515 protein-coding genes, 4 tRNA genes, 4 pseudogenes and 1 riboswitch (1 of these 524 only partly in view) are annotated in these 674,967 nt (G+C 53.4%); of the genes and pseudogenes, 128 read left to right on the forward strand and 395 right to left on the reverse strand.

What is annotated here, in order from left to right:
* Nucleotides 1-247 carry the 5' portion of a helix-hairpin-helix domain-containing protein gene (locus PLF13_07395; GenBank protein HOP07097.1) on the reverse strand. It extends 398 nt beyond the left edge of the window, so 247 of the gene's 645 nt are visible here — the first part of the coding sequence; the start codon lies at nucleotides 245-247; its stop codon lies off the left edge, out of view.
* A complete protein-coding gene (gene ruvC / locus PLF13_07400) occupies nucleotides 244-732 on the reverse strand; it encodes a crossover junction endodeoxyribonuclease RuvC (GenBank protein ID HOP07098.1) in 489 nt (162 codons plus the stop codon). Before ruvC ends, PLF13_07395 begins: the two co-directional genes overlap by 4 nt.
* A 154-nt stretch (nucleotides 733-886) precedes the next feature.
* Here ruvC and PLF13_07405 point away from each other — a divergent pair, with 154 nt between their 5' ends.
* The gene (locus PLF13_07405) at nucleotides 887-2,191 is read left to right on the forward strand and encodes an MFS transporter (GenBank protein ID HOP07099.1); all 1,305 of its coding nucleotides are present in this window, start codon (nucleotides 887-889) and stop codon (nucleotides 2,189-2,191) included.
* A 559-nt stretch (nucleotides 2,192-2,750) separates the two neighbouring features.
* Here PLF13_07405 and PLF13_07410 read toward each other — a convergent pair.
* From PLF13_07410 to PLF13_07420, 3 genes are read right to left on the reverse strand one after another with little or no spacing between them, the layout of a single operon-like run.
* A complete protein-coding gene (locus PLF13_07410; protein HOP07100.1) occupies nucleotides 2,751-3,611 on the reverse strand; it encodes a metal ABC transporter permease in 861 nt (286 codons plus the stop codon).
* Nucleotides 3,604-4,368 (reverse strand): metal ABC transporter ATP-binding protein, encoded by a 765-nt coding sequence (locus tag PLF13_07415; GenBank protein ID HOP07101.1) that lies wholly within the window; start codon nucleotides 4,366-4,368, stop codon nucleotides 3,604-3,606. The genes PLF13_07410 and PLF13_07415 overlap by 8 nt, the downstream gene beginning before the upstream one ends.
* Nucleotides 4,365-5,243 carry a zinc ABC transporter substrate-binding protein gene (locus tag PLF13_07420; GenBank protein HOP07102.1) on the reverse strand — a complete coding sequence of 293 codons (879 nt, stop codon included), beginning with the start codon at nucleotides 5,241-5,243 and terminating at the stop codon, nucleotides 4,365-4,367. The genes PLF13_07415 and PLF13_07420 overlap by 4 nt, the downstream gene beginning before the upstream one ends.
* A 72-nt stretch (nucleotides 5,244-5,315) precedes the next feature.
* On the opposite strand from PLF13_07420, the gene PLF13_07425 reads away from it, so the two are divergent.
* Complete coding sequence (locus PLF13_07425) at nucleotides 5,316-5,672, forward strand: hypothetical protein (protein ID HOP07103.1); 357 nt, start codon at nucleotides 5,316-5,318, stop codon at nucleotides 5,670-5,672.
* Nucleotides 5,673-5,792: 120 nt separating this feature from the next.
* On the opposite strand, the gene PLF13_07430 is transcribed toward PLF13_07425, so the two are convergent.
* The 7 genes from PLF13_07430 to PLF13_07460 all read right to left on the reverse strand — a co-directional run bounded on the left by PLF13_07430 (nucleotide 5,793) and on the right by PLF13_07460 (nucleotide 13,623).
* Complete coding sequence (locus PLF13_07430; protein ID HOP07104.1) at nucleotides 5,793-6,203, reverse strand: universal stress protein; 411 nt, start codon at nucleotides 6,201-6,203, stop codon at nucleotides 5,793-5,795.
* 1 nt (nucleotide 6,204) lies between these two features.
* Nucleotides 6,205-7,488, reverse strand: coding sequence for an Nramp family divalent metal transporter (locus PLF13_07435; protein HOP07105.1), 1,284 nt, complete (start codon nucleotides 7,486-7,488; stop codon nucleotides 6,205-6,207).
* 643 nt (nucleotides 7,489-8,131) lie between these two features.
* The gene (locus tag PLF13_07440) at nucleotides 8,132-10,270 is read right to left on the reverse strand and encodes a hypothetical protein (protein HOP07106.1); all 2,139 of its coding nucleotides are present in this window, start codon (nucleotides 10,268-10,270) and stop codon (nucleotides 8,132-8,134) included.
* Between the two features lie 669 nt (nucleotides 10,271-10,939).
* Nucleotides 10,940-11,722 carry a TIGR01458 family HAD-type hydrolase gene (locus PLF13_07445; protein HOP07107.1) on the reverse strand — a complete coding sequence of 261 codons (783 nt, stop codon included), beginning with the start codon at nucleotides 11,720-11,722 and terminating at the stop codon, nucleotides 10,940-10,942.
* Between the two features lie 94 nt (nucleotides 11,723-11,816).
* Complete coding sequence (locus PLF13_07450) at nucleotides 11,817-12,572, reverse strand: YebC/PmpR family DNA-binding transcriptional regulator (GenBank protein ID HOP07108.1); 756 nt, start codon at nucleotides 12,570-12,572, stop codon at nucleotides 11,817-11,819.
* Nucleotides 12,573-12,705: 133 nt separating this feature from the next.
* Entirely contained in the window at nucleotides 12,706-13,098 is a 393-nt protein-coding gene (locus PLF13_07455) for a hypothetical protein (GenBank protein ID HOP07109.1), read from the reverse strand.
* 45 nt (nucleotides 13,099-13,143) lie between these two features.
* Nucleotides 13,144-13,623, reverse strand: coding sequence for a squalene/phytoene synthase family protein (locus PLF13_07460; GenBank protein HOP07110.1), 480 nt, complete (start codon nucleotides 13,621-13,623; stop codon nucleotides 13,144-13,146).
* Between the two features lie 326 nt (nucleotides 13,624-13,949).
* Here PLF13_07460 and PLF13_07465 point away from each other — a divergent pair, with 326 nt between their 5' ends.
* The 11 genes from PLF13_07465 (at nucleotide 13,950) to PLF13_07515 (ending at nucleotide 25,089) form a co-directional block, all read left to right on the forward strand.
* Nucleotides 13,950-14,282 carry an HIT family protein gene (locus PLF13_07465; protein HOP07111.1) on the forward strand — a complete coding sequence of 111 codons (333 nt, stop codon included), beginning with the start codon at nucleotides 13,950-13,952 and terminating at the stop codon, nucleotides 14,280-14,282.
* Nucleotides 14,283-14,422: 140 nt separating this feature from the next.
* Entirely contained in the window at nucleotides 14,423-14,620 is a 198-nt protein-coding gene (gene rpsU / locus PLF13_07470; GenBank protein HOP07112.1) for a 30S ribosomal protein S21, read from the forward strand.
* A 3-nt stretch (nucleotides 14,621-14,623) separates the two neighbouring features.
* A complete protein-coding gene (locus PLF13_07475; protein ID HOP07113.1) occupies nucleotides 14,624-15,070 on the forward strand; it encodes a GatB/YqeY domain-containing protein in 447 nt (148 codons plus the stop codon).
* Between the two features lie 60 nt (nucleotides 15,071-15,130).
* The gene (locus tag PLF13_07480; protein HOP07114.1) at nucleotides 15,131-15,766 is read left to right on the forward strand and encodes a CvpA family protein; all 636 of its coding nucleotides are present in this window, start codon (nucleotides 15,131-15,133) and stop codon (nucleotides 15,764-15,766) included.
* A gap of 84 nt (nucleotides 15,767-15,850) precedes the next feature.
* Nucleotides 15,851-18,217 (forward strand): endonuclease MutS2, encoded by a 2,367-nt coding sequence (locus tag PLF13_07485; GenBank protein ID HOP07115.1) that lies wholly within the window; start codon nucleotides 15,851-15,853, stop codon nucleotides 18,215-18,217.
* Nucleotide 18,218: 1 nt separating this feature from the next.
* Complete coding sequence (gene dnaG / locus PLF13_07490) at nucleotides 18,219-19,943, forward strand: DNA primase (GenBank protein ID HOP07116.1); 1,725 nt, start codon at nucleotides 18,219-18,221, stop codon at nucleotides 19,941-19,943.
* Between the two features lie 6 nt (nucleotides 19,944-19,949).
* Entirely contained in the window at nucleotides 19,950-21,608 is a 1,659-nt protein-coding gene (recN, locus tag PLF13_07495; protein HOP07117.1) for a DNA repair protein RecN, read from the forward strand.
* 94 nt (nucleotides 21,609-21,702) lie between these two features.
* Nucleotides 21,703-22,272 (forward strand): RNA polymerase sigma factor, encoded by a 570-nt coding sequence (locus PLF13_07500; GenBank protein HOP07118.1) that lies wholly within the window; start codon nucleotides 21,703-21,705, stop codon nucleotides 22,270-22,272.
* Nucleotides 22,272-22,715, forward strand: coding sequence for a zf-HC2 domain-containing protein (locus tag PLF13_07505; protein ID HOP07119.1), 444 nt, complete (start codon nucleotides 22,272-22,274; stop codon nucleotides 22,713-22,715). The genes PLF13_07500 and PLF13_07505 overlap by 1 nt, the downstream gene beginning before the upstream one ends.
* The gene (locus tag PLF13_07510; GenBank protein HOP07120.1) at nucleotides 22,712-23,038 is read left to right on the forward strand and encodes a heavy metal-binding domain-containing protein; all 327 of its coding nucleotides are present in this window, start codon (nucleotides 22,712-22,714) and stop codon (nucleotides 23,036-23,038) included. The genes PLF13_07505 and PLF13_07510 overlap by 4 nt, the downstream gene beginning before the upstream one ends.
* Before the next feature lie 41 nt (nucleotides 23,039-23,079).
* A complete protein-coding gene (locus PLF13_07515) occupies nucleotides 23,080-25,089 on the forward strand; it encodes an LTA synthase family protein (protein ID HOP07121.1) in 2,010 nt (669 codons plus the stop codon).
* A 67-nt stretch (nucleotides 25,090-25,156) separates the two neighbouring features.
* Here PLF13_07515 and PLF13_07520 read toward each other — a convergent pair whose 3' ends face one another.
* On the reverse strand, nucleotides 25,157-25,738 hold the full coding sequence (locus PLF13_07520) for a hypothetical protein (protein HOP07122.1): 582 nt from the start codon (nucleotides 25,736-25,738) through the stop codon (nucleotides 25,157-25,159).
* Nucleotides 25,739-26,029: 291 nt separating this feature from the next.
* A complete protein-coding gene (locus tag PLF13_07525) occupies nucleotides 26,030-27,553 on the reverse strand; it encodes an aromatic amino acid ammonia-lyase (GenBank protein HOP07123.1) in 1,524 nt (507 codons plus the stop codon).
* Between the two features lie 268 nt (nucleotides 27,554-27,821).
* On the opposite strand from PLF13_07525, the gene PLF13_07530 reads away from it, so the two are divergent.
* Entirely contained in the window at nucleotides 27,822-28,670 is an 849-nt protein-coding gene (locus PLF13_07530) for an exonuclease domain-containing protein (GenBank protein HOP07124.1), read from the forward strand.
* Between the two features lie 106 nt (nucleotides 28,671-28,776).
* On the opposite strand, the gene PLF13_07535 is transcribed toward PLF13_07530, so the two are convergent.
* Together PLF13_07535 and PLF13_07540 are read right to left on the reverse strand one after the other, a co-directional pair.
* Nucleotides 28,777-30,129 (reverse strand): TldD/PmbA family protein, encoded by a 1,353-nt coding sequence (locus PLF13_07535; GenBank protein HOP07125.1) that lies wholly within the window; start codon nucleotides 30,127-30,129, stop codon nucleotides 28,777-28,779.
* The gene (locus PLF13_07540; protein ID HOP07126.1) at nucleotides 30,126-31,568 is read right to left on the reverse strand and encodes a TldD/PmbA family protein; all 1,443 of its coding nucleotides are present in this window, start codon (nucleotides 31,566-31,568) and stop codon (nucleotides 30,126-30,128) included. Before PLF13_07540 ends, PLF13_07535 begins: the two co-directional genes overlap by 4 nt.
* 176 nt (nucleotides 31,569-31,744) lie before the next feature.
* On the opposite strand from PLF13_07540, the gene PLF13_07545 reads away from it, so the two are divergent.
* From PLF13_07545 to PLF13_07555, 3 genes are all read left to right on the forward strand, one after another.
* Nucleotides 31,745-32,110 carry an SH3 domain-containing protein gene (locus PLF13_07545; protein ID HOP07127.1) on the forward strand — a complete coding sequence of 122 codons (366 nt, stop codon included), beginning with the start codon at nucleotides 31,745-31,747 and terminating at the stop codon, nucleotides 32,108-32,110.
* An 81-nt stretch (nucleotides 32,111-32,191) separates the two neighbouring features.
* Nucleotides 32,192-35,794, forward strand: coding sequence for a hypothetical protein (locus PLF13_07550; GenBank protein ID HOP07128.1), 3,603 nt, complete (start codon nucleotides 32,192-32,194; stop codon nucleotides 35,792-35,794).
* A 76-nt stretch (nucleotides 35,795-35,870) separates the two neighbouring features.
* Nucleotides 35,871-36,287, forward strand: coding sequence for a GNAT family N-acetyltransferase (locus PLF13_07555; GenBank protein HOP07129.1), 417 nt, complete (start codon nucleotides 35,871-35,873; stop codon nucleotides 36,285-36,287).
* On the opposite strand, the gene PLF13_07560 is transcribed toward PLF13_07555, so the two are convergent.
* From PLF13_07560 to PLF13_07575, 4 genes are all read right to left on the reverse strand, one after another.
* Entirely contained in the window at nucleotides 36,284-37,081 is a 798-nt protein-coding gene (locus PLF13_07560; GenBank protein ID HOP07130.1) for a class I SAM-dependent methyltransferase, read from the reverse strand. The genes PLF13_07555 and PLF13_07560 overlap by 4 nt on opposite strands.
* Nucleotides 37,082-37,099: 18 nt before the next feature.
* Nucleotides 37,100-37,870, reverse strand: a complete 771-nt coding sequence (locus PLF13_07565) for a nucleoside phosphorylase (GenBank protein HOP07131.1) — start codon at nucleotides 37,868-37,870, stop codon at nucleotides 37,100-37,102.
* A gap of 79 nt (nucleotides 37,871-37,949) precedes the next feature.
* Nucleotides 37,950-38,025: transfer RNA gene (locus PLF13_07570), tRNA-Ala, on the reverse strand.
* Between the two features lie 36 nt (nucleotides 38,026-38,061).
* A complete protein-coding gene (locus PLF13_07575) occupies nucleotides 38,062-39,495 on the reverse strand; it encodes an MFS transporter (GenBank protein HOP07132.1) in 1,434 nt (477 codons plus the stop codon).
* 164 nt (nucleotides 39,496-39,659) lie between these two features.
* Here PLF13_07575 and PLF13_07580 point away from each other — a divergent pair, with 164 nt between their 5' ends.
* The 7 genes from PLF13_07580 to PLF13_07610 all read left to right on the forward strand — a co-directional run bounded on the left by PLF13_07580 (nucleotide 39,660) and on the right by PLF13_07610 (nucleotide 46,487).
* Entirely contained in the window at nucleotides 39,660-40,241 is a 582-nt protein-coding gene (locus PLF13_07580; GenBank protein ID HOP07133.1) for an RNA polymerase sigma factor, read from the forward strand.
* Entirely contained in the window at nucleotides 40,238-40,804 is a 567-nt protein-coding gene (locus PLF13_07585; protein ID HOP07134.1) for a zf-HC2 domain-containing protein, read from the forward strand. Before PLF13_07580 ends, PLF13_07585 begins: the two co-directional genes overlap by 4 nt.
* A gap of 21 nt (nucleotides 40,805-40,825) precedes the next feature.
* The gene (locus tag PLF13_07590; protein HOP07135.1) at nucleotides 40,826-41,671 is read left to right on the forward strand and encodes a hypothetical protein; all 846 of its coding nucleotides are present in this window, start codon (nucleotides 40,826-40,828) and stop codon (nucleotides 41,669-41,671) included.
* A gap of 186 nt (nucleotides 41,672-41,857) precedes the next feature.
* The gene (gene deoC, locus PLF13_07595) at nucleotides 41,858-42,532 is read left to right on the forward strand and encodes a deoxyribose-phosphate aldolase (protein HOP07136.1); all 675 of its coding nucleotides are present in this window, start codon (nucleotides 41,858-41,860) and stop codon (nucleotides 42,530-42,532) included.
* Nucleotides 42,533-42,820: 288 nt separating this feature from the next.
* Nucleotides 42,821-43,327, forward strand: coding sequence for a peptidase zinc-dependent (locus PLF13_07600; protein HOP07137.1), 507 nt, complete (start codon nucleotides 42,821-42,823; stop codon nucleotides 43,325-43,327).
* Nucleotides 43,328-43,355: 28 nt separating this feature from the next.
* The gene (locus PLF13_07605) at nucleotides 43,356-45,632 is read left to right on the forward strand and encodes a DEAD/DEAH box helicase (protein ID HOP07138.1); all 2,277 of its coding nucleotides are present in this window, start codon (nucleotides 43,356-43,358) and stop codon (nucleotides 45,630-45,632) included.
* A gap of 12 nt (nucleotides 45,633-45,644) precedes the next feature.
* Nucleotides 45,645-46,487 carry a metallophosphoesterase gene (locus PLF13_07610; protein HOP07139.1) on the forward strand — a complete coding sequence of 281 codons (843 nt, stop codon included), beginning with the start codon at nucleotides 45,645-45,647 and terminating at the stop codon, nucleotides 46,485-46,487.
* 74 nt (nucleotides 46,488-46,561) lie between these two features.
* Here PLF13_07610 and PLF13_07615 read toward each other — a convergent pair whose 3' ends face one another.
* The 9 genes from PLF13_07615 to PLF13_07655 form a co-directional block, all read right to left on the reverse strand.
* Nucleotides 46,562-47,458, reverse strand: a complete 897-nt coding sequence (locus tag PLF13_07615; GenBank protein ID HOP07140.1) for a chemotaxis protein CheX — start codon at nucleotides 47,456-47,458, stop codon at nucleotides 46,562-46,564.
* 60 nt (nucleotides 47,459-47,518) lie between these two features.
* Nucleotides 47,519-47,899 (reverse strand): response regulator, encoded by a 381-nt coding sequence (locus PLF13_07620; GenBank protein HOP07141.1) that lies wholly within the window; start codon nucleotides 47,897-47,899, stop codon nucleotides 47,519-47,521.
* 3 nt (nucleotides 47,900-47,902) lie between these two features.
* Nucleotides 47,903-48,766: a protein-glutamate O-methyltransferase CheR gene (locus tag PLF13_07625; GenBank protein HOP07142.1), complete on the reverse strand. Its 864-nt coding sequence runs from the start codon at nucleotides 48,764-48,766 to the stop codon at nucleotides 47,903-47,905.
* Complete coding sequence (cheB, locus tag PLF13_07630) at nucleotides 48,747-49,853, reverse strand: chemotaxis-specific protein-glutamate methyltransferase CheB (protein ID HOP07143.1); 1,107 nt, start codon at nucleotides 49,851-49,853, stop codon at nucleotides 48,747-48,749. The genes PLF13_07625 and cheB overlap by 20 nt, the downstream gene beginning before the upstream one ends.
* Before the next feature lie 20 nt (nucleotides 49,854-49,873).
* Nucleotides 49,874-50,380, reverse strand: coding sequence for a chemotaxis protein CheW (locus PLF13_07635; GenBank protein ID HOP07144.1), 507 nt, complete (start codon nucleotides 50,378-50,380; stop codon nucleotides 49,874-49,876).
* On the reverse strand, nucleotides 50,373-53,360 hold the full coding sequence (locus PLF13_07640; GenBank protein ID HOP07145.1) for a chemotaxis protein CheA: 2,988 nt from the start codon (nucleotides 53,358-53,360) through the stop codon (nucleotides 50,373-50,375). The genes PLF13_07635 and PLF13_07640 overlap by 8 nt, the downstream gene beginning before the upstream one ends.
* A 354-nt stretch (nucleotides 53,361-53,714) precedes the next feature.
* Nucleotides 53,715-54,650 (reverse strand): MlaD family protein, encoded by a 936-nt coding sequence (locus PLF13_07645; GenBank protein HOP07146.1) that lies wholly within the window; start codon nucleotides 54,648-54,650, stop codon nucleotides 53,715-53,717.
* Nucleotides 54,651-54,722: 72 nt separating this feature from the next.
* On the reverse strand, nucleotides 54,723-55,517 hold the full coding sequence (locus PLF13_07650; protein HOP07147.1) for an ATP-binding cassette domain-containing protein: 795 nt from the start codon (nucleotides 55,515-55,517) through the stop codon (nucleotides 54,723-54,725).
* On the reverse strand, nucleotides 55,514-56,302 hold the full coding sequence (locus tag PLF13_07655) for an ABC transporter permease (GenBank protein HOP07148.1): 789 nt from the start codon (nucleotides 56,300-56,302) through the stop codon (nucleotides 55,514-55,516). The genes PLF13_07650 and PLF13_07655 overlap by 4 nt, the downstream gene beginning before the upstream one ends.
* A gap of 171 nt (nucleotides 56,303-56,473) precedes the next feature.
* Here PLF13_07655 and PLF13_07660 point away from each other — a divergent pair, with 171 nt between their 5' ends.
* Entirely contained in the window at nucleotides 56,474-57,499 is a 1,026-nt protein-coding gene (locus PLF13_07660) for a hypothetical protein (GenBank protein HOP07149.1), read from the forward strand.
* 622 nt (nucleotides 57,500-58,121) lie between these two features.
* Here the strand turns inward: PLF13_07660 and PLF13_07665 are convergent.
* Entirely contained in the window at nucleotides 58,122-58,919 is a 798-nt protein-coding gene (locus PLF13_07665; GenBank protein ID HOP07150.1) for a T9SS type A sorting domain-containing protein, read from the reverse strand.
* A 1,002-nt stretch (nucleotides 58,920-59,921) separates the two neighbouring features.
* On the opposite strand from PLF13_07665, the gene PLF13_07670 reads away from it, so the two are divergent.
* The 3 genes from PLF13_07670 (at nucleotide 59,922) to PLF13_07680 (ending at nucleotide 65,375) form a co-directional block, all read left to right on the forward strand.
* Nucleotides 59,922-60,278 carry a DMT family protein gene (locus tag PLF13_07670; protein HOP07151.1) on the forward strand — a complete coding sequence of 119 codons (357 nt, stop codon included), beginning with the start codon at nucleotides 59,922-59,924 and terminating at the stop codon, nucleotides 60,276-60,278.
* A gap of 693 nt (nucleotides 60,279-60,971) precedes the next feature.
* The gene (locus tag PLF13_07675; protein HOP07152.1) at nucleotides 60,972-62,948 is read left to right on the forward strand and encodes an oligopeptide transporter, OPT family; all 1,977 of its coding nucleotides are present in this window, start codon (nucleotides 60,972-60,974) and stop codon (nucleotides 62,946-62,948) included.
* A gap of 252 nt (nucleotides 62,949-63,200) precedes the next feature.
* Nucleotides 63,201-65,375: a glycosyltransferase family 39 protein gene (locus PLF13_07680; GenBank protein HOP07153.1), complete on the forward strand. Its 2,175-nt coding sequence runs from the start codon at nucleotides 63,201-63,203 to the stop codon at nucleotides 65,373-65,375.
* 8 nt (nucleotides 65,376-65,383) lie between these two features.
* Here the strand turns inward: PLF13_07680 and PLF13_07685 are convergent, their stop codons facing one another.
* The 4 genes from PLF13_07685 to PLF13_07700 form a co-directional block, all read right to left on the reverse strand.
* On the reverse strand, nucleotides 65,384-66,382 hold the full coding sequence (locus PLF13_07685) for a diguanylate cyclase (protein ID HOP07154.1): 999 nt from the start codon (nucleotides 66,380-66,382) through the stop codon (nucleotides 65,384-65,386).
* A complete protein-coding gene (locus PLF13_07690; GenBank protein ID HOP07155.1) occupies nucleotides 66,318-67,223 on the reverse strand; it encodes a site-specific tyrosine recombinase in 906 nt (301 codons plus the stop codon). The genes PLF13_07685 and PLF13_07690 overlap by 65 nt, the downstream gene beginning before the upstream one ends.
* A gap of 5 nt (nucleotides 67,224-67,228) precedes the next feature.
* The gene (locus PLF13_07695) at nucleotides 67,229-67,927 is read right to left on the reverse strand and encodes a ComF family protein (protein HOP07156.1); all 699 of its coding nucleotides are present in this window, start codon (nucleotides 67,925-67,927) and stop codon (nucleotides 67,229-67,231) included.
* A gap of 117 nt (nucleotides 67,928-68,044) precedes the next feature.
* Complete coding sequence (locus tag PLF13_07700) at nucleotides 68,045-68,593, reverse strand: tetratricopeptide repeat protein (GenBank protein ID HOP07157.1); 549 nt, start codon at nucleotides 68,591-68,593, stop codon at nucleotides 68,045-68,047.
* 195 nt (nucleotides 68,594-68,788) lie between these two features.
* Here PLF13_07700 and PLF13_07705 point away from each other — a divergent pair, with 195 nt between their 5' ends.
* Nucleotides 68,789-70,516 carry a M28 family peptidase gene (locus PLF13_07705; protein ID HOP07158.1) on the forward strand — a complete coding sequence of 576 codons (1,728 nt, stop codon included), beginning with the start codon at nucleotides 68,789-68,791 and terminating at the stop codon, nucleotides 70,514-70,516.
* 11 nt (nucleotides 70,517-70,527) lie between these two features.
* Here PLF13_07705 and PLF13_07710 read toward each other — a convergent pair whose 3' ends face one another.
* From PLF13_07710 to PLF13_07750, 9 genes are all read right to left on the reverse strand, one after another.
* Entirely contained in the window at nucleotides 70,528-72,684 is a 2,157-nt protein-coding gene (locus PLF13_07710; GenBank protein ID HOP07159.1) for a bifunctional (p)ppGpp synthetase/guanosine-3',5'-bis(diphosphate) 3'-pyrophosphohydrolase, read from the reverse strand.
* A gap of 15 nt (nucleotides 72,685-72,699) precedes the next feature.
* Complete coding sequence (locus tag PLF13_07715) at nucleotides 72,700-73,737, reverse strand: glycosyltransferase family 9 protein (GenBank protein ID HOP07160.1); 1,038 nt, start codon at nucleotides 73,735-73,737, stop codon at nucleotides 72,700-72,702.
* 9 nt (nucleotides 73,738-73,746) lie between these two features.
* Nucleotides 73,747-74,526 (reverse strand): glycosyltransferase family 2 protein, encoded by a 780-nt coding sequence (locus PLF13_07720; protein HOP07161.1) that lies wholly within the window; start codon nucleotides 74,524-74,526, stop codon nucleotides 73,747-73,749.
* Nucleotides 74,523-75,647 (reverse strand): glycosyltransferase family 9 protein, encoded by a 1,125-nt coding sequence (locus PLF13_07725; GenBank protein ID HOP07162.1) that lies wholly within the window; start codon nucleotides 75,645-75,647, stop codon nucleotides 74,523-74,525. The genes PLF13_07720 and PLF13_07725 overlap by 4 nt, the downstream gene beginning before the upstream one ends.
* 3 nt (nucleotides 75,648-75,650) lie before the next feature.
* The gene (locus PLF13_07730) at nucleotides 75,651-77,567 is read right to left on the reverse strand and encodes an ABC transporter ATP-binding protein (GenBank protein ID HOP07163.1); all 1,917 of its coding nucleotides are present in this window, start codon (nucleotides 77,565-77,567) and stop codon (nucleotides 75,651-75,653) included.
* A 77-nt stretch (nucleotides 77,568-77,644) separates the two neighbouring features.
* Nucleotides 77,645-78,322, reverse strand: a complete 678-nt coding sequence (locus PLF13_07735; protein HOP07164.1) for a hypothetical protein — start codon at nucleotides 78,320-78,322, stop codon at nucleotides 77,645-77,647.
* A 5-nt stretch (nucleotides 78,323-78,327) separates the two neighbouring features.
* Complete coding sequence (locus tag PLF13_07740; protein ID HOP07165.1) at nucleotides 78,328-78,951, reverse strand: site-2 protease family protein; 624 nt, start codon at nucleotides 78,949-78,951, stop codon at nucleotides 78,328-78,330.
* Nucleotides 78,952-79,028: 77 nt separating this feature from the next.
* Complete coding sequence (locus PLF13_07745) at nucleotides 79,029-79,640, reverse strand: DNA-3-methyladenine glycosylase (GenBank protein HOP07166.1); 612 nt, start codon at nucleotides 79,638-79,640, stop codon at nucleotides 79,029-79,031.
* Nucleotides 79,641-79,662: 22 nt separating this feature from the next.
* Entirely contained in the window at nucleotides 79,663-80,304 is a 642-nt protein-coding gene (locus PLF13_07750) for an MBL fold metallo-hydrolase (protein ID HOP07167.1), read from the reverse strand.
* 207 nt (nucleotides 80,305-80,511) lie between these two features.
* Between PLF13_07750 and prfB the strand changes: the two genes are divergently transcribed.
* From prfB to PLF13_07800, 10 genes are all read left to right on the forward strand, one after another.
* Nucleotides 80,512-81,628 (forward strand): peptide chain release factor 2 gene (prfB, locus tag PLF13_07755; protein HOP07168.1). Its coding sequence is split into 2 segments (ribosomal slippage): nucleotides 80,512-80,565 and nucleotides 80,567-81,628, totalling 1,116 coding nucleotides; the frame shifts between segments, so codons are not numbered across the junction.
* Nucleotides 81,629-81,682: 54 nt separating this feature from the next.
* Complete coding sequence (gene pta, locus PLF13_07760) at nucleotides 81,683-82,675, forward strand: phosphate acetyltransferase (protein ID HOP07169.1); 993 nt, start codon at nucleotides 81,683-81,685, stop codon at nucleotides 82,673-82,675.
* 4 nt (nucleotides 82,676-82,679) lie between these two features.
* Complete coding sequence (locus PLF13_07765; protein HOP07170.1) at nucleotides 82,680-83,897, forward strand: pyridoxal phosphate-dependent aminotransferase; 1,218 nt, start codon at nucleotides 82,680-82,682, stop codon at nucleotides 83,895-83,897.
* Nucleotides 83,894-85,546 carry a phosphoenolpyruvate carboxykinase (ATP) gene (gene pckA, locus PLF13_07770; GenBank protein HOP07171.1) on the forward strand — a complete coding sequence of 551 codons (1,653 nt, stop codon included), beginning with the start codon at nucleotides 83,894-83,896 and terminating at the stop codon, nucleotides 85,544-85,546. The genes PLF13_07765 and pckA overlap by 4 nt, the downstream gene beginning before the upstream one ends.
* 121 nt (nucleotides 85,547-85,667) lie before the next feature.
* Complete coding sequence (locus tag PLF13_07775) at nucleotides 85,668-85,937, forward strand: zinc ribbon domain-containing protein (GenBank protein HOP07172.1); 270 nt, start codon at nucleotides 85,668-85,670, stop codon at nucleotides 85,935-85,937.
* A gap of 73 nt (nucleotides 85,938-86,010) precedes the next feature.
* A complete protein-coding gene (locus PLF13_07780) occupies nucleotides 86,011-87,384 on the forward strand; it encodes an FAD-linked oxidase C-terminal domain-containing protein (GenBank protein ID HOP07173.1) in 1,374 nt (457 codons plus the stop codon).
* A 155-nt stretch (nucleotides 87,385-87,539) separates the two neighbouring features.
* Nucleotides 87,540-88,841: a citrate (Si)-synthase gene (locus PLF13_07785; protein ID HOP07174.1), complete on the forward strand. Its 1,302-nt coding sequence runs from the start codon at nucleotides 87,540-87,542 to the stop codon at nucleotides 88,839-88,841.
* 157 nt (nucleotides 88,842-88,998) lie between these two features.
* Nucleotides 88,999-89,598, forward strand: a complete 600-nt coding sequence (locus PLF13_07790; protein HOP07175.1) for a sigma-70 family RNA polymerase sigma factor — start codon at nucleotides 88,999-89,001, stop codon at nucleotides 89,596-89,598.
* 6 nt (nucleotides 89,599-89,604) lie between these two features.
* A complete protein-coding gene (locus PLF13_07795; GenBank protein HOP07176.1) occupies nucleotides 89,605-89,916 on the forward strand; it encodes a hypothetical protein in 312 nt (103 codons plus the stop codon).
* A gap of 146 nt (nucleotides 89,917-90,062) precedes the next feature.
* Entirely contained in the window at nucleotides 90,063-92,102 is a 2,040-nt protein-coding gene (locus PLF13_07800; protein HOP07177.1) for a PKD domain-containing protein, read from the forward strand.
* On the opposite strand, the gene PLF13_07805 is transcribed toward PLF13_07800, so the two are convergent.
* The 5 genes from PLF13_07805 to cobO all read right to left on the reverse strand — a co-directional run bounded on the left by PLF13_07805 (nucleotide 92,099) and on the right by cobO (nucleotide 98,957).
* Nucleotides 92,099-94,141, reverse strand: coding sequence for an ATP-binding protein (locus PLF13_07805; protein HOP07178.1), 2,043 nt, complete (start codon nucleotides 94,139-94,141; stop codon nucleotides 92,099-92,101). The two genes, PLF13_07800 and PLF13_07805, sit on opposite strands and share 4 nt — an antisense overlap.
* A 42-nt stretch (nucleotides 94,142-94,183) precedes the next feature.
* Nucleotides 94,184-96,139 carry an ATP-binding protein gene (locus PLF13_07810; protein HOP07179.1) on the reverse strand — a complete coding sequence of 652 codons (1,956 nt, stop codon included), beginning with the start codon at nucleotides 96,137-96,139 and terminating at the stop codon, nucleotides 94,184-94,186.
* 445 nt (nucleotides 96,140-96,584) lie between these two features.
* A complete protein-coding gene (trxB, locus tag PLF13_07815; protein HOP07180.1) occupies nucleotides 96,585-97,520 on the reverse strand; it encodes a thioredoxin-disulfide reductase in 936 nt (311 codons plus the stop codon).
* A gap of 4 nt (nucleotides 97,521-97,524) precedes the next feature.
* Nucleotides 97,525-98,409, reverse strand: a complete 885-nt coding sequence (locus PLF13_07820) for a complex I NDUFA9 subunit family protein (protein HOP07181.1) — start codon at nucleotides 98,407-98,409, stop codon at nucleotides 97,525-97,527.
* Entirely contained in the window at nucleotides 98,406-98,957 is a 552-nt protein-coding gene (cobO, locus tag PLF13_07825; protein ID HOP07182.1) for a cob(I)yrinic acid a,c-diamide adenosyltransferase, read from the reverse strand. Before cobO ends, PLF13_07820 begins: the two co-directional genes overlap by 4 nt.
* Nucleotides 98,958-99,231: 274 nt before the next feature.
* Between cobO and PLF13_07830 the strand changes: the two genes are divergently transcribed.
* The 5 genes from PLF13_07830 to PLF13_07850 all read left to right on the forward strand — a co-directional run bounded on the left by PLF13_07830 (nucleotide 99,232) and on the right by PLF13_07850 (nucleotide 106,466).
* On the forward strand, nucleotides 99,232-99,690 hold the full coding sequence (locus PLF13_07830; protein ID HOP07183.1) for an Rrf2 family transcriptional regulator: 459 nt from the start codon (nucleotides 99,232-99,234) through the stop codon (nucleotides 99,688-99,690).
* A gap of 76 nt (nucleotides 99,691-99,766) precedes the next feature.
* A complete protein-coding gene (gene dcd, locus PLF13_07835) occupies nucleotides 99,767-100,321 on the forward strand; it encodes a dCTP deaminase (GenBank protein ID HOP07184.1) in 555 nt (184 codons plus the stop codon).
* A gap of 55 nt (nucleotides 100,322-100,376) precedes the next feature.
* Complete coding sequence (nifJ, locus tag PLF13_07840; protein HOP07185.1) at nucleotides 100,377-103,997, forward strand: pyruvate:ferredoxin (flavodoxin) oxidoreductase; 3,621 nt, start codon at nucleotides 100,377-100,379, stop codon at nucleotides 103,995-103,997.
* A 423-nt stretch (nucleotides 103,998-104,420) separates the two neighbouring features.
* On the forward strand, nucleotides 104,421-105,275 hold the full coding sequence (locus tag PLF13_07845) for a hypothetical protein (protein ID HOP07186.1): 855 nt from the start codon (nucleotides 104,421-104,423) through the stop codon (nucleotides 105,273-105,275).
* Nucleotides 105,276-105,431: 156 nt separating this feature from the next.
* A complete protein-coding gene (locus PLF13_07850) occupies nucleotides 105,432-106,466 on the forward strand; it encodes a hypothetical protein (GenBank protein HOP07187.1) in 1,035 nt (344 codons plus the stop codon).
* Nucleotides 106,467-106,540: 74 nt separating this feature from the next.
* Here the strand turns inward: PLF13_07850 and PLF13_07855 are convergent, their stop codons facing one another.
* The 18 genes from PLF13_07855 to PLF13_07940 form a co-directional block, all read right to left on the reverse strand.
* Nucleotides 106,541-108,037 carry a leucyl aminopeptidase gene (locus PLF13_07855; protein HOP07188.1) on the reverse strand — a complete coding sequence of 499 codons (1,497 nt, stop codon included), beginning with the start codon at nucleotides 108,035-108,037 and terminating at the stop codon, nucleotides 106,541-106,543.
* 88 nt (nucleotides 108,038-108,125) lie between these two features.
* Entirely contained in the window at nucleotides 108,126-109,325 is a 1,200-nt protein-coding gene (gene aroC, locus PLF13_07860; protein ID HOP07189.1) for a chorismate synthase, read from the reverse strand.
* Nucleotides 109,326-109,374: 49 nt separating this feature from the next.
* The gene (locus PLF13_07865; protein HOP07190.1) at nucleotides 109,375-110,703 is read right to left on the reverse strand and encodes an HDOD domain-containing protein; all 1,329 of its coding nucleotides are present in this window, start codon (nucleotides 110,701-110,703) and stop codon (nucleotides 109,375-109,377) included.
* Nucleotides 110,704-110,808: 105 nt separating this feature from the next.
* The gene (locus tag PLF13_07870) at nucleotides 110,809-113,739 is read right to left on the reverse strand and encodes a response regulator (GenBank protein ID HOP07191.1); all 2,931 of its coding nucleotides are present in this window, start codon (nucleotides 113,737-113,739) and stop codon (nucleotides 110,809-110,811) included.
* Nucleotides 113,736-115,052 carry a tRNA (N6-isopentenyl adenosine(37)-C2)-methylthiotransferase MiaB gene (gene miaB / locus PLF13_07875; GenBank protein HOP07192.1) on the reverse strand — a complete coding sequence of 439 codons (1,317 nt, stop codon included), beginning with the start codon at nucleotides 115,050-115,052 and terminating at the stop codon, nucleotides 113,736-113,738. Before miaB ends, PLF13_07870 begins: the two co-directional genes overlap by 4 nt.
* Nucleotides 115,053-115,175: 123 nt before the next feature.
* Nucleotides 115,176-117,398: a M1 family metallopeptidase gene (locus PLF13_07880; GenBank protein HOP07193.1), complete on the reverse strand. Its 2,223-nt coding sequence runs from the start codon at nucleotides 117,396-117,398 to the stop codon at nucleotides 115,176-115,178.
* Nucleotides 117,399-117,669: 271 nt separating this feature from the next.
* Nucleotides 117,670-120,000, reverse strand: coding sequence for a hypothetical protein (locus PLF13_07885; protein HOP07194.1), 2,331 nt, complete (start codon nucleotides 119,998-120,000; stop codon nucleotides 117,670-117,672).
* Between the two features lie 377 nt (nucleotides 120,001-120,377).
* Nucleotides 120,378-122,882 (reverse strand): endopeptidase La, encoded by a 2,505-nt coding sequence (gene lon / locus PLF13_07890; protein ID HOP07195.1) that lies wholly within the window; start codon nucleotides 122,880-122,882, stop codon nucleotides 120,378-120,380.
* 277 nt (nucleotides 122,883-123,159) lie between these two features.
* A complete protein-coding gene (locus PLF13_07895; GenBank protein ID HOP07196.1) occupies nucleotides 123,160-125,892 on the reverse strand; it encodes a DEAD/DEAH box helicase in 2,733 nt (910 codons plus the stop codon).
* Nucleotides 125,867-126,079, reverse strand: coding sequence for a hypothetical protein (locus PLF13_07900; GenBank protein HOP07197.1), 213 nt, complete (start codon nucleotides 126,077-126,079; stop codon nucleotides 125,867-125,869). The genes PLF13_07895 and PLF13_07900 overlap by 26 nt, the downstream gene beginning before the upstream one ends.
* A gap of 213 nt (nucleotides 126,080-126,292) precedes the next feature.
* Entirely contained in the window at nucleotides 126,293-127,075 is a 783-nt protein-coding gene (locus tag PLF13_07905; protein HOP07198.1) for an energy transducer TonB, read from the reverse strand.
* Nucleotides 127,076-127,142: 67 nt separating this feature from the next.
* Entirely contained in the window at nucleotides 127,143-127,871 is a 729-nt protein-coding gene (locus tag PLF13_07910) for an energy transducer TonB (protein ID HOP07199.1), read from the reverse strand.
* Entirely contained in the window at nucleotides 127,871-128,527 is a 657-nt protein-coding gene (locus PLF13_07915) for a biopolymer transporter ExbD (GenBank protein ID HOP07200.1), read from the reverse strand. Before PLF13_07915 ends, PLF13_07910 begins: the two co-directional genes overlap by 1 nt.
* A 73-nt stretch (nucleotides 128,528-128,600) precedes the next feature.
* Nucleotides 128,601-129,074, reverse strand: coding sequence for a biopolymer transporter ExbD (locus PLF13_07920; GenBank protein ID HOP07201.1), 474 nt, complete (start codon nucleotides 129,072-129,074; stop codon nucleotides 128,601-128,603).
* A gap of 3 nt (nucleotides 129,075-129,077) precedes the next feature.
* Nucleotides 129,078-129,833, reverse strand: coding sequence for a MotA/TolQ/ExbB proton channel family protein (locus tag PLF13_07925; protein HOP07202.1), 756 nt, complete (start codon nucleotides 129,831-129,833; stop codon nucleotides 129,078-129,080).
* 24 nt (nucleotides 129,834-129,857) lie between these two features.
* On the reverse strand, nucleotides 129,858-130,844 hold the full coding sequence (locus PLF13_07930; GenBank protein ID HOP07203.1) for a hypothetical protein: 987 nt from the start codon (nucleotides 130,842-130,844) through the stop codon (nucleotides 129,858-129,860).
* Nucleotides 130,845-130,884: 40 nt separating this feature from the next.
* Entirely contained in the window at nucleotides 130,885-132,897 is a 2,013-nt protein-coding gene (locus PLF13_07935) for a tetratricopeptide repeat protein (GenBank protein ID HOP07204.1), read from the reverse strand.
* Nucleotides 132,898-133,539: 642 nt separating this feature from the next.
* Entirely contained in the window at nucleotides 133,540-134,637 is a 1,098-nt protein-coding gene (locus PLF13_07940; protein ID HOP07205.1) for a hypothetical protein, read from the reverse strand.
* A 185-nt stretch (nucleotides 134,638-134,822) separates the two neighbouring features.
* On the opposite strand from PLF13_07940, the gene PLF13_07945 reads away from it, so the two are divergent.
* On the forward strand, nucleotides 134,823-136,340 hold the full coding sequence (locus tag PLF13_07945; GenBank protein ID HOP07206.1) for an oligosaccharide flippase family protein: 1,518 nt from the start codon (nucleotides 134,823-134,825) through the stop codon (nucleotides 136,338-136,340).
* Between the two features lie 51 nt (nucleotides 136,341-136,391).
* Here the strand turns inward: PLF13_07945 and PLF13_07950 are convergent, their stop codons facing one another.
* Nucleotides 136,392-138,689 carry a thiamine pyrophosphate-dependent enzyme gene (locus PLF13_07950; protein HOP07207.1) on the reverse strand — a complete coding sequence of 766 codons (2,298 nt, stop codon included), beginning with the start codon at nucleotides 138,687-138,689 and terminating at the stop codon, nucleotides 136,392-136,394.
* A 222-nt stretch (nucleotides 138,690-138,911) separates the two neighbouring features.
* Here PLF13_07950 and PLF13_07955 point away from each other — a divergent pair, with 222 nt between their 5' ends.
* Nucleotides 138,912-140,930, forward strand: coding sequence for a S9 family peptidase (locus PLF13_07955; protein HOP07208.1), 2,019 nt, complete (start codon nucleotides 138,912-138,914; stop codon nucleotides 140,928-140,930).
* Between the two features lie 76 nt (nucleotides 140,931-141,006).
* Here the strand turns inward: PLF13_07955 and PLF13_07960 are convergent, their stop codons facing one another.
* The 18 genes from PLF13_07960 to PLF13_08045 all read right to left on the reverse strand — a co-directional run bounded on the left by PLF13_07960 (nucleotide 141,007) and on the right by PLF13_08045 (nucleotide 158,924).
* A complete protein-coding gene (locus tag PLF13_07960) occupies nucleotides 141,007-141,444 on the reverse strand; it encodes a hypothetical protein (GenBank protein ID HOP07209.1) in 438 nt (145 codons plus the stop codon).
* A 328-nt stretch (nucleotides 141,445-141,772) separates the two neighbouring features.
* The gene (locus PLF13_07965) at nucleotides 141,773-142,987 is read right to left on the reverse strand and encodes a hypothetical protein (GenBank protein HOP07210.1); all 1,215 of its coding nucleotides are present in this window, start codon (nucleotides 142,985-142,987) and stop codon (nucleotides 141,773-141,775) included.
* 3 nt (nucleotides 142,988-142,990) lie between these two features.
* Nucleotides 142,991-145,273 carry a TonB-dependent receptor gene (locus PLF13_07970; GenBank protein ID HOP07211.1) on the reverse strand — a complete coding sequence of 761 codons (2,283 nt, stop codon included), beginning with the start codon at nucleotides 145,271-145,273 and terminating at the stop codon, nucleotides 142,991-142,993.
* Nucleotides 145,274-145,338: 65 nt separating this feature from the next.
* Nucleotides 145,339-145,523, reverse strand: a riboswitch (cobalamin riboswitch).
* Between the two features lie 533 nt (nucleotides 145,524-146,056).
* Entirely contained in the window at nucleotides 146,057-146,986 is a 930-nt protein-coding gene (locus tag PLF13_07975; protein HOP07212.1) for a retropepsin-like aspartic protease, read from the reverse strand.
* Complete coding sequence (gene ccsA, locus PLF13_07980; GenBank protein HOP07213.1) at nucleotides 146,965-149,328, reverse strand: cytochrome c biogenesis protein CcsA; 2,364 nt, start codon at nucleotides 149,326-149,328, stop codon at nucleotides 146,965-146,967. The genes PLF13_07975 and ccsA overlap by 22 nt, the downstream gene beginning before the upstream one ends.
* A gap of 17 nt (nucleotides 149,329-149,345) precedes the next feature.
* The gene (locus tag PLF13_07985) at nucleotides 149,346-149,783 is read right to left on the reverse strand and encodes a cytochrome c maturation protein CcmE (GenBank protein HOP07214.1); all 438 of its coding nucleotides are present in this window, start codon (nucleotides 149,781-149,783) and stop codon (nucleotides 149,346-149,348) included.
* Nucleotides 149,780-149,896, reverse strand: coding sequence for a CcmD family protein (locus tag PLF13_07990; GenBank protein ID HOP07215.1), 117 nt, complete (start codon nucleotides 149,894-149,896; stop codon nucleotides 149,780-149,782). Before PLF13_07990 ends, PLF13_07985 begins: the two co-directional genes overlap by 4 nt.
* A complete protein-coding gene (locus tag PLF13_07995; GenBank protein ID HOP07216.1) occupies nucleotides 149,897-150,550 on the reverse strand; it encodes a cytochrome c biogenesis protein in 654 nt (217 codons plus the stop codon).
* Nucleotides 150,551-150,656: 106 nt separating this feature from the next.
* Nucleotides 150,657-151,340, reverse strand: coding sequence for a heme exporter protein CcmB (locus tag PLF13_08000; GenBank protein ID HOP07217.1), 684 nt, complete (start codon nucleotides 151,338-151,340; stop codon nucleotides 150,657-150,659).
* Nucleotides 151,312-151,926, reverse strand: coding sequence for an ABC transporter ATP-binding protein (locus PLF13_08005; GenBank protein ID HOP07218.1), 615 nt, complete (start codon nucleotides 151,924-151,926; stop codon nucleotides 151,312-151,314). The genes PLF13_08000 and PLF13_08005 overlap by 29 nt, the downstream gene beginning before the upstream one ends.
* A gap of 66 nt (nucleotides 151,927-151,992) precedes the next feature.
* Nucleotides 151,993-152,715, reverse strand: a complete 723-nt coding sequence (locus tag PLF13_08010; GenBank protein HOP07219.1) for a DUF1573 domain-containing protein — start codon at nucleotides 152,713-152,715, stop codon at nucleotides 151,993-151,995.
* Between the two features lie 47 nt (nucleotides 152,716-152,762).
* Nucleotides 152,763-153,470, reverse strand: a complete 708-nt coding sequence (lepB, locus tag PLF13_08015) for a signal peptidase I (GenBank protein HOP07220.1) — start codon at nucleotides 153,468-153,470, stop codon at nucleotides 152,763-152,765.
* A 93-nt stretch (nucleotides 153,471-153,563) separates the two neighbouring features.
* A complete protein-coding gene (locus PLF13_08020) occupies nucleotides 153,564-154,622 on the reverse strand; it encodes a M50 family metallopeptidase (GenBank protein HOP07221.1) in 1,059 nt (352 codons plus the stop codon).
* 1 nt (nucleotide 154,623) lies between these two features.
* Complete coding sequence (gene dxr, locus PLF13_08025) at nucleotides 154,624-155,781, reverse strand: 1-deoxy-D-xylulose-5-phosphate reductoisomerase (GenBank protein HOP07222.1); 1,158 nt, start codon at nucleotides 155,779-155,781, stop codon at nucleotides 154,624-154,626.
* Between the two features lie 113 nt (nucleotides 155,782-155,894).
* Nucleotides 155,895-156,566: a peptidylprolyl isomerase gene (locus PLF13_08030; protein HOP07223.1), complete on the reverse strand. Its 672-nt coding sequence runs from the start codon at nucleotides 156,564-156,566 to the stop codon at nucleotides 155,895-155,897.
* A 253-nt stretch (nucleotides 156,567-156,819) separates the two neighbouring features.
* Complete coding sequence (locus PLF13_08035) at nucleotides 156,820-157,176, reverse strand: MGMT family protein (protein HOP07224.1); 357 nt, start codon at nucleotides 157,174-157,176, stop codon at nucleotides 156,820-156,822.
* Nucleotides 157,176-158,159, reverse strand: a complete 984-nt coding sequence (locus tag PLF13_08040; GenBank protein HOP07225.1) for a hypothetical protein — start codon at nucleotides 158,157-158,159, stop codon at nucleotides 157,176-157,178. The genes PLF13_08035 and PLF13_08040 overlap by 1 nt, the downstream gene beginning before the upstream one ends.
* Before the next feature lie 90 nt (nucleotides 158,160-158,249).
* Nucleotides 158,250-158,924, reverse strand: a complete 675-nt coding sequence (locus tag PLF13_08045) for a hypothetical protein (GenBank protein ID HOP07226.1) — start codon at nucleotides 158,922-158,924, stop codon at nucleotides 158,250-158,252.
* A gap of 242 nt (nucleotides 158,925-159,166) precedes the next feature.
* Between PLF13_08045 and PLF13_08050 the strand changes: the two genes are divergently transcribed.
* Together PLF13_08050 and PLF13_08055 are read left to right on the forward strand one after the other, a co-directional pair.
* A complete protein-coding gene (locus PLF13_08050; GenBank protein ID HOP07227.1) occupies nucleotides 159,167-160,072 on the forward strand; it encodes a 3-hydroxyacyl-CoA dehydrogenase NAD-binding domain-containing protein in 906 nt (301 codons plus the stop codon).
* A gap of 4 nt (nucleotides 160,073-160,076) precedes the next feature.
* Nucleotides 160,077-161,279 (forward strand): acetate kinase, encoded by a 1,203-nt coding sequence (locus PLF13_08055; GenBank protein HOP07228.1) that lies wholly within the window; start codon nucleotides 160,077-160,079, stop codon nucleotides 161,277-161,279.
* A 585-nt stretch (nucleotides 161,280-161,864) separates the two neighbouring features.
* On the opposite strand, the gene PLF13_08060 is transcribed toward PLF13_08055, so the two are convergent.
* The 15 genes from PLF13_08060 to PLF13_08130 all read right to left on the reverse strand — a co-directional run bounded on the left by PLF13_08060 (nucleotide 161,865) and on the right by PLF13_08130 (nucleotide 178,436).
* Complete coding sequence (locus tag PLF13_08060; GenBank protein ID HOP07229.1) at nucleotides 161,865-163,868, reverse strand: hypothetical protein; 2,004 nt, start codon at nucleotides 163,866-163,868, stop codon at nucleotides 161,865-161,867.
* Nucleotides 163,869-164,039: 171 nt separating this feature from the next.
* Nucleotides 164,040-165,281 (reverse strand): isocitrate dehydrogenase (NADP(+)), encoded by a 1,242-nt coding sequence (gene icd / locus PLF13_08065; protein HOP07230.1) that lies wholly within the window; start codon nucleotides 165,279-165,281, stop codon nucleotides 164,040-164,042.
* Between the two features lie 8 nt (nucleotides 165,282-165,289).
* Nucleotides 165,290-166,216 (reverse strand): malate dehydrogenase, encoded by a 927-nt coding sequence (gene mdh, locus PLF13_08070; GenBank protein ID HOP07231.1) that lies wholly within the window; start codon nucleotides 166,214-166,216, stop codon nucleotides 165,290-165,292.
* Nucleotides 166,217-166,250: 34 nt separating this feature from the next.
* Nucleotides 166,251-167,465 carry a lactate racemase domain-containing protein gene (locus PLF13_08075; protein ID HOP07232.1) on the reverse strand — a complete coding sequence of 405 codons (1,215 nt, stop codon included), beginning with the start codon at nucleotides 167,463-167,465 and terminating at the stop codon, nucleotides 166,251-166,253.
* 93 nt (nucleotides 167,466-167,558) lie between these two features.
* Nucleotides 167,559-167,960: a nucleoside-diphosphate kinase gene (gene ndk / locus PLF13_08080; GenBank protein HOP07233.1), complete on the reverse strand. Its 402-nt coding sequence runs from the start codon at nucleotides 167,958-167,960 to the stop codon at nucleotides 167,559-167,561.
* A gap of 5 nt (nucleotides 167,961-167,965) precedes the next feature.
* The gene (locus PLF13_08085; protein ID HOP07234.1) at nucleotides 167,966-168,544 is read right to left on the reverse strand and encodes a 2-oxoacid:acceptor oxidoreductase family protein; all 579 of its coding nucleotides are present in this window, start codon (nucleotides 168,542-168,544) and stop codon (nucleotides 167,966-167,968) included.
* 1 nt (nucleotide 168,545) lies between these two features.
* A complete protein-coding gene (locus PLF13_08090) occupies nucleotides 168,546-169,406 on the reverse strand; it encodes a 2-oxoacid:ferredoxin oxidoreductase subunit beta (protein HOP07235.1) in 861 nt (286 codons plus the stop codon).
* Nucleotides 169,406-170,542, reverse strand: coding sequence for a 2-oxoacid:acceptor oxidoreductase subunit alpha (locus PLF13_08095; GenBank protein HOP07236.1), 1,137 nt, complete (start codon nucleotides 170,540-170,542; stop codon nucleotides 169,406-169,408). Before PLF13_08095 ends, PLF13_08090 begins: the two co-directional genes overlap by 1 nt.
* Before the next feature lie 11 nt (nucleotides 170,543-170,553).
* Nucleotides 170,554-170,814 (reverse strand): 4Fe-4S dicluster domain-containing protein, encoded by a 261-nt coding sequence (locus PLF13_08100; GenBank protein HOP07237.1) that lies wholly within the window; start codon nucleotides 170,812-170,814, stop codon nucleotides 170,554-170,556.
* Nucleotides 170,815-170,865: 51 nt separating this feature from the next.
* A complete protein-coding gene (gene sucD, locus PLF13_08105) occupies nucleotides 170,866-171,873 on the reverse strand; it encodes a succinate--CoA ligase subunit alpha (protein ID HOP07238.1) in 1,008 nt (335 codons plus the stop codon).
* Between the two features lie 24 nt (nucleotides 171,874-171,897).
* A complete protein-coding gene (gene sucC, locus PLF13_08110) occupies nucleotides 171,898-173,040 on the reverse strand; it encodes an ADP-forming succinate--CoA ligase subunit beta (GenBank protein HOP07239.1) in 1,143 nt (380 codons plus the stop codon).
* Between the two features lie 20 nt (nucleotides 173,041-173,060).
* Complete coding sequence (locus PLF13_08115) at nucleotides 173,061-174,428, reverse strand: CCA tRNA nucleotidyltransferase (protein ID HOP07240.1); 1,368 nt, start codon at nucleotides 174,426-174,428, stop codon at nucleotides 173,061-173,063.
* Between the two features lie 3 nt (nucleotides 174,429-174,431).
* Complete coding sequence (arcC, locus tag PLF13_08120; GenBank protein HOP07241.1) at nucleotides 174,432-175,382, reverse strand: carbamate kinase; 951 nt, start codon at nucleotides 175,380-175,382, stop codon at nucleotides 174,432-174,434.
* A 78-nt stretch (nucleotides 175,383-175,460) separates the two neighbouring features.
* Entirely contained in the window at nucleotides 175,461-176,810 is a 1,350-nt protein-coding gene (locus PLF13_08125) for a cyclic 2,3-diphosphoglycerate synthase (GenBank protein ID HOP07242.1), read from the reverse strand.
* A gap of 132 nt (nucleotides 176,811-176,942) precedes the next feature.
* Nucleotides 176,943-178,436 (reverse strand): aldehyde dehydrogenase family protein, encoded by a 1,494-nt coding sequence (locus tag PLF13_08130; GenBank protein HOP07243.1) that lies wholly within the window; start codon nucleotides 178,434-178,436, stop codon nucleotides 176,943-176,945.
* 344 nt (nucleotides 178,437-178,780) lie between these two features.
* On the opposite strand from PLF13_08130, the gene PLF13_08135 reads away from it, so the two are divergent.
* On the forward strand, nucleotides 178,781-179,410 hold the full coding sequence (locus tag PLF13_08135) for a hypothetical protein (protein HOP07244.1): 630 nt from the start codon (nucleotides 178,781-178,783) through the stop codon (nucleotides 179,408-179,410).
* A gap of 465 nt (nucleotides 179,411-179,875) precedes the next feature.
* Here PLF13_08135 and tgt read toward each other — a convergent pair whose 3' ends face one another.
* The 25 genes from tgt to acnA all read right to left on the reverse strand — a co-directional run bounded on the left by tgt (nucleotide 179,876) and on the right by acnA (nucleotide 210,437).
* The gene (tgt, locus tag PLF13_08140) at nucleotides 179,876-180,997 is read right to left on the reverse strand and encodes a tRNA guanosine(34) transglycosylase Tgt (protein HOP07245.1); all 1,122 of its coding nucleotides are present in this window, start codon (nucleotides 180,995-180,997) and stop codon (nucleotides 179,876-179,878) included.
* A 63-nt stretch (nucleotides 180,998-181,060) separates the two neighbouring features.
* Nucleotides 181,061-181,879: a hypothetical protein gene (locus PLF13_08145; protein ID HOP07246.1), complete on the reverse strand. Its 819-nt coding sequence runs from the start codon at nucleotides 181,877-181,879 to the stop codon at nucleotides 181,061-181,063.
* Nucleotides 181,880-182,002: 123 nt separating this feature from the next.
* The gene (radA, locus tag PLF13_08150; GenBank protein ID HOP07247.1) at nucleotides 182,003-183,367 is read right to left on the reverse strand and encodes a DNA repair protein RadA; all 1,365 of its coding nucleotides are present in this window, start codon (nucleotides 183,365-183,367) and stop codon (nucleotides 182,003-182,005) included.
* A complete protein-coding gene (locus tag PLF13_08155) occupies nucleotides 183,367-184,125 on the reverse strand; it encodes an ABC transporter ATP-binding protein (GenBank protein ID HOP07248.1) in 759 nt (252 codons plus the stop codon). Before PLF13_08155 ends, radA begins: the two co-directional genes overlap by 1 nt.
* A gap of 3 nt (nucleotides 184,126-184,128) precedes the next feature.
* The gene (locus PLF13_08160; protein ID HOP07249.1) at nucleotides 184,129-184,929 is read right to left on the reverse strand and encodes an ABC transporter permease; all 801 of its coding nucleotides are present in this window, start codon (nucleotides 184,927-184,929) and stop codon (nucleotides 184,129-184,131) included.
* Complete coding sequence (dnaB, locus tag PLF13_08165) at nucleotides 184,916-186,343, reverse strand: replicative DNA helicase (GenBank protein HOP07250.1); 1,428 nt, start codon at nucleotides 186,341-186,343, stop codon at nucleotides 184,916-184,918. Before dnaB ends, PLF13_08160 begins: the two co-directional genes overlap by 14 nt.
* 5 nt (nucleotides 186,344-186,348) lie before the next feature.
* A complete protein-coding gene (locus PLF13_08170) occupies nucleotides 186,349-187,140 on the reverse strand; it encodes a uracil-DNA glycosylase (GenBank protein HOP07251.1) in 792 nt (263 codons plus the stop codon).
* Nucleotides 187,141-187,170: 30 nt separating this feature from the next.
* Nucleotides 187,171-188,409, reverse strand: a complete 1,239-nt coding sequence (coaBC, locus tag PLF13_08175; protein ID HOP07252.1) for a bifunctional phosphopantothenoylcysteine decarboxylase/phosphopantothenate--cysteine ligase CoaBC — start codon at nucleotides 188,407-188,409, stop codon at nucleotides 187,171-187,173.
* On the reverse strand, nucleotides 188,375-188,848 hold the full coding sequence (locus PLF13_08180) for a DUF494 family protein (protein ID HOP07253.1): 474 nt from the start codon (nucleotides 188,846-188,848) through the stop codon (nucleotides 188,375-188,377). Before PLF13_08180 ends, coaBC begins: the two co-directional genes overlap by 35 nt.
* A 178-nt stretch (nucleotides 188,849-189,026) precedes the next feature.
* Entirely contained in the window at nucleotides 189,027-190,283 is a 1,257-nt protein-coding gene (locus tag PLF13_08185; GenBank protein ID HOP07254.1) for a hypothetical protein, read from the reverse strand.
* A gap of 199 nt (nucleotides 190,284-190,482) precedes the next feature.
* A complete protein-coding gene (purH, locus tag PLF13_08190) occupies nucleotides 190,483-192,054 on the reverse strand; it encodes a bifunctional phosphoribosylaminoimidazolecarboxamide formyltransferase/IMP cyclohydrolase (GenBank protein ID HOP07255.1) in 1,572 nt (523 codons plus the stop codon).
* 3 nt (nucleotides 192,055-192,057) lie between these two features.
* Nucleotides 192,058-192,957: a phosphoribosylaminoimidazolesuccinocarboxamide synthase gene (locus tag PLF13_08195; protein ID HOP07256.1), complete on the reverse strand. Its 900-nt coding sequence runs from the start codon at nucleotides 192,955-192,957 to the stop codon at nucleotides 192,058-192,060.
* Nucleotides 192,953-193,561 (reverse strand): phosphoribosylglycinamide formyltransferase, encoded by a 609-nt coding sequence (gene purN, locus PLF13_08200; GenBank protein HOP07257.1) that lies wholly within the window; start codon nucleotides 193,559-193,561, stop codon nucleotides 192,953-192,955. The genes PLF13_08195 and purN overlap by 5 nt, the downstream gene beginning before the upstream one ends.
* 655 nt (nucleotides 193,562-194,216) lie before the next feature.
* A complete protein-coding gene (locus PLF13_08205; GenBank protein HOP07258.1) occupies nucleotides 194,217-195,023 on the reverse strand; it encodes an alpha/beta fold hydrolase in 807 nt (268 codons plus the stop codon).
* 176 nt (nucleotides 195,024-195,199) lie between these two features.
* Complete coding sequence (locus PLF13_08210) at nucleotides 195,200-196,525, reverse strand: glutamine synthetase family protein (protein ID HOP07259.1); 1,326 nt, start codon at nucleotides 196,523-196,525, stop codon at nucleotides 195,200-195,202.
* A 146-nt stretch (nucleotides 196,526-196,671) separates the two neighbouring features.
* Nucleotides 196,672-197,160, reverse strand: coding sequence for a dCMP deaminase family protein (locus PLF13_08215; protein HOP07260.1), 489 nt, complete (start codon nucleotides 197,158-197,160; stop codon nucleotides 196,672-196,674).
* A gap of 352 nt (nucleotides 197,161-197,512) precedes the next feature.
* Complete coding sequence (locus tag PLF13_08220) at nucleotides 197,513-198,169, reverse strand: class I SAM-dependent methyltransferase (protein HOP07261.1); 657 nt, start codon at nucleotides 198,167-198,169, stop codon at nucleotides 197,513-197,515.
* Nucleotides 198,162-198,782, reverse strand: coding sequence for a flavodoxin family protein (locus PLF13_08225; GenBank protein HOP07262.1), 621 nt, complete (start codon nucleotides 198,780-198,782; stop codon nucleotides 198,162-198,164). Before PLF13_08225 ends, PLF13_08220 begins: the two co-directional genes overlap by 8 nt.
* On the reverse strand, nucleotides 198,775-200,655 hold the full coding sequence (locus tag PLF13_08230) for an ABC-F family ATP-binding cassette domain-containing protein (GenBank protein ID HOP07263.1): 1,881 nt from the start codon (nucleotides 200,653-200,655) through the stop codon (nucleotides 198,775-198,777). The genes PLF13_08225 and PLF13_08230 overlap by 8 nt, the downstream gene beginning before the upstream one ends.
* Entirely contained in the window at nucleotides 200,652-202,730 is a 2,079-nt protein-coding gene (locus tag PLF13_08235) for a BatA domain-containing protein (protein HOP07264.1), read from the reverse strand. The genes PLF13_08230 and PLF13_08235 overlap by 4 nt, the downstream gene beginning before the upstream one ends.
* A gap of 2 nt (nucleotides 202,731-202,732) precedes the next feature.
* Entirely contained in the window at nucleotides 202,733-204,637 is a 1,905-nt protein-coding gene (locus PLF13_08240) for a hypothetical protein (protein ID HOP07265.1), read from the reverse strand.
* 55 nt (nucleotides 204,638-204,692) lie between these two features.
* Entirely contained in the window at nucleotides 204,693-205,415 is a 723-nt protein-coding gene (locus PLF13_08245; protein ID HOP07266.1) for a 2-phosphosulfolactate phosphatase, read from the reverse strand.
* Nucleotides 205,416-205,427: 12 nt separating this feature from the next.
* The gene (gene gcvT, locus PLF13_08250; GenBank protein ID HOP07267.1) at nucleotides 205,428-206,513 is read right to left on the reverse strand and encodes a glycine cleavage system aminomethyltransferase GcvT; all 1,086 of its coding nucleotides are present in this window, start codon (nucleotides 206,511-206,513) and stop codon (nucleotides 205,428-205,430) included.
* Nucleotides 206,514-206,719: 206 nt separating this feature from the next.
* On the reverse strand, nucleotides 206,720-207,658 hold the full coding sequence (locus PLF13_08255) for a DMT family transporter (GenBank protein ID HOP07268.1): 939 nt from the start codon (nucleotides 207,656-207,658) through the stop codon (nucleotides 206,720-206,722).
* Nucleotides 207,659-207,764: 106 nt separating this feature from the next.
* On the reverse strand, nucleotides 207,765-210,437 hold the full coding sequence (gene acnA / locus PLF13_08260) for an aconitate hydratase AcnA (GenBank protein HOP07269.1): 2,673 nt from the start codon (nucleotides 210,435-210,437) through the stop codon (nucleotides 207,765-207,767).
* Between the two features lie 201 nt (nucleotides 210,438-210,638).
* Here acnA and ispE point away from each other — a divergent pair, with 201 nt between their 5' ends.
* The 5 genes from ispE (at nucleotide 210,639) to PLF13_08285 (ending at nucleotide 213,660) form a co-directional block, all read left to right on the forward strand.
* Entirely contained in the window at nucleotides 210,639-211,589 is a 951-nt protein-coding gene (gene ispE, locus PLF13_08265) for a 4-(cytidine 5'-diphospho)-2-C-methyl-D-erythritol kinase (protein ID HOP07270.1), read from the forward strand.
* Nucleotides 211,552-211,821, forward strand: coding sequence for a SpoVG family protein (locus PLF13_08270; GenBank protein ID HOP07271.1), 270 nt, complete (start codon nucleotides 211,552-211,554; stop codon nucleotides 211,819-211,821). Before ispE ends, PLF13_08270 begins: the two co-directional genes overlap by 38 nt.
* Nucleotides 211,822-211,844: 23 nt before the next feature.
* A tRNA-Gln gene (locus PLF13_08275) sits at nucleotides 211,845-211,916 on the forward strand.
* Between the two features lie 72 nt (nucleotides 211,917-211,988).
* The gene (locus tag PLF13_08280; protein HOP07272.1) at nucleotides 211,989-212,945 is read left to right on the forward strand and encodes a ribose-phosphate pyrophosphokinase; all 957 of its coding nucleotides are present in this window, start codon (nucleotides 211,989-211,991) and stop codon (nucleotides 212,943-212,945) included.
* Nucleotides 212,946-213,000: 55 nt separating this feature from the next.
* The gene (locus tag PLF13_08285) at nucleotides 213,001-213,660 is read left to right on the forward strand and encodes a 50S ribosomal protein L25 (GenBank protein HOP07273.1); all 660 of its coding nucleotides are present in this window, start codon (nucleotides 213,001-213,003) and stop codon (nucleotides 213,658-213,660) included.
* Nucleotides 213,661-214,534: 874 nt separating this feature from the next.
* On the opposite strand, the gene PLF13_08290 is transcribed toward PLF13_08285, so the two are convergent.
* The 43 genes from PLF13_08290 to PLF13_08500 form a co-directional block, all read right to left on the reverse strand.
* Complete coding sequence (locus PLF13_08290) at nucleotides 214,535-215,317, reverse strand: slipin family protein (GenBank protein ID HOP07274.1); 783 nt, start codon at nucleotides 215,315-215,317, stop codon at nucleotides 214,535-214,537.
* Between the two features lie 15 nt (nucleotides 215,318-215,332).
* Nucleotides 215,333-216,706, reverse strand: coding sequence for a nodulation protein NfeD (locus PLF13_08295; GenBank protein HOP07275.1), 1,374 nt, complete (start codon nucleotides 216,704-216,706; stop codon nucleotides 215,333-215,335).
* A gap of 250 nt (nucleotides 216,707-216,956) precedes the next feature.
* Entirely contained in the window at nucleotides 216,957-218,543 is a 1,587-nt protein-coding gene (locus PLF13_08300) for an amidohydrolase (protein HOP07276.1), read from the reverse strand.
* A complete protein-coding gene (selB, locus tag PLF13_08305; protein HOP07277.1) occupies nucleotides 218,518-220,422 on the reverse strand; it encodes a selenocysteine-specific translation elongation factor in 1,905 nt (634 codons plus the stop codon). The genes PLF13_08300 and selB overlap by 26 nt, the downstream gene beginning before the upstream one ends.
* 14 nt (nucleotides 220,423-220,436) lie before the next feature.
* Nucleotides 220,437-221,810: an L-seryl-tRNA(Sec) selenium transferase gene (gene selA, locus PLF13_08310; GenBank protein HOP07278.1), complete on the reverse strand. Its 1,374-nt coding sequence runs from the start codon at nucleotides 221,808-221,810 to the stop codon at nucleotides 220,437-220,439.
* Nucleotides 221,792-222,724: a M28 family peptidase gene (locus PLF13_08315; protein ID HOP07279.1), complete on the reverse strand. Its 933-nt coding sequence runs from the start codon at nucleotides 222,722-222,724 to the stop codon at nucleotides 221,792-221,794. Before PLF13_08315 ends, selA begins: the two co-directional genes overlap by 19 nt.
* Before the next feature lie 149 nt (nucleotides 222,725-222,873).
* Nucleotides 222,874-228,894: a cell surface protein SprA gene (sprA, locus tag PLF13_08320; protein ID HOP07280.1), complete on the reverse strand. Its 6,021-nt coding sequence runs from the start codon at nucleotides 228,892-228,894 to the stop codon at nucleotides 222,874-222,876.
* A 59-nt stretch (nucleotides 228,895-228,953) separates the two neighbouring features.
* A complete protein-coding gene (gene murB, locus PLF13_08325) occupies nucleotides 228,954-229,910 on the reverse strand; it encodes a UDP-N-acetylmuramate dehydrogenase (protein HOP07281.1) in 957 nt (318 codons plus the stop codon).
* A gap of 123 nt (nucleotides 229,911-230,033) precedes the next feature.
* On the reverse strand, nucleotides 230,034-230,387 hold the full coding sequence (locus PLF13_08330) for a DUF1844 domain-containing protein (protein ID HOP07282.1): 354 nt from the start codon (nucleotides 230,385-230,387) through the stop codon (nucleotides 230,034-230,036).
* A 42-nt stretch (nucleotides 230,388-230,429) separates the two neighbouring features.
* Nucleotides 230,430-232,517 carry an ATP-dependent DNA helicase RecG gene (recG, locus tag PLF13_08335; GenBank protein HOP07283.1) on the reverse strand — a complete coding sequence of 696 codons (2,088 nt, stop codon included), beginning with the start codon at nucleotides 232,515-232,517 and terminating at the stop codon, nucleotides 230,430-230,432.
* Between the two features lie 107 nt (nucleotides 232,518-232,624).
* Nucleotides 232,625-232,719, reverse strand: a tRNA-Sec gene (locus PLF13_08340).
* Between the two features lie 192 nt (nucleotides 232,720-232,911).
* Complete coding sequence (locus PLF13_08345) at nucleotides 232,912-233,238, reverse strand: GYD domain-containing protein (GenBank protein ID HOP07284.1); 327 nt, start codon at nucleotides 233,236-233,238, stop codon at nucleotides 232,912-232,914.
* A 338-nt stretch (nucleotides 233,239-233,576) separates the two neighbouring features.
* The gene (locus PLF13_08350) at nucleotides 233,577-234,728 is read right to left on the reverse strand and encodes an ATP-binding protein (protein ID HOP07285.1); all 1,152 of its coding nucleotides are present in this window, start codon (nucleotides 234,726-234,728) and stop codon (nucleotides 233,577-233,579) included.
* 323 nt (nucleotides 234,729-235,051) lie between these two features.
* A complete protein-coding gene (locus PLF13_08355; GenBank protein HOP07286.1) occupies nucleotides 235,052-235,963 on the reverse strand; it encodes a cation diffusion facilitator family transporter in 912 nt (303 codons plus the stop codon).
* Nucleotides 235,964-236,623: 660 nt separating this feature from the next.
* Nucleotides 236,624-237,343, reverse strand: coding sequence for a bacillithiol biosynthesis deacetylase BshB1 (gene bshB1 / locus PLF13_08360; protein HOP07287.1), 720 nt, complete (start codon nucleotides 237,341-237,343; stop codon nucleotides 236,624-236,626).
* On the reverse strand, nucleotides 237,336-238,469 hold the full coding sequence (gene bshA / locus PLF13_08365; GenBank protein HOP07288.1) for an N-acetyl-alpha-D-glucosaminyl L-malate synthase BshA: 1,134 nt from the start codon (nucleotides 238,467-238,469) through the stop codon (nucleotides 237,336-237,338). The genes bshB1 and bshA overlap by 8 nt, the downstream gene beginning before the upstream one ends.
* Nucleotides 238,470-238,474: 5 nt before the next feature.
* Nucleotides 238,475-240,091, reverse strand: coding sequence for a bacillithiol biosynthesis cysteine-adding enzyme BshC (gene bshC, locus PLF13_08370; protein ID HOP07289.1), 1,617 nt, complete (start codon nucleotides 240,089-240,091; stop codon nucleotides 238,475-238,477).
* Entirely contained in the window at nucleotides 240,091-243,246 is a 3,156-nt protein-coding gene (locus tag PLF13_08375; GenBank protein ID HOP07290.1) for an efflux RND transporter permease subunit, read from the reverse strand. The genes bshC and PLF13_08375 overlap by 1 nt, the downstream gene beginning before the upstream one ends.
* Entirely contained in the window at nucleotides 243,246-244,286 is a 1,041-nt protein-coding gene (locus PLF13_08380; protein HOP07291.1) for an efflux RND transporter periplasmic adaptor subunit, read from the reverse strand. The genes PLF13_08375 and PLF13_08380 overlap by 1 nt, the downstream gene beginning before the upstream one ends.
* Nucleotides 244,287-244,302: 16 nt before the next feature.
* On the reverse strand, nucleotides 244,303-245,640 hold the full coding sequence (locus PLF13_08385; GenBank protein ID HOP07292.1) for a TolC family protein: 1,338 nt from the start codon (nucleotides 245,638-245,640) through the stop codon (nucleotides 244,303-244,305).
* On the reverse strand, nucleotides 245,637-246,245 hold the full coding sequence (locus PLF13_08390; GenBank protein HOP07293.1) for a TetR/AcrR family transcriptional regulator: 609 nt from the start codon (nucleotides 246,243-246,245) through the stop codon (nucleotides 245,637-245,639). The genes PLF13_08385 and PLF13_08390 overlap by 4 nt, the downstream gene beginning before the upstream one ends.
* A gap of 150 nt (nucleotides 246,246-246,395) precedes the next feature.
* A complete protein-coding gene (gene corA / locus PLF13_08395) occupies nucleotides 246,396-247,364 on the reverse strand; it encodes a magnesium/cobalt transporter CorA (protein HOP07294.1) in 969 nt (322 codons plus the stop codon).
* On the reverse strand, nucleotides 247,361-248,407 hold the full coding sequence (locus PLF13_08400; protein ID HOP07295.1) for a lysylphosphatidylglycerol synthase transmembrane domain-containing protein: 1,047 nt from the start codon (nucleotides 248,405-248,407) through the stop codon (nucleotides 247,361-247,363). Before PLF13_08400 ends, corA begins: the two co-directional genes overlap by 4 nt.
* Before the next feature lie 98 nt (nucleotides 248,408-248,505).
* Entirely contained in the window at nucleotides 248,506-249,255 is a 750-nt protein-coding gene (locus PLF13_08405) for a tetratricopeptide repeat protein (GenBank protein ID HOP07296.1), read from the reverse strand.
* Nucleotides 249,248-251,056 carry a BatD family protein gene (locus tag PLF13_08410; GenBank protein HOP07297.1) on the reverse strand — a complete coding sequence of 603 codons (1,809 nt, stop codon included), beginning with the start codon at nucleotides 251,054-251,056 and terminating at the stop codon, nucleotides 249,248-249,250. The genes PLF13_08405 and PLF13_08410 overlap by 8 nt, the downstream gene beginning before the upstream one ends.
* A gap of 9 nt (nucleotides 251,057-251,065) precedes the next feature.
* The gene (locus PLF13_08415; protein ID HOP07298.1) at nucleotides 251,066-251,872 is read right to left on the reverse strand and encodes a tetratricopeptide repeat protein; all 807 of its coding nucleotides are present in this window, start codon (nucleotides 251,870-251,872) and stop codon (nucleotides 251,066-251,068) included.
* Nucleotides 251,865-252,887, reverse strand: coding sequence for a VWA domain-containing protein (locus PLF13_08420; GenBank protein HOP07299.1), 1,023 nt, complete (start codon nucleotides 252,885-252,887; stop codon nucleotides 251,865-251,867). The genes PLF13_08415 and PLF13_08420 overlap by 8 nt, the downstream gene beginning before the upstream one ends.
* A gap of 12 nt (nucleotides 252,888-252,899) precedes the next feature.
* The gene (locus PLF13_08425) at nucleotides 252,900-253,940 is read right to left on the reverse strand and encodes a VWA domain-containing protein (GenBank protein HOP07300.1); all 1,041 of its coding nucleotides are present in this window, start codon (nucleotides 253,938-253,940) and stop codon (nucleotides 252,900-252,902) included.
* Complete coding sequence (locus tag PLF13_08430; GenBank protein HOP07301.1) at nucleotides 253,940-254,911, reverse strand: hypothetical protein; 972 nt, start codon at nucleotides 254,909-254,911, stop codon at nucleotides 253,940-253,942. The genes PLF13_08425 and PLF13_08430 overlap by 1 nt, the downstream gene beginning before the upstream one ends.
* A 47-nt stretch (nucleotides 254,912-254,958) precedes the next feature.
* On the reverse strand, nucleotides 254,959-255,855 hold the full coding sequence (locus PLF13_08435; GenBank protein HOP07302.1) for a hypothetical protein: 897 nt from the start codon (nucleotides 255,853-255,855) through the stop codon (nucleotides 254,959-254,961).
* Nucleotides 255,852-256,727, reverse strand: coding sequence for a DUF58 domain-containing protein (locus PLF13_08440; protein ID HOP07303.1), 876 nt, complete (start codon nucleotides 256,725-256,727; stop codon nucleotides 255,852-255,854). Before PLF13_08440 ends, PLF13_08435 begins: the two co-directional genes overlap by 4 nt.
* 9 nt (nucleotides 256,728-256,736) lie before the next feature.
* Nucleotides 256,737-257,726 carry a MoxR family ATPase gene (locus PLF13_08445; GenBank protein HOP07304.1) on the reverse strand — a complete coding sequence of 330 codons (990 nt, stop codon included), beginning with the start codon at nucleotides 257,724-257,726 and terminating at the stop codon, nucleotides 256,737-256,739.
* Between the two features lie 24 nt (nucleotides 257,727-257,750).
* Nucleotides 257,751-258,608 carry a hypothetical protein gene (locus PLF13_08450; GenBank protein ID HOP07305.1) on the reverse strand — a complete coding sequence of 286 codons (858 nt, stop codon included), beginning with the start codon at nucleotides 258,606-258,608 and terminating at the stop codon, nucleotides 257,751-257,753.
* A 135-nt stretch (nucleotides 258,609-258,743) separates the two neighbouring features.
* A complete protein-coding gene (locus tag PLF13_08455; protein HOP07306.1) occupies nucleotides 258,744-259,595 on the reverse strand; it encodes a geranylgeranylglycerol-phosphate geranylgeranyltransferase in 852 nt (283 codons plus the stop codon).
* A gap of 112 nt (nucleotides 259,596-259,707) precedes the next feature.
* The gene (locus PLF13_08460) at nucleotides 259,708-260,670 is read right to left on the reverse strand and encodes an NHL repeat-containing protein (GenBank protein HOP07307.1); all 963 of its coding nucleotides are present in this window, start codon (nucleotides 260,668-260,670) and stop codon (nucleotides 259,708-259,710) included.
* Complete coding sequence (locus PLF13_08465) at nucleotides 260,654-261,460, reverse strand: DUF5683 domain-containing protein (GenBank protein HOP07308.1); 807 nt, start codon at nucleotides 261,458-261,460, stop codon at nucleotides 260,654-260,656. The genes PLF13_08460 and PLF13_08465 overlap by 17 nt, the downstream gene beginning before the upstream one ends.
* A 20-nt stretch (nucleotides 261,461-261,480) precedes the next feature.
* Entirely contained in the window at nucleotides 261,481-262,395 is a 915-nt protein-coding gene (locus PLF13_08470; GenBank protein ID HOP07309.1) for a hypothetical protein, read from the reverse strand.
* 24 nt (nucleotides 262,396-262,419) lie between these two features.
* Complete coding sequence (locus PLF13_08475; protein HOP07310.1) at nucleotides 262,420-265,752, reverse strand: T9SS type A sorting domain-containing protein; 3,333 nt, start codon at nucleotides 265,750-265,752, stop codon at nucleotides 262,420-262,422.
* Between the two features lie 16 nt (nucleotides 265,753-265,768).
* Nucleotides 265,769-268,603: a PorV/PorQ family protein gene (locus tag PLF13_08480; protein HOP07311.1), complete on the reverse strand. Its 2,835-nt coding sequence runs from the start codon at nucleotides 268,601-268,603 to the stop codon at nucleotides 265,769-265,771.
* Nucleotides 268,604-268,617: 14 nt separating this feature from the next.
* A complete protein-coding gene (gene porU / locus PLF13_08485; GenBank protein ID HOP07312.1) occupies nucleotides 268,618-272,511 on the reverse strand; it encodes a type IX secretion system sortase PorU in 3,894 nt (1,297 codons plus the stop codon).
* A 383-nt stretch (nucleotides 272,512-272,894) separates the two neighbouring features.
* Entirely contained in the window at nucleotides 272,895-273,491 is a 597-nt protein-coding gene (locus PLF13_08490) for a hypothetical protein (protein ID HOP07313.1), read from the reverse strand.
* Nucleotides 273,492-273,495: 4 nt separating this feature from the next.
* Nucleotides 273,496-274,899, reverse strand: a complete 1,404-nt coding sequence (locus PLF13_08495; GenBank protein HOP07314.1) for a tryptophanase — start codon at nucleotides 274,897-274,899, stop codon at nucleotides 273,496-273,498.
* Nucleotides 274,900-275,037: 138 nt separating this feature from the next.
* On the reverse strand, nucleotides 275,038-276,057 hold the full coding sequence (locus tag PLF13_08500) for an asparaginase (protein HOP07315.1): 1,020 nt from the start codon (nucleotides 276,055-276,057) through the stop codon (nucleotides 275,038-275,040).
* 204 nt (nucleotides 276,058-276,261) lie between these two features.
* Between PLF13_08500 and PLF13_08505 the strand changes: the two genes are divergently transcribed.
* Together PLF13_08505 and PLF13_08510 are read left to right on the forward strand one after the other, a co-directional pair.
* Nucleotides 276,262-278,853, forward strand: coding sequence for a T9SS type A sorting domain-containing protein (locus PLF13_08505; GenBank protein HOP07316.1), 2,592 nt, complete (start codon nucleotides 276,262-276,264; stop codon nucleotides 278,851-278,853).
* Between the two features lie 162 nt (nucleotides 278,854-279,015).
* The gene (locus tag PLF13_08510; protein ID HOP07317.1) at nucleotides 279,016-279,822 is read left to right on the forward strand and encodes a hypothetical protein; all 807 of its coding nucleotides are present in this window, start codon (nucleotides 279,016-279,018) and stop codon (nucleotides 279,820-279,822) included.
* A gap of 124 nt (nucleotides 279,823-279,946) precedes the next feature.
* Here the strand turns inward: PLF13_08510 and PLF13_08515 are convergent, their stop codons facing one another.
* From PLF13_08515 to PLF13_08565, 11 genes are all read right to left on the reverse strand, one after another.
* The gene (locus PLF13_08515) at nucleotides 279,947-281,095 is read right to left on the reverse strand and encodes a DNRLRE domain-containing protein (GenBank protein ID HOP07318.1); all 1,149 of its coding nucleotides are present in this window, start codon (nucleotides 281,093-281,095) and stop codon (nucleotides 279,947-279,949) included.
* 337 nt (nucleotides 281,096-281,432) lie between these two features.
* Nucleotides 281,433-282,497 carry a DNRLRE domain-containing protein gene (locus PLF13_08520; protein ID HOP07319.1) on the reverse strand — a complete coding sequence of 355 codons (1,065 nt, stop codon included), beginning with the start codon at nucleotides 282,495-282,497 and terminating at the stop codon, nucleotides 281,433-281,435.
* Between the two features lie 344 nt (nucleotides 282,498-282,841).
* The gene (locus tag PLF13_08525) at nucleotides 282,842-283,312 is read right to left on the reverse strand and encodes a putative metal-dependent hydrolase (protein ID HOP07320.1); all 471 of its coding nucleotides are present in this window, start codon (nucleotides 283,310-283,312) and stop codon (nucleotides 282,842-282,844) included.
* A gap of 310 nt (nucleotides 283,313-283,622) precedes the next feature.
* A complete protein-coding gene (sucD, locus tag PLF13_08530; GenBank protein HOP07321.1) occupies nucleotides 283,623-284,489 on the reverse strand; it encodes a succinate--CoA ligase subunit alpha in 867 nt (288 codons plus the stop codon).
* Nucleotides 284,489-285,685 carry an acetate--CoA ligase family protein gene (locus tag PLF13_08535; protein HOP07322.1) on the reverse strand — a complete coding sequence of 399 codons (1,197 nt, stop codon included), beginning with the start codon at nucleotides 285,683-285,685 and terminating at the stop codon, nucleotides 284,489-284,491. The genes sucD (PLF13_08530) and PLF13_08535 overlap by 1 nt, the downstream gene beginning before the upstream one ends.
* 596 nt (nucleotides 285,686-286,281) lie before the next feature.
* Nucleotides 286,282-286,905, reverse strand: coding sequence for a methyltransferase domain-containing protein (locus PLF13_08540; protein ID HOP07323.1), 624 nt, complete (start codon nucleotides 286,903-286,905; stop codon nucleotides 286,282-286,284).
* Nucleotides 286,906-286,926: 21 nt separating this feature from the next.
* On the reverse strand, nucleotides 286,927-287,817 hold the full coding sequence (locus tag PLF13_08545) for a hypothetical protein (protein HOP07324.1): 891 nt from the start codon (nucleotides 287,815-287,817) through the stop codon (nucleotides 286,927-286,929).
* 348 nt (nucleotides 287,818-288,165) lie between these two features.
* Nucleotides 288,166-289,725 (reverse strand): citrate lyase subunit alpha, encoded by a 1,560-nt coding sequence (locus tag PLF13_08550; GenBank protein HOP07325.1) that lies wholly within the window; start codon nucleotides 289,723-289,725, stop codon nucleotides 288,166-288,168.
* 337 nt (nucleotides 289,726-290,062) lie between these two features.
* The gene (locus PLF13_08555; GenBank protein HOP07326.1) at nucleotides 290,063-290,788 is read right to left on the reverse strand and encodes a hypothetical protein; all 726 of its coding nucleotides are present in this window, start codon (nucleotides 290,786-290,788) and stop codon (nucleotides 290,063-290,065) included.
* Nucleotides 290,789-290,838: 50 nt separating this feature from the next.
* Nucleotides 290,839-291,852, reverse strand: a complete 1,014-nt coding sequence (locus PLF13_08560; protein HOP07327.1) for a T9SS type A sorting domain-containing protein — start codon at nucleotides 291,850-291,852, stop codon at nucleotides 290,839-290,841.
* 41 nt (nucleotides 291,853-291,893) lie between these two features.
* Entirely contained in the window at nucleotides 291,894-292,478 is a 585-nt protein-coding gene (locus tag PLF13_08565; GenBank protein ID HOP07328.1) for a hypothetical protein, read from the reverse strand.
* 303 nt (nucleotides 292,479-292,781) lie between these two features.
* Here PLF13_08565 and PLF13_08570 point away from each other — a divergent pair, with 303 nt between their 5' ends.
* The 4 genes from PLF13_08570 (at nucleotide 292,782) to PLF13_08585 (ending at nucleotide 298,927) form a co-directional block, all read left to right on the forward strand.
* On the forward strand, nucleotides 292,782-293,504 hold the full coding sequence (locus PLF13_08570; protein ID HOP07329.1) for a succinate dehydrogenase cytochrome b subunit: 723 nt from the start codon (nucleotides 292,782-292,784) through the stop codon (nucleotides 293,502-293,504).
* 1 nt (nucleotide 293,505) lies between these two features.
* Nucleotides 293,506-295,419, forward strand: coding sequence for a fumarate reductase/succinate dehydrogenase flavoprotein subunit (locus PLF13_08575; protein HOP07330.1), 1,914 nt, complete (start codon nucleotides 293,506-293,508; stop codon nucleotides 295,417-295,419).
* Nucleotides 295,419-296,162: a succinate dehydrogenase/fumarate reductase iron-sulfur subunit gene (locus tag PLF13_08580; GenBank protein ID HOP07331.1), complete on the forward strand. Its 744-nt coding sequence runs from the start codon at nucleotides 295,419-295,421 to the stop codon at nucleotides 296,160-296,162. The genes PLF13_08575 and PLF13_08580 overlap by 1 nt, the downstream gene beginning before the upstream one ends.
* Before the next feature lie 401 nt (nucleotides 296,163-296,563).
* Complete coding sequence (locus PLF13_08585) at nucleotides 296,564-298,927, forward strand: NosD domain-containing protein (GenBank protein ID HOP07332.1); 2,364 nt, start codon at nucleotides 296,564-296,566, stop codon at nucleotides 298,925-298,927.
* A gap of 202 nt (nucleotides 298,928-299,129) precedes the next feature.
* On the opposite strand, the gene PLF13_08590 is transcribed toward PLF13_08585, so the two are convergent.
* The 7 genes from PLF13_08590 to PLF13_08620 all read right to left on the reverse strand — a co-directional run bounded on the left by PLF13_08590 (nucleotide 299,130) and on the right by PLF13_08620 (nucleotide 305,607).
* On the reverse strand, nucleotides 299,130-299,762 hold the full coding sequence (locus tag PLF13_08590) for an NUDIX hydrolase (GenBank protein HOP07333.1): 633 nt from the start codon (nucleotides 299,760-299,762) through the stop codon (nucleotides 299,130-299,132).
* A gap of 10 nt (nucleotides 299,763-299,772) precedes the next feature.
* Nucleotides 299,773-300,945, reverse strand: a complete 1,173-nt coding sequence (locus PLF13_08595) for a Xaa-Pro peptidase family protein (protein ID HOP07334.1) — start codon at nucleotides 300,943-300,945, stop codon at nucleotides 299,773-299,775.
* A gap of 37 nt (nucleotides 300,946-300,982) precedes the next feature.
* Nucleotides 300,983-301,762, reverse strand: a complete 780-nt coding sequence (locus tag PLF13_08600) for an MBL fold metallo-hydrolase (protein HOP07335.1) — start codon at nucleotides 301,760-301,762, stop codon at nucleotides 300,983-300,985.
* The gene (locus PLF13_08605) at nucleotides 301,763-302,791 is read right to left on the reverse strand and encodes a GntG family PLP-dependent aldolase (protein ID HOP07336.1); all 1,029 of its coding nucleotides are present in this window, start codon (nucleotides 302,789-302,791) and stop codon (nucleotides 301,763-301,765) included.
* A 123-nt stretch (nucleotides 302,792-302,914) separates the two neighbouring features.
* Nucleotides 302,915-303,124: a cold shock domain-containing protein gene (locus tag PLF13_08610; GenBank protein HOP07337.1), complete on the reverse strand. Its 210-nt coding sequence runs from the start codon at nucleotides 303,122-303,124 to the stop codon at nucleotides 302,915-302,917.
* Between the two features lie 91 nt (nucleotides 303,125-303,215).
* Complete coding sequence (locus PLF13_08615) at nucleotides 303,216-303,845, reverse strand: hypothetical protein (protein ID HOP07338.1); 630 nt, start codon at nucleotides 303,843-303,845, stop codon at nucleotides 303,216-303,218.
* A complete protein-coding gene (locus PLF13_08620; GenBank protein HOP07339.1) occupies nucleotides 303,823-305,607 on the reverse strand; it encodes a peptidylprolyl isomerase in 1,785 nt (594 codons plus the stop codon). Before PLF13_08620 ends, PLF13_08615 begins: the two co-directional genes overlap by 23 nt.
* Nucleotides 305,608-305,911: 304 nt before the next feature.
* Between PLF13_08620 and PLF13_08625 the strand changes: the two genes are divergently transcribed.
* The gene (locus PLF13_08625) at nucleotides 305,912-306,970 is read left to right on the forward strand and encodes a carcinine hydrolase/isopenicillin-N N-acyltransferase family protein (GenBank protein ID HOP07340.1); all 1,059 of its coding nucleotides are present in this window, start codon (nucleotides 305,912-305,914) and stop codon (nucleotides 306,968-306,970) included.
* A gap of 75 nt (nucleotides 306,971-307,045) precedes the next feature.
* Here the strand turns inward: PLF13_08625 and pta (PLF13_08630) are convergent, their stop codons facing one another.
* The 14 genes and pseudogenes from pta (PLF13_08630) to murJ form a co-directional block, all read right to left on the reverse strand.
* Nucleotides 307,046-309,316, reverse strand: a complete 2,271-nt coding sequence (pta, locus tag PLF13_08630) for a phosphate acetyltransferase (GenBank protein ID HOP07341.1) — start codon at nucleotides 309,314-309,316, stop codon at nucleotides 307,046-307,048.
* A gap of 367 nt (nucleotides 309,317-309,683) precedes the next feature.
* Nucleotides 309,684-311,405, reverse strand: coding sequence for an ATP-binding protein (locus PLF13_08635; protein HOP07342.1), 1,722 nt, complete (start codon nucleotides 311,403-311,405; stop codon nucleotides 309,684-309,686).
* A 77-nt stretch (nucleotides 311,406-311,482) separates the two neighbouring features.
* Nucleotides 311,483-312,679, reverse strand: a complete 1,197-nt coding sequence (locus PLF13_08640) for a type II secretion system F family protein (GenBank protein ID HOP07343.1) — start codon at nucleotides 312,677-312,679, stop codon at nucleotides 311,483-311,485.
* Nucleotides 312,680-312,708: 29 nt separating this feature from the next.
* Complete coding sequence (locus tag PLF13_08645; GenBank protein ID HOP07344.1) at nucleotides 312,709-313,785, reverse strand: type IV pilus twitching motility protein PilT; 1,077 nt, start codon at nucleotides 313,783-313,785, stop codon at nucleotides 312,709-312,711.
* Between the two features lie 146 nt (nucleotides 313,786-313,931).
* Entirely contained in the window at nucleotides 313,932-315,635 is a 1,704-nt protein-coding gene (gene pilB / locus PLF13_08650) for a type IV-A pilus assembly ATPase PilB (GenBank protein ID HOP07345.1), read from the reverse strand.
* Nucleotides 315,636-315,718: 83 nt separating this feature from the next.
* A complete protein-coding gene (locus PLF13_08655; protein ID HOP07346.1) occupies nucleotides 315,719-316,213 on the reverse strand; it encodes a roadblock/LC7 domain-containing protein in 495 nt (164 codons plus the stop codon).
* 560 nt (nucleotides 316,214-316,773) lie between these two features.
* Nucleotides 316,774-317,349: pseudogene (locus PLF13_08660) on the reverse strand (GTPase domain-containing protein).
* Between the two features lie 20 nt (nucleotides 317,350-317,369).
* On the reverse strand, nucleotides 317,370-317,711 hold the full coding sequence (locus tag PLF13_08665; protein HOP07347.1) for a roadblock/LC7 domain-containing protein: 342 nt from the start codon (nucleotides 317,709-317,711) through the stop codon (nucleotides 317,370-317,372).
* Complete coding sequence (locus PLF13_08670; GenBank protein HOP07348.1) at nucleotides 317,695-318,783, reverse strand: hypothetical protein; 1,089 nt, start codon at nucleotides 318,781-318,783, stop codon at nucleotides 317,695-317,697. The genes PLF13_08665 and PLF13_08670 overlap by 17 nt, the downstream gene beginning before the upstream one ends.
* Nucleotides 318,784-318,798: 15 nt before the next feature.
* Nucleotides 318,799-319,710 carry a tetratricopeptide repeat protein gene (locus PLF13_08675; GenBank protein HOP07349.1) on the reverse strand — a complete coding sequence of 304 codons (912 nt, stop codon included), beginning with the start codon at nucleotides 319,708-319,710 and terminating at the stop codon, nucleotides 318,799-318,801.
* 107 nt (nucleotides 319,711-319,817) lie between these two features.
* Nucleotides 319,818-320,177 carry a hypothetical protein gene (locus tag PLF13_08680; GenBank protein HOP07350.1) on the reverse strand — a complete coding sequence of 120 codons (360 nt, stop codon included), beginning with the start codon at nucleotides 320,175-320,177 and terminating at the stop codon, nucleotides 319,818-319,820.
* A gap of 16 nt (nucleotides 320,178-320,193) precedes the next feature.
* Nucleotides 320,194-321,396 carry a DUF4388 domain-containing protein gene (locus PLF13_08685; protein HOP07351.1) on the reverse strand — a complete coding sequence of 401 codons (1,203 nt, stop codon included), beginning with the start codon at nucleotides 321,394-321,396 and terminating at the stop codon, nucleotides 320,194-320,196.
* A gap of 91 nt (nucleotides 321,397-321,487) precedes the next feature.
* Nucleotides 321,488-323,764 (reverse strand): ComEC/Rec2 family competence protein, encoded by a 2,277-nt coding sequence (locus PLF13_08690; protein HOP07352.1) that lies wholly within the window; start codon nucleotides 323,762-323,764, stop codon nucleotides 321,488-321,490.
* Nucleotides 323,765-325,345 (reverse strand): murein biosynthesis integral membrane protein MurJ, encoded by a 1,581-nt coding sequence (gene murJ, locus PLF13_08695; protein HOP07353.1) that lies wholly within the window; start codon nucleotides 325,343-325,345, stop codon nucleotides 323,765-323,767.
* A 62-nt stretch (nucleotides 325,346-325,407) separates the two neighbouring features.
* Between murJ and rpsT the strand changes: the two genes are divergently transcribed.
* A complete protein-coding gene (gene rpsT, locus PLF13_08700; GenBank protein ID HOP07354.1) occupies nucleotides 325,408-325,662 on the forward strand; it encodes a 30S ribosomal protein S20 in 255 nt (84 codons plus the stop codon).
* A gap of 78 nt (nucleotides 325,663-325,740) precedes the next feature.
* Here rpsT and PLF13_08705 read toward each other — a convergent pair whose 3' ends face one another.
* The 6 genes from PLF13_08705 to argF all read right to left on the reverse strand — a co-directional run bounded on the left by PLF13_08705 (nucleotide 325,741) and on the right by argF (nucleotide 332,055).
* Nucleotides 325,741-326,547 carry a hypothetical protein gene (locus tag PLF13_08705; protein HOP07355.1) on the reverse strand — a complete coding sequence of 269 codons (807 nt, stop codon included), beginning with the start codon at nucleotides 326,545-326,547 and terminating at the stop codon, nucleotides 325,741-325,743.
* 252 nt (nucleotides 326,548-326,799) lie between these two features.
* A complete protein-coding gene (locus PLF13_08710) occupies nucleotides 326,800-328,602 on the reverse strand; it encodes a C1 family peptidase (protein ID HOP07356.1) in 1,803 nt (600 codons plus the stop codon).
* Nucleotides 328,603-329,081: 479 nt separating this feature from the next.
* Nucleotides 329,082-329,597 (reverse strand): hypothetical protein, encoded by a 516-nt coding sequence (locus tag PLF13_08715; GenBank protein HOP07357.1) that lies wholly within the window; start codon nucleotides 329,595-329,597, stop codon nucleotides 329,082-329,084.
* 134 nt (nucleotides 329,598-329,731) lie between these two features.
* Nucleotides 329,732-330,163: a PaaI family thioesterase gene (locus PLF13_08720; protein ID HOP07358.1), complete on the reverse strand. Its 432-nt coding sequence runs from the start codon at nucleotides 330,161-330,163 to the stop codon at nucleotides 329,732-329,734.
* 91 nt (nucleotides 330,164-330,254) lie between these two features.
* A complete protein-coding gene (locus PLF13_08725) occupies nucleotides 330,255-331,097 on the reverse strand; it encodes a hypothetical protein (protein ID HOP07359.1) in 843 nt (280 codons plus the stop codon).
* 55 nt (nucleotides 331,098-331,152) lie between these two features.
* Nucleotides 331,153-332,055 carry an ornithine carbamoyltransferase gene (gene argF, locus PLF13_08730; protein ID HOP07360.1) on the reverse strand — a complete coding sequence of 301 codons (903 nt, stop codon included), beginning with the start codon at nucleotides 332,053-332,055 and terminating at the stop codon, nucleotides 331,153-331,155.
* Between the two features lie 272 nt (nucleotides 332,056-332,327).
* Between argF and PLF13_08735 the strand changes: the two genes are divergently transcribed.
* Both PLF13_08735 and PLF13_08740 read left to right on the forward strand, forming a co-directional pair.
* Complete coding sequence (locus PLF13_08735; protein ID HOP07361.1) at nucleotides 332,328-333,614, forward strand: alginate export family protein; 1,287 nt, start codon at nucleotides 332,328-332,330, stop codon at nucleotides 333,612-333,614.
* Between the two features lie 235 nt (nucleotides 333,615-333,849).
* Entirely contained in the window at nucleotides 333,850-334,614 is a 765-nt protein-coding gene (locus PLF13_08740; protein HOP07362.1) for a LiaF-related protein, read from the forward strand.
* 11 nt (nucleotides 334,615-334,625) lie between these two features.
* Here the strand turns inward: PLF13_08740 and hslU are convergent, their stop codons facing one another.
* The 22 genes from hslU to PLF13_08850 all read right to left on the reverse strand — a co-directional run bounded on the left by hslU (nucleotide 334,626) and on the right by PLF13_08850 (nucleotide 364,555).
* Complete coding sequence (hslU, locus tag PLF13_08745; GenBank protein HOP07363.1) at nucleotides 334,626-335,972, reverse strand: ATP-dependent protease ATPase subunit HslU; 1,347 nt, start codon at nucleotides 335,970-335,972, stop codon at nucleotides 334,626-334,628.
* Nucleotides 335,969-336,505 carry an ATP-dependent protease subunit HslV gene (hslV, locus tag PLF13_08750; GenBank protein HOP07364.1) on the reverse strand — a complete coding sequence of 179 codons (537 nt, stop codon included), beginning with the start codon at nucleotides 336,503-336,505 and terminating at the stop codon, nucleotides 335,969-335,971. Before hslV ends, hslU begins: the two co-directional genes overlap by 4 nt.
* A 12-nt stretch (nucleotides 336,506-336,517) precedes the next feature.
* Nucleotides 336,518-337,432: a tyrosine-type recombinase/integrase gene (locus PLF13_08755; protein ID HOP07365.1), complete on the reverse strand. Its 915-nt coding sequence runs from the start codon at nucleotides 337,430-337,432 to the stop codon at nucleotides 336,518-336,520.
* A 56-nt stretch (nucleotides 337,433-337,488) separates the two neighbouring features.
* Nucleotides 337,489-339,804, reverse strand: coding sequence for a type I DNA topoisomerase (gene topA, locus PLF13_08760; GenBank protein ID HOP07366.1), 2,316 nt, complete (start codon nucleotides 339,802-339,804; stop codon nucleotides 337,489-337,491).
* 40 nt (nucleotides 339,805-339,844) lie between these two features.
* Nucleotides 339,845-340,072 (reverse strand): hypothetical protein, encoded by a 228-nt coding sequence (locus tag PLF13_08765; protein HOP07367.1) that lies wholly within the window; start codon nucleotides 340,070-340,072, stop codon nucleotides 339,845-339,847.
* A 28-nt stretch (nucleotides 340,073-340,100) separates the two neighbouring features.
* Entirely contained in the window at nucleotides 340,101-340,751 is a 651-nt protein-coding gene (gene gmk, locus PLF13_08770) for a guanylate kinase (GenBank protein HOP07368.1), read from the reverse strand.
* Nucleotides 340,744-341,619, reverse strand: coding sequence for a YicC family protein (locus PLF13_08775; protein HOP07369.1), 876 nt, complete (start codon nucleotides 341,617-341,619; stop codon nucleotides 340,744-340,746). Before PLF13_08775 ends, gmk begins: the two co-directional genes overlap by 8 nt.
* Nucleotides 341,620-341,707: 88 nt before the next feature.
* Nucleotides 341,708-342,403 carry a response regulator gene (locus PLF13_08780; GenBank protein ID HOP07370.1) on the reverse strand — a complete coding sequence of 232 codons (696 nt, stop codon included), beginning with the start codon at nucleotides 342,401-342,403 and terminating at the stop codon, nucleotides 341,708-341,710.
* A 15-nt stretch (nucleotides 342,404-342,418) separates the two neighbouring features.
* The gene (locus PLF13_08785) at nucleotides 342,419-344,332 is read right to left on the reverse strand and encodes a PAS domain-containing sensor histidine kinase (GenBank protein ID HOP07371.1); all 1,914 of its coding nucleotides are present in this window, start codon (nucleotides 344,330-344,332) and stop codon (nucleotides 342,419-342,421) included.
* Nucleotides 344,333-344,347: 15 nt separating this feature from the next.
* Nucleotides 344,348-346,315 carry a S8 family serine peptidase gene (locus PLF13_08790; protein HOP07372.1) on the reverse strand — a complete coding sequence of 656 codons (1,968 nt, stop codon included), beginning with the start codon at nucleotides 346,313-346,315 and terminating at the stop codon, nucleotides 344,348-344,350.
* Nucleotides 346,316-346,342: 27 nt separating this feature from the next.
* Entirely contained in the window at nucleotides 346,343-347,800 is a 1,458-nt protein-coding gene (locus PLF13_08795; GenBank protein HOP07373.1) for a hypothetical protein, read from the reverse strand.
* A gap of 8 nt (nucleotides 347,801-347,808) precedes the next feature.
* Complete coding sequence (locus PLF13_08800) at nucleotides 347,809-350,631, reverse strand: AsmA family protein (GenBank protein HOP07374.1); 2,823 nt, start codon at nucleotides 350,629-350,631, stop codon at nucleotides 347,809-347,811.
* A 451-nt stretch (nucleotides 350,632-351,082) separates the two neighbouring features.
* Entirely contained in the window at nucleotides 351,083-351,760 is a 678-nt protein-coding gene (locus PLF13_08805; protein ID HOP07375.1) for a metal-dependent hydrolase, read from the reverse strand.
* 85 nt (nucleotides 351,761-351,845) lie between these two features.
* On the reverse strand, nucleotides 351,846-353,033 hold the full coding sequence (gene mnmA / locus PLF13_08810) for a tRNA 2-thiouridine(34) synthase MnmA (GenBank protein ID HOP07376.1): 1,188 nt from the start codon (nucleotides 353,031-353,033) through the stop codon (nucleotides 351,846-351,848).
* 19 nt (nucleotides 353,034-353,052) lie between these two features.
* Nucleotides 353,053-354,216, reverse strand: a complete 1,164-nt coding sequence (locus PLF13_08815) for an IscS subfamily cysteine desulfurase (protein ID HOP07377.1) — start codon at nucleotides 354,214-354,216, stop codon at nucleotides 353,053-353,055.
* Nucleotides 354,217-354,306: 90 nt separating this feature from the next.
* Nucleotides 354,307-356,223, reverse strand: a complete 1,917-nt coding sequence (locus tag PLF13_08820; protein ID HOP07378.1) for a BamA/TamA family outer membrane protein — start codon at nucleotides 356,221-356,223, stop codon at nucleotides 354,307-354,309.
* Nucleotides 356,223-359,876, reverse strand: a complete 3,654-nt coding sequence (locus PLF13_08825; protein ID HOP07379.1) for a translocation/assembly module TamB domain-containing protein — start codon at nucleotides 359,874-359,876, stop codon at nucleotides 356,223-356,225. The genes PLF13_08820 and PLF13_08825 overlap by 1 nt, the downstream gene beginning before the upstream one ends.
* Before the next feature lie 2 nt (nucleotides 359,877-359,878).
* Complete coding sequence (locus PLF13_08830) at nucleotides 359,879-360,547, reverse strand: hypothetical protein (GenBank protein HOP07380.1); 669 nt, start codon at nucleotides 360,545-360,547, stop codon at nucleotides 359,879-359,881.
* A gap of 44 nt (nucleotides 360,548-360,591) precedes the next feature.
* Nucleotides 360,592-361,770: a S1C family serine protease gene (locus PLF13_08835; GenBank protein HOP07381.1), complete on the reverse strand. Its 1,179-nt coding sequence runs from the start codon at nucleotides 361,768-361,770 to the stop codon at nucleotides 360,592-360,594.
* Nucleotide 361,771: 1 nt separating this feature from the next.
* On the reverse strand, nucleotides 361,772-362,455 hold the full coding sequence (locus tag PLF13_08840) for a zf-HC2 domain-containing protein (GenBank protein HOP07382.1): 684 nt from the start codon (nucleotides 362,453-362,455) through the stop codon (nucleotides 361,772-361,774).
* On the reverse strand, nucleotides 362,412-363,014 hold the full coding sequence (locus tag PLF13_08845) for a sigma-70 family RNA polymerase sigma factor (GenBank protein ID HOP07383.1): 603 nt from the start codon (nucleotides 363,012-363,014) through the stop codon (nucleotides 362,412-362,414). Before PLF13_08845 ends, PLF13_08840 begins: the two co-directional genes overlap by 44 nt.
* Nucleotides 363,015-363,316: 302 nt before the next feature.
* Entirely contained in the window at nucleotides 363,317-364,555 is a 1,239-nt protein-coding gene (locus tag PLF13_08850; GenBank protein HOP07384.1) for a DUF401 family protein, read from the reverse strand.
* Between the two features lie 199 nt (nucleotides 364,556-364,754).
* Between PLF13_08850 and PLF13_08855 the strand changes: the two genes are divergently transcribed.
* From PLF13_08855 to PLF13_08865, 3 genes are all read left to right on the forward strand, one after another.
* A complete protein-coding gene (locus tag PLF13_08855) occupies nucleotides 364,755-365,597 on the forward strand; it encodes an aminotransferase class IV (protein HOP07385.1) in 843 nt (280 codons plus the stop codon).
* 409 nt (nucleotides 365,598-366,006) lie between these two features.
* Nucleotides 366,007-367,095, forward strand: coding sequence for a hypothetical protein (locus PLF13_08860; protein ID HOP07386.1), 1,089 nt, complete (start codon nucleotides 366,007-366,009; stop codon nucleotides 367,093-367,095).
* A gap of 473 nt (nucleotides 367,096-367,568) precedes the next feature.
* On the forward strand, nucleotides 367,569-368,375 hold the full coding sequence (locus PLF13_08865) for a hypothetical protein (GenBank protein HOP07387.1): 807 nt from the start codon (nucleotides 367,569-367,571) through the stop codon (nucleotides 368,373-368,375).
* Between the two features lie 82 nt (nucleotides 368,376-368,457).
* Here PLF13_08865 and PLF13_08870 read toward each other — a convergent pair whose 3' ends face one another.
* From PLF13_08870 to PLF13_08900, 7 genes are all read right to left on the reverse strand, one after another.
* Complete coding sequence (locus tag PLF13_08870; protein HOP07388.1) at nucleotides 368,458-369,195, reverse strand: creatininase family protein; 738 nt, start codon at nucleotides 369,193-369,195, stop codon at nucleotides 368,458-368,460.
* On the reverse strand, nucleotides 369,196-369,945 hold the full coding sequence (locus PLF13_08875) for a DUF2064 domain-containing protein (protein HOP07389.1): 750 nt from the start codon (nucleotides 369,943-369,945) through the stop codon (nucleotides 369,196-369,198).
* A 112-nt stretch (nucleotides 369,946-370,057) separates the two neighbouring features.
* A complete protein-coding gene (locus PLF13_08880; GenBank protein HOP07390.1) occupies nucleotides 370,058-371,962 on the reverse strand; it encodes a cytochrome c biogenesis protein CcdA in 1,905 nt (634 codons plus the stop codon).
* 144 nt (nucleotides 371,963-372,106) lie between these two features.
* Nucleotides 372,107-373,321 carry a hypothetical protein gene (locus tag PLF13_08885; GenBank protein HOP07391.1) on the reverse strand — a complete coding sequence of 405 codons (1,215 nt, stop codon included), beginning with the start codon at nucleotides 373,319-373,321 and terminating at the stop codon, nucleotides 372,107-372,109.
* Between the two features lie 2 nt (nucleotides 373,322-373,323).
* Entirely contained in the window at nucleotides 373,324-374,154 is an 831-nt protein-coding gene (locus PLF13_08890; GenBank protein HOP07392.1) for a rhomboid family intramembrane serine protease, read from the reverse strand.
* A gap of 459 nt (nucleotides 374,155-374,613) precedes the next feature.
* Nucleotides 374,614-374,940 (reverse strand): thioredoxin, encoded by a 327-nt coding sequence (trxA, locus tag PLF13_08895; GenBank protein ID HOP07393.1) that lies wholly within the window; start codon nucleotides 374,938-374,940, stop codon nucleotides 374,614-374,616.
* Nucleotides 374,941-375,102: 162 nt separating this feature from the next.
* Nucleotides 375,103-379,320, reverse strand: a complete 4,218-nt coding sequence (locus PLF13_08900) for an acyl-CoA dehydratase activase (GenBank protein HOP07394.1) — start codon at nucleotides 379,318-379,320, stop codon at nucleotides 375,103-375,105.
* Between the two features lie 144 nt (nucleotides 379,321-379,464).
* Between PLF13_08900 and dtd the strand changes: the two genes are divergently transcribed.
* The 8 genes from dtd to PLF13_08940 are packed head-to-tail and all read left to right on the forward strand — an operon-like array spanning nucleotide 379,465 to nucleotide 387,585.
* Nucleotides 379,465-379,908 carry a D-aminoacyl-tRNA deacylase gene (gene dtd, locus PLF13_08905; GenBank protein HOP07395.1) on the forward strand — a complete coding sequence of 148 codons (444 nt, stop codon included), beginning with the start codon at nucleotides 379,465-379,467 and terminating at the stop codon, nucleotides 379,906-379,908.
* On the forward strand, nucleotides 379,898-380,512 hold the full coding sequence (locus tag PLF13_08910; GenBank protein HOP07396.1) for a Maf family protein: 615 nt from the start codon (nucleotides 379,898-379,900) through the stop codon (nucleotides 380,510-380,512). The genes dtd and PLF13_08910 overlap by 11 nt, the downstream gene beginning before the upstream one ends.
* A gap of 9 nt (nucleotides 380,513-380,521) precedes the next feature.
* Nucleotides 380,522-381,460: a DUF4115 domain-containing protein gene (locus PLF13_08915; GenBank protein ID HOP07397.1), complete on the forward strand. Its 939-nt coding sequence runs from the start codon at nucleotides 380,522-380,524 to the stop codon at nucleotides 381,458-381,460.
* A gap of 4 nt (nucleotides 381,461-381,464) precedes the next feature.
* Nucleotides 381,465-382,034 carry a hypothetical protein gene (locus PLF13_08920; protein ID HOP07398.1) on the forward strand — a complete coding sequence of 190 codons (570 nt, stop codon included), beginning with the start codon at nucleotides 381,465-381,467 and terminating at the stop codon, nucleotides 382,032-382,034.
* Nucleotides 382,035-382,050: 16 nt separating this feature from the next.
* Nucleotides 382,051-385,800: a chromosome segregation protein SMC gene (smc, locus tag PLF13_08925; protein HOP07399.1), complete on the forward strand. Its 3,750-nt coding sequence runs from the start codon at nucleotides 382,051-382,053 to the stop codon at nucleotides 385,798-385,800.
* 12 nt (nucleotides 385,801-385,812) lie between these two features.
* Entirely contained in the window at nucleotides 385,813-386,727 is a 915-nt protein-coding gene (gene ftsY / locus PLF13_08930; protein HOP07400.1) for a signal recognition particle-docking protein FtsY, read from the forward strand.
* The gene (locus PLF13_08935; GenBank protein ID HOP07401.1) at nucleotides 386,724-387,125 is read left to right on the forward strand and encodes a secondary thiamine-phosphate synthase enzyme YjbQ; all 402 of its coding nucleotides are present in this window, start codon (nucleotides 386,724-386,726) and stop codon (nucleotides 387,123-387,125) included. The genes ftsY and PLF13_08935 overlap by 4 nt, the downstream gene beginning before the upstream one ends.
* Nucleotides 387,118-387,585: a 23S rRNA (pseudouridine(1915)-N(3))-methyltransferase RlmH gene (locus PLF13_08940; protein HOP07402.1), complete on the forward strand. Its 468-nt coding sequence runs from the start codon at nucleotides 387,118-387,120 to the stop codon at nucleotides 387,583-387,585. The genes PLF13_08935 and PLF13_08940 overlap by 8 nt, the downstream gene beginning before the upstream one ends.
* Before the next feature lie 68 nt (nucleotides 387,586-387,653).
* Here PLF13_08940 and PLF13_08945 read toward each other — a convergent pair whose 3' ends face one another.
* Nucleotides 387,654-398,159, reverse strand: coding sequence for a FlgD immunoglobulin-like domain containing protein (locus tag PLF13_08945; GenBank protein ID HOP07403.1), 10,506 nt, complete (start codon nucleotides 398,157-398,159; stop codon nucleotides 387,654-387,656).
* Nucleotides 398,160-398,941: 782 nt separating this feature from the next.
* Here PLF13_08945 and PLF13_08950 point away from each other — a divergent pair.
* Complete coding sequence (locus tag PLF13_08950; GenBank protein ID HOP07404.1) at nucleotides 398,942-402,124, forward strand: T9SS type A sorting domain-containing protein; 3,183 nt, start codon at nucleotides 398,942-398,944, stop codon at nucleotides 402,122-402,124.
* 1 nt (nucleotide 402,125) lies between these two features.
* Here the strand turns inward: PLF13_08950 and PLF13_08955 are convergent, their stop codons facing one another.
* The 3 genes from PLF13_08955 to uvrB all read right to left on the reverse strand — a co-directional run bounded on the left by PLF13_08955 (nucleotide 402,126) and on the right by uvrB (nucleotide 406,142).
* Nucleotides 402,126-402,935, reverse strand: coding sequence for a prohibitin family protein (locus PLF13_08955; protein HOP07405.1), 810 nt, complete (start codon nucleotides 402,933-402,935; stop codon nucleotides 402,126-402,128).
* A 130-nt stretch (nucleotides 402,936-403,065) separates the two neighbouring features.
* On the reverse strand, nucleotides 403,066-404,052 hold the full coding sequence (locus PLF13_08960; GenBank protein ID HOP07406.1) for a hypothetical protein: 987 nt from the start codon (nucleotides 404,050-404,052) through the stop codon (nucleotides 403,066-403,068).
* A 62-nt stretch (nucleotides 404,053-404,114) separates the two neighbouring features.
* Nucleotides 404,115-406,142 carry an excinuclease ABC subunit UvrB gene (gene uvrB, locus PLF13_08965; GenBank protein HOP07407.1) on the reverse strand — a complete coding sequence of 676 codons (2,028 nt, stop codon included), beginning with the start codon at nucleotides 406,140-406,142 and terminating at the stop codon, nucleotides 404,115-404,117.
* A 270-nt stretch (nucleotides 406,143-406,412) separates the two neighbouring features.
* On the opposite strand from uvrB, the gene rplU reads away from it, so the two are divergent.
* Genes rplU through lpxD form a run of 4 tightly spaced genes read left to right on the forward strand, consistent with a single transcriptional unit; the run spans nucleotide 406,413 to nucleotide 410,806 of the window.
* Entirely contained in the window at nucleotides 406,413-406,733 is a 321-nt protein-coding gene (rplU, locus tag PLF13_08970) for a 50S ribosomal protein L21 (GenBank protein ID HOP07408.1), read from the forward strand.
* Nucleotides 406,734-406,749: 16 nt separating this feature from the next.
* Complete coding sequence (gene bamA, locus PLF13_08975; protein ID HOP07409.1) at nucleotides 406,750-409,221, forward strand: outer membrane protein assembly factor BamA; 2,472 nt, start codon at nucleotides 406,750-406,752, stop codon at nucleotides 409,219-409,221.
* A 30-nt stretch (nucleotides 409,222-409,251) separates the two neighbouring features.
* Complete coding sequence (locus tag PLF13_08980) at nucleotides 409,252-409,788, forward strand: OmpH family outer membrane protein (protein ID HOP07410.1); 537 nt, start codon at nucleotides 409,252-409,254, stop codon at nucleotides 409,786-409,788.
* On the forward strand, nucleotides 409,772-410,806 hold the full coding sequence (lpxD, locus tag PLF13_08985) for a UDP-3-O-(3-hydroxymyristoyl)glucosamine N-acyltransferase (GenBank protein ID HOP07411.1): 1,035 nt from the start codon (nucleotides 409,772-409,774) through the stop codon (nucleotides 410,804-410,806). The genes PLF13_08980 and lpxD overlap by 17 nt, the downstream gene beginning before the upstream one ends.
* A 1-nt stretch (nucleotide 410,807) precedes the next feature.
* Here the strand turns inward: lpxD and PLF13_08990 are convergent, their stop codons facing one another.
* Nucleotides 410,808-411,362: a hypothetical protein gene (locus PLF13_08990; protein ID HOP07412.1), complete on the reverse strand. Its 555-nt coding sequence runs from the start codon at nucleotides 411,360-411,362 to the stop codon at nucleotides 410,808-410,810.
* A 223-nt stretch (nucleotides 411,363-411,585) separates the two neighbouring features.
* On the reverse strand, nucleotides 411,586-412,008 hold the full coding sequence (locus PLF13_08995; protein HOP07413.1) for a single-stranded DNA-binding protein: 423 nt from the start codon (nucleotides 412,006-412,008) through the stop codon (nucleotides 411,586-411,588).
* A 194-nt stretch (nucleotides 412,009-412,202) separates the two neighbouring features.
* Here PLF13_08995 and PLF13_09000 point away from each other — a divergent pair, with 194 nt between their 5' ends.
* The 3 genes from PLF13_09000 to lgt are packed head-to-tail and all read left to right on the forward strand — an operon-like array spanning nucleotide 412,203 to nucleotide 414,552.
* The gene (locus PLF13_09000; GenBank protein HOP07414.1) at nucleotides 412,203-413,012 is read left to right on the forward strand and encodes an NAD+ synthase; all 810 of its coding nucleotides are present in this window, start codon (nucleotides 412,203-412,205) and stop codon (nucleotides 413,010-413,012) included.
* A gap of 8 nt (nucleotides 413,013-413,020) precedes the next feature.
* Nucleotides 413,021-413,740 carry a 16S rRNA (cytidine(1402)-2'-O)-methyltransferase gene (gene rsmI, locus PLF13_09005; GenBank protein ID HOP07415.1) on the forward strand — a complete coding sequence of 240 codons (720 nt, stop codon included), beginning with the start codon at nucleotides 413,021-413,023 and terminating at the stop codon, nucleotides 413,738-413,740.
* Nucleotides 413,740-414,552, forward strand: coding sequence for a prolipoprotein diacylglyceryl transferase (lgt, locus tag PLF13_09010; protein ID HOP07416.1), 813 nt, complete (start codon nucleotides 413,740-413,742; stop codon nucleotides 414,550-414,552). Before rsmI ends, lgt begins: the two co-directional genes overlap by 1 nt.
* On the opposite strand, the gene PLF13_09015 is transcribed toward lgt, so the two are convergent.
* The 13 genes from PLF13_09015 to PLF13_09075 all read right to left on the reverse strand — a co-directional run bounded on the left by PLF13_09015 (nucleotide 414,549) and on the right by PLF13_09075 (nucleotide 430,548).
* Nucleotides 414,549-415,682 carry a deoxyguanosinetriphosphate triphosphohydrolase gene (locus PLF13_09015; GenBank protein HOP07417.1) on the reverse strand — a complete coding sequence of 378 codons (1,134 nt, stop codon included), beginning with the start codon at nucleotides 415,680-415,682 and terminating at the stop codon, nucleotides 414,549-414,551. The genes lgt and PLF13_09015 overlap by 4 nt on opposite strands.
* Before the next feature lie 10 nt (nucleotides 415,683-415,692).
* Nucleotides 415,693-416,517 (reverse strand): hypothetical protein, encoded by an 825-nt coding sequence (locus PLF13_09020; GenBank protein ID HOP07418.1) that lies wholly within the window; start codon nucleotides 416,515-416,517, stop codon nucleotides 415,693-415,695.
* Nucleotides 416,514-418,121 (reverse strand): lamin tail domain-containing protein, encoded by a 1,608-nt coding sequence (locus tag PLF13_09025; protein ID HOP07419.1) that lies wholly within the window; start codon nucleotides 418,119-418,121, stop codon nucleotides 416,514-416,516. The genes PLF13_09020 and PLF13_09025 overlap by 4 nt, the downstream gene beginning before the upstream one ends.
* Nucleotides 418,118-419,764 (reverse strand): hypothetical protein, encoded by a 1,647-nt coding sequence (locus PLF13_09030; protein HOP07420.1) that lies wholly within the window; start codon nucleotides 419,762-419,764, stop codon nucleotides 418,118-418,120. Before PLF13_09030 ends, PLF13_09025 begins: the two co-directional genes overlap by 4 nt.
* A 2-nt stretch (nucleotides 419,765-419,766) precedes the next feature.
* On the reverse strand, nucleotides 419,767-421,209 hold the full coding sequence (locus tag PLF13_09035) for a sigma-54 dependent transcriptional regulator (GenBank protein ID HOP07421.1): 1,443 nt from the start codon (nucleotides 421,207-421,209) through the stop codon (nucleotides 419,767-419,769).
* 21 nt (nucleotides 421,210-421,230) lie between these two features.
* On the reverse strand, nucleotides 421,231-423,546 hold the full coding sequence (rnr, locus tag PLF13_09040) for a ribonuclease R (GenBank protein HOP07422.1): 2,316 nt from the start codon (nucleotides 423,544-423,546) through the stop codon (nucleotides 421,231-421,233).
* A 118-nt stretch (nucleotides 423,547-423,664) separates the two neighbouring features.
* A complete protein-coding gene (locus PLF13_09045; GenBank protein HOP07423.1) occupies nucleotides 423,665-424,327 on the reverse strand; it encodes a hypothetical protein in 663 nt (220 codons plus the stop codon).
* Between the two features lie 55 nt (nucleotides 424,328-424,382).
* Nucleotides 424,383-425,015 (reverse strand): hypothetical protein, encoded by a 633-nt coding sequence (locus PLF13_09050; GenBank protein ID HOP07424.1) that lies wholly within the window; start codon nucleotides 425,013-425,015, stop codon nucleotides 424,383-424,385.
* Complete coding sequence (locus PLF13_09055; GenBank protein HOP07425.1) at nucleotides 425,012-425,602, reverse strand: hypothetical protein; 591 nt, start codon at nucleotides 425,600-425,602, stop codon at nucleotides 425,012-425,014. The genes PLF13_09050 and PLF13_09055 overlap by 4 nt, the downstream gene beginning before the upstream one ends.
* Complete coding sequence (locus PLF13_09060) at nucleotides 425,599-426,171, reverse strand: RNA polymerase sigma factor (protein HOP07426.1); 573 nt, start codon at nucleotides 426,169-426,171, stop codon at nucleotides 425,599-425,601. Before PLF13_09060 ends, PLF13_09055 begins: the two co-directional genes overlap by 4 nt.
* Before the next feature lie 110 nt (nucleotides 426,172-426,281).
* Nucleotides 426,282-427,310 (reverse strand): rod shape-determining protein, encoded by a 1,029-nt coding sequence (locus PLF13_09065; protein ID HOP07427.1) that lies wholly within the window; start codon nucleotides 427,308-427,310, stop codon nucleotides 426,282-426,284.
* 202 nt (nucleotides 427,311-427,512) lie between these two features.
* Nucleotides 427,513-428,229 carry a rhomboid family intramembrane serine protease gene (locus tag PLF13_09070; GenBank protein ID HOP07428.1) on the reverse strand — a complete coding sequence of 239 codons (717 nt, stop codon included), beginning with the start codon at nucleotides 428,227-428,229 and terminating at the stop codon, nucleotides 427,513-427,515.
* A 9-nt stretch (nucleotides 428,230-428,238) separates the two neighbouring features.
* Entirely contained in the window at nucleotides 428,239-430,548 is a 2,310-nt protein-coding gene (locus PLF13_09075; GenBank protein ID HOP07429.1) for a hypothetical protein, read from the reverse strand.
* A gap of 193 nt (nucleotides 430,549-430,741) precedes the next feature.
* Between PLF13_09075 and PLF13_09080 the strand changes: the two genes are divergently transcribed.
* Complete coding sequence (locus PLF13_09080; GenBank protein ID HOP07430.1) at nucleotides 430,742-432,598, forward strand: peptidylprolyl isomerase; 1,857 nt, start codon at nucleotides 430,742-430,744, stop codon at nucleotides 432,596-432,598.
* An 86-nt stretch (nucleotides 432,599-432,684) separates the two neighbouring features.
* On the opposite strand, the gene PLF13_09085 is transcribed toward PLF13_09080, so the two are convergent.
* The 8 genes from PLF13_09085 to PLF13_09120 all read right to left on the reverse strand — a co-directional run bounded on the left by PLF13_09085 (nucleotide 432,685) and on the right by PLF13_09120 (nucleotide 440,385).
* A complete protein-coding gene (locus tag PLF13_09085; GenBank protein ID HOP07431.1) occupies nucleotides 432,685-433,191 on the reverse strand; it encodes a hypothetical protein in 507 nt (168 codons plus the stop codon).
* A gap of 350 nt (nucleotides 433,192-433,541) precedes the next feature.
* Nucleotides 433,542-435,218, reverse strand: a complete 1,677-nt coding sequence (locus PLF13_09090; GenBank protein ID HOP07432.1) for an electron transfer flavoprotein-ubiquinone oxidoreductase — start codon at nucleotides 435,216-435,218, stop codon at nucleotides 433,542-433,544.
* 87 nt (nucleotides 435,219-435,305) lie between these two features.
* Nucleotides 435,306-435,773 (reverse strand): ArsC/Spx/MgsR family protein, encoded by a 468-nt coding sequence (locus PLF13_09095; protein ID HOP07433.1) that lies wholly within the window; start codon nucleotides 435,771-435,773, stop codon nucleotides 435,306-435,308.
* A 709-nt stretch (nucleotides 435,774-436,482) separates the two neighbouring features.
* Nucleotides 436,483-436,725 carry a hypothetical protein gene (locus tag PLF13_09100; protein HOP07434.1) on the reverse strand — a complete coding sequence of 81 codons (243 nt, stop codon included), beginning with the start codon at nucleotides 436,723-436,725 and terminating at the stop codon, nucleotides 436,483-436,485.
* Between the two features lie 12 nt (nucleotides 436,726-436,737).
* Nucleotides 436,738-437,667 carry a 4-hydroxy-3-methylbut-2-enyl diphosphate reductase gene (ispH, locus tag PLF13_09105; GenBank protein ID HOP07435.1) on the reverse strand — a complete coding sequence of 310 codons (930 nt, stop codon included), beginning with the start codon at nucleotides 437,665-437,667 and terminating at the stop codon, nucleotides 436,738-436,740.
* A 53-nt stretch (nucleotides 437,668-437,720) separates the two neighbouring features.
* The gene (pdxT, locus tag PLF13_09110) at nucleotides 437,721-438,338 is read right to left on the reverse strand and encodes a pyridoxal 5'-phosphate synthase glutaminase subunit PdxT (GenBank protein ID HOP07436.1); all 618 of its coding nucleotides are present in this window, start codon (nucleotides 438,336-438,338) and stop codon (nucleotides 437,721-437,723) included.
* A gap of 518 nt (nucleotides 438,339-438,856) precedes the next feature.
* Entirely contained in the window at nucleotides 438,857-439,741 is an 885-nt protein-coding gene (gene pdxS / locus PLF13_09115) for a pyridoxal 5'-phosphate synthase lyase subunit PdxS (protein ID HOP07437.1), read from the reverse strand.
* A gap of 233 nt (nucleotides 439,742-439,974) precedes the next feature.
* Entirely contained in the window at nucleotides 439,975-440,385 is a 411-nt protein-coding gene (locus tag PLF13_09120; GenBank protein HOP07438.1) for an Rrf2 family transcriptional regulator, read from the reverse strand.
* A gap of 607 nt (nucleotides 440,386-440,992) precedes the next feature.
* Here PLF13_09120 and PLF13_09125 point away from each other — a divergent pair.
* The 5 genes from PLF13_09125 to PLF13_09145 all read left to right on the forward strand — a co-directional run bounded on the left by PLF13_09125 (nucleotide 440,993) and on the right by PLF13_09145 (nucleotide 446,966).
* Nucleotides 440,993-441,310, forward strand: coding sequence for a 2Fe-2S iron-sulfur cluster-binding protein (locus tag PLF13_09125; protein ID HOP07439.1), 318 nt, complete (start codon nucleotides 440,993-440,995; stop codon nucleotides 441,308-441,310).
* 695 nt (nucleotides 441,311-442,005) lie between these two features.
* Entirely contained in the window at nucleotides 442,006-442,755 is a 750-nt protein-coding gene (locus PLF13_09130; GenBank protein ID HOP07440.1) for a prepilin-type N-terminal cleavage/methylation domain-containing protein, read from the forward strand.
* Nucleotides 442,752-444,713 carry a hypothetical protein gene (locus PLF13_09135; protein HOP07441.1) on the forward strand — a complete coding sequence of 654 codons (1,962 nt, stop codon included), beginning with the start codon at nucleotides 442,752-442,754 and terminating at the stop codon, nucleotides 444,711-444,713. Before PLF13_09130 ends, PLF13_09135 begins: the two co-directional genes overlap by 4 nt.
* On the forward strand, nucleotides 444,703-446,199 hold the full coding sequence (locus tag PLF13_09140; GenBank protein ID HOP07442.1) for a hypothetical protein: 1,497 nt from the start codon (nucleotides 444,703-444,705) through the stop codon (nucleotides 446,197-446,199). Before PLF13_09135 ends, PLF13_09140 begins: the two co-directional genes overlap by 11 nt.
* Entirely contained in the window at nucleotides 446,199-446,966 is a 768-nt protein-coding gene (locus PLF13_09145) for a prepilin-type N-terminal cleavage/methylation domain-containing protein (GenBank protein ID HOP07443.1), read from the forward strand. The genes PLF13_09140 and PLF13_09145 overlap by 1 nt, the downstream gene beginning before the upstream one ends.
* 5 nt (nucleotides 446,967-446,971) lie before the next feature.
* Here PLF13_09145 and PLF13_09150 read toward each other — a convergent pair whose 3' ends face one another.
* The 15 genes from PLF13_09150 to PLF13_09220 all read right to left on the reverse strand — a co-directional run bounded on the left by PLF13_09150 (nucleotide 446,972) and on the right by PLF13_09220 (nucleotide 464,382).
* Nucleotides 446,972-448,114: a saccharopine dehydrogenase C-terminal domain-containing protein gene (locus tag PLF13_09150; protein HOP07444.1), complete on the reverse strand. Its 1,143-nt coding sequence runs from the start codon at nucleotides 448,112-448,114 to the stop codon at nucleotides 446,972-446,974.
* A gap of 106 nt (nucleotides 448,115-448,220) precedes the next feature.
* Complete coding sequence (locus tag PLF13_09155) at nucleotides 448,221-450,392, reverse strand: hypothetical protein (protein HOP07445.1); 2,172 nt, start codon at nucleotides 450,390-450,392, stop codon at nucleotides 448,221-448,223.
* A gap of 103 nt (nucleotides 450,393-450,495) precedes the next feature.
* Nucleotides 450,496-451,479 carry a polyprenyl synthetase family protein gene (locus tag PLF13_09160; protein ID HOP07446.1) on the reverse strand — a complete coding sequence of 328 codons (984 nt, stop codon included), beginning with the start codon at nucleotides 451,477-451,479 and terminating at the stop codon, nucleotides 450,496-450,498.
* Between the two features lie 98 nt (nucleotides 451,480-451,577).
* A complete protein-coding gene (locus PLF13_09165; GenBank protein ID HOP07447.1) occupies nucleotides 451,578-452,417 on the reverse strand; it encodes an alpha/beta hydrolase in 840 nt (279 codons plus the stop codon).
* A 21-nt stretch (nucleotides 452,418-452,438) separates the two neighbouring features.
* A complete protein-coding gene (locus tag PLF13_09170; protein HOP07448.1) occupies nucleotides 452,439-453,593 on the reverse strand; it encodes a hypothetical protein in 1,155 nt (384 codons plus the stop codon).
* A 54-nt stretch (nucleotides 453,594-453,647) separates the two neighbouring features.
* Entirely contained in the window at nucleotides 453,648-455,201 is a 1,554-nt protein-coding gene (guaA, locus tag PLF13_09175; protein HOP07449.1) for a glutamine-hydrolyzing GMP synthase, read from the reverse strand.
* Nucleotides 455,191-456,792 (reverse strand): L-aspartate oxidase, encoded by a 1,602-nt coding sequence (nadB, locus tag PLF13_09180; protein ID HOP07450.1) that lies wholly within the window; start codon nucleotides 456,790-456,792, stop codon nucleotides 455,191-455,193. The genes guaA and nadB overlap by 11 nt, the downstream gene beginning before the upstream one ends.
* A complete protein-coding gene (gene lpxK / locus PLF13_09185) occupies nucleotides 456,792-457,880 on the reverse strand; it encodes a tetraacyldisaccharide 4'-kinase (GenBank protein ID HOP07451.1) in 1,089 nt (362 codons plus the stop codon). Before lpxK ends, nadB begins: the two co-directional genes overlap by 1 nt.
* Nucleotides 457,873-459,108, reverse strand: a complete 1,236-nt coding sequence (locus PLF13_09190; protein ID HOP07452.1) for a glycosyltransferase N-terminal domain-containing protein — start codon at nucleotides 459,106-459,108, stop codon at nucleotides 457,873-457,875. Before PLF13_09190 ends, lpxK begins: the two co-directional genes overlap by 8 nt.
* Nucleotides 459,108-460,235, reverse strand: coding sequence for a lipid-A-disaccharide synthase (gene lpxB, locus PLF13_09195; protein ID HOP07453.1), 1,128 nt, complete (start codon nucleotides 460,233-460,235; stop codon nucleotides 459,108-459,110). Before lpxB ends, PLF13_09190 begins: the two co-directional genes overlap by 1 nt.
* A 3-nt stretch (nucleotides 460,236-460,238) precedes the next feature.
* Nucleotides 460,239-461,240, reverse strand: a complete 1,002-nt coding sequence (locus PLF13_09200) for a Gfo/Idh/MocA family oxidoreductase (GenBank protein HOP07454.1) — start codon at nucleotides 461,238-461,240, stop codon at nucleotides 460,239-460,241.
* 99 nt (nucleotides 461,241-461,339) lie between these two features.
* Nucleotides 461,340-462,113 (reverse strand): acyl-ACP--UDP-N-acetylglucosamine O-acyltransferase, encoded by a 774-nt coding sequence (gene lpxA / locus PLF13_09205; GenBank protein HOP07455.1) that lies wholly within the window; start codon nucleotides 462,111-462,113, stop codon nucleotides 461,340-461,342.
* Nucleotides 462,110-463,501: a bifunctional UDP-3-O-[3-hydroxymyristoyl] N-acetylglucosamine deacetylase/3-hydroxyacyl-ACP dehydratase gene (locus tag PLF13_09210; protein HOP07456.1), complete on the reverse strand. Its 1,392-nt coding sequence runs from the start codon at nucleotides 463,499-463,501 to the stop codon at nucleotides 462,110-462,112. The genes lpxA and PLF13_09210 overlap by 4 nt, the downstream gene beginning before the upstream one ends.
* Nucleotides 463,502-463,586: 85 nt before the next feature.
* Nucleotides 463,587-463,844 carry a hypothetical protein gene (locus PLF13_09215; protein HOP07457.1) on the reverse strand — a complete coding sequence of 86 codons (258 nt, stop codon included), beginning with the start codon at nucleotides 463,842-463,844 and terminating at the stop codon, nucleotides 463,587-463,589.
* Complete coding sequence (locus PLF13_09220; GenBank protein ID HOP07458.1) at nucleotides 463,837-464,382, reverse strand: hypothetical protein; 546 nt, start codon at nucleotides 464,380-464,382, stop codon at nucleotides 463,837-463,839. The genes PLF13_09215 and PLF13_09220 overlap by 8 nt, the downstream gene beginning before the upstream one ends.
* A gap of 321 nt (nucleotides 464,383-464,703) precedes the next feature.
* Between PLF13_09220 and PLF13_09225 the strand changes: the two genes are divergently transcribed.
* Nucleotides 464,704-465,492: a CPBP family intramembrane metalloprotease gene (locus tag PLF13_09225; GenBank protein ID HOP07459.1), complete on the forward strand. Its 789-nt coding sequence runs from the start codon at nucleotides 464,704-464,706 to the stop codon at nucleotides 465,490-465,492.
* 83 nt (nucleotides 465,493-465,575) lie between these two features.
* On the opposite strand, the gene PLF13_09230 is transcribed toward PLF13_09225, so the two are convergent.
* The 3 genes from PLF13_09230 to PLF13_09240 form a co-directional block, all read right to left on the reverse strand.
* Nucleotides 465,576-468,926, reverse strand: a complete 3,351-nt coding sequence (locus tag PLF13_09230; GenBank protein HOP07460.1) for a hypothetical protein — start codon at nucleotides 468,924-468,926, stop codon at nucleotides 465,576-465,578.
* A 64-nt stretch (nucleotides 468,927-468,990) separates the two neighbouring features.
* The gene (locus PLF13_09235) at nucleotides 468,991-472,110 is read right to left on the reverse strand and encodes a hypothetical protein (protein ID HOP07461.1); all 3,120 of its coding nucleotides are present in this window, start codon (nucleotides 472,108-472,110) and stop codon (nucleotides 468,991-468,993) included.
* Between the two features lie 689 nt (nucleotides 472,111-472,799).
* Complete coding sequence (locus PLF13_09240; protein HOP07462.1) at nucleotides 472,800-475,475, reverse strand: valine--tRNA ligase; 2,676 nt, start codon at nucleotides 475,473-475,475, stop codon at nucleotides 472,800-472,802.
* A gap of 154 nt (nucleotides 475,476-475,629) precedes the next feature.
* Between PLF13_09240 and mazG the strand changes: the two genes are divergently transcribed.
* Together mazG and PLF13_09250 are read left to right on the forward strand one after the other, a co-directional pair.
* Nucleotides 475,630-476,436, forward strand: a complete 807-nt coding sequence (mazG, locus tag PLF13_09245) for a nucleoside triphosphate pyrophosphohydrolase (protein ID HOP07463.1) — start codon at nucleotides 475,630-475,632, stop codon at nucleotides 476,434-476,436.
* 306 nt (nucleotides 476,437-476,742) lie between these two features.
* Nucleotides 476,743-477,945: a hypothetical protein gene (locus tag PLF13_09250; protein ID HOP07464.1), complete on the forward strand. Its 1,203-nt coding sequence runs from the start codon at nucleotides 476,743-476,745 to the stop codon at nucleotides 477,943-477,945.
* Nucleotides 477,946-478,023: 78 nt separating this feature from the next.
* On the opposite strand, the gene speE is transcribed toward PLF13_09250, so the two are convergent.
* The 4 genes from speE to PLF13_09270 are packed head-to-tail and all read right to left on the reverse strand — an operon-like array spanning nucleotide 478,024 to nucleotide 481,093.
* Entirely contained in the window at nucleotides 478,024-478,920 is an 897-nt protein-coding gene (gene speE, locus PLF13_09255) for a polyamine aminopropyltransferase (protein HOP07465.1), read from the reverse strand.
* 7 nt (nucleotides 478,921-478,927) lie between these two features.
* Nucleotides 478,928-480,097, reverse strand: a complete 1,170-nt coding sequence (locus PLF13_09260; protein HOP07466.1) for a type III PLP-dependent enzyme — start codon at nucleotides 480,095-480,097, stop codon at nucleotides 478,928-478,930.
* A 10-nt stretch (nucleotides 480,098-480,107) separates the two neighbouring features.
* Complete coding sequence (speD, locus tag PLF13_09265) at nucleotides 480,108-480,506, reverse strand: adenosylmethionine decarboxylase (protein HOP07467.1); 399 nt, start codon at nucleotides 480,504-480,506, stop codon at nucleotides 480,108-480,110.
* Nucleotides 480,507-480,547: 41 nt separating this feature from the next.
* The gene (locus tag PLF13_09270) at nucleotides 480,548-481,093 is read right to left on the reverse strand and encodes an XRE family transcriptional regulator (GenBank protein ID HOP07468.1); all 546 of its coding nucleotides are present in this window, start codon (nucleotides 481,091-481,093) and stop codon (nucleotides 480,548-480,550) included.
* 244 nt (nucleotides 481,094-481,337) lie between these two features.
* Between PLF13_09270 and lpdA the strand changes: the two genes are divergently transcribed.
* Nucleotides 481,338-482,720, forward strand: coding sequence for a dihydrolipoyl dehydrogenase (gene lpdA / locus PLF13_09275; GenBank protein ID HOP07469.1), 1,383 nt, complete (start codon nucleotides 481,338-481,340; stop codon nucleotides 482,718-482,720).
* Nucleotides 482,721-483,136: 416 nt separating this feature from the next.
* On the opposite strand, the gene PLF13_09280 is transcribed toward lpdA, so the two are convergent.
* Nucleotides 483,137-484,078 carry a pyridoxal-phosphate dependent enzyme gene (locus tag PLF13_09280; protein HOP07470.1) on the reverse strand — a complete coding sequence of 314 codons (942 nt, stop codon included), beginning with the start codon at nucleotides 484,076-484,078 and terminating at the stop codon, nucleotides 483,137-483,139.
* 104 nt (nucleotides 484,079-484,182) lie between these two features.
* Here PLF13_09280 and PLF13_09285 point away from each other — a divergent pair, with 104 nt between their 5' ends.
* From PLF13_09285 to PLF13_09295, 3 genes are all read left to right on the forward strand, one after another.
* Nucleotides 484,183-484,605 carry a hypothetical protein gene (locus PLF13_09285; protein ID HOP07471.1) on the forward strand — a complete coding sequence of 141 codons (423 nt, stop codon included), beginning with the start codon at nucleotides 484,183-484,185 and terminating at the stop codon, nucleotides 484,603-484,605.
* A 59-nt stretch (nucleotides 484,606-484,664) separates the two neighbouring features.
* Nucleotides 484,665-485,459 (forward strand): DUF116 domain-containing protein, encoded by a 795-nt coding sequence (locus tag PLF13_09290; GenBank protein ID HOP07472.1) that lies wholly within the window; start codon nucleotides 484,665-484,667, stop codon nucleotides 485,457-485,459.
* Between the two features lie 49 nt (nucleotides 485,460-485,508).
* Nucleotides 485,509-485,582, forward strand: a tRNA-Met gene (locus PLF13_09295).
* Between the two features lie 271 nt (nucleotides 485,583-485,853).
* Here the strand turns inward: PLF13_09295 and PLF13_09300 are convergent.
* From PLF13_09300 to PLF13_09360, 13 genes are read right to left on the reverse strand one after another with little or no spacing between them, the layout of a single operon-like run.
* Complete coding sequence (locus PLF13_09300) at nucleotides 485,854-486,342, reverse strand: response regulator (protein HOP07473.1); 489 nt, start codon at nucleotides 486,340-486,342, stop codon at nucleotides 485,854-485,856.
* An 18-nt stretch (nucleotides 486,343-486,360) separates the two neighbouring features.
* Nucleotides 486,361-488,394 carry an SLC13 family permease gene (locus tag PLF13_09305; protein HOP07474.1) on the reverse strand — a complete coding sequence of 678 codons (2,034 nt, stop codon included), beginning with the start codon at nucleotides 488,392-488,394 and terminating at the stop codon, nucleotides 486,361-486,363.
* Nucleotides 488,395-488,397: 3 nt separating this feature from the next.
* Entirely contained in the window at nucleotides 488,398-488,967 is a 570-nt protein-coding gene (locus PLF13_09310; protein HOP07475.1) for a CBS domain-containing protein, read from the reverse strand.
* 26 nt (nucleotides 488,968-488,993) lie between these two features.
* Nucleotides 488,994-490,688: an ATP-binding protein gene (locus PLF13_09315; GenBank protein ID HOP07476.1), complete on the reverse strand. Its 1,695-nt coding sequence runs from the start codon at nucleotides 490,686-490,688 to the stop codon at nucleotides 488,994-488,996.
* Nucleotides 490,689-490,710: 22 nt separating this feature from the next.
* On the reverse strand, nucleotides 490,711-491,793 hold the full coding sequence (gene hydE / locus PLF13_09320) for a [FeFe] hydrogenase H-cluster radical SAM maturase HydE (GenBank protein ID HOP07477.1): 1,083 nt from the start codon (nucleotides 491,791-491,793) through the stop codon (nucleotides 490,711-490,713).
* Entirely contained in the window at nucleotides 491,778-493,001 is a 1,224-nt protein-coding gene (hydF, locus tag PLF13_09325; GenBank protein HOP07478.1) for a [FeFe] hydrogenase H-cluster maturation GTPase HydF, read from the reverse strand. Before hydF ends, hydE begins: the two co-directional genes overlap by 16 nt.
* The gene (locus PLF13_09330; GenBank protein HOP07479.1) at nucleotides 492,998-493,381 is read right to left on the reverse strand and encodes a hypothetical protein; all 384 of its coding nucleotides are present in this window, start codon (nucleotides 493,379-493,381) and stop codon (nucleotides 492,998-493,000) included. The genes hydF and PLF13_09330 overlap by 4 nt, the downstream gene beginning before the upstream one ends.
* Nucleotides 493,359-494,840 (reverse strand): [FeFe] hydrogenase H-cluster radical SAM maturase HydG, encoded by a 1,482-nt coding sequence (gene hydG / locus PLF13_09335; protein HOP07480.1) that lies wholly within the window; start codon nucleotides 494,838-494,840, stop codon nucleotides 493,359-493,361. The genes PLF13_09330 and hydG overlap by 23 nt, the downstream gene beginning before the upstream one ends.
* The gene (locus tag PLF13_09340; protein ID HOP07481.1) at nucleotides 494,830-496,800 is read right to left on the reverse strand and encodes a GAF domain-containing sensor histidine kinase; all 1,971 of its coding nucleotides are present in this window, start codon (nucleotides 496,798-496,800) and stop codon (nucleotides 494,830-494,832) included. The genes hydG and PLF13_09340 overlap by 11 nt, the downstream gene beginning before the upstream one ends.
* A 23-nt stretch (nucleotides 496,801-496,823) precedes the next feature.
* Nucleotides 496,824-497,225 (reverse strand): response regulator transcription factor, encoded by a 402-nt coding sequence (locus tag PLF13_09345; protein HOP07482.1) that lies wholly within the window; start codon nucleotides 497,223-497,225, stop codon nucleotides 496,824-496,826.
* Nucleotides 497,207-499,006 (reverse strand): NADH-dependent [FeFe] hydrogenase, group A6, encoded by a 1,800-nt coding sequence (locus PLF13_09350; protein HOP07483.1) that lies wholly within the window; start codon nucleotides 499,004-499,006, stop codon nucleotides 497,207-497,209. Before PLF13_09350 ends, PLF13_09345 begins: the two co-directional genes overlap by 19 nt.
* A 4-nt stretch (nucleotides 499,007-499,010) precedes the next feature.
* Entirely contained in the window at nucleotides 499,011-502,145 is a 3,135-nt protein-coding gene (locus tag PLF13_09355) for an NADH-ubiquinone oxidoreductase-F iron-sulfur binding region domain-containing protein (protein ID HOP07484.1), read from the reverse strand.
* Nucleotides 502,142-502,657 carry an NAD(P)H-dependent oxidoreductase subunit E gene (locus PLF13_09360; GenBank protein HOP07485.1) on the reverse strand — a complete coding sequence of 172 codons (516 nt, stop codon included), beginning with the start codon at nucleotides 502,655-502,657 and terminating at the stop codon, nucleotides 502,142-502,144. The genes PLF13_09355 and PLF13_09360 overlap by 4 nt, the downstream gene beginning before the upstream one ends.
* Before the next feature lie 359 nt (nucleotides 502,658-503,016).
* Here PLF13_09360 and PLF13_09365 point away from each other — a divergent pair, with 359 nt between their 5' ends.
* The 6 genes from PLF13_09365 (at nucleotide 503,017) to PLF13_09390 (ending at nucleotide 515,874) form a co-directional block, all read left to right on the forward strand.
* Nucleotides 503,017-504,489 carry an ATP-binding protein gene (locus tag PLF13_09365; GenBank protein HOP07486.1) on the forward strand — a complete coding sequence of 491 codons (1,473 nt, stop codon included), beginning with the start codon at nucleotides 503,017-503,019 and terminating at the stop codon, nucleotides 504,487-504,489.
* 11 nt (nucleotides 504,490-504,500) lie between these two features.
* The gene (locus PLF13_09370) at nucleotides 504,501-505,934 is read left to right on the forward strand and encodes a sigma-54 dependent transcriptional regulator (GenBank protein ID HOP07487.1); all 1,434 of its coding nucleotides are present in this window, start codon (nucleotides 504,501-504,503) and stop codon (nucleotides 505,932-505,934) included.
* Nucleotides 505,935-506,099: 165 nt separating this feature from the next.
* A complete protein-coding gene (locus tag PLF13_09375) occupies nucleotides 506,100-509,204 on the forward strand; it encodes an amidohydrolase family protein (protein ID HOP07488.1) in 3,105 nt (1,034 codons plus the stop codon).
* A 2-nt stretch (nucleotides 509,205-509,206) separates the two neighbouring features.
* Nucleotides 509,207-510,514: an amidohydrolase family protein gene (locus tag PLF13_09380; GenBank protein ID HOP07489.1), complete on the forward strand. Its 1,308-nt coding sequence runs from the start codon at nucleotides 509,207-509,209 to the stop codon at nucleotides 510,512-510,514.
* Nucleotides 510,515-510,550: 36 nt separating this feature from the next.
* Entirely contained in the window at nucleotides 510,551-511,888 is a 1,338-nt protein-coding gene (locus tag PLF13_09385; GenBank protein HOP07490.1) for an alanine/glycine:cation symporter family protein, read from the forward strand.
* A 152-nt stretch (nucleotides 511,889-512,040) separates the two neighbouring features.
* Nucleotides 512,041-515,874: a PAS domain-containing protein gene (locus tag PLF13_09390; GenBank protein ID HOP07491.1), complete on the forward strand. Its 3,834-nt coding sequence runs from the start codon at nucleotides 512,041-512,043 to the stop codon at nucleotides 515,872-515,874.
* A gap of 16 nt (nucleotides 515,875-515,890) precedes the next feature.
* On the opposite strand, the gene PLF13_09395 is transcribed toward PLF13_09390, so the two are convergent.
* Nucleotides 515,891-516,580, reverse strand: a complete 690-nt coding sequence (locus PLF13_09395; protein ID HOP07492.1) for a response regulator transcription factor — start codon at nucleotides 516,578-516,580, stop codon at nucleotides 515,891-515,893.
* Nucleotides 516,573-518,243 carry a HAMP domain-containing sensor histidine kinase gene (locus tag PLF13_09400; GenBank protein HOP07493.1) on the reverse strand — a complete coding sequence of 557 codons (1,671 nt, stop codon included), beginning with the start codon at nucleotides 518,241-518,243 and terminating at the stop codon, nucleotides 516,573-516,575. Before PLF13_09400 ends, PLF13_09395 begins: the two co-directional genes overlap by 8 nt.
* Nucleotides 518,244-518,399: 156 nt before the next feature.
* Here PLF13_09400 and PLF13_09405 point away from each other — a divergent pair, with 156 nt between their 5' ends.
* Genes PLF13_09405 through PLF13_09425 form a run of 5 tightly spaced genes read left to right on the forward strand, consistent with a single transcriptional unit; the run spans nucleotide 518,400 to nucleotide 524,396 of the window.
* On the forward strand, nucleotides 518,400-519,161 hold the full coding sequence (locus PLF13_09405) for a PDZ domain-containing protein (GenBank protein ID HOP07494.1): 762 nt from the start codon (nucleotides 518,400-518,402) through the stop codon (nucleotides 519,159-519,161).
* A gap of 34 nt (nucleotides 519,162-519,195) precedes the next feature.
* Nucleotides 519,196-520,698, forward strand: coding sequence for an NEW3 domain-containing protein (locus PLF13_09410; protein ID HOP07495.1), 1,503 nt, complete (start codon nucleotides 519,196-519,198; stop codon nucleotides 520,696-520,698).
* Nucleotides 520,699-520,725: 27 nt separating this feature from the next.
* The gene (locus PLF13_09415; protein ID HOP07496.1) at nucleotides 520,726-521,502 is read left to right on the forward strand and encodes an ABC transporter ATP-binding protein; all 777 of its coding nucleotides are present in this window, start codon (nucleotides 520,726-520,728) and stop codon (nucleotides 521,500-521,502) included.
* Between the two features lie 11 nt (nucleotides 521,503-521,513).
* Nucleotides 521,514-522,923, forward strand: a complete 1,410-nt coding sequence (locus tag PLF13_09420; protein HOP07497.1) for an ABC transporter permease subunit — start codon at nucleotides 521,514-521,516, stop codon at nucleotides 522,921-522,923.
* A gap of 15 nt (nucleotides 522,924-522,938) precedes the next feature.
* Nucleotides 522,939-524,396 carry an ABC transporter permease subunit gene (locus PLF13_09425; GenBank protein ID HOP07498.1) on the forward strand — a complete coding sequence of 486 codons (1,458 nt, stop codon included), beginning with the start codon at nucleotides 522,939-522,941 and terminating at the stop codon, nucleotides 524,394-524,396.
* 24 nt (nucleotides 524,397-524,420) lie between these two features.
* Here the strand turns inward: PLF13_09425 and PLF13_09430 are convergent, their stop codons facing one another.
* Together PLF13_09430 and PLF13_09435 are read right to left on the reverse strand one after the other, a co-directional pair.
* Nucleotides 524,421-527,411 carry a protein kinase gene (locus PLF13_09430; GenBank protein HOP07499.1) on the reverse strand — a complete coding sequence of 997 codons (2,991 nt, stop codon included), beginning with the start codon at nucleotides 527,409-527,411 and terminating at the stop codon, nucleotides 524,421-524,423.
* Nucleotides 527,408-529,057: a SpoIIE family protein phosphatase gene (locus PLF13_09435; GenBank protein HOP07500.1), complete on the reverse strand. Its 1,650-nt coding sequence runs from the start codon at nucleotides 529,055-529,057 to the stop codon at nucleotides 527,408-527,410. The genes PLF13_09430 and PLF13_09435 overlap by 4 nt, the downstream gene beginning before the upstream one ends.
* Nucleotides 529,058-529,246: 189 nt before the next feature.
* Between PLF13_09435 and PLF13_09440 the strand changes: the two genes are divergently transcribed.
* A complete protein-coding gene (locus tag PLF13_09440) occupies nucleotides 529,247-530,494 on the forward strand; it encodes a mechanosensitive ion channel (protein ID HOP07501.1) in 1,248 nt (415 codons plus the stop codon).
* Nucleotide 530,495: 1 nt separating this feature from the next.
* Here PLF13_09440 and PLF13_09445 read toward each other — a convergent pair whose 3' ends face one another.
* Nucleotides 530,496-530,732 (reverse strand): hypothetical protein, encoded by a 237-nt coding sequence (locus PLF13_09445; protein HOP07502.1) that lies wholly within the window; start codon nucleotides 530,730-530,732, stop codon nucleotides 530,496-530,498.
* Nucleotides 530,733-530,994: 262 nt separating this feature from the next.
* On the opposite strand from PLF13_09445, the gene PLF13_09450 reads away from it, so the two are divergent.
* The 5 genes from PLF13_09450 to PLF13_09470 all read left to right on the forward strand — a co-directional run bounded on the left by PLF13_09450 (nucleotide 530,995) and on the right by PLF13_09470 (nucleotide 537,620).
* Nucleotides 530,995-532,554, forward strand: a complete 1,560-nt coding sequence (locus PLF13_09450; GenBank protein ID HOP07503.1) for a serine/threonine-protein kinase — start codon at nucleotides 530,995-530,997, stop codon at nucleotides 532,552-532,554.
* Between the two features lie 78 nt (nucleotides 532,555-532,632).
* A complete protein-coding gene (locus PLF13_09455) occupies nucleotides 532,633-533,682 on the forward strand; it encodes a CsgG/HfaB family protein (protein ID HOP07504.1) in 1,050 nt (349 codons plus the stop codon).
* Between the two features lie 36 nt (nucleotides 533,683-533,718).
* On the forward strand, nucleotides 533,719-535,026 hold the full coding sequence (locus PLF13_09460) for a tetratricopeptide repeat protein (protein HOP07505.1): 1,308 nt from the start codon (nucleotides 533,719-533,721) through the stop codon (nucleotides 535,024-535,026).
* Nucleotides 535,016-536,122 carry a hypothetical protein gene (locus tag PLF13_09465; protein HOP07506.1) on the forward strand — a complete coding sequence of 369 codons (1,107 nt, stop codon included), beginning with the start codon at nucleotides 535,016-535,018 and terminating at the stop codon, nucleotides 536,120-536,122. The genes PLF13_09460 and PLF13_09465 overlap by 11 nt, the downstream gene beginning before the upstream one ends.
* A 13-nt stretch (nucleotides 536,123-536,135) precedes the next feature.
* Nucleotides 536,136-537,620, forward strand: a complete 1,485-nt coding sequence (locus PLF13_09470) for a hypothetical protein (protein HOP07507.1) — start codon at nucleotides 536,136-536,138, stop codon at nucleotides 537,618-537,620.
* A 93-nt stretch (nucleotides 537,621-537,713) separates the two neighbouring features.
* Here the strand turns inward: PLF13_09470 and PLF13_09475 are convergent, their stop codons facing one another.
* From PLF13_09475 to serS, 38 genes and pseudogenes are all read right to left on the reverse strand, one after another.
* Entirely contained in the window at nucleotides 537,714-540,854 is a 3,141-nt protein-coding gene (locus tag PLF13_09475) for a T9SS type A sorting domain-containing protein (protein HOP07508.1), read from the reverse strand.
* Nucleotides 540,855-541,070: 216 nt separating this feature from the next.
* Nucleotides 541,071-541,586, reverse strand: a complete 516-nt coding sequence (locus PLF13_09480) for a hypothetical protein (protein ID HOP07509.1) — start codon at nucleotides 541,584-541,586, stop codon at nucleotides 541,071-541,073.
* Nucleotides 541,587-541,619: 33 nt separating this feature from the next.
* The gene (locus PLF13_09485) at nucleotides 541,620-543,833 is read right to left on the reverse strand and encodes a hypothetical protein (GenBank protein HOP07510.1); all 2,214 of its coding nucleotides are present in this window, start codon (nucleotides 543,831-543,833) and stop codon (nucleotides 541,620-541,622) included.
* Between the two features lie 48 nt (nucleotides 543,834-543,881).
* Nucleotides 543,882-544,811, reverse strand: coding sequence for a hypothetical protein (locus PLF13_09490; GenBank protein HOP07511.1), 930 nt, complete (start codon nucleotides 544,809-544,811; stop codon nucleotides 543,882-543,884).
* A gap of 11 nt (nucleotides 544,812-544,822) precedes the next feature.
* Nucleotides 544,823-546,271: a hypothetical protein gene (locus PLF13_09495; protein ID HOP07512.1), complete on the reverse strand. Its 1,449-nt coding sequence runs from the start codon at nucleotides 546,269-546,271 to the stop codon at nucleotides 544,823-544,825.
* Nucleotides 546,272-546,357: 86 nt separating this feature from the next.
* Nucleotides 546,358-547,269, reverse strand: a complete 912-nt coding sequence (locus PLF13_09500) for a type VI secretion system baseplate subunit TssG (GenBank protein ID HOP07513.1) — start codon at nucleotides 547,267-547,269, stop codon at nucleotides 546,358-546,360.
* A complete protein-coding gene (locus PLF13_09505; GenBank protein HOP07514.1) occupies nucleotides 547,266-548,936 on the reverse strand; it encodes a hypothetical protein in 1,671 nt (556 codons plus the stop codon). The genes PLF13_09500 and PLF13_09505 overlap by 4 nt, the downstream gene beginning before the upstream one ends.
* A gap of 24 nt (nucleotides 548,937-548,960) precedes the next feature.
* Nucleotides 548,961-549,335, reverse strand: a complete 375-nt coding sequence (locus PLF13_09510; GenBank protein ID HOP07515.1) for a GPW/gp25 family protein — start codon at nucleotides 549,333-549,335, stop codon at nucleotides 548,961-548,963.
* A 9-nt stretch (nucleotides 549,336-549,344) separates the two neighbouring features.
* A complete protein-coding gene (locus PLF13_09515; protein HOP07516.1) occupies nucleotides 549,345-551,114 on the reverse strand; it encodes a type VI secretion system Vgr family protein in 1,770 nt (589 codons plus the stop codon).
* An 80-nt stretch (nucleotides 551,115-551,194) separates the two neighbouring features.
* A complete protein-coding gene (tssD, locus tag PLF13_09520) occupies nucleotides 551,195-551,599 on the reverse strand; it encodes a type VI secretion system tube protein TssD (GenBank protein HOP07517.1) in 405 nt (134 codons plus the stop codon).
* 106 nt (nucleotides 551,600-551,705) lie between these two features.
* Complete coding sequence (locus PLF13_09525; GenBank protein ID HOP07518.1) at nucleotides 551,706-553,133, reverse strand: hypothetical protein; 1,428 nt, start codon at nucleotides 553,131-553,133, stop codon at nucleotides 551,706-551,708.
* Nucleotides 553,134-553,150: 17 nt separating this feature from the next.
* On the reverse strand, nucleotides 553,151-553,591 hold the full coding sequence (locus tag PLF13_09530) for a type VI secretion system contractile sheath small subunit (protein HOP07519.1): 441 nt from the start codon (nucleotides 553,589-553,591) through the stop codon (nucleotides 553,151-553,153).
* A 26-nt stretch (nucleotides 553,592-553,617) separates the two neighbouring features.
* Complete coding sequence (locus PLF13_09535) at nucleotides 553,618-554,721, reverse strand: AAA family ATPase (GenBank protein HOP07520.1); 1,104 nt, start codon at nucleotides 554,719-554,721, stop codon at nucleotides 553,618-553,620.
* Entirely contained in the window at nucleotides 554,718-556,181 is a 1,464-nt protein-coding gene (locus PLF13_09540) for an AAA family ATPase (GenBank protein ID HOP07521.1), read from the reverse strand. The genes PLF13_09535 and PLF13_09540 overlap by 4 nt, the downstream gene beginning before the upstream one ends.
* A 232-nt stretch (nucleotides 556,182-556,413) precedes the next feature.
* A complete protein-coding gene (locus PLF13_09545; protein ID HOP07522.1) occupies nucleotides 556,414-559,575 on the reverse strand; it encodes a LysM peptidoglycan-binding domain-containing protein in 3,162 nt (1,053 codons plus the stop codon).
* 109 nt (nucleotides 559,576-559,684) lie between these two features.
* Nucleotides 559,685-560,641 carry a hypothetical protein gene (locus PLF13_09550; GenBank protein HOP07523.1) on the reverse strand — a complete coding sequence of 319 codons (957 nt, stop codon included), beginning with the start codon at nucleotides 560,639-560,641 and terminating at the stop codon, nucleotides 559,685-559,687.
* 11 nt (nucleotides 560,642-560,652) lie between these two features.
* Entirely contained in the window at nucleotides 560,653-561,075 is a 423-nt protein-coding gene (locus PLF13_09555) for a DcrB-related protein (protein ID HOP07524.1), read from the reverse strand.
* Nucleotides 561,076-561,142: 67 nt separating this feature from the next.
* A complete protein-coding gene (locus PLF13_09560) occupies nucleotides 561,143-562,261 on the reverse strand; it encodes a hypothetical protein (protein HOP07525.1) in 1,119 nt (372 codons plus the stop codon).
* Nucleotides 562,262-562,408: 147 nt separating this feature from the next.
* Nucleotides 562,409-566,047: a hypothetical protein gene (locus PLF13_09565; protein ID HOP07526.1), complete on the reverse strand. Its 3,639-nt coding sequence runs from the start codon at nucleotides 566,045-566,047 to the stop codon at nucleotides 562,409-562,411.
* A gap of 834 nt (nucleotides 566,048-566,881) precedes the next feature.
* A pseudogene (locus PLF13_09570) lies at nucleotides 566,882-567,151 on the reverse strand (PAAR domain-containing protein).
* A gap of 324 nt (nucleotides 567,152-567,475) precedes the next feature.
* Nucleotides 567,476-568,576 carry a T9SS type A sorting domain-containing protein gene (locus PLF13_09575; protein ID HOP07527.1) on the reverse strand — a complete coding sequence of 367 codons (1,101 nt, stop codon included), beginning with the start codon at nucleotides 568,574-568,576 and terminating at the stop codon, nucleotides 567,476-567,478.
* A 124-nt stretch (nucleotides 568,577-568,700) separates the two neighbouring features.
* The gene (locus tag PLF13_09580) at nucleotides 568,701-570,503 is read right to left on the reverse strand and encodes a CsgG/HfaB family protein (GenBank protein HOP07528.1); all 1,803 of its coding nucleotides are present in this window, start codon (nucleotides 570,501-570,503) and stop codon (nucleotides 568,701-568,703) included.
* Between the two features lie 235 nt (nucleotides 570,504-570,738).
* Nucleotides 570,739-572,091 (reverse strand): DUF4340 domain-containing protein, encoded by a 1,353-nt coding sequence (locus PLF13_09585; GenBank protein HOP07529.1) that lies wholly within the window; start codon nucleotides 572,089-572,091, stop codon nucleotides 570,739-570,741.
* A 3-nt stretch (nucleotides 572,092-572,094) separates the two neighbouring features.
* Nucleotides 572,095-574,752, reverse strand: coding sequence for a Gldg family protein (locus PLF13_09590; protein ID HOP07530.1), 2,658 nt, complete (start codon nucleotides 574,750-574,752; stop codon nucleotides 572,095-572,097).
* Nucleotides 574,739-575,560, reverse strand: coding sequence for an ATP-binding cassette domain-containing protein (locus PLF13_09595; GenBank protein HOP07531.1), 822 nt, complete (start codon nucleotides 575,558-575,560; stop codon nucleotides 574,739-574,741). Before PLF13_09595 ends, PLF13_09590 begins: the two co-directional genes overlap by 14 nt.
* A gap of 413 nt (nucleotides 575,561-575,973) precedes the next feature.
* On the reverse strand, nucleotides 575,974-578,319 hold the full coding sequence (locus tag PLF13_09600) for a hypothetical protein (GenBank protein HOP07532.1): 2,346 nt from the start codon (nucleotides 578,317-578,319) through the stop codon (nucleotides 575,974-575,976).
* 200 nt (nucleotides 578,320-578,519) lie between these two features.
* Nucleotides 578,520-579,056: a hypothetical protein gene (locus tag PLF13_09605; GenBank protein HOP07533.1), complete on the reverse strand. Its 537-nt coding sequence runs from the start codon at nucleotides 579,054-579,056 to the stop codon at nucleotides 578,520-578,522.
* Between the two features lie 228 nt (nucleotides 579,057-579,284).
* Nucleotides 579,285-580,712 carry a sigma-54 dependent transcriptional regulator gene (locus PLF13_09610; GenBank protein ID HOP07534.1) on the reverse strand — a complete coding sequence of 476 codons (1,428 nt, stop codon included), beginning with the start codon at nucleotides 580,710-580,712 and terminating at the stop codon, nucleotides 579,285-579,287.
* Between the two features lie 156 nt (nucleotides 580,713-580,868).
* Nucleotides 580,869-583,013: a GAF domain-containing protein gene (locus PLF13_09615; GenBank protein HOP07535.1), complete on the reverse strand. Its 2,145-nt coding sequence runs from the start codon at nucleotides 583,011-583,013 to the stop codon at nucleotides 580,869-580,871.
* A 4-nt stretch (nucleotides 583,014-583,017) separates the two neighbouring features.
* A complete protein-coding gene (locus tag PLF13_09620) occupies nucleotides 583,018-584,397 on the reverse strand; it encodes an ATP-binding protein (GenBank protein HOP07536.1) in 1,380 nt (459 codons plus the stop codon).
* A complete protein-coding gene (locus PLF13_09625; GenBank protein HOP07537.1) occupies nucleotides 584,397-585,662 on the reverse strand; it encodes a folylpolyglutamate synthase/dihydrofolate synthase family protein in 1,266 nt (421 codons plus the stop codon). Before PLF13_09625 ends, PLF13_09620 begins: the two co-directional genes overlap by 1 nt.
* Nucleotides 585,659-586,507, reverse strand: a complete 849-nt coding sequence (gene accD, locus PLF13_09630) for an acetyl-CoA carboxylase, carboxyltransferase subunit beta (protein HOP07538.1) — start codon at nucleotides 586,505-586,507, stop codon at nucleotides 585,659-585,661. The genes PLF13_09625 and accD overlap by 4 nt, the downstream gene beginning before the upstream one ends.
* A 3-nt stretch (nucleotides 586,508-586,510) precedes the next feature.
* Nucleotides 586,511-586,999 carry a ribosomal protein S18-alanine N-acetyltransferase gene (rimI, locus tag PLF13_09635; protein HOP07539.1) on the reverse strand — a complete coding sequence of 163 codons (489 nt, stop codon included), beginning with the start codon at nucleotides 586,997-586,999 and terminating at the stop codon, nucleotides 586,511-586,513.
* Nucleotides 586,974-587,657: a tRNA (adenosine(37)-N6)-threonylcarbamoyltransferase complex dimerization subunit type 1 TsaB gene (gene tsaB / locus PLF13_09640; protein HOP07540.1), complete on the reverse strand. Its 684-nt coding sequence runs from the start codon at nucleotides 587,655-587,657 to the stop codon at nucleotides 586,974-586,976. The genes rimI and tsaB overlap by 26 nt, the downstream gene beginning before the upstream one ends.
* Nucleotides 587,654-588,088: a tRNA (adenosine(37)-N6)-threonylcarbamoyltransferase complex ATPase subunit type 1 TsaE gene (tsaE, locus tag PLF13_09645; protein ID HOP07541.1), complete on the reverse strand. Its 435-nt coding sequence runs from the start codon at nucleotides 588,086-588,088 to the stop codon at nucleotides 587,654-587,656. The genes tsaB and tsaE overlap by 4 nt, the downstream gene beginning before the upstream one ends.
* A 4-nt stretch (nucleotides 588,089-588,092) precedes the next feature.
* Nucleotides 588,093-589,652 (reverse strand): response regulator, encoded by a 1,560-nt coding sequence (locus PLF13_09650; GenBank protein ID HOP07542.1) that lies wholly within the window; start codon nucleotides 589,650-589,652, stop codon nucleotides 588,093-588,095.
* On the reverse strand, nucleotides 589,649-590,947 hold the full coding sequence (locus PLF13_09655) for a HAMP domain-containing sensor histidine kinase (GenBank protein ID HOP07543.1): 1,299 nt from the start codon (nucleotides 590,945-590,947) through the stop codon (nucleotides 589,649-589,651). Before PLF13_09655 ends, PLF13_09650 begins: the two co-directional genes overlap by 4 nt.
* Nucleotides 590,947-592,212 carry a serine--tRNA ligase gene (gene serS, locus PLF13_09660; GenBank protein HOP07544.1) on the reverse strand — a complete coding sequence of 422 codons (1,266 nt, stop codon included), beginning with the start codon at nucleotides 592,210-592,212 and terminating at the stop codon, nucleotides 590,947-590,949. The genes PLF13_09655 and serS overlap by 1 nt, the downstream gene beginning before the upstream one ends.
* A gap of 382 nt (nucleotides 592,213-592,594) precedes the next feature.
* Here serS and rpmB point away from each other — a divergent pair, with 382 nt between their 5' ends.
* Entirely contained in the window at nucleotides 592,595-592,828 is a 234-nt protein-coding gene (gene rpmB, locus PLF13_09665) for a 50S ribosomal protein L28 (protein HOP07545.1), read from the forward strand.
* 164 nt (nucleotides 592,829-592,992) lie between these two features.
* On the opposite strand, the gene PLF13_09670 is transcribed toward rpmB, so the two are convergent.
* The 15 genes and pseudogenes from PLF13_09670 to mraZ all read right to left on the reverse strand — a co-directional run bounded on the left by PLF13_09670 (nucleotide 592,993) and on the right by mraZ (nucleotide 610,440).
* Nucleotides 592,993-593,760 (reverse strand): flagellin, encoded by a 768-nt coding sequence (locus tag PLF13_09670; GenBank protein ID HOP07546.1) that lies wholly within the window; start codon nucleotides 593,758-593,760, stop codon nucleotides 592,993-592,995.
* A gap of 727 nt (nucleotides 593,761-594,487) precedes the next feature.
* Nucleotides 594,488-595,483 (reverse strand): annotated as a pseudogene (ftsZ, locus tag PLF13_09675) (cell division protein FtsZ).
* Between the two features lie 44 nt (nucleotides 595,484-595,527).
* Nucleotides 595,528-596,751 (reverse strand): cell division protein FtsA, encoded by a 1,224-nt coding sequence (gene ftsA / locus PLF13_09680; protein HOP07547.1) that lies wholly within the window; start codon nucleotides 596,749-596,751, stop codon nucleotides 595,528-595,530.
* 2 nt (nucleotides 596,752-596,753) lie between these two features.
* A complete protein-coding gene (locus tag PLF13_09685) occupies nucleotides 596,754-597,476 on the reverse strand; it encodes a hypothetical protein (GenBank protein HOP07548.1) in 723 nt (240 codons plus the stop codon).
* Nucleotides 597,476-598,843, reverse strand: a complete 1,368-nt coding sequence (gene murC, locus PLF13_09690) for a UDP-N-acetylmuramate--L-alanine ligase (protein ID HOP07549.1) — start codon at nucleotides 598,841-598,843, stop codon at nucleotides 597,476-597,478. Before murC ends, PLF13_09685 begins: the two co-directional genes overlap by 1 nt.
* Nucleotides 598,844-598,901: 58 nt before the next feature.
* Nucleotides 598,902-600,041, reverse strand: a complete 1,140-nt coding sequence (murG, locus tag PLF13_09695) for an undecaprenyldiphospho-muramoylpentapeptide beta-N-acetylglucosaminyltransferase (protein HOP07550.1) — start codon at nucleotides 600,039-600,041, stop codon at nucleotides 598,902-598,904.
* Nucleotides 600,038-601,135, reverse strand: coding sequence for a putative peptidoglycan glycosyltransferase FtsW (locus PLF13_09700; GenBank protein ID HOP07551.1), 1,098 nt, complete (start codon nucleotides 601,133-601,135; stop codon nucleotides 600,038-600,040). Before PLF13_09700 ends, murG begins: the two co-directional genes overlap by 4 nt.
* Complete coding sequence (murD, locus tag PLF13_09705; GenBank protein ID HOP07552.1) at nucleotides 601,116-602,504, reverse strand: UDP-N-acetylmuramoyl-L-alanine--D-glutamate ligase; 1,389 nt, start codon at nucleotides 602,502-602,504, stop codon at nucleotides 601,116-601,118. The genes PLF13_09700 and murD overlap by 20 nt, the downstream gene beginning before the upstream one ends.
* The gene (gene mraY, locus PLF13_09710; GenBank protein HOP07553.1) at nucleotides 602,501-603,589 is read right to left on the reverse strand and encodes a phospho-N-acetylmuramoyl-pentapeptide-transferase; all 1,089 of its coding nucleotides are present in this window, start codon (nucleotides 603,587-603,589) and stop codon (nucleotides 602,501-602,503) included. The genes murD and mraY overlap by 4 nt, the downstream gene beginning before the upstream one ends.
* Entirely contained in the window at nucleotides 603,589-604,971 is a 1,383-nt protein-coding gene (murF, locus tag PLF13_09715) for a UDP-N-acetylmuramoyl-tripeptide--D-alanyl-D-alanine ligase (GenBank protein HOP07554.1), read from the reverse strand. Before murF ends, mraY begins: the two co-directional genes overlap by 1 nt.
* 5 nt (nucleotides 604,972-604,976) lie before the next feature.
* On the reverse strand, nucleotides 604,977-606,476 hold the full coding sequence (locus PLF13_09720; protein ID HOP07555.1) for a UDP-N-acetylmuramoyl-L-alanyl-D-glutamate--2,6-diaminopimelate ligase: 1,500 nt from the start codon (nucleotides 606,474-606,476) through the stop codon (nucleotides 604,977-604,979).
* Nucleotides 606,473-608,548 (reverse strand): penicillin-binding transpeptidase domain-containing protein, encoded by a 2,076-nt coding sequence (locus PLF13_09725; GenBank protein HOP07556.1) that lies wholly within the window; start codon nucleotides 608,546-608,548, stop codon nucleotides 606,473-606,475. The genes PLF13_09720 and PLF13_09725 overlap by 4 nt, the downstream gene beginning before the upstream one ends.
* The gene (locus PLF13_09730) at nucleotides 608,545-609,039 is read right to left on the reverse strand and encodes a hypothetical protein (protein HOP07557.1); all 495 of its coding nucleotides are present in this window, start codon (nucleotides 609,037-609,039) and stop codon (nucleotides 608,545-608,547) included. Before PLF13_09730 ends, PLF13_09725 begins: the two co-directional genes overlap by 4 nt.
* Entirely contained in the window at nucleotides 609,039-609,986 is a 948-nt protein-coding gene (rsmH, locus tag PLF13_09735) for a 16S rRNA (cytosine(1402)-N(4))-methyltransferase RsmH (protein HOP07558.1), read from the reverse strand. The genes PLF13_09730 and rsmH overlap by 1 nt, the downstream gene beginning before the upstream one ends.
* Entirely contained in the window at nucleotides 609,967-610,440 is a 474-nt protein-coding gene (gene mraZ / locus PLF13_09740) for a division/cell wall cluster transcriptional repressor MraZ (protein HOP07559.1), read from the reverse strand. The genes rsmH and mraZ overlap by 20 nt, the downstream gene beginning before the upstream one ends.
* 426 nt (nucleotides 610,441-610,866) lie before the next feature.
* Here mraZ and PLF13_09745 point away from each other — a divergent pair, with 426 nt between their 5' ends.
* A complete protein-coding gene (locus tag PLF13_09745) occupies nucleotides 610,867-613,173 on the forward strand; it encodes a C25 family cysteine peptidase (GenBank protein ID HOP07560.1) in 2,307 nt (768 codons plus the stop codon).
* 140 nt (nucleotides 613,174-613,313) lie between these two features.
* Entirely contained in the window at nucleotides 613,314-615,131 is a 1,818-nt protein-coding gene (locus PLF13_09750) for an asparagine synthase-related protein (protein HOP07561.1), read from the forward strand.
* A 9-nt stretch (nucleotides 615,132-615,140) separates the two neighbouring features.
* On the opposite strand, the gene PLF13_09755 is transcribed toward PLF13_09750, so the two are convergent.
* The 7 genes from PLF13_09755 to purM are packed head-to-tail and all read right to left on the reverse strand — an operon-like array spanning nucleotide 615,141 to nucleotide 624,743.
* Complete coding sequence (locus PLF13_09755; GenBank protein ID HOP07562.1) at nucleotides 615,141-616,385, reverse strand: hypothetical protein; 1,245 nt, start codon at nucleotides 616,383-616,385, stop codon at nucleotides 615,141-615,143.
* Nucleotides 616,385-617,455, reverse strand: coding sequence for a glycosyltransferase (locus tag PLF13_09760; protein ID HOP07563.1), 1,071 nt, complete (start codon nucleotides 617,453-617,455; stop codon nucleotides 616,385-616,387). The genes PLF13_09755 and PLF13_09760 overlap by 1 nt, the downstream gene beginning before the upstream one ends.
* Entirely contained in the window at nucleotides 617,452-618,381 is a 930-nt protein-coding gene (locus PLF13_09765) for a GNAT family N-acetyltransferase (GenBank protein HOP07564.1), read from the reverse strand. The genes PLF13_09760 and PLF13_09765 overlap by 4 nt, the downstream gene beginning before the upstream one ends.
* The gene (locus PLF13_09770; protein HOP07565.1) at nucleotides 618,378-620,585 is read right to left on the reverse strand and encodes a hypothetical protein; all 2,208 of its coding nucleotides are present in this window, start codon (nucleotides 620,583-620,585) and stop codon (nucleotides 618,378-618,380) included. The genes PLF13_09765 and PLF13_09770 overlap by 4 nt, the downstream gene beginning before the upstream one ends.
* A complete protein-coding gene (lnt, locus tag PLF13_09775; GenBank protein ID HOP07566.1) occupies nucleotides 620,549-622,087 on the reverse strand; it encodes an apolipoprotein N-acyltransferase in 1,539 nt (512 codons plus the stop codon). Before lnt ends, PLF13_09770 begins: the two co-directional genes overlap by 37 nt.
* A gap of 57 nt (nucleotides 622,088-622,144) precedes the next feature.
* On the reverse strand, nucleotides 622,145-623,683 hold the full coding sequence (gpmI, locus tag PLF13_09780) for a 2,3-bisphosphoglycerate-independent phosphoglycerate mutase (protein HOP07567.1): 1,539 nt from the start codon (nucleotides 623,681-623,683) through the stop codon (nucleotides 622,145-622,147).
* A 7-nt stretch (nucleotides 623,684-623,690) separates the two neighbouring features.
* A complete protein-coding gene (gene purM / locus PLF13_09785) occupies nucleotides 623,691-624,743 on the reverse strand; it encodes a phosphoribosylformylglycinamidine cyclo-ligase (protein HOP07568.1) in 1,053 nt (350 codons plus the stop codon).
* A 64-nt stretch (nucleotides 624,744-624,807) separates the two neighbouring features.
* On the opposite strand from purM, the gene PLF13_09790 reads away from it, so the two are divergent.
* Nucleotides 624,808-625,590, forward strand: coding sequence for a class I SAM-dependent methyltransferase (locus tag PLF13_09790; protein HOP07569.1), 783 nt, complete (start codon nucleotides 624,808-624,810; stop codon nucleotides 625,588-625,590).
* A 941-nt stretch (nucleotides 625,591-626,531) separates the two neighbouring features.
* Here the strand turns inward: PLF13_09790 and PLF13_09795 are convergent.
* The 19 genes from PLF13_09795 to PLF13_09885 all read right to left on the reverse strand — a co-directional run bounded on the left by PLF13_09795 (nucleotide 626,532) and on the right by PLF13_09885 (nucleotide 644,231).
* Nucleotides 626,532-627,527, reverse strand: a complete 996-nt coding sequence (locus PLF13_09795) for an RluA family pseudouridine synthase (protein ID HOP07570.1) — start codon at nucleotides 627,525-627,527, stop codon at nucleotides 626,532-626,534.
* 9 nt (nucleotides 627,528-627,536) lie between these two features.
* On the reverse strand, nucleotides 627,537-628,268 hold the full coding sequence (locus PLF13_09800) for a pyridoxine 5'-phosphate synthase (protein HOP07571.1): 732 nt from the start codon (nucleotides 628,266-628,268) through the stop codon (nucleotides 627,537-627,539).
* Nucleotides 628,269-628,385: 117 nt separating this feature from the next.
* Nucleotides 628,386-629,186 carry a 16S rRNA (adenine(1518)-N(6)/adenine(1519)-N(6))-dimethyltransferase RsmA gene (gene rsmA, locus PLF13_09805; protein ID HOP07572.1) on the reverse strand — a complete coding sequence of 267 codons (801 nt, stop codon included), beginning with the start codon at nucleotides 629,184-629,186 and terminating at the stop codon, nucleotides 628,386-628,388.
* 2 nt (nucleotides 629,187-629,188) lie between these two features.
* Nucleotides 629,189-629,965, reverse strand: a complete 777-nt coding sequence (locus tag PLF13_09810; GenBank protein ID HOP07573.1) for a TatD family hydrolase — start codon at nucleotides 629,963-629,965, stop codon at nucleotides 629,189-629,191.
* On the reverse strand, nucleotides 629,965-631,881 hold the full coding sequence (gene metG / locus PLF13_09815; GenBank protein ID HOP07574.1) for a methionine--tRNA ligase: 1,917 nt from the start codon (nucleotides 631,879-631,881) through the stop codon (nucleotides 629,965-629,967). The genes PLF13_09810 and metG overlap by 1 nt, the downstream gene beginning before the upstream one ends.
* Before the next feature lie 19 nt (nucleotides 631,882-631,900).
* Nucleotides 631,901-632,815, reverse strand: a complete 915-nt coding sequence (ricT, locus tag PLF13_09820; GenBank protein ID HOP07575.1) for a regulatory iron-sulfur-containing complex subunit RicT — start codon at nucleotides 632,813-632,815, stop codon at nucleotides 631,901-631,903.
* Nucleotides 632,816-632,852: 37 nt separating this feature from the next.
* Nucleotides 632,853-633,986 carry a hypothetical protein gene (locus tag PLF13_09825; protein ID HOP07576.1) on the reverse strand — a complete coding sequence of 378 codons (1,134 nt, stop codon included), beginning with the start codon at nucleotides 633,984-633,986 and terminating at the stop codon, nucleotides 632,853-632,855.
* Complete coding sequence (locus tag PLF13_09830; GenBank protein HOP07577.1) at nucleotides 633,973-635,151, reverse strand: peptidoglycan DD-metalloendopeptidase family protein; 1,179 nt, start codon at nucleotides 635,149-635,151, stop codon at nucleotides 633,973-633,975. Before PLF13_09830 ends, PLF13_09825 begins: the two co-directional genes overlap by 14 nt.
* Before the next feature lie 5 nt (nucleotides 635,152-635,156).
* Nucleotides 635,157-636,014, reverse strand: a complete 858-nt coding sequence (locus PLF13_09835) for a permease-like cell division protein FtsX (protein HOP07578.1) — start codon at nucleotides 636,012-636,014, stop codon at nucleotides 635,157-635,159.
* Entirely contained in the window at nucleotides 636,011-636,676 is a 666-nt protein-coding gene (locus PLF13_09840; GenBank protein ID HOP07579.1) for an ATP-binding cassette domain-containing protein, read from the reverse strand. Before PLF13_09840 ends, PLF13_09835 begins: the two co-directional genes overlap by 4 nt.
* 173 nt (nucleotides 636,677-636,849) lie before the next feature.
* Nucleotides 636,850-638,097 (reverse strand): transcription termination factor Rho, encoded by a 1,248-nt coding sequence (rho, locus tag PLF13_09845; protein HOP07580.1) that lies wholly within the window; start codon nucleotides 638,095-638,097, stop codon nucleotides 636,850-636,852.
* A 49-nt stretch (nucleotides 638,098-638,146) separates the two neighbouring features.
* Complete coding sequence (gene rsfS / locus PLF13_09850) at nucleotides 638,147-638,506, reverse strand: ribosome silencing factor (GenBank protein ID HOP07581.1); 360 nt, start codon at nucleotides 638,504-638,506, stop codon at nucleotides 638,147-638,149.
* Between the two features lie 9 nt (nucleotides 638,507-638,515).
* Nucleotides 638,516-639,046: a LytR C-terminal domain-containing protein gene (locus PLF13_09855; GenBank protein ID HOP07582.1), complete on the reverse strand. Its 531-nt coding sequence runs from the start codon at nucleotides 639,044-639,046 to the stop codon at nucleotides 638,516-638,518.
* 50 nt (nucleotides 639,047-639,096) lie between these two features.
* Entirely contained in the window at nucleotides 639,097-639,570 is a 474-nt protein-coding gene (locus PLF13_09860; GenBank protein HOP07583.1) for a hypothetical protein, read from the reverse strand.
* A 309-nt stretch (nucleotides 639,571-639,879) separates the two neighbouring features.
* Nucleotides 639,880-640,617: an NTP transferase domain-containing protein gene (locus tag PLF13_09865; GenBank protein ID HOP07584.1), complete on the reverse strand. Its 738-nt coding sequence runs from the start codon at nucleotides 640,615-640,617 to the stop codon at nucleotides 639,880-639,882.
* Between the two features lie 63 nt (nucleotides 640,618-640,680).
* Nucleotides 640,681-641,034 (reverse strand): aspartate 1-decarboxylase, encoded by a 354-nt coding sequence (locus PLF13_09870; protein ID HOP07585.1) that lies wholly within the window; start codon nucleotides 641,032-641,034, stop codon nucleotides 640,681-640,683.
* A 132-nt stretch (nucleotides 641,035-641,166) separates the two neighbouring features.
* Nucleotides 641,167-641,643, reverse strand: a complete 477-nt coding sequence (locus PLF13_09875; protein HOP07586.1) for an NUDIX domain-containing protein — start codon at nucleotides 641,641-641,643, stop codon at nucleotides 641,167-641,169.
* Nucleotides 641,644-642,246: 603 nt separating this feature from the next.
* Nucleotides 642,247-643,092: a pantoate--beta-alanine ligase gene (panC, locus tag PLF13_09880; protein HOP07587.1), complete on the reverse strand. Its 846-nt coding sequence runs from the start codon at nucleotides 643,090-643,092 to the stop codon at nucleotides 642,247-642,249.
* A 14-nt stretch (nucleotides 643,093-643,106) separates the two neighbouring features.
* Entirely contained in the window at nucleotides 643,107-644,231 is a 1,125-nt protein-coding gene (locus PLF13_09885; protein ID HOP07588.1) for a hypothetical protein, read from the reverse strand.
* Nucleotides 644,232-644,408: 177 nt separating this feature from the next.
* Here PLF13_09885 and PLF13_09890 point away from each other — a divergent pair, with 177 nt between their 5' ends.
* Nucleotides 644,409-644,747 (forward strand): hypothetical protein, encoded by a 339-nt coding sequence (locus tag PLF13_09890; protein ID HOP07589.1) that lies wholly within the window; start codon nucleotides 644,409-644,411, stop codon nucleotides 644,745-644,747.
* A gap of 68 nt (nucleotides 644,748-644,815) precedes the next feature.
* Here the strand turns inward: PLF13_09890 and PLF13_09895 are convergent, their stop codons facing one another.
* Nucleotides 644,816-645,814 (reverse strand): 50S ribosome-binding GTPase, encoded by a 999-nt coding sequence (locus PLF13_09895; protein HOP07590.1) that lies wholly within the window; start codon nucleotides 645,812-645,814, stop codon nucleotides 644,816-644,818.
* 113 nt (nucleotides 645,815-645,927) lie between these two features.
* Between PLF13_09895 and PLF13_09900 the strand changes: the two genes are divergently transcribed.
* Nucleotides 645,928-646,428: a hypothetical protein gene (locus PLF13_09900; GenBank protein HOP07591.1), complete on the forward strand. Its 501-nt coding sequence runs from the start codon at nucleotides 645,928-645,930 to the stop codon at nucleotides 646,426-646,428.
* Between the two features lie 12 nt (nucleotides 646,429-646,440).
* On the opposite strand, the gene PLF13_09905 is transcribed toward PLF13_09900, so the two are convergent.
* Genes PLF13_09905 through wecB form a run of 4 tightly spaced genes read right to left on the reverse strand, consistent with a single transcriptional unit; the run spans nucleotide 646,441 to nucleotide 651,326 of the window.
* Nucleotides 646,441-647,613 (reverse strand): DegT/DnrJ/EryC1/StrS family aminotransferase, encoded by a 1,173-nt coding sequence (locus tag PLF13_09905; GenBank protein ID HOP07592.1) that lies wholly within the window; start codon nucleotides 647,611-647,613, stop codon nucleotides 646,441-646,443.
* Nucleotides 647,576-648,664: a glycosyltransferase gene (locus PLF13_09910; protein ID HOP07593.1), complete on the reverse strand. Its 1,089-nt coding sequence runs from the start codon at nucleotides 648,662-648,664 to the stop codon at nucleotides 647,576-647,578. The genes PLF13_09905 and PLF13_09910 overlap by 38 nt, the downstream gene beginning before the upstream one ends.
* An 11-nt stretch (nucleotides 648,665-648,675) precedes the next feature.
* The gene (locus PLF13_09915; GenBank protein ID HOP07594.1) at nucleotides 648,676-650,235 is read right to left on the reverse strand and encodes a lipid II flippase MurJ; all 1,560 of its coding nucleotides are present in this window, start codon (nucleotides 650,233-650,235) and stop codon (nucleotides 648,676-648,678) included.
* A gap of 2 nt (nucleotides 650,236-650,237) precedes the next feature.
* Entirely contained in the window at nucleotides 650,238-651,326 is a 1,089-nt protein-coding gene (gene wecB / locus PLF13_09920) for a UDP-N-acetylglucosamine 2-epimerase (non-hydrolyzing) (protein HOP07595.1), read from the reverse strand.
* Between the two features lie 750 nt (nucleotides 651,327-652,076).
* Here wecB and PLF13_09925 point away from each other — a divergent pair.
* Nucleotides 652,077-652,922 carry a hypothetical protein gene (locus PLF13_09925; protein HOP07596.1) on the forward strand — a complete coding sequence of 282 codons (846 nt, stop codon included), beginning with the start codon at nucleotides 652,077-652,079 and terminating at the stop codon, nucleotides 652,920-652,922.
* 934 nt (nucleotides 652,923-653,856) lie between these two features.
* On the opposite strand, the gene PLF13_09930 is transcribed toward PLF13_09925, so the two are convergent.
* The 6 genes from PLF13_09930 to PLF13_09955 form a co-directional block, all read right to left on the reverse strand.
* Complete coding sequence (locus PLF13_09930; GenBank protein HOP07597.1) at nucleotides 653,857-654,960, reverse strand: DegT/DnrJ/EryC1/StrS family aminotransferase; 1,104 nt, start codon at nucleotides 654,958-654,960, stop codon at nucleotides 653,857-653,859.
* Between the two features lie 11 nt (nucleotides 654,961-654,971).
* Nucleotides 654,972-655,733 (reverse strand): N-acetyltransferase, encoded by a 762-nt coding sequence (locus PLF13_09935; protein HOP07598.1) that lies wholly within the window; start codon nucleotides 655,731-655,733, stop codon nucleotides 654,972-654,974.
* Between the two features lie 47 nt (nucleotides 655,734-655,780).
* On the reverse strand, nucleotides 655,781-656,788 hold the full coding sequence (locus PLF13_09940) for a Gfo/Idh/MocA family oxidoreductase (protein ID HOP07599.1): 1,008 nt from the start codon (nucleotides 656,786-656,788) through the stop codon (nucleotides 655,781-655,783).
* A gap of 15 nt (nucleotides 656,789-656,803) precedes the next feature.
* Complete coding sequence (locus PLF13_09945) at nucleotides 656,804-658,015, reverse strand: Wzz/FepE/Etk N-terminal domain-containing protein (GenBank protein HOP07600.1); 1,212 nt, start codon at nucleotides 658,013-658,015, stop codon at nucleotides 656,804-656,806.
* On the reverse strand, nucleotides 658,012-659,280 hold the full coding sequence (locus tag PLF13_09950; protein HOP07601.1) for an SLBB domain-containing protein: 1,269 nt from the start codon (nucleotides 659,278-659,280) through the stop codon (nucleotides 658,012-658,014). The genes PLF13_09945 and PLF13_09950 overlap by 4 nt, the downstream gene beginning before the upstream one ends.
* Before the next feature lie 312 nt (nucleotides 659,281-659,592).
* The gene (locus tag PLF13_09955; protein HOP07602.1) at nucleotides 659,593-661,335 is read right to left on the reverse strand and encodes a hypothetical protein; all 1,743 of its coding nucleotides are present in this window, start codon (nucleotides 661,333-661,335) and stop codon (nucleotides 659,593-659,595) included.
* A gap of 49 nt (nucleotides 661,336-661,384) precedes the next feature.
* Between PLF13_09955 and PLF13_09960 the strand changes: the two genes are divergently transcribed.
* Nucleotides 661,385-662,473 (forward strand): hypothetical protein, encoded by a 1,089-nt coding sequence (locus PLF13_09960; GenBank protein ID HOP07603.1) that lies wholly within the window; start codon nucleotides 661,385-661,387, stop codon nucleotides 662,471-662,473.
* Nucleotides 662,474-663,216: 743 nt separating this feature from the next.
* Here the strand turns inward: PLF13_09960 and PLF13_09965 are convergent.
* Together PLF13_09965 and kdsB are read right to left on the reverse strand one after the other, a co-directional pair.
* Nucleotides 663,217-664,890 (reverse strand): CTP synthase, encoded by a 1,674-nt coding sequence (locus tag PLF13_09965; GenBank protein ID HOP07604.1) that lies wholly within the window; start codon nucleotides 664,888-664,890, stop codon nucleotides 663,217-663,219.
* 9 nt (nucleotides 664,891-664,899) lie between these two features.
* Complete coding sequence (kdsB, locus tag PLF13_09970; GenBank protein HOP07605.1) at nucleotides 664,900-665,643, reverse strand: 3-deoxy-manno-octulosonate cytidylyltransferase; 744 nt, start codon at nucleotides 665,641-665,643, stop codon at nucleotides 664,900-664,902.
* Between the two features lie 417 nt (nucleotides 665,644-666,060).
* On the opposite strand from kdsB, the gene PLF13_09975 reads away from it, so the two are divergent.
* The 7 genes and pseudogenes from PLF13_09975 (at nucleotide 666,061) to rpmA (ending at nucleotide 674,585) form a co-directional block, all read left to right on the forward strand.
* Nucleotides 666,061-667,287 carry an ABC transporter permease gene (locus tag PLF13_09975; GenBank protein HOP07606.1) on the forward strand — a complete coding sequence of 409 codons (1,227 nt, stop codon included), beginning with the start codon at nucleotides 666,061-666,063 and terminating at the stop codon, nucleotides 667,285-667,287.
* Nucleotides 667,288-667,389: 102 nt separating this feature from the next.
* A complete protein-coding gene (locus tag PLF13_09980) occupies nucleotides 667,390-668,073 on the forward strand; it encodes an ABC transporter ATP-binding protein (GenBank protein HOP07607.1) in 684 nt (227 codons plus the stop codon).
* Between the two features lie 24 nt (nucleotides 668,074-668,097).
* Nucleotides 668,098-668,643: a UvrB/UvrC motif-containing protein gene (locus tag PLF13_09985; protein HOP07608.1), complete on the forward strand. Its 546-nt coding sequence runs from the start codon at nucleotides 668,098-668,100 to the stop codon at nucleotides 668,641-668,643.
* Nucleotides 668,644-668,656: 13 nt separating this feature from the next.
* Entirely contained in the window at nucleotides 668,657-669,709 is a 1,053-nt protein-coding gene (locus tag PLF13_09990; protein ID HOP07609.1) for a protein arginine kinase, read from the forward strand.
* Between the two features lie 70 nt (nucleotides 669,710-669,779).
* Nucleotides 669,780-672,239 (forward strand): ATP-dependent Clp protease ATP-binding subunit, encoded by a 2,460-nt coding sequence (locus tag PLF13_09995; GenBank protein HOP07610.1) that lies wholly within the window; start codon nucleotides 669,780-669,782, stop codon nucleotides 672,237-672,239.
* Nucleotides 672,240-672,900: 661 nt separating this feature from the next.
* Nucleotides 672,901-673,143: pseudogene (locus PLF13_10000) on the forward strand (thrombospondin type 3 repeat-containing protein).
* Between the two features lie 1,190 nt (nucleotides 673,144-674,333).
* A complete protein-coding gene (gene rpmA / locus PLF13_10005) occupies nucleotides 674,334-674,585 on the forward strand; it encodes a 50S ribosomal protein L27 (GenBank protein HOP07611.1) in 252 nt (83 codons plus the stop codon).
* Nucleotides 674,586-674,967: the final 382 nt, after the last annotated feature.

Consider the following 674,967-nt stretch of genomic DNA (forward strand, 5'->3'; position numbering starts at 1 on the left):
GAGAGAAAAACTCCCGTTCGATCGGATCGTCGAATCCCACCAGGCGCGGGAAATGCGAGGCTTTTTTATCGCCTGCCTCAATGTAGTAAATCGTTTCGAATACGATCTGATCGCCGATCCGACCGGCCTCTTTGAGACGTTCGGCTAAACCGGACGGCAGCAGAATCTCGTACGACACCCCGCCGTTTTCGACCAGGGCGCGTCCATCGTCGAGTTGAGTAAGTTTTCCGGCTATCCTGCTGATCATAGCGAGGCCACCTCATGGTTGTGCAGGAGCATCCGCCCGTGGCAAAGCGCCACCGCGAGGGCATCAGCCACATCCGGCGGTTCGGGAACTTCGGTCAGCCCCAGCGTCGAGCGAATCATCAATTGCATTTGTTGTTTGGGAGCGCGACCGTTGCCGGTCAGCGATTTTTTTATTCGGGTGGAGGCATAGGGATACACCGGCAAACCGGCCTCGGCCGCTTTCAAGAAAACGATCCCCCGGGCGTGCCCCATAATAATGGCTGTTTTAGGATGACCGTAATGCGAATAAAGCTCTTCCACCGCCACCGCCTCAGGATTGAACTGGTTTACAATCGCCTGAATCTCAGTCGCAATCTCCTGCAAGCGCATCTCTATCGGCGCTTTGGCGTTGGTTTTTACGACACCCGCCTCCACTACCGTGAATTCCTCGCCGTTGCAGTCGAGAATCCCATAACCGGTAATACCCAAACCGGGATCTACACCCATAATTCGCATAACGATAAATAGAGCGGTAACGCCTAAATATCAACCAAAAAGCCTGCATCGCCGCCAAATGTGATTTCCGTCGGTTTACAAAACTGTTGTTGTGACCGTCTTAAAATGAATCCTATATTAAGCGGGGACGTAGAGATATCAAACTATGACCAAACCGATACGACTCCTCAATCGTAATTTCGTCTTGCTCTGGCAGGGGCAATTCGTCAGTATGCTGGGCGACCAGGCCTTCTTCATTGCCGTGATGTTCTGGGTCAAACACCAGACCGGTTCCGCCACCCTCATGGGTACGATCATGGCCGCCGCCGGGATCCCGGCCGTTATTCTCGGTCCTCTTGCCGGCTCTTTTGCGGATAATTACTCCCGCCGTAGTATTATCATCTGGACCGACATTCTTCGCGGTCTCCTGGTCCTGGGTTTTACGGCATTGGTTTTCTGGTCCCCCGATTCCACCGACCTCATAATAGTCGGAATGTTCATCGTGGCCGTTTCTGCCGCATCTTTGTCGGCCTTTTTCCGCCCGGCTATTTCCGCTGCCATTCCGGATATTGTCCCCACCGATAAACTGACTCAGGCCAACTCGATGAACCAGATGTCGATGCAATGCTCGACATTGCTCGGCCAGGGAATCGGCGGCGTTGCTTTCCGCCTGCTGGGAGCGCCGCTCCTGTTTTTCATTGACGGCGTCACCTATCTTTTCTCCGCCGTCAGCGAAATGTTCATCGAGATCCCCCAAGTGAAACGCGCCGCTTCGGAAAAACCGGAAACGGTTATCGCTCGCTTCAAGCGTGACACCGTAGAGGGCATACGATTCGTTTGGCACAACCGTGGTTTGCGCGACATCATGATGGTCGCCGCATTCCTTAATTTTTTCATCGTTCCGATCATCGTCCTCATGCCGTTTTACGTTGAGGACACCCTGGGCTCTACCACCGACTGGTTCGGATTCATGATGGCTGCCCTGGGCGGTGGCGCCATGGTTGGTTACCTTGCCGCGGGGACGTTAAAACCCTCACCGGGAACAAGAATGTGGCTCCTTCTGATCGGACTGACCCTCAACTGCCTGGCTTTTGGCGCTTTGGGACTTCTGACCAGTTCGATTCAGGCCGTGGCGTTGATGTTCCTGATAGGCTTGCTGAACGGATACGTTAATATCTTTCTGTCGACTATCATGCAACTGACCACTCCGACCGAAATTCGAGGTCGGGTGTTCGCATTACTGGGCACGGTCTCGTCCGGTTTGACACCGATTGCCATGGCGCTGACCGGTGTCGTGGCGGACATGACCGGACAGAACATTCGAGGTATTTATATCACCTGCGGCGTTTGCGCCGCCCTCATGGCCATTATTCTCGCCCTTGATCAGCACTTCCGCAAGTACCTCAGCTACGATGAAACCGCCAACAAACCTGATCCCGCAACGGACACTCCGACCACCGATTCTCCGTAATGCATCCTGCGGCTCACCCGTCCGATGCCCCACCCCTCGGGTGGGAATTTTGGGGCGGCAAATCTCTCCCTCTGGTGGCCCACTCGTCCACGAGTGGGAATGAGTAGTCTTGAGTAGGTTCGGTGGCCCACCCGTCCACGGGTGGGAATGAGTCTTGAGTAGGTCAACACTCCTGTCCGCCGAAGGCGGATCGCGTAGCGAAGTTTTGACATCTGTTCAGGAATGTTGGTGGGCGGCAGACGTCTCGTCTGCCCCTGTGCCTGCGCCCCCCTTATTCACCCCCGTCCGGTGGCCCACTCGTCCACGGGTGGGGATGAGTCTTGAGTAGATCAACACTCCTGTCCGCCGAAGGCGGATCGCGTAGCGAAGTTTTGACATCTGTTGAGGAATGTTGGTGGGCGGCAGACGTCTCGTCTGCCCCGTTCCCCTCGCGCCGATGCTCTGCATCGGTGCGCAATGTCCGGACGCTCCGCGTCCTTTCTCATCTCTGGATACCGGCCTTCGCCGGTATGACATATCAGGTGAATTCCTGACCGAAGAAGCTCATTCGGTGATCCCTCTACTTCAACACCACTGGACGTCGCCGGTGATGAAGTTTCTTAAAGAGCAGAACAACCACATAGACCGACGCCGCCACGAGGATAATCATCGCCCCGGCCGGCAGGTCCGGCTGATAACTCACTGCCAGCCCTAAACTCGTAATCACCGCACTCGACACCACCGCCAGCAGCATGATCCCGCGTATATTCCCCGCGAACGAAGCCGCAATCGCCACCGGCAGCGTCAGCAGCGCGATCACCAGCACGATCCCCACCACCGACACCAGCACCACCACCGTCAACGCCGTCAGTACGAGCAGCAACAGATAATAGAGATCGACCGCCAACCCTCGCACCCGCGCAAATTCATCATCGAAACAGACCGCGTTGAACTGGTTGTGAAAAAGTAACACCAGCAGAAGCAAAATCGCATCCAAGCCGCTGATCAGCCAAAGGTCCCCCCCGGAGACCATCAGGATATTCCCGAACAAGTAACTCATCAACTCCTGATTGTACCCCGGCGTGAGTGAGATGAAAATCACCCCGACCGCCATGCCGACCGCCCAGATCGCTCCGATCACGGTATCTTCCCGCTCCCGCGCCCGCAGCGACACCCAGCCGATTATCAGCGCCGACACCAACGCCCCGACCATCGCCCCGTACAGCGGCGTCAGCCATTCCCAGCCGTGTACCGCTGCCAGCCAACGCGCCAGCCCCATGCCGCCCAGGACCGAATGAGCGATCCCACCCGCCAGGTAGGTAATGCGCCGGACCACCACATAAGTCCCCACTACGCCGCAGGCCACCGAAGCCAGCAACCCGGCCAGCAGGGCATTTTGCAAAAAGGCATGATGCCCGAGCGCTGTAAAAAACTCAGTCATGCGGATGTCCTTTCTCTTGTACATCATGGCGAACGATCCGCAAATCTCCGGGACCGTAGAGCGCCTTGAGCAAGTCATCGGAGAGCTTACCGGTCGGATGGACATGCACATTTTTCTTAACGCAGATCACCTGCTCCACCGACTCCGCCACGAAGGCCGGGTCGTGCGAGATAAGAACTATCGCTATTTTTTCATTGAGCTTCTGGAGTAACTTGTATAATTCCGACTGCACCAGCGGATCGAGATTGGCCGTCGGTTCATCAAGAATCAAACACTCCGGCTGCACCGCTAAAGCACGCGCCACGAACAACCGCCGCTGTTGCCCTCCGGACAACTCCGAGAACTCCCGCTCCGCTAAACCGTCAAGTCCCACTTGCGCCAACGATTCCTCCGCTATCCGTCGATCTTCCCTCGAATAGAATCCAAAACGATTGGACGGTCCCAATCGTCCCATCAGAACCACATCAATGGCTCGAGCCGGGTAATTGCGGTCAAGATCGAGCCGTTGCGGCATATAACCGATCCGACCTCGTGCGGCTGAGGGTGGCCCTCCAAATACACGAACCAGTCCCTGAGTCGGTTGAACCAGTCCGAGGATCAACTTCACCAGCGTTGTTTTCCCGCCGCCGTTGGGACCGACGATCCAGCCGAACTCCCGCTCGTGTACGTGCAGCGAGACATCTTCGAGCACATACTCACCGTTGTAGCGAAAATAAACATGCTCGAATTCGATTATCGGATGACAGTCCATACTCATTGCCCCCGGCTACTAAGTCCTTCTTTGATGCGAGAAGCTATCTCGTGAAGATTGTCGATATAATCCCGCGCCAGGGGATCGATCGGCACCACCACCGCCCCGATTGCCTCGGCAATAGCCTGTGCGCTTTTCTGTGAAAACTGCGGCTGAACGAAAATCACTTTAACCTGTTCGGCCCGCGCCCGGTCGATCAAATCCGCCAACTGCCGCGCCGAAGGCTCTTTTCCCTCGATCTCCACGGCTACCTGCTTCAGCCCGAAAGCCCGGCAGAAATAACCGTACGCCGGATGGAACACGTACAGGGTTCTGTTCGACAATCCCTCCAGGCTGGCGGCCACTTCGGTCTTAACCGAATCCAGTCGCTCACAGAAAACGGTGCGCCCCGCTTCCAGACTATGGATACGCTCAGGTGCTATTTCCTTCAACGCCTGGGCTATCGTCCCGGCCATGATTTTGACGTTATCGGGATCGAGCCAGACATGCGGATCGTATTCACCGTGGTCGTGATGATCCGGGTTTTCATGTTCGGACTCTTCGGTTTTGATCAAATCGATGCCCTGTCGAAGGTCGACTATTTTCAAACCGGTTTTCATCTCCGCCAGTTTTTCAACGAGTCGCTGTTCGAACGGCATTCCGGTAACGAAAAGCAGATCCGCCTCGACCAGTCGCGCCATTTGCTGAGGCGTCGGCTCGAACGTCGCCGGCGACTGCCCCGGTCCCACCAGCACTTCGGCCTCGATCCCGTATCCCGACACCTGCTCCACGAAATCGGCTAACGGCAGAATACTCACGAAACAACTGGGATCTTTCGCCTCTGTTATGCCCCCCAGGAGAACAACCATCGCCAACCCAGCTATGAAAATCGCACGTTTCATTGCCTACCCCCTTTTCCGGCTATGTACCTTCTCGCTCGTTTTTTTGCCGGCCGAACAAGTCAAATAAGTCTGATGACAGTCATCGCATTCTTTAACTTCATGGTTGCGGCTAAAGTTCTGCCAATGTCGCCGTTGATCCGGCGTGAGGACACCCGTGCCGCGACACAGTGGGCAAGTGGAATCGAGCGCCGCAATCACCGCCCGACGGATAAAATCGGACCGGTTGTCGATCCCTTTCATCGCTTCTTTAAGCGTTTCGTCAACCTTGAAGCTCAGTATTTCGGATTTTCCGTTTTTCAACGCCATATTATTCTCCTGCAGATCGAGCTCATCGCCGAAGTAATACAACGTATTACTCGGCTGTCAAGTTCAAGATTTGTAATAAATGGCCCTCACGATATTATTGCGAAATATACAGCAATCGAATAATATCTCTTTCCAGTCTATTTATGGATTGGATCACTTTCCCGGTAATGACTACTGTTGAAATCCGTGCCCTGATAACGTGCCCGTTCACTCCCCTTCCCCCTTTGTACACTGTCGTTTATTTTACCGGCTTGGCCGAACGATCAACAGCGGCACATTGATCTTGTGTTTGAGTGTACGCGAGACACTCCCGAACAGCAGCTTCCCGACAAACGAATGTCCGTGTGTGGCCATCGCGACCAGATCGTAGTCGTGTTCGTCTATTTCTTTCAGAATCTGCTCATCCGGTTCACCGCTGCGCACGATCGCCTCCACCTCGATCCCCTCATCTCGCAGGCGTTTCAGATGAACCGACAGCGCCGCTTCGGCCTGCTCGCGCAACGCCCGGTCCTGATCCAGCGTGTGCGAGTGCACGACATGAATAAGAAACACCTTCGCTTTGTTCTGCCGGGCGAGTTTGGAAACATGATCGACGATGAAATCATCAACCTCGGAACAGTCCATTGCCACCAGGATATTGCGATAGACCTGCATCTCAGCCTCCTCCGGCGATTATCGAATGAAGCAGATATAAATTCAACATGACTACAATCACCGATATTATCACAGCCGCCGTGAACTCCCGGCGACCGCTGCGAAATTGTCCCATCAACTTCCGGTTACGACAGAGAATCAGCAACGGAATCAACGTAAACGGTAGTTGGATGCTAAGTACCACCTGACTGAATATCAGAATATGATACGTGTCGACGGAAAACAGAATTATCAAAAACGACGGTATCGCCGTGATGAAAATCGAGATTCTATAAAGCCACGTCCGCGGATCCTCCGGTTTGCCCAGGAATCCTGTGATTACGTTCACCTCAGCCATCGAGGAAGTTACCGAGGAGCCCACCCCGGCAAACACCAGCGCGAAAGCGAACAGGAAACCGGCCAGCGGACCGGCCAGAGGCTTGAGAGTCGCGGAGGCCTGCTCGATACTGTCGACTGCCACATTGTTGCGAAAGAATACCGCTGCGGCCACGATAATCATCGCGGAGTTTACGATCCATCCCATGATCATGGCCAGCATCGTGTCAGCCCGCTCGAAACGCAACGCCTTCATCTTCTCGTTCTCGGAGATCCCCCACTTCCGGCTGTGGATCACGTTTGAATGAAGAAAGATATTGTGCGGCATTACCACGGCACCGAGAATCGCCATTGCGACATAAACGCTGCCGCGATTGATTTTCGGGACGACCACCGCCGGAGCTAATTCGAGCCAGTCAGGATCGACAATTACCAACTCCGCTATGTAACAAAGACCGATCACACCGAGGAATCCCATCATAGTCATTTCGAGACGATGATATCGCTGCGAGATGATCAGAAATACTTCTAACAGAACGGTCAGGGCGGCGCCGACCCAAAGCGGCACACCGATCAGCAGGTTAAATCCGATCGCACCGCCGACCAGTTCAGCCACATCGGTCGCCACACAGGCGAGAATAATCGTGATCCCGAGGAATGCCGTTACCGGTCTCGAAAACTGCTCTCGGATATTCACCGCGAGCGATTTACCGGTGGCAATCCCGAGTTTAGCCGCCATGTGCTGAATCACGATCAACATCGCCGTGCTGAGCGTGATTACCCAGAGGAGGTCATAACCGAACCGCGAGCCTCCCTCGATATTGGTGGCCCAGTTGCCGGGATCGATGAATCCCACCGTCACGAGAAATCCCGGTCCGAGGAAACTCAGGAGTGTTTTAAGCGGGAACTTCTTCTCGGTTTTGGCCGCCGCGGCATCGTTTTGACTCATGCCAGGGAGCATAGCTTTCATAACTGCCCCCGTCCAGATAATGTTTCCACGGCCGGCCGGGATCAAACCACCTGCGATGTTTCTCCCAATGTCTCCTCGGCGCAGGCCGGGGCTCATCTTCGGACCTGTGGGCGGCAGACGTCCCGGTCTGCCCCAATCTCTCCGTTGTTTGTGGGCGGCAGACGTCCTCGTCTGCCCCTTGGCGACATTCTTTTGTGGGCGGCAGACCTCCCGGTCTGCCCTTTCAGCAGCACACCCCGGAGAACGCCTTTCCCGCGAAAGAGATTGCTGACAAACCTCAATCGCGGCGGAGACAAACCCCGCCGCTACGCGTTAAAGAATCCTAACCTCGCGTAGCGGGCGGCCTTGAATCGCCTGCATTACTGACGTGTCTTGCTGAACATCCGTACGTACGGCTTTTTCAACACTCCCGATAGCGATAGAGACAGTTCCGTAGCGCGGGTCCGTCTTCGAACCCGCGCTTTGTGGTAAGTCGGTGTTCCGAAATGAGCGTGGGCAACACCGTGACAGATGAAAGGACAGCCATCCGCAGCTACAGGGAGGCTACCCGTTTACAATACGTCTTTCCTATTGTAGCTAAGAGACCGAGGCCACCGGCATCTGATTTGTCAATTCGAGCCGGGGGCCATGACTCTTCTTGGATCTAGCAGCCGCTGTCACATGGTATTGGTGCGGCACCACCTTCAAACATGTACCCAACCAGATACACGAGGTCCGCGATGTCAGGACCACAATCTGGATCAGTGCACCAGTTGCCATTAATGTCACTGTTGCCCTTGCAAGGCGGCACCGGTCCGCCACTGAACATGTAAGTAACTAAGTAAACCAAATCAGAAATGTCGGGGTCGGTACCACTGAGATCGATATCCGCACGCAAGGTACAACAGCAGTCACAGGCATCACCATTCCCGTCTTGATCGACATCCGTTTGATCAGGATTTGCAATGTCCGGGCAGTTGTCCTCCGGACAGGTGTTGGCCGAGAAACCGGGATTGCCGTATCCGTCTCCGTCCGTGTCGGTGCACGGATCACAAACATCGCCCACCCCATCACCATCCACATCGGCCTGATCCGGATTGTACTCATCCGGGCAGTTATCACTTAATGAACAGAGCCAATCGCAGTCCGGATCATCACAAATGTCGATTGTCATAAGGAATATGTCCTCTCCTCCAAGCGAAGAATCGACTGGATTAACCAGCACGAAATCTGAGGACTGCGTCGAACCGGCCAAAAATAGTTGATCTCCAGAAACCTGAGCACCGTTTATCGCATCGGCATGCTCTCCTCCTAGATAGCTGCTCCAGAGAACCTGTGAACCGCACTGGTCGAACTTGGTAATGAATCCCTCAAATGGATAAACAGTCTGATTGTAGATACTGTCAACCGCACACAGCAACGGATAATCGGTGTCCTTTGTAAGTCCCGCGATGTAGAAGCTACCATCGGCCGATGGTTCCACGGCTTGAATGTTAGTATAGTTGGAATTGCCACCCCAGTAGGAACTGAAAAGAACACTGTCACCAGCAGAGCTGAGGATCACAATAAATCCATCCGCTAAACCGTCAATAGCAAAATCCAGTGGATTCACTAGTGGAAAATCGGTACATCGAGTCCTGCCTGTTATATAGAGTCTGCCGTCAACATCGGTGGCGAGAGCCGAAATATTGTCCTCATCTTCCTCAATCTGCAGAGGTGACTCACCACCGATATAGGTACAGTATACGAGCTGCAGATCAGAGGTGAATTTTGCTATGAAAGCGTCTGCAGAGTCACCAAAATGATTATCAATCGCATTGAGCAGGGGAAAGGTCGTGCCATTAGATTTCGTCATCCCTCCGAAGTATATACTGTTCTCATTGTCGAGCGTCATGGAATTGATTTCTTCAAACTCAGTTCCACCCAGGTAACTGCAGTATAAAATACTATCACCTCCCGTACTCAACTTGCATATATACGCATCGCCGTTGCCACCGTTGTACATCGGCTGTAAAGCGTCAGGAGTAACCGGAAGTCCTGGTCCAGCGAAGCCGCCTATGATAATCGCACCGTCGGGACCGACATTGACAGCACGTACAGCATTACTGCCATTAGCCCCGAAATATGTACTGAACAACAACTGCCCATCGGGAGCCAGCCTCGCAAGATATCCGTCTCCCATGTCGTAAACAGTGCTATCGATGGCATTCAGCAATGGGAAGTCATTATTCGATCCCGTTACGCCGCCTGCGATGATGTACCCCGAACTGTCGACAGCAAGCGCATAGCCAAACTCGTCATTACTCCCGCCAAGGAAGGTTGAAAACACGATGTTTCCTTCAGGATCGAACTTGGTTATAAACGTCTCCGTTGTCCCTCCGCAAATCGAGTCAAAGGCGTTTACGAGCGGGAATTCATCTGTGTTTTCACAACAGATTTTCCCGATTATAATCACATTACCGGAATTATCCACGCACATCTCATACAGTTCTTCCGCCCCCTGTCCGCCAAAGAATGAGCTGAACTTAATTGCCTCAGCCATTGTGGTTGCGGCCAACAGCAATACACACACACACGCAAACACGCATATTTTTATGTTACTCATGCATCCTCCCGCTTTCATACAACGGACACCGGATCTGCTTTGCAAGCGAAGACGGGTGCCCGACCCAGCGGCTCCCCCAGCAATTCCATTTATTAAGCACTTATCATTGGACTTTTTTAATGAGGTGATATCCAACAGTGAAGGGATTGTTGGAAACACCAATGGAACGAGCCTGTGGTTTCTCTGGCTGATATTCATGATTCCACCCCGAATATGGATGTTACTAATGATGTGAACCCTGCTTGGTGAGTTCGTGAGCACATGGCTAAGTATAGGTATCATTACCCATATTAGCAATGCTGAAATCCCTTACCTGTACTGGGTTTTCATGGCGAAAGTAACATTTACCCCTTCCCCCTTTTCCCCACAACTTCTGCGCACGATGCGATGCGATGTCCGTTGTTGAGTGCCGAGAATAAATCGAGCGCTACAACTCAGGGACTCGGGAAAGCACTCAAATAAAAATACGCAAAACGAACCCATTTCGCGGTAAGCGAATGAAAGGAACTTAGTTGGGAGGAAAATTGAATCGTCAGTCTTGAGTAGGTCAGATCTCGTATCCGCCGAAGGCGAATCGCGAAGCGAAGTTCTGACACAGCGTCGAACCGGCCGCGATCACAGGGATCACAGCCTACGGAAGGTTGGCTTGGCACAACAAACAGAACAATACAAAACGAACCCATTTCGCGGTAAGCACAGTGGGCCCATCATATTGAAGGGAATTCGTACTTGGGTAATGTGGACAAACTGGCAGCTCCTGTAGGTCGAAATCCCCCGGTCCCGCGAGGCGGGACTCGCGAAGCGAGGTTTCGACAGCAATATCCCGCCCGCGGCGTGTGCCACCGGGACACCACTAGCCCCTTGCCTTTACCCCAACAGCCCCGGCAGGTCGACCACGGAATCGATTATCAGGTCGGGAGTAATGGAAGACCGCTCCACCAGCTCGGGGCGATACTTGCCGGTGCGAACAAGAATCCCGCGCATACCAGTTGCTTGAGCGCCGCCAATGTCCGAGTTGATGTCGTCGCCGACCATCGCCACCTCTTCCGGTCGCAGCCCCATGTCGGCGATGGCAAGACGGAAAAACTCGGCCGAGGGCTTCCCGATAATGGTCGCGGTCCGCCCGGTCACATATTCGAGCCCGGCCACGAAAGCTCCAATGTCCATCCGGAGGCCTTCCTCGGTCTGCCAGTATCGCCCCTTGTGCAAAGCGACCAGACGTGCGCCGTTCATAATCTGAAGGAACACACGATGCATCAAATCGTATGACCAGGCTTTGCAAACATCGCCAACTAGCACGATTTCAGGATTCCGGTCATCCTGTGGAAACTCGACAAAATCCTGCTTTGGGTCATCGGTCAGAAGGATGTAACATCGAGGACTCCCCAACGCTCGCAGATAAGCCTGCGCGGCACTGATCGCGCCGAATATCTCACCAGGCTCGATCGGCAGACCGAGACCGTTGAGCTTCTTCTGGAATGATTCGTTGGACAGTACGGTGGTGTTGGTACAGAAGCGCACCGGAATGCGGTCCTGTTTCAGAGATAGAACAGCATCGGCCGCTCCCGGAATCGGGTTGCGGCCGATATAACACACTCCATCAAGGTCAAACAGAAAACCCTTGATCGATTTGATATCGAAATCAGACACTATTCGTCGGCCCTGCCGAGATAAATCCCGCGGCTATGCGGCGCAAACGTCACCGCTCGCGTAGTGGGCGGCCTCGTGTCGCCCCGTTCACCGCCTATTCGTCGGCCAGCTTCTCCAGAATCTCCTCGGGGATATCGAAGTTGGCATAGATTTTCTGGACATCGTCGAGGTCTTCAAGCATTTCGTATAGCTTGAGCAGACTCGAAGCCTGTTTCTCCTCGGTAATCTTGACCGTGTCCTTGGGATTCATCGTCACCTCGGCTTCGGCCATCGGAATACCTTTGGCCTCGATTGCCGACCGCACGGTGTCGATGTCTGCGGGTTGAGTGATAATCTCGTAAGCGCCGCCGTCGGTCTTGATATCCTCAGCCCCGGCCGAGAGAGCTACTTCCATGAGAGTGTCTTCATCGATCGCATCCAGGTCCACGGTAATAACGCCCTGTTTCTCGAACATCCAGGCAACACAGCCGCTGGCGCCGAGATTACCGCCGTACTTGGTCAGCGCATGACGCACTTCACCGACGCAGCGGTTTTTGTTGTCGGTCAGTGCTTCCATGTAGATCGCGACGCCGCCCGGCCCGTACCCCTCGTACGTGATCGATTCATAGACTACCCCGGGAAGCTCGCCGGTTCCTTTTTGAACGGCTCGCTTGATATTGTCGGCCGGCATGTTCGAGGCTTTGGCCGCTGCGATTGCCGTACGCAGACGGGGATTGCCGTCAGGATCGCCACCGCCCTCACGCGCCGCGATGGTGATTTCCTTAATATGCCGAGTGAATACCTTACCCCGCTCGGCATCCAGCTTGCCTTTTTTGCGTTTGATCGTTGCCCATTTTGAATGACCGGACATCGGGCCAACCTCCTGTATCGTGAAATTATATATTCCTGTCTGTAAGTCACATAACGACCCGATAGCGATAATAACATATCACTCGCCGCTTGGCAAGAGCTAGATGTAACAGAGATAGTAACTTATGGAAAACTCAGAACCGCAGTCTGACGACCTCACGGCGCACCAGTGCCTCCGGCAAGGCAGCTTGTCCAGCCGGAACAGCTTCGACATCCTGCTCGATAAACTCCAACTGCGCCTGATAGAGCCGGTAGATTAACTCTAAACTTGTCCCATAGCGCGGTTCAAGGATTTCGCATAGACGGTCGACTGAACGACGAGCGCGTTCTCGGTAGTAATACGCCAGGCCTATATAGCGGTCGACCAAACGGTATAGTTCCGGCTTGCCGACACCGGTCTCCGCGGCTTGTCGTAAATCAACCGGAGACAAGCCGGAAGCCCGAACGAGGGAATCGCAGAAATAATTCAAACCAGCCTGCTGATCCTTGCGAAAATCCCTGAGGATGTGCGTAAGATAGCTGAACAAAGCCAGTGGCCGAACGGCGCGTCGGATATTAAAACCAGGTGCGATTTAGTTGCCGTCGACGAACTTAACACCACAAAGGTGTATGAAAACCGCCGCCGGAGCCACCGCAGCGCCCTCGCAATAGCGAAGAAAATCTATGAAACGGGGGAAGCTGCAATGTCTTATATCATGTCGCTTTGCCTGCACCAAGCGAGACCAGGGCCAGAGCGGTAAGGCAAAACGAGTCATGATCTCTATCAGGTCGTGAAATTGCCCATCGGCCGGCACCACCCCGTTGATGCCTTGTAAGAAAGCAGTTAACTCGGAGTCGATTGCCGTAGCGATACGTTCATTGCCGTACCGATCGGAAACTCGATAGCTATCGACTAAATCATCCAGGTACCGCATCGACCGACAACAGACTCGGAATGCGTTATACCGCTCCCGTTCCCAGAACCTAGCGGCGATATCCAGGTTGGGATTATCCAGAACCTTGGTATAATACAGATCCTGAGCATCATTACTAGCAAAAACGCCTTTGTCCATACATGGTTATACGCTGTACCTGAGTCGGACATTAGACAGTTTTGATTCGATTGTTAGACTTACCGTCGTCCGTAAAATGAAAGACTTTCGCCGGTGGCTCTTAAGCCTTATCTTGGTTTTGTGGACTTTGCGAGCGGATTCAGCCCTGTCATTTCCGATCATCGCCGGTAATACAAGCCCTCCGGTTGCGTGATTATAGACTCCGACCTCGCAAAGTGGGCGGTCTTGCATCACCCGTTGATCAGCCGTACCCGAGATAAATCATCGAGTGTGCGGCCTTCTCACAAGCCTCTGTAGTTGCAAGGGTAGATTTGGGAGAACGAATCATGCCGTCAGTCTTTACTCATATCATAAACCGCCGGATGAAGGCTAAGATATACTATGAAACCGATGAGGTGATCGTTATTGCCGACCATCGACCTCAGGCAATGGTGCATTTGCTGATCATATCAAAGGAAGAATACCGCAACTTCTACGAAGCACCGCCGGAGGTCCTGGCCATGATGAATCGGACGGCCAAATTAATCGCCGAAAAGCTGGGGATTACCGATCATTTCAGGCTTATTATCAACAATGGCTTCTGCCAGGAAATCGACCATCTCCACTACCACTTTCTGTCAAATGAAGGCGGTGAAAAGTTGGAGTATCTGGAGGAATAAGCTCTCGTTTAACAAAGGCATGAACCAACCGCACATTCCGGTTGACAAGCTGCTGAGAATCCATAGATTACAACCGATATGAAATGTATGAGTTATACTATAAATGCCAACCTTAGAACGGTCGAGGGGGGGTGTGTTTATTGACCGGCGTTAGAATTCGTGACGATGAGTCATTTGAAAGGGCTCTTCGGCGATTCAACAAGTTCTGTGAAAAGGCTGGTATCCTGTCGGATATTAAGAAACATCAGCACTATGAGAAACCGTCCGAGGCCAGAAAGCGCAAGCTGGCGGCTGCTCGCCGCAAGGCTCGACGGATGAAGTTTAGAGAGAATCATTAATCGATGTCTCTGTTACAGAAACTTGATCAAGACATAATAAAGGCCCTCAAGGCCGGTGAAAAGCAAAAGCTGACCGTCCTTCGGGGCCTTAAGTCTGCCGTAAAATACGCGCAGATCGACGGCAAGAAAGAGTTGACCGACAACGACGTAATAGCCGTACTCGGTTCACAGGCCAAGAAAATTCGCGACGCCATGGAGCAGTTTGCCAAAGGCGGTCGTGAGGACCTGGTGAATCAAAGCAAGTTTGAGTTGGAAGTGATCGGTGGTTATCTCCCGGAACAGATGTCCGAGGATGAACTGAGAAAGCTCATTGAAGAAGCCATCGCCGAAACCGGCGCCGATTCACCTCAAAAAGTCGGCCTGGTAATGAAAGCGGTCATGCCCAAGCTCAAAGGTCGCGCCGACGGTAAGCAGGTCAATAAGCTGGCCATGGAAATCCTTGCCAAGTGATTTAACAACTCTCTATATTTTGTCAGTTGTTGGCCAATCTGTCTCAAGGGAGTTGTTGATATGAATTGGATTGATGCCGTCTTGATAGTGGTTGTGTTGGCTTCCGTGATAATCGGTTCCAAGAAAGGACTGGTGCGGGAGTTAATGGCCTTTCTGGTGTTCTTCACCGCTGTGGTCATATCAGTTACCTACGTCGATGGCTTTGCTGTCTGGGTTTATGACCAGCTCGGCGGCTCTCCCCTGATTTCGGCCTTTCTCTCTTTCGCGATTCTCCTGGCTGCCAGCTATGCAGCTTTCAAACTGACCGGACTCCTGTTCTACAAAATCGCCGACATCAAAGACAGCGGCAAACGGGACCAACTGGGCGGGGCTTTGGTCGGATTCTTACGCGGTTGGGTGGCTATCGGCTTTCTGACCTTCCTGACCTTTCTCTTGCCGATGCCCGAAGGTTATTACACATCATTTGAGTCGAGCTTCTTTGGCCCGACCGTTGCCAAAACCATCCCCCTGATGTTTGAGGGTACTTCCAAACTGCATCCATCGAAACCGAGTTTTATGGATCAGATGGAAAAAACTCTGTTGGTATCACCGGAGAATTCGAACAACAGCCAGGACGTCGAGGAACACCGCGTCGAGGTTCATCATGTGCTCTATCTGATAGATCGCTTTTTTAACACCGGCATGAACCAGAGTTGATTTGGCTTTTTTTTCGATCCTATTTGGATATATTGAAGCCGGCGCGATGCCGGCTTTTTTGATTCCCGCCGCGCCCATACAAAAATGATTGATCCGCATACGCTAAAAACTCTCGAGTTCGACAAGGTGATAACCGCTATCGAAGGTTATTGCCTGACTGTTTATGGACACGATCCGGTACGAGCTATCGCACCGACAACCGACCGCGAACGAACCCGGAATCGACTGGCCGAAATCTCACAGATGATGGATGTTATCAGGTTCGAGATAGCCTTTCCTCTTTATCGCATTGACGATGACTGCCGGGAGGTACTCAGGAAATCTACCGTTGAGGGCGGTTTCATAGATCCGCCGGAAATGCTGGCAGTGCTTCGTCTGGTCAATGATTCGATTCGTTTGCATGAATACGAACCTGACGAGCGTGACAAATGGCCGACCATAGATAATTATCTACGCGGACTGAGGGCATTTCCGGAACTTCGCGACGATATCAATCGGGCAATCGACAATGACGGTACGGTGAAAGATAATGCCTCCCCCGCTTTGCGACACATCCGGATCGAATTGGCCAATACACGGCGTAAGATCATGGCTCGCCTGGAAAACATCCTCTCCACCCGGGAGAAGAAAACCGGCTGGCAGGATGATGTCGTGACCCAGCGTAACAGCCGTTACGTGATCCCGGTCCCGTCGAGCCGCTACGACTCGAACTTCGGCATCCTTCACGACCGCAGTCAAAGCGGTGCGACCTTTTTCGTGGAACCTCAGGAAACGGTCGAGATGAACAACCGCATCAACCTGCTGATGCAGGAAGAGCGGATGGAAATAGATCGCATTCTCCGTGCCCTGACAGCCGAGATCGGCATGAGATCACAAGCACTTATCGAAAACACTCGCCTAATCGGCGAACTTGACCGGATCCATGCATCGGCCACTTTGGGAGTTAAAATCGAAGCTCATTCGCCGCAGTTAACCGAAGAAGCCTCGGTCGAATTGATCAACTCCCGGCATCCGCTCCTGATAATACAACTGGGTGATGTTAAAAAAGTAATCCCGACTAGTTTCACGCTGGGAGATGATTACCAGATCGTTCTGGTCACCGGTCCCAATACCGGCGGAAAAACCATTACGTTGAAAACCATCGGCTTGTCGGTGCTAATGGCCATGGCCGGATTGCCGATCTCTGCGGATGAGAAATCACGCATCGGTGATTTCCGCCAGGTACACGCCGACATCGGCGATGAACAATCCATCGAGCTGTCGCTTTCGACTTTTTCGTCACACATAACCAATATCATCCACAGCCTCGATGATGCCGGACCTCGCACCCTGCTGCTGTTCGATGAAATAGGCGCCGGCACCGATCCCAAGGAAGGCTCCGCATTGGCCGAGGCAATTATAAATTTCGGCATCGAGCAACAGGCGAGAATAGTTGCCACTACGCATTATTCCGAGCTGAAGACAATGGCGATGGAACACCCCGAGATCGAGAATGCCTCGCTTGAATTCAACCGCGAGACGCTTGCCCCGACCTATACGTTACAAATGGGCATTCCAGGTTCGTCATACGCGGTCGAGATTGCGCGAAGACTCGGTATGCCGACATCCATCTGTGACCGGGCCGGTGAAATTCTCGGCGAGAGTGAACGCTCGTTGACGGAGTTGATCGCCACCCTTCAGGAAGACCTGGCTCAAATTCGCAAAGATCGACAGGAGTTGTCCAAACGGCTGGCCAAAGCCAACGCCCAGGAACAATTCTATCGCATGGAGATGGAACGAATCCAGAAGGATGTCGATAATCGCAAGCAGAACTCACTCGAAGAAACCGAAACATTCCTGCGTGAAACACGCAAGGAGATCGAACGCCTCGTTGCCGAACTGCGGGATTCACAAGCCTCTAAAGAATCGGTCAAGAAATTCCACCATGCTCTCCAGAAACGCGAAAAAGAACTCGGCAAAGTCAAACGCAAAGAAAATAAACAGGATTCTTCCTCCCCCGGTGATTTCCAACCGGGTGATATCGTCACGATTCTGTCGCTGGGTAAAACCGGTGAGTTGGAACAGTTGATCGGTTCGGATCGAGCCCGCGTGAAGGTGGGCAATATCGCTACGACCGTCGAGCTGCGCAATCTGAAGAAAGAACAATCCGACGCCTCCGGCAAAACTCCGGGATCGATTCCGAAACTGGTAAGTGAAGACGACCGAATAAGCCCGGAGATTCATCTGCGCGGTATGACTGTTGAAGAGGCGATCGAAAGCCTTGAGCGTTATCTCGACCGCGCTGTCCTGGCGGGACTGAACCAGGTTTACGTTGTGCACGGTAAAGGCACCGGGAGGCTGCGCCGAGCTCTGACCGAGTTCCTCCGAAGTCATCGCGATGTCGCCTCGCTCCGCCTCGGCGACTGGAACGAGGGCGGCGCCGGTGTGACTATCGTCAAGCTGAAGGAATAACATGATTCCTCAGGAGACTATCGACCAGATTCGACAGGCTACCGATATCGTGCAGATAATCGGTGAATACCTGCGCCTGAAAAAACGAGGTCGTAATTACCAGGCACTTTGTCCGTTCCACACCGAAAAGACTCCCTCGTTCAACGTCTCCCCCGATAAACAGATTTTTCATTGCTTCGGCTGCGGCAAAGGCGGCAACGTTTACACCTTCCTGATGGAACATGAAAACATGTCGTTCGTCGAGGCGGTTCGCCACCTGGCCCGCAAAGCGAATATAACGATACGGGAAGAGCGGACATCGCCGGAACGACGCGAACAGATCGAGCGACTCAACTACGCCAACGAAGTGGCCCTGGAGTATTTCCGCAAGACTCTGCGCCTGTCGCAGTATTCACAAGTGTACAACGACTATCTCATCGGACGTCGCGGTCTAAACGAGGAGTCAATCAATAACTTCATGCTCGGCCTGGCCGGCCAGGAATGGGACGGCTTACTCCGTTATGCCACACGCAAGGACTTATCTGCCGAAGATTTGAGCAAGGCCGGGCTGACCATACTATCGGAGAAAAAAGGGAATTACTTCGACCGTTTCCGTCAGCGGTTGATGATTCCGATTATCAATCTCAGTCAGCACCCGATAGCCTTCGGCGGTCGGACACTGAAAAAAGGTGAACCGGCCAAGTACGTGAACTCACCGGAGACGCCGCTCTACAACAAGAGCAATGTGCTCTATGGTCTGAATTTCGCTCGCGACCACATTCGCAACACCAACACCGCGTACGTTGTCGAGGGATATTTCGACGTCATCTCGCTCTGGCAGGTCGGCATCCGCAACGTAGTTGCCTCCAGCGGCACGGCTTTCACTAGTCAACAGGCACGACTCCTGGCCCGCTTTGCCGAAGATGTATATCTGTTTTTTGACGCCGACTCGGCCGGTCAAAAAGCTGCTATCCGTTCGGTCGACTCCCTTTACGACGCCGGCCTCGAGGTCAAGGTGATCGTCGCTCCGGCCGGGGAGGACCCCGACTCACTGGCGCGCACCAAAGGAGCCGACGTGATCCACGAGTTGACTGAAAATGCGTTGGGATTTATCCCCTTTCGCATTCGCGAGATAGACACCGGCGGGCTTGGGATTATCGCCAAGGAGAAACTGATCAAGGAATTCGCCGCTCTGTCGGATAAAATTGCCGATGCCACTCGCCGGGGATTATTTCAGGAAGAAGCCGCCAATGCCCTCAACGTCGATGTCGCTTTGCTGCGACAATCGGTCGCAACCACGCCTGCGGACTTCGAGACGTCTCCCCCACAACCGCGATATAAGTCACATCCTGATGAATTCGAGTTGTTGTCACTGCTGTTCAGCGGCGCCGGAGACATTGACATGGTGTTCGAGAAAATATCTCCCGAGGATTTTGACTCGAAACAACTGGCTCGGCTTTATGCCGCCATGATTAATGAATATCGTACGACCGGAATTGTCGATGCGGCAGCCTTATCGGAATCGGTGCGCGACCCGGAGTTCCTTTCGCTCATTACCGAGGTTGCCTCGCGCCACTGGCCGCCCGAAGAGGTTGACGCAGCCGTCGTTATGGTAGTCAAGGCAATATCGCAGAATAAACGTAAACGTATCCGCAATAGATTGAAACAAGAGTTGGATGAGGCCACCGCCGCCGGTGACGATAAAAAAGCCGAACGATTGCTCAAGGAAATCAACGATCTGTTGTAGAAGCTTATGCTGACCAGTCTGCACATCGAAAACATCGCCCTGGCGGAGAACGTGACGCTGGAATTCGAGGCCGGGCTTTCCGTCCTTACCGGCGAGACCGGCGCGGGCAAGTCGATCATCGTCAACGCTCTCGCTTTGGCTATGGGTGATCGCGCCGACCGTGAGTATGTTCGCCACGGTGCGGAGGAAGCACGAGTTGAAGCCTGTTTCAATATCAGCCATCTATCGAAAAGTCTCCAGAGACAACTGAGTGAATACTGCGAAAATGGTCGCATCCTGATCAGCCGGACAATCTCTTCAGAGGGAGGTTCGCAAAGCAGTATCAACGGTCGCCGGTCAACGGTGGCGCAGATTAAAGAAGCCACCGCACCGTTCGTGGAAATAGTCGGGCAGCATGCCAATCAGGCGCTCATGGATGAGTCCAACCATCTCTCTTTTCTGGATCGCTTCGGCAGCCTGGACAGCCTCGCCGAGGAAGTCGCCGAAGACTTCCGGAAATGGCAGAGCAATCGCACCAAACTGGAGCATCTGCGCAATCGCCGAGCACAACTGCACCAGGAACGCGAACTCCTCCTGTTCCAAAAGAAAGAAATCGAGTCAGCCCAGATACGAATCGGAGAAGAACAGGAACTTCTGACCGAACGCAAGGTGCTCGATTCGGCTCGCTTCCTCATGGAGTCGGCGGCGCAAATCGGTGAAGCGCTAGACGGCGAAGAACTGTCGGTAATCGGCCAGGTCGGCATGATTTACAAACTGCTTGACGACATGGCCCGGATCGATCCCAGCCTCGAATCGCAGAGCTCGGAGTTGTACGACATCCAGGTCCGGCTGGAGGAACTTCGCCGTGAAGTGGAGCAGTACGGCGGATCGGTTGAAGACAATCCGGAGCGAATCGAACAGGTCAACAGCCGTCTCGATGAGTTGTACGAGTTGAAAAAGAAATACGGTGGCTCGGAAGACGCCGTGCTTCAGACGCTGGAAGCGATCAAACACAAGCTAACCGACCGAGTCGATGTCGACCAGGCTATTGACAGCCTTGCCGCTGAAGTCGACCGGCAGTGGCTTGAATTCTGCGAACGAGCGCGTGAACTGAGAATAAAACGGATCGCCGTTGCCGGGAGTCTCCAGGCGGAAGTGGAAAAAGAGCTGACTGAGTTGGCGATCAAGGAAGCCCGATTCGAGATCGAATTTGTCGAGGAAATTGACGAAAGCGGCGGTGTCTATATCGACGGCCGGGCGCTCAAACCTTCGGAATCGGGTCTCGAAACCGTCCGGTTTCGCTTTTCCGCCAATCCGGGTGAACCGGCCCGGTCGCTGGTTAAGGTTGCCTCGGGCGGTGAGATATCACGAGTACTGCTGGCGATCAAGTCGGCCGAGTTGAAGCAACGCGGGAAAAATCAACCGGTTTTGTTGTTTGATGAGATCGACGCCGGTATTGGCGGACAAACCGCCCTGCACCTGGCCGAAAAACTGAAGAGTCTGGCCAACCGGGCGCAACTGCTGGTGGTGACCCATCTTCACCAAATCGCAAGGCTGGCGGATCAGCATTACGCCATCGAGAAAAAAGAGACCCGTTCCGGCCGCAACATAATTGCCGTTCGGCGTTTATCCGGACCCGAAATAACCGGCGAACTAGACCGAATGATAGCCCTGCCCACAACGTAATTCCCTGCCTCATAACATCATAAGACTAACCGCCGGGAGGGAAACCGGTAAAAAAAGTTGCCAATGAACTTGAATATCCTCTTCATTGACCGGTATGACTAGTCGAAGGGACGACAGCACCATGGAGACCGATGCTGCACTGGTTATGAAAATAAAAGCTGGTCAGAGACATGCCTTTCGAGAGTTGGTGGAAAGATACAAGAAACCTGCTTATCGAATGGCTCTCGGCCTGATCGGTAATCGCGATGATGCCCTAGATATCTCGCAGGAAGCTTTCCTGCGGGTATACAAGTCGGCGGACACCTTCGATGAGAACCAGCCTTTTCTCCCCTGGTTCTATACCATCATTGCGAATTTGTGCCGAACCTGGATGAGAAGACGCAGTCGCGTCGACAATCGCATGGTTGACGTGGAGGATCCGTCGTTCCTGTTGGTTGATGATTCCAACCCAGAGCAAACGGTAATCAAAAAAGAGACCGTCGCCAGATTGCAAAAGGCGCTCTTGCAGCTTGATTTCAGAGATCGGGAGATAATCATGCTGCAGCATTTCCGTGGGTTGTCTTACGATGAGATCGCCGAGATCCTCAAGATACCCAAGGGTACGGTTATGTCGCGTCTTTATTACTCACGCAAAAAACTGGCGGCGCTCATGGGGAAGAACTGATGAACAAAGATATGCGTGAATATCTGGCAGGCTATGTCGACGGCGAGTTGACCGACGACGAAAAAGCCGCGTTCGAGGAACAATTAGCACGGGATGCGGGACTCAGAGAAGAATTGGATGAATTTCGCAAGTTGAAGGAGGCCACGTCGATGGCTCGATACGCGGATTTGCCGCTGGAGGTCTGGGAGAATTACTGGCGCAACCTCTATCGCAAGGTCGAACGGGGATTGGGCTGGATTCTGGCCTCGATCGGAGCGATCATTTTGCTGGGCTTCGGGCTGTTCGAGGGTCTCAGCAAGCTCTACGCCAATCCGGACGCACCGCTCTGGCTAAAGGTCGGGGTTACGGCGGTTGGAAGCGGCGGCGTTATTTTGCTTGTATCGTACGGTCGCGAGCGGTTATTTGCCTACAACCGTGATCGTTATAAAGAGGTTGAACGATGATCGTAACCACCTGCGAATTCATTGCCGGCAAGAAAATCATTAAAACACTCGGATTGGTTCGCGGCAACACCGTACGTGCACGACATTTGGGACGCGATATCGGAGCCATGTTCCGCAACATTGTCGGCGGTGAAGTTAACGAATACACCAAGCTCCTGGCCGAGGCCCGCGAGCAGTCGATCGATCGCATGATCGAAGATGCACGCCAGATGGGCGCCAACGCCGTAGTGCAGGTGCGATTCTCGACTTCGGAGATGATGCAAGGAGCCGCTGAACTACTGGTTTACGGCACTGCCGTATACGTCGAAGACGACCCGGCCTAGCTTTTTCGCCGACGGAGCGATCATCGGACATTTCTAACAGGATGAACCAGTCGAACTCATCGAACGATGTCGGCAACAACAGGCGGTTGTGGTTACCACAGCCGTTTTTGTTTGTGTTGTGCGTGTACCTGGGCGGGTTGGTGCTGTTCGCATTGGATCGCATAACGTTCCTGATCGTGTACCGGGATCAAGTACAGGATGCAGGCTTGTTCGAGATATTGACCGCCTTCCCGGTCGGCGTCAGGTTCGATCAGATAATCGTTCTTTACATTCTGTTGCCGTTGCTTCTGACGCTTCCCTTCCTGTCGCTTAAGAACCGTATCGTTGCCGGAGTGACACGGGATTATCTGACCGTTCTGACGGCTGTCGTGGTTCTGACAATGATTGTCGACCTCCGCTTCTTCCACTACTTCGGCACACACCTGAATTTCCTGGCTTACCAATACCTCGGCGACGGTGACCTGGCCTGGGACCTGATCCTGGCAGAACCACATTTATGGTTGTACCTGGCGGGTTGGATAATCGTTGTGGCCGTCGTTCGACATTTGATCGGGAGATTGATCAGGCAAGTTCAACCGGCGCCGCATCACGGCAGTTGGTTGGTTCAGGTCGGTTTGCTGGTGGTTTTTATCGCTTTGGCTTTCCTCGGCATCAGAGGACGTGTCGGTCTGGCGCCGATCGACTGGGGAGCCGCTTATTTCAGCCGGAATGATTTCGTCAATCAACTTGCTCTGAACGGTCCCTATACCCTCGCTCGTAATGCCCTTGAACGCGGCGGTGATTTGCGCCTCGCTACGATGAAAGAATCCGAACGATTTCCTTTCGTCACACCTGATGAAGCGCTGGCAACGGTGCGAGAAATGCTCGATCAGCCGGGTGATCTATGGATCGCGCCGGACAGTAATCTTCAACGCATTTCGCACTCCAGCCGACCGTCCCTCCCGTTTCGTCCCAACCTGATTCTGCTCATCATGGAGAGCTGGTCCGGATCGACGACCGGCGTCCTTGGTTGTCCGTACAATCTCACCCCGAATTACGACCGCCTCGCCGAACAAGCGCACCTGTTCACGAATTTTTACGCCTCGGGAACACGAACCAGCTATGGTCTTTCGGCTACGATTGCCTCGTTCCCCTCGCTGCCGGGACGCTCTATCATGACTCGTTACGATGCCGTACATCCGTTTGTCACGCTCTCGGAATTACTTCATGAGCGCGATTATTACAACGTGTTCGCCTACGGCGGCGATATGGTCTTCGACAATATGCAGGGCTTTCTGCGTGAAAAGCGATATGATCGTTTTGTCGGTGAAAACTGGTTTGGCCGTGAGAACGAATTTTCCAAATGGGGTATCCCCGACCAGGTTGTGTTTGACAAGACGGAATACTTGGTCGACTCTCTCCCCCGTCCGTTCAACCTGACCGTGTTGAGTCTTTCCAATCATGAACCGTTCGATCTGCCGGATTCGAGCGTGCAGATGTTCTTCGACGATGCCGACAGTTCCAGAGTTTACAACGCCCAGCGCTACGCCGACTTCGCGCTGGGTCGTTTTCTCGACTGGTTTCAGAGCAGTCCGTTGCAGGACAGCACGATTCTGATTATAACCGCCGATCATTGCCGCTATCGCGCCGCCAACCTGATGCTCGATCCGGTGGTGTTTCGCATTCCGCTGTTGATTTATGCACCAATGCTTTGGAATGACTCCGGCGAGGTCGTGCCGACCTTCGGCTCACAAGTCGATATCCTGCCAACGGTCATGGGACTGATGGGGGGAACATACGAACATGAAAGCTGGGGGCGCGACCTGTTCCGCGTACCGGTTGACTCCGGGTTCGCCACGATCAACGGCAGTGACAGGATAGGATATATCGACCATCTTTTCTACTACATGGAACACCTGGGCCGGTCGATCAAGCTGTTCAATATCGACGTGCTCGATGATCCCTCGGCCGACGTATCGAGCGAGCACCCTGAGGAGTTTGAGGTGATGCAGGAGCGCGTTCGCCGTTACATGCAGGCGGCGGAAGATCAGAGCACGGTTTCTTTACCCTGATCCCGAACAAACAGAAAGCCCGGCCGGAGACCGGTCGGGCTGAATCATCGCATGGATGGAACAATGCTTATTTGTTGCCGATCGGCAGAGAAGCACCGACACAGACCTGAAGCATCATCGCCGACGGATCGGAAAATACGATGTGGAAGCGCGGTGCTACGAAACCGCTGATCTTCTCACCAAACTTCTTCGAGTACAGAATACCGCCGAAGATACCGAAATTGGAGTCATCACCACCGTAGAGGCCACCGCCGAAGTTCAGGTAGAAAGCTTTCTCCTCTTCGTACTGCATCACATACAGGGCATTGGCCAGAACGTTCAACTCAGTGGAACCATCACCACCGCTATATGAACCGTATACACCATAATCAGAGGTATAGTCATAACCATAGTGCTGCCAGCCGAGCTCGCCGCCGATCATTAATCTATCGGTCAGACCATAGTGGAACATCCCGCCAAAACCGATACCGGCACTGGTTTCGAGCTTATACCCTGGACCCTCAATGTCCTTGAAGGCATCGCCAAAGCCAAGGGCATAGCCGAGATAGATGCTGCCCATCATTTTGTCCTTCACGCTCTGCATACCCTGACCGGAAACAGACATGGCGAGGAACATTACTACTACCAGTGTTGTCAGAACATAACGCATCTGTATAATCCTTCCTGGATTCATTTGTGTTGAAACAGGTTTATTCTCTTTGGCTTATTTATTACACTAACTAATTATCGTACCACTCCTTACGGCAGTATTCCTCCTTTCAGTTGTAATTATTCTCAGAGTCGCCGGGAATAAAAAGCCATTCAATATCTGCTGTCAACAAGTACTTTTCCCCCTTCCTCATAATTGTAAAGGCAACAATTAAAAGACTTAAAATAAAACGGTTCAGGCAGATAGCGCCTGAACCGTAGACATAACCGAATCTCTATACGAGTAGAATTATTACTCCAGACTGCCTATCACAGCCTCGACTTCCGTCAGCAGTTCACCTGATTTAACTAGTTCTTTCATCGCCGTATGGTCGGGATAAAGCGGACGATCGACATCAAGGAAATCGACATGACGCCGCACCACCTCATGGGCTTTAGTCGTCCCGACACCGAACTTCCAATCGCGGAGATCAAGCGCCTGAGCAGCGGCCATCAACTCGATCCCGAGCACGCCGTTGGCGTTGTCGAGAATCTGGAAATTCTTGATAGCGGTGTTCATTCCCATCGAAACGAAATCCTCCTGATCGGCAGCGGCCGGGATCGACTGGATCGAGGCCGGTGCGGAAAGGATACGCTGCTCGACGATCTGCATGTCGGCCGTGTACTGCGAGAGCATCAGCCCGGAGAACATCCCCGCGCCCTTGGTCAGAAACGGCGGAAGACCGACGCTGAGAGCGGGATTGTTGAGACGGTTCATCCGGCGTTCCGACAAAACGCTGATCATAGTAATACAGGCGCCGGCCATATCCATCGGTACGGCCACCGGTGATCCCTGGAAGTTCGCGCCGGAAAGAGCCAGGTCTTCCTCCGGGAAAAATATCGGATTGTCTCCGACACCGTTAAGCTCGATTTCCACCTGCGAGCGAGCGTACGCGAGAGCGTCATGAGCCGCCCCGATAACCTGCGGAGTAGAACGCATGGAATAAGCATCCTGTACCTTGCATTTCATGCGTCCTTCGGCCAAATCACCTCCGGCTATCATTTTCCGAATCGCTGCCGCCGAGCGCACGGCTCCGGCAAATCCACGAACTTCATGAATCTTGGACGTATACGGTTTCATATTGGCTTTGAGGGCTTCAAGCGACATCGACGCCGCAATCTCCGCCTGTTTGAGCCAGCGGTTGGCATCGTACAAGAAAATCGCACTCATCGCCGTCAGGACGTTGGCGCCGTTGATCGTAGCCAAACCATCGCGAGCCTTAAGCCCCGGAACCGGTATCCCGGCCCGATCCATTGCCTCCTTACCGCTGAGCAGTTCACCCTTATAATAGGCCTTCCCTTCGCCCATCATCAGGAGGGCGATCTGTGACATTGGAGCGAGATCGCCGCAGGCTCCGACGGAGCCTTTCTGGCAAACGAAAGGAGTTACCCCTTTGTTGAGCAGCTCGACCAATGTCTGGGTGATTTCCGGCCGACAGCCGCTGTTGCCGTGGGCATGGACGTTGATCCGGGCAGCCATAGCGCCACGGACATATTCGATAGGAGCCGGATCACCGATCCCGGCGGCATGGTTGTAGATCAGGTATTTCTGAAACTGCTTGACCTGTTCATCGTCGAGCACGACTTCGGAGAATTCACCGATCCCCGTGTTGACGCCGTACATGATCTCGCGGGCTTCGATTTTCTTTTCAAGCATGGCGCGACAGCGCTTGATCCGCTCCAGAGCGTCAGCCGCCAGCTCCACCGGCTCGTTGTGACGAGCGATTTGGACCAGCTTTTCAACGGTCAATCCCGAACCATTCAATACGATAGACATATATTACACTCCGTTCCTGGTTATCCTGTAAATGAGACAATTGCCCGATTCAGGCAAAAAACTAGAACCGAGGACATACCTCAGGTATCCTGCAGACCGGAACCGGTCTTGGGATTATATCGCGAGCGCGAGGAGGGCCGATAATATGAGTGCGGTTTGATAACCGTCATTCGTTTGTTTTTCACCATAAACACCTCCTGAATTCAGAGCCCATATTACGGGCAAAAAAGCAGTTGTCAATTGAATTTGACCTGCTATTATACGCCCCATGAGTCAGCTACCTCTGCTTTCAGAGTACATGGCAGAACAGGAGTTTGTCGCCCTCGACACCGAAACAACCGGGATTTGGGCTCCGGCCAATCGGATGGTCGAAATTGCAGCCGTTAAGTTTCGACTGGGAAGTCCCGAAGACCGGCGGTTCGAGTCGCTTGTCAACCCGGAGCGGTCTATTCCCAATGAGGTTATCCGTATCCACGGCATTACCGACGACATGGTCGCCGATGCCCCCTCCGGCCGTGAGGTAATGAGCCGTTTCCTGGATTTCATCGGAAAGGACTCGCTCCTGATCGCTCATAACGCCCCGTTCGATATCGGTTTTCTCGGTTGTGAACTGGAACGAGCAGAGTTGTCTTATCCCGACAACCCGGTGCTGGATACGATAGATGTTTATCAGCGTTTTTTCCCGGGACAGCCTTCCTATTCACTGCTGTCACTCGTTAAAAAATACGGACTCGGGGAAACACAAGCTCATCGGGCCCTGGCTGACGCTATTTACGTACGGATGCTGATGGACCACGCCGTCAATAAACTATCCACGATCTCATCGCGAGAAGAATTGCTGTCGCGGCTGACCTCATACCAACTCGCCGACTGGAACCGCGAACCGGGTCAATTTCCGGAACGACTGGCCGATCTGAAGCAGGCCGTTGACGACCGTCAACGGATAGTCATTCATTATCGCGGCAACAGCCAGACACCGACCAGACGGGTGATTCGCCCTCTCGGCACTTATACGATCGGAGCCAAGATATACATTCGAGCGCATTGTGAGCGAGCGCGGGCCGAACGCACTTTTCGGATTGATCGGATCGAGCAGTTCGAGATCGTGGACGAATAGAATTATCACAACTCGTGAGTTGTCTTTTTCTGAACAGCTTCTCCCTCTGACACATGTAAATCTATTGTTATCAGGTGCGACCGAAGTCGCACCTGATTCGGGTATATCAGAACTCCGTTTTACCGGAGAAGCGGAACGATCCCAGGTGAATGGCCGGAACGGTCATGCAGCCAATCGCACTCCACCATGACTCGCACTTTTCGACCTCTTTGGACAAGGCTATTGCCGTGCCAAACGAGCGTGTTACGGAATCGGTAAAGCGCAGGTTCTTCAGTCCGCACTTGATTTCGCCGTCTTCAACCAGGAAGGTACCGTCACGGGTCATGCCGGTCAACACCGCATTACGGGTATCGATCAAGCCGTTGATGTAATGGAACCGGGTCACGAGAATGCCTCGTTTCATCTTAGAGATCATCTTCTCGCGCGGAACCGTACCGGGCTTGAGGAATAAGTTCAGAGAAAGAGCTCCCTCGGCGGCTCCATCCGGGGTAAGCGCATGACCGGTCGATTTCTTACCGGCCTTCTTGGCCGAGGCGCTATCGTAAACGACCCCCTTGGCCACTCCCTTATTGAGGAACACGACCTTCTTCTTGGGCACACCCTCGAAATCGAACGGGAAAGACATAGAGGACTGATCGAGGGCGTCATCGTACAGAGTGATCTTCTCGGATGTGAGCTTCTTCCCGATTCGTCCGGCGAGGAACGATGTCCCCTGTTCGAACGACTTGGACCCAAGGCTCACGTAATTGATCCATTCCAGCATTTCCGACACCGCCGGCGGTTCGAGAATAACCTCGTAATCACCCGGTTCTATCGATTGCGGATTGACCGAAAGAGCGCATTTATCAACCGCCCTTTTAGCCAGCATATCGATATCGATCTCTTCAACCTTGCGGCTCGTACCGGCGGCATAACCGGAGGAGTTCTCCGACATGGCAATGATATTGAGCCCGGCATTGCTTCCAGGTTGCCAGGCACGAACACCATTGGAGTTAAGCACGGCGATTTCCGCCTCACCGGTCGAGAATGAACCGGCTACGGTAAATTTCTTCCGTTTAGCTTCAGCGATAATACGCCGTACCCCCCTGGCCCGAGCCGCCGGGGTATAACCGGCGGTGGTATCATCGAAGGTGTTCATTTCAACATACCCGGCCGGTTTCGGAAGTCCCGGGAAAGCCGGATTTTCAGGCTGATTGCGGGCTATCTCAATCGAATCATCGAGCGCCTTCTTCAGATCGGCCGCAACCAGCGAATTGGTCGAAGCCACTCCGACTTTTTTGCCAAAAACGGTCCTGAAAAATATCTTACAGTCTTTTTCGGACACGTTCTGATGAATATACGAATTGGCATAGCGTGTCAGACCATACTCGTTGCCGATATAGACGATTTCGGTCTGATCGGCGGCGGAGGCGGCCAGAAATTTCTCCAGCCGGGCAAACAGTTTCTCACGTCCTATCATTTGCTCACCCCCACTCTAACCTTGCGGAAACGGGCGGGCGAAGCACCGTGTGCGACGTGGGCGGTCTGCATCGGTTCCCCCTTTCCACAGTTGGGCACACCCCAGATGTGCCAGTATTTCTTGTTACAGACAGCATCACAGGAGTTCCAGAACTCCGGCGTAATACCGGTATAAGTCGGGTTCTTGAACATACGGCCGAGCTTGCCGTCCTTAATTTCCCAGGCGCATTCACTGCCGAACTGGAAGTTCAGGCGCTTGTCGTCAATCGACCAGCTCTTATTGAGGTCGAAAAATATCCCGTCTTTCGTGTCGGCGATAAGATCGGCCAGTTCCCATTTCCCGGGTTCCAGGTTGATGTTGGTCATACGGATAATGGGTAAGCGGCTGAATCCATCGGCGCGCATGGTGCCGTTAGAGCGCTGACCGACAACCGGCGCAGTTTCCCGGCTGGTCAAATAACCGACAAATTTCCCGCGCTCGATTATCGGCGTACGCTGAGCCTTGACTCCTTCATCGTCGTAACCAAAACTCCCCAGACCGAGCGGGAGGGTAGCGTCGGCGTTGATACTGACGACCTTGGAACCGTACTGCAACTTATTCAGCTTATCGACGGTCATGAACGATCCGCCCGCGAGTGATATCTCGGTTCCGAGAACACGATCCAACTCAGTCGGATGGCCACAGGATTCGTGAACCTGAAGGGCCATCTGCGGGGCGCAAATGACTATGTCTTTCTCCCCACTGGGACACGGAGCGGCCTTGAGCAGAGCAATCGCTTCTTCACGCACCCGTTCGGCATGATCGAGCATGTGCATCGCTTCGAGGAACTCGTACCCGGCCGTCCCAAAATCACCTCCGAATGAATTCGGATAAGAGCGGCGATGAGCTTCCTTGCCGTCGAATGCTACCGCATCGAAACCACCACCTGATTCCAGAAGATCCTGTTCGATCTCGGCCCCTTCGGTCGAAACGAACAACTTGTTGGTCTTCCAGAAATTCATATTGGCTTCGGTGGTTTTGATCTTTTTGGACTTCCCGGCAATCCGGCAGGCCTCGACCAACAATGCGATTTTATCGTCGGTCGATATTGCAAACGGGTCCTTCTTGAATTTAGTGCAATAATGATCAACGAATGCTTCCTGTTCCGCCAGGATCACCTTCTCTTTGACCGTGGTCGCCGAGGCCTTGGCGATCAACAGCGCCTTTTTGGCCGTGCGCTTCAGGTCGGCAGCGCTCAGTGTGTTAGTGGCGGCGAAACCCCAGGCTCCGTTCGCCAGGACACGAATACCGACACCGACATCGAGACTTCGTGAAAGCGAGTCGACATGGGCGTCGGATACGCGCAACGATTCCTTCTCGGTTCGCACGTAACGACAATCCGCATAGTCGACTTTCTGCCCCCGCAGCCAGTCGATGCACTCTTTCAACTTATCCTTCATGTTACCTCCAAACGCGTGCAGGTTTGAAAACGGTCATTCAAATTAGCCAAAACCATTCAGCCGGTCAAGCTCGGCGATTTCGGGATCGAATTAAATGTACCCTCAATATCCTTGTCAGACGTCGCTCGGCCGCTTATCATTCAAAGTCCGGTTAACTTTTTCAGGAGAAAAAGGATATGAGCCCTACAGATTATCGACCCGGCCAGCGTCTCGTGGTTCACACGGAATACCGATCCGAATTCCCCGACCCAATCATAGTAAGTCGCGGTGACCCTCTGCAAATCGGAGATAAAAAAACTCATTACACCGGCTGGCTCTGGGTGAAAGACGCGGACGGCCGCACCGGCTGGCTGCCGGAGGAATTCATATCGCGCTCGGGCGCAACCGGAACCGCCCTGCGTGACTGTGATGCGACGGAACTGGATATCTTCCCCGAAGACCGCTTGATTGTGATCGAGACAATCGGGGGGTGGGTTCGAGTCAGGACTGAAGACGGTCGAATTGGCTGGGTGCCGGAAGAAAACGTCTCCCTCGACGATTGACCTGAACAAAACGGCTCGTGATTTCGTCTGAAGAGTCATGAATTCAACCGATAACCGCCGCTCCCCTACATAAAAAATGAAATGAGCAAATTGAATCGACATAAGAAGGAACAAGCCATGCACCGCCTGAGAGCTTTAGGGCTGTTTGTCATAGCCTTAATCATTGCCGCCGGGTTGACCGGCCATGCCACTGAATTGGCCGACCTGCAACCGAACCAGCAGTTACACGGTTTTACGGTCCTGAACCTATACGACAACGCTGCCGGAGTTCCGATGGGAGGCCGCTTCATCTCCGACCGTTATGGATTCCTGATTGACCTGCTTCAGATCGAGTCGGTCCCGCAGGCGTTCCTGTATATCAAGACGCCGCCGACTTCGAGCATGGGCGAACCGCACGCCTGCGAACATTTATTGCTCGGCAAGGGCAATCGTGGTCGTTATGTCGCGGCGCTCGAGGATATGTCGCTCTCCAACAGTACGGCTTTCACCGGGCAGGTTGAAACCTGTTACCATTTCAACGTCATAGCCGGAATAGAAACCTTTTATGACATCTTCGAAGCCAAGCTGATGGCCTTCCTTCATCCCGATTTTACCGACGAGGAGATCCGCCGCGAAGTTTGCCATATCGGGGTGGTTGAAGATCCTCAAACGGGCAAGCTATCGCTCGATGAAAAAGGAACGGTCTATACCGAAATGGTGTCGTCGTTCGAGCACCCCTGGTACTATTACGGAGCCGAGACGAACCGGCTGGTATACGGTCCGAGCCATCCGCTTTCGTATATCTCGGGCGGTGACCCCGATGAGATGCGGCACATGGTCCCCGAGGACATGTGGAAGTTCATCCACAACACGCATCACCTGTCCAACATGGGCATGATTCTCTCTTTGCCCGCCAATGTGCCGCTCGATCAGGTTCTGACCGAAATGGACGGCATCTTATCACGTTGCCAGAAGGATGAAGATCACACCGACCAGGTTGGGATCGATGCCATCGCATTACCGCCCGCACATCCGGCGCCGATCGGCACCAGAAAGATCGATGAATACCCGACCGACAATCCCGAGGACCCGGGTTACATCAACTATGCCTGGCCGGCCGACCTGAAGCTCGATAATCACCAGCGAGGTCTTCTGGGACTCTTTCTCCAGACCTTTTCCGGTGGTCAAACCTCGAACCTGTATAATTTGATGTTCAACTCACAGACGCGTGTGGTCGACCTTGGCGCCGGTTATGTTTACGGCAGCTTTGACGACGACCTGGATGTCTCGATTTATTTCGGAGTCGGAAGAATCCCCAGCTCTTTTATCACACCGACCTGGATCGACTCGATTCAGAACATCATCATCAATGAACTGACCCGGGTGCGTGATCTGCCGGACAACTCACCGGAACTCCTCGAGTTCAACAATCGCGCCAAGGGCTTCCTGGAGCAAAGTCGCAAGCAAACCGAGAAATACCTGAACGATCCGCCCATGTTCGGTTATCGCGCCGGAGTCGGCGCCGGTTGGATGGGGCATCTGGCTGAAATCGAGAAGGAGGCCGGATTCCGCAAGAGTCTCATGCAACCGGAGCAATTCGCCTGGTTGAACGAGCAGCTTTCTTCGGGGATAAATATCTGGCGCGAGGCCATCACTCAATGGCATATAATCGAGAGATCTCCATACTCAGTTGCCGCCAAACCCAGCCCGGGACTCATGACCGCACTTTCCGATGCCAAGGCGCAACGCCTTGCCGGATATGTCGAGGATTTCAAAGAGAAATACGGCGTGAGCGATGATCAGGAAGCGATTCGCCGTTATAAAGAAGAGTTCGACGCCAACACCGCCGAACTCGAAGCCCTGGCGGCTAAAACCGAATTGCCCAAGTTCACTGATAATCCTCCCATGACACTGGATCCATTACTCGTCTATGATTCAACGTCGCTGGATTTTGGTGTGCCTTTCGTCGCATCGACCTTTGAAAACATGACCTCTTCCCGGTTCCAGATATATTTCGACATGAACGTCGTCCCGGAATCGCTCATGGTCTTCCTGCCGCTCCTGCCTGATCTCCTGACCGGAATCGGAGTTTACGACGGTGACAATGTTATCCCCTACGATGTCATGGAGGACCGGCTGCGCCAGGAAGTTTTGGGGATTGGTGCTTATTTCGACCTGGGATACGAATCAGGTCGCAACGAGTTGGCCCTGAGCGCTCAGGGCAGCAATCTGACCGAACTGCAGAACGGCCTCGACTGGCTGGATCGGATCACTTTCCATCCCTTCCTGAGCGTGGACAACCTCCCACGCATTATCGACGTGATTGACCAGGCTATTTCGGGATTCCGCAATCGCCGTGAGGGAGCAGAAGAAGGATGGGTTCATGACCCTGCCGACGCCTATCGCTTCCAGAACAATCCTCTTTTTCTTTCGACCAACAGTTTCCTGACCCAGGCTCACCTGGCTCATCGTCTGCGCTGGATGTTCACCGATGCCGGTTCAATCGAAGATCTGGCCCAGGTAACCAATCTGATGAGTCAACTCAAAGCACTGCAATCAACGGTCAGCCGAGATTCGCTCGTCACTGTCCTGACAACAATTGAAACATATTCCGACACTACCGGCGGTCCCCTGGCCGATGCTATCGCCCAGGCGGCCGAGCAATCCCGTCAGCAGTTCATGCGAGCGGCACGATCCCTGAAACAGGCTTTGGCGGATGTCCCGGATGAGAGTCTCGATCAGGATTTCGCTTACCTGTGCGATGAGATCATCTCGGACCTGTCCATGAATCCAACCGATGTGATCGCCCGTATTAACGCCCTGCTGGATTGCTTCCGCAAACGAGACAACGTCCGTACGGCGCTGGTGTCGAACAGCGCCGACCGTGAAGCGATCCTTCCGCGCATCAACCAGTATCTCTCCCACCTCGATACGGCTCCGGCCGTTAAGCAGGTTTATGCCGACCGCGATCGTATTATTGATCGACTGCGCGGACGCACGGGCATAACCGAACGGCCGGTCTACGCCGGGCTGGTTCACGAGGGAACACGCAACGGCGTGTTGATTTTCTCCGCCTCACTCGCGGGAAATTTCGATACCAGCGAGACGGCTATCATCGACGCCCTGACCGGCAAGATGTACTCGGGCGGCGGACCTCATTCGGTCTTCATGCACACCTGGGCGGCCGGTCTGGCTTATTCCAACGGTATTCACTATAACCAGACCAACGGCCGTGTCGACTATTACGCCGAACGTTGTCCGGATGTGGCCGAAACGATGCGTTTCGTAGTCAACCTGATTGAGAATGCTGAAGATGATCCCGGTCTCGTCGATTACTGCGTGGCACAGGTTTTCCTGCGCTCCCGGGCTCCAGGGCAATACGACTCTCGCGGTCTCTCCATGGCCAGTAGTCTTGCGGACGGAGTCGGTCCCGAGGTGCAACGCGCCTACCGCACAAAGCTGTTGCAAGTGGCAAAGGAAGAAAACATCTATGCCAAGCTGAAAGAGCACATGGCCGATGTCTACGGTCAGGTGCTGATCGGCTATGGTCCGAAAGCTGCCCAGTGTAACGATGGTGTTTATTTCCTGATCGGTCCGGAAACTCAATTCGAGTCGCTGGAAGAGTTAATTGACAACAGCGAAGGAGACCAAAAGGTATACAGATTATATCCCAGAGATTATTGGATAACCGCGGGCGCTAATTAAACGTATAGACAAAAGGTAATTAATCGGGGCACGAGCCGGGCAAACCGACTCGTGCCTCTTTTTGAAAGGAACGTTTATGGAATGGACCCGCGGGCAATACCGTATCACCGACAACCGGAACGAAGCCGACATCGATTTCATCGTGGAGTCACTACACTCAACTTATTGGGCTGAAGAACGTCCGCGCGAGGTAATCGAGACTTCTATTGCAAATTCCGTGATGATTCTGATGTTCGACGGCACGAAACCGATAGGTTTCGCACGGATCGTAGCCGACAACTGTACCTTCGCCTGGATCTGTGACGTCTTCGTTCATCCCGACTATCGCGGTCGTAGGCTGGGTGTCTGGCTGATGGAATGCACGCAGGCACATCCGACTTGTAAGGTGCGCATCAACATGCTCGCCACGCGCGACGCCCATACGTTATATGAAAAATTCGGTTATGTACGCCAGGAAGCGATGGTCAAACGCAATCCGCACATAGTCGACTAAACCAGCTTCGCAACAAAGATCAACTCACCGGGATTCTTCGACCCGAACGGTGATCGATCGAATCCGGCATACAACGCTTCAATCTCGAAACCACATCGGACCAGAAGGTGTTCCGCTTCATAGCGGAAGAGGTAACGCATCGGGAACTCATGAACGAGGCGCTCCTCACGACCGTCCGGATGAGTTATGTAATAAATCAACTCGCAATCGCTGATTTGCTTGTAATAATCGCGAGCGGCAATACGTATCCGCCGTCGCATGATCCGTCCGTCGGGTAAGTCGACACCGGGTTCGTCCCCGGCTTCGTTGTAAGCCTTTTCATCCGCAAGAAACTGGATCGAGGGATTGAACAGATCGAAGACCAATCGACCGTCAGGTTTCAAATGCCGATGAATGGCGTTCAGACAGTCAATCTGGTCGGAAGTTTCGATAATATGCTGGAACGGGCGGAAAGGGATCGTGATCAATGAAAAGCGCCGTCCGAGTTCGAACGCTCGCATATCTCCCTGAGTCAAACTCACCTGCGCCTGTACTTCTTCAGGTTGCCGAGATAGACGCTCCCGGCAGCGCGACAGCATGTGTTCGGAGAAATCCAGCCCGACAATTTCTACGCCGGTTTCGGCAGTCGGTATCAACACCCGCCCGGTACCGCAGCCCAGTTCCAGAACCGGGCCACCATACGTCCTGGCCATATCGACATAAAAAGCCACGTCCGGACGGGATTGATAAGGCAACGTATAGTCGTAGAATGCCGCCACAAACGGAAAATCCTGATAGCCGCCACAATGATCCATACTGCCTCCTTGGTTAGTTTATATCCGGACAACTGCCTCAAGGCATATATCCAACATCGCCGCTCTTACGGCTTTGCGATCACGCCAACCACGACGATCCCAACCTTCCCGAACGACCAGATCGCCGAAATAAATAAGCTGAGCCAGTTCGATCCCGCGAAACTCCGCCACCGCAAATAATGCGGCAGCCTCCATCTCGACCGATAAACAGCCCTGAGAAAAGCGGGCTTCGGCCTTGCCGACCGTCTCGCGCAGAACTCCGTCGGTTGACCAGCACTTACCTTCGGCAAACTCAATCTCTTTTTCCCGGAGTAGATCGGTGAGTACCCGACGCGCTCGCTCACCGGGTTTGGCCGGATGTCCCGGTTTGAGATAATGATAGGAAGTCCCCTCATCGCGGATAGCTTCATCGGGCACCTGAAGACCTCCCACCGCCAGTTCTTTATTGAGTGCTCCGGCTCCGCCACAGACCAAAATTTTATGACAGCCGGTTTCGATCAACCATTCCAGCGTTGCCGCCGCCAAAGGCGCACCGACTCCGGGATGAGCCACAGCGATCATACTACCGTTCCTCTCGACGCCATAGACATAATGAATGCCGTCTTCCCAGGGATCTTCGGCCAGTACGTTCACGTCGTCCCGATCTCGGAGTTTTTCCACTTCATCGGCGAAAAAGCAGAGCACGCCATGCGATCCCCCCGCAATCGGTTCAAAGACATGGGATGGATTGATCAGAGCGTCTCGGTTGGAATCAAAATCAAGGATAGGATATTTATTATCGAAAGCCATATCAGATCTCCCGTATGAATCCCCCGTGCGCCAAACAAACAACCCCTGCCGAAATGCTCGTGCAGGGGTGTCTGAAATTTGGTGGAGCCAAGGGGGATCGAACCCCTGACCTCTTGACTGCCAGTCAAGCGCTCTCCCAGCTGAGCTATGGCCCCAAGCGGCTCATATTTTAGTTTATTTGTCGGGATATGTCAACCGATTTGTTCACTAACCGAGTCTTGGGTCAACGCAGATGAGTCTTCGAGGCGATTTTTCCTGAATCCGCTGATCAAAGCCGCCAGCAGGGCGAAACTCAAACAGACATAGGTAACATAACGATATTTGAGCACGAACTGCTCCCCCTCGGGTAGTTGACCGCCAACCGTCAACGCCTCGAACAGCGTCGTCGCTACCGCGACCCCGAACGCCATCCCGATATTTCTGGTCGATGAATTAATACTCGACGCGATCGGTCGTTGCTGTGGTTTCACCGATCCCATCATCGCCGAAGTATTGGGTGAATTGAAAATCCCGACTCCGATACCCACCGTAGTAAGGCCGAACACCATATATCCATTACTGCTGTCGGCCTTGAGAGCGGACAACAGATATAATCCGACGGCAAAAATCAGCGCTCCTCCGACAGTCAGCGCCTTGAATCCGATCTTGTCGGAAATACGTCCCGACAGCGGCGCAATCAACATCATCGTGATCGGGAGAATAATCAAAAACAGACCGACCGTCTGCGGTTCGTAACCTCTCATATCCTGCAAATAAAAAGGCACTAATATCAGAGCTCCGGATAAGGCGGAAAACGTCAGAAACATACCCGCGACTGAGATACGGAATTGACTGTTGCGGAAAATGTCACCACCGATCAAAGCTGTGCCGGGTTTTGATTCACGCCAGATAAAGACAGCCAGTGCGATGAGACTTGACAACAGAAGCAGTCCGAACGGACCTTCCACCTTCATTCTCGAATCGAGCACGGTCATTGCCAACATCCCGCTTAGCAAGCAGATAGAAAGAGCAACGGCGCCCGAGATATTGATTTTCTTGTCTGAAATAGTCGACTTAAATCCATGGAAAAAGGAATAAGCCATCACCGTTCCCACTATGGCTACCGCTGAACTTAAATAGAAAATTACCTGCCAGGGCCATGCGGTTAACATGAATCCGCCAAGCGGTGGTCCGATCATTAAACCCACAGCAACCATCATGGCCATCAAACCGATCCCCTTGCCTCGCTCGCTCGCAGGGAAAGCAGTAGTGATCAAGCCCATTCCCACCGCCTGGAACATCGCACCGCCAAGAGCCTGAACCACTCGACCGACCAGAAGCGGCCCCATACTCGTCGAGACAGCACAGAGAATAGAACCGATTACGAGGAAAATGAAACCGAACTTGTAAGCAAAAGGATACCCCTTCCGCCCCGCCCAGGCTCCAAACACCATGACCAATGACACTACCGTCAACTGGTAGGCAAGCACCACCCAGGCAATCACGTCAATTGCCACGTTCAATTCGGCTGCCATAGTCGGCAAAGCTACATTCAAGATGGAACCTTCGAGAGTACCGATGAAGGTTCCCATGGAGGCTATGGCCAGGAAACGGTAGCGGTGTTTCTGTATTTGGTCTGGCTGCAAACTCGTAAAATCGCCTAAGTTATTGTCCTAAAAAAAGATTGACATTGTAGCAGGTGCTTTATAAGCTTTGCGCGAGATTCGGTCAACATGTTTTTCGGACCTAATTGTATTAAACAATCTTGGAGATCATCCGTCCTCTTTGAAGGGATGAGAGAAGTCGGGGTATGAGTAAGACGGTCCCCGAACTGGTGGAACGCTTTGTACAGGGGGATGAGACCGCCTTCGCGGAACTGGTCAATCGGTTCCAGAAGCGGATATATTCCCTGGCTTACCAGATGATGGGGAATCATCTGGACGCTGATGAAGTGACCCAGGAAACGTTTGTTAGAGTATATCGCAAACGAAAGGACCTTACGAATGTAAATTACTTCTCGACTTTTCTGACGCGTGTGGCCACCAATTATGCCATCGACCTTATCCGTAAGCGTCGAGGGCACAGCGACATAACAGAAGATGCTACGTCTTTGCCGGGGGGCGTCCAAATGGACCTTTCGCGGCAAAACCCCACGCCCAGAGAAGTTTTTGAGAATAAACGGCTGATGGAAGAGATTAACCGGGCTCTCGATCAGTTGCCACCGAGGCAAAGGCTGACCGCCATAATGCATGACATCGAGGGTTACAGTAAAGCTGATATCGCTGCTGTTTTCGGCTGTCCTCAGGCAACTGTCCGGTCCAATCTCCATATCGCCAGGAATAAACTAAAAAAGATACTCAGGCAGCGACTCAAGCTTAAGGAGCAGAAATGACAGACCATCCGGCTTCTTCGCTTCTTGATGATTATCTCGACGGTGAGCTTGACCCCACCACCACCGCCGAGATCAAGAGACACCTGGAAGCCTGCGATCAATGTCGACAGGAATACCAGGAGTCTCTTAATCTCAGGAAGTTGCTGAAGCACAAACCTGCTTATCATCCGGGTGAGGATTACTGGGCTGAAAGCGCCCGGCTCATTCTGGCCCGTACCACCGCAACCGGGTGGATGGATGATACCATCGGCAGGCCACCCGTCGTATCCGAAGTGCGAAGGGGTTTTTATACCTCTTTGGCGGCATTGGCGGCTTCCGTAATTATCCTTTTCTCGGCTATCTACATGGGACAAGGTCAGTCCGCCGGGGCATCTATCACTACCATTGACGGTCAACAGATACTGCTGACCGGAGCCCTTCAGCAGAGTCTGAATGACGATGAGTTCAGTGGCGAGCAAACGGACATGGCTCGCGGATACTTGTTGTTGGGCGCCCCCGGTATGCATGGAAGACTTACAGCGATGAGGGCGGTGACGACAACTACCACCGCCGACAAGCGATAGCTTCAGCAAAGGAAGGCTCAAGTGAAAAGAATAACCGCCATACTGTCCGTAGTGGTCCTGCTTTGCCTGGCTCTCGCCTGCTCCAGTCAGGATCGTAAAATCAGACTCAGAATGTCAAACGAGGTCGGTCTCCGCCAGGTACACAAACAGGAGATGAAGTATACCTGGTATGTCGTCGTGGGCGACTCCGTTACCGAAAAAGGAGGCGGCACCGACCGTTATGTCAGTACCGAAAACCTCCTGAATGTCGGCGAGGATTCGGTTTTAACCGTCCTCGATTCGAGTACTTCGTATCACGTCGTTCCCTCCAAGGATGAAGACAAGAAGCTGGATACGGTTGAAGTATATCGCGCCAACAAATACATGATTCGGCCGGATGGAGAATTTGTCGATGTCGAATTCATGGATGGAAAAGACAGCGCCACGGTCGCCTATTTAAGAAACTATTTCGAACAAGGCTGGCCGGTCTTCCCTACCGGAGAGATCAGCGTCGGGCATACCTGGACTCATTCAACGGCCGTGCGCATGCCTGATGAAACGATCAATGCTTCCACTGATTTCAAGCTGACCAATCTCGTGCGCGAGTCCGGTTATGATTGTGCCGTAATCGAATACAACGGCAACATGATTCTTCCGGTCGATGTCCGTGAGAAAAAGGATTTTCACGAAACGGGCGTTGACCGTATCGAATTGCAGGGACTCATGTATTTCGCCTACAAAGAGGGAGTGGTCGTCCTGGTCCGCGACCATTGGAGCCTTGAAGCTGACAGAAATAAAACCAATGAAAAGACCGGCGAGGAATCCAGTCACAAAATATACCGTGAGACCGATGTAGAGTACTGGCTGATCGATGTCACCTGGCCCTGAGAGCAAACTGCCTGAGTATATCCGGCCGGTCGTTCATAGCGACCGGCTTTTTATTAGCAACATCATATTTCCTGAAAAACCACCTCCGTCACCTCCAAACAACTTGCCAAACGGTCCGGGAATGCTTAGCTAACATGAAGTATATTGGGCAAAATGTCCGATGGTAATCAAACCCGGGGACTTGAAATGACACAGGATAAAGTACTCGAATTCGCGGCTCGTTTTGATCACGCGGCGCTCTATCCCGAGGTTGGTTTGAAGGAGATAGAGAAGGTCTGCCGAGAAGCGGCCGAACATAAGTTTTATTCAGTAGCAATCAATCCGGTCTGGGTCAGAGATGCTGCACGTCTTCTGCACGGAACCGGTGTAAAAGTTCTTTCCGTTTCGGGCTTCCCTCTTTCCGCCCATCGTACCGACACCAAAGTGTTCGAAGCGGTGAAGGGAGTAAGTGACGGCGCGGCTGAAATCGACATGGTGGTCAATGTCGGCTGGCTGGCGTCGGACCGTTTCAAGGAAGCCGAAGACGAAATAACTCAAGTGCGTAAGGCCCTGCCGCACAATGTGATTTTGAAAGTCATCATTGAGGCGGGCAAGCTCAGCGAAGAACAACAGCGGAACGCTACCAGGGCCGTAATCAACGGCGGCGCTCAGTTTGTTAAAACGTGTACCGGATTTTTCGGCGGCGCAACCGTCGAACAGGTACGAGTGTTACACGAAGCGGCGTCGGGTCAGATTGAGGTTAAAGCCTCCGGAGGTATCAAAACGTTGAGTCAATGTCGCGAGCTGCTGGCAGCCGGGGCAACTCGGCTTGGCTGTTCTTCTTCCGTTAAGATCATGGCTGAGCTGGCGAATGAACTATAACAGTGGTTGTTGAAATCAAGTTCGCTGTCTATTATCTTAGGACCGACCATGGAAGACCAAAAACGCCCTAAACGGCCCTTCCTGGGCATGTACTTCAAATGCTGCCGCGTCTATTCGCGTCTGTACTTGAACAAAGAGCAGACAGCTTTTGTCGGCTGGTGTCCGAAATGTGCAGCTAAGGCGGAGATTAAAGTCGCTCCGCATGGCTCATCGGACAAGTTCTTCATAGCGGAATAAAAGTACTTGAGACAAATGGGAATTCTCAAATCCAGAATTGTAGTTGTGCCAATGGGTGAAACCGATTTCACTCTCGTGAATCGCATAGCGGTCGAACTGGGACCTGTTTTCAATCGGTCGGTGGATATCCTGAAAGGGATGAAAATGCCCCAGGAGGCATACAATATAATCAGGAATCAATACTATGCCCTGGTCATCCTTGCCAAACTCGAACGAGTACGAGCCAACAATCGTGAAAAAGTGATTGCTGTTTGCGAAGAGGACCTGTATCTCCCGGATGAAACCTATATTATCGGGCATGCCGATGCACTGGCCGGGACCTGTATCGTCTCTTTGAATCGCATTCGACAGGAGTTTTACGGCTTGCCCGAGGATGATGCCAAGATATATCCGAGACTGCGGAAAGAAGCTCTGCACCAGTTGGCTCATCTGTATGATCTGATGGAGTGTCGCAATCCCAAATGCGTCAACTATCACAGCCAGAGCATGCTTGATATCGACAACAAGGAAGAACGATTCTGCGATATTTGTCAACGCCAGTTGACCGGACTGATCTGAGACGATTGCAGACGTGGAATCTTAAGATATGAATCTCGAACAGGTCATCGATTTCTTTCGGCAGGACGCCTCGGTCCGCGACAGTGTTAAACACTGGCACACCATTCCCCCGCGTGAGGCCCGCTATTCGGATTTCCCCGAGAGTCTCAATCCCCGACTGCGAGCTACCCTCCAGCAACGCGGCATCAAACAGCTTTATTCGCATCAGGCTGAAGCGATTGAGAAAATCAACCGGGGTGAAGATGTCGTAGTCGTTACCCCGACCGCCTCCGGAAAAACGCTCTGCTATAATATCCCGGTCTTGAACGAGATCCTCACCAATCCCGACAGCCGCGCCCTGTATCTGTTCCCGACCAAAGCGCTGTCTCAGGATCAACTCAGTGAGTTGTACGAGTTAATCCAGAAAATGGATGTTGACATCAAAACGTTCACTTTCGACGGCGACACTCCCCACAATGCCCGCCGGTCAATCCGCAGCGCCGGACATATCGTCATTTCCAATCCGGACATGCTGCATGCCGGGATTTTACCGCATCATACCAAATGGATCAAACTGTTCGAGAATCTGAAATATGTCGTAATTGACGAAGTCCATCAATATCGGGGCGTCTTCGGTTCACACCTGGCTAATGTTTTACGGAGGCTCAAGCGAATTTGCGAGTTCTATGGTTCTAAGCCGCAGTTTATCTGTTGTTCGGCAACCATTGCAAATCCGGATACGCTAGCTTCCCAGATTATTGACCGACCGGTTACATTGATCGATAACAACGGCGCTCCCTCGGGAGAAAAGCATTTCCTCATATACAATCCGCCGGTTATAAACGAACAACTCGGCATACGCAAATCGGCTATCAACGAAGCCGCTCGTATCGGTTCGCACTTCCTTAAACACGGCATCCAGACTATTATCTTCGCACACTACCGGTTGTATGTCGAGGTCCTCCTGACTTACCTGCAGCGTGAGTTGGGCGGCGATTACGGCCGGGGAGTCAACATAGCAGGTTATCGCGGCGGCTATCTCCCGTTGGAACGAAGACGAATCGAGCAGGGTTTGCGTGACGGTTCGATTACCGGCGTCGTCTCGACCAACGCTCTCGAATTGGGGATCGATGTCGGCAGTTTAGATGTTTCCATCATTGTCGGTTATCCCGGTTCTATCGCTTCACTGCATCAGCAAGCCGGACGAGCCGGACGGCGCTCCGGGACTTCGGTGACAATTTTGATCGCCAACTCAACCCCGATCAATCAATACCTGTGTACGGAACCGAAGTATATCTTTGACCGCACCCCGGAATCCGGTATCATCGATCCGGACAACCTGATTATCCGCAGCAGTCATTTAAAATGTGCCACGTTTGAACTACCGTTTGACCGAGCCGAGATTGCGAACGAGGACGGTACCGGTGAAATTCTCGATTATCTGTCCGACAGTGATATTATCCGCAAAACCGGTGATCGCTATCATTGGTCGTCGGAGATCTACCCGGCACAACAGGTATCTTTGCGATCGGCTTCGCCTGAGAATTTCGTTATCCTGAACGAATCACGTAAATCGGAGGTGATTGGCGAGATGGATTATTTCTCAGCACCGATTTTCCTCCATCCCGAGGCTATCTACCTTCACGGAGCACAACAGTACCAGGTCACCCGGCTTGACTGGGAAGGCCGCAGGGCCTATGTCAAAGAAGTCGAGGTGGATTATTATACTGATGCTGAAACCAAATCGGATTTAAAGGTTCTCGCGGTGGACTCGGAAAAGCTCTTCGGGGAAACGCTGGCCAGTTGCGGCGAAGTTTCAATCACCATGGTTACCGTGCTGTATAAGAAGATCAAATTTCACACCCATGAGAATGTCGGCTTTGGGCAACTCGATATGCCGGAGCTGGAGATGCATACTCATGCCTACTGGTATGGATTTCCTGAGGATATCGCTGAACAGATCGGCATTTCCCGTGGCAGTTTGGGCAGCGCCCTACGCGGTCTGGCCAACATCATGGGCAAGATAGCACCGCTGTGGGTGATGTGTGATCACCGTGATTTACGCTCGATTTCACAGGTTCGCGCCCCATTCACCGAGCGCCCCACGATCTATATATACGAGAACATCCCCGGTGGAGTCGGCCTGGCCGAGAAGCTATTCTCAGAACACGAGCGACTCTGTGAGGCTTGCCGCGCCCATGTTAGTCGCTGCGGTTGCGCCGACGGTTGTCCGGCCTGTGTCGGCCCGCCTATGGAAGTTTCACCCGACGGCAAATCCGGAACACTTCGCCTGTTGGAATACATGCTGGCTTTTTTACCGGCCTAGGAAACATCGATTATGCAATGTCTTTTTGTCAGCGATCTCCACGGCAGACGCAGTCGTTATGCCAAGCTGTTCCAACTGGTGCGCGATGAACGTCCCGATGCTGTCTTCGTAGGTGGTGATCTTCTCCCCCATGGCATGTCGATCGACGGTTTATTCGATTTTATGGAGGATTTCCTCGAACCGGACTTGAAGAAATTGTCAACCGAACTAGGAGATAATGGTCCGACCTGGTTCGTCATACTCGGCAATGACGACAGTGCCTCACCCGAATCGGATGCAATCGAGTTCGATCGAGTCGGCCTCTGGCATTATTGCCACATGCGCCGGATATCCTTCGGCGAGTGCGACATCTACGGCTATTCCTATGTCCCCCCCACCCCGTTTCTACTTAAGGATTGGGAGAAATACGACATATCTCGTTATGTCGATCCCGGCTGTATTTCACCCGAGGAAGGCTTCCGCACGGTTGAACCGGATCACGAACCCCGTTTCGCCACTATCGCAGATGATTTGAAGCGCCTTACCGAAGGACATGATTTATCTAACGCGATCATGATGTTTCACTCCCCTCCGTACCAGACTGATCTGGACCGAGCGGCTCTGGACGGCAAAATGATCGATATGGCCCCACTCGATGTACATGTCGGGAGCATTGCCATTAAGCGTTTTATCGAAGAACGTCAACCCCGGCTAACCCTGCATGGCCATATACACGAATCGATTCATCTGACAGGTTCCTGGTGTTGTCGAATCGGCCGCACTTATTGTTTTGGAGCCGCTCACGACGGACCGGAGTTGAGTGTGGTTCGTTTCGATCCTTCGAACCTCGAAGCCGCTACCCACGACTTGATATAGCATAACTAATGATATAGCGGGAGGATTATTGACCGATCATACCGTGATCAATCTCACCGGTATTGACACGATCGTCAAGATACGGGTGTCGGCTCAGAAGCAGTAATGTCTTGATCGCCGACCGGCTTGTGAGAGCGATGTATCGGCGCCAGACATAACTGCACGGCAAAAGGCTGACCGTCTGCCTCGAACACAATAACAATTACCGGAGCGTTGTGACGATGAGCTATCTGATGGCCGTGTCCCAGCACTACCGTCGACAATGAAATGTTGAATTTATACTCTGTTTCCTGAAGAGACGTTTTCGCTTTACCGCTGATCATATTGATGATTTCACCGATGCCGTCATGAACATCAGCAGCCGTCAGCTCAGTCTCATCACAATCCGCCATTTTCGCTACCAGCTTGAACGCAAGATCCTGTTTGAAGGTAATCGCCACCACTCCTTCGCATTCACCGGAAAGCGCCATCATACCGGTAACATCGCCAAACACGGTATAACTTCGTTTCAGGAACAGATCGGTGCGCTTGGCGGTTGCCTGGGTAGTTGTTTCGATCACATCGATTGTGGCGCTAATGAACGGCATCACCATGTCGTTGTCGATTTTAACTCGTTTCCCAACCGGCTTCAGGGCATTGACCACTCTCTTTACGAAATTCTCACCGTCGAACGGTTTGAAAATTACTTCGGTTGCACCACTCTGAAGAGTGTCTTTGGCATGTCGGGCATGAGATCGATGTGACGCGACGATGATCGGAACATCACGGAAACCACACTGAGCCCTGAGACTGTGTACCTGAGCCGCCATGAGACGCGGATCGGATTCCATATCACATACGATGATATCCGCCTCTAAGATATCTTCAGGTGTCGGATTGGCCGCCACCCGTACCTCCATGATACCCTTCAGGAACTTGCGCACCGTTTGGCTATTGAGCACCATATCCGAAACGAACAGGAGTTTATTCATCACGATCACCCTTCCCAATCGATGCACTGATCGCAACCATCGGATTCATGCCCATACCGTTCATACCGTAACCTCCATCGAAAGCATCTCGGCCATTTTCTTGGCAAGTATCGCTTTATCGAAGGGTTTAGGCAGATAGTTATTGGCTCCGGCCTGAATGGCTCTTACCACATTCTTCTTCTCACTCTCCGAAGTAGCCATCAAAATCGGGATGTCCCGGAATGAATCGTCGGCTCTGATCTCAACGAGAGCATCAAAACCGTTCATCACCGGCATATTCCAATCCAGAATGACCAACGCTACTTCATCGCGGTGGGCTTTCAGCTTGGCAATAGCCTCCATACCATTCTTGGCCTCGATTGTCTCATAGCCAAGGAGTGACGCTGCTCCAGCGACAATCTTCCGCATTATCAGCGAATCATCAGCGGATAAAACCTTCATGGACTATTCCTCACTGTCCTTAAGGTAATACACATTATCTTCAAACTGGACTCGTCTCAATAGAGGTTTTTGTTCGAGCAGATGTTCAGCAGCGCCGATCACCATTGCCCCTCCCGGTTTGAGTTTTTCATACAGCTTACGATACACTTCATTCTTGACCGATTCGGCCAGATATATCGAAACATTTCGATAGAAAATGAGGTCGAACATCCCCATTTGAGTTACCGGCTTGATTAAATTCAATCGCTTGTACTGCACCATGTTTTTGACTCGTTCATCGATCAGGAAATAACTGCCGATATGATCGAAATAACGAGCCAGTGTCAATCTGTCCAACCCACGACTCACCGCCAGTTTGTCATAGCGTCCGCTTAGAGCCAGGAGCAAAGTCGCCGTGCTGACATCAGTCCCGACAATCTCAAAATCATTTGCGGTAAAATGTACATCGCCACGGTGAGACAACCACCGATCTACCGTTATGGCAATGGAATATGGTTCCTGCCCGGTGGAACAGCCACAGGACCAGATACGGTACGGCTTGATCCTTCTCTTCCTTTCCGCCGCTGGCAGCAGGATATCATACAGTAACCGATAGGGATAACCATCCCGGAACCATAATGTCTCATTCGTGGTAATCGCGTCAATGACACGATCCACCAGCACTTCGTCGGGGCGATTTTCCAATCGGTCGCAGAGTTCCGCGAAGGATCGGCAATGACCATAAGACAATACCTGACGCAGGCGGCATTCGATCAAATAGCGCTTCTCATGGCTGATTTCCATACCGCACAATTTTCGGATATGAGTCCGAAGCTGTTCGAATTCGCGATCTTCCAGATGGATTTGATCAACAACCATGTCCGGCATACTGTCTCTCTCTTCCTAATTCCGCGACTCTTTCGGCGATGAGTTCCAGGGATACCGATTCGTGACTTAACCCGGCTTCATCCACTACTCTTGGCATTCCATAAACGACACAGGAAGAAGCACTCTGGGTTAACATGAAATACTCGCCTCTGCGAGCCAGCGCCCGAGCGCCCATCAAACCATCGCGCCCCATACCTGTCAGAATAGCAGCCAGCACTTTACCCTGAGCCGCTGCGGCTACCGAACGTAACGTGACATCAACCGCCGGACGGCAATTATTAAGAGGGGGGGTGTCATTCGCACAAGCATACAGACAAGTCGATGATCGATTGGAATAACGACGGACAACCATGTGTCGCCCTCCCGGTGCAATAATCACTCGTCCCGGGATAACTTCAGTTTCTTCTGCAAGTTCCATGACGTCAAGGCTTGACCGCCGGTTAAGCTGATCGGCCAGAGATGATGTAAATCCGGCCGGCATATGTTGTACCACCAGGATCGGAAAAGGTAAATCCTCGGGAAGCGCCGGTATTATCTGGAGAAGAGCATTGGGTCCGCCGGTAGAACAACCAATCACCATAATCTCGAATCCATCACGAGACATCGGGCTGATTTTATTCGGCTTCGGATATACCATCGGCGGCGGAGTTGCTACGACAGCATCTGTTTTTTCTCCATGTTTCGCCCGGATTGCCATTAGCGCCGGAGCCAGATACCGCTCAAGATACTCTGCGACATGATCCTGATCCTTTGCGGTAGGTTTGGGAATGAAATCTACCGCTCCAAGTTCGAGAGCCTCGATAGTCCAGCGAGCAGATGAAGGACTTGCTGCGGAGAACATAACTACACTGACATCAGGAAAACTTTCACGGATCTCGGCTAACGCTTCAATACCGTTCTTCACCGGCATTTCTACATCGAGTATCACCAGATCGGGGATTAGCTGCGCAACACGTTCCAATGCAGTTTCGCCGTTGGATGCCACCCCGACCACTTCAATCCCGTCCAACTCAGAAAGAGCCGTACGCAAAAGCGTCCGGTATGTGATCGTGTCATCTACAATCAATGTTTTCAGCTTAATAGACATTCAATCCTTCGTCCCCTCATTTACAATGTCTCGACACTTAACCCCGGGAGTGAAATGCTTTCCAAGAGTGAACCTACATTCAGTATCAATAGAAGGTTGCTGTCCTCTTTAACAACTCCGCGAAGATGGTCGGCAATGCATACGGGTATATTCGCAGGCACAGCCTTAATAGCGGACTCTTCCACATTGAAAACATCTCCAACTGCGTCAAAAATAAATCCCACCCGATCTAGAGAAGTATGATCCTCAAATCCGCTGCCACTTTTATAGATGTGTAATTCCTTATCAGTTTTAAAAACTGCGATAGTACGATCGGAAGAAGTATTCCGAGGCGGCAATTGCATAAGTACGCCTGGATCGAACACCGTCAATACCTGTCCCCGGAGGTTCGCGGTTCCTATAACTCCCGGAGGGACACCATATACCGTCGTCAGTAAAAGTCGACGATTAATCTCCTTCACCAGGAGAATATCGACGGCAAAAACAAGTGAACCGATTCCGAAAGTAACATACTGCCAGCTACTCATTGGCTCCCCCCGAGTTTGTCAGAGTCTTTTCGATAACTTCGAGGAGCGACCATTTATCGAAACGGCAGGCCACCGCATCGGCTCCCAGAGCAGCCGATCTGGTGTCGGCAGGATTGGAAGTCAAAGCAATTACCTTCATGGAAGATATCCCCGACTCACGTAACGGCTGATAGTCAGGGATAGTATCGCCATGACTCCGCCCCGGAGAAAGAATCACTACTTCCGGTTGCCAATCGGCAATAACTTCAACAGCTTCTTCCATATTGCAACATGTTTTCACCTGGTGACACCCTGATAGGAAATGGGTAATCATGGCTCGCCAGATCGGATTACACTCCAACAAGCATACTTTTCTGCTCGTTGGCGGCTGCTCATCAACCTCTGCTTTTACCTTACCGACACGATCCATGATTTCAATCATTTCATGTATATCCAGCAGAAGTATCGATTGCCCGTCATGGCTTAAAGCGCCCATCACACCTGATCCTTCGACCTCAGAGTCATTGACTGGCGCTGTTGATTCTGCGATATCGTATACAATCCCGGCCACCAGCCCTACCGGCTGATTGGTTCGTTTGGGAGTTATTATGAAATAATGACTCTCGTCCTCATTGAGTTGTGGCAGATCAATAAACCGGTGAGGCAGGAATAACTTGACCAGAGCTCCCTGACGTTCCACGAACAGCTCACCATTAATTGTATGTATTTTTTCTCTGGGAATTTTATCGATGCGAGAGATTTGTTGGATAGGTACGGCACAACGTTGTGAATCGCCATATCCAAAAACCAACAGCGAAGCCGGAGAGCTATTACCGACATCCATTACCGCTGTCGACGCAGTCTCTCTATCCCCCCCGGGTCCACTCAATCCGGCAATTTCCGACATTCCGGCAACATCAAGGATCATTGCTACCTGCCCATCACCGAGAATAGTTGCCCCGGCATAAAACCGGCAGCTCTTAACGAAACTGCTCAGTGGCTTGACCACAATCTCCTCACTATCCAGAAGACGACTGACGATCAGCCCAAAACGATCAGCTCCCGACTGCAGTATCAGAACATTTCGTCTTTCTTGTCCTTCGGCATTGCCGGTCACGCTGAAGCGAACGGAGCTATTGACCTCCTGCCCACTAAGCAATTCACCCAGGTCTATTAACGGAATGAGTTCTCCTCTCAAATTGAGAATCCGGCGGTCCCCAACCGTTTCTATCGGATATTTTGAATTCGGTCCGCCGGCGTATACCATTTCCTCCAGGCTTGCGCGTGGGACGGCATAACGTTCGTTGCCTACGGCGACTATCTGTGAGGGCATAATGGCCAGAGTCAGTGGAAGGTTGAGGCTGAAAGTTGTTCCCGAACCGATTTCCGAACGAAGATCGACATTTCCTCCAATTCTTTCCACGTTATTGCGGACAACATCCAGGCCGACTCCTCGACCGGACAGATCGGTTATGGTGTTGGAAGTCGAAAATCCCGGAATGAAGATCAGCCTGCGGAGTTCCTCCGGAGACATGCCGTTAAGTTTGTTATAAGGAAGTAGTTGACGTCTGAGTGCAGTAGCTTTCACCGCTGAAGGATCAATTCCACGCCCATCATCCTCTAATTCGATAACCACTTGTCCGGCTCTATGAAACGCTCTCAGGGTTATTTTACCCCGGGGTGACTTATTCGCTTTATGTCGTTCTTCAGGTGTTTCCAGGGCGTGATCAACAGCGTTACGAACTAAATGAGTAAGCGGATCGATCAATGCTTCGATTATCGACTTGTCGACATCGACGTCACCACCGTTAAGCCTCAGATCAATCTGTTTTCCAGTCTTCCGCGACAACTCGCGTATCACTCTTGGAAAACGACCGAACAACGCACTTACGGGCTGCATGCGAGCACTCATGATTGCACTCTGCAAATCACTCGTAATGAGGTCGAGTGATTGAATCAACGGCATCATGCCCCCGCAAGGTGATTGAACCGATTCCGCCATTTGCTTGAGTTGGTTGCGCTTTAAAACCAACTCGCCGGCTAAATCCATAAGCCGGTTCAGGGTAGACACCGAGACACGCAAAGTGTCATCGACTCGCTCTACACCGGTCATAGCTTTGGAAGATACTTCCTGGGATGCCCCTGAAATCGAGCCACTATCTCGTTGGAGTGAATCCCCCTTTTCATCTTCCGGCTTTTTCAGATCGACAACCAGTTCCAGCAACTGCTTCATGCTAAATTCAGTCACCTGAGTCGGCCTAAGATCAAGACCCTCCAGCAGGAAATCTTCCTGCAGGACTGTCGCAAACATGAATTTCAGATAATCCCATTCAGAATCTTCATCCGGACTTGCCGGGAACCGGTCAATTGCCGGCTCGGTACCCAGAATGGTCCCTACGGAGCCAAGCAAATCCACTATTTCGGACGGTAATTTACCGGCTTTAAAAATGTCTTGTTGTACGTGATAACGAATGAAATAAAACGCGTTTCCCCTGGCTGTAAGTTTCCTGATAGCATCATGATCAACTTCGACCGGGATACCTGCGTTGTCTTCATCAAGGAAAGACATTTCACCGGCAGGATTCGATTGCGACAACGGTGCATCTTCAGTAGTTTCATCCATTATATTTTTAAGCAATGCCACTTCCGTCCGGATATCGACCGCATCAGAATTATTCAGGTCTTCGATCATCGGCTGAAGTTTGTCATTGGCCTTAAGCAAGGCATCTATCATTTCTATCGTAAGCGGGCGATCTCCGTCACGGACCTTCATCAGCAGACTTTCCATCAGGTTTGACAACTCGCTGATCCCGTTGAAACCAAAGAACAACGCTGCCCCTTTAAGCGAATGTACCGCTCGGAACACCTCATTGATGGTCGCCTGATCCGGTTGTGAGGGATCACTCTCCATCCGCAACAAACCTGGTTCTATCTGAGCCAGATGTTCGCGCGATTCCATTACGAAATCTTCAAGGAGATCGCTGGTAAACTTATCGGACACCAGAAATACCTCAGAATCATTCTCAAGCTATGGTGCTGCCCCTCGATGAAGCACGATGTCGCTGAGCACCCCGTTTTCAGTCGAGTTCGACTTCGCCGGAGATATTCATATTTCCGGACGAAATCACCCTGTCTTATGAGAGATCGGTTGATTTCAGGGAATACTTCAGCATCGGAATGAGCCTGGCAGCCAGTCAAACAAGGCGTATCCGACACTGATCAAATTATGAACAGGTCCTACCTGGGGAATATACTATAGAGAATCCCGACAGACATTCAGATCAAGGATAACGTCTGCATTACGGTGATACGTTGAACGAATTATAGCGTAGATTCTAATCGACAGGAGGTAGCCCTAGAATACCGACAACTTGAAGTATTTCCTCGGGTTTTCCTGGATATCCGCCACGAGACTGTTGACTCGGGCCAGAAGATCGACTGTTTCGACATAAAGCCCGGTATCACTGACCAGCATGCCCAGAGAGCCTTCGGCATTGTTCAGACTGGCCATAACCGTATCTAGTCGCGCGGAGGTGGAAGCAAGATTATCATAGAGAGCCGGATCGGAGATAACCTTACCAAGCGTACCGGTGCTGTTATCGACCTTCTCCGTCAGATGCTCTACAGCTTCCGCCGTAGTTTGCAACGAAGCCACAATTTTCTCCTGATTGCGCGTCAACTCCTGCACTAGCCTGGTCAGATCACGGCTAAGGGCAGTAAGGTGCACATATAGCTGGTCATCGGACGATAGTTTGCCGAGAGTACCTTCACCGCGCGACATACGTATTAAAACCGAATCCAGACTACCGGCAATACTACCGGCTTGCTCCAGTACTTCCGTCCCGGCGGCGAACATGCGTTCAGCACTGCCGGGATCACTCGTGGGGACAACATTCCCCTCAATAATCCGCTCATTGTCGACCGGCCCGGGAATAAGCTCAACCATTTTATCACCAAGCAGACCGATAGTACCAAGCTGCACGACACTGCCCTGAGTCAGGAGCGGCCAAACCGATTCCTTGATACGGAAGACTACCTCGACTTGACGGGCTGAATCGAGATTAACGAACTCTATTTTTCTGACATTACCGACTTCGACACCGGCCATCCAAACGGGTGATCCCTTGACCAGACCGTTGACATTGGCGAAATAGCCTGTGAACTCTACTTTGTTATCGAATATCGAGGTCCCGCCACCGGTCAGTGAGGCCCATATTCCGAAGGCAATCGATATTATGAGCAGAGTTCCTACTTTCAGGGAACTCCATTGTGTTGTCGTAGTCTTTTTCATATTAAAATCACTCGTCAAATTCCCATGGCAACACGGCTGTCCGCTCAAGCGGTTGTAACCGGCGCCTGATGATTAAACTCCCCCGTTCACTCCAACCGTCACGAACCTGCGTTCGAGTACCGCCTGCATCGATGAACGAAACGGTTTAAGAAATTCCACAACCAGCGGTTCGGTACAATCGCGCAGAGCCTCAAGTCTACCGTCGAACACCAGTTGACCGTCCACGATTACAACGTAGCGATCGGCGATGGCAAAGGCATCCGCAATCTGATGAGTCACCACGATCGAGGCAACCGTTTTTTCGTTTTTCAGCTTCTTGATCAGAGCCAGAACATTATCGGTCGACTGCGGATCAAGTCCGGTCGTTGGCTCGTCGTAGAGCATGACTCGCGGATTGGTTGACAACAAAGCTCGTCCGATAGCCACTCGGCGTTGCATCCCCCCCGACAATTGCTCTGGTAATTTATCGATCACTTCGTCACTGTCCAAGCCAACGAATCCAAGCATTTCACTGGCTTTGCTTTCGACTTCCGTCCAGGATAGTTTGGTATGCTCAATCAAATAGTAACCGACATTCTCCCCTACGGTCAGTGAATCGAACAAAGCGCCGTCCTGAAAAACCATCCCAATCTGCTTGCGAATCTCCCGCTTCTCGCGCTCCCTGAGAAGACATAGATTGTGACCATCCACGATGACATCCCCGGAGTAGGGACACTCGAGACCCAGAATCAGACGCAGCACGGTCGATTTACCCGATCCTGAGGGCCCCATAACGGCAATAGCTTCATTATCCGCCACATCGAAAGAAACATTACGTAAAACTATCTTGTCGCCATAACCGAAAGTGACGTTTCGCAGGGAGATCATAAGTACCCCTTGATGTACGAGAACACCACCTTAGTTATGAAGAAATTTACAATCAGGATCGTAATCGATGAGGCTACCACCGAGTTGGTCGTTGCCCGGCCGACTCCTTTGGTGCCGCCTTCCGACCTGAAACCGAAATAACAGGAGATAAAGGCGATCACGAACGAGAAGATAAATGGCTTTAGAATTCCAACGAATAGATTGCCGAAAACCATGCGCTCCATCACACTGGCCCAGTACATGGTCGAGGTAATATGGGCAATAAACACCGCGATTACCCAGCCGCCGAGAATAGCAATAGCATCGCAAATGACGGTTAAAACCGGCAACATGACTACCAGCGCCACCAATCGCGGTACGGCGATTTTAGCAATCGGATCGATACCGAAAGCAACCATCGCATCAAGCTGATTGGAAGATTTCATGGCGCCTATCTCAGCCGTTATACCGGACGATACCCGGGCTGCGAACATCAGACCGGTCAGGGTAGGTCCCAACTCACGTAAGATGGCGATAGCCATGATCCGTCCGAGATAGTTCTTGGCTCCGAAATCGGCCAGTTCCTGCGCAAAAGCCAGCGCAAAGCCCTGCCCGGCAAAAACACCGGTGAGTACGATCAAGTACAACGACCCCACCCCAATCGTGTACATCTGCTCCATCGTCTCGGCTAAATAGGTACGCCGCGAAAACAGGGCGGTTATCATCTTGAGCGAAAAAAAGAACAGCGATTGAGTGTGCTCGGCGGCACTCTTCAATCGGTTGTTGATCGCTGTCAGGATGTACAAATCGAACTCCTTATTCTCGCCCCATTGTATCCGTAATAGCTCGCTCAGTCAAGGTAATTTGGCTTTTGATTATTCTGCGAAAATGTATATTGAATGCCAATATCCGGCATTTTGACACGTTATACATGCTGTTTGAGGATATGTTCATTAGTGGAATGAAAGCTTGCTGTTGTGACTGACAATACCAACGAAAAACGCGGACATGCCGTAGCTCTGTTCTCCGGCGGACTTGACTCTGTTCTGGCAATCTTGCTGATGTTAAGACAGAATATCGAGGTAACAGCGCTTAACTTCATGACCCATTTCGACTGTGACCCGGGTGATCGTTCTTCCGGCGGTTCCAATCTGTATCCGGCCGCCGATAAATACGGCTTCAACGTTAAGCTCATGCACCTGGGACAGAAATTCGTCGACATTGTGCGCAAACCGAAATTCGGCTATGGCAAAAACATGAATCCCTGTGTCGATTGCCGTATCCTGATGCTCTCCGAGGCCAAAGAGTTCATGGAAATGTCAGGAGCCGATTTTATCGTTACCGGCGAAGTGATGGGACAACGCCCGAAATCACAGGTAAAGGACAAACTCAACCTGGTGCTGAACGAAACCGGTCTCAAGGGTAAAGTATTGCGTCCGCTTTCGGCCCGGCTGTTGCCGCCGACTGAACCGGAGTTGTCCGGTATGGTCGATCGCGAACAACTCGAGGGTATTTCCGGCCGCTCACGTAAACGACAGATGGAACTGGCCCGGGAGTTCGGTCTTGAGGACTATCCCGCTCCGGCTTCCGGTTGCCTGCTGACCGATGCCGGTTATTCCGCACGCCTGCGTGATTTACTGGCCAATAGCGAGCAGATTTCTTTCGACGACCTCAATCTGCTGCGTTACGGTCGGCAGTTCCGTTTCGATCCGGCTACGAAAGTTATCGTAGGGCGCAACGAAGCAGACAACAACGGCATCCTGGCCAACTGTAAATCCAGCCATATCAAGCTGGAAGCTGTTGGAATCGGATCCCCAATAACGCTGGTAATCGGTGATGCTTCAGAAGAGAATCTTCAGCGTGCCGCCCAACTGACCGCACGTTATTCCTCCGCGAAATCCGAGAGTGAGGTCGAAATAACCGTATTCGCAGGTGATACAGAACACATCCTCCGAGTAGCCCCGACCGACCCGAGTGAACTGGGGCTCAGACCGTTGGGATAGCTGGATCAACGTTTTAGGAGACGCTCAAACAGACGCCACCTGATCCTATCCGCCAGGGAGACAAATCCCCCGGACTGCGCGACGAAAGGCCATCCCATTGAGTGTCGTGCCGAACATCCGGGCGGAATGCCTTTTCAACGGAACCTTGGATTGACCGGATTAACCAAAATGAAAAGGTCTCAACATCTTTGTTGAGACCTTTCTCTCCTCACCAACCGGGGATTTATCAGGCAACGTCACCGCCAAGAGCGTTGCCATCCATCGCTGATAATCGGCAGGTTGCGGGCATGCCTAGTTCATTGATCAGGCTACCCCGGTTGTTCATAATATAAACAAACTCCGTGCCAATCGTCACGCCATTCGTCTATCGTGTTGTTTCACAACTTATTAACACTTCCTGCCAGATACGGATTATAAGGCTCCATCGATAAGAATCGCAGTTCTTGTTGAGATTTTGGCGCAGAATCTGTGTCGACGGCCTTTCAAGGCTTTATAACGCAACTTCTGTGTCCTATTTACCGGATAAAAAAAGCCCCCCGGCTATGGGGGGCTTTAATGGCTATTTCGGAACGCCCGGGCAAATTAACGTGTCCACCCAGAGCGAAGATAACTGCTGCTTCGCTTACTTAAGCAGCATCATCTTCTTGGTTTCGGTGTTCGTCGGCGTCGTCAGACGATAGAAATAAACACCGCTTGAGAACTGCTCGCCGTCCCAGGTTACTTCATGCTGACCGGCATCAAGCGTTCCGGAGACGACCGTGCTGACCTTCTGGCCCAGCACGTTGTACACCGACAGGTCAACCTCACCGGCCTCAGACAAAGAGAATTTGAATGTGGTCGACGGGTTGAACGGATTCGGGTAATTCTGCGCCAGATAGAACTGATCCGGCACTAATCCGTTGACCTCCGACATCGATACCCTGGTGGGATTGAATTCCGGCTTCTCAGTCACGATTTCGTTGTCCTGATGGTAAACGAAAGTCAGGCTGTGATACGGCGCCTCGGTTTCGATTGCTTCCAGGGTAATATCTTCGACCGAGGGATCATCCACCGTGAAGACCAGATTGGCCACAGCTCCTTCGCCGGCGCCCAAATCGGGTTTTGCGGTTTCGGTCATCTGCGGCAACAGTCCGATAATGACCGTGTTCGCTTCGTTGTCGATAGAAGCGATTTTCAAATCAAAATACTCGACCCGTGTGCCCTCAAAGTTCACCTCCTGCAAGGTCACTCCTTCGGAGAATCCGAGAGCAATGTCCATCGCTGCGAGGTTGTCTTTGTTAGTGATCTGCAACGGGACCGTGATTGTGTTGTCGTCGCCGAGAGTCCCCTTAGCCGCAAAGAATTGGTCGGCCGCGCCAAAGACCATCGCCGGGACCAACATAATCGTGAGAACTACCAGTGTCAGGTTAGTTCTTTTCATCAAGGTCCACCTCCTCACCATAAGTCCATTGGTTCCATGTTTAAGCTGCTACGCACGTAATCCTTACATGCAATCGTGCAACCACTTTCCTGCAATACGACCTGCAATCCTCGGAAGATAGTTCTTGAGTGTGGATCGAAAAATATCATCGGTGGGTGAGCAGTTACCCTATATTTAAGTTAATGATACCTTGAGTTTTGTCAAGCGTATTGTTCTGTATAGCCTCTTTAACTGCAATCAGGGTAAGATGATACTGATGTGGAGTGACCTCGTCCAAAGGTCTGTGCAACTATTGTACACCAGTAAGATGCATCTTGTTCCTGAATCTTGCCAAGTTTTTTTATCAATTTTTAATCGTTCTTGCAGCATTACAGCAACCCGACACAACGCAAAAAGTGCGCCAGGCTTACGCATAGGCGGAAATTCATCTTAATTTGGGGAGCGCATCCCCCTCGGGGATTGTTGACAAACCTCTATCGCCGGCGGAGACAAGCCCCCCGGCTACGCGTTCAGTGGTTCTAACCTCGCGTAGCGGGCGGCCTTGTGTCGCCCGCATTACAGTTTTGTTTTACTGAATATCCGAGCGTATGACTTTTCCAACACGCCCGAAAGCGGGAATCCATCTTCATTTTTAAGGTGCCCCACCCCTCGGGTGGGAAGTTTGCAACGTTAACAGGTGTCGAAACTTCGCTTCGCGATCCGCCTTCGGCGGACAGGAGTTTCGACCTACAATTTGTATCGATTTTTGTGCCCCACCCCTCGGGTGGGAAGTGGGCGGCAGCACCCAACACCTTTTCGGCACGTCTCGGGGAGACGTGCCTCAACAATGTCAGGTCGCAAGCAAGACGTTTTGACTTTGACGGCGACTCCTCACAAAACCTGTAGTTTGATCTTGCTCCGAGGCAACACCGGCGATTTCTTCTTCTGCTCGCGATTCTACCTGCTGTCAACGACCAGGCATTTTGGCGAGTCTCACAGACCGAACAAAAAGGAGCTGCCGCCTTGAATAAGTACTTGATTACTACCCTGCTGCTCTGTTGCAGTAATGTTTTTATGACCTTTGCCTGGTATGGTCATCTGCGTAATCTCTCCCACAAACCGGTGATTATCGCTGCCTTGATAAGCTGGGGGATCGCCCTGTTTGAATACCTGTTGCAGGTACCAGCCAACCGAATCGGGCACACGGTTATGACTGTCGGTCACCTCAAGATTCTTCAGGAAATCATTACTCTCTCGGTGTTCGTACCGTTTTCGATCCTTTATCTCAAGGAGAAACTTACGCTCGATTATCTCTGGGCTGGGTTATGCCTTCTGGGAGCGGTATTTTTCATTTTCCGGGCACGGTTGATCGGAGCCTGATTATAGATTTAGTCTCTTGTGTCAGGTTGCAAGCTATCTGACCTGCAACAGACCGGTATCAACCCGCCCGGAAGACGTCTTTCCCGCGAAAGCGGCCTGTTGAAAAACCTCGACTGACCTCTCATAGCCGGGGAGACAAGCCCCCCGGCTACGCGTTCAGTGGTTCTAACCTCGCGTAGCGGGCGGCCTTGTGTCGCCCGCATTACAGTTTTGTTTTACTGAATATCCGAGCGTATGACTTTTCCAACACGCCCGAAAGCGGGAATCCATCTTCATTTTTAAGGTGCCCCACCCCTCGGGTGGGAAGTTTGCAACGTTAACAGGTGTCGAAACTTCGCTTCGCGATCCGCCTTCGGCGGACAGGAGTTTCGACCTACAATTTGTATCGATTTTTGTGCCCCACCCCTCGGGAGGGAAGTTTGCAGCAGTAACCAACACCTTTTTGGCACGTCTCAGAGCAATTAACCAGGAGGAGGCGTCGAAACCCGCGGGGTTTCGACCTCAGCTCTGGACACCGGCCTTCGCCGGTGTGACGTCCCGATGAGACGTCTCCCCTCGTGGTTCTCGCTGCGGACTCTCCCGCCTCGTGGTTTGCTTTGCGGACTCCCCTCCCCCCGGACTAAATTCTTGACACATCACGGATTCAGGGGAGATATTGACGGATAATTCGGATGCCCCTTGCAAGGAGGACCAGTGTCAGAAAACAACGACAACGGCAACGACTTCCAACCGGTAATACCGGCCTCGAAAAATATCGCTGAAGTTACCTGGAAAGCGATTATCCTCGGCTCGATTATCTCCGTCCTATTCGGCGTCGCCAACGCCTACCTCGGCGTCAAATTCGGCATGACCGTCTCCGCCTCGATACCTGCGGCGGTGATCTCGATGGCGATCCTGCGCCTGATTTCGGGACGCAATGTAACTGTGCTTGAAAACAATATCGTGCAGACCATCGGCTCGGCGGGTGAGTCACTAGCAGCCGGTATCATCTTCACGATCCCCGCATTTTTCATCTGGTCGGCCAACAGCGAACTGGTGGCTTCGGGGTACATCCACGAAGTCTCCAAAATGCAGATTTTCTGGCTGTCGATGCTCGGCGGCGGACTCGGGATTCTGCTGATGATCCCGTTGCGGCGTTATCTGGTCCACGACGAGCACAAAACGTTGCGCTTCCCCGAAGGAACCGCCTGTGCTGAGATTATCGTGGCCGGTGACGAAGGGGGCAATAAAGCCAAAACGGTGTTTTTCGGCATAGGCATAGGAGCGCTCTATAAAATTCTCTACGATATGCTGCGCGTCTGGTCGCAAACGCCGAGCTATGATTTCAAGAAAATTCTCAAGGGCGGCACGATCGGCATCGATGCCACCCCGGTCCTTCTCGGCGTCGGCTATATCATCGGTCCCCAGATTGCAGCACTGATGCTCTCCGGGGCGGTGCTTGGTTACCTTGGAATCGGGCCGCTGCTGGCCTTTATCGGCGACCAGCTTCCGGCTGGAACGATCGTAGCTCCTGGCACGATTCCTCTGGCCGACATGGATGCCTCCGCGTTGCGCGATGCTTATATCAAGTACGTCGGCGTCGGGGCGGTCGTGTTAGGCGGATTCGTTTCCCTGATAAAATCATTCCCGGTAATTATCTCATCCTTCAGCAAGGGCTTTACTCAGATATTCGGTAAAGGAACAACCGACACCGCCGTACCGCGAACGGACAAGGACATCCCGATGAAATGGGTACTGCTGGGAGTGGCGGTGATTATTATTGCGATATGGATGCTTCCGGGCACGGAACTACATCTGCTTGGTGCGGCACTGGCGGTATTATTCGGATTCTTCTTCGTGGTCGTTGCAGCTCGAATTGTCGGTGTTGTGGGCTCCTCTTCCTCACCGGTTTCGGGTATGACCATCGCCACACTGCTGGTTACTTGTCTGGTGCTGATGTATTTCGGCGTTGAGGGAACCTCCGGTATGATCACGGCGATGTCGGTCGGAGCGGTGGTTTGTATCGCAGTTTGTATGTCCGGAGATATTGCCCAAGACCTGAAAACCGGCTATCTGCTCGGTGCCACCCCCTGGAAAATGCAGTTGACCGAGTTTATCGGGCTGCTCTTCCCCGCTATTGCGATGGGTTTCACGCTGTACTATCTCAATGAAGCGTTCGGTTTCGTCGAGGGAGCAACCGTGCGCGAACCATTGCTCGCACCGCAGGCCAACGTCATGGCGACAGTGGTTCAGGGAATCATGAATGCCAATCTGCCCTGGGCGCCGATCCTGGTTGGCATTTTCGTTGCCCTGGCGGTTGAATTGCTGGGAGCGTCGTCGCTGCCGTTCGCGATCGGACTCTATTTACCGTTGTCATTGTCAATGCCGATAATGATTGGCGGCGTCGTAGCAGCTTTGGTAAAACGCTATTCGAAGAAGGAGAAGTTTACCGACCGTAATCTGGCCGGAATTCTGTTCTCCTCCGGAATTGTAGCAGGCGACGCCCTGATCGGGGTGACGGTAGCCTTCATGATTGGCTCGTGGGGAACATACGAGCAATTCTATAACAAACACGAGTCCATGACCGACACCCTGACCGGCTCATTCGGACCGTGGGTTGCTATAGTTGCTTTCGCCCTGCTGACCCTGCTGCTGGCGCGGACAGCGTTCAAGGGACTGGATAAGAAGTAAGCGATCCTATTCGATTTGACGATAACTAGACTGCCCGCCGGGTCAAGAGAATGTTGAATAAGTCGTACTCCCGACGAAGACTGAAAAGATACGAGGAAAACGCGGGCGACGCAAGGCCGCCCGCTACGCGACATTAGAGATCTCAATCGCGTAGCCGGGGGGCTTGTCTCCCCGGCGAATGGAATCGTGTGGAGACTTATCGACACTACTCAAACCGACGGGCAGTTGCCGTGTAAAAAAACAACAGGTGCTATGAGCAAGCAAAACGATCTGATACGAAAAAACACCGTCCCACTGTTACTGGCATTACTGGCGATAGCGGTACGAGTAATCTACTTACTGGGACTTTCGAAGAATCCGACGTTCATTCTTCCGCTGGTCGACGAGAAATGGCATTGGGAATGGGCGCATGAGATTCTGAACGGATCGTTTTTCGGCGAGGGAGCTTATTTCCGCGCTCCGCTCTATCCTTATTTCCTGGCGCTGTTGGCCAAATTGACCGGCAGCTCGGTGCTGGGTGCCAAAATACTGCAATCACTGCTCAGCGGTGTGACCTCGTTTTTCCTGTTCAAGCTGTCCGAGAAATTGTTTTCAAGACGAGTCGCAATTTTCACGGCACTGGTTTACGCCTTCTACGGCACATTGGTTTTCTATGAAACGGCCTTCCTGATTCCGGGATTGTTTTTAATGCTGACGGTCTGGGGAATGTATCGGCTGGTAGCCTATCGAGACAATGATTCCGTTAAAACCTGGATCCTGACCGGGATAGTGTTCGGCTTAGCGGCGCTGGCGCGACCGAACATTCTGCTGACCGTTCCGGTGTTGATGATCTGGCGCTATTGGATCGGTCCCAAAGGGGTGTCATTCATGACACGAGCCCGTCGGCCGTTGTTACTGCTGGCCGGGTTGGTGATAGCGATCCTGCCGGTGACGGTGCGCAATGTGATCGTCACAGGCGATCTGATTTTGATTTCATCACAGGGGGGGATCAATCTCCATCTGGGAAACAATCCCTATGCCAACGGCCTGACAATGCTGATGCCCGAAGTGGACCTGGACGAATCGGTTACCTGGCGGGATTTCAACCGCGTGACTCTGCTGGCGGCTGAACGTGAGGCCGGACATCCGCTGAGCTCCGGTGAGGAGTCCTCGTTCTGGACCGGAAAAGCGCTGAAGTTCATGGTCGACGATCCGGGCAAGTTTCTTGGTCTGGTGGGTAAAAAGACGCTTTATTTGCTGACTGGTTTCGAAAACAGCGACAACAGCGACCTGTACTTCCAGCGACACAAATCCACTCTTTATTCCTGGCTGGTCTGGGATAAGCCAATCTATTTCCCGTTCGGTCTGCTTATGCCCTTAGCCCTTCTCGGAATAGCCGTTTTATGGGATCGCCGGGGTGATCTGGCGCCGATATATTTATTCCTTATCGCTTATGTACCGACCATCGTGCTGTTCCTGGTCACGGCTCGACATCGTTTGCCGCTGGTGCCTTTCCTGATTATGATCGCCGTCGCCGGTGTCGGACGTATCTGGACGCAAAAAAAGCAATACAACGCCCGTCAGTTCATCCTGGCCGGACTGGCGCTGGTAGTGGTTATACTGGTTCTCAATCGAACTTATTTCGACCAAAGACACGGCAGTGATTTCCAGGCCCATTACAACGAAGGCCTCCGCTATCAACGGCTGGAGGATTGGTCTCACGCCGAGCAGGAATATCTGCTTGCCGATGAAGATTTCCCCGGATCGGCTCCCCTGGCCAACAACCTCGGATTCACTCAGTTCATGCAGGAGAAATATGAACTGGCCGCACAAAATTACCATCGTGCAATCACCCTCAATCCGGATTATGCCCCGGCATACAATAACCTGGGGCAAATAGTTTATCTCAAGGGAGAAATCGACTCGGCTTTCGTACTATTCCAGACAGCCAGAACGCATTTCGATCGGAAACGAGCCCGCGCAAAGGATCTGGGACAGGTGTTGCTAAACCTGGGTGATGTGTTTGAGGATAAAGGACAAATCGACTCGGCCCGGATGGCGTTCGATTCAGCGGTTTATCTTGACAGCCTCAGCAGTAAAACTTACACCAGAGCGGCAGCGTTTTTTGCGCGCCATCAGGAGTGGGATCGCACCGATTCACTCTACAAATGGTCGTTCAGTCTCCAGGGAGACCTTACGGCAGTGGACTATTTCAACTGGGCGCTCTCGTTCGTTCAGCGGGGCCGACTGGAGTCGGGAGTGAACATGATGGATATGTGTCTCAAACGCGATTCGACTATTTATCAGGCCTACTACGTGCTTGCCCTGGCTTACCAGGAGGGTGGACATCCCCCTGATTCCGCTCTCAAGTATTTGGACAAATGTTTGCGGTTTGCCCCGGATTACGAACCGGCCGTCCAGATGAAAAAGCTCTTATTGGAAAGATAAGCGATCGATCAGTATTTATGTCGTCGCTCGATCATGTAGTTAGATCCATCACGCATCTTGGTGGCTTTTTTAAGATCGGCCAGCATCCGCGACATTTCCCCCACATGTTCGAAGGTGCCGTTGCTGTTTATCAGGACGGCAATTGAGATCGACAGGATCGGAAACTGCTCGGTATCACCACGGCGACTGGTCGTAACGATATAGCCCCGATCGCGATCTTCTTCATCGTAGCTATACGGTACGATAGCATCGAAAGCCTTGATGATTTCACGGCAAATCAGATCGACTTCTTCGGCGGGAATGACATAGATAAAATCATCGCCGGCGATATGCCCGACAAATCCCTCCCGGCAGACATCGAACACAACATCCTTGATTATCCGGGCGGTGAGGCCAATAACTTTATCACCCCGGGCATAGCCGTAGTAATCGTTGAAGGCCTTGAAATTGTCAAGATCGGCGTAGCAAACGGCAAACCGTGCAGCGGTTTCGAGCTGGCGGGATATTTCCGCCTCGATCAGAGCCGGTCCGGGCAAATGCGTGGATGGATTGATCGAGAGGTCGCGGCGATTGGACTCGATCACGCGCCGGATACGAACCTCGGTGAGACGTTCTTTCCAGGCCCCGTATATAAAATCCTCAGCGCCGTTTTCGAACGCGGCAACAATCATGGAATCATCGGGATCGGGATGATAGAGAATTACCGGAGTAATGGCGAGAAAGACATTCTGCTTAATATCACGGATCAATTCAATCTCGCGATAGAAATCGCCCATCCCCGCAATCATGATAGTATCGATTGGGTAACGCTGGCAAATTCGGACCAACTCACCGAAGTCACGGAAAAAATGGAATGAGACTTCATAGTTGCGGAAATACCGCTTCAGATGGAAATCGAGATTTACTCCACGCTGGCGTAGAGCAAAATGGTAGACCGGCCGCCTAGGCGTCTCTTTCGTCTTGGGGCCGGGCCAGTTCTCGAGGATGGTATTTACGGTGTTCGGCAATAATATAGTCCCGGTCAATGGTCGTATATATCTGTGTAGTTGATATATCGGCATGACCGAGCATTTCTTGCACCACTCTCAGGTCCGCGCCGCCCTCAATCATGTGAGTTGCGAAAGAATGACGGAAAGTATGGGGTGAAACCTCCTTGGTTATCCCCGCTTTCAGAACGACCTTTTTAATCATCTTCCATACGGCAACCCGGGTCAAACGAGCGCCGCTGCGTCCCCTGAAGACTATATCCGAAATCTGGAGACCGGGAGGTAAGGGACTATTCTGCAATGCCTTAAGAGCCTCAATCGCGTATTGACCAAGTGGCGCAAGGCGTTGTTTATCTCCTTTTCCGGTAACCCGAACGAAACCTGCCTCGAACTCAAAATCACCCCAACTCAGTGAAAGCAACTCCGAAATCCTTAATCCCGAGCCATAGAGAAGCTCCAGAATGGCTCGATCACGGGTACCTTCACGAGCGTTGGGATCAACCGCTTCAAGAATACGCTTGATCTCATCCGGAGAAAGATAATGAGGGTGGTAACGAGAAAGCCTGGGAGCCCGGAACGATCGAAACGGATTTTTACTGATCGCACCTTGTTCCGCCAAATAATCAAAAAAACGCTTAAGCGAGGTTATCCGGCGCGCCAGCGTGGTGGGTTTACGGCCAAGGCCGGTGAGATGAGACAGGTACTGCTGAGCGTTGGAACCGGAGACCTTGGCGGCGTTGGTTATACCGGACCAGGCAAGAAAATCAGAAATATCACGACGGTATGCCGCCAGGGTGTTTAACGCCATCCCTCGTTCCAGCTTCAAGTGCTGAAGGTAATCATCCAGTTGAACGGTCAACATATCAATCACAATCCATGAGCCATAGCCGCCACGGCGATCACCTCGGCGCCGGTTTTCTCCAAAACAGCACGGGCTTCGCGTACGGTTGCGCCGCTGGTAACGACATCATCAACCAGCACGATTCGCCTCAAGTTGAGGTTATTCTTCATAGCACAGAAGACGCCGGTTATATTTTTCTGACGAGCCGCCATGCCCAACCGCGCCTGCGGACGACGACGCTTCACCCGAACCAGCAAATCATTGTGAACCGGAAGGCCAAGCCTCTCCCCCAACTGGACGGCAAAAAGGGCGGCCTGGTTGTAACCGCGGAAATTTTCACGGCTGGGATGAAGAGGAACCGGCACGAGGGTGTCGGGGCGAAGCGACAGGAGCCTTTCGCCGAAGCGATCGTGAAACCAGTCAGCTACCAGATCGGCCGGTCGAGTGATGCCGCGGAATTTGTACTGGATAATGACATCCCGCATTGGCGGCAGATATTGTGCTACGGCATAACAAGGCAAGCCACCGTTGTTGCAAAAGCGGCAAAATGATTCACCGGACAGGATAGTCTCGCATTCCAGACAGATCGGATCGGTAAAGCGTTCAATCTTCTCTTCACAGTCATCACATATTTGAGACGGTGATTCAGTAAACGCACCGCATCCCAGACAGAGCGGCGGGAAAATAAAATCCAGCAGGCCGCCGGTGACGATATTTTGAGACAACGCACGAATCATACCGTAAGATGAACTAAGCGTTCTCTTACAGCAAGCAACAACTGGTTGTTCTCATGCCAGAGTTGAAATAATCCGGCTTGGATTAACCAAACGGTACAATATCGATTAGTACGTACCACCTAACTCGGTAATCAGGTCACGGGCGCTTTGGGCGGCCGGTCCGTTCGGCTCGATACTCAGATATTTCCGGAAGTAGACAATGGCTGAATCCATGCGTTGCTGAGTATAAAAGACAATACCGCAGTTGAAGGCGGCAACGCCGTGAGCGGGATCATGTTCCAGCACCGTAGCGAATTCTTCGAGAGCACGGTCCGCCAGTCCCATGCCGTGCAGACAAGCACCGAAATCGACACGGACATCGGTATCGTCCTTTATTTCAAGAGCGCGGCGATAGCATTCGGCGGCTACCGGGTAGTTTTGATCATCCATGTATTTATTGCCGGCCTCGACCAGATTATCGAATCCTTCAGGGAGACCTTCAAGCGAGCCTAAAGCCATGTCCATCGTTCCGGTCATTTCTCCCCTCGCTTGCGGTGAAACCGTACCCGGGAAATCTGCCTTGCCCGGATAAACAATAACGAAATAACCGACAACGACCACCGCCAGCACTGCTGCAACTATCATGATGTCACGAGTCTTAATTTTCGAGGCCATAGTTTATCCTTACCAGATGTTGGGAACATGTACCTGCCCGGTACTGTTTTAGCCCAAGTAACGAACCACTCGAGAAAACGCAACTTGTTTTCGAGCCGGACAATTAATGACATTTAACTGACAATCTAGTATAATAGTGCCCTTAAATTCATCTCAGAAGATAAGAATAACCGTATTTATCGGAGAATCGACAGGATGCGAACTCTCTATTCGGCAGTGTTGGCCTTTTTCCTTTTTTCGCAAGCCGTAGCCTTCGGCGCGACTGAACCGAGACTCGATTTTGACCCGAATGCCATTTACAAGCATATTTCGGTACTGGCCGATGATTCACTCGAAGGACGGGAGGTAGGTGAACCTGGCGAGTGGAAAGCCGCGATGTACCTGATTGATCAGTTTCGGCAATTCGGCCTTGAACCCAGGGGTGAAGGGATACCGGATCAGCCCTATCTGCAGCCGTTCGAGTTCGTCAAATCAATCGATCTGGGCGACAACAATCATCTGACGGTCAACGGGACGGCGCTGGAACCGGGTGAAGAGTTTTCACCAATGCGACAGTCGGCCTCGACCGAGTTCGATTTCGATCAGGTGATCAATGTCGGTTATGGCATTGCCGTTGACAGTGTCGACGGCGATTATGATGACTATGCCGGTCTTGACGTAGCCGGTAAAGCGGTGGTGATCAAACGATATTCACCGGTCGATTCTCTTTATCCGGACATTCCGTTCGAGCGCTATTCATCGCTGACGAGTAAAATCTCTACAGCTATTGACCATGATGCAGCGGCGGTGTTGTTCATTACCCCAGGTGATCAGGACGACACGCTCACGACGATTGCCCCGACTCGGGTTCAGCCCAAGGAAATTCCGATCGTTTTCCTGCGCCGGAAGGCGCTGGAACGACTCGGTTTGGATATCGACCATCCAACCGTAACCGGTATCTCCGGCAGCACCGAATTGATCAAGGTCCATGATACCGGCTACAACGTGGTCGGGTATCTTCCGGGCGAAACCGACACCACAATCATAATCGGCGCCCATTATGATCATCTCGGTTACGGGGGCCCCTCATCGCGCTATCTAGGGCCGGAGAAACTGATCCACAACGGCGCCGACGATAACGGTTCCGGCACCTCAGCAATGCTGGAGTTGGCCCGGTATTTCACGCAACACCCCGGTGCTATGCATCATTCACTCCTGTTCATCGCTTTCTCGGGAGAGGAAGCGGGAATACTCGGTTCGAGCCATTTTGCTCGTGACATGACTATCGACAGCTCGCTGGTGAAAATGATGATCAACCTGGACATGATTGGTCGGTTGAAGGATCAGGACGGCCTGGCGGTAATGGGAATCGGCACCGCGTCGGAGTTCAAGGAGTATTTCGATAATTTCAAAACCGACCGGCTGAACCTGATGACCAAGGAATCAGGAGTCGGACCATCGGACCACACAGCCTTTTACAATCGTCATATCCCGGTGTTGTTTTTCTTCACCGGGGCACATGCCGACTATCATAAACCGTCGGACGATATCGATAAAATCGACACTCAAGGTATCGCGGAAGTATGTCAGTTGGTGACGGAGATAGTACACCATTTCGATGAACACCGAGGAGCGCTAACCTATCAGAAAACCAAGAGTGATCAGCCGGGCCACAGTTATTCCGAATACTCGGTTACCCTGGGCATCATGCCTGATTTCGTGGGCGAGGTCGAAGGTCTGCGAGTGGATGGTGTTTCACCGGGTCGTCCGGGCGAACGGGCCGGGCTGCTTGAAGGTGACATTATCGTCAAGATGGGTTCAATCGAGATCGGTGATATTTACGACTACATGAACGCCTTAGGGAAATTCCGCAAGGGAGATTCGACCCGGGTAACGGTCGAACGTGGTGATCAGACAATCGAGTTGAACGTGTTGTTCGAATAGAAGTGTTCGTATCAAGAGGAGGCGGTATCCTGATAGCCGCCTTCTCTCCCCTGGGTGCGCACGACGGATACGACACCTTTGACCTTGCGCACTTTATCCAGAATGCGATTGAGATGGGAGAGACTTCCTACCTCCACCACGAAGCGGCCGGTGGCCGTAGTATCGCGGGCGATCATCTCAGCGCCGCGGACATTGGTGTCGGAGTCGGCAATCGCCTGGGTGATGTCACGCAGCATATTTTTCCGGTCCTCGACGACCAGCTCCAGCTCGACCACGAACGACTGCCCCTTGCCGGCATCCCAACTGACATCGATGCGGCGCTCCGGGTGCTCTTCGAGCAACTGCAAACCGCTTTCACAATCGGCTCTATGGACCGTCACGCCGCGCCCGCGCGTTATGAAACCGATAATATCCTCTCCCGGCAACGGTTGACAACATCCCGCGAAGCGAAACATCATATCCGACATGCCATGGACTTTAACTCCCTTGGAACCGCGCAGACGTTCAATCACGCGGCCGACCAGACCGGTCGAAGCGGGCTCCGTCTCCGGCTTGATGAGATTAACCAGCGCCGCGGAGTTCATGGAACCGTTGCCGATAGCGGCAAAAAGGTCCTCGACGGTTTTTTTGTCCAGTTGCTCAGCGAATTCCTGCAGGAGGTCATCGGACGGCATCTTGAGCCGGAGTTCCTTCAGCTTGCGCTGTACCACTTCTCTTCCGAGCGCCACCGATTGTTCGAAACCGGCCTGCTTGAGCCAGCGCTTGATGCGTGAACGTGCGGCCGGAGTTTTAACCAGCTTGAGCCAGTCGTGAGAGGGAGTTCGGTTCGGGTTGGTCAGAATTTCTACGGTGTCACCGGACTCTAGTTCGGTTGAAAGCGGCTGCAGACGACCGTTGATCTTAGCTCCGGCGCAGTGAATGCCGACTTCGGTGTGGATCTGGAAGGCAAAATCGAGCGGCGTAGAACCTTTGGGCAGATGCACCAGTTTATGAGCCGGGGTAAAAACGAAGATGTCCTCAGAGTAGAGATCGATCTTGAGATATTCAAGAAAATCAGAAGGATTAGTCATCTCCTTCTGCCATTCGAGGACATCGCGCAACCAGACCATTTGTCGGTCGGATTTGCTCATCTGCTGGCGGCCTTCTTTATAAAGCCAGTGGGCCGCAATGCCGTTCTCGGCCACATGATGCATCTGGTGAGTGCGAATTTGAATTTCGACCATCTTGTTGCCGGGACCGAACACGGTGGTATGCAAAGAGCGATAGCCGTTCTGTTTGGGATTGGCAATGTAGTCGTGGAAACGATCGGATACAGGCTTCCACATGGCATGAACAATCCCTAAAGCGTGATAGCATTCTCGTTCCGTGTTAACGACGATACGAATCGCGAACAGGTCATAGATTTGTTCGAATGGGACTTTGCGAATTTTGATCTTGCGATAGATCGAATCCAGGTGTTTAGCCCGACCGTATACCTGCGCCTGGATCGAGTCCCGGGCCAGTTCGCGCTGGATGGGGGCAATCACGGTCTGAATATACGCTTCGCGTTCCTCCCGCTTGTCCCGTATCATTCGCGAGAGTTCCTCGTAGACATTCGGTTCGAGGAATTTTAACGAGAGATCCTCCAGTTCGGTTTTAACTTTGTTGATGCCGAACCGATGAGCCAGCGGACAATAGACATCACGTGTTTCCGGGGCAATCCGCTTCTGTTTTTCAGGTGGTAAAAAATGCAGCGTGCGCATATTGTGCAGGCGGTCGGCCAGCTTGATCAGGATCACGCGAATGTCTTTGGCCATAGTGAGGAGCATTTTGCGGAAATAGTCCACCTGTTGCTCCTCACGCGAGGCAAAATGAACCGCCCCCAATTTAGTTACCCCGTCAACCAACTCAGCCACTTCATCTCCGAACTCAGAGCGGAGCTTCTCGATGCTGATATTGGTATCTTCTACCACATCATGCACCAACCCGGCAGCGATCGTGGTAGAATCCATGTGCTGTTCGGCCAGAATAAAGGCAACTTCGAGACAGTGTTCGACATACGGCTCGCCGCTGGACCGTTTCTGTCCGGCGTGAGCACGATCGGAGAATTCGTACGCCTTGCGGATCAACGGAATGTTGACGTTCGAATTAAACGATTCGATACGTATGATGAACTCGGCCAGGTTCATGAATTCGATCCCGATCTATACCTGCTTCTGGAACAATCCGATAACTTCTTCGGCTGCACGCTCGGCTGAAATCGACAGCATGCAGGTACAATGATTCGGCGGACAATGGCACTCCGGTACCGTGGGCAACAGGACCCGGTCGTGTTTGCCAAGCGGCCCCCATCGAGCAGGCGACATAACCGCCTTCCCGGGATATAATCCGACTACCTTGGTACCGACCGCGACAGCCAGATGCAGCGGACCGGTCGAGTTGGCTACTACCACCGTGGCTAAGGAAAGGGTAGCAGCCAGCGTGCGCAGATCCGTTTCACCGGAGATATCACGCACGGGGATACCCAGCCTCTTTGAGGCCTCCTTGATCATCTTCCCTTCGCGTTCCGAGCCCGAGATCACCACCTGTAAGCCGGCCTCTTCGAGCAACTTGTGCAGCTCGATAAAACGATCCAGCGGCCAGCGCTCGGCCGAACCACCCGAACCGGGATGAAGCACGACGAAACGATCGGTAATACCGGCTTTGTCGAGCACGCGACGGGCATTGCTGATTTCCTTCTCACGGGGATAGACAGTCGGTGATTTTATCGTCGGGCCGGGGCGGAAGAACTTCAGGAAATCCATGTTGTATTCGCATTCGTGCTTGCGATTGGACTTCCGGCTGTGAAAGAGATGATAGTTGAAAAAGACCGAATGGAATCTCCCGGCGGTACCGATCCGGATGGGGATATTGGCTTTGTAGAACAGTTGGCTTACCAGTCGTCCCGGATACAATACCACGACAACACGATAATCTTCCTGGCGAATTTTCTGCAACAGGTCACGCTTGTATAGGCCATCGGTCATTAGCTGCTTATTTAGCACGCGCACAATCCCGTCGATTTTCTTGTTATTCTCGACAATTGGCGAGGCATAAAGCGAAGCCATAATATCGACCCGACACTCCGGGTAACGAGCTTTGATAGTCTCCGCAAACGGAAGGGCAAGAATCAAATCACCGAGGCGGTCGGTACGACTGATGAGGATTTTATCGTTCGGTTTTAGATCCAGCGGTTGACTCATATATCTTAACTAACCTGCCTGTTTCCTTTGTAACGTTCTTAACTTGGCATACTTGACAAACACGGCCATGGATGAAAAAGCCGACACCATGAAGCCCTCAATGCCGTCAAGCAATCCCAGCCTGACGAAATAGTGGGAAATAAATGATACCGGCGGCCGGATAACAAGGTCAAAAAAGCCGGCTCGTTTTCCACAACGGAATGCTTCCTCTGCGCCAATCGTGGTGTAACGTGTGGATTTCTCGAGGTACAACTCCAGCGTCGGATAACTGTAATGATGAAGATCCGCTTTGAGCGCACCGCAGGAGCCGTTCAGAACAACCCGTTCATGAACTACAGCCCCGTCAAACTGGCCTTTGTCTTTTCGAAAGAGACGCAACACCCGATCCGGATACCAGCCGCAATGACGAATCCAGCGCCCGAGGAAATTAGTCAGGCGAGGAACCGTGTAACCGTCGTGGGCGCTATTGGCAATAGCTGCCTTGATCTCTTTGACCAACGACGGCGAGACTTCTTCATCGGCATCGAGCGACAAGATCCAGACCGAACGGGCTTGATCCACACCGTAGGCCTTGGCCGGACCATATCCCTGAAATTCGATCTCATAGACGGTGGCGCCATGTTCATAAGCAATTTCGCGGGTGCTATCGGTCGAGCCGGTATCGACCACGATCAGTTCATCGGCCCAGGCAACGGACTCAAGACAGCGCGGGAGATTCTGCTCTTCATCCCTGGTTATAATCACGACACTCAGCGTGGGACGGTTCTTGTCCTTGGCGGCATCACTCATGAGGGCCTCGCCTTCTCGGTCAAATCGAGTGTCGCGACCAACCGACGGAACTGATCGACAATTTGTTCCGGCTCGATATCGAGCAGATGGTGAAACTCGTTCGAGATCACCCAGCCGCATTCCTGCCGATAGGGCTTCCAAAAATAGAAATTGCGAATATGACCGCTGTAAAGCGCCACCACCGGAACGCCAAAAGTCCCCGCCACATGCACCAGCGAGGTATCGGGACTGATCAATATATCGAGTCTGGAAATTACGGCACAAACATCGCGAAACGAACGACCGTCCGGGATCAAATGGGTTTTACCCGGCAACGCTCGTTGCAGCTCTTCCCCGCGTTCACGTTCGTTGGGAGCGCACGAGATTATGAACTCCGCATCCGGATAATCGGCGGCGACGGCGTGCATCACCGCTATGTATTTCCGTACATCCAGCGTACGCGACGGTGATCCGGCAGAGATGTTGAATCCGACCCGTAAACAATTAGAGGGAACCGATTCGTAAAAAGCCTCGGCTTTACGAATCGAATCTTCCGGCAGGTACATCGGACGATACGGATCAACCGATGCCGGATCTATCCCAAACACATTGAACACCAGCAAGCTGTTGTCGATCGAGTGATCCCGGCCGTCCGGTTCGTAGGGCTCACAGTAATCGTAATACGGTCGCAGACGCAGCTTGCGTGCCGCGGCTTTAATCGAGTGTCGCCCGATCCACTTGCTCAGGATAAGACCGGTAACCGAGTCATGACAGATAGGATCGAACACGATATCGAACCGGGCTTTTTTAAGACGACGGATCATTGGGATATCGTGAAGGATGTTTTTCGTGTATGTATGCACGGCGTCGATATCGGGATCATCGGCAATGAGATCGCGATTGTGCGGCGAAGCGATCACCTCGATTCGGGCATGCGGCAGATGAGCCTTGAGAGCATGCAACGCCGGGATCGTGGCAATCATATCGCCTAGTTTGTCGGGGCGCAACACGAGGATCGAGCGGACATTTTCCGGTTTGATCGGATAAACGGATCGGTCGCCTTTGGCGAAGATGAAACGAAAAGCTGCCTCAACCAGGCGCTTGAACATTTTCTCGCTCTTTTTGACAACCGTATCCGGCATCGCTTACTCCCCCGCTCTGCCGTTATGTTGAGGTTCACCGTTTTTGAACTGCATATGATAGAGACGGCTGTAAAGCCCGTCCTTTTTAAGCAAGTCGGCATGAGTACCGGACTCGACTTTGCGGCCTTTGTCGATCACGATAATCTGGTCAGCGTGAATGATAGTCGACAGACGATGCGCCACTACGAGTGTCGTGCGCCCTTTCATCAAATTACCGATCGCTTCCTGAACGAGCAGTTCTGACTCGGTGTCCAGCGCTGAAGTGGCTTCATCGAAAATCAACACCTGCGGATCACGCAGCAGGGCACGGGCAATAGCCAGTCGCTGACGCTGTCCGCCGGACAGCATCACACCACGATTCCCAACCACCGTATCATAACCGTTTTCGAGCTCTCGGATAAAACGATCGGCGTTGGCCATCTTAGCTACTTCAACCACTTGTTCACGGTTGAAGTCCTGAAGACCGTAGGCAATGTTGTTCTCGACAGTATCGTTGAACAGCAGCGTCTCCTGGGTAACGATCCCCATAAGTTCCCGGAGTGATTTTAGCGTCAAGGTTGAGATATCCCTACCGTCGATACTAATATGGCCCGAGGTTGGGTCGTAAAAACGCGGCAACAAGTCCAGCAACGTCGATTTGCCCGCTCCGGACGGCCCCACGATGGCGACCACCTGCCCGACCGGAACATCGAAACTAACCTCGTTCAACACCAGGTCGTTACCGATATAAGCGAAGCTGACATTGTCGTAGCGGATTTTATCGGTGAAAGATGTGATAGTGCCGGCTTCAGGTTTATCGACAATTCGTTCTTCGGTATCGAGCACCTTGAAGATTCGTTCGGCCGCGGCGAGTCCCTCCTGAAGTTTCACATGAATCTGGCTAAGTGATTTAACCGGCTTAATCAGGGAGAACATGGCAATGACGAAAGTCATGAAATCGCCCGCATCGAGCTCCCCCTGACCGGAGATAATCCTTGCCCCGGCATAAAGCAGGATGGTTACACCGGCCAGTGAAATCAACGTGTCGTTGATCGGTGAGGCCAGATGTCGAATACGCGTCATGCGCAACAGTGAGCAGAAGAAATCGCCGGTAGCGGCGAAGAATTTTCTCATCTCGTATTTCTCGGTAGCGAAAGCTCGCACGATACGGATGTTATTGATCGATTCTTCCAGCACCGAATTGACATCGGCCATTTTCTCCTGAGAGCGCTCAGAGTATTTGCGCAGTTTCTTGCCGATGAACCAGATGAAACCGAATACGACCGGCAAAACGATCATTGCCAATAAAGTCAGTTTCCAGCTCAGGATGATCAGGAAAGCGACAAAAAGCAGCGAGGTGATCGAATCGGTCACGAGGTGGTTAAAGCCGAGATCGATGGACTCGTTCAGGACAACCACATCGTTGGTTACGCGGGATATTACCTGTCCGGTACGCCGCTTATGGAAATACGATAGCGAGAGACGTTGGTATTTCTCGAACAATCGATCCCGGAGACTTCGCACCACCGACTGCTGCACGTAAGCCATGAAAAAGCCCTGGAGATACATGAAGCCGTTCTTGCCCAGCACCACGAAGACAATCAAGATGCAGAAACGGAAAAGGGTGTCCCGGCGGTTGTCGCCCTGCACCGCATCGTCGATCCAGCTCTTGAGATGTTCCTTGGTTTGCTCGATCCACGATCCGGCGTCACGCACGAAATCGGAGGCCGAACCACCACCGTCGGTCGTTATCTGTTGAACGGTCTCCTGCGGAGCAATCCCCCCGATATCCTGCACCTGGAACAGCGTCATAAGCAACGGCCCGGCCAGCCAGACGAGTAATCCGGCCAGAACCGCCGACAACGCCGCCGAACCGGAAGCGACCACGAGTTGCTTCCAGTAGGGAGCGAGAATCGATAATGTGCGACGATATAGATTCATTCAGCATTATCCCAAAAACGCATAACCTGAAATATGAACCTTTTGCTTAGGGAAGTCAATCGGAGTAATCGGCCCGGCTAAAGGTTGAACGGAACGGCATCCACCGGTATTTCAACCTGGAATCGTTCGCGATCGACCTCGGTGTTGGTTTTAATCGTACGCGTTTCGGCTTTGAAACGAATATCGGCGCCATCATCAAAATCGACTCGGTCAATACGCCAATTATGATCACGTTCGCGATATCGCAAGTCCAGATGCCAGTCACAATCGGGCCAGATAATACTGTATTCGGCACGGTCGTTATCTACGGAGCCATCCATCGCCGCCGGGGCAAGTTGTTCTTCGTTGGGAAGATTAGTCAGGAGATTTTCCAAATGCAATCGCTCGAAACCACCGGTGCATGAAGCGGAAGAGAGAAACTCATTTCGCCCTGACCGAATGTATTCATTGGTCGAAGGGAAATAAATAACTACACTGTCACGGGTAATGAGACCTTTGAGGGCTCCCTTTCCCAGATAGCCGCGACCGGCAAGAGCAATCATGCTGTCGGTGCGATACATTTCGAGTCGAACCGAAGTTGGTTTCCCCTGCCGATAAATGCGGGCATCGAAAAGATAAGCCTCAACACGAATCCTACCATAGGGAGCCAGCTTGACATAGTTATCAACCATCGCCTGGCCGCTCAGACGAGGGCCACAGGAAACGGCCGATAAAATCAACAGCGCCGCAAGTAATACCGTCAATGCGTGCTTCATTTACTTCACAACCCGGCAAAAAGACTCACGAAAAACGAAATAAACGGTCCGAGAATCAACCAGATTCCACCCGCGAGAATCAATACGAGCAGAATAATCGGTGAGAAGGGCTGAATGCGGTCAAGGAACTCTCCTGCCGAGTGAGGCAATACCGAGCGCAGGATATGGGAGCCATCGAGCGGGAAAAGTGGAATCAGGTTAAAGAATGCCAGCGAGACATTGATCGAAACTCCGTATATCAGAAAGCTGTACGCTGCTTCGGGTACGGCCAAATGCATAATACGAAGCAATCGAAAAAGGATTCCAAAACCAAGCCCCAACCCGAGATTCGAAAGCGGACCGGCAATAGATATCCAGAAATCAGCCACACGGACATTGCCCTTAAAGTTGTAGGCATTGACCGGAACCGGTTTGGCCCAGCCAAAGGTGAACTTCGATATGAACATCATTAGAAGTCCCAGGAAGTCCAGGTGCGCCAATGGATTGAGGGTCAGACGGCCCTGATCGCGAGCGGTCGTATCGCCAAAACGGTAAGCGGTCCAGGCATGAAAGAACTCATGGACGGTGAGGGATAATAAGATCACCGGCGCCGCGATCATGGCTTTTCTGAGAAAATCGCTTTCAAACAAACCTGGATCACCCTTTCCTTTTTACAGCCTTATACGAGTTTTTGTAATATCGGCTGCGCCTGTGACGACCACAAGCGCTATTTAGTTTTACCGGCTTCAACCGGTCGCGAGAGCGCCTTGCTGTCGGAATCGAAGAACCGCCAGGGTAAATCGGCCCCAACCCGGATGCCTATTCGGGGAGAATAACCGAATGATACGGACGGTTCGTTTCGATCTTCGAGATAAAGCTGATTGCCGGTCAGGTCAAGCGCAGTGTGAACCGTAGTCAAACCGAACGACCGACAGAGCTTCCCGGGGCCGTTCAGCAATTCATTGGTCGCTCGAATCCGCGGTGAGTTAAGGCGCATCAGGTCAATCCCTTCCTTCGGTTCGGCGGCACGCAGAAGCAACGCAGCGGGATGTTTTCGTTTTTCAGTTACGAAATTAAGGCAATTGTACATCCCATAGATAAAATAGACATAGCTGAATCCGCCGGGACCAAACATGGGAGCATTACGGTCGGTTTTACCGCGGGCAGCATGGCAGGCCGGATCGTCCTGACCGATATAGGCTTCGATTTCAACGATTCGCGCTGACATACGTCCCGCCGGAGAGTTATAGACGAGATATTTCCCCAACATCTCGGGAGCTACCTCAAGAGTTGGGCGCTCGTAGAAACTTCGGAGTAATTTCTTGAACCGTTTCGGCATGTTATGTATGCGCAGCGCTGGACTACACCAGACCGCCATCGTTTATGAACGGATTGTTAACCCGCTCACTGCCAATGGTGGTTTCGGGACCGTGTCCCGGATAACAAACGATGTTGTCGGGCAATTTCAACAGCTTACGCTTGATCGAATCGATCAATTGACCGTAGGAGCCGCCGGGGAAATCGGTCCGTCCTATCGAACCCCAGAACAGGGTGTCGCCGGTGAAAATCAGATTGGCCTTTTCATCCAATAAACAGACGCCCCCCCGGGTGTGGCCGGGAGTTGCCAGCACCTTGAAATGGATCGAACCAATGTTGAGATCCTGTTCGTCGGTAAGAATATAATCCGCTTCAGGAGCTACAATCGGAAAACCAACCAAAGCGGAAACGTTTTCCGAAGGATTGGCCATGAGGGTTTGATCGCCGTCACCTAAATATAGCGGCAGGTCGAAATGTTCCTTTATCTCCCCTACGGCAGCGATGTGGTCGCCATGGCCGTGGGTCAACAGAATTGCTTTGGGCTTGAATCCAGCCTTATCGACCTGTTCGATGATGGTCTCCGCTTCCTCGCCGGGATCGATAATAACACCGTCCAGAGTCTGCGGGTCCCAATACAGATAGCAGTTGACCTGAAAGACGCCAACCACGAGTGTTTTTAATTCCATACTGCCCCGCAAGATAGCGTCGCAAGAACGGATGTCAACGCCAATCTGGGGACCGAACGGGATCGTCAGGTGGCCGGTTATTTACTGACCGGTCAAGGGATTGCCTGGTGGTACAAGGTGGTTCCTTTTGTGAAAAGAATCACTTTTCCCGTTGATTCTTTGGGGGGCACCTGGTATATTGACAGCTTCAAATTCAGGAGGATTTTAATGGCCGCCCAGGTAGCGGATTTGAAAGGCAAAATTCAGCCCCTGAGAGAGCGATTGGATACGCTCGGGAGGTATCTTTGACCTCGATAAGCGTATCGAGAAAGTAAACGCGCTCGAGAAGAAATCCACACAGTCCGATTTCTGGGACGACAATCAAGCCGCCCAGGCGGTACTTAAAGAAATCTCGGTCCACAAACGCTGGATCGATGCCCACCAGAAATTGAGCCGAGATCTTTCCGATACGGAAGAGCTTATCGACATGAGTGGAACGGATATCAGCGGAGCCGACATGAAGGCTCTGGAGGCAACTGTCGGCGATGTCGAACAAGCTCTGGAGAAACTGGAGTTCGAGGCGCTGCTGTCCGGTCCGGACGATCATCGCGATGCAATTTTAACGATTCACCCCGGCGCCGGCGGCACCGAAAGCCAGGACTGGGCCAACATGCTTTTTCGTATGTACAACCGCTGGTGTGAACGACGTGGTTTCACGGCGAATCTGATCGACTATCAGCCGGGTGATGAAGCGGGTTTGAAGTCAGCTACGCTTGAAATCAAAGGAGATTACGCCTACGGTTATCTCAAGGCGGAATCGGGGGTACATCGACTGGTCCGCATTTCCCCGTTCGATGCCAATTCGCGCCGACATACATCTTTCGTCTCAGTGCACGTCTACCCGATCGTTTCGGACAACGTCGAGATCGAAATCAAGGACGAGGACGTGCGCATCGATACCTACCGCTCCTCCGGGGCCGGCGGTCAGCATGTCAACAAGACCTCTTCGGCAGTCCGTCTGACACACGAACCGACCGGGATCGTGGTAACCTGTCAGTCCGAACGGAGTCAGCATAAAAACAAGGATGCCGCTTTCCTGGTGCTCAAGGCCCGGCTTTACCAACTCAAAAAGGAAGAAGAGTTGGCCAAAATGGCCAAATTCGAAGAAACGAAAAAGAAGATCGAATGGGGCTCACAGATTCGTTCGTACGTTTTCCATCCTTACAATATGGTCAAAGATCATCGCACCTCGGTCGAAACCGGCAACGTCAGCGCGGTGATGGACGGCGACCTGGATCAATTCATCGAAGCTTATTTGCGCGATCCGCAATTCAGAGAAAGCTGAGATTTTACATAGATATTTCCCGTAACGAATATCATAGAAAAACAGGTGACAGATATGAATGCACTGAGTAAAATCAAAGATCGAGCCCGAGCCAAGAAGCGCCGGGTGGTGCTTCCGGAAGGGTTTGATCCGCGTGTCATTAAGGCCGCCAAGAAGATCCTTTCCGAAGAACTGGCAGCGGTAACGATCATCGGTGACGAGAAAGAAGTGGAGGCGCTGGCTCAGGAACACGGCCTGAACGTGGCTAAGGTCGAGGTTATGAATCCGGCACATTCCGAGCTCTATAACGGCTTCGTGAACGAGTTCATGGAACTGCGCAAAGCTAAGGGCATTACGGAAGAACAGGCCAAAACGGCCATGGCCGACCCGCTCTATTTCGGAGCAATGCTCGTGCGCAACAACAAGGCGGATGCTTCGGTAGCCGGCTCGATCAGCACTACCGGCGATGTCCTCAGGGCAGCAATCCAGGTGTTAGGTCTGAAACAGGGGATCAACACCGTATCGAGCTGTTTTATGATGACCGTTCCGAAGTATCGCGACGTGATCGATCGGATTTTCCTGTATGCCGACGGCGCAGTGGTGCCGAATCCAACATCCGAGCAATTGGCTTCGATCGCGGCTTCGACTGCCGAGACCATGGTCAATCTGCTGGGTATGGAGCCGAAGATCGCGTTTCTGTCGTTTTCGACCAAAGGCTCAGCTAAACACGAGGATGTCGACAAGGTGGTCAAGGCCCTCGAAATCCTCAAGCAGAGCCACCCGGAATTGAAGGCGGACGGTGAACTTCAGGTAGATGCAGCAATCGTGCCGGAAATCGCCGAGCGTAAATCACCGGGTTCCGCCGTCGGCGGTGACGCCAACATTCTGATCTTCCCGGACCTCGACGCCGGGAATATCGCTTATAAACTGACCCAGCGGCTGGCCAACGCCACCGCCACCGGTCCGATAATTCAGGGTCTGGCTTTGCCGGCCAACGACCTCTCACGCGGTTGCTCGGCGGATGATATCGTCGATGTAACCGCTATTGCTATGCTTATGAAAGGGTGACGCGATGAGCCTCAGCCAACTCGCGAAAGAAATAAAACCCTCCCCTACTCTGGCGCAGACCGAAAAAGCGCGCATCCTGAAGGAGAAGGGCGAGAAAGTGATCCATCTCGGGGCCGGCGAGCCGAAAACCCGAGTGCCCCTGGACGCCATTCTCGGGGCAGCTTCGAAACTGACATCTGCCGAGATCCGCTATACCCCGACTGAGGGTATCCCCCAGTTGATCAAGGCTATCATTCGATACACCGAGGAAAACTACAACAAGGTTGTCGGTCCCAAGAACGTTATCGCTTCGGCGGGCGCCAAACAGGCGATCTACAATCTGATGATGGCCATTCTAAATCCGCAGGATGAAGTAATTATCCTCGCTCCTTACTGGGTCTCCTACCCCGAAATAGTCAAGATGATGTACGGCGTACCGGTCATCGTGACTCCGGAAGATGGTCGTTTCGTACCGACGATGGAAGACATCAAGGAAAAAGTCGGCCGCTATACCAAGGCCATTATCGTCAACAGCCCGAACAATCCGTCCGGTGCGGTTTACCCGCCTGAACTGATCGGTGAGATAGTCGAGTACTGTGAGAACAAGGGTATCTACCTGATCATGGACGACATCTATCACAAGCTGGTGTTCGACGGTAAGAAAGCGGTCTCGGCATACGATTACGCCAAAGCGGAAGGCGACAACTCCCGCCTGGTGGTTATCAACGGTGTTTCCAAGGCGTATGCCATGACCGGATTCCGAATCGGCTGGACAATAGCCAACCGACCGCTGACGGAAGCTATGACCAATATCGCCGCACAGAATACCTCCTGCCCATCGGTCGTACAGCAGGCGGCCGCTGCCGGCGCCCTCAACGGCATCCAGTCCGGCGTGGAGAGCCTTCGCCTGATGCTCCAGAACAACCGCGATATCATGGTCCAGGAACTGCGTGCTTTTAACGACATCAAAATCACGCCGCCGGAAGGAACGTTCTACTGCCTGCCGGATTTCTCGGCTTACAGCAAGAAATCGGTCGAACTGTCCAACTTCCTGCTCGAAAAAGCCCTGGTCGTGACGGTACCGGGCGTCGAATTCGGCATGGAAGGACATCTGCGTCTGAGTGTTTGCGGATCGGTTAAAGACATCACCGAAGGTATCGCCCGCATCAAGTGGGCAATAGATCCCGAATCGCCGAACGAAATCTACATCGGCGACCGTAAGCTCCGGAGGGATTGGATATGAGCCAGTACATCATCGACGTTAAGACTCCGGCTCAGAAAGAAGCCAAAGAGGTCAAGAGTGAATACGGCCTTTCCAATCACGGCTTGACCCATTTGCATAACGTCTATTGGAATCTGCCGAGCGAGTCGCTCTACGAAGAGATCATTTTCCGCCGTGAGGGAAGCCTTTCATACATGGGTCCGATCGTAGTCGACACCGGCAAGAAAACCGCCCGATCGGCCAACGATAAGTTCGTCGTCCGGGAAGCAACGACCGAGAACAAGATCTGGTGGGGACAGTACAACCGCCCCTTTGCCGAAGAGAAGTTCAATTCGGTCTATCAGCGCCTGCTCGGCTTCCTGCAGGGCCGGGACATTTTCGTTCAGGACTGCTATGCCGGTCACGACCCGCAGTACCGTCTGCCGGTTAGAATCGTCAGTGAACTTGCCTGGCATTCGCTGTTCGCGCGTAATATGCTGCTGACGGCCAAGACGCACGAGGAATTGCGCAAGTTCGTACCGGAGTTCACGGTCATCGCGGTGCCGTCCTTCAAGTCAGCCCCCGAAATCGACGGAACCGCATCGGATACCTTCATTCTGCTCAACTTCGATCAGAAGATGTGCATCATCGGCAACTCCGGTTACGGCGGTGAAATCAAGAAGGCCATATTTACCGTGCTTAACTTCCTCCTGCCGCTGCAGGGCGTGCTTTCCATGCACTGCTCCGCGAACCAGGGCAAAGACGGTGACACCGCCTTATTCTTCGGTTTGTCCGGCACCGGTAAAACGACGTTGTCGGCCGACCCGAATCGTTTCCTGATCGGCGACGACGAACACGGCTGGAGCGACGAGGGTATTTTCAACTTCGAAGGCGGTTGTTACGCCAAAGTGATCGCCCTCTCCCCCACGGCTGAACCGGAGATTTATGCCTGTACCCGTCGTTTCGGCACCGTACTGGAGAATGTCGTTTACGATCCGGTGTCACGCCTTTTGGATCTGGACGACGACAAGTTAACCGAGAACACCCGCGCAGCTTATCCACTGGGATATATCGACAATGCCCTTACCGATGCTCGCGGCGGCCACCCGAAGAACATCATCATGCTGACCTGCGATGCCTCCGGGGTGCTCCCCCCGATCGCCAAACTCACTCCCGAGCAGGCGATGTATCACTTCATCTCCGGTTATACCTCCAAGGTAGCCGGGACGGAAGTTGACCTCGGGAAGGAACCGGAGATCACCTTCAGTGCCTGTTTCGGAGCGCCGTTTATGGTACATCATCCGTATTACTACGCCGACATGTTGCGCCACAAGATCACCAAACACGGGGTCAATTGCTGGCTGGTAAATACCGGCTGGACCGGCGGTCAATACGGTATCGGCAAGCGTATGAGCATCCATCATACGCGAACGCTGTTGAACGCAGCACTGGACGGCAAACTGCTCGAAGCCCAGTACCGTAAGGACCCGCTGTTCGGATTCGATGTACCGGTTCATTGTGACGGTGTCCCTGATAAGGTGCTCGATCCTCTCCTTACCTGGGAAGATCCCGAAGCTTACAAGGCCAAATACAAGCAGCTCGCGGCCTTGTTCATTGAGAACTTCAAGAAGTACGCCTCCGGGTGCACCCAGGACGTCGTTGACGCCGGACCGGTCAAGCGAGACTTCTAAACAAGAGGGTGAAGAAGAATCGGGCCGTCGGCAACGGCGGCCCGAGCCCTGTTTTTTTCAGAAACCGGATTGTCCCTCCGGCTGTTAGGGACTTCGGACAAAACAAAGGAACTTGCTTACCATGCCGACTTACCTATACCACTGCCTTGATTGCAAGTACGAATTCGAGGAGTTTCAATCAATCACCGATCCGGTCATCGACAAATGTCCGAAATGTGGCGGCCGAGCGGAACGGATAATCACAGGCGGGGTGGGATTTCTTTTCAAAGGATCGGGATTCTATATCACCGATCACCGTAGTGCTTCTTACAATAAAGCCAAAGCGGCCGACACCTCAGGCAGCGCCGGGTCATCTCCGCCGCCTCCGCCGAAAAGCTCCAATAACAAATAACCAATTAGATCGACCAACGGCGTACATCGGTACTATGTTGACTTTATTGCAATTGTTGCGATAGTTGTGTTCAATGAACACATTTTCTGACATAGAAAAACTCCGTCCGCTTCTCTCCCCTGCGGCCGAGTTGATCGTTGACCTGACCGGCGATTACGAGAAATATCGCCAGGATGCCACCGAAGAGCAGGGTAATCCGGCAGCGGCGGTTCTGGCTGCCTCTGAGGCGGATGTAATCGCCACGATGCTCTTCGCCCGCGAACGTGGCCTGGCGGTGGTCCCGCGTGGCGCCGGTACCGGATTGAGCGGCGGTGCCGTCCCGGCCGAGGGCTCGATCGTGCTGAGTGTCGAGCGCATGAACGAGATTCGGATTGATCCGAAAGCATGTCGAGCCGTTTGCGGACCGGGCACGATAACCAAAGACCTTTTGGACGCAGCCGCCCCTTACGATCTGACTTATCCCCCCGATCCCGCTTCTTACCTTGAATGCTCGCTCGGCGGTAATGTCGCCGAGAACGCCGGTGGTCTGCGCTGCAAGCGGTTTGGCGTGACGCGCGACTATGTGCTCGGTTTGAGAGCGATAACTGTCGAAGGGACGGTGTTGAAAACCGGCTGTTACAACAACAATCGAGGATTCAACCTTGGTGATTTGCTGATCGGTTCGGAGGGCACCCTGGCGATCGTGACCGAAATGACTCTGCGACTGATCCCCACTCCGTTGCGGGGAAGTTGTATCCTGATAGCCTTTGACGCTGAAACCGATGCCGCCCAAAGCGTCGCTCAAATCACACGAGCGGGAGTAATTCCAACCGTGATGGAGTATCTTGACCGGGACGCTGCGGCTTGTTCCAACCGCTACGAGAAAACGGAAGGGCTCGACGATGTGGCGGCTATCCTGCTGATTGAGACTCAGGGAGAACGGGATCGTGAACAACTGGAGCAGGTAACTGAAATTAGTCGCGGCAATCACTGCTCTTTTCTTCGCATCGAGCATGATCCAGCTAAAATCGAAGAATTATGGCGTGTCCGCCGGAATCTATCGAAAGCCATCCGCGATGTAGCGATTTTCCGATACAATGAGGATGTCGCCGTCCCGGTTTCACAATTTATGACCCTGATCGGCTTCGTAGCAGCGGAAAACGCAGCCGGTCCGTTACGTATCAACGCTTTCGGCCACGCCGGCGACGGCAATCTCCATGTCAGCTTCCTCTCCATGACCGGCAGTAATGAAGAGATCGCACTGATCGCCGCCGCGCGAGAACGTTTGTATCGGAAAACAATCGAACTAGGGGGCACCTTATCAGGCGAACACGGTATTGGATCACACAAGGGAGTGTATCTGCCGTGGGAATTTGATGCCGTCACACTAGGTGCGATGCGAAGCCTGAAAGACCTGTTCGACCCTACCCTCCAAATTAATCCCGGTAAAATTTTCGCAACTTTGTAATTTTCCCGATCGCTTGTCCTGCAATCTCTTGACATTAAACAAAGTTTGTTTTATTATTCCAACCCCAATGTGAAACGTTTCACATTTGCCTTGACCATGTTGAAAACAATGACGCTTACCAATACGAACCAACGTCAAGTACAAAGGAGCTGCACATGGCCAAAGTGAAGACTTTGAAGGAGACCTTGGCCGACATGATCCCGAAGCTACGCAAGGATCGCGCCAATCTCATGAAGCAGTACGGCGATATCCGTATTTCTGAGGCAACAGTAGCACAGGCGATCGGCGGTATGCGCGGAATCAAAGGAATGGTCTGCGATACGTCCGTGGTCGAACCGGACAAAGGTCTTATCATTCGCGAAGTACATCTCGGCAAATTGACTCAAAGACTGCCCGAGGAAATTTTCTGGATGCTGATCACCGGCAAACTGCCCACCAAGGGTGAGCTGGCTCTGTTCCAGAAAGAATTGAAGAAGTACGGCAAAGTCCCGGATTACGTATGGAAGGTTCTTCGGGCGATGCCGAAAAGCTCTCACCCGATGGCGATGCTCGATACCGCTATCCTGGCCATGGAGAACGAGTCTGCTTTCCGCAAGCGTTACACGGAAGGCATGACCAAGCTCGAGTACTGGGAGCCGACCCTCGAGGATGCCATGCGTGTTATGGGAACGATCCACACCATCGCAGCGGGCGTCTACCGCATCAAGTACAACAAAGGCGCTCTGATCAAGCCGTCATCGAAACTCGACTGGGCGGCTGATTTTGCCCGCATGCTGGGTTTGCCCCCGAAGAAGGGCGAAGTTGCCAACATGATGCGGCTCTATCTGACCTTGCATTGCGATCATGAAGGCGGTAACGTCTCGGCCAACACCTGTCACACGGTCGGATCGGCTCTCTCGGATGCTTTCTACTCAGTCTCCGCCGGTTTGAACGGACTGGCCGGCCCTCTGCACGGTTTGGCCAATCAGGAATGCCTGAAATGGGTCCTTGAGACCATGGACAAGTTCGGCGGCGTTCCTACGACGAAGCAGATTGAAGACTACGCTTGGGAAACTCTGAACTCGGGCAAAGTGGTGCCGGGTTACGGCCATGCCGTTCTCCGCGTCACTGACCCGCGTTTCACGGCATTCAATAAGTTCGGCAAGAAGTATCTGCCGAATGATCCTATCTTCCAGACGGTCGACCGCGTTTTCAAGGTTGTCCCGAAGGTTCTCAAAGCTCACGGCAAGGCCAAAAACCCGTGGCCGAACGTCGATGCCGGTTCCGGCGCATTGCTGTACTACTACGGCCTCAGAGAGTTCGAGTATTACACCGTCCTGTTCTCGGTTTCTCGTTCGATGGGTATGCTGGCTCAGTTGGTTCTCAATCGTGCTCTCGGTACGCCGATCACGCGCCCGAAGTCGGTCAGCACCAAATGGCTGTGGAAACACTGCCGCACCAACACGAAGAAGAAATAAGTCTGATCTCCAGGCTTTGCGCATGAGCGGTCCCGCCGGGACCGCTCTTTTTTTATGCTGGTAGCTCTGCTGATATCGATTGATGTTGACCCGTTCGGGGACGGCGCCGATCTTGCATTTGGATCGGGTTCAACATCCCGACTAAAGAATGGATATTATGACCGCGTCCGAGAACGACTCCGATTTCCTTAGCGATCCCTCCAAGTGGGTTGACCACTACGGCAGCTACCTGTATAACTACGCTTATTCGCGATTACACAACCGATCAGCAGCCGAGGACGTGGTACAGGAAACATTCCTCGCCGCTCTGAAGGGGCGCAAGAACTTTGCCGGGGAATCATCCGAGCGCACCTGGCTGACCGGCATTCTGCGGCATAAGATAATCGACCATTTGCGGCGCATCTACCGTGATAATCCGGAACCTGAAGGGGAAACATCGCCCGGAGCTGGTGCGTTTCGCGAGTCCGGTCGTTGGAAGGGACATTGGAATCCGGACCGGTCACCGGCCGATTGGGGCGATAGCCCGGAACGATTCCTCGAAAGTGAGGAGTTCTATCGGGTTCTGGATGAATGTATTGCGTTGCTGTCGGCAAGGACGGCAGCAGCCTTTGTGCTATATCAAATGGAAGAGATATCTTCTGACGAAGTATGTAAGCTTTTGTCTGTAACACCGACTAACCTTTGGGTAATGCTTCATCGGGCCCGGACACAATTGCGCCAGTGCCTGGAGCGGAATTGGATCGGTAGAAAGGACTGACAATTCGTGGCAATCGATCTACACAAATTCCAATGGAAGTTGAGAGGATGGGTAGCCTCATTTCTGCCTCCATGCGAGGAAATTACCAAAGGACTCTCCAGAGCACTCGACCAGCGTCCAAGCCTGAAGCAGCGTTTCATTATGAGGCTGCATCTATATACCTGTCCATGGTGCACGCGATATCGTAAGCAAATCAAGTTCGTGGATGAAGCGGTGAAGCAGCGTGGTCACGCTGACTCGATCGGCCTGCCTGACTCCTTCAATCAAGCGACCGCAGAGCGCATCAAGGCGAGATTGCGACAGTCTTCCGACCAGTAGTTCATTCCCGCATCAACGGCAAGTTGTAAGCCCCGGTCGAGATTCCATGTAAGGTTATCGATCCGGTTCGCGACCAATCCTCAGAAACAGAACATCACATCCCCAATTGATAAGACGAATTTCTTTCGTCGCGAAAGGAAGCATTGATGCTGTATCAAACTGCTAAGGGTGGACTATACCCGAGAATAGGAATCGCCCTGCTGCTGCTTATAGCGGTGGTTTTCCAGCCCCGGCCGGCTCAGGCTACGATCATTGACGTGCCCGACGATCAGCCAACAATTCAGGCCGGGATTGACGCTGCTCAATATCTGGACACGGTTCTCGTGGCTGATGGACGCTACTACGAAAATATCACGTTCGGCGGCAAATGGATCGTGTTGGCTAGTCATCACCTGATCGACAGTGATCCCAGACATATCTTCAACACGATCATCGACGGCTCCCAACCTGTCAATCCGGATACGGCTAGTGTGGTGCGAATCGTCAACAGTGAAAATTCCTTTACTATTCTCCATGGCTTCACCATCACCGGGGGCACCGGAACGATTTGGGCCGACGAGCACGGCTTCGGTGATTACCGCGAAGGCGGCGGCATTTTGTGCGCGGGGACATCGCCGATTATCCGCTTCAACAATATCATCGATAATGAAGCCGTACTCGTAACCAGCGGACTGAACAGCGCCGGCGGTGGCGCAATTCGTGTTGGTGACGGGAACCCATTGATCACGAACAACATTATCATGTACAACCGTGGCCGTTATGGCGCCGGCATCGTATTCAATTTCGCTTCGGGAACGGTCATGAACTGCGTCATCGCTCATAACAGTGGTGGTGAGGATTACGCCGGCTCGGGCATTTGGAAATACCAGGGGACCACAAGCTTCATAGAAAATAACACCATCGTTTATAATACGTCGGCTATCGCGGGTGGAGGTGTTTATTGCTGGGCGGCCAACATGGTCCTGAACAACAACATCATCTGGGGAAACACCGCTCCCGCAGCGGCGCAGATCAGAATAACGGGAGCCACCGTGACCGCGTCATACTGCGCCGTACAGGGAGGTTATGCCGGAACGGGCAACATTTCCGACGATCCACAGCTCTTCGGTGAGTATTTCTATCATTCCGAAAATTCTCCGTGTATCGATGCCGGCAATCCGAATGGAAGCTATGTCGATCAGGCTGATCCCTCAACGCCCGACAGCGCCTGGTGGCCATCACGCGGTACAACGATCAACGATATCGGCGCTTATGGCGGTCCCGGAGCTGAACCGTTTGAACGCCTGGCGGTATTCGCCGAGCCAACGCTCGGTTGGGTCCCACTTGAGGTTAGTTTTAAGTCGGAATCACGGAGTTCCGGAGATAATTGGTTATGGCTGTTCGGCGACGGTGACAGTGCCTTTTCTTCCGCGGTGTCGCACCTCTATGAAGAACGCGGCTGGTACGATGTAAGTGTGCTTAACATTGACGGCGTAGATACGATAACGACAGTCGCAACTAATCTGGTGGCGGCACTCTCCGATTCACTGCAGTCTGACTCGGTCACCGTGGAATCAGGTCAGGAAGCGATAATCAGAATTGTCGCGGTAAACACGATACCTCTCAGTTCAATGACTGTCCCCGTCGAATACAGCGGCAGTGTCGCTCTCGTTCTGGATTCGTTTAACACCGTCGGCTGTAGAACAAACTATTTCGACTACGTGGAGCAAACACATTCCGCAGAGTCATACAGCCTGGCCACATTCACGTTAACAGCCTCTCCTTCAGGATCAACGCCTGATCTCGAGCCGGGAACCGGACCGATTTTGAATCTGTTCTTTCACGTCACCGGTTCACCGAACATCGGCGATACGACAGTCATTGCCCTTGACGGATATGCCGGTCACATGCCTCTGTTCACAAGCGACCTGATCCAGTATACACCGCTTCTGGCCGCCGGTCACATCGGTTATACCAGTTGTTGTGTTGATTACCGAGGCAATGTTGACAACGATCCGAATCAGTTGATTACAATCGCCGACCTGGTTTATCTGGTCGATTACATGTTCAATTCCGGACCCGAACCGATCTGCATGAAGGAGGCCAACATCGATGGCGACTTTCTAGGTCAGATAACCGTGGCCGATTTAGTCTATCTGGTTAACTACATGTTCGACCAGGGACCGTTGCCGGTAATATGCTACTAGATTGCAGGTGATACCGAGGGAAGACGGATAATAACGGACACTCCGCCCAGGTGGCTGGATTTGATCGACAGCTCTCCCCCGAGTTGTTGTACGAGTTTGTGAACGGTAGGAAGACCGAGTCCGGTGCCGGCGTCTTTGGTGGTAAAATACGGCGTCAGGACTTTATCGCGCAGTTCGGGAGGAATTCCAGGACCGGAATCATGGAAAATGATTTCAACATGCTTCGCATTCGTTGCTACTTCTATCTCAACTTTGCCAGGCTCTCCGGCCAGAGCTTCCTTGGTGTTGTTGAACAGGTTGATCATAATCTGTCGCATGGCGTCAGGATCGGCAGCTACCTCCACCTCATCGTCACACACCAAAGTGATATCAATGGATAGCCGCGCGGCCTCACTCGACAGGAAGCTGATTATCTCAGTAAGAAAGGGCTTCAACGCTAGCGGTTTACTGCGTTTGCGATCTTCCCGAGCCAGAGCCAGAAAACGAGTGATGATATCGTTCAGTCGACGCGTTTCCGAGCGGATCTGGTCGGTGATGGTTCGGAATTCATCACCGGCTTCGGTAGGTTGGAACTCCGCTTTAAGGCGCTGGGCTGCGATAGAGATAGTATTCAACGGATTGCGTATTTCGTGCGCCACCCCGGCCGCCAGGTTTCCCATCTCTGAGAGCCGTTCCCGCCGGGCGGCATCGCGCTCGAATCGTTTCATCTCGGTGACATCATTGACGGTAGCTACCAGGGCGACATGATCGCTGGTTTCTGAAATCAGATTCGACACGGCCACTAACAGAGTTCGTTCCTGTCCCTGGTTATCGGTAAGAATCAATTCATTCTCATGCAACGGCCCCGGCGTCTCGGTCAGATGTTGGTATTGAAGACGGTGATCCGAGAAAATATCATCCCAGCGGTGACCGACGGTATCCGTTTGTCCCATGATACCGTTGAAGGCCTGATTGCTAAGAATAACCATACCCTGCCGATCCACGGCCGCGACTCCGGTGTTCATTTGATCGAACAGGCGATATGAAATAGTTTTAATTTCGGAGTATTGCCGGGATATCTCACGACGTCGACGACGGCTGTTGAGTAATAGCATAGCTGTCAAAGAAAGCCCGAACAACACCACCGCCAACGAGATCATCAGCCGGTCGAAACCACGTGAGACATTGCGATAGCCTTCAAGAGACCAGCCGACTCGCAGAAGACCAAACGGGTATTGCGCCGAAGCGAAAGGTCTTACCGATTCGAGAACCTCGTGCCCCTGGAACTCGTAGATACGGTGCTGGATACTGTCGGCATCCAGAGCAGCCGTAAGAAAAGGATCGGACTCGATGGAAAGAAGGTTCCCGGGACGTCGCGAGGCGAAGATAATCCCTTCGGTCGATTGATAAATGATATACTCGACGCCTGCCTCGCGCGCCATATTCTGAGCCAGGTAACCAATTTGTCCCTCCTCCATCATATCAACGTAAGAGTCGGCATCGGCAGCCAGACCGAATACATGCTGAAGGTCGGCGGCAATCTCAAGGTAGTAATGTCTTGGACGACCATCGGGGGTATCTTCATCGAGTAATAAGGCAAACTGCTCTTCGGGATTAGCAAGAAGATTGCGAGCCTCTGTTATAACGAATTCGGGTGGCCCCGAGAACAGCCCGCGCACCACTCCTTCGGCCATGATTTGACCGGTGGAGTCGAATCCGAAAACACCGAGCAGATCATGCTGCAGGGCCATTCGTGTAAGGATGCGATCGGTCGGGCGAAACGTTTCTTCGGAGACCAGAGGGCGCAGGATTTCACTGTAACGAAGTTGAGTGAGTTGGTCTATTCGCGCCTCGGAGGCAATCGCCGCATCGGAAGCCTGAGCCAGTGCCTCGGTGAAAGCCGCCCCCTGCATGCGGAGAAGCTGGAGTGAATCCTCGCGGCTCTCACGGATGGACAGGAAAGCCATCGCAGCCAGCACAACCGCCACGAGTAAAATAAGCAGAATCAGCAGGCGCTGACTTATGACTTTCGATGAATCCTTGTTGATGGTCGCGGCCATGACAAAAATGAATCCGCCCTCACCGGCATCAGCAACAAAAAGTTAACCGGAGATAACGGCCATATCTTCTCTGGTGGTAATCTCACCGGTCGCCTCGCTCTGGACGATAGGGATCACCGTAGAGAAACAAGTCCGCTCGGAGCGGTCATAACTGATTTGACCTGAATGGGAATCGATGATACGACGGCAGGTGATCAACCCGTAACCGTGTCCTTTACGCTTGGTCGTAAAACGCTTCTCAAATAAGAGCGGCCTTTTATCCTCAGGCACCCCGGGACCGGAGTCAATAACTTCAATGGAGGCACGCTTATCGGCGCCGTCTTTGACAAGATGCGACCGAACACATATTTCTTTCACTTCGGACTCGGCTACGGCATCGGCGGCGTTGTTGAGGAGATTCACCATCACCTGTTGCATTTGACTGATGTCCAGTTCCACCAACGAAAGATTGCTGTCGAGATCGGCTTCAATGGTGATGTTGTCGAAGCGGTTCTGCGGCTTGAGAAAAGCGATGATGTTCTGGATCAACTGGTTCAGATCGACTTTATCGAATTGAATATCATCGGCATTTACATCCATGAGACCATCGGTGAAATTGGCAATTTTGTCGACCGTGCTTTTCATGAGTGTCAGCTTGGTATTGATCTTTTCCTGATCACCGCGCTTCAGGAAAAGCGGCATGAGTTCTATGTTACCGGATAGTACGGCCAGGAAGTTGTTGATTTCGTGAGCGATATCGCCCGCCATTTCACCGCGGGTGTAATAACGATCCACCCGGACCATCATCTCCTGGAAACTCTTACTTTCGGTAATATCCATGAGATTCAGGAGATAGGCGGAGGTGTTGCCGGTAGGACTGGTGACCGAACAAGCCATGAGATACGCCGGAAATTCTTCAGCGTTCTTCCGTCGACAAATCACTTCCACACCCACGCTTTCGTTTGTCAATGTGGGTAAGTGGTCCTTATCGGGGGCATTGACGAACAGCTTGTCGACCGTCATGCCAATCGCCTCATCGACGGAATAGCCAAAAGTCTCAACCGCCTTGCGGTTGTAAATCACTATCTCCCCTTCCAGAGACACCGCGATGACGGAGTTCGGAGAATACTCGATCAAAGTCGACAGAAAAACCTGAACTTCAGCCTGTGAAAGATATGCCTCCTGGATCATACGATTGAATTTCTCAAGTCGCCTGCGGTTGGCAAACAAAGTCTGTGACATCTCGTTGAAGGCCTCGATCAGGTGGCTGATCTCCTCGTCCCCCTCGGCTTCGACCATGTGATAAACTTCACCGTTGGAGGTCCGAGTGAGACCTTCCTGAAGTTTGCGCAAAGGATCACGGAAACGGCGATAGACGAGATATACGGTCAACAACGATACCAGCACCGAACCGAGAAAGAGGAGCATCATGCCATAGGCGACATCGGAGCGCGCCGATACGAGTAAGTTATGTCGACCGGCCGTGACAAGAACAACCGGAGTTTCTGCGTATATCCCCAGACGGTGATATTGGACCAGGTGCTCAGGGGCAATATCCTGTTGAACGTGTGTTCCCCGTTCGTGAGAGGTCATTAGTTTAACGGTAGCAAGATTTACCGGGCTGGATACGTTTGTTTCTGCATCCTGAGGCATCGGCAGATCTCCGGAATGGAGCGACCAGATCATATCAATCCGATGATCAGGCGTGCCCGCATACAAGGCAACAGAGCTAATGGCCGGCATCAGATTAACCAATGGCGCCAGACGAGAGGTCAGACGTTGACTTAGATCACTCGAAACGGGATCAATGGAGACTTCAGCCAGAATGCTGTCGACCTCCTGGGCAAGTAATTCAGAATCACGACTCACCGACGACAGGTCTAATTCTCCAAAGCTGTTATTGCTGGGGAAGAACAAAATCATCGCCAGGGCGGCAAAAACAAACAGGACCTGAATAACAATAAGGTGCCCCAAACGCCCCATTAAACCAACTCCGGATCGACCATCAGTATATGCCATTATGTAAGCTCCTGCCGCTGCGAGTTATGCTTAACAATATCGGCAGGATACCTGATTTCTAAAACCGGAGGGATAAAGGGATAGAAAGCGGTGAAAAGAAATAGGGAGTGGTGGAGGGGGGATGCCCGACTCTATCGTCAGGTGGCTGGAAAACCAGCACGCACCACTCCCTTATCCTTTATACTGTAGACAGAAATGTCTGTCTTAAAAAAAGCAAGAAACATGCCGCTCCCCGTCGGCAAGTCGAGTTCGGTCCCTCGGTGAGTCGTGTTATCTTATAGTATAACATTATGTTACACAACCATGAAGGCCGGGTTCTCTTACCTGTATGATACTAAAAAAGTCGTTTAGAAATAACTAATTGATTGCAGGATATTGCAGGTACAGCGAAAAAAAAGCCCCATAAATCCTTGTTTTTGGGGCTTTTTTGATCTTCGTCGTAAGTCTATCCCTCGAGTTCCTCGATATGCTTTTCGGCTGCGACGGCCGCAGTAGTACCGTCACCAACAGCATTGGTAATCTGTCGCACGAGTTGAGCTCGAACATCACCACAGGCAAAGATGCCCTTGATCGAGGTTTCCATCTTGTCGTCGGTGATAATGTATCCGCCCTTGTCCTTACGGAGAGCCTCACGGGTGATATTGGAATTGGGGCGGAAACCAAGGAACGGAAACACCGCTCCGCACTCGAGTTGTGACTTCTCTCCTGTTTTCACGTTCTTAAGAGCGAGATTCGTCACTTGCTTGTCGGAGCCGTTGATCGATTCTACGATTGTATCCCAGATGAATTCTATCTTGTCGTTCTTAAAAGCCCGGCTTTGAATTACCCTAGCCGCTCGCAGTTCATCACGACGATGAATAATATAAACCTTGGAGGCAAACTTAGTCAGGTACATACCTTCCTCGACTGCAGCATCGCCGCCGCCCACAACCGCAATCACCTGTCCCCTGAAAAAAGCGCCGTCACAAATGGCACAATAAGAGACACCTTTACCGGTATATTCAGCCTCGCCCGGCACCCCCAACTTAACCGGTGATCCCCCGGTACTGAGAATAACTGCCTTGGCGCGGTAGACATCGCCAGAGGCACAGCGGACCATGCGGTCGTTGCCCTCGACATAAACCTCGACTACTTCATCGCTGGCTACCTGAAGTCCGAATTTCCTGGCATGTTCGGCTATTTTTGTGGCCAGTTCGGCGCCGCTGATACGCTCGAAACCGGGATAATCTTCCACCTCTTCAGTGTTGGCAATCTGTCCGCCGGGGAGGTACTTCTCGATGGCTATTGTTTTACGCTCAGCACGGGCGCTATAAAGCCCTGCTGTCAGGCCGCCCGGACCACCGCCGACTATCACGATATCATACTTTTTCTCTTCAGCCATATCTTCACCCCATGTATGCTTGTAAACCTTCTTTCAAACTTATCGGTTCGATTCCGAACAACTTCTTCATCCGGCCGTTGTCACCGGTGTTACCCATTTGCATCATTGTCAGTTGATCACGTGTTAGCGGAGCCGGCTTTATTACCGTTTCCATCAATCCGGCGCCGAAACGCATCAACCACACCGGTAAAAACAAATTGCGCCGGCGTTTGTTCAAAACGGATTTCAAGATATTAAGAATCTCGATATATTCAAGTTTTTCCGGACCGCCCAGATCGATCGTCTCACCGACAGCCTCAACCATTTCACACGAGCGTACGATAGCGGCAGTGACGTCGTCGATATGAATCGGTTGTAAACGATAACGCCCATCGCCGATTACCGGCGTTACCGGGGAACGTCGGATCATGTTCTCAAGCATGGAAACGAAACCGTCTCCCGGGCCGAAGATCACCGACGGCCTCAGGATAACGTACTCCAAACCGGACTGCACCACGGCCTGTTCTGCGGCATACTTGCTTTGGTGATAGCGCGAGGGGGCTTCCGCTCCGGTTCCCATCGCTGACAGATAAACAAGACGCCCGACACGGGCCTGACGACAGGCATCCACGACGTTGGCGGTTCCACGCACTACGGTTTTTTCAAAGGTCAGCTTACGCGTTTCCGCGATAATTCCAACCAGATGCACGACACAGTCGACTTCCGCAAACGCTGCGGTAAGCCCCTTGGGATCATCGACGTTTCCTGCGGCCGTCATCACCGCCTTATCGAACGGCAATTCCGCTGTCTGATGTCGTACGACTGCCGTCACCCGATGACCGGCTCGCACCAGCGCCCGTACCGTATGTCGACCGACGAATCCGGTCGCACCGGTAACGGCTATGTTCACCAGTCGATCCCTTTCTGCGCCAGAATACCTTTCTGGTAAGGATGCTTTATCTCTCCCATTTCGGTAATAAGGTCGGCTCGTTCTTTCAGTTCGTCGGTCATGCCGCGACCGGTAATGACCAGATGCTGCTCCGGTGAACGAGCGTCGAGGATCTGCTCCAGTTCTTCATCGGTAACGAGACCGAGGTCCATCGCTACATTCAGTTCATCCAGGATAACAAGTTGATAATCGCCTGACTTGATTTTCTCTATCGCGAGGGCTACCCCCTTGCGGGCCGCTTCGCGGTGCTCGGAGAATTCCTTCTGATCATCAACAATACCGACAAATCCCTCACCTACCGTATATAACTCCAGGTTCGGTTCGAGCCGTTTTACCCCTTTCAGTTCACCGTATTTCCAACTTCCTTTAACGAACTGAATCAGACAGATACGCCAGTCATAACCTACGGCGCGGACACACATTCCCAGCGCCGCGGTAGTCTTGCCCTTGCCGTTGCCGGTATAGACAACCAGCAATCCCTTCTTCTTGTCGGTCTCGTTCTCACTCATCAGTATTCCTTTAAGAGAGAACCGGCCTGCGGTATAGAATTTGGTGCTGCCGGTTCGAAGTCCGTTTTGTGTCTTAACATGGTTTGCATATCCTTTTAAGTCAACAAAGGGAATAACCAAAAGGGTCCTGAAGTAGTCGATATTTGTGAAAAACATCACCATTAGTATTTGACTAGATGGTCTATTTTGATTTAAATACCACCGAGTGGCGGGTTGGATTCTATTGTCCCGTTTGAAAGTTTGGACGCTAGTTCTGCTTGTAAGGAAGGTAGTAATGCAATTCACGAAAGCTGAGGAATATGGGGTTCTAGGGGTATTGCACCTGGCGGAAAAAGACCGTTCCACGGTCACGCCGCTTTCGGAAGTCTCGGAGGCGAAGCAAATTCCGGAGAAATTTCTGGCCAAGATATTTCAGTCGTTGTCAAGATCCGGTATCGTTCGATCACATAGAGGCGTCAGGGGCGGATTCGCTCTGGCCCGTGATCCCGAAAATATCACCGTACGTGAGGTTCTGGAGTCAATCCAGGGACCTTACCATTTGCTTAAATGTGTGGTGGATTTGGGAGCCTGTGAGCGAGACGGACGCAACTGTGCTTTAAGGCACATTTTGATCGAAGCGGAAGAACGACTCAAAGACGTTTTTGAGAGTAATACTCTGGCTGATATGGTTCGCTGGGAAGCTGAAAAACAAGGTGGTGTCAAGACCGAAGAAAATACCCCTCAACAGGCCTGATTTTCGGTTTACATTGGGCTAGATAGCGATTATCTTCCGGCCTGATTGTGACTTTGGTAACAAGGAATTGGTACGAATGCCGGTAAAGTCAGATCGCTGGATCATAGAAATGGCCCAGGAGCGCCGGATGATCGATCCGTTCGCACCGGAACAGGTGCGCCGTGGGATCAGTTTCGGGGTATCGTCTTATGGTTATGATATCAGCCTGTCCAACGAATTCAAGAAACTCAAGGACGGGGTATCGGGAGAGATCGATCCTCGAGCGGACAACAGCGATCTTTGGGAAAATGTCACCGCCGATTCATTGGTAATTCCGCCCAATTCTTTCGTTTTGGCCCGTACTCGGGAGTATTTCAGGATACCACGCGATGTCATAACGATTTGTTTCGGCAAATCGACTTACGCCCGTTGTGGCGTGGTGGTCAATGTCACCCCATTCGAGCCGGAATGGGAGGGCTATGCCACCATATCAATCTCAAACACCTCTCCCCTGCCGGTTCGTATTCATGCCAATCAGGGGATTGCTCAGCTTCTGTTTCTTGAAGCCAGTGAGCTCTGTCTGACATCGTACGGCGACAAACGAGGTAAATATCAGGCGCAGAAGGAAATCACTCCTTCGAAATCGGATTGAAGCGCCGACGGGATAAAATCGAATTCCACGTGTTTGAATAGATAGGAGTTGTGAGATGTCTGATAAAAAAGTAGCTTCAGCCGGTTACGTTGAAGCTGCCCAGCGCAAACGTAGAAAGGTGACGATCGACGGCAATAGCGCTGCCGCCTATGTGGCTCACGCCACCAACGAAGTCATCGCCATTTATCCGATCACGCCGTCATCAGGAATGGGTGAAATCTCCGATGAGAGATCGGCTGCCGGACTGACGAATATCTGGAATTCGATTCCGAACGTCGTTGAGATGCAGTCGGAGGCGGGCGCCGCCGGCGCCGTACACGGAGCCCTTACTACCGGTGCTCTGACGACAACCTTCACGGCCTCACAGGGTCTGTTGCTGATGATCCCGAACATGTTCAAGATCGCCGGCGAGATGACCCCAACCGTATTTCACGTAACGGCACGCGCCGTTGCCACCCATGCCCTGTCGATTTTCGGCGACCACAGCGATGTTATGGCGGCCCGCTCGACCGGTTTTGGTCTGCTCTCTTCCGCTTCCATACAGGAAGTCATGGACATGGCCCTGATCGCTCAAGCCGCCGCTCTTGAAAGCCGGGTTCCGTTCGTACATTTCTTTGATGGTTTCCGTACCTCACACGAGGTACAGAAGGTCGAAGAAATCACGTTCGACGACATGCGTGACTTATTGCCGCAAGAACTGATAACGGCGCATCGCGCTCGGTCGTTGTCTCCGGATACTCCGACCATCAAGGGAACTTCACAGAATCCCGATGTTTTCTTCCAGTCGCGTGAGACTGTCAATAAATACTACCTGGCCGCTCCCGAGATCGTGCAGAAGGCCATGGACAAATTCGCGGCCGTTGTCGGTCGTCAATACAAGCTGTTCGACTATATCGGTCATCCCGAAGCCGAGCGCATCGTAGTGGTAATGGGTTCCGGCGGCGAAGTAGTTCACGAGGTCATCGACAACCTGGTCGAGGCCGGTGAGAAAGTCGGTGTCGTCCGGGTACGTCTGTATCGCCCGTTCGCTTCCGAAGCATTCGTGGCGGCCCTGCCGAAAACAGTCAAAAAAATCGCCGTGCTCGATCGCACCAAGGAGCCGGGAGGCGTTGGAGAACCGCTGTACATCGACGTGCAGGCGGCTTTGTCCGAAGCGGTCGACAAAGGCTGGAAGCGTCCCGATGTCCGTCCGGTGGTAGTCGGTGGTCGTTACGGCCTCGGTTCGGCGGAATTCAATCCGCCGATGGCCAAGGCTGTTTTGGACAACCTCAAATCGGACGATCCGAAAAATCATTTCACCGTCGGTATCGTTGACGATGTTACCAATACCTCACTCGATGTAGACTATAACTACAACCTCGAGGGTGAGAATTTCCGCGGCCTGTTTTACGGTCTCGGTTCCGACGGTACGGTCGGCGCCAATAAGAACTCGATCAAGATTATCGGGGACTGGACTGACAATTATGCCCAGGGTTATTTCGTTTACGATTCGAAAAAGGCCGGTGCCATTACCGTTTCGCACGTTCGTTTCGGTAAAAAGCTAATCCAGAAACCGTATCTGATTACATCGGCACAGTTCATCGCCTGCCATAATTTCTCGTTCGTCGAGCGTTATGACATGCTCTCTCACCTGACACCGGGCGGAACGTTCCTTCTCAATGCACCGTACGGACCGGATAAAGTCTGGGATGAGTTGCCGAAAGAAGTACAACAGCAGATAATCGACAAGAAGGTCGAATTCTACGCGATCGATGCCATTGATCTCGCCAAGCAGTTGGGTCTCGGGGCTCGCATTAACATGATCATGCAAACCGCGTTCTTCATGATATCGGGCATCCTCCCGAAGGACGAGGCGATCAAGGCGATCAAGGAAATGATCAAAAAGACCTACAGCCGCAAGGGCGAGAAGGTCGTGCAGATGAACTACGCGGCGGTCGACGGCGCGATGGGTGCACTGCACAAGATCGAATATCCATCCAAGGTGACAACCGCCAAGACTTGTCCGCCGATCGTGCCGGACAACGCTCCCGAGTTCGTCAAGAAGGTGACCGCGGAAATGATCGCCGGTCGCGGCGACAAACTCCCGGTTTCGGCTTTCCCGGACGACGGTACCTATCCGACAGCCACGACCAGATTCGAAAAGCGCAATATCGCGGTCGATATCCCGGTATGGGATCCCAAAACCTGTATTCAGTGCAACATTTGTTCGATCGTTTGCCCGCACGCAGCGATTCGACCGAAGGTATACACGGCGGAATACAAGGATAAGGCTCCGAAGGGATTCAAGTTCGTCGAAGCCATGACCAAGCCGTTTGCCGGAATGTACTACACGCTTCAGATCGCTCCCGAGGACTGCACCGGCTGTGAGGTTTGTGTCAACGCCTGTCCGGCCTTTGCCAAAGACGCCGACGGCAACAAAACCGAGCTCAAGGCAATCAACATGTCGCTTCAGGCTCCGCTCCGTGAGCAGGAAGCCCGCAACTGGGATTTCTTTATTAACGAATTACCGGCTCCCGATCCGAGTCTGTTCAGTCTCGGCACGACCAAGGGTTCGCAGTTCGTTCAGCCGTTGTTCGAGTTCTCCGGCGCCTGCGCCGGCTGCGGCGAGACACCTTACCTCAAGCTGATGACTCAGCTTTTCGGCGACCGCGCTATCTGCGGTAATGCCACCGGTTGCAGCTCGATCTACGGCGGTAACTTACCGACTACCCCCTACGCGCGTCGCGCCGACGGACGCGGTCCGGCCTGGTCCAACTCTCTCTTCGAGGATTGTGCCGAATTCGCATTCGGTATGCGTCTCACGGCGGATCGTCTTCACACCTACGCCCTCGAGCTGGTTAAGGAGTTGGTCCCGGAGATGTACGATGCCATAGCCAATGCCGACCAGTCGGTTCAGGCAGGTATCGAAGAACAACGCGGCCGGGTGGCGGCCCTCATGGATCGTCTCAACACCATGAACGGCTCGGAGCGCGTGGCTGCTCTCAAGGCCGTAGCGCATTTCCTCGTCAAGAAGTCGGTCTGGGGTATCGGCGGTGACGGCTGGGCTTACGACATCGGCTTTGGCGGTGTGGATCATGTCATGGCCTCAGGACGCAACATTAACCTGTTGGTTCTTGACACCGAGGTATATTCCAACACCGGCGGACAGATGTCCAAATCGACACCACGAGGCGCTACCGCCAAATTTGCCGCTGCCGGCAAGCCGCTGTCGAAAAAGGACCTCGGTTATATCCTGATGACTTACGGCTCGGTATTCGTGGCTCAGGTGGCTCTCGGAGCCAGCCACAACCAGACGGTAAAGGCATTCATGGAGGCTGAGGCTTACAATGGTCCGTCGATCATCATCGCTTACAGCCATTGTATCGCCCACGGCATCAATATGTCGCACGGGCTTGACGAAGAAGAAAAAGCGGTCAAGGCCGGTCACTGGCTGCTTTACCGCTACAATCCTGACCTGGTTGCTCAGGGTAAGAACCCGTTGCAACTCGACAGCAAAGAGCCTACGATTCCCTTCGAAGAGTATGCTTATTCCGAGACCCGTTTCCGCTCTCTGAAGACTCAGAATCCAGAGCGGGCGGCGATGCTGATCAAGCTCGGACAACAGGATTGCAACCGTCGCTGGAATCTGTATTCGCAAATGGCGAAAATGGATTATTCCTCACTGAAAACGGAATAAACCAGAGACATGGTTGTCTATAAAGCAAAAGGCGGCTCGTGGAAACGAGCCGCCTTTTTTTGCGTCGGTTTTCCCTCCTAGGCCATCCGACTCTGTGCAAACCCGAGAACTTTGTGACAATACGGGCAAAAACATATAATGTCTTTCCCGACCCAAAGGGCAAATCCCTTCGTCCTGATATAAATCTCCGACAGCTCCTTCTCACAAAACGGACAAACCGGTCGCAACTCGTTTCGTTCTGAAACAGTCATGGGTAATTCGGACATTCGGACTTCGACTCCTGATAAATCTTTTACGATAGGTTTACCGGCTTACCGCATAATGTCGCCTATATTCAGCCCGTTGACAGGAAAATATCAAGATTTGCCGCCGTTCGTCCGATACTCTCAGAAAATGAGATTACTGTCCCAAATAGGAGGCAATATGCGTTCTCTGACGGCCATCACAGCAGCTTTGGTCATACTGCTTTGCGGAATCAACACCAGCTATGCTGCCAGTGACGATGAACAAATTTTGGTGAATCGCTTCCTCAAACAGGCTGAGGAATCCCACACCAACAAGCTGACTTTTGCATCTTTCAATTTCTCGATGGACCGGATTAACCGGAACAATGATTACAACAGCTTCGCCACCTACACGTCGCAGCAAATTAACGGTGCTTCGTTCAACTGGCTTGACAACGGTTTTTCCGTCGGCGCCGAAGTCGGTATGGTTTTCAAAGAGCGAATTGCCTGGTCGGTCGGCGGTGAATACTGGTTTAAAATGGGCGAAACGATCAGCGGGAGTTACATCTACGATAGTCCCCTGACCACAGCGACAACCGTAGACAATCCAACTTCTGAAATGTGGCTGTTAGGTTTCACCACCGGCGCCTGGTATTACCCGTTCGAGCATCCGACGGTTCGGAATGGTCTGACCAAACTTTCGCTGCGTGTCGGCGGTAATGTCGGATTCTATACCGTCAACTGGGATCTCTGGGATGAATACGCCAGCCTGAATATGGCGACCGAAAACGTAGCCGGGAACAATATCAGCTTCAAGGGTACAACGCTCGGATTCAACGTCGGTGTCGGCGGCGACCTGCCGATCAAATTCTGGGGACTTACTCTGGGAGCCGAAGTTGCTTATCAATATCTGAACTTCACGAATGTTGCCTGGTATAACACAACAGACCAGGAGATCATTGCAACCTATAATGGTACAACTGATGGACGGGTCGATCTGGACCTGTCAGGCCTTCGGGGCAAAATTGAGATTAAGAGATTCTTTAGCTGGTAAGATGTTGATATAAAGTTGCTTGAGGCGCCAGGGACGGCTTGCGGAAAGCTCGTCTCTGGCGCTTTTCCTTGCCCAACAAGAACGATCCAGAACTTGACAGACAGCGCCTCGGACCTGTTATTGGTGCGAAACAAAACGAACGATGGAGATAGAATTTTGAGCACTTGCAAAACGCTATTGATCGCAACAATCGTTATTCTGACAGCTTTTGCCGTCGGTTTCGGCCAGGATTCCGGCCCCAGGAAACTTACAGCCGAACAGGCAGGCGATATCGGCAAGCCACAGGGCCGCATCACCTTCTATCGTGAGGGCGCCGTTTGGGTTATGAACTGCGACGGGACCAATCAGCGCCTGGTATCCGATATTGAAAATGCCGGCGGGCGTCTTAGCTTCTCTCAGGACGACCGCGTAATCGTCTTCACTCGTTCCGGCCAGGTAAATACTCAGGCGCCGACAACGGGCGAAGGCGGGATGCACAAAGTTTACGACCTTTTTACCGCTTATCTTGATTCCGCCGATGTCGGCAACACACATTGGTGGCTGCGTCTGACTGATGATTTCGGCAGTCGGGCAGCCGAATGGAGCGCCGACGGGAGTAAGATCGTCTACAGTAAAGATCTTAACGGTCACGAGGCTTTTCCCTTAGGCCCCAACTACCAGATCGTTACAATCGCTCCGGATGGCTCTGACTACAATATCATCCGCAAAGACTGGGCTAATCCCGGTGACGAATTCATGCTGATGCCTTCGATGAATGCCAAAGGCGACATTGCCTTCGTTTACTACAAAGAAATGAAACCGGTTGGTTTTGCCGTCCTCTCCCCCGAGGAATACATGATGTCGATGCGGGAAATCGATGTCCTTGCGAGGCGGAATTTCAACTATCTCGCTCCGGCCTGGTCTCCCGACGGGAAATGGATTGCCTGCATCAGCAACGACATCGATAAACAGGGGCTCTATGTAACAACTCCCGATACCAAAGAGAAATACCTGGTTTGTGAGCCACCGATAGGCACCTATATACAGACTCAGAATCCGGGCTGGTCGCCGGATTCGAAGTGGATCACTTATGCCACCACCGATGGTTCCGTTTGGATTATCGATATCACCGGTAACAATCAGCGGCGTATCAGCGGTCCCGGCCTAGACAGTTCACCCGCCTGGTCAAAAACCACAGCGATGGACAAATAAACTCCCGCAAGATTGAGAAGAAACGAAAACGGCCGTTCGTAAGACGGCCGTTTTTTTCATATAAGCATTTATCGCTATAGCTTCTTCCAGTTGCTTAACAACTCCACCAGCAACCGCAAGCCGATACCTGTCACACCCTTGGGGATATAAGGACGTCCTGAAGGCTCTATATCCATATAGGCAATGTCGACGTGCGCCCAAGGCCAGTCACCGATAAAATTCTCCAGGAAGGCGCCGGCCGTCATGGTGGCGGCAGCCTTGCCGCCCGAGTTTTTGAGATCAGCAATGGAGGATTTCATAGCCTTGTGAAAATCATCCCACAGAGGCATTTCCCAGACTCGTTCGGCAGTTACGTCGGCGGCATCGCGAAGACGATCCATCAGTACCGGATTGTTTCCCATGATCGGCGCACCGGAATAACCCAATACATACAATGCTCCGCCGGTCAAGGTGGCAATATCGATTACCGCTTGCGGGTCGAAGACGTTGGCATAATCAAGAGCATCCGCCAGAATCAGACGACCTTCAGCATCGGTGTTGATGATTTCGATCGTCAATCCTTTACGCGATTTGACAATATCACCCGGTTTGGTGGCATGGGCCGACGGCATATTTTCAGCTAAGGGAGTCAGACCGATGATATTTTGCTTCAGCTTCAGCCTGGCCGCGGCAACCAGAGCCATGAGGACTATTGCAGAGCCGGTCATGTCCCCCTTCATCTCCTGCATTCCCTCGGATTTCTTCAGCGAAATTCCTCCGGAATCGAAGGTGACACCTTTACCGACCAGAACAATCGGCTTCTGTCCGGCACGCCCGCCCTTGTATTCGAGAACGATGAAGCGAGGCGGTTCATCGGAACCGCGAGCGACCGACAGCAAGGCCCCCATGCGTTCCTTCTTGATAGCATTTTCATCAAGCACGCGACAAGTAAGATTCGGCAATCCCTTCACTTCCTTGCGTGCCAGTTCGGCATAACTGCGTGGGGTTAATTCGTTGGAGGGGGTATCGGCCAGGTCTCTTACACGTGTTTGACCTTCGGCTACGATAAGTCCGCGTTCTACGGCTTTTTGGAGACGATTCATCAGCGGCTTGTTTTCAACGGCAAAGGTGATCGTCGCCAGCTGATTTTGCGATTTGGCCGCGTTGCCGGTTTTATATTTCAGCAGTTCATAGGATCCCAGAATGAACCCCTCTATCACAGCCTGGAAAACAGTCGCCTCTTCCTCATCACCCAAATAGAACGTAGCACTCTTATAGAGCCGCAGGCTGTTCATGCGAGAAACCGTTCCGGCGGCCCGGCGATATTTGTCATGGTCGTTTTTGTCGAGTTTCCCGAGGCCGGCCAGGATCAGCCGATCACACTGAAGTGCTTCCGGTCGTGTAACCACCGCCGTCTCACCACCGGCGCCGGTAAACTCTCCCGAATCGTACATGTCGAGAAAAGCACCGCCGGTAATCTCTACCAGCTTACGTAAATCCTTCGAATCGGCGTTTTCGATTAAAGGGACAAAAAGCACGATCGTCTTGTCTGAAAGATCAGACAGTTTGCCAAAAGTATAGTTCAGTCTCATTCGTTATCCTCCATTTATCGCAAGGTAGCGTTATAGTTGATAACGGTCAACCGATTCGAGGGGAAATGTTGGAAAGGCGATAACGGACTCAGTATTCAGCGGACAAAAAGCCCTGGTAATTGCGGTCGATCTCAGCCATGTTATCATGACCGAACTTATACATGAACACCTCGACCAGAACCAGCGCCGCGACAGCTTCGGTGATAACGGCCAGCGCCGGAGTAACACAAACATCGGTACGCTCGACCATGGCGGTAGCCGGTTCGTGTTTTACGACATCAACGGTTCTGAGTGGCCGGTTAAGAGTTGAAATCGGCTTACTCGCCACCTGGATGACAATATCTTCACCGTTGGTGATTCCCCCCTCTATTCCTCCGGCGTTGTTGGTGTCACGACGGAATCCTTTACGCGGGGTATGACGGTCTTCGTCGAGGAATATCTCATCATGGACATCCGAACCACGACGCCTGGCGGCCTCGAACCCGAGACCTATCTGCACTCCCTTGACCGAGTGAATCGCCATGAGCGCTCCGGCGAGTTTCCCGTCGAGCCGGTCCGCCCATTGTGAACATCCGCCTAATCCGGCTGGAAGACCGGTGATGATCAATTCGGCAATCCCCCCGAGGGAATCGGAATCCTGACCCGCGGCTTTTATCTGTTCAACCATCGCCTTTTCGGTGGCCGAGTCCAGACAGCGCACCGGGGATACTTCGGTAATTTCCCGAATCGTCGCGACATCAGGCCTCTTGTAATTTTCGGGGAGCGCGGCTTCACCGATACGGACAACGTGTGAAGCGAAATATACGGAAAAATGTTGGAGAAACCGGCGAGCGACAGCACCGATCGCTACTCTCGCGGCTGTTTCGCGAGCAGAAGCCCGCTCCAGAACGTTGCGCAGATCCCGGTGATTCCATTTGATGCCACCCGGCAGATCGGCATGGCCGGGGCGGGGGCGGGTAGTATCACAGACAAGTCTTTGTTCCCTGTCGGTCAGATCGTCAGGGATTTGGTCAATCGGATGCATGATCCGGCTCCAGTTTTCCCAGTCTTTATTGGGTATAACCAGAGTTATCGGTCCCCCGAGAGTGACACCGCCGCGTACGCCACTTACGATTTGGACATGGTCGGATTCTATTTCCATCCGCCCGCTTCGGCCGTAGCCTTTTTGACGCCGGGCCAGTTCATGATCTATGAAATCGAGATCAAGGCTCAGGCCGGCCGGAAAGCCGTCAACGATAGCCGTAAGTTGGGGGCCGTGAGATTCCCCGGAAGTGAGATAAGTCAGCATGTTCTGAAGCTAATTCCGGATCGCTCCGGCAGCAACAGAAATATGCCGATCAAACCGGAGATGGAGCGGTTTCGACTCCTGTTTCCCAGGAACGATCAGCCGTCATCTTATCGATACGAGTTTTGAGCCGATCGTCGATATTGAGCGCCTTGGACAGGTTGTAGAATTCAGTCTTGTCTATCGGTGATATCTCGCGCATTTCTTCGAGCACCGCTACGATTTTCAAAATAGAGCGGTTCATAACTTCGAGATCATTCGGGAGCTTTTTGAGCAGATCCTCATTACGTCCTTTATCGAGCAGCATTCGCATGAGCTGAGAACGACCGTAGATAGCCATTGTAGCATTGTTAAGATAGTGCGAAAGGGTTGCCATAGCCACGTTCTTGGCCTCGATTGCTCCGCGTTCACGTTCTTCATTGAGCAGCGAAGCTGACAGCTCCTGGCGTTCCTTGAAGAGATTCTCTATCGTAAGATAGGATTTCCAGATTTCCTGGTTGGCCTTAACGAGCATATCCTCGATATTGCCTATGTCCACACCGAGATAATTCGCGACATCTATCGTTCGGGAAAGAATTGAAGAAGATATCTCATCCACGACTTCTTTTTCTATGGAGAGCATGGAACTTAAATTCTTGATCTGATTGAGACGATCCTCAATGCCTATGTCGTAACCGGAATAGCGATCACCCGTAATCAACACGGCAAGAGCAACGATCTGATTCAGCGTTTCATCTTCTCCAAGACGATTACCGTTATGGTGATCGACAATCGATTTGGAAATGTACTCAGGGAGACTCCAGACCTCGGCCAAATAACCGCCGATTTCAGCATGATCTATTCCGAATATCATTCTCTCGGCTTCAGCCAGAGAGGAGGAATGTGTCTCATGATGGATCACCTTGGCGTATGCTTCGGGATAGTGATGCAGGAAAAATAATACACCGACATCGTGTAATAGACCGGCGATGAACGCTTCTTCGGTGGAACGATAATCGACCGCCTTGGCAATCGACTCGCACGCGGCCGCAACCGACAGAACATACGAGAAAAACGACTGCGGACTTACCCCCGATGAAGCTGCCACTCGATCCGGATTCAACACCGATGACGACAGCGCCAGGCATTTAACCGTGGTCACCCCGAGAATGGAGACAGCCTGATGCACAGTCTTAATCTCGGACAGGCGACAATAAAACGGCGAGTTGGCCAGTTTCAAAATACGTCCGGTAAGAGACGGATCTTTGAGGATAATTTTACCCAGTTTATCGGCTGAAAAGTCCTCTTTGCCGATCTCTTCCAGGACTTCAGACATTACTTGGGGAAGAGACAGAAGTTTGTCGTTCCGGCGAATCTGTTCTACGATTTCGGTTTTGGTCATCGAATCTCTTACATCCAGATTTTCGGTTGCTGTTAAACGTATCTCGGGCTATTCAGAATGTCGGCAGACAGCGCTAATTGGTTAACCCAAAAGGAGAAAGAAAGGCTAAGGAAGCGATTTCGGAGTCACGGCAACTCTTAGAAGTTCAGCCAGTTGCTCGATTCTGAAGGGTTTATGGAGGACATTGGTCACCCCGCTTCGGGCCAGTTGAGCCTGATCGATATTAACCTCCCAGCCGGTCAGCAGGATAATCGGCATATCGGGGTGATCTCGCTTGATTCGAGCGGCTACTTCCAGCCCGGAGAAACCAGGCATGGCCAGATCGGTCAAGACAACATCAAAACGATGTTCATCCACAAGACGGAGTCCGACCTCGGGTGAGGTGGCTGTCTGGACGTTGTAACCCAGCGATTGCCCCATGGCGGTGATCAACTCCAGAATAACCGCCTGATCATCGATAGCCAGAACCTGGGCATGAGGTTGATTCAACTTCGATTCAGAGCGAGCCTCCCGGCGTCTGACCGGGAATTTGAACGAAAGGTGAGCCGGTTTGTCGGAGCTGGAGTCGATTGAATACTGGCAGCGGCTGCCGGCGGCATGGGCCAGAAAAGTATCCGATGGCCGAAGCCGTGAGGCTTCAGAAGCGCTGATGTATTTGCCGATGGAAGCCTGGCGGGTCATTCCGGGCAGTTCTTTGCTGTGTCGAGAGATATCGAGGTAAACGTAATCATTGAGACGATAGGTGGAAACCGTCAGCATCTCCCCTTCCCCGGCCAGACCAGCCACCTGGTTCAAAGCACCAAGGATCAGGGGGCGAAGCGAGGCGTCGGTCATTTCCACCAACGATACCGGACGCAATTCCAGGTCAATCTCGCGCGGACTGCCGGAGATCATGTAAAGGTTCCCGGAGATCCGAGCTGGTTCGAGGATTTCGGAAATGTGCTCGTTAAGTCCTTTGCCGCCCTCTCCCGAAGCTGTAACCGACGGCCTTATCTTACCCAGTGATTGACGGACATATTCCGAGGCCTGCTCCGCTTCGAGGATAATACTCTCGATATGACGTCGGACATCACCCGAAAGATCGGGGCGTTCGACCGCCAGTTCGGCGTTGCCGATCACTGCCGAGAGATGGTTGTTAACCTGGTTGATAACCGCCGCCAGAAGGTTGCCGTCGATTTCACCGGATTGAATCGGGGCAAGTGTCTCCTGAAGACCGGCAATGGTCATGCGGAATGAGAACAATCCCACGGTCAAGGTCAGAAGCCGTTCCCACTCTCCCCGCTCGGACTCAGGCATTTCATAGAAAAAGACCGTTGCCACACCCGAGACTCGATCACGCGAGAGGAGCGGAGCGATCATCAATGAAACCGGTGGTCCCTTTTCTTCGAAGAGCCGGTAAAAATTCTCCCGGTTGGCCATCTCAAGAGTTTGCAGATATTGCTCCACTTCGCTTCGCCCATAGGCAAAATGGGCTTCACGCGATCGTGCCGCTTCAGCGATGAATCCCTCACCGGGTAATAAATCGAATTCCGATAATAGACTGCGTTTCACCCCGCAACTGTCGTTGGCTTTGTAGGAACCGTCGGGATAACGGGTGAAAATCACCGCTCCGGCGCGACCGGGAAGAATATCGGAGAGATTATCGGCCAGAAAGGCCGGAGAGACATCGCCCGGGCCCTGCGAATCGAACTGAAGCAACCGTAAAATCCGCCGCAGTCCCTTGCGCCTTGTAATATCCAGACGCTGGCTGTCGGCCTGACGCATTACACCACCGGCCAACCGTGCAAACAAGTCGACTATCTTGAGATCATCATCGCCGACTCTAAACGCCTCATCGGGTCGTCGCAGGAGCAACGCACAATGGCGCTGACGTCCTGAAATGGGATAAACAAGTGTCGACTGGGCAATATAAGTATGCCCTTCCTCGCTCACCCCTTCCTGATTCACGATCAAGGGCTTATTGCGAGAGAGAGCATCGATCAATGCCGTACGGAAATTCTCGCCGAGTGAACCCATATCTTCGGAACCTCCGAAGACCTCCAAAGCACCATCGGACAATCCAACGATATGGATGGTTTCAGAGCCATAGAGACCAACCAGTCCGCGGCAATAGGCATCGATAGCATCTTCCTTTATGAAACTCGAAGCGACACCGGTTAACTGCTGCATGAGTGTTTCTTTTTGGGAACCGTCTTTCTCGGCCTGTTTGCGGGCCAATGAAAGCTCGCGTTCGAGTCGGGCTGAATATACTTTTTCAGCGACCCATTCCGCTACCGGAGCGAGATAACGAATATCCGACCGTGAGAAGAATTGCTGTTCATCGGACATAAGAATAATCGCCCCGAGCTTACGGCGTTCGGAAACCAACGGGAGTATCAGGGTCGACTTGAACCTGGAGGTAGCCGCTCGGCCGTCGCGTTCGTACACCTCAAAATCTCCCCCGATGGTCGGTTCACCGCCATCGATAGCGCGACTTATGATATTGCGTTCAAATGGATAATGTTCAAGTAAAGCGGTTTCGCGCTGATTCACACCACAAGCACAGGCAAGCACCAATTGCCGCCGCTGGCGATTAACCAGAAATACGGCTCCGGCGCACTCCGGTAGTGAAGCAAGAACTTCCTTGAGAGAAATGCTTAGCAGTTCCAGGAGTTGATAGGGCTCTCGGGCATCCTGTTGTAAATTCTCGAGCAAACTCAGTTTCCGCCATTGTTCTTCTATCGCCTCTTCCCGCTCCTGCCAGAAATCGGAGTACAGTGACAATCCAACGGCCAACAGAAGCGCTCCCAGTAGTGCGATCGATAACTGGGCGATATCGAGCCAGCCATAGACATTGTCAAGAAACCAAGCCCCGTATTCCGGATGGAGCTTGACTAATTGCCAAGCCGAGGCCATGAAAAGCAACAACCCACCGATGATGAAAAACGTCTTTCCCCCGACGTTTTCCAGTGTAAACAATCGCAGGCGAACGGTAAGGAACACCAGCGCCGCGATAACCACCAGCGGCAGAGCGGTAGTCAGAATAATCTGAGTCATTCGGGAATTCCTTCCGGTTCGCCGTGAAGTGTGAAAGCATCGGCCCGGGTGATACGAATCGGTATGATCTGCCCGGGAGCAGCCTCAGACGCTGAGAACAGAACTATTTTATTGCCTTCAGTGCGTGCTCGATAGAGGTCCTGGGATCGGCGTGAGAAGCCCTCGACCAGGCCCAGCCGAATTTGCCCAATTTCGCGTTGATTCCGCTCGAACGATATTTTTTGTTGAAGGTCGATCAATTTCGAAAGGCGAGCTATTTTGATCGCCTCCGGGACATCGTCAGACAACTCCGCGGCTTTGGTGCCGGGTCGAACCGAATAACGGAACATGAACGCCGCGTCATATCCCACCTTCTCGACCGCCCCCAGGGTTTGCTCGTATTCTTCATCAGTCTCGGTCGGGAATCCGACTATCAGATCAGTGGTCAGAGACACATACGACAGATGCTCGCGGATCAGTTCCACGAGTGATAGATAATGGTCGAGAGTGTAACCTCTCCCCATCAACTCCAGCACGCGATCGGCCCCGGCCTGCAGCGGCAGATGAATATGGGGCATTATCTTATCATATCGAGCCATTACCTCGACCAGACGCGGTGAAAGGTCCTTGGGATGCGAGGTCATATACCGGATGCGTTTTATCTCTGTCTCCGAGGCGACACGGTCGAGCAAGGTCGGGAAATCGGTTTCATCGTGTCGATAGCTGTTGACGTTCTGGCCCAGTAAAGTAATCTCAACGACCCCCTCACCCACCAGTCGGTTCACCCAGCCGATAATATGATTCGGAGAATGCGCCCGTTCGTGACCGCGGACATAGGGCACGATGCAGTAACTGCAATAGTTATCGCAGCCTCGGGAGATCGTGATAAAAGCAGAGAAATCGGTTTCACGGATAGGTTCGATCTGGTCAATATGCTCATGACCGAAAGCAGTGTTAATCAACGGCGTTGGTTCCGCTTGCTCTATTAAATCGGGCAATTCGAACAGACGATCGGTACCGAGAACGAAATCGACATGCGGCGCCAACCGGATTAACTCATCCCCCAGCCGCTGGGCCATACAGCCGACAACAGCGATCTGTTTTGAGGCTCCGTTCTGCTTGAATTTTCGAAGATCCTGGAGACGTCCCAGTGCTCGTTGTTCCGCCTTATCACGAACCGAGCAGGTATTGAGAATGATCAGGTCGGCATCGGCTTCGTTATCGACACGACGATATCCGTGAGTCGACAAATTGGATACGAGCGTGGAGGAATCAGCCAGATTCATCTGGCACCCAAAAGTGGTGATATGAAAGGTGCTGATCCTGCGGCTCATTTTCTTTCTCGGCCTCATCGACGGGTACAGTTGACCTTCTAAGATGAGGCCGGAAAGCCTTTAAAATCAACTAAAAACGGGATTATCGGATGATGGGAATCTTCTCCCCCTCAGGTTCAGACATCACTCGGCGCAGCCATAGACCAGCGGTGGGCCTTCACGGAACATGAAGTCCACGAATTTCACCAAATCAACGATATCCACCTGACAGGAAGCGTTGACATCAGCCCGGTTCAAATCGATAGGGCGCGGTCCATGCCTGAACATATAGTCAACCAGATAGACAAGATCGGAGACATCCGGTCCGTCATTATTGTAATCGACATCACCGGCCAAAGGCGGTAAAGGACCAACATGAATAGTAAAATCTACCTCATCGATGTAGCCGGCGCCGTTATCAACCACTCTGGCTCGGAATGGATACAACCCGGTATCGCTCGGCACGCCGGTGATAATCCCTTCGTCGTCCAGAACCAGGCCGGGCGGCAATGTCCCTGAGACGATCGTATACACATACCAGCCGGTGCCGCCCTTTGAGATCAGGGTATCTTCATACGTCTGCTGAAATTGCCCTTCCGACAAGTCATCATCGCCGGTTACGATCCGCGCCTTGAAAGAAACCTCATCGGCATACTTCATGATCCAATTGGAAGGATCGAGGAAGATGTTATTCACATAGCTCGGGAAATTGAGTTTGAACATCTCGCGGCGATCGTTAACCTCGAAAGTCAGGGTATCATCCGGCACTGATTGAAAGTCGAAGAAAAAGTCAACCGGCATGTCGAATACTTGCGGCGACGTGGTTTGTGTCTGGAGCACCAGCAGGTACAGGTCGATGCCACCTTGATCGGAGGCTTCCTGCAGGTAAGCGAACTCATAGTCCGGCCGATAGGTACCGTAAATCCACTCGGAGAAAAAGTCACTTAAATCGCGCCCGGACACTTGTTCGAAAATCTCCTGAAAATCCTCGGTTTTAGCCGAGCCGTATTGATATTCAGAGTTATAATAAGCCTCTATTCCGGCAAAAAAGGCCGAGTCGCCAATGACATGACGCAGCATGTGAAGCACCCAGGCGGCTTTATCGTAGGACAATCCGGTGTTAAAAATGGTCCAGACATCGGTTGTATCATAAACGTAGATAGTCCCTCCGCCCGCATAGCACATATCGGCCATATAATCATGATAAGCGGTCCAGCCGGACTTATGCAGATAGTACAAAGCTTCAGTATAGGTAGCCCAGCCTTCGTTCAACCAGATATCGGACCAGGATTCGCAGGTTATCATGTCCCCCCACCATTGATGAGCCATTTCGTGTACTACCACCGGCTCACTGAAACCGAAATTCGCACTGGTCATGGAGGTCATGGTCTGGTGTTCCATACCGCCGCCCCATTCGAAATTGGCATGGCCGTATTTTTCATCGGCGAACGGATAAACACCGTAAAGGTCCGACAGAACCGTCAACGCCTCCGGCGTGACGTTATATTTCCCCAGGGAATAACTGAGGCGCTCAGGATAAACGGCATGAACGATCGGCATAATCACCTGGCCGTCGTTGTAGTTCCATTCATCGTACCAGACTTCATAGTCTGAAATCGCAACGGAGAACAGATAACTGGCCATGGGGTGATGCCCGGTGTAATAATAGACATGGCTGTTGCCGCCGGGAGCAATCACCGAATCAAGTGTGCCGTTCGAAGCCACGTAAAATGCCGTATCGACTTCGATTGCAATGGCGAAGCTGTCCGCCTTGTCGTCCATACGATCCTTACAGGGCCACCACGAACGGGCATAATATGGTTCCGAAAGTGAAGAAATGACTTTGGATCCATAGGCGTTGAAATCGAATGAAAATCCCATAAAACCACCCTGGTTCGGGTGGCCGTGATAATAGAAATCAAACTGAAATAATTCGCCGTCCGTATACAAACGGTCAAGTTGGACTACGACGATATCACCGTCACGATAAAACCCCAGCGGCCCCGAGGGAGCGACAATAGAGTCGGCCACCATATCGGCCTGAAGATCAATTTGAATCTGGGTAACTTCGGAAGCAGCCGCAGCAGCCGTGAAACCAATCCGTCCGTAGAGCACTTCGGCCGTGTCATCGATCCGAATGGCGATATCGTAGAATTTCATGTCATAATTTATCTGAGTACCGTCGAGTCTTCCCCCGGTAGCCAGTTGCGAAGCAACTCGTCGTTCGGATAGAGCCGAAGCTTTGGCTGCGCCTAGATACCGATGCATCTCAGCCGGAGACATCTGTTGTTCATCATCCGCTACTAGCGGCTCATTACCGGCTGCAACCGATGACCATAAGAGCGAAATAAGTAGCAGTAATTTCACTAGTCTTCCAACAGACCTGTACATTATCCTATCTCCGGCAGTGATGCTGTTCAATTCCTGAACAGCAAGCCAACCTGTTTCGTTTCAATCGCTTGTTCGATTACGAGACTAACTTCAGTCAACCCATTCTATAATAAGACGGTCAATCCGCAGCAATCAACCAATAACAACGTCCTTAATAAAAGCAATAACTGAGCCGCCGGGATCTAAAATAGAAATCGCCTCCGGATCATCTGTCCGGAGGCGATTGAACACACAGCTATTTGAATCGCTAATATGGATTACCACACGGGATGGGTCCCTGATTGAACATATAATCAACCAGGTAAATGAGATCCTCTATCGTGATCACCAGGTTGCAGTTCATATCGCCGACAACCAACGTCGGTTGAGGAGCGGGACCATCATAGAACATGTACATGACCAGATAAACCAGATCTTTGATAGTGATCAGGCCATCATAATCGACATCACCGTGGAATCGCCACACGCGCATCTTAAGCGACACCGGTTTTGGTGAATTAGAAGCATCCGGGGCATCGATATAGAACGTATCCACATATTCCCCAAAAGGATAACCGGTGGAGTTGACATTGAAAATAACCGTAGCCGGCACATCACCCGAGGTAGTGCTGGGATAAAGCCAGCCAATATCCTCAACAAGCGACCAGGGCATACATCCACCATAACGATTGAAAATTCCTACAATCGCATCCGGTGATGGTCCGCTATTCTCCTGGGTCGGTATCACATAACTGGATGTCGGCAGGATAATCTGTGGCGTTTCGGTTCCTTCGATCACATTGTACTGCACGAGGATAAATGCCGGGCTATTGATGGCGTTTGGTGCTTCGACCAGGATAGTATCGAGATAAGTACCGGCAGACAACGGTAATTCACGGGGCGTCACTACAATGGTTGCCGGAGCTGTTCCGCTGGTCTGGCTTACGGTGAAGTACTCGGTTTCAAACAGCAGATTGAACGGCATGGGATTGTCGCCGCCCAAATTCGAAATCAACAGATTGACCGGCTGTGGTATTCCGAAATATCCCTGCGAACATTCGTAGGTGAATAAGTTCATTGTCGACAGATTGGCGTTAACCCAGGCGGGTTCTGCTATGTAGTGGAAATAAAACTCAACCGGGAAGGGGCTGTTGATCGCCTCGTTTGAATTTACCCAGATCGTATCGTAATAATCGTTACCAACCGTCCCGCCGGGGATTTTAAACGAAATAACGACATCTTGATCAGCAGCGCCACTGGATGGGGTCATTGTCATGATGCGGCTGGAAGACTCTTCCAGCCAGAAGTTAAGAGCTCCGCCACCGCCGTTCTTAATGCGGATAGTGCGATCGGGGATATTGACTACCGGCACATCGACGATGATCGTATTAAAAGCGGAATCGACTTCTATTATAGGCAAATCGGAACCAACCGAAAGTGATACCGGCACTTTCACCGGATCGTTGGTGGCGTTGGGATCGGATACGATCAGTGTATCCACATAGCTGCCGTATGCCAGACCGGTTATGTCGACACTAACCGTGACATTAGTCGAATCCGTCCCACTGCTCGGACTGGTGCTGAGCCAGGATTCGGTATTGGTAATAGTCCAGTCGAGCACCGAGGCGCCGGAATTCTTGACTACAAGGGTTTTCGGTGTCGGATTATCGCCATTGGCAATAGCATTAAAATACAGGGCGCTCGGCGAAACTGAAATCACCGGTGGTGGTTCTTGCAAATCGAGTGTCACCACAACCCGTTGCGGTGAGTTGACGGCATTGGCCGACTCGATAAGAATAGTGTCAATGTACTGACCGGCAGACAGACCGATGATATTGATCGAAACCATGGGCGTCAGCGGCGTCGTTCCCATGATCGGGCTGAGCACCAGCCACCCGGCGTCTTCGGTCAACGTCACATCGGTAGAGCTGACGTCGGTGGTTATCGAGAAACTCTGCGAAGCCGGGCTGGAACCACCCGCTACGGCCTCGAAATGAAGCGAGTCGGGAGCGACAATCAGATTTACCGATGGGGTGTAGCTGCTGTCATAGATCGTGTAAGGTCCTTCCCAGATCGGGAAGTAATCACCACCTCCGTTACCCGCTACGAATTTATAAATCGATGAAGGTCCGAACTCAAGGGTATCGAGATTGATTTGATCGGTGGCATTCCAGTCGGACAAAGTGAAATAATACGTAGCCCAATGACGGCGGCCATCGGCAGGAGGTATCCCGGTTCCGAACATGATCGAACCGGAAAACACAAAACGCTGATTGGTGTTGGTCGTCGCCAAACTATTACCGTCGTAGAAATATGGGCCGATTTCGAAATTATCGACTGTCAACGATGAACCGACAGCCGAGTCCATTTGAAGATTGGGATTATCCCAGGAAAAGCCCATGGTTGAGCCTAACACGTTGTTGGAATCTGAGAACACCCATAAATCGGCTTGAAGATGAAGTTCGTTAGTGGCAACATCCGGAACCACTGAGAACTCAAAAGCGACTGTGTCCACAAATCCGAACTCCTGGGCATGAATGCCCGCAGCTCCCAGCAGGAGCACCAGACACAGACCGGCAAGTGCAACAATCCTATTCATGCGCTACGCCTCCTTGGATTAACGATCGAGCCGATGTCCGTTACAAACTCGATATTATTCTGATGAATGTATTTTCTTTGCAAGTATGACCCGCTTCGGGTAACAACGCCCCGCTTCGAACTCAAGTTCGTCAACCCGAGTAGTATGACCAATACAGTCAATACTCACCCAAATTGATAATAACTAAACGTTGATCAACCCACTAAACGCGTGCGAGACCTTGGGACAGAATTGCCCAGAAACCTAACTCGCCCTAATCAATGTTATGATAACACGCTCAGTTGAGCATTGTCAAGGATAATTGGGATAGGATTGTATTAGCAGCCACGCTAAGCTGTTATTCGAAAACTTGTTAGCGACAAAGATAGAATGCTGTATCAGTCGTTCTTGCGTGAACGTGCGGCTTTCCCGGCACTACGTTTACGAGACGACGTTGTGCTTTTCCTCTTTGATCGCTGAGCTTTTTTCTTGGCTTTGGCGATCTCTTCGGCAAAAATCTTTTCGAGAGTGAACGACGATGGGGTAAAATCCATCAGACATAGCTCGAATAACTCATCCACTCGTTCGATAAACGTGAACTTGGTCTTGCGAAGAACCTCACGCGGTAATTCCTTAATATCCTTCGCATTTTCCTTTGGCATCGCGACATGATGAATACCGGTCCGGAACGCCGCCGAAACTTTTTCCTTGATGCCGCCCACCGGCAACACACGGCCGCGCAAAGTGACTTCACCGGTCATGGCAATATCGTTGCGAATCGGGCGTTCGGACATGATCGAAGCTACTACCAGACAGACCGTCACACCGGCTGAGGGACCGTCTTTGGGAATCGCCCCCGACGGGAAATGAATGTGAATGTCGAACTCGTTGAAATCCTGTGAGTCGATACCGAGCATGTCGGCCTTACTACGTACGTAAGAATGGGCGGCCTGAATCGACTCACGCATTACCTCACCGAGTGAACCGGTGGTTGTGATGCGTCCTTCCCCCTTCATCTTGAGCCCCTCGATAAACATCAAATCACCACCACTGCCGGTCCAGGCAAGGCCGGTGGCGAGACCTATCTCGGGAAGAACTCCGGCTTTCTCGGGAACGAACATGGCCGGCCCCAGATAGGTTTCCAGTTTGTCCTCGGAGACAGTCCAGGTTTTACGTCGGTGTTCAACTTTCTCCAAAGCCACCCGGCGGCAAATCTTCTCCATCTGTTGTGAAAGCCCCAGCAGACCGGACTCCTGCGTGTAGGAGTTAATGATCCGTGAGATAGTTTTATCTGCGACACGGAATTCCGATTTAAGAATTCCATGCTTTTTGAGCAGTTTGGGGATCAAATGTCGTTTGGCAATGGCGGTTTTCTCGCGTTCGATATAACCGGGGATTTCCAGCAATTCGAACCGTGGCACGAATTGCTCAGGAATCTCCTCGAATGACCGCACCGAACAGATAAACAAAACCTTACTGAGATCTATCGGTAATCCAATATACTCGTCGAGGTAACGGGAGTTATATCGATAGTCAACCACTTCAAGCAGAGACTGGTTGACGGCAGCATCGTTATCGACATTGAAGTAATCAACATCCTCGATCAGCACTACCGGGTCGAGTGACTTGGCATCTTTTAGAGCCCTGATCATCTTTCCCGGCATAGCCCCTAAAAACGTGCGCGGGGTGCCTTTGATTTCGCTGATATCGGTCACACCGCCGACAGAAAGACGAATCAATTCCTTCCCCATGCCTTTTGCGATGATTTTAGCCAGTGAGGCTTTACCGGTACCGGGAGCTCCGACCAGACAAAGCACCGGGCTTTCATCGGTGCCGGACAACAAACGTCTCACCGCCAGCCGTTGTAATACCTGATCCCTGATAGTCCGGGGACCGAAGTATTCGGCGTTAAGTTGTTTTTCAACCTCAGCGATCTCGTAATTTTCACCTAATACACGTCCCCACGGCAGAGACATCAACCAGTCGAGGTAATTCTTCGTCAAACCGTACTCGGCCGAGGCCGGCGACAGCCGTCTGATCCGGTCGACTTCTATGGTCACACGTGCTTTGACTTCCGGCGGAATATGTTCTGCCTCATGCGCGAATTGCTTGATTCGTGCGATCTCACCGGGGATATCTCCATCCGATTTCGAAGCGTCCGTCTCTATCGATTCAGTCAACGGAGCGGCCTGTTTTGGCTTTGAGCTGGTGGGACCGGAGAACGACGACACTCTTAGACTCGTCAGTCGATCCAGTTCGGCACTCAGACAACCGATCAAACGTTCAAAACGGAGTCTCAATTCACAAGCTTCAAGGAGTCCCTGCTTGTCTTCCAGTGAGAAATGCATACTGGCGGCCACCTGATCGGCCAGATGCGAAGGATGATCACGATAGACACGAAGTCCGTGCAGAAGTTCCAGGGAATAGGTCGGATCGACCGCGATGATATCCCCCACCATTGACATTATTGCCGCAACGTGGGAGCGAATCAGCTTCTGCGATTCACGTGGTTGCTGTAGTTCCGAGGCGGTAGCAACCAGATAAGGACGACTGGAAACGATTTCGTCGATAGCTGCCCGACCGAGGCCCTCGATCGTAATCAAACGAGAACCGCCACGGCTGTCGCGGCTGTCGCGAACACGGGCGAATTGTCCCACTTGATAGAACTTCCTGACGGTTTCGCTTCCGGAAGTCTCAGGGGAATAAGTGGCAACGAACCGACGATTGGCTCCGGCACAGTCGTCGAGAAGTTGCAGACTCTCTTTACGACGCACCCGAATGGTCAAAAGCGTTTCGGGGAAAAGCACAGCCGTCTGCAAACGCAGAACCGGAAACTGTGCACTCTTGTCCACCGCCAGTCGGGGCAGACGAAACTCTGATTGGATGATTTTTTGTCGGCTCATTTTCTATAATATCGGTCGATTTGTCGCAGCCTGAACGCCGGACTTCAGCATTTTGTAAGTTTATGACCAACTTCTACTTATTAGACAATCAAAGGTTCCGGGATAATGCGTTTGTAAAACAACCGTATACCTTTCCTGTGGATAGTATTAAAAGACTGTACGCCGGGATGTTTGCTTAAGGACTGAAAAGCGGACGACTCAAAGCCGCCCGCTACTTAAGACTATAATTTTTAACCGGATCGCGGTAGCGTTGAAAAGACATCCGTCGATGTTCAGGTCAGTTCGGCTTCTCGGATGAAGGGGCAAGCATCAGCGAACGCACCTCCCAATCGGGATGCTCCCGAAGACGGTCACGATTGATCCTTATCCGGGACGGGTCAATGTTCAGCCGGTAATAACCAAGCCGGTTGTTTTCAACCACCGGCCAGGCCGAGGTGAAGCTGTCGTAGATTTCGTTCTTCATCCGATAAAGATAACGAGCCTGATTGAACCCTACTTCAATATCTTCCTTATAGACCCAGCCGGCCTCATCCTGAAGGCGCTTATTGGCCAGTTTGACAAAATACTTGAACGATTTCCCGGTCAACCGCACGGGGAAACCATCGATGCGAATGAGATACCGTTCATGTTCATAGCTGCCGTCGACTTCGATCATTTCCGGCTGTTCGGTAATTAGCGGCAACCGCCCGGTCCGGTCCATAACCGCAGACTCACAAGCCCTGTTCATGCTTAACTCCTTTCTGTAATTATCAATCATTTCTTTCAATCTCTTTTTTTTCTTCTCCCCCGGTATCAGCCGCTCCAGATCAGGAGTCTCCAGGTGACAGAGTTGCGACCAACTGTCTACCTTCTCTCGATACAGAGCCGCCATATCGCACCGGTTAAGCACCGTTCCCACGCGGGAGTGCAAAGAAAGGAGATCGTCCGGAAGGCCATGTCGCAGACTGAAGACCCGGCGCCGGAGTCGCGACGGCAGAGCGGAACCTCGGCGGGTGGTTTCGATAATCGCAGCCAGGCCGAGCAACAGGTGGCCGGCACTCTCCCCCAAAGACAGAATTTGTCCGAGGTGCAACTGGAACCGTTCCTCCAATTTCAGGACAGGTTCAAAGCGACGCCATTGTTCAAGCAACAGAAGAGCCTTAAGCGCCGCAGTCGAGCGATACGACAACGGTCTGCGAAAATCCCCGTACGGCAGTACGAATCCGGCCTCGGCGAGTTGATCGTCATAGAATTGGTACAAGGTCCGCAACGGCGCCGACTGGCTCATTTCGAGGCGACTAATCAATCCGGGCGGATGATCCCAGTCCGGACAACCGAGCACCAGGGCGGTCCAACCGAACATCGTCTCCGGCTGAGACGACTCCATGCGATGCATCAAATAGAGTGTCTGGGCAACAGTGAGACCGCCGGTGGCGGCAGCTCTTCCGAGCGCAGTCGGCTGTAACAGCCCTTCTCTATCGACCTCAATCATTCCCTCCTCGGCCAGCACGGCAATCAAACCGTCAAAATCAGGGCGCTTCCTCGCAGGAGCCGTGGCGGCCAAAAAGGTGCACCCGAACAGTCGTTGAGCGGAATTCCGATCGGAAATCAGACCGCAGACAACACCGTTGAGCAGCCAGTCCTCCCACGGCCGGGAAGCGAGCGCGGACTCAATCGGCTCCGGATGAGATGAGGCGATATAGTTTTCCCAGAGAATGTCGCGGTCGAACTCAGAATCGGCGAGCACCATCGCTCGTCCCGGTTGCTTGTCCCGGGATTGTCCCAGCCTTCCGGCGCGACCGCTGATATTTTCGAACTCCGCCCTGGAAATCGGCACCAGCGAAGGCTGTGCGCCGTATTGACCGGTGCTGTATTTAACCGTTTCGAGATATACCGTATCGGCGGGAAGATTCACCCCCATGGCGAGAGTTGTCGTAGCGACCACGAGGCGTACCTGCCCCGCACGAAAGGCATCCTCCACCACACGACGCTGCAAAGGAGAAAGATCCGAGTTGTGAAAGGCCACACCTCGCCCGAGGCATTGCTTGAGCGAACGGATGAGATACGAGGGCTCTTCGTCGGCCAACGATTCAACGGCATCACAAGCCCCGGGCCAGGAAACTTCAGCCGCCACTCGGAGTGCGGTATGGATCGTCTCGCGGCGCGATTTGAGAAAGATCAACGCTTGCTCGGAAGAAGCCTTCAGGTGACGCACAAGAGCTTCAAACAAATCGCTCTGTCCCGAATCGAATTCCATGAGCTCGGTCCCCTCGGAGCCGCTGTTATAGGAACGATAGTGGAACTCACCGTCGCCGGCCACACCTCGAAACAGATCAACCGGACGGCTGAACTCCTCGACCAGAGTAGCCCCAAGCCAGTCAGCCAGCCGCTCCGCAGAGGTGGAACGCCCGGCAATGACTGCCGACAACCCCAACAACGTCGGGGTATACGACGAAGCGACGATCCGGGTCAACAACTGCTCGAGCAATGCCCCCCGTCCCGGCTCCGCGACCGATTGCAACTCGTCGATAACAACCAGCCCGATCCCGGCAAGGGAATCGAGACTGCGAGTCAGAAGCCGGTCCAGTTTTTCATAGATGGCGAACGCAACATGATATTGCCCGCTCGCGAAATTCTCGTCACTCTCGGGATGGTCGCCGGTGACGATCAAACAGCGCAGATCCAGATCATGATAGCGTTCTATGAACTCATTATATTTCTGCTCGGCCAAAGCACGCAGCGGAAACAGCAATACCGCTCGGCGGCGGCTCTGCAGGACCTTGATAACCGCCATCTCAGCACAGAACGATTTCCCGGACGAGGTCGGAGCACTCACGATCAAATTAACGGGCGTGCCGTCCTGACGGGGTTCGCCCAAAAGACCGGACCGAACAGCTCTCACCTGCACCGGCAAGAGTCCCTCGTCACAGAGCCTCTGCCAACGTTCCACGATCCGCTCGGGAATACCGTAATCTGTCAAATCCGCTATCCGCACCGCTCCCCCATCAGCCGCCACAGCTTCCGAAGCCACAAAGCGGGCAGCTAGTGCAAGTACCTTGTCTGATCATCCCGGCACCGCATTCCGGACAGGTTGCCACATCGTGGTAGAAACACTCGTCCTTGAGGTCCGTGTTGAACTCGCCCGATACGGGTTGTAAAACGGCGCTGTAATCCAGGTCGGTCTCATTGTAAGAGGTAATTCGAGAGCTGCTTTCCATGTCTATCAACCTCCGGCTGAAAAGGGGTCCAAGTTGATCGCGATCCAGTATAGTGCACATTTGTGCAGGTGTCAAGCAGTTTTTTAGCCGGCGTCTGAGGAAATCCCTCTCACATCCCCGTTACAACCGATAATGCGTTATATCACAACAAAATAGCCTTCCCGAGCAAAATCCCCGGGAAGGCCTCTTGGGAACCGATAACCATCTATAAGGTTAACGAAGCTCGAATTCGACCGGTATTGACACCCAACAGCGAACCGGAAGCCCGTGATGGAAAGCCGGTCGGAACACCGCTCTTTTGGCTGCGGCAATAGCGTTTTCGGCAAAAGGTAAATTGGGGTTGGTTTCGGCAAACACCCTGACCTCAACGACCCGCCCGTTGAGATCGACCAGAAGGTGCAGGATAACCTTCCCTTCCATCCTGGTCCGTTGAGCGACCGAAGGGTATTCCGGCAACGGCATGTCGATCAACTCCGGAGGCTGATCAACTCCTGAAAACAGCTCGTACGTCGTGGTATCCTGAACATAGACGCCGCCACCACCGCCCGGTTGTAACGGATCATCGTTGCCGTATTCGATATCTCCGGCCCCCACGCCTGCTCCTCCGAAACCGAGACCGTCGTTGTTCAGCTCAACATTGTCGTCGACCAGGATCACATTGTCGACCAGATTGCCCATTCCCGGTGCTCCACGACGACCCGGTCCGGTGGCGGGAATAACCAGAGGCGGTTCATTACGAAGAGGATAATCCGTCCATACGATTTCGATTTGTCCGCCCGGCACCAGGGGATCATCCTGAACTCCATCAATAAGAACCGTTGCCGGAAGAGGCCAGAAAGCAACGATAATCGTCGGCAGACATACCACAAGGGAGGCTGCCAGCATGCCGTACAGCATGTGGCGCTGGTATAGCGACTTCATCCTGAACGCTGAAGTCAGGCGTGCATTGGCGGGGGTTTGTTCTGTGGCTCTCGACTGTTGTACGCGTCTGGTCATAGGGCACCTCCCTTTCGAAAGGGCGATGCCCGCAACCTGCTATTTTAATCAGCCAAGATTGACTGGACTATTTACCGATCTCAAACTCGACGGCGTAGGTAACCCAGCAGGCAACCGGTCGGCCGTTCTGAATACCGGGTTTGAACTTGCAGCCGTACGCGGCCTGCACCGCGGCATCATCGAGCGCCGCCGTGCCGGAGGATTTGCCGACGCGGGCATCGAGGACATTGCCGTTCTTGCCCACCAGGGCCTGAACCGCTACGGTACCTTCGATACCGGCCGTCTTTGCAAAGCGGGGGTATTCCGGAGGATTGTTAAAAATCATCTCCGGGTAGATTTCCACAGCCACGAATTCATCCGGAGCCGGCAGGTAATCGTCTTCAGCGATATCGACGACGATATCTTCACCGGCGGCCGCGGTCACCACATCAGGCGCAACGATCTCAGCCAACTCGTCCTTGGTCGCGAGGACAACGTCATCGTCGATAACTTCGTCGTCCGCCACTGGTTTTGGGATACCGACCTTGGGCGCTGCGGTCTGAGGGGCCTGCACGGCAACCTGCGGAGGTTTACGAGCAATACTCGGCGGAGGTCCCAAATCAGCCACGGTGGTAATGGTCTTAATAGGAGCCGCTAAAATCACTTCCTCTTCGGGAATCAATGAAATGATCCAGAAGGTCAACAAAATAGCGGCAACCGTACCAGCCGTGATGCCGATGCCATACAGGAAGTTGCGCTGATAGCGCGCCTTCATTGCATAGGCACCGTACTGTGAATAGAGGGAATTGACAGACATTACAACTCACCTCCAGCCTGAGCAGCCTGAATTGCGGCTGCTATTTTACGATCATCGGCATCTTCCCATTCACCGATGGCATATCGGTATGAGAACTTGCCGTCTTCCTTGGTGAGATCAGACACTTCCTTTTTCAACTGCTTAGCCAGAGTTGTGTTCCACGACCGTTCGATCACGTCAATCTCGTCGAGGATATTGACCATGTCGGAGTAAGTGGCGTCACGGTTAATCAGAATAAGCGTGTTGAGCTTGGGATTCGCCTGGTTCTCTTGCACCAAAATCTCCCGTAAAGCAGGACCGTTGAAGTTCTGCCTTATGCTGTCCGCCTGATTTTCAGGAGCCGGGATTAGCTTCGGGAGGTTCTCCGGAGTCACGCGCTTGAGGTTCCACCAATAGCGCCCTTCGCCGTCCACACGAACGGTTAACAGGTTGGACTCTTTCACCTCTACCTGAAGGCTATCCTCTTCGGCCGGCGGCAAGTTGATTTCCATGGCTTGCGGCATAGCGAATACCGTCGTAACCATGTAGAAAATCAGGAGCAGGAAGGCGATATCCACCATCGGCGTCATATCGATACGGATGGCGATTCTTCGCTTAGGTCGTCTAAGACCTTTTTTCGCTTCCTTTGGTGCTCTTTCTGCTACTTCACCGCCCATTTACCATCACTCTCCTTCCAGCGGATATCTCTAATCTATATACGGTCATCGGATGACTTTCTTTCAAAAAAGCTTAGCCGGCCTCGACATCGGTTTCGGGATCGGTGATGATCAGGAATCGTTCCAAATGGTTTTCCTGCATCTGCTTCATAACATCCTGCATAACCCCGAAGCTGGCTCTTTTATCCGCCTTAATAATCACCAGCGCCTTGATATTCTTACCACGAGCGCGGAGAATTTCAGGAGCGACAGTGTATTTGTCTACCGTGCGCACGACGCGGCCATTCGTCTCAACGTCGACTCCGTCGATGTTAATCGTCACCTTTTCGATCCAGTCAACGTAGATCGAATCGTATTTGGTGATGGTAACGTTGATGATGTCTTTGTCCGGCAGTTCGATCTGCGAATGAGATCGCGGCAGCTCGACGGCACGTGCTTCCGGCGGCTTGAACTGAGTTGTCGCCATGTAGAATATCAAGAGCAGGAAGGCGATATCCACCATTGGGGTCATATCGATCCTGATTGACACTCTTCTTTTGCCAGACATTTATTATATCCCTTCTTTTTCTTTCAAGATCTGCATCACTTCAAAAGTGGCCTCGTCGGTGGTGTAGTTGAACGCGTCCACCTTGTTGACGAAGAAGTTATAGAAGAAGATGCCGAGAATACCGGAAATAAGACCGCCGGCCGTGTTAACCAGCGCCTCGGAAATACCGGTAGCCAGCGATTGCGCATCAATAACACCACCTTCAACGTTACCGGTGGCGGCGAAGGCACGAATCATACCGATCGTCGTTCCCAGCAGACCGACCATGGTGGCGATGGAGGCGATAGTCGACAAGGCGATCAGGTTACGCTCAAGCAGCGGACCTTCGAGAGCGTTGGCTTCCTCAATCGCGTTCTGAGTAAGCTCGATGCGATGCTCGGCTTCCATCTGCTGGCCTTTCACCTCGCGATAGCGCTCAATGCCGGCCCGGAGAACGTTGGCGGTAGTACCGCGCTGCTTGTCGCAGGCAGCCAGGGCGCCGTCGAAATCGTCATTCTGGATAAGCATGACGAGCTTCTTGAAGAACACCTGTACGGAACTCTTGCCCTTGGCGACGCCGTAGAGTGAAAAATAGCGCTCGATAACGAACGAAAGCAACATGATAAGAACCATTATGAGCAACACGACCAGCGGGCCGCCCTTATAGATCGAATGCACGATCGGAACCTCGGAGGTACGGAACACTCCATACCAAAGACCGAAGCCTATGGCGAAGGCGGCAATGGCCACTACCGTTACGAAAATCGTTTGTTTAACCACAGATATTTCCTCCAGACTAGCTTATTAAATTTCAACACCTTTTAGGGCCACCAGTAAAGACATGGCAACCGACACGAACACACCCCAACTCAGGGTATCGAAATAGCTCACCGGGCCAAAGGCCTTGCCGAGACTATCGAAATACTGAGTCGGATCGAAGCCGTAATCGCCTCCAAAGAACGAGAGAATCACCGTCAGCAAAAAGAGCAGCAACGGCAACCAATTGAGGCGAAGGATCTTCTTCAATTTAAGAGCTCTTTCATCCGCCGTTCCTTTAAAGCCGTACAATCCGTACAGAGTGTAAACCGGCAGAAAAATGCTCAGGATCGTTACAATCATCAACGCTATGGCGATCACCGCCGCAGCAAAACCGGAGCCGAAAACCAGCGGTCCGACTGAGCCCAATGCGGCAAAAGAACCGATACCGGACAATCGTTCGTATTCCTTGGTTATTTTCTTCCTGGCTATATAACCATGGATGACCTCTTCGTTGGATGAGGTCGACGTGCTGGCAACACCGGGATTCTCCTCCAGGGCATCCATCGGAGGTTCACCGGTGTCCTCTTCAAGGACCTCTGCGGGAGGTTCTTCGTAGCCAATCGCTACGCCAATTTCCGAGGAGTCACCGGCAGCCGCTAAAGCCAGACTGTCTGGCTGCATAAGGCTGTCAGCCGGCGCCTCAGCCGACGCTACGTGCGATTCCTGCACCACCTCGTTATAAGCGGAATACCAGGGGATGAAGATCGATGCGAACATCACCAAACAGGCAATCGTGGCAATAATGCGATCGCTCATCGAGACACGACTCTCAAGGAGTGTGCACTCTTCGCGCAACGATTCGCCACTTTCCCGTTTGGCTTTGATGGCGTCAACCAACTTCTGTTTCTCAGCTTCAGACTTAAACAGGTCTTTCGGCTTGTGAGGAAATACCTCAAAACCGATATACCTGAATCGTTGATCTGCTGAGATTGTCTGCTTATTTGATGTGGCTTTTTTCTCTTCTTCGGCCATTCATTCTCCCAGACATTATATCAGTCAGATATGTTTATCGTTAAAACTCAAAGCTAGTGTCATCAGCGCCCTTCTTGGCGTCGGTGTTACCCGGCTCACATTTCAAAACCTTCTTGTACCAGGTATTCGCCTGCTTGAAATCATCACCGGCGCCGTCCTTCTTATCGACGGCACGAAGGTGGTATGCCTGGGCTATATAGAGTGTCAGACCGGGATCGGCACATTCACCTTCAGCCTTGGTCAGACAGTCGTATGCCTTATGGAAATAGCTCAGGGCTTTGGTGTAACTCTTAGGGCTGCAGACACCGCCGAAATAGGCATAACCGAGAGACCGAAGCGCCTCGCAGGAGTTCGGGTTAATCTGCAACCAACGCTCGTACCATTCAACGCCACGAGCGCAGTCAGACAAGTGATACAGATAAATCTGTGCGATTCTCTGGATCACAGATTCATCATCAGGCTTGATTTCAAGGTATTGCTGCAGATAATCAGCAGCTACTTCGTAGTAATTGACATTCGGATCGGGGGTATCGACATCAACCGCGTCCTCATTCCCTTCAATACCTTCGAGATCATCCAGAGCCACCGCCTCATCGGCGCCTCCCCCCATTTCCTGATTGGCAATGGACATGGCGCAATAACCGGCATTCTTGAGGACTTTATCATCCATTTCCAGATCAAGACGCTTCTGGTAATACGACAAGGCCTTCACCAGATGACGATCCTGATGAAGCGCTATCGCCAGATTATAAACAACCCGTTTCTGATTGGGATTGAGCTGAATCGATTTCTCGTAGTATTCGGATGCCTTGGTGAAATTCCGGTTGTCTTTGTCGTAATAATACGTATCCCCTAAAAGCTGGTAGTACTCATCATCCGACACCTTGGTTTGTTCAGCGCGATCGGGGTCAGCTTCAACCCACTCCTTCTGCTTACGAAGCATTTCGCGAGCTTTAGCCCAGTCTTGAATATACCAGAGCGATTTGCCGTATTGGAAATAGATGTCGCGAGGTTCATAAGGGATATCAAGAACCTTTTGATAGTACTGGCAGGCATCTTCATGACCGCTGACATTGGCATAGCCCATGGCCAATTCGAAAAACACACGCACATGCTGGCTGTCGGGCTGGGCATTCGATAATTCCAGATAGCGTTTATAAGAACCGATCGCATCGATGAAACGAGCTTTACGTTCATCTCGTGTTCTGGTCGAAAGAGCCGCCTTGAAATAAATACCACCCGCACGCATCCAGGCCGGGGCATAAGTGCTGTCTTTTTGAAGCACGACCTTGAGCTTCTCAATAGCACAAGTGTAGTCTTTCATCTCGATACAGGCTTCAGCCCAATGGAAATAAACCTCAGTAGAAGCGGTATCGATTTGCAACGCCAGATCATACTCGATGATCGCCAGGGCCGGAATACCCTGATAAAAATTAGCATCACCGAGATTTATATGATACTCCGCCCGCTCTTTCATGCCGGTCTCACGGACCGCTTCCAGAGTGGCCTGCTTCTCTTCTTCGCTTTCGAATTTCTTTGTGTTGAGATCCTTGATCGTCTTCTCTTCCTGAGCCTCAGACGATGCAATCGCCTTACGGAAATACTTGTCGGCGTCCTGATATTCACCACGAGCCAGATATACCAGACCTAGTCCGTTCTCGAACCCGGAAAGGTTATCCTTGGACTTTTTGATCCCTTCCTGCATCGTCTTTTCGGCATCGTCGAGTTCACCCAGATTGATCTGCGTCCGACCAAAATAGAGCAGGCTTTCATAGTCCTTGGAGCGCTTTTCATAGGCTGTCTCAAACTGCTCCTTAGCATTTTGCCACTGTTCGCGCTCATAGTAAATGCGACCAAGCGCAAAGTAATTGCGATGGTAACCTGGGTCGGCGGCAATGGCGCCGTTGAGCAATTCAATAGCTCGCGCCGTATCCCCCGTGTTGAGGGCATTAAGGATATTGTCGTCGTCGATAACCTGACTGTATGCCGTCGAAACGACTGCGGACAGTAAGATCAGAAATACCGGGAATAATTTCGTAAGTCTCTTTCGCAAAGCAACTTCCTCTCGAACACGTTCAAAACAACTGCTTAAAAAACATACTTTTCGGGCAATGTCAAGGGATTATTTGGGAGCCGTTTTCCCTATGAAAAAGGCTCATTTCCCGTGACTTTCTTACCCTCCAGGCGGTTCTCACAACGAGCCACGTCAGCGACATACAAACCAACATACCAGCCGGTAGGTACCAACTCCAAACCGGGGTAAAGAAAGCCAGTAAATAGGTCGCGGTTACGATCATAATCAGCGACGTGACAAAGTTGACTATTTTAGTGGCCTTCGCCATAATAACCACCTTTCACTCTTATACCGCCGTTGCGAAGAAATCTTCCGTTCGAAGGACAGGTTCATGGACACACGCCAACGGCCCGATGTATCACAATTTCAATGCCTGAAATAATGACGCATAATTAACGAGCAGTTAAGCCGTTACCGGCGAATACGTTGCGGTCCCGCTAAATAATTAGCACGTCACTGACTACGCAGAAGGCGCAGAAAATGCGTTGAAAAACACCGCGTTCGGACCGAGAATCGAACATTATCCTATGAATGACTTGATGTTACAGCGAGAGGTGAACAGCCATAGCGATATGCGAGTGATTCGTACGAATCGTACGTAACAGCCGGATTTCGGCTCTATTAGCCTACTTGTAGCCAATGGTACATCAGCTTCACACGGCGATTGCCTAAAAATTCCAGGGTAACCAGCCCCTCGTATTCCCGTGGACGTCCTTCGACATCCAACGCCGGGAAGAACTTCATTGAGGTCAATATCTCCTTTATCGTATTTCTATCCAGTTTGGGTATTCCCTTCCAATTGGTTAAGACGACAGTCCCCATACTGTCAATATGAAGCGGAAGAGTCAGGCTATATTTATGAAAAGCGGAGTGTCCCATAACCGAAAGGGTGTCGTAGGGCACTATCCGGGGAATCGGCTTAATTATGATACCGCTGGTGTCATTGAGAATCGTAAGTGCCCGACGTTCATGAAATGACATTAATGCTTCAGTACTGTCGTTGAAAGGCAACATCGGACGCCGGTTGGAGGGATAAAACGAAACTAATAGATAAGGGTGTGACTCTATTGCCCGCCCCTCGAAACGAGCCGGCTCGAATTCGGCATAAAGAACGGCGGAAGTCAACTGGCCGACAAAGGCCGGATAATCGGTCGAGACGAGAGATGCCTCCGAGCATCTCCCGGCACTGTCCAGGGCAAGTCGAAAGAGAATAAATCGTCGTGAACGGTTCGGATTATCCGGTCCCAGGTCACAGGAGTATTTGGGGAAAGACCTTATTCCCGCCGGTTCAAAACCGTTAAGGTGAAGAGTCATATTGACCAGATCCTGATCAACTGCCCGGCAAGTGCTGTCAACCGGGAACGAAAAAGAAAATTGCTCTCTTCCCTTTGAATACCGTGCGATTGCGGCCAATTTGAACGGAGCCGTCGGCGGAGGAGTAAACCGATATCCGCTTAATGATGGTCCAAGATATCGAACCCAGGCGGAGTCAGCAGACTCATCTGATTCAAGCCCTGTAACATTACCGCTGTTATCAAGGACCACGGTGAGAATTCGTGAGTTGTTGCTACGATCCCCCGGAAAAGGACCATTCGGCACCAGGTCATAGGTGTAAACCGGAGCGGGAATAATCATACCGGCATCGAACGCACAATCAGCCGACACTCCGGTTGGCTTACGGCAGGCCGACAACGCCAACATCAACACCAATAACGGCAAGGCTATCCAAAAACACGAACAGCGATTGTCAAACAAACTCGACTCCAAGGGTCTTTACGTTTACCTCTCCTTGAAACAGTCGTTGAAATCAAATCAGTTCAAGTTTGAATTATCTAGCACGATCATTTACTTTCCAGCCGTTAGAATAATGATCGGGTCGCATCAGCGACTGGATTGGAGAGGTTTTGTCGGCAATCGGGCCACAGTACATCCGTAACGTTTACAGCTCCTGGACATGTTATGCCATCCGGGTGGCGATAACTTTCCTCTTCGTCCCATACATTACCTCACAATGGGGCGATTCTCGTTATGGGTTATGGGTGATCCTGTTTCAGACAATTAATTATTTTTCCCTGCTCGACCTGGGCCTGACATCTTCGATAATCCGTTTCGTATCCAAGTATCTCAGTCAACGAGATTTCGGTCGCGTATCACGCGTTATTGCAACTTCGGGGGTGCTCTACCTGATAGTCGGCAGTTTGGCTGCCATCGGGCTCTTCATCTTCGTTGAGTTTTTCTTTCACATCTTCAAAATAGCCGATCCGAACCTGCTGGCCGAAGGGAAAACCGCCCTGCAGATATTAGCCGTGTATCTGGCTTTTAATTTTTATTTCTTACCGTACGGCGGATCGTTGGTAGCTTTCCAGCGCTACGACATGCACAATCTCATCAGTATCGGCGAGGAGATAGTTCGCGTAGGGCTGATGATCTGGTTGCTATCGGCCGGATACGGGCTGGTGGCGCTGGCGCTGGTAATTGTGGGGACGACTATCGCCCGCAATCTGATCGCGTTCTGGTGGCTTAGACGTGCCTTCCCTGAAATAAAATTCGGCTGGCGTGAGGCTGATCGCGAAACCGGGCGGATGTTGTTCGGATACAGTTGGATTTCATTTGCGATCGTTATCTGCTGGCTGGTTATTTTCAATACCGACTCGTTCCTGCTGGGCGTCCTCAGCGGCACCGCTGCGGCAGGGGTGTACCACCCCGGGGCTCAGTTGTTCCTGCACCTGCGCAATCTCATCAACGGCGCGGCCACCCCGCTGGCGCCGGCGGTTTCCCATATTGAAAGCACATCCGATCTGGATAGAGTCCGACGGCTCTATTTCCGCGGATCAGCTTACATCGCGTTCGCATCGTTCACCATCTCCACTCTGGTGATCCTTTTCGCCCAGCCGTTCGTCGATCTCTGGTTACCGGAGGCATTTGCCGAATCAGCTTCGGTTATGATTGTACTGGCTTGTGGTTCGGCGCTTTTTCTGCCGCAGATAGTCGGGAATTCCGTCCTGTTCGGAATCGAACAACATCGCTACCTCTTGTACAGTCTCATCTGTGAAGCGGCGGCTAAAATTGTCCTCGCCATCGTGCTGATTCCGCGCTCCGGTTTGCTCGGGATGGCGCTGGCAACCATCATCCCACAAATTGCCATGTACAGTACCCTCTACCCGGCGTTGCTTGCTTCTGTATTGGGAACAACCCATTGGAAAATCCTCTGGAATATCTTCCGTCCGGGCGGTATGGCCCTGGCTGCGGCAGCACCGGTCGGTATCCTGTTAACCTGGTTATGGCCTGTCGACGGCTGGCTCAGTCTCATTGCCGAAGTAGCTATAGTGGTTCTTATTGCCGCGGTGGTCGCTTATCGTTTCTTATTGGCGCCGGATGATAGAAATAAGCTGATAGACGGACTCCCGTTCATTCACCAATAGTAAAGCGCGGCCGGAGAAATCTCCCGCCGCGCTTATGGTACCGGAGCAGCTTCAGTATTTGCTGTGCAGTTCTTCGAGCGCTTCGGTGATTTTGTCAACTGACGGAAGACAGATCGCATCACCGTCGAGACCGTAAGCTACCCGTGAATCGAGGGCGGTGACCAGCTTGACGGGTGCTTCTAGAGTAAATATCCCTTCACCGCGAGTAATGAGCGAGGCAATCGTCGGCCCGACTCCGCCCCAGAATCGATCTTCGGTTACGACCAAAACTTTCCCGCAGTCGCGAGCGGTCTTGAGAACCGCCTCCTCATCCATCGGACGAACTGTTCGGAGATCCACGATACGAACATTGACTCCCTTGTCGGCCATTATTTCCGCCGCCTTGCGGCACATCGGCACCGTAGCGCCGAAAGTAATGACACCGATGTCAGAGGCCTCCTCGTTGTAAGTACGAGCCACACCGAAGGGAATGAGTTCATCGATATCAGGCACCGGCGTTTCAAGCGGGACACCTTCCCAGTCGCGACGGTTGTACAGCGCCACCGACTCACAGAACAGAACCGGATCATCGGTTGCCCAGGCAGTCTTAAGCAAACCGGCGGCATCGTAGGAATTGCTGGGAACGGCGATCAACAAACCGGGGATGTTCATCCAGGTCCCGAGATTGCCTTCAGAATGCCAGAACGACCCGGCACCCTGCTTATAACCGCCGTAAGTGGTGCGGATGACCATCGGCATTCGCCATTGACGGTTGGAGCGCTGGTAGGCGGTGGCAATGCGGTCTTTGAGGATCTGATAGCCGGGCGACATATAGTCAAGGAACTGAATCTCGGGTATCGGTCGACGCCCCTGATAAGCATGTCCCACGGCTCGCCCCAGGATACCGGCTTCGTCCAGCGGCGTGTTGAAACAGCGATCATTGCCGAATTCACGCTGGAGGTTCTTGGAAACAAGGAACACGCCGCCCTTCCCTTTCATACCTTTCTGCTTGGCCAGGTCATGAGCCATTGCTCCGGAGAAATCAGCCACGTCCTCACCGAACATGATGACATCATCGGTCAGCATGAACAAATCGAACAACGTCCTGTTGATTGCGAAACGCATCGTCATCGGACCGGCTTTTTCGGGCAGATCGGGGATCGGATAATATCCCTTTTCGGCGAACTGCTTGAATCTGGCCTCACGGTTTACCTTAGAGGCTTTGCGGTATTTCTCCCAGGTTTGTTTTGCCTCTTCGAAACTGTAGCTATTGACTGCAGCCTTGACCTGTTCGATGGTTTTGGGTTGAAATTCAGCGACCGCTTTTGCCGACATCTCAGTGGTTTCTTTGTCGATTCCTTCCCACATGTCGACTATTTCCCGACCGGTCATTATACCTTCGGCCAGGAAGTCATCGACCGTCTTGAGAATGCAGTCGTTCTTGGTGTGCCATTCAACCTCCAGCGGGTCCATATAGAAAGACTGGTCGTCGGAACCGGAATGAGAGCCTTCCCGGGTAACGCGGACATTCATCAGGACCGGCCCTTTACCACTCCGGGCATATTCGATAGCCTCCTCAGCTATCGATAGAGAGTTTTTGACATCGGTACCGTCCATCTGGAAGATCTTGAGACCGAAACGCTGAAATCCCTCGAACGGAGTGGTCGGATCCCCCTCGGGAAATTGCTCCTCGACCGAGACCGATATGGCCCAGCCACAGTTGTAGATAGCGAACACGATCGGAGCTTTATCGAATACGGCGTAGAACACAGCCCGCGCGAATTCCGGCGAAGAGGTCGAGCCCTCACCGATCCCGCACCAGGTCACGCCGTCCTTCGGATAAGCCCCACCGGGATAAATCGATTGTCGGGATACTTTAGACGGGTGAATCATGGCGCCGGCCAGATGGGCCGCTTCCATGGCGTGCGAACCGGTAGGCGAAGCCTGCGGTAAGATCGACAGTTCCGGATAAGCCGAGTGAGCCGGAATCATCATGCCGCCGGTCGATTCGGCCCGGGGATCACCGATTGCTTCGAGCATTTTTTGTCGGATGCTCACCCCGCGATGCATATCGAAGGCTTTGTTGCGGTAGTATCCGACCTGCGGATCGGTCAGTTTGAGATTGTCGGCAAAGGCAACATCGGCCAGTTCCTTGCCCCCGCAGCCGATAAAGAAACGGTTGTAGCCCTTACGCAGGAGAAGTTTCTCCTCCATTTCGATCCGGCGGGCGGTCAACATCGAACGCATCATATTAGCAAGCTGGGCCGGAGTTTTCCCGGAGTATTCCTTGAGAGGTTTATTCCGAGCCGGACGCCTGGCAGCTTTCTTCTTATAGTTTCTCGCTCTTTCAATAATCGCGATTATATCCACTGGGATTGCTCCTCCTTGGGCAGCCTGACAATTACACTTACTATCGTGGATATGTAACACTGCCGTTTCGATTTTGCTCCCGAAAAGATACGATTTTTTAGCCGGATGATAAGTTTGATCGATTCTGCGGCATAAAATGCCATCATGGACATACATAGTCCTTGTGCCGACTGTCGGAGACTGCTAATTTGCCACGATAAGTTGAACCGAGAGGACCGGAAAATGAAAAAAGCAAAGAATAGCTCGAATAAGAAAAGTCCGTTGCGGGCGGATGATCTCTACCGGCTGCGTATCCCTATGGGGGTCGCCATGTCACCCGGTGAAGATAAAGTTGCCTATGTCATAGAACGGATGGACGAGAAGGAGTTAAAGTACTTCTCCAATATCCACCTGATCGACCTCAAGACCGGTGAGAACCGCCAGTTCACCTACGGGAATCACAACGACGGCCAGCCGGTGTTCTCACCCGATGGCTCGATGCTGGCGTTCGTATCGACCCGGAACAAAAAAACCGGCCTGTACCTCATGCCGGTTGCCGGAGGAGCGGAAAGGCGCCTGATCGACCTTGAGGCTGCTATCAGTTCATTACAATGGACACCGGACGGGACCGGGCTGTTGTTCTGTCTGCGCTATAACGATTCGCACTTTATCAAGGACGAGGACAAAAAGAACAAACCACCGGTTTACCGTCACATTACCCGGTTGTTCTATCGACTCGACGGTTCCGGATTCGAATCTCAGGATACCTGGCAGGTATACACTCTCGATCTGGAAACTGCCGGACTGCGTCAGATTACCAAAGGCTCTCGTCACAACGTAAACGCCACCATCTCCCCCGATGGCCGCTGGGTGGCTTATATCTCGAACCGTTCCAAAGACCCCGATCTCGACGAGGGACGCTGGGACATGTTCGCCGTTCCGTTCAAAGGCGGCAAAGAGCGCAAGATCGTCACACCGGCGGGACCGATCATGAGCCCTCAATTCTCTCCGGACGGCAAGACTATCGCCTATCTCGGCCACGACAATCCCGATGACGCCTGGGGAATAACCAACGTTCACATCTGGGTGGTCGGATTCAACGGCGCTCCCAAAGCACGCGACCTGATGCCCAAGTTCGACCGTATGGCTATCGACCAGACCATCAACGATATGGGCGAATCGGGAAACAGCTCACCGATCTTGTGGTCGCACGACGGCAAGCGTATTTACTTCGCTTCAGCGGATATGGGAGTAACCAACCTGTACTACATTCCACGCGCCGGAGGAACTCCGACTCGCATCTTCCGGGGAAATTGCCATATCAAGGATTTTTCACTCGCCGGCAAGACCAACCGCGTGGCTATGGTATATTCCGACCTGGTTACACCGGGAGAAATCATGACCGCACCGGCCGTTTATAACGGCGAAAAGAAAGCGAAAAAACACACTGACCTGAATGCGTTTCTCCGCAATGAGCGCAAACTCAGCCGGACTCGCGAGGTCTCGATCAAATCGTTCGATGGAACCAAAGTTCAAGGCTGGCTCGTTTATCCACCGGATTTCAAAAGCACGAAGAAATACCCGGCGGTACTGGAGATTCACGGTGGTCCGAGAGTCCAATACGGCTTTACCTTCATGCACGAGATGCTCTGGCTGGCCGCCCAGGGCTACGTAGTGCTGTACACTAACCCACGCGGCGGCTCCGGTCGCGGTGAGACCTGGGCGGATTCAATCTATGCCGACTGGGGCGGATTGGATTACAAGGACTGCGAGGCCGTGACCGATTGGCTGGCTTCGCAAAAATTCGTAAATCCGAATAAAATGGGAGTTACCGGAGGTTCCTACGGCGGCTACATGACTAACTGGATAGTCGGTCACACCAACCGGTTCGCTGCCGCCATAACCCAGCGTTCCGTGGTCAATCTGACCTCAATAACCGGTTCCTCCGATATCGGTTTTGCCTTCTCGCGCGAATTCGACGGTTTCCCCTGGGAGAAACCGGACATATACGAGCGCTGCTCACCGATTACTTATTTCAAAAACGTCCGCACTCCGGTACTGATAATTCACAGCGAACAGGACCTGCGCTGCCCGATCGAACAGGGCGAACAAATGTTCGTGATGCTCAAGGTACTCGGGAGAAAAGTCGAGATGGTCCGCTTCCCCGAAGAACCGCACGGTCTTTCCCGGCATGGGCGTCCCGACCGAAGAATCGCTCGACTCGAGTGGTTCAAGAAGTGGTTTGATCGATACCTGAAATAGGTCGACTATTCTCCTAAATAAAAGAAAAGCAGTCCTGTCAAATAACGGGACTGCTTTTTTGCTTTTCCTGTCTTTGCTAGAATGGCGACTGGATATTGCCGTTGCCGCTTACCGTACGAACGATAAAACCTTTATCGCGAAGAAACTGCTCACCTTCTTCTCTGGTGCGAAAAGTCTTGGATACGCCCTTGACGCCTCCCTTGGAGATTATCTGGGTAAGCTGTTTGAAAGTAGACGGATTACGAATGATATTCACCGACCAGATCATTTTATGCTTACGACACCAGGCAAGGTGACGACCGATAATATCGATTATTTCCGGATATCCAGCCTTCCAGTTAGTCAGGTCGATCAATTGAGCCCAGGATTCTCCGGTTAGTTCGGCAACTTCACTCTCAAAATCGCGCACGAAGGCTCGTGCGATATCCAGTTTCCATATTCCGAAGATCTTCTCATAAACGACATGGTTTTCCACGTCCGTATCTATGCTATATTCAAGGTGCCAGCCCGCCATTTGTACTCCGACTAATTTTATTATTCAGGTCCCGCGTAGAGGTAACGTGGGCAGGTGTCCACAGGACATCGTCCAATATATATACGTTCTTCTAATCGTCAACCAAAAAATGTGCCATTTTTCACAAGCGACATCATCCACCTGTCGCCGTAACGCCCTACAATCCACCACCTTACGAAATATGTATCAATTGCGCCCCCACTGGTCGTTTACCTATTCTTTATACAAAATAAAGGTCGGGGCGGTCCATGCAAAATAATCACTGATCCGTCCCGACCAAATTTCGAATAAAAAACCAGGTTCTATTTGGCGCAGATATTGCCCCGGTCTATTCCTTCCAGGTAGCGCCCACACGTGGAGCCGGGCCATGCTGGAACATATAACCGACCAGATAAACCAGATCGGAAATATCCACCCCTCCCATTCCGTTAACATTCATGCGCCAACGAGGCCAGGGCGGTAACTGTCCCTGTTGAAACATGTAGGTGACCATCATAACCAGATCGGTAATGTCAACCGTGTAACTGCCGTTGATGTCGCCGGGCAAATAATTAACGGCCAGATACACCGGACCATCACCGACGGCGTACCGCGCTAACTCCGTCCCGGAAGAATCGATTGAGGTCACATAGTCCCGAAAAGTCCCCACAAAACAAGTCGTATCCTGATAGGGGATGACCATCATACAGCCGGAATCGACCGGCAACGGATTGCTGCTGCCGTGATAGACCTCACCGGTCGCAGCGTTGTAGGTCATCACCTCCCCTTCATCGACCCATCCCCCCGCCGCGATGTATCCCATATTATCGGGAGTCACGGCAACCATACCGGGATAGCCGCCAAGGTCGATGGAATCGACCACCGATTCATTACTCGGATCAACCACATAAACCTTGCCGAATACCGACCAGTAGTCACCGGTACAAACGACATGCAATCGTCCCAGTCCGTCCGTGGCGGTGTACTGCGGATTGGTCCCGACTTCGATCCGGTTCAGAAGTGAATCTCCGGACGGATCAACCACCGCCAGAATCCCCTGATCGTATTCCCAGGTGCTCTGATTGAAACCGCTCACCGCGACAAACACCTTCCCGGCCTTGATCTCAACTCCTTCAGGTGATTCCCCCACCGGGATAGAGGCCACAACAGCTCCGCTCATCACGTTTACGTGATAAAGATTACCGCTGACAAAACCGGTCACGAAGAGCATGGAGTCATCGTAGAACGCCATCCAGTACGGGCTGCAACCGGACGGAAAGTCGATATAGCCGACCGTACTCTCGGAGTTAAGGTCAATTAGCTGGATTTCATCAGTGCCGCTGTTGAGGACATAGGCCAAGGTATCACGAACGATGATCTGGTTCGGCTGACTCAGCAACGAGGAACCGAGGGTAAGCAGATTAGCGGTTATCTGACCCGTTGCCAGGTTGATTTTCGACAGTGTTTCACCGGCAGTATTCACCACATAGGCAATCGGCTCACGGGCCTGAATCAAGCCGGCCGTGAGCAGAAGCGATATCAGACATATATACAACTTACGCATGGTTTATCTCTCATTTCCGAATAGGTAGGACAGTTTTATTTCGATATTCCCCTGCCGAGCCGGCATGGGATGGTTGGCAATAAGAACGTAATCTTCATCGAACAGATTCTGGATTCGCAGGTTGAGCGATCCGCTCACATGAGGCAACAGGTTATGATTAACGCCGGCGGCGAAGTCATGCACGGTATAGCCGTCGTACCATTTCTCATTGCCGGTGAGGGCATAGCGACGGGCTACCCTGCGCACGTCATAACGCAGATAATACCGTTCACGGTCGAGTTGCGCCGAAAGGGTGGTAACGAATCGCGGTGTGAAAGTGAGATCGCGATCATAACTGTTATGCCCCTCCACCTTGTTGAGCGGATGCGCCACGGTGTTGGCGAATCTGAATTTAAGATCACCGTGGAGAAGCTCCAGCGAGACAAAATCCTCGTGCCCGGTAATCAGCGCCGAACCGAGATTGACCGGCGACCAGACCGCCTGCGAACCCTCGACCCAGACCACTAAGTCGGTCAGTTCATTGCGATAGAAGGTGGAGCCGAATCGAAGCATAACCTTCGAGATTGACCAGGCCATTTCAGCGCCGAGATCATAGGACTCACTTCGTTCCGGCCGTAAATCAGGATTGCCGGAAGACCGGACATCGCCGAACCAGAAGAGCGAAGTCAGACCGGGCAAACGGAACGACTTCCCGGCGTTAGCACGTAGCGTCACCGCGAACTTCTCGCCGCCGGTCAGACTCATTCCGAGAGCCGGGGAGTTTTCTTCGAAACTGACGCCATGTCGTCCCGCCGCCAGCGGGGTATCCTCGGTCTCGATCTCGGGCCAACTGCGGCTGTAATCATGACGCAGACTTAAGTTGAGATCGACTGTCCGGAGCCACAACGCTCTCGGCAAATCATACCTGAAATCCAACTGGCTGTAGGCAGCCCAGGTCGAGCGATAGGAAAAGCCCGTTGAGCGTTTCGGTCGCAATAAATCTTCATGCTGAAATTTATCATAGCTGCGTTCGAGGCCAATCGCTACACGCGAGCGTCTCCAAAACGTTCGGGAGCCCTCGGCCATGAGGTTAACATTGCGACAATGATAACGAGTACGATATTGCGACAACGGCGCAGAAAGCGTATCGAGATAGAGTTGCCGTTGCCAGGAATATCCGGCCCTGTTGATAAGGCTCCATGAGCCGAACTCGCTGGAGCCTTCAAGATTGAACAATGTCCGACGGTCTTCGCGCTCGGCCCATTGATTCTGCTCATCGGCTCGGCCCGGCAGTCCCGCCTCGGCTTCATATTGATGCAGGGTGGCTCGCCAGATCGAACGACGCGACAAATCATATCGCCCGCCGATGAAGGTAGCAGTCTGGCTATTACGGTTGTTGATGCGACGCCCGGTAACCTCGACACCCTCCGGCTCCACCGTAATCCGAAACGGGAAATCATCATCGGTCGATCCGCCCCGATGAATCACTCGTATCTCTCCCCCGCCGATCGGCAACGGCGTTTCAGCTTCAACTGTTCCGAAACGTTGGTCCCAGTTTCCCCGACCGAAGGTTGCCCCGGCACGGGCAGCCGAGGCCCGACCGGATCGATGGGTAATGATGTTGATCACCCCGGACATGGCATCGGAACCGTATCGAGCCGAAGCCCCGCCTCGGACAACTTCGATTCGTTCGATTGCCTCGACCGGAACGGCAGCCGAGACATCACCGGTCCCGACCGAATTGAGCCGCTGGCCGTCCAGCAGGATAAGCACCTGGTCGGGATCACAACCTCTGATACGGACACGCAGATCCTCGCCGGGATTACGCCCGGATTCAACGAACAGACCGTCGATTTGCTGAAGCAGACCGGCCAGCGTTTGATCCGGCGTTTGTCGGATCTCTTCCTTCGTCAATACGGCCAGCGTGCCGACCCGGGGTTGTTCGCGCTCGGCCGTTATTTTTTGTCCCGTCAGCGCGACGGGTTGCGGGTTCAAACACAAACGCACCGTAGTGGTGATATCCTCAGATACGACCACCACTTGTTCCGGAATGGTTTCGTATCCCAGGCGAACCACTCTGATGCGGTATTCACCGGGAGGAATGTTCTCCAGCGCGAACCGACCGAACTGGTCCGTGACCGCCTCAAAGCCGGTCCCCACGAGGGAGACATCGGCCGATGCGATCGGACCGCCGGTGGTGGTGTCGAGAATTTCCCCGGTTAAACTTTGATTTGACTGACCGTTCCCGCGCCCGGCCGTCAGGAGCCACAGCAGAAGTATGGCCCAAATAGAAGCGACGCCTCTCACGGCACTCCTTTTCGGTTGCCTTCGGCGTCGGAGCCATAACCGGTCAGCCCGCGCTGACGGCAACGGAATGAGTATTTGGCTGCGGCAGGTTTCCTGGCTCGAGCTTCGGACCCGACCGGGCGCCTTCCCGGATTGCTCCAGTGGCAGAATGCCCGATCAGTAGCTCTTACAGTAGCGGGGCTGCGACGGACTTGCACCGTCTTCCCTTTTAACCGTCCCCTTGGACGGCACCGCAACATTTGTGAGATTACAATACGACGAGCGCGGCCTCTCTGTCAACAGCAATCTGCGTGACCGAGAGCGCGGCGGAATCTCGAGTAGGTCGAATCTCCTGTCCACCGATGGCGGATCGCGAAGCGAAGTTTCGACAGGGCTTCGCCTTCGTTCCGCCCAAGCCCAGGGCAAGCCCTGGGGCACCGCGACGGAACGAGGTTCTTATTCGTAGTTACTATGGAATACGATGAGTTGTGGTAATATAAGGAAGAGGTTACCTTTGTTCGAATTTGCGCGGACGGATACCTTGTGGGCGGCAGACGTCTCGTCTGTCCCTGCAGCAGCACGTCCCGAAGAACGTCTTTCCCGCGAAAGCGGGGATCCATCTTCATCTTTTCGGTGCCCCACCCATCGGGCGGGATCGCGAAGCGAAGTTTCGACAGCCAACAGCTTTCCGTAGGCCGGGGATCCCTGCGATCCCGGCCATATGACACAGTCATCATGGCGGATTCGAAGATGGATCCGCCCGGGGACGGTCGACCGCGGAATCAATTCGCCTGTAAACGCAAATCAGCGCGGATGGAGATAAATTTTCTTACGGGTGTAATCGATCGTAATCTTGAAACCTTGAAGAAACGTCCCCCCAAGCAGTCCCTCGATATCTACCCCGCGAACGGCATCCTTAATGCGACTCATATCGGTGACAACGCACGGAACGTTGTAGCTGGCCAGTTTCCCGCTCAATTCGACCTTGTCGATAACCATTCGGTCGCCGACTTCGGCGTCCAGTCCCAGGTCATCGGCCAAATCGGGTGAGAGTGAAGTCTGCGAGGCGCAATAATCGAGAACCATGGGAACTTCGATATCGTCGTTAAACACCACGTCGACCACGATCATGTGCCGTTCCTGCCGGAAAGGGATAAAGCTCTTCCGCACGGCCTGGATATCATCCGGCTCACCGGTACGCAACTGCATAAGGCGATTGGGGAAATCGACTGTTACGTAGAAACGTTTCAACACCTCGTAGCCAATAAGCCCGTCGGGATGGTCCGTCACCTCGTCCGAGACCAGGGCGCTCAGATCGATCACAGTGGCGTCGAGATTGTAAAGTGTCTCATTTCCTATCCTCAGCGAGCGGATATCAAGCGCTTTGGCCTCAGAGGTCCCGTGAACACCGACAATCGGGCGTTGCGGCGGACCGGATTTGGGATGAAGATCGTTGTCTTCGACGAATTCGCTATTGACATAAAGCCGGTCGGCGCCGGTGTCGATTCCGAACAGACCCGAGGCACGGCCGTCGACCAGAACGTTCACCTCGACTAGACCTCGTGACGGATCAAACGGCACCTCTACGGCCCGGGCGCTCGCAACGATACAAACGGTCATTATGAGAGCGATAATACCGGAAATTTGAGTCGGTTTATTCATACCATGAGTATCGACCGGCCGGAAACGATATCTTAGCCGGTCGAGAAGAATCATCGGTTCGTTGTCGTGCAACTATTTGCTTCGGCCTCTTCCTTGCGGCGCAGAAACGAGATAAACACGCCGCCCAGCAGAAATATCGCACCGAGCCAAACCAGGTCGATGAGCATCTTGCGCGAGATATCGAGCACCAACATCTCCGGTCGTCCGCCTTTGGTCAGTCCCGGGATATTTATTACCACCGCTCGTTCGTCGGCCAGAATACCCTCGATCGAGACCTCGTGAGCGCCGTTGTCAAAAGATGCCGGACGGCTTTCCTGATGCTGACCACCCGGCCCGGAGACCATAGCTACGATCGGAACAACCGTATCGACAACATCATCCGTCTCGATAATCAATCTGGCGCCGACCTGCATATCTCCCGACATACCGTGATCGCCCATGTCGAAGTTATCGAACGTGATCTTGTAATCACCGACTTCTTGCTGTTCACCCTTGGCCAGCTTGAGTCCGCCATAGCCTTCGTTCATCTGGATTTCTTCGGGTGAATAATATAAGTCGTAGAGCCCTGTTTTCTGTATCGTCGGACGACGCATGATGCCGTTCATGCGCGGGGAATAGTAAAGCTGAGGGTGGATTTCATCGACATCACCATCGTCGTGAACGGATAACAACAGGCGGTTTTGGGGATACGTGAAACCGTGCTCCATACCGTCGTATTCGATCTCCATTCCGAACGCCGTACGTGATTCACCTTTGGGAATAACTACCTTTTCCGACACCACGAACGCCGATGAAGCCAGCACGCCGAGGATCAACAGACCAAAACCGAAATGGCTCAGATGAGCACCGACGAACCTCCAGCGATTCGGGAAAAAACCGGCCAGATACGTTGCGTTCGAAATTATCGCCATCGCGCCGGTGGCGAAAAAGAGCAGGTAGGTATAGTTGGCGACTCCCAATAAACGGACCACAACCGCCACAACGACAAAACCGATAAATGACGGCAGGAGTTTTTGGGACAAACCCGGCTTGGCCGTGTACATACCGAAGGTGGTAACCACGATAGCGAACAGGAATCCGAAAGTCGAGTCGGCAACCCCCAGGAACATCGGCAGAAAGCCGATGGCGAGACTCCCAATCGCCAGAATCAGGAAACGTCCGATCCATTTGGCGGGACGGAATTCGGTAAAGGAAGTGAACGGTACAACGGCCAGCAACAACGCGTAAAGCACCGCAAATGGCAGGGCGAAGCTGTTGTACGTGGCAAGGTCGGCGGCACGGGGCTCCACGCCGATAAGCTGGGTCGTGAGCGGCAGCGACATCCAGAACATGACGATCATTGAAAAGATAAATAATAATCCGGTAGCGGCAATCAGGCTGAATTCACGACCGTAGAAATTGAAGCTCATCGGGACATGACCCAAAGCCTTAATCCTCGTAATGAACAACACCAGCGTCATGAGCGTGAAGAACGCCAGGAAAGCGACCAGGAAACCGGTCGTACCCAGATCGACGAAACTATGAACCGAAAAATCAGCCAGCACACCGCTTCGCGTCAGGAAGGTTCCGTAGACAACTTCCAAAAACAGCAGGGAGGTCATTAACATATTGATCTTGCGAAGTGCCCCCGTGCGGCGTTCGATAATCATACCGTGCAACAGTGCCAGCGAAGTGAACCAGGGTACGAACGAAGAGTTTTCAACCGGGTCCCAGGCCCAATAGCCGCCCCAGCCGAGTGTCTTGTACGCCCAGTAACCGCCCATAATGTTCCCCGCTCCGAGCGCCAGGGCGGTGATTCCCACCCACGGCAAGGCGGTTTTCATCCAGCGGGAATAGTCGTTGCGAATCAGGGCCGCCATCGCAATTGCGAACGGTACGGCCGCTATTGAATAACCGGAGAACATGGTCGGCGGATGAATCACCATCCAGGGATCCTGCAGTAACTCGTTTAGCCCGGCACCGTCGGGGGGGAGAAAATCCATCAGGGCGAACGGCGAGAGCCGCATCAGAATGAAGATGAAGAAGGCGTTCACCGAGGCCATCACCGCCATGGCATAATGTCGATATTGATGACCGAACTTCAGAATCAGAAAACCGAACAGGGAGTTGAAAAACAGCCAGAGCAGGTAGGTTCCTTCTTGCCCGCCCCAGAACGAAGATATCAAATAACCCAACGGCAGGGAGCTGTCGGAGTATTCGAAAACGTATTTGAAAGCGAAATTGTGGCTGAAAAAGAGATAGAACAGAAGCGCTACCGAGGCCGCCACCGATCCGACGAAAATACCATAAGCCAGCCGAGCGAGACTCTCCCATTGGTCGCGTCCCCGCGCCACGAGGAAATAAGCCACACCGGCCAGTAGATTAAAGGCGAACGCCAGAATAATGAGCAGTTCGCCCGTTACATGCAATGCCATATATTTTCAGCCCCCGATTATACTCCGGCGGTGCCCACCGCCTCTTCGTGCTTGCGCATATCCTGGAACTCGTCCCCTTGTTCCCCCTGGTACTTCGACGGACATTTCACCAGCATCTGGTCGGCCACGAAGACTCCGTTTTCGGCCTTACCCTTGACCACCACCGAAGTCGCTTGATCGAAATTACCCGGCACCACGCCGTAGTACGTTACCGGCAGCCTCGGTGCGTTGATCGTGTCCGCCGCATCGACGTCGTAGATCGCAAACTCGAGTCGGCGTTCGTCGACGTTATACTTCACCCTGTTGAAATCTATTTTACCGAGACACTGAACCTGACGAGAAGATTGCCGCGCTTCCTCGATGGGAACATACTGAATGGTCGTCTTGAGAAACGCCGTCGTTCCCCAGATTACGAACACGACGATAATCGCTCCGCCGATGATGTATCTCATCATGACTTAACTTTCTTCTCCAGCTTTCGAACTTTGTTGTCCAGTTTCATCACGAAATAGAAGATTCCGATCCAGACTATCAGTGCAACCACCAAAGCGATATAATTGCCGTCCATTTATAACTCCTCCACGACGGATCGTTCCAATCTTCGGATACGTCCGGCAAGATTGAACAACCAGAAGTATAGTACGGTAAAAACAGTCAGAGACGTAAAGAAAATCACTCTCACGACCGGCCCCATCGTGAACTCCAAATTTTTATCAATGATCGAATCCGAGGGATGCAACGAGTTCAACACCCTCGGCAGTACGAACACCAGAAACGGCACCGTCAGAAAAGCGAAAACCGCATAAACCGCCGACAGCGTCGCTCGTCGGTTCTCATCGGCAATCGCTCCCCGCAGGGCGAAATAAGCGCCGTATATCAGCAGCAACAGAAAGATGCTGGTCTCGCGCGGATCCCAGTTCCAGAATGATCCCCAGGTCACCCTGGCGAAAATCGAGCCGGTAACGGTAGCCAGAAAACAGAACAGCAGACCTAAACCGGCGGCGTTGACGGCGCGATCATCCATCTCCGGACTGCGTTTTATCAAATACAGGATGGAATAAACCATCGCCATGGCAAAAGCCAGAACGGAAATCCAGGCCTGCGGAATATGATAATAAAAGATGCGGCTGGCGGGACCGATCTGCTGCTGTGGTATTTCCGTCACGAAACTGGCCACGATCATCGCGGACATGACCAGAAACAGAAGCACTTTCCACCACATATATCAGGACCGGCCTTTCATCTATCTATCTTTGACGGTTTTCTTACAACCATCTTATCGTTTAATAAAATAGTCCGTTTTTGTTCCGATCGAGATCCGTTCGCGGTCAATCACGCCAGACAAATTTGAACAGTAAAAACGATCCGACCGACATAATCACGGCGTATGCTATTAAGAACTGTATTTCGGTCAAAATGTTTCCCAAACCTGAACCAATAAGCACTTTCTGGCTGGCTTTGACCAACACCAGCAGAAGCGGCATCAGAACCGGAAAAGATAACACCGCAAACAAAGCCCCCCGAGAGGATGCTCGGGCTATAATCGCCGCGACCAGGGTAGTTGCACCGGAAAGGCCAATCAGCCCCAGCACGATCAGTACCGTGAACTCGCCGATATTATCCGACGGCGTATCGGTAAAAGCGAAAAAGATCGGCGTTACCACGATTGTCATCAGCGTAAGTAAGAGTACGTTGAACATCAGTTTACCAAGAAAAACCGGGTCGGGGTCTCCTTTCAGACGCAACAGCAGCGCCGTCCCGGCTTCCTCCTCACGGATGAAAACATGTGCCAGACCGGACATGGCTGAGAAAAACAGCACGATCCAGTAGAGCGCTCCCAACACCGACGGTTTAAGTCCGCTCTGGCCAAGTGCAAAGGAGACGACCGTCAGAGTCGTTATGCCGAACATGAGGATAGCGTTGAGGGCATAACGATTTCGCAGTTCCAGGCGGATATCCTTAGCCAGTACGGCCAGGGCCCGGCTAACCAAGTTGGCACGTCTGCTCGGCAAGACGATACTCCTCGGTTTCGTTGGTGGCAATGACCATTATGGTGCGAGATCGATATTCCTCGACGAGATCGAAAACGATTTTCCGACCGGCGTCATCGAGATTGGCGGTGGGTTCATCGAGAAACAGAAAGTCGGGTTGACCGGCTAAAGCCACGGCATATTTGAGCCTTTGCTTCATCCCGGAGGAATAAGCTCGCACCTCGTCTCCCCCACGGCCTTCAAGTCCCACTCGTTCGAGAATCGCGTCGATATCCTTGCCTGTCACCGATCGGGCCGAAAGCGCCGTAAAGAACTTGATGTTCTCTTCCCCGGTTAGTTGATCGTAAAGCTGGACATAGGGAGCCACGAAACCGACCCGTTCACCGAATTCCGAGATTTCGATAGAACGTTCCTCCTCCAAACGCCGGACCACTCCCTTGACAGGTCGCAACAGACCTAACAAGCATTGCAGCAGTGTGGATTTACCCGCGCCATTGGGACCAATGACAGCCAGGGACTGACCGGTAGTGAGATCCAGCGAAACATCCCGAAATACCGTTCGGCCCTCGAACCGATGGGATAGATTTTCGGCTATGAGCTTGAACACAAAGGAAATAAGTCTCGCGGACCGTTCAAATCAAGTCTTTTGATAGGGAGCCCTTAACGATGCTGTCTATTGGTCGCGGTCTTTGACTCGGAGCATCCGTTTGATGGGTAAAGTGTATCGGGTATGAGCGGAGTCGTTTATCCGAAAGGTAAGTGAGTAGTCCCATTCGGAATCGAGATAATCATCGGTAACCCGGATTTTAACCTGGGCTGAGTCTCTTGCCCCCACTTGCTCGGGCATTTTGACCTCGAATACATGATCGGCATGATCAACCAGCGTGAGCTTGTACGGGCGGCTGTCGTGGTTATGGATCCAGGCCGAAGCAACCCGTCGTTCTTCCGGGGTGAATTGGGATACATCGAGACGATAGGGATCGAGTGTCAACGGGAAATCCTGGTCGGGAGCAGTAATAAGATTCGCTTCGATTTTTAAATACACTTTTTCATCACTGACGTTGGTTTTCATGAAAGGCGTTTTATCGACCTTCCCCATGTAGGAACGCGTCGAGAAAAACAAGTCGAGATACGTGCTCTCTCCCGGACCGAGAACCGAGTCAGCCAACGGCGCCTGGGTGCAGCCACAACCGGGATCGATGCTGGTAATCACGAGCGTGTCATCGCCGGTAGATCGGATAGGGAAACGATGCCAGACTGTGGCATGCTGACCGGTATGTCCGAAATCAAACTCCGTTTGAGGAACCGATATAGCCGGTCCGGCTAAAACCAAATCGGTCGCACCACAAACCACAACTAGCACCGCTAAAACCGCGACCAAACTTCTCCACGACATTATCTTCAACCTCATCTCAAGCACACGCATCGTAAGCCATTCCTGATTCAACTAATGATGTTGAACAGACGTCCCCAGCGAACCTTCTGCACGAAATGCACCGCGTTGTATATGAACATCCGATGTACCGACAGGGGGTCACTGAGAGAGACCTCCGGGGAAGGATAGATATCATCGTTCCAGGACCAATGGACAATTAACGCTTTTCCGAGGATCAAGTCCTTGGATACCGGTCCCCAAAAGCGGGAATCGTAGGAGTTGTCCCGATTGTCCCCCATCATGAAGAAATAACCGGGTGGTACGACATAAGGTCCCCAGTTATCCCGTGACTCACGTCCCCCCGGGGCTCGCGGTTGAATCCGATCGGTAAATTTTGAGTGTTCCGGATCAGGGAAACGAACTCCATTGATAAACAGTTCTTTATCCTTAACCAGAACCGTATCTCCGCCGACAGCTACGCAACGTTTGATGTATTTGGTTACACCGTCGCGGGGAAACAGGAAAATCACGACATCACCCGGCTCAGGATCATGCATTTCCGGAAGCCGCCAGTTTGTCAAAGGAATGCGTGCTCCGTAAACGAATTTATTGGCCAGCAAAAAATCACCGATCAGCAGTGTATCTTCCATTGAAGCCGACGGGATCTTATACGCCTCTACGATAGAAGTCTTGATAATAATCGCAAGTACGACGGCAATGGTGATCTGCTTGAAATTATCCCAAAAAGTAGTGAACAATCCAGGCTGTTGGCTCATTCAGTCTATATCCTTGTCCTATGGTATCCATTTGTCTTAGTTCTGGTACGTTTCAATCTCTTCCAGGATTCAGTTAATCGTCGCTCCGGACGGCTAATTCCGCGTAAATACCCGCACGATATCGTTATAGGTCACGAAGACTAAAAGTGTCAGGATTAGAACGAGTCCGACCTGCTGCGCCCAGGCGCGAGCTTTGATCGGCACCGGACCGCCTTTGATCTTCTCGATTGCCAGGAACACCAAATGGGCTCCATCGAGAATCGGGATAGGCAAAACATTCAGCACGGCGAGGTTGATAGACAATATCCCTAATAACCAAAGCAGACTGGCAGCGCCGCTGCGGGCCGCCTCACCGGCCTGACTGGCAATAAAAACGGGGCCGCCCAGTTGTTTGACCGATTCCCGCCCGGTAATGAGATTCTTAACGAAATTGGCGGTCAACACCACTACTTCATGAGTCAGCTTGAAACCGTCCACGATCGCTGCTCCCAGTGGTGGTGTCTCGCGAAGCGGCGCGAATCCAATTATCCCCACCGCCTGAGTTCCCTCAGGTCCGCCTTTGACCGAATCTACGGCAGTGGTCATGGTAGCGCTGAGAGTATCGTTGCCGCGCAGCCAGGTAAGATCGAGTGGTTCCGCCAGCTTAGCGTTGATACGCACCCGAAGACTGTCGAAATCATACACCCGGTAGCCGTCGATAGCTATCACCACATCACCGGTTTCAAGGCCGCCCAATTTCGCCGGACCGTCTTTGCGCAACTCACCGATCGCTACGCCACGGGGGTCATTGACCAGTGATCCGCCGACCAGCACCAGAGCAATCATAAAACCAATCGCGGCCAGATAGTTCATGAACGGACCGGCAAAAATAACCGCCGCCCGCCGGCCGACCGATTTGGACTGGAATTCGTCAGAAGCTCCGGTCGTGGGGTCATCCGGATTCTCTCCGGCCATCTTGACAAAACCACCCAACGGAATGATACCGATACAATAAGTGGTATCGCCCTTCTTTTTAGCGAATATGTTCGGCGGGAAACCGAGCGAAAATTTCTCTACCCTGATTCCTACCCATTTAGCCACCGTAAAATGACCCAGTTCATGGACGAAAATCAGAACACCCAGAACCAGAATAAACGACAAAAGTGTAATCATATCAGTTTTCCTGCAGTTCGGCGGCCAGCTCTCGGGCCTGCCGGTCTGCATTCAAAATATCCTCCAGGTTCGGATTATCAACAACAGAAATCCGATTTACTACATTCTCAATTGTCTTAGCAATATCGGTATACGCAATCTTCTTGCTTAGAAACATCTCCACCGCAACTTCATTGGCGGCGTTGAACAAGGCCGGAGCCGTCCCCCCGGCTCGGGCGACATCAAAGGCTATCCGCAGAGCCGGAAATCGTTCTAAGTCCGGCGGTTCAAAATCAAGCTGGAGCCGCTTTGCAAAATCCAGACGGCCGAAATCCGAAGGCGCCCGTTCCGGCCAGAACAGCGCATAGGTTATCGGTAAACGCATATCCGGACGCGAAAGTTGGGCAATTATGGAGGAGTCCTGAAACTCGACCATCGAATGCACAATCGACTGCGGATGTACGACCACTTCCACTTGATCCACCGGCACACCAAAAAGAGAAACAGCCTCGATTACTTCCAGCCCCTTGTTGGCTAAGGTCGAACTATCAACGGTAATTTTAGGACCCATGTTCCAGGTTGGATGATTCAGCGCCTTTTCCGGGGTAATCCCGGCGAACTGCTCGGCCGGTAAAGTCCGAAAAGGCCCGCCGGAAGCAGTAATGATAACTCGCCGAATTTCCGAAGCCCGACCGGCCATTAAAGCCTGCCAGATAGCCGAATGCTCCGAGTCAACCGGAAGAATCCTGGCCCCTTTTCGTTTCATCAGATCGGCAAAAAGCGGTCCACCCGTAACCAGTGATTCTTTGTTGGCCAGGGCGAGATATTTATCGGCTTTGACCGCTGCCAGCGAAGCCCGCAATCCGGCCGCCCCGACAACCGCGTTGACAACAACATCAACACCACCCCGCTCGGCCAGCGCCACCACCGCTTCCGAGCCAACGACCAGCTCTATCCCGGTCCCCTGTAACTGAGCAGCCAGGTCATCAGTCCGGGACTCATCAACCAGACAGACAATCGCAGGTTTAAACTCACGGCACTGAGTAGCCAGCAGATCGACATTGGAGTAAGCGGCCAGGGCTTTTACCTCAAATGCGTCAGGATGCAGTCGGACAACATCCAGAGTCGATTTACCAATCGAACCGGTAGAGCCGAGTATTGCCAGTCGTTTCGGTTTCATATTCCCTTTTAACGGCTTTATCGCGCCGTGGTTTCTTTTCAGATCACTCCATACAGGTCGAAAGGCGGGACAGCTAATCCCGCCTTTCCGAAATTTCGAATTATCTCATGCGATCAGAGCGGATTGCCGTCCTTATCGCAGACATAAACCTTGGTCATCATCACCGGAGTCTTAGGATGAGACAACTCGTTCGGATTGTTCGGATTGGCTTCGACTTCGACCGAGCCGATCTTGTGCAGAACATCATATCCGGATATAAGGTGACCGAAAACAGTGTATTTACCGTCCAGATAAGCCGTACTCTGATTACGGGCCAGTACAACAAAGAATTGACAAGAGGCTGAATTAGGACTTTGTGAGCGAGCCATGGACAGGGTACCGTCTTCATGCGGGATATCGGAGAATTCGGCTTGTAAATAATAACCGGCGTTCCCCATACCGCTGTTCATCGGGTCCCCTGTCTGCACCATGAAATTGTCGATCACGCGGAAGAACTGAAGATTATCGTAAAATCCCTCACGGGCGCGGGCGGCAAACGAGTCGGCATGAGCTGGAGCGACATCGCGGTACAGTTCGGCGACCATTTTGCCATAGTCGGTTTCGATAGCTACGAAGGGGTTGTTCTCATTGCGAACCGGATAGGTTTTATTGGCGATATCGGTTGTTGTCTTTTCGCCGGTGTTCTCCTGGACAGCCTGATTATCGGTTTTCTTGGCGGCATTATCGTTCCCGGAACACCCCACCAGAAGACCCAGCAGGGCCAAAGTCAAGAACAAGTGTCTCATTAGTTTATCCCTTTCAAACAATCAATCTTTGAAACAATGCGGCGAATATACCGGTTGGCTCAGAGGGTGTCAACTGTCAAACGGCGGGGCATTTCAGCGACAAGAATGATACCCCCTCTCATCTATAAACGACCGAATTGAAGTTTCGGGCGACACAAGGCCGCCCGCTACTCGAACCCGGCCCTCTCCATCGCGTAGTCGGGGGGCTTGTTTCCCCGACTGCCTGACGGAGCGCGGAAAGATCCAAGCTGATTCAGCGCAGTACAATCTTCTTAGGCCGCCATTGAAACCGGCCGAGATCAATTTTGCCGCTATCGGAAAAAACGATCCCTTCCTCGACAAGCAACGCTCGTTGCAATTCATATCCCTGCCCCGGTTTAAGAGCAATTTTGCCCTGAGAGTTGATTACACGAAACCAGGGGAGTTTTTCATTGCGGGAGGCGTTGAGTGTCCAGACCACTAATCGGGCTGCTCGGGGATTACCGGCAAGCGCGGCAATCTGGCCGTAGCCGGCCACTCGTCCTTTGGGAATCTTGCGGATGACCTGCCGGATACGATCCTGGAGATTCGATTCCTTGGAAGTTGTAGATGATCGCGAGACCATAGTCATCAATGAAGATATTTGTTTCTAACCGCTTTAAGGAGCGCCTGGCTGCGGTCATCCCTCTTTTGACTAACTGAGGCGGGATACAAGTCCCAATCAAACGGCTCGGCAATATCCACCTGGAAAGCGGAAGAATCAGCCTGGTGGCACCAGAAGGTCAGGTTCTCATCGGAGTATTGGAACCATACCGACGGCGGTTCTTCTTCGTCAAAGCCGGACTCGTCGGCCGCCCCGTAAATCCCCCAGATGTTGTTACCAAAATTAAACGGGATATAACGGCTGCCTATTCCGATCCCGTCAGCGGTGGTTCCCTCGTAGCGGGCGCTCATGGAGCCATCCGGTTGTTCGTAAACGGAGTCAACCACCAGGATCGAAAAAACCGGTGAGGTCGCGCCGATCACATGGTCGAGGTTGGTGTCGTAAATTACAAAAACTACCCCCAGCGTCTTTTCGTAATTCGCCACCATGACCTCTTCGAAATCCGCCACCGTGTCAAGCGATACCGGAGTGCCGTTGAAAGCCGTGACCATGGCATAGCTGTCGTCGACCAGAATATACTGACCCTGACCGTGCGTGCCCGGATTAAGCATATTGGCACGAAGAATCACATCGACGGTATCGAGATTCTTAACGATCGCTCTGACGGTAGCACGGCCTAGCTCTCCGGAAAAATCATAGGTATTGTGAAGCACACCGCTGCTGTTGGTCTTACCCGAGTCCAGCAACAGATTGCCGTCCCCTTCGAGCAATTCGAAGAATATCCATTTATCGGCGATTCTCTTGCTGTCGTTGTCAAGTACGGCAAAATCAAGAGAAGGGCTAAGCAGGGTATCACCCATCTCTCCCTTATAATAAAAACCGTTTATAGCAGTCAGGCCAGTGGCCTTAGTCGGTTCGACGGGATTATCGTCACCACAACCGCCACAAGCCAAAACCGTTATGCCGATTAAAACAGCAACCGCCATCAATCGAGTCAAAGTCAGAAACATAAAACTCCTCAGAATTCTCAAATAAGCATGTCATTACCGGTATCGGCCGTACCTGGCGCCGATTATACGACAGACCATATAAAAGACGGTCTACCGGAAGTAGTACTTGAGACCACCGGCAAAATTAAAATGCTTCGCCCGATAACCGGTAGACAGAAACTGCCAGCTTACCTGCGGAACCAGCGTGATAAAATTCTGCCCGGAGGCATCCCCCCATAGCTTCAATTCGAAACCGGCGTTGGCTGCCAGTGAGATATCCAACTGAGTCTCAGTCTGGACATCGTTAGCCGTTTCCGTTGTCAATCCGGCCATGAATTCGGGCCCCAGATACGGTGCAAAGCCGACATCCGCCAGATCGGTAAACAGGTAGTTGGCCTGGGCTTTGATATTGTACTGGTTGATAAATGGAATGGGGGCCATTTGCCAGGTCAGTTCGGTGGTACTGAACTCATCCAACTGGTCGATTTTAGTGTACTGAAAACCCACCAGATACTGGAAATGACCGCCGCGAAGTTGCCCGAAATTGAATCCGAAGTGATAGGTTGACCTATAGACCTGATCGGCATCGAGCTTATAGGTATGACCATTATAATCAAAATCCAGGATACCTACGCCCTCGTATTTGCCGATCGGCTCCGAAAGCCCGCCGTAAACCTCAAAAACATTGTACCGTTTGGCTACTTTGACTATCTCCGCCTGACTCACACCGGACAGGATTAAAACGGCCAGGATTGCAAGAATAACCGAGATTCTTCCCTTTTGCATGCTTACTCCGCTGATAGAAGTCCTTATGTTCCGGCCCTAAGTTGGTCAGCGGCCGGCCTGCTGTCAATCAATATCGCCTCAACTTATTGTACACTTTTGTACCGAGTCGGTCGACTAGGATAACAAAATCCAGTAATCGGTCAGATTGCGGTTGCCTGTTCGGGGGAAGAGACTATATTTTGCGAACCCGAACTTCTCGGGTTCCGTAACTGAGCATGGAGTGAAACGAAAGCGATTTCTGTATGCCGAGTACCAACATAATTATTATTGGCGCCGGGGTGATGGGTCAGGGCCTGGCCGAGGCTGTGGCCACCTCAGGCGAAGAAGTGACACTGGTCGACAAGACAACCAAGCTGGCCGAAAAAGGGGTTAAAGGGATTGGTGAGGCTATCGACCGCGAGATCCACAAATGGGGCCTGACCAAATCCGATAAGAAAGCTATCATGGCCCGGATATACCCCTCGTCTGATCTCTCCCAGGCGGAGGACGCCTCGATCATTATCGAGTGCATTCCGGAGTACCTCGAGACCAAACGAACGTTGTTCGAGAAGCTGGACTCGATCTGCGATGAAAAAGCTACCCTGATCACCAATTCAGGAACACTGTCGATTTCCGAGATCGCCGCCGCCACCGAACGACCGCAAAAAGTCATCGGTATGCATTTTTTAACACCGGTCACCAAAGTGCCGCTGGTTGAAATCGTCAAGGGACTTAAAACCGATCAGCATACCTTCGACAAAGCCGTCGAATTTGCCGACCTCCTCAACAAACAGTGGATTACCGTTAATGAGTATCCCGGTTTCGTCACCACCCGCTGCATCGTTCCCCTGATTAACGAAGCAATGCACGTTTTGATGGAGGGCGTAGCTTCGGCTGATGATATCGACAAGGCCATGAAACTGGGCTTCGGATTCAATGTGGGACCGCTTTCCCTGGCCGATATGATGGGTCTCGACGTGGTTATGTCCTGGATGGAGAATCTCCTGTCCGAGCTTTCCGAACACAAGTACAATCCCTGCCCGCTGCTGAGAAAAATGGTTCGCGCCGGACGCCTGGGGGTTAAGACCGGACGCGGTTTCTTCCGCTACGATGAAGAAGGTAATCGCCTGCCCGACACCCCGCTGAACCATGTCGTGGAAGGAGCATGAGTCGATGAAGATTCTCGTTATCAATGCCGGCTCATCGTCGGTAAAATACCAGTTGATTGACACCGAAACGGAAAAAGTCATGGCCAAGGGGATGGTCTCCCGGATCGGCATGTCCGAGGCAGTCCTGACCCATAAGCCGCACGACGGTCGTGAAGTCAAGGTGACCGGTGAGATTCTCGACCATACCATTGCCATCGAATATATCGTCACGGTTTTGATGTCCGAAAACCACGGCGTGATTAAGGACGCCTCCGAAATCGACGCCGTCGGGCATAGAGTAGTCCACGGCGGTGAGCAATTTGCCCATTCCGTCCTGATCACACCGGATCTGATGACCGAACTGCGCTCCCTGATCGAACTGGCCCCGCTGCATAATCCGCATAACATTCGCGGCATCATGGCCTGCCAGAAGAATCTTCCGAATGCCCCGCAGGTAGCCGTGTTCGACACCGCTTTCCATCATGAAATGCCGCCTCATGCCTACATCTACGGCATCCCCTATGTTCTTTACAAACGTTACGGAATCCGCCGGTACGGTTTCCACGGCATGTCGCATCTCTATGTAACCGAACGCGGCGCCCAACTCCTCGGCAAGACATCTGAGGAATTGCGCATGATCTCCTGCCATCTTGGCAACGGAGCATCGATTACGGCCGTGGATCATGGCGTTTCGATTGATACTTCGATGGGTTTCACTCCCCTCGAAGGGTTGCTCATGGGAACGCGCTCGGGTGACCTTGATCCGGCTATTATCTTGCACCTGATGGCTCGTGAGGAGTTGACCCTGCACGAAGCCAATACTCTGCTCAACAAACACTCAGGCCTGGCCGGTATTTCCGGAGTCTCTTCGGATATGCGCGAAATCGAGCAGGGCGCCCGAGAAAAGACCGGTAATGCCGCCCTGGCTTTAAACGTCTTCTGTTATCGTCTGAAGAAGTACATTGCCGCCTATGCCGCTGCCATGGGGGGACTGGACACCGTCGTCTTCACGGCCGGTGTGGGAGAGAATTCACCCATCGTGCGTGCCAAGACCTGCGAAAAACTCGAGTTCCTCGGGATACACATAGACGACGAAAAGAACCGCACGGCCAAGGGAGATGCGATTATTTCGACCGAGGACTCCCCGGTCAAGGTGCTGGTTATTCCGACCAACGAGGAGTTGGTAATCGCTCGCGACACACAGCGCATCGTTTCCGAGCAGAAGTAACAGCAATATCGGCAGGTCTCGGTGAGACCTTCCCCTTACGACACCAGGTTGCAAGCAACCTGACCTGCATGAATGAAGAAGCTATCCGAAAGGCGGGATCCCCTTGATCCCGCCATTTATTTTTCAGATAATCAACAACTAGATCTATTTGATACTGGTACGGCAAATTCCCCTGGCTTTTTCCCACCCGTGGACAGATGGACCACCGGCCGGAGCTTGTATATGTGGGCAACTGACTTCCCCTTAGACGCCGTAGACCAGAGCCCTGTCAATCGCCAATATCCGAAGTCCGGGCCCCCTGTGATCCCGGACTATAGCTCGTGAATTGATTTACATAAAGCGAAGTTTCGACATCTTGCTTCATCTTTTCGATACCTCACCCATTGGGAATGTTAAAAAACTATTATTACGGCGGAGACAAACCCCGCCGCTACGCGTTAAGAAATCCTAACCTCGCGTAGCGGGCGGCCTTGTGTCGCCCGCATTATGGTTGTGTTTTACAGAATATCTATGCATACGACTTTTTTAGATTGGGTGCGATTTGGGATCGCGAAGTGAGGTTTCGACGAGATGAACTTACTACCCCTACGGCAGTTGGTATCGTTCGCATAACTCGGCCACTTTGGTTGAATCCATACCGCGCTCAATTGCTTTCCTGAGCCCCTCGTTCGCTTCCTGCATGCGACCGTGCTTGGCCATGAAGTCTATATACTGTTCAAACACTCGAAGCGGGGCATCGGTCCGGGAGGTAACGTACGAAATTATCCATTCGTAAGCATTTCGGTCTGACGTGCGAGAGTAGAGTGTAATCATACCAAGATACGGAGCAAGATCAGCCGAATCGAGGTGAATCGCCTCTTTAAGTGCCCATTCTGCTTTGTTGTAATCACCCAGTTGAAGATAGGCCGCACCGAGATTGTTGAAAGTCGATATGCCGTGTGGATTAAGACCACGGGCAATCTCCAGCGACTCAAGAGCCTTATCCGGTTGATTCAGACGCACGTAACAAGCGCCTATCATAGTCCAACTATTCCAAAAGACGGGATTAGCCTTAACCGATTGCTCGAACAATTCGAGCGCGGCCTCGTACTTTTTGTCGTTCAACTCCACGACACCCCTTTGAAAGAGGTTAAGTGAAGGATACTTGCCTTTCCATTCCTCGACCCAAAGTTGCTCAGCTCGTGGATCACCGGCCAATTCGCCGTAATGTGACAGCAATGCCTCCATGTTCTGGCAGCGGTCGGGGTCGAGATGACGGTAAAGTCGAACGTGTTCGAGTATGATGCCGGCGTTCGATTGCGCCGCCACACGCGGGAGGAGCACGATCAAACCCAGCGTACAAAACAGTACCGCCGTACAGGCGGTCTTGCGCGAGAAATTCGACTCGTGCAATAGATAAAATAAAACACCGATCACGGCCGGAACCGCCGCGAACGAGAACAGATCCCAGTCACGCGGCATGCTCAACTTGGGGTCCAGGAGAAACACCGTCAAGGCAGCAACGCCGATTGTCAGCCCGAAAAACGAAGCCATCGCACGCATTTTATTTTTCAAAGATAAAAGCACCGGCGTCGCCACAGCCAGCCCGGGGATTAAAAGAATCCAGAGATTCAGATAATCCAGCCAGTGTCGCCATGACAAAAGGGTCTGGCCGTCGATCGTGAAACGATCCGCAACCGGCGGCAGAAAAGCGAAACGGAAGAAATAACTGGTGCTTCTGAAATAGAAAAATAGCCCGGCTCCTACGAGGATCAGCACCAACGCCAGCAATCCTTTGGTAGAAGGAGACCAGCGTCCGATGCGACGGCCGAGCGGTGTATCATGAAGCAACACCAGGATCAGTCCCGGCAACAAGACCGCCCCGAGAACGTGCATGAACACGGTCACGACGAAGGCGACCAGAACCCACCAGCGGTTGAGACGGCCTATCAGCGACAGCATCGCGATAAGTGTAAAGGCTGCCGTCGCGACCAGGAAAAGCGAATAGTTTTCAACATAGCCGAAAAACTGCAGGCTGTAGCCGCCGCTGAGACAGCCGATCACGAACAGCACGCGGCCCGATCGCACAATGGGCAGACGCAGCGCGGTCAGGCTTACCAGAACCGCGAAGACCACCCCGGCAAAGACGGCAATGATTTGATACGTCAGGGTGGCGGTCGCCTCGCCGTCTCCGCCGAGCAGATTGAACAAACCTAAGTGTGCCAGTGATTCTCCCACCTCGCGAGCCTTGAAGGCGAACGTCTTCCCTGCGCCGAGAGACGAAACCAGGGTATAGCCGTCGCCGAGGAAATGAGTACCGACTCTGCCGAACCAGAACAGTAGTCCGGCCACGATTGGTACGATCCACCAGAGCCGCGCGAATTTATCTTCTCCCCCTTCAGAAGAATCGAACAATCCTTTGGACATCGGCGACATCAGCGCTATCGGTACGGCTGCCCCCATGACGAACAGCGACAGTCTGACCCAGAGCGGATAAAACGCCCACCAGTTCAAACCCCACACCCGCAGGTCGGGAAAGAAGGAGAAGAGGAGATACAACAACAGCATCGTGAAGTAGAGCGTTATGCTAACCTTGTACCTTGCTGCCATTGACTATCCTTTGGAGAACGATCGAGACACCTGCCAACCGAATAAGCGATTTTATTAGCCTAATATAGATCCATCGGTTTTTTCTAACAACTTGATAATGCGGAGTACAACACAAAGCCCCCGCCTCTGGCGAGACGGGGGCTTGTTTATCGAAGTATCTCGCGGAGCGATTTACATGTTCGAAATGATGTTGGTCGCAAACTGGGAAGTACCGATCTTCTTGGCGCCCTTCATCTGACGATGCAGGTCGTAAGTGACGGTCTTCTTGGCGATGGTTTTCTCAATCGCTTTTTCGATCAAACGCGCGGCCTTGTCCCAACCGAGATAGTCGAGCATCATCACCGCCGACAGCATGAGCGAGCCGGGGTTGATGACGTCCTTGTCGGCGTACTTCGGCGCGGTGCCGTGAGTTGCCTCGAAGAGACCGATGTAGTCGCCGATGTTCGCGCCCGGAGCCATGCCAAGACCACCGACCTGCGCCGCGCAGGCGTCGGACAGATAGTCGCCGTTCAGGTTCGGGGTGGCAACCACCTCGTACTCGTCGGAGCGGGTCAGGATTTGCTGGAACATGGAATCGGCAATGCGATCCTTGATCACGATCTTGCCCTTGGGAGCCTTGCCTTTGTACTTCGACCAGAGTTCATCCTCAGTGATCGTCTGCCTCGGGAACTCCTTGCGAGCCACCTCGTAGCCCCAGTCACGGAAAGCCCCTTCGGTGAACTTCATAATGTTCCCCTTGTGGACCAGCGTAACCGAGCCGCACTTGTGGGCGATAGCATGCTGGATAGCCTTGCGGACCAGACGCTTCGAACCGGTCGCGGAGATCGGCTTGATGCCGATGCCGGAGTCGGGACGAATGTTGGTCTTCATGGACTTGTTCAGCCAGGCGATCACTTTCCTGGCGTCATTACCGCCCTTTTTCCACTCGATCCCGGCATAGACGTCCTCGGTGTTCTCGCGGTAGATGATGACATTCATCTTCTCGGGATGAGTCACCGGCGAGCCGACGCCCTTGAACCAGCGCACGGGACGAACACAGGCATAGAGATTGAGAATCTGCCGAAGGCTGACGTTCAGCGAGCGGAATCCCCCGCCGATCGGCGTGGTCAACGGGCCTTTGAGCGCCACGATGTACTTCTTGATGGCTGCAATGGTCTCATCGGGCAGCCATTCCTTGTACAGCTCATTGGCCTTTTCACCGGCATAGACATCCATCCAGGCGACTTTCTTTTTGCCCTTATAGGCTTTCTCGACCGCGGCATCGACCACCCGGCGGGTGGCCTTCATGATATCACGACCGATGCCATCACCCTCGATGACCGGTATGATCGGACGGTTCGGAATAACGAGCTTCTTGTTCTTGATCTTTATCTGCTGGCCGTCTTTCGGCACTTGAATATGCTTGTATGCCATTTCGTCTCCTAGTAGCCCATGATCTTGAGATGTTCCTTGTAAGTCGCAGCAGAGGTCTGCAACGCCGTAAGCTCGGCCTTCTTGAGCTTCAGTTCGAGAATCTTCTCGACACCGTTGGCTCCCAGGACAACCGGCACGCCGATGTAAATGTCCTTGATACCGTATTGTCCGGTAAGATAAGCCGAAGCCGGCAGAACCTTCTTCTCGTCGTTGAACACTGCTTTTGCCATATCTACTGAAGCAGCGCCCGGTGCGTAGTAGGCCGAACCGGTCTTGAGCAACTTGACGATTTCGCCGCCGCCGACACGGGTACGATCGGCGATAGCCTTAATGCGATCCTTCGGGATGAGCTCTTCGATCGGAATACCTGCCACGGTGGTATAACGAGGAAGCGGGACCATCGTATCGCCATGACCGCCGAGCACCATTGCGTTGGTGTCGGTCATTGCCACGCCCAGTTCCATGGCGATGAAAGCACGGAAACGAATCGAATCCAGAACACCGGCCTGTCCGAAAACGCGGTTGGCCGGGAAACCGGTCACTTTGCGCATGTGGAAGGTCATCAGGTCGAGAGGATTCGAAACCATGATAACGTAACTCTTCGGGGCATATTTCTTGATGTTGAGACCAACCGACTTGACGATGTCGGCGTTCATGTTCAACAAGTCCTCGCGAGACATGCCGGGCTTACGCGGCAGACCGGCCGTCATGATGACGATATCCGCGCCCTTAATGTCTGAAAACTTGTTGCTGCCTTTGACCATGGCATTGTAGCCGCGGACAGGACCGGCTTGGGTGAGGTCAAGCCCTTTGCCCTGCGGTACACCCTCAACGATGTCCACCATGACGATGTCGGCGATGTTGGCTTCTGCCAGGTACATGGCGCATGAGGCGCCTACGTTCCCGGCGCCGATAACTGCGATCTTCTTGTTCATTCTGTCCTCCGAATGAGTGAGTCTTACAAACGGTTTATGCTGTCAATACGGTGTTACCTGCGTCATGTACGACTGCCACTCGGCATGCCGTAATATTATTCCAAGCTATAAACAAGAATTTATATATGTTGTCAAGAGGTTCATAGAACACCTGACGGACATCCGCCTCGGGAACCTCTGAGACTACTCGAACGTTGATACGTTTACCCACGTTGATAACGCGAGAGAGCTTATGTGATCCGAACTTGAGTGGTCCCGAACACGGTCGGTTGTTCACGCGATCCCAGGTTTTACTCAGATCGTAAAACGCTCGCGAGCCGATTCCTTCGCCGCAATGCGAAACCAGCACCAGACTGCCGCCGTCCTTCACTCCGCGCTGACAATTCTCCATACCCTTCTGAATCTGATAGAGATTTTTATCCAACGGCGGTAATAATTCACAGAGCACGATATCGTAAGGCTCATCGACAACGTTCGAAAACAACTGGCGGGCTACGGCCGTGCATTCGATGAACGCATCGTGTAAGGAACCGCATGAGATATGGGCAATCGCGCCGGTTGCATCGAGCACCGTCTGCAAACCGATCATGGCATTCATATCGAGTAATCCGGAGAGGTTCATCAGATGCTCGGCCACAGGGTTTCCTTCGAGCCGCAGCGGTTGCGCTTCGAGCGAGTTGGCCAGGTTATGATTACGTTCCACCGTGGCGAGGTCGGTTAAACCGGGGAAAACCGATTTTCGTCCGCCGGTGAATCCGGCGAAGTAATGCGGTTCCACCGACCCGATCAGCAGCGGCTTTTCCGCCTCCAGGAACTTGCGATTGACCAGAACCTGCTCACCGAAGTTGTCCTTCCCAACTGAGGCCATCGAATCGGTTTTACGGGAATCGTGGATCCAGAGCCGGTTGTGCAGGCGCGGCAGAAACGAACCGAAAATTTTTCGTAGCTGATCATCTGTCGGTGCGGCATGAGTTCCGGTTGCAATCAGAAAATCCGCCCGGTCGATCAGCCCGCCGTCGGTTTTGTCGATCCATTCAAGCAAAGTCGACGTGGGGGTGTTGCGATAGGCATCGTTGACAACGATCAGCGGCCGTTCGGGAATCAGATCGAAAACACCTTCCCAGACAGTCGCGAAATCGTCAATCGTAATCGGCCTGGAAGCCTTCCCCGGAGCAAAGCAATCCACCGTCACCGCTTCCGGGAAATCCAACTCGATATAACTGTCACCGTAGACCAGCCTGGTTTTCATCGCAGTAAGAAGTGTTGTCTCGCTGTGTATTGAGACAACAAACCGGTTGGGATTGAAAAAACCCGGCGCCTTTCGACGCCGGGTTTTCTATTATCATCCGCCAAAGAAGAAACTTATTTCCCTGACGGCGTTCTCATCGGAATCCGATGCATGCACTGAATTGGCTTGTACGTTCCGCGCAATCTCTTGTCGAATCGTACCGCAGGCAGCGTTGCTCGGATTGGTAGCCCCGATCAACTCACGTAAATCGGTTACCGCATTCTCTTTTTCAAGCACCATCGGCACGACCGGCCCCGAGGTCATGAACGTCACGAGGTCATTGAGGAACGGTTTACCCTCGTGTACCGCATAGAAGCGGCGAGCATCATCGGCTGAAAGGCGAGTCATTCGCATTTCCGTAATCCGGAAACCGGCTCGTTCCAGACGATTGATGACATGACCGATCAGGTTGCGTTCGGTCGCATCGGGTTTGATGATCAATAGTGTCCTACTCATCCGCCTCACTTTTTCTTGAGTTTCTGCGCTTCGCGGAAACCTATCTCGACCGCCTTACGGTTCTTATCCTCGGTCCCCTTGGGAGCACGGCTCAATACCGCGTCAATCAAGGCGTCCTTGGTCACCAAATCGGTCAGCGCCGCAATAGCCCCCAATGCGATCACGTTGGCTACCATCACGTGTCCCGCTTCTTCCTTAGCCAGTTGCGTGAATGGCAAACCGTAGTAATTGTCGGTCGGGACTTCGGTCACCAAACCGGAATCAACGATCAACACTCCATCCTTATGCAAGTCGCTGTAGTATTTGTCCATCGACTCCTGAGTCATGGCCAGCAACAGATCGAGCTGCATAGCTTTGGGATAGTAAATCTCATTGGTCGAAACCACCACATCGGATTTGGAAGCGCCCCCGCGAGCTTCGGGACCGTACGACTGTGTTTGTACGACGTTCTTCGAATAATCGGTGCCGATAGCTTCGGCCAGGATCACCGAGGCCAGGATCATACCCTGCCCTCCGGAACCGGACAGACGCATTTCAAACCGATCGTGCGGAATCTCGATCTTATCCAGCAGTTTGTGTTCCATCTTATTTACCTCCCTGCCGGGCATTGATCACCTTTTGGTATTCATCGCAGAACTCGGTCTTGACCATGTCCTCGTGCAGAGTGCCGATGACGATCTTTCCTTTGAGTTCTTCTTCGTTCATCGTCTTGGCCTTAGCCGTAGTAACACCTACCTCCTTGAAGTTCTTGACCATCGCTACGGCATCGCCGCGACGATTCAAACGCCCGAAGTAGGTATGGCAGTTGGAAACCGCTTCGATCAGGGAGAATCCCTTATGAGAGATCCCTTCAATGATCGCCTTCTCCAACTGGGCCGCATGATATACGGTTCCGCGGGCCACAAACGTAGCTCCGGCCGCTTTGGCCAGACTGCACGGATCAAAGTGTTTCTCAACATTGCCGTATGGCGTTGTCGTAGAAAACGCTCCGCCCGGCGTAGTCGGTGAACCCTGACCGCCGGTCATACCGTAAATGCTGTTATTGATAAGGATAGCGGTGATATCGATGTTGCGCCGACAGGCATGAATGAAATGGTTGCCGCCGATCGCGAGGGCATCGCCGTCACCGGTGACCACGATAACTTTCATGTCCGGCCGAGCGAACTTCACACCGGTAGCGAACGCCAACGCACGACCGTGAGTCGTATGAAGGCTGTTGAAATCCATATAAACCGGCATGCGACTGGTACAGCCGATACCCGAAACCATAACTATCTCGTCCTTGGACAGGCCGAGCTTGTCAATAGCCCGGATAATCGCCGATTGTACGACACCGTTGCCGCATCCGGCACACCAGACCGACGGGAATTTTTTCTTCGGTCTCAGGTATTTCAGGATAACGTCTGATTTTTGCTCGACTTTGGTTGGTTTTTCTGCAGTAGCCATCACATCACCTCTTCGAGCTTCTCGAGCAGTTGCAGCGGCGTGATGATTTCGCCGTCGTAACGATTCAACTTGTGGATTTCAATTTCGGGCGACAGAATACGGCTGACCTCGTTGACCATCTGTCCCATATTCAATTCCGCCACGATTACCTTACGAACCTTGCTGCAGTAATCCTGCAACTCTTCCTCGGGGAACGGCCAGATCGTATATAGTTGGATACAACCGACCTTGACTCCGGCCTTACGAGCCAAAGCCACCGCCAGCAGAGCGGCTCGCGAGACGGTTCCATAGGATATAATCGCGATCTCGGCATCGTCCATCATGGCCGTTCGCAGCTTGGTGATTTCACTGCGATAGTTCATGATCTTGTTACGGAGTTTGTCGAGTTTCCAGGTAATCTCTTTCAGATTAGCCGTAGCGAATCCCATTGGGTCGTGCGTCAAACCGGTGATATTGTAGCGATACCCTTCGCCATAAGCGGGCATCGGAGAAACCGAGTTGGCCGTCTGAGCGAACGGTTCGAAATCCTCCGGCGAAACGGTCGGTTTTATGCGATCGATAATCGGTATTTCACCCTTCTTGGGAATCGAGACCAGTTCACGCTGGTGAGCCATAACCTCATCAAGAAGAACGGTTACCGGCGTGCGAAAACGTTCAGCCAAATTGAAAGCACGAATCGTTTCCGTCAGCGTTTCCCCTACCGTCGACGGGGCCAACGCGATGGCCGTGTAATCACCGTGAGTACCCCAGCGAGCCTGCATCGTATCGGACTGGCTGATTTTAGTCGGCAATCCGGTCGAAGGACCGCCACGCTGGACATTGACCACTACGCAGGGGGTTTCGGTAATATAGGCATAACCAATCCCCTCCTGCATGAGAGAATATCCCGGACCCGATGTAGCCGTCATTGACTTGAGCCCGGCAACCGAGGCGCCGACGATGGCCGCCATCGAGGCGATCTCATCCTCCATTTGGATGAACTTCCCGCCGAGCTTGGGCAGCTCACGGGCGCAGCCCTCGGCGATTTCGGTGGAAGGAGTAATCGGATAACCGGCATAGAAATGCAACCCGGCATAAATAGCGCCCTGGACACATGCCATGTTACCCTGCATCAACGACCTTTGAGTATCTACCATCGTGACTTCCCCTACTTGTAGTTCGACGTTATGGCGAAGTCGGGACAATGCGTCCAGCAGATCGTACACTGGGTGCAATCTTCGGGACGGGCCAGCACAGGCTTGCCGTTTCGATCGGGTTCAAACACCTGGGTCGGACAAAGCGCGATGCAAAGATTGCAGGCTTTACACCAGGTCAGGTTTATGGTTAACGGCGGCGGACCCGCCGAATAATCAATCTTGCTCTTACCTGTTTTCTTCGGTGCGGAATTAACCGCGTCAGAATCAGTCATGACAGATCCTCGTGTAAGAGTGTTACTCCATTATTGAATCAACAGATTTGTTTACTTTTTCTTGGCGGTCTTTTTGGCCGCGGTTTTCTTGGTCGCTTTTTTAGCAGTCTTAGCGGCTGCTTTTTTCTCAGTCTTCTTCGCCGCCTTCTTGGCCGTTTTCTTGACCGGCTTTTTAGCGGTGGTTTTTTGTTTCTTGATGAGTTCCTTCAGCAACTCCGGAATTTCAGTCGGTGAACCGGCGACCGGCACCCCAACTTTGTTCAGAGCCTTGATCTTCTCTTCGGCGGTACCGCTGCCGCCGGAAATAATCGCGCCGGCATGTCCCATCCGTTTGCCGGGAGGAGCTGCCTGACCGGCGATGAACGAAACGACCGGCTTGGTAACGTACTTCTTGATATACTTGGCCGCTTCTTCCTCGTCCGAGCCGCCGATTTCACCGATCATGACAACAGCCTTGGTCGCACTATCGGCCTGGAACGCTTCCAGGCAGTCGATGAAGTTGGTTCCGATAACCTGGTCGCCGCCGATACCAATACAGGTCGATTGTCCCATACCGGCCTGAGTCAACGCCCAGATCGCTTCGTAAGTCAGGGTGCCTGAGCGCGAAACAACGCCGACGCCGCCCTTCTTCACAATCGTCCCGGGCATAATGCCGACCTTGGCCTGATCGACCGAGATCAATCCCGGACAATTGGGACCGATCAAACGTACCCCCGCGGCCTTGACCACCGGATAAACTTTCATCATATCATTCGCCGGCACACCCTCGGTAATACAAACGACCGTCTTGATCCCGGCGGCCACCGCTTCGAAAATGGCATCGACCGCGAACGGCGGCGGGACATAGATCACGGACGTATTGGCGCCGGTCTCTTTGACAGCTTCGGCGACCGAGTTGAACACCGGTATTCCGGCAACTTTGGAACCGGCTTTACCCGGCGTTACTCCGGCCACTACGTTGGTGCCGTAGTTTTTCATCTGTTCGGCGTGAAACGAACCATCACGCCCGGTGATTCCCTGAACCACCAACTTGGTCTTTTTATTGATAAAAATCGACATTTTCAATCCCTCGAATGCTTCAGGTTAAGCTACCGTAGTCTCCGCCAACTCGATGGCTTTCTTGACCACGAGATCAAGAGTGTCCTCGGAGGGCAGGTCAATAGACTTCAGAATCCGGGCAGCTTCCTTCTCGTTGGTGCCGGTAAGACGAACCACTACCGGGACCCTGGGTTGGAATTCCTTGAAAGCGGTCACGATACCGTTGGCGACGTCGTCGCAGCGAGTGATACCGCCAAAGATGTTGATCAGGATTGAACGGACATTGGGATCCGATGTGATGATGCGCAAAGCCGTCACCACTTTATTGGGATTGGAAGAACCTCCGATATCGAGGAAGTTGGCCGGATCGCCGCCGTAGCGTTTGACCAGGTCCATCGTGGCCATTGCCAGACCGGCGCCGTTGACCATGCAGCCGATCGTACCATCCAGCTTGACGTACGAAAGGTCTGCTTCGCGAGCCTCGACTTCAGCCGGAATTTCGGCATCCAGGTCACGCATGGCCTCGATGTTCTTCTGTCGATAGAGAGCGTTGTCGTCGATGTTGATCTTGCCGTCGATGGCAATCACATCCGCGGCCGCATTGGTGATAAGCGGATTGATCTCGACCAGCGAGGCATCCACTTTCCAGAACACCTTGTACAGCTTCAGGAGGATATCGGCCGCCTTACGCACCTGACCGATATCGCGATAGAGCTTGAAGGCCAGATCGCGAGCCTGCCAGGCCTGGAGACCCATGATCGGATCGACAGCCAGCTTGAAAATCTTCTCGGGGGTTTTGGCGGCAACTTCTTCAATATCAACACCACCGGCCGGTGAGACCATGATTACCGGGCGTTTGGTGGCACGGTCGAGAATGATACCGACATAAGATTCCGAAATGATATCCTCGGCGGGAGTGACCAGAACTTTCTTGACGGTAAGACCCTTGATATCCATTCCCAGGATGTTCGTGGCCAGCACCTTGGCTGCTTCCGCGTTTTCGGCATACTTGACACCGCCCGCCTTGCCGCGGCCACCGACATGTACCTGCGCCTTAACCATGACCGGCTGGTTAAACCGTTCGGCGATTTCGAAAGCTTCGACCGGAGTAGTGGCGATCTCGCCGGGCGGAACCGGAATACCGGATTCGGCGAAGAGTTGTTTGGCCTGATACTCATGAATCTTCATACGTCGCTTCCCTCATAGCTCTATTTATTCTTTGAATTTTCATTTTTCATGTAATCCCGCGCCAGAGCTTCCAGGCTCTCACGGTTGTTTACTTCCGGATCGTCCAAAACCGCTTCCAGAAGTGCGTCAAGAACGCGACCGACAATCGGTCCCGGCGGTATATCAAACATACGCATAACATCATGGCCGTCCAGAACCAGATCAAGTACGCTCAACGGCGGTTTACGGTCCATTTCCGCTCGAATCGCCGCTTCGAATTCATCGACATCCTCGGTCTTCCCCCCTTTGCCCTGACCGATCACATCGGCTCGACGGAGGTCTAGCAAATCGAAAATCAGGTCGGTACCGACCCGTCGCATGAGGCGGCGCATCCCCTTATCGGTGACGTCGGTGGTAAACATGTGGCGTTCGACCAGCGTTTCAACCTCACGTATGAAATCCCGCGAGTAACGCAAAGCTGTTAGCGCTATGCTCGCAGCTCGAGCTCCCTGATGTTCGTGACCGTAAAAAGTCGCACCGGTATCGGTCAGGCGTTTCGCCTGTGGTTTGCGAATGTCGTGAAACAGGGCGGCCATGCGCAGCCGCAAACGCGGCGGGCAGGCATCGATCGTATGCATAGTATGTTCGAACACATCGTAGGCATGATAGCCGCCCGGCTGGTCGATCCCGACACAGGCCTCGAGCGCGGGGAGAATTTCCTTGAGCAATCCCGTGGTTTGCATCAGGCGAAAACCATGCGACGGTTGCCCGGATAGTGTCAACAGCTTGTTCAATTCCTCGGCAATGCGCTCGGAGGATACGGTTTTGATAAGCGCCGCATTATCACGAATAGCCTCGAACGTCTTCGGTTCGATCATGAATTCAAAACGCGCCGCAAACTGAATCGCACGCAGCATACGCAGCGGATCATCCTTGAAACTCCCCGGATAAACAGTGCGTATTATTCTCTTCTCAATATCGGTACGTCCGTCGTACGGATCGATGACATCGTGGTCGTCCAGCGCCATGGCAATGGCGTTCATGGTGAAATCGCGGCGAGCGAGGTCATCTTCGACCTTGAGACTCGGATCGAAATTAACATTGAAATCTTTGTGTCCCCAGCCGGTCGAATACTCTCGACGCGGCAAAGCGATATCGATCGTCACCGGTCGCTCATCGATATACCGGGTGAATTTTATGACACCGAAACTGCGTCCGACCAGGTCGACACGTCCGTGACGTTTGAGAATCCGCGCCAGGTCATCGTAAGTGATCCCGGTTACCAGGTAGTCGGTATCTTTCGATATCACCGGGCGGTGCATCAGCCGATCGCGAACCGTTCCTCCCACCTCGTAGATACGACCACGTTCGAGTATGTCTGAAACCGTCTCGTCCGACAACTTACACATTCCTCAGTCCGGAACAATCCGCGTTCCGGCCTCACCGTGGACGGAATCGCGGGCATGGTTAAACGATGTAATCGTTACCAGTTTCCCGCCCTCTTCAATGAACTTGATCGCGGCCTGAATCTTGGGGCCCATGGAACCGGGCGGGAAATGCCCCTCATTCAGATAAGTCCGTGCCTGCGACAAGGTAATCGCACCAAGCGTCTTTTGACTGGGCTTGCCGAAATCGAGCGATACTGCATCCACCGAGGTTAGAATAGACAACACTCCGGCATCGATTTCCTTACCGATCACCGCCGAAGCAAGGTCCTTGTCGATCACGGCGTCCATACCCTCGTAATTACCGTGTTCGTCGATATAAACCGGGATACCGCCACCGCCGCCGGCAATGACAATCGTCCCCGACTCGACCAGTCTGGCAATCGTTGCGGCCTCGACCGAGCCATAAGGCATCGGTGACGGTACTACGCGTCGATAGCCGCGATCACTGTCTTTCTTCATCTGCCAGCCGCGCTCGGACATCATCCGTTCGGCTGTTTCTTCGTCGTAAAATTGCCCGATATACTTGGTCGGATTCTCGACTGCCGGATCGTCGGGACGAACCAGCATTTGTGTTATGATCGTTACGACCGGTCGATCTATCCCCTCGGCACGCAGCCGATTTTGCAGGGATTGCTCGATCATGTACCCCATCCCTCCTTCGGTGTCGGCGACACAGACGCCGAGCGGAAGAATCGGGGTGCGACCGGCGGCCAGTTCGATGCGCAGGAGGGCATTGCCTACCTGCGGGCCGTTGCCGTGACTCACGACCAGGTTGAATCCTTCGCGAGCCAGTTCGACAATACCATCCAGCGAGCGCCGGGTATTAGCGAACTGATTGGCGATAGTATCTTCCTGCCCGGGGTGGGTAATGGCATTACCACCCAAGGCAATGACCGCTGTTTTCTTTTCCGGCATAGAGTATCTCTGCGTGTACCAGAAGGGCTCAAAGGCGGCGGGTCGCCCCGCAAGAGGCGACCCGTCTCTCCGTCTATCTTACTTCTTGGCTGACTTCTTTCCTTTGCCCTTAACGAAATCCGTCAGAACAGTCGTCAGATCGGGTTCACCGATTTCCTGCAGGCTGTAGTTAATCCGAACGGTCGGATGCTTGATCTTGATCACGCGCGTCAGATCGATCGGCGTAGCGATCACGACCAGGTCACACTTGGTGCGATTGATCGTGGTCTCCAGATCCTTGACCTGCTGAGTACCGTAACCCATAGCCGGCAGCAGAGTGCCGATTTCCGGGTACTTCTCGAAGGTCTTGGTGATCGACTTGACCGTGTAAGGCCGTGGATCGACCAGTTCGGCCGCACCGAACTTCTCGGCCGCCACGACACCGGCGCCGTAAGGCATCTCGCCGTGGGTGAGAGTCGGACCGTCTTCGACCACGAGCACTTTTTTACCGCGGATTTTGCCCGAATTGTCGGCGGACAACGGCGAGGCCGCGTCGATCACGATCGCGTTCGGGTTGTAAGCAGCAATGTTGGCTCGGACTTCTGCAATCCCTTCCGGATCAGCCGAATCGATCTTGTTCATGACGATCACGTCGGCCAGAAGCAGGTTGTTCTGTCCGGGGTAGTAAGTAAGCTCGTGACCTGGACGATGCGGGTCAACCACGGTGATCTGCAGATCGGCCGCATAGAACGACATGTCGTTGTTGCCGCCGTCCCAGAGAATAATATCGGCTTCTTTTTCCGCCTCGCGGAGAATCATCTCGTAGTCCACACCGGCATAAACCACGACACCGCTCATGATGTGCGGCTCGTACTCTTCGCGCTCTTCGATCGTACACTTGTGCTTATCCAGATCAGAGAGCTTGGCGAAACGCTGACAGGCCTGCTTGGCCAGATCACCGTACGGCATGGGATGACGAATCGCAACGACCTTCTTACCGAGCTTCTGCAAAACTTCGGCTACCTTGCGGGTAGTCTGCGACTTGCCGCAGCCGGTACGAATCGCACAAACCGCCACAACCGGCTTGGTCGATTTGATCATGGTCGGGGCGCCGCCCTCAAGCGAGAACCGGGCGCCGGCGGAGGTAACATAAGCCGCCCGTTCCATCAAATACTGGTACGGAACATCGGAATACGAGAAAATGACTTCGTCAATCTTGTGCTTCGCGATCAGCTTCAGCAACTCGGCTTCATCGTAAATCGGAATACCCTTCGGGTACAGCTTGCCGGCCAGTGAAGCCGGGTACTTGCGACCGAAGATATCCGGGATCTGGGTCGCCGTAAAAGCTACGACCTCGACCGAATCATTGTCGCGATAAAGACAGTTGAAATTATGGAAGTCGCGGCCGGCCGCGCCCATGATAATCACTTTTTTTCTGTTCTTAGCCATATCAAACTCCAATCAGTGTTCTGTTATTTCGTAACACGCTTGCTTCATCCTGCGAAACGCGCCGGGATTAACTCAAACACAGATCGTGCATTCTCAAAGCTGCTTTCATAAAGGTTAAGTCTGAATTATTTCCTACTGGTTGTCGATTTGCGCCCGCTGAAGCGTACCGCTGTAATCGACGTAAACTGATTTCCACTCGCTGAACACATCCAGGGCCGCTTCGGAGGCTTCGCGATGACCGTTGCCGGTCTCCTTGGTTCCCCCGAACGGCAGATGGGTTTCCGCACCGATGGTCGGAGCATTTACATAGAAAATGCCGGTGTAGACATCACGCATCGCCCGGAACGCCTTATTGACGTCTTGGGTGAAAATCGAAGCCGACAAACCGTAAGTGGTGTCGTTGGCCATCTCGATTGCGTTATCCAGACCGTTACAAACGGCGATACTCAGCACCGGACCAAAAATCTCTTCCTTCCAGATCCGCATGTTCTGGGTAACACCGGTAAACACGGTCGGCTGCGTGAAGAAGCCCTTGTCGTAGATGCCGCCGGTCAGTTTCTCACCGCCGGTTGCCAGCTTGGCTCCATCCTTCTTACCTATCTCGATGTATGAGAGCACCGTATCCTGTTGCGCCTGATTGATGCTCGGTCCCATATCGACCGAAGTGTCGAGACCATTGCCGACCTTCAGCTTCGAGGCCCGCTCGACAATCATCTTCGTGAATTTCTCGACGACATCCTTATGACATACGATACGGCTGGTGGCCGTGCAGCGCTGACCGGTTGTGCCGAAAGCACCCCACAGCGCACCGTCGACAGCCAGTTCGAGATCGGCATCGTCCATAACGATCTGAACGTTCTTGCCGCCCATTTCCAGCGAACAATGCTTGAACTCAGGTGCACAAGCCTCGGAAATGTGACGACCAATCTCAGTCGAACCGGTGAACGAGACCACCTTCACATGCGGATTCTTGATCAACGGATCACCCAGAGCGGCACCGCTGCCGGTAACCATATTGACCACCCCGGCCGGGATACCTTCTTCTTCACAAACCTTGATCAGATTGACCACGGAGAGCGGTGTCTCAGTCGCCGGTTTGATAACGATCGTGTTGCCGCAAATCAGGGCGGGCATCATCTTCCAGCTCGGAATCGCCATCGGGAAATTCCAGGGGGTAATGAACGAGCATACTCCCAGCGGCTGACGGACAGTCATACAAAACTTGCTGTCCATCTCGGACGGAGTGGTCATGCCGAACAAACGGCGGCCTTCTCCGGCCATGTAGAAAGTCATGTCGATAGCTTCCTGCGTATCGCCGCGAGTCTCTTTGATGACTTTCCCCATCTCGCGGGTCATATCCTGCGAGAACTGCTCTTTCCCGGCGAGCAGACGCTGTGCGATCTTGTATAAAATCTCGCCCCGTTTTGGAGCCGGCACCAGACGCCATTTCTTGTAGGCTTCGGCGGCCGCTTCGATGGCTTTATTAACGTCATCGGCGTTGGATTTCTGGAAAATTCCAACGACCTCATCAGTGTTGGCCGGATTGAGATTCTCGTAGGTCTTGCCTGACGAGGATTCAATCCACTTTCCGTTTATGAAGTTCTTATATACTTTTGGATTGCTCATGAGATACTCCCGTAAATCCATACATTTCCACAACTTCGCATTCGCGGTCCACGTTTGTGAATTTATTCACACCCGCCGAGCGCAATCCGTAAATATAGGCCTTATAATATCAATGTCAACCGCTTTCAGAGTCTGTTTTCTTAAGTTTTTAACGTTGAGACACAACAAGTTAGGCCGCCACGGAATTACCCTGTGCACAATCTGAAATGGCCCTCAACGATCGTTCGTAAAATCGTCCGGTGCGCTTGACACCTCCGACACCAGGTTCAAATACCGTAATTAGTTAATTTATTTGGCGAACTGATACATTCGTACGTTAATAGTTAAAAGGACACACGAATACCATGTTTGCCGCAGTAGCCCTTGCATCCCTGTTGACACTACCGATCTGGCCGGTCAATCCGGTCAAGCAGGATACAGCTGCCTTCCTTGCCATGGAAGTCACCACCGGTATCATTGCCCCCAACGGCATCTCCGCTACCAGCGGCAATTTATCCACCAAGCTCGAAATGCTGATAGCTCATCCCTTTCTCATCCGCGCTGAGGTGGATTACAGTATCGGATCAGTCATGGCCAACCGGATTCCATCGGGGATCATTCACGGCCCGACTTATGGCGTGCAACTTGTCTACTATCGCGGAACGAATCGTATGACTGGTACGGTCGCACTTGGACCGGTTATAACCACCGGCATGTTCCGCCTTTCCTCCGCCGCCGCCGATTCCCTGGCTACCAATTACAATATAAACGATCTTTCGATACGGCCTGCCATCGGCTATCGAGCGACTTTCGGTTTGCGTATCAGACGTACTTTCGTGATCGAAGTATCACTCACTTCGATGCTGACTGATTTCGTCTATCGCGAGGATTTGAGTCCCGGTCGTTATACAGAAATTACTCAGGAAGAACGACAGAACGATTTCCGGGTATCATTCGGATTTATCTTCGATATCAAACGCTTCGAACACCACTGATGATCTTGCGAAGAATTCAACCGTGTTGGTGATATCCCACCAGTGGACGACGGGGGGCTGGAGACATTCTTCGTGCCACGAGCAGGTCAGAATCCCTGGTCCGCCGAAGGCGGATCGCGAAGCGAGGTTCTGACTGTTTCGTGGGCGGCAGACGTCCCGTCTGCCCCTGCAGCAGCACACCCCGGAGAACGTCTTTCCCACGAAAAGAGATTGTTGACAAACCTCTTTTGCGGCGGAGACAAGCCCCACCGCTACGCGTTAAAGAATTCTAACCTCGCGCAGCGGGCGGCCTTGTGTCGCCCGCATTACAGTTGTGTTTTGCTGAATATCCAAATGTATGACTTTTTCAACAGTGGGTCGGGGTGGTCCCGACATATAGCGGGTCCGTCTTCGAACCCGGCCGATGAACGCCCGTAGCTTTCCTTCCGAGCAGCCCTACAACGTCAGGACCGCAGGGGTCATGACCTACGATTGCCCCAGATAGCGGGCGAGGAACTCCTTGCGGAACTGCGCAAAACGGCCCTCCTCAATTGCCGCTCGGATATTCCGCATCAGATTCTGGAAGAAATATGTTGAATGATAAGACGCCAGCACCATGCCGGTGATCTCCGACTGGTTATACAGATGCCGGATATAGGCCCTGCTGTAGCGTTGGCATACCTTGCAATCGCAATTGGGATCGAGTGGTTTGGAGTCATCGGCAAAATCGGCATTGCGATAGGTGATCGGCCCCTCGGAAGTAAACACATTTCCGGTGCGGGCGTTGCGTGTCGGCAGTACACAGTCGAACATGTCGATCCCATATGAAACAGCCATGAGGATGTCTTCGGGATATCCCACACCCATGAGATAGCGCGGCTTGTCCGAGGGAAGAAACTGGATCGTGTGCGCCAGTGCTTCCTCCATCTCGGTCTTGCTCTCCCCCACCGACAGACCGCCCACGGCGTTGCCGGGGAAATCCAGCGAGACAATCTGCTCGGCCGAGATCGAGCGCAGATCGTTATAGGTCGATCCCTGGACGATTCCAAATAAATGTTGACGATGAGCCTGCGCCGCGGACAAAGCCTCATGTTCGGCCTGGCAGCGCTTGGCCCAGTCGAATGTCTTGCGCACACCGTCGGCGGCCAGCTCGCGGTCGGCTGGATACGGCACGCACCAATCGAAAGCCATGATGATATCGGCGCCGATATCGTGCTCGATCTGCATCACTCGCTCCGGCGTGAACATGTGCTTGCTGCCGTCGTGATGCGAACGGAACTGCACGCCGTCTTCGGTGATTTTGACGTTCTCCTTCATGGAGAAGACCTGATAGCCGCCGGAGTCGGTCAGGGTCGGTTTATGCCAGGCGTTAAACGAGGCCAGCCCGCCCTGTGATTTGATTATCTCGGTTCCGGGTCGCAGATAGAGATGGTAGGTGTTGCCGAGGATAATCTCCGCTCCGCATTCCTCCAGGTCGCCCGAGGTTAGGGCTTTGACCGCACCGGAGGTGCCGACCGGCATGAACGCCGGCGTCTGAAATGTGCCGTGCTCGACGGAGACCTCGCCGCGCCGGGCGGCGCCGTCGGTTGTCTTAGGCTTGTATATCATCTCACTCATGGTGGTGGAAGATAGTCGGTAGAACAGCGACTGGCAACTAAACTGTTCTGGAAGCTAAATTCTCATGTTGCCAGGATCCGGCAAATGCCGCTCGCACAAGGAGCGGAAACGATCAATGTCCTCACATGGCACTACTCGTGGTGGTAACGTGGGCGTTTTCAGTTCTTGCCTGAACTCTTCGCAAGAAATCAGCCTACCCACAAAGCGATCGTCCGGCGCATGTTTCAACAAAGCCATGAACTTTTTGTCCTCTGTCACCAAATAGTCGCAGTATTTCAGGTAAGGAAGACGCTGGATGTCCATTTGGTCTCCGAGTTTGACCTTCCGCCCGCACGATGCCGCAGACCTCACCAATGCGATATTGCCTGCAAGATAATCCGCGATCGCTTCGTTAGTTGTGAGCGATAAATCGGTGGCCGGGAATGCGACGTTCCACTCTGTCGACAGCGATTCCAACCTCCGAATGGTCTGTTGCTCGTCGGAGTGCGCAATTCCCTCAATCCCGTATTTTACGTCAATGATCGACAGGCTATGCGAAACCAGATCAATCGCCTTACTGTGACATTCCGCCCTTCCTTGCCAACAATCTGCCAAGAACGAGATCCCTCCCTCTATCTCAAGCAGAAGTCCCATGCCCCTCCTGTCAAAGGCAAGGGACTTGAGACGCGAAAAGACAAGTGATTCCTCGTCATACGATGCGGCGCTAAATAGCCTCAGCAACTCCATGTCGATGATCAACCGTACATTCGGCAAGAGCAATTGAGTGTCAGATAGCGTTGACAGTTCCATTGCAAAACGAACGATCTCTGTCAGCTTAGTCGCATTCCCTGCATGCAAACCACCGACCATCTCTTCTATGTCAGTTATTGACATACAGCATCGGACTCTGTCCTTTGCGTCCATAACAGCGAGCTTCACGTCACAGGCACTGTAAGAAAGCGCGAGTTCCTCCCACGCACAATTGTCAAACGCAAAGTGAAGCACGTCCCGTCCCCCTTACCCCACGATCAGGTCCAACGCCTCCGACAAGGATGTCACACCGGTAAGATCAAGAGAACGGTCGGTCAGTTGTTCAAGATTAGATTTCGGCAGAATGATCCGCGTGAAACCCAACTTGGCCGCCTCTTTGACGCGCCGGTCGATCATCGACACCCCGCGCACCTCGCCGGACAAACCGACCTCACCGACCACCGCCAGTTTGGGATCGAGCGAACGATTCAGATGCGACGAAGTGATCGCGGTCAGAATCGGCAGGTCAACGGCCGGTTCAGAGAGCTTGAGTCCGCCCGCCACCGAGACGAACACGTCATTTTGAGACATCGGATAGCCGCATCGTTTTTCGAGAATGGCCAGCAACAGGGCGAGGCGTTTGTTGTCGAGTCCACCCGCCACCCGCTGTGGTGTGCCGTAGTTGGCGGGCGATACGAGCGCCTGCACCTCGACGAGGATCGGCCGGTTGCCCTCGCAAATCGGTGTTACCACCGACCCGGTGCGCTCCCCCGACTCATGGCCGGACAAGAACAACGATGAAGGATCGGTCACCTCGATCAGTCCCGAGGCAGCCATTTCGAACAGACCTATTTCGGCAATCGAACCGAAGCGGTTCTTGGTTGCCCGCAGCATGCGATACATCTGCGAGGAATCCCCCTCGAAATAAATAACCGTGTCGACCATGTGTTCGAGCACTTTGGGACCGGCCACCAGACCATCCTTGGTCACATGCCCGATCAGGAACAGAGCGATGTTATTCGCCTTGGCATGGCCGATCAGGCGATTGGCGCATTCACGCACCTGCGCCACTGTGCCGGGCGGTGAATCGAACAGACCGGACGAAAGCGTCTGAACCGAGTCGACCATGACCACCGCGAAATCCTGCTGCTCGAAAACGTCAATCATCTCCTCCAGCGAGGTGGAGTTCATCACCGTCACCCGGTCACCGTCGACGCCGAGTCGTTCCGCTCGCAACTTCACCTGCGGCAACGATTCCTCCCCGGTCACATAGAGCACCGGGAGATTCTGTCGCGAATAAGCATCGGCCGCCTGAAGCACGATCGTCGATTTTCCGATCCCCGGTTCACCCGCCAGCAACACCGTCATGCCGGGCAACAACTGCCCGCCCAACACCCGGTCGAACTCCTCGATACCACAACGATATCCCGAAGCAGACTCGAAACCAATCTCAGGAATCGTGCTCGTTTGTGCTTTCTGCGAGGGACCGGAGGCAGTCTTGCGAACGGGGATACGTTCCTCGATCAGGGTATTCCAGGCACCGCACTCGCGGCACTGGCCCTGCCAGCGGGGATGCTGCGCGCCGCATTGGGAACAATAATAGGCTGTTTTGATTTTCTTCGGGGCGGCCATCAGCCCACCTGGATCGGACCGACCGAACTGCCGGCAATGAACTGCCGGACTACCGGGTCGTCGGTCTCTTTGATCTGCTGCGGGCTGCCGTCGATTTGAACCTTCCCCTGATAAAGCATGACGATACGGTCGGCTATCTTGAATGCCGATTTCATATCGTGCGTAACCGCCACCGAAGTGACATGGAGCTTTTCGTTGAGGGTAACAATCAGATCGTTGATCATATCGGAAGTAATCGGATCGAGCCCGGTGGTCGGCTCGTCGTACAAGAGCACTCCCGGTTCTCCCGCTATCGCTCGCGCCATCCCGACACGTTTGCGCATACCACCCGATAATTCCGAAGGATACTTTTGTCTGGCATGAGACAGGCCGACCACTTCGAGACATTGCTCGACAATCTGAGCAACTTCCTCATGAGTATGCCGATGAGCTTCGACCAAACCAATCCCGACATTTTCTTCAACCGTCATCGAGTCGAACAACGCCGCCGACTGGAACAACATTCCGAACCGACGACGAAATTCGGCCAGTTCGCGTCCCTTGAAACCAGCGATGTCCTGGCCGTCGAACCGGACCGTCCCCTCGTCCGGCTCGATCAGCCTGATCAGATGCTTCAGTAAAACCGATTTACCGCAACCGGACTGGCCGATAATCACGATCGACTCTCCCGGCGTGATACTCAGATCGATACCGCGTAATACCTCCTGCGGTCCGAAACTTTTGTGCACGCCAACTATGTCGATTAACGATTCAGCCATAGTCTATATCCGGAACAGAATAACGGCAAAAATGAAATTAAGAATCAGAATCATCACGGTTGAAATTACCACCGAAGTGGTCGTCGCGCGACCGACACCCTGTGCGCCGCCGTTCGTGTTAAAACCTTCGTAGCAACCGACCACACCAATCGTGAGACCGAACACCGCCGCTTTGATCAGACCGTTGATAAAGTCGCCCATTTTGAACGATGATTTGAATCCGTTCATGAACATCTCAACCGAGACATCGACCCCGATCACGGAAACAATCAGGCCGCCTATGACAGCGATGAAATTAGCGAACACCACCAGGAACGGGACCATCAGCACACAAGCCAGCACTCGCGGCATGACCAGATAGCGCACCGGGTTGATTCCCATCGATTCGAGAGCGTCGATCTGTTCGGTAACGCGCATCGTGCCCAACTCAGCCGTTACCCCGGCTCCCACTCGCCCGGCGAATACGATCGCCGACAGCACCGGAGCCAGTTCGATCACGACAGCCTTGCCGACCGCCTGCCCCAGGTAACGCAAAGGAGCCCCGATAAACTTGAACTGATAAGCTGCCTGCCAGGCAGCCACCGCCCCGACGAAAATCGCGATGATCACGATTACCGGCAACGACTGCACTCCCAGCAGATAAACCTGGTTCACGAAAAGTCGGAACGACCGAAAGAGATCTTTTAACGAGACGATAAAACGTCCGAGGAGAAGGAAAATACCTCCGAGCTTGGTAATAAACTCAACTCCGCGTCGTCCCAGTATGGCCAGTCCTGATTCCATCCATTCCTCAGAAGGGTTCATCGGTCGGTTCCACCGGTTCCGCATCCGGCGGTAGTTCCGGCGAGCGGTAAGCTAGATTCTCGAATCGAGCGTAATCTTTCACGAACGCCAGATGCACCGTACCGGTCGGACCGTTACGTTGCTTGGCAACAATTATCTCAGCCTTACCCTCAACCTCAAGAAATTTAGGATCGGTTTTTTCCAAATGCGAGTAATAATACTCAGGACGATAGACGAACATCACCACGTCGGCGTCCTGTTCGATGGCGCCCGATTCACGAAGGTCGGAGAGTTGCGGCTTTTTCCCCTCGCGCTGTTCCACCTGGCGCGAAAGCTGCGAACAGGCGACCACCGGCACTTCGAGTTCCATGGCCAATTGCTTGAGGTTGCGCGAAAGTGAAGCAATCTCCTGCTGGCGGTTTTCATAACGACCCGAACCGGACATCATCTGAATATAGTCAACCACGATCAGGTCGATACCCAACTGCCCTTTCAGCCGTCGCGCTTTGGCTTTCATCGCCAGCGGCGTCAGTCCGGGTGTATCGTCGATGTATATCTGTGCCTCGGAGAGCACTCCGGCATTGGTGAGCTGCTGCATTTCATCATCGTTCACCCGGCCGGATCGAAGCTTTTGTTGTGAGACTCGGGCACGACCGCACAGCATGCGCATGGCGAGAGCGGCAGCAGACATTTCAACCGAAAACACACAAACCTTCTTCTTCTTCTCCATCGCCACATGCTCGGCGATATTCATCACGAAGGCCGACTTACCCATTGAGGGCCGCCCGGCTACGATGACCAGTTCGCCCTTATGCAGCCCGTTGGTCATCACATCGAGTTGTTCGAATCCGGTCGTGGTTCCATCCGCGGCCCCGCCGCCGGCACGCAATTCCTCGATATGTTGAAACGTCGGCGGCATTAGCTCGCCCAGTGAAACGAATCCCTGTCTCATTCGGGTTTGAGCGATATCAAAAATCGTCGACTCGGCTTTATCCAGCAATTCCGAAACATCGTCCTGCATGTTGTAGGCCGACTCGATAATCGATTCGGACGACGAAATCAGGTTGCGCAGAATCGACTTGTCCAGAACGATCCGGGCATGAGCTTCAACGTTGGCGGTGGATGCGACCGACTCGATCAGGTCGGCCAGATAAACACGCCCGCCTGCTTTCTGGAGATCGTTGTTGCGATTGAGCCAGTCGGCCACGGTGGTGATGTCGCACGGCTCGTTGCGGTCGTAGAGATCGAGAATTGCCCGGAAGATTGTCCGATGTTTCGGAGAATGAAAATGGCGCTCGTTGTCAATAACCTCAAGAACCTTGTGAAGCGCCTCCTGGCTGCGCAGGATTGAGCCTAAAACCGCCTGTTCCGCTTCGAGTGATTGCGGCTCCTTGAGACGGGCATCGGCATCGGCCGTTTTGGAACGGTAAGCCATCTATATCAACCCACCTGTTCGTCGTATCGTTGGCGCAGAAGCTGGACATCTTCCCAGGTCCCGCGCTTGAAGGCCGGATTACGAAGTAGCGCCGCCGGATGGTAAGTGACCAGCATCGGCACTCCCTCGTACTCGTGCCAGCGACCGCGAAGTTTCCCCAGGGGAGTCTTGGTATCAAGCATCGCCTGGGCGGCAATTCGTCCCAGGGCACAAATCAATTTTGGCTGAATCAATGCTACCTGTTCCTTGAGATAGGGAAAACATTGCGCCATCTCATCCGGCTGAGGATCGCGGTTGCCCGGCGGGCGGCATTTGAGAATGTTGGCAATGTAAATCTGGGTTCGATCGAACTTGATCGCCGCCAGGATCTTGTCCAGCAATTGCCCGGCTCGACCGACAAAAGGTTCACCCAGACGGTCTTCATCAGCTCCCGGTGCTTCCCCCACGAACATCACCTCGGCTTTGGGATTCCCCGCACCGTAAACGAATTTATTGCGAGTCTGGCCCAGGGGACATTTCTGACAATTGCAAATCGCCTCGTAATGCTCCTCGAGTGAGTCGAACTGCGGTTCCGTGTGGGTCGGTTCCGGTTCACCGAACAACGAGCCGCTGTACTCCGCCGGTGCGGCAGGAGATGACGCCGACAGCGCTTCCTCGACCGAGGCGATGCGACTGGACATCTGTTCACTCGAGGTCGCTGCGGTGTTCAGAATCACTTCGGGCATACCCATCTCGACCTGAGCCGTCAGGGCACGCCGGATCATATTGTAGAGATCGGTCGGTTTGTCGTTTGCCATATCACTTTCCGTGTGAGACTAAGCTGAATACTACAACAATCTCGCTACAGAGTCAATTAGCTTGCAAGCCAGATCGTCCTTGGTCATAAGCGGCCAGATTTCCGGTTTCTTGTCGTGAACGATAATCGTTACCTGGTTGGTATCGCTGTCGAAGCCGGTTTCGGTTCCGACCCTGTTGACGATTATCATATCGAGTTTCTTATCGGTCAGTTTCCTGCGGGCATGCTCCAGGGCATGATCGGTTTCAAGGGCAAAGCCAACGATCAGTTTCCCCTTGCGGTCTTTCATCGTGAGTGACTTGAGGATATCGACTGTCGGGGTCAGATCGAGCGTTAAAGGTTTATTTCCCTTTTTTAGCTTCTTGTCGGCTGTTTTGGTCGGTTGGTAATCGGCCGGGGCCGCGGCCATGATCAAACCATCAGCCGTCGGGAGAGCTTTTTTCACGGCCTCCCTGAGTTCATCGGTAGTTCCGATTTTCACCACTTCGCATCCGACGGGCAACGGCTGCGCGGTCGGTCCGGTGATGAGCGTCACCTCCGCGCCGGACGAGATAGCGGCACGCGCCAGTGCATAGCCCATTTTCCCCGAGGAATGATTCGAAATAAAGCGCACCGGGTCGATCGGTTCACGCGTCGGACCGGCGGTTATTACCAGTCGTTTACCGATCAGGGCTTTTTTTTTTGACGTGCCGAGCAGAGCCACCGCTGTGTCGAAAATTTCCTCCGGCTCGACCATCCGTCCTACCCCCGATGACTCACAGGCCATTGCCCCTTCGTCGGGACCAACGAAGCTGCAACCGACATCCTCCAACGTCTCGATGTTCCGTTGCGTTACCGGGTTGTGCCACATCTTGGGATTCATAGCGGGAGCAACGAGGATCGGCGCTCCGGCGGCACACACCACCGTGGTTAGCAGGTCATCGGAGATACCGTTGGCGGTTTTGCCCAGGAAGTTGGCTGTGGCGGGAGCGATGATGATCAAATCGGTGTTCTGAGCGAGATCAATATGGCGTGTTGCCACGAACTCATGGTCGGGAAACAATTCGGTACTCACCGGATGTCCTGAGACGGTCTCAAGAGTAAGGGGGGTAATGAATTTACAGGCCGCAGCAGTCATTACCACGCGTACTTCGGCCCCCTCACGGACCAGCATCCGAACCAGATACGGCACCTTGTAGCAGGCAATACCACCGGTCAGACCGACCGTGATTCTTTTCCCCTGCAGCATCATAGCATCAGTTGACGTGGATGTTTGTTTTGCTTTCGGCATCGCTGAGTTCTTCGGTCGGGAAGTCATCATAACCACCGAAAACAACCGATGATGCCACCAGCTTGACCTGTTCCGAAGTCACTACACTGTCGCCCAGAATAGAGACTCGTTCCAGAATCGCCTCGAACTCTTCATCGTCGATCAAGCCCAAATTAAGAAGCTTCAGCAACATTCCCTGAGCCTCGACGGTCATGTGCACGCGCTCCGCCTCGGTCAGGATGCGTATGGATACCGGATTTTGCGGAAAGTCACGATACAACTCCTCAGGGGCAATCTCCAGACGATTCAACAACCATTGATAAGCTGATGATATTTCGTGATCGGAATAGCCCAGGGTTCGTAGTGTGCTCGAAAAATCCTCTGTATCGGGAAGGCGGTCTCGCGACTCGCGCATATAGTCCATCAAATATATAACAATCTCAAGTATTCTATCTGTCATTCTCATTCCTTACCAACAGGTATACACGGTCAAAATAACCTTCTCCCCTGATCCGAGCAAGGATTATTGTGTTGCGGGGTATTCTCGCGATAGAAGCTGTTGACCTGAAGCCGGTTAGAGACAGAACGGCGGAGCCTGTCGGCTCCGCCGCCGTAGAAATGTCTGTCTGCTGTAATACTCAGGGGCAGGCCTGCAGCTCCGGCCCCGAGCCGAACATGAAAGTCACCAGCATAACCAAGTCTGATATAGTCGCGGGCGTCCCGTCGACATCGATGTCTGTGTTGAGCATGCAAGTCGGAGCCGGACCGCCGCCGAACATGAAGCTGGTCAGATAGACCAGATCCGTAATGTCCGGACCATCCCCCGACTCATTAGCATCACCGCGAAGCCGGCAACAACAGGCGTCTCCTTCACCGTCGCCGTCGGAGTCGACCTGATCGACGTTGGCCACGTCCGGGCAATTGTCGCACACATCTCCCAAGCCGTCCTCATCCTCATCCGCTTGGTCAGGGTTGTACCAGTTGAGACAGTTGTCCCCGTAGAACATCCAGTTTTCGCATGACTCAGCATCATAGTCGCAAACCCCGTCGTTGTCGTAATCGGGAGCAGCACATTCCACGAATGTGTAGCAATAGGGACCTCCCCATGAAGGCACATATCGCAGTTGCTCCGGGGCATTATCGCCATCTGCATAAGACCACAACCATGATCCCGATCGAGGAATCCAGCAGGAATCAATACAAAGTGTTTTTCCGATATTGTCCTGCTGATACGGGGCATACACGGTCAGAGGGAAGGAGATGTATTGCAGACCATCCGGAATGCCGTTGCCGTCTCTCTTCGTACTCGAACCGAACATAGTCATACCCGACCACCCCATTGTGTCAGTGCCTATGAAGCGGAGCATGTGAATAAAGTCGAAATCCAAGTCCTCCTGGGGACCCGAGAAATCTATGCTCTCTATGTATAGACTGTCCGGGGTGTAGACTCTGAATCCCACATTGATGTTGGAGAGCTCCTCAACTTCGAGGGTTGCCCTAATTTCGAAGTGGAGCCAACTTGTCCGATAGCAAATCCAATCGGTTGGATGGATAATGCAACCATCATCTACTACGCTCACCGAGCCCACCTGTTGCGCCTCACATACTTCTTGGGGATCGCAGTTGAGAGGCGCGCCTCCGCGAAAGAGATATGCGGACAGATAATCGAGGTCGCCGGCGTCAATCCCAGCGCAACCGTCAAGGTCCATTACCGTTGTATCCGCGGGCGCCGGTCCATTGGAAAACATCCAGGTAGCCATATAGACGAGGTCATTGACATAAGGCCCGGTGCCGTCCCCGTTGACGTCGCCGCATATCGTGGTCTGACTCCAGACACTCGTGCCCAGTAAGGCACAGATCAACGCTGTTAGCAGAATTCCCGTTCTCTTCGTCATATGATGTCCTCCCGGCCTGCTTGTTGACTTTCGAGCACTCCGATCTCTTCAGGACTACGAGTCGGACGCCCACCGCATGTCTCTGTTGTACATAAAATAATAACTAATATGTATAACTGTGTCAACGTTTTTGATATGTTAGCACAAAGGCCGACGGTTTGTACTGCCGGCCTTTTCCGTATCCGAAAGCTCTGTAATGCTAGTGTTTGAAATGCCGCACCGAGGTAAATACCATCGCCGCGCCGGCCTTGTCGGCCGCCTCGATCGCCTGTTCGTCTCCCTTCGAGCCGCCCGGCTGAATGATCGCCGTAACACCGGCATCAGTACCGACTTCGACTCCATCCGGCATCGGGAAAAACGCATCGGAGGCCATCACCGCCCCTTTGGCGCGGTCACCGGCCCGCTTGACCGCCATGAAACCGGAATCGACTCGCGAGGTCTGCCCCATCCCGATCCCCACCGTAGCCGTCCCTTTAGCCAGGACAATCGCATTCGATTTGGTGTGCTTGACCACCTTCCAGGCAAACAGCATCGACTTGATCTCTTCCGGCGTCGGCTCGCGTTTAGTCACAACCTTGAGTGAAGACTCGAGGGTGGCGAGGTCATCGGCCGTCTGAACCAGGAGACCGCCGCGAAGGTACTTGAGAACTGTCTTGGCCTTTGATTTCCCCCCGGCGATTCCCGGCAGGGCCATCAGTCGCCGCGCCTTCTTGCGCTTGAGCAGCTTGAGCGCCTCGGGCGCAAACGACGGAGCCAGAATGCACTCTACGAAGAGGGTCTCGTGCAACAGCTTGGCAGTCTCCATATCGACCTCTTTGTTCAGGCCGATAATCGAGCCGAATGCTGAAAGTGGATCGGAATCAAAGGCCGCCTGGTAGGCCTCGGCCAACGTCTTGCCGGTAGCCGCCCCACAGGGATTGGCATGCTTGATTACGGCTGCGAACGGCTCCTCGAAATCGAGCAACATGTCGAGGGTGGCGTCCATATCACCGTAGTTGTTGTACGAAAGTTCCTTGCCGGACAAAATCTCACCATCGAGCAAGCTGGCAATTTTGTTGCCGTCGGCCGAATAGACCGCCGCCTGCTGGTGGGGATTCTCACCGTAGCGCAGTTTATCGCGATACGAGAAGCTCAGGTTCATTTTCTTCGGGAACAACGCTCCTTCGTCTTCTTTCCCCTGATGGAAATAGGCCACGATTGCCGCGTCGTAATCGGCAGTAAGACCGAACGCCTTCCCGGCGCACTCGCGACGGAACTCCAGATCGGTGGCGCCGTCGTTGGTTTTCATTTGTTCGATTAATTTATCATAGTCGGAGGGATCCACCACCACCGTTACCGATTCGTGATTCTTGGCTGAGGCCCGAATCATGGTCGGACCACCGATATCGATATTCTCGATTATCTCATCGTGGTCGGCATCGGGGCGGGCCACGGTCTCTTTGAACGGATAGAGGTTGACTATAACCAGATCGATAGAGCGATAGTCTAACTCGCTCATTTGCTGGATATCCTCATCATTGTCGCGACGGCAAAGCAACCCGGCATGTATTTTCGGGTGCAGTGTCTTCACCCGACCGCCCAGGATTTCCGGTGCGCCGGTGAAGGTCGATACACCAATTGCCTGTATACCGGCCTCTTTGAGTTTTTTGAGCGTTCCCCCGGTGGAAATAATCTCCACCCCGAAATCCTGCAACGCCTGCGCCAGATCTTCGAGCCCTTCCTTATTGGACACCGAGATCAGTGCTCGTTTAATTTTAATCAGTTCCGGCATAACCTACATCCCTGTAATGAGTCTTTGGGCTTCGCGATACCGCACGGCCGAGGCCTCGACCACTTCGTCCGGGAGTTTCGGTCCCGGAGGCCGACGATCCCAATCGAGACCGGCCAGGTAGTCTCGAATCGGTTGTTTGTCGAACGAGGGCTGTCCCCGACCGATCCGGTATTGATCGACCGGCCAGAAACGACTGGAATCAGGGGAAAGCACTTCGTCAATAAGAATGAAGCGGCCGTCGTGGAAACCGAATTCGAATTTGGTATCAGCTATGATAATCCCCTTGCGGCGAGCCATTTCGGCTGCCTTGCCGTATATTGCAAGCGATTTGTCGCGACAGAGTCGGGCTGTTTCGGCGCCGATCAGATCGACCAGTTGGTCATAGCTGATATTTTCATCATGGCCGTCGTCGTTCTTGGTGGACGGTGTAAAGATCGGCTGCGGCAATTGTTGCGATTCCTGCAAGTCGGGCGGAAATTCGAAACCGTGCACCGTGTTGGAGCCTGATCGACGAGCCTTGAGCAGTTCTTTCCACATCGAGCCGGAGATATAACCACGGACGATACACTCACAATCGACTCGCTCCGCTTTAACGACAATCATCGAGCGACCCTCGAGAACATCGCGATACTGACGGAGATTCTCCGGGTATTCGTCGACGTTGGCCGTAACCAGGTGATGCTCGGTCACGTCACTGAGGAAGTCGAACCAGAACAACGACATAGCCGTCAGTACCGCCCCCTTGCCGGGGATACCGTTCGGAAGCACGACATCGAAGGCCGAGATGCGATCGGTCGATACGATCAATAATCGGTCGCCGAGGTCATAGACATCCCGAACTTTGCCGCGTGTCAGGAGCGGATACTCCTTTATATCGGTAGCCAGAACAACCTTTGGATCAATCAAGGTCATACTCTCCTTTTATCAACTTTTGTAGAACTCTCGGATAAAGCCTGTGCTCTTTCTCGAGCACGCGGGCAGCGAGCGAATCGGGGGTGTCGTCCGGCTTCACCGGAACCCGAATCTGCTCCAGGATACGCCCGTGGTCGTAGATTTCATCGACCAGATGAACGGTCGGCCCTGACTCTTTCTCCCCGGCCGCCAGCACCGCCTCATGGACGTGATGACCGTACATCCCCTGACCGCCGAATTTCGGCAGCAAAGCCGGGTGAATGTTGGTGATGCGATGACGATATTTACGCACAACCCCGAGCGGCAGCAACTTGAGATATCCGGCCAGAGCAATATAGTCGATTTTGTGCTCATCGAGCAACGCCAGCATACGCGCCTCGTATTCCTCCGGTGATTCGTCCCTGCCCGGACGCATCGTTCGACCGGGAATACCGGCCTTCTCGGCGCGCTGAAGTCCGAACGCTTTTTTCGTGCTGGAGATCACCAGGGCGATTTCGGCAGTCAGAATACCGGCTTTGACGGCATCGATCAATGACTGAAGGTTGCTTCCGCCGCCGGAGACAAAGACGGCGACTCGCGGTAAGGTATCGGCCATCGGACTTCCTCTCAAACAAGACTGTCATCGGGCTCGCCGCGCACTACATAAAACATGCAGGTCACGACGACCGGCCCGTCCATGGTCTCGCCCTCTTGGGGGCGCAAATTGCACAGAAAAAACAATATAAACAGCCCAACCGCCCTGTCAATCCATATTGCCCCGGGTGTTTTTCTCTTGATTGGGAGCGTTACCCGGTGTTGTCGGGCGTCACTGACCAATGAGTTCACGGTAGGTCGAAATCCCCTGTCCGCCGGAGGCGGATCGCGAAGCGAGGTTTCGACAACATTCCGCGGGCGGTAGACCGAGAGGTCTGCCCCATGCCTCTCAAGTTGTCCACAAATCAGATTGGCCATATCCGTTGAAGACAAAGACACTCGGTCGTGGGCGGCAGACGTCCCGTCTGCCCCTGCAGCAGCCTTGCCGGTCGTAGCGCGGGATCCCTGCGATCCCGCGCTTTATCATAGGCATCATGGCAGACGTCTCGTATTCCCCACCCGTGGACGGGTGGGCCACCAGCACGAGGTTAAAGCCCTTTAACGTAGTGGGCGGCAGACGTCCCGTCTGCCCCTTTATCGGCAATTTCCCCCGCCGATGATATTCGGCACGTCTCGGAGAGACGTGCCCTACAATATCAAGTTTCAAGCAACCCGATCTACACTCGCTCCGCTCTGTCCAGAAACGTGCTCAGGTCTCGGTTAAACCGCTCGGGGGCTTCCATGTTGACCATGTGGCCGACACCCTCGTACACATGCAGGTCCGCTCCCTTGATCTGTTCCGCCAACAGACGCGACAGCTTAATGAATATCCGATCCAGTTCGCCGGTGAAAATCGCTGTCGGGACTTTTATCTTATGCACGTTCGCCAGATCGTCTGAACTCGGGTATTGGCCGCGCTTTGGGTCGGCCCAGATCGCCCCGGAATGGTCTCGCATCATTTGCTCGATACGTCCACTCAGGGCCTTTTTATCGTCCTTGTAGTAAGCGAGGGTGACTTGCACCCACTTCTCACGGGCGGCTTCGATCCCTTTCTCACGGGCTATCTCATCGACCCGGGAGATTTTCCTCCCGACCGCATACCCGGCCGCGCCGCTGCTTACCAGGGTTAGCGAAGCCAGTCGCTCCTGATGTTTGAGGGCGAAACCGATCGCGGTACTGCCGCCCATGGAGAGGCCGATCAGATGGCATTTCTCGATATGGAGGGCGTCGAGGAGGTCGAGCAGGTCGGCGGCGCGGTCATCGCGGCTGTAGCCGGTGACCGGTCGGTCCGATTCGCCGTGGCCTCGGGCGTCGGGCACGATCACGCGCCTGGTCTTTTTGAAAAACTCCCCCTGCTCGCGCCACATACGACGGTCGAGGGTGAAGCCGTGGAGAAAGACTAGGGGCGGACGGTCGTCCGGCTCGTCCGGGAGATATTCATCGAGGTAAAGTTTGATTCCTTCGTGGTTGCTTATATACGGCATGGTCTTATCGGTCCTTGTTTGTTTCTTCCTCGCCCTTTAACGCCCCGGCCTTTCATTTGTGCCGGACAACGGAGGAGAATATACGAACGTTAACCAGCTCTACACAACCCGCCTATATAAGAAAAGGCAGCCGAGGCTGCCCTTTTCTCTTTGGATGGATATGGAGTCCCCACCGACTATAACATCGGCAGATACTTTTGCTGCTCGAATTCCGAGACGTGCATCCGATAACGATCCCATTCGATCCGCTTGTTCAACACCAAGGCGTTGTGGATATGCAGACCGAACGTCTCGCGAGCCAGTTCCGAGTTCTCGAACTCATCGATCGCCGTATCGAGCGAGCCGGGCAGGGTGTCGATCTTCAGATCGAATTTGGCCTGCTCGTCCATGTGGAAAATGTTCTCCTCAATCGGCTCCGCCAGATCGTATTTTCCCTCGATCCCTTTCAGTCCGGCGGCCAGCATCCCGGCGAAAGCGAGATACGGATTGGCGGCCGGGTCGGGTGAACGAAGCTCTATCCGGGTGGCTTTCTCTTTGCCCTGGCGATAGGCCGGCACACGGATCATCGAGGAGCGATTACGACGCCCCCAGGAAATATAAACCGGCGCTTCATAACCGGGAACGAGCCGCTTGTAGGAGTTCACCCACTGGTTGGTGACAAGGGTGATCTCTTTGATATGGCGAAGGATCCCGGCCACATAATAACGAGCCATCCGGGACAGGGAGTATTTCCCCTTGGTATCGAAGAACAGATTCTTGTCCCCCTTGAAAATCGACTGATGGCAGTGCATCCCGGAGCCGTTCTGACCGAAGATCGGTTTCGGCATGAAGGTGGCATACAGATCGTTCTGCATGGCAACTTCCTTTACCAGGAAACGATACACCTGGGCGAAATCGGCCATGACCAGCGCCTCCTGGTATTTCAGGTCGATCTCGTGCTGGCTGGGCGCGACCTCGTGGTGCGAGCACTCCACCGGGATGTCCATCGCCTCCAGCGCCGCCACCGTGGCCTTGCGCACCTGGGAGCCGAAATCTATCGCATCGAAATCGAAATAGCCGGACTGGTCCATACCCTTGGTTCCATGGTCATCCTCGAAATAGAAATACTCGATCTCCGGACCGACGTTCAGAGTCCAGCCTTTCTCATGGAGCTTGGCAAGATTGCGGCGAAGCACCCAGCGCGGATCACCCTCGTACGGGGTGCCGTCGGGATTCTGGATGTCGCAGAACATCATCGCCACCCGCTCGCCGGCGATCTCCCAGGGAATGATCCGGAACGTGACTGGGTCCGGAACGGCCATCAGGTCCGATTCCTCGATCCGAGCGAACCCCTCGACCGAACTCCCGTCAAATCCCTGACCCTCTTCGAGTACCTGCTCGATCTCTGAGCGTGTGATCGACATTCCTTTGATTTTGCCGAGGATATCGGTAAAACAGAGGCGGATATAGCGAATCCCGGCCTCATCGATCAGTCTCAACACATCTTCCCTGGTTTTAGTCACCGTCTCTGCTCCTTTCGGGGGTATTGACAATAATTTGAATAAATGTCAGGATCGCCCGTCTTGATCCCGGAAACAACAAAAACAATGACCCAACGGGTCCATTAGTCAGTGATTGATACAGAGTTGACCGGAAGAACAGGGAGAGATTATTCCAGTCGCAGAGTCAGTTCCACATGCTCCGGAACAAGCTGTCGATATGTAACACCGGCCATATCGAAAATTTTCCGGGACGCCTGAAACACCGGCTGGTTGTGGTACTTGTCCGAGAGAAAGACCACTTCCCTGATCCCTACCTGAACGATCAACTTGGCGCACTCATTGCAAGGGAACAACGAGACATACATAGTGGCCCCTTCAAGGTGCGACTTATCGGAGGCATTGGTGATGGCATTCATCTCGGCATGGCAGACATAGGGGTACTTGGTATCGAGGAATTCCCCTTCGCGTGACCAGGGAAGGATATCATCGGAGCAACCGGTCGGGAAACCGTTGTAGCCGATCCCGATGATCCGCTTTTTCGAATTGACGATACAAGCTCCCACCTGGGTGCTGGGATCTTTCGAGCGCTTGGCTGAGAGCTGAGCAATTGCCATGAAGTACTCTTCCCAGCTTATGTAATCGGAACGTTTCTGCATGGCCGGAATTTAGTATCGTCTTTTCCTCCGGTCAAGCGGATTGGTGAGAGCGGATCGGGTTCATGCTCTTTACCACAGGTTCGAAGAGGGATTAGCCCTGCGGCGGGGGTAACATCGGCAGGTCTCGGGGAGACCTGTCCTGCGGCGTGAGGGACTGTTGAAAAAGTCATACATTCGGATATTCAGTAAAACACAACTGTAATGCGGGCGACACAAGGCGCCCGCTACGCGAGGTCAGAGTCCTTTAACGCGTAGCGGTGGAGCTTGTCTCCGCCGCAAAAAGAGGTTTTTCAACATTACCGTGAGCGAGGTGATGGAACGAGGTTTTCGTAAGTCAGGTTGCAAGCACCCCCTACCTCACCCGCAGTTCCACCGACCAGTAGTAAGGCTTGTGCGTCAGGCGCTCAATGCGATAGAACGGCTCCAGGACCCGCCGAAGGTCTTCCTCCGAGAAGTAGTTCTTGATAATCTGGAACTCTTCGCCGTCCGGCACTTTCCGTTTAATCAACTGGTTCCCCGCCGCATCATGTCCGGCCAGCCGTCGCATATTCCCCTCCGCGGGCGGATTGTTGTCGATTATCCAGATCGTTCCTCCCGGCCGCAACACTCGGTTCAACTCATCGAAGAGTTTCTCGTAGCTCTGCTTCGGTTGATGCGACAACCAGAATCCCAACGCGATCAGATCGAACGAATGGTCTTCAAACGGAATACTCTCCAAACCGGCTTGTACGAACATCACCGGGCACGCGGCTTTCTTAAGTCGAGCTTCCCGTAACATTTCAGCAGAGATGTCGGCCGCCGTAATCTCGTGCGCCGTTTGCGACATGAACTCCAGCCAATAACCGGTTCCGCAGGGGATATCCAGCACCGTTTTACCGGCGGCGAGCTTTTTGAGTCGCACGACTTCATCGTCGATCTCTTGTCGTCGCTCCGGATTGTCACGATAGTAAATCCGCTCATAATCCGGCGCCCACCGGCAATAGTATTTGATTAAATTCGACTCAGGCATATTTGTCACTTTTCAACTTCTCGGCCAACTCCCGACCCAGCTTGCGGGCATCCTCCAACGCTTGCTTGTCTCCGGCGGCGCTGCCTCTGTTATGAAAATTATCACTGCGATATTCGAGCACGCCCTCGTTGACCACTTCAACCCATTTGAAAAATCCGGCCACGATTCTCCGCGCGCCCTCGAACCAGCCGCGTTCGCCGCCGACCAGCACCATCGCTCCCGGCCGTTTACGCGGCAACAGCTTGAGAAAATCATGTTCCGGATCCTTGTCGTCGAAATCGGCCGGTCGGAAACAATTACAGCGGTCGATAAACGTTTTGGCCTGTCCCGAAACCGTATCGAAATAAAGCGGACTTCCGAACAGCAACAGATCACACTCGGCCAAATCTTTGTATAGCTCGGTCAGATCGTCAGCCAGCACACAAAAACCTCGATCCGGTGCGAAGCCGCACGCCTGACAGGGCTGAAAAATCAATTCGTTAAGTTTCACGAACCGCCAGGAGGAATTATTATCCGCCAGTGTTTCGATTACAGTCGTTGCGACTTCACCCAACAGGATATCGGTCGAAGCACCCGGCGCCGGCGAACCGGATATCGCCAGAATTTTAGCCAAGGTCAGTCTCCTCCAGCTCATCCAGACGAGCATAGGTTCCCAGCAATTCGTACTCTACTTCCTCTTTGCGAATCGACGCCGCCTGCAAGGCCTCCCAGTCGTTACGCGGGAGATCATACTCGATATCCCGTTCGAGCCTGGTCAACTCCGCCTCCAGCTCAACGATCTTTTCCTGTGCCGCCTTGATATCCTTCTTCAGTCGCCCGCGCGCTTTGGACAATTCTTTGAAGCTCAAATAAGCCTCTTTCGACTTCACCGGCTTGATCGTTGCCGTCTCGGTCGGGCGCGTCTTCTCCATGTAGTAAGAGTAATTGCCATCGTACTGACGCAACGCGCCGCCGTCTATATGAAGAATCCGATTGACCACCCGGTCGAGGAAATGCCGGTCGTGGCTGACGATCAAACAGGAGCCCTCGTATTCGATCAAAGCCGCTTCAAGCGCCTCGCGCGAGTCCATGTCGAGATGGTTGGTCGGCTCGTCGAAGATGATGAAATTCGCCGGATGATACAACAGCCGCGCCAGCGACAGCTTGGTCTTTTCGCCTCCCGAGAGCGCCCGGACCGGTTTGAACGGTTCATCACCGGTAAATCCGAACCGGGCCAGAAATGCTCGCATCTTGCTGCCATCGGCCATCGGGTCAACTTCCCAGATGGAATCGAGCACTGTCAGGTCAGGATCGAGATCGGTCAGCTCCTGATCGAAATATGCCACATCCACCTTGTTGCCGAGACAAATCTCGCCCCCGGCCGGGGATAGTTCTCCGATCAGCGATTTCAGCAACGTCGTTTTACCGGAGCCATTGCGCCCGATCAGTCCCACCTTCTCGCCGCGATAGATATCAACGTTGACGTCGTTGAGCACGATCCGGTCGCCGTACCCGAGCGCGACATCGTTCAGCGACAGAATATGAGCGTAGGATCTTCCGGACGAGGCCATCTGGATTTTCGCTGCCTGTTCGTCGACTTTCGGCGGCGGCAGGCGTTTGATACGCGAGAGATATTTCAGCCGCGATTGCGCCTGCCTGGTTTTCTGCCCGGCCATATTGCGCCGGATAAACTCCTCAACCTTACGAATATGCTCCTGCTGATGACGGTAGCGATGTTCGTGCAGGCGTCGTCGTTCGGTCCGTTCCTCGAAATAGCGATCTATCCCGCCGGTGTAAAACTCGATCTTGCCGTGCAGTAACTCCCAGACATCCCGAACCACCCGGCTCATGAACATCCGGTCGTGCGACACCACGATATAAGCACGGTTGGTCCCGGCCAGAAATTCCTCGAGCCATTGAGTCGATTCGATATCGAGATGGTTGGTTGGCTCGTCGAGTAACATCAGACTGCCGTTCCCGGCGAGGATACGCGCCAGCGACGCCCGATTTTTTTCACCGCCGGAGAAATTTTGCAGGCGTTCGGAATGCCGCTCGGGGATAAATCCCAGTCCCTGCAGAATCGTGTCTACCTGATGGTCGAACTCGAATCCGCCGGATATCTGGTATTTTTCCTGAAGGCTCCCCAGTTCTTCCAGCAATTCCCGGTCGTGCGGCGTAATTTCGAGTTGATGTTCCGCCGAGGAGATTTTCGCCCGCATCTCCAGAATGTCCGGCCGTCCCTGTGAGACATACTCGTTCAGGGTCAGACCGAGATATTCTCCCAACTCCTGTTCGGCATAGTCAATTTTGCAATCGCGCGAACGGTGCACGGCTCCGGCGTCAGTCTCATGTTTTCCGGCGATTATCTCGAACAGCGTCGTTTTACCGCAGCCGTTGCGACCCAACAACCCGATCTTGTCCCCGGAATTGACCGCGAAAGAAACCTGGTCCAGGACTATCTGGTCATCGAAACGGCGGGCCAGTTTCTCGGCCGTAAGGAGTGTCATGCCTCCTCCTCGGCCCCACTGCTTCTGCCGAGGAGCATCTCGGCCGCCATCAGGATCAACGCCAGCCAGACGAAAAACTGCCACAATTCACGCCCGTAACGCAGTTCGGTAATCGCGGCCTGCGTGGCGCCGGGACTGACTGCATGGAACTTCTTGATATGGAGCGAACCGGCCAGACGGTCGTCATCCACCGCCGCTAAGTTTCCCTCCGAGGGTACCATGTTCAACGCAAAACGATCCACTTCCCGTCCCATGTGAACGATCCGGTATACGCCGGGTAGATTGACCGGCTCGGGAATGACGCTCAGGCGACCGTCGTTCTCCTCAACCGAGAGGCGATACTCGGAACTATCGGGTGCGATCATGGTCGGTGGTAACTCATATTGCCCATGCAGATCGACCGCCCGCACGATCCGTTGTCCGACCTTCAGATCAGTCTCGAACTCCGACATGCGAGCCGTCAGATATTCCGCCACACGCGCCACCAGCGGCACGAAAAAGGCATGCCCGGCGATATCGGAATAGGCCGGATCGATCGGTCCCGTAAAAGTCATCACCCGTCCCTCACCAAGACGGCTCTCCACCAGGCCGGGGCGATTACCGCTGAATAACATCAGCGTTTCGGCATAATCGGCCGCTTTTACACGCGGCAGGCTGTAGAATTTGAGGTCGGGTAGCTTGCGATCGAGTGAATCGAACGCCGTAAAAATCGGGTGTTCGCTTTTTACCGATGCCAGTGAATAAAAACCTACCCGGGTAACTTCGGTTTTGGCCGGTTCCTCTATCGTTACCCCGGTTATATTCGACCAGTCCCGGTTGAACCGTTCGACATTCGTACCGACTCCATACGTCAAAAACAGTCCCGTTCCACGCTCCACCGCGGCCTTGATCCGATCGACATAATTGCTCGTCAACGTTGGGACACCGGCCAGAATAACCATGTCGTATTCGCTGAAATTCACCCCGGCGAGATTCCCCGGCGCCACCTGCTTGATCGACCAATACTGCCCCAATCCGGGCGTCGGTGCGAGCGCCAGGGCGATAAGCTGCGCCGACAGATCCTCGCCTGCCACCAGTACGTTGAACTGCTCGGGAATACGAAAACTGAAATAACAGCGATTGTCGGCCGCAAAAATATCATCCGATAGTTCTATATATCCACTGTGCAGACCGGTCCGTGAAACCGAGCGGGTGAATTTTACCGGTGTTCTCTCTCCTCCGGCCACCGTCACATCCTGCTGCGCGACACGGCTCCCGTCGAGAAACAACGAGGCCATCAACTCGGTCGAACCGGCGCCCTCATAATTCTGGATTTCCGCATTGATTTCAAAATCCCGTCCCGGTAAAAGCAACTGGCCACCGAAATCCATGCCGACCACACCCAGGTTACCCGCCGACTCCAACGGCAAATCCACCATACAGATGCGGACATCATCATCCAGCGCTGTGAGACTATCCAACCCCTCCTGCGTCAGATTGACCTGCTGCCGGTCGGTCACCAAGTATAATTCACGATTGAGATTGGCGGCGTTGTTCAGTATTTCACTCGCCTGCTCCCAGGTTGCCGCCAGATCAGCCGGGCGATAAGCTATTTCGATTTGTTCCAATCGCTCCGAGGCCAGGGCTGCCGACGATGGTGTCAGGCTCTCGTCCCGACCACCGGCCATCGGGATCAGCGTCACTTCATCCGCTTCGCCGAACGTTTCCAACACCCGTCCGGTTGCCTGGCGGGCAATCTCGAACAGGTTGCCGTCGGTCACATAGCGATCCATCGAGCCGGAATTATCCAGAAGGATCACCGCCGAAACCGAGGCGTGCGATCCCACTCCGCCGCTTTGCAAGGTCGGTCGCGCAAAGGCCACCACTATCGCCAGGATGATCAACATCCGCAACAGCAGCAACAGCAACTGGCGAATTTTAAGTCGCCGCACCTGCCGTCGCTGCATTGCCTTGAGATGTTTCAAGGAGGAAAATTCAACCACCTTCACCCGCCGTTTGCTGAACAGATGAATAATCAGCGGGATAAGCGCAGCCACGGCCGCGAACAGGACGGTTGAATTCAGAAAACTAAACATAACTATTTGAGCTTATACGGTTTCTCCAGATGCTGCCGGGCCTCTCGCTGGACGAAATCAGCCGAGGCCAACCGCAGCACTTCTCCGTAACGTGCTTCGGCAGTTTTCCGATCACCCGTTATATCCGCCAGTTTTCCCAGCCAGAGATTGATCAACCCTCGGTAAAATGCACGTGTTTCGAGAAAATCCGCTATCAGTAAATGTTGCTCGGCCAAACCTGGCTGGTTCTTGAGCAAATACGCCACCCCGAGCCAGAGCTGCGCGTGAACCATCGAAGGATCCGCCTTGACCGCCGGCGCCAGTACGCCAATCGCTTCGTCCAGATACTGGCTCCTTTTTTCCGCACCGGCAGCGTCGGATTTTAATCCTAACAATTCCGCCAGCATCACCCGCGACTCCGCAATCGGCGACATCGGCGAAGATAGCGCGACTAGCTGTGTTAAAAGTGTTATCGCACCGGTCGTATCACCGCGATAAAGATAGTTCAGTCCCAGATTGAACATAATATACAGATCAGTCGAATCTTTACGCCGGGCCAGTTCCAGATCCTTCCGAGCCTGATCGTAATAAGCATTCATCTGACGGTAAGTCGCCAGCGTCATCAGCCGTGCCGCCGTGCCGGTATCGAGCGCAACCAGTTTCTCCTGTGCCTCGGTAGCCAGGTAATAATCGCCGGTGTAAAACGCCGCTCGGCTCACCAGCGAAAGCCAACGCAGTGAATCACTTTGCTTCTCGACATAGTCCTCCAGCATCATCCCGTAGCTCATCATTTGCGCATAGCGAAACATCCCTTCGGCAATATCGGCGAAATAAGCCACCCGTGCCGGGTCGATCGTCAGCGTATCGTGATACTGCCGCCAGCCTTCTTCGATTTCAGCCACCGATTGCCCGTATACCTCGGCCATCTTTTCCGGGAGATTCAAATCGTCGGCGACCTCGTAAAGTTGTCTGAACCGGGCAATCCCGTATACCTTGATCAGATAGGCTGTCAAACTCGCGGCGGTTCGATCCGCTATATAAGCATCACTGCTCAGATACGTGTAGGTATCCAGCATATCGATCAACTTTGGTGCTTTGTTGTCCGCCAACAGCCTTTTCATATCGATATCCGCCGGTGAATTGATGCCGGCCAGGCCTTCCGTTAAAAACGGCGGGGCATATCCCCAGTTGCGCAACAAAGCGTTCTGGTTTACCACAAACGCATCGACTGAGTTGTAGTCCCGTGAGAAAATAACCGAACTCGTTCTCCGTGTGGGATCGATTGCCATCGCGAACCGACCGTCCCAAATCTGTGACGGGAGATAACAGGGGCATAAAAACACATTGGTTTTACCGGGGATATTGAACCCGCACATCGCTGCAAACGGCCGGTACTGGTCCTCAAGCAGACCTTTGACTGAGCCCCAGTAGTAATCCCCGAACGATCCCGGAAGAAAATAGATATCCATATTGGCCGAGGGATTGAATGTAAAACCGTTCTCCAACCGACCGGTAAACGGACAACTGCTCGTGTCTTTCTCCGTCATCGCCAACGGTGTCATTACGAAATCATAACTTGCCCCGTTTTTAGCGGTTACGTCCGATAACCGGGCGGGAAGGCCGTACTCGACCGTAAACACCCGCGAGTTCGAATACGCCGGTGGTCCCAGGGTGATCAGGTGTACCAGGAACCGCGCCCGAACGGAATCTATCTCCTGTAACTCGAAATCTGCCGAGGCGACCAAAAAATAACCAGAAACCGGAATACCTTTGACTATCTCCACGGTATCCGCCATGAGAAGATGAGCTGTTCCGTCTTGAGGATCGTTCTGGTACAACTGCAGATCGCAACGCAGTGCCGGTTCCGCCAGGAGCGTTGAGGTCGTTACCAGGACAAAAGCAAGTACCTTCAATATCAGTCGGGTCATAAAGTCTTATACCTTTCAACCATGTTACGGACGGTTTCCCGGTCAGGGAAATTCGCTAAAACTGCACCAGGCGGCCATCGCGCATAATCGGCAGAACCGGCATGCTGTCAACGTCAGCAGCGGTCTCGATATCTGAGGCAAAACCGATAGAACTTAAAAAACGACCATGCTCTCCCTGAGCGATAGCTCGCAGAATCGCTCGGCTGTTAGTCCGATATAAAAGGAGCGACAACGAACCGGCATCGTTCAGCTCCGGCTGAAGTTTATACTCGGTCGAGAGTAAATGAATCAACATACCGCCGCAAACCGTGTCCTCAATAGAGAAATGCCCCTCGCGACCGGCGCACACGATCATCAAATCCCGTCCCGCCTCGGCTACTCTGCGTGCCACTGACGAAACATTCACCAGGCTGCATGAAAGCACTTCGGCCGCGCCGTGGACTTCGGTAAAAGCCAGCGTGCCGTTGGTCGTTGTCATGATGACGATTTTATTGCCGACCGATTCCGGGGTAAACTCCGCCGGTGAATTACCCAAATTGAAATTCTCGATCTTCACCCCGTGCCGCTCACCGGCCAGAACCGATAATTCCGATCCCAATTTGGCCCAGAGATCACCCGCCTCACCGGGCCCTGCTACCGGAATCACACCCTTGGCGCCGGCCATGAGTGCGGCGCAGACGGTTGTAGTACAACGCAGCACGTCGATCACTGCAACCGTCTTATCCTTCAGGTCCACCTTGTTGGAGCGAACCGGCGTGAGATAGAGTTCGATCTTCATACAGCGGTGTATTTACCGATGCGAGCCCTCTTTATAGAACGGCGGTTTGACCACCTTAGCCGGATAGCTGCCGTTCCGTATTTGCACTTCGACCTCGGACCCTATTTTGGCATGTGACCGAGGAACATAAGCCAGTGCAATCGGTTTCTTGAGAGCCGGTGAGAACGTTCCCGAAGTTACCTTACCGGCCGGTTTGCCATTGACGAGAATATCATAGCCATGGCGCGGGAATACCTTGCCCTCGAGCTCGAGACAGACCAGTCGGCGATTCGGTTTTTCTTCCTTCTGCTTGAGAAGGACATCCTTGCCGAGGAAATCCTTGTCGAAATCGACAATCCAGCCCAAACCCGCTTCGATTGGTGTCGTGGTTTCGTCTATATCGTTGCCGTACAGCGCCATCTTCATCTCAAGGCGCAGCGAGTCGCGCGCCCCGAGTCCGATCAACTCCATTCCATACTTCTGGCCCTGCTCCGTCACCGCTTTCCAGATCTTATCGGTGTGTTCCGAGGTGATATATATTTCGAAACCGTCTTCGCCGGTATAACCGGTGCGGGAGAACATGACATCACAGCCGGCCACTTTCCCCTGCGCCCAAGTGTAGTATTTCATGTTTTCCAGATCGTACTCGATAATCGGTTCGACCACTTTCTGGGCATTAGGTCCCTGGATCGCCAGGAGACTGATCTGATTCGAAATGTTGAGCAACTCGACATCATTGGTAGTATGCTCGTCCAGCCACTCGAAATCTTTGTCGATATTGGCTGCGTTCACTACCAACAAATACCGATCCACCCCGCGATAAACCAGCAGGTCGTCAACGATACCGCCGTCTTCCATCGTCATACAACTGTACTGAATCTGGCCCGGTTCGAGCGCTGCTACGTTGTTGGTTGTCATGGCCTGAAGGAAATCCAGGGCGCCTTCGCCTCGCACTACGAACTCACCCATGTGAGACAAATCGAACAAGCCCACGTTTTCGCGGACCGCCATGTGCTCAAGCGTAATTCCTTTATATTGCACCGGCATATTGTAACCGGCAAACGGCACCATCTTCGCTCCCGCTGCGACATGATAGTCGTAGAAGGCTGTCTTGATCAGTTCTTTATGTTCGTTTTCAGTCACTTGGACAAATCCTTGTTACAAATCGTAATTTATCAGGTCTAATAAAGAGAGATCGCGCCAAAAGTCAACCTTGGACCCATAACGGACCGGCCGGTTGATTCGTTCAACCCCGGTCACTTCCGGGCTAACGCTACCGGACTCCATACGAGACATTTCTTGAAAATTGTGGCATACCTCTTGATTCAACCGCGGGCAGACACCAATCTCAGACGCTGTCGCCCGATAATCATCAGCAAACATCCCGCTAAAAGACAAAACCCACCCGCCAATTCACGCGTCGTCGGCATTTGGTTTAACGCCACCACCGCAATCAGGAGAACGTAAACCGGCTGAAGCTGACTGATTATGGCGACTTTCGACAGTTCCAGGCGGACCAGAGCGAGCATGTACAGAAGCCGGGCCAGAATCGGCCCCAGCAACGCCACTGCCGCCACTCCATACCACACTTCTCCCAAACCACTGAAGCTGTTGTCGGACCCGGCGAACAACACCCAGAAAGCAACTGCGATCATCAGATTGCGCAAATAAGTCATCGGTACGGCATCGACATATCGCAGGGCAATTTTCGAGATATACTCCGTCACGCCAAAACACAAAGAACTCGCCAGCACCAGCCAGAAACCTTCGTCATACTGAAACCTGAGCGTCAACTTCATGATTACGATTCCGAGCAGCGTCAGCCCCCCGCCGATTATCTCGAGCGGCCCGAATTTCTCTTTTAGCAGAACCACTCCCATAAGAATGATTATGGGTACTTCGACGCGGTTGAGAAACGAGGCCAGCGAGGGATCGATCTTCTGAACTCCGGCCCACCACAGCCATATTGCCGCCACCGAAGTGAGCGCAAACGCCCCGATCCAGCGCCAGCCCTGAGCCGAATGACAGAACACCGCCCGCCGGCCTTTGTAAGGCACCCACAGAACGGTCATAACCACACTAGCAATCGTGAAAATCATGCTGTTCATCAGGAGTGGTGAAATCGACATGAGGTTCCATTTACCGATCACCGTGGTCAGCGCGGAACCAAACGCCGATACCGCCGCCAGCACCGTCCCGACCTTCGCCGACCGCTGTGCGGCTAATCCCGTATCAGATTCCTGATTTAACCGACGTTCTTTCACGCTCTCACTCAAAACGCTATCAAGTCACCAGCCACAGACCAAAACTGACCGGCCGCTTTGAGCGACCGGCCAGTATCATTGACTAATTAATCGCACCGGGTGGCAATCAGCCCCGGGCCAACTGCCGCAGCACCATGTGTAAAATACCGCCGTTGCGGTAGTAATCTACCTCCACCGGCGTGTCGAGGCGGGCGATCATCTGGAAGGTCTTCTCGTCGTGGTCTCCCCTGGCCCGCACTGTCACCTTCTGTTTGGGCTTAAGGCCGTTCGAAAGGCCTTCGACTGTGAACTTCTCGGTGCCGTTCAGACCAACCGTTTCGCGCGATTCCCCCGGCAGGAACTGCAAAGGCAGCACGCCCATGCCAACGAGATTCGAACGATGGATGCGCTCATAGCTCTGCGCCAACACCGCTTTCACGCCGAGCAGATTGGTCCCCTTGGCCGCCCAGTCACGTGAAGACCCCATGCCGTAATCATTACCTGCGATCACCACCAGCGGTGTCCTGGTTTCTTTGTAGAGCACCGCCGCGTCATAGATCGACATTTGCTTCCCGGTTGGCAGAAATATTGTTACGCCTCCTTCCGTTCCCGGAGCCAGCAGATTGCGCAAGCGGATATTGGCGAAAGTTCCGCGTGTCATGATGCGGTCGTTGCCGCGCCGTGAGCCGTAACTGTTGAAATCCTCGAACGCCACCCCGTGTTCCAGCAGGAACTTGCCCGCTGGCTGATCGGCCTTGATCACCCCCGCCGGTGAGATATGATCGGTCGTGATCGAATCCCCGAGCAAACAGAGCACTCGGGCGTCGTTTATCGGCGCAATATCGTCCGGTTCGGCCGAAAGATCGACAAAGAACGGCGGTTCCTGGATGTAGGTCGAATTTTCATTCCATTCATACAGGTCGCCTTCAGACGACTTGATCGCATTCCAGGTCGGGTTACCGTCGAACACCGAAGAATACTTCTCCCGGAACATCTCCGGCTGTACTGCCGCTTTCACAGCCTCGGTGATCTCATTCTGCGTCGGCCAGATATCCTTCAGGAAAACATCACCATCGGTTCCCTTGCCGATCGGATCATTGGTCAGGTCGATATCAATTGTTCCCGCCAGCGCATAAGCCACCACCAGCGGCGGTGAAGCCAGGAAATTCGCCTTTGTATGCGGACTGACACGCCCCTCAAAATTTCGATTGCCGGACAGCACCGCTGCCGCCACCAGATTGCCCTCGTTGATCGCCGTCACCATCGCATCCGACAGCGGGCCCGAATTGCCAATACAGGTCGTACAGCCAAATCCGACATTATGGAAACCGAGTTTCTTCAAGGGCTCCATCAAACCGGCTTTTTCAAGGTAGTCGATCACCACCCGCGAACCCGGCGCCAGCGATGTCTTCACCCACGGCGACACCTTCAGCCCTTTCGCCACGGCCTTCCTGGCTACCAGCCCGGCCGCCACCAGAACGTTCGGATCGGAGGTGTTCGTGCATGAGGTAATCGCGGCGATCGTCAGCACTCCATGGCCGATTTCGGGCTGATCTCCCTCCGCCAGCTTAACCTTGGTTGCCCGATCTCCCGGCGGGACCTCGAAGCCTCGCTCCTTAACCGAACGTGCCATTCCGGCATGGAACTCTTTCTTCATATTGGCCAGCGACACCCGGTCCTGCGGCCGTTTCGGTCCGGCCAGCGAAGACTCAATTACACCGCAATCCAACTCCAACGTATCGGTGAACACCGGTTCCGGCGAATCAGGCTCACGGAAAAGGCCCTGCTCTCTGGCATAACGTTCGACCAGATCGATCTCCTCCTCGGTCCGACCGGTCATTTTCAGATAGTCCAGGGTGGCTTTGTCGATTGGGAAAAATCCCATCGTAGCGCCGTACTCGGGGGCCATGTTGGCAATCATGGCCTTGGTCGGCAACGGCAAATGATCCAGCCCCGGTCCGTAATACTCTACGAACTTGCCGACCACCCCCTTCTCGCGCAACATCTGGGTGACGGTCAGCACCAGATCTGTTCCGGTCGTTCCTTCCGGCAATTTGCCGCACAAACGGAACCCAATCACTTCCGGTGTGAGCATATAAATCGGCTGTCCCAGCATCGCCGCCTCGGCTTCGATACCGCCGACACCCCAGCCCAGCACCCCCAGACCGTTAACCATCACCGTGTGACTGTCGGTACCGACCAGCGTATCAGGAAAAGCGATGCCGTTTCTTACCAATACACACTTAGCCAGATACTCGAGATTCACTTGATGGCAGATCCCGGTTGCCGGAGGGACTACTCGGAAATTATCAAACGCCTTTTTGCCCCAATGCAAAAATTCATACCGTTCGGCATTCCGCTCGAATTCCTTTTGCATATTGATTTTGAGCGCATCATCGGAAGCATAGGCATCAACCTGCACGGAATGGTCAATTACCAGATCGACCGGCACCAACGGATTGATTTTCCCGGGATCCCCACCCATGCGCTTCATCGCCGACCGCAACGCTGCCAGGTCAACCACCGCCGGGACACCGGTAAAATCCTGAAGTAGCACGCGGGCCGGTTTATAAGGCAGTTCCACATCGCCCACCGTCTTCGCCTTGTAGGCGGCCAGCCGCTTCACATCATCTTCAGTCACGGCATGTCCGTCGACATTGCGAAGAACGTTCTCCAGCAGCACCTTGATCGAGTACGGCATTCTGGTCAATTGATCGGCCGACGCCACTTTATCGAGCCGATACATCTTCACCTCGCCGCCCTTGGTGCTTAGGGGAGATATCGAGTTAAAGGGATCCATAGTTACCTCCGGGAAATAGCTTGTACTGTCAATCGCATAAGTTAGCATTATATGATTTTATGCCGACCGAGACAAGCTCACCGGTCATAATTAGAGTATAAGAAAGCTTGGTTTTTTTCATCACATGCACTATCTTCGGATTGATAGAGCTTTACCAACCTTGAGAGACACACTATCTGGCCTGACGGGGTGGCCGGAACCATGATCATTAGAACGTGCACCAGCGACCGCGTCGTTATCGACGCTTCGGCCAAGATAAACTTATTTTTAGAAGTCCTTCGTAAACGCGAAGACGGCTTCCACGATATCAACTCATTGTTTCAGGCCGTATCGCTCTTTGACAAACTGGAGTTTCAACGGTTGGATCGCCCCGGATGCACTCTTTCCGTTTTAGGCAACGACACTCTGCCTAACGACAACTCCAATCTTATCTGTCGAGCCTGTGAACTCATGGCTCGTCGGTTCGGACTCAAGCATGGTCTGTCCGTCGAGTTAACCAAGAGAATTCCGCTGGCAGCCGGCCTCGGGGGCGGGTCGGCCGACGCGGCGGCCACAATAATAGCCTATAATCTACTGAATCATTTAGACTTAACATACGAAGAGATGGCCCGTATCGGGGCTCTGATCGGCTCTGATGTGCCCTTTTTCTTCTCCAACGGCCAGGCTCTGGTCACAGGACGGGGAGAGATTGTCGAACCGGTTGAACTACCGACCGATTACGCAATCTTACTAGTCAATCCGGGAATTCCCGTATCCACCGCCGAGGCCTATGCCGACCTTAGAATGGGCTTGACAAACTCAAGACATCCATTTAGTTTGCCCTACTGCCGGAGTTTCGAGGAATTTGTTGAGTGCCTTGATTCTTCCGGCAATGATTTTGAAAAGACCCAGCTAAAACGGTGCCCGGATCTGGGTCGGATAAGAAATGTTCTGTTGGACTGCGGGGCTAGACTGGTGCGGTTAAGCGGCAGTGGTCCGACTGTTTTTGGTGTGTACCATATAGCTCCGGAGTTAGAAGAAGTAATACGGTTGATCAGAAATGACTGGTTTTGTTGCTCAGTGAGACCGGTCAGGTTCGACTCTGATAATAACCATGAACCAGAGGGAGGCGGCTTTGGAGATTACAGAAATCCGGGTCACCTTGAGAGATGAAGATAGGCTTAAAGGCTTTGTTAATGTGACGTTCGACGATGCCTTCGTGGTGCGTGGCATGAAAGTGATCAAAGGGAACGAAGGCTACTTTCTGGCCATGCCCAGCCGGCGACGGCGCGACGGCACCCACCAGGATATTGCCCACCCGGTCACGGCCGAGATGCGCAACACCCTGGAAAGGCGGGTCATCGAAGCTTACGAAATGGAACTCAAGGCACAAACTAGTTTGTGACATAAAATACGTCCTTGATTTTTTGGGGCGTCGTCAAGCGGTAAGACACCAGCCTTTGGAGCTGGCATTCCCAGGTTCGAATCCTGGCGCCCCAGCTTTTTGATCTTGGCGTCAACCTGCCTGCACTGACAACAGTCGGCAGGTCGCGTTTTGTACGGGATGAAAACATGATCGTTCGCGAAGAATTAAAACTGGTTACCGGCAATTCCAATCGCCCGCTGGCCGAAAAGATCGCCGCCTATCTCGGCGAGAGCCTGGCCGACTGTACTGTCACCCGGTTCTCCGACGGCGAGGTATTTGTCCAGATCAACGAAAACATCCGCGGTGCGGACCTTTTCATTATCCAGCCGACCAATCCCCCGGCCGAGAACCTCATGGAGCTGCTTATGCTCATCGAGGCCTCACGCCGTGCCTCGGCTATGCGCATCACCGCGGTTATTCCGTACTATGGCTACGCCCGCGCCGACCGCAAGGATCGTCCGCGCGTCGCCATCACCGCCAAGCTGATCGCCAACCTGATCACTACTGCCGGCGCTGACCGCGTTATTACCATGGACCTCCATGCCAGCCAGATCCAGGGCTTTTTCGATCTGCCCCACGACCACCTTTACAGTTCGGTCGTGATCAACAACCATCTCGAACAGATGGGGCTGGAGAACCTGGTGGTGGTCTCTCCCGATGTCGGTTCGATCAAACTGGCGCGCGCCACCGCCGAGGCGCTGCACGCCGACCTGGCTATCGTGGACAAACGCCGCCTGCGTGCCAATGAAGCCGAAGCGATGAATCTCATCGGCGACGTCAGAGGCAAAAACGTCCTTATCCGCGACGATATGATCGACACCGGCGGCTCTTTATGCGAGGCGGCCAAGGTCGTCAAAGAACACGGCGCTCTCGATGTTGTCGCGGCCTGTACTCACGGTGTGTTGTCCGGTGCGGCTCTGCAGCGTATCGAGCAATCGGCCATCCGTAAAATGATCGTCACCGACTCCATTCTCCAGGACGATCGCGGCCTGCCGAGCACCTTCGAGGTGGTCACTGTCTCCGAACTGATCGGCGAAGCTATCAACCGCATATTCGACGAGGAATCGGTCTCTTCCCTCTTCCGGGAGATGCCGAGCAATTAGCGACTTCAACATAGATGATAAAGAACAACGACATAATAGAGGATTCGATTCAGCCATGAGAGAAGTACCTATTGCGGCCGAGCGCCGCGAGGGTGTCGGCAAAGGTTTTGCCCGAAGGATTCGTATGGACGGCCGCGTTCCCGGCGTTATGTACGGTCCCGAAACCGAACCAATATCGCTTTCGATCGGTGAGAAAGATCTGCGCCTGGCCTTTAAGCAGTCCACCGGCGCCGGCACGATTTACAACCTGTCCGTCGACGGCAAAGAGACCAAGGTCGTTCTGCGTGAAATCCAGCGCGACCCCGTCACCACCCATATCATTCACCTCGATTTCCACGCTATCAGCATGAGCAAACCGCTCCGTGTGGCCGTGCCGGTCAAATTCCACGGCGTGCCGGTGGGAGTCAAGGTCGACGGCGGCATCATGCAGATAACCATGCGTGAAATCGAAGTCTCCTGTTTGCCTCAGGATATCCCCGGGTCGTTCGATATCGATGTCTCCGAACTCGCTATTGGCGACTCCATTCACGTTCGTAACTTGAAACTCGAGGCCGGTACTATTATCTCTCCGGAACAACGGACGATCGTCGTTATCGCAGCCCCGACCGTTGTCAAGGAAACCGCCGCCGCCGCCGCCGAAGGTGAAGAAGCTGAAAAAGCTGAAGGCGCTGAGGGTGAAGGTGAAGAAGGCGAAGAGGGCGAAGAGAAAGAATAACTGCTCCTCAGTCTTCACCGGTTTGACCGATAATCTAAAAAGCCACGCTCCAGCGTGGCTTTTTTGTACTCGCCAGTTAGCGGAGTCATCCCGAATTTGTCGGGTTTCTCTGCTCGCGGGGCGTTGCCCTCGCTCGCTCCGGAACACCGACCTACGCAAGAGAATCATTCGGTGGGCGGCAGACCTCCCGGTCTGCCCCAAGACCCGAGCGATATAGGGCATGTCTCTCCGTTCGGTGGCCCAGGGTTTCCAGGAGGGAAGGCCAGCATGGACAGCGTTCTGATTATCGTAGACGCAGGACGCGGTCCCCGTTCCTACACCTTCCATGCCAATAGAGCCAAGTCCTTTCAACACCAAGGCATTGGAAACCCGCCACCCAATCAAACACCGCACAACTACGGATATTCGCGTTTTAAGAGGAAGACGTTTGCCGCCCACCAATGTTCATAAGGGGGCAGTTTGAAACTTCCCACCCGTGGACGGATGGGCCACCGAGCGACAGAACTAAAAGTGGATCGCGTTTTCACGGGGCAGACCGGGGAAGTCGGCCGCCCGCACATCCGAGGGACCGCACAACAAAGCCCGGGATCGCAGGGATCCCGGACTACGGATATTCGCGTTTTAAGAGGAAGACGTTTGCCACCCACCAATGTTCCTAAGGGGGCAGTTTGAAACTTCCCACCCGTGGACGGATGGGCCACCGAGCGACGGAACGAAAAGTGGATCGCGTTTTCAAGGGGCAGACCGGGAGGTCGGCCGCCCGCACATCCGAGGGACCGCACAACAAAGCCCGGGATCGCAGGGATCCCGGGCTACGAACATTTGCGTTTTCATGGGGCAGACCGGGAGGTCTGCCGCCCACACGGCGAGGCGCCTAAGCTTTCGGGGTGTTTGAGCCCCTATCCAGATATTTCTTGAACGAGTCCAGCAGGTCGATCGGGACCGGGAAAACCAGTGTCGAGTTTTTCTCGGCCGAGACCTCGACCATCGTCTGCAAAAACCGCAGTTGCATCGCGTTCGGCTGGGTCGCGATCACGCCCGCCGCATCGGCCAGGCGCTGGGCCGCCTGGTATTCACCCTCGGCGTGAATCACCTTGGAGCGCCGCTCACGTTCCGCCTCGGCCTGGCGCGCCATGGCGCGTTGCATTTCCGGCGGGAGATCGACATTCTTCACCTCGACCACGCTGACCTTAACCCCCCAGGGCTCGGTCTGTTCGTCGATGATTGACTGCAGCTCAGCGTTAATCTTCTCACGGTTGGCGAGCAGGTCATCCAACTCGACCTGCCCCAGAACAGATCGCAGGGTAGTCTGGGCAATCTGCGAGGTGGCCTCGAAGAAATTTGCCACGGAGACCACCGCCCGGCTCGGATCGGTCACCTGGAAATACAACACGGCGTTGACCTTGACTGAAACGTTATCCTTGGTAATAACATCCTGAGCCGGCACATCGTAGGTAATAACGCGCAGATCGACCCGCACGAACTTATCGACAACCGGGATCAGAATAATCAGGCCGGGTCCTTTGGCTCCCACCAGGCGTCCGAGACGGAACACCACACCACGCTCGTATTCTTTAAGAATTTTGATTGCGGCCGAAAGAAACCAGAGAAACAGGACCAGGATGATCCCAATCGAAAAGAGACTTGGTGCAACCACGCTATCCTCCGTATGCTATGAGTTCGTCTTCCTGACAATAAGAGTCAATCCCTGGACCGCGACAACTTCGACCGTATCGCCCGGCGTAAGCGCCTGACGATCCTCGGTCCGGGCTTTCCAGAGAGCACCCTCGATATGGACCATATCGGGCCGACGCACCTCGGCCAACTGCCCGATCATGCCCTCGTTACCGACCACAACCTTGCGTCCGTGCGCCTTGATAACCAGCCAGATGACAACGGCAAAGGCAACGCCGACAACGATCGTGACGGTGATGAGGGTGGTCATAGAAACCCGCAAAGCGGGATCAACGGAATCTACCAGCATAAGCCCTCCAAGGAAAAAGGCAATAACGCCGCCGATGGTCAAAATGCCGTGACTGACCACCTTGATTTCGGCAATGAACAAAATGATCGCCAGCAAAATCAGCGCCACCCCGGTGTAGTTGATGGGCAGGGTCTGGAAGGCGTAGAGCGCCAGCAACAGTGAGATGGCTCCGACCACACCGGGCAATATCGCACCCGGATTGTACAACTCAAGCATCAGACCGAGGCTGCCGAGCGAGAAAAGAATCAGGGCGATATCCGGATCGGTGATCAACTCAAGCAGGCGATATATCCATGAGGTCGGGATTTCTTCGGTGTGAGTTTTATCGAGCTTCATGGTCTTTTTACCACCGGGCAGATCGGCTTCCCTGCCGTTAATCTGGCGAAGTAAATCTTCGATGTCCTCTGCCCGGAACTCAATTACACCCATTGCGAGCGCTTCGTTATCGGTGATCGAGACTGACTCCCGAACGGCGCGTTCGGCCCATTCGGCGTTGCGGCCGCGCTTCTCGGCGGCGGCTTTGATCTGCGCCACGGCATCGTTGGTAATTTTCTCGTTCATCACCGAGTCGACTTCCTGTCCCCCGCCTCCCACCGGATGGGCGGCTCCTATATTGGTCGAGGGAGCCATGGCGGCGAAATGTGAGGCGTAGGTGATATACACCCCGGCCGAACCGGCTCGTGCTCCCGACGGGGCGATGTAAGTACAAACCGGCACCGGGGAGTTCAGGATATTCTTGCAGATGGTCCAGGTCGGTTTGGTGAAACCGCCGGGCGTGTCCATGAAGATAACAAGCAACGCCGCGCCGTCTTCATCGGCCTTGTCGAGCGCATCCTCGATTCGGTCGCTGGTAACAGCACCGATAGCGCCGTCGATGGTCATGGTGTAGACCAGGGTGAGAGGATTGTCCGTATCCTCGCCTACGGTGACACTATCGACAACCCGAGTATCGGCAGCGGCGTCGATCTCGTCTTCGTTCGCGGCTCTTATTGCCTGGGAAATAATCGGACTAATGAGAAGCAAGAGCGCGAGCGGAATTAGAATGGTTGATCGTACTCGCATAGTTAAATTATGCCTTCTCGGTCAAGCATTGTCAAACAAAACCGGAACCCGAGATGCGGGGGGGCGTCATCAATTCGGAAGTTCCACCCGAGGCACCGAAAGAATGAAGATGGATTCCCGCCACCCACAAGCAAGGTGCTGATTATACCGCGGGATCGCAGGGATCCCGCGCTACGGGGCTCTATGTCAGAACCGCAAGGGTCCTGACCTACGAAGACTGCCGCCTACCAATCGGCGCGAGAAGACACTTCTACAAATGGAGCTCGTCGGTGGAGTATTTGACCTTACCGTCAAGCACTGTCGCCAGCGGGCGAACCTGTCCGATACGAGTAACAGCTACCTTCGTAATGTCATCGGACAACACCACAAAATCGGCCGGGTAGCCGGGCAACAAATAACCTCGTTCGTGCGCCTGACCGGCGGCAACGGCGGCTCCGACGGTGAAGGCTCGGACTCCTTCGGCGGCGGTGATGCGTTGCTCGGGATGGAGACAGTCGCTGGTGCCGGGACGCACACGTCGCACGGCGGCGGCAATACCGGTGATCGGATCGAGCGGTTCGATGGGGACATCGGAACCGAAAGCCATATCGAGTCCCTTATCGAGGAAAGTGCGAATGATATAGGCATTACGGCTGCGATTGCCCCAATACTTGCGAATCGGAGTTATGTCCAATGGGAAATGACAAGGCTGCATCGACAATACGACCCCCAGTCGTTTGATTCGGGCGATATCTTTGCGCCGTACCAGTTGAATGTGCTCGATACGGTGTCGCGCTCCGTTACTCAGCGGAGGAACTGATTCGAGCGCTTCGAGAACGTTGGAAACCGCTTTGTCGCCAATGGCATGAACGGCCAGTGGAAGTCCCGCTTTGGCTGCCAATCGGGCGATGCCGGCAATCTCACGCACACCGGTCACTTCGATCCCGTAGTCTCCGGGACGTCCGGCGTACGAGTCGAAACAAAGAGCGGTGATACTTCCCAGAGAACCATCGGCAAACACCTTGATGCCGGCGATGCGAAGCCAGTCGTTGCCGGCTCCGTAGCGGACCCCCTGCCTAACGACATTCTCGGCCAGGTCGGCTGTCGGATAGAAGTTGATCCGAAGTCCCAGCTTATCCTTTTCGGCCAAGTCGGCAAACCATTCGAAGCCCTCGGGGCCATCGAACGAATGTACGCCGGTGACGCCTTTTGAGTAAGCATACTCCAAAGCCTGTTTCCAATAACGCCGGATTCGTGATTCCGACAGAGGGGGAATCATGCCATAGACCGGATCGTAACCGGGACGTTCACGCAGGATGCCGGTGGGAACGCCCTGGCTGTCGCGTTCGATGCGACCGCCCTTCGGATCGAGACTGCGCGGACCGATATTGGCCTTGTTGAGAGCGCGGCTGTTGACCCAGGCAGAATGTTCATCCTTGGAGAAAATGAAGGCTGGACGACCGCCGGTTACCGAGTCGAGCATGTAACGATCCGGCTGTACGTTATCGACAAACCAGTTGGGACCATAGCCTTCCCCCACGACCCAGTCCCCCTTTTTGAGTTTGGCGGCATGGGCGGCGATCTTCTTGAGACAGGCGTCGACCGAAGTCAGTCCATGCAGAGAAACCATCGAAAGTGAGCGTGCAAAATAGAAGAAATGAGTATGGGCATCGACCAGACCGGGGACAACCGTGCGGCGGTTGAGGTCGATTTTTTCGTAGCCGGCGAACTCGGGATCGTGCTGAAGTCGTTTGCCGACCGCAACGATCCGCCCGCGATTGAACGCCAGCGAGTCGGCCGAGACACCCTCGGCCTGGGTATAAATGCGGGCGTTATAAATCAAACTCTTCGTCTTCAAAGCGCTCTCCTTTGATCCGCCGGTCGCCGTCGCGCCGGGTAAATTTGAGCCGGTCGGTCTCTTCCAGAACCGGGATAGCGAACTTGCGCGTCAGTCCAAAACGATCCTTAAGAGCCGCCACGGTCAACTCACCGTTTCGGTTCAACGCCTCGCGAATGAATCGCACCAGTTCTTTCCAGACAGTCGCGGCAAAAACGAACTCAGCGCCGCATTTGTGGCCTTCCTCGGCCTCAAGGATATATTTGATTGCCTCACGCGCTTCCTTGTCGAGCTTCACCAGATCCGGCAAACGCGGAGGGGTGTAGGGATTCTCCGTAATTTGCTTCAGGATATCATCGTGCAGTTGCTTGACCTTCCCCTTGAGACTCATGCCGCGCCCGACCAGATTGAGCGTTTCACCGGAACGCACGAGTATCCCTTCGCTGAGCATGTATTCTATCAACATCTCGGCACGCGGTTCCGGCATGCGTGATATCTGAATCATCTGGTCGCGCGGGATCCCTTTGAGATGAGAGCGTTCATCGAGGAACGCGAGCAAATGTTTTTTCATCGCTTCGACCGCGGTTTCCATCGTAGATCGATGGTAAATCATATCCCGAAACACCCCGACCGTTCGATCCTGAACCAGCGCTTTGATCTCACGCTGCACTTTTTTATCCGAGATGGCGGCGTTGTGCAGCAGTTCTCGTTTGTCGACCGCCAGTCGTTTTTCCAGCTCGCTGATTATCAACGTTCGTAAATCACCGTCACGCTGTTCCAGGTAGCGATATTCTTCTATACTTCGCATGCGAGGGAAATGCGGCAGATGGTCGATAATACGACCGCCCCCAAGAGTAACCATCGGGGTAGGCAGACGAACGATGAAGCGGTCACCGATTAAACTTAAAACCGGTTCGTCCGGTTTGAAAAACAGGATACCGCTCTCCCCGGCTTTGAGCGTACGACGACGATACAGGCGTATCTCGCCCTCGACTTCGGTAGCACCGGTTATGAACACCACACGGCGACGGTTCGTCAGTGCCAGTTTGGCTTCGGGAATGAGTTCCACGGACAAAGCCAGGACCTGGTTGTCGCGAAAGAACGCAATCGACTCACGAGTCATGACAACACCACCCCGGACCAATTGCTCCTTGTCAACTCCCGAAACGGACACAGCCGTGCGTTGACCCGGAAGAGCTTGTTCGACCTCGGTGTCGTTGGCTCGAAGCGAACGTATTTTACCGCTGGTTCCGGAGGGCCAGATCGTCACCGACTGTCCGACAGAAAAGGAGCCATCGCGTAACGTGCCGGTCACGACGCCGCCGATTCCGAGCAGAACGAAAGAGCGGTCGATGTATAGACGGGCTTTGTCGATGTCTTTTTCCGCCGCCGCTTCATCCGCGAGGTGGTCGATATGTTCGGCTAGTTTGTCGATACCTTCGCCGGTCTGAGCCGAAACACGGAAAATCGGAGCTTCGGCCAAAAACGATCCGGCGGTTTTATCACGGATGTCCGCCTCCAGCAGATCGATCCAGTCGGGATCGCCAACCAGGTCGATTTTGTTGATAACGATTATGCCCCGCTCAATTCCGAGCAATCGGACAATCTGGAAATGCTCCTGGCTCTGCGGCATCCAGCCGTCATCGGCTGCCACGACCAGCATAACGACATCGATTCCCCCCGCCCCGGCGATCATGTTTTTGACAAAGCGTTCGTGACCGGGGACATCGACAAAAGCGATCTCCCGGCGCTGATCGTGCATGCGAAAGGCAAAACCGAGATCGATGGTCATACCGCGTGCTTTTTCTTCGGGCAATCGATCCGGGTCGGTACCGGTCAAACGGCGCACGATAGCGGACTTGCCGTGGTCGATATGTCCTGCCGTACCAATGATGAGCATATTCGCAGATCGTTCTATTTCAGAATCGTACGTATCGCTTGCGTCAGAATCGGAAGGTCTTCGAGATCAACCGTCTTGATATCCAGTACGAGTCGATTGTCCTGAATACGACCGATGATCGGCGTCGGTTGTTCGCGCAATTTACGAATCAGGCCGGTCGCGTTGTAGTCGGGTGAGAAGACGATGCCGACCGAGGGAATCGCTGATTCGGGCAATGACCCGCCACCCATGAAAGCATCCGTCGCCTCGACCGATAATCCGGGGGGATTACCTAACTCCGCAAGAACGGCTTTGCCCCTTTTGTACAACTCCGATTCCGGAACTTTTACTTTGGCCCAGAGCTTGATTTCTTCGTCATGACGGCCGTTCAGGTAGATCGTGAACAACTTCTCAAGCATCGAATAGATAATTTTATCCACCCGGACAGTGCGGAATAACGGATTACGTTTGATCTTGTTGACCAATTCGGTACGACCGACGATCAAACCGGCTTGAACCCCTCCAAGCATCTTGTCTCCGGAGAAACAAGTTAAATCGGCTCCAGCACGAACCGAGTTCTGGACACTGGGTTCATCATAGCCGATCAACTCACGCGTCGAGATCAATACCCCGGAGCCAAGATCGTTGACCACCGCCACCCCATGCTCGCGACCGATTCGGACCAATTCTGATAGATCGGCCTCCTCGGTAAAACCGGCCTGAATGAAATTGCTCTTGTGGACTTTCAGAATCAGCGCCGTGCGTTCATTGATTTCATTAAGGTAGTCTTTGGCGTTGGTGATGTTGGTTGTACCGACTTCACACAAACGCGCCCCGGAACGCCGCATGATATCGGGGATGCGAAAACCACCGCCGATCTGAACCAGCTCGCCTCGGGATACGACCACCTCGCGGCGATTGGCGAGAGAATTCAGAATAAGCAACAGAGCGGCGGCATTGTTGTTAACGACACAGGCGGCTTCGGCGCCGGCAAGCGAGGCGAGGTATTTTTCACAGGCGATGCCGCGCTTGCCGCGAACCCCGCGATGAAGATCGAATTCGATATTGCCGTACCCGGTAACCGCTTTTTTAACTTCATCGAACAATTCCATCGGCAGCGGCGCACGCCCGAGATTGGTATGTATTACAATTCCAGTGGCGTTTATCACACGAGTTATTTCGGCGCGTTTCATAGCCGCCAGCGCACGTTCGATCGTGCGATGCAACTGCGACAGCGTCAACTCCTGCCCCGCCTTCACCTGTTCTTTAGCCGCAGCTGTCTCCTGTTTGACAATCTCCGCTGCTATCGGACGCGGCACCTCGGATATTGCCGTCTGAAGGGCCGGGCTTTGAAGCAACTCTTCGATAGCGGGGAAATCACGCAGTTTTTTTATTTCAGTTTTGGCCATAAGTTCGGTCTATAAATCACTTCCATCAGAACACGTCCGACATTCTCCAGCGCCTTCGAGGAGCATTTATCGGGGGTGTCGAATTCTGTATGCCAATAGGGATAATCGAAATCGATCAGATCTATACAGGGGACGCCAACGGCGTTGAACGAGGTATGATCGTCGTAAACGGACTCGCTCACACTGTCCATGAAAGTTTTTATTCCCTGTTCGTCGGCGATCTCCCAGATCATATCGTTCAGTTGCTTGCAATAGGTCTCTGAGAAACCCTCACGCGGGATGGACTGGTCGGCATCGCCGATCATATCAACCACGATCCCGAAACGATAGCGTCCCCGGATGCCCTGTCGGGCGAATTCCTTCGATCCCAGCATGTAGTAATCCAGATGTCCGGGGCGTCCCCAGTCTTCACCGTCAACCAGGATCAAATCAACCGCTGCCGGCGGCGGGGCGTCCGATAGAGCATTGGCCAGTTCCATAAGTACGGCCACACCGGAAGCACCGTCATTGGCGCCGTCAATCGGTTGCATGCGGCGACTGCTGTCGGTGGCGTATTCGGCAATGGGGCGGGTGTCCCAATGAGCCAACAGAGCGATCCGGCCTCGATCGGAATCGGTTCCCGGGACTGACACGATAAGGTTGACCAGAGGAATGTCATGGCCCGAATAAGGATCTCTGAAGTAGAAGGACTGTGAGTCCACGGACAAATTAAGACTGTCGAAGAAATCGACGAAGTATTCTCGACAAACGCGCCAGGGTTCCGAACCGGGCACGCGTGGTCCAAAAGCAACCTGTTGTTCGAGATAAGTAAATGCTCGTGTCCCGTTAAAAACGGGCACCGGCCCACTGTCCCCGGTACAGGCGAACATGATTATCGCCAATAAAAGACATGAAATAACAAATACATTTCTCATAAGGTCAATCTCTCGGAATACCGCAAACAAGTCAATTGAAAATAACCTGCAGGTAAAGGCAGCCTCTCCTTAAAGGTCAATGGAAATACCGTTAAGGTCAAGTCACGGAAACCATTTTGATGGACTGATAGAGAATAGCAGATATGAGCTTAGAAGCGTAACTCCGCCCAAAGCTGTAGTTCACGTACGTGACTCTTACGATGACTGGTAGCATCGTTCGAATCCTGCCAGCGCATCGTGAGGCCGCCGTTTACCTGCTGACTGAAGGAGTATTTGGCTGAAGCGGACCAGGTCATATCGGATTTGTCGCTTGACGGCGCCCATTTGCCCGTGCTTTGAGTATACGTTTCAGACAGAGACGAATTAAATGTGGCGCGAAGCTGGATTGACATCTGCGAGTTGAACTTCATTTTACCGAATAGCGGAATCCCGATCCCCCCGGGTGCCGAGAAAGAATAACTGGTTGAGAAATCAAGCGACTTCTTTGAAGATTTGGTTATCTTTTCAGACTTACCCGAGGCCAGGTTGAAGTTCTCGTTGCGATCTCTGGTCAGAGTGTATTTAGTCGTCAGGGTCAATTTCCGGAACACCTTGAAATTGAACGAAATCAAAGGGCTGTAGCTGATCGACTCGCTCGTGGAGGTAGTGTGTCCGGCGTCGAGGTCGATAGTTTCTCGCGTTGAGCGACTATAGCCGGTCCGGGGATCGAATACCTCAATGAGTTTATTTACAACTCCTCTTATGATCGGCAGTTTCTCGAAACGAGCGATACGGATGGTTAAAGTCGGCCATTTCGTACTAATCTTCTCGTAACGGCTGGAGGTCGTGATCAGATCACGCGTAACAGAACGGGAGTATTTAGCGTCTACGGACAATCCACCCAGGAAGGTGAAGCCGCTCCCCAGATTAGAAGTTTCGCCTTCGGAAGCACTCGGCGAGCGAGTTGCCGTAACGGTATCGACATCAGGATAGTCTTCAAGTCCGAAACGATGCGCCCAACTCGGTCGCGTGACCATACCGGGAAGCTGATTGCTGAAGTTTTCAGAATAACCGTAAGTCGGGGCTTTGATCCAACCGGTCAGGAAACGTAGTACGGACAGCGCCGGATCGTAAAATGGCTTTCCGCTCTCTTCCTGTTGTTTTTCCGAACCGGACCGGGTACTGGCACGTCGACCGCGGAAACGGCGCTGTCCACCGGAGGAATTCCCCCCGAACAACTTAATGTGATCAAAAGTACCGGTAACACCCATGTCACGAGAGAGCTTACCTAAGAGCGACTCCGAAGATTTATCATACGTGTCGCTGTAGTTGGCTTTGTAACTAAAGCTCGTGGAAAGGAATTCGAACAGTTTCGGATCATAGGTGGCGCTGAACGCCTGAGTATAACTGGTTTCGAGACCGAGTTTGAGATTCTTGAGACTCCAGTTCACCAGGCTGAGGTCGCTCAGATCTCGCTTCGTCGTATAACGATAGGTGGTTTTAAAATTCTGGAATAAGTTATAACTTATGTCCATCGACCCAACCAGGTCTCGTTTTAGCGATGAACGCCGGTTATAATTGACATCGTCCGAGATACTGGCATTCCGAGTATATGTGGCCGAAAGACTCCAGCGAGTCGGATAAAGTCCCAATTCGGTCTCTGAAACCCGCCGGGCTATCGGAATCCATTTGGTCCAGAAGAAAATCGACAAAGTCGGGGGCGTCTTCATGGACAAATCAAATCCGGATTTCACCGAGATGTTTTCACCGAAAGAGTAGGGTGCGGTCGGTGATGTCGAAAGCGTTCGCCGGTATGAAACGCTAAGGTCCTGTCGATTCAGAAACAGGATAAACAGCAGGTTTTTGCCCTTGTAGGCGAATTTTTCGGAAATCGTGAAATTCCGCGTCTCCGAGACAGATTTCTCCTGCTCACGTATCTCATCCGGCAACACGATATCAGACGACGTTCTTAGCAGCGGGATCGTAGTTGACTTGCTGTAGCTGTATGAAATGGGGATGTTGGCGCCCCAGAACTTAGGCATGAAACGGTCGACGTTAAAAGTCACATTCCAGTTGTACGATGTCTGGGTTTTACCGCTCCCAAGATTGTTGCCGCTACCGCCACGAGTCGCCGTCGAAACCGAACGGAAATAAGGGTCCTGCGTCTGATAGCCAAAACGATAAGTGAACAGGTCAGCTAAATTGCCGTTAACCGAAATACGCGCGGCGGTACCGACATCGTTGCGCACATCGGTTACACGCAATTCATCGACCCAGATATTTCCGGTTGCCCCTCCAACCGTGTCGGCCAAGTTGCGATTAGCGACACCGATAACGAAATACTTGATTTCGCTCAAATTGGGATAACCCAATACGCGATAGTTGCCGCTTTCCCCGTCGATTTCAGTCTCATCATCGGGCAGGTTGCGAATCAACGAGTCCTTCACCGCCGTCAATTCGTTGAAATCGATATCGATATCGTTGCGGCTGTCCCAGCCGGGGTAAACTGATTTACGGACCTCATAGAAATTGGCCGAATCCTGCCCGATCCGCATGAACAAACCTACCTGCTGATCTCCGTTGGGATCCGTGATAATACCATCGCCGCCGTGAACGTACATCTCCATGTGGCGGTAACCGGAATAAGTCTCGACCTCCGACAGCACTTTCGTAGCCAGACAGGTATCGAAGAAATTCAGATTCTCAAAATGCAATAAAAGTCCGCGTTGCGCTTCCGTCAGACCGGTGCTGGGATCCGTGTATGCCTCCACTTCGGGTGGCGGCGTATACGTACCGTCTTCCTCGCTGACCGATGCCACAACGAATCTTGTCTTATCATCATCAGCAAGATCACGACTGCGATCGTGGACATCGACCGAGTCCGCCCAATTGGACTGAACGAAATACCAGCCGGCGACCTCGATCGTATCCGGAATGAGGCTGTAGGTAGTATCCTCGAACCAGACTCTCACGTGAGTTATATTGGCCCAATTGGGGTCGGTACTGCCGTCGCTGACTTCCTGATCGAGAATGGTCGTGTCGCGAATCGGAATACGATAAGTCCGCCAGGGATTATCGGCGCCTCCTTTTTCGGAGCCCTCGACAAGGAATTCGGCATCATCGTCCAGATCGATCACGAAGGAGAAATAGGCGTTGGTCCAGTTGAACCCCGAGACCGAGGATAGTTGTTCCTCGTCGGGACGGCCCTGTACTGAGGGATCGTTCATGTTACCTTCGGTACCGTTGATCCATTCGTAGCGGATCGATTCATCGTCCCAATTGATTAGATTGCACTCATTGCTCGGAAGCGGGCATTTGCCGTCACCCTCGAAATACCAGTTATCACCGTTGGGGTCGACATTCACCCCCGGGATGTAGTTCGGTTCCTGATAATCGAACAGGGTATCCAGACCGCGGTCTTCCTCCGTTTCCAGAGAGCTGTTCTCCAGCACCATATCCTCGGTGTTCTGGGCGCCGTCGCTGTTGGCGTCTTCAGAGATACGTCCGAAATCGAAATGCAACTTACCGCGTTTCGAACCTCGCATACGGATTTCAAAAAGCTGCACGCGGTCTTCATCGACGCCGGAGAAACGCCGCATGATACCGCCCCAGCTATGGTATTGACCGGCCAACGTATCGAGCACCAGCGCCGTGGTGTCCTCGTTGACACTAACCGCAACACTATCGTGTCGAGGTCGGAAGATAAACTTCATGGTACGCAGGGAGCCTTCGCCGCGTCCGATATCGACATCATAAACATCCTGGGTCAAAACGGCGTCGCGCGGCTGGAACCAAAGCACCTTACCCCGCAGGTAATTGCCGACATCGATATGTTCCGGAGGGGAGGCCAACTGCCATGAAGTACGGCTGACACCCAGCGACAACTGCTCCAGGGCGGATTCGAAATCATCCACATAAGCCACTCCGTCCACGTTGGGATTCGGGTGTGACTGAGCGACTTCTCCGGAAATAGTGATACCCGAGGCCTGTTTCGTATTCAATAGCGGCAGGGCATCCACAAAAGAAGTAAGGAAGTTCGGTCTCAATTTAAGCGTGGCATCGACATCGTATACCAACATTTTTGAGGTCTCTTCACCGACTCGAGGCTTACGCTCCTGAGCCTGGTCGGATTTGTACAAGACCGTGCTGCCGAAAGACAGGTCCTTGCTCCATTCATATTCAGCTCTGGCTCCAAACAGAGTTTTCTTTTGCAAACTCAGGAACGGCGCATATTCGTAATCGATGCTGATGTCGGCGTTAGGATCAAGGGCTTCTTCGGATTTAAGGGTCACGCGTCCGAAATTATAATCGATGTCGTAGTCCGTTCCGCGAGTAAGCGTATGACCGTTTACAGTAATGCGCTCTGATCCATCGATAATGTTCGGCTTATCGAGTGAGATTACACTCGAACGGTCTTTGGAGATAATTCGAATGAAATAGCGGCTGGCCTCTTGTTGAGAGGTAGTCGAGTAATAGCTGTAAATATCAGGGACTAGCTCATCGAGTTTCTGAGTGACACGTCCAAGGCTGTCGGAAAACGTACGTGTAGAATTAAAGGGTTCTCGTTCGGGGAAGATGATCAACCCCCACTCCGGACGGAATATCTCCACACGATCGTCAATAACTCCATCCGGGATCTTACCACTCGTCGTATTGTACTGGTCCAGTCCCAGAATTTCCAGATAACTCTGGGTTTGGTTGCTCTGTTCCTGGTAATCCTTGATACTGGTCGTCTTCTCGGTTCCGGCATTGCCCTTGTAAATCGTAACCGTGAGACCGTCAATCGAAGCTCCGCGGGTGATATCGTAGCAGTTCCGCCACATCAATTGCCAGGTCTGATTATCGGGATCCTGGTTGTAGGGACGAATCAATTTAAGGCGATACGGTTCGGCGACAATCGATCCCAGCGTATCGATCGTGCCGTTCACCCGCTTGACGACCATCCAGACACCAAACGCTTTATAGGCACGAGTAGTGGTAAAAACCATGTAATGCAATCCCCGCTTGGTATCGTTGAAGAAAGTATAGCGGGTGGGATCAACCTCTTTAACACGGATAGAAGTCATCCGTTCTGCCGTAAACTTGGTGGTATCGTTGGGATACACGTACATATCGGCATTGTATGCTTCCAGGTTGTCGTCGTCGGTTTCCTGTTCGAACACGAATAGATTGGTGACGACATCGGCCGAGTCCAATTCCCCTTCGAGGCCAAGATCAAAAATCCTATCCACCGCGTATTCGTAATCACGGACATCGTCCGCCGATTCCTCACCCGTCGGCGAGAATGTGGCCTGGTCGGAAGTACCCTTCTCCTGAGAAGCAATAGCCGTGAGGCTCAGATTGCCGATCTGCGCCTCGGTCTTGATACCGAAAAGACCGGTAATTCGTGAGGAATAACCGACGAACTGGGTGTTGGGAAGATTCAGGTTGGTGTTACCGGCCTCAATGGTCTTGAGAATATCGTCCTCGTCTCCCTTGTAACGAATCTGTATTCGATTCTCCAGGGGGATATCGGTCTGGCTGTCCTGAGAAACCTTAACCGATATCTTGGAACCGATAGTTCCGGTGATATCGAACCGCGATATCTGCTCCATGTTGAGCGAGGGGAACTTGCTCTGGCTGTAAGTATCGCTCTCGGAAGCATCCGTCCATTGCGAACGGCCGGAGAAGGTGATGCGTCGATAGCCGGAAACCGTCAGGCCGGCGCCGCCCTCTCCGAAGATAGCGTCCAGGCGCTTCGGCAGTGCGACCTTGATTCCCAGTCCGCGATCTTCTTTGCGGCGGCCTGAGTCGGTCATCGCCCTTTTGGAAACGCTTCTTCTGCTGTCACTAAGACTCTTATCGAGACGATAGTGCATGTATTCATCGGCATCAACCGAGACTGGGATGAGATCCTTGGAGTCTCTCCCTATCCGGGCATACTGCTGCACGAATGTCAAACTATGATCGGCGAAACTGGCTCGGTTCAGCTTCGGCTCATAAGGGCGTTCCCCGATCACCTCGGGATTAGGTTTAGCTCCGAGAGCAATCGAGAAATCTTCATTACTGGACTGATAAGGAGTAATGTAAGAAGGCGGCCAGTCAAGGGTAGCCTCAAAACGACCAAAACCGTGGGCCGGGCATACTAAAAGGACCAGTGCACCCGTCACGGCAACGGCAAAAGCAGCAAGATGTTGGAGCGTACTTCTCAACGTCGGTAAAACACCGCAATTCAACTCAGTTTTTTATCAACAGTCGATAGAAGTCCTCCTTAAGGTTGGAATGATCCTAGACGTATTATTTCTTCCTCTAAGGTTATACCAAACTTATCGAGAACTTTCTTCCTTAAAATATCGGCTAAATCGGAGATATCCTTCGAGGAAGCGTTCCCGGTATTCAGAATAACATTAGCATGTTTTTCGTATACAATTGCGCCGCCGACCTTGAGGCCCTTGGCGCCCACTTCTTCCAACAGCTTTCCGGCCGGAAGTTTACCGTAAGGCTGGCTTTCGTCCGGTATATTTTTGAAGAAACAGCCGGCGCAAAGCCCATCGGGTGGAAACTTAACTTCTCGGATTTTCCAAATCCGGTCGACTTCCGCCTGAATCACTTCACGCTTGCCCGGTTTCAGCTTAAACCGAGCAACGACAACTATTTCCCCCGTCTTCTTAAGATACGAATCTCGATAACCAAAGCGACAATATTCTGCATCTACCCGGTGGTTTTTTCCTTTACGGTCAACCAAATCGAGATCCTGCAACAACGATCCTATCTGTCCCCCGTATGCACCGGCGTTGCCGTAAATAGCTCCGCCAACAGTCCCCCATATACCTGAGGCAAATTCCAGGCCGGTCAATGAATGATCCGCGGCGAATTGCACCAGCGACATCAAGTCCTCTCCCGACCCAACCTCTATGACATTACCCGGCAACACCTTAATACCACGAATTGCCACTTTGATAACCAGTCCCGGATATCCCTCATCGGAAATCAACAGGTTCGATCCACCCCCGAGAAGGAAACTGTCAATACCAACTTCCGCAGCCGTAGTCACAGCCCGGGATAGTTCTTCGGGAGATGTGCAGGAGATAAAAAAACGAGCCTTGCCGCCGGTCTTAAAACTGGTCAAGGGAGCCAGCGGTTTGTTCAACTCGAAGCGGTCGCCAAGACATTCCCGAAGCCGTTCAGCAACAGCGTCGAGAGCGGCATTGTTGGGAGAATTCGCCATATACAGCAATAATATACGCAGAGATCCGGCAAAAACAAGGCAATACCTGCCGGATATTTGTAGCATTCGGAATCAACTTCGAGAACAGGCCAAAAATCAGGATTTGTCATCCTTTGAGTCTGATTAATCTGAAGTAGTCTGCCCCGCTTGAGATTCTTCCTCCGGGGAGGCTTCGGCTTTGTTTTCTTCGGATTCAGACTCATCCGTATCCGACTTTTTGCTTTCATCGACGAAGTTCATCCGCAGTTCGTAGAGAGCATGTTGGAGCAGTTTATTTTCAGTGTCGGTGAGGTTACCTGAGGTTTTCTTTTCAAGCATACCCAGGAGGTCAATAGTCGCCTGGGCCATCGGCAAGTTACGTTCCACCTTACCGGTAAACGGATTGGCGACCTTCCCCAATTGCTGCATCGCTCCCGCCTGGAGCGAGATAACCATTTGCATAAAATGCGGGTCCATTTCAGGGACATCGGCGCTCATGTATAGCTCCTGTCAGAATGATCTTTAAAAGTTATGTAATCATCAGCCGCCGCCGAGATCACGGCGATGCGGCCGGGTGCTGATCTTGAGATAGTTATACAAACGACGGCCCTCGCTGTCAAGGTTGCCCATCGACTCGAACAGCCGTGCCAGCACCTTTCGTGAGGCTTCGATCAAATCGCGGTCGGCGGACAAACGGGCGATCTGCAACTCGGGCAACCCGGACTGTCGTACGCCGAACATCTCCCCCGGTCCGCGCAGTTCCAGGTCGGCCTCTGAAATTTCAAAGCCGTCCACGGTCGAAGCGAACCTGGTCAGACGCTGACGGGCGACGTCCGATAGACGGCCGTGCGCCAGCGCTACCAGCGTCGCCTGTTTTTGGCCGCGACCGATGCGACCGCGCAATTGATGCAACTGCGCCAGGCCGAATCGTTCGGCGTGCTCGATCACCATCAGGGTGGCGTTGGGATTGTCAATACCGACCTCGATCACCGTCGTAGCCAGCAAGACATCAATCTCCCCCGCCTTGAACGCCGCCAGGGTACGATCTCGCTCGGTCGGTTTCACGCGACCGTGAACGATGCCGAGCTTCACCTCTTTCAGAGCGCCCTCGGCGAGCGCCGCCGCGGATTCTTCAAGCGACTCGAGATCGCTGTTCTCGGATTTCTCGATCGTAGGATAGATGATATAAGCCTGCCCGCCTTTTTTTACGTCGTCGACCACAAACTGCATCACCTTGTCGCGAACATCGGCCGGTCGCCAGACGGTACGGACCGGTTTACGACCCGGCGGCAGAGTGTCGATGGTTGAGATATCGAGATCACCGTAAAGAGTCAGCGACAGGGTGCGCGGGATCGGCGTAGCGGTCATGACGAGCAGATCGGGATGGTCTCCCTTGGCATGGAGGCGGGCGCGTTGTTCCACCCCGAAACGGTGTTGTTCATCGATGATCACCAGCCCGAGTTTGGCGAATTGAACGCTGTCGTAAATAAGGGCGTGGGTGCCGAACAGGATTTTGGTTTCGCCCGAGAGACAGGCCTCGACCACGGCTTTCTTCTCAGCCGCTTTCAGCGAGGAAGTAATCAAACCACATGGCACGCCGAGCTTATCGAGCGGCTCACTCCAGTTAGCAAAGTGTTGTTCGGCGAGAATTTCAGTCGGCGCCATGAAAGCGGTCTGGAGACCGTTCTCAACGGCGTACAGGGCGGCGATAATCGCCACAACGGTTTTACCGCAGCCGACATCTCCCTGGAGCAATCGCGACATGGGCCGGTCGACTTGAAGATCGGCGACTACTTCGTTGACCACCTTCTTCTGACCGGTCGTGAGTTGAAACGGCAGGGCATCCTTGAACTGCCGCAGCAGGTTGCCGGGAGGTGCATATTGATTTGTCCGTGAGACGGTCGTTCGGCGGCTGCGATTGCCGAACACGAGGAACTGGAATTGCAGCAGTTCATCGAACGCGAGCCGTCGACGACAACGCTCAATCTGGTCGCGGTCGTCGGGGAAATGAATTTGCCTGATCGCCTCGTGCAGCGGCGGCAACCGGAACTCGGCGAGCGTGGCGGGAGGTAAAGGGTCGGCAATCTTCTCGACCAGGTTCTCGAACACGAATGCGGTCGTCCGCCGCATCCCCTTGCTCCCCATGCCGACTTTTTTAAGCTCGGCCGTCTGGGGATAAACCGGAATGATACGTCCGGCGTGGATCATCTGGTCAGTGTCGTCGTCAAGGCGTTCGAGGTCGGGGTGAAGCATCTGATAACCCATGAAGTAGCCAACCGTACCGGTGGCGGCATATACCTGGCCCTTCTGGAACGTCTTCTCCCAATACCTGATACCGGCGAACCAGAGGAGCGAAATCGCGCCGGTTTTGTCCTGGAGGATGACCTCGTAACGTTTGCGTTTGCCGTAGAGAATGCCGTGCGCCTTGACCGTGCCGATGATGGTTACCTGATCGTCGACCTTGAGTTGACCAATGGGGGCAACATTGGTGCGGTCGAGATAATGGCGGGGAAGGAACATGAGCAGGTCGTGCACGCAATGCAGGCCGTGCTTCGCCAGCACGTCGGCCTTGCGCGGGCCGACGCCCTTCACGTATTGCAAAGAAGAGTCGAGTTGCAGACTAGCCACGCCTAATGGTGGTCGCTCGGGGGACAATAGTCAATGACAAAGTTGCTTGAGGATAGCTACATCATCACGAGGAGTTTTGCTATGTAGGGGGATTTCCAATAAAAAAAGCGGAAGGGGTGGGAATCGAACCCACCGGGGACAATGCGATTGCCCCCCTCACGGCTTTGAAGGCCGGGACCGCCACCAGACAGCATCCGCTTCCGGCGCCAATATAAGCATACGTATCCTCGTATGCAATACCGTCTGTTTGCCAGGGTAGCGATCCCGGCGGAGATGGTGGTTTTTTGCGCGGGGCTCAGGTTTTTCCGGTCGTCCTCGTAGTGCAGGTCTCTCCGAGACCTGCCATGTCGTCGTTATAATCGCTACGAAGACCACTCACGCGAGCAATCGATTGTTAACTGATTCCTTCCATGACCTCCCTGGCCAGACGTTCCAGGTTTTTCTCCGGGATGGCGGTCCAGGATTCCACCATGTAATCACAGCTCGCGGAGCAGATCATCGAGACCTTGGCGGCGGTCTCCTCGTCGGGCGCCTCGTAGATGTCCATGAAATCCCAGCCACCGAGTAGTGCATAACTGGCCAGGAATTTGACTTTCGGACAGGTCTCCCTGACCTTCTTCATCCACACCCGACGGCTACGCCCGGTTTTCGCGCCGGACATCATTTCAGCCAGCCTTGGCGATTGGGGGCATAGTTTTGACATGAGTACAAAGGTTCTCATAACCGGCCTCCTTACTTCGACCGGGTAGCCGTGCGCACCCATGATAAAACGAGATTACCCGGGTCCGTCGGTTCACCCGGTTGCGATTTTGAATGACATTCCCTGACTTGCCTGATCCTATAATCAATATAGCGATTGATACAATTTATGCAGCTGTTTTCTTGTGAAGGATGTTTTAGAAATGCGACTGCCGGTGATTAAAGAGGATATATCTTGGCGGGACCGGCCAAAGAATCGTGATATGGAGCAAACGAGGACATCTGCCGCCCACGAAATAAAACAACCATGTCAGGTTGCAAGCATGTAACCTGACCTACTATCTCACACTGGCATCAGTGTCAGCATTTCTTATGCAACAGATCCAGAAACCAGGGTAAATTGCATGAAGCCCGATGATCGTTGCCGCTCGATTGTCTTGTCTGCGACACCAGAAAACGCCGAGAGGCATTGATCATATCGGCGGTCTTGTCCAGCCGTTTCATGTCCTCGGAACATGGCGATGAAGATAATTTTACTTCAACGGCCCAAGACTCCGTTCCGAAATCCAGAACTAAATCTAACTCATGTTGATCGCTGGTTCTGAAATAGTAGGCATCGAAGTTCCTCCCGTGTAAGTTCAGTTCACCAAGCACCTGCTCTATAACGAAACCTTCCCAGCTTGCGCCTACCCATGGTTGATTTAGCAAAGTTCGTTTATCCGGTACATTCATGAGAGCATGAAGCAGACCGCTGTCGCGCCAATATATTTTGGGGCTTTTAACCAGTCGCTTTCTGATGTTGACCTGATATGGACGAAGCCGACGAATCAGGAAGGCGCCTTCGAGGTAGTCGAGATAGTTATTAACCGTCTTGTAAGTAAGTCCCAGGCTCTGCCCTACTTGCGAAGCATTCCATATCTGACCGTGCAAGGCGGCAAGCATGCGTATCATGCGGTCAGTTGTTTGGGGTTTTGCCGATAAACCCCACGAAGGCAGATCCCGCTGAGTCAACAACGATAAATAATCCACCTGCCATCGAGGATATTGCTTTGGGGCCAAAATCCCACCATCGGGATAGCCACCGTAGAGCCATAGGCGGTCTCGAGAGGCTTTCGTATTAAGCTCAGTCATAAGCAGTGGTGTCAACTCGACTAACGACAAACGACCGGCCAACGATTCGGAAACCTGAACCATTAGCGACGGCGATACCGATCCAAGCAGGAGGAAACGACCCTTACGTTTGCGATCCCGGTCGATAGCTCCGCGCAGCCGAGTGAAGACCTCGGGCCAGGATTGAGCTTCATCAAGAATCACCAGGTCCTTTCCCGACACTAACGTATCCCAGTCAAGGTCCAGACGAAGGCGTTCGGATTCCTGTTCCAGATCAAAATAGATTCCAGCCAGACTCCGAGCCAGAGTCGTCTTACCGCTCTGACGGGGTCCGACCAGCGCTACTGACGGATATGCTTCCAAACGTTCCAGAAGCTGTTGTCGTATTTTTCGATGTATCATTTCTTGCAAAATAGAATTCTATTTCTAATTTGCAAGAATTTTATTTAGCTGTAAGAGACTTCTATCCTAGACCTGAAGGAAGTTTTCCGCTTAAGGACAAAGAGAAGACAGACTCCCCACTCAAGAGGTGGAGCACCGAAAAGAACAAACCCCACGTTATAGCTGTCAGGACCGTGGCAGGTTTCGGGGGGATTCGCTCCACGATCCAACCATGTCAGGTTCCAAGGAACCCAAACCTACAAATGTTATTCTGTATGATATGGGGCAGACGAGGACGTCTGCCGCCCATGAGCAAGAGTCCTGACCTACGAATTTAGGGGGGATCAGTCGGTCGAGGCGGACTCTTTGGGTTCCGGGTCGACATGAATGATCGTGCGCTCAACATCCACGACGTTTTTAAGAACCTGTTTCTCCACCTCTTTGGCGATGGCGTGTCCCTCGCGCACGGTCAGGTCGGGATCGACCACGATGTGCAGCTCGACCTGGATCGACGAGCCGACATAACGAGCGCGGATATCGTGCACCTGATGAACACCCTCGACCGCCGAGGCATAGCTCATTATTTTTTTCAGTGTCTCAGGATCGGGGGCGGTGTCGACCACCTCTTTCATCGCACTCCAGGTGAGAGTTCCGCCAACACGGAAAATGAAGAACGTGACGACCAGCGTCGCGACGGCATCAGCCAGAGACCAGTCGGGGTTCAGATATGCCCCGGTAACACCGATCAACACCGCAATCGAGCTAAGGGCGTCACTCCGATGATGCCAGGCGTTGCCGATCAGGGCTTTACTGCGGATGCGTCGCCCAATCCTGATCGTGTACCAGTACATCGCCTCCTTAAGCACGATGCTGAAAAAAGCTGCGGCGATAGCCAGACGACCGGGATGTGAGGATTCATGTTCGTAGATCGAAAGAATCGCACTCCAGGCCAGACCAAATCCGATCAGGATCAAAATAATGCCGGTCAACATGGCGGCAATCGTTTCGATCCGGGCATGCCCGAACTGGTGGTCCTCGTCCTCCCCCTTACGGCCCCAACGTAAACCGAGCAGGACAATCACGTCACTCACCAGATCAGAGATCGAATGAACGCCGTCGGCAATCAGCGCCTGACTGCGACCGAGGACGCCGGCAACGATCTTGACTCCTATTAACAGGATGTTTACGAACATCCCCACCCAGGTCACTCGCAGGCCCTGTTTGAGTTGCAGTTGTGCTTGTTCGGCGGTGCGCATAATCGTGTATCCTCACAGATCGTTAACGACCACAGAATAGGCATGGTCAACCGTTGCGGTCAACAAGTAAGAAACAGTTGGAAAGGCCGGAGTTTATAATCTGACACTATTGGCGATTCGCCGACATAGGGGAGACGTCTGCCGCCCACACATCCGAAGGGCCGCAAAATAAAGTCCGGGATCGCAGGGATCCCGGACTACGAACATTTGCGTTTTCAAGGGGCAGACGAGGACGTCTGCCGCCCACGAGCAAGGGGCCTGACCTACGAATTCTTCCCACCCGAGGGGGGGGGCACCTAAAAAGATAAAGATGGATTCCCGCTTTCGGGGGAAAGACGTTTTGCGGGGTGTGGCTGCTACAGGTGCAGACGAGACGTCTGCCGCCCACGAGCAAGGGTCCTGACCCACGAATTCTTCCCACCCGAGGGGTGGGGCACCAAGAAAATGAAAATAGGCTTTTGCGTTCGGGAGTGTTGAAAAAGCCGTACGCGCGGATGTTCAGCAAGACACGTCTATAATGCGGGCGACACAAGGCCGCCCGCTACGCGAGGTTATGCCTCTCAAACGCGTAGCGGCGGGGCTTGTCTCCGCCGCGATTGAGGTTTGTCAACAATCCGTGGACGGATGGACCACCGACGTCTGCCACCCACGAAATCAGAATTAAATCGAGCGGACCGGCAAATGTTGCGGATCGTCGATAAGAATGTGCTCCTTGAGCGTGAACGCCTCGGCAAAAGCCACCCCGACCAATTGCCCAAGTTGCGCGGCGCGGGTGCGCATCAACTCGTAGACATCCAGACCGGGTTGAAATATATGCTTGGCCGTGACCGGATTGCCGAACTGCGACCGGTACGCCGCCACCGCTTTAAATTTCTGCTCAAGAAAATCGGAGATATCGACCAGGAAAGAATAATCGGTGTTACGAAAATAGGAGGCATAAGCGATCTTGCGGGGTCGGAACGGTTCACCCGGCAGGTCGAGTTTTTTCAAATCGGCGAGATAACATGCGTCATAGCCCAGCCGCGAACAAGCAAGATGATCGGGATGACGTTGTTCCCAGTGCGGAAGAATCACCAGTTCCGGGCGTAGACGACGGATCGTCTCGGCAATTTTCAGTTTGTTGGCTTGCGTATATTCGAGCGCCGAGTCGGGCAAACCGAGATTCTCGCGCATGGTCAATCCCATGACTTTGGCTGCGGCAGCAGCTTCGACGGCGCGATCGTGCTCGGTCCCGAGCGTTCCCATCTCACCGGCGGTCAGGTCCAGCACGCCGGTTTTACGACCGAGCGAGGCCATCTTGCACATAAAACCGCCGGAAGTGATCTCGACATCGTCGGGATGAGCGGCGATAGCCAGGACATCGAGGTCGTGGTCAGGCATCGAGAATCTCCTGATAATACGATTCATATTCACCGACTATCTTATCGGCGGAGAAACGTCGCCGAGCGATTTCAGCCGCCGCCTTGCGAAATTCCTTATGGCGCTCGGTATCCTTGAGCAGGGCAATCGCCGCACGCGCCATGGAGGTAGTATCCCCTACCGGCAACAGGAAACCATCGCGGTAGTCATCAACCACCTCGACCAGACCGGTCCCCTGCGTCCCGATCACCGGCACGCCGCAGGCCAGCGCCTCCAACGCCGCCAGACCGAACGACTCCTCTTCCGAAGGCATTAAAAACAAATCGGCGCACGGCAACACCGCCTCAACCCGGCTCTGGTTGCCCAGGAAAATGACCCGGTCGCCCAGACCTTTCTTGTTAATCTGGCGACGCGCCAGAATCGTGTCGGGTCCCTCACCGATCAGCAGCAGGCGAGCGGGCAGTTCCTGCCGGACTTTGTCGAAAATGTCGATCACATCGAGCGTCCGCTTGACCGGGCGGAAGTTGGAGACATGAGCCAGCAGGAACTCGTCATCCTGAACGAACTCAGTGCGACTGCAATGACTCATCTTGGGCTGAAAACGGAGGTCATCGAAAAAGTTATGGACTACCCGGATATCTTTCTCGATCTCAAACACCTGTCTGGTTTCATCGGCAAGGTATTTCGAAACGGCCGTCAGGCCGTCGGAGGCACGGATCGAAAAGCGCGTGATGTCGTAATAAGACGGATCAGCCCCGACCAGGGTAATATCGGTCCCGTGCAAGGTAGTTATGATTTTCGGTTGTTTGGTGGGGCTGTTCTGCTGAAGCAACTGACGCGCGAGATAAGCACAGGCAGCATGCGGGATGGCATAATGAACGTGCATGATATCGAGCTCGAAGTTGCGAGCGACTTCGGCCATTTTAGCCGCCAGGGTCAGCGTATACGGCGGATATTTGAACAGCGGATAGGCGGTTGTTTCGACGCCGTGATACATGAGATTCGTCTGGTATTTGTCCAGCCTGAACGGCAGGGCATACGAAACGAAATGAACCTGGTGTCCTCTGGCCGCCAGTTGCTGTCCCAACTCGGTCGCCACGATTCCCGAACCACCGGCGACCGGATAACAGGTAATGCCGATAATCATATCGCCTAAAATTCCCTCATATCGAGCAGTTGATGGTCGGTGATTTCCGGTTCGATCCGGTCGAACAGACGGTCGACAAACCTTAGACCGTATTTACCGATAAAATAGCAGACATTCAACGCCCGCTCCTGCAATCCTCGGTTGGGGTATAGGGCATTGTAAAGCCGATAGATACGGCTGCGAGTGTCGCTCTGGCTTCTCTTGTAACTCGCGAATGTCTTGCTTTCGAGATTCTTCAACGCAAAGTCGATTTTACCCTGTGTTTGTTCCGCGAATTTGGCCAATCCTTTATCGAACTGCAAAGATTCGTTTTTGAACTTGTTGATATGATATTCGATGTCATGACGGAGCATGGCGAAGCCCTTCTCCACATCTCCCGGGAAAGACTCCAATAGAATTCGATTTATCAGTCGCTCGACATCGCAGGTCAACTCACGGAACTCGATGTGATTATCGTGAATCATTTCGGCATAACGAGCCTCAATCACCGTCACGGTGGGGCGCGCTTTGTGATACGGAGCGGGCAAATCGAACAACTCGAACAGACCGTTCATCTGGGCCAGATAAGCAATCTCAGCCGGTCCTCCCTTCTGGCTCAAAGTCGGGAAAAGATAAGACTGCAAAACCGGCCGGGTCATGACATCGGTCGAGAAACGATCCGGCTCCTTGCGAATCAGGTCGATCAATTCAGCACAAGTGAAATTCGTTTCACCCACAGTGAAATTATCACCGTTCCTCAGTACCGGTTGACGACCTTCCTGCACACAGAACAGGTGAGCCGACTCGTTTTTTTTCTCCACCTGGGTATGATAACCGTTTTCGACCAGATCGGTGTTGGCGCGGTCGATGGAAGTATGAAGGTCGTTCTGCTTGAGGATAATTTCTTCGAATAACGGCGCGGCTATCTTCTTGGCCCCGGCATCGTTCGGGGAGAACAGAATCAGGCCGTGTCTGCCCATCAGGGCGGTCATCATTTTGCCGAAAGCGCTTACCATCGTGTCCGAAGTCGTGTAGCAGCGGTCGACCAGATCATACAACTCGTCCGTGAAATCCGATTCGCCCAACGCTGCCTTGAGCTCCATTTTCCAGCGCTCTAGCTCAGCGGCATTATCATATTTCACCTGACCGGTGGGCAACGCCGCAGGGGGCGGCGAGTCATACGAAATTTTAACGATCTCTCCCCGGCGATCCAGCACGAAAGAGTGATTGGCCTCATCGAAATCGTGATCGTCGCCGGCAATCCAGAAAACCGGTACGACCGACCGTTTGAGCTGGCGGGCATACTCGGCCGCCGCCTTTATTATCCCGATAGCTTTCACCTGCACCAGCAACGGTCCGGTGATCAATCCGGCTTGCTGACCTGAGAAAACACACAAGGTCCGGGGATCGGCCAGCAGCTCGATATTGGCCATGGTCGCTTCTGAGGCGCCGAATGACTCGTTTTGAGCTTTCAGCAAAGCGACCAGTTGTTCACGCGGGAACGCTCTCTGATCGAGGGCATAGGCGGTCGCCTCAAGACTCGGCGAGGCGAAAAAACGCCGGGCCGAGTCTTTTTCGGACACAAAATCAAGATAGAAATCGGAATAGCCCATTCCTTTAAACGGGGCTATATGACAGTTCATCAATTCTCCTGATCAAACTTGATCTGATCCGGACTATAGTAGGTTTTTCGCCGAAACACAAACGATACCGTATCATCGATAATCGTGTAAACCACCGGCACTACCACCAGGGTCAGGACGGTCGACGAGATCATCCCGCCGATAACGGCCTGCGCCATACCGGACCGAATTTCCGCTCCCGGTCCCAGTTCCAGCGCCAGCGGCAACATACCGAAAACGGTGGCCAGGGTGGTCATCAGAATCGGCCGCAGACGCAACGGTCCCGAGATCAGGATCGCCTCGGTTCTATCAACACCTTTAGCGCGCTGTTGTTTCACGAAATCGATCAGGAGAATAGCATTTTTCGTTACCAGCCCCATCAGCATCACAATCCCGATCATCGACATGATCGAAAGCGACGAATGGAAAACCAGGAGACCGACCATAGCCCCGACCACCGCCAATGGCAGCGAGAGCATGATCGAGAGAGGATCGAAAAACGACTCATATTGCGAGGCCAAAAGCAGGTAGATGAAAATGATGGCCAGAACCAGAGCGCTTAGGATATTCGAGAACGACTCGTTCATGATCTCCTGGGTTCCGGTCGGGACGATCTTATAGCCCGGAGGAAGTTGAATCGAGTCGGCCCGATTAATAATCTCCTGAGCAATGGTACCGGCAAAATAACCGGTCAGAACGTTGGCGTTGACGCGAGCCTCGCGCTGACGATCATAGCGCAGATATTCACCGATAGCGGAGGATTTCTCGATGGTTGCCACACGGTTAAGCGGCACCAGCAGTTTTTCGACACCGGCGACTTTCTTGTCGCTCTCGATCAGGATGCGTCCGATATCGTCCGCCGACGAGCGATATTTCTCGTCCAGTTGAACCCGGACATCGTATTCTTCGTCTCCTTCGCGGTAACGTGTCACCACATCTCCCTCGACGAGAGAACGTACGGTCATCGGCAAAGTGTAGAGACTCAGCCCGAGGTCGTCGGCTGCTCGGCGATCGATTCGTATCTGCAGTTCCGGCTTGCCTTCTTCAAGGGTATTGTCAATGTCGATAGCTCCCGGAATCGTCTCGGCGATGCCTTCGACCTCGTGCACGAGGCGTGTCAAAGTGGCCAGGTCATCACCACGGACAGAGATTTCAATCGCCTTGGAGGAACCGGCTTCTTCATCACCGCTGCCGACCGAGTATTTAATGCCGGGGATATTGCGAAGCAGTATTCGCGTGGAATCCATGATCTGTAACGCCGAAAGCTCACGCTCTTCGACCGGAGTCAAGGTTATGAAAATTCCTCCCTCGTTCACCGGGGAATTACCGCTCCCGATCGTCACGTACTGGTTGGTGACTTCCTTGAGCTGCCCGACGATCGCCTCAACCTGGGCAATCCTGCGGGAGGTTTCCTGCAAATCGGTGCCGGGCGGAGTTTTTATCTCAACCCGCATCTTGGCGTTGTCGGCATTCGGAATGAACTCCTGCCCAACCTGTGTACCGACCACCAAAGCGGCAACAAACGAAAGCGTGGCAACCAACATGGTAATGAAACGGTGCCTTAAAGCCCACGCCAGCGTGCGTTCATAACGCGGTTTGAGCGCATCGAAAGCCACGTTCCACAGGTTGAGAATTCGGCGGATCGGCATCCAGAGTTGCCACAACAATGAGCTGTCGGCGGCTTCTTCCTTTTCCCTTTGACGCGTAGACCGAAGCCAGCGCGACGACAACATCGGGGTCAGGCTGAACGCCACGAAAAGCGAAATCAACACCGCGAACGCGACCGTCATCCCGAACTGGTAGAAGAAACGACCCATGATCCCTTCCATGAAGGCCACCGGCAGGAATACCACCATAATGGAGAAGGTCGTCGCGGCAACGGCCAAGCCGATTTCCTTGGTCCCCCAGAAAGCGGCGTTGAACGGGGTTTTGCCTTCGTCCAGATGGCGATAGATGTTCTCCACCACCACGATGGCATCGTCGATCAGAATACCCACCGCCAGCGACAAGCCGAGCAAAGTCATGAAGTTAATGGTGAAACCGAGGAATTTCATGAGGGTGAAAGTGGCAATGATCGAAAGCGGAATCGAGATACCGGTGATAATCGTCGGCCGGATGTTCAACAGGAACAGGAAAATAACCAGCACGGCCAGGGCGGTGCCGACCTGGATGTTGAACAGTACCTCGTGAATGGAATCGTTGATCCATACCGAGTCATCGTTAACCACCACGATCTTGATGTCCGGCGGCAGTTCTTCCTTCAACTCGTCGATAACCTCACGGGCCCCGGCGGTCATTCTCACAACGTTGGCGCCGGATTGAAGAATCAGATTGGCGCCGACCGCCGACACTCCGTTTAGGCGCGACAGGGAGCGTTGCTCCTCGATCGTGTCCAACACCGTGGCGATATTGGCCAGATAGATCGGTGTCCCGTTCACGTTTTTCACGACAACGCTGTCCAGTTCTCCGACGCGTTTCACCTTGCCGAGCATGCGGACCAGGTATTCACGCGATGATTCCGTAATTCGTCCGCCGGGTATTTCCAGGTTGCCCGCCATGACGGCGTTGTTGACGTCGTTGTATGAAATCTGATACGACTCCATTTTGATCGGATCCAGGGCTACCCGAATCTCACGCTCGGAGCCGCCGACAATATCCACCGAGCCGACGCCGGTGATAGTTTCCAGCCTCGGTTTAATTTTGTCCTCGACCAACGTGGTAACTTCTTTCGCGGACCTCAAGCCGGAGATAGCGAGCGACATGACCGGCAGCGCACCGGGATCGTACTGAGAAACCACCGGGTCTTCGATATCCTCCGGGAGATCGGCGCGAATCCCGGCCACTTTTTCACGGACATCCTGGGCCGCTACCGCGCCGTCCACTTCGAGATCGAACTCGATGAACAAAAGCGAATATGCCTCCTGCGACTGGGCGTAGATGTGCCGCACGCCGGATATCTGATTGGTTACCTCCTCGATCCGCTTGGTAACTTCGGTCTCGACCGCTTCCGCCGAAGCTCCCGAGTAAACCGTTTGCACGACTACGAACGGAAATTCCATGTCGGGGAACATTTCGACCGAGAGATCAAAATATGAAAATGCCCCCAGCACCAGCAGGGCGGACATCATCATTATGGTAAAAACCGGTCGCCTGATTGAGACTTCGGATAACTTCATCAGTCCATCGTCTCCATCTCAATGATTCGCACCGCCATGCCTTCGTCGAGATAGGTCTGGCCCAGAACGACGAGAGTGTCGCCGGCGTCAAGGCCGGATTCGACAACCACCTTGCCGTTCAGATCACGTCCCAACTCCACTGACCGTTTTCGAGCGACGGCGTTCTCGACCACGAATGCGGTTGGAACACCGTTCAGATCGATAACCGCAGTCCTGGGTACGATCACCTGCTGCACGAGAGTATCGAGCGTAACAGCCACCCGAACGAACATACCCGGACTGAATCGTCCGTCGCGGTTGTCCATGAGGACCTCAATCTGGAAGGCGCGCGAGGAAGGATCCGCCGACCCGGCAACCGCTACGATTGTGCCTTCGGCTGTCTGGCCGATCCCTTCGGCGCTCACCTCAACACCGGCTCCTTTCTTGAAGAAACCAACCTCAAGAGCTCCCACCCCGAATTTGATCCGAAGCCGGTCGGTCGTGGCGACCGTGGCGAGTTTCTGGCCAACCGAGACATAATCCCCCGGAGAGACATCGACCGCCGTAACGGTGCCCGTAATCGGTGCTTTAATATCGACCAGTGATGCGGCCCCCTCGAAGGAAGCTTTGTCGACCTCATATTCGGTGCGGGCGGCATCGTATTGCGATTCCGAAATGGCATCTTCCTGATAAAGGAACTCCATCTTCTTGAAATTCTTCTCGGCGTTACGGAATACCGACTCGGCCTCGCGATACATCGAAGACGGTCCGGTTTTATCCAGCGCTATGAGCACCTGGCCGTCCGTCACGGTCTGTCCTTCCTGTACCCTGACCGCCTCAACCGCCTCGTTCACCTTGGCGTACAGGTCAGCCTGCTTCTCTCCCTCGACCGAGCCGGTGAAGGTCTGCTGCACTTTGTAATCGCTGAGTTCCAATACGGTCACATTGACCGAATTGACTCGTTCTTGTTTTGTTTCTGTCTGTTGTTGCTCGCACCCGACAACCATCATGATTATAAGTGCCGACAGGAGGATTGTAATTGTTCGTTTCTCTCTGTTCATAGTGATCTATTCCAACCTAAAGGTTCATTGCGGTAGCTCTGCGAAGGGCGGCGTGAGCCTCGCGGAATCCAAAAGTCGCCTCAGCCATTGCCGTGCGCGCCTGAGTAAGGGCTGTTTGTGCGGACAATACTTCGAGTAAGGTACCTTCCCCGGTCTCATGGCGCAGACCGGCAATCCGGAGTCCTTCTTCGGCCTGGGCGATCGTTTCGCCGCAGGCATCCAGCGCCTTCTTAGCCTGAATCAAACGATCGTAGGATTCCTGCACATCGAGCTTTATCCGGTCGATAGCCTCATCCCGGTTGATCTCCGCCTGTCGATGTTCCGCTCGTGCGATACCGACCGCGCTCCGGGTACGAAAACCATCAAACAAAGACCAGGAGAGATTGATTCCGGCTGTCCAGGAATGGGAAGTGTTTTCATCGAGCGTGAAGTCATCCGATTCGGCCGACCAGCCGTACTCCGTGACCGCTCCGAGTTTCGGGAAATAGTCGGCTCGGGCCACTCCAACCGCCTTCTCGCGCATCTCGACCATGAGATCGGATTGATGCATCTCGGGACGGGCGACAAGAGCCGTTTCGCGTAATTGCCCCAGACTCGGCAGATCAACCAGCGAAGTCTCGGTTGGTACGTCCTTGAGTTCGATCTCCTCGTCAAGATCGATCCCGAGGAATGATTTGAACTGTTTGCCGGCCAGCAGCAGATTCGACTCCGCGGCCATGATCTGAGGTTCCAGATTGGATTTTTCAACCTGGGCGCGAAGCAACTCGAATTTCGATACCACTCCCTGAGAATACATGTTTTCGACCACGCCGAGGTTATGAAGAGACGTTTCATACGACATGCTGAGTACATCCAGCCGCGCCTGTTCGAGAATCACCTGATAGAACAACACCTCAGCCTGATAGACCACCACCTCGGATATCTGGGAGGCAAGCTCTTCCGAATAATCCTTATAGAGCCGGGCGATTTTATAGGCCGTGAAAACCCGGCCGCCTTCCCAGATCGGCTGGTAAACCGACACCGAAGCGCCGAAGCTGTTTTTGAATCCGAACTGAAGTTCCTGCACCTCGCCGTCGGCTTCAAAATAAAGCGGCGCCAGCTTGAGATTTCGTGAATAGTAGGAACCAAGAGTAACCTGCGGTAAAGCACCGGAGCGGGCATTGCCGATCTCACCCTGCGCCTTGATGATCTCCTGCTGTGATCCCAGGTAGTCGCGATTGTGCTTAAGAGCGATAGCTCGGGCATCCTCGACCGTCAAGGTTCGCGCCGTGATCGCGGCAGCCTGAAGCACAATCGCCAGAGTCAACACCGCGGCCGTCAGTGATCGCCCGAGGATGGTAAAACGATGGCTCATTTGCTCTCCTTCCCCGTTTTGAGACGCCTCGGCTGCGTGAGTTTATCAAACAGCAGTAACTGCCGGTCAAGATCGACTTCATCGGGCATGAGGAGGTTCATAACCGACAGCCCATCGACGATTCCGACGATTAGCAGACATATCTCTCGTCTGGTAATCCCACGCGGCAGACCGGACATATCGAGACTTTGGGCGTGGTCGTTGACCACTCGCTTCAAATGTTCGACAATGAAGTGCTTGATTCTTGGGACGCGCCAGGCCTGCACCCAGATGTCAACCAGATCGCCGTATTCGGATGCACGGCACTGACAATGAAGCCCGACCAGCACTCTCAGGAATTGTGACGGAGTGACGTTCTTGCCAATCTCTTTACACAAAGCCTCGCGATTCCCATCCGCGACCGATTTGATCAGGGCCAGGAGGATTTCCTCTTTCTTCCTGAAATAGAAATAAAACGCTCCCTTGGTCAGATGAGCCCGCTTCGCGATATCGTCGATCGTCGTACCACGGTACCCTTTCTTCACGAAGAGCGTTTTAGCCGCCATCATCAACTGGTTGCGCCGGGTTTCGGCGGGCAGTTTGGGGCTTTGCTTTATCTTGGTCATTTATAGTCCTTTCCGAACCGACGAGCGGAGAACGGCTCGCAAACGGTTATTAAGATACCTACTGGAAGGTATCTAATATATCTCCCTGTTTTATCAGGTCAAGTTAGGATAACGTAAATGTGATGTAGAGGTTGCGGCCGACCGAAATTCTTAGAGCCATTTTTTCTTGCGGAAAAACAGGATCAGGCCCAGAACGATCGCCAGCATGAAGACCAGCGAGTAAAAATAGCCGTTCTCCCAATTAAGCTCCGGCATGTTGATGAAATTCATCCCCCAGAGGCCGACCAGGAACGTCGGCGGGATGAATACCACCGTGAAAATGGTCAGGATTTTGATAACCTGATTGGTTTTGGTCGACACCGCCGAGAAATAGACCTCAAGGGCGGAGTTAAGCGTATCGCGATGCGAGTCGGCGATATCGTTGATGCGCACGAGGTGATCGTAAATATCCGAGAAATAGACCGTGGCGGTCGAGGAGATCAACGAATGATGCCCCCGAGAGAGCTGCGATACGACTTCCCGCTGCGGCAGCACCACCCGCTTGAGATGCTGGATATCGCGGCGCAGGGTATAAATCGAACGGACGGTATCCTCATCCGGTTCGGCCAGGACATCGTCCTCGAGCTGATCGATATCGTATTCGAGAATGTCGAGAGTGGTGTTGAAGTTGTCCACGATCGTGTCGATGACGGCGTGGAAGAGGAAATCTACTCCGCGCATCATCAGCCGATCATCGCGCTCGGCCCGGGCGTACAGATAATCCCAGATCCGATGATCGTCGTAATGAACCGTCACCAGCGAATTTTTGGAAAGGAAAAGGTCTACCTCACTCACCCGGAGGCCTTCGTCGCGGCCGATATAATCGACCAGTTGAAACACCAGAAAGAGATAACGCAGGTAATCATCGAGCTTGGTGCGCGGTCGCTCGGAGATAACGTCCTCGATCGCCAGGGGGTGAAATTTGAAGTCGTTGGTCAGGACAAAGGATTCTTCGTCGGTCGGCTTGCACATGTCGACCCAGAGCAGGGCGTTGGGTTGCTCGATCCAGGCATCGAAATCGCCGATTCCCTCATGAGCCGTGACTCCCTTGTCGGGGACGTACAGGAAAGATTGAATCACGGGTGTTCCTCCTTATCCTCCAGCAGGTGACCGTCCTCGCCGATTTCATCCAGAATCATCTTATCTTCGTGCTGGGATTTAATCTCCGCCAGCGACAGCTTCTCGGATCTCAGGAAACCGAGACCGAGGATAAAAACCGGGAACAGATCCAGCAGGTGGAGAGCTACGGCAAACAAAACGGCGTCACTTCGACCGACGTTAAAGGCCGACAAACTGGCAGCCACGGCGACTTCGAACGTACCGGCATTACCCGGCGTTATCGGCACCATCAGAGCCAGGGTATTGATGATCATGACGGCCGCCGAGGCGGCAACCGGCAGATTGAAGCCGAACGAACGGAGCAGGAAATAGATGATGAACATGTGCGATGTCCATCCGATCAGTGAGTAGAACAGACTCACGAAAAAATGCTGGCTCGAACGCAGGGTTTCTATCCCCTTGCCGAACGAACGGATAAATTTCTTGATCGAGATATAAAATCCCGGCCAGCGGTTGCGACAGTAACGGTGCCCCAAACTCTCCAGCCGACTCTGGAAAGTCAACATCAGGTAAAGCAAAATCAGAATAATCGAAGTCACGACGGCGATTATTATCCCCACCGAGCGGTATTCCTCCGGGAAGGCGAAGGCCAGCGAAGTGAACAGCAAAAACACGACAAGGCTGATGGCATCGAACAAAATCTCAAGCACGATCGTGGAAAACACGAATGATTTCGTCATGCCTTCCTTCCGGGCGAAGAGAAAGAGCCTTCCAACCTGACCGGTCAGAGCCGGCATAACTACATTGAGTACCTGACCGGCGGAATAGAGCGAGACACCGCGAAAGAACGGCAGAAATTTCTGTTGCGATACCAGCAACCGCCAGCGCATCCCGCGTGAGATGATATAAATAAACGCGAGGATTACGGTGGGGATCAGATGGATAAGATCAACCCGATGGCTCAATTGACGCAACTCCGACAACCTGACATCCTTGACGCAGAAAGCCAGCAGCGCAATAGCCACAATGATTCCCCAAAACTGCTTATTTTTCAACAGCTTCAAACGTGTAATCCTCGACCAATGAAAACCAAAGGGCTAAGATAGACTAGCCCGGCGTGGGTGTCAATGTTTAATCGGGAAGGAGGGATCCTGCTAAGTCGTTATATTTCAGCGACTAAGTCGCTCTTAATCCAACCCCTGCGGTTGTTGGCGAACTGCACGTTATAGAAGCCGTCAGCTTCGTTGAGGATTCGTACCACCAGCCCCGGAGCGCCTTGTAACTCAATATCGGAGTTTTCCGAGGCCCCGGTATAGACCGGACTCTCTTCGGCCAGAATCACACCGCGACGGACAACATATTCCGTACGATACTTATAGGTTGTCAAGGCGGAGGCTATGATCGTCAGTGTGACCAGAGCCACGATAAAGGCCCGAGCCACCGCTCCCATGAAGCCAAAACCGAACCTGAGAATCAAAACCAGTATTAAAAGAATAAAGCAACCCGAGGCCGCCCAGGCCAGCAGATCGACATGGTACGGAGCCAGCAGACTGTTGAGCAGACCGGAGACCGGATTCAATTCGGCCCCTTCCATCTGTACTCGTGAGAATTTCTGGGCGAATTCGAGATTGTTGCGGATATCTTCGTCGCCCGGATCGAGTCGCTGTGCCCGCATATAATTCAGAACGGCATGACCTAAATCACCGTTTTTAAAATAGGCATTGCCCAGATTGAAATACAGCGGGGCCGATTCTTCCCCCTGCTTCAACACTGATTCATACATCCGGATAGCGCTGGGGTAGTCCTTGCTCTCGTAAAAATTATTCCCCATGGCGAATTCGTCCTCCTGGGCGCGGAGAACCGGTACTGCCGTCAGGAAAGCCATGAATGTGATAACGATGAGTCTACGCAAAGCGCACCTCCTCGATCCTGATCATAATCTTCTCGACCTTATCCAGAGAGCCGTCGATATCGGCCTTATCGACCGCCGCTGCCGCGTAACGGGCAAAATCGCAACGTTTCATTACATCGAGAATCTGCTCGATCAATCCCTCATCGGCCTGCTGCTCCCGGAGCAGTTCGGCGACCTTGTCGGAAGTGAGGCCGTGTGGTGAGATATTGAGTTTGTCGGCAATGTATGACACCAGGGCGGAGTAAATCTCCGTATAGAATTCCTTGGAGGTATCCACCGCCGCCAGCGAACGTGCTTTCTGCAGTCGCTTTTTAGCCACTCTGGCCGCTGCCCGCGAACGGGCATAACCGGTATCGGCGGAGAGCTTATGACGGCGGCGACACACCGCCACGATGCCAATCAAAGCCAGCACCGGCAAGCCGTTGACAACGACATAGACCGGTTCAAACAAAATCAGTCGGCTTGATTTCGACAAATTACCCGGATCGGATTTAATATGACGGATGTCTTTGGCCTCAGCCCCTATTGTCATACCGGGACTGCCATAGGGAACATCCGCGGATTCGACATACCCCTCCGGCCTGGTCACATTCAGGCGAATCGGGTCCGTCGATACCGACTTGAATCGCCCGGCCTCGGGATCGAAATAGGCGAAGTCTATCCCCGGAATCTCCAGGTTACCGGGACGCCGAGGAATAAATACTTCTTCGAATACCTTGCTGCCGCCGACCTTGTTGTTGGCCGTGGCTACTTTCTCGTTGGCCGAGGCTCGATAAACTCTGAAATCATCTAGTTCCGGGATTACCGGCTCCGAAACCGACTTGATATTACCGGTGCCGCTGATACTGATCGTCAGTGTTACCGGCTGGTTGACATCGACCTCCCGCTTATCCACCTTGGTCCGCATATCGAATTTTCCGATCGTACCGGTGAATTCGGGCGGACGGCCTTCGGACGGCAGCGGTTTCACGTTGATGGTGATCGGTTGACTGCGGACCGTGACCTCCTGACCCCGGCCGAAGAAATCGCCGAAAGCATTAAACGGATCACGTCGATTGCGATCACGGGAGGCGATAGTGGTGGTAATCATCGCCCGGCCAATCGTCAACTCCCCTGTTTGCGTAGGAAACAGGGCATACATCTTCTCGATGACCTGGTAACGGCGATCGTTTATTCTCTGGTAGTACGGGGGATTCGAACCCACATCTTCGGTCCAGAAGCCGGTAGTCGTGGGATTGGTTAACTCCAGGCTGCCATAATGCTGAACGGCGGTATAGAACTTGAGCGTCAGTAATACCTGCTCGTTGACATAGGGATTCTTGTTGTCAACCACCGCCTCGAAGAAATAATCACGCGAACGGCCGCTCTGATCGGTGGCGCGTTCTTCGGTATCCTGCTGAGTCGGCACCGCTCCCTGCGATACCACCGTCAACTCCACCTGATTACCCTTGTAGCGATGGTTGTTGTAAACCACCGAGATCGGTTCGATCGGGTAAGTCCCCGGCTTCTGCGGCAGGAGCAGATAACGATAAGTCATCGAGGACTCAACCTCACCGTTGACCCAACTGTAATTGCTCGATCTTCCCTGAGAGTAAACCTCGAACGCCGGCAGGGTGGGCAATTGCGGTTCCGGCAGATTCTGACTGGCGCCCGTAACCTTGATTTCGAGAATAGCTTGTTCATCCATCCCGATGCTGGTACGGTTGAGTTTAACCTCTACCTGAACGTCATCGGCCGCGGCCAGGGCCAGTGTCGACAGAACCGACAGCAATACCAAATATATGAGAAAGCGTTTGATCACGATTGCCTCTTACCAGTCTTTCGAACTCCTGTAGTTGCCTCTTATTTTGGGCTTTTTCAAGTTTTTTTGGACTTCCTGCTCATCGTCCCGAATGGCGTTGAGAATCCGCTCAGCATCTTCTTTGGACATCTCCATTTGCTGCTGGTCCATTTGTTGCTGTTCCATATCCTGCGGCCCCTGCTGTTGATCGTTCGGCTGAGGCTGCTGTTGCTGCTGGGTGGAGTCCTGTCCCTGATTCTGATCAGGCTGCTGCTGTTGTTGGGTCGAATCCTTCTGTTGTTCCTGCCCCTGCTGTTGTTGCTGCTGTTGGGTGGAATCCTGCTGCTGTTGCTGCTGCTGATCATTTTTCTGTTGCTGTTGCTGCTCTTGCGGTTTCATCTGTTCCTTCAGCAGCTTCCGGCTTAACTCGAGATTGAACTTGGCATCCTCATCGTCCGGATTTATCTCAAGATACTTCTGATATTCCTCAATCGCCTTATCCAGCTTGCTTTGTCGGAAATAAGTGTTGCCGAGATTATAATGCGCTCGCCCTTCCTGTTGGATATCCTCCGTCTCGAACGCCTTGGCATAGTGTTCGGCAGCCTGCTCGTAGTCACCGGCGCCGTATAAAGCTCCGCCGATATTGTACTCAAGCTCCGGGCTTTCCGGTCGCTCCGTCTCGGCATCGCGGTACATATTGAGAGCTTTCTGGAAGTCGCCGGTGTTGGCGGCTTCGTTGCCGCGTCGCACTAAATCGGCAAAGGTTTCCGCCTGAGCAGAGACCGCCGCTGTCACCAGGCCGACAAGCAGGGCATATTTCATAACTTGCTTACGCATGCTCTCTCTCCCGGTTTACCTTTTTACGCTCGGGGATAAAGAATTCTCCGATAACGAGCACCAGCGCAATCAGCAGCGGCCATTGGAAGCGGTCGTCGTAATGTGTCACCAGGGTGCCTTCGAGTTCCTTCTTCTCCATTTTGGAGATTTCGTCGAAGATTTTATCCAGTTCTATTTCCCCCGCCGTGGCATGGTAGTATTTGCCGCTGGTGGTCAGAGCGATTTCGCGCAGGGTTTCTTCATCGAGCCGAGTCATGATAACTTCGCCGCTCTCGTCCTTGCGGAAGCCCATCTGCTGTCCGTTGCGGTCGAGCACCGGGATCGGCTCACCGGCGGGATTCCCGATACCCACCGTATAAATCTTGATACCTTCCTGTCGGGCTGCCTCGGCTTCCTCGACAACGCCACCTTCATGGTCTTCGCCGTCGGTCAGGAGCAACAAGACTTTGTGCTTTTTAGACTGCTGATCGAACGATTTCATCGCCGTCTCGATCGCCGATTTGAGCGATGTTCCCTGAACCGAAACCGAATTCTGATCCATCGAGGTCAGCAACAGTCGCGCGGCGGAGTAATCGAGCGTAAGCGGGCATTGCACGAACGCTTCACCGGCAAAAGCGATCAGGCCAATACGGTCACCGTGCAGGTGGTCGATGATGCCGTGCAACTCCTGTTTGGCTTTTTCCAGGCGGTTGGGGACCATATCTCGAGCCGACATGGAATTCGAGACATCGACCGCGACCATGATATCGATCCCCTCGCGCTTGAGCAGTTCCATGTGAGTTCCGAACTGCAACCGGGCCAGCACCAGTACCAGGAACACCATCCCGATCAACAATACCGTTATCTTGGTGGCTTGCCGGGCAAAGGAGATATCCGGAGCAATCTTGACAATCAACGGAATGTCACCGAACCGCGCGAGGAGCTTTTTCTTGCGAATCAGCATGGTAAAGGCAAAAAGCCCCAACAGGACAACGCCCGCAAGAATCAGTAAATTATAAGGATCTGCAAATCGCATATCATATATCCGTTACGGCAGTTTTCTCAGTAAGGTGTTGCTCAACAGGACTTCCAGCGCCAGCAGAAGCAGACCGGCTATAGTGAAATAGACGAACAACTCCCGGTATCTGACATGTTCCGCTACTTCAATCTTGGTTTTTTCCATCTGGTCGATCAAACCGTAAATCTCATCGAGCTCTTCGCCTGAACGCGCCCGGAAGTATTTACCTCCGGTTATCGAGGCAATTTCCTTCAGCGTTTTCTCATCGACCTTGGTAGGCTGGTTGACATAGCGCTTGCCGAAAAGCGGGTCCGGTATCGGAGTCAGGGCATAGCCCGGCCGACCGGCGCCGATGGTGTAGATCTTGATCCCCATCGCTTTGGCCAGATTGGCCGCGGTGATCGGGTCAATTTCGCCCATGTTGTTGTCGCCGTCGGTCAGGAGAATCATGATCTTACTCTTGGCTTCGGACTCCCTCAGCCGATTAACGCCGTTGGCGATGGCCATACCGATCGCCGTACCATCCTTCACCATACCGAAATCGACATCGTCCACGAAATCCAGCAGAACGCCGTAGTCGGTGGTCAGGGGACATTGAGTAAACGAGAAACCGGCGAACACCACCAGACCGATACGGTCGTTGAGACGGCGTTCGATGAATTTCTTGATCTCTTCCTTGGCCACGTACAGACGGTTGTTCGGTTTGAAATCCTCCGCCTGCATGGATGAGGAGACATCGAGCGCCAACATAATGTCGATCCCTTCCGAAGTCACTTCCTGGTATTGCGTGCCGGACCGCGGCCGGGCAAAAGCCACTACGAGCACCATCACGGCCAGGATCCGCAGCAACGGTATCAGCGGCAGAAGGCGCGTACGGCCGCTGCGAGCGGCACGTCGGACAATACGAAGATCGGAGTATTTTATGGCCGCCGTTACGCGGCGACGACGGAAGAAATAATAGTAACCCATGTAAAGAGCCAGCAGCAGCCCGACCGTTAGGATAATCCAGGGACTGATGGTAATCTCGTGACCGAAGAGGTCTATGGAAAAGCCGGCCAGTTCAAAGTCCATCAGGCCACCCCCTTCGGCTCATCCTGTTCGTTGACTGTCTGCGGCGCCTGACGGCGCATATAATCGGCCCGTACCGCTTCGACAATATCATGGGCTTCGGACAAATCCTGTTCCGCCCGCTCCAGGCCCGGCTCGTGTTTGGCGAACTTGACCAGGTCGGCGTGCTTGAGAAATTCGGCACAACGCGGATAAATGTCACCCGGCATCGGCACCTGCAGGAACGTATCGAGGAACTGCTCGGTGGTCATTTCGAGCACATCACGCAGGTACATCACACCCAGATAGCCACGGACAATCTCGGTCAATTCGACGTAATACTGTTTGAACCGTTGCTCCGTCAGCAAATTGCTGTTTTGCAGTTGCGCGAGTGACTCGAACGCAATCTCCCAGGGCTTACGGGGATCGACCGGTTCCGCCTGTCTACGACGGCTGCGCAGCCAGATCAATAACGGGATCAACAGCAACAGGAGCAGCAACAAAGCTCCCCCGCCGTAGTAATACAGTTTCAGGTCACGTTCGAATTCGTACGGTGCTTTCAGCGGGCGAATGTCGGCCGTATCGGAGGCGTTTTCCAGCAACGAGAGCACCTTAATCGGGACCGCTTCCGACAATACCACTTTATGGGTGGAATCCGGCAATGTGAACAACACCGGAATGGGCGGGATCACATAATCACCGGTAGTGAAGGTCGATACGATAAATTTATTATCGCTACGGATACGACCGTCATCGAGCCGGGTGATAACATCCGCCTGATAATCCTTGATCTCGAAACCGCCCAGATTGGCCCCCAGCGGCGGCGGCACCAGTTCGTAGGTCGAATCGTACACGATACTCAGGGTGTACTCGACCCGGTCGCCGATATAACACTCCGCTTTATCCACCGAGGTATGAATCTCGATTCCCGGCAGTGAAGCCACCGTATCCGGGATGTCGGCCTGGGCATAAGCACCGGCGACGGAGAGAGCCATGAGCAACAATGCTATATATAGTCGTCTAAGCAGCATGTCAGTCTGATCTATTTCATCCTTTTGTCAAAAAACTCGACCTTCTCGGCCTCGGCGAGGTGTGCGATATAATCCTGGAAGGCCGACTGAGCCTTTTCGGTTTGATAGTCCATAAAAACCTGGGCACGCACCGAATCGTACGGCGCACCGTCGTAATGGTCGTTTTTCCGCGCCAGATAGAAGTTACGAACATCAGCCGTGTCGATTTTGATATCCGGCATGACCTTGTCAACGACGTACTTGTCCACCAGCAGCTTCTTGTGCAGAAGTCGTTCCTGGTTCCGGATATCCGGATCATCGGTGTAGTTTTCACGCTCGGCCGCCCTGAAAAGCAACTCCATGCCAACATATTGATGCAGGTATTCCGCTCGTGCTTCAGGCGTGGAAAACTGCTTTTGGATTTCCGGCGGGAGGGTTTGTATGCTGTTTTCAACCTCCGAGCGCCAGATCGGGCGTTCGCCCACCTGGGCTACGATCTCGTCTCCAGCTGCGGGCGGTGTGTAGTCGATATCGGTCGCGGCGGCCATCTGCCGGGTGGCATCGACCATGCGCCCCATCTTCTGCAACGACGCCACCAGATTACGGGATAGTTCGGCTTTAAACGATCCTTCGGGATCGAGCGCACGCGCGCGGACGTACCAGGCCGCGGCGTGAGGATAGTCGGCCAGGTCTTCATAGTATATCTTGCCCATCAGGTAACAGATATTGGCCTGGGCCGGATCATCGAGCAGATTGCTTTCGACCAGTTCTTCATACTCGTCCAGCGCCGCTTCATAGAGCTTGTTGTCGCGCAGTTCACCGGCCAGTTTCTTATGCCGTTCGATCGTAATCTGCGGATTCTCGCCGCTGTTGCAACCGACCAGGACCAGCGCTGCCAGACACAGCGAAATTGTCAATCCGCGAATCATCGCCGTCCCTCCCGCGCCTTGAAGAAATTGACCAGGGGAACTATATATGACTCATTGCTCTGAATGTCGATGAAATCCAGGTCGATTTTGCGGAATTCATGCTGAAGGCGCAACGAGTCCTCATTCGCTTTGGCTGCGAAATCCTTGCGGAAGGCTCGTGACCCGGTGTCGATCGTGAACACCTCGCCCGTCTCGGCGTCTTCGAGTTCGATGATGCCGACATTTTCGAAGGTCGACTCCCGGGGATCGCTGATCTTGATCGCAATCAGATCGTGCTTACGATTGGCGATCTGCAACGGCTGCGAGAAATCGTCCGACATGAAGTCGCTGACCAGGAACACGACCGATTTACGCTTCACCACCCGCGAGAAATACTCGAGGGCGCCGGCGATGTTGGTCCCTCGGCCTTTCGGTCTGAAAAACAACACTTCCCGGATCAGGCGCAACACGTGCCCCCGTCCTTTCTGCGGCGGGATGTATTTTTCCACCTCATCGGTGAAAATGATCATACCGACCTTGTCGTTGTTCTTGATCGCCGAAAAGGCCAGGAGCGCACACAGTTCCGCGGCGGTTTCGTTTTTGAAACGCTCGCGCGTACCGAAACGACCTGACGAGGAGGCATCGTAAAGCAACACCACCGAGAGTTCGCGCTCTTCCTTGAATTTCTTCACGTACGGAAAGCCGGTGCGGGCGGTGACGTTCCAGTCAATGAGACGGATATCATCACCCGGCACGTACTCACGGACTTCCTCGAACTCCATCCCCTGCCCTTTGAAGGTGGAATGGTATTCACCGCTGAACATATCGTTCACCAGTTTTTTAGTCCGGATTTCAATGCGGCGAATCCGTTTGAGAACATCTTTCGGCAGCATAACGATCCCTTACGGCACCTCGACCGCGTCGAAAACCCTGGTAACGATGTGATCGGAGTCGATTTCTTCGGCTTCCGCCTCGAAAGTTACGATCACGCGGTGACGCAGCACGTCGTGACCGATCACCTTGATATCCTCGGGTGTCACATATCCCCGGCCTTTGAGGAAAGCATGGGCTTTGGCGGCCAGGTTGAGATAGATCGTGGCACGGGGCGAAGCACCGAAATCGATCATATCCTTCAGATCGGCCAGACCGTATTTCTCGGGTTCACGGGTCGCGAATACCAGGTTAACGATATACTCCTTGGCGCGGTCATCGACGTAGATATCGCGCAGCACCCTGCGGGCCTGCATAATTTCAGCCGGAGTTACCACCGGCGATAACTTGGGAATCGCCGAGCCGGTGTTGCGATCCATAATCTCACGTTCTTCGGCCGGTGTCGGATAACCGATCTTGAGTTTGAGCATGAAACGGTCCACCTGTGCCTCGGGCAGCGGGTAGGTTCCTTCCTGCTCGATCGGGTTCTGCGTTGCCAAGACGAGGAAAGGCTCGTCTAATTTGTGGGTTTCATCGCTGATCGTGACCTGGCGTTCCTGCATCGCCTCCAGCAGAGCCGACTGCACCTTGGCGGGAGCGCGGTTGATTTCATCGGCAAGGATGATATTCGCAAAAATCGGCCCCTTCTTGACCGTGAATTGTGAATTCTGCGGATTGTAGATCATCGTACCGATCAGGTCGGCCGGCAACAGATCCGGCGTAAACTGCAGCCGTTGGAACTTGGCGTCAATACTGTCAGCCAGCGTTTTTACCGAAAGAGTCTTGGCCAGCCCAGGAACGCCTTCGATCAGGATATGACCATCGGCGAGAATACCGATCAGGAGTCGCTCGACCAGGTATTTCTGGCCCACGATAACACTGGATATCTGATCGGTCAGGCGCTGGACAAAGGCAGATTCCTTCTCGACCTGAGCCTGAATCTGATCAATGTCGGTTTGCATCTGTCCTCCAAAAGTTATTCAAAATCAACTTTTCTTTTCAAACCATGCACGGATCTCCGCCTCGAGGCGGATCACCTCACCCGGCTCGGCTTTCACCGGTCGGTATTTGTCGAGACGAGCCCGGGTAAACCATCCGGCCAGCTTTTCCGCCTCGGCAGCGTTCATACCTTTCTCTGTCAACTCGTCCGCCAGCTTCTCGTCGCCGATCCCGTCGGGCGACAGACCGGTTACGGAAACCAGATACTCACTCAGTATCCTACACAGACTATCTTGAAACCGTTTCAAATCGTTTCCGGAATTTTGCCTGGCAAGACTCAGATCGGCGAGGAATTTGTCCCCCGGTCGCAGATCCGGTTCGGTCGGTCGATTACGCTTCATGAACCACCAGGCCGCGCCGGCGCCCCCGAGCACGATCACCACGATCAAACCGATCAGCCATGAGGTCGATGATCCCTCGTCCTCGATCTTCGGTTGCGGCTCGGCAATTTGTACCGTGAGCGCTTCGGTGACCAACTCCCCGGGAATCGAATCGGGCCAGGTGACATATTCAATCGTCACCGGCGAGATATAACCGAGCCCGGATGATTTGGGAATCAAAGTATACTGGAACGTTTTCGTGGTGACTTCATCCTCGCCGCTGCCGGCCGTGGCAACCGAGGAAACGAAACCACGAACCCTCATTTTATCTATTTCAGGGCTGAGCGGTTTGGGAAAGCGATAGGCTGCCTGGGAGCCGTCCCAGATGAGCTTAATCTTGAACCGGACCGAGTCCTCGAAAGCAACCTGGCTTTTTGATAGAGATTGTGAGACCGTTATCCCCGCCGAAGCGGCGACGGTCAGCATGACCGTTATAATCGCAGAAACGACAAATGTTTTTAGCATAGGCACAAATCAGCTTCCTTTGCTCGTTCAAAGCTCTATCAGCCAACCTGTCTCACCCTGCTATCGTCCCGAAGGGACGTATCTGCCACATTTGGATTATACCAGGGCGAGTTACGATTGTTTCAATAAAATATGTCAGGCCAGAATCAGCGCAACAGCCCCAACCGCCATAGCTGCTTTCAGGGCAAACGAGCCGATTCCAAAAGCCTTTCGACCCGGCCTGGCGATTATGAAAAGAAATCCGAGGGTAAGAGGCAAGTCAATAATATACAACGTGATAACCTTGTAGTAAGGGCCGTACCAGCCTTTCCAGACCGGAACGATAGTGGCCGCCGCCAACAACAGCAGCAATATAAACGAAAGTACCAGCGCTCCGCGTACGCCGGTTTTCTGCGGCAGGGTAATAATCCCAAGAGCACGATCGCCCTCGATGTCTTCGATATCTTTGACGATCTCACGTATTAAATGCAGCAGGAAAGCAAACACCGCCGGAATGAGCGGTCCGGGTAAACGCCAGGCCATTTCGGGAATGGTCGCCAGACCTCCGGTGATGAAAGTCATTGCCCCCAATAAAGCAATAATGATATTGCCCGCCAGCGGAATCCGTTTGACGCGGAGATTGTACAGCAACAATAACACGATAGCCAGAACAACCATTATGGTAACCGGCCCACTGAGCCAAACGGCGTTTAACAAAGCCAGGAGGTTCAGAATGATTGACAACCACAACGCATAACGGGGACTTAAGGCTTGCCGCACGAGTACTCGATCGGGGCGATTGACCCGGTCGATCTCGACATCACACAGATCGTTTACCACGTTGCCGGCAGCGCATACCAGAAATGCCGACAGCGCTGCCATGGCCGGACCGTAATAGTGCATTGAAACCGGAGTAAGGTACGCCCCGACAATAACTCCGACCGCAGCCAGCAGGCAGTTAACCGGGCGGATGATTTTAATCGTTTCGAGGGTGGTTGGCACGTACATACGCTAAGTACCGGAGACCCGACACGTCAACTTTTATCTGGTAAGACAGCGCTGGAGGTTGCCCCGGTGTTCGCTCAGGAACGACAGAAATGTGTTATCCCGTTATCAGGAATCAGTCGGTAAGAAGTTTTAGCACCAGCAAACGATTGTTGCCGGTGTCCGAGAGCAGAAGACGTCCGTCAGGCAAAACGACGATATCGGATGGTCTTTTCAACGGGATATCGCTTCCGATTAGTTTCGGCCCCCATTGTCCGACCAGTTTTCCATTCGCCGTATAGAGGAACAAAGCTCCCTCATCGGCGCCGTCGACCAGCCAGATTCGGCTGCGGTCGGCCACCGCCGCAATGGGATAACCGGCCGGAAGATTCTTGAACTCGTATTTATAACGACCGAAACCATCGTAACAAATGATCCGTCCGTTACCCGCATCACAGATACAGGGATAATCATCACGATCCAGAAATATCTTCTCCGGGCTGCGTAACTGACCGCCGTCCCAGCCGAAATCGCCAAAGACGGTATCGAACGTTCCGACGAAATCGAACACCGCCACCTGATTGTTGTCGCGATCGGTCACCCAGTAATCGGTGTTCGACAACCTTTGAGCCGATACCGGCCAACCCAGACGGTTCAGATCGTCCTCGTCCCGGAAAGGCACCTCGCGTTCAAGGATCAACCGTTTGTCCAGCATGGCCAGACGGTTGTGCCCTTCATCCACCACGGTCAGATTGCCGAGGATATCAACCGACACGTATCCGGGGTCTTTCAACGGACCGATACCGTCAAATGATTCCCCGCTCTCTAAAATCGGAGTCAGTTCTTCGTTGAAAAGTACGACACGATGGTTTCCACGGTCCACGACCGCTACCGAACCATTCGGCGTGAGGGCAAGGCCATAGGGTCGATCAAGAGATTTGTTGAAAACGACACCGCTAATTTCCCCGTCGATGATCACAACCGTCGGAGCGGGGCGGGTGTCAAGAATGGTCGCCGGTTTCCGGGGACAGCCCGACAGCGTAAGGAGCAATATCAACGCTGCCGGGATTATCCGGATAAAATCAGAACTTCTTGACAAGAGTTAAACCAACCTGAAGGTTATTCCCCACCGGTCCGGCATCAACCCGATACTCCAGCTTGTTATTATCGCTGTCGACCAGATCATCCATTCGACGTCCTGAATGGTTGGCGGCGTGAATGGCGTCAATCACGGATACGATGCGAAGCAGAACCATAACGCCAATAGTGAAATCCGCCCGGCGATCGAATTCCTTGGCCCGGTTTTTGGTGTGTCGGAACAAAGCCTTGGCGGCATCGGAATCCCACGACCAATGGTTGGCGGCGTTATCCGCCAGATAGGGACGCTCTCGGTCAAGCGCCCGGCCGAGTTCGTTGTAGACATAAATGTCATCGTAGAACCCGACATAGTCGATTATTTCCTCGTCGCGGCCTTCGAGATCGATTCCGGCATGCTCGCGGGCGATGCGGATATAATCGTCTTCTTTCCAGTTGCTGTAAGTCCGGAAGCCGATATACGCTATCCAGCTCATGGCTTCGCCGGCAAAGAAATATCGCGCCTTCTTCTTCTGGCCGACATAATGCTCGCCCAATCCCGGCAAAAGCAACGAATACATCGCTGCTACCCTGGCCGACTTACGGCCGTGGCCTTCTTCGACGGCGGCCGTCTCCACGGATTTGCTGCTGCCGTCGAAGATCGAAGGTTTGTCCAGGGTCGGTCCCGCCAGGGTGGTATTGAGAGCAAAGCCTGCCTGCATGGCATTCTGTACCGGGGTGCTTTTCATTTCAACGGCCGACACCGACAGGGCGCCGATCATCACCAGCACCGCCGCGAAAAACACGGCTTTCATGTTTGATCTTCTTATCCGCATCAGAACCTGTACGACACCGTTACGTAAGGAGTGTCCTTCCAACTGTAATAGCTGCGGAGTCCCGGTTGTATTTTTACGCGTGCGAACTCCTGGTCATAACGCAGTGAATTGTTATGTCCTTTAGTCATGAAGTAGGCTTCGAAAGCACTCACCAGGTGGTTGGCCATGATAACGAAAACGAACTTCATCGATTTATCGTACTCGTTGTTGGCGTCATTACGCATGGTTTCGTATTTTTCGCGGTTGACCGATGCCGGCGTGCTCGCGGCGTCCTTGATCGTGTCTACCTGGCCATCCAGATCATCCCAGGTCAGACCGTTCAATTCCGCGTCGTCCCAGGCCCAGGCAAACTGCGAGTATTTGCCGGTCATTTCAAAAAACTGCTGTGTCTCCTGATCCGGAAGCACGTGCGTAATTTCCTTGGGTCGAGGACTGAGTAAGTCAGGCCGTGTAGTGTCATAGACATGAACCAGGTATTCGTAATAACGAGCCCTCATCCAATGATCGCGGTTGAACTGCTCATACTCATCGGTCAGGTCGTTTCCGTTGCTATGGTATTTAAGAGCCTGACTCCAGCCTAACACCTCAAGAGCCAGAAAAGCAACCGGCTTGATTCGGCTGCCGTAATACCATTGCCCCAGTCCGGGCACGGCCAGTGAGTACAAAAACGCCTTTCCCGGAGATTTATAGTCGGGCGGGGTAGACTGAGCCTGAGCAATCGCGGAAAGCGACAGATCCTCTTCCGCATCCTCGGACGAGAAACTCAGAGTGGCTGTCTCCGAGCCGTTGTCGTAACCGTACCTCGTCGAGGTCAGGGCTTGATCGAAAACGGATGGAGTGATTTCTGAGGCGTTCGCGGCCGCGGCCAAAACGACCATCAGGATAAACGCGCTCAGTGTTGTGACAAATCTCATTTGTCCTCTCATTGATATTGCTCCTTATCTGATAATTGCAATGTCGGTAAAAGCGGTCTCATGAGAGCCGGCCATGTCGACGTCGATAACACAGCGATAAACTCCCGGGGTCTGCGATCCGCATACCCAGACCTGTTCATTGTCTACTCCGCCGTTAACCGGGCCGTTCATCTCGGCCACTTTTTGTCCGGAGAGATCGTATATACGCAATTTCACTTCAGTCGCCTGACTCGGCAGGAAGTAACGGATCGTGGTCTGTCCTTCCGTTACCGGGTTAGGATATGAGTAGAACTTATCTTCATCGAATCCGGAGGCGAAAACCGCCGGGGTGGTCAACTGGCTGTCAGACAACCGGAAGGTGCCTTCCGGATCATGCCCGTACATCGGCCAGTAATCGGTCGTGGTATCGGCGTCTACCTCCCAGGCGTAGAACCAGCCGTCGGACCCCTTATATCCGATCCGGCCGCCGCTTGAGTCGACCCAGTAGACCACGCTGCCCAGGCCGGTTTCACCGGACGACACCGGGAAACCATATGTCATGTCCGGTCCCATCGAATTGATATTGCCGGCCAGAGTCGGGAACATCGTTTCAGGTATACCGTCGTCGGCAATATCCGCCACGATCGGAGCGGCAATGACATCATCATCCGGGAACCGATCGTTCACTTCGACCGGGAAACCGGTAATCAGCGTCAACTCGTGATTGAAGGCATAGAGCTCGTTGTAACCGGCAATCAGCAACTCTGGATAACCGTCGTCGTTGATATCCGCCGCTACCGGGTTGGTCTGGAATCGGTATCCGGTTGCCTTGTCGGCTATAACCGTATACTCCGGCGATGTCCCGAGTGTCGGCAAGGTCGACAAATCGACCGAGACGAGTACGATTTCACCGTCGGCCGACATAAGAGCGATGTCGTAGGCGCCGTCACGATTGAAGTCGGCCATCACCGGTCCGTATTCGAAACGACCTTCGATCTCGGCAGTCACGGTCGATTGATCCGTTACGACGTAATCGCGGTCGGTGATATCCAGATAATGGAACCGGGTATAGGCGGTCTGACCGGCCTGTTCTTCGTCGCCGGAAACGACAATCACGGCGTTGTCGGTTCGCACCATACCGAAAAACTCATCGGTCGTAATCTGGGCAAGCTGACGGGGCGCCGAGTCGATCGTATCTTTGACAACCACCTTACCGGCTCCGGTAAGGATTACCAGCCGGTCGCCGAACGACATGCCCAGCGGATAATCTCCGGTCATTCTGATCAAACCGGAAGGAACCGGATCGGCGATTCCGTCGCCGTTGTCATCGGTCGGCTGTACCACCAGCACTTTATCGTCGGTTCCGACGGCCAACAATCTCGGTGAGGTTTCATCGCCGAAATCACCGGTGACGATATTACCGACGATTGTCCCGCCGGGGCTGAAATAGACCGGCATCTCATGGCTGCGGCCCGGATGAACCGAGGCAATGGCCGTATCCGTGAATACGATACAAGGATCACACTCGGTGATTCGATGCAGAAAATTGCCGCCGTCGGCATCACTGACCATCACTCGGTCATCGTAAGAGAAAATGATCTCGGGGACACCGTCCCGATCGAGGTCATCGACGATCGGGGAGTAACCGTAATACACCAGACTGGGCGTACCGCCGCGTACCGGGAAGCCGTCGACCAAACGTTCCGTTTCCAGATCGAACGTGATTAGAGTATCGAGCCGCTTGGGGAAACCTCCCACGAACTCCAGTTGGCGCTGGATGTCGGTCACGCGCACCCTGGTGTTGTTGCCGGAATTATCGATCGCCGGCGGATTGGTGTTGGGCGTAAAGGAACTGTTGCGATCTTCGCGGAACAAGTCCTCTTCGCAGCCGAAACGTCTCGATCCGAATTCGTAGTAACCGGACATATCAATGACACCGTCCGCTTCCATCAGGCTGACGAAGCGTCGCGAGGGATCGTTCTGGAGGGTATTGTCGTCGAAATTGTTCACCCCGTCGCCGTCGTAGTCGAGCACCGTCACGCCTTCATCGACGTGATAGATCGCCAGACCGGAACCGGGCAGAAGAAAATCATATTCACCGGACGGCTCGGCGGTTGCGGAGTCGGCCGGCCAGAGAAAGACCCAGTTGGAGTCGGCCTTAAGACCGGTGGCGCGCCCGTCGGGATTGACCACACGGTTCTCCAATAAATAGTATTCGTTTTCACTGATCGGAATCCGGGCGACCTTGATTCCCTCGGAGACGATCTCGGCCGCTGCAATCGGAATTTCCGTTCCCTGGCGAAAATCGTACACTTCGACGAAACCTAAATACGCCCGTGACCAGGCACAGGGAAATACCGGAAAGGCTCCGAACACCCGTCCGACATCATAACCCAGATCGACCGCGGTTCCGAAACCGTTGTGATCCATCAGGGCAAAATCACCCACGGAGGTGATAAAGGTCGAGGTCGTATAGAGATCGACCAGCCCCAACTGATGCCCGAACTCATGGGCAATCACGGCGTTCAGCGCCGTTGCGCGATTGTCCTGACAACCGGTCTCGGGCATGATCAGAGCATCGAGAATCTGCGTGGAATCGTTGTCCACCAACAAGGTGTCATCGTCTCGATAGCGAATATAGCCGGTGTACAGATCGGAACAGGTGGTCGGGAAACCGAGATCGTTCTGCTGATCGGACCCGGCATGAAATAAGAAATACGAATCGTAGTCGGAAAATTCCAGGTCCGGCGATGCTTCATCGGCCACCTCGAAACAATCCAGGAAGTATTGCTCCAGCCCCCATACGATCGTGTCAAAAGCCACGTCGCTGGGGAGACCGCTGTAGCAAGGCCCGTAGTAGTTCATCTCGCGCGGTAATTGATAGGCCGAATCCGAAGTTTTGGGCCAGATATCCCAGGTAAGCGTGATCCGCCCCTGCGAGACGGTCTCGTAATAAGCCGACAGGGCTTTCATATGCGAGGTGTAATAGTCGTTATTGTGGGGAGGGGGATCGACCCAATGACCGAGGGAATCGTAATAGGCAACCGAGTCGACGATATGGGTCATGTTCATCAGACCGCGCCCGGTGGTATTGGGATCGTCCACTTCCTCGTACTGGAATTCGAACTTCATCACCAGGACATGAATCGTGTCCAGGGCATCGGCCAGAGCCATGGTCGGCAACGCACCCGGTTTGCTCCGCTCCAGAGGAAGCAATTCCCGGGGCGGTCGCTGCTGCGCCAGAGAATGATGAACGACTTTATTGAAACTCTCCCGGTCGCCATCATCCACGCGCTTCATCGGCAGAACCTCACCCGGTCCGGCCAGAGCACCGGTTACGATCAGAAGCACAAATCCTATGGTCCAGAATATACGCAAGAGTGAATCCTTACAGTTAGAGTAGGAGCGAGAACGACGACCTGAGCGTATTCTTAAGAGCCGCCGCCGATTCACCGCTGGTGCTTGGGATATAAGCGAAATCAAACTGGAAGCGATTGATCAAACGAACACCGAAACCCAGCGTCGGAGTTTTAACATCGCCTTCCTGATCGTAGATATAACCGCCCCGCAGGAAGACCAGATCGGAATAAGCCATCTCGGCTCCGAAGTTGAACACGACTTGCTTCATCTCTTCGCTGAAGCCGTCATCCAACCCTACCATGATCTTGTTGGCCTCAGCCGTCAGAAGAACCTGATACCAGTCGGATTGCAGGAATTTATAGGCGAATCCTACCGCGAGGTTACGCGGAAGCGGGTCGGACTGCGAAGCATCGATATATGACATGCTCGGACCGAGGTTGGTGAAAGCCATACCAAGGTTCAAACGCGGGCTCCAATGATACAGCATGCCGAAATCAACCGCGAAGCCGGTCGAAGTTCCTTTACCCTTTTCATAAGCGGTGCCGATATCGGAAAGTTTGGAGTACATGATCTTGGCCGAAAGACCGACTTTGAGTTTCTGCGTCAGCGGGACACCGTAGGATCCGGTAAACGCCACGTCGAACGATTCGAATACATCCAGGGTATCACCGAACTGACCGGTGCGAAGCATCTCACCGTAAGTGATAAAGGTAACACAACCGCCGAACGTACCCCAGTTCTCGGTCCCTTTGACGAAAGAGACAAATTCGTAATAAACGTCGTCCGTCAATTCCGGCAGCCATTTGGCGTGCATAAACGTGAACTGCGACCGGGCCGAGGCCTTGGTAACTACTCGTTCCGGAGTCGCCAGCCACAGTTCTTTGCCGTTGGCCACAGCACCGATGGATTTTGTGTGCGCCAGGTTGCGGATCGAACTGCGGCTCCAGTAAACCGCATCGTATTCGATCATCCCGGCATCGGTGGCGAAGAACAACCGTTTGAGACCGTAACAAATCTGGGTGATCGCACAGGCGGCGGGATTACGATAGATTTTAATTCGCTGCCCGACCTCGAGATTGTCCCCGTCGAGCATATTGATATCTCTAATCTGTCGAGCATAGGTTTCCGCCGCGGCGACATCAGTATGGCGCTTGGCCGCCACGACATCGTCGAATGTATCCCCTTCCTTGATACGATAGGTACGATAGCCCGGAAGATCCCAGGAACTGCCGTTGAATACCATCAAACCGTATTCACTACCGATCCAGACGTTCTGATCACGCCCGGCGAAAATATCATTGACTTTCCCGATCAAACCGGCCGTATACGGGACTCTGATGATCATCCCCGGCTCGATATCGTCGATATTGAAATCTCCGACGGGGATTTCCTCTACCGTTGCCTCTTCGGTGGTTACCTCGGCCGCAACTTCAGCGGTGTCGGCCGGGATTTCTTCCACAGCGACTTCTTCCACGGCGACAGAATCTTCGGCAACCATCGCAGTATCGAGCCCGGTGCCCGCCAAAACCTGCGATATCATATCCTCGTTTTCATCAGCGGTGGAGTCTTCGACAGCAACTTCTCCGGCGTTCGCCTGGAGGGCAATTCCGTTGAGCATCAAGTCGCGGTTGACCTCACGCATTTTATTCAGCATTGACTGCTTCTCGGTCTCAGAGCCGAAAATCGCGAATTTCTCCGCAATCGACTCCGGAGTATCGTCCAGAAGCACAGTGTAGGCCAAGCAGTTCGACCAGGTTACTCCATCGTAGTGGTAAAGGTCCTGATCGATTACAACCCAGATATTACTCAGATCAGCGGCGCCGATAGCCATCACGGGGCCCTTCGGCAATTTATCCAGACCTTGCACCGGTCCCAGACGCTGTCCGGCAAAACGGGCCAAGCCGGAATCCGTACCGATAAAAGCCTGCTCACCGATTGTCGCCAGACTGAGGATATTGTTCGAGGGTAATCCGTCTTCCATTTTAAACGTCTGCCAGGTACGACCGTTGTAGAATGTCAGACCGCCCTCGCCGCCAAACAACACTCCACGATCGACCGAAGTGATAACCTTCGGTTCATATTCAAAAATCGCTGAATACGGAACTTTGAGTTCCTCGGGAATGAATCGCATCCTTGATTTTTCCACGGCAATCGAGATACGATCAGCTTCGACTTCAGTGATTTCTCCATCCTTACTTCCGTCAGTGAGGTATTCCTCGACCTGTTCGACCTTCTCCCAGTTAATCCGGCATTGACCGTAGGCCGCCATGAGAGAATCCAGATATACCTCCAGAGAACTGCGCTCGGAGTAATCGGCCGACACCGTATTGAGGATCGCCGTCTTCAACGAATCGAGATACTCTTCGGATTTACGGTTGTTCGCCTGCGCCACTCGTTCAGCCGTTGCCGCAACTTGCTCTTCATCGGTCAGGTTGAAATACTGCCGGGCGATATCCGCTACCGTCTGGTCCGTGGTCGTGGAAAACGTTTCGTCCAGATACCAGTCTTTATTATCACTGCGAGCGACACCCTTGGCCGTCAAACCCCAGACCTCGAACGCAGTGTAGTCGTTGCCGCCGCTTTGACGAACGCTGGCAATAGCCGTCAATGGTTGCAAATCCGCGGGGACTTTGTTCTCGATCCAGGAATTAGCCAGCGGATAGGCGCCCAGACCGGCCGGGTTCCAATGGGTCGCGGTGGCATCGTCGGCAATCGCTACGAACGCCTCACCCATACCGGCGGCACGTGCTCCGGCGGCAATTCTTAGATACAACACCGCAGCGTTGGAAATGTCGGCTTGAGCTTCACTGACCAGCAGCAGCGCCATTAACACAACAGCCAGTGAGAGTATCAACCTGTGTGGACTCATCGGGGTCTCCTCATCTAATTAGAAACAACTACTTTTCCATATACAACGGCCGCTTCGCGACCCGAGGCCGGTTGTCCGGTTGCCTTGAACATATAAACGCCCGTGGCTACCCGGTCACCCGTTTCATCATCGCCTCTCCATACTATATCGTCACGATAGCCGGCATCCACCGAATATAGATTAAAAGATTTAATTTTGCGACCGGCCAACGTGTAAATTTCGAGGGAAAACTTTTCCAGGTATTCTGTAGCGTAGAACGAAAATTGCGTCTCCTCATGCATTGGATTGGGGTAATTCAATACATCCGAGATAACCGCCTGTTCACCGGCTGTTATCTCCACTGAAAACTCGACCATTGATGAATTATTCGCGTTATCCCAGGCTTTAAGATGCAGGGTATGATGACCGGCGGACAGCGTGTCCAGACCGAACATAAGACCGCCGGACCGGTAACTGTCGGCGTAATAACTGAAACTGGGGGTAAGATTGATCATCGCCTCAGTCTGGTCGTCGATTACCAACGTGATTCCATGACCGAGCCAGCCGGTCAGATTGATACCGGAGGGATCATCGAGCACAACTACCACCGTGTCGGTTGCCGTTGCATAATCACCACTGGTGAAACTGGTCCGCCCCGAAAGACCAACCGCGATCTGAGGTCCCTCATCGTCGGACACTTCCGAGATTGCCTCGCTAACCGGTAACGAATCGGCCAGACCGGCGGCGTCGATATTACCGAAGGCGCCGTAAGCGCTGATACGAGCGCTCTCACCGCCATAACTGATATCAAGCGGCGGGACGAAACTGAATTCGAAAAGGCCGTCCTGTACCGTGACTTCACCTTTATAAAGCGCCGCACCGTTGGTGCTGTACGTCACACTCGGTCCGCTGCCGCCATGTTCGGAGGGCACGTAGGTTTTCATCCGGTCGCTGTCGTAAACCACGATTTCGATCTCACCGCTTACCGGCAACAACGAACCGGCATCATCGGCTACCCGCCCGGAAACGGTTGTCGCACGGAGCGGTCGCAGCGTGTCCGGCGCCTGGGTGAATTCAATATCGTATTGCGGTCGACCGAGACATACGAACGGTTCACCGAAGAACGTATATGAGCGGTCGTTGTTGATCAACGAAGGGAACGATACGCCATAGAGATGAATCAGCTTGCCGGTGTAAACCGCCTGCGCAATCGGCATGTCCGGATTCCCGAACATGACTTCGAACACCGTTTGATTGAAAGACCGGTTAAGAGAAGACCAGACCAGCCGCGTGGCCGATACCACGCCAATAGCGCCTCCGTCGGGGTGCAGCAGAAATTGCTGAGCCATCGACACGCCTTCAGGATCGTCATAGAAACCGATAGCGCAGGAGGCGGCGAAAACCAACGGCAATTTGTAGCCGTTGTTTAACCTCGGGATATCATCAGCCGATGTAAAAATTCGTTCGTGCGCCCAGAGATACGGACTACCGTGACCGACATAGTTGACCAGCAAACGCCCCTCGTTGAAAGCATTCACGATGGCATCGTTGGCCGCCGGTTTGCGTCCGTTGACGAAATCGTACTCGATCAAATAGATCTTATCCCGTTCGAATAGACGCGGAATATAATCACGCTGGAGATCTTCGGTCTGCTGGGTGTGGACGGTTTCATCGTCCCGGTCCGAGGAGAATTCATCGTCGGCCACCAGAGTGATCTTGGTTCGCCAGTCTCCCAGATCCGTTGCGGACTCATAGGCAAGCACTTTGTCAATCACGCGATCGACTTCCGTCGTGGTGTTGGCGGGCCAGCGGGAGGTAACCATATCCACGCCACGGTCGTCCTGCAACATGTACGATGAATCGGCATCGAGCCAGCCGTATCGCTCGAAATAAACGTAGTTGTCGTCACTGTACGAATCGGATGTATCATAGGCATTCACGTACGGCGGGATATAGATCGGTTCATCGGTGCCGAGATGGTTGCGATAGTCGTAATGCCCGTCCCCGACCAGCAAAACCGCCATCGGCGACGGCGACGGGTAACTCTCATAAGTGAATCGGAGAAAATTGCGAATGGCCGTAGGATCTAAAAGACCATATGAAAAATTATCGTAGATATCATCGACATTTATCACTTGCACCGACAACCCCTGAGATTCACGATAGGTCGCCAGGCGAGCGATAGTGCTTTCGAATTCCGGAGCCGTTACTATCAGATAATCGATCTGTTCATTAGCCGTGTACAGATCAGTGGGAGACACCTTGCTGATATCCGAGGGAGCTATAGCCCGCGAAAGAGTGCTGAAATAGAAGTGGTTCGGTTGTTCCGCAACGAGATCGGTCTCGAAGCGAAGAGTATCACTAGACTGCACGAATCCGGTAATCCGAACCGGCTGACGCGGATTGTCGATATTGAAAATCAAGGGCGTTTCGGAGAATTCGTCACCAATCCGGATCAGCCCCCGACCGGAACCACCGACGAAAGCCGGATCGAGACGATCCGCTTCCGGAACGAGGTGACAGTCATATTCCACATTGATCCAATCCAGATAGGGCAAAACCGTACTGTTGGTCGTGAAGCTGAGTTGAAATTCGTTGATGTTGTCATTCAACCGATCGGAAGTGTAACGCCAGAAGGTTCGACTGCTTGAGACTTCAGTGGCAGTTACGCCGTTGACACGGAGACTGAGACTGCTCGATGCGGTCGGCAGATCGACCTGAACAGCTACGTCGGCTTGCGTGTCATCAATCAGATTCGGAGTCGATATGTGCACTTCCGGCGAGAGACCGTCAGTCCAATACCAGTCATAATAATTATAAATGCGGTTGTCGACCTCGACGGCGAACATTACATCACGCTCGGAATGAATCCGCCGCCGATAGTCGTTTATTACCGTATCGACCACTCCCGTAACACTGCCGTCAACGGAAGTTATCCGGCCCTGACTCAACGGCTGATCTCCGGCGACATTTAACCAGTACACGTTGTAATCGGAATAGCGGTGAGAAGCGTAGTAAGGTTCGCTTCCGGCAGGATAGACCCAGCGATCGATTCCTTCACCGTAGAAAAGAATGTAGTCGCTACGGTCAAAGACACCGTCGTCACCGTCCTCGATCAACACTGCCACGGGAGCGAAATCAGGAGCGGCAGAATCGAGAGGCATCGGCAATTGAAGCCCCTCACCGGCCCATAGCATCAGATCGGCCGAATTAACCGAACCTGCCGCCAGCCCGGCCGAACGGAGTTGATCGCCGGTTACTTTTATCAAACCGGTGTTGGAAATTTCAAGACGATACCAGTCGCCGCCGCCGCTGAATGGTCCCACGGCGGAAGGCTTGGATGCCGGGCGAGCCCGAGTGGTCCAGTCACGAGCCTGATCGTAATTGACTATCGTCTGGGATAATATCCGGTCGAAAATTGGATCGGCCGAGCCATAACCCGCCGATGTTCCACCGTCGAAAAACAGCTCAATTTCAACTTCGCGGTATATCGAACCACCGTGCACCGGGAAAACCTGTACCGTGACGATGCTGTGCCCTCTTACTTCGATCGGACGTGAAATGACCGCCAGGTCACTAACCGCCAATCGAGAGAGATCGTAAGGCTGATTTGCGAATACGGTTGTGTCACCCGACAGCGATAGAATCTCTACACGCGGTTCGACTCCGGTTGGGATTCCAAAAGCAACTGTCTTGAAAAGCAGCAGGCTGGAGTCAACAGCAAACGCCAACTCAAGATCGGAAAGATCCGGCTTAAAGGATAGTTTAACTCGCGTCGAGGAAGCCGATGAGGCGACTAATTGAGTCTCAGCCTGAGCAAAGGATATAAGTGTTAGGTATAAAACCGCGACCAACGGTAAAAACCGTGTCAGTAAACAATAGAAACTGAACGGGAGCAGACGCTTGAGAATGGAGCACGAAAAGGACATAGCTCTGGTTTTACAGCCTTAAAAAGTCGGTTTGCTGGTCGCCTCAGACTAACTGAGACGGTATGGGCTCAGGCAAAAACTAGTTAAGCGTTAACCTTAGAGCTATAGTTCGTCCTTTCGTTACCTTTTATAAGTCAATCGAGTATATCTTGTTCCCGAGAATTTGTCAATAGGGCTATCTCGGTAACGAGGGTCAATTCATGCAACTTCTCGGCCAAAAATCACTAAAAACCGCCTCGCAAGGCCTATCTCTCTGACTTGCAACTAATTACAGACAAGGAAGACTGTTTTCTCGATTATTTCCCCGAAATGTCAGACTGACTTCACTGGTTGGCTTTATGCATAGTTGTGCAGAAGGTGTACAACTCAACAGGTATGTAGAATCAGCGATAGCGGTATAACTCCCGCTCCAACTCATCTCCCTCCAGATCAACCTCGGCAGCCGCGTCAGCCTGCCTGGCCCGATATTCACTGAGCGTGTTGCCGGGATAAATGACTGAGGAAGTTAGACGGTAGACCACATTCAATAACTGGGTAGCCGTACTAATAAGCCTTTGGTCAAATACCTGAGAACGTTTAATCTCCTCCAGGGCCGTTTCGAGATTGTCGTCCCAGGCCTTAAGAATCGGTTTGTCGGCATCAATCCAGAGGTCGATCATCCGCCGCATTTCTTCGGCTTCAACCGCAACTCCTCTCCCCTCTTCAGCTTCCTGCCATTCATCGGCGAACTGACGCCCGAACTCCTGATAGCGACCAGCGACGAAACGGACCTCGGAACTAAGTAACTCGACTTTGCCGACCGGATCAGCCTCTCTGAGGCGAGCCGCGAATTCGGCCTGGATCGCCGCCGCCCGTGTTGTCGAGGACTCCTTTCGCTCTTCTGCGGAATGGCCGGTCTGCACTTTCACGCAGCCGGCCATTACTATCAGGATTATCAGAAGCAGTGCAATACTGCCAACCGATTTTGTCCGAATCCCCATGATTCTATTCCGCGATCACCATTTCCGGCTTCAGCGGCGCCATATCACAGGTAAAATGTCTCAGGAACACCGGCTCTCGGGTGATCTTGTAGCCGCTCAATTGATCCTTCCGAGCAACGATTCGCTCGCAGACTTCAGCGATGTAATCCAAATGCGAGTTGGTGTAAACACGACGCGGCAGCGCAAGACGAACCAACTCTCTTGGGGCAACGAACGCTTCGCCGGTGTTCGGATCGGAGCCTCCGAACATAATCGATCCCAGCTCCACCGCACGAACGCCGCCTTCCACGTAAAACGCGATAGTCAGCGCCTGACCGGGGTATTGCTTCGGCGGAATGCCCGGCAGAAGTTGACCGGCATCGGCAAAAACCGCATGCCCACCAGTCGGTTCTACGATCGGGATCCCGGCTTCTTTGATCTTTTCACCGAAATAAGCTACCTGATCAACGCGGAAATTCAGATAATCATAATCCATCACTTCTTCAAGGCCAACCGACAGAATCTCCAGATCACGCCCGGCAAGACCGCCGTAGGTCGGGAAGCCTTCAAGCAGAATCAACAGTTCCGTGAGCTTGGAGTACAACTCCTCATTGTCCACCGCGATAAATCCGCCGATATTGGCCAGGCCGTCTTTCTTAGCGGACATCATCGCACCGTCGCAATAGGAGAACATCTCGTTTACGATTTCCGGGATCGATTTATGCTGATAGCCTTCTTCATCACGTTTGATGAAATAGGCATTCTCGGCAAAACGTGCACAGTCGAAGATGAAGGGAATTCCTAACTTATGACAGACGGCAGAAGCCGCTTCGATGTTGGCCATCGACACCGGCTGTCCGCCGACCGAATTATTGGTGATGGTCATAATCACCATAGCGATCTGCTCACGCCCTTTGACACCGATAAACTCTTCGAGTTTCTCGATATCCATATTCCCCTTGAACGGAAGCGGTTCGTCTGATTGCATCGCCGCACAGGGAAGATCTACAGGTATGCCTCCCTTATGCAGAGTGTTGCCTCTGGTGGTGTCGAAATGTGTGTTGTTGAGAACGTACTGACCGCGCTTCACCGCTGTCGAGAACATGAGATTCTCTGCCGAACGCCCCTGGTGACACGGTACGATAAACTTCTTGCCGGTAATTTTACGTACGGTCGCCTCGAACTTGCGAAACGAACGGGCTCCGGCATAGGTTTCATCACCGAGCATCAGTGCGGCCCATTGCTGAACCGACATGGCTCCGGTACCGGAATCGGTGAGCAAATCTATATAGATGTCCGGGGCATCCAGTTTGAAAATGTTGTACTTGGCGCGGGCTATTCGCTCCAGCCGCTCCTTGCGCGGTAAGAGCTTGATCGGTTCAATCGATTTTATGCGATAAGGCTCTGCAGGCTGACGTTTCCGAATCATAGTACCTCCTTTACGTTTCAGTTGATAGCGTCAACATCGGTTAAGGGAGACTCGGTTACGTTACGTTCTTGACCCGGCGACGATGATAGTCGAGCCCCAGATAGATTCGGGCGTCCATACTTTTAGAAGGTGTCGGTTTCATACTTTTCTCAATTGAAAGTCCGGCACGATCTGACCGGTTACAAAATCTCGCACGTTGCGTATCTCCGGCCTTTCGAATCGGGCCAGAGGTGAATCATTATCGACATGTTTAATATAACCTAACTGCCGGAGAACTTCAACACAAACCGGCCAGAGAGCCCGGCAGTTACCGTCTTGGATTTTTACCGCAATACCGACCGGCGGATCCATCAGTCCTATCCCCTCAATCGCCTCCGCTCCTGATTTGCAGATTAAACGGTTGGGGAAAGCTCGCGCCAGCGATAAATCGAATCGTCCTTCTCCCGACACCATCTCAGGATAAGTCATCATGGCTTCACGGATTGTCTCGGCAGCAGTAGCGGGTACGTCATCACTCCCCCGCCCGGCCGCCAGTTTCATGAAACCTCGAGCAAAGCTCAGTAACGACAAGGGGAAGTTGGGAGCCGAACAGCCGTCAACACCAATCGTCATTCGGTCGAGCGGAAAACCGCAATATCGACTTACCGTGGTCAATACTCGCTGTTGAACCGGTGATTCAGGACGCAGGTATTGCGCGACATCAGCCTTAAGATAACGGGCCATTGCCAGGAAACCGGAATGTTTTCCGGAGCAATTATGCCTAACCGGGTCTTTGTCTTCGCCGTGAGTCGGCCAAATACGTCGTTCCTCCATGCCTATGGGCCAATGACAACCACACTGCAAATGTTCCGGACCATTACCGGCTCGGGCCAGATTCGTTAGTACAACCTCGCGGTGCTCATCGGTACCATTGTGCGAACCGGCCATAATGGCCAGTTGACGGAGATCAAAGTCAAAATACGTTGCGGCTCCCGAGGCAACTAACGGCATGAGTTGAAACGGCTTAATGCACGAGCGAGTCATCGTCACAAATTCGGGATCACCCAGATAGTGGGTCAAATTGCCCCGCTCGTCGACAACCGCAATTGAGGCACAATGAACAGCCTCGATTCCATCCCCACGAAAAACGCGGGCAGCGATTTCAAACAAACCTTTCATAAAACAGAAAATAGACTATTTGTTCAGTTTCGCAAATTGTTCTTTTTAGGGCGGTAGAGGTTAATAAATTTAACCAATTTCTAACTTCCTACAGTCATAGAAACCCTTGACCGACGCGGGGAATTCCCCTATATTATGGTGTTCATCTATGTACTTCGAAAGTGGTTACTTCAGCTTTTGACTAATATCTTGGAGGTTTCAATTATGAAGCACATTGTTGTGCTTACTGCGGTCCTACTCCTCACCGCTTCTGTTTCATTTGCCCAAGGGGGCTCAATTTCAGTTGACCATATCGATGGTCTTTGGATCGATGATGGCGGCGCAATTGGTAGCCCCGGCATCAGCTATTTGACTGTGGGCCCGGTGACCTACTACATCCGCTACACCAACAATACCGGTAGTAGCGTCAAAGGTATGACCAATGGTTACGTCATTAACGGCCCGGCTTCATTCTACCCGGCGACAGGTGAAGAGGTCGAGTTCGGGAGTGGCGAGTACCTTAGTGACTACTTCAGTCTGGTGCACTCGGTGGCCACCATTTCTTCGGATGGCACCGGCGACGACCAGGTTACATTCAGTTACTCCGTCATGGGCGATATTGGCATCCAAAACGGATTCGATGAGATTGTGGCGGCGATTCATACCGGCTGTGACAACATAGGTGAAACCCTGTGTCTTGATTCGATGTATTACCCGCCGTCAGGTCTCTGGTTGTGGGCTCCGGGCGGCGTTCCGGAATGGGATGGCCCGTACTGCTATTTAGTTACGGAACCTCTGATCATCCCTCCTGAAATCACGAATTGCCCGGTCTCCGCCTACACCGGATCACATTGCTCCGTTGTAAGCTATAATTTTGAAGCAACCGATCCCGAAGGTGATCCCTTCACTTGGGGTATCGTCAGCGGTGTTGGTACTATCAACGCCACGACGGGTGCCTGGAGTTATGCTCCTAGTCTCGCCGATGTTGGTTCGGCATTGTATGTTGAAGTTGCAGCATACGACGGGATATCCGGCGCTCCTAGTAGTAATACCTGTGTCTACGACCTGGCTTTCACCAACATTGGTCCGGCCTTCACGGACGGCTGTGGCACCACCTACTTCTCCGGCGCCGACATGGCTACGACCGTTGCCGTTACTGCCGCCGATGGCGACTGCGACCCGGTTACGATTAACTTTGTCGGCATCCTCCCGGTTCCGGAAGGAACGGTCACAGGTACTAACCCGGTGATCTTCACTCCGACCATCAACGACACCGGCGTCGTTTACACTCTGACCTTTGAAGCCACCGACGGCGTCGACGCTGCCACCTGTGAAGCTTATGTCGACGTTAAGGGTGAAACCAACTTCGAGATCATGATCGAGAAGAACCACGGCGACGATTACTATCCTTACGGTGTGATCCAGGGCCAGCACGCTTTCGTGGATGTTACCATGAACACCGGCTCTGAAGTCCCGGCCGGCTTCGATTTGTTGATGAGTTATGATGCCTCCGCCCTTACTCTGCAGGCTGCGGTAGCCGGCGCGGCGTTCTACGATGGCGGCTGTGGCTGGGAGTATTTCAGTTACCGCCTGGGCGCTTCAGGCAACTGCGGAAACGCTTGCCCGAGCGGCATGTTGCGTGTGGTTGGCATAGCTGAGACCAATAACGGCGCTCACCATCCGACCTGCTTAAAGCCGAGCCTCCCGGCCGTCATGTTCACTCTGGACTTTCTGGTCACCAACGACCGGACTTTCGAGTGCCAGTTCATACCGATCCGGTTCCACTGGCTCGACTGCGGCGACAACTCCCTGGCTTACTACCCGCTGACCGCTCAGGACAGCGTTGTCCAGGGTATTGAAAGCTCTGTCTGGAATTATTACAGCGGGTACGGTTCTGAGACCGTATACATCCAGGTAACTTCCGAGCCGACCACGTTCCCGACCACCTTCGGCGCTCCCGATGACTGCATGAATCCAATCGAGGATAAGCCGGATCCGAACCGGATCATCGACTTCTACAACGGTGGTATTGACATCATCTGTGCCGACGACATCGACGCTCGCGGCGACATCAACCTGAACGGTGAGTCGAACGAAATCGCTGACGCGGTTCTTCTCAGCAACTACTTCATTCAGGGCCTGGATGTCTTCAAAGTCAATATCGACGGTCAGATTGCCGCTACCGACGTCAACGCTGACGGTCTGACTCTGTCGGTTGCCGACCTGGTCTACCTGATCCGTGTGATCGTTGGCGATGCCGAGCCCTACGACAAGCTGAGCACTGTTAATGTCAACTACACCATCGACAACGGTGTGGTGGCTGTCGATCGCGAGATGGGCGGCGCCTTCCTGACCGTAGCCGGCGATGTTACCCCGACTCTGTTGGCCGACAACATGGAACTGAAGTATGCCTCTGACGGCGACGTCACCCGCATCCTCGTTTCCTCGCTGAACGGCAACACCTTCAACGGTGAGTTCGTGGACGTCAACGGCCAGGTCCTGTCGATCGAGTTGGCTTCGGCTAACGGTTCGGTTGCTAACCTGACTCAGATGCCGACCAGCTTCAGCCTGGCTCAGAACTACCCGAACCCGTTCAACCCGACCACCACGATTGGCTTCTCGATGAAGGAAGCCGGTCAGTATGAACTGGCCATTTACAACGTGACTGGTCAGAAGGTTGCCACCTTTGCGGGTACCGCCGAGGCCGGTAACTTCACCATTGAATGGGATGCTTCCAACGAAGCCAGTGGTGTTTACTTCTACAAGTTCTCGACCAACAACTTCACCGACACCAAGAAGATGGTGCTCTTGAAGTAACATCATATACAGACTTCTGATTAAGTCGCACATTACAGACCGCGTTGCCACTGGGTGACACGGTCTTTCTGTTGAAAGATTACCTTTACTTATAGGGAGAGATATTCTATAATTTATATAGAAAGGCTAAAACACCGACGGTGCATCTTGGAGGGTATCACGATGAGACAAGTGTTCTTACTTGTTGTTATTTTAGTCCTTACTGCAACTTTTGCTTTTAGTGAAGAAAGAGCAATATCGGTCGACCACATTGACGGCCTCTGGACCGATGTTAATGGATCAGTGGGCCCCGCCGGTACTTCGTATCTGAATCCCGGTGCAGTCACCTACTACCTGCGTTACACGAACGATTCCGACACTTACGTCCCTGGTATGACCAACGGTTTCGTAGTCTATGGTCCGGAATCATTCTATCCGGCCAGCGGCGCCGAGCTTGCCTTCACGAACAACGGACGTTTAAGATACTTGAGCGACTTGTATTCGCTGGTCGCCGTCGTTGACACTTTCTCCTCTGACGGCTCAGGCGCCGACACGGTTGCTTTTAGCTATTCAGGAATGATGGAAATAGGTCTCTGGGAAGGTTTTGACGAAGTTGTCTCAGCGATTTACACCGGTTGTGACGCGGAGGGCGAAACACTCTGTCTTGACTCTACATTCTATCCACCTTCCGGCTTCTGGTTGTGGGCGGTGGCTGGAATAGGGATTATTACACCGGGTTGGGATGGTCCACACTGCTATGAGGTAAAAGTTTGTTGCACCAGGCGTGGCGATATCGACTTCGACGGATCGACGGCAACTATCTCTGATGTGGTGTACCTGGTTCAGTATATGTTCCAGAACGGACCACCTCCGCCGTGTCTTGAAAACGCCAATTGGGACGGCTCCGGGGATACTCCGGACATCACCGACCTGGTAGGGATGGTATCTTTCATGTTCATGGGTGGCGAGCCGGCAGCACCCTGCCAATAGAGCCTTCCATCCTCTCTGAAAAATAAAAGGCCCGCAGCTTAAACTGCGGGCCTTTGTAGCTCATGAAGTCTATCGTCTAATAACTTATCTTGTCAATCTGATTGTTGTCGGAATCACTCCGGAATTAGTGACCGCAGGGACCGCCCCAGCCCCAGTGAGGGAATCCGCCGCCACAACCACCGCCACCGCTGTTATCATCGCAGTGACCGGGGCCAATCCAGCCGTTGTTGTAGCTGTCGAGCTGGCCTTTCCAGTACAGCACGTTTGATTTCGTCCAGAAATGAAGCTGGCGCCAGTCGGTAAAATCATGCTCCGCCAGGAAGGCATCAGCCTGGGTGATAACTTCTTCGACCGCGTTATCGGAAGCACCACTGGCAATGTTCAACTTCGCAGCGAGCAACTGAGCGTACAGCTTAGTGATGCCGTTGCCCGGCCAGCCGTAAGTCCACTGGGCCAGGATATTACGAGCCATTTCGGCGTTGTCGACATAGAGGCTCTTGGCGCCGTTTTCATCACCGAGCCAGATCGGCAGCAGCGGCGTCACTTCGTCGTCCTGCGGTCCGAAACCGGCGTGGTTTTTCCAATAACCGATGGTGCGGGTGCAGCCGCCGTCTTCCTCTTCCGGTTCACAAACCGGCAGCTCGAACTGCAACATGGCCTGTTTTTCGAGATCGGTCTCGAATTCCCAACCGGTGTAACAGACATGGCGCGTACCCATGTTATCGTCGGGATTGACCAGCCAGATGTAGGCATCCTGAAGCACCTCGATATCGACTGAGGTACCATCGTCGTAGGAAACGGTCAGGTACGGAATGTATTCACCGTTTTCCTTAGCATAGAAAATACTGCGTGGGTATTCCTCTTCAACCTGGTCAAGGAGCATACCGAAGTTGTCGTAATCACCGTCAGACCACATCTGAACCAGGGTAGTGACGTCGATATCCTTCCAGCCAAACAAATCGGAATCGAAGGTGGCCAGAACGGTGGCATCGTAAGCACCGTTAAAGCTATTCCAGGTGATTGTAGTCTCATCCCACGGAGCGGTAATCCGATGGATGTTGACCGGGTGGTAGTTCTCCTGAATCAGGTACAGGTGCAAAACCGCAGAAGTAACCGCGGGACACTCTGGATCGGGATCGGGATCATAGTCATGTCCCCAACAATTGGCGACTGAAGAGTCCACCGGGTTGACGGCATCATCAGAGTTGTTGGAGCATCCTACCGCCAACAACGCAACCATCAGAAACAGCCCAATAGCATGGTACAGTCTCATACCTTTTCTCCGTTTAACTGTTCTCGTATCTTGCATTGATTCTCTCTTTTCTCTCTCATGGACACCGATTCCCATGGCAGGATCGTATCCTGAGCGAAAGGAAGCAAAAAACGTGCTAATTCCCGGTAATGGCTGTTCAAATAATGCACAAGGCTGGAATCAGGCTCGTGATAAGCTCTTGCAGCAGGTTGATTGAGACATCACGGCGATAAAACCAGATGACCTGTTGATCCCCTCACCTAAGCAGTGCAATAACCTGCAACCGAGTTGCATGTAAAAATAAAGGCTCGCGGGTAATCCCGCGAGCCTTGTATTAGCCCGGTAAATTCTTAAGGTGTTATTCGCAGTGACCGGGGCCAATATAGCCGTTGTTGAAGTCGTCAAGCATATCTTTCCAGGCCAGAACCATTTGCTGATCCATAGGCGACAAAGAGCTCCAATCCATCCAGTCATGGTTTGCCAGGAAGGCATCAGCCTCACTCATAGCATCGGCGACATCCATCGTACTTGCGCCTGACAGCATGTTAAGCCTGGCTCCAAGGAGTTGGGCATACAGCTTGGCAATACCGTTTTTGGCTCCGCCGTAGGCTTTCATTTTGAAAACATCCACCGCAGCCGCGGCATTGTCGATGAACAGGCTCTTAGCACCGCCCATGTCGCCAAGATAGACCGGCAACAGCGGCGTTACATCATCATCCTGCGGACCGAAACCGGCGTGAGTTTTCCAATAACCGATCGTACGAGTACAGCCATCCTGAGGGATATCATAGACATCGATTTCAAACTGAATCAGGGCCTGCTTTTCGAGGTCGTTCGGCGCTTCCCAACCGGTGTAGAGATATTCACGAAGGCCGAAATTATCGTTGGGATTGACTTCCCAGATATAAGCATCCTGAACCGGATCGGTTGTCTCAGTGGTCGAACCCATTCCGGCATTGTAAGTTACTTCGAGGTACGGGTAGTTAGTACCGTTCTCCCAGGCAAAATAGACGGCTCTCGGGTAATTCATGTCGGTTTGATCGAGCAGCAGACCGTAATTATCGAAGTCGCCATCGACCCAGGCCTGAACCAGAGCAGTTACATCGACCGTCAACCAACCCCAGGCATCGGCGTTGAACGAACTCCAGACAGTACCGTCATAAGCTCCGCTGAAGTTATTCCACGTAATGGTGGCTTCATCCCAGGCGGCTGTTACACGATGAATGTTAATCGTCTGCATATTCTCCTGGATGACATAGAGATGCAGTGTGGCATTTTCAATCACCGCACCATGGGGGAGTAATAGAGCTGAGGATAAATTCGATGTCGCTACCGGCGCCATGCTCTTGTCGTCATTCGAGCAGCCGATTGCCAGAAGAGCTACGAGAGCAGCCATCATCGCAAACAGCATCAGTTTTTTCATTACAATTGCTCCTAAATAGGTTAGGTTTAGAACTTCAAGTATTATCTTTGCTTAACAATCGTTATCAGGACTGTAATTATCGTATTTTGGCAGGTAAAAACAATTCTTTGCCCACCCCTTTTAAGCAACTGCCATGCTGTTGGTTAGTGCTGCATTTAAGCTAATTCACAACGATCTGACCGTTAAAGACATGGGGCAATATGTGGATAAAAAAAGGCTGGTAAGTCCCGTCACAGAGACTCTCACATTTGTACCATTATGCAAACGACGTCACATTCTGTGAGTGATCTTTCGCAGTAATGAAGTAATTCTTTGCAACCCGTACAGGCTGCTTGTAAGCTGAATTAAAGCCGTGCCAGTGCTTGTTTGATATGTCCCAGATGCTTTTCGCCGTGAAGGGCATACGCCTCAAGCAACGAGTCCAGCGTATATTCACCGTCTTCGGGATGTTGGACGGTACGCGTCCAGACATCGGCTGAGGTGTTAGACAGAAGGTAAGCCCAACGCTCATGAAGCCCACGAATAATCGCCAGTGAGGGCTCTATCGGCATTTCATAGTCCGGCAAGGCGGCCCAGTCATCCTGATTGTAGGTCTTGAGGATCGTATTGTCCTCAGTCAGGAGCCATTTGAACCGGGCGAAACCGTTGATATGGGAATCGGCCAGATGGTGGACAAGAGTTCGAATCGACCACTTGCCCTCGCCGTAGGTTGTATCGAGCTTACGGCCATCGAGACCGGCAACCATTTCATCGAGCCGTTCCGGCAGAGTGCGGATCTGCTCAATGAACTTGGAGCGAATATCCCAGATAGTCATGTGGGAGGTCCTTTATGATGTATTTTTGATCTCATTGATCAGAGTATACGAATTTGGACCTAAAAAGGCAACATTGAGGTTGAGAATGTGATGAGATGATCTACGAACGTCCGGTGACCCGCTCGCCCACGGAGGAATAATCGCTGGCCGGGATCCCTGATATTATGAAAGGGTCCTGACCTACTAGATTCACTGTCTAACCTAGCCTCGTTTTTAAGTCTCTTCAGCTATCCCCTCAACATAAACACCCCCGACCTCATCATCAAGATCGGGGGGGTCACATATTAAATGCGTATATTGATAAACCGCTCTACACGCCCAAATTCTCCAGCGTCGCCGGGATATCAAGGAACGTCCGGCAGGGATGCGCGCCCGCCGCCGCCAGAGCGTCGAGCTTGTCCTGCGCCGTCCCCATCTTCCCCTCGACGATCGCTCCGGCATGACCCATTCGCTTGCCGGGTGGAGCATACACACCGCCGATCATTACCAGCACCGGGGTGTTCATGCGGCCGATCGCCTCACACGCCCGCTCTTCGTACACACCGCCGATCTCACCGCACATAACAACCGCTTTGGTCTTTTCGTCGGCCTCGAACTTGAGCAGAATCTCGTCGAAGGTCGATCCCAGCACCGGATCGCCACCGAGACCGACACAGGTCGTCTCACCGTAGCCGGTCCGCGTCAGGGTATCGGCTACGTAATAAGTGATCGAACCCGACCGCGAAACCGTTCCAACCCGGCCCGGTGTAAAGGCGATATCCGGCATGATGCCCAGGTTCGCCTCACCCGGTGTAATAACTCCGGCCGTGTTGCCGCCGATCACCGTTACGCCGTGTTCGACCGCCTCGCGCCGGACGTGCAACATATCGTGGATGGGGATATGCTCGGGAATCACGACCAGGAATTTTATCCCGGCCCGAATCGCTTCGATCGCGGCCTCTTTAACAAACCGCGCGGGTAGAAAAATCACCGAAGTATCCGCGCCGGTGGTATCGACACATTCTTTCACGGTATCGAACACCGGCAGCTTCTCGACCGTCAGCCCGCCCTTACCCGGTGAAGTACCGCCCACGATGTTCGTACCGTAAGCGATCATCCGCTCGGTGTGAAACTTCCCGGCTCCGCCGGTTATCCCCTGCACCATCACCCTGCTGTTTTTGTCGACGAGGATAGCCATCAGTTACCCCCTTCCTGCATCGCCAGAGCAACAGCTCGCTTTGAGATCTCCTCGATCGGCGTCTCGATTCCGTGCGCCTCAATTTTCTCGAACAACGCCGGGTTTTCTTTCTTGGCCTCCTCCATCAACCGGACTCCCTCCTGCCACATATTGCCGGTCATGCGCATAACCATCGGCTTGGACAAGCCGTGATCCTTGAGGAACATAATCACACCCTTGGCGAAATCATCGCAACGGCTGATACCGCCGAACCGTGCTCCGAAAATAACCTTCACATTCGGATTCTCATCGAGTAAAACGAGCATCCTAGCGATCCGCTCCGGGCTGGGGCCGCCGCCGGAGTCCATGAAATTTGCCGGTTTGCCGCCGTAGTAATGGATAAAATCGTTCCCCATAATACCGAAACCGGCCCCACCGGGAAACATGCCGATATTGCCGTCGAGATCGAGATAAGGAATCCCCCATTCGGTCGCCTGCTGCTCGCGCGGGGTCATCTCTCCTTCTTCATGGCGTTTCTCGATTCCCAGCTCTTTCAACTCCGGGTGCCGGAACACGGCGTCGTCATCGAGCGACACACGACTGTCGGCCGCCACCAGCTTACCCTCTGTGGTCAACACGAGGGGATTGATTTCAACCAGCTTGGCGTCGTACTTGCGAAACATGTTGTAAAGACCGACCAGAATCGCCGCGCCGTCTTTAATCAGGTCTTGCGGAATACCGATCTTCTTGGCGATCAGCAGGGCATCAAAGGTGTACAGGTCCTCCTCGATTGCCAGCGGGAACCGGACAATCTTGTCGGGCGACTTGGCTGCGGTTTCTTCGATATCCACGCCCCCTTCGCCGGAAGCAATCACTACCAGTTTGTAGTTGGCACGATCGATGGTGACGCCGAGATAGTATTCTTTCTCGATGTCGAGCTTCGGCTCAATCAGGATCGACTCGACCTTATAGCCGCGAATGGTCAGCTTGAACAGCTCTTCGGCTGCCATGCGGGCTTCGTTGGCGCCGTCGGCTAATTTGATTCCGCCCGCTTTGCCGCGACCACCAATCAGTACCTGTGATTTGAGCACCACCGGGACACCCATCGCCTCGACTGCGGCATAGACCTCATCGGGGGTTTTTGCCACACGGCGTTCGGAAACCGGGATACGAAACTTGGCAAAAAGCTCTTTCCCTTCGAATTCATACAGACGCATAGTCGATTCCTCTCTTGGGACAAACCGTGACTTCCATCCGGCCCGATCTTCGGTGGCCAGGGGTTTGGGGATTGTTGACAAACCTCCATCGCGGCTGAGACAAGCCCCGCCGCTACGCGTTAAAGTACCCTAACCTCGCGTAGCGGGCGGCCTTGTGTCGCCCGCATTACAGATGTGTTTTTATTGAATATCCGAGCGTATGACTTTTTCAACACTCCCTTTGCCTCGGGTTTCCAGATCATAACCCCTTATCGAAGCTGTCGGTCAGATTGCTTGCAATCTGAATCTCACCCGAGGGGTGGGGCACCTTTCTCGATTCGGTTTGCCCGGCTTTTCTCTTCTGGCGGGCAATCTACCGAATCGGTCGATTTTGTCAATGAAAATGGGGAAGCCGGTTCTCCCTCACAAAGGGGGACCTTAACTCCATCGGCCGGAATCACCGTGATCCCGGCCGATCAAGCATCGAGTCCGTGGCGCAAGTCTGTCTTCGAACCTGCTTGGGAGAAGCCAGGAGGGCATTAATCCCACCCGTGGACGGGGGGACCACCACCAGGACGCCTGCCGCCCACCGACAATTTATCTGAGCCTTCTTGTCACTACTCACAAACCAATATCCCGGCACAATCGCTGACCTGCGCATACCTGGCCGCGATCCCCTCTCGGCGGAGACGGCCAACAATCGACTCACCGCACAGATAGAACTCATCATCGTCCCATTCGGCTTCGTACTTCGTCTGTCCCGCCTCGAAATCTTTCTCGTTCGCGAAACCGATGTCGGCAATGATAATTCGTCCCCCGGGATTCAAGTTGTCTCTCAACGTTCTTTGGATAAAGATCATCTGCCGGTCAAGATCGAGATGATGTAAGAAATACGATGAGACAATCCGGTCGAACCGCTGATCGTTGAATTTCCCGAAATGATCCCGTGTTACATCAACCGCATCGAAACGCCCCGAAGAAACTCGCGCCTGTGCCTTTTCGAGCATCCTTGTCGAAAAATCAACACCGTAGACGACACAACCCCGTCGGGCCAACTCTTCCGAAAGCAGCCCCGTGCCGATCCCGACATCCATTACCTTCATGCCTTGTTCCGGTTCGACCCGAGCGACCACCTCCGCCAGCACGTCGTAGTACCCCCGGAAGGGAAAAGAATCTAGACAACGAGCCAGGCTTTCATCGTAGTTCCCGGCCCATTTTTCGAATCCGGATTGGTCCAGCATGAAATCCTCAAAGATATCTTGTCACGGTAACGGCACTGTGCGCGTTTCCCGGCTTCTTTCGGCGCAGAAATAACCGTCTTCGTTTTTAGGGCACTTATCGTTGAAAACATAATGAATCGCTACCAGATCAATCGTTCTTTCAACGGTATCTATGCCCTTCAACTCGTAGGTGGTGTTTTCTTCTTCAAGGAGTTTCGATTTCGTCCCGGTTACAAGATCACGGGAAAATAGCGCTCCACTGTTGTGACTCGGTCCCGGTTGAATGTACGACGGCATGTTGTCGCTGTTATCCAGGTATACGACTTTTCCGAAGTTGTCGTAAAACAAAGCACCGCGTGGGGCGAGAACTGTCAGAGCGAGGCGGGAGCTGTCGTCGGTTACCGCTATGACGGGCGCCATTGCATAGCCGTAATCCCGAGAACCTCCGCCGGCAGCCGGAGAGCCCATCCAGGCTCGAAAAACAACGTTGCGGTCATCTTTGGTGAGGGCTATCGGCATAAATATCCCCCCGTGATTCGAACCGTGCTGTTCATGGACAATCCCCAGATAAGTGGATTCTCGGGTTGAAGGATCATATACGGTTATTCGAATTTCATGGTTTCGACACCGATCGATAAACTGAACGCCATAGCCGTACCAATAACCTATGAAAGAATCCACGAAGCAGGGTTGCTCACAGTACACCCGTAAAATCCGATCGCTGTCATGAAACGGGATCGACAGGAGATGAAAATACGAGACAGGGATATACTCCGAACTGTCGTCGATACCGGAATCATACTCGTTGGGGAACATATATTCGGGTTGGCGAAAGGCCGTATCCGATGTAGTTTCTCCGGCGGAAAGAGAGCTCATCGGTAAAACTGCCCAGAGGCAAAGCCCGGCAACAACCGATAGTATTTTTCTCAGCATCAGGTTCCTCCATTCTCCTAACCTCAGCTTAGTAGAAGGATACTACAACCATGCGATGATTAGCAAGTCAAGTCCGAGAGGAAATAGTTCTGAAAAACCGGTTCAAAAAAAGGGCCGGCCTCTCCGAGAGAGACCTGCCCTACAATTCTCGATGCCCCACCCCTCAGGATTGTTGAAAAACCTCTTATGCGGCGGAGACAAGCCCCGCCGCTACGTGTGAAGGAACTCTATCCTCGCGTAGCGGGCGGCCTTGTGTCGCCCGCATTACAGACGGGTTTTGCTGAACATCCGCGCGTACGGCTTTTTCAACACTCACCCCTCGGGGGGGACATTCATCACAAACAGGTTTTACGCCTTTTTGCGAATGACGTCCAGCAACGAGCCATCGCGCCATTCGATTATGTGTACCACTTCATCGGTCGTAGCGGCCGGGGTCGGCAGTTTACCGAAGCTCTGAGCTTTGGCCGTCGATTTGGCGTACAGGTCTTCAATGGTAACTAGCTGTACACCGAAATCCTTCGCCCGTTCGAGGATGGCATCCTTGTGAGTTGAAGTACTCGCCGGGTTGATCGCTGCATATTCCTCGGTTACGACTACGTCGATCACTTCACCGGGTGTCGTCCGTGTGTAGACCTTCTCGACCACTTTAGGGAATCCCTTGCCGTCCTTACCGGTAGCAAGCGGCATAAAGATAATAGTCAGGTCCGCTCCGGCGGCTACATCCTGCCCGCCGCCGATTCCGCCAATAATCCGGCCGTTGGCGCAAACGGTGTTAAGATTGAAACCTAGGTCTACCTCCAGGGTCGAGAGCACGGCCAGGTCGAGCATGTTCACGGCCGCTTCTTTGCTGGCGATAGAGGCATAATACGAGGCCGAAATCTCGAAATGTCTCGGATGGTTGATCATCGAGTTGAACATCTTCTCACTCGGCTCGAAAAGCTGCCCGTGCATGAGTTGATACAGCGTTCCTTCTTCGAGCATGTCGACATGAAGACCGCAGCAGCCGCCTATCGAAAAACTCGCTCGTGTTTGGGAGTCCTTAAGGATCTGCCGGATATTCTCCAATACGATCAAACCGGCGCCGGAACCGACCTGGAACGAGAAATCAGGTTTTACCACCCCGGAAGCCTTGATAACATTGGTAATGTTCTCCGCGACCCGGGCGTTGAAGGTATTGGCGCGAGCTTTGGCGATATCGAGCGTCCCCGAACCGATTCCCTCGTTAAGACCGGGAGGATCCATGTGAACGACGAAATCTACCTGCTCCATGGATATCGGCGCCGGGAGCACTATCGAGTCGGAAATTGTGCCGGCCAGAAGACAGACATACTCCGCATATTCGGTTTCGGCGAACAGGCCAACCGGACCGCAAAGTTGTTCCGGTTTACCCATCAGTCCGTTGGCGTTACCCCAGCGGTCGGCAATCGGCACCGGACCGAAAGCGACTTTTATGTTCACCTCACCGGTCTGCATCTTCCGCACCCGGTTGCCGTGCGAGAACCCAACCCCGACCCACGGGAGTAATTCTCCGGAGACAAAGCTCTCTCCCAGTTTCCGATACGGATTACCGTAGAGACCGCCGATGATACCGTCGCGCATCGCCTCGATCAACCAGGGGTCAACATTGTCGAAAAAGGCATTGCCGTAAATTTTAATATCCTTCTTACCGGTCTTCCGCAACATCTCAACGATGGCCTGAAGGCCCCGGTCGCCGAACCGGTAATAGTGCGGATAGGATATAACGTCGCCGTCGTGCAGGACATCCATCACCGCTTCGAGAGAGACTAGTTTCGAGCCCCGATGCGGGATGCGCGAGGCCTGTTTGCGCCCAACCAGTCGCTGGTCGAACGCCGTTTCCGGGAAAGCCCGGGTGTATTCCGTGTATTGTTTGCCGTTGAATATCATCATCGACTCCTGTATCCAAATGTTCCGGGAACAGTAGCTCAAATCGGGCAAAAAGTCAACACAGACCGGAGGCAGACAGTGATGAATCTTGACGATAGAGCACAATCAACATCATTACGAATATCACCGTAGTGCAGGTCCGTCTTCGAACCTGCGCTTTCAAGTGACATGCAAATTGTAGGGTCCGGTGGCCCACCCGTCCACGGGTGGGATTAGAGACCATATCAACAACACAATGGCATGTCTCGGAGAGACATGCCCTACTGCAGGGGCCGACATCTGCCGCCCGCAAGCCAGACTATCGCCCTCCTTCCTCACCTGATCAGGATAGTGACGGAGGCTACAACGAATCCGGAACGACCGGCTCCAACACCGGTGTCACGAACTCCACCCCGCCGTTGTGAAAATCGATCCGCCGGATCGGTTTGTTGGGCGTAGCCGGATCTATACAGGATCGCGGCGCCCCACGACGAGTCGGGAAAAGCGAGTCAGTCTGGTTCATAGCCTGATGAAAATAGTCCGTCACCTGGATCGACAGCCAGAGGACATTGCCGCTGGACGAGGATACCGAGTTGTCGGCGCAGTTCTCCCAGTAAAAAAAGATCGGGACGGTTGTATCCGGTACGTACTCGACATGTTCGCTTGACACCACCAGGCGGATCAGCGAAGCCACACGATCGAGGCCGTAGCAACCGGGGCGAATCTCATCCGGGATCGTTTCGGCCAGCGCGATAGTCCGCCATATCTGCAACGGAGCTCCTTCGCTCCCGGTATGGTGTCGCGGTCTGGTGTCGAAAAACTCCCACCGGCAGGAATCCAGAATCTCTCCCGGTAAAACATCCAGAATTTCCACCTGGCGGCTGTCGCAACCGACCTTGAGATCGAATCCGGCCAGCGGCTCGTCCGAAGCGGAAATAGTCACGTCGAGCGTATCGACAATACGCCCCGCCATTGCCCGAACGCGCTCAATCGCGATCGTAATCCGCTCCGGCTCAGTTGGATTTTCTCCAACCAAATCAGCGGTGAATATCGGCAACAGCAACAACAGGGCAAACAGAACAACCATAACGTCAATCTAAAGCTAAGAGAGAAATGCCACAATCGAAATGTCGGAGATTACCTGATCCGTATCATTCGTTTGCAGATCGATTCATTGCCCAGAGTCATTCGGCAGAAATATACCCCCGACGGCAGATGTGTTACATCGACCACCGAGCTCAAGCTGATCTGATAAGTCCCGGCCCCTGCCGTAGATGAGAACTCACCCCGTTTTCGACCAAGAATGTCAAACACCTGGATGCTTAAATGTCCCCGTACGGCTGTTGACAACATGAATGAAGAATTGTCCTGAATCGGATTCGGCGAAACCAACAATTCCATACCGTTCACTCTGTCTTGAATCGACTCATCATCCTCGACATCGGTGGGATTGCCGTCAGGTAGTATCGTTGTTCCGATGAACCGGATCTCGGCGCGCGCTTCCGGCCAATCGGCGGTAAGCACCGTCAGGCAACTGTCGGGAGGGCCGGAGTCCGAAGGCAACGGTCCTGTCGTCCCGGAAATAGCGGAGCCGTTGGAATCGAATACCTCTTCCGCGATCAGTACCGTATCACCGTTATTCGTCACGAAGCTGTTGTCGAGGCAATCGACCCAGAAGAATTCAAGCGGTGAGCCGGGACCATCTCCGGAGGCAAAAGTTCCGACGGCTCGAAATCGCACCGTAAACAACGGCCAGTTTTCGGGCATGAGGATCGGCGAATTATCCTCACCCGGTGCTTGTACCGCACGGACATTCACGACCGCCTTACGGCAACCGGATAATTCATCGGTCAACTGCCGCGCATAGCCATTCCAACAACTGCCGTCCGGGAGATTATCGAACGTGAACTCTTCCATTATGACATCGATACTGTCGTAAGCGAACATGAGTCGATACTCCGAGAAGGCAGGATAAGACTGGTCTACAGAATTCACCATGAACTTGACCGTCACTACCCCGCCATCAGTCGCCGGTCCGATTTGCTGTGGTTCTACCCGGTACGATGCCGCCTGGACATGAGGAACACTCAAATACCCCAGGGACAGCAATACTGTCAGGATTCGTTGAAAGATATCGGCACGCTCCCCCAAAAGAAACCGTCCGTCTGGAAATCAGACGGACGGCTCAGGTTTTATTCGATTACCTTGAAGACGTAGGGACCGCCCCATGAGGGCTCATGGGCTTCGATTGTCCCCGGCGGGGAGGCATAGAGCCACTTGCCGCCCGGGGGATAAAACGAGGAGTCAACTACCAGCGTCCCTGGTTGATCCACGATCAACTCAAAGGAGAGTTTCTTCTCCCAGTCATGGGCAAGATACTTTTGCTTGTTGCAAATACCACCGAAGCCGAGCAGTTCCGGAAGAGCTCCGTCCCAGTTCTTTTCGATCACCATCATGCCGTAGAGATCCCAGATCGAGGCATCCTCGAAGCCGTTCCAGCCCTTGACGTCACAACGCTCGTTCAAGCAATTGCTTCCCGAATCGGACACATGTGTAACCGATTTGATGTCGTCGGAAACGATCTTAAAGCCGATGGTGATGCCGGCTCGTAAAGAATCATTCATCATTATGATATCGAACGATACCGGTTTGCCCGCCTGGATCGTCCGCTCGTTGACTGCCCCTTCACCGGAGATCGCCATTTTGATGCCGGCCGCGTTAACCGCCAGAGCAGCCGTCAGCAATAAGGCACCTACAGCGATCAAGATTCTACTCACGCGCATACAAAGCTCCTGATCTATAAAGATACGGATAATTGACTATAGAAGTACCAAAACCATTGTTGTCCATGATAGCACCGGCGGCCAGTCATGTCAAACGAATTATAACTCCATGCCGTTCAACATTCTGATACCGAACAATCATCAATCGGTTCCAACCAAAACAACAGCATTAGATATCGGCTTAATTGCATAATTCATGATCGGCCGTGATTAAAACAACATTGCGCTAATGTATCCACTTTACTAAGTTAAAAAAGCTCATGTGGCTAACATTCCTTCAACAATAAGGGCTATTATATGGCTAATGTTCAAACCGTGGCTGCGCCGGCCCGACCGGTCGGGGTGATCAGCACCTCAATCGGTATGAAATTACTCATGGCGGTCACCGGCACAGTCTTTATTTTGTTTGTCATCGGGCATTTGATCGGCAACCTGCAAGTTTTCATAGGGCAGGAAGCAGTTAACCATTACGCTGAATTCCTCAAAGGCCTTGGCTCGCTGCTCTGGATCGAGCGAGTCTTAATGGCGCTGTTCTTCATCGTGCATATCTGGATGGGTATCAAACTCTGGCTTCAAAACCGCTCCGCTCGGCCGGTTGCATACGCCCACCAGGATACCGTTCAGGCCTCGGTTTCGTCACGGACGATGATCTACAGCGGCCTGGTGATACTTCTCTACGTTATCTACCACCTGCTCCATTTCACATTGGTGGTAACCAATCCCGAATACTCCGGCCTGCATGATTCCCTGGGGCGTTTCGATGTTTATTCCATGGTCGTTATAGGTTTTCGTAACGCCTGGATATCCGGGATTTATATCATCGCCATGATCGTTCTCGGGTTCCATCTTAACCATGCTGTCGAGAGTCTCTTTCAGACATTCGGTCTCAACAATCAGACCTGGCGAAAACGATACGAGTTGCTCGGTGCCGTTATCGGCATCGGTGTCGCTGTCGGTTACATCAGTATTCCCGTAGCGGTATTGACGGGATGCGTCACCCTGCCGGGAGGAGGATATTGATATGAAGCTCGATCCTAAAATTCCCTCCGGACCGATTGCTGAAAAATGGACCAAATACAAATTTGACATGAAACTGGTCAATCCGGCCAATAAGCGTAAATATACGATCATCGTGGTCGGGTCCGGTCTGGCCGGCGGTGCGGCAGCCGCTTCGTTCGGCGAACTCGGTTACAATGTGCTTTGTTTCTGCTATCAGGATTCTCCTCGGCGGGCGCACAGTATCGCCGCCCAGGGCGGGATCAACGCCGCCAAGAATTATCAGAATGACGGCGACTCGATATACCGCTTGTTTTACGACACGGTCAAAGGCGGTGATTTCCGTTCTCGTGAGGCCAACGTCTATCGACTGGCCGAAGTAAGCTGCAACATCATCGACCAGTGTGTCGCTCAGGGAGTACCGTTTGCCCGTGAATACGGCGGCCTGCTGGCCAACCGTTCCTTCGGCGGCGCTCAGGTCTCACGCACCTTTTACGCTCGCGGCCAGACCGGTCAGCAGCTACTGCTGGGGGCTTACTCAGCGTTAAGTCGTCAGATCGGTACCGGCAAAGTGAAAATGTTCAATCGAACCGAAATGCTCGATCTGGTCGTAGTCGACGGCCGCGCACGCGGTATCATCGTTCGCGACATGGTCACCGGTGAGATATCTTCTTACGCCGCCGATGCCGTCGTTCTCGCCACCGGCGGGTATTCCAACGTCTTTTTCCTGAGCACCAACGCCAAGGGCTGTAACGTCACGGCCGCCTATCGGGCTTATAAAAAAGGAGCGGCATTCGCCAATCCTTGCTACACCCAGATTCATCCGACCTGTATTCCGGTTGCCGGCGACTACCAGAGCAAACTGACGCTCATGTCGGAATCGCTCCGCAACGATGGTCGCATCTGGGTGCCTAAAAACAAAGGCGACAAACGGCCGCCGAATGAAATCCCCGAGTCGGATCGCGATTATTACCTCGAACGTAAATATCCGTCGTTCGGCAACCTCGCTCCCCGTGATATTTCTTCGCGCTCGGCCAAAGAGGTTTGCGACGAAGGACGCGGGGTCGGCGAAACCGGTCTCGGTGTTTATCTCGATTTCGCCGATGCCATCAACCGTCTCGGTGAGGATGTCATCCGCGATCGTTATGGTAATCTGTTCCAAATGTACGAGAAGATCACGGCTGAAAATCCTTACAAAGTACCTATGCGTATCTTCCCGGCGGCTCATTACACTATGGGCGGACTCTGGGTTGACTACAATCTCGAAAGCACTATCCCCGGTTTATTCGTGATCGGCGAGGCCAATTTCTCCGACCACGGCGCCAACCGGCTCGGGGCTTCGGCGTTGATGCAGGGCCTGGCCGACGGTTATTTCGTCATCCCCTATACGATCGGCGACTATCTCGCTCGAAGCGGCAACAACGACATCAAAGCCGACCATGCTGAATTTAAAAAGACCGAGCAGGAGACCCTTGACCGCATGAAGAAACTGCTCTCGATCAAAGGCTCCCGCACGGTCGATTCGTTCCATCGGGAATTAGGCAAGATCATGTGGGAGTATTGCGGCATGGGACGCAACGAGGCCGGCCTGAAGAAGGCGCTTGAGATGATCCCGCCGCTCCGGGATGAATTCTGGAAAAATGTCCGGGTGCTGGGTGAAAACGAAGAGCTCAACCAGTCGCTCGAAAAAGCCGGGCGCGTAGCCGATTTCCTGGAATTCGGCGAGTTGATGTGCCACGATGCCCTCGACCGGGCCGAATCCTGCGGAGCACATTTCCGTGAGGAATTCCAGACCGACGAAGGCGAGGCTTTGCGTAACGACAAGAAATACGCGTATGTCGCCGCCTGGGAGTTCAAAGGCGTCGGACAAAAACCGGAGCTTCACAAGGAGCCCCTTGAGTTCGAGAACGTTCACCTGGCCACAAGGAGCTACAAGTAATGAATCTTACTCTCTACGTATGGCGCCAGAAAGACGCGAATGACAAAGGGCGCATGGAGCAATACGAGGCGAAGAATATATCGGCTCACATGTCATTCCTTGAGATGCTCGATGTAGTCAACGAGGACCTGATCGAGCGAGGTATCGAACCGATCGCTTTCGATCATGACTGCCGCGAGGGGATTTGCGGCATGTGCTCGTTGATGATTAACGGAATACCGCACGGTCCCGAACGCGGTACGACTGTCTGTCAACTCCATATGAGGCATTTCAAAGACGGCGATAAGATATATATCGAGCCCTGGCGGGCGCGGGCTTTCCCGGTCGTCAAGGACCTGATCGTCGATCGTTCGGCCTTCGACCGGATCATGCAGGCCGGTGGGTTCGTTTCGATCAACACCGGCGGTGTCCCCGACGCCAACGCCATTCCGATTTCCAAGGAACAGGCCGACACCGCTATGGACGCCGCGGCCTGTATCGGTTGCGGTGCTTGTGTGGCTGCCTGTAAAAACGCTTCGGCGATGCTGTTCGTGGCGGCTAAAGTCTCGCAGTTAGCCAATCTTCCCCAGGGCAAGGTCGAGGCAACCGAGCGCGTGCGCAAAATGGTTGCCCAGATGGATGCCGAGGGATTCGGCAATTGTACCAATTACTACGAGTGCGAGGCGGTCTGTCCCAAGGAGATCCCGGTCAAGTTCATCGCCCAGATGAACCGTGAATGGCTCAAAGCGAAGGTAAAAAAGTAGGGGCAGATCTCCCCAAGGTCTGCCAATACAAGGCATTTCCGTAGCTTTCCCGTAGCCCGGGATTCCTGAGATCCCGGGCTATATTGGGAGTGTTGAAGAAGTCATACACGCGGGTATTCAGTAAAACACAACTGTAATGCGGGCGACACAAGTCTGCCCGCTACGTGAGGTTAAGGCTCTTTAACGCGTAGCGACGGGGCTTGCCTCCGCCGCGATTGAGGTTTATCAGCAATCCCGTATTACCCGGGACACGGAGCGCAATATCGAACACCTCAAGGCTGCTTCCACCAAGAACAATCCACAATGTCCCCAATGGGTAATTTCCCCCTCTCTTTCCTTTGACAAACGGCATAGAATCCTTATCTTGAAGTAGCTTTACAAATCTGTATCCAGGGGGAAAAATGAAGAAGCTAATCGCTCTTGTGCTCTTTCTCCTTTCGTCTCAGGCTCTGGCCGACATCATAAATGTACCCGATGACTATGCCACCGTTCAGGGCGGTATTAACGCCGCCAATGACGATGACACCGTTCTCGTGGCTGCCGGTACTTATGAAGAACGGGTGGAGATTGACAAAAAGATCACGCTGCGCGGTGTGGCTCGAAATTTCGTCACTATTACCGGCGGAATGCCCTACAACACCGTAACGATTCGCCACGACAGCGTCGTAGTCGAGAACCTGTCGATCGAAGACGGCGGTGGATACGTATACACCTGGGGCGAATCGGCCGGGCTCATGATCGCCGACGCCGATTATTGCCGGGTAGAATACTGCCAGGTGGCCAACAACGAAGGAATCGGCATTGCTATATCCGCGGCATCGCACAACCTCATCCGCCACTGTGTCGTGGTTGCCAACACCACCGGGATCCTGTTCCAGACCTATGCCGTTGATTCCACCGAGACCTGGGATTGCGATTACAACGAGATTATTAGCAATGTGATCGCTCAATGTACCGACGCCGGGATTCGGGTCGACCACAATTCCTACCTGGTCGAACATTCCGTCATTCGCGGCAACTACATCACTTATTGCAGCGGTCCGGCGATCTCTCTGATTACCTCCAACGAGAATGAAATTTGCTACAACCATCTTTACTACAACACTCATCCCGGAATCACCCTGTCCCATTGCATGTGCGGTGGGAATAACAACTCGATCCACCACAACAGTTTCGTACAAAACGGACTATACAGCGACGATATCCAGGCAACGGATGACGGCAGTCTGACCGAGTATTGGTATTCACAGGGGGAACTTGAAGGCAACTACTGGTACAACTACACCGGGGTGGATGCCGACTCCAACGGCATCGGCGACACCCCCTACGAGATTGGCGGCGACGGCGGTGTGGTTGATCCCTATCCCCTGATGACCTTCGGCGACGCCGACAGCGACGGCATCCCCGACTCCGTTGACTTCTGCCCGGAACTGGCCTCCGACTGGAAAGACACCGACGGTGACTGGATCGGCAATGAATGTGATCCCTGCTCCGACGCCGATGTCGACGGATTCAGCGACCCGTACACGCCCAGTCCCGATTGTCCGATCACCGACAATTGCGGGCAGATTTACAATCCGGCCCAGGAAGATATCGACGGCGACGGTATCGGTGACTCGTGCGATTTCCGGTACTTCATAGAAGATGATCTATTAACCGATCTATTCTATCTGAAAGTGGCGAATGACGGCTCCATAGGGGTCAAGGGTGATGAAGGCAACACCCTAGACTATGCTTCTCAAGGCGATTGTGAGCCGGTTTACCTATACGACGGCACCCCGTTGATTATCACTACTGAGACAGGCGACACGGTGTTGAGCTGGTCGTTGTACGACAACTGCACCGTTAGACTCCCCGACTGGGGATTGGAACCTAAGGAATTCGAACAGATTACCGAGGACTATTCGGAGTATCGCTCGGGCTGTATCGTAAGCAGTGATTTCACCATTGGGCTCGAAAAGATCTGGTACGTCCCGACTTCTACCGCAACCAGTCAGCAGTTTATGATCCAGGGACTGCGTATCTTCTCGTTCGACGGTTATATGCATCCCGGCGTGACGGTCGGTGAAGTAATCGACTGGGACATCCCGGCTGAAACCGGCTCGGAGAACGTTCCCGGCTACAACACCGCTACCGGCCTGATAACGCAGCAGGGAACGGGCGATGGCTGTTATCCGAACGACGCACGCTTCGGGGGCATCCAGCCGCTGGCCGCCTGGCTGAACGACGCGTGCATCACGGATGGAGCGTCATTTATCTATGGAAGTTATGTCGCCCGCAATGATTCCAGTCTCTGGTACGCCACGCCGGAGGAGTTGTGCTCTAAGATGGCTGTCGCAGGCCACCAGGCGACAACCGATACCGCCGATCTTCACACAATGCTGACATACATTCAGGATTACACCTTAATGCCGGGCGACACCCTGGCTTTCTACACCGCCTTCGCAACGACACAAGCGACCGACTCGATCGGGCACCTTGGATACATCATGAGTGTCGCCGATGATTTTCTGTCGTCGGTGCTTGATCTCGGTTGCGGCTGCTGCCAGGGTATCACAGGGGATGCCAACGGCGACGGCGCCTATGAACCCGACATCACCGATCTGGTCACCCTGGTAACGCACATGTTCTCGTCCGGTCCGGCACTTCCCTGCCCGGAAGAAGTCGACATTAACGGCAGCGGATACGGACCCGACATTGCCGATCTGGTTTATCTGGTCACTTACATGTTCCAAGGGGGGCCGGTCCCGGCCGATTGTCCGTAGCAGCACATCAATTAAATCAAACCAAATCGTAGGCAGGTCTCCCCGAGACCTGCCTTTAATTTTACCGCCGGGTGTCTCTGCCGGTGGTCCTTATTTGTGAGTGGCAGTAGCAGTAGGTCAGGACCCTTGATATTATGAAAGGGTCCTGACCTACGATTAAGGAAGACGCGGTTTGTCACGTTGCTCGAACGTCCAGTCTCCCCTACTCCCCCAGCAACATCGCCACGGTGTCGTGCAAGGCCGCGCGGTAATGCAAGCCGCCCGTCTGAGACTGACGCATGATTTTAGAAAAACCGTCGAACTCATCCAGCCGCGCCAGCCGGACCTCTTTGATCTCACGCCGGTCGGTGAACTCGAAATCCCCCGAGACATAATCCGCCAGGAAGACATAAGAAACCCAGGGAATTTCCTCGTTCGACGAGGGCTCCGGCCAGGAACCGTTGTCGTGCGGCTTAACCATGAACGGTACAACTGAACCCTCCCATACCGGCGGCATTTCCGACCGCACGAAAGTCACCTGCGAGATAAGCAGAAACCGTTGCAAGGTCACCTCCGTGCCGGTTTCTTCGGCTACCTCACGCGCTACGCCGTCCTCCAGATTCTCCGACGGTTCCAGTCCACCGGAGGGCGCCCGGTATTGCCCCGGCGGATAAAACGGCTTGGCGTTGACGATGAAACGATCGGCCTTGCGAATGTACAGGGTGACATCGTGCGCTCGGCCCTGTTTCTGTGAGGCCCGGATCATCTCGAACTCCTCGTCGAGAGTCGGCATACGAAACGCCACTTCGGCCGGTTGGCCGTACCGGTCGATCCAGGCTCGGACCTGTTGGGACATAACGAACATTTCAGAGCAACGGCACGATATCGTATTGCAGCGGCAGGGTCGTTATCTCGGGACCACCGGGAGTAATCAGGCAGTTGATCTCCGACCGGAATCCGAATCGTTTACTATAAATCCCCGGCTCGATCGAGAACAGATGCCCCGGCTGCAACACACGGGCATCCTCGGTCTCGAGGTTGTCGATATTCGGTCCCGAACCGTGTGTTTCCGAATCAATCGAATGGCCGGTGCGATGCGTAAACAGGTCACCGTACCCGGCCGCCTCGATAATAGCTCGACAGGCATCATCCGCTTCCGCCCCACGCACCGCACGCACGGCGATGTTGTCTTTCAAAAACTCAATCGCCCGGTCGCGCGCGGCGGTGACGACCGCGAAAATCTTCTTGTAATTCTCAGGGATATCCTCTTCCCGTCCGGCGAATGCCATCCAGGTAATATCGGCATAGACACCATCCGGCTGGTCATGTTTGGCCCACAAATCGATCAGAACCAACTGACCCTTTTCTATCGTCTTCGAGTTTTCGCGAGTCGGCTCATAATGCGGATTTCCGGCGTTGGCATCGACCGAGCAGTTGGGGGCATGATCGGCCGTCATACCGTGCGCGGCAAACTGCTCCTCGATAAAATGAACGACATCATATTCGGTCAATGTTTTACCGGAGGTCAAATGCTCCGAGATCAGATGATGCGCCCGGTCTTTTATCTTAATGATTTCATTCGCCGCCTTGCGATGTAAGCCAATCTGGATATCGCTCAACCGCGCCTGAAAAGCCGCCACCAGATCGGCTGAGGAGACAACTTCAAGGCCGAAACTCCGAATCAACTCAATCGTTCCCGCCTCGACCAGCCCGACGTACGGCAATCGCTCAAACGATGAATACTCCATGGCCACTCGTCGCAGCGGTTTCAGCACCTCGGCCAGTTCCGTTTCCAGGTGCCGCCAGCCGTGATAGACGATCTTGCGTCCCGGCAAATGGGCGAACTTGTCCGCCTCGACCGGATTAACCCAGGCAATCGGTTCCCCTTCGGCCGGAATCAGATAAAACGACCGCCGGGTGATCATTCCCTGCGGTCGGACATAACTCATGGCAATGCTGTTGCGGCCGTGAAAATCAGCCAATAACCAGCCGTCGAGGTTTTGTTCGCGAAGGTATTCTTGAATCGCTTTAATATCCATGTTACTCCCATTCGAGATCGAGGTCTATTCTACGCCACTACAGCGGCAATATCAGTCCGTCCTCGGCTACGATTATATTATCCCGTCCCGACTTATTTATCTTTTGTTTCAATCGGTCTATTTCTTCAGAAGAACCCAAATGTGTCAGCACCACCTGTCTCGTTCCTGATCCGGGCAACGCTTCGAACAACTCGTTCAAATCAAGATGAGTCGCTTCGATCACGGCAAAGTCACGACCGTTAATCAAATCGGCGATATCGGCAAATCCGGCAATATCGGCCGAATAAAGCAATGACTTATTCTCCGTCTCGACGCCCAGCGAATAACATCGTAAGCGATTGGGCAACCCGAGCTTTTCGACCAGTTCGGCGTATCCCTGCAAATGGCGATTGGCATAAGCCGTCAGACGACAGGGATAATCGAATACCTCTCCGGCCATATAGGGTATGAGGTTTACAGTGAACGGCAGTTTTTCGACGATCAGATATACCGCCCGCATATAGGCTGCGAACGGCTCAACGAAATCCTCGGGGAGGTAAAGATCGAGCGGCGTTTTGCGTCCGGCCAGATAAGTCGCCTGAATGAATAGCGGCAGATCACCGCAATGATCCGGATGAGTGTGACTTATCACAACCCGAGACACCGCCAATGGGTCAAATCCGCAACGTATGAAAGACGAGGTCACCCCGCCGCCGCAGTCAACCAAGGTCAGGTCATCGCCGATCTTGAGACAATAACCGGCATTGGCTCGATCCGGTTGCGGCATCCCGGAAGAGGAACCAAGCACGGTGAAACTGTCGGCAGGATGAATGATCATTTATCCGTACAACTCCTCGATTCGCGTCACGGCTTCCTTGCAATCCTCCCGGCTGACATCGAGATGCGTCACGAACCTGATCTTCCTTGGCCCGAACGGAACCGCCCAGACACCTGCCTCATACAGCTCACGGAGAACCTCTTCGGCAATCCGGTCCTCGGTTAGATCAGCTATAACGATATTAGTTTCAACCCGAGAAAGGTCGATATCGAACACCGGCAAAGCACTGAGGCGCTCGGCGATCAGGCGGGCGTTGGTATGATCCTCGACCAGACGTTCCAGATTGTTCCTGATGGCCCAGAGACCGGCCGCGGCGAGAATTCCCACCTGTCGCATCGCTCCGCCGAACAGCTTCCGGATACGTCGTGCTTTCCCGATGAAATCGGTACCACCCAGGATAACCGATCCCACCGGCGCCCCTAATCCTTTGGATAGACAGACCGAGACCGAATCAAATGGCGCAACCAATTTATCCAGCGGTATCCCCGTTGCTACATGTGCATTCCAGATACGAGCCCCGTCCAGATGCAGGATCAATCCCATTTCGTCGCACACTTCACGGACTTGCTTGATTTCCGACTGGGGCAGAATCGTTCCGCCATGACGGTTGTGCGTGTTTTCGAGAGCCACTATTCGCGTTCGGGGACAATGAATATCAATCGCCCGCACGTTGGCGCGAATCTGGTCGGCCGTGAGCATACCCCTCTCACTATCGAGCAGGTTGATCATCAAATGCGACAGAAGCGCCGGCGCTCCGACTTCGTAATTTACGATATGACACTCGCGCTCACACAACAGCTCCCAGCCCGGTTCGGTATGCGTTTTCAGGCAAACCTGGTTTCCCATCGTACCCGATGGAACAAACAGGGCGGCTTCGAATTTGAAAAGGTCGGCGCAGTAGGTTTCCAGCTCGATTACGGTGGGATCATCCCCCAGCACATCATCGCCCACCTCGGCAGTAGCCATGGCCTGACGCATCGCTGCTCCGGGACGGGTGACGGTATCGGATCGAAGATCGATTGGTTTCATACCGGACAATATACCGACTCGGAATGCGTCAAACAAGCCGACTGTGGCCGCCTTCGCGGACAGATACAAAAGAAAACGGGTCGTCCATAGGACGACCCGTTGCAAGGCCATAAATAAAAAAACTTAGTTGCAGACTACCACATTGTTCGCTTGTAAGTAGCCGGCCGATGTTTGTGAGGCATCGAACAGGACTTCCTGCCCCTCTCTTAAGGTCTTGTAGCCGTCCATGTTAATCGCAGTGTAATGAACGTATACATCCTGATCACGCTCTTCCGGAGAAATAAAGCCCCAGCCTCTTAAGTCGTTAAAATACTTAACCTTACCCTTCGACATAGATACTCCCGCGATTTTGCCTTAAGCCCCGAACTGCATAACCATTATACACGTGAGTTCAGAGGCGAACAAGAAAAAAGTTAGAGTACGGCTAGATTTGCGACATAACGCGTTCCAGCAAAGTCATCACCAACCCGGACAAGAGTGGAACGCTCACATTGTCATCGACGCCGAGCGGCAAAGCCTCCACTACCGCCGCCACCACCGCTCCGGTAATGCCCACCGACAGGGCCAGATCAGGCGCCACCAGCGCCACCGCGATCGTGCCGATCAGGCAGGCCGTTGAGCCTTCAAGCGATTTGTTCCAGAACTTATGTCGTCCGTAACGGCGTCCGATCAACGCCGCCAGAGTATCGCCGACAATGATAAACGCCAGGGCTGCTATCGTGACAGGCTTGGAAAAAATAATAACACAGATACAAACGGTGGTGAGAATATACGAGGCCCCGGTAAAATCACCCGCTTTCTCATGAGCTCGGATCATCCCCCCTTCGAATCGGTATGCGAATCCGGTCCAGAGCCACCACCCTTTAAACCGTGAGATATCGACTAGAACCATAGCCAGAGCGATCGGCACCATGATCGCCAGCATCTGCCCCTTGGAGAGACCAAGGAAATAATACCCGGCCGGGATCACCAACGCTCCGATGTGAGTGCCTTTACGAAGGAGTTCGCCGGCAAACGTTATCTGCCCGGCATCATTGTCCGGAGCTTTCGCCATGACCCTCCTGGCGCTGATCGACCGGTCTCAGATGTACGGGACTGATTTTATTGGGGAAACTGACATCGTATCGGGCATACAACATATCGCGGAATCGGCCGTAGACTTCCTGACTGTGCTTCCGCCGGAGTATTTTAGATATTTCCGGGCTGGCCTCATCGACACCTTTCGTCTCATGGCGATCCAAAACCTTAACGATATGGTATCCGAACTCTGTCTTCACCGGATGTGAGATATTACCGACTAAAGTCTGGATGGCGGCCCGCCAGACTTCTGCAGGAACATCATTTTTATTTATCCATCCGAGATCGGCCAGATCAACCCTGATTGATGATTCTCCCGGGTAGTATTGACGCGCCAGCTCCATAAAATCCACCCCGGCCAGAGCCTGATCTCGCACCAGTTCACCCATCATGCTGTCGGGAACGATGATATGTTGTACCTTCAAGGGCTTGTCTACTCGGAAATCAGCCAGATGCTTGTTGTAATAGGCTTCTATTTCTTCTTTTGAGGGCAACCAGGAAGGTTCAGCCTGATCCTGAGCAGCATATCGGCGAGCGAACGAATGTCGAATATCGTACTCCTGTTTGCAAACATAATCGAGCGTATCGATGCCGAGATCATGCGCCACTTCGAGCATCATCTTGCGATCGGCCAGATGATCGATCATTTCCCGTTTCATTTCAGACGTCGAATTATCGATTCGATTATTACCGCGATATGCTTCTTCCAAAGACCTGACTTCGTTGCAGTCGATAGTATCGGTTCCGTTCACCACCGCCACCCATTCCGACCGTTCGACCTTATAGATATTCGTATCAAGCAGTGGTTCGTTATAGACGATATCACGCGGCAGAGTTTTTATCGAATCGATAAGTGTTCGTCCCCGCTCGTTGGTTTTCATATTCGTCAATGTCTCTTTGGCTATTTGATAGAAAGACGTATCGAGCGGTTGGAGCCCGGTATTGAAATGTTGCGGCACCCAAATGATATGCCAGCCGTTATCGTCGGGGTAAGGTTCCGAAATCTGACCCGGCATAAGATTGAACGCAATCGAATCAAAAGGATCGTTATATGTGCCGCGCTTGGTCCATCCCACATAACCGCCGCGTTTATTGGAATGCGAATCATGTGAGTATTGCTGCGCCACCTTTTCGAAGACCATTCCGGAGTCGAGTCGGGCTTTGACTTCGAAGGCATAAGCTTTGGTATAGGCCTGAAGCGAATCCCAATCCATCGCTTTAAAAGCTATCGAATCGGGACCAAGCAGGAACCCCCGGTGAGAAATTAAAATATGGTAGAGAAGGACTTGCTCCTCCACCGAGAACAGATCCGGTCGGCTGTAGTAAAACTCAACTACTTCAGCCGAATCTATTTTTATCTCGTTCTTTATTTTTTCGTCAAAAAAGGCCTGAAGGAGGGCCGTGCTATACAAGTTCTGGTAACCGCGATAATCAGGATACGACTTCGATATATCGGTTTCATCGGCCAGAAAACCAACCAGGGTATCGACCAGAATACTATCCAGTACCGCTTTAATTGCTTCCGGTTCCATAACACCGCCGCCGGCCATACGATCGCTGTTGTACAACGAATCATAGAGGTCAGCCATCGTGATACCGAACCGATCATCTACCCGGGCAACGAAATCAGTATAGCCGGCTTTATCGGCCAGATAGATTGGGGTGGGTGGTTTACCGCATCCTGAAAGAGCGATAACAGCAATAAACGCAAGCAAACCTAGACGCTTATAAAACAACATGGTATCTCCGTAATAAAATCCACATACCTATCGTAAGACCTTGGAAAATTATACAATTATAAGGCAAAAACAAGCCAAAAGTCCCGCGCCGGGGCGACGCAGCTCGTCACCGGATCGGAGCATCGCCCGGCAGACAAGCTCCCTGGCTGCACGGGGCCACAGCGCCGGACTCGCACAGCGGGTGGCCTTGTGTCCCCGCACACGACAGTCGCGGCAAACGACTGTCCGGGCGCCCTGCCGGCCCCGTGGTGCAACAAATTGCGCGCTCGGCCGTCTGATCGGAAGACCCAGGCAAAGGAGAGTTATGCTTTCGATTCGATCAATCACCGCGATAGGCGTGTTGCTGGTCTGTTTCGCGCGGGCCACCGACGCGGCCGAGACAGTTATCGACGTTAGTTTTGACGACACCTCGGCGGCGGTCTCAGACCGTGCCCAGCCTCTGCATATCGTTACGGCCCGGCCGATCAGCCAAGCTTATTCCACCGGCGGCCTGTATTTGCTGTCGGGCTTCGCTCCCTCCGACGGTCTGTTCGCCGAGACGAATCAGGAGATGATCGACCGGCCCTGGATCGAGCAGCCGTGGCGTTTTTGTTCGGCTTTCGCCTGCGCCGGCGCCGGCACTTTCTGGGTCGGCCGCAACTGGGACAATCAGAACGTCGGGTCGATTCTGGTCAGTCTGTACTCTCCCCCGTCGGGTCATCGCTCGGTCTGTCTGAGTCGCGCCATTGATATCGGCTTCGGCGAGAATCTCGATCTGGCCGGGATGATTAGGAGCGATTATGGCGGTCGTTTCGACGTGGCCCCATTCTATGCCGTCGAAGGGATGAACGACGCCGGCCTGGTGGTCATCACCACCGGCATCAACACGATCCCCGTTCACGCCACGCCGGAGAAACGGCCTTTGTTTATCACTTATCTCATCCGGCAGATGCTCGACCGGTGCGGCACGGTCGCGGAAGCGGTCGCGCTGGCCGACCGGTTCACCCCGTTCGATCTCGACACCAACTCGCTGAGCTGCCATTTGCTCATTGCCGACAAGTCCGGCGCTTCGGTCGTGCTCGAACACGACGGCCACAAGTGGGCGTCATTCGCTCCCGAAGGCTCCTTTCAAATCATGACCAACAAGCCGCTGCTCGGTCTGAGCGACACCGACCTCAAATCGATCTGCTGGCGCTACCGCTCGCTGGCCGAAGACCTCGACAGCCTCGGAACCGGCCTGACTCGCACCCGCGCTCATGAAATGCTGCACCGGGTCGAGCAGAGCGGGACGACCTGGTCGGCGGTATATGATCCGGCCGAGCGATGCCTGTATCTTTCGGTGTACCAGGATTGGGACAGAATCTATCGTCTCGCACTGCCGTAGAAGAGCCGAGCGTACCACAAAAAAAACCGGCCGAGGCACAAAGCCGCGGCCGGTGAAGATATTATAAGGAATCGACTAAAGAGTCCGCGAACTGGTATCTCCCACCTGAGCATCAACAATCGCGATTGTCGCCAGATCAACGATCTGGTTGACATCGCTGGTCCGATGCAGAACATACACCGGCTTACGCAGTCCCATCAGGATCGGTCCGACAGCCTGGAAGCCACCCATTCGCTGAGTCAGCTTGTAGGCGATATTACCGGCACTCAGATTGGGGAAAATAAACACGTTGGCCTGTTCCTTGAGCTTTGAGAACGGGAAATGCCGTTCCATAAATTCAGGCATCATGGCCGTATCGGCCTGCATCTCGCCGTCAATCTCCAGATCAGGAGCCAGTTGCTTCGCTATCCTGGTTGCTTCTGCCACCTTCTCAGATTCCGGATGAGGGGCTGAGCCGAAATTACTGAACGACAGCATTGCAATCTTCGGAGTAATATGGAAACCGTTTTTGACCACCCGCGCCGCTCCAAGAGCGATCTCGGCCAACTGCTCGGCGGTCGGGTTTATATTAACCGTGGTATCCGCGAAGAAATAAACTTCTCCTCGCTGTATCATCACGAACAGGCCGGACACATGCGAGACATGATCCTGGAGATCAACAATCTGCAGAGCCGGGCGCAGGGTTGTCGGATAATCCGATTGAGCGCCCGACAACACAGCATCACAATCTCCCTGTTCGAGCATCATGAGAGCATAGTGAATGGGGTCTTTCACCATAGCGCGAGCTTTCGCCATGGTTACCCCTTTACGCTGACGCTTCTCGAACAACCGGGCAGCGTACTCTTCGCCTTTATCGGAAGTATTCGGGTTGATCAGCTTGATTCCGTCCATATCGACTTCATGTTGATCGGCCAACTCCCGGATCGCTTCCGGATTACCCAGAAGAGTAGGTGTGGCAATCCCTTCCATGGTGAGAATATGAGCCGCACGAAGTACACGCACCGATTGCCCTTCCGGGAATACGAGGTGCTTTGGACGGCGTTTGGCACGTTCTTTCATAACGCGCATGATCACCCGTCCCTTGCCGATACGGACATCCAACTGCTGCTTGTATTCTTCCATATCGATCTGACGCTGGGCAACACCACTCTCGATAGCCGCCTGTGCCACCGCCGAGGCCTCCCAGACCAGGATACGCGGATCGAACGGCTTCGGGATGATATAATCCCGCCCGAACTTGAAATGGTCCACATGGTAAGCCTTGGCCACTTCTTCCGGGACATCCTGCTTGGCCAGAGTAGCCAAAGCCTTAACCGCTGCGATTTTCATTTCTTCGTTAATCGCCGTGGCATGAACATCCAGAGCACCGCGGAAGATAAACGGGAAACCCAGCACATTGTTGACCTGGTTCGGATAATCCGAACGCCCGGTCGCCATAATCAAATCTTTGCGGACTTCACTGGCGTCAATATAAGTGATTTCCGGATCCGGATTGGCCATGGCAAAAATGATCGGATCCTTGGCCATTGATTTGACCATATCTTTGGAAACCGTATTCGCCACCGATACTCCTACGAACACATCGGCGCCCTTCATAGCGTCGGCCAGAGTATGGCAATCGGTTTTGCGAACGAATTGCGCCTTGTACTGGTTGAACGAGTCACCGCGCCCTTCGTACATCACACCCTTGGAATCGACCATCAGGAGGTTTTCCGGATTCACTCCCAACGAACAGTACAGCTTGGCGCAAGCGATTCCCGCAGCGCCGGCTCCGGAGTATACGACACGAATTTTACTGATATCCTTGCCGACAATCTCAAGAGCATTGATCAAAGCAGCGGCCGAAATGATCGCCGTGCCGTGCTGATCGTCGTGGAAAACCGGGATGTTCATCGACTTCTTGAGCGTCTCTTCGATGTAGAAACACTCCGGAGCCTTGATATCCTCGAGGTTGATACCGCCGAACGTAGGTTCGAGCAGCTCACACGCCTTGATGATCTCATCCGGATTCTCGGTGTTTAATTCGATATCGAATACATCGATATCGGCAAAGCGCTTGAAGAGAACGCCCTTCCCTTCCATCACCGGCTTGCCGGCGGCAGCGCCGATATTACCAAGACCTAAAACGGCGGTTCCGTTTGAAACCACGGCCACCAGATTGCCCTTGGCAGTGTATTTATAAACGTCATTGGGATTCTTAGCGATCTCAAGGCATGGTTGAGCCACTCCCGGCGTATACGCCAAAGAAAGGTCCAACTGCGTAACGCAGGCCTTGGTGGGATTCACTTCCACTTTGCCCGGCTTGCCCTTGGCATGGTAGTCAAGAGCCTGCTGTTTAGTGATCATGACACAAATGCTCCTCTAAAGTTCCTGCTCTAAGTCGAGCAAACAATCAGTCTTAAGGTCGAGAAATATATCGCTATTAACCAGTTGTCAAGGCTAATTCGAGGCTTTAGTCAAAGGAACCGTAAAACTGCCGAATAATAGGCAACATATTGCACGAATGAAGGTTCATTGACCGAAAAATCCGCTCCGGCCGCGGTTTTTACCTGTCAGTTAACATAGGACAGCTCTTTGAAAAAAAACGAACGTATAAGCGGGATAAATCACCTGATACCCCTCAAATTTATGAGACACCATACTGATCGATGAACCGCTCGGGAGGCTAGAGCCGCCCGGGCTTGTCTCTAAATGCTATAGGGAAATAATTGGATTAAACCGACTCAACCGGCTGTTCGGACGGTACCAACAACACCTCAGTGGTGTCATCCAGGACAAGACAACCGTAAGGACGTAAAACGAACGAAAAAGATGTCCCTCGCCCGGGTATCGAATCCACCTGGCTGCGGATCTTCAACGCCGCGCAGATTCGATGCACCACCGCCAGTCCGAGTCCGGTCCCTTCCTTCTTGGTCGAGAAAAACGGTTGGTAAATACGAGCCAGGTTGGTCCGGGTAATTCCGGGACCGTCGTCAGTGACTCTTATGAGCACCTGGTTTCTTTCTTCCGGTCTTTCGAGGGAGAATTCCAACTCGTGCGGCTGGGCATCCATTGCTTCACAGGCATTGACGGCAATGTTGAGCAGTAGTTGCTTAATCAGCCCCTCATCTCCGACAACATAGACAATCGATTCGTTTGTCTGAAAACTGATTTTAATGTTCTCATGGTACGAAGGATGGTGATACACCACTTGAATGATATCCTGCACCAGATGACACAATTCCACCTTGGCCATGGTTGGCCGGTCGATTCGGGCGTACTGAAGAAACTCCGTGGTGATTTTAGAAAGGCGGTCCGACTCCTTAACGATCAAATCCATAAGGCGGGCGTTCTCACCTGCGACCTGAAGTTCTCCCTTGAGCACTTCAACCGATCCGGAGATCGCAGCCAACGGATTGCGAATTTCGTGGGCGATTGAAGCGGACAATTCGCCCACTGCGGCCAACCGATCAGCCGCGCGGACCTTTTCCTCGAGTCTTTTAGCATCCGTCAAATCCGAAAAAATGGCAATCACACCTCGTAGACGGCCCTCTTCCCCCTGGAGGCGGGAAGTCGCGAGCCCCAGCGGTGTTTTAATGCGGTGGGCATTGAGGATCGATATCTCTTTTCGGGGATACTGGGTGTTGTTTTCGATGCCGTCCATTACGGCTTCGGCTAATTGCGGCATTCGTTGGGCGAACACATCGTTACAGAGCATGCCCCGGACATCCCCTTCGCTATAACCGAGAATACGTTCGGCGGCGCGGTTGAAATAAATCAAACGGCCGTCCTGATCGACCGTGAGCAATCCGGAATTGAGATGGCGCAGGATATCGTCAGTTTCGAGGCGGGCCATGCGCAAGGCAGCCGAGGCATCGGCCAACTGACGGTCACGAATGCGCAGGCGCTCAGCCAGGAAACCGGCTATGAAGGCAATCAGGTAAAAAATCAGCAGGTGCAGAAAAACCGAGTAGAAAATCGAGTCCTGCGCCTGCAGAAGCGCATCCAGACCGCGTAATCCGGACTCTCCGGGGATATCGGAAAACTCGATGCCCAGCCAGATGATGAAAACATCTCCGAGCGAAGCCAGCGATGCAACGATCAACGTACCGATCAGATTATAAGCCAGAGCCGCTGAAACGATAGTTAGCAGAAACAGTGCAAAGAAAGGAGAATTGACATTACCGGTGGTGTAAACGATTCCGGTTTCAATGGCGATCTCAAACAGGAACTGCAACGCTACCGTTACCGTTCTCGCGGAATTTACCGGATAGCGCCGGTGCAGACCGAATAGAACCGCCACAGCCAGCGTTGCGATCGAATAGAGAATGAACGGTACCCGCAAATAGTGCGGGTAGTCCATCCAGAAAACCACGACCACGAAAAGAATTACATAACTGGCCAGACGAAGCGGCAGGAGCCAACCGGGGCGCTTATGGTTGATCGCTCTTTCCATAATAGCCAACGGCGCCCGGTCAGGGCGCCGTTGGGTCTCTTTTCTATCGTTGATCCTTTTAACTAATTCGAGACCAACTAGATCTTGCCGATGATGTCGAACATCGGGAGGTACATGGCAACCATAATACCACCGATAGCGATACCCATAACGACAATAACGATCGGTTCGATCACTGAAGTCAGCGCCTGGACGGCCTCATCGACCTCTTCATCGTAGAAGTCGGCGATTTTGTTAAGCATTTCATCCAGTCCGCCGGTCTTTTCACCGACCGAGATCATCTGTGTCACCATGGGTGGAAACACTCCCGACTCTTTCAACGGGCCGGTGATAGTATCTCCCTCGGCAATTGCCATGACTGACTTGTTAATGGCATTCGAGATAACCAGGTTTCCGGCGGTTTTGGCTGTAATCTCCAACGCCTCCAGAATCGAAACACCCGAAGAAAGCAACGTAGCCAGCGTGCGGGTAAACCGCGCTACCGCCGACTTACGCACCAGGTTACCCAATACCGGCATCTTGAGCAGAGTCTTATCGATATTGAGCGCCCCGGCCGGAGTTTTACGCCACCAGAATAAACCGACGACAAGACCGATGAATCCTGCCATCAGATAAAGGAAATTGGCCTGGAGGAAATTCGAAATACCCAATACGATCTGTGTCGGCTTCGGCAGTTCGGAACCGAGTCCGGAGAACATTTTGGCGAAGACCGGAACGATGAACGTCAACATACCGATCGTCACCGCAGCTGCTACGAAAGCCACCACGGACGGGTAAATCATAGCGCCCTTGACCTTGCGTATCAGCTTGTCGGCTTTTTCACGATAGACGGCAAGACGAACGAGAATCGCATCGAGGGCGCCGCCGACCTCACCCGCTTCGACCATATTGGTATAAAGCTGATCGAAAATTTTGGGGTGACGCGCAAGCGCCTCACTCAAAGTAGCACCGCCCTGGACGCCGTCTTTGACCTGGCCGATAACCTTGGCCAGTTCCCTGCTCTCGGTCTGCGCGGACAGAATCTCAAGGCATTGAACCATCGGCAAACCGGCGCCGATCATGGTAGCGAATTGACGCGTGAAACGTGAAACATCGATCTTCTTAACCCCGGTACCGAACTTGATCTTAATTTCCGGAGCTTTTTTGCTTATGGAATTGACCAGAATGCGGTTCTGCCGCAACACTCGTTCCAGGTCAGCCTTACTCTTGGCTTTTAGCTCACCCTGGACGGCCGCCCCCGCAAGGGTTTTTCCTTTGTATACAAAAACCGGCATTTGTTAAATCCTTTCTATCGCTTGACGCTCTAGGTAAACGCCGGGGATTTATGTTTCGAGAGCATCTCACCCAATTCCTGGGTATTGGAACTGTAGCTCATCGCATCGTTGAGTGAGATCTTGCCGCCCTGGACAAGCTCCATCAACGACTGGTTCATCGTTTTCATCCCGTATTTCTGACCCGACTGAATCATGGAGTACATCTGGTGCACTTTATCGTCGCGAATCAACGCTCGAATAGCCGGTGTCGCTACCATGACTTCGAGTGCAACCACGCGCCCGCCGCCGATCTTGGGAATCAGACACTGCGACACGATCGCCTGGAGCGAGAACGACAACGAAATACGGATCTGCTCCTGTTGGTTGGTCGGGAACGAGTCGACGATACGGTTAATCGACTCCGCCGCTGAATTGGTGTGCAACGTCGCGAACGCCAAATGGCCCGTTTCCGCAATCGATAGTGCCGCCTCGATCGTTTCGAGATCGCGCATTTCACCCACCAACACCACATCAGGATCCTCACGCAGCGCGTACTTGAGAGCCGATGCGAACGAGTTGGTATCGGAGTATACTTCACGCTGGTTAACCAGAGCCGTTTGATGGCGGTGCAGGTATTCGATCGGGTCCTCGACGGTGATAATATGCACCGGACGTTCTTTGTTGATCTTGTCGATCACCGATGCCAGAGTAGTCGATTTACCCGAACCGGTCGGTCCCGTTACGAGTACCAGACCGCGCGGCAAGGTGGCAAAGGTCGAGATTACTTTGGGTAATTGAAGTTCTTCGAAAGTTCTGATCTCGTATGGAATCTGCCGGAGAACCACAGCAATGTTGCCGCGCTGCATGAACATATTGCAGCGGAAACGACTCATCGATTCGATACCGAAAGAGAAATCCAACTCCGAGTTCTGTTCGAATTTGAGTTTCTGTTTCTCATTGAGCATCGTGTAAGCTATTTTTTTGGTCTGTTCGCTGGTTAACAGATCGTAGTTCAGACGCTGCAGCTTGCCGTCTACGCGCACAACGGGCGGTGATCCGACGGTCAAATGAAGATCTGAAGCGTCCATTTTGACCATTTCTTCCAGCAGCTCTCTCAGAGATACCATGCAAGTTACTCCAGAATGTTTGTAGTCAACGGGCCTATAAGGGCGTCTTCTCTCTATATCGGCTTGAAGGACTGCTTTCTTGAACGCCAAAACACCGGTTATGACCGGATAAACTGTTGGGGGATAAGACGGTTGTGGAGAGACTATTACTCGTTGGTCGAGGTCGTGGCAAAGACCTCATCGATTGATACAATCCCGGCCTTCATCTTCTCGACCGCGCACATCCGAAGGCTGAACATTCCCTCTTCCTGGGCAACGCGCCGGATCTCCGTATCCGAAGCTTTGTCCAATATCAGGGACTCAACCTTTCGGGAAATGGGCATAACCTCGTAGATACCGGTTCGGCCGGAGAGACCGGTTCCGTTGCATTCATCGCAACCCTTGCCTTTGAAAGCCCTGATATTACGAAGCAAGTCCTTGGGGACCATAAGACTCTGCACCTGCTCAGGGGTCAGATTGACCTCCTCCTTACAGTGCTGGCAAATCTTGCGCATCATACGTTGTGCCATAATCAGTTTGGTTGCCGAAGCTACCAGATAGAACGGCACGCCCATGTCAATCAGACGGCTAATGGACGAAGGAGCATCGTTGGTATGGAGGGTAGAGAATACCAGGTGACCGGTCAGAGCGGCTCGAATGGCGATCTCGGCCGTTTCACCGTCACGAATTTCACCGACCATGATAATGTCGGGGTCCTGACGTAAGAACGATCTCAGCGCAGCTGCGAAGGTCATCCCTATGTTCGATTTGACGGCCACCTGATTGATGCCGTCGAAGTTGAACTCAACCGGGTCCTCAGCGGTCATGATGTTCACGTCGATCGTATTCAGCGTCTTCAGCGCCGAATACAGCGTGGTCGTTTTACCGGAACCGGTCGGTCCCGTTACCAGGATGATGCCGAACGGCAGGTGAATCGCCTTGTCGAACTTGCCCAGGTCTTCCTTACGGAAACCTAACTGGGTGAGATCGACCCGCAGGGCCTGCGGATCCAGAATACGCATAACCACCTTCTCACCGAAGATAGTCGGCAGTACCGAAACACGCAGGTCAACGGTTCGCCCGTGAATCTTGAGCTTGATACGGCCGTCCTGCGGCAGACGCCGTTCAGAGATATCCAGCTCAGCCATGATTTTCACGCGCGAGACGATAGCCGCACGATACTTGAACGGCAGCGGCGCCATTTCACGCAAATCGCCGTCGATACGATAACGAACCCGAATCCGTTTCTCGTACATTTCGATGTGAATATCCGAAGCCCCCAGACGGATAGCATCAGACAGGATCGAGTCCACCAGCTTGACCAGCGGCTTATCTTGAATAGCCGAGAGCAGATCCGATTCCGAGGGACCATCTTCATCGGTGCCGACCACCTCGAGGTCGGGATCTTCCTCAAGACCTTTAACGATCTCGGAGAGACCGCTGGAATCGGTGTAATAAGACTCAATCGCTTTCTCAATCGCCTTCTCGGGGGAAATGACCGGCTGGACGGTACAGCCGGTAATAAACTTGATGGCGTCAAGAACGTAGATGTTGTTCGGATCGCTGATCGCCACCAGCAGGTTGCGGTTGAGCTTCGAGATTGCAATGACGTTGAACTTGCGGGCAATATCGAGAGGAATCAGCTTAACCACTTCCGGATTAAGCTCGATATCCGAAAGTCGGAGGGCGCCTATTTTCAGGTGCTGTCCGACAAACTTGGCGATATCGTCTTCGGATTCGACCGCACCTATATGAACCAAAGCAGACTCGATCGTCTCATTCTTTTCCTTGACGAGTGCGAGAGCCTGCTCGGCTTGTTCGGGTGTGATCTTGCCGGCCTTGACCAGCATTGCCCCAAGTTCTGAAGACATACTTAGCCCGTTAGTGCGATGTTTCTCCGGTGGGTGTACCTAGCTCGGCGACGGCTCAGCCGTCGTCCGTTTCACTATGCTGATCAGTCCTGAAAGATATCGTCCAGACGATCCTGAGCCATTGAGGCGAAGTCGTCGGAAATACCGCTCTTGCCACCCTCCTTCTTGGCGTTCTCACGGATCTGATCAAAAACCTTGGCCAGTTCTACCGCCACTTCCTTGGCGTAAAGACGGACCATGCCGATCGTCGTCCGATCGTCGAAAACGACCACCAGGATAGAACGATCGCCTACCAGGGACATGTGAATATGATCTTTCTTTCCCTGGTGGAACAACACCGAAAACTCGTCCTCGCCCACGAGCCGAGCGATTTCCTTGGTCGAGGCAAAAGAACCGGCCAGCAACGCCGCCAGAGCGGTTGTGTCAAGCGACTGCGTGAACCCTTGTCGGGAGATCAGGTGACCATCCTTGTCAACCAGCAGAGCGCACTTCGCTTCGGCGCCCTTTAACATCTTCGACAACAGGGTCTCGATCTGTCTGGTCTCTTCCTCGTAAATGATGAGAGTATCTTCGGACATTTAGACCTCCGTTATTCCTATTTAATACCGAACAACCGTTTGAAAAATCCGCGTTTCTTTTCCGTCTTGCGCCTTTTCAAAGGCGGCGCCATCGACGGTCGAGACGACTCGATCTGATCCATATCACTCTCCGGAACAGGTCGCTCCATCGATGGACTCTCCGTTACCGGGTGGGACTGCGGAGTTTCGATCGCGGCAGGAGTCGGCGACTCGGGATATTTCTTGCGGTCTCCGGGATACGGGCGATAATCAGAAGAGTCGGCAACCGGAGTTGCCTGACTCGGCATAGTCTGAGGAGCTTCAGCCTGTGGCATCGGCGGCGCCGAGGCGTTGGCCGGACCTCCCAGCAGCGGTTCATCGAATGAAGGCTGTTGTGACGCATCCGTTGCGGCAGACTCATTTGCCTGAGCTGTCGGAGCGCTGGGCGGCGGCGACGGCGGTTGCGGTGAAGCCACCGCCTGAATCGGCGTCTCTTCAGCCACGGCCGCAACCGGTTGTGGTTTATGAGCGACCGGATTGGTCTCAAGCGAAGGACGCGTCGATGAGGTTGTTCCGCCTGATTTGGCCTTATCAAGAACCAGCTTAATGATCAGCTTCAGGGTATCGAACACACCGTTGCCGACCGTGGCCGAAGCCTCAAAGGTGTGGCGTCCTTTGGGATTGAGACGAGCGTCAAGGTCGGCTACCGGCATCACTCCGGGCAGATCGCGCTTGTTGTACTGAATTACCAGCGGCATGTTGTCTATGTCGTAACCGTACTCGCGCAGGTTCTCTTCGAGGTTGATCAACGACTCGATATTTTCATCCATCTTGTCCGGTTGACTATCGGCAACGAACACAACGCCGTCCACGCCGCGCAGAACCAGCTTACGGGTGGCGTTGTAATATACCTGACCCGGAACGGTATAGAGCTGGAACTTGGCGGCGAAACCGTTGATGGTTCCGATGTTGATCGGCAGAAAATCGAAGTATAGAGTACGGTCCGCTTCCGTGGCCAGCGAAATCAGGTCGCCTCGCGTATTACCCGGAACCTTGCTGTGAACGTACTGCAGGTTGGTTGTCTTACCCGACAACCCCGGGCCGTAGTAGACGATCTTGCAGCAGACCTCGCGAGCCGAATAGTTAATTGAAACCATGGATTCCTTCCCGTACCTGCCTAAGCCGACACTCTGAGTTTGCTAATGGCATTCTTCATTTCCAGACGGACCAAGCCGATATTGACTTCCTTCTCGGTCGTAACCACGAGGATGCCCAATCCGGCGTCGCCAAAAAACAGCTTCCCGTTTTCGGCCTCGATCGTAACCTGGCTGAGGGGTCTGGTGTCCAGGCGTTCAAGCGACTTCTGGATGTTCGAAGTGATCGACGCGGCCAGCGCCCCGATCGTATCGCCGTCAAACCCGGCATCGAGATCGGCAGCGATAACGATACCGTCATGACCCACGATCATCGAGCCCGTAACGCCCGTGGCTTTGTTCAGATCGCTAAGCACTTCGTACATGATCTATCTCCACGTTCTCGAACAGCGCGGGGCTGTATCGGTTGGATATATATTTCCGGATCATTTCAAGGCTCTGGTTGATGCGGATATTGAGGAAGTCATCCATTTGACGTTCCGCCACCACCATGAGCGCAAAATACTCGTCGAAAGCAAGCGTAACTTTTCGATCGTTCAGAAAAATGTTTATTTTCTCAGGATTGGACAAATTGATACGACCGAGCAAACCGCTGTTAACCTGGCGGAAGTTAAGAGCCCAGGGAGCCCAGTCGGCCGGATCGATTTCGCCACGCTTGAAGTGTCCCAGGAGAAGACCCTCATGATCAACCACGGCAGCCAGCTGCACCGAACCGTCTTCACCGATATAACGCGTGGCCTGATCGAATCCGTTCCCCTTTGAAGCGGAGGCATCGGGTACCGTTGACATATCCTCATCAGCCCTGGTCGCTGTCGGGCGATTCTCGGCCGGAGGGGTCACTTCATGGCTGACACCTTTTTTCTTGGAAATAGCGATTGAAGTGAATCCGCTTGTCTCTACCGCCGGGGTGGGTTCGGGAGTCCGACGCTGCGGCTCAGGCATCCGGCGTGGCGCCTCGGGGGCCTTGCGCGATGGCTCGGGCAGCGCAGCCGATTCTACCTCAGGTGTTGTCTCCGGTTGAGTCACGACAGTCACCATGTTCTCAATCGGATAGGTCAAATCAACGATCTGCTTGAGGACAAACGGGGTGGCAACGACATGAAACAGCAAACCCGGGAGATAACTGAACATACCGAGTTGCAGCGACAGTTTGAGCTGCATCGAATACATGGCGGCGATTACCACTCCCAGAAGAGCTCCGACCGCCAATCGGTAAACCAAACAGATGCCTGCTGCCTGGGCTAGTTTAAGCAGACTGCTGCGTCGATGAAAAGCCAGCGTGACAACGCCGTAGAAAACGAATTCAAGTGTCAGGCTGACCCATGATGCACGGGCTAGATCCGTGCCAAAACGCCCCGGGAACACGATCATTGGGACAATCACAAGCAGCATTGTCAGCAGGATAACTTGTCTGATTGTTCTCGGTGTAATCTGCATACCGCTTCCTTATCTCTAATCGACCTGGCGTGACATCAGGTCCATCAATTTCATGCGTAGCGAGCCGAGGTTGGCTTTAGCCGAGGCTACGAACAGGTAGATACCGGCGCTGGACCGGATAACATACAGAGTCCGCTGAGCAGTCTCGATCAGTACCGATTTTACGGACCCGAAACAGGCTTCTATCAATTCCTGCTCGACATGATTAACCACATCGCCAATGGTCGCACCATAAACGGCCGAGTCATCGCTGATGCCCCACTCCGATTCCAGAATGAGCCCCTCATGGTTGATCAACACGGCGCCTTCCACTCCCAAAATCCCGACTGCTTCCTTGAGCAGTCTTGGCGGTGTCAGCGGCTCCGGGGCCGGCTTGGACGGGGTCGGGGCTGCGGTCGCTTCAACGGAAGCATTACTATCCGCCACCGGCGCCGTTTTGTTGCGCTTTTCTGAACGAACGATAATGGTCGGCGCACTCTCAGAGTTGGAGGCCACGTGCGGTTGCTGCTTGGGCAGTTGTTGAGCGATGTCAAGCAACCTTGATATCTGCGGGTTGTTGGGATCGGCCTCATGAAGTCGAGACAGGAGCTTGATAGCCTTAACGAACTCACCCTTGTAGATATGTATCTCCGCCAGGAGGAGTTCTGTGGCTCTCGTCCAGCCGTCAATTTCCGCCGCCTTGCGTGCCTCGGTTTCAGCCCAATCGTAGAGTCCGCGATCCAGGTTGATCTTAGCCATAACGACATGCGCTGAACCGTAGGACGGGTGTATTTTCAATCCGTTCTGACAGACTCTGAAGGCCTTATCCAATTCCCCTTTACGACGGTGAGCTTCAGCCAAAGCTGCGAATATCTGCGAGTTGGGGTCGGCAGAAAGGATTTTTTGGCATTTGCCAATCCGTTCATCTATATCGACAGTATTGCTCACTGATATACCGTTAAGTCTCGCAATGATAGAATGTTACAATTTCGACATTTTTAGCCGTCCCATAAGTATAGACAGCTCATGAATGTATGTCAACTCTTTAAGCAGTCTTAGCCAAGCGCTTTTTTCGTTTCGAAGATGCCGTAGGTCAAAAAACCGATTGCGATGGTCAACAAGGCCGGACCGACATAAGTCGGCAGAGCATATATTTCCAACACATCGATCAACCAGGCGGCCTGAGACAGCACGAGCACCGCAAAACCGACCAGGAACATCCTCCAGCTACGGGAAAGCAGACCACCGCGGACGGTGCTGAGGACCTTGTAAGCGCCAACGCCGCAGACTACGGCCCCGATCAGGACAACGGAGTTCAGCAATGCCGGCGGCGTAGTTATTACCGCCAGATTGGCTGCATGAGCACTGTCGGCGATCAGAGCCAGGGCGATGGTCGAGAACCATATCTTTTTCATCGTTAATACCTCTTTATCAACCACGAACCATTTTCACGACTTTATCAGCACGACGGAGAGTCTTGTAAAAAGAATCCTCCAGACCGTAACGAGTAACTAGCTCCCGCCGCTTGGCCAGCGGCTCGGATATTTCTCGTTTTACGGCGCCAAGGCCACGACGGAACGGACCGGAACCCAATAACTGGAAGATGAATTCCAACTGCTCGGAGAGCATGGATTCAAGACCGCTCAGCAGATGATGAAGCCGCGTCTGTGGCGGCAATTGACGCATGGCCGTCAGGAATTTATCAAACGAAGGCATCAGGTCCGATTTAGGATCTACCCCCGGGAAATAGCTGAACAAACCGTTACGGTATTGAGAAACGAATTCCGTAAAACGAGTATTCTCGTCGCCGAGATATTCGTCAACGATGCAGCGAATGCGATAAAGGCAATTGCTGTACAGGTGGAAGATGATCGAATATATGACCTCTTCTTCATCCTCATCATCAACCTGAACGGCTTCCACCTTACCGGCGCCCTCCACCAGTTTCGCACCGACCAGTTTATAAACGGCGCGGTAGGTCACGAACTCACCCATGGGAGAGACGTTGACCAGATCCGGCAAAGTGCGCTCACCGTTGACCAGCATGAGAATACGGAATTCATCGACCGACAGCTTGATATCACCCTTGGCGGTTTTGGGATTACTTACAACCTTGAGGTACACGTCGTCCGGCGGAAGGACTTTCTGAATTTCGAGCCACTCGTCGATACGCCGGGTACCTTCCATAACGACATTCATGGTATTCATTTCCACCAGGAACGGCGCATTTTTAGGCTCCTGCCCCTCGTGGAAAATGAAATCACCCTCATGCCAGGCGAACAGGTTGTATACGATCTCTTCGATCTGCAGACGAAGACATTCGGCTATTTCATCCTTGCCGAACAAACCCATGTCGATCAAAGTCGTACCGAGCTGACGGCCGGTCTGCTTATGCAGTGTGATGGCTCGTTCCAGATCGGTTTTGGAAATTTCACCTCGCCTGAGCAACATATTGCCCAACAGGTCTTCATGGTCGTTCACCGAGGATGCGAAAATGATATTGCCGTTTCTGAAGGCCACTTCCTTTTGGCGGGCGGCGGTCTTCACCTCCAACAACCCAGTCTTCTTGCCGGTGGCCAGCAATTGCAGGATGTCGGGGAAAGATACCGTTTTTAGATTGCCGGACAGACTCACGATTTCCTGACCTTTCGTAGCCCAAGTTTATAGCCGTAATCCCGCTTTGCGGGTGTATCTCTTAGGATTATCGGGCAATTGGGCTTAGAACTTAATCGTAATCTGAGCTGCCGACTCCGATGAGCGGCGTATGGAGCGAGTCGCCCGACAACTCAAGCCGAAGCGTCCCGATTCGACTAAGGTCAAGCAGCTTAGTACGATCTGAGGAAGGTTGGACAGCCTGTTCAGAACTTGAACAGACTAAAAGATCAACATTGTCGTTCAAGTCTTCCCAAACGGTTTTAGTGAGACGCCCGCAAATAAGACAAAGATAGTCCGAGGAGAGAGGCACCGGACATGCTGCTGACGGACTCATACTCAGCAGTAAGTCAATCTGAGCGAACTTGAGACAGAAGCCTCCTTCCGTGGCCATAGCGGGGCCGGCAAAATCGGAGTCGGTTGGATTGAAGAAAGCGACATGTACCGGTTGATTATTCGGCTTCTCTCGATGTCCTATATCCATGCTGCTCGCTCGAAGGAATTCCGGCAACCAGACAGTATCGGCATGGAATGTTTCCGCTGTCGTTAATAAATTCCCCAGAGCTCCGAAGTCGGCATCGGCAACAATCAGATGCCGAAGATGCCTGATCCCGGCAGCCTGAAGCTGTGGATCGAGAACCGCTTCGGCCAGTGAGTAACTGCGACTATGCGCCGAGGAGATATACAAATCAGCGACCTTCGATTCGGCCTGTCGTACGATCACCGCGACACCACCGGGGATAGTCAGGATATCGAGCGTCTGGTTGTGATCGCGGTGCAGGTTATCAACGATTCCAATAGCCAGCCACACATTGACGAGAACAACCGCAATTACTACCGCCGAGCGGCGCAGTCGGGAATGCTTCAATCCGAGTGCCCCCAGAGCAAGAATAACATAACTCCCAAGAACGGTGAACAACGAGGGTTGCGCCAGACGCCAAAGAGGTACGTGATCACCTCCGAACCATTGCAGCATTATTATCACCAACCGCAAGAGCAGATCGAGTATCCAGCCCACCCATCCGGCCACCCACGGCAACAGAGCCTCCATCAGCAACAGCAACACCGACCCCAGCACGGCCAGTGACACTGCCGGAACGATGAGAAGATTCGCCAGTGGTGAAATAAGCGGAATGCGTTCGAAATAATAAGCCGTCAACGGGGCTGAGAAAAATTGAGCGGTTATGGTTGCGAGAAACAGCAACAACCACCAGCGTACCCAGCGATGACGCATTATTCCTCGGGGCGGGAGATGCATATCCGAAAAAACCAGTATCAGCCCCCAGGCCGTCGCGAATGACAGTTGGAATCCGACTGAATAAAATTGCGATGGATCAACGAGGAGAATGATCAGAGCCGTCACCGCAATTACATTGTTGAGGTCATAGCGACGTTCAAGAACCTGGGCCAGGATGATCAGTGAGGCCATCAGACCGGCCCTGATAACCGAGGGTTCGGCATAGGAGAGCCAGCAGAAAAACAAAATCGTTCCCCAAAGGATTACCGATCTCACCTGTCTCGGCAAGTGCAGCGGCCGCAGGAGCACGATGACGAACAGAACGATCAAGGCGACGTTCGAACCGGAAACGGCCAGCAGGTGCAGCGTACCGGAGTCGCGGAACATACGATAGATATCGAGAGGGACATCGCGCGTCTCCCCGATCAGAAAGCCCGAGGCCAGGGCCGCCGCATCCGGGGAAAGGTGTTTTTGAAAGATCTCCAGAATCGCCTGGCGAACAACATGGACCGCGTAATAAAGAGACGAACGAGGAGTCCGGTCGATTTGTAACGAGAGTAAATTGTCCTGATAAGCTACCGCTTCGATACCTCTCAGTTGAAGAAAACGACCATAATCAAATCCGGTCAGACTCTCCCCTCCGCGCGGTCGATACAACCGTGTCGAGAATTTCACTTTGTCCCCTCGTTGGAGGGCGGTGGTAAGATCGGTCACCTTGAGCAGGAGCCCGCCCCGACAGGCAGTTGTCGAGCCCGCTTCGCCAAGTGAATCCACCGTTAGTCTTATCTCGGTCCGATTGTTTTTAATCACCGGCCAGTCAACGACTCGGGCATGAACGGTGTATCGTTGGCCGGATTGAAACCTGTCGTTCAAGCTGTCGGGGCCGGTATCATAGACCGTAGCGGCAAATCGGAACGAAACGAACAACGCCAGGCTCAGGGTTAAGAGCAACATCGCCGTCTGCGGTTGCCGATTTCGCAACACCAGCCCCGCCAGACAGCTTGCCAGACAAGCCACAAGAAGCCATTCGGATTCGGGCCGGAACAGATCGGCCGAGACAATCCCCAGGACGATAAAAGGCAGAATGAAAACCGCGGGATATTTCCGCAGCATTTAAGCCCCGGGACGCTTCCCGGGAAGAACCATGTTAAGCAATCTTTTAATCTCCCCAATTCCCAACAACAAACACAACACGATATATAACACACCGGCTACGGCAGTCGGAAGCGCCAGATTGAGCAACCTCTGCCCCACGGCTCCGATCCCTTCCACCGTAATCACCGGCAGATAGTCGGCAATCAAAAAAGCGATCGCCGCCGCGGCAACGATTTTTGCACTTTTAATCGTCAACTCACGCCATGGTACGGCGATTCCCTTGGTCGGCAAGTAGTACAACAGCAGAGCAAAATTCAACAATCCCGCAATCGACGTAGCGGCCGCCAATCCGGCAAAGTTCAACAGTTTTATTAAAGGGTAATACAGCGCCATGTTGACAATCACCGAAATGATCGAGACTCGCATCGGCAGTTTTGAGTCACCGTGAGCGTAGAAGAACGGAACCGTTACCCGGACCGCGGCGAATCCGATCAGACCGTAGCTATAATGCAGAAGCGCCAGCGAAGTATTGGCGGCGTTAGCCTCGTTAAATCGTCCCCATTGGTAAATCAGCGAGACCACCTCGTCACCCAGCAGAGCCAGGAAAAATGCAGACGGCACCACCACCAGCAGGTTTAAATCGATGGCTTCCCGGAAAGCAACCCGGAGGCCTTCGCGGTCGCCTCGAGCGACCATTTCGGAAACGCGCGGCAGTGTTACGGTGCCGAGCGCTACGGCAAATACCCCGAGCGGAAAATGCATGAGGCGATACGAATAGTTCAGATACGAAATCGAACCTTCAACGAGGAACGAAGCCAGCAGGGTACTGAGCAGAATGTTCACCCGACCGGCCGACATCCCTATTATCATCGGTGTGATGAGCCGAACAACCTTGCGGAGCCCCTCGTCGAACAAATCCAGCACGGGTCGGAATCGAAAACCTATCTGCAACAAACTGGGAAGCTGAATAACGAGTTGACCGATACCACCGATCACGACACCTATCGCCAGCGAATAAACCGGCTGGTTGAATCCCTTGTACAGCAGAATCACCGAAAGCACCACCCCGATGTTGAACATGGCGGGAGAAAGCGCCGGAATGGCAAAACGGCCGAAAGAATTGAGCATCCCCATAATCAAGGCCGACAGCGATACCAGTAACAGGTAGACCATCATGATTCTGGTAAGACTGACGGTCAGGTTGAATTTGTCAGGGGTGTCGATGAATCCATTAGCGGTGATATAAATCAAAACCGGGGCAGCCAGGATACCCAGCAGTACGATTGCTCCGACCAGTAAGAGAATAGCTGTAGCCACCACATTGGCCAGGTGAAAAGCATCCTGCTCGGTAGTCTTAACCAGTTTCTCTTTGAAGACCGGGACAAAGGCGGCTGACAGTGCACCTTCGGCAAACATATCACGAAGGAGATTGGGGATTCTGAAAGCGGTAACGAAAGCATCGGTAGCCATCCCGGCCCCAAAGAACCAGGCCATAACCTGTTCTCGAACCAGACCCAAAATACGAGAAAAGGCCGTAGCGGAAGAGACCGTTCCGGCCGACCCGATAAAGCTTTTTTTCGTTGTCGAACCTGTTGACAAATCCGATCCATTACTATATAGTTACAGGCTACGTTGTGTTAACATAAGGAAAGGGTATTCAATTGCCAAACCATAAATCATGCGCCAAGCGGATGAAAATATCGACTCAGGAACGTGAGCGTAACCGCGCCTTCCGGTCTCAATTGCGGGCTGCTATCCGCGACCTGAGGGAAATGAAGGAAAAGGACGCTGCGGCAGTCAAATACCGCGAGGTAGCCCGCCTTCTCGATCAGGCAGCCGGTTGCCACCTGATTCACCGCCGCAACGCTGATCGCAATAAATCGCGTCTGGCACATTTTGTGGCTCGGCTCTCGTAGTCGATAAGCATCAAAAGCATGAAAGCCCTGACGTCCATAGACGTCAGGGCTTTTTTGTACCTATTTGATCATCCCGGTTCAGGTAGGACGATTGAGCAGGAATACCTGTCCCATGAAGCTGGAAGTTCGGCGGGTTTGTTGTCGCAGTACAACTAGATCCCTCAGGAACAACTCCTTTTCACCAATCGATATATCAGCCCCTAAAACCGATACCGGGAAATCAATATCGAGCACCCGGAAACTCGGGGAAATATCGGTAATTCCAAAGGGGAAAAGATCATCGGTGGCCGCAGCCGTACGCAGGTCTTCGAGGTCAAATGCAGGTAAAGTCATACGACCGGAGACCGGAGTTGCAAAAGTCGATTCCGAAACCTCTCCGGACGGAGGATATGAGATCGGCCGATACCGTCCAATCCTCGTGATATCTCGTAACAGTGATTTCAGTCCGCCGGGACATCCTCGTGTCTTTGAGTGCCGGATATGAACGATCAGAGTGGCTTCTTCGCCAAAATCAAACATCACTTCCATTCCGGGCGCAACCGACAAAGGTTGTCTGCCAATAATCATTTGATCGGAATGTCGGGAAGCTATTTTCAGGATATCGTTACGGGAGATTTTGATCAGCCCGGCTTCCACCGGCAATAATGAGATTTGGTCGGGGCGACAAATCTGGACCGGCAAATGCGCCAGACTGAGCCGGGTTAAGGCCTGGAAATAGGCCGGATCGTCCAGCAGTAAAAAGGAGAACTCATCCATCGGTGTCACTAATAACGGGTGTCGTACTACCCGGGTTTCTTCGAGTGTCAACTCCGTTGATGAATCCGGCGACGGCAACTCCTCGAAAGGCAGTAGCTGATCAGCCTCAACGATCCGAATCTGGGTCAAACAGTTACGATCCATGTCCGGCTAGGGAGCAAGGTTTGTGCCAAGGCTCCGGTCACTTATATGAACTCCTTGAAAGGTATACGGTAAGGCTTGATAGAGACAGCCGCTCCTTGCTTACACCCGGGATATCTGCCGGTTTCGGTAAGCTCTGATCCTGATAGTACATAAAATATGCAAGACAGATTACTCCCGGAAAAGAAAACCCTCGCTCGGTTCGAGCGAGGGTTTTATGCAAAATTCGGCAATGATATCTTAGAAACAAATAGTCGGCGCCGGACCATCCGAAAACATATAGGACACGAGATAAACCAGATCGCCGATATCGATTACCTGGAAAATGTCGCCGTCGACACTCGCTTCCGGCAAACAGGGCGGTTCGGGGCCATCGTTAAACATGTAATTAACGAGGTAAACCAAGTCCGAGATATCGATAATCTGATCCGGATCGTTGTTGATATTCCCGGTGATTCCCTGACAACAGCCGAAATAGCCAACCTGGCCATCCTCGACAGCCGGTGTGTATTCGGCCATATCGCCGGAGAATTTCGGCATATACTGCGTGGCGTAACCATCCAGAATTATACTGGTCACCTGTCCCACCGATGCCGAGCCCACGATATGATAATAGAGCTTCAATAACGGGCCTACCCCCGGTTCCAGATCCGACGATGAGTTGTATTCGGAGTTCATTATTCTGAAACACATCATGGCGTCAGAGACATAATTGATCTGTGAGGCCATTTCGAAACCTTCGGTTCGACAACCGGCCACGGAGAAGGAATCATAATCGAGATTGAGTGTCCCGCTGTATTCGACGGGGATACGGATATCACTCAACAGACAGTAATTGCGGCCGTATACGTCCACTTCGACATCATGAGTGGTAGAACCGACCGTTATCTGATCCACCCACATTGTGTCGGCCAGCGCGGCAATGTAATCATACCGAGTATGACTGCGGACATCCTCTCCTGCTTCTACTTTGATCGTAACATCATATAATCCCGGTTCTTCATAAGTATGGGTCGGATTCTGGACAAAGGCCGAATCACCGTCGCCGAAATCCCAGGTCCATTGATTTACGGCCAGTCCTGAAAGTCCCTGGAATTCCACATCCAGCGGAGACCATCCGACACAAGTGTCGGCCACCAGGTAAGCGCCGCCGTGGTAGTCAACGTAGCAGGCAGAGTATCCGATGCTGGCACAACCGTAAGGCATGCGCATATAACCGTCTTCACCCCAGTTAGTCCCCCATGAGTTGCGCATGATCCAGATCCCGGCGTCGCCCTGGTTGTCGTCCCAGCCGACCAGAAGAACGGCATGGTTGATTTCACCGGTAGCACATGAGTTAAAAATACCACCGCCATAAGCCTGCATCGAGCTGGAGGAATGGACCGCCACCGAAATCGGGCCATAAGTGTAAATCGCTTCCTTGAGCGATTCTACGGACGGCACGCCGCCGGATGTCCCGACATAAGCCCAGCCCTGAATCGTATACTCGCGGTTGTATGGACAACCGCAGGGTAACTCCGTGGCGACATAAGGAAATTCATCTTCCATCACTGCGCCGACGCCACCGCAGGCATCGGGTTTCCACTCGAGATAATCATGGCACCACCAGCCCCCTTCACAATCGAAGCCGCTGGTGTTGCAACTGAGAAGCCATTGCTCCGACAGATCGACCGTTACCAGGTCACGGACTTTGATATTACATTCCAGAGCACCCAGCGAAGAGAAAGCCCAGCAACTACCGCAACCGGCCTGGTTGCGAATTGGCGGAAGACCGCCGTTATCGCGCCAATCGAAGGCATCGGGCAAAACACTCGTGGCTTTGATGTCATTGAACCGGGCATTCTTCTCCCAGCCTTCCGGGACAACCAATCCGGTCAGTTGTTCCAACGGCACCTGGGTCGCGGGATTGGCGGTTATTTCGAACGTCCAGCCTTCTTCGACAGCCTGCTGCCGGAGCTGGTCAAGATCGTCGGCGGTTAATTGTGCGAGGGAGATAGCCGGCAGTAAAAACACCAGCAGTCCAGTCCACAAGAGCTTCTTCATTAGTTTCTCCATCCACGCTTCGGGCGTCATCACGGCAATACCGGCGCCCTTCTTTCTCAGACTCTATCTTTCCAAGAGTGGTCAACAACCACCCTTCTCGGCAAGTTTGTTGTTCCGTTCGGCTATTTCATACAATCCGGCTGGAGCGTCGATCCTTCATGAAACATATTTTGAACCATATAACCTGTGTCGGCAATATCAAGCCGACAGGAGCCGTAAACATTTACCCGGTGATAGAAAAAACCACCAGAAGACAAACAAAATGAACACGTGTCATCAGCGGCTTTACAAGTCACTTTGAATCTCCGGCGGTAAGTTTATAACACGCTACTCATAAGTACGGCAATGTGTGTACCAGGCCCGGTGAGGTGGGGGCCGATCTTTAGCATATACTGCTATAAGTTAAGAATCACTATGGATTTGGTCAAGACAAAAGGGGGACATCAAGAGGCCGGAGAACAGTTCCGGAGAAAGAAAAATCAAATACGGATACCGCGTTGGAAAGGCTTGAATTGAGGACTTTCGGAATCTGCGCTGTCGCGTTTTATCGCAATCGACCGGTCAGCCGGCAAACTGGGGAAATCAGCAGTGGAAGCAAGCGCTAAATTGTCCGAGGACTTAACGAGTGCAACCGCGATCTGAAAATGACGACTGTATTCTTTTACCAGTTTCATGCGCTCACTGTCGGGCGCGAGGTGACGGGTTTTTCCGGTAAAAGCAAACACGAACTCGGGATTGGAGCTGTACACCTGAAGCTGCCTGATCCGCTCCTCCCCTAACTTCGATTTGAGGAATTTCAACAAGGCGAAAAAGGCCCCAAATTCCAGGTCAATACGCTCACCTCGAGCACGGCAACGAAACAGGATTCCAAGAGTCGGAATGGCAAAAACCAACATGCCGCGGCAAAATCCACGATCCTGAAGATCAGGGTCCATCTCAGAATTGATTATGCCGGCAAGGTAACATTTAACGGGGGTGTTTTTCTCTTCGCTCATAGCGAAGGTCACAGCAAGCTCAATGCCGACCCTCCGCTGCCAAGCTAAGACAATGGCAAATAACAGATTAGCTATATCGACAAAATTCTCTCGCCGCCGGCCGCTTCACAGTCTGCGCAACCGATGACACACCATCAGTCGATTGATTTCTCCAGTTCCTGCCGCAAATCAGGGCGGGCTTCGAGATATTTCCCGGAGGCAGTAGCATAGACCTGATCGTCACTTCCGCGCACTTCACCCTCGGTAAAGAACATCCGGCCCTTCCGCTTCACCACCCGTCCCGTAATAATCAGATGGTCCCCGGTCCGTACCGGCGCCAGAAATCTGACAGTCATTTCGGCGGTAACGGCGTAGATTTCATCGGCCAGAATAGCTTTGATCATGACCTCATCCAACAAAGCCGACAGAACACCACCGTGATATATTCCGGCATAGCCTTCATACATCCGGTCCGCTTCGATTTCGGTAAAAGCCTTCTCACCGTCGAAAAAGAATCGCGCCTTTAGACCGAATTCATTCAGGTCACCGCAAACAAAACAGCGGGAGTATTTAAGAACTTCTTTCATACCGTCTGTTATAGGCTCTCCGGCGATCTGAGGCAAGCAAAAAGGCCCGACAGCGTGCTTACTGACGGGCCCTAAAAAAGCTTTAGCAGGTTTACTGCGGGACGTTGCAGATCTGCTTGGAGTATTTCCAGGTTACACTGTTGCAAGTGGCTGTAACAGCCATAACACCGTTGGTGAAATTCCCGGTAAAGGTCCACTCGGTGTTAACAGGATCATTGGTTCCGTTCTGATACGTCATATCCACGGTTGCGGAGACCGATCCGGACACCGGGCACTGTCCCCAACCGGCATAAGCCGAATAATCAATCGTCAGGTTGGTAACCTCGGCGTCGATGGTCAGATCGCGCCAGACGGTAGAATCGTTGTAAACAACCTTGTTATGGATAGCCAGATCATTGGCGCCGTTGATCGTCGCCTGCCCGCCGTCAAGACCCGAGAAACGGTAGTCGGAATAACCGTTCAGGATATTGTGCGAACTGACAGTGTCAACCACGTCGTAATCCCAACGATGGACGAACACCAGGCTGTCGCAGTCGGTCGGCGATTGCTGGGCGTTTCCATTCTGGATGAACTGCACCGAGTCACGCAGCGAAGTGGCGTAGTTGGTAAAATGTTTGGCGATGTAAATAACGTGCCAGCCTTGCTCGTAGGTTACGCTGACCACATCATCGCCGTCGGGATCGACAGCGTACTGAGCTGGGATGATCGTGCCGTCGCCGGTCGAGATCCCCTGCAGAGTATTCATGCCGTTACCCACAAACTCCAGAGTGGAATCGACAAACGACTCCACCTGTTCCTGAACGGCCTGGAATTCCGGATCGCTCAGGGAGCCGAGGTTGGAGTTGGTTGAAGTTTCATCGTCGCCGCAACCGGCCATCGCGAAAATAATTAACGCGAAAAGGCCCAAGACGAGTGAACTTACACGAAAACGCATGCTGCGTCTCCTTTCGCTTTGTCGCAGTTCCCGTCCCGGGCCGGGAGAATCAGGCTTACTGGTTCAGAAAAACCATGACCGCTTTTTGGATATGAAGTCTGTTTTCCGCTTCGTCAAAAACCACCGACTGTGGTCCATCCATGACCTCGTCCGTGATCTCCTTACCTCTTTCAGCCGGTAAACAGTGCATCACAATCGCCTTGGGATCCGCCAGCGCCAACAGGGAACTGTTTAGTTGATATTTCCTTAACTTTTGTTCCTTTTCCTCTGCCAGATGTTTCTGCCCCATTGAGGCCCAAACATCCGTATAGACTACATCGGCACCCGAGACGGCTTCTTTAGGATCGGCCGTGACCAAAACATCACTGTCGGAGTTGGTCTTAGCCCGTTTCAGTATCTCGGAATCGGGGTGACAATCATCGGCCGTGCCTATCCGCAGATCGAGCGGAATCAGGGAAGCAAGGTTCAACCAGGAGTTCACGATATTGTTGCCGTCGCCGACATAAGCGACGCGGTAGCGGTCTTTTTTCTCGAGATGTTCCAGGGCGGTGTAATAATCCCCCAGAATCTGGCAGGGGTGCACCAGATCGGTCAATCCGTTAACCACCGGCACCGAGGCGTATTTGGCCAGTCCTTCGACATCGGACTGCTTGAAGGTACGGATCATGATCGTGGCGACATAGCGTGAAAGAACCTGGGCGGCGTCGGAGACAGATTCGCGCTGGCCCAGCTTGATCTCATTGTCGGTAACGTACAGGGCATTGCCGCCTAACTCGTTGATACCCACCTCGAACGAGATTCTCGTCCGAAGCGACGGCTTGGTAAAGATACAGGCGACGGATTTCCCGGCAAACGGCTTGGGGGCAATCTCACCTTTTTTCATCCGCGCACAAAGATCGAATATCTCGATTACTTCGGACGCGGTGAAGTCGGTTATCTGACAGAGAGAGCGAGGCATGGTTCCTCCGCGGTCTTGGGGTTGGTCTTCTATTCAAAATCGGGCCAATAAAAAGATTAACCGTCTGATTGTCAAGTCCCGTTCCAGCACGGCTATGTTCCGGAGAGAACATGTCGGAGACTGTTCTGTTTTATCCTTGCTCGGCGGCAGTGTCGGGCCTATGATCGTAACGGCATTACTTTCAAGTAGATATGCCGAATCATGAGACTGACATACAACAGGGATTCCCATAATCGACACTGTCGAATTTCGACCAACAAGGAGGTTATCCGGTGAAAAACTCCCTCATCATCATTGTTATGGCGATGATGATTCTGGCTGCAGGTGTCGCGGCTGAAACCGAATTTGATTTTTCGGGGCAAATAAGAATCAGGGACGAGGCGGACGGAAAATCGTTCACCAGTTCCGACGCCATGTTGAATTTCGTAGATATGAGGACCAGGATCAATCTCGACGCGAAAGTCAACGACAATGTCCGTGCTTACTTACAAATCCAGGATTCTCGACGCATGGGTCAGTTCGATGAAAACGGCCGGCGTCTATCAGGAGAACTCAACGACGGTCACAACCTCGACCTGCATCAAGCCTATGTCGAGATCGACCGGATCGGTTTCGAACGGCTCTCTTTCAAAGCGGGCCGGTTCGAGTTCGTCATGGGCAACGAGCGGGTGTTCGGAGCGGTCGGTTGGTCGAACGTCGGTCGGGTCTGGGACGGGGGACAGCTCTGTTATAAAATCGACAAGAACCGTGCTATCCTGTTCGGCCTCAAAGCCGCCGAGCGTGACAATGAATACTACAACGCCGATTTCGACATTTTCGGCCTGAACCTGGTCTGCGATTACCTGCATCTGGATGCCTTCGCCTTCTACGAGTACGATGCCGACACCAGCAACTACTACGAAGGTATCAATCGGCTGGACCGGATGAACGTTGGTTTTTATTATCAGCGTCAGTTCGAACAGTTGGATTTCACGATGAATTTCGCCTACCAGTTCGGTTCGATGGCTCCCGGTATCTGGGAAGTAACGGCGCCTGATAACAATACCGAAGAGTTGGACATTGCGGCGATGATGTTTACCTTCGAGGCCGGAATTTCTTTCGAGGGCTCCCTCCTGCGTCGCGTTGCTGCCGGTATCGACTACAGCTCCGGTGACGACAACGATGGCGACAATAAGTACAAAGCGTACACCAACAGCTACTACACCGGCCACGGAGTGCGTGGCTTTATGGATTATTTCGTGGACGTCAGCGGTACTCACTACGAGGACGCCGGATTGATGGACATGATGTTTCGACTTGAAATTATTCCCCGGAATGATTGGACGATCAAGTTGGACGGCCATTATTTCAAAACCGCCGCCGACTATCGAAATCCGTTTACATCCGAAGCAACAACCGACGTTGGCACCGAGATAGACCTGACTGTTACGACCGCCATAATTCAGAATGTCGGGCTGGCTTTCGGAGCTTCTATTTTTTCTCCCTCTGATCCTTTTTCAGGCATCAGAAACTCAGATCAAGGCTATTGGCTTTACGGACAAGCAACAGCCGATTTCTAAAATATACCAGTCTGGCAAGTACAACCACCGGGCAACTCCGGTGGTTGTACTCAATTAAATTTCTCATTATCCTCGGCTCACTAACATCTGTATCACTCGCTATTTTAGGCTTGCCTACGCAACTCCGGAGTGTAAACTTACGTATAGCTTAGGGTATAAGTGTGCCGACCAGATGGACACACTGGACTGAAGTTATTTAGAGACAGCCAATTAGACTGTCATAGAGAGTAGTGAATTGAGCAAGAAGAGTGTCATCTTTGGAGCGATCCTGATCTTTATCGGGGTGATTCTGATCGCCAACACCCTTGATTGGATCTGGTTCGATTTCGGTGATGTCTTACGAGCTCTTATACCGATCGGGCTGATCGTGCTCGGTATCTGGCTGATAATTCGCCGCTCTCGCAACCGGCCGGAACAACCCAATAGTCTCAATATCAGCAATGAATTTGTCGGTACTTCGGGACAAGTTCACTCCGGACCGCCACCACCGCCGCCGCCTCCGCCTCCCCCGTCGCCGGGCGAACAATCTTTCACGAGCAGCAGTTTCACTGAAACCGATCAGACGTTTCATCGGGACACCGATGAACAACACTTTCAGTCGAGTGAATCACCCAGCCATTCTCAACCGGGCAAGTTGCGCTATGCCAAAACGTTCGGTGATATGTACATCGATTTCAAAGATGTTCCCATGCAGAATGTCGAGGTATCCCTTGGAGTGAGTGACCTCGAAGCGCAATTGGCCGGTTGTCGTTTGGAACCGGGTTTGAATCGTCTCATCATTTCCAGCTTTATCGGGGATGTTCGGCTTTTTATCCCCAAGGACCTTCCCTGCCAGGCTCACTGTTCCAATTCTATCGGAGATATAGACCTGGCCGGCAGATTTTCCTCCGGCTTCGGCAATAATCTGGAATGTCATACCCCGGCGTATGAAGTGGCCGACGCCAAGCTGTACATCGCCGTCAACAGCTTCATCGGCGATATTAAAATCTACAGCGTCTGACGCTGCCTCCCCTACAGAATGTAACGACTAAGATCCTCGTTTTCGAGAATGCTGTTAAGTGCTTTTTCAACCTGTTTAGCCGTGATATTGACTTTCTTGCGACGCGCGGGGATTTCGAACAGGATATCTTCCAGTAGCGTCGTCAACACCGTATGCAAACGACGGGCTCCGATATTCTCCGACTCGTTGTTCACCCGTTCAGCGTAATCGGCGATTTTTTTGATGGCCGTCTTGTCGAAAGACAACTCCACTCCTTCAGTGGCAAGAAGGGCCTTGTATTGCTTGACCAGGGCAGCTTTGGGCTCGGTCAGAATACGTTCGAAATCCTCGGCGGTCAACGAATCCAGCTCGACTCGGATCGGGAATCGTCCCTGCAGTTCAGGAATCAGATCGGACGGTTTGGTGCCGTGAAACGCTCCGGCGGCAATGAACAGAATATGATCGGTATGAACCATACCGTATTTCGTCATCACGCCGCATCCCTCGACAATCGGTAAAATATCGCGCTGCACTCCCTCGCGACTGACATCGGGCCCCGACTTGGAATCATCCGAGGTGATCTTGTCGATTTCATCTATGAAAATAATACCCGCTTCCTGCACACGCTCCAGGGCTTCGGCTACAACATCGTCCATGTTGATTAACTTGTCCAACTCCTCGTTCATCAGATAGCGGCGAGCGTCGGCAATTGTCATTTTTCGGCTGCGCATCTTCTGAGGCATCAGACCCGAGAACATCTCCTGGAAGTTCACCCCCAGCTCTTCCATACCCATCGGAGAAAAAATCTCCATCGTCGGATATTGCCGCTGGGGAGTTTCTAGCTCAACCTCACGATGGTCGAGTTTGCCGGAGTCCAGCATCTCACCGAACTTTTCTCGGGTCTTCGAGATCGAATCCGATTCATTTGCTTCAGGCGGTGCGGAACGAAGCGGTCGCGAGGGCACCAGTAACAAATCAAGAAGCCTCTCGCGGGTGTGAAGCGCCGCCTTTTCGGTCAACGATTCCGATTTTTCGCGTTTGAGCATGGAGACGGCAATATCAACCAGGTCGCGCACCATCGATTCCACATCACGACCGACATAACCTACTTCAGTGAACTTCGAAGCCTCAACTTTGACGAACGGCGCGCGTGCCATCTCAGACAAACGCCGGGCGATTTCGGTTTTACCGACTCCGGTCGGGCCGATCATAATAATGTTGTTCGGCATGATCTCGGCACGTAAATCACCGACGACATTCTGGCGTCGCCAGCGGTTACGGAGAGCGATCGCAACCGACTTTTTCGCCTGATGCTGGCCGACAATATGTTTATCCAGATGCTCGACAATCTCTTTCGGCGTGGGAGAATTATTCTTCATTTTATGACTTCAACCTTGATGTGCTTGTTGGTGTAGATACAGATATCCGCAGCGATTTCCATAGCTGTCCGAACGATCTTCTCGGTGGTCATTTTGGGATTGGCCAGACGTAACGCTCGGGCTGCCGCCAGAGCATAGGGACCACCGGATCCAATCGCAACGATACCGTCATCCGGCTCAACCACATCACCGGTGCCGGACAGCAGGAAAATATGCTTCTTATCGGTAACGGCAATAATTGCCTCCAAGCGCTGGAGGATCTTGTCGGTGCGCCATTCTTTGGCTAACTCCACGGCGGCTCGTTGCAGCTTGCCGGGGTATTCTTCGATTTTCTTTTCTAGTAATTCGAACAATGCCAACGCATCGGCCGCAGCCCCGGCGAAACCGGCCAAAACAGCCCCATCCTGAATCGTACGGATTTTGACCGCCTTTTCCTTCATGATCGTGTCGTCGAAAGTGACCTGTCCGTCACCGGCCATGGCTGCCTGACCGTTATGAATCATACCGATAATCGTGGTACTGCGTATCTTCATCTTATTAACTCCTCACGAATTGCTTCCGCTGCGAGGGTGAGCTTTACGATACACCGCCTTCATTGTCTCGGCGGTGACATGCGTATATTTTTGCGTCGTCGACAGCGACGAATGCCCCAGAATTTCCTTGATCAACATCAGGTCGGCGCCGTTTTCCAGCATGTGCGTCGCGAATGAATGACGCAAGGCATGGGGAGTGAAACTCACCCCGCGGGCCAGCCCGAACTTGCGAACGATCCGATCGATCGAACGCACCGAAAGCCCCTCGCCGCTACGATTAAGAAACAAGTACGGTGACTGGGATTGTTTCGTTTCAGCGAATTCACGGCGATGTTTCAGATACTCACCGAGGTCGATAAGAGTCTGCCTCCCGACCGGAACGAGGCGGGTTTTATTCCCTTTACCGGTTACGGTAATCAGCCCCCCGCGTTGATCGAGGTCGGCCAGTTTCATTCCGGCCAGTTCCTCACGACGCACCCCGGTCGCATACAACAACGCCACCATCGTAAAATCACGGCGAAAACTGTAAGAACGAGCTTTGTCGGCAGGCGTGTCGGCGTCGAGCAGACGAGCGAGATCATCCTGTGATACGAACTTCGGCAAACCGGCACGGTATTTCATGGTCGGGAGTTTGAAAATATACTTCCCCATCCGTTCTGATCCGGACAGATAACGTTGAAAACTGGATAGAGCCGAGATAAATCGGGCCAGTGATCGGTTGGACAGCTTTGCTTCCATGCGCTCGCGCAGGAATAAACGCAGGAAGATCGGGTCGTTCTTGCGAGAGCCGGGTAATTGCTCGTATTGGTGGGTTAGAAATTCCACCCAGCGCTCCAAATCGCGTTTATATGCCTCGATCGTTTTACCCGAACAGCCACGCTCATCTTTAAGATGGCACAGGAATTTTTCCAGAGCCGCTTTCAACATGACGTCAAGATATCTAACCGGCCCGGTTTAATCAAACAGTGATTTGCTGAGTCGGATCAGGAAGTGGCGCCGACCTTTTCAGGCTCCGGGGTATCGTTCTGCTGTACCGGGACTTCAGTCTTACATTCCGGGCAGCGGAGGAAATCCCCTTTCTTCTTAGAGGTCTTCAACACCATGAAAGGATAATGGCAGGCAGGGCAGGCCTGATTTACCGGCATATCCCAGGAAGCATAATCACACTTAGGATAATTGGAGCAGCCGTAGAAGATCTTATGGCTACGGGTTTGCTTCTCGACCAGTTGGCCGCCACAGCCTTCGCGCGGGCATTTGACGCCAATTGTGATTGCCTTGGTGTTTTTGCACTCGGGATAGCCCGAACAAGCCATGAAACGGCCGAAACGCCCGGTTTTGATAACCATGGGGCGGCCGCATTTTTCGCATTTTTCATTGGTTTTAGCCCGAGCTTCTTCTTCCGGTAAAGGTCGCGTGTTGCGGCATTCCGGATAGCTCGAACAGGCCAGGAAACGTCCGTTACGACCCCACTTAATAACCATGGGAGAGCCGCATTTCTCGCACTTTTCCTCGGTCATTTCGACCATCGACTTTTTGATCTCCCCCTCTTTCCCCTTCAATTCCTGCAGGGTATCATTGAACGGCCCATAGAACTGCTGCATCAGCTTGACCCAGTCGAGACTTCCTTCCTCGACCTGATCCAGTTCCTTTTCCATCTCAGCCGTGAATTTGACGTTGAACAGGTCCGGGAAATTGTCGACCAGGATTTTATTCACGGCTCGACCGAGATCGGTTGGATGCAGCTTACGTTCCTGGACATCGACATATTTCCGATCCTTGAGGGTGGAGATGATCGTTGCATAAGTGGAAGGGCGACCGATGCCGTCCGCTTCGAGTTGCTTCACCAGAGACGCTTCCGAAAACCGTGCCGGAGGCTTGGTGAACGACTGCGAAGGCGTTAAACCGAGCAACTTCAGAGTTTCATCAATAGCCAATTTGGGAAGATTGTCCAAACCGTTGCCATTGCCGTTGCCGTTGGCATCATCAGCCTCTTTGGTTTCCTGATAAACGCGCAGGAATCCATCGAACTTGAGTTTCTGAGCAGTCGTGCGAAGCAGAAAACGTCCGGCCGTGATATCCACCGTAGCGACATCATAAACAGCCGCATTCATTTGCGAAGCAACGAACCGGTTCCAGATCAATTGATAGAGCTTGAACTGCCGGGGGGTAAGTTTCTTGCGAAGTTTCTCGGGTGACAGACTCATATAAGTCGGCCGGATCGCCTCGTGGGCATCCTGGGCACGCCCCTTACGGGAATACTGCACCGGTTTCGACGGCAGATAGGCATCACCGAATTCTTTGCCGATATACTTCCGAGCCGCTCCGAGAGCTTCTTTGGCAATACGCGGCGAGTCGGTTCGCATATAGGTGATCAAACCGGTGGGGCCTTCCTTGCCCAACTCGATACCTTCATAGAGCTGTTGGGCGACAGTCATAGTCGCTTTGGGAGTCAAGCCAATAGCACGAGCCGCTTCCTGCTGTAACGTGGAGGTAATAAACGGCGGCAAAGGACGGCGAACTCGTTCGGTTTGCTTGAGATCGGCAACCCGATAAGTCTCCTGCTCCAGCTCCTTGATATAGCCCTGACATTCTTCTTCCGAGCCGATCGTAATTTTGCCGGCGGTTTCTTTTTCCTGCGGCGCAACTACGGTTCGGTCATCTATCTTTGTCAGCCGGGCCTTAAACTTCTCTTTGTGCTGAGTCTGCAGATCAGCCTCGATCTGCCAGTATTCCTGCGGTTGAAAGCGAGCGATTTCTTCATCCCGCTCACAAACCAGCCGGAGCGCGACCGATTGCACCCGACCGGCCGAAAGACTGTGGGTAATAGTTTTCCAAAGGAACGGTGAAACCGTATAACCGACCAACCGATCCAGCACCCGTCGGGCCTGCTGGGCGTTGACCAGATTAAGATCCAGTTCGCGCGGATTGGCGATAGCTGACTTTACAGCCGATTCGGTGATTTCATTAAAAGAAACTCGCAGTACCTGGGTGTCCTTACCCGGCTTCAAATTGTTGGCCACATGCCAGGCAATGGCCTCACCTTCGCGGTCGGGATCGGGAGCGAGATAAATTGTATCCGCTTTCTTAGCGGCTTTTTTCAACTCGCTGATAACCTTTTCTTTTCCCTTGATAACATTATAATCGGGCTGAAAACCGTGTTCAACGTCAATGCCCAGTTTCGATTTGGGAAGATCAATAATGTGACCGATCGTAGCGAGGATCTGGTAATCCTTACCCAGAAAACGGGCAAGTGTTTTCGTTTTGGTCGGTGACTCTACGATTACCAGGTTTTTTGACATGCGAATTCCTATGCTGCTGTGTGAAACAGGTCTTAGCTAACTACATCGAATCGGAACGGGAAAACTTTACTTTTCCGGAGAGAACATCTTTGAGGGCAACGGCCGTAATTTTGCGGGCATCGATATCAATCGACGGGTCTTCTTCAAGGCGTTCAAGGGCTTGCAGGCGTTTCGTGTTTAAATAACGGGCGTGCTGCGCAGCAATAATTACCGCCTCGTAATTGTTCAAGCCCTGCTTATCCAGGCCTTCAATTGATTTAATCGGCATGTTTACCTCCAGTTCGAATAACGAACGACTAACCGGCAATCTTCTTTATTTGTTCCCCCTTCAACCGTTCGGTTCGGCAGAAGTGGGCCTCTATTATACACAAAACCTGACGAGTTGCCAAATCAAGATCCTGATTAACGACGGCATATTCAAACCGTCCGTAAAGTCTCATCTCTCGTTTGGCGTTTTCGAATCGGACCTGAAGCTGTTCCCGAGTCTCGGTGCCGCGTCGTTTCAGGCGACGGCGCAATTCAGTAATCGAAGGTGGAAGAACGAATATGGTTATAGCGTCAGGATATTCCTTCTTTAACCGAAAGGCCCCCTGAACATCCACATCCAGAAGCATCACCCCCCCGTTGTGCCGGACGTTGTCGAGAGGTTTGCGGGGAGTACCGTAATGATACAGATGGACCGGGAAATGCTCCGCGAAGAAATTCTTTTTGACCAGTTGCTGGAATTCATCCTCAGAAACGAAAAAATACTCGCGGCCGTTGCGTTCTCCCGGTCGGCGCGAACGTGTCGTATAGGACACCGAGAACTGCCAGCCATCGTTTCGACGTTTACGAGACAACAAGCGTCGACAGATCGAGGACTTGCCTCCACCCGACGGCGATGAGATAATGACGACCCGGCCCGGTTTGACCCGGGGGCGTGGTTTGGTCCCGGCTGTTTTATTCAACGTTCTGGACCTGCTCCCGTAACTTCTCGATATCCTCCTTGATCGATATCGCCAGACGGCTGATTTCGATCTCGGAGCATTTCGCGGCGATTGTATTAGCTTCCCGGTTCATTTCCTGAAGAATGAAATTCAGCTTTTTGCCAATCGGACCGGTCTTTTTAAGGTTCCTTTTGAACTGCGCCGCATGGCTTTCCAGACGCGTGCATTCCTCGGAAATATCAGTCCGCTCAGCCATAAGGGCAACTTCCGTTTCCAGGCGAACCTGATCTGCCACCGCCGAGCCAAGAAGATCCTCGACCTTCTTCGTAAGTTTTTCCCGATAAGCCTCCACCGCGGCTCTCGAGGATTTTTGCACTTCGGCGTTGAGTCGCTCGATATTATGGATACGAGCTGTCAGGTCGGCCGCCATAGCTTTGCCTTCGTTGGTACGCATCCGCACAAGACCGTTCAGAGCTTTATCGGCGACTTTCGAAAGCGCTTTCCAGATAACTTCATCGGGTTCACTAATTGCCGATGCCGTAGCGATTTCCGGCAATACCAGGAGGTCTTTGACCGACACCTCTCCGGTTAATTTCAATTTTTTGCGAAGTTTCTGAAGCTGATGGTAATAGGTCTCAGCGGCTTCGATATTAATTGGGTAGCGCGATGGGGACCCATCGGGTTCATCGAAATTTACGAACACATGAATCTTACCGCGATTTAACTTGGTCTTGATCAGATCACGAAGACTCAACTCCATCGAGGAAAACTGGCGTGGCAACCTGATGGAAATTTCAAGGAAGCGGTTATTGACACTCGACATCTCGACCGTAAAAACCCCAACCTTGCTGGAATACTCGGCTTTACCGAAACCGGTCATGGAAAGCATACTTCTACACCCTTATTTAGACAGGGGATCAAAATAGACTGTTCGGCCCAAATGTCAACCGTAAACTAGTGGAAGCGAAACGAGCTGATTACTCTACCGGCTCTTTGAGAGCGGCCTCAATCAACCGCCCCGAAGCGGTTTCGCGAACAGTCGACTGGGTCAAATCGGACAGCATACGCAGTTTTTTGTCGATTCTTCGCGCTGAAGAAAGAATCACCCGTGCTTTGTCGATAGTGCTTTTATCCAGATTATCGGCATCGGACATTATCAACTCAGCCGTTCCCAAAATGGTCATCAGAGGATTATTGATCTCATGGGACAAAGTTGCCGCAGCGGCTTTAATCGCCTCATGGCTTTCAGGAGCCGTCACTATGGACCCATCGTTTATTTGAGACGGATGGAGCCCATCTTCCCAAAGAATCTCCTCCACCACTTGCGAAACCGACTCGGGAAATCCGGAATCGATGGGGAGATAATCAACAGCACCCGCTTTAAGGGCTTCGACCGCCAGTCGCTCGTTACCTGCTTCGGCAACCGCTATAACCGGTGCGGGAATTGACTCCACACGGATTATCTCAAGGAACTCAAGACCACTCAAATCGGGCAATATCAGGTTGAGAATAACGACCGAGAACTGCTCACGCCGCAGGAGCGACAGAGCATCCTTAGCCAATGCCGTCGAGATCAAACGAACCCGGCCCAGGCGTCGAGCCAGCTCCCGCTCTACCAACGGCGCCAATAACTGGTTTTCGTCCACCAGCAGGACGTTCTTGGGACACAACATACTATAGAGATCGAACTAAAGACGAGGCAGACGGATACGAATTGTCGTACCGCTTCTGCCGTCCGATTCAGCTTCGATATCACCCTGCATAGATTCGACCAGAGCTCTGATCAGGGCCAGGCCGCGACCGTTCCCGGGAGGACTTTGTGGCCGACGTCCCGGAATATGGAAATACGGTTCGAAAATATCACTCAGATACTGCCGGGGAATCCCCGGACCGTTATCGGTAATTTCAATAAACCAATTCTCTTCCGCCGCTCGGCAAGTCAGTCTCAAATTAAGTCGCTCATCGACACAATACCGCAGGCTGTTGTCGATAACAGCTCCGAATATCGTCCTGAGTTTATTGCGACAGGTTCTGATTTTAGGTAAATCGGAACAGCGTGCCGTTACGGCGATATTCGGGAAACGAGGCTGTATCGCGTCGAGACATGATTTGAAAAGCAACTTAAGGTCGGTTTCCGCCGGTTCTTCCTGAGACCGCTCATATTCGGCCAGTCGGCTCAAATCACTGGACATACCGAGCAATTGCCGTGATGATTCCAACAGCATTTCAATCGAACGGTTTCCTTCATCCCCCAGTTGGTCAAACAACACATGCCCCAGTTCACCAGCCGATTTCTCAATCAACGAAACCCGTGAGACCATCGTCGTAAGTGCTTTTATCCAGACGTCGTGATTCCTGTTCGATCCCGGTCCTGAGAAGGTTTCTTCCGAATAGTACGGGATCATGACAAAACAAGCGGAATAGTCACCTGGATCGAAAACCAGGCGGATAAGGACCAAATCCATCATTTGTCCGGTCGCTGCCTTAACGGTGATTCTGAGATCGTTTTGTACGGTGTCATTCGACGAAGGCTCGAAATGATCTTTCACCAGGGCCGCCACTTGCTCTTTATTGCCGCTCAAAAGACAATCCAGGAACTGGTGATAATCATCTCCCAGTTCATCCGATCCGGCAAGACGAGCAGCACTCGAGTTGTAACCCACTACAGCACCGTCGCGTTGGGTCAGCACGGCGCCGATTCCAAGGCTCTCCAGAAAACCGATCGTGAACTTGATATCCACCGCCGGATCACCGTCCCGGTCATCATCAGACGCGAACAAACGCGCCACGAGCTCCAGTCCGAGATTGATTCGACCGATTGCCTGACAAGCGACCTCCGATTCGGTCTCTTCTTCAAAAAGCAGACGCAGTAAATAAGCACTGTGACCGTCGCAGATCAGCGGAGCGACAAACTCGTTCGGGGCAACTCCCGATAATTCAATTGCTCTGCGAACGTCATCCTGATCGGTGAAATCATATCGTTCCGATGATACCGCCACCTGCCGATGCAACGGTCCGGCGGGCGGAATCGAATCGAAACTGAACGGTGCATTGATTTGATCGGTGGCTCCGGCACGGGGCTCCAGATTCTCGCCGTCGAACAAATAAACCGAGGCCTGTCTAGCACCGGCCAAACGGCGGAATGCCGCCGTCAGCGGTTTCAGATCGCAACGCCCGTCAAGATTTATGAGGTCGTTAACAAAATCCTTCAAAGCCGTATCTGTCGTGCAGACCACTGAACTCTCCGAGTTCAACGCAGCCGTGTCACATACGAGCTGGAAATTTACCGGATTACCGGCGATATAGTTCAACGAGACCACGGCACGCGCCCGAATCGGTTTCGATCCAACGGCTATCAGAGTGATATCGGTCGCATCGAAAAACGATTCGTAATGGTTGCGTTGAGTAAGAAGTTGATTGATACGATCCTGGGAGTCAGCATCCAGAAACTCTGTAATCGAGCGCCCAAAGAGGTTTTCCTTGGTGCATTCGAGCAGGTTCTCGATTTTGTCATCTATATAGACAAACCGCCCCTTGAGATCGATCTTGCATACAGCACACCTGGTGAAGCCGATGCCGGTCTCAACCGTTTTGTCCGCCATGTTTAAGCACGCTTGCTAATCAAGTTTCAACAGCTTCAACAGAGCGGTGGCGTTCTCGGCGGTCACATGCACCATGTAGATACCCGCAGCTACGGGCTCACCGGATTGTGATCGACCGGGCCACGCAACTCTGTCCCATCTTGATATAGCATCGGCAGATACGGACGAGGCATTGACTTTTTCCCATATTTTTTCACCGGCGACGTTGTAAATCGAAACGCTTTTAATCGTCCCGGCGGTATTGTCGGCATAAATATAAACAGTATCTCGAAACGGGTTAGGACCGGCATAAATGGCGTGATCCGACCTCCCTGAAGTCTCCAGCACTAATTCCGCAGTATCGGCGACACCATCGGCGGCGGCACGCAGGAAAAACGTCTGCCGATAAGGCGCGGATTCCAGCCCGATCATAGTTACCGTAGCGGTACCGTCGCCCTTATCCAGCAAAGTGACACCTTCGGGAAAATCCCAGCCGTCGATCACCGGAGCTGACTCAATCCCACCGGCCGCGGTCACGGTAACTTCAGCCGTTTCCCCCACTCGTACCCGAAAATCGGGGAGATCCTCGAAATGGGCATAACTCGCTGCCTTGTAAGCATCAATAACACCCCAGCCGAGATCGTTATTGGGATTCCCGGCAAGGCTGGCGGTAGTCTTAAGTTCTTCAAAAACCTCATGCGCGGTCATATCGGGATTGCGCTGCATGATTAACGCCGCCACACCTGCCACAGCCGGAGCCGCGAACGAGGTGCCGCCGACATAACGATAGCCTCGGGCCGGCTCCGCCCTGAGAGTAATGACATTGACTCCCAGCGTTGCGACATCCGGCTTGATACGGCCATCGGCAGTCGGTCCCGGTGAAGAGAACGAAGTAACGGAAGAATCGCTGTAAGTAGCCCCCACCGCCAGCACCGAATCACCGTCACCGGGGAAACTGATTCTCCCCCAGAGACTGCCGCGTTCGTTGCCGGCCGAGGTGACCACCAGGATATTGCGAGAAGCGGCCATATCGGCCGCAATCGTGATATAAGCCGTGTTGCCGTCGAGATCGATATATGAGTAGTCTACATCGTCCTGCCAGTTGTGGTAACCGAGCGACGAGGTAATGATATCCGCACCGAGAGAATCGGCCCATTCCGCGGCGGCAATCCAATTGTCCTCCTCCACTCGGATTTCCGTAGCGTCGCAGGTTATCTCGGTCTTGGCGAGAATGAAATCAGCCGCCGGAGCAATCCCGATAATCTCATCCGGGACATTAGCGGCAATAACTCCCAGCGCCCAGGTGCCGTGGGAGTTCTGAAAATTCGATTCCGTATTGTTTTCACATTCATTGCCGGTAACATCGACCCTGCTGTTGATAAAATCGTAAGTGGCAATAATCGACGCCGAATCCAGACCGGGATGTTCGATATCATAACCGGTGTCAAGCACGGCCAGGCGCACCCCGTCACCTTTTATCCCAAGGCTATGTACGATCGGAACATTGATAAATTCGTTTTGCAAAGCGGAGTAGCCATAGACAGAATCAGCCAGGTTTTGCGCCGGAGATAATACCGGACGTTCTGTCGGCAGCGACGGCAGCGACGCATTATAAGTGTGATGGACATCGATACTGTCTACGAACGTATAAGTAGCCACCTTACTCAAAGCGGCAGCATCCGCCTCGATAGAGACCGCCTTGAGCCAGCGTGAGGCTCGTCGAACGGTCAAACCGGCGTCAGTTAACGAGTCCAGAATTTCCGAGGCTACCGGGAAATCCAGGCTGTCGAACACTACTCCGGCTTTCGCTCGCCTCAACAGGGCCGCCTGAGTGAATGTCACCGGCGTCTGCGACCAGCCCTCGGAATTGATAAACACCCAATAAATGTGCGGATAGTCAGCCGTTGCAAGACGACGCGCCGAAGAAGTCAGCTTGTCGTTGGCCTGTAAAATGGTCGTTATCGACAGAAAAACGATTAAGAATATCGCGGCTACTCGTGACAAGGTCCCACGCTTTCGTTCGGGCTATATTCAATTATCGGACGAACCGGTCGTGTCCGTGTTTAACTCAGTTGGTATGGCAGCCTGGACCGCCTCTATTACATCGTTGTAGCTGATCGAACCATAGCGATGCTTCGTCAGGAAATCACGCACAACCGAAACGAGCATTTCATGGCCGATGGCTTTTTCGTGACGCCCGAGGAAATTTATCGTTTCGTATGGCTCTCTTTGATAGGGCATCTCCGGCGCCACTGCTATCTGCATGAACTGCAGCAGGTCCCAGGGTTCCCGCGTGAGAATGTCATAGTATGGACCGAATGCAGGCATGAGGTAGCTTTCGGCGATGGAGCGAATAACACCTTCGACCAGAAATGTCGTATCCGGGTCGAGTGTAAACAACGAACCGAACGGACCGGTATAATCCATATAGTCGCCGGCCACAAACCTGAGAGCGGCATGCGGTGGCGGACCGAAGTTACGATCATAACGCTCCAGGATTTTTTTCGCTACGGAGATACCATGCCCGCCCCAGACCTCGGCTTGATCGGGGCTATAACACACATCCAGAACGACGCCATCGACAACGGTGCGATCTCTTATGAACCGAGGAGCAAACACCAGCGGGAGGTAGTATTCGTTTTCCAGTCGCACGAAGAAGCGTTTCCAACCGCCTTCAAATTCCGGGGTGTAACGGCGTCCCAGATATGTCAGTTGATGGGCATTGAAGAGATCAACATAAACACTATCTTCGGTCATCGATGGAAACAAACCAAATATCTCTTTCTCGTTGACCAATTCCCCCGGCGCAACCATATCCCAGGAACTGTCGACCGCGATCGACACCGTAAAGCGTCCCAGAAGCGGACCTTTCGGCTCTAGTCCCTGTTTGCCGTTGATCCAGACTGAGTCTTCACCAAACTCAACTATTTTCGGGAACCAATCGTTAAAGGATACCGGCCCGTTCTCGTCCGACTTATTCCCGGATCGCGACCGTATTGTCCCCATAAAAAAAGCCGTTTCATTCGGCCTGATCAAAACCGGCAGGTGAATACGGATAACATTATCGTTCAATTCAATCTGATCGACGGTCAACGGGACACCCTGAAACAACAGTGAGTCGATCAGGCAATACCCGCTCCGACTCCCATCCAGTTCTGCCAGCCAACCGGCATCGACCGAGTCCGGTTCAGGACGCTGAGAATCGCGCCGTGTTCTTATATGGAGGGGAAGTTCCTCACCTAAACAGACATCCGTCAGCGTATCGTTCGAATCATTTCGAAAGGTAATCTCAATCCGACCGCTGACAAAACCGGAGTCCGGAAAAGCCTGCATTTGCAGGCGATACGCAACCGGCGGCACATGAAAACTACCCGGTTGCGGAAAATCATGACCGCGATGTTGAGCCGAAACCGATACCGGGATACTGCCTAATCCCAGCAGACCAACAGCCAGAATGACCGAGGCAGCTTTTTGAAACGATTCGAACATGATGTCTTCTACTTATTCAGCAATCCCTTCAGAGCATCTTCAAGCTGCCCCTTGGCTCCATCTTTGAGCGCTTCGGAGAGGTCAATTCCTACCTTCGGCTTATCAACCGTACCCGACACCGTCAGCGGCAGCTTGATGCGTTTCGTGGCGCTCTTGCCACCGAGCAGCCCGCCTAGCGCTGAAGTTACTCCGCTTTGGTTCATCAGTTCGGAGGTCATCGACTCGGACAAGAACAACGAACCGTTGTACGAGATATCACCGTTGAAACCATAGAAACCATCGAGCGTCAGATCGCCGATATTGCCAAGAGAGGTTTTGAGCGCGTCAACCATCACCTTGCCGTCCTGCACCTTGATCTTGGAAGCTAGATTCTTCAGCGTCTGTTCCTTTTCGATGGATTTGCCCGCTTTCTCAGCCAGGCCGCTCAAAGCCCCGAGCATGGCGTCCGGCGTAACCAGTTTCCCCTGATTCATGTCGGCATTACCGTCCACCGTGAGGGCATTCAGAAAATCTTCCGGCTCCCAACCGGCAGCGTCATAGGTACCGGTCAGATTAACTTTGCCGTACACCATGCCGCCGAAATTGGAAAATCGAGACACGAAATCGTTCGCCTCAATGTCCTTAGCTTCGAACGAGCCGTCGTATTTAGGTTGTTCGAAATCGTTGAGGTCAATAGTCGTCGTACCGCTGACCTTGCCGGTGTAAACATCCGCCTCGATATCCCAGCATTCGATCACCAGATCCTTGATCCGCACACGCCCGGTCACATTGGTAAAATCCATCTCGCTGTAAACGAGCGAATCAATGGCGAACCGCCCGCGACCGTCGAGATCGGGCAGAATCAGCGGCGGGGTGGAATCGACCGGCAGCGTGCTGCGGTTGGTGCCGGAGCCGGGCACCGCCTCGGGGAACATACGGTCGAAATCGAAACGACCGGATTCGAGCACGAATACGAACAGCGGCTTTTTGACCTTGGATCGATCTACTACATCCAGCGGCAAAAGGTACGGGAAAGGATCGGACAATTTCCCCTTAAGGGAGATATCGCTGGAAACGAACTGCACCTCGAACGACTGGATATCTATCGTATCCGGGGTGATTCGCATCTCGGTTGAAAAATGTTCGACCGGCTCGGGCAGGAGCGAGTCGCGATAGAACGCATCTCGGACCGCCAGACTGCCCTGGGGTTTGAAATTGGATTGTTTTGAAGCATCTCCCGCTAATTTGATATCGAACTCCGCCGTGCCGCCCACTTCCGGCTTGCCTGCTTGCGGAAGGAATGGAGCAACGAGTCCCAACGCCAGCTTACCGGCGATTTTTCCGTCCACCGAGGGAACCACGTTGGCGGCGGCAGCCGAATCGGCCATCAGGTAGGGAATCAGATTGTTGATTCGCCCTGAAAATGAGACTTTCCCCGAGGGCATATTAGCTACAAAATCATTTACCCGAGTCAGGCTGTTGTCAAAATAGGCATCCAGCCTGAAATTCTGAATCGGCTCAGGGATTACGGTGCTGTTGTATTTACCGCTGTCGATTTTGATATTACCGGAGAACTCAAGCTGTTCCGGTTTTTCCACCAACCCGGCAAACTTGGCTGAGAAACTCATATTGCCGGACAGATCGGTGTTTTGATCGGCTGGAAGAAACGGTTGCACGAACGCCAGATTGAGCCGACCGGCCAGCTCACCGTTGATTGCCGGATTATCGAAATGATCGACGATCACATATCCCTTGAGCGGCTCACCATCGAAAGTACCGTCCTCAATGTTCATACGAAGATTATCCGGTTCGAAATCCACCAGTGCTTTCTCGAGTTTCAGCACTCCCGGAATATCGGCCATCTTCATGGTTGTCCGTCCGATCGTTGCTGTTCCGCTGTATGAGAGACCGTCTTCGACCGCGCCGTCGTATTTCACATCGGCGTCAAGGGTGAACTGACCCGTCAGGTCAATCCCCTCAAGCAGTTCGGTTTGACCGGCGGGCATCAGATTGAACAGGTCAGCCACGTCGATCGCTCGTGATTTGATATTGCCGTTCGCAGAGAGGGCCTCTCCCCCCAAGTCGACTCGACCGGTTAAATCGAACGCGAGACCGTTGATCGTGAGTTCCGTTTCGTCAACGGCAATACTCTGATGCCGGAAATCATACTCGGCCTTGTAATCCAGACCGACCTGAAATCCGCCGTAAGTTTCCCCTGAAGTGAAGTAAAGCGAGTCAATCCGGAGTTTTCCCGATGACTGATAGATACCTTCCCGAGGCGTAGTTAACGAGGTTTCCAATCCCAGCCCCAGCAGTCGAGCCGCTACCCCGGAGGAGTCATCGCGGTATTCTACCGCACCATCCTCTATCTGCAACTTATCGAATGTCACCGCCGCCATTGCCGTTTTGGCCTCGGCGGGCACATCCTTAACCGCCTCGGTTGGGGCGTTTTCATCGACTGTCGCGAAGGTGTAGTTGTTCGTTCCGTCAGCCTGCTTGGTCATGGAAATGCGCGGTCCATTGACAATCAACCGGTCAACCGCCAGGTCACCGGTAATAAGCGGCAACAGTTGCAGTTTGACGTCGATATTGTCGGCCGCCAGAAAATTCCCATCTTCCATGTCCGGCGGATTACTCACGAATACACCCTCGAGCTTGATTCCCAATCCGCCCCAGAGGGAGACATCGATTCCATCGATCTTGATCTGCCGTCCGAGTTTGGCCTCGCCCTCCTCGATAGCCATGGCTTTGATCTTGTCGGCCGGGAGAAATATCTTGAGTGCCAGAAAAGCCAAAAGAAACAGGGCCATAACAATTCCAGCCAGCCAGGCTAGTATTTTCAGCAGTTTCATATTCTCGCCTCGAACGTTTGGGGTTCGGTCAAAGACTCACATTTACTCATTGTACACTAACTGAGTACGAACGGGCGATCAATTAAAAACGGGGTTGCTACCGGCGGGACAAGTTCCCCGAGACCTGCCACCGGTTGCCCCCAATCGCGTACGGATTGTTGACAAACCTCAATCGCGGCAGAGACAAGCCCCGCCGCTACGCGTTAAAGAGCCCTAACCTCGCGTAGCGGGCAGCTTTGTATCGCCCGCATTACAGTTGTGTTTTACTGAATATCCGCGTGTATGACTTTTTCAACACTCCCCGTAGCCGGGAGACTTGTATCCCAGGCTGAAACAACAAAGCCGCCGAGCGGAGACGCCCGGCGGCACACTTGGCGGGACATGATTTTTCGTGGGCGGCAGACGTCCTCGTCTGCCCCATGCGCCCGCGCCGTCGCGATAGAAACCCGGCCTAGATATCGATCCCTTCACCCGGCTTGAGAATTACCACCTCGGAGCCTTTGACCTTGGAAGCAAACTCTTCCGGCCTGGCGGCAATCGGCGGCCAGGTATTGTAATGGAACGGCACGACTCTTTTGGCCTGCACGAATTCGGCCGCCTTAGCGGCATCGTCGATTCCCATGGTGAAGTTATCTCCGATCGGCAGAAAGGCCAGATCGATATCGTTCATGTCGCCGATCAGCTTCATGTCGTAGAACAGACCGGTGTCGCCCGGATGGTAGATCGTCTTGCCGCCGATATACACGAGGAATCCAACCGGCGGACCGGTGTAGCGGGAGGCATCGGGGCCATAACCGCCGCCGTGATGGGCGATAGTCAGCTTGACCGCACCGAACGGGAATTTGAATTTTCCACCGATATGCATCGGATGAACCTCACACCCTTCACCGGCGCAGAGGTTCGCCAGTTCAAAACCGGCAATAACGGTAGCCTTGTTTTTTTTGGCAATGGTGATACCGTCGCCGACATGATCGCTGTGGCCGTGAGTAATCAAAACGTAATTGGCGTCAATTTCATCCGGGGTAGCGGCCGCGAGCGGATTACCGGTAAGAAAGGGATCGATAATGAGTTTGTGTTCGCCTTCCTGAATGGTCACACAGGAATGGCCGAGGAATCTTACATGCGGCATATTGGTTTCCTCCTGGAATATGTTGAATTCGACTTGATTTACAAAAAAACGGCCGACATGTGGTTTGTCAACAATCGGTCATGAGCTACCCTATCACGCCGCCGCCGAGAAGAATATCGCCGTGGTAAAACACCGCCGATTGCCCCGGCGTCAAAGCCCGTTGTCGCTCGTCAAAGATAACTCGCACGGAGTCCTCGGTCAACAGTTCTACCCTCGCCGGAGCGGCCTGGTGTTGATAGCGAATTTTCACGTCGGCACGGAAACCGCCGTCGATCAGAGGAGGTGTGAAATCGGAATCGTTCAACGCGGCAGGTCTCGGAGAGGCCTGCCCTACAGAAGAGTGGGCCGCATCTGATGCTGGCACCGTAGCGTCGGGATCGAACGCCTGCCAAACCATGCGCTCGACTGTCATCTCGCGCGAGAACATGGAATACTCATCCCCCACTATTACACGGTTCTCGACCGGATCGAGCCTCTTGACATACAGCGGGGTCGGATAAGCGATCCCCAAACCGCGACGTTGTCCGATCGTGTAAAAAGCGATCCCCTCATGTTTACCGAGCACTGCCCCGTTCTCGTGCACGATCTCCCCCGACTTGAAACTGCGCCCCTGTTTGGCTTCGTATTCGCGTAAAAAACGATGGTAATCATCATCGGCCACGAAACAAATTTCACGCGACTCTCGGCGCTCCGCCGTTCGCAGCCCGTGCCGGCGAGCGACCTCGCGCACCTCGGCCTTGGTCATTCGTCCAAGCGGCATCAGCGTTCGGGATAAAGCCTCCTGCGAGAGTCCCCAGAGAACATAGCTTTGATCGCGAGTGACATCGACTCCCTTACGAGTAAAAAAACGCCCCCGGTCGGTTTCGCCGATACCGGCATAATGACCGGTGGCGACATAATCACAACCGACCTCCGCCGCCTTGCGCAGAAACTCACTCCACTTAATATGCGAATTGCAGCGGACACAGGGATTGGGCGTACGCCCCGCCTTATACTCGTCGATAAAATTCTCGATGACATCTTCCTTGAACGAACGCGACAGGTTCAAGACATAAAACGGCGCCTCGAGATCGGCGCAAACGGCGCGACAGTCGTTGACGGCATCGAGCGAACAACAGCGGCCGTCGCGATAGACATCCTCTCCCCCGACATCGGCATAATCCCAGAGCTTCATGTGAGCCCCGACGATATCGTACCCCTGCTCTTTCAACAGAAGGGCGGTGACCGAAGAATCGACTCCGCCCGACATCGCCACGAGAACTTTTCGGGGCATCGCGCTCACTGCTCCCAAGTCAGCCGTTATAGGTGGGCGACATAGCTCGCAAACGCTCGATAATCGGCGGCAACTCCTGCAGGACGTAGTCGATTTGCTCGCGGGTAGTGGCGCGTCCGAGACTGAACCGGACAGCGCTTTGTCCCGCCTCGACCGGTATTTTCATCGCCTTCAGTACGTGCGAAGGTTCGGTGGCTCCTGAAGTACAAGCCGAACCGGATGAGGCCGCCACTCCCTTCATATCGAGCGAAAGGATAATCGACTCACCCTCTGCTCCGGGGAACGACATATTAACCGTCTGCGGAATACGATTGGTACGGGAGCCGTTAAAACGACTCTGCGGCACGACCTTTAACACCTGGTCGATAAAATAATCGGCCAGATCGCCGATGCGGGCGGAGTCCTCATCATGTCGCTTCCACGCCAGTTCCAGCGCCTTGGCCAGACCGACCACCCCGGCGACATTCTCGGTGCCGGGACGGCGCTTTTTCTCATGCGATCCACCGTAAAAAAGCGGCTCTATCTTGAGCCCCTGACGGATAAACAGCGCTCCGGTTCCTTTAGGACCGTAAATTTTATGTCCGGTCAAAGAGAGCAGATCGACACCCAATTCCTGCACGTCTACCGGCACCTTACCGATCGACTGCACCGCATCGGTATGGAACAACGTCCCTTTCTCATGCGCTTTTTGACAAAGGGCCGCGATATCCTGGACCGTACCGGTCTCGTTATTGCCGTGCATAACCGAAACGAGCGCGGTATCATCGCGGATCAACCGGGCCAGCTTGAACGGCGATGAGAATCCCTCGCTGTCCACTTCCAGCAGATCCAGATCGAAACCATGCTTGTGATGAAGAAACTCGGCCGGTTCCAGAACGGCGTGATGCTCGGCCGCGCCTACGATCAGATGTTTCTTTTTCCCCTGCAGGTTATACGCCGTCCCCAGCACGGACAAATTGTCCGACTCGGTGCCGCCCGAAGTAAAATACAACTCGGAAGGTTGACAGTTAATGAACGATGCTATCCGTTCGCGGCCGTTTTCAAGAGCCACTTTGGCTTCGCGACCGAAATGGTGCACCGAGGAAGCATTGCCGAATCCCTTGCTGAAATACGGCAGCATTGCCTCGATGACCTCGGGATCGACCGGGGTGGTGGCGTTATGATCGAGATATATCGGATCCATAGTCTCTATCGACTCCTTTTGCCTTCGCTGTCGTTACGGGCAAAAACAAAGATTTAGTTGAGCCGTTAAACCACAAAAGTGCGGTTCGGTTCAAAACGCGTACAATATAGTGAAATGCCAGCGACTGTCAAAGTCTATGGTTTTGGTTTTAATGCGGCGGGCATAGTCGATTCGAATCGGGCCGACCGGCGACACGATCTGAATCCCGGTGCCGTAACTGAGGGCGAGATTGTCCCACTTGATATCGTAGGGGTGGCGATAACCGTTACCGGCATCGAAAAACACCGACTGCCAGAGCGGCCAGAGACCGATAAGGCTTTTAAGAAGCGGTATCTGCTGATGTATCTGGATCGTCTGCCAGCGAAATTCCTGATTGAACACGGCAATGAAATTGGCTTTTTCGATATTACCCAGCGAATCGACCGGTCCCAGGGTGTTGACGCGAAAACCACGAATGGTATTGGCGCCGCCGAGATAAAAGCGGTCGTTGATCGGTACCTGATCGGAAGAACCGAACGCCTCGACGCGTCCGAACTTAAACCGGGTAGCGGAAATCCATCCCGGCCAGACCGGCTGATAAACCGACCAGGAGGCCTCCACCCGATAGAAGTTGTCGTCCCCGCCCATGAATCCGCCAAAATACTCCAATGAAACGGAGGAATACGATCCATGGCGCGGGATGAAAATATGGTCGCGTGAATCTCGAATGAAGTCGATGTAGATCTTGCGCCGGACCGATATATCCTGCTCATCCTTCAATGCCTGAACTTCATCCTCCGAGACACCGTAGATTCGCACACCCTCGTATTCAAAACCGGTTCCGACCTGATATTCCTGACCGAATTCCTTCACGGTCGAGGCGGAAGCGGACCAGGATTCGATCCGGAAATCTCTCTCGGCATCTTTTACGCCGGGTTCCCATTGAAGAGACAGCGTCACCGGCATACGGATACCGAGCAGCCAGGGCTCCGTATAACCGAGACCGTAGTCGTGTTCTAAAAGACGAAGACCGCCGTCCTGGCCGAATGTCCAGAGCGCCGAGGCTTTGAGCTTTCTCGAACCGAACAAATTGCGCTTACCGAACACTGTCTGGAAATCCCATTCGAGATCGCGCACGTCGGATTGGCCGGCGCCGGTGGTGATGGTCATGTATTTCGGTTTGCGCTCGCGGACACGGAGGGTGAAATCAGGATTCAGGCGGTTCATGATGGAATCGGATTGACCGATGTTGATCGTACTGAAATAGCCTGACTCCATGAGTCGTTCCTGAGTGGAGATAATATCCTTGCGTCGGTACACCTCCCCCTCTTTCATGCGCGATTCACGAAAGACCGTATATTCCGGATATTTTTCACTGCCCGTGACCGCGATCTCACCGAACCGTACGAGCGAATCCCCCTCAATGAGAAAAGTCACCGGACAAGTACTGTCAACCGCCGTCGTGTCGAAAACGAAATTTATCTTGGCATACGGATAACCGTTGTTGGCAAAAACCGTTTTCATATCGAAGGCAGCCTGGTTTACGTCATAATAACTGACCGGCTTTCCGGTCTTGAGTTTCTGGGCGATTCCCCAGCAAGTCGAGCCGTATTTCTTGTCGTAATCTCCCTTAAGGGTCTTCTCCCCGTAAAAGAAGCGCCGCCCCTCGTGAACCGTAACAACCACCCTTGCCGTACTGTCTTCCCTTTGTTCGATCCGTTCGTTTACCTGAACCCCTAAAAATCCACTGGTCAGATACAGATACTTCACTTCAAGGGTATCACGCCCCAGCGTTTCACGCTGAATTCTGGTCCGCCGCCCACCCTTCAATGTTGCCCAAACAGTCGAGCGACGTGAATAGAGCCGTCCCGTTACATCATCGGGAGAATAAAACTCGGTCCCTTCGACAACAATTTCGTCAATACACGGTTTGCTGCGAATCCAGCGGAGTTGGTCGCGATCTACCGTCTGAGCCGCAGTCGCACCCGATATAATCAACAAGCAGACTGTGAAGAGTATTCCGCGCATTAAAACTCCCAATGCAATTTCAAACCGAGGCGATAGAGTTGATCGTCTCCCGTGCGGCCCGTCACCATTACGTTTTTACTTATACGGTATTCTACGCCCGCCTGACGGTCCTGCTCCAGCGATAATGACGTCTGGCCATAGAGGTAAAGACCGGGAATGTAACGGATGTAACCACCTGCCGTCACACGCGCCTGTAACGGGTCATACTGGCCGGTTCCCATGTAATACGGATCGATCTCAAAGGTTTCCACACCGACACCAAGGCTATTCAGAGTTCGCTGGCCAATTTGCGAGAGCTGCAGACCAACCAGGCCGGAAATACGCTCCTGCCAGCGACTGTCGGCCGTGTACTCCGACGATCCATAGGAATTGCCCAGAAGAAGCGGGAGCAACTCCTCCTCCGAAAGCTGAATATCGGAGTCGGTTGTCGGCGCTATATCGGGGGCATCGATCGTTCCGGATACAAGGACACAGATATTCAACCTCTCGGGGGTTTCATCTTCGGTCGTGGAGCTGACACCGGTAGGTCGATAGCCGGTTATGTACGTACAGGCCGTGATATCCAGGGTGCCGTTGAAATTCTCTTCCCCGTTGAATGTTACCGTTCCTCCGGATTCCAGTTTGAAGGTTTTATCCGCGAGCGGCGCCGTTCCACGAAGGACTTCGAGTTCACCGAACAACCGATAAACACCGGCGTCACGGCGCAAATTGATGGAACCGGAAAATTCGGCGTCGATATCTTCGTTCTTTATCCAGTAATTCGAGAGAACATCGATGTTGAGATCGAGGTCCCACATATCTTTGCCCGAAAACGCCAGCATAATCGGCGATCCCTGGTTTTCATCGGCGAACTCCGCTTCATACCGCATGGAAATAATCGTCAGGTCGCCGGAAACTTTGGGCGGATTCATTCCCTCGACATAGAGATCACCCTCAACTCGTCCGCTTATGTCGTCCATCGTATAATTGAACGGCCATTCTCGCGGTAATTCGACGCGGAGGTCGTACAACATGTCTTCCAGCGACTTCACCGTAATCATTCCGTTGATATCGGCCGTGGGGTAGGGTTTGAGACGCTCACCGCTGCGAAGTTTCGCCGCATAATCGTACGGATCTTCCAGTTTCTTTTTCTTATCCACGGTAAAGATACTGATATTGTTTAAAATGATCAGATTATTCCGCATCGTCACGCCGGCGGAGTCGATGTAGATAGGATCTTCGATATCACTGTAAACGATTCGGGCGGCATATTGAGTACTGTCTTCACGGCTGCGATCACCGGTGATATAGGCGTACCCCTCCAACTCGGGAGCGAGCGGCGTACCCGAAAGACGAAAATCGGCATGCACCTCGCCGTCGATTTCATCGACGTTCGGCATTACCAGGCTGACCAGATCGAAGCGACGGTCAAAGGCGGTGATGTGCATGTCCATCGGCAGATCGGGGAAACGGTCGAGCGAATCGGCCGTCAGCGCGAGATCGACGTGCATGAATCCGTCAGCCCGGTATTCTCCCGGCTGCGAGTTAATCACCAGTGAGTCCACCGCCAGACGACGGTTGCGGTAACGCGCTCCGGTCGCCAGTTCTCCCAAGACTAAATTCTGATAGACCAGCGAATCGATCGTAGCCTGAAGCTCGATTACGGGATCTTCAAGCGTGCCGGTCAACGATGTTACCGCCGATACGCGACCGTCGACCGGCCAGTCTTTCTCGAACAACGTCAGCCAGGGAGCGATCGGCACATGTTCCACTTCGAGCTGAAGCGACATCTGCTCATCGTAATCGGCGCGACCGTGAGCTTTAATATCTGAAAAGCGGTTGCCGATATTCGCCTCGACGAAATTCAAACCTAGGCTGTCAAACTCGATTTCAAGGGGACGACGACTGTAAAATTGCCGTTCGAAAAGCGACATCGTGAGCGTATCCAGCTTGAGATTCATCGGAATCGCTTCGTAGTCAAGCACTCCGCGCCCCATGGCAATCGAAATCGGATTGAACAATGACGCGGAATCGATCAATACCAGATTCGAATCCAGCCGCAACCGTGCAAAACTGGAATCGAACGACACACTCCAGGCCGCACCACGGGCCAGATCGACCGCCACTTCTCCCTTTTTACCGGTCAGGAATCGGTCGATACGCACCGATGCGTCACAGGTATCGGCATAGAGTCCATAGAGCCAGAGCGAGTCGGAGGTCAAACGACCGGTGAGATCCGGATCAGAAGTCACCCCGGTCAGATCGGCTTCGGCATGAGCCCGTCCGCCCGGCTGATCGAGGAACAGCTTGCCGCGATAGCGGTCGAGATTGTTGAGCTCGGCAACGATGTGAAGCTGCATGGTGGAATCGTAGTCGACATGCCCACCGGCATAAAAAATGTTTTCGTAATAAGCGACCATGAATGAGTCGGCAAAGCTGATCGAATCCACCGTGATCAGAATATCACCCCGTCCGTGCTGAATCGGGTATTCATCGAAAGTCGATTCGAACAGATCAACCGCTACCTCGAGGGTCATATCCTTGTTGCGAAACGAGGAACCATGCATATCTATCGCACCGCTCAGGTCGGAGTAGAAGGAGTTCGGCAATAAATTCTTCAGATTGAAATTCCGGACGTTGGCGGCCAGATGATACTGCTCCGGCTTTTGACCGAAATCTATCTCAGCGGAGCCATCGAGACCGCAGCTACCGAGGATCACACCGTAGAGAGTATCGAGCGTGAGCACGTTGTTGTCGAAGTCGAAATCGGCATAGAGATTTTCGAACGAGGCAATCATGAAATCACCGGCGATTTCGGCAAAACCGTTGAGATGGGAACCGACGAATGAAATCGCTCCGTTGAGGTCGAGTACGCCGTGAAGATTCGGCCCCACATAGGCGGTAACGTTCCCCAGGTCGATATTGTCGATGGCGTAAGTGACATGACCTGTCACCGGCTTTTGCAGATCGACGAGGCCTTCGAGCTTAATCCGCATTTCATGTGAGATCAGAGCCAGGTCCTGAAATACTACGCGCTGATCGGTATAACCGAATTTTCCTGCCGCCGCATCGAGCTGTAGACGAGGATCTGATGATGTGAATTCTAGTCGATCCAGATCGACCGAAAAAGTGTTGTCGGATTGAAGCACCGCTAAGTCGATATAGATATTGTCAAAAGCAAGCGTGTCGCCGTCGCGATCCAGCGTCACCGAGCCGCTGTCCAGCAACAGATGGTTCACCGAAAAATGCGGTGACTCGGACGACTGCGAGGTCGTCGTGTCAGCGCTTATTTTGCGGGGCATGAGCCAGCGACCACTGGAGTCCTGCACCAGGTTGAGATGAACATCATGCAGATGTAAATAGTCGAAGTCATACTCCCCCTGGAGCAGACCGTAAAGCGAATAATCCACGTTCAAACGACCGATCGTGGCCAGCGGGTACTGGCGGCGTTGACCGGTGTATCGAATCTCGATATCGGTCAGAACGATGCCCGTGAAAATATCACCGCCGATACCGTCAACGGCAATGGTCAGATTGTATTTCCCTTCGACCAGGTCAGCCAGTTGTCCGTTGACGATATACTCCAGCCCGCCCGCGTGAAAAAGCCAGATATAGCCTCCCAGAACGATCAGGACGACCACCGCCAGGGCGCCGATGAGGATTCTGGCCCGCATGCTCATGTCGAAGGCTCCAGGCGAGTCAGAATATCGCGAGCGGTGTTATAACCGGGCGCTGCCAATCCCAGATCCTCGACAACGGTTTCCACCAGGGTACGTTCAGCGCCTATGTTGAGTGCTCCACGAATATGTGAATGAAGCTGTTTGGGATAATTCTCCACCGTGAGACAGGCCACTATTGCCAGTTCCCGCACCGATGACGGCAGTTGCGGTCGCGCCAGTACCTTGCCGTACCCATCCATAATCATCCAGCGAAAAATCTCAGGAGCAAAGGACTCGACCCTCGCTTTAAGACGAGCGGCATTGCTGTCGTAAACCTCGGCGTAGAGTTTCCGTCCCCGCTCGAACCAACGGCAGCCTTCCTCGTCATCGTAAGGCCGTGTCGTTACTTTGTTGCTTCGATACTGAAACGCCTTCGCCCATACCTCGGCAGCGATCAGCATCCTCGGGTAACCAAGAAATAGATGCGACTGAAGAATGATTTCGTAAAATGATTCCGGGGATATTCGATCACGGCTCGCTCGTTCGAGCAGAATCTGTTGAGCCGGCGGATCGGCAAAGGCTATCGACGCCGAATATAATGCCAGGGTACGTTCTCGGACATGGTGATCCGGAGCGAACTGATCAAGGCGATTTCTGAACTGTGCACATTGGGAATCACTATACATCAGCAGGAAGGTAAGACCAAAGCAAGGCGTGTGGCAATAAGAAGTTATGGACGAACTCGCCCAAGACGGTCTTCTATTGCCTGAAGGCTCTGTTTAAGACGCAGGACCTCGTTCTGGAGAGAGTCGATTACTGATTTATCGGATGGAGTATTGGCCCGGTCGGTGTAAGTGTAATCCTTACGACTACCAATGACCACCGGCACCTGCCCGGGACGATTGTGGCGAATCACCCCGAGTTCAATTGTCGATCCCGGCTTACCTTTGCGAATCTGGTTCATCATTTCCAGCGCACTGGTCAGGACACGACCGTTAATGGAATAGATCAAGTCGCCCGAGCGCAAACCGGCATGTGCCGCCGGTGATCCGGAGATAACATCGGTAATCAAGGTTCCTTTGTCGATGGTATGATACCGCTTAGTCGCCGAGGTGGCGGCAAATCGCTGCGGCACATCCAACTCGATCCCCGGGGTAATCTCGATATCGGCGGTAGTGATACCAATGTATCCGGAAGCGCGGTCGCCGTTCTGGACAATATACTCCGCGATTTCGGGAATCTTACGCGCCGGCACGGCCAGACCGACGCCGAGCAGGTCACGATCACCCAGGCCGTCATTAATCGCACCGACCAGGCGTCCGGACATATCAAATAGACCACCGCCGACCGCTCCCGGATTGAGCGCTGCGGTGAACTGAAGCGAACCCTCGGGACGTATCCCGGCACAGAAACCAATGGAGGGACAAGCCCGCAGACCGAAAGAATTGCCGACTGCCACAATCATCTGACCGGCGCAACCGTGCTGATCCGAGAATTCCACCGGCTGACCGATTCCCTGACCGACATCAAGCAGCGAAACACCGTTGAGGTAGTCGGTGCCAAGCACTCTGGCCGGGTAATCGATCCCCTCGAAATTGACCACGATACTTTCGGAGCCTGCCACCGAAGAGGCCGGAGCCAGTATATGACCGCCGCTGTCAAGCACCAGGCCGGAGAATACGAACTGCTCCACCGCTTCATCCGAGGCCCCCTTAGTCAGATCACCGTAGAACGGCCGCGAGGCCTGAACCGTTACCACGGACCGGGAGACATTGTAAACCAATTCGGTAATTGCCGATTCGAGACTGCACAGGGAGCTGTCGGCGGCGCTTGCCGCACCGGCCAAAAAGAAGGCCAGGAGGATTGAAGGAATCGGCCTCCTGGCTTTATCGAAAACAGACGTTAACATTCTAATATGTTCCTGCGCCCTCCCGTTTGACGTTAGTCTGGGGCGCCACATAAACTTTCATGATCGGACGCACTTTATGAAATGACGGTGCATACGGATTTTGACTCGAAGCAGTCTGCATACCGCGATTGTGTCGATCCCAGCCGCCATAACTGGAAACCGGCGTAACGGTACTGGAAATACGATCCACCTGACGCGCCCAGGCCATCTGCCGATCCAACGACCACCCCTTGTCCAGGTATACGGTCATATTCGGATTGGAGTCGGGCTGCGCCGTGAGATAATCGTCACTCAAACCGGATTCCTGGAGAGCCCATGACTGCGGCTGATTCGGCGCTTGCGGCATGTAAACCACGGCAAGCAGAACAGCCAGACAGGCCGTGGCTACTACCGGAGCGAGACGTCGCCATTGAAAGACCGGAGCAGGTTTCGGTAAATAGGCTTTGGTTCGTGTCTCGGCGAATCGTTCGTGAGCGATTCGATTGAGCAACCGAGCGTTGAAATCGTCCGAGACTTTGATCTCTTTAACCTGTTTCGTGGCCTCTGCCATCTGGCGATACAGCGCTTCTTCGCGGCGACAGCCGGAGCAAGTCAAAAGATGTTCGCTGACCTTCAGCTTCCGGCGGTCGTCAAGCTCATCGCTACAATAGGCCGACAGGAAGGAGCGTACCTTTCGACAACGCATTGTGTTCCTCCAGTTTGGGTTGTAGTTTTTCACGCAACATCATACGCGCCCGATTGACTCGAGATTTCACCGTTCCCAACGGTACGTTGAGAATCTTCGCTACTTCTTCGTATGGTTGCTCCTGAATGTCGCGGAAAATGAAAGCCGTCCGGTACTTCTCCGGAAGCGATTCGATCGCTGAACTCAGCACCTGAGGTAACTGGCTGGGCAGCTTGGCGTCGACCGCAAATTCCTTTTCATTTCCCTGCATCTCGGATATTTCGTAAAACTTAAACTTCTTTCGTTTCCTGAGTTCATTGCGCGCCAAATTCAGCGCGATGGTATATATCCAGGTTGAAAAACAATGTTTGAAATTGAACGACTGACGGTGCTGATAAACCCGCACAAACGTCTCCTGGACAATATCTTCAGCCTCCTCGGCCGACGACAACATACGGCCGATTACATTCATCAGGCGTCCCTTATAACGGTCCACCATCTGATTAAAGGCCACCATATCTCCGCGCTGGATGGCTTCCATGATCTCGTAGTCTATTTCTTTTTCCGTCAATTTAGCCATCTGATACCTTTCATCGAGGTTCTAATTGTAATACCCGGAAAGGCGAATTAAGTTCCGCAACTATTTATCTTGATCGACAATTTTAAGTCGTTACTCAACAGCAGCTTAACTTAAGACAAAACCGCTTGACTTCACCGGAGGACCAGATCAAGCCGTCTGGAGCCGCCATGCCCGCTAAATACCGACCTGTCCTAAGGGCGACACAAGGCCGCCCGCTACGCGATAGCAGGGTCCATTGTCGCGTAGCCCGGGGGTTTGTCTCCCGGGCCTTTTCCGCTCCCAAGAGCCGGAGCAATTGAATTCTATGGTCGAAACAGGTTCGGATACCCTGTAAGATACACCACAAATCCGCCCAGCCCAAGCAGTATTGCGGGCCAGATCAGAAGACGGTAGACTTTGCCTAAGTCGCTGCCGAAATACTCGTTGGTAAGAATCAAACAAAGGTGGGTCGGAGACAACATCATCCCCACGAAACCGGACACATAAGCCAGAAGAACATACCCCGGTTGTAATCCTGAGCCATACAGGAATCCGGCCAGAATGGTATAGGAGAGAGCAACATAGGCCGCCACCATCCCGGTCAGAATCCCGGACGTGAAACAGACCAGAAAAATAACCAACTCCGGCGGTAAATTGAGAGAAGCGGACAGGCGCGGGATCGCCTCAATCGCCCCCGACAACTCCAGCGCCGTCTGGAAACTGAGTGTCCCGAACACCAGCAGAATGAGCTTATAAGAAAATCCATCTTTAGCGGCAGATTTAAGAACCTTTTTAGACGGCCGGGAAGTAACGATCAACAGCACAATTGAAAACAGAACCGCCCAAGCCAGTTCAATCCTTACCAAACCGAATATCCGGGGAATGCTGTAAAGAACGATAGCAAGTACAATCGGCCAGACCGAAGTCAGTATCCGCCAAAGCGATGATCCCAAATTGGCGCGGCTGTTCTCACCAGGGTCGATTTTCCGAATGAAAAAGGTCAGTCCAAGGGCCAGCATGATCATCGACACCGAAACCTGCATGAGTGAGACATCGATGATCGGCATCCCGGTGATCGCCTCGGTCAGAATCACCCCGGGATAAACCGGCCAGAAGAACTCGACAAAATGCCGCATCCAGTAATTCGTAGCGGTCTTGAACTCCGGCGTGTATTTAGAGTCGGTCAACACATTACCGACCAACGGCGCGGACAACAGTGAACCTCCCGGCATCGGCATAAGACCTACCAGTGGCGGCATCACGGCAGCAGCGGTGCGATTACCTCCGATCAACCCCCGACAAGCGGCCGAGAGACGTTCGAGATGTCCCAAACCTTTCAGGAGTGACCCGAGGAAGGTGATCAGCAGAACCACCGAGGTTAGAAATATAAACTTGGAGGACTGTAGCAGCTCCCAATAGCCATTGAGCAGATCGAGCATCGGCACACGGTAGATCAGAGCGGTCACTACCCCGGCGACCAGCAGCGTCAGGCCGACCGAGATCTTCTTGCGCAAGCCGATGACAATAAGTATAAAAACGGCTACCAGTTTGACGACATCCATGCCGGGTAAGAAAAGACGAATCCGGATTTTGTCAATCGACTTGGTCCGAGAAGAGACAAAAAGCTGATTTTAATATAGCGATTCGGGCCATAACCGATCAAAATTGGCCTTGCCCATTACTTGTCGAAAACGGGGATCAAAGCAGACTTCGTCCCCAGGTTCGAGGTTGTCGAAGGAAAGCAGACATAGAGAATACAACATGGTTAAAACGGTTACTTCAATAAACGGTCGCCTGGTCTCCAGGAAGGATGCTCGTATTTCAGTGTTCGATAACTCCCTGCTCTACGCCGAGGGTTTGTTCGAGACTTTTCTTGGCATCGGTGACCGCCTCGTTTTTGCCGCTGAGCACCTCGATCGCCTGCGCAAGGGAGCACGCCTGACCGGCATCCCGATTCCGGTGTCGCCGGAACGACTCATAGACTGGGGAGTAAAGACCCTTAAAGCTCATCCCAGTCGGGTAAAGAAACTCCGCCTGACGCTGACTGTCGGCGACTCGGCCCGCTGGGTTGGCCGACAGGGTCGACAGCAGGTAATCTTCTCGGCCGCGCCGCACCAGATACCAACGGAGCCGTTCAAGCTGCACGTCTCGGAGTTCCGTGTCGACCGCACCTCGGAGTTCCGTCAGGTTAAAACCCTTTCGTATGCGATTCATGCTGCCGCGTTGAAAAAAGCCAAGACACTGGGCTGCGATGACGCCCTGATGCTCAATCAAAAAGGCAACATCGCCGAGGTTACCTCGGCCAACGTCTATTGGATTGAGAACGGTCGCGTGTTCACGCCGCCGCTCGCGGCGGGCTGTTTGGAGGGAGTGACGCGTCGTGTCGTCTTGCGCGAGGCTGCCGCGATCGGCCATCCCATTACCGAGCGTCGTTGTCCGTTGGAGAGATTATTAGAGGCGGACGAGGTATTTATTTCGTCGTCGTTGAAACTGGTGATTCCGGTAGGGTTGATCAAGGAAGGCCGCCGGGTGCATCGCTGGTCGACCGGCCCGGTCGGGCAGGCTTTCTCGGATCACATTGCCCGCGTCGCCGGCGTGCGCTGAGGGCTGTTCATACTGATATTGAAACGACTTCGTAGGGCGGGATCCCCGTGATCCCGCCCTTGATGTTTCCCGATCTGGACGTGGCAGGGTGGCCTTGGGCTTGGGGCTTGTTGAAGAAGCCGTACGCGTGGATGTTCAGCAAGACACGTCTGTAATGCAGGCGACACAAGGCCGCCCGCTACGCGAAGTTAGGACTCTTGGTCGCGTAGCTGGAGGGCTTGTCTCCCGGGCGATGAGAAGTCGATCGATGTCTTTCAACCTGCCCCAAGGGACGTGCCACCAAGACCCGTTCCACCCGAACGTAATGGAACGAGATTGACTTCCCGAGGGCGGCATCCTATACTGTGGACAGTAATTTCCATATAAGACAATCGGTTTTGCTTGCTTCACTTCTTCGGTAGGAGGCTCTATGCATGCGCCGAGGCTAAACGTCTTTCTGTTGTTCATCCTGATGATCACTGCCGTACTGCTCACAAACGGTTGTTCCGATGACGATGACAACAACCCGGTGACACCCGCCGGGGAATGGTCCTGGTCGCCGCTGGGGGCGGGGCTGAACAACACGGTCGTGACCGCCGGTGTCTATGACAACCTTCTGATTGTTGGAGGCTCTTTTACCACCGCCGGAGATACAGCCGCCACCCGTATCGCTTCCTGGAACGGCTCGACCTGGGCTCCGCTGGGGTCCGGATTGGACAACGGCCCGATATGCTTCTCTCAATGGGACAATAAGCTCATAGTCGCGGGCAACTTCGTGACCGCCGGCGGGGTTACCGTAAATCACGTGGCCGCCTGGGACGGCTCGTCATGGCAAGCGCTTGGATCGGGCGTCGACGACGTCGCCAAGAGCCTGGCCGTCTACGACAACAAGTTGTTCGTAGGAGGCAATTTCTCCTTCGCCGGTGATGTTCGTGTCGGCGGTATCGCATACTGGGACGGCTCTGCCTGGGCTCGACCCGGAACCAATATGACGGGTCGTATCAACCAGTTGACAGTCTACGACAACAAGCTGATAGCGGCCGGATTTATGTCGCTTAATGAGGGTGCCTGGGCCGACCGCGTCGTCGCCTGGGACGGCTCTACCTGGTCATCGCTCGGAGCCGCAATGGACGGCGAGGTCTATTCATTCACCGTTTACGACGGGAAACTGATTGCGGGAGGTTTGTTCACCGTTGCCGGGGGAGTCAGTGCCGACAATCTTGCTGCCTGGGACGGCACCTCGTGGGCGCCTCTAGGACCCGGAATGGACAGTTCGGTCACTTCTCTTATCGTCTTTGACAACGAGCTTGTCGCTGCCGGATATTTTCCCGGGATTGGCGGTACGCCGTTCGATCATATCGCGACCTGGAATGGTTCCGCGTGGGATTCGTTGGGGACAGGAATTCAAAGCAGACCTTTTGCCTCGGCGATATACGACAACGACCTGGTGGTCGCCGGAACGATGACTTCAGCAGGCGATTCGACCGTCCAGAATATCGCGGCCTGGGGCCTGCACTAGTTGATGAGCTTGGTGGCTCATGGGGCGGGCCCAGGGTTTTCAGTAGAGGACTCCCACTCGTTCCAGATGGCTTCATAACATCCAGATAGTACGGCATCACACTCCCCGCAAGTATGAACTGCCTTGGACAACCCCAGCCGGATATCAGAGGCCGGGATCGCGGGGATCCCGGCCTGCGGGCAGATATCACGGAAGACTGTCGTCGGGCAGAAGCGCCCGATGACACCTTGTACCGCAGTCTCACAGACACAGGGGCCGACGGGGACGTCGGCCGCCCACCAACACGGTTGGATTCTTCGCGAGGTCATTCATCGGATTCAGACAGGAAAGACTCCGCGGTTATACAGGGTTGTACAAAAAAGTCAACCGCCCACAGTAACACCACCGCCCCCAGTTTTAGTTTGACTTGATCCGCCGTCTCGGTCACTTTCGCAATAGAAGGTGTGAAACATAAACTGCGAGGCAATAAGCGAATGAAATATAGATTGATGCTGCTCTCGGCGATGTTGCTGCTGACGATTATCCCCTCCGTCTCGGCGCAAAACGACAACATGGGCGGTGCACAGACCTCGCTCTACGATGTTCCCCCGCGCTGGTTGATCGACATGCCGACCGCCGGCACTTTTCCCCGCGCTTACTTTGACATCGGTTTCCGCTTCTACCCGGGCGGCGGAGCGCTGGCCAACGCCGACATCGGCTTTTTCGACCGCATGAACATGGGTATCTCCTACGGCGGCCTGAAAATTATCTCGAACGGCGACGCCGACTGGAATCCCAATATCGAATTCAGCCTCCGCTTCCGGATCGTGGACGAAATGGAAGTATTCCCCGCCATCGCGGTCGGATTCACCTCCCAGGGTTTCGGCCCCTATCATTCCGAGTTGAAACGATACGCCTATAAGTCACGCGGCTTCTACGCCGTGGCCAGCCGCAGCTTTTTCTTCTACAACTGGACCTCCGGCTGGCACGGAGGGATCAACTATTCCATGGAATACGACGGCGACGATGATAAAAGCCTGAACTTCTTCGGCGGTATCGATCTTACTTTCAAATACAACCTGGCCCTCATGATGGAATTCGACGCCGCTCTCAACGACAACAAAACCGGCCTGACAGATAATTTCGGCGGCAAGGGGCGCGGCTATCTCAACATGGGCATCAAATGGTTGTTCACCGAGAATCTCGAAATCGAGTTGTTATTGAAAGATCTGCTGGTCAATCGTCATGAATCGAGCACCTTCACACGGGCGGTCCGGCTGGTCTATATCGACCGTTTCTGATACGGATAAATAATTCGCACCAACAGAAAGGCCGTCGGTGGTAGCCGACGGCCTTTCGTGCTGTAGTTAGTTCTCTCTTTACTTACACGAGCCCGAATTTTTCCCAGCGTCCGAGGACTTCTTCGGCGAAATCCCCTACCATCCGGATAACCTTCTCTCGATATTGAATCGCCCGATTGTGATCGAATTCGGGGAAGCCTTCGTTTTCCTTGTAAAGCAGAATCGTTCCCGGCACCGGATAGACATCGGCGCCCGGACGATAGTAGTAAGCCAGACCGGGATCATAAGCCTCTTCATCGAGCAAAGCGGGATCGATAGCGTGCACCATAGCCGCTTCATCGGTTCCGGCATGCCCTCCGACATGGCCAAAAAACTCTTCCGTCATTTTCTCGCAAAGCGTCCACCAATGGACGACACAGATATTCCCCTTACGATCACGATGGAACTCGTTGGCGATTTCTTTCAACACGCCGTTATTGCCGCCGTGGCCGTTCATCAGGATGACGTTGCGAAAGCCGCTGTCGGCCATCGAGTCGAGGACATCGCGGACATACAAACCGAAATGCTCGGGCTTGATGGTCGATCCGCCCGGATAACGATAAAGCGATTTGGTAATGCCGTAATTCACGGTCGGTGCGACCAGGGCGTTGATACGTTCGGCAATGCCCTCGGCTATCGTTTCCGGTATAATGTTGTCGGTACCGAGACAAGCGGAGCCGTGACCCTCGACCGTTCCCACCGGCAGAATCACTGTTTTAATTTTCTCGGGCACCAACTCCTGAATCCTGAGCCAGTGCAACCGCTGTAGATGACGTTCCACTCAGCCTCCGTATTTGGAAAACATTCGTTCCATGGCGATTTCGGTCTCACGTGCGGTAAGATCATCGCCTTCGAAACGGTATTGATTGATGTCGCGAACCATCATTTCCAGCTCATCGGGCGTCTCCACGGCATACCAGATTTCCAGTTCCGACCAGGCCAGCCCCTTCTCGGTGAAAGCATCGGCCACTTCGCTGTAGATCGACGGTGATTTCCAGTCGAATTCGGAGAGCTTAATCCGGGGGCTGCCGGTCATGCCGATGACGTAATAACGTCCTTCGGGAGTCGGGCCGAATACGGCATCCGATTCCTTGAGCATCCTGAGTGCGGTCGCCATGGCAATGGGAGTGATGGTCGGGGTACGACTACCGACAATCAGAACATTTTTATAACCGGCCTTGAAACAATCATCGAAAAGATGCTCGACTCTTACTCCCCAACGATCTTTGTTCTGTTCGAACGCTTCAAAATTCTGCTTATATGCAGCGGCCAGATTGCCGTTGAGTTTCTTCTTCAGGTAGTCGAGAATGATTTTAACGAATCTTTTACGGTCGGGATCATCGATATAATAAAGCCTGACGTCGGCATCTTCTACTTGTAAAGCGTGGGTGATCGTATCGGTAATGAACGCCTGATGCATTATCCTCAAGTCGTCACCGCTAATCGCGCCCAGGTCCATCGATGAGCCGTCTTCGAACGGTTCCTGTACGCAGATTGCGATCACCGACGGGTTTTTCTTTTTCCGTGGCATAATACCCAGTTGTTATGGTTTCTTTTTCGGCCAATATAGGAGGCGCCCGGAAGCGAGTCAAGCGGACGCCCTAAAAAACGTCAGGGATCATCCGCTTGTTAATAATGTGTATCTATTTAATTTTCTGCAGTTCGGCAATCATATCATCGGATTCGACCACACCCTGAAGGATTCTGGCTACATTGCCGTTGGAATCGAGCAATAACACCGTTGGTAAAGAATACTGGCGTAGTCCGAAACGTTCCATGAAATCTTTCGTGATTTCGGTGTCGGCCGATTCCAGTTGGATTTTAAGCGGCACGAACCGGGCGGCTTCGCGAGCCACATCGGGATTGTTGAAAGTCTTCTTTTCGAGAACGCGGCAGTTGGCGCACCAGGTTGCCCAGGTGTCGATCAGCACCGGTTTGTGCTCGGCTTTGGCTCGCTCCAGACCGGCTTGAAGATTGTCGCTGAAAGGGATGAGATGAGTCGTTTCGTGTTGTGCCGTCGTACCCGCCGGGAGCCATTGTGATGCCGCCGGAAGAATGAATCCCCGGGTCAGCATAAGCCCGATCAGCAGGTAGCCGCCGATCAACAATGCGATCAAACCGAGGAATTTCTTTAAGCGGCCGAAGAAACCGACCTCGGCTGTCAGACGATCCAGACCACCGCCGAAAACCCCGAACGCCAGAAGTATCAGCGCCGTAACGAGTGCGGTCACGGTAGTGGGTATGATCGTACGCAGGAAATAGACGGCCATGATGATCAGGACAAAGCCAAAGAACTTCTTAACCTGCTCCATCCAATCACCGGAGTTGGGCAATTTGGAAATAGCCGACGAAAAAGTACCGATGACCACAAACAACGTTCCCAGACCGAGCGCAAAAGTGAACAACACCAGGAAGCCTATTACCGGCGAACCGGACGTTGCGACATAAAGCAGAATACCCGCGACAAACGGTCCGACACAGGGAGATACAACCAGCGCCGCAACGATTCCCAGTACGATCGCTCCGGCGACACCGCCGCCGCCACGCCGCGTACCGAGCTTCTGCCGCAAAGCCATCGGGACCTGTAACTCGTAAAGACCGAACATTGATAAAGCGAATATCACGAAAATCGCGGCAATACCTATTACTACCGGCGTGCTGGCCAGCCAGGCGCCGAATACGCCGCCCACCAGCGATACGATCAGCCCCATGATACCGTACATCATCGCCATGGAACCGACATAGAACAGCGACAGCACGAAACCGCGCCCGACCGTTCGATCCTGTCCGGCAAAAATGCTGACCGTGATCGGAATCATCGGATAAGTGCAGGGAGAAAACGAGAGCAGTAAACCGGTGATGAAAGCCAATCCCAGGGCAATGATATATCCCCAGAATCCGTATTTATCGATCAGGCGCTGGAGGTCGTTGTCGCTTGTCGGCTCAGGCGCCGCCGGCATCTCAGAGGTCTCTTGAATCGGAGCCGCTTCGATGAAAAACTGCTCGTTGGCCGCCTCGCCGTCGTTGCCGATCGGAATGGCAAGTGTCAGTTCCGCCTCTTCCGGAGCTCGGCAGGTCTTGTCGTTGCAGGGCTGATAGGTAAAATGCAACGGAACGGTCACGTCCTCGACCGCGGAGGAATCGATCGCGACTTTAAACGGAATCAGGATACGTTCGGAATAAACCGACATGTTGGTGTCGAGCAGAAACAGATCGCGCCCGACCGGGTGCACGATGCTGTGCGGTGTCGCCGCATCGGTGGAATCGAACGACAAGCGCGCCGGAATTAACCAATCCTGGTACGGTTCGGCTGAATTGACATGCCAGGGGGGCTCGATATCAACCACCGCAACGGCATCAACCGTATCTCCGGGAGCAACGGCCGTACGGGACAAATAAACCTGTACCTGCACCACGGACTCAATCGGTTCGTCCGGAGATGAGCCAAAATCTATTTGCGCCTGGGCAGGGATAAGTCCCACCAGAGATACAAATAGAAAAGTCAGAACGATACGGGCGGGATGTTTCCGGCGAGAATCTTTATTCATCGTATCCTTTCCTCTTGATTGACCGAGGTCACAACGGTCAGAACACCTGTAATACTCACGAGGTGCCCGCAGGATCCCCGGCGAAGGCATATTATACCTGAAACCGAGGAAAGTCAATTTTCAACGAAAGGGGATTATTCGGATCTATTTCTCATCCGATTTACCGCGTCCGGCTTCACGCGCCATCAGGCGCATCAGCTTCTCGGAATCGATTTTCGCGGCAATCAAATCAGCTACGCGATGAGCCAGTTCACGTGAGAATTGCTGGATAAAGGCGGTCACATCGTCCGGAGTGAGTTTCTCCAGTGTCTCCTCCCACTTGGACTCAGCGGCTGTTAACCGCTGTGATGAATGCTCGGATTCCACCAGGATCGATTCCGGTTCGTCATCGTGAAACCGCTCGACCTCTTTTTTGAACTCATCGATAAACTTGCCGACGCCATCCTGTCGCTGATTGGGTTTGACGCCGGCCGGTTTTACCGGTTCAATCTGGTTCGAAGGATCATCCCAGTTGAGTTGACCGGAGTCATCAGGGGCCGCCGGCGGAGGAGCAACGGGAGCCGGTCCCGTTTTTTTCGAATCGGCCTGCATCTCATTGACGAACCAGTTATAATCGTGCACTTGATCGATCGGATCCGGCGCCAGATTGGCGGTCGCAGCTATATTATACTGATCGATATCATCGAGAATTTCGAGCTTCTGTGAGGCTGAAAGATCCGGTTGCATTTGAGGAGTAGTCGGCTTTTGCACGATATCCGTGGCATCATCTCTTATCATTATCGACTCCACCCTTCCCGAGTCCTTCATCGCGGTATCGGTTTTGTCAACATGGAACGACTCCTGGGGAACCTTGGAGGCCTTGTTGCGACCGGTAAGGCTCGTTTTGTCCATCACTTCCGAAGACTCAACTTCAATGCGATCCAGCCCCAGAGCGGCATCTAGCAGGTCATCCCCGACCGCCGCACCCGCCAAAGGATTGGAGGTATCGGCCGCTGCGACCGGTGTCGCAGCTCCCGTGAACAATTTCACCCGATCGAGGAATTCCTGGGGATCGAACGGCACTCTCATGATCACTTCTTCCGGAAGACCTAAATCATGTTGATCGCGCTGGGCCACCACGAGCAAAGGAATACTCTGAGTCACCTGATCGGCCTGAAGTTTCTCAAAGAACGGCCGCTGATTTTTATATAAGAGGTCCGCGCCGACAATCATCAATTCCGGACGAGAAAGCCCAACCACTTCCAGGGCCTTGTCGGGATTGGAAAGTGAGATGACTTCAAAGCCGTTTTGGCGAAGAACTGTTTCGGCAACGTTGCGAACGGTATCGGATTGGTCTACCAGGAGAACTCGTTTATGCATGGCTATCTCTGGTCGTTGGCTTTCTTGTTCGACAGTTTGGACGAGGCGTCTTCGAGAAACTGGCGCTCGGCCCGGGTCAAGTTCTCGAAGCCGACTTCGTTTATTTTGTCCAGAATTTCATCGACCCGTTTCATTGTATCTTCGGCCTTTTGGCGGTTCTTCTGAAGTTTAGCCTCCTGTCGCTCGTATTTAACCCGGCGGAACCAGTTACCCAAACGCAACATCGACCAGTCCACACGAGTATAAATCAGTCCGAACAGGGCTCCTCCGGCGTGCGCCCAGTGAGCGACATAGGGTCCGCCGAAAAGAAAACCGAGGATCATCATTCCAGGTATAGCATACTTCACTTTGATGGGAAACATAAAATATATGTACAGCATGCGGTGCGGGAACATCAGCCAATAAGCCACCAGAACACCATATATAGCCGCTGAAGCTCCCACCATCGGAATAGCCTGACCACTGCGCACGATCAAGGTCAGCGCCGCACCGGCCAGACCGGCCAGGATATAGAAACGTCCGAACCGGGCCGATCCCCAGGTCTGCTCTACTTCGCTGCCGAACATCCAGAGAGCGAACATATTAAATAGAATATGTCCAAAACCGGCATGCATGAACATATAGGTAAAAACCTGGTAGATCAGATTCGGGAAATCAGAGAAAAAACGGGCCGGAGTAAGACCTAGGATACTGGTGAGAGGTGGGTAAATCAGCCATAGAACGAACATGACCGAGTTCACCACCAGCATCATCTTTATGAAGGGCGGCAGAATACCGGGGCCAATGCGGTAACTCCGCGCCCCGGGGGCTTGATTGTACTGCGAAAACCTCATTATTGCTCTGTATCGGCATCGGGACCGGCGATGTTAGCGATCCCTTCTTCTCATCGGGATCGGACTGGTCGTCGGTCTCATCTATTGCCGCTTTCTGATTACGTCTTCGGTCTCTTGTCGAGACACCACATCCGATCAGCTTTCAACCGTCACTGAACTTCGGTAATACTCTGGTTACGAATAAAAACCACAATGTTACAAAAATCACCAAAGTAATCAGGTTGTCAAGACCCATGTCTCTCCTGTTTTCGCTTTAATCCCCACTTCTGCTAATTATACATAACACATCTACAGGGTCCGTTTAAAAAGTCAATCGGTCGGATTTTCAGTAAAACACAACTGCAATGCGGGCGACACAAGGCCGCCGATTACGCGATCTATAGATAAAACCTACAACAAAGCGGCGCAGTCCTTACGGATCGCGCCGCCTGATACATTAAAAGCTTTTATCGCAGCAGCTTACGCCAACGCTCTATCCAGTCTGCTGGTAAGTTGAGCTTTCGGTACCGCCCCCACGATCTGATCGACCACCTCGCCGTTCTTGAAAATCAACAACGACGGGATCGACATGATGTTATACTTCCCAGCTGTCCGGTTGTTGGAGTCCACATCCAGCTTGGCCACCTTCAGCCGATCAGAATACTCTCCGGCGACTTCTTCCAGAATAGGGGCAATCATCTTGCATGGTCCACACCAGGTTGCCCAAAAATCAACGATAACCGGCTTATCGGACTGTATTACTTCAGCCTCGAAGCTGTCGTCGGTAACTTCTACAGGTTTGCTCATCGTTCCTCCAGATATCGGAATAAAGGTCTCTCGTTTTCTTCTTGAGTATAACAGCAAAGAGGCTAACCGGTTCCCAACGGGAGGGTTTGCCTCAGTCTGAAAAATCGGTCCAATATATAACAATGCCCATAATTGCCACAAGGATTTTCCGAGACAGCCAGGTTAGTGGATTTGATCCACAAGATCGATATCTCGGCGCACATTTCGGTTTATGCCGCCATGAGCCGCTGCGAAATTGCCTACCTGCTCGGCAAAAGCCTCAAGCCGGGTTTCTTCGCCGGAGTCACGGAGACCTTCGTAGCTGATATTCAGCCAGGGAATCGATCCCATATCAGAGGCCACTTTACCCGACAGCGAGGTTACTACCGTCCCCGGCATGCAGTTGAACGGCATGGCGTTAACAATTCCCGAGACACCCGTTTGAGCCATCTCAATCGACTTGCCGATGGACAGCAGCGCTTCCCCCTTGCAGGCGCGTGGTAAATACGGCCCGGCCAGCTTGAGTACCTGCTCCACCGGGAACTCGTGTCCGAGCGGAACCTCCCGGGTGAACGCCTTGATGATCTTGTTCTCGTGATGGTGCTGAACGATTAACTGAAGGTGACCTTTTAGCACTCCCTTAAAATCTCTTCGAATAAACGAATCACGGCGGTATTCGGCGGAGGTATACATCGGCCATTCCGTAAAGGTCGCCAGTCGCACCTCAAGGCCGAGCGCTTCGAGCTTGGTGATGAGATGGTTATTGGAGAAGCGATTGTTGCGGAGATATATCTCCCCTACCACACCGACCAGCGGCCGTGCTTCAACGGTCGTGGGAATCGCCTTAAATGCCCGGGCGCATTGGCTTGCCAGTTCTTCGAGCGGATCATCGGCAATAATGGCATTCTCCAGCCTTCGGCGCTGATCGATATAAACTTCTTCCGTTTGGCCGGGATTGATTTCGTACGGTCGCGTTTGCAGCAGTAGCTTGATCAGGCAATCCATATAAACCAGCCCTCGCCAGGCTATTGTGCGGAAGTCGGTTCCTTCGAGACCGAAACTGTCATAGCCGGTTCGGGAATTGGGAGAAAAAACCGGCACATCCTTAAACCCGAGTTCGTCGAGGATGACGCGGTGGTATTCGTTGTAAAGCCCGAATCGGCAGGGTCCATCGGCGCCGGGCATGAGGAAAATCGTCTTTTTGCGCTGGAACCCCTTTGAAAGAACCATCTTGATCATGTCGCCGGTTGTGATCACACAAGGGAAACACTCTTTGCCGGAAGTAAACTTCTTGCCGTACTCAAGTGTCTTTTCATCCGGTTCGGGCATAACTTCGGCGTTCAAACCATAGCGACACATAGCCGCCCTCATCACATGAGCATGGTCGCACATGTTGGGGATATAGATAGTGCGCTCGAACGGCCGGAAATCATCCTGCTCGATATGGAAATCCGCTATCGGCGGCTGATATTTATAAAACCTGAGTGAGTCGGCAAACGCCTCACAGCGGGTGATCAGTCCGGCATCGGCCGAATGTTCGTCCAATTCAAGCTGGAGATACGGCTTACCGGCCATTTCACGCCGGAAGAAGTGGGTAATAAACGAATCCGGACCGCATCCGAACGAGGTAATATAAACCGGGAACAGGTTCGGGGAACGACGCAGCATCCGGGCCGCTTCGAGGATACGTCGACCGTACTTCCAATACATGTAAGGGAAGTCTTCTTCGTTCTCCTTCAGACGGAAAAAATCAAGCGGGATCGCTTTGTAGCCAAGCTCGCGAATCTTTTTGGGCAACTCCAGCGACAGCTTCGGATCATAACCGTTGTAAGGCCGACTCACCACCACCATCGCCTTCTCGTCCGGGCCGATCCCGGCCAGAATACGGTCTCCTTCGGTGTGGAGTGCCTGCTTGTAGAGCTTGTAAGCTTTAATGCCGGCGTCAATGGCGCGGCGTAGTTCTTTGTCGCGGATTCCCAGATCATGCGCGAGTGGTTTGAAGCGCTGGCGCAAATCAGACACCGACTCACAAAGTGATATGGGATGAGTGATAAGCCGTGTGCCGTCGTGTACTTCGCCGAACCGGGATTTTATCTGTGAACCGATCGACTGTACGTAAGGGCAGATATAACCGGCCTTGTCCACCTCCTGTTGCTCCTCGGCCACCTTGATCATCGACGGCAGGAAAATGTAATCGACCTTTTTCTCGAACAGGTTGGCCACATGTCCGTAAACCATCTTGACCGGGTAACAGGTCTCCGCCTGGAACATTTCCAGGGCATCCTCGGTGATGCGGCGATTGGAGATATCGGAGTTGACCACCTGGAAATTAAGACTGTCGAAAAACGCCTGCCAAAACGGGTAATAATCATGGAAATGAAGCACTCGCGGAAGACCTATCCGAGCCCGCTTAGCCTTCTTCGATTTCTTGACCGGAATCCAGCGCTTGTATAGAAGTTTCTGGCGCAGCTTGACGTAATCGGGTTGTTTGTCAACGTTTGCCGTGCGGCCGACATCGTACTTCTCACAGCGGCTGCCGTAAAACAGGGGCTCTTCTCCCTCGACATCAACCCGCCTGATCTCGCATTGGTTGGAGCAATCCTCACAGCGGAAGGTCTCGATTGTATACTTACGCTTGTAAAGATCGAAACCTCGGAATTTGGTGACGAAATCGGGATTATCCAATTGCTCGACGGCCAGGATCGCTGCACCGATAGCACCGGTGACATCATGATGCGGCGGCACCGTAATCGTCTTGCCGATCAGCTTTTCGAAAGCTGCCACCACCGCCTTGTTCCAGGCCACCCCGCCCTGGAAAAAGATATGATTTCCGATACGCCGATCCCCGACCACCTTGGTCAGGTAATTCGATGCGATACTGTAGGCCAACCCGGCGGTGAGGTCATCGATCGAGGCCCCCTTACGCTGATGGGCAACCAGATCGGACTCCATGAAAACGGTACAACGTTCACCACAGCCAACCGGGCATTCCGCCTTGAGAGCCCGCTCGCCAAACTCGTTTTCGATGTGAATGTTGAGCTTTTCCGCCTGCTCCTGCAAAAACGAGCCGGTTCCGGCGGCACAGGCTTTGTTCATTTCAAAATCAATCACCGCCCGGTCGTCGATAGAGATATATTTCGAATCCTGTCCGCCGATTTCGAAAATGGTATCGACCCCGGGATCGATAGCCACGGCCGCCGTTGCCTGGGCAGTGATCTCATTGCGGACAATATCCGCCCCGACGAAGTCGCCGGTCAAATACCGACCCGATCCGGTCGTGCCCACCGCCATTACCTTGACGCGGTCACCCACTTCCCCGCCGATTTCCGCTAAACCGCGCCGAACCGCCTCAATCGGGCGGCCCTCAGTCATCAGATAGCGACGGGCAATAACGCGCTGGTCGCGGTCGATCAGAACCAGATTCGTAGAAAGCGAGCCGACATCGATCCCCAGAAACACCTCAAGACCGTCGATATCGGTCGGGCGATCAGCCAGCGTCGTATCGTAATGCTTGGTATCGGGGCAATCGAAAGAGAGTGCCTCACGAGCGGCTTCGGGACGATGGCGATATTTCAGATAGCCGGTGATTTTTTCGCGGTCAAAATCCGTTACCGGTTCACTTCGTTCGGCCGCCAGCCGAGCCGCGCCAATCGCTCCGACCACGTTGAAATACTCGGGTATAAGCAATTCTCCGGGTGCCAGGTTGAGCACTTCGGTAAACGCTCGCACCATCCCGGGATTGGCGGCCACGCCCCCTTCGAAAGCTATCGGTTTCTGGAACTGCTTGCCGCGGGCAATGGAACTCTTGAAATTACGCGCCACCGCGAAACAGAGTCCCGCCACGATATCGTAATCGGGAGTTGCGATCTGCTGAAGATGGATCATGTCGGACTTGGCAAAAACCGAGCAACGTCCGGCTATCCGAGGGGGGTTCTTGGACTTAAGCGCCAATTCCCCGAACTCCCCTTCGATACTGATCTTAAGTCGCCCGGCCTGCTGGTCCAGAAAAGAACCGGTCCCAGCGGCGCATTGGGCGTTCATAGCGAAATCAACCACTACCTGCTGGTCGGGATCAAGAATCAGCAGCTTGGAGTCCTCGCCCCCCATTTCAATAACCGTGCGAATTTTGGGAGCAATCAGATAGTTCCCGGCCGCCAAAGAAGCAATTTCGCCGTAAAAATCCCCGCCAAGGATACTCTGCGCGGTTTTTCCGCCAATTCCGGTCATTCCCAATCGAAATGGCTGACCGGCTATATTTCCGTCGATCTCCTTCAGAAGATCGTACAGGACCTCGAACGGACTACCGCTGAAACGGCGATAAGCCGTTGTTACCAATCGGTCACAGTCCACAACCGCCAGTTTGACCGAAACCGACCCTATGTCAATGCCTAATGATATCATACTCCTACCCATGCAACGATAAAGAAACCGGCTGTCAGGCATAACGCAAGTATAATCCTGTCCTGACTGGATTAACGCGGTTTTCCGTTGGCTTCCACCATTCGGCCCTATATATTGGGCCTTTGTTTTTGGGAAAGTTATTCCATGCGTTTAGTTATACAGAGAACTGCGGGCGTCAAACTGCGGATCGAAGGCCGTCCACACAGCGAATGCGGGCCGGGGCTGCTGATCCTTTTCGGCTCGCGTAGCGGCGATACGGAGAAATCATGCGCCTGGCTGGCCGACAAAGCTGTGAATCTTCGCATTTTCGAGGATGACCAGGGCAAAATGAACCTTTCGGCTCTGGATTTAAAAGCCGAGGTGATGATTGTATCGCAGTTCACTCTCTACGCCGACTGTCGCAAGGGGCGCCGCCCGAGCTACAACCATGCCCAGGAACCGGTTGAAGCGGAACGGCTGTATGATATTTTCGTGGATCAGGTTAAGGAATCCGGACTCAACGTCGCTACCGGCGTTTTCGGGGCGATGATGGAAGTCGAGTTCACCAACATGGGACCGGTAACAGTGATTGTGGACCATGACCTCTAAATCGATCATTCAACTGGCATCGCTCCGTCCGCTTATCCTCGGCTCCGGTTCGCCCCGAAGATTCCGTCTATTGACTGAAGCCGGAGTAACCTTTACACGCATCGTCCCCCAAACCGAAGAAGCCATGAAACCCAACGAGGCCCCCTATGCGTATGCCGAGCGGCTAGCCGGGGAAAAAGCACTCGAGGTCTCCCGGGAAAACGCGAATAGCGCAGTGGTTTTAGGATGCGATACGATTGTTGTCCTCAACGGCGAGGTTCTGGGCAAACCCGAGAACGAACAGGAAGCCTTCGAGATCCTGTCACGCCTGTCGGGGCAAACTCATGTCGTTTGTACCGCGATTGCCTTGGCGGTAGACGGGAAATTAACAATGTCCGGCTACGAACTGACCGAGGTTCATTTCAACTCCGTTACCTCCAAACAGATTCGCGAGTATATCACCTCCGGAGAGCCAATGGACAAGGCGGGAGCCTACGGCATTCAAGGCATGGGGGCCTTTTTAGTTGACTATATAGAGGGGAATTTGGATAATGTCATCGGCTTGCCGGGCAAGCTATTAGATGAGTTGGCCGCCCGCTTGCTGAGCACCATTTCAAGGGACTGATCACGATCGATGAGTGAATTACATATAAAACTGGGGGCGTTACTCAAGCTCGAACGAGAACGTCAGGACCGAGACCTTGAGGATGTCGCCGCCAATCTGAACATGGCCCCCTCGACACTGGAAGCGATCGAGGCGGGTGACCCCAGCAGCTCTCCTTCGGAGTTGTATTTCGAACTTTTCACCAAGTCATACGCCCAGTTACTGGGAATCGACTACAGTGCAACGGTAGATGCGATAAAAGAAGAAATAGGACCGGAACTACCACCGGCTCTTCCGGATAAAGGCGACAAACATCCCCCCGGAAACAAACGCCAGGCAAAACCGGTCGAAGAGGAAGAAGACACGAAAGATAGTGACTCACATCTCGTCAAGAAGCTGCTCTATTTTGTGGGGGCAATCATTATTGTCTTCTTGCTTTTCCTGATCCTTACCAAATGGGTTTTTTCCGGCAACGACGGAAACAACAATGAACCGGCTGTCGATGATACCGAGAGTTCTGCCGAGGTTGACATTACCAACGACGAAGCGGCCGCGTCAACCGCAGAGGGGTACGACTGGGGCGTTCCTGATTACACCCCCCCGGCCGGTCTTGCCTTGGTGCTCAAACCGCACAATGAAAGTTGGTCAACCATCGTAGCCGACGGCGACACGGTGCTTTATCGTACTCTCTACCCCGGTCGCACTTATGACGTGTCAGCCAAATATCGACTCAATGTCTCCATCGGGATCCCTTCGGCGGTCGATGTTTTTCTGAACGATCAGGAAGTAAACCTGCGCAATCCGGAGACGGGTCGTATTCACGACATCAATATCGATCGTTTGAACCTGGAAGAAATCATGGCGCGTGAACTGCCGCAAAAGCGGAGCCGGCCGCGTCCGCAGTTAACCGAAACCAGTGTCGACAACCAGTCGGCGCCGACCGAAGACAGTACCGTTAAAGACGAATAGAAAAATGAGCCTGAAGAGTTTCATCGGCAGGATGACCCTGCAGCGACGCGTGAAGAAAATGGAACCACCCACGCTGGAGTTCCCCGCTTCGCTGCAACGGGTAAAACGGATTCTCGTTTGCCTGCCGGGAGGTCTTCGTGAGCTGACCCTGATGAAACAATTCCTGCCGGTGATCAAAGATATTTTTCGACCGGCACAGATCACCCTCATGTCGCTTCCCGGCGCCACCATCAACGACATTTATCCGCGTCAGGGATTCCAGATTCTGTCGCCGACACTGGACCAGTCAACCTGGACTGGTTTGCCCAAAGCGGGCTATATCAAGATACTGCGCGACTATAAATTCGACATGGTGCTCGACATGGGGCTGAGCCCGAATCCGTTCACGTCCGGAATTCTCCTGAGCTTTCCGGACGCCGTTCGCGTCGGGCGCGGAAATCATCTCGGTCAGCCTTATTACAATCTCGAAATAAAAACCAAGTATCTCCGCGATGAACGCAACATCTACAAGTCGTTGCTCACCATATTGGGAGCGATGAAGGAATCTACGGCGGCGATGCCCGGTAATAACTAAACGGCATGGAGCTACAGTGTATCTAAAGCGTCTGGATCTGTTAGGATTCAAATCATTCGCCATTAAAACCGCAGTTCATTTCTCCAGTGGCATCACGGCCATCGTCGGACCGAACGGCTGCGGTAAAACCAATATCCTCGATTCCCTCCGCTGGGTGCTTGGCGAGCAGAAAGTGACTCTGCTCCGAGGCAGCAAGATGGAGGAAGTGATTTTTAACGGAACCAGCGAAATGAAACCGCTGGGCATGTCCGAGGTTACCCTCACCCTCGTGAACAACCGGGGTGTCCTCCCGACCGAGTACACCGAAGTGCAGGTGACTCGACGGCTGTTCCGCTCAGGTGAGTCGGAATACCTGCTCAACAAAGTGCCCTGTCGTCTCAAGGATATTCATGAACTGTTTTTCGACACCGGCATGGGAGCACATTCTTATTCGGTGATTCAGCAGGACATGATCGAGGCGGTAATTTCGGACAAGGCCGAGGAACGTCGCTTCCTTTTCGAAGAGGCCGCCGGAATTACGAAATACAAACAGCGCAAACGAGCCGCTCTGCGCAAGCTCGAATCCACTGAAGGCGACCTGCTTCGTCTGAAAGACATCTACTCCGAGGTCCAGACGCAGGTGCGATCACTCAATCGCCAGCAGAAAAAAGCATCGCGCTATCAGATGATATCTCAGGAGATCAAAGACTGGGAATTGTATCTCGGATCGCGACGAATAAAACAAATCGAGCGGGAACGTCGCGAGCTGCAGGCCCAGCTCGATGACCTCAGCACTCGTCGCGCCAATAAAGAAACGGCGCTCAGCAAAATAGCCTCGATGCTCGAAGCCGACCGCAAGGAACAGGTCGATCTCGAACATGAACTGACCGGAATCGGCAACGAAATTTATCAGATATCGGAACGCGCCCACTCGCTCGAACGCGAGGTCACCATTCTGGTCGAGAAGCGCTCCAACGCTCGCAAGCTGATCGAACGCAACCAGCAGGAAATCCAGGCCCTGCACAATCGCCGACAAATTCTCGGCGAACAGACCAAGGAAGCCGAGATCGAACTGGAAGAACAACGCGCCCAGGTCGAACAACTTAACGTCGAGCTGGAAAAAGCTCAATCGTTGCAAGCGGAAGCAGACCGACAATTGCTGGCGGCACGCTCCTCCAAAGAAGCCGAGAACAAGACCCTGATCGAACTGGAGGGGAAGTTATCTTCGGGCAAAACCGAGGAAGACAACCTGCGTCAACAGGAAGAGGAGTTCAGCGAACGCATTGCCGATCTGACTCGTCAACTCGAAAACGCCTCCGAACAGAAGATTGAGATTTCCACGCTGCTTAAAACGGCCGACGAACGACTGGAAGAGTTAAAGCGACAGAAAGCGGAAGCCGAGACGGAACGTCACAATCTGCTGAAGCAGATCGAGGACGCCGTCGAGCAATCCGAAAGCCTGGCGCTTGAGATATCCAACACCGGCGCGGCCATTGAGGCTTGTGAAGCACGCAAGTCTTTACTCGAAGACATGATCGTGCACTTCGAGGGATACAGCTCGGGCGTGGTCTCGGTCATGGAAATGAACGACCGCTGGCCGGGTATCGTTGGAACCGTGGCGGACAAATTCACCCCCGACGACGGTTATGCCATAGCGGTCGAGGCCGCCCTGGGCGAACTGGCCGGTTATCTGATTTGCCGTGATCGCCGCACCGCCGAGGAAATCGTCGCGCATCTTAAGCAGGAAAAACAGGGACGGATCGGTATCGTCGTACCGGACAGCGGCGCTTTCAATCCCGTCGTCAAACGCCCTGAGATCAACGCCGAAGGTTTCATCGGCTGGCTCGACAACTATGTCTCTGCCGACACCGACCTCAAACCACTCATGCAGGCAATCCTGTCCCGGGTAGCAGTGTTCGATAGCAGTGTCAATCCCGATCAAATTCTAAGTCATCTCCCCTACGGCTTCAGCGCCGTGTCGGCCGACGGCACCGTCTACCGGCAGAACGTGATCAGCGGTGGTTCTGAAGATACCCTGCCTTTGTTCCGCCGTCGTGAGAAGTTATCCGAGCAGGAAAGCCAGATCGAGGAATTGAGTAAGACCTTAACATCGCTCAAACACGATAAAGACCAACTGGCCGCATCACAGGCAGCCGACCGGGCGGCCTCGGTGCAACTGGCGGCAAAGATAGAATCACTGGCGGAAGAAGTTGCCGAGGCTGCGGACGAACGCACCGCCCTGCAATACAAACTGACCAGCCTGACCGAAGAAAGCACCCGACTCGAACGAGAGAAGAAGCAGGCAAACGACCGCCTGGAACAGATTCGTAATCGCCAGTACAGCCTGAAACTCGATTTTAACCAACTGGCCAATCGTAAAGAGAATCTGGTGCGCGGCATGAACCAGACCGACGACGATCTGCAGTCGCTCGAGGACCACGCCGGACAGGCGATGGAGCAGCTTTCGCGGATTCAGATTCAGACTGTGGAATCGCGCAGTCGCTCGGAACAAATCGAAAGTAAGATTCGTCATACGAACGAGCTGCGGCAGGAAATTTCAAACACCGCTACCGCCAAGGAAACGGAAATTACCCAGGCCGAGACCGACATCGAAACCTGCGGACAACGCATTACTGAGTTGGAAACGGAGTTGAAACAGGTATTTTCATCCCGTTCCGAGGCGAACGAACGCCAGGGGAGCCTTCGCACCACTCAGGCCGATATCCTCAACCGCGTCGACGATCGTGAAACGCAACTCAAGACGATCCGCTCCGAACGGGAATCTATCGCCGATCAAAGTCACCAGATGGAAATGCGGGTGAACACCCTGCGCTCCGAGATCACTTCCCTGACCGAGCGTATCAACGATGAATACGATCTCGATATCGGCAGCTACGAAGCCAACCGTCCGGATGAAAACATGGACGACGAACAGGCCCGCGCCAACCTGCGCGAGTTGAAGGAACGTCTTAAAAACTTCGGTGCGGTCAACCTTCTGGCTCTCGAAGAATACCAGACAGCGGTCGAGCGGGAATCGTTCCTCAAGGAGCAACTCGATGACCTCACTCAGGCTAAAGATGATCTGCAATCGACGATAACGAAAATCAATCGGACGGCTCGACAGCTTTTCCAGGAGACTTTCACCCAGGTTAAAACGAACTTCCAGAAACTGTTCGTTGACCTGTTTACCGGCGGCGAAGCCGATATCATGCTCGAAGACCCGAGCGATCCGCTCGAATCCGATATTCACATCATTGCCCGTCCGCGCGGCAAGAAACTCTTGTCGATTACCATGATGTCCGGCGGTGAACGCGCTCTGACCGCTATTGCGCTGCTTTTCTCGCTTTACCTGGTCAAGCCCTCGCCGTTCTGCATTCTGGACGAAATCGATGCTCCGCTGGACGATGCCAACTGCAAGCGCTTCCTGAACATCATCGATCGTTTCTCCGACCGCACGCAGTTCATCATCATTACTCACAACAAGATCACGATGGAAAAGGCTCAGAACCTCTACGGCGTCACGATGGAAAAAGCCGGCGTCTCCAAGCTGGTAGCGGTGAAATTCACCGATATCGCCGAAGGTGAAAGCTCCGAACAGGTGGTGGCGTCACCGAACGAAGAAGAAATCGCTTCGTTGCGCGAAGGCATTGCCGCGGACATTCCTTCACCGGAACCCGAGACAGAAGTTGCCCCGCGTTCGGAACCGGACATTCCCGACAATATAGCCGAACGGCTCAACGCCAACGTTACGATCAGTGATGAATCCGACGAAGAGGACCAGGCCTGATAATTACCTGCCATGTTTAGTGCCTTTGAAAAACTCAAGAAATCGCTGACCAGAACCAAGGACAGCATTGTGGGCAAAATTGCCCGGGTAGTCGGTCGGCGTAAATTGGACGATGACCTGCTCGACGAAATCGAGGAAATCCTGATCGAGGCGGATGTCGGCGTTCAGGCTACGATGCGCTTAATCGAGAACATCAAGGAAAAAGCCAAAGAGCAGAAGATTACCGAAGGCGACCAGGTGATGGGCCTTTTGTCCGAAGAGATTCGCGCTATCCTGACCAATCGCTCCGACGAAAAGAAAACGACGACCTCCGGCAAACCCGAGATCTGGCTGATAGTCGGCGTCAACGGCGTCGGTAAAACGACCACCATCGGAAAACTGGCGACGTTGTTCGCATCGGAAGGCAAAAAAACCATTATTGCCGCCTGTGATACTTTCCGGGCCGCCGCTATCGAGCAGGTAGCAATCTGGGCCGACCGTTCAGGAGTCGAGATTGTCCGGGCACAGTCCGGGTCGGATCCGGCCGCAGTGGCTTTCGACGCCGCCAAAGCAGCCGTCGCTCGCAACGCCGATATTCTCCTGGTCGATACCGCCGGAAGACTGCACACCAAGGCCAACCTGATGGAAGAGCTCAAAAAGATACGCCGCGTGGTCGAAAAAGCCGCCCCGGAAGCCGCCATTCTGAGCAAACTCATCATTGACGGCTCCACCGGCCAGAATGCCCTCTCGCAGGTCAAAGTCTTCACCGACGCGGTCGGTTGCGACGGGATTATCGTCACCAAACTCGACGGCACCGCCAAAGGCGGCATCATGATCGCCGTGGCCGAAGAACTCGGCGTTCCGGTCGATTTCATCGGGATCGGCGAGGGGCAGCAGGATATGCAACGGTTTGACCCGAAACAATTCGCCGAGGCGCTGCTGGCATGATCGAGACGTTGACCATAAGCACCTCACAACGTGAGGAAATGGTCGACATAACCACCCGGGTACAACAACTGGTCGATAAAAGCGGCATAGAGTCCGGTCTTGTCGTTTGTTTTGTCCCTCATACGACAGCAGCGGTTACGATCAATGAGGGCGCCGACCCCGACGTTCGCCGCGACATCCTCTATAAACTCAACAAGGAGATTCCTCAACGTGACGGTTATCATCACGGCGAGGGCAACTCCGACGCCCATATCAAATCTTCGCTTTTCGGCGCTTCAGAACAGGTGTTGATCGAGAACGGCCGACTGGTTCTCGGGACTTGGCAAGCGATCTACTTCTGCGAATTCGACGGCCCCCGTCAGCGCCGCATGATCGTAAGGATAACCGCTCTTGGTTAAAATAGAGATCATAGCGGTCGGCAAAGATAAGGATCGCTGGGTTTCCGAAGGCGCAGCTCATTTCGAAAAACTCCTTGGTAAATTCGCCCGGATCGAATGGATCACCATCACCGCCGAAAAGGGCAAAAGCCTCTCCCCGGCCCAGATTAAAAAGGCCGAAGCAGCCCGTCTACTCGGCAAAATCGACAAAGGCTTGATTATCGCCCTGCATGATCGCGGAACCAAACTCGACTCGATGCAATTAGCCGCTAAGCTGGAGCGTTGGCTGGGGCAATGCAATGGTCGGATCGTGTTCGTTATCGGTGGGGCTTTCGGTTTAGACGAAACGGTACTCAACAGGGCGGACATGATGTTGTCGCTCTCTCGTCTGACTTTCTCCCATCAGGTCGTGCGTATCGTGCTCATGGAACAGCTCTATCGGGCCTTTTCGATTCTCTACGGCAGCGACTACCACAAATAACGAATCTCCCCCAAAGAAAAGCGCCCGACCTTGCAGGCCGGGCGCCGTTGTTTCTCTTTTGGTGTCTCTTACTTGAGGAGCATCATCTTTCTCGTCTGATGATAATCTCCGGCATCGAGACGGTAGAAATACACGCCCGAGGCAACCGCGGCGCCGTTCTCGGAACGGCCGTCCCAGACCACCGAATGGTTGCCGGCCGGGAGACTTCCGTTGAAGTTCCGCACCAGCTTGCCTTCGACGTTATAGATGCTGAGAACATAGTCGCTTGCTTCAGCGAGGGCGAATCCGATAGTCGTATTCGGGTTGAACGGGTTCGGGTAGTTCTGTTCGAGTGAGAAGCTCGTCGGCAACAAGTTCGACTTATAAGCGATCTCATACGGACGACCCTGGTAATCGACAATCTCAGCCTTGGTCATACTCAGGGTACCGTCACCGCTGTACGGGATCTGCAGGATCGAATGTTCACCCATTTCGATACGCTCGGTGCCCATGTTGTAAACCAGCAGGCGCAGTTCGTTGTCCTCGATATTCCAGGCCAGATCCATCTTCTCGGCATCGGCCGTCAGTGTCGGCTCATCGATCTCGATATCACCCTCGAGGTCGAAGACGAACAGCGCCGCTCCTACCTCACCGGTTGACCGGGTGGTTACATCGATATTACTGGCTTCCGTAGTCGTCGTCAGAACCAGGTCATCGGGATACGGGATGATCTTCGGAATCGGATCGGCGTCACCGATAATGACACGGATCAACAGAACCAGGTCGGCTACCGACAACGTCACACCGTCGGCGTTGACGTCGGTCGCGGCAATCTGACCCGGAATACTGACCACGAACACATCCAGACCGTAGATGAAGTAGTTCGAGAAGAGCACCGCGTCGGCGATTTCATAAGCCGTGCCGTTGAGGTTGATATCCCCGCGATCGTCGATCGAATCGGGGTGAATCACGCAGATACCGCCGTCGTAGAACTCGATGCAACGAATCGGGTCGACTTTGCCGTCACCGAAACATTCATCACGCGTACCCAGTCCGTAAGGACGCGCCGACTCGGGATAATTGACATCGTCCATTTCATCCCAACGCAGGTAACCTTCGGGGTTATAGATGCGCAGGTCGACATAGAGGTCGTTACCGGTCGTATCGGAAACCGCGTTGTCGCCGCAGTCGTAAGTTACGAAGTTGATCGGCAGGAACTGGTCGCCCAGGTTCTGGTCGTTGGCCACCTGGAACTGTATCCGCACCACCGCGCCATGCGGCGTGAGGGTTTCATCCGGCGGATGCGACGCACCGTTGTTGACGTCGGCGATAGCGACGAAGCGCACCACTCCGGACGGACAGGACGGTGAACAACTGGCCTCGTTCAGGGTGTACCGGAAATACTCCCAGCCCGTGCTGCCGTCATGTATTTCCGTATTTTCTATCGTGGCATAAGTGAAGCCCATAACCGAGGCATCGAAACTGATCAGGAGATCGAAACCGCCGATCGGTGTTTTGGCATCGATCGTCATGGTGACTTCCTTGACCAGACCAACCGGCGTACAATCGCCGCTTTCGAGGCCGATGTACATACAGACGTCACAGTCCTCTTCCTCGGTAACATCGACCGTGAACGAACCGGTAGTGATATTGCAGCCGTCGGTTACTTCGAAGCAGAACTCGTAAGTACCGAAACCGTCCGGGACGAAGCAGACTTCACCGGAGTCATTGGTCACCTCGGTGAATGTGCCGGGACCGCAAGTCATGGTAATGGTGACATCGGACTCGACATCCTCGGCCCAGATGCCGTCGATGCAGATATGGTCAGTGTCGTCCGGGCACCGCTCGAACGAGAATATCTCCGTCGGCAGATGCAGGATCGGATCCTGATCCCGGGTTACTCTAAGGACGGTTTCACAGGTATCACTGATGCAAATGCCGTGGGCGATGGTCAGAATCTCGTACTGACCGGCCTCAGTAATCGGCACGCAGACATAGCCGTTTTCATAAGTAGCGCCGAGCACCTCGATACTGTCCACGATGCCGCTGAACGATACCGGCAGGCAAACCTCGACCGGATCGGCCAGACAGAGCAACGTGTCGACCGCACCGCGGCATTCCACCACCGGCGGATTGTCGACCACGACATCCATCGTAAACGAACAGGAGTCGATACCGCAGGTAGCCTCGGCCCGGACCCAGATCTGTATCGTTCCAGTTTCCTGGAACTCGACACAGACTTCACCGGTCTGCGGATCATAGGTGCCCGTAGGACTAATCGTCACAATCGCATCCTGAGGGCTGACCGGCACCACCACGCAAACCTCGCCCGGGGTACAGAGAGTATCGTACTGTACGCCGTTCGGACACAGCACGAGCGGTACGCCGCCTTCAACCAGGGTCAGAGTCAGACTGTCGGTTGCGGTGAGACCACATTCATCGCGGGCCGTAATAACGATCGTGTAGGTACCAAAATCGGGCGGGGTGAAACAGACCTGATCGTCGATCACCACACCGAGCGAACTCTGTACCTCGATGATGTTATTATCCGGATCAGCGGCAGTATAATCGAAACATATCTCATAAGGCTCACAAGCCGTTATGGTCGTATCGTTGGCGGCGGTCAAAGTCGGACCGCTGTTAAATGTCGAGTTGATCGTGAAACTGCATGTGTCGGAGCCACAGTCGTTAATAGCGATCAACGTAATGACCTGCACGCCCGGCTCCAGGATCGGCACACAAACCTGATCACCGTTGATATAGCCGCCCTGTACCTCTACCTGCTCGGTCGTGGCCGAAGCCGTGAAGTTAAAGCAGAGAGTATCCGCCTCGCAAAGCAGAACGGTCGTATCGCCGGGACAGGTGATGGTCGCCGGATCCAGGAAGATCACCTCGACATAAACACGGCAGGAGTCTTCGTTGCACTCGGCTGAACCAAGCACATCTATCGTGTAAATACCGGCGGTATCGGCGAAGAAACAGAGCTGGTTATCGGCCCATTCACCGAAGCTGGTGTTGATCTGATAGCCGGAACCGGCAATCGCCAGGTCGACACAGATTTCTTCCGGACCGCAAACCGGCGGAGCTGCGATAGTCTCGGTCGGGCAGTCGATATAAACGAAGTCACCTGTCTCAACATTGACACAAGCCGTCAGAGTGTCGGCCAGGCCGCAGGAATCGACGGCGTAAACTTCTACACAGTAGGTGCCGTTGGTATCGACGGTGAAGCAGATCTCACCCGTTTCCTCGTTATAAGTACCCCAGTCGGTATAAACTTCAGCCAGGTTGTTGTCGGGATCGATAGCCTCGATCGGGACACAAACCTCCGGCACACAAGTCGAGATCAATGAATCCGCCCACTCGTAGATCAGATAAGGCGCGCTGTTGAAATCGACCACGACGGAAATATCATCACTGGAGACTTCGCCGCAGGAATCCTCGGCCGTAACCGTCAGGATATAAGTCCCGCTGGTGTCGGCATCGAAACAGACCATCGAATGCACGGCATCATACCAGCCGTTATCCACTATTACCGAGTAGAGATTGTCGTTCTGATCGGTTATGCCGACCGGCAGACAAACCTGCTCGGGGCCACAGACCATCAACGAGGTATCCGGGGGCAGGATCACCAGCGGTGGGGCGTTACATTCGATCGTAACCGTAAAGCCGCATTCGTAAACGTTGCAGGGAGTGGTTACCTTGATCGATACATGATTGGTATTGCCGCACTCGGTATAGAAACAGACCGTGCCGGTTTCATAGTCGTACCAGGTGTTGATACCCGAGACCTCAACCGTCGCTTCCTGCGGGATGCCGTAAACCGGCAGGCAGACGGTATCACCGGTGCAGGAGAACAGGACGGTATCGTTCGGGCAGACCAGATCGGCGCCCTGGTCGGTCATAACGTATATGTTGGCCGTATCGGAAGCGGTTTCGGCACAACTATCGGTAACGGTCATGATAACCGTGTACATGCCGCTGTCGTACGGCGTGATGCAAATCTCACCGTTGTTGTAGGTGCCGCCGATCACTTCGATATTGGCAATGTTGTTTTCCAGATCGTTCAACTCGACCGGCAGACAGATCGGTTCCGGATTACAGAGATAGACTGAAGTATCCGGACCCATGACCAGCGTCGGAGCGGTGTTGACGATCACATCGATATGAACCGTATCGATTGCCGCCAGACCACAGGAGTCGATAATCTGGACGATCATGTCATAGCTGGCGGAATGGTCGGCCCAGAAGCAGACCCGGCCCGAGGTCGGATCGTACTCACCCACGTTGGTCGTGATTTCCTGATAAGTGGCGTTGGTTTCGACATCGACACAAATTTCTTCCGGCTCACAGATATTGACCACGAAATCCTCACCCAGATCCAGGGTTGGTGTCTCGGCCACTTCAGCCATGATTACGGTCGTGTCGGCAGCCATAGCGCCACAGGTATCGGTAGCTGTCGCAATTATGACATAGGTGCCGGTCGTGTCGATATCGACACAGATACGATCCTGTTCCGGATCATAAACACCGGCCGTTAACGTAATATCCAGGTTGTCTCCGTCAAGGTCGCTTATCTCAGCCGGGAAACAGACCGCCTGCGGCATACAGAGATAAACATCGAAATTGTCGCCCAAAACGACCGACGGCGGCGTATTCAGCTCGATTGTCACCGGAATGATGCAGGTATCGGCAGCCGCACAGGAATCGACGGCAACAACCGTAATCTCGAACTGACCGGAGCCTTCGGCGTTGAAGCAAATCTCATTGCCGTTGATGGTCGCATTACCCGAAGTCACCTCGACCGACTGGAGATTCCCGTCGATATCGGTAACGTCAAGCGGGAGACAGAACTCGGTCGGTTCACAGAGAGAGAACTCCTGAGGACCGGGGCAAGTCAGTTCCGGCGGGCTGTTGAGCTCGATCGTCACCACCACGGTATCGGTAGTTGAGAGATCGCAGGAGTCGATCACCGTAGCGATAACGGTATATTCACCGGCGGTTTCCGGCGTGAAGCAGAGTCTGCCGCTGGCCGGATCGTACTGGCCGATGTTGGTCATAAATTCGGAATAATCAGCCACCGTGTTGACATCGATGCAAACCGGCATGATATCACAAAGCATCAGGCTGAAATCATCACCGAGGCTCAGGAACGGCGGTTCATCCGGCACTCCGGTCACGACCACCGTATCGACGTCGTCGAGTCCGCATTCATCGGTAACCGTGACGATCAACGTATAGTCGCCTTCCTCGGAGATATCGAAACAAACCTTACCGGTCTGAGGATCGTATACTCCCGTGCTCGGGACGATACTGACCAGGTTGTCATCGACATCGCCGGCATCAACCGGGACACAAACCTGGGTCGTGCCGCAGAGCCCGACTTCGAAATCCGGACCGAGATCGACATACGGACCGGTATTAAAGATCACCGTAACGACGGTCGTATCCACGGCGGTAACGTCGCAGGTGTCGGTTACCGAACCGATGATCGTGTAAGTACCGGCGGTATCGGCCAGGAAACAGACGGCGCCTTCGTCGTTCAAAATCCCAAAATTGAACTCCGGCGTCAGGATTTCTCCGTTCGGATCGGAATAACGCACCGGCACACAGATTTCTTCGGGTTCACAGAGGAACCGCTCGAAATCGTCACCCATGGTGATAGTCGGCGGTTCGTTGCTTTCGATGGTAACGGCAACCGTGCAGGTATCGGCAGCGCCGCAGGAATCGGCGACAGCGATCACGACTTCGATTTCACCGTTGAGAATCGGATCGACACAAACATAGCCGTTGTCGTAGAAAGCGTTGCCGGAGAGAATCACCGGCGTTAGAATTTCGCCGTCCGGATCGGAAAATTCGATCGGGAAACAATAGGAGGAGCTGTCCGGATCACAGGAAGCAAACTGCTGCGCTTCCGGACAAACGATGGTCGGCGGGCGATTGATAATCACCGTTATCCGAACCGTGTCGGGATCACAAGGCGGGCAGGTAATGGCCGCCTCACCGAATTTATCTATGGAGCAGGGATCGGCAACGCAATAAGCGAACACGTAAGTCGCCGAATCCACCTCTGCCGGCCAGAAACAGGTCTGACCGGTGTTGTTGTCTATTTGAGTGAAAACACCGGGGCCGTCGATCTGCGAAATGACCAGATTGTCACCGTCGTAATCTTCGGCAAGAATTTCGAAACAAATTTCTTCACGCTCGCAAAGCACGACCGTCGAATCGTATCCGAACAACTCCGGTTCGGTGTTTAACGTTATCGAATCGTAAATCCAGGCCGTGTCGGCGGCGCAACTGTCGGCGACTTCGTACTGGAAGGCGTACACACCGCTGGTGTCGCCGATGAAATAAGTAACCGCGCCCGTGGCCGGATCGATATAACCGTCGCCGAACAAGAGCGTAAAGGTAAGAATATCACCGTCGGCATCGGTCACGGTCGGATAAACCGTCCGTTCCTCCGGGAAACAGAAAGAGCCGCTCTTATAGCCGTCTTCGGCAACCGGCGGATTGTTGAGCGTCCAGGAAACATTCAGCGTGAACTCGCAATAAGCACCACAGTTATCGTAACCGCGAATCACTACCGGATCGACGTCCGGATTGTCGTTCAGATTCCACGGCGTGAAGCACCAGGAGTTATCGATAATGGAACCGAATCCGGAGACCAGTTCGAAATGACTGAAGTTATCGTCGACATCGCTCGCGGCCAGATCGAGGCAGTATTCTTCGGGAGTGCACAGCACCAGATCGATATTGTCGGTCGGCGTCTCGTTGACCGGCGCCGAATTCACCGTAATACTGAAGGTGTACTCATCGGAATCCATCGCCTGACACTCGTCTACGGCCGTCACGCTGATCGAGGTTATTTGCGGATCAGCCGTGAAGCAGAGAGTATCGCCATGAAGCGTACCGTAGCTGACCGTCAGGCCAACCAGGTTGCCGTCAGGGTCGGTGGCGGTGAAACCGGGGACACAAATCTCTTCACCGATTTCACAGACAAAGAACTCACCGGGAGCGGGGATATCGTTAACCGGCGGCTGGTTGACGTTGAAATCGACCGTAAAGGTCTGCTCGTCATAAGCGCCGCAGGAATCATAAGCGCGAATCGTCACAGTCTCGGAGCTACCGGCTTCCGGCGGCGTGTAACACCACTGGTCGCCTTCGACATAACCGTTACCGCTCACCAGTTCGAAACCGGCGAAATTCGTATCGGCGTCATCAGCCTCCAGATTAAGACAGATCGGTCTGGTCTCACAAATGAAGAGACTGGTATCGTTGATCTCGGTCATGGTCGGAGCACTGTTGACGATCACGTAAATCGGCATATCGCAGACAGAGCTCTCGCCGCACTCGTCGATGACGGACATTTCGATCCGGTTGTTCCCCTCGATCGGCATGAAACAGGTGCCCTCGGGGTTGTACTGAACCGGCTGACCGTTTATAGTCAGATTGATTTCGGCAATGTTGTCGTCCACGTCGGAGACATGCAGGTTCGGCAAACAGAACTCGGTCAATTCACACATGAAGATCGGTTCCGAATAATCCAGGCAGTCGAAAACCGGCGGGCTGTTTTGCTCGATCGTCACCGTGAATTCCGAGGTGCAGGAAGCATCGCATTCGTCCACACACTCGATTTGCACGGTGTACTCACCGGCGCCCGGAGCATCGTAAATCCAATAGCCGTTTTCAATGGTTCCGGGACCTTCGACAACCGAGCATCCGACAACGTTGAAGTCGGGGTCGATCGTTCCAACCGGAACCGAGACCGTACCGGCGCCGCAGACGAAAAGTGTGGTGTCTTCGGGAACGACACAGGTTGGCGGAGTGTTGGCAACCACGGTCACCAGCATCTCATCGGTGCGATAATCTTCACACTCGTCATAAGCGGTGACACTGATCGTGTAAACACCGGCGGTATCGGCGGTGAAGCAGAGCTTGCCGGTGGCCGGATCATACTGACCGATATTGCTCGTGACGCGGGCCAGGTTATCATCCGGATCGCTGACGCCGACCGGCAAACAGAGCGTCTCACCTCCACAGGAGAAGAGTGTTGTATCGGGCGGCAGCAGCACCAGCGGGGTGCGGTTGCAGTTGACGGTCAGATCGAACGTGCAGGTGTAGGTAGCACAGGGGGATTCGACCAAAACCGTTATATGGCTGGAGTTAGAACATTCACTGAAAATACCAACGGACTGGCGGGCATCATCCCACCAGGCGTTGAGACCCTGGACCGAAACCGAAATCTCCTCCAGGTCCGGAATTCCGCCAACCGGGACATAAACCGTATCCTTGTAACAAGTATAAATAGCGGTGTCACCGGGGCAGTCGAGCACGATATCCTGATCGGTGCGAATCGTCACCGAAGCAGTACCGACAGCGGTCAGACCGCAGGAATCGGTCACCGTAAGAGTAAACTCGAAAACGCCGTGATTGTAGGGCGTGAAACAAATGAATCCGTCTTTATAAGTTCCGCCGTCTATCGAGATGTCGGCAATGTTGCCATCCGGATCGGAAACTTCGACCGGCAGGCAAATCTCTTCAGGCAGACAGAGATAAATAGCCGTATCTTCGAACATCGTGACCGCCGGAGCGCTGTTCATGGTCACGTTGATATCGACCGTATCGACAGCAGTCTGAAGACATTCATCGGTCACCCAGACGATCAGACTGTAATTCCCGGGCTCGGAAACTTCAAAACAAACCTGACCGGTCTGATCGTTGTAATACCCCAGGCTTGATTCAACGCTGAACTGAGCGGCATCGGTAATCAGATCGACACATACCTCGCCCGGACCGCAGAGCAACAGATCCTGGTCGTCGCCGAGATCAACACTCGGGGCGGGCGGAGCAACGGTGGTAATCGTTATCGTGTGGTCATCCGTGAGGCCGCAGGCATCGGTCGCGGTGATCGTTACGTCGTAATTTTGATCCATACCGACCGGCACACAGAGCAAACCGGTTTCGGCGTTGTAGTTACCGAGGCTTGTACTTACTGACTCCAGATTGCCGTCGACATCACTGATATCGACCGGGATACAAACCTCATCCTCAACGCAGACAACCGCGGTGGTGTCGAAGATGGCCGTGATAGCGGGAGCCGAGTTGTACGTGACATGAACGAGGGCCGTATCGGCTACCGTCTGTCCGCAGATATCGACACCTTCGATGGTGAGCTGATAATCGCCTTCGGCGTTCGGCGTAAAGCAGATCGTCTCGGTCTGCAAGTCAATATCGCCGCCGGAGTATGAAGTAATTTCAAGGCCCTGAGAAACCGTAAACGGTACACAATAGAGCGTCGGTTCACACTGGGTAATAGCCCGATCGTCGCCAAGGTCGACAAACGGATCAATCGTCTCGGGAGCGGTTACGACCATCGTGTCGACATCGGTAAGACCGCACTCGTCGACAACCCAGGCCTCGATGTAATAAGTACCCGGGCCGGTTATCGAAACCGTGTTCTGAGTCAACAGGTCGATCTGTTGTCCCTCGAATATCGCATAAACGGAAACGATATTACCATCGGGATCGTCGACATTGTAGGAGATCGTAACATCCGCCGGATAGCAGGGATCGAGCGGATAGGTATCCGGCACATCGATGCTCGGCGGATTATTGAGCGTAACCACCAACTGAGCGGTGCAGAAAGCAGTCTGACCGACCGTGTCGGTGGCGGTAATTTCTATGGCATAAGTGCCGGCGGTATCAGGAGTGACACAAAGTTCACCTGAAACAGGGTCGATTGTCGCCTGACTGATCGCCGGGATACTGAACCGGAGATCGCCGGCGCCGGCGCTGTGGATGATCGTTGAGAAACACGAAGCCTGCCCCTCACAACCGAGGACCTCGTGCGGGGCGCCCGCCGAGACACATTCTATTTCGGGTTCTTCATATTCAACTTCGACATGGGCGCAGTCGATGGCCGCCAAAACGGCAACACGCTGATCGGGGAAGCAGGCACTGTTCGGGTCTTCAGTTTCGGACGGTTCCGACTCTCCCTCGTATTTCACGCCTATCACGTAGTTGCCGACGACATCGATGGTCAGGGTCGCGCTGGCCATTCCGGCGTCATCGGTAGTTACGGTCGCTACCGGGATATCATCGGGATCAACTCCGCAGTCGCCGATACGGGTGTAGAAACTCACCTCGCGGTTCGGCATCGGGGCAAACTGACCGTCGCAGCAGTTCTGCTCCAGCAACACCGTGACATCGAACGGAGTGCTGATTTTGACCGTGTCCGGCACGCTGACAAAAGTCAGACGCGAGTCGGTTTCGGTTGTTACCGAGGTTACCTCAACTCCCGAATCCTCACCGGTGGCAGTCACAACGATCGGATCGGCACCAACCACTGAGGCATCGATCAGCCACAGCGCAGAGATCCGACCGGAGGCGTCAGCCACGGTTGACCAACCGGCAAGCTCATCAGATTTCGAACCGTCAGCGTTCTGATGGGATACCAGAATCTGAACCGATTCACCCGGAGTAAAGCGAGCGCCCGAGACAATAAGACTGTCGCCGTCGGACCGGCCGGTAGCCAGTGCCGTTATATAAGCAGCATCATCCTGCGTTTCGTAAGGAACCGCAGAACCAGTCTTTGTCAAAACGTCGCCCTCGGCAGCTACAGCCGCCGAAGCAAGTATGATCAGGATTGAGAGTATTGATATAAGTCCTGAAGACCACGACCGCATATTTACTTCCTCCAGAATACATTAAGGGTGCACTCATACGTAAAAGGCACCCGGTATTTTTCGCGCACATCTTGAGCATTCAGGGACGCTCTATTTCGAAGCAGTCCCCCCGGTAAGCGCACATCGTGCGACCTGAATGCAATTAGGGAAACAGGTGTCATTTCGAAGTAATCTGATGTGTAAAACCTGCTCCGCTTCACGAGCATTTTAATATACCTTCTTTGCTCAAAAAGTCAACACGCATTAGTCTGATCTTTCAATGATGCAATAATCAGGCCAAGCCGTTAATTCGTTAAATCCTTGTCACTTACAGCCCCCGGCAGGACCGGAGTGCACCCGTTTGCGGCATTAGTGAACCATCCTTAACAGATTGTGCTCCAGGATGTCTTTCAATCCCCTGATTAGACACTATCCAGAAGACCAAATACCCTGACAAGCTGCCGGAGGGAATGGTTGAGAGAGCTCTTCTGCGGCGGAGACAAGCCCCACTGCTACGAGTTTATTGAAACACCTGTAACATGAATTAGAAACTATCGAGACAGGTGTTTCCTGCAGGGCTTTTCGCGGTTACACAAAACAGCCGGACAGCCGTCCCAGAAGTAGCAGGAGCTGTCGATTCAGACTATCTAACTCGTTTAGTGCTGGCATGATAAGATGAAGTCTCTTATATTTCTATCATAGGGGGGAGTACCATAATGTGTGCTCGACTGATTAATTACGTCTTCATTCTTAGCTTGTCTGTTTTGTGGCCGTTTTGGTCATCGGTCGCGGCGATTGACGACTCTAGCCGCTTACTTGAAACGCAACAGGCTTTATCCGAAACAGACAGCACCCAAATAACCTGGCCCTCCACCTTCGGGTTGCATCGTACCTCCAAATACAGTACCTCAGTCGGGCACCTCGGCTATCTCGGCCGCGACGCCGACCCCGGCTTCGAGTTCCCCCTCAATTCCGGCACCAATTATCTATGGGGAGGCTGGTTTCTAGTTGGAGGAATCCTGGGTGAAGACACCCTGGTATCAAGCGCCAACATCTGGTATGAAATGCCCGATACGGTCGAGGGATCCTATCCGATACAGGGAGCTCGCGAGTTATATGCTGCCGACGCCGTCAGCGACGACATGCCGGGTATGAGGCCCTTCCAGTTCACCGGTGGGGCCGGTTGTGTCAGTCATATTGTTGATACTTTTACGACTCAACATGGCTTTTCGGGATTGCGATTTCCTAACTTCCTCGGGAATTATCATCGCCCGCTGCATCTTGAAATCACCCAGAAAAGTTATTCGGTCGATCATGCCCCCTATCGCAATATCCTGTTGTTGGACTATACGTTAACGAACATCGGAACCGATACGATCCGGGATGTTTATTTTGGTCTTCATTTGGATCCCGACGCTACCGCAGCCGAGGACGACTTGTTCGGTGCGAGCGATGATCTCACCGCCTCCCTGCGTGATATATCGACAGCCGTGTTATACGACAACGACGGCAATCCCGAGAGTGGTGCTTATTTGAGTCCGACCTGTGTAACGGACGCGATTGGGATGCGCCCTACCCGGATTTTCCCCGAAGTTTCCGACACCAACTATAACTGGTCGTATCGTGGTTCAGCAATCGACTTTGGACCACGCCTCAAAGGCACCCCCGAGGATCCCTTCCGCCGTTTCCTTACCGGGAATACCGGTCTTACGGTCGGTGATGAGGAGCAGTATTATGTTCTCCGTCATAAGGAATGGGATTATGACCAGGTTGAAGTTGCCCGTATTACCAACGATGACCCGCTTTGGCTCGATGCGGCCGAAGCTCGTAACAGAGCTATTCAAACAGGCGCCGATGTGCGTATGGAACTTTCCGTCGGCGCCGTTGACCTGCCTCCGGGCGAATCGCAACGGCTTCTGTTCGCCCTTTTCTGCGGTGAATTGGTGCATCTCGATCCATTCAACTATACGAACAATCTGTTGAACGGCGACATCGACCGCTATCGCAACAACCTCTACTGGGGCCTGATGCGCGAGACCGCCGCATACGCTATGGAGATGTCGGAAGAAATAGTTGATCCGATGCTCCAGCCGCCGACCAGTCTTGAGTTGATCCAACTGGATGGACAGGAAGCCCGTTTTCGTTGGGATTCATGGGTTTTCCCGGATGTTGTCGGTTACCGTTTGACGCTTACCCCTCTGCCCCGCACCAGGGCCGAGATACATAATATCATGACGCCGATAGTCAGCACAATCTACACTCACGGCCGTGAAGGTATCGTTGAAGATCTACCGCTCAATCGTCGCTTTTTGGTTACAATCTCTCACGTGACCGACCATGGAATCGGACCGGCTTCGGAACCGCTCCTGATCGGCGATGAAAACCTCGCCTATGTCCTGCCGTCAGTTACAACCAGGCGAAGGTATGCCTACTATGAACCAGGAGACACTGCCGTGGTTATCGACTGGATCAGACCAACCGGCAAGGAATTGTATTATTACAAGATATACAAAACCACGGACTCCCTGATCGCCGCCAACCGTTATCAACCGTTTATCGTGGCGGACACCATTTCTGATTTGGATGATCCCTGGTTTTGTTTTAAACAGAACGATATCAATTACTGCTATTACCAGATGCAGGCTTATGATTCTACCTTCGATGAATTCACGACGGAGTATTACGACACGGCTTTCGCCGACGGCGCTTATTACTGGGTGTCGGCTGTACCTTATCCCGGCTATGAATCGCCGATGTCCGATCTGATTCAGGTCCGGTCAACAGCACCGGCGGAGCGAGACATCCTGATAGTCATCGGCGGCGTCGGCACCCCGGTCGATTTTTCCATACTTGATTCAATCAGAACTTTCTACGATCGGGTCATGGACGGATTCGATTACGATCTTTATGTCTGGTCCGACACCATGCGTTATGCCGAGGCCTGTACCAGCGGTGTCTGTTTCAACTTCGAGGATTTCGCTCGATACCGTCTGATCCTTATCGAAGAATACGCCAATCCGAACATCCTCGGGCTCTACAATGATACCGAACGCGACCTGTTGACACGTCTGGCCGATGCCGGGCGTAATCTGGCCTATTTCGGTATTCCTCCGGGGCGGGAACGAGTTTCGGCCAATATGACCGCTGATTGTCTTACCTACGACGCGGACTTGTTCGAACATCGCTATCTCGGTTTGGATTCCTCACTGCTGCGCGTCTGGCGGGAAGATTACAATGTGACTCATTCACGGGATTATCTGGCCGGATTCAATGCGGCTTTCCCCGCCGGCGACAATTGGCCGGAGTTACATTACGACACTTCCCGGAACTGCCTTGGAGGGGTATTCGATGTTTTCTTCGAGGAAGATTACTGCCTGCCGCATACCCCGGCCCTGATGCCGTCATCGGAAACCGAGATCATTTATCGCTATGGCTCCCTCTACCCGGAGACATCGGAACTGACCGGTTTGCCGTGTGGTGTTGTAAATCAATTCCAGCATTCACTTGTCTATTGTTTCTCGTTTCACCTCTGGGCCATGGAGGAATCTCCCGCCCGCGATCTGATCTCCCGACTGGCCGAAGAACCTCAGGTCTCACCGCCGGTACAGTTACCGAATTACCCGACCCTGTCCCAAAACTATCCGAATCCGTTCAATGCCGGTACGATGATCGAATTTTACTTACCAAGAGACGGACTGGTGCACCTGGATATTTTCAATTTGTTGGGACAAAAGGTAAGAACTCTGCTGGATGGTGAGTTTCTTCGCGGTCGACGTTCCTACCGCATCGAATGGAACGGACAAAACGAAACCGGCCGCGAGGTTGCGACCGGTATCTATTTCTATCGCCTGACTCTCGACCAGGCGGTTCAGACCAGAAAGATGCTTCTAATCCGATAAATCAGTTGCCGCCGAGAATAATCGGCAGACCGCCGTCGTCGTTGCCGACGATCACCACTTTCGTGTTCTGTGACTCGGCTATTTTCAGCGTAGCCTCGATCCCCTTCCACTTCAGCAATGAGGGCGTAATCCCGGAACTGACGATTTTCTGGAATTCGGCAATACCCTGAGCCTCGATCTTCTTGCGCTCGGCTTCTTTTTTCTCCTTCTCGATCTCGAAATCCATCCGCTGGGCGTTCTGATCGGCCGTCAGCTTGAAATTGATCGCCTCCGAGATTTTTGCCGGAATGGTTACGTCGCGGATCAGGACATTTTCGATCGTAACGTATTTATCGGTCACCGCCGCACGCAACTCGTCCACCATCGCCTTGGCCATCTCTTCTCGTTTGGTGGAATAAATCTCCTCCGGTTTATAACGCCCCGCCACCGTTCGTGAGATACCCCGAAGCATCGGCGCTACGGAGACATCATAATAATCCGGACCGACCGTCACCTGCAACGAATCCAGTTTGCCCGCCTCCGGGCGATACAATACGGAGACCTCCATCTTGATCGTCGCGCCGTCGGAGGACAACACCGTCAGGAGTTCTTTTTGTTCCTGAAGTTGTACCTTGTAAACGAACATCTTATTCCAGGGCATATGCCAGGCAAAGCCCTCCGGATAGATTTTACCGAATTCGGTGCCGCTGCCGAACTTGGAATAAAAAACGCCTCGATGACCGGAGTCAATTTGAGTCCCGCAACCGACTACTCCGGCAGCGAAAGCCGCCAATAGAAAAAGCGGCAATAAGCGTGTTAAAGTCGATTTCATACTACCTCCTTGATATCTCAGTTTTTTGTTTTCCATGTCCGTTGTCGAAGAATACCGGCGATCATCGGAGATATTCAACAAAAATGGCCCGAGTGTTTCGGGCCATCTTGGTCGACATTTGCTGTCGGAATCAATCCTTAACGCGAATCGCCGTCCCCCAGAAACCACCGTATCGGTCGGGATAACGTGATTCATAAAACCACAGCATGTTGAAATTGAGCGAAGTGGTGTCGCACAACCAGAGAGTATCGAGATACTCATCTTCCTCAATCCGATCCGCAGTGGAGGTAGTCCATCCGGAATCGCTCATGTAAGTAACCCGAAGCCTGACAGAACCGTCCGAGATCGAATACGGCACATTAAGGGCGGTAAGAACCAGCCGCGATCCCTTTTTCACCTCCGGGATGTCTGAAAGTAACATATAGGGCATCAGTGTTTTGCCGGCAACGGTATCGACATCGAGGTACAGGGAACCCGTCTCAGGATCGACCTTACGACTATAAACATACTTCAGATATTGGAAATACTCGTACTGGAAACCATCGGCATCGATTTTAGCCGCGCCCTCGGGCTGCAGGTAAATATCCATCCCGGAAGCTTGACTACCACCTCTCGTTTGCGATAGATTCACGGCATGAAGTACCCATCCTGCATACACGTCGGTACTGACAATACGCAGGAAATACCCCCAGCGAATCAAATAACGGGTTTGATATTCATACGTAGTATCAACCCCAAGCACGCGCTGGATGCGGACATAGAAATCATCATAAATGCGAACTTCGTTGTCGTCCGCCAATCCGAACGGTGACCCGTGGTCTTTCTCTACCGAATCGGGAGTTATATACTGAGTAACATAGCGATTGACTGAATCGACCAGTATCCGATACTCGGCGCCGGGGTCAGAGTCCTTGTAGTACGGTTCATCCGAAAACACCCCTTCAGTGGTAAACAACTCTTTCGCCATCGGGACTTGTCTGAGATACCGAAGAATCTCATCATCGTCCATAACGTTGTAGACGTCTCGTTCGCTGCAGGCGACGCCAATCATAACGACTGCCGCTGAAATTACGACGATAAAAGCTGCACCGGACCACAGCGCTTTATTTCTTTTCATATATCCTTTCTCGTGCCTGTGTTCTACTTTTTATACGAATCAGATGCCCCGGACGTCAACTCTCACCTTCTCGATTTTCTGCCCTTGAGTTGCTCTTTCATCCGCTTAATTTCATCGCGCATGACCATAGCGGTTTCAAAATCAAGATTGTCGGCAGCCTTTTTCATCGCTTTCATCATGAAAGCCAGTTGATCCTCGGCCGACATACGAACGAACGAGTCAGGTTTCTCAAAATCGGTTTCCTCGGCCGTTTTGCTGTCGGCAAACTGTGTGGCCCGGATGATTTCCTCGCGTGTTTTAAAAATCGTCTCCGGGTTTATATTATTGTCCTGGTTATACTTAAGCTGTTTTTCGCGACGCCGATTGGTTTCCTCGATGGCTTGTTGCATCGAACCGGTGATTTTATCGGCATACATTATAACCTCGCCGTTTTTATTGCGGGCAGCGCGTCCGGCCGTTTGTATCAAGGCCCGAGCCGACCTGAGAAATCCCTCCTTATCGGCATCAAGTATAGCCACCAGCGACACCTCCGGAAGATCCAATCCCTCACGCAGCAAGTTAACTCCGACTAAAACATCAAATTCCGCCAGACGAAGGTCTCGGATAATCTCAGTCCGGTCAATCGAGGCGATTTCACTGTGAAGATACCGTACTCGTACCCCGTGTTTGGTCAGATAGTCGGTTAAATCCTCCGACATCCGTTTGGTCAATGTCGTTACCAGCACGCGCTCCCCCTTGGCTCGTCGCTGTCGCACCTGCTCCAGGAGATCATCCACCTGGGTAGCCAAAGGTTTTACCGTAATGATCGGATCGAGCAAACCGGTCGGACGAATCACCTGTTCCACAATCACTCCTTCGGCTTTTTCCAATTCGTAGTCGGCGGGAGTAGCGGAAACATAGATAACACGAGGCGTCATCTGTTCGAATTCGTTGAACAACAGCGGCCGGTTGTCCAGAGCCGAAGGTAACCGGAAACCGTGCTGGACCAATGTCTCCTTACGGTTACGATCACCGGCGTACATGGCGCCGATCTGGGGAATGGTCTGGTGTGATTCGTCAATAATGGTCAAGAAATCATCGCCAAAGAAATCGATCAGACAGAAAGGCCGCTCGCCCGGCTTACGGCCGGTAAGATGCCGGGAGTAATTCTCGATGCCGGAACAATAGCCGACCTCCTTCAGCATCTCCAGATCGTATTTCGTCCGCGACTCCAGCCGCTGGGCCTCCAGAAGCAGATTTTGAGATCGAAGTTCCTCCAGCCGCTCGCGCGTCTCCTGTCCGATTGACTTGATGGCGGTTTTGAGTTGATCGGGGGATGTGATGAAATGTTTGGCCGGGTAGATTGCGATACGCTTCTTCTCGTTCAGGACCTCTCCCGTCAACGGATTGACCTCGGTCAGCCGCTCGATTTCATCACCATAAAATTCGATACGAAGGGCATTTTCGTAGTAAGCCGGAATCAACTCGATTGTATCGCCTCGTACCCGAAAACGTCCACGCGAAAAATCAATCTCGTTACGGTTATAATGAATATCAATCAACCGCCGGATTACCTCATCGCGGTCCCATTCCATCCCCTCTTCCAGCACGATAAGCTGCCGCCGATATTCTTCCGGGGAACCGAGACCATAGATACACGACACCGATGCAACTATAATGACATCGCGCCGTTCCAGGAGCGAAGCCGTAGCCCGCAACCTGAGACGGTCGATATCCTCGTTGACCGAAGTGTCTTTCTCAATATAAGTATCCGTACTTGGGAGATATGCCTCCGGCTGGTAGTAGTCATAATACGAGATAAAAAACTCCACCGCATTGTCCGGAAAAAACGCTTTCAGCTCTCCATATAATTGCGCCGCCAGCGTCTTATTATGTGAAATAACCAACGTCGGTCGACCATAGCGGGCAATAACATTGGCCATCGTAAAGGTTTTACCGGAACCGGTTACCCCCAATAAAACCTGGTGGTTACGTCCGGCTTCCAGCCCCTCCACCAACTCATCAATAGCCTGGGGCTGATCCCCTCTGGGCTGATAGCTCGATTTGAGGTGAAATTCACCTTGTGGAATGCGGTTCAATTCATTTGCCATCTGATTACCATCCGAGCCCTGGGCGCGGCCTAAACTTTTTAATATATGTAGCTTATCCCCGGCAACAAGGCCAAAAAAAGAACCTGAATTCACGAAAACCATCACATCTTTATGGAACTTGTAATCGATACGAAAGTCTAAGTTTGTGACTTGGGCGAAAAATAGAACCGAATCAGGTACGATAAATATGCCTTGACTAAAAGGCTTGATTTGTTACCTTTGGAGGCTTAGTCTTAGCTGTTTATTGAGTTCTACTTTGGAGGATTGTTAATGTACGCCGTTTTTCAGATAAGCGGTTTCCAGTTTAGCGCCGAAGAAGGTGACACTGTTCAGGTGCCCCTGCAAAAAGCATCCGATGGCGACAAGATCTCCATCACCGAAGTGCTGTTAGTGAAAGACGGCGACAAGTCAGTCGCGGGACAGCCGTTCGTTGCGGATGCCTCGATCGAAGCCGAAGTGATCGGTCACGGTAAGGGGGATAAGGTGATTGTGCACAAACACAAACGCCGCACCAAGTACCGCCGTACTACCGGTCATCGTCAGGATTACACTGAACTAAAGATCAACCGCATTTCAGCTCCGTTGAGCTGACAAACAAACGGAAACTGTGACCGCAAGGGCAAGGACAGCTCTACTCACCATTCTGGCGCTGATTGCGTTCGTAACTACAGCCTCGGCTCAGGTTCGCTACCGGATTATCGAGGTGCAGATCGAGGGCAATCAGACCGCCTCTCGTTCTCTGATCATGGGTGTCTCGTCACTCAAGGTCGGGAGTGATCTTACCCCTACCGCGGTTTCAGAGACCATCCGCCGTCTCTACGGCCTGGGATTCTTTAAGGATATCCAGGTCGAAGCCGAAGAAGTTCCGGGCGGCGTAAAAATCTTTGTCGTGGTTAAAGAGCTGCCCAAACTGGGCAGCTTGACCTATTCCGGTAATAAGCAAATCAAGACCAAGGACCTCGAAGAGGCCCTCCGCCTCGGTGTCGGCGGATACATTTCCCCGTATCTGATCCAGGAAAAGAAAACCCATATTGAGGACCTCTATGCCGAGAAGGGGTATTTCCGGGTCGAGGCTACTCCCGTCCTGACTTATAACTTCGACTCGACCATTGCCGATCTGGAGTTCAAGATTGACGAGAAATCCAAGGTTAAGGTCGAGAAAGTGGTCATGTATGGAAACAGTCAGGTTGATGCCGGTGACGTGATAGGCAAAATGCGTAACCGCAAACGCGGATTACTGAAAAGCTCGAATTTCGCCCAGGATAAGTACGATGAAGACCTGGGTAAGGTAATCGATGAATTCCACAAACGCGGCTTTATCGACGCCCATTTGATTTCGGACTCGATGTACATCGATACTCTTCGCAATCGCATGACGATCTACCTCAACGTTTACGAAGGGCCTCGGTATTATTTCGGCAACGTGGAGATTACCGGCTGCGAATGTTTACCGGCGGACTATCTTGAAAGCCTGATTAAATTCGATTCCGGCGATGTTTTCAACTCCGAGAAATACGATGAATCGTTGAACGAAATCCACTCCGCCTACTGGGACGTCGGCCACCTTCATTCCCGGGTAGACGATGTCCGCACCACGCGGCAGGATTCGGTTATCGATGTCAGCTACGATATTTCCGAGGGTCTCCCCTCGCACGTGAAAATGATAAGTATTATCGGTAACAACCGAACCAAGGATCGGGTGATCCGTCGCGAGATATCGATGCTGCCGGGCAATGTCTTCCGACAAGACCTCCTTATTCGCTCGGTGCGCGATGTCATGGCGCTCAATTATTTCGAAAGCGCCGTGCCTACTCCGCTGGCTCTTCCCAACGGTGACGTGGATATCGAGTTCGAAGTAACCGAAAAACGCACGGGTGAAGTCATGGCCGGCGCCGGTTACAACAGTCAGGACAAACTAGTCGGCAACGTCGGGATAGGTATTCCCAATTTCCGAGGTATGGGACAGAACGTCGCCTTCAACGTCGAGTTTGGCAGCAACCGCAACTCGTTCTCCGCCTCGTTCTCCGAGCCCTGGCTGTTCGGTTACCCCACCTCGATGGCCCTGAGTTTGTACACGATCAACCGCAACTGGTACGATGAATACATCGAAGGCAGCCAGGGCGGCTCGATCCGGATCGGTCGGCGTCTGCGCTGGCCCGACAACTACTTCCGCATCTATGCCTCTTACGGTCTGGAACGGACACGCTATTACGATTTTGACGACGACTACGAAAGCGAATGTTATTATAAATCGTATTATTACTACAATGATCCGTCGACCGACGACACGGTGCTCGATGAAGCTCTGGCGCAACACCTGTACAACCCCTACCCCGGCTCCATCGTCTCCTACAACGAAGAATGGCTGACCGGATCGACTTTATCTCTGACCCTGACGCGCGACTCGCGCAACCTGCCGCAGTTCGCTACTTCGGGCTCGAAAATGTCCTACACGATCGAACAAACGGGCGGTTTCCTGGGAGGCTTCTGGCACTACATGAAGCACAACTTCGAAATCTCCAAATTCATCCCGTTGTTCTGGAAGTTTTCGCTCGGAGCCAAGTTAAACTATGCCGTGGTCACGTCGCCTTCCGGGGATGATCGCATCCAGGTCTCCGACCGCTTCACTCCGGGCGGCACCGATTATGACGGCACGGTACGCGGCTACGACGGCGGTTCGTTGACTCCCGATACCCTGGTCGCGGCTTCTGATACGACTTTCCTCTACGATGACCCAGACATGATTCCGGGGGTGGACCCGCCGGACGACACGCTTTACACTTCATTCACCACCAGGGTCCGCGGCAAGTACATGCTGGTAACGAATATCGAATTGCAATTCCCCATCGTTGAGCGGCAGGTTTACGGTATGCTGTTTTTCGACGCCGGCAACTCCTGGCTGCACAAGGAAAATATCAAACCGTTCCACGATCTTTACCGCGGCGTGGGACTCGGATTCCGTATCGTCGTACCTGGAATAGGTACGATTGGATTTGACTTCGGCTACGCCCTTGATGATCATGACGGTGACGGGAGAGGCTGGAAACCACACTTCCAGATTGGATCGACCTTTAGATAGCAAATTATCAGGTTTTTATAGGAGTTGACTATGCGCAAAACAGTAGTGTCCATCCTAAGTATCATTGCCGCGGTTCTGCTGATGCAGGCAGCAGCGGTTGATGTACAAGCTCAGGGCGTCCGTATCGGGTTCGTTCAGGACGAACAAATCAAAATGCAATACAAGGCCTGGCAGCGAGCTCAGGAAGAGTGGGAACTCGAAGCCCGCGCCTGGGAAGATGAAGCTACTGCCAAACAGCAGGAATTGACCGACCTCCAGAACGATTATGAACGGCAGAAGTTGATTCTTTCCGACGAGAAGAAGCGTGAGAAAGAAGCCGCCATCAATGCCAAGATGGAAGCACTCGATGCTTACACCCGTCAGATCTACGGTCCCAACGGGACAGCCGAAAAGAAACAGCAATCGTTACTGCAACCGTTGCTGGAAAAAATCACTAAAGCGATCGAAGACGTCGCCGTCGAAAACGACTATGATGTAATCTTCACGCTGCAAAGCGGTCTGGGATACATCAAACCGACCTACGATGTCACCGAGATGGTGCTTCAGAAACTTGAAGAAATCGAATAGCCTGGTTGAAATTTCCCTGGCCGAACTGGCCGGAAAAATCGGCGGTCGTCTCGAAGGAGACGACCGCGTTTTGATCGGGAGCGTAGCCCCGATCGAAATCGCGACTGAAGGTGAAATCAGCTTCGTTGCCAACTCCTCCTATGCCAAATTTGTCGAATCGACCAACGCTTCGGCCCTGATCCTCGATGAGGATACCCCTTCTGCCGGCAAGCCGTGTATTCGCCACAATAATCCCTATCTGGCTTTCGCGCTTTGTCTCGACATCCTGTATCCGACACCTCGCCAGGTCGAACCCGGCATCCATGAATCCAGCGTTATCGCCCAAACCGCCAGGATTGACAGTTCCGCCGGTATCGGTCCGCTCTGTCATGTTTGCGACGGCGCCGCCATCGGTGAAAACAGCCAGTTGATTTCATCGATCTACATCGGGAAAGATGTCTCGATCGGTAAAAACTGCCTCTTCTACCCCGGTGTCATGATCATGAACGGTTGTCGAATCGGGGACAACGTTATCGTGCATTCATCAACCGTGATCGGCTCGGATGGATTCGGTTTCGCCGAACATGAGCAGGGGATCAAGAAGGTCAAACAAATCGGTTGGGTCGAAATCGGCGACGAAGTTGAAATTGGCTCCAATTGCTCGATCGACCGCGGCGCCCTCGGACCGACCCGGATCGGTCACGGCACCAAGATCGACAACCTGGTGCAGGTTGCCCACAACGTTCAGATCGGCGCTTTCTCTATTCTCGTGTCACAGGTGGGGGTGGCCGGATCGACGAAGATCGGCAACGGCGTCGTACTGGCGGGACAGGTCGGTGTGGTCGGACATTTGAACATCGGCGATGGTGTCAAAGTAGCCGCCCAGTCCGGCGTTTCTCATTCCATCGAAGCGGGTAAAATCGTCCTGGGCTCACCGGCTCGGGAGATCGGACTCGCCCGCCGAATCGAGGCATCCGCCTCCCGACTGCCGGAACTGTTGAAACGCGTCAAACAACTCGAGAAAAAACTCTCGGAATAAATCAAGTCACGATCTGACTCTCTACCTCGGCCAGCTTCTCCCAGTTTGTCTGCATTTGTTCGATGTTGTTGATCAACTCCGCGGAAGCGGTACGGACCGACTCATGTCGAATCACCTCCAGGATATCCCATTGCTGCCTGTTGATGATCTTCATATCCACCACTCGTCGACAGAGTTCTTCACTGCACAGGTTGATATCGTTGGCCAACTGCTGAACCTGGGGATTCATCGACCGCATCTTCATCCGCGTATTGAGATCCCCGGCAGCCATCTCGCGCAAATGCAGACTGAGTTGCTCCAGTTCACGATTCAAACCGGCCATGGGTAAAATGCGCATGATAGCCACTGCCACAAGCGCCGCTACCGCGGCTGATATCATGTACGGCATAACTGTTATGGCGGCGATTGCTGCCCCGGAATAAGCTGAGGCCATTAAACCCGCGTCCGAAACCTGGTTGAAATATACTACGACCGCAACGGAGATAACCAGGGCCGAACCGGCCAGAACCGATATCGTCGATGACACACTGGGAAGATCGTTAGCACGCTTCGCCATTATAACCACTCCTTTATTTCAAATCCGCAGGACACCACCCTTTTATGGTAGAAATTGAGAACTGCATATCCTGTGCCGGACAACCTGCAATATCGGTTAAATGATGTAATCGCCCGTCCCGCCTGTATCCCCGGTAATTTGGGGCTGCCGATCGAGCCAATCAAAAAAGCCCCGCAAACCGGAGTTTGCGAGGCTTTTGAACAATGATCTGTCCGACGACTGATCAGAACGGGAGATCGTCGTCTTCACCGGCCGTTTCGGGAGGAGGCGGACCAGGCGGAATCGAATCCCCGCCACCGGAACCGCCGCCGGAATCACCGCGACCGCCGAGGAATTGAATTGTCTGTGTAATCACTTCCGAGATATACCGCTTGTTGCCGTCCTTATCGTCGTACGAACGGTTCTGAATACGGCCCTCGATATATACTTCCCGGCCTTTTGACAAATACTCTTTGGCCAGCTCGGCCTGACGGCCCCAGGCTACGATATTGTGCCAGGTTGTCGACTCCTGCATCTGGCCGTCCTGCCCCTTCCAGCGTTCGCTGGTAGCCAATGAAAACGAGGCTACCGCCTTTCCGCTCTGGGTATACCGAAGTTCCGGATCCTTACCCAGTCTGCCTATCAGAATTGCCTTGTTTACGCTCATAGTCTCCCTCGTGTTAGTTGTCATTCCACACAATGCGCCAATATAGGGTTGCGGCGGGGCGGCTGTCAAGCAGGCTCGATCACATCCGGATCACATTGTCGCGTTCGTAGACTTAACCGGTCTTTACACGGCAACATTTTCCTTGTTGGCTCCCTTGAAATAGTTTATCGTGCGATCCGAATAAGGAACATGACATGACACAACCATTCGACATTGACCAGACGCGTAAAACCTGTACGCGCTTCCTGACCGGCAAACTGCTGCAAAGCGGACTCAAGGGCTTCATCGTGGGGCTGTCCGGCGGCATTGACTCATCCCTGGCGGCGGCTCTGGCCGTAGCGGCGGCGGGGCCTGAAAAGGTTCTCGGAGTGATGATGCCGTACAAGACTTCCTCGGAGGCCTCCCTTACCGATGCCCGCAAGTTAATCGAACATCTCGGTATCGAGCATGAACTGGTCGAGATTTCACCGATGATCGATGCTTATTACGGTGAAATAACCCCGGACCTGAAGCTGCGCGCGGGCAACAAAATGGCTCGCGAGCGTATGTCGATCCTGTTCGACCTGGCCCACAAACATCAGCGACTCGTTCTCGGAACCGGTAATCGCACCGAAATTTGCCTCGGTTATACGACCTGGTACGGTGATTCCGCCTGCTCGCTTAACCCGGTCGGCGACCTCTATAAAACTGAGGTTCGTGCTTTGTCCCGGGCAATGAATATCCCCGAGTCGATCATTACCAAAGCCCCCTCGGCCGATCTCTGGACCGATCAAACCGATGAGGGAGAAATCGGCGTCAGTTATGAGACTATCGATCAGCTCCTGCGGCTGATCGTAGACGAGGGCGAACGATCTATCGCCGCTATGGAGGCCAAAGGTTTCGCTGCGGTAGATATCAGTCGGGTGGTCTCACTGATGAATCGCAATGCCTTCAAACGGAGTCTGCCCGACATTGCACCTCTGGGTAAACCGGGGATTCCGTCTGAAATCTCTCTCGCAGAGTAAGGAGCACGATGAGCGATTCAACCGGGGGCTGCCTCTTTCTCGTACCGACTCCTATCGGTAACCTCGAAGACATCACCGAACGAGCGATTAAAACCCTCGAAGCGGCCGATCTGGTAGCCTGCGAGGACACCCGTCACAGCGGTCAACTGCTCAAGCTGCTCGGCCTGAAAAAACGGCTGGTGTCTTATCACGACTTCAATGAATCGTATCGAGCCGGGCAGTTGTCATCACTGATGACCGAGGGAAAAACAATAGCGGTCATAACCGATGCCGGATCGCCGGGTATCTCCGATCCGGCCTATCGCCTCGTACGAAGCGCCATCGACGCCGGAATTCCAATAGTACCGCTGCCGGGACCGACGGCCCTGATACCGGCCGTTACGGCCTCAGGTCTGCCGACCGACCGTTTTTTCTTCGAGGGATTCTTATCCAATAAATCAGCAGCGCGGCGCAACCGGCTGGAGAAATTGAAGGACTTCGATCACACCCTGGTCTTTTATGAATCGCCTCATCGCACCCACAAAGCCCTGCACGACATGCTCGAGATACTGGGTGATCGTCCCGCCTGCCTGGCCCGGGAGATCAGTAAGAAATTCGAGGAATTCATTCGGGGCAAATTAAGTGAGTTGATCACTCGCCTGGAGGGTAAAACAATCAAGGGTGAGGTAGTGCTGGTAATTGCCGGCGCCGGTTTCGCCGGAGACGGCAAGGACGAAAAGGACGAATAATGCATCCAGAAATGTTCCATATCGGGAGTTTTCCGATTCGCAGTTACGGCGTCATGTTGGCCATATCATTCCTCGTCGGAGTACTTTACGTCGGGCGTATGTCCAAACGGGACAAAAAGCCCTTCGATCAGTACCTGGCGCTGGCTTACATCATGATCATAGGGGGAGTAGTCGGCGCACGGCTGGCTTATGTCCTCTTCCATCTGGATGAATTCGCGGGTAACTGGACCGCCACCTTCAATCCGTTCCATTCCGGTTCGTACGGAATCGCCGGACTGAATATGTACGGCGGTGTGATCCTCGCCGTTATCGGAGCGTATATTTATTGCCGGATTAAGAAACTGAACGTATTGGACACATTCGATTATTTCGCTCCGACCATCGGGCTCGGCCTGGGTATTACCCGCATCGGCTGCTTTCTCAATGGTTGCTGTTTCGGAACCCCTACCGATCTTCCCTGGGGCGTCGAATTCCCCGTTGGCTCCATCCCCTACCATGTTTTCGGCAGTGCTCACCTGCACCCGACCCAGCTTTATTCATCGCTTTACGGTATCATCCTTTTCATCGGCCTGCATTGCCTGCTGAAACACCGTCGCTTCGTCGGTCAGATCGTGGGGGTAATGTTCATGGTCGAGGCTGTGTTCCGCTATGCCATCGAGGCCGTGCGATATTACGAAGACGCCATGCACATGACGGTCTTCGGGATAGACTTCACCTACAACCATTTCATGTCGATCGGGCTTTTCCTGTTGGGCGCCGGGCTTTACTGGTTCGGCCACCATGCGGCTAAAAAAGCCGAGACCGCCGCTTAAAGACCGGAGAAAATCTTTTCGGCAAAGCGATCGGTCATACCGGCCACGTAATCGGCGGTAACGATTTCCAGCGGATCTTTTTCGAGCATTTTCTGAAATCGCAGCGGCATCATACCGGGATTGTCCCGAAATGTCTCGTAAAGACGGGTGATGATTTCCCGCGCTCGTTCGGACAGCAGTTTAAGCTGAGGATGACGATAGAGATTCTGCATCAGATAGCTTTTCAATCCCGCCACGGCTTCTTTTATTTCCGTCGAATACCCCACCAGCTTATACGGAGAATGCCGCACCGCCTCGAGATCGACGATTCTCGCCTCTTCGATCCGGCGTAATGTCTCGGCCATGACATCGGACGCCATGCGGTCGATCAGTCCCCGGATCAAAGCGTATCGACGTTGATCTCCCTCCAGCGTGCGGACTTGATCCCGCACGGTCGAGGTCAGTATCGGGAAAAACGACTGCGACGATAAATCGGCATATTCGATCAATCCCGATGAAAGCCCGTCGTCGATATCGTGCGCGTTGTAGGCGATTTCATCAGCGGTATCGACCAGCGAAGCCTCCAGGGTCGGTTGCTTGCTGTCGTCGAATTCCGGCAGGCTGATCTTCACTTTAGTCTCATGTTTGACAATCCCCTCACGCACCTCATAAGAGAGATTGAGACCGGGATGATCCGGATAGCGTTGTTCGAGATAATCGACAATGCGCAACGACTGCCGGTTATGGTTGAACCCGCCGTGCTCGCTCAGGAGTTTGTCGAGGACATCTTCACCGGCATGTCCGAACGGTGTGTGACCGAGATCGTGCACCAGCGCCACCGCCGCGGCCAGATCCTCGTTGAGGCGAAGATTCCGGGCCAGGGTACGACTGATTTGAGAAACTTCTATCGTATGAGTCAGGCGGGTACGGAAATGGTCCTGTTCATAAGAAACGAAAACCTGCGTCTTGTACTCCATGCGACGGAACGCAGTCGAATGAATGATCCGGTCACGGTCGCGCTGGAAAGCGGTGCGGAGCGGATGCGGCGCCTGCGGATAACGTCGCCCTCGCGAATCCCCCGACAATGCGGCATACGATGCCAGCAACGCTCGTTCCTGATTCTCGATATCCGGTCTGGTCAGTAATCCCATTGAAATATCTTCATTCCTCTCGACTCGATCCGATCTTCGTCATTAAACCGCCGCCGGTGGTAAAACCGAGGACCGGATGATAGTTAACGGCGAAGGTCAACTCGAATCCGCCTGCGGTCAACTGCAACGCGCCGCCGTATTCGAACGGAGCGCTATGGACACCCCATAAGATACGTGCTTTTGACGAAAGCGCAATCTGTTGTCCGACGGCAATGCGAGTCTCCTGATCCTCCTCCGATATCAACCGTGCGACAATTTGAAAATCCCCGGGGCGTGCATATTCGGCGAACAACGACAATCGTCGCGGCTCCGCCGGGCTGGTATCGACGAACACGGGCCGATTGAGATTATCGGCCGTCATCCCAACGAAGCAGGAACCGAAGCGGTAAGAGCACCCGACACCTGCGGCAGCCGCCCTGAGCGAACCATAGCCGCCGCCGAATTCGAGTCGACGACCACTTAGAATTATCCCGACTGCGAGCGAACGTCCCGCCCAGCCCAACATCCCTCGCAGCGTCTGGTCGATAAAAAGGTCACTCCGGCCAAACTGGCTTACCCCGAACGCCGCCACCAACCGGGAACGACGGTACTCCACCGCCGCGGCATACGTGGTAAATTCTTTCATCTCATACTGCTGCAGATAATCGACCTGAAACGACAAGCCCTCCGGAGCGGAACAAGACAACACCGTCAGACAATCAGCCGGTCGCGGTTGAGACAAAATCACGGCGCCGCCCAATGCCTCGTTAGTCGTCGATTCCACCTCGAAAGACTGAGCACTGACTGTCGCCGGGATCAAAAGCATTAACAGGATGACCGGAGATAGAAATTTCATCGCGCCACCACCACCGCTGCTTTACGAGCATCACCGCCGCCGATCTCGAAACAAATCAGATACATCCCCACCGCCACCCGTTTGCCGGCATCGTCGCAGCCGTTCCAGTAATACTCGTTGGAGCGATAAACACCGTCTTTCAGATCGCACACCTCGCGTCCGGCCCGATCGAATATCCTGAGTTCGAACTCGGTCAAATCAGGGGCGTTTAGACGAATCAAACAGCTATCGTCCACACCGTCACCGTCCGGCGAAAAAATGTTCGGGAGGACCTCCATCGCAACCGAGCCGCCGGTCTCTGAGAAAACCACATCGTTGCTTTCCCCCGGAGATCCTCCGGCCTGTTCCGAGCGTCCCCAGACATCAAAATACTCGTCGGTCTCTCCCCGGCACCAGGAGTGGTTGTTATCGAATACCTCGTCATAGGGACAGGCGTCGGCCACGAGACCGTACGGATCGATCAAGCGTACGGTGTCGACATCATCGTTCAAACGCGACCAGGCCGTCGGTTCGACCACTGCCGCCTCATCGAGCAGGTAGTACGAGAGCATTGCCGTAACGTCCTGTGCGACCACGATGCGCTCTCCCGGCCGGAGAACACCGGCATCGGTTAACGGGTAACATTGACGTGCATCGCCGATTTGCCATGAATCAAGATTCCAGTCCTGATCGGAGCGATTGTACAGCTCAACCCACTCACTCCCCAAACCATCCTTTGGATTGGGGAGAAACTCCGTAATAACCAGCGGCGGATAATACCGGCCCGGGACAATCACCTGCAAACGGTTGTTGTCCGGGCGGTCATCATCGGGCAACGATACCACAAACGAGGTCCACAGTTCGTCCAGGTTCATAATGAAAACAACGACAATGTCGGCGCCGGGATCGAGCGGATTTACGGTTTCCGAAATCATGCCGGGACTTCCCGTAAGAATCAAGTCCGCCATCGTCGACCCGAGCATCCCCTGGTTCTTGACCGTGATACGTATATATGTCTGCCGGTTCTCCACGGAGCAATCGACAGCGACAATGGCCAGATCGCGCTCCACCGGGGTGGTTGAGTTGATCCGCCCCGGCGTCGATCCGCTGATATCCTCACACGGGCCGATGACATCACCGCTCGGTTCATGCCGCTCCCAGGAAACACCGTCGGCGCCGGATTCATTCCAATCGAAACGAGATATCTCGGCATAAGCATCCCACAGCCTCACCGAACCGCCGGAGTTAGTCAAACCGAAATCCGCCTCCAGTGGAGCACCGATAGTTATTTCCTCATCGCAATCACCCCAGACACCGGAGGAATCTCCCCAGTATCCTTCGAACGACGCCGAACCGTCGGCCGCCGTTAAACAACGACATAGAATCAGAAATTCACCCGGAGTAATCGTCAGACCTTCGGAGAATAACACAGTGTCGCCGTCGGTATACAGAACGAACTCGGTCAGATTCACCGGAACGGCCGATGTCGATATCAGCTCTATCCATTCGAGATTGCGAAACGCTCCCGGTTCGTTGGCCATGACCTCATTGACCACCACCTGCCCCTGTCCGTCCGATATCAGAGAAGCCAACAACGCTATGACCGCTACGACAAGCCTGATCATAACGTTAATCGTATCTCCGCAGAAGCCGTCGTTTCATGAGTCGATACCTCCCCGGAATAATACCGGTGACTGATTTTGACGAGCAATTCCAAGTTAGCAGAAAGTGACCGCCGGTGCAACAGAAACCCATACCAACGACAGGTTCCTTCCAAGAACCTCCGACAGCGCCAATCCGACCAGACCTGCCATTCACCTCGGCTTTTTGGACAATAAGTGCCGGTGACGAACAACTCCGTCAGGTCGGGCTCATCTTCCTGCACGATATGACCGAGGTAACCGCGAAAACTCACGATATCGCCGGAACGACGCAATTCCAGACGAGCCTTACGATAGCTGTAGTTCTCGGTCGTATTAACGGTAACACGATGCGTTCTTCGTTCCAACAGATCGACTCTTAAACTCCATGCCCCCGGGATGTCGTATTCCAACGCCGTCATTGCCTGCAACGCAGTGGTATCACGGTTAACCCAGCCGGTCAGAAGCGAACTGACCAGTCTCAACTTCCTTTGCAGCGGCAGAATCGTGCGAACGAGACCTCCGCTTTGGCCCGAACGGCGGCTGCTGAAAGTCAAAGTATCGTCATCGAAGCGGAACGTTCGATTGAGGCTGATCGCTTTGGAACCGCCGGTCAAATCGAGATACCTGTCGGCGTACCACCAGGCAGCGTATCGAATCGAGGCGGTTTTATGTTTATGACTCGCTTCCAGCACCACCGCTGCCGGCCCCGAAGAATCTGCGGCCTGAACAACCGACTCAACCTCCAACCGGCCGCCGCGATAGTGATAAGCTGCATTGAAGGCGAGCTTGACATCGTGCAGAAATGTTTCGCCCGAGCGACGACACAACTCCGATGCGACAAACGACAGTCTTAGGTGAATCTTCCGTCCACGTAGATCTCGCCCGCCCGAACCGGCTGCCGAGCTTAGTCGATAGTCGGCGTTGCGATGATCGGACAACAGCAGTTCGGTTGTCCATGTCCCCGGCGCCAGACGACAATAAAATCCGTTGGCGGAGCCGTTGTCAGGACTGATGAAGGATTCCACATCGTATCCTGATGGGGCATCGATTAATCGCCCGCGATAACCGACGGCCGCTCCCAAACCGAACCGCCGGGAGAAATCACCTGCCGTGATCTCGCGCACTATCCGGTTGTCATCATAATAACTCACCGCGCGATGCGTAAACCGTTCCTTACCGGATTGGCTTCGGCGGACGTTCAAGTCGACTCGCCAGTTATTGTCGGGTCGTAAAATTAAACCGGATTCGTATTCGGAGGCGGCGTCATCCGCCATCTCCCGTGCGATACGATGTCGCCAGACCAAGCGCGAAGAGGACATCCCGGTAGCGGTAAAAGCTCGGGACTGCTCTTTCTCCAGAATCGACACACTGGAATCGTTGGCGGCAGCGAAGAAACTAAGATTGGGGATATTATCGAGCAGGTGGAGACGTAGTGAATCAACCGGTTGTTCGATCAGATCGAGCAACGTCCGATACTGCTCCGGATCAATCTCGCCCGAGATGAGCGCTTCGTCCAACTCCTCCCGCGACGGCAATACCAGATCAGACAAATCCTGCGCGAGCGCCCGACCCGCCGGGGTCAGGGTCAGGCAGGCGATGAGCACACCGATGAAAATTGACTTCAAGACTATTTCAAGTCGTACTTCTTCAGCTTGCGGTAAAGGGTCCGCTCCCCTATCCCCAGCCGCTCGGCGGCGGCGCGGCGATTGCCGTTGGTCTGGAGCAACGCCCGCTGAATCAACTCCCTCTCCATTTCTTCAAGACTGGTAGCGGTCATATCCGGTTCTTCATCGGGAATGATCGTAGTCATGGCTCCCTCTCCGGGGAGATGCGATTTGATCAGGTCCCGCAACGCCTTGACCTCCTGGCCGAGCGAAAGAATCGCCCGATAGATCAACTCCTGTCCCGCTTCCTCGACCGTGCGTCCGGTCGCCACCGGCAAATGAGTCGCCGTGGACTGCTGTTCCCGCAGGAAAGCGTCGACATCCGTCACTTCGACCAGGCCGTCTGATTTGAGCGCCTTCATCCGATCCGCGAAATTCCGCAATTGTCGCACGTTGCCCGGCCAGTCGAACTGCATCAATCGTTCCAGCGCCCGGTCGGAATAAGTCAGATCAGGTCGTGACCGCCAGAAATGTTGCAACAGCGGCTGAATGTCGCCCTTACGTTCCATAAGCGGCGGCACCGTGATTTTAACGACAGCTATTCGGAAATACAGATCCTCACGGAACTCACGATCGGCGATGGCATCAGTCAGATCACGATTGGTAGCCGACACCACGCGAACGTCGGTTCGACGCGGTTGCGATGAACCGACCGGATAATAAGTGCCGTCCTCGAGCACCCGCAGAAGTTTAACCTGCATATCCGGATGTGTTTCGCCGATTTCATCGAGAAAAATAGTACCGTCGTTGGCTCGATTGAACAAACCGTCACGGCTGGCCACGGAACCGGTAAAGGCTCCTTTCTCGTGCCCGAACAATTCCGACTCCAGCACACCTTCGGCAATAGCGCCGCAGTTCACCGCCACGAAAGGCCCCTTACTGCGGGGAGAATGGTGATGAATCGCCTCTGCCACCAGCTCTTTTCCGACTCCCGAAGGCCCCACGATCAGCACCGACATATCGGTTGGTCCGACAGTGGCGATACTCTCTGCGACTCCTTTCATCCGGGCCGAGCGGGCTACGATACCACATTCGTCCAGGAAGCGTTTGGTCTCAAGAATCTGATCCACCTTACCGGACAGCCCGCCGGTTCCCAGCTCCCAGCTTACGACGCCGTCGATATGTTCCGGCTCCGTTTCCCAGGTTAGATCATCGCTGACCAGTCGCCAGATTTCGGTAAGACCGTTATGTCGACGGATCCTCATTGCCACGGCCCGCGTAAGATCGGTCCGGGCCGAGTCGACCAGAATCAGGTCGATTTGTCGCTCTTTGACCGACTGATACAGCAACGATACCTCGGTGAACAATTCGCCGATTTCTCCCCAGTCGATCTCGTTGTAAAACGGGCTTTTCGCGTCGATCAGGATCGCTACTCGACGTTTCCGTTCATCGGCCGTCAACGACATTTATCTTACCTCCGGCACGCTTTATCGTTTTTTCTTGCCCCGTTTGGCAGTTTTGGACCGGCTGTTCTTGCGCGTCTTCGCCTTTGTTTTGGAAGAGCTCTTTTTCCCGATCGAGGCGGATTTGGGCACAGCCTGTTTCGTCTTCGCCGTTTTCGATTTCACCACGGCGCTTTTCTTGCCGGAGCCGTCCTCGATCACGAACAACTCGATCTCCTGCGCTGCCGTGTCCACTCGCATTACGCCGACCTTGATCGCATCACCCATTCGAAATACTCGACCGGTACGACGACCTACCAGGCGATATTCCTTTTCATCGAACACGTAATAGTCGTCTTCGAGCGATGAAAGCCGAACCATGCCCTCGACTCCCATGTTGTCCAGACGTACGAAGAAACCGTAGTTGAGAACACCGGAAATAACACCGCTGTACTCTTCACCGAGTTTCTTGGCCATGAACTGGACCTGCTTGACCTTGACTGCCTGGCGCTCCGCTTGCTCGGCAATTCGTTCGGTTTCGGAGCAATGTTCACCGACATGGTTGATAACCGAAACCACCCGGCGGGCGTACTCGACCGGGTAATGCCCCTGTTTGAGCTGTCGCAGCAATCGGTGCACCAGCAGATCGGGATAGCGCCGGATCGGTGAGGTGAAATGCGTATAATGCGTGAAAGCAAGACCGAAATGGCCGATATTCTTGAGCTGATAAACCGCTTTTTGCATCGAACGCAACATCAACTCGTTGATAAAATCAGCCTCCGGTTTGTCCTTGATCTTCTCCAGAAAACGCGCGAACTGAATCGGCTTCAGTTCCTCCGAGACCGGGAAACTGTATCCGAGCCGGGTCATCATGTGTGAGAAATCGTTCAGCTTCTCGAGGTCCGGTTTGTCGTGCACACGATACAGGAAAGGCTGCCCCTTGCGGAACACCTCCAGCGCCACCGCCCGGTTGGCGGCCAGCATGAATTCCTCCACCAGCCGATGCGCTTCCAGCCGTACCCGATTGCCCAATTCCAGCACTTCCCCTTTTTCGTTGAGAACGATTTTCGCCTCGGGAAGATCGAAATCGAGCGAGCCCTCGGCAAAGCGACGCTTGCTCAACAGGCGAGCCAGTTCTCGTGCTACGGTCAGGTTGTCCGCCACTCGCTTGACCCGGTCGTTGGGCGGTGTGCCCTTGTCGAAATACTCCTGCACCTCCTCGTAAACGAGACGCGACCGACTTTTTATAACCGCATCGTAGAGCTTCCACGAAAGCATCTTCCCTTCGTTGTCGAAATCGATCACGATCGAATGTGTCAATCGACGGCGATTGGGATTGAGCGAGCAAACATCGTTGGACAGAATTTCCGGAATCATTGGAATCACCGTGCCCGGCAGATAGACCGAATTGCCGCGCCGGAACGCCTCGGTATCGATCACGGAACCGGCAACGACATAATAAGAGACATCGGCGATATGTACTCCCAGCCGGTACCCGTCGCTTCGTTTCTCGACGGATACGGCATCATCGAAATCCTTGGCATCCGCCGGATCGATTGTATAAATGCAGTCACTGGTGAAATCGGTTCGATCAACCAACTCCGCTTTACCGGGAATAACCGCCCGACGCTCCGCCTCTTCCAGTACCTCCGGCGGGAACTCCTCGGGGAGATCGAACGATTTGATAATAGTCAGCATATCGACCCCGGGATCGCCGGGCCGTCCGAGTCGCTCGACAATTTTCCCCTCGGGATTACGGTATGGATCATCCCACACGGTCAACCGCGCAACGACTTTCTCTCCCTCCGCAGCGCCGAGCGTTTCACTTTCAGGAATGAGTATATCACGATGAATATGAGGATTGTCGGCCGTAACGAATGAAAAACTCGGACCGTGCTTGAACACCCCCACGATCTTACGGTCGGCCCGCTGAATCACCCGGACGACACTTCCGGTCTGGCGTTCACCCCGGAAACTGCCCAGACGGACCATGACTTTATCTCGATCCAGGGCCGTTCCTAACTGTGAGGCCGGGATCATGATGTCCTCATGTCCCTCATGCGGAACAAAACCGACACCGGTGCGAGTGATTGAAATCTCTCCCACCACCACATTCATTTCGGAAGCGAGACCGACTCGATTCCGCTTAAGGCGAACCAGATCGCCCGACTCCAACAGAGACTTGATCGACCGTTTGAATTTGACATAGTCCGGCTTCGGAACGCCAAGCGTCTGAGCCAGTTCCTTGACCTTCATCGGTCGTTGCACCAGACTCTGGATGAGTTTCAGTATTTGGTTGGTATCTAATGACATGAACAGAATAAGATTAGTTTTAAGGCGGCCGTCAAGCGAAAATGGCATATATTGCGCCAATTTGACAGATTAAGGCAACTAAGCTATTGATACACAATACAAAAGGCGTCCGCTAAGTTTAGCGAACGCCTTATCCGATCTGTGATCAGCCAGAAATGTTGTGGGACTAGCCGTTGTTATTCAGATCGTCAATGTTATATATGCAGCCCATGCCGCCAGGTCCGCGTCCGGTACCATCACCGGGACCACGACCGCCGCCATTGTTACCAGGTCCGCGCCCCTGGCCCTGACCCTGGCCCTGGCCTTGGCCGTTATCACCGCCGGGACCGAATCCGGGACGTTCCATCCGCATTTCATCCATTTTCTTCAGTTGGTCCGCAGTAAGTTGCGCCCGGACTTTCTGCTGATGAGAATAGCGCATTTTTTGTCCCTGAGCACGCAGACGAGTAAGCTCGTCAATCGCAGCCCCCACGGCTGACTCTGAGGCATTGTCGCGCTCCAACGCGCGGAGTTTAATTTCGGCCTTCTGCACTTCGGCCCGATGATCGATCATCTGCAACTGGAATCCTTCCATCAGACCCTGAATCGCTTCGATCTGAGTATCCGTCAACTCCAGATCACCGGCCATACCAAGAACACCCATTGGTCCGCCACCGGGGCCACCCGGGCCACCCATACCCGGACCAGGTCCGTTCATTCCACGGCCGCGCATCCCGTGAGGTCCGCTGCCGTCACAAATCCCCTGAGCTTTGCCGCCGCCCGGTTGAGCAACCGCTATACCGGCCAACAACAGCAGAGCCGTCAACGTAAAAATCAAACCTTTCTTCATCGTAATCTCCTTTTACCGTTACCGTAGTTGTCGAATCAACGTCAGCAGTTCCTGCTTACCGACCGGAGGCGTTGTCTTCCGACGGACTCACCGGTGGTGTCTGGCCTCTGAAAGCCCTTAGTTGCTGCAGGAATTCGAAGTCAAATCGTTCGTTAAACACCATCATCTTGCCGTACTGCTCCGCGGTCAGCAGCGAACGGGATTTCTCGACGAAATCATCAATTACTTTCATTCGCGCTTTCTTAATTTCGTCTACCCGATCGGAGAGTCGGTAGATGTCCTTATCCAACAGCGTGCCGTCACCGAGGCCGGCCCCGAGAGAATCGAGCACCGCCACCTGCTCATCATCCATCTCCTGCATAGCTACCCGCATTCGATTGAATGCCGTCAGAAATTCTACTTCCTGATCCGGGGCAAGATCCAGCAGTTCCAGCATCTTGAGCATCCGCAATTGGTCCAGGTGTTTCCTTGACTGCCTCATCTCGCCCATCATTCCACGGCGACCATAACCCGGCCCCCCCATACCGCCAGGGAGATCATCGGGACCGGCTTGAGCAATAACAGAGTCATCCCACGGACCTCCGGAGCGATCGTCACCGCCCCGATAGCCGTTGCCACGCTGTTGCGCCTGAGCCGTCATAGCTGCGAGACAAAGCAGAGTTATCATAACAATTAGCGCGCGCTTCATAGAAGATCCTCTACATCTATGTTTTCCAGCAAATAGTCGTATTCTTCCTGGCTGATATCATCAACCAGCATATCCCCCGCATTCGTTTGATAGCTGCTGTTAACCTGCCATAATAAGGCGTTTACCGTCGGTTCATCCGGCTGATCCAGCGCCGGGTCGGAGAATATGTTCAAAAGGTTGTCGGATTCGGTCATCGATTGAATCTCACTGGGGGCCGTGTCATGCACCGCTTTCTGGGCAACCATGCCGAAAGTAAGCATCAGCACCATCGAGGCTGCCACCGGAACCACTTTACGCAATTCGAGCACCGGGCGCCAGCGCTCCTTAAACGACTGCCACCAGGTCCGTTTTTGATCGAGCAGATCCAGACGTTCCTCGATATTCTGAAACATTACGGCCGCTTCATGCCGCTCCGGATAAAATAACTCATCGGGGGGCATCAGCGAGGCCAGTTGCTGCTGCTCTTCGAAAAAGGCGGCACAATCCGGACACTTCTCCAAATGAGCTAAAAGCTCTTCCGGAATCGTCCCTTGTGACTGCCGCCCAAACCAGAGCAGGAGTTCCTCTTGAACGAAATTGCAGTTCATTGATGCCATCCTTTATCTTTAGCCCACTCTCTCAATTTAGCGACTGCCAAACGGTAGTGAGTTTTAGCCGTACCTTCCGCTTTACCGATAACCGTGGCAATCTCACTGAATCTGAGTTGCTGATAGAATCTTAACTCAAACACCTGACGTTGTGCCTGCGGAAGCTCTGTAAGAAACTCCTGAAGTTGTTCGCGCAATTGACGGTTGGAGATATCCCTCTCGGGATTACCGTCAGTTTCAATTATCGCCATCGGCTCATTTTGTTCAGCATCCAGCGACTTGTTCTTACGATCAGCGGACTTGAGGTAATTGAGCGTTTTGTTCGAAGCTATTCTAAAAAGCCAACTCGAAAAAGCTGCTTCACCACGAAAATTCCCCAGGTTTTCCCAGGCCGATACAAAAGTCTCCTGGGTCAGGTCCTTGGCGGCTTCGCGGTCGCCCGTCATTCGGTATGTTAAAGCAGTTATGTTGTTCATCATCATCCGCACGATCTGTGAGAATGCCCGGCGGTCGCCATCACGAGCCAGGGCAGCTAATCTGTCAATCTGTGCGCCGTCAGCTTTCGCCATACATCCTCAGTCGTGCTTAAGACAACTCCCTTAAAAGAACGGATTAATAACCGGGGAATTGCTACAAAAAAAGCCGGAGACTTCCGGCTTTTGCTAAGATACAAAACAACTTAGTCTTTACGGCTCTTTTCCAGAACCTTGGCGTAACCGGTCAGATTCTCCAACACTTTGCCTGCACCGCGGACAACACAAGTCAACGGATCCTCAGCTACATTGACCGGGAGATTGGTTTCCTGGCGAAGGCGCTTGTCCAAACCGCGCAACAGGGCTCCGCCGCCGGTCAGGATAATCCCCCGCTCCAGAATATCCGAAGCCAGTTCCGGAGGCGTCCGTTCCAGCGCCTGCCTAACCGCTTCGACGATAATATCGATTGTTTCCGATAGCGCCTCACGCACCTGCACCGAAGAGAGCTTGAGGTTCTTCGGTACTCCCGCGACCAGGTCACGCCCACGGATATCCATCGAGAGCTCTTTGTCCAGAGGGAAAGCCGATCCGATCTTGATCTTGAGCAACTCCGCCGTCAATTCACCGATCAACAGGTTGTAGTTCTTCTTGAGATACATGATGATGGCATCGTTCAGCTCATCTCCGGCCACCCGAATCGAAGTATCATTGACAATTCCGTTCAGGGCGATAACGGCAATCTCGGTCGTTCCGCCGCCGATATCGATAATCATACTGCCGGAAGGCTGTTCCACCGGAAGACCGACACCGATTGCGGCGGCCATCGGTTCCGCCAGCAGATACACCTCACGCGCTCCGGCGTTTTCAGCCGAATCACGCACGGCGCGTTTCTCCACTTCGGTAATTCCCGAAGGCACCGAAACCACCACCCTCGGCTTCATCAGATACTTATGACGAACCACTCGCCGTATGAAATCGGCAATTAATTTTTCCGATATTTCGAAGTCGGCGATAACACCGTCCTTGAGCGGTCGAATGGCGGCAATTCCACCCGGAGTACGCCCCATCATTTCCTTAGCCGCGGCGCCGATAGCCAGTACCTTACCCGTCGACTTCTCAACCGCTACCACCGAAGGCTCATTCAGAACAATACCCTGGTTGCGGACATACACCAGCGTGTTCGCTGTCCCCAGATCGATTCCAATGTCATTGGAAAGGGCGTCGAAGAATCCCAAGTAAAAATCCCTTTTTGTAGTTCGTCCCTGAGTCCATTGCCCCCTAAGGAGAAATGAACCGCTTCCGGCCCGTTTGGCCTATGTTCCACTAGTATCGAAACAAGCTGGAAATAAGTTTACACTGAATGTCGCCCCGGGGCAATCTAAAAAGAACTTTACAAGGCGAAATGTACCGGTTCGGGAGTTTTCGGAAAGCCCGGACTTACCAGTTCATCCGGTAAATCCGCTGCCCATTGCCGGTACGAACATGAGGCCCCCTGATTTTAACTATTATTTTCATCACTACCCAGCCGAAACCGAATCCGCCTACATGGGCCATCCAGGCCACGCCGCCCCCCGTGGCTGAATCCATAATTGACATCAGGATCTGATAGGCAAACCAGATCCCCAACACCACCTTGGCCGGAAGTTGGATAAACTGGATAAAGAAAAACACGAACAGAATCGTAATACGAGCCTGGGGATGTAACACCATATACGCGCCCATTACCCCGGCAATCGCCCCGGAAGCGCCAATCAAAGGCACTTCCGAATGCGGACCGAAAACGGTGTAAAGCGTGATTGCGGCCAACCCCGAAAACAGGTAAAAAACAACAAAACCTATCTTCCCCAGATAATCCTCGATGTTGTTTCCGTAGATCCAAAGAAAAAGCATATTCCCGATCAGATGCAACCAGCCGCCGTGCATGAACATTGAGGTAAACGGCGTCAACCAGACCGGGACTGCGATCTGGGGTGTCAGTTCCACCGATGATATCAACTCGTACGGAATATACCCATACTGAAAAGTGAATATCTGAAAACCGCGCGAGCCTAGCGAATAAGCATATAAGAAAACCAGTGTATTGATTACGATCAGTGTGACAGTCAACACTGGTTTGTGATAGGTGGGGATGTCATCTCGAATCGGGATAAACATTCCTGAGTCTCACTGGTCTTTTCGGCGCAGTTGCCCCTTCTTTGACGAATAATAGAAATTGATGAATTCGCCGGTTTTATGGCCTGCCCGATCAGATACGATTATTTCCAAATGGTGCTTACCCTCGTTCAGCGGCTCGTACGGCTCGGTTACACACAGGTGTGATTCCGGGTCGTATTCGGGAATAAGCCATTGTCCATCGAGTTTGATGTAGACGTCATTGTCGTCGTAGATACCCGATAAGGCATCGTCAGCCGTGAATCGAATAACCGGTCGTGAATCATGGTAGGTACGACCATCGCTTAGCGAAAGGTTCGATATCGACGGCGGATTGTTGTCAAAGACTCCGGCAAACGAGCCGCCTCCGCTTGATTGGGCCGAAAGCGTATCGCTCGCTGTCGAATCGCTGAGCCAGATCCATTTGTCGTCTTTTTTGTCCAACCAGCACAGTCCGATAGGAACCTGACTGACGGACTTACTTGGCACCCACAGTTCGATATCGAAAGGTTCTTTGGTAACGAACTGCTCCGGGAAAATCTGGTAATGTGACGAACACATACTTAAAAGGGAGCGATCGCGAGGGATGTTGTACTTAATCTCCACGAAACGCGGCGTATACAAGTTTTTCTTTCCTATGTAGGCTGTGAAAAACGTGTCTGCCGCTAACGCCTGACGTTCATCGAATCCCGCCGCGAACAAAGCAACCGAATCCTCGAACACTATCACTTCCCGTTTCGGATCGAGTGAGGCGGTGGCTCCGATACGTGTTATCCGGCGATATTCGGGCTTGGGGCGAATGAAACAGGCATGGTGTTCCATATTCAGGTACTGGGGGTATTCGACTCCCAATAAACGGTCGCCGTCATATAATTCAACGCGCATCTCTGAGCCGGTTTTATGAGCGGCCACGATATCAACCAGCAAACCGTCTTCCAGCACTTCATGACTGATCTTTAGTCGATCCGGCTGTTCCTTATTTGTCCCGTTGAAGATATTGTCGGGAATAATACAGTTGCCGACAAAACCAACCACTCGCAGCACCGCCCCTTTGACCCCATAACCGTCAACCAGGCAGCGTAATCCCCCGTCCGGATCACTGAAGACATAAAGGTTGCTCGGTTCACCCCAGCTATTACGAAGATTGCGCATGATCCGTACCGAATCGAGACCAAGACTGGTCCAATTCGCGACCGGGGTCAGATAAAACCAGGTGCTGTCACCGGGTAAGGCGACGGTCGAGTCAAGATCGAAAATGTTCCCATCCGGACCCCAGATAAAATCGAAACTGACTTCGGCTTTGTTGCCCGAAGCGTCTGAAGCTACTATTCGCGCCTTATGCCGCCCGACGGAAGCGTTACCGTCAGTACCATAAATTCCGTCTCCCGGACCGATAGAACGAGAACCGGGGAAGCTGTTACCGGGGTATTTGAACAACCGGCGCACCGGTTTTTTGTCGCGGACCGCCGCTTCGTAATCATATTCGAAACATACCGAACGAGTATTGTCGAAATCGAGCGAGTCCCAGGTTACCCGATAAAAAGGCTTATCGTCGATGAACAATTCGTACTCGTACACCGCCTGTTTCATGCCGTCTTTGCGCATTTGATCGAATCCCTCGACAAGCACCCCGAACGGACGATTGAAATACACGATGGTGTCGATGGTATAAATTCCCGGGACATCGGTCGCCGTGATCGGCAGCAACATTTTGCGACGGGCATTATCGAACAGGGTGTGGTCATCGGTCATTTCGAATCCGATACGGACTAGTTCCGGACGGACACGATCGCTGAGACTGAAACCATGGGTGAGCGGATTAATCGGCACGTTGGCTCCGGTTCGCTCTTCGAAATGAAGATGCGGCGCTCCCACGCCGGACTGACCGGAATAGGCGATGAATCCCCCTTTGTCGATTTTAATCGAGTCTTTCGGCAGATAGAAATCGACAAAATACCGTTGCTGGCGTCGCTGTTCGTTACGAACTGCTTTTTCGATTTCCGGCGAGAACCCGGAAAGATGCCCGTAGACATAGATATGCCCGTCATCGCCCTTGATGTATAATCCCTTGCCGTATCCATAATAGGACATCGAAACACGCCATACCCAGCCTGAAACCGGCGAAAACACACCGACACCGGTCTGCCCTCCGGTTCGCAGATCGAGACCGGCATGGAAATGACCGTCTCGGAAATCTCCGAATCCTGACGAAAGATCGATACGATTCTTAATGGGCCACAACTCTTCTGCCGAGGCCGAAATGCCCAACATGATCAGAAGGACTAAAAATGTTCTAAATGGAGCCGATAATCTATTCATCATGTTTTATGTAACCTATAATGGGCTTGAAAGTTACAAGGTTTATACACAAAAAAACAGCGGTTTTTCAAAATATGTGTAGGCTTCCACTTGTATATTCGGAGCCCTTGCTTATATTCTGAAGCTGACCCGGCCCCGGGCCGGCAAACCTGTGCAGATAGTAAACGTTTCGTGAATATGATTGGAGACAGCTCTAATGTTTGATGCTCTACGCAAGATGATCTTACCGATTATCATCATCGTCCTCGTTTTCTTTGTGGCGATGATCGTGCTGCAATGGGGTATGGGAATGTCCTCCCGCAGTATGTATCAGGCGGCAAACGTAGCCGGCTCGGTCAACGGTGAAGAGATCACTTGGGAGACCTACAACCGCGCCTATAACACCCTTATCCGTGCGGCTATGGAAGAGAACCCGGACGAGGACCTGCCTGACAGTAAAATCGAGGAAATTCGCAGTAGCGCCTGGCAACAGGTGCTCTATGATAAGATCCTCCAACAGGAAGTTGAAAAACACAACATCATCGTCACCGACCAGGAACTATATCAGTATCTCAGTCGGACACCTCCGCAGGATCTGATATCGCAACCTTCGTTCCAAACCGACGGCAAGTTCGATTACCAGAAATACATGATGGCTCTTGCCGATCCCAACATGGCCGGCTTCTGGGCGCAGATGGATCCGATCTACCGTAACGAGATTAAAAAGCTCAAAGCTCAGGAATTGATTATTCAGGCGGCTCACGTCTCTGAATCGGAAATCCGTGAGTTCTTCATGGCTGATCAGGAACGAGTTAAAGTAGGCTTGATCAACGTCGCTTACGCCCGCTTCTCGAGTCCTTCTCCGACCAGCACCGACGAGGAAAAACGTGCGTTTTTCGACGAACACATCGATGACTACAATCTCGATGATCGTTCTCGTTTGAACATCGTTATGCTCGAAAAGGAGCCGGCGCCTCTCGACTGGGCCGAGGCTGAAGAACAAGCCAAAGCTCTTCGTGACAGCGTTATGGACGGCGCTGATTTCGAACGCATTGCCTCGGAGTTCTCGCAGGATCCTTCCGCCGCCACCAATAAAGGTGATCTGGGCTGGTTTTCCCGTGGCGAGATGGTCAAGGACTTTTCTGATAGAGCCTTCTCGTTGAAGGATGATGAGATTTCCGAACCGGTACGCACTCAATACGGCTGGCACATTATCAAGAAGCTCGGTTCCAAGACCGAAAAAGAAGTCCCGCGCGGCAAGACTGAAGCTGAAAACGTTGAAAAGGTTCACTGCCTGCATATCCTCGTCAAGGCGGAAGCATCGGCAGAAACACTCCAGGGCCTTCAGTCACGTTTGATCGAATTCGCTACGGTCGCCAAGGACGATGGATTCCTCGCCGCGGCTGAGGAACTAAGTCTTCCCGTTAAAACCACCGCCAATTTCTTCAAGGACAAGAACATTCAGTTCATTGGCAACGACCCGGTGGCCAACGCCTTCGCTTTCGAGCATGAGAAAGGTGCGATTTCCGACGTGATGGAAAATCGCAATGCATTCTTCGTTATCGAAGTTGCCGATCGAATTCCGGCTGGTCCGGCTAAATATGAAGATGCGGCCAAAGCCGTTGCCCAGGATATCGTCCTTTGGAAAGTCTCCACCCTTTGTCGCGACACGGCTAACGCTATATGGGCAGAGATAGAAAAAGGTGTCGACTGGAAAAACGCCGCCAAGAAATATAGTGAGGAATACGAAACACCGGATCCGTTCAAACTCGGCGGATATGTTAAAGGATTAGGACGTGACCCCAAGGCTATCGGCGCCGCTTTCAGCCTCAAGGAGCCAGGTCAGACTCTTCCTCCAATCGACTATGATCAGGGTACGGTCATGATGAAACTCATCGAGCGGACCAATCCCGATCTGAGTCAGTATGCCGGTGTTCGCGATTCTATCAGCAACGAATTGATGATTCAGAAACAGAGAGAACTATACGCTCGCTGGTTCCAGATTCAGATTCAGAATTCGGCGATCGTCAACAACACCGAGCGCACCAACGCTCCCCGTGACAGCTATTACTAGACGACTTCAGCTTGCGAAGATAAAAGGGCTCGTCGACACGACGAGCCCTTTTCGTTGGTGCTATTTTTATTGATTCCGTCCGGGTGTCACAGCGGAGAACTAAGCAGTTCGATATCGTCAATCCAGACCGTGCCGCCTCCCTCGACAACCAGGTTCAAACGAATCAACTCAGACACTTGTCCTTTTTCGAGCCGGAAGGGGGTCGACTCGATCGCCCAGTCGTTGCTGCCGCTCAACGGTGAACCGAGATCACGCGAGAAATACTCCGCACCGTCGACACCACACCACATCTCCAGATAAACCTTGCCGGTGATATCCTGCGTTCTCAGTGCGGCCTGATACACGAGAAACGTTTCATCGAGATGCAGATCGTTAACCACCAGCAACGGAACCGAAACGGTGGAATCAGTGGTAATCCTGATCGAGCCGTGCCCATCGTAACTGACCATACTGTCGAAAACGGCGTAAGGTGTTACTTCCAGACCGTCAATGTCGTCGAGAGCATACGACCGCAGCATTTTATCGCGGCCGGGTCCGGCAGAGCATCCGATCAGCAGCACTGCTCCGAATATGAATGTCAGTACTAAACGCATATTATACCCCTCATTTATGCTGTTATTGTCGGCGGGATAAACAACCTGCTTGAGGTAGGCGATTACTACCGCTTCAGGAATGCCTGAAAACCGGTTATCCCTGGAAGAACTAAGCCCTTAACCGATGTAATGGACCAAAGCAGGGGCTGTCCTCCACGGGGATTGTGGAAAAACTTCTGTTGCTGCGGAGACAAGCTCCGCCGCTACGCGTTAGGAATCCTGATCCCGCGTAGCGGGCGGCCTTGTGTCGCCCGCAATTTGGTTGTGTTTTTGTAGAGTATTTTAGCGTGAGAACTTATTCAACAAGTTCTACGGCTCCGAACGGCTCGGCTGTAAACACCGATCTGCTCTTACATGGTCTCGTAATTGGGCCCCTCGCCTCCCTGCGGCACGACCCAGCGAATCACCTGATAGGGATCAACGATATCGCAGGTTTTGCAATGGATGCAGTTGGACGGCGTCAATTGCAGTTTCTTCTTGCCGGGGCGGCTGTCGTCATCGACCATTTCATAAACCTGGGCCGGACAAAAATGCTGGCAGGGATTACCGTATTCTTCGGTGCACTGATTGTTGCAGATATCCAGATCGGCTATCACCAGGTGCGGTAGTTGCTCTTCTTCGTGCATGGTACCGGACTTGTAGACATCGGTCAGCTTGTCGAAAGTATACTTGTTATCGAACTTGACTTTCTCTTTGACCAGATCACGTCCGGTCATACGACCGTATTCATCCAGTTTGCACATGTACTTGTAATCGGGTTTGTTGACGCGATGGTCGAAAAATCCCCGGCCGCCGCAAAACACCTGGGTGGCGCCATGGAACAAACCGGCCAGCAATCCCCCCTTGAACGAAGCATGGAAATTACGCGTTTTGTATAACTCCTCGCGCGCCCAGCTCTGATCGAAACGTTGCTGATAACCGGCCAGCGCATCAGCCGAAAAATTGTCGTTTTTAAGACAATCGAACAAGGTTTCCGCCGCCATGATGCCGGACTTGATCGCCAGATGAATTCCCTTCAGTTTCTGCGGATTGAGCATCCCGGCCGAATCACCGCAAAGCAGAAGACCGTCGTGGGTGAGCTTCGGCATCGAATAAAAACCGTTGTCGGGAATCGTCTTTGCCCCATAATGGAGCATCTCACCGCCCTCGAGTATCGCTCGCATGAATGGATGCGTCTTGAGGCGCTGGAATTTCATGTGCGGGTCGTTCATCGGATCAGGTGAGGCTAAACCGACCGCGTATCCAACCGAGACCATCGTGTCGCTCATGGCATAAACCCAACCGCCACCGTACTCATCGTGCGGCTGTGGCCAACCAATCGTGTGATATACCTGTCCTGCTTTTATCCTGCCTTCCGGTACCTGCCAGACCTCTTTGACGCCGGTCAGATAAGCCTGCGGTAAAGAGTCCTCGCGCAGACACGGGATATTTTCGAAAGCACGTCGGGTCAAAGAACCATGAACACCCTCACAGAGAACCGTCACCTTAGCCTCGATAATCGAACCGGGTTCGAAATTACTGCGTGGCTCGCCCTCCTTATTGAGTCCCATATCAACGGTCTGGACCCCCGTCACCCGGTCATCCTTGATGATAAGATCGTAACCGGCCAGTCCGGCGTAGATATCGACCCCACAGGCTTCTACCTGCTCACCCAGCCAGGCGGTGAGTTTGTTGAGTGAAACGATATAGTTCCCCTCATTGGAGAGTTCCTTCGGCAGAAAAGGAATTCTGATAGCTGACTGCTTGTTCAGATAATACATGGCATCGGCAATCACCTCGGCTTCGAGAGGTGCCCCGAGTTCCTTGTAGTCCGGGATTAACTCCGCCAGACCACGCGGATCCATCACCGCTCCGGAGAGTGAATGAGCTCCCACATGGGCTCCCTTATCCATCAGGAGAATCTCCGGCATTTCAACGCTGCCGTCAGCCTCGACCAGTTTGGCCAATTTGTAGGCGAGCGCCAGCCCGGCCGGCCCGGCGCCAACGATTAATATGTCAGTCGGGAGAATTTCGCGCTCAATATCCATACCTATACCCTTGCCTACTTGTTGTCGTTCAATGGCATGGAATATAACGAGCCAAAGCTCAAAAGAAAAGCGATTTTGCGGACAGCTTTACTTACCGGCGGCAGCAGCCTGCTGACGCGAACCTCTGCGGTTGCCCTTGCTGTTCTGATTATCGTTCCGCCGTTGTGGCGGCTGGACCTCAATCAACTGACCATTCGAGTTCAACTGCAACATATCTTTGATCTTGTCGCGAGCAAAACCGACTGTTATCAGCCGCGTATTCTTGATAATCGGCCGCTTGATTAACGTATAATCCTCGGCCATCATCTTTATCAGTTCAGTTCGTGGCGGAAGACCTTTGTCTAATCCGCGTTTGGCGTAGGACTCTGAAAGAGTGTTGACAAAATGGGATATTTCCAGGTTGCCGATCAAGCGCGAAAGTTCATCCTCGGACAGAGGTTTCTTCTCCATGTCCCGGTAGTCAACCATCACTCCGGTCTCTTCTACGAACTTTCGTGTCTCCTCACAGATGTCATCACTGCCGTAGCACAGAAACAACACTCTTTTGGAAGGCATAACAACTCCTGCTTATGCGTACAAACTTGAAGGAACTTACAACGTCGGTTCCGACAAAGCCTGAAGATTTGGGTGGTCTCAGATCGCTCCCGTTACGGGAAAAACCCCTCGGCGATCATTTAGTGACCGGTCACGGTCGGGGTCAGATACCCCTTAGGTGATTAGCGGCTAATAAAAAGCATATTCCCCGGGCTTTGTCAACCAATTTCTAACTCAAGATTCAGTTTCTGATGTCTGTTCGGACTTATTAAATTAGAGATCGAGCTTATGCTCGCCGTCCCTGGTTATGTCCGGTAGTGCCCCCGGTGTCCTGTCCAGGCTTCCAATAACTGGTTGTCGCTAGAACTATCGACTGGGAGAAGCAGCTCGATGGACACCCTAATGATACTATCGGGTCATCGACGCTGCCGCTTTAGAAACGTTCAATCACACCTTTAACGAATTACCCGTCGGTTTTGTTTCATTCTTCATGTTTTATGACAGTTTTGTCAACAAAAAGGTAGAATTGATCGATGAGATCGGTCAAAAAAGCTGCATAACCGCCGGTAAACATGTTCATCAACCGCAGATACAAACCCCACTATTAGCAACGAAGAGAACTGATTTCATGTATCGGACGGCCCGGTCTCACTCATATAACGGTCTGATTGCATTAAACATCCGGAGGGATTACGACTACCGGTTACAAATTCCATCAATGTTTTATTGATCAGAGACGAAGAGCTATCGCTATTCCGTCGTTTATCGGTATGATTGTCGTGAAGAATCGTTTATCGTCGTAGAGTTTCCGAGTGAATTCGATAATTGCCTGAGTAGCTTTGTCGGGTTTATCATTCAATACCCGACCACTCCAGATAACATTGTCGGTGATAAACAATCCTCCCCGTCGCAATTTTCGCGCCGCCGGTTCGATTGTCTCGGGATAATTTTCTTTGTCGATATCGTTAAAAATGTACTCGTCCGGTTAACGGCGAGCCGAAGAATTCGTTTCGGCGGGTTTGTTACGTACCGGGATGATTACTTCAGCCCGACCGTTCGATATCTCGACCAGTCGCTCGATCACGGCATCGACCAGAAACTGAGGCGTCGAGGCCCCGGCTGACACTCCGACATTGTTTACATCGGCAGCCTCGAACCAGTTCGGATCGATATCATCCTTGCTGTTGATCAGTCGTCCCCGTCCGCAGGCGGCCTCTGAGATTGCCGTGAGACGATTGGAATTCGCCGAAGACCTGGATCCCACCACGAGTATTATATCAACCTTCGGAGCCAGCTCCATGATTGCCGACTGCCGCTGTGTCGTGGCATTGCAAACGGTGTTGAATACTTTTATGTGCGGCCATTTTTCAAGCGCTACCGCTTTGATCTCGTTGAATAAATCGACATGCGCGGTAGTCTGTACCGTCAAACCTAATTTGCGATCTTTCCAGTCCGGTAAAGCCAGCATTTCTTCCTTGTTGCCGACCACCGTGATTCGATCCGGAGCATGCCCGACCACCCCGGCGGTTTCGTCATGGTGTGCTTCCCCGAAATGGATGATATAGTATCCCTGGCCGATCGCTTTCTCGATAATTTCATAAATTCGCGTCACCAAAGGACAGGTGGCATCGACCACTGTCAAGCCTTTGGCCTCGGCGCGATGGACGATTTCCGGAGAAATGCCGTGAGCGGAAATAATCAACGTCCCCCGGTCGACTTGATCCACGTTCAGAACCTGACCGACTCCCTTCTGTCGGAACTTCTCCACCACCGCTTCATTGTGAACGATTTCGTTGAGAATCGTTACATTCTCTTTACCGGCCAACCGGTCGGCCGTCTCTTCGGCTATCTTAATTGCCCGCTTCACCCCCATGCAGAATCCCTGATGGCGGGCGAGATAGATCTTCTTGATCATATCAGTTATCCCTGTGTCTTGATCGAACCATGGCCGTCCGGTTGTATATCAACCTATACGGATTGAGATCCGGATTTCAGGGCAAAATGTGTCAGAAAAAACTCGAGCAGTCGCGTGTCGTCGTCAAGCTCGCTGTGAAAAGAACTGGCCAGATGCCGCTCGGAGGCCACCAGCACCGGTGAACCGGCATACTCGGCAAGTGGTGTCAGACGATCACCGAGCCTTGTCAACCTTGGAGCCCGAATAAAAGTCGCCGTCAATTCAGTCGCGGTTCCGTCCAGATCAGCCGTGACTTTCTCTTCGAACGAAAACACCTGGCGTCCATAGCCGTTACGCAGCACGCTCATATCCATCAGGGCCAGCGGTTTGATCCCAGCCTGGTTGTCGATTACCTCTGAAGAAAGCATAATCATCCCGGCACAAGTACCCCAGATTGGTTTCCTTGCCCCGAATTCGAGCAGCGGTTTACGCAACGCAAAACGATCCATAAGCTTATCCATCGTGGTCGATTCTCCGCCGGGAATGATGAGGGCGTCAAGATCGGTTAAATGATCCGGAAGTTTCACCAGGTGTGGCTCTGCCCCGAGCAGGGCAATCTGCCGCCGATGCATCTCGAAATCTCCCTGAAGGGCCAGTACCCCGACCTTGAGTTGTTCTATTGCATGGACCACGCTCACTCCTTTTCCAAAACCGCAGTAAATAAAGGGATGATTCCGGCCCGGTCAAGGGGAGGTTGTCACACAAGGGAAAAGAACTACACCAAATCGACGGGGCAATCCTTTCGTGGGCGGCAGACGTCTGCCCCTTTGCCTGCACCGTCACGATAGAAACCGTAGGGCAGATATCCCCGAGACCTGCCGGATCGCGATGTCGTTCGATTAAAGCGACAGAGATATCTGGGGATGTTCGCGACGGAGAGACTCTGGAACTTCGTTGTTTTGTGGGCGGCAGACGTCTCGTCTGCCCCTGTGTCGGCACCTTTAATTGATCCGTAGAACAAGTTTGCAGGTCAGGTTGCTTGCAACCTGACACTGTAGGGCACGTCTCCCCGAGACGTGCTATGGATTGGCAAGACGCCGAATGTAGTTCGTGGGTCGCTCACGTTATCTCATACATCCCTCCCCCACAAAAAAAGGCGGGACTTAAATCCCGCCTTAACGACGTTTATTATCTCTTCGTTCTGCCCAGCTCAGCGGGTATGCAGGAGATTTTCCTTATCGATCGATGAAACCTGAATCCCTTTCATCGCCTGGCCCAATCCACGCGAGGCATCGGCTACGATCTTGTAATCATCGTAATGGGTAGTGGCGGAGACAATCGCCTTGGCGCGTGCTTCGGGATTGTCGGATTTGAAAATCCCCGATCCCACGAACACCGCCTCGGCTCCCAGATGCATACACAGTGCAGCATCGGCCGGGGTGGCAATTCCGCCCGCCGCGAAATTCGGCACCGGCAGCTTACCTGCCTTGGCTACCATTCGCACCAGTTCGATCGGCACCCGATGCTCCTTAGCCACACCGTACAGTTCATCCTCGCGCATGCTCGTCAGGGCGCGCATTTCGGCGTTGATTTCGCGCAGATGTTTCACCGCCTCGGAGACATCACCCGTTCCGGCCTCACCCTTGGTACGGATCATCGCCGCTCCCTCGGAAATACGGCGCAACGCTTCGCCCAGATTACGGCAGCCGCATACGAACGGGACCTTGAAACTCCACTTGTCGACATGATATTTGTTGTCGGCCGGAGTCAGCACCTCGGATTCGTCAATAAAATCGATTTCGAGCGTTTCGAGCACGTGTGCCTCGGAAAAATGCCCGATTCGGCATTTGGCCATAACCGGAATCGTCACCGCTTTTTTGATCTTCTCGATAATATCCAAGTCGGCCATACGCGCCACGCCGCCTTCAGCGCGAATATCCGACGGGACTCTTTCGAGCGCCATGACGGCTGCCGCACCGGAGTTCTCGGCTATCTTGGCCTGGTCGGCGTTGACCACATCCATGATCACCCCGCCTTTAAGCATCTCCGCCAGACCGACTTTAACTTTGTGCTGTTTATCGTTGAAATCAAACATTGTTACCTCCAATGGAATCGATCAAATCCTATCCTGCCGGCTTGGCCGCCAATATCGCCGATATATATCACCGACGTGCGGATTCCGGACCTGAACAATCAATATAATATGAAACTTTCGGCAAAAACAAGGCCTATCAGGTCTTTAACCATATTCAACCGTCCAATTGTTAAACGCAAAAACGGCCGATCCTGAGAGGATCGACCGCCTTTAATTATTGATTTTTTTGTCTTTTATTTACGGCCGCGCTTGAATCGTCCGAAATGCTGCTTCTTGAGAGCCTTTTTGAAAGACACTTCCTGAACTTCCCAGAAATTGCGTAACTCACACTGGGTGAAATGCTCACAACGGCAGCCCTCCGGCTCCGTGCAAAGATTCAGATGCACCGGACCGTCAATCGCCTCAATGACATCGAGAAAAGTAATGTCTTTGGGGTCGTGCGCCAGCGCATAACCGCCCTTGACACCCTGGTATGAAACCAGGATACCGCCGCGAGTGAGATCTTTAAGAATTTTAGCCAGAAACTCACGCGGTACCGACTCGGCCTCGGCGATAGAGTTGATCGATCCCAGTTTACCCTTGGGAAGACCCGAGATATGCCGCACGGCACGAAGCGCATAGTCGGATTTTCTTGATAGCCTCATTGTCTGCTTCCCTTTTGACAGTATTAATTCAAAGTCATCTTATACCGTTGCAACATCCGGAAGATAACTATTGTTTCCCTATTTTTCCACGTTACGATAGATTATACACAGCTTTCTCGGCCTCGTCCATAAAAAAGTTGCAAATATCGACCTTCAATACGATGAATCCCCGACTTCACCCCTGCCTGACGCCCTTCTGATACATTGGTAGGATTATAGTAGACGGCCAATGTTTTATCAAAGGGAGTACAACTGCGGAATCTTACCTACCTGACTCCAGTTAATAATCTCGCGATGAAACCAACCATGTTGGTGGGCGGCCGACGTCCTCGTCGGCCCCTGTGTCTGTGGCCTTATGACACAAAACGAGAGAAATGTAGGTCAAGTTGCTTGCGACCTGACACTGCCGGGAAAGCCTCCCCGAGACCTGCTATAAATAAAACCGCTGTCCTGATTAAGAAGCCATTCGTGAGTGAATTCGATCGGATTGATTTAATGGAACAACCTGCTCGCCACACGTTGAGGCGCCATTTTAATTGACCGCACACCAGACAAGCATGTTATTATAACCTGAGAATAAAAATGAATTAACAAATCCGTGAGTGTTATGCCGAAAGTGCTGTTTCAACCCCTGGGAATTGAAGTCGAGGTTAAGGAAGGTACTATCTTACTTGACGCCGGGCTCGACAACAACATTCGCATAAACCACAACTGCGGCGGTAACTGTGCCTGCGCCAGTTGCCATGTTCATATCGAACAAGGATTCGACACTCTCAATCCCGCCGGCGACGATGAACTGGAGATGCTCGAAGAAGCCAATGACTACCGCGATAACTCGCGTCTTTCTTGTCAATGCCGCGTAACCTCCGACCTGGTCGTGCATATCCCTCCCTCTGAGGAGGATGATCTGGACGACCTGCTTTAGCCATTCACGAAATCGTTACAACTTAGCCACACCTTCTCGTACCGCTTCTATAGTAGAGAAAACCTCCCCGAGACCTGCCACCTTTAGTAACAGAGGAGAAATCATCTTGGTGGCCCACCCGTGCCTCGGGTGGGATTTACAAAGCGAAGTTTCGGCAATTGGTGGGCGGCCGACGTCCTCGTCGGCCCCTGTTTCTGTGGCTTCATGACACAAAACGAGAGGAATGTAGGTCAGGTTGCTTGCAACCTGACACTGCTGGGAAAACCTCCCCGAGACCTGCCACCTTTAGTAACAGAGGAGAAATCATCTTGGTGGCCCACCCGTGCCTCGGGTGGGATTTGCCATGCGAAGTTTCAACAATGCGTGGACGGATTGGTGGGCGGCCGACGTCCTCGTCGGCCCCTGTTTCTGTGATCCGCCCGGTAGGCGGCAATGGCAGCCTGTTTGATGACAGACCGTCATTGCTCATCAAACAAAGACACAAAAAAACAAAACGAACCCAATTCTCCGTAACTGACTGGAGGACACCGAATAGGAGCGATTTATATGGTTTAGAATGTGGATAACTCTAAATTATGACTGCTGATCGACCATTACTCCTGTCCGTCGCTTCCCACAACCGGATCATTACGGCTCAAAACAGCTAAACATCTGCCGATATCCTTACTATAACTCGATTTACGTGGATGTAAGGATTGATCCGAGCTAAACACACAGACGGTTACTCTCTGGTCGAACTCCTGGTGGTGATAATCATTGTCGGAGTCATTGCTTCGGTAGCCATTGACGGCCTCAACAAGGTTACCGAAACCGGCCGTTATGAAGAAACCATGCTGGAACTGGACCAACTGGCGGATGCCACAATCGGCCAGGCCGATCTTATAACCGGCGGCAGCCGAGTTGACTACGGCTATGTCGGTGATGTTGGTTCCATGCCGATCAGCCTGGACAATCTGGTGAACAGGCCGGGCGGTTACGTAACCTGGAACGGCCCGTATATCCATGACGATTTCTATGCTGCCGCCGGTGGGTCGGAAACCGAGTATCGTCTCGATGCCTGGGGAACAGCTTACACTTTCGGCGCGAATTATATCCGCTCCACCGGTTCCGGGAGCAACATCTCGCGCCGGCTGGCCAACTCCCCCTCCGACCTGCTTTACAACGAGGCGGATGTCCTGTTGTTAAACCTGGATTTATACCCACCTGGGCCGGTCTACCGTGATTCCGTCACGGTTACGATTCATTACCCAAGGGGTGGCGTGATGACCTCCTCCACCGTTAATCCGCGTGCCGACGGCCTCGCTGTGATCGACTCACTTCCGATTGGCCTGCACCTGGTCGAGATAGCCTGGCTGCCAACCGCCGACACCGTGCGTTATCGCCTGGGCGTTAATCCGGGCAAGCACAGCTATCTTGAAATCCAGCTCAACGGAGGAGTCTGGTGAAAATTCCTCCGACCAAACTGAACAGCCGGGCCGGTTTCGGTTTAATCGAGTTAACGGTTCTCATCGTCGTGATCGGAATAATGGCAGCGGTTGCCCTGCAGTCGGCGCAGACATCAGTCGACGATAGTCGCGAGGTGGAAACCAGAGAAGAAATGCAGGCTCTATCTTATGCCATTGTTGGCGACCCCAACCTTATGTCCGGCGGTCAGCGGAGCGATTTCGGTTATGTCGGCGATATCGGGGCATTCCCTCCCAACCTACAGGCGCTTTACTCCAATCCGGGTGCGTATACAACTTGGGATGGCCCTTATTTCCCAATAAAATTCCAGGGTGACTCCAGCAACTATCGATATGACGCCTGGGGTGCTCCATACGTTTACGACGGCGCCTTGACCATTACCTCATCCGGCTCCGGCAGTAATATCGTACAGTCGTTGGGTCATTCGACAACCGACTTCCTCTACAACGAAGTAACCGGCACTATAGCTGACTCATCGGGATCGGCGCCGGGAACAGATTTTGACGACTCCGTCCGAATCGAAGTGGTTATTCCGAACGGTTCCGGACACACAACGATAAAAACAGCACCCGTCTCCGCTGTCGGAACCTTCACTCTGGATTCGCTCCCGATAGGCCTTCACCCGGTTCGCGCCATTTACCTGCCGGAGAACGACACGCTGAGTCGTTTCGTGGCCGTCATGCCCCGTAATCGAGGCACCCTGGTGTTTCATTTCCCGACCGTTCAGTTCGCGAGTGATTCAACCTCGGCGGTGGACAACACCATTATCGTATCGACCGACAGTGATGCCTCGCTCGTTGGTCAGGCGATGGAGGATGAAGACCTCGTCGCTTACGACCGAATTCTCATGACCGCCTCGATGTACCTCGAAGGAGACGATATCTTCAGCAGCGACGAAGATATTGACGCCGTTCATATCGACAGTTCCGGAACCATCGTGTTCTCGACAGACGCTTCCGGCTCCATCGGTATGACCTGGTTCGACCGGGATGATCTGGTACGTTATAATCCCGTAACCGGCCTGGCGACCGTGATCTTCGATGGCTCCTCCCGGTTCTGGTGGTCAACGGACATAGACGCCGTTTACGTTTACCCCAACGGTAATTTGGTGATGTCTGTCAGAAGTGCGTCATGGATTTCCTGGCTCTACATCGACGATGAAGATTTGTTCGGCTATGATCCGTCGGCCGACACCGCCTGGATGATCTTTAACGGTTCCCATGTCTTTACCAGTAGTGCGGATATCGATGCCGTGCATATCCTCGATGACGGCAACATCGTATTTTCCTGCGATGCAACGGCTCAAATTGGTACTCTGACCTTTGATGATGAAGACCTCGTCTTGTACAGCCCCAGCACCGGTCAGGCAACTCTCTACTGGGACGGTGATGTGCCTTTCGGAACCACCGGTGAGGATATCGATGCCCTTTACATCGGTTATGTCGAGCCACCCAGTGGAGACATCGACACTCTTGTTCTTCGCCCCAACGGTGTCGGCAACGAGTCTCACTTGAGTACGTCCGGCTGTGGTGATAATTATCAGTGTGTCGATGAGTCCTCACCCGATGAGGATGCCACACGCCTTGAGCAAGCCAGCAACTCCTACGCCGACGATGCTTATGCAATTGAGGATCCGACCGTCTCCAGCGGTTCCATTGTCGGGGTACGTGTTGTAGCACGTTGTCGCCGTCATCACATGCAGGGAGATGTGCGGCTGCTGCTTTCGATTTCGGGAACCGAATACTACGGGACGAGTCAAAACCTGAGCGGCGGGTATACCGATTACAGTGAAACCTGGTCCACTAATCCGGCAACATCGGCTGAATGGACCTGGTCGGATATTACCTCACTCCAGGCAGGCATATCGCTACGCGGACAGAACTTCCACTTCCCCGGTTATTGCACTCAGGTATGGGTGGAGGTGATTTATGCGGATTGATCCTCTCAACACCAATGGTTCGCCGATGAGAGAAAACTCCCGGGTGCATAAAGACGGACAGTATATTCCGGTTCAGGCGTACGGTCAGCGCGGGGCAACTCTGATCGAGGTGGTGCTGGTAATAATAATCATGGGAATCCTGGCCGCCACCATGCTTCAGTCATCGGGCTCAATCGTGGAGACTGCCCGCTATGAAGAGACCAAACAGGAATTGGACCAGATCGCAGTCGCGATAATCGGTAATCCGTCACTCCGGAACGCCGGAGTCAGAACCGATTTCGGTTATGTCGGCGATGTCGGCGCCCTGCCGCCCAATCTCGCTGCCCTGAAAACGAATCCCGGGAGCTACACTACCTGGAACGGCCCCTATCTCGATGATGACTTCGCACAAGCAAGCGGCGAGTATGCACAGGATGCCTGGGGAACCGGCTATACATATACCGGCGGAGTCGAGATCAGATCGACCGGTTCAGGATCGGATATCGTCAAGCGGTTGGCCAACACTACAACCGAGTTACTGAACAATGCGGTTTACGGAAACGTGTACGACGCCGACGGCACCATTCCCGGATCGACCTACGCTGATTCCATCACCATACTCCTCAGCTACCCCGACGGCGCCGGAGGAACTGCGGCCGTGTCGACCAATCCGGATAACGGAGGTTACTACGAATTCAGCGGTATTCCTATCGGTCTGCATCCGCTTGAAATCGTCCTGGAAACGGAACATGACACTCTTCGACGATTCGTGGAAGTGACACCGGGTTCTTCGGCTTACCTCGCTCAGCGTTTGACCGACGATATTTGGTACTCATCGAGTGAAATTCCGGGCTTGATCGGACATTATCCACTCGATGACGACACCGGTCAGACAGCTATTGATCTCAGCAGTGCCGGATATGACGCCTATTTGCAAAACGATGCCGCCGGAGCCGGGTGGACATCGGCCGGGAAAATCAGCGGAGCGTTCGATTTTGACGGCGTCAACGACTACTTCCAGACCACCGTCAATAACACCGACCTGCAAATCGCCTCTGACTACAGCGCCAGTGTCTGGATCTACGCCGAGGCTTCTCAAGTCACCTGGGCCGCGATATTCTGCAAATGCACGCCCACCGGCAATGACAATCATTGGACCCTGCAATGGAACGATGCTTCCGGTACGAGCAAGAAACTCACCGTTTATCATCCCAGTGGCGGGAATTGGAGCAGCACCTGGCAGTTATCGGATGCGGCCGATGCCTGGCATCATGTAGTAATTACCTATGACGGCTCAGCCGGTGAAGCGATCCTGTATATCGACGGAGCGTTGTACGACCAAACCAGTTCATTGAGTCAGGGACCCGGAAACGGCGACGGCAAATTCCGAATCGGCTGCGACCGCACCAACTACACTTGGAACGGCAAAATTGACGACCTGCGGATTTACGACCGTGTGCTGTCGGCTGACGACGTTGTCAGTCTTTACAACATGGGGGTGTTGTAATGAACTTCTGTTTCAACGGGCAAGGCCGACAAACATCCCGCTTCACACAACAAAGCGGTTTCACCTTGATCGAGACAGTGATCGTCATTGTCATCATCGGTATCATTGCCTCCGTAGCCACGATGCGGATGGAGGAATCACTCGAAACAGCCAAATACGATCATACCAAGACTGAAATGGAACAATTGGTGCGAGCTATTGTCGGAAATCCGGAATTGTTTATCGACGGCCATCGCTCTGATTTCGGCTATGTCGGCGATGTGGGCGCTCTTCCCCCTAACCTTGACGCCCTGGTATCCAATCCCGGCAGCTATACCACCTGGGACGGGCCTTATGTCTCGGTTGCTGCCGGAGCCGATGACTTCAAAACCGACGGCTGGAACGCAACCTACGTTTATACGGGAACTAATCTTCGCTCGACCGGGTCAGGCAGTAATATCGACAAGACCATCGTTGCCAATACCGCCTGGTTAACCTCGAACCGGGTTGTCGGTTATGTGGTCGATGCCAATAACAGCTCTCCCGGCAGTCATTTCCAGGATTCCATTTCATTGCGGTTGTATTATCCCAACGGCAGCGGCGGGATGACCTCCGCGCCCGGCAGTCTGGAAACGGATGGAAGTTTCAGCTTCGCTTCGATTCCGATTGGACAACATCGCCTGCAGGCTATTCATCTGCCGACCTCGGACACCGTAGAATATCAGATAACGGTCGAACCGGGACGCACTACCCTGCTCAGCCTGACCTTCCCCGCCGACCTCTGGTAATCGAATCAGCTTTCCTGAATAACCAGGTTGATTCCGCGCTTTTTGAGCTTGGGGATAAACAGCGACGGGTTGACCACTTTCTCCTGAGGATAACATCCCCGCGCCGTAATCTCACCCGACGCCGCCATCTGGGCGATAATCGCCGCCGGGAAAGCCGTGGTACGCATCATCGCCGTCAAAGATTCTTTTGACTCCTGGCGGTCGACTATCTCGTAAACGATCTTCTTGGCAGCGCCGTCCTTGATCCCTTCACAGGTCAGACGTACCAGAACCATGTCGAGATCGCCATAACTCAGATTGCGGTCCAGAACCGCCTTGAGCACTTCTCGCGGGGCGACTTTTACACCGCCGACCTCGAGTTCCTGCCGCGAGGCAAGCCCTATCTCCAGCATTGGCTTGAAAAGACGACAATGTCCGGGATAACGGATGGTTTTATAATCGAGAAAATCGACTTTACCCTGATATGAATCCGGCAAGGTCGAGGTGCCGCCGGAAGTGTTAAAAGCCTCAAGAGCACCGATACCGTCGAATTCGAGATCTTCAATATCGCTCATAGGATTGACCGTCTTCTTGAAACCGCCTTCAAGGATAACACAAGGCTCCCAATACTCGTTGATCAAACCCTCAGCGGAGAAAACCATCTCATAGTTAAGCGGAGGACGCGGAGACTGCGGCAGACCACCGACACGAATCTTGATGCTCTTCACTTCATCGCAGCGAGAAACGGCATCAGCCGCCAGCAGCGACATCAGCCCCGGAGCCAGACCACAGTCCGGAATTATAATCACATCGGCCCGGGCAGCTTCATTGCTCATCTTAAGCTGGCTGTTGACGACATCGTTATTGCCGCCGAGATCGACCAGGTGACAATGGGCGGCAATAGCCGCACGGGTAAGTCCGGGATTGTATCGGTAAGTGATGCAGGAAACGGCGGCATCGTAAGGTTGCAACAACTCGACGGCAGCGGATTCATCACCGGCATCGAACCGCCCCGGCTTTCCCTTGCCGTAGCCGTATTTCTGGGCGACTTCGGCTGCCAGGGATTCATCTATATCAAAAACTCCGATTTCGTCGATAGCATCGTTTTGAGCCAGATCATACACCGCCGCTCGTCCCATCAGACCGGCGCCCAACACCGCAATCTTCATGTCACGTCTCCTTCTGTCTTTGAGGAGCCAATAAGCTCTATCAGGGGAAAATTGGCAAGAATTAACAGGGGATAATTCGTGTAAACAGCGGATCTGTTTTATCCGCCTAGATAAGCTGATTGGCCTTGCGGATCAACCACTCAAGAGAAAGCGCCCCCACGGCGATCATAAGCATCCAGAACTTGCCCCAAAAAGACAGTTCACGATGCTCATCCACGGCAATCGGGCGGAGATCAAGGGTAGACGTTAACTCGTTGAACTGATCGGCCTTGAGATACCTGCCGCCGGTCATACGAGCCAACTCGGCCAGCAACCCGGGACGACCCGAACGATCGAATTCTTCGAGTGAGAAAGACTCCACCCGAATTTGTCCGGAGACCTGTTTTAGCTGGGCGCTGTCGGTGGTCAGTTCGCCGTTGAAACGGTAGTCACCGGGAGGAAGATTGGCAAAACGGCCGGAGAGAATTCCCTCCCCCTCGCCGATCAGATCGGTTTGAAATTTCTCGCCGTTGTCGGTATTGATCAGATCGACAGTTCCACTGACACCGGGCAACGGTCGATACCCGAGGTCATAAGCATAGCCGGTGAATTGCACCGGTTCTCCTCGGGTGAAGACATCGCTTGATGGCTTTATTTGCAGCGGGGCAAAATCATCGCTAACCGTGAGCCATTCAACCGTACCGGAGAGGAATTTCGTATAAGGAGACTCATTCGGGTCAACGATTCGGGCCGAGAATCCCCACGGCCAGAAGGGAGTAGCGGCGGCGGCCAGTAGTTTACCGGCGCCGATACGTCGGAAGCCCAACACCGGAACTTCCCCGCGTCCAATCATTGGATTGACGGTCGTAGCCAGCAACACCGCCTGGCTTTGGACCGTGTCGCAAAAAACCAGGCGATCAAACGGTTGCAAATCGGCCCAGGCCTGCCGCACAGCCGCCTGTTCGTCGGCCAGCCGCACGACCGGGTGGAAAAGGTTGTCTTCGGTCGGCTGGGCATTGAACGACCGCGTGATCGGAGTGCGAACGGCGGTCGAGAAAAACGGCAAGAGGTCTTCCATCCATGGCTGAACTCTCCCATTGGCAAAATGCGGTCCCATAATCAACCACACCGCACCGCCACGATCGGACAGATAAGACTTGATTATACCGGCGTGAGGAGTCAGACGTGATGGATTCGGGTCATACAGGATCACCAGATCATAACGATTCAACTCGGTAATCCGGGTCGGGAAACTTCCGGCTAAATTCCCTGCCGGGGATCCTGTAACACGAAAATCAACTTCGTACTTCTCGGAACGATCGAGGAATCGTTTCAGGAATCCGACTTCATAATCGGGTGACTCGGCTATCAGGAGAACCGACATGCGACTCTTGAGCACCTTGACGGCATAGGTGCGATTGTTATTGTCGGAAGTACGCTCACCGTCAACCGGCACGATTCGCACCTGCAACATCTTCTGGCCGGGATCGGACGGGGTGTAGTCCAGTCGCACCTCCCCGAAGCCGTCCTCGACCGAGAGCGGAATCCGCTTCGTGGTAAGTGCTTTACCATTGTCAACCAATTCAACGGCAGCGGTCTGGTTGTGGGCGCCGTGCCATTTTAAGCGCGTTTTCAGCTCGGTGGGTTTGTCCGCGAACAGCACCGGATTGAATGAGACCTCATCAAGAGATATATCGAAATCCTGAGCGGCGGCGGCCATGTCAATCGTTGTCAAGGGGATTTCCGAAGAGGCCAGAGCCGCCTGGGGACGTTGACCGAAATTACTGTTGCCGTCGGTGAAAACCAACCGGCAGTCGGGCGGTTCGGCTAGTTCGACCGTCTGCAATCGCGCCAGAGCATCACCAAGAGCGGTTTTTTCCGGGTCGATTTCATCTGCCTGATCGCTCAATCCACCGCCGAAATAGAAAACTCTCAGCTTTGCTCGATCTTCAATATCGGACATCACCGGCGAAGATAACAACGAATCTACTCGTGCTCGCCGGGTCAGACCGTCTTCAACCGTTTCCATCGAGGCTGAACGATCAAGCAACAGGGTAACACGCGGCGGACGAGTGTACCTGTCGGTAAAACTCAACACCGGCTGAAGCAGGGTGGCAATCAGGGCGAGTAACGCAATCGAACGCAACACCACCATAACCACTCGAAGCCAGCCCGGTAGAGGAGGATTGGTACGACGATAGGTCCATATCGCCAGCGCTATCAGCAACGCCAGCACCGGCCATATCAACCATTGATAACCGGAGAGAAACTCAAGTTGTGGGTCTTCTATTCCGAACATTGTCTCTTTATACGCCCCAGCCCCGGTTTAGACGACTCGACATTGCGGGCAAGATCACTTGAAATATCTTGGAGGTAGATGTCGGCTACGCGTCGCAAAGCGATCAGGACGCACGCCGAGTGGTAAACTCAACCATGCTCACCAGGCTGTCCAGATAAGCCGACTTGTGCAACCGCGAGATAGCATCCAGACCCTGTTGGGCCGTGTCGGCTGCCCGCTTGTAGGCATAGTCAATACCACCGGTATCCGACACGAATTCGTAGACTCTCTGGAATTTGTCTTCCGTCTCGTCAGCCTTCAATAACGCCAATACCTCCTTGCGGACTTTAGCCTTGGCCTTTTGCAGGGAGTATATCAGAGGTAGTGTGACTTTGCCGGTCAGGACATCGTTCCCCGGTTCCTTGCCGGTAGTTTCGGCGTCTCCGACATAATCAAGAAGATCGTCGGCGATCTGGAACGCAATTCCGATTTTCTCGCCAAAGGTAGCCAGACGGTTCCGTTCGCTCTTCTGCTGATTAGTCAATATGGGACCGGCTTCGCAGCTCACGGTAAACAGCGATGCCGTTTTATCGGCAATGACGGTCAGGTATTCATCCTCTGAAAGGGCATAATTGCCGGTTTCCTCGATCTGACGCAGTTCACCGACTGAAACTCGCTCGGTAGCCATCGATATGGCATGCATCAACTCCAACGAGCCGGTTTCGACCATAATACGAAAAGCCTTGGCGAACAAATAATCCCCCATCAGGACCGAGATCAGGTTGGTCCATTGGGCATTGACTGTCTTAAGTCCCCGGCGCATGTCGGATTCATCGACGACATCATCATGAAGCAGGGTGGCAGTGTGGATCAATTCAATCGCCAGTGAAGCTTTGACGGAATACTCGGTAAAGCTGTCCGCGGCACGTGAGGAAAGAAACAGAAAAGCGGGTCGGATCCGCTTGCCGCGAGATCGAAGCAAGTGACGGGCGATCGATGAGATCAGCGGAGAATCACCACGCAGATAGTCGGCCAATCCACGGTCAAATGCCTCCAGGTCGGCCTTGACCGGCTCGGTATATTCCTGCATTCTACTCACATCCAACATGCCAATCTCCTGATCCCGTCCTTACTGACTCCTGGGAGGAAAAAATAGCCGTCCAATAACCGGCTGTCAATGGATTTGTCCCTAAGGGTTTCCCCGGATTATTGAACTTTCTCTCCCCCGTTCCAAAGAATGCTTTCAATCGCCTTGCGATAGTCCTCTCGCTTCAGATAGTCCCGGCCGTTGTGACCGCCTTCCAGATCAACCCAGGTCTTCGGCTCAACGGCTCGGTCATACAAAGCACGCCCCATCTCATAGGGAATCACCTCATCGTCCGGTGAATGCGTCAACAATTTTGGGCAAGTGACACGGGCAATCTTCTCAATCGAATCGAAACGATATTTCAGAAGCAAACCCACCGGAAGAATCGGGAACATCCTTTTCCCCATTGCCGCTATAGATGTAAACGATGACTCAACAATCAATCCCCGGCATGGTTTACGTGCCGTAATATCTATTGCCACCGCTCCCCCGAGTGAGCGTCCGAACAGAACGATCCGGTCAGGCTTGAATCTCTTTTCCGCCTGAAGCCAGTCGTAACAGACATCAACATCACGGTAGAGATTATTTTCCGAAGGCCGGCCGTCGGATTTACCGTACCCGCGGTAATCGAACATAAGTACGGCAACTCCAAACTCGTGGAGGAACTGCGCCGTCTCCAGGCGATGGGACATGTTGCCACCGTTGCCATGACAAAACAGCACCACCGGACTCAGTGAATCCGACTCTATCGGGAAATACCAGGCATGAACGAACGCACCGGTATCGACCGGTATCCGGCAATCCTCAAAAACAAGCCCGGCCTGATCCGGTGTCACCTCCAAATCGTGAGTCGGGTAAAACACCATTCGGTCCTGCGCATAATAGAGATACAGGCCGAAGGCTGCAAAAACTCCCACGATAACTGCAACAACGACCGACAACATCTTCATCCATTTCATGACTTGTGACAGCGGCCGGTTTTACAACTCACTCAAATTTCTTTGCTCCCGGTCGAACATCCGCTTCAAATGAAGTACGTATTGCTCAAGGGTTGCATTGCGATAAAAGGGATCGAAAGCCTGGCGGCGAGCTTCGTCGATATTGCTCGAATTGATAAAAGTATCGATAAACGGTGTCACTTCGTACTCCGAGAAGGGACGTTGCCAAATCCAGCCGTCACAGAAGTCGGCCAGTTTGAGGTTGGCATGACCGGTTCGATAGACGGTATTCCCTGCCGGCAATTGACCAAAGGGAGTGTTTTTGACATCGAATCCGACAGGTCCGGGAGTAACTTCTTCCATCACTTCATCGATTGCTCCCGCGACCGGCCGAACCAACGGACCGTTGAAACCCGAGTCATCGTTCCACGGCAGATGTAAAACCACCGTCGCGACGCGTTTATCCAGGACATCGTAGAGATAGCGCCCGAAACGACTGTCCTCGACTCGAATGAATTTTCCGTCGGCGTCAACGATAGGGTGCATATATTCACTGAAAGCATGATGCATCCCACAGTAAGCCAGCACCTTCCGACCGGCATTGACCTGGTCGAGCACCACCTGCGCCCAGTCCTTTTCGCCACAGCCGCCCCAGACCAAACGCCGCAGCGAATCGACCTGCATGTCCTCCGATGTCTTGATATAGCTCAAGTCGGGACTGCATCCAACGCCAAGAATGCGGAAAGGTTCGACATCAGGCGTTAGAGAACGGTTCAGCGACCAGGCCGCATGGTAGATATCCAGGTATCCCTGAGCCGCCCAGATGGGGCTGTATTGAAATTGAATGAGACGCGCCAGACACGGATTCCACTCGGCGGCACTGAGGAGACTGTCAATAAGCGGTTGATCTTCCGCTCGGGCGAATTCGATAGCCAGTACGTTGACACCACGATCGTGAAGCGCCGGAATCAGATCACCGACCAGTTCTTGATCATGCCTGATGAAATGATACTCACCCAGGATAACGACATCGCAACGATCGTACAGACCGGTTACATATTCGACCGGGGTAAGATGATTTTCTACGATCCAGGTCTCACACTGCCGGAGGAGTTTCCGTTCGGCTTCGGTATGATTGTCGCCGCAACCGGACCATAGAAACAGGAATAATGTCAGGATTAACACGAATGATCTCACACGAACCTCCTTGCCGGGCGGCCGATCAAAATGCTCTGACGAAGCGCTGTCGCTTCATTCCCATTCGATGGTCGCAGGCGGTTTGGATGAAATATCGTAGACCACGCGGTTAACGCCGCGCACGTTGCGAATGATCCGATTCGAGGCGTGAGCCAGGATATCGTAGTCGATCCGAGCCCAGTCGGCGGTCATGGCATCGACCGAGGTCACGGCGCGGAGGGCGACGACGTTCTCATAGGTGCGTTCATCTCCCATGACGCCAACCGCCTTAACCGGCAACAGCACGGCGAACGCCTGCCAGATATCGTCGTAGATATTATTGGTGAGGAGTTCTTCGATGAAGATCGCATCCACTTCGCGCAAAAGATCACACCGTTCCTTGTTGACCTCACCGAGGATACGAACCGCGAGTCCCGGCCCGGGGAACGGGTGACGTCGGATAAACTGCTCGGGGAGTCCTAACTTGCGTCCCAGCTCGCGCACCTCGTCCTTGAACAGCTCACGCAACGGTTCGACCAGCATCATTTTCATCCGTTCTTTGAGTCCCCCGACATTGTGATGCGATTTGATCGTTACCGACGGCCCTTTGAATGAAACTGATTCGATCACATCGGGATAAAGAGTTCCCTGAGCAAGGAAATGCACATCTCCGATCTTCGCCGCTTCTTCCTCGAACACATCGATAAAGGTCGGCCCAATGATTTTACGCTTTTGCTCCGGGTCGGTAACACCTTTCAACCGCCCGAGGAACAACTCCGAGGCATCGACTGGAATAAGGTTTATGTCCAATTGCCGAAGCATCGCCGTTACGTCCTCGAATTCGTTTTTCCGCAGGAGGCCGTTGTTAACGAAAACCGCGTGCAGTTGATCGCCAATCGCTCGGGAGAGGAGCATCGCAGCGACAGTTGAGTCCACTCCCCCCGAGATAGCCAGCAATACTTTGCTTTTCCCTACTTGCTCGCGGATCGCGGCAACGGAACTTTCGATAAACGCCTCCGTGGTCCAATCGCCGGCGGCGCCGCAGACATCGAACAGAAAGGTATCGAGCAAGCGATGCCCCTCGGTGGTATGGTGTACCTCGGGATGGAACTGAAGACCGTAAATTTTGCGGTCGTAGTCGGCAATAGCGGCCACTTCGAGCGAGTCGGTCGAGCCGATAACTTCGAAGCCATCGGGCAGGCGCACGATCGAGTCGCCGTGCGACATCCAAACCGTGGAGTTATCCGGCATTCCGGCGAAAAGGCCTCGATCATTCTTGACGTTCAGACGGGAACGGCCGTACTCGCGCGATTGCGAACGCACTAGTTCACCGCCGAACTGGTCGGCCAGGAGTTGCATGCCGTAACAGATACCCAAAATTGGCAGGTTGGTTTTATAAAACTCACTCGGAAGACGCGGGCTGTCTGCATCCTTGAGCGAAGCCGGGCCGCCGGACAGGATATAGCCGCGTACGTTGTGATCATCGTACTGGGACAGGTCAGCCGTACAGGGGACGATTTCGCAGTACACCTTGGATTCACGTACACGTCGTGCAATCAACTGCGTGTATTGCGAACCGAAGTCGATAATGAGAACCATTTCCTGGGCGCGACTCGGGCTAGTGGTCATCGTCTTCTTCCCTGCTGAAGATACTGTTCCGGGCATATTCTTCCTTGGTTTCGGGATAGTCTTCGATATAATGCAAACCGCGCGATTCATGACGCCACAGGGCGGCCTTAATCATCAACTCGGCAACCGTCGCCATATTGCGCAGTTCGGCAATGGCCTGAGTCACCGGAGTGGCGAAGTAATACTGGTTGATCGCCTCACGAATCTGCTGAACGCGTTCGAGAGCCAGTTCCAGATGGTCGACCCGGCGAACGATACCGACAAAATCCGACATCACTCGATTTAGCTGTCGTTTGTCGTGAGCGATAAGAATCTTCTGGCGCGGATAGCGCAACGATGAAGCCGGTAGATTGTGAGCCGGAATATGCTCCGGGAAATCGATATCCCGAACATAAGCACTGGAGCGATCGGCCGCAAAGCGAGCCATTACGACCGCTTCGAGAAGCGAGTTGGAGGCCAGACGATTGGCTCCGTGCATACCGGTCATGGCTACCTCTCCGGCGGTATAGAGACCGGGCATTTCGGTCTCACCGGAGATACTGGAAACCACCCCGCCGCAGGCATAATGAGCCGCCGGCACCACCGGAATCGCTCGCTCAGTCATGTCGAAACCTCGCCGCAGACATTCGGCATAGATATTGGGGAAACGAGATTTAATCCGATCGGCGTCAACGTGACTGATATCGAGCAGGACATATTCTTCGCCGGTTTCCTTGATTTCTCGGTCGATCGCACGAGCTACGATATCACGCGGAGCCAGTTCCTGTTGTTCGTGAGCGCCTTCCATGAAACGACGTCCGGACACGGAGTAAAGCCGCGCGCCCTCACCACGAACCGCCTCCGATATAAGAAACGGCCAGCGACCGGGAGTATACAAAGTAGTGGGATGAAACTGCGTGAATTCCAGATTGCTGACCGGAATCCCGGCGCGATAAGCCAGTGCCACGCCGTCGCCGGTAGCGATTTTCGGATTGGTCGAATGGTAATAAATCTGGCCGAGTCCACCGGTAGCAAGCATCGTCACCGGCGCATAGAAATAGCTGAACTCACGGTCGTTTTCGCAGAAGACGAACCCGCCGCCGCAGTATCGACGACCGGCTTCCTCGTAAGTGATCAACTCGAGCACCATGTGATCGCGGAAAATATCGACATTGGGCATGGACCGACAGGCTTTGAGCAATGCCCGCTCGATCTCCCGTCCGGTTAGATCCTGAGCATGGACTACGCGAGGCGCGGAATGGCCGCCTTCACGACCGAGATGGAAACCTTCGTCGGAACGTGTGAATCGCACACCGAAATCGACCAGTTCCTTGATCACCGACGGCGCCGCTTCCACGATTTTCTCGACCACCTCTTTGTCGCACAATCCCGCCCCCGCCTTGAGGGTATCGGCAACATGAGCTTCAAAGGAATCAGTTCCCTGGGTAACCGCCGCGATACCTCCCTGCGCACGATTGGTGCTGGTGTCGGTTTCACCTTTTTTGGTAACTATTGCAACGCGGCTGTTCGGATTCATCTGGCTCACTTTAAGAGCGAAAAACAAACCCGCTATCCCGCTGCCGACGATCAGAAAGTCATAGCGCCGTTCCATCAGGCCGTCCTTTGCGGCAGATTGAGCCGTTCAATGATGTTCTGTAACAATTTTTCCTCACCGGGATCAAGGTCCACGGATTGTGAAAGGTAGTATATCTCTCGGCCAAAGTCAAAACCAGCCAGCTTCGTCCAGTCTTTCCCGGTGGTGAGGATAACATCGGAATCGAGTTTGTCAACCTGTTTGCGGATTCGCTCCAGCAAAGCACGATCGTAACGCTGATGATCGGACAATTCCAGGGCAGCGTCAAGATCGGCGCTGAGCGCCTGAACCTGTTTGCGGAGTGGCCTGAAGTTTCCGACTCCCGCGAACAAAAAGACCGATTTGTCTTCGAGGTATTTGAGCGGACGTCGCTCCTCCCGTCCGATCAACTCCTGCGGCACGAAATGAGCGAGATATTGATCGGCATGGGGATTGACTCGTTTGATCTCGTTGCGATATTCCTGCAGATTTTTTGCAAAGCGAGTTCTGGTCAGAATTACGATATCAGCACGTTCGAGAGCCTGGATCGGTTCACGGAGTACGCCGTACGGAAATATCCGCAGCATCCGGGGTTTGACGGCGGCATCGAAAGTAACGATATCCAGATCGCGTGCGAGCGCTCGGTGCTGGAAGCCGTCGTCGACAATGATCACATCCACTTCGCCGGTAGCGGCCAAATCACGCGCCGCCGTCACCTTGCGACGATTAATCGAAAAAATCGCCTCAGGTAAAACCGATGAGAGAAAATGCACCTCGTCACCGGTTTCCGATTCCGGTCGGGTTGCTACCTGATGGCCGGACTCAATGAAATTGATGTCATGGCGTTCGCGGCCGTAGCCCGAGGAAACCACTCCCACGCGGATGCCTTCGGTTATGAGTCGCTCTGCCAGCATGGCCACAGTAGGAGTCTTGCCGGTGCCGCCAACCGAGATATTCCCGACCGAGATAACCGGCACGGCAACCTTCTCAGGTGAAGTCTGACGACGTAAATTCCAGCGATAACCAAGACGATAGAGGAGCGATACGAAATAGAGCGGAATCGCTGCCAGAGACAGCAAACCGAATCGCTTACGCCTGATTACTCTCTTCCAAAATGCTTCAAGCATCCTTCAACCGCCCCAGAATATACTCTCCAGCCCGACTGGTCGGTGATTCGGCCAGGTCTGCCGAAGTTTTGATTCTGAAGCTGAGTGTGCCCATTATAACACTTTTAACCGTTTCTGCCAACTCTTCCGACGTATTGACCCGCATTCCATAGCGATTGTTCTCGATATAGCGAGCCGCCTCCCGCACATTGTGCAGACTGGGGCCATAAATCACCGGCGTCCCTGCCCAGACCGGCTCCAGCAGATTGTGCCCCCCGATATCGCTCAGGGTGCCGCCCACGAAGGCCAGATCGGCAACTTGATAGAGATCGTTCAACAGGCCCATCTTGTCGACGATAATAACTTCATCACCGTCGGCTGCCGTGTCCAACAAGTGCACGCGGAAACCCGCCTCAGCCGTAAGGCGTCGAAGCATCTCACCCCGTTCGACATGACGCGGCGCGATTATCAGACGTAACTGCGGGTGATCGTTTTTAAGGCTTCCATACATTTCCAGCAGTTGTACTTCTTCACCGTCACGGGTGGAACCGGCCACGAGCAGAAATGCCTCTTCCGGTATGCTGAGTTTACGACGCCAGGTGGTGCGGAGTTGCGGATCACGCTCCGGGAGCGGTGTGTCGAATTTCAAATCGCCGGATATTTCCCAGCGACCTTCGGGCAGTCCCAACTCGGCATAGCGATCGGCATCACCCTTTGTCTTGAAAAAGAACCGGTCATAACGACCGAGAATTCGTGCCAGTGATTTCCTCGCCCGGAGATATTTCTTGAGAGTTCGGTCGGTCATACGACCGTTGACCAGAACGACCGGAATCCGTTTCCTGGCCAGCCGGTCAATCAAAACGGGCCATATCTCTGTCTCGGCGATGACCATTTCGCGCGGCGTAATCCGTCCCATTGCAATTTTTACCGCCGGAGGAGTGTCGCCCGGGATATAGCTCACAGTTGCCCGATCTCCGAACATGCGGAGCGCTTCGGCCTGTCCCGTTTCGGTCATGGTCGTAATATGCAGGCAAAGATTCGGTCGGTGTTCCAGCAACCAGTTGATCAGATTGGCTATTACCCGGACCTCCCCTACCGACGAGGCATGAAGCCAGATATCGGCCGGGGCAGCATGCACGAAACCGAGACGATCGCGCCACTTGGTATTTCCCAGCAGAGCCGCTAATCCGGCAACCGGCAAACAGGCGAGCCAGAGCAACCAGCCGAACAGCTTATACAGGGCGAACATCAGCGCTCCCCTCCACGAGCGGTAAGAAAGTTTGCTATTTCGCTCGCGGCGCGACGAGAGGCTCCCGTTCCCTTGAGAATTTCGGGTAATCGGCCAAAGGCCTCACGGCATGATTCATAAGCGGAATTATCGTTCCAGAGTCGGTTCAACTGCCCGGCGATTCGCTCTGGAACAGCCTGATGCTGGATGAGTTCCGGCGCGACTTTTTGGCCAAGAACGAGATTCACTAAAGCAATCGTATCGAGTTTGACCAGTCGCCGAGCGATTTGAAAAGTCAACCAGCCGGTTTTATAGACAACCACCATTGGGCGATTGATAATACCGGTCTCCAGCGTCGCAGTGCCGGAGGCAACCAGCGCCAAAGCCGCTTGGCTGACCACATCCCGGGGGTGATCGAAAACGATTTCCAATCGCGAGCGGTCGATTCCCGACAGGAGCGAATCGTAATCAACCAGTCCGGTGATTCCAGCTATTACCGCCTTACCGCCTGACGTACGGCACCACCGTTCAGCGGCACGGGCCATGGTCGGCAACATGCGCACGACCTCCTGTTCGCGCGAGCCGGGCAGTACGGCTAATCCGGCCTCGGTCGGTGGAGTCGAGTTGATAAGACTTTCGGGGATGTCCTCCAGTAAATAATGTCCGACATAGCGACAGGAGACACCGGAGGCCTCGTAGAAAGGCTCCTCGAACGGCAAAATCAACAGCATCAGGTCCACGAGATTGCGAATTTGCTTTACACGCCGATGCCCCCACGCCCAAACCTGCGGTGAGATGTAATAAATAATCGGGATGCCGAGTTGCCTGATACGCGCGGCCAGCCTCAGATTGAATCCCGGATAATCCACAAGAACCACCGCCGCCGGACGACGTGAAGCGATTTCATCGACACAGCGGTGCATCAGGCGACGGAAATAACCATACTTGCGGGCTACTTCCCAGAATCCAAGCACCGCCAGGTCCCGGGGAGAAGCTAACTGTTCCTGACCGGCCGCATTCATTCTAGGACCGCCAAGTCCCATAAAACGACTGTCGGGCAATAGTTCACGCAGAGCGTTAATCAGGCGTACGGTGGCGTTGTCTGCTGAGGGATCTCCGGCCGATATGAAAAATAGCGGCGGCTCCATTACTCAAGCCTGGTTCTGAAGCATCTTCTCGAATGATTCACGACCGATCCGATCAATCTCCAGAGCAACACGCAACGACTCCAGTCCCTCGGCAAACGGTACGGTCAAATCGTGATTGGCTGCCACCGACTTCACGAATGATTCGATCTCCGTCCCAAGCATATCCTGTCCGGAATCCTGCCTCTTGAGATAAACGAGATCCTGGCCCGATTTCCCGAGCGGGACACGCATCCCCTCAGTCGCCTGCCCCGGCTGCGCCAGGCTGTACAAATCGGCCTGCTTTGCGGCCAGGTCCAGCGAGTAGTAACCTGATTTCTGGAAAATGCGAAGTTTCCGCATGGCATGAAGTGAAATTCGAGAGGCGGTAAGATTCGCCACGGCGCCGTTTTCGAACGTGAGGCGAGCGTTGGCAATGTCGGGCTGATCGGATACGACCGCCACTGACGAAGCCTGGATATTCGCTATCGGGGCGCCGATAAACATCAGGGCCAGGTCAACATCGTGAATCATCAAATCGAGCACCACGGCCACATCGGTGCCACGGGGATCGAAAGCGGCCAGACGATGCGCCTCGATAAACGACGGCCTCACCTCGGTATTTTTCAAAGCCAGCACGGCCGGATTGAAACGTTCGATCTGTCCCGCGGCCAGTTTCGCACCGCTTTTCGCCGCGGCAGCCAGCAATTTTTGTCCCTGCTCGTAAGTAGCCGTGACTGGTTTTTCGATCAGACAGTGAATTCCTCGTTCCACCAGTTCGATGGCCACCTCATAGTGGACAGATGTCGGCACCACCACGGACACGCAGTCGACCGCATCGGCCAGTTGATCCAGCGACTCGAAGGCAGTGATGTTGTATTCGGCGGCATATTTGGCGGCTCGGTCCCGGTCGATTTCGTATAATCCGACCAGTTCACAGCAGTCGAGTTGTGAATGCCAGCGCAAATGGTGTCGTCCCAGTGACCCGACACCGACTACCGCAGTTTTGAGTGGTGTAATACGATTCATATTGGTTTCGTTATTGGAAGGCATGGTCCAAGATAGCCGTATACCGCGCATTCATCAAGAAGGATTCAGCGCCACATACGATCTCCCGTATCTCCCGGCTTATTTAACCAGCCCGCGCGTGGAAGCCTCAATGAAGCTAAGAATCACCCGGACTTCCTCGGTCTGTTCCAGTTCGGCCTTGATCCGCTCGACAGCCTGAGTCGTGTTAAGCTGACTGAAATACAGCAGCTTGAACGCCTGTTGCAAAACCTTGAGCGCTTCCCTGGAAAAACCACGACGGCGCAGACCGACGGCATTCAGACCGGCTATTTTAAGCGGATAACCACCGGCCAGGGCATACGGTCCCACATCCTGCTGGACCCTGAAACCGCCGCCGATCATGGCATGGGCGCCGATCTTGACAAACTGGTGTACCGGCAACACCCCGCCGAGAATGGCATAATCGCCAATCTCGATATGTCCGGCCAGATTTACCGAATTGGCCATAATCACATGGTCACCAACCAGACAATCATGAGCCACATGAGCGTAAGCCATGATCAGACAATGTTGCCCTATCGTAGTTTCTCCGCGCTCTTTGGTGCCGCGATTGACCGTAGCGTATTCTCGGACAGTTGTATGATCACCGATCACCGCCTGAGTTTTCTCACCCTCGAACTTGAGGTCCTGGGGGACGGTTCCGATCACCGCACCGTGCGCGATCGTTACATTTTTTCCAAGCCTCGCTCCGGAAGCGATCAGCACTGATGAAGCGATTTGAGTTCCGGCTCCTATCTCGACATCATCCTCGATAATAGTATACGGTCCGACTACAACGTCATCGGCGATCCGAGCTTTGGCTGAAACGATTGCTGTAGAATGAATTTGACTCATCGATCCACCACCATAGCCATGAAGTCGGCTGAAGCCACCAGATCTTCATCGACAAACGTCTTTCCGGACATTTTGCAGGCGCTCCGCCGGAACGCCTTCATTTCCAACTCGAAGCGGAGACGGTCACCCGGAAGAACCGGCTTGCGGAACTTGGCGTTGTCAATAGCCATGAAATAAACCACTTTGGTCTCCGGCTCTTCGACGGCGTTGAGTAGAAGAACCCCGCCGGCCTGAGCCATCGCCTCAAGGATCAACACTCCCGGCATAATCGGATGACCGGGGAAATGTCCCTGGAAAAACGGCTCATTGATCGTCACGTTCTTGATCGCAACCACCTTCTCGCCCGGGACCAGATCGATAATGCGGTCGACGAGCAGGAACGGATAGCGATGCGGCATGATTCTCATGATCGCATTGATATCGAAAAACGCCTTGCTGCCGCGAGCCCCGTAACGAGAGGCCAACTTTTTCTTCTGATAAAGTTCTCGCATTTTCTTGGCCAGAGCCACATTGGCCTTATGCCCCGAGCGCCCGGCCAGTACATGCCCCTTGAACGGAACACCGATGAGAAAAAGATCGCCCAACAGATCAAGCGCCTTATGGCGCACCGGCTCGTTGTAGAACCTTAAGGGAATATCGTTAATTATCCCGGTCTTTCCGACAAACGCCTCATCTTTGAGATCCAGCGCTTTGCGAATGCGGTCCACCTCGACCTGTCCCCTGTCGCTGTCATAAAAGACCACGGCGTTTTGCAATCCGCCGCCCTTGATCAGACCGGACGCCTTGAGATGTTCCACCTCGGACAGGAAACAAAAAGTCCGCGCCGGAGCGAATTCTTCGACAAACTCGGATTCCAAATCAACGAGCGATGTATACTGCGTGCCCAGGGCCGGATTCTTGTAATCGATCATGAAGGTTATTCGCAACTCATCGGAGGGAGTCACAACCACATCGACACCGCGTTCGGGTTCGGAATAGGCCATCGGCGTATCTATTTCCAGATAGACCTTATCGGCGTCCTGTTCCTGAATCCCGGCTTCGAGTAGTTTATCGACATACGGTTTGGCGGAGCCATCCCCCACCGGCGGCTCGGGGCCGTTCAGTTCCACGATCAGGTTGTCGATCTGAAGTCCGGCAAACGAGGCCAGGACATGCTCGACCGTATGAACGCGGGCCTCGCCGTCCTGCAAAGTCGTGCCGCGTGAGATGTCGACCACATGGTCGATATCGGCTACCACTGAAGGCTTGCCCGGCAGGTCGGCGCGGACAAACAAAATGCCCGAATCGGGCGGTGCCGGCTTGAAGGTCATGGTGCAGGGCGAGCCGGTGTGAAGACCGATACCGGACATGGAAACTTCGGATTTTATCGTTCTTTGTTTTTCAAGCATGGTCTGGGAATCCCTTGTACAAATTTCGCCCGAGTATACAAGAATCGACCTTTTCCCTCAAGGTTTTTTTGGTTTCGATAACCACTCAGATATCCTTAAGCGACTTGACCTGCCGCAGTTTTCGAAATAGCTGAATATACTCATGGACCATGACCTCCTCAGCCTGCGAAAGGCCCTCCATCATCGGAATACCGATACGTAAAACGGCGCGAACCATATCGCTAAGAGTGCGGTCGTATTTAACGGCCAGATCCCGAACTTTATCCTTCATCTCGGCCGAGACGAAAATGTTGAGGCAATGTTCACCTCGAACCTGATGCATATTCGTTCTTTTCTCAGTCATCGGAAATATCTCCCTGGTGATTGTTAGGCAATATCATGTGGTATTGCTCGTGACTTATCAGCGTCTGCGGTGAAGTAATCCTGATCCCGAACCGTTGTCGCAACTTTCGTATAACCGGACGCCAGGTACGGCTGCGGTCACGATTGGCAATCAGGGTATCGATCTCATCTCGGGCCGGCGACCGGCAGATCACACAGGTCGATCCCGGCTCGACGCCGATACCGTATCGTTCGCACACAAACGGTGATAACAGCCGGCGAAGCTTACGCATGATCCGTTTGTGCATGGATTCCAGCTTATGGACCTTGCGGCCGGTCAATCCGGCCAAATGACCATGAGACTCCCCCATATAATAGAACCGAACCACAAACTCCCGCTCCTCTTCAGTTAACCGCGAAAGAGCCTTGTCGACTTCAGCGATTAGTTCCGGTGGAGCGATAGCGTCAGGTGAAGGATACGGTTCAATCATCGGTCCGGCTGCCGGATTTCGGCCAAGATCGACAATCCAGTTGCGATAGATAACTCTTCTGCAATGCATAAACCTCCCTTGCGGCGGCTGATTGATTTTTCCCAAACGCCCTCAATCTGTCGTCGAAAACCACTTTGGGCTACCACTTGCCGATCACAACGGTTTGCAGAGAGACACCGGTTTGCATATCACGTGATTCACATTTCCGGATAATCACGGTTTAACCAAACCGACGACAGCAGCATAAGGCTATGTGTAGCAATAACATAATATGAATGACTGAATTCTGAAAGGAATGACGCCGGATCGTTGATTCTCGGACCGGTTTTTGCGTACTTGGGGTAGAAGAAGTAACCACGGGCTGGAGGTGCCAAACTGGATACCAACAACTTGGAAAGAATCACTGTCTACAAGGCCGACAACTCATCGTTCGTTGTTTCAGATGATCCATGGGTGACAGCTTCGGGCAATCAGACATACCAGCGTCATTTTATGTCCTGGATCAGCCTCTTTGCCCTGTTGATCCTGTATCCGTTGATGTCCTCGATTCAGCCCAGCGACCAAAGCGCCCTCGACCTGCTGAAAGATGATTTTGTCTGGATGATCGGTATGATCACCACGATCATCTTCCAATGGATCCTCTTTCTGATGGTTTTCGGAACCACGCATCTTGAAAAAACCGGATTGGCAGGAATCGGATTTCAGCCTTTTATCGAGAGAGATATCTCACGCGGTGGTAAGGCGCTTCTGTACGTCGGTTACGCCCTGACTTTTTTGCTCGTAGCCAATCTTCTTCTTGCAGGCCTATCATACTTGTTAGCCCAGGTCGGTTTACCGATGGATGGGGACCTTAAATTCGTCCTGCCCCGAAATTTGGAGCAAGCCATCATCTGGGTGCCGCTGTCGTTCACGGCCGGATTCTGCGAAGAAGTGATGTTCCGGGGATATTTGATGACACGTCTGCGGCTGTTGTTCAAAACCAAGTCATGGATCCCCTCAATTTTGATCTCCTCGATGGCGTTCGGATTGTGCCATACTTATCAGGGCTTGTCCGGTTTCATCGTCATTACCGTTTACGGAGCGATGTTCGCCCTGCTGTATATCCGCACCGGTTCAATCTGGCCGGGGATAATCGCTCATGCCCTTCAGGACGTCAGCGCGCCGTTCTTCCCGCAATAAGCCAACATCTCATCCGATCGATAAAAGAAAGCCGGACCGCGGTAAAGCGATCCGGCTTTTTTCTGCCTGTATACAACTATTTATTACGGGCACTCATCCGGACAATTTTGCATCAGGCCAAACATGCAATCAACCCAGCAGACCAGGTCCTGAATGTCACAACAGTAGCCGTCACCGTTGCAGTCCCCTTCTTCGGGACAGGGCAACTCCGGCCCGCCGGAGAACATGTATGTAACCAGGAAGACCAGATCGGAAATGTCCAGGGGAGCTCCCGAGTGATTGAAATCGCCCATGATCTCGCAGCAACCACAGTCGATCCCGAGATTCACGCAAGCCCATTCCTTGCCCATGTCAATCTTCTGCAGGAAGTCCATCTCGCCGGAGTAGGTTGAAGCGAACAAGGTATATATTTCCAGAGTGTCGGCGGCGGTGATAGTCTGATTCCAGCGATAGGTGCAGACCGTATGCAGATCGGAATTGATTGAATCAGACATGCTGTAATCGGAAATACCACCCATGTACTTCCACAGGGAGTCACTCTCGAAAGAGCTCGTAGGATAGAGTTGAGTAGAGTTATCCATCGTGTAGGCGTTATGGAAACGATGGCTTTCATCGCCGTTTTCCACCGCTGCGATGAATGCTATACCGCCGTACCGCAGGTCGTTGTCCTGACATTCGAGAGCGTCGCCGAGGGAGTCGGCAAACTCAGAACCGGTCTGGTAGATCAACCTGCGCGAGCTGTCAAAGCCGCTGTTGTTCCATAAACCCGAATCGGACGGGATGTCCCAGTCGATTGCCTCGCCGACAGCCAGACCGGCATGAGACTGACCGTCATTGGCATAAACGCGGAGATGCTCTACCATGAAACCGCAGTACTCACCTTCATGGGGGGCATACCAGTTCTGCTCGAACATCAAACCGGAGTCGCGCGTCATGAATTTTGCCTGATACAGATCGTAGTTGCCCATATCGGCGGCCGGTTCGTGAGAGACCGGAATGAAGCCGTGCTCCGAGGTGTAGGACTGCCCGAACATGCTGTAGTTACAACGAACCGTATCGGTCTCGTCGGTCCAGCAAACCACCGGGGAGCCGTCGTAAATATAAATCGAGGCATCACCCGGCACCGTGTCCAGAGCTCCCGCCTCAACGTAGTCACAATCACCACAGTTGAAGTAATCGAGATTCACGCCGCCGTTCTCTCCCGGTCCCCCCATATTGCCGTAGTTGCCGTTATTACCAACCGTCAGGGCAACACAGCAGGATGTGACCGTATCCCAGCCGGGCACGATAACCGTGTCGGTCACCCAGCAACGGATCGGGATTACCGCCGGGGAGCCTTCCTGATTGCCGGTGATGGTCACGTTTCCTTCGAGGTAGACGATCGTCCCGGGATCGTTCACGACGCCGCCGGCATTGAGTGAGATCGTCCCGGTGAGAGTGTTGTTGAGACCGGTCGGGATCGTAATATCACCCGCAAGATCCGAACTGAGCCAGCCGGAAACCGGACCGGAGGTCTCGTTCAGAGTTACGGTCGCGTTCAGATCGGCGTTGCCGTTGTTGGTGATGACAAGAGGGGTATCGAGCTGGACGCCGTGGGTAGTGTAGGTCGGATAATCGATTTCCAAGGGAGAGATCCAGACCGGGATATAGGGTGCAGGTTCGTAACAGGCCAGGCGTATCCATTTCACCTCAGCCAATTGCCAGGTGCCTTCATCGCTGACAATCGCCCCGGCATCCTTGTCGAGGATGTATTGGATATCCAGATAATGACTCCCCGAATAGGAGCCGGTCGGATCAACGATCGCCTCAGAAGGAATACCGGCCGTACCGGTCAGATCGGTTCCGAACTTGGCTGCCGAGGGCCAGACATCGCTGGCACAGGGATTCCCGGGGTCATTGTAGGGATCACAACCGGGGGTGCGGGAGTTGGTGATGTTGGTCGGGATATCCCAGGTCATGCCGCCGTCGGTCGAAACAGCCACATACAATTCACCGTTGGCCGCGCCGCTGATGTCGGAACCATCGATACCGCGCTGCGCGCAATCGTTCTCAACACCGTTGGGAACGTCGTTGAACTGAACGTAGACGTAGTAGAATTTCCCGTCGCATTCCGAGATACTCATCTTGCAGCCGTTGAGGTTCCAGGCGCCCGGTGCGCAAGTGGTCTGATCCCATTCGAGATTGGCGGCAGTGGTTATGACCGGATCACCTAGCCCGTCATAGCCGCCGGTTCCGAGATTTTCACCCCAATGGAACATATTACAGCGATATAATCCGGCCTGCCCGCCGCTGTTGGCATCGGCCGGCCAGAAGCGTGCCGAATAGACAATGTGCAGGTAGTCGTCGCTATCGATCAGGGATTGCAGGTCAGAATACGGACGATAGCCCTCGACCCCATCCTCATTCTGAGTCAGATTCACCCGTTCCTCGAAAGTCGCGCCGTAGTCATAGGATACCTGATAGTATATATCATTGTCCCATTGGACGTACTGCTGACCCTGTTGCGAAGAACAGGTGTCGCAGTCGCCGTCATCGGGACGATTGGCAATCCAGACGAGCGCCACTTTGCCGCTGGTCGAAGAGACACAGACATCCTGAGCGATATCGAAGACTGTGTCGACGACATAAGGAGGATAGTCGAAATCTCCATTCCCGTTGATGCCAACCTTTCGGAAATAAACTATAGCCTGAGGATCGGCTGCACTTGTTTCCGATGCCTGCGCGAACAAGTGCAACACCGGCGTCTGGCCGGGAATTTCCTGATAGGCCATGGAAGGCCAAAGCACACCATAGCTTGTTCCCCCGGTTGCTGCATTCACAACTGAATCCGGGACACTAACGCCGACACCGAAATCGCAGGCAGCCGGGCCGGAGTCCCAGTAGGTTTGACAGCCGTAGCTGGCAACCGTTCTGGCGTGGCCGCCGGCTACAGCGCGGTTGTCGTTGGTAACATCGAGCGCAACATATCCTCCATAGTCACCGGCAGCGGTGTCGGTTACCATATACGGCCCACAAAAGGTGCCCGCATTGCTTCGGTAGGCGTTGTAGGCATAGGCTCGATCCTCAAAGACCTGGTCCGGCATATAGAGCCATAGAAAATGTACGGTGAGACCATTCTCTGCATCGTAACCCCAGTCGACCATGCGCGTCATGCGACCGTTATGCTGCTTGTCGTACCAGGTATTGCCGACGGTGATCCCCGGTGAGAGATCGGTTGTTTCAACGGCTCCCAAAGCCATGGTTTTGTTGACGGCTTTTTGTAAATCGTCGGTCGCCGGAGTTTCCTCGTTGAGAGGATACTCCTGTTGAATGAACACCCGCCCGTTCATCGGCACAGATTTCTCCGCCGGTTTTTCGGCGGCAGAGATCAGCGACACTAATACAATCAGCATCAGTGAGGATACAAACAGTGCCTTGCGCAACTCGGTTAACATGAGCCTCCCTTCGGGGACCTCATCGGTCCCACCGTTGTTATATCCTGGCCGTAATGGCCTTGCTTTACAAACATTCTTCCGGACACCAGCCGCCCGCAAACATACAATTCACCCAACACACGAGATCGGAGATATCACAACAGGAGCCGTCGCCGTTGCAGTCCATTTCCTCCGGACAAGGCGGCGGCGGTCCTCCCGAGAACATCCAGGTCACCAGATACACCAGATCACTGATATCCGGCCCTGCGCCGGAATGATTCGCGTCTCCCATAACCTCGCAACAACCGTTTGGCAATCCCAGCAGTTCACAAGCCCAGCCTTCCGCACGGTCATAGCGGTTCAATAAATCCGCCTCACCGTCCTTAGACGTCACGTAAAGAGTATAGACATCCACGGTGTCTCCCGGTTCGAGAGTATAATTCCACCGATAGGTGAACACCGTGTACAGGTCGGCGGCGGCGGAGTCGGACACCGAATAACCGACAATATCACCCATATATTTCCACAACGAATCATTTTCAAAATAACCGAACTGATACACCTGAGTATAATTATCCATCGAATACATGTTGTGGAACGAAGTGGCTTCTTCTCCATTCTCGAAAATACTCAGGATGCCGGCGCCGCCGAAACGAAGGTCATTATCCTGACACTCCAGGGCATCTCCCAATGAATCGGAAATCTCCACGCCGCGCTGGTAAAAGAAGCGGCGCTGCATATCGAAACCACTACTGTTCCAGGAGCCGGAATCGGACGGGATATCCCAGTCCATGCCGTCGCCGATAGCCAGACCGGCATGGGTTTGACCGTCGTTACTGTAGACTCGCAGATGTTTCATCGCGAAGTCGCAGGTATCTCCCGCCGTCGGTATGATCCAGCGCTGTTCGAGCATGATCGCCGAGTCGCGCGTTACGAACTGCGACTCGTACAAGTCATAGTCCCCCATATTGACGGCCTCATTGTGGGCCATCGGATAGAAACCGTGGTCGGACAAGTATGATTCGCCGTACATGCTGTAATTACAGCGCACCGTGTCAGTCTCGTCGGTCCAGCAGATAATCGGAGAACCATCGAAAAGATAAACTGAGGCATCACCCGGGACACTGTCCCAACCGCCGGCCGAGACATAATCGCAATCGCCGCAGTTGAAGAAATCGAGATTGACGCCGCCTCTCCCCTGATTGCCGAAATTGCCGTTCGTGCCCACCATAAGGGCGAGGCAACATGACGTCAGGGTATCCCATTCCGGAATTACTATCGTATCAGCCACCCAGGCTTCAATCTGAATGGGCCAGGGGGAATCCTCCATATTGCCGGATATTGTCACGTTCCCTTTCAACACGACAATCGTCCCGGGATCATTGACCACGCCTCCGACATTAAGGTTGATTATCCCCTCGGCAGTGTTGTTGAGATCGGCGGGCAGAGACAAATCACCGACAAGATCACAATCCAGCCAGCCGCTGACCGGGCCGGAAGTTTCATTGACCGAGATATTCAGATTCAGGTCGATATTGCCCCAGTTCGCGAGGTAGAGCGGCACATCGAGCTGTTCCCCATGGTGAACATTGGTCGGGTATCCCACCGATACCGGATCAACATACAGATACGTATGAGGGCGTGATTCCAGACAAGGCACCCGCATCCACTTGACATCGTCTTGTTGCCAGGTTCCCTCGTCTTGAAGCACAGCCCCGGCGTCCCGATCCAAAATGTACTGGATATCGAGGTAGTACCCTCCGGTGTAGCTGCCGGTCGGATCAACCACGGCGCCGGACGGAAAACCATAAGTACCGGTCAGATTCGTACCAAAACGAGCCATCGAGGGCCAGTTCTCACTGGCACAATCGCTGCCGGAGGTCGGATCACACCCGGCAGTGTGAGTATTCGTAAGGTTCCAGGGCTGGTCCCAGGTAAGCCCACCGCTGTTTGAAACGGTAAGATACAACTCTCCGTTGGCGGCTCCGGCTTTGTATGTCCCGCTCATGCCCCAGGCAGCACAATCGTTCTCGACTCCGGCGGGAATATCGTTGTATTGAACGTAAAGATAATAGAATTTGCCGTCGCATTCGGACAGGCTGATCTTGGCTCCGTTCAGGTTCCAGACACCGGGGGAACAGACTGTCTGATCCCATTCCAGATTAGCGGCGGTACGGATAATCGGTTCGCCCTGAGAATACCCTCCCGTTCCCAGATTTTCGCCCCAGTGAAACAAGCGACAACGATAGAGACCGGCCTGGCCGCCGCTGTTGGCATCAGCGGGCCAGAAACGACCGGCCCAGGCGATATGGAGATAGTCGTCGCTGTCGATCAACGAACTGATATCGGTATAAGGTCGATAGCCGTCCACTCCATCCTCGTTGTGAGTCAGATTTACTCTCGGTTGCCAGGTGACACCGTAATCGTACGATATCTGGTAGTAGATGTCGTTATCCCATTCTGAATACAACAGTCCGCCGTTGGACGAACAGGTATCGCAAGCCCCCTCTTCGGGTCGGTTGGCAATCCAAACCAGGGCCACCTTGCCGTCGTAGAGCGAGGCGCTCACATCCTGGGCTACATTGAAAACGGTATCCACAATGTAAGGTGGATAGTCGAATGTCCCTCCGTCATTCACTCCGACTTTACGAAAATACCATAAACCCGTCGATTCAGAATGATTTGCATCAATCGTTGGAGCGAAGAGGTGCAACACCGGTGTTTGGCCGGGCACTTCCTGATAAACCATCGAAGGCCAGAGAGCTGAAAACTCGCACGGCACCGGATCACACATCATGAAGTTTAGAACCGAGTCGGGAATCCTCAGACCTGCCCCAAAAAATCCCGCTGCCGGGGACCAGTCCCAATAAACCTGGCTGTTACAGCCCGTGCCATCATTACTCCGGCCGCCCGCAACGGCGCGGTTATCATCGGTAACATCAAGAGCTACGAATCCCCCAATGCTTCCGGAGGCCTGTACCGACACCGGATCAACATAGCTTCCATCATTGGAAATATAGGCGTTGTAGCAATAAACATGGTCCGTAGCCACGGCATCGGAGAGAAAGGTCCACAGGAAATGCACCACAAATCCGTTTGTGGCATCATAACCCCAGTCGACCATCCGGTTCATGCGCCCAAAATGCTGCTGGTCGTACCAGGTATTGCCTATCGTAATCCCCGGTGAAGAATCACTTGACTCCACTTGTCCCAGCGGGAGTGAAGTCGCAGTACCGGATCCTGCCGGTTTAAAATCTAATATGTCGGATTGAAGTAGATTCTCCGGTTGCCTCGGTTGTATTGCTCGATAGTTATTTGCGCTTTGTGGAGACTCCGCGGCAAACACTGTCAAGGAAGACATAATCAAAAGAAGTGAAGAGATAATCACGGTTGTTGTCGGCTTATTTAACATGAGCTTCCCTTCGTGTGGTCGATTCCGCCCGACAATAGTCTGTTCACCGACAGTGAAACACGACAAACCCGGATATGCCGGCTTCCGTATCGCTCGAAAACGCCTCCGGGCTTCATTATTGTAAGGTTTTGTCTCACCTGTTCCCTGCTGTCTCGGTATTATTCGAATGCCATTAACATCCGGTTATATACCATACACCCATTGCCCGTGCCGAGGCGCTCATAGCTCCCGCTCCGGGCGTACCCTAGGTATCGTTAGTAATCTTGACGCGAACGGAACAATGGGACCGCCGTGGGGCATGGTCAGTTCCCATCATAACTTATGAAGAGTAATCAGAACCTCTACACACAAACACTGAGCACGAGTAGCCACAACTCGTTCTTCAATAGAAAAATAGGCATGTATGGCGATTATGTCAAATAATAAAAAGAGGCGTCAATTCCATGGAAATGACGCCTTAATACAAACCATATCGCAATCTTCTACCAACCGAGAATCTGCTCCAGATTCTTATTGAGCTTTTCAATTCGCTCCTGGTAATCGGCCTTTTTGTCTTTCTCGCGGTCAACCACTTCAGCGGGAGCGTTGGCCAGGAAGTCCGCGTTAGCCAGCTTGCGGGAGACTTTTTCGAGCTGTGTCTTGAGATTGGCCAGCTCTTTTTCGAGGCGACTCTTCTCGACCTCGATATCGATCAAGCCCTCGAGTGGAATGAAAATCTCCGCTTGTGAGATGACGGTCGAAGCCGACAACGGCGGCTTTTTGACATCGGTGCCGGTATGCAGATTTTCCACCCTGGCCAGCGAACGGAAATACTCGATATGATCCTGAAGTAACTCACCGAACGAGGCTTCGTTCACCCGAACGTACAAATCGGATTTTTTTCCGGGAGGAACGTTCAATTCAGAGCGAACCGAACGAACGGCCGTAACGACCGCCTGTATCTGCTCCAGGCGATGTTCGAGCGACTCATCGATATACTTCTCGTCAACCTGCGGCCATGGACCGAAGGTGATGGTGTGTCCGGATTCGAAATCGGAGCCGGTCAGTTCGAAGAATGTCTTTTCGGTGACAAACGGCACGATCGGATGAAGCATACGCAGGATCTTGTCCAGCACGTAGGTCGCCACATTGAGCGATCCTTCACGGATCGACATATCCGGCTGATCCGGTTTGATCAACTCGACGTACCAGGAGCAATAATCATTCCAGACAAAGTTATACAGTTCTTTGGCAACCGACGATAAACGATACTCGACGAAACCTTTCTCGACCGTCTGAAGAGTCCGCTGCAGGCGTGAAAGAATCCAGCGATCGAAGATCACCAGGTCGTTGTCGTCGATCTTATCGAGAACCGGTTCACGGCCGTTCAGACGCATCATAACGAACCGGGAAACCTGATGCAGTTTGTTGACGAAATTACGACCGACCTCGAAAGTGTTTTTACTGATCCAGGGATCCTGACCATCGGGCGTTGCCAGAACCATCGACATACGCAGAGCATCGGCGCCGTATTTTTCGATTATCTCAACCGGATCGATGCCGTTTCCTAAAGATTTGGACATCTTGATGCCGTTGGCGTCGCGAACGGTGCCGTGGATATAAACATCGCTGAAGGGGGCTTCGCCCATAAACTCGTAACCGGCCATAACCATGCGGGCCACCCAGAGGAAGATAATCTCCGAGGCGGTGCTGAGCACTTTGGTCGGATAGAACTTTTTCAGCTCGGGAGTCTGTTCCGGCCAGCCCATGACCGAGAACGGCCAGAGCCATGATGAAAACCAGGTATCGAGAACATCATCGTCCTGAACCAGAGTTTCAGGATCATAACCGGGGCAGTCCTTAGCCTCGGGGCGATCGACCGACGGAAATGCGGTGCCGTCCTCGGCGTACCAGATAGGGATACGATGTCCCCACCAGAGCTGCCGCGAGATACACCAGTCGCGGATGTTCTCCATCCAGTGCAAATAAGTTTTGGACCAGTAATCGGGATGGAACTTAATCGTCCCCTCTTTGACTGCCTTAATCGCCGGCGCCGCCAGTTCATCCATCTTGACGAACCATTGATTCGACAAATAGGGCTCGATCACCGAATGACAGCGGTAACAAGTTCCGGCCGCGAGATCATAATCCTCGATCTTTTCCAGGTGATCGCGTTTTTTCAGTTCTGCTACTAACTGCTTGCGGCACTCATAGCGATCCATTCCCTTGAACTTACCGGCGTTCTCGTTGAGGGTGCCGTCAATGTTCAGGATGTTGATTTCCGGCAGGTCATGCCGACGGCCGATCTCGAAATCGTTCGGATCATGAGCCGGAGTGACCTTGACCACCCCGGTGCCGAACTCGGGATCGACATAGCTGTCGCCGATAACCGGTATTTCGCGCTCGAGCACCGGCAGGATTACGGTCTTACCGATGTATTTTTTATAGCGGCTGTCCTTGGGGGAAACAGCCAGAGCGGTATCACCGAGCATCGTTTCCGGTCGCGTAGTAGCGACGGTCAGGAACTCATCGGAACCCTGGAGTTTGTACTTAATGTACCAGAGATGACTGTCGAAATTCTTGTGTTCGACCTCATCGTCCGAAAGCGAGGTCTGACATGAGGGACACCAGTTGACAATACGATGCCCTCGATAAATCCAGCCTTTCTTATGGAGATGCATGAACACTTCGGCAACCGCCCGGGAAAGACCCTCGTCATAGGTGAAGCGGGTTCGTTCCCAGTCACAACTACAGCCCATCTTCTTGAGCTGGCTGAGAATGATCTCTTTATTGCGAGTGGCCCATTCGGCCGTACGTTTGACGAATTTCTCGCGCCCCATCTCACGCCGGGTGGTGCCTTCCTTGATAAGTTGCTTCTCGACAACCACCTGGGTAGCAATCCCGGCATGATCGGAGCCGGGGAACCAGGCAGCTTCGTGCCCGTCCATGCGATAGCGCCGGATCAGGATATCCTGAATGGTGTTGTTCAAGGCATGCCCGAGGTGCAGCTTATCGGTAACGTTGGGAGGTGGAATGACGATCGAATAAGGCTCCTTGTCGGAGTGCGCATCGCCATGAAAATAGCCCGCCTCGAGCCAGTGCTGATAAAGTTTATCTTCTACCTCGGCCGGTGAATAGGCCGCGGATTTCTTGCCGTCTGATTTCGTATCTTTGTTCATTGTCTCAATCGGTCTAGAGTTAACGACCTCGCCAAAACCAAAATCGGCGCCCGAACGCGCCGTCAGGGAAACATACCCCGGCTTGGGGATATTGTCAAGATATCAACCTGAAAGCGGTTGGCAAAGGTCCAATTTCGTAGTATTATCGTCAATTATGTCTGACTTGAAAACCCGTCTCGAACAAGAAAATCTTTCCCCCTGGGAAAGACTCAAGCTTATCATGGCTATCCTTCGCTCACCCGAGGGGTGTGCCTGGGACTGCAAGCAAACCCATAAGAGCCTTATTCCCTATCTGATAGAGGAATCTTACGAAGTCGTAGAAGCGATTGAAACCGAAAACTGGCCGGGGCTCAAAGAAGAACTGGGCGATGTCCTTTGCCAAGTAGTTTTTCACGGACAATTGGCATCGGAACGAGGTGAGTTCGTAACCGATGACGCCGTCGAGTCTATTAATGAGAAGTTGATCAAACGTCATCCGCACGTCTTCGGTGAAAGGCATGAGCTCAATCCCCAACAGGTACGGGACCAATGGGAAAAACTCAAGATCGAATCAGGTGAAAAGAAGTCCGTCCTGAACGGTCTGCCCCGATCGATGCCGGCGCTGACGATGGCGTTTCGAATCGGCGAGAAGGCCGGTGGTGTCGGATTTGACTGGAATCATCCTGCAGAGGTTATCGAGAAGCTGGAAGAAGAGATTGGCGAGATCAAACAGGCGATTAAAAATGAAGACAGGCAAGGCATAGCCGAAGAGATCGGCGATCTGCTTTTCGCCACTTCTTCCCTGGCCCGCAAACTCGATATCGATCCGGAACAGGCTCTGAGACAAGCGTTGGAGAAGTTTCGAGAGCGTTTCGAACGTCTGGAGAAAGAAGTGAAAAAGTCCGGACGGTCGTTCACTGATTATAATCTCGATGAACTCGAAGCAATCTGGCAACGAGTTAAAACCATTCCCGCCGAATAGACCACGACTATAAGGCTTGTTGAAAAACCGCACGTTCGGGTATTCAGGAAGAAACGACTATAATACAAGCGACGCAAAGCTTCCCCGTTACGCGAGGTTAATCCCTTTGACACCTAACGGCGGGGATTGCTCCGCCAAAGAATGCGGTTTTTTTAACACTCCCGACAACTTCTTACTCAACGTCAGAAAAAAGATTAGAGAACTCCGGGCCGACCTTTTTTTGTTGTATCGGATAATCTCACCGGGTAGTATCTGATATCACGGAGAAGAAAACCAACAGATGGACAGATATTACAAGGAGTTAACATGCGAGTTCTATTAACAATGAGTGTTCTCGTTCTCCTGGTCGCATCGGTATCCGCTACCGAAACCCGCGTTATGACCATGGGCGACAACAACACCATCCTCCTCGATGAACACAACATCACTATTTTCCCATCGAGGTTATACGACTATCCGAATCTGGCAATCGCTGAATTTTCGAATAACGATTTTACCAAGTTCGGGGTTCACTGGAAGTTTAACGAGGATAAGCCGTGGATACTCGGGGTTTATCTTCACAACGGCACTCCTTCCGATGCCGCCTTCAATCCAATTGACCTGCCTAGCCGCCTAGGTTCCTACACCGACATGAGCAACCAGCGCATGGACATGTACTATGCCCGTATGCTTGGAGACAGCAAGTTCGGATTCCATTTCGGACTGGTACATTCTTCGGCTAAACACGATACTGATGTCCTGAAAGATGAATCCGCCTTCTCAACCTATCGTTTTGATGTCGGGGTTACACCGAAAGACAATAAATACGATGTTTCAGCCGGTTTGGATTTCATGTCATACACGGATAAGGAAACTTATAACGACGGAACCAATGTAACCGCCGTAGATGTCACCGAGCCGGACGGCAACATGGGCTTTTATTTCATGACACGGATGTTCCACCAGATAGATGTCAAGACCGTGTTTGTTCCGCATGCCGGTATCCGTTACGGCAAGTATTCCTCCAACTATTACGATGAGACCGGTGATACCATGTTGACTTCGGTCGAAAACAAAGTCATCGCTATCGATCTCGGAGTAGGCATGCAATATACCCCTACGGAGAATGTCCTGGCGGTATTAGACTTTGGTTTATCTTACGACAATGTGACGACCGACAGCTATTATCCTCTCGACACTCTTGGCGTCGAGGACAAGAACAAGGTTACCTCATTGCCGTACATAAAGATGGGGCTGGATGCCGAAGTGTTCAAATGGATGGATGTGCGCTTTGGCGCCACTTCCTATTGGGACAGTGAAACCGAAGAAACGAATTACGACAATATCGTGATCAAACACACCTACAAGTATCCCGAGAACGAAACCTACCTCGGCTTCGGTTTCCATTGGAACGATCTGCATGTCGACGTCTACAGCAATCCTGAAATGTTCCTCGACGGCTTTAATTTCCTGTCCGGATCGACAAATAATATGAACTTCCGGATCAGTGCCGTGTATGAAATGTTGTAGCAATCGGATTTCGATTATACATAGAAGGCCAGGCGTGGTGAGTGCCTGGCCTTCGCCATTTATATGATCAAATGAATTCTATCCCACCAGTTCTTTCACGAACTGAGGCAATGCGAACGAGGCCACGTGGGTCTCGGCATTGTAATAACGGGTCTTAAGCCCCAGCTTTTCCCAGCGGTCACGATCGAAATCAGCAATCGGATCATACTTCTTCGAACAGAAGCCGAACGACCAATAAGTTGAGGGATAAATCGGCATGAAGCAGGTGTACATGCGAACGATCGGGAATATCTTCTTGAAATTAGAGAACAACGCCTTGACCGTTTTCTGGTTATAAAACGGAGACTCCGATTGAGCTACCAGGATACCATCCTCCTCAAGGCATTCGAAAACCTTCTGATGAAACTGGCGCTGGAACAGCTCGGCCGCCGGCCCCACCGGATCCGACAGATCGAGCATGATGAGGTCGAATTTGCGATCAGTTCGCTCGATGAACTTTTTACCGTCTCCAAAAACGATATTTGCGCGAGGATCAGCCGTCCCGGCACACAGGTCCGGGAAAAACTCCTTTGCGGTGTCGACGACTTTCTCGTCCAACTCACACATGGTGCATTGCTCGACTTCAGGATGCTTGAGCGCTTCCGTCAGAGCTCCACAGTCACCGCCACCAATAATCAATACTTGTTTCGGTGAAGGATGCACGAATAACGGTACGTGTGAAATCATTTCGTTGTAGGCGTTATTGTCCCGTTCGGAAACCATAAGTGAACCGTAAAGAACGAGCATCTTCCCGAAGTCTTTAGTATCGAGAACATCGATTCGTTGATATCGGGAGTCGATGCTTTTCAGGACGCGATCAACTTTTATCGTCAGACCGGAGAGACCGTCGTGAAGCTCCGTATACCAGACATTCCAGAGATCATCCATGCCCTCTTCACGAATATAGGTCTCTTCGACAGGCTTACCTTGAGACATAAAAAAGCTACAACTCCATCAACTTGTACTCCGGTCGTTTCAAGGCATTGAAATTGGAACCGGAGACGGCGCAATAGGCGCCGGTAGCCAGAAACACGATCCGCTCGCCGACTTCGTGCTCGGGAATCATCAGTCCGTCATACATCACGTCGAAGGAATCGCAAGTCGGTCCGGCGAGCACCGATAACCGTTCATCTCCTTCACGGGCGGTCACCACCGGGTATTGGCAATGGTCGAAGACAATTCCCGAGAAGGTGGAATAGAGACCGTCGTCCAGATAATACCAAAGTTTTCCGTCGCGCTCGGCTTTACCGAGAATCGATGTTACCAGCGTGGTAGTGGTAGCGGCAATAAACCGCCCCGGTTCACACACTATCCTAATGCCGGGACGAATATGGTTTTCAAGAGCCTGGTTAATTGGCGTACAGAACTCATCGATGGGTGGAACCGGCTCAGCATAAGGCACCGGGAATCCGCCGCCGATATCCAACAGGCGAGTATCGAATCCGGCCAGATCCAGAGTGTGGATCAGATCATGGGCGGTTTGAATCGCCAGCAGGTAGTTCTCGGCAAAAATACATTGCGAACCGATGTGAAAGCAGAGACCATAAAAATCATGACCGGACTGCCGTATCTGCTGCGCCAACGGAAGAACATCCTCGGGCAGGCAACCGAACTTATACTGCAGATTGACCACGGCAGTGGTGTTGGTGTGGATCCTGAAACGAATCAACACTCGTAACTTCTTGTCCGTATAACGTGAGAACTTGCGGACCTCTTCGATATTGTCCACCACGAAAGTTTCAATACCGGCCGCTACCGCTCGATCGAATTCCTGGCGTGATTTGATAGGATGTGAATGTATCAAAGTTGCCGGATTGATGCCGGTCTTGAGCACTTGATTGATCTCCCCCATCGAACAGACATCGTAATTACCGCCAAGGCGATAGATTTCATCGATCAACACCTGGTGGTTATTGGGTTTTATCGCATAATGGATATCCACCCGGGGTAAGGCGGCCTTGAGAGCGCGATAATTACGACCGATCTCCTTTGGATCCATAATGAGTGAAGGAGTGGCCAGGGTTGTATCCCGAAAGAGCTCATCGATAGATTCCGGGCATCCGTCAACAGGCAGTCGCTCACGGACCGCCTTCAGGCTGAGATAATGGGTCATGTTCGTGATCCTATATTCCGGAAGAGGCCACAGGTTTGTGACTGACAATTTCGTCGTGATCGGATGGAATGCCGCGGGGCAACTCCTGACAAACTGCCTCAGATGCTTCTAGCTGCTCCTTGAGATAATGATGGGCTCGGTATGGATCAACTGAAGTACCACAGGTGAAATAATCGACCGCGGCATACCCGTATTCCGGCCAGGTATGGATAGAGATATGGGACTCGGCAATTACCACTACCCCCGAAACACCCTGCGGATTGTAGCGATGAAACACCGATTTGACAATAGTGGCGCCGGATTTTCGGACGGCCTCATTCAGATGTTTCTCGAGTAGCTGTTGATCGTTAAGGATATCAGTGTTACAGCCCGAGAGCTCCACTACCAAATGACGTCCGAGAATCTTCATTCGTTCCACTCCTTTCAGGTCCCGGTCTCCGGACAAAGAGTTTACATTTGCGGTGGCGACACGATGCGCAGGAGCGACACCGGTCGTTTGGATTCATTTCTAATTTGGTGCGGCAAATCCGACTCAAAATAAAAGCAGTGCTGTTTCGGGACCTTGTACGTGCGTTGTCCGAGCAACAGGGTGGCCGTTCCGCTCAGGACGAACCCGAATTGCTCGCCGGGATGAGGATCGGTCTTATCGAGTTTTTCGCCCGGTTCCAGTCGTACCAGGATCGGATCCATGACGTTGTTGGTCGAACCGGGTACAAGCAATTCGAACGATCCGGCGCCCGTCCCTTCTATGGACACTCTCTCTTCGGGTGCATAGACGACTTTTCGGTCATCATCCTTCTCCGAGAAAAACTCCGAGAGCGACACCCCGAGCACTTCCAGAATGTCGGCCAGATAGTCGATCTGGATCGAGGTTTGTCCATTCTCAAGCTGAGAAATGAACCCCTTGCTCAGATCGGCCCGGTTGGCCAACTCTTCCTGGGTAAGGTCACAGGCTAAACGCAGTGCTTTTATTTTTTCACCAAAAGCTAACTTCAAAATTTCTACCATCCCCCCCGAAGTTTAATAAACAATACCTTTTTGTTTAATAAAGGTGGCCTATTATACCTTGTAGATTTCTGGAGTCAAGACGTTTCTTCACCCTTTTTCGATTATTTTTTGTAGCGATTCCGGCAAAAAGTTCGGAAACCAAATCGACCTTGCCAAAGTTAGTATCTGATAGTAAGTTCCATAACTGCTACGGCAGCCAACAAGGAGTAGTAAAATCGATAAATATAACATTGTGATCATCGGTGGCGGCCCCGGCGGCTATACAGCCGGCATTCGGGCAGCCATGAAGGGCGCCTCCGTGGCGGTGGTGGAAGTCGATAAATTAGGCGGCGTATGTCTGAACCGCGGGTGTATCCCCTCCAAAGCTCTTATTGCCTCAGCTCTTCAATATGAGAAAGCCCGGGATGCTGAATCATTCGGAATTGAGATAGACGGACCTGTCCGTTACAACTGGCAGGCGATGCTGGCTCGTAAGGACAAAATAGTCAATACCATGGTGGGCGGAATCGGGCAATTATTCAAATCCCACGGCGTCAGCCACTACAATGGATACGGCCGAATCCTTGACGATAAGACCGTACTTGTTACCGACGAAAAGGGAAACGAAACTAAAATTGGCGCTGAGAACATCGTTATCGCCACCGGCTCACGGGCCATGAACATCCCGATTTTCCCGGTGGACGGTCACCGCATTCTGACCTCCGACCACATGTTACAGGCTGAACAGCTGCCGAAATCGCTCCTTATCGTCGGTGCCGGTGTGATCGGGTGCGAATGGGCTTTTATGCTTTCGATGCTGGATGTCGAAGTATCCATGGTGGAAATGCTCGATCATGCCCTGCCGCTCGAAGATGAGGGCACTTCCATCCTGATCGAGCGCGAGTTGAAAAAACGTAAGATCAAGCTGTTTACCAAAACACGCGTGGATAAAATCGAGCCCGGTCCCGAAGGAATCCAGGCGGCTCTCTCCAATGGTGAGATATTGTCCGCCAATCAGGTTCTCATGGCAGTGGGACGAGCTTTTAACACCGAGGATTTGGGTCTCGAAGAGGTCGGGATCGAACAGAACAAAAACGGCTCGATTAAAACCGGTCCCGATATGCGCACTAATAAGAAGAACATTTTCGCCATTGGCGATGTCCGTGGTGAAATTATGCTGGCCTATACCGCTACTCATGACGGAGCCGTGGCTGTCGATAACGCGCTCGGGGGAACAGCCCGGAAGGATTACCTCGGTGTTCCCTCAGTCATTTTTACCCATCCCGAGGTAGGATCGGTGGGCTTGACCGAGAAACAGGCCGCCGAGAAGTATGACCCGGCAATCGGTAAATTCCCGCTAAGGGCGTTAGGTAAAGCTCACGCCGAGAATGAGATTGCGGGTGAAGTGAAGCTGATCGCCGACAAGAAAACCGATAAGCTGTTGGGCGCACACATTGTCGGTTCTCACGCAACGGAAATCATTCATGTTGCGGCGCTGGCTATCAGGCAAAGCCTTACAGCCCGCCAATTAGGCGAGTTGACATTTGGCCATCCGGTCATAGCCGAGTCTATAATGGAGGCGGCGCACGATCTGCACTCAGAATCAGTGCACCTGGCAGCCAAGCGCAAAAAATAGACGCAGGATGTGCGTATAGTCTGCGTATCAGTCAATCCGGCGCAGATACGGCGCATCACCTGCGAAATGTTATGTCGTTGCGACACAATGCCGACTCCGGATAACTAGTTATTCGGAGTTCTTTTATCAATCGCAGATTCTGCGGACCATTGATATAACAATCTCGGACCCCCGCCAAAGATATGCCTGTAACATGCAATGTAGCAGTAACTTATATTTTCAAATCAGGCGCTGTTCAATTTTGGCACAGCGTTTGTTACATATACGTTCGAAGTTAGTTACTCTTGACATAGTATGGCGGTGAAGGGTATCTATGAGGTGGGGTGAAGGAGTCTTTCAGGATTGAGAGACTCCTTCCTTGTTTGTATCCTATTTCCGATCTCGGCTGGCTGACTTCCTCGATGTTCTGTGAGGAGCTAGTTCCAGGGGAGATCGGTCAAATCGACATTGCCGCCGGTGATTATGATACCAACTCGCTTGCCGGCCAGCACATCGGGATGCTCCATCAGGCAGGCTAACGGAACGGCGCTGGAAGGCTCAATGATCATTTTCATCCGCTCCCAGACGAGCTTCATAGCTGCAATTATCGCCTCCTCCGAAGCGGTCAGAATGTCCGTAACATTGGCCTTGATAACCTCGAAAGTTATATCGCCCAGTGACGTCAACAGGCCGTCGCAGACGGTTACCGGATCCTTCGACTCAACCCACTTTCCGCTGCGGAATGAGCGCTGGGCGTCATCGGCGTTTTTCGGTTCAACTCCGTAAACCTTGGTATCCGGCGAAATGCCCCGGACCGCGAGAGACGTTCCGGAAAGCAGCCCCCCACCGCCAATAGGAGCCATTACGGCATCCAGCTCGGGCGCCTGGATCATAAGTTCGAGACAGGCGGTCGCCTGACCGGCGATAATTTTCCAATCGTTGTATGGGTGGATAACCACGGCACCGGTTTTCTCTACCACCTGTTCGAGTGTTTCCTGGCGCGATTTGAGAGTCGGCTCGCACAGGGCAATTTGTCCCCCATAACCCCGAACAGCATCAATTTTCACCCTCCTGGCCGTTCGCGGCATGACAATGTGAGCGGTAATACCACGATATCGTGCGGCCAGGGCAACGGCCTGGGCATGATTGCCGGAGGAATGAGTCGCCACTCCCCGAGCGGCTTCTTCATCGGTAAGTGAGAATACGGCGTTGGTTGCGCCGCGAAATTTGAAAGCCCCCACCTTCTGCAAGTTTTCACACTTGAAGAAAAGCTCGGCCCCGACCATTTCGTTGATCGATTCAGAGGTCAGCACCGGTGTAATGTGGGCATAAGGGCGGATTCGATCAGCCGCCGCTTTGATATCCTGCAGATTAATCATGTTCCAATATACCGGCAGGAAGAAATCGATCAAGGACAGAAAGATATTGATTGTTCGAATAAAAGGCGGGATATAGAGTATGACAATCCAAAGGAGTTGATAATATGTCCAGTGGTGGTAGTGGTGGAGCCGCAGCCGGGGCGGCCGTTGCAGCAGCAGCCGCGGCCAGGAAAAAGCGAGCCATGCAAGAAGAGGAGGAACGCTTGACCAGCTACAATAAAGAAGACCTGGAGGGCTGGGAGTTCAAGATCGTACGGGCCAACACCCGTAAATTTCGCACCGCTGAGGCGGTAAAGCAGCTCTGTGACGAGGAAGCCAAAGCCGGTTGGGAGTTGATCGAGAAATTCGATGATTCCCGGATTCGCTTCAAACGACCGGTTTCACGCCGCAGCCAGGACAGTCATTCCGAGATCGATCCGTATCGAACTCTGGTTGGATTATCGGAAGGCACCATGGTGATAGTGATTCTGGGGATCATCGTTGCCGTCGGGGCCGTAGCGTTATTCATATCGTTGGCATACAAATAGCTTAAAAAGAATCATATTGGTCTGTTGTGACCGGCAGGTTGCATACGTATATTTAATGTATGGCTGAGGCCTCGAACACAACCCGTAAGCCGGATCGCAAACTGGGCGATGAATGGCAGAATTGGGACGGTCGCAACGAATCGACCGACACGCGCAAGAGGGTATTTCTGGGCGTGGCGGCGTTGTCGATCGTACTCCTGATTCTCGGCGCCGGACTGTTCCTCTGGCTAATCGAACCGCGCCTTGAGAGTCTCGGACACCCCTGGCCGGTGACAGTGACATGGATTTATCGAATAATATCGGCGGCACTGTTGTTATGGCTGGTTATACTGACCTGGGCCGTGGCAACCAACCGGCCCGCCCCGCGCGCTATTTTACTGCCCGGGCTGATCAATCGCCTGCTGGGAATGGTTGCGAAGATCGGCGGCATCATTGGGATATCGACCGATCGCCTGACCAATTCCTTTCTCAAAGTCCACAACCTGTTGATCGGAACATCGCCCAAAACCGTATCGGCCGAGTATTTGTTGGTTCTTGCCCCGCGTTGTCTGACTCGCGAGAACAACGCCACATTGAGACAACTTCGGGACAGCTATGGATTTCACATGGCGGTGGTGGGCGGGGGCACCGAAGCCCGACAAAAAATTCACGAGGTGCGACCTCGGATGATCATCGCCATGGCTTGTGAGCGGGACCTTCTTTCGGGATTCAAGGAAGTGAATCCGAGCATCCCGGTCATCGGCTTCCCGAACAAACGTCCCGAGGGTCCCTGCAAGAACACCTGCGTCGACATGAGTCAGATCGAACAGACGGTGAGACGTTGCTTGGGACTGGGTCCGGGGTCGGTGTCTTGAATTCTGTTGACAACTGCCGATTAATTATTAGATTGTCGCGTCTGTGAATGGCGGAGTAGCTCAGTTGGTTAGAGCAGCGGAATCATAATCCGCGTGTCCGGGGTTCAAGTCCCTGCTCCGCTATTTTTTCATGGCTGAGAATCAGCAATCTCTCCCACCGGACCGCATTCTTCGAGCACCCGACGCCTCCCGTAATCCTCCACGATGACGATTCGAATCAACGTCTGCGAATTGAGATGTTCGCGGGCATGGACCGGTAGATCATCTCTATTTGAGAATTTCTTTCGATAGCCTCCCCTGCTCATCGCATGATATACACAAAAAGACCGCCGGGGCTATCACTTCCATGACAACCCCGGCTGGTACACGCAGAATAGGAAAAACAGTGGTTCGTCTATTTCTCTTCGTCGTCCATCTTTTTCAATTCACGAAGAATAGCAAGAGCGCTTGAGCCGGTTGCCAACTGCGAAATGCGTTGGATACGCTCTTCATCATCTTTGAACTTCCGTTCGAGACGAACCTGATAGGCAGTACGGAGGGTGTCCAGGAGCTTTTCCAGTTCATACGGCTTGGGCAGGTACCCGAACGCACCGAGCTTGGTACAGTCGATGGCTGAATCAACCGAACCGTGACCGGTCAAAATGATCACCTCGAGGTACTTGTGCTCCTTCTTCAGGATTTCCAGCACCTGTTTGCCGTCCATCCCTGGCATTTTAAGATCCAGCAGGGCCAGATCGAACTTCTCCCGGCGGGCCAGTTCAATCGCATCGGCGCCGCGACTGGCGGTGCGAACGATGAAATCCCGCATCTGGAGCCGTTTGGCGATCGACTCGAGGAACTCCTCTTCGTCGTCGACAATCAGCAGCTTGATTTGGTCTGACATGGGTTGCTCCTTTTTTTATCAGAAACCTATTATTCGCCAATACCCGAAAATGGTCCACCCCCATAGAACCACGAAAGACAACAACAGCACAACCGAGCCGTGTCTGAGAAAATCAGAGAGGGTGACCAGTTGCTCACCGGTAACCGGATCCTTGGCCATAGCATAAGCAATGGCATTGGACGGGGTTCCAATGATGAGCATGTGCGCAAACGACGAGGCAAAAGCGGTAGCAAAGCCGACCATCCAGGGATGTGTCCCGCTTATGGTCGCCATCGGCACGGTAATCGGCCCGATAGCCGAAACCGTAGCACCGTCACTCATGAAATTGGTGGTAATGCCGGTAAACATGCTAGCCGCCATGGCCAGCCCTGAGCCATGTTGCAGGAAATCCGGCATGATGCTTAAAAAACTATCAGCCAGATATAGCGCAGCGCCGGTGTCGGCCAGTCCCTTGCCGAGAGCGCTGGCGCTGGCATAGAGGGCCACCACCTCCCAGTGAATCGAGGTAATATCGCGCCACTTGAGAATGCGCAGCATATTAAGCAACACCAGACCGAGAATGATCGGACCTCCCATCCCGAATGTATCACTGGCGGAAACCCAGAGGACCACCACCAGGAGCAACACCGCCGCCGTGATATATTCGTTGCGATTCATTGGCCCGATTTGCTCAGCCGCTTTTCTTACTATATCCGATACATTCAGCTCCTTTACCTGGAGCTTACGTCTGAAAGTGAAATAAAAGTAACCTGCAATAACCAGAGTCATAATCGGTACAAACGGCATTCCGTATTGAACCCATTCACCGAACGTCGGGGCGAGATTGTAGTCCTGAAGAATCCCCATCATGATGGCATTGCGTCCCCCGGCCGCAGGTGAACCGGGACCACCGGAGTTGGCGGTATAACATAATGTCAGGGCGAACATCACCGCCAGGGCGCGGTCCTTCTTTATCCCGGCGGCTCGTATCGAAGTCACATAGACCATCATGAAAAGCGGCATAATAAAAGCCACCAGGGCATGTTCCGAAACAATGGAACAGCTAATCGCCAGCATGGGCAAGAACAGGAACAACAACCTCGGCAATGTTTTAGCCGGTCCCAGCAGCAGCAGACCGATACGCCGGTCCAGACCGGTTTTGGAAATAGCAACCGAGATCGCTAAGACCCCGAATATGAACAAAACGGCATCCTTGGCATAAGCCTGCGCGATGTTGTCCGGTCGCAGGATACCGAAGAAATACATTACAACACCCACCAGCAGCGCTGTAATTCCAACGGGAATAGCTCCGGATGCCCAGAATAAAGCTGCCACTACCAAAGTGGCCAGCATCACTCGGGCTTTGAACGAGACTTGTTCGGGTGACTCGTTGACCTTGACACTGTTGCCGCTTTCGTCCGTCTTAACGGTGTACATCTTGTTCTTGTGACTGTAATAATCGGCGATATTCTCTCCCTCACTCATCTGGCGATAGGCGGAATAGCCCATATTCAGATCAGTGGTTTGTCCTGTCTTGGGAGTTGACAGAATATCCAAAAGACGTTGCGGCGCCGGAGCAAAAATGAAAACGAGGAAGATTAAAAAGCCCAGCAAGATGATGCCTGGCCGGGAATTATGCGAACCTTTGAGCCAACCCCAAACCGAGCGGTTGGGAACGTGCGGGATTTCGTGGCGAGCCATGAGGTGCGGGCGATCTTCGCGGGCCTCCTCAATAGTCTTGATCAGTTGATCCAATTCGCACGGTTTCTCCAGATAAGAGAAAGCTTCGAGGCGACCGGTTTCCATGGCGGAAGCCATGGATCCCTGACCGGTCAACATAATCACCTGAACGGCGGGCCGGTATTTTTTGATCTCGGCTAAAGTGCGTTCACCGCTGATACCGGGCATCTTCAGATCGAGTAAAACCACATCGATATCGTTGTCGGCTCGGACCAGCTTGATGGCATAGTCACCGTTGCCCGCTTCGACTGTCTCGTAATTACGAAGATTCAGACGACGCGCCAGATCAGCACGAAACTGATGCTCATCGTCTACAAGAAGGATCTTTGACATTCGCTACCCCCTCTCCTGAAAAGGGGGAGTCGCTTCCAGCATTTGCCGAACTACTTCGTCACACAAATCGGCCAGTCGCACCAGCCCGATGGGGTGTCCATCCCTGGTCACCAGCGCAGAGAGACTTTGGAAAGCGATCAATTTATGGATCACTTCCGCGATAGTAGCAGTCACTTCGATATGTTCAGTGACCGGGTGCATCACATTTTTAACCGGGGTGGCGGCAGCGGCGCGGCATAAATCCGGGAAATCCATCTGCAACGAACGGGATCCATCCAGCATACTCTCCAGCACCGCTTCACTGACACCGGCTCTGGAAAGGGTATTCAAATCACCCAGGACCTGACTGCGAGGTTGCAGTCCGCGCATAATTGCCATTTGCCCGACTTTACCCACGATATTCCCCTGATCATCGGCTACCAAAACAGCCTGATAGGGGATTTTTCCATTTGCCACAGGCTCCCGGCGAGATTCATGAAGACGAATGGCCACCTCCCAAAGCGTTGCCTCCGAATCCACCAGAGGGTACTCATCGATCGGGACCATGATATCTTCAGCTGTCTTAAGACTCATAGATCGTCCTCATCTATCCTTCAAACTCATCTCTTGACCTTCTCCGGCAGCACGAGGGTAAACGTGCTCCCTTCTCCCTGGACCGAATCAACCTCAATGGTGCCACCCAGCCCGCGCACAATGCCGTAACTGACGGACATCCCCAGCCCGGTTCCCTTGCCTACTTCTTTGGTAGTGAAAAAGGGCATAAAGACTTTGTCAAGCTGTTCGGGTGTCATACCGCAACCGGTGTCGCTGATCGCAACCATGATCTTTCCTGCGGCGCGGGAAGTACTAATCGTGATTACGCCGGGACGACCGCCCATGGCGTCGGTGGCATTATTAATGATATTCAGAATAACCTGTTGTAGTTGGTTGATATCAGTCGTCAGCCTTGGCACCGATCTGTCGTATGAGCGCTCGATCTTGACGTTCGAAACAGCGAACTCCGGACCGAGCAAGTCATCGATCACACCATCGATTATTTCATGAATGTCGTAATCGCCCAGGTGGAAATCACTCTGTCTCACGAAACGCAGAAGTTTACGAGTGATGTCGCGGCATCGGAAGGCGGACTTCTGTATCGTCCGGAGTCGATTTAACAGATCCGTCTCATCCAGAGTCTGACCGAACTGAGGATCGGCGTAATCCAGAAGGAGTCCGGATTCCTCGGTTATCACCGCAAGAGGATTGTTGATCTCATGAGCGATACCCGCAGCGAGTTCACCGACCGAAGCGAGCTTGGAAGCATGTTCGAGCTGAGCCCGCGTCTGGTCCGCCTCTTTTTGCTGTTCCACCATCTTGTTGGAACGGTTGATAATAACCAGAAGAGCCAGAATGATCAATGAAGCTGAGACGATAAGCGATACCGGTTCAAGACCGCCCAGGATACCCTGATTGGGCGATACCGACTCCACGATCAGCGCCCAGTCGGCATTACGCAACCAACGGAAGGCAAAATGCTGAGCATGATGATCGATTTCGACGGCATCGTAACCATAGAGTTCGTCCGAGGGAACGGGAATGGGACATTTATCGAGCGGGTGAGCGATGCTTTCATGCACCAGTTGGTAGTCACCCTGACGATTGACAATGAAGGTCGAGACATTCGAGCCGGCCTGCTGTGACTCGATATATTCGTACATCCGGGCCGGATCAAGAGTCGCACGGAGCACCACAAAGCGGTTATCGGAATGCCGACTCACCGCAATCGTGAAGTGTGGTTGCTGGCGGAAACCAAGATAGATGTCGGTTATAACGAAGTTGTCGGCGGTTTCCTTGAGGGAACGATACCAGTTTTCATCCTGGTAATTGCGTGAGGTCAGCGACGGATGCGGTCCCGCATAGGCAACCTGCACACCTTCCGTATCGAAAAATCCAAGGTCGACGAAAGCATCGGACACACGCTGAAGATCGGCCAGATATTCGGTCATCTGATCCGAGTTGGGTTCGGTCGGAAAATGTGGGTTGTCGATCAAGTTGACGAGATTAACACGTCGCTCCGACAGAAACAGGTCTAGAGTATTTGCCTCATGCTCGGCAACGGCGCCGAGGTGAATCTGTCGGCTTTCATCGCGAAGGCCAACCGAAAGGTATTGAAAATAGACGGACAATAGAATGAGCGGGGCGATATATGTAATCGCCATACGCATGAATTGTCGTCTTCGCCATTCGCGATAATGCTCCGGCTTGAAAGGCAGGAGCTCACGGGAGTCTAAGGTTGCTTGTTTTTTTCTCTCCATTTCGCCACGCTTAAAGTGTCCCCTAACTACTGAGCCGGGATTCGCGATAATCCGGCTTGGTTGGCAAAGAATCCGGCGTACGATCGTTTTGCCTGCTCGCGGGCCGACCGAGCCGTTCCAACACCGATTTTGCTCGCGAGGGTGAGTTGGGCCCGTGGGCATACGTCGGAGTGGGATATATTCTGTAAAGTTGCTGATACTTCTCGGGTGTCAGCCTTGGCATAATAACATTGGCTCCGCATTGAAGACCTAACAGGAGGCCGTCTTTATCGACCGTAGCCAGAGCGGAAGTGGCCGGGATGTGTGCCTCAGGGCAGACAAGCCGGGTCAATGCCAGCACCTTACGGGCCAGCAGACTTACCCGCGCCGAGATCCGACTGGCTCTTTCCTTGGCCGTGGTTTTGCCAAGGGGAGTCTGAGGATTGGCAATATAAGGTCCGGAACCGACCATATACAACTCGATATCCCGAAAGGTGAGGATGTCTTCGGCGATGCTCTCGAGTGTTTGGCCGGGCAATCCAACCATAATGCCGCTACCGATATTGTAGCCAATGCGACGAAGTTTCAGCAACAGTTTTATGCGATCAATCGGTCCGGACGGACCAATCGGATGAAGTTTGCGATACAGTTCGCCGTCGCCGGTTTCAAACCGGAGCAAACAGCGTCTTGCCCCCATATCATACCAATAACGATAATCATCCTCCGATCTCTCCCCCACCGAAAGCGTGACTGTTAAACCATAATTGAGAGTTATCTTACGGATTAACTTGCCAAGCCACTCTCGGGGCATTGAGGGCATTTCACCTGACTGGAGTACGACTGTGCCATATCCGAGACGGGCGGCATTTTCAGCACATGCAAGCACCTCGCCGGTGCCCATGCGATAGCGCAACAACTCGCTGTTGGGATGACGCAGGCCGCAATACAGACAGGTACGACAGCAATCATTGCTGAACTCGACCAGACCCCGAAGATGCACGGTGTCTCCAACCCGTTCACGGCGAACTTGATCCGCCATGGTCCACAACTGATTCAGTTGCGACCGGTCGGTTGTTTTGAGCCACTCAACGATGTCTTTTGCGGTAATGGTCAGGCGCTCTGACACTGTTTTCTCTCCTGTCTGAACACTTTCATGGCGCGATCGAGGATGCCGTGGCAATAGGCGATGGCCATGCCGTAGTTCGTAATCGGTACCCGGGCGGATTTACAAGCCAGGATGCGCGAGAGGATCTCACGCCGGTTGGCCGTACAAGCGCCACAGTGTACAACTAGCTGATACTTGCTTAAATCGGTCGGGAAATCATGCCCACGGACATGGTCGAAATTCAGAGGCTGTCCTACCCGTTCGGTGATCCAGTTGGGTAGTTTAACGCGGCCGATATCCTGCTCGATAGGGTGATGGGTACAATGCTCGGAGATCAACACCCGGTCTCCGGCATGGAGATGATCTATCGCTTCGGCGCCCTCGGCTAATGCGTCAAGGTCACCTTTCATACGCGCGTAAACAATGGAAAAACTGGTCAACATCACATCGGATGGTGTCTTGCTCGCTACGAATTCAAAAGCCTGTGAGTCAGTGACCACCAGGTACGGTGGGCGAACCAGACGTTCCAGCGCCTGGACATATTCGGTCTCACGGACCGTGAGAGTGACCGCACCGGTATCGAGCAGATCACGGATCGTTTGCACCTCCGGCAGAATCAAACGTCCGCGCGGAGTTTCTTTGTCGATCGGCATGACCAGCACGACCGTCTCTCCTTTGGGGACGACATCGGAAAGAATGGTCGGGTTTTCCAGATAGTCGGCCGGAACAGACTCCACCAGGGCACGCCGCAGAGCATTCATGCCGGTGTTGTTTTTCACCGAGGTCAGAACCAGCGGGATACCCCGTTGACCGAGGTCCACCACCAATGATGTAGCCGGGGGTTCAATATCGCATTTGTTGGCCACGGCAATCACGGAAGCTTTGCGAGCTTTGAGTTCGCGCAGCAGCAATTCTTCCGGCTCCCCCCAATCTTCGCCGCAGAACATAATCAAACCCACATCAATGCGATTGATTACCTTGTTGGTGGCTTCAATCCGCAGACTGCCCAACTCGCCAATATCGTCGATCCCGGCCGTGTCAATGAGAACTACCGGTCCAATCGGCAGCATCTCCATGATCTTATCGACCGGATCGGTAGTAGTGCCCGGTTTATCGGAGATAATGGAAACGTCACGATGTGCCAGGCGGTTAATAAGGCTCGACTTACCACAATTGCGTCGACCGAAAATACCGATATGCAGGCGCATTCCTTTGGGTGCGGCTCTCATAATGCTGTCTCCTCGCCGCCGAGTGACTCCCGACCGGTCTCTTGAGACCGGTGACAGTAGGCCCGTTCGGACAATAGCTCATTCACAAAATCGACCATGGCATCAAGATGAGCGGAGGTGAGTTCGCCCAAATCACTGCAAACCATACCAAGGTGATCATCCAGTTCAATCAGACGCAGGTCGGCATCGGCCGGGGCGTTTGATACATGTCCGGCAAGATAACTCCAACGCGGTCCGTTTATTTCGACAAACCATACTTCGGCCCGATAATCACGCCACACCAGTCGTGAAATAGTATCCAGGGCTCGCCTCAGAGTCAGCTCAGCCACACAGACCGAGGTGAATCGAAGCCAGCGCTTAAAGTCTGATATCGCGCCCACCACGATTTACCTCCTCCAGAAGGTGTGACACTCGACCGGACATCCCGGGCGACAATTCCGCGATTTTTTCCTGGATCAGCTTCTCTCCAACTTCTTTGGTCTTCGGTGAAGCATAATCACGCAGGTACTCGGCTAAAGTAAGAATCGCATTCGGGATACAGAACTTGTGCACCTCCCCCTTGCGGGCGATAGCCATGAAACTCGATCCCGTCCGACCGCAGCGATAACCGGCGGTACAAAATGAGGTCAGGAAACCGGCCTCGGCCAATTCACAAACGACCTCATCCAACTCGCGGGTGTCCCCCAGCATGAACTGCTGACGATGTTCATCCTGGTCATAGTCCTTTTGTGCATAACCGGCCAGACCGATCCTGGTTGAGGCATCGGTTTGCGTACAGGCGTTTTTCAACGCCGGCATACGTACTTCCCGCGGCTCACGGGCAGTGATAATCATGCCGGTGTACGGCACCATCAGTCTGATGACCGCGATCATACGAAGGAAATCACGATCGCTCACGAGATAAGGATTGTCGGTGTCACACAATGGGGCGCCTGAAGCATGGCGCAGACGCGGGAACGAAATCGTATGCGGTCCGATACCGCCGAAAGTCTTTTCAAGATCGATCGTATGATAAAGCAAACCCAGCAACTCGAAGCGCCAGTCGTACAATCCCAGCAGAGCACCGATGGCGACATCGTCAATTCCGGCTTCCTGCGCTCGATGTAAAGCATAAAGACGCCATGGGTAGTTGGACTTGGGTCCCCTGGGATGTACCCGTTTGTAGGTTTCATGATGATACGTTTCCTGGAACACCTGAAAAGTACCGATGCCTACATCATGGAGAACTTTGTAGTCATCAACGGTCATAGGCGCGGCATTGATATTCACGCGCCGAATTTCACCGTTGCCGACTTTCGTATTATAAACGGTTTTAATAGATTCTTGAATATAATCGACACCGGAGCGACGATGCTCACCGAAAACCAGCACTGATCGCTTATGGCCGAGTTTTACCAGAGCGCGTATCTCCTCCGCCAGTTCTTCCATATTAAGCAACATCCGCCGAATTTCCTTATTCTCGGCCCGGAAGCCGCAATACAAACAGGAATTTTCACAGATGTTGCCGCAGTAGACCGGTGCAAATGTGACCACCCTCGGACCATAGACATGCTGCCGGATATCGGCAGCGGCCGCGAATATCTCTTCCCAAAGTTCCTCGTCGGTAACATTGGCAAGAAGTGCCGCCTCAGCCGGTTCCAAACGCTGAAGCGAACGAGCTTTGGCAATTACCTCACGAACCGCCGAGGGCTCCGGTTTGGAGTTTTTCTCGAGCAGTTCATGAATCAGCGCATCATCGATGAAGTCGTGTCCGTCGTGAAAAAAACGAGCGGGATTGTCAATCGGCTTCAAAGGACGCGGACCGTCCGGTCGAACCGGTTGCTGTGCGTTATGTAGCATCGTCTGGCTCCTGATTACCCCCATTTTCTGAATTAACTTGATCGTTCATCCCCCCCTGGAATTTGCGGGGCAATGTTACGGCAAACAAAGACCCGAGACCTTCTTCACTCTCGACATGAATCTGACCACCGTGTCGTTGTACGATTCGCTGAACTATTGCCAGCCCCAGCCCCGTTCCGGTAGCCTCATGACGTCGGGCGTTGTCGGCCCGATAAAATTCGTTGAAAAGATTCGGCAAGGCATCTTTCGGGATGCCAATACCGTTATCACTCACCTGGATGCGAACCGATCCGCCGTTGCTGGGATAGGCCTCCACTTTGATACTGCCGCCCACGGGAGTGTATTTGAGAGCGTTGGAGATAAGATTTTCCAGCAATTGACTGAGCGCATCGGGATCACCTTCAACAGCAGGCAAATCATCGTCGATGGTCAACTTGAGGGCGGTCTTGCGTTCGACCGCTTCATCCATAAACGTCCGATAAACTCTCCCGATGAGATCAGTCAGGTTTACCAGTGTAAAAGCCCGTTCGCGAACGGCTTTCTCCGATTCAGTCAGGAGAAGCAGTTCATTGACCATCGTTACCATGCCGCTGGCGCGCCGCCGCATACGCGCAAGCTGCTCTTTCTGATCGTTATTGAGCGGACCGATATACTCATTCAGGACGACATCGAGCATGCTGGTCATGGCTGCAATCGGGGCGCGAAGATTATGCGCCACTCGCATCATGAAAAACGAGCGCTCTTTACCCAGCCGTTCAATCGCTTCATAAGCCAGAGCATTGTCAATGGCAATAGCCGCCAGAGCCGCCGCCAGTCGATAAAATTGCACGTCGTCCTCGGAGAAACGATCACTCTTCGAACAGTAAGCCCCCAAAATGCCGATATTCCGCCCCTCCACCGTCAACGGAACGAACAACACCGAATTTACCCCGACTCCACGAAGTCGGTCGGCCAACTGAAAGTTTTTGCTGTCGACGATATCGCCGACGACAAACGGTTCTCCATTCATAACGCGTTGACTGACCGGGCTGCGCGATAGTTCGATCCGCATCCCTTCAAGCACACGCGTAACCTCTCCATGAGTCGCCTTAACGGCCAAACTCACCCCATCGTCAGCCATCAACTTGATCGACGTACCCATAACCTCACCGATTTTGGCCAACTCGGCAGTAGTAATCGAAAGAACGCGATCCAGATCACGTTCGCGTCCGATTGCCTGGACCATGGAAAAAAGACCGCTGAGTCTTCGGTTGAGACTGTCGATCATTCGAGATAAGTCGACAAGGGTATTGATCCTCCGGCGAAGCATCGTCATGATCACGGTTGTCGAAGCCGCCGTGATCAAAACCGAAGCAGAGAAGAAACAGAGCTGAATGAAAATACGAACGGGGTGTTCGTAAATAGTCGAGGCATGGCCGTCGACAACCACCGGATGATGGGTCATCCAGCCCTGATTCTCCGCCAGAGCTATAAAAGATACACCGAGTATAACCAGAGCCGCGAAACCATAACTGGAACGGGGGCGCAATAGAATAGAGGCGAATATAATGTGGAAGATGAAAAAGAAGATAAGTGGACTGGTTATTCCCCCGGTGAAATGTATCAGCAAAAACATAGCGGCATAGTCACACGAGACCTGCCACCGGGTGAAGGATCTGATCGCCTGGCGCTGTTTCGAGGTAACCACAACCGGCAGGCGATGGCGCCAACGGTAAAACAGCGCATTGTAGAACAAAACCAGCAGAGCGACACCATAGAGCACCCCCGGGGAGGCCAAATCAATCCCCAAATAAGGAGAGATAAAAGTCCCCACGGCTATGCCGATCGGCACGAACCATCGCAGCTTGATGAACCAGATTGACCGATCGCGCAGTTCACCCAGAATAATCCGGCGACCACGCTGCCAGTCTTCCGGCAGATCAAATAAACCGCGCTCGGTGCTGTCGAATAATGCGTCCACTGCTTCGCTCTTCCTGCCTACGATTAATCCTCCAGGATCGCTTTGAGCTTAGCCAACAGCCGCTCCGGTTCGATTGGCTTCTCAAAGATCCATTTGGCCGGCCATTGCTGGCCCATGATATGCTGGTACTGATCCGGGCCTTCATCCCGCACTTTATCGAGGAAACTGGTAAGCATAATAATCGGCGTTTCCTCACAACCCGGCCTGGCCCTCAGATCGTGGGCCAGGTCGAATCCTTCAGTGTCGGTAGTCATCATCACATCGAGGATGATGATATTAGGCGTAATCGTGTCCAACAATTTCATGGCCTGTTTTCCGTCGGCCGCCGCTTCCACACGATAGCCGTTGTTTTCCAATATGATCTTCAACGACTGGCGAATGTCGCGGTCGTCATCGACGACAAGAACTAATGGGTGGCTATCCATGACTCTTTGTCTCCTTCAAGTGGCTCAGCGTCCATCGGCCTGGCCGGTTTATAGCTGGTATGCAGATAATGATGTGCAACCTCGCTATTTGGCTCCTTCAGGAACTTCCTATAAGCTTCCGAGAGTGACGGGTTCTCATGCGACTGACGCAATTCCTGAACCTCGGCATCATCTCGATACAAAGCATTAGAGCGTGCCCGGAGCTTGCTGACATTGACAGGCAGAGGCTGACCGCCGCCGCCCACACAACCGCCGGGACAAGCCATTATCTCAATGAAATGATATTCGGACTCACCCGCAACGATTTGGTCAAGAACTTTGCGGGCATTGGCAAGACCGTGAGCCACAGCCACCTTCACCGGACCGAGCTTACCGACTTCAATCGTAGCTGCCTTGATACCTTCCAGACCACGCACCGGTTCCACATCCAACTTGGGCATGTTGCTGCCGGTTACGACGGCATAGACAGTTCGCAAAGCCGCTTCCATAACACCGCCGGTAGCTCCGAAAATGGTCGCGGCGCCGGTGTATTCTCCCATGGGCGGATCATACTCGGATGATTCGAGGGTTGCGAAGTCCAGACCCATCTGACGAATCATGCGTCCCAGCTCACGGGTGGTCAGAACGGCGTCGACGTCGCGGTATCCGGAGGAGTTCATTTCGGGCCGCGTTATCTCGAACTTCTTGGCCGTGCAAGGCATGATCGAGACTACGAATATCTCGCTCGGATCGATGCCGGCTACCTGGGCATAATATGATTTCGCCAGTGCGCCGAACATTTGCTGAGGCGATTTGCAGGTACTGATGTGCCCCAGCAAATCAGGATAGGTATGTTCGGCAAAGCGAATCCAGCCGGGGCAACAGGAGGTGATCATGGGCAGAGTGCCACCGGACTCAATACGAGCCAGGAGCTCGTTCCCTTCCTCGACAATAGTCAAGTCGGCAGCGAAGTTGGTATCGAAGACTCGATCGAACTTCATCGCCCTGAAGGCTGTGATCATCTTCCCTGTTACCAGAGAACCGGCCGGCAGACCCAGCTCTTCGCCAAGAGAGGCTCGAATAGCCGGCGCCGCCTGTACCACCACATGTTTTTTCGGATCTTCAAGAGCCGCCCAGACCAGGTCGGTATCGTCTTTTTCAACGATAGCTCCGGTCGGACAAACAACTGCGCACTGACCACAATAGGTGCAGTCGGTATCGGCCAATTTCGCTCCCATGGCCGGGACAATGCGACAGTCAAAACCTCGTCCTTCCGGTGTCAGAATGTGAACACCCTGAACCTCGGCGCAGACCGTGACACAACGGAGGCAGTTGATGCACTTGTCGGTTTCACGAACGAGCGCCGGTGAGGAATTGTCGATATTGCGAACGGCCGGGGTAAATTCCCGGTCGAACCGGATTTCCCTCACTCCCAGACGAGCTGCTACTTTTTGAAGCAGGCAGGAACCGTTCTTGACGCAGGTATTACAATCGGCCGGGTGATCCGAGAGCATGAACTCGATGATATCACGACGTGCCTTGCGTACCCTGCTGGTATTGGTTCGCACCCGCATGCCGGCGGCTACCGGGTAGACGCACGACGCTACCAGTGAGCGAGCGCGATCCACCTCAACCACACAGACACGACAGGCGCCGGGAGCGTGCGAAATGTGTTCCATCGCACACAGGGTCGGAATCTCGATTCCGAGTTCACGAGCAGCGTTGAGAATCGTTGTGCCCGCAGGAACCGTTACGACCCGATCGTCTATGGTCAATGTTACCATATTGTTCTTGTCTATCATAATCCTACTCCGCTTTCCCGCGATCACCGTCGCAACGAAGACAACGACTGGCTTCCCTTATGGCCGTCTCGCGGTCATAGCAATGCTCGACCTCGGCATAGCTGCCTATGCGATCAACCGCAGCCAGTTCCGGGATTGCTTCTCGAGGCCGGGACACGGTCTCTTCCTCGACTTCATAAGGAATATCAATTTTAGGTCTGGCCGGTTTCACGTAAGCCGGTTCACCGTTAGCCTTGCGGATAGCAGCATCGATTTCCTGAGCTGCCACACGCCCGGCTTGAATCGCCTCGACTACAGTAGCCGGACCCAGAGCGACATCGCCGCCGGCCCAGACACACTCGTCAGAGGTACGACTCTGGCGATCGACCTTGACCTTGCCTTTTTCGGCCTTGACCGAATCGCACTTCTCAAGGCAGGCGAAATCAGCCGCCTGACCAACCGCGGAGATGACCGTATCGACCGACACCGTATAATCGGAGCCATCGATCGGCACCGGTCGGCGGCGTCCGCCGGAGTCAAACGAGCCCAGTTCCATACGCTGCAGGGTCATGGCCGAAACATGGCCATTATCCGATTGCAATGAAACCGGCGCCGACAGGAATTCCATCTTGACTCCTTCGGCGATAGCCGCTTCGACTTCCTCGGCCAGGGCGGGCATATCGTTGCGTTCACGACGATAGAAAATAGTAACCGTCTCGGCCCCTTCACGCAGCGCGGTGCGGGCCGCGTCAATAGCGCTGTTGCCGCCGCCGATCACCGCAACGTTGCGGCCGATCTTCGGCGCCTGGTTGAGATTGAACTGACGCAGTAATTCAACCGCACCGAATACTCCGGGCTTGTCTTCACCCGGAATACCCATGGTCCAACTCTGGTGCGCGCCGGTGGCGATATATATCGCTCGGTAATCCTTTTTAAGATCGTTCATCAGGATGTCCCGACCGATACGGGTTTTGGTGCGAAGCTCAACCCCGGTCGCCAGGATATCATCGATTTCTTTCTTGATAACATCCCTGGGCAAACGGTATTCGGGGATAGCATAGCGCATCATGCCGCCCGGTTCGGGCAGTTCCTCGAACACGGTGACGGCATAGCCGCGACGACGCAGTTCAAGAGCGGCGGTAAGTCCCGCCGGCCCGGCGCCGATAATCGCGATCTCTTCCGAACGCGTCGTCGGCAGTTCCTTCACAGGATCATGTTTGGCGTTGTCGGCAGCATAACGTTTCAGATGCCTTATGGCCAACGGTTCGTCGAGTTGAGCACGACGGCAATGAAGCGTGCACGGCTGTCCACAAACGCGCCCACAGATCGACGGGAACGGGTTGGTTTCACTCAGGACTCGATAGGCGTCATCGACACGGTCGGCCCTGATCAACGCCAGGTAAGCCGGAACGTCGGTATCGATCGGACAGGCGTGCTGGCAGGGACTCTTGAACATCCCACTGCAAACACCGGCCCGGCACTTCTTGTCCCGAATGTGCTCTTCGTATTCATGACGGAAATAACGAATGGTGCTGAGCACTGGATTCGGAGCCGTCTGACCGAGACCGCACAGAGCCGCGTCTTTGATGGTTGTAGCGAGAGATTCGAGCAGCTCGATATCCCCTTCGCGACCTTCACCGTGGCAGATCCGCTCGAGGATTTCGAGCATGCGACGAGTTCCGATACGGCACGGAGTGCATTTACCACAGGACTCATCCTGGCAGAAATCCATGAAGAAACGAGCGACGTCCACCATACAGGTGTTCTCGTCCATCACGACCATTCCGCCCGAGCCCATAATAGCACCGGCCTTTACAATTTCATCGTAATCGACCGGAATGTTAAGCATGTGAGCCGGGATGCAGCCGCCGGAGGGTCCGCCCAACTGCACCGCTTTGATACGCTTGCCGTCCGGAACACCGCCGCCGATCTTCTGAATGATCTTATCCAGCGGTGTCCCCATCGGGACTTCGACCAGACCAAAATTGTGAATCTTGCCTGAAAGGGCGAATACTTTCGTCCCCTTGGCCGACTCAGTCCCTATTTTTGCGTATTCCGCCCCACCGTGAGATATGATCTGCGGGATGTTGCCATAGGTCTCAACGTTGTTGAGCACCGTCGGCTTGGCCCAAAGACCGGACACGGCCGGGAAGGGCGGACGCGGCCGTGGCGTGCCACGTTCGCCCTGGATTGACAGCATAAGAGCCGTTTCCTCACCACATACAAAGGCCCCGGCGCCTTTGTATATTTCCAGATCGAAACCGAATCCGGTCCCGAAAACATCGGGGCCGATGAGCCCGGCTTCGGTTGCCTGGTCGATCGCTGTCTGCAAGCGCTGCAGGGCGAGCGGGTATTCGGCCCGGCAATAGACATAGCCGTGATGAGCGCCGATGGCGCGGGCGGCTATGATCATACCTTCAAGTACGGCATGCGGATCGGATTCCAGAAGACTGCGATCCATGAAAGCGCCCGGGTCACCCTCGTCGGCGTTACACAGGACGTACTTGGTATCTCCTTTGGCAGAGGCGCAGAATTCCCATTTCAAACCAGTTGGGAAACCGCCGCCCCCACGGCCGCGAAGGCCTGATTCTTTGACTTCGTTGATAATATCCCGCGGTTCCAGTTCGGTCAAAGCCCGATACAAACCACGATAACCATCGCGCCAGATGTAGTCTTCAATGCGTTCGGGATTGATAACACCGCAATTCCGAAGCGCCACCAACGTCTGTTCCGCGATGAACGGCAACGACGATACCGTCCGGTAGATTTCTCCGGTGATCTCGTCGTGGAACATAAGCCGTTCCACCGGCTTATTTTGGCCGAGATGTTCGCGCACCAACTCTCCGACATCGTCGGGAGTCAACCGCTGGTAGAAAATCTCACCCGGGTTAATGATGGCCACCGGACCAACGGCACAGAAACCCATACAGCCACAGTCGTCTACCACGATGTTGGCTTTAAGTCCCTGGCGTTTAATTTCGTCCTCGAAAAGACTTTTAAGTGTCTCCGCCCCGGCGGCGCGACAAGCCGTACCGGCACAAACCGCTACGTGGAACTCGCATTTCTTTCTGGCATCGTCAACCCGCTGCTTGATCGCATCGAGATCGGCCAGATTGCGGATTGACGGAGTGACCCGCGAGGGCATTGGTGTCGTACTCATCGCTGCCACCCGTATGATTTAAGGATTGAGTCCAGACGAGCCACCTTCACCTGCTGGTGAATGTCTTTACCGATCATCACCACCGGCGCCAATCCGCAGGCGCCCAGGCAACGAACCGAGTGTAACGAAAACAAGCGGTCATCCGTACATTGGTTGAGCCCGATCTTCAGTTTTTTCTGTAGTTCGGACATGATCTGAGCTCCGCCTCGCACATGGCAGGCGGTTCCCTGACAAACGAGAATCTGATACTTGCCGCGTGGCTCCATCGTGAAAAACGAGTAGAACGTCACGACGCCATATACTTTGCTGAGCGGCAAGCCAAGGCCGCGGGCAACGCGCCGCTGGACCTCGGCCGGCAGATAGCCGACGATATTCTGGACTGCCTCAAGCGTTGGAATTAACGATCCGGGCCGACCACTGAAGCGAGCGATCTCCCTGTCTACGGCAGACCAGTCTATTGACTGTGCTTGACCGGTCGAAGAGACACGGTCGAGGGTGCTTGACCCCGGCATATGACAACTCCTGATCTTCACTGCTTCCAGTATTCGAAGAACGGCGCAACCCATTCTCCGACTATTACTTATTTCGTGATTGAGTATACAAAGTACGTGCCAACTGAACAGCCGTCAAACAACATTGATAAGCCATTACAACAACGATAGTTACACGCCTACAACCAACCCCTCCCGTCAATACCGATTGTGCCATATTGTATCGGTGTCAGGATGTTTTACAAGGTGAAAAATAGATTGACAGGCAATCAGATTTGATCAGCCTGAACCACTTGGCATTTATCTTGCTAATCACCGCAAAGCTCCGTATCGTTCAAGCTGATACGAGGTTAAAAACCGGCTGTAACAGGTTGTAGCAGTTGAGATTTTTCCGTAAAGCAAAACTCTGGACACGCCTGCTGGGTGCGATTATTGCCCTGGCCATAATTAACATACTCGTAGCAGTAGCATTGCTCTGGTACAGCAATCAGACTGAAGCTCTTTTCACCGGGGTTATGGACGAAGCCATGACCGGCCTGGTCCTGGCCGAAGAACTCACCACCGCTCTGGCCAGTCAAAAGGGATACGCATCGTACTATTTCATCGATCATGACCCGGCCTGGATTGTTCAGATCAATCAGCAGGCAGACCAATTCGAACGGTATTTGCAGGATGCGATGGCGGTTGACACCACCGGGCATTCACGAACCATTCTCATGCAGATCGGTCAGGAGTTCCGGCAATACCGCCAGAGCAAAGACCTTGTAATCGAACGTTATCAGGCTAAGGAATATGACGCCGGGCGCGAATTGCACAAAGGCGTACACACCCATTTCCAGCAATTACTGGATCTTTGTAACGAGTATGTTGATACCAAACGCAAACAAATGAATCTGGATGTAGGGAAATTCCAGAACCAGGTAGGGGGACTTCGCACTACCGTAGTCGCAGTGGTTACGATCGGTATTATTCTTGCCGGGGGATTGGTATTGCTGCTTCAGCGCGAGGTACTTCAACCCATTCGCCAGATCAGTTCGGAAGCCAGTCACGGTAAGGAAACCGTCGAGGGTCAGGATGAGATTGCCGCCCTGGGAGCCCATGTTCGCGGACTAGTGGAACACATCGATCATAGCCAGGCGGAAATTGAGCGAAGCCGCTCACAACTGATGAAATCAGAGAAGCTGGCAGTGATCGGCCGTCTGGCGGCGGAGGTAGCTCATACCATTCGAGGACCGATGACCTCGATTGGTCTGCGGCTTTATTCTCTCGAACAAGCGGGGAGGTTCAACGAGGAACAATCCGAGGACCTGCAAGCGATCAGCGACGACCTCAGTTATCTCGACAATATAATCAGGAATTTCCTCGAATTCTCAAGGGCGCCGAAATTGAAAAGATCGGTGCAATCGATAACGGTAATCCTCAGCCAGTGCCTCCAGTTACTGGAACATACGCTTGAGAAGTACAAAGTTGAAGTTGTGCGAAAACACTCCACCTTTCCTCTTCAATGCAAGGTAGACAGTGAATTGCTCAAAGAGGTTTTCGTTAACCTCATCGTCAATGCTTGCGAGGCCATGACCGATGGGGGTACATTGCATATAAGTGAGCACTTCGTTGAAGACAGCGACGTAGGTGAAGCGGTTGCAATAGAGCTACGCGATACCGGACCCGGCATCGACGAAGGAGTGATCAACCACCTCTTCGAACCGTTCGTTACGACTAAAGACGACGGTACCGGGTTGGGCTTGTCGATTTCATCGAGAATCGTAAAAGAGCACGGCGGCCAGCTAAAAGTAACATCACAGAAGGGCGTTGGCGCCACTTTCACGGTGCTGATACCGACTGTACGAGTATAGGAGACGACGGCTTGGGTTTGATTCTGATAGTGGACGACGACACCCGGTTGCGCACCAGTTTCGAACGGCTGTTGATTAGCGCCGGTCACAAAATCGTTACGGCTTCCAGTGGTGAAGACGGCCTGGTAGCGGTTGAAAAATATCGACCGGAATTGGTGGTTATGGATGTACGGTTACCGGGCATGAACGGCCTGGAAGCACTGGCCGCTTTGCATGAACGCGATTCGCGCCTGCCGGTAATCATCATGACCGCCTTTTCGACCACCGATACGGCTATTGAAGCGACCAAGCGCGGGGCATTCGATTACGTCCTCAAACCGTTCAAGCCCGAGGAAATGCTGGACCTGATCGACACCGCTCTCGAAGCGAGTGATCGCATGCGCTCACAAGTCCAGATTAACGGCGGAGCAATAACCGATATCGGGGAAGCTCTGATCGGCCGCAGTGAAGCGATGCAGGAAGTATTCAAGTCGATTGGACGCGCCGCCGCTACCGATGCCACCGTGCTTATCCGAGGGGCTTCCGGCACCGGCAAGGAGCTGGTCGCACGGGCTATCTATCAGCACAGTCCGCGTAAAGAACGCCCGTTTACCGTGATAAACTGCGTCGCTATTCCGGAGACACTTCTCGAAAGCGAACTGTTCGGTTATGAATCGGGAGCTTTTACCGGCGCCACGCATCGTAAAATCGGTAAAATCGAACAGGCCGAGGGGGGCACGGTACTGCTCGATGAAGTCGGTGATATGTCGCCGCTGATCCAGGCAAAAATCCTCCGTCTGCTACAGGAAAAGAGCCTCGAACGCCTCGGCGGGAATGAGATTATTCCGGTCGATGTCCGCATTCTTGCAGCCACTAATCGCAATCTGGAAAAGGCTCTGGCCGAGGGATTATTCCGCGAAGACCTTTACTACCGCATGCGCGTGGTTACGATCGACCTGCCAACGCTCGCCGAACGCGGAGACGATATCGACATACTGGCCGATTATTTTCTCAATCGTTTCGCAAACGAATTGTCGTGCGACAATCCCGGTCTCTCCGACGAAGCTCGCGCAGCCTTGCGCTCTCACGACTGGCCCGGAAACGTACGCGAACTGTCTAACACGTTGCAGAAAGCACTCATTTTTTCGCGAGGATTCGCTATTCAGGTCAAAGACCTGGCTCTGGAAGAATACCGAAACGAGTCGGAGACCTCGCATCGCGACTGGGAATCGCTGATGCGTCAAATGGTACGGGAGAAAATCAGATCGGAATCAGATCGTGACGTGCTGACCCAGGTAAGAGATCAGGTAACGAGGATAGCGATTCTCGAGGCTCTCGAAATAACCGACAACAACCGCTCTCAGGCCGCTCGACTTCTGGGCATTACACGACCGACCCTGCACGCGAAAATGGAGCAATTGGGCATCACCAAAGGTTCGGAGTCTCGCGGCAAAGAAGAAGCGTGAGTGATAACTCCGAACGAGCGGGGCCTTCCCGCCTTCTCCCCGGTTTTTCGTTGAAACCATCCGAATAGCCCCGGCCAAATCGCTTGCCAAAGCATAGTCGTTTGTTTACCATTTGCGATGTGACCAGGCATTGCTAATGAAACCTTCCAATTCACGGGATCAAATATGAAGCGCTCTATCTTTATTGACGCATCAATGCGTTTTGTGGGGGCTTTTCTGGGTGCGGTCGTGGTCCTGGCGGCGACAATCGTCCGGGCCGATCAGACCAGTCCCGTTCAAGGCATAAGAGACAACACCCCTGCGGCTCAGGCATTCATCAATGCGACTATCGTACCGGAGCCGGGGAAACACCTCGATTCAGCCGTTTTGATAATCGATAAAGGCCGAATCGCAGCGGTTGGGACAAACATCAAAATACCTGAATCAATTCCGACGACCGACCTGAACGGCGCCTGGATATTCCCCGGATTCATTGACCCCTATTGTGAATACGGTTTGGATATGCCGAACGAAGGGCCGGGACCATTTTTCGGTCCGCCGCAGTATGAGACCGAACGTGTCGGCGCCAACTGCTGGAACGATGCCGTTCACTCCGACCGCCGTTGGTTCGAGCAGTTCAAGCCCGATGAACGGCAAAGCGAAGAAATGCTCAAGCTCGGATTTACCGTCGTGCAGTCGCTAGGCCAGGACGGCATTTTTCAGGGAGAGAGTTTTGTCACCCTTCTCGGAGAGGGTCTGCCGAACGATCTGATTCTTCACGAGCTCTGGCGTCAGGGGCTGTCGTTTGACAAGGGCAGATCACAACAGCAATACCCGACATCGCTGATGGGGACGATTGCCCTGATCCGGCAGATATTCTATGACGCTGAATGGTACGGCAAGGCCCGGGAAGCTTATCGGCAGAATCCAAACCAGGAGCACCTCGAATTCAACGCCGCCCTGAGCAACCTTACTCTTTACGGTATCACTCCTTTCGTATTCGACGGCGGCGATGATCTTTATTCTCTCAATCGTTTCGACCGCATCGCACGGGAATTCGGACTGAATTATGTAGCTGTCGGCAGCGGTAAAGAGTATCAGCGTCTGGACGATATCGCCGCCCTTAAACGCAGCCTGATTATCCCTCTCGACTTCCCTGAGACACCGTCGGTCGAGACAATGGAAGATCGTCTGGACGTGACTCTCGCCCAACTTCGGCACTGGGAAATGGCGCCGACCAACCTGGCTCGACTGGATCAAGCGGGAGTCAGGTTGGCCGTCACCACCCACCGACTGCAGAATAAAGAGGATTTCTGGCATAATCTGAGACAAGCCATAAAATACGGCCTTGCCCCCGATCGCGCCCTGGCGGCTCTTACCGTCGTGCCGGCTGACATCTGCGGTATCACCGATCAGTGCGGGACAATCGAAAAAGGCAAACTGGCTAATTTTATCATCTGTAAGGGTGACATTTTCGAGGAAGAACAGAAGATTTATTCGGTGTGGACTGCCGGTAACGAGAACATTATTGAGATAATGCCGACAACGGACTTCACCGGCGAATACAAACTGACGATCAATGATACCGAATACAGCCTGACTCTGTCAGGTGAACCACTTAAAGGGAATATCTCGCACGATGAGTGGCGAACGGACCTGGGAAAATTAGAAACCGATCGCAATAAGATCGAGTTTTCAGTTTCACTTGACAGCTCCGATGAGAACGGGCTGGCTCAGCTTTCCGGTCGTAAAAACAACAATACGATCCGCGGCAGATGCGTTCTTGCCGACGGCTCGACGACAGCTTTCGACGCTGTTCGCACCGGCCCGGCAAGGGAAGAAAAGGGCGGACCGCCTCGCCCGGACGGACCGGAAGACAAGGCGCCCGAACCGTTGGTCGCTCGGTTGACATATCCTAATAAGGCCTTCGGAGTTGAATCGCTCCCCCCGCAGAACGAAGTCCTGATTCGCCATGCTACCGTCTGGACTGCGGACAGCGCCGGAACGATCGAGAATTGTGATATCCTGATCAAGGACGGATTCATTGCCGAGGTTGGTCCCGGCCTTGCGGCGGGCGACAACACTGAAGTGATCGACGCCGTCGGCAAACATGTTACTCCCGGAATCATTGACGCTCATTCTCACATAGCCGTCGCCGGGGATATCAACGAAGGCACCCACAGCCTCACCCCGGAAGTTCGTATCGGCGATGTGATCGATCCCGAACAGATCAGCATCTATCGCCAGTTGGCCGGTGGCGTCACCGCCTGTTTGACGTTGCATGGATCGGCCAATCCAGTCGGGGGTCAATGCCAGGTGCTCAAACTGCGTTGGGGCCGTAACGCGGAAGACATGAAATTCCGGGAAGCCGCCCCGACGATCAAATTCGCTATGGGTGAAAATGTCAAGCAGTCCAATTGGGGCATGATGATGCAATCGCGCTACCCGCAATCCAGGATGGGCGTTACCAACATCATGGCCGATCTCTTTTCAGCCGCACGCGAATATGAGATATCGTGGGAGCAATACAACAAACTGAACAAGAAAGAACAGGCGCAAACCATCCCCCCGCGCCGGGATATCGGCCTGGATGCGGTTGTCGAATTGCTCCACAACCGGCGCTGGGTTCATTGCCACACCTATGTGCAGAGTGAGATTCTCGCCCTGATGAGACTCGCCGAGCAGTACGGATTCAAAATCGACGTACTGATTCATACTCTGGAAGGTTATAAGGTCGCCGATGAAATCGCACATCACGGCGCCGCCGTAACAACCTTCTCCGACTGGTGGGCCTACAAATTCGAGGTGTACGATGCTATCCCATACAATGCCGCACTTCTCCGTGATCGTGGCGTGCTGACCTCGTTCAAATCGGACGACGCCGACATGGCTCGTCGTCTCAATCAGGAAGCCGGGAAAGCGATCATGTACGGTAATGTCCCCGAAGAAGAAGCGATCAAAATGGTGACGATCAACTCGGCGAAACAACTCGGAGTGGACAATGTCACGGGCAGCATACGTAAAGGCAAGCAAGCCGACCTGGCGATTTTCAACGGCCCTCCCCTGTCGGTCTACTCTGTCGTAGAACAAACCTATGTCGACGGCCGCAAGTATTTCGACCGGACAGAAGATATACAACAGCGTAAAGCGATTGCCGACGAGAAAAATCGTCTGATACAAAAAGCACTGGCCCAATCGAAAGACAAAGGCCCCAAACCGGGCGGACCCCCGGGGTCTATGCCGCCTTTTCCGGGTCCTCCGAATGAAACTATGAGTGAGGGGGGGAACTGATCATGAGAGCTTTATTATCAATCCTGTTGTTGTCGCTTTTAACCGCGAGTTTTACTACAGCCCATGATTACGTCCCGGGGTCGGCTCAAGCCACTCCGATTCTTCTCAAAGGCGGTGACCTTTATACCGTGAGCAATGGAATCAAACCGGCCACGGACCTCTTGTTCGAGAACGGTCGGATTACAGCCATCGGGATCGACCTGACCCCGCCGGAAAAAGCGACGATTATTGACGTAACCGGCAAGAACGTTTACCCCGGACTGATCGCACCGTATACGACTATCGGTTTGATCGAGATCGGTGAAGTCCGCGCCACCAACGATTTGCAGGAAGAAGGACAGATCAATCCCGACGTTCAGTCCCATGTAGCCTACAATCCGGACTCGGAGATTATTCCCTCCGTTCGCTCCAACGGGATTACTACGGCCCTGATCGTGCCGCGCGGATCATTGCTGTGTGGCCGGTCGTTCCTCGTCAACCTCGATGGCTGGACAGTTGAAGATGCCGGCGAGCGGTTCGATGTCGGCCTTCACCTCAACTGGCCGCAGGTTGCCGTATCAAAGGACTGGTGGGACCCACGCCCTCTGGAAGAACAGAAAAAGGCCATGACCGAACAACGACAATCGTTGTATGAATCATTCGATAACGCCCGTGCCTACTACCTGGCTAAGCACGCCGACTCGACCATTCCGCGCGATTCGCGCTGGGAAGCGATGATGCCGATCTTCGACCGCACCGTGCCGGTTTTCGTACAGGCCGGTGATTATCGTCAAATTGAGCAGGCGGTCGCTTTTGCTTCGGAATACGGTTTCAGGATGATCCTGGTCGGCGGCGCCGATGCCTGGATGCTCAGCGAGCTCCTGGTCGAACACGATATCCCGGTCATCGTGCAGCGGCCTCAGGCTCTCCCCATGCGAGAAGACGACAGCTATGACGCCATTTACGGTCTGGCGGGTCAACTTGCATCGGCGGGAGTGAAGATAGCTATCTCGACTGCCGGAAGCGATGGCGGAACAGCTACCGGCGTTCGCAATTTACCGCTTCAGGCCGGACAGGCCGTTGCGTTCGGGTTGAATAAGGAAACCGCCCTCAGGGCCATCACCCTGACTCCCGCTGAATTGTTTGGGGTCGATTCCGATCTCGGCTCGCTGGAGATTAACAAGAAAGCTACGATAGTCGTCTCGGAAGGTGATATCATGGATGAACTCGGCAATCGGGTGGTGCTGGAGTTCATCGAGGGACGGCAGGTCGATCTCGATAATAAACACAAGGAGCTTTACCGCAAATACCGGCAGAAACACTTCGAATGAGAATAACCGGCGCCGCTATAGTGAAGGGACATCCTTTTGGAATGGTTTAACAACCTGACGGTGACCGCGGTCGATCTCGCCTGGGGTCTCCCTATGGTGATTCTCCTGATTTCGGCCGGGCTTTATTTCACCGTGGCCGGAAGATTCATGCCGTTTCGGGGTCTCAGGCATTCGATTGACATCCTGCAGGGGAAATTCGATGATCCCAACGATCCGGGCGAAATTACTCATTTTCAGGCGTTGTCGTCAGCGCTTTCGGCAACGATCGGCATGGGGAATATCAGCGGTGTGGCAATCGCCCTGGTTCTTGGCGGACCGGGAGCGATTTTCTGGATGTGGATCGCCGGCCTGGTCGGTATGTCGACCAAGTTCTTTACCTGCACCCTGGCCACAATGTACCGCAAACCGGACGAGCGCGGAATCGATCAGGGCGGACCGATGTATTACATCGAGGTCGGCCTGGGACGATGGGCTAAACCGCTGGCAATAATGTTTGCCGTGTTCGGGATGATTGGTTGTCTTGGCATGTTCCAGGCCAACCAACTGGCGGGACTGCTGCACCAGGACTGGGGTATCAGCCGCTGGTGGACCGGGCTCGTATGCGCCGGGATCGTGGCGATAGTGATTCTGGGCGGCATCGTACGGGTAGGCAAGGTAACGGCCAAAATCGTTCCGGCCATGTTTCTTATATATGTTGGCTCGGCACTTATCATTATCCTCGGCAACGCGGGAGATATCCCTGCTATTATAGGCAACATTATCGGTTCGGCCTTCAGCGGTCAGGCGCTGATCGGCGGCGGTACGGCGGTAGCGTTCCGCGAGATCATTATCAACGGAGTCAAACGCGCCGCGTTCTCAAACGAAGCCGGAATCGGCACCGCTCCCATGGCGCATGGAGCGGCCAAAACCGATGAACCTGTTCGCGAGGGGCTTATCGCCATGCTGGGACCGTTTATCGACACCAACCTCGTCTGCACCATGACCGCTCTGGTCATTCTCTCGATGGGTGTCCCGGCTGCCGAAGACGGTGTGGTGATGACCGTCAATGCCTTCGAGAAAGGTATGCCCGGATTTGGGCGGTATGTTCTCACTATGGTTATTGTCCTTTTCTCCATCTCGACAATGATCTCTTATTCATACTATAGCCTGAAATGCTCAAGGTATTTATTCGGTTTCAAGGTGGGAAGCTGGTACGTCTATGTGTACATCCTGAGTATGCTGGTGGCAGCGTTGTGGACTCAGGACACGGTGATCAACATCCTCGATACCGCCTTTGCGGCCATGGCGTTTCCTACCTTGATAGGAACGTTGTTGTTGTCTCCCAGGGTCGTAAGCGCCACCCGCGACTATTTTCGACGAACCTTCGGCAAATAGAAAAGCGGTGTATTCCGTTCAATTTCAGACAAATCGGCCGGCCCGAGTCGGTCGGTTTGTCTTGACAATACACCTTGTACATGCCTTTTTGGAGCAACTCCTGCTTATCATGGACAGTGCAGGCTGTCCGTTTCATCTCAACAGGGAAGGACATGATGCTCCGTAGTGTGCTCGGGATCATCGGACTTATTTTTCTATTTCAAGTATCTCTTACAGAAGCTGCCACCATCAACGTACCCGGTGAAGCTGCTTCCATTCAGACAGCCATCGACCGCGCCGGACAATCCGATACCATTCTGGTTGCCCCCGGTATTTATCGGGAGACACTCGTATTCCGCGGTCAAGACATCACTTTGCGTTCCAGTGGAGGAGCGTTCGAGACGACATTGACAGGACCGGATAATGCCGTACTTATCACGCTCGACAAAGGGGAAACAAAAGCGACCGTGATCGATGGTTTCACCTTCCGGGGTGGCTGGATTGCGATCTACTGCGAAAACTCAGCCGCTACTATTCATCGCAACATCTTCCTCGACCAGAAAACAACCGATTGGGCTGCGATTTGCCTTGCCGGACCGGGCTACCCGCCCTCGGCAAGTTATGGTGCGGCGCCTGCAGTCATCGAACACAACACTATTTTACGCTCGGCCAACGGTGGAATTTCGTCATTCTCAACCGAACCACCGACGGTCAGAAACAACATCATAGCCTTCTGTGCCGGATACGGGGTTCATTTTCAGGGTGAGTTCGAAAACATTAAACTAGCCGACAACGATGTCTTCGGCAACACTTCGAACTATATCAATGTTTTTTACGCCGGGGTCGGTTCTTTCAGTAAGGATCCATTGGTCGATCCGCGAGGAATACTTCAAGGTGGGTCCCCGTGCATAGATCGCTCCGATACCACCGATATCGACGGCCATATAGTTGGCCATGCCGGTGACATCGGCGCCGATGAGTTCGGGGGGATTTCAGCACCTTACCCCGCGAGTCTTATTCTGGGACCTCGAGCATTGAACGATGTGATCCCCGGTCGAAACCTGACAATTACCTGGCCGCGACCTGAAACAAGCTACGCCGGATACCAGATACAGCTCTCCAACAGCCTGGACTGGCAAGGTGAATTACTTTGGGACAGCAATCCTCAATTAACACAAGATACTTCGGTTGTATACGGCGGCCCACCTCTGGCCGAGGGTGCCGGTTATTACGTTCGAGTACGACTGTACGACGGCCAATTCTGGGGTACCTGGCGTTGTATGCCGGTTATTACGAGGTCATATTTACGTATTGGATGCTTGTCGGATATCCCACCGTTTCAGTTCGTGGATTCCAACGATGTTTCAGTCGGTTTTGATATGGAAATCGTTGAGAGTGTGGCGGCAATGTTACAACGCAGTGTTCGGATTACGACCACTGATCCGGACCGACTCCAGCGGTTGTTGGAAAATAATGAAATCGATGTCATCACGGGCATGCCTTACAGCACTGAGAGAGATCGTTTTTTCGACTTCACACCACCGTATTCGTCCATCAGGTACACTGTTTACGGTCGCACCGGCACGACCCGAGTTAACACGATCGAAGACTTGCGCAATATGCCGATCGCCGTGCCGGCCGGCGGTTTCATGAGCGAGTTCGTGTACGAACACGGCCTTACCGACCGGCTTATCCCGGTCACTGACGCGGAAGACGGCCTGCGCCGTCTATCCAAAGGTGAATTTCCGTACCTTCTTCTAGGACGCATATCGGGATCTTATTGGATTGACCGCCTCCATCTCAATGACGTGGGAATAATCGGGCCCGTGATCACCTCCGCCCAGGTATGCCTGGCCGTCAATCAGAATAACGCCGATCTCCAGGCGGAACTGACCGAGGGGCTCAACATGCTGCATCGAACCGGCCAATATCAGGAGATAGGCGAACGATGGCTGGGCTCCATCGAACCCGAGCGCTGGTCACGTTGGTCGATTGTCAAAAATCTGCTTTATGTTCTCATACCTTTGATCCTGATAACCGGAGCCATAACATTATGGAACTGGTCCTTGCGGCGTACCGTGGTGAGACGAACGGAAGACCTTAACAAAGAATTGGCTGAGAGGAAACGGACCCAGGCAGCCTTGGAAGAGAGCGAGTCTCTGGCTCGAGCCCTGCTTCGTGCACCAACGGACTCAATCTGCCTGGTAGCTACCGATATGACGATGATCGACTGTAACGAAACGGTTGAAAAAAGGCTTGGGATAAAACGAGAAGAAATTATCGGCCGTGAAATCTCGGACCTGGTTCCCCCGGACGTTGCCAAAGCAAGAATCTCTCACGTCAAACTGACAATGGAAACGGGAAAACCCTGCCGTTTCGAAGATATACATCAGGGCCGCTGTCTGGACAATGTATGTTATCCGGTCTTTGACAGTCGTGGTCGAGTCAGTAGTATCGCCACCATATCCCGGGATATTTCCGAACGTAAGCGCATGGAAGAGAAGGTTAAAGAAAGCGAAGCTCGTTTACGAGCATTGGTTGACTCCGCTCAGGATGTGATCTTCATGAAAGACTGCCATTCACGTTATGTGTTGGTCAATCGCACTATGCTGGAGTTATTCGGAAAAACTGCAGAGGAAATTCTTAACTCAACGTCCGAGCAGTTGGTGGGAGAGGAAGTCGCTGCAAGGATGATCGAGACCGACAAACGTGTCCTGGCCGGTGAGACCTACAGTGAACAACATACCATCATGATACGTCAGACCAGGCGAATTTTCGATGTCGTTGCAGTGCCTATGCGCAAATCCGACGGTGAGATAATCGGTATCTGCGGAATCGCCCGCGACATAACCGAAACCGTGCGATTACAGCGATTCAGCGAAAGAGCCAAACGACTCGAAGCGGCCGGGAGAATAGCCGGTCAGGTAGCACACGATTTCAACAACTTGCTCGGACCGCTACTGGCCTATCCCGACTTGATTCGGGAGCAGTTGCCCGAGAACAGTAATATGATCCCGCTGTTGGACGATATCGAACGATCCGCGGAACAGATGGCGGAGATAAATCAACAGCTCCTGACCTTAGGCCGACGAGGCCACTACAATCAGAATCCGGTCGATTTGAACACCGTGGTAAGACAAGTCCTTCAACGCTTCGAACTGGATTCTCCGTCAATTATGGCTCATTCCATTCTTGAATCCGGACTTCTGCCCATCGTGGGCGGGGCCTCTCAAATACAAAGAGCCGTGGCTAATCTGGTAACAAACGCATACGAGGCTGTCCATGGTGTCGGAGCGATCACCGTAGTAACCTCCAATCGCTATTTCGATCAGGACCACGACGGATTCGAGCGCATCCCGGCCGGTGAATACGTGCAGCTCACCGTCACCGATACCGGTCCCGGGATTCCGCCCGATATTCTCGGCCGTATTTTCGATCCGTTCTTCTCCACTAAAAGAGCCGATCGTCGCCGTGGTTCCGGCCTCGGTTTAAGTGTGGTACACGCGGTCGTGAAAGACCATCAGGGTTATATCGACGTCGCCAGCAACCTTACCAAAGGCACCGAGTTCAGTTTATTTTTCCCGGCGGCACGCGATGCCGTCGTCTTGAACGATACCCGTGAAATCAGTGGAGGCCAGGGGCATATTCTGGTCGTTGACGATGATCCGGGTCAACTGCGTGTTTCACGTACGTTGTTGGAAAAACTGGGGTACTCAGTACATACAGTCGAATCTGGTGAAAAAGCTCTGGAGGTGATTGCCTCTCACCGGTTCGATCTGGTGCTCCTGGACATGATCATGCCAAACGGAATTGACGGCACCAGGACTCTCGAACGGATTCTCGAAATCCGCCCCGGACAAAAGGCCTTGATTATTTCGGGATACGCCGAGACCGATCGTGTCAAGCAGGCTTTGGAACTGGGCGCGGTGGCTTTCGTGCGCAAACCGCTTACGCTGAAAACACTGGCCGCCGCCGTGAAAGCAGGTTTGAGTCACTCTCGCGAATAATTAAATCGTTCACGAATCAGTCGCCGCTAACAGTCAGTCTTATTCCCTCGCCGTGGATTGACAGTATCTCTATTGCCGGATCGCCCCGGAGGTGTTTGCGAAGTTTCGATACATAGACATCCATGCTGCGGCCGCTGAAATAACCCTCATCCTGCCAGATCTCCCGGAGAGCTTTCTGGCGCGGCAGTGTGCGATTGACGTATTTTGCCAGCAAATGCAGTAATTCTGATTCCTTTTGAGTCAAGCGGGTTTCACGGTTGCCTAATCTCAGCAGGCGGCGGTTGGCATCGAACTCGAATTTCCCGATTTGGAAGAGCATCACATCGGAATCCCGACCAATACGAGACCGGCGTAACACCGCCTCGATCCGAAGCAGGAGTTCTTCAACGGAAAACGGCTTGGTGATATAGTCGTCGCAACCCAGTTGGAATCCGGTAATGCGATCCTCCTTCAAGGACCTGGCCGTCAGAAAAATGATTGGCGTCTGTTGGTCCTCTGCCCTGATTTTCTTCACCAGACTAAAACCGTCCATGCGCGGCATCATTATATCCACCAGACACAAATCGAATCCCCCCGCGCGCCAGGTCTTAAGACCTTCCTCACCGTCTACGCACAATACGGCATCATAACCGTTCATGGATAAATGTTCCTGAAGAATCACCCCGAGATTGGGATCATCCTCAACCAGTAGAATCCGATCAGCCATGCCGGTCACTCCGTTTTTCTTTGATCGTCGGCAGCCAGACCGATACCTTCGTTCCGTCTCCCAGCGCGCTTTTCAGAGAAATGGTTCCGCCATGACGTTCGATGATCATCTTGACATAACTGAGACCAAGCCCGAATCCCTTGACATCATGGACATTACCCGACGGAACCCGGAAGTATTTTTCGAACACCCGTTTTTGATCTTCGGAGGCAATCCCGATTCCATGATCTTCTATTTCGACCTGTACCCCGTTGAAGTGATCGAACGAACGCACATCGATTTTCGGTGCTTCGGGGGAGTATTTAACGGCATTGTCGATCAGGTTGTGGACGGCATTCGCAAGGTGTACCTCGTCTCCTGCAACCTCAGGATCAGTCGCTTCAAGATCAACGGTAATCATCCCCCCCTTCTGTTTAATCAACAGTTCGTAGGATTCTACGGCGCGAGCGATCAGCGGATTGATCGCCACGGCGTCTCCCTTGAGTTCCCAGTCTCCTTTTTCGATGGTGGCCAGTTGGAGAATCTTCTCGGTCTGGTGTCTCATACGACGGTTTTCATGCATTATCATCGAAGAAAAGCGGCGCACTCGTTCGGAATCGCCGGCTACATCGTCACGCTCAATCGCTTCGCAGGCCAGGGCCACGGTCGATATCGGCGTTTTGAATTCGTGCGTCAGATTGTTGACGAAATCGATCATGAGAGCGGCTCCGCGGCGTTGCTCAAAAATCACACGGACGGTATAGAAAAACGACAACCCGATAACCAGCGAAAAGAGCCCGGACAAAACCAGCATGGGAGCAAGACGCCACCAGAGATAAGACTGTTGCCTGGGGAAATTCAGGACGAGGTCGAATATCTCAGGAAACAGATCATTAGGGAAAAGACGAGCCCGGAAAGCTGCCGGAAGCCATTCCGAAGTATCGTCCGATTTCGCCATAACGACGGAATCACCGGCATGTTTTACGACGGCAAACTGATAAGGCTGGTCAATTTCCGCTTCGGCCAGACTGATATCGATAATCGAATCCACCAAAGGCACATTGAGGCGTTCCTTTATCGGCAGCGGTTTACCGGTTACCAGTTGCTGTACGATCCGAAGCATATAAGGCACTTCACTGCTGTCCGATTCCATATCTGCGCTAATGCGGCGTTTATTCCAGTCGATGGAAACTCTTTGTGAATCGCCCGGACCTGATCCCTGAGGGGCGTTACCGAGTATATTCAGGAGCGAGACACTGGACGTATTGAGTTTGATTGTATCTACCAGTGAGTCGGTGTTTATTACTTTTATTATGTTTTTTTCTTTGGGAGATTCTACCGCATAAGCGCTGGCATACGCATAATTGTTACCGGTCATGGTCGTGACGCTGCATTCGACATGTTGCATGCTGTCGACTTCTTCGAAATCGCCGGTCAGCATCATTATACTCAGATAGCTCGAATCGGAGGAATTACCGAAGACATTTATCGCCGACCGTGCTACATCGATCGCTTCCAGACGACCGACCGCGGCCCCGAGCGCCGCCTGTGCGTTTCGCTGAAACGCCTGTTGCTCCGAACGATAGGCATGATCGAGTAAAATCGCCTGGATAGTCAGCAGCCCGGCCAGGGCTACCACCAACAGGACGACAATCGTAACAACGGCTTTTTTGCTAAGTACCATACCGGGAATATACGCTTCGGGGTGATCTTCGAAACCCTATTTAACTTCCTTTAACAAAGGCTAACATAGATTAACTCGGCTCGATAAAACATACCTGTTATCTAATCCGTAAAGCAGTCCAAAACAATGCAAAACAGATTCTGAAAGGAACGATTCATGGCCCGCAATAACTCTCTGTCGGTTGTTCTGGTGATTGTTGCCGCTGTGCTTTGTCTCATCGCCGGCTCAGTCGGCGCCCAGGTCAAAGGAATGAAAACCATAACCATCAGCGATCCCGGCCAGACTGCCATGATTCCGGAGATGGCCGCTCTTCTCCTTGTCAAGGACAGTATCCTCGAAGTCATCAAAATCAATCCCCCGGATCAGCGCCCTGAAAAATACCAGGACGTCGATCTGCAAAAGGGCGATCAGATAATCATGGCCAACGGTAAACGCATCCACGACGGCGTCGAATTGACGACCCTGTTGGATGGCCTGCAACCGGGTGAAATGATTAAGTTGGGGATTAAACGAAATGGTCAGATGCGCATGGTTAGCTTTGAGAAAGGAGCTCCCGAAGACCTCCCACAACAAGTCATGGTGATGACCATGTCAACCGACAGCAGCGGAGCCGTCTCACAGAACATCCAGGTGATGGGAAACTCCGATAGTAAGGCCGAAGTGATCACCGAACTCGGGCTTCTACTTGTCCAGAAGGATAAGAGCGTCAAGGTGGCCGATTTGATGTCGGAGATAAACGGAATAGCGGACAGCTTGCCGGTACAAGAGGGAGATATAATAAAAACCATATCGGGCAAAGAAGTCTCCAGCCTTGAGATATTCAAAACCGAATTCGGAAAAATCAAGACCGGCGAGGAAATAGCTCTGGATATCCAGCGCGGGGATCAGGTAATCAAAGCGGTCATCATTCATCCCTGACGAGAAGATGCACACAGTGCCAAAGGATCACAGCATGTCATCGTATAGACACCGCATATTCATCACGTTTCTGATCATCGCCACCCTGGCCGGCGGAGCGTTTGCCCAAACTTATAATCCTTTCAACCAGAGAGACGATGAATACCGCCTGCTGGGACTGAAGCGAGCCCGTGAAGCATACGAAGTGGCCCGGTCCGACTACGAACGACAGCAGGAGCTGCACCGGCGCGGGCTTCTGACCGAAACCGAACTGGAGCAATCCCGCAGCCAATTCTCGGACGCCGAGGTCAACTACCAGCAGTCGCTCCTGGCGGTGTTGTTCGAACGCCAGTACATATCGGTATCGCAAGCCGTTAAGCTCCAAAAACACGACGGGTCCAAGTGTGTTCGTCTGACTCTCGTGAATACCTCCGGCGGCAGCGAGGAGTTTCGGAAACTGCTGAATGTGGACGATGATCTCTTCCGTTCGCTCCAGCCTGATGTCACCCACAATGTGTATGTCTCCATTCTAAACGACGACAACGCCATCATCAGTCAGCCCTATGAAGCCAAAATATCGGAGTTGCGCTATGGGGAACCTCAGTCGGTGGAATTCCGGTTGCTTCAGGATCTGGATGAAGTGACGGTGTTTCTTGTTTACGGCAACGGCAACCAGCGTACGATGAAGATATTCCTGCAGAAAGATGCCACTTACAACCGCGTTGCGGTCCAGTCGGAACAATTTTCCCAAGAGGTTGAACTGGGCACGGAAGCGACATTCGACCTGACTCTCGAGTTGTTCAGTGGCACCGACAACACTTTTTCATTGGAGGCGGTCAATCTGCCACAACAGATCAGCCGGTATTTCAAGGATGCGAGCAATCGGGTTCGTCTGAGTCAGGTGAAATTCACCGAGAGCAGCCGAACAAAAAACGCCTCCCTCGAAGTTACCCTGCCTGACCGCCCCAGTGAAGAAGTCGCTATGGATGCCGCCATCCCCTTCTATGTTCTGGTGCTGCCGCGCGACAAGGCTGGAATGATATCCGACCAGCCCGACAAACATTGGACCGAAGCTGAGATTGAAGCGCTCGATGTCGGTTTCGTACGGCTGGAGTTAGTGCCGCGCGGCAAAGGAGAACTACTGGTTCGCGCCCCTCAGCTCTACCATGCCATCAGTTCCGATGAAACGGCAAAGGTGGCCGTCGATTGCTACAATGAGGGCAGTCATCGACTCGACAATGTCGAATTCGAAATCGACCTGCCGCTCGGATGGACACGGGATGTGGAACCGGAACGTATCCCGGCCCTGGAGATCGGACGAGACAAACGGGTTGTGTTTACCTTCACGCCGCCGGCCGATGTCTCCCCCGGCAAATACGACATTCGCATTCGCAGCACTGCTACTTCCAACTCCCAGCCGGTGATCGCTGACGATAAAACCGTAACGGTCGAAATTAAGCCGGGTTCCAACCTGCTGGGAACAATCGTAATCGTAACGCTGATCCTGGGCCTGGTAGCGGCTATAGTAATCTGGGGCATAAAGCTGTCGCGACGATAGCCCATGAATAACTAAGTGAGGATTTCAATGGAAAACCTTCAATCGGGACCTAACCTCAAACCTCCGGATCGCCCGGCCCTGGAGGCCGTTAATCTGACAAAGCGATACGAGGACGGCCTGCTCGCTCTCGACCATATCAATTTCGTCGTCAATCCCGGCGAGATATTCGCCGTCCTGGGAGGAAACGGCGCCGGTAAAACCACTATGATAAATCTTTTCCTGAATTTCCTGGAACCGACCGAAGGCGAAGCACGCATCTGCGGTATTGTATCGCACAAGGAACCTTTGCTCGCCAAGGAAAAGGTGGCGTTCGTATCGGAAAACGTCAACCTCTACCCCAATTTCACGGCCATTCAGAACCTTGATTTCTTCGCCCGTCTCGGGGGACGAACCAACTGCACTCGCGAGGATTATCGTGATGTGCTGCGCCGGGTAGGCCTCGTCGACGATGTACATAACAAGCGGTTGAGAACTTTTTCCAAGGGCATGCGCCAAAAATGCGGTATCGCCATTGCCATTCTTAAAAATGCCACAGCCGTACTGCTGGATGAACCCACCTCGGGACTCGACCCCAAAGCAGGATTCGATTTTCTCGAACTACTTCGTTCGTTGCGCAAGGAAGGCAAGGCCATTTTAATGTCGACCCACGACATCTTCCGGGCACGCGAGATCGCCGATAAAGTCGCAATCATGGATCGCGGTCGCATTATCATGAAGAAAACGGCTCAGGAACTCCACGGAACCGACCTGGAGCAGCTTTACATGCAGTACATGGCGGGTCACAACGGCGAACGGCCGAATTAGGGGTCAACTCCATGCTAAAGGTAATTATCAACAAGGAAATTCGCGACCTGCTCGGCTCGACTAAATTCGCCATAATTTTCGGTGTCTGTGCTCTCCTGATCATAGCGACATTCTATGTGGCGGGAACCCGGTACAAAATCAATCAGAGTTATCACGAGGCTTCCGTCACCGAGAATCTCCGTCGCTATGAAGGAGTAACGGACTGGTTCGACGTACAGGATTCACGCGTTATTCTGCCTCCCTCACCGTTGGCATGTCTCGTGACCGGCGTCTCCAACGACATCGGTCGCAGTATTCTGGTCAGCGGGATCGGCGAACTGACCGCTGAAGGCAGCCGATACAACGAAGACCCGCTTTTTGCCATTTTCCGCTTTCTCGATCTGGAATATGTATTCGGTGTGATTCTTTCCCTGCTCGCCATCCTGCTCTGCTATAACTCGATCAGCGGCGAAAAAGAACAAGGCACGTTGCGGCTGACTTTCGCCCAGCCGATTTCTAGATCGACTTACATCCTGGGCAAAATACTCGGATCGTTTATCGCCTTATCAGCCTCCATCCTGGTAGCAATTGCCGTCGGTTGTCTGGTGTTCATCATAATGGGGATCCCGATGACCGACGACCAGTGGCTCCGCCTGATACTGATCATCATCGTGGGGCTGCTTTACTTCGGGGCCTTCATGAGTCTTTCGGTGTTTCTTTCCGCGTTAACCTCTCGTTCGGCTAACTCGCTGTTGCTTTTACTCGTGGTCTGGATTTGCGCGGTATTAATCGTTCCTCGCGTATCGGTCCTGGCCGCCGGGAGGACGGTTGAAGTTCCTTCCGTAGATGCCATCGCCAACGAAAAGGCAACCTTCCGTGCCCAGACACGCCAGGAATTCATCGATGCCATGACCCATTTCAATCCCGACAAATACGAAGAGAGTGCCGACAAGGCCCTTATGACATTCATGGACTCATTACAAAAAGAACGTGAGAACCGAGTCTCCGAGTTCGCGGGAAGACTGAACGAGAACCGCAGAAATCGGCAGCAGGTCCAGCATCGACTGGCTCTGGCTCTGGCTCGCATTTCTCCAACGGCATCTATGAGCTTGTCGATGTCCCAACTGGCCGGCACCGATGTCGATATGAGCCGTGATTTCATGGAACAAGCACTGACATATCAGAAGAAATTCGCCTCTTTTTGCGAGGCGAAGACCGGTGTGGTAGCATCCGGATTTCGCGTGATCCGCCAGGTCGAAGGTGAGGAACTCCCCGAAGAGAAACCGTTGGACGTGAGTGAAATCCCGGTCTTCGAACATCATGAGATGGCTACCGCCGCCGTAGTCGACGCGGCAATTCCCGATATCGGTCTCCTGGTTATATACAATCTGCTATTTTTTGTCGGGGCGTTCGTAGCTTTCCTGAAATACGATCTCAGATAGGAATGGAGACTGACAATGCTGGCAACGTTAATACAAAAAGAATTAAAGGCAATAATCCTCTCCCCCAAATTTCCGGCCACGTTCGCTGTTTGTTCGTTGCTGATCCTGTTGAGCACCTTCATGGGCATTATGGAATATCGCAACGATATGGCCCAATACGAAACCGCCCGGGAATTGACCCAGCAGGAATTACGCTCGACTACTTCCTGGGGTCATATCAAGACCAAGGTCTATCGCATCCCGGAAGTGATGCAGATATTCGTATCGGGAGTGAATTACGATATCGGTCGTTGGTCGGCCATCGACGACGATCAGGGAGTAGAACTGCGCCACAGCGCCTACAGCGATGATCCCGTCTTTGCTGTTTTTCGTTTTGTCGATTTCGCTTTCGTGGTACAGTTCGTGCTCACTTTATTCGCTTTATTGTTTACCTTCAACGCCGTCAACGGTGAGCGCGAGGACGGGACGTTGAAACTCATCCTCTCCAACTCGGTACCACGAGCACAATATCTCCTGGCTAAAGGAATCGGCGCCTGGTTGGGTTTGGTCGTACCGATCGGTATCCCGATTCTGCTGAGCCTGCTTATGCTGCCGTTGTTCGGAATCCCCACCGACGCCGACACATGGTTGAAAATAGCATCATTAATGGGGATATCGTTGATCCTGTTCAGTTTTTTCATCGTATTGGGAGTACTGGTATCAACCATCACGAGACGCAGCAACATCTCATTCCTGATGTCGTTGGTCGTCTGGATATTAGCGGTGATGATCATCCCACGCGGCGGCGTGATGGCCGCCGGTACGATTATTCGAGTGCCTCGTGAGGCGGAGATCAAGGCTCAACAAGATGCTTTTGAACGACAAAACTGGCATGATTATTATAATAGCTCAGCCAATCTCTGGACGCTCGACAAACCGGATGACGGCGGAGAATTGACCGATGAAGAACTCTGGGCGTTAATAGCCCGACAGGACTCGGCCAGAGCCGAGATCGAAGCTGAGATCAATCAACATGAAGTGCGCCTCCGCGAGGAGCTGCGCCGGCGCAAACGGGCTCAGGAAAGACTGGCTTTCGTGTTATCCAGGTTTTCACCCGTATCTGCTTATCAACTCGCAGCCATGACGCTGGCGGAAACCGATATCGAGACTAAAGCCCGATATGAGGACGCCATGAGTGATTTCCGGTCAGCGTTTGTCTCATACGGTAAGAAAAAAGCCGCGGAAACAGGCGACATCGGAGGGGTTCAAATAGCACTTTCGATTGATGATGATGGAAACCAGAATATGCAGATCAGTTCCGATCGAAATACGGGTGAACTGGATCTTGAGGGTATCCCGGAGTTCCAACGGCCGTCAACGGACAACGCCGCCATAATAGGCGAAATAGCCGTGGACGGCGGGATAATCGGTTTCCTCACGATTATGGCGTTCGCCGGAGCTTTCGTAGCGTTTCTGAAATATGATGTAAGATAAAATTCCCACCCGGGAATCGTTGTGTCAACTGGCCGCCAGCTTCTTTAGACGTTGGCGGCTGTCTTTTAATTCTTCAAGTTGGATATCAGCCTTGTCCCAGTATTTAATTACATCACGATAGGCGGCAACGGCCTCATCATTCTGCCCCAATCCCTCATAAGCACGTCCCAGCCAATAACGAGCTTTGACCCAATATAATCCGCTGCTCGTAGCTTCCGAGGTCTCGGTTACCGATATGAGCGGTACAGTCGCTTCTTCGAAACGATTCAGAATAACCAGGAGTTGTCCCTCGCGTATATAGGTGCCGGTACCGGCGTTGTTAAACTCCTCATCCATTTTTCTCATCATCACAACCACGCTGTCCCAGTCCTGGTTTTTGACCGCCCGGTAGCCCATTTCTACAAGATCAGCCAGGGGCCACAACTCCTGTGGAACACGTACCTTGAATTGATTTATCTGCTTCTCCAGCATAGGAGCGGCAATGGAATCATTGGCCGTACTCAACCGAACCAGCACAATGGGATAATCGATCCCGGAGAAACGGTCAGCCCAGGGATAACCTTCCATCAAATACTTGAAAGCGCTATCCGGCATTTCGAGGTCTTCGTAATTGGTGGCCAACGTCTGATACCAGGATGCTATTTGAGATGAGTCCCCGCTAGAAAGAATAATATCGAGACCGCGCTTGAGCGTATCCAGACCTTTTATGAAATGCCCTTTCCAATACTCGAGATTGGCTGCGATACGGTAATATCCAACAGCCGTGTATGGATCACTTCCGTGTATTTCATAGAGCATATCGTTGTAATAAGCAGCACTGTCGAGTTGTTTTTCGATCAGGAACACCGAGATCATATTGCTCAAGGCAGAATACTCATCCGGATGTTTTGCAAGTAATTCGCGACTCTCCTTCAGCGATTCTTCATACCGCCCCATCATCCGGTAAAGACGAGAAGCGGACGACATCGGCTCCACGGATTCAGGAAAGTATTTCTTCTTCAGTAAAATGTATTTCAGCGCCTCTTCATACTTTTCCTGCCGGGAGTAGATCTGAGCATACCAGGTGAATGCTACCGGATACCTGGGATCGATCATCAACACCGTATCCAGTTGAGCCAGAGCGGCCTCATCGTCCTTGGTCATAACGCTAAGAAGAATCGCATAAAACGAACGAGCTTCCTTATCGTCGGGATAGTTATCCACAAAAGTCTTAATCTTGATCATGCCCTGTTCGTAGTCACCTTCGACCCAAAGGTCGTAATACGCATCCAGCAGATTGCGATCCTTGGTCGGCAGTTTCGCTTCATACTGCTTGGCTTTCATCAGATAGGGCAATCCCTGCTGCGTGCGCCCCTGAAGCGCCCACCCCATACCGATGCGCATGTACGGCAATGCGAAAGTGGAATCGAGTTCGATAGCCTTTTCGAAATGCTCGACCGCCTCTTCCTGCATGAAGAGATTGAACTTTTCCATCCCGAGAATATATTCTTTGTAAGCCTTGGGATTGGACGATGTCAGATCGCTCACACTGCGGTTATCGGCGAATACATCCTGAACATCCAGAGACGTGGCGATCTTCTGGGTGAGACTGTCAACCAAATCGAACGGATTGCTGCCGACCACTTTCTCACCCATGATCACGGTTCCGTCGTCAATCGATTCGAGTCTGGCATCGATCCGAATCTGCTCGCCCATCTTGTAGAACGATCCCGAGAGAATCTTGGTCGCTCCCAACGACCGGGCGGCTTTGACCCAATCCTGATGCGACGGATTTTTATCCGGACCACAGGCATCACCCAAACAATCCATGATGCGATTGCGACCGACGAGGTTCACCTTACCGGACTGCGCCAGATCGGTCAACAGAATCTCCGGCAAACCGGCTTCGAGCCAGTCCAGTTCTTTGTCGCCGGTCTTGTTTTCAAAACCAAGAACGGCAACGGAGTTTTCTTTGGCTTGAAGTCCGCTCGACCCTGATTGCGAAGATGAGCCGCCGAACTCCCAGACTGCGAAGGATATCAGGATGACGATTAAAGCGGCAACGGCCAGCAACTTCTTGCCGCTAAAAACGAAGGTCCTGGATATGGTCGGTTTGTCCTGCAATGCGGAAATCGAATCGGAGATACCACTCTCATACTGGCGACGCAGGGTGCGCAGATCGACCACCAGGTCGCGGGTGTCCTGATAGCGGTCGCGCGGGTCTTTTTGCAAACATTTGTCAATGATACGTTCGAGTTCCGACGGCAACGACGGCACGATCTGCCGAATGGGCTGGTGTCTTCCCTCAAGAATCTTGGCCAGAACCGAGACACGGTCCTTCGCCTCGAACGGGAATACTCCCGTTACCATGCGATACAGCATCGTTCCGAAAGCGAAAATATCGGACCGTGAGTCCACCGCCTCACCGCGAGCCTGCTCCGGCGACATGTAGTTGACCGTACCGAGGATTTTACCTTCCTGGGTCAACTCCTGAGAAGTCGTATTGGTAGAATCTACATCATCGTTGCCGAGACCGATATCAATCGCTTTGGCGAGGCCGAAATCGAGGATGCGAGGTTCGCCGTCGGTGTCGATCATGATGTTGTCGGTCTTGATATCGCGGTGTACGATACCCAGCTTGTGAGCCGCGGCCAGACCTCCGGCTATTTTTTCGGAGACGCGCAAAATATCCTTGAGAGCCGGATTGTTGGTCCGGAGATATTCGGTCAGCGATGTCCCCTCCACGTACTCCATAACGATGAAATTGATTTCCTTCCCCGAAGCCTCGTCGGTCGCCTTGTCCAGATCATGAATCGCCATGACGTTGGGATGCGATATCTGCGCGGCGGTTTTCGCCTCACGGGTAAACCGGGCCATGCGGTCAGGATCATCGAAAAACTCCGACTGGACTACCTTGAGCGCTACCTTGCGATTGAGTTTCTGGTCTTCGGCCAGATAAACTGCGCCCATGCCGCCTTCACCGAGCTTGCTGATGATCTTGAATCGTGCGAATTGTGTTCCTGGTTCAAACATCATTGACCCGCTTTCTTAATTATCAAGAGCGTGATATCGTCCGATTGCGGATTATCCCCGCGAAAACTCTCCAGGGCCCGTACCAGCCGACCGGCGATATCGTCGGGGGACTCGGCCCGGTGCTCTATGATCAATTTCTCCGTGCGCTCTTCACCGTACATTCCCTCGTCTCCTTCGGCCTCGGTAACTCCGTCGCTGAACATGAAGATCAAATCCCCGTCACCGAGCACCGTACTGGCTTCGCTCCACGTCATTCCGGGGAAAGCCCCGATCATGATGCCGGAGGGGGCCAGATGTTCGAATGATCCATCGGCTCGCACCAACAGCGGTGCGTTATGCCCGCAGTTGACGTATCTGGTTTCACCCGTTGCCGGATCGATGGCCCCGCAGAACAGCGTAGCGAAATCCTCCTGTTCACTCGAAGCCAGCAACTGCGCTGAAACTCGCTCCACGACCGGGCAGAGCTCGAATTTCTCCTCGTTGTAGAGGATGCGCAATGAGGCAAGTATATTCGACATCAACATGGCCGCCCCCATCCCCTTGCCGGAGACATCGGCCACGACAAAGAACAACCGTCCGTCGGGAAGAATAGTCACGTCGTACAGATCACCCCCGACCGAACGGGAAGGTTCCTGGAAAGCACGAATCCGATAACCTTCCACCGATGGCGCCGGTTGACTCAGGAGTTTTTTCTGGATCGAGGCCGCTCGTTTCATTTCAGCCTCGATCACCTGTTTTTCTTCCCGCTCGGAGAGCAGTTCATAGTTGAGCAGACGAGAGGCAATCAGATTGCCGAAAGTCGCCAGTACCCGCAGATGATCGTCGTTGTATTGATGCATCGGATTGGTCGTATCGACGTACAGGATACCGTGCACTCGATCCTGATCGAACAACGGAACGGCCATCGCCGAGCGCAGCTCGGACATGATGATCGATTTCTGTTCGGCAAAGCGAGGATCTTCCCTGGCATCGCAAATGAGAATGGCGTTTTTATTAGCCATGATTTCGTTGACGATAGTCCGCGACAGGTTGAACGCCCCGGGATCGCGTCCCCCCGGCTTGAGCACGGCCATCGGATATATCTCTTCCTGGTCTTCCGATACGAACAACACCGCCAGACGTTCGGCCTGAATCAGCCGCGCTATCATCTCCAGCGACCGCTGCAGCATGATTTCCTTCGGTTCCGGCAAGACCAGCATCTTGGCCATATCGAACAGAGCCGGAATCAAATCGGGTCGCTCCGTAATTTTACTCGGTAACGGTTTGAGAGCCTCGTTAATGGAAAGGTAAACCGACTTGCCTGGATCGTTTTCGGTAAGCACTACCGCCGTCCGATGATCCGGGCGAGTTTCGGCATCATCTCCCTCGGCCATGCGAAACTCCGTACTGCCGAACATGATCTGGTCGCCGGCTTTCAAGGTAGCCTCGGTGATGCGATTCCCGTTAACGGTTGTGCCGTTATGGCTGCCTAAATCGACAACCTTACAGGTTCCGCTGGCTGAGTCTACCTCGATACGGGCGTGATTGCGGGATACGGTTTTGTCGGTGACACTGAAGTCGCATTCCGGCTTGCGCCCCAGAATGTACGAACCGGGATCGAGAGACCAGCTATAATAGCGCTTGCCGTCCGTGCCTGCGAGTTTAAGCATAGATAGTATTAATCCACTCCAAATTTCATTAATGCGACGCTGAAAATGAATAGTTACAGCGGCGGTCCCGGTCAACATAAGCCACCCGATTGTTCCCCGCAAGGCTTTTCACAGCATACTGTTTTGGTTGAATCCGGTCGGCTTCATGAGTAGTTAGAAGGAGCTATAATTCGTACGGGAGTATTTGAAATGCGCAGAGAATTAATTGACTGGATGATAAAAGAGGGTTTTTCGGAATCGATAGCAACACCTCTTAGCTGGGTGATCCTGATCCTGGCGGTAATAATCGTTTCCTGGCTGGCCAATTGGCTGGCCCGAAAAATTCTGGTTGTCGGAATTCAGTATTTCGTTCGCCGAAGTAAAACCAAATGGGATGATTTCCTGCTGGAGCGGAAATTCTTTGCCCGCCTGTCACATCTGGCCCCGGCGCTGGTAATCTATGCCGCCGCCGGTCTTTTCGGCTCCTGGCAGTCTTTTATCGAACGCATGTCGATGGTCTACATGATTATGGCCGGCCTCGGGGTGTTTTTTGGCTTCCTGAATGCCCTGGAAGATATTTACCAGACATACGATGTCTCCCGGCAACGACCGATCAAAGGCTACGTTCAACTGACCAAGATCATCATCGCGGTTTTCATCACTATCGTAGCCATAGCCATCGCTATGAACCGTTCTCCCTGGCTGCTGGTCAGCGGCCTTGGGGCCATGACGGCCGTACTGATATTGGTTTTCAAGGACTCCATCCTGGGGCTGGTCGCTTCGGTGCAGATATCGGCCAATGACATGGTTCGGATCGGCGACTGGATCGAAATGCCCAAATTCGGCGCCGACGGTGACGTGATCGACATCACCCTCCATACCGTCAAAATCCGCAACTGGGACAAAACCATCACCACGATCCCGGCCTATGCTATGATTTCCGATTCATTCAAGAACTGGCGCGGCATGAGCGAATCGGGCGGGCGGCGGATTGCCCGTTCGGTTCGAATCGATATGAGCAGCATCAAGTTTCTGGATGAAAAAACAATTGAACGTTTCCGCCATTATCAACTGATCACCAAATACATTGACGACAAACTAATCGACATCGACAAATTCAATCAGGAAACCGGCGCCGATACGACTGAACTGATAAACGGTCGGCGATTGACCAATGTCGGCACATTCCGCGCCTACATCTGGTCATATCTCCATAAGCATCCCAAGATACATAAGGATATGACCTTTCTGGTGCGCCAGCTTGAGCCAACCGACAGCGGACTACCGATCCAGATATACGTTTTCTCGAACGATCAGGACTGGATCAACTACGAGGGCATTCAGGCTGATATTTTTGATCATATCCTGGCGGTGTTGCCGTTGTTCGATCTCCAGGTATTCCAGAAGCCTTCGGGGTATGATGTACGGAGTCTGGCCGGGACAATTACGAAACAATAAATCAACGGGCATTGATCTCACCGCGAAGGAGCATCTTGAGGCCCTCGAGCGTCCCTTTCCAGACCGCTTCTTCTCCGGCCATAATCGCCACGATCGGTTTATCCTCAAGGCTTACCTCGACAACTATCTCCTCGCCGTTGATGGTTAGAACCGTTTCGGCCCATTTGTCGGCCGGGATATCCGTGAACTCATGGTCCAGATCCGTGCGCAGTTCACCGGTCATTTTGTAATCACCCATCGATCCTCCTGTTATCCGACATCTTGTTTTGGCAGCAAGATAGCGCATCAAACCGTTCTTGTCAGCACCCGGGACTTGCTTGATTACGGGAGCCTGCCGAACGGCCCCGACGCCACACAAGCTACTTAACAGCATAGAGTTACTGCTAACTACAGATATCTCTATCAATCGCCTTAATTAACTTCATCAGGATTCTGACCGATGTTCTCTGTCGGTATCTTTAATGTTGAAGCGGTGTTGTCATTTTCGTATATAAATTAGCATGGAGCAGCAATTCATCGGTAGTTACAAGGTCTTGCGGAAGATCGGCGCCGGGGGGATGGCCAAGGTTTATCTGGCGGTGCACCAGGATGTTCCGAATCTGAAGGTGATTCTTAAGATCCTCGACGATCCCCGCTTGAGCGACCGTTTCCTGCAAGAGGCGGACAAACTGGCGCTGCTGGACGGTCACCCCAACATCTGTCGTATCAAGCACTTCTTCAGCAACGGCGATGATACGGTCATTGCCATGGAGTATATCGAGGGGCTTACCCTCGACGAACGGATCAAGGCTGAAGGAACCCTGCCGGTCGGCGAAGCGGCGCGTATCGCGATAGCGGTACTTGACATTCTCAGTTTCGCTCATAGCAAGGATGTGTTTCATCGCGACATTAAGCCGGGCAATATCATGCTCGACAAACACGGCACGGTCAAGGTTATCGATTTCGGCATTGCCAAGAGCAAAACCGATCCGAATCTCACCGTCGCCGGCACCGCCTGCGGCACCCCGGCCTACATGGCTCCGGAACAGTTCAATCCAACCGAGGATACCGACTACGCCCTGGTTGACGTATATGCCGTGGGCACCACTTTGTTCGTAATGCTCACCGGCGAAGCGCCGTTCAAAGGCGACAATCCTTTTGCCATTCGCGACGCCAAAATGTTCGAAGACCCGCCGAGAGTCCGCTCGCTCAATCCCGATGTCAGCCCCGAGATGGATGAAATCGTAGCTCGCGCCATTGCGAAAAATGCCGCCGAGCGTTACCAATCGGCAGCCGAAATGGCCGAGGCGCTCAGTCCTTTTGCCGACGGACCCGTCGCACATCGCATGGAACCGGTGCATAAGCCGAACGATGCCACTATCGACACTCCGATGCCGACGATCCCGGCGTCGTCAGCCACTCCTCCCCCCTCCAAACCGAGCGGTGGAAAATCGAAAATAGGGCTGTTTGCCGGACTGGGCGGAGCTGTTATTGTCGTGATTATAGCCGTTATCTGGCTTCTTGCGGGCGGCGACGACAACAACGGACAAAACAACGTAAACACAACCACCCCCGTGGCCACCACCGGTGTTATCGATTTCTCGATCAAACCCAACAGCGACGTTTACCTCGATGACGGCATAATCGGCCAGGCTACCGATAAAATTCTCATGGTTGTCAATACCGGTTTACACGCCGTTCGGGTGGAAAATCCCACCACACCGGAGAAAGTCATTTATGACACGGTGTACGTTTCCGACACTGCCGATGTGGTTCGTTCCTACAGCTTCAGCGCACCGGCCGCCACTTCCCAACCTCAATCTCAACCGACCAACAACCGCCCCACACAGACGACCGCACCGGCAACGGTAAAATACGGAACGGTGGTGGTGGGGTCATCACCGAAGGGTGCGGATATATTTATCGACGGTGAACTGCAATCACAGAAAACGAATTTTTCGTTTAATAAAATTGAACCCGGAAATCACACGATCCGAGTGGTGCTCGACGACAAATCGGCCGATACGACTTTTGTCGTCAAACCTGACGGCCGTCACAAAGTCAAGTTCGATCTTGACTAATTAGGCTTTACACTGTTTTTGACAGGGATATATTTCCTTTATAGCCAACAAATCTAACTGGATTCATAAGGAGTTCACATGTACAGACATGGAAAAACTGTCCGTGTTCTGGGGCTGTTGATGTTGATCTTTTTGTTCAGCGGCTTCGCTACCGCCGATCGCATCGCCGCCCAGGAAACCATAGCTGATCAACTGGCCAGGGCCCTCGGCTATTACAACGATCTCGAGTTCGACGCCGGGATCAAGCTGGCTAACGAAGTCCTCAAACGACCGGATATTACCGCCCAGGATTCGATTGCCACCTACGAAATCCTGTCGATTCTGACCTATGCCAAAGGCGAGGATTACCTGCGTGAGTCAGTGACCTACCTCAACAAGATCAACTCCATCGGTCCCTGCATTCTTCAACTGCCCCGGGATATCTGGCCCCAGGAACTGCGCGACAAATGGTTCGACATACTGCGTGAAGCGAACAAGCTCAACTGCCCGACCGACAGCAAACCGGGTATGAAAACTATCGCCATTATGGAGTTCGACAACTTCTCCATCGGTAAATACAAAGACGAACTGGTCTCACTCGGCAAAGCGCTGGCTGATTTCTTCGAACACGATTTCCGTAAAATATCCGACCTCAGGGTAGTCGAACGTGATAAGATCGACTTCATCCTCAAGGAACTGGAACTGCAGCGTTCCGGCGAGGTCGACCCCGCCACAGCCGTACGGATCGGGAAAATTCTCGGCGCTCAGTACATGGTGTTCGGCAGCATTACTCAGATGGACGCCAAGAATACTCGCATGGTCGTGCGGGCCGTGGATGTCGAGACCTCGGAGGTTATCGCATCGGTCGATAAAGAAGGCAAACCGGATTATTCGAAGATGGAGAAGGAGCTGGTCGAAGAACTGGCCGCTAAATTCGAGGTACCGGTCGATGATGAAGCCAAGGCGATGTTGCAGGAGGGCGGCACGGAATCTTACGACGCGACCACTTATTACGCCAAGGGATTGGAATATATGGATCGGTACGACTATAACAAGGCCTACGAATTCTTCAAGAAAGCCTACGAGACCGATCCCGAGTTCGCCGAGGCAAAGCGTAAGATGGAAATCTATCAACCGCTGGCCGGTTAGCTCTGAAACGCCCAAACAACCCTGACTGAGGTAAGGATGCATAACAGACTTATACTGGCGGTCGTGCTGATGGCAATTCTGGCGAGCGGTTGTACGCCGAGTTTCTATGCTCAGGGCCGCAAACACATAGAGCAGGGACGCTACGACGATGCGATCGACGCCTTATACGCGGAGATTGCCTCCCACCCGCAAAGAGCCGACGCGTGGCGCGAGTTGGGCGTAGCCTTCTACGAAAAAGGCAATTTCGAAAAAGCCCAGGATGCCCTGCAGCAGGCCGCGGCCATCTCCCCCGATGCCCGCACGCAGCTCTTCATGGGGCTGATCGCCGAAAAACAGGGGCAGTTCGACGGCGCTATTCGCGCCTACACCGGGGCCCTCGCCCTCCAGTCCAAAGGCTCCACCGCCCGCCAGGTGCGAGCCCATCTGGACCAACTGGTTGCCCGTCAAATCGAGCGTGAGGCTTCCGAGGCAATTGCCGCCGAGGCGGAAATAAACGTAGACACCATTCCGAGACAAACAATCGCCGTAGCTAATTTCGATGGCTCCTATCTGCCGCCGGAACTGGCTCCGATTGCCCGAGGCCTGGCTGAGTTTACCGCCATCGACCTGGCCAAGGTCAACCAGCTTACCGTGCTCGACCGCATGAAGCTGGATATGATTCTCAAGGAACTCCAACTAGGACAGTCCGGTGTGGTCGATCCGACCACCGCCCCGCGTGTCGGTCGACTCATGGGTACGGCCCGGATCGTTACCGGATCGGCTCTTTCGGTCGGCGACGACGGCCTCAAGCTTGACGGCGCAATCGTCAGCACGATCGACAGCACATCCACCCGCACCGCCGGTATCGAGGGGAACCTCGAACAGTTCTTTGACCTGGAGAAAAAATTCGTTTTCTCGATCATTGACAACCTTGGCATCACCTTGACACCCGAAGAACGTGATGCGATTTCGGAAGTCCCGACTGAGGATTATCTGGCGTTCCTGGCTTATTGCCGGGGGCTGGACTACGAGTCCCGAGGCATGCGTCAGGCGGCGCAGCAGGAATTCCAGCAGGCTAAGGAGATCGATAATAACTTCGACCTGGCCGAATTCGAACTCAATTCAGTAACTCTCGGCGGCACTTCCTACGGAGAGTCGTTCGTACAACTCGAGAACACTGTTTTAGGCGATTTGACCACCGGCGTGACATCACCAGGCCTGACCCTCGACTCCCGACTGAGCAATATCGTGATCAACAGCGGGAACCTCCCGTTCAACCTTCCGAGCGGTTCTTCAACGGTATTGCAGCCGCCGTATACGATGACCGTTCGGATCTATATAAGGGGGAACCTCGATGCGATGTAAAATTCTATTAGTCGCAACGCTGTTGCTGTTGGTTCCCACGGCAGGCAACGTCACCGCCCAAATCATCTACGGCCAGCCCGTATCGGGCGGCATCGGCTTCACCTACAGCAGTTGGAGCCTGGACCAGGACGGTGAGACCACCGACCTGACCCAATTCGCCACCCCGTTGCAGGGCTTTGTACCGCTCGCCGACAATTTCGAAGCGATGCTCTACATCGACAACTCCAGCAACAAGCTGGAAACGGGCGGCGTGGAATCGAAACTCAACGGCCTTGGCGATGTGAGATTGCAGGTCAGTCATTCTTTTTCGGAAGACCGTTTCGTTTTTGGTTTAGGCCTCAACCTGCCGACCGGCAAGAAGAAGCTGACCACCGATGAGGAAGTCATCGTACTAACCGCCCTTTCGCAGAGTTACTTCACCGTACCGATGCGACGCTTCGGGCAAGGTTTGGGCATCACGGCCACTCTTGGCGCAGCGACGCTTCTCGGTGAATGGCGCTGCGGTGTCGGTGCCAGCTATCAATACACCGGCAAATACGATCCTTACGAAGGCGTGACCGATTACAATCCCGGCGATGTCTTCACCGTTAATGTCGGGTTCGATCGCACTTTCGACAAAATCACGACCTCCGCGGATGTCATCTTTTCATCGTATGCCGCCGATCAGCTTGAGGACGAAGATGTCTTCAAACAATCAACCCAGGTCAGCATTACCGGCGGGATCGAATACGCCGCCGAGAAGTATCGACTGGGTGGCACGCTTAGCTATCTGGCCCGGGGACGCAACGACCTGTACACCGGCGAGGACTCCGAGTTGAAGATCTACGGCGATGAGTTTCGCATTGCCGGTCAGATGCTCTACCTGGCAAGCGAACGAATAATGATCGGTCCTATGATCGACTTCCGCTCCATCGCCGAGAACGATCTCGGCTACGGCAGTTCCTCGATTTTAGGTTTCGGAGCTCTGTTCTCGGCCGGGCTGTCGGATCAGTTTAACCTTAACTCCGGGCTGAAGTATTTCACCGGAAGCACCGACGGAGGCGATATCGACCTCAGCGGACTTCAGTTGAGCTTCGGACTCTCGGCCAGCATGTAAGGAGGTAATGCAGATGAAAAAGTTATATATCCTGCCGCTCCTGACCATGCTGGCCCTGTCGGCCCTGGTCGGGTGTTCCTCGAATCCCTCTTCCAACACCGAACCTGATGTCGTGGCTATTCAGCTCAACGTCACCTCGGCGGAACAGGCGGAGGCAATCACTTCATACCGCATCGTTGTGACCGGACCGGACATGGACTCGGTCATTGCGCCGTTGTACCGAAACGGCCAATACCTTGAAGGCTATGTCGACGTACCGGTTGGACTCAATCGCCGCTTCGCCGTTCAGGCACTGGATGAAAACGGCGAGGTTGTACTCGAAGGCGTGACGATCATGTCCGTCTCAATCGGCGTTCAGCTTCAAATCACGATCGCGGTCTATCCCTCGGTGCCGTCAATAAGACTTCTTCCCTCGGAGTCAACGGTTTCGTCCGGATCGACTCTTTACCTGCAGGTAAGAGTCGACCAATTGCCGGGGCTGTTCGGACTGGCCGGACGGATTTATTGGGACGGTTCCTTCGTTGAAGTGGACAGCGCCTATCTCTCGTCAACTAATACGGACTTGCTGCTGTTCTGGACGTCGGTTCCGGAGGAAGGCTATTTCGCCTTCTCTGTGAGCAATGAAGGCACCGACGCTATGACACCAATCGTTGATGACTCCGGCGACGGCAATCTGGTAACACTTGTCCTCAGCACTTATGCCTCCGATCCAGAGGTGGACACCGCTTTGCTGGCGATCGCACCGACCGCTGTCACCTGGGTCGAGGGGGCAACGGAGATCCCGCTCGAAGAAATCGCAACTGATACCGCCATGGTGATTGTCGACCGCACTCTTCCGGAAACAGTCGTTTTCCCGGACCCCGCGTTGGAAGCCGCGGTGCGGCAGACAATCGGTAAAACAACCGGCACTCTTTACGTGACCGATGTGAACGGAGTTCAGGCTCTGGTGGCGAACATTCAGGGGATTCAGGACCTGACCGGTATCGAGTACATGGCCGGCCTGCGGGTGCTGAGTTTGGTCGGCAACGAGATTACCAGCATTGAGCCGCTGGATGCACTGGACAGTCTGAATACGTTACTGATCGGCGTCAATGAGATCAGCGACCTTTCTCCTTTGTCCAACAGCTTCTCCCTGATGGCGCTTGAAGCAAACGGCTGCAACATCATCGACCTCTCCCCCATTTCGAAACTCTCGAATCTCACGGCGATAGTTTTCAGCGACAACCAAATCAGGAATGTCAGCCCACTTGCGAGTCTGAGCGGTTTACAGTACGTTGATCTGGACGACAACCAGATCAACGACATCTCGGCTCTTTCTTCCCTGGTCAATATCTCCAGCCTTGAGCTGGTGAACAACCTGATCAACGACCTGTCCCCTCTGCTTGAAAGCATGGGATCGGGCGACGAGTTGTATGTCACCGGAAATCCGCTCAGCACCGCTTCGACGGATGAGATCATCCCCGCTCTGGAGGCGCTTGGCGTAACCGTTGAGTATTGACACGTTCTTGCATCATCGCAATAACGCGATATGAACGAAAAAGCGCCGGTCAATCGACCGGCGCTTTTCATTTTGGATAAATTTCAGAGAATCCTATTTGAGCAACATCATCCGGCCGGTCTTGATTTCGGAGCCAGACGAAAGACGATACAAATAAATGCCGCTGGCCACCATTGCACCGCTTTGATCGCGACCGTTCCATTCCACGGCATGATACCCCGCCGGCAACGATTGATCGACCGGAGTCGCCACCCGTTGTCCCAGCAGGTTGAATATCTCCACTGTCACCTGTCCCGCCTCGGGCAAATAGTAACTGATCGTAGTGGTCGGATTGAAAGGATTCGGATAATTACCGTAGAGTGTCAGGCTGGTCGGCAGAGCCGGAGCCGCTTCACCGAGAGCGGTCTGAAGCATCTCCCTGAGCTGTTTTGTCCCCGGCGTCTCGGGACACTCGATCGCGGCGGCGAGCATTTGCTGAATCACTTCACCGGCGACACTCTCTTCCGATAGGGCCCAACCGGTTTCCTGGGATCGCTCAACCAAATGCGTGGCCGACCAGTTTTCACCCAATCCGCAGATATCCTCGGCATCGATCAAGCCGTTGCCGTCGGCATCGGCATAGACTGCCGGTGCGGGAGTCCAGACACTGGAACCGGAACGGACATGAGCCATCACACCGACGAATTCGAGTGAGGCCTCCTCCAGACGAGCCGGACCGGTGCGACTCCAATAGAGACCCATCGGTAAAAGATCGCGCTCATCTACGATGCCGTCGTTGTTGGCATCGCCGGGATACACCCGCGCTCCGGAAAAGAAGGTTCTGGTGTAAGGCTCGCTCATCCACTGACCGGCCAGATCGCGCAGGCCGCCGCTGACGACAACGTTGATGGTGTCGAGTTGCTCCATGCCGTAGGTCGATGGTTTCAATATCACCGAGTAGGTATCACCGTTGTAGCTGCGCTGGAAAGCCGAACCACGCGCACTGGTAATTACCACTCCGTTCCCCATAGTGCTGACGTCGATTGCTTCGTTAAACTGAATTATGATCGAATCATGCAGCATCATATCGGCCAAATCCGGGTCAGGCGTTACCTGCACCACTTGAAGCACGACGTTGGATACCGTCAGCGAGACTGACTCAACAGCCTGACGGAAGCCGTCATCGGCAACTACATCGAACGTATAGTTCTGTCCCACCTGCGTGTAGTCCGGCGAAAAAGTCAAACGCCAGGTCATACTTCCGATGAACTCCAGCAAGGCATTGGCCGGGAGGTCGGCGGCGGTGACATTCGTTGTGTAACCCTCGGGATTGACCGGATCGGCCACCGTAAAGTCGCAATACCAGGATGTCCCCTCATCGATCGTAGCTACGTTGCAGGCGGTTGAGAAAGAAGGAGCGACATTGATCTCGACTATGACCGAGGAATAGACCGTCTGTGATTCATCCGAGGCCGTGATGATACAGTCGTACTGCCCCGAGGTAGCCGAAACCGGATCCCAGGTAAAGACTCCGGTACCATCGCCTCCGGCAACGAAGGTCGCTCCAGTTGGAATCGTTTCGTAGCCAATCTCCGGGATGTTGCCGTCGGCATCGGTAGCATGATAGGAAATCGTCAACGACTCACCTTGATAGGCAATCACACGAGGCGTTTCGCCGTCGGTAAGAACCGTAGCTTCGGTGACAATCGGATCGAACACCGGCGGTTCGGAATAAGTGATATCAAGCTGCACCGGGATATTAAGCGGTGAGTTGATCGCATTGCCGTCGACCACCACCAGCGTGTCGTAATAGGAACCTATCGTCAAGCCGGTCACATCGACACTCAATGTGAGCTGACCGCTGTTGGTCCCTTCAACCGGTGCAACCGTGAGCCAGGACGCACTGTAATCAACCGCCCAATTCAACTCGTAGCCGCCGCCGTTGGAGATATCAACCGTCTGGTCGGTCGGATTACCCGTATTGTAGTTTATTGCGAATAAGACCGAGGTCGGCTCGATCACTATGCTCACCGCATCGCAGCCCACATCGTAAGCACCTATCTGACGAGCACAGGTGTTGTTATCGGGGGCACACGGTGAGTTGGCCGTCACGGTGAAGTCACCCGTAGCCTGACTGCAAAACATGGGATCAGACGAAATGTTACCGGAAAGTCCCAAATAACCCGCAATACCACCGGTCCAGTCGCCGCCGGAGTTGCCGTATATATCATTGCAACCAAACGTGAAGCCGCCGTTCTCGGCGATATAGAACGCTGCCGCACCGGTGTTGTAAGCAATCAGGTTGGCGGTAAAAGTGGAGGCCATCGCATCCAGGGAAACCATCGGCGATGCACCTCTTGCGTCAATCCCCAGGTTGGTGTTGACGTACACCGCACTGCCGTATTTCGCGGAGTTGCCCACAATTGTATTCTCGATAAAGGTCGGGCTGGTATAGCCATCAATAGCGATTGCGCCGCCATAACCGCCCACCGCATTATTAATGAAAAGGCAGCCCGTAACCTGCAAACCCGAACCATACGTATACAGCGCTCCCCCGGTGCTCGTGCTGTTGCCGTCAAAAGTACAATTGGAAATTGTTGTCGAGGACTCACGCGAATACAATGCCCCACCGTTCATATCGGACGTGTTTCCCTCAAACGTACAACCGGTCACGGTCCCAGCCGAATACAAGAGCTGCATAGCACCGCCTTTTCCATCGACCTCTTCGCCGGTTGGCATATAATTGTTGAGAAAAGTGCAGTTTGCGATAGTACCTTCGAAATAAATACCCTGGTAAGCACCGCCGACATTATCACGAAAGATGCAATTTCGAATAGTTGTACTTGTTCCATAATCATAAATTATCGCCCCCGCATTCCAGGACTCATAGCCGCCGGTAAACGTGAAACCTTCAATCGTAGAACCCTCGCTGGGGCCGTTATCACTTCCGATCGCAGCGAAGCGATGGTTCGTTTCAGCGTCGCCCTCCACATTGATGCTCGTACCGGCGGCGCCGGCCTCCGATGTCAAATGAATCACTACAAAGGGAAAAATAAGATCGCGGAAGCCGTCTCCGGAGTATTTCCCCGGTTCCACCATGATCGTGTCGCCGTCTGTCACTTTGCCGTATAAAGCATCCTGAATGGTTTTATAGTCCGACGGGACCTTGTACGTTGCTGCCCGAGTTATACTGCTTCCCATTACTGTCATGACAGAAACCGTTACCAACAGCAATACAGTTATCTTACTCTTCACGAGTTTATTCCTTTCAATATGAAGATGGCCGGACAACAGTCACGTTGCGGTCCTTTTGAATCTCGGCTTGTGTGGTTGATCTGCCCCAAAGTTACAGAAACGTATCCGACAGTCAAGAGCAAAGACCACGGATCCGGGATGCCCCCTATAACATTCAACAGAAAAGGCCGGTTTTTAACCGGCCTTTTTAAATCTGATCGAATGATCTGGTCCGAGCTACTCGTTCAACAGGATAATATCCTCGGATAATTCCGCCTCAATCGGCTGCTGAGCCGGGAGAACGCCGTTAGTGCCCTTGATCAACAGGCCGAACCCAAGGATAAACGAGATCGTTTTCTTGGATTTCCCTTCCGCACGCAACGGACCGGCTTTTGCCGTCAATTGGATTTTCTTGCCGTCGGCCGCTTCGTAAAAACCTTCGGAATCAAGCTCAACCAGCTCAACTTCAACGAAACCGGCCTTACCGAACGTTCCGTTTTTCTGGGCATCAACCACCCGGGCCGTACCGGTAGCGCCTTCACGCACGAGAATGATCCCGCCGAAGTCGATCGGAGTAAACAGCCTGATCGGCACCAGGTCGCCGGCCTTGACATCTTTGCTGGAGACGTCCTTATCAAACACGACCTTGACCGGATGTCCCTTGGGCAGGACAATCTCAGCCGACACCGCGCCGGCCAGCAGAATCACGAGCAGGGTAACAGCCAGGCCGCAGAGCTTGGTATGGAATCGCATTGTTATCTCCTGATATGTTTGTTTGTCGATATCCTAAAAACCGGGCAACTTATCCTTGGGATCGTCATCGAGACTAATACTTATGACTTCTCCGCTCGGGAACGTGATGTTGCCGTTCATTTCAAAAATCGCCGTCTTGCTTTTTAACTCGACCTTGGCTTTGGAGACCTCGCCCCATTGTTCACCGTTGCCGCCGTGATCGTTGGCATCGAGAGCAATCACGATTTGATCGCCTGATTTCCAGGTGATGCTGCTGGAGCGCCCCTTAAGAAGCTGCTTACCCATCGGCCAGGAGCCGTCCTCGCCTCCCTTCTTCACCATGATATGCAGATGGTGTCCGTCGGGACAGTTGGTCAGAGTGAACTTGTATTGCTGGCTCTTGTCGAAATACGAAGCCTGTGACAGATAGGTATTGATCTTCTCGACATCCTCCGCACGCGCCGGATTCGAGGTCAGCTTGGAACGAATCGCCTTTAGTTCCTTGACCGCTGTCACCAGCAGGTATTCAGGATCGTCGCTGCGCTTGATCTTTGCCACGAGATCATCAAACTCACCGGCGGCTTTAGCTACTGCCTGACTGGCGACTTTACGCTTTTCACGCGCGGTCGAGGCGCCGATCAGAGCATCGCCAAGAGTATTCTCCTTCGGGCTCATATCGCCGGCATACAATCCGCGATCATGACTGACCTGGCGCGATAGAGTCGCCCAGGGAGCGCTGTCGGAGGGATTAACGATTGCCTGCTTGAACAAGTCCCAGTAAACCAGAGCACGACCGCTGCGTGTATACAAGATCGAGGTCTCATCTCCCTGGTGGAAGCTGCCCAGATCGGCTTCGAGTTTAGTATGCGATTCGTTCAACACCAGGCTATCGTTGGCCGGATTCACCGTCGGCCAGAGTGCGGAGTCCTTGACTATAGCTGTCTCGCGAGCGAGGACTCCGTCCAGTTTTCCGATCGCCTCACCGATGTTAAAATTCTTGTAATAGTTCTTGATCTGCCGCGCCGGAACGAGGAAATCTTCGAACAACCACTTAGCGATCCAGGAATACTCATATTTATCATAAGCCCGGATGATCTTGGAACGTTCATCGCTCGAGGTGTTCAGTACATTGCCGTCGTAAGAATTAAGGATATCGGTTTCGACGGCTGTTGTTCGGTCAAGCAGCCATTGGAAATGATACAGATACGGAGCGGAAAAAGCCGCGACCCAAATCAGGCTGAGAACCGCCACGTATTTTGCCAGTTTACGGAATTTGGCTATACTCCGGCTCCTTCGGATCGATTCGAGCACCCAGCGGAAGGGCATCTTGACACCGACCGGCGTGATCTTGGCCGGCGGGGCATAAATCGAGCGACCGACATCGGTGCCGATTTTTTCCGGGGACTGCCCGGTCGACGAGACGAAGAAAATCTGGAAGTTGAGTGTGCGCCCCACTACGACCTTGAGAAACTCCTTCAGCTTGACCAACGTATCTCGCACCGATCCGGCCCAGGCCGTATCTGATTGAATGCGATTGCTCGAAAGGATTCGCTCCAGGAAAATTTCGTAATCCTCGGCCAGATAGCTCTCCTCCTCCGGCGGTACCAGTACCGTTTGGGCATCGGAGTTGAATCCCGGCAGGATATCGGCTTTGGTAATCACCAGCGCTACCGGAATATCCAGCCGCTTGTTCAGCGGCGCCAGCCGTTCCAGCATGTTCACGAACGATGCGCAATGGGCCTGGCATTGGATTTCAGCTCCGAGGGATTTGGGATCGAAAAAATACAAAACGCCGTCGGCGCCCTGGACGAAATCGTTGACTTTATTGGTCAACTCATGCGGTTCACCGATCTCCACCGCCCGGCCGTCGTAGTCGTACGAAACGACCGGCATCTTGTCGCCGTCGAGAATGGCGTTGAACTGAAGTAACCGGTCGCCTCTGGTTGAATTCGGGAACTTCTTCTCTTCCTTGAGATCGACTACCGTTCCGACACTGGTCGTAGCCCCGATCCCCCAGAGAAGGCGGTAGTTCTGAAGAAACTCACCGGCCGTGGCGTTGTCGTTAACCGATATCTGAAGATCACGCGATATCTTGCAGTCTTCGTTCAGAACCGTGAAGTATACGGTTTTGCCGGAGTTGGCATGACCGTAGACAGCTATGCGTACTCCATCAGGCCAATCGAACTCGCCGGGGGCGCCGGTACCGGAGCCCCGGGAGGCCATCTTGGAGCCCTTTTTGGCCAACTTAAATATCTTGCCCAGTTTCAAGACTGACTCACATCCTTGCCGTTATTAAGTCCAACATACTCTCATCGCCTACCGGCTGCTCTGCAGCTCGTGGGCTCGCTCCTGCATTTGGTCCAGACGCTCGTGACCGTAGTCACTCCATTTCATAGGCACCCAGATCGCCAGGAACAGAAAGATGACGATTATCAATCCGTAGAACAGATAAGCCGGATTGCGTTGACTGAGCACAAGCCTCGTATATCGGGAACTGGAAAACGCTCCTTTGATCTTTCCGCCCAATTCACCGAAAAACTTGCCGACTTTAGACCAGAAACTGGCCTCCTGCAAATAGCCGAAATGCTTGAGATAGCGATGCGCCAGGGAACTTCCCTGCCCCACTTTATTGAAGGTGCCGACTCGTTGCAGGTGGAACTCCAAAGAAGTCCGGTCCGTGATCAGATTTTCTCCCAGTTGCAGCCGTCGCCGTACCAGCTCCAAAAACTTGGCCGGTTCCGCCAGAGCGGAGAACTGCTCCGGTGAGGCCCCGGTGTTGAGCGGCCGTCCGAAAGTGTTCAGATAACGACCGACCTCATTCATGAAGAATTCGTTCAGCCGGAAGTTGTTGTTGAGTGCTCCCTCAACGAACAACAGCGGCACCAGGTGATTCTCGAAATACGGTACGTCCTGTTTGACCGCGCGGAGACCGCGAATATACGAAAACGCTTTGTTCGAACGCCCGTCGATATCCGCCTCCGCCTCGAAAAACGTCACCAATACCTGCACCGTCAGTTGGCGCAAATCGGAACTGGTCAGCGGAGACTGACGAATCATATCGAGAAAATAACGATCTACCTCAACCGCCTTATCGCGCTGCTCGCGCAAGGCGTGAAAAACCGCCTTGATGCCGTTGTATGTTTGAAGAAACGCCTCGGTCTCGAACGACTGCGAATCCGATTCATATGACTGCAGATAACGAAAGAGATCATCGACGTAAGATTTAACCGCTAAACTGTCTTGCATCTATTCCAATCCTAAATCGAGTATACACTCAGGTCCATCTTGCTCAGGCCCTCGAACTTGGACGGGTCCGGAGCGCCCCGGAAAATAAGCGTTACCTGATTGACCGACGGCGATTTCAGCATATCCTGCGGATGCAGGGCGACCTTGGAGCCATAGGTAGTGACATCGATCTCCACCGGATCCGTCTCGCCCAGACCACGAGCCTCATTAAGCCCCAAACGAATCTGCATGCGAGTCCAGATACCGGAATCGAACAGGTCTTTGTTAAGAAGAATTACCGTATCGGCCACCGGTGACGGGTTGCTGATATCGACCAGCAGATAACTCAACTCACCCATCTGCTCCAGCCGCACCGATCCATAATCAAGAATGCGATAGGTCTGCCCCTGGTAGGTCAGCGAATCGGTCGCTACCGCCTGGGCGCCCAGTTGATCCTTTTTAACCTGGGCGAGGAATCCCATCATCTGTCGCACGACCGACAGGATCGTGTCGATTTCGCGCAGATGCCCGCCGATATTCTGATGGTCGTAATCGGCCAGCAGGAATGAATCCACCTGCGACATGAACTGGCCCACATTGGTCCCGACCTCCTTAACGAAAAACCGCTCGTTAAGGTAATCCTTGAGACCGGCTTGCAGATTAAGCAGTGTGGTCAACACGCGGAACAGGCGCTTGAAGAAAATAACCAGCTCAATCGGCGCCGGGGCATTGTGCCCGACCACGAACTGATCCAGCGAGGCAGACATGTGATAAGCGAACTGAAAAATCGTCTGGCGAAATGATGCCTGGAGACTGCTTTTCTCGCTTGACATAGCACCTTCGGCAGCTATGGCCGTGTAAGCCCGCGAAGCCAGCGAAAGCAGATTCTCGAGACGGTTGCGATATTCCCCGGCCTTCTGTAGAAGGCGTTCATCGGCATAAAGACTCAGGCAGGGCGGAAAGAAATTCGGATCCTCGGCAACTTCGTTGCCGTCAACCGCAAGCTGGGCGATCTGCAGGTATTGACCGCGCGGCAACGACGGTGCTTGTCCGATGTGGAGGCTGTAATTGCCTGCCAGCGACGGAATCCTGGGCGGATCCTCATCCGGGTCCGGATCACCGACCGGTTTTTTAGCCGGTTGACCTATGGCCACATAAACCGCCACTGAGCCGCTGGGTAGATCCGTTTCGGCATGGACCGCGGCTTCATTCCCTTCGTTGATTTCAATCACCGAGCCATCCGGCGTAATCGCCTGACAACGGATCAAGTCAACCTGAAGTTTCCCGGAGCCGGCCATCGCTTCCAGCAACAGCGCCGGTTTCCCGGCAAGCGACTTGCGGATTAATCCGTAATTATCACCGGCGCTCACGGCATACCATCGCGCCAGTTCTTCACAATATCTTTCCTGATCTTTGAGATGCCGCTGTGTGAGAAGCATCCCATCCTGCCAGTTAACCGAATATAAGTTCAAGTCGCTCATAAATTTGCCTCAGAGGTTCAGATCCGAATTTATGCACCTGCCAATATCATGTCAAGTTAATTGGATTTATCACATTTCTGCTTACGTTATACATAGGTCGAATAACCTAAATGTTGTTTCAGCCCGGTTTTCCCGAGACGCAAGTCACCTTTTTTAACGGTTATTCTAAGCTTCACATCAAGGTCATTCGGCATACAAAGACGCAATACCTTATCAAGTTTCTTTCGCAGGGGACGTCCCGGAAGAAGATCGGAAACCTGCTCCGGTTTGACATCACGCACCTGTAATTCATAGGCAGAATCATAATCAGTAAAGCCCCCTCCTAAAACTGTCTCCACACCTAACCGGGATTCCTTCGTCCCCAGTTTTGTCTGAAGGTTCGGGGGGATGTAATGACGGCTCTTTATGTTCTCCACGATGCGGAATTTCCAGCCAAACAGGAATTCCAAAACACTGCAAACCAGCTTGGCATTCCCGGACCAGTGATTGAACAGCGGCATCGCTGCTGTCCAGAAAAGAGCCTCTTCCACATCCGGCTTATCCTGTATCAGATCGAAATGGAATAATTTCAGAAACCGTTTAAGATGCTCCAGATCTACCAGACCGGCCTGGGCTTTGAGCGTTTCGTTCGTCGCCAGCGCTCGATATCTGACAGCCTCGGCATCGAATGGCGCCATTAGTCTCCGTGCCTGCTCGTCCCAACTGTCGGTGCGGTCGGTAATACCGCTGAGTCCATAGAAAAGCTGGTACGGCATGAAATCAACAGCGCTACGGAAACCCACCCGGAGTTTGATCGTGTCGTTACGGTCAATGGGAGTACCTTTGGTCGGTTCCTGAGAGACGATCTCTCCCCTGTAATTCTGGTATTCACCGTCCGCCAGCAATTCCACTCGATCTAAACTGACACCTAGCTTGAACAGCAGGTTCAAAGCCGTTACGAAATGGTATTTATGCCGACGGCTGGTCAGGTCCGGCATGATGATCGGGTACGCACTCATTTGGTCGACAACTCGATTCTGAAGCGGGTATTAACCGGCGACCGTGATTTAAGGAAGCATTCGAGCCGCTCCGACAGAAGATCCATCTCGTCCTGAGAATGGAATGCTTCGCCATCGACCAATAATCCCACCACGATACACCGGCAAACTCCCTTGCCGATCCGCTGCACACCGCTCTCACACACGGCGCGTTTTATCCGCGGATCGAACGTCTGCGCCCAGACGGCAATCTCTTCATAGCTAAGTGCCCGGTCGCGATTACGCAGCCGCGCCGAAGCCTCATCTACCAGTTGCTTGTCGGTTTTTGCCGGAACCGCACCTCCGGTAGGAATGAGATTGGTAACTTCATCCAGTCCGGGATGATTTTCGTACAACTCGACTATTTTACCGGCGCCGACACCGTTGGCTTCGGTACCGGCCGTTACCGAATAAGTGACCGTAAGCGAATCCGGAGGAGGTTCCAGAGAGTTGGAATAATCGAACCACATGACGAGTTTTTCTTCTCGATTTTCAATCGCATAGAATTTGCGCGGTCCTCCCGGTGAAGCCTCATGTATCGCCACGTAATTTTCACCAGCCGAGTCAATGACTTCCGATATCTCGACAATCGATTCGATATCTTCAGGCAACTCGATCTCCACGAGCTTATCCCCGCCGGTGTGTTTGAACAATCGCATCTCGTTCTTGTTCACCACCAGCATAGCATCGAAATAAAACTGAAGACCGTACGCGAGGCGACTCCGATCCCCCTTGGGCGGTAGATCGATCCTGATCCAATAATAGCTGCCCTCGTAATTCTCCGGTTTGAGGCTGCTTCGACGCATCATCTCAACCAGAGCACTATCCAACGGACCCGGCTCCCAGGTCGAGGTAAACATCTCAGGAAGACAAACAAACGAATCTTTCAAACGCACGAACAGGTCGGAGCTCTTGCGAAGGCCACCCCAGTCGAGCACTTCTTTACCGGACGGGAAGATGCTGTCAAGGTCCGAAGATAATCCGGGGCAGAACGAAGAATCCTCGTAGAACGAGCCGAAATTGCTGCCCGGATACCATTTTGACCAGCGCACCTGCGCCAGTGCTTCCGGGTCGCCGTTAACGAAAATCAGCGCATCGGTCAGATTGGAAGGCGTTCCCTCGAATTCCACCGCCACGTAAGCGCGGTTGACGGCGGTAATCGCGGCGGTTACACCGGTTGTCGGCGGGCGATCGGAAGCGGCGGCATCGGGAGGGGTGATATCGGTTACGGCATGGTCGGATTGAAGCAGGATATGCTTCACTTTGGCTTTGATAATCTTCTCAGGACGGATGCCCGAAAAGAACAGCATGTGACCGCCCTCACGCCTTTCCTTATAAAAGAAGCGCGTATTAGGATCGACCTCAACTACCGGATCCACCGGCAAACAGCGCATCACCGTGTAAGCCGGGACCGGCCAGCGCTGACATTCGGGAGACATCGCCTTGATCAACGACTCCGATGCCACCTGCCAGGTTTTACCGATCTCATTGTCGATCCCCGATAACTGATGAGCATACATTTCCATCAGGATTCGCAGAATCGGATCGAGCCGTTCCGGGGATTCCGGTATTTTGGGATTCCAGGCCCGCAGGTCACGATGCATGTGGGCAAAAATCTGTTCCGTAGTTAGAGAACCGCGTTGGCTCATAATTTCAGCCTCAGTCTCCTCGATCTAGCCTAAATCATAATGGGCTTCAAACTTCAATTCATCGTCGTCGTCCCGGTAGTTTCCAGTCACCTTGACCTGCATACCGAGATTGTGTCCCTCGCCTAAATCCTCACTGGTAAACGACACCGTCACATTGTAGAGCCGTCGCTCGTATTTACCGATAGCATTGCGCAGACTGGCTCGAACATCAGCTTTATTAGTCGTGAGCATATCGGAGAATTCTTTTTCCCAGAGATCGCATCCGTAATCCTTGCGGAAAGGGATAGATCCCAATCGTGTCGACAACACCAACCCGATGGAATACATAATCGATTCCTTGAGATTGGTCTTGGGAAGATGTCCTTCGCGCAGGACGAGAGGTATTGACAGATAATCCATTGGTTATTCTTAGTTGATCTTGACGATTCCGCCCTTGATCTCGGTCATGGCAGTACCTTCAACTTTTACCGTGGTACCGCTCAGTTTCGCTTCGGTCCCTCCTTTGCCCTCGAAATTCATAGAACCCTCTGCCTTGAGGTTGCCCGAAGACTTGAGTTCCATATCACCGGTCGATGTAACCGACACCTTCGCTCCGGATTTGATTTCTACATCACCGGAAGTGGTTTCAATGGTAACCGTATTTCCCTTGATCGAAATATCCCCCTCCGACTCGATCATGATCTTCGGACCATCCATAGTCAGGGTAATCAGATTCTTGCCGTCTTTTTGAACGAGACTGAGTGCTTCGTAGCCTGACTTGTCGACAAAGATCAGGTCGTTGTTGCCTTTGGTACGGAACACTTTGAGGTCGTTATCGGCGGCAGTGAATCCGGCCGGATGGTTGGTCGGAGGATTATCTTTGCCGTTCCACATGCAACCGAGGATGACCGGACGATCGGGATCACCACCCTCGAACGCTACTATAACTTCATCTCCCAACTCCGGCAGGGCAAAGAAACCTCGCTCGGCGCCGGCATGAGGAGTTATCATGCGAATCCAATAGTCGGGTTCAGCCTGTTGGCCGTCAACGGTCCAGGAGAATTTCACTTTAACTCGGCCCATGTTCTCGGGATCATCGGTACCGGTTACTATCGCGGCTTGTAAATCCGTAGCCTTCGGTTTGGGGCGCAACGCCGGTTGAGCCGCATCCATGCTGGTGCATACGAAACTGCAATCATACTCACCGATTTTCCAGGCATGAACGACCCTGGTTATGAAGTAAGAATCATTGATTTCGTTGCCGAGCCCCTCAATATCAATTTTCTGAGCCACGCTAAGCGGTACGTCGCGGGTATTCCCCTTACCTTGAATCATTGTCCCGATCGAAGCCATGCGTGCCAGTTCCACGGCACCGTCAATCTCCGCCTGGCTTTCCGGGACTAAGCCACCGATAGAAGAGGCTTGCGGGTACAGGCTTTTCGAAGCCCGGTGCGATACCGCCGCCAGTCCCGACAGCGAGCGACGCGGGGAACCGGAAGTTTCTCCCGAGTAAGTTTCCTTATTCAAACGGCAATATCCGGCCCCGTCGAACTTCTCAACGGCCGTCCCGACGCCAACGGTGAAAGCGGCCAGAGTATAACCCCAGGTAAGGGAAATCGGCGATGAGTTGGTTGGCTTCTGAACGTGAAACTCCCGGCCGTCGTAGTATGCATACATGCCGTTGGCCGCCGCCAGTCGCTGAATAAACTCGAAATCCGTTTCATGATACTGCACGCAGTATGAGAGGTTTTTGGCGGTCGTTTCAATCGTTCCCTGCGTGATGGAATGGTTGCCCAGGATAGCCTTAATGATATTCGACGCCGATTGCTCCTGCCAAATCTTGTTGCGTTTGCTTCCATCCATCAGATACGTCGGGCTGTGTCCCGTGATGCGAGCGGTATTGATCCCGTCATAGCTGTTATCGTAACTGACCTGAGTTACTACGTACACGAATTCGAGCCTGACGGTATCTTGCGTACCCGGGATCTCGTCCGATTCGAAAGTTATCGATACCGGCTTACCGACGAAGTCGCGATATTCACTGAGGTCCTCGAATTCCGACATTTTCTCGACCTGGCCGGTCTTGCGCAATGTCGCTGTCAGCACATGGTGACCGTCGATGCGTTGCTCCAACGAAACATCATGAATATCGGCATCGATCTTCTTGCCGTTTATCATCAGGATCGCATTAGTTGGCATAGGATTCTTCCCGAAATCGGATCAGTGGCAGGTTTCGGGCGCCGCCGCTCGACGCCCGAACCTTAATCAACTGAAACCGATTATTCTTCCCAGCGGTTGTCGATTTCGGCGTCTCCGATGGTCAGCTTGTGACAGGAGATCTCGATATGTTCGAAGACCTGATCATCGGGATTGTTCTTAATGTGCGGGATCGTTTCCTCGTATCTGGTGATGAAACCCTCTTCCCAGGTAAGTTGCTTCATCTCGGAATCATCCGGCGTCTTGAACGTGACCTTGCCGGCCTTCCAGTTCGGTTTCGAGGAATCCATTGCCCAGCGGGCCAGATCGGTGTTCTCGTCTGACTCACGCGTCACTTTGATGGTACCGGCGTGAGCACGGTCGGACGGACGTCCGGTCTCATCCTTGGCCGTATACAGTTCGTAGGTCACCATGTACACGTTTTTGTACACGACACCGTCAACTTCTAATACTGGTCTCCGTGCCATAGCTTTACTCCTTTATGGCTGGTTCATGGTTCTATTGTCAGATTCTCTGTTGTCGGATTGAAGCGGCGGCCGATACTTACTCCGACCGCCGCGATTTTGTCGTATGCTATTTGTCCTTGACGTTCGTCTGATTATCTTCGTTCCAGGCGGTAAATTCGATGTTAAAAGTCCGCGCCGGATACTTCGGATTGAGAGCGACCTTGATGTCGATCTCCTGACGCTTGCGCATTTCCTCATCGGCGAAAATCTCGACTCGGAAATCCTGAAGGATGTTGTCTCCGCCGGAGATCGCCTTCATGAATTTGTCGATATCGCGCCGCATGGTGTCAATGAACTTCTGGTCAATGACCGAGAAAGTCTGCTTGTTGAGATAATTGCGCAGGGTTTTATAGACGTAGTCGTAGGTCCGTCGGATCGAATAAACGTTGAACGTCTCTTTCTGGAACAGGGTCGAAGCCCCCATGGCCACGGCCGAGCCCTCGAAACTGACCATCGGATTGACGCCCTTCTCGTTGATCTTGGAAGCATCCGGCTGGTTGGCTTTAAACCGGATATACTTCGCATCGGCCACCTTACCGTACTTGAAACCGGCCATCGGCTGTTGCATGCCTATGGTCGTATCACCCTGGTACATCATCCCGGCCACTGCCGCCGACGGCGGAATCCACATGTCGTCATCTTCGTACTGGTTGGCTTCACGCGCCATCAGATAGTTCGCAAATACCGACATGTACTGCTTGTAATTGTCGATGCCGGAGAGGTTGGCATAGTTGGGATCATCCAGCATGTCCATGACCTCTTCGAAACTCTCGAAATTGGGTAGGTCGGTCATGACGTGCAGCTTATTGGGCATCCCGAGCTGGCGGGCGACATTGTCCATCGCTTCGACCGATCCCAGATAACCGGGAACGACCGCCATGGCGAAACACTCTTTGATGCTCCACTCACGGTAGAGATCGGCCACCGCTTTGCTGAGCTGTTCGAACTTTTCTTTATCGTCCGGATCAGCCAGTTCTTCGGCGCTGACATTGGCGAAATACGCGTTGACTTTTTCGTCCGCTTCCTGCTGGGCATTGGAAAAAAACTTATCGATCGCTCGATAAGTGGTCTCCAACTCGCGCGAGGCGCGATGAACCTTCTTCATGTTCTTCTCGAGGTTGGTTTCGAGCTTGGTGGCTTCCTCGTTGAGATTCTTGCGCACCTCATCCAGGTTGTCGGATTTTGAAAGCTGTTCCACCCAGAGCTTGAGTCGCTCGGCCAGCAGTCGACGTTGGTTGGCAAAATCTTTCTTGGTCAAAAATTCTTTACGTTGAAAATCCTTCTTCGGATCAAGCCATTCGACACCACGCACCAGGTCGCCGTCGACGGTCTTGAACGAAGGTAACAGATCCGCCAGCTTCTTGAAATCACCGAAATTATCGGACAACATGTCCGCGAATTCATCGTCGGATATTTTCTCAGCAACTGGCTTAGCCTGAGCTTCGGCCGCCTGTTCGGGTTGCGGCTGAGCTTCGTTTCTTTCCATTTCGTCCATGGTAATCCCTCGTCAGTTTATTCGCTGAGAAGATCGATATAATACTGGGCGGCCTTCAGAAGCGCATCCTTCTTGTCTTTGTCCGCCAGCGTCTTCTGCAAGGCCTTATTCTTCTTCAACTGCTTGTCCAGATCGGCTGCCATTTCCTTGCGGTAGTAGGTAGTCGAAAGCGCTTCATTCTTCTCGATCAATTCCTTGGATGTGAAATCCTTCATGGTCTTGATCTCGAAATCGGCGTTGATCGGCTCGCCGTCGGGCGACTCCAGTTCCGCATCGAATGAGGGGCGGAACTTCTCGAACACGTCCTTGAGATTGTTGCAGCGGGTTGGCGTGACATCCGGGTCTTCTTCGTTGTTCAAACGAGCGATGTAAAGCAGCTTGTTTGACGGCAGCAGTTCGACCGGGACGGAATCATCACGGGCCACTTTCTCAGTGGCGCCTAATATGAATTTTGCCATCATGCCTCCATGTCAGTTATATGCTATCAGGTCTTGTCGGTCTTATTCGTTTTAAACACGAAATTGTCGTTCTCCACATCGATCGTGACATTATCACCGGGATTGACTTCCCCGGTAATGATGTCAACCGAGAGCTTGTTGACAATCTCGCGCTCGATAATTCTCTGTATCGGTCGTGCGCCTAATTCCAGCGTGTAACCATCGACAGCCAGCTTGTGCTGTGCCGCCGCGCTGAGTTCGGCATTGATGTTCTGGTCGCGCAGAAGCCCGGTTAAGCCCTTGAACTCCAGTCCGGCGATTTTTTCCACCTGGTCCTGTGTGAACGAATGGTATACGATAATGTCGTTCAACCGATTCAGGAACTCCGGCCGGAACTTGGTAAACAGGAAACCACGGACCTCGTCCATGTTCACTTCGCGACCTTCGCGGTCGGCATCGAGAATTTTATCCGCCGCGTAGTTGGACGTAAGGATCACGATCACATTGCTGAAATCGACCGTCCGGTTCTGGCCGTCGGTCAGGCGGCCGTCGTCGAGAAGTTGCAACAGCACGTTGAACACGTCCGGGTTGGCCTTCTCGACCTCATCGAAAAGCACCACCGAGAACGGCTTGCGCTTGACCGCTTCCGTCAGCACACCACCCGCTTCATAGCCGACATAGCCGGGAGGAGCGCCGATCATCTTGGCCACCGAATGCGATTCCATGAACTCGGACATATCCAGCCGCACCATGGCGTTTTTGTCGTCGAACAGGAATTCGGCCAGCAATTTCGCCAGATAGGTCTTGCCGGTACCGGTAGGTCCCAGGAACAGGAACGAACCGACCGGACGGTTGGGCAACTTAAGCCCGGCCCGCGCCTTGCGAACGGCATTGGCAATGGCCTTTATGGCATCCTTCTGGCCGATAATACGCTCGCCCAGAAAATCTTCCATCTTGACCAGTCGTTCTTTTTCGGAGGTCATCATCTTGGATAGCGGGATACCGGTGCGTCGTGCTACGACCGAAGCGATATCGGAATCATCGATTTTACGCTCCAGACCTTCAATCACCTTCTTGAGCGCTTCAAAACGATTCTTGCGCCGGCTTAACGAATCGCGCATATCCTTCAGGGTTAGTTTTTCGGCTTTCATTCTTCACCTCCGGCGGCTTCGAGACGATGGCCCCAGTATTCATCGAGTCGATCCATGTCGCGTTCGAACTCATCGAAAGCGGTGCGAAGTTTCTCGAACGATTCCGCGTCTTTCTCCTCGTCCTTACCCTCGCATTCGCCGATCGATTTCTCGAGCGAGGTCATCTCTTCGGCCAACTTCGGCAACTTGGCTTTGGCGAACTCTTCTTTGACACTGAACTGCGACCCGGCCTCATCAACCAGATCCAGGGCCACATCCGGTAAATTACGCTCACCGAGATAGCGCTGCGAGTATTTAACCGCCGCTTCTATCGCCTCGCGGGTATAAGCAATTTTGTGGTGCTCGGCATATTTATCTATCACACCGTTCAAAATGCGAACAGCATCATCGTATGGCGGCTCTTCGACTTTAACCTTCTCGAAACGGCGGTCCAGCGCCTTGTCCTTTTCGAGATACCTGGTGTACTCTTCCTCGGTGGTAGCTCCGACCAGGCGAATCTGTCCGCGGGCCAGAGCCGGTTTCAACAGATTGGCGGCATCCATACCGCCACCGCCGCCCGCGCCGCAAATGGTGTGGACCTCGTCGATAAACAACACGACCTTGCCGCCCGACTTCACCACCTCACCCACAAGCGCTTTAAATCTTTCTTCGAACTCACCCTTGTATTTGGCGCCGGCCACCATGGAACCCATGTCGACTTCCATCACCTTGACGTCCTGGAGCGCCTTGGGCACGTCGCCGTCGATAATCGCCTGAGCCAATCCCTCGACAATCGCCGATTTACCGACTCCCGCACCGCCGACCAGCACCGGGCTGTTTTTGCGACGACGCAGAAGAATCTGGATGACTTGTTCCGTTTCCTTCTCACGTCCGATACAGCGGTCGAACTCTCCCGATGCGGCCAGGTTGGTCATGTCAACACAATAGCGCAATGTGCCGGACACCTTACGGCCGGTCTCTCCTCCCCCCTCACCCGTGCCGCTGCTGTCCTTTGACGGTGTCCCCGTAGCGATTTCCTGAACCGCTTTGGCCTCGGCAATAGCGCGATAGATCGCCTCTTTGGGGATATCAAGTTTGTCCCGCAAATACGGAGATAGAGCCGATTTGGGGTCAAAGATCGCGATCAGTATGTGTTCCGGCTCGACCAGCGTATCATACAGCTTGTTCTTCTCTTCGATCGCCTGCTCCAATACCGACTGACAAGCGGGAGATATCGCTAACTTGTCTCGCGCTGAGGAACGGCTTGACTGATCCTTTAGAAACGCTTCGGTCAATGATGCCACCATGCCGGGTTTACGGTCGAGCTGATTCAGTATCGACTCGACTTCAGTCCCTTCCTGACGCACCACCGCCACCAGAAGATGCTCCACCTCGATCTCGGGATGACGAAACTCGGCAGCAACTTCTCGGGCGTTTTTTATAACCGTGCGGGAATCAGAGGAATAACTGGCAATATCCATGGGAATGCAATGTCCCTATCGCTTATAAGTAATTTTGTCTTTTCCTGTGCGAGGTTGGGTTTTCGCTATGCTCGTCCCAATTGTTAAAAATAGCCTTGTATTTGACTAAGTGTCAAGCGCTTTTATATCCCTTAAATCCTATAACGGCGCTGTTTTCGACAGTCCAATCATGTATCTTATTTGTCCACAATACGGACTATTTATACCATCATCTCGATCATTCGCTCAATCGTTAATCGCCGCTTTCCAACTCCGACTTCGGTGGACGACCTTCCTTGGATGGTCGCTCCGGCTTATCCCATGCGGGCCGACTTCGCAGCGGATTCCGGGGACGCCCCGGATTTTTCTCCGACGGACCGTAACAATAACCCTTGCGCAACTTGCTCCAGACGATATTCCGGCATTGGGAGTGATCACCGTGAGCGATAAATTCACCGGCAGACTTCTCCAGCGTCTGCTCCAACTCTTTCTCGATACCGTCAAGGAACCGGTCGAAATCGAATAATCCTTTAATTAGCGCCAGACTGGCCGTCAGATAGCGCTCCATCTTGTCTACCTGATGTTGGTATTCATAAAGCGAGTCAAAATGAAGCACACAGTCCCGGCATCCGGTCAGACCGCAGCCGGTTTTGTCTTTGTTCTTGTCCAACGCATCCAGCTTCCGGGACAGATCCTTCTGGTAATGACTATATGCCCAATGAGCATGACGCGATATCTTCAAAAACAGCTCATCCACTTCCTTGGCGGCATGTTTGAGACTCTTGAGCTGCGGGTCTTTCTTATGGGAACCGGTCAACTGGTTGGCAACCGCGACGCGCTCCTTGAGAAAATTCAGGCGATGCGCCTCCGTGACTTTAGACTTCGTGTCCTTGTCGGAAGCCTTCCCGGTGACCTTACCGATCACGAAACCGATAATTCCTTCGGTTATATCGGCTGCTGTCGAGGAACCGGAAGTAGCGGCTTTTTTGGCGACGTAGTTACCCATCGCTTTACCCGTGCCGCCCATGAAGAAATCCTTCAGGGCATCCATCGCCCCGACTTCGGGAATGAACTCCGCCCCGTACGCCGTTCCCATGCTCAGTGCCGAATTAAAGATATGATTGATAGCCCCCACCGCATGATTGATCGCCGCCAGCGCTTTTTCTCCTACCGTATAACGCATGTCCAGATTGGCATAGCGATGACTGATGCGAACCCCGGCCCCGGGCATGTCGAGGCCGTGTAGAATATCTTGAGTCATGTAGAAATAGCGTCGCAGCTCGGGTGGAGCCTCATGCCAATGTTTCTGATGAGTCTCACGGTTCTTTTCGAGCGCCTTGAGGTACTCGTCGATGGCTTTATCGAGTTCCTTCTTGAGGTCGTCGATTTCCACCTCTACGATTGACACTTTCGCGGTATAGTTATCCGAGTAATCACCATGGCGAGAACCGGATCGATCCTGAGTGATGCCCAGCTTTTCCCAGAATTTGGCATAGACGATCTTATCGATCACATTCTTGCCCGGAATCAGGAGCACGGTTCCCTCCGGTAAAACCGCCTCCCTGATCTCCCATTCCTGCTTCTCGGGATCCCAGCGAGCCTGATTTCGGTCGATTTTGAGTTCTCTGAAATTATGCGCCACCAGCGCCTGAACCGGGATATCGAAATTCTCGGCTATGCTGTCGAACGACTCACCCGACTGGACCGTGTACTCCTCACCCTTGCCGGCCTGTTTGAGAGCCGCCTTGAGTGCCTTGCGCATGCACGTATAGTTGGGACCGCCGTAACGCGGACCGAACAACCAGAACCGCCAGTCGCGCCAGTCGTTGCGCTCAGCCATATCATAGCGATCCAGAAGATTGCGCCATTGCGCCCACATGTTGCAATCTCGATGCTCGGCGTACTGCTGGTATTCCAGTACGGCTTCCTCGATCATCGCTTGAGCTTTTTCCTGAATCGCTGCGAACTCCTCGTAAACATCGAGGTAAAGGCGGCAGAGATTCATGGCCGGGAGCAAATAGTTGCGATACTTGTTGAGATGATGCCTGAACTCGAGGGCGATCTGAACGTCGCGGATCATCGCCTCGCACGACTTGAAGTTGGAATCGGCCAGCGTATCGGCCGCCGGGATCCAGATCGGTTTGCCCGGTTCGACATAGTTATAGGCGTATTCGTCCTTGATCTCCAACTCACCGTCGTATTCGTACATCCGGTGTTTCCAACTCATCGGCTTCTTGATCAAACCGCGCGGAATCCAAACCTGCCTGACATTCTCCAGAACCACATGCCGATTTTTCTCTTTTTCCGGCCAGAGCCGCTTGCGCATGTAGAAAAATCGCAGGTCGTGGTTGTCCTCCCATTCGAGAATCTCATGCCAGGCAACTCCCTCTGCGTCGGCGATTTGGGCCAGCGTTTCACCCGGCTTGACCGGCCGGATCGAGAGTGTCCCGGGATTGCGAGGATGATAAAGCACCTCTTCCTCCCGGAACTTGAAATGCGGATACTGTTTCCGCACATTCTCCAGAACCGTTTCGAACGTTTCCTTCTCCCCCGGCACATAGGTGCGTCCGCCCAGCATTCGCTCCGGCATCTGCTGATAGATCGCCACCGCCTTGCGCAAATGAACGACCGAATCGCGCAGAGTGTGTTGCACCAGCTTGGTCAGGCGGCGGGAATCATAGCGGAAATCGTGAGCCTCCGGTTCTTTGACCGGTTTGGCCGGGATGTATATGATCTCGTTCTCGGGCAGCAGAAAATCAGTCGGCGGTGTGGCGTCGCATTCCTCCTCGACGAACAACTGCAGCAGCTCATTGCGCGGATGGTCCCAGATTTTCTCTACCGGCATGTCGAACTGATCGGCAATCTGCGATAACGACATCGGTTGGCGAACGGTGAACAAATGCCCCTTAGGCTTCTTGTCCTGATCATCCTCGGGATAACGTTCCTGCCAGTCTTTGCGTGTCAGGCGGTCATCGATATCCTCGCGCGTGAGCTTGTGATAGGACAGATCGACAATCGCCCCAACAGCCAGGCTGGCCACGGCCGAAGTCGCTCCGAAAACCGCTCCGATCGCCGCTCCGATCAACGCCCCGATAGGCCCCCCCACAACTGTCCCGACAGCCGTAATCACACCGAACGAGGCAATACTGAAACCGATTCCGACCGCCTTACTGCCCGCCCCTTTGACCAGCGTTTCTTCCCAGGTATAGCTGTTGAAGTTGAACCAATAGCCGCGCAGGTAAGAGCTAATCGAGCCTTCGTGACGCTTTTCCGTGGTAATGAAGCTGAGGGTGGCGAGCCAGTGGAACGCTCGGAAAGCATCAGGGGGAGTAAGCGGTTGCCGCGCGCGATACAAACGACCGGTTTTACTGCATAGACGACCGGTCTTCGGCTTTTCAACGGACTCCTGGGGCAAGCGCGTCTCCTTGTTGAATTCCTATTTCTTCCATCCGGCCGGACCAACCTGCCGGAACGGTCATCGCTTCGAGCGGTTGAACGGGTTCACGAGCGGGTACCCTGCAGTGCTAACTTCTTTGGCTGTCGCCGCCTCCGGATGATTGCGTGCCGCCACCACTCGAGCTATCCGGAGTCTGGGTGGAATCATCATCATCGGCAGCATTGAACTCGACTTCATAACCACCGGGCGGCAGGTCCTCCACACGCGCATAACCGTCTTCGTTTAGTTGACCGCGCCGTTCGGAGCCGTCGGCCAGCTTCATGATATATTCACCGTTCCTGAGAGGTGAACCGAATGCATCCTCACCGAGCAACTCGGCATAATCCTTGAAGGTCAGCAGGCCGGATTCCTGTCCGAGGCCGAATTCAGCCGCAAAAACTTTAATCGTAAAAAAATACTCGGGGGGATTATATGATCCGCCGTAGTTATCCAGTTCTTCCTGGGTCGCTAGTTCGTCGGTATCTTCATGATATTCGTATTGCCATCTTGCCGCGATACTTCCCCCACGGACTGTCGTGGGGAACTGGGTAATGCGATCATGGGCGCTGTCCTGATCGTGCTCGTAAATTGTAATCGTCACTTCATTGCCGTCACGCACACCGGTTATATTAGCCGACAGGGTCAGCGTATCGCCGCGACGAGCCTCCTGCGCACTCCAGTGCAATTCCGTGACACGAATACGCGGCATAACCAAAATACGGGCCGACTCGCCCTCAAGACCGACCTTGCTCAGCTTCACTTCCAGATAAATCTTGTCGCCGGCCTCGGTATCCTCAGGAACCATGATTTCACCGACGAAACGATTACCCTGCATGCGCCCCTCAACCTGTCCCGGACTCCCCCCCTGTTCGGCCTTGGCCTTGACCTTTATCGGGCATCCGTCGCCAACAAACGCCGTGAGCACTTCGAACGGAAGATTCTCTCCCGGCACAGCGCGAGCGGCGTTGAACATCACCGAGATCAAATAGGAGTCCAGCTTTATTTCCTGTTCCGAGTCGGTGCTTTTGCTGAATTGCAGGGCCATGGGGAAATCCTTTACGGCTGACTGAGACTGTTGATAATACCGAGGACATCGAGGGCGATCGTCTTCATGGTTTTTTTCGAGAACACCCCCGTAAAAATGTAACCGACTCCATGGTCGATCACATACCATCGCCGGTGAAACAATACCTGCTGCTCGGACGGCACCGATTTGCACACGACCTCATAAGCCGGTCGGCCGTCATCGAGATGAATCTGTTCGTTCTTGAGAACATCCGCATTAGGCAAAGCCTGCACCCAGGGAGCCGTGTAGGTTCGGGCAAATTCGATCAGGTCGTCGCTTTCAGGTTTGGGATCAATAGCCAGCGTCAAAGAATGTTGAAATCCGCTGTCTTTGGGTCCCATGAAAAAATGAACCGTCTGATCCTGCCACCCCTTGGGCAGCTTGATCTTGAACAGGTTATTGGTTCCAGCCATCGTCGATAAGATCTTTCTAATCGTGTTATCTCAACCCGGCCGTTCATGCGCCCGGCCGAGAGTTTTCTCAAAAGCAATACACCCCTTTTATGGTACCGATCAACAGGTGTCCTTCGGCATCGATCACCGGCGGGGTGGTCAGCCATTCTCCCGGCGGCATTTCAACGAGCATCTCACCCATGCCTTTATTACCTATCCAATGGAGTCGATTCTGAGTCGCCAGCAGGACGGTATTGTCCTCCTGCACGGTGAAACGGACAATCGGCTCGACCCGTTCGAGATCGAATACATAATCCAACTCGCCGTTCGCAATTCTGAGCAGTTGTTTGCCAAATACGAGTAAAATGCGATTCTCAGAGTCAACGGCCGGTGGTTGTGAATTGGGAGGAACAGCTCCTGAAGGCAGCCAATACTCCCAGTTGAGCTTGCCGTCCGGGGTATAGAGCGCCAGTTTCCATTGCCGGTCGGAATTTTGCAAAACGATCACCACGTTGCCATTGTTGTCGAGCGTGGCCAGCCAGAAACCGGCATCGTTTAACTGGAATTTCCCGGTCGACCGCCCTGAGGCCACATCATAACTCAACACCTGGTGTTCGTCGTTGAGAAGAACTACTCGCTTACCGTCGCTGCTGACCATGGCCGGGAGCGCTTTCCCTTCGAACTCAATGATGTAATCGCAGTCCATGAGTCCGCCCGGCCCCTGTGATACCAGGTTGTAGTCATCTTTCTCCGGCGCCTGCTCTTCTTCAACCTCCACTTCGGGCGCTCTATTGGCCGTATGCAATAGGAAACGATTCTCCCCCTTTGGATAAACCAGCGGCAGGCGGCAGGCATGGTAACAGGCCGTCGGCTCATAATCGCTCATAACCGTTTCACCGGCGGCGTTGAGCCCCTTCAACTCCCCCTTGCCGTCGCGAAGGTAGAGAATGCTGTCGTGAACAAGAATTGCCATGCCGCTGTCGCGGAATGTTTCCCAACGCTGTTTGCCGCTCCGATCGAGCGCCATCACCCGCGTCCGAAACTGAACGTAGCAACCCTCATCGGTGGGGAGGATACACTCCGGCAATTCGACATTGGCCGAATCTGTCGAAGGGACAAACCAGATCGGTTCCCCCACGGTACGGATCGACCTCGATATATACGAGCCGTTGCGATAGTCACCGAAAAGCCTGACATATTCGCTCATTGCATGTTCTCCCGCTGTAGTGGGATGGTCGTCACTCGTTTCAGAGGCATCCCCGGCACATGATGCGACCGCTGCTCCGAACAGGACAAGGGCGGCGAGAAAGCCGACCGGACAGAATCTTGTGCACCGTTTCGTACCAAAATGCAATCATACCTCCTGAATGGAATACGTCCCGGCGGGAGTGGTTCGACCGTTGTACCAGTCCCGAATGAAATTGAAATCGGCCACCGCGAATCCGGTCGAACTGGCCGGTTTATTGAACATGTAATAAAACAGATCCTTCATACGGGCATTGGCGCCGCCGACCGTCAACTGGTTTCCCGATTGTGACACGGCATCGGAATTCCATTTTACGACAATTTTGTAATTCTGGTTGTTGTGCGCCGGATTCCCACCGGAAGCGTAAAAATCAAATCCGGGGAGAAACTTCAGCAATACCGGTATTTCATCGGATGTCCCGCTGCCGTTGATCATGAACTTGTTCGGCAGCAGGTTTTTATCCACGATGAAATACTTATAGAAACCGTAACACCAGCTTTTCCGCTGAGCCTCGGTCCAGTTGCCGTGAGTAGTGTTCTCGAAACAGACCGAAAACAGGGGACGCACCACCAGAATCGCCTTACAGTCGATCGTTCCTCCGCCACTCGTTCTCGGCACCCGCATCACTTCATCGAGTGTTTTATACAGATACACATTCATCGGTCGATTGGCGGCGGCGTTGATCGTGCCCGAAGCCACGAACTGCCAGGGATCCTTGGGTTGATCGGTGCCGTTGCGGTAATAATTCGACATGGCCGGCGAAGGATTCGGGTAATGAATCTCGAACCGCTGACCGTTGAGAAAATCGTACAGGTCCTGGCCGGTCTGCCCCTTCTCGTTCATCCAATGACAGAACCGCCAGACATGCCGCATCCGGATCGGGCCGTTCTTGTCCATCATGGTTTTATCGTCGTGCTTGTTGACCCAGGCCTCGCTCGACCGGTTCCGATTGTTCATGTGCTGATTGCTGTGGTGCATGCGCCGATTGTTGGAACGCACTCCGAACTGGCCATAGTTCGGAACGGGATAGGATGGCGGATCGGCGCCGTAGTATTTGGCGTCCTCGAGATAGTCATCGATCTGGCCGGTAGCGTGCCCCAACTCATGAGCGATAACCAGACAGCCGTAACTGCTGTTGCCGCCCGGATCGTTAAATTCACCGACCGGGAATGCCGTTCCGGACTCAAAGCTGGCCGTAGTGAAACGGCTCACATCATCCTGACGGGTTTTGACGCGAAGACTGATAACACTGTATTTCCCCCCCTCTCGATAGGACATAACCCAACTACCCTTATCCTCTTCGGTCACAAATACCAGCGAACGAGGAACTCCTCCGCGTGCCTGCCGCAGAGCAGTAGTGAAATTGGCGTGGGCCAGCAGCGCCGCGGTATCGTTTCGGAAGTTAACGGCCGGTGTCGGCGGTAACAGCTTAATACACTCAAAAGCTTCAAGGAAAAAGAATGGTCGCACCACCGGAGTGAGCGGCGCAGGTGTGGAATCACCGCTACCGGACGAACCACCACTACCCGACGATGCACTCCCGCCGGAAGGACTACTCCCCGTTCCGGTCGCAGTATTATGCGGCACGAACTCATAGCTCTTCTTGTTCCAATGCTCCATGGCATTGAACATACCAACCGACCTGAACTCATTCACCTGGGCGTCGGTCGGCGCGGTCGTACTGGCCGTCGTGCCGTTGCTGGGGGCGGTGTCCTTAAACACGTACCCGTTCCATTGGACAACGACAAAGGAGTACTGATGCTGGTTGTCAAAGCCGCCGCCGTGCAGATAGTGCAGGATAAAATCACCGATCCGGGTCGCATGTACGATCTGCGTGGTTTCGTCGAGCGTAAAAGCCTCCTGGCGATGCACAGCCTCGTCATCCAGCAGAGCGACCCGCGCACCGAGCACATGTCCGTTGTCGTAATTGAACCCGGTATCCGATTCCGCCGTCCGACGATTGGACACATCGTAAAAATCACCGCAGAAAACCACTACCCGCGTGCCGCCGGGCGGATCTTTGATAAAGTTCCTGACCGCATCGTTGGCGTGATTGGTCTGGAACCGGATTATCGAACCATCGTGTTGCTCTTGTTTCGATCCGCTGGGATTGGTGCTGTACACCTTCATCTTGTTGTCCTGCGGATCGACATATAAAATCCTCACCCGCGAGGGCCACTGCGGCGGGGTGGCGCCGGGATTGCTGTCTTTCGAGAGAGCAATCACGGTACCGTTAGGAGTGGTCGAAGTATCACCGTTGCGATCCTGCAACGCCTGCGAGCCGTCCACGGCCGAAAGCAACACCAAATCATCCAGGTTGAACACGATCGGATCATCGCCGGTAGTGCGGGTGGTCACATGATGTTCGTAGTCATCGACCGTTGTCCCCACCTTACACCGCCAATTGCGCGAGCGCCAGGCCGCCGGGAGATCGTAATGCTTGAGCTTCTCGGCGATACTCAAACCGTTGAATTCATCGGGCAGCTTCTCAACAATAGTTGCGTTGGCATCGGCCGCCGATCGATACACGTATTCGTTGGTAGCGGTGAACTTAAGCTGGACATTATTAGCATTGGTCCTGGCCTCATCGGCCGTCGGGAACTGAACCACTACGGTATAGAGTCCCTCGTTGAAAATCGTCCGGCTCGGGATCCGGTTGTCGCCGACATAAGCTTCGAAATTTATGCCGTCGGGAAGATCACACAGCTCTTTTTTCACCCGATCGTAGTATTTGAGACGCAGGTGGTACGGCACTGCGTGCAACTCAGCCGGATTGATATACGTCCGGAGCATGAAATACTGGCTCCAGATCGGGCACTCCTGCTCCGTATGGAGATCATCGAGCTCGGCCGGACAGGTCATTTGCTCCTCGGTCGGAGCTTCGGAAGTGCGGAAAAAGATCACCTCCACGCGGCGGTCGGTCTCGGAACGATATTCCTCATCGTAATCATCGCTGCGCGGAAAGGAAAAGGCGCAACCGACATATTCGTGTAACTCGGAGATGAACTGCTCATCCGAGGGACGCATTAATTCGAGATCGACATCATCTACTCCCAGCGTCCGTTTCAAATCATCCTGATAGAGATCGAACACCGCTTCCCACAGCCCACGCGGCCAGCGATGACGATCATCGCGGCGGATATCGGTCATAATCCGGCTGTTAAGCGGCTCGATATCGTTCCGATCGGCGAACTCGGTGTTGTAATAACGAATGAACGACTCCGTCGCCTGTTCCGTGTCGCGATTCCAGGTATTGTTGACATCACCCGGATTACAGGGCCAGCGGCGGCTCTGGTGGAAATACTTGAGGATTTGTTTACAGTCGATCACCTTGTGCGCAGCATAACAAACCCGCCCGTAATCTTCGCGGTCGTCCTTGAGAAGGGCACGGATATTTTTAGCCCGGCGCTGCGACAAAACAAAATTGTAGTCCACCGCTCCCTGAGAATCGGTATGACCGGTGATGAGCAACTTCCGCTCCGGGCTGAACACCAACTGCCGCAACACCAGCGCAATTGAATCGATACCGGCGAAACACTGCTGCCCCTCGTCTTCGTCGTCGTCCGCTTCAATCGGGATCTTGGGCATCATCACGCAACTGCCCGAGTGAAAGAGACCGTCCTCGAATTCGAGAACATCCACCTCAACCGGCGCCAGTTGATGGACATTCTCTCCGCCGGAAACGGCCGGAGTGCCTTCACTGACATCGGTCAGATGAACATCTTCTGGGGTATCGCCTGATGACATAAACAGTTTTCCAGTGGACTATTGACTCTGGCTTGAGTCCGATCGCACGTTATAACGAACGCGGACTCGTCCGGGTGGAATGGCTTCCTCGCGAGCGTAGCCGTCGCCGTCGAGTGTCCCCTGGCGAATCTCGCCCGAAGGGAGAATCAACTCATAGGGGCGGTTACCAATCGGATTTCCTTCTCGATCACGCAGCCTTAGCTCGATATAATCTTTGTAACGGAGTATCCCGGAGCGGGCTTCGCAACCATCGGCTCGCACCACGAAATAATAACAGGGGATCGAATAACCTCCCTGATCCTCTCGCTGCGTCTGACGGTCGAGGAGTTCCTGATTGACCTCGAATTGCCATTCGACTTCGGCTTTTTCACCGCTGACTTCGGTCTCAAGTTTGACCAGCTCATCATCGGGACGGTTGATGTCGCGCAGGTATATTTTTACTTCGACCGGGGTGCCGTTCTCGATACCGGAAACATCGGCGGTAAGTTTCACCGTTTGCCCAATTTCCGCTTCCTCAACCGACCAGCGGGCATTGTACAATGCTTTCATTTCCAGATCGTACGAACCGGATTCAATTCCCCGAATAGTGATTCCCCCCATTACGGGATGATGCTGGTCGTATCCGCCCGGACCGGTCACATGAGCCATTACACCGCCAATCGGGAAACCACCTTTATCGACAACCTTGACATCGAGATAGTGATCTTCGTCTTCCGATTCACCCTGTTCACCCTCTGAATCTCCGCTGCTTCCCACGGCGGCTGTGGCTGTTTGCCCGGAGCCGCTTCCCATACCGGCTCCGCCCCCTCCTCCTCCTCCTCCGCCGCCGGTTCCTATCAGCACGGTCGGACAACCGGGCGGGAGAATGCTGTCGGGCGGGCCGACACAAATCGCCATATCACCGACTGTAACGGCCGGCTTGCCGCCGATAAGAACCGTCACCACTCCCGGGCCGGTAATCGGTCCGCCGACATGAGGAATAGGCGTTGGCGCCGGAGTCTGCATCGGACAGGTGTGCATATCGCCCAAAGTGGCCGCCGGCATATTGCCGATCAACACCGTAACACACCCCGGTCCGGTAATCACTCCTCCATGGGCCGTCATATCACCGACTCTGGCAGCCGGTCCTGGCATATAATCATTCCCTGTACGGGTGAAAATGTTCTCGGTTGATTCGAAGCCAAGATAGGCTCAGTTGATATGTCTCGTCAACTTTTTGTTTGTAGTTGATGACCCTGTCCAAGGGGGAAAAAGCCGTACGCGCTGATATTCGGCAAAATACAACTGTAATGCGGGCGACACAAGGCTGCCCGCTACATGAGGTCAGGGCTCTTTAACGCGTAGCGGCGGGGCTTGTTTCCGCCGCAGGAAAGGTTTTTCAACACCCCCCTGGGAGGGAGTGTGCTGAGACTCCTCTCAGCAGCGTAATTACCGCAAAAGGAGCATTTTACGGGCGATACTACCGGTCTCCGTGGTCAGGCGATAGAGATATATGCCGCTGGCCGCTTCCCGGCCATCAGGAAGGCGTCCGTCCCATTCCACTTCGTGACGTCCGATCGTCATCGGGCCGTCTATCAGGGTAGCAACTCGTTGTCCGGCCAGGTTGTAAAGGGTCAAGTTAACCGGCCCGCCTTCCCGGAGCACGAACTGGATTGTCGTGCGAGGGTTGAACGGATTCGGGTAATTTTGCGGCAGGAGTGTTAGATTCGGAAGCATTTCTTCCTCATCCTCGGCGATATCAACCGACCAATCCCAACCCGACAAACGAGCCAGCAACCACCAGAGAGCTTTCCCTTTAAGATAACAATTGAAGCAATGCGAATGAGAACAGCCGTCGCCGCAAGTAATGCAATAATGCGTGCTGCAGTAATCGATACACCAATAGCAGGTGTCGTCATCGGTAAGGGAGTGGTCAACACCAAGTGGATCGAAACTTTCCACATCGGCGAAATCATAGAGCACCTTGTTGTTGGCAATACACCAGGAGCGGATTTGCTCGTTACGCGCCAGGAGATTTTCCGTCCAGGCATCGTCTAAATGGCCGGTCATATAGACAAAAGTCACCCCGGGGTATTCCGCTTCAAGCTGACTCATGGAATCGAGATAAGTCTGAATACCGGCCTCGGAGTTCCAGGTCACCCCCCCGCACCAGGACCACATCACGATGTTATCGGTGTTGCCCGGTTCGTTGAGACGATTGCGGGTGATATTCATCCAATAGGTTTCGTTTTCCGTCCCGAGGTCGTTGTAATACTCAACAATAGGGAGAATGCTGCCGTTGTCGTAATCGTATACGGTTGAGCTGTCGTACAAAATCGACAGACCATAGAGCAACTGGCTGCCGTGCGAGGTATGACCGTAAAAGATACGTAAGTTGTTCTGGGCCTGTTGAATATACGTGTGAGGAATCTGATCGAATTGAACCGCTGAGACATGATTCGCCACGACACTCACGGCCATCACATTCGACGAGAAAAGGAACAACGTCAGAACTGTCGTTAAAAGCAGGATCCGTTGGGTAAGACACATAGGGAAACTCCCCCTTTCAGGCGATACGAAACTTTTCTCCATACTGTAGAAATCGGCTTTTCGCAGCCTGTACTTAAGCGGACAGGTCGTCATCGACCTGTCCGAATGTTCGAATCAATAAATGTCAGAGTTTTATAAGCTCAACCCGGCGGTTGTTTGCTTTACCTTCCGGCGAGGTGTTGCCGTCGATAGGTTTGGACTCACCCCAGCCCTTGGACTCCAGACGATCCGCCGCAATTCCATAATTGGCAACGAGATAGTTTCTAACCGACTCCGCTCTCTGTCGAGACAGTTCAAGATTATGATCATCGGAGCCATCGCTATCGGTATGACCTTCGATCGAGAGCCTGAGACCGGCATCTTCACTCAGTAACTCACCGATATTCTTTAGAGTCTTATACGACTCTTTTTTAATCACATGGGAATCGGAATCGAACAGAATGCCGTGCGTCACGATCTTGCCGGTCTCATCGAGCTGCTGCCGTAATGTCTTGCCCCCTTCGGCAAACCGGTAGTTTCTAACGATGCAGGGACTCTTGCCATCTCTACTGTAGGTTGTCAGACTGAGACAGATCTTCGTCGGATTGAATCCGTCGGTACGCGGCACATTGGCAACTCGCTCCTGATCGAGAAAACACTTCATGGCTCGCTGGGATACCATGACCCGCATGGTGTGCACCCCCTCGCCCAGATTCGGATCGACCTTCTTGTTGGCAAGGGTACTGCCGCTGATACTGAGATCGGTATGGCCACTGCCGTCGACCATGAATTGCCCAACGTGGCGATCCTTGTCATCGAGCCAGTTCATGTAGTAATAGTTGCGCTGTCCCTCGATCGCCTCAACGTAGAAGTCCATCTCAATTGTGTAGGTCTCCGGTAGATGGCCGTCCGGCAACCGCGGGCAAATCTCGCCGCTGTTGGTGCATAAAATCCACTTCTGCCCTTTGAACCGGGCAACCTCATAGACACCCTTCTTGAGATCCCAGCGATACGGGAAATCACCTTCCTCGTCATCGATGAGATCATCGAAGAAAATGACCTTGTCGCCGGGTACGAAATCGTACTTGGTGTAAAGGGTCATATCCTCGGCTGCAGGTTTGGGCGCAGGTGCCGAAGCCGGAGCCGAACCGCCGCCGGAAGAACCACCGGCAGAACCGCTCGGAGCAGCGCCACCACTAGCCGGGGTTGAACCACCCGAAGCATACTCGGTTGTATATTGCCCCTGACCTTGATAACGGTAGTACTCGTTGGGGATCTCATCGGCGATTTCTTCAACCGCTTCACCCAGTACTTCACGGATCGCATCACCCATCGGTTCGTTGGAATAAGCACTGAGTGCGCCGCCAACGACCAGATCTTTACTCCAGGAAGCACCGGCCCCGGTGGCCTTCCAGGAAGTGGCCTTTCCCTTGAGTGACATCGATTTCAATACCCGCCGTGTGCGGATATCGATAATCTTGATATCCATGTTGATCTGGGCGTCTTTTTTGGAGACACCCACCGCTCCCATAGCCTTCTTGGTAAGACCGCCAAGACCACCGCCGCCGCCGCCGGCATCAGGTTTGAAATCTGTAACGGCGCCTGTAATGAGGATGTCGGCGCTTTCCATGAGTCCTTTTTCAGGACCACGACCTTCCTCGGCATATCCGGACTGAGCGAATTCGATTTCGTCCGCCAGTTCGGCTACTTCTTCCTGACTGGCTAAAACGATGAATTTAGGATTCTGCGACAAAGCGGTCGACAACATCTCACCGATCGCCGCTGCTTCCTGATCGGAAAAATTTTTGGCTTTGTCTTTGATCGTTCCTACCGTGATGCGGGCTTTGTTGCCCTGATAGGTCAAATTGTCCCCGGCATCGGCCAAAGCACTTCCGACTGATACGAGCCCAATAACGACCAACATCAACAATGTTTTACAAACACGCATACTCACCTTATCCTCCTCACAGAATTAATAAGTCCATCTGCATGAGAATAGTATGTTTTATCCGCATTTGTCAACCCGTGATCAGAGGTTAGGACTCTTTAACGCGTAGCGGCGGGCCTTCTCTCCGCTGCGATTGAGGTTTGTCAACGATCCCCTATGGGCCGGGCAAAAGAGAAGCCGGATCGGGCCATTCAGCACGATCCGGCTTCCGAGCAATCGGACTCTCTGCGTTGCCCTATTTATCGACTTGCAACTCCCGGCGAGAAAGGCGCAGCTTCTCGAAACTCTCCTGAGAAATTACGTAGTACCAGTCGGCAAAACGGGCGTTGAGATGCTCGTTGCGTTCCCGGCCTTTCTGTATTTCCTGTTCCCAACGGTTGTGCTGAGTGTTGCGCTGGTTGTTATCGCGGTCGGCATCGGTCCAGAGCGAGTCCGGCTTGGTCTGGAAATCCGTGTTGCCCGGTCCTTTCGGCTCCGGTAACAAAGAAGGATCGAACTCGGTCGTAACAAACAGGTAGCGGTTCTCGGCGGAGCCGGTCCCGTTCTTCTGCTCGTTTTCCAAGCCGGAGGAAACCGCTTCACCGGTTCCGTATACCACTTCACCGAAACGAAGCGTATATCGGATACCGTCATTAGTGAAAACCTGTAACTCACCCTCGTTGGAGAGAAGATTACCGTCGTGCGAAAAGAAAAATCCTTTACTTTGGAGCGACATCGCATCGGACTGGCTAATCTGCTTGCCGGCCAGATCACTCTTCAGGCTGGCCGATAATCCGGCCGGTTTAGGCCGAACACCGACAATGTGAAGCTCGTCCAGGGTGGTGAGCATTTCCTGCACTTTGGCCGAATCGAGCTTCTTTCCGGAAGAAACTTTGTCCATCTTCCATTCATAATTCTTACCGGTCAGAGTGATCACGTCACGTTGATCGACCGAACGCGTGCGTTCGTTAATCGAATAATCGTTGAGAACCATTTTGCGGATCTGGAATTTTTGCACCTCGAGCAGATCGGTCTCGATCCAATCGGCGAAATTGGTCGACAACTCGACATCGACACGGGACGCATAAACGGCACTCTGGCTCGGGATACGAACATAACGGAAACCCTGGCGTCCCTCGACCGGATTGCCGAAGATGTAATCGGCCAGAACCGTCTCCCCCGCTTTTATCGTAACACGAACCCCTCGTCCGTTCAGCGGACCGGTTTCATCGAGCGGATCAACCACCCCAAATTTCTCGAAATCCGCCACATTGTCGCTGCGGAACTCATCGCGTTTGATCCCGATTAAACCGGCGGCGGTCTTGGCCAGACGATCCTTCCCGTCGGCCGGATAATCGTGATGCGAAGGAATCGTCCAGCGACCGTTTTCGAACGTCACTTTGAACGGTTGGGCCGTTGCCGTCTCGTTATCGTACTCGATTACTTCCAGCGTGGTGGCCGCGTTGGGATCGGTGAAGTCCGGATAGAACTCCTCGCCCTGGTCCTGAAACAACTCCGGAGTAAGGCGCTTCTCGGAGAAGGCCCAGGCCAGCAGGGCTAAAACGATCGCCACGGCCGCATATATCAAGGTCTTTTTAGTATGGTCCATAGCTTAGCTCCTTAATCTCCGGGACGCCAGCGCTCCCTCATGCTCACGTTTGCGGCGTCGGATGAAGATCATCACCCCCATGACAAACACCGGAATCGGCGGTAACAACACGGCCAGCGTTTTGATTCTGGTCTGGATCCCCCGAATCGAGGCCTGCACGTTCTCCTTCGAAGCCTGGATTTTCGCTTCCTTACGCGCTTCGATATTGGCTTTCAATGCCTCGAAACGGCGATTCTCGGCCTCCTGCAGGTTCTGAGCCATGATCTGTTTGGTTTGATTATCCAGATCGGTTCGCTGCCGAACCGCTTCGACCTTCTCATCCAATCGCTGCTGAGCCTCAGTCAAAGCCTGTTGAGCCTCGGTCTCGGCCTGCTTTTCATCGAAGATGCGTTGCTGCACGAATTCCTGCGTCTGCGCTTCTACCCGCTCCAAACGACGATGTTGCGGGCGCTTCTTGCGCAGTTCAACGAACGACTGGTCGCCGACCAGCATATCCATGCAATTCAGGAACAGGTTCACATTGTCGAAATCGAAATTCCCGCCACCCTGTTGACGCATCTGGAAAAACTGCTGCGAAATGAAGTCAACATCGGCAATGACGGTCAGGTTCACCAGGCTCGGATTCTTGCCGCCTGGATCGGCTCCATGAACGTTGGCAGCGATGGTGTAAGTCTCACCGGTTTGCATCCGGCGGGGGTTGCGGTTAAGGGAGAAACCCATCCCGAAAAATCCCCGCTGAACCACCTGACGCCAGTCGACTATACCGGAAACGGGTCCGGTGGTAACCAGGGGTCGGTATTCGTATTTCGAACTAGGCGCCTGGTAGAGCGCTCCCGGATACAGGAATACCACTTCTTGTAAACCGGCCGTAGCGGAATCATATTCGTTGAACGGCTCGCTTGCGCCGTTACCGGCCCCGACGAATACGATCTCCGGCTGAAGCGAAAGCAGATCGGGATGAGGATTATAGGTATCCCAGACAATCTGAGTCGGATTGAACCCCAGTCCAACCGCTTCCATGAAGGCCGCCAGATTACCCTTTTCTTCCGTTTGTTGCTGGTTTTGTTGGAACGGATTACTTTGAGCGCTGGCCGGCAGCGACGGGGAAAGCTGGACATTCACGATCGGAAGCGGATCCATCAGCATCAACGTGGGATGGCCGTCGAGAATGTACTTTTGCAGATTATCCATTTCCGGTTGGGTCAATGATGAGGGCAGCGCCACGAGTAAACCATCGAGTTCTTCGGTAATCGGTTCCTTGGCCGATACCTGCACAACCTCGTACTGCTTGTTAAGCTCGGTCACGACCGGCCACGAGGGATCGTTGCTCATCGACTCGAAGTTGAATCCGCCGTAAAGTTTGGCCGGGGTTTGAAGCACTCCGATCCGTTTACGTTCGGATCTGGCCGCGACACGAATGGACCGCATCAATTCGTACTCCACCGGCAGGCCGCGATCGAACCAGGGAATCACTTCCTGGTTGACGCCGCTGGTAAACGCCACCCCCATGAAAACATGCGAGGGGGTCGAGCGTCCCGAAGCGGTGGCCATCGTTTCACGCGGAACGATACCGAATTTCTCACGAGCGTTGCGGGCCTCTTCGGTAAAAGGCTCCGTGTCATGGATCATGACCTGTACTTTTCCACCCGATTCAGCGGCGATTTCGGTCAGCTTACCGATCAAATCGGCCCGGGTCGCTACCAGCAACTCCGGCACGGTCGGGCTGATGAAAGCTTCGACCAGAACCGGTCGGTTATCCGGTAATTCATCCAGGAGCTTGATGCTCGAATCCGAGAGTGAGTGAAGTTGCTCCGCGGTGGTATCGAGACGTAAGCTCGGTCGCCCTAAGAGACTGACCAGACTGATTGCCGCCACAACGACGGCCATCGCACGAATCAGGTTGTGCACCCAGAACTTGTATCCCCCCGCTTCCAACGGCCAATGCCGACGGCTGAGCAGGAGCACGTTCAGGTAGAGCATAACCACCGCTAAGGCTACGAAATAAAGCACGCCGTGAAAACTTATTACGCCGCGTGCGAAATCATCGAACTTGTCCCAGACACCCAGCGGGGCCAGCCAGCTCTGGAGTGAGTCGCTAAAAATCACCGAGGACGAATTTACGAAAACGAAAAACGAACAAAATAAAGCCCCTAAGATGAAACCAATCGTCGCGTTGACCGTCATAAGCGAGCCCAGCATGCCCACCGCCACCAGCGCGGCGCCGATCAGCCAGTACCCGACATAATTGGCGAACATCAAACCGATATCGGGACTGCCGAGCCAGAATAACACGATCACATGGCTCAACGAGAGAATCAGCGAAGCAGTGTAAATCCCCAGCACCGCCAGGTATTTCCCCAACACGATTTCGAGATCGGTGGCCGGCAAAGTCAGCAGTAACTCATCGGTCCCCTGCTTGCGTTCATCGGCCCAAACCGACATGGTCAGAGCGGGAATGAAAAGAATGAGCAGCAACGGGAACACGGCATTGAGCTGATCGAGATTGGCCAGGTTGTTGGCGAAAAACCGCTGCTGCCAGAAACCGGCGGCGGCGCTGAGAAAAATGAACAGGGTTACAAAAACATAACCCGAGGGATTGCTGAAATACATCCGCAGATCGCGCTTGGCGATACTCAGCACGACATCTTTATTCAGCTTCATCGGTCACCTCCCCCGACTCTTCCGCACCGGTAGTTTCCGGATTTGGCTCGGCAGCCGGAGCTACCGGGTTCACCGCTCCGTAGTCGGTTAATTTGTAGAAGGCTTGTTCGATAGACCCGTCGCGCGAAGCCAGCTCACTTATCGGGCCGTCGTATACCAGGCGACCGTTGTGAATGAAAAGCACCCGCCGGGCAATTGCTTCCACTTCCTGTAAAATATGGGTGGAGATCAAAATCGTTTTCGACTCTCCCAGACGAGCGATATTGGACCGGAAATCCCGGATCTGATTCGGATCTAAACCGGCTGTCGGCTCATCCATGATAAGAACCTCCGGATCGTGAAGCAGCGCCTGGGCCAGTCCCACACGCTGGCGATAGCCGCGTGAAAGCTTACCGATCGGCTTTTCCAGGACCTGCTTGAGCGCACAAATATCGATGACCTCTTCGGTTCTGCGCTCCAGCACAGAGGTCTCCATCGAGCGCGCTTCTCCGAAAAACCGAAGCAGCTCCAGAGGCGTCATGTCGTCGTAGAGCGGGCCGTTCTCCGGCAAATACCCCAGGTGGCGGGAGGCTTCGAGCCGATCGTGCGTTATATCCAGCCCGGCAATCGATGCCGATCCGGCGCTGGCCGCCAGAAATCCGCTCAGAATCTTCATCGTGGTCGACTTCCCCGCCCCGTTGGGACCGAGAAAGGCCACAATCTGTCCCCTGGGTATGGCAAAAGAAATGTCTTCAATCGCCACGAACGAGCCGTAATACTTGCTCAGCCCACGTGCTTCGATCATGGCGCCGTTAGATACATTTTCCATAAACCAGACCTCTCACAGTATATGGCCAATATGTTTAGCTAATTAAGCCGCCGTCGAATCGTCCGGCAAAGCTCCGGCCAAAATAGGAACCGGTTCGGTCTCTGTCAAGGGGACCGGTCGGACCGATCGGTCGAGCCAATCGGGCTGAGATAGTCAGTCACTGGAAAAATGGTCGATCGACGGTTACAAATATAATTATATCCATTTTTTCGTATCAGGTTCCGAACTCGACGGTTAAAAAAGAAAACGGCCGCCTCGTATTCGAAGCGGCCGCTGTACGGCTTCAGGTCTTTCAGCCAAAGATAGCGTCAGGAAATATGTATCGCGGCGGAGACAAACCCCGCTGCATAGCGGGCGGCCTTATGTCGCCCGTATTACATCACAAACCCGCGTGTACTGCCCCGTCAACAACACTACGGGCAAGGCGCGGGAGCCGGTCCTCCCTGGAACATGTACGACACCAGATAAACCAGGTCCGTAATATCAGGGCCGTAGCCGCTCCCGTTTATATCGCATTCCGGGAAATATTCCGAACCGAGCGTCAACTTACAGGGTGGTTCCGGTCCCCCCTGAAACATATAACTGACGATATAGACCAGATCGGAAATATCCGGTCCGGCGCCGTCATGATTTACATCTCCAACCAGCCGGCAACACCCCATACACATTACGCCGTCGCAGATATTTCCGTCCCCTCGATAATCATAGCCGTACACACTGCAATTATCCGGGTGCAGGATCATACAGCTATCGCCCACACAACATCCGCCGACCACCGTCTCGGGATCACAGCAGGTCGGCACCGGATACTCGTCAAAAACACCTAGACCGTTCACGAAATACGCCGCGCAGAGGGCATAATCGAGCATATCGATCTTACAGTCACCGTTGATATCCGCCTGGTATAAGACCGGCGGCGGCGCCCCCGCATTCGCAAGATAATCGCCGAGGTAGTTGAGGTCGGCCACCGACAACACCAGCCCGTCGTTATTGACATCGCCCGCCGCATAGCAGACCGGATCACCGATCGTGTAAGAATACACCGCCGACCAGTCGGTCGAATCACCAGCCGAATAACGGAAAGCCTTGACTCGCCAGTAATATGTATTACCCCAAACCAGCGCCGGACCGGCATAAACACCCTGATTGTCATCGGGAGTACAATCGTACAACACCGTACCGAATCCCGGATCGTCAGAGACTTCCAGACGATAATGGTCGTCATCCTCGTACCAACAGGTGCTCCACACAAAAACCGGATTGAGTTCGTCCGTTACGATCCCATCGGTCGGAGTGATTAACCGAGGCTCGATAAACGGCATGAGATAAGAAGCCCCGAAAGCATCCTGGTTGCCGTTGCGGGTATCGGTCCAGACGGCCGTGACCTTTTCACGGAAAGTTGTCACACCTATGTATTCCGCAAATAATCCGGCCCGCACTCCGGCGGTCATCATTGGCGTCTCGAAATCGGGCGTACCCCGCCCCTCGATCGGCGGAGTGTCGCTCTTGGCAAAGGAAGGATCGATCGACACATCCGAGATGCGATGATTCAGGGTAAATGTCGCACCGCCGTCGAAAGAATAAGCCCCGAACAAATCGAACTTGAAATGGTTCACCGGATCGGTGCGCTGATCGTACCAGACACAAGTCAGTACGCCGGTCCGTTCATCACAGACCATCCAGGGATGAAACTGGTCGAGAGTCGCCCCGAATCCCGTCATATCGTCGTTGATATAAATCGGCTCGGTCCAGGTCTCACCGTTGTCGAGCGAGCGGATAAACTCGATATTATACTCGTAGTTGCTGATGTTGGTGGGATCGACACTGGCATAAGCGATATACATATTGCCGTGGCGCTCCCCGCCGCTTATATCGACCGCCGCCACCGGCTGATTGTAAACGTCCACACCTCCGTCAACTTGTTCCCAATTACCGTAAGTCTTTCGGATTAGCTGCGGCGCCGTGAACGATTGACCGCCGTCGGTCGATTTGACCATCTTGATACCGTAGTTGTAATCGCATTCGACAGGGTCCAAGACTCCGCCGTTCCAGAAGACATACACCGAGCCGTCGGCGCCGACCGCCGGATTGGCAAACTGACCGGCATCATAGCTTCCCCAGCCACAGACGGCGTCTTCCTGAACCGGACCGGCTATCAGGGTGTCGTCGAAAGTCAAAGCTCCGTCGGTGCTGCGGGCAAACATGATGCGGGTAGGATTTGGAAAACGCGCCCAGGCTACGTAGACATTGCCGTCGTACGTACCGCCGGTGCGATCGACCGTGATAAATTGCTTGTCCTCGAAATAATACCCCAGACCGTCTTCAACCGTGTAAGGCCCGCTCCAGGTTTGGCCGTTGTCCGAAGAAATCAGAAAAGAAATATACGAGGAGTCATACAACGAGGTAGCGCTCGGCTGATAATCCAGCATGCTCATATAAAAAATCCCGGAGTTGTCCACCGTCAGAGTCGGATCCGACTGTTGCATGAACATTTGATTAGCCGTCGGGACAAGACTCGCAAACCACGAATTGCCTCCATCCGTGGAGAAACCGTAGCCGATCTGGCGATAACCGAGACGGAAATCGCGCCAGTCGGCAACCAGAACCAGGCTGTCGATCGGATTATACCAGACCTGTTCTTCGTTCTGCAACTCCCCCGAAGCGGGTGATATTTGGTAGTTCGTGGGAGTCGGCGGCAGCGCCGTAACCGATGACGATATAATCAGAATCGCAGCAAGGCAGAAAACAGCCCGCATCATAATTAGCCTCACTTTCCGATAAACGTGACAGTCGACATGTAATGGGACAGTAATAATTTAATATAGCCGCTGCCGGATTCTACACAAGGACTAATGCCTCTGTATGGAAGTCACTTATTTCAGGGCATATCAAAGAGAAAGGCCGTCCGAGGGGTGGGACGGCCTTCCGATATGGGAGGTATCATAAAAACAGGGGTTTGCTAATTCTGGCTCGGAGCCTCCGAGAACTCACGGATTATATCCGAAATCGACCGCGCTCCGGCCGCATCCGGGAACGATGCCATTTCCAGCGGAATCATCCGATCCAACTGATCATGCGTGCGATTTTCAATGTCGTTCCGCACCAAATCAGTCAGCCGTCGAGCAGCCGCTTCGGCTCCCTGACGCTGGGTCTCAGGCATTAAAACGACCAGTTTATAGCGATCTATCAGCGACAACTGGTCTATTACCCGAATATGTTTAGAGACGATATCGACAATACCGTCGATCAAGCCCGACCGGTCATTGCCGTTGCGTCCCTTCAGAAAACTCAGATCCAGCACTACCAAAGAAACAAAAATACGATACCGTTCAGCTCGCTTCAGCTCGAGACTGATTCTCTGAACAAACGGTTCGTTTGTCGGTCGGCTAATTCTGTTGTTTCTTTCCGTTTCCATCATAGCTGCCTTACCGCAGTTGTGCATCTCTTGAACAGCAATATCCGTTCCGGCAAGCGATATGCAATCACAGTTGGGCAATCATTTCCACCTTGATCGGCTACTCTGACATACTTGAATTGTTAAATTATTGTTAGACAAAACGGTTATTGCATCAAAAGAAACCAATATAACTCCTGATACAATCATCGGAAACGTCGCGTAGTGCAACATTATGCGCAAATTTTGCACAGACGGCACAAAGAAACGAAAGCGACGTACCAGTGCTTTGGCGTATATTTCGTCAGTTTTCGGGATTAAATTCGACTACTATTTAATAGCATTAAGATCGTAATCTTTGATTTTATAAAGCAAAGATCGATAGCTGATTTCCAGAAGGTCGGCGGCTCTGCGACGATTCCAGTTGGTTTTATTGAGAACCTCGCGGATCAGCTTTTTCTCTTCTTCGGCAACGATCCGACCTATCCTTGTTTTGAGCGAATAGGTTTCTTCTGCCGCAGATCCGACATCCATAGAAGGATCTTCTATTCCAGTCACAGCGATCTGCTGATGCATCGTGTTTAGGTCAGGCAGCGGTTGCTTGCCGGCCGATGCGATCAGATCGCCAATAATTGACTCGTCCCCACGCACCACTACCTGCTTGATCATATTCTCGAGCTGGCGGACGTTGCCGGGCCAGTTGAAGCCTCTTAGCTGTGCCGTGACGGCATCGCCCAGACGGGTGAAATCCTTGGAATACAGCTCGTTGTATTTTGTCAGGAAGTAGTTAACCAATAGCGGAATATCATCCACGCGATTGCGCAAAGGCGGCAACAACAAGGTGATTTCATTCAAACGATAAAAAAGGTCGTCGCGGAACGATTGCTGCTGAATACCGACTTCCAGATTGCGGTTGGTGGCACAGATAATCCGGACATCGACATGGATATTCTGAATACCGCCGACCCGAACGAATTCCTGTTGTTCCAACACCTGGAGCAGTTTGGACTGGAGTTCCATCGGCATGTCGCCGATTTCATCGAGGAAAATCGTCCCCTTATCGGCCACTTCGAATCGACCCTGCTTGGTCTTATGGGCTCCGGTAAAAGCGCCTTTTTCATAACCGAACAACTCCGCTTCGAGTAAATCGCGCGGAATCGCCGCACAGTTGACCTTGACGAACGGTCGACTGGAACGACTGGAAAGCTGGTGCAACGAACGCGCAGCGATCTCCTTACCGGTTCCGGACTCGCCTCGGATCAAAACGGTCAGCTCGGAATCAGCCACCTGTTCGATAATTTGCTTCACCTTGAGCATCGGCTGCGAATCGCCCACGAAACCGCTGTAGGCATCGGCTCGCGATTCCAGTTCGGTGCGTAATTCTCGGACCTCTTTTTTCAGACTGCACCGTTCGAGGACGCCATTGATATGGATCTCGATCTCCTGCACATCGAACGGCTTATTGATGAACTCCGCCGCGCCCAGTTTGATCGAATCGACGACATACTGCGTATCACCATGTCCGGACACCATAATGACATCCGGGCGGCTCTCCGCTTTGTTGAGCCGCTCGAGTACCTCCAGGCCACTCATCCCCGGCATCTTGATATCCAGAAGAATCAAATCCGGCTTCTCAGTGGATACCATCTGAATTCCCTCCATCCCGTCGCGAGCGGAGACGAACTCATACTTATTGGATAAACCTTCACTCAAGATCCAGGAGACCTTGGGATCATCGTCGATTACGAGGATTTTCACCTTAGTTTTGCTCTTTGTCGTTGTAGGTGCCATCTTAACTAAATTAATCGGCAGTATTTTCTAAATATCAAGGGTAAAACTCGTACATTTTGCTTAATACCCGCAATGCGATGCAGGCATGCAAATCGGTCACGTCTGGCCCCCTGAAAAGCTGAATCAGGATGCAGGGAGCGGGAAATAAAGCGTGAAAATCGTTCCTTTCCCTTCCTCCGAACTGACAGCTAAAGTACCGCTATGGGCCGACATGATTCGCTCGACTACCGCCAGACCAAGACCGGTGCCGGTGTCTTTGGAGGTGTAATAGCGGTCGAATATCTTTGCCAGGTGCTCTTTCTTGATTCCGCAACCGGTGTCAATAACCTTGATCGCCAGATACGGTTCTTTCTTATGATGTGGTGTTTCCACCAAACCTTCGACCGAAAGGAATCCTCCGTCCGGCATAGCATCGAGCGAGTTCATGAACAAATTCAGGAACACTTCCATGATCTGATTCTTATTTATGATCTGTTCCCAATTGGCATCCTCAAAATCATGACTGAACTGAATGTCGCGCTTGCGCAGATCCGGCCCGATTAATTCCGAAGCTCGAATCACCAACCGCCTTAAATCGACTTTTTCAGTCGCATACTTATTCGGATTGGAGAAATCGACCAGTTCCCGCACCAGTTCGTTGGCTCTGAATATCTCATCCTCGATGACTTTCATGAAATCGGCTTCCAGCATATCGGGCCATTTCTGGTGAAGGACCTGAAGACCTCCCTTGATCGTGGTCAACGGGCGCCTCAAATCATGAGAGATCTCGGAGATCATCTTACCCATGGTCAACAGGCGAGTGGCGTTAAGCATGGAAGTTTCCCGCTCGAACAGCACCGCTGCCTGCGATATCACCAGTCGGGCCAGGGATATATCCTCGAAATTGAACGGCTTGTCGCCTTCCGCCCCCAGACAGAATAAGTGCGCCAACTCACCGTATTTAACGATCGGCACCGCCATGAATGCAGCCCCCGGATTGGGGAATATCTCCCCATCGGCCAGCAAGGGGGAGACCAGTCGTGTCATCTGGGCCACCGATTTGTAGTCGTACGATTCGGGATCGATACCGGCCAGCGACAGCTTGTCGCGCATTATCTTCCCAAGGTCAATTCCGCCCGACTCCGTGAGTGGGATTTCGTCTACCCCTGATGCCCCATCGAGGATCAAACAGGAAGAGCTCTCGTCCCAGTCAAACCAAAGCGACCAGTCAATCGGGAAAACACGCCTGAGTTTCTCCACCAGAACGGTGCGGAAGCGATTGACCGACTCGATCGTGGATAACTCGCTGGAGATTTCGTTAAGGATTTCGAATTCGATCAGGCGACGACGGTTTTTATCGAACTGGTTGGCGTCATCGACCGCCACCGCCGCCTGAGCGGCGAAAGTGGTCAGAAGCTTCAGGTCGTTGTCGGTGAAATTCTGGCCGCCTTCCTTGTTGGCCATATTGATCACACCGATAATTTTGTTCTTGATCACCAGCGGCGCACAAAGCAGCGAGGCCTGCCCGTATTTATCTTTATTGGTTCGTTTGAACCGCTCATCTTTCTCGACATCAGCGATCATGAGCGGCTCGCCGGTTTTGGCCACATAACCCGCAATCGACTCCCCTACCGGCACCCGGGCAGACTGCACCACGTTTTCTTCGAGACCGATTGCGGCGGCGATGGACAGCGTCTGTTCATCCTCATTCATCAGCATAATCGAACCCACGCGCGCTTCGGTTACCGATGAAGCCAGCGCCACCAACTGCCGCAGCAATTCTCCCAGGTTGGCGGTCGAACCAATCGACTTGCCCGCTTCGTAAAGCGCGTTGAGTTCGCTGATCCGACGTTCCTGGAGCAAAGTCGCTATTTTAAGACGTTCGAGTAGCTGTCGGCGCTCGATGGCCGAACGTCGTTTGTCCAGTGCTCTCTTTACCGCCATTTCGAGATAAGTGAACTCGATCGGCTTCATCAGATAATCATAGGCACCGGTAGTAACCGCCTCAACCGCTGAGTCCAACGAGGCATAGCCGGTCATCAGTATTACCGGAATCTCCTCATCGACTTCCTTGACCACCTTGAGCAGATCCAGACCGCTCATCTGCGGCATTTTTATATCGGTGATCACCAGGTCAACTTTGCCCCGTCGGATCGCCTCCGCCGCTCCGGGGGCTTCGCGGTATGACTCCACCTCGTAGCCGTCACCGGTTAGCAAAGCGCTCAACGACTCGCACATCCGTTGCTCGTCGTCGACTATGATTATCTTGTCTTGCTTTTGGTTACTCATTGTATCATAAACCGCCAAGCGGCAACTCTATCGTAAAACAGCCTCCCTGACTGGTGTTTTCATATCTTATCGACCCACCGTGCTTTTTAATTATGCCGTAACAGACACTCAATCCCAATCCGGTTCCTTTTCCGGGGTCTTTGGTCGTAAAAAACGGCTCGAATATCCTCGGAATCATCTCCGGCTCGATCCCGGGCCCGGTATCGCAAAACATCAGCTCTACCCGTTTGCCCTCGGCCTTTATTTCTACCCCTAACCGCCCTCCGTCAGGCATAGCATCGCATGCATTGATTATTATATTAATGAATACCTGCTTCAATCCCTCGGGAGAGGCTTTGACCATCGGGCAATCCTGAGGGAAAGTTCTGGTAACCTCAATCGACCGCGATTTGATCTGTCGCTCCATTAACTTCAGTACCGAAGTCACCAGCGCTGCGAGATCGGTCGGTTTGAATTCGAGGCCGCGCGGGCGATGGAAATCCAGCAGTTCGCGCACGATTCCCGCAATGCGGTCGATTTCTTCCCCAACGACATCGGCATAGTTGACCGCCTCGACATTGCGTCCCACCGTGCGACGAATCAACTGCAAATAATTCTTGATGATCCCCAGCGGATTGTTGATCTCGTGCGCCACCTTGGCGGACATCTCCCCCAGCGCCGCCAGCCGTTCAGTCGTCAGGAGTTGTTCCTGGGCTGAACGTAATTGATGGGTAGCCTGACGCTCCGCCTCATACAATCGGGTATTTTCTATTGCTACCGATATCTGACTGCCCAGGACCGAAAGAAACTCGATATCCTCCATCTCAAAATCACGCCCCGAGAGTTTGTCGGATATGGTAAAAACACCGGAAAGCCGCGATTGAAACACCAGCGGTACGATCAGACCGGGGTGGAATTTCTCCAGAATGTGCCGTTCCCCTTTGCGCGCCATTTTGAGCACGATCTCCTCGGTGGCTATCGGTCGATTCAGTCGAGTCAGATAATCCAGCAGCCGCGATCCCAACACGAAAAAGCGACGGCGGTCGGGAAATTCACCCGAACCGCGACGTTCGGTCATGGATAGACGATCCCGATGCCCCTCCTGCGGCAGAAATATCGCCGCTTTGGAAGCTCCCACCTGAGCCAATGAAGTCAGAATAAACGTATCCAGCAGAGTCTTGTAATCCAGAACCGAATTGAAATTGCGGCTGATTTCGAAGATGGTATAGAGATCGAATATCTTGCGTTTGAGCTGACGGTTGGTGGCCGTCAGGCTGGTCACCCGTTCCTGCAGTTCGGCGATTATTTCCGTGTCGGTCGAGGCCTTACCCGGCATTGCGGGCGATACCTTGTTGTTCTTCGGGTACTCGCCGACTTTCGACCGATCTGCGGATTTCCGTGCCATCAGGTCCGAATCTTTCCTAAGAATTCTCCAACCAAATAATGTGAACCAACCACAAGGATTATATCGTCAGGATCGCAGGATTTCAAGAGATGTCGATGAGCGGTCCACAATGACCCATACCTTTTGTACGGGATCGGACCGAAGTCGATAGTCTTTATCAACTCGCGCATATCGATCGACCGGCTGGTCTGAAGCGGTACCAATGAAAATGAGAGAGCTATTTCCTTAAGGCTGTCTATCATTTGCTGATGCGCCTTGAGACGAACGAATCCGGTCAGAACATGAGCTTTTCTAGCACCGAAACGATTACGAAAAGCCCTTACCAACGCGGCTATGCCGCCGGCGTTGTGCCCTACGTCAAGGATGTGCAACGGCCATCTCCGATAATTCAGAAGCTGAAAACGTCCCCCCATGAATGCTCTATTAAAACCATCCTTAACGGCATGCACCGGAATTTTAATTCCGTTCCTCCGTAAAATCGCAAGCGCTTTGACAACCAAAGCGCCATTCTGTATCTGGTGTGGTCCGATCAGACCGGGGTGGATCCCCTTCAACTTCAAACCCAGTGCTTCGAAATCAAAGCGATCGTCCCGGGGCCGGTAATCTCTCCGACTCAACGCGAAATAAGGTGCTTTTCTCTCTTTACAAACCGCGTGGATAGTCCGCTTCGCCTCCGGTCGGAGAAGACCTGTCAAATGCGGCACTCCCGGTTTTACGATGCCGGCTTTTTCCCAGGCGATTTTGGTGATGGTGTTGCCGAGAATTTCGGTATGGTCGAAATCCACATCGGTGGTGATTGTCAGCAGCGGATTCAGTACGTTGGTGGCATCGAGGCGACCGCCCAGACCCACTTCGATAACCGCGATTTCTACGTTTTGGCGAGCGAAATAGTCAAACGCCATCGCCGTCACCAATTCGAAATACGATATCTTGCGACGAGTCAACTCCCGCCGGTGCCGTTCGATAAAAGCCGTCACGGAACGCTTGGAGATCATCTCGCCGTTGACACGTATTCTTTCTCGCAGAGTAACTAAATGCGGCGATGTGAACAGTCCGGTTTTATATCCGGCGGCCTCAAAAACCGAGGCGAGCATCGTCGCCGTGGAGCCTTTGCCGTTGGTCCCGCCGATATGAATCGATTTGAATCTGTCCTGGGGCGTGCCGATGTCGCGGAGAAATTGACCGATATTCTCCAGCCCCAGTTTCATACCGAAAAATTCTCGCGACAGGATGAATCGTTCGGCCGAAACGTAGTTGTGTTTCACCCCGCCTTTCTCCACATGTAGCGGAGGAACTTGACGACAGTCGAGCGAAGATCCTGACGCTGGACGATTTTATCCAGAAAACCCTTATCCTGGAAAAACTCCGACAACTGGAATCCCTCGGGCAGGTCCTGACCGATCGTCTGCTTGATCACACGCGGCCCGGCAAAACCCAACAATGCTTTCGGTTCGGCGATGATCACATCTCCCAGCGAGGCAAAAGAGGCCATTACCCCGGCCGTCGTCGGATTAGTCAGGATCGAAATATACGGTATCTTCTTTTCGGCCAGCACCGCCAGCAACGCCGATGTTTTAGCCATTTGCATCAGCGAAAGAATCCCCTCCTGCATGCGGGCCCCGCCGCTGCATGAGACGATGATCAAAGGCACCTCACGGTCAATGGCCCGCTCGATTGCCCGGGCAATTTTCTCACCGACCACCGAGCCCATCGAGCCGCCGATAAAGGAGAAATCCATGATGGCGAACGAGACGGTTTTGCCGTCTACCTTCCCCATCCCGGCGATCACGCCCTCTTTATTACCGGATTTGATCTGAGCCGCCCGGATCCGATCAGGATACCGCTTGGAGTCCTTGAACTTGAGCGGATCCTTTGAGGTCAGCTTCTGATCGTATTCTTCGAGTTGACCGTCGTCCAGAAGCAGACTGATATATTTGCGGCTGGCAATTCGGAAATGGAAATTGCAATTGGGACAAACCCAAAGCAACTGCTCCATTTTCTTGCTATAGACAATTTCCCCGCAGGAAGAACATTTCGTCCATAATCCTTCGGGGATATTCTTTTTCTCTGTGGACTCGATCCCTGATTTAGTTTTTCTGAACCATTCCATAGATCAGTTTTCGTTTTCGTCCTGGTTCAGATAACGAACCAGCACAAGGGCATCTTCAACCGGATAGCGATAATAATTAGGCCGCCGGTACATCAATTCAAAACCGTGCTTTTTATAAAAAGCTATAGCACTGATATTGGAAGTGCGGACCTCGAGCAACAAATACTCGCAGTCCGCTTCCGTTACGTCTCGTAAAATATGGTCGAAGAGCCTTTTAGCAACCGATTTTCTACGATATGACTCCGCGACCGCTATGTTGGCCAAATGGCTCTCGATATCGACTTTGAGCCAACAGGCATATCCTACAAGCTCTGTTCCGTGAAGTGAAACGATTGTGTTCCAATTACTTTCACTCAGGACCTCCTGAAACGACTGCCTCGACCAGGGGTCCTTAAAGATTATACTTTCAAGGGCGACCACATCATCCAGATCAGCTTCCTGCATGGGGCGGATAACTATCTGCAGATCACCCGTTATGTTGTCGACGGTCAAAACGAATCTCCGCCTGAGATTTTTGAATATAGAGCGGTTCCAAAGTTTCCAGATCATCTCCGCCGGATTTCAGCAGACGCGCCACTCCGATATGAAGTAAATCAGCGGCATCGAAAGCAACCACCTGCAACGGGCTGTTTTCATACGCAGCGACACGCGAGGGGTCCAGCCCGACTACCGCGGTTGGTTCGTTCCGGATTAGCGCCGGGATTTTCTCGACAGCTATTGTTCCGACACGGCCGGGATTGAAACAGCCTGAAAGCGGTTTGGTTATGAAAAATTCATCTCGCTTGAAAGGAATCAGCAGATTCAGCGAGTCGTCAAGTCGCGCCAGTTTAGCCTCGGCCACATCCAGCAAACTCACTCCCGCCACCGGAAGATTTTGAGCTACGGCCATACCTTTGGCTACAGCGATTCCAATGCGAAGTCCCGTGAACGATCCCGGCCCCGTTGCCACCACCAGGGCCTGCAAATCGGACGGTTGGAGATTGGCCGATTCCAACAAGTTTTGGATCTTGCGAATCAACATCTGACCGTGCGATTGTCCGGCATCTTCCTCTGATTTTACCAGCCGGTCGCCGCCGAACTGCAAGGCCAGGCGTAACAAATGCGAGGAAGTATCAATAGCCAGCACGTTAGCGAGACTAAAATCGATCATGGTTCCACCGCCTTGATCGTAATACGCCGCTCACTTTCGCTGATTATCTCGAGTTCAACGAGGTAATAGGATTCCGGCAAACACTCCGCCGCTCGCATACCCCATTCCACGGCAATCAATCCTTCCCGTTGGAGATAATCATCCCAGCCAATCTCGATCAACTCCGAGGTATCCTGCATTCGATACAAATCAAAATGATAAAGCGGTCGTCGGCCCGGATATTCATTGACCAGGGTGTACGAAGGTGAATTGACTTTGTCAACATCCAGATCCAGCGCCAGCGCCAGACCGCGCACGAAAACCGTTTTGCCGGTTCCCAACGACCCTTCCAGCACGATAACATCACCGGGACGAAAAGCCGGAACCAGTTTACGGGCTAGGCCGAGAGTCTCTTCTTCAGAGTGTGAAACAACTTCGAGGATGCTGCTCAAGGGATCACTTTGGAGTCAGGACAGCCAGCGGCACAATCATCTCTTCCAGCGATATTCCCCCGTGCTGGAAGGAGTTCTGGAACTGCCGGACCATCTCGTTATAATTGTTCGGATAGACGAAATAATAATCTTCCTTGGCAATTATATAGGTCGTTGCCAGGGTGATCATAGGTAAACGCCATTTACGCGGGTCCTTGACAAGGATTGACTCTTTTGGATCCGACTTGAGGTTATCACCGTACTTATAGCGCAGATTGGTTGAAGTCGACCTCTTGCCGTGGGCCATAGTACCGCGACGACACAACACCGAACCGTGGTCCGAAGTCACCACCACCGTGAAATCCCGTGCGGCAAAAGCCTTCAGAATCGCAAACAACGGCGAGTGTACGAACCAACTCCGCATGAGCGACCGGAACGCAGCATCGGTCCCGGCGATCTCCTTCAGAATCACGTTGGTCGAACGCTTGTGCGCTAAAATATCCAGAAAATTGAATACAAACGTAACGAGTGAACTGTCATAGAAATCGGCCACCCTTTTTTGGAGCGCTTCGCCTTCGGTGTTGTTGTATATCTTGATATAGCGCAGCTTGTTGTCCAGACGTACTCCGTTGCGGGCGAGATTATCGGCCAGAAACTGCTCTTCGTTGCGGTTGAGCGAACCCTCTTCCTGGGCATTATAGTTATCCGGATAGATTTCATGAATGCGGTCTGGAAACATGCCGGCAAAGAGCGCATTGCGAGCGAACGGAGTTGCGGTGGGAAGAATCGAATAATAATAATCACGCTTGATGTTGAAATAGTTCGCCAATAACGGCTCGATCATCATCCATTGATCGAGACGCATACAGTCCACAACGATAAAAAGGACTTTCTGCTGACGTTTCAACAACGGTACGATGTTATTTCCGGTGATGTCCGGAGACATCATGGGACGTTCGTCCCGATTCAGCCAGTTGAGATAGTTGTTCTCAATATATTTGGTGAATTCGATATTCCATTCGCCGCGTGTTCCCTCAAGCGTTTCAGCCAGACCACTGCCCGGATTTTCATCCAGCTCCAGGTTCCAGTTGGCCAGAATACGGGCTCCCTCATACCAGTCCTCGGGTACCATGCGACCGTAGAGTTTCTCGCCGAATCTTCTGATTTCCTGGATATACCGTTTCATCGAAGACCCCGTTATGATCTTCCGCGATTGCAGGAGCCTTTTAACCAACAACAAAATCTGCGAGGGATTGACCGGCTTGACCAGATAATCGTCGATCTTCTGACCGATCGCATCCTCCATCAGTGTCTCTTCTTCGGACTTGGTCACCATTACCACCGGCAGGTGCGGCAGTTTCTCTTTGATCTCTTCCAGCGTTTCCAGGCCATCTTTACCCGGCATCATTTCGTCGAGCAGGACCAGATCATACTGCTGCTTGTCAACCATCTCAAGCGCGTCGTCGCCGGATACTGCGGTGTCTACGGCGAACCCTTTTTTCTTCAAAAACAGCAGATGCGCTTTCAAAGAATCAATTTCATCATCAACCCAGAGAATCTTTATGCCGTCACCCTGTTCACTCATTGATTATCCTTTACGTTCGTTCTGGAGATTGCATCCTCCTGCAGTTCGCTTCCGTGAAGTGGTAGATTGATGTCAAAAATCGTCTCACCGGGGTGAGATTTACGTAATTCTACCCGGCCGCCGTGGTATTCTTCAACTATTCGCTTCACCAGTGTCAACCCAAGACCCCAACCCCTCTTCTTGGTCGTGAATCCGGCGCGGAATATCTTGCGAGCCGCGGCGGGTGAGATACCTTTGCCATTATCCGTTATACTGATAAGAACCTGTTCCCGACTCGGTATTAACTCGGTTTTGATTTCCACCCGACCCGTTTTCGAATCGACTGACTGCAGAGCATTCTTGACCAGGTTCTCAAAAGCCCACCCCAGCAGTTCGGGATTGAATGAAACCTGTCCCAGCGGCTTCGGTTCAAAAATTATCTGTTTGCCCTTTCCCTCAAAAGGCAGTCGTCGACGGTAATACTCTACCGTATCGGTCAACAGCTCGTTAAGATCGTGCGGTTCGGTTTCAGGTCTCGATCCGATCATACCGAAACGATTGGCGATCTTCTGGAGGCGGCGGATATCGGTCTTCATGTTGACGGCCGTCTCATTAATAATAGGCAGTTGTTCAGAGGGACCGCCGACACCGCACTCGCTTTCGAGTACCTCCAGCCAGCCCATCAGCGATGTAATGGGCGTCCCCAACTGGTGCGCCGTCTCCTTTGCCATACCGACCCAGATGTGGCGTTCTTCGCTTTTGCGGATATTCTGAAATCCGATCAATCCAACGATCAAAAACGCCACGACTATCCCGATTTCCACGAACGGCATGCGTTGAAGTTGCACAACCACCTCGGAATCACCATAACAGAAAGTGTTGACCAGGCGATTGTCGAAATAAAGCGGGAATGCTCCGTTGCGCTCTAACATTTCTCGGGAGACTTCCTTTAATTGGGCCAGCGTTGTCTCAGTAGTATCGGTGTCGTCAACCGACCTGATATTGCGCCAGTGGACAGGATTCCCCTCGGCATCGAGTACGATAATCGGGAAGTTGGCTTTGACGATTATCTCATCGAACACGAACGGCAGTTCCGCTCCGGTATCGGGTGAGGTGGCCGCCATTTGCCAGAGCCGGACATACTTCTCGACCTGGGCGCGAGTGTCTTCTTTGATCTTGTCGATCAGATCAAAAGTGTACCAGATAAAGACAGCCGAAATCACCACAATCCCGACCAGCAGAAACGCTTTGAATATGGTCGACTTGCCAATATAAAGCCGGTCTATCCGGCGTCCGATTTTGGATCGATCAGACATCAGCCTATCTTGTCGAGGCCGCCCATGTAAGAGCGCAGTACCTCAGGCACCGTTATGGTGCCGTCGGCATTCTGGTAGTTCTCCAGGATCGCCGGCACCAGACGAGCCAGAGCCAGACCGGAGCCGTTGAGCGTATGCGGAAAATCGAGTTTTTTATCGGCGTCACGGAACCGGGTGTTCATGCGACGAGCCTGGAAAGACTCGAAATTCGAGATCGAAGAAATCTCCAGGTACCCTTCTATCCCCGCCGCCCAAAGTTCCAGATCGTAGGTCTTGGCGCTGGCAAACGACAGATCGCCGGTAGCTAGATTGACCACTCGATACGGTATTTTCAACATCTGGAGAATCTTCTCCGCCTGATTGACGAGACTTTCCAGTTCCTCGTAGGAGTTCTCCGGTCGCACCAGTTTTACCAACTCAACCTTTTCGAACTGGTGGACACGAATCATCCCGCGAGTGTCCTTGCCCGCAGCCCCGGACTCACGTCGAAAACAGGGCGTGAACGCCATCATCTTCAGCGGCAACATCTCGTGCGGGATTATCTCCCCTCGGTACAAGTTCGTAACCGGGACCTCAGCCGTGGGGATGAGATACATCTCATCCTTCTCGACGTAGTACATATCATCGGCCATCTTGGGCAACTGGCCGGTTCCGTACATGGTTTCAGCCGTAACCAGCGCCGGTGGAGCTACTTCGAGAAAGCCATCGGCGGTATGTGTGTCCAGCATGAAATTAATCAGCGAACGCAGAAGACGCGCCCCGAGTCCTTTCAGGAGATAAAACCCGGATCCGGATATCCGCACGGCTGCCTCCAGATCGAGGATTCCCAGTTTCTGGCCGATTTCCCAGTGCGGCAAAACCTTGAAATTTCGCTGTGGTTTCTCGCCCCATTCCCGCACGACTACGTTGTTCGACTCGTTTTTCCCGTCAGGAACCGATTCATGCGGCAGGTTCGGAAGCCAGCTCAGACGCTTGTTCATATCCGCTTCCGCTTCACGAAGACGATCATCCAGTCCGGATATCTCCTCACCTACCCGGCGCATGGCGGCGATAGCCTCATCGGCGCTTTCTCCCGCCTTCTTCATCTTAGCTATCTCCTGAGAGGCGGCATTGCGTTCGGCCTTAAGAGCTTCCACCCGGTGGATTATCTCACGTCGTTTGGTATCTATCTCAAGAATTTTATCGATATCCGAGGTATCATATTTTCGCGCCAGGCCGTCTTTGACAACCTGCGGGTTTTCGCGGATAAACTTAAGATCAAGCATCGCTGCAATCCTGTAAGACGTTTTAGATTTTAATCCTCTATTTTGCGTTAACTTCGCCTCTGGCGCAACCAAAAAGGACATGATAGGCTATCGTCCAACCTGTCCGGGATTATAACCTTTATTCGGCATTGTTCTCTTTGTTCGCGGTCGCGATATATGACAGGAAACGTGAAATCAACAACCCAACAGGTCCGATCGCCGATCTGAGACAGGACAATTCGACTTGAATAACTGTTAAATCCTGTTTAAAATAAGGTAACAGGGGAACTGAGAAGGACTTGGCATTAACCGTAAAAACCGGCTTACCGCTCAGAATCTGCTTGCCTTTTCCGAAATAATCCCTATACTGTTTGACTCTTGGTTAAAGGAGTGAGATAGACAAATGGCTAAAGTATGCGAAATATGCGGCAAGAAGCCGGTTTATGGAAACAACGTTTCCCACGCTCATAACGTCACCAGCCGTCGCTGGATGCCGAATTTACAGCGTGTTAAGGCGCTCGTGAACGGACAGGTCAAACGGATTACCGTATGCACCTCCTGTCTTCGCGCCGGCAAAGTGACCAAGGCTACTTCGATTCGCAAGCACAACACTCAGGCAACCGCGAACAACGCCTGATCCGCCTGATTCCGCCAGGCTAAAGATGAGAATGGACCGCCTGTATATATAGGCGGTCTATTTTTGTGATATAAAAGAAGACCGCCGGATTGGGCAAGAATCCGGCGGTCGATCCAATGGCTATCCAATAGCCAGGGGAGGGAGGTTTCTAAACAACCTGGGACCTATGAACCCAGTACTTTTAGCATCGTCTCCTGAGCCTCAAAACTGTGACTGAGCAATGATATTGAGGCCTGTAATCTGATCTGGTCACCCAACATGGATGAGTACTCAGCGACAAAATCGGTATCTCTCAACTGTGATTCGGCGGCTGTGAGATTTTGCACCTGGATCTGCAAAGTCCTCCGGTGCGATTCCAGTTCGTTAGCCTGAGTTGCCCCCAAATCAACCTGCAAAGCATCTATTTCGGCCAGAGCCTCATCGATAAGAGTGATAGATTCCACCGCGGCTTCCGAGCTGGTAAGATCAATCCCTTCCAGCGTGCTGATCTCACCGACTGATCCTTCGGAGCCGTCGAACAAACGTGAACCGTTGTATTCAGCGTTTTCAGCTACCCTATTTATTTCCTCCACGAGATGCTCGGCGGCGGCATTATAGGCCTCCTGCATCTCAGCCGAATTTACCCCTTCGTTGGCAGCCCCGACAGCCAGCTCGCGCATTTCCGCAAGTTTCTGCCTGATTCCCAGCGCGAATGATTCAGCCGTCTCGTAGTAATGAATCAAGGCGTTGGTGTTTTCCAGTTCCTGGTTAAGGGACGCAATTTGGCTGCGCAGCTGCTCGGATATAACGAGCCCGGCCGGATCGTCAGCAGCGCTGTTGATCCGCAGACCGCTGCTCAAGCGAGCCATCGAATTGCCCAACACCTCATACAGTTGACCGATAGATGTCACCATCTGCATTCTGTTGGTGTTGTTATTAATGCTCCAGCCCATAAAAACCCTCCGTGCGGCGCCCCCGCTTTATGGAGTGATTCATTAGAACCTTTCAACATCCTTAATAGCACGTCTTATGCCCGCCCGCGAGTCGACCATAATCCATTGCCTGACACAACATTAAGGCGACGACAAAAAGAGCCTCCGATAAGACTTGTGGGATTTATCCCATACTATGTCGTTCCCCCCCTCTTAAGGAGAAATTGTCGATAAATAATCCTGAAAATGGAATGATGCCGCCGGAATAGGGTAGATTGCCGACGGCATCACAGTGGAGGAACCAAATATTGCCCGGGAAGTGGAAATTGGGTAGAGACCGCTTCCCGGGAGTATGGCTTCGAGTCAGAATCCTGAGGATTCTTCCTCATGTTGTTGTTTATCTGTCTTTGAGCCTCCTCAGATAGGCCGGAATAGTCGGATCGTCTTCGGAGAACAGCGGGACACGGTTGGTTTCGGGCCTGACATTGCGATAACCATGGCCGTTTCCATTACCGTTACCATTGCCGTTTCCCCCCTCGCTGTGTCTCATGAAGTCAACCATCTCCTGCGGCTCGGCGGCAACCGGTTGCAGTTCTTGCTGAACCGGGGGTTCCGGATCCGGTTGAGAGATTGGGGTTACCGGTTTGGAGGACATGAAGGCTACTGATTTCCGTGTTTCAACCAACGGCCGTTCTTCAACCCGCAGCGGTTCATCGTTGAACAATGAGATTGTTTTCCCCGGACGAGTCTGGGCCAGTTGTTCGGCGGTCTTCTGACACAGTTCTTCGCGTCGGCCGATACCGGTCGCAATCACCGTTACCCGGATTTCATCCTGCATGGTAGGATCGATCACGGCTCCGAAGATGATGTTGGCATCGTTGCCGGCTTCTTCATAGATGAAGGAAGTTGCCGTATTGACATCGAATAACGTCATATCCTCACCACCGGTGACGTTGATGAGCACACCGCCGGCGCCGCTGATCGAAACATCTTCCAACAGCGGAGATGAAATCGCCTGACGCGCCGCTTCCGTTGCCTTATCGTCGCCGTTCGCATACCCGGTCCCCATGAGGGCGTCGCCCATTTCGAGCATGACCGTGCGTACATCGGCAAAGTCACAGTTGATCAGGCCGGGAATCGTGATCAGATCGGAAATACCCTTGGTGGCTTGATGAAGGATATCATCGGCGACTCGGAACGCCTGGGTCAGCGTAGTCCGCTTATCGACTATCTGCAACAGCCTTTCATTCGGAATCGTGATTAGCGTATCGACGTTGGCTCGCAGCTCCTGAAGACCCTGTTCGGCGCGCGTGATCCGCTTGTTACCCTCGAAGCGGAACGGCCGGGTGACAATCGCCACTGTCAAGGCTCCGGAGGCTTTGGCGATTTCCGCCAGGACCGGCGCCGCGCCGGTGCCGGTGCCGCCGCCCATTCCGGCGGTAATGAACACCATGTTGGGATTGCCGAGGGCTTCGGCCACCTGCTGACGACTTTCTTCGATCGCCCGCCGACCAACGTCCGGATCCGCGCCCGCGCCCAGTCCCCCGGTCACATCGGTCCCGATTTGAACTTTTTTGTCCGCCAGGCTCTGATCGAGAACCTGGGCATCGGTGTTGATCGCAATGAATTCGACACCCTTGAGGCCGGACTCGATCATCCGATTGATGGCGTTGCCGCCACCGCCTCCGACACCGACGACTTTGATATTGGCATAACCAATGAAGTCATCGGCGAAGTTAAACATGTGCTTTGAGTCGCTCACTTCTGTTCCTCCATGAACATCGTTATTCAAAACTGCCGTTGTATCCAATTTTCGAATTTCTTCAGAAATCCTCTCATTCCGCCGCCGGACTTGCCCGCTACCGCTTCGTGATCGAATCCATAACGAAGCAGTCCGTGGACAGTCACGAAACGCGTCCCGTCCAACTCGTCGATCGTCCCCTCGAATCCCTGTATCTGCCCCCATCGTACCGGCGCATCCAGAATCTGTTCGGCCAGCTCGACCGCTCCGGGTAACTGGGCGCCGCCGCCGGTCAGAACCAATCCGCCGGCCAGGGCTTCGGTGGCGCCGACCTTCTTAATTTCCTTGTAAACGAGGGAATAAATTTCTTCCATACGCGGCTCGATAATCGATGCCAGCACGTGCTGAGATATCTCACGTTCGGGACGACCGGCCATTCCCGGCACCCGCAGCATTTCCTCCGGATTGACTAAGGTTGCCATCGCGGCGCCATGCGACAGCTTGAGCGCTTCAGCCTGCTCAATCGAAGTCCTCAGTCCGATAGCGATATCGTTGCTGACATTCTTGCCGCCGAGCGGCACTACCGCCGTATGCTGAATAGCCCCATCGAAAAAGATCGAGATATTCGTCAGATCACCGCCGACATCCACCAGCACCGCCCCGGTGTCTTTTTCATCGTCGCTGAGCAACACCAGCGACATGGCCAGCGATTCGAGAACGATATGATCAACCCCCAAATTACACCGCTCCAGCGCGCGATACAGATTGCGGGCGGTCGTTACCGAGGCCGTTACGATATGGGCCTGCACTTCGAGCCTGACGCCGGACATCCCCACCGGATCCTTTATGCCGCTTTGGTCGTCGACTGCGAAAGCCTGGGGAATGACATGAATTATCTCGCGATCCACCGGAATCGCCACCGCCCGGGCCGCTTCAATAGCGCGGTTCACGTCGGCCTGTGCGATTTCCTGGTCGCTGCGACCGACCGCCACGACACCGTGGCTGTTGATCGAGCGAATGTGCTCACCGGCGATACCTACCGTAACACGATCGATCTCCGTGCCGGAAGTCATCTGGGCATCCTCCACCGCCTTGGTGATCGAGGAAACCGTCTTCTCCATATTGACCACTACTCCCCGACGAAGTCCTTCCGCCGGTGACTGTCCGTGACCGATAACGTAGAGTCTTCCTTCCGCGTCCATTTCCCCAACCAACGCCACGATCTTGGTGGTGCCGATATCCAGCGCAGCGACAATCTTTTCCTGGGCCATGATTATTTCCCCTCCACGCAAACGATCATGTTGTCGAAACGAACGTCGAGATACTTCGCCTTATCCAGTCCCGGCGAATAGCGCGTGATGAAATCGACGAAACGATCTATCCCTTCAACGAACCGTGCCGGCATTAACCGCACCCGGTAGTCGAGTCCTTCGATTGTCAACTCGATATGTCCTTCCGGATGCATATATACTTCGCCGATCAGGCGATAGAGGTCCTTATGTTTATGGCGAATCACCTGGAGGGCATTGACCACTACCGGAACTCGTCCATCCTCACCCGAGGTGAATGTTTTCCAGGCCTTAAGACCGGTGATTATCGGGCATTCCCAACCGGCCGGACTGTTCTTGAGCGGCAACAGGCGACCGTTCTCGGCCAGACCACACAGCTTGCCGGAAGCTTTATCAAGCAACACGCAGACCGGATTGAAATCGTTGGTTTCTATCTTCAGAGTGCGAAGACCGCTGAAGTTCATATCGACCTTATAGACCTCGGGGCGACGCAGCAGTTGCCCGGCCAGGCTGTCCAGGGGTTGCCGTAGAATGGAACGAGCCGAAAGCGGGCTGAGTGTTTCCTGCCACTGCTCGACCGGCTGGTTATCGAGCACCACCGTCTGTAACCGACAAGCGGAGGTAAAATGAGCTGCACTGACCAGAGCCAGGCCGAACACGATCATGACAACCATCATCAGCGTTTTTTTCTTCGACAGCCGAGCCATTATTTTTTCAGCGCCTCCAGAATCTCAGATCGAGCCAGCGTAATCGAACCGGCTCCCATCGTTATCACCAGATCCCCCGGTTGTGCTATTTTCGCCACGGCTTCGGCGGCATTCTGCCTCGGACCGATACCGATAAAATCACCACCCAGTTTCTTCCCCTCCTGAACGATCAACTCCGATGTCACGCCCTCCATCGGTTTTTCCCGGGCGGGATAGATATCCGCCAACAGCACCTTGTCGGCCAGCGATAAGGATTGAGCGAATTCCCGATAGAAATCACGAGTACGGCTGAACAGATGCGGTTGATAAACCACGATAATGCGACGGCCATAAACCTCGCGTGCCATCTGCAACGTGGCTTTGATCTCGGTGGGATGGTGCGCGTAATCATCGGCGACGATAATATCGTTCGTTTCTCCGACCAGTTCGAATCTGCGGCCGACACCGTTGAATTCACGGAGGCCGTCGGCAATGGTCTCGAACGGAACTTCCAACTCGAAACAAGTCGCCACCGCCGCCAGGGCGTTGGCGATATTGTGTCGTCCCGGCACTCGCAGGATTATCTCACCGAGCAAATCTCCCCGCCGATACACCGAAAACACCGTCCGGCCGGCCTGCAGATCGCAATTCAGCGCTCGATAGTCAGCCTCGGGGCCGAAGCCGAACGTTACGTACGGACGGGCGATACGATGTTTGAGCGTCATCAGGTTTTCATCATCGGCATTGATTACCACCGAACCGTAGAACGGCGCCCGATTCATGTAGGCCAGAAACGATTCCTTCAGATGATCGAAATTGTCGTAACAATCCAGATGATCCGGCTCGATATTGGTTACGACCGCTACCGTCGGGAACATCGCCAAAAAGGACCGGTCGTACTCGTCCGCCTCGGCGACAAGATAATCGCCGCTTCCCAGAGCGGCGCCGGTTCCGAGCCCTGCGACCACACCGCCGACGATGATGGTCGGCTGGTAGTCGCCGCGACGAAGCACGGCAGCTATCATCGAAGTCGTGGTGGTTTTGCCGTGCGTCCCGGCCACGCCGATCGAATACTTAAGGCGCATCAGTTCGCCCAGCATTTCGGCTCGTTTGATCACCGGGATACCGCGACGGCGAGCCTCGACCACCTCCGGATTGTCTTCTCCCACCGCCGAAGATATGACCACAACATCGGTATCGGCCACATTGGCCGCGCGATGTTCGTTCACCAGCGTGATGCCGAGGTTACTCAGGTATGCAGTAATGCTGCTGGGACTCAAGTCGGAACCGGATATCTGATAACCGAGATTGTACAGAATCTCGGCAATGCCCGACATACCGGCGCCGCCTATTCCGACGAAGTGCAGTTTTTTAATTTTGCCAAACATTATCTTCTTGCAGGCAAACCCGACCACAGGGGCCTTGGCCCGAGACAAAGTCGTCAAGCTAACTTCCTGCCTTTCTCTCGTTAATGATGCGCACGATATCCTCGGCAATCACATCGACCGCCGGTTTTCTGTCCTTGTTATAAGCCTGCAGCGCTTCCCGCATCGCCTCATAGCGCCGCGACTGAATCAACGTCGTCGCCTCGGTCAACAGGTTCACCTCGTCCAGTCGCGCTTCATCGATCACCTCCGCCATGCCGTGATCAGACAATTCAACCGCATTCTTGCGCTGGTGATCACCGGCAGCATGCGGATACGGGATCAACAGCGCCGGTATATTGCAGGTCATCAATTCGGCCAGTGTCAACGCTCCCGCTCTTGCGATTGCCAGGTCGGCGGCAGCGTAAACAGTCGGCATATTCTCGGCAAACGGGAAAAGAGCGCGACGGGAGACCTTGTCGCCCGCGGTCGCGGCCACTTCCTTGTAGTCTCCTTTCCCGGTTTGCCACAAAATCTGAAATTTCTTATCGAGGGCTTTTTCGTTGAGATCGCGTAATACGGCGCGATTGACGGCGCGTGCCCCCTGGCTGCCGCCGAGAATCAAAATGGTCTTCTTCTCCGGATCCAGATCAAACGCCTTGATCGCATCCTTACGCTGGCCCGTTCCGATGCTGGTCCGCACGGGATTCCCGGTCACCCTGATGCGGGCTTCCTCGGGCAGATGGGTCGTAGCGCCCGCGAAACCGAGATAAATACAGCGCGCCTTGTCGGCCGCTCGACGGGTTACTACTCCCGGGAACGAGTTTTGCTCCTGGAGCACGGTTGGAATACCGCGCGCCGCGGCCCGGTTCAGAACCGGCCAGGCCACATAACCACCGGTCCCGACCACGATATCCGGCTTGAGTTGCTTCAACAACCCCGTGGCCTTGATCAACGCACCGGTCACCACGAACGGCAACAGCAAGTTTTTCAACGACATCGAACGCACGATCCCGCGCATGTTCACCAAATGCAGCGGGTATCCCAGCGTGTCGCGCAGGCGATATTCGAGCCCTCGTTTCGTACCGACGAAATGAATATCCGCTCCCCCTTCATCGGCCAGAAGGTCACGTACCCGATCGGCAATAGCGATAGCCGGATACAGATGCCCCCCGGTGCCGCCGCCCGCAAAAAGGAGCCGTGCCGTCCGTTCGAGCGTCATGGTGTCACTCTCCGCGACAGATTCAGCAGCACGCCTATCGCCGCACTTGACACCAGCAGCGATGAGCCTCCGTATGAAATGAACGGCAACGGCAGACCGGTCACCGGCAACAGCGATGTCACTACTCCGATATTGATCGCGATATTGATGAACAGTGAAAGAGTCATACCCGACGCCAGCAGGAAACCGAATTTGTCCGGTTGTCCCCAGGCTATTTTGAGACCGCGACGCAGTATGTAAAACATGAGACCGAGGAGGATGCACAAGCCGAACAATCCCACTTCCTCGCCTATCGCCGCAAAAATGAAATCTGTATGCGGGTACGGTAAAAAGAACAACTTCTGACGTCCCTCGCCGAGGCCGGTCCCCAGGATGCCTCCCGCACCGAGCGTTAAGGCCGCTTGTTTGGCCTGGTACGAACCGAGCAACGGATCGGCTATCGACGCCATGTAATCGAGGATGCGCTGCTTTTTATAGCCGATCACGAACACAACCAGCGTTGCCATGCCGGCCAGCGGCACGAACGCCGTCGTGAGATGCTTCATGCGTGCTCCGGCCAGATAGAACATACCGATCGCCGTCAGCGTGATTACCACCGTTGAGCCGAGATCCGGCTCGATCAAAATCAACGCCAGACCGATACCGATAATCGGCGCGTAAGGCATGAGAAGTTGCCGCAGTTGCGCAATGTCCCGCTTCGGCGAAGCCAGTGAAAACGCCAGGAAAAAGATCAGGGCAAAACGGAACATCTCCGAGGGCTGTAAAGTGAACGGACCCAGGAACAGCCAGCGATGGGCATCGTTGCGAGCCGGCATCAGAAACACCAGGCAAAGCAACACGATCGACACCCCCAGCGCAGGCAATGAGTAAAGCGCGGCGCGTTGCAGATCTATTTTGTTAATCACCCATATCGCCGCCAGCGAAATCATGAACCAGACAAACTGATTGCGGAAAAACAGCAGATGCGATCCGAACCGACTCTCGGCCATGATCGAGGACGTGGAGTAAATCATAATTACTCCCGCCAGCACCGTCGCCAGATAGGCGATCAGGAGACGTTCGTCTATTCTGCCTTTAACCTGCGGTTGCTTCATTCTTCTTGCCGTTTCTGAGCCCGGCTACAGCTTGTTTGAACACCTTGCCCCGATGTTCGTAACTGTTGAACATGTCAAAACTGGCGCATGCCGGCGACAGCAACACAGTCTCGCCCGGCGAGGCCATATCGAACGCCATCCGCACTGCCGCTTCGAGTGATTCCGCGAACTGCGTCGGGAAAACCTTCCCGAGCGTGTCGAACATTTTTTGCCGGGATTCACCGATAAGGATCACTCCTTTGATCTTTCCCCGGCCGTGCTCGATCAAAGGCTCATAGCTTCCCCCCTTGTCGCGGCCGCCGGCTATCAGATAGAGCGGGGTATCGACCGAGCGGAGGGCATAGCAAACCGAATCGACATTGGTTGCCTTGGAGTCGTTCACAAAATCGATCCCGGCCACCCGGTCGACTTTTTCGAGACGGTGTTCCACTCCGGCAAATTTCCGCAACACCTCGTTCAGCACGTTGGGCTTTACACCCATCAATGAGGTCGCCAGCGCGGCAGCGGCGGAATTCTGAAGATTATGAGGCCCCGGAATACCGATATCCTGACGATGGATGATTCGTCGCGGCGAACCGTCAATGTCGACAAAAAGCCAGTCATCCTGAACGTAAGCCGCAACGGTCGGATCGTCTTTGGTCGTGAAAAACCGCTTGACGGCACGCGTGGACACATTGTCCGCAACCGAGTCGGAATCCTCCAGATTGAGGATGAGCGCATCTTTCGCGGTCTGATTTTCGGTAATGCGATATTTAAGTTTTTTATAGGCTTCGTAAGTGCCGTGACGATCGAGATGATCCGGCGACAGGTTCAGTAACAGCGCCACATCGGGACGGAACTGATCGATCCGTTCCAGTTGGAACGTAGAGATCTCCACCACCGCCACCCCGTTGTCCCCCAGCTTGTCGGCATAGTCGGCAAACGGCTGACCGATATTCCCGCAGGCCACCGCATCCATTCCGGCCGCCTTGAGAATTTCGCCGATCAACGTCGTGGTCGTGGTTTTACCGTTGGAACCGGTTATCGCCACGATACGCCCGTTGAACACCCAGGAGGCAAACTCGATCTCGGAGAAGATCGGCAAACCGGCCGAGGTGATCTGCTGCACGATTGGAGCCGTCGGCGGAACACCCGGCGAGATAATGATGTAATCACACGCCAGCAATCGCTCCGTATGACCGCCGGTTTCGAAAGCTATTTTGTGCGCCGCCAGTTGATTGATCTGATCGGTCAGGGAGTCGGCCGAGCGAGATTCGGACACGAACACATCTCCCCCGAGACGCGATCCCAACAGAGCGGCTGCGATACCCGACCGGCCCATTCCGATGATGCCGATCTTGCGACCCGTTATTTTCTCTCGAACGGTCATCTTACCTTCAGCGTCGCCAGGGTCAGCAGCGCGAACAACGCGCCGAGAATCCAATAGCGTGTTACGATTTTCGACTCATGCCAGCCGCACAACTCGAAATGATGATGCAGCGGCGCCATCTTGAACACTCGCTTCCCTCCTCGATAGCGGTACGACAGAACCTGGATAATAACCGACAGGGTCGTGATTACGAACATCCCGCCCACGATAAAGAGGAGCAGTTCTTTTTTCAGAATTATTGCGATAGCTCCCAGCGCTCCGCCGAGCGACAGGGAACCGGTATCTCCCATGAACACTTCCGCCGGGTAGGCGTTGAACCAGAGGAAACCGATAGCCGCACCGACCGCCGCTCCACAGAACACCGCCAGTTCACCGGTCCCCGGCAGGTAGTCGATCTGCAGATAACCGGAGAAGTCGATACGGCCGGTGACATAAGCGATCCCGGCAAACGTGAAGAAACTGAGTCCGGCGAGACCGATCGCGAGGCCGTCGAGACCATCGGTCAGATTCACGGCGTTCGAAGACCCGGTAATCACCAGCACGATAAATGGCACATAGAGGAATCCCAGCACCAACTCGTAATTTTTGAAAAACGGAATCCCGGTCGTGCCGTCGTACTGTCCATCCGGGGTGAGATAAACCAACCCGAGGGCGAAAATCAGACCGAACAGGATTTGCCCGATCATCTTGGCCCGCGCCACCATTCCCTTGGGATGCCGCTTGACTACTTTGAGATAGTCGTCCATATATCCGATCAGACCCATACCGGCCGTGACCAGCAGCACCATCAGGATGTAGATATTACTCAGGTCGGCCCAGAGGAGTGTGGGGATGATTATTCCGGCCAGAATGATCAAACCGCCCATGGTCGGAGTACCGGCCTTTTGCTTATGACGGTCCGGCGTCTCCTCACGGATAATCTCAGCCATTTGATAGCGACGCAGCAGACGAATGAAATAAGGCCCTAAAATCAGACAAATGAAAATCGCGGTGACGGTCGCTCCCGCCGTCCGGAAAGTGATATAACGAAAAACGTTCATCCCCGAGATGTATTGCGTCAAAGGGTATAACAGGTGCAACAACATCAGACACGCTCTCCGTTAAAAGGTTTCAAAACCGCTTCCAGACCGATCCCGCGAGAAGCTTTGAGATAGACCCGGTCTCCCTCGTGAAGCAGCTCGGGGAGATGCTCGGCAGCCGTCTGCGACGATTCGAAATACAAGCTGCGCTTCTCGGACAAACCGGCATCGACGGCTGCTTTATACATCGCTCTGGCGGCGTTACCGACGAACACGACCAGATCGAAATTTTTACCGGCGATAAGACGGCCGATCTCTTCGTGATACTTCCGGCTATCCCGGCCCAACTCCAGCATGTCCCCCACCACCGCCACACGACGCGTCGCCGGCAGACCGGCGGCAAACGCTTCTATTCCGGCTTTCATCGAAGCGGGATTGGCGTTGTAGCAATCGACCACGAAAGTTATCCCGGCCCGGACCATCGTCTCGCCTCGCATCGGCGCCGTCGACAGAACAAGCGCTGCCGTATCGATTCTCTCGAAACTCAAACCGAGCGATTTGAACACCGCAAAAGCGGCCAGAAGATTGTAGATCTGGAACCGACCCGGCATCGGCAAGTTGAACCGATACCCGTCGATTATCACCGAGCTGCCCCCATGCTCGTTGCTCTCGATCGCTTCCGGGCGCACCGAAGCCTCCGGATTGTCAATTCCGAACGTTATCGGATTGTCGCGAAGTTTCAGTGTCTCACTTAAAAGAAGTCTGTCGTCGGCATTGACCACGGCGACACTGCCGCCTGCCGAACGACGCACCAGTTCGAGCTTGGCCCGAGCCACGTTTTCCACCGTACCCAGCGCCTCCAGGTGCGAAGCCCCAACGTTGGTAACCACGGTAACGTCGGGCCGTACGATTTCAGCCAGACGCGGCATTTCGATACTGGTCGAAATCCCTAACTCCATCACCGCGATTTTCGTGTCGTGCGGAATCGCGAACATCGACAGTGGAAGACCGTACAGGTTGTTCAGATTGCCGGGCGAGCGGAAACATTCCGCCACGGCCGCGTGCACCAGATGATAGGTCAACTCCTTCGTCGTGGTTTTGCCGTTGGAACCGGTTATGGCCACGAACTTAGCCGACAGCATATTCCGATAAGCTGTCGCCAGGGCCAGCATCGCCTCATGGCTGTTCTCGACCGCTATCACCGGCACATCACCCGCGATATGCGGCGTCCGAGGATAAGAGTATTCGACGATGACACCGGCCGCTCCGGCATTCAGCGCCTGGTCGATAAAGTCATGCCCGTCGTTGCGTTCACCGCGGATCGCCACGAACAACGATCCCGGCTGTACCTGTCGACTGTCATGGACCACGCCGATGAATTCACGCGCCGCCTGAGCCGTATTGTACAAGGTGCCGCCGGTCACAGCAGCCAGTTTGTCAAAACGCAACTTGATCAACTCTCCTCATCCGCCTCAGAAATCGTATAACCCAGCGATGCCAGCGTTTTCAGCGCCTCCTTGCGGTCGCTGTGCGGGTGCCTGACGCCGTCCACTTCCTGATAATCCTCGGCTCCCTTACCGGCCAGAAGGACAACATCTCCCTCCTGAGCCCTGGCTATCAAGGCCGCGATCGCATCCTTGCGATCGAGAATAATCTCGTAGCTCTTCCCCTTGAGCCCGGGCCTTATATCTTCGATTATCTTTTCGATATTTTCACTGCGAGGATTGTCGGCCGTCACAACCACATAGTCCGCAGCCGTCGTTGCCGCTTCACCCATCAGGGCTCGCTTGCCGCTATCCCGGTCGCCGCCGCATCCGAACAACAGCAACAGGCGCTTCCCGGTCATTTCGCGAGCCGTTTCACACAACCGAATCAACGCATCCGGAGTATGGGCAAAATCGACATAGACACCGAAAGGCTGTCCGCCCACAACCGGCTCCAGCCGTCCCGGCACCGGTCCGGCTGTTTCAAGTCCCTTGACCACATTGTCCAGATCGATTCCGCAAGCCAGTCCGGCCGCTGCCGCCGCCATGGCATTGATCAGATTGAAACGACCGGGCAGCGGGAAACGCACCGTTTGCGTTCCCATCGGCGTAACTAGGTCGAACAACGTCCCTTGCGGTGATATTTCATAACTGGCACAGTACACATCCGCGGCGCGGTCTTCGAGCGAATAACTGATATGAGCGGTCTTCAGATCGGCGAAGAGCGCTCTGAACTCCGGGACATCCAGATTGATCACGGCATAGCTGTTGTCGCCGGTCAAGCGATCCAGAAGGAGTTTTTTAGCCGCCAGATATTCTTCCATGGTCTTGTGGAAGTCGAGATGATCGCGGGTCAGATTGGTATAAACCGCCACCCGAAAATCGATATTGTCCACACGATGCAACACCAGCGCATGCGAGGACACTTCCACCACCGCGTTTACGCACTGGTTCTGGTGCATGAGAAACAGCAACCGTTGAGCATCGAGCGACTCCGGCGTCGTGCGCTGGGCGGTGAACGTCTGCTCACCGGTATCGTACAGCACCGATGAAAGCAACCCGACTCGCTTGCCTCGTGTCTGGAGAATGTTCCGAACGAGATAACAAGTGGTCGTTTTGCCGTTGGTTCCGGTCACACCGCAAACCTTCATCTTGTGACCGGGATATTTATAAAAACGAGCCGCAACATCCGCCAGAGCCCGGCGAGCATCCGGAACCTGCACGTGATTCGCGACATGATCGCACTTGGTTTTCTCGCCCAGTACCGCCACCGCACCGCGAGCTACGGCATCTGGCACGAAATCATAACCGTCGCGTTTGAAGCCGCTTACGGCCACGAAAAGGCTCCGGGGTTTGACCATCCGCGAGTCGTACTCAATATGCTCGACCGGGGTTTCCGCATCGCCCGTAATCACAGCCCCCTCAAGGCCTTCTGTCAGCTCTCGCAATGTCACGATCAATTCCTTCATGACCGACACTGAAGTTTACAAATATCATTCTCAGACACCCGGCAGCCCGGCTTCATCGACTGCCGCACCACTTTACCCTGCCCTTCCACTAAGGCGGACACTCCCAGAAAATCGAGATAAGCGAGCGCCTGACGGATCGTCAGCCCGGTCAAATCGATCATTCCCGGAGCCGTAGAATCGGCCGACCTGACCGCCACCATTACCAGATCGCCGTTAAACACCAGCCGATCGGCCGGGGGGTATTGCCAGACGACATAGCCGGAATCGGCGTTGGCGCAGAGTTTCATCCCCCGCTCTTCCGCCTCCGCTCGTGCGGTCGCCATCGTATGGCCGACTAAATCAGGCACTTCACTCGTGGTACTGCTATCATCTTCTGCTTCGGCCAGGGTGCGTTCCGGCGCCGAGAACAAGTCCGGATAGAGAACACCGTAACGTTCGGCAATACGACGAAACGCCGGTCCCGAAGTCCAGCCGCCGTAATGCACCGGATGCGGCTCTTCGAGCACCACGATCCCCGCTATCAACGGATTGTCGGCCGGGAAATACCCGGCGAACGAGGCCATGAAACGGTTCTTGAAATAAGTATGGTTTTCCAGATCCGGGATTTCAGCCGTGCCGGTTTTTCCGGCGATTGCAACGGCCGACGAATTGACCGGTTCGGCCGTCCCCCTCTCTACGACTCCGCGAAGAATGGAGTGTAGCGTATCGGCCGATGACCGTTCCATGGCCCGTGCGATCACCTCCCGCTCGGTGCGGTCGATGATATATCCTTCGTCGTCTACCCGCCCCAGCACCATGTTGGGACGCAGCAGTTCTCCCCCGTTGGCAATAGCGGCAAAACCAGTGGCCATTTGCAGCGAATTGACCGCTACGCCGTGGCCCATCGCCAGGGCGGCGATAGTATAATCCGACCAGCGGTTCGGATGCGGTAGCTGGCCCGAAGTCTCCCCCGGAAGCCCCACCCGTTGTTTTTGTCCGATGCCGAACCGGCGCGCCGTTTCGAACAATTCCTCCCCGCCCATTTGAATAGCACACTTGGCGGTGCCGATATTCGAGGACAGCTCGATAATCGAGCGGAAATTCAGCCACTCGTGCTTCTTATCGTCACGCAGACTCCGGCGTCCCATTCGCCAGAGACCATTCTCGCAGTAAACCGAGTCGGTGTAGGAAATCGTGCCGTTGTCGATCAGTCCCGCTGCCGTAAAGGCCTTGAAAATCGAGCCCGGCTCGAACTGGTCGGAGATCGCACGCAACTTGGTCGGATGATCGGGGTCCGCCTCATTCGGATCGAAATGGGCGATCGCCAGAATATCGCCGCTGTAGCAATCCATAAAGACCGCCTGGCCCGACTTGGCGTTGTACTTTTCGACGGCGTTGTGAAGTTCTTCCTCAACGATCTCCTGAAGTCTCCAGTCGACTGTCAGCACCAGCGAATGACCCGGTTGCGGCGGAACGAGCGCCGATTCATTGACTCGATAAGTCCGGCTGAGACCATCGCGATAGACATCCGCGACGCCGGTCTGACCCGCCAGAATCGAATCGTACGCCAGCTCTATCCCGGCCCGACCGGCGTTGTCGATATCGGTGAAACCGAGAATCTGGCGACCTACCCGGCCAAAACGATAGCTTCGCTGCGACTCCTTGCGCAGATACAAACCGGGCGGCGCGGAGGCCTCGATTTGATCGGCCACGGTGTCATCGAGCCGCCGCCGTACCCAGCGAAATTTGCGCGGTGTGAGTGAGAATTTATGAACGGCACTGCCCCGCTCCAGCCCGAATTGACGTTCGAGATATGCCGCTATCTCCTGCACCTGCCCCGGGGAAGTCGGATAAGCATACAGGGAACGCAGAACGATATTGTCGGCCACGATCGTGCCGTTGCGATCATAAATCACCCCCCGCGCAGCCGGAATGGAGACTTTACCCTGCGACTGGTTGCACACGATCTCGGAGTATTCGGCTCCCTTTATCACCTGCAGATGAATGAGCCGGGCCACGGCTGTCGTAAAAAACAAACAGACCAGCATCAACAACACCCCGAGCCGCATTCTTTGTTGCCGGGTTAGATTCATCGCCGCTCCCCGTTTCGGAGCAAAGAGTCAACCGCGATTTGGCGAAGACTCCCGGCCGTAGCCTGGCTTTCGGTCAAACTAGGCATGTGATCGGCAATGCGCTCGAGGGCTCGTTTCATCAGCGCCAGTTCGTCGGGCGGTATCCGGTCCTCCTCGTTTGAAGCCAGGGTGTAAAGATTCTCGGCCTTGACCGGTTTCATGCCGAGAGTATCCTCCGCATAACTCATAATGCGGCCCGCCGATAACAACGATGCAATCTGGGCCTCGTATTTTATCGCATCGTCCACCAGTCCGGCGTTCTCGGCCCGAAGTTGAGCCGTCTCCTTGACCAGCGACATCACCTTTACCCGCTGCCAGATATGTACCGAACCGGCCAGAAGCAGACAGGTCACTACGAGCACAATAGGATAATACCGGTGCGAGCGGAGACGATACAGCACCTGGGTGCGGATTTCTACCGTTTCCTTGAACTTGCGTACCGGTTGTTTCATTACATCAGCTTCTCGGCCACCCGCAACTTAGCCGATCGGGAGCGGGGATTGGATGCCATCTCATCTTTTCCGGGGATGATTGCCCGACGAGTCAGGCGGCGCATCGTGGGGCGAGCGCCACAGACACAAACCGGCAGTCCGGGGGGACATTGACAGGGATTTTCCTGCTCTTGGAAAAATTGCTTTACGATACGGTCTTCAAGAGAATGGTAGGAGATAACAGCGAGCCGACCACCCGGCTTCAGAAGCTCCCGCATATCGGGCAGAGCTTTCGTGAGCGATTCCAGCTCCAGATTGACGGCAATGCGCAAAGCCTGAAAAACTCGAGCCAGTGATTTGTTCAAATGTGCCGAGGGGACGACGGAAGCAACGATGTCTGACAGGTCGGCGGTGGTGCGGATCATCCTATTTTGTCTTTCCCTGACTATCCGGCCGGCGATCCTGTTCGCCTGCCTTTCTTCTCCATAATTGCGGATTATTTCCGCCAGCTTCTTCTCCGGAAGGCTGTTTATCAAATCGGCTGCGCTTCGGGTCTCCGGCGCCTGAGTAAATCTCATATCCAGAGGTCCCTCTAACCGAAACGCGAAACCCCGCTCGGGACTGTCGAGCTGCTCGCTGGATAAACCCAGGTCAAGCAGGATTCCATCGAATACCCGATCCGGGAGACCGTCGGCCAGTTGTGCTATCTCGGCATAACTGCCGTGGATAATCTGGAAGCGCTGCGGGCATTCCGATAAGTTGCTTCGGCTCCTCGCGACCGCCTCGCGGTCAAGATCAATGCCGTATAAACGCGCTTTCTTTCCGGCTACGGCCGAGATCGCTTTGAGATACCCGCCCGAGCCGACGGTCCCGTCGATATAAGCACCCTCTGTATCCGTTACCAGCCAGTGAACCACCTCATCAACCATTACCGGTTGATGCGGGCCGCTATTGCTGCTCGCGGTCATGGGCTGAAAACAGCCTTTCAGCTACCTCTTCGTAGCTGCCGGCGAACTGCTCCAGGTAGTACTCGTATCGCTCAGCATTCCAAATTTCTATCGAACGATTCACCCCGATCACCAGCAGATCCTTCTTCAACTTCACCTCCGCGATAAGCGGGGCGGGAATCAGGATACGGCCGGATTTGTCCGGGGCAACGATACTGGCCGACGAATAAAAACGCCGACTGAAGTACCGATAATCTTTTTGAGTAAAGTTCAACGCCGAAAGACGCTTCTGAATCTCGCTCCATTCCTCCTGCGGATAAAGACTCAGGCAACCTTCCAGGCCTCTGGTGAGTATGAGATCACCGCTTAACAGCAGCTTTCCCGATGGGGATTTGACTCCGCGTAACCGTGCCGGCAAGACAAAGCGACCTTTGTCATCCATTGTCGTTTGATATTGGCCGACGAAACCAGTCACGGGTTTCCTCCACTTTCTGCCACTCTACCCTATTTCTTGCCCAAATAAGCATATTTCTCCCACCACAAGTCAAGCCTTTTCTCCCTTAACTGAAAAAAAATAAATAGTCCTAAGTGTTTGTTCTACAAACGCTAAGCATGCTCTAAAAACAGCCGCCCTGGAACCCTTTGAGACCTAATCAGTACCGCTCAAGTCATAATTATTCTTCCTGAGATGATCGTTCACTGGGCAGGAAACCAACAGTGTGGTCACCGGCCTACCATCACAACCACCTATAACATCCGGGGAAACCTTGTTAGAGACTTGCTATGTTATTGTACAACAACACGTTTATAAGGGAGCGGTTATAGGCTAATTCACCTAAAACCGTTGGATCGACGCTTGCACTACTTCCTCTCGGTTCAGGCTGAAACGAGGAGAAGTATCTTGAAAAGGGCATTAACACTTATAATAAGCGCAGCGGTTTTAGTAATCGCTCTGGCCGGATCGTCTGTGGCTGAGACAATCCGGTTCGAATCCGGCGCAGTTGACCTCGACTGGAGTCGAAATTCGGTCAACTACCAGGGATTCAATCATATAGCTATCAATCAAAAGGCCGTTCTACCGGCTCGTCAGGTATATATCGCTCTGCGGCAAGGTGAAGAATTAACCCAACTAACCTGGCAAACGGTCGATTCGCAGATTTTGGGTGCTAATGGGCTGATCGGTTATGAGGCTGATATCCCTACCGGCAGTTATGATTTGTATCGCGATGAACCGACCGCTCGTAGTCAAACTGAAAATCTGGGCCATTATCCGATTCAAGTGACCGGTGAATTCAGGCTTGATGACCGCTGTTTTGTCGGCCTGCTGATTCTGCCGGTCTATATGGATGAAACCGGTACGCTCCTGCTTGCAACCAGCCTTGAAATCCGGATCGGGACAAGATTCCTGACCGAGGAAGATTTTTTGGATCGGTTACCCGACACGGATCAAAGTCGCGACAACCTTCAACTGGCATCAGGATCCGCCAATGTCGAGTACCTGATAGTCACCGATGAATCCCTGGCCGATCCGGTTGAACGACTGGCCCGATACAAAAACGCTGTCGGTATCATAACCGAGATAGCCTATATCGAGGACATTCTTAACTTATATAGCGGACGCGATGACGCCGAATCACTAAGGGAGTATCTGAAAGATTTCTACGCCGAGGGCGGCCGTTATGTCTGTCTGGCCGGTGATGAAATCCACCTCCCGGTCCGCTATGCATATCCGGGCGGTAGTTCCGATACACCCGACACGACCGACATGCAACTTTGCGACCTTTACTTCGCCGACCTCACCGGTGATTGGGACTATGACGGGGACAACCTCTGGGGCGAACGCTACGTCGATCAGGTCGACCTCGAACCGGAGTTGATCGTCGGACGTTTGCCGTTTGCCGATACCGTTCAAATGTCCGCCTACGTGGACAAATTGATCATGTATGAGACCAATCCCGGCCATGGCGATTTTGATTATCTTACCAGGGCGTTTTTCTTTTCATCGGACCAGATGCGTGATTATCCCGGCGGCGGCCAGCATGCTTATATCGCGGCGGCTTATCCCGATCGATTCGAAATCGACACTACTGTCGGCGTCGAGATTTCTCGCGGCGACGACATGAATCCTTATAACGAGTCCGCTACCGAGTTGGAACCGACCATGAGCGACGGATTCGGTATCATCAATGTCGTTTCCCACGGAATGTCCACCCGTTTCGAGGTCCGCACCACCGGCTATAACGGCTCTCCGCGTTCTTATTTCACCTCCGACACACTGCAGACGACCCAGGGACAGACTTCCCGCTTCAACACCGACGGACGCGTTGGACTGTTCTATTCACTGGCCTGTAACAACGGCGCCTGGGACCTGGATGCTCCCGACCTGCCGGCCAACGTTTCCGTGGCGCTGCTGGTGGATGATGATGCCGGCGCCGTAGCCTGTGTCGCCAATAGCCGCTGGGGCTGGGTCGGATCGAGCTATCTCCTGCAGGCGACCTTCTTCGATTCGCTCTTCGCTCATCCCGAACGTTCTGCCGCCGAGGCGATGTACGCTTCCAAGGCCTGTTACACCTACTACACCGATTTGCTCTACGGCCAGAATTTCCTCGGTGACCCGACCCTCAAAATTTATAACGACACTCCCCGACCGCTGACGATTAACGAAATCCCGGGACTGGAAAATATCGAGGTGTACGTAACATCGCGCGGACTCCCGGTCGAAAACTGCCGGGTGCTGCTGAGTGATTCACTCGGCGTGATTGGAGAGGTTACCACCAACGTCGAAGGTAAGGCCGTTCTGGAACTGAACTTCACTCCCGGCGCCGACTACAGCGTGGCCGCGATCAAGACCGGTTATTGCAACAGTGTTATCAGCCATTCCCCCTCGATCGTATCCGATGTAGACGATGATGATCTGCTCGGCCTGCCGCGTCAATTTGCCCTGGCCCAGAATTACCCGAATCCGTTCAATCCCAACACTACCATAGATTTCAATCTCGCTCGCCGTTCAGAAGTCACCCTTGAGGTCTTCAACATTCTCGGTGAGCGGGTAGTTACTCTGGTTGACGCCATTCTCCCCGCCGGTCGGCATTCGGTTCAGTTCGAAGCCGTCGACGACACTGGTCGCCCGATAGCCTCAGGCGTTTATCTGTATCGCCTGACTACCTCGGAATTCGTTTCCACCAAGAAAATGATGCTCCTGCGATAGAGTCACTAAAACTATGCCCTCGCGATATTCGCGACTCCTCCTTCGGGGCCCCCATTGGATGGGGGCTTTTTTTGACCTGTACAGCGACCGGTGCAAAGACTATCTTCGTTCGATAGATTTCGACCACAAGAGAACACGACATGCCCGGATTACATCTCGTTATAGGCGACGAATGTCGGACAAAACTCACTGCCGTGGAGCGCACCCTCCCGTCTCTGAAGCACGATCCCGACTACCGAAGCCAGGTTATATTTCGTACCGACAGTACCATTGTCGCCGCCAGTGGCTATCCTGATTACCCCGTCACGATTTTCGACGACGAAGAACTCCTGCTGGTGATCGAGGGAATGATCTACGGTCTTGACCGTGAACAGCTCGGCCGCGCCCTGCAACAACTGGCCGGCTTTCTCGAACCGGGCAGGCGACACGACAACCAAACTCTGGTCGACTGGCTCTTCGATCAACCGGGCGATTATCTGATCTTAATCCATCATAAACGGCACGGACAATGGTCCCTGCTTAACGATCCCCTGAACAGACTTCCGTTCTACGTTAACCTGGGCCGCGAGCGCGCCATTATGTCCCGTGAACTGCGCTTCGTTTCTTCCCTTCAGACCCAACCGGCCATTGACCGCCTCGGCCTGGCACAGTTCCTCATGTTCGGTTACCAATGCGGAACGAGGACTATTCTGACCGGAGTCGATTCACTCCCCGGAGCATCGTTAATCGAATGGAATGATCGCATCGGCGAAATCAAATCGACTCGTCTCTATGAATTCGACTACGGCGTCACCGAAGACTCCCGCGATCTCAAAAGAGCCGCCGACAAACTGACCGATCTGTTCATCGATGCCACCTGCAAAATGTCCCGAAAAAACACCGTACTCGGCCTCAGCGGCGGGCTGGATTCCCGGCCCGTAGCGGCAGCGCTGGTTAAAGCCAAGGTCCCGTTCGAGGCGCTGACTTTTCTCGATGTCGCCGGTGCGGCCCGGGGAGATGTCGACACTGCTCGACGCGTGGCCGAAGCTCTTGGGATAAACTGGAGCGTGTACGAATTGAAGTCCTGCACCGGGGTGGAGATTGAGAAAATCATGCTCATGAAGGGGGGTGCCAACTTCACCGCCTCGGCCGTCAGCCTGGCGTTTATGAAACGGATCGAGCGAACGTTTCGAAAAGACGGCGTCTATTTGTCCGGTGACGGCGGAGGAAAAACAATCCCGCTCAACGTTCCTCCTTGTGAATTCAGAACAGCGCAGGCAACGGCGCAATTCGCAATCCTCCGACATGCTCTCCTGCCCGGTCGGCTCGTCACCGCTCTTACCGGGCTACGTAAAAACGACCTGCTCGATGACATTACCGACGTGATCTCCACCTACCCCGAGCCGTCGTTTGCCCACAAGTACCTTCATTATCGCTTGAGCGATTTCAACGGTCGCTGGTCCTACGAGGGCGAAGACTGCAATCGCTACCATCTGTGGTCCGCGGCGCCTTACATGCACCTGCCGATGTTCGTCTATTCCATGAGCATCCCGGCTCGTCTCAAAGCCGAACGAAATCTCTATCATCAATTCCTGACAAACCTCTCACCCGCCGCAGCGGAAATCGAACCGGTCGGCAGTCGATACAAGTTAGGAACCGCCGTCTACCGCGCCTCCCTCCGCACCAAAGCCAATCGCACCCGTTATCCCCGCCTGTTGAACCTGGCAAAACGTTTTCTCAAACCGGCCATACCGGTCAGGAACACAGCGGTCTTAACCGACTGTATTCGCCGTCAATATGCCTCGTCGGAAGCATTGAAAGAATTGCTCGATTGCAAACAACTGGAGCACCTCCTGGAGAGGGCCAACCGAATTTCGGCCGAGGGACTGCACAATGTCCTCACCGCCACCTCCGCCATCCTGCTGCATCTTGGACAACCAATGCTGTTCGAAGAATTCGCCGATAAAGAATTCGATTAAAACCGAGCCTTACCCGACTATCTCATCGAGCACACCGGCGAACTGCTGCGCCAACTCAACCGACGAGAATTTTTGCGAATACCCGGGGCCGGGGATGATATCAAGATCGTGGTGATTCCATCTCGATATCAATGATTCCAGATACTCCGCCGCCGTGCCTGCTGTCTGATCGGAAAAACACAAACCATTGCCGGTCTCGCCAATCAAACGACCGGAAGCGCTGCCTTCATCGACCGCCGCCAGCACCGGCCGCCCCGAAGCGAACATCGTGAAGAGTCTTCCGGGAATAATCTCCCGCCCGGTATCATCGTTAAGCCCGATATACATAAGATGGCAGGAATTCAATAAGCGGATAGTGTCACCGCGCTCTTGAAAACCATGGAAAGCCGTTCGTACTTCCGGCAGTTTTCGGGAGATGATCTTTTCAAGTTCCGCTCGATTGACATTACCTACTTGTATTAGTTCGATTTGATCAACCAGGTCGGGATTATGATCGAGCACCGTGCGGATTACCTGAAACAGCGGATTAACCGGCGTCAGTTCGTTGAATGTCCCAAGCAGGGCAATCCGAAACATGCTGTCGTGAGGAGGTTCCGTCCAGAGCGCGGCGTCTTCCTCATCGTAACTGTTGTAAATCACCTTCCCGTCACCCAGGTAGGCTGCGATGGACGGATTGCAGACCGTAAGACGAGCCTGCTCCCTTACCGACTTCAACAAGTGATGCGCTTTTCTCTTCAGGCGCTCGGGTTGGTAGGTTTGTTCAATCGTATAGCTGGTCCAGAAATCTCGAAAATCGGCAATCCACGGCAGGTTTAACTCTCGATGCAACTGCTGCCCGACCAGATGACCGGATATCGGCGGTGAACTGCTTATAATCGCTCGGTACTGGTTCTGCTCATGAAGCGCCCGCCCCATCTTTACGGCATACCTGACCCAGCCGCGTTTGTTGTCCGGGAAAAACAGGTTGGCCGAGGATGCGGCGCCGTGATCGAGCGTCGCTCCCATCCGGCGCTTTCCCAGACGCCATAATTGTCGTTGCGGATCGAACGAGTCCGAACGATAGATATAATCCTTGTCTAGTTTTTCCAACAGCGACGGCTCATACACGCGATACAGCACATCTTTCACAGTGAGGACATGGCCTTCCCAGCCGAACCGTTCCAGATTGCGATACATCGCTAGCGGGCGACCGATCCCGGCTCCTCCGAGCGGCGGAAAATAATAACATATCAACAACACCCGCTTGTCGCTCATCAATCCATCCCGGCCAGGTTTTTCATGATAGTCAACTGCTCGGCGATATTATCCTCGAAGATTGCCTCTTTCCGAACTCGCGCCAGATTGTTCCGACGCATCTCGGTAAACGGCTCGGCGGCTGTGAGAATTGACTCGATGACTCGTTGCAGGTTTTCGCTGTCGTCCTGACGGAACAGAAATCCCGATTCCGAGGTAAGCCACTCGGCAACCCCGTCGATTTCCGCCGCTACCGGGACCAATCCCAGCGCCATCGCCTCTATCAACGAAGCCGGTGAAGAATCGGATCGGGAAGCTGATAAAAAGACATCATGCGCCGCCGTCATTTTCAAAAATCCGGGACGGTCGGTCCGTTCGTACAGCGTCACTCCCCGACCTGTCAACTCCCCGGCCTTTTCGCGGAACTTGTCGGCCAGTGGACCGAACGCGGGAAAAGTAAGCGTGATGCGGCCGTTGCGAACCATATCGGACAGGCTTTCCAGAACGAACTGATTGTTGTACACCTCCGCCTGGGTTCGCGGTACGATAATCCTGAGTGGTGAATTGAATCGATAATCCGATCGATGCAGACTCAAAAAACATCGCTCGATTCCCCAGGGAATTACCGAGGTATTCTCCAAAGGAATCAACTTCTTAGCCGCCTCGATCAGATAATGACTATCTCCGACCACGTGATCGGCGGCTTTGAGCGCTCGAATCGTCTTGAGGCGATGGAGGATGGAAAGGCCCGGTACGATCAGGATATCCGACCCCCATAAATTCAACAGGGTCGGCACATGTTTTCGCCTCGTTGCCTGAGCTGTCATGAAACCGTAGCCGGAAGCATAGTGGGGATTGATCACGTCCGGTTTGAAACGCTCGATCAACTCACGCATCTGGAGCGAGGCAAAACTGTAATGCAGACGTCGCACCGGACCGCGACGGCGCAAATGGAAATGATGAATCGGCCCGCGCTCCAGCGATGCAATCATCAGTCGGCAACCCTGACGCCGATACTCAGCGGCTATCCGTTCCGTATGGAACGCCTCACTGTCGGCCGGCAGCAGAATTTTGAACGGTCGCTTTTTCACAACAACCTTCCGATCCCTCTACATGCGCTGAGGGTGCGGTACTCGTGTTCGACTCCTCCCCATTTCTTCTTGTAACTCTGCAGTGATTCCGCCTCGATCGGCGACTGCCCCATATTGAGCGAGACCATCCCGCGCTCGCGCACCTCCGAGGCCAACCGTACCAGCAACAGTTGATTGGCCTTGAGAAAAGAGAACTCCTTATCGAAATAAACCTGCCAGTTCAGGACACTGTTATCGAGAACAAAATTGATATGTGAGGTTGCCGCCCGCCCTTCATGTCGGACGAAATACCAGATAATGCGATCATCCTTCGCAGCCAGTTCCGCCAGCGCAGTGAAAAACTTCTCATCGTATTTAGGCGCACGGCTGTGGCGCTTCTCGGTCTGACGCATCAACTCCAGGAACAATGCCATGTGTTCGCGGGCATCGAACCGCTCGATTGCCGTCGTCTCTCGCTGAGCCTTGCGAATCTCCGATTGAATTTTTTTGTCCGGCGGCATCCAGTCCGCTTCGGAGATATCAACCAGCAGCGTCGTTGAAGAAATCAATTCGCAACGATTGCCTGCCGGGAAATTGCCCTCGAAATCGGTCACGAAACATTTGGCATAACCATGGCTATATACGGCGTCAAGAATCGCCTTGATAATCTCCGACTCCCTCGACCGCCCATTGTCACTGAAAACCATGCGACTGTAACATCCGTCCGGCATCGATTGGAACCGCACCAGCGGCTTACGACCGAACTCCACCCCCGGCAGAACCGCCACCACCTCTCCGGTCTCTTCGGCCGCCCAATAAACAGGGCGTCCTCCAAGACTCCTCCATAACTCAGAAAATCCCTTGGACGTAAAGAAAAAAAGCTCCAGCCGGTTTGTTAAGTTATCCGGTAGAGCTGAAGTCGTCTCGAACCGCCGGATTTCGGTCATTGCCGCACCAGCAGGATTTTGCCTCGGCCTATATTTCCTTCGGAATCGGTTAGCACGTAGAGATAAACACCGTCGGCCACTTCGCGACCGGTCTCGTTGCGCCCGTCCCAGGTCTCGTTGACATCCAGCTCACGAACCCGCTCACCGGCCAGACTATAAAGCATGATCGTTCCGGAATTGCCGAAATTGAAACGCAGCACATCATCGGCGGAGCGGATCACGAACGGATTGGGAAATGCCAGCACTTCGGCGACATCGTACACCGGGGTGCCGATATCCGACGGTATGATATTTATCCCGGCAGCAGTCCCGATATAGAGATCGCCGGTAGCATCATCGAGGGTAAGACTCGTGATTTGATCGTTAACCAAACCGCTGTTCATTGTCGTGAACACCTCGTACTCCCGCTGAGTAATATCGAATCGAGCCAGTCCCTTACGCGTGCCGACCCAGAGATTACCGCGTCCATCGAACGCCAGAGCACGGACATCGCGATCCACGCCGGCCGGAAGATCGACATCCACGAAACGATCGATCCCCCAATCGTAACGACACAACCCGGCCGGTGTCCCGACCCAGAGAACGCCGTCCGGCGCATACTTCACGACATGAACCGAATTTGATCGCAGGTTGCCGTCGTCTTCGGTAAACTGCCGACAACACTGACTCGGTCGCTCGAACGGATCGGCGCCGACATCGCAGACATATATCCCTTCATACTCGTTGCCCACGGCGACCTGCCCGTCCTGAGCATCGAGACACGACACGAACTCATCGGAGAGACCGTCGGCAATCCCCAGCGCGTCCCAACCGCTGAGGGCTCCGATATTCTCGAGATCGGCTATCGCCACCGCGTCGCCGGTATAAGCACGATAGGCGGCAGTGTACAGATAGCGCCCGTCATTGGCAATACCGTAGACAACAACGTATGCCGCTGATCCGGGGAGAGCATCGTTATTGCCAATCAATGTCGAGTTGTCTTCCTTGTAACGTACGGCCGAGTCGCCCTCCAGGGCAAACAAACCATTGCCGTAAGTACCGGCCCAGACCGTTCCGTACTGGTCAGAGGCCATACGGGTGTTGCGCGAACTGACGTTGATATCATACTCATACCACTGCCAACCATCCTGACGCGCCACCCCGAGGTTGCTGAATCCAACCGTCATCACTCCGTCGAGATCAATCGCGATCCCGCTGGTGATATTCCCCGGCATTCCGGTGTAAAGATATTCGTTCCAGGTGTCGGTGATATTGTAATAGATTCCCTCTCCGGAGACGTTTACCAGACGAATCACCCCGGTATTAAGCCCGCCGGACGGCATCGAAGGAAGTCCGGATGTCGACAGCACTGTCTGTGTGCCGCCCGTGATTACTCCCATCCCCGAAGCGCTGTAATAGAAAAGCGAATCATTATCCAGTCGCAATTCCGTGATCTCGACCGAAGCTCCCACGGGCAGCACCGTAACATTGGTATCACCGGGACCGTAACTCAGCCGCACGATACCTTCAGTCGTGGCCGCGTAAATATCTCCCTCATAGCGCACCACGCGATTGATCATGCCGCTGCCCAGCACCGAACTGCCAAACACCGTCCACGAGGAAGGAAACTTAAGCGATTTGGGATCCGTCCGATCCGCCACCGCGAGTCCTGCGGACGTTGCCAGCCAGATACTGTCGCCGTCCAGCCGGATATCGTTGACATTCGGAAAATCAGGCAGATCGCCGAAACGGCCGTAGCTGTCCTGGATTTGCCCACCGTCGATATGCTTGGAAAAATAGACCAGCCCGACCTCGGAGCCGATCCAGATAAAATCACCGTCATCCACGAGACAATAGAGCGGGATCAGTTCATCTTCTTCGTCGAAGAATAAAAACTGTCGTGAGTCGGTCCCATCCCAGCGAATCAAACGACCGAGACCGCTAATCCAGATCTGCCCGGAGTCATCGGCCGTCATATCGGTGATATCGATCGTGCCCAGTCCGTCGACATTGGTCCATACATACCCCGGTAAACCGAGGTCGGTCAGCACCAGCAAACCGCCGGAGGTGGCCATAAAAACCGAGTCTCCGATTATTTCCATGCGACGGACCTCTTTGAGCGAGGTCAGGGTTTGCCAATCGTAATGCTCGGCCCATACGACGCTCGCCGGAAGCAGGAACGCAAGAATCAAGAAAATCGTTTTGACAGTTTTCGTAAGAGCCATAATGCTACCATAATCGCCGCAGCCGACAAGGTAAAGAAAAAGCTCACCCGCCCGGCGACATCGCCGTACTCCGTGTACAACGACCAGGAATCGATCAAGCCGACTCTGACCTTCAGACCGGCTACTTCGTAAGTGCCTAGTTGCTCTCTTATACGACCGTAGGGATCGACCACGAAGGTCAAGCCGCTGTTGGCCGAACGAGCCATCCAGCAGCGGTTTTCGATCGCCCGCGTGATAAATATCCGGGCATGCTGATAAATCCCGACCGATGTCCCGAACCAGGTATCGTTGGTGATACCAACCACGAAATCGGCGCCGTTGCGCACGATACCGCGGACGAACTCCGGAAAAGCGGTTTCGAAACAAATCAGTACGCCGTAATTGACTCGATCGGTTTCGAACAACCTGGCCGAGTCGCCCGGATAGAAATCCGACCACCATTGGACACCACCGGCCTGGTCGATAAACGTCAGGTACTGTTTCAGGAAATTCTTCTGCAGAAACGGCAGGTAATCCTGATACGGCACATGCTCGGAGAACGGCACCAGCTTCACCTTGTTATACCGTTCAACCATCTGCCCGTCGGGTGCGAATTCGTAACACGAATTGAACGTGCGTGTTTTTTCGGGAGTTACTTCGGCTCCAAGCGCTCCTACCAGATGAAAGGCATTCGTCCGCTGTGCCGTTGCCCCGATCGCCCTTCGCGCCGGAACATCGTGACTCAGATAACAGGGAGCGGAAGTCTCCGGCCAGACAAACAGCTTGATCTCTCCGTCCTGAAGATCACGCGCCAGAGAATCATAAAGCTGGAACGAATGTCGTTGATTCCCCTCCGCCCATTTGACCTCGAGCGGCACCGATCCCTGAAGCAGCCCGACCGTGTACTCTCCGGGAAGCGGGTATTTCGGCACCATGGCCCAGCCCAGACAGATCATCAGGGCGACAATCCCGACCGCCACGAAACCGGCTGTCAGGCGACGTTCATCTTTGGCTTCCTTGCGGAATATCTGCCAGATCAGAACATTCACCGCGACGATGATCAACGAAAGACCGTGCACCGAGACGATTGATACGAACTGAATAATGTACAGAAAATAAGCCTGACTGTACCCGAGATCCGACCAGGGAAAAGCGAACTCGGAAAGCGTCCGAAAATACTCCACTCCCACCCAGACCAGCGGCGCGGCGATACAGCCCCACAGCGGTCGTATCCGAAACAGCTTCCAGAACACCATGAGAGCCGCGGCGTAATAAAACGCTACGATGATCACCGCGGCGATCATCCCCGGCGGGGTAACCATCGCCACCCAATACAGACTGAACAGGTTGAACATGAACGCGAACAGGTAAGCGCTCGAGAAGGCACGACAGGCATCCTGCCTGGAAATAATCCAGAGCGGCCGCACCAACGAGAACCAGGCCAGAATACCAAGAGGATACTGATTAAATGAAATCGCCAGCGCCAGTGCCCAGACAGTCAATTCCAGTCTTCGGACACGCACGGCCGTGTCTTGCGGCAGAATCAGACGCCAGACGCTGTGGATAAAATTCGGCAGGGGTTACCCTCGCATAATCAGAGACTTGCCGGTCATTTCGGTCGGTTGGTCGATCCCCATGATATCCAGGATAGTCGGCGCTACATCGGCCAGAATACCGCCGCTTCGCAACGAGATAGAACCGAGTTTGCCGGCCGGATCATAGACAATGAACGGAACCAGATTCGTGGTATGCGCCGTCCAGGGACCGCCTGTCGCCGGATCGACCATCAACTCGGCGTTGCCGTGATCGGCCGTGATCAGAGCTATGCCGTCCTTATCCTTGATCGCTCCGAGCAACCGCCCTAACCCGGTATCGACCGCCTCGACCGCCTTTTTAGCGGCTTCGAACACCCCGGTATGGCCGACCATATCACAGTTGGCGTAATTCAACACGACCAGATCGTATTTCCCGGATTCGATTTTCTTCACCGCATTATCGGTCACCAACACCGAAGACATCTCCGGCTGAAGATCGTAGGTCGCTACTTTCGGCGATGGGATCAGATCGCGGTCCTCACCGGCAAAAGGCTCCTCGACTCCGCCGTTGAAGAAAAACGTGACATGAGCATATTTCTCGGTTTCAGCCGTCCGTAGCTGCTTCAGACCGTGACGCGAAATCACCTCGCCCAGGATGTTCTTATGGCGAACCGGATGGAAAGCGACCTTAGCCTCGAACATCTTAACATCGTAGTTGGTCATGGTTACCAACTCGATCCGGGGATTATTCGGATGGTCGATCCCGGGGATATCATAACCCAACAGCATCTCCGATAATTCACGTACCCGGTCGGCGCGGAAATTGAAGAAGATCGCGGCATCGCTGTCTTGCAGTCGCCCCTTCCCCTGTTCCCCCAGATCGATCACGACCGGTTCGATGAACTCATCGGTTACTTTGTTCGCATAGGAAGCCTTGATCGCTTCAACCGGATCGGTGGCATGATGTCCTTCGCCGAGTACGATGGCTCGGTAAGCGCGATCCACCCGCTCCCAGCGCTTGTCGCGATCCATCGCATAATAGCGGCCCGAAACCGACGCCACCTTACCGATGCCGATCTCCTTCATTTTGTCCACGACCTGGGTCATGTATTTCCAGCCCGAATCGGGCGGTGTGTCGCGGCCGTCCATGAAGGCATGCAGATACAGCTCCGGCACCTTACGGTCGTGCGCCATTTTAAGCAGAGCATACAGGTGCTCCATCGAGGAATGCACGCAACCGTCCGACACCAGCCCGAACAAATGTACCGCCTTGCCGTCGAGCGCCACTCGATCCATCGCCGCCGCCAGCGCCGGATTATCGAAAAAGACTCCGTCGGCAATCGCCTTGTCGATCCGGGTGATATCCTGATAGACTACCCGACCCGACCCGAGGTTGAGATGCCCCACCTCGCTGTTCCCCATTTGTCCGACGGGAAGACCTACCGCGAGACCCGAGCCGTCAATTTTGGTGTTGGGACAATCGGCGAAAAGTCTGTCAAGAGTGGGTTTGGTGGCCGCCGCGATAGCGTTGTTGGCGGTTTCATCGCGAAGGCCGAAGCCGTCCATTATGCAAAGTAGTACCATGAGATACCTAGTCCGTAAGTTTTACCGGTTTAGAGCCCTTGACAACACGGCCGATTTCATAGCAGGTCTCCCCCAACTTTTCGAGGGTGCCCTTGATCCCGGCGGCCTCGTCGCCGTTCGTTACCAGTATATAACCGATTCCCATGTTGAAGGTTCGATAGATATCGACCGGATCGATATTTCCGGCCTCTTTCAACCAGCTAAATACCGGCGGGACCGGCCATGTCGATTTGCTGATCTCGGCGCATAAACCCGAGGGCATCACCCGGTTAAGATTCCCCTGAATCCCTCCCCCCGTTATATGCGCCATGCCGTGCACCTTGAATTTATCGAGCAGCGGCAACACCACCGGCGCGTAGCAACGATGTATCGCCATGAGCGCTTCGGCGACCGTTCCGCCAAGTTCTTTGACGCAGTCATCGGGCTTATGTCCGGCGATCTCGAACGCCACCTTGCGGGCGAGCGAATAGCCGTTGGTATGCAGACCGGTCGAGGGTAATCCGAGACAGATGTCTCCCTCACATATTTTCGAACCGTTTATTATCCGTTGCCGGTCGACCACGCCGACAATGAATCCGGCCAGATCGTATTCACCCGGTCCGTACAGATCGGGCATTTCGGCCGTCTCACCGCCTATCAAAGGCATCCCGGATTCCTTGCAGGCCAGGCTGAGGCCTTCGACAATATCTGCTACAATGTCCGGTCTGAGTTTGCCGGTACCGATGTAATCGAGGAAAAACAACGGCCGGGCGCCGTGAACCAGGATATCGTCAACACAATGGTTGACCAGATCCTGCCCTACCGTTTTATGAATGTTGGTCATGACGGCCAGCTTCACTTTAGTGCCGACACCGTCGGACGAGGAAATCAGCACCGGTTGGCCGATCCCCGAAAAGTCGGGCTCATAGAAGCCGCCAAAAGCGCCTATGCCGCTCAAAACCTGGCTGTTAAAGCTGCTTTGAGCCAGCGCTTTGATTCGTTCCACCGCCGCATCGCCGGCATCGAGATCGACTCCGGAATCGGCGTAGGTAAGAGTCGGTTTTTTCGTTGGGTCTGTCATGGGCGATATATATATTTGAGGGCGAGGGAAGTCAACAAGTTACACTTTTTAGCACGAGACGTTCATGGACCATACACCTTATCAACGACCGGAGTTGTATGAGTTAGCCTTTGGCTGGCGCGACTTCAAAAAAGCGGTCGATTTCATTACGGAAGCGGCCAACCGGACCGGTTTAACCGAGATCAAGTCGATGGTGGAACTGGGTTGCGGTCCCGGGCAATACTGTCGTGAATTCGCCCGACGTGGTGTCACCGCCTGCGGCGTCGACCTCTCCCCCGAGATGGTCCTCTACGCCCAGAAAATCTTCGATGATGAGAAACTGCCGGGATACATAATTGAAGCCGACTTCCGTAACTTCAGCCTCGAAGCTCCGGTTGATCTCGCCGTTTGTATGATGGCTACTTTCAACTACCTCCTCACTAACGAGGACATCGTGCGCCATTTCCGAACCGTAGCCGCCAACCTCAACGAGGGGGGCGTTTACCTGATCGAACTGCCTCACCCGCGCGACATCTACTCCGACGGTAAAAGCACTCAGGATGTCTGGGAAATGGAAGACAACGGTCTCAAGCTGCGCATCGACTGGGGTAGCGACGGGAAATTCGATCCGCTCACTGAGATCGACCGCGGTACCGTCCGTTTCACTCTTGAACAGAACGGTGTTATCGGTTCTTTCGAGAGCCTTGATTCCTCACGCCGTCTGAGCCTGGGTCATCTGCGCGCTTTACTCCAACTGGCCGACTGTTTTTCCATCGCGGGTATGTACGGCGACCTCGACTGCGAACAACCATTCGACAACACCAAGAAATCCTGGCGCCTTTTGCTGATCCTGAAGAAGCTGTTCTGAGCTATCGGTCCACTTCTCTGGTGGCCCACCCGTCCACGGGTGGGATTAAAATCATATCGACTTGTACAACCGCGGCGTCTCCCATATATGACTCCGGTAAATGACCTCGCGAAGAATCCAACCGCGTTGGTGGGCGGCAGACGTCTCATCTTGGTGGGCGGCAGACCTCCCGGTCTGCCCCAGCTCGTTGGTGGCCCACCCGTCCACGGGTGGGGTTAAAATCATATCTACTTGTACAACCGCGGCGCCTCCCATATATGACTCCGGTAAATGACCTCGCGAAGAATCCAACCGCGTTGGTGGGCAGCAGACCTCTCGGTCTGCCCCAGCTCTCTGGTGGCCCACCCGTCCACGGGTGGGATTAAAATCATATCTACTTGTACAACCGCGGCGCCTTTCATATATGACTCCCGTAAATGACCTCGCGAAGAATCCAACCGTCTTGGTGGGCGGCAGACCTCCCGGTCTGCCCCAGCTCGTTGCTGAGTAGATCCCCCCGGCCCACCCTCACCGCTTTCTGCACAACATCTCCCCTGATTGCCACCATCGGCTTACTTGTAGGTACGTGTATATATCCCCAACCCAGGAAATACCGAATGTCTGAAAATAAAAACCGCAAAACGAACCCAATTCACCGTAATCGGATGACCGGATGGAGATTAGGGAGATAAACGTGTCGCTATGTGTGGATAACTCTTCGGGCCGATTCCGACAGAATACTCATCGGCGCGGGGACTGCGCTGTTGTTTCGCCGCAGGACGACGGAACAAGGATATAGACCGGGAATATCGTTAAAACGGATTTTCGCAAAATGAACCCAATTCCGGCTAACGGTCTAAGGATCAATGCGATGCAGATAAATCGAGAACTCGCAATGTGGATAATTTGTCGCTCTTTGAGTCGTGATCAATGAGAGCAAAACCTGTGGACAAGGAACGACCTCACACTCCCTCCGTCCGCAGCAGCTCCAGCAATCCGGCGAAATCCTCGGGAAGCTCCGTCTCGATCTTGATCTCTTCCCCGGTTATCGGATGCTCGAACTCCAGCCGCCTGGCGTGCAGCGCCTGGCGAGGCATCTGGATCAACAACTTCCTGGCGAGGAGGCGCTCCGGCGCGAACACCCCCCGGTGCCATTTCTCTCGTCCACCGTATTCCGGATCACCCAACACCGGATGCCCCAGATGCGAAAAATGCACCCGGATTTGATGCGTGCGACCGGTCTGCAAATGGACTTCGACATAATCGTAGGCGCGAAATCGTTCGAGGAGTTGATACGTCGTCACCGCCTCGCGGCTCTTCACATGCGTGACGGTCATCTTCTTGCGATCCTTGATGGAACGACCGATCGGCAGGTCGATCTCCCCGGTCTCTTCGGCCAGATGACCGCAGACGATCGCCTGATAAATCCGTTTCACCTGCCGCGCCTGGATCATTTTCTGAAGACTCAGCAGCGCCGCCTCGGTGCGGGCAACGATTATTAAGCCGGAAGTATTCTTATCGAGCCGATGGACGATCCCCGGTCGGCTGTCGACCGCACCGGTATCGGCTAAATGTCCGAAACGATGACATAATGCATTAACCAGCGTGCCGCTGGGATTGCCGGGCGCGGGATGCGTAACCATGCCGGCCGGTTTGTTTACCACCGCCAGGTATTCATCCTCATAGACGATCTCGATTGGAATATCTTCCGCCTTGACCGACATCCGTTCCACCGGCGGCACCTCGATCCGCACCGTCTCTCCCCCCTTGACCTGTACGTTCTTGGCCACCGGAGAGCCGTTTATGGTCACGAGTCCTGCGGTCATGAGTTTCTGGATACGACTGCGGGTGAGATCGAGTTCCTCGTGATCAGCCAGCAGCCGGTCCAGTCGTTCCGGTTTGGACAGCGTTGGTATGGTTAACTCGCGGCGTACGCTGTGGTCGTCCGACTCCGTCATGAGTAATACCTATCCCTGGGCAATGGCTCGGTTGATTTGTCGAATCATCTCTCCCACGGCGCGATCGTACCCGACCAGCATCGCTCGAGCGGTGACGGCAAAACCGACCACGAACTCATCGACTAAATCGAGCGCCGCCAGCGGACCGATATTGTCATAATCGAGACCGCGCGCGGCCAGTACGGTCAGACTGCTTTTACGGGCCTGTTCGGCGGCGCGGCCGATCCGCTCCAGCTCGGTACGCTGGTCGTTGATCGTGCGGGCCGAGGTATACGCCGCGCAGGACAACATCACCGAATGTGCTCCGGCTTTGAGTGCCCCCTTGATCGCGGCCGCTTCCGGTTCGATAAAAATGCCGGTTTCACAGCCCGCACCCGAGAGCTGAGCCACCGCTCCGCTGTAGTCGATATGAGACGAATTGAAATCAATCGTCGTCACCAGTCCCTGACCGGCCGCCTGATCGGCTACCAGAATAGCTTCCGCCGGTACAGCCGCCGAGACCGCCTTGAGCATATCCTCGGTCGGAGGCAGCTCCACGGTCAAGCGTCTCCGGAACTGCTCCACCATGAGCCTCAGGTCGCGGATCCGCATCGGCCGACCGTTGGTTCGCATCTGTATCGACAATCCCTCCGCCCCGGCCAGCTCCGCCAGCGTCGCCGCTTTGGTCGGCTCCGGTTCCCCGCGTCCCCGTATCTCCCGCATTATCGCCACTGCATCCAGGCTTACGATCAAAGAAGACAATTCACATCACTCCTTGCTTTTCTCACCACGAAGAGGACGGTTTCTGCTACCGTCGCTTAACAGTTATTATACACCGCGGTCGGCCTCCTCGAAACTAAAACAGTAAATACGGGGATTTCAGAGCAGACCGGCTGCGACCAGGCAATCGGTCAAGGTAATGAACTGCTCGGTGGACATCTGTTCGGCCCGAACGTTAGGCCAAAGGCCCACTTCCTGCATAGCAGCCTTGAGATGCTCGGCGTCCTCAATCGGATCCGGGACAAGGTTGTTGACCAGCAGCTTGCGCCGACGCTCGAACGCCTGACGTACCAGACTATCGAACTGCGCCGGATGACTCAGCTTTACTTCAGTCTTCGGCGTGAGCCTAAGCACCGCCGATGAGACTTGAGGCGGCGGACTGAAACTACCCGGCTTTACCGTGAAGCAGTATTCGACATCGAAATAGAGCTGGGTAATGATCGACAATGGTGACCAGTTCTTCCCCGGCGGGCTTGCGTTGATCCGCTCGGCCACCTCCTTCTGCACCATGAACAACGCTCCAACCACCTGTTCGCGATAACGAACGGTCCAGTCAAGCACCGGCGAAGTGATGTTGTACGGAAGATTGCCCAGTAAGAAGAAACGTGTTGCGCCTAATGTCTCCGGGGTAGTTTCGAGAAAATCCCCATGCTGCAAAACCACATTGGGATGTTTCTCCAGCAGTTTTTTCAGATAACCGATCAGATCGCGGTCGAACTCGACCGCCGTGATCGGTGTACCGGCGGCTGCCAGCGGCAGGGTGAGCGCTCCCCGACCGGGACCAACTTCAACGATGTGAGGTTGACGAACCGGATCAACCAAATCCACGATTTGCCGGATCACCGCCTCTGACTTGAGGAAATTCTGGCCGAGCCGTTTCTTGGCATGGTAACCCGGCACGGTCAACCTCCGAAGGTCTCGACCAAATGGAAAAGCTTCTGTGTGTTGCGGTCGGTTACTTTTTCAACTTCCGCCGGATCGATCCCCTTCAACTCGGCCAGCTTGCGGCAGATGTACGGGATATAAGCCGGTGAGTTGGTCTTACCGCGAAAAGGCACCGGCGTCAGGAACGGTGCGTCCGTCTCAAGCAGAATTTTCTCAAGGGGAACAGCCGTCGCCATCACCGCAGAAAGGGCATTCTTATATGTGATGCGTCCACCGACGGAGACATGAAAGCCAAGATCGAGGACTTCTTTCGCTTCCCGGGCATTGCCCGGAAAACAATGAAACACGCCCCCCACCAGCGCCGGAGCATACGGCCGCACTATGTCAACCGTATCGCGAAATGCCTCGCGAGTGTGAATGACAATCGGCATATCGAGATCGACCGCCAATTCCAGTTGTTGCACGAAAGCACGTCGCTGGACATCGCGCGGGGACAGATCGCGATAATAATCGAGGCCGATTTCGCCAATAGCCACAACCTTCTCGTGCTCCGTCATTTTCTTTAGCTCGTCAAGGACATTATCGTCAACAGTCTTCGCATCGTGCGGATGCACCCCCACGGCGGCATATACGGAATCGAAACGCTCGGCAAGGGCTACTGACCGGCGCGATGACTCAAGGTCAGCCCCGATATTTACCAGAGTGTGCACCCCGGCCCGGACTGCCTCGGCGATCACTTCATCGCGTCGACCGTTATACTCTTTGAGATCCAGATGACAATGCGAGTCGATCATCAGCCTATGGAAGCACCCGGCGGAAGGTCGCCATCAGGCGTAAGCACCGCCAGCTTCTTCCCCTTTTTAGCCGCCAGGAGCATGCCGCGTGATTCCACGCCTCGAATAACCGCCGGTTTCAGATTCGTCACGACAGCGACACGTTTTCCGACAATTTCCTCCGGCTTGTAGAACTCGGCGATCCCGGCCACGATCTGACGTTTTTCAGAGCCGAGGTCAATTTGCAACTTGAGCAGTTTGTTGGCTCCCTCCACCCGTTCCGCCTCGAGCACTTCAGCTACCCGTAAGTCGACTTTGCCGAACTCAGAAATGTCAATAAGGTTCGCCTCGTCCACCGCTTTCTCCGGTGTCTCTTCTTTCAGTTCGCCGGGGAGATTCATGCGCGGGAAAACCGCTTGCTCCACCTTCACCGGTGTCCCCGGTTCCATTTGATAGAAAGTCCGGGCGTTGTCGAGGGTCAAGTCACGGTCGTCTAGCGACAGCGCCGTCCTGATTTCGCGCATTTTGTTCGGTAGTACGGGCGACAGGATAATCGTCACGATCCTGATCATCTCACAGCAGGCATACAGCACCCCACCCAACTCGGCGGTCTTGCCCTCCCTGGCGAGAATCCACGGAGCGGTATCGTTGAAGAACTTGTTGGTCGCTTTCACCAGAGCCATAGCTTCTCCGATTGCCTGTCCCAACCGGAAATGCTTGATATGTTCGTAGGCGCTGTTCGGCAACGCCTCAGCTTGTCCGAGCAATTCCTCGAATCCCGGTAATCCCTTATGAGGTTGCGGCAGTTTGCCGTCGCAATGTGTTTTAATAAGTTTCGCCACCCGCGATACCAGATTGCCGAGATCGTTGGCCAGATCGGAGTTGTACTGAATCACGAATCTTGAAACCTGAACATCGCCGTCCACTCCGAACGGATACTGCGTCAACAGCAGGTAACGGGTCACATCGGCGCCATATTGTGCTACGAGCTCGTTGGGATCGATGAAATTCCCGAGCGACTTTGACATCTTCCGGCCGTCAATCGTGAAATAGCCGTGTAAAAAGATCGTATCCGGAAGTTTTAATCCCGCCGCCAACAACATCGCCGGCCAATAAAGGCAATGGAATTTGAGAATGTCCTTAGCCATCAGGTGGACAACTTCCGCCTTATTCCACCATTTATCGAAATTCTCGGGATCATCGCCGTAACCAATCGCCGTGATATAATTGGAGAGCGCATCGACCCAGACATAAGCGACCTGGCTTTTATCGAACGGCAGCGGAATTCCCCACTTCACCCGCTCGCGCGAAAGAGAAAAATCCGGCAGGTCCTGATTGAACAGTCCCAACACTTCGCGTCGTCGTTCTTCCGGGAGTATTTTCAACTCACCCGATTCGATTCTTCGTTTAAGTTCCGGCAGGAAAGCCGTCAACCGGAAGAAGTAATTCTTCTCCTTCAACTTCTCGGGAGCGCGTAAATGATCGGGGCAAAGTCCATCCACCAACTCTTTCTCGGTCATGAACTTTTCACAGCCGGTACAATAAAGCCCTTCATAGTAATCCGAATAAACCACGTCACGACCGTCTTCGGTTTTGGCCTCCATCATCACATTGAGGAGTTTGATGACCGCATCGGTGTGACGTTTGCTGGTCGTTCGGACGAAATAATCGGGATGAACGTCAAGTGCTTCCCAGGCTTTCTGGAAAGTCGCTACTGTCCGATCACAGAATTGAATTTCAGTCAAACCGGCCGCTTCGGCTACTTCGGCCACTTTCGTGCCGTGCTCATCGGTTCCGGTCAGAAAAAAACTCTCGCGCCCGGCCAGGCGATGAAACCGGGCGAGTACATCGGCGGCAATAGTCGTATAGGCATGGCCGATATGTGGCTTGTCGTTAACGTAATAGATCGGTGTCGTTACGTAGAAAGGTCTTGCCAAGGCAAAGCTCCTTGATCAATCAGTTTTCGGAATTGTCCTCATCCTCGAGCATTTTCAGCTCTTCCTCATCGACCGGCTCGGCGTTCACATCGACCGGAAGATTGCGGTTGTCATCGGCATTCTCGCCGCTCTCTTTATTCGACCATTCGATATCCTTGGCCTGACAGCGAAAGCGGACATTGTCATCGCCGCGAATGATCCCTTCCTCGTGGAAAACATCGATCCGCTCAAGAACACCTTCCCCCTCCTTGGTCATAACACGTTTGCCGGTCGGTGGGAATTTTTTCTTGCAGACCGCATACACATCCGCCTCATAACGCAGACAACAAAGCAACCGGCCGCAATTGCCGGATATTTTGGAGGGATTCAACGGCAGATCCTGCTCGCGGGCATGCTGAGTAGAAATCGGCTCGAAACCTCGAATGAAGGTGTTGCAGCATTGGTTCATGCCGCAAATGCCATACCCTCCGATTCGCCGCGCTTCGTCGCGTACGCCAATCTGGCGTAACTCGATACGAGTGCGATAGCGCGCCGCCAGATCCTTGACCAACTCACGAAAATCCACTCGGTGATCGGCAGTAAAATAGACCGTCATCTTGTTGCCGTCGAACTGCAATTCCACATCGACCACCTTCATCGCCAGTCCGTGTCGGGCAATAATCTCAATCACCTCATCGCGATATTCATCTTCCTTTTTCTGGAGCTCGCGGTAAGTTGCCTTATCTTCTTCGGAAGCCGGTCGCAAAATCGATCCGGGACGATCGCGATCGGTAAAATCGACCTCTTGCTCGACCTGGGTCCGTACCAGGCCGATATTCTCACCCCGTTCCGCCTGGACGATCACATAATCCGACTGATTGATACTATGATAATAGGTATTGTAAAAATACTCCCGACGGGAGCCTTTGAACTCGACAAGGTATAATTCCGCCATGGCGGGAAACTCTCCCTATCTATATAAAAAGCCCTGATCAGGCTGACTGCCGGTGGATTCCGGCCTTGAGCTTGAGGCTCAGGGCGGCTAATAATCCCGGAATATGCACGTTTAGGGCAATATCATCAAGGGCTAATTTGATCGCTTGCACCATGAGTTCCGCCGGTTGGCTGCCCTGGAAGTAGCTTGAGAGACGAATCAGATCGGACTTGAAATCAACGTTGACGATATCGGACTCATTTCCGGTAGCGGCATAGCGATTGCAGTCGGCTGTGAGCGATTGCCATTGGATCAGCAATTCTCGCGCGTGCCCCCGGTCGCGAGTCTTGACCAGATCGACCAAATGGCTGATAGTCTCGGCGCCGCTGTCGACAAAAAGAGACTTGAACAGCATAAATCCCACCGACCGCCGCGACAGATCATCATCCTCGGTCGTGGCCATCTCGACCGCTTTTCCCAGCGATCCTTCAGCCAACCGAGCAAGCACCGTTGCTTTGACCGGATTCAGATCGTAATGCTCTATAAGATAGTTTTCCATCGCCGCAGGAGGGATACGATCCAGCCGAATTACCTGCGAACGGGACTGAATAGTCGGCAGCAACGATTCCGGCCGCTCCGTAGTCAGGATAATTACCGTATCGGCGGGTGGCTCCTCAATCATTTTCAACAGAGCATCAGCTGAGGCGGCCCGCATCTTTTCCATCTGATGAAACAGCGCCACCCGTCGCACTCCAACACTGGCCTTGGAAGACAGGTGTTTTTTTATACTCCGGGCCGTATCGATACGAATCGAGTCATTGGCCTCGAACGAAAGTTGCTTGAAAGGTTCCTGCCGCTTTTGTTCGAGAATCTCGTTCGTCAGATCGATTTCTTTGTCCTTGCTATCGAATTTGGGCAGCGGGAACGCCGTGAACAGTCCCTCGAAACCGAGGTTGAAGATATTCCGGCAGGCATAGCATTGACCGCACGGCACCGGCAGACCGGTGTCGCTTTTTGGGCGCGGATTCTCCTCACAATTCAACAGCGCCGCAAATGCCAGCGCCAGCGGCCAGCGACCGACTCCGTCCGCACCATAAAATAAATAGGTTCCGGCTACGCGATCGTTTTCATAAGCCCGAGTGAGGATTTTCCAGGCACGCGGCTGAATTTGAGATATATCAAAAGGCGTCAAGTTTGATCCATTTCACCGGGTCGAGCGCCTCGCGGCCTCGACGTAATTCAAAGCGCACTTCGCCGTCTCCACCGGCGGTGGCCAAAGTCGTCCCGGTTTGAACCATGCGCCCCTTGGCGACCGAAACCGTGCCGAGTCCGGCATAGGTACTGTAATACTGATCGCCATGATCGACAATAACGAAATTGCCGTAACCGCGCAATTCGCCCACATAGACCACCCGGCCCGAGGCAACCGCCGTTACCGCCCGACCGGTCTTGCCGCTGACCACGATACCGGGGGAAAACGATTTGAGCCGAGTAATAGGATCGGTGGAATAACCGTAAGTAGTCGTGATCTTGCCTCGACAAGGCGCCCCCAACTGTCCCTTGATCGACTCCAGGATCGAGGGTGTCACCGGTGCTTCGACGCTTGTCCCGGTAGTATGGCGACTTTCTTGTTCCAAACGGGCGACAATCGCTTCCATTTCTTCGGCGGCCTGCGCCAGCATAGATATCCGGTCGGCTTCGGCCGTTTTCTGCCGATGCAGTGTCGCCAATTCCTTTTCGCGTCGTTCCTTGCGGCTGGAGTCAAGCGATGTCGCCGTTTCTTTCTGCTTCCGTAAACTGGCTACTTTTTTACTCTCACCGCTCAGGTTGTCCAGACGGTCCTCGGTAACGGCTAACAACTCGGCTGTTTGTTCGATATTGGCTGATTCCAGTCCGGCTATCGCCCGCAGATAAACGGCCTGCCGCTTGAGTCTGATCTCTTCGTTGGGTTCGCTGGTGTAGGCTTCCACCGGTTCGCGTGATGCGATGTAAAATTGCCGGAGATTCCCAAGGTAGCGACGTCGCGTTCTCTCGAACAAATCCTGGGTATCACCTAACTGCTGTTCGGTGGAGGAAATTTCTCCCTTGATATTCTTGAGTTGTTTGCCGAGTCGCGAAATAATTTTTTGGTTCGAACTAATCCGTTGATCGTATTCGGAAACCTCTTTCTGGACGCTCAATTCTTCCTTCTTGAGCGAGTCCAGCGTCTGGCGGCCATCCTCGATCTCCTGTTGAATGCGCGCCAGTTCTTCCTTCTGATCCAGCATATCGTCGCGATTGTCGGCCCGGGCGGACATGAAAGGTGAGATTAAAAAACCAAGAGCCGTCAGAAGCAGTATCAAAAAGCGGGTCTTCATCCCCGTCACCTCAGCATCTTGCGAATGCCGACATAACCACTGACCAGACCCAGCAACGTGCACGAAAAAACGAACCAGGCAATCTGGGACAGATCGGGCATGACAATCTCGAATTGCGTGAAGGTAACCCGACTGAGACCATAGTCGATCAAGCACCATCCCAGCGCCGCGGCCAACCCGGCCACTAAGAGTCCTTCAAGAATGAACGGCATCGCTAAAAAGAGTTTACCTGCCCCCAGCAAACGCATCTGGGCGAAGCCTACCGCTCGGGTCTGGGTCATCAGGCGAATGTTATTTGCTGAACTGATGAGTGCCGCCAGCAGAATCAGTATGCCCAATAGAGAACCGATATCCTGAATCAACCCGGTCGTTTGCTCGACCTTGGCCAGCCAGCGACGACTGTAAAAGGTCTGATCGACTCCCTCCATCGCGTGCAGTTCATTCTCAACCAACTCCAGGTGACGGCTGTGCAAATAATTCGGATCAAAACCCAGGACCAACGATCGCGGCAAAGGATTGATGCTGTCATACCCGGCTAACAGATCGGTCCCCACCAGATAAGAGAGCTCCTCGCGGGCATTTTCCTTGGAAACGAATCTGACCGAGATTACTCCCGGCAACTCCCTTACCCGGTCCATGAGTGGTGCAATCAACGAATCAGCCGGTTCTTCGGTTAAAACCACTTCCATCTTCAGATCGGCGATAAGGCGATCATAGAATTTTTGCGATGTCCCGGCTGCAATCCAGAAGAAATCGAATAAAACGAACAGGAGCATCATCGATAAAAACGAGCCGAACACGATTGACCAGTGCCGTCCCATATTGCGGCCCAACTCGCGCAGGATGTAGAAAAAGAGCCTCATTCCAACGCTCCGTTCACGATCTGGTAGATATCGGCGTTGGGGACTTCCCGCATCGGCGTATCGGAAGTCAGGATCAGCATCGACCGGCCCGAGGCGGACAGTTTGATCATATACTCGAAAGCCCAGTCAAGACTGCGCGAATCAAGCCCGGCAGCCGGTTCGTCCACGATAATCAACGGTTGATTGCCGATAGCGGCACGAGCGAATTGTGTCAGGGCATATTCCACCCGGGTCAGGCGTTCCGGGTATTCGTTAGCCAGTTTCAGAAGCGAGAACTCGGTCAATATCTTGAATAGCCGATCACGGCGCAGCTTCGGACGTTCTCCGCTGAGAACGAGTGGAAAAAGCACATTTTCAGCCACGGTCATGGTCGGCACCAGCCCGAAAATCCCCCCCACTCCGCCGATCTTTCGCCGAGTCCCCTTGAGCCAGCGTTTCTTGCCGTCGGAAATGCAGCGACCGAACATTTCAACCGAACCGCTGTCGGGAAGACGCAGGCCGGTCAGAAGTTCCACCAGACTGGTTTTACCGGAACCGGCCGGTCCGGAGATCATGGCAGAGCGTTCCGCCTCAATAACCAGATTGAGGTTGTCGAATATCTGCTCGCCGCGCCCGGATTTCAGGCAAATGTTGGTCAGTTCAACGATGTTAGTATCGGACATAGCGTTATACCCAGCGATAGAAAACGGCGACAAAACGTCGCCTGACAGCACCGCATCGGTTTATACTAAATGCCCTGTAAATCGCTTGGCAACTAAAATCGGGATTATCCGCCCCGGTCAAAGAAAAAGCCACACCGGAAAGTGTGGCTTTTATTATGTAATTTGGAGAATACTCAGTCTTTCATGGAAGCGAGAAAACGTTCGTTGCTCTTGCTCTTACGCATGCGGTCGATCAGGAATTCCATCGCTTCGATCGGATTCATTTCGGCCAGGAACTTGCGCAGAATCCAGATCTTCTTGAGCACCTCTTCCTCGATCAGCAATTCTTCCTTACGGGTAGAGGAGCGATTGATATCCATCGCCGGGAAAATTCTCCGATCGGCCAGACGGCGATCCAGCACCATTTCCATGTTGCCGGTGCCTTTGAACTCTTCGAAAATCACCTCGTCCATGCGGGAGCCGGTTTCTATCAGAGCGGTGGCGATAATCGTCAGCGAGCCGCCGGACTCGATATTACGCGCCGCACCGAAGAATCTTTTCGGCTTGTGCAAGGCGTTGGAGTCCACACCGCCGGAAAGAATTTTACCGGAGTGCGGCACTACCGAGTTATGAGCGCGAGCCAGACGAGTAATCGAATCGAGCAAAATAACCACATCATGGCCGTGCTCGGTAAGGCGCTTTGATTTCTCCAGGACCATGTTGGCGACCTGGACGTGACGCTCGGCCGGTTCATCGAAAGTCGAAGAGATAACTTCGCCTTTGACCGACCGACGCATGTCGGTTACTTCCTCCGGTCGTTCATCGATCAGAAGCACGATCAGCTTGACCTCGGGATGATTAGCCACGATCGACTGGGCGATTCGCTGCAGGATAATCGTCTTACCGGCTTTCGGCGGCGAGGTGATCAAAGCACGCTGGCCTTTGCCGATCGGACACATCAGGTCGATAATGCGGGTTGTCAGTTCCTCGGGATGAAGCTCCAGTTTGTAAGGCTCATCCGGATAAAGCGGCACGAGATTGTCGAACAGGACTTTACTCTTGGCTTTTTCGGGATCGTCAAAATTGACCGATTCGATTTTCAGCAGGGCGAAATACCGCTCGTTATCCTTCGGCGGCCGAACCTGACCGGAAATAATATCCCCGGTGCGGAGATCAAACCGCTTGATCTGCGAAGGCGAGACATAGATATCATCCTGCCCCGGCAGATAGTTATAATCCGGCGAACGCAGGAATCCATACCCCTCATCCAGAATCTCGAGGACGCCTTCGGCGAGAATAATGCCGTCGGCGGTCGAGGCGTTCTCCATGATTTTGTAGATCAGTTCCGACTTGCGCAGGCCCGAGACGCCGGGAATATCCAATTCCTCGGCAATCTTGAGCAAATCGGCAATTGTCTTTGATTTTAAGTCTGCCAGTTCCATGAGACTTCCTGGTTATATATGTTAATTATGAAAATACGCCTGGTTGGTGTCAGTTGTCGAACAACTGCTCCTGCGGGGCATCACCCCACAGTTTTTCGAGAGCGTAGAACTGCCGGGTCGGTTCCTGGAAAACGTGAACCACCACGTCAATATAATCCAGAAGCACCCAATTGCCCTCAGTGAGCCCCTCAACATGGTAGGGCTTGATTCCTCTTTCTTCGAGGAGCCCCTCCTGAATCGCCCTGGCGATTGCCTTGACATGCATGTCCGCCTCGCCCGAGACGATCACAAAATAGTCGGTTACCGACGAAAGTTTCGCGACTTTAAGGACTCTGACATCAAATCCCTTTTTGTTCAATGCCAGACGACCCGCTTCGCGCGCCAGTTCAAGAGCCGGATACTCGCTCAATTCTCTTCTTCAGTTCTCCTTCTCCGCCGTCAGCGGCAGATTGATCGATTCAAAGTCGGCGCCCAGAACCAGTGTCACCGTCACTTGTTTGTAATTGTTCTCCAACGGACGGTAGACCACCTCCGAAGCACTTATTCCAAGCTTGGCCGCGAGCAACGTCGCCACACGCTTGTTCTCTTCACGGGAGATGATCATCGACTTGGGCACATCGCGTATCTCGAAATTGTCGGTGTCGACAACCTTGATTTCGATATCCTGATCGGCATAATCGGCCAGCATATCGGCCGTACGAGAGGCCAGACCGCTGATACCGCAGCCGTTTAAGACCTGGAGCCTGATAGTATGATCGGGGCTGTCCAAGGTTTTGGAAACACCGCCGGTAACCCGGATCGAGATCGAAGCCACATACAGCACTACCAGGATAAAAGCAGTGGCAATAACCACCTCCAGCACCCGGCTGCCGGTCAGGAGTGATTTCAGAAAGCCGGGCTTACTGGTCCGGCTGGTCGATTTGGATTTGGTGGATGTTCTTTTTGGCATTTAAGAGATAGATAGAACGAAGCGAGGGAATCCGGAAGTCAGGATCCCGCTCAAGGGCCTACAGGTTCAAGCCAATAACCGCTCCTGTTGAAATTATTATAATACGGACTTAAATAACCCTGGTAGGTTTGCACCTGGATGATAGCCCGGAATTTGTTTGAGGGATGGTAATCCAGGGTGAAACCGGGGAGTATGGTGGCATCCTCATCGGTGCTGAACACACCGCCCGAATGCGCGATGCCGATATTGAGGGCCAGCGAAAGACTCGGGGTAAATTCATACAGCATATTCGTTTGAAACAGGCCGACCGTCCCCGATCCAATGCCTCCGGAAAAGAACGATACCGAATATGAGTTGGACCATTTGATCTTGGAGAAATCAAGCAGTGAAAACGGACTACTGCCCGGAGAAAGTCCTACGGATGCATCGTTCGACAGCTTATCCAACGCCGCCTGATCGGCCATTTGTGCCGATACCGCTGCGGCCAGTATTAAAATCGTCATCACTGTAACAAATGATCTCATAATTCGGCAGGCTCCTTACCTTCCCTCGTCTCAAGTTACCGGTCAGATCTATCGCAGTCAATAAAAAACCGCAACCGGGTTCAGTCTAGATATCGGACTAACCCTTAGCCGGTATTACTTGTACGATCAGAGAGTTGAATCGAATCAAAAACATTTGGTATCAGGTCCTTTGGGGCCTCCCGAGACTTAAGGAATGTTGAAAAAGGCGAATGCAAAGATATTCAGCAAACCACAACCGTAATGCGGGCGACACAAAATCCCCTACTACGCGAAGCCGGAGCCAACAAGCGTGTAGTCCGGGGGATGTTCTCAGATATCGAACTTGGCAGCCAGTTCCTCGAGTTGCTCGACTGAATTGACTCCAAGACACTCATCGGCGTCATCGGCGGCTACGACTGCCACGCAATGTCCCTCAGCGCGAAGAATCTTGACCGCGTCCGGCAGATAATACTCTTTTTGGGCGTTGTCCTTGCCGACCCGGGCTAATGCTTTGAACATCAGGCGGTTGTCGAAACAGAATGTCCCTGAGTTGATTTCGCCTATCTTAAGCTGTTCCTCGGTAGCATCCTTGTGCTCGACAATTTCTTTCAGCAGATCGGAATCGCCGTCGCGAATGATCCGTCCGTAACCGGCGGGCTTTTTCGGGAAAGCCGATAAACAGGTAGCCGCCGCCCCGGAGGATTCATGTCGATCCATCAGGTTGCGGATAGAAGCCGCACTGAGAAACGGGACATCACCGAGAGCGATAAGAGTGGTGCCGTCGAAATCCTCCATGAGCTTCTCGGCCATTCGCACTGCATGGCCGGTTCCCTCCTGCTTGTGCTGCCAGACGATTCGTACCGGCTCGCCCTTCAGTTCCTGTTCGACCAGTTCCCCTTTGAAACCGATCACGACGACAATCCGATCCAAATCGAGCGTCTTGAGCGTTTCGAGCAGGATACGGATCATAGGACGACCGTGAATGGGATGGAGGACTTTGGGCAAGTCGGAGTGCATCCGCTTGCCTTTACCGGCGGCCAGGACTATCGCAGCACGTTTAGCAGGCATAACTTCTCCCGGAATGAAAAAACATCAGAACTGTCGCTCTTGGGGGGTATCGGACGCCGGGGCTTACAGCTCCACCGGCCGGTTATCTTTGTCAACATGGACTATGGCAGGCTTAAAACCGCGAGCCTCCTCCGGGGTCATGTGACCGTAAGCAATGATGATAACGAGGTCGCCGACCTGCCCCTTACGAGCGGCCGCGCCGTTCAGCTCGATTGCCCCGGAACCCGGTTTTCCCTCGATCACATAAGTCTCGAACCGTTCACCGTTGGTGATGTTGGCAACCTGAACCTTCTCATAAGGCAGCAGGTTGGCCTTCGCCATCAAATCAGTCGGGATTGAGATCGACCCGACATAATCGAGGCAGGCATCGGTGATCGTTGCCCGATGGATTTTTGATTTACAGATCGTAACTAACATGGCTCTGTGCTCGTCAATAGTCCAATCTCAGCGGCCTAATATAGTCAAAATGATCTATTTGGCAAGCTGTTTGGTCCTTTTGGACATTGTCTCCAATCCTGAAACACATTGCCTGATAACGAAGTTCCGAAATCAGGGTTTGATCTCTACCCAGTTTTTAGCCGGGAAAATCTCGAGTTCGTCAACGATCAAGTCAATCGACGTAATGAGGTTTTTCCAGGTTACCATGTGACGTGCTTTATGCGGAGTAGTCCAGCGATAAGCACAGTTTTCGGGATTCAGGGTAACCTCGGCATCCTCGGGCACCACCGCCACGATGGTCGGCAACACCCAGATAGTATCTTCTTCCGGTTCATAGAATTGGATAGTGTGCTCGGTAGCCCAAATTGAACTCGGGGCCATCCCGGTCTCTTCTTTGATTTCACGAGTCACCACTTGTGCCACCGTTTCCGTACTTCGTTTGGAACCGGTAACAAAACCCCAGGTACCGCCGTAAGTTTCGCTTTCGGAACGCTGCAGCAGCAGGAATTTCCAGCCGTCGTAGTCTTTCTTGACCACGGCGCAGCTAACTCCGGGAGCTTCTATCTTTATATTCGTTCTGTCGGGCATAAAAACCTGTCTCCTGTCCTTTTTTACATAATTGGCCGCTAATGTAACTTCTTTAACCGATTCGTCAAGGCAAAACGGACAGGCGCAGAATGTCGCAAGATGTCAGGAAGAAAACAGCCGGACATGCTTGTTTGCCGGTAGAACGTAAGTTATCCACATTCGAGATTCGCGGATTGCACGTATCGCAGTTCCCGGCAGACAGTTACACGGAATTGGGTTTGTTTTAAATAATTATAATTTCAGTACATTCTCCTTCCCGCCGCGGGTCGGGCGCGCACGGCGCCAAGCCATCATCTACGTACCGTCGATCGCATTCTGTAGCGAAAACGTGTGATAAACGCCGTGGGCGCACCTAGTCCCAGGGCAGAGGATTGAAAAAGCCATACGCCCGGATATTCAGTAAAACACAACTATAATGCGGGCGACACAAGGCCACCCGCTACGCGAGGTTAGAGCTCTTAAACGCGTAGCGGCGGGGCTTGTCTCCGCCGCAGCAGAGATTATTCAACACTCCCCTTCGCCCAGATGACGCTTTTAAGAGGTGATGCTTTCCGGGCAACCAATGGCTCACCCGTGGGCAAATGGGCTACCGGCGACGGACGCTCAGGCCAGTTTCATGTTGTCGATGAGGCGAACGCCGTGAAGACGCACAGCCAGAGAACAGACCGTATTCCGGACAACGGATCGTACGGGGACAAGTGAGGTCAAATCGGTGAAGGCAATGTAGTCAATCTCAGCCGTCGGACAATGCGATAAAATCACCGCTCGCATTTCCCGTTCGATTTTCTTGACCGACTTTTCTCCCGAGCGAACCATCGCTTTGGCCGAGCCTAGAGCCCGATACAGCCCGAGCGCCTCCAGCTTCTGCTCCGGCGTGAAATACTTGTTGCGCGAGGATAAGGCCAGGCCGGAAGCCTCGCGCACGGTCGGGGCAATGACGAACTTCATCGGATAACCGAGGTCGTGAGTCATTTGTCTCAACACCTGCGCCTGCTGATAATCTTTCTGACCGAACACGACCAGATCGGGGCGACAGATGTTGAACAGTTTTGACACGATCGTGGTCACGCCCCGGAAATGAGTGGGGCGCTGCACTCCCTCGAGCGTCCCGGTCAACTTCTCGACCTCGACACAGGTCTGGAAATTATCGGGGTAAACCTCGCGGGTCTTGGGAGTGAAGACGATATCGCCGCCCGCCTCGGTGATTTTGCGGACGTCGCCTTTTTCGTCTCGGGGATATTTGTCGAGGTCCTCGTTCGGGGCGAACTGGGTCGGGTTGACGAATACCGAGACAATGACGACATCGGTTTCTTTTTTAGCCCGACGGATCAGGGACAGATGGCCCTCGTGGAGAAAGCCCATGGTCGGAACGAGACCGATGGTTTTACCCTGCGCGGCGATTTCACGCGCGGCGGTTTGCATCTTTTTTATGGAGCGGATTATTTTCATTTAGCGACAGGAATTTATACTTCTCCCTCGTCGATCGGCGGGTTGACCGGCTCGTCGGTGAAAAACAAGGGTGATTCATCGGCCAGGCGATAGCCGTCTTTCACGAACCGGATCACCATGAAACCACGCGCCTGAGCGGTGGCGATCACCGAGAACATATAACCAAAGACCGAGGCAAAGATCAGAAACAGCATGAACGACATGACGTAAGAAACCGGTTCGTCGGTCCCGCCTCGCAGCCAGGGATCGATCGAGAAGGACCAGGAGATGCCGGGGAAAATGTTGATCGTTTCCCGGACCAGGTCGGAGTCGGCCGGAAGATGTTTCAGGCCGGAGCGAATGAGTTGTTCGATTTTACCGCCACCGCTGAGACCCGAGGTAAACGCGAGAAATTGAGTCGCTCGGAAGCAGAAATATGCATAGACAAAACCGCAGACTTTGGCCGCCGCGAGCGAGAAGACGGTGAATCCCAGCCAGCGCCAGGGCTGCCGGATAATGGTCGAAAAAGTCTCCAGTATCGCGCTGAACGTCTCCCCTTTGCGCTCGGCCGAAGCGACTGTCGGCATGAGCAGACAGGAGACTATCAGCACCAGCACGATAAAAATCGTAATAATCGAAATAATGAAAGTGGGGAAAACGAACAAAACGCTGTAGAGCCATTCGCCGATCCAGGGGATCCGAGCCACGAGCCCGAACGCCATGAACAGGAGAATAATAAAACCGACAAACAGGACGATGGACAGTTCCGAAAGAAGAATCTGCCGGAAGCGCTGGAAGGCGAACTTCATCGCACCCCAGAACGAAAAGAAACGGTTACCGCGAATCTGCTCGATATCTATCGCCGATACGGCGAACATACCCAGCATTACCCCGTGCAGAGTTAACAGTAATCCCAGAGCGTAAACCGAGGCGGCCACGGTATGACTGAAATGAAACGGGATAAACGGGAAAATATCATAGGCGGACCAGACAAAACTGATCTTCTCCCCCTCAATCGCCAGAGCCAGATACAAAAACAGATCGTAGACGGTCAGGGCCAGACAAAGAAAAATGGTCATGACAAGAATTCGCTTGGCCGAAAGGGCCTTGGCCGGCGCCCAGAGGACATCACGGAAATCATAATGTGGCGGTTTTTCCATAAGCCTAATTTCGCTCCATCAGGCGGTCGGGTCAAGCTCAAACGACGGCCCGCCCGGCTGATACTCTAAGTGTCTGTGAGACTTATACCAACGACTATTAAAAATAATCCTTTTTTGATTGAATAACCGACCGCCTCGATAGTATGATATTCAGGAACACAGGCAGGAGGTATTCCGATGAAATTACTGAGAATAATGGTAACGGCGGTGGTTTTGCTCCCCCTGATAATAATCGGCTACACCGTTGCAACAGACGGTTGGGATATCGCCACCACAGTCGTCGTGAGTTCACTGGCTGCCGTTGCGATAGCGTTGGTTATCATGGTTCGCAGCCATGCTCGCAACCATGTCTATCGTTGTGATATCTGCCGTGAGATTTTTGAAATCAGCGCCTGGACCGATTTCTTTTCTCCGCATTGCCCCGACAAAAAGCGTTTGACCTGCCCGAAGTGCGGTGAAATTTCCTGGTGCCAAGAGCTCGATCGGAGCGCTCTTACAACCGAGCAGACGAATTAAATTTCTGAGTCGACAAGGGCATCGACCGACCACGGAAAATACAATCGTCATACGGGGAATATAAATGCTTACACGTGGAACTCGATGATGTCCTCATCGGAGAGAACAAAATCCTTCTGAACGCGCTGGCCCTCGAATTTACCGCTTCCCCAAATTTTCGCGAACTTGAGCTTTTTGGCAAAATCCTTGTGAAGTGATTCGGCGGCTTGTTCGACCGTGCTTTCGAGCGGTAAAATCACCGGATCGTTGCGGTCCGATTCCTTACCGATCGGCTTGGTGTAGACCCGGATGATATCGAGCGAATCGAACAAGGCTCGACGGAAGACAGCCAGGGTATCATCGTCGATGATCGAAGTTTTAACGAGGACGAATCCGGGGAACATTTTCTCCAGCGCGGTCAGCCGTTCACCGGTTTCATCGTCGTAGATTTTATGAGCGCAGACAATCGTCTTACGGGGACAGAAACGGGGGTCATCGGGCTGTGCGGCAAAGGTCGGCGTGAGCAGAATCCGCTTTTCTTCGAGCTTATCCAGCACAAAACGCAGATCGGACGCCATGGTCGGAGCCGCCAGGTCGGCCACCATTACGGCGACATCGGCGTTACGAATCAGACCGGAGAGGTAGTTTTCGTAAGATTCGGGTGAAATCGGCGGGGTATCGATAAGTTGAATCTGAATCGTTTCGAACTTCATCATACCGGCCAGCGGTTCACGCGTGGTAAAGGGATAATCGCCGATCAACGGAGCAGCCCCGGTCAGGCTGTCGACCAATGAGGATTTTCCGCTGTTAGGCGGACCGATCAAAATGACCTGTCCGGCGCCCTCTTTCGGGATATGATCAAAGGCCGTCGCCGATCGGACCGGGCCGCCGCTTTTTACGGTTCCTTCGAGTTGTTTCTTGAGCTTGGAAATTTTGGCCTTCATCTCCGCCTGGAGCTTGTCGGTCCCTTTGTGCTTGGGCATAATCCGAAGGAGTTCTTCGGCAATCCGAAGTTTCTCGCGGGTGTCGCGCTCGGCGCGGAATTCCCGTTCCAGCTCATAATATTGAGGCGGTAAATTTGCCGGCATACCGGATAAATAATAAATGCGGGGCCTCAAAACAAGAGGTGACTCAAGGCTTGTTACAACCGGCCGATATATCATAGAAGACACGAAGGGACAGAGAGGAAAAGAGGGTAAATATGGAACAATTTCGTAATCTGCTGGAAGTCGAGTACGACGATACCAATCGAATCGTATACCTCACGGCAAGCGAAACCATTTCCATATCCTGCGAAACGGAAATGATACAACTTTGTTCGACAATTAGGGAGACACTGGATCAATACGGTCCCGAACGTCTCTACCTGGTTATGGATCTGCTCCGTTTCGCGATAGAACCGTCCCTGGCAGAACTTTATGCCGAGAGAGTGCGTTCTCTTACGGAAGATTATCTTTATCCCGACGGCCTGGCGCGGTACGGTTATCAAATTACCCGGGTAACGATAATGCTCGGAGCCGAAAACAAGAAAGCGACCAAAGACTTATTCTTCACTAACAAAGAAGAAGCCTGTCAATACATTTACAACCGTATTGCCCTGCGAACCAGCCATCATCCGCTGGAACAGAACGAGGAAGAGCAAACGACACCCGATACCGGCGGTATCGATATCAGTCAGATTACCTACGGCCATATGGAATAGTAAGCCTTACGTTTATTTCCAGCCGTATCTTTTCAGAACATCCTCAATCGCTTCACAAACCTGATCCACCTGGACGGTTGTAAGTTCCGGGTAGAGCGGAAGTGAAACCACTCTTCGCCCCGCATAGGTGGTATTCGGGAAATAGTTGGGAGAAAGACTCAGGAGCCGCTGGTAATAGCTCAACTCGAAAACCGGCTGATAATGGACCCCGCATTCGATTCCGCGTAGAGCCATAAGGCTGATAAACTTGTTGCGATCACATTTCAGCTCGGACAAATGCAACCGAATGATAAACAGGTGCCAGCCGTGGGTGAAGCCACTTGCAACGGTCGGCAGCTCAAAATAACGACTGAACTGCTTCAAGTTTCGGATATAGCGTTGGGCAAGGGCAGTTCGTTTCTTCTGTTTTTTATCGAGAGATTTTATTTCACCGAGACCGATGGCCGCGGCCACATCCGACATATTGGCCTTGAAACCGGGCCGGACGGCATCGTACTGCCAGCCTCCTTTGGCCTTGCGGGCATGGGCGTTGCTGGTCAAACCGTGATTGGCCAGTGAACGGATGGCATCGATAACCATCTTGTGACGTGACACCACCATCCCTCCCTCGCCGCAAGTGAGATTCTTGGTCGAATAAAACGAGAACACCGAGGCATCGGCCAGTCGCGGAGTCGAGTGATTTTGGTAACGTCCGCCGATAGCATGGGCGCTGTCGGTCACGAGCGGCAGTTTATGATAGTCGGCAATCTTGTTGAGACGAGGATAGTCGGCCGGATACCCCGCAATATCGACCGGCAAAATCGCCAGAGTTTTTGAAGAAATTTTGCGAGCGACTTCCTCGGGATCGATGTTGAGAGTCGCGGGATCGATATCGGCCAGAACCGGCCGGGCGCCGGTTGCGAGGATCGCCTCTATCGTAGCCACGAACGTGAACGGTGTCGTCATTATCTCGCACCCCGGTTTAGCGCCAATCGCCGTCAGCAATAATTGCAGACCGGAAGTACCCGAGCTTACCGCCACCGCCTGATTGACGCCCAGGTATTCACCGACGGCTTTCTCAAAAGCTGCAACTTTGGGGCCGGTGGTGAGCCAGCCCGAGTTGAGCACCTCAGCCACCTCACGCCTGGCTGCCGCAGACACTTTGAGGTCAAACAACGGGATTTTGATTGTCTTTTTTGCCGCCATCGCTAATCAACCTCTCGTATAAATCGCTCATCATATCCAGGGATTCATCCCAGGTGAATTTATCCGCGACCATTCGTCGCCCGGCTTGTCCGAGTTTGCGACAAAGGTCGTCATCGGAAGCCAGACGCAAAATTGCCGCAGCCAGATAATCGCTGTCGTTCGGGGGAACCAGCAAACCGGTTTCGCCGTCAATCAAGACCTCCGGCACACCACCGACGTCGGAAGCGATCACCGCGCGACCGTTCGCCGAAGTCTCAAGAACCGCGACTCCGAACGCCTCTTTGAGTGAGGGCATAACCATGAAATGGTGGTCCTGAAGAAAATCACCGATGCGGGCATTGTCGATAAAACCAACGAACCGGACGACTTTCTCAAGACCGAGGCGCTTGACCTGAGTTTTCAACTCGTTCGTCAAGGGACCTTCACCGGCAATCGACAACCGTATCTCGGGCATAGCGGTATGGGCAATGGCCGTCGCCTCGATCAGCACCTCCGGCCCATACTTGCGATAGTGGTGTTTGATGAAACATATTTTCTTCAGGTCACCCGCCGGGAGGTCTTTGACTTCGGGCGGAAGGTCGACGCCAAAGGGAATGATACTTATACGTTCCATCGGCAGATCGACGATCTCGCGGGTAACACGACGCAGCATTCGTGAAGTTACCGTGACATGGTCAACTCCGGCCAGGGCTTTGCGCACCAACGACCGCCCCGGCCAATGAGCGCCAAAATCGACCACATCCGATCCCCAAACCGAAAGGATTGTCGGATGAAGCCCAACCTTGCGGGCCCATAATCCGAATCCGGAAGCGAAGTGGGCATGAACCAGATCCGGTTTGAAAGCGCGAGCGACAGCGATCGCCTCTTTGGCTTTAGTGAAATAAACAGCCCGGCTGGTGCGCGGAATGATATAAGTGTCGATCCCGTCAAGCGGTTCACCGCCGACCGAGATTAACTTAATTTCGTAACCACGGCTCGTAAGGCCGCGCACCCAGCGCTGAATATGAACCGACTGCGCCCAGCCGAATATAGCAATACGTTTCCTGCTCATGTTCGTAAGAATCAGGTCTGCGAACCCTGACGCAAGGCAATATAATCGGCAAAAACCCGTTTGACACCAAATATCAAACCGCCGGAGACGAAACTCGCCAGAACCACGGCGGCGGAGATGATGAGCTTGATTATCAAAGCAAGCAGTGAGGATTCATCCAACCGACATAAAAGATAACTATCGACAAGCAAGGTCACGACAAACGCGGTCGCTCCGGAGGCGAGCAGGCGAAGGATATCGAAACCGATACGTCTGCCGGCAACGGCAGCGCTTCGTCTGATCGTTAAGATCATCAGCATCAGCGCCATGCCGAGATGAGCCAGCGAAGTGGCGGCGGAAATGCCCTGGTAGCCGAACCAGAGCGGTAAGATACCGGTAGCGGCGAATTTTACCAGCAACATGACCGCGGCGAACAACAACACCGTTTTACCCCAACCGGCGCCGTAACAGGCCCGCACCGAGGTCGAGACCACGAACAGCGCCAATACGGCCGGAATATAAGGTCGGAAAAGTTCCGAAGTAACCCGCGCCGACTCGGCATCAAACGCTCCCCGTTGAAACAACAAACGGACCAGCGGTTCGGCGTACAGGTACATAAACACCGCCAGCGGCACGGCGAACAGCAGGGCGGAATTGACGGCAGTACGGTAAGTCTCGGCAAACCTTTCGCGCTGGTTGGCTGAGGCCGAAGCGGAAAACATTGGAAAAACCACCGCGCCGATGGCAAAACCCAAGATCGACTCCGGAAGTTGCACCAGCACCTGGCAGTAGTTAAGAGCCGAGACTACTCCCTCGCCGAATCCCGGCGCTACGTAACGGTCGGCCAGGAAATAAGAACGGTTGATCAGTTCTATCAACAGCAGGATCGACGCCGTGCCGATAAAAGCGCGGCTTTCGTCCGACCAGATCACCGCGCGAAATCCACTCAACGGATGGAAACCGGCCAAACGCAGGGAGAGGTAAACGTTCTGGAGAAAGAGGCCGCCCACCAGGCCGACGGCCACGGCCGCCACGCCCAGTTGGTGATGCAGCAACAGAATCGACAGAATCGAAGTCAGATTGAAAACGATATACCCGGCAGCTGGATAGGAGTAGATTTTCCGAACATTGAGATAAGCCCGCATGAACGCTTCACTCGTCCCCAGCAGGACCATCACGGCCGTCAGGCGACTGAACCAGACGATCCGGGCGAATTGTTCGGCGTCGTAATCACGGCCCCAGATTTTCATGATTAATGGCGCCGTGAGAACAATACCGAGCGTGATCGCCAGCGAAAGTAAATGGGTGAGATTGATCGCCGGCCAGAGATTGCGCCAGGAGGCAGCCGCATCTGACAGCTCCGGTTGTTGTTCGAGCTTGCGGGTAATGAACGGCACGAACAGGTAATACGATGCGAAATTTATCACGCCATAGGCGAGCGCCGGGAGAATGAGCGCAATCAGGTAAAGATCGTATTGCGCCGAGGTGCCGAACTTATCGGCGATAACCATTTCACGCACAAAACCGAGCAGGCGGGAAACCACAAGCACGGCGGCCACCGACAGCACCGCTGTTCTGGCGCGGGCACTCATCGTCACTTACCCGAGAGGTATCGGTCGATGGATGAGGTAATGATCGTCGAGGGGGCTTTGCCGTTAATTCGGTACGAAATTCTCGGGACCTTCGGCAAACGACGTAGTGACCTGAGAATTTTATCCGGATCAAGGCCGACCAGGCGGTTGCCCTGATGAAGCGTCTCGACCCATTCGGTTTCATCGCGCAGAGTCAGAACCGGCGTACCGAGGAACAACGCCTCTTTTTGCAGGCCGCCGGAGTCGGTCAGGACGGCTTGCGCACAGGCGGCGGCGGTGAGGGTGTCGAGATAGCTCATGGGGCGTTCGAGAACAACCCGGTCGCATCGTTCGAGACGTTTCAATAAGCGGAACCGGCCAAGACGGGCTCGTGTGCGCGGGTGAAGCGGCAACAAGATCGGCAACGGCGCCTGTTCGATAATAGCAAGGAGTTTTTCGAGGTTGTCGCGACAGTCGACGTTGGCCGCCCGATGAACGGTCATAAACAGATATTGACCGGGTTGAAGTCCGTGCTTTTTGAGCGGCCGATTATTCTTTTTTATCGTAGCTCGCCGACGGTGGAGAAGTTCGAACATCAGATCGCCGGAGCGAATCAGGTTCTTTTTGATTCCCTCAGCTTTCAGATTTTTTACCGCCGCCGCGGTGGGGCAAAACAACAGATCGCTGGCATGATCGGAGAGACGGCGATTGATTTCCTCGGGCATATCTTTCACGAACGAACGCATCCCCGCCTCGACATGACCGACCGGAACCGAGAGTTTGGCCGCCGCCACCGCACCGGCAAGCGTGCTGTTGGTGTCGCCGTAAATAAGCACGAAATCCGGCCTGGTTTGCAGCAGGTATTTTTCTATCGCCGCCAGCATCGCGCCGGTCATAGCGCCGTGCCCGCCCCCGCCGATGTTCAGATTACGGTTGGCTTTGGGGATGTGCAGTTGTTTAAAAAATACCTCCGACATCTCGCGGTCATAATGCTGGCCGGTGTGCAAAATAAGATGATTGAATCTCCCGGCAAGTACCGGAGCCAGCGGGGCAAGTTTGATAAACTGCGGACGGGCTCCCACGATTGATATGACAGTCGGTCTGGTTTTCATGCGGCTGTTAAGATAGCGCCGAACCGACGGCAACTCAACAAAAAGGTGGGGTAGGTTGATCCCCACCCGTGGACGGGTGGGCCACCGGACGGGAAGTAACTATTTATTATGTTTGCTGCTCACCAATTCCCACCCGAGGGGTGGGGCACCTTTGTCCGAAGTTATCAGATATCCCACCCGTGGACGGGTGGGCCACCGGACGGGAAGTAACTATTTATGATGTCTGCTGCTCACCAATTCCCACCCGAGGGGTGGGGCACCTTTGTCCGAAGTTATCAGATATCCCACCCGTGGACGGGTGGGCCACCGGACGTTTGCCGGGGTGTACTGCTGCAGGGGCAGACCGAGACGTCTGCCGCCCACCAACACGGTTGGATTCTTCGCGAGTTCATTCATTGGAATTAGATAGAAGAATTTCCGCGGTTGTACAGTCGCAGGTCAGGTTGCTTGCAATCTGACACTGGTTTACCGAGAGTTGTTGTCATACGGAATGAAAAGGCTACGGCTGTCGGGACAACGCGAGAGATAAAAAAACAAGCTCCGGCTATCACATAGTATGCCGCGCACCGCACAAACAAAATTATCCGGAAATAATTGACACGAACAATTCAGGGGCTTAATTTTTTGATGCAGTCAGGCTTTGTTCTGTCATGCGAAGCAGGATTGTGTATACTCAGTTACGGAGAAACAGACCGGAGAAATAAACACATTACTTCCGTTTGAACGGGGACTGTCGGATCGGAGGTAACCATGAGATCGAAAATACCGTTGCCGGTAGCTCAAGCAATAATGGGACTGGTGACCCTTTTAATACCCGTTATGTGGGCGGTCGGCCACCGAGGGAACAACACGTTCCTTAGCCTGTGTCTGCTTTTTGTCATCTTTTACCGCTTGTCGCCCGAATTCCACGAGCAGGTACAGCGGTTTATAAACAACATTTCGCACAGTGATGTCAAAATTCGTCGCCGGTTCATGAGTATGGCCGCGGTCGCCGTGTTACTCGTGATTCTTCATCTGGTCGATGGTCAATTGGGAAGTCTCTGGGACCTGGACTGGGAGGGAGGTATCGGAACAACCTTCTCCGGTTACCTCCTGGCTGTGGCTTCGCTTCTCTGTTATTTTTGCTGGCGTCAGTCGGAGAAAGGAAAGGATCGAATCGCCTGGACCCTGTTCGGGATTCTTCTGATGACCATGACTGTCGACGAGTTGAGCGAATTTCACCATGGTCTGGCCAGACTTCTCTGGCACAGCACCACCGGCCAGGATCAAACGGTACTCATTAAGGGACTCGAATTTTGGATACTCGTGCTGTCGCCGTTTATTCTGTCAATAATCGGGGGGCTTATCTGGTTCGTTCGCCATGTTCTTCATAAGGCATCACGAACAACGGCTGCGGTCGCTTTGATCGCCTGGGTCACCTCACAAGCTCTCGAAGCCACTATCGCATCGAAGATTCTCCCTCATTCCGTGGAGGTAGCTACCGAAGAGTTTCTGGAAATGTTCGGGACGATTCTCCTGATAGTGACGTTCCATCGCGAGTACGGTCTGCGCACCTCGGAGAAAAAAGACAGCATACCGGAATCTCTGCAGACCTGACATATTGCTGAAGACTCGGAATGGTTGCGGCAGGTCTCGGAGAGATCTGCCTGACTGTTACCTATCTATCCAGTTTGTACCATCTTTAATCCCACCCGAGGGGTGGGGCACCAAAAAAATGAAGATGTATTCCCGCTTTCGCAGGAAAGACGTTTTCGGGGGTGTACTGCTACAGGGGCAGACGAGACGTCTGCCGCCCACCAACGCGGTTGGATTCTTCGCGAGATTATTCACTGGAGTCAGACATGGGATACGCCGCGGTTGTACAGAGTAGGACAAGACGTCTGCCGCCCACCAATCCCACCCGAGGGGTGGGGCACCTTTGTCCGAAGTTATCAGATATCCCACCCGTGGACGGGTGGGCCACCAGACGTTTGCCGGGGTGTACTGCTGCAGGGGCAGACGAGACGTCTGCCGCCCACCAAGTAGTCAGAAGGCCTATCAGCCCCAGCCCAAAGAATGGCTCTATGACACTCCGGCGCCGGTTCTGCGGCTAAACACCCAGGGCTGTCTCAATTGGGCCGGTCGCAGATTCTTCGTCAGTGAAGCCTTAGCACACGAGAGAGTTCAGGTTCATGCTGTTGACAACATTCTGGCCGTGAAGTTCAGACATATGTGGATACGAGAAATAGACCTGACTACCGGTCAATCAAACACCATGATTGACAAAAACTATAACCCTTATGTGTAAAGGATGTGTTGACACATTCTGTTAACTATGTCTTGACACCGTACATACAAGCAACCTGACCTGCGAAAAAACTGACAATATGTCTGTCACCCAACAAACATAAAGGCCGGGATCGCGGGGATCCCGGCCTGCGGAGCTTGTATATCAACGTTTTTATGTCAATAGCAAACGCGGATTCGAAGACGTATCCGCCCACACTAAAGAGCGGTCGGGCCGTGCCGCCCGACCACATCTCCAATAAAACTACATCACGGACTTGATCGTCTCGATCACTTCCTGCTGTTCTACCTCGGTCAATTCCGGGTAGATCGGAATCGATAAAACCTGATCGGAGGCCAGGCTCGATACCGGGAATTCATCCGGTTTGTAACCAAGAAACTCGAAGCAGGGTTGTTTATGGAACGGCACCGGATAATAAACCACATTACCGATCTTGGCTTCGGATAACTTCGCCTGCACCGGCTCCCGATTCTCAAACGCGATGGTGTACTGGTTGTAAATGTGGAAGGTGCTGTAGCTCATCGCCACCGGTGTTTTCATCCCCGGTATACCCTCGAACATCTGATCGTAAATACGGGCATGCTCGATTCGCTGAACCGACCATTTGCGCAAGTGGGCCAGCTTCACCAGAAGAATCGCCGCTTGCATGGTTGCCAGGCGCGAGTTATAACCGACCATGTCGTGATAGTATTTTCGCTTGGCGCCGTGGACGCGAAGCCAGCGACATTGATTGTAGTTGTCTTCTGATTTGGTGACAATCATACCGCCGTCACCGCCCGCTCCGAGGTTCTTGGACGGGAAGAACGAGAAACAGCCAAAATCACCGATCGAGCCGGCCTTACGCCCCTTGTATTCAGCGCCGATAGCCTGAGCGGCATCCTCGACCACTTTCAAGTTGTTCTTGCCGGCGATCTCTATGATCGGATCCATATCGGCTACCTGACCGTACAGGTGGACCGGGAGGATAACCTTGGTCTTGTCGGTAATGGCAGCCTCGATCAGGTTCGGGTCGATGTTGTACGAGTTGGGATCGATATCGACAAAAACCGGTTTCGCGCCCAGTCGATGAATCACTCCGGCTGTGGCAAAAAACGAAAAATCGGTGGTGATTACCTCATCACCCGGTTCAACTCCGGCCGCACGCAGAGCCACCAGCAGAGCATCGGTGCCGGAGGCCACGCCGATCCCGTAATCGACCTCACAGAGTGAAGCGATTTTTTCTTCCAACTCGGCCACTTCCGGGCCAAGGATAAACTTGCCGTGCGTAAGAACGCGGATAACGGCCTCGTCCAGCTCCGGCTTGAGATATTTGTATTGACGACTTAAGTCCAAAAGAGGTACGGACATTGTATTACTCCTTACTCATCCTTCCAGCCCTGATTGTCCAGAAGCTGTTCTTCGGGGACATCCCGGAAAGGTTTGGCCGGGATGCCGGCAACGATTTTCTTCGGCGTCGTATCGGCAGTCACCAATGCCGCCGCCGCTACCAGCGTATCTTCGCCAATCGTCTTGCCGGGCAGGATCGTGCTGTGAACGCCGAGACGGGCGCCGCGCTTGATCGTCACTCCCTTGAAGTGTTTGAACCGCTCTTCAGTACGACCGACGTAATTGTCGTTGGAGGTGGCCACGCACGGAGCGACGAACACGCGGTCCCCTACTTCGGAGTATGCGGTAATATAGACGTTGGTTTCGAGTTTGACGTATTTGCCGATTTTACAGAAGTTCTCGATGGCGACTCCGCGACCAACGATCGTGAAACGGTCGATAGTGACATTCTCGCGTACGGTCGACAGGTCGGCAATAAGCACCTTGCGACCGATCCCGCAACCGCGATAAATAACGACATTGGTGCCGATAATGCAGTCGCGGTCAATGGTACAAGCGGGAAGCTGTTGGTCTTTGGTTACGGCTGAATTGGCGGCTTTCATCGGATTTTTACCGATGACGGTACCGTCATCGATACGGACATTGTCACCGATCACGCTGTCGTCATGAATCACGACATGGTGCCCGATCACGCAGCCGGTGCCGATCCTGACGTTTTCGCCGACTACACAGAACTCACCCAGACGGGTGTTTGCGCCGATCACGGCGGATGCGGCGATTATCGAAGATGCCATATATACTGCCTCTTTGTCTTCAGGTACTTGTTCGTTCGCGATGCCGCCTAGCTGATCGACACCGGCGCCCCGCCGGCCTCGAGTGACTTCTGGGCCGCATCGAGCACTTTGAGGACTCTGAGTCCTTCTACTCCGTCGGAACGAGGTCGTTCCCGTTTCTCGATACACTGCAGGAAATGCTTGCACTCCTCGGCCAAAGGCTCACTCGCTTTGATCTGCGGTATGATGATGTCGCCGGTCCGGATGGCCAGGTATTCACCGTACGTGTTGTAATCCTGCTTGGTATCGACACCCTTGTCGTAGAGACGGATTTTTTCGGCGGCCTGGGAGTCATCGAACTCCACCATTTTTTTCGAGCCGACCACCACCAGCTTGCGATCCTTATGCGGATCGAGCCAGGAAACATGGATATGAGCCATGGTGCCGTCGCCGAAATGCAGCGTCGTGAAAACCACATCCTCGATCCCCGGCTGGAGATAAGCAGAGCCGGTCGAGGTTACCCGTACCGGATCTTTGCCGAGCAAATAGAGAATGATCGAGATATCGTGCGGTGCGAACGACCAGAGCGCGTTTTCGATATCGCGTACTTTGCCGAGATTGACGCGGCTGGCATATAGATAGTAAATCTTGCCGAGATTGCCGTCGTCAATCTGCTTGCGCAGGTATAGCGTACAAGGATGGTAGACCATGATATGGCCGACCATGACAATACGGTTGGCTTTTTCGGCTGCTTCGACCAGTTTCTCGCCGTCGGTCACGGATAAAACCAGCGGCTTTTCGACAAAAACATCCTTGCCGGCTTCGATCGCAGCCATGGCCATCTCAAAATGGGCGGCCGGCGGCGTGGCGATCACGACCGCTTCGATATCGTCACGTTTAATAATGTCGTTGTAATCGGCTGTAGCATCCACACCGGGATAGGTCGCCTTGACCCATTTTCGTCGACCCTCATCCTGATCACAGGCCAGGACCAGCGAACCACCGCCGAGATTATAGAAGTTCCGCAGGAGGTTCTTGCCCCAGGCGCCCACTCCTGCTATCGCGAGGTTCTTCATAAGCTCAATGCGTCCTTATGGTAAAGATTGTTTCATACGTTTTACGGAAGGCAGCCATCCGAAGAAAGCCGCCAGGAAAATGACCGCTCTCCGATAGTCGTCGGGATGAGACACGCTCAGAGCGGTCAGGTATTCAAAAAAGGCCGCCAGGAGAATCGAAACCACCAGCGAAACGGCAAAAGCCGCCAAGACGATATACGCCCGCTTGGGCCAGCTTTTAACCCGGGGAGCTTCGGCGCGATCGAGAATCGTAATCGTAGGGAGCTCCTCGTTCTCCTGGATCTTGGCCTGTTCATGTTGACTCAGTAAAGTCTGATAGAGGCCTTCGTTAACCTTCACCCGACTGTAAAGTTTTTCGAACTCACCCCGCAGAGCGGGGACGTCGGCAATCGGGAGCGAGAAGAACGAAGAATCGGCGTTGGAGGTTTCGAGTTGTTCGATCTGACCGAGCAACACCTCACGCCGCCGTTTTAAGTCTTTGAGATCGGTATTGTCGGGGCCGTATTTATCGGACATCATCTGAAGACTCAACTCGGTTTCGGCCAGACGGATTTTGAGCTGAATCGCCTGCTCGGTAGCCAGGCGAATTTGTTCATCGAAATCGACCGTCTTATACCGATTCTGGAATTGCTCAAGAGCCGCACGCGAAGAATCCAGCTCGCGCCGAACCTGGTCAAGGCGTTCCTCGATAAAGGAACGGTTTTCCCTGGCGCGGGAAGTTGCAATTTCCCGGTTGACCTTGTCCAGCTGCTCAACCAGGGCATTGACCACACGCGCCGCCAGTTCCGGGTCGCGATCCTCGTAGGTAATTTCCAGCAAGCCCTCTTCGGTTACCTCGTAACCGGAATTATCGAGAAAATTCTTGATCGCTTCATCAGCGTTGCGAGCATCGAGTTGTTCGTAGGAAAGACAGTTAGCGATTACCGGCTCGATGATCCGCCTCGATGACAGCATCCGGGCATAGACATCGGAAGTCGTCACCATCACCGGCAGGTTAAGCCCCTTGGTGACCGAAACCACATCCGACAACAGACTCAATCCGGCGACCGGAAGAGAAGTATCCTTGGGAGGCAACAGCAGCGACCTGGCTTTGTAGTATTTGGGGAGAACCAACGATACCGCCAGCGCCGCCAAGGTGACCACGATTACGGTCGTCAGAATGAACCGCTTGCGGCGAGCGAGCACTTCCAGCAAACGCCAGAGATTAGTAGTGCCTTCCTGGCTCATCGATACTCCTCTTTCACCTGAACCACCAATTCATCGCCGTCGTGGACCAGAACACCGGGTGAGATGGTGGATGTCACCCGTGCTACCCGGTTAAGGACATTGATTCGATTCCGGTCGGCCCGGGGCAAAAAATCTCCTGCGGCGGTGATATAAAAGGCGGCATCCTTACCAGCGACATAAGGAAATCTTCCGGGATTAAGAACTTCACCGGAGACCTTGACAAACCCGACGTTGAACGGCACGAACACTGAGTCATCGGGCATGAGTTTCATCTCCAGAATACCTGAAGATCCCATATAGGCGCTGGTGACCGGGTAGCGGGTACGAGTTATTCTTCCCCATTCATCGACCCCGGCACGCCGAAATACCGTCAATTGATCGCGGTTGGCATCGGTCATCATACCACCGGCCTGCTCGATCAATTTCCCCACCGTCGAGCCTTCCGCGTAGTCGAACCTGCCCGTTTGATTCACGGCGCCGTAGATAGTAAGCATCGGGTGCAACTCAGCCACGGCAGGAATCTCGATCACCGTGCCGGGACTGACGCGGTCATTAGTGCTCGAACCGGAACCGTTGGCGATTATCCTTACCCGACTGCTGTCGGCGCTGCTACGAAAACCTCCCGCAAGAGTAATCAACTGAGTCAGATCATCACCCGGTAGAAGTTCGATTTCACGCGGGCGGTTGACTTCGCCAACCACCTGAACTCGATCGGAGGATTTATCCGGGACGAGAATCGCATCGCCGGCATAGAGGCAGGGATTGAGGCTGTTGTCACCGGCATAGCGAGCCAGATCAAGGTCGACATGGACAGGAACAGGCCCACCCGACAAAATGATATTGCGGCTCGAAGCACCCCAGGCAAGTCCGCCGGCCATTTCAATGGCCTCGGACACACGCTGTGAAGTGAACAGCTTGTAAAGCCCCGGTTTGTCTACGGCGCCGGTTACCGTGACGGCAATCAGCACCGGATCGGAGACGGCAACAGTAATCTGTTCAGCGTTGAATTGCCGTTTTAACTCCGGTATCAATAGCGCCCGGGCTTGAGATAAGGTTTTGCCGCCCAGATCAATTACGCCGAGACTCTGGTGTACGATAGCTCCGTCGGGTCCTACCTCGAGGTCAATCTCCCCGAGTTTGGTCCGGATAAAAGTCACGGTCAGTTTCTCTCCGGGACGGATGAGATAGAGATCAGGATCTATCGGCTCATCGTAGTAGCGATAGTTCTCCATCCAGGTTCCGGCCAGCGAATCATCTGCGCCCATCTGGGCGTTCGCTCCGATAACCAACACCAAAAGCCCTGACAGGGCAAACAAAGCCGTCCGAAGCGCGGTCGGCCAAACGTATCTGGCGAATGCTTCACGAATCATATATAACGGCGAAGGATAGTTAAAATAGGCGGTCCTGTCAACCGCTATAAGTTGCGGGGAAGCTTAGCCTTAGGGGGCCGTTGAAAAGGTCGTACGTTCTGATATTCAGCAAAACACAGCCGCAGTACAGGCGACACAAGGCCGCCCGCTACGCAAGGTCAGAGTCCCTAATCGCGTAGCCCTGGGGCTTGTCTCCCGGGCGATTCTCTATCTTCCATGTTTTTTCAACAATCCGCTAACTTCGCGGTGAGAGAACCACCAGAGCAATCCGAGCAACAGCAGCCCAACCGCCGACACGATCCAGCCAAGACCGATGTAAGGAGTGCGATAGGTCAGCACTACATCTTTCTTACCTCGAATAAAAGGAAACGAGATAAGTCCGGCTTGTGGTTTGATCATCGAGCTGCCGGTGATCGACCAGCCGGGATCGTACCCCATGCCGATCACCAGTTCCCCCGTCGTCAGTCCGTAAAATTCATAAGCAATGCGGTTGGGGGTGTATTCGCGGCTGTACAGATTGAGGTTCCCCGACAGAAGATATTCGGTGTGTACATTATTGGCCGAATCCACCAGCCCCCGACTCGGGAAAGTCGCCGAAAGCCAGGGAGAAATAAGCGAACCGTGGTTTTCGAGAAAGTTTTGATAGGCCTGGGGTTTTTCCGTAATCACCTGCCGGAACTCATTATCCCTGGTTACCTCTGGCGACGGGAAGGGATGAGCGCTGGACATGATCGGCCAGGCCAGGACCATGTTGGTGACAGCCACAATGGCCACAAGCCCCCATAAAATATATCGCGATAACGCCGGTTTCAGTTTCCGGGAAAACAACTCACGAAGCGAGTCAAAACCAAAGGCACCGAGGATCGAAACCGCCAGGACGACGAACTGGAACGATCGTCCGGTACAGCGGGCCGAGGCGAAACCGGGGAATTTAGAAAGTATCGCCCAGGGAGAAAGCGCCCCGAAATTACCGAGCCCCAGCAGCAGGAAAAAGACCAGCAGAATCAGCCAGGGCCAGTGCTGCCGGAATCGTTTGATCAACGCCCAGAGAGCCAAAAGCAGCAGGAGCGGTGAAAGATAGGCGCCGTATTCGTGCCAGGCCCAGACCTGGCCGTCGAAATGCCGGGCGAACAATGAATGATCGTACCCGCAAAATATCGAGCCCAAAGCGGACAGAGGGACGAACTCATCGGGCGAGCCCTCCCATTTGTTCTGCACCAGGTAAATTACCATCGGGACGAATTTCACTCCGGCCATGGCAAGACCGGCCACAGTCCCAATCACGAAATTCAGCAACGGCCGGAAGCTGTTGTCCCTGAGCGACAGAAGCAATACCAGCAGACCACCGAAGGTCATAGTGTAAAGCAACGGGATCGCCCCGCCGTTCCCCAGGGCCATCAGCGCCAGCGACAGCGCCGCCCCGATGAGATAGCGAAGCGAACGTTCGCCGTTCAGGACGAAATACAAAAACCAGGGCATGAAACAGAAATGGGTAAACGGCATGTGCCCCTCAGCAAAATGCAGCGCAAAATGCACCGAGCCGAAATAGCCGACCGCCGCCAGCAATGACGCCGCACGGGACAGATCGAAATATCGGGCGAAACGATAGCTGCCGTAAAAACCGAGGAAATAGCAGAACAACACCTGCAACTTGAGACCAACCACCGCGCCGAAAATCCAGTAGAGTAGCGTGAACGGCGTGAGAAATGCCACCTCGGGATGATGAAAGAGGATATTGCCGCCGGCCAGGTACGGATTCCAATAAGGGAACTGGCCATAGCGCACTACCGTATCTATCGGTACGGCGGCAATGGTGGTAAAAAGGTCCCAATCGCGGCCGCCCCAGTTGGTCAGATGGAGCAGAAACGGCAACACATAATAGAGTGAGAGGGCGCTAAGGCCGATTATCACCCAGCGGTCGATCGTTTTGTTGTTTGATTCCTTCATCATGTTGCTCATATTAGTCGTTGTCTTGGGTAACTTAATGATTATCGAGCGCTTGAAAAGCAAAAGTTTCCTTACCCCGGTACTGCTCTGGTTGCTGTTTGTCGGGATAATGTCGATCCTGCTCCAGGTTGGCGACGTCAAATACGACAGCCTGACCCGCACCCTCATTCAGTGGGACGGGCAGCATTATCTCAGTATTGCCCGCGACGGCTATAAAGCTTTTCCCTGTGATTATAATCCTGATTACACCTGCGGCAATATCGGCTGGTTTCCGCTTTATCCCATGATCGGCGAAGCGCTGAAGGTGACCGGGATCGACGTGCGTGCAGTCATGATCGGGATAAGCTGGCTGGCACTCCTGGTTGCCCTGGTCTTGCTTTTCCAGATACTGGAAGAGGCTTTCTCGTATCGAACAGCCTTGGCGGCAATAACCGCCTTGTTGCTGTTTCCGAGTTCTCTCTATTATCTGACCGCTTTCCCCTACTCGGTCTATCTGCTGTTGGCAGTGTTGGTATTTCGGTCGATTCAAGTCGAGCGATATTTCTGGCTGCCGTTATGGACCGGACTGCTGGCGGTGACTTATCCTTCGGGCATAATTATCGGGCTGCCGGTGCTTTGGGTGCTGATTCGGCGCTGGGGGAAAGCCTCAACCTGGGCGCGGCTGCAATTGGTCGGAGCGCTGGTTGCGATCGGGTCGGCGCTGTTGTTGTATTGTCTTTATTATTGGTGGAAGTTCGATGACTTCTTCCTCTACCTGCATTTTCAGGGACAAAGCTATTACGCCCACGAGCCGGCTTTCCCGCTGGTCACAATGTATCACGCGCTGGCAGAAGCCCCCGTGCGCAGCGGTGTGTTCATTTCGCTGGTGCTGACGATTGCCGCCACGGTGTTGTTCTATAAGAAACGTCTCCCGGTCGCCTGGCAGTTGTTCATGTTCGGGGTGCTGTTGTTCACGCCGACGATGGGGACCTGCGACTGTTATTACCGTCACATCGTGGTGGCTTTCCCGCTGTTCGCGATGATCGGGATGTCGACCGAGTCGCGCCTCGGGCGCTGGATGTTCGCGGGGTACGCTCTCGTGTCGCTTTATTTTATGGTCGACTTCTTCGTGCCGCTCTATCGCGCCGGGATGATGATGTAAAAGTTAAAGGCCGATTCGAAGACGGATCTGCCCTACGGAGGGGCAGCAAGACATCCGTTACGGCTGGGTGGCCCACCCTTCAGGGAGTGTTGAAAAACCTCGGCAAGAATCTAATCGCCCGGGAGACAAGCCCCCGGGCTACGCGTTAGAGAGCCTTAACCTCGCGCAGCGGGCGGCCTTGTGTCGCCCGCATTACAGCCGCCCACGGGATGGAAGGTGAAATAACAACTCAAGTGTCAGGACAGCAAGGGTCCTGACAAAATGCTGTTACCTATGTTCCCGGTCTAATCTGTTACCTATCTACCCGGTTTGTACCTCTGTGTGGCTCACCCGTCCACGGGGGGGAACAACGCCTTCAGTTGATTTATGGGGAGTCGGATTTCTGCGTTCGCGGGAAAGACGTTCTCAGGGGTGTGCTGCTGCAGGGGCAGACGAGACGTCTGCCGCCCACGAATTCCCACCCGAGGGGTGGGGCACCGAACGTCGGCCGCCCACCAACACGGTTGGATTCTTCGCGAGATTATTCACTGGAGCCAGACATGGGATACGCCGCGGTTATACAGAGTAGGACAAGACGTCTGCTGCCCACGGGATACGACAATCGTGCTCTGATAAAAAGCGGCAGGTCTCGGCGAGACCTGCCCTACAATGTCAGGACCGCAAGGGTCCTGACCAACAAAATGCTGCTTTTCCGAGTTAACGTGCGGCCGCAGAGCTACCGCATGCGGATCGGAATATATCCCCTACGCCTTCTCCGTCATATCCGGTTCCGATTCGGCTACGGTCGACTTGGCGCCGTGGCGCTCGTCGTAATACTCGCACGCGGCTTTCACGAACTCGCGGAATAACGGATGCGGCTTGGTCGGGCGCGATTTCAACTCCGGATGGAACTGCACGCCGACGAACCAGCGATGATCGCTGATCTCCACGATCTCCACCAGACGGCCGTCGGGCGATAGTCCGGAGAGCTTGAGGCCGTGCTCCTCGAGCATCGTACGATAAGCGTTGTTGACCTCATAGCGATGGCGATGGCGCTCCGATATTTCGTCCGTCCCGTAAGCGGCCCGGGCCACCGAACCGGGATCGAGCACGCAGGGATAAGCCCCGAGGCGCATCGTCCCGCCCAATTCGGTCACGCCCTCCTGATCGGCCATGAGATGGATCACGGGATGTTTCAGGTCGCGATAGAATTCATAACTGTGAGCATCCTGAAGACCGCAGACGTTGCGGGCATATTCGATCACGGCGCATTGCATACCGAGGCAGATGCCGAGGAACGGGATATCTTTCTCGCGTACATAGCGAATCGCCTCTATCTTTCCCTCGACTCCGCGCTCGCCGAAACCTCCCGGAATCAGGAGACCGTCGATATCGTGCAACAGTTTCTCCGCGCCGTTTTTCTTGATATCTTCCGAACTGACCCAGACTAAATCCACTTCGGCATCGCTGTTCACCCCGGCATGCACGAACGACTCAATAATCGACTTATAGGCATCCTTCAGATTAACGTACTTGCCGCAGATACCTATCTTGATCCGCTTGGAGGGATTGTTGATCCTGGCGACCATGCCGCTCCAGAGTTTTAGATCCGGTTCCGGCAGATCCCAGCCGAACCTCTTGCAGATTATATCATCGAGACCCTGCTGGTGATATTCGAGTGGTACCTGGTAGATTGTGGAGACATCCTTGGCCACGATCACCGCCTCGGTGGAAACCGAACAGAACAGGGAGATTTTTTTACGCAGTTCATCGGAGATCGGATTGGTACAGCGGCAAAGCAGGGCATTGGGCTGAATACCGATCGCCCGCAGTTCGGCTACCGAGTGCTGGGTCGGTTTGGTTTTGAACTCGCCGGCGGCGTTGATGTAAGGCACCAGGGTGACATGGGCGAACATTGTGTTTTCGGGGCCTTCCTCCTGCCCCATCTGGCGAATCGCTTCGAGGAACGGAAGCGACTCAATATCGCCCACCGTACCGCCGATCTCGGCAATGACAACATCCGGCTTCGGCTCCATCCGGGTAAGCTGCTTGATCCGGCTTTTAATTTCATTGGTGACGTGCGGAATCACCTGGACCGTCGCGCCGAGGTAATCACCGCGTCGTTCACGGGTAATGATCGTGTGATACACCTGGCCGGTGGTGACGTTGTTGTCTTTGGTTAACGACTGATCCAGAAACCGCTCGTAATGGCCCAGATCGAGATCGGTCTCGGAGCCGTCGTCGAGCACGAACACTTCGCCGTGCTGGAACGGATTCATGGTACCGGGATCGACGTTGAGATACGGGTCGAGCTTCAGATTGCAGACGCGCAAACCGCGGCTTTTGAGCAGGAAGCCCAGCGACGCTGAAGAGATCCCTTTCCCCAGCGCCGAGACCACTCCCCCGGTAACGAAAATGTATTTGGCTCTCTCAGACATGCCGATGCCTCACTTATATAACTTACAAACTTTTTCCAAATCCGTGGGGCTGTCCACCGATACCGAGCGCATTTTGGTCAAATAGCCCTTCAGGGCCGCCCCGTTTTCCAAAATACGTAATTGTTCGAGCGACTCGGCTTTCTCATGCGACGAACGTTTCCATGCCGCGAACTGCTTCAAGGCCTCCCGACGGAATAAGTATATCCCTATGTGACGATAGAACTTGAACTGCTGCGCCAGGGGGCCTTCGGCCGCCTTCTGGAGATACGGCAAGGGCATCCGGGAAAACCAGCGGGCATAGCCGTCGTCCGTCCAAACGACCTTCACCGTATTCGGATCGACCAGGTCATCATCGTTCTCCGCTCGCGTCACCAGGGTCCCGAACTGCTCTTTACGGTCGGCCATAAAGCGGGCGATGATCTTATCGAGCAAATGAGCCTGGAGGCCAAAATTATCGGCCTGAACGTTCAGAAAATACGATCCCGGAACTTTCTCGGCCACCTCGGCCGCCCGGTCGGTGCCGGTGCGATGCCGTTTCGAGGTCATCATGGTTTCGACCCCGACACTGGTCATGGTATCGCAGATTTCACGCGAGTCGGTGGCTACGATGAGACGATCGATCAACCTGGATTTGGCCAGAGAATCGACCAGGTAACAAAGAAGCGGTTTCCCCTTGAAAGGATAAATCACCTTGTTGGGAAACCGCGAGGAGTTCAGGCGGGCCGGTATTATCGCGACCACTCGGTCTTTCATCACTCACAAACCTTTTCAGCCGACGCTTTCGCAGACAGGCTACGGCGCTGAATCGAGACAAAGTCGTTCAATCTGGCTGAGGAGACAGGGTTGAAATGTAAAAAAATCCGTGGCATGGGCTATGATACAGGCAGGCGAGCGACCTGTCAAGACTAAAGCCGAAGACGAATGTCATCATCGATCGACAAATGCAGCGTCGTAGATCGGCGATCCGGAGGGAGTGCGGGTGAAGATAAGGAGGAAAGGTCTCTCCGAGACCTGCCATCACCCGGCGAACGTAAAATCCTACACAGGTTCTTACAACTGCCCCCCATCCCCCCGTGTAAAATGATTGCTTTGTGTCGGTTAGGCGGGCATCTTGCCATCGTAGTCGCAGCGGTCAATTACGGCCGACGACGAAAGGGAGAAATTTGCTCCATGAGTTATGAAGTCACCGTAGCTCGTCGTTATCTCAAATCCGGACGAGCCTTTGTTTCCGTTTCCACCTGGATATCAATGTTGGGAGTTACTCTTGGCGTGGCGGCGGTCTGCGTGGTCGTTTCGATGCACAACGGCTTCGAGACCGAAATCCGCGACCGCCTCTTAGGGACCACCTCGCACATCACGGTTTTCCCCAGCAACGCAAGCACGATTACAGATTACGACTCGCTCGTGGCGAAGCTGGAGTCGGTCGATCATGTCGTGGCGGCCTCGCCGTTTATCTATTTCAAGGGCGCTATTTCATCGGTCAGCGGCGGCGACGGCCTGATCGTGCGCGGGATCGACCTCGAACGCGAAAAGCGGACTTCCGACTTGCTGCAGTCGGTTACGATCGGCGACCTCTCGTTCGAGCCGGAAGTGGTCGGCGACGACACTATCCCTGGGATCATCTTAGGCGTCAACCTCGCCGAAGGCCTCGGGGTGTTTTTGGGCGATCCGGTCTGGCTTTATTCTATGCGCGGCGAGGACCTGCGCGGCAACACCCGACCGCGCGTCACCAAATTTTACGTAGCCGGATTGCTCGAAACCGGCATGTACGAGTTCGACGGCCAGCTTGCGTATATCTCGCTTCAGGACGCCCAGAAGCTGTTCAAGCTGGGCGATGCCGCCACGGCGGCGCATCTAAAACTGGACGATATCTATCTGGCATCGAAAGTTGCCCCGGTGATCGACAGCCTGTTGGGACACCGGTATGATGTTGTCCCCTGGAATATCCTGCACAAGAATCTTTTTTCCTGGATCGCAATCGAGAAACAAGCACTCGGACTCGGATTTATTCTGATCGTGATCGTGGCGGCGTTTTCGATTATCTCGACCCTGGTGATGCTTACCATGGAAAAACGAGCGGAAATCGGGATTCTCAAGACACTCGGTTATACGCCCGGATCGATCGCTAAAATCTTTGTTTATCAAGGACTTGTCATTTCCGTAATCGGGGTAATCGCCGGGTGGATTATCTCGTTCGTTCTGGCTTATTTACAGAACACCTATCAACTGGTATCGCTGCCGCCGGATATCTATTTCATCAGCTATCTGCCGTTCGAGGCCCATTTGTTCGATTTCTTCCTGGCCGGAATTACGGCAATACTGGTCTGTTTTTTGGCGTCGTTATATCCCGCTTTCAAGGCGGCGCGATTGAGCGTGATTGAGGTTCTGAGGCAATAAAGGTATGAAAATAGCGGCGTTAGCTAAGTAAATGGGCCAATCAACCGAAAATAAGACTGTACCGGAAAACGGTACGCGACAATTGGATTGTAATAGATGAGCATGGATGAAAACAAGACCGTACTGTCGGCCGAGGATATACATCGTGAGTTCGTGACGGCTGAGGCCGTCCTTCCGGTCCTTCGGGGGCTGACTCTCCATCTCCAGGCCGGGGATATGGTCGCCGTGACCGGCGCTTCGGGCGTAGGGAAATCGACTCTCCTTCACATTCTGGGAGGGCTGGATCGACCGACTCGGGGCGAGGTAAAGATCAACGGGATTTCGCTGATCGGTCAGTCGGAGAAGCAATTGGCAGGGTTCCGCAACAAGAAAGTAGGCTTCGTGTTCCAGTTCCATTACCTGTTGCAGGATTTCACAGCCGAAGAAAATGTGATGATGCCGATGTTAATCGCCGGCTCGGATAAGGCCTCGGCACGCACAAAAGCGGAACTGTTGCTAGAGCAAGTGGGTTTAACAAGTAGGAAAAGTCACCGTCCGAATCAATTATCGGGCGGCGAACAGCAACGTGTGGCGGTGGCCCGCGCTTTGGCGAACGACCCTGAAATTGTTCTTGCCGATGAGCCCTCGGGAAACCTGGACACCTCTACCGGACGCAACCTCCACGACCTCCTCTTCCACCTCAATACCGACAAGAAGATAACCATGCTGATCGCTACACATAACGAGGAGCTGGCGACGAAATGCAATCGTCGCATGGCGATAGTGGACGGACTTATTAGAGAATAAGACCTCAGACAGGATAAACAAAATATGCTTTGTCAGGACTGCAAGAAACGTGAAGCCCAGGTAACGTTCACCCAGATCGTGAACAACGAGAAGACCAGCCTGGCGCTTTGCAAAGAATGTGCGGCCGCACGCGGTTTCCATTCTCCGCTGGAGAATGCACCATTCCCATTGGCCGAGATCGTGTCGGGGCTTCAGGGGCAATCAGCGGCGCCGCCGATGAACGCCGAGGAGGACACCCTCGTTTGTAAGACCTGCGGACTGACGTTCAAGCAGTTCGCCCAGCAGGGACGCTTCTCCTGCGGTGACTGCTACAAGGCCTTCCGCAGCCGGATCGAGCCGATCATGCGCAAAATCCACGGAGCTTCTCTGCACCGAGGTCGCAGTCCTGTCTACGAGGCGCTCAAGGACGAGCAGGAAAAAACAATCGTTCCGGTACAGGAAGAAGCACGCCTTGAGTCGGAGTTGAAGAAGGCGATTGAGTCCGAAGAATTCGAGCGAGCCGCCGAAATCCGCGACAAATTACGGACCATCCGCGAGGAAGTGGCGGCCGAAGACTCAACAAGGGGATAGAAAGTTGAACACGATGTTTGAAGAAATGGCCAAAAGCCCGGCGGCCTGGCTGTCGGGAGACGGTGATGAATCGATGGTCGTCCTATCGACCCGGGTGCGTCTGGCGCGTAACATCGCCGGATGCCGTTATCCCGGTTCGGCCGACCAGGAGACTAAAAACCGTGTGGTCGGTTATTTCGACAGCACGCGGACACGCTCCAAGATGTTGAATGAGGGACTTTACTTCAAAGCCTCGGATGTAAACCAGCTCGATCGTGATTTCCTGGTCGAACGGCATCTGATCTCACCGACCTTCCTCGGCACCGATTCTTCGAAATCGGTCTACATCAACGACGAGGAGCGGCTCTCGATCATGGTCAACGAGGAAGACCATCTTCGCATTCAGGCTCTCTCCCCCGGTCTCGATCCCCAGGGATCGTACAACCTGGCCTCGCGCTACGACAAGGAAATCGGGCGACACCTCGAATACGATTACGACCAGGATTTCGGTTTCCTTACCGCCTGTCCGACCAATGCCGGCACCGGCATGCGAGCCTCGGTATTGATTCACCTCCCGGGGCTGGTGCTGACGCGCGAGATCGACAAAGTCATTTCGGTGATCACCCATTCCGGCCTGGTGGTACGCGGTTTTTACGGTGAAGGCTCGGATGTGCTGGGGAATCTTTTCCAGCTTTCCAACCAGAATACACTCGGCGTGACCGAGGAGGAAATTATTCGCCAGATCGGCCGGGTAACCGGTGACATTATCGATAAGGAAGCGGCCGCAAGGAAACGTCTGCTCGATGAAGCCGCCGATATGATCGAGGACAAAATCTGGCGGGCTTACGGCATCCTGAAGCATGCCCGCGTGTTGACCTCCGAAGAAGTGATGAATTTGCTTTCGGCGGTCCGGCTGGGCCATGCCATGCAGATAATCGACTTCCTTTCCGTGGCCCTGATCAACGAGATCCTGTTGCTTTCGCAGCCGGCTCATTTGCAGAAATACTACGGCTCGGAAATGGATCAGAACAAACGTGATTTCGTCCGCGCCCAGATGGTGCGTGAAAAGTTGCGTACGGCCGATTAATGAAACCATACGGCCACGATGTCGTTTAGCACGAAGATGATGTTTTTAATATAGAAGGAAGGATTCAGGAATGAACGAGATGTTTACGGAACGTGCCAGAAAGGCAATCGAGTTTGCCCGCGAAGAGGCCGCTCGTTTGCGCCATGACTACATTGGCACCGAGCATCTCCTGTTAGGTCTGATCCGGCTTGGCGAAGGAAACGCGGTCGAGATTATTACCAACCTGGGTCTGGAGCTGGCCGATCTGAAAACCTCGATTGAAGAGGTCGTTCAGCCTTCGGGCGGCACCATGACTATGGGGCAGTTACCGCTTACCGCGCGAGCCAAAAAGACCCTGGAGGTTTCCGGACAGGAAGCTCGCGCCCTGAAATCGAAGGATATCGACACCGAGCACATTCTGCTCGCTCTTCTTAAGGACGAAGAGGGGGTGGCGGCGCAGGTGCTGTCGACCTACGATATCGACTATAAGGAGGCTTACGAAGAGCTGAACAACATTCAGAACGGCAAGCCTTCCAAGTTCAAGAAAAAACGGAAAAAGTCCAAGACCCCGGCGCTGGATCATTTCGGACGTGATCTGACCGAACTGGCCCGTCGCGGTCAGCTCGACCCGATTATCGGTCGTTCCGGCGAAATCGAACGTGTCGCCCAGGTTCTTTCACGCCGCAAGAAAAATAATCCGGTGCTGATCGGTGAACCGGGAGTCGGTAAAACGGCAATTGTCGAAGGTCTGGCTCAGCGCATCGTCGAGAACCGCGTGCCGCAGACACTCGAAAACAAGCGTGTGGTTACGCTCGACATGGCCTCGCTGGTGGCCGGTACGAAATACCGCGGTCAGTTCGAGGAACGACTCAAAGCAGTCATGACCGAGATCATCAACGCCACTGATGTGATCATCTTCATCGATGAGCTGCATACCATCGTTGGCGCCGGCGGCGCCGAAGGCTCTCTCGATGCCTCGAACATTTTCAAACCGTCGCTGGCCCGGGGTGAACTGCGCTGTATCGGCGCCACCACCCTGAACGAGTATCGCAAGTATATCGAAAAGGACGGCGCTCTGGAACGTCGTTTCCAGACGGTAAATGTCGATCCGCCGAGTGAAACGGATACGATCCGCATTCTGCAGGGTCTGAAACAACGGTACGAAGATCACCATCAACTCAAGATTTCCGATGAAGCCATCGAGGCGGCGGTGAAACTTTCGAACCGGTACGTATCCGGGAAATTCCAGCCGGATAAGGCGATTGACCTGATCGACGAGGCCGGTTCGCGAGCGCATCTGTCAAGTTATACCCGTCCCCCCGAATTCTCCGAGATCGAGACCGAGATCGAAGCACTGGCGACTAAAAAAGAAGACGCCGTTAAAAACCAGGCTTTCGAAACCGCGGCGCAGCTTCGCGATGAAATCAAGATGAAACGCGAAGAACTGGCATCGTTGCAAAAATCCTGGGAAGAAGACCGCCAGAACGACCGCGTGGTGTTGACCGCCGACGAGGTCGCCTCGGTGCTGGCCAAGATGACCGGTATTCCTCTGTTCCGCCTCGAGGAGTCGGAATCCAAACGACTCCTGCGCATGGAAGAGGAACTCAAAAAGAGCATCGTCGGTCAGGATGAGGCTATCGAGAAGCTGGCCAAGTCGATCCGTCGCGCCCGTGCCGGACTCGGCGATCCGCGTCGTCCCATCGGAACATTCCTGCTCCTCGGTCCGACCGGAGTCGGTAAAACCGAACTGGCCCGAGTGCTGGCCCGGTTCCTGTTCGACGACGTCGATTCGTTGATCCGGATCGACATGTCGGAGTATATGGAGAAGTTCGCCGTCTCCCGCCTGGTCGGAGCGCCTCCCGGTTATGTCGGCTATGAGGAAGGCGGCCAGTTAACCGAGAAAGTAAGACGCAAACCGTATTCGGTGGTGTTGCTCGACGAGATCGAAAAAGCACACCCGGATGTTTTCAACATTCTTCTGCAGTTGATGGATGACGGCAGCCTGACCGATTCGTTCGGGCGCAAGGTCGACTTCCGTAACGTCGTGCTGATCATGACCTCCAACCTCGGTACGCGCGAACTGCGTGATACCAAGACGGTCGGTTTCGATGCTCAGGGCGGCGAAATCTCTCATGAAGATATGTCCAAGAAAATCATCCAGGAAGTCAAGAAGCTGTTCAATCCGGAACTGGTTAACCGTATCGACGAAACGGTTATTTTCCACTCGCTGGATCGCGACCACATCAAGGAGATCATCGAGATTCTCGTGGCTGATGTGGCCAAGCGGCTGGCCGAGAAAGGCATCAGTTTCGAGTTGACCGAACAGGCCAGGGAATTCCTGGTCGAGCAGGGTTTCGATCCGCAGTATGGAGCCCGTCCGCTTAAACGAGCTCTCCAGCGGCATCTCGAAGACCCGCTGTCCGAGGAGATTCTTCGCGGTCAGTACGCCGGTGATTGTGATCTGATTATCGGCTCCGACGGTGAACGCCTGACGTTCGAGTTTAACGGGCACGGCGCTCGCAAAACCGACAACGAAACGGTTGAACCGTAGGTTATACTACTTAGGCTATTCCCGGCGGGTTGGTTCTTTGGAGCCAACCCGCTTTTCGTTGGGGTAACGGGGTGCACAGCCGGTGGTCGATCTGTCCACGGGATTGATGAAAAAGTCATACGCGTGGATATTCAGTAAAACACAACCGCAATGCGGGCGACACAAGGCCGCCCGCTACGCGAGATTAGAACCTCTGAACGCGTAGCGGCGGGGCTTGTCTCCGCCGCAGAAGAGTTTTTTTCAACAGCCCCGTCCACGGATGGGGATTAGAGATCATAGCGATAACACAATGGCATGCCTCGGAGAGACATGACCTACTCTGTCAGTTTGCAAGCTTGCAACCTGACACAAGAGAGGGCGCAGAGCGCCCAAGAATACGTTCCGCCGCAGAGCGACGGAACGAGAAGACTTGTAGAGCGACGGAACGAGGAGTAACCCAAAGCAACAGACGAGGAGACCTGCCGGGCCCAAACAGAAACAGAATGACAAGACGGCCTCTTCTGGCTATACTGGAGTTGTAGACCGGTTAGTGCACTTAACGGTCCAGTACCTGCGGTAGACAATGCCTGAAAGCAAGAGGGAACCAATGCACCTTTCCTTTCTCATGATATTGGTATTCGCTCTCTGGTTTTTGCCGGTCGTGGCATCCGGAGTTAAGATAGACTCCGACCGAGACGGCGTCGAGGACTCTCTCGACAACTGCCCTGACTATTGGAACCCCGATCAATACGATGCCGACGGCGACGGTATCGGCAACGTCTGCGATGAATGCACCGATCAGGACGGCGATGGTTTCGGAGACCCCGGCTTTCCGAGCAATACCTGCCCTGAGGACAACTGCCCCGGCTTCTACAATCCGGATCAAACCGACAGCGACGGCGACGGCATCGGCGATCTCTGTGAGGGAATTCTGTGTGGCGACTATGACGGCGACGGCGACAACGAAGCTGTGGCCGATCTGGTACGCATGAGCAGATACCTGTTGGGCTACGGGATCTCACCGGCCTGTATGTCCGCGGCCAACTCGGGAGCGTGCCGCGGAGTCAATTTCCACGATCTCGCTTACACCTGGAGCATGATAGCGGCTCCGATCGTACTCAACTGTGATGGCCCGGAAGACTGCGATTGCCGGAAAGCCGGAGAGATTCTCCTGGACCATGTCGACGGACTGTATGCAAAGGATACGGTGTTTACGGGGAGCGTGATCAAATTCTATCTGAGGTTCACAGGCGACAGTGCGATATCGTTCAGCGGTCTGGCCAACGGCTTCCGCGTCTATTCTCCCACCGGCAGCGAGTGGACAGAAACAAGTGTGGAGGAACTGGTTAACTTCTGGAGACTGAACGATCCCTGGTGCACTTTCGATTTACTGCAACAGAAACGCCTGATTGGAATGACCGGCTCCGGAGCCGACACGATCGCCATAGCCTATATCGAATACATGTGCGAAAACAGCCTCCGTGCCGGATTCGATTCAGTGACTCACGCTATCGCTGTCGGTCCGATCCCGCATGAATACTCAGGAGGAGAAATCTGCCTGGATTCCTGCTGGTATCCTCCCGGCGGGGATTGGCTTTGGGCGGTTGATCCACACTTTTACGGAGAGACTCCTTTCATTCCTTCCTGGGATGGACCGCATTGTTTCACGATCTACAACTGTTGCCATATCCGCGGCGACATCAATAATGATACCGCCGGTCCCGACATTGCCGATCTGGTCTGCCTGGTGTCCTACATGTTCCAGGGAGGTCCCGATTTGCCGTGTCCGGAGGCGGCGGATATCAACGATTCGGGAGGCGGCCCGGATATCGCCGATCTCGTTTACCTGGTCAGCTTCATGTTCCAGGACGGACCGGCACCAGAGCCTTGCCCCTAGCTAAGCCGGGGAATCGGTTCCGACACAAGCAGGCAGGCCTCGTTTGGGCGGGTAACTTCCCACCGAACAGAAACTTACACTTTTCGCTTGCCTTGCCGGGCGAAATCGTTATCTTAGGTGGCTGTTGTCGCCCCGAATTCGGGCGATAATTAATATGTTGTTTTGCCCCCTTAGGGGCTTGTTTGGAAAAGAAGATCAGATAACGATAGAGGTTTACGATGGCACACAAAAAGGGTGTCGGCTCTTCCAAAAACGGTCGGGATTCGAACGGCCAGCGCCGGGGCACGAAAGTGTTCTCCGGACAGGCAGTACCGGCCGGGTCGATCATCGTGCGCCAGTGCGGCACCAGAATCAAACCGGGTCATAACGTCGGTATCGGCAAAGACTGTACCCTGTTTGCGAAGGTGACCGGCGTGGTGAAGTTCGAGCGTGTCGGACGCGACGGGAAACAGGTTTCCGTTTACGAATAAAACGACCGGCGCGGTTTTATCCGCGATCAAAAAGCATAAACACACTGTCTCTTAAGAGGCAGTGTGTTTTTTTATGCGCCGTTGAACCGAAAAGATGAAAATGGTTTCCCGCTTTCGGGGGAAAGACGTTCCCCGGGGTGTGATGCTGCAGGGGCAGACCGGGAGGTCTGCCGCCCACGAAATCCAGGACTGGGTGAGCCACCGATGCGCCGCACATCCCACCCGTGGACGGGTGGGCCACCGACCGCCTTTCGCAGGAAAGACGTTTTGCGGGGTGCACTGCTGCTGGGGCAGACCAGGAGGTCTGCCGCCCACGAAAACCAGGATTGGGTGAGCCACCGATGCGCCGCACATCCCACCCGTGGACGGGTGGGCCACCGAC

The organism is Candidatus Zixiibacteriota bacterium, from assembly GCA_035380245.1.
GTDB lineage: Bacteria > Zixibacteria > MSB-5A5 > GN15 > FEB-12 > DAOSXA01.

Bases quoted from the DNA above. Each gene is read 5' to 3' on its own strand.
- PLF13_09350 (HOP07483.1), bottom strand. From the start codon at position 499,006: ATGATAGACAAGAACAATATGGTAACATTGACCATAGACGATCGGGTC.
- PLF13_08285 (HOP07273.1), top strand. From the start codon at position 213,001: ATGAGAGAAGTACCTATTGCGGCCGAGCGCCGCGAGGGTGTCGGCAAA.
- PLF13_08170 (HOP07251.1), bottom strand. From the start codon at position 187,140: ATGGCAAACGACAAACCGACCGATCTCTACAATATGATCCGGCGTGCC.
- PLF13_08590 (HOP07333.1), bottom strand. From the start codon at position 299,762: ATGTCCCAACAGGTCCGAGCCTGGATCGACCGGTACGGCCAACCGGCC.
- PLF13_08490 (HOP07313.1), bottom strand. From the start codon at position 273,491: ATGGGGATTCGGACAAAATCGGTTGGCAGTATTGCACTGCTTCTGATA.
- PLF13_09580 (HOP07528.1), bottom strand. From the start codon at position 570,503: ATGCGTGTTTGTAAAACATTGTTGATGTTGGTCGTTATTGGGCTCGTA.
- PLF13_09890 (HOP07589.1), top strand. From the start codon at position 644,409: ATGAAATTACTGAGAATAATGGTAACGGCGGTGGTTTTGCTCCCCCTG.
- PLF13_09575 (HOP07527.1), bottom strand. From the start codon at position 568,576: ATGTGTCTTACCCAACGGATCCTGCTTTTAACGACAGTTCTGACGTTG.
- PLF13_09790 (HOP07569.1), top strand. From the start codon at position 624,808: ATGGACCATACACCTTATCAACGACCGGAGTTGTATGAGTTAGCCTTT.
- PLF13_09590 (HOP07530.1), bottom strand. From the start codon at position 574,752: ATGAAGCTGAATAAAGATGTCGTGCTGAGTATCGCCAAGCGCGATCTG.
- murG (HOP07550.1), bottom strand. From the start codon at position 600,041: ATGACGCTCGAACGGACGGCACGGCTCCTTTTTGCGGGCGGCGGCACC.
- PLF13_08950 (HOP07404.1), top strand. From the start codon at position 398,942: ATGTGTGCTCGACTGATTAATTACGTCTTCATTCTTAGCTTGTCTGTT.
- pta (HOP07341.1), bottom strand. From the start codon at position 309,316: ATGATCACTAAACAGCAGGCTCTTGACTACCATGCCAAGGGCAAGCCG.
- PLF13_09155 (HOP07445.1), bottom strand. From the start codon at position 450,392: ATGTTCGGAATAGAAGACCCACAACTTGAGTTTCTCTCCGGTTATCAA.
- PLF13_09480 (HOP07509.1), bottom strand. From the start codon at position 541,586: ATGCGATTCCATACCAAGCTCTGCGGCCTGGCTGTTACCCTGCTCGTG.
- PLF13_08575 (HOP07330.1), top strand. From the start codon at position 293,506: ATGAAGCTCGATCCTAAAATTCCCTCCGGACCGATTGCTGAAAAATGG.
- panC (HOP07587.1), bottom strand. From the start codon at position 643,092: ATGAAAATAATCCGCTCCATAAAAAAGATGCAAACCGCCGCGCGTGAA.
- tssD (HOP07517.1), bottom strand. From the start codon at position 551,599: ATGGCACGGAGACCAGTATTAGAAGTTGACGGTGTCGTGTACAAAAAC.
- PLF13_07725 (HOP07162.1), bottom strand. From the start codon at position 75,647: ATGCCGGATACGGTTGTCAAAAAGAGCGAGAAAATGTTCAAGCGCCTG.
- PLF13_07735 (HOP07164.1), bottom strand. From the start codon at position 78,322: ATGAAGCACGCATTGACGGTATTACTTGCGGCGCTGTTGATTTTATCG.
- nadB (HOP07450.1), bottom strand. From the start codon at position 456,792: ATGGAACGGCGCTATGACTTTCTGATCGTCGGCAGCGGGATAGCGGGT.
- PLF13_09490 (HOP07511.1), bottom strand. From the start codon at position 544,811: ATGCAAGACAGTTTAGCGGTTAAATCTTACGTCGATGATCTCTTTCGT.
- PLF13_08785 (HOP07371.1), bottom strand. From the start codon at position 344,332: ATGGCGGACAAAACGGTTGAGACCGGCATCGGCTTCACCAGGTGTGCT.
- PLF13_07425 (HOP07103.1), top strand. From the start codon at position 5,316: ATGACAGTCATCGCATTCTTTAACTTCATGGTTGCGGCTAAAGTTCTG.
- PLF13_07900 (HOP07197.1), bottom strand. From the start codon at position 126,079: ATGGAAAGCAGCTCTCGAATTACCTCTTACAATGAGACCGACCTGGAT.
- PLF13_08245 (HOP07266.1), bottom strand. From the start codon at position 205,415: ATGAAGATCGAACTCTATCTCACGCCGGTTCGCTCCAACAAGGTGGAC.
- PLF13_09620 (HOP07536.1), bottom strand. From the start codon at position 584,397: ATGGCACGGAAATCCGCAGATCGGTCGAAAGTCGGCGAGTACCCGAAG.
- PLF13_09795 (HOP07570.1), bottom strand. From the start codon at position 627,527: ATGACGGAGTCGGACGACCACAGCGTACGCCGCGAGTTAACCATACCA.
- ricT (HOP07575.1), bottom strand. From the start codon at position 632,815: ATGGCGGAATTATACCTTGTCGAGTTCAAAGGCTCCCGTCGGGAGTAT.
- PLF13_09600 (HOP07532.1), bottom strand. From the start codon at position 578,319: ATGATGCGGGCTGTTTTCTGCCTTGCTGCGATTCTGATTATATCGTCA.
- PLF13_09360 (HOP07485.1), bottom strand. From the start codon at position 502,657: ATGCCGGGGTCAAGCACCCTCGACCGTGTCTCTTCGACCGGTCAAGCA.
- PLF13_07915 (HOP07200.1), bottom strand. From the start codon at position 128,527: ATGGGCGGTGAAGTAGCAGAAAGAGCACCAAAGGAAGCGAAAAAAGGT.
- PLF13_08115 (HOP07240.1), bottom strand. From the start codon at position 174,428: ATGTGTAAGTTGTCGGACGAGACGGTTTCAGACATACTCGAACGTGGT.
- PLF13_08820 (HOP07378.1), bottom strand. From the start codon at position 356,223: ATGCGCGGAATACTCTTCACAGTCTGCTTGTTGATTATATCGGGTGCG.
- lgt (HOP07416.1), top strand. From the start codon at position 413,740: ATGCATCCAGAAATGTTCCATATCGGGAGTTTTCCGATTCGCAGTTAC.
- PLF13_07530 (HOP07124.1), top strand. From the start codon at position 27,822: ATGAGTCAGCTACCTCTGCTTTCAGAGTACATGGCAGAACAGGAGTTT.
- PLF13_07960 (HOP07209.1), bottom strand. From the start codon at position 141,444: ATGGCGGGCTGGCACCTTGAATATAGCATAGATACGGACGTGGAAAAC.
- PLF13_09465 (HOP07506.1), top strand. From the start codon at position 535,016: ATGCGATGTAAAATTCTATTAGTCGCAACGCTGTTGCTGTTGGTTCCC.
- PLF13_07720 (HOP07161.1), bottom strand. From the start codon at position 74,526: ATGAGTGATGCCGCCAAGGACAAGAACCGTCCCACGCTGAGTGTCGTG.
- PLF13_08230 (HOP07263.1), bottom strand. From the start codon at position 200,655: ATGACACTCCTTACGGCCGAGAAACTGGCCCGCCGTTTCGATGACCAG.
- PLF13_08800 (HOP07374.1), bottom strand. From the start codon at position 350,631: ATGAAACTGCTGAAAATACTAGCCTGGCTGGCTGGAATTGTTATGGCC.
- PLF13_08215 (HOP07260.1), bottom strand. From the start codon at position 197,160: ATGCAGAAACGTTCCGATTACATAAGCTGGGAAGAGTACTTCATGGCA.
- pilB (HOP07345.1), bottom strand. From the start codon at position 315,635: ATGTCTTCAGAACTTGGGGCAATGCTGGTCAAGGCCGGCAAGATCACA.
- PLF13_08755 (HOP07365.1), bottom strand. From the start codon at position 337,432: ATGTTGAAAGCGGCTCTGGAAAAATTCCTGTGCCATCTTAAAGATGAG.
- PLF13_08600 (HOP07335.1), bottom strand. From the start codon at position 301,762: ATGATCATTCATCCTGCCGACAGTTTCACCGTGCTTGGTTCCTCTTCC.
- PLF13_07540 (HOP07126.1), bottom strand. From the start codon at position 31,568: ATGAAGGATAAGTTGAAAGAGTGCATCGACTGGCTGCGGGGGCAGAAA.
- PLF13_09290 (HOP07472.1), top strand. From the start codon at position 484,665: ATGGCTGAGGCCTCGAACACAACCCGTAAGCCGGATCGCAAACTGGGC.
- PLF13_09565 (HOP07526.1), bottom strand. From the start codon at position 566,047: ATGTCATCAGGCGATACCCCAGAAGATGTTCATCTGACCGATGTCAGT.
- PLF13_08145 (HOP07246.1), bottom strand. From the start codon at position 181,879: ATGTCAATAACTGACATAGAAGAGATGGTCGGTGGTTTGCATGCAGGG.
- PLF13_08990 (HOP07412.1), bottom strand. From the start codon at position 411,362: ATGGCGAAGCGTGCTAACGATCTTCCCAGTGTGTCATCGACGATATCG.
- PLF13_09345 (HOP07482.1), bottom strand. From the start codon at position 497,225: ATGGATAGCCACCCATTAGTTCTTGTCGTCGATGACGACCGCGACATT.
- coaBC (HOP07252.1), bottom strand. From the start codon at position 188,409: ATGCCGAAAGCAAAACAAACATCCACGTCAACTGATGCTATGATGCTG.
- PLF13_09725 (HOP07556.1), bottom strand. From the start codon at position 608,548: ATGAATCTAACCCGGCAACAAAGAATGCGGCTCGGGGTGTTGTTGATG.
- PLF13_08935 (HOP07401.1), top strand. From the start codon at position 386,724: ATGATCGAGACGTTGACCATAAGCACCTCACAACGTGAGGAAATGGTC.
- PLF13_09940 (HOP07599.1), bottom strand. From the start codon at position 656,788: ATGAAGAACCTCGCGATAGCAGGAGTGGGCGCCTGGGGCAAGAACCTC.
- PLF13_09905 (HOP07592.1), bottom strand. From the start codon at position 647,613: ATGGCGGCAAAAAAGACAATCAAAATCCCGTTGTTTGACCTCAAAGTG.
- PLF13_09515 (HOP07516.1), bottom strand. From the start codon at position 551,114: ATGCCAACTAATGCGATCCTGATGATAAACGGCAAGAAGATCGATGCC.
- PLF13_09090 (HOP07432.1), bottom strand. From the start codon at position 435,218: ATGGATATTGAGCGCGAAATTCTCCCGACTGACATATTAATCGTTGGC.
- PLF13_07580 (HOP07133.1), top strand. From the start codon at position 39,660: ATGAGTAAGACGGTCCCCGAACTGGTGGAACGCTTTGTACAGGGGGAT.
- PLF13_07790 (HOP07175.1), top strand. From the start codon at position 88,999: ATGACCGCGTCCGAGAACGACTCCGATTTCCTTAGCGATCCCTCCAAG.
- cobO (HOP07182.1), bottom strand. From the start codon at position 98,957: ATGAGTGAGAACGAGACCGACAAGAAGAAGGGATTGCTGGTTGTCTAT.
- PLF13_07460 (HOP07110.1), bottom strand. From the start codon at position 13,623: ATGGACAAAGGCGTTTTTGCTAGTAATGATGCTCAGGATCTGTATTAT.
- rho (HOP07580.1), bottom strand. From the start codon at position 638,097: ATGGAACTGGCAGACTTAAAATCAAAGACAATTGCCGATTTGCTCAAG.
- selA (HOP07278.1), bottom strand. From the start codon at position 221,810: ATGGCCAAAACTGAAATAAAAAAACTGCGTGATTTCCCCGCTATCGAA.
- PLF13_09870 (HOP07585.1), bottom strand. From the start codon at position 641,034: ATGTTAGTTACGATCTGTAAATCAAAAATCCATCGGGCAACGATCACC.
- accD (HOP07538.1), bottom strand. From the start codon at position 586,507: ATGGAATGGTTCAGAAAAACTAAATCAGGGATCGAGTCCACAGAGAAA.
- tsaB (HOP07540.1), bottom strand. From the start codon at position 587,657: ATGATCGATTTTAGTCTCGCTAACGTGCTGGCTATTGATACTTCCTCG.
- PLF13_07905 (HOP07198.1), bottom strand. From the start codon at position 127,075: ATGACCAGACGCGTACAACAGTCGAGAGCCACAGAACAAACCCCCGCC.
- PLF13_07405 (HOP07099.1), top strand. From the start codon at position 887: ATGACCAAACCGATACGACTCCTCAATCGTAATTTCGTCTTGCTCTGG.
- PLF13_07515 (HOP07121.1), top strand. From the start codon at position 23,080: ATGAACCAGTCGAACTCATCGAACGATGTCGGCAACAACAGGCGGTTG.
- PLF13_09450 (HOP07503.1), top strand. From the start codon at position 530,995: ATGGAGCAGCAATTCATCGGTAGTTACAAGGTCTTGCGGAAGATCGGC.
- PLF13_08580 (HOP07331.1), top strand. From the start codon at position 295,419: ATGAATCTTACTCTCTACGTATGGCGCCAGAAAGACGCGAATGACAAA.
- topA (HOP07366.1), bottom strand. From the start codon at position 339,804: ATGTCAAAAAACCTGGTAATCGTAGAGTCACCGACCAAAACGAAAACA.
- PLF13_09935 (HOP07598.1), bottom strand. From the start codon at position 655,733: ATGGCATCTTCGATAATCGCCGCATCCGCCGTGATCGGCGCAAACACC.
- PLF13_08615 (HOP07338.1), bottom strand. From the start codon at position 303,845: ATGGCGAAAGCTCCGGACAATGATGCCGGGCAGATAACGTTTGCCGGC.
- sucD (HOP07321.1), bottom strand. From the start codon at position 284,489: ATGGCTATCCTCGTCGACAAAAACAGCAGGGTGATGGTGCAGGGGATA.
- sucD (HOP07238.1), bottom strand. From the start codon at position 171,873: ATGTCGATTTTTATCAATAAAAAGACCAAGTTGGTGGTTCAGGGAATC.
- PLF13_07620 (HOP07141.1), bottom strand. From the start codon at position 47,899: ATGAAGGTTTTATCCGCTGATGATTCGCTGATAATGCGGAAGATTGTC.
- PLF13_09300 (HOP07473.1), bottom strand. From the start codon at position 486,342: ATGTCAGACCAAATCAAGCTGCTGATTGTCGACGACGAAGAGGAGTTC.
- PLF13_07645 (HOP07146.1), bottom strand. From the start codon at position 54,650: ATGAAAAAGACTACGACAACACAATGGAGTTCCCTGAAAGTAGGAACT.
- PLF13_09445 (HOP07502.1), bottom strand. From the start codon at position 530,732: ATGGGTGATTACAAAATGACCGGTGAACTGCGCACGGATCTGGACCAT.
- PLF13_08390 (HOP07293.1), bottom strand. From the start codon at position 246,245: ATGACCAAGATAAAGCAAAGCCCCAAACTGCCCGCCGAAACCCGGCGC.
- serS (HOP07544.1), bottom strand. From the start codon at position 592,212: ATGCTTGATCTTAAGTTTATCCGCGAAAACCCGCAGGTTGTCAAAGAC.
- PLF13_09525 (HOP07518.1), bottom strand. From the start codon at position 553,133: ATGGACGAAATGGAAAGAAACGAAGCTCAGCCGCAACCCGAACAGGCG.
- PLF13_09930 (HOP07597.1), bottom strand. From the start codon at position 654,960: ATGTCCGTACCTCTTTTGGACTTAAGTCGTCAATACAAATATCTCAAG.
- PLF13_08585 (HOP07332.1), top strand. From the start codon at position 296,564: ATGAAGAAGCTAATCGCTCTTGTGCTCTTTCTCCTTTCGTCTCAGGCT.
- dnaG (HOP07116.1), top strand. From the start codon at position 18,219: ATGATTCCTCAGGAGACTATCGACCAGATTCGACAGGCTACCGATATC.
- trxB (HOP07180.1), bottom strand. From the start codon at position 97,520: ATGGCTGAAGAGAAAAAGTATGATATCGTGATAGTCGGCGGTGGTCCG.
- PLF13_07690 (HOP07155.1), bottom strand. From the start codon at position 67,223: ATGTTGACCGTTCAACTGGATGATTACCTTCAGCACTTGAAGCTGGAA.
- PLF13_08345 (HOP07284.1), bottom strand. From the start codon at position 233,238: ATGAGAACCTTTGTACTCATGTCAAAACTATGCCCCCAATCGCCAAGG.
- PLF13_08545 (HOP07324.1), bottom strand. From the start codon at position 287,817: ATGCTGAGAAAAATACTATCGGTTGTTGCCGGGCTTTGCCTCTGGGCA.
- PLF13_08155 (HOP07248.1), bottom strand. From the start codon at position 184,125: ATGGCTGAATCGTTAATCGACATAGTTGGCGTGCACAAAAGTTTCGGA.
- PLF13_08095 (HOP07236.1), bottom strand. From the start codon at position 170,542: ATGGTAGATACTCAAAGGTCGTTGATGCAGGGTAACATGGCATGTGTC.
- nifJ (HOP07185.1), top strand. From the start codon at position 100,377: ATGTCTGATAAAAAAGTAGCTTCAGCCGGTTACGTTGAAGCTGCCCAG.
- PLF13_07805 (HOP07178.1), bottom strand. From the start codon at position 94,141: ATGGCCGCGACCATCAACAAGGATTCATCGAAAGTCATAAGTCAGCGC.
- PLF13_08315 (HOP07279.1), bottom strand. From the start codon at position 222,724: ATGAGAAATGTATTTGTTATTTCATGTCTTTTATTGGCGATAATCATG.
- PLF13_08915 (HOP07397.1), top strand. From the start codon at position 380,522: ATGAGTGAATTACATATAAAACTGGGGGCGTTACTCAAGCTCGAACGA.
- PLF13_09435 (HOP07500.1), bottom strand. From the start codon at position 529,057: ATGCTTAAACTCGCAGGCACGGACGGCAAGCGCTATTATAGCTGGTCT.
- PLF13_07435 (HOP07105.1), bottom strand. From the start codon at position 7,488: ATGAAAGCTATGCTCCCTGGCATGAGTCAAAACGATGCCGCGGCGGCC.
- PLF13_08330 (HOP07282.1), bottom strand. From the start codon at position 230,387: ATGAGCGCCGATGTCCCTGAAATGGACCCGCATTTTATGCAAATGGTT.
- PLF13_08160 (HOP07249.1), bottom strand. From the start codon at position 184,929: ATGAACCCTTCTGAGGAATGGATGGAATCAGGACTGGCCATACTGGGA.
- PLF13_07415 (HOP07101.1), bottom strand. From the start codon at position 4,368: ATGAGTATGGACTGTCATCCGATAATCGAATTCGAGCATGTTTATTTT.
- PLF13_09460 (HOP07505.1), top strand. From the start codon at position 533,719: ATGCATAACAGACTTATACTGGCGGTCGTGCTGATGGCAATTCTGGCG.
- PLF13_09045 (HOP07423.1), bottom strand. From the start codon at position 424,327: ATGAAGAAAGGTTTGATTTTTACGTTGACGGCTCTGCTGTTGTTGGCC.
- PLF13_07965 (HOP07210.1), bottom strand. From the start codon at position 142,987: ATGCGTAAGTTGTATATATGTCTGATATCGCTTCTGCTCACGGCCGGC.
- PLF13_08815 (HOP07377.1), bottom strand. From the start codon at position 354,216: ATGGATCCGATATATCTCGATCATAACGCCACCACCCCGGTCGATCCC.
- PLF13_08380 (HOP07291.1), bottom strand. From the start codon at position 244,286: ATGAACAGAGAGAAACGAACAATTACAATCCTCCTGTCGGCACTTATA.
- ftsY (HOP07400.1), top strand. From the start codon at position 385,813: ATGTTTAGTGCCTTTGAAAAACTCAAGAAATCGCTGACCAGAACCAAG.
- PLF13_09060 (HOP07426.1), bottom strand. From the start codon at position 426,171: ATGGCGAAAGCTGACGGCGCACAGATTGACAGATTAGCTGCCCTGGCT.
- PLF13_08835 (HOP07381.1), bottom strand. From the start codon at position 361,770: ATGTTAACGTCTGTTTTCGATAAAGCCAGGAGGCCGATTCCTTCAATC.
- PLF13_08220 (HOP07261.1), bottom strand. From the start codon at position 198,169: ATGCCTGAGTCGAATTTAATCAAATACTATTGCCGGTGGGCGCCGGAT.
- rsmI (HOP07415.1), top strand. From the start codon at position 413,021: ATGAGCGATTCAACCGGGGGCTGCCTCTTTCTCGTACCGACTCCTATC.
- cheB (HOP07143.1), bottom strand. From the start codon at position 49,853: ATGTCTATTAAGCTGAAAACATTGATTGTAGATGACACGATCACATAC.
- PLF13_07745 (HOP07166.1), bottom strand. From the start codon at position 79,640: ATGCCGAAACGGTTCAAGAAATTACTCCGAAGTTTCTACGAGCGCCCA.
- PLF13_08840 (HOP07382.1), bottom strand. From the start codon at position 362,455: ATGCGTTGTCGAAAGGTACGCTCCTTCCTGTCGGCCTATTGTAGCGAT.
- rpmB (HOP07545.1), top strand. From the start codon at position 592,595: ATGGCTAAAGTATGCGAAATATGCGGCAAGAAGCCGGTTTATGGAAAC.
- ruvC (HOP07098.1), bottom strand. From the start codon at position 732: ATGGGTGTAGATCCCGGTTTGGGTATTACCGGTTATGGGATTCTCGAC.
- PLF13_09390 (HOP07491.1), top strand. From the start codon at position 512,041: ATGATGCTCCGTAGTGTGCTCGGGATCATCGGACTTATTTTTCTATTT.
- PLF13_07625 (HOP07142.1), bottom strand. From the start codon at position 48,766: ATGCCGGACATGGTTGTTGATCAAATCCATCTGGAAGATCGCGAATTC.
- dnaB (HOP07250.1), bottom strand. From the start codon at position 186,343: ATGGCTTACCGTTCCAAAACGGCCGATGCCGATGCCCGTCTCAAGGAG.
- PLF13_08955 (HOP07405.1), bottom strand. From the start codon at position 402,935: ATGAAATCGACTTTAACACGCTTATTGCCGCTTTTTCTATTGGCGGCT.
- argF (HOP07360.1), bottom strand. From the start codon at position 332,055: ATGCCTCGCTCTCTCTGTCAGATAACCGACTTCACCGCGTCCGAAGTA.
- PLF13_07885 (HOP07194.1), bottom strand. From the start codon at position 120,000: ATGAATAGGATTGTTGCACTTGCCGGTCTGTGTCTGGTGCTCCTGCTG.
- PLF13_07555 (HOP07129.1), top strand. From the start codon at position 35,871: ATGGAATGGACCCGCGGGCAATACCGTATCACCGACAACCGGAACGAA.
- PLF13_09000 (HOP07414.1), top strand. From the start codon at position 412,203: ATGACACAACCATTCGACATTGACCAGACGCGTAAAACCTGTACGCGC.
- PLF13_08795 (HOP07373.1), bottom strand. From the start codon at position 347,800: ATGTTCGAATCGTTTCAAAAAGCTGCCTCGGTCATTCTGGCTGTTGGT.
- PLF13_07565 (HOP07131.1), bottom strand. From the start codon at position 37,870: ATGGCTTTCGATAATAAATATCCTATCCTTGATTTTGATTCCAACCGA.
- PLF13_09755 (HOP07562.1), bottom strand. From the start codon at position 616,385: ATGAGCGACAAGCGGGTGTTGTTGATATGTTATTATTTTCCGCCGCTC.
- PLF13_09215 (HOP07457.1), bottom strand. From the start codon at position 463,844: ATGACTGAGAAAAGAACGAATATGCATCAGGTTCGAGGTGAACATTGC.
- mraY (HOP07553.1), bottom strand. From the start codon at position 603,589: ATGTTGTTGCACCTGTTATACCCTTTGACGCAATACATCTCGGGGATG.
- PLF13_08090 (HOP07235.1), bottom strand. From the start codon at position 169,406: ATGGCTACTGCAGAAAAACCAACCAAAGTCGAGCAAAAATCAGACGTT.
- dtd (HOP07395.1), top strand. From the start codon at position 379,465: ATGCGTTTAGTTATACAGAGAACTGCGGGCGTCAAACTGCGGATCGAA.
- PLF13_09540 (HOP07521.1), bottom strand. From the start codon at position 556,181: ATGGATATTGCCAGTTATTCCTCTGATTCCCGCACGGTTATAAAAAAC.
- PLF13_07485 (HOP07115.1), top strand. From the start codon at position 15,851: ATGATTGATCCGCATACGCTAAAAACTCTCGAGTTCGACAAGGTGATA.
- PLF13_09510 (HOP07515.1), bottom strand. From the start codon at position 549,335: ATGGATTATCTGTCAATACCTCTCGTCCTGCGCGAAGGACATCTTCCC.
- PLF13_07775 (HOP07172.1), top strand. From the start codon at position 85,668: ATGCCGACTTACCTATACCACTGCCTTGATTGCAAGTACGAATTCGAG.
- porU (HOP07312.1), bottom strand. From the start codon at position 272,511: ATGTCCTTTTCGTGCTCCATTCTCAAGCGTCTGCTCCCGTTCAGTTTC.
- PLF13_08350 (HOP07285.1), bottom strand. From the start codon at position 234,728: ATGATACATCGAAAAATACGACAACAGCTTCTGGAACGTTTGGAAGCA.
- mazG (HOP07463.1), top strand. From the start codon at position 475,630: ATGTCTGACTTGAAAACCCGTCTCGAACAAGAAAATCTTTCCCCCTGG.
- PLF13_08480 (HOP07311.1), bottom strand. From the start codon at position 268,603: ATGAGTCCACACAGGTTGATACTCTCACTGGCTGTTGTGTTAATGGCG.
- PLF13_08415 (HOP07298.1), bottom strand. From the start codon at position 251,872: ATGCGTAAGCAAGTTATGAAATATGCCCTGCTTGTCGGCCTGGTGACA.
- radA (HOP07247.1), bottom strand. From the start codon at position 183,367: ATGGCCGCCCCGAAGAAAATCAAAACAGCCTATTATTGTTCCCAATGC.
- PLF13_08690 (HOP07352.1), bottom strand. From the start codon at position 323,764: ATGCTGCGGAAATATCCCGCGGTTTTCATTCTGCCTTTTATCGTCCTG.
- PLF13_07730 (HOP07163.1), bottom strand. From the start codon at position 77,567: ATGAATCTATATCGTCGCACATTATCGATTCTCGCTCCCTACTGGAAG.
- PLF13_09380 (HOP07489.1), top strand. From the start codon at position 509,207: ATGAGAGCTTTATTATCAATCCTGTTGTTGTCGCTTTTAACCGCGAGT.
- dcd (HOP07184.1), top strand. From the start codon at position 99,767: ATGCCGGTAAAGTCAGATCGCTGGATCATAGAAATGGCCCAGGAGCGC.
- murD (HOP07552.1), bottom strand. From the start codon at position 602,504: ATGACCGTTCGAGAGAAAATAACGGGTCGCAAGATCGGCATCATCGGA.
- PLF13_07420 (HOP07102.1), bottom strand. From the start codon at position 5,243: ATGAAACGTGCGATTTTCATAGCTGGGTTGGCGATGGTTGTTCTCCTG.
- PLF13_09750 (HOP07561.1), top strand. From the start codon at position 613,314: ATGCCCGGATTACATCTCGTTATAGGCGACGAATGTCGGACAAAACTC.
- deoC (HOP07136.1), top strand. From the start codon at position 41,858: ATGACACAGGATAAAGTACTCGAATTCGCGGCTCGTTTTGATCACGCG.
- PLF13_09595 (HOP07531.1), bottom strand. From the start codon at position 575,560: ATGGAAAATGTATCTAACGGCGCCATGATCGAAGCACGTGGGCTGAGC.
- PLF13_08515 (HOP07318.1), bottom strand. From the start codon at position 281,095: ATGAGACTGTACCATGCTATTGGGCTGTTTCTGATGGTTGCGTTGTTG.
- PLF13_07990 (HOP07215.1), bottom strand. From the start codon at position 149,896: ATGGACGGCAATTATATCGCTTTGGTGGTTGCACTGATAGTCTGGATC.
- PLF13_08495 (HOP07314.1), bottom strand. From the start codon at position 274,899: ATGATTCGGAAACGTCAGCCTGCAGAGCCTTATCGCATAAAATCGATT.
- PLF13_09140 (HOP07442.1), top strand. From the start codon at position 444,703: ATGCGGATTGATCCTCTCAACACCAATGGTTCGCCGATGAGAGAAAAC.
- lpxA (HOP07455.1), bottom strand. From the start codon at position 462,113: ATGAGTCAAATTCATTCTACAGCAATCGTTTCAGCCAAAGCTCGGATC.
- PLF13_08900 (HOP07394.1), bottom strand. From the start codon at position 379,320: ATGATATCATTAGGCATTGACATAGGGTCGGTTTCGGTCAAACTGGCG.
- PLF13_08445 (HOP07304.1), bottom strand. From the start codon at position 257,726: ATGCAAACCGACATTGATCAGATTCAGGCTCAGGTCGAGAAGGAATCT.
- PLF13_09355 (HOP07484.1), bottom strand. From the start codon at position 502,145: ATGAGTACGACACCAATGCCCTCGCGGGTCACTCCGTCAATCCGCAAT.
- PLF13_09650 (HOP07542.1), bottom strand. From the start codon at position 589,652: ATGAGTGAACAGGGTGACGGCATAAAGATTCTCTGGGTTGATGATGAA.
- PLF13_09915 (HOP07594.1), bottom strand. From the start codon at position 650,235: ATGAGTGCCCGCGCCAGAACAGCGGTGCTGTCGGTGGCCGCCGTGCTT.
- PLF13_08280 (HOP07272.1), top strand. From the start codon at position 211,989: ATGATCGTTCGCGAAGAATTAAAACTGGTTACCGGCAATTCCAATCGC.
- PLF13_09020 (HOP07418.1), bottom strand. From the start codon at position 416,517: ATGAAATTTCTATCTCCGGTCATCCTGTTAATGCTTTTGATCCCGGCG.
- PLF13_08570 (HOP07329.1), top strand. From the start codon at position 292,782: ATGGCTAATGTTCAAACCGTGGCTGCGCCGGCCCGACCGGTCGGGGTG.
- PLF13_09985 (HOP07608.1), top strand. From the start codon at position 668,098: ATGCTTTGTCAGGACTGCAAGAAACGTGAAGCCCAGGTAACGTTCACC.
- dxr (HOP07222.1), bottom strand. From the start codon at position 155,781: ATGAAACCGAAACGACTGGCAATACTCGGCTCTACCGGTTCGATTGGT.
- PLF13_09980 (HOP07607.1), top strand. From the start codon at position 667,390: ATGGATGAAAACAAGACCGTACTGTCGGCCGAGGATATACATCGTGAG.
- PLF13_08850 (HOP07384.1), bottom strand. From the start codon at position 364,555: ATGGATGTCGTCAAACTGGTAGCCGTTTTTATACTTATTGTCATCGGC.
- PLF13_07800 (HOP07177.1), top strand. From the start codon at position 90,063: ATGCTGTATCAAACTGCTAAGGGTGGACTATACCCGAGAATAGGAATC.
- PLF13_09770 (HOP07565.1), bottom strand. From the start codon at position 620,585: ATGGCTCTTACGAAAACTGTCAAAACGATTTTCTTGATTCTTGCGTTC.
- PLF13_09425 (HOP07498.1), top strand. From the start codon at position 522,939: ATGCTGGCAACGTTAATACAAAAAGAATTAAAGGCAATAATCCTCTCC.
- PLF13_09200 (HOP07454.1), bottom strand. From the start codon at position 461,240: ATGAATCGTATTACACCACTCAAAACTGCGGTAGTCGGTGTCGGGTCA.
- PLF13_09495 (HOP07512.1), bottom strand. From the start codon at position 546,271: ATGAGCGACTTGAACTTATATTCGGTTAACTGGCAGGATGGGATGCTT.
- hslV (HOP07364.1), bottom strand. From the start codon at position 336,505: ATGAAGATACGCAGTACCACGATTATCGGTATGATTCATAACGGTCAG.
- PLF13_08450 (HOP07305.1), bottom strand. From the start codon at position 258,608: ATGCTAAAAACATTTGTCGTTTCTGCGATTATAACGGTCATGCTGACC.
- PLF13_09400 (HOP07493.1), bottom strand. From the start codon at position 518,243: ATGGTACTTAGCAAAAAAGCCGTTGTTACGATTGTCGTCCTGTTGGTG.
- PLF13_09315 (HOP07476.1), bottom strand. From the start codon at position 490,688: ATGGAGAGAAAAAAACAAGCAACCTTAGACTCCCGTGAGCTCCTGCCT.
- lpxK (HOP07451.1), bottom strand. From the start codon at position 457,880: ATGCTTGAAGCATTTTGGAAGAGAGTAATCAGGCGTAAGCGATTCGGT.
- PLF13_09285 (HOP07471.1), top strand. From the start codon at position 484,183: ATGTCCAGTGGTGGTAGTGGTGGAGCCGCAGCCGGGGCGGCCGTTGCA.
- PLF13_08240 (HOP07265.1), bottom strand. From the start codon at position 204,637: ATGACCCGACTGATATTGAAGGTACTTGCTTTTGTCCTGGTAACGACC.
- PLF13_07985 (HOP07214.1), bottom strand. From the start codon at position 149,783: ATGATGAGATACATCATCGGCGGAGCGATTATCGTCGTGTTCGTAATC.
- lpxB (HOP07453.1), bottom strand. From the start codon at position 460,235: ATGGAGCCGCCGCTATTTTTCATATCGGCCGGAGATCCCTCAGCAGAC.
- PLF13_08185 (HOP07254.1), bottom strand. From the start codon at position 190,283: ATGACGAAGAGAACGGGAATTCTGCTAACAGCGTTGATCTGTGCCTTA.
- PLF13_08510 (HOP07317.1), top strand. From the start codon at position 279,016: ATGAGACAAGTGTTCTTACTTGTTGTTATTTTAGTCCTTACTGCAACT.
- PLF13_08030 (HOP07223.1), bottom strand. From the start codon at position 156,566: ATGAGACACTTGTTCTTGACTTTGGCCCTGCTGGGTCTTCTGGTGGGG.
- rsmH (HOP07558.1), bottom strand. From the start codon at position 609,986: ATGACCGCGAGCAGCAATAGCGGCCCGCATCAACCGGTAATGGTTGAT.
- PLF13_07480 (HOP07114.1), top strand. From the start codon at position 15,131: ATGAATTGGATTGATGCCGTCTTGATAGTGGTTGTGTTGGCTTCCGTG.
- PLF13_09865 (HOP07584.1), bottom strand. From the start codon at position 640,617: ATGCCTGCTAAACGTGCTGCGATAGTCCTGGCCGCCGGTAAAGGCAAG.
- PLF13_09830 (HOP07577.1), bottom strand. From the start codon at position 635,151: ATGAAGACCCGCTTTTTGATACTGCTTCTGACGGCTCTTGGTTTTTTA.
- PLF13_07600 (HOP07137.1), top strand. From the start codon at position 42,821: ATGGGTGAAACCGATTTCACTCTCGTGAATCGCATAGCGGTCGAACTG.
- PLF13_09050 (HOP07424.1), bottom strand. From the start codon at position 425,015: ATGAAGCGCGCGCTAATTGTTATGATAACTCTGCTTTGTCTCGCAGCT.
- PLF13_08715 (HOP07357.1), bottom strand. From the start codon at position 329,597: ATGAGCGAAGAGAAAAACACCCCCGTTAAATGTTACCTTGCCGGCATA.
- PLF13_07780 (HOP07173.1), top strand. From the start codon at position 86,011: ATGAACACATTTTCTGACATAGAAAAACTCCGTCCGCTTCTCTCCCCT.
- PLF13_09615 (HOP07535.1), bottom strand. From the start codon at position 583,013: ATGAGTAACCAAAAGCAAGACAAGATAATCATAGTCGACGACGAGCAA.
- PLF13_09470 (HOP07507.1), top strand. From the start codon at position 536,136: ATGAAAAAGTTATATATCCTGCCGCTCCTGACCATGCTGGCCCTGTCG.
- PLF13_09555 (HOP07524.1), bottom strand. From the start codon at position 561,075: ATGGCTGGAACCAATAACCTGTTCAAGATCAAGCTGCCCAAGGGGTGG.
- PLF13_09230 (HOP07460.1), bottom strand. From the start codon at position 468,926: ATGTTAACCGAGTTGCGCAAGGCACTGTTTGTATCCTCACTGATGCTG.
- PLF13_08805 (HOP07375.1), bottom strand. From the start codon at position 351,760: ATGCCGCATGTAAGATTCCTCGGCCATTCCTGTGTGACCATTCAGGAA.
- PLF13_07450 (HOP07108.1), bottom strand. From the start codon at position 12,572: ATGTCCGGTCATTCAAAATGGGCAACGATCAAACGCAAAAAAGGCAAG.
- PLF13_08375 (HOP07290.1), bottom strand. From the start codon at position 243,246: ATGAAGTTATCCGAAGTCTCAATCAGGCGACCGGTTTTTACCATAATG.
- rplU (HOP07408.1), top strand. From the start codon at position 406,413: ATGTACGCCGTTTTTCAGATAAGCGGTTTCCAGTTTAGCGCCGAAGAA.
- PLF13_09885 (HOP07588.1), bottom strand. From the start codon at position 644,231: ATGGAAAAACCGCCACATTATGATTTCCGTGATGTCCTCTGGGCGCCG.
- PLF13_08885 (HOP07391.1), bottom strand. From the start codon at position 373,321: ATGCATAAACGAGTTCTCCTGGTAGACCAATCCGATACCGTTCGCAAC.
- PLF13_09500 (HOP07513.1), bottom strand. From the start codon at position 547,269: ATGAGTGCGTACCCGATCATCATGCCGGACCTGACCAGCCGTCGGCAT.
- PLF13_08550 (HOP07325.1), bottom strand. From the start codon at position 289,725: ATGATGATATTCAACGGCAAACAATACACGGAATACACCCGGGCTTTC.
- PLF13_07710 (HOP07159.1), bottom strand. From the start codon at position 72,684: ATGAACCTGGCCGAGTTCATCATACGTATCGAATCGTTTAATTCGAAC.
- PLF13_09305 (HOP07474.1), bottom strand. From the start codon at position 488,394: ATGTCAAAGATCCTTCTTGTAGACGATGAGCATCAGTTTCGTGCTGAT.
- PLF13_08020 (HOP07221.1), bottom strand. From the start codon at position 154,622: ATGATTACACTTTTGTCGTTTATTCTGGTTCTGGGTGTTCTGATTTTC.
- PLF13_08775 (HOP07369.1), bottom strand. From the start codon at position 341,619: ATGCTTTCCATGACCGGTTTCGGTAAAGCCGAGTATTCCAGCAAGGTT.
- PLF13_09855 (HOP07582.1), bottom strand. From the start codon at position 639,046: ATGCCAAAAAGAACATCCACCAAATCCAAATCGACCAGCCGGACCAGT.
- PLF13_08295 (HOP07275.1), bottom strand. From the start codon at position 216,706: ATGCGAGTACGATCAACCATTCTAATTCCGCTCGCGCTCTTGCTTCTC.
- rnr (HOP07422.1), bottom strand. From the start codon at position 423,546: ATGCCATTTTCGCTTGACGGCCGCCTTAAAACTAATCTTATTCTGTTC.
- PLF13_07955 (HOP07208.1), top strand. From the start codon at position 138,912: ATGAAAAAAGCAAAGAATAGCTCGAATAAGAAAAGTCCGTTGCGGGCG.
- PLF13_09125 (HOP07439.1), top strand. From the start codon at position 440,993: ATGCCGAAAGTGCTGTTTCAACCCCTGGGAATTGAAGTCGAGGTTAAG.
- PLF13_09165 (HOP07447.1), bottom strand. From the start codon at position 452,417: ATGAAATGGATGAAGATGTTGTCGGTCGTTGTTGCAGTTATCGTGGGA.
- PLF13_09190 (HOP07452.1), bottom strand. From the start codon at position 459,108: ATGTTCGCCCTGTATAAGCTGTTCGGCTGGTTGCTCTGGCTCGCCTGT.
- PLF13_08235 (HOP07264.1), bottom strand. From the start codon at position 202,730: ATGTTTAGTTTTCTGAATTCAACCGTCCTGTTCGCGGCCGTGGCTGCG.
- ispE (HOP07270.1), top strand. From the start codon at position 210,639: ATGATCATTAGAACGTGCACCAGCGACCGCGTCGTTATCGACGCTTCG.
- uvrB (HOP07407.1), bottom strand. From the start codon at position 406,142: ATGGCAAATGAATTGAACCGCATTCCACAAGGTGAATTTCACCTCAAA.
- PLF13_09860 (HOP07583.1), bottom strand. From the start codon at position 639,570: ATGAGATCATTTGTTACAGTGATGACGATTTTAATACTGGCCGCAGCG.
- PLF13_07700 (HOP07157.1), bottom strand. From the start codon at position 68,593: ATGGCCTCGAAAATTAAGACTCGTGACATCATGATAGTTGCAGCAGTG.
- bshC (HOP07289.1), bottom strand. From the start codon at position 240,091: ATGAACTGTCATATAGCCCCGTTTAAAGGAATGGGCTATTCCGATTTC.
- PLF13_07520 (HOP07122.1), bottom strand. From the start codon at position 25,738: ATGCGTTATGTTCTGACAACACTGGTAGTAGTAATGTTCCTCGCCATG.
- PLF13_09085 (HOP07431.1), bottom strand. From the start codon at position 433,191: ATGCGTTTAGTACTGACATTCATATTCGGAGCAGTGCTGCTGATCGGA.
- PLF13_09810 (HOP07573.1), bottom strand. From the start codon at position 629,965: ATGATCGACTCGCATTGTCATCTGGATCTCAAAGAGTATAACGGTCGA.
- tgt (HOP07245.1), bottom strand. From the start codon at position 180,997: ATGATATACAAGCCTAAGACAACCGACGGCGCCGCCCGGCGCGGCGAG.
- PLF13_08680 (HOP07350.1), bottom strand. From the start codon at position 320,177: ATGAAAAAGATATGGTTCTCGACCATCGCCCTGGCTCTGATCGCCGAC.
- PLF13_09700 (HOP07551.1), bottom strand. From the start codon at position 601,135: ATGAAGCAACCGCAGGTTAAAGGCAGAATAGACGAACGTCTCCTGATC.
- PLF13_09375 (HOP07488.1), top strand. From the start codon at position 506,100: ATGAAGCGCTCTATCTTTATTGACGCATCAATGCGTTTTGTGGGGGCT.
- PLF13_08100 (HOP07237.1), bottom strand. From the start codon at position 170,814: ATGACTGATTCTGACGCGGTTAATTCCGCACCGAAGAAAACAGGTAAG.
- PLF13_09765 (HOP07564.1), bottom strand. From the start codon at position 618,381: ATGACCGAAATCCGGCGGTTCGAGACGACTTCAGCTCTACCGGATAAC.
- PLF13_09080 (HOP07430.1), top strand. From the start codon at position 430,742: ATGTTTGATGCTCTACGCAAGATGATCTTACCGATTATCATCATCGTC.
- PLF13_07550 (HOP07128.1), top strand. From the start codon at position 32,192: ATGAGCAAATTGAATCGACATAAGAAGGAACAAGCCATGCACCGCCTG.
- PLF13_07615 (HOP07140.1), bottom strand. From the start codon at position 47,458: ATGAATAAACTCCTGTTCGTTTCGGATATGGTGCTCAATAGCCAAACG.
- PLF13_08075 (HOP07232.1), bottom strand. From the start codon at position 167,465: ATGAAAACCAGGCTGGTCTACGGTGACAGTTATATCGAGTTGGATTTC.
- PLF13_07475 (HOP07113.1), top strand. From the start codon at position 14,624: ATGTCTCTGTTACAGAAACTTGATCAAGACATAATAAAGGCCCTCAAG.
- PLF13_09015 (HOP07417.1), bottom strand. From the start codon at position 415,682: ATGGGATTACTGACCAGACCGGATATCGAGAATCAGGAACGAGCGTTG.
- PLF13_09995 (HOP07610.1), top strand. From the start codon at position 669,780: ATGAACGAGATGTTTACGGAACGTGCCAGAAAGGCAATCGAGTTTGCC.
- PLF13_07560 (HOP07130.1), bottom strand. From the start codon at position 37,081: ATGGATCATTGTGGCGGCTATCAGGATTTTCCGTTTGTGGCGGCATTC.
- PLF13_08605 (HOP07336.1), bottom strand. From the start codon at position 302,791: ATGAAACCAATCGATCTTCGATCCGATACCGTCACCCGTCCCGGAGCA.
- PLF13_07910 (HOP07199.1), bottom strand. From the start codon at position 127,871: ATGTCTGTCAATTCCCTCTATTCACAGTACGGTGCCTATGCAATGAAG.
- PLF13_08180 (HOP07253.1), bottom strand. From the start codon at position 188,848: ATGACAGATAGAATACTTGAGATTGTTATATATTTGATGGACTATATG.
- speE (HOP07465.1), bottom strand. From the start codon at position 478,920: ATGTCTCAAGGTAAGCCTGTCGAAGAGACCTATATTCGTGAAGAGGGC.
- PLF13_09910 (HOP07593.1), bottom strand. From the start codon at position 648,664: ATGAGCAGGAAACGTATTGCTATATTCGGCTGGGCGCAGTCGGTTCAT.
- PLF13_08645 (HOP07344.1), bottom strand. From the start codon at position 313,785: ATGGTATCTCTGAGAGAGCTGCTGGAAGAAATGGTCAAAATGGACGCT.
- PLF13_09670 (HOP07546.1), bottom strand. From the start codon at position 593,760: ATGGGCTGGAGCATTAATAACAACACCAACAGAATGCAGATGGTGACA.
- ccsA (HOP07213.1), bottom strand. From the start codon at position 149,328: ATGGCATTGCATGTAACGGGCGAACTGCTCATTATTCTGGCGTTCGCC.
- bshA (HOP07288.1), bottom strand. From the start codon at position 238,469: ATGATTATCGGCATTACCTGTTATCCGGTCGCCGGTGGTTCGGGAATC.
- PLF13_09965 (HOP07604.1), bottom strand. From the start codon at position 664,890: ATGTCTGAGAGAGCCAAATACATTTTCGTTACCGGGGGAGTGGTCTCG.
- PLF13_08595 (HOP07334.1), bottom strand. From the start codon at position 300,945: ATGGATATTAAAGCGATTCAAGAATACCTTCGCGAACAAAACCTCGAC.
- PLF13_09075 (HOP07429.1), bottom strand. From the start codon at position 430,548: ATGATGAATAGATTATCGGCTCCATTTAGAACATTTTTAGTCCTTCTG.
- PLF13_09405 (HOP07494.1), top strand. From the start codon at position 518,400: ATGGCCCGCAATAACTCTCTGTCGGTTGTTCTGGTGATTGTTGCCGCT.
- PLF13_08010 (HOP07219.1), bottom strand. From the start codon at position 152,715: ATGTCGTGGAGAAGTTTGGTCGCGGTTTTAGCGGTGCTAGTTGTGGTT.
- PLF13_08910 (HOP07396.1), top strand. From the start codon at position 379,898: ATGACCTCTAAATCGATCATTCAACTGGCATCGCTCCGTCCGCTTATC.
- PLF13_07605 (HOP07138.1), top strand. From the start codon at position 43,356: ATGAATCTCGAACAGGTCATCGATTTCTTTCGGCAGGACGCCTCGGTC.
- PLF13_08980 (HOP07410.1), top strand. From the start codon at position 409,252: ATGCGCAAAACAGTAGTGTCCATCCTAAGTATCATTGCCGCGGTTCTG.
- PLF13_09070 (HOP07428.1), bottom strand. From the start codon at position 428,229: ATGTTTATCCCGATTCGAGATGACATCCCCACCTATCACAAACCAGTG.
- purH (HOP07255.1), bottom strand. From the start codon at position 192,054: ATGCCGGAACTGATTAAAATTAAACGAGCACTGATCTCGGTGTCCAAT.
- PLF13_08655 (HOP07346.1), bottom strand. From the start codon at position 316,213: ATGTCCGAAGATACTCTCATCATTTACGAGGAAGAGACCAGACAGATC.
- pta (HOP07169.1), top strand. From the start codon at position 81,683: ATGAATGCACTGAGTAAAATCAAAGATCGAGCCCGAGCCAAGAAGCGC.
- hydF (HOP07478.1), bottom strand. From the start codon at position 493,001: ATGAGAGCCGCACCCAAAGGAATGCGCCTGCATATCGGTATTTTCGGT.
- PLF13_08470 (HOP07309.1), bottom strand. From the start codon at position 262,395: ATGAGATTTGTCACAACACTGAGCGCGTTTATCCTGATGGTCGTTTTG.
- PLF13_09120 (HOP07438.1), bottom strand. From the start codon at position 440,385: ATGAGGCTATCAAGAAAATCCGACTATGCGCTTCGTGCCGTGCGGCAT.
- PLF13_08060 (HOP07229.1), bottom strand. From the start codon at position 163,868: ATGGCAGCAAGGTACAAGGTTAGCATAACGCTCTACTTCACGATGCTG.
- PLF13_09975 (HOP07606.1), top strand. From the start codon at position 666,061: ATGAGTTATGAAGTCACCGTAGCTCGTCGTTATCTCAAATCCGGACGA.
- PLF13_08555 (HOP07326.1), bottom strand. From the start codon at position 290,788: ATGGTTGTTCTGTTTGCCCTGTTGTTGCTGTTGCCGATATTCACCGCT.
- PLF13_08130 (HOP07243.1), bottom strand. From the start codon at position 178,436: ATGAGCAATCCAAAAGTATATAAGAACTTCATAAACGGAAAGTGGATT.
- PLF13_07665 (HOP07150.1), bottom strand. From the start codon at position 58,919: ATGAAAAGAACTAACCTGACACTGGTAGTTCTCACGATTATGTTGGTC.
- PLF13_08430 (HOP07301.1), bottom strand. From the start codon at position 254,911: ATGGCTCTCTCCGTCGCCGGTGCTTATGCCCAGGCCGACATCCCGGAT.
- PLF13_07870 (HOP07191.1), bottom strand. From the start codon at position 113,739: ATGACTCAGATTATTCTGACTACCGCTCTGCCGCTGGTGGTTATCGCG.
- acnA (HOP07269.1), bottom strand. From the start codon at position 210,437: ATGGATCCCTTTAACTCGATATCTCCCCTAAGCACCAAGGGCGGCGAG.
- PLF13_07845 (HOP07186.1), top strand. From the start codon at position 104,421: ATGCGTTCTCTGACGGCCATCACAGCAGCTTTGGTCATACTGCTTTGC.
- PLF13_07430 (HOP07104.1), bottom strand. From the start codon at position 6,203: ATGCAGGTCTATCGCAATATCCTGGTGGCAATGGACTGTTCCGAGGTT.
- PLF13_09415 (HOP07496.1), top strand. From the start codon at position 520,726: ATGGAAAACCTTCAATCGGGACCTAACCTCAAACCTCCGGATCGCCCG.
- PLF13_09685 (HOP07548.1), bottom strand. From the start codon at position 597,476: ATGGCTCGGCTGTCGAAGAAAAAAACGCTGATGATGGTTGTCATGATC.
- pdxS (HOP07437.1), bottom strand. From the start codon at position 439,741: ATGTTTGATTTCAACGATAAACAGCACAAAGTTAAAGTCGGTCTGGCG.
- PLF13_07610 (HOP07139.1), top strand. From the start codon at position 45,645: ATGCAATGTCTTTTTGTCAGCGATCTCCACGGCAGACGCAGTCGTTAT.
- PLF13_08625 (HOP07340.1), top strand. From the start codon at position 305,912: ATGCTTTCGATTCGATCAATCACCGCGATAGGCGTGTTGCTGGTCTGT.
- purM (HOP07568.1), bottom strand. From the start codon at position 624,743: ATGACAGACCCAACGAAAAAACCGACTCTTACCTACGCCGATTCCGGA.
- PLF13_09945 (HOP07600.1), bottom strand. From the start codon at position 658,015: ATGAGCCAGGAAGGCACTACTAATCTCTGGCGTTTGCTGGAAGTGCTC.
- PLF13_08865 (HOP07387.1), top strand. From the start codon at position 367,569: ATGAAATATAGATTGATGCTGCTCTCGGCGATGTTGCTGCTGACGATT.
- PLF13_08640 (HOP07343.1), bottom strand. From the start codon at position 312,679: ATGCCGGTTTTTGTATACAAAGGAAAAACCCTTGCGGGGGCGGCCGTC.
- PLF13_07930 (HOP07203.1), bottom strand. From the start codon at position 130,844: ATGGCCGAAGAAGAGAAAAAAGCCACATCAAATAAGCAGACAATCTCA.
- PLF13_09145 (HOP07443.1), top strand. From the start codon at position 446,199: ATGAACTTCTGTTTCAACGGGCAAGGCCGACAAACATCCCGCTTCACA.
- PLF13_07440 (HOP07106.1), bottom strand. From the start codon at position 10,270: ATGAATATCAGCCAGAGAAACCACAGGCTCGTTCCATTGGTGTTTCCA.
- PLF13_09990 (HOP07609.1), top strand. From the start codon at position 668,657: ATGTTTGAAGAAATGGCCAAAAGCCCGGCGGCCTGGCTGTCGGGAGAC.
- selB (HOP07277.1), bottom strand. From the start codon at position 220,422: ATGCTCATCATTGGTACGGCAGGACATATCGACCACGGCAAGTCCGCT.
- PLF13_09720 (HOP07555.1), bottom strand. From the start codon at position 606,476: ATGAAGGAATTGATCGTGACATTGCGAGAGCTGACAGAAGGCCTTGAG.
- PLF13_08045 (HOP07226.1), bottom strand. From the start codon at position 158,924: ATGCAAAAGGGAAGAATCTCGGTTATTCTTGCAATCCTGGCCGTTTTA.
- PLF13_09440 (HOP07501.1), top strand. From the start codon at position 529,247: ATGCGCAGAGAATTAATTGACTGGATGATAAAAGAGGGTTTTTCGGAA.
- PLF13_08455 (HOP07306.1), bottom strand. From the start codon at position 259,595: ATGTACGTGCCAACCACCCTCGAAACGATTAAAATCATCCGCCCGGTT.
- PLF13_09730 (HOP07557.1), bottom strand. From the start codon at position 609,039: ATGAAACAACCGGTACGCAAGTTCAAGGAAACGGTAGAAATCCGCACC.
- PLF13_08875 (HOP07389.1), bottom strand. From the start codon at position 369,945: ATGCCACGGAAAAAGAAAAACCCGTCGGTGATCGCAATCTGCGTACAG.
- pckA (HOP07171.1), top strand. From the start codon at position 83,894: ATGAGCCAGTACATCATCGACGTTAAGACTCCGGCTCAGAAAGAAGCC.
- PLF13_08720 (HOP07358.1), bottom strand. From the start codon at position 330,163: ATGAAAGAAGTTCTTAAATACTCCCGCTGTTTTGTTTGCGGTGACCTG.
- rpmA (HOP07611.1), top strand. From the start codon at position 674,334: ATGGCACACAAAAAGGGTGTCGGCTCTTCCAAAAACGGTCGGGATTCG.
- PLF13_07465 (HOP07111.1), top strand. From the start codon at position 13,950: ATGCCGTCAGTCTTTACTCATATCATAAACCGCCGGATGAAGGCTAAG.
- arcC (HOP07241.1), bottom strand. From the start codon at position 175,382: ATGCCGGAAAAGAAAACAGCGGTCATTGCCTTGGGTGGTAATGCCATT.
- ndk (HOP07233.1), bottom strand. From the start codon at position 167,960: ATGAGTAGGACACTATTGATCATCAAACCCGATGCGACCGAACGCAAC.
- PLF13_09550 (HOP07523.1), bottom strand. From the start codon at position 560,641: ATGGCCCTGCAATTCAGCAAAAGCACCGACTCGGAACAGGAAATAAAG.
- PLF13_08420 (HOP07299.1), bottom strand. From the start codon at position 252,887: ATGCGATTTGCAGATCCTTATAATTTACTGATTCTTGCGGGCGTTGTC.
- PLF13_09260 (HOP07466.1), bottom strand. From the start codon at position 480,097: ATGACCCATTATCTCAGCCTGAAGGCGGTCCGTGAGCGACTGCCTGTT.
- PLF13_08040 (HOP07225.1), bottom strand. From the start codon at position 158,159: ATGTTTCTGACTTTGACTCGATTGATGGCGGTTGCTGTTTTAATCGGC.
- PLF13_08830 (HOP07380.1), bottom strand. From the start codon at position 360,547: ATGTATAGTGATTCCCAATGTGCACAGTTCAGAAATCGCCTTGATCAG.
- PLF13_09240 (HOP07462.1), bottom strand. From the start codon at position 475,475: ATGAACAAAGATACGAAATCAGACGGCAAGAAATCCGCGGCCTATTCA.
- PLF13_08890 (HOP07392.1), bottom strand. From the start codon at position 374,154: ATGAGGTTTTCGCAGTACAATCAAGCCCCCGGGGCGCGGAGTTACCGC.
- PLF13_09025 (HOP07419.1), bottom strand. From the start codon at position 418,121: ATGATCAGGCTTGTCGTAGCGGTCATAGCGTTGTTGGCTTCTCTGATA.
- PLF13_08425 (HOP07300.1), bottom strand. From the start codon at position 253,940: ATGGACTTTGAACTGGCCGGCTTTTCCATAGACCTCTTCGGTCACGAG.
- PLF13_07855 (HOP07188.1), bottom strand. From the start codon at position 108,037: ATGAGACTGAACTATACTTTTGGCAAACTGTCTGATCTTTCAGACAAG.
- PLF13_08995 (HOP07413.1), bottom strand. From the start codon at position 412,008: ATGAGCGTAAACAAGGCAATTCTGATAGGCAGACTGGGTAAGGATCCG.
- gpmI (HOP07567.1), bottom strand. From the start codon at position 623,683: ATGGTACTACTTTGCATAATGGACGGCTTCGGCCTTCGCGATGAAACC.
- PLF13_07545 (HOP07127.1), top strand. From the start codon at position 31,745: ATGAGCCCTACAGATTATCGACCCGGCCAGCGTCTCGTGGTTCACACG.
- PLF13_07705 (HOP07158.1), top strand. From the start codon at position 68,789: ATGCGAACTCTCTATTCGGCAGTGTTGGCCTTTTTCCTTTTTTCGCAA.
- trxA (HOP07393.1), bottom strand. From the start codon at position 374,940: ATGAGCAAACCTGTAGAAGTTACCGACGACAGCTTCGAGGCTGAAGTA.
- PLF13_07750 (HOP07167.1), bottom strand. From the start codon at position 80,304: ATGGAATTAAAAACACTCGTGGTTGGCGTCTTTCAGGTCAACTGCTAT.
- PLF13_09560 (HOP07525.1), bottom strand. From the start codon at position 562,261: ATGAGCGAATATGTCAGGCTTTTCGGTGACTATCGCAACGGCTCGTAT.
- PLF13_09210 (HOP07456.1), bottom strand. From the start codon at position 463,501: ATGCTTGAAAAACAAAGAACGATAAAATCCGAAGTTTCCATGTCCGGT.
- PLF13_08620 (HOP07339.1), bottom strand. From the start codon at position 305,607: ATGTTGTTTTATAAGCGTCTAGGTTTGCTTGCGTTTATTGCTGTTATC.
- PLF13_08500 (HOP07315.1), bottom strand. From the start codon at position 276,057: ATGAAAGGTTTGTTTGAAATCGCTGCCCGCGTTTTTCGTGGGGATGGA.
- PLF13_08635 (HOP07342.1), bottom strand. From the start codon at position 311,405: ATGGAAAGAGCGATCAACCATAAGCGCCCCGGTTGGCTCCTGCCGCTT.
- PLF13_09055 (HOP07425.1), bottom strand. From the start codon at position 425,602: ATGAACTGCAATTTCGTTCAAGAGGAACTCCTGCTCTGGTTTGGGCGG.
- PLF13_08355 (HOP07286.1), bottom strand. From the start codon at position 235,963: ATGCGCACCGCCGAACAAGCACAACTGCAACTCAAACAGGGCCTGCGA.
- PLF13_07500 (HOP07118.1), top strand. From the start codon at position 21,703: ATGACTAGTCGAAGGGACGACAGCACCATGGAGACCGATGCTGCACTG.
- PLF13_09925 (HOP07596.1), top strand. From the start codon at position 652,077: ATGAGATCGAAAATACCGTTGCCGGTAGCTCAAGCAATAATGGGACTG.
- PLF13_07635 (HOP07144.1), bottom strand. From the start codon at position 50,380: ATGAGTAGCTGGCAGTATGTTACTTTCGGAATCGGTTCACTTGTTTTT.
- speD (HOP07467.1), bottom strand. From the start codon at position 480,506: ATGAAGATTCTCGGACGTCATTTGGTAGTGGAGCTCTCGGGCTGTAAC.
- PLF13_09585 (HOP07529.1), bottom strand. From the start codon at position 572,091: ATGGACCATACTAAAAAGACCTTGATATATGCGGCCGTGGCGATCGTT.
- PLF13_08525 (HOP07320.1), bottom strand. From the start codon at position 283,312: ATGACTATCTGGGATATTCGCTCCAAGTTCATTGAGCAGATCCGCACT.
- purN (HOP07257.1), bottom strand. From the start codon at position 193,561: ATGGCCGATACCTTACCGCGAGTCGCCGTCTTTGTCTCCGGCGGCGGA.
- murB (HOP07281.1), bottom strand. From the start codon at position 229,910: ATGGCGAATTCTCCCAACAATGCCGCTCTCGACGCTGTTGCTGAACGG.
- PLF13_08055 (HOP07228.1), top strand. From the start codon at position 160,077: ATGAAGATTCTCGTTATCAATGCCGGCTCATCGTCGGTAAAATACCAG.
- sucC (HOP07239.1), bottom strand. From the start codon at position 173,040: ATGAAGATTCATGAGTATCAGGCCAAACAACTCTTCGCCGAATCCGGT.
- PLF13_09395 (HOP07492.1), bottom strand. From the start codon at position 516,580: ATGGCTGATCGGATTCTACTGGTTGAGGATGATCCCAATCTCGGGGTG.
- ispH (HOP07435.1), bottom strand. From the start codon at position 437,667: ATGATCAAGAAGATCTATCTCGCCCGCCATCAGGGATTCTGCATGGGG.
- PLF13_09420 (HOP07497.1), top strand. From the start codon at position 521,514: ATGCTAAAGGTAATTATCAACAAGGAAATTCGCGACCTGCTCGGCTCG.
- PLF13_07585 (HOP07134.1), top strand. From the start codon at position 40,238: ATGACAGACCATCCGGCTTCTTCGCTTCTTGATGATTATCTCGACGGT.
- PLF13_08505 (HOP07316.1), top strand. From the start codon at position 276,262: ATGAAGCACATTGTTGTGCTTACTGCGGTCCTACTCCTCACCGCTTCT.
- PLF13_07830 (HOP07183.1), top strand. From the start codon at position 99,232: ATGCAATTCACGAAAGCTGAGGAATATGGGGTTCTAGGGGTATTGCAC.
- PLF13_08855 (HOP07385.1), top strand. From the start codon at position 364,755: ATGGTTAAAACGGTTACTTCAATAAACGGTCGCCTGGTCTCCAGGAAG.
- PLF13_08665 (HOP07347.1), bottom strand. From the start codon at position 317,711: ATGTACGAAGTGCTTAGCGATCTGAACAAAGCCACGGGCGTTACGGGC.
- PLF13_07535 (HOP07125.1), bottom strand. From the start codon at position 30,129: ATGATAGGACGTGAGAAACTGTTTGCCCGGCTGGAGAAATTTCTGGCC.
- aroC (HOP07189.1), bottom strand. From the start codon at position 109,325: ATGCTGACTTATCTCACTTCCGGGGAATCTCACGGCCCCCAACTTACG.
- PLF13_08540 (HOP07323.1), bottom strand. From the start codon at position 286,905: ATGCTGGACCAATCCGGATTCGAAAAATGGGCCGGGAACTACGATGAA.
- PLF13_08205 (HOP07258.1), bottom strand. From the start codon at position 195,023: ATGCCGTATATAAGCAACCACGAAGGAATCAAACTTTACCTCGATGAA.
- PLF13_09160 (HOP07446.1), bottom strand. From the start codon at position 451,479: ATGTTGGATGTGAGTAGAATGCAGGAATATACCGAGCCGGTCAAGGCC.
- PLF13_08520 (HOP07319.1), bottom strand. From the start codon at position 282,497: ATGAAAAAACTGATGCTGTTTGCGATGATGGCTGCTCTCGTAGCTCTT.
- PLF13_07650 (HOP07147.1), bottom strand. From the start codon at position 55,517: ATGATCTCCCTGCGAAACGTCACTTTCGGTTATGGCGACAAGATAGTT.
- PLF13_08125 (HOP07242.1), bottom strand. From the start codon at position 176,810: ATGGCTAAGAACAGAAAAAAAGTGATTATCATGGGCGCGGCCGGCCGC.
- PLF13_08050 (HOP07227.1), top strand. From the start codon at position 159,167: ATGCCGAGTACCAACATAATTATTATTGGCGCCGGGGTGATGGGTCAG.
- ftsA (HOP07547.1), bottom strand. From the start codon at position 596,751: ATGGCCCAGGAAAAGATTGTCGCTGCGCTGGATATCGGCACCACCAAG.
- icd (HOP07230.1), bottom strand. From the start codon at position 165,281: ATGGCATACAAGCATATTCAAGTGCCGAAAGACGGCCAGCAGATAAAG.
- PLF13_08845 (HOP07383.1), bottom strand. From the start codon at position 363,014: ATGGCTAAATTGACGGAAAAAGAAATAGACTACGAGATCATGGAAGCC.
- PLF13_07680 (HOP07153.1), top strand. From the start codon at position 63,201: ATGAGCAAGCAAAACGATCTGATACGAAAAAACACCGTCCCACTGTTA.
- PLF13_09150 (HOP07444.1), bottom strand. From the start codon at position 448,114: ATGAAGATTGCGGTGTTGGGCGCCGGTCTGATGGGACGAGCGGCGGTG.
- kdsB (HOP07605.1), bottom strand. From the start codon at position 665,643: ATGAAAGACCGAGTGGTCGCGATAATACCGGCCCGCCTGAACTCCTCG.
- PLF13_09095 (HOP07433.1), bottom strand. From the start codon at position 435,773: ATGCCTTCCAAAAGAGTGTTGTTTCTGTGCTACGGCAGTGATGACATC.
- PLF13_09410 (HOP07495.1), top strand. From the start codon at position 519,196: ATGTCATCGTATAGACACCGCATATTCATCACGTTTCTGATCATCGCC.
- PLF13_08035 (HOP07224.1), bottom strand. From the start codon at position 157,176: ATGACTATGGTCTCGCGATCATCTACAACTTCCAAGGAATCGAATCTC.
- mnmA (HOP07376.1), bottom strand. From the start codon at position 353,033: ATGCCCCGAAAAGTTCTCGTGGCGATGTCGGGCGGAGTCGATTCTTCG.
- PLF13_08085 (HOP07234.1), bottom strand. From the start codon at position 168,544: ATGGAACACAAACTGCTGGATAAGATCGAGATTCCGCACGATCGGTTT.
- PLF13_09535 (HOP07520.1), bottom strand. From the start codon at position 554,721: ATGAAAGCCGAAAAACTAACCCTGAAGGATATGCGCGATTCGTTAAGC.
- PLF13_07510 (HOP07120.1), top strand. From the start codon at position 22,712: ATGATCGTAACCACCTGCGAATTCATTGCCGGCAAGAAAATCATTAAA.
- PLF13_09955 (HOP07602.1), bottom strand. From the start codon at position 661,335: ATGATGAAGGAATCAAACAACAAAACGATCGACCGCTGGGTGATAATC.
- murC (HOP07549.1), bottom strand. From the start codon at position 598,843: ATGTTTGGCAAAATTAAAAAACTGCACTTCGTCGGAATAGGCGGCGCC.
- PLF13_09900 (HOP07591.1), top strand. From the start codon at position 645,928: ATGGAACAATTTCGTAATCTGCTGGAAGTCGAGTACGACGATACCAAT.
- PLF13_08465 (HOP07308.1), bottom strand. From the start codon at position 261,460: ATGAAAGCCGTGTTTTTCGCGGCGGTGCTGGTGATGATCGGCGCCCTG.
- guaA (HOP07449.1), bottom strand. From the start codon at position 455,201: ATGACCACTAGCCCGAGTCGCGCCCAGGAAATGGTTCTCATTATCGAC.
- PLF13_08385 (HOP07292.1), bottom strand. From the start codon at position 245,640: ATGAGCCATCGTTTTACCATCCTCGGGCGATCACTGACGGCCGCGGTG.
- wecB (HOP07595.1), bottom strand. From the start codon at position 651,326: ATGAAAACCAGACCGACTGTCATATCAATCGTGGGAGCCCGTCCGCAG.
- PLF13_08610 (HOP07337.1), bottom strand. From the start codon at position 303,124: ATGTCGAAGGGTAAGGTTAAGTATTTTAACGACTTAAGAGGCTGGGGC.
- PLF13_09220 (HOP07458.1), bottom strand. From the start codon at position 464,382: ATGCATTGCAGAAGAGTTATCTATCGCAACTGGATTGTCGATCTTGGC.
- PLF13_07920 (HOP07201.1), bottom strand. From the start codon at position 129,074: ATGTCTGGCAAAAGAAGAGTGTCAATCAGGATCGATATGACCCCAATG.
- lon (HOP07195.1), bottom strand. From the start codon at position 122,882: ATGAGCCGACAAAAAATCATCCAATCAGAGTTTCGTCTGCCCCGACTG.
- PLF13_09835 (HOP07578.1), bottom strand. From the start codon at position 636,014: ATGAGGCTCTTTTTCTACATCCTGCGCGAGTTGGGCCGCAATATGGGA.
- bshB1 (HOP07287.1), bottom strand. From the start codon at position 237,343: ATGCCTGACCACGACCTCGATGTCCTGGCTATCGCCGCTCATCCCGAC.
- PLF13_09455 (HOP07504.1), top strand. From the start codon at position 532,633: ATGTACAGACATGGAAAAACTGTCCGTGTTCTGGGGCTGTTGATGTTG.
- miaB (HOP07192.1), bottom strand. From the start codon at position 115,052: ATGAGCCGCAGGATCAGCACCTTTCATATCACCACTTTTGGGTGCCAG.
- PLF13_08920 (HOP07398.1), top strand. From the start codon at position 381,465: ATGAGCCTGAAGAGTTTCATCGGCAGGATGACCCTGCAGCGACGCGTG.
- PLF13_08860 (HOP07386.1), top strand. From the start codon at position 366,007: ATGCATGCGCCGAGGCTAAACGTCTTTCTGTTGTTCATCCTGATGATC.
- PLF13_08535 (HOP07322.1), bottom strand. From the start codon at position 285,685: ATGCGTCTGTATGAATTCGAAGGGAAAGAGCTTTTTGCCAAGTTTCGT.
- PLF13_07995 (HOP07216.1), bottom strand. From the start codon at position 150,550: ATGTGGTGGAAAGTGCTTCTGTTTCTGGTCATGTCCGCGATGATCGTG.
- hydG (HOP07480.1), bottom strand. From the start codon at position 494,840: ATGCTACATAACGCACAGCAACCGGTTCGACCGGACGGTCCGCGTCCT.
- PLF13_07865 (HOP07190.1), bottom strand. From the start codon at position 110,703: ATGACCAAAACCGAAATCGTAGAACAGATTCGCCGGAACGACAAACTT.
- PLF13_08725 (HOP07359.1), bottom strand. From the start codon at position 331,097: ATGCGTTTTCGTGTAAGTTCACTCGTCTTGGGCCTTTTCGCGTTAATT.
- PLF13_07505 (HOP07119.1), top strand. From the start codon at position 22,272: ATGAACAAAGATATGCGTGAATATCTGGCAGGCTATGTCGACGGCGAG.
- PLF13_07715 (HOP07160.1), bottom strand. From the start codon at position 73,737: ATGAGTCAACCGCTGGATCTAAAACCGAACGATAAAATCCTCATCAGT.
- PLF13_09895 (HOP07590.1), bottom strand. From the start codon at position 645,814: ATGCCGGCAAATTTACCGCCTCAATATTATGAGCTGGAACGGGAATTC.
- PLF13_09310 (HOP07475.1), bottom strand. From the start codon at position 488,967: ATGAGTCTTAAGACAGCTGAAGATATCATGGTCCCGATCGATGAGTAC.
- PLF13_07785 (HOP07174.1), top strand. From the start codon at position 87,540: ATGGCCAAAGTGAAGACTTTGAAGGAGACCTTGGCCGACATGATCCCG.
- PLF13_07410 (HOP07100.1), bottom strand. From the start codon at position 3,611: ATGACTGAGTTTTTTACAGCGCTCGGGCATCATGCCTTTTTGCAAAAT.
- PLF13_07810 (HOP07179.1), bottom strand. From the start codon at position 96,139: ATGGCATATACTGATGGTCGATCCGGAGTTGGTTTAATGGGGCGTTTG.
- PLF13_09250 (HOP07464.1), top strand. From the start codon at position 476,743: ATGCGAGTTCTATTAACAATGAGTGTTCTCGTTCTCCTGGTCGCATCG.
- lepB (HOP07220.1), bottom strand. From the start codon at position 153,470: ATGAGCCAACAGCCTGGATTGTTCACTACTTTTTGGGATAATTTCAAG.
- PLF13_08435 (HOP07302.1), bottom strand. From the start codon at position 255,855: ATGATTCGCGGATTGACAATTTCGCTGTGTCTGGCAGCGCTGGTCCTG.
- mdh (HOP07231.1), bottom strand. From the start codon at position 166,216: ATGAACAAGAAGATCGCAGTTATCGGCGCCGGGAACGTAGGCGCCTCA.
- PLF13_08670 (HOP07348.1), bottom strand. From the start codon at position 318,783: ATGCAGATTACACCGAGAACAATCAGACAAGTTATCCTGCTGACAATG.
- PLF13_09505 (HOP07514.1), bottom strand. From the start codon at position 548,936: ATGAGCCAACGCGGTTCTCTAACTACGGAACAGATTTTTGCCCACATG.
- PLF13_07525 (HOP07123.1), bottom strand. From the start codon at position 27,553: ATGTCTATCGTATTGAATGGTTCGGGATTGACCGTTGAAAAGCTGGTC.
- PLF13_09530 (HOP07519.1), bottom strand. From the start codon at position 553,591: ATGGCAAAATTCATATTAGGCGCCACTGAGAAAGTGGCCCGTGATGAT.
- PLF13_08825 (HOP07379.1), bottom strand. From the start codon at position 359,876: ATGCGGGCCAGAATCCTCATCGGCGCCCTGGCGGTGGTCGTCCTGATC.
- PLF13_09655 (HOP07543.1), bottom strand. From the start codon at position 590,947: ATGTCTGATCGATCCAAAATCGGACGCCGGATAGACCGGCTTTATATT.
- PLF13_09950 (HOP07601.1), bottom strand. From the start codon at position 659,280: ATGGGCGCAGATGATTCGCTGGCCGGAACCTGGATGGAGAACTATCGC.
- PLF13_08135 (HOP07244.1), top strand. From the start codon at position 178,781: ATGTTTGCCGCAGTAGCCCTTGCATCCCTGTTGACACTACCGATCTGG.
- PLF13_08710 (HOP07356.1), bottom strand. From the start codon at position 328,602: ATGAAGAAGCTCTTGTGGACTGGACTGCTGGTGTTTTTACTGCCGGCT.
- PLF13_08765 (HOP07367.1), bottom strand. From the start codon at position 340,072: ATGCCGATTAAATCAATTGAAGGCCTGGATAAGCAGGGCTTGAACAAT.
- PLF13_08880 (HOP07390.1), bottom strand. From the start codon at position 371,962: ATGAATAAAGATTCTCGCCGGAAACATCCCGCCCGTATCGTTCTGACT.
- recN (HOP07117.1), top strand. From the start codon at position 19,950: ATGCTGACCAGTCTGCACATCGAAAACATCGCCCTGGCGGAGAACGTG.
- hslU (HOP07363.1), bottom strand. From the start codon at position 335,972: ATGAAGAATAATTCTCCCACGCCGAAAGAGATTGTCGAGCATCTGGAT.
- PLF13_09035 (HOP07421.1), bottom strand. From the start codon at position 421,209: ATGTCGTTGACGGCCGATGAACGGAAACGTCGAGTAGCGATCCTGATC.
- PLF13_09430 (HOP07499.1), bottom strand. From the start codon at position 527,411: ATGATGTTTGAACCAGGAACACAATTCGCACGATTCAAGATCATCAGC.
- PLF13_08780 (HOP07370.1), bottom strand. From the start codon at position 342,403: ATGTTGTGTCCCAAGAACGTCCTGCTGGTGGACGAAAACCAGTTATTG.
- PLF13_09840 (HOP07579.1), bottom strand. From the start codon at position 636,676: ATGTCCGATACTAACATCGTTGAACTGACCAACATTTGCCTGAAATCC.
- PLF13_08960 (HOP07406.1), bottom strand. From the start codon at position 404,052: ATGAAAAGAAATAAAGCGCTGTGGTCCGGTGCAGCTTTTATCGTCGTA.
- PLF13_07765 (HOP07170.1), top strand. From the start codon at position 82,680: ATGAGCCTCAGCCAACTCGCGAAAGAAATAAAACCCTCCCCTACTCTG.
- PLF13_09280 (HOP07470.1), bottom strand. From the start codon at position 484,078: ATGATTAATCTGCAGGATATCAAAGCGGCGGCTGATCGAATCCGCCCT.
- PLF13_09875 (HOP07586.1), bottom strand. From the start codon at position 641,643: ATGCCCGACAGAACGAATATAAAGATAGAAGCTCCCGGAGTTAGCTGC.
- PLF13_08440 (HOP07303.1), bottom strand. From the start codon at position 256,727: ATGCTGCCGAAAGATGTTCTCAAACGGATTCGCCGCATTGAAATCCGG.